Annotated in this window: 864 protein-coding genes, 1 tRNA gene, 1 other RNA gene, 15 pseudogenes, 5 riboswitches and 3 other annotated features (2 of these 889 only partly in view); of the genes and pseudogenes, 696 read left to right on the top strand and 185 right to left on the bottom strand. The window is 43.0% G+C overall.

Annotation, left to right across the window (positions count from 1 at the left end):
* From QWY16_RS14905 to galU (QWY16_RS14875), 7 genes are all read left to right on the top strand, one after another.
* Positions 1-1269: the 3' portion of an AMP-binding protein gene (locus QWY16_RS14905; RefSeq protein ID WP_300990013.1), read on the top strand. The gene continues 297 nt to the left of window position 1, outside the view; 1269 of the gene's 1566 nt are visible here — the last part of the coding sequence; its start codon lies beyond the left edge, outside the window; it ends in the stop codon at positions 1267-1269.
* 24 nt (positions 1270-1293) lie between these two features.
* Positions 1294-2088 (top strand): enoyl-CoA hydratase/isomerase family protein, encoded by a 795-nt coding sequence (locus QWY16_RS14900; protein WP_300990012.1) that lies wholly within the window; start codon positions 1294-1296, stop codon positions 2086-2088.
* Between the two features lie 40 nt (positions 2089-2128).
* Positions 2129-3190: a TRAP transporter substrate-binding protein DctP gene (gene dctP / locus QWY16_RS14895; protein ID WP_300990011.1), complete on the top strand. Its 1062-nt coding sequence runs from the start codon at positions 2129-2131 to the stop codon at positions 3188-3190.
* A gap of 25 nt (positions 3191-3215) precedes the next feature.
* Complete coding sequence (locus tag QWY16_RS14890) at positions 3216-3701, top strand: TRAP transporter small permease (protein WP_300990010.1); 486 nt, start codon at positions 3216-3218, stop codon at positions 3699-3701.
* Positions 3702-3715: 14 nt separating this feature from the next.
* The gene (locus QWY16_RS14885; protein WP_300990009.1) at positions 3716-5023 is read left to right on the top strand and encodes a TRAP transporter large permease; all 1308 of its coding nucleotides are present in this window, start codon (positions 3716-3718) and stop codon (positions 5021-5023) included.
* Between the two features lie 26 nt (positions 5024-5049).
* The gene (locus tag QWY16_RS14880; protein WP_300990008.1) at positions 5050-5724 is read left to right on the top strand and encodes a carboxymuconolactone decarboxylase family protein; all 675 of its coding nucleotides are present in this window, start codon (positions 5050-5052) and stop codon (positions 5722-5724) included.
* Positions 5725-6028: 304 nt separating this feature from the next.
* Positions 6029-6910, top strand: coding sequence for a UTP--glucose-1-phosphate uridylyltransferase GalU (gene galU / locus QWY16_RS14875; protein WP_300990007.1), 882 nt, complete (start codon positions 6029-6031; stop codon positions 6908-6910).
* A gap of 105 nt (positions 6911-7015) precedes the next feature.
* On the opposite strand, the gene QWY16_RS14870 is transcribed toward galU (QWY16_RS14875), so the two are convergent.
* On the bottom strand, positions 7016-8551 hold the full coding sequence (locus tag QWY16_RS14870) for a glucosyltransferase domain-containing protein (protein ID WP_300990006.1): 1536 nt from the start codon (positions 8549-8551) through the stop codon (positions 7016-7018).
* Between the two features lie 380 nt (positions 8552-8931).
* Here QWY16_RS14870 and QWY16_RS14865 point away from each other — a divergent pair, with 380 nt between their 5' ends.
* Positions 8932-9912, top strand: a complete 981-nt coding sequence (locus tag QWY16_RS14865) for a glycosyltransferase family 2 protein (RefSeq protein WP_300990005.1) — start codon at positions 8932-8934, stop codon at positions 9910-9912.
* Positions 9913-9992: 80 nt separating this feature from the next.
* Here QWY16_RS14865 and QWY16_RS14860 read toward each other — a convergent pair whose 3' ends face one another.
* On the bottom strand, positions 9993-10814 hold the full coding sequence (locus QWY16_RS14860; RefSeq protein WP_300990004.1) for a neutral zinc metallopeptidase: 822 nt from the start codon (positions 10812-10814) through the stop codon (positions 9993-9995).
* Positions 10815-11233: 419 nt separating this feature from the next.
* Here QWY16_RS14860 and QWY16_RS14855 point away from each other — a divergent pair, with 419 nt between their 5' ends.
* The 4 genes from QWY16_RS14855 (at position 11234) to QWY16_RS14840 (ending at position 15414) form a co-directional block, all read left to right on the top strand.
* On the top strand, positions 11234-11659 hold the full coding sequence (locus tag QWY16_RS14855) for an S-layer homology domain-containing protein (protein WP_300990002.1): 426 nt from the start codon (positions 11234-11236) through the stop codon (positions 11657-11659).
* Positions 11660-11820: 161 nt separating this feature from the next.
* Complete coding sequence (locus QWY16_RS14850) at positions 11821-12231, top strand: YbjN domain-containing protein (protein WP_300990001.1); 411 nt, start codon at positions 11821-11823, stop codon at positions 12229-12231.
* A gap of 166 nt (positions 12232-12397) precedes the next feature.
* On the top strand, positions 12398-14197 hold the full coding sequence (locus QWY16_RS14845) for a M3 family oligoendopeptidase (protein ID WP_300990000.1): 1800 nt from the start codon (positions 12398-12400) through the stop codon (positions 14195-14197).
* 431 nt (positions 14198-14628) lie between these two features.
* The gene (locus tag QWY16_RS14840) at positions 14629-15414 is read left to right on the top strand and encodes an ABC transporter ATP-binding protein (protein ID WP_300989999.1); all 786 of its coding nucleotides are present in this window, start codon (positions 14629-14631) and stop codon (positions 15412-15414) included.
* A gap of 58 nt (positions 15415-15472) precedes the next feature.
* On the opposite strand, the gene QWY16_RS14835 is transcribed toward QWY16_RS14840, so the two are convergent.
* The gene (locus QWY16_RS14835) at positions 15473-16531 is read right to left on the bottom strand and encodes a mechanosensitive ion channel family protein (RefSeq protein ID WP_300989998.1); all 1059 of its coding nucleotides are present in this window, start codon (positions 16529-16531) and stop codon (positions 15473-15475) included.
* 248 nt (positions 16532-16779) lie between these two features.
* Between QWY16_RS14835 and QWY16_RS14830 the strand changes: the two genes are divergently transcribed.
* Together QWY16_RS14830 and QWY16_RS14825 are read left to right on the top strand one after the other, a co-directional pair.
* Positions 16780-18231, top strand: a complete 1452-nt coding sequence (locus tag QWY16_RS14830) for an amidase family protein (RefSeq protein ID WP_300989997.1) — start codon at positions 16780-16782, stop codon at positions 18229-18231.
* Positions 18232-18569: 338 nt separating this feature from the next.
* Positions 18570-18992 (top strand): CBS domain-containing protein, encoded by a 423-nt coding sequence (locus QWY16_RS14825; RefSeq protein WP_300989996.1) that lies wholly within the window; start codon positions 18570-18572, stop codon positions 18990-18992.
* Between the two features lie 153 nt (positions 18993-19145).
* On the opposite strand, the gene QWY16_RS14820 is transcribed toward QWY16_RS14825, so the two are convergent.
* Positions 19146-19856 carry an NERD domain-containing protein gene (locus tag QWY16_RS14820; RefSeq protein WP_300993466.1) on the bottom strand — a complete coding sequence of 237 codons (711 nt, stop codon included), beginning with the start codon at positions 19854-19856 and terminating at the stop codon, positions 19146-19148.
* Between the two features lie 543 nt (positions 19857-20399).
* Between QWY16_RS14820 and QWY16_RS14815 the strand changes: the two genes are divergently transcribed.
* The 3 genes from QWY16_RS14815 to QWY16_RS14805 all read left to right on the top strand — a co-directional run bounded on the left by QWY16_RS14815 (position 20400) and on the right by QWY16_RS14805 (position 25496).
* Complete coding sequence (locus tag QWY16_RS14815; RefSeq protein ID WP_300989995.1) at positions 20400-21563, top strand: CapA family protein; 1164 nt, start codon at positions 20400-20402, stop codon at positions 21561-21563.
* 783 nt (positions 21564-22346) lie between these two features.
* Positions 22347-23636 carry a lipopolysaccharide biosynthesis protein gene (locus tag QWY16_RS14810; RefSeq protein WP_300989994.1) on the top strand — a complete coding sequence of 430 codons (1290 nt, stop codon included), beginning with the start codon at positions 22347-22349 and terminating at the stop codon, positions 23634-23636.
* A 33-nt stretch (positions 23637-23669) separates the two neighbouring features.
* A complete protein-coding gene (locus QWY16_RS14805) occupies positions 23670-25496 on the top strand; it encodes an asparagine synthase-related protein (protein WP_300989993.1) in 1827 nt (608 codons plus the stop codon).
* Between the two features lie 425 nt (positions 25497-25921).
* Here QWY16_RS14805 and QWY16_RS14800 read toward each other — a convergent pair whose 3' ends face one another.
* The gene (locus QWY16_RS14800) at positions 25922-26746 is read right to left on the bottom strand and encodes an aldo/keto reductase (RefSeq protein WP_300989992.1); all 825 of its coding nucleotides are present in this window, start codon (positions 26744-26746) and stop codon (positions 25922-25924) included.
* Positions 26747-27121: 375 nt separating this feature from the next.
* Here QWY16_RS14800 and QWY16_RS14795 point away from each other — a divergent pair, with 375 nt between their 5' ends.
* The 13 genes from QWY16_RS14795 (at position 27122) to QWY16_RS14735 (ending at position 42584) form a co-directional block, all read left to right on the top strand.
* Positions 27122-28441: a nucleotide sugar dehydrogenase gene (locus tag QWY16_RS14795; protein WP_300989991.1), complete on the top strand. Its 1320-nt coding sequence runs from the start codon at positions 27122-27124 to the stop codon at positions 28439-28441.
* 90 nt (positions 28442-28531) lie between these two features.
* Complete coding sequence (fcl, locus tag QWY16_RS14790; protein ID WP_300989990.1) at positions 28532-29497, top strand: GDP-L-fucose synthase; 966 nt, start codon at positions 28532-28534, stop codon at positions 29495-29497.
* Entirely contained in the window at positions 29494-30546 is a 1053-nt protein-coding gene (gene gmd / locus QWY16_RS14785; protein WP_300989989.1) for a GDP-mannose 4,6-dehydratase, read from the top strand. Before fcl ends, gmd begins: the two co-directional genes overlap by 4 nt.
* A gap of 15 nt (positions 30547-30561) precedes the next feature.
* Positions 30562-31752: a glycosyltransferase gene (locus QWY16_RS14780; protein ID WP_300989988.1), complete on the top strand. Its 1191-nt coding sequence runs from the start codon at positions 30562-30564 to the stop codon at positions 31750-31752.
* A 38-nt stretch (positions 31753-31790) separates the two neighbouring features.
* Positions 31791-32570, top strand: a complete 780-nt coding sequence (locus QWY16_RS14775; RefSeq protein ID WP_300989987.1) for a WecB/TagA/CpsF family glycosyltransferase — start codon at positions 31791-31793, stop codon at positions 32568-32570.
* 95 nt (positions 32571-32665) lie between these two features.
* The gene (locus tag QWY16_RS14770) at positions 32666-33955 is read left to right on the top strand and encodes an O-antigen ligase family protein (RefSeq protein ID WP_300989986.1); all 1290 of its coding nucleotides are present in this window, start codon (positions 32666-32668) and stop codon (positions 33953-33955) included.
* A gap of 206 nt (positions 33956-34161) precedes the next feature.
* Entirely contained in the window at positions 34162-35547 is a 1386-nt protein-coding gene (locus QWY16_RS14765; protein ID WP_300989985.1) for a sugar phosphate nucleotidyltransferase, read from the top strand.
* A 61-nt stretch (positions 35548-35608) separates the two neighbouring features.
* On the top strand, positions 35609-36562 hold the full coding sequence (manA, locus tag QWY16_RS14760) for a mannose-6-phosphate isomerase, class I (RefSeq protein WP_300989984.1): 954 nt from the start codon (positions 35609-35611) through the stop codon (positions 36560-36562).
* Positions 36563-36677: 115 nt separating this feature from the next.
* The gene (locus QWY16_RS14755) at positions 36678-37373 is read left to right on the top strand and encodes a sugar transferase (RefSeq protein WP_300989983.1); all 696 of its coding nucleotides are present in this window, start codon (positions 36678-36680) and stop codon (positions 37371-37373) included.
* A gap of 91 nt (positions 37374-37464) precedes the next feature.
* A complete protein-coding gene (locus QWY16_RS14750; protein WP_300989982.1) occupies positions 37465-38193 on the top strand; it encodes a YveK family protein in 729 nt (242 codons plus the stop codon).
* 5 nt (positions 38194-38198) lie between these two features.
* On the top strand, positions 38199-38900 hold the full coding sequence (locus tag QWY16_RS14745; protein ID WP_300989981.1) for a CpsD/CapB family tyrosine-protein kinase: 702 nt from the start codon (positions 38199-38201) through the stop codon (positions 38898-38900).
* Positions 38901-39453: 553 nt separating this feature from the next.
* Positions 39454-40656, top strand: a complete 1203-nt coding sequence (locus QWY16_RS14740; protein ID WP_300989980.1) for a MalY/PatB family protein — start codon at positions 39454-39456, stop codon at positions 40654-40656.
* A 194-nt stretch (positions 40657-40850) separates the two neighbouring features.
* Positions 40851-42584 (top strand): DNA/RNA non-specific endonuclease, encoded by a 1734-nt coding sequence (locus QWY16_RS14735; protein WP_300989979.1) that lies wholly within the window; start codon positions 40851-40853, stop codon positions 42582-42584.
* 487 nt (positions 42585-43071) lie between these two features.
* Here the strand turns inward: QWY16_RS14735 and QWY16_RS14730 are convergent, their stop codons facing one another.
* The gene (locus QWY16_RS14730) at positions 43072-44811 is read right to left on the bottom strand and encodes a choice-of-anchor I family protein (protein WP_300989978.1); all 1740 of its coding nucleotides are present in this window, start codon (positions 44809-44811) and stop codon (positions 43072-43074) included.
* Between the two features lie 159 nt (positions 44812-44970).
* Between QWY16_RS14730 and QWY16_RS14725 the strand changes: the two genes are divergently transcribed.
* Together QWY16_RS14725 and QWY16_RS14720 are read left to right on the top strand one after the other, a co-directional pair.
* The gene (locus tag QWY16_RS14725; RefSeq protein ID WP_300989977.1) at positions 44971-46491 is read left to right on the top strand and encodes a glycosyl hydrolase family 28-related protein; all 1521 of its coding nucleotides are present in this window, start codon (positions 44971-44973) and stop codon (positions 46489-46491) included.
* Positions 46492-46778: 287 nt separating this feature from the next.
* Positions 46779-47852 (top strand): D-alanyl-D-alanine carboxypeptidase family protein, encoded by a 1074-nt coding sequence (locus QWY16_RS14720; RefSeq protein WP_300989976.1) that lies wholly within the window; start codon positions 46779-46781, stop codon positions 47850-47852.
* 176 nt (positions 47853-48028) lie between these two features.
* Here QWY16_RS14720 and QWY16_RS14715 read toward each other — a convergent pair whose 3' ends face one another.
* Complete coding sequence (locus QWY16_RS14715; RefSeq protein WP_300989975.1) at positions 48029-49597, bottom strand: C40 family peptidase; 1569 nt, start codon at positions 49595-49597, stop codon at positions 48029-48031.
* 459 nt (positions 49598-50056) lie between these two features.
* On the opposite strand from QWY16_RS14715, the gene QWY16_RS14710 reads away from it, so the two are divergent.
* Together QWY16_RS14710 and QWY16_RS14705 are read left to right on the top strand one after the other, a co-directional pair.
* On the top strand, positions 50057-51118 hold the full coding sequence (locus QWY16_RS14710; RefSeq protein ID WP_300989974.1) for an S-layer homology domain-containing protein: 1062 nt from the start codon (positions 50057-50059) through the stop codon (positions 51116-51118).
* A gap of 170 nt (positions 51119-51288) precedes the next feature.
* A complete protein-coding gene (locus QWY16_RS14705) occupies positions 51289-51651 on the top strand; it encodes a hypothetical protein (protein ID WP_300989973.1) in 363 nt (120 codons plus the stop codon).
* Positions 51652-51766: 115 nt separating this feature from the next.
* Here the strand turns inward: QWY16_RS14705 and QWY16_RS14700 are convergent.
* A pseudogene (locus tag QWY16_RS14700) lies at positions 51767-52783 on the bottom strand (acyltransferase).
* A gap of 359 nt (positions 52784-53142) precedes the next feature.
* Between QWY16_RS14700 and QWY16_RS14695 the strand changes: the two are divergent.
* The 8 genes from QWY16_RS14695 to QWY16_RS14660 all read left to right on the top strand — a co-directional run bounded on the left by QWY16_RS14695 (position 53143) and on the right by QWY16_RS14660 (position 60911).
* The gene (locus QWY16_RS14695; protein WP_300989972.1) at positions 53143-54669 is read left to right on the top strand and encodes a glycosyl hydrolase family 28-related protein; all 1527 of its coding nucleotides are present in this window, start codon (positions 53143-53145) and stop codon (positions 54667-54669) included.
* A 146-nt stretch (positions 54670-54815) separates the two neighbouring features.
* Positions 54816-55106: a hypothetical protein gene (locus QWY16_RS14690; RefSeq protein WP_300989971.1), complete on the top strand. Its 291-nt coding sequence runs from the start codon at positions 54816-54818 to the stop codon at positions 55104-55106.
* A gap of 314 nt (positions 55107-55420) precedes the next feature.
* Positions 55421-56320 carry a UTP--glucose-1-phosphate uridylyltransferase GalU gene (galU, locus tag QWY16_RS14685; protein ID WP_300989970.1) on the top strand — a complete coding sequence of 300 codons (900 nt, stop codon included), beginning with the start codon at positions 55421-55423 and terminating at the stop codon, positions 56318-56320.
* A gap of 779 nt (positions 56321-57099) precedes the next feature.
* Positions 57100-57585, top strand: a complete 486-nt coding sequence (locus QWY16_RS14680; RefSeq protein WP_300989969.1) for a VanZ family protein — start codon at positions 57100-57102, stop codon at positions 57583-57585.
* A 163-nt stretch (positions 57586-57748) separates the two neighbouring features.
* Positions 57749-58693: an acetamidase/formamidase family protein gene (locus QWY16_RS14675; RefSeq protein WP_300989968.1), complete on the top strand. Its 945-nt coding sequence runs from the start codon at positions 57749-57751 to the stop codon at positions 58691-58693.
* Positions 58694-58767: 74 nt separating this feature from the next.
* The gene (locus QWY16_RS14670) at positions 58768-59199 is read left to right on the top strand and encodes a VanZ family protein (RefSeq protein WP_300989967.1); all 432 of its coding nucleotides are present in this window, start codon (positions 58768-58770) and stop codon (positions 59197-59199) included.
* Positions 59200-59347: 148 nt separating this feature from the next.
* Entirely contained in the window at positions 59348-59566 is a 219-nt protein-coding gene (locus tag QWY16_RS14665) for a hypothetical protein (RefSeq protein ID WP_300989966.1), read from the top strand.
* A 325-nt stretch (positions 59567-59891) separates the two neighbouring features.
* Positions 59892-60911 carry a peptidoglycan bridge formation glycyltransferase FemA/FemB family protein gene (locus QWY16_RS14660; protein WP_300989965.1) on the top strand — a complete coding sequence of 340 codons (1020 nt, stop codon included), beginning with the start codon at positions 59892-59894 and terminating at the stop codon, positions 60909-60911.
* Between the two features lie 79 nt (positions 60912-60990).
* Here QWY16_RS14660 and QWY16_RS14655 read toward each other — a convergent pair whose 3' ends face one another.
* Positions 60991-61989 (bottom strand): GNAT family N-acetyltransferase, encoded by a 999-nt coding sequence (locus QWY16_RS14655; protein ID WP_300989964.1) that lies wholly within the window; start codon positions 61987-61989, stop codon positions 60991-60993.
* Between the two features lie 396 nt (positions 61990-62385).
* Here QWY16_RS14655 and QWY16_RS14650 point away from each other — a divergent pair, with 396 nt between their 5' ends.
* Entirely contained in the window at positions 62386-62868 is a 483-nt protein-coding gene (locus QWY16_RS14650) for a hypothetical protein (protein ID WP_300989963.1), read from the top strand.
* A 345-nt stretch (positions 62869-63213) separates the two neighbouring features.
* Here QWY16_RS14650 and QWY16_RS14645 read toward each other — a convergent pair whose 3' ends face one another.
* Positions 63214-63624 carry a GlcG/HbpS family heme-binding protein gene (locus tag QWY16_RS14645; RefSeq protein ID WP_300989962.1) on the bottom strand — a complete coding sequence of 137 codons (411 nt, stop codon included), beginning with the start codon at positions 63622-63624 and terminating at the stop codon, positions 63214-63216.
* A 365-nt stretch (positions 63625-63989) separates the two neighbouring features.
* On the opposite strand from QWY16_RS14645, the gene QWY16_RS14640 reads away from it, so the two are divergent.
* From QWY16_RS14640 to QWY16_RS14585, 12 genes and pseudogenes are all read left to right on the top strand, one after another.
* The gene (locus QWY16_RS14640; RefSeq protein ID WP_300989961.1) at positions 63990-66602 is read left to right on the top strand and encodes a YfhO family protein; all 2613 of its coding nucleotides are present in this window, start codon (positions 63990-63992) and stop codon (positions 66600-66602) included.
* Between the two features lie 10 nt (positions 66603-66612).
* Positions 66613-67158, top strand: a complete 546-nt coding sequence (locus tag QWY16_RS14635; RefSeq protein ID WP_300993464.1) for a glycerol-3-phosphate responsive antiterminator — start codon at positions 66613-66615, stop codon at positions 67156-67158.
* Positions 67159-67355: 197 nt separating this feature from the next.
* A pseudogene (locus QWY16_RS14630) lies at positions 67356-67882 on the top strand (MIP/aquaporin family protein); the annotation flags it as partial.
* A 21-nt stretch (positions 67883-67903) separates the two neighbouring features.
* The gene (glpK, locus tag QWY16_RS14625; RefSeq protein ID WP_300989960.1) at positions 67904-69427 is read left to right on the top strand and encodes a glycerol kinase GlpK; all 1524 of its coding nucleotides are present in this window, start codon (positions 67904-67906) and stop codon (positions 69425-69427) included.
* A gap of 355 nt (positions 69428-69782) precedes the next feature.
* Positions 69783-69962: pseudogene (locus QWY16_RS14620) on the top strand (FAD-dependent oxidoreductase); the annotation flags it as partial.
* A 531-nt stretch (positions 69963-70493) separates the two neighbouring features.
* Positions 70494-71906: a trypsin-like peptidase domain-containing protein gene (locus tag QWY16_RS14615; RefSeq protein ID WP_300989958.1), complete on the top strand. Its 1413-nt coding sequence runs from the start codon at positions 70494-70496 to the stop codon at positions 71904-71906.
* Positions 71907-72302: 396 nt separating this feature from the next.
* Positions 72303-73310, top strand: a complete 1008-nt coding sequence (galE, locus tag QWY16_RS14610) for a UDP-glucose 4-epimerase GalE (protein WP_300989957.1) — start codon at positions 72303-72305, stop codon at positions 73308-73310.
* 44 nt (positions 73311-73354) lie between these two features.
* Entirely contained in the window at positions 73355-74146 is a 792-nt protein-coding gene (locus QWY16_RS14605) for an ABC transporter permease (protein ID WP_300989956.1), read from the top strand.
* Positions 74147-74172: 26 nt separating this feature from the next.
* Positions 74173-75804, top strand: a complete 1632-nt coding sequence (locus tag QWY16_RS14600; RefSeq protein WP_300989955.1) for an ABC transporter ATP-binding protein — start codon at positions 74173-74175, stop codon at positions 75802-75804.
* Positions 75805-75835: 31 nt separating this feature from the next.
* Complete coding sequence (locus QWY16_RS14595; RefSeq protein ID WP_300989954.1) at positions 75836-76999, top strand: glycosyltransferase; 1164 nt, start codon at positions 75836-75838, stop codon at positions 76997-76999.
* A 1-nt stretch (position 77000) separates the two neighbouring features.
* A complete protein-coding gene (locus QWY16_RS14590) occupies positions 77001-79673 on the top strand; it encodes a bifunctional glycosyltransferase/CDP-glycerol:glycerophosphate glycerophosphotransferase (protein ID WP_300989953.1) in 2673 nt (890 codons plus the stop codon).
* A gap of 53 nt (positions 79674-79726) precedes the next feature.
* On the top strand, positions 79727-81286 hold the full coding sequence (locus QWY16_RS14585) for a glycosyltransferase family 2 protein (RefSeq protein ID WP_300989952.1): 1560 nt from the start codon (positions 79727-79729) through the stop codon (positions 81284-81286).
* Between the two features lie 858 nt (positions 81287-82144).
* On the opposite strand, the gene QWY16_RS14580 is transcribed toward QWY16_RS14585, so the two are convergent.
* A complete protein-coding gene (locus tag QWY16_RS14580) occupies positions 82145-83215 on the bottom strand; it encodes a CDP-glycerol glycerophosphotransferase family protein (protein ID WP_300989951.1) in 1071 nt (356 codons plus the stop codon).
* A gap of 122 nt (positions 83216-83337) precedes the next feature.
* A complete protein-coding gene (gene tagD, locus QWY16_RS14575; RefSeq protein ID WP_300989950.1) occupies positions 83338-83730 on the bottom strand; it encodes a glycerol-3-phosphate cytidylyltransferase in 393 nt (130 codons plus the stop codon).
* A 463-nt stretch (positions 83731-84193) separates the two neighbouring features.
* On the opposite strand from tagD, the gene QWY16_RS14570 reads away from it, so the two are divergent.
* The 3 genes from QWY16_RS14570 to QWY16_RS14560 all read left to right on the top strand — a co-directional run bounded on the left by QWY16_RS14570 (position 84194) and on the right by QWY16_RS14560 (position 87861).
* Complete coding sequence (locus QWY16_RS14570; protein WP_300993462.1) at positions 84194-85315, top strand: CDP-glycerol glycerophosphotransferase family protein; 1122 nt, start codon at positions 84194-84196, stop codon at positions 85313-85315.
* A 226-nt stretch (positions 85316-85541) separates the two neighbouring features.
* Positions 85542-86618 carry a hypothetical protein gene (locus tag QWY16_RS14565; protein WP_300989949.1) on the top strand — a complete coding sequence of 359 codons (1077 nt, stop codon included), beginning with the start codon at positions 85542-85544 and terminating at the stop codon, positions 86616-86618.
* Between the two features lie 130 nt (positions 86619-86748).
* Positions 86749-87861: a threonine aldolase family protein gene (locus QWY16_RS14560; protein WP_300989948.1), complete on the top strand. Its 1113-nt coding sequence runs from the start codon at positions 86749-86751 to the stop codon at positions 87859-87861.
* Positions 87862-87916: 55 nt separating this feature from the next.
* Here the strand turns inward: QWY16_RS14560 and QWY16_RS14555 are convergent, their stop codons facing one another.
* The 6 genes from QWY16_RS14555 to QWY16_RS14530 form a co-directional block, all read right to left on the bottom strand.
* Complete coding sequence (locus tag QWY16_RS14555) at positions 87917-88327, bottom strand: GIY-YIG nuclease family protein (protein WP_300989947.1); 411 nt, start codon at positions 88325-88327, stop codon at positions 87917-87919.
* Between the two features lie 277 nt (positions 88328-88604).
* Positions 88605-89312 carry an MBL fold metallo-hydrolase gene (locus QWY16_RS14550; protein ID WP_300989946.1) on the bottom strand — a complete coding sequence of 236 codons (708 nt, stop codon included), beginning with the start codon at positions 89310-89312 and terminating at the stop codon, positions 88605-88607.
* Between the two features lie 247 nt (positions 89313-89559).
* Positions 89560-90255, bottom strand: a complete 696-nt coding sequence (locus QWY16_RS14545; protein ID WP_300989945.1) for a hypothetical protein — start codon at positions 90253-90255, stop codon at positions 89560-89562.
* A 543-nt stretch (positions 90256-90798) separates the two neighbouring features.
* Complete coding sequence (locus QWY16_RS14540) at positions 90799-91563, bottom strand: WecB/TagA/CpsF family glycosyltransferase (RefSeq protein ID WP_300989944.1); 765 nt, start codon at positions 91561-91563, stop codon at positions 90799-90801.
* Positions 91564-92222: 659 nt separating this feature from the next.
* Positions 92223-92885 (bottom strand): class D sortase, LPxTATN-specific, encoded by a 663-nt coding sequence (gene srtD, locus QWY16_RS14535; protein WP_300989943.1) that lies wholly within the window; start codon positions 92883-92885, stop codon positions 92223-92225.
* Between the two features lie 3 nt (positions 92886-92888).
* The gene (locus tag QWY16_RS14530; RefSeq protein ID WP_300989942.1) at positions 92889-94088 is read right to left on the bottom strand and encodes a processed acidic surface protein; all 1200 of its coding nucleotides are present in this window, start codon (positions 94086-94088) and stop codon (positions 92889-92891) included.
* Positions 94089-94715: 627 nt separating this feature from the next.
* On the opposite strand from QWY16_RS14530, the gene QWY16_RS14525 reads away from it, so the two are divergent.
* The 10 genes from QWY16_RS14525 (at position 94716) to QWY16_RS14480 (ending at position 106431) form a co-directional block, all read left to right on the top strand.
* The gene (locus QWY16_RS14525) at positions 94716-95723 is read left to right on the top strand and encodes a peptidoglycan bridge formation glycyltransferase FemA/FemB family protein (RefSeq protein ID WP_300989941.1); all 1008 of its coding nucleotides are present in this window, start codon (positions 94716-94718) and stop codon (positions 95721-95723) included.
* Between the two features lie 432 nt (positions 95724-96155).
* The gene (locus tag QWY16_RS14520; RefSeq protein WP_300989940.1) at positions 96156-97178 is read left to right on the top strand and encodes a lipid II:glycine glycyltransferase FemX; all 1023 of its coding nucleotides are present in this window, start codon (positions 96156-96158) and stop codon (positions 97176-97178) included.
* 356 nt (positions 97179-97534) lie between these two features.
* Positions 97535-99049: a murein biosynthesis integral membrane protein MurJ gene (murJ, locus tag QWY16_RS14515; RefSeq protein ID WP_300989939.1), complete on the top strand. Its 1515-nt coding sequence runs from the start codon at positions 97535-97537 to the stop codon at positions 99047-99049.
* A 51-nt stretch (positions 99050-99100) separates the two neighbouring features.
* Positions 99101-100381, top strand: a complete 1281-nt coding sequence (locus QWY16_RS14510; protein ID WP_300989938.1) for a hypothetical protein — start codon at positions 99101-99103, stop codon at positions 100379-100381.
* Positions 100378-101667 (top strand): nucleotide sugar dehydrogenase, encoded by a 1290-nt coding sequence (locus QWY16_RS14505; RefSeq protein WP_367281318.1) that lies wholly within the window; start codon positions 100378-100380, stop codon positions 101665-101667. Before QWY16_RS14510 ends, QWY16_RS14505 begins: the two co-directional genes overlap by 4 nt.
* Positions 101668-101679: 12 nt before the next feature.
* Positions 101680-102300 carry a sugar transferase gene (locus QWY16_RS14500; RefSeq protein ID WP_300989937.1) on the top strand — a complete coding sequence of 207 codons (621 nt, stop codon included), beginning with the start codon at positions 101680-101682 and terminating at the stop codon, positions 102298-102300.
* A 104-nt stretch (positions 102301-102404) separates the two neighbouring features.
* Positions 102405-103586: a glycosyltransferase family 4 protein gene (locus tag QWY16_RS14495; RefSeq protein WP_300989936.1), complete on the top strand. Its 1182-nt coding sequence runs from the start codon at positions 102405-102407 to the stop codon at positions 103584-103586.
* A gap of 30 nt (positions 103587-103616) precedes the next feature.
* Complete coding sequence (locus QWY16_RS14490; RefSeq protein ID WP_300989935.1) at positions 103617-104669, top strand: hypothetical protein; 1053 nt, start codon at positions 103617-103619, stop codon at positions 104667-104669.
* Between the two features lie 52 nt (positions 104670-104721).
* A complete protein-coding gene (locus tag QWY16_RS14485) occupies positions 104722-105900 on the top strand; it encodes a glycosyltransferase family 4 protein (protein ID WP_300989934.1) in 1179 nt (392 codons plus the stop codon).
* 264 nt (positions 105901-106164) lie between these two features.
* Positions 106165-106431, top strand: coding sequence for a YciI family protein (locus QWY16_RS14480; RefSeq protein ID WP_300989933.1), 267 nt, complete (start codon positions 106165-106167; stop codon positions 106429-106431).
* 128 nt (positions 106432-106559) lie between these two features.
* Here QWY16_RS14480 and QWY16_RS14475 read toward each other — a convergent pair whose 3' ends face one another.
* The gene (locus tag QWY16_RS14475) at positions 106560-106946 is read right to left on the bottom strand and encodes a DUF805 domain-containing protein (protein WP_300989932.1); all 387 of its coding nucleotides are present in this window, start codon (positions 106944-106946) and stop codon (positions 106560-106562) included.
* Between the two features lie 303 nt (positions 106947-107249).
* Between QWY16_RS14475 and QWY16_RS14470 the strand changes: the two genes are divergently transcribed.
* The 3 genes from QWY16_RS14470 (at position 107250) to QWY16_RS14460 (ending at position 110611) form a co-directional block, all read left to right on the top strand.
* On the top strand, positions 107250-107954 hold the full coding sequence (locus tag QWY16_RS14470; protein WP_300989931.1) for a DUF459 domain-containing protein: 705 nt from the start codon (positions 107250-107252) through the stop codon (positions 107952-107954).
* 189 nt (positions 107955-108143) lie between these two features.
* Positions 108144-109190 carry a HEAT repeat domain-containing protein gene (locus QWY16_RS14465; RefSeq protein WP_300989929.1) on the top strand — a complete coding sequence of 349 codons (1047 nt, stop codon included), beginning with the start codon at positions 108144-108146 and terminating at the stop codon, positions 109188-109190.
* Positions 109187-110611: a glycosyltransferase family 2 protein gene (locus tag QWY16_RS14460; RefSeq protein ID WP_300989928.1), complete on the top strand. Its 1425-nt coding sequence runs from the start codon at positions 109187-109189 to the stop codon at positions 110609-110611. The genes QWY16_RS14465 and QWY16_RS14460 overlap by 4 nt, the downstream gene beginning before the upstream one ends.
* 37 nt (positions 110612-110648) lie before the next feature.
* Here the strand turns inward: QWY16_RS14460 and QWY16_RS14455 are convergent, their stop codons facing one another.
* Positions 110649-113849, bottom strand: coding sequence for a hypothetical protein (locus QWY16_RS14455; protein ID WP_300989927.1), 3201 nt, complete (start codon positions 113847-113849; stop codon positions 110649-110651).
* A 226-nt stretch (positions 113850-114075) separates the two neighbouring features.
* Here QWY16_RS14455 and QWY16_RS14450 point away from each other — a divergent pair, with 226 nt between their 5' ends.
* On the top strand, positions 114076-114651 hold the full coding sequence (locus tag QWY16_RS14450; RefSeq protein WP_367281317.1) for an HD domain-containing protein: 576 nt from the start codon (positions 114076-114078) through the stop codon (positions 114649-114651).
* A gap of 33 nt (positions 114652-114684) precedes the next feature.
* Here the strand turns inward: QWY16_RS14450 and QWY16_RS14445 are convergent, their stop codons facing one another.
* Complete coding sequence (locus QWY16_RS14445; protein ID WP_300989926.1) at positions 114685-115716, bottom strand: LysM peptidoglycan-binding domain-containing protein; 1032 nt, start codon at positions 115714-115716, stop codon at positions 114685-114687.
* Positions 115717-115987: 271 nt separating this feature from the next.
* Here QWY16_RS14445 and QWY16_RS14440 point away from each other — a divergent pair, with 271 nt between their 5' ends.
* From QWY16_RS14440 to QWY16_RS14430, 3 genes are all read left to right on the top strand, one after another.
* Entirely contained in the window at positions 115988-117349 is a 1362-nt protein-coding gene (locus QWY16_RS14440) for an APC family permease (RefSeq protein WP_300989925.1), read from the top strand.
* A 100-nt stretch (positions 117350-117449) separates the two neighbouring features.
* Positions 117450-117923: an Lrp/AsnC family transcriptional regulator gene (locus tag QWY16_RS14435; protein WP_300989924.1), complete on the top strand. Its 474-nt coding sequence runs from the start codon at positions 117450-117452 to the stop codon at positions 117921-117923.
* Positions 117924-118030: 107 nt separating this feature from the next.
* Positions 118031-118909, top strand: a complete 879-nt coding sequence (locus tag QWY16_RS14430) for a DUF1028 domain-containing protein (protein ID WP_300989922.1) — start codon at positions 118031-118033, stop codon at positions 118907-118909.
* 188 nt (positions 118910-119097) lie between these two features.
* On the opposite strand, the gene QWY16_RS14425 is transcribed toward QWY16_RS14430, so the two are convergent.
* Both QWY16_RS14425 and QWY16_RS14420 read right to left on the bottom strand, forming a co-directional pair.
* On the bottom strand, positions 119098-122253 hold the full coding sequence (locus tag QWY16_RS14425) for an efflux RND transporter permease subunit (RefSeq protein ID WP_300989921.1): 3156 nt from the start codon (positions 122251-122253) through the stop codon (positions 119098-119100).
* Positions 122254-122266: 13 nt separating this feature from the next.
* On the bottom strand, positions 122267-123085 hold the full coding sequence (locus QWY16_RS14420; RefSeq protein ID WP_300989920.1) for a TetR/AcrR family transcriptional regulator: 819 nt from the start codon (positions 123083-123085) through the stop codon (positions 122267-122269).
* A 457-nt stretch (positions 123086-123542) separates the two neighbouring features.
* Between QWY16_RS14420 and QWY16_RS14415 the strand changes: the two genes are divergently transcribed.
* Positions 123543-124064, top strand: a complete 522-nt coding sequence (locus tag QWY16_RS14415) for a GyrI-like domain-containing protein (RefSeq protein WP_300989919.1) — start codon at positions 123543-123545, stop codon at positions 124062-124064.
* 89 nt (positions 124065-124153) lie between these two features.
* Here the strand turns inward: QWY16_RS14415 and QWY16_RS14410 are convergent, their stop codons facing one another.
* On the bottom strand, positions 124154-124624 hold the full coding sequence (locus tag QWY16_RS14410; protein WP_300989918.1) for a competence protein ComK: 471 nt from the start codon (positions 124622-124624) through the stop codon (positions 124154-124156).
* 239 nt (positions 124625-124863) lie between these two features.
* Between QWY16_RS14410 and QWY16_RS14405 the strand changes: the two genes are divergently transcribed.
* Complete coding sequence (locus tag QWY16_RS14405) at positions 124864-125349, top strand: sigma-70 family RNA polymerase sigma factor (RefSeq protein WP_300989917.1); 486 nt, start codon at positions 124864-124866, stop codon at positions 125347-125349.
* Positions 125350-125808: 459 nt separating this feature from the next.
* On the opposite strand, the gene uvsE is transcribed toward QWY16_RS14405, so the two are convergent.
* The gene (uvsE, locus tag QWY16_RS14400) at positions 125809-126681 is read right to left on the bottom strand and encodes a UV DNA damage repair endonuclease UvsE (RefSeq protein WP_300989916.1); all 873 of its coding nucleotides are present in this window, start codon (positions 126679-126681) and stop codon (positions 125809-125811) included.
* A 150-nt stretch (positions 126682-126831) separates the two neighbouring features.
* Here uvsE and QWY16_RS14395 point away from each other — a divergent pair, with 150 nt between their 5' ends.
* Complete coding sequence (locus tag QWY16_RS14395; protein WP_300989915.1) at positions 126832-127317, top strand: SRPBCC family protein; 486 nt, start codon at positions 126832-126834, stop codon at positions 127315-127317.
* Between the two features lie 57 nt (positions 127318-127374).
* Here the strand turns inward: QWY16_RS14395 and QWY16_RS14390 are convergent, their stop codons facing one another.
* Positions 127375-128133 (bottom strand): NRDE family protein, encoded by a 759-nt coding sequence (locus QWY16_RS14390; protein WP_300989914.1) that lies wholly within the window; start codon positions 128131-128133, stop codon positions 127375-127377.
* A 218-nt stretch (positions 128134-128351) separates the two neighbouring features.
* Here QWY16_RS14390 and QWY16_RS14385 point away from each other — a divergent pair, with 218 nt between their 5' ends.
* From QWY16_RS14385 to pdxA, 4 genes are all read left to right on the top strand, one after another.
* Positions 128352-130064, top strand: a complete 1713-nt coding sequence (locus QWY16_RS14385; RefSeq protein ID WP_300989913.1) for a sigma-54-dependent transcriptional regulator — start codon at positions 128352-128354, stop codon at positions 130062-130064.
* 171 nt (positions 130065-130235) lie between these two features.
* Entirely contained in the window at positions 130236-131243 is a 1008-nt protein-coding gene (locus QWY16_RS14380) for a 2-keto-3-deoxygluconate permease (protein WP_300989912.1), read from the top strand.
* On the top strand, positions 131243-132538 hold the full coding sequence (locus QWY16_RS14375; protein ID WP_300989911.1) for a four-carbon acid sugar kinase family protein: 1296 nt from the start codon (positions 131243-131245) through the stop codon (positions 132536-132538). Before QWY16_RS14380 ends, QWY16_RS14375 begins: the two co-directional genes overlap by 1 nt.
* On the top strand, positions 132525-133526 hold the full coding sequence (pdxA, locus tag QWY16_RS14370; protein ID WP_300989910.1) for a 4-hydroxythreonine-4-phosphate dehydrogenase PdxA: 1002 nt from the start codon (positions 132525-132527) through the stop codon (positions 133524-133526). The genes QWY16_RS14375 and pdxA overlap by 14 nt, the downstream gene beginning before the upstream one ends.
* A gap of 123 nt (positions 133527-133649) precedes the next feature.
* Here pdxA and QWY16_RS14365 read toward each other — a convergent pair whose 3' ends face one another.
* A complete protein-coding gene (locus QWY16_RS14365) occupies positions 133650-134576 on the bottom strand; it encodes an LCP family glycopolymer transferase (protein ID WP_300989909.1) in 927 nt (308 codons plus the stop codon).
* 329 nt (positions 134577-134905) lie between these two features.
* Between QWY16_RS14365 and QWY16_RS14360 the strand changes: the two genes are divergently transcribed.
* The 9 genes from QWY16_RS14360 to QWY16_RS14320 all read left to right on the top strand — a co-directional run bounded on the left by QWY16_RS14360 (position 134906) and on the right by QWY16_RS14320 (position 146919).
* Positions 134906-138208, top strand: coding sequence for an ATP-binding protein (locus QWY16_RS14360; protein ID WP_300989908.1), 3303 nt, complete (start codon positions 134906-134908; stop codon positions 138206-138208).
* An 18-nt stretch (positions 138209-138226) separates the two neighbouring features.
* The gene (locus QWY16_RS14355; RefSeq protein ID WP_300989907.1) at positions 138227-138922 is read left to right on the top strand and encodes a response regulator transcription factor; all 696 of its coding nucleotides are present in this window, start codon (positions 138227-138229) and stop codon (positions 138920-138922) included.
* A 164-nt stretch (positions 138923-139086) separates the two neighbouring features.
* On the top strand, positions 139087-139512 hold the full coding sequence (locus QWY16_RS14350; protein WP_300989906.1) for a DUF4870 domain-containing protein: 426 nt from the start codon (positions 139087-139089) through the stop codon (positions 139510-139512).
* Between the two features lie 38 nt (positions 139513-139550).
* On the top strand, positions 139551-140342 hold the full coding sequence (locus QWY16_RS14345) for a YveK family protein (protein ID WP_300989905.1): 792 nt from the start codon (positions 139551-139553) through the stop codon (positions 140340-140342).
* Positions 140284-140979 carry a CpsD/CapB family tyrosine-protein kinase gene (locus QWY16_RS14340; RefSeq protein ID WP_300989904.1) on the top strand — a complete coding sequence of 232 codons (696 nt, stop codon included), beginning with the start codon at positions 140284-140286 and terminating at the stop codon, positions 140977-140979. Before QWY16_RS14345 ends, QWY16_RS14340 begins: the two co-directional genes overlap by 59 nt.
* 38 nt (positions 140980-141017) lie before the next feature.
* Positions 141018-142871 carry a polysaccharide biosynthesis protein gene (locus QWY16_RS14335; RefSeq protein ID WP_300989903.1) on the top strand — a complete coding sequence of 618 codons (1854 nt, stop codon included), beginning with the start codon at positions 141018-141020 and terminating at the stop codon, positions 142869-142871.
* 59 nt (positions 142872-142930) lie between these two features.
* Positions 142931-144292, top strand: a complete 1362-nt coding sequence (locus tag QWY16_RS14330) for a phenylacetate--CoA ligase family protein (RefSeq protein WP_300989902.1) — start codon at positions 142931-142933, stop codon at positions 144290-144292.
* Between the two features lie 142 nt (positions 144293-144434).
* On the top strand, positions 144435-145640 hold the full coding sequence (locus QWY16_RS14325; protein ID WP_436837146.1) for a DegT/DnrJ/EryC1/StrS family aminotransferase: 1206 nt from the start codon (positions 144435-144437) through the stop codon (positions 145638-145640).
* 136 nt (positions 145641-145776) lie between these two features.
* Positions 145777-146919: a YeiH family protein gene (locus QWY16_RS14320; protein ID WP_300989901.1), complete on the top strand. Its 1143-nt coding sequence runs from the start codon at positions 145777-145779 to the stop codon at positions 146917-146919.
* Between the two features lie 601 nt (positions 146920-147520).
* Here QWY16_RS14320 and QWY16_RS14315 read toward each other — a convergent pair.
* On the bottom strand, positions 147521-147994 hold the full coding sequence (locus QWY16_RS14315) for a hypothetical protein (RefSeq protein ID WP_300989900.1): 474 nt from the start codon (positions 147992-147994) through the stop codon (positions 147521-147523).
* Positions 147995-148129: 135 nt separating this feature from the next.
* Between QWY16_RS14315 and QWY16_RS14310 the strand changes: the two genes are divergently transcribed.
* The 7 genes from QWY16_RS14310 to ystJ all read left to right on the top strand — a co-directional run bounded on the left by QWY16_RS14310 (position 148130) and on the right by ystJ (position 155982).
* A complete protein-coding gene (locus tag QWY16_RS14310; RefSeq protein WP_300989899.1) occupies positions 148130-148813 on the top strand; it encodes a hypothetical protein in 684 nt (227 codons plus the stop codon).
* A 121-nt stretch (positions 148814-148934) separates the two neighbouring features.
* On the top strand, positions 148935-149921 hold the full coding sequence (locus tag QWY16_RS14305; RefSeq protein ID WP_300989898.1) for a LacI family DNA-binding transcriptional regulator: 987 nt from the start codon (positions 148935-148937) through the stop codon (positions 149919-149921).
* A gap of 86 nt (positions 149922-150007) precedes the next feature.
* A complete protein-coding gene (gene hisD / locus QWY16_RS14300; protein WP_300989897.1) occupies positions 150008-151288 on the top strand; it encodes a histidinol dehydrogenase in 1281 nt (426 codons plus the stop codon).
* 116 nt (positions 151289-151404) lie between these two features.
* Positions 151405-152727: a GntP family permease gene (locus QWY16_RS14295; protein ID WP_300989896.1), complete on the top strand. Its 1323-nt coding sequence runs from the start codon at positions 151405-151407 to the stop codon at positions 152725-152727.
* A gap of 129 nt (positions 152728-152856) precedes the next feature.
* Positions 152857-153807: a 3-hydroxyacyl-CoA dehydrogenase family protein gene (locus QWY16_RS14290; protein WP_300989895.1), complete on the top strand. Its 951-nt coding sequence runs from the start codon at positions 152857-152859 to the stop codon at positions 153805-153807.
* Positions 153804-154568 (top strand): SDR family NAD(P)-dependent oxidoreductase, encoded by a 765-nt coding sequence (locus QWY16_RS14285; protein WP_300989894.1) that lies wholly within the window; start codon positions 153804-153806, stop codon positions 154566-154568. Before QWY16_RS14290 ends, QWY16_RS14285 begins: the two co-directional genes overlap by 4 nt.
* A 184-nt stretch (positions 154569-154752) precedes the next feature.
* Positions 154753-155982, top strand: a complete 1230-nt coding sequence (ystJ, locus tag QWY16_RS14280) for an NADP-dependent malic enzyme (protein WP_300989893.1) — start codon at positions 154753-154755, stop codon at positions 155980-155982.
* An 86-nt stretch (positions 155983-156068) separates the two neighbouring features.
* Here the strand turns inward: ystJ and metC are convergent, their stop codons facing one another.
* Together metC and QWY16_RS14270 are read right to left on the bottom strand one after the other, a co-directional pair.
* A complete protein-coding gene (gene metC, locus QWY16_RS14275; protein WP_300989892.1) occupies positions 156069-157244 on the bottom strand; it encodes a cystathionine beta-lyase in 1176 nt (391 codons plus the stop codon).
* On the bottom strand, positions 157241-158362 hold the full coding sequence (locus tag QWY16_RS14270) for a methionine biosynthesis PLP-dependent protein (protein WP_300989891.1): 1122 nt from the start codon (positions 158360-158362) through the stop codon (positions 157241-157243). Before QWY16_RS14270 ends, metC begins: the two co-directional genes overlap by 4 nt.
* Before the next feature lie 76 nt (positions 158363-158438).
* Positions 158439-158541, bottom strand: a riboswitch (SAM riboswitch).
* A gap of 191 nt (positions 158542-158732) precedes the next feature.
* Between QWY16_RS14270 and QWY16_RS14265 the strand changes: the two genes are divergently transcribed.
* From QWY16_RS14265 to QWY16_RS14245, 5 genes are all read left to right on the top strand, one after another.
* Complete coding sequence (locus QWY16_RS14265) at positions 158733-159038, top strand: antibiotic biosynthesis monooxygenase family protein (protein WP_300989890.1); 306 nt, start codon at positions 158733-158735, stop codon at positions 159036-159038.
* The gene (locus QWY16_RS14260; protein ID WP_300989889.1) at positions 159035-160060 is read left to right on the top strand and encodes a cobalamin B12-binding domain-containing protein; all 1026 of its coding nucleotides are present in this window, start codon (positions 159035-159037) and stop codon (positions 160058-160060) included. The genes QWY16_RS14265 and QWY16_RS14260 overlap by 4 nt, the downstream gene beginning before the upstream one ends.
* Complete coding sequence (locus QWY16_RS14255; protein ID WP_300989888.1) at positions 160038-160226, top strand: hypothetical protein; 189 nt, start codon at positions 160038-160040, stop codon at positions 160224-160226. Before QWY16_RS14260 ends, QWY16_RS14255 begins: the two co-directional genes overlap by 23 nt.
* Positions 160227-160271: 45 nt before the next feature.
* Positions 160272-160811: an STAS domain-containing protein gene (locus QWY16_RS14250; protein ID WP_300989887.1), complete on the top strand. Its 540-nt coding sequence runs from the start codon at positions 160272-160274 to the stop codon at positions 160809-160811.
* A 105-nt stretch (positions 160812-160916) separates the two neighbouring features.
* Complete coding sequence (locus tag QWY16_RS14245; RefSeq protein ID WP_300989886.1) at positions 160917-161924, top strand: LLM class flavin-dependent oxidoreductase; 1008 nt, start codon at positions 160917-160919, stop codon at positions 161922-161924.
* Positions 161925-162015: 91 nt separating this feature from the next.
* Here QWY16_RS14245 and QWY16_RS14240 read toward each other — a convergent pair whose 3' ends face one another.
* The 6 genes from QWY16_RS14240 to QWY16_RS14215 form a co-directional block, all read right to left on the bottom strand.
* Positions 162016-162189 carry a hypothetical protein gene (locus QWY16_RS14240; RefSeq protein ID WP_300989885.1) on the bottom strand — a complete coding sequence of 58 codons (174 nt, stop codon included), beginning with the start codon at positions 162187-162189 and terminating at the stop codon, positions 162016-162018.
* A gap of 166 nt (positions 162190-162355) precedes the next feature.
* Positions 162356-163243 (bottom strand): hypothetical protein, encoded by an 888-nt coding sequence (locus QWY16_RS14235; RefSeq protein ID WP_300989883.1) that lies wholly within the window; start codon positions 163241-163243, stop codon positions 162356-162358.
* A 199-nt stretch (positions 163244-163442) separates the two neighbouring features.
* The gene (locus tag QWY16_RS14230) at positions 163443-164165 is read right to left on the bottom strand and encodes an amino acid ABC transporter ATP-binding protein (RefSeq protein WP_300989882.1); all 723 of its coding nucleotides are present in this window, start codon (positions 164163-164165) and stop codon (positions 163443-163445) included.
* Positions 164158-164817, bottom strand: coding sequence for an amino acid ABC transporter permease (locus tag QWY16_RS14225; protein WP_300989881.1), 660 nt, complete (start codon positions 164815-164817; stop codon positions 164158-164160). Before QWY16_RS14225 ends, QWY16_RS14230 begins: the two co-directional genes overlap by 8 nt.
* Before the next feature lie 182 nt (positions 164818-164999).
* Positions 165000-165782 (bottom strand): ABC transporter substrate-binding protein, encoded by a 783-nt coding sequence (locus QWY16_RS14220; protein WP_300989880.1) that lies wholly within the window; start codon positions 165780-165782, stop codon positions 165000-165002.
* 529 nt (positions 165783-166311) lie between these two features.
* On the bottom strand, positions 166312-166971 hold the full coding sequence (locus tag QWY16_RS14215; RefSeq protein ID WP_300989879.1) for an HAD family hydrolase: 660 nt from the start codon (positions 166969-166971) through the stop codon (positions 166312-166314).
* 157 nt (positions 166972-167128) lie between these two features.
* Here QWY16_RS14215 and QWY16_RS14210 point away from each other — a divergent pair, with 157 nt between their 5' ends.
* Positions 167129-167419, top strand: coding sequence for a hypothetical protein (locus QWY16_RS14210; RefSeq protein WP_300989878.1), 291 nt, complete (start codon positions 167129-167131; stop codon positions 167417-167419).
* A gap of 59 nt (positions 167420-167478) precedes the next feature.
* Here the strand turns inward: QWY16_RS14210 and QWY16_RS14205 are convergent.
* The 6 genes and pseudogenes from QWY16_RS14205 to aceA all read right to left on the bottom strand — a co-directional run bounded on the left by QWY16_RS14205 (position 167479) and on the right by aceA (position 177479).
* Positions 167479-169539: pseudogene (locus tag QWY16_RS14205) on the bottom strand (thioredoxin domain-containing protein).
* A 73-nt stretch (positions 169540-169612) separates the two neighbouring features.
* On the bottom strand, positions 169613-171154 hold the full coding sequence (locus QWY16_RS14200; protein WP_300989877.1) for a recombinase family protein: 1542 nt from the start codon (positions 171152-171154) through the stop codon (positions 169613-169615).
* Between the two features lie 282 nt (positions 171155-171436).
* On the bottom strand, positions 171437-174124 hold the full coding sequence (locus tag QWY16_RS14195; RefSeq protein WP_300989876.1) for a phosphoenolpyruvate synthase: 2688 nt from the start codon (positions 174122-174124) through the stop codon (positions 171437-171439).
* 311 nt (positions 174125-174435) lie between these two features.
* Positions 174436-174564: a YhfH family protein gene (locus QWY16_RS14190; protein ID WP_300989875.1), complete on the bottom strand. Its 129-nt coding sequence runs from the start codon at positions 174562-174564 to the stop codon at positions 174436-174438.
* 19 nt (positions 174565-174583) lie between these two features.
* Positions 174584-176128: a malate synthase A gene (aceB, locus tag QWY16_RS14185; protein WP_436837193.1), complete on the bottom strand. Its 1545-nt coding sequence runs from the start codon at positions 176126-176128 to the stop codon at positions 174584-174586.
* Positions 176129-176189: 61 nt separating this feature from the next.
* The gene (gene aceA, locus QWY16_RS14180) at positions 176190-177479 is read right to left on the bottom strand and encodes an isocitrate lyase (RefSeq protein ID WP_300989873.1); all 1290 of its coding nucleotides are present in this window, start codon (positions 177477-177479) and stop codon (positions 176190-176192) included.
* 172 nt (positions 177480-177651) lie between these two features.
* On the opposite strand from aceA, the gene QWY16_RS14175 reads away from it, so the two are divergent.
* Positions 177652-178302 (top strand): LytTR family DNA-binding domain-containing protein, encoded by a 651-nt coding sequence (locus tag QWY16_RS14175; RefSeq protein ID WP_300989872.1) that lies wholly within the window; start codon positions 177652-177654, stop codon positions 178300-178302.
* Between the two features lie 78 nt (positions 178303-178380).
* Positions 178381-178875: a hypothetical protein gene (locus QWY16_RS14170; RefSeq protein WP_300989871.1), complete on the top strand. Its 495-nt coding sequence runs from the start codon at positions 178381-178383 to the stop codon at positions 178873-178875.
* 65 nt (positions 178876-178940) lie between these two features.
* Here the strand turns inward: QWY16_RS14170 and QWY16_RS14165 are convergent, their stop codons facing one another.
* Positions 178941-180305 carry an aspartate kinase gene (locus QWY16_RS14165; protein ID WP_300989870.1) on the bottom strand — a complete coding sequence of 455 codons (1365 nt, stop codon included), beginning with the start codon at positions 180303-180305 and terminating at the stop codon, positions 178941-178943.
* Positions 180306-180426: 121 nt separating this feature from the next.
* Here QWY16_RS14165 and QWY16_RS14160 point away from each other — a divergent pair, with 121 nt between their 5' ends.
* Genes QWY16_RS14160 through thrB form a run of 3 tightly spaced genes read left to right on the top strand, consistent with a single transcriptional unit; the run spans position 180427 to position 183679 of the window.
* The gene (locus QWY16_RS14160) at positions 180427-181719 is read left to right on the top strand and encodes a homoserine dehydrogenase (protein ID WP_300989869.1); all 1293 of its coding nucleotides are present in this window, start codon (positions 180427-180429) and stop codon (positions 181717-181719) included.
* The gene (gene thrC / locus QWY16_RS14155) at positions 181716-182777 is read left to right on the top strand and encodes a threonine synthase (RefSeq protein ID WP_300989868.1); all 1062 of its coding nucleotides are present in this window, start codon (positions 181716-181718) and stop codon (positions 182775-182777) included. The genes QWY16_RS14160 and thrC overlap by 4 nt, the downstream gene beginning before the upstream one ends.
* Positions 182774-183679, top strand: coding sequence for a homoserine kinase (thrB, locus tag QWY16_RS14150; protein WP_300989867.1), 906 nt, complete (start codon positions 182774-182776; stop codon positions 183677-183679). Before thrC ends, thrB begins: the two co-directional genes overlap by 4 nt.
* A gap of 100 nt (positions 183680-183779) precedes the next feature.
* Here the strand turns inward: thrB and QWY16_RS14145 are convergent, their stop codons facing one another.
* Positions 183780-185204 carry an NAD-dependent succinate-semialdehyde dehydrogenase gene (locus QWY16_RS14145; protein WP_300989866.1) on the bottom strand — a complete coding sequence of 475 codons (1425 nt, stop codon included), beginning with the start codon at positions 185202-185204 and terminating at the stop codon, positions 183780-183782.
* Positions 185205-185537: 333 nt separating this feature from the next.
* On the opposite strand from QWY16_RS14145, the gene QWY16_RS14140 reads away from it, so the two are divergent.
* The 11 genes from QWY16_RS14140 (at position 185538) to QWY16_RS14090 (ending at position 196563) form a co-directional block, all read left to right on the top strand.
* Positions 185538-186734, top strand: coding sequence for a hypothetical protein (locus QWY16_RS14140; protein ID WP_300989865.1), 1197 nt, complete (start codon positions 185538-185540; stop codon positions 186732-186734).
* 140 nt (positions 186735-186874) lie between these two features.
* Positions 186875-188050 (top strand): M20 metallopeptidase family protein, encoded by a 1176-nt coding sequence (locus tag QWY16_RS14135; RefSeq protein WP_300989864.1) that lies wholly within the window; start codon positions 186875-186877, stop codon positions 188048-188050.
* 20 nt (positions 188051-188070) lie between these two features.
* Positions 188071-189369, top strand: coding sequence for a M20 family metallo-hydrolase (locus tag QWY16_RS14130; RefSeq protein ID WP_300989863.1), 1299 nt, complete (start codon positions 188071-188073; stop codon positions 189367-189369).
* 131 nt (positions 189370-189500) lie between these two features.
* Complete coding sequence (locus tag QWY16_RS14125; protein WP_300989862.1) at positions 189501-189836, top strand: replication/maintenance protein RepL; 336 nt, start codon at positions 189501-189503, stop codon at positions 189834-189836.
* Positions 189837-190439: 603 nt separating this feature from the next.
* Complete coding sequence (locus QWY16_RS14120) at positions 190440-191111, top strand: YveK family protein (RefSeq protein WP_300989861.1); 672 nt, start codon at positions 190440-190442, stop codon at positions 191109-191111.
* 32 nt (positions 191112-191143) lie between these two features.
* Positions 191144-192154 carry a GNAT family N-acetyltransferase gene (locus tag QWY16_RS14115; RefSeq protein ID WP_300989860.1) on the top strand — a complete coding sequence of 337 codons (1011 nt, stop codon included), beginning with the start codon at positions 191144-191146 and terminating at the stop codon, positions 192152-192154.
* 56 nt (positions 192155-192210) lie between these two features.
* Positions 192211-192684, top strand: a complete 474-nt coding sequence (locus QWY16_RS14110) for a hypothetical protein (protein ID WP_300989859.1) — start codon at positions 192211-192213, stop codon at positions 192682-192684.
* Between the two features lie 32 nt (positions 192685-192716).
* Positions 192717-193037 (top strand): MGMT family protein, encoded by a 321-nt coding sequence (locus QWY16_RS14105; protein WP_300989858.1) that lies wholly within the window; start codon positions 192717-192719, stop codon positions 193035-193037.
* A 157-nt stretch (positions 193038-193194) separates the two neighbouring features.
* Positions 193195-193929, top strand: coding sequence for a gamma-glutamyl-gamma-aminobutyrate hydrolase family protein (locus QWY16_RS14100; RefSeq protein WP_300989857.1), 735 nt, complete (start codon positions 193195-193197; stop codon positions 193927-193929).
* A gap of 192 nt (positions 193930-194121) precedes the next feature.
* On the top strand, positions 194122-195177 hold the full coding sequence (gene cax / locus QWY16_RS14095) for a calcium/proton exchanger (RefSeq protein WP_436837145.1): 1056 nt from the start codon (positions 194122-194124) through the stop codon (positions 195175-195177).
* Between the two features lie 84 nt (positions 195178-195261).
* A complete protein-coding gene (locus tag QWY16_RS14090) occupies positions 195262-196563 on the top strand; it encodes a glucose-6-phosphate isomerase (RefSeq protein WP_300993454.1) in 1302 nt (433 codons plus the stop codon).
* A 45-nt stretch (positions 196564-196608) separates the two neighbouring features.
* Here QWY16_RS14090 and QWY16_RS14085 read toward each other — a convergent pair whose 3' ends face one another.
* A complete protein-coding gene (locus tag QWY16_RS14085; RefSeq protein WP_300989855.1) occupies positions 196609-196890 on the bottom strand; it encodes a hypothetical protein in 282 nt (93 codons plus the stop codon).
* Between the two features lie 12 nt (positions 196891-196902).
* Entirely contained in the window at positions 196903-198192 is a 1290-nt protein-coding gene (locus QWY16_RS14080) for a helix-turn-helix domain-containing protein (RefSeq protein WP_300989854.1), read from the bottom strand.
* A 444-nt stretch (positions 198193-198636) separates the two neighbouring features.
* On the opposite strand from QWY16_RS14080, the gene QWY16_RS14075 reads away from it, so the two are divergent.
* Together QWY16_RS14075 and QWY16_RS14070 are read left to right on the top strand one after the other, a co-directional pair.
* Positions 198637-199185, top strand: a complete 549-nt coding sequence (locus QWY16_RS14075; RefSeq protein ID WP_300989853.1) for a YflT domain-containing protein — start codon at positions 198637-198639, stop codon at positions 199183-199185.
* Between the two features lie 197 nt (positions 199186-199382).
* Positions 199383-200315, top strand: a complete 933-nt coding sequence (locus tag QWY16_RS14070) for a YflT domain-containing protein (protein WP_300989852.1) — start codon at positions 199383-199385, stop codon at positions 200313-200315.
* Between the two features lie 679 nt (positions 200316-200994).
* Here the strand turns inward: QWY16_RS14070 and brnQ are convergent.
* The 3 genes from brnQ to QWY16_RS14055 form a co-directional block, all read right to left on the bottom strand.
* Complete coding sequence (gene brnQ / locus QWY16_RS14065; RefSeq protein WP_300989851.1) at positions 200995-202314, bottom strand: branched-chain amino acid transport system II carrier protein; 1320 nt, start codon at positions 202312-202314, stop codon at positions 200995-200997.
* Between the two features lie 119 nt (positions 202315-202433).
* The gene (locus QWY16_RS14060) at positions 202434-202616 is read right to left on the bottom strand and encodes a CsbD family protein (RefSeq protein ID WP_300989850.1); all 183 of its coding nucleotides are present in this window, start codon (positions 202614-202616) and stop codon (positions 202434-202436) included.
* Between the two features lie 121 nt (positions 202617-202737).
* Positions 202738-203019 carry a hypothetical protein gene (locus tag QWY16_RS14055; protein WP_300989849.1) on the bottom strand — a complete coding sequence of 94 codons (282 nt, stop codon included), beginning with the start codon at positions 203017-203019 and terminating at the stop codon, positions 202738-202740.
* Positions 203020-203557: 538 nt separating this feature from the next.
* On the opposite strand from QWY16_RS14055, the gene QWY16_RS14050 reads away from it, so the two are divergent.
* Positions 203558-204634 (top strand): glycosyltransferase family 4 protein, encoded by a 1077-nt coding sequence (locus QWY16_RS14050; protein ID WP_300989848.1) that lies wholly within the window; start codon positions 203558-203560, stop codon positions 204632-204634.
* A 105-nt stretch (positions 204635-204739) separates the two neighbouring features.
* On the opposite strand, the gene QWY16_RS14045 is transcribed toward QWY16_RS14050, so the two are convergent.
* Together QWY16_RS14045 and QWY16_RS14040 are read right to left on the bottom strand one after the other, a co-directional pair.
* Complete coding sequence (locus tag QWY16_RS14045) at positions 204740-205777, bottom strand: LCP family protein (RefSeq protein WP_300989847.1); 1038 nt, start codon at positions 205775-205777, stop codon at positions 204740-204742.
* A gap of 157 nt (positions 205778-205934) precedes the next feature.
* Positions 205935-206573, bottom strand: a complete 639-nt coding sequence (locus tag QWY16_RS14040) for a YigZ family protein (protein WP_300989846.1) — start codon at positions 206571-206573, stop codon at positions 205935-205937.
* A gap of 159 nt (positions 206574-206732) precedes the next feature.
* On the opposite strand from QWY16_RS14040, the gene QWY16_RS14035 reads away from it, so the two are divergent.
* The 7 genes from QWY16_RS14035 to QWY16_RS14005 all read left to right on the top strand — a co-directional run bounded on the left by QWY16_RS14035 (position 206733) and on the right by QWY16_RS14005 (position 212670).
* Positions 206733-207875, top strand: a complete 1143-nt coding sequence (locus QWY16_RS14035; RefSeq protein WP_300989845.1) for a sensor histidine kinase — start codon at positions 206733-206735, stop codon at positions 207873-207875.
* A gap of 30 nt (positions 207876-207905) precedes the next feature.
* Entirely contained in the window at positions 207906-208580 is a 675-nt protein-coding gene (locus QWY16_RS14030; protein ID WP_300989844.1) for a response regulator, read from the top strand.
* 126 nt (positions 208581-208706) lie between these two features.
* Positions 208707-209267, top strand: coding sequence for a DUF4440 domain-containing protein (locus QWY16_RS14025; RefSeq protein ID WP_300989843.1), 561 nt, complete (start codon positions 208707-208709; stop codon positions 209265-209267).
* A 164-nt stretch (positions 209268-209431) separates the two neighbouring features.
* On the top strand, positions 209432-210268 hold the full coding sequence (locus QWY16_RS14020; protein ID WP_300989842.1) for a DegV family protein: 837 nt from the start codon (positions 209432-209434) through the stop codon (positions 210266-210268).
* A gap of 38 nt (positions 210269-210306) precedes the next feature.
* Entirely contained in the window at positions 210307-211635 is a 1329-nt protein-coding gene (locus QWY16_RS14015; RefSeq protein WP_300989841.1) for an ATP-dependent helicase ComFA, read from the top strand.
* Positions 211632-212291: a ComFC family protein gene (locus QWY16_RS14010; protein WP_300989840.1), complete on the top strand. Its 660-nt coding sequence runs from the start codon at positions 211632-211634 to the stop codon at positions 212289-212291. The genes QWY16_RS14015 and QWY16_RS14010 overlap by 4 nt, the downstream gene beginning before the upstream one ends.
* A 34-nt stretch (positions 212292-212325) precedes the next feature.
* Positions 212326-212670, top strand: a complete 345-nt coding sequence (locus QWY16_RS14005) for a PilZ domain-containing protein (protein ID WP_300989839.1) — start codon at positions 212326-212328, stop codon at positions 212668-212670.
* A gap of 102 nt (positions 212671-212772) precedes the next feature.
* Here the strand turns inward: QWY16_RS14005 and QWY16_RS14000 are convergent, their stop codons facing one another.
* Complete coding sequence (locus tag QWY16_RS14000) at positions 212773-213477, bottom strand: SDR family NAD(P)-dependent oxidoreductase (RefSeq protein WP_300989838.1); 705 nt, start codon at positions 213475-213477, stop codon at positions 212773-212775.
* A 127-nt stretch (positions 213478-213604) separates the two neighbouring features.
* Here QWY16_RS14000 and hpf point away from each other — a divergent pair, with 127 nt between their 5' ends.
* The 12 genes from hpf to QWY16_RS13940 all read left to right on the top strand — a co-directional run bounded on the left by hpf (position 213605) and on the right by QWY16_RS13940 (position 226384).
* Positions 213605-214186 carry a ribosome hibernation-promoting factor, HPF/YfiA family gene (gene hpf / locus QWY16_RS13995; RefSeq protein ID WP_300989837.1) on the top strand — a complete coding sequence of 194 codons (582 nt, stop codon included), beginning with the start codon at positions 213605-213607 and terminating at the stop codon, positions 214184-214186.
* A 316-nt stretch (positions 214187-214502) separates the two neighbouring features.
* Positions 214503-217025 carry a preprotein translocase subunit SecA gene (gene secA, locus QWY16_RS13990; protein ID WP_300989836.1) on the top strand — a complete coding sequence of 841 codons (2523 nt, stop codon included), beginning with the start codon at positions 214503-214505 and terminating at the stop codon, positions 217023-217025.
* Between the two features lie 88 nt (positions 217026-217113).
* Positions 217114-218215 (top strand): peptide chain release factor 2 gene (gene prfB, locus QWY16_RS13985; RefSeq protein ID WP_300993453.1). Its coding sequence is split into 2 segments (ribosomal slippage): positions 217114-217185 and positions 217187-218215, totalling 1101 coding nucleotides; the frame shifts between segments, so codons are not numbered across the junction.
* A gap of 230 nt (positions 218216-218445) precedes the next feature.
* Positions 218446-219276 carry a YitT family protein gene (locus QWY16_RS13980; protein ID WP_436837192.1) on the top strand — a complete coding sequence of 277 codons (831 nt, stop codon included), beginning with the start codon at positions 218446-218448 and terminating at the stop codon, positions 219274-219276.
* Between the two features lie 50 nt (positions 219277-219326).
* The gene (cccB, locus tag QWY16_RS13975; protein WP_300989834.1) at positions 219327-219671 is read left to right on the top strand and encodes a cytochrome c551; all 345 of its coding nucleotides are present in this window, start codon (positions 219327-219329) and stop codon (positions 219669-219671) included.
* A 265-nt stretch (positions 219672-219936) separates the two neighbouring features.
* On the top strand, positions 219937-220623 hold the full coding sequence (ftsE, locus tag QWY16_RS13970) for a cell division ATP-binding protein FtsE (RefSeq protein WP_300989833.1): 687 nt from the start codon (positions 219937-219939) through the stop codon (positions 220621-220623).
* A complete protein-coding gene (ftsX, locus tag QWY16_RS13965) occupies positions 220613-221497 on the top strand; it encodes a permease-like cell division protein FtsX (protein ID WP_300989832.1) in 885 nt (294 codons plus the stop codon). The genes ftsE and ftsX overlap by 11 nt, the downstream gene beginning before the upstream one ends.
* Before the next feature lie 72 nt (positions 221498-221569).
* A complete protein-coding gene (locus QWY16_RS13960) occupies positions 221570-222997 on the top strand; it encodes a murein hydrolase activator EnvC family protein (protein ID WP_436837191.1) in 1428 nt (475 codons plus the stop codon).
* Positions 222998-223173: 176 nt separating this feature from the next.
* Entirely contained in the window at positions 223174-223752 is a 579-nt protein-coding gene (locus QWY16_RS13955; RefSeq protein ID WP_300989830.1) for a peroxiredoxin family protein, read from the top strand.
* Positions 223753-223764: 12 nt separating this feature from the next.
* Complete coding sequence (locus QWY16_RS13950) at positions 223765-224871, top strand: trans-sulfuration enzyme family protein (protein WP_300989829.1); 1107 nt, start codon at positions 223765-223767, stop codon at positions 224869-224871.
* Positions 224872-225050: 179 nt separating this feature from the next.
* Positions 225051-226112, top strand: a complete 1062-nt coding sequence (locus tag QWY16_RS13945; RefSeq protein WP_300989828.1) for a PDZ domain-containing protein — start codon at positions 225051-225053, stop codon at positions 226110-226112.
* Positions 226113-226126: 14 nt separating this feature from the next.
* Positions 226127-226384 carry a CsbA family protein gene (locus QWY16_RS13940; RefSeq protein WP_300989827.1) on the top strand — a complete coding sequence of 86 codons (258 nt, stop codon included), beginning with the start codon at positions 226127-226129 and terminating at the stop codon, positions 226382-226384.
* 28 nt (positions 226385-226412) lie between these two features.
* Here the strand turns inward: QWY16_RS13940 and QWY16_RS13935 are convergent, their stop codons facing one another.
* Positions 226413-226721, bottom strand: a complete 309-nt coding sequence (locus QWY16_RS13935) for an AzlD domain-containing protein (RefSeq protein WP_300989825.1) — start codon at positions 226719-226721, stop codon at positions 226413-226415.
* Entirely contained in the window at positions 226721-227413 is a 693-nt protein-coding gene (locus tag QWY16_RS13930; protein ID WP_300989824.1) for an AzlC family ABC transporter permease, read from the bottom strand. The genes QWY16_RS13935 and QWY16_RS13930 overlap by 1 nt, the downstream gene beginning before the upstream one ends.
* A 468-nt stretch (positions 227414-227881) precedes the next feature.
* Between QWY16_RS13930 and QWY16_RS13925 the strand changes: the two genes are divergently transcribed.
* The 7 genes from QWY16_RS13925 to QWY16_RS13895 all read left to right on the top strand — a co-directional run bounded on the left by QWY16_RS13925 (position 227882) and on the right by QWY16_RS13895 (position 239993).
* A complete protein-coding gene (locus tag QWY16_RS13925; RefSeq protein WP_300989823.1) occupies positions 227882-228508 on the top strand; it encodes a TVP38/TMEM64 family protein in 627 nt (208 codons plus the stop codon).
* 80 nt (positions 228509-228588) lie between these two features.
* Complete coding sequence (gene addB, locus QWY16_RS13920; RefSeq protein ID WP_300989822.1) at positions 228589-232065, top strand: helicase-exonuclease AddAB subunit AddB; 3477 nt, start codon at positions 228589-228591, stop codon at positions 232063-232065.
* Complete coding sequence (addA, locus tag QWY16_RS13915; RefSeq protein ID WP_300989821.1) at positions 232043-235648, top strand: helicase-exonuclease AddAB subunit AddA; 3606 nt, start codon at positions 232043-232045, stop codon at positions 235646-235648. The genes addB and addA overlap by 23 nt, the downstream gene beginning before the upstream one ends.
* 10 nt (positions 235649-235658) lie before the next feature.
* A complete protein-coding gene (locus QWY16_RS13910; RefSeq protein ID WP_300989820.1) occupies positions 235659-236837 on the top strand; it encodes a DUF418 domain-containing protein in 1179 nt (392 codons plus the stop codon).
* A 43-nt stretch (positions 236838-236880) separates the two neighbouring features.
* The gene (locus QWY16_RS13905; RefSeq protein WP_300989819.1) at positions 236881-237780 is read left to right on the top strand and encodes a fumarylacetoacetate hydrolase family protein; all 900 of its coding nucleotides are present in this window, start codon (positions 236881-236883) and stop codon (positions 237778-237780) included.
* A 69-nt stretch (positions 237781-237849) separates the two neighbouring features.
* On the top strand, positions 237850-238221 hold the full coding sequence (locus tag QWY16_RS13900) for a YisL family protein (protein ID WP_300989818.1): 372 nt from the start codon (positions 237850-237852) through the stop codon (positions 238219-238221).
* Positions 238222-238541: 320 nt separating this feature from the next.
* A complete protein-coding gene (locus QWY16_RS13895) occupies positions 238542-239993 on the top strand; it encodes an alpha-amylase family glycosyl hydrolase (protein WP_300989817.1) in 1452 nt (483 codons plus the stop codon).
* Positions 239994-240073: 80 nt separating this feature from the next.
* Here the strand turns inward: QWY16_RS13895 and QWY16_RS13890 are convergent, their stop codons facing one another.
* Genes QWY16_RS13890 through QWY16_RS13880 form a run of 3 tightly spaced genes read right to left on the bottom strand, consistent with a single transcriptional unit; the run spans position 240074 to position 243097 of the window.
* The gene (locus QWY16_RS13890; RefSeq protein ID WP_436837144.1) at positions 240074-241408 is read right to left on the bottom strand and encodes a CoA-disulfide reductase; all 1335 of its coding nucleotides are present in this window, start codon (positions 241406-241408) and stop codon (positions 240074-240076) included.
* Between the two features lie 10 nt (positions 241409-241418).
* Entirely contained in the window at positions 241419-242273 is an 855-nt protein-coding gene (locus tag QWY16_RS13885) for a DegV family protein (protein WP_300989815.1), read from the bottom strand.
* Between the two features lie 14 nt (positions 242274-242287).
* Positions 242288-243097, bottom strand: coding sequence for a Cof-type HAD-IIB family hydrolase (locus QWY16_RS13880; protein WP_300989814.1), 810 nt, complete (start codon positions 243095-243097; stop codon positions 242288-242290).
* Positions 243098-243270: 173 nt separating this feature from the next.
* Here QWY16_RS13880 and QWY16_RS13875 point away from each other — a divergent pair, with 173 nt between their 5' ends.
* From QWY16_RS13875 to QWY16_RS13865, 3 genes are all read left to right on the top strand, one after another.
* Entirely contained in the window at positions 243271-244038 is a 768-nt protein-coding gene (locus QWY16_RS13875; RefSeq protein WP_300989813.1) for a prolyl oligopeptidase family serine peptidase, read from the top strand.
* A 66-nt stretch (positions 244039-244104) separates the two neighbouring features.
* Positions 244105-244413, top strand: coding sequence for a metal-sulfur cluster assembly factor (locus QWY16_RS13870; protein ID WP_146495978.1), 309 nt, complete (start codon positions 244105-244107; stop codon positions 244411-244413).
* A 127-nt stretch (positions 244414-244540) separates the two neighbouring features.
* Positions 244541-246676 carry an ATP-dependent Clp protease ATP-binding subunit gene (locus QWY16_RS13865; RefSeq protein WP_300989812.1) on the top strand — a complete coding sequence of 712 codons (2136 nt, stop codon included), beginning with the start codon at positions 244541-244543 and terminating at the stop codon, positions 246674-246676.
* 32 nt (positions 246677-246708) lie between these two features.
* On the opposite strand, the gene QWY16_RS13860 is transcribed toward QWY16_RS13865, so the two are convergent.
* Complete coding sequence (locus QWY16_RS13860; protein ID WP_300989811.1) at positions 246709-246894, bottom strand: YjzD family protein; 186 nt, start codon at positions 246892-246894, stop codon at positions 246709-246711.
* Between the two features lie 186 nt (positions 246895-247080).
* Here QWY16_RS13860 and QWY16_RS13855 point away from each other — a divergent pair, with 186 nt between their 5' ends.
* The 9 genes from QWY16_RS13855 to QWY16_RS13815 all read left to right on the top strand — a co-directional run bounded on the left by QWY16_RS13855 (position 247081) and on the right by QWY16_RS13815 (position 259229).
* Complete coding sequence (locus QWY16_RS13855; RefSeq protein ID WP_300989810.1) at positions 247081-248013, top strand: beta-ketoacyl-ACP synthase III; 933 nt, start codon at positions 247081-247083, stop codon at positions 248011-248013.
* Positions 248014-248040: 27 nt separating this feature from the next.
* Positions 248041-249282 carry a beta-ketoacyl-ACP synthase II gene (fabF, locus tag QWY16_RS13850; protein ID WP_300989809.1) on the top strand — a complete coding sequence of 414 codons (1242 nt, stop codon included), beginning with the start codon at positions 248041-248043 and terminating at the stop codon, positions 249280-249282.
* 245 nt (positions 249283-249527) lie between these two features.
* Entirely contained in the window at positions 249528-250574 is a 1047-nt protein-coding gene (locus tag QWY16_RS13845; protein ID WP_300989808.1) for an ABC transporter ATP-binding protein, read from the top strand.
* Positions 250571-251596 (top strand): ABC transporter ATP-binding protein, encoded by a 1026-nt coding sequence (locus QWY16_RS13840; RefSeq protein WP_300989807.1) that lies wholly within the window; start codon positions 250571-250573, stop codon positions 251594-251596. Before QWY16_RS13845 ends, QWY16_RS13840 begins: the two co-directional genes overlap by 4 nt.
* Before the next feature lie 11 nt (positions 251597-251607).
* Positions 251608-253338 carry an oligopeptide ABC transporter substrate-binding protein gene (gene opp4A / locus QWY16_RS13835; RefSeq protein WP_300989806.1) on the top strand — a complete coding sequence of 577 codons (1731 nt, stop codon included), beginning with the start codon at positions 251608-251610 and terminating at the stop codon, positions 253336-253338.
* Between the two features lie 154 nt (positions 253339-253492).
* Entirely contained in the window at positions 253493-254458 is a 966-nt protein-coding gene (opp4B, locus tag QWY16_RS13830) for an oligopeptide ABC transporter permease (protein ID WP_300989805.1), read from the top strand.
* Between the two features lie 12 nt (positions 254459-254470).
* On the top strand, positions 254471-255388 hold the full coding sequence (opp4C, locus tag QWY16_RS13825; protein ID WP_300989804.1) for an oligopeptide ABC transporter permease: 918 nt from the start codon (positions 254471-254473) through the stop codon (positions 255386-255388).
* A 216-nt stretch (positions 255389-255604) separates the two neighbouring features.
* On the top strand, positions 255605-257308 hold the full coding sequence (locus QWY16_RS13820) for a peptide ABC transporter substrate-binding protein (RefSeq protein WP_300993451.1): 1704 nt from the start codon (positions 255605-255607) through the stop codon (positions 257306-257308).
* A gap of 220 nt (positions 257309-257528) precedes the next feature.
* The gene (locus tag QWY16_RS13815) at positions 257529-259229 is read left to right on the top strand and encodes a peptide ABC transporter substrate-binding protein (RefSeq protein ID WP_300989803.1); all 1701 of its coding nucleotides are present in this window, start codon (positions 257529-257531) and stop codon (positions 259227-259229) included.
* A gap of 78 nt (positions 259230-259307) precedes the next feature.
* Here QWY16_RS13815 and trpS read toward each other — a convergent pair whose 3' ends face one another.
* Together trpS and QWY16_RS13805 are read right to left on the bottom strand one after the other, a co-directional pair.
* The gene (gene trpS, locus QWY16_RS13810) at positions 259308-260297 is read right to left on the bottom strand and encodes a tryptophan--tRNA ligase (protein WP_300989802.1); all 990 of its coding nucleotides are present in this window, start codon (positions 260295-260297) and stop codon (positions 259308-259310) included.
* 43 nt (positions 260298-260340) lie between these two features.
* Positions 260341-260555: a binding site (T-box leader), on the bottom strand.
* Positions 260556-260599: 44 nt separating this feature from the next.
* The gene (locus tag QWY16_RS13805; RefSeq protein WP_300989801.1) at positions 260600-260941 is read right to left on the bottom strand and encodes a DUF3899 domain-containing protein; all 342 of its coding nucleotides are present in this window, start codon (positions 260939-260941) and stop codon (positions 260600-260602) included.
* 239 nt (positions 260942-261180) lie between these two features.
* Between QWY16_RS13805 and QWY16_RS13800 the strand changes: the two genes are divergently transcribed.
* From QWY16_RS13800 to pepF, 10 genes are all read left to right on the top strand, one after another.
* Complete coding sequence (locus QWY16_RS13800) at positions 261181-262893, top strand: peptide ABC transporter substrate-binding protein (RefSeq protein WP_300989800.1); 1713 nt, start codon at positions 261181-261183, stop codon at positions 262891-262893.
* Between the two features lie 201 nt (positions 262894-263094).
* Positions 263095-264033, top strand: coding sequence for an oligopeptide ABC transporter permease (gene opp3b / locus QWY16_RS13795; protein ID WP_300989799.1), 939 nt, complete (start codon positions 263095-263097; stop codon positions 264031-264033).
* The gene (gene opp3C / locus QWY16_RS13790) at positions 264030-265049 is read left to right on the top strand and encodes an oligopeptide ABC transporter permease (RefSeq protein WP_300989798.1); all 1020 of its coding nucleotides are present in this window, start codon (positions 264030-264032) and stop codon (positions 265047-265049) included. Before opp3b ends, opp3C begins: the two co-directional genes overlap by 4 nt.
* A gap of 15 nt (positions 265050-265064) precedes the next feature.
* The gene (locus QWY16_RS13785) at positions 265065-266120 is read left to right on the top strand and encodes an ABC transporter ATP-binding protein (RefSeq protein WP_300989797.1); all 1056 of its coding nucleotides are present in this window, start codon (positions 265065-265067) and stop codon (positions 266118-266120) included.
* The gene (locus tag QWY16_RS13780) at positions 266120-267076 is read left to right on the top strand and encodes an ABC transporter ATP-binding protein (protein ID WP_300989796.1); all 957 of its coding nucleotides are present in this window, start codon (positions 266120-266122) and stop codon (positions 267074-267076) included. The genes QWY16_RS13785 and QWY16_RS13780 overlap by 1 nt, the downstream gene beginning before the upstream one ends.
* Before the next feature lie 99 nt (positions 267077-267175).
* Positions 267176-268390: a putative glycoside hydrolase gene (locus QWY16_RS13775; RefSeq protein WP_300989795.1), complete on the top strand. Its 1215-nt coding sequence runs from the start codon at positions 267176-267178 to the stop codon at positions 268388-268390.
* Positions 268391-268752: 362 nt separating this feature from the next.
* A complete protein-coding gene (spxA, locus tag QWY16_RS13770) occupies positions 268753-269148 on the top strand; it encodes a transcriptional regulator SpxA (RefSeq protein WP_175557103.1) in 396 nt (131 codons plus the stop codon).
* Positions 269149-269389: 241 nt separating this feature from the next.
* Positions 269390-270046: an adaptor protein MecA gene (gene mecA, locus QWY16_RS13765; protein ID WP_300989794.1), complete on the top strand. Its 657-nt coding sequence runs from the start codon at positions 269390-269392 to the stop codon at positions 270044-270046.
* Between the two features lie 55 nt (positions 270047-270101).
* On the top strand, positions 270102-271331 hold the full coding sequence (locus QWY16_RS13760) for a competence protein CoiA (RefSeq protein WP_300989793.1): 1230 nt from the start codon (positions 270102-270104) through the stop codon (positions 271329-271331).
* 60 nt (positions 271332-271391) lie between these two features.
* Positions 271392-273200: an oligoendopeptidase F gene (gene pepF, locus QWY16_RS13755; RefSeq protein WP_300989792.1), complete on the top strand. Its 1809-nt coding sequence runs from the start codon at positions 271392-271394 to the stop codon at positions 273198-273200.
* Between the two features lie 758 nt (positions 273201-273958).
* Here the strand turns inward: pepF and QWY16_RS13750 are convergent.
* Together QWY16_RS13750 and QWY16_RS13745 are read right to left on the bottom strand one after the other, a co-directional pair.
* Positions 273959-274357 (bottom strand): globin domain-containing protein, encoded by a 399-nt coding sequence (locus QWY16_RS13750; protein ID WP_300989791.1) that lies wholly within the window; start codon positions 274355-274357, stop codon positions 273959-273961.
* A 122-nt stretch (positions 274358-274479) separates the two neighbouring features.
* Positions 274480-275061 carry a CYTH domain-containing protein gene (locus QWY16_RS13745; RefSeq protein WP_300989790.1) on the bottom strand — a complete coding sequence of 194 codons (582 nt, stop codon included), beginning with the start codon at positions 275059-275061 and terminating at the stop codon, positions 274480-274482.
* 111 nt (positions 275062-275172) lie between these two features.
* Between QWY16_RS13745 and QWY16_RS13740 the strand changes: the two genes are divergently transcribed.
* Genes QWY16_RS13740 through QWY16_RS13725 form a run of 4 tightly spaced genes read left to right on the top strand, consistent with a single transcriptional unit; the run spans position 275173 to position 277957 of the window.
* A complete protein-coding gene (locus QWY16_RS13740) occupies positions 275173-275562 on the top strand; it encodes a UPF0738 family protein (RefSeq protein ID WP_300989789.1) in 390 nt (129 codons plus the stop codon).
* A gap of 21 nt (positions 275563-275583) precedes the next feature.
* Complete coding sequence (gene yjbM / locus QWY16_RS13735; protein WP_300989788.1) at positions 275584-276261, top strand: GTP diphosphokinase; 678 nt, start codon at positions 275584-275586, stop codon at positions 276259-276261.
* Positions 276258-277058, top strand: coding sequence for an NAD kinase (locus tag QWY16_RS13730; protein WP_300989787.1), 801 nt, complete (start codon positions 276258-276260; stop codon positions 277056-277058). The genes yjbM and QWY16_RS13730 overlap by 4 nt, the downstream gene beginning before the upstream one ends.
* Before the next feature lie 2 nt (positions 277059-277060).
* Positions 277061-277957, top strand: a complete 897-nt coding sequence (locus tag QWY16_RS13725; RefSeq protein ID WP_300989786.1) for an RluA family pseudouridine synthase — start codon at positions 277061-277063, stop codon at positions 277955-277957.
* Here QWY16_RS13725 and prpE read toward each other — a convergent pair.
* Positions 277942-278679, bottom strand: coding sequence for a bis(5'-nucleosyl)-tetraphosphatase PrpE (gene prpE / locus QWY16_RS13720; RefSeq protein ID WP_300989785.1), 738 nt, complete (start codon positions 278677-278679; stop codon positions 277942-277944). The genes QWY16_RS13725 and prpE overlap by 16 nt on opposite strands.
* A gap of 95 nt (positions 278680-278774) precedes the next feature.
* Here prpE and mgtE point away from each other — a divergent pair, with 95 nt between their 5' ends.
* Both mgtE and fabI read left to right on the top strand, forming a co-directional pair.
* A complete protein-coding gene (mgtE, locus tag QWY16_RS13715; RefSeq protein ID WP_300989784.1) occupies positions 278775-280145 on the top strand; it encodes a magnesium transporter in 1371 nt (456 codons plus the stop codon).
* An 81-nt stretch (positions 280146-280226) separates the two neighbouring features.
* On the top strand, positions 280227-280997 hold the full coding sequence (gene fabI, locus QWY16_RS13710) for an enoyl-ACP reductase FabI (RefSeq protein ID WP_300989783.1): 771 nt from the start codon (positions 280227-280229) through the stop codon (positions 280995-280997).
* 45 nt (positions 280998-281042) lie between these two features.
* On the opposite strand, the gene QWY16_RS13705 is transcribed toward fabI, so the two are convergent.
* The 3 genes from QWY16_RS13705 to QWY16_RS13695 form a co-directional block, all read right to left on the bottom strand.
* A complete protein-coding gene (locus QWY16_RS13705) occupies positions 281043-281474 on the bottom strand; it encodes a GNAT family N-acetyltransferase (RefSeq protein WP_300989782.1) in 432 nt (143 codons plus the stop codon).
* Positions 281475-281993 (bottom strand): YjcG family protein, encoded by a 519-nt coding sequence (locus QWY16_RS13700; protein ID WP_300989781.1) that lies wholly within the window; start codon positions 281991-281993, stop codon positions 281475-281477.
* A gap of 76 nt (positions 281994-282069) precedes the next feature.
* Positions 282070-282792, bottom strand: a complete 723-nt coding sequence (locus QWY16_RS13695; protein ID WP_300989780.1) for an alpha/beta hydrolase — start codon at positions 282790-282792, stop codon at positions 282070-282072.
* Positions 282793-282895: 103 nt separating this feature from the next.
* Between QWY16_RS13695 and QWY16_RS13690 the strand changes: the two genes are divergently transcribed.
* From QWY16_RS13690 to QWY16_RS13675, 4 genes are all read left to right on the top strand, one after another.
* On the top strand, positions 282896-283480 hold the full coding sequence (locus QWY16_RS13690) for a phosphatidylglycerophosphatase A family protein (RefSeq protein ID WP_300989779.1): 585 nt from the start codon (positions 282896-282898) through the stop codon (positions 283478-283480).
* A gap of 105 nt (positions 283481-283585) precedes the next feature.
* Positions 283586-284575 carry a TAXI family TRAP transporter solute-binding subunit gene (locus QWY16_RS13685; protein WP_300989778.1) on the top strand — a complete coding sequence of 330 codons (990 nt, stop codon included), beginning with the start codon at positions 283586-283588 and terminating at the stop codon, positions 284573-284575.
* A 76-nt stretch (positions 284576-284651) separates the two neighbouring features.
* Positions 284652-285176 (top strand): DUF1850 domain-containing protein, encoded by a 525-nt coding sequence (locus tag QWY16_RS13680; protein WP_300989777.1) that lies wholly within the window; start codon positions 284652-284654, stop codon positions 285174-285176.
* Positions 285166-287205 carry a TRAP transporter permease gene (locus QWY16_RS13675; protein WP_300989776.1) on the top strand — a complete coding sequence of 680 codons (2040 nt, stop codon included), beginning with the start codon at positions 285166-285168 and terminating at the stop codon, positions 287203-287205. The genes QWY16_RS13680 and QWY16_RS13675 overlap by 11 nt, the downstream gene beginning before the upstream one ends.
* Positions 287206-287339: 134 nt before the next feature.
* Here the strand turns inward: QWY16_RS13675 and QWY16_RS13670 are convergent.
* The 4 genes from QWY16_RS13670 to QWY16_RS13655 form a co-directional block, all read right to left on the bottom strand.
* Positions 287340-287412: transfer RNA gene (locus QWY16_RS13670), tRNA-Val, on the bottom strand.
* A 53-nt stretch (positions 287413-287465) separates the two neighbouring features.
* Positions 287466-287987 (bottom strand): 2'-5' RNA ligase family protein, encoded by a 522-nt coding sequence (locus tag QWY16_RS13665; protein ID WP_300989775.1) that lies wholly within the window; start codon positions 287985-287987, stop codon positions 287466-287468.
* Positions 287988-288002: 15 nt separating this feature from the next.
* On the bottom strand, positions 288003-288725 hold the full coding sequence (locus QWY16_RS13660) for a thermonuclease family protein (protein ID WP_300989774.1): 723 nt from the start codon (positions 288723-288725) through the stop codon (positions 288003-288005).
* A 230-nt stretch (positions 288726-288955) separates the two neighbouring features.
* The gene (locus tag QWY16_RS13655) at positions 288956-289102 is read right to left on the bottom strand and encodes a hypothetical protein (RefSeq protein ID WP_300993548.1); all 147 of its coding nucleotides are present in this window, start codon (positions 289100-289102) and stop codon (positions 288956-288958) included.
* Positions 289103-289219: 117 nt separating this feature from the next.
* On the opposite strand from QWY16_RS13655, the gene QWY16_RS13650 reads away from it, so the two are divergent.
* The 6 genes from QWY16_RS13650 (at position 289220) to QWY16_RS13625 (ending at position 295139) form a co-directional block, all read left to right on the top strand.
* Positions 289220-290146 (top strand): Gfo/Idh/MocA family protein, encoded by a 927-nt coding sequence (locus QWY16_RS13650; protein ID WP_300989773.1) that lies wholly within the window; start codon positions 289220-289222, stop codon positions 290144-290146.
* A 61-nt stretch (positions 290147-290207) separates the two neighbouring features.
* Entirely contained in the window at positions 290208-291596 is a 1389-nt protein-coding gene (locus QWY16_RS13645) for an aldehyde dehydrogenase (RefSeq protein WP_300989772.1), read from the top strand.
* Between the two features lie 61 nt (positions 291597-291657).
* On the top strand, positions 291658-292356 hold the full coding sequence (locus QWY16_RS13640; protein ID WP_300989771.1) for a response regulator transcription factor: 699 nt from the start codon (positions 291658-291660) through the stop codon (positions 292354-292356).
* Complete coding sequence (locus QWY16_RS13635) at positions 292340-293710, top strand: sensor histidine kinase (RefSeq protein ID WP_300989770.1); 1371 nt, start codon at positions 292340-292342, stop codon at positions 293708-293710. Before QWY16_RS13640 ends, QWY16_RS13635 begins: the two co-directional genes overlap by 17 nt.
* A complete protein-coding gene (locus tag QWY16_RS13630; protein ID WP_300989769.1) occupies positions 293707-294414 on the top strand; it encodes a PepSY domain-containing protein in 708 nt (235 codons plus the stop codon). The genes QWY16_RS13635 and QWY16_RS13630 overlap by 4 nt, the downstream gene beginning before the upstream one ends.
* Before the next feature lie 110 nt (positions 294415-294524).
* Positions 294525-295139 (top strand): PepSY domain-containing protein, encoded by a 615-nt coding sequence (locus QWY16_RS13625; RefSeq protein ID WP_300989768.1) that lies wholly within the window; start codon positions 294525-294527, stop codon positions 295137-295139.
* Between the two features lie 57 nt (positions 295140-295196).
* On the opposite strand, the gene QWY16_RS13620 is transcribed toward QWY16_RS13625, so the two are convergent.
* Entirely contained in the window at positions 295197-296768 is a 1572-nt protein-coding gene (locus QWY16_RS13620) for an ATP-binding protein (RefSeq protein ID WP_300989767.1), read from the bottom strand.
* Positions 296769-296870: 102 nt separating this feature from the next.
* Here QWY16_RS13620 and QWY16_RS13615 point away from each other — a divergent pair, with 102 nt between their 5' ends.
* The 10 genes from QWY16_RS13615 to QWY16_RS13570 all read left to right on the top strand — a co-directional run bounded on the left by QWY16_RS13615 (position 296871) and on the right by QWY16_RS13570 (position 311191).
* Positions 296871-297926 (top strand): M42 family metallopeptidase, encoded by a 1056-nt coding sequence (locus QWY16_RS13615; protein WP_300989766.1) that lies wholly within the window; start codon positions 296871-296873, stop codon positions 297924-297926.
* Between the two features lie 10 nt (positions 297927-297936).
* Complete coding sequence (locus QWY16_RS13610; protein WP_300989765.1) at positions 297937-299397, top strand: UDP-N-acetylmuramoyl-L-alanyl-D-glutamate--2,6-diaminopimelate ligase; 1461 nt, start codon at positions 297937-297939, stop codon at positions 299395-299397.
* A gap of 108 nt (positions 299398-299505) precedes the next feature.
* Complete coding sequence (locus QWY16_RS13605) at positions 299506-301074, top strand: peptide chain release factor 3 (protein ID WP_300989764.1); 1569 nt, start codon at positions 299506-299508, stop codon at positions 301072-301074.
* 178 nt (positions 301075-301252) lie between these two features.
* On the top strand, positions 301253-304324 hold the full coding sequence (locus QWY16_RS13600) for an efflux RND transporter permease subunit (protein WP_300989763.1): 3072 nt from the start codon (positions 301253-301255) through the stop codon (positions 304322-304324).
* A 182-nt stretch (positions 304325-304506) separates the two neighbouring features.
* Positions 304507-305586 carry an SDR family oxidoreductase gene (locus QWY16_RS13595; protein WP_300989762.1) on the top strand — a complete coding sequence of 360 codons (1080 nt, stop codon included), beginning with the start codon at positions 304507-304509 and terminating at the stop codon, positions 305584-305586.
* Positions 305587-305803: 217 nt separating this feature from the next.
* A complete protein-coding gene (locus tag QWY16_RS13590) occupies positions 305804-306580 on the top strand; it encodes a TerC family protein (protein WP_300989761.1) in 777 nt (258 codons plus the stop codon).
* Positions 306581-307193: 613 nt separating this feature from the next.
* Entirely contained in the window at positions 307194-307946 is a 753-nt protein-coding gene (gene sigI, locus QWY16_RS13585) for an RNA polymerase sigma-I factor (protein ID WP_300989760.1), read from the top strand.
* The gene (locus QWY16_RS13580; RefSeq protein WP_436837190.1) at positions 307946-309184 is read left to right on the top strand and encodes an anti-sigma-I factor RsgI family protein; all 1239 of its coding nucleotides are present in this window, start codon (positions 307946-307948) and stop codon (positions 309182-309184) included. Before sigI ends, QWY16_RS13580 begins: the two co-directional genes overlap by 1 nt.
* Before the next feature lie 121 nt (positions 309185-309305).
* Positions 309306-310655, top strand: coding sequence for a TrkH family potassium uptake protein (locus tag QWY16_RS13575; RefSeq protein ID WP_300989758.1), 1350 nt, complete (start codon positions 309306-309308; stop codon positions 310653-310655).
* A gap of 92 nt (positions 310656-310747) precedes the next feature.
* Complete coding sequence (locus QWY16_RS13570) at positions 310748-311191, top strand: MarR family winged helix-turn-helix transcriptional regulator (protein ID WP_300989757.1); 444 nt, start codon at positions 310748-310750, stop codon at positions 311189-311191.
* Positions 311192-311275: 84 nt separating this feature from the next.
* Here the strand turns inward: QWY16_RS13570 and QWY16_RS13565 are convergent, their stop codons facing one another.
* A complete protein-coding gene (locus QWY16_RS13565) occupies positions 311276-311887 on the bottom strand; it encodes a CPBP family intramembrane glutamic endopeptidase (protein ID WP_300989756.1) in 612 nt (203 codons plus the stop codon).
* Between the two features lie 213 nt (positions 311888-312100).
* Here QWY16_RS13565 and ykzS point away from each other — a divergent pair, with 213 nt between their 5' ends.
* Positions 312101-312289, top strand: coding sequence for a protein YkzS (ykzS, locus tag QWY16_RS13560; RefSeq protein WP_300989755.1), 189 nt, complete (start codon positions 312101-312103; stop codon positions 312287-312289).
* Positions 312290-312631: 342 nt separating this feature from the next.
* The gene (locus tag QWY16_RS13555; protein WP_300989754.1) at positions 312632-313489 is read left to right on the top strand and encodes an NAD(P)-dependent oxidoreductase; all 858 of its coding nucleotides are present in this window, start codon (positions 312632-312634) and stop codon (positions 313487-313489) included.
* Positions 313490-313527: 38 nt separating this feature from the next.
* On the opposite strand, the gene QWY16_RS13550 is transcribed toward QWY16_RS13555, so the two are convergent.
* Positions 313528-313989 (bottom strand): YkyB family protein, encoded by a 462-nt coding sequence (locus QWY16_RS13550; protein ID WP_300989753.1) that lies wholly within the window; start codon positions 313987-313989, stop codon positions 313528-313530.
* Between the two features lie 148 nt (positions 313990-314137).
* On the opposite strand from QWY16_RS13550, the gene fadH reads away from it, so the two are divergent.
* The 14 genes from fadH (at position 314138) to QWY16_RS13480 (ending at position 331763) form a co-directional block, all read left to right on the top strand.
* Positions 314138-314905 carry a 2,4-dienoyl-CoA reductase gene (gene fadH, locus QWY16_RS13545; protein WP_300989752.1) on the top strand — a complete coding sequence of 256 codons (768 nt, stop codon included), beginning with the start codon at positions 314138-314140 and terminating at the stop codon, positions 314903-314905.
* A gap of 101 nt (positions 314906-315006) precedes the next feature.
* Positions 315007-315450 (top strand): cyclic-di-AMP-binding protein CbpB, encoded by a 444-nt coding sequence (cbpB, locus tag QWY16_RS13540; protein ID WP_300989751.1) that lies wholly within the window; start codon positions 315007-315009, stop codon positions 315448-315450.
* Between the two features lie 299 nt (positions 315451-315749).
* Complete coding sequence (locus QWY16_RS13535; RefSeq protein WP_300993449.1) at positions 315750-317186, top strand: MDR family MFS transporter; 1437 nt, start codon at positions 315750-315752, stop codon at positions 317184-317186.
* On the top strand, positions 317179-318054 hold the full coding sequence (ccpC, locus tag QWY16_RS13530; protein WP_300989750.1) for a transcriptional regulator CcpC: 876 nt from the start codon (positions 317179-317181) through the stop codon (positions 318052-318054). Before QWY16_RS13535 ends, ccpC begins: the two co-directional genes overlap by 8 nt.
* Positions 318055-318120: 66 nt before the next feature.
* Positions 318121-318834 carry a 2,3,4,5-tetrahydropyridine-2,6-dicarboxylate N-acetyltransferase gene (gene dapD / locus QWY16_RS13525; protein ID WP_300989749.1) on the top strand — a complete coding sequence of 238 codons (714 nt, stop codon included), beginning with the start codon at positions 318121-318123 and terminating at the stop codon, positions 318832-318834.
* Between the two features lie 13 nt (positions 318835-318847).
* Complete coding sequence (locus QWY16_RS13520) at positions 318848-319963, top strand: N-acetyldiaminopimelate deacetylase (protein ID WP_300989748.1); 1116 nt, start codon at positions 318848-318850, stop codon at positions 319961-319963.
* A 104-nt stretch (positions 319964-320067) separates the two neighbouring features.
* Positions 320068-322425: a DUF8725 domain-containing protein gene (locus QWY16_RS13515; protein WP_300989747.1), complete on the top strand. Its 2358-nt coding sequence runs from the start codon at positions 320068-320070 to the stop codon at positions 322423-322425.
* Positions 322422-323357: an ABC transporter ATP-binding protein gene (locus QWY16_RS13510; RefSeq protein WP_300989746.1), complete on the top strand. Its 936-nt coding sequence runs from the start codon at positions 322422-322424 to the stop codon at positions 323355-323357. The genes QWY16_RS13515 and QWY16_RS13510 overlap by 4 nt, the downstream gene beginning before the upstream one ends.
* A complete protein-coding gene (locus QWY16_RS13505) occupies positions 323354-324196 on the top strand; it encodes an ABC transporter permease (protein ID WP_300989745.1) in 843 nt (280 codons plus the stop codon). Before QWY16_RS13510 ends, QWY16_RS13505 begins: the two co-directional genes overlap by 4 nt.
* A gap of 12 nt (positions 324197-324208) precedes the next feature.
* Positions 324209-325600, top strand: coding sequence for a DUF8809 domain-containing protein (locus tag QWY16_RS13500; protein ID WP_300989744.1), 1392 nt, complete (start codon positions 324209-324211; stop codon positions 325598-325600).
* A 14-nt stretch (positions 325601-325614) separates the two neighbouring features.
* Positions 325615-326607: an AAA family ATPase gene (locus QWY16_RS13495; protein WP_300989743.1), complete on the top strand. Its 993-nt coding sequence runs from the start codon at positions 325615-325617 to the stop codon at positions 326605-326607.
* Positions 326604-327464: a DUF58 domain-containing protein gene (locus QWY16_RS13490; protein WP_300989742.1), complete on the top strand. Its 861-nt coding sequence runs from the start codon at positions 326604-326606 to the stop codon at positions 327462-327464. Before QWY16_RS13495 ends, QWY16_RS13490 begins: the two co-directional genes overlap by 4 nt.
* Before the next feature lie 11 nt (positions 327465-327475).
* On the top strand, positions 327476-329209 hold the full coding sequence (locus QWY16_RS13485) for a vWA domain-containing protein (RefSeq protein WP_300989741.1): 1734 nt from the start codon (positions 327476-327478) through the stop codon (positions 329207-329209).
* On the top strand, positions 329190-331763 hold the full coding sequence (locus QWY16_RS13480) for a vWA domain-containing protein (protein ID WP_300989740.1): 2574 nt from the start codon (positions 329190-329192) through the stop codon (positions 331761-331763). Before QWY16_RS13485 ends, QWY16_RS13480 begins: the two co-directional genes overlap by 20 nt.
* 108 nt (positions 331764-331871) lie before the next feature.
* Here QWY16_RS13480 and QWY16_RS13475 read toward each other — a convergent pair whose 3' ends face one another.
* The 6 genes from QWY16_RS13475 to QWY16_RS13450 form a co-directional block, all read right to left on the bottom strand.
* Positions 331872-333062: an MFS transporter gene (locus QWY16_RS13475; RefSeq protein WP_300989739.1), complete on the bottom strand. Its 1191-nt coding sequence runs from the start codon at positions 333060-333062 to the stop codon at positions 331872-331874.
* Positions 333063-333172: 110 nt separating this feature from the next.
* Entirely contained in the window at positions 333173-334249 is a 1077-nt protein-coding gene (locus QWY16_RS13470; protein ID WP_300989738.1) for an ABC transporter substrate-binding protein, read from the bottom strand.
* 1 nt (position 334250) lies between these two features.
* Positions 334251-335048: an ABC transporter permease gene (locus QWY16_RS13465; RefSeq protein ID WP_300989737.1), complete on the bottom strand. Its 798-nt coding sequence runs from the start codon at positions 335046-335048 to the stop codon at positions 334251-334253.
* Positions 335032-335856 (bottom strand): ABC transporter permease, encoded by an 825-nt coding sequence (locus QWY16_RS13460; protein ID WP_300989736.1) that lies wholly within the window; start codon positions 335854-335856, stop codon positions 335032-335034. The genes QWY16_RS13465 and QWY16_RS13460 overlap by 17 nt, the downstream gene beginning before the upstream one ends.
* The gene (locus tag QWY16_RS13455) at positions 335846-336952 is read right to left on the bottom strand and encodes an ABC transporter ATP-binding protein (RefSeq protein ID WP_300989735.1); all 1107 of its coding nucleotides are present in this window, start codon (positions 336950-336952) and stop codon (positions 335846-335848) included. The genes QWY16_RS13460 and QWY16_RS13455 overlap by 11 nt, the downstream gene beginning before the upstream one ends.
* 13 nt (positions 336953-336965) lie before the next feature.
* Positions 336966-337508 (bottom strand): helix-turn-helix domain-containing protein, encoded by a 543-nt coding sequence (locus QWY16_RS13450; protein ID WP_300989734.1) that lies wholly within the window; start codon positions 337506-337508, stop codon positions 336966-336968.
* 282 nt (positions 337509-337790) lie between these two features.
* Between QWY16_RS13450 and QWY16_RS13445 the strand changes: the two genes are divergently transcribed.
* Both QWY16_RS13445 and QWY16_RS13440 read left to right on the top strand, forming a co-directional pair.
* A complete protein-coding gene (locus QWY16_RS13445; protein ID WP_300989733.1) occupies positions 337791-338087 on the top strand; it encodes a hypothetical protein in 297 nt (98 codons plus the stop codon).
* 79 nt (positions 338088-338166) lie between these two features.
* Positions 338167-338826, top strand: coding sequence for a potassium channel family protein (locus QWY16_RS13440; RefSeq protein ID WP_300989732.1), 660 nt, complete (start codon positions 338167-338169; stop codon positions 338824-338826).
* A gap of 194 nt (positions 338827-339020) precedes the next feature.
* Here the strand turns inward: QWY16_RS13440 and rnjA are convergent, their stop codons facing one another.
* Positions 339021-340688 carry a ribonuclease J1 gene (gene rnjA, locus QWY16_RS13435; RefSeq protein ID WP_300989731.1) on the bottom strand — a complete coding sequence of 556 codons (1668 nt, stop codon included), beginning with the start codon at positions 340686-340688 and terminating at the stop codon, positions 339021-339023.
* Positions 340689-340690: 2 nt separating this feature from the next.
* Entirely contained in the window at positions 340691-340903 is a 213-nt protein-coding gene (locus tag QWY16_RS13430; RefSeq protein ID WP_300989730.1) for a DNA-dependent RNA polymerase subunit epsilon, read from the bottom strand.
* 285 nt (positions 340904-341188) lie between these two features.
* Between QWY16_RS13430 and QWY16_RS13425 the strand changes: the two genes are divergently transcribed.
* Positions 341189-341959, top strand: a complete 771-nt coding sequence (locus QWY16_RS13425) for a Cof-type HAD-IIB family hydrolase (protein WP_300989729.1) — start codon at positions 341189-341191, stop codon at positions 341957-341959.
* A 15-nt stretch (positions 341960-341974) separates the two neighbouring features.
* On the opposite strand, the gene def (QWY16_RS13420) is transcribed toward QWY16_RS13425, so the two are convergent.
* Positions 341975-342541 carry a peptide deformylase gene (def, locus tag QWY16_RS13420; protein WP_300989728.1) on the bottom strand — a complete coding sequence of 189 codons (567 nt, stop codon included), beginning with the start codon at positions 342539-342541 and terminating at the stop codon, positions 341975-341977.
* Between the two features lie 142 nt (positions 342542-342683).
* On the opposite strand from def (QWY16_RS13420), the gene QWY16_RS13415 reads away from it, so the two are divergent.
* The 6 genes from QWY16_RS13415 (at position 342684) to QWY16_RS13390 (ending at position 349442) form a co-directional block, all read left to right on the top strand.
* Positions 342684-343328, top strand: coding sequence for a YkyA family protein (locus QWY16_RS13415; protein ID WP_300989727.1), 645 nt, complete (start codon positions 342684-342686; stop codon positions 343326-343328).
* A 252-nt stretch (positions 343329-343580) separates the two neighbouring features.
* Positions 343581-344693 carry a pyruvate dehydrogenase (acetyl-transferring) E1 component subunit alpha gene (gene pdhA / locus QWY16_RS13410; RefSeq protein WP_300989726.1) on the top strand — a complete coding sequence of 371 codons (1113 nt, stop codon included), beginning with the start codon at positions 343581-343583 and terminating at the stop codon, positions 344691-344693.
* A gap of 3 nt (positions 344694-344696) precedes the next feature.
* On the top strand, positions 344697-345674 hold the full coding sequence (locus tag QWY16_RS13405) for an alpha-ketoacid dehydrogenase subunit beta (protein ID WP_300989725.1): 978 nt from the start codon (positions 344697-344699) through the stop codon (positions 345672-345674).
* A 28-nt stretch (positions 345675-345702) separates the two neighbouring features.
* The gene (locus QWY16_RS13400; protein ID WP_300989724.1) at positions 345703-347070 is read left to right on the top strand and encodes a dihydrolipoamide acetyltransferase family protein; all 1368 of its coding nucleotides are present in this window, start codon (positions 345703-345705) and stop codon (positions 347068-347070) included.
* Between the two features lie 5 nt (positions 347071-347075).
* Complete coding sequence (gene lpdA / locus QWY16_RS13395) at positions 347076-348485, top strand: dihydrolipoyl dehydrogenase (protein ID WP_300989723.1); 1410 nt, start codon at positions 347076-347078, stop codon at positions 348483-348485.
* Positions 348486-348584: 99 nt separating this feature from the next.
* Positions 348585-349442, top strand: a complete 858-nt coding sequence (locus QWY16_RS13390; protein ID WP_300989722.1) for a polysaccharide deacetylase family protein — start codon at positions 348585-348587, stop codon at positions 349440-349442.
* A gap of 49 nt (positions 349443-349491) precedes the next feature.
* Here the strand turns inward: QWY16_RS13390 and QWY16_RS13385 are convergent, their stop codons facing one another.
* Positions 349492-350961, bottom strand: a complete 1470-nt coding sequence (locus QWY16_RS13385) for an aminotransferase class I/II-fold pyridoxal phosphate-dependent enzyme (RefSeq protein ID WP_300989721.1) — start codon at positions 350959-350961, stop codon at positions 349492-349494.
* 133 nt (positions 350962-351094) lie between these two features.
* Here QWY16_RS13385 and QWY16_RS13380 point away from each other — a divergent pair, with 133 nt between their 5' ends.
* Positions 351095-352060 (top strand): NAD(P)H-dependent flavin oxidoreductase, encoded by a 966-nt coding sequence (locus tag QWY16_RS13380; RefSeq protein ID WP_300989720.1) that lies wholly within the window; start codon positions 351095-351097, stop codon positions 352058-352060.
* Between the two features lie 15 nt (positions 352061-352075).
* A complete protein-coding gene (locus QWY16_RS13375; RefSeq protein ID WP_300989719.1) occupies positions 352076-352354 on the top strand; it encodes a UPF0223 family protein in 279 nt (92 codons plus the stop codon).
* 43 nt (positions 352355-352397) lie between these two features.
* On the opposite strand, the gene QWY16_RS13370 is transcribed toward QWY16_RS13375, so the two are convergent.
* A complete protein-coding gene (locus tag QWY16_RS13370) occupies positions 352398-353036 on the bottom strand; it encodes a YktB family protein (RefSeq protein WP_300989718.1) in 639 nt (212 codons plus the stop codon).
* A gap of 164 nt (positions 353037-353200) precedes the next feature.
* Here QWY16_RS13370 and QWY16_RS13365 point away from each other — a divergent pair, with 164 nt between their 5' ends.
* Positions 353201-353395, top strand: coding sequence for a YkzI domain-containing protein (locus QWY16_RS13365; protein ID WP_300989717.1), 195 nt, complete (start codon positions 353201-353203; stop codon positions 353393-353395).
* Positions 353396-353481: 86 nt separating this feature from the next.
* Positions 353482-354273 carry an inositol monophosphatase family protein gene (locus QWY16_RS13360; RefSeq protein ID WP_300989716.1) on the top strand — a complete coding sequence of 264 codons (792 nt, stop codon included), beginning with the start codon at positions 353482-353484 and terminating at the stop codon, positions 354271-354273.
* Positions 354274-354310: 37 nt separating this feature from the next.
* On the opposite strand, the gene QWY16_RS13355 is transcribed toward QWY16_RS13360, so the two are convergent.
* Positions 354311-354496 carry a YlaF family protein gene (locus tag QWY16_RS13355; RefSeq protein WP_300989715.1) on the bottom strand — a complete coding sequence of 62 codons (186 nt, stop codon included), beginning with the start codon at positions 354494-354496 and terminating at the stop codon, positions 354311-354313.
* A gap of 110 nt (positions 354497-354606) precedes the next feature.
* Here QWY16_RS13355 and typA point away from each other — a divergent pair, with 110 nt between their 5' ends.
* Together typA and QWY16_RS13345 are read left to right on the top strand one after the other, a co-directional pair.
* Complete coding sequence (gene typA / locus QWY16_RS13350) at positions 354607-356454, top strand: translational GTPase TypA (protein ID WP_300989714.1); 1848 nt, start codon at positions 354607-354609, stop codon at positions 356452-356454.
* A gap of 58 nt (positions 356455-356512) precedes the next feature.
* Positions 356513-356812, top strand: a complete 300-nt coding sequence (locus QWY16_RS13345) for a YlaH-like family protein (protein WP_300993447.1) — start codon at positions 356513-356515, stop codon at positions 356810-356812.
* On the opposite strand, the gene QWY16_RS13340 is transcribed toward QWY16_RS13345, so the two are convergent.
* From QWY16_RS13340 to QWY16_RS13330, 3 genes are read right to left on the bottom strand one after another with little or no spacing between them, the layout of a single operon-like run.
* Positions 356806-357255: a hypothetical protein gene (locus QWY16_RS13340; protein ID WP_300989713.1), complete on the bottom strand. Its 450-nt coding sequence runs from the start codon at positions 357253-357255 to the stop codon at positions 356806-356808. The genes QWY16_RS13345 and QWY16_RS13340 overlap by 7 nt on opposite strands.
* Positions 357255-357458 (bottom strand): YlaI family protein, encoded by a 204-nt coding sequence (locus QWY16_RS13335; RefSeq protein WP_300989712.1) that lies wholly within the window; start codon positions 357456-357458, stop codon positions 357255-357257. Before QWY16_RS13335 ends, QWY16_RS13340 begins: the two co-directional genes overlap by 1 nt.
* 12 nt (positions 357459-357470) lie before the next feature.
* Positions 357471-357977 carry a peptidyl-prolyl cis-trans isomerase gene (locus QWY16_RS13330; protein ID WP_300989711.1) on the bottom strand — a complete coding sequence of 169 codons (507 nt, stop codon included), beginning with the start codon at positions 357975-357977 and terminating at the stop codon, positions 357471-357473.
* A 290-nt stretch (positions 357978-358267) separates the two neighbouring features.
* Between QWY16_RS13330 and QWY16_RS13325 the strand changes: the two genes are divergently transcribed.
* From QWY16_RS13325 to pyc, 3 genes are all read left to right on the top strand, one after another.
* A complete protein-coding gene (locus QWY16_RS13325) occupies positions 358268-358549 on the top strand; it encodes an Fpa/YlaN family protein (protein WP_300989710.1) in 282 nt (93 codons plus the stop codon).
* A 62-nt stretch (positions 358550-358611) separates the two neighbouring features.
* On the top strand, positions 358612-359778 hold the full coding sequence (locus tag QWY16_RS13320) for an FtsW/RodA/SpoVE family cell cycle protein (protein ID WP_300989709.1): 1167 nt from the start codon (positions 358612-358614) through the stop codon (positions 359776-359778).
* 15 nt (positions 359779-359793) lie between these two features.
* Positions 359794-363234 carry a pyruvate carboxylase gene (pyc, locus tag QWY16_RS13315; RefSeq protein ID WP_300989708.1) on the top strand — a complete coding sequence of 1147 codons (3441 nt, stop codon included), beginning with the start codon at positions 359794-359796 and terminating at the stop codon, positions 363232-363234.
* Positions 363235-363270: 36 nt separating this feature from the next.
* On the opposite strand, the gene QWY16_RS13310 is transcribed toward pyc, so the two are convergent.
* Entirely contained in the window at positions 363271-364134 is an 864-nt protein-coding gene (locus QWY16_RS13310; protein WP_436837189.1) for a COX15/CtaA family protein, read from the bottom strand.
* 399 nt (positions 364135-364533) lie between these two features.
* Between QWY16_RS13310 and cyoE the strand changes: the two genes are divergently transcribed.
* The 7 genes from cyoE (at position 364534) to QWY16_RS13275 (ending at position 371183) form a co-directional block, all read left to right on the top strand.
* On the top strand, positions 364534-365451 hold the full coding sequence (cyoE, locus tag QWY16_RS13305; protein WP_300989706.1) for a heme o synthase: 918 nt from the start codon (positions 364534-364536) through the stop codon (positions 365449-365451).
* A 51-nt stretch (positions 365452-365502) separates the two neighbouring features.
* A complete protein-coding gene (gene coxB / locus QWY16_RS13300) occupies positions 365503-366600 on the top strand; it encodes a cytochrome c oxidase subunit II (protein WP_300989705.1) in 1098 nt (365 codons plus the stop codon).
* Between the two features lie 34 nt (positions 366601-366634).
* Complete coding sequence (ctaD, locus tag QWY16_RS13295; protein ID WP_300989704.1) at positions 366635-368521, top strand: cytochrome c oxidase subunit I; 1887 nt, start codon at positions 366635-366637, stop codon at positions 368519-368521.
* The gene (locus tag QWY16_RS13290) at positions 368508-369134 is read left to right on the top strand and encodes a cytochrome (ubi)quinol oxidase subunit III (protein WP_300989703.1); all 627 of its coding nucleotides are present in this window, start codon (positions 368508-368510) and stop codon (positions 369132-369134) included. Before ctaD ends, QWY16_RS13290 begins: the two co-directional genes overlap by 14 nt.
* A gap of 1 nt (position 369135) precedes the next feature.
* Positions 369136-369468 carry a cytochrome c oxidase subunit IVB gene (ctaF, locus tag QWY16_RS13285; RefSeq protein ID WP_300989702.1) on the top strand — a complete coding sequence of 111 codons (333 nt, stop codon included), beginning with the start codon at positions 369136-369138 and terminating at the stop codon, positions 369466-369468.
* 305 nt (positions 369469-369773) lie between these two features.
* Positions 369774-370697: a cytochrome c oxidase assembly factor CtaG gene (gene ctaG, locus QWY16_RS13280; protein WP_300989701.1), complete on the top strand. Its 924-nt coding sequence runs from the start codon at positions 369774-369776 to the stop codon at positions 370695-370697.
* Between the two features lie 24 nt (positions 370698-370721).
* The gene (locus QWY16_RS13275; RefSeq protein ID WP_300989700.1) at positions 370722-371183 is read left to right on the top strand and encodes a DUF420 domain-containing protein; all 462 of its coding nucleotides are present in this window, start codon (positions 370722-370724) and stop codon (positions 371181-371183) included.
* 926 nt (positions 371184-372109) lie between these two features.
* On the opposite strand, the gene QWY16_RS13270 is transcribed toward QWY16_RS13275, so the two are convergent.
* The gene (locus QWY16_RS13270; RefSeq protein ID WP_300989699.1) at positions 372110-372475 is read right to left on the bottom strand and encodes a YugN family protein; all 366 of its coding nucleotides are present in this window, start codon (positions 372473-372475) and stop codon (positions 372110-372112) included.
* 141 nt (positions 372476-372616) lie between these two features.
* Here QWY16_RS13270 and QWY16_RS13265 point away from each other — a divergent pair, with 141 nt between their 5' ends.
* Entirely contained in the window at positions 372617-373684 is a 1068-nt protein-coding gene (locus tag QWY16_RS13265; protein WP_300989698.1) for a CAP domain-containing protein, read from the top strand.
* A 4-nt stretch (positions 373685-373688) separates the two neighbouring features.
* On the opposite strand, the gene QWY16_RS13260 is transcribed toward QWY16_RS13265, so the two are convergent.
* Positions 373689-374174, bottom strand: a complete 486-nt coding sequence (locus tag QWY16_RS13260; protein ID WP_300989697.1) for a PaaI family thioesterase — start codon at positions 374172-374174, stop codon at positions 373689-373691.
* A gap of 74 nt (positions 374175-374248) precedes the next feature.
* Between QWY16_RS13260 and QWY16_RS13255 the strand changes: the two genes are divergently transcribed.
* On the top strand, positions 374249-374695 hold the full coding sequence (locus QWY16_RS13255) for a YlbF/YmcA family competence regulator (protein WP_300989696.1): 447 nt from the start codon (positions 374249-374251) through the stop codon (positions 374693-374695).
* A 186-nt stretch (positions 374696-374881) separates the two neighbouring features.
* Here the strand turns inward: QWY16_RS13255 and QWY16_RS13250 are convergent, their stop codons facing one another.
* Positions 374882-375799: a glycerophosphodiester phosphodiesterase family protein gene (locus tag QWY16_RS13250; protein WP_300989695.1), complete on the bottom strand. Its 918-nt coding sequence runs from the start codon at positions 375797-375799 to the stop codon at positions 374882-374884.
* Between the two features lie 251 nt (positions 375800-376050).
* Here QWY16_RS13250 and QWY16_RS13245 point away from each other — a divergent pair, with 251 nt between their 5' ends.
* Positions 376051-376323 (top strand): YlbG family protein, encoded by a 273-nt coding sequence (locus QWY16_RS13245; protein ID WP_300989694.1) that lies wholly within the window; start codon positions 376051-376053, stop codon positions 376321-376323.
* Here QWY16_RS13245 and QWY16_RS13240 read toward each other — a convergent pair whose 3' ends face one another.
* A complete protein-coding gene (locus QWY16_RS13240; RefSeq protein ID WP_300989693.1) occupies positions 376324-376704 on the bottom strand; it encodes a DUF7147 family protein in 381 nt (126 codons plus the stop codon).
* An 82-nt stretch (positions 376705-376786) separates the two neighbouring features.
* On the opposite strand from QWY16_RS13240, the gene rsmD reads away from it, so the two are divergent.
* From rsmD to QWY16_RS13225, 3 genes are read left to right on the top strand one after another with little or no spacing between them, the layout of a single operon-like run.
* Positions 376787-377362, top strand: coding sequence for a 16S rRNA (guanine(966)-N(2))-methyltransferase RsmD (gene rsmD, locus QWY16_RS13235; protein WP_300989692.1), 576 nt, complete (start codon positions 376787-376789; stop codon positions 377360-377362).
* Positions 377355-377834 carry a pantetheine-phosphate adenylyltransferase gene (coaD, locus tag QWY16_RS13230; protein ID WP_300989691.1) on the top strand — a complete coding sequence of 160 codons (480 nt, stop codon included), beginning with the start codon at positions 377355-377357 and terminating at the stop codon, positions 377832-377834. The genes rsmD and coaD overlap by 8 nt, the downstream gene beginning before the upstream one ends.
* Before the next feature lie 55 nt (positions 377835-377889).
* Positions 377890-378915: a SepM family pheromone-processing serine protease gene (locus tag QWY16_RS13225; RefSeq protein WP_300989690.1), complete on the top strand. Its 1026-nt coding sequence runs from the start codon at positions 377890-377892 to the stop codon at positions 378913-378915.
* On the opposite strand, the gene QWY16_RS13220 is transcribed toward QWY16_RS13225, so the two are convergent.
* Positions 378903-380102 carry a nucleotidyltransferase gene (locus QWY16_RS13220; protein WP_300989689.1) on the bottom strand — a complete coding sequence of 400 codons (1200 nt, stop codon included), beginning with the start codon at positions 380100-380102 and terminating at the stop codon, positions 378903-378905. The two genes, QWY16_RS13225 and QWY16_RS13220, sit on opposite strands and share 13 nt — an antisense overlap.
* 127 nt (positions 380103-380229) lie before the next feature.
* On the opposite strand from QWY16_RS13220, the gene QWY16_RS13215 reads away from it, so the two are divergent.
* From QWY16_RS13215 to QWY16_RS13005, 43 genes are all read left to right on the top strand, one after another.
* Positions 380230-380763, top strand: a complete 534-nt coding sequence (locus tag QWY16_RS13215; protein WP_300989688.1) for a YceD family protein — start codon at positions 380230-380232, stop codon at positions 380761-380763.
* A 24-nt stretch (positions 380764-380787) separates the two neighbouring features.
* Complete coding sequence (gene rpmF / locus QWY16_RS13210; RefSeq protein ID WP_300989687.1) at positions 380788-380964, top strand: 50S ribosomal protein L32; 177 nt, start codon at positions 380788-380790, stop codon at positions 380962-380964.
* A gap of 83 nt (positions 380965-381047) precedes the next feature.
* A complete protein-coding gene (locus tag QWY16_RS13205) occupies positions 381048-381800 on the top strand; it encodes an enoyl-CoA hydratase/isomerase family protein (protein ID WP_300989686.1) in 753 nt (250 codons plus the stop codon).
* Between the two features lie 119 nt (positions 381801-381919).
* Complete coding sequence (locus QWY16_RS13200) at positions 381920-383269, top strand: acetyl-CoA carboxylase biotin carboxylase subunit (RefSeq protein WP_300989685.1); 1350 nt, start codon at positions 381920-381922, stop codon at positions 383267-383269.
* A complete protein-coding gene (locus tag QWY16_RS13195; protein WP_300989684.1) occupies positions 383266-383481 on the top strand; it encodes an acyl-CoA carboxylase biotin carboxyl carrier protein subunit in 216 nt (71 codons plus the stop codon). The genes QWY16_RS13200 and QWY16_RS13195 overlap by 4 nt, the downstream gene beginning before the upstream one ends.
* Positions 383482-383511: 30 nt before the next feature.
* Positions 383512-385062, top strand: coding sequence for an acyl-CoA carboxylase subunit beta (locus tag QWY16_RS13190; protein ID WP_300989683.1), 1551 nt, complete (start codon positions 383512-383514; stop codon positions 385060-385062).
* An 81-nt stretch (positions 385063-385143) separates the two neighbouring features.
* A complete protein-coding gene (locus QWY16_RS13185) occupies positions 385144-386001 on the top strand; it encodes a ketopantoate reductase family protein (protein ID WP_300989682.1) in 858 nt (285 codons plus the stop codon).
* A gap of 3 nt (positions 386002-386004) precedes the next feature.
* A complete protein-coding gene (locus QWY16_RS13180) occupies positions 386005-386388 on the top strand; it encodes a DUF3397 domain-containing protein (protein WP_300989681.1) in 384 nt (127 codons plus the stop codon).
* A gap of 74 nt (positions 386389-386462) precedes the next feature.
* Positions 386463-388082 carry a bacillithiol biosynthesis cysteine-adding enzyme BshC gene (bshC, locus tag QWY16_RS13175; RefSeq protein WP_300989680.1) on the top strand — a complete coding sequence of 540 codons (1620 nt, stop codon included), beginning with the start codon at positions 386463-386465 and terminating at the stop codon, positions 388080-388082.
* A gap of 147 nt (positions 388083-388229) precedes the next feature.
* Positions 388230-388661: a division/cell wall cluster transcriptional repressor MraZ gene (gene mraZ / locus QWY16_RS13170; RefSeq protein WP_300989679.1), complete on the top strand. Its 432-nt coding sequence runs from the start codon at positions 388230-388232 to the stop codon at positions 388659-388661.
* A 21-nt stretch (positions 388662-388682) separates the two neighbouring features.
* A complete protein-coding gene (gene rsmH, locus QWY16_RS13165) occupies positions 388683-389621 on the top strand; it encodes a 16S rRNA (cytosine(1402)-N(4))-methyltransferase RsmH (RefSeq protein WP_300989678.1) in 939 nt (312 codons plus the stop codon).
* Between the two features lie 12 nt (positions 389622-389633).
* Positions 389634-389996: a cell division protein FtsL gene (gene ftsL / locus QWY16_RS13160; protein WP_300989677.1), complete on the top strand. Its 363-nt coding sequence runs from the start codon at positions 389634-389636 to the stop codon at positions 389994-389996.
* On the top strand, positions 389993-392329 hold the full coding sequence (locus QWY16_RS13155) for a penicillin-binding transpeptidase domain-containing protein (protein WP_300989676.1): 2337 nt from the start codon (positions 389993-389995) through the stop codon (positions 392327-392329). Before ftsL ends, QWY16_RS13155 begins: the two co-directional genes overlap by 4 nt.
* Before the next feature lie 24 nt (positions 392330-392353).
* Complete coding sequence (gene mraY, locus QWY16_RS13150; protein WP_300989675.1) at positions 392354-393322, top strand: phospho-N-acetylmuramoyl-pentapeptide-transferase; 969 nt, start codon at positions 392354-392356, stop codon at positions 393320-393322.
* Positions 393323-394687 (top strand): UDP-N-acetylmuramoyl-L-alanine--D-glutamate ligase, encoded by a 1365-nt coding sequence (gene murD / locus QWY16_RS13145; RefSeq protein WP_300989674.1) that lies wholly within the window; start codon positions 393323-393325, stop codon positions 394685-394687.
* 19 nt (positions 394688-394706) lie between these two features.
* Positions 394707-395501 (top strand): cell division protein FtsQ/DivIB, encoded by a 795-nt coding sequence (locus tag QWY16_RS13140; protein ID WP_300989673.1) that lies wholly within the window; start codon positions 394707-394709, stop codon positions 395499-395501.
* Positions 395470-396204, top strand: coding sequence for a DUF881 domain-containing protein (locus QWY16_RS13135; RefSeq protein ID WP_300989672.1), 735 nt, complete (start codon positions 395470-395472; stop codon positions 396202-396204). Before QWY16_RS13140 ends, QWY16_RS13135 begins: the two co-directional genes overlap by 32 nt.
* A 15-nt stretch (positions 396205-396219) precedes the next feature.
* The gene (locus QWY16_RS13130) at positions 396220-396936 is read left to right on the top strand and encodes a DUF881 domain-containing protein (protein ID WP_300989671.1); all 717 of its coding nucleotides are present in this window, start codon (positions 396220-396222) and stop codon (positions 396934-396936) included.
* A gap of 2 nt (positions 396937-396938) precedes the next feature.
* Positions 396939-397304, top strand: a complete 366-nt coding sequence (locus QWY16_RS13125; protein WP_300989670.1) for a small basic family protein — start codon at positions 396939-396941, stop codon at positions 397302-397304.
* A 101-nt stretch (positions 397305-397405) separates the two neighbouring features.
* Entirely contained in the window at positions 397406-398695 is a 1290-nt protein-coding gene (gene ftsA, locus QWY16_RS13120; RefSeq protein WP_300989669.1) for a cell division protein FtsA, read from the top strand.
* A gap of 56 nt (positions 398696-398751) precedes the next feature.
* Positions 398752-399930: a cell division protein FtsZ gene (gene ftsZ / locus QWY16_RS13115; RefSeq protein WP_300989668.1), complete on the top strand. Its 1179-nt coding sequence runs from the start codon at positions 398752-398754 to the stop codon at positions 399928-399930.
* A 300-nt stretch (positions 399931-400230) separates the two neighbouring features.
* Positions 400231-400899, top strand: a complete 669-nt coding sequence (locus tag QWY16_RS13110; protein ID WP_300989667.1) for a YggS family pyridoxal phosphate-dependent enzyme — start codon at positions 400231-400233, stop codon at positions 400897-400899.
* The gene (locus QWY16_RS13105) at positions 400899-401378 is read left to right on the top strand and encodes a cell division protein SepF (protein WP_300989666.1); all 480 of its coding nucleotides are present in this window, start codon (positions 400899-400901) and stop codon (positions 401376-401378) included. The genes QWY16_RS13110 and QWY16_RS13105 overlap by 1 nt, the downstream gene beginning before the upstream one ends.
* 20 nt (positions 401379-401398) lie before the next feature.
* Entirely contained in the window at positions 401399-401662 is a 264-nt protein-coding gene (locus QWY16_RS13100) for a YggT family protein (protein ID WP_300989665.1), read from the top strand.
* A 64-nt stretch (positions 401663-401726) separates the two neighbouring features.
* Positions 401727-402515 (top strand): YlmH family RNA-binding protein, encoded by a 789-nt coding sequence (locus QWY16_RS13095; RefSeq protein WP_300989664.1) that lies wholly within the window; start codon positions 401727-401729, stop codon positions 402513-402515.
* 92 nt (positions 402516-402607) lie between these two features.
* A complete protein-coding gene (locus QWY16_RS13090; protein ID WP_300989663.1) occupies positions 402608-403123 on the top strand; it encodes a DivIVA domain-containing protein in 516 nt (171 codons plus the stop codon).
* A 43-nt stretch (positions 403124-403166) separates the two neighbouring features.
* Positions 403167-403383: a binding site (T-box leader), on the top strand.
* Between the two features lie 43 nt (positions 403384-403426).
* A complete protein-coding gene (ileS, locus tag QWY16_RS13085) occupies positions 403427-406189 on the top strand; it encodes an isoleucine--tRNA ligase (protein WP_300989662.1) in 2763 nt (920 codons plus the stop codon).
* Positions 406190-406400: 211 nt separating this feature from the next.
* A complete protein-coding gene (gene lspA / locus QWY16_RS13080; protein ID WP_300989661.1) occupies positions 406401-406880 on the top strand; it encodes a signal peptidase II in 480 nt (159 codons plus the stop codon).
* 5 nt (positions 406881-406885) lie between these two features.
* Positions 406886-407797: an RluA family pseudouridine synthase gene (locus QWY16_RS13075; RefSeq protein ID WP_300993445.1), complete on the top strand. Its 912-nt coding sequence runs from the start codon at positions 406886-406888 to the stop codon at positions 407795-407797.
* A gap of 189 nt (positions 407798-407986) precedes the next feature.
* Complete coding sequence (gene pyrR / locus QWY16_RS13070) at positions 407987-408526, top strand: bifunctional pyr operon transcriptional regulator/uracil phosphoribosyltransferase PyrR (protein ID WP_300989660.1); 540 nt, start codon at positions 407987-407989, stop codon at positions 408524-408526.
* Positions 408527-408544: 18 nt separating this feature from the next.
* Positions 408545-409828, top strand: a complete 1284-nt coding sequence (locus QWY16_RS13065; RefSeq protein WP_300989659.1) for a solute carrier family 23 protein — start codon at positions 408545-408547, stop codon at positions 409826-409828.
* 253 nt (positions 409829-410081) lie between these two features.
* The gene (locus QWY16_RS13060; protein ID WP_300989658.1) at positions 410082-410951 is read left to right on the top strand and encodes an aspartate carbamoyltransferase catalytic subunit; all 870 of its coding nucleotides are present in this window, start codon (positions 410082-410084) and stop codon (positions 410949-410951) included.
* Positions 410952-410953: 2 nt separating this feature from the next.
* Positions 410954-412231: a dihydroorotase gene (gene pyrC, locus QWY16_RS13055; RefSeq protein WP_300989657.1), complete on the top strand. Its 1278-nt coding sequence runs from the start codon at positions 410954-410956 to the stop codon at positions 412229-412231.
* A complete protein-coding gene (locus tag QWY16_RS13050; protein ID WP_300993443.1) occupies positions 412228-413325 on the top strand; it encodes a carbamoyl phosphate synthase small subunit in 1098 nt (365 codons plus the stop codon). Before pyrC ends, QWY16_RS13050 begins: the two co-directional genes overlap by 4 nt.
* Complete coding sequence (gene carB, locus QWY16_RS13045; protein WP_300989656.1) at positions 413318-416506, top strand: carbamoyl-phosphate synthase large subunit; 3189 nt, start codon at positions 413318-413320, stop codon at positions 416504-416506. The genes QWY16_RS13050 and carB overlap by 8 nt, the downstream gene beginning before the upstream one ends.
* The gene (locus QWY16_RS13040; RefSeq protein WP_300989655.1) at positions 416503-417270 is read left to right on the top strand and encodes a dihydroorotate dehydrogenase electron transfer subunit; all 768 of its coding nucleotides are present in this window, start codon (positions 416503-416505) and stop codon (positions 417268-417270) included. The genes carB and QWY16_RS13040 overlap by 4 nt, the downstream gene beginning before the upstream one ends.
* Positions 417267-418181: a dihydroorotate dehydrogenase gene (locus QWY16_RS13035; protein WP_300989654.1), complete on the top strand. Its 915-nt coding sequence runs from the start codon at positions 417267-417269 to the stop codon at positions 418179-418181. Before QWY16_RS13040 ends, QWY16_RS13035 begins: the two co-directional genes overlap by 4 nt.
* Positions 418178-418867: an orotidine-5'-phosphate decarboxylase gene (gene pyrF, locus QWY16_RS13030; RefSeq protein WP_300989653.1), complete on the top strand. Its 690-nt coding sequence runs from the start codon at positions 418178-418180 to the stop codon at positions 418865-418867. The genes QWY16_RS13035 and pyrF overlap by 4 nt, the downstream gene beginning before the upstream one ends.
* Positions 418864-419493, top strand: a complete 630-nt coding sequence (pyrE, locus tag QWY16_RS13025; RefSeq protein ID WP_300989652.1) for an orotate phosphoribosyltransferase — start codon at positions 418864-418866, stop codon at positions 419491-419493. Before pyrF ends, pyrE begins: the two co-directional genes overlap by 4 nt.
* Positions 419494-419868: 375 nt before the next feature.
* Positions 419869-421215 carry a D-serine ammonia-lyase gene (gene dsdA, locus QWY16_RS13020; RefSeq protein ID WP_300989651.1) on the top strand — a complete coding sequence of 449 codons (1347 nt, stop codon included), beginning with the start codon at positions 419869-419871 and terminating at the stop codon, positions 421213-421215.
* A 251-nt stretch (positions 421216-421466) separates the two neighbouring features.
* The gene (locus tag QWY16_RS13015; RefSeq protein WP_300989650.1) at positions 421467-421871 is read left to right on the top strand and encodes a VOC family protein; all 405 of its coding nucleotides are present in this window, start codon (positions 421467-421469) and stop codon (positions 421869-421871) included.
* Positions 421872-422093: 222 nt separating this feature from the next.
* Positions 422094-422999: an ABC transporter ATP-binding protein gene (locus tag QWY16_RS13010; protein ID WP_300993441.1), complete on the top strand. Its 906-nt coding sequence runs from the start codon at positions 422094-422096 to the stop codon at positions 422997-422999.
* Complete coding sequence (locus QWY16_RS13005) at positions 422992-423948, top strand: ABC transporter permease (protein ID WP_300989649.1); 957 nt, start codon at positions 422992-422994, stop codon at positions 423946-423948. Before QWY16_RS13010 ends, QWY16_RS13005 begins: the two co-directional genes overlap by 8 nt.
* Before the next feature lie 79 nt (positions 423949-424027).
* Here the strand turns inward: QWY16_RS13005 and QWY16_RS13000 are convergent, their stop codons facing one another.
* The 3 genes from QWY16_RS13000 to QWY16_RS12990 form a co-directional block, all read right to left on the bottom strand.
* Complete coding sequence (locus QWY16_RS13000; RefSeq protein ID WP_300989648.1) at positions 424028-424705, bottom strand: amino acid ABC transporter permease; 678 nt, start codon at positions 424703-424705, stop codon at positions 424028-424030.
* 23 nt (positions 424706-424728) lie between these two features.
* Positions 424729-425580 (bottom strand): transporter substrate-binding domain-containing protein, encoded by an 852-nt coding sequence (locus QWY16_RS12995; protein WP_300989647.1) that lies wholly within the window; start codon positions 425578-425580, stop codon positions 424729-424731.
* 250 nt (positions 425581-425830) lie between these two features.
* Complete coding sequence (locus QWY16_RS12990; RefSeq protein WP_300989646.1) at positions 425831-427498, bottom strand: Rqc2 family fibronectin-binding protein; 1668 nt, start codon at positions 427496-427498, stop codon at positions 425831-425833.
* 121 nt (positions 427499-427619) lie between these two features.
* Between QWY16_RS12990 and QWY16_RS12985 the strand changes: the two genes are divergently transcribed.
* From QWY16_RS12985 to QWY16_RS12925, 13 genes are all read left to right on the top strand, one after another.
* A complete protein-coding gene (locus QWY16_RS12985) occupies positions 427620-427889 on the top strand; it encodes an extracellular matrix/biofilm biosynthesis regulator RemA family protein (protein ID WP_300989645.1) in 270 nt (89 codons plus the stop codon).
* Between the two features lies 1 nt (position 427890).
* Positions 427891-428511 carry a guanylate kinase gene (gmk, locus tag QWY16_RS12980; protein ID WP_300989644.1) on the top strand — a complete coding sequence of 207 codons (621 nt, stop codon included), beginning with the start codon at positions 427891-427893 and terminating at the stop codon, positions 428509-428511.
* The gene (rpoZ, locus tag QWY16_RS12975; protein ID WP_300989643.1) at positions 428511-428735 is read left to right on the top strand and encodes a DNA-directed RNA polymerase subunit omega; all 225 of its coding nucleotides are present in this window, start codon (positions 428511-428513) and stop codon (positions 428733-428735) included. The genes gmk and rpoZ overlap by 1 nt, the downstream gene beginning before the upstream one ends.
* A gap of 74 nt (positions 428736-428809) precedes the next feature.
* Positions 428810-430015 carry a bifunctional phosphopantothenoylcysteine decarboxylase/phosphopantothenate--cysteine ligase CoaBC gene (coaBC, locus tag QWY16_RS12970; RefSeq protein ID WP_300989642.1) on the top strand — a complete coding sequence of 402 codons (1206 nt, stop codon included), beginning with the start codon at positions 428810-428812 and terminating at the stop codon, positions 430013-430015.
* On the top strand, positions 430005-432401 hold the full coding sequence (priA, locus tag QWY16_RS12965; RefSeq protein WP_300989641.1) for a primosomal protein N': 2397 nt from the start codon (positions 430005-430007) through the stop codon (positions 432399-432401). Before coaBC ends, priA begins: the two co-directional genes overlap by 11 nt.
* A 19-nt stretch (positions 432402-432420) precedes the next feature.
* Entirely contained in the window at positions 432421-432936 is a 516-nt protein-coding gene (def, locus tag QWY16_RS12960; RefSeq protein ID WP_300989640.1) for a peptide deformylase, read from the top strand.
* Positions 432933-433865, top strand: coding sequence for a methionyl-tRNA formyltransferase (fmt, locus tag QWY16_RS12955; RefSeq protein ID WP_300989639.1), 933 nt, complete (start codon positions 432933-432935; stop codon positions 433863-433865). Before def (QWY16_RS12960) ends, fmt begins: the two co-directional genes overlap by 4 nt.
* Complete coding sequence (gene rsmB, locus QWY16_RS12950) at positions 433862-435205, top strand: 16S rRNA (cytosine(967)-C(5))-methyltransferase RsmB (RefSeq protein ID WP_300989638.1); 1344 nt, start codon at positions 433862-433864, stop codon at positions 435203-435205. The genes fmt and rsmB overlap by 4 nt, the downstream gene beginning before the upstream one ends.
* Before the next feature lie 40 nt (positions 435206-435245).
* Positions 435246-435995, top strand: a complete 750-nt coding sequence (locus QWY16_RS12945; protein ID WP_300989637.1) for a Stp1/IreP family PP2C-type Ser/Thr phosphatase — start codon at positions 435246-435248, stop codon at positions 435993-435995.
* Between the two features lie 2 nt (positions 435996-435997).
* Positions 435998-437974 carry a Stk1 family PASTA domain-containing Ser/Thr kinase gene (pknB, locus tag QWY16_RS12940; RefSeq protein WP_300989636.1) on the top strand — a complete coding sequence of 659 codons (1977 nt, stop codon included), beginning with the start codon at positions 435998-436000 and terminating at the stop codon, positions 437972-437974.
* A 75-nt stretch (positions 437975-438049) separates the two neighbouring features.
* A complete protein-coding gene (gene rsgA / locus QWY16_RS12935) occupies positions 438050-438946 on the top strand; it encodes a ribosome small subunit-dependent GTPase A (RefSeq protein ID WP_300989635.1) in 897 nt (298 codons plus the stop codon).
* Positions 438939-439604: a ribulose-phosphate 3-epimerase gene (rpe, locus tag QWY16_RS12930; RefSeq protein ID WP_300989634.1), complete on the top strand. Its 666-nt coding sequence runs from the start codon at positions 438939-438941 to the stop codon at positions 439602-439604. The genes rsgA and rpe overlap by 8 nt, the downstream gene beginning before the upstream one ends.
* The gene (locus QWY16_RS12925) at positions 439601-440242 is read left to right on the top strand and encodes a thiamine diphosphokinase (protein ID WP_300989633.1); all 642 of its coding nucleotides are present in this window, start codon (positions 439601-439603) and stop codon (positions 440240-440242) included. Before rpe ends, QWY16_RS12925 begins: the two co-directional genes overlap by 4 nt.
* Positions 440243-440634: 392 nt before the next feature.
* Here the strand turns inward: QWY16_RS12925 and rpmB are convergent, their stop codons facing one another.
* Positions 440635-440823, bottom strand: a complete 189-nt coding sequence (gene rpmB / locus QWY16_RS12920) for a 50S ribosomal protein L28 (protein WP_300989632.1) — start codon at positions 440821-440823, stop codon at positions 440635-440637.
* A 220-nt stretch (positions 440824-441043) separates the two neighbouring features.
* Between rpmB and QWY16_RS12915 the strand changes: the two genes are divergently transcribed.
* The 82 genes from QWY16_RS12915 to QWY16_RS12510 all read left to right on the top strand — a co-directional run bounded on the left by QWY16_RS12915 (position 441044) and on the right by QWY16_RS12510 (position 533922).
* On the top strand, positions 441044-441406 hold the full coding sequence (locus QWY16_RS12915; RefSeq protein WP_300989631.1) for an Asp23/Gls24 family envelope stress response protein: 363 nt from the start codon (positions 441044-441046) through the stop codon (positions 441404-441406).
* A gap of 18 nt (positions 441407-441424) precedes the next feature.
* Entirely contained in the window at positions 441425-443077 is a 1653-nt protein-coding gene (locus QWY16_RS12910; protein ID WP_300989630.1) for a DAK2 domain-containing protein, read from the top strand.
* A 157-nt stretch (positions 443078-443234) separates the two neighbouring features.
* Positions 443235-443897, top strand: a complete 663-nt coding sequence (sdaAB, locus tag QWY16_RS12905; protein WP_300989629.1) for an L-serine ammonia-lyase, iron-sulfur-dependent subunit beta — start codon at positions 443235-443237, stop codon at positions 443895-443897.
* A gap of 16 nt (positions 443898-443913) precedes the next feature.
* On the top strand, positions 443914-444813 hold the full coding sequence (gene sdaAA, locus QWY16_RS12900; RefSeq protein ID WP_300989628.1) for an L-serine ammonia-lyase, iron-sulfur-dependent, subunit alpha: 900 nt from the start codon (positions 443914-443916) through the stop codon (positions 444811-444813).
* Positions 444797-446845 (top strand): ATP-dependent DNA helicase RecG, encoded by a 2049-nt coding sequence (recG, locus tag QWY16_RS12895; RefSeq protein WP_436837143.1) that lies wholly within the window; start codon positions 444797-444799, stop codon positions 446843-446845. Before sdaAA ends, recG begins: the two co-directional genes overlap by 17 nt.
* An 89-nt stretch (positions 446846-446934) precedes the next feature.
* A complete protein-coding gene (gene fapR / locus QWY16_RS12890) occupies positions 446935-447519 on the top strand; it encodes a transcription factor FapR (RefSeq protein ID WP_300989627.1) in 585 nt (194 codons plus the stop codon).
* Complete coding sequence (plsX, locus tag QWY16_RS12885) at positions 447516-448511, top strand: phosphate acyltransferase PlsX (RefSeq protein ID WP_300989626.1); 996 nt, start codon at positions 447516-447518, stop codon at positions 448509-448511. The genes fapR and plsX overlap by 4 nt, the downstream gene beginning before the upstream one ends.
* A complete protein-coding gene (fabD, locus tag QWY16_RS12880) occupies positions 448504-449439 on the top strand; it encodes an ACP S-malonyltransferase (RefSeq protein WP_300989625.1) in 936 nt (311 codons plus the stop codon). The genes plsX and fabD overlap by 8 nt, the downstream gene beginning before the upstream one ends.
* Positions 449436-450182 carry a 3-oxoacyl-[acyl-carrier-protein] reductase gene (fabG, locus tag QWY16_RS12875; RefSeq protein WP_300989624.1) on the top strand — a complete coding sequence of 249 codons (747 nt, stop codon included), beginning with the start codon at positions 449436-449438 and terminating at the stop codon, positions 450180-450182. The genes fabD and fabG overlap by 4 nt, the downstream gene beginning before the upstream one ends.
* 40 nt (positions 450183-450222) lie before the next feature.
* Complete coding sequence (acpP, locus tag QWY16_RS12870; RefSeq protein ID WP_300989623.1) at positions 450223-450459, top strand: acyl carrier protein; 237 nt, start codon at positions 450223-450225, stop codon at positions 450457-450459.
* A 201-nt stretch (positions 450460-450660) separates the two neighbouring features.
* Positions 450661-451416: a ribonuclease III gene (gene rnc / locus QWY16_RS12865; RefSeq protein ID WP_300989622.1), complete on the top strand. Its 756-nt coding sequence runs from the start codon at positions 450661-450663 to the stop codon at positions 451414-451416.
* Between the two features lie 3 nt (positions 451417-451419).
* Positions 451420-454968 (top strand): chromosome segregation protein SMC, encoded by a 3549-nt coding sequence (gene smc, locus QWY16_RS12860; RefSeq protein ID WP_300989621.1) that lies wholly within the window; start codon positions 451420-451422, stop codon positions 454966-454968.
* Between the two features lie 15 nt (positions 454969-454983).
* Positions 454984-456000 (top strand): signal recognition particle-docking protein FtsY, encoded by a 1017-nt coding sequence (gene ftsY, locus QWY16_RS12855; protein ID WP_300989620.1) that lies wholly within the window; start codon positions 454984-454986, stop codon positions 455998-456000.
* 68 nt (positions 456001-456068) lie between these two features.
* Positions 456069-456392, top strand: a complete 324-nt coding sequence (locus tag QWY16_RS12850) for a putative DNA-binding protein (protein ID WP_300993437.1) — start codon at positions 456069-456071, stop codon at positions 456390-456392.
* A 12-nt stretch (positions 456393-456404) separates the two neighbouring features.
* The gene (ffh, locus tag QWY16_RS12845) at positions 456405-457760 is read left to right on the top strand and encodes a signal recognition particle protein (protein WP_300989619.1); all 1356 of its coding nucleotides are present in this window, start codon (positions 456405-456407) and stop codon (positions 457758-457760) included.
* A 270-nt stretch (positions 457761-458030) separates the two neighbouring features.
* Positions 458031-458303 carry a 30S ribosomal protein S16 gene (rpsP, locus tag QWY16_RS12840; protein ID WP_300989618.1) on the top strand — a complete coding sequence of 91 codons (273 nt, stop codon included), beginning with the start codon at positions 458031-458033 and terminating at the stop codon, positions 458301-458303.
* A 12-nt stretch (positions 458304-458315) separates the two neighbouring features.
* Complete coding sequence (locus QWY16_RS12835) at positions 458316-458549, top strand: KH domain-containing protein (protein WP_300989617.1); 234 nt, start codon at positions 458316-458318, stop codon at positions 458547-458549.
* A 426-nt stretch (positions 458550-458975) separates the two neighbouring features.
* Positions 458976-459494: a ribosome maturation factor RimM gene (rimM, locus tag QWY16_RS12830; RefSeq protein WP_300989616.1), complete on the top strand. Its 519-nt coding sequence runs from the start codon at positions 458976-458978 to the stop codon at positions 459492-459494.
* Positions 459491-460219 carry a tRNA (guanosine(37)-N1)-methyltransferase TrmD gene (gene trmD / locus QWY16_RS12825; RefSeq protein ID WP_300989615.1) on the top strand — a complete coding sequence of 243 codons (729 nt, stop codon included), beginning with the start codon at positions 459491-459493 and terminating at the stop codon, positions 460217-460219. Before rimM ends, trmD begins: the two co-directional genes overlap by 4 nt.
* Before the next feature lie 133 nt (positions 460220-460352).
* Positions 460353-460697: a 50S ribosomal protein L19 gene (rplS, locus tag QWY16_RS12820; RefSeq protein ID WP_300989614.1), complete on the top strand. Its 345-nt coding sequence runs from the start codon at positions 460353-460355 to the stop codon at positions 460695-460697.
* Positions 460698-461072: 375 nt separating this feature from the next.
* Positions 461073-461630, top strand: coding sequence for a signal peptidase I (lepB, locus tag QWY16_RS12815; protein WP_300989613.1), 558 nt, complete (start codon positions 461073-461075; stop codon positions 461628-461630).
* 11 nt (positions 461631-461641) lie between these two features.
* Positions 461642-462505: a ribosome biogenesis GTPase YlqF gene (gene ylqF / locus QWY16_RS12810; RefSeq protein WP_300989612.1), complete on the top strand. Its 864-nt coding sequence runs from the start codon at positions 461642-461644 to the stop codon at positions 462503-462505.
* Positions 462506-462583: 78 nt separating this feature from the next.
* Positions 462584-463360: a ribonuclease HII gene (rnhB, locus tag QWY16_RS12805; RefSeq protein WP_300989611.1), complete on the top strand. Its 777-nt coding sequence runs from the start codon at positions 462584-462586 to the stop codon at positions 463358-463360.
* Between the two features lie 136 nt (positions 463361-463496).
* The gene (gene sucC / locus QWY16_RS12800; protein ID WP_300989610.1) at positions 463497-464657 is read left to right on the top strand and encodes an ADP-forming succinate--CoA ligase subunit beta; all 1161 of its coding nucleotides are present in this window, start codon (positions 463497-463499) and stop codon (positions 464655-464657) included.
* An 18-nt stretch (positions 464658-464675) separates the two neighbouring features.
* Complete coding sequence (gene sucD / locus QWY16_RS12795) at positions 464676-465578, top strand: succinate--CoA ligase subunit alpha (protein WP_300989609.1); 903 nt, start codon at positions 464676-464678, stop codon at positions 465576-465578.
* A 79-nt stretch (positions 465579-465657) separates the two neighbouring features.
* Positions 465658-466551 carry a DNA-processing protein DprA gene (gene dprA, locus QWY16_RS12790; RefSeq protein WP_300989608.1) on the top strand — a complete coding sequence of 298 codons (894 nt, stop codon included), beginning with the start codon at positions 465658-465660 and terminating at the stop codon, positions 466549-466551.
* Positions 466552-466656: 105 nt separating this feature from the next.
* Positions 466657-468726 (top strand): type I DNA topoisomerase, encoded by a 2070-nt coding sequence (gene topA / locus QWY16_RS12785; RefSeq protein ID WP_300989607.1) that lies wholly within the window; start codon positions 466657-466659, stop codon positions 468724-468726.
* Between the two features lie 19 nt (positions 468727-468745).
* Positions 468746-470056, top strand: a complete 1311-nt coding sequence (gene trmFO, locus QWY16_RS12780; RefSeq protein ID WP_436837188.1) for an FADH(2)-oxidizing methylenetetrahydrofolate--tRNA-(uracil(54)-C(5))-methyltransferase TrmFO — start codon at positions 468746-468748, stop codon at positions 470054-470056.
* 70 nt (positions 470057-470126) lie between these two features.
* A complete protein-coding gene (gene xerC, locus QWY16_RS12775; RefSeq protein ID WP_300989605.1) occupies positions 470127-471020 on the top strand; it encodes a tyrosine recombinase XerC in 894 nt (297 codons plus the stop codon).
* Positions 471021-471035: 15 nt separating this feature from the next.
* The gene (gene hslV / locus QWY16_RS12770; RefSeq protein ID WP_300989604.1) at positions 471036-471584 is read left to right on the top strand and encodes an ATP-dependent protease subunit HslV; all 549 of its coding nucleotides are present in this window, start codon (positions 471036-471038) and stop codon (positions 471582-471584) included.
* Positions 471581-472978 carry an ATP-dependent protease ATPase subunit HslU gene (hslU, locus tag QWY16_RS12765; RefSeq protein WP_300989603.1) on the top strand — a complete coding sequence of 466 codons (1398 nt, stop codon included), beginning with the start codon at positions 471581-471583 and terminating at the stop codon, positions 472976-472978. Before hslV ends, hslU begins: the two co-directional genes overlap by 4 nt.
* A gap of 85 nt (positions 472979-473063) precedes the next feature.
* Complete coding sequence (gene codY, locus QWY16_RS12760) at positions 473064-473843, top strand: GTP-sensing pleiotropic transcriptional regulator CodY (RefSeq protein ID WP_300989602.1); 780 nt, start codon at positions 473064-473066, stop codon at positions 473841-473843.
* A 533-nt stretch (positions 473844-474376) separates the two neighbouring features.
* Positions 474377-475093 (top strand): 30S ribosomal protein S2, encoded by a 717-nt coding sequence (rpsB, locus tag QWY16_RS12755; protein WP_300989601.1) that lies wholly within the window; start codon positions 474377-474379, stop codon positions 475091-475093.
* Positions 475094-475180: 87 nt separating this feature from the next.
* Complete coding sequence (gene tsf, locus QWY16_RS12750) at positions 475181-476065, top strand: translation elongation factor Ts (RefSeq protein WP_300989600.1); 885 nt, start codon at positions 475181-475183, stop codon at positions 476063-476065.
* Between the two features lie 81 nt (positions 476066-476146).
* The gene (gene pyrH, locus QWY16_RS12745; protein WP_300989599.1) at positions 476147-476872 is read left to right on the top strand and encodes a UMP kinase; all 726 of its coding nucleotides are present in this window, start codon (positions 476147-476149) and stop codon (positions 476870-476872) included.
* Complete coding sequence (gene frr / locus QWY16_RS12740) at positions 476872-477429, top strand: ribosome recycling factor (RefSeq protein ID WP_300989598.1); 558 nt, start codon at positions 476872-476874, stop codon at positions 477427-477429. The genes pyrH and frr overlap by 1 nt, the downstream gene beginning before the upstream one ends.
* Positions 477430-477582: 153 nt before the next feature.
* Positions 477583-478374 (top strand): undecaprenyl pyrophosphate synthase, encoded by a 792-nt coding sequence (uppS, locus tag QWY16_RS12735; protein ID WP_436837142.1) that lies wholly within the window; start codon positions 477583-477585, stop codon positions 478372-478374.
* Positions 478371-479162 (top strand): phosphatidate cytidylyltransferase, encoded by a 792-nt coding sequence (locus tag QWY16_RS12730; protein WP_300989597.1) that lies wholly within the window; start codon positions 478371-478373, stop codon positions 479160-479162. The genes uppS and QWY16_RS12730 overlap by 4 nt, the downstream gene beginning before the upstream one ends.
* A gap of 16 nt (positions 479163-479178) precedes the next feature.
* Complete coding sequence (gene dxr, locus QWY16_RS12725) at positions 479179-480324, top strand: 1-deoxy-D-xylulose-5-phosphate reductoisomerase (protein WP_300989596.1); 1146 nt, start codon at positions 479179-479181, stop codon at positions 480322-480324.
* 42 nt (positions 480325-480366) lie between these two features.
* Positions 480367-481626, top strand: coding sequence for an RIP metalloprotease RseP (gene rseP, locus QWY16_RS12720; protein WP_300989595.1), 1260 nt, complete (start codon positions 480367-480369; stop codon positions 481624-481626).
* 385 nt (positions 481627-482011) lie between these two features.
* Positions 482012-483715, top strand: a complete 1704-nt coding sequence (locus QWY16_RS12715; RefSeq protein ID WP_300989594.1) for a proline--tRNA ligase — start codon at positions 482012-482014, stop codon at positions 483713-483715.
* Between the two features lie 88 nt (positions 483716-483803).
* Complete coding sequence (locus QWY16_RS12710; RefSeq protein WP_300989593.1) at positions 483804-488111, top strand: PolC-type DNA polymerase III; 4308 nt, start codon at positions 483804-483806, stop codon at positions 488109-488111.
* Between the two features lie 123 nt (positions 488112-488234).
* Positions 488235-488720 carry a ribosome maturation factor RimP gene (gene rimP / locus QWY16_RS12705; RefSeq protein WP_300989592.1) on the top strand — a complete coding sequence of 162 codons (486 nt, stop codon included), beginning with the start codon at positions 488235-488237 and terminating at the stop codon, positions 488718-488720.
* Positions 488721-488742: 22 nt separating this feature from the next.
* Complete coding sequence (gene nusA / locus QWY16_RS12700; RefSeq protein WP_300989591.1) at positions 488743-489870, top strand: transcription termination factor NusA; 1128 nt, start codon at positions 488743-488745, stop codon at positions 489868-489870.
* Between the two features lie 20 nt (positions 489871-489890).
* Positions 489891-490172 carry an RNase P modulator RnpM gene (gene rnpM, locus QWY16_RS12695; protein ID WP_300989590.1) on the top strand — a complete coding sequence of 94 codons (282 nt, stop codon included), beginning with the start codon at positions 489891-489893 and terminating at the stop codon, positions 490170-490172.
* Positions 490172-490507, top strand: coding sequence for a YlxQ family RNA-binding protein (locus QWY16_RS12690; RefSeq protein WP_300989589.1), 336 nt, complete (start codon positions 490172-490174; stop codon positions 490505-490507). The genes rnpM and QWY16_RS12690 overlap by 1 nt, the downstream gene beginning before the upstream one ends.
* 4 nt (positions 490508-490511) lie before the next feature.
* Positions 490512-492773: a translation initiation factor IF-2 gene (gene infB, locus QWY16_RS12685; RefSeq protein WP_300989588.1), complete on the top strand. Its 2262-nt coding sequence runs from the start codon at positions 490512-490514 to the stop codon at positions 492771-492773.
* On the top strand, positions 492770-493048 hold the full coding sequence (locus QWY16_RS12680) for a DUF503 domain-containing protein (protein WP_300989587.1): 279 nt from the start codon (positions 492770-492772) through the stop codon (positions 493046-493048). The genes infB and QWY16_RS12680 overlap by 4 nt, the downstream gene beginning before the upstream one ends.
* An 18-nt stretch (positions 493049-493066) precedes the next feature.
* Positions 493067-493420, top strand: coding sequence for a 30S ribosome-binding factor RbfA (gene rbfA / locus QWY16_RS12675; RefSeq protein WP_300989586.1), 354 nt, complete (start codon positions 493067-493069; stop codon positions 493418-493420).
* A gap of 263 nt (positions 493421-493683) precedes the next feature.
* Positions 493684-494607, top strand: coding sequence for a tRNA pseudouridine(55) synthase TruB (gene truB, locus QWY16_RS12670; protein ID WP_300993434.1), 924 nt, complete (start codon positions 493684-493686; stop codon positions 494605-494607).
* A gap of 1 nt (position 494608) precedes the next feature.
* A complete protein-coding gene (locus QWY16_RS12665; protein ID WP_300989585.1) occupies positions 494609-495559 on the top strand; it encodes a bifunctional riboflavin kinase/FAD synthetase in 951 nt (316 codons plus the stop codon).
* Between the two features lie 134 nt (positions 495560-495693).
* Positions 495694-495963: a 30S ribosomal protein S15 gene (rpsO, locus tag QWY16_RS12660; RefSeq protein WP_300989584.1), complete on the top strand. Its 270-nt coding sequence runs from the start codon at positions 495694-495696 to the stop codon at positions 495961-495963.
* A 294-nt stretch (positions 495964-496257) separates the two neighbouring features.
* Complete coding sequence (pnp, locus tag QWY16_RS12655) at positions 496258-498372, top strand: polyribonucleotide nucleotidyltransferase (RefSeq protein ID WP_300989583.1); 2115 nt, start codon at positions 496258-496260, stop codon at positions 498370-498372.
* Between the two features lie 110 nt (positions 498373-498482).
* Complete coding sequence (locus QWY16_RS12650; RefSeq protein ID WP_300989582.1) at positions 498483-499694, top strand: M16 family metallopeptidase; 1212 nt, start codon at positions 498483-498485, stop codon at positions 499692-499694.
* A gap of 256 nt (positions 499695-499950) precedes the next feature.
* Positions 499951-500961 (top strand): aspartate-semialdehyde dehydrogenase, encoded by a 1011-nt coding sequence (locus tag QWY16_RS12645; RefSeq protein ID WP_436837187.1) that lies wholly within the window; start codon positions 499951-499953, stop codon positions 500959-500961.
* Positions 500962-501098: 137 nt separating this feature from the next.
* A complete protein-coding gene (locus QWY16_RS12640) occupies positions 501099-502766 on the top strand; it encodes a ribonuclease J (RefSeq protein WP_300989580.1) in 1668 nt (555 codons plus the stop codon).
* Positions 502767-502847: 81 nt separating this feature from the next.
* Positions 502848-505154 carry an FtsK/SpoIIIE family DNA translocase gene (locus QWY16_RS12635; protein WP_300989579.1) on the top strand — a complete coding sequence of 769 codons (2307 nt, stop codon included), beginning with the start codon at positions 502848-502850 and terminating at the stop codon, positions 505152-505154.
* Positions 505155-505329: 175 nt separating this feature from the next.
* Positions 505330-506058, top strand: coding sequence for a GntR family transcriptional regulator (locus QWY16_RS12630; protein ID WP_300989578.1), 729 nt, complete (start codon positions 505330-505332; stop codon positions 506056-506058).
* 48 nt (positions 506059-506106) lie between these two features.
* Entirely contained in the window at positions 506107-507174 is a 1068-nt protein-coding gene (locus tag QWY16_RS12625; RefSeq protein ID WP_300989577.1) for a BMP family lipoprotein, read from the top strand.
* Positions 507175-507398: 224 nt separating this feature from the next.
* Entirely contained in the window at positions 507399-508961 is a 1563-nt protein-coding gene (locus QWY16_RS12620) for an ABC transporter ATP-binding protein (protein WP_300989576.1), read from the top strand.
* The gene (locus tag QWY16_RS12615; RefSeq protein WP_300989575.1) at positions 508951-509997 is read left to right on the top strand and encodes an ABC transporter permease; all 1047 of its coding nucleotides are present in this window, start codon (positions 508951-508953) and stop codon (positions 509995-509997) included. The genes QWY16_RS12620 and QWY16_RS12615 overlap by 11 nt, the downstream gene beginning before the upstream one ends.
* A gap of 1 nt (position 509998) precedes the next feature.
* Positions 509999-510958: an ABC transporter permease gene (locus tag QWY16_RS12610; RefSeq protein WP_300989574.1), complete on the top strand. Its 960-nt coding sequence runs from the start codon at positions 509999-510001 to the stop codon at positions 510956-510958.
* Positions 510959-511581: 623 nt separating this feature from the next.
* Positions 511582-512856, top strand: a complete 1275-nt coding sequence (yfmF, locus tag QWY16_RS12605) for an EF-P 5-aminopentanol modification-associated protein YfmF (RefSeq protein ID WP_300989573.1) — start codon at positions 511582-511584, stop codon at positions 512854-512856.
* Complete coding sequence (yfmH, locus tag QWY16_RS12600; RefSeq protein ID WP_300989572.1) at positions 512849-514150, top strand: EF-P 5-aminopentanol modification-associated protein YfmH; 1302 nt, start codon at positions 512849-512851, stop codon at positions 514148-514150. The genes yfmF and yfmH overlap by 8 nt, the downstream gene beginning before the upstream one ends.
* Positions 514147-514866: an elongation factor P 5-aminopentanone reductase gene (gene ymfI / locus QWY16_RS12595; protein WP_300989571.1), complete on the top strand. Its 720-nt coding sequence runs from the start codon at positions 514147-514149 to the stop codon at positions 514864-514866. Before yfmH ends, ymfI begins: the two co-directional genes overlap by 4 nt.
* A gap of 205 nt (positions 514867-515071) precedes the next feature.
* The gene (locus tag QWY16_RS12590) at positions 515072-515869 is read left to right on the top strand and encodes a DUF3388 domain-containing protein (protein ID WP_300989570.1); all 798 of its coding nucleotides are present in this window, start codon (positions 515072-515074) and stop codon (positions 515867-515869) included.
* A 17-nt stretch (positions 515870-515886) separates the two neighbouring features.
* A complete protein-coding gene (locus tag QWY16_RS12585; protein ID WP_300989569.1) occupies positions 515887-516777 on the top strand; it encodes a helix-turn-helix domain-containing protein in 891 nt (296 codons plus the stop codon).
* 48 nt (positions 516778-516825) lie between these two features.
* Entirely contained in the window at positions 516826-517404 is a 579-nt protein-coding gene (gene pgsA / locus QWY16_RS12580) for a CDP-diacylglycerol--glycerol-3-phosphate 3-phosphatidyltransferase (protein ID WP_300989568.1), read from the top strand.
* Between the two features lie 30 nt (positions 517405-517434).
* Complete coding sequence (locus QWY16_RS12575; protein WP_300989567.1) at positions 517435-518688, top strand: competence/damage-inducible protein A; 1254 nt, start codon at positions 517435-517437, stop codon at positions 518686-518688.
* A 174-nt stretch (positions 518689-518862) separates the two neighbouring features.
* Positions 518863-519918 (top strand): recombinase RecA, encoded by a 1056-nt coding sequence (gene recA / locus QWY16_RS12570; protein ID WP_300989566.1) that lies wholly within the window; start codon positions 518863-518865, stop codon positions 519916-519918.
* 283 nt (positions 519919-520201) lie between these two features.
* On the top strand, positions 520202-521761 hold the full coding sequence (gene rny, locus QWY16_RS12565) for a ribonuclease Y (RefSeq protein ID WP_300989565.1): 1560 nt from the start codon (positions 520202-520204) through the stop codon (positions 521759-521761).
* A 67-nt stretch (positions 521762-521828) separates the two neighbouring features.
* Positions 521829-522626 carry a TIGR00282 family metallophosphoesterase gene (locus QWY16_RS12560; protein WP_300989564.1) on the top strand — a complete coding sequence of 266 codons (798 nt, stop codon included), beginning with the start codon at positions 521829-521831 and terminating at the stop codon, positions 522624-522626.
* A gap of 104 nt (positions 522627-522730) precedes the next feature.
* Complete coding sequence (miaB, locus tag QWY16_RS12555; RefSeq protein ID WP_300989563.1) at positions 522731-524263, top strand: tRNA (N6-isopentenyl adenosine(37)-C2)-methylthiotransferase MiaB; 1533 nt, start codon at positions 522731-522733, stop codon at positions 524261-524263.
* 4 nt (positions 524264-524267) lie between these two features.
* Positions 524268-524696, top strand: a complete 429-nt coding sequence (locus tag QWY16_RS12550; protein WP_300989562.1) for a YlbF/YmcA family competence regulator — start codon at positions 524268-524270, stop codon at positions 524694-524696.
* 247 nt (positions 524697-524943) lie between these two features.
* Positions 524944-525165, top strand: coding sequence for a hypothetical protein (locus QWY16_RS12545; RefSeq protein WP_300989561.1), 222 nt, complete (start codon positions 524944-524946; stop codon positions 525163-525165).
* Between the two features lie 126 nt (positions 525166-525291).
* The gene (gene mutS, locus QWY16_RS12540; protein WP_300989560.1) at positions 525292-527817 is read left to right on the top strand and encodes a DNA mismatch repair protein MutS; all 2526 of its coding nucleotides are present in this window, start codon (positions 525292-525294) and stop codon (positions 527815-527817) included.
* A gap of 4 nt (positions 527818-527821) precedes the next feature.
* Positions 527822-529684 (top strand): DNA mismatch repair endonuclease MutL, encoded by a 1863-nt coding sequence (gene mutL, locus QWY16_RS12535; RefSeq protein WP_300989559.1) that lies wholly within the window; start codon positions 527822-527824, stop codon positions 529682-529684.
* Positions 529685-529750: 66 nt separating this feature from the next.
* Entirely contained in the window at positions 529751-531412 is a 1662-nt protein-coding gene (locus QWY16_RS12530; protein ID WP_300989558.1) for a glycerol-3-phosphate dehydrogenase/oxidase, read from the top strand.
* A 5-nt stretch (positions 531413-531417) separates the two neighbouring features.
* Positions 531418-532329 carry an alpha/beta hydrolase gene (locus QWY16_RS12525; protein WP_300993432.1) on the top strand — a complete coding sequence of 304 codons (912 nt, stop codon included), beginning with the start codon at positions 531418-531420 and terminating at the stop codon, positions 532327-532329.
* Complete coding sequence (miaA, locus tag QWY16_RS12520) at positions 532322-533263, top strand: tRNA (adenosine(37)-N6)-dimethylallyltransferase MiaA (RefSeq protein WP_300989557.1); 942 nt, start codon at positions 532322-532324, stop codon at positions 533261-533263. The genes QWY16_RS12525 and miaA overlap by 8 nt, the downstream gene beginning before the upstream one ends.
* A 25-nt stretch (positions 533264-533288) precedes the next feature.
* A complete protein-coding gene (gene hfq / locus QWY16_RS12515; protein WP_300981176.1) occupies positions 533289-533513 on the top strand; it encodes an RNA chaperone Hfq in 225 nt (74 codons plus the stop codon).
* A gap of 109 nt (positions 533514-533622) precedes the next feature.
* On the top strand, positions 533623-533922 hold the full coding sequence (locus QWY16_RS12510) for a rhodanese-like domain-containing protein (protein ID WP_300989556.1): 300 nt from the start codon (positions 533623-533625) through the stop codon (positions 533920-533922).
* Between the two features lie 45 nt (positions 533923-533967).
* On the opposite strand, the gene QWY16_RS12505 is transcribed toward QWY16_RS12510, so the two are convergent.
* Entirely contained in the window at positions 533968-534576 is a 609-nt protein-coding gene (locus tag QWY16_RS12505) for a trimeric intracellular cation channel family protein (RefSeq protein WP_300989555.1), read from the bottom strand.
* 110 nt (positions 534577-534686) lie between these two features.
* Here QWY16_RS12505 and QWY16_RS12500 point away from each other — a divergent pair, with 110 nt between their 5' ends.
* From QWY16_RS12500 to QWY16_RS12455, 10 genes are all read left to right on the top strand, one after another.
* Positions 534687-535919: a methionine gamma-lyase family protein gene (locus QWY16_RS12500; protein ID WP_300989554.1), complete on the top strand. Its 1233-nt coding sequence runs from the start codon at positions 534687-534689 to the stop codon at positions 535917-535919.
* 121 nt (positions 535920-536040) lie between these two features.
* Positions 536041-536424, top strand: coding sequence for a MerR family transcriptional regulator (locus QWY16_RS12495; RefSeq protein ID WP_300989553.1), 384 nt, complete (start codon positions 536041-536043; stop codon positions 536422-536424).
* 40 nt (positions 536425-536464) lie between these two features.
* Positions 536465-537799: a type I glutamate--ammonia ligase gene (gene glnA / locus QWY16_RS12490; RefSeq protein ID WP_300989552.1), complete on the top strand. Its 1335-nt coding sequence runs from the start codon at positions 536465-536467 to the stop codon at positions 537797-537799.
* A 479-nt stretch (positions 537800-538278) separates the two neighbouring features.
* Positions 538279-538644, top strand: a complete 366-nt coding sequence (locus QWY16_RS12485) for a YolD-like family protein (protein WP_300989551.1) — start codon at positions 538279-538281, stop codon at positions 538642-538644.
* Between the two features lie 145 nt (positions 538645-538789).
* The gene (locus tag QWY16_RS12480; RefSeq protein ID WP_300989550.1) at positions 538790-539236 is read left to right on the top strand and encodes a DUF6376 family protein; all 447 of its coding nucleotides are present in this window, start codon (positions 538790-538792) and stop codon (positions 539234-539236) included.
* Between the two features lie 167 nt (positions 539237-539403).
* Positions 539404-539628 carry a hypothetical protein gene (locus QWY16_RS12475; RefSeq protein WP_300989549.1) on the top strand — a complete coding sequence of 75 codons (225 nt, stop codon included), beginning with the start codon at positions 539404-539406 and terminating at the stop codon, positions 539626-539628.
* A gap of 169 nt (positions 539629-539797) precedes the next feature.
* Complete coding sequence (locus QWY16_RS12470; protein ID WP_300989548.1) at positions 539798-540001, top strand: hypothetical protein; 204 nt, start codon at positions 539798-539800, stop codon at positions 539999-540001.
* 135 nt (positions 540002-540136) lie between these two features.
* Positions 540137-540562, top strand: a complete 426-nt coding sequence (locus QWY16_RS12465) for a hypothetical protein (RefSeq protein ID WP_300989547.1) — start codon at positions 540137-540139, stop codon at positions 540560-540562.
* A gap of 47 nt (positions 540563-540609) precedes the next feature.
* On the top strand, positions 540610-540804 hold the full coding sequence (locus QWY16_RS12460; RefSeq protein WP_300989546.1) for a hypothetical protein: 195 nt from the start codon (positions 540610-540612) through the stop codon (positions 540802-540804).
* 81 nt (positions 540805-540885) lie between these two features.
* Positions 540886-541617, top strand: a complete 732-nt coding sequence (locus QWY16_RS12455; protein ID WP_300989545.1) for a class I SAM-dependent DNA methyltransferase — start codon at positions 540886-540888, stop codon at positions 541615-541617.
* Between the two features lie 60 nt (positions 541618-541677).
* Here QWY16_RS12455 and lexA read toward each other — a convergent pair whose 3' ends face one another.
* Positions 541678-542298: a transcriptional repressor LexA gene (gene lexA / locus QWY16_RS12450; protein WP_300989544.1), complete on the bottom strand. Its 621-nt coding sequence runs from the start codon at positions 542296-542298 to the stop codon at positions 541678-541680.
* Positions 542299-542464: 166 nt separating this feature from the next.
* Here lexA and yneA point away from each other — a divergent pair, with 166 nt between their 5' ends.
* The 7 genes from yneA (at position 542465) to QWY16_RS12415 (ending at position 547634) form a co-directional block, all read left to right on the top strand.
* On the top strand, positions 542465-542782 hold the full coding sequence (gene yneA / locus QWY16_RS12445; RefSeq protein WP_300989543.1) for a cell division suppressor protein YneA: 318 nt from the start codon (positions 542465-542467) through the stop codon (positions 542780-542782).
* Positions 542779-543432 (top strand): YneB family resolvase-like protein, encoded by a 654-nt coding sequence (locus QWY16_RS12440; protein WP_300989542.1) that lies wholly within the window; start codon positions 542779-542781, stop codon positions 543430-543432. The genes yneA and QWY16_RS12440 overlap by 4 nt, the downstream gene beginning before the upstream one ends.
* A gap of 57 nt (positions 543433-543489) precedes the next feature.
* Positions 543490-543723: a DUF896 domain-containing protein gene (locus QWY16_RS12435; protein ID WP_300989541.1), complete on the top strand. Its 234-nt coding sequence runs from the start codon at positions 543490-543492 to the stop codon at positions 543721-543723.
* 87 nt (positions 543724-543810) lie between these two features.
* Positions 543811-545814: a transketolase gene (gene tkt / locus QWY16_RS12430; protein WP_300989540.1), complete on the top strand. Its 2004-nt coding sequence runs from the start codon at positions 543811-543813 to the stop codon at positions 545812-545814.
* 132 nt (positions 545815-545946) lie between these two features.
* A complete protein-coding gene (locus tag QWY16_RS12425) occupies positions 545947-546180 on the top strand; it encodes a YneF family protein (protein ID WP_300989539.1) in 234 nt (77 codons plus the stop codon).
* A 600-nt stretch (positions 546181-546780) separates the two neighbouring features.
* Positions 546781-547203: a hypothetical protein gene (locus QWY16_RS12420; protein ID WP_300989538.1), complete on the top strand. Its 423-nt coding sequence runs from the start codon at positions 546781-546783 to the stop codon at positions 547201-547203.
* Between the two features lie 152 nt (positions 547204-547355).
* Positions 547356-547634 carry a hypothetical protein gene (locus tag QWY16_RS12415; protein ID WP_300989537.1) on the top strand — a complete coding sequence of 93 codons (279 nt, stop codon included), beginning with the start codon at positions 547356-547358 and terminating at the stop codon, positions 547632-547634.
* Between the two features lie 34 nt (positions 547635-547668).
* On the opposite strand, the gene QWY16_RS12410 is transcribed toward QWY16_RS12415, so the two are convergent.
* Positions 547669-548601, bottom strand: coding sequence for an alpha/beta hydrolase (locus QWY16_RS12410; protein WP_300989536.1), 933 nt, complete (start codon positions 548599-548601; stop codon positions 547669-547671).
* A gap of 15 nt (positions 548602-548616) precedes the next feature.
* Positions 548617-549516, bottom strand: a complete 900-nt coding sequence (locus tag QWY16_RS12405; protein ID WP_300989535.1) for a hydroxymethylglutaryl-CoA lyase — start codon at positions 549514-549516, stop codon at positions 548617-548619.
* Positions 549517-549593: 77 nt separating this feature from the next.
* Here QWY16_RS12405 and QWY16_RS12400 point away from each other — a divergent pair, with 77 nt between their 5' ends.
* Both QWY16_RS12400 and QWY16_RS12395 read left to right on the top strand, forming a co-directional pair.
* Positions 549594-550781 (top strand): acetyl-CoA C-acetyltransferase, encoded by a 1188-nt coding sequence (locus QWY16_RS12400; RefSeq protein ID WP_300993430.1) that lies wholly within the window; start codon positions 549594-549596, stop codon positions 550779-550781.
* 13 nt (positions 550782-550794) lie between these two features.
* On the top strand, positions 550795-551034 hold the full coding sequence (locus QWY16_RS12395) for a DUF3886 domain-containing protein (RefSeq protein WP_300989534.1): 240 nt from the start codon (positions 550795-550797) through the stop codon (positions 551032-551034).
* Positions 551035-551141: 107 nt separating this feature from the next.
* Here the strand turns inward: QWY16_RS12395 and QWY16_RS12390 are convergent, their stop codons facing one another.
* On the bottom strand, positions 551142-551759 hold the full coding sequence (locus tag QWY16_RS12390) for an NUDIX hydrolase (RefSeq protein WP_300989533.1): 618 nt from the start codon (positions 551757-551759) through the stop codon (positions 551142-551144).
* Positions 551756-552403, bottom strand: coding sequence for an HAD family hydrolase (locus QWY16_RS12385; RefSeq protein ID WP_300989532.1), 648 nt, complete (start codon positions 552401-552403; stop codon positions 551756-551758). Before QWY16_RS12385 ends, QWY16_RS12390 begins: the two co-directional genes overlap by 4 nt.
* A 109-nt stretch (positions 552404-552512) precedes the next feature.
* Positions 552513-552703: a binding site (T-box leader), on the top strand.
* 57 nt (positions 552704-552760) lie between these two features.
* Here QWY16_RS12385 and proS point away from each other — a divergent pair.
* The 17 genes from proS to QWY16_RS12300 all read left to right on the top strand — a co-directional run bounded on the left by proS (position 552761) and on the right by QWY16_RS12300 (position 568339).
* Entirely contained in the window at positions 552761-554191 is a 1431-nt protein-coding gene (gene proS / locus QWY16_RS12380; RefSeq protein ID WP_300989531.1) for a proline--tRNA ligase, read from the top strand.
* Between the two features lie 29 nt (positions 554192-554220).
* The gene (locus QWY16_RS12375) at positions 554221-555054 is read left to right on the top strand and encodes a DUF4037 domain-containing protein (RefSeq protein WP_300989530.1); all 834 of its coding nucleotides are present in this window, start codon (positions 554221-554223) and stop codon (positions 555052-555054) included.
* A 219-nt stretch (positions 555055-555273) separates the two neighbouring features.
* On the top strand, positions 555274-555777 hold the full coding sequence (locus QWY16_RS12370; RefSeq protein WP_300989529.1) for a glycine/sarcosine/betaine reductase selenoprotein B family protein: 504 nt from the start codon (positions 555274-555276) through the stop codon (positions 555775-555777).
* Between the two features lie 66 nt (positions 555778-555843).
* A complete protein-coding gene (locus QWY16_RS12365; protein WP_300989528.1) occupies positions 555844-556026 on the top strand; it encodes a hypothetical protein in 183 nt (60 codons plus the stop codon).
* A 165-nt stretch (positions 556027-556191) separates the two neighbouring features.
* On the top strand, positions 556192-556650 hold the full coding sequence (locus QWY16_RS12360) for a hypothetical protein (RefSeq protein WP_300989527.1): 459 nt from the start codon (positions 556192-556194) through the stop codon (positions 556648-556650).
* Between the two features lie 55 nt (positions 556651-556705).
* Entirely contained in the window at positions 556706-557704 is a 999-nt protein-coding gene (locus QWY16_RS12355) for a D-cysteine desulfhydrase family protein (RefSeq protein WP_300989526.1), read from the top strand.
* A gap of 402 nt (positions 557705-558106) precedes the next feature.
* Positions 558107-558493: a transcriptional regulator GutM gene (locus QWY16_RS12350; protein WP_300989525.1), complete on the top strand. Its 387-nt coding sequence runs from the start codon at positions 558107-558109 to the stop codon at positions 558491-558493.
* A 33-nt stretch (positions 558494-558526) separates the two neighbouring features.
* Positions 558527-559054, top strand: coding sequence for a PTS glucitol/sorbitol transporter subunit IIC (gene srlA, locus QWY16_RS12345; protein WP_300993428.1), 528 nt, complete (start codon positions 558527-558529; stop codon positions 559052-559054).
* Between the two features lie 39 nt (positions 559055-559093).
* Positions 559094-560146: a PTS glucitol/sorbitol transporter subunit IIB gene (gene srlE / locus QWY16_RS12340; RefSeq protein ID WP_300989524.1), complete on the top strand. Its 1053-nt coding sequence runs from the start codon at positions 559094-559096 to the stop codon at positions 560144-560146.
* 30 nt (positions 560147-560176) lie between these two features.
* Positions 560177-560542 carry a PTS glucitol/sorbitol transporter subunit IIA gene (locus QWY16_RS12335; RefSeq protein ID WP_300989523.1) on the top strand — a complete coding sequence of 122 codons (366 nt, stop codon included), beginning with the start codon at positions 560177-560179 and terminating at the stop codon, positions 560540-560542.
* 18 nt (positions 560543-560560) lie between these two features.
* The gene (locus tag QWY16_RS12330; RefSeq protein WP_300989522.1) at positions 560561-561886 is read left to right on the top strand and encodes an NAD(P)H-dependent oxidoreductase; all 1326 of its coding nucleotides are present in this window, start codon (positions 560561-560563) and stop codon (positions 561884-561886) included.
* 83 nt (positions 561887-561969) lie between these two features.
* Positions 561970-562314 carry a bh protein gene (locus tag QWY16_RS12325; protein WP_300989521.1) on the top strand — a complete coding sequence of 115 codons (345 nt, stop codon included), beginning with the start codon at positions 561970-561972 and terminating at the stop codon, positions 562312-562314.
* 144 nt (positions 562315-562458) lie between these two features.
* Positions 562459-563442 (top strand): thiamine pyrophosphate-dependent dehydrogenase E1 component subunit alpha, encoded by a 984-nt coding sequence (locus QWY16_RS12320; RefSeq protein WP_300989520.1) that lies wholly within the window; start codon positions 562459-562461, stop codon positions 563440-563442.
* 24 nt (positions 563443-563466) lie between these two features.
* Positions 563467-564450 (top strand): alpha-ketoacid dehydrogenase subunit beta, encoded by a 984-nt coding sequence (locus QWY16_RS12315; RefSeq protein WP_300989519.1) that lies wholly within the window; start codon positions 563467-563469, stop codon positions 564448-564450.
* 17 nt (positions 564451-564467) lie between these two features.
* A complete protein-coding gene (locus QWY16_RS12310; RefSeq protein WP_300989518.1) occupies positions 564468-565844 on the top strand; it encodes a dihydrolipoamide acetyltransferase family protein in 1377 nt (458 codons plus the stop codon).
* Between the two features lie 13 nt (positions 565845-565857).
* Entirely contained in the window at positions 565858-567240 is a 1383-nt protein-coding gene (gene lpdA, locus QWY16_RS12305; RefSeq protein ID WP_300989516.1) for a dihydrolipoyl dehydrogenase, read from the top strand.
* Between the two features lie 160 nt (positions 567241-567400).
* Positions 567401-568339, top strand: a complete 939-nt coding sequence (locus QWY16_RS12300) for a sugar-binding transcriptional regulator (protein ID WP_300989515.1) — start codon at positions 567401-567403, stop codon at positions 568337-568339.
* Between the two features lie 123 nt (positions 568340-568462).
* On the opposite strand, the gene QWY16_RS12295 is transcribed toward QWY16_RS12300, so the two are convergent.
* Entirely contained in the window at positions 568463-568783 is a 321-nt protein-coding gene (locus QWY16_RS12295) for a DUF3784 domain-containing protein (RefSeq protein ID WP_300989514.1), read from the bottom strand.
* Positions 568784-569006: 223 nt separating this feature from the next.
* Here QWY16_RS12295 and guaC point away from each other — a divergent pair, with 223 nt between their 5' ends.
* The gene (gene guaC / locus QWY16_RS12290; protein WP_300989513.1) at positions 569007-569990 is read left to right on the top strand and encodes a GMP reductase; all 984 of its coding nucleotides are present in this window, start codon (positions 569007-569009) and stop codon (positions 569988-569990) included.
* A gap of 74 nt (positions 569991-570064) precedes the next feature.
* On the opposite strand, the gene QWY16_RS12285 is transcribed toward guaC, so the two are convergent.
* Positions 570065-570547: a DUF6640 family protein gene (locus tag QWY16_RS12285; protein ID WP_300989512.1), complete on the bottom strand. Its 483-nt coding sequence runs from the start codon at positions 570545-570547 to the stop codon at positions 570065-570067.
* A 656-nt stretch (positions 570548-571203) separates the two neighbouring features.
* On the opposite strand from QWY16_RS12285, the gene trxB reads away from it, so the two are divergent.
* Complete coding sequence (trxB, locus tag QWY16_RS12280; RefSeq protein WP_300989511.1) at positions 571204-572154, top strand: thioredoxin-disulfide reductase; 951 nt, start codon at positions 571204-571206, stop codon at positions 572152-572154.
* Here trxB and QWY16_RS12275 read toward each other — a convergent pair.
* The gene (locus QWY16_RS12275; protein WP_300989510.1) at positions 572143-572691 is read right to left on the bottom strand and encodes a TVP38/TMEM64 family protein; all 549 of its coding nucleotides are present in this window, start codon (positions 572689-572691) and stop codon (positions 572143-572145) included. The two genes, trxB and QWY16_RS12275, sit on opposite strands and share 12 nt — an antisense overlap.
* A 748-nt stretch (positions 572692-573439) precedes the next feature.
* On the opposite strand from QWY16_RS12275, the gene QWY16_RS12270 reads away from it, so the two are divergent.
* Positions 573440-574033, top strand: a complete 594-nt coding sequence (locus QWY16_RS12270) for a class I SAM-dependent methyltransferase (RefSeq protein ID WP_300989509.1) — start codon at positions 573440-573442, stop codon at positions 574031-574033.
* A gap of 57 nt (positions 574034-574090) precedes the next feature.
* On the opposite strand, the gene QWY16_RS12265 is transcribed toward QWY16_RS12270, so the two are convergent.
* A complete protein-coding gene (locus tag QWY16_RS12265) occupies positions 574091-574993 on the bottom strand; it encodes an aldo/keto reductase (protein ID WP_300989508.1) in 903 nt (300 codons plus the stop codon).
* A gap of 80 nt (positions 574994-575073) precedes the next feature.
* Between QWY16_RS12265 and QWY16_RS12260 the strand changes: the two genes are divergently transcribed.
* From QWY16_RS12260 to QWY16_RS12230, 7 genes are all read left to right on the top strand, one after another.
* Positions 575074-575625 (top strand): NUDIX hydrolase, encoded by a 552-nt coding sequence (locus QWY16_RS12260; protein WP_300989507.1) that lies wholly within the window; start codon positions 575074-575076, stop codon positions 575623-575625.
* A gap of 103 nt (positions 575626-575728) precedes the next feature.
* Positions 575729-576190: a ferric iron uptake transcriptional regulator gene (gene fur, locus QWY16_RS12255; protein WP_300989506.1), complete on the top strand. Its 462-nt coding sequence runs from the start codon at positions 575729-575731 to the stop codon at positions 576188-576190.
* 75 nt (positions 576191-576265) lie between these two features.
* A complete protein-coding gene (gene xerD, locus QWY16_RS12250; RefSeq protein ID WP_300989505.1) occupies positions 576266-577168 on the top strand; it encodes a site-specific tyrosine recombinase XerD in 903 nt (300 codons plus the stop codon).
* Positions 577169-577241: 73 nt separating this feature from the next.
* A complete protein-coding gene (gene deoB / locus QWY16_RS12245; RefSeq protein WP_300989504.1) occupies positions 577242-578432 on the top strand; it encodes a phosphopentomutase in 1191 nt (396 codons plus the stop codon).
* 223 nt (positions 578433-578655) lie between these two features.
* Positions 578656-579960 (top strand): pyrimidine-nucleoside phosphorylase, encoded by a 1305-nt coding sequence (locus QWY16_RS12240; RefSeq protein ID WP_300989503.1) that lies wholly within the window; start codon positions 578656-578658, stop codon positions 579958-579960.
* 78 nt (positions 579961-580038) lie between these two features.
* Complete coding sequence (gene lysA, locus QWY16_RS12235) at positions 580039-581358, top strand: diaminopimelate decarboxylase (protein WP_300989502.1); 1320 nt, start codon at positions 580039-580041, stop codon at positions 581356-581358.
* A 182-nt stretch (positions 581359-581540) separates the two neighbouring features.
* The gene (locus QWY16_RS12230; protein WP_300989501.1) at positions 581541-581906 is read left to right on the top strand and encodes a GNAT family N-acetyltransferase; all 366 of its coding nucleotides are present in this window, start codon (positions 581541-581543) and stop codon (positions 581904-581906) included.
* A gap of 122 nt (positions 581907-582028) precedes the next feature.
* Here QWY16_RS12230 and QWY16_RS12225 read toward each other — a convergent pair whose 3' ends face one another.
* On the bottom strand, positions 582029-582535 hold the full coding sequence (locus tag QWY16_RS12225; RefSeq protein WP_300989500.1) for a DUF309 domain-containing protein: 507 nt from the start codon (positions 582533-582535) through the stop codon (positions 582029-582031).
* Positions 582536-582747: 212 nt separating this feature from the next.
* Between QWY16_RS12225 and QWY16_RS12220 the strand changes: the two genes are divergently transcribed.
* The 11 genes from QWY16_RS12220 to QWY16_RS12170 all read left to right on the top strand — a co-directional run bounded on the left by QWY16_RS12220 (position 582748) and on the right by QWY16_RS12170 (position 593824).
* The gene (locus QWY16_RS12220) at positions 582748-583521 is read left to right on the top strand and encodes a segregation/condensation protein A (protein WP_300989499.1); all 774 of its coding nucleotides are present in this window, start codon (positions 582748-582750) and stop codon (positions 583519-583521) included.
* The gene (gene scpB, locus QWY16_RS12215; protein ID WP_300989498.1) at positions 583499-584089 is read left to right on the top strand and encodes an SMC-Scp complex subunit ScpB; all 591 of its coding nucleotides are present in this window, start codon (positions 583499-583501) and stop codon (positions 584087-584089) included. The genes QWY16_RS12220 and scpB overlap by 23 nt, the downstream gene beginning before the upstream one ends.
* A 193-nt stretch (positions 584090-584282) precedes the next feature.
* Positions 584283-585014: a pseudouridine synthase gene (locus tag QWY16_RS12210; RefSeq protein ID WP_300989497.1), complete on the top strand. Its 732-nt coding sequence runs from the start codon at positions 584283-584285 to the stop codon at positions 585012-585014.
* A gap of 84 nt (positions 585015-585098) precedes the next feature.
* Positions 585099-585653 (top strand): thiol-disulfide oxidoreductase ResA, encoded by a 555-nt coding sequence (resA, locus tag QWY16_RS12205; RefSeq protein ID WP_436837186.1) that lies wholly within the window; start codon positions 585099-585101, stop codon positions 585651-585653.
* 14 nt (positions 585654-585667) lie between these two features.
* On the top strand, positions 585668-587320 hold the full coding sequence (locus QWY16_RS12200; protein ID WP_300989495.1) for a cytochrome c biogenesis ResB family protein: 1653 nt from the start codon (positions 585668-585670) through the stop codon (positions 587318-587320).
* Positions 587317-588501, top strand: a complete 1185-nt coding sequence (ccsB, locus tag QWY16_RS12195; protein WP_300989494.1) for a c-type cytochrome biogenesis protein CcsB — start codon at positions 587317-587319, stop codon at positions 588499-588501. The genes QWY16_RS12200 and ccsB overlap by 4 nt, the downstream gene beginning before the upstream one ends.
* Positions 588502-588618: 117 nt before the next feature.
* Entirely contained in the window at positions 588619-589335 is a 717-nt protein-coding gene (locus QWY16_RS12190) for a response regulator transcription factor (protein WP_300989493.1), read from the top strand.
* Positions 589328-591109 carry an ATP-binding protein gene (locus tag QWY16_RS12185; protein ID WP_300989492.1) on the top strand — a complete coding sequence of 594 codons (1782 nt, stop codon included), beginning with the start codon at positions 589328-589330 and terminating at the stop codon, positions 591107-591109. Before QWY16_RS12190 ends, QWY16_RS12185 begins: the two co-directional genes overlap by 8 nt.
* Before the next feature lie 45 nt (positions 591110-591154).
* Positions 591155-591688: an RNA polymerase sigma factor SigX gene (sigX, locus tag QWY16_RS12180; protein ID WP_300989491.1), complete on the top strand. Its 534-nt coding sequence runs from the start codon at positions 591155-591157 to the stop codon at positions 591686-591688.
* Positions 591678-592883: a hypothetical protein gene (locus tag QWY16_RS12175; RefSeq protein WP_300989490.1), complete on the top strand. Its 1206-nt coding sequence runs from the start codon at positions 591678-591680 to the stop codon at positions 592881-592883. The genes sigX and QWY16_RS12175 overlap by 11 nt, the downstream gene beginning before the upstream one ends.
* Before the next feature lie 82 nt (positions 592884-592965).
* Positions 592966-593101: riboswitch (FMN riboswitch) on the top strand.
* 144 nt (positions 593102-593245) lie between these two features.
* The gene (locus QWY16_RS12170; protein ID WP_300989489.1) at positions 593246-593824 is read left to right on the top strand and encodes an ECF transporter S component; all 579 of its coding nucleotides are present in this window, start codon (positions 593246-593248) and stop codon (positions 593822-593824) included.
* Between the two features lie 64 nt (positions 593825-593888).
* Here the strand turns inward: QWY16_RS12170 and QWY16_RS12165 are convergent, their stop codons facing one another.
* A complete protein-coding gene (locus QWY16_RS12165) occupies positions 593889-594140 on the bottom strand; it encodes a ferredoxin (protein WP_300989488.1) in 252 nt (83 codons plus the stop codon).
* Positions 594141-594247: 107 nt separating this feature from the next.
* Between QWY16_RS12165 and QWY16_RS12160 the strand changes: the two genes are divergently transcribed.
* The 36 genes from QWY16_RS12160 (at position 594248) to QWY16_RS11985 (ending at position 625454) form a co-directional block, all read left to right on the top strand.
* Entirely contained in the window at positions 594248-595273 is a 1026-nt protein-coding gene (locus QWY16_RS12160; RefSeq protein WP_300989487.1) for a YpbB family protein, read from the top strand.
* The gene (locus QWY16_RS12155; protein ID WP_300989486.1) at positions 595270-596697 is read left to right on the top strand and encodes a RecQ family ATP-dependent DNA helicase; all 1428 of its coding nucleotides are present in this window, start codon (positions 595270-595272) and stop codon (positions 596695-596697) included. The genes QWY16_RS12160 and QWY16_RS12155 overlap by 4 nt, the downstream gene beginning before the upstream one ends.
* 79 nt (positions 596698-596776) lie before the next feature.
* Positions 596777-597622, top strand: coding sequence for a LysM peptidoglycan-binding domain-containing protein (locus QWY16_RS12150; RefSeq protein WP_300989485.1), 846 nt, complete (start codon positions 596777-596779; stop codon positions 597620-597622).
* Positions 597623-597697: 75 nt separating this feature from the next.
* Positions 597698-598327 carry a CBS domain-containing protein gene (locus QWY16_RS12145; RefSeq protein WP_300989484.1) on the top strand — a complete coding sequence of 210 codons (630 nt, stop codon included), beginning with the start codon at positions 597698-597700 and terminating at the stop codon, positions 598325-598327.
* A 78-nt stretch (positions 598328-598405) separates the two neighbouring features.
* Positions 598406-599152, top strand: coding sequence for a metallophosphoesterase (locus QWY16_RS12140; protein WP_300989483.1), 747 nt, complete (start codon positions 598406-598408; stop codon positions 599150-599152).
* A gap of 199 nt (positions 599153-599351) precedes the next feature.
* A complete protein-coding gene (locus tag QWY16_RS12135) occupies positions 599352-600320 on the top strand; it encodes a YpdA family putative bacillithiol disulfide reductase (protein ID WP_300989482.1) in 969 nt (322 codons plus the stop codon).
* A 90-nt stretch (positions 600321-600410) separates the two neighbouring features.
* Positions 600411-601379, top strand: a complete 969-nt coding sequence (locus QWY16_RS12130) for an asparaginase (protein WP_300989481.1) — start codon at positions 600411-600413, stop codon at positions 601377-601379.
* A gap of 82 nt (positions 601380-601461) precedes the next feature.
* Entirely contained in the window at positions 601462-602142 is a 681-nt protein-coding gene (prsW, locus tag QWY16_RS12125; RefSeq protein WP_300989480.1) for a glutamic-type intramembrane protease PrsW, read from the top strand.
* A gap of 273 nt (positions 602143-602415) precedes the next feature.
* A complete protein-coding gene (gene cmk, locus QWY16_RS12120) occupies positions 602416-603090 on the top strand; it encodes a (d)CMP kinase (RefSeq protein ID WP_300989479.1) in 675 nt (224 codons plus the stop codon).
* Between the two features lies 1 nt (position 603091).
* Positions 603092-603682, top strand: a complete 591-nt coding sequence (locus QWY16_RS12115) for a lysophospholipid acyltransferase family protein (RefSeq protein WP_300989478.1) — start codon at positions 603092-603094, stop codon at positions 603680-603682.
* Between the two features lie 68 nt (positions 603683-603750).
* Positions 603751-604896, top strand: coding sequence for a 30S ribosomal protein S1 (gene rpsA / locus QWY16_RS12110; RefSeq protein WP_300989477.1), 1146 nt, complete (start codon positions 603751-603753; stop codon positions 604894-604896).
* Between the two features lie 22 nt (positions 604897-604918).
* Positions 604919-605953, top strand: coding sequence for a type 2 isopentenyl-diphosphate Delta-isomerase (gene fni / locus QWY16_RS12105; RefSeq protein ID WP_300989476.1), 1035 nt, complete (start codon positions 604919-604921; stop codon positions 605951-605953).
* 93 nt (positions 605954-606046) lie between these two features.
* On the top strand, positions 606047-607357 hold the full coding sequence (der, locus tag QWY16_RS12100; protein ID WP_300989475.1) for a ribosome biogenesis GTPase Der: 1311 nt from the start codon (positions 606047-606049) through the stop codon (positions 607355-607357).
* 21 nt (positions 607358-607378) lie between these two features.
* Complete coding sequence (locus QWY16_RS12095) at positions 607379-608398, top strand: NAD(P)H-dependent glycerol-3-phosphate dehydrogenase (RefSeq protein ID WP_300989474.1); 1020 nt, start codon at positions 607379-607381, stop codon at positions 608396-608398.
* Positions 608399-608485: 87 nt separating this feature from the next.
* Positions 608486-608689: a DUF2768 domain-containing protein gene (locus QWY16_RS12090; protein WP_300989473.1), complete on the top strand. Its 204-nt coding sequence runs from the start codon at positions 608486-608488 to the stop codon at positions 608687-608689.
* A 10-nt stretch (positions 608690-608699) separates the two neighbouring features.
* Positions 608700-609410: a YphF family lipoprotein gene (locus QWY16_RS12085; protein WP_300989472.1), complete on the top strand. Its 711-nt coding sequence runs from the start codon at positions 608700-608702 to the stop codon at positions 609408-609410.
* Positions 609411-609584: 174 nt separating this feature from the next.
* Positions 609585-609857: an HU family DNA-binding protein gene (locus QWY16_RS12080; RefSeq protein WP_036801889.1), complete on the top strand. Its 273-nt coding sequence runs from the start codon at positions 609585-609587 to the stop codon at positions 609855-609857.
* Positions 609858-610092: 235 nt separating this feature from the next.
* Positions 610093-610677 (top strand): GTP cyclohydrolase I FolE, encoded by a 585-nt coding sequence (gene folE, locus QWY16_RS12075; RefSeq protein ID WP_300989471.1) that lies wholly within the window; start codon positions 610093-610095, stop codon positions 610675-610677.
* Positions 610678-610705: 28 nt separating this feature from the next.
* Complete coding sequence (mtrB, locus tag QWY16_RS12070; RefSeq protein WP_300989470.1) at positions 610706-610927, top strand: trp RNA-binding attenuation protein MtrB; 222 nt, start codon at positions 610706-610708, stop codon at positions 610925-610927.
* A gap of 77 nt (positions 610928-611004) precedes the next feature.
* Positions 611005-611784: a heptaprenyl diphosphate synthase component 1 gene (locus QWY16_RS12065; RefSeq protein ID WP_300989469.1), complete on the top strand. Its 780-nt coding sequence runs from the start codon at positions 611005-611007 to the stop codon at positions 611782-611784.
* Positions 611785-611789: 5 nt separating this feature from the next.
* Positions 611790-612494, top strand: coding sequence for a demethylmenaquinone methyltransferase (locus tag QWY16_RS12060; RefSeq protein WP_300989468.1), 705 nt, complete (start codon positions 611790-611792; stop codon positions 612492-612494).
* A gap of 18 nt (positions 612495-612512) precedes the next feature.
* The gene (hepT, locus tag QWY16_RS12055) at positions 612513-613487 is read left to right on the top strand and encodes a heptaprenyl diphosphate synthase component II (RefSeq protein ID WP_300989467.1); all 975 of its coding nucleotides are present in this window, start codon (positions 612513-612515) and stop codon (positions 613485-613487) included.
* Positions 613488-613572: 85 nt separating this feature from the next.
* Positions 613573-614019 carry a nucleoside-diphosphate kinase gene (gene ndk / locus QWY16_RS12050; protein WP_300989466.1) on the top strand — a complete coding sequence of 149 codons (447 nt, stop codon included), beginning with the start codon at positions 613573-613575 and terminating at the stop codon, positions 614017-614019.
* A 480-nt stretch (positions 614020-614499) separates the two neighbouring features.
* Positions 614500-615672: a chorismate synthase gene (gene aroC, locus QWY16_RS12045; protein WP_300989465.1), complete on the top strand. Its 1173-nt coding sequence runs from the start codon at positions 614500-614502 to the stop codon at positions 615670-615672.
* A 2-nt stretch (positions 615673-615674) separates the two neighbouring features.
* Positions 615675-616751 (top strand): 3-dehydroquinate synthase, encoded by a 1077-nt coding sequence (gene aroB, locus QWY16_RS12040; protein ID WP_300989464.1) that lies wholly within the window; start codon positions 615675-615677, stop codon positions 616749-616751.
* Positions 616748-617131: a chorismate mutase gene (gene aroH, locus QWY16_RS12035; protein ID WP_300989463.1), complete on the top strand. Its 384-nt coding sequence runs from the start codon at positions 616748-616750 to the stop codon at positions 617129-617131. Before aroB ends, aroH begins: the two co-directional genes overlap by 4 nt.
* Entirely contained in the window at positions 617128-618216 is a 1089-nt protein-coding gene (locus QWY16_RS12030; protein ID WP_300989462.1) for a prephenate dehydrogenase, read from the top strand. The genes aroH and QWY16_RS12030 overlap by 4 nt, the downstream gene beginning before the upstream one ends.
* A gap of 15 nt (positions 618217-618231) precedes the next feature.
* Positions 618232-619518: a 3-phosphoshikimate 1-carboxyvinyltransferase gene (gene aroA, locus QWY16_RS12025; protein ID WP_300989461.1), complete on the top strand. Its 1287-nt coding sequence runs from the start codon at positions 618232-618234 to the stop codon at positions 619516-619518.
* 85 nt (positions 619519-619603) lie between these two features.
* Complete coding sequence (locus tag QWY16_RS12020) at positions 619604-620857, top strand: tetratricopeptide repeat protein (RefSeq protein WP_300993426.1); 1254 nt, start codon at positions 619604-619606, stop codon at positions 620855-620857.
* A gap of 14 nt (positions 620858-620871) precedes the next feature.
* Entirely contained in the window at positions 620872-621435 is a 564-nt protein-coding gene (locus tag QWY16_RS12015; protein WP_300989460.1) for a ReoY family proteolytic degradation factor, read from the top strand.
* Between the two features lie 5 nt (positions 621436-621440).
* Positions 621441-621893, top strand: coding sequence for a DUF2487 family protein (locus QWY16_RS12010; RefSeq protein WP_300989459.1), 453 nt, complete (start codon positions 621441-621443; stop codon positions 621891-621893).
* A gap of 141 nt (positions 621894-622034) precedes the next feature.
* Positions 622035-622538 (top strand): QcrA and Rieske domain-containing protein, encoded by a 504-nt coding sequence (locus QWY16_RS12005; protein ID WP_300989458.1) that lies wholly within the window; start codon positions 622035-622037, stop codon positions 622536-622538.
* Positions 622539-622559: 21 nt separating this feature from the next.
* The gene (gene qcrB / locus QWY16_RS12000) at positions 622560-623234 is read left to right on the top strand and encodes a menaquinol-cytochrome c reductase cytochrome b subunit (RefSeq protein ID WP_300989457.1); all 675 of its coding nucleotides are present in this window, start codon (positions 622560-622562) and stop codon (positions 623232-623234) included.
* Between the two features lie 38 nt (positions 623235-623272).
* Positions 623273-624058, top strand: a complete 786-nt coding sequence (locus tag QWY16_RS11995; RefSeq protein WP_300989456.1) for a menaquinol-cytochrome c reductase cytochrome b/c subunit — start codon at positions 623273-623275, stop codon at positions 624056-624058.
* A gap of 58 nt (positions 624059-624116) precedes the next feature.
* Entirely contained in the window at positions 624117-624728 is a 612-nt protein-coding gene (lhaT, locus tag QWY16_RS11990) for a lipoprotein heptaprenylglyceryl N-acetyltransferase LhaT (protein ID WP_300989455.1), read from the top strand.
* A 51-nt stretch (positions 624729-624779) separates the two neighbouring features.
* Positions 624780-625454: a zinc metallopeptidase gene (locus QWY16_RS11985; RefSeq protein WP_300989454.1), complete on the top strand. Its 675-nt coding sequence runs from the start codon at positions 624780-624782 to the stop codon at positions 625452-625454.
* Between the two features lie 44 nt (positions 625455-625498).
* Here QWY16_RS11985 and QWY16_RS11980 read toward each other — a convergent pair whose 3' ends face one another.
* Together QWY16_RS11980 and QWY16_RS11975 are read right to left on the bottom strand one after the other, a co-directional pair.
* Positions 625499-625735, bottom strand: a complete 237-nt coding sequence (locus tag QWY16_RS11980; protein ID WP_300989453.1) for a hypothetical protein — start codon at positions 625733-625735, stop codon at positions 625499-625501.
* 245 nt (positions 625736-625980) lie between these two features.
* Positions 625981-626847, bottom strand: coding sequence for a YitT family protein (locus QWY16_RS11975; RefSeq protein WP_300989452.1), 867 nt, complete (start codon positions 626845-626847; stop codon positions 625981-625983).
* Positions 626848-626955: 108 nt separating this feature from the next.
* Here QWY16_RS11975 and QWY16_RS11970 point away from each other — a divergent pair, with 108 nt between their 5' ends.
* The 16 genes from QWY16_RS11970 to QWY16_RS11895 all read left to right on the top strand — a co-directional run bounded on the left by QWY16_RS11970 (position 626956) and on the right by QWY16_RS11895 (position 641191).
* Complete coding sequence (locus QWY16_RS11970) at positions 626956-627294, top strand: nucleotide pyrophosphohydrolase (protein WP_300989451.1); 339 nt, start codon at positions 626956-626958, stop codon at positions 627292-627294.
* A complete protein-coding gene (gene dapB, locus QWY16_RS11965; RefSeq protein ID WP_300989450.1) occupies positions 627291-628091 on the top strand; it encodes a 4-hydroxy-tetrahydrodipicolinate reductase in 801 nt (266 codons plus the stop codon). The genes QWY16_RS11970 and dapB overlap by 4 nt, the downstream gene beginning before the upstream one ends.
* A gap of 14 nt (positions 628092-628105) precedes the next feature.
* A complete protein-coding gene (gene mgsA, locus QWY16_RS11960) occupies positions 628106-628510 on the top strand; it encodes a methylglyoxal synthase (protein ID WP_300989449.1) in 405 nt (134 codons plus the stop codon).
* A gap of 10 nt (positions 628511-628520) precedes the next feature.
* Positions 628521-629663: an N-acetyl-alpha-D-glucosaminyl L-malate synthase BshA gene (gene bshA, locus QWY16_RS11955; RefSeq protein WP_300993424.1), complete on the top strand. Its 1143-nt coding sequence runs from the start codon at positions 628521-628523 to the stop codon at positions 629661-629663.
* A complete protein-coding gene (locus tag QWY16_RS11950; protein ID WP_300989448.1) occupies positions 629660-630793 on the top strand; it encodes a CCA tRNA nucleotidyltransferase in 1134 nt (377 codons plus the stop codon). Before bshA ends, QWY16_RS11950 begins: the two co-directional genes overlap by 4 nt.
* Positions 630771-631754 carry a biotin--[acetyl-CoA-carboxylase] ligase gene (locus tag QWY16_RS11945; protein WP_300989447.1) on the top strand — a complete coding sequence of 328 codons (984 nt, stop codon included), beginning with the start codon at positions 630771-630773 and terminating at the stop codon, positions 631752-631754. The genes QWY16_RS11950 and QWY16_RS11945 overlap by 23 nt, the downstream gene beginning before the upstream one ends.
* Positions 631755-631981: 227 nt before the next feature.
* Complete coding sequence (gene panC, locus QWY16_RS11940; protein ID WP_300989446.1) at positions 631982-632818, top strand: pantoate--beta-alanine ligase; 837 nt, start codon at positions 631982-631984, stop codon at positions 632816-632818.
* Positions 632819-632821: 3 nt separating this feature from the next.
* The gene (gene panD / locus QWY16_RS11935) at positions 632822-633205 is read left to right on the top strand and encodes an aspartate 1-decarboxylase (protein WP_300989445.1); all 384 of its coding nucleotides are present in this window, start codon (positions 632822-632824) and stop codon (positions 633203-633205) included.
* A gap of 212 nt (positions 633206-633417) precedes the next feature.
* Positions 633418-636180: an ATP-dependent DNA helicase DinG gene (gene dinG, locus QWY16_RS11930; RefSeq protein ID WP_300989444.1), complete on the top strand. Its 2763-nt coding sequence runs from the start codon at positions 633418-633420 to the stop codon at positions 636178-636180.
* Positions 636181-636273: 93 nt separating this feature from the next.
* Positions 636274-636444, top strand: coding sequence for a YpmA family protein (locus QWY16_RS11925; RefSeq protein WP_300989443.1), 171 nt, complete (start codon positions 636274-636276; stop codon positions 636442-636444).
* 8 nt (positions 636445-636452) lie between these two features.
* Positions 636453-636929, top strand: coding sequence for a cell wall elongation regulator TseB-like domain-containing protein (locus QWY16_RS11920; protein WP_300989442.1), 477 nt, complete (start codon positions 636453-636455; stop codon positions 636927-636929).
* 13 nt (positions 636930-636942) lie between these two features.
* Positions 636943-638133 carry a pyridoxal phosphate-dependent aminotransferase gene (locus QWY16_RS11915; RefSeq protein WP_300989441.1) on the top strand — a complete coding sequence of 397 codons (1191 nt, stop codon included), beginning with the start codon at positions 636943-636945 and terminating at the stop codon, positions 638131-638133.
* A 26-nt stretch (positions 638134-638159) separates the two neighbouring features.
* Positions 638160-639455 (top strand): asparagine--tRNA ligase, encoded by a 1296-nt coding sequence (gene asnS, locus QWY16_RS11910; protein ID WP_300993422.1) that lies wholly within the window; start codon positions 638160-638162, stop codon positions 639453-639455.
* A 43-nt stretch (positions 639456-639498) separates the two neighbouring features.
* On the top strand, positions 639499-640200 hold the full coding sequence (locus QWY16_RS11905) for a DnaD domain-containing protein (RefSeq protein ID WP_300989440.1): 702 nt from the start codon (positions 639499-639501) through the stop codon (positions 640198-640200).
* A 12-nt stretch (positions 640201-640212) separates the two neighbouring features.
* Positions 640213-640893: an endonuclease III gene (nth, locus tag QWY16_RS11900; protein WP_300989439.1), complete on the top strand. Its 681-nt coding sequence runs from the start codon at positions 640213-640215 to the stop codon at positions 640891-640893.
* Positions 640868-641191, top strand: coding sequence for a YpoC family protein (locus QWY16_RS11895; protein ID WP_300989438.1), 324 nt, complete (start codon positions 640868-640870; stop codon positions 641189-641191). Before nth ends, QWY16_RS11895 begins: the two co-directional genes overlap by 26 nt.
* Before the next feature lie 326 nt (positions 641192-641517).
* Here the strand turns inward: QWY16_RS11895 and QWY16_RS11890 are convergent, their stop codons facing one another.
* Together QWY16_RS11890 and recU are read right to left on the bottom strand one after the other, a co-directional pair.
* Positions 641518-644322, bottom strand: coding sequence for a penicillin-binding protein 1A (locus QWY16_RS11890; RefSeq protein WP_300989437.1), 2805 nt, complete (start codon positions 644320-644322; stop codon positions 641518-641520).
* 33 nt (positions 644323-644355) lie between these two features.
* Positions 644356-644952 carry a Holliday junction resolvase RecU gene (recU, locus tag QWY16_RS11885; RefSeq protein WP_300989436.1) on the bottom strand — a complete coding sequence of 199 codons (597 nt, stop codon included), beginning with the start codon at positions 644950-644952 and terminating at the stop codon, positions 644356-644358.
* Between the two features lie 293 nt (positions 644953-645245).
* Between recU and QWY16_RS11880 the strand changes: the two genes are divergently transcribed.
* The 11 genes from QWY16_RS11880 (at position 645246) to QWY16_RS11830 (ending at position 661026) form a co-directional block, all read left to right on the top strand.
* Positions 645246-645611 (top strand): YppE family protein, encoded by a 366-nt coding sequence (locus tag QWY16_RS11880; protein WP_300989435.1) that lies wholly within the window; start codon positions 645246-645248, stop codon positions 645609-645611.
* On the top strand, positions 645608-647878 hold the full coding sequence (locus QWY16_RS11875; protein WP_300989434.1) for a DEAD/DEAH box helicase: 2271 nt from the start codon (positions 645608-645610) through the stop codon (positions 647876-647878). The genes QWY16_RS11880 and QWY16_RS11875 overlap by 4 nt, the downstream gene beginning before the upstream one ends.
* Before the next feature lie 7 nt (positions 647879-647885).
* Entirely contained in the window at positions 647886-649133 is a 1248-nt protein-coding gene (locus tag QWY16_RS11870; protein WP_300989433.1) for a ribonuclease H-like domain-containing protein, read from the top strand.
* 167 nt (positions 649134-649300) lie between these two features.
* Positions 649301-649594 (top strand): cell division regulator GpsB, encoded by a 294-nt coding sequence (gene gpsB / locus QWY16_RS11865; RefSeq protein ID WP_300989432.1) that lies wholly within the window; start codon positions 649301-649303, stop codon positions 649592-649594.
* 49 nt (positions 649595-649643) lie between these two features.
* Positions 649644-650025, top strand: an RNA gene (gene rnpB, locus QWY16_RS11860) — RNase P RNA component class B.
* Positions 650026-650706: 681 nt separating this feature from the next.
* Entirely contained in the window at positions 650707-651843 is a 1137-nt protein-coding gene (locus QWY16_RS11855; protein ID WP_300989431.1) for a THUMP domain-containing class I SAM-dependent RNA methyltransferase, read from the top strand.
* 50 nt (positions 651844-651893) lie between these two features.
* Positions 651894-653801 (top strand): ATP-dependent DNA helicase, encoded by a 1908-nt coding sequence (locus QWY16_RS11850; RefSeq protein ID WP_300989430.1) that lies wholly within the window; start codon positions 651894-651896, stop codon positions 653799-653801.
* Positions 653802-653856: 55 nt separating this feature from the next.
* Positions 653857-655359: a carboxypeptidase M32 gene (locus QWY16_RS11845; RefSeq protein WP_300989429.1), complete on the top strand. Its 1503-nt coding sequence runs from the start codon at positions 653857-653859 to the stop codon at positions 655357-655359.
* Between the two features lie 270 nt (positions 655360-655629).
* Positions 655630-656388 (top strand): SDR family NAD(P)-dependent oxidoreductase, encoded by a 759-nt coding sequence (locus QWY16_RS11840; protein ID WP_300989428.1) that lies wholly within the window; start codon positions 655630-655632, stop codon positions 656386-656388.
* Positions 656389-656508: 120 nt separating this feature from the next.
* Positions 656509-660090 (top strand): dynamin family protein, encoded by a 3582-nt coding sequence (locus QWY16_RS11835; RefSeq protein WP_300989427.1) that lies wholly within the window; start codon positions 656509-656511, stop codon positions 660088-660090.
* 3 nt (positions 660091-660093) lie between these two features.
* Positions 660094-661026, top strand: coding sequence for a sulfurtransferase (locus QWY16_RS11830; protein WP_300989426.1), 933 nt, complete (start codon positions 660094-660096; stop codon positions 661024-661026).
* Positions 661027-661086: 60 nt separating this feature from the next.
* Here the strand turns inward: QWY16_RS11830 and QWY16_RS11825 are convergent, their stop codons facing one another.
* Complete coding sequence (locus QWY16_RS11825; RefSeq protein WP_300989425.1) at positions 661087-662424, bottom strand: hemolysin family protein; 1338 nt, start codon at positions 662422-662424, stop codon at positions 661087-661089.
* Positions 662425-662605: 181 nt separating this feature from the next.
* Here QWY16_RS11825 and QWY16_RS11820 point away from each other — a divergent pair, with 181 nt between their 5' ends.
* Positions 662606-664174 (top strand): amidohydrolase, encoded by a 1569-nt coding sequence (locus QWY16_RS11820; RefSeq protein WP_300989424.1) that lies wholly within the window; start codon positions 662606-662608, stop codon positions 664172-664174.
* 63 nt (positions 664175-664237) lie between these two features.
* A complete protein-coding gene (locus QWY16_RS11815) occupies positions 664238-664447 on the top strand; it encodes a hypothetical protein (protein WP_300989423.1) in 210 nt (69 codons plus the stop codon).
* A 58-nt stretch (positions 664448-664505) separates the two neighbouring features.
* Here QWY16_RS11815 and QWY16_RS11810 read toward each other — a convergent pair whose 3' ends face one another.
* Positions 664506-665303: a TIGR00266 family protein gene (locus QWY16_RS11810; protein WP_300989422.1), complete on the bottom strand. Its 798-nt coding sequence runs from the start codon at positions 665301-665303 to the stop codon at positions 664506-664508.
* Between the two features lie 109 nt (positions 665304-665412).
* Between QWY16_RS11810 and QWY16_RS11805 the strand changes: the two genes are divergently transcribed.
* The 4 genes from QWY16_RS11805 to QWY16_RS11790 all read left to right on the top strand — a co-directional run bounded on the left by QWY16_RS11805 (position 665413) and on the right by QWY16_RS11790 (position 667544).
* A complete protein-coding gene (locus tag QWY16_RS11805) occupies positions 665413-666132 on the top strand; it encodes a nucleotidyltransferase domain-containing protein (protein ID WP_300989421.1) in 720 nt (239 codons plus the stop codon).
* On the top strand, positions 666132-666632 hold the full coding sequence (locus QWY16_RS11800; protein WP_436837185.1) for a cupin domain-containing protein: 501 nt from the start codon (positions 666132-666134) through the stop codon (positions 666630-666632). The genes QWY16_RS11805 and QWY16_RS11800 overlap by 1 nt, the downstream gene beginning before the upstream one ends.
* Positions 666633-666704: 72 nt before the next feature.
* A complete protein-coding gene (locus tag QWY16_RS11795) occupies positions 666705-666956 on the top strand; it encodes a hypothetical protein (RefSeq protein WP_300989419.1) in 252 nt (83 codons plus the stop codon).
* A 138-nt stretch (positions 666957-667094) separates the two neighbouring features.
* Complete coding sequence (locus tag QWY16_RS11790) at positions 667095-667544, top strand: hypothetical protein (RefSeq protein WP_300989418.1); 450 nt, start codon at positions 667095-667097, stop codon at positions 667542-667544.
* Between the two features lie 131 nt (positions 667545-667675).
* Here the strand turns inward: QWY16_RS11790 and QWY16_RS11785 are convergent, their stop codons facing one another.
* The gene (locus tag QWY16_RS11785; protein ID WP_300989417.1) at positions 667676-668320 is read right to left on the bottom strand and encodes an SDR family oxidoreductase; all 645 of its coding nucleotides are present in this window, start codon (positions 668318-668320) and stop codon (positions 667676-667678) included.
* A 186-nt stretch (positions 668321-668506) separates the two neighbouring features.
* Here QWY16_RS11785 and QWY16_RS11780 point away from each other — a divergent pair, with 186 nt between their 5' ends.
* From QWY16_RS11780 to QWY16_RS11770, 3 genes are read left to right on the top strand one after another with little or no spacing between them, the layout of a single operon-like run.
* A complete protein-coding gene (locus QWY16_RS11780; protein ID WP_300989416.1) occupies positions 668507-668713 on the top strand; it encodes a hypothetical protein in 207 nt (68 codons plus the stop codon).
* Positions 668714-668738: 25 nt separating this feature from the next.
* A complete protein-coding gene (locus QWY16_RS11775; protein ID WP_300989415.1) occupies positions 668739-669749 on the top strand; it encodes a S66 family peptidase in 1011 nt (336 codons plus the stop codon).
* A 16-nt stretch (positions 669750-669765) separates the two neighbouring features.
* A complete protein-coding gene (locus tag QWY16_RS11770; RefSeq protein WP_300989414.1) occupies positions 669766-670263 on the top strand; it encodes a GNAT family N-acetyltransferase in 498 nt (165 codons plus the stop codon).
* Positions 670264-670891: 628 nt separating this feature from the next.
* Here the strand turns inward: QWY16_RS11770 and QWY16_RS11765 are convergent.
* On the bottom strand, positions 670892-671905 hold the full coding sequence (locus tag QWY16_RS11765; protein ID WP_300989413.1) for a PQQ-dependent sugar dehydrogenase: 1014 nt from the start codon (positions 671903-671905) through the stop codon (positions 670892-670894).
* A 74-nt stretch (positions 671906-671979) separates the two neighbouring features.
* Between QWY16_RS11765 and QWY16_RS11760 the strand changes: the two genes are divergently transcribed.
* Positions 671980-672102 (top strand): hypothetical protein, encoded by a 123-nt coding sequence (locus tag QWY16_RS11760; RefSeq protein ID WP_300989412.1) that lies wholly within the window; start codon positions 671980-671982, stop codon positions 672100-672102.
* Between the two features lie 73 nt (positions 672103-672175).
* On the top strand, positions 672176-672691 hold the full coding sequence (locus QWY16_RS11755) for a YcxB family protein (protein WP_300989411.1): 516 nt from the start codon (positions 672176-672178) through the stop codon (positions 672689-672691).
* 97 nt (positions 672692-672788) lie between these two features.
* Here the strand turns inward: QWY16_RS11755 and QWY16_RS11750 are convergent, their stop codons facing one another.
* The 5 genes from QWY16_RS11750 to QWY16_RS11730 all read right to left on the bottom strand — a co-directional run bounded on the left by QWY16_RS11750 (position 672789) and on the right by QWY16_RS11730 (position 675501).
* On the bottom strand, positions 672789-673490 hold the full coding sequence (locus QWY16_RS11750; RefSeq protein WP_300989410.1) for an RsiV family protein: 702 nt from the start codon (positions 673488-673490) through the stop codon (positions 672789-672791).
* A gap of 240 nt (positions 673491-673730) precedes the next feature.
* Entirely contained in the window at positions 673731-674048 is a 318-nt protein-coding gene (locus tag QWY16_RS11745; protein ID WP_300989409.1) for a hypothetical protein, read from the bottom strand.
* Positions 674049-674066: 18 nt separating this feature from the next.
* Positions 674067-674276, bottom strand: coding sequence for a hypothetical protein (locus tag QWY16_RS11740; protein WP_300989408.1), 210 nt, complete (start codon positions 674274-674276; stop codon positions 674067-674069).
* Between the two features lie 143 nt (positions 674277-674419).
* Complete coding sequence (locus QWY16_RS11735) at positions 674420-674809, bottom strand: ribonuclease HI family protein (protein ID WP_300989407.1); 390 nt, start codon at positions 674807-674809, stop codon at positions 674420-674422.
* 8 nt (positions 674810-674817) lie between these two features.
* A complete protein-coding gene (locus QWY16_RS11730) occupies positions 674818-675501 on the bottom strand; it encodes a queuosine precursor transporter (protein ID WP_300989406.1) in 684 nt (227 codons plus the stop codon).
* A gap of 143 nt (positions 675502-675644) precedes the next feature.
* On the opposite strand from QWY16_RS11730, the gene QWY16_RS11725 reads away from it, so the two are divergent.
* Entirely contained in the window at positions 675645-675842 is a 198-nt protein-coding gene (locus tag QWY16_RS11725) for a zinc-finger domain-containing protein (RefSeq protein WP_300989405.1), read from the top strand.
* 472 nt (positions 675843-676314) lie between these two features.
* Here QWY16_RS11725 and QWY16_RS11720 read toward each other — a convergent pair whose 3' ends face one another.
* Positions 676315-676884: an N-acetyltransferase gene (locus QWY16_RS11720; RefSeq protein WP_300989404.1), complete on the bottom strand. Its 570-nt coding sequence runs from the start codon at positions 676882-676884 to the stop codon at positions 676315-676317.
* A gap of 141 nt (positions 676885-677025) precedes the next feature.
* On the opposite strand from QWY16_RS11720, the gene QWY16_RS11715 reads away from it, so the two are divergent.
* Positions 677026-678249, top strand: coding sequence for an ATP-grasp domain-containing protein (locus QWY16_RS11715; RefSeq protein ID WP_300989403.1), 1224 nt, complete (start codon positions 677026-677028; stop codon positions 678247-678249).
* A gap of 18 nt (positions 678250-678267) precedes the next feature.
* Complete coding sequence (locus QWY16_RS11710; RefSeq protein WP_300989402.1) at positions 678268-680229, top strand: hypothetical protein; 1962 nt, start codon at positions 678268-678270, stop codon at positions 680227-680229.
* Between the two features lie 78 nt (positions 680230-680307).
* On the opposite strand, the gene QWY16_RS11705 is transcribed toward QWY16_RS11710, so the two are convergent.
* Complete coding sequence (locus QWY16_RS11705) at positions 680308-680514, bottom strand: cold shock domain-containing protein (RefSeq protein WP_300989401.1); 207 nt, start codon at positions 680512-680514, stop codon at positions 680308-680310.
* Between the two features lie 166 nt (positions 680515-680680).
* On the opposite strand from QWY16_RS11705, the gene QWY16_RS11700 reads away from it, so the two are divergent.
* From QWY16_RS11700 to QWY16_RS11685, 4 genes are all read left to right on the top strand, one after another.
* Positions 680681-681313: an HD domain-containing protein gene (locus QWY16_RS11700; RefSeq protein WP_300989400.1), complete on the top strand. Its 633-nt coding sequence runs from the start codon at positions 680681-680683 to the stop codon at positions 681311-681313.
* Positions 681310-683193: an ABC-F family ATP-binding cassette domain-containing protein gene (locus tag QWY16_RS11695; RefSeq protein ID WP_300989399.1), complete on the top strand. Its 1884-nt coding sequence runs from the start codon at positions 681310-681312 to the stop codon at positions 683191-683193. The genes QWY16_RS11700 and QWY16_RS11695 overlap by 4 nt, the downstream gene beginning before the upstream one ends.
* Before the next feature lie 129 nt (positions 683194-683322).
* Positions 683323-684453 carry a conserved virulence factor C family protein gene (locus tag QWY16_RS11690; RefSeq protein WP_300989398.1) on the top strand — a complete coding sequence of 377 codons (1131 nt, stop codon included), beginning with the start codon at positions 683323-683325 and terminating at the stop codon, positions 684451-684453.
* 695 nt (positions 684454-685148) lie between these two features.
* The gene (locus QWY16_RS11685; RefSeq protein WP_300989397.1) at positions 685149-685472 is read left to right on the top strand and encodes a hypothetical protein; all 324 of its coding nucleotides are present in this window, start codon (positions 685149-685151) and stop codon (positions 685470-685472) included.
* Between the two features lie 60 nt (positions 685473-685532).
* Here the strand turns inward: QWY16_RS11685 and QWY16_RS11680 are convergent, their stop codons facing one another.
* Entirely contained in the window at positions 685533-685775 is a 243-nt protein-coding gene (locus QWY16_RS11680) for a hypothetical protein (protein ID WP_300989396.1), read from the bottom strand.
* Positions 685776-685973: 198 nt separating this feature from the next.
* Between QWY16_RS11680 and QWY16_RS11675 the strand changes: the two genes are divergently transcribed.
* Together QWY16_RS11675 and QWY16_RS11670 are read left to right on the top strand one after the other, a co-directional pair.
* On the top strand, positions 685974-686285 hold the full coding sequence (locus QWY16_RS11675) for a hypothetical protein (RefSeq protein ID WP_300989395.1): 312 nt from the start codon (positions 685974-685976) through the stop codon (positions 686283-686285).
* Between the two features lie 49 nt (positions 686286-686334).
* Positions 686335-686721, top strand: coding sequence for a VOC family protein (locus tag QWY16_RS11670; RefSeq protein WP_300989394.1), 387 nt, complete (start codon positions 686335-686337; stop codon positions 686719-686721).
* 87 nt (positions 686722-686808) lie between these two features.
* Here the strand turns inward: QWY16_RS11670 and QWY16_RS11665 are convergent, their stop codons facing one another.
* Positions 686809-687045 (bottom strand): hypothetical protein, encoded by a 237-nt coding sequence (locus QWY16_RS11665; protein ID WP_300989393.1) that lies wholly within the window; start codon positions 687043-687045, stop codon positions 686809-686811.
* Positions 687046-687420: 375 nt separating this feature from the next.
* On the opposite strand from QWY16_RS11665, the gene QWY16_RS11660 reads away from it, so the two are divergent.
* Positions 687421-687633 (top strand): hypothetical protein, encoded by a 213-nt coding sequence (locus QWY16_RS11660; protein WP_300989392.1) that lies wholly within the window; start codon positions 687421-687423, stop codon positions 687631-687633.
* Between the two features lie 269 nt (positions 687634-687902).
* Here the strand turns inward: QWY16_RS11660 and QWY16_RS11655 are convergent, their stop codons facing one another.
* Positions 687903-688130 (bottom strand): hypothetical protein, encoded by a 228-nt coding sequence (locus QWY16_RS11655; protein ID WP_300989391.1) that lies wholly within the window; start codon positions 688128-688130, stop codon positions 687903-687905.
* A 436-nt stretch (positions 688131-688566) separates the two neighbouring features.
* On the opposite strand from QWY16_RS11655, the gene QWY16_RS11650 reads away from it, so the two are divergent.
* The 5 genes from QWY16_RS11650 (at position 688567) to QWY16_RS11630 (ending at position 691539) form a co-directional block, all read left to right on the top strand.
* Positions 688567-688998: a RusA family crossover junction endodeoxyribonuclease gene (locus QWY16_RS11650; protein WP_300989390.1), complete on the top strand. Its 432-nt coding sequence runs from the start codon at positions 688567-688569 to the stop codon at positions 688996-688998.
* A 2-nt stretch (positions 688999-689000) separates the two neighbouring features.
* On the top strand, positions 689001-689363 hold the full coding sequence (locus tag QWY16_RS11645) for a hypothetical protein (RefSeq protein WP_300989389.1): 363 nt from the start codon (positions 689001-689003) through the stop codon (positions 689361-689363).
* A gap of 334 nt (positions 689364-689697) precedes the next feature.
* Positions 689698-690093 carry a hypothetical protein gene (locus tag QWY16_RS11640; protein ID WP_300989388.1) on the top strand — a complete coding sequence of 132 codons (396 nt, stop codon included), beginning with the start codon at positions 689698-689700 and terminating at the stop codon, positions 690091-690093.
* A gap of 570 nt (positions 690094-690663) precedes the next feature.
* Entirely contained in the window at positions 690664-691041 is a 378-nt protein-coding gene (locus QWY16_RS11635; RefSeq protein ID WP_300989387.1) for a hypothetical protein, read from the top strand.
* Between the two features lie 147 nt (positions 691042-691188).
* Positions 691189-691539: a hypothetical protein gene (locus QWY16_RS11630; protein ID WP_300989386.1), complete on the top strand. Its 351-nt coding sequence runs from the start codon at positions 691189-691191 to the stop codon at positions 691537-691539.
* 191 nt (positions 691540-691730) lie between these two features.
* On the opposite strand, the gene QWY16_RS11625 is transcribed toward QWY16_RS11630, so the two are convergent.
* Together QWY16_RS11625 and QWY16_RS11620 are read right to left on the bottom strand one after the other, a co-directional pair.
* Positions 691731-692321: a DUF4393 domain-containing protein gene (locus QWY16_RS11625; RefSeq protein WP_495885105.1), complete on the bottom strand. Its 591-nt coding sequence runs from the start codon at positions 692319-692321 to the stop codon at positions 691731-691733.
* A gap of 15 nt (positions 692322-692336) precedes the next feature.
* Entirely contained in the window at positions 692337-692522 is a 186-nt protein-coding gene (locus QWY16_RS11620; protein WP_300989384.1) for a hypothetical protein, read from the bottom strand.
* 276 nt (positions 692523-692798) lie between these two features.
* Between QWY16_RS11620 and QWY16_RS11615 the strand changes: the two genes are divergently transcribed.
* From QWY16_RS11615 to QWY16_RS11595, 5 genes are all read left to right on the top strand, one after another.
* A complete protein-coding gene (locus QWY16_RS11615) occupies positions 692799-693047 on the top strand; it encodes a hypothetical protein (RefSeq protein WP_300989383.1) in 249 nt (82 codons plus the stop codon).
* Between the two features lie 109 nt (positions 693048-693156).
* Entirely contained in the window at positions 693157-693906 is a 750-nt protein-coding gene (locus QWY16_RS11610; RefSeq protein WP_300989382.1) for a hypothetical protein, read from the top strand.
* 67 nt (positions 693907-693973) lie between these two features.
* Positions 693974-694402, top strand: coding sequence for a hypothetical protein (locus QWY16_RS11605; protein WP_300989381.1), 429 nt, complete (start codon positions 693974-693976; stop codon positions 694400-694402).
* A complete protein-coding gene (locus QWY16_RS11600; RefSeq protein ID WP_300989380.1) occupies positions 694368-694622 on the top strand; it encodes a hypothetical protein in 255 nt (84 codons plus the stop codon). The genes QWY16_RS11605 and QWY16_RS11600 overlap by 35 nt, the downstream gene beginning before the upstream one ends.
* Positions 694623-694723: 101 nt before the next feature.
* The gene (locus tag QWY16_RS11595) at positions 694724-695056 is read left to right on the top strand and encodes a hypothetical protein (RefSeq protein ID WP_300989379.1); all 333 of its coding nucleotides are present in this window, start codon (positions 694724-694726) and stop codon (positions 695054-695056) included.
* A gap of 53 nt (positions 695057-695109) precedes the next feature.
* On the opposite strand, the gene QWY16_RS11590 is transcribed toward QWY16_RS11595, so the two are convergent.
* Entirely contained in the window at positions 695110-695436 is a 327-nt protein-coding gene (locus QWY16_RS11590; protein WP_300989378.1) for a hypothetical protein, read from the bottom strand.
* Between the two features lie 326 nt (positions 695437-695762).
* On the opposite strand from QWY16_RS11590, the gene QWY16_RS11585 reads away from it, so the two are divergent.
* From QWY16_RS11585 to yoyC, 16 genes are all read left to right on the top strand, one after another.
* Positions 695763-696200 (top strand): BrxA/BrxB family bacilliredoxin, encoded by a 438-nt coding sequence (locus QWY16_RS11585; protein ID WP_300989377.1) that lies wholly within the window; start codon positions 695763-695765, stop codon positions 696198-696200.
* Positions 696197-696976 (top strand): class I SAM-dependent methyltransferase, encoded by a 780-nt coding sequence (locus tag QWY16_RS11580; RefSeq protein WP_300989376.1) that lies wholly within the window; start codon positions 696197-696199, stop codon positions 696974-696976. Before QWY16_RS11585 ends, QWY16_RS11580 begins: the two co-directional genes overlap by 4 nt.
* 343 nt (positions 696977-697319) lie before the next feature.
* Positions 697320-697916: a YpjP family protein gene (locus QWY16_RS11575; protein ID WP_300989375.1), complete on the top strand. Its 597-nt coding sequence runs from the start codon at positions 697320-697322 to the stop codon at positions 697914-697916.
* 170 nt (positions 697917-698086) lie between these two features.
* On the top strand, positions 698087-699031 hold the full coding sequence (locus tag QWY16_RS11570; RefSeq protein ID WP_300989374.1) for a thymidylate synthase: 945 nt from the start codon (positions 698087-698089) through the stop codon (positions 699029-699031).
* A 12-nt stretch (positions 699032-699043) separates the two neighbouring features.
* Positions 699044-699541, top strand: coding sequence for a dihydrofolate reductase (locus QWY16_RS11565; RefSeq protein ID WP_300989373.1), 498 nt, complete (start codon positions 699044-699046; stop codon positions 699539-699541).
* Positions 699534-700277, top strand: a complete 744-nt coding sequence (locus QWY16_RS11560) for a lysophospholipid acyltransferase family protein (protein WP_300989372.1) — start codon at positions 699534-699536, stop codon at positions 700275-700277. Before QWY16_RS11565 ends, QWY16_RS11560 begins: the two co-directional genes overlap by 8 nt.
* A 78-nt stretch (positions 700278-700355) precedes the next feature.
* Complete coding sequence (locus QWY16_RS11555; protein ID WP_300989371.1) at positions 700356-701195, top strand: DegV family protein; 840 nt, start codon at positions 700356-700358, stop codon at positions 701193-701195.
* A 77-nt stretch (positions 701196-701272) separates the two neighbouring features.
* Positions 701273-702070: a GDSL-type esterase/lipase family protein gene (locus tag QWY16_RS11550; RefSeq protein WP_300989370.1), complete on the top strand. Its 798-nt coding sequence runs from the start codon at positions 701273-701275 to the stop codon at positions 702068-702070.
* Between the two features lie 12 nt (positions 702071-702082).
* Positions 702083-702658: a YpmS family protein gene (locus tag QWY16_RS11545; protein WP_436837141.1), complete on the top strand. Its 576-nt coding sequence runs from the start codon at positions 702083-702085 to the stop codon at positions 702656-702658.
* Between the two features lie 15 nt (positions 702659-702673).
* Positions 702674-703204, top strand: a complete 531-nt coding sequence (msrA, locus tag QWY16_RS11540; RefSeq protein WP_300989368.1) for a peptide-methionine (S)-S-oxide reductase MsrA — start codon at positions 702674-702676, stop codon at positions 703202-703204.
* Positions 703201-703626, top strand: coding sequence for a peptide-methionine (R)-S-oxide reductase MsrB (msrB, locus tag QWY16_RS11535; RefSeq protein ID WP_300989367.1), 426 nt, complete (start codon positions 703201-703203; stop codon positions 703624-703626). The genes msrA (QWY16_RS11540) and msrB overlap by 4 nt, the downstream gene beginning before the upstream one ends.
* A gap of 88 nt (positions 703627-703714) precedes the next feature.
* Positions 703715-703930, top strand: coding sequence for a YozE family protein (locus tag QWY16_RS11530; protein ID WP_300989366.1), 216 nt, complete (start codon positions 703715-703717; stop codon positions 703928-703930).
* A 69-nt stretch (positions 703931-703999) separates the two neighbouring features.
* Positions 704000-704704 carry a purine-nucleoside phosphorylase gene (deoD, locus tag QWY16_RS11525; protein ID WP_300993421.1) on the top strand — a complete coding sequence of 235 codons (705 nt, stop codon included), beginning with the start codon at positions 704000-704002 and terminating at the stop codon, positions 704702-704704.
* A gap of 216 nt (positions 704705-704920) precedes the next feature.
* Positions 704921-706450: a lmo1851 family serine protease gene (locus QWY16_RS11520; protein WP_300989365.1), complete on the top strand. Its 1530-nt coding sequence runs from the start codon at positions 704921-704923 to the stop codon at positions 706448-706450.
* Positions 706451-706509: 59 nt separating this feature from the next.
* Entirely contained in the window at positions 706510-707391 is an 882-nt protein-coding gene (locus QWY16_RS11515; RefSeq protein WP_300989364.1) for a CobW family GTP-binding protein, read from the top strand.
* Entirely contained in the window at positions 707388-707627 is a 240-nt protein-coding gene (gene yoyC / locus QWY16_RS11510; RefSeq protein WP_300989363.1) for a protein YoyC, read from the top strand. The genes QWY16_RS11515 and yoyC overlap by 4 nt, the downstream gene beginning before the upstream one ends.
* A gap of 599 nt (positions 707628-708226) precedes the next feature.
* On the opposite strand, the gene QWY16_RS11505 is transcribed toward yoyC, so the two are convergent.
* Positions 708227-709576 (bottom strand): MATE family efflux transporter, encoded by a 1350-nt coding sequence (locus QWY16_RS11505; RefSeq protein ID WP_300989362.1) that lies wholly within the window; start codon positions 709574-709576, stop codon positions 708227-708229.
* 131 nt (positions 709577-709707) lie between these two features.
* On the opposite strand from QWY16_RS11505, the gene murG reads away from it, so the two are divergent.
* From murG to QWY16_RS11460, 9 genes are all read left to right on the top strand, one after another.
* A complete protein-coding gene (murG, locus tag QWY16_RS11500) occupies positions 709708-710790 on the top strand; it encodes an undecaprenyldiphospho-muramoylpentapeptide beta-N-acetylglucosaminyltransferase (RefSeq protein WP_300989361.1) in 1083 nt (360 codons plus the stop codon).
* Positions 710791-710815: 25 nt separating this feature from the next.
* Positions 710816-711772, top strand: a complete 957-nt coding sequence (dapF, locus tag QWY16_RS11495) for a diaminopimelate epimerase (protein WP_300989360.1) — start codon at positions 710816-710818, stop codon at positions 711770-711772.
* Between the two features lie 15 nt (positions 711773-711787).
* A complete protein-coding gene (locus QWY16_RS11490) occupies positions 711788-713440 on the top strand; it encodes a sensor domain-containing diguanylate cyclase (RefSeq protein ID WP_300989359.1) in 1653 nt (550 codons plus the stop codon).
* A 245-nt stretch (positions 713441-713685) separates the two neighbouring features.
* Positions 713686-716505: a 2-oxoglutarate dehydrogenase E1 component gene (locus QWY16_RS11485; RefSeq protein WP_300989358.1), complete on the top strand. Its 2820-nt coding sequence runs from the start codon at positions 713686-713688 to the stop codon at positions 716503-716505.
* A 95-nt stretch (positions 716506-716600) separates the two neighbouring features.
* Positions 716601-717875: a 2-oxoglutarate dehydrogenase complex dihydrolipoyllysine-residue succinyltransferase gene (odhB, locus tag QWY16_RS11480; RefSeq protein ID WP_300989357.1), complete on the top strand. Its 1275-nt coding sequence runs from the start codon at positions 716601-716603 to the stop codon at positions 717873-717875.
* A gap of 504 nt (positions 717876-718379) precedes the next feature.
* A complete protein-coding gene (locus QWY16_RS11475; protein ID WP_300989356.1) occupies positions 718380-718970 on the top strand; it encodes a DedA family protein in 591 nt (196 codons plus the stop codon).
* Positions 718971-719038: 68 nt separating this feature from the next.
* Positions 719039-719236: a DUF6501 family protein gene (locus QWY16_RS11470; protein ID WP_300989355.1), complete on the top strand. Its 198-nt coding sequence runs from the start codon at positions 719039-719041 to the stop codon at positions 719234-719236.
* A gap of 109 nt (positions 719237-719345) precedes the next feature.
* Complete coding sequence (locus QWY16_RS11465; protein ID WP_300989354.1) at positions 719346-720203, top strand: ATP-binding protein; 858 nt, start codon at positions 719346-719348, stop codon at positions 720201-720203.
* Between the two features lie 9 nt (positions 720204-720212).
* Positions 720213-722066, top strand: coding sequence for a vWA domain-containing protein (locus QWY16_RS11460; protein ID WP_300989353.1), 1854 nt, complete (start codon positions 720213-720215; stop codon positions 722064-722066).
* A gap of 441 nt (positions 722067-722507) precedes the next feature.
* Here QWY16_RS11460 and QWY16_RS11455 read toward each other — a convergent pair whose 3' ends face one another.
* Both QWY16_RS11455 and QWY16_RS11450 read right to left on the bottom strand, forming a co-directional pair.
* The gene (locus QWY16_RS11455; protein WP_300989352.1) at positions 722508-723683 is read right to left on the bottom strand and encodes a toxic anion resistance protein; all 1176 of its coding nucleotides are present in this window, start codon (positions 723681-723683) and stop codon (positions 722508-722510) included.
* Positions 723655-724353 (bottom strand): 5-bromo-4-chloroindolyl phosphate hydrolysis family protein, encoded by a 699-nt coding sequence (locus tag QWY16_RS11450; RefSeq protein WP_300989351.1) that lies wholly within the window; start codon positions 724351-724353, stop codon positions 723655-723657. The genes QWY16_RS11455 and QWY16_RS11450 overlap by 29 nt, the downstream gene beginning before the upstream one ends.
* Positions 724354-724561: 208 nt before the next feature.
* Between QWY16_RS11450 and QWY16_RS11445 the strand changes: the two genes are divergently transcribed.
* The 6 genes from QWY16_RS11445 to QWY16_RS11420 all read left to right on the top strand — a co-directional run bounded on the left by QWY16_RS11445 (position 724562) and on the right by QWY16_RS11420 (position 729995).
* Positions 724562-724858 (top strand): DUF1033 family protein, encoded by a 297-nt coding sequence (locus QWY16_RS11445; protein WP_300989350.1) that lies wholly within the window; start codon positions 724562-724564, stop codon positions 724856-724858.
* A gap of 184 nt (positions 724859-725042) precedes the next feature.
* Positions 725043-725243 (top strand): cold-shock protein, encoded by a 201-nt coding sequence (locus QWY16_RS11440; RefSeq protein ID WP_106531680.1) that lies wholly within the window; start codon positions 725043-725045, stop codon positions 725241-725243.
* A 275-nt stretch (positions 725244-725518) separates the two neighbouring features.
* Positions 725519-727180: a M4 family metallopeptidase gene (locus QWY16_RS11435; RefSeq protein ID WP_300989349.1), complete on the top strand. Its 1662-nt coding sequence runs from the start codon at positions 725519-725521 to the stop codon at positions 727178-727180.
* A gap of 238 nt (positions 727181-727418) precedes the next feature.
* Complete coding sequence (locus QWY16_RS11430; RefSeq protein ID WP_300989348.1) at positions 727419-729068, top strand: M4 family metallopeptidase; 1650 nt, start codon at positions 727419-727421, stop codon at positions 729066-729068.
* A 145-nt stretch (positions 729069-729213) separates the two neighbouring features.
* Complete coding sequence (locus QWY16_RS11425; protein WP_300989347.1) at positions 729214-729447, top strand: cold shock domain-containing protein; 234 nt, start codon at positions 729214-729216, stop codon at positions 729445-729447.
* 68 nt (positions 729448-729515) lie between these two features.
* A complete protein-coding gene (locus tag QWY16_RS11420) occupies positions 729516-729995 on the top strand; it encodes a YkvA family protein (RefSeq protein WP_300989346.1) in 480 nt (159 codons plus the stop codon).
* A gap of 95 nt (positions 729996-730090) precedes the next feature.
* On the opposite strand, the gene QWY16_RS11415 is transcribed toward QWY16_RS11420, so the two are convergent.
* On the bottom strand, positions 730091-731698 hold the full coding sequence (locus QWY16_RS11415) for an ABC-F family ATP-binding cassette domain-containing protein (RefSeq protein WP_300989345.1): 1608 nt from the start codon (positions 731696-731698) through the stop codon (positions 730091-730093).
* Between the two features lie 181 nt (positions 731699-731879).
* Positions 731880-732113 (bottom strand): protein YuzH, encoded by a 234-nt coding sequence (locus tag QWY16_RS11410; RefSeq protein ID WP_300989344.1) that lies wholly within the window; start codon positions 732111-732113, stop codon positions 731880-731882.
* A gap of 88 nt (positions 732114-732201) precedes the next feature.
* Between QWY16_RS11410 and QWY16_RS11405 the strand changes: the two genes are divergently transcribed.
* The 3 genes from QWY16_RS11405 to QWY16_RS11395 are packed head-to-tail and all read left to right on the top strand — an operon-like array spanning position 732202 to position 735067.
* A complete protein-coding gene (locus tag QWY16_RS11405) occupies positions 732202-733365 on the top strand; it encodes an MFS transporter (protein ID WP_300989343.1) in 1164 nt (387 codons plus the stop codon).
* A 10-nt stretch (positions 733366-733375) separates the two neighbouring features.
* Positions 733376-734329 (top strand): magnesium/cobalt transporter CorA, encoded by a 954-nt coding sequence (gene corA / locus QWY16_RS11400; RefSeq protein WP_300989342.1) that lies wholly within the window; start codon positions 733376-733378, stop codon positions 734327-734329.
* Between the two features lie 24 nt (positions 734330-734353).
* A complete protein-coding gene (locus QWY16_RS11395) occupies positions 734354-735067 on the top strand; it encodes a YjjG family noncanonical pyrimidine nucleotidase (protein WP_300989341.1) in 714 nt (237 codons plus the stop codon).
* Positions 735068-735179: 112 nt separating this feature from the next.
* Here the strand turns inward: QWY16_RS11395 and msrA (QWY16_RS11390) are convergent, their stop codons facing one another.
* On the bottom strand, positions 735180-735716 hold the full coding sequence (msrA, locus tag QWY16_RS11390) for a peptide-methionine (S)-S-oxide reductase MsrA (protein ID WP_300989340.1): 537 nt from the start codon (positions 735714-735716) through the stop codon (positions 735180-735182).
* A 149-nt stretch (positions 735717-735865) separates the two neighbouring features.
* Here msrA (QWY16_RS11390) and QWY16_RS11385 point away from each other — a divergent pair, with 149 nt between their 5' ends.
* The 4 genes from QWY16_RS11385 (at position 735866) to QWY16_RS11370 (ending at position 739445) form a co-directional block, all read left to right on the top strand.
* A complete protein-coding gene (locus tag QWY16_RS11385) occupies positions 735866-736810 on the top strand; it encodes an LCP family protein (RefSeq protein ID WP_300989339.1) in 945 nt (314 codons plus the stop codon).
* 59 nt (positions 736811-736869) lie between these two features.
* Positions 736870-738057, top strand: a complete 1188-nt coding sequence (locus QWY16_RS11380; RefSeq protein WP_300989338.1) for an AI-2E family transporter — start codon at positions 736870-736872, stop codon at positions 738055-738057.
* 62 nt (positions 738058-738119) lie between these two features.
* Complete coding sequence (locus tag QWY16_RS11375; protein ID WP_300989337.1) at positions 738120-738542, top strand: sporulation protein; 423 nt, start codon at positions 738120-738122, stop codon at positions 738540-738542.
* Positions 738543-738620: 78 nt separating this feature from the next.
* Positions 738621-739445: a GNAT family N-acetyltransferase gene (locus QWY16_RS11370; protein WP_300989336.1), complete on the top strand. Its 825-nt coding sequence runs from the start codon at positions 738621-738623 to the stop codon at positions 739443-739445.
* A 313-nt stretch (positions 739446-739758) separates the two neighbouring features.
* Here QWY16_RS11370 and QWY16_RS11365 read toward each other — a convergent pair whose 3' ends face one another.
* The 4 genes from QWY16_RS11365 to QWY16_RS11350 are packed head-to-tail and all read right to left on the bottom strand — an operon-like array spanning position 739759 to position 743097.
* A complete protein-coding gene (locus QWY16_RS11365) occupies positions 739759-740520 on the bottom strand; it encodes an energy-coupling factor transporter transmembrane component T family protein (protein WP_300989335.1) in 762 nt (253 codons plus the stop codon).
* Positions 740501-741937 carry an ABC transporter ATP-binding protein gene (locus QWY16_RS11360; RefSeq protein ID WP_300993419.1) on the bottom strand — a complete coding sequence of 479 codons (1437 nt, stop codon included), beginning with the start codon at positions 741935-741937 and terminating at the stop codon, positions 740501-740503. Before QWY16_RS11360 ends, QWY16_RS11365 begins: the two co-directional genes overlap by 20 nt.
* Positions 741924-742505 (bottom strand): ECF transporter S component, encoded by a 582-nt coding sequence (locus QWY16_RS11355; protein ID WP_300989334.1) that lies wholly within the window; start codon positions 742503-742505, stop codon positions 741924-741926. The genes QWY16_RS11360 and QWY16_RS11355 overlap by 14 nt, the downstream gene beginning before the upstream one ends.
* A complete protein-coding gene (locus QWY16_RS11350) occupies positions 742498-743097 on the bottom strand; it encodes a YkoF family thiamine/hydroxymethylpyrimidine-binding protein (protein WP_300989333.1) in 600 nt (199 codons plus the stop codon). Before QWY16_RS11350 ends, QWY16_RS11355 begins: the two co-directional genes overlap by 8 nt.
* Positions 743098-743193: 96 nt before the next feature.
* Positions 743194-743301, bottom strand: a riboswitch (TPP riboswitch).
* Between the two features lie 489 nt (positions 743302-743790).
* Here QWY16_RS11350 and QWY16_RS11345 point away from each other — a divergent pair.
* Positions 743791-745245 carry a glycoside hydrolase family 32 protein gene (locus QWY16_RS11345; RefSeq protein WP_300989332.1) on the top strand — a complete coding sequence of 485 codons (1455 nt, stop codon included), beginning with the start codon at positions 743791-743793 and terminating at the stop codon, positions 745243-745245.
* Between the two features lie 156 nt (positions 745246-745401).
* Positions 745402-746364: a PfkB family carbohydrate kinase gene (locus QWY16_RS11340; RefSeq protein ID WP_300989331.1), complete on the top strand. Its 963-nt coding sequence runs from the start codon at positions 745402-745404 to the stop codon at positions 746362-746364.
* A 193-nt stretch (positions 746365-746557) separates the two neighbouring features.
* Here QWY16_RS11340 and QWY16_RS11335 read toward each other — a convergent pair whose 3' ends face one another.
* On the bottom strand, positions 746558-747292 hold the full coding sequence (locus QWY16_RS11335) for a Bax inhibitor-1/YccA family protein (RefSeq protein WP_300989330.1): 735 nt from the start codon (positions 747290-747292) through the stop codon (positions 746558-746560).
* A gap of 679 nt (positions 747293-747971) precedes the next feature.
* On the opposite strand from QWY16_RS11335, the gene QWY16_RS11330 reads away from it, so the two are divergent.
* From QWY16_RS11330 to QWY16_RS11305, 7 genes and pseudogenes are all read left to right on the top strand, one after another.
* Positions 747972-748979: a tetratricopeptide repeat protein gene (locus QWY16_RS11330; RefSeq protein WP_300989329.1), complete on the top strand. Its 1008-nt coding sequence runs from the start codon at positions 747972-747974 to the stop codon at positions 748977-748979.
* A 102-nt stretch (positions 748980-749081) separates the two neighbouring features.
* A riboswitch (SAM riboswitch) is annotated at positions 749082-749190 on the top strand.
* A gap of 66 nt (positions 749191-749256) precedes the next feature.
* The gene (locus tag QWY16_RS11325; RefSeq protein WP_300989328.1) at positions 749257-750270 is read left to right on the top strand and encodes a methionine ABC transporter ATP-binding protein; all 1014 of its coding nucleotides are present in this window, start codon (positions 749257-749259) and stop codon (positions 750268-750270) included.
* Positions 750260-750931, top strand: coding sequence for a methionine ABC transporter permease (locus QWY16_RS11320; protein ID WP_300989327.1), 672 nt, complete (start codon positions 750260-750262; stop codon positions 750929-750931). The genes QWY16_RS11325 and QWY16_RS11320 overlap by 11 nt, the downstream gene beginning before the upstream one ends.
* 19 nt (positions 750932-750950) lie before the next feature.
* On the top strand, positions 750951-751769 hold the full coding sequence (locus tag QWY16_RS11315) for a MetQ/NlpA family ABC transporter substrate-binding protein (protein WP_300989326.1): 819 nt from the start codon (positions 750951-750953) through the stop codon (positions 751767-751769).
* A 15-nt stretch (positions 751770-751784) separates the two neighbouring features.
* Positions 751785-752882 (top strand): iron-containing alcohol dehydrogenase family protein, encoded by a 1098-nt coding sequence (locus QWY16_RS11310; RefSeq protein ID WP_300989325.1) that lies wholly within the window; start codon positions 751785-751787, stop codon positions 752880-752882.
* Positions 752883-753690: 808 nt separating this feature from the next.
* Positions 753691-753993 (top strand): annotated as a pseudogene (locus QWY16_RS19390) (DUF4181 domain-containing protein); the annotation flags it as partial.
* A 799-nt stretch (positions 753994-754792) separates the two neighbouring features.
* Entirely contained in the window at positions 754793-755032 is a 240-nt protein-coding gene (locus tag QWY16_RS11305) for a hypothetical protein (RefSeq protein ID WP_300989324.1), read from the top strand.
* Between the two features lie 448 nt (positions 755033-755480).
* Here the strand turns inward: QWY16_RS11305 and QWY16_RS11300 are convergent, their stop codons facing one another.
* The 4 genes from QWY16_RS11300 to QWY16_RS11285 all read right to left on the bottom strand — a co-directional run bounded on the left by QWY16_RS11300 (position 755481) and on the right by QWY16_RS11285 (position 759900).
* Positions 755481-756413 carry a GGDEF domain-containing protein gene (locus QWY16_RS11300; protein WP_300989323.1) on the bottom strand — a complete coding sequence of 311 codons (933 nt, stop codon included), beginning with the start codon at positions 756411-756413 and terminating at the stop codon, positions 755481-755483.
* Complete coding sequence (locus tag QWY16_RS11295) at positions 756406-757224, bottom strand: alpha/beta fold hydrolase (protein WP_300989322.1); 819 nt, start codon at positions 757222-757224, stop codon at positions 756406-756408. Before QWY16_RS11295 ends, QWY16_RS11300 begins: the two co-directional genes overlap by 8 nt.
* A gap of 131 nt (positions 757225-757355) precedes the next feature.
* Positions 757356-757808: a sensor domain-containing diguanylate cyclase gene (locus QWY16_RS11290; protein WP_300989321.1), complete on the bottom strand. Its 453-nt coding sequence runs from the start codon at positions 757806-757808 to the stop codon at positions 757356-757358.
* Between the two features lie 37 nt (positions 757809-757845).
* Positions 757846-759900: an EAL domain-containing protein gene (locus tag QWY16_RS11285; protein WP_300989320.1), complete on the bottom strand. Its 2055-nt coding sequence runs from the start codon at positions 759898-759900 to the stop codon at positions 757846-757848.
* A gap of 935 nt (positions 759901-760835) precedes the next feature.
* Between QWY16_RS11285 and QWY16_RS11280 the strand changes: the two genes are divergently transcribed.
* From QWY16_RS11280 to QWY16_RS11260, 5 genes are all read left to right on the top strand, one after another.
* The gene (locus QWY16_RS11280; protein WP_300989319.1) at positions 760836-762422 is read left to right on the top strand and encodes a sensor domain-containing diguanylate cyclase; all 1587 of its coding nucleotides are present in this window, start codon (positions 760836-760838) and stop codon (positions 762420-762422) included.
* A gap of 180 nt (positions 762423-762602) precedes the next feature.
* Positions 762603-763445, top strand: a complete 843-nt coding sequence (locus QWY16_RS11275) for a WxL protein peptidoglycan domain-containing protein (RefSeq protein WP_300989318.1) — start codon at positions 762603-762605, stop codon at positions 763443-763445.
* 973 nt (positions 763446-764418) lie between these two features.
* Positions 764419-766515, top strand: coding sequence for an EAL domain-containing protein (locus QWY16_RS11270; protein WP_300989317.1), 2097 nt, complete (start codon positions 764419-764421; stop codon positions 766513-766515).
* Positions 766516-766636: 121 nt separating this feature from the next.
* Positions 766637-768019 (top strand): diguanylate cyclase, encoded by a 1383-nt coding sequence (locus QWY16_RS11265; protein ID WP_300989316.1) that lies wholly within the window; start codon positions 766637-766639, stop codon positions 768017-768019.
* Between the two features lie 922 nt (positions 768020-768941).
* On the top strand, positions 768942-770450 hold the full coding sequence (locus QWY16_RS11260) for a DUF1846 domain-containing protein (RefSeq protein WP_300989315.1): 1509 nt from the start codon (positions 768942-768944) through the stop codon (positions 770448-770450).
* 374 nt (positions 770451-770824) lie between these two features.
* Here the strand turns inward: QWY16_RS11260 and QWY16_RS11255 are convergent.
* The 4 pseudogenes from QWY16_RS11255 to QWY16_RS11240 all read right to left on the bottom strand — a co-directional run bounded on the left by QWY16_RS11255 (position 770825) and on the right by QWY16_RS11240 (position 772715).
* Positions 770825-771435, bottom strand: a pseudogene (locus QWY16_RS11255) (FMN-binding negative transcriptional regulator).
* Between the two features lie 27 nt (positions 771436-771462).
* Positions 771463-771855, bottom strand: a pseudogene (locus QWY16_RS11250) (GNAT family N-acetyltransferase); the annotation flags it as partial.
* Positions 771840-772124 (bottom strand): annotated as a pseudogene (locus QWY16_RS11245) (ECF transporter S component); the annotation flags it as partial. The pseudogenes QWY16_RS11250 and QWY16_RS11245, both read right to left, overlap by 16 nt.
* 1 nt (position 772125) lies before the next feature.
* Positions 772126-772715, bottom strand: a pseudogene (locus tag QWY16_RS11240) (YkoF family thiamine/hydroxymethylpyrimidine-binding protein).
* Positions 772716-772806: 91 nt separating this feature from the next.
* Positions 772807-772912, bottom strand: a riboswitch (TPP riboswitch).
* Positions 772913-773401: 489 nt separating this feature from the next.
* Here QWY16_RS11240 and QWY16_RS11235 point away from each other — a divergent pair.
* Positions 773402-774688, top strand: coding sequence for an L-lactate MFS transporter (locus QWY16_RS11235; RefSeq protein WP_300989314.1), 1287 nt, complete (start codon positions 773402-773404; stop codon positions 774686-774688).
* An 83-nt stretch (positions 774689-774771) separates the two neighbouring features.
* On the opposite strand, the pseudogene QWY16_RS19385 reads toward QWY16_RS11235, so the two are convergent.
* Positions 774772-774933: pseudogene (locus QWY16_RS19385) on the bottom strand (IS3 family transposase); the annotation flags it as partial.
* Between the two features lie 12 nt (positions 774934-774945).
* Positions 774946-775242, bottom strand: a complete 297-nt coding sequence (locus QWY16_RS11230; protein ID WP_300989313.1) for a DDE-type integrase/transposase/recombinase — start codon at positions 775240-775242, stop codon at positions 774946-774948.
* A 298-nt stretch (positions 775243-775540) separates the two neighbouring features.
* On the opposite strand from QWY16_RS11230, the gene QWY16_RS11225 reads away from it, so the two are divergent.
* The 6 genes from QWY16_RS11225 to QWY16_RS11200 all read left to right on the top strand — a co-directional run bounded on the left by QWY16_RS11225 (position 775541) and on the right by QWY16_RS11200 (position 778181).
* Positions 775541-775741: a hypothetical protein gene (locus QWY16_RS11225; protein ID WP_300989312.1), complete on the top strand. Its 201-nt coding sequence runs from the start codon at positions 775541-775543 to the stop codon at positions 775739-775741.
* 18 nt (positions 775742-775759) lie between these two features.
* Positions 775760-776092 (top strand): hypothetical protein, encoded by a 333-nt coding sequence (locus tag QWY16_RS11220; RefSeq protein WP_300989311.1) that lies wholly within the window; start codon positions 775760-775762, stop codon positions 776090-776092.
* Positions 776093-776184: 92 nt separating this feature from the next.
* Positions 776185-776442 (top strand): DUF1871 family protein, encoded by a 258-nt coding sequence (locus tag QWY16_RS11215; protein ID WP_300989310.1) that lies wholly within the window; start codon positions 776185-776187, stop codon positions 776440-776442.
* Positions 776443-776542: 100 nt separating this feature from the next.
* Complete coding sequence (locus QWY16_RS11210; protein WP_300989309.1) at positions 776543-777007, top strand: hypothetical protein; 465 nt, start codon at positions 776543-776545, stop codon at positions 777005-777007.
* Between the two features lie 66 nt (positions 777008-777073).
* Positions 777074-777640, top strand: coding sequence for a hypothetical protein (locus QWY16_RS11205; protein WP_300989308.1), 567 nt, complete (start codon positions 777074-777076; stop codon positions 777638-777640).
* Between the two features lie 109 nt (positions 777641-777749).
* Positions 777750-778181: an SMI1/KNR4 family protein gene (locus tag QWY16_RS11200; RefSeq protein WP_300989307.1), complete on the top strand. Its 432-nt coding sequence runs from the start codon at positions 777750-777752 to the stop codon at positions 778179-778181.
* A gap of 99 nt (positions 778182-778280) precedes the next feature.
* Here the strand turns inward: QWY16_RS11200 and QWY16_RS11195 are convergent, their stop codons facing one another.
* A complete protein-coding gene (locus QWY16_RS11195) occupies positions 778281-778532 on the bottom strand; it encodes a hypothetical protein (protein ID WP_300989306.1) in 252 nt (83 codons plus the stop codon).
* 783 nt (positions 778533-779315) lie between these two features.
* On the opposite strand from QWY16_RS11195, the gene QWY16_RS11190 reads away from it, so the two are divergent.
* The 8 genes from QWY16_RS11190 (at position 779316) to QWY16_RS11155 (ending at position 785700) form a co-directional block, all read left to right on the top strand.
* Positions 779316-779567, top strand: a complete 252-nt coding sequence (locus QWY16_RS11190) for a hypothetical protein (protein ID WP_300989305.1) — start codon at positions 779316-779318, stop codon at positions 779565-779567.
* A gap of 414 nt (positions 779568-779981) precedes the next feature.
* Positions 779982-780677, top strand: coding sequence for a hypothetical protein (locus tag QWY16_RS11185; RefSeq protein ID WP_300989304.1), 696 nt, complete (start codon positions 779982-779984; stop codon positions 780675-780677).
* Positions 780678-780720: 43 nt separating this feature from the next.
* Entirely contained in the window at positions 780721-781206 is a 486-nt protein-coding gene (locus tag QWY16_RS11180) for a hypothetical protein (protein ID WP_300989303.1), read from the top strand.
* A 134-nt stretch (positions 781207-781340) separates the two neighbouring features.
* A complete protein-coding gene (locus tag QWY16_RS11175; protein WP_300989302.1) occupies positions 781341-781826 on the top strand; it encodes a GNAT family N-acetyltransferase in 486 nt (161 codons plus the stop codon).
* Positions 781827-782082: 256 nt separating this feature from the next.
* The gene (locus QWY16_RS11170; protein ID WP_300989301.1) at positions 782083-782388 is read left to right on the top strand and encodes a hypothetical protein; all 306 of its coding nucleotides are present in this window, start codon (positions 782083-782085) and stop codon (positions 782386-782388) included.
* A gap of 317 nt (positions 782389-782705) precedes the next feature.
* Entirely contained in the window at positions 782706-783074 is a 369-nt protein-coding gene (locus tag QWY16_RS11165) for a hypothetical protein (RefSeq protein ID WP_300989300.1), read from the top strand.
* A gap of 554 nt (positions 783075-783628) precedes the next feature.
* Positions 783629-784366, top strand: a complete 738-nt coding sequence (locus QWY16_RS11160; RefSeq protein WP_300989299.1) for a GntR family transcriptional regulator — start codon at positions 783629-783631, stop codon at positions 784364-784366.
* A 170-nt stretch (positions 784367-784536) separates the two neighbouring features.
* Positions 784537-785700, top strand: coding sequence for a mandelate racemase/muconate lactonizing enzyme family protein (locus tag QWY16_RS11155; protein WP_300989298.1), 1164 nt, complete (start codon positions 784537-784539; stop codon positions 785698-785700).
* A gap of 338 nt (positions 785701-786038) precedes the next feature.
* Here QWY16_RS11155 and QWY16_RS11150 read toward each other — a convergent pair whose 3' ends face one another.
* Positions 786039-786602, bottom strand: coding sequence for a cysteine hydrolase family protein (locus tag QWY16_RS11150; protein ID WP_300989297.1), 564 nt, complete (start codon positions 786600-786602; stop codon positions 786039-786041).
* A gap of 119 nt (positions 786603-786721) precedes the next feature.
* On the opposite strand from QWY16_RS11150, the gene QWY16_RS11145 reads away from it, so the two are divergent.
* Positions 786722-787165 carry an Lrp/AsnC family transcriptional regulator gene (locus QWY16_RS11145; protein ID WP_300989296.1) on the top strand — a complete coding sequence of 148 codons (444 nt, stop codon included), beginning with the start codon at positions 786722-786724 and terminating at the stop codon, positions 787163-787165.
* Positions 787166-787512: 347 nt separating this feature from the next.
* Here the strand turns inward: QWY16_RS11145 and QWY16_RS11140 are convergent, their stop codons facing one another.
* Complete coding sequence (locus QWY16_RS11140; protein ID WP_300989295.1) at positions 787513-787848, bottom strand: winged helix-turn-helix transcriptional regulator; 336 nt, start codon at positions 787846-787848, stop codon at positions 787513-787515.
* A 641-nt stretch (positions 787849-788489) separates the two neighbouring features.
* On the opposite strand from QWY16_RS11140, the gene QWY16_RS11135 reads away from it, so the two are divergent.
* The 6 genes and pseudogenes from QWY16_RS11135 to QWY16_RS11110 form a co-directional block, all read left to right on the top strand.
* Entirely contained in the window at positions 788490-789254 is a 765-nt protein-coding gene (locus QWY16_RS11135) for an MBL fold metallo-hydrolase (protein ID WP_300993415.1), read from the top strand.
* A 98-nt stretch (positions 789255-789352) separates the two neighbouring features.
* Complete coding sequence (locus QWY16_RS11130; RefSeq protein ID WP_300993412.1) at positions 789353-790351, top strand: LLM class flavin-dependent oxidoreductase; 999 nt, start codon at positions 789353-789355, stop codon at positions 790349-790351.
* 520 nt (positions 790352-790871) lie between these two features.
* Positions 790872-791945, top strand: coding sequence for an NAD(P)-dependent alcohol dehydrogenase (locus tag QWY16_RS11125; RefSeq protein ID WP_300989294.1), 1074 nt, complete (start codon positions 790872-790874; stop codon positions 791943-791945).
* A gap of 1245 nt (positions 791946-793190) precedes the next feature.
* Entirely contained in the window at positions 793191-795239 is a 2049-nt protein-coding gene (locus QWY16_RS11120; RefSeq protein ID WP_436837184.1) for a copper-translocating P-type ATPase, read from the top strand.
* A 247-nt stretch (positions 795240-795486) separates the two neighbouring features.
* Positions 795487-796044, top strand: coding sequence for a helix-turn-helix domain-containing protein (locus tag QWY16_RS11115; RefSeq protein ID WP_300989257.1), 558 nt, complete (start codon positions 795487-795489; stop codon positions 796042-796044).
* Positions 796005-796871: pseudogene (locus tag QWY16_RS11110) on the top strand (IS3 family transposase); the annotation flags it as partial. The gene QWY16_RS11115 and the pseudogene QWY16_RS11110, both read left to right, overlap by 40 nt.
* 108 nt (positions 796872-796979) lie before the next feature.
* Here QWY16_RS11110 and QWY16_RS11105 read toward each other — a convergent pair.
* Together QWY16_RS11105 and QWY16_RS11100 are read right to left on the bottom strand one after the other, a co-directional pair.
* Positions 796980-797378, bottom strand: a complete 399-nt coding sequence (locus QWY16_RS11105; protein WP_300989292.1) for a hypothetical protein — start codon at positions 797376-797378, stop codon at positions 796980-796982.
* 497 nt (positions 797379-797875) lie between these two features.
* Positions 797876-798055 (bottom strand): hypothetical protein, encoded by a 180-nt coding sequence (locus QWY16_RS11100; protein ID WP_300989291.1) that lies wholly within the window; start codon positions 798053-798055, stop codon positions 797876-797878.
* A gap of 94 nt (positions 798056-798149) precedes the next feature.
* On the opposite strand from QWY16_RS11100, the pseudogene QWY16_RS11095 reads away from it, so the two are divergent.
* Positions 798150-798296, top strand: a pseudogene (locus QWY16_RS11095) (winged helix-turn-helix domain-containing protein); the annotation flags it as partial.
* Between the two features lie 87 nt (positions 798297-798383).
* Here QWY16_RS11095 and QWY16_RS11090 read toward each other — a convergent pair.
* Complete coding sequence (locus QWY16_RS11090) at positions 798384-798716, bottom strand: four-helix bundle copper-binding protein (protein WP_300989290.1); 333 nt, start codon at positions 798714-798716, stop codon at positions 798384-798386.
* A gap of 207 nt (positions 798717-798923) precedes the next feature.
* Here QWY16_RS11090 and QWY16_RS11085 point away from each other — a divergent pair, with 207 nt between their 5' ends.
* Both QWY16_RS11085 and QWY16_RS11080 read left to right on the top strand, forming a co-directional pair.
* Positions 798924-799376, top strand: a complete 453-nt coding sequence (locus QWY16_RS11085; protein WP_300989289.1) for a VOC family protein — start codon at positions 798924-798926, stop codon at positions 799374-799376.
* Between the two features lie 343 nt (positions 799377-799719).
* Positions 799720-799965 carry a YbyB family protein gene (locus QWY16_RS11080; protein WP_300989288.1) on the top strand — a complete coding sequence of 82 codons (246 nt, stop codon included), beginning with the start codon at positions 799720-799722 and terminating at the stop codon, positions 799963-799965.
* Between the two features lie 261 nt (positions 799966-800226).
* Here the strand turns inward: QWY16_RS11080 and QWY16_RS11075 are convergent, their stop codons facing one another.
* Entirely contained in the window at positions 800227-801438 is a 1212-nt protein-coding gene (locus tag QWY16_RS11075; RefSeq protein WP_300989287.1) for an RtcB family protein, read from the bottom strand.
* 254 nt (positions 801439-801692) lie between these two features.
* Between QWY16_RS11075 and QWY16_RS11070 the strand changes: the two genes are divergently transcribed.
* Positions 801693-802235: a dihydrofolate reductase family protein gene (locus tag QWY16_RS11070; RefSeq protein ID WP_300989286.1), complete on the top strand. Its 543-nt coding sequence runs from the start codon at positions 801693-801695 to the stop codon at positions 802233-802235.
* Positions 802236-802841: 606 nt separating this feature from the next.
* On the opposite strand, the gene QWY16_RS11065 is transcribed toward QWY16_RS11070, so the two are convergent.
* A complete protein-coding gene (locus QWY16_RS11065; protein ID WP_300989285.1) occupies positions 802842-803687 on the bottom strand; it encodes an SDR family oxidoreductase in 846 nt (281 codons plus the stop codon).
* A 406-nt stretch (positions 803688-804093) separates the two neighbouring features.
* On the opposite strand from QWY16_RS11065, the gene QWY16_RS11060 reads away from it, so the two are divergent.
* Complete coding sequence (locus QWY16_RS11060) at positions 804094-805029, top strand: DMT family transporter (protein WP_300989284.1); 936 nt, start codon at positions 804094-804096, stop codon at positions 805027-805029.
* A gap of 271 nt (positions 805030-805300) precedes the next feature.
* Here the strand turns inward: QWY16_RS11060 and QWY16_RS11055 are convergent, their stop codons facing one another.
* Entirely contained in the window at positions 805301-805504 is a 204-nt protein-coding gene (locus QWY16_RS11055) for a hypothetical protein (protein WP_300989283.1), read from the bottom strand.
* Between the two features lie 380 nt (positions 805505-805884).
* Here QWY16_RS11055 and QWY16_RS11050 point away from each other — a divergent pair, with 380 nt between their 5' ends.
* A complete protein-coding gene (locus tag QWY16_RS11050; protein ID WP_300989282.1) occupies positions 805885-806082 on the top strand; it encodes a hypothetical protein in 198 nt (65 codons plus the stop codon).
* Positions 806083-806277: 195 nt separating this feature from the next.
* Here QWY16_RS11050 and QWY16_RS11045 read toward each other — a convergent pair.
* The 3 genes and pseudogenes from QWY16_RS11045 to QWY16_RS11035 all read right to left on the bottom strand — a co-directional run.
* A pseudogene (locus QWY16_RS11045) lies at positions 806278-806774 on the bottom strand (purine-nucleoside phosphorylase); the annotation flags it as partial.
* 761 nt (positions 806775-807535) lie between these two features.
* Positions 807536-807997, bottom strand: coding sequence for a universal stress protein (locus QWY16_RS11040; protein WP_300989281.1), 462 nt, complete (start codon positions 807995-807997; stop codon positions 807536-807538).
* Positions 807998-808354: 357 nt separating this feature from the next.
* Positions 808355-810181, bottom strand: a complete 1827-nt coding sequence (locus QWY16_RS11035) for an APC family permease (RefSeq protein WP_300989280.1) — start codon at positions 810179-810181, stop codon at positions 808355-808357.
* Between the two features lie 689 nt (positions 810182-810870).
* On the opposite strand from QWY16_RS11035, the gene QWY16_RS11030 reads away from it, so the two are divergent.
* Positions 810871-811878, top strand: a complete 1008-nt coding sequence (locus QWY16_RS11030; protein WP_300989279.1) for a GNAT family N-acetyltransferase — start codon at positions 810871-810873, stop codon at positions 811876-811878.
* A gap of 258 nt (positions 811879-812136) precedes the next feature.
* Here the strand turns inward: QWY16_RS11030 and QWY16_RS11025 are convergent, their stop codons facing one another.
* The 3 genes from QWY16_RS11025 to QWY16_RS11015 all read right to left on the bottom strand — a co-directional run bounded on the left by QWY16_RS11025 (position 812137) and on the right by QWY16_RS11015 (position 813480).
* Positions 812137-812622 carry a universal stress protein gene (locus QWY16_RS11025; RefSeq protein ID WP_300989278.1) on the bottom strand — a complete coding sequence of 162 codons (486 nt, stop codon included), beginning with the start codon at positions 812620-812622 and terminating at the stop codon, positions 812137-812139.
* Positions 812623-812882: 260 nt separating this feature from the next.
* Complete coding sequence (locus QWY16_RS11020; protein ID WP_300989277.1) at positions 812883-813116, bottom strand: hypothetical protein; 234 nt, start codon at positions 813114-813116, stop codon at positions 812883-812885.
* 121 nt (positions 813117-813237) lie between these two features.
* Positions 813238-813480 carry a hypothetical protein gene (locus QWY16_RS11015; protein WP_300989276.1) on the bottom strand — a complete coding sequence of 81 codons (243 nt, stop codon included), beginning with the start codon at positions 813478-813480 and terminating at the stop codon, positions 813238-813240.
* Between the two features lie 297 nt (positions 813481-813777).
* On the opposite strand from QWY16_RS11015, the gene QWY16_RS11010 reads away from it, so the two are divergent.
* From QWY16_RS11010 to QWY16_RS10975, 8 genes are all read left to right on the top strand, one after another.
* Positions 813778-814170: a YciI family protein gene (locus QWY16_RS11010; RefSeq protein ID WP_300989275.1), complete on the top strand. Its 393-nt coding sequence runs from the start codon at positions 813778-813780 to the stop codon at positions 814168-814170.
* A gap of 246 nt (positions 814171-814416) precedes the next feature.
* On the top strand, positions 814417-814581 hold the full coding sequence (locus QWY16_RS11005; RefSeq protein WP_300989274.1) for a hypothetical protein: 165 nt from the start codon (positions 814417-814419) through the stop codon (positions 814579-814581).
* 434 nt (positions 814582-815015) lie between these two features.
* Complete coding sequence (locus QWY16_RS11000; protein WP_300989273.1) at positions 815016-815564, top strand: RNA polymerase sigma factor SigX; 549 nt, start codon at positions 815016-815018, stop codon at positions 815562-815564.
* On the top strand, positions 815561-816694 hold the full coding sequence (locus tag QWY16_RS10995; protein WP_300989272.1) for an anti-sigma factor family protein: 1134 nt from the start codon (positions 815561-815563) through the stop codon (positions 816692-816694). Before QWY16_RS11000 ends, QWY16_RS10995 begins: the two co-directional genes overlap by 4 nt.
* A gap of 70 nt (positions 816695-816764) precedes the next feature.
* Positions 816765-817700, top strand: coding sequence for an ABC transporter ATP-binding protein (locus QWY16_RS10990; protein WP_300989271.1), 936 nt, complete (start codon positions 816765-816767; stop codon positions 817698-817700).
* A complete protein-coding gene (locus QWY16_RS10985; RefSeq protein WP_300989270.1) occupies positions 817684-818556 on the top strand; it encodes an ABC transporter permease subunit in 873 nt (290 codons plus the stop codon). Before QWY16_RS10990 ends, QWY16_RS10985 begins: the two co-directional genes overlap by 17 nt.
* A gap of 315 nt (positions 818557-818871) precedes the next feature.
* Positions 818872-819366 (top strand): DUF4871 domain-containing protein, encoded by a 495-nt coding sequence (locus tag QWY16_RS10980; protein WP_300989269.1) that lies wholly within the window; start codon positions 818872-818874, stop codon positions 819364-819366.
* A gap of 42 nt (positions 819367-819408) precedes the next feature.
* Positions 819409-819963 carry a putative glycolipid-binding domain-containing protein gene (locus QWY16_RS10975; RefSeq protein ID WP_300989268.1) on the top strand — a complete coding sequence of 185 codons (555 nt, stop codon included), beginning with the start codon at positions 819409-819411 and terminating at the stop codon, positions 819961-819963.
* A gap of 275 nt (positions 819964-820238) precedes the next feature.
* On the opposite strand, the gene QWY16_RS10970 is transcribed toward QWY16_RS10975, so the two are convergent.
* The gene (locus QWY16_RS10970; RefSeq protein WP_300989267.1) at positions 820239-820382 is read right to left on the bottom strand and encodes a hypothetical protein; all 144 of its coding nucleotides are present in this window, start codon (positions 820380-820382) and stop codon (positions 820239-820241) included.
* A 265-nt stretch (positions 820383-820647) separates the two neighbouring features.
* Here QWY16_RS10970 and QWY16_RS10965 point away from each other — a divergent pair, with 265 nt between their 5' ends.
* Both QWY16_RS10965 and QWY16_RS10960 read left to right on the top strand, forming a co-directional pair.
* Positions 820648-821139, top strand: a complete 492-nt coding sequence (locus QWY16_RS10965; RefSeq protein ID WP_367281343.1) for a DUF4306 domain-containing protein — start codon at positions 820648-820650, stop codon at positions 821137-821139.
* Between the two features lie 88 nt (positions 821140-821227).
* Positions 821228-821416: a hypothetical protein gene (locus QWY16_RS10960; protein WP_300989266.1), complete on the top strand. Its 189-nt coding sequence runs from the start codon at positions 821228-821230 to the stop codon at positions 821414-821416.
* Between the two features lie 143 nt (positions 821417-821559).
* Here QWY16_RS10960 and QWY16_RS10955 read toward each other — a convergent pair whose 3' ends face one another.
* Positions 821560-822765: an MFS transporter gene (locus QWY16_RS10955; protein WP_300989265.1), complete on the bottom strand. Its 1206-nt coding sequence runs from the start codon at positions 822763-822765 to the stop codon at positions 821560-821562.
* A gap of 175 nt (positions 822766-822940) precedes the next feature.
* Here QWY16_RS10955 and QWY16_RS10950 point away from each other — a divergent pair, with 175 nt between their 5' ends.
* Positions 822941-823129, top strand: a complete 189-nt coding sequence (locus QWY16_RS10950; RefSeq protein ID WP_300989264.1) for a hypothetical protein — start codon at positions 822941-822943, stop codon at positions 823127-823129.
* 147 nt (positions 823130-823276) lie between these two features.
* Entirely contained in the window at positions 823277-823867 is a 591-nt protein-coding gene (locus QWY16_RS10945) for an NAD(P)H-dependent oxidoreductase (protein ID WP_300989263.1), read from the top strand.
* A 283-nt stretch (positions 823868-824150) separates the two neighbouring features.
* On the opposite strand, the gene QWY16_RS10940 is transcribed toward QWY16_RS10945, so the two are convergent.
* Together QWY16_RS10940 and QWY16_RS10935 are read right to left on the bottom strand one after the other, a co-directional pair.
* Complete coding sequence (locus tag QWY16_RS10940) at positions 824151-824612, bottom strand: universal stress protein (protein ID WP_300989262.1); 462 nt, start codon at positions 824610-824612, stop codon at positions 824151-824153.
* A 342-nt stretch (positions 824613-824954) separates the two neighbouring features.
* On the bottom strand, positions 824955-825440 hold the full coding sequence (locus QWY16_RS10935; protein ID WP_300989261.1) for a DUF948 domain-containing protein: 486 nt from the start codon (positions 825438-825440) through the stop codon (positions 824955-824957).
* 151 nt (positions 825441-825591) lie between these two features.
* Here QWY16_RS10935 and QWY16_RS10930 point away from each other — a divergent pair, with 151 nt between their 5' ends.
* From QWY16_RS10930 to QWY16_RS10910, 5 genes are all read left to right on the top strand, one after another.
* Complete coding sequence (locus QWY16_RS10930; RefSeq protein ID WP_300993406.1) at positions 825592-826338, top strand: class I SAM-dependent methyltransferase; 747 nt, start codon at positions 825592-825594, stop codon at positions 826336-826338.
* 566 nt (positions 826339-826904) lie between these two features.
* The gene (locus QWY16_RS10925; RefSeq protein ID WP_300989260.1) at positions 826905-827462 is read left to right on the top strand and encodes a YdhK family protein; all 558 of its coding nucleotides are present in this window, start codon (positions 826905-826907) and stop codon (positions 827460-827462) included.
* A gap of 177 nt (positions 827463-827639) precedes the next feature.
* On the top strand, positions 827640-827927 hold the full coding sequence (locus QWY16_RS10920; RefSeq protein WP_300989259.1) for a metal-sensitive transcriptional regulator: 288 nt from the start codon (positions 827640-827642) through the stop codon (positions 827925-827927).
* A 71-nt stretch (positions 827928-827998) separates the two neighbouring features.
* Positions 827999-828202: a copper chaperone CopZ gene (gene copZ, locus QWY16_RS10915; RefSeq protein WP_436837139.1), complete on the top strand. Its 204-nt coding sequence runs from the start codon at positions 827999-828001 to the stop codon at positions 828200-828202.
* 73 nt (positions 828203-828275) lie between these two features.
* On the top strand, positions 828276-830693 hold the full coding sequence (locus tag QWY16_RS10910; RefSeq protein WP_300989258.1) for a heavy metal translocating P-type ATPase: 2418 nt from the start codon (positions 828276-828278) through the stop codon (positions 830691-830693).
* An 80-nt stretch (positions 830694-830773) separates the two neighbouring features.
* Here QWY16_RS10910 and QWY16_RS10905 read toward each other — a convergent pair.
* Both QWY16_RS10905 and QWY16_RS10900 read right to left on the bottom strand, forming a co-directional pair.
* Positions 830774-831640 (bottom strand): annotated as a pseudogene (locus QWY16_RS10905) (IS3 family transposase); the annotation flags it as partial.
* On the bottom strand, positions 831601-832158 hold the full coding sequence (locus QWY16_RS10900; RefSeq protein WP_300989257.1) for a helix-turn-helix domain-containing protein: 558 nt from the start codon (positions 832156-832158) through the stop codon (positions 831601-831603). The gene QWY16_RS10900 and the pseudogene QWY16_RS10905, both read right to left, overlap by 40 nt.
* Positions 832159-832446: 288 nt before the next feature.
* Here QWY16_RS10900 and QWY16_RS10895 point away from each other — a divergent pair, with 288 nt between their 5' ends.
* The 6 genes from QWY16_RS10895 to QWY16_RS10870 all read left to right on the top strand — a co-directional run bounded on the left by QWY16_RS10895 (position 832447) and on the right by QWY16_RS10870 (position 837513).
* Positions 832447-832953 carry a hypothetical protein gene (locus QWY16_RS10895; protein ID WP_300989256.1) on the top strand — a complete coding sequence of 169 codons (507 nt, stop codon included), beginning with the start codon at positions 832447-832449 and terminating at the stop codon, positions 832951-832953.
* Between the two features lie 122 nt (positions 832954-833075).
* Positions 833076-833765, top strand: coding sequence for a response regulator transcription factor (locus tag QWY16_RS10890; RefSeq protein ID WP_300989255.1), 690 nt, complete (start codon positions 833076-833078; stop codon positions 833763-833765).
* Positions 833762-835000 carry a sensor histidine kinase gene (locus tag QWY16_RS10885; protein ID WP_300989254.1) on the top strand — a complete coding sequence of 413 codons (1239 nt, stop codon included), beginning with the start codon at positions 833762-833764 and terminating at the stop codon, positions 834998-835000. The genes QWY16_RS10890 and QWY16_RS10885 overlap by 4 nt, the downstream gene beginning before the upstream one ends.
* Before the next feature lie 129 nt (positions 835001-835129).
* A complete protein-coding gene (locus tag QWY16_RS10880; RefSeq protein ID WP_300989253.1) occupies positions 835130-836146 on the top strand; it encodes an alpha/beta hydrolase fold domain-containing protein in 1017 nt (338 codons plus the stop codon).
* A gap of 295 nt (positions 836147-836441) precedes the next feature.
* Positions 836442-836915: a DinB family protein gene (locus tag QWY16_RS10875; protein WP_300989252.1), complete on the top strand. Its 474-nt coding sequence runs from the start codon at positions 836442-836444 to the stop codon at positions 836913-836915.
* Between the two features lie 163 nt (positions 836916-837078).
* Entirely contained in the window at positions 837079-837513 is a 435-nt protein-coding gene (locus tag QWY16_RS10870; RefSeq protein WP_300989251.1) for a VOC family protein, read from the top strand.
* A 247-nt stretch (positions 837514-837760) separates the two neighbouring features.
* Here QWY16_RS10870 and QWY16_RS10865 read toward each other — a convergent pair whose 3' ends face one another.
* The gene (locus QWY16_RS10865) at positions 837761-838462 is read right to left on the bottom strand and encodes a DNA alkylation repair protein (RefSeq protein WP_300989250.1); all 702 of its coding nucleotides are present in this window, start codon (positions 838460-838462) and stop codon (positions 837761-837763) included.
* Positions 838463-838810: 348 nt separating this feature from the next.
* A complete protein-coding gene (locus QWY16_RS10860; protein WP_300989249.1) occupies positions 838811-839293 on the bottom strand; it encodes a universal stress protein in 483 nt (160 codons plus the stop codon).
* A gap of 223 nt (positions 839294-839516) precedes the next feature.
* Between QWY16_RS10860 and QWY16_RS10855 the strand changes: the two genes are divergently transcribed.
* Entirely contained in the window at positions 839517-840074 is a 558-nt protein-coding gene (locus QWY16_RS10855) for a DNA-3-methyladenine glycosylase I (RefSeq protein ID WP_300993404.1), read from the top strand.
* 114 nt (positions 840075-840188) lie between these two features.
* Here QWY16_RS10855 and QWY16_RS10850 read toward each other — a convergent pair whose 3' ends face one another.
* The 4 genes from QWY16_RS10850 to QWY16_RS10835 form a co-directional block, all read right to left on the bottom strand.
* Positions 840189-840830, bottom strand: a complete 642-nt coding sequence (locus QWY16_RS10850) for an HD domain-containing protein (protein WP_300989248.1) — start codon at positions 840828-840830, stop codon at positions 840189-840191.
* A 234-nt stretch (positions 840831-841064) separates the two neighbouring features.
* Positions 841065-841694, bottom strand: a complete 630-nt coding sequence (locus QWY16_RS10845; protein WP_300989247.1) for an FMN-binding negative transcriptional regulator — start codon at positions 841692-841694, stop codon at positions 841065-841067.
* Positions 841695-841718: 24 nt separating this feature from the next.
* Entirely contained in the window at positions 841719-842237 is a 519-nt protein-coding gene (paiA, locus tag QWY16_RS10840) for a spermidine/spermine N(1)-acetyltransferase (protein ID WP_300989246.1), read from the bottom strand.
* A gap of 25 nt (positions 842238-842262) precedes the next feature.
* The gene (locus QWY16_RS10835) at positions 842263-842715 is read right to left on the bottom strand and encodes a MarR family winged helix-turn-helix transcriptional regulator (RefSeq protein ID WP_300989245.1); all 453 of its coding nucleotides are present in this window, start codon (positions 842713-842715) and stop codon (positions 842263-842265) included.
* A gap of 116 nt (positions 842716-842831) precedes the next feature.
* On the opposite strand from QWY16_RS10835, the gene QWY16_RS10830 reads away from it, so the two are divergent.
* The 5 genes from QWY16_RS10830 (at position 842832) to QWY16_RS10810 (ending at position 847299) form a co-directional block, all read left to right on the top strand.
* Positions 842832-843449, top strand: coding sequence for a YczE/YyaS/YitT family protein (locus QWY16_RS10830; protein WP_300989244.1), 618 nt, complete (start codon positions 842832-842834; stop codon positions 843447-843449).
* A gap of 189 nt (positions 843450-843638) precedes the next feature.
* A complete protein-coding gene (locus tag QWY16_RS10825; protein WP_300989243.1) occupies positions 843639-844607 on the top strand; it encodes an NAD(P)-dependent alcohol dehydrogenase in 969 nt (322 codons plus the stop codon).
* A gap of 809 nt (positions 844608-845416) precedes the next feature.
* A complete protein-coding gene (locus QWY16_RS10820) occupies positions 845417-845704 on the top strand; it encodes a DUF2798 domain-containing protein (protein WP_300989242.1) in 288 nt (95 codons plus the stop codon).
* Positions 845685-845861 carry a hypothetical protein gene (locus QWY16_RS10815; protein WP_300989241.1) on the top strand — a complete coding sequence of 59 codons (177 nt, stop codon included), beginning with the start codon at positions 845685-845687 and terminating at the stop codon, positions 845859-845861. Before QWY16_RS10820 ends, QWY16_RS10815 begins: the two co-directional genes overlap by 20 nt.
* Before the next feature lie 469 nt (positions 845862-846330).
* Positions 846331-847299 carry an SMP-30/gluconolactonase/LRE family protein gene (locus QWY16_RS10810; RefSeq protein ID WP_300989240.1) on the top strand — a complete coding sequence of 323 codons (969 nt, stop codon included), beginning with the start codon at positions 846331-846333 and terminating at the stop codon, positions 847297-847299.
* Positions 847300-847425: 126 nt separating this feature from the next.
* Here QWY16_RS10810 and QWY16_RS10805 read toward each other — a convergent pair whose 3' ends face one another.
* Positions 847426-848217 (bottom strand): DUF4240 domain-containing protein, encoded by a 792-nt coding sequence (locus tag QWY16_RS10805; RefSeq protein WP_300993403.1) that lies wholly within the window; start codon positions 848215-848217, stop codon positions 847426-847428.
* A gap of 270 nt (positions 848218-848487) precedes the next feature.
* Here QWY16_RS10805 and QWY16_RS10800 point away from each other — a divergent pair, with 270 nt between their 5' ends.
* The 4 genes from QWY16_RS10800 to QWY16_RS10785 all read left to right on the top strand — a co-directional run bounded on the left by QWY16_RS10800 (position 848488) and on the right by QWY16_RS10785 (position 852028).
* Complete coding sequence (locus tag QWY16_RS10800) at positions 848488-849153, top strand: GntR family transcriptional regulator (RefSeq protein ID WP_300989239.1); 666 nt, start codon at positions 848488-848490, stop codon at positions 849151-849153.
* Positions 849150-850175, top strand: coding sequence for a TRAP transporter substrate-binding protein (locus QWY16_RS10795; RefSeq protein ID WP_300989238.1), 1026 nt, complete (start codon positions 849150-849152; stop codon positions 850173-850175). The genes QWY16_RS10800 and QWY16_RS10795 overlap by 4 nt, the downstream gene beginning before the upstream one ends.
* 72 nt (positions 850176-850247) lie before the next feature.
* Positions 850248-850742 (top strand): TRAP transporter small permease, encoded by a 495-nt coding sequence (locus QWY16_RS10790; RefSeq protein ID WP_300989237.1) that lies wholly within the window; start codon positions 850248-850250, stop codon positions 850740-850742.
* Entirely contained in the window at positions 850739-852028 is a 1290-nt protein-coding gene (locus QWY16_RS10785) for a TRAP transporter large permease (protein ID WP_300989236.1), read from the top strand. Before QWY16_RS10790 ends, QWY16_RS10785 begins: the two co-directional genes overlap by 4 nt.
* A gap of 128 nt (positions 852029-852156) precedes the next feature.
* Here the strand turns inward: QWY16_RS10785 and QWY16_RS10780 are convergent, their stop codons facing one another.
* On the bottom strand, positions 852157-852942 hold the full coding sequence (locus QWY16_RS10780; RefSeq protein ID WP_300993401.1) for a putative hydro-lyase: 786 nt from the start codon (positions 852940-852942) through the stop codon (positions 852157-852159).
* Positions 852943-853341: 399 nt separating this feature from the next.
* On the opposite strand from QWY16_RS10780, the gene QWY16_RS10775 reads away from it, so the two are divergent.
* The 7 genes from QWY16_RS10775 (at position 853342) to QWY16_RS10745 (ending at position 860284) form a co-directional block, all read left to right on the top strand.
* Positions 853342-853995, top strand: a complete 654-nt coding sequence (locus tag QWY16_RS10775; RefSeq protein WP_300989235.1) for an ABC transporter permease — start codon at positions 853342-853344, stop codon at positions 853993-853995.
* An 18-nt stretch (positions 853996-854013) separates the two neighbouring features.
* Positions 854014-855006 (top strand): ABC transporter ATP-binding protein, encoded by a 993-nt coding sequence (locus tag QWY16_RS10770; protein ID WP_300989234.1) that lies wholly within the window; start codon positions 854014-854016, stop codon positions 855004-855006.
* A gap of 4 nt (positions 855007-855010) precedes the next feature.
* A complete protein-coding gene (locus QWY16_RS10765) occupies positions 855011-855742 on the top strand; it encodes an ABC transporter permease (RefSeq protein ID WP_300989233.1) in 732 nt (243 codons plus the stop codon).
* A gap of 32 nt (positions 855743-855774) precedes the next feature.
* The gene (locus QWY16_RS10760) at positions 855775-856683 is read left to right on the top strand and encodes an ABC transporter substrate-binding protein (protein WP_300989232.1); all 909 of its coding nucleotides are present in this window, start codon (positions 855775-855777) and stop codon (positions 856681-856683) included.
* An 875-nt stretch (positions 856684-857558) separates the two neighbouring features.
* Complete coding sequence (locus QWY16_RS10755) at positions 857559-858419, top strand: efflux RND transporter periplasmic adaptor subunit (RefSeq protein WP_300989231.1); 861 nt, start codon at positions 857559-857561, stop codon at positions 858417-858419.
* Between the two features lie 9 nt (positions 858420-858428).
* Complete coding sequence (locus QWY16_RS10750) at positions 858429-859118, top strand: ABC transporter ATP-binding protein (protein ID WP_300989230.1); 690 nt, start codon at positions 858429-858431, stop codon at positions 859116-859118.
* Positions 859112-860284 (top strand): ABC transporter permease, encoded by a 1173-nt coding sequence (locus QWY16_RS10745; protein ID WP_300989229.1) that lies wholly within the window; start codon positions 859112-859114, stop codon positions 860282-860284. Before QWY16_RS10750 ends, QWY16_RS10745 begins: the two co-directional genes overlap by 7 nt.
* Positions 860285-860338: 54 nt before the next feature.
* On the opposite strand, the gene QWY16_RS10740 is transcribed toward QWY16_RS10745, so the two are convergent.
* Entirely contained in the window at positions 860339-861112 is a 774-nt protein-coding gene (locus QWY16_RS10740) for a GntR family transcriptional regulator (RefSeq protein WP_300989228.1), read from the bottom strand.
* 549 nt (positions 861113-861661) lie between these two features.
* Positions 861662-862759, bottom strand: a complete 1098-nt coding sequence (locus QWY16_RS10735) for a tartrate dehydrogenase (protein WP_300989227.1) — start codon at positions 862757-862759, stop codon at positions 861662-861664.
* A 527-nt stretch (positions 862760-863286) separates the two neighbouring features.
* Between QWY16_RS10735 and QWY16_RS10730 the strand changes: the two genes are divergently transcribed.
* The 17 genes from QWY16_RS10730 to QWY16_RS10650 all read left to right on the top strand — a co-directional run bounded on the left by QWY16_RS10730 (position 863287) and on the right by QWY16_RS10650 (position 891153).
* A complete protein-coding gene (locus QWY16_RS10730) occupies positions 863287-864651 on the top strand; it encodes a citrate:proton symporter (RefSeq protein ID WP_300989226.1) in 1365 nt (454 codons plus the stop codon).
* A gap of 89 nt (positions 864652-864740) precedes the next feature.
* Complete coding sequence (locus QWY16_RS10725; RefSeq protein WP_300989225.1) at positions 864741-865895, top strand: glycerate kinase; 1155 nt, start codon at positions 864741-864743, stop codon at positions 865893-865895.
* A 398-nt stretch (positions 865896-866293) separates the two neighbouring features.
* Positions 866294-867712 (top strand): AAA domain-containing protein, encoded by a 1419-nt coding sequence (locus QWY16_RS10720; protein WP_300989224.1) that lies wholly within the window; start codon positions 866294-866296, stop codon positions 867710-867712.
* The gene (locus tag QWY16_RS10715; protein ID WP_300989223.1) at positions 867667-870543 is read left to right on the top strand and encodes a PDDEXK-like endonuclease domain-containing protein; all 2877 of its coding nucleotides are present in this window, start codon (positions 867667-867669) and stop codon (positions 870541-870543) included. Before QWY16_RS10720 ends, QWY16_RS10715 begins: the two co-directional genes overlap by 46 nt.
* 233 nt (positions 870544-870776) lie before the next feature.
* Positions 870777-872048, top strand: coding sequence for a competence protein CoiA family protein (locus QWY16_RS10710; RefSeq protein ID WP_300989222.1), 1272 nt, complete (start codon positions 870777-870779; stop codon positions 872046-872048).
* Positions 872049-872239: 191 nt separating this feature from the next.
* Positions 872240-872476 (top strand): TIGR04540 family protein, encoded by a 237-nt coding sequence (locus tag QWY16_RS10705; protein WP_300989221.1) that lies wholly within the window; start codon positions 872240-872242, stop codon positions 872474-872476.
* A 28-nt stretch (positions 872477-872504) separates the two neighbouring features.
* Complete coding sequence (locus QWY16_RS10700) at positions 872505-873101, top strand: DUF1819 family protein (protein ID WP_300989220.1); 597 nt, start codon at positions 872505-872507, stop codon at positions 873099-873101.
* A 10-nt stretch (positions 873102-873111) separates the two neighbouring features.
* Entirely contained in the window at positions 873112-873678 is a 567-nt protein-coding gene (locus QWY16_RS10695) for a DUF1788 domain-containing protein (protein WP_300989219.1), read from the top strand.
* A 21-nt stretch (positions 873679-873699) separates the two neighbouring features.
* Positions 873700-877224 (top strand): BREX system P-loop protein BrxC, encoded by a 3525-nt coding sequence (gene brxC, locus QWY16_RS10690; RefSeq protein WP_300989218.1) that lies wholly within the window; start codon positions 873700-873702, stop codon positions 877222-877224.
* A 15-nt stretch (positions 877225-877239) separates the two neighbouring features.
* Positions 877240-880770, top strand: coding sequence for a BREX-1 system adenine-specific DNA-methyltransferase PglX (gene pglX / locus QWY16_RS10685; protein WP_300989217.1), 3531 nt, complete (start codon positions 877240-877242; stop codon positions 880768-880770).
* 73 nt (positions 880771-880843) lie between these two features.
* The gene (gene pglZ / locus QWY16_RS10680; protein WP_300989216.1) at positions 880844-883402 is read left to right on the top strand and encodes a BREX-1 system phosphatase PglZ type A; all 2559 of its coding nucleotides are present in this window, start codon (positions 880844-880846) and stop codon (positions 883400-883402) included.
* Between the two features lie 16 nt (positions 883403-883418).
* Positions 883419-885476: a protease Lon-related BREX system protein BrxL gene (brxL, locus tag QWY16_RS10675; protein WP_300989215.1), complete on the top strand. Its 2058-nt coding sequence runs from the start codon at positions 883419-883421 to the stop codon at positions 885474-885476.
* A gap of 13 nt (positions 885477-885489) precedes the next feature.
* Positions 885490-886218 (top strand): hypothetical protein, encoded by a 729-nt coding sequence (locus tag QWY16_RS10670; protein ID WP_300989214.1) that lies wholly within the window; start codon positions 885490-885492, stop codon positions 886216-886218.
* A gap of 196 nt (positions 886219-886414) precedes the next feature.
* Positions 886415-887323: a restriction endonuclease gene (locus tag QWY16_RS10665; protein WP_300989213.1), complete on the top strand. Its 909-nt coding sequence runs from the start codon at positions 886415-886417 to the stop codon at positions 887321-887323.
* 295 nt (positions 887324-887618) lie between these two features.
* The gene (locus tag QWY16_RS10660) at positions 887619-888905 is read left to right on the top strand and encodes a PDDEXK-like family protein (RefSeq protein WP_300989212.1); all 1287 of its coding nucleotides are present in this window, start codon (positions 887619-887621) and stop codon (positions 888903-888905) included.
* An 887-nt stretch (positions 888906-889792) separates the two neighbouring features.
* Complete coding sequence (locus tag QWY16_RS10655) at positions 889793-890167, top strand: hypothetical protein (RefSeq protein WP_300989211.1); 375 nt, start codon at positions 889793-889795, stop codon at positions 890165-890167.
* Between the two features lie 17 nt (positions 890168-890184).
* A complete protein-coding gene (locus tag QWY16_RS10650; protein ID WP_300989210.1) occupies positions 890185-891153 on the top strand; it encodes an NAD(P)-dependent alcohol dehydrogenase in 969 nt (322 codons plus the stop codon).
* A 232-nt stretch (positions 891154-891385) separates the two neighbouring features.
* Here QWY16_RS10650 and QWY16_RS10645 read toward each other — a convergent pair whose 3' ends face one another.
* Entirely contained in the window at positions 891386-892111 is a 726-nt protein-coding gene (locus QWY16_RS10645; protein WP_300989209.1) for a GDSL-type esterase/lipase family protein, read from the bottom strand.
* Positions 892112-892328: 217 nt separating this feature from the next.
* On the opposite strand from QWY16_RS10645, the gene QWY16_RS10640 reads away from it, so the two are divergent.
* The 7 genes and pseudogenes from QWY16_RS10640 to QWY16_RS10610 all read left to right on the top strand — a co-directional run bounded on the left by QWY16_RS10640 (position 892329) and on the right by QWY16_RS10610 (position 901441).
* Complete coding sequence (locus QWY16_RS10640; RefSeq protein WP_300989208.1) at positions 892329-894041, top strand: M20/M25/M40 family metallo-hydrolase; 1713 nt, start codon at positions 892329-892331, stop codon at positions 894039-894041.
* A gap of 205 nt (positions 894042-894246) precedes the next feature.
* The gene (locus QWY16_RS10635; protein WP_300989207.1) at positions 894247-894471 is read left to right on the top strand and encodes a hexameric tyrosine-coordinated heme protein; all 225 of its coding nucleotides are present in this window, start codon (positions 894247-894249) and stop codon (positions 894469-894471) included.
* 270 nt (positions 894472-894741) lie between these two features.
* Positions 894742-894942, top strand: a pseudogene (locus tag QWY16_RS10630) (S8 family serine peptidase); the annotation flags it as partial.
* A 320-nt stretch (positions 894943-895262) separates the two neighbouring features.
* On the top strand, positions 895263-896396 hold the full coding sequence (ald, locus tag QWY16_RS10625) for an alanine dehydrogenase (protein ID WP_300989206.1): 1134 nt from the start codon (positions 895263-895265) through the stop codon (positions 896394-896396).
* A gap of 130 nt (positions 896397-896526) precedes the next feature.
* Positions 896527-897351: a pyruvate, water dikinase regulatory protein gene (locus QWY16_RS10620; protein WP_300989205.1), complete on the top strand. Its 825-nt coding sequence runs from the start codon at positions 896527-896529 to the stop codon at positions 897349-897351.
* Positions 897352-897437: 86 nt separating this feature from the next.
* Positions 897438-900104 carry a pyruvate, phosphate dikinase gene (ppdK, locus tag QWY16_RS10615; protein WP_300989204.1) on the top strand — a complete coding sequence of 889 codons (2667 nt, stop codon included), beginning with the start codon at positions 897438-897440 and terminating at the stop codon, positions 900102-900104.
* 299 nt (positions 900105-900403) lie between these two features.
* Entirely contained in the window at positions 900404-901441 is a 1038-nt protein-coding gene (locus QWY16_RS10610; protein ID WP_300989203.1) for a LacI family DNA-binding transcriptional regulator, read from the top strand.
* Between the two features lie 171 nt (positions 901442-901612).
* Here QWY16_RS10610 and QWY16_RS10605 read toward each other — a convergent pair whose 3' ends face one another.
* Entirely contained in the window at positions 901613-902947 is a 1335-nt protein-coding gene (locus tag QWY16_RS10605; RefSeq protein WP_300989202.1) for an MmgE/PrpD family protein, read from the bottom strand.
* A 301-nt stretch (positions 902948-903248) separates the two neighbouring features.
* Between QWY16_RS10605 and QWY16_RS10600 the strand changes: the two genes are divergently transcribed.
* From QWY16_RS10600 to QWY16_RS10515, 18 genes are all read left to right on the top strand, one after another.
* Positions 903249-903884 carry a GntR family transcriptional regulator gene (locus QWY16_RS10600; protein ID WP_300989201.1) on the top strand — a complete coding sequence of 212 codons (636 nt, stop codon included), beginning with the start codon at positions 903249-903251 and terminating at the stop codon, positions 903882-903884.
* Positions 903885-904271: 387 nt separating this feature from the next.
* Positions 904272-905129 (top strand): alpha/beta fold hydrolase, encoded by an 858-nt coding sequence (locus QWY16_RS10595; RefSeq protein WP_300989200.1) that lies wholly within the window; start codon positions 904272-904274, stop codon positions 905127-905129.
* 75 nt (positions 905130-905204) lie between these two features.
* Positions 905205-906389 carry an acyl-CoA dehydrogenase family protein gene (locus QWY16_RS10590; RefSeq protein ID WP_300993399.1) on the top strand — a complete coding sequence of 395 codons (1185 nt, stop codon included), beginning with the start codon at positions 905205-905207 and terminating at the stop codon, positions 906387-906389.
* Between the two features lie 65 nt (positions 906390-906454).
* On the top strand, positions 906455-907408 hold the full coding sequence (locus tag QWY16_RS10585) for a VOC family protein (protein WP_300989199.1): 954 nt from the start codon (positions 906455-906457) through the stop codon (positions 907406-907408).
* A gap of 32 nt (positions 907409-907440) precedes the next feature.
* Positions 907441-907917 (top strand): flavin reductase family protein, encoded by a 477-nt coding sequence (locus QWY16_RS10580; RefSeq protein WP_300989198.1) that lies wholly within the window; start codon positions 907441-907443, stop codon positions 907915-907917.
* Between the two features lie 14 nt (positions 907918-907931).
* Complete coding sequence (locus QWY16_RS10575) at positions 907932-908723, top strand: 2-keto-4-pentenoate hydratase (RefSeq protein WP_300989197.1); 792 nt, start codon at positions 907932-907934, stop codon at positions 908721-908723.
* Positions 908720-909598 (top strand): acetaldehyde dehydrogenase (acetylating), encoded by an 879-nt coding sequence (locus QWY16_RS10570; protein ID WP_300989196.1) that lies wholly within the window; start codon positions 908720-908722, stop codon positions 909596-909598. The genes QWY16_RS10575 and QWY16_RS10570 overlap by 4 nt, the downstream gene beginning before the upstream one ends.
* Before the next feature lie 12 nt (positions 909599-909610).
* Positions 909611-910624 carry a 4-hydroxy-2-oxovalerate aldolase gene (gene dmpG / locus QWY16_RS10565; protein ID WP_300989195.1) on the top strand — a complete coding sequence of 338 codons (1014 nt, stop codon included), beginning with the start codon at positions 909611-909613 and terminating at the stop codon, positions 910622-910624.
* Positions 910625-911497: 873 nt separating this feature from the next.
* Positions 911498-912451 (top strand): VOC family protein, encoded by a 954-nt coding sequence (locus QWY16_RS10560; RefSeq protein WP_300989194.1) that lies wholly within the window; start codon positions 911498-911500, stop codon positions 912449-912451.
* Positions 912452-912470: 19 nt separating this feature from the next.
* Positions 912471-913271 (top strand): FAD synthetase family protein, encoded by an 801-nt coding sequence (locus QWY16_RS10555; RefSeq protein WP_300989193.1) that lies wholly within the window; start codon positions 912471-912473, stop codon positions 913269-913271.
* Between the two features lie 17 nt (positions 913272-913288).
* Positions 913289-914185, top strand: coding sequence for an isocitrate lyase/PEP mutase family protein (locus QWY16_RS10550; protein WP_300989192.1), 897 nt, complete (start codon positions 913289-913291; stop codon positions 914183-914185).
* A complete protein-coding gene (locus tag QWY16_RS10545; protein ID WP_300989191.1) occupies positions 914182-915603 on the top strand; it encodes an FAD-binding protein in 1422 nt (473 codons plus the stop codon). Before QWY16_RS10550 ends, QWY16_RS10545 begins: the two co-directional genes overlap by 4 nt.
* Before the next feature lie 18 nt (positions 915604-915621).
* Entirely contained in the window at positions 915622-916356 is a 735-nt protein-coding gene (locus tag QWY16_RS10540; RefSeq protein WP_300989190.1) for an SDR family NAD(P)-dependent oxidoreductase, read from the top strand.
* Between the two features lie 21 nt (positions 916357-916377).
* Positions 916378-916827 (top strand): GlcG/HbpS family heme-binding protein, encoded by a 450-nt coding sequence (locus tag QWY16_RS10535; protein ID WP_300993396.1) that lies wholly within the window; start codon positions 916378-916380, stop codon positions 916825-916827.
* Between the two features lie 5 nt (positions 916828-916832).
* On the top strand, positions 916833-918212 hold the full coding sequence (locus QWY16_RS10530; protein WP_300989189.1) for an FAD-dependent oxidoreductase: 1380 nt from the start codon (positions 916833-916835) through the stop codon (positions 918210-918212).
* Between the two features lie 14 nt (positions 918213-918226).
* Positions 918227-919075, top strand: coding sequence for an aspartate/glutamate racemase family protein (locus QWY16_RS10525; protein ID WP_300989188.1), 849 nt, complete (start codon positions 918227-918229; stop codon positions 919073-919075).
* 196 nt (positions 919076-919271) lie between these two features.
* Positions 919272-921104 carry a V4R domain-containing protein gene (locus QWY16_RS10520; RefSeq protein WP_300989187.1) on the top strand — a complete coding sequence of 611 codons (1833 nt, stop codon included), beginning with the start codon at positions 919272-919274 and terminating at the stop codon, positions 921102-921104.
* Between the two features lie 819 nt (positions 921105-921923).
* Positions 921924-922746, top strand: the 5' portion of a protein-coding gene (locus QWY16_RS10515; protein ID WP_300989186.1) for an acyl-CoA dehydrogenase family protein. The gene runs 380 nt beyond the window's last position; the window shows 823 of its 1203 coding nt (coding positions 1-823); its start codon is at positions 921924-921926; the stop codon falls past the right edge of the window.

The raw sequence follows: 922746 nt of genomic DNA, 5'->3' as shown, positions 1-922746 counted from the left end.
AACGATGCCGAAGTAGAATTGCTGGTTGTGGACGAACGCTTTTTGCCAATGATCGAAAGGGTCAGAAACGGATTGCCAAAGCTGCATACGGTCGTCGTTGTTGGAACGGACAACATGGAGGAAAGAGAAGCAGTTTCTTGGGAAGTTTTTCAGGCAGCAGGGTCTGAAGAACCGATAACCGTTGCAGCGGCACCATCTGATTTTTCGTTCATTCTCTATACCGGCGGGACGACCGGTAAGCCGAAAGGTGTGGTCCATACATATGAAACTACCAGTTTGACGTTCATTTCGATCATTATCGAAGCCAATATCCAAAGCGATGAAAAAATTCTTGTGACCACGCCTTTGCCTCATGCCGCCGGTTTGTATTTGCTTTCCGGATTGATCAAAGGCGCGGAAATTTTTATCGAAGACAAATTCGACGTGGAAACGGTCATCCGGCATATTGAAGACAACCGCATCACTTATTTAAGCCTGGTGCCGACGATTCTGTACCGCATGCTCGATTATATAGAAGATAAGCAAGTGGACGTTTCGTCGATCCGCACGATTCAATACGGCACTGCACCGATTACTGCAGAGCGTTTGAAACAAGGCCTCGAAGTGTTTGGGCAAGTGTTCCTGCAGATTTACGGACTGACGGAAACGCAAAGTGCGGCGACCTGGCTGAAGAAAGAGTTTCATAGCGCTGAAGCGGATAACCGTCATTTATTGAAAAGCTGCGGACGGTCGACCATTTTCTCACAAGTCAAAGTGGTCGATGCAGCGGGACAGGAAGCTGCTCCAGGGACGGAAGGGGAAGTTGTGGTGAAGGCTTTCACCAATATGATTGGCTATCTGAATCAGCCGGAGAAGACTGCTGAAGCGTTGAAAGACGGCTGGCTCTATACCGGGGATATCGGGAAAATGGATGAACAAGGATTTCTGTATTTACTGGACAGAGCAAAAGACATGATCATCTCGGGCGGCATGAATGTCTACTGTTCTGAAGTAGAGAATGTCATCCAGGAGCATCCGGGTGTGGCACAGGCTGCTGTAATCGGTGTGCCGGATGCGGACTGGGGAGAAGCGGTAACCGCTTTTGTAACAGCAAAGAGCGGAACTTTGGAGGTTTCCGAAGTGATGGCGATCTGCAAAGCCAAGCTATCCAAATACAAATGCCCGAAAACGATTCACTTGGTTGATGCTTTGCCGCTGACGTCTTACGGGAAAATCGATAAGAAGAAACTGCGTGAACCTTATTGGGAACTGGCGGAACGGAATATTTAAGTGCGTAGGAAAGGAGCGGAGACTTTGAAGAATTATGAAACCTTGATCGTCGAAGACCGTGCACCGGTGCTTTTTGTCACGTTCAACCGGCCGGAAAAAGCGAATGCGATGAACAATCAAATGGATAAGGAATTGTCCGAATTGGTTTCAGCAGTGGGCTGTGACCAGAACTACCGCTTTATCGTTTTCACTGGAGCCGGAAAAGTTTTTTCAGCGGGTGCTGACATTAAAGAAGTGAAAAAGAATATTGAAGAAAACGCGGCTGATCCTTCCTGGATCCGAAAAGATCAAATCAACCGCCAGGAATTTTTGCGGAAATTTGATGCACTCGACCAGATTACGATTGCAGCCATTAACGGTCCGGCCTTTGGCGCAGGCATGGCGCTTGCGATGGCCTGCGATTTCCGGATCATGGCGGAAGGGGCGGCGCTGAGCTTGCCGGAAGTGGAACGCGGCATGTTCTTCTCTGGAGGCGGCACACCGCGCTTAGTCAATTTGGTAGGTGCAGCAAGAGCAAAGGAATTGATTATGCTAGGAGATGCCATTACAGCACAAGAAGCAAAAGATATCGGACTCGTAACGAAAGCTGTGCCTGCTGAAGAACTGTTTTCAGCAGTCGAAGAAATGCTGGTGAAACTGCAGAAAAAGCCGTTCGATCCGCTGCGCATCACCAAGAAGATCGTCAACGCCTCGGTTCCGAGATTCGAAAATCTATTGTATTACGAAGCGGAGCTGCAGGAAAATATGCTGCAGCACGGGGAAACACTGGAGCAGATCAATGACTTTGTCAGTCAGCCGACAAAAGCGGGCAGAAAGTGAAGGCAAGTCTTTGGAGATATGTATGAAAGAGGGGAATGGCATGAAGCTGGCTAAAGGAGCAAAAGTGGCTTTACTGTTAGGGATGGTGTTCGTGCTGTCAGCGTGCGGAGTCGGCCGGGCAGCTAACCACGACGGAGTGTACGAATTGAGTTTCAACATCCAGGTTCCGTCGACGCATAAATTCCATAAAGAAGTCGTGGAGCCGTGGGCAAAAGAAGTGGAAGAAAAGACTGACGGAAGAGTGAAGGTCAATATTTATAACAGCGGAGCCCTTGGAACTTTGAGTACGGCTTATGAAGATATTCAAGGCGCTGTTTACGATATCGGTTATGTCAGCCCAAGCCTTCATCCGGACACGGAATTGTTTCCATTATCGATCGGCGATTTGCCTTTCGGCTTATCGGCTCCTTCTGACAGCACAAAAGTGCTGACGCCATTCATCGAGACTTATATGGCGGATACGCTTGAAGATGTGGTGCCAATCGGTGTTTCCGCCACCGATTCTTATCAGCTGTACAGCAAAGAACCGGTTGAAACCGTAGAAGACGTCAAAAACCAGAAAATCATTGCTTCGGGTTATCAGCGGGTGGATTTGGTCGGATTATGGGACGCGGTGCCGGTCACTCTGGGCTTGGAAGAGATTTATACCTCGCTTGACCGCAATACCGTCAATCAGGCTACGTACACATCGATTGGTGCTGTAGGACTGAAATTGTTTGAAGTAGCGCCTTATATGACGAAAATCGATATGGGCAACACAGCACTTTTCTATTTGATGAATAAACGGACGTTTGAAGCGCTGCCTGCAGACATCCAGACACTTTTTGAAGAAGAGCTGGCGCCGTCCCTGGTCAAAATGAACAGCGACTTATACGGCGGTGCGTCGGCTGAAGCGATTAAAGTGTATGGCGACAGCGTAGCAGAAAAAGACGGCCGCGTCATCGAACCGGATGAAGAAGCGCTGGCCGAGTTCAAGAAACCGGCCAAAACCGTTTGGGAAGACTGGGTGGAAATGGCGAATGACAAAGGCTTTGACGGCAAAGAGATGATGGAGTTCTACAAAAAATCCTTGATGGAAGCGGGGCTCAGCCTGCCTTATTAACACTAAAGTGAAAGCGGGTGAAACGATGAAATATGTGGCACATCTTGTATCGTTCATAACCAATTTAGCAAAATGGATTTCATTTTCGACGTTAATCATTATGGTGCCACTGGTAACATATTTTTCCATTTCCCGCAGTCTTGGCTATCCGGTCGTCGGGGACATTGAAATCGTCCAGTTCAGTATGGTTATTCTGATTATGGGTTCTTTAGCATATACCGAAGCGACGGGCGCCCATATATCGATTAGCGTGCTTGCCGACCGCTTCCCGGCGAAAGTCCAATTGGCGCTGGATTTCATGGCTCAGTTTTTAACGATTCTATTTTGTTTTATCGTGTGCTGGGCATTTATCGTAAAAATCAATTTCGGGCAGACCTCTGATTTATTGAACCTGTCGTTTGTGCCTTTTAAAATTTTCCTGGTCATTTGTTTTATCGGCTGGGCTTTAGAGGCAATGGTGAAATTTATCCAGAATGTAGAAGATTATAAGACAGCTGTTAAAGGCAAGTAGAAAGGGGGAGGGCCATGTCGACAGAAGCGGTTGGTGTTTTAGTGGTTGCAGCTGTGTTTGTTTTAATGTTTTTGCGTGTTCCGATCGCCATCGCAATGGTCATTCCCGCAAGTTTGGCCATCATTTTCCTGAGAGGCTGGGATACGCTGGCATCGGTGATCCATAGTGTGGTATGGACCCAAAGCTATCATTATACCTTGAGCACGATTCCGTTATTTGTATTGATGGGGCAATTGCTGTTTGCTTCCGGGGTAACCGATGATTTGTTCAAGACATTCAAGAATTGGTTCGGGAACTTAAAAGGCGGATTGGGAATTGCGACCATTGGGGCTTCGGCCATGTTTGCGACAGCTTCCGGTTCCAGTGTAGCCACTACCGGAACGATGGGCGTCATTGCGACAAAAGAAATGCTGAAAGGCGGCTACAGCAAAAGCCTGACGGGCGGTTCGATTGTCGCAGGCGGGGCGCTTGGCATTCTGATCCCGCCGAGTACGACGTTCATCATTTACGGGATGCTGACTGAGCAGTCGGTCGGGAAACTGCTGACAGCCGGCATCATTCCGGGCATCATCTTGACATTATTTTTCATGCTGACCATTTATATTTGCATATTGATCAAGCCCACGATGGTAACAGCTGCAGCTCCGGAATACGTGAGCTGGAAAGAGCGTTTTACTTCCTTAAGCTCGAATATCTGGATTCTGCTTTTGTTCCTACTGGTGATGGGCGGTATTTATCTAGGGTTCTTCACCGCTACTGAATCAGCAGGCGTCGGCGCGTTCGGAGCCTTCCTGATCGGCTTGATCCGCCGCCGTTTGAACATGAAGAATTTTACGGAAGCCTTGCTCGGAACTTTAAAGACCACCGGATTTCTGTTCGCGATCATTCTCGGCGCTTTCATCCTGAATTATATCCTGGTGCTGACGCGGGTGCCGAATTTGCTGGCGGATTTCCTGCTGACAGCCGATTTGTCCGCGACGATGATTTTCGTGCTGATCATTTGCCTGTTTATCGTCCTTGGGGCCATTATGGATTCGCTGGCGATGATGGTGGTCACGATTCCGATATTAATGCCTATTCTGGAATTGCTGAATTTCGACTTGATCTGGTTCGGCGTCATGATTGTTTTGGTGGTGGAAATCGCTTTGATCTCACCGCCAATCGGGATGAACGTCTTTGTCTTAAAAGGGGTCACCGATGAACTGGAAATCACCGATATTTTCAAAGGCGCCACGATCTTTATCGTGCCGATCCTGGCAGTTGTGGTCCTGCTGTACATCTTCCCGGATATTGCCTTGTTCCTGCCGAATACGATGGACTAACCAAAAATAGAATGGAGTAGATAAAAATGACTATTAACACTACTGACAATAAAAGCTTGTACGAGAAAAAGAATTTTAGCCGCCTTCCTGAGTTCGGGAAACTGGCTCCGGAAGCCTTTAAAGCCTTTGTCCAATTTGATGTGGCTGCACTTCAGGAAAATGAATTGTCCGCTAAGCTGAAAGAATTGATCGCCGTGGCCGTAGCGCATGTAACGGGATGCCCGTACTGCATCGACTTGCATGTCAAAAATGCGAAAAAGCTCCATATGACAAAAGAAGAAATGGCTGAAACGATAATGGTGGCGACGGCTTTAAAAGCGGGATCTGCCATGGCACACGGCGTCAACGCGCTCAATGCCTATGATGAAAACCCGGATGAAGAACTGTACAAAGAAGTGTATTTCAGCCGCTTGGCAGAATTCTCGAAATTGAACGGCGAAGCGTTCAGCGCATTTGTCAATTTCGATACCTTGTCGCTGAAAGACGGCTTATTGTCAGCTAAAGAAAAAGAACTGATTGCTGTGGCGGTTGCCCATACAACCGGCTGCCCTTACTGCATTTCCCTTCATGTCAAAGCAGCGAAGAAAAAAGGCGCAACGAAAGAAGAAGTGGCAGAATCCATTTTTGTCGCGACAGCGCTAAAAGCCGGCTCGGCACTTGCGCATGGCGTTAATGCCTTGAATGCTTTTGATGAGGAATGATGGTGCTGCTATCTAGCAGTAAAACGTAATCCAACGAAATAATTTAAAAAAGCGGTCTTTCACAGAGTTAATGAGTTCTCTGGAAGGCCGCTTTTTGAGATTTGTTGCCTATTTTATGAAAAGAAGTAATTTGTTTTACTCCTCCCTTAAACTAAAAAGAAAATTTTAAAGTGTTACATTCATATGAAATATTGTTATAAAAAGTTATTTTAAGTTGTATCATGTTATAATTTTTACAGCATATGTAAAAAAATGAGCCGTAAAAAAAGATTAACTACAGACAGAAGGTTAGGAGATGCAGACTATGCTAGTGAAAAAAGCGATTATACCGGCTGCCGGACTTGGAACACGTTTCCTTCCGGCGACGAAGGCCATGCCGAAAGAAATGCTGCCGATTGTGGACAAGCCGACTATCCAATACATCATCGAAGAGGCGATCGCCTCGGGGATTGAAGATATCATCATCGTCACCGGTAAAGGCAAGCGTTCGATTGAGGATCATTTCGATCATGCTTTCGAGCTGGAAACTGCGCTGCGCGAAAAAGGGAAGCTCGATATGCTTGATTCGGTCCTCCAAACGTCCAAAGTTGAAATTCACTACATCCGTCAAAAGCAGCCGCTCGGACTGGGGCATGCCATCTGGTCGGCCCGCAAGTTCATTGGTAGTGAACCATTTGCGGTGCTGCTCGGCGACGACATCGTCGAGAACGACGAGCCATGCCTGGCGCAGCTGATGACCCAATATGAGCAGACCGGCCACAGCATCATCGGCGTTCAACAGGTTGAGCCGAAAGATACCCACCGCTACGGCATCATCGATCCAATTTCGGTGGACGGTAAGCTGATCACTGTGGACCACTTCGTGGAGAAGCCGGAATCCGGGGCTGCACCGTCCAATTACGCCATCATGGGCCGCTATATTTTGACGCCGGAGATCTTTGATTTCCTCGGCGAGCATCACTTCGGAGCAGGAGGGGAGATCCAATTGACCGATGCCATCCAGCAGCTGAATGAAGTGCAACCAGTCTATGCCTATGAGTTTGACGGCCGCCGTTTTGATGTGGGGGAGAAGTACGGTTTCATTGAAACAACGATAGAGTTCGCTTTAAAGCGACCGGAATTACGGGAACCGCTGCTAGAGCTATTTGAGAAGAAGCTTCAGGAGTCTTATTCGAGCAAAAAGTAAAACCTTGGTCTCTTATGATCAGTTCTCTTTCTGTAAGTGGAGAAAACAAAACAGCCCATTCAAAGTATATTACTTGAACTTGAATGGGCTGTTTTTCTTATTATACTATTCACCTAATTTAATAAGCACAGTATTGCCGACCACCTTAACGGAATTGGCAGCAGGCCAAACTTCCATCTCATCATATAAGTCGCTTTTGATCAATTTCTGTCTTTCTTCTTCTGAAATCATTTTGAGGGAGATGCCAAAATATTCTTTCAGCATGGCATTGTAATGGTAGGGTGCAACTAAAAATCTTGATCCAAGTGAACCTGTCATTTTAGGAATGTTTTCCGGGACTAGAGTGTCGCTAATGTTTGAGTCCAACGATATTCTCCCTAAAAAGGCGAATCTCGATTCTTGAGTAACTCCTTCAGTTGTTTCAATTCTGTCAAGTATCCGGTTTAATAAAGCATACGATCTTTCATACTTTAAATTTGCATTGAAATATGAAATATTGGCTATAACTGCGAAGTTGAATACGATGAGTAAAGTAAGCAAAACCGTGCTCCAGGAAAGAATGATAGAGCTTATATTTGGCTTCGAAAAATTGTCGTAGAAAACTACCGGAAGCAAGTAAAAGCTTAATAAGGAAAGGACCATCAGCATATGATAAATTACATTAGAAGAAACGAAGTACAAACAATAAGCTAGTAAAGGCAAACTTAAAAGCAGCAGAATGGCTGTCACAAGATTCGGTAAATGAGAATAAATTTTGTTTTGAAAGATAAACCAGAAGAAACCGATAATGATTAAGATGAAAACAAAAACATTAAGTACTTCAAATAAATTAAAAGGAACATCTGTTGCAAATCCGCGGAAAAAAAACTCATTAAAACTTTCACGGATTAAGGTGAAACGTTCTGATATTGTAGCTGAACTGCTTCCAATTTTGTTTAAGCCTTGATAATCAGAGATTTCCCCAGCAAAGAAATTAGTATACAATTTAAACGTGATTGCGTACAACGCCATCGCTATCGTTGTTAAAGCGAAAAAACGTCCCATATAAACGGTAAGCCTGTTAAAAGGAATTCTATGGCAAAGAATTTCACTGATTAAAAATATTGCAATTAAAGTTAAAAGTAGTGGAAGGTTGGCTTGATAAACTCCGACTCCCATATAAAAAAGCAAAGCTCCAGGAATAAAGCCATATTTATATTTTTTAGTGACTACTAAAGCAAGAGCTGTCAGCAAAAAACCAAACATATAACCATCAGCCGTAAACATATAAGAAAATGTCGATGAAATGGTCGGGAAAGTTACAAGCAACCCGGCGGTCAATACAATGGAAATCTTTTTCTTTAAGTTAAGAAATATAGTAAGAGCAACAGCAGTCAAAGCTAAATACAAGATTGAAAGAGATCCATTGATCCAGGGTAAATCAAAAAACGAACTAATGCCGCTGAATGGACTCAAAAAGAAGCGGCCTAATGAAAATTTCTCTTGAGTGGCATATCCATTAACCAATCCATCATGATTGGGTAAAGTGTTTGTAAATATGTACATATGAGTCAGGAAGCCAAAAATCAATGAGCTAATGAAAGCTACTTTCCACTGTGGTTTTATAGCATGCAGCCATTTGGCCATAAGTTGTTCTGGCATTATTTTCTCCTCTTCAAAATTATTTTAAATTATGGTAGACCTTGCTTAAAGCAAAATTAGAAACATGAGATTAACAATAGGTTAGTATAATAGTACATAATTACAGAAACGATGAAGATTCCCAACTTTTGAGTTGTTGTTCGCCGATCAGGATTCTCTGATTCATAAACTTAGATAAGTTTTTCAAAATGAAAACCTTTGACATCGCTCGAACATGATTAGAATCTCTTAGTCCTGGCAACAAGATTTTTTATAAACCTATGGAATTATATCATAACAAAGAATATTATGGAAGAATAATGACATAATATAACATAATAAAGAAAAAAAGTTAAAATTTGTGTTATAATGAGTATTAATGCTGCACATTTTGAAAGTAGGTGAAGAACATTAACAAACTGATTACCATTCTTATCCCCGCATACAATGAAGAAGAAGTGCTTCCTGCTCTTCTCAAACGCTTAAAAGATGTTACGGCAGAATTGCCTAAATATGATTTTGAATTTTTATTTGTTAATGACGGGAGTTCCGATCGAACACTCGAAATGCTGAAAGAATTATCCTTAGTATATGAAGAAATCTCTTACATAAATCTTTCGAGGAATTTTGGCAAGGAAGTCGCCATGTTGGCTGGATTTGACCATGTGAACGGAGATGCAATGATTGTCATCGATGCGGATTTGCAAGATCCTCCTGAACTTATTCCACAAATGATTTATTACTGGGAAAAAGGTTATGACGACGTTTTCGCCAAAAGAAATACAAGAGCGGGCGAGACATGGTTTAAGAAATGGTCTTCCAACTCTTATTATAAAATTCTAGAAAAGGTATCGAACATCCCTATTCAAAATAACACGGGTGATTTTCGGCTATTGGATCGGAAATGCATTGAAGCTTTAAAGCAAATGCGTGAATCCCAGCGCTATACTAAAGGAATGTTCAGTTGGATCGGTTTTAATAAAAAAGAACTTTTGTTTGACCGGGAACCGAGGGCAGCCGGTACGACGAAATGGAATTACTCGAAGCTTTTTAACTTAGCGGTAGAAGGGATTACATCCTCTTCAGTAGCTCCTTTGCGGATCTCTTCGTTTTTAGGAATCATCATTTCCGCTTGCGCACTGCTTTTCATGTTATTCATTTTTGTCCGGACCTTAGTATTCGGAAACCCTGTGCCAGGTTATCCTTCGTTGATGACGGTTATTCTGTTTTTAGGCGGAATCCAGCTAGTTTCCTTAGGCATCATTGGCGAATACTTGGGGAAAATTTTCAATGAGACTAAAGAGCGGCCGGTTTATTTGGTCAGTGAATATTATTCGCCGGTTGCATTAAGAAAAAATAAGCAGTATGAGAACGTCCATTAAGGGTAAAACAATAAAATCCACGTCATTGAACTTAAAGTTCAATGACGTGGATTTTTTGTCTGGCGGTGTGATTTCAAACCTTAATACGGATTAAATAAATAAGGATCACAGCTGCTGGCCGATCCATCATTATAACCAAGCATGAACGCTTCTGTTCGTTCCTGTGGCGTGCCGTGTGTCGGGTTCAGTACTGAAGGGTCCTGGCCAATGTCGGCTAACGTCCTCATAGCTTCCTCGATGTCCGCTGTTTCGAGGAGACCGCGATGGTAGACGGAGTTTGCCCAGACACCGGCCAAGCAATCCGCGTTCAGTTCAAGGCTTCTGGAAGTCGCTAAAGGCTCTTCATCTTCGTATATCGGCAGCCAGCCCAACTCTGTCTGCAAATTATGCGCATATTCATGGGCCACGATAAAGGCTACTGAAAAGTCGCCTGCACTGTAGTCGCTCGATGGATCGGAATTGGTTTTATATGTGCCTTCCCAGATTTGTCTGGCCATTTCCTGAGTGACGACAATTTGGTCATCAAATCCGCAATAGAAGGCTTGGGCAGGGTTTTCCAAGTCACCTTCAAAAGCGCAATTGGTATTCACCGGTTCCCCAGGAGCCGGGAACGAGTAATTGGCAAAAGGATCTGCATGGCCAGCGCCAATCATGATCGGTGACCAAAACGCATCCACATCATTCACCAAATAGACCAGGTAATCGTACATCGAATGGTCCGCAGGCAGGTCCGTTTGATAGTCGGGTGCAGGCATTACTCCCGGAGACAGGCTATACGGCTGTGAAGCGAAAGATAATTGAGTTGCTGAAACATGAATTACCGGATTTTGAAAATTCCCGAAGCCCGCCAATATAATTGTCAACAATGCAGCAACCAGCAGTTTTGAAGTTTTTTTCTTCATGGTCAGCATCTCCTGTCTATTGGAATGAAAAATCGAATATAGCTCGGGATTTGTTCAGCTCAGCAGGTAGCTGATATTAGTAATTTATAAAATGTACGTTTCTTTCAGTGGCAAGTTTTATTACAGTTTATTTCAAAAATTACTGTTATCAGAATATTCTAAAATATACTATGATTTTATCATATTTATGTTAAAATGATAGTAAGTTATTATAATTATTTTATGATGATACATAAGGATTATGTGGTTGGAACACTAGTAGGTGATTCAGGTTAGTAGATGTAATTTCAAAAAGGAGAATGCCTATGTTGAAAAGAACAACTGGTTTTTTCTTTTGTTGGGTTTAGAGCTGTCTGGGATTTTTGGGAGGCAAGCTATTACCGGCAGCGACTGTGCCGAAACTCAAGGAGTGGCTCATAATGGAGCAGCATCTAAGAAAGATCCTCGCCTTTCTCTTAATTCCATTGATTGTGATAAGTTGGCAACTAATGGCAACGGCAGAAGTAGCTGTTGAATCGCCAACTTCTTATGCGGTGACGCCAGATGATTCCCAGTTGGAAACGAATATTACACGGGCTGAAGCGTCTAAAATGTTCGCCATGGCATTAAAGTTGCCGATTCCGGCGACGGAAACCGTTTATAACGACGTCCGAGCAACCCATTGGGCGAAAGATTATATTGCAGCAGCCTCCAAAGCAGGATTATTCGATGGTTATCCGGATGGGACATTCAAACCTGAGGAAACTCTTACTCATGAAGAACTTGCGCAAATCCTGATTATGGCTTTAGAGCTGCAGAAAAATGAAGACAACCAATTCGCTGAAGTTACTGCTGTTAGGGAATAATTTTTAAGCTGTGGATAAGGCTACATTGATGCTATTCAATGAAACAACCGCTCTCAACGAAATCCTAGGATTTCGTTGAGAGCGGTTGCTGTTTTTCAGGCTATTCATTTATGATGGAATGGCTAAGTCGTATGGTTGATTTGTAGCAAGGAGGTACTGGCATGTCCAATGCAATGATTTTTCGAAACCATCTCAAAGAATCAGGAATTCAAGTGAAAGAGGAAACGGAAGAAACTGGAGAAGTCTTTTTTACGATTGTGGGTACTTTGGCAATTGGTTCTCCAGTCATATTCGAAGTGATGATCTTTGAGGACGAACACGTTATCGACATAAGAGCTATTGATTTCATTAACGTTTCGAGCCTTTTAAAAAGAGCAGGTCTTCATCAATTATTGAACAAGCTGAACATCTATTGCCGCTACGTTAAGTTGACAGAAAAAGAAGGCCGTGTCACGGCTGTTTATTCGCTGCCTTACAGTGAAAAAGAGATTGATCCGGGTGCGGTGTTGGAGATGATTTCGCTTATGAAGCAGACCATTGACGGGATTATCCCGGAATTTTATGAGTTGTAGCGGATTGAAAATTAACTTGTTGACTGAGAGTCCATAATAAATAAATCTTCATCTCTAAGGGCTGTAGCTCTAAGGGGTGAATTTTTTGTATGTTCATCAACTTGAATAGTAAGAATTTTTAAACTAAGATTGAATCAGCACCTATAAACAAAGGGGAGATTAATAAATGAAACAGTATGAGACAACATGGAACTTGGACTCAATTTTCAAAGGAGGCAGCACGTCTCAGGAATTGAAGATATACATAGCGAAATTCGAAGCCAATTTGAAGGAATTGGCCGAGCTGGTGGATAGTCTCAGCCCGCCAAGCGGATCGGAACAAACAGGAGAGCTGTCTTTGCTTCTTGAGCTATTGGACAGCACAACGAAACAACTGCGGGAAATCGGAGCTTTCACAAGTTGCCTGACTGCACAGGATATCAATGACCATGAAGCAAAAATACTTTCCGGAAAACGGAGTGAACTGGGGGCTGCTTTTGCTTCGGTATTGGCAAAGTTGGACCAGAAGTTTCTCCAAATAGAAGACGCAGTGTGGCAAGGTTTACTTGAACAGCCGAGTTTGGAACCAGTGACGTTTGCGCTGAATGAACGGCGAGTGCAAGCCAAGGAAAAGCTTCCGCTCGAGCAGGAAGTCCTGATCAATGATTTATCGGTCAACGGTTATGCGGCTTGGAATCAGCTGTACAACAGCCTTGTCGGGAAAATGAGCATCGAACATATGGAAAACGGCAAGATTAAAAAATTGTCGATGGGCCAGGCGGCGAACCGCATGAGCACACCCAACCGAGAAGCCCGCCAAGAAGTATTCGAAAAAATAAGCAGCGCCTGGCAGGAAGAAGCGGAGCTCTTCAGCGAAACTTTGAACAACTTGGCTGGATTCCGGCTGCAGACTTACAAGCACCGGAGATGGGACAATGTATTGAAAGAGCCGCTGGAACTGAACCGCATGAGCGAAAAAACCTTGAATGCCATGTGGGGAACAATCACCGAGCATAAAGCACCTTTTGTTTCTTATTTGCGGCGGAAAGCGCAGCTACTTGGCGTTGAAAAGCTGGAATGGCATGATTTGAATGCACCGCTGACCAAATCCATGCAAAAAGTCAGCTTTGATGAAGCTGCGGCTTTTATTCTGGAGCAGTTCGAGCGGTTCAGCCCCCAAATGGCCGAGTTTTCCAGAGGCGCATTTGAAAAACGCTGGATTGAAGCGGAAGACCGCCCAGGAAAGCGTCCCGGCGGATTTTGCACAAGTTTTCCAGACAGTGAACAGACCCGCATTTTTATGACGTTTTCCGGGTCCGCCACGAATATTTCGACGCTTGCTCATGAACTCGGGCATGCCTATCATCAGCATGTCATGAATGATACGGAAGCATTGAATCAGCGCTACGCCATGAACGTCGCCGAAACTGCTTCCACTTTCGCAGAAATGGTCGTGTCCGATGCTGCAGTGAAAAATGCTTCTTCTAATGAAGAAAAAATTGCGTTGCTGGAAGACAAGATCAAGAGAAGCATTGCGTTTTTCATGAATATCCATTCCCGTTTCCTGTTCGAAACGCGCTTTTATGAAGAACGGAAAAAAGGGGCAGTTTCGGTGGAACGCTTAAATCAACTTGCATTGGAGGCGCAGCAGGAAGCCTACGGTGGCGAACTTGCCAGCTATAATCCGACTTTCTGGGCTTCGACTTTGCATTTCCACATTACGGGCGTGCCGTTCTACAACTTCCCGTATACATTCGGCTATTTGTTCAGTCAAGGGATTTATGCCAAAGCGCTGGAAACTGAAGGCGGTTTCGAAGAATCCTATAATGCGCTGTTGAGGGATACCGGCCGCATGACAGTCGAACAGCTGGCACAAAAGCATTTGGGAGTTGATTTGGAACAGACTGGATTCTGGGAAGATGCGATTGCGGTTTGTGTGAAAGATGTGGAGGAGTTTTTGGAGTTGACGGAAGTGGTTGTCGGGTAAGAGGGATTTGCGTTGTTTTTGCTTGGCATGGTTTTATATCGGTGTTTGGTGAACGTCGATAGAAAGTTTGAAAACACCGATAGAAAGCTGAGAAACGTCGATAAGAATTGGAGAAACACCGATAAAAACCTAAAGAACAGCGATAGAACCTGTCCGAAACGTCGATAAAGGTTTTTTTGCTTAAGCAAAAAGCGCTCTGGTTTAAAGGGGCCTTCGCCCTGGCGGAGGGCTTTCCAATAGTATCTGTTGATCTCCATGGACTGCTTATTACAGAAACACCGATAGAAATCGGAGAAACGTCGATAGAAAACTTAGAAACACCGATAGGAAATCGAGAAACACCGATTGCAAACAAAAAAACGTCGATAAAAATTCAGGCTAATTGGTTTTGAAGAGACAAAAGTATTTTGGTTTAGGAAAGGGGCATAAGGATGAAGGTTCTGGAACTTGAAAACGTGACAAGAAGGCGAGAAGGGAAAACGGTGCTGAATAATGTCAACTGGCAAGTGGAACGCGGAGAGCACTGGGTACTTTACGGCTTGAACGGTGCCGGCAAGACTTCGCTGCTTGATATGATCAATGCTTACTTTTTTCCGACAACTGGCAAAGTGAGCGTCCTCGGCCTGGAGTTTGGGAAAACCTATCTTTCCGAGAAACTGCGCAAGCAGATCGGTTTTGTTTCTTCGTCGCTTCAGCAGAAAATAAGCCCATATGACAACGCCTATGAAGTGGTGCTGAGCGGAGCTTATGCTTCTATCGGATTATATGAAGAGACGACAGAAGAGATTGACCAAAAAGGAGTAGAAATCCTGAAGGAACTGGGCTGCCTTGACTATGCGAACCGGAGTTATGAAACCTTGTCACATGGTGAGCGGCAGCGGGTCTTGATTGGCCGTGCGCTGATGGGAGAGCCATCGCTTTTGGTGCTGGATGAACCGACGAATGGGCTGGATTTTATTGCCCGGGAAGAGCTGCTCGAGGCCATTGAACGGATCGCGCAAAAGCCGGATGCTCCGACCATCATTTATGTGACTCACCATATTGAGGAAATCCTGCCGGAATTCAATAAAACCTTGTTATTGAAAGACGGGGAAGTGTTTGCTTCCGGCAATACGGAAGAAATGATAACGAGCGAACAGCTTTCCGAGTTTTTCGAAATTCCGGTTGAAGTGAATTGGAATCAAGGCCGGCCACTGCTTTCGAAAGTGAAAATTTAAAAACGAGAACCCGGCTCTAGTCCGCTTTGTTTGATGGCGGTCTTGGCCGGGGTCTTTTTTATATTTCTTTCGTAACTGGATATTCAGCGAGCTTGATATCGTTTTTGATGAAAATATCAGCGATTGCGTGGCGGATGCGGCTTTCCAGCTGTTCTTTCATCTCGACATCAACGACACGGACTTCGACGACGAAGTCGAGCGAAGAGTCCCGAAAGTTGATAAAGCGGACGTCCGGCGGCTCATTGGGAATGCCAGGCACAAACTGCATCTCTGCTACTGCCGCTTCCAAGAGCAGGTGCTCGACTTTTTCAGTGTCATTGCCATAGGCCACGCTGACGACTACACGGGCAAAAAGCTTTGCGCTGGAACGGTTTTTGACGATCTGTTCGATAAAGTACTGATTGGGTACAATGAGCGTGCCGTTTTTTAAAGTTTCAATGACAGTGGAGCGGAGCGTGATTTTTGTAATCTGGCCGATATTCTTATCAATTTCCACCAGTTCGCCTACTTTCATCGGCCGTTCAAAAAGAATGATGATCCCTGAAACAAAGTTTGCGGCGATGTTCCGTATACCAAAACCGATCCCGATTCCAAGCACGCTGAAGATGACGCCGAGCGCTGACAGGTCGAGGCCGACTGTCGTAAACCCAAGAGCCAATGCAATGAACATGACAATGTAATAGAGGAGCCGGTTGATGGTATAGCCCGTGGTGGCATCTACATCAAATTGCACGTAGAAAAAAGGCATCACATACCGGTTCAATGCTCTTACCAGGCGGCCGGCAAAGCTGACAGCTATAGCGACGACCACTATTAGGAACACCGACACTTGTATGCCATCCGTTTCATAAAACGGATAAAATAGCCATTGTTCTTCTGAAAAATAAAACAGGAAAAAAAAGATTGCTCCGTAGATAGCGAGCCAGTTCAATAGATCTTCAACGAACGGAAATATCCGCTCTTTAAAGCGTTTGGATGTAAAAGACTTTTGCAGAAGGAACACCAGGAAGGTCCTTAAGGCGAAAATTAAGGAGAGGTAAATGAAAAACATAAGAAAATCTATCAAAGAAAGTGTCTTTAAAAACTCGATGCCATCGAATAATTGGGTATTGTCCATGTTGATTCCCCATTTCAATGAACGGTATTACTATAAATTTTCCCCTTGTAAAGCTTTTTAAAACAAAATGATAGGAAGAAACGTCTAAAATTTCTCCAGAAATATTAAAATATTTCTTCTGGTTAGAATTTTTGTTTTATTTTCGGAATTAATTAATATAATAGAAAAGAAGGCGGAAGCTGATTTCCTTTACTTAATAAACCGGAAAGTGCTGCAAAGATTTCTAAAGAGAACAGGGGCAAACGACCATGGAAAAAATAGCATTCGAAATAGAAGAAGCAACAATCAGCCAAATCCAGCAGGCTTTTGAAGAACAGCTGCTGACTTCAGTGGAGCTGGTCCAGGTTTATTTGGACAGAATCGAAAAGTACGACAAAAACGGACCGAAAATCAATTCAGTGCTGTCCATCAATCCTGACGCTTTGAAAATAGCAGCAGAGCTGGATAGCATGCGCGGCCAGGAAGGGCAAGGCCCGTTATATGGGATTCCGGTGCTGCTGAAAGACAATATTGATACGACAGACAACATGCCGACGACAGCAGGAGCGATTGCCCTCAAGGACAATTTCACGGTTGAAGACGCTTTTGTGGCTGCACAGCTGAGACAAGCGGGAGCAATTATCCTCGGCAAGGTCAATATGAGCGAATGGGCGTATTTCATGACGGAAAATGTGCCGAGCGGCTACAGCGGACTCGGCGGCCAAGTGCTCAACCCTTACGGAGTGGATGTGTTTGAAGCCGGAAGTGTCGGCGGTTCGAGTTCAGGAACCGGGGCGAGCATCGCGTCAAATTTTGCAGTTGTCGGCATCGGCACGGAAACTTCAGGTTCAATTTTAAGTCCAGCGAGCGCCAATTCAATTGTCGGCATCAAGCCGACAGTCGGGTTGGTCAGCCGCACAGGCATTATCCCGATTGCAGAAAGCCAGGATACAGCGGGACCAATGGCGCGTACAGTGGCGGATGCGGCCATTACACTGGGCATCTTGACAGGAGTCGACGAAAGGGACCCGGCGACTTTACGCAGTGTTGGCGTGGGCTTGCCGGATTATACGGCCCATCTGAAAAAGGATGGATTGCAAGGTGCAAGAATCGGTGTGGACATCAGCTTCCTGAATGACAAGGAGCCGGAAGAACGGGCCATCATGGAAGCTGCGATTGCAGATATGAAAGCGCAAGGAGCAATCGTTGAGAAAGTAACGATTCCTGTTCAGGAATTTCAATCGGGTGTGCTGTGGTATGAATTCAAACGGGGCATCAACGATTATTTGAGCAAAACCCCGGATGCGGTGCCGGTGAAGTCGCTTGCTGACGTCATCGAATTCAATAAACAAGAGTCTGCTGTCCGGATGAAATTCGGGCAGGTTGAACTGGAGAGGTCGCTGGCACTGAGCGAAGATCCGATTGATCCGACTTATTTGGAGCATCGTGCCACCGATCTTAGAACTTCTGCCGCTGAAGGCATTGATGTGGTGATGGTCGAGCATAACCTTGACGCTCTGCTGTTCCAGAACAACCGTGGAGCAGCTATGCCGGCAAAAGCCGGCTATCCGTCAATCACTGTGCCGGCTGGCTACACCAGTGAAGGGCTGCCGGTTGGCGTGACATTCAGCGGCCTTGCGTTCAGTGAACCGCGGCTGATTGAACTGGCCTACGCGTATGAGCAGGCGACCCAAAACCGCGTTGCTCCGAAGTTTGAATAAAGGATGTTGACTTACAGCCGTTCCCGCAAGAATCAATGGATTCCTGGAGCGGCTGTTTTTGTGCTAAAGCCAGTTAGTGCTCTAGTTTCATGACTAAGGAAGCAGTTTATTTAAAAAAGAAGCGGGAACTATATAGGTGAAAAAATCTGAGGAGGTGGCGGATGAAACAAACCAATAAAACCTTCGATTCAATAATCTGCATAAATAGGCTGTTAGTTGATTGGTTAAAAGCATTTTAAAAGTCAATTGGGTATGTAGAGGATGTTTGGGGGCATAAGAGCTGGACTTCATGAATTGGGCTAACGAAGAGTCAACAAAACTAATAGGAGGCATTTCTCATGAAAGTAACAGAAATTATGACAACAGATGTACAAACATGCACACTTGATACATCACTTCAGGAAATTGCGACTTGGATGCTGAATTTGGATGTCGGCTCCATTCCGATTGTGGACAACGGAAAATTAGCAGGGATTATCACCGACCGTGACATTGTCACCCGAGGCATCGCTGCCCAGTTTTCTTTGGATACACCCGTAAGACAAATTCTTTCTTCCGACTTGGTCACCGGAACGCCGGATATGGATTTGGAAGAAGCGGCTGATCTGATGGCTGAACATCAAATTCGACGTCTGCCAATTGTGGAAGGCGACAGACTGGTAGGGATTGTCTCCCTTGGCGATGTTGCAGTGAAAGATCCATCTGATATGCATGCCGGTTCAGCCATTGAAGATATTTCTAAACCAGCTGAGCCAAGCTAAGAAGTTTAGAAAATAAAATAATTGCATTTAAAAACCACGCTTGTTTTCCATTGGATAACAAGCGTGGTTTTCGTATGGACAATTTGATTGGAAATTAAATTGCTGTTTTTATTCAAAGAAGGAATGGATTTTAGCTGCTCCTTAAAAAATGTTTTATGCAGTAAACCGGCATTTTGGAAAAGACGAGCAGCCTTTGAATGGGCCATGTTTTCCGGTTCTTGTAACGAGTGGGTCACCGCAGTTGGGACAGATGTTTGCGGAGAGTTGGCCTTTTTTCTTTTGCTGCGTTTCTTTGATGGTCTGGACATGCTGCTTTTTCGCTTTCGGGTCTTTGATATTGGCGTTTTCAATGTGCGTAGCAAAAGCGGCGATCGCCTGTCTGGTGAGCAGAGATTCCTTATAGGATTGAATCGCACTTACGATGCCGGTTGTATGAAGGACATGTATGTGTGAAGACTGAATGTCCACTTTTTTTAACGTACTATTGCTTGAAAAGCTAATAATGGAAACCATCGGATGTTGATATCCCGGGAAATGCTGTTCAAGCATTTTGATATGGCCAAAATTTTGGCGGATGGGATTGTGGAACTGCTTTTTGGATTTATAGATGGTTTGGGTCCACTTAGCGCTTTTTTCGGAACCGAAAATCCAGCCTTGATAATTTTTCGTCTCAATGACAAAGATGCCATTCCGGCCAATAACGACATGATCGATTTGAGTGGTTTTGCTGCCATCACTTAACATGATATTGTGGAGGATTTTGTAATCTTCATTATCGAGTTTCCTCAAAGCGAAACGGACTCCAAGTTCTCCGAAAAAACCTTTTACAAGCGGTGATTTTAAGACAGCAGCTACTAGAATCATAAGAAATAAAAAGGAAAATGGCATAATTATATATAGGTAATTGTATTTAGGTACATTATCTCATTTAACGTTTTATATTGGAATAGTATTTTAATTTTTTTACATTAATTGAAGAAAAACAATTGTGTCAGGAAATTAGATGGCGATATTCATAAGAGAAATTTCTGCTGACGACGAGTTCAGGAAAATGAAAATTTCAGGCTAACTTTTTAATTTTTGCCATGGTAAGAAGCTTTGCAGGACCCTATGGCCGAAATTTTAAGCCATAAATGAATAATATACTCGGAAAATTATAATTGAATATTCAAAATTTTTAATAAGTAATAGTCTCTTTCTATTTTTATTGCTAAAATAGATTCAAAAGAAAGAGTTTAGCTCTTTCTTTTATTTTCATTATTCAGTACCAGAGATTTTGCAGAAGTTTGAAAAATGAACGAACCGATACTTAAATGAATATAGAAATTGCGAGGAATGGGAAGAAGGAAAGAAATACAATATTTAGTAATCGTATTTAAAGTCATTAAAAAAAAGGAGCATCCGAATATGGAAGAAGCAATAAAAATAGCGATTTTAGGAGATATTTGTCCAACAAAAGATTACCGAAAATTTTTTGATAGTCAAGATCCTGAACAGGTTCTTGGTGGAGCTGTGAACAGATTAAAAGAAGCTGACCTTACTATTGCTAATTTGGAAGCGCCAGCTACGGAAAGCAATGAACCAATAATGAAGACAGGACCGAATTTAAAGGCATTACCAAGAGATTTAGAAACACTTCAAAAAGGTGGGATAGATGTATTTTCCATGGCAAATAACCACATTCTCGATTATGGAACACAAGGGGTCATTGATACTCTGGAAACTTGTGAAAAGTTAGGAATTCGGACAGTTGGAAGTGGACGAGATTCGAAAGCCGCAAAAGAACCGCTTTTCATTCCAGTAAAAGATAAAATGATCGGAATCTTAAGTTTTGCAGAAGCTGAATTTAATCTGGCCACATCGAACCAAGCAGGAGCTAATCGTTTTGATTATTTTGATTCCATTAAAGATATAGATAGTGCCAAGAAAAACTGCGATTTTTTAATTGTCCTATACCACGGGGGAAGTGAGCATTACCCTTATCCATCACCACTATTGCAGAAGAAATGTAGGAATATGGCTGAATTTGGTGCAGATTTAGTAATATGTCAACATAGCCATTGTATTGGTACGTACGAAGAAGTAAATGGAAGTACAATACTTTACGGACAAGGGAATGCTGTCTTCGGTTGGGAGGACGGTGATCAACAATGGAATGAAGGATTACTGGTGGAAATCACAATTATTGGAGCAGTTAAGCCTCAAATAAGATTTATCTTATTGAATGCCAATGCAGATGGAGTAGGGCTGGCGAACGAAAACAAAGCTGGCGAGAGACTGAGGAGGATGAATGAAATGTCTAAGGCATTGCAGCATTCAGAACAGGTAAATGCATTGTGGGAAGATTTTTCCCACAGTCATGTCTCCTTATATTATTCCATGTTATTTGGAAAGGGCCGAATTTTTAATAAGATTAACCGGCTATTGAAAAATCGTTTAATTGATTTCCTATATTCTGATAGGGAACGCATGCTAGCCATGAATATGCTCCGTTGCGATGCACATAATGAAGTCATACAAACCATATTGAAACAAAACTTTAGAAAAAAACAGGACAATGTGGAGTTATAATACAGGCTTTTTTATTAAACCCAGATATTTCAATATAAAGGAAATTTTGACTTTTAGTTTTGTTCTCAGTTGTATTATTGAATAGAAATAGCGCTTTAAAGTAAAAAAAACTAAACTTTCAACTAAGTAATCATTTAACCCCTTTTGAAATTTGAGGATTTCACAAGGGGGGATTAATTTTTTAAATAGAAAAAAGGACGCCTGACGTTATGAAGAAATTAAAACCTTATTATTTCCTCTTTTTGGATCAAGATGAATAAAATTGTAATTTTGAGAAGTAACAAATAAATAGATCGGTATTCAAAAAGCAGATGTTATACCTTTTTATATAATCTATGGGAGGACTATAGTAAAATCTAAATCTTTTTATATTTTACTGATTATTTAGAAAATTTAAATATATTTCTTTTTAATAGAAAGATTTGATGATAGAATGATAGAAATAAAAAGGTACTTCGAATGTCATTTTATTATTTAATAATATATTTTGTTAGCGAAAAAGAAATTATTTTTATTTAAGGAGGAAATTGTAATTTTTGTAAAAACAAAGCTGTTTACATAATTGTCATAATTAGATATCAAAATCAATCGATTTTTCGGTTCTTTTTCTCCATCAGTCTTATAAGGAAAAAATATTGAAAGTAAAAGATATTTTTTAAAAAGCATTTGGCTATTTAGGGATATTAGATGAAATATATTTCCAGTTAATATTGCACTTATCAATTTCAAAAATAATAAAAAAGGACTCTCCCTCTGAAAAAGGAAGGCGGTATAAAACGTAAGATGAGAAGCCAAGTTGAAAAATTAACCAATAAGCCGTTTGTGCGCAATGTCATAGTTGTAGCAACAGGTACTGCCATGGCTCAAATTGTGTATATGGCCTTATCCCCTATTATTACAAGGTTGTACGGCCCTGAAGCCTACGGATTAATGGGGGCTTTCATGGCTATAGTGATTATTGTTGGACCTGTATCAGCATTGACTTATCCAATTGCCATTGTACTACCGAAGAAGGAAGAGGATACTCAAGGACTGATTCAGCTTTCTTTTTTGATTTCCATGTTCAGTGCAGGGTTTCTAAGCATTATGCTGTTATTGTTTTACAATCAGATTATCAACTTGTTCAATCTTGAAGACATCTCCCCATTTCTATTTCTTCTTCCGTTCGTTGCATTGTTTTCAGGAGTTTTGCAAATAGCAGAAAGCTGGCTAATCCGGACAAAACAATTTAAAGTGACTGCAAAAGTTGCAGTGCTACAAGCCTTGCTATTACAGGGAAGCATGGTTTTCATTGGAGTTTTTTATCCGAATGCTGCTGTACTTATTTTCTTATCGACATTTGGAATTGGTTTAAAGGCGGCAATGATGATTGCTCTTTCTAATAAAAGAGAGAATTTCGATTTCAAACTTAAAAAGAAAAGAATTGAATTAATTAAAAAGCTGGCATTTACACATAAAGATTTTCCGTTATACAGAGCACCAGAGGTTTTTATAGACGCCGTATCTCAAGGCTTGCCAATCATATTGCTAGCCAGTTTTTTTGGCCCTGCTTCGGCTGGTTTTTATTCAATTGGCTACACTGTACTATCGATTCCTTCGCAACTGATCGGCAAGTCTGTCGGAGATGTTTTTTATCCCAGAATATCCGAAGCAGCAAATAATGGAGAAAAGATGACGAATCTAATTAAGAAAGCGACTTATTATTTAGGTGTTGTCGGTATCCTGCCTTATATCATTGTAATTTTCTACGGGCCAGCACTCTTCCGTTTTGTTTTTGGTGATGAGTGGGGGATGGCTGGTGAATATGCAAGGTGGATTGCACTTTGGTCCTTTTTTAAATTTTTAAATAAAGCAAGTGTGACAGCCTTGCCAGCTTTATCTGCCCAAGCATTTCAATTATGCAGCACCATCGTTACGCTGGTGAGTCGAATTGCAGCATTGGTCATCGGGTTTTATGTATATAAGAGCGATTTGATTGCTATTGCCCTGTTTTCCATTACAGGTGCAATTCTAAATGTAGTGTTCATTGCAATTACTTTACATATTAGCAAAAAACACGATCAAAAGATTTAAAGCAACTACTTCTTAAGGGAAACGAGGGATAAAATGAGTGATTTTATTTATTCGAATCAAATGACGGAAGCGGGAGTTTTAAAAAAGGAAATCCATTTGATTTATCACGAGGACTTTCCAGAAGTCAAAGAATATCATGGAAATTGGGGATCCTTAGCGGTCAGCAGAAACTTATATAACGGATTTAACGAATATGAGGACTCTGATTATCTTTGTGTCGTAATCGGCGGTCCGGTTCTATATTTTCGAGATAATTTATTCTTGAACGAAGATCCCAGTACTGAAGGAACCAAAGCTATTTTTAATCGATGGAAAAAAGGGGAAATGTGTTGGGATGAAGATTTAAGCGGACCTTTTAATATACTGATCATTAATAAAAAGACTTCTGAGATTTTTTGCATTACAGATATAATGTCCTTCATACCTGTATTCGTTTATCAAAATACCAGTACACTAATGTTATCTACTCATTCTGATGCACTTGCGAGAGCTGCAAATCAACATTTAAACGTTGATGTGGTAGCTAAAGTTGATTTCATCCTATCGGGAGTTGTGACGTACCCTTACACAGTCTATCAACATTTGTTTCAAATCGCTCCAGCTTCCATACATTTCAAGAAACCTGCAACTACACTTTTGAAGTCAGAATCTTATTGGATTCCGGCGGAATGTTCAAATAAACTGTCAATCGATAAAGCAGCGGAAGATTTAAGAGAAGCGTTGGAAGTTTATGTCGCAAAAGTGACGAAAGGTATGCCTAATATTGCACAATTCATTAGTGGAGGGGAAGATTCTCGATTATTGTCTGGTCTTTTGCCAAATCAGAGCAAACGAGAAGCGTTCATCTATTTAAATTCTATGAACCGTGAAGGAATTAGAGCAAAAAAGACTGCAGACGCTTACGGAGTACAGTTCAATTTATTTACACGTGAAAAAACACATTACTTGGAGATTTTACCGGCAGCAGCAGATATGATTGGCGATGGAGCTGAATATATTCATGCTCATACATTAAAATTTTATAAGAAAAGCAATTTATTGAAGTTTCGGGCAGTATTTGGAGGCTTTTATTCCGATTCATTGTTAAAAGGAGATTGTATAGTAAAGCCGAAAGTGATTGGACGATTACCTTTCATGCCCCAAATGAAAAGGCGGAACCATTCGAGGGGAGATCAAATCATAAGTTCTGTCTTTTCAAAACAAATTCTACAAGAAGTTGCTAAGCGACGTACCGAACACTTAAATTTCGTACGCAGTTTTCGGGAAAAAACAGCCGAAGAATGGTTTGAACTCTGGCCGAGTTCGATGAATTACGCGATTCCTAATTTACATGTAAATCGTCGTCTTTTCAGAAGTTACGAACCTTTTATGGCTAACCATGTAGTGAAGATAAGCGCGATGGCATCCCAAAAGTGGATGCTTAATCGCCGGCTTTTTCATAAAACGGCAAAACCTTATTTTAAGAAAACAAAATGGCTATTTCATTCAGATGGACGATTGCCATATTTCCCGTGGTATATCAATAGTTTCATTCAATTTTGGGTGTGGGGATATCAACAGATTTCTACAAAGATTGGGCTAGTTAAAGAATACCAAGGGCCATGGGGTGAATGGGACTTGCTTTTTGAGAGCGAGGAAGTTAAAAAATATATTGAAAAATATAGCAATGGCAGCATCGTAATGGATGATGTATTCATTATGAAAGATTTAAATAAAGTTTTTAAAAGCAATGAACTTACGGTAACTCAAAAAATAAATTTGCTGCAAACTTTATATAGTAATCAGAAAATTTCGGAATTAGTTGAAGAAGACTTAGTAAAAGAAGATATGAAACTGACCTCTATTATGAGTCTGAAATAATAAAGTGTTTTAAACATTCTTCAATTGCCCTAGTAAATAAACCCCTCTACTGTTAATTATTAAACTTACAGTAGAGGGGCTATTTTTTATGGGAAAAATTAAGCGGAAGCAAACATAAACTGAGGCGGGATATAAGCGAAATTCAAATCCTTGATGTGAAGCTGCTTTCTCTTGCTACCGTAACTTTTGATGGGATTTTGAAGCGTGACATGATTTCCTCTAAATCCAGAGATACTTTGAATACTTGTTGCAAGAACCCGAAAGATATATCGGTTACTTAAGATGAAATACATCACTAAAGCAAATTAATAATAAGCGTGATGAAATACTGAGCTTATTTTTTTGGGTTGCTTAAATCTGATGTTCAACGTTCTTAAGTGTGTCAATCAGGCGGATGGTTCTATAACTTAAACAACGTAAAAATATTAACCCATATGCATTTCATTCGGATGGGAGCCTTTGCGGCGGTTTATATTCAGTCCATTGATTTGTTCAATTTCATCAACTGATAATTCGAAATCGAATACTTGAAAATTTTCTTTGATCCGGGATGGTGTTACAGATTTCGGAATGACAATGGTATTGTTTTGCAAGTGCCAGCGAAGGACCGCTTGTGCCGGTGATTTGCCATGAGCTTGTGCGATTTGCTGAATAGTTTTGTCCTGAAGCACTTCGCCACCTTGGTCTAGTGGGCTCCAAGCTTCAATAAAAATATCATGTTTCGCACAGAATTCCTTCAAGTCGTTTTGAGCCAAGTATGGATGGCATTCAATCTGATTTAAGACAGGCGTCACTTCACATTCTGCCAGTAGGCGCTTCAAATGCTCAACTTCAAAATTGCAAACACCAATCGCTTTAACACGTCCATCTTTATAAAGCTTTTCAAGGGCTTTATATGTATCGACATATTGATCGTAGTTTGGTGTCGGCCAATGAATCAGATAAAGATCGACAAAATCAAGGCCTAAACGCTCTAGGCTTTCTTCATAAGCGCGTAATGCGTTGTCATAGCCGTGATCGCTGTTCCAGACCTTCGTCGTGATGAAGAACTCTTCAGGTGAAATACCGGAATCTTTGATTGCTTTTCCGACACCCTTTTCATTCTTGTAAATCATTGCCGTGTCGATGGAACGGTAGCCTATTTCGATTGCTTTTGATACAGCTGTGGTTGCCTGATCGTCCGGCACTTGCCAAACTCCGAAGCCAAGTTGTGGCATTTTTAATCCATTGTTTAAAGTTGCAAATTTCAATTTGCATTTCCCCTTTTTAGTAAATTGAATTGAATTATTAAATACCCCTCAATCATAATTATTAACCTTCTTAAATTGACTCTCTTGCAAACCAAGAATTATATTGATGTGCCTTGAAGGAACGGATAAAAACTTTTAACTAGAAGCAGGTTTTATGATTTCCCCTTTTTTAAAAATACAGAAACTAAATGGAATTATAAATAAAACCAACTAATAGATAAAAGACATTACAAAATACTCATATAATATGAAATTGTATAAAAAAATCTGAATATTCAATAATAAGTATAGATATTTCGTCGTTTATGTTGTTAAATTAAAATAACGTGTTAATAACTTTTTTTGAATTTAATAACCGATGGGGGAGAAAAGGACATGAGTTTGATTTCAGATATCAAAAACCAGAAAGAGAAGATATCAATTATTGGGCTTGGATATGTAGGTTTGCCGCTGGCTGTGTCATTTTCTGAGCATGTGTCAGTAATTGGCTTTGACTTAGATAATGACAAAGTCGATATGTACAAGTCTGGCATCGATCCAACTAAAGAAGTCGGAAATGAAAAGATTAAACAGGCCCAGATTTTATTTACGGCTGATGAGAAGGACCTGCGCCAAGCGAAAATTCATATTGTTGCAGTGCCTACACCTATCAATAGTGATAAGAGTCCGAATCTTAAGCCTGTTGAAGAGGCGAGCAAAATAATTGGACGGAATTTAGTGAAAGGCTCAATTGTCGTGTATGAATCGACTGTCTATCCGGGAGTCACAGAGGATGTTTGTATACCGATATTGGAGCAGGAATCCGGTCTTGTGTCTAAAGTTGATTTCAAAGTGGGCTATTCACCTGAACGGATCAATCCGGGGGATCAAGTTAACAAACTGGAGAACATAGTAAAAATCGTCTCAGGAATCGATGATGAAAGTCTCGTGATGATTACAGAACTTTACGAGATAGTAGTGAAGGCAGGAATTCATCAGGCTTCCTCCATTAAGGTAGCTGAAGCGGCGAAAGTGGTAGAAAACAGCCAGCGTGATATCAACATTGCCTTTATGAATGAGCTTGCAATAGTTTTTGACAAGATGGACATTAAAACGTCCGAAGTCGTGGAAGCGATGAACACGAAATGGAACTCACTTGGATTTTATCCTGGGTTGGTTGGGGGCCATTGCATAGGAGTGGATCCATATTATTTCATCTATGAGGCTCAAAAACTGGGATACCATTCTCAGATTATCCTATCCGGCCGAAAAATTAATGACTCGATGGGCGCTTTTATCGGAGAAGCAATTATTAAGAAATTGATTCTTGCTAATAAACAAGTCAAACAGGCGAAAGTTGCTATATTGGGTGTTACGTTCAAAGAAAACTGCCCGGATATCCGGAACTCGAAGGTATTCGACATTGTTGAAAAACTTGAAGAGTACAAAATAAAGCCCTATTTGGTTGACCCGCAAGCGGATAAAATTCTGGCAAAAGAAGAATATAATATCGATTTGATTGACATCGAAGTGCTTGAGGAAGTCGACTGTATCGTCCTTGCTGTGGCACATGAAGAATTTAAAGAGATGGCTTCTGAAGATTACAATAAGTTGTTTGGACAGCATTGCGATGATGAAAAGGTGTTGATTGATGTGAAGAGTATATTGAATCAAACAGATGTAGAAAAGCATGGTATACATTACTGGTCACTTTAGAGAGATGTTAGCAGGAACAGGTGCAATCGATAATCTCAAACGATGGTAAAATGTTATTTCCTTTTTGGGATATGAAAGGGTGAAGATGATATGGAATTGGACTCGAAAATTTATATAGCAGGTCACAGGGGGCTTGTAGGTTCGGCGATCAAGCGGAAACTAGAAGAGAAAGGATACTGGAATCTGGTGTACAGAACAAGTCAAGAGCTTGATTTGACACGACGGGAAGAAGTAGATGAATTCTTTCAAAAAGAAAAGCCGGATTATGTTTTCCTGGCAGCTGCGCGGGTGGGAGGAATTATAGCCAATAATGAATTTCCGGCAGATTTTATTCGGGATAACTTGATGATACAGACGAATGTCATTGATGCATCACATCAATTTGGTGTAAAGAAGCTGCTTTTTCTTGGCAGCACATGTGTATATCCGAAGTATGCTCCACAGCCGATGAGAGAAGAGTCCCTTTTAACGGGATTACTTGAGCCAACCAATGAACCATATGCCATAGCTAAAATCGCTGGCATCAAAATGTGCGAAGCCTATAACAAACAATACGGTACCGATTTTATTTCGGTTATGCCTACTAATCTGTATGGTCCATATGATAATTACGACTTGCATAGTTCGCATGTCTTGCCGGCTTTGATAAGAAAATTCCACGAAGCAAAAGTAAAAGGAGATGAAGCTGTGGTGGTGTGGGGAACAGGGGAACCACGGCGTGAATTTCTGTATTCGGAAGATTTGGCGGATGCTCTGCTTTTTCTTATGAATAATTATAAAAGCAGTGAGCTTATTAATATCGGGACAGGGAAAGACATGCCGATAAGCATGTTGGCTGAGAAAGTGAAAGAAACTGTCGGCTATAATGGAAAGATTGTTTTCGACACCAAAAAGCCGGATGGCACACCGAGGAAGCTGGTCGATGTCTCCCGGCTGAGAAGCATGGGATGGAAGGCACCTACTTCCTTGTCAGAAGGGTTAGCTTTAGCATATAACTGGTTTTTAGAAAATGAAGCAGATGCTACATTAATGGCGAACAAGCGGAGGGGTATATGAAAAAAGCATTGATAACGGGAATAACAGGTCAAGATGGTTCTTTTTTAGCGGAGTTCCTACTGGAAAAGGATTACGAAGTACACGGCATTATTCGAAGAAGCTCTACATACAACCAAGAGAGGCTAGAAGAAGTAATTAGCAGGAAAAACTTTTATTTGCATTATGGGGATGTAACTGATACATCAAATATTATCCGCATAATCAACAGTCTGCAGCCGGATGAGATTTATAATTTGGCAGCTCAGTCACATGTTCAAGTTTCTTTTGAAATGCCAGAATACACACAGGAAGTTGATGCGGCAGGGACATTGAAAATTCTTGAAGCAGTACGGATGCTTGGATTGGCTCAGAAGACTCGAATTTATCAAGCCTCTACCTCGGAACTTTTTGGCAAGGTTCAGGAGATTCCACAAAAAGAAACAACTCCTTTTTATCCACGCTCACCATACGGTGTAGCAAAAATCTACGGATATTGGATAACAAAGAATTACAGGGAATCATATAATATGTTTGCGGTTAATGGCATACTTTTTAATCATGAATCAGAGCGGCGCGGAGAAACGTTTGTGACACGAAAAATCACTCTTGCGGCAGCAAGGATTTCACAAGGAAAACAGGAAAAGCTGAGTCTAGGGAACTTGGACGCCCGTCGCGATTGGGGGTATGCGAAAGATTATGTAGAATGCATGTGGCTTATTCTCCAGCATGATAAGCCTGAAGATTTTGTTATCGCTACGGGGGAGATGCATTCAGTACGTGAATTTGTGGAATTCGCATTTCGCCAAGCGGGCATTGAGTTGGAGTGGAAAGGGCATGGAGTGGAGGAGAAAGGATTAAACAAGAAAAATGGTGATGTAGTCGTTGAAGTCGATTCGAAGTTCTTTCGCCCAGCAGAAGTCGATCAGTTATTGGGGGATCCGACAAAGGCGAAGACTTTACTGGGATGGAACCCAACAAGAACTTCATTTCAAGAATTGGTGAGAATCATGGTAGAAGCAGATATGAAAAAAGTAGAGCAAGAAGGCACCGAGAGGAAAATGTTCGATTAATGAGGGGGGACTAAAATGACAGGGAAAATGGCGATTACACTGGTAGCAGTAGCATACAATCGTCCGGAATCTTTAAGCCGCTTACTGGCTTCTTTAAGTAGGGCCAGTTATTTGGATTACAGCGTGAGGCTTATTATCAGCATTGACCATGGGGGACCGGATAAAGTAAAAGAAATTGCTGATTCATTCGATTGGAAGTTCGGAGAAAAGAAGGTAATAATCCACGAGCAGAATCTGGGATTAAGAAAACATATCTTACAATGCGGTGATCTGACCGAACAATACGATAATATCATTGTTCTTGAAGATGATGTCTTTGTAGCAAAGAATTTTTATTTGTATGCATTGAGTGCACTGGAATTCTATAAGGACAATAAAAAGGTTTCGGGTATCTCACTTTACTCTCATAAATTCAATGAAACAGCGAAATTACCATTTTCACCGATTAAGGAAGAGCATGATGTCTTCTTTTTACAGATTGCGGCTTCGTCAGGTCAGCTCTGGACTGTAAGGCACTGGCTTGACTTCAGAGAGTGGTATGAAAAAGACACGAAAGACGATGGCTGGGATAAGGTGCCAGAAAACATTGCAGGCTGGCCAAAATCATCATGGAAAAAGTATTTCACTAAATATCTGATAGAGGAGAATAAGTTTTTTGTGTATCCGTATGATTCACTGACGACTAATTTTGGTGATATTGGCCAGCACTTTTGGAAGGCAAACTCATCTGCACAAGTGCCACTCGATCGTGTGAAAGATCATTATAAGTTTTGTGAAATAGAAGACACAATGGCGGTCTATGATGCATTTTGCGAGAATTACAATCTGAGTGCGCATTTCAGCAATTACCCGGACCGCTGTACGATTGATTTATATGGAACAAAGAAAAATCTAATGATAGACGGATTTTTGTTATCGGTGAACAATTATCCCTACAAAATTCTAAGGCAATACGGTATGGCGCTAAAGCCGATTGAGGAAAATGTCTACCATGATATTCCAGGGGATCAAATTTTCCTTTATGATACTTCACAGCCAGTCAAAAGTATGGGCAAGAGCAAGAGTTTCATCCACAGCCAATATGAATATTATTATCCAGGATTAGATATTCGAAAAGCGACGAAACTATTGTTTAATAGCTATACATTTTCAATTTTATATAAGTTTATCAGCACGAAGGCATTGAAATCATTGCAAGGCAAATAAGGGTAGATGCATTTACGGCAAGCAGGGGGGATAAGGAAATGGGAGAGAAAAAGTCAGGGTACGTGCTGGATGCTAAAATTTCGGCACGCACTTTTAATGAAACTTTAGCTCTTATCAGTCAATGGGGGCAATTGAAAGCGCAAAAGTATGTCTGTGTTTGTAATACGCATTCTTTAGTGACAGGGTATCATAATGCAGCATTTAAAACAGTATTGGCTCATTCGGACCTTTGTGTTCCGGATGGGATGCCTTTGGTTTTTGCATTGCGTAGACTGGGCTTCAGAAAGCAGGACCGGGTGGATGGCCCTAATTTGATGCTAGCACTATGCGATGAGGCAGCTAAGAAAGGATATCGCATTTTTCTCTTCGGCGGTACAGAAAAGAACTTGGCCAGGCTGGAAAAGAAACTGACAATGGACTTTCCTGGAATTCAGATTTCCGGCAGCCTGTCTCCTCCTTTTAGGGACTTAGCAGAGCAGGAAGAAGAAGAAATTAGACAGTATATTAATTCGAAAAAAGCAGATTTTGTGTTTGTCAGCCTTGGTTGCCCGAAACAGGAAACTTGGATGTATAGGAATAGGGAGTCAATTAATGGAGTAATGATCGGTGTAGGGGCAGCGTTCGATTTCATAGTAGGTGATATTAAGAGGCCACCACTCTTTTTTCAGAAAATCGGTTTAGAATGGCTTTTCAGGCTCATTGCGGAACCGAAGAGGCTATTCAAGCGCTATGCCTACAACAATCCTGCTTTTCTCATTGGATATATTAAAACTTTTAAAAAAGACAAGAGAAATACCTTTTTCACTGACTCTGCATGAGGTATTTTACTGGCAGTTTTGTGCTGGCTATAGTTGGTGCTACATATAGAAAGATATAAAGGAAATGATCCTTATATGAAAGGGGGTGAGCCAGTATGAGAAAGCTATCTTTTATAGAGGAGGATGGAATAAAAGGGATTCTGATACGGGTGCTCCTATTTTTAATTGTAACGAGAACAGTCATCGACTTATTAGGGGGCGCTTATGTAGAAGAAGGACCCGTCAATCCTGGGGGTATCAGTGGATTGCTTTTTGCTGGGGGTGCGGTTCTGCTGGTGCTTATCAGATTGATAGAAAAAGGAAAGGTGCATTATTTTGCTGCTTTCATCATTATTTTGCTTGTGGTATATGCAATAGCCTTGTCTACAAATGATGAATTCGGAGTCGCTTCTGTTGCGCGGTTTATCATTGGTTTTTCAGCTGCTTTCCTGTTGATCTATCCACAGAAAAACCGGGTCAATGTCAGTAGAATGATCAAACTTTACTTCATATTGCTGTTGATTCCAATTGGTATCGCATGGCTGCAATTTTTCAATCTCTACGAGTACAGCTATTTCGATTATGTAAATGGAGAAGAGTTCGGAAGACCATCTGGAGGGTATTTTCAGCCGAATTCATTAACACGGCTTTTGATTTTCGGTATTTTAATCATCTATATTCTGGATCAAGCTGAGCGAATGAACATCTTTTTAAAATACGGAATGATCACGTTATTCTTTTTGACAATTTTCATTAGCGGCCATCGAACTTCTTTATTGATTGCTTTGCTCATTGTTTTGCTGTTCGATGTGGCAAAAAAATTTAAACGGTTTATTATTTTCTTGCCGCTGACTGGAATATTGTGTATTGCAGCGTTAATGGCAATCATCAACTTTATGGGTGATAGGATCAGCGATTACTTAACCATTTATTCCAGTTACTTCAACTTATTTTCTGATGGCGAATTCAAGCTTCGGGGAAGAGAAGATATTTGGTCAAGCATTATTAATCAGATGGCTGCGGAGAACGGCTTTATGCAGTGGGTTTTTGGGAGAGGAGTACCATTTTTTGATGCCCATAATGATTTATTGCGCATCCTCATGGTTAATGGCATTTTAGGTGTCCTTGTATATGCTTTCTTCTTAGCATATATCTACCGGTTCTGTACTCGACGTGTCAATAGAATCGGAAAAAGTGCTGTAAGAGTGACTTTTCTCTATCTTTTCCTGTTTGGTCTAACCTTACAGCCAATGGAGTATTCGCATTTTATGCAGATGTTTTTCTTTTCGCTTTTCATTATTCTTCAATTGCATAGCAAAGATAAAGCAGAATTGTCTTTGAAGAAACCCGTTGAGCATGCAAAAAATTATGAGGATATTCACAAGGAAAGAGAAATGCTGTTTTGACGCTTGAGGAAGCATAATAGTGATAAATTCAATGCAAGATTCAAAGCAAAAAAATCTGAAATTTCAAATAAATTTAATAATTATATTGAATTTGTAGGTAAATAGAGGTAAAATTGGCAAAAAGAATAAGGAGAAAGAAAATTTGTAGTAAATATTAATTATAGTTTTAAAAGAATGAGGTAAAAGTTAGAAGGAGGGCTTGCGTAATGAAACTGGTATTGTTATCCGGGGGTTCTGGAAAGCGACTTTGGCCGCTTTCCAACGATGCGCGATCTAAGCAATTTCTAAAAGTGCTAAATGACTATGAAGGAAAAAAGGTTTCAATGGTCCAGCGGGTCTGGAAACAATTGGAGGAATCAGATCTAGCGGAAGAATCCATCATTGCAACAAGTTACTCTCAAGTCGATATGATTAAGATGCAATTAAATTCAGAAGTGCAAATTGTTACTGAACCTGAAAGAAGAGATACATTTCCGGCTATCGCCTTAGCAGCGGCTTATTTATATTCAGTGCAGAATTGTAGTTTAGATGAAGTCGTTGGAATTTTACCGGTGGATCCTTACGTAGAAAACCATTTTTTCAATCGAGTAAAAAATTTAGAAGATGCCCTAAGGGAGTCGAATGCAGATCTTGCATTGATCGGTGTAGCGCCGACTTATCCTTCCGCAAAGTATGGCTACATCATTCCACAGTCTGCTACAGGAACAAGTTCTCTTATTGTTGATTATTTCAAGGAAAAGCCGACGGAAGAACAGGCAGTAGAACTGATTAAGAAAAATGCACTCTGGAATTGTGGTGTTTTTGCTTTCAAATTAAGTTTTATGATTGAGGAGCTTAAAAAAAGAAATATGCCTATAGAGTATGACGAGCTGCTCAAAATTTATCATCTTTTGCCGAAAAAAAGCTTTGACTATGAAGTGGTGGAAAAAACATCCAGAATCGTTGCTATTCCCTACGATGGCTATTGGAAAGACCTTGGAACTTGGAATACGCTTACTGAAGAAATGGCTAGCACCATTACTGGAAAAGGCATTATTGGCAAGGGTGTGGAAAACTCCCATATCGTGAATGAGCTAAACATACCTATTACTTTGCTTGGTTTGGATGATGTGGTTGTTGCTGCAAGCCCTGATGGAATATTAGTTACGCATAAGGAATCCAGCACAAAAGTGAAAGAATATGTCGACCGTTTAGAGGGTCGCCCAATGTATGAAGAGCGGCAGTGGGGATGGTACCGGGTTCTTGAGTATACGAAATATCCGGAGGGGAACGAGGTACTTATCAAAAGGCTTGGTATCAATGCCGGCAAGAACTTAAGTTATCAGGTGCATTATAAACGCAGTGAAGTATGGACCATTGTAAAAGGAGAAGGAGTATTCGTCTTGGATGACCAATTGCGTCATGTAAGGACAGGAGAAGTACTCCATATACCACTGGGAGCGAAACACACATTGCGAGCGACGACAAATATGGAAATTATCGAAGTGCAATCTGGCAGCGAGTTAATCGAAGAAGATATCTTCCGTCGTTCCCACGAATGGAATGAAATTGAACAGATATGCAAAGTGAGACAGTTTAGTAATCAAGGTTAATTCTGTTTTCAGTTTTTCAACAGCCACTGGAATTCTTTTGCTGCGAAAGAGGAGGAAGCTCATGTATAAGGAGCCAATATTTTTGAAGCCTTTTTTCCAGGAACGAGTTTGGGGAGGCGATAAACTTAAGGAGTTGTTTCGTTATAACATACCGACCTCTTCTACCGGAGAAGCTTGGGTCATTTCTGGTCACGAAAATGGTCAATCCATTGTAATGAATGGGAGCCTAGAGGGAATGAACTTGGCTGATGTCTGGAAAGCATATCCATATTTATTCGGAAATGCAGATTCAAAAAAAGAATTTCCATTACTTATTAAGATTCTTGATGCTAATGACCGATTATCAGTTCAAGTGCATCCTGATGATGAGTACGCGAGCCAATTGAAGGGGGCGCCGACTGGAAAGTCGGAATGCTGGTACGTTCTCGAATGCGATGAAGGTGCTGAGGTGATTATTGGCCACAAAGCTCAATCTCGGAGCGAGTTTGAGGAATTGGTGAATAATCAGAAATGGATGGATTTATTCCATGTGATGAAAGTGAAAAAAGGTGACTTCATATACGTTCCAAGTGGAACACTTCATGCCATCGGGGAAGGGATTGTCATATTAGAGACTCAACAAAGTTCTGATATCACATTTCGTGTTTATGACTATGATCGCTGTGATGGTAAGGGGGGAAAGCGGGAGCTGCATCTTGAAGATGCATTCGCCGTCATAAACTGCCCGCATCAGGAGCTTGTCCGGGAAGCGATGAAAGTTCATTGGAGGGGAATGGTTTCGACTCGTTTAATTGAAGATAAAAACTTTGCCGTCTACCACTGGCAACTTAATGGAAGGATCAACACACCAATTGAAGTCGACTTTTTATTGGCTAGTGTAATTAATGGGGAAGGGAAAGTCGGAACTGAAGGGGCTCTCGTTAACATTCGAAAAGGGGATAATTTCATCTTACCAGCAACCGTAGTAAATTATTTTTTAGAAGGTGACTTAGAGATGATTGTTTCTCATATCTAAAATTAAGATTTCGTGCTTATAAAGGCTCTGCGAAATATGCAAGTGGATAATACTGAAATTGTGGAGGCAATAATCGGGAATTATGCTTTGAGTAAAGCTGAAGGAAGGGATATGTATGTCTATTTCCAATCTAGAGCAAGAAAGGGAAAACCTGATCAGCGAAATAAAAGAAGACAGGTTATATATTGTAGAAATAAAGGACACCCAATCATATTTGGCTACAAAACGGATAATCGATGTGATAGGTGCGAGTGCGGGATTAGTTATACTGTTTCCTCTATTCTTATTGGTTTTTATTCTAATAAAAATAGAAGATCCTCGTGACTCAGCTTTTTTTAGACAGAAACGTGTTGGGAAGAATGGAAAAGAATTTTTAATGTATAAATTTCGCTCTATGATTTGCAACGCTGAAGAAATGAAGAGTGAACTGCTGAAACGGAATGAAGCTACAGGGCCCGTTTTTAAAATTAGATTGGATCCAAGAGTAACAGTTATAGGTAAATTTATCCGAAAAACCAGCATTGATGAATTGCCTCAATTGTTTAATGTGCTTAAAGGAGAAATGAGTCTAGTTGGGCCCAGACCTCCTCTACCCGATGAAGTTGAGCAATATACCAGGTTTGAGAAACAGAGGCTCATTGTCATTCCAGGACTGACATGTTATTGGCAAGTCAATGGCCGAAGCAACATTCGCTTTGAGGAATGGGTTGAAATGGACTTAAAGTATATTAGTGAGCGAACCACATGGATTGACATTAAACTGATCTTTAAAACGTTTTTCGTTTTATTTGGATCTCGAGATGCTTACTGAAATGGAATAAATCCATAGTTGATTGTTATTGAGGATTCCACTAAAAATCTAGTTTCGAAGAATTTGCTACTACTAATAGGGGGAAAAGTAAATGGAAGAGAAAATCACTTTAGAGGATTTAGCGAAGATACTGAAAGAGAGGAGTATTTTGATTGTCTCCTTGACGGTTTTGGCTATCATTTTGGCGGCAATTCTATCCTATTATATCCTTACTCCTCAATACGAAACTTCTACACAGCTTCTAGTGAACCAAGAACAGACAGATGTTATCAGAATAGATAATCAAACGATTCAGACTGATCTGCAATTGATAAACACTTATAGCGTTATTATCAAAAGTCCTGCTATCCTTGGAAAAGTAATCGAGCAAAATGGATTGAATATGTCCGTAGACGAACTCAATGAGAAAATCATTGTCGAAAGCAGTGAAGAATCTCAGGTTTTTGAGATAAGGGTCAAGGATGAAAGTCTTGCGAAAGCAGTATTGATTGCCAATAGTACGGCGAAAGTCTTTCAAACAGAAATACAAGAACTAATGGAGATTAACAATGTTTCCATTTTAACGGCGGCAATCGCCAAACCTGGCCAAAAACCCATTCAGCCTACGCCTCTTTTAAACATGGCAATAGCAGGTGTTATAGGATTGATGCTTGGAGTGGGAATTGCTTTCTTACTCAACTATTTAGACAATACCCTTAAAAGCGAGCAGGATATTAAAGATTATCTTAATATCCCTGTTATCGGTACAATCTCCACAATAGTTGAAAAGGAAAAAAATCCATCAACAGTGCCCATAACTTTAAATCGAAGGGAGGCCTGACTATTATGGTGAAGACTAAAAATAAAAGGGTGCCTATGAAAAAGTTGATCACCTCTATTAATCCAAAATCACTTGTATCAGAACAGTATCGGACATTGCGGACTAATATCAACTTTTCCTCACCAGATCGAGACATCCGTTCAATCGTTGTAACCTCTGCTGCACATTCAGAAGGGAAATCTACAACAGCAGCCAATCTAGCCATCGTTTATGCACAGGAAGGAAAGAAAGTCCTGCTAATTGATGGAGATTTGCGGAAACCAACCATGCATTACATATTTTCAATAAAAAATACAGTTGGCTTATCGAGTGTTCTTGTGCGCCAAAATACGCTTGAAAATGTGATAAGCACAACTGAAATTGAAAACTTGGATTTAATTACATCAGGTCCACTACCTCCTAATCCTGTAGAATTACTAGGATCTAAATCGTTGGAAGCCTTACTGAAGAAGCTTGAAGAATCATATGATGTCCTGATTATTGATACGCCCCCTATTTTGGCAGTAGCTGATGGACAAGTTTTGGCGAATCGGTGTGAAGGGGCCATTCTAGTAATCAATTCCGGAGAAACGGTGAAGGAAGATGCGATAAAAGCAAAAGAATTAATTATGGCATCCAACAGTCGACTAATCGGAGCTGTACTTAATAATTTCAAACTTCCATCAACCAGTTATTACGGGAATTATTACGAAAGTGAGGAAAATTGATTCCAAGAAATCAATGGATGAAAGAGTATTTGCCAGGAGGCTGAGTGACAAAAAAGCGCGTGATCCAAGAATGCCTTTATTTCCTCTGACGTTTCGCTAGCTGATTGCAAAACTTAAACCTAACTTCCTGAACCAAACGCCCATTACTCCAGAGGAAAAGTCGGAAATTCTGTTGAAGAAAGTGTGGTGAAACGCTCTGTTCTCCAACAACTTCACAAAACCAATAACTTTGGTACTCACATTAGCTTTCACGCTTTTATCAAGTCACAGAAATACAAGGTTTTACGATTAAATTCAGAATTATTTATCCGCTCCAAGACTTAGGTCTTGAAGCGTTTTTGTGTTTTGCAGAGTTTTAGCAATAACCAAAAGAAAAGAGCAGCTTCGAAAACTAGTTTTTTCAGTTTGGTTATAAAGGTATCTGAGCATTCAGGTGGAATCATTTATAGTAGAAGTACCTGACCAGCTTGCTTAATGCATTGGAAAAAGGGTATAAAAAGACTGTATGCTTACATAAACAGAACTGATTAATCGTGAGAAAGGAAGTTGGAACATGAAATACAATTTCGATGAAATCATCAACCGCCGGGGAACTTATTCCTTGAAATGGGATGGAGCAGACCTGATAAAAGAATTTGGCTTGACGGAGCGCTATGATGAAGACACGATCCCGCTATTTACAGCCGATATGGATTTGCCTGTGCCGCAGCCATTAATCGATGCCTTACATAAAACCGTCGATCACCGGATTTTCGGCTATACGGTGTTCCCGGAAGAATATTACGAGGCCATCAGCACATGGTTCTTGAAGCGCCATGACTGGAAAGTCACAAAAGAGCAGATTGTCTTCAGCCCGGGAACGGTCCATGCACTGAATGTGGCGGTGAAGGCTTTCACAAAACCTGGTGACGGCATCATCATTCAGCGGCCCGTTTATCCGCCGTTTACTGGCGCGATTGAAGGCAATGAGCGAGTGGTGGTCAATAATGCGCTGGTTGCAGATGAAAACCAATATTACACCATCGATTTTGAGGATCTTGAAGAAAAAGCGAAAGATGAAAAGACGACAATGTTCATCTTATGCCATCCGCATAATCCGACCGGACGCGTTTTTACAAAAGAAGAATTGCGGAAAATGGCGGAAATCTGCCAGCGCCATAACGTCTTGATTGTAGCAGATGAAATTCATGGAGATTTGATCCGGAAAGATCAGGTCTTTATCCCAATGGCAAAAGCGGTGGGAAATACAGACAACCTCATTACATTGACTGCCATCAACAAAACATTTAACGTCGCCGGTCTGCATTGTACGAATGTCATTATTCAAAACGAAGACTTGCGTGCAACTTTCGCTACCGAAATGGGCATGCAGCTCCCTTCGCCTTTCACCGTTTCTGCATTGATCGCCGTTTACAATGAAGGCGAGGATTGGCTCGAGCAGCTGAAAGAATATATCGACGGTACGATGCTATATGTCAAAGAGTTCCTGGCAGAAAATATGCCGCAAGTGAAAGTCTACATTCCGGAAGGGACGTACATCTTATGGCTCGATTTCAGCGGCTACAACATCAATGCCGAAGAAATTCATGACCGCATTTACAATAAAGCTAATGTATTGCTTGAAGACGGCGGCATGTTCGGAGAGGAAGGGTTGCTGTATCAGCGCATCTGCCTTCCGTCGCCGCGGCCGGTGATTAAAGAAGCTTTGGAGCGGATTGCGAAAGAATTTGAAGATTTATCGGTTAAATCACAATAAAAAATCAAGAAGTCGCCACTCTCATTGTATTGCCGAGAGTGGCATTTTATTTTGCATCTTTAGTATCTAGGGATTTTTATTTACCTATGATAAACTTATTTTTAGGTAATAAATAGAATATTTCAACTTTTAAAGGCAAATTTAAACGACTATAGTGGATTGACTTGGTTTATTCAAAAGGAGCGGATGATAATATGCAGACAAGCAGAATGGCTCAGATTGAACAGCAAGCTTTAAAGCGGTACCTGGAATTTGATAAAGCGAAGAAAAACACGGAAGCAAATGGAGGTGCGGCCTCCCGGATGATGTCGCGCAGCAGTATCATCAATATACATGATAACTTGGCAATGGAACGGATCATCAACCATAGCGATTTGTTCCCGATTGCGCATTTGCAAGTTGGATTGAATGTCAGTAAAGCGGTTTGCCGCCTGTCAAGCCGGAACCGGAGCGGACAGATTGAAAGCTACGGCACAGGATTTCTTGTCGCGCCTTCACTCCTGCTGACGAATCATCATGTGCTGCATACATATGAAGCCGCCCAGTATGCTGTTGCGGAATTTAATTACGAAGACGATGTCAATTTTCTGCCGAAGGAAATCGTTTCGTTCCGGCTGGATCCGGACAAACTGTTCATCACGGATGAAGAACTCGATTTTACGTTAGTGGCAGTTCACGATATAGATGCAGAAGGTGTTAAGCTTTCCGATTTCGGCTATTTGCCGCTGCTTCCACAGCCGGGAAAAATTCTGGAAGGGGAATATGTCAGCATCATCCAGCATCCGAAAGGCGGACCGAAAGCAGTTACCATTCGGGAAAACGAAGTCAAGTTCATTTCTTCTGACTATGTGCATTATGTCAGTGACACGGAGCCGGGTTCATCCGGTTCGCCTGTTTTCAATGATCAGTGGGTAGTGGTCGCGCTTCACCATGCCGGCATCCCGCATCCTGAAGACGATTCAAAATGGATTGCCAACGAAGGCATACGCATCAGTTCCATTGTCCGGCATCTCACTCAGCATCAGGCAAGTGCAGTAGATGCAAACGGCCGTCAGCTATTGGACCAATTATTACTCGATCCGGGTGCCATTGCTGCGCCAATGGAAATAGGAGCTCTTGAAGCGCAGTGGTACAGCGGTGTTGCCGGTTATAATCCGGCGTTTTTGGGACAAGGTTTTGAAATCCCGCTGCCGATATTGAGTGATGAACACCAAAGTGATATTGCTGAAACGGCTGATGGCAAAAAGGTCCTTGATTATACGCATTTTTCCATCGTCATGAGCAAATCAAGAAAGCTTGCTTATTATAGTGCGGTGAATATTGACGGCAGCCAACTTGTTGAAGTAAAGAGGGAAAATGACAAATGGTATTTCGATCCCCGGATTCCAGAAGAATATCAGACTGGGCCGGAAGTCTATAAAAACAACGATATTGACCGAGGGCATTTGACAAGAAGGCAAGACCCGAATTGGGGCATCGACGCTGTACAGGCGAATGAACATACGTTCCACTTTACTAACTGTTCTCCGCAGCACAAAAACTTCAATCAGAAAATCTGGCTTAGCCTGGAAGATTACCTGCTTGAAAATGCAGGTGAGCACGGCTTGAAAGTGACGGTCTTTACCGGACCGGTATTTCGTGACAGCGATGTCGTGTACCGGGGCTGCCAAATTCCGGAGGAGTTCTGGAAAGTAGCGGTAATGAAGAAAGAAGACAATTCGTTGTCGGTCACCGCCTATTTACAGTCGCAGGAGAATTTAATCGGTGATCTGGAATTTGTTTATGGCGGGTTCCAGACGTATCAAGTGGCTGTTGCGGAAATAGAACAATTGACAGGCCTTGATTTCGGTGAGCTGCGGAATTACGATCCGCTTGCGGCAAGTACCGTGAGAATGGTAATTGCGAGCCGGGAAGATCTTCAGTTATGACCGGTATATAAAATTCGCCGGCCGGGGATTGCCCGTCGGCGTTTTTTGATAAAGGAATACAAAATGTTAGTGGATTTAGGAACGTCGATAGGAAGTTTGAAAACACCGATAGGGATTCGAAAAACGTCGATAGGAATCGGAGAAACACCGATAAGAATCTGGAAAACGTCGTTAGAAGATGTTCGAAACGGCAATAGAGGATTTGAGTCAGTTGCTTTTTGCCTCTGCAAAAAGCGCTTTGGGTCTTGGAAGCCCTTCGCCTTGGCGAAGGGCTTTTCCATTCGGTCTTTTGAACTTTAGTTTAGGAACCGCCTTTTGAAAGAACACGGATAGAAAGCTGAAAAACATCGATAGCAATCTTGGAAAAACTGATAGAAACCGAAAAAACGTCGTTAGAACTTGCGGAAAACATCGATAAAAGTATCCGCCAAGGTGAAATGTAAAAAATACCCCGCCTGCGGACTGGCCGCAAGCAGGGATATTTTATTTACTCAAAAGCCTTTCCTTTTGCTTTCGCATGTTCAGGCAGCTTGTCGCGTTTAGAAGCATCTCCCAAAGAATAGGCAGCTATCGTTCCGGAAACTTCATGCGCTGCAAGAAGCAGTTCCTGGCCGGTCGGACTTTCCGTTGCCGGGATGAACGTCAAGCCTTCCGGTGCCACATCGCCGTTTTCTGTTGTTACATCTCCGCCGTTAAATACGCGGCTTGAGAAATACGTGCTGAATTTTGGCTTCGTCGGCTTCGTTAAATCATAGACCATGATACCGCCTTGGCGCTCAAGCCCAATAAAGGCATAAGGAGTGCCGTCGACTTCGCCGGTTATGACGCTTTCAGGTTCAGGGCCTTTATCGTCGCTGCGGTTGTCCAATTTATCTTCGTCATTTGTGCTGTTGAAATAATCCGGATAAACTTTAGCAGTGATTTGTTCAAAGTCATCGCCGCTGTCATATGCGAGTTCCATCGACTCCGCATGCCAGACGGAGAACGAACGGCCGCCAAAACCATAGATCGCCTCGTACTTGCCTTGGTCATTTTTTGGCTGGGAAATCGAAGTCGTCAATCGGCCTAATTGATTTTCCTCGAACAAGCCGTTTCTCACAAGACGGTCGAGCTGGTTTTGGTTATAGCCTTTATACAAGTCGGCATTCAGCTGATAGTCTCCTGCCACATCAGCAACACGGGTTTCTTCAGAAAAACCTTTCCAGTCCTGGACATCGCCTTCGTTGGCAGAGAGGATATAAGTGTTTCCGCCGGATTCAAATGTTGTAATGCCGTCCGGCTGGAACATTGACAGCACCGGCCAGTTGCGGATATCAATGGCATCGTCTTTATTCGATGCATCAAGTTTATTGTTTTGGACGGAAAAATCTTTATGGCCGAGGCTCTGGACGGAAACAAATTCTTTCGTTTCAAGATCCAGCTTGGCAATGGCGTTGTTTTCCTGCAGCGCGACATAAGCGTATTTGCCGTCTTTGTCCACTGTAATGTACTCCGGTTCTAGATCTTCAGCATAGGTGCTTTCGGGATGCACTTTCCGGACGCCGTCTTCAATGATGTTCTCGGTAAACCGCGCTGTCGTTACATGTCTTTCATTAATATCTTCAATGGACGATGTAACATCAATGATGCTGACGGAACCTTCCGGATTGACGGTGTAATCATCGCTCGGCTCGCCTTCATTGGCAACCAGCAGTTGACTGCCATCCGGGGTAAACGCCAGCATATCCGGCAAAGCACCGACTCGGACGTTGCTGAGCGGCTCTCCGTCTATGGACATGAAAACAATGTGCCCGTCATCGGTTTTGTCGGCAGCTGGAACCGAAACGGCAATATAGTCGCCGCCAGGATGAATGGCGACGCTGGTCAGATCGGAAGCTTCAACGCCAAAGTCACTCAATGGCACCCGTTTCAATAAAGGAATATCGGCAGTTGAATCTTTTTTCAAGCCGGACAAATCGATGATATCGATTGCACGTTCAGCACCATTTACAGAAAAAGCACGGAAAGTCTTTGCGTCATATGCAACAATCTCCGTCCCACCTTCATCAATTTGGGCCCCGCTTGTGTAGCGGCCAAGCTTTTTTACTGTCAGGCCCGTATTGCCTTTTTTGTAATACTCCAGTCCTTTTGGTGTCTCGATGGCAGCAGTGGCGATTGGTGACTGGAATAATCCCAGCGACAATACGCCGACAGCCGCTGCAGGAATCAATTTTTTCATCGTTTTCATATGTATATCCTCCCATTCGTTTTCAGTTCTTCCTTAAGTGTAATTGCGCATTATGAAGAAAGGATTGCGAAAGTGTAAGAAGATTGTAAAAATTCCGCCTTGCAAGTCCTTTGAAAAATCTTTAATCTTATGTTTAATAAGTCTTAAGGAGTGGATCTCATGGCGTTCCGACCGAAACAAGGCAAGCTTTTTGCCAATCATAGTGGCAAAGCAGAAATACTCAATAACAGTGTGGAAAGTTCGCTTGATGGCACCTATAATGTCAAATCGTTTGGTGCCGAAGGGGACGGTATCTCAGATGATTGGCAGCCTCTCCAGGAAGCGATTGATTTTATTTACCAGCATCCTGGCGGCGGGGCGCTGTTTTTTCCGTCGGGCTTGTACCGGATCAGCCAGCCGATCGAAGTGCCGGAAGTGGATTCGGAAAATACGGTTTCCTTGATCGGCCATAGTCTCCAGTCGACGGTGATTGCGCCTTCAGCACCAATGGATTATCTGGTGCGGATGCGCGGAGGCGGCGGAGCCATTCAAGGCATCAAGTTCCGCGGAACCGATCCGATGAACGGTTACGCCCAGTATGCGAAAGTCTGCATGCTGGCGACAGATATCCGGGACAAGGCGTTTTCGAACGCAGCTTTTGTATGGGGAGCGGTCCACGGGCTTCAAATTACAGGAGATGGCAATAATAACTTGTGCGTATTCGACCGGCTGTGCGTCTTTTCACAGAATGGCACAGTTATCAAAGGGACGGATGGAAGCGGCAAAGCTGACAAAGTGAAGTTCCGCCATTTTAATCCCGAAGCGAACGACGTCCATGTTGGCGCATATTTGAAAATTGGCAGCGGAGAAGGTTCGGTCTATCATATTGATGCTGTGGCATCAGACAGCATTACCATATCTCCTGATTTGAAGTATCCGTTTGAGCCGGGCATGGAATACGCCATCCATATCGGCTGCGGGCTTCAGACCGACCGCGGCAGCGACAATAATGTCTACGGCATTTACGATTGCCATTTTGTCGGCAACGCCGGGGCTGGGCTCATGGTGCGCGGATTATACGGCCATCACATCCAAGGAGGCAATTTCGATTCAAACGGCATCGCTGGAATCCATATTGGCTCTGGCATGATCAATACGACGCCTGCTTATTCCAATACGATCAATCATGCTTATTTTGAGTCGAATGGCTATGCCAACGTCATTTTGGATTATCCGTCCGGCCTTACCATTACGGAACCGCTGCTCGCCGAACCGGTGGATGGGACAGCAGGGGATATCGCATCGATTACTTCTTTGCGGCGATATTATTTCGACTATGATACGACAAGCATCTCATATAATGGGCGGCAATATCAGTATGTGGCAGAAACGGACTGCCACGCGCCTTATTCAATGGATGGAATTTCTCAAGTGGCGGTTGACCGGCCAGCTGGCGCTAAGAGTCCGGCAATCATCGAGCTGCCGCCTGCACCGATGCATCAATTCGGAGAAAAGCTCGAGATATTTGTTGAAGACAGCGGCGGCCAGCCGGTGCATTTGGTGTGTGAACATGCCCGGGTCAACAAACAGCCCGGAAATCGGGGAGTATTGGTTCCGGCTGGAATCGGGTTTGTGATTACGGTGTATTATAATAGAAGAAATTCTTCGTGGATGGTGTCGCATACGATGCCTGTCAACTAGTTGGAAAAACACAAGATGCTTGATAGAGAAACAATCTGCTTTTCCCAATAAGGGAAGAAAAGCAGGTTGTTTTATTATTGAGATAGATAGATTGAAAAGAAAAATTTGCTGGGAAATGGTATTAAAAAACAGATAGCTTGTTTTTTACGTTTTTTATCAAGAAAAGAGGTAATATAGAAAGTATGTTTTATTAATAATTTATTGGCTTGAGTAAAAAGAAAACAAAATCCTTTGTATAGCAGCCCTTGGCAACAAGTTCCAGAGGATAGAAACGGAGTGATTCAGCAATGAAAAAACAAACTTGGTTGAGAACAGCCGGACTGGCCAGTGCAGCAGCGGCATTAACATTAGCAGTTGCGCCAATTGGAGAAGGGTTTCCTATGAATGGGATAACTCATGCGGAAGCAGCATCCCTTGCCTATCAAACAGCAGAAAACTTGAATCTGCGCACAGGTGCTTCAGCGGAACATGATGTGGTGACCATCATTCCAAAAGGCGAGCAGGTACAATTACTTTCTAAAAGCGGTTCTTGGTACGAAGTCCGGTATGGTACAGAAACAGGATTTGTAAATTCAGCATTTTTAAAAAAAGCTGAAGAACTTGAACCCGTTCTTAAGACGTATGCGGCACTAGAGAATTTGAATTTGCGTGAAGGCGCTCGAACGGAGTCCGGCATCATCACCGAAATTCCAAAAGGCGAAACAGTAACCTACCTATCAAAAACCGGAAAATGGTTTGAAGTTTCCTATGGCATACATACAGGTTATGTCAACGCTGATTTTCTTACAGATGACCCGGTAAAAGACATGGGAAATTATCCAGCTCCTTCAACGGACACGCCGGGAACTTATATCGACGGCATCCTAGTCATCAATAAAGAAAACGCTTTGCCGTCCGATTACAATCCGGGTGTTATTCCGGAAGCAGAGCAAGCCGTTGCTGACATGACAGCTAATGCGAAAAAGCAGGGGATAGAGATCCGGACAGTCAGTGCATTCCGATCGTTCTCTTACCAGGCCGGATTGTACGATAATTATGTAAATCAACACGGTTCTGCTAAAGCAGACACGATCAGCGCAAAAGCAGGGCATTCAGAACATCAGGCTGGACTGGCATTCGATTTTGGAGGCACGTCCAATACCGGATTAAACAAGTCGTTCGCTGATACGCAAGAAGGCCAGTGGCTGGCAGCCAATGCCCATAAATACGGTTTCATCCTGCGCTACCTGGAAGGCAAAGAACACATCACCGGCTACCAGTTCGAGCCATGGCATTTCCGTTATTTAGGGTCGGAACAGGCGGAGAAAGTGAAACACAGCGGCAAGACGCTGGAAGAGTATTTGAACATAACTGAGAAATAATGTAGAAGAAAAGCAAAAGCCGCATTCGAATACAGCACCCGTTTGGTTTATCCGATTCAAGTGGGCAAAATCAGTACTTGAAACCGCTTTATAGCAGTAGTAAAAAGTGAAAACCGGAACGATGCCTGAAAGCGGCTCGTTCCGGTTTTTGGTAAGATCTATTATAGTAAATTCTATTAAAAACGTTTGAAGCTATAGAATTTTGGACCCCAATAAACATCATTCAAGCTTTTGACTTCAGCTTTTGAGCCGCCGGAGTGCACGAATTGATTGTTTCCGATGTAAATGCCCACATGAGAAATTCCGGCACGGTAAGTGTTCGCAAAAAATACCAAGTCTCCAGGTTTTGGAGAACTAACCTTTGTCGTTTCTGCAAATTGCGTCAAAGTCGTACGGGAAACGGAAATGCCGTGTTGCTTGTAGACATATTGGATAAATCCGGAGCAGTCAAATCCAGCCGTGGTGGTTCCGCCAAAGCGGTAAGGAATCCCTTTAAGAGATAAGGCAGTGGAAATGATGGCCGAAGGAGAAACACTGAATGAAGCTTTGCTGACTGTAGCAGCTTTTGCTGCTGTTGTTTTCGTAAGCAATGCTCCGGAAATCCAGCCGGTTTTTCCGTTAGCTGTAGTTTTGAACCAAGTAAGGTTTCCGACTTTTTTAGAAGAAGTTGCTTTGACAATTGAACCCTTTTTGGCCGATGTCACGATTTTGTAGCCAGTGCCTGCGTTTGCCCGGACATTCGAGTTGTAGTTTACTTTATATGACCCTGAAACTGCAGTGACTTTAGATGAAGCTTTTACAGGAGCTTTAGCAGCGGCTGTTGTTTTCGTAAGCAGCGCTCCGGAAATCCAGCCGGTTTTGCCATTCGCCTTTATTTTAAACCAAGTGGTGCTGCCGACTTTCTTGGAAGAAGTCGCTTTGACTGTTGAACCTTTCTTAGCTGACGTTACAATCTTGTAGCCGGTGCCTGCATTTGCGCGGACGTTTGAATTATAATTTACTTTGTATGAACCTGAAACAGCGGTTGCTTTAGAGGAAGCTTTAACGGGCGCTTTCGACTTAACAGAAGCTTTAGCTGCAACAGTAGTTTTGGTCAGTAATGCTCCGGAAATCCAACCGATTTTTCCGTTAGCTGTTATTTTAAACCAAGTAGTGCTGCCAACTTTTTTCGAAGAAGTCGCTTTGACCGTGGAGCCTTTTTTAGCTAGCGTTACGACTTTATGGTTGGTTCCGGCGTTCGCCCGGACGTTTGAATTGTATTTTACTTTATACGCGCTGGATACGGAGGTGGCTGCTTTTGAAGCAGTAGAAGCTTTAGCAGTAGAAGTTTTTGGGGAAAGTAATGTGCTTAAGACCCAGCCGTGTTTACCGTTTACTTTTACTTTGTACCAAACCTGGCTGCCAACTTTTTTCTGATGAGTTGCAGTTGCAGAAGCTCCTTTTTTAGCGACAGTCAGGACTTTGCTTTTTGTTCCTGCATTTAATCGGAGATTGGTATTGTATTTAAACTTGTAAGATCCCGATTTAGCTGTTGCAGAACTTGAAGCAACTTGTTCTACTTCTGGTGAAGATTCACCTGAATCAATGGCGAAGTGGTTTTGAAACGGTGGTAAAGAATAGGCAGATTCATTAATCGAAGAATTTAATCCTTTAATGTTTAAAGTGTTTTCCGAATGGGTATTATTAGGTAAGCTAGATAATAATAAAGCACTAGCTGAAATTAAAGTTAACACTTTTTTTCTCATTATTATTCCCCTATCTCTGTATTAATTTCCAGTATTTAATAATTTTCTCTATCTCTTTGTCAACTATATGGAAGTTTTGCTAATATAACAATGTCATTCTCTTTGCAGTACTGTTACATTTATGTAACAGTTATGTTTTTGTGCCTAATTTCAAGCGTTATTTATTTTCACTTAAGTGTCTTTTGGTTTAATTTATTTTCTGCTTAATAGGTCTATTTGTTATCTGTTAAGTCTTTAGTCACTAACTATCTAAGCTAATAGTTTGAAAAATTGAATTTTTATAAATAAAAAAGCCATGCGTTTGCGTGGCTTTTTTTGTATTTATACACCAACTGAATAATATTTAAAGGAGATTCTTATTTATAAGAATTCTGAATAATGAAATATTTATATAGTTTTACTGGCATTTTTGAGGTAAACTATAACCAAGAAAGTTTTTAAAACTAAAGGGGTGACAACGTGAAAAAACTCATGACTCCTATTGCGATTGTCTTGGCTCTGTTCTTGTTAGTATCGTCTGTACAGGCTGCACCAGATCTGCCCAAAAACCACCGGTATTACGAAGAGATTCAATATTTAATGAAAAAAGGGGTTATAAACGAAGAAAGTGACGGTAAAGTTCGTCCGAACGCTGCGATAACAAGAGCTGAAGTAGCAGTAATGATTGGGCGCTTAAAAGGATTGGATGGAAAAAAGAGAGACACAAAGTTTAAAGACGTGAAGAAAAGCCATTATGCCAGTGGATATATAGCAGCAGTCGACAAAGCTGGTTATTTGAAAGGCTATAAAGATGGCACATACCGGCCAAATCAGACTATTAACAGGGGAGATGCCGCTCTTATAATTGCGCGCGTCTTCGACCTTGCATTCACTTTTAATAATGAGTTTAAAGATGTGCGATCAGATACGGCGTTGTCTGAGGCAATTGCGAAAGTGCTTGCAGCTAACATAACGATTGGTTATCCAGATAATACTTTCCGTCCTAAAGCAAAGGTGACCCGCGGGGAATTTGCTGCTTTCATCGCAAGGGGATTGGAACCGAAATTCAAAAATGATGCAGTGATCAAAAACTCTTACCAGAAAGATAAAACAAAGACTTACACCTACGCCCGTCCTGATGGCTCGACAGAAGTCCATCGCTTTGTCAATGTACCAAAGCGGGATGGATTGACCTTTGGTTTTATGTGGACAGTAAAAGTCGGCAATGACGTATACGAATATATGGAGTTTGAGAATTATAAACTGTTTGCTTTCGCTTATCCTTATTCGGAATATGATCAGGCGCTAGCCTATCCGGTTAAAGTCGGCCAGAAATTTAATACAGGCTTAGGCGATGAAACGCTCATCAACACCATTACCGGTGTAAACAAAACTGTCAAAACACGCTACAAAACATTTACCAACGCTACAGAAGTGACCACAAAGACTGGATTTAAGTACTATATGGCGCCAGGATTCGCGACCATAAAATCCATCGATGAAAGAGGGCGCGTTGTTTTTGAACTGACAAGTGTTAAATAAGAATTGAATAGGTACGAGCATCCATGCTCTGCAATGGATGCTTTTTTATCGTGTTTTTACAAAAATGGAAATGAAGAGCTCCCCTAATTGAGGTTTCTCATTGTTCCTTTGCAGGATTTCAAGATGCTCTGGCGAAAAAGTATCAAAAGCAATGGAAAGCGGGTGGCAGGATGGTTGGAAAACAAGATTTAATCTTGGTGCTGGAGGAATACGAAGATGCCTTCCGGATTCGGCTGCTTGATAAGAGAGGTTTTCTTTACAGTGAAAATCAGTTTAAAGGAATGCCAGCGGTCATGGAAGTCCGTGTGCTAGTCAGCACATTGACGCACATATTCGGCAACTTCAACCGGGTCACTTACAGCAGGAATTTTAACGTGGTATGGGACCATCCTGCGCGGCCGGACTCGTTCGGCAAATTTACGGCTGAGCTGTTCGCCACGCATAATAGAGACGGCTGGGAAGGCTTCAGTGCCTTTTTGGAGCGGCAGGAACAGGAGCGGCACAGAAATCCGACAAAGGATTTGCCTTTTTAAAGAGTTTATTCAAAACGAAGATGTATTTCGTTAACTTAAAAAAACTGCGTACTGTTTCTTATTAGGAAGCAGTACGCAGTCTTTTTTGTAATGGCGGTAAAATGTGATTTCAGTCTTATGGGACTAAGCTCTTTAACACAGGTACTTTCTTCATCGCTAGGACAATCAAAGCGCTTATTAAAACGGTAATAAATACTCGGTAAGGTATGGCAATGGCTGAATGAGTATCAAGCCATAATCCAGGGAAATAATCTGCAATAAATTTAAGCACCATCATATGCACTAGATAGATGCCGAAACTGGTTGTGTTTATGAAATGCGGTAATGAAGGAAGCTGCTTTGAATTTATATAATGGCTGTGCTTGAATAGCACGAACAACCCGATGCTTGCTAATACTACGTTTGGCGAATGGTAGCCATACCAAAAAGATTGGAAAGATCCATTCGCTTCGGCTGTTGAAATAAAAGTAAGGAAGAAAGTAAAAAGTAAACCGATAGCCAAACCGGCATATAAAAATCTGCGCAATACCAAAGGAAGTTCATAAGTGAATAAATAATAGCCTAATATATAATAGCCGACATAGTCAGTTACAAAAAACAGTTCCATATTAAACGTAATATCGACTAGATGCTCTAAAACACGTGATATAACGGATGCATAAAACCAAAGGACAAGAAAATAAGTTAAATCCTTTTGCGTAGCATTTTTCAGCATCAGTTTAATCAATGGGCTAACTAAAGTAAGTCCTAGAAGCATGTAGATAAACCAGAAATGGACGGAAATGCCGTTATTTAAAAACCTTTGAATAAATAGAATCGGATTAAGTTCTACCCGCCCCTGAATAAAATAGAAACCGAAATACAATATGCTTCAGCCGAGCAAAGGGATGAAAATTTTGCTGATCCGTTTTTTTAAGAAAGATTTGTAAGTATACTCACGCTTGTCGCTCAAAATTAAGGCTCCGCTAATCATGACAAATATGGGGACACACCATCTGGTAAAAGACTCAAAGAAATTGGCGGTTAACCAAGAAGATTTGCCGTCATAATAATTAGCCGTAATAAAAATTGCAGAAATATGTATAGTCACTACAGCAATAGTTGCTAAAACCCGCAACCAGTCAAAAAACAAAAAGCGTCTCAAAGCTTTTACCTACTCTCTATTCGTACTAAAAATTATAATTTTAAAAACAATACGAAACTCTGTAATTATTCTATAGTAATAAAAAGTTGTCAACTATTGCTTTTCATTTATGGATTGCTGCTTATCCAATATTAAATACTTAGAGAGGAAAATTTCATGCTTTTTCGAAGGGGATTGTGGAACTGTATGACAGCAGCTGCTTTGCTGTAAGAGGTCTTTTATTCATCACTAGAGAATAAAAGAAAGAGTAATATTTTAAAGTAGATTTAAAGCGCTTAACATTTATTTAACCTTTTATTGTTATCGTTAAGCAAGATGAATAGGTTTATGAAAGAGAGGGAACATAGATGGCATTTGGATTTATGAAAGAAAAACAGACTCTCGCAACAGCAAATAGATTGAAGAAAATGGCAGATGAAGTGACCTTCAGTGAACGACCCGACAAAACTTTCAACGTCAAAGCATTTGGAGCCAAAGGAGACGATGAAGCAGATGACTGGCGAGCACTCCAGCAGGCGATTGCCTTTGCTTATAATGCCAAAGGAGGGGGCACGCTATTTTTTCCGCCGGGCTTGTACCGCATCAGCAAACCGCTTGAAGTGCCGGTGATCAAAGAGGAAAAAGCGGTATCGTGGGTCGGCTACAGCGATAAGACGACGGTGATTGCACCTTCTGCTCCGATGGATTATCTGGTGCGGATGCGGGGCGGGGATGGGCATATAAAAGGATTGACGTTCAGAGGCACCGACCCTTTAAATGGGTCTGCCCAATATGCGAAAGTCTGCATGCTGGCGACCGGTATCCTCAATAAAACCTTTTCGAATGTTTCTTTTACGTGGGCGAAAGTCCATGGACTGCAGATTACAGAAGAAGGCAATAACAATCTCTGTGTCTTTGACCAGTCGTGTAAATTCGAACAAAATGGAACGGTGGTTACCGGAAGTGATGGCAGTGGTTCGGGAGATCGTGTGACTTTTTCAAAATTCGAACCGGAAGCAGGCAATGTCCATGTCGGCGCTTACCTGAAAATCGGCAGTGGCGAAGGTTCGGTTTATCATATCAATGCTGTCAGCGCGAAAGGGATAACGGTATCGCCAGCATTAAGGAGTCCACTCCGCTCAGGAACCGAGTACAAAATACATATCGGCTCGGGACTGCAAACAGACAGGGGCAGCGACAACAATGTATACGGCATCCACGATTGCCATTTTGTCGGCAACGCAGGGGCTGGGCTCGTTGTGCGTGGTCTTTATGGCCATAATGTGCAAGGCGGAAATTTTGATGCAAACGGAATCGCAGGTATCCATATTGGTTCGGGCATGATCAACACAACGCCGTCTTATTCGAATACAATCAACCATGCTTATTTTGAAGCGAACGGCTATGCCAATGTCATCCTCGATTATCCTTCGGGACTCAGCATTATCGAACCGCTGCTCGCTAAACCAGTTGACGGAACAGCAGGCGGGGTCGCTTCTATTGCCTCTTTGCGCGGCCAAGTATTCGATTATGAAACAACCAGCGTCCTTCATAACGGCCGGATGTATAATTTCGTCAATGAATCAACGCGAAACTTTGCATCGAATTCTTTGGAAACTTCAAAAATCACCATCAATCAGTCGGCCAGCCTGCTGGGGAACGCCGTTATCAATCTGCCTGAACCGCCAAAACACCACTTTAAAGAAGAACTGGAAATCTACGTCGAGAACAGCGGCGGACAACCGGTGCAGGTGCTTTGCGATTTTGCAAAAGTGAATAACAAAGCGGGAAGAGTCGGCGTACAGGCACCGGCAGGGATGGGGTATAAGATTACCGCGTATTATAGTAGAAGCCTGGATAGTTGGATGGTGTCTCATACGGTGCCGATGGTTTAGTAAATTGGCAGTTTTCTTCATAAGGAATTTAGAAGAGAAGATTATTAAATAGCGTCTTAAAATTTGTCTTAATAACTTAAAAATCTGCATGACTCTAATTAGAGGTCCAGTAAAGTATCATGTTATAATTAACATAGAAAGTGTGCATGATTTTCGGTAATGCATTTACAAATCTAAAAAATAATAAACTATATAACGAGGCGTTAAAAATGTGGGGATTAATTATAAGCGGCATTACATTCATTGTAGCTATGACTTTTTCTTTAGCTAAAGCTAGTTCGCGTAGAGAAGTTATTAGTATACAGCATAGAGAGGAAATACTGGCTAGGGGGAAGGAAAAGGAAGAAAATGGTCATAAAACCAGTGACGTTCAAAAATTTAACCAGACGAAAGTGATTTCTAACAAAAAAGACCTGCTATCTTCAAAAAAAAAATGAAGATAAAAGGTCTTTTTGTCTTTAATCAAGTGATCAATCAACTCAAAATGTATTTTTGTAATTTTTTAAATAATCAGTTACTTGTTATGGTCATTATGATAAAATGATTATATGCATAAAAAATTAGTATAAAAGTAATTATCTTATCATCAAAACAACTATTTAATTGAAAAGTCTACACATACTTTTTTACTAGCACTTATTATTTGAGTTAAGTGTGCATTGATTAATCCATGAAGGCTGCCTTTTATGAAAGCAATTTGGTTCCTGTAAAGTGAAAGTAATCCTGTAATAAAAACCAAGGAGGTCATTTGGTGAAGAAAAAAGTGACAAAAGCAATCATTCCTGCCGCTGGTTTAGGTACCCGGTTTCTTCCGGCGACAAAAGCGATGCCAAAAGAAATGCTTCCTATTTTAAATAAACCGACTATTCAATATATAGTAGAAGAGGCGGTTGAATCGGGAATAGAAGACATACTTATTGTAACTGGCAAAGGGAAAAGGGCGATTGAAGACCACTTTGATAATAATTTCGAACTGGAAGATAATTTGTTGAGAAAAGAAAAATACCATTTGCTTGAAGAAGTAAGGGCATCTTCGAAAGTGGAAATTCATTATATTCGCCAAAAAGAAGCGAAAGGTCTCGGACATGCTATATGGTGTGCGCGGAAGTTTATTGGCAATGAACCTTTTGCGGTATTGTTGGGAGATGATATCGTTCAAGCGGAAAAGCCATGCTTGAAGCAGCTTATTGAACAATATGATGAATCTCAAGCTTCAATCATCGGTGTCCAGCAAGTAGCTGAAGAAGACACGCAGCGTTATGGAATAATAGATCCCTATTCAAAAAAGGGAAGGAGCTATCAAGTTAAAAACTTTGTAGAAAAACCGAAGCAAGGAACGGCCCCTTCTACATTGGCGATTCTTGGACGCTATATTCTAACCCCAGAAATCTTTCCGTTTCTCGGCCAACATAATGTTGGAAAAGGTGGAGAAATTCAATTGACTGATGCCATTCAACAATTGAATGGTATCCAAGACGTTTTTGCCTATGAGTTTGAAGGCAAACGTTATGATGTGGGTGAAATGATTGGATTTATTCGCACAACAATGGAATTTGCATTAAATAATCAAGAATTTGGTCCAGAAGTTGAGGCCATGATGGCTGAACTTTTATTAGAAAAAAAGATTTTATCTCTAAATCTTGAAATTTAGAATAAAATATTGAATTACTATACATGGCATGGAGAGATAAATAAGAATGTAAGTAACTGAAAGCGAAATGTCCTTAGAATCATTTCTAAGGACATTTCGCTTTGTTACTGCAGAAGCAAGTAACAAAAGTACAGTGCAAGAATCATTCAGAATACTGCGGCGCTATTAAAAAGTTTTCCCATGAGTTAGCTTAATGCTATGAGATTTAAATGATGCTACAATATTAACGCTTGCAAAAAAAACAATAGGAGATTCACAGTCTAACAGTCGGTTCTATATAATGCATGAAGACTTATCAGGTAATCAGAAGCAGTTTAAATAAACAACCTGCTCATTAAAGCAGAACCATAAAAGTAACAATAGTGGTAAAGGGAGAGAATTTAAAGTACAAAGTTAATTATATAAATTGAACTAAAGAATTATCCTTTACTATACCGCTTCGACGGTTTTGGGTAAGGCAAAGACTTGTGCTCCTGAGCAAGCTCCTCTCATCGCTTCATCTTGCCCCTGAACCGCCGGCGCTGAATAAGCTTCTAAAAGAGAGAGGGTCATTCAGAGAACTTTTCGATGATTGCTTCCTTCGATATGCAGCCAACCAGCGTAGGTACTTGCGGCAAGCGGAGTTATTATGAATAGATTTCTATAGCGATTCCCAGCTGAAAAGAAAAATGCTATAATCGGTGCCAGGGAAAAACTTCAATCAGATTTAAATGATCAGTAAATTTCCCGCTTGGAAAAGCGGAACAAAACAACAACACAAAGAAAAGGAAATAGATGCCATGTCTTTACATAAAATGCTTTCATGGACTTTGGTGGCTCTTTGGATGGCCCTGATCTTCTCTTTGTCCCATCAGCCGGCTTCGCAGTCCAGTGAAATGAGTTCAGACATCACAGAGGCGATTTTGTCGGCAGTTGAAAAAGCGGTTCCGGATTTAGAGGGAAATATGGATTCGGCTGAACATATCGTCCGAAAAAATGCCCATTTCATCATTTATTTGATACTGGGTGCATTAACGGTGAATGCACTGAGAACAAGCGGGACTCGCCACAATCGACGAACAGTTTTTGCTATAGGAATATGTGTTCTATATGCCATGTCAGATGAATTTCATCAGCTCTATGTACCGGGGAGAAGCGGAGAATTGCGCGATGTATGGATCGATAGTTCGGGTGCAGCTGCCGGAGTTTTCCTGTATATGTTTGCTGAAAAAGCACTGAATCGAAACATAGAAAAAGCGTTTAAAGCAAAAGAAATAGAAAACTGAACTGAGCTTCTTCCATAAAGGAAGAAGCTTTTTCATTTGTGTAAAGTATTGTGTTCAGAAAAACATAGAAGAGAGGTCAAAAGTATTAAAGTGGCAGCGTATAGTATTAACCACCTTGCAATTATGATATTATTCAGATAATTAAAAAGGAGGAATCAAAGCAATGGCAAAAACTCATGAGTTTCCTGAAGACCGTGTGCATTTTACCTGGGCCAAAGACCCGGAGCCGGTGTTGACGATTCAAAGCGAAGATACGGTTCTGTTTAAAACACAGGAAGTGGCAGACAATCAATTCAACAAAAATTCTACTTCTGAAGATATTGCCGGCTTGGATTTGGGGCGGGTGTATCTGCTGGCCGGCCCTGTAGAAGTTGAAGGGGCGGAGCCGGGAGATGCACTGGAAGTGGAGATTGTCGATTCAAAGCCGGGAGGTTGGGGCTGGACTGCCATCCTTCCGGCGCTTGGGTTGTTGCCGGAGGATTTTCCCAATGCTTATTTAAAGACGTTTGATTTATCAAACGGGGAGTTTATTCATTTTAATGAGCGCATTAAAATCCCGATTACACCTTTTCTAGGGACAATGGGTGTCAGCCCCAAAGAAGCGCATGGCCAGGCTATCATGCCGCCGGGGATATTTGGCGGCAACCTTGACCCCCGCCAGCTAACTGTCAGCACAAAACTTTACTTGCCTGTGCAAGTGAGCGGTGCCTTGTTTAGCTGCGGTGATGCGCATGCAGCGCAAGGGGACGGCGAAGTATGTGTGTCAGCGTTTGAATGCCCTATGACGGCAACCTTGAAATTCAGGCTCATTAAAGGGAAAAGAATATCGGCTCCGCAATTTTTGACCAAAGGGGCATTGACACCGAAAGTGAATCATAAAGGATTTTACAAGACTACGGGGGTGGTGCCGGGTTTGATGAAATGCGCTCAAGATGCAGTTCGGGCAATGGTGAATCACTTGTCTGAGAGTTATGGAATGGAGGCGAAAGATGCGTATTTGCTTTCAAAACTTTGCGTCGACTTGAAAATTTCCGAAATTATAGATGCCGAACAATATGTAGTCAGCGCTGTATTGCCGCTTGCGGTATTTGATGAAGAGACTAAGTGAGAAGGATGGCAAGGGTTAATTTTGAGTAACCAGGGGTAATACTATTAAAGATGCAAAAGGAGGAAGGGCGGCTTTTGAATACCAGATTGGTGATTGTTTTGTTATGGGTATTGAGTATTGTCATCGCCACTTGTACCAGCGATGCAAGGGCTTTTCTGTTCGATCAGGAAGTGGATTTTCGTTTTGATTTGACGCCGAATTTTTCCGAGCTTCTCCGGCTGGATGATATCAGCTTTAGCGATAGTTTTTACCTGACTCAAAAAACTGGCCACTTTCTGTCTTTCGCTTTGTTGTATGTTCTTGTTTTGAACTGGTTGAAAAAAAGTGAGGTGGCTTTTGTTATAACCGCGGCATTCGCTGTTTTCACAGAAATTTTGCAGCTGTTTTTTGAAAGGGACGGCAGGTTTTTTGATATGGGTGTTGATTTATTAGGAATTCTCCTGGCATACAGTGTTCTGAAAATCATCGCCAATGTAGACAAGGCAGCGGCAAAAGATTCATATTAAATGATATTCCTGTAATAAAAGAATGAAGTGATTAATGTGAGGGAAAATGTCATTATTAGTTATTTTAAAATGGAAAGTGAAGTTTACCAAGCTTTGTCGGAGCTGAAGCAATCCAGTACGTTCTAATGAAGAATTTACGCTGTCTCAAGTGGCCGTCATAAAAAATCAAAATGCAAGAGATGGATTCGATACAGGCAAGCGGACGTATGACGCAGGCAAGGCACAAGAAGAATCGAGTCTTATTACAGCTATTTCTTTACGGATGAAAGACGAAGCTGTCGCAATCATCGCCATCGATATCCAAGAAGAAGTAGAGCATGCAGGTGAAGTGGAAAGCGATCTCCGAGAACGGGCAAAAAAGCTTTAAAAAGCGCTTTTCTTCCACAGACTGATAAATAAACTGCAGTAAAAATGTAAAAGATAGGACCATCTGCTTCAATGTAAAAATTGAAGCCGGTGGTTTTTCATATATAAGGCTATTGTAATAAATAACGGAATTTTAAATGTGGAAAATTACAAAAATTTAGAAAATATCTTATTGAAAGTCTGTAGAAATCGGTGTAAGGTAATAGGTATAACTGGGTGACTAATTTAAATACTAGAAATAATAAAAGAATCTGTAGTCCTAATGAGGTTAAAAACTGCTGAAACGGGCTGCATGATACCTATTGCAGGAATGAGGGGTCAGGTACATGGATATATTTTTCGAAGAGAATTACGGGAAACTATACGAGGAAATTGAGAATGGCAAATGCGAAGTTTACACTTTCAACCATCCGCTTGGCATTGTGAAGCATCTATTTATTAAACGGGAAGTTCCAATCCAAATTGGCAGCGAAACCTATTACGATATTGTCACCCCTTATGGCTACGGAGGACCTGTCATCATAGAAGGGGAAGACGCCAATAAGGCGGAGTTGGTCCAGGAATTCAAAAAAGCGTTCCAGCAATATTGTAGTGAGCAGAATATCATTTCTGAATTTGTCCGGTTCCATCCGGTTCTTAATAATGCCAAGGATTTCACTGATTGCTACGAGGTCACTTTCACACGCAAGACTGTTGGCACGAATCTGGGAGATCATGATGACCCGGTGCAAGCGGAGTTTTCAAAATCTACGCGAAAAAATATCCGCCATGCCATGCGTATTGGGGTAGATTACCGAATCACGGTGAATCCGGAAAATCTGGATTTATTTAAAGACATTTATCAAGATAACATGAAGCGAATCGGGGCAGATATGTATTATTACTTTGATGAATCGTATTTCGCCAAATGCCTTAAGTTTTTTGGAGAGAAAATAATACTGGTCGAAGCGCTTTATGAGGAAAAGGTAATCGGAGCGGAGTTGCATTTCTTCTATAATAATATTATACACACTCATTTATCGGGCACTTTAGCGGATTTCCATCATCTTTCTCCGGTATATGTCATGACGTACGGCATTGCCGTATGGGGTAAAGAAAATGGCGCTGAACTGATCCATGCAGGCGGCGGCACCACAAATAGCCCGGACGATACACTTTATTTGTTTAAGAAAAAGTTTGGCAAGAATACCGAATTTGATTTTTATGTCGGCCGCAAAGTGTGGAACGAATGCATCTACGACGAGTTATGTGCCGCTGCAAGAGTGGAAAAAGAAGTTGAATTCTTCCCGGCATACCGATCGAAGAAAGCAGAACAAGTCAGCGAAATTCAAAATGTTCAGGGATAGAAAAGAGCCATCCGCCATTCGAAGCGGATGGTTCTTTTAATGGACATATCTGTGAAATGCTTAACCGTTTCTAAAACCGTTATCCTCTGTACATCGGGAAATGGGAAGGATTTTCGATGCCTTCCCTACTGGCCTTAATATCAGACAGCATGCGGTAGGCTTCTGGGATCCTAATTTTTTTTCCAGTCAAGATATCCAGAGGTTCTGTTTTGGTAAATCCTCGTTTAAAACGGTAAAGGACATCTGTAGATGCCCCACCGAGATGCAACTCTTTCTTGCCATTCTCGACTCCCCAGCGGCAGCCTTCATGTAATATCAGACTGTTTCCCGCTAAGTGAAAGTATGCCGGGTCATTTGCAGACAAATGATAATGGAGATAATCTTTGTGATGAACAAATAATGCTGCAGAGATATTAATGCCTTCATGTTTGACGTATATAATGAACTGCTTTCCTTCCAAGAGATCAAAAGAGTTCCTTAGTAATTCTTCTGAGAATTGATAATACTCCGGTATATCATTTCTTTTTGCCATAATTTGATACAGGCGATGGAATTCATGAATGGTATTTCCTGTAAAATCATATTCGATTTCAACATTGTTTTTTAAAGCTCTCCGGACTTGCTGGCGGGTGGAGGATTTAAACTCATCCAAAAAATAATCGTTGACGGTCAAGTCGATATACATTGTTATCCCGCGGTTATCAATGCTGTAAATGTCTTTAAAATCCTCAATATTTTTCAGCCATGAATTAAAACGGATATACTCAGCTACAACATTATTCTGTTCACAATATGCTTGAAACTCCTGATCAAACAGTGCTGCAAGTTCCATTCTTTTTCCGGGCTGGCAATTGAGGATGATTGGACCGCTTTGTCCAAAAGGCGTAATGGCATCATAATAGATTGTTCCTCCAGCCTGAATGGGAATCGGCCTTAATACAAAAGAGTAAAAGATATGGCCGATATCATTTTTAACTTCAAAAACTGTACTTTCTCCTTGATCTTGGCTTTCATAAGCTCTGCCCCATTCCGGCATAAAAAAAACATCAGGCACCTCTACTTTAGACTTGACTGTCATGTGGTTTTCCTCCTTGTACCGATTCAATATTACTAGGTAAATTCTAGTGATGAATTGTTAAAAGTAAGTTAAAAAGGATGAGAGATAAAAAATTTGATAAATAGAGGTTTAATAAAAAAGAGTTCTCATTTTAATAGGAAGTTTAATCCTTATAAATAGATAAAATTAGGGATATAAATTTAAAAATTCAGATTATTGTATTGACTTGGCTTTTGATTACTGGTAAATTAGTATTAAATTCATTATTAAATGCAAATGATATTAACCCCATCCATCTCTATGTAGGTATTTAAGATTAATGGAAAAATGAAATTACAGGATTATTGCCATAAGGTTAATAATCGCTATTAATACTTACGTTAAATGGTTTGCCGAATCAATGAGGAGGTTGTCTATATGCAGAAGGCTGATATTAAAAAAGTATTAATTCTTGGGGGAAGCAATCAGATGGTGCAGATTGTAGAGACCGCAAAAAACATGGGGTTTTACACAATCGTGTCTGATCATGCGATAGGTGCTCCAGCCAAAAAATGCGCAGACAGTTCTCATGATATAAGCCCAGCAGATGTTTTAAGGTTAATGGAAATTGGTGAAGCCGAGAAATTGGATGGCATTATCGCTGTATTCGATGACGTAACTACCTGGAACGCCTTGGCGCTGTGCAAAAGATTGCGTGTTCCTTTCTATGCATCAAAAGAGCAGCTGGAAAGCTCTTCTACTATAGATAAATTTATGGATTACTGCAGAACTTTTAATATTTCAGTTATTGATGAAGCAACTCTTGCCGGAACAGTGGAAGAAATGAACGGAAAAGTATTGGAGTTTCCGGTTCTTCTCAATAGCTATACTGGAAAGCAAAGAGCCTATGCGACAATCTAAAAAGTGAATATAAGCTTTCATTCTCCTATTAAAGTAGAGAAAGCAAGAAAAATCCCCGATGAATTAAATTAATTCATCGGGGATTTTTTATATTGTCCTATTACTCAGCAAGGATATTGTCTCCGAAATATTTCTCGGAAATTTTAGCTAGAGTTCCATCGTTTAAATTTATCAGGATGCCGAACATCCGTCCAGCTTCAGATTGCCGCTTACTCCAATAAGCGGCTTGATGACAACAAAAGCCAACAGCCGCTCCCTGAATCCGTAGATTTTCAGGAGCGGCTGTTTTTTGTTTAATCTAAATCAATGAATTTGCAAAGGTCTTGCGTATACAGGAAAAAGCACTTAGAGGTTTTCGAAAGCCTTTACAGCTGCTTCCGCTACTTTCACATCATGTTCTACAGAGCTACCGCTTGCGCCTACAGCTCCAACTACTTTGCCGTCTTTCAGCAACGGAATGCCGCCGCCGAAAATAACGAGGCGTCCGCTATTGGTTGTGTTCAAGCCATAAAGTTCCGCTTTTGGAACTGTAGCTTCTTCCAGTTGGCTGGTCGACATTTTCAATGCGACAGAAGTCCAGGCTTTGTTTTGGGCGATGTCAATGCTGGCTAGCCAAGCATCATCCATACGGTGGACCGCGACCATGTTGCCGCCGTCATCCACTACAGAAATGACCATCGCTACTCCCAGGTTTGCCGCTTCTTGTTCAGCTGCCTCAATCAGTTTTTTCGCTGTTTCCAATGTTAGCTTTTCCATGTAAACCGCTCCTTTTGTCTTCATTATTTGTTTTACTCTTTCGAATTCCAAATAAAAAAGCCATCATAGCTATTGGATGACCCTATTCATTCTAACATACCTGATATAAAGAAATGGATGGATGGCTAGCATCAATAGATTTACCCCTATTAGGTTTCGGTTAAATTAATAAGGTTTTGATATTTCGCCGGCAGGGGATAGTAAAGATAACTATTGCCCGGATGATGTTCAAGGGAACAGAACCCACGTACCAGTGTTTGCTGACCTGATACGCGGGTTTTTGTATACCAATAATGAGTAGATGAAGATATCAGCTGTACAATTATCACAGTGTTACAGCCTTTCTCCCTGGAGTGGTGGTATTGATGACAAAGCAAAAAGGAACTCGTGTGAAAAACTGGCTTTCTATTCTTTTATTGCTGCTTGTTGCCGTGTCTTTTCATTGGCTGTTCTTGGTTGAAGATTATAATTTAGCCGTCAATCTGGATGCCATCAATCAGTTTGCTTTTTTTTATCCGCATCTGGTGGAGTCGTTTGCGGCCGGTAATTTTTTCTGGTCTTGGTCTTATGGACTCGGGGGCGATCTGCTCGGGGAGTTTGCTTATTATTACACGACGAGCCCATTGTTTTATCTAGTAGTGCTGGCGGAAAAGATTTTTGATTTTGAATGGAGCATTCTCGGAACAGTCGATTTTAAGATGTATTTGTCCGTCTTGAAGTCGTTTTTGGCGATGCTCGGAATGTATTTGCTCGTTCGATATGAGAAGTTCGAAATATGGAAAGCACTTGTTTCTGCATTGGTTTACGGCAGCTCGATTATTTTCTTTGCCCATGCCGCGTTGATCGATTATATGACCGAAGCCTTTCTCTATGTGCCGTTGACAATTTTCGGTTTATTGCATTATCACCGAACCGGCAAATCGCGATATTTTATACTCGGGATTTTCTTATCAGTCTTTAGTAATTTTTATCTCGGATTTATCAACAGCATATTTTACGGCGTTGCCGCGATTGTATTGACGCCGGTAAAGTCAAAGTCAATCGTCAAAACTTATGCACCGTTCCTTCTCCATTACGCCATCGGCTTAGGTCTGGCGTTTGTCGGCTTCTTGCCGGGCATCCTGTCTGTCTATTACTCCGACCGGTTGGCAATCAAACCGGAAATTCCGCTGTTTTTTGGTACGGATTGGTTTTTCAGCTTGCCGGAACAAGTCTGGGGGCATATGGGGGGATTGGGATTTCCTTTCCTTACGCTCATTGCCGTTCTAGTGATTTTTCTTCCGAAGGACACCCCGACAAAACGAAAATCCATTTTGGCATTATTGTTATTTGTTTTTTATTTCATTCCTTATATGTACAGTGTTTTTAATGGGTTTTCACATATCCAGTACCGCTGGTTCCACATCTTGAATTTTGCGGTGGCGTTCGCGCTGCCAAATTGGTTGACGGTAGCAATGAAAGCGAGAAAACGATTATTGTTTTTTGTTTTTATTGCTGCTGGCCTATTCGTTGGGGCACTTTACACAAAAGCAGAACGGACGGGAAACGTAGTCGATCTGTTCGACATCGCCGTGGCAGGATTCGGTATTCTGTCATTGATCTTGTTTTATCTGATGAGCCGCTGGAAAAGGAAATCTTGGCTTGCCGGCCTTATTGTTCTAGCTGTGGCAGGGAATGGCGTTGTCAATGTAATCGGCTACACAGACAAGGGAATCGTAAAAAGGTTTGGAGCAAGCAATTTAACCGATGAATATTTTAGCCAGCCTTCTCTGGATCACCCCGAAGAAAAGGAAATTTTCTCGAAGTTGGTTCCGGAGCAAGATGAATTTTACCGGACTTTTTATTTGAACGAGGATCGCTTGAATCATGCAATGCTCTACGGCTACTATGGAACGAATGCTTATAATAGCGTTTTGAAGAAAAACCTGCATACATTTGTGAAAAAAGATTATAATGTCAGGCAGTTCAATCCGCTAAGAAACGGTGTGGTGGTGTCAACATACTCACTTTTCGACGGGCGTTGGGCATTGGAAACAGGGCTCGGTCTGAAATACCAGATATTGCCGAAAGGGGCAAGGGCTCCATTCGGCTATGAAAAAATAGAAGAGACGGCAAACTACGATATTTACGAGAACCCCTCAGCTGTGGGATTGGATATGTGGTATACCGACACGATTTCTGAATCAGAATGGGCAAAGCTGAATGTGGCACAGCGTGATGCACTATTCTTAAATAACCTAGTCGTGCCGGATGAATATGCACAGGGGACCAATGATGGCTGGAAAGAACATTTGCCTGAAGAAATTGATGTGGATGCTGAAAAGTTCATCTATGAAAATGCTTCAATGGAAAATGGCGTATTAATTGTCAATCAAGGCGGAAAAGTTACTTTACCGATTGAGCAGCACAGGGAACCAGGAGAATATATGGTTTACTTCGACGCTATACCAGTAGAAGACCGGGCGATGACATTGAGCGTCAACGGCAAAGAAGTGCTGAAAAGAGAATTAAGCTATATTTACAGCTATCTCAACGAAGGCTATCTTTACCGGCTAGATGGAGGTACAAAGCAAATTGAGATCGTGCTGTCACCGGGAGAGTATGAATTGAGCGATGTGCTGGTGTACTGGAATTCCTATGAAGAATTCCGGGAGCAAGCCGAGCAGCGTGAAACTCACAGCTTGGGAAATCTGCATGTTGGCAGCAACCGGATTTCAGGGGAGATTTCCACCGGCCAGCAAGGAATTTTGTTTTTGTCAATTCCTTTCAGTGAGCAGTGGAAACTGGAAGTGAACGGAAAAGAAACGGAGCTTCTGGAAGTTCAAGGAGCTTTCAGCGGCGTCCCGCTGGAACCAGGCGATTACCAAATTAAATTGTCCTATATCACTCCAGGATTTTACTGGGGACTGCTCGTAACCGCTGTTTCAGCAATTGCCGCTTTACTGCTTTACCTTAATGGAAGAAGGAAAGTGGAATAACGTGCAAGTTATTTCCGATTTAAAAGGCGTTTTGCCGGTTTTATGGAATATGAAAGAATTTGAACGGCTGCTGAGCAGCGATCATGAATACATCATCTTTCTGAAAGTGCGTCTGTCGCAGCTGAAAGCTCCTGTGCAAGTAGCAAAAAAAGCGAAAAAGAAAGTTGTTCTGCATATCGATTTGATCCAAGGGTTGAAGACTGATGCCTTCGGTATTGAATACTTGGTGCGGGAAGTCAAATCCGATGGCATTGTGTCGACACGGAGCAATGTCATCGCACCGGCAAAGAAAAATAAACTGATGACCATCCAGCGTCTGTTTTTGCTGGACAGCCATACGCTTGAACATAATATTAAATTGATCAACCAAGTCGAACCGGATTATATTGAAATCCTGCCGGGAATCATTGCATCGGTCATTGAAGAAGTCCATGAACGGATCGGAATCCCGTTCATTGCAGGCGGGCTGATCCGGACTGAAAAAGATATTGAACTGGCCTACGAAGGTGGAGCGGTAGCCATTTCGACTTCGCAAGCAGAGCTATGGGAAAGTTAAAGAAAAGGAAAGCTGTTTGACAGCGCTTTTAAAAAGTAATTAACAAGTTATGAACTGTGTAGGAGAATTGGAGATCCACACTGAATTGAGTACTTCTGAACTGGAAGTGCGCTCGTTCAGCGTGGGTTTTTTGTGTTTTTCAAAAATCAGCTCTTGCACAATCAACTGAAGGGATGTATGAAATGACAGAATTTCTGGCAGAATTGATTAGTACCATAATCGGGGCTATCATTGTCTTTTTCAATTACTTGCCCCATTGGGAACGCAAAAAAGACTGGGTGGTAAAACTTAGCGTGTTCGCGACAAGTCCAGCAGTCCGCAAACCTTTCTCCAACCTGGTTTCTGAAATCATTGGAACAGCGGTGCTTGTCATGGGGCTTTTATTTATCGGAGCGAATGACTTCATGGAGGGCTTGAATCCACTCATCGTCGGTGCATAGATCGTCGCTATAGGGATGTCGCTTGGCGGAACGACGGGATATGCCATCAACCCGGCACGTGATTTGGGGCCAAGAATCGCTCATGCGTTATTGCCGATACCCGGCAAAGGCGGTTCGGCGGAATCGACGAAGCGGTTTTTTATAAAGCGATGTTCAGCGGCGCATACGGAGTGCCGTTCTGGGTATTAAGTTCGGCTCTTGCACTGGTGTTATGCGGAGCGTCAAGTGTAGAATTAAGAAAAGGCAGGAAAGCAGAAAAATTAGAAGAAAATACCGTATCGTAATCAGCAGAGGAGGAAAGCAGTATGAGCAAAGATTATATTTTATCCATTGATCAAGGGACGACAAGTTCGCGGGCGATGTTGTTTAACCACAAAGGGGAAGTGGTGGAAACCGCTCAGCAGGAGTTTGAGCAATTCTTTCCGAAACCGGGCTGGGTGGAACACGATGCCAATGAAATCTGGACATCGGTTCTCGCCTGCATTGCCGGTGTGTTAAGAAAAGCGGATATTGATCCCGACCAGATTGCAGGAATCGGCATCACCAATCAGCGGGAAACAACCGTTGTGTGGGATCGCAATACCGGCAAGCCGATTTACCGAGCGATAGTCTGGCAGTCCCGTCAAACAGACGGCATCTGCAAGGAATTGAAAGAACAAGGCCATAATGAGCTCTTCACGAAAAAAACAGGTCTGCTGATCGATGCTTACTTTTCTGGCACGAAAGTGAAATGGATCTTAGACAATGTCGAAGGTGCACGCGAAAAAGCGGATAACGGCGATTTGATGTTTGGCACGATCGATACTTGGCTGGTCTATAAATTGTCGGGCGGCCAAAAACACGTCACCGATTACAGCAACGCATCACGCACGTTAATGTACAATATTTACGACCTCGAGTGGGATGAGGAACTGTTGGAAATTCTGACAGTGCCGAAAAGCATGCTGCCGAAAGTACGGCAGTCTTCTGAAATCTATGCCCACACAATCAATTATCATTTTTTCGGACACGAAGTGCCCATTGCAGGAATTGCCGGAGACCAGCAGGCAGCTTTGTTCGGACAGGCTTGTTTTGAAAAAGGCATGGCAAAAAATACTTATGGCACCGGCTGCTTCATGCTGATGAACACCGGCGAACAAGGAGTGGTATCGGAGCACGGCTTATTGACAACGCTTGCTTGGGGAGTGGACGGCAAAGTGGAATATGCTATTGAAGGCAGCATTTTTGTCGCCGGATCCGCTATCCAGTGGCTTCGCGACGGTCTGCAAATCATCGAGCATGCTCCGGACAGCGAAGCATTGGCCGCTTCTGTCGAATCCACCGATGGGGTTTACATGGTGCCTGCGTTTGTCGGACTTGGAACGCCTTACTGGGATACCGATGCAAGAGGTGCAATTTTCGGCTTGACGCGCGGCACGACAAAAGCGCATCTGGTCCGGGCAACGCTTGAATCGCTCGCTTACCAGACAAAAGACGTCGTGGATGTCATGATTAAAGAAGCAGGCACTGAACTTAAAACCTTACGAGTTGACGGGGGAGCCGTCAGCAATGATTTGTTGATGCAGTTCCAAAGCGATATTCTGAATGTACAAGTGGAACGCCCGATGATCCAGGAAACAACAGCACTCGGTGCCGCATACTTGGCTGGGCTTGCAGTCGGTTTCTGGAAAGACAAAGAAGAGATTGCCCAGCAGTGGAAAATTGATAAAACATTTAACAGCACAATGCCTGCTGAAAAAAGTGAAGAGCTTTATGAAGGCTGGCACAATGCAGTAGCTGCCACAAGATCGTTCAAAAAAGTGGAACCGAAATCTAAAGTAAGTTCTTGATTAAAGATAGTTTTTTGAATTACAGAAGCATCTACGCTTTTCAAACTGTCTAGCTCCGGTGCCCAGCTCCTCGAGGTCGCTTCAGTCTGGCCAGCAATGGCAAAAAGCGCCATTCCCGGCCAGACTTCCAGCGCTTGTCGGGGCTACATGGGCACCTGCGCTTTTTAAATTAAAAGTTAATATACAGTCTAAGAACTCGAGAGACGAAGCCGATTTTGCAGAAGAAATTCTGCAGCTGCAGATTCGTCTCTTTTTATTGGAAATTAATGGATTTTGCATTGAGTACATCAAACCGAAAAGGAGCAAATCATCTATGAAATTTTCTAGTTTACAGCGTTCAGAAACGATTAACTAAATGAAGAACACACGTCTTGACCTTTTAGTAATCGGCGGCGGCATTACAGGAGCCGGCATCGCCTTAGATGCGTCGGCAAGAGGCATGCGGGCAGCTGTCATGGAAATGCAGAACTTCGCGGCAGGAACTAGCAGCCGTTCGATAAAACTGCTTCACAGCGGGCTTCGCTACCCGCCGAACAGGCGATTTGTTCTTCAACATCGACTGGGTTTATGCGAATAAAGACAGCGCTATCGCTTTTATGGCAAAAACTTTCGACTGGACAGAAAAACAGATTCAGTGTTACACAGAAGAATTGGATGTTTTATTATATGAAGCGACTCATCCTGTTGAAACCAGTGCCCAAACATATTAATGAAGCTTTCTGGCATAAAGGGTGACTGGATGGCGAAATGCTAAAAGAAAAGAGACTGCAGAGAACCAGAGCATTCACTGGTTTTCTGCAGTTTCTTCTATGATATATTATTTTATCCATTAATTAACTTTTTTAAGGTTAAATTTAATCTCTAACTTACTGTTCGAAAATAAAGCTAACGGATGAAATATGGTATACTAAATACAATATTTGGATGAAATAAATTCAAAAAATAGATTTATTACAAAATAAATGACTTTATTACAAACTGAAACTCTTGTTAGTTGTTTGGCGTCAATGGGTTATAATAAAAGCAATTAAAGCGGATATCTACTATTCGTTAGGAGGAATTTATCATGTTATGTAAGAATTGCGGACAAGAGAACGAATCGAATGCAAACTTCTGTAAATCTTGCGGGCATTCGTTAACGAATAAAAGAGGAAAAAAACAAAAAGGAAAAAATTGGATTTACACTTTGATTTTGCTATTTGGAATAGGCGGCGCAGGATTTGGCGTGTCGCAAATGATGGAGGAACCACCTCAGCAATCTGCCCCAACAGAAGATTTATCCGATGCAGAAAAACAGCCAGAGCCCAAAAAGCAGGAAGAGCCTAAAACAGAAGAAGCCGTAAAGGTAGAAGAACCGGCGAAACCGGAGGGTAATACTGAAGGAACTGTAACAAAAGTGGAAGATATCGTTCCACCTTCCGAACAGCCGGAAAAAGTGGAACCGAAAAAGAAAGATAAACCGGCAGTCATCAAAGAAACACAGCAGAAAGTCTATACTATTTTGACTGAAGGCGGGCAAGGATCCGGTTTTCTTTTCCATAATGCTGGAATGGTCGCGACTAACGCCCATGTAGTAGCAGGATACACTGATGTTGTGGTACGCAATATCAACGGACAGGATCAGCCAGGAACGGTAATCGGAATTTCTGATGAGTCTGATATCGCGTTGATTAAAGTCGAAGCGTTTGCTGGCATCGATCCTCTTGTAAGTGAAATGAACCCAACAGATGTTGGAACAGAAGTGATTGCACTGGGAAGCCCGTCCGGTTTTGAAAATACTGCTTCAATCGGTTATTTAACCGGCATTGACCGCGATTTTGAACAAGAATTTATTTATGAAGATATATATCAAATTGACGCGGCCATTGCACCAGGTTCAAGCGGCGGTCCGCTTGTTGATGCGGGCACAGGAAAAGTGATTGGCATCAACTCGTTGGTCATGGAAGAAGGCGATTCAATCGGCTTTTCAATTCCCATGTATTCGATGCACGGCATGCTGACAGAATGGGTCAATAATCCGATGTCTGCAGAAGAAGTCACTGCAAAGTTCCATGTCTATGACGATTTCACTGATTATGAAGATGAGAACTATGAATTCGATCCTGATTTGGAATTAAAGTTTGAGGAATCAAGCCTAAGCGAATTTGTCGGCGATTTCCGTTATTATTACGAAACGGCATTAGCAGAAGAAGACTTTTTCTATGTCCAGAATTTGCTGGTATATGAAAGTGAAATTTACAATGGCATTCTTGAATACATTAACGATATTACAGGAAAAGGAATGGAATTCAATTTCACTAAATTAGATATCACCGGCACCGAAATCTTTGAAGACCATGCACTTGTTCATACGGAAGAAGCGTTTGACTTTAAAAATGCGGCAGGCGAATGGTCAGTGGAAGAACGCAGTAAAACTTATACAATTGTGATGGACGAAAATGGATTCTATTATATTTCGGACATTGTCAACAATGAATAAGTTGGAGAATCTATATAAATTGAACTAAAGAATAGTCCTTTGCTATACCGCATCGGCCGCTTTGGGCAGAGCTTTCGCTGGAGAAGCTTTTTAGAAATGAGTGAAACATCTCTTTAATTGCTCATTTATATATGGAACCATGCATTTGAAAACTATTAATTCAATTTAAACATTCGAATAAAATAGCGAACCGCTCTGCAAAATCACTTGATTTGCAGAGCGGTTTTTTTGTATTGAAATATAAACATAAGCTTAATATCATGAATGTTAATAATTTAAATAGTGGAATGGCAATCTAGGTATGTCAAATAGGATATCTTATCGTATAATTGAGAAAGAAAATGGAATGTTATAAAAAATTTAAATTTTTTAAAAAACGGAAAATGAGGGATTCCTATGAAAATTCTTGTGACGGGCGGAGCTGGCTATATCGGAAGCCATGCTTCTGTAGAATTATTGGAAAATGGATATGAGATTGTGGTTCTAGATAATTTGTCAAACAGCCGAATCGAGTCAATTGAACGTGTTAAAGAACTGACTGGAAAAGATTTTTCCTTTTATGAAGCAGACCTGCTGGATGCAGGAGCAGTGGATGCAATTTTTGCCGACAATAAAATCGATGCTGTCATGCATTTTGCCGGCCTTAAAGCTGTTGGCGAATCTGTAGACATACCACTTGCCTACTATCATAATAATATTACTGGCACATTGATTTTGTGTGAAGTGATGAAAAAACATCAAGTCAAAAAATTTGTCTTCAGTTCATCAGCTACCGTCTATGGCAATCCGGAACGGGTGCCGATAGATGAGTCTTTTCCTTTATCTGTAACAAATCCATACGGCCGGACCAAATTGATAATCGAAGAAATTCTCCGCGATATATATAAATCCGATCCTTCATGGCGCATTGCGATTTTGCGTTATTTCAATCCCATCGGCGCACATGAAAGCGGCAGAATTGGTGAAAATCCTACAGGAATCCCGAATAATTTGATGCCTTATATCACGCAAGTTGCAGTAGGCAAGAGAGAACAGCTTCAAGTATTTGGAAATGATTATAATACACACGATGGAACAGGCGTCCGTGATTACATCCACGTAGTGGATTTAGTGAAAGGGCATATAAAAGCCCTGCAATACTTGGAAGCCAATGAAGGCATTGAAACCTTCAATCTGGGAACCGGCATGGGGTACAGTGTGCTGGATCTAGTCAATAGCTTCGGTGAAGCCACTTCAAGAACCGTTCCGTACCAGATTGTCGGCCGCCGTCCAGGTGATATCGGAACCTGTTATGCAAATCCGGAGAAAGCGAAAACACTGTTGGGGTGGCAAGCTGAAAAAGATTTAATAGAGATGTGCAAAGATTCATGGAACTGGCAATCGCAGAATCCAGATGGATTTTAATGGATTGCCGGCCATATTCTATCGTGTATTAAAGGAGAAAGCCTATGTTCGATATATACAAGGAAATGTGGAATCGGCGAAAAATGATCCATTCCCTTTCCTTACAGGAAATTAAACGAGAGTATGCGGGTACATTATTAGGCTTTGTCTGGGGACTTGTTAATCCGTTGATGCGCATCGCCGTCTTTTGGTTCGTTTTCAGCGTCGGGGCAAGAGCTGGCGGACCAGTAAACGGGGCACCTTATTTTGCCTGGCTTGCCATCGGAATGGTCGCCTGGTTTTTACTGAATGATGGATTCCGGCTGACACAGAAATCATTTCGCAGCAAAAGGTCAATCATCAAAAATACGCCTTTTCCGATTGCCATTTTGCCGGCTGTCCAAATCTTATATTCTTATTATATCCACTTGATTCTGCTAGCCGTGATTTTTATCGGAATGGCTCTGACATTGCAGACAGTGTCGATTTATAATTTGCAGCTGCTCTACTACGATTTTGCGGCGCTTATGCTTCTTTTAGGCATTGGCTCGGTGACTGCTCCATTGGTGGCTGTAAGCAAAGATTTCGGCCGCTTTTTGGACACGATTTTGGTATTCCTTTTCTGGATGACACCTATTTTCTGGTCTGCGGAAAATTTAGGAGTGCTGGAAAGAATCATTAAACTCAATCCATTCCATTATATTGTCCAAGGTTACCGTGATTCCTTTTTCTATGGCGTCGGTTTTTGGGACCAGCCGGTTTACACGCTGTATTTTTGGGTCTTGGTCCTGGCCTTCTTTTTATTAGGGAATTATCTTCATAAACGGATGAAACCTATATTCCTTGATACGTTATAACTTTCACTTGTGAAAGGCGGGTTGAAATGGACATAGCTGTAAGTGTCAAAAATTTAACGAAAAAATATAGTCTATATAAAGATCCATGGGGACCCATCAAGGAAGTGCTTACCCGGAAAAAGTTCCATAAGGATTTCTATGCGCTGCGTGATATATCACTGGATTTTCCTCGCGGAGAGTCTATTGGGATATTGGGGAAGAACGGCTCAGGTAAATCGACTTTGCTGAAAGTGATTGCCGGCATCACGGAACCGACGAGTGGAGCGGTGGATGTCCACGGTTCCATCGTTTTTCTGGATGTCAGCTCAGGCATCGATTCCGAGCTGAGCGGATACGATAATATCTTTATGAAAGGCACGTTGCTGGGCTATTCCAAAGAAGAAATGATGGCTAAAGTCGATGACATCATCGAGTTTTCAGAGCTTGGGGAATTTATCGGCCAGCCCGTAAAAAATTACTCGTCGGGGATGAAATCGAAGCTTGGCTTTGCGATATCTGTCAATGTCGATCCGGATATTCTCATTGTCGATGAAGCGCTGGCAGTCGGCGATTCGGTGTTCCGAAAGAAATGCATGGACAAAATGAATGAATTTAAAGAACAAGGAAAAACGATTATTTTTGTCAGCCATGACAATAATGCAGTAGAGTCGTTTTGTTCAAAAGCGGCATGGATCCATCAAGGGGAAATGATTACGTACGGGGACTCGAAATTTGTAGGGTCCTTATATGAAGACTTTATGAGCGGAAGAAAGCCGATTGAATCGGTCCTTGCTGAAATCGAGTACAAGCATTCAATTGAACAGGTTCTTTTCGGAACAACGGATGAAGGTTTTACTATCGAATTACAAGGCTATTTGCATGACCATAACCAGCAGGAAGTCTCTGAGCAATTCGACTTGGCGGTTCGAGACATCCGAACCGGCGAAACTGCTGTGAAATCACTTGTGAAAAATGAAAATGGGTTCTTTGTTGAGCTCAGTTCAAAAGAATTCCCAATGTTCTTCAAGCCAGGAAAATTCTCTTTTAATGCACGGTACCATGATGACAGTGGGGAACCGGTCGAGTTTTCATTATGGGCTGGCAAAGCAGAGATTCGTGAACGCACTGATGGAGAAATCAACCGTTTCCAATATAAATTTGATATACAGAAAAATGCCCTTGAATTGGCAATTGAAAACCGGGAGAAGCTTGAACAGCAAGTAAACAAAATCTGGTTTCATGACCAAACTGTCTATATCGAAGGCGTCGCTTTTGTCCGAGGGTACGAAACGAGAACTCAGGGTGCAGCCGATATGGTTTTTTATTTAACCAACCTGGAAACTTTTGAGCGTTTTGCTTTTCCGGCTGTCCTTAGTGAAACTGAAGAAATTACAGAAAATCCGGCATATAATCCTCAAGGAAAAGTATATAACTTCTCTCAATTCCATGTTGCCATTGATCTGGTACAGCTCGAAAAAGGCTCTTATGAAAGCCATTTGACTTATCGAATGAACGAAGAACCGGGCTATGAACTGGTCAATCTGGTGTGGGCTTCAAAACAGCCGGCATATCCTGCTGAACCCTATCTTATGGGGGGACAATCCATTGAAATTAAAACCGCAACAAAATATCTTCGCTTAGAGAAAAAGGACCGCCAATTACAAGAAGCTATTCAATAGAACCAACAATATGTTCTTAAGGAGTAAATTCATGGATAGTAAGAATATTGTTTTTCTAATAAATGAATACAATAACCATGGAGGCGCACAAAGGGTCGCCTCTATTTTAACTGAAGAATTTTTGGCGGATTCCCATAACGTGGCCATTTTAAGCATAAACGAGCAAAAGAATGTACCCAGTTATTTTTCAGAAGAAGTGCCGGTAAAAGTGCTGCATCCGGACGGATATCGAGCACCTCTTCCTATTGAACTATCTTCAAACTTGAAGGCTTTTAAACTGAGAAAAGTTCTGAAAGAATTAAAGCGCCGGTACCTCTTAAAGAAAAAAAGAGATGAGGTAATGCGCTTTTTCGAATCGTATGGAAGCGAAGAAGTATTTGTTGTAGTCATTCAAGTCTATGGAATGCAATGGATTCAACCTCTCCTCTATAAACGGAATGTGAAAATTATTGGCCAAAGCCATGAGAGTGTTGCGGCATCCAAAGGCTCACACCGGTATAAGAGAATATTGAGTCATTACCGCCAAGTGTCCAAGTTTTTATTGTTGACTGAGAAAGACGCGGACTACTTTCAAAAAATTGGCTTCACTAATACAGGCGTTATGTATAATCCCGCACCATTCCGCCAATTTAACGCTCCGGAAGTTTTATATAGCAACAAGAAAATCATCTCTTCAGGAAGGCTTATAGAAGATAAAGGCTTTGATGTTTTGATTGAAGCTTTTAGTGTTGCAGCCAAGGATATGCCAGGTTGGACTCTACATATCTACGGTGACGGACCGGAGGAAAAATCATTGAAAAGTTTGATCCGGATATTCGGCATGGAAGAACGCATTTTCCTTGAAGGGCAAACAGAGGATATTCAATCTGCATTGGCGGCTTCAAGTTTTTTTGTATTGACCTCAAAAGCGGAAGGCTTGCCGATGTCCTTGATCGAAGCTCAATCATGCGGATTGCCATGTATTTCTACTGACTGCGCACCGGGCATCCGTGAAATTGTAACTGAATACGAAGATGGATATATCACTCCTGTTGGAGATATTCCACTCCTCGCGCGCCAGATTAAGCGCCTTGCAAAAAGTCCTAAAATATTCTTGGAGTTTAGTGAAAATTCTTTTATGAACAGTTTGAAGTTCGAAAAAAAGCTTATAAAAAATCAGTGGTATAAGCTTTTTGAAGAATTGGGAGGTCAGTAAAGTGGTCAATATCCTGCAAAAAATCAAACAGCCAAAACTCTCAGTAGTTGTAATTGCCTTTAATAATGAATTGTATATAGAAGAAGCATTGGATTCTATAAATGAACAAACGTTTCAAGATTTTGAAGTCGTAGTAGTAAATGATTTCTCCACAGATCGAACAGGAGAATTGATTGACCGCTATATTGAAGACAAGCCAAAGTTTAGTGCTATCCATCTTGCCGAAAATAGTGGAGGATGCAGTACCCCACGCAATACGGGCATTGAAAACACAACAGGAGAATATGTGATGTTTTTAGACGGAGATGACTGGTACACGATTACGGCTTGTGAAAAGATGGTTGAAGCCATCGGTCGGACTAAGTCTGACTTTGTAGCAGGACAAGCTATCCGCACCAATAATTATGAAATTTGGTATTATAATCAAATTTATTCCAAAGAACGAATTAACATAAACATCCGGGAGTTCACGATGCTGTTATTCGACAGCATGTCAACCAATAAGATCTACAATCGAATTTTCTTAAAAAAGCACAATTTGCGATTTCCGGAAGGCATCCATTATGAAGATGTCCTTTTTACAGGCCAAGCTTACTTTTTAGCTGATTCGGTAAGCATTATCCCAGAGCCGATTTATTATTGGCGTGTTGTGGAGAATGCGGCTGTCAAATCAATTTCCAATCGCCGTTTTGAATTTGAGAACTTTGAAAACAGAATTATTTCCCACCGCTATTATGATAATTTCCTTAAAGAAATAGATGCTCAACAATACCAAGGTTTCAAGAATAATCGGTTTTTGCGACATGATTTAAAATTGTATACCAATGACTATTTGTTATTTGATGAAGATTACAAAGTTAGATTCCATCAGCTGATTTATGAATACTTGCACGAAGTTATGGATGAATATGCGTTTATCCGATTAAATGAACGGGATCGTATTCTATACTACTTACTGTATATTGGCGATAAAGAAGCATTTGATGATTATATTGCATATATCAACGAGTTGCCGACGAAAAACAACCGCATCTATAATAAAGGCAAATCATATTATTTTGCTGCTACCGTTCCAGGAAAAAATGATGAGAAATTCTTAGGAATCCAACGTCCGGAAATCCAATATGCGATATTTGATATACATCTGGACTATGAACAGTTTTCTTTTAACGCCGAAGTGGAAGTGAATTCAATTGATCCTTTGGAAATCAAAGAATATTGGATGTTGAGAAACAGACAGACGGGAGCTCTTCTTGCTTCAGAAAGATCGGCGAAAGGAATTGTACAGTTCAATGTAAGAGAAATGACGGCTGGAAATTATTATTTGTCGTTATATGTAAAACATAGAGGCAATCTCCATAAAGAACTTGTGAAGAATACCAGCGTGGCCGAATTGCCTAATATTGAAGTGAAAGATGACAATCTGGCAAAAGGCATTTTTATCAACCAGAAGAATTCTTTTTCTATTCGTGTATTGCCTGTTAAAACTTTGGATATGCTGAAATGGAAAGTATCCCAAAGCAAACTCATCCCGTCTAAAGAAAAATCAGAAAGAAAAAGGACTGTATACCAAAATCTAGTTAAAAAATTTATTCCCAAACTTCCTGTCCATTCTCAATGGGTGCTTTTTGAAAGCCATATGGGCAAGCAGTATAGCGATAGCCCAAAATACCTGTATGAGCACTTATTTAAAAGCGGCCGCAAGTACAAATATATCTGGTCTTTTCAAGATCCAGGCCAAGTAGAAGTGCCTGGACCAGCTATCAAAGTGAAGCGAAACAGTCTGAAGCATTTCTACTATTTAAACCGTGCGAAATACTGGGTGGATAATCAAGGAATTGCCCGGTTGGCAAATAAAAAAGAAAATCAGGTTTATATTCAGACATGGCATGGCACTCCTTTGAAAAAGATGGGATATGACCAGAAGAAAACTCCGAATAAAAATGAGTTGGCTGGTCTGAAGTTTCAAACAGAAGCTTGGGATTACTTGATTTCGCCGAATCGCTACACCAGTGAAATCTTGCGCAGAGGCTTCCGCTATGGCGGAGAAATCCTTGAAACCGGATACCCGAGAAATGATCTTTTAATCCATCAGCCTGAAACTGTCAAACAAAAAGTCCAACAACATTTTGGATTGTCCTCGGATCACAACGTGATTCTTTTTGCGCCCACCTTCCGAGACTGGGATTCGAATTCTTTTCAGCGGGTTCTCGATGATGTCCAAAAGATGAGCAGGGAAATTGAGGGAAACTCAATCATATTGCTGCGTCTGCATTATCTGCTGTCGGAGAAGATTTCTCAATTGGAACTTCCCGGGAATATCATCAATGCATCAAATTACCAGGATATCCAAGAACTCTATTTGCTGGCAGATTTATTGGTTACCGATTATTCGTCGGTCATGTTTGACTATGCTCTGCTGAAGCGCCCGATTATTTTATACTGCTACGACCTCGAAGAATATATTACACGTCGTGGAATGTATTTCGATTTCGCTGAATTGGCGCCAGGACCTGTGTGCCAGACGATTGAAGAAGTACTGCATTTTATAAATCATCAAAATGAACTGCATAGTTTTGATGCGGCTTTGGACAGGTTTGTTGCAGAGTTCGGAAGCATCGAAGATGGACAAGCTTCTGCAAAAGTGGTTGAGAAAGTATTCAATCGTAAATGACAAAAAGAGTTGCTTAAACGGCAGCTCTTTTTGTTTCTATCATGGATGGAGGAGTGAAGACTGTGCAGGGGCTTGTTTCAATTGTTATTCCTGTTTTTAATGCTGTTCCTTATCTTGAGGAATGCTTGGCTTCCGCGGCAGGGCAAACTTATCAACCTCTCGAAATCATCGTTATTAATGATGGTTCAACCGACAGCAGCGAAGAATTAATAAATAAATTCGCTTCTTCTGATAAGCGCTTTAAAACCTTTAACCAGAAAAACCAGGGGCTCGGTTATACACGCAACCGGGGAATCAGTTTAAGTGCGGGACAGTATATTTTCTTCTTGGATGCTGATGATGTCCTGCCTGAAAATTCCATTGCTCTGCTTGCCGCAACTATACGGAAAAACAATGCTGATTATTCTGTTGGAAAAGTACTGCGCTTTAATGAAAATCGCATGTATGTACCTATCCGCCACTTGGAGTTTGATTTGTATAGAAAGCCGGGACTGACTACACTTTTGAACAGTCCGGAACTGCTGCAGGATTCAATCGCCTGCAATAAATTATGGAGAACAGATTTTCTTAAGGGAAACAGTCTTTGCTTTAAAGAAGGCAAGTATTATGAGGATTTGGCTTTGACTATGAAAGCGGCTGTTTTAGCGGAGAAAATTGCAGTGATAGATGAAGTGGTGTATCACTGGCGTGTCCGGGACGCCGAAGACAAGCCTTCCATTACCCAGCAGCAGATGAAGCTCGAAAACACGCTGCACCGCCTCGAGGCGCTTGCTGAAAACCGCCAATGGCTAGTCAATCGTCATATTGACAAACGAATCATCGAAGAACACGACTTGAAAAGCTTGCTTGATGTTATGCGGCTGCATGCTGTTAAATTCGCTTTGATTGATCCCGCGGAAAAGGAGGAGTGGAAGCAGCAGACTTCTTCTTTTTTACGGGCCATTCCAACGGAAACTGCATTAAAATTGCCGGATAAAGAAAGGGCAATGTATGGCCTCTTGCTGGAAGGGAATACAGAAGACCTTTTTCTTTTTTCGCAAATGCTGATGGATACGGAAGAGCAACCGATTGTGACACAGGAACAAGACCGTTTTGTGTTAAAAGGCTTTCGACAGGATATTGAGGTAACTCCTTTTTTAAAGCCGGAGATGATTGTTGAGCATATAGAAAAAATGGAAGCTAAGTGGCGATTAGAAGGAAAGTTGAGAATTCCAAAAGCATCTTATCCAGTGAATGGAACATTCTACCTAATTGATAGGAAAAGTGGACAGGAAAAGATTTTAACACCTCTCCAGTTAACACAGGCAGAGACATCTTCTTGTTATCCATTCGAAGAGCAAGTTTTCACGGCAGTGATTGATTCCAAACAGTTTGAAAAAGAGCATCAAGAAGCTGCGTATGACTTCTATTACAAGCTAGGAGCATTTCCGAAATCGCCGCCGGCCAGAGTTCGGGCGCTTCCCAAGGCGTTTAAAACTGCAGAAGCATTTAAAAAAGGAAATTATACATTGTCCCTTTACCGAACTAATTACGGCAATCTGAGTATGCAGATCCATAAAAAACGTGTGAAAGATTATGTGAAAAAGGCTTTAGCGCCTTTATGGAAGAAATGAATAAGGCTGTCGAGAAACTCTCGATAGCCTTATCCATTTCGCTCCAGGGCGGACGCTTTTCGCGGGGGGCGGCCTGAGCCTCCTCGCTCGCTGGCGAAAACCGTGTGCTCCTGCATCGCTGCGCTAGCTTCGTCGCAAATGAACTGGGCAAACTGCTTTTGCCCCATTCATTCCCTGCGGGGTCTCAGGACTCGCCTCGCTTCGCTGCTCCCGCAGAAAAGGCATCAGCCGACCATAGTCGGGTGGTGCCTTTGCGACGAAGCGCCTGGCGCTGCAACGCACTTTCATGTTTCGAAGCTAGCGCAGCGATGCAGAAACAGGAGCACGTCTTTGCCCTTCGCCGCCTTCCGCTGCATTCAGCTCGCTTTTATCCCTTTTAGAGATGCTCTAAAAGAGTGATTGTTTTGGAAAGCTCTCTAATGTTTGTCCTGCTTTCCAGATATGGAGCCAAACAGCGGAGAAAACCGTACTGCTCCTGCGCAAGCTCGTCGCAAAGACGTAGCCTCGCAGGCGTCGGCTCATGTCTTGCCTGCGGGGCAGCGTAAGCGACGAGACAGCCGAGACCCTGCAACGCCCTTTCATGTTTCGAAGCTAGCGCAGCGATGCAACGCTTTTCCATGTCTCGAAGCTAGCGCAGCGATGCAGAGACAGAAACAGGAGTGTGAGCGACGAAGCGGCTTGGCGCTCGCCCGCGGCTGAAAACCTATGCTCCTGCAGCGCTGCGCGCTTCGTCGCAAAGACTTGGCCTCACAAACCTCGGCCAATGTCTTCGCAGCTGGTTGGCGGAATATCGGTTATAGGAGGACCTGACCACTAATGCAAATTTTAACTTTCTAAACTGCTGAAAAAACAATCCCTCTACCAGGGATTGTTTTTTTCTTTTGTCTCCAAGTCTTTTTCATCATAAATAGCCTGAACCAATTGGCGGGTAGATTGGCCGGTAGAGAAGGTGTTCCAATGATTGCTGAACCGGTCAATTTTGCCGTAATCGACTTCAGCATCTAAAATATGCTGAATAAGCTGTGCAGTCGTCTTCACGAGCGGACCCGGGAAATGTGAAATTTCTTCAGTCCACAATCCTTGAGTGTCGTTATAAGTTTCCGAATCGTATGTAAAGAAAATCATTTTTTTACGCAATAGGGAAAACTCGACCGGTATCGAGGAATAGTCTGTGATTAATATATCACTTGCTGTTAACAACTCATTAATATGCGGGTAATTGCTGACTGAAATGACTCTAGGATCTTCAGGCAGCTGAGAGCTTCCCTGCACAGATGGATGCAGCCGGATCAGCAGCACATAATCGTCTCCAAGTTTTTCAAGCATTTCCGCTATATTCAACTTTAATTCCATTTTGGAAAGTTCATCTTTACGGAAAGTAGGGGCGTATAATATTACTTTTTTGCCTTCAATGGCTGGGTATGTTCGTTCTACTTTTACCATGCCATTCGCTCTAGCGGCCGCATCAAAATAAAAGTCCGTTTGGGGAACCCCGGTATACAAAAAGTGGTTGGAGTCGAGATGAAATGATTCAGCAAAGATATGGGCCATCAGTCGGGAACCTACGGGAATGTAGTGGAACTGGTCGTAGACTTTTTGGAATCTGGATTGAGCACGTTTGTTTCTCATACTGGTTTCCGGATCGCACCAGCCAAATTTTTTGATGGCACCTGCAGCATGCCAAAGCTGTACGCATTTTACTTCTTTTCGAAAACGTATAACAGATAAGATTCCTAAATAATTATCAATGAAAACATATTTAGAAGTAGCCAAATGATAAGCGGAAAATAAGGTATGCAAAATATTAATTGTTTCGAAAGTATATATTTTTTTATTATTCGTGTTGATTTTTGTGAAATCTATTTTGCAGCGAGAATGATTGGCAAAGATGAGTTGATGAGTTTGAAACTGAGCCAGCTCCTTAGCCATGAAAAAAGCATTGTCTCCAAAAGAAGAAAGGAAGAGGGTTTTGTTTTTCAGTGGAAACCAGCTAAAAAAGGCAAAGAGAGCTTTAAACAAGAAAAGATAAAAAGAAATAATGCCTTCTTTCATCATTGCTTGTTATAAAGATCGGTTTTTATTTTTGTAGTAGAAACACCTTCAGTGCGCGGCAAGTAAATTACGTCGCAAAACTCACTTAAATCATCAAATTTCCCTTCCCAATCTGAACCCATAACGAAAACTTCCACATTATGTGTCTTAATGTCATCCACTTTCTGTCCCCATCTTTTTTCTGGAATTACCTCGTCGACGTATTTAATCGCTTCTAATATCAATTTCCTTTCTTCATATGAATGGTATGCGCCTTTTCCTTTAATCGCATTAAATTCATCAGTGGAGAGGCCGACAACTAAATAGTCCCCAAGCTCTTTTGCTTTTTTTAAAATATTTATATGCCCATGGTGAATTAAATCAAATGTCCCGTACGTAATTACTTTTTTCATCTACAACACTGCCTTTCTAATGTAAGGGTTTTATTTCCACTTGATTACATATTGCTGTACAAGTTATGTTATTCTGGGCATTATTTAAGAAGCTTTAATACTTCTGTTTTGTTTTAAATTGTTTAGAATATTTAGATTTTATAATAACACTGATTTAAACATAGCAGAAAAATCAGAAATGTTCCATAATGATTTATAAATCTATTTCATAATGTATAAAGAGAAATTCAATCAGTAGGGGATCATCATCTTCGCTGATTGTCAGTCAAACCAATCAGACTTTAACAATAGGTGGATTTTCTGCTTAAATCTGCGAGAATTTTATTGCCTATTTAGGCAAGATAGACAATGGAGGGAAGAGGCAATGAAACTTAAATTGATATTTAAACGTTTTTTAGAAAAGTTGAACTCTCTTAAGAAATCCAGAATTTTTCTCATTGCCTTTCGCTTATTATTCATCTTAATGGGCTTATTGCCTCGAAAAAGAAAACTGGTCATATTTGAAAGTTTCCATGCCAGGCAATACAGTGACAATCCTCGTGCCATTTATGAACATATGAAAGAGCATAATCCGGAATATCAGCTGCTGTGGAGTGTCGATCGGCGGGCCATGCAGCTATTCGACAAATTTCAAGTGCCTTATATCCGCCGATTTACTATTCGCTGGTTTTTAACTTTTCCTCGAGCGAAATATTGGGTTAATAATGTCCGGTTGCCAGGCTGGATGCCTAAGCCTTCTGGCACGGTATATGTTCAGACATGGCACGGGACGCCACTGAAAAAACTTGGAATTGATATTAAACAAGTACATATGCCTGGAACTAATACCGAGAATTATAAAAAAAACTTTGTCAGCGAGTCAGCAAAGTGGGATTACCTTGTGTCGCCCAATGCTTATTCAACCGAAATTTTCAAACGTGCTTTTGGTTATCGCGGCAAAGTTATTGAATCGGGTTATCCAAGAAATGATGCATTGGCTAATCCGTCGCCAGCCAGGATCAGTGCAATCAAACAGGAAATAGGCATTCCGGAAGATAAAAAAGTCATGATGTATGCACCAACTTGGCGTGATAATGAGTTTTTTGAAAAAGGAAAATACAAATTTGAATTCCAATTCGATTTAAAAAGCTGGAAAGAGAAGTATGGAGATGAATGGGTGCTATTGTCCCGGATGCATTATCTGGTGGCTGAACGTTTTGATTTTTTTGCTCATAAAGGGATTGTTTTCAATGTATCGGATTATCCGGATATTCGGGATTTATATTTGATTTCGGATTTGCTGGTTACGGATTATTCATCGGTTTTCTTTGACTATGCTATTTTAAATCGCCCAATTGTTTTCTTTATGTATGATTTGGAGGAATACCGCGATCAGCTTCGAGGCTTTTATTTTGATATTGAGACTGAAGCGCCCGGCCCTATTGTGCAAACTGAAGCTGAATTGTTTCGGGAAATCGACGGAATAATGGAGTCGCATACATCAAAAAATTCTAAAATTACAGCCTTTAAACAAAAGTTTTCTTCATTAGAAGACGGCCGTGCAGCAGAACGTGTGGTAAAAACATTTCTTAAGGTGAAAAAATAATTGATAAAAAAAGCCATCGAAAATCGCTGATTTTCGATGGCTTTTCATATGGTTGAATTTGTGCTGCATTTAGGCAATGAAGCGGAAGTTTTTAGCTAATTTGATTTCTTGTTATAGGAATTAGTTCTTTTTAACCCATATTTAACCTAGGTGAATTAGCATAAAATTAATGAAATAGAAAATAAAATAGAAACAATTAGGAATATGAGAAAGGGGAGATGGCGAATTGACTTTTTACTATATCGCGGCAAAAGGCATTTTGGCAGTTAAAACAAATATAAAAGATTTCAGATGGTCTTTTGGCTCTAATATGCCGGAAGGAACAATGAAGGAATATGAAGAATGTGCAGTGAAGATGCATATCGTGCTAGAGGATTTCAATGACGATGAACTGCTTGGAAATCTAGGCAGATACCATTTCTTCAACGGAGCTCCGGGAGAGGACAAGATTTACTATACGCGCAATCTTCCAATGAAGAAGAAACTGAGGCTAAAGGCAGAAAATTTATTGTCAGATGAACCTAAAATTACAGTAAACCGCAACTACTATAAGCTGGTGACACATAGAATCATGAACTTGCATTCCGTTCATTATATTGCCACCGATCTGGCGGCACTTCTATTGTTGAAAAAGGGCTATGCCTCTATTCATTGCTCGGCTTTTAAAGCAGAAGATGCAACGGTCGCTATTTTCGCCCCGCCGGATACAGGCAAAACTTTAAGTACTATGACGGCTTGCGGAGATTTTGGAGCAAGCTTCATCGCTGAAGATTTGGCTATAACGGATGGCAGAAATATCTTTTCCGTGCCTTGGACCAATTCGTTTGACCATTATGCGAAAAACAAGGAAGCGCAAAGTTCAAAATTCAGGAAGAAAGCAGCCAAAGTTTTCCCGCCTTTAAAGGTTCTTTCCGCTTCAGCTAAAGTTCCGGAACAGGAGAATGCTAAAGCTAAAGCGATTCTCGATGCAGAAATTGTAACTCATGTAGCTATACTTGAGAAAGGCAAAGATGAAGTGATTCCGCAATCTGAAAATACGGCTGTCAGCAAGCTGATGAATTTAAACAGATATGAATTCAACTTTTTACGGGCGCCTTTGCTGATTGCTTATGAGTTTTTCAATCCCGGCCTTATGATAGATGATGGAACGGTGAAAGAGAGAGAAATATTATCCTCTCTCGTTAGAAACAGCGAAAAAGTGTTTACACTGAAAAAAATAAACCCAACCCATTATGCTGAAACGCTGCTTTTTGAAATGAAGGAAGAACCGATGGAATCAAAGAAAATAGTATCGCTATTTTAAAAGACACGCTCCCTAAGCCTGTGAAAGCAGCTGGGAGTTTTTTGTTTGCATGAAAGGTTTTAATGAAGGAGAGAAGTGAAATAGTAAGGATTAATGGATCTGAATCTCGAAAATGGCGGGGGAGTATTAAATGAACGAGAAGAATCCTTTAAAAGAAACTTTTGAACAAACACAGTTTCAACTAGCAGGGCATGGAAAGCGAACAGTAAGTATATTAAAAGACGTAGTTGATCAAGTGGATGAAAACATTCAAAGTGACCATTACGGAGCAGGAAAGGTGATAGATGATTTTCAAGTGAAAATGGCTAAGTTTTTAGGCAAAGAAACGGCTGTCTTTTTTCCTAGTGGTACAATGGCACAGCAGATTGCATTGCGCATTTGGTGCGATGAAAAAAACTTGAAAAAAGTCGCTTACCATCCGTTGAGCCATCTGGAAATACACGAGGAAGATGGCTTAAAAGAATTGCATCATATCGAAACTGTGTTATTAGCTGATAAAAACAGGGTAATCGAATTCGAAGATGTCACAGGGATGAATGAGGAAGTTGCTTGCATTCTGCTGGAGTTGCCTCAACGGGAAATTGGCGGACAATTGCCAAGCTATGAGACTTTGGAACAGATTTCTGAATGGAGCCGAGATAAAGGAATCAAGCTTCACCTGGACGGAGCGAGACTGGTAGAAGTACTTCCTTATTATCAAAAGTCAGCCGCAGAAATCGCTTCACTTTTCGACAGTGTGTATATTTCGCTGTATAAAGGAATCGGGGCCATCGCTGGAGCGATATTGGCTGGAGACGAGAAATTCATCAAGCAGTCGAAGATATGGAAGCGCCGGCATGGCGGAGATTTAATTTCATTGTATCCATATATCCTGCCGGCTGACTATTATTTTGAAAAGCGTTCCGAGAAAATGGCACAGTATTTTGAAGAAGCCAGAGAAGTTGCCCAGTATTTCAATTCCTGTGAGGCTATTTCCACATTGCCGCTAAATCCAGTTTCTAATATGTTCCACGTCTATTTTAGCCAGCCGAAAGAACGCATCGCCACCTTGCTTGCAGAAGTCCACCAGGAATCGGGAGTAGGCTTCAGCTCTTACTTAACAGAAAAGACAGAAGAGAGCTGCTATTTTGAAGTAAGCCTAGGAGATTTATATGCAGACATACCTAAAGAAAAAATGGCGCAAGCTTTCCGGCTGCTGAATGAAAAATTAAGCCTTAAAAAAATATATGATAAAAACCGCTGATGAAATAAGTTTTCATCAGCGGTTTTAAGTTCCGTCACGGAGAAAGACTGCACCGTTAAACGATATGCCATTTCTTGTATGCGGGTTTCAAAGTATAAGCCAGCATATGCTCCACGATTTCTCTAGTTTCCGGCTGTTCAATTTCTACCCAGTGGATGGTAATAGCAGATGGGAGTTCTTGTCGCGGGGCTTCTTCGTGCATTGAAGGGCTGCAATTTTTAAGTTTAGCGAAATGGCGCCGGATACGATTGTAAATGGGGGCGCCTTTTCCGATATAAAGAATTCTTTCGTCAGAATCGCTGAAAATATAAATGCCTTTAGTTACACCCATATTCTTTTTAATTTTATTGAGTAATGGAGTGGTATCGGTATTGATGAGAAACGGAACATTTTCAATCGATTTCCATTTCTCTTTGTCAAACGCGTAATTTTCCTTTTTTAATAGATCTTGAATTTTTTCTCTCATTTATATTCCTCCTCACTTGATCCCGCTTTAACGCCCAGTACGGACCTGCTCCGCAGCTTCCTACTGGCCCTAAAAGTCCGATTGGTTCAACTAGCACTCAGCGGGTAGGGCTTCCGCTGAGTGAGTTTCACTTGATCCCGCTTTAACGGTCAGTATGGCTCCCGCTTTTCCGAGCGGAATCCACTGTCCGTAAAAGTTCGATTGGTTCAACTAACATTCAGTGGGATGAAGCTTTCTACTGAAGGAAGTTTCACTTTATCCCAAGTTTTTAAAACTTTTATTCCAGTGATTCTATACTTTCTTTAATGGCTTTTTGAAAAGCTTGATCTGGGTTTTTGATCATTTTGCCATGGCCGACAGCAAGCAGCCGAGGGTTTAAATCCCTTAGCTTTACAGCACTTTCATGAGCTATGCGTTTGTTCCAGGTGGCTAATGCCGGGAAAGGGAATAAGGGTTTTAGCGTTCCGCATACAGCTGCACCGCCTTTTGTATATAAAGCGTCTCCAGCAATCAAACTGCCATTGCGTACGTCGAGAAGTGAAATCGAGCCTGGAGTATGGCCGGGCGAAAAAATAACCTGCAGCGATCCGATTCGATCGCCTTCATGCAGCAAGATATCCGGTTGGGTTTTAATACTTTTTGGAACACTGCCTCTTATAGGTGTGTTCGGTTCTTCTGCCAAAAGCCGCTTATCTCCTGCTAGTAGCCTGGCATCCCTTGTGGAAATGCCGACTACCGCAGATGGGTAGGCTCGCTTGATAGCATCGAGTGCGCCTAAATGGTCATAATGGGCATGGGTCAGAAGAATATACTTAATCGGCTTTCTAAGATTCTTAGCGGTCCGAAGAATTTCTTTTGCACTGAATGGAAGTGCTGCATCAATAAGAATTAATCCGTTTTCTTCTTCAACAAAATAGCAATTTACAGGAAACGTCCGGGGCGTAAAAGATAATTGATAAACATTTTCTATGTTTGTAAGCCGCATAAATAACCATCTCCTTGAATACTCAAGTCTTTTAATCATTCTATCTAATATATTGCATTTTAGCGATACTTTCTTAAAAATTTGAAAAAATGAATTAATTGAAACCCCTTACAAAAAGAGGGAAGGGGTTTCAATGGAAAGAAGAGGTTCGAAAATAAACCGCCTTCGCAATATGAATAATCATTACGAGGCGGTTAATATAAGGAATTTAATGAATATAAATGTGATTGGCAAAGAACTCATCGGTCTATAATCCTGCAGTTTGTTTAAGGATGTCTTTGCGTAATTGAGCTTTTCTGCTTTCGTATTTCTTAGACAAAGTATCTGAAAGACTGGTAGGCAGATTTTTTGATTTAAGGTCTTGCTCCATAACGTCCATTACGGCATAGAAGATTTGGTCTGTACGTTTTTCCAGCTTGGAAGCAGCAGCGCTGTATTTATTATAAAAATAAGGATAGCTGATCTTTTGATCGTTGGCTTCCATTTCTAAATACTCGCTTTTTGCTAAGTCTATTAAGTTGTTAAGACTGTTATTTGCTTGACGTTCAATTTCCGCAATGGCGGGTTCATACTTTTTCTCGATATCCTTTACTGTGATACTTTCTTTTTGGGTTTTAGCAGCTGTATCTTCTTCAGTTCCGGTTTTCATGTTTTCGCTGATAACAGCGGCTACAGCCAAATCACTCGATTCGGAATAAGGCATGCCTTCTCTAAACTTTTCTGTTTTGACCGCTTCATCCCCTTCTTGTAAATGGCGCAGCAAATTCCCGTTTTTATCCAGGATAATCTTCGATCCATCTGCAAGTTCAATTACATATTCCTCTTTGGTGAGGGTATCCACTTCTGCATCCGCAACATTATAATCCTTAAAACCAAATAAATAGACAAGATATCCAGCACCACATATCAATAAGATACCTAACAGAAGCAAGAATTTTTTCATTTCACCATCCTCCTATGAGAAATATATAAATAGTCCAGAGTCCAAGGGCAAATTAACTTGAGATATTAGAATTGTTTGAATTTTAGCACAAATAGATATATTTATCAATGCGGAATATAGGAATAAAGAATCTGCTAAAAAACTGAAATAAGGAAAAGTTATCATCTCATTCAGCAAAAATAACAAAATAATAGTTAAAGTAGTTTGTGAATTTGAGAAGTTCTTTAATTTAGATTGAGTTTAAATACCTACTTAATATTCATCTGAAATATGCTGAAATTATGCATGAAACCTTTTGCAGGAGGATTCCTAAAAGACCTTCCATAATTTTATGTATAAAAACCAGTAGACCTTTAAAACTTTATAAGTCATTAGACTTACCATAGTTGAGTAAAAAGAAAGGGGAAAAAGAATAACGAGCACCTATCCTCTTTATCTTAAAAAATCCTTAATAATACAAATAACAAGGACATTTTTTCAGAAGAAGTTCTGTTAAATTTTGATATGAAAAGAAAAAAATTAAGTGTGAATGCAGATGAAATTTTAAAATATTTTTCTCTGCTTTGGTTTCTTATTTGAATTCAACCACTTTTGCTTGAATACTGTAACCATAAAAAAGGGGAGTTGAACCATTCTTTTTCCGCGTGTTGGCTGAGTCAGTAACCTGTATAACCACTCCAAGTTGTATTTAAGCCAAATTTGCGGAGCTCTTTTGACAGTGCCGGAGAGCACATCAAAGCTTCCGCCTACACCCATCAAGACAGAAGCCTCAAATAAGTACTTGTATTTGGCGGCCCCTTGTTCTTGTAAAGGCACACCAAGGCCAATAAACACAAAGTCAGGATTTGTATTAGCAATTTCTTCCGCGATATGATCACCGTAACCCGAATAACTGTACCGTATTCCAGCGATTTTAATGTTTAAGTAAAGTTCAATGGCATTCCTTGCTGCCAAATCAGCTATTTCTTTGCTTGCTCCAAAAAAATAAACGGATTTTTCTTTTGTGCTGGCATATTTAAGAAAGGTATGAAGCAGCTCGTAGCCAACTATTTTCTCTTCTAAAGGTTTTTTGAGAACCTTTGAAGCTAACATCATTCCGTACCCATCCAGAATAATAAAGTCAGCTTTTAAAAGAGATTCCCGATAAAGAGAAGATTTGCGGGAAGTCATTACAATTTCGGGGTTCGCCGTCACAATAAAACCACTTTTCCGAGGCTCCTTGACTTTTTTAAATACCTTTTCCAGTAAGGTCTCTCTGCTCAAATTATCAGTAAAAGTATCTGTAATCATTATTTGAGATCTTGCCATTCTACTTCACCTCCTATGCTTATTGAAATGTTGCTTGTACATATTATTTTATAAACTAAGACTGAATAATCTGGATTTTAAGTTTTATATAAAATTAGCATAATTGAAGCTGATAAGCAAAAAGTAATTGTTTTACAGTTTATTAATTTATGGAATAATTGAAAAAGAATCGGAAGGGGCTATATTGAGATTAGAATTCGGGTAACAAGGAGAGCAAAGGTATATGGAGGCGTTAAGAAAGACCTGGAAATTAAAAAGAATAACAAAAAGACTGTAAACAAACCGAGCTTTGTTTACAGTCTTTTAAAATTTTATGGAAAACGATTCTTTAAACTATTTTTCCAAGCGGAAGATCTACTGACCGTAAAAATCCGATTGGTTCAACTAACACTTAGCGGGAAAAGTTTTCGCTGAGTGAGTTTCACTTGATCCCGCTTCAACGCCCAGTACGGACCTGCTCCACAGCTTCCTACTGGCCCTAAAAGTTCGATTGGTTCAACTAACCTTCAGTGGGATAAAGCTTTCCACTGAAGGAAGTTTCACTTTATCCCGCTTTAACGCCCAGTACGGACCTGCTCCGCAGCTTCCTACTGGCCTTAAAAGTCCGATTGGTTCAACTAGCACCCAGCGGGTAAAGCTTCCGCTGAGTGAGTTTCACTTTATTCCCTAGCTATCAAATCTGCTATTAGAATATACCGATCCGGTGCGTAGCCGATAAAGTCAAAAGGATAGCAGGTGGAGACTGTTAAAGTGGCTTTTGGTTTAGGCACAATTACTGTGCGGTCGTCTTGATCAACAATGCGGACTTGTCTTACTTTATAAGTGAATTTGCCGGCGGAAGTTTGGACGACAAGCAAGTCACCTTTTCCAACTTCCCCGAGCTTCCGGAATACTGTATCACGGTGGCCGGATAATACGGAATTATCCGCTTCGCCAGGCAACACGCTATCCGCAAAATGCCCTACACCTTTTTCCAGTTCTTCTTCATCTGTGCCGTGAAATATCGGAAGTGTAGCATCGAGTTTCGGGATATACAAATCGCCAATATTTTCTCCTTTTGTAGGAGCTTCTGGATAAAGTACTTCAGGCAATTGAGCTTTTTCAGGAATTTCAACTTTTGCTGGAGCAGCTGCAGCGGACTCTGTTAAGTGGCTGTCGTTTCCAGCTTGACCGATTTTAAAAAGCAGATAGCCTTTTAAAAAAGAGGACGCATTTGTGCTGCTGAACCATACTCCAAAAACAATAAGGGCAACAGACAGGGAAAGAAGAACCAAACGTTTTATAGGTTTGGTTCTTCTTTTTTCACTTTTATCCCTTTTCATTTATTAAATTCCTTGCGCTTTAAAGCGGCGGAACAATACCACTCCAAGCAGAGCAAGTGTCAAGCCGGCAAAAGTATTTGCTGCATAATCGGACGCTGTGTCTGGAAGTCTGCCGCCCTGGATTGTTTGTTTCACTGGTACATTTACTGTCGCTGGCGTTTTAGAAGTTGGAGCGGCAGGAGCAACAGGAGCTAAAACAACAGTTTCCTCTGCTTCTTTGATATCTTTACCGGTCTCCTTGATGATTTCATCCCCAAACATTTCCGCAGTCAAAATAATGTCTGCTAGGAAAGTTCCTTGTGTATTGTAAATTTCAATCAAAAGGTTGTAGCCATTAAGTGTTTCAAGCGCCAATAAAGTGCTTAAATTGATTTCTTTTTTATCAGTGCCTTTTACAAGGAAATATTGATTGTTTAAATCAAATAGATCAAGCAAATCACTGAAGATGTCCATGATTTCTGCTATTTCCTCTGCAGATAGATCGTCGGCTGAATCAAATTCGCCAATCATCATCATGCGATCAGCAATTGCTGATGCTCTTTCTTGGAAAGCTGGAGTTTCAATAGGAAGAGTATTTAAATGAGTTTCCAATCTTTCTATTTCTTCACTTGTTAATCCAAGTTCATTGAATAATCCCTCAAGATCAAAGCCACTATTGAAAATGTAATTATCTACCGCTTCTTCTAAAGCTTCAATTGTCTCATAGTTTTCAATAGAGTCATCGTACTCATTTAAAAATTCTTCTAATTCTTCTTTAGATTCAAAGCCATAGACTTCGATAAACTGACGAAGCGATTCATCTGTTATTGGTGTTCCTTTTCCTTCATTCATATAGAAATCTACGTAATCAGCAAGATCTTCCGAGAATATAATATATTCCCCATCAAGAACATCTTGGTCTTTTTCAATATCTCCGTTAGTAATTAAAAGATCATTTAATTCGTCACGAGTTAGTTCATATTTAGTCAGAACCGGGAGAATGGCCTCTTCCGATAAAGGAGTTCCCAATTCATCAACTGTCCCGAATTCTTCTAATGAGTATTCCTTTTCATTCAGGTAGTCGATATAATCCTGTTTTTCCCATCCAATTTCTTTCAAAAATGCATCAAACTCTTTTGAGTCCGCTTCAATAGCGAATGCAGACCCAGGAAAAATTGCAAATATTAATGCTGCTGACAATGCCAATAATAATAACCGTTTCATTTTCTACCTCCCAGGTAAATATTGTAATATCTTGAATAGTATAACCGCTGAATAGGTTGTATGGAATAGGCATAAAATACTATAGAAAAGGATTTATTTTAAATAATTTAAAGCTATTTTTTAAAAGAGACATCGATTATTTTTGATTTTCTTCCTTAAAGAACAGAGCAACTTTATAAATTTATTATAAAAAGAAAATGAATTAGAGAATTGTTCCTTCATTTAGAAACTGAAAGATGTGGAAAAATATGCGTTCCAACCCTACTGCGGTCTGAAAAGGTCTCTACTTAATGTCTATATTCCTAAGCAGCTCGGCTAAATCAAAATATAATTTGGTAATCGAAATAATTATAATAGCGCTTTTGGCGCATAAGATATATAATACTTAATAAATCGAATTATTTGAAAAATTTTAAATTCGATACTTTTCCTGGCTGAGTTACTCAGATTCGCTGCTCAAAAGTGAATAAAATAGTGAAGCCAAATCGTTATTGCGTAGCAGAAAGGCAATATGGAATTTTTAAGGTCAAAGAATAAGAAGTTCTAATTCATGCATTAAAACAGCTCAGCGGGGTCAGTTATTAAATGGATTTTAAGATTATACGCTTATGGAAAAGGGGAAAGGCAATGAGAGACATCTACTTTGAAGAAAATTATGGCCGATTATACGAAGAAATTGAAAATGGAAAACACGAAGTTTTTGAATTCCGCCATTCTTTAGGTACAGTAAGACATTTGTTTATTAAACGCCCAATTCCTATGCTTCTGAATGGTGTCGCTTATTATGACATGGTAACTCCATATGGTTATGGTGGCCCACTCATCATTGAATGTATAGAAGGCAAGGAGAAAGAACTGGCGAAAGAATTTGGGATAGCTTTCCAACAATACTGTACTGACAATAAAGTAATAAGTGAATTTATCCGTTTTCATCCGGTAGAGGCAAATGCAGAAGCTTTTCGCGTGTGCTATGAAATTGTCCATATCCGAAATACTGTCGGTACCAATCTTGCTGCTTACGAAGATCCGTTTGAAAAAGAATTTTCTAAGTCGGCCCGAAAAAACGTCCGCCAAGCCCTAAAAGCCGGGGTTGAATACCGGGTGACAGCCAATCCTCCAAATGTAAAAGAATTTAAAGAAATTTATTATTCTACGATGAAACGCAATCAAGCTGATTCTTATTATTATTTTGACGATGCATATTTCGAGAAGCTGATTGAATTTTTCAAAGAACATATTCTATTGGTCGAAGTAATTTATGATAACCAGGTAATTGGAATGGGATTAAACTTTGTTTACGGAAAGCTGATCCATACGCATCTTTCAGGTACTTTGGAAAACTTCCATCGTTTGTCGCCGGCTTATATCCTTCAATACGCTTTGACTGTTTGGGGAAAAGAAAATGGCATTGACTTGATCCATGAAGGCGGCGGAAGAACGAATAGCCTAGAAGATACTTTGTATCTGTTCAAGAAACAATTCGGCAAAAACACCGATTTCAGGTTTCAAATCGGAAAAAAAATCTGGAACGAAAAGATTTATGAAGAATTATGCCATGAACTCGGCATTGATGTAAATGCAGAGTTTTTCCCAGCCTATCGAACAAAAGTTTTGAAAGAATATAACAAAGTCTGAGCGCAAGAAAAGCATGAATAAACCTAAAAGCTTCCTGGGAATCTAAAATGATTTCCAGGATTTTTATTTTGACATTTAAAATTCTCCTGCTTGTAGAGAAATGAAAAATCAATTGACTATAAAAGGTGGATAAGGCTGTAAAATAACGGCTGTATAGGGCGTTTAAAAACACATTATCCTTAGCCTGTGTTCTACTTGAGCAGTTGGAAAAGCTTTGAAGCCTGGGTTTATTATTATTAAGTAGTAAAAAAAGAGGTCTTTTTTAAATTTGTCATAGAACTTTTGATACTCTCAAGGTATAATAGGGATAATATTTTAGATAATTCAGATAGATTTACTGTATATACCAGTTTCAAAATTACATAAAAAGATATATGAATTTTTATTTTTTGAGATTAATTTTAAATATATATATGAAAAGAGGTAATAGTATTGGGAGATTTATATTTTGATGAAAATTATGGGCGTTTGTACGAGGAAATCGAAAATGGAAAATGTGAGGTATTTGAATTCCATCATTCACTTGGAACAATAAGGCATATGTTCATTAAGCGTGAAATCCCTTTGAAAATTCTGGGTAAAATATATTTCGATATTGTTACGCCATATGGCTATGGTGGGCCTTTAATCACTGAATGCGAACCCGGTAAGCAAGAAGAATTGACCGCTAAATTTATGGAAGCTTTTCAGGAATATTGCAAAGAAAACGATATTGTTAGCGAGTTTATACGCTTTCATCCTGTAATAGCGAATGCACATGATTTCAAAAACTGCTATGAAGTCTCGTATATTCGAAATACGGTTGGTACAAATTTGAAAGATTATGATGATCCTGTGCAAAAAGAGTTTTCGAAGTCTACCAGGAAAAATATAAGAAAAGCGCTGAATGATGGCGTAGAATTTAAGATCACCGTAAATCCGCCGGATCTCGGAGAATTTATCAATATTTACCATCATACGATGAAGCGTAATAAGGCGGATACTTACTATTATTTTGATGAAGATTATTTCAAGGAAATTTTAGGGTATTTCGGTAAAAATATTTTACTGGTTGAAACGGTCTATGAAGGACAAGTAATTGGAATGGGATTGAATTTTGTCTATGGCGAAACCATTCATACCCATTTGTCTGGCACATTGGAAGAATTTCATCGTTTATCACCTGCTTATATTTTGCAGTATGCTCTTGTTGAATGGGGGAAGGAAAATGGATTTAACTTAATCCATGACGGTGGAGGAAGAACGAATAGCTTAGATGATAAGTTATACGCCTTCAAAAAGCAATTCGGAAAAAATACAAACTTCAAATTTTATATCGGACAAAAGATTTGGAATGAACCTATTTACGATCAATTATGCCAGGCAGCAGGTGTTGAAAGAGAAACTGAATTCTTTCCTGCTTACCGGTCAGCCGTAAAGCGGGAATACAGTAATAATATAAAGCTGGAAATCTGAAGACCAAATGAAAAGAAGTGGACGATCCGCAAGCTGGCGGATTGTCCACTTCTTTTTTATGCTGATTATTTCAAAAATTGAAACAGTTTAACCTACTTTTAACCTAAGCGCTTTAGTATAAGTCTCAATAAACAGTTTAAACAGGGGGGAAGGCAAATATAACTCGACAACAAATAAGGCGTTATAGCTTCTTCTTTGAAGCACCAGGATGTAAACCGCAAACGGCATTTTCAACCGGATGAATATCAGATGACCGCTACACTTCCCAGGATTCTTGTGTTCCGAATAATGCTTTTTGCATGGCCAAGTGACTAGGAAAAATCTACAAGAATAAGCAAAAAATGAGGTAGAAGAACATGGAAAAGACCGTTATTGCCTTAATGACAGTAATTATCGTAACTAAAGTGCTGGGCTTCTCGAGAGACATCTCTCTTTCATATTTTTATGGCGCTGATGGTTTAACAGATGCTTATCTGGTATCTACAGATATTCCGACTGCGTTCTTTTCTTTTATAGGTATGGGAATTGTAGCCAGTTTCATTCCGATATTCACTAAAATTCAGGAAAAACAAGGAATTGCAGAAGCCAGAAAATTTACAGCAAACGTGATCAATATCGTTTTGCTGTTATCAACGGGCATTGTGGTGCTCATTCTGTTGTTTCCACAAGCCATCGTTAAAGTATTCGCTTCAGGATTTGAAGGCGAGACATTGAAAATCGCTATCGACTTTACTCGCATTGCTGCCTTGAGCATCTATTTCACCGCATTGATATATGTCTTTAACGGCTATTTGGAAGTCCATAAGAGTTTTTTGCCAACGGTTCTTGCCGGATTGCCATTAAACATAATGATGCTTTTTGTCATTTATTTAAGCTCTTTTACGAATATCTATGTATTGTCCATCGGAACTCTCGTTGCCGTAGTTGTGCAATTTTTGTTCCTGGTTCCGTGGATACGCAAAACAGGCTACCGGCACAGTTTCAAAGTAAATCCTAAAGAAAAAAATGTGAGGAAAATGATGTACATCGCCATACCTGTAATTATCGGGGTTTCTGCTGATCAGATTAATGTGCTGGTCGATCGCACATTAGCCTCGCAGATTGTAGAAGGCGGAATCTCTGCTTTAACTTATTCCCACCGCATCATATTCTTTATTCAAGCAATTTTTGTTACCGCTGTTGTGACCGTCATGTTTCCAAAAATTTCAAAGCTTGCTGTGAAGCAGAATATGGAGGAACTCAAAAATATCGTTGGGAAAATCATAACGACTGTAGCATTGATCGTCATTCCGGCAGCGGTCGGCATCATGATTTTTTCAACACAAATCACTGAATTGCTTTTTGGCAGGGGGGCTTTCGAAGCGAATGAGGTAATCCTTACTTCCGGAGTACTTTTCTTCTATGCCGTCGGGATGCTCGGCTTCGGGCTCCGAGAAGTTCTAGTAAAAGTCTTTTATTCACTGGAAGATTCCCGGACACCGATGATCAGTGCTTTTGGAGCCATGTTCTTGAATGTCATCTTATGCCTCATTCTTTCACGATTCATGGGAATTAATGGGCTGGCGCTTGCAACAAGCATTTCGACACTGGTTTTCACAGGCTTTTTATATATTTCCTTGGTACGAAAAGTCGGTTCGATGAATTCGTTAAAAATCGTTCAGGATCTGTTCAAAGCTGTGATGGCTTCAGCTGTAATGGGTTTCTCAGCCAAATACATTTACACGCTGCTTGATGAAGCAGGAATGGGAATTTTGGCTTTGGCTGGAGGGATTGGAGCAGGGATTGTTGTTTATGCCAGCATGCTTTGGGTTCTTCAATTAAGTGACATCGGCTATTACAAATCCAGAATAGTCGCATTGGCGAAGAGATAAAAATATTTCGCAATACAAGCTTTTATAGTTTTATAAGGGGGTGCTCCAACTATGCTCTTCATATTGGCTCTGTTTTTAATGGAAATTTTGGTTACGTATATGATTAAAGATTTTATTCCACTGGGTGATGCTTATGGCATGTTGATGCTGCTTGTCAGCATCGTGGCAATATCCTTGTATCTGTACCGGACGCTGGAAAGGGAATGGCTGGCAATTATTTTTATCGGATTTGTGGTCCGGGTATTCGTGCTTTTCATTGATTTGTATATTCCATCCATCACTATTTTCTCAAGTGGCACTGATACTGAATACTTTCACGAAGTTTCTCTCCTCATTGCCAATGGAATGTATCCGTTAGAAGACGGCGCCACGAATTATGTTCCTTTCCTTTCGGCGATTTACTATATGATTGGCGACCAGCGGCCTTTTGTGCAGTTTTTAAATGTAGCTTTTTGGGTTTTTTCTGCAATTTATTTATTGAAGGCCATGATTCATTTGAAAACCGATAAGAAATTGATGTTCATATCATTGCTTATTTTCTCGGCTATGCCGAACAGCATTTTTATGTCGAGTATTTTATTGCGTGAATCCCTCATCATCTTCTTGATCACCGTTTCCCTTTACTTTTTCGTCAGATGGTTTACGGACGGCGGGTTCTTCCACTTCTTGCTGGCAGTCGTACTGGCTTTGACGTCGATGCTTTTCCACTCAGGAATGATTGGATTTGTGGTTGCTTATGTGCTGGCGTTTCTGTTTCTCAGTACGAGAACGGCAAAAAAATCGGGCCAGACCATCCTGTATCTCCTATTCTTTGCCGCATTATTTGCCTTCATCTTCCTGAATGCCGAAATGTTCCTAGGGAAGTTCATTAGTCCTGAAGGGAAGGTTATCACCGAAGTGGAAATCGGGGGCGAAGGCGGATCGATGTATCTGGCAAACTTGAATGGCTTGACGGGCGTGGCTGCGATTCTGGTGGCACCAATTAAAATGTTTTACTTTATGTTTTCGCCGCTTCCATTGGATTGGCGCGGTTTGGGAGATATTGTGAGTTTCCTATTTGATTCTTCGATTTACTTGTTTTTGGTAGGAGCTACTGTTTTCGGGCTTTTGAAGAGTGACATGCCGATCAGAAATAAAGTCTTCATAGCGCTGTTTCTGGTTGTGACTGTATTCGTTTATTCCTATGGGACACAATCCGCGGGAACAGCCATGCGCCACCGCAATAAAATAATTCCGCTATTGCTGATTACATTCACGATGTCAAACACTAAGCAGCTCTTGACGTTAGCGAATATTCGTTGGAAGCAGAAAAAAGGAGAGAGGATAGCATGATGATCGACAAGTTGAAAATAGCGGTAGTTGGGCTTGGCTATGTCGGCTTGTCAATCGCTGCCACTTTCGCGAAAAAATACAATGTCATCGGTATTGATATTGACGATAAGCGTATAGAACAGCTTTTAACAGGCATCGATAATGCCAATGAAATAGAAGAATGGGAACTCAAGGACTTGAATATTGAGTTTACAACTGATGCAGCAAGAATCAATGAAGCGGGATTTATCATTGTTGCGGTGCCAACTCCAGTTGACAGCTTGAACCAGCCGGATCTTAAGGCTCTTTTGAGTGCAAGTGCAGCAGTAGGCAAGCATATGAAAAAAGGGGCTGTTGTCGTTTTTGAGTCGACAGTTTATCCCGGAGCTACAGAAGAGCAATGCATACCGGTACTTGAAAAAAATTCAGGACTAGAGGCAGGTAGCGAATTTTTTGTGGGCTATTCCCCTGAACGCGTCCAACCCAAAAACAAGAAACAGGCTTTTACAAAAACGAAGAAAGTTGTTTCCGGGCAAAATGAAGCAGTCCTGGATTTTGTAGCCTCCGTTTATGGCAGTGTAGTTGATGCCGGCGTCTTTAAAGCAAAATCAATACGGGTTGCAGAAGCGGCAAAAGTGATCGAAGACACGCAGCAGGACGTCAATATTGCCTTTATAAATGAAGTGGCACTTATTTTTAATCGCTTGGGCATCGATACCAACGATGTGCTGGAAACTGCAGGAACCAAAAAAAGTTTTCTGAAGTTTACTCCCGGACTTGTCAGTGGGCGCCGGGTAGGATTTGACTCGTATTATTTGACGCATAAAGCCCAAGAAGCGGGCTACCATCCTGAAATCATCTTAGCGGGCAGACGAGTCAACGACGGTATAAGCAGTTACATCGCCAGGACCGTTGTAAAAAAGCTGGTTAAAAACAACAGTGCAGTAAAAGGAATGCGAGTCACTGTATTAGGCATTACTTATAAAGAAGATATGAATGAGCTGAGAAATTCAAAAGTGCTCGATGTAATTGAAGAACTCCAGGAATACGGCATTGAAGTGCAAATTGCAGATATTTGCATTGATGCGGAGGAGATGGAGCGGCGCTACGGGCTTATCATCACTCCGGAATCGGAGCTGCTTCCAGCATCCGCGGTCATCCTCGCTGTCCCTCATAAATTGTATAAAGAGGCCGGATGGAAGTTGATTGAAAAGCTTCTCATCGATAAAAAAGGACTGGTCTTTGATATAAAGAGTACTTTGGATCCGAATGAAAAGCCGGAAAACATCGAGCTTTGGCGATTTTAAGGAGGAATAGAAATGGCAAATGAACAAACTGCTTTTGAGTTGAAGCAAGCCAAGTGGTCCCAATATCTAGCCCGCAGCAGTGCGTGGCTTTTCGCACTATTACTATTAATTATTTTGTCCCCGCTGTTTGTTGTAATCGGAATCCTGATCAAACTGGAATCAAAAGGGTCCATCTTTTTTACTCAAGTCCGCGGCGGTTTGCACGGCCAATACTTTACAATTTATAAGTTCCGGACGATGTATGATGAGCCCGAAAAACTGAGCCTGGACATTGATGTAGTGGAAAACGATCCAAGGATTACAAAAGTCGGATATATTCTGCGGACTACCAGTTTAGATGAATTGCCGCAATTGATCAATATTGTAAAAGGGGATATGGCTTTTGTCGGCCCGCGACCAACCATGCCTTCACAGACAGACAATTACAACGAATACCAGAAACAGCGGCTTTTTGTTAAGCCAGGCGTTACAGGACTGGCACAAATCAGCGGAAGAAATGCGCTCACTTGGGATGAAAAAATTGATCTGGATGTAGAATACATCAACCGAAAGAACATTCGATATGATCTGTACATCATTTTGCAAACATTCTTTAAAGTGATCAAATCCGAAGGCGTTTACAGCAATGAATAAATTGAAATCCATTCATACAGATGAATCAGCTGCTTAAACGTTCATTTTTCATACAAACTAAAACAACATATGGCGCTTGGCATTATCCAAAGGAGTGAAGTTGAATGGGAAGTAAAGTAATTCAAGCAGTGACAGTTTCAGAAAGCCTTTATTTCATGAAAGGGCAGCTGAAATATTTGGCTGCATGCGGCTATGACATAAAAGCAATGAGTTCAAACGGCAGCTATGTAGAAAAATTTGAAAAACAGGAAGAAACACAGGTGCTGCTGATTGAAATGGAACGGGAAATTTCCCTTTTAAAAGACTTTAAATCTTTGGTGAAGTGCATTCGGATCATCCGCAAGGAAAAGCCCGATATTGTCAATGCCAGTACACCTAAAGCAGGCCTGATTGTCACTCTTGCGGCTTATATTTGCCGAGTGCCAATTCGCATCTATACTCTTAGGGGACTTCGAATGGAGACCACTAGTGGGTTAAAAAGACAGATTTTGGTTGCTGCTGAAAAAGTAGCGGCGGGTGCTTCTACTCATTGTCTAGCGGTTTCAGACAGTTTAAAAAGCCGCATAGCTGAATTCGGCATTGCTCCAATCGAGAAAATTTCCGTATTGGGAAAAGGAAGCGGCGATGGTTTTAATATTGCAGAGTTCCAGAAAACAGCTGAAGTCGAAGAAACAATAAAGGCGAATAGGAAAGAATATGGACTTACTGAAGAGCATGTTGTATTAGGCTTTGTCGGCCGTATGACGAAAGACAAAGGCATTACAGAGCTGATCGATTCTTTCCTTGCGCTACATAAGACTCATCCGAATTTGAGGCTGCTGCTCATCGGGGATTACGAAATGGCTGATCCGGTAGAAGAAAGAATACAAAAGGAAATCAAGGAAAACCCGTACATTATCCATACCGGTTACCAAGGGAATCCAGTTCCGTTCTATCATATGATGGACGTATTTGTATTTTTAACAAAACGGGAAGGCTTCGGAAATGTGGCAATTGAAGCTGCTCTTTCAAAAGTGCCGGTTATTGCTGCAAACGTTACGGGAGCTAAAAATACCATTGTCGACGGTAAAACAGGCTTTCTGGCAGATCCTGAAAATCCCCTTGATATCCTGGAAAAACTTGAATTATTGATACTTGCGCCGGAAATACGCCGCCAAATGGGAGAGCAAGGATACAAATGGGCGGTTGAAAACTTCAGCAATCATGTGATGTGGAAAGAACTGGACCGTTATTATCAAACTTGCCTGGCTGACAGCCTGAAGCCTGCCGGACAGACCCATATTTAAAATAACAGATGGATAGAAGAGGGGGATTTTATGGATTACTACTATGTTGCTGCAAAAAATATTCTAGCGGTAAAAACGAATATTAAGGATTTTAAATGGTCTTTTGGCCATAATATGCCCGAAAGCACCCGCGAAGAATATGAACAGTGTGAAGTGAAAATCAATTTAGTCATGGAGGAGTTCAACGAAGATGATCAGTTGGAAACACTGGGGAAATATCATTACTTCAACGGCTCTCCAGGAGAAAATAAAATCTACTATACCCGCAATTTAGCGATGAAAGAAAAATTTCGGATCAAGGCAGAAAACCTATTGTCCGATGAACCAAAAATAACAGTGAACAAAAACTATTATAAATTTATCACACACCGAATCATGAACCTGCATTCGATTGGTTATATCTTGACTGACTTAGCCGGAGTTCTTTTATTGAAGAAAGGTTTTGCGCCAATCCATTGCTCTGCGTTTCAAAAAGAAGGTTCCACAGTTGCGGTTTTTGCCCCTCCAAGCACTGGAAAGACATTGAGCAGCATGATGGCCTGCATGGAACATGAAGCAAAATTCATTGCTGAAGATTTGGCCATTACGGACGGGGAAAAAATTTATTCGGTTCCCTGGACCAGCTCGTTCCGCTTTTATTCAAATGTGGAACAAAGTAAAGGCGCTAAATTAAAAAACAAAGCAACGAAAGTGTTTCCGCCTTTAGAATATGTTTCCTTCTCAAAAGCGACACCTATTACGCGTTATGTAGACAGTGATACGTTTCTGGATGCTGAAGTGGTGACTCATGTAGCGATATTGGAAAAAGGGGACAATGAGGTCACAATCCAGTCCGACCCAGAAGCCATCCGGAAGTTAGTTAATTTTAATCGAAATGCTTTTCACTATTTGAAATCTCCTTTGTTGACTGCTTATGAATTTTTTAATCCTGAACTTGATATTGAGGAATGTGCAACAAATGAAAAAGAAATTTTAAGCTCTCTCGTAAAAAACAGCCAGAAGGTTTTTTCCGTGAAAGATACCAATCCTACGCATTATGCTCAAATGCTGATAGACCAGATTACGCAAGAAACTTTGGTTTAAAAATGTGCATGTAGGCAGCGTTTGAAGAAAAGAGTGATAAGGGGGATTTAGCATGGCCATTAAAGTCATACACGCTGTTACCATTCCATTAAGTTTAAAGTTAATGAAAGGACAGTTAGCTTATCTGAAGAGAGAAGGTTATGAGGTACGGGCAATTTCTTCCGAAGGCGATTATATTCAGGTATTTGAAGAATATGAAGAAGCAAAAGTACTGACGGTGAATATGGAAAGAGAGATATCACTTATTCAAGATTTTAAGTCTTTGATGGCATGTATTCGGCTGTTCCGAAAAGAGCGGCCGGATATTGTCAATGCCGGAACACCGAAGGCGGGACTCATTGTAACACTGGCGGCATTCTTATGCGGAGTGCCCGTCAGGATTTATAATGTACTCGGTCTTAGATTGGAAACTACTGGCGGCTTGAAAAGAAAAATTCTGCATGCCGCTGAAAAGATTGCCGCTACTGCAGCAACAGATGTTCTGGCCGTATCTCCAAGTTTAAAAGAGCAGCTGATTAGCCTGGGGATTGCTCCGGAACACAAAATCCGTATTTTGGGACAAGGAAGTTATAACGGATTTGATCTAGAAAGTTTCAAAATGACTGCGTCGCTGAAGTCGGAAATTGAGCAGATACGCCAGACTACGGGGCTGTCTAGTCAACATACGGTGCTTGGGTATGTGGGAAGGTTGACCAAAGATAAGGGAATAGAGGAACTGGTTGAATCTTTTCTTTACTTGCATGAAACGAATCCGAATTTGCGATTGTTAGTTGTAGGGGATTTTGAAGAAGGAGATGCTGTCAGCAACGCTACAAAAACAGAAATAATGGAAAACCCTCATATTATATACAGGGGTTATCAGCATAACCCAATTCCATTTTATTTTTTAATGGATATATTTGTATTCTTAACTAAACGTGAAGGATTCGGAAATGTTTCTTTAGAAGCTTCTCTTGCAGGCGTTCCAGTTCTTGCAGCAGATGTGACAGGTGCAAGAGATACGGTGGTCCTAGGGGAAACAGGGTTGCTGGTTGATCCAGAAAATGTGAATAAGGTAATTACCCAATTAGATTACCTTATTGCGAATCCGGATCTTCGAAAACAGATGGGGGTACAAGGAAAAAAATGGGGAGAAGAAAACTTCAGCAATGAAACAATATGGCACGAGATGGATGATTTTTATCAAAAAACGTTAATCGAGCGAGCGGGTTTTATTGAAGAAACAAGTTGAACAGGCAAATAAGCACAGTGCTCAGCGTTAAATTGAAAAGCAGGATGGGGCTGTCCGATAAGTCTATTATTAGACTTATTGGACAGCCCCTTGCTTCTAATAAAGCGTAAGTTAATACTATTGCACCTGCATCGCTGCGCTAGCTTCGTCGCAATGGAGTAGTCCCAAATTACTTTTGGGACAACTCCTTTTCTATGATTTTAAGGCAAGATGAGTTATTATTGTGTCATTTGATTAACTAATAAAAAATAAGAGGTGCAGTTGATGGAGTATTATGCAGTGCTACTGCCTATGGCAAATCAGGAGAAAAGTGAAAGATTCAGGCCTCAGCATTTGTCTTTTTTGGAATCGATGCGCCAGGCTAAACATGTGAAGGCAAATGGCAAGTTTACAGATGGTTCAGGAGGACTCGTCATTTACCGTGCTGCTTCTTTTGAAGAATGTGAGTCTTTTGTTAAACAGGACCCGTACATACAAAACGGTGCACGGAATTACGAGATACATGAGTGGGATGCGGTTTGGGCTGAATAGGAAGTTTTACAGAAGTGACAGAGCGAGTTTATGCTATTGAGTATTCCCATCAAGTCAGAAATAGTTTTATGCAAATTTTTGATAAACAAAGCCGCTCTCCAGTTAAAAGGAGAGCGGCTTTGTTGTTTTTACTTCGCCATAGCGTAATCGGAATTCGATTCTTTCGGGCTTGGCCCATAGGCGTTGCTGCCTGGCTGGCTGTCCAGTAAGGAAAAAATAAATAATACAATCCATCCGATAATCGGAATCAAGGCAATCAAAATCCACCAGCCGCTTTTGCCGATATCGTGAAGCCGGCGGATCGTAACGGATAGACTAGGTATGATAATGAGAAGAGAAAATAGTCCGGAAAGAAGTCCCATACCTTCAGCTAGATTAAGCTCAGCAATTGCATCTACTATAGAGAGGACAATATTGAAAATTGCACTAAATAATACGAACATCCAATACTCTCTGCGTCTAGAACGACCTCTGAAGACAAATGCTTTTTTAAATACATTAATAAATTCATTCATAATTTTCACCTCACTTTAATGATTGGAACTCAACTGATTATAGCAACAGGAGTTTTATTTGACTAGATGATATTTACAAATATTTAACCATAAATGGTATTATTATACATATCATTAAGTTTAATTAACTGTATAGAATATTTGATAGTTGGTTTTAGTTTATCGCCTTACTCAACTAACGAGTTAAAATATTGCTTTTCATCTTTTCTTCTTAAAGTTTAAATCGTTCTGAGTTAGGCAATAATATTTACTATGGCTTTTAAGAAAATGAAGGCGTATTTTAGAAATAGGAAGTGACAAGGATTGAAAAAGGCAAAGGCGTTATTAATGGGATCACTGATTGTGAATCTATTGTTTATTGGAGCAGCCGGTTTTATTCTGTATAAACAGGGCGGAATTCCATTTATAAAAGAACAAATTGGAAATGCAGCTTCACCTCAGGAGTTCCCGGATTACTACCTCCAGAAAAAAGATATTTTCGAATCGCTGAATCCGCCTAAGCCCGACAAAGTGTTTGTAGGCGACAGCATCACGGATCACGGTGAATTTCAGGAGTATTATCCGGGTCAAGTAGTTTTAAATAGAGGGATTGCAGAAGATACATCTAAAGGGGTTTTAAACCGAATTGATGAAGCCGCGAAGCGGAATCCCAAAGAAGTTTATCTTATGATTGGCATCAATGATATCGCTGCAGGAGTAGAAGCTGATTCTTATCGCAGAAATATAGAGAAAATCATTCAGTCTTTTGATGAAAATTCTACAAAGGTCATTCTCCAATCGATTCTTCCAATCAATAACCAAGATTTCAATAATGAGATTTCAAATGAAAAAGTCCACCAGTTCAATAAAATACTTCAAGAAGTTGCTGAAGAAAATAGCTTAGATTTTGTAGATCTACATACGGCTTTTGAAGCGCCAGATGGCCAATTGAAGAAGGAAATCACGATTGATGGCATCCATCTTAAAGGTGAAGGTTATGATATATGGTTTGAGCAACTAAGCCAATAATAGACCGTAAAACACTTTCATATTGAAAGTGTTTTTTATTATTTTCAGCTTCTACTCTTTTCTTTTCAATTATAGTAAGATGAAGTTTATTATTGTTTTTTATTAACAATTTTTTCTTGTTAAAGTAAAATTCAAGTACATTTAAAAAAAGAGAGAGTAAAATGGCGCAGTAAAAAGGAGTTCATATAGATGGTTGATATTTTTTTATGGGTGATTGGAATACTCCTGGCATTTCAGTTTATCTTACTGGTGGGTTTAATAATATGGAAAACACGTACACTATCTGCTGACCAAAAGCTGCAATTGGAAGTGGAACGTTTGCTTCCTCAATATAGGAAAGTGATAAAAGGAACACTGACAGAACAGCCAGAGCTTCCAGCAGGTGTGCAATTTCAAGCTGCAGTTATTGAAAGAATTCTTGATATACTGATGTCTGAAGCTGAGCCGATAGATGAAAAGCTGAAGGTGGCAGAACTAGCAGAAGAAAATTTAAGCACTTATTATAAAAAGGTTTTAAAAAAAGGGAAATGGGCTGAGCGGATCAACGCTTTGTATTTTATAGAAGATTTCCGGATGTTTTCTCTTCGTGAAGGAGTAGAATTGCATTTCAAAGGCTTACGGAAACAAGACGAAGAATACCGTCAAAGCCTGCGTGCATCCGCCATTTTGCAAAATCCAATGGTGATCGATGTTTTAGTTGGCAATCGAATGTTGTCAGTGGCTTTTATTAAAGAGATTTTGTTTAGACTAGATGAAAACTTATTAACAGACTTATCACAGAGAATGGCTTTAAAAGACAATGCCTCAGAAAATCTGTTGTTTGCTTTCTTAACCATCAATGGCGAACAGAAAAACAAACTTTTCTTTCCGTTTGTTGAAAAAATGATGCTGGATGAAAGAAAAGAAGTACGCATCAAAGCGATGAAGAGCTTGTGCAATTACGAGAAACTGGAAGACCCATCAAAATTGTCGGCATTTTTTAAGTCGGAATTTTGGGAAGAACGGATGTATGCCGCAAAACTGACAGGTGCCTGCGGATTGAACGAATTCAAAGAATCTCTAATTGAGCTGTTTTCGGATCCGGTTTGGTGGGTCCGGTTTGCTGCGGCAGAAAACATTTACGGATTAGAAGATGGCACAGGATTGTTAAAGCACATTGGAGCAACAAGTGAAGATGCATATGCAAGGGATATTGCGAAGCATATGCTGACAAGAAAAGGCGGTGAAAGCCAATGAGCGGGTTATGGAGCACCATACTTGAAGCGGGTTCTTGGACCATCATCATCTATATGCTGTCTGCTAACTTAATTTATCTCGGGATGTTTTTGGTGGCCGGCCCGAAAATAAACCGGGAGAAGAAATTGAACCGTTTGGAACAAATCGAAGAAATGATGATTAACAAAGACACATACCCCGTTTCTGTACTGGTGCCGGCATATAATGAGGAAGCCGGTGTATCCAGCACTGTACAGTCCTTGTTGTCGTTGAATTATCCGCAATTTGAAGTAATCGTCGTTAATGATGGATCGACTGATTTAACAAGTGAGAAACTGATTGAACCGTTTCAGATGGCGCCGATTGAGCTTGCGACGCGCAGCTATTTTAAGACTGGCAAACTAAAAAAAGCCTATCAATCAAAGCTTTATCCTAATTTATTTTTAATTGAAAAAGAGAATGGCGGCAAGGCGGATGCTCTAAATGCAGGCATCAATTTTTCACATTATCCTTATTTCGCTGCAATTGACGGCGATTCTGTACTGGAAAAAGATGCTCTTTTGAAAACTGTGAAACCGATCATCGATTCTGGTGGAAAAGTCACAGCGACAGGAGGGACAGTCCGGATTGCCAATGGATGCAAAATTAATAATGGAGTTATAGAAAAGGTTCAGCTGCCGAAACGTTCGTTGGAAATTATGCAGATTATTGAGTATTTCCGTTCATTCTTAATCGGACGCCTCGGATTCAGCAGAGCTAATATCCTGTTGATCATATCTGGAGCTTTTGGGGTTTTTGAAAAAAGCCGTGTTATTAAAGTAGGAGGCTATAATCCCGATACAGTCGGTGAAGACATGGAATTGATTGTGCGCATTCATCGTTCGATAAAAGACGAGAAATCAGATCAGCGAATCGAGTACATTCAAGATCCCGTATGCTGGACTGAAGCACCTAGTACAATTGCGTCGCTTCGTACACAACGGATCCGCTGGCAGCGGGGTCTTGCAGAGACGATTTGGATCCATCGAAAAATGCTTTTCAATCCCAAATATAAAGGCATTGGAATGTTCTCCATGCCGTACTTTTTGTTCTTTGAATTATTAAGTGCTCTTTTCGAAGTGATGGGTTATGCAATTATCATCAGCGGTTTGCTGTTTTCAGTCGTGGATACCGAAATTATCGTTGTGATGCTTCTCGTCATGATCTTATATGGTTCGCTCTTATCTTCACTTGCTGTTTTGCTTGAAGAATGGACCTACCATAAATATCCGGAAAGAAAGAGTATTGTGGTTTTATTCATTTACGCTTTGACTGAAACTTTCTGGTACCGCATATTGATGAATTTCTGGCGTGTCCAGGGAATCATAGTTGCTATTACGAAGAAATCAGTATGGGGAGATATGGAAAGGCAAGGGGTCTTCTCGAAAGAAGAAGGCATATAAAAAAAAGAAAGTCCGCAATTGCGGACTTTCTTTTTTGTTATTCTATATTGCTGAACAAGTCCTGCAAGATGTAATAAGACTGTTTTAAACGTTCTTTAGACTTCGGCAATTCCCATTCTTCCCATGTGTAGCTGCCAGGCTGTCCTTCAGCAAAATAGTCAGTAATGGTGCCTTTCTTATCAGTCAAAGTGACAGCTGTATTAATGCCTTCTACGTTAATGGAAGCTTCTATGCCATCTTTCCGCATATCACCCATAAATTCCCGTTGGCTTGGGTCTTTGGCATTTAATAGCATCCATGGAATTCTGATTTCCAGAATTCCAGTTTCTTCCGAATAGTACCAGTCGTTCAAGGAATCATATTCTGCCGATTCCGGATCGGCAATGCCATACTTTAATATTCCAGTTTCATATGCAGAGAAAGGAAGGACTTCTCCTGTATCAGGACGGGTCACTTCTTTATTTAAAGCTAAACGAATTGGGTGGAATACCTTCGATAAGTCCTGCTTTGATTCAGGTATCATTTTAAGGCGTTCCGCATAATCGAAATAAAACGAGTCGTAGTTACCTGCCACTAAAAGCCGTGCAGAATCTTTACCGCTGATTTTCAAGTGGAAATCAGCATTGAACTTTTTGCTGGGTGCAGTTTCAACTGCAATGCCATTGTCTTCCCTTAGGTTGAAGTAAAGATTGAAATCTTGTTGGTCCCACCAATCTTTATCATTAAAATCGGCTTTGATGTAAAGATAGCGTTCGTCATGATCCATGGTGAACGAATTCAATGATTTTGTACCTTTTTCAAATATTTCCGTCCCGTCTTGCCAATCATCTTTGCCATCAACTTTTACTTTGTGCCGGTCAAAGCTGAGCAGACCAAATTGCTGTTCGTTGGTCTGGGCATTTGACCAAAACGGACGTCGGTCCGGATTGTCATAATCCATCGTATTCCATGTGCGCTTAAACCATTCATCTTGCCAAGTGAAGACTAAGCCTCCAAGCATTTCTTCGTTCAGGATATCTTCGTAAAGATGTTGGACGATTTCCCCTTGCTGTTGTTCAGAAATAAATCCTTGGTTCCAACCGAATGGGTTTTCGTGTGTTTTACCACGAGAAGCAGGGATGCCGAATTCCGCAATCAATATCGGCAATTCATGCGAATCGTTCAAATCCTTTAAATAACCGGCGTAGTTATTGCGTTCGCCTCTATGGTCGATAAATTCCGTATATTTTTTCTCGAGATTCAAGAAATCCGGATAATAGGGATATACATGATAAGACGCAAACATGCCCACTTCCTGAATGATGTCTTTCGATTTGATATGGTTTGGATCTACCGAAGCGATATCTTCCTTATCACTTGGTTCAGCAGGCTGATCCAAATTATCGGTAGTCACCCAGTTTGTAAAGCTTAAAGGACGCATGCTGTCGTAATTGCTCAATTCATATTCCGCAAGCGAGTCCAGCTGCATCGCGAGCCAATGTTCCATTGGATTGGCGTTTTTCGTGTAAATATGTTCGCCGTCATAATCGCCAAGGTCGGGATGAAGATGATTCATCTCATCAACCATGTCAGGGAACCATTCAATTCCAATGACCCAGCCAATAACATAAGGGGAGACATCTGCCTTATAGGTTCCGGCTGCATGGCCCGGCTTTTCTTTAACGGTTGCATTGCCATGTACGACATCAACAATTTTTTGGATTTCTGCTTGGAAATTTTTGGTGATATCTGCATCAAAAGCATCCAGTTTTTCAACGAGTGGTTCTTCATCCACCCAGACTCCATGGTACAAATACAGCGGCTCGTCAGCTGTTTCATTGTAACTTTTTAATGCTTCATAAAATGCCGGAGGATGAAGCGTATAAACCCGGATTGCATTGGCGTTCATTTCTCCAATTTGTTTGAACCAGCGGTCGTATTCTTCGCGGGTGATGGCGGCTTCTCCTGGAAAAGTACCAGGTTTTGCCATCCCGATATTAACGCCTTTAACCGTAAAAGGCTGCCATTTGCCGTCTTGATAAACTTCAAATGTTTGTCCGTTGATCCGGGAAGGATACTTGATGCCCTTGCTTTCCGCTTGCACAGCTGCAGCCGGTTCTATTGCTTTCCGGGATTCTTTCTGTTCTGTTTTTGCCAGGATGCTTTCCATCATCGGTGCATATGTTTTCCAGTAAAAAGCAGATTCTGACTCCATCGCTTTAAAGGACAAGAGCGACTGGATTTTAGCGAAACCGCTATACTGGTATAAATCCGGAATGTCGCCAATGTCGACAAAATCTCCTGCAAAGAAATAAATGTCTGCTTCATTTTTTTGCTGCTGCACAATTGCCGGGAATTGTGCAGGAATGCCATGTTCTTTCAAGATGGCAGAACCTTCATCCGTTAAGTCCCATTTATAGTCGGCCAGCACTGTTCCGTTGACTGCGGGTTCACTGATATCGAACCAGTATTGAAATGCAGGAGACTGATCCAAAGCGAACAGCTCTTTGCCTTGATCGTTGAACATGACTTGAATTCCTTCGGGACCAACGTCTCCTTGCTGTTCAGACAATACAACAATTTCTTCTTTTTTATCGTTGACCAGGACAAATCCTGGACCCTTATAGTTCCAGCTCTCTCCGGACTTTTTATAACGGGTGACAACCCATTTCGGCACTTCTTCTTCTGACGTGCTTAACTCACCAAAATACCGGCCGCTCCAGCCGGTCCAGTCGACGCCGAGAAAGTCAGTCATGTCCGACCGAACATCTTCTGTTGTAGGAGAGGCAAACGAATTGAACTCAACAATAAGGTCAGAGCCTCCTTGTGTGACTTGATCTTTGATCGTGTTCCATTCATCGATCTCTAATCCGCCATATAAAAGAGAAGGAGCATTTTCTTCTTGCGGCTCATTCCACGATAAATCTTCGTTATAAACGCCGTAAGTATCAGCCACATAAATCAAATCGGTTCCTGCCAATGAATCAGGCACTTCACGGATGTCATAGGTTTGTTTATTTTCATTTGGCACAAAACCGAAGTAATCGGAGTTATTTGTATATGTTGAGCCGTCAACTTTGACATAACGGTTGTGATTAAGCAGCCAGGTTAAGCCATGGTGCTCCCGATAATTTTCAGTTGGAACTGTTTTATCGATGATGGCGACTTGCAGCTGTTCTTTGCTTTGTATGCTCCAAATGATAAAAGGAAATGCCAGAACAATGATTAATGTAACGATTAAAAGGATAATTCTCCTCACGGATACGCCTCTTTTCTAATTAAATCTAAATGAAAACCTTGGAATATTATATCGTAAATTGACAAAGAATGGGTACAGAAATAGGTATTTTGTTTATTTAATATAGAAAAAATTTACTTTTAATAAGATGGCATTTAAATAAATTTTGTTATCCAAATCAAAAGTTGAATTTTGCGAAATGAAATCCGAAAATAGAGCCCATAGTATACTGAAAAGAGGAAGGTGAATGGCAATGGAAAATCTGATAGAAAAAGCGATTCAATTTGCAGCAGTCAAACACGCAGGCCAACTGCGCAAAGGAACGGATATTCCGTATATCAGCCATCCTTTCGCAGTGGGAATGATGCTCCAAAAAGCAGGAGAAAGTGATGAAGTGGTTGCTGCAGGAATATTGCACGATACTTTGGAAGATACAGCGACAACAGAAGAAGAAGTAAAAGTGGTGTTTGGCGAGATTGTGTTGGAACTCATTAAATCTGCATCAGAGCCTGATAAAACATTGCCGTGGGAAGACCGGAAACGCCATACGATTTCAAAGCTCGCCTCGCTTTCACGAAATGAACTGGCGATCATTACCGCCGACAAATTGCATAATTTAAGATCTATCCGTATGGACTTAGAAGATTTGGGAGAAGGCGTATGGGACCGTTTTAACCGGGGGAAACAGCAGCAAGCCTGGTATTACCTGGGAATTGCAGAAGCACTTGCAGAAGCACTTGCAGACAGGAGAACCGAGCTGCCGCTGCTTGAAGAACTTGAAAAAGAAATAAAACACGTATTTCCGGACAATCTAAAAAGCTGAGTGAAAGGATAGCCTTTCACTCAGCTTTTTGTATTATCTAGGGATAGTGAGAACTTGTCCGACCCGGATGACATACGGGCTAGGGATTTTATTGGCAGCGGCAATTTTAGCGACGGTCGTATTGTATTTTCTAGCAATGCTGTAAAGCGTGTCACCGGCTTTCACCGTATATTTAATCACTGCGGCAGGAGGAGGGGAGGCTTTTCCAGGAATCGTCAGCACTTGCCCGACCCGGATGATATACGGGCTAGGGATTTTATTGGCAGCGGCGATTGCAGCGACGGTCGTATTGTATTTTTTAGCGATGCTGTAAAGCGTATCCCCAGCTTTCACGGTGTATTTTGTTCCGCCAGCTGGCGGTGTAGAAGCAGGCAATTTGAGCAATTGGGAAACGGTCACAAAAGTATAGCCTTTGGCTTTCAATTTCGTAATCATTCCTTGAAGTGCACCAGGAGTTCCGGATGCGCCAGCTCCTGTATGCATTAAGACAATAGTTCCCGGCACGACGTTGTTTACCACTTTGTTCGTGATAGCAGTTGATGAAACGCCTTTCCAGTCCAATGTGTCAATATTCCACTGGATGGTATGCGTATAGCCGGCATTGCCGACGGCCGCTAGAACCTTAGCATTGCTTGCTCCAAATGGTGCACGGAATAAGGGCTTGGTCGATTTTCCGGTAATGCCTTTTATAGTGGCTTCCGTCTTATCGAGCTCCGCTTTCATCTGGGCAGCGGTAAGCTTAGTGAAATCTGGGTGCGAATAGGAATGGTTTGCGATTTGGTGGCCTTGTGCTGTGATGTTTTTAATCGGCTGAGGATGATTTTTTGCTCCGGAACCGGTCAGGAAGAAGGTAGCTTTAACTTTGTTGGTGGATAGGATTTGAAGGATTTTGTTAATATTCGTTCCATCGGATCCATCGTCAAACGTCAAAGCAATCACTTTGCTTGTTGTTGCACCTTTCGTGACATATTTGGAATTGGCTGCTTCAGTTTGCGGGGAAAAAGAAAACAATGAAAATAACACCAATAAAATGACGGCGGCGACTTTGAAAAACTTGCTTCCCACATAACTCACCCCTTTTTTCATAACCCTTAAAAGCTCAGGTATGTATAATACAGGCAAAAATGAGTAATGTGAACTATGTATGTGTTTTATATTTGAATAATCCGCGTTTTATCTGATTCGATTATATCACGACGAGTTCTGAATATATAGTTTTAATTGATCATAGTGACAATAAAATACTATGTAGTTTGGAAAATGATTTACAAAAAATCTGAAGAAGAGTAAGATTTCATTAAATTCCGAAAACTAATAGAAAAGGAGATGAATTTTGATGGCTGTCAATCAGAACCAGCCTAACAGCGAAACGGGCTATAAACAGGAACTGAAGCGGGCACTGACTTTTTGGGATCTAATGATTTACGGTCTTGTTTTCATGGTCCCCATTGCGCCTTTTGGCATTTACGGGATTATCGCTCAAGGTTCGAACGGCATGGTGGCTCTGGCATATCTGATCGGAATGGTTGCCATGATTTTTACAGCATTGAGTTACGCTACCATGTCAGCAGCTTTTCCAATCGCCGGATCGGTCTATTCCTATGCGCAGCGGGGCATCAATGATGCAGCAGGCTTCCTGGCAGGCTGGCTTATTCTACTCGATTATATTTTTGTTCCGGCTTTGTTGTATCTTGTCAGCGCGGCGGCACTCCATGATATTGTCCCGGAAATTCCGCTGCTGGTTTGGCTGGTCTTTTTTATCAGCATCAATACAGTGATCAACGTAATTGGAATTGAGTTCACCGCACGGGCAAATAAAATCATCATTGTGCTGGAATTGATTGTATTAGCCATTTTTGTAGCCGTCGGCGTATTTGCCATCGCCCAAGGAGTCAATGGAGCCGAATTTACGTTCAAACCGCTTTATGATGAAGACCAGTTTAGTTTAGGGCTTGTTATGGGTGCGGTATCAATCGCTGTTTTAAGTTTTTTGGGATTTGATGCAATTGCTACATTAGCGGAGGAATCAAAAGGAGGAAGAAAAGCGATCGGCAATGCCATTATCGTGTCCTTGCTGGTAGTTGGCGTGCTGTTCATTATCCAGACTTGGGTAGCTGCATTGATCTGGCCTGATTACACTACTTTTGAAAATGCCGACGTCGCTTTTTATCAGATAGCTGAAGTGGCAGGAGGACCTTGGCTGAAATGGCTGACCATCATTGCCACAGCGGTGGCTTGGGGAATTGCAGATGCCTTAGTCGCACAAGCTGCGATATCCCGGATTCTATATAGCATGGCACGCGATCGGAAACTGCCAAAAGTGCTTGCAAAAGTACATCCGAAATTCCAGACGCCTTATATCAGTACGATTATTGTGGCAATCATTTCATTGATAGTAACTGGATTTTTCGCAAATCGGATTGGTGAACTGGCATCGGTCATCAATTTTGGTGCGCTGACCGCTTTTCTCTTCTTGCATGTTTCTGTCATCGTTTATTTTATTGGCAAAAAGAAAAGCAAAAATTATTTTAAACATTTAATTTTGCCGCTCGTAGGATTTCTAATCATTGCGTATGTCTGGTGGAATTTGGACGCCTTATCGAAGCAGCTTGGATTTATCTGGCTGGCAATCGGCATTGTCTATTTGCTTTTCTTGAAATTGACAAAGCGGGATACGAAACTGAATTTGGGTGAGTGAGTACGGGAAAAATTTAGATAATAGCCCAGAAAAATCTGGGCTATTTCTTGTACAATAATTTTTTTGTAATTATAGAATCTGCATTGTGGGAGATGAGTGGATGGCAGGACATGTGGAAAGCATCGATGAATTGGATTTAAAAATCCTGTCGTTTCTTCAGGATGATGGACGGATGACATTTAAAGAAATTGCGGCACGGATTGGCGTTGCGGAAAGAACAATCCGGCTGCGTGTGTCAAGTCTGCGTGAAACCGGCGTACTGTCTATTGTCGGGTTGGTCAATCCGATGAAAGTCGGCTTGAATATTATAGCGGCAATCCATATTGCTGCTGAACGTGATCAATTGCAGCACTGTGCGAACGCGCTCATTGAAATGGACGAAGTAAGATATGTCTCGCTGATTACCGGTGAATACCATATTTTGTCAGAAGTCTGTGTGAGTTCCCATGAAGAGTTAAGCGAGTTTATCGCACAGAAACTGAACAAAGTCCCGGGAATCCTACGCACAAATATCATTGTGGAATTGAAGGTTTTGAAAAGTAAATTCAATTTTATGCGGGAACATAATGGATGAAGAACTGCCATTTAGTTTCTGCTGCTTGAGTCAATGTTGAGGTGTTTAATGTATTGACAGGCAGGGAAATGGCGTTTACATGAGCATTATATAAAGGGGGCAGTTGCATGACAAGGGGATTAGTCAGTAAAGAAAGTTTAGTTGCAACATTTTCGATCATCGGAGCAGATCCTGAAACCGGTGAAGTCGGGGTTGCTGTGCAGTCAAAATTTTTAGCCGTCGGCTCTATTGTACCTTGGGCAAAAGCGGATGTCGGGGCAGTAGCGACGCAATCATGGGCGAATACTTCGTATGGGCCTGAAGGACTGGCACTGCTTGAACAAGGGACGCCGCCAGAGGAAGTGATCGCGAAATTAGTGATGGATGATCCCGGAAAGGACTTGCGCCAAGTTGCCATCATCAATGCAAGTGGGGAAGCGAGCGCGTTTACAGGGAAAGAATGCTATGACTGGGCAGGCCATAAAGTCGGCAAGCATTATTCGGCGCAAGGCAATATTCTAGTCAGCGAAGAAACGGTCACTTCAATGAGCAAGACTTTCGAGAAGACAAAAGGCCCGCTGGCGGAACGTTTGCTTGCAGCATTAGCAGCGGCGCAGCAAGCAGGAGGTGACAGCCGCGGCAAGCAATCGGCAGCTATTTATGTTCTGCAAAAAGGGGCGGGCTACGGCGGCTATAATGATGTCAAAGTGGATCTCCGCGTGGATGACCATCCCGAACCGATTGAAGAACTGCAGCGATTGTATAAGTTGCATAAATTATATGGCATGCCTTCTGAGGAGTTTGTTGAAATTGAAGGCAGCGTTTTTGAAGAAATAAAAAGCCAGCTTATCAAATTGGGCTTGCTTGAACAAGGGGATCAGCGGGTATATGAAGGCGAAGTCCAGGAAGCGCTGAAGACATTTGCACTCCGCGAGAATTTTGATGACCGCTGGACGGAGGAAAGCAAGATTGACGAGAAGGTACTGGAGTTTTTGCGGAAGCAGTGAATTTATTGGAGCCCTCGGTGAAGAGATTCTTCATCGAGGGTCCTTTTTAGGTGAATGAATCGTATTTTCATGGTTGCTGGTCGTGTTTTCAATGTAACTGGCCGTATTTCTGCAACTACTGGTCGTATTCCGAAACCCCATACAAACAAAAAACCGCTCCAGCCGCAATGGCTGAAGCGGTTCTAACATTAATTCACTTGTTTCTTGCGGAATTTCGATACCACTTCATAAACGATTGGCACGATGACCAATGTCAATAACGTCGAACTCGTTAATCCGCCGATTACGGTGATGCCGAGGCCTTTTGAAATCAAGCCGCCGCCTTCTGCTCCGATTGCAAGCGGAATGAGTGCGCCGATTGTCGCAAGTGCCGTCATCAAGATCGGGCGGAGTCGGGTAGAACCTGCTTCAAGCAAGGCTTCCCGTGTGGTGAAACCTTCTTTTTCTTTATTGATAACGCGGTCCACCAAGACGATTGCATTGGTGACAACAATACCGATCAGCATCAAGACGCCGATCAAAGCGTTAACGCTTAAAGCTTCTCCTGAAATCCATAATGCCACCAATACGCCGATTACTGTGAACGGCAATGAGAACAGGATGGCAAATGGTGCCAATGCGCCGCCGAATGTGACCACCAATACGAAGTAGACGATGGCAATCGCTGCAAGCATCGCTAAACCGAGCTGGGTAAACGATTCGTTGATTTGTTCTGTAACGCCGCCATGGTCAATCGACACACCGCTCGGCAATTCCATTCCATTTACTTTTTCGTCCAGTTCTGCAGTAATGGCAGCTGCATCGTTGCCTAATACGTCAGCTGATAAAGAAGCGTACATCTGGCCGTCGCGCCGGCTGATGGTATCCGGAGATTTGCCTTCTTCAACTTCCATCACATCGCCGATGGCAACGGTTGTGCCGAGTGCAGTTGGGATCTGGACGTCCGTTACGTCTTTGATTCCAGCATAGTCTTCCCGCGGAACTTCCACATAGACATTAATATCTTTATTGTCATGCTTCACTGTAGTCAAAACAGGTGATTCGCCAGTACCTCTCAATGCCATGCCAATTTGTGCGGCCGTCAAGCCGGATTGCCCCAGGCTCTCCTGATCAGCGACCAAGGTGTATTGGTCATAAGCTTCTGTCAGGCTCGATTCGACTTTTTCCAAGCCTTTGTTTTCTTCCATCAGCGGCTGGATTTTATCGATAGCGGTTTGGATGTCTTCAATATTATCCCCATAAACGAACATTTCAATGCCGCTTGATCCGGTTGCAGAGAAGTCCATGCTTGCCCATTCACCGGTGCCGGTCTGGCTGTTCAATTCTTCAATAAGCTTTCCGCTTTCCTCACTGAAGTTTTCAAAGTCATTATCATATTCAATGAAGAACAGTGCAGAGTTGTTGCCGCCTCCGCCCATCGCAGCCATCGGGTTGCTGCCGCCAAGAGAATACTGATAAGTGGTTACGCCATCACGGGTGCTGATCATTTCTTCAGCGTCCAACGCGATTTGTTCCACATTTTCAAGTGTCTGTCCAGGTTCCGGGCTGTAGGTTGCCATGACCATCTTTTGTTCTTCTTCCGGCAAGAAGCTGACGCCAATGACCGGAATCAAGAATAAACTGGCAATCAGGACAACAGTAGCTCCTCCGAATGTAATAATTTTATGGTTTAATGTCCATTCCAGAATGCGGCGGTATCCACCAGCCAATTTCCCGGGACCGTGTGCTTTTTTCTTTGGTTTAATAGAATCCAAGTTTTGCAGCTGTTTGCCGTACATTGAATGGGCAAGCATCGGCACAATCGTAACCGCAACCAAGAGGGAAGCGGAAAGTGCGAATACTACTGCAAGAGCGAATGGCAGGAACAATTCACCGATTTGTCCATCGACTAATGCGAGCGGCAGGAATACCGCAATGGTAACAATAGTTGAGGAGAAAATCGGGATGAACATTTCCCTTGTTGCTTCGCGGATCAATTCTTTGCCGCGAAGTCGCTCGCCTGGCAGTGCCATGCGGCGATAAATATTTTCAATCACGACAATCGAATCATCGATGACTCGTCCAATGGCGACAGTCAAGGCACCGAGAGTCATGATATTCAACGTGATATCCATTTGGTTTAACAAGAAAATCGCCATCAATAGGGACAATGGGATAGAAATAATCGAAATGATTGTTGTTTTAAAGCTGCGCAAGAAAATCAAGATAATCACCACAGCGAATAAAATGCCGTAAAGCGCTTTGCTGAGCATTGTTTCAACCGATTGCTCAATTGGTTCTCCTTGGTCAAATGTCGTTGCAACAGTTAAGTCATACTCTTTCTCAAGATCAGAGGCAATGTCTTTTACTGCATTTACCACTTCCACCGTATTGGCATCAGGAGATTTAACGATTTGAATACCAATCGATTCCTCACCATTTGTCCGGGAAATCGATTCGGCTTCACTGACCACTTCAATATCAGCCAATTCACTGAGTGCAATGGTCGGTACTTCTGTAACAGCAGGAACTGTCGCGGCGGCTGCAGGATTCTGGGATGAATCCATGCCAGCAGAGCCGGGAGGCAGTTGTCCTGGAGCCATTCCACCAGCGGTTTGCTGCGGTACAGCGGGGATTTGCAATGCTTTCAGATCTTCCACCGTTGTCACATTGCCGTCGATCACAAGATTTTTCAACTCGCCATCAAAATTGGTCAATCCAAGGGGGAATGAAAGGTTGGAGCCTTGGATCAATTGCTGGATTGTTTCTTGTGTCATGCCGTATTGGGCCATTTTTTCTTCATTGAAGGTCATGGTCACTTTTTGGATGCGCTGACCGGAGATTTGTGCATCGGACAAACCTTCCACGCCTTCAAGTTCAGGCAGCACGGTATCTTCTACAGTAGCGGTCAGTTCTTCCAATGAATGTTTAGAATCGCTGATGCTGAGTGTCAGAATAGGAAATGCATCAAGGCTGACGCGTGACACTTCAGGTTCGTTGGCGCCTTCCGGCAATGAAATTTCAGAAAGTGCTGTTTCAACTTGGCGTGCTGCTTCATCCATGTCCGTTTCAAATGTATATTGGACTTGAATCGTTGCGGCGTTTGCCATAGAAGACGATGTCACCAGTTCAACACCGTTCATGTTCTGGATTCTTTGCTCCATCGGAATGGTCAATTCTTCAACGATTTCATCCGGAGCGGCTCCAGGATAAGTTGCCACTACCGTTAAAGCCGGCAATGTAATGCTTGGAATCGATTCTTGTTTCATCGTAAAGCCGGAATACAAACCTGCGGCGATTACCATGAAAGTTAGAATCCAAATAGCGAACTTATTGTTCAGGGAAAAATCAATGATTTTCTTCAATACCGGCACTCCTTTATAAAAACTTCTTTAGTTGAAAAAGTTCTTTTTCGATTTTTGGTTCTTGCGTTAAATACAGCCATAATGCTTCAATCAGGAAATCCTGGCGCTCTTTCTTTGCTGCTTCTTCTTTAAGAAGCTGAAGAGTAGAAAGAAGCTTTTCTTTATTCGGTGCTGACATTCTGATTTTTTCCTCGACTTTCAGAAAACTTTCTTCAAATGGGCTGAGCGGTGATGGAATGTCGGTTAAGACCGGTTCCATTTGGGAAAGTTGGCCGACAATGGCATCCAGACTTGAAACAATAAAACCGGCTAATTTTGCCGCATCTGCATTCCTGTTTAAAAAAATCAAGTTAATGAAGTATTCGCGTTTAATTCCTTCGAGTACGGTCACAAGGTCGTAAATGAACGGCTGAACTTTTTCGCCGTAGACTTCCAGCAGATTGTTTTTATGTACCGTAAGCTGAGAAATCCGCAATTCCTGAAACAGTTTCTCCAACTGTTCATTTTTATCCTTGGGAAAATCCTTGAATGCCATTAAAAAGAATTCTTTGTTGGTAACAGTCCGTTCAATTTCAAGTACCAGTTTTTTGGTGAAGATTTCTTTGCTGGTTGAGTCTTGGGAAAAATGAGGAGAGGCCAGGTCAGCATACAATTCCTCATGGTAGCGTATTAAGATGTCCATAAAAAGGTTTTCTTTGGAATCAAAATGCTTGTAGAATGCGCCTTTTGAAATTCCGGCTGCGTGGGCGATTTCCTGTACAGAAGTTTGATGAAAACCTTTTAATGAGAAAAAATGAACCGCCTTATTCATTAGTTCCTGCCGTTTGTCCAAAAAATCCCTCCTTGTAACTGGTAGGTCATCAAAAGTGACCGGCTGGTCATTAGTTAAAGGATATAGTTTAAAGCTGCCAGCTGTCAATTTATCCCTCACCATTTTCTATGTCAATATTGTGGCGGAGTTTATATAAGATGTGCTAAGGAACAATCCTTTACATACTGCTTCAGCCGCTTTGAGGAGGGCAAAGACTCAGTCTCACAGACCTTAGCCACCAAGCATGTGCTCCTGCGCATGCTCGTCGCAAAGCTATTGATCGAAATGATTCGGCCAAAAGCTTCGTAGTTGGTTTGCAGAATAGCTGCTGCTGTAAATTATTAGTTCAATTAATATAGTTGAATTTTTCTTGCAACAGCCATGTCAACTTGCCATATTGCCATGCAGGATTTTAACTGTTTTCATTGAATACATATGTTAGAAGAAGTTTTATCTGCAGCAGAAGGGAAGAGGTCAGATGACTTATAAATATATCAATGAACCTACGGTCGAATTACGCATGGAACAGCCCTATGTAGGGATTCCTATACAGGTAACTTTAAAAGAATGGGCTAAGACTACTGTGCTGCTTCCTGAAATTTATGACTGGCTGAACGCAAAAGGCATTGAACCTACTGGCGAACCGTTTTACCGTTATTGGTGCATCGGCAATGATGATACGGAATATAGTCTGGAAGTAGGGGTTCCAATTGAACGGATGGCAGCGGGGAACGATCGGGTGATTGCCAGTTTTATCCCGGGAGGTTCATATGCAACAGCGGTGCATCATGGGCATCCGGATCAGCTGGAGCATTCTCTGAAGGAATTGGAAGAGTGGACGGCAAAAGAAGAGCTGGAAATTGACAAACGGTGGGAAGAAGATGAAGTCTTTTGGAATGGCCGCTTCGAATTTTATTTGACGGATCCTGAATTGGAACCCGATTTATTCAAATGGAAAATTGAAATAGCATTTTTATTGCTGCGGGATGATGCCGCATAACAGGAAAGACACCTCTCTCTGAATTGGATGTTCGGGCCAATTCACAATGAGGTGCCTTTTTTGTTTTTATGGAATTCCAAATACAAAATTTATGTATTGTGTCTGTCTTGGATTTTCATATAATAATAAAGCATTTCATACATACGTGTCCGCTGCTTTTCCAGTGTATGGATGGACACATCCAATTCAACAGAAACATTATGCTGTTCGTAAATAATTCTGGTTTTGCCGGCAGCAAGCTTTTCAGTGCGGTAATCGTGATTGAATATCCAAATGCATTCCGGATGAGTTGGAGATTTTGTCGGAAATGCAGCAACGCCGTCATTGGATATAAGGATGGGTGTTTTCTTATGCTGCTTAAGATTGTACCGTGTCGCTTTGACTCGACCGTCATAGGTTGAGGCATAAAGCATGCAGGCCTGATCAAGTAATTGCAGGGCGGGGAGGCGCGAATAATACTCTCCATGCTTTGTTACCACTTTTGTCTTGCGCTCTGTTTCAAATGAAGAAATTAAAAATAATGCTGATCGATCTATGAAGTTCTCTTCGTATTTCCCCAACTACTTGCTCCCCTTTCAGTGTTCTAAAGAATCTTACCATTCACCTTGCACAGAATCAATACAGTGTTCAGAAAAAATTATGTATTTCGACTTTTTATTTATAACATACGTCATGTATCTATTCCTTTAAAGGGAATAAAGATAGATCTTATTGCTTATTTGTTGTTTTGTTTCTTTCGTGAACCTTTATTAAGCTGAGTGTACCCGGGAATAATAAGAACGTTCAGAAGGAAAGTCCATTGAAGAATTTTGAAGAAGCGATTGTCCAATATTCACCCATGATTTCTGCTATTATCCGTAAACTGCATATTTACCGTGATTATGAGACTTATAAGCAAGTTGGTAAAATAGCACTTTGGCAAGCATGTCTCCGGTTTGATGAAACAAAAGGGAATTTTACTCCGTTTGCCTATCGCAGTATTCACGGCGCAATGCTTGACGAGCTCAAAAAGGAAACACGCTTTGCCGATCGCTTTACTGTGGCAGAAAATGAACAGTTTGAATGGATCAGCGATGATCGTGTGACAGATGAATTGCCTGAATGGATCCAAACGGCTTTACTGGCGGAAGCAGAATATATTTTGCTTGAAGATTTATTCGTAAAAGGGAAAAGCTTAAGGGAATTAGCTTCTATTTCTGGAATTTCGCATGCAGGTATGAAAAAGAGGCGGGAAAGAGTGCTGAAAAAAGTGAAAGACCGCATAGCGCCGGATATTTTTGATTGAAAAGCATTGAAGAGAACAAAACGGCTGCTCAATGAGCAGCCATTTTTACAGCGTGTTGAGAAAGTTGAAATTTGTATTAGGTATGATCCCTTAACCGATATTCCGCCAACCAGCTGCGCTTGCCGCGGGCGAGCGCCAAGCCGCTTCGTCGCTCACGCTCCTGCAGGGTCTCGGCTGTCTCGCTATCCCGCAGGCGTCTCCGCTGGTTGGCTCCATATCTGGAGAACAGATACAAACATTAGAGAGCTTTCCGAATCAACTCCTTATTCCAGAGAAGCTCTAAAGGTGGCAAAAGGAAGCTGAATGCAGCGGAAGGCGGCGACTTCTGCGGGAATAGGGCGAGTCCTGAGACCCCGCAGGGAGCGGCAGCGAGCGAGGAGGCTCAGGCCGCTCCCCGCGAAAAGCGTCCGCCCTGGAGCGAAATGAGAAAAGGCTGCCGAGAAACTCTCGACAGCCGTTTTACTTATTTAATAATTGTTTTAAAAATGGAAGGACCGCTTGTTCTTTTAACTTTGCTTCGAACATAATGTCCGCATCCGTATCCCCTAACAATAGAAGCAATTCATTAAAGTCTGTCTCCGAGACTAAGTCGTGGTGGCGCAAATCGGTAAAACCTTCTTTGCCTGTACTTATATGGATTTTGGGTATACCGTAGCCTTCCCAAGTCGCCAGGATCTCGGCAAAATCAACCGGTGTTCCATCATTATTGCAATTATGATGATGGATATCGAAGCATACCGGAATGCCGCACATTTTGCTTACTTCCAGCACATCACGGATGGTGAAGGTTTTATCATCATTTTCAAGACGCAGCCGCCGTTTGATGCTTTCAGGCAACTTCAAATAGTTTTCAGCGAAACGGGCTTTAGCTGCAGCCTTATCGCCATAAGCTCCGCCTGTATGGACAATTAAATCGTTGCCGCCGAGCAATTGGATAAGCCGGTCATGATACTCCAAATCCTGAATCGATTTTTCCACCACTTCAGGTTTTGGGGAATTTAATACCGTGTATTGGCCAGGGTGCATGGAAACGCGCATTTGATGGGTCTGTACCAAATCCCGAATTTGTCCTGCGATAAACAAAAACTCAGGGTCTTCCCACCAGACCCAATCATTTATGGGATGGGTGGATAAAGGGATCAAATTGCTTGAAGCCCGGTAAAATAGAATATCATTCACTAGATTCCATTGAATGATTTCAAGTGTGGTCTGCATATTTTTTAATGTCAGCTCTTTTATTTTAGCTGTTCCCTCTGTTTCTGCAGTTGCCACCCGCAATGTTCTGAAGATGGTTTTTAATTCTGTGTTCATACATGCATAGCCTAATCTCATATAGTTCAACTCCTTATGAGCACTATACCCGATTTTAAAGTATGATATCGCTTGTTTTAAGATATCTGATAGATTGTCCGAAGTTCTAAGGGAAATGACAACGGGCGGTTCATGTATAATAAAGGAAAATCATTTAAAGGAGGAAATTCAATGAGAGCAGAAATTATTCAAAACGAGCAGGGCTATACCGCCACTTTCGAACGGCAATTACAGCAGGAATCCAATCAGGTTTGGGCAATGCTGACCGAAAACAGTAAATTGCAGCAGTGGTTCGCAGAGCTGACGATAGAGGATTTGCAAAAAGGGGGGAACATCACATTCGATATGGGTGACGGCACATTTGAAAATATGGCCATTCTTGATTACGAAGAAGGAAAGTCGATTGCCTTTGAATGGGCGGAAGACGAAGTTCATTTTGAAGTAACACCAGAAAATGGAGGCACAAAACTCGTGCTGGTGGAAACAATCAGTAAAATTACTCCACATACGGCAAGAGACCTTGCTGGATGGCATGTTTGCCTGGATGCAATCGTAGCTATTTTAAACAAAGAAGAAATTGCCCGCCAGGAAGAATGGAATAAGGAATATCCTGAATACCAGCGTCTATTGGAAAGCATGACTGGATCAATCGAATAAAAGAGAGAGCCGGCCGCATAAGCGGTTGGCTCTCTTGAATTTTAATATGATTAATAATCACTCCACATCAAATTCAAAGACATTCTGTTCTTTGAATAACCCTTTTTCATAAACCCTTTCCACAAATGTTACATGGTTATCATTATCAATCAAAACGACTGTTGCCGAACGCGTACCATACTCGGGTGTCTTGATGAACATGGAAGAAAGCATGCGTTCGAATTCAATTCCGATACCGGTTTCCGGCAAGGCAGAATCGTCTGCTTGCTCACTGTCGGCCAAGAAACTGAATAAATCATCTGCAGCAACTTCCTCATGTTCAGATAAATACCTCTCCAGATAATTCTTCCCTTTAATCACTTTCGGCCAAGGCGTATTGAGTAAATGATTGCTCAGCCCGTGGATTCCGGGCTCAATTTCTGTGATGCAATTTTCGATATTGTTATAGTAGTATAAGTGATCCGCATCACCGACAAGAATATTAAAGCCCGTGTAATTTTCAGGAATCAATGATTCCAAAAATAATTGCGGCTCCATGTCAGATGTTAAAAAGTCCCGGACAATCGCGCCGCGAGAGATTTTATTCGCTTCCGGCATGGAGGGGTCCCGGAAGTTGGTGAGAGCAGCAATCCGGCCGTTTTTGGCCACTCCAAGCCAAGTACCCATTTGCATTAAATCTCGGCCTGCCAATAAAGCAGGCGCGTCTTTCCAGAAATGGGCAGGTTCTGTTGGACGATTGTAAAATTCATCCCGGTTTGCTGCCAGAACCAATTTGTATTTTGGATGATCCTTGTATTGAAAGTTAACCAAACACATGAAAGCCACCCCTTTTTCATTTCATTATATAGAAGGTATGGAAGGGTTAACAGGGAGAGGACTTTTATATGGGGTGTACTCTGGAGGAAATTATGGGGAGGGAAATTAAGGGGATTTCAACTTCAGCTTTTATAAGAAAGCTTGAATTTATTATTGCCCAATAAATGAAGATTGCTATAATGACAAGTAATAGCGCTAAATGAGGGAGGACTGTCGTGATGAGAAAAATCAGCATTGGCTTTATATCGCCATATGATGCGATGGTTCCAATGATTGAAGAATTAAAGCAAGGCCAGACCGATTTGGAGATTTCTGCTGAAGTAGGAAATCTGGAAAAAGGAGTGTCCATCGCAAAAGAGATGGAAAAGCAGGGGACTGATATCATAATCAGTCGGGGTGGGACGGCTAAATTGATACGGGATGCTGTGTTGCTTCCGGTTATTGATGTCCATATGTCCGGTTATGATTTAATGCGCTCGATCATGCTGGCGAATGACCATTCCGAAGAAAAAAAAGCGCTGGTGGGCTTTTCCAATATAACAATAGGAGCGGCTTCGATTGTCAGCTTGCTGGAAATTGATATGGAAGTGGTAACCTTGACAGACGCTTCGGAAGTAGAGACGATCTTAACTCAGTTAAAAGAAGCTGGATATACACGAATTCTTGGTGATGTTGTGACTGTCAATGCAGCGGCACGGCACGGCTTGAACGGGCTGTTGATCCAATCGGGACGTGAGGCGATTTTACAATCGTTTGAAGAAGCGCGGCGGCTATTTAAAACCCTGAAAAAAAATCAGCAATTGCTGCGGGTTTTAGGACAGCTGGTTACTGAGCGAGAGCAGGACTTTATGATTGCTGCAGAAAGTGGCATTGTCTTATTCGAAAACTGGCTTTCTTTCGAACGTCTCCCGATAGCCAGTGAAGAGCTGGAATCACTGAAGAAGCAGGTGCTGGAAGAGGGTTCATCAGTATTAAGAGTTATAAACGATGCGGAATTTCCTTTTAGTGTTCAGGTAAATTCATGGCAAGACCGGAATGAACTCCTTTTTTCTTTCTTTTTCAAACGCATTTCTGCTTCAACTCTGGAACTATATGGAGGCAAAGCTGAAGAAATCAATCAGCTGCCTCAAATAGTAACGGAAAGTAAAGCCATGAAGAACATTAAACAATTGATAGAAGAACCCCTGCTAGCGGCAGAGCCTGTTATTTTGGTGGGGAAAGCAGGGACAGGCAAACAGACGATTGCCCGCTATATTCATGCCTACCATGAAAAAAAGGGATATTTCGTTTCTCTGTCAATTGAAGAGCTGAAAAAGTCATTCGGGGAATTGCATTCTTTAAATACCTCGACTTTATTTTTAATAGTGAATAAAGTTTCTGCTGCATTGAATGTCTATGAAATTAAAGAGCTGCTTACCATTATGGCTGCCCAAAAAGTACAAGTTATTTTATCAACTGAAGAAATGCCTTCGGAATTAGCCGAGGCACTGGAATTGCATGAAGCCATTAGAATTATTCTGCCGGATTTAAACGACAGGCAAGAAGATATTGAATTTCTGGTTCGTCAATTTTTAACTGAATTTCATCAATCGCTTGGCACGCAGCCGATCAAAGTGCGGGATGATGCAATGGAAGAGTTGAAACAAATCGAATGGAACGGCCACTTGAATGAACTGAAAGCATACATTAAAAAATTGGCTTTAGCTGAAAAAGATTATGTCATTGAGAAAAGCGCTTTGCAAAAAACACCAGTGACTTCTCACGTCCCTCGTAAAGAAAAAGGATTCATCATTAGCGAAAAAGATACTTTAAAAACAATCGAACGAAAAATCATTGAGCTAATTTTGCAAGAAGAAGGATACAACCAAACAAAAGCTGCAAAACGGCTAGGCATAAATCGGGCAACTCTATGGCGCAAACTCAAAAGCTGAGTTTGCGTTTTTTGTTGTTCTTATCGTTGCATTTTTAAACTATTTTTTATTTTAATGAAATTATCGGTTTAATAGTGTTGCTTTTTGATGCTGAAGTTTTTATAGTGTTAGTTGAAAGCGGTTTCTAATAAAAGATTATTCAAATAATAAATAAAGGAAAGAGGGAGAAAAATGAAAATTAAAAAAACACTGGAACGTATTCCAGGCGGTATGATGGTCGTCCCTTTGCTGTTGGCTGCAACAATCAATACCTTGGCACCGGATTTATTGAGAATTGGCGGTTTCACGGAAGCGCTTTTTGTCGATAGTGCAAATGCCCTTATCGCTTTGTTCCTTCTTTGTACTGGGGCGCAGATTAATGTTAAAATGTTTGGCGTCTCCTTGGCTAAAGGGGCGACGCTGTTAACAACGAAATGGGTAGTCGGTGCAGCAGTTGGGCTTATTGCATATATGTTTGCCGGTGATAATGGCTTATGGCTTGGAATTGCTCCTATAGCTGTAATTGCTGCAATGACAAACAGCAATGGCGGCCTTTACATGGCACTTGTAGGACAATACGGCGGAAAAGATGACCGCGCTGCTTATTCTTTGTTAGCATTAAACGATGGTCCATTCTTGACTATGGTCGCTTTGGTTATTTTCGGGACGATGGGATTTGTCGAAGGGCTATTTTCTCCGTTAACTTTTATAGCTGTCCTGTTGCCGATTATTATCGGAATGATACTTGGAAATCTGGATGAAGATATGCGTTCTTTCTTGGAACAAGGCAGCTCAATGCTGATTCCGTTCTTCGCTTTCGCCCTTGGAATGGGCATTGATTTCCAAGCGATTATCGAAGGTGGACTAGGTGGAATTGCTCTTGGTTTAATGACGGTGTTCATTACAGGTACTGCAGGATACATGATCTTTAAAGCATTAAAATGGAATCCGATTGTTGGAGCCGCAGAAGGTTCAACAGCCGGAAACGCAGTAGCAACTCCAGCGGCTATTGCTGCAGCGAACGCAAGTTTTGCATCGATGGTTGATATTGCAACAGTACAGGTAGCTGCATCTACCGTGACGACAGCAATTTTGCTGCCTCTGTATATTGCATTTTTAGTAAAACGATTAGAAAGAAAAGGATTTATGTTCGATAATGGGTCTTTGATTAGAAAAGAGGCTTTAAGGAGTGACGGATAATGACAGCTCAGCTTGGCATCATTGCAGATGATTTTACAGGAGCAAACGATAGTGGAGTAAGACTGGCGCAAAAAGGCTTAAAGTCGAAGGTTATACTCTCCGGTCCAGAAGAACAACATGACACCGATAACCAGGACATAGATGTGTGGATTGTCGATACGGATAGCCGTGCGATGGCTGAAGAAGATGCTTATCATGCAGTTTTTCATGAAGTAACACGATTAAAAAAACGGGGAGTAGAGTCATTCTACAAAAAGGTCGACTCTACTCTTCGAGGTTCAGTTGCGGCAGAATTGAAAGCGTTGCAGGATGCGGCGGCAATGGACGTTATATTTGTTGCACCGGCTTTTCCCGACATGGGAAGAACTGTGGAAGAAGGTGTTTTATATGTCAATGGGGCAGCTATTACAGAAACGGAATTTGCGCAGGATCCGAAAACTCCGGTGCTTCACAGCTATATACCGGATTTATTAGCTTCAGGCAATATTAAAACAGCAGTGCTGACACGTCGCATCCTGCATTCAGCTACCCCAGAAAAATGGGTGTTAGAACAAGTGCGATTTGGAGTTCGATGGATTGTATGTGATGCTGTAGAAGAAGAAGACTTTCGTTTATTGGCGCAACTCGAACCAAATCTAGACTTAAAAATCGGTTGGGCTGGTTCAGCGGGTTTGATCAATCATTTATATACAAAGCAGGCAAGAGGCAGTCAAAAAAAAACTTTGCCAAAACCGGTCGGTAAAGTATTGGTAGTTTCGGGGAGTTTGTCGGCAAAAACTCAGGAGCAGCTGAAAAGACTTGAGATTAGAAAAGCCACAAAAATGATTGAAATAGACCCATTGGAACTGTTGAAAGATCCGGTGCAAGCCGGCAAAAGAATTTCTGTTCTTGCGGAACCTGACAGCTGGGATAGTGCTGTTATATTCGTTGACGGGTCCAAAGAAAACCGGAATAAGGTCAGTGAATGGGCCACTGAATTTCACTGGACTGCCAATCAAACAGGCAAGGCCATATCTGAAGGGTTGGGACATCTGGTCCATGCCGCACTGGAAGTGGCAGATTTTGATGCTATTATCATGACCGGCGGAGACACGGCAAAAGACATTTGCAGTATCCTCGGCATCCTTGATATGGAGCTGCTTTTTGAAGTGGAAGCTGGTCTGCCGCTCGGTTTGATGAAATGGAACAATAAAGAATTAGTGGCTATTACAAAAGCTGGCGGATTCGGCATGGCCGATTCACTTGGCAATGCTGTGAATTATTTGAGAGGAGTGAAACTGCATGCAAGCAAGTAAACCGATTATCGGAATTACTATGGGAGACGCTGCTGGTGTTGGACCTGAAATTATTTTAAAAAGTTTTGAACACGATGTTGTCCATGATACAAGCCGTTCGTTCGTCATAGGCGACGCTTCAATTTTAGAACGTGCAAAGAAGTTTACAGGAAGCACAAAAACCATCAATCGCATCAGCCATGTTTCCGAAGCAAATTTTGAAAAAGAAGCAATTGATTGTCTGGATCTGAACTTGCTTTCGGATTCTTTGCCAATTGGACAAGTTTCACCCGAAGCGGGAGATGCAGCTTTTCAATACTTGGCAAAAGCGATTGACCTGGCAAATGCCAAAGAAATTGATGCGATATGTACTGCACCGTTAAACAAAGAGGCGCTTCAAAAAGGCGGCCATATGTACCCGGGGCACACCGAAATCTTAGCCGAGTTGACCGGTACTAAAGATTATTCGATGATGTTATCGGCTCCAAACTTAAAGGTTATTCATGTAACCACCCATGTTGGCATTATTGATGCTATTAACATGATTACACCTGAACGCGTATTCTATGTGATTCAGCTGGCGCATGATACCTTATTAAAAGCTGGAATTGAAGAACCCAAAATCGCAGTGTGCGGCATTAATCCGCACGCGGGCGAGAATGGATTATTTGGGTACGGTGAAGAAGAAGAAAAAGTAATTCCTGCTGTCGAGAAAGCAAAAGCAATGGGAATAAACGTTCAAGGACCGCTTCCTGCCGACACACTGTTTTTCCGTACTGTTCGTGGAGATTTTGACATCGTCGTTGCCATGTACCATGATCAGGGCCATGCACCTGTCAAAGTACTAGGGCTTGAAGCGGGAGTCAATATTACAGTCGGGTTGCCGATTATCCGGACAAGTGTCGACCATGGAACAGCATTTGATATTGCAGGAACAGGCATTGCTGATGAAAAAAGCTTAGTTGAAGCATTGCGCCAAGCTGTAGAGCTGGCTCCGAAAAATCAATGAATTAGAAAAAACCGTTTATGCGCAAATGCATAAACGGCTTTTTTGATTGCAAATTAAACGTAAAAGCTTTGTATGGAGATCTTACTGCCAAAGTTGTTTTCGAATAAATATATAAAGAGAAATTCACTTCAACTGCAAATGCTCTTTCAATTGATCTTTTACAGCAGCGAATTCATCTTCATCCATCATGTAATACCAAATGCCGCCAATTGTTTCGCCAGTCCCTTTTTCAAAAATGAGCTGCTCTACATTTTTCGAAGCTTCCCGGTAATTGCTCTGAATATCAATCATGGCATTAAATTCCATATTGGTTTTAACGTTTTTTCCTAAAGCATCAAAAATTTTAGGGTAATTGAACAGCGTAGTGGCGGAGACCGCTTCTGTCATTATGCTTTTGATTACTTGCTTTTGGCGGTCCTGGCGGCCAAAGTCGCCGTTGGGATCTTGATACCTCATGCGCACATAGTCTAATGCCTCATCACCAGACAAGGTGATGACTCCTTTTTCAAAGCCGTCAAAAGCAAAGGAATTATCAACTGTGATGCCGTCCAAAGCATCGATTATATCTTTAAAGCCGTCCATATTCAATTGGACGACATAATCAATCGGAATATCCAGTAAGTTCTCCGTGGTATCAAGCGACATTTCAATTCCTCCGAAAGCATAAGCGTGATTAATTTTATCCGACATATCAAGCCCTACGATTTCTGTATAGGTGTCTCGGGGAATACTGACCATTTTTGTAGATTGATCCGCTGGATTAATAGTCAAAACGATCATTGTATCGGAGCGTCCCCGGTCATCTTCTCTTTCATCGACTCCCAATAGCAGAACAGATATCGGATTTTTCTCTTCCAGCACTATTTTTTCCGCTCGTTTTGGTGATGCTTCTCTTTCAATGGGCTGGTGGATGTTATCCAATGTGCTTGAAGCTTTAGGGAAGAAGACAACTAGATAAATGACACCAAGCAAAATAAAAAATATGAGGGAGCGATTAACCCAGCGCTTCTTTTTTTTAGTTTTTCGGCTTTTGTTATTTGGTTTAAACATGCATTTCACCTCTTCTTGGGGCAACATTTGCCCTAAATATGAAATATGCGACCAATGAACGTATAAATTCCTTTTATATAGCTTAATCGCTTTGAATTAATAGGTCAATAGTTTTAATTGAATTTTCAGAAATAAATAAGTTTTATTTTTGTGTGATAAATGGTATGATTCTAGTAAATCAAACAACCTATTTTAAATCCATTAATTGTAATTATTCTTCCTTGATTTTTCTGAATAATCCGTTATCCAGAAAAATATTTATTGTAAACTTTTCCGGATGCATATTCTACCAGCAATAATTGAACTTCAAGAAAACAGAGGTGTTCTATATGTCTTCAACTTATCAAAATATATCTTTGGCGATTAAAGTATTGTTTATGTTTTGGATATTGCTAATGTTCATAGGAATTGATGAACAGCCGGACCGTCAAATCAAAAGTGAACAGACTATACAGCTTGACTCTGCCCAAAGACATCTGGAAATCGAAGATGAAGTATTTATTTTCGAGGATCAAGAAGGGGATTTGACAATTGAAGATGTTACACAGCCGCTGATAGAAATGCAATTTCTTCCAAACAACGATGGCATACCGAATGAAGGGTTTACCGATCATGTCTATTGGTTGAGATTTCAAATACAGAATCAGGAACCTGAAAAAAATTGGCTGCTTGAAATTGCAGCTCCTTCTTTAGATAGCGCTATTTTATATTCGCCGATTTCTGCAGGAGAATTTGAAGCAAAAGAGTTGGGAAGGACCAGTGATTCGGGCGATAGTAATTTTTATCACCGAAACTTGATTTACCAATTGGAAATGCCGGAGACGGCTGAGAAGACTTTTTATATGAGAGTAGAATCAGCTGGACCGCTGCAAATTCCGATCTCCATATGGGAAATGGGAGGTTTTGAAGAGAAGGGCCGAACGACTGCGGCTCTCATCGGAATTGTCAGCGGAATCATTTTTGTGTTATTGCTTTATCACTTGGTGCAATTTATAAAAGTGCGGCAATTGAGTTATTTATATTATGCCTTTCTTGCTTTTTCATTAATTTTTACATTTACTTCATTAGCAGGGCTGACATTGGCATTTATTTGGCCGGATGTGCTTTGGCTGGATGAACAGTTCTTATTATTATTTATAGGATTATCGAATATTTTCGCCATTCTTTTTGCGGAAAACTTTTTGGACATGCGGCGCCATCTTCCAAGAGCCGAGAAAATTTTTCAGTTTTTGATTGCCGTCAGTTTACTGGGGATAGGTATTTTGTTCTTTTCCAGCGAAACGGTGCGCTGGGTGCTTCCGGCTTTGCTGCTGGCTACAATCGCTTTTATATTCGTTCTGGCCATTATCTGTATGAACAAAGGAATATTGTATTCCCGTTATTTTGCAATAGCCCTGTTTTTGCTGGTGTTTGGAATAGGGGTATCGTTCTCAACGCTTGCCGGCCTGTTGCCTTTGACAGATCGGTCTCATCATGGCGGCTATCTGGCTGTATGTCTCGGGGTGTTTTTCATGGCACTGGCATTAACGGACAAGGCTGCTGTAAAGCGGCAGGAAAAATACAATCTTGAACGCAAAGCGATAGAACGGCAACGTTTGGCTATGGAGTCATTAAAACATGCCAATGAACGGAAAGATGAATTGCTGGCTATTACATCACATAGTTTAAGAACGCCTTTATATGGAATGATCGGAATAGCGGAATCTCTTCAGGAGATGTCTGCCGGAAGAGTTTCTCAAGCAATGTCCCATCAACTTGGCACTATCATATCGAGTGGGAAAAAATTGGCGCATATGATCAATGACATCCTGGATTTCTCGAAGCTGAAACAGAATGCCTTGGATATCCATGTAGAGCCAGTAAACTTATCCAATATAGTGGAAGCCGTAATAACGGTATGTGCGCCGTTAGTAAAAGATAAAGATGTGGCACTTTACCAGACCATCTCTGACAGCGTGCCTTTGGTTATTGCAGATTCAGACCGGGTCCAGCAGATATTGTTCAATTTGGTTGGCAATTCAATCAAGTACACTCAAACCGGCGAAATTGTGATTTCTGCACAAAAAGCTGGGAAGCAAGTTAAAATTTCAGTCAGGGATACAGGAAAAGGGATACAGCCAGACAAAATTCCATCATTATTCGAGCCTTACAGACAGGAAGATGAAGAATCTGGCACAGCAAGCGGAGTTGGAATTGGATTGAATATTTCAAAGCGGTTGATTGAACTGCAAGGAGGGTGGCTGGAGGTTGAATCGGAAGTAGGTGCCGGATCTACATTCAGTTTCACGCTTCCGATCTATATAAAAGAAGAATTGGAAGAAACCGAAGCTGACGAAGATATTGTCGTAGAAGAGTTATCTACCGAAGAACTGGCACATTCAATGGTGCAGCGCAGATTCGACAGGAAACAAATGAGAGTTCTGGTTGTTGACCATGAAGATATCAACCGGCAGATGGTAACTTATCAGCTTATGAGAGAAGGCTTCGAAGTAACAGGAGTTACAGAAGGGCAAGGTGCTTTGCAGCTGCTGGAAGAACAGCCTATCGATATGGTCATTTTGGAATGGGAATTGGCAGATATGACTGGCGATGAACTATGCCGCAACATTCGGAAGAAATTTACTTTGACTGAATTGCCGATATTGATGTTATCGAAAGAAGAAGGGCTTCAGCATAAAACAAATGCCTTTACCGCAGGAGCTAATGATTATTTAGTGAAACCATGCGATAAAGAAGAATTTTTAATGCGCGTAGAGACGCTCGCGAACTTAAGAAGCCTGACACAAGAAATCACTAATATTAATTACTTCCTGGAGCGCAATATTAAAGAACGAACCATGGCACTGGAAATCACCAACATGAATCTAGTGACAGTCAATGATGAAATTCAGGAAATCGAGAAATCACGGAATGAGATGCTTTCTACAATCTCGCATGAATTAGGTACTCCGATTACATTGATCCATAGTTATATCCAAGCGGTAAAAGAAAGTTTAATTGATGAAAAGAACCCCCGGTATTTGGATATGATCCATAATAAATTATTGCTGCTGGAGCGGTTAACGGAAGATCTGGTTGAGCTGTCGAAATACAAATCGGGCAATATGACTTTGAGGTTTGAGCAAGTAGAGCTGGGAAGCTGGCTGCAGCGCCTGATTATTGGAATGGAATCAGATGTTACCCAAAGCGGCCGCATTTTTGAACATCATAAAGGAAAACATGAGTCTTGGGAAGACAAAATGATATTGTCCATAGATGTTGACCGGATTGATCAAGTATTTTCGAATGTTTTATGGAATGCTGTCAAACATACATCTTCAATAGATGGCAAGATTACGGTTTCTGCCGAAGTTTATACCAATGATAAAGAAGATGCGGTACTTGACCTGGAAGAATTTGACGGAGAAGTGATTATTAAAGTATCCGATACAGGAAGCGGCATTGATAAAGATGTCTTGCCTCATATTTTTGACCGCTTTTTCAAAATGGATGAATCCACAAAACATAAAGGCAGTGGGTTGGGGCTTGCAATTGCAAAAGAAATTATTCTATCGCATAAAGGTGAAATTTGGGCAGAAAGTGAAGTAGGCAAAGGAAGTGTGTTCTATATCGCGCTGCCGCTGAATTTCTGATTATTTAGGAGGTATATTATGAGTGAAGCAACAGTGCTGGTCGTCGAAGACGAAGAAGGCATCCGTGAACTGATCCGATTGTTTCTGGTGAAAAAGGGCTACCGTGTCATTGATGCAGAAGATGGCTATGAAGCCATGGATATGCTGGCACGAGAAAATCCAGACCTCATTTTGCTGGATATTGAAATGCCGGGAATGAATGGGTTGGAAGTGTGCGAACAAATCCGCATGCAGACAAAACTGCCTATCCTTTTTGTCAGCTACCGAAAAGAATTATCTTATAAAATCCAAGGCCTTGAAGTCGGAGGAGATGATTACATCACCAAACCTTTTGACTTTAATGAACTGGAAGCGCGAATCAGAGCTATCCTAAGAAGAAATGGCTGGACGAACGGCGAAGATGATAAATTGTCAATTCTGCAATACAACAATATAAAGATTCATATTGACGCCCGGGAATTATATATCGACGATAAACCTGTACGCCTTTACCATAAAGAATTCCAGCTTCTTTTGCTGCTTGCCCAAAATCCAAACCGGGTATGGACCGCTGAGCAATTGTATGACCGGGTTTGGGGATATTATTCCGAAGGTGACATCCAGACAGTGAAAGTCCATATCAGTAATTTGCGAAGGAAAGTAGAGAGAGATCCTGCTAACCCTGTTCATATTAGAACAGTCAGAGGATTTGGTTATAAGTTTGCGACTGAATAATAATACCCATACAGAATCTCCGATATTTTTGTCCATAAGACAAAAGAATCGGAGATTATTTTTTTGTTTAAAAATTATTTGAATAATTAAAACTATTTAACTTCTTTTTAACCTAACCACTTTAGTATTAGGTCAAATGATTGAGAATAAAGGAGGAACAGAACATGGTTGAGAACAACTTTAAAATGTCCAATGAGCAGCAACTGGGAAATCTGGAAAAGCAAACAGTGTTCAAACGGCCTGCAGAAGTGGGCGTTGCAGGCTCGGATAATACTTCGATCGGGCTCACTGAAAATATTGCTGGTTCGCTTGCTTACTTATTCGGTTTTTTCTCTGGTTTCATTTTACTTTTAATCGAAAGAGAAAATCGATTTGTCCGATTCCATGCATTTCAATCGATTTATTTATCCATTGTGTTTTTCACCGTATTTACGGTACTGGGCATGCTTCCAATGATTGGCTGGCTGTCCGGGGTTATCTTATCGCCAATCGGTTTAGTGCTCTGGATCATTTTGATGTTAAACGCCTATAACGGCAAATATTCAAAAATTTTTTATATCGGCCAATTTGCTGAAAAGCAATTGCATTAAAAGCAGTTCAAAACCAATTAGAAATAGAGGTGTAAGGCATGGAAAGTACGTTCAATATCAAAGAATTTTTACAAGCTTTACGGAAGCGGCTTCCGCTGATCATCATTGTGACTTTATTGTTTGTCGCATTGAGCGGAATTGTCAGCTACACAATGATGAAGCCCATTTACGAGGCTTCTACACAAATTCTTGTTAACCAGCGAGTCACAAATCCGCTGCAAGCCAGTGAACAGCTAAATATTGATGCCAATCTTCAATTGGTTGAAACGTATAACATCATTATTAAAAGCCCGGCTATTTTAACGGAAGTGATTGAGGAGCTGGAATTGAAAGAATCAGTTTCAGATCTAAACGAAAACATTTCAGTTTCCAGCGCAGAGAATTCACAAATCCTTACTGTAGAAGTTGAAGACGTATCTATGGAAAGAGCCGTTCTGATCGCAAATACAACTGCCTCAGTATTTCAGGCGAAAATCAAAAGCTTGATGAACGTGGACAACGTCAATATTTTGGCGCCTGCTATTGTACCGGTTGATCCTGATCCAGTGAAGCCGGATCCGATGTTCAATATGGCAATCGGAGCAATTATCGGTTTCATGCTAGGCACGGGCCTTGCTATTTTGCTGGATCAAATGAACACAACAATCCGGAAAGAAGAAGATATTGAAGAAATTGTCGGCCTTCAAGTGCTGGGAATCGTCAGCACAGTGCCAGAAGTCAAGGAATTTAAAAGATCGGCAAATATTAATGATAAGAAGGAGTTGATAGCTGATGTGGACACAGAAAAAATCAAAGCGGTCAGCAACCCGAAAATTGGTGGGTCGTACTAAACCGCAATCACTCGTTACTGAACAATACCGGACCATCCGGACAAATATCAATTTTTCTTTGCCAAGCGATGACACGCAAACAATCCTGTTCACGTCTGCTTCGAAAGAAGAAGGGAAATCGACTACTTCCTGCAATATGGCCATTGTCTATGCAGAATCAGGCAAACGGGTGCTGCTAGTCGATGCTGATATGAGACGCCCGACTTTGCATCATTCTTTCCAGCTCAGCAATAAAATCGGCTTATCAAACCTGCTGCTGAAAAAAGGAAGATTACAGGACACCGTAAAAAGAAGCGGTGTAGTGGGGTTGGATCTCCTGTTATGCGGGCAGATTCCATCAAATCCGGCGGAATTGCTCAGTTCGCCTGCACTGGACACCTTATTGGAAGAAATGAAAGCGAGATACGACTTGATCATCATCGATTCTCCGCCTTTGCTGGCAGTGACGGATTCAAAAATCCTGGCGAATAAATGCGATGGAACTGTATTGGTAGTGAATACAGGAAAGACAGAAAAAGACAGCGTCAAAAAAGCCAGAGACGCACTTGTCACTTCAAAAGCTTTCATCCTGGGCGTTGTCATGAACAACTACCAGCTGACCAAAGATAATTACTATTACCATAATTACAGCAATTGAAAGCTGTTCAAAATGAAAGATGAGATGGGGTAATTCAATTGACGATAAAGAAAAGATTCATTTCATTATTCTTCATTGACTCACTGATCCTTCTCTCCTCCATTTATGCATGTTATTTGTTTCTGTATCCATATGCGAGCGTTCTGTCTAATGAAATGCTTTTTATCAGCACAGTAACGCTTTTCATCGCATATCATTCATTTGCCTGGCATTTCGGTTTATACCGTAAAGTGTGGTCTTATGCCTCTGTCGATGAGTTGAAATCGATTGTGACGGCGGTATCGTTGACCATATTTGTTGCAATGATCATGCAGTATGCGTATTCAAGTCAATTATATGTAAGAACATTGATGCTTTCATGGATGCTGCTGATTTTCTTCATTGGAACTTCCCGGATTTCCTTAAGGATTCTTCAGGAAGAAAAAATAAAGAAAAAAGCGATAATGACGAGCCGGACGATGGTAATTGGGGCTGGTCAGGCAGGAAGAATGATTGCGCGGCATATGAGGCAGAATCCGGAGTGGGGAAAAAACCCGGTAATTTTTGTAGACGATGACCGAACTCAATGGGGACTTGAAATTAATGGAATAGAAGTCGTGGGGGCTCTTAATAAAATTCCGGAATTCGTGGTTGATCATCGGATTGACCAGATTGTCATTGCGATTCCTTCGTTATCTAAGAAAGAGATGGCTGAACTGACTAAAAAATGCATCGATACAGGTGCTAAAACACAGACACTGCCACGCATAGAAGATTTAATGACCGGCAAAATCAAGGTCAGCGATATCCGGGATGTGAAAATTGAAGACTTGCTTGGACGTGAGGAAGTCAAATTGGACATGGCCGCTATTGAAGAGCAAGTGACAGGGAAAACGGTCATGGTTACTGGTGCCGGAGGTTCTATCGGTTCAGAAATATGCCGTCAGATTTGCAACTTCAATCCAGCTCGCATTCTTTTATTGGGCCATGGGGAAAATTCGATTTATACAATCGACATGGAACTCCGCCGCAAATTGCCTAAAACTATTGAAATCATTCCAATTATTGCGGATGTTCAAGACCGGGAACGGATTTTTCATGTCGTCAATAAATTCCGCCCAGATATGATTTACCATGCAGCTGCTCATAAACATGTGCCGCTCATGGAAGCAAACCCGCTGGAAGCTGTAAAAAACAATGTGTTCGGCACAAAAAATGTTGCGGAAGCTGCTGATAAGTATGGAGTTGGAAGCTTTGTAATGATTTCAACCGATAAGGCGGTCAATCCACCGAATATTATGGGTGCCACGAAGCGTTTTGCTGAAATGATTGTCCAGAACTTAGCAATTAACAGCAAAACCACTTTTTCAGCAGTCCGTTTCGGAAATGTGTTGGGTTCAAGAGGCAGTGTTGTACCGCTATTTAAAGAACAGATTGCCAAAGGCGGTCCTATTACAATAACCGATGCGGAAATGACACGTTATTTCATGACCATTCCAGAAGCTTCCCGACTCGTTATCCAAGCCGGACTTTTGGCTTCCGGAGGAGAAGTGTTTGTTCTGGACATGGGAGAACCGGTTAAAATTGTCGATTTGGCACGTAACTTGATCAAGCTATCAGGATACGAAGAAAACGAAATCAAAATACAGTTCACAGGCATGCGCCCTGGAGAAAAACTTTACGAAGAGCTGCTGGATGCCAGTGAAATTCAAGAAGAGAAAATCTTCCCGAAAATATACATTGGAAAATCCACTCCGATCAGCCAAGTTGAAATGCTTAAGATTATCAAACAATTGCCTGATATGGAGGCAGAAGAAACAAAGGCCGTCTTAATAAGGCTCGCCAACCGCAAACGCCAAGAGCCGGACTGGCAAGAAAACTGGAATGTTGAAGCGAAAGGTGAATTTGCTTGACGCTCAAGAACCGAACTAGCTGCATAATAACTTACTATCATTTAAAGGAGGAAGTGCGAATGCGTGATTTGACTATGAAAATATACGACAATTCGCCTATTTACTTCCAAAACCTTTTGACAAGCGTTGAAGGATATAGAAAAACAAAAAAGAGGTATGGAAATATCTATTTTAAGTATTTGAAAAAGCTCGGCCAGCGCGATTACTCAGATGAACAGTCGGAAAAAGAGCATCAGCAGTTGGAAATGCAGAAACTGCTCAAACATGCTTATGCAAATAGCCCTTTTTATCGGGATTATTACAAAGACATTGACATTGAATCAATTCAAAGCATAGAGGATCTTAAAAAACTGCCAATCCTGGAAAAAGAAACGATCCGCGACAATATCAAGTCCATGTATACCGTTCCTGAAAATTCAGCGCTAGTCAGCCAAACATTGGACTCCACTGGAATCCCTTTGAAATTTCTTCTGACAAAGGAAGATGTGCAAAAATATATGGCTTTCCTCGATTTTTTCAAGAAACAGCATGGAGTTGTTAATTTGGAAATGAAGCGCGCCACGTTCAGTGCGGAGCGCTTCATTCCAAAGAGACAGCAAAAAAAAGTTTTTTGGCGGGACAATTATTATATTAAACAGCGCTTGTATTCCACTTATTTCTGCAATGAACAAAATGTTAAAGCATTTGTGGAAAACCTGGATGATTATAAACCGGATTTTATAGACGGCGTACCATCCGCAATTTATGAAGTCGCCAAATACATCAACCGGAATAATATCATTTTGTCATTTAAGCCCATTGCTATTTTCTCTACTGTGGAGGCGCTTTCTTCAGCCTATCGAAAAGAAATCGAAGAGGCTTTTGATTGCCCGCTTCGCGTTCATTACGCTTCATTAGAAGGTGCACCTTTTATAACGGAGTGCGTAAAAGGAAACCTCCATTACAATCTGAGTTCAGGAGTAATTGAAACAACAGAGGATCAGGAAATGGTCGTCACCAGTTTTAATACTTATGGAACACCGCTGATCCGTTATAACATCGGCGAGCGGATTGAAATGTCCAAAGAAAAGCAGCGATGTGAATGCGGCAATTCCCATCCGATTCTTAAAGAGATAAAAGGGAAGAAAGAAGATTACCTTCAATCGAAGAGCAAAGGAAAATTTACTGCCTTATATATGTCGATGGCGAGCAGCAAGTTTTCCTCCAATATCCGAAAGATCCAGTTTATCCAAAATTCGCGGGATGTAATCGATGTAATGGTTGAAGCTGCAGAAAGCTATACGAATGCTGTGACGCTCAGCATTCATGAAGAAATGGAATATATTTTCGGGGAGGATATGAGATTCAATATCCGAATCGTTGAAGAAATTCCAGCACAGTCAAACACGAAGCATAAACTCGTCATCAATAATATCAATTAAAGAAAGACTGTCTTTTGATTAATCGTTGAAGGAGTGGAAGCAGGTCAATGGATTTTTTGCATAACAGTATTTTAAAGAGTACAAAAAAATTTCTCCCGGCTGCTTTTGATGGCATGCCAAAATATGATGAGGTGGTTAAACGATGAAGATTCTCCCTATAGATCATGGCAAGCAGACCAATATTTTTCTGCCTGCTGTCGAGAAGAAAGACAGAATCCTATTGTCAGCTCCTCATATGACTGGCAATGAAATGAACTATATCAGTGAAGCATTTGAAACCAATTGGATTGCTCCAATCGGACCGAACGTAGATAAATTTGAAGAAGAATTAGCTGCTTATGTGGGGACGGCTGGCGGAGCGGCATTAAGTTCCGGAACTGCTGCTATTCATTTGGCGCTCAGCCTGCTGGACGTGGGAAAAGATGACCGCGTATTTTGTTCGACATTAACTTTTGTAGCAAGTGCCAATCCTATCTTGTATGTCGGGGCTGAACCGGTTTTCATTGACTCGGAAGAAGAAACCTGGAATATGTCTCCAATCGCTTTGCGCAAAGCTTTTCAAGCAGCTGAGCAGGAAGGCCGCTTGCCGAAAGCGGTTATTGTCGTTAATATATACGGCCAAAGCGCGAAAATGGATGAACTGATGGCTATTTGCCAAGAATATGATGTGCCGATTATTGAAGATGCAGCCGAATCACTGGGATCCTTATACAAAGGCAAAAAAAGCGGTACAATCGGCAAATTCGGCATATTCTCTTTCAATGGCAATAAAATCATTACGGCATCCAGTGGAGGAATGCTTGTCTCTAATGATCAAAAATCATTGGAAAAAGCGCGGTTTTTGGGTTCCCAAGCAAAAGACCCGGCGCCTTTCTACAAACATCATGTTGTGGGTTATAATTACCGGATGAGCAATGTACTGGCTGGAATCGGAAGAGCGCAGTTGGAAGTTATTGATCAGCGCGTATGCACTCGACGGGAAATCTTTGAACGGTATGCTGAAGGGCTTAAAGATATACCGGCAATCAATTTCCAGCCCGAGCTTGAAGACACGTATTCGAATCGCTGGCTGAGTGTGATGATGCTTGATCCGGAACTGACTATTATTACCCCTGAGGTAATAAAGCAAGCATTAGAAGCTGAGAACATTGAATCCCGCAATGTATGGAATCCATTGCATCGGCAGGAATTATTCAAAGATGCACAGTTTTTTGCCCATGATGGGGAGGAAGCGGTCAGTGAAAAGATATTCCGGGAAGGATTATGTCTTCCGTCTGGATCGAATATGACAGAAGATCAGCAAAAGCGTGTCATTGAAGTAATAAAGGATTTGTTTATCCAACATTAAACTAAAGTGAAGGTCATTCTTTTATAGAATGGCCTTTTTGTTTTGCAATAGAATTTCAACTTTTCGCTTTATAAATGCTAAGATAAGGAAAGATATTTTAAGTGTACATAATACCTATCGAGTAAGGAGAAGGAAAATGGCAGACAATTTAAAACGAATTCCAGCCGTAACATATATTCCTGGATTGCTCATTTGTTTGGTGATAATGGCAGCGGGAATTTACGGTGCTGATTTAATCGGTTTTCTTTTGGAGGCAGCCGGCATTTTGCCTGAAGGAAGTGCCAGCCCGGTTTCAGGAATCTTTGTGGCAATTTTAATCGGGATAATTATACGGAACACGATTGGCCTGCCGGATGTTTTTTCAAAAGGAATAAGTTTTGCAATAAAATATGCACTGCGTGCCGGGATTATTTTACTGGGGCTGCGCTTGAGTTTAACGGAAGCGTTAAAACTTGGTGCTTGGGGTTTGCCGCTGATTGTAGCATGCATCTCAGTCGGGCTGTTTGTCACATTGTTTTTCACCCGCAAGATGAATCAGTCAAACCGGCTGGGAACTTTGATTGCGACGGGTACTGGTATTTGCGGTGTGACGGCTATCATGGCAACAGCTCCGGTTATTAAAGCGAAAGAAAATGAGATTTCATATGCAGTCGCAAATATAACGATTTTCGGTTTGCTGGGTATGCTGTTCTATCCGTATCTGGCACATGCATTTTTTCCGGAAGAGCCGATAAAAGCCGGCCTGTTTTTAGGAACCGCCATACATGATACGGCACAAGTAACGGGAGCTGCACTAATTTATGATCAAATGTACAACTCTGATACTGTAGTGGATGTTGCGACTATTACCAAATTGACCCGTAATTTGTTCATCATTGCAGTGATTCCTTTTGTATCTTATTTATTTTTTAGGAATGGCGACAAGAGCAGCCAAGAAACGAAATTGCCGAAATGGTATAAGCTGTTTCCGCTGTTCATTCTCGGGTTCTTATTTTTATCTTTGTTGCGTACGATTGGAGATGCTGCTGTTGCTTCAGATGGCCAGGCATTCGGCGTGTTCAGCGAAGAAGCTTGGGAAAATTTCTATGGCTTTTGGAGTTCATTCGGTTCCACCTATATGCTGGGATTGGCTATGGCAGGTGTCGGACTGGGGACCAATTTAAAGATTTTTAAGGGGCTTGGGATTAAACCATTTTATATCGGATTAATTGCAGCACTTTCCGTCGGCGGCGTCAGCCTGCTTTTGATTTCATTGTTTGGCGATTTAATTAAAGTATAAAAAAGACCTCTCACATTAGCGGGAGGTCTTTTTCAGGCTGTCGAGAAACTCGTATGTTCTTCTGTCATTTCGCTCCAGGCGGACGCTTTTCGCGGGCACGGCTTCAGCCTCTTCCTTCGCTGCGCTCAGTCCAGGGTCTTCAGCTCGCGTCGCTTCGCTGCTCCCGCAGAAAGCGAATTGTGCAAAAGAATTTTGCACGATTCGTTTGCGACGAAGCGCCTGGCGCTGCAGGAGCACAGTGTTTGCCCTCGCCGCCTTCCGCTGCATTCAGCTTCCGCTTATTACTTTTACTGTTCTTTGTAATCACGACATAAGTTCTCTGCTGTTGCTTCCGGCTCTCCAGATATGGAGCCAACCAGCGGAGAAAACCGTACTGTCTCTGCATCGCTTCGCTAGCTTCGAGACATGAAAGTGCGCTGCTCCTGCGCAAGCTCGTCGCAAAGCTATTGGCCGAAATGATTCGGCCTATAGCTTCGCAGCTGGTTGGCGGAATATCGGTTAAGGGATGATCACCAATACAAGTTTTATCTTTCTCAGCAAGCTGAAACCCCCTCCCGCATTAGCAGGAGGGAGGTATAACTTGCATGTTAAACCTATTTATTTACGGATTTACAGTTTCCAAAGGTTCGACAGTTTTAGAAAGCAATGTTCCCGATAAATCGGAAATAATGATGGTGGGCTGCTTCCCTTGGTAATAAGCCGAACGGATATAGACTTGCCTTACCATAGTATCCAGGAAAGGTGCTGCCATTAAATTATCAAGCGATTCCCCGTCATGGTTATTCAGTATAATGCTAATTTTTCCTGAACCCATTTTAACTTCGTCAATTTCCTGGACGCCATTAGCATCTTTAACTTGCAGTTGGGTTAAGTATAAATCGAAATCCTCCTTTGATAAGTAAAGAGTTTCCCATTCCTGGGCAGTTATTTCTTCGAATGGCTGATTCAGCAAATCTACATTCGAGCTTTTTTCTTCTGCTGCTTTTGAACTTGCCTCATCATCCCCATTGACATTTGAACACGCAGTTAACCAGAAACAACTGGCAACTCCTATTAACATGATTCTTCTTTTCATGATTTACCTCGCCTATTTTTTTAAACAATTAAAATAAATATTACCAATAAAATCCTGAAACTTCCATACTTTCTGTTTTTATTTTTGAAACGGCCAGCAATGAATTACGTCTAATTTAAAAAAGGAGAGATTTAAATGAAATGGATACGGCTAATAGGAATGTTCATATTTATATTTATGCTTACTTCCTGTGGTTCAGAACCAGTGATGCCGGAAATAGGAACTCCTGAGCCTGAAACAGACATACCGCAAGAAATGGATCAGACTGACGGTGAAGAGGCAGCTGCCGAGGAACCGGATGCCAATCAGACAGATCTCTATGCTTTTTTCATGGAAGACGGCACGGTGGCAAAGTTTAAAGGTGAAGGAAACGAATTTGCGGCCATCACGCTGCGGACCGAATATCTGGAAAATGATCACGTGGCCGTTTATGAAGATAACGGGGGAACAGTGACATTGCGGGTATACCGGCTCGAAGAAAATCGGATAGACTTGGTCAAAGAACAGTCCGAGTATTATGAGGATTATCAGCCGACTGCAGAAGAACTGCAGGCATTGGAACCGATGGCCTTGTTTCTGGAAACACCAATAGAAATAGGTGATCAAGTCAAAGGCATGACCGTCATTCAAACTGATGCGCAGGTAGAAACACCATACCGCACTTTTGACGAGGCGATTCTACTGGAAAATACCAGCGAAGAAGGTGCTTTGCTCCGGACCTATCTCGTTGAAGGATTTGGGGAAGTAAGACGGGAATTCCGGATGGGGGAAGGAGAAGAGGAATTTGTTGTAACTTCCAGCTTAGAGTCAATTGAATAACTCAATAAAACACCGGTATGCAACTCGCCGGTGTTTTATTGGTTGATTGATTTAATTTAATGCCAACAATACTTTAATGGTGTATTCTAGAGTTCGAGATTAGGGAAAAGGATTGAAGAAAATGAAACAGGCAATTACAGCAAAAGATGTAGCAAAATTAGCAGGAGTTTCACAGTCGTCGGTGTCAAGGGTGTTTTTTGACGGAGCGAAAGTATCGGAGAAGACTCGTGCTAAAATTTTGGCTGCAGCAGAACAACTCGAGTATCGTCCGAATGAATTTGCGCGCAGTTTAATTACCAATCGGACAAGGATTATCGGAATGGTGATGAAAGGGGTACAGAATCCTTTCTATCCCCAAGTGCTGAAACAATTTGCGACCGCATTCAAGGAAGAGGGTTACAGCATACTATACGTTCATACAAATAACGATGAAATTGAAGCAGAAGATGTAGAAACTTTACTGAATTATAACGTAGCGGGTGTCATAATTACGGATGCTGTGATGGCGTCCACAGTTGAAAAGCAATTTGAAGTGAATAAAATTCCTGTGGTATTTTTTAACCGAAAGTTGAATACGGATGAATTTTATTCGGTGTGCTGCAATAACGTGGATGCCGGCCGGAAAATTGCAGAGTTCTTGATCAATAAAGGTGCCACAGACATGGCTTATATAACTGGAGACGAGAAAACATCGACAAGCCGGGAGCGGCAAAGAGGATTTCAGGAAATTCTGGATCAGCGAAAAATTGCTTACCGCCAGTTTGCTTCTGATTACACGTATAACGGAGGCTATCAAACGGCGATGCAAATTATCGGGAAAGAAAGTCTTCCTGCTGCATTTTTTGTGGCAAATGATATTATGGCGCTTGGTGTATTGGATGCACTTAAAAACAGCGGCATCAAAATTCCGGAAGATACGAAAGTGATCGGTTTTGATAATATTGACATGGCCTCTTGGCCGGCGTATCAATTGACTACATGGGAGCAGCCCATTGAAAAAATGGTTGAGACAACTGTGGCGTATTTGCTGAACGAGATTGCTGAATATACCGGCTTGGCAGAAGTCGTAGAAGTGGATGGAAGCCTGATAGAAAGATTCACCACTTAATGAAGATTGACTTTTTGGATTATTTGCAATATTCTTTTTAGTAGCACCTTAATTTTTGCATACGTATTCAAAAAGGAGGAAATTTCATGGTAAAAGTATATAAAGCAGGTAAATCACAGGAAGAAGTAAGCGCCAATGATTCGAAAGTGTCTCAAATTGTAGCGGAAGCCTTAAAAGATATTGAAACAAGAGGGGACCAAGCCGTGCGGGAACTATCAGAGAAATTCGATAAATGGGCACCTGAGGCATTCCGTTTATCTGATGCACAGATTAATGAAATCGTTTCCAAAGTGCCGGATGAAGTGATCGAAGATATTAAATTTGCCCAGAAGAATATCCGGGCGTTTGCGGAAGCCCAGCTTGCTTCAATGAAGGATATAGAAGTGGAACATATTCCTGGCGTCATTCTTGGCCATAAAAATATTCCGGTTAACAGTGTCGGATGCTATATCCCGGGAGGAAGGTATCCAATGGTTGCTTCAGCGCATATGAGCGTTATGACTGCGAAAGTTGCTGGGGTAAAACGTGTAATCGCTTGCACACCGCCTATCAACGGAGAAATTCCAAACGCGACAATTGCTGCCATGTCTTTGGCTGGAGCGGATGAGATCTATCTTCTTGGCGGCATCCAGGCGATGGGGGCGATGGCGATCGGTACAGAATCAATCGAAGCGGTTGATATGATTGTTGGACCTGGGAACGCGTTTGTCGCTGAAGCGAAACGCCAGCTATACGGAAGAGTCGGCATCGACTTATTTGCTGGGCCGACTGAAACTTTAGTGGTGGCAGATCATACAGCAGATGCTGAAATGATTGCGACTGACCTTCTTGGACAAGGGGAGCATGGGCCGACATCACCTGGCGCATTGATCACAACTTCTGAGCAGCTGGCTGAAGAAACTGTTAAAGAAATTGAACGCCAGCTCCAAACCTTGTCGACGGCAGATGTAGCACGCGTATCATGGGAAGATTACGGCCAGATCCTGATTGTTGAATCGATTGAAGAAGCACGAATTGAAGCGGATCGCTTAGCGTTTGAGCACGTGGAAATCCTGACAGAAAACCCGGATTATTTCTTAGAAAATATGACAAACTACGGCTGCTTATTCCTGGGGCCTGAAACAAACGTTGCCTATGGCGATAAAGTAATCGGCACTAACCATACGTTGCCGACAAAAGGTGCAGCGCGCTACACTGGCGGTCTTTGGGTAGGCAAGTTCATTAAGACGGTTACGTATCAAAAAGTCACCACACCGGAAGCGAGTGTCTATATCGGCGAGTATGCAGCGCGCCTATGCCAATTGGAGAATTTTGTAGGGCACGCTGAGCAGGCACTTCTTCGTGTCAGACGCTACGGAAATAAATAATGGATAAATAAAGCTTGCGGGAGTTCAAACTCCCGCTGCTTATCTGTTTATCCAGAGAAACCTTGTATCTGTATATGCAACGCCTTACACAAACAAGGGATGATGGAGGAAAGTTCATGATAGGTATGATCGGCTTATTTGGCGGGTTGGCATTATTAATTTATTTGACCATGAGAGGCATGAACTTGCTGATTGCTGCACCAATTACTGCATTATTGGTTGCGATTTTTAATGGGTTACCGATTTTCCCGCAGTTGGCTGCTGAAGGAGCTGCCAACTTTTTGACCAATTACATGACCGGCTTTACCGGCTTTATCGCTTCCTGGTACTTGATGTTCCTGACAGGGGCGATTTTCGGAAAAGTAATGGAAGACAGTGGAGCGGCAGATAGTGTGTCCAAATGGATTGTCAGCAAAATCGGTATGAAACGGGCTGCTTTGGCGGTTGTAATTGCTTGTGCAGTTTTGACTTATGGCGGCGTCAGTTTGTTTGTTGTGGCATTCTCCGTATATCCAATGGCTCTCAGCTTATTTAAACAAGCAGATCTGCCCAGACGCTTTATCCCGGCTGCGCTTGCTTTTGGTTCGACTACGTTTACCATGACATCAGCAGGTTCACCGGAAATCCAGAACTGGATTCCGATTGAATTCCTGGGCACTACTCCTTATGCCGGTTGGGAAGTCAGTTTAATCGTTGCGGTCTTCATGATGGTCTTTGGTTATTGGTGGCTGAAGAAAATGATCAATAAAGCATTGTCTAAAGGGGAGCGGTTTGTTGCTAGAGCGTCAGATGCTCCTGGGGAAGAGCGCAAAGAATTGCCGAATCCTTTGCTGAGTATGCTCCCACTTTTGGTGGTTTTAATCATTTCATTCTTTTTCCATGATTCACTTGGCACATCAGCTTTGATCATTGCCTTGAGCGGCGGGATTTTAGCGACTTATATCATCAATAGAAAATACTTCCGAAATATTGGCCATGCATTTAGCGAAGGCGCATTGGGAGCGGTCATTGCCATTGCAAATACAGCCGCTGTCGTCGGGTTCGGCGGAGTCGTCAGAGCGACCCCTGCATTTGAAACGGCAGTCGGTGTCATGACAGGTATTCCGGGAAGCCCATTGATCGGCGGGGCATTGGCAGTCGCCATTATTGCCGGTCTAACTGGATCGTCTTCAGGGGGCCAGGCGATTGCCTTGCCGCTTCTTGCGCCGCATTACCTCGATATGGGCGTCAATGCCGAAGCCTTGCACCGTACGGTGTCCATTTCTTCCGGATCACTGGATTCATTGCCGCAGGGTGGATACGTTGTTACAACGATCCGGTCAATTGCTGGAGAAACGCATAAAGATGCTTACCCGGCATTTGGTGCATTGACTGTTGTAGTGCCATTTATCGGTGCAGCTTTAGCGGTCGTATTATTCTCGCTTGGCATCGGCATATAAGAAAACTTCAATCAGTAAGGGCATTCCTAGACGATTGTTAGTTGACCCAATGAAAATACCCAGCAAACTATTAGTTTCTCAGTTTGTTGGGTATAGTTCGTTATACATAATAAAAAAGAGGTGCAAACTATGGAAAAGATTTCGATTTTAGGTTGCGGTACAATGGGGCATTCCATTGTGCTATCGGCAGCTTGGGCAGGACAAATGGTAAAAGTATACGGCATCAATGACAAGGATCTTGAAAATGCACTGAAAGGGCTGCGCAATAAACTCAAAGTCATGTCAGAAAATGGTTTATTCGATAAAAAAGAAGCTGAAGAAATTAAAGGGCGCATTCAGTTTTCAACGTCGCTTGCGGAAGTAGTGGAAGGCGCTACATTCATCATTGAAGTAATTCCAGAAGTTCTGGAATTGAAGAAAGAGATGTATAAAAAACTTGAAGAGATGGTAAACGATGAAGTCATTATTGCCAGCAATACATCCGGCTTTAAGCCAAGCATGCTGGCTGAAGAGATGAAGCATCCGAACCGTTTTGTCGTGACTCATTTCTGGAATCCCGGTCATTTGATCCCTTTAGTGGAAGTGGTCAAAGGCGAACATACGGATGATGCAACAGTAGAGCGCGCCATGGATGTGCTCTTTGGCATGAATAAAAAACCGATTCTATTAAACAAGGAACTGCCCGGCTTTATCGGCAACCGTCTGCAGTATGCGCTGTTCCGGGAAGCACAGGACTTGTTAGATTCTGGGGTTGCCACAAAAGAAGATATCGATGCTGCAGTGACATACAGCATCGGCCGCCGGCTGCCGGTAACTGGACCGCTTATGACAGCGGACATGGGCGGACTGGATGTATTTTCTGCCATCTCGAATTATTTGTTCGAGGATCTCTCAAAAGCTCAGCGCTCTGGTGAAGTTCTGACAAAACTGGTGGAAGAAAAGAAATTTGGAGATAAAAATGGAGAAGGATTTTACAAATGGGATCCAGAGGTGTCAGAGAAAATAAATGCTGAAAGGGAACAGACACTTATTCACTTTCTGAAAAATGATATGAAAGCAATTAAGGAGAATGGCAAATGAGTGCATACTTTTCTGAACTGGAAAACAAGACAGTCATTGTTACAGGCAGCAGCAAAGGAATCGGCAAAGACATTGCCCTGACTTTTGCCAAACTGAATGCCAATGTGGTGATTTCAGGCCGTGACAAAACGGTGCTGCAGGAGGCGTTGAATGAATTACAGACATATAACAACCGCTGTATTGCAGTATCAGGAGATTTAAGTGACATTAAAGAAGTGAAATTCCTTATCGATACGGCAGCTGCACATTTTGGTACAGTTGATGTGCTCGTCAACAATGCAGGCGTCAATATTGCTAAGCCAGCAATGGAAGTGACTGAAGAAGATTGGGATACGGTTCTTGATTTGAATTTAAAGACCGCTTTTTTTGCCAGCCAGGCGGCTGCTAAATATATGCTGGCCCAAAACAGCGGCCGCATTATCAATATTGCTTCCCAAATGGCTTTTGTTGGATTCGTTAAGCGGGCTGCTTACTGCTCGAGCAAAGGCGGCTTGGTGCAGCTGACAAAAGCGCTGGCAGTGGAATGGGCAAAAAACGGCATACGTGTAAATGCTGTGGCACCGACATTCATTGAAACCGAATTTACTGCCAAAATGTTTGAAGACGAAGAATTCAAAAATGAAGTGCATAGCCGCATCCTTCTAGACGGCTTGTCTCAGCCAAGAGACATTTCAGGAGCGGTTCTTTACTTGGCTTCTGACTTAGCGAATTTTGTAACGGGTGAAACGATTAAAGTGGATGGCGGCTGGACAGCCATCTAGAAGATAGATTTTGAAGTGGGTTATACGGCCTGTAGTGATGAGGGAAGGAAGCGGCTTAGAAAGCGCTTCCTTTTTTCTTTGTCTCAGTCCAAAGGATGAAATGTTATGCCAATGGTTGAAAAAACCTTCCTTTTTTCTGAAAACTCTTTATAATGAACAATTATGAATAAAGGGAGATGAGGCAATGTCGAACCTAAAAAACGATTCTTTGCATTTGCACCGAAAACATCAAGGAAAGCTGGAAGTCCGATCAAAAGTGTCAGTGAAAAATGAACGGGATTTAAGCTTGGCCTATTCTCCCGGAGTGGCTGAACCATGCAAGGAAATTGCCCAAGACCGCAATAAAGTATATGACTATACGATGAAAGGCAACACTGTGGCAGTTGTCACTGATGGAACAGCTGTTCTTGGCCTTGGCAATATTGGCCCTGAAGCAGCATTGCCGGTAATGGAAGGAAAAGCTGTATTGTTCAAGGAATTTGCTGGAGTGGACGCTTTTCCGATTTGCTTGAATACTACCGATGCAGAAACAATCATACAAACCGTCAAATTGCTGGAACCCGGTTTTGGTGGCGTAAACTTGGAAGATATTTCCGCTCCGACATGTTTTATTGTCGAAGAGCGTTTAAAAGAAGAAATGGGCATTCCGGTGTTCCATGATGATCAGCACGGAACTGCGATTGTCACATTGGCTGGCTTGACCAACGCTTTAAAATTAGTCGGTAAAAATATTGCAGAGACTAAAATAGTGGTCAACGGAGCAGGAGCTGCCGGTATTGCGGTGGTTAAGCTATTGAGAAAATTCGGATGCAGCCAGTTGATTATGTGCGACACGAAAGGTGCAATTTTTAAAGGACGGACGTATGGCATGAATCCGTTCAAGGAAAAAGTCGCAGAAAACACAAATCCTGAACGTATTGAAGGCTTGCTGAGCGAAGTGATCAAAGGTGCAGATGTCTTTATCGGGGTTTCGGCAGAAGGTGCTCTTACACAGGACATGGTTCGCAGTATGGCTCAAGACTCTATCATTTTCGCAATGGCTAATCCAAACCCTGAAATTTTGCCGCATTTGGCGAAAGAAGCAGGCGCCCGTGTAGTTGGAACAGGCCGATCTGATTTCCCGAATCAGGTCAACAATGTGTTGGCATTCCCGGGGATTTTCAGAGGCGCATTGGACGTACAGGCACGTGAAATTAATGATGAGATGAAAGTTGCTGCTGTACATGCGATTGCTGGTTTGATTGAGGAAAAGGAAATCCATGATGATTACGTGATTCCGGCTCCATTCGATCTGCGGGTAGCCCCAGCAGTGGCGGAAGCTGTTGCAAAAGCTGCAGTGGAAACAGGTGTAGCAAAATACGCATCCGTGCAGGAAAACCAGTCAGTTGAAATTGCGGCCGGATCAGTCAGTTAATATATATATATATATATAGAAGAAAGCCGTTCAATCTAATCGATTGAACGGCTTTTTTAGATGAAAAAGAGGGGAGAAGTTGCTCTTTATCTTATAGACGATGTGATTCCTGCAGATTCCCGGACTTTCTGCAATGCTTGTTCCAAGTCTTCCAGTAAATCATCGGTATGTTCCAATCCGACTGACAGGCGCAATAATCCGTCTGTAATGCCCCGTTTATCACGTTCTTCTTTTGGCATAGAAGCATGGGACATCGTCGCAGGATACGATAAGATGGATTCGACGGCGCCTAAGCTGACAGCGAAGATGGGAATGCGCAAGCTCTCAACAAACGTCCGGGCCGCCGCTTTATCTGCCAAGCGGAGTGACAGGACCGCTCCTGCACCTGAAGCTTGCCGTTCATGAATCGGATATCCCGGATGGAAACGGAATCCGGGATAGTAGACTTCTTCAATTACAGGATGGCTGTGCAGATAGTCGGCGATGATACGGGCTGAAGCGGCTGACTGCTTGAGCCGGGCACCCAAAGTTTTAATGCCCTGGATTAAGTTATAGGAATCCTGAGCTCCCAAGACCGAACCGAAAGTGTTTTGAATAAACCCGAGCCGGTCTCCCAGTTCCGCATCTTTTGTAACGGCGAGCCCTGCAATAATATCGCTATGCCCGGACAAGAACTTCGTTGCACTATGTAAGACAAGGTCCGCTCCAAGGTCCAAGGGATTTTGATAAAGGGGCGTCATGAAAGTATTATCGACAAATGTCAGGCAATCGTTGGCTTTCGCCAGTTTTGCTGCAATTTCGATATCGGTGATGTTCATGACAGGATTAGACGGCGTCTCAAGGTAAATCACTTTTGTATTCGGCCGGATGGCTTCTGCCATTTCACTTAAATCGGTCATATTGACGAATGTATAATCGATATGGAATTTATTCAGCACTTCTGTAACAAAGCGGTAAGTACCGCCGTAAACGTCCTCAGAAATCAAAACATGATCGCCAGCAGAAAGCAGCATGAAAGCGGAAGAAATGGCAGCCATGCCGGAAGCGAACGCAAAACCGCGCGTGCCGTTTTCAAGTTTGGCAATGGTTTCTTCCAGCTTCAAGCGCGTGGGGTTTCCCGAACGGCTATAGTCGAAAGGGCCGAATTCATCAAAGCTCGGCTGGTGATAAGTTGAAGATATATAAACAGGGACGTTTACTGCTCCGGTTTGCCGGTCAACTCCGGTTGAATGGATAAATTGAGTTTCCAAATGATCGGTCATAGGCGAAGAGCCTCCTTTTCAAGTTTGGCGAAAGCCTGGGTTAAATCAGCAATTAAATCGTCAGCATCTTCAATGCCGACTGAAAAACGGAGCAGGCGATTACATATGCCGCGGTGCAGCCTTTCTTTTTCTGGAATAACTGCATGAGTCTGTGTGGCAGGATAAGTGATGAAACTTTCCACACCTCCGAGGCTTTCTGCAAAAGCAATCAGGCGGATGTTTGAGAGGAATGGAGAAACCCATTCTTCTTTTTGCAGCCGGAATGACAGCATGCCGCCTTTACCAGGATATAAAACTTGTGAAACGATGGGCTGCTCTTCTAAAAAAGCAGCAATCTTTTTAGCGTTATTTTCATGCTGCCTCATACGGAGAGGCAAAGTCTTCAATCCACGAATCAAAAGCCATGAATCGAACGGGGACAGCACGGCACCGGTGGCATTATGCAAAGCGGCTAATCGCTCACATAGGCTCTGGCCTTTTGCGGCAATCACTCCAGCTAGTACATCGTTATGGCCGCCGATGTACTTAGTAGCGCTATGGATGACAATATCCGCTCCTAATGCAAGCGGCTTCCGGAGATAAGGAGTTAGAAATGTATTATCGACAATAAGCAGCAGATTGTGCTTTTTTGCGAGTGCTGCATAAGCTTGGAGATCGATTTCCTGCATCAATGGATTGGTCGGAGTTTCGATAAACAACGCCCGTGTTTGAATGGTGATTTGCTGTTCAGTTGATTCAACATCTTTGAATTCTGCATAAGTCGCCTGGATATTGTAGACGTCAGCGAAATGGCCGAGCAGCCGATAAGTCCCGCCGTAAATGTCTTCCGGAACTAACAGCTCGTCACCTGGACGGAACAGCGACAAGACAAGTTGGATAGCCGCCATTCCGGAGCTACAGGCAAACCCTGCATCTCCTTCTTCAAGGTTCGCGATGCCTTCTTCCAAAATGCTGCGTGTTAAATTTTTTGTACGTGTATAGTCAAACCCTGTCGACTTGCCAAGTGCTTCGTGTCCATAGGCGGTTGATAAATAAATTGGTGGGCTGACTGCTCCCGTTTTAGCATCACATCGGTTTCCCGACTGCACCAATTGTGTCTCCAAGCTATGTTCGACCATGTTCATCATCCTTTCAATTAAAAAAAACAGGGGCTTTCTTCAAAAAGAAGAAAGCCCCTGTTCAGGTAACACAATCTTCTCATCTTTTAGGCAAATGCCTATTGGAATTAGCACCGTGGCCGTGAGGCTGGTTGCTGAGACATCACAGGGCCAAATCCCTCCGTCTCTCTTGATAAGAATTAAAATTATGAAGTTATGTATAATTGGATATTTCAAAGTTTAGAGTATTTTACAAAGAAGTGCAAGAGGGAATTGAAATATTCAAAATAAATCATCCTATCCGGCAGAGGACAACTATAGTGCATTTCTTTTAATTCGAAGACCGAAAGATTATAATAGACAGTATCAATTCAGTAAAAGGGGAATATGGATGTATATTGTGACGTCAACAGTTGAAGTGCCGGAAGAAAAAACAGAGGATCTCATTAAAATATATCAAAATCGTTCCCGGCGGGTGGACCTGGCTGAAGGCTTTCATCAGTTTCGGCTTATCCAGAACACTAAAAAGTTAAATGAATTGACGGTGCATTTGGAATGGCATTCAGAAGAAGCTTATTTGAAATGGGTCAGAAGCAATGAGTTCAAAGAAATCCATGAGCTTGAAAAATATTATCCGGACAAGGCGTTAGCTGGAATTGTGCCGAAAGTCCGGCAATACGAGGTCGTAGCGGAATGAACAAAGCTATTAAAGATCAAATCGCACTGGAAACAGCCACGAGCATTTATGAAGCGTATCCAAGCATTTGGGAACGGTTCGGTGAGCGGGGCTTCCAGCATACCGAGAAAGACAACCATCACCATTTGGATCATCTCGAAACAGCTTATGAACTGGAAGACAAACAAGTATTTTTAGATTACAGCCGCTGGCTGGAGACGGTATTGAACAGCCGCAATGTGGAAACAGCCCTCATCATTGATAATTTTGAACGGCTCATTAAGATCCTTCCAGGAAAAACGGAAAAGCTTGAAGAAAGCTTTATGCTGGATTGTCTTCAGCAAGCAAATGAATTACTTTCTAAACTGTGGCAAAAGGAGGTTGAGGAGATGATGCAGCCAACCCAACTAGCGGAATTGTTTCTGCAAGGGGAAGATATGGAAGCATTGCGCCAGATTCAATCTTTTCTTGAAAGCCATAGCCGAAAAGAATTGTTCGACCAATTACTGACGCCGGCGATGTATCATGTCGGCACGTTATGGGAAAACAATGAAATCACAGTTGCCGATGAACATCTGGCTACCGCAATCTGCGATTTCGTGGTATCTGCTGTAGAAAATAGAGAACTGGCAGAAAGAGGCGGGGAAAGAAAAGTCATGGTATTGGGGCCAGAAGGAGAAGACCATTATATCGGATTGAAAATGGTAGCCTCTCTGTTCCAGGAATATGGCTGGTCAGTCCAATATATGGGACCGAATCTGCCACTGCCGCATGCTTTGGAAGCAGCAGAAAAATGGAAACCTGACGTTATTGCTTTGTCGGCAGCGCTTGCTTACAGGTTGCCTTTATTGAAAACCTACGTAAATGAATTTTTGGCATTGGAGTTCCAGCCGGCTGTTCTGGTCGGCGGACGTGCAGTCAATATTTCAAATTCAAATTCTTTAAGAAATAGCGGGGCAATGGTGGTAAGAGACTTAAACCAATTGGAACTTTGGATCAAGACGGGAGAGAAGCCTGAAAATGACTATGAAATCTCAATTTAATGGACTGCCGCTCCCGGCATTTGAAGTGAACAATGAATTATTGGTAGTCGACTGTTCTATGGAGGCAGAAGAATTATTCGGAGAATGCCGTAAATTTACAGACATTGTTGATGCAGATAGTTTACAAAAAGCAAAAAAACTGCTGAGAATAGAATCTTCGCTGTAAAAATTTGAACTTAATCTCGTTTCAAAAAGAGGCGATTTGCTTTTAGTGGATGTTCATGCAAAACGCAATGATCCGACGCTTCTATCTCTTGTCATTGTGCTAAAAGATAGTCAGCTAGAGCACGTGGCCGGCCAACTGTCCAAGCTTCGGGAAAGACTTCGGGATACGGATTATGATCTTTTTCAAGAAAAAGAACGGACGCTGGAATTGCTTCAAAAAGTAAGGGGATTATCTGCGCCGTGCATCCAATTGGATAAGCAACGGCTGCTCATTCCCTTGTTCGGGGATTTGACCGAAGAACAAGTATTGGCATTTACGCCACGCTTGCTGGTGCGCATTTATGAAACCCAGGCTGACACTGTCATTTTTGATTTGACGGCAATGGGGAGGATTAACGATGACGGACTGCGCCATTTGGATTCCCTTCTTCAATCTTTCAGCTTGATGGGCACATCCAGCATCTTTACAGGAGTCAAACCGGAGCATGCAAAACGGCTGCATCGTATCAGGACAAAGCAGCCGATGTGTTTTGTCGCTTCACTTCAAGACGTACTGTCTTCCGATAAATGGCCTAGCAAGAGCTGACTCTTTTCTTGAGAGCCAGCTTTTTCTATGTCTCCTGCCATGAGCGGAAAAGATGTGTTTAATTGGCAATATCGATACAATATGAGAGACAAGGAGTGAAGAAGGATGCATATAAAGAAATTCAAAGATATACCTTTATCCGTTTTGGATTTAGCACCGATCAACGAAGGCAGCGACGCCTCCGAGTCGTTCCGCAACAGTGTCGAAATCGCACAGCATGCAGAGGAATGGGGATTTAACCGCTACTGGCTGGCAGAACACCATAATATGCCGGGCATCGGCAGTTCAGCAACTTCTGTGTTAATCGGCCATATTGCTGGAGCGACTAAAAAAATACGCGTCGGTTCAGGCGGTATCATGCTGCCAAACCATGCGCCGCTTGTGATTGCAGAACAGTTCGGTACCCTTGAGGCGATGTATCCGGATCGTATCGACTTAGGGCTTGGACGGGCACCGGGCAGTGATCAGGCTACTGCCTATGCCCTTCGCCGTACGCTGCAGAGCAGCGGCGATGATTTTCCGCAGCAAGTGGCAGAGCTGGAAAACTACTTTTCCGATAAACCGGTAGGGCGGGTCCGTTCATATCCGGGAACCGGGCTGCATGTACCCATCTGGCTTCTCGGATCAAGCGGCTTTAGTGCGCAGCTGGCGGCCATCAAAGGATTGCCGTTTTCATTTGCCAGCCATTTTGCCCCTGATTTCACGATTCAGGCGCTTCAATTATACCATCAGAATTTCAAGCCTTCGGCAGTATTGAAAGAGCCCTATGCCATGGTCGGCGTCAATGTTATCGCGGCGGATACACAAGAACGGGCAGAATGGTTGGCAACTTCCAGCCAACAGCAAATGTTCAATCTGATGAGAGGTATGCCTACTGCTTTCACGCCGCCAATCGACCATCTGGAGGAAGTGTGGACGGATCGGGAAATTGCTATCTTTAAAGAAAAAATGGCGACAGAGTCAATGATTGTCGGGACACCGGATGTCGTGCGGGAAAAACTTCAAAGCTTTGCCAATAAAACCCGTGCCAATGAAATCATCGTCAATTCACAGATATTCCATCAAAAAGACCGTCTGCGTTCTTATGAAATTGTTGCCGAGCTGATGGTATGAAAATTCATTCCCTTAAAGCCTTCATAGGCTTTGAGGGTTTTTTTACAAAAAAAATCCGCCTCCATTTTCAAGGAGGCGGGAATAGGGAAGCTTAATGAAGGTTTTGCGCTTTCTTTTCTTCACTTTTTATTTCTTCGACTGCATCATCTTCTTCCACAAATGAAAAATCAGGAGCTCCTTCACCAACCATGTTCAAAGATGCAAAATATTCTTCGTCAAACTGCCGGCGCTCCACTTCTTGCGGGTCCACACGTCTGCGGTCCATGCTGATTACCTCCTTAGTTTATGATGGGAATACAGGTGGAAAGAAGGATATATTTATATATCTTTATTATACAGACTATTCAGTTAAAGGTGAAGTGAATATACTCCTAGCCTAGAGAATCTTGAAGATAGGAAAACCCCGCTAAAATGGCTTTAGCGGGTTTTCTTTATTGCTCCTGGGCAGCTTTCGAATTCAATACCATTGATTCGAAAAATAAAGAAGGAGCTGTTTTGTTCCATTCAGCTGATACCGGATCTTTTGTTCGTTCTTCATCCCGGCTATAGGCCAGTTGAGTCCGGAGATCTTCTGTCTGTTCGACTTTAACCATGGGCCCTGCAGGAGTGAGCCAATTGAGCTGCTGGAGCCTGTTGTTCAAAGTAAAATCAATCCACTTGTCTTCCGTGGCTGCTGTTTCAAAAAATGGAGCTTCTGAAATCATAAACCAGGTCTCTGTCTGATAGTTTGGGGGGAGCCAAAAGTTCTTCCTTAAGGAACCTTCTTCCATCGTCAAGTCAGGAATTTCATGGCGCAATTCTTGAACTTCCGTTCCATTGCCAAGTGTTAATCCTCTGGAGACATATAAATTCCCTTGAAGTATTTCACCAGCAACCATTTTAATGGTGCCATAAGGATTCACCGTAGGGTCTATGCCATACACAGGATCTTCCTGATGATTCACAGGTTTCGGATTCCACGTTTTAACTTCAGCTTCTGAAAGGCCGTTCGTGTTCAGTGATACCGCGAATGGCATCCAACTTGTGTTGTCCAATTGCTCAAAAACGATTTTTACGCCATTATCAAGTGTTCTTTCAACAAGTGTGTATGTTCCAATCGGCAATCCCAATAAAGTCAGGTCATGAGAACGGATCACATCTTTGCCTTGTTCAGTTACCGAAGAATCAGACAAAGTGAAAAAAGTCGGTTTTTCTACCGTTAATGTGATGTCTCCTTGTGAATAAACTACCGTTTCGTTTTTCAAATACATCATGCCTGTAAATAAAACAAGCCCCATGAAAAACACTACGGTTACTAAAAGAATGATCTTTCTAAACAATTGTTCCACCTCGACTATTTCATAGTGCTTTGATTATATCACGCAGATATGGAAGAAAAGGAGGATATATATGAGCATCAAATGAACGATGAAGGGAGATTGCACGTAAACGTGTCTAAATCGCTCGAAAAAGCCGTTAGTTGATTGCAAAACAGAGCAAATCGCTGGCAAATAAAAAAAGCGCCTCCAGGGCGCTTTTTTATAAAACTTTTTCTAAAAAGTCTCTTGCACGTTCGGTTCGGGGACTGTTGAAAAATTCCACCGGCTGGCCTTCTTCCACCAGGACACCATGGTCAAGGAAAATCACACGGTCAGCTACTTCACGGGCAAAGCCCATTTCGTGGGTCACAACCGCCATGGTCATGCCGGATTTAGCCAAATCTTTCATAACATCGAGAACTTCTTTCACCATTTCCGGGTCCAAAGCGGAAGTCGGTTCGTCAAACAACATTAAATCCGGTTCCATCGCCAGGGCACGTGCAATGGCAACACGCTGTTTCTGGCCGCCGGACAAACTGCTCGGATAAGCTTTTTCTTTCTCTGACAAACCGACGCGTTTCAATAAAACACGCGCTTTTTCCTGAGCCACGTCTTTCTTTTCGCCTTTGACTTTCATTGGGGCATAAGTGAGGTTTTCAAGCACAGTCAAATGAGGAAACAAGTGAAAATGCTGGAATACCATGCCGATATGCTGGCGGATTTTTTGGACATCTTTTTTAGGTCCCGTTAAATCTTGTCCGCTGACAATAATGGTGCCTGAAGTTGGAATCTCAAGCATATTCAAGCAACGCAGAAATGTTGACTTGCCTGAACCTGAAGGCCCAATGATGGAAACCACTTCGCCTTTTTTAATCTCTGTCGTAATGTCTTTCAGTACTTCGTTATTGCCGAATTTTTTATACAAATGTTCCACTTTAATCACTTTGCTTCAGCCTCCGTTCAAACATTCTGCCGATGACCGTCAAGCCCATGACCAGGCACCAGTAAATCACTCCGACGAACAATAGCGGTTCAAAGTTGCGGAACAAATCGGAACCGACGACTTGCGCGCGGCGCATTAAATCAAGATAACCGATTGTCGAAACAATCGCAGATTCTTTCGTCAGCGTAATAAATTCATTCATCAAAGCAGGGAGAATGTTTTTCAGCGCCTGCGGCAGGATGATGTCTGTCATCATCGCCCGGTAAGGAACGCCAAGAGCTTGAGCAGCTTCCATCTGTCCTTTGTCAACGGCCTGGATTCCAGCCCGTATAATCTCCGAAATATAGGCAGAGGAGTTTAGGCCGAATGCCAGGATTGCCGAAAGAAAAGGCGAGATGTCATAGCCGGTCAGCTGCGGAATGGAATAATAAATGATCATCAATTGCAAAATCAGCGGAGTGCCACGGAATACCGAAGTATACGCATCGGCGAACCAGCGCAAGGCCCTGACTGAGCCAATTTTAAATAATGCCAGAATCGTTCCGAGAATAGATCCAAGGATGATGGCAAAAAATACAAATTTTAACGTGACCCATATACCTTCCAGCATGAATGGAATATAGGGAACAATCTGTGAAAAGTCCAAATTCATCGTTTACAACCCATTTCTATAAAAAAGATTTATGCCGCTAAGATTAATGTGGAAGAATAAATATTGAGTGGAGAACGAGGTCCCCACTCAATGAAGTTTTGCTTTGTTTTATATAGTTTAATGGACAGTGGATAAACTAGTGCTCAAGCGAGATGGTTCTTCCTTACTTGAGTATGGTTTTTTTATTCTTCTATTTTCCATTTCTTTTTCAATTCAGCGAGTTCGCCGCTTGCTTCCATTTCTTCAATGACAGTATTGACATCATCGACTAGCTCGCTGCCTTTCGGGAAGGCAACAGCCATTCCGGGCGAAGAAGTCGTCGGATCATCGAATGAGTCAAGGTCTTGTGCTTCGATATAGCCTTTTGCTACTTGTTTGTCCATGTAGGCAGCGTCGATGCGGTTAGACAGAATTTCCTGGATCAATGCGCCGGAGTCGTCTAACGCTTTTATTTCAAAGTTGATGTCTTCTTCTTTCACAATAGCATTCGCGCCTTCTTCTTGGATTGTTCCAAGTTGAACGCCGACTGTTTTGCCTTCCAAGTCTTCAAGTGACTTAAGCTCAGATCCTTTAGCAGTTAAAAACATTTCGCCAGAATGGTTGTATTCAGTAGAAAAATCGACGTTCTTTCTGCGCTCTTCTGTTGCAGACATTCCCGCGATGACCATATCAACACGGTCATTTTGCAAAGCTCCAATCAATCCATCAAATTTCATGTCGGTGATATTCAGTTCATAACCAAGCTCTTTCGCGATGTGGTTGGCCAGGTCAATGTCAAATCCCACGATTTCCCCTTCAGGATTCCGTGATTCAAATGGAGGGAATTCTGCAGAAGTTCCCATATCCAATACTTTTGCTTCTTCTGAGCCGCCTGAATTTCCGGATTCCGGTGATTCACTTCCACACGCGCTTAACAGCAAAGCCGCTGAAGCAAAAACTGCAAACATGGTCTGTTTCTTTATCATTTATAGTTCCCCCTAATATCTAATGGATAATTATTCAACTAAATGAATTTTAACAAATATAAAGTGCTTTTGAAAGGGTTTTTATTAATATTAATGAATAACCTTAAATTTTAATTTTTCTGTATATTATTATATGATAATTAAAGCTAAGAGTCACTAAAAAGTTTAAGGGTTTCGACAGAGCGGATAGGAGCATAGGTTTTTCACTGAAAAATAGCATTAAGAACAAAAAAATATGAAAATCCCATATAGTCTCAATGGAAGAAGCGGCTAATGTAAGCAATCAAGTGCTGTATAATGACATTGATATTACAAACATAAATAAACTGGGATTTTTTGGAAATACATGATTGTTTCTGCGTCATAGAAATTTCATGGGTTCCGCCAAGTTTAACTTGGATTTTTTGAATGCAGTAATGATTTATGGGAATTGATGTTGAAAACAAAAAAGCGAATCGCAGCTGCGATTCGCTTTTTATTAATTTCTTAGCACGGTACTCGTTGGAACTATATAACTGCCGGCGCTTCCCTAGATGATTTCCCAGTGCCGCTCTTCAGCAACTGCCCTTAAGCTTGGTTCCGGCTGTACAGCTACCGGATGTCCGACCAGTTCAAGAACAGGCAAGTCGGACAGGCTGTCTCCGTAAGCAAAGCTATTCGACCAGTCCACATCATGTCCAGACAAGGCTTCTTTAATTTTCTCCGTTTTGAGAGGGCCTTGGATGTGGGAAATCTTTGATTGGTGATCGAGAATATTATTGGCATACGGAATTTCAGTGCCAATGATGGCCTGAATCGGCAGTTTTTCTGTTACGGCATGAAGAAGAGGAGTGAACGCTCCTGAAACGAGCATGACATAGTCATCATCATGCACGTGCTGCTTCAAGCGCTCTACGACAGCCGGGTTAAAATCGCCATGCATTTTATCGGCAATTTCTCCGAAATAAGATTCCAGTTCCGGTTTTGTAAAACTTTCAAGCGCTGACAGGTAAGCTTGAACAGACTGTTCACGCATTTTTTTCACGGACACGAGCTTTAATTTTGAACCGATATAAGGAGGCATAATGGCCCGATAAAACTGGCGGTACCGTTTGCTGTGTACAGGGTGTTTTTTTAAATGGTCCATCATCAATTGAAAAGTTTCTTTCGAATATAAAGTTCCGTCAAAATCGAAAATGGCAACGCGCATTGGAATCACTCCGGTTATAGGATTTTCTGTTAGCTACATCATAACGGAAATGTTGGCCGTCTTCTACAGTTTTAAGTAGAAGGGAGGGGGACCTCAGGTTTATGCGGCTTCAGGAGCAGGGTATAGAAGAGGAAATGAGATACTGGGAGGTTTTTTGATGGCAGCACAGCGAATTATGGTCGGCTACGTTGAACTGACTGAAGAAGAGTCAGAAGAACTTTTTGAAGAAGTGAAAAAAGATAAAGAGGTGGAAAGCTACGACGCCCTTCAGGCTTTGATGGAAGACTTTGATTCACGGATTATTGAACCAGAGACAAAGCCGTTGAAAGAAATTTTAGACGAAGAAGCTCCGTCAGAAGAAGTGAATACGGGAACCCGCTATATAGAAATTTTCAATAAGCTGGAAGAAGACTCCAGTTACCGCATCAAATCTTCTAAACAAGATTAAAAATTCGACTGATAATGCAAAAGCCGGCTGTAATTTTTACAGCCGGCTTTTTTATGAGTTTATTGCAAACGGATTTGTGCATCTTCAATGTCGAATAGAGGCATTTTACACACAGAATTTTCGCAGATATAAATGGCAATCGGCTGCTCGTTATGGACTTTTCCTTCTGCCAGGGCTGACATTTCTGCATCCGCTACGAGCCACACATCAAATGGACGATAGGTGGTAAGGATAAATTCCATCATATTTTCTTTATCGGCTTCAGAAGCTCCGCTAATCACAATTTCTTTACCGCCAGCTCCAAAAGCCATGCGAACCATCAATAAACTGAGAACGGCTGTCGGATATTTGACAGCTTCATCGGCAAACGACGTCATTGCCCGCTCGGCTTTATCTAGCAATTGACTATCTGCGTCCAGTTTTGCCAAGCGCCATAATTGAAGAATGGCGACGCCGTTTCCGGAAGGCATGGCGCTGTCAAGAACGGATTTGTCCCGGACAATAAGAGTTTCCGTATCTTTGTCGGTGAAGAAGAATCCGTGATGCTCAGAATCCTCAAACCGGTGAAAGATTTCATTCGCCAATTCCCGTGATTTATTGAGATAAAGCGGTTTTCCAGTCGCCAGGAATAATTCGAGATGGCCTGACAGGAAGTGGGCGTAGTCATCCAGATAGCCTAGATGCCGCGCTTCGCCGTCGCGGAAGCGGGCGAACAGTCCCTCGTTTTTCCATAATTCCCGGTCTATAAAGGAAACGGCTTTTTCCGCCATTTCAATAAACCGCGGTTCTGAAAAAGCAGCGCCGGCTTTGGCAAGTGCTGCGATAGTCATTCCGTTCCAAGCGGTAAGAATTTTGTCATCCAGATGCGGATACAGCCTCTTTTCTCGTTCAGCAAGCAATTCACGCTGGCAGGATTCCATTTGATCCTCTAATTGTTCTCGGCTGTATCCGTATTTTTCCGCAATCGCGGTTTTATTCGTACCGATCAAGTTCGGGATATTGCGTCCTTCAAAATTTCCTTCAAGTGTAATGTTGTAAACATCCGAGTATATTTCAGCGCGGGCGGTCCCGAGGATTTCTGAAATTTCATCGGCCGTCCAAATATAGTACGTTCCTTCAGCCCCTTCTGAGTCTGCATCAATCGCTGAATAAAAACCGCCGTCTGGATGGGTCATTTCACGTTCAATAAATTCAATGGTATCGTAAATGATTTTCTTGAACCGGGGCTCCGGTTTGATAAGGTAAGCTTCGGTATACGCTGCTAAAAGCTGTGCCTGGTCATACAGCATTTTCTCGAAATGGGGGACAAGCCACTGCTGATCAGTCGAGTAACGGGCAAAGCCGGAGCCGAGATGGTCATATATTCCGCCGTCTGCAATGCCGTTCAAGGTTTTTTCCACCATGTCGTAGGCCGGCTGTTCACCTGTTGTGTGGAAATAACGCAATAGAAACAGCAATTGGCTTGGAGTCGGGAATTTAGGTGCTTTGCCAAAGCCTCCGAAAATCGGGTCAAACTCATTTCTAAGAATCGCATAGGCATGTTCAAAAACTGAATTCGGGATTTCTTCCTGAGATGAACCAGCGGCAGGCTGCAGCGCTTCCGTCAGTTTGCTTGAGATATCCTGAATCTTAGAAGGATTGTCCCGGTAAATTGCGTATAATTGCGGCAGCACAACCATCATGCCCGGCCGGCCGTACTTTCCTGTTTTCGGGAAATATGTGCCTGCGTAAAACGGCTTCTGCTCCGGAGTCAAAAAGACATTGAGCGGCCAGCCGCCTTCTCCGTTCAGCAACTGGCAAATGTTCATATAAATTGAATCGATGTCCGGCCGTTCTTCACGGTCCACTTTGATCGAGATGAAATGTTCGTTGAGAAGGGAGGCCACTTCTGGATCCTCAAACGATTCCCGTTCCATCACATGACACCAATGGCAAGTTGAAATTGTTACCCGCTAGGAATAGCCAATAGACAAGAAAACTGGCTTTCCTTCACGTTTTGCACGTTGGAACGCTTCGGGGGTCCATTCATACCAGTTAACGGGATTTCGAGCATGTTGCAATAGATAAGGTGATTTCGATTCGATTAACCAATTGAATTCTTTTGAATGTCGATCTTTCATCTCGAACACTTCCTTTCTATTTTGTTGCATATACTATAAACAAATTAAGAAGAAAAAGACAACTGTAGGCACTTTAAGAGAAATCTACTTTTATTGAGATATCTTTTTCAGTCTTAGTATAATAAATGCAATCGATTAATTCCTGAAGGAGTTTGTTTAGCGTTGGATTGAATGGATTGTTTACGTCAAAATTTAATACTACTTCGTGGACTAATTCTTTCTTGCGGTTAAAAGTTTGCTTGGGCAGCAGCATCAATTCGATTTTCAATGCTTGGACTTCACGGCAATTTTCATTTAACTTTTTCTTTTGAAATTCGATTCGATCTAACATTTCTTTTTGATCTATAAAACCGTCAACGAACAAACCTTTGATTCTAACCATGCTTTGTTTCAAACCTTCTATTTTTTCTTCAGTTGTTTCAATATTTATTTCTAATTTCCTTTGTGCAATTAAATCAGTGGCGTTATTTGTTTTCAACAGTTTCATCTGATACTCTTCAATCTGTTGCTGTAATGCTCGAAGAACGACTTCAGAATTACAACCTTTATTATGACATCTGTCGCCATATGGATCTGGATGCTGGCATTTTTTTATATATAAAGTTTTGCTTTCTTTCTTTACATGTTGTTTTTGTGTAAATTTCATGATTGAGTTGCATTGACCACAACGAATAATTCCTGACAGTGTATTAATTTCTGATTGCAATTTGAAAGGAATTTTTTGTCGTTCAGCCATTTTGATTTTCGCAAGTTTAAAAAGATTGAGTTCAACAATTGCAGGGTGGGCATTCTCAATTCGAATCCAATCTGCTTCCTTCATTCTTTTTAACGGCTTAGTATTCTTTCTTAAATGGCCACTGCCTTCACTTTTACCGAATACGATATTTCCAATATATGCTTCGTTCAATAATATGCGCCGAATTTGAATTTCTCGAAAGAATCCGCCCCGTTTACCTTTAAAACCTTGGCGATTTAATTCGAATGCTATTTCATACAATGGCAAATCTTTATTTACATAAAGGTCGAATATTTTTTGGACCAATTCTTTATATTTTTCATCAATGATTAATTTCTTTGTATTCTTATCATAATTAAAACCGATAGGGGGTGTCCCGTTAACCCAGAACCCAGAATGTGCAGAACGAATTTTACCGTCATGTAAACGCTTTTTTGTTTTCATATATTCATATTGATTTAGGATTGCCTTCATATCGGTATTGGCATCAATTTCTTTAGAAAAATCAATTATTTCTCCATAAGGAGTTAGAATGGGCGTTTTAGTTTTCATAAAAATTTCTTTTATTTCCTCATAAATTTCTGAATTGCCTCGAGTTATGCGGTCAAAATCGATTGCAATGACGGCATCGTAGATCCCCAGTTTTACCCTTTCTAAAAGTCTAATAAATTCAGGTCGAAATCGAATGGTCTCGGATGAGCCTATCTCTTGAAAAATGTCATATGAAAATCCAAGTAAATTCGCAAAATTAATCAATTGTATTCTATGCCTCTTCAGAACGTCATCAACCAGACTGGTATCATCTCCTCGAGATTTCCGTAGATATAATGCAACATATTTAATTTTAATTAAATTATTTCCCGACTCCTTAATTATCATATTCTTTTCCCTCCTTATTGTATTTATAATTACGTCTTTATGTACTATATACCCGAATGTTTGTTCGCGATGTTACTATGCAAAATTTTATTAGTCATCGAAATATGAAAACTCAAAATAAATTTTTCGATAATAATTTTCTAAGTTAATCTTCATACAACGAAAAGAGGATAACCATGATGGTGGTTATCCTCTTTATAATTTTATTCACCCATGCAGAATCACTCCACCTTGCACAAAGATTCTTAAGGTGCTGTTTGCAATAAATGCAAAACACATCGATTACGGGCTAACGGTTAATTTTTCTTTTCTGCTGAGTATTTGCACGTACCCATTCGTGCCATCCACTTTGATGACGTCGCCATCTTTTATCAGCTCCGTTGCCATATCCACTCCGACAACAGCCGGAATTCCATATTCACGGGCGACGACAGACCCGTGCGTCATCATGCCGCCCACTTCAGTCACGAGCCCAACCGCTGACGTGAACAAAGGGGTCCATCCAGGATCGGTATAAGGGGCAATCAGGATTTCCCCGGGATTCAGCTGCGCATCTTCTGCCCGCAGAACCACCCGTGCAACACCGGTTACTGAACCGGAAGAAACGGGCGTTCCAATGAGTGCATCTTTTGGCCCTTTTGCTGCGCGCGGCTTTCCTTCAATCATTTCCCCATCGCTTGTCATAACACGCGGAGTTTTTAATTTATGATTTAAGTCATGCTGTTTTTTACGCGATTCAATCACTTCCGGCAGATTCTTCGATGGCTGTCCCTCCAGCAATCCAATCAGTTCTTCCGATGAAAGGAAAAAAATATCTTGAGTCTGGAAAAGTCTGCCTTTATGGACCAGAAATTCTGCTTCTTCCAGAATAGCAAGTTTGTATAAATACATCAGCTTCACGAGTGCGAATTTATGGTGTTCCCGCATCCCCATCAAGTTTCGGTAAAGTTTAACCAGTTTGGCAACATAACGTTGGTCGATACCGCTAAACTGGCGAATGATTTCCTGGCCGGCTGCTTCTGCATCTTTTTTGCCTTGTTCGAATCTTTTGCGGTGCTCACCATATGCCATGGTCTGCAGGTTGCTGATGATTGAAGAGATGAGTTGTGCCGGATCTTCCTGCCATCGCGGTTTTGCCATGTCAATTTCCCCGATACAACGCGCGCCATACTTAATGAGAAAATGGTCCAGCTTCTGTTTGAACTCCATGCCGCCCGGGATATCGCCAAGGCTAGCGTAAAAACTTTCATGGTCCACAGTTTGCAAATAATGAATCAGTTCCGGTTTCTCTCGTGTGAAATCAGCAAGGTCGCCCAATTGCAGCCCCATTTCCGTTGTTACATTGCCGGGAAGGGATTTATACAGTTTGCCAAGCAGCAAAGCGCTTTGCTCTTTGCCAAGCCGTTGGTCCAGCTTTTTCTTAAGCGCTTCAGAAGCTAGCATGCCCGTAATGAAATAAGGGATAATTTTGGACAGCACTTGCGGAAACATATTGCCCATCCCTTGCTCAATCACGCGAATACGTTCAGGTCCTGTAACTTTTTGCAATTTCAACTCGGTTGCCTTGACGTATCTATTGATAAAATTGGTGGCTTTGCTGTTTGCTTTTGCAGGGTCTTTAAACCAATAATTGGCGGCTACTTTGAAAGCGACAGGAACGGCCATCGGGGCAATTCTCCGCAGTCTCAGCAAAACAGTTTTTTTAGGCACGTATACTCGCTGGAACTCCGAACGGCTGATCGCTTCTGAAAGAGCGGATGCTAGAAGCTCATCCATTCCGCTCATCAATTTCAGCAGCCGGTGCCGGACCGGAGGCAGTGTCAAGGCTCCGGTAAAGTCGGCAAACGCACGGCCGCCTGCTTCCCGCAACACACGGTTTTCAGGAGCGACTGTGTTTTTATTGATAAAATTGGTGACATTGCTCAAAAGGGAGAAGGACAACGGTTGCATGGGATCGGTCATCATTTGGATATAGCCAAAATTGATAAAGACATGAAACTGCTCATCGTTGACAAAAGGGAGGGGGTATAGGGAAGTGATAGGACGGCTCTGCAATATTTTGAATTCACCGCCCACGAGGCCCCATTCAATGTCTTGTTCAGAACCGTAATGATTTTCAATCTGTTGGCCGATTTCAGCCAATTGCAAAATTTTATGATTCGGCAGCGCCTGTATTTCCTGGAAAGCCGGAGAAAGAGCTTTTTTTATAGTTCCGCCTTTTGGGAGAGCATAAATAGCCAGTTCTTTTTTGGCGATTTGTTTATAAAAAATTTGGTTATGGCGGACTTGATACAAATCAGCCGAAACGAGGCCGGATACCAGCGCTTCACCTAAACCGAAGCTGGCATCGATTGAAATTGTGTGACGGTGACCGGTTATCGGATCAGCAGTAAACATGATTCCCGATACCTCGGGAAACACCATTTCCTGGACGACAACGGAAAGGTAAACGGAACGATGGCCAAACCCATTTTTTGCTCGGTAGGAAATGGCCCGGTCAGTAAAGAGAGAAGCCCAGCAATTTTGGACGGCCGAGAGAAGTGCTTCTGCCCCGATAACATTCAAAAAAGTATCCTGCTGCCCTGCGAAAGAAGCGTTCGGCAAGTCTTCCGCTGTGGCACTGGAGCGCACTGCATATGACTGCTTCTCCCCAGTGGATTTCCAAGCACTCAAAATTGCCCTTTTGATGTCTTCAGGCATCGGCAGGGATACTAGATGTTCTCTGATTTGGCTGGCTACAATGCGGATTTGATCAAATTCTTCCGGAGAAAGCTTGTCCAAAAAGGTGAACAGTTCTTCCATTTTTGTGCTGGATTGAATCAGTTTTCGGTAAGCGGAAGTTGTTACACAAAACCCTGTAGGGACAGGGAATCCTGCTCCTGCCAGTTCGCCCAGATTTGCGCCTTTTCCGCCCACAAGCGGCAAATGGTTCCGATTGATTTCAGTGAAATTCAATACGTACTTTTCCATTGTTCCACCTCCGGCATTGCTATATTGCCTTTATTATAGTCGTTGTCCGTCCGGGGTTAAAGGTATATTTGAAAAGAAGTAGAGGGGGTTAAATAAAAAGGATTTCCAGTTATTTGGATATACTGTCTGTTCACTGCAAATACTGTCCGCCCAGAGTTAAATACTATCCGTTTGCCTTGAAATACTATCCGTTTGCCTTGAAATACTATCCGTTCACAATAAAATACTGTCCAAACCAACTATCTCTGTCCAATTCTCCACAAAAAAGAGGCCAAGCAGCGTGGGTGCTTGGCCTCTTTCCAATAAAATCCTTATTCCTCTTTTTGTCCGATACAGCGTTCACATTCATAGATGATCGACTCGCGCTGCTCCTTGATTTCGCATCCGCATTCCCGGCATTCTTTCTTTGAACGTGCCTCAAAAGTTTTCGTCGTTTTCATCGTGATCTCCTCCAGTATTTTAGTTTAGTTTTTCATACCCAGGCAAGGTCAAAAATTCGGCAAAATCACTTTGCAACGTGAGGTCTGTAAACAACTCGCAGGCTTCCGCGTAACGTCCGGAAAGGTATACCGCATCTCCGGCAGATTCTTTGATCTTGCCGGCTTCTTCTTCCAGGATTTCATGGAACAGGGAAACAGTGATGTCACGCCCGTCTTCGAGCGTTCCTTTCGGATGGCGGATCCACTGCCAGACTTGTGAACGGGAGATTTCCGCTGTTGCCGCGTCTTCCATCAAGTTGTTGATTGGAGCGGCCCCGCTGCCGGACAGCCAGGAAGCGATGTACTGGATGCCGACGGAAACATTGGAGCGGAGCCCTTCTTCGGTGATGCTGCCGGTCGGCACTTCCACTAAATCTTTTGCCGTTACACTGACATCTTCGCGTTTTCGGTGAATCTGGTTCGGCGTGGGCATAAGCTCGTCAAATTGTTCCATCGCCACTGCCACCATACCGGGATGGGCTACCCAGGTGCCGTCGTGTCCGTCTGTCGCTTCCCGGCGTTTGTCTTCGGCTACTTTTCGGAATGCCGCAAGGTTTGCTTCGAGATTTCCTTTAATGGGAATCTGGGCCGCCATGCCGCCAAGAGCCGGTGCATTCCGCTTATGGCAGGTCTGGATGCACAATTGCGTATATGCCCGCATAAATGGGACAGTCATTGTCACCTGAGAGCGGTCAGGGAATAAGTATTCCGGCCGGTTGCGCATCCGTTTGATGACACTGAAGATATAATCCCAGCGACCGCAGTTCAGTCCAGCGGAATGATTGCGCAATTCATACAGTATTTCATCCATTTCAAATGCAGCGAGAATCGTCTCAATCAATACTGTAGCCCGGATGGTGCCTTGTGGGATTCCGAGCTCATTTTGGGCAAAAACGAAAACATCATTCCAGAGCCGGGCTTCCAAATGGCTTTCCATTTTCGGTAAATAGAAGTATGGACCTGTACCACGTCTGATCAATTCCTGTGCATTATGGAAAATATAAAGCCCGAAATCGACTAAGCTGCCAGAAGCAGGCTTGCCATCAATCTCGATATTTTTCTCCAACAAATGCCAGCCGCGGGGGCGGACCATCAGTACCGCCGTTTGTTCGTTCAAGATGTATTTCTTGCCAGTGCCGGGTGCTTCAAACGAAATCTCGCGCCTGACAGCATCGCGTAAATTTATCTGCCCGTCAATGACGTTGAACCAGCTGGGCGCTGTCGCGTCTTCCAAGTCCGCCATGAACATCTTTGCGCCGGAATTCAGTGCATTGATCAGCATTTTACGGTTGGTCGGCCCGGTGATTTCCACCCGCCGGTCTTGCATATCTTCCGGCAGGGGAGCAATCGTCCAGTCGCTTTCACGAATATGTTTAGTTTCCGGCAGGAAGTCCAAAGGCTTGCCGCCATCGATTTCCTGTTGGCGCACTTGGCGCTGTTCAAGCAAGGCAATCCGTTGCTTGTCAAAATTCACGTGCAGCTTTTCAATAAACGCCAGCGCTTCCGGCGTGAGAATGGATTCCATTTCGGGTGTTACTTTATTCTTAATCAAGACATTCGACTTTGTGATCAATCAAATCATCCTTTCATTTCACCGGTTGGAATTGAGCCGTTTCCGTGGAGCCTTTCATCGCAGTGGTTGAACTTGTACCGCCTGAGATGATTTGTGATACTTCGTCGAAGTAGCCGGTGCCGACTTCTCGCTGATGGCGCGTTGCTGTGTAGCCTTTCGACTCGCTTTCAAATTCAGCTTGCTGCAATTTTGAATATGCAGCCATGCCATTGTCTTTGTAATCGTGAGCCAGTTCAAACATGCTATGATTCAAAGCATGGAATCCAGCAAGCGTAACGAATTGGAATTTATACCCCATCTTACCAAGTTCAACTTGATATTTCGCAATGGTTTCCTCATCTAATTTTGCTTTCCAGTTGAAAGATGGAGAGCAGTTGTAAGCTAAAAGCTTGCCTGGAAACTTCTCGTGGATGGCATCTGCAAACTGTTTCGCTTCTTCCAAATTCGGATGGGACGTTTCACACCATACTAAATCAGCGTAAGGCGCATACGCCAATCCCCGGGCAATCGCTTGTTCAATGCCAGCGTTGGTGCGGTAGAATCCTTCAGGTGTCCGTTCGCCGGTGATGAAAGGATGGTCAACCGGGTCGATGTCGCTCGTGATTAAATCAGCTGCATCTGCATCAGTGCGGGCAATCAAGACAGTCGGCACGCCTAATACATCGGATGCCAGCCTCGCTGAGATTAAATTTCGGACCGCGTTCTGGGTCGGCTGCAATACTTTTCCGCCTAAATGGCCGCATTTTTTCTCGGAAGCCAATTGGTCTTCGAAGTGAACGCCGGCAGCACCAGCTTCAATCATCAATTTCATCAATTCAAAAACATTCAGCGGTCCACCGAATCCAGCTTCTGCATCAGCGACAATTGGTGCGAACCAGTCAAAGCCTTCATCGCCTTCCACATTGTCAATCTGGTCTGCACGCTGCAAGGCCTGATTAATCTTTTTCACGACATTCGGCACCGAGTCGACAGGATATAAGCTTTGATCCGGGTACATCTGTCCGGCAGAGTTGGCATCGGCTGCTACTTGCCAGCCGCTCAAGTAAATCGCTTCTAATCCTGCTTTTACTTGCTGGATTGCCTGGTTGCCAGTCAATGCGCCTAAGGCATTCACAAAATTCTTTTTATGGATGGAGCGGAATAGACGCTCAGCTCCTTTTTTCGCAAGCGTATATTCAATTTGGATAGAACCGCGAAGTTTGACTACATCCTCCGCTGAGTAAGGCCGGACAATTCCGTTCCAACGGCTATCTTCAGCCCAGCTCTTTTTCAATTGTTCGATTTGTAGTTGTTTGGTTACCATCTAATCCATCCTTTCAAATAAAAAATTTATAAACTGTGTTAATACAGTTTGTGTTGATGTATATTAATATATAACAGAATATTATGACTGTCCTGAAAGTTGGATGAAATCAGATATTCAGAGATGAAAGCAAGGATTGCGCGATGAATACAGTTGAAGGGAGAATCGGTGTATGGAGAAAAGTGTTTTAGAACAAGTGGGGTTCATTATGGGAGACTGGATTCCGAAAGAGGCGTCGATTGCAGTCGCAGTTGGAAGCAGCTATGTTTACTGCAAAGCGGGTGTACAGGATTCCTACGTCAAAGTGGGCGATGAAGTAGCAGAAGGCAGTGTGGCTGGCCGTACATATAAAGAAGAGAAGCGACTGGAAGTGCTGGTGGGAGACGAAGAATCTGGAATTGCATATTTTGGAGTGGGTTATCCGGTGCATATTTCCGGGCAAGCTGGAGTTTTAGTTGTTATTTTGCCGTCGGATTTCCTCCAGCGCCAAAAACAGCCGCTGAAGTTTTTAACTGGAAAGCTTGAAGATACGTGGCGGCCGGTGCCGGTCACCAATGTTTCCCATATCGAGAGCAGCCAAAAGAAAACTTGGTTTTATGCAGAAGAAGAAGCCTATTGTTCAATCCACACATTGAAATCCCTGAAAGACCAATTACCGGATACGTTTTTGCCCATCCATCGTTCTTATATCGTCAATATTCCTTTTATCCAGGAAATCTCCCGGGACTTTTCTTCAAATTTAGTTTTAACGTTAAAAGATGGGGCAGTCTTGCCGGTCAGCCAGAATTACACCGCTTTGGTCCGGGAGCGGCTCGGCTTTTAATGCGGGAAATTTATATAAAACGATTACTTTTCAGATGCACGGGTAAAGTTTACTATCTGAAAAAGGAGCTGATGGTTTATGGGGAACGAACAGTTTTATCATTTTGAAGACGACAAATCCATTCCGAATAATCCGAGATTGCCTTTGATCATTTATCCAGGGGCCTTTAAAGAAAATCCAGAAACAATCGAAGCGGCTTTCAACAAAAATGGCTGGACCAACAGCTGGGTTGACGGCATTTTTGAATACCACCATTACCATAGCAGTACCCATGAAGTACTGGGAGTGCGTTCAGGATCTGCAACGATTCAGTTCGGCGGGGACCAGGGACAGGCGCTGCAGGTTTCAGTTGGGGATGTGGCGGTTTTGCCAGCCGGAACTGGGCACAAACTGCTGGATAGCACAGATGATTTTCAGGTGGTCGGCGCATATCCCGGCGGCGCGGAACCCGACAAGAAATTAGGCAAGCCAGAGGAACGCCCGGAAGTGCTGGAAGCAATCTTGGATGCCCCATTGCCGGAGAAAGACCCGGTTTATGGCAACGATGGACCGCTGCTTACTAACTGGACTTGAAAATAAAAAAATCCCCTGGCCATCCGCTGGCCAGGGGATTTAATATTTAATAATATAAGGACATATTAGACAACCAAAGAAGGAACAAAGAATTCATTGTATAACTCCTTTAAAATTTTGGTTTCATCTTCTTTCAAGACCCCGAAGACGAGGCTGACTTCGGATGAACCCTGATTGATCATTTCAATATTGGCGCCGGTTCTGGCAATGGCATCAGTTGCACGTGCAGCCAGCCCAGTGGTATATTTCATCCCTTCGCCGACCAAAACGACCATCGAGAAGTTGCTGATGAAATGCACATCGTCTACGTGCAGCTCATTATTGACGCGTTCCACAATGCGGCTTTCTTTTTCAGGCGTTAACTGATGGCTGCGGATGATGACTGATAGATTATCAATGCCTGAAGGGATATGTTCATAGGAAATGTCTTCGTCTTCTAGAATCTGCAGCAGTTTGCGTCCGAAACCGATTTCCCGGTTCATCAAATATTTGCTGACATACAGTGTAGAGAATCCGCTGTCCGCCGAAATTCCGGTCACCGGAAGGCGTGAATAATCCCGTTCTGCTACAATCATCGTACCCGGAGATTGAGGATTATTCGTATTTCTGATGCAAACAGGAACAGATTCTTTGAACGCAGGCATTAAAGCTTCGTCATGCAGTACAGCAAAACCGGCATAAGAAAGTTCACGCATTTCACGGTAAGTCATTGTTTGGATTTCCACCGGGTTTTCCACAATTCTCGGATTGGCTGCAAACACGCAGTCAACGTCTGTAAAATTCTCATACAATTCCGCTTTCACGGCAGCCGCTAAAATAGAACCAGTAATATCGGATCCGCCGCGGTCGAAAGTCCGCAGCGTGCCATCGTGTGTATAACCAAAAAATCCTGGGAACACACTGATGAGTTGTTGATTGGCCAAAGTGGATAAATTATTGTATGATTCTGGCAACGCCTGAACGCGTTTTGGAAGTTCAGTGACGACCAGCCCTGCTTGTTTTGGATTGATATATTCTGCAGTCAATCCAATAGATGAAAAATAAGCTGCGATTAGTTTCGCGGAATTGTCTTCACCGCTGGCTTTTACTTGATCAAAGAATAAAGAAGGATCTTCTTTGCTGAATGCGAGCCTGTAAGAAAGATCGGCTGCAATGATGGAAACAATTTCACTGTCGAGCCCCAATTCTTCTGCAATCGACGCGTATCGGCCAACTACCTGGCTCAATGCTGAAGCAGTATTTTGTCCTGATAACGCAGTTGTTGCTAATTGGATAAGAAGATCCGTGACTTTTACATCGCCCTCGAAACGTTTGCCGGGGGCTGATACCACAATGATTTTCCGTGCGGAATCCGCTTTGACAATGTTCGCCACTTTCTGGATTTGTTCCGCGCTTGCTACAGATGTTCCGCCAAATTTACATACTTTCATCTTTATCAAGTCCAATCTTTAGAGAATTGAGGGTTGTTTTCCATTTAATATAATACTATAATGTCCTTATGGTAAAAACAACTGTATTTTTACAGTGTACACAGCGTAGGAGGAATCGTCAATGAAAAATGAAATTTCGATCGGATTATTAGGGCTTGGAACAGTGGGCACTGGGGTTGCAAAAATTTTGCAGCAGCATCAACAAGATTTGCATCATAAATTAGGCGTTCAAGTAACCATTAAAAAAGTATTGGTCAGGAACAATAACAAAGAACGTTTGTCAATTCTTGATCCAAGCGTTTTTACAACCGATATTGACGAAATATTGAATGATTCTTCCCTGGATATCATTGTGGAAGTAATGGGCGGAATGGACGGAGCGAAACGGGCGATTGAAGAAGCGTTAAAAGCCGGCAAGCAAGTTGTAACCGCCAATAAGGATGTCATGGCTGAACATGGCCATGATCTTTTGAAACTGGCAGATGCGCAGAAATGCGATTTGTTTTATGAAGCGAGTGTAGCTGGAGGCATTCCGATCATCCGCACTTTGGAGGATGGATTAGCATCAGACAGGATTTCAAGTTTGATGGGAATCGTCAACGGCACAACAAACTTCATCTTAACGAAAATGAAAAAAGAAAATATGAGTTATGAAACAGCTTTGGCAGAAGCGACAAGATTGGGATATGCAGAAGCAGATCCTTCAGCAGACGTGGATGGATTAGATGCAGCACGGAAAATGGTCATTTTATCATCATTGGCATTTTCGACAGAAGTCCATATTGAAGATGTGCTGGTCAGAGGAATGCGGGAAATACAAGAGGGCGACTTGGAAATGGCGAATGATTTCGGTTATACCATGAAGATGGTCGGTTCTTCTAAAAAAGACGAAGAAGGCATCGAAGTTGCGGTAGAACCTATTTTCCTGGCAAACTCACATCCGCTGGCTTCAGTCAATAATGAGTTTAACGCAGTATACATATATGGAGATGCAGTTGGAGAAACAATGCTGTATGGTCCAGGAGCCGGCTCATTGCCGACGGCTACTTCCGTTGTATCAGATATTATCGCTGCATGCCGGAACCTGTTGCTTGAAGTTAACGGCAAGCGAATTCACGCTGCCCAGCACGAACGAGTGATGAAACCGGAAAGCAGCCGCTATGCAAAGTATTTCCATCGCTTACTGGTAAAAGATGAAGTGGGAGTACTGTCGAAACTAACTGCTGTTTACAGCAAACACGGTGCCAGCCTTCAATCTGTCATGCAGCATCCTGCAGCAGAAGAAGGGCAGGCCGAACTTGTATTTTTGACACATCAGATTTCACGCCAGCAGCATCTGGATGTATTAAACGACTTAGCAGGAACGGCGAGCGTCATCAGCCATTACCGCATCGAAGGGGAGGAAACAGCATGAGATGGCCAGGATTGATCGAACAGTATAAGGAATGGTTGCCGGTAAGTGAAGCTACACCTGCATTAACGCTGCAGGAAGGAAACACACCGCTAGTCCATTTAGAGAAGTTATCAGAGCAATGGGGAATTGAACTTTATGCGAAATTGGAAGGGGCTAACCCGACCGGATCCTTCAAAGACCGCGGAATGGTCATGGCCGTTGCAAAAGCAAAAGAAGAAGGAAAGACTGTACTAGTCTGTGCTTCTACCGGCAATACGTCTGCATCTGCTGCCGCATACGGCGCAAGAGCGGGTATGCGTACAATCGTCGTCATTCCGGAAGGGCGCATCGCACTTGGGAAATTGGCACAAGCAAAAATGTATGGAGCAGAAATCCTTGAGATCAAAGGGAATTTTGATGAAGCACTCCGCATGGTACGGGAAGTGGGGCAGGAAGCAGGAATTGCACTTGTCAACTCAGTTAATCCGTATCGTTTGGAAGGGCAGAAAACAATTGCATTTGAAGTGATCGACCAGCTGGACCGTGTGCCGGATATCTTCGCGTTGCCGGTTGGCAATGCCGGGAATATTTCTGCGTCTTGGAAAGGTTTTAGTGAATATGCTGAAAAAACCGGAGCAAAACGTCCGGAACTTTTAGGTGTCCAGGCAGCTGGAGCAGCGCCAATCGTTAATAATGAGATTGTTGAAAACCCGGAAACGGTTGCAACAGCAATCCGGATTGGCAATCCAGCCAGCTGGAACTTAGCATTAAATGCATTAGATGAATCAAATGGAACAATCTTAGCAGCTACAGATGAAGAAATTCTGGAAGCCTATCAATTGCTGGCTTCAACTGAAGGAGTTTTCGCAGAACCGGCATCTTGCGCTTCAATCGCAGGCATCAAAAAACAAGTGGAAAGCGGCATGCTGAAGAAAGGATCGACTGTTGTAGCGGTATTGACCGGCAATGGGTTAAAAGATCCGGAAACCGCCATTTCAGTAAATGAGCATAAAGCACAATTAGTGCCAGCAGATATGGAGCAGTTCTGGGAGGATTTGAAGAAAGGAGTCAAGGCATGAAATGGAACGACTTTACGGTAACCGTGCCGGCTTCGACAGCTAACTTAGGCCCTGGATTTGATTCGATCGGACTTGCTCTGGATCTTCACCTATCCATTCATGTCTCTCCTGCAAATGAATGGTCGGTTCAATACAATAATGAAAGCTATCAGCATTTATCGCCTTCTTCAGATAATTTAATCGTTGTGGCGGCTCAGAAAGTTGCGGGTAAATATGGCCGGGATTTACCGCCTGCCAGACTCCAAGTGGAAACCGATATTCCGCTTAGCCGCGGTCTTGGCAGCAGTGCTTCCGCGATTGCAGGCGGCATTGAAATCGCGGATCGCCTTCTTGATTTGAATATGCCAATGAAAGAAAAAGTGGAAATCGGCACAGAGATGGAAGGGCATGCGGACAATATTTCTGCAGCACTTTTAGGCGGCTTGACGATATCTTATGCGGATGCCGAAGAGCTGTCAATTGTTCATGTTCCAGAGGTCGAAATCGGTGTCTTGATCCTAGTTCCCCCTACAGAATTTCTGACTTCAGAATCCAGAGGATTATTGCCGGAAGAACTACCGCATCCTGTCGCCGTCCGCAGCAGCATGGCTGCGAATGTACTAGCCGCAGCATTGGCAAAAGGGGATTGGGAAACAGCAGGGCGCATGATGGAGAAAGATGAATTTCATGAACCGTACCGAAAAAGCAGGTTCCCTGACTTTGATGCCATTCGGCTAGCTTGCCGGAAATCTGGTGCTTATGGTTCTGCCATCAGCGGAGCAGGTCCATCTTTATTTGTCGCAGCAGAAAAAGGCAAAGAACGAGACATCAGCCAAAAGCTGAAAAAGCTCTTTCCGCATTATGAATGCCTGATTACCAAACCGTCAAATGCGGGTATAAAATCAGTTGAAACAGTTTTATAACATATGAAAAACGGTCCGAAACACTCGGACCGTTTTTGTTTATTTATTTCGCTATAACAATCATTGAGAAGTTTTCATCATCCGCTGTTTGAAGACATCTTTATAATTTAATGGAAATATACTTCGTTTCCAGGAAAGCTTCCAATCCTTCTTGTCCACCTTCGCGTCCAATTCCACTTTCTTTCATGCCCCCAAAAGGCGCTTGTGCTGTGGAGGGAGCCCCGTCATTCCAACCCACAATGCCATATTCAAGGTTTTCAGAAATATAAGTTCCCCGTGATAAGCTATCTGTAAAGAAATAGGCCGCTAAGCCGAATCGAGTGTCATTCGCAAGGCGTACCGCTTCTTCATCAGTATCAAAAGCCATAATTGGAGCAACCGGACCGAATGTTTCTTCGTTCATGACGAGCATATCCGGAGTTGCGTTGATCAATACGGTCGGGTTATAGAAGTATGCTCCGTTTTCTGCTTTTCCGTCTCCCCCGACTAAAACTTTTGCGCCTTTTTCCACAGCATCTTGTACATGCCGAGCCGATTTTTCATAGCCGTCCTGGTCAACAAGAGGGCCAATTTGAACGCCTTCATCCATGCCGTTGCCGACTTTCAATTTAGCTGTTGCTTCTTGCAGGCGCTGTGAAAATTCTTCAACAATTGTCCGGTGGACATAAATTCGGTTGCCGCATACACAGGTTTGCCCCGCATTGCGGAACTTCGAAGCCATAACGCCTTCAATTGCCAAATCCATATTGGCGTCTTCACAGACAATAATTGGAGCATGGCCGCCAAGTTCAAGCGATAAATTCAACATAGAGTCAGCGCTTTGCTTCATCAATTCTTTGCCGATTTCAGTGGATCCGGTGAAAGTCAGTTTCCGGACTGCTGGGTGGCTGGTGAAGACACGTCCGATTTTGCTGGCGCTTCCGGTCACCAAATTAATAACCCCTTTTGGGAATCCGGCTTCTTCTGCCAGCTCATACATACGCACTGCGGTCAGTGGCGTCAATTTTGCCGGTTTCGCTACAAATGTACAGCCGGCTGCGAGAGCTGGAGCCATTTTTCTAGCCATCATAGCAGCTGGGAAATTCCATGGTGTGATGGAAACGACAACACCAACCGGCTGCTTTAATACTTGGATCCGTTTGCCTTCTTTTGTTGCGGGGATGAGCCGGCCATTTGAACGCTTTGCTTCTTCAGCGAACCAGGAAATAAAGGAAGCGGAGTATTCAATTTCTCCGATGGCTTCAGCTAACGGCTTGCCCATTTCTTTCGTCATGATTTCTGCCACTTCCAGTTTGTGCTCCAGTAAAAGATCATGCCATTTCATCAAGAGAGAGGCACGTTCATAGACGGTCGTTTTTGACCATGTACCAAAAGCCGCAGAAGCAGCATCAACTGCAGCCTTAGCTTCTGCTTCACCGCCGTTTGGTACTGTACCGAATTTCTCCCCAGTTGCCGGGTTCATTACGTCGATGACCCCATCACCCGCTGTTGTCCAGTCACCATTAATATAGTTTTTACCTTCCATTAAACATTTCCTCCTTTTATAGCTTATATTGTCCTATCCTATCCCGTTACCTCTAATATAGAAAACATAAACCTTTCTCGGTTCTCCTTTGAGAAAATTCAAATATAGCCACATTTTCAGTGAGTTCGCATTAGATAGATGAAGTCTTGAAAAAAGAATGGGACCTGCTGTCAAATTAATAGCCATAATACGATTGATTGTAATTTCTAAATTGTCGTTGAATTCTATTTATAATAGCTTAAATTTATGCTAACATTGCAGCAACACTTTATCAAAATGAAGAGAAAAGGCGGAATTAGTGCAGTCGACTGAAAGTAAAAGGAGGAAGTAGAAATGGCGCAAATGCTGGCATTGACGATTTTAGTTTTCATTTTATTTATTGGCGAAGTTGTATCAATTCGCACAAAAGCTTGGATTCCTTCTATTTTTATTAGTGGGGTATTATTCCTGCTCGGATATTGGACTTTTTTTCCGCCTGATATTGTAGCGCTTGCTGGTATTCCGCCAGCGGTAGTAACAATGCTCATTTTCCTGCTAATTACCAATATGGGGACGTTATTATCCCTGCAAGAACTGAAAGCTCAGTGGAAAACAATTTTAATCGCTTTAGCAGGAATTTTAGGGATTTGTGCTGCTCTTTTTAGTATCGGGATGCTGCTGTTTGATTTTCAAACAGTAATAGTAGCTATTCCACCATTAGTAGGTGGAGTTGTTTCCGCTTTAATCATGTCTGAAGGAGCACAAGCGGCCGGATTGCCGACTTTAGCGGTTTTTGCAATTGTTATTTACGTCATGCAAGGTTTCGCCGGCTATCCTTTAACTTCGATTATGCTAAAACGTGAAGGCAGATCTCTTTTGCAAAAATACAGAAACAACGAATTGACGGAAAGAGTATTGGTAACTGAACAAAAAGGAACACCAACCGAGGAAGTGAAAGAACCGAGAATGTTCGCAAACATGCCGGATAAATACAATACCGATTTTTTTAAATTCTTCCGGTTGGCATTAGTCGGCTATCTGGCATATCTTGTTTCCGATTTATCAGCGCCTTATGTCGAAATCAGCCCCTACGTCCTTTGCTTGTTCTTTGGAGTAGTTGCCCGAAGTATCGGTTTCTTAGAACGCCATCCGCTGCAAAAAGCAAACGGTTTTGGATTTGCTATAATGGGTCTATTGCTTTTCGTTTTCGATGGCTTGAAAAATGCCACGCCAAGCATGATGCTGGAAATTATTTATCCGCTTGTGGCTTGTATTGCTTTAGGGGTTGCAGGGATGTACATTTTTTCTTTTATTGTCGGCAAGTTATTGAAAGTCAGCAAAGAAATGGCGTTTGCTGTTTCACTCACTGCGCTATATGGTTTCCCAGCAGATTACATTATTACCGTTGAAGTGATCAATTCCTTAACAAAAGATGAAAAAGAACGGGATGTATTGACAAGCCACATGCTGCCGCCGATGCTGGTGGCGGGATTTATCACTGTAACAATTGTTTCAGTAATACTAGCAGGAATTTTCGTCGGATTTTTATAAAGTGAAACTTCCTCCAGTGGAGTGTTTATTCCACTGGAGGTTAGTTGAACCAATCGGACTTTTACGGACAGTGGCATCCGCTCGGAGAAGCGGAAGCCATACTGCCCGATAAAGTCGGATAAAACTGGAGGGTTAATAAGATGATTAATGAAGCCATCAAAAATGCCATACAAGAAAGTAACGAAGAAACAATTAGCATTCGCCGCAAATTGCATAGTGAACCGGAACTGTCCTGGGAAGAGTATAATACTTCTCAATATGTTTATGACTATTTGACAAGCCTTGGTATCGAATGCCGGAAAACAGAACCTACTGGCGTGATTGGCACGTTAAAGGGCGGCAAAGAAGGGAAAACTGTGGCCCTCCGTGCGGATATGGATGCTTTATCAGTAGAAGAACTGAATATCGATTTGCCTTATAAATCGGTTACAACCGGTAAAATGCATGCATGCGGACATGATGCCCATACTGCGATGCTGCTATCCGCCGCTAAAGCATTAGCTGGCATTAAAGACGAACTGCCGGGCTCGGTCCGTTTTATTTTCCAACCGGCAGAAGAAGTGGCCACAGGAGCTAAAGCAATGGTTGAGCAAGGAGCAGTGGAAGGTGTCGATGACGTATTCGGCATTCATATCTGGTCACAGATTCCTTCACATAGTGTAGCCTGCAATCCAGGCCCATCTTTTGCATCAGCTGATATCTTTAAAGTGCATTTCAAAGGCCGAGGCGGCCACGGCGCGATTCCGCAAGCTTGCATTGATGCAGCAATTATCGCTTCATCGTTTGTTATGAATGTTCAATCTGTGGTTTCACGGACCATTGATCCACAACAGCCGGCTGTTGTAACAGTTGGTAAAATGGTTGTGGGCACACGGTTTAATGTAATCGCTGAAAATGCTGAAATTGAAGGAACAGTCCGCTGTTTTGATGCTGAAACACGTGACCATATTGAAAAGCAACTGAAAATCTATGCGGAAAATACAGCGGCAATTTATGGCGGCACTGCGACTGTTGACTATTTTAGAGGCACGCAGGCAGTCATTAACGGACAAGAAAGTGCTGAACTGGTTCGGCAAGTAGCTGCAGCTGCGTTTGGGGAAGGGTCCGTTTATGATGAAAAGCCGACTATGGGCGGTGAAGATTTTTCCTTTTATTTGGATAAAGTTCCCGGAAGTTTTGCGTTAGTCGGCAGCGGAAACCCTGAAAAAGACACGCAATGGGCCCATCACCATGGGAAATTCAATATTGATGAAGAGGCTTTGGCAACCGGCGCGGAATTGTATGCACAGTATGCCTGGGCTTATTTAAATAAATAATATTGCTGGAGGAAAAAAGAATGACGATACACAATCCGCTATTGGAAGATTTACTGAAAGGTTTTGACACCAGCCTGTCTCATTCTGGCGTCAATGGGGAACGTATTGCCCGGCGACTTTATGAATTATCTCACATCGGCTTTACACAAGTTGGGGGAGTTAAACGCCCCGGATTTTCAATAGAAGAAAAATCAGCGAAAGCACTTGTAAAGAAGTGGATGTATGGTGCCGGGCTTGACGTGTCGGAGGATGGTGCAGGAAATGTCGTTGGGCGCCTGAAAGGAGCAAATCAGGATGCAAAAGTCATCGCTTCAGGTTCTCATGTGGACAGTGTCCCAAACGGGGGGAATTTTGATGGGCCTCTCGGAGTATTATCAGCATTAGAAGTAGTAGAGGCCTGGAAAGACAGCGGTTTTACTCCCAATAAACCATTTGAAGTAATTATCTTTACTGACGAGGAAGGATCGCGGTTTAATAGCGGCCTAAGCGGCAGCCGGGCGATGGTAGGGGAAATCAACGAAGAAGAGATCCAAAGGCTTCGTGATTTTAATGGTGCAGACTTGGAGCAGGTTTTGGAAGATTATGGAAGTTCGATACGGGATTTCAAAAATGCCAAACGCGATTTTAATGAGCTGGAGCTTTTTGTGGAAGTCCATATCGAGCAAGGAAAAAAACTGGAGCAAGAAAATCAGCCTGTGGGCATTGTCAGTGGAATTGCAGGATTAGCATGGCTGGAAATTGAGTTTTACGGCGAAGCAGGGCACGCAGGAAACACGCCGATGATTGGCCGAAAAGACCCACTTGTGGCAGCTGCAGAATTTATCCAAAGAGTTTCTGAATTCCCGCAGAAGGTAAGTGAAACGGGAGTAGCAACAGTCGGCAAAATGGCAGTAGCGCCGAATGGTGCCAATGTGATTCCAGAAAAAGTTTCTTTAAACGTGGATATCCGTGATATCCAAGAACAGACACGCGATCAATTGGTAAATCTGATTACAGAAGAAGCTAGAAACATAGCAGCGAAACGCGGAATTCAAGTAGAGATCAAACAAAGCACAAAAATCCAGCCGATTCCGATTGCAGAAAATCTGAAAGAAAAACTAGCTGAATCATTGAAAAAGTTTGGGATTAAGCCGACTTATATACCAAGCGGTGCTGGACATGATGCTATGGTGCTTGGAAAGCATATTCCAGTTGCCATGCTGTTTGTCCGAAGCAAGGAAGGGATCAGCCACAATCCAAAAGAATGGTCATCATTAAATGATTGTGTAGCAGGAATCCATGTATTAAAGGATTTTATTGAGAAAAAAATGATGGAGTAAGAAATCGGCCAGAAACCGTCCAGTAAAATGGACGGTTTTTATATTTACTTAAAATTAATAAAACTATTAGAATTTTAAGAAATAATTTACAATTAAATGAATAATTAATATAATTAAGGGTATATATGTAAATGAAGAATAAAAAAAGTAAAGATATGGGAGGCGATGATATGGTATCAATGAGAAACAACCTTTCTGAAACCCAGCCATTCACAGAACATAAGATATTGAAAAAGTGCCGGGAATGTTTCGTAAATGAAACAGATCGTATTGCAGAAACAGGAGAAAGGTTTATAAAATACTTTATGAAAAACTCTACTCCAGACGGTGTACTTTTTAAAACCATTAAAGAAATAACTATGGATATGAATATTCCGCATCAAACTTTATCAAAAGTATTAAAGACACTTGAGAGCAATCACATTATTTATAGACGAAATGGAATTATTGGATTATGGAAAGAATGAAAAAAGAATTACTTCATTTAGAAGCGATTTTTTAGGCTGTAGGCATCTTGCGAAGTTGAGGCTGTCTACAGTCTTTTAATGTTGCGAAAAAACTGAAAAACTAGTAGCGATGTACCGTACTAGCAAAACACAATCCAACTCAATAATTTCAATAGGGAATGACATCATCCAAAGCCAGTTAATGAAAGATTCCATCTGATTTGAGAAGCAGAAACCACACTTGAATTTACAATTTGCATATGTCTACAAGCAAGCATCACTTCATAAGAAGTGGTGCTTTTTTTGCATTTAGATAAAAGCAGAGCTTCTACTTTTCGGATAGCCGGCAACGAAACAGCAACTATAAACTATCTGCCATAATCTATGAAACATAAAAATCATATATTTTTTCGGTTAGGGTACATAGAACTATAATGAATTTTCTAATATATGTTAAAAAGATTCTAAGAGTCGAAATACTTAAAAATTCCAATTATTTTTTTGTTTTTTTCTTTAAAAGTGTAGATTGAACTAAAAAAGTATGATATAAATGAACTACAATTATCTGAATTTTAAGAAACTGATTAATCTCTAATTCTATTTGCTCAAAAGGAGGAATATTCTGTGGGCCAAAAAATCCTTATTTTAAATATTCTAAAAAATCTAAGGAAACAATTAAAAGTGATTCTCAGTATTACCTTTCTTTCAATTGGGGTTGTTTGGTTTTTACTGTATTTTGTTTTAGTGCCCGAATATAAAGCAACTAGCCAGATTCTAGTTGAGCAGGAAGAAAGTTCCGTGCCTTCGGCAGTAGCAGATTCACAGCTTGCTTCACAAGTTCCTGGGATAAATGAAACCTATAGCGCAACCATAAGGAGCCCGCAAGTTTTAGGAGAAGTCATTAAAGAATTGGGCTTAAAAGTCTCGGTTAAGCAATTACACGAAAGAATTATCGTTTCTGAAGCAGCTGATTCTCAAGTATTGAATATAACGGTTTCCAGTGCAGACAAAGAGTTGGCCATTCAAATCGCCAACTCAGTTGCTGTGAATTTTAAAAAGAAAATTCCTGAAATGATGCAAGTGGAGAAGGTTTCAGTTATTCCAATTACCAGCGACCAACTTCCAACTTCACCATTTGAAGAAAATATGGTGTTTAGCTTAGGGGTGGCAGGGGCTTTTGGTTTTATAATCGGAACTTTGGTGGCATTTATCCTGGAAATGCTAAATACCTTGTTTAAAACAGGAAGACAAGACAGCAAAACTACGGCAGCAAAACTGCAAACGGTATTTAAGTAATTTTTTAGCTGAAAAAAACAGGGGTGAAGAGTATGTATGAGGTTGTTGCCATACACGATCATATGCGCTGGCAAAAAATTCTCGACCTTTTCCAAGTAACGGATATATATTACACAAGCCAATATTTTTTAAGCGCAATGAAATTAGACCCCGGCGAGTCAATGATGTTTTATTATAACGATGAGGAAGGAGAAGTTGTTTATCCTTTCATCAAAAGAAGAATAGAAAATGATGCCCCGGGTTATTTTGACATTACGACTCCTTTTGGTTATGGTGGCCCATTATTAAAGACCAAGAATAATGCTTCCAAGCTGACTGCAAATTTCCTTCATGAATTCTCTGCGTTTTGTGAAAAAGAAAAAATTATCGCAGAGTTTATCCGATTTCATCCATTAAAGAACAATGCCCTTATCTTTGAAAAGCAATTAAAATTACTGCCAATGTATGAGACATTTGCCATTAAACTTGATCTGCAAGACCAGCAGCCAAAAGAGCAGGAAGATAAAAATGAACGAAGTAATGGTGAAAACGGCGTAGTTATTAAAAAACTGGGCACGGTTCGCCATATGTTCGAGTTTTTGGTTTTATATTATTCGACTGTACGGCGGCGAGAAGATGCAGATAGCTATTATTTTTTTACTAACGATTATTTTGAAACGCTTATCAGCTCGCTCGGCCCAAACCTTCATTTATTTGGAGCTTACTGTGAGAATAAGCTCGTATCGGCCTGTTATGTACTAACTATGGGAGATACTATTTATCACCATTTGGACGGCAGTCTGGAAGAAGCTGAAGACTCCAATGCAATGAAGGCCCTCTTATTGAAGATTGCGGAGTGGGGAAAAGAAAACAGTTTCACTTTTTTTCATCTCGGCAGTGATTTCAAAGGCGAAGGCAGAAATATCTCTGGCCTAAAAAAAGGAATAGCAAATCAAGAACCATCCACTTTCTATATTTGTGAAAAAGTTCATGACACCTCGATTTACAAGAAGTTAATTTCTATAGAAGAAATTGATGTCATAAAAAGATATCGAAACGTCTAACAATGATATTAATGCGGACTGCAAATCTATAAGCCAACTCAGGAAGGGGTTATCAAATGAGATATTTACAGTATAAAGGAGTCATTGAAAGAGAATATAAGAAGTCGTTGAAAAAGATTATGTTTGATCTTTGTGTCAATGAGGGCTTGACGGCGTCCCAAGGAGCCAAGAAGTTAGGGGTTGCTAAGGAGATTTTTGTCTACTGGCAGCACCATTACCGGTACGAAAGAAAACAATTATTATTTGATCAGATAGTAAATGAATTGGACAAGCTACAGGATGTATATGCCGAAGATGTAAAATCCATCGATCTAAGTAAACCTTTCTTGTATGAAAATGAAGAGTCTCTCCGTGGGCTGGAGGAATTGATCGGGCGCATGATTGATTATTATAAAACCGTTCATTACAATAGTAAGGGATTAGCGATAGAAACTGCTAAACTTCCTATGTATGAATTTAGCCGAAGAGTGGTTGATAGATACCGCAACGGAGTATTGCTGGAAGAAGCAAAGAAAACAGTAATAACTTAAAGTAAATATTTATCAGACAGGACGGAAATTTGATGCAGCCATTTACTGAGAAAGCTATTGAAACGATAAAGAAAATCCCTTTTGGGAAAGTGATGACTTATGGACAAATAGCTGCTCATGCTGGCAGTCCAAGAGGAGCAAGGCAAGTTGCCCGGTTGCTTCATAGTATGAGCAGTAAACATCAATTGCCATGGCATCGTGTAGTGAATGCACGAGGGCAAATCGCTATTCAAAATGAAGAGGCGCGCTTTGCTCAACAATCATTTCTTGAAAAAGAAGGAGTCGAGGTTGATCAACACGGGAAAATTAATTTTGAGCGTTTTCTATTCCGGCCAGACCAGCAGGACGATTAATGAAAATACATACTTCAAAATGAACTTTACATACAATGAATCCGTTTCCCCTACCTTCCGTTTTCAAAAAAACATACTTTAAAATCTGTTTATTTGCTTCCCATGACGGGTATACAATAAAAGTATGTTGTTTTAAATGAAGAGAGGAAAGTAATTTATGAAAAACAATGATAAACCAGTAATTGGTATTACAGCGCGAGTTGAAAAAGACCAAATGTATTCCCTTGATCCAGTTTATGGCCAAGCTATTCTACAGTCTGGCGGATTGCCGTTAATCGTTCCGATAGTAGATCAGGAAGATATTCCGGTATTATGTGAACGATTGGACGGTTTAATCGTCACAGGCGGGGGAGATATCAATCCGTTGCTTTACGGAGAAGAGCCGCATGTACGCTTAGGAGCGGTATATCCTGGCAGTGATGAATACGAGAAAGAATTGATCTTAAATTTCTTAAAGTTAGATAAGCCGTTTATCGGTATGTGCCGAGGGCTTCAAATGCTTAATATATCACTAGGCGGCACAAATTATCAGGATTTAGAAGCGCAGTATGAAGGCGATTTAAATCAGCATAAGCAGCTGGCAATGCGGACGCACCGAACGCATTCGGTTGAGCTTGAAGATGATAGTAAATTGCTTGGCATCATGGGCGAGAAAAAATTCAATGTGAATTCGTTTCATCATCAAGGAGTCAAAGATGTTTCGAGCCAGTTGAAAGTAGCAGCTAGAGCCGCGGATGGGCTTGTTGAGGCACTTGAAAGTGATTCTTATCAATTTGTGATGGGTATCCAATGGCATCCAGAAGAATTTGCGGTCCAAGGTGACGAAGCTTCCAAAAAACTATTTGACCGTTTTGTAAAAGAATGCACAAAAGATATGGGACAAAATCAATAATTATTATAATCATCTTTTTGAGGACTGCACCTCCAATGTTAGGCATTAGCCTGACGTTGGAGGTGTTTTTTGGTTTCTCTCTTTTTGAAAAAACGCGAAAGAAAAAATTGAATAGATAATTTGAAAAAGTAGAGGTTAAGGTTATCCCGAGGGAGGGTATTGATGCTTAAAAAGAATATGGGAGAGGGTTCTATGAATCGTATTTTTATTATAATGGCGCTTATTGGGGTGCCATTGACTGTCATTGGATCACTGATGCACTGGCCCAGTGTGGTGATGTTTATTATCTGTTCAATAAGTATAGTAGCCTTATCCAGTTTCATGGGGCGTGCGACGGAAAGTCTTGCGATTGTCAGTGGTCCACGAATAGGTGGACTCCTTAATGCAACTTTCGGAAATGCGGTAGAACTTATCATCTCTATTTTTGCATTGCAGGCAGGACTCATTGGAGTTGTTCTAGCTTCCTTGACAGGTTCTGTACTAGGAAATTTATTGCTAGTAGGCGGCCTTTCCTTTTTCCTTGGCGGCCTTAAATTTAAAAGGCAGAAATTCAGTGTTCATGATGCCTCCCATAATTCTGGTTTGTTAATTTTTGCCGTAGTCGTCGCTTTTGTAATTCCTGAAATTTTTGCTATGACGATGAATGATACGAAGACCATCCAATTGAGTGTGGGGATATCGATCATTTTAATACTGCTATATTTAGCCGGATTATTTTTTAAGCTGGTGACACATCGCGGCGTATATGCCCACGCGGATCCTGAAACTGAGTCTTCACATGAAGAGCCGGAATGGTCCAAAAGAAAAGCGCTTATTATTTTATTAGTTGCTACTTTGATTGTGGCTTATGTTTCCGAAAATTTAGTGCACACGTTTGAGGAAGTAGGAGAACAGTTTGGATGGTCAGAGTTGTTTATTGGAGTTATTATTGTAGCGATTGTAGGGAATGCAGCAGAGCATGCATCCGCTATAATTATGGCAATGAAAAACAAAATGGATATCGCAGTTGAAATCGCCATTGGCTCTACACTGCAAATTGCCATGTTTGTAGCACCAGTACTCGTATTGATTTCGCTCTTTATGCCGGTGCAGATGCCATTGGTTTTCACGATATCTGAACTTGTCGCAATGATTACTGCGGTATTTCTGGCAATCAATGTAATGAACGACGGAGAATCCAACTGGTTTGAAGGTTTAACGCTTCTTGCTGCTTATCTGATTATGGGCATTGGATTTTATTTACTGTGAAAAACGTAAGACTTTTGACATCTGCTTCATTGTATACATTGAATCATGGTAAACTGAATATATCAAAAAAAGGCGGTGGTTCTTATCGGAACAGTATCATTAAATGACAAATATTTAAATCAATTCATTGAAAAAGACGAAGTGATCGCAGTACAGGATTTTGTCAAAGCAGCTCACCGTAAAATCCACGAAAAATCAGGTGCCGGAGCTGAATATTTGGGCTGGCTGGATTGGGCCACTCAGTTGGATAAGGACGAAGTATCCCGTATTGAAGAAACGGCACAAAAACTTTGCAGAGAAGCAGAGGTGCTGATTGTCATCGGCATAGGCGGCTCCTATTTGGGTGCGAAGGCAGTGCAGGATCTGCTTTGTCCATCTTTTGGCTTAAATAAAATGGAAGTAATTTATGCTGGCCAAAATTTAAGCGGCCGTTATATGGAGGAACTTTTATCTTTTATCGAAGGAAAAGAAGTGGCGTTAAATGTAATTTCAAAATCCGGCACAACTACTGAGCCGGCTATAGCATTCCGTGTGCTGCGTGCTTGGATGTATGAGAAATACGGTGAACAAGCTGCAGAGCGTATTATTGTCACTACTGATAAAACCGAAGGTGCTCTTCGAAAAGCAGCAGATGCTACAGGTTATACCTCATTTGAAATCCCGCCAGATATCGGAGGGCGCTATTCGGTTCTGACTGCGGTCGGATTACTTCCTTTAGCGGTTGCTGGAGTAGACATTAGGGCCTTAGTAGACGGCGCAGCGCAAGCAGAAAAAGACTTGGCATCGGAAGATCTGTTTGAGAACGCTGCCTATCTTTATGCTGCCTACCGCCAAATCCTAAATGCCAGAGGTTATTCGATAGAAGTTCTTGCCAGTTTTGAACCAGCTATGTCAGGTATAAACGAATGGTGGAAGCAATTGTTCGGCGAAAGCGAAGGCAAGCAAGGCAAAGGCATTTTCCCTGCATCCGTTATTTATTCCACGGACCTGCATTCTTTAGGACAGTATCTGCAAAACGGCCGCCGTACCTTGTTCGAAACCATGATCAGTTTTAAGGAAGAGCAATATCAGAGCAGAATCCCATTTGATCAAGAGAATGGAGATGGCTTAAATTATTTGGCTGATAAAACACTGCATGAAGTCAATCAGCAAGCGATGAATGCAACAGCATTGGCGCATGTAGAAGGCGGCGTACCCGTTGTGACAATCGAAGTTGAACGAGTAGACGCCTTCCACACCGGTTATTTGATTTATTTCTTCTTGAAAGCATGTGCAATGAGTGCCTACTTGTCCGGCGTTAATCCATTTGACCAGCCGGGTGTCGAATTGTACAAGCAGAATATGTTTGAATTGCTTGGAAAGCCAGGATACGAGAAAAAGATTTAAACGAAAAAACCAGCGGCTCAAAAAGCCGCTGGTTTTTTCGTTGAATTAAGCTTTGAAATTTTCTTTAACTGACCAAGGCTCGGGAATGCGAGCCTGGACAGCGACTTCGTTCTTCACTGACCAAGGCTCCGGAATGCGAGCCTGAACAGCGACTTCGTTCTTCACTGACCAAGGCTCGGGAATGCGAGCTTGGACAGCGACTTCTGATTCAACCGACCAAGGCTCCGGTATACGTGGTTTGACTGCCGATTCATCCCCATTAGCCCCAATGGATAAACTCGTCAATGCAATAATAGCTGTAAACAAAATTCCAAAACTTCTTTTCATCAATTTCACTCCCTATCTTATAATTGTAGTTTTTTTGTATGCTTCCCTTGCTTTATTGAAATTAAAAGCAGACTTTTCATACTTCTTTAGTTTATAGTAAACATTACCCAAATGTCCGTAATAATATCCCATTTCAAAAAAATTGTTATCAATTTCCAGACATGGAATCAATCGTGTATTTACCATGCTTTCAAAATCGTCATACTCATCATTTAAAAAATGAGTTAAACAAATAAATTCGATATAAGCTTCTTTAAAGGCATGGTTCGTTGGCGAATCCATATTGAGTTTTTTTACTTCAATAAGTTTGACGCCTTTCACTTTCCACTTATTAGCTTCTTCCAAATTGCCAAGTTCGATATGGCATTTAATCAAGATGCAGTAACTTAGCAGCATATCAGCAATATATTCAGGAGGAATGAATTCTAAACAGTTTTCAATATGGATAAGCGACAATTCGTAATCCTGAAAAATAAAGTAGGAATAACCTAGGTTAAATTCTGTTGTAAATCTTAGTATATCAACATCCAGTTTGCTTCCGATTGCCAACGCATTTCGATGGTGTTCCATTGCTGTTTTGTAGTTGCCAAAACGTTGATGAGTGATAGCAATATTCAAATGGCATTCTACAATTCTTTTGGGGATAAACTCTTGTTGATAGATTTTTAAGGCTAACTCAGTATATTTATTAGCCATACTAATTTCCCAGCAGCGATTTGCTGTAATTCCAATTGAGTAATAGAGATCGGCTAAATCTGAACTGGCTATAGTCGTTGGAACTATCTTTTCAGCCATCAAATAAGTTTTCAGCGCTGATTCAGGATCATCTAAAAGATAATGGTAGTTGCCTGTATATTTATGGAACAAGTAAAACTGCTCCTGGTTCATAAATTCTTTAAACCGTTCCATTTCCTTTAGCTTTTCTTCTGCACTTTCCAAATCTCCAGTAATAATGAAATACCGGATTTGTTGGATATTATATTCCAATTCGATATCTTCATTGGCATGCAACAGGGGATGATCATGGATATCTGCATACTGCTCCATAATTTTTCCTTTATTCTGAGGATGAAGCAGAGAAGTTTTGAAGTTTTTGACCAGTACTTGGCCAATCGGGTTTTCTTTTGGAGCTAAAGAAATTTCCAGCTTCTTGCATAATGCTTCTAAATCAAGCAATGAGGGCTCTTTAAGGCCAGATTCAATTTTTTTCAGTTCTCTTGGAGAAAGAATCCCTGAAGCGGTTTCTTCTAAGCTGATTCTCTTTTTTAATCTATGATATTTGAGGCGTAAACCTGTGTTCATTGATTCTCTCCTTTCCATTTGAATGGGCAGAATATCGGTCATCCATGTAGGAGAGTTCTTTTCCAACTTCGTCGCGGCTTCTGAGAAATAGACAGTTGAAAGATTGTTAAGTACTATAATATCCGCCTCCACAACTATTAGTGTACAGCAATTCCATATATTACATCCATGATATCATCAATTTTCGAAATAAACTGCTTTTTTAAGACCTATTTTATTAATAAAAATAAAAGGTAAATAATACCTACAAAAGAAATTATTATAATGCACAAACGATTAGAAGAAGTATGCAAAGCTGCTTTTTCAAGAAAATCTGTATATTATCGTCCATTAATAAGCAAATGATTAAAACAGCGTGCAACCCATGGTACTTACAGTAAGTTTAAATCTTCTTCCTTCAAGGGTAAAGATACTAAAATACTTTATTCCGATGGAGGTTTTTGCATGGGTTCTGAAAAGCAAGTGCTGGCAGTTGTCTATTCAGAGAAAGATTTATTAAATAAAATCTATGATCTTAAACAGCAAGGACATGAAGAAAGCGAGATACATGTTATGGCGAAAGACATGGACCGATTCGATCGAGTAGAAAATCAGACAGCAGCAGAAATCGAAGGAGCCGGTTCTTTTAAAGATAAATTCAAAGGTATTTTCTCCCGCCAAGAAAACAATGGAGAAGGAATAAAATCATTGAACCTATCCGAATCCGAGACTGAACGTTATTCGGATGAACTTGAAAAAGGGGGAATCCTTCTATATGTCATGGGTGGGCGGAAAGGCATTGATGAAGTGATTGCTGAAAGCCATTTTCGTGACCGTGAAGGAAATCCGGTTGAGGCTTCCACTAATGAATATGTGAATTCGGTGGATAATACTTTTGATGATCCACAAGATCGTTTTGACCGAGGGGAATCATTTCAGCATGATCCATTATTGATGAAAGAAGAAAACCACATTTCTTTCACTACATTGCCTGAACATGAGAAGAAAAAATAAGATGCAGCAAAGAAGCCATACTTTAAAGCCTTATTAGAAACTGAGAAGAACAAATTATAGAAGAAGTACAAAAAAACCTCCGAATTATTCTGGAGGTTTTCTTTAGTAAAGGGGATGAATGAGAGGGCAGGGATGTTTTAGCTTTCTGGCCGTTAGGGTAGACATATATTAAAACCAGTTACAGGAGGCTGAAAAAGATGAAACCATTGAATCGAGAAATTGTGTTAGTATACAGCCAAGAAGAAATGCTAAGCAAAGTGGAAGAATTGAAGATGCGAGGTTATCAAGAAAATGATATACATGTACTTGTAGACGATGATTCAGTACTTGGAGCAGTCGATAATGACCGGAATATCCAAACTCATGAAACGGGTTCTATTGGCAGTAAGTTCAAATCATTTTTTACCGGTAAAGATACTGTGCGTGAAGAATTAAAGAAATTGGACCTTGAGCAAAGGGAAATAGATGATTATCAGGAGAACCTTGAAAACGGAGCGATCTTGCTTTATACCGAACAGTCGTCAAGAGAAGATGATAACTACTCATCGTTTGGAGATGATGCTCGGCCTATTGATAGCGATGAGGTAAAACGCAATACAGCCATGGCGCCTTTTGGACGTGATATAGAACGCGATGATTTAAGACATAATGATGCACCTATACGCGATAAAGATGTAAGTACCGATTTGGGTACTACGGGAATCCGATCGGATGAAATTTACACCACTGAAGTGCCAAGAGAAGAGCAATATGGACTTCCAAGTTATGGAGACAAAACCCAGGATTCCCGGCTGAAAGGCGATAGCATCCACCCGACAACTGGCAGTCAAACTGCCGATGAGAGTTTGCCGGAAGAAAAATTGATGGAACATGAACCAGGCCTCGGATCAGCTGCAGGAGGGGATATATTGAACACGGATGATGGAGTCCATCGCAGACAAGATGACCAGTCTCCAGGTGTAGACCCAAATCTGGGCCCGGCACCATTTGGCCGTGATTCCGAAGAAGAGCATTTATTGAATGACAGAAATGATGATTTTGAAAAGCCGCGCAGTCCGAGAGAAGGAAAAACGCTTCACGAAGAAGCCGATAAAAAACCTGGCACTCCACCAACACCTAAATTGTTTTAAACGAAAAACAGCCTTCACACGAAGGCTGTTTTTTCAGGCTGTCGAGAAACTCTTGGCAGTCTTTTCTCATTTCGCTCCAGGTGGGACGCTTTCCGCGGACATGGCTTCAGTCTCCTCGTCGCTTCGCTCCTGCGGGGCCTTCAGCTCATGTTATTTCCGCTGGAAGCGAACTGTGCAAAAGTATTTTTGCACGGTTCGTTTGCGACGAAGCTAGCGCAGCGATGCAGGAGCACCTCTTTGCCCTTCGCCCACCTTCCGCTGCATTCAGCTCTCTGTTGTCACTTGTAGAGACTCTCTAAAAGTGGGACGGTTTAAGAAATTCCTCTCTTGTTTATTCCTACTCTCCAGATATGGAGCCAACCAGCGGAGAAAACCGAACTGCTCCTGCGCAAGCTCGTCGCAAAGACTCGGCCTCGCAGGCGTCGGCCAATGTCTTGCCTGCGGGGCAGCGTAGCGACGAGACAGCCGAGACCCTGCAACGCCCTTTCATGTTTCGAAGCTAGCGCAGCGATGCAGAGACAGAAACAGGAGCGAAGCGACGAAGTGGCTTGGCGCTCGCCCGCGGCAAGCGGAGCTGGTTGGCGGAATATCGGTTAAGGGATGATACCTTATACAAATTTCAACTTTCTCAACAAGCTGGGAAAAAAAGCCTTCAAACGAAGGCTTTTTTTTCGTTGGATTATTGCCGCTTAAATCGCACAATCGCCATGCCCAGAAGGGTACCAACAATTGCTGGCACAAACCAGCCAATCCCTTGTTCAAATAATGGCAAGACACTGATAACCTTATCTACATTATTGAAAGATATGCCGGCTGAACGAAGGCCATCGAATATACTGATAATGCCGGTTAAAGTGAGGGCAATCACATAAACCAATGGCTTTCGGTCGAAAGAACGGTCAAAAAATGACAAGATAACAAGAACAATAGCAATTGGATAAATTGCCAATAACACAGGGAGGGACACTGCAATCAGCTGTGTTAATCCTATATTAGCGATTAAAGTACTGAATCCGGCATACGCCATAACATACGAGACATACGAAATTTTTGGATAGATCTTATGGGAAAACTGGGCAGTGGCTGCAACCAAACCGATGGAAGTCGATAAGCAAGCAAAGAGAATAGCAGCCGCTAAAATGACTCCTCCCATTTCGCCAAAAAGAACTCTGGACGCCAGAGCGATAATCGTCCCGCCGTTGTCCTGGAGGCCAATAGCAGACACACTGGTTACGCCAATGTAGCTTAGCGATAAGTAAACCAGGGCTAAGCCGGATGCTGCAATAATACCGGCAAAAGCAGTCGTCTTCAAAATACTTCTTTGGTCTGTTACGCCTTTTGCGCGGATCGATTCAATAATGACGATGCCGAAGACAAGGGCTGCGATAGCATCCATTGTTAAATATCCTTGCAAAAAACTGTTGAAAAAGGCATCAGTATTGTAATTGCCTACAGGCTCTTCTATTTCTCCCATAGGTGTAATAATGCTTTTTACGGCCAATAAACCGATTACCAAAATCAAGATAGGCGTTAAAATTTTTCCGATCCGGTCTACTAGCTTTGTCGGGTTTAATGAAAACAAAATGGTCACGATGAAGAAGATGATAGTGAAAGTGAGCAATGGCCAGAAAGAGGAACTCAAATTGCTCGGAAGAAAAGGCGCTACCCCAATTTCAAAAGAAACAGTTGCCGTGCGCGGGATTCCAAAAAAAGGGCCAATAGTCAAGTAAACAATAGAAGTGAAAATAATACCGAAAATCGGATTGACACGGCCGGCAATTGTTTGCAAATCACCTCCAGCTTTTGCTATTGCCAAAATACCAAGAAGAGGCAAACCGACCCCGGTCAATAGAAACCCAGTAATAGCAGGCACAATATTATTGCCGGCAAGTTGGCCGAGATAAGGAGGAAAGATAATATTTCCAGCTCCTAGGAACAAGGCGAATAACATAAGGCCGACCATAATTGATTCACTTAAAGTAAGTGTTCTTTTTTGCATAATAAACTCCTTTATAAAACAATTTGCATAAGTCTATATTATAACTGAACTGCAGAACTTTAAAAAACTTAAGTAAAAAAACAAAAAATCCGATCAAATTGACCGGATTTTGAATTCTGTTACTTATTGTCTTTTTTAAATTCGCCAACTTGATCCTGCAAATCGCCTTTGGCTTTATCAATTTTACCTTCAGCTTGTTTTTTATGGTCGCCTGTAGCATTTCCGACTTGGTCTTTCACTTCACCTTTGCCTTTATTTACTGCGCCTTTTAGTTTATCTGATAATCCTTCGCCATTGCTCATTGAAATTCCTCCTCTAAAATGTCTTATTCTATATATAACCGACAGAATAATAGTTAAACATTAAATATAGCGGCAGTAAAAAACTCCCGGCATGCGCGCAGGGAGTTTTGCGAATTAGCTGTCATATAAGTGCAGATAAGGTATACTTAGCGGCATCTTTTACACTGCCGCAAAAATCCTGTTCTGCTAAACGCCTTAAAGTAGTTAATGGAGTACGCGGATTTTCGGCTACTCCTTTTCGCACTTCAAAATGCTGATCCATGGATAAGTCGACAAGTAATCCTATACAAGTGATGGATTTAGCCAGTTCAGCACGCTGCAAATACTGCATTTTTAATACAGCAGCTTCGTCCCAAGGCGTCCACTCCGTCAAACTTGCATAAAACTCCAGATTGCCATTCATCTCATTTTGCACCCCTAATAAAATTTTTGTAAAATTCTAATTACACCGTCATTATAACATGAATTTAAATATATGCCAGAAATTTAACATGAACGCAAATATACAGGGTAATTCAAATTTTAGTATTAGCCGATATGTCATCTGAAAAACGCGGCATTTACTAAGACGTTATGATGAGGTGAGTGAATTTTATCACATTATTTATATAGAAGGAAAAGTACTAATCCGAAGCTATTTCGGTATTCACTCTTATTAAAAGAAACGGTCTTAGAGCTGCAAGTAAACGCGAGAATGAAATATCGGAATTTGTACATCAACACTTGCTTTAGCCGATTAAAATCTTAAAACATTAATTAGACAAACAAAGAACTTGAATTATTAAATACAAAACAAAGTTAATTGATCGGAACTTAATCTCTCAAAATTCGTCTAATGTTTTGAAGCAGAAAAAACATACAAAAATATGGATTTTTTAGTTAGACATGGTATAATGACAATTGGATATGTATGTTGATTAGAAGTTTTGAGGAGGAAAGACATGCTATACCTGACTTTGGTTTTGGCATTTATAGCTTCGATAGTATTGACTCCAATTGTAAAGCGATTAGCTTTCAAAATAGGAGCAGTTGACCGTCCCAATTATCGAAAAGTACATGCGAGAATAATGCCGCGTTTAGGCGGATTAGCTATATTTGGATCATTTGTAATCGGTTATTTTATTCTAAGACCTGAAGAATCGATTTCTAATGCTGTAGAACCCGCATTTATCCCTATTTCAACAGCTGTATTATTAGGGGCATTGATTATTACAGTTACAGGTGTTTTAGATGATATGTATGAAATATCAGCAAAAGCTAAATTGCTGGGCCAGTTGCTTGGAGCTGCCATTGTAGTGATCGGCGGAGGACTTGAAATTTCTTTCATCAACTTGCCATTTGGCGGCGAATTGGATTTCGGCTATTTTAGTATCCCTTTAACCATCATATGGATTATTGGTATTACAAATGCGATTAATTTGATTGATGGATTAGACGGTTTGGCAGCAGGTGTGTCAACCATTGCGTTAATTACATTATCAATTATGGCCTTTATTATGGGAGATCCTTTCGTTATGTCACTCGCAGCTATTTTAGCAGCAAGTTCAATTGGATTCTTATTTTATAATTTTCATCCAGCGAAAATTTTCATGGGTGATACAGGTGCATTATTTTTAGGATTCATGATTTCTGTTCTAGCATTGATGGGTTTCAAAAACATCACTGTTGTTGCATTGATCATTCCAATCATCATGTTGGGCGTTCCTATTTCGGATACTTTTTTTGCAATTGTACGCAGAGTACGTGAAAAGCAATCGATATCGGCAGCCGATAAATCCCACTTGCACCATTGCTTATTGAATATCGGGTTCTCGCATCGCCAAACAGTTCTCATCATTTATGGTATAGCTGCTTTATTCGGATTGGCAGCATTGTTGTTTTCTCAAGCGACATTATGGGGCGGAATTTTGCTGATCAGTGTAATGCTGATTGCAATTGAATTGTTTGTAGAAATTGTTGGTTTGGCCGGGAAAAACTACCGCCCATTAATCAATCTTGTGAAATTAATCGGAAAATAAAAGGATCGAACGAAAAGCATACCGCTTTTCGTTCGATCCTTTTTGTTCTATGGCTTGGTTAAGATTTGTCTCTAAGAAAGGTGAAAACCGCAGCTCGGCTGCGGTTTAAAAATCTTCTTCATTGGTTTCTTCAGTCAAGTCCGTATTACTGCTGTCCGAAAAAGTCGAAGAGTCTGGCTGGAATCCTAAATGACCCTTCAAGATATCCTGGACTTCTGACAATGATTCTTCATCCAGCTTCCAAAAATAAGTGCCAGTGGACATATCGTCATAGCCATCCAACATCAGTGTATCAATATTTGGCTTGCCACCTCTAGCGTATTCGAAAAACGACTGCATGTCTCTGAAGGTTAAGTCGGTTTTCATATTATCGCCGATCGCATCAATGACATTGCCATACTTGGTGAGGGAAGAAGCAGATAAGATTTTATCCATAATGCTTCCAATAATCATCTGCTGGCGCTTCCCGCGCTCAATATCATTGTCGTAATGGCGCGTTCTCGCCAGTGCAAGTGCCTGGCTTCCGTTCAAGGTTTGCAGACCAGCTTTTAACTCGATAGCATCTTTTTTGTCATTTTCATCTTGTTCTTTTAAGTCATATGGAACCGTTACTTCAATGCCTCCAAGGGCATCGACTACATCGATAAAAGCATCAAAATTCATACGGACATAATAATCGACAGGCACTTCCAATAGGTTTTCAACTGTATCAATTGTAGAACGAGGCCCTTCGTATCCGTATGCATGCGTAATCTTGTCTTCATATCCTACAGCAGGAATAAATGCATAAGTATCTCGGGGAATGCTTACTAATTTAATCGATTTATCAGCATTATTGAGTGTAGCCAGAACCAATGCATCAGATCTCGTGCTATTTTCGTTTTGGCTGCGCTTTTCACTATCATCTACTCCGATAAATAAAATCGAAACATTGTCATGTAAAGGCTCTACCTGTTCATCACGCAAGTCTGATCCGTCGCCAGCAGCTTCAAAAGATCTGTCTGCGGCATCTTCGGCTTTTTTTACTAAATAAATTCCGTAGGCGGACCCGCATAAAAGCAACGAAACAACTAAAGCGGCAGTAATTTTGATAGCAGTCCGTTTTTTGCTCGATTTCTTTTTTCGGTAATTTTTACGATTCATGGTTATAACTCCTCTGTAAAGGAATGGGCTAACCGACTATTCAATTCGATTGATCCAATCTTTCCGGTGTAATTTGACGTACTTTTGTAGGTCTTTGGTACATATTTTCTTTGATTCTCCCTATTATACAGTGAGATAGAAGAAACGTAAATGAAAATTATTCAGGCATTTGGAACTCCAAAAACTCCTTTTCCAGACAGCTGATCATTGCTTGCCCGTTCGTCATTTCGTTAATCCAGCCAGTAAAATCAAGCTCTTTTTCTACTGGTACATGGACTAGTATTTCGACGCCGTCAGTGTATCGGATTTCTTTCAGGGGATACGGGGATTGACGGATTTCGTTTTCCGCTTTCCCAAGCCAATTATAATCAATTGAAACTGCCATAAGGCTATGAAGTCTCCGTTCAACAATACCAGAAGCCGAAATTGCTGCAGTTGTCGCTTTTCCATATGCACGGATCAAGCCGCCGCCGCCAAGTTTGATGCCGCCAAAATAACGGGTGATTACCACTGCCGTATCTTTTAAGCCCTGCTTTTTCAGTACTTCCAAAATAGGGACTCCTGCAGTGCCGCTAGGTTCACCGTCATCATTGGCTTTTTGGATTGAATCATGTTCTCCTATTATATAAGCGGAACAATTGTGGTTGGCAGAACGGTGTTTTGCTTTAATGGATTCTATAAATTCGATAGCTTCTTGTTCTGATTCCGCTCTTTTAGCATAGCCAATAAATCGTGATTTTTGTATAATAATTTCACTTTCTGTTAACTTGCCAATAGTTTTGTAATTTTCTCGCATTTTAACTCCCCCTGGTGTAAAATATAATCAGATATTTTGTAATGTCTTTTTAATACGGATTTGCTTACAAAGTGGTATACTTGTGACAGCCGTCACAGGCATAAAGGTGCAAGGAAATTTTTTCTATATACAGTTAAGTATAGCTAAGGCGGTTTTAAAATGGCTAAAAAATTCGATTTGAAAGCGCTAGATTCCATTTTTAATGATGTGCTCGAAAAAATGGAAAGTTCCAAGCAGGATGTTTTCGTCATCAGTGAAAAAAGTCGCCAAAGTTATGAAAATATGAAAGATGAACTTGAAGATGTGCGAACGAATATATCCCGTGTGATCAAAGCTGGTGATTTGCTCGAAGAAAAAACCCGGGCAGCACGGCGGCGCCTCGCCGAAGTATCTCAATTTTTTAATTCATTTTCTGAAAGCGAAGTCCGGCAAGCGTATGAGCAAGCAAACGAACTGCAGGTCCAACTGTCAGTCAACCGTTCGGAAGAAAAGCAGTATCGCCAAAAGCGGGATAGGCTTCAACGCCGTCTGCAAACGCTGCTGCAGACGATTGAACGTGCTGAGGAACTGGTGAACCGGTTAAATGTCACCATCAATTACTTGGCTTCCGATCATGAGGAGCTCGGGGAAGCGATTGACAGCGTCAAGCTAAAGCAAGATTATAGCCTGCGCATTATTGAAGCGCAAGAAGAAGAGCGTAAAAGGCTGTCCCGTGAAATTCATGATGGACCTGCTCAAATGATGGCAAATGTCTTGCTGCGTTCAGATTTGATTGAGCGAACTTATCGGGAAAAAGGCCCTGAACCGGCTTTCAAGGAAATTTCCTCGTTAAAAGAGATGGTTAGGGATGCGCTTACTGAAGTCAGAAGAATTATTTATGATCTTCGGCCGATGGCTCTGGATGACTTGGGTTTAGTGCCTACTTTGAAAAAATATCTTGAAACGACTGAAGACTATAATAAAGGAACGAGACTCCATTTCCATACTAGTGGAAAAGAAGTCAGGCTTCCAGGCAATTACGAAACGGCCATCTTCAGATTAGTGCAAGAAGCCGTCTCCAATGCAATCCGCCACGGCAAAGCAACTGTAATTGATGTTAAAGTAGAATGGTTAAAAGACCACGTTACATTGGTAGTAAAAGACAATGGTTCTGGATTTGATCAAAGCATAGTAAAGAGCCAATCTTTTGGATTGATTGGCATGAAAGAACGAATTGATTTAATTGACGGTGATTTCTACATCAATTCTTCGTTAGGAAATGGAACCGTTTTGATGTTTCAAATCCCGTTGGAAACTGACTGATAAGATATGGTATTTGAGGAGGACAACATAATGACGAAAATTATTATTATTGACGATCACCAATTATTCCGCGAAGGTGTCAAACGGATTCTTGACTTTGAAGATTCGTTTGAAGTGGTCGCAGAAGGTGGAGACGGCACGGAAGTTGTCAAATTGTATGAAGAGCACAAACCCGATGTGGTATTGATGGATATCAATATGCCGCAGAAAAACGGGGTTGAAGCAACGGGGGAACTGATGGAGAAGTACCCGGATGCAAAAGTCATTATGCTGTCAATACACGATGACGAGTCATATGTAACGCATGCTTTGAAAACCGGGGCATTGGGTTATATGTTAAAAGAAATGGATGCTGAAGCCATTATTCAAGCGATTAAAGTTGTGGCTAAAGGTGGTTCTTATCTGCATCCTAAAGTGACACGCAATTTAGTGATGGAATTCCGCAGATTGAGTGAACGCGAAAATAAAGGCTCTTTCCATCAAACTGAAATTCGCCGACCTTATCATTTATTGACTAAGCGTGAAAGCGAAGTATTGCAATTGTTAACAGATGGCCAAAGCAACCGGGTAATCGGTGAAACTTTGTTCATTTCCGAAAAGACAGTCAAAAACCACGTCTCCAGCATTTTGCAAAAAATGCAGGTGAATGACCGGACACAGGCAGTAGTAACGGCAATAAAAAATGGCTGGGTTGAAGTCAGATAATAGAATAGCCGTTAAAATGGTTCGCAGCTTGCTGCGAACCATTTTTTTATGAAAAGAATTGGACACATATTCTTCATTGTATTTGATGTCTTGCTATGGCAAAATGAACCGCAGGAGGAATGCGCAATGAAAAAACTATTAGTAACAATAGGGCTATTGCTTACTCTTGCTGCATGTTCAGAAGCAGAAGATACAACTGTAAACCAGAACACAGCAAATGACGGCGATTTAACTAATGAAAATAATGCAGTCGACCATGGAATTGAAGATGAAAAGGTTGGCTTTACTTTGGATGAAGAAGGAAAAGTGATTGAAGCAGATGTGCCAAAGGAAGAAGCAGACGCAATTCTAGCCGCTTATCAGGAATATATTGAAGCTTTCAATGCTGAAGATCTCGAACGTTATATGAATGTGATTTCAGAAAACCCCGAAGGCTTCGACCGAGAAGAAGATAGTAAGGCTTTGACTAAAGCTTTTGATGCCTATGATACGACGTATGAAACCAGTGATGAAACCATCGTGAAATACGAAAAAGACAGAGCTGAAGTTTTTGCAAATAATAATGTTACGATGGCAGATCCAAAGACTAGCAAAAGCACGAAACAATCCGGCCGCCAAGTTGTCGTATTTAAAAAAGAACAAAACGAATGGCGCGTCAGCAGCCTTCATTTTATCGGCAATCAATAAAGCAAACTTCGCTTCAGTTCAATGTTCGTTTATCTCTGGCTGAACGAAAACTTGTTTTATCAGATGAACCAGACAAAAAACTTCCTGAAAATTTTTCAGGAAGTTTTTTTCTATGCCTTTTCGACGGTATTTTTTGGTAAACTGGCAAAGGAGGCTGATTAACAATGAAAACGGCAATAGTAACAGACAGTACTGCATACATTCCAAAAGAATTACGAGAAAAAGCGGATATTCATATGATTCCTCTCCAAGTAACTTTCAAGAACGAATCGTTTGCAGAAGAAGAAGATTTGCTCGTTGATGAATTTTATAAAAAAGCGAAGGAGGAGCTGCCAAAAACTTCACAGCCGCCTTTAGGAGAATTTGTAAGTTTGTATACAAAACTATCGAATGACCATAAGGAAATTGTTTCTATTCATTTATCAAGTGGCATCAGTGGAACTTTTGAAGGTTCAAGGCAAGCAAATGATTTGGTGGGCGAAGTGGCCGTTCATTCTTTTGATTCGGAGATTTCCTGCGCTATGCAAGGGTTCTACGCTTTAAAAGCTGCTGAAATGGCAAATACAGGAGCAGGCGCTGCTGAAATTATGAATGAACTTAACGACATGAAAAAAACAATGCGTGCTTATTTCATGGTCGAAGATTTGAAACATTTAAGCAGAGGCGGAAGACTTTCGAATGCGCAAGCGATTGTCGGCGGATTGCTTCAAATTAAACCGCTTTTGCATTTTGAAAATAAAGTAATTGTTCCTTTCGAAAAGATCCGAACTAGAAAGAAAGCGATGAATCGCATTGCCGACTTACTCAAACAAGATGCTGCTGCTGGCGAATCAATTCAGGCTGCCGTCATCCATGCGAATCGGCCAGAGGAAGCACAAAAATGGCTGGAAGAATTAAAGTCTTCATGCCCGGAAGTCGAATTTTCCATTTCATATTTTGGTCCGGTCATCGGAACACATTTAGGTGAAGGTTCAATGGGTCTTGGTTGGGCAAAGAAATAACAGCCCAGGCCTTTTGGATTTTCGGAAGGAGAATGCAAATGCCAGAGTTGGAGGAATTTTTAAATGGCCGGATATGGCTGAGAAATTTCACTCCGTTTTCAGAAGACCTTATAAATGAAGCGATTGCCAAAGGGTTTATAACAGTTACAAATGGAATTGCTGACGGACATATTTGCGCCCGTTGCCTTGAAAAATCCCCCCACAAAATCATTTCTTTCTACTGTTCAAATTGTGATGCCAATTGTTTATATTGCAGGCATTGCATCAAAATGGGAAGAGTCAGCTCATGTACAGAGCTCATCACATGGAAAACCACATCATCAATCCCTTCACAAAATCATTTATTTTCCTGGAATGGCACTCTTACGGCTTTGCAGCAGCGTGCTTCTGCTGAAGTTTCTTCCAGTCTTTCAAATGGAAAGTCCCATCTGGTATATGCCGTTTGCGGAGCTGGAAAAACAGAATTATTATTTACGCCAATTTTTGAAGCACTTCAAAAAGGCCAACGTGTTTGCATAGCCGCACCTCGAACAGATGTTGTACTTGAACTATCGCCGCGTATAAAAGCCACTTTTCCAAATACGATTGTTCACACTCTTTACGGCGGAGCTCCAATAGAAACAGGTTTTTCAAACATTGTCATTGCCACCACCCATCAGCTATACCGGTTTCAAGAAGCTTTTGATGTCATGATTGTCGATGAAGCAGATGCTTTTCCTTACTCCTACGATCCGGCACTTGAACGGGCAGTCATCAAAGCAAAAAAGAAAGAAGCTCCAATCGTGTATGTTTCAGCTACACCATCCGCCGCCTTATTGAAAAAAGTTGAGAACCGATCTGAAATTTTCAGACGTTTCCATGGCCATGCCTTGCCTGTGCCAGTTTTTGAACCGTTGTGGAATTATAAGAAAGTTTTATTCAAAAACAAAATACCTCCTAAATTAGCTAAATGGGTTCAAGATAAACTGAGCAAAAACGAACCTTTTTTATTGTTTTTGCCAACGATTGAGTTAATTGTCCACAGCATTAAACTATTCCAGGAATTAGATCCTCGCATTGAAGCGGTACATGCGCAAGATCCGGAACGAAAAGAGAAAGTATTGAAATTGCGCAACGGCGAAGTTAGGGGATTGCTGACTTCGACCATCCTAGAACGCGGAATCACAATCCCGAATGTCCAAGTGGCTGTAGTTGGTGCCGACGATCGGATCTTCGAGGCTTCTGCGTTAATTCAAATTGCAGGACGTGCTGGCAGGGCTGCTGCAAATCCTAAAGGAGATGTGGTTTTTTTCCATGACGGAATTGTAAGGGAAATGGACAGGGCGAGACAAAAAATCCTTTCTTACAATAGGAGGGGATTGCCATGAATTGTCTTATTTGTGATAGCGCCATACTTTATCGCCCTTCTTGGAGAAGTCTATTTTTAAATGACGCTGAAACAGTCGTTTGTGCAAGCTGCAAAAGGAAATTTGAGAGGATTGATGGTGCCGTATGCGGAAAATGCGGGTTGCCGGGAGAAGAGATGTGCGGGGATTGCAGGCATTGGGAAACAACAGAATTTGCCGGCTTGATCGAAAGTGGGAGCAGTTTATTCCAGTATAATGACGCCATGCAAGCTTTTTTGCATCAATACAAATTTTTGCAGGATGTTGCTTTGGCACATGTTTTCGGAGAAGATCTTAAAACGGCTTTTCGCAAATCAGAAAACGTTCTGGTTCCCATCCCGATGAATTCCAAGAAGTTAAAAGAACGGACATTTCCACAAGTCGACCGGTTATTGGATGCAGCGGGATTAACTTATAGCCATTTCCTCATTAAAAGCGAAGATGTCCAAGGAACGAAAACAAAAGCGGAACGGATGGCGGCGAAAAATCTTTTTGCATGGAATGGAGAAAAAGTTCCGAAAAAAATTGTATTAGTTGATGATTTATATACGACTGGCACTACCATGCGCCAAGCGGCAAAAGCAATGAAAGATGCTGGAACGGAAGAAATCCGTTTTTTGACACTTATTCGAGGATAAGCCATGCTTCCTCATAATGAACCGGAGGGATTAAATGTTTTATAACAGAACGGAAAGCTATCGTCATAGTTTTGGAAAACCGGCTGAAATTTTTATCGAAAAGGTGTATGGCAATAACATTCATTTCCCTTGTTGCGGTTTATTGCTGGACGTCTCGCCGCGGGGAGCAAGAATTTTTACGGAAAAAGATATCTTCGAGGAAGGTAGCTTATTTACAGGGGTTTTTAAGATAAACCATGAAAAAATAAAGGCACAAGCTAATATGGTTTGGAAGACTCCTATTACTGGCGGTTACCTGATCGGGGTGCAATGGACAAAAGACCAAATCAGAGAAATCCTGATAGCGGATGAACTTGAGTCTTGTATAGAAATCCGGTAAAAAGAAATTTGAGTCGAAACGTTTTAGCTATCCTTCATGCAAAAAATGTTGACAGTGCGAAATTCGATTTTCCTTAAGCCTGCCGGTAACGGCAGGCTTGTTTCAATGCTCGTAAATCATTTTGCGGGTCATGCCGCCATCGATTGTCAAGCATTCTCCGGTGATGAATGAATTTCTTGGGTCGCAAAGAAATAGGCAGGCACGGGCAATGTCGTCGGCTTTTCCAACGCGCTTACTCAGATGTTGGTGGTGATCAACTTCACGCAGCTCTTCAGAACCGGTATGAATCCATCCAGGAGCGATTGAATTGACCCGGATGTTTTTTTCACTCAAGGTGGCTGCGAGTGAGTGGGTCAATGCAAAAATTCCTCCTTTTGAAGCGGAGTAAGTTTCTGTATTAGGCTCTGACATGAAAGCGCGGGTTGAAGCCATATTAACGATAGAACGGATATCTTCGGTCATATAACGGGCAGCTTCCCGGCTGCAGATAAATACACTCTTTAAATTAGTGTCGAGAACCCGGTCCCAGTCACTTTCATCTATTTCCCAGATCGATTTAAACTCCGACAGGCCAGCATTGTTGATCAATGCGTGGATTGAACCGAAATCTTTATTGATATCAGAGAATACCTGGATGACTTCTTCGAAATTCCCAACATCACATCGCCGGTATTCCACTCCTTCAATCTCCACATCTTTGACATCCAATCCAATAACATGAGCCCCTTCAGCTTTGAAATGTTCGGCAATGCTGCGGCCAATGCCCTGTGCAGCTCCTGTAATAATAATTGTTTTGTTTGTAAGCATAAAATTCATCTCCTTGTCACTATATTTACCTACAATTCACGAACGTGAAACTTTTAGCGTTTTAAGAAGGAGAGTTAAGGGAAGATATAGAACTGTATAGATAGGTATAAAAGAAGGAGGAGTTAACATGTTACAATTCAATATTAAAGGGGATAACGTTGAAGTAACTCCCGCAATCCGAGAGTTCATCGAAAAGAAAGTAGACAAAATTGAACGCTACTTTCCTGAAGGCACTAACGCAACCGCAATGGTCAATTTAAAAGCGATTAACCACAGCCAAACTAAAGTGGAAGTAACAATTCCAATGAAAAATTTAGTATTGCGTGCCGAGGAACGGCATGATGAATTATATGCAGCCGTCGATTTGATCGTTGGCAAGCTGGAACGTCAAATCCGGAAATATAAAACGAAGATCAACCGCAAGTTCCGTGAACGTGACGGGATGGGAATGGCGTTTGCCATAGCAGAGCAAGAAACAAGACCAACATATGATTCAAATGCTGATTTGGATGAAGATGATGATGACATCAAAATTGTCCGAACAAAGCAATTTGACTTAAAACCAATGGACGAAGAAGAGGCCGTTTTGCAAATGAATATGCTTGGCCACAATTTCTTTGTCTTTACTGATGCAGAATCAAATGGAACAAATATTGTTTATAAACGCAAAGACGGCAGTTACGGATTGATTGAAACTAGCGTCGAATAATGAAAAAGCCTCTCTAAAAGAGAGGCTTTTCTTTTGCTTGAAAATAATACATAATCAGGAAAATGGGAATACCTGTCTGCTATGCTTTCAGAACAATCAAAATGAAGTGTATTTTAGAGGAAAACAAGCCTGGGTGATGTTTCTCTTTATTTGCACAGCGATACTAGCAATGTTAAAATAAGTAATGAGATTTTTTGCCATGGATTAAAGAGTACAAGGTCTCTAAGTTAAAAAGACCTAGAGCTAAAAACTAAAAGCAAAAGCGATCTGGAGACCTATATAGGTGAGCCGGACACTAAGCAGGGAGCGGTTATAAATGCTTGGAGTATTGAATAAGGTATTTGACCCGAATAAACGGGATTTAAAAAGATTGGAAAAGACAGCCGATGGAGTAGAAGCGCTGGCATCTGAGTATGCAGCTCTTTCAGATGATGCTTTAAAAGCTAAGACAGCTGTATTTATTGAGCGGTATGCGAAAGGCGAGTCTTTGGATAATTTATTGCCGGAAGCATTTGCCACTGTCCGTGAAGCATCCAAACGAGTTCTTGGGATGTTTCCTTTCCGAGTTCAAATTATGGGAGCAGCCGCTCTGCATGAAGGCAATATTGCGGAGATGAAAACCGGGGAAGGTAAAACTTTAACTTCCACTATGGCTGTTTATTTAAATGCCATTTCGAAAAAAGGCGTCCATGTTGTAACAGTCAATGAGTATTTGGCCAGCCGCGATGCGACAGAAATGGGCCAGCTATTTGAGTGGCTTGGTTTATCAGTCGGCTTAAACTTGAATAGTCTGACGAAAGAAGAAAAGCGCGAAGCTTATGCCTCAGATATCACTTACAGCACCAACAATGAGCTAGGATTCGATTACTTGCGTGATAACATGGTCCTTTACAAAGAAGATATGGTTCAACGGCCATTGAATTTTGCCGTTATCGATGAAGTCGACTCCATTTTAATCGACGAAGCCCGTACACCATTAATCATATCTGGCCAAGCGGCAAAAGCTGCTCAGCTATACGTTCAGGCAAATGCGTTTGCTCGCCTGTTGATGAAAGATAAGGATTATACTTATGATGAATCAACAAAAGGTGTGGTTTTGACTGAAGAAGGAATTGAAAAAGTTGAAAAAGCTTTTGGCATTGATAATTTATTTGATATAAAACATGTGCGCTTAAACCATGCTGTTAACCAATCACTTAAAGCCCATGTAACAATGCATAAAGACGTTGATTATGTGGTTCAAGAAGGTGAAGTAATAATTGTTGACCAATTCACTGGGCGTTTGATGAAAGGTCGCCGTTACTCAGATGGGCTTCATCAAGCTATTGAAGCAAAAGAAGGATTAGAAGTCCAAAACGAGTCAATGACAATGGCAACCATCACCTTCCAAAACTTCTTCCGTATGTACGAAAAGCTTTCCGGTATGACAGGGACAGCGAAAACAGAAGAAGAAGAATTCCGAAATATCTATAATATGAATGTAATTGCCATTCCGACAAACCAGCCAATTATCCGGGATGACCGTGTTGACTTGATTTACGCTTCAATTGCCGGAAAGTACAAAGCTGTTGCAGAAGATATTGCAGAACGCCACAAAAATGGCCAGCCCGTATTGGTTGGTACAGTTGCCATCGAAACTTCTGAAATCATTTCAGATTACTTGTCTAAAAAAGGAATCAAGCATTCGGTCCTGAATGCTAAAAACCATGCCCATGAAGCAGAAATTATTTTGAATGCCGGCCAAAAAGGATCGGTTACCATTGCAACCAACATGGCTGGCCGCGGTACAGATATTAAGCTTGGCGAAGGTGTTGTTGAAGCCGGCGGATTAGCGGTATTAGGGACAGAACGGCATGAATCACGCCGTATTGATAATCAGCTGCGCGGACGTTCAGGTCGCCAAGGGGATCCAGGTGTCACTCAATTCTATTTATCATTGGAAGATGAGCTGATGCGCCGTTTTGGTTCGGATTCCATGCGCGCAATGATGGGGAAACTCGGTATGGATGATTCACAGCCATTGCAGTCAAAAATGGTGAACCGTTCCGTTGAGTCTGCGCAAAAACGAGTAGAAGGCAACAACTTTGATGCCCGTAAACGTTTGCTGCAATATGATGATGTGCTGCGCCAGCAACGCGAGATTATTTACAAAGAACGTATGGAAGTTCTTGAAACTGACAATATGCGCCAATTAGTGGAAAACATGATCAATGGTTCAATCGAGCGTATGGTTCATTCTCATACGACTGGAGAAAAGCAGGAAGAATGGCATTTGAAATCATTAGTTGATGTCATTGGAGCTACTTTACTGCCTGAGAACATCATCAAACCGGAAGATTTGGAAAACAAAACACAAGAAGAGCTGATTGATTTCATTAAAGCGGCTGCTATTAATCATTATGATGAAAAAGAACAAGAAATGACGCCGGAGCGCATGCGTGAATTCGAAAAAGTTGTTCTTCTCCGTTCCATCGATACAAAATGGATTGATCATATTGATGCTATGGATCAACTTCGCCAAGGAGTTCACTTGCGGGCTTATGCTCAGAACGATCCACTTCGTGAATATCAGAATGAAGGCTTTGCTATGTTCGAAGACATGGTTCAAGCAATCGAAGATGACGTGACAAAGTATGCCATGAAAGCGGAAATCCGCAATAACCTGGAGCGTGAAGAAGTTGCGAAAGGCCAAGCGGTCAATCCAAAAGAAGATGGACCGGCTCCTAAAAAGAAAAAAGAGCCTGTCCGTAAAGAAATGACAGTTGGCCGCAATGATCCTTGTCCTTGCGGCAGCGGCAAGAAATTTAAAAACTGCCACGGCGTTACAGCGAAAGTTTGATGGCTGGCATGGAATTAACGAGATAAAGGTACGTAAATACCGAAGAGCATCTGCTCTTCGGTGTTATTTTGAGGAGGAACACGAAATGATGGATTTAGCAGATATCCGCAACGAGCTCGACAAATCAGCCAGTAAATTGGCGGACTTTAGGGGGTCTCTTTGACTTAGAAAACAAAGAGGCACGGATTCAAGAACTGGATGAGATGATGCTTGACCCGAACTTCTGGAATGATCAGGATTCAGCACAAGTTATTATATCCGAGTTGAATGGATTAAAAGAAATTGTCAATACGTATCACAGCTTTATAGATACACAGGAAAATCTGGAAATGACTTTAGAACTGCTGCGTGAAGAGAATGATGCAGAACTTCACGAAGAAATCAGCTCTGAAATGAAAACATTCATCTCGGATTTAAGCGATTATGAACTCACTATGCTATTAAGTGAACCATATGATAAAAACAATGCAATTCTTGAATTGCATCCGGGAGCTGGTGGAACCGAATCTCAAGACTGGTGTTCTATGCTGCTTCGCATGTACACACGCTGGGCTGAAAAGCGCGGTTTTAAAGTAGAAACGCTGGATTATCTGGCGGGAGATGAAGCCGGAGTTAAATCTGTAACGCTTGGCATCAAAGGTCATAATGCTTATGGATATTTAAAAGCGGAAAAAGGCGTTCATCGCTTAGTCCGCATTTCTCCGTTCGATTCTTCAGGTCGGCGCCATACTTCGTTTGTGTCATGTGAAGTAATGCCAGAATTTACCGGAGAAATTGAAATCGATATCCGCACAGAAGATTTGAAAATCGATACGTACCGTGCAAGCGGCGCCGGTGGCCAGCACATTAATACGACGGATTCAGCTGTCCGCATTACTCATATTCCAACGGGAGCTGTCGTGACTTGTCAGCAAGAGCGTTCTCAAATCAAAAACCGTGAAAAAGCGATGCAAATGCTTAAAGCGAAATTATATGCTTTGAAAATTGAGGAGCAGGAAGCTCAGCTTTTGGAAATTCGCGGCGAGCAAAAGGAAATCGGATGGGGAAGCCAAATCCGCTCTTATGTATTCCACCCTTATTCAATGGTAAAAGACCATCGCACCAACTACGAAACTGGAAATCTGCAAGCTGTAATGGATGGGGATCTTGATGGTTTCATCAATTCACTGCTGCGTTCAAAAATGCAGTAAAAGAAATTTCAGTGTATAAAGATTCTTTGTCTCCATTATAATGAATTGAAATAGAGCTGTGCTTTAAGTCATTCTTTGGCTTATGGCACAGCTTTTGCTTTATCCCGATGAAGTTCACAACTTTGCTTTGGTCTGCTATACTCTGACAAGATTCTAATGAACACTAAATGGAAAGAGGAAACGCCATCATGAACAAAACAAAACAGCGTAATCGCCGAGAGCCGCATCCAATGCTGACTTTATTTACTGATTATTTCAGTATCCTTATTGGTTCAGCAATCGTTGCAATATCATTTAACGTGTTTTTGTTGCCCAATGAAGTAGCTTCAGGGGGAGTCAGTGGAATAAGCACCATTTTAAAAGGGCTGTTTGATTGGACGCCGGCTTTTGTCCAATGGGCATTTAATATTCCGTTGTTTATAGCCGGTGTTATATTATTAGGGAAGAATTTCGGTATTAAAACGGCTGTCGGCACAATATTTTTGCCTCTCGTTGTATATTTGACAGCTTCCTGGGAACCATGGACGTTGAACCCGCTGCTCGGTGCGTTATTTGGCGGCATTTTGGTAGGCGCCGGTCTTGGGATTGTGTTTAGAGGGAAAGCTTCTACGGGCGGGACAGATTTGGCAGCTCAAATTATTACGAAATATACGGGGTTTACACTGGGCACAAGTGTAGCTTTAATAGATGGATTAATCGTATTGGCGGCTGCAATTGTTTTCGACATTGAAAAAGGCTTGTATGCTTTAGTAGGTCTGTATGTAACCACGAAAACCATCGATTTAGTACAGGTTGGATTTGGACGTTCAAAACTTGTGTATATCATCACGAACAAACAAGTGGAAATGCGTGATGCCATTTACGAAGAAATCGATCGGGGTGTAACAAAGCTGGCGGCGACGGGTGGCTATACGGAAACGGAAAAACCGATTATTATGGTTGTTGTGCATCAAACTGAATTTACCCGGTTGAAGCAATTAGTAAAAAGTGTCGACTCTTCTGCGTTTGTAATTGTCTCTGATGCAGCAGAAGTGCTAGGGGAAGGTTTTAAACGGTCCTAACTTTGGTATACTCTATTATGTATGAATAAATATTTGAGGAGGAACCATGCATGAAAAAGCAATTAATGGCTTTGCTGTTCGGTTCTGCTCTAGTCCTGGGAGCATGTGGAGGCGGCGGAGATGAAGCTGCGCCACCTGCTGATACACCTGACAGCGCGGGCACAGAAGAAACCTCGGTAGACCCTGAACAAGTGGTACAGCAAAACTGTATTTCCTGTCACGGTGAAAATCTGGAAGGTGCAGGTAATTTCCCTGCATTGAATAATGTAGGAGCTCGTTTATCAGAAGAAGAAATTCGCGGTGTCATAGAAAATGGCAAAGGCGCGATGCCAGCAGGCATTATCGAAGGTGAAGAAGCGGACGCAGTAGCAAAATGGTTATCAGAGAAAAAGTGAGCCGGCTAACTTAGCCGGTTTTTCTTATGCCCAGTTATTGATTAAAAACCACCTTTATATAGAAAAAAGTTCAAAATACCTAAACTGTTTTGAATTTTAGAAACTCAAAAACTTTATGCCTATATAATATTATATTTCAAAGTCTGATGTTAATTGATACATAACTGTAATAAAAATATAGGTTTAGGATGTTATAATGAGTCTGCCGGATTTTTTGAAGTAACAGTCAGCTTAGGGAAACTTAATTAATATAGGTGGTTATTAAATGATTCAAATGAAGAATGTCTACAAGAAATATCCGAATGGCATCGTTGCTCTCAATGGCTTGAACGTTGAAATAGAGCAAGGCGAATTTGTATATATAGTAGGTCCGAGTGGAGCAGGAAAGTCGACTTTTATCAAAATGATGTATCGGGAAGAACGCCCGTCTTCAGGACAGATGTTAGTGGATGGCATTGATATTGCTACATTAAAAAACAAAAAAGTGCCATTGCTTCGCCGTCAAATGGGCGTAGTATTTCAGGATTTCAAATTGTTACCGCGACTAAATGTCTATGAGAATGTTGCTTTTGCACTTGAAGTGATTGAAGAATCGCCAGCCAAGATCCGCGAACGTGTATTGAACGTGCTGGATATGGTGGGATTAAAACATAAAGCGAGAATGTTCCCGGATGAATTGTCTGGAGGGGAACAGCAGCGGATTTCCCTTGCCCGTTCAATCGTCAACAAACCGAAAGTGGTTATCGCCGATGAACCGACAGGAAACTTAGATCCCGAAACGTCTTGGGAGATTATGAATTTGCTTGAACAGATTAATGCAAGCGGAACGACAATTTTAATGGCCACACATAACCGTGAAATTGTAAATGCAATGAGACATCGGGTTATCGCCATCGAAGGCGGATTAATTGTACGTGATGTGGCCGGGGGTGATTACGGTTATGAAGGCTAGAACATTAGGACGCCATTTCCGTGAAAGTTTAAAAAGCCTCGGGCGTAACGGATGGATGACATTTGCATCTGTCAGTGCTGTTACAGTTACATTGCTCCTTGTAGGAGTATTTGTAATGATTATGATGAATCTGAATAAAGTTGCCGATGATTTGGAAAATGACGTTGAAATTAAGGTGTTTGTTTCTCTCGAAGCAGATGAAACAGGGACTAAACATATAGAGCAGATTCTTACTGATATGCCTGGAGTAGAGTCAGTTGACTATTCCACAAAAGAAGAAGAACTGACGGATTTGGTACTGGATTTTGGAGACGAATTAAGTTTGTTTGAACAAAGTAATCCATTGTTCAATGTTTTCTATGTAAAAGCGGCTGACCCGCAGCAAACTGAAAAAGTTGCTGCTGAAATTGCGAAAGTCGGAAATATCGAAGACGTGGAATATGGAGAAGGCAAAATCGAGAAACTTTTCGATTTCCTGAACACGGGACGAAATGTAGGATTGATTTTGATCCTGGCATTATTGTTCACAGCAATGTTCCTCATTTCAAATACAATCCGCATCACAATCGTTGCAAGACGGCGTGAAATTGAAATTATGAAATTAGTGGGCGCGACAAACTGGTTTGTCCGTATACCATTTATCTTAGAAGGCATGTGGCTTGGTTTACTGGGTTCCATTATTCCAATTGGATTAGTTGCCGCGTTATACTACAATGTCACTGAATTTGTTCAACCGAAGTTAAGCGGCGAACTGATGCAGATACTGAACTTCACTCCGCTCATTTACCAAGTGAGTGCTTTGATTCTAGTAATGGGTGTCTTTATCGGTGTTTGGGGAAGCTTTATGTCGATTCGTAAATTCTTGCGCGTCTAAAAATAGATAAACAATAGAGAGAAAGAATGAACGTAAATCCGAAAGGGGAACATGAATTTGAACTCGAAGCCAATGTCGAAGTGGATGTTGACTGGTTTATCTTCTGTATTAGCGTTGTCGGTCTTAGTGCCGACAGCTAATGCTGATAAACTAAGTGAACTGGAACAAAAGAAACAAGAAGCACAACAGCAACAAAGTGAATTGAATTCAGGAATTAGTGAAAAAACAAACGCAATTTCTGAAAACCAATCAACTTTAGAAAAGATTATGGCTCAAATCAATGAATTAGACGCGAAAATCAAAGAAACAGAAGCAAAAATTACTAGCGTTGAAGGCGAGATTGGGCAAACAAAAGCGGAAATTGAAGAACTACGGGCTTCAATTGCAGAATTAAAACGTAAAATTGATGAAAGAACGGCTTTGCTGCAAGAACGCGCACGCGCGATTCAATTGAGCGGCGGATCTGTAGATTACATAGATGTATTGCTTGGAGCTAATAGCTTTGTTGATTTCATCGACCGTTTTTCAGCAGTTAACACTTTGATCGATGCAGACCGCGAAATTATGCGCGAACAAGCAGAAGATAAAAAACTTCTTGCGGAGCAAAAAGCGCAAGTGGAAACAAAACTGGCTGAACAGGAAAAACGCCGTGCAGAACTAGAAGGACTAAAAGGATCTCTTGATGGCCAAAAAGCTGAACAAGCCGGTTTAGTGAAAAACCTTCAAGCAGAGCAAAAGCGTTTAGCGAGTGAAAAAGCGAATTTGGTTCAGCAGCGTGAAGAAGCAATTGACGTTACCGCTGAACTCGAGAAGCAAATCATGGATGAACAAGCGCGTCTTGCTGAATTGGCAAGAAAAGCGGAAGAAGAGCGCCAGCGCAAATTAGCGGCTGAAAGAGCAGCGCAAGCAAAAGCGGCAGCGGAAGCAGCAGCAGCCCAACAAGCAGCAGAAGAACGTGCCGCGGCTGAAGCTGCGGCAGCAGCAAAAGCGGAGGCACGTTCGAAGTCTGCGGACTCTTCATCCTCTAGAGCAGCAGCAGCACCAAAACCGGCTGCTGTTTATACTCCACCGGCAGTGAAGCAAGCTGTAAGCTCGAACTTTATCCGACCGGCATCTGGCCGTTATACGTCTAAATTTGGATGGCGCGATATCGGTGCCGGCCAGGAATTCCACCAAGGCGTAGACATCGCTAATGGAGTTGGGACAAATGTCGTAGCTGCAGCAAGCGGATATATCTCTTATGCTGGATCTATGGGCGGGTACGGGAATGTTGTTATCGTTACTCACTCAATCAATGGCCAGACGCATGCAACTGTTTATGCTCATTTAAGCTCTATTGGCGTGTCTGTCGGCCAATCGGTCTCTCAAGGGCAAAGCGTAGGGAAAATGGGGAATACAGGACGCTCATTCGGATCTCACCTGCATTTTGAAATTCATGTGGGTCCATGGAATGGTGCACGTACAAACGCAGTAAACCCTGCTAATTACATTGCTCTATAAAACGTTTTAGCCGGCATCGCTAGTGATGCCGGCTTTTTTTATTCACTGTGAGTCTGTGGGTGCGAAAACCTCTGAATATAAGAGCTTTCACATAAAAGCCATTTTTAACTGGAGTCTGCAGTGGAATAGTGGCTGCATTTTATCGTATGATGAAGTTTGAATGAGGTGAATGAGGGATGTCTAAAAAGCTGTTCGGCTTATTGTTGATTGCTGCGATGATTGGAATTGTAATAGCCGGCATTGTAAAAAATAATATTGAAAACACATCTGAATTTGATAATATTGCTTTAGGCAGTGATGTCGAATTTTTGGCTACTGATGAAGGCTTGGCTAAAGGCAAAGTGGCGCCTGATTTCGAACTTACCACATTAGATGGTGAAACCGTCAGCTTATCGGATTATCAAGGGAAAAAAGTGATCCTGAATTTTTGGGCGACCTGGTGTCCTCCGTGCCGGGCAGAAATGCCGCATATGCAAAAGTATTTCGAAGAACAGGCTAAGGAAGAAAACGTAGAAATCCTTGCAGTAAATTTGACTACCGAAGACCGGGGCATTGACAAAGTGAAAACATTTGTCCGTGAATACGACCTGACTTTTCCTATACCAATGGATTTAGAAGGCGAGATCGGTGCTTCTTACCAAGCTGTTACGATTCCTACCAGTTATATGATTGATACAAAGGGAAGAGTGCAAAACAAAATTGTGGGGCCGATGGATGAAACAATGATTGAGAAGATGATTTCAAATTTAGAGTGAGGAGCTGTAAAGATGGATATGATTGAAACAAAAGCTGTACATACTGCAGCATTAGAGGAACGTACGATTAAACCCAAAGTTATGCCGTTGTATCAGACGTCAGCTTTTTCTTTCTCTTCACTCGAAGAGCTGGAAGGTTATTATGAAGGAAATGGCACTTACCTTTATTCGCGCACTGCAAATCCCAATACGGATGCGCTTGGCCAAACTGTCGCTACTATGGAAGGTGCACCTCGGGGAGTGGCAGCTTCTTCCGGGATGGCGGCTATTCTGGCCGGCATTTTGTCCGTTGCCAAGGCAGGCGATCACGTGGTAGCGGCTCAAGATGTATACGGTGGAACATTCCATTTATTAAAAGATGAATTGGCCAGAATGGGTATACAAGTGCATTTTGCTGATTTCGCATATACCAGTGAAATTGAACAAATATTGATAGACTATCCGGAAGTTAAACTGATTTTCAGTGAGTCAATCACCAATCCTTTTTTGAGAGTAGAGGATATTAAAGTTCTCGTTCAGCTTAAAAAACACTATGGAGTTAAAGTTATGATTGATAATACGTTCGCCACTCCTTATACGATAAATCCGTATAATTCAGGGGCAGATTTAGTGGCTCATAGTGCGACGAAATATTTAGGCGGGCATAGTGATGTAACAGCCGGCGTCTTAGTAGGCGATGCAGTGCTGATCGCTGATGCTGAAGACCGCATTGTCAACTTGGGAATGAATTTGAGCCCTTTTGAAGCTTGGCTTACCTTGCGGGGAATTAAAACACTTGCAGTTCGGATGAAGGCGCAAACTGCAAATGCAAAAGCGATTGCGGCATTTTTAGAAGGGAAAGCACAAGTTTGGTATCCAGGAAAAGGCGCGATTGTAACGTTCGCTTTACCTGAAACAGCAGATGTTTCAAAATTCTTTTCATCATTGGGATGGATTAAAATTGTACCGACATTAGCGGGAGTTGAAACGACAGTTTCTTATCCTTACGGAACTTCCCACCGCGCATTATCAGATGAAGAAAAAGTGAAAATCGGCGTGACGAAACAAGTAATCCGTTTGTCTGCTGGCATAGAAGGAACAGAAGATATTTTGGCGCAGTTAAGCGCAGCCTTCAATTAACTAAAAAGAAGTGCAGAGTCTGCCATTTCTTTGGTACAATGATAAGAAACGTTAGTTGCCAGTGATAGGATGGTGTGAAAAAAGTGATGATGACCGCGTTACTAGATATAGGCAGATTTTTTATTAACCCGCTTTTATACATAGCACTGTTAGCCGCAGTTTTATTAGGGTATTTTCGGGTGAAACGCGAACGGAAAATGTTCCGTACGCGAATTGTGTGGGGCTGGACAGAATTTTCCGGTTTCCTGAAAGACGGATGGAAGTATGCTTTAATTTTTTCAGTGATTTTTGCCGGAGTCGGCTTAGTCATTCCTTTAGAATGGCTGGTTGCTTTGAGTATTGTCAGCATAATCATGGTGATTTCAGGATTTTATCAAGCAGGTTCGTTTATTTATCTAACGGCGGCTGCGGTGGCTCTCGGTTGGCTGTTTGATTTCAATGAATGGTCGGCCAACTTAGGGTTCATCAATTATGATGGCTATTATATTGCCTGGGAATGGTTGTTGCCGGTAGCACTTCTGGCAGGCGGGTTCGTAATTGCAGAAGGCCTGATGATCAGTAAAAATGGAGCTCCTTCAGCTTCACCAAGACTGCAGAAGTCACCAAGGGGACTAAAGGCCGCAGCCTACGATTCTAAGCGATTATGGCTTATTCCGGTTTTGCTTGCAGTGCCAGGTTCTCTTATCGAGGAAGTGGCACCTTATTGGCCGCAGATTCCAATTGGGCAAAGCTCTTTCTCATTTATACTATTTCCTTTTGTTTTTGGATTTCAAAACCGTGCACGAAAAACATTGCCGGTTTATCTGTATCCCGCAATCGGCAAAATGACATGGAAACTGGGTGTTGGAATAGCGGTTCTGGCATTAGCATCATTGCTATGGGAGCCATTGGCCATTATAGCCCTTATTTTAGGAGTTATAGGCCGGCTGGTCATTACCCTGTATTTTGAGATGAAAGAGCGGCAAGGAAACCATGCTGTAACACCACATTCTCAAGGATTGATGATTGTCGATGTACTGCCTGATTCGCCCGCGCATAAAATGGGCCTTTTACGCGGCGAAGTGATCCGCAAAGTGAATGGGTTGTCTGTTTCGAACGAAACGGAATTATATGAAGCGATTCAAGTAAATGCAGCGCATTGCCGGTTGGAAGTCCTCGATCACAGCCATGAAGTGAGACTTCGCCAGCATATAATTTTCCGGCATGATCATCACCGATTAGGATTGATTGTTGTCAACTGAGGAGTTTATCGCAAATGGAATCGATGTTCACGAAGTTTATATTGTCGCTGCTGCTGCCAGGATTATTTGTTGTCTTATTCACGAGAGTCACGTTTAATCATATCGTAGCGTTGATCTTAACGGTTGCATTGATTGCAGCGGCAGTTTATGCAGGATACACCAATACTTGGTTTTTATATGCCGTGAATGCCGCTTCTTTAACTTTAGGGTTTTGGTATGCTACCAACATGTATAACCGCTCGAAAAAAGCCGGAACTCATGAAGATGAGTGACGGCTTTTTCTATTTTATAGGATGTATATCACATGAAGATTAAGCTGTAAACTGCTAGAACAGCGATAGAACCCAGAACTACAACCATTACGTTTGCTCCCATGAACGCCAGACCAAAAGCTGCAGCAGCCCCTAACACGCCAAACCATATGTTTTCCTGAATGAAAAAGATAGCAGGGAAAATTAGCGCGCCGAGAACCGCATAAGGAATGTTTTTGAGAACATTTTGAACGGAAGCAGGAAGTTCCCGCCCTTCTAAAAATGTCAACGGAATAGCGCGTGGAATATAAGTGACTGCCGCCATTCCAAGAATCATCCACCAAAACCAAGTACCCATTATGCTTTCCTCGCTCTCGGAGAAATATATTCAATAAATATAGCGGAAACAAGTGTCGACACTAAGATTGCCCAGCCGGTTGACAGCCAGCCGGTAAAATAGAACAGCGAATTAATGATGCCGGCAATAGCTGCCAAGCTTACCACTTTCCTGTTGCCGCGCATGGATGGAACAAGCAAGCCGACAAACATGGCATACAAAGCGATTCCCATTGAGGCCTGGAGAAACTGAGGCAGGTTAGCACCGATCAGATGCCCAATCGCTGTAAATACTACCCAGCTGCCATATGAAATAATAATGACTCCTGCAGCAAAAGAAGTCTTGAGCCTGCCACCTGATTGTGTAGCCAACACTGAAAACGATTCATCCGTTATGCCAAAAGCGTAAAGGGCTTTTTTCCAAATGGCATCCGGCTGCATCTTTTCATTCAGCGCAGCCGTCATTAAGAAGTGGCGGATATTAACGACGAAGGTATTCACTACAATAACAACGGGGGAAACACCAGCAGCAATCAGCGACAAAGAGATGTATTGAGCAGCTCCTGCAAAAACGAAGACACTCATTGCCGTCGCTTCGATTAGTGAAAGGCCGGTAGTTTTGGCAAGCAGTCCGAATGTCAGAGCAATTGGAAAATAACCGATCGCTATACTGACTCCGGCTTTTAAACCTGCTGAAAACCCGTGTTCATCCATTTGACCCGCTCCTTATGTATAAGTATTACTCATTTTCCAAATGAGGAGAAAGAGTGTAAAGTAATTAATATAGCATATCAAATACCATTTGATTTTTGAAGGCTGTTTTATAAAGCCGTAACAGATTCTAATGTTCTTCATGAAAGTATAAAAGTGCAATAGATAATTTTCAGCTACGAATGTTTCGCAATGCTGCTTTGCTTGATGTGGGAGCGCCCATTCTGTGTGACGAAGTGTGCAGAAACAGTACGGTTTTCTCTGCTGTTTTAATCCATATCTAAGTGGTTAATAATCAAAGATGTATATAGATGATTATTTCCCTTATAGAAAGCTTATCCAGCGCCGGCGCGTCCAGGGGCTGGGCTCATCGGGAGTCCTGCCCAAAGCGGTCGAAGCGGCATATAAAGATAGTAATAATTAATAAAGAAACAATAATTTAAAATCTACGAAACTTAAAGGATGAAATGCATGTCAGATTTTTTCTCGATGGAAAATATAATTGAATTAACTCAATCTTATCGGGCATTTGGTCCCCTTATCGGTTTTTTGCTGCCATTTATAGAAGCGTTCATGCCATTTTTGCCTTTGTTCGTGTTCGTTTTTGCCAATGCAACAGCTTATGGCTTATGGATTGGCTTTCTTTTATCGTGGGGGGGAACAGTTCTAGGAGCTTATGCTGTTTTTCTAGTAGTACGGAAATATGGCCGTGCCCGTTTTATGAACTTCATGACGAAACACCAAAAGATTGAAAAGCTGATTCATTGGGTAGAACGCAATGGCTTTGGCCCGCTCTTTTTGCTGCTCTGTTTTCCTTTTACTCCATCGGCTCTCGTCAACGTGGTTGCGGGATTATCGAATATCAGCAGACATTATTATTTACTGACAGTGATGGCGGGCAAGTTCGTCATGGTCTTTATGATTTCTTTTGTCGGTTATGATATTAAAGCTTTGTTTACACAGCCTATCCGTACAGCTATTGTTGTTGTGGTCATAGTACTGCTCTACATAATAGGGAAGATTTTAGAAAAAAGGCTCAATAAGCGGGTAGAAGCAGACTTTCGCAGAGCCAGCGAAGAAGGCAAAAAAGAAATTTGATAAACTGCCTGTAAAGTGGCAACTATAGCTTAATTCTTATATAATAAGAACAAACGTTCTATTTGAGAGGGAGTGAAGTCGTGTCGTTGCGAATTGTATATGGACGAGCCGGATCAGGGAAAACCCGGTTTATCCAAGAAGAGATTGCAGAAGAGTTAAAACGCAGCAGAGTTGGAAATCCGATATTTTTGGTTGTACCGGACCAGATGTCGTTTTCAACAGAATATCGGCTTTCTTCTGCCTATGGCATGAGCGGGATGATCCGTGCTCAGGCAGCCACTTTTAAGAGGCTGGCGTGGCGTGTCCTGCAGGAAGTTGGCGGAATCAGCCGGAAAGAAGTAGACACTTTTGGGTATCGCATGCTGATCCGCAGTTTATTGGAAGAGCATAGAGAAGAATTTCAATTGTTTCGGAGAGCGGCCGGTAAAAGAGGGTTCACCGATCAGATTGAACAGCTAGTAAAAGAATTTGCCAGGTATTGTGTCGATTGCGGAGAATTGACAACAATCCGGGCCTCTTTGGCTTCTGCTGGAGCCCCGCGCACTTTATTGGATAAAGCGGCGGATCTGGAGCTCATCTTGATGGAACTTGAAAGCCGGCTTGGAAAAGTCTTTGTGGACTCTGAAGGCCATTTGGCTTTGCTGTCCGAAAAAATCAAGTTTTCAGAGACGATCAAGTCTGCAGATATTTACATTGACGGCTTTTTTACGTTTACTGCACGTGAATACGAAATCATCTTCGAGTTGATGAAGTATGCTAAAAACGTCACAATAGCCCTTCCTTTGGACAGTGGCACAGATGCGCATGATGAGCAGGCAATTTTCTATCAGACCGCAAATACAGCCCAGCGCTTAACAGAGCAGGCCAGAAAAGAAGGCGTCGAAGTCGACCTGCCGGTGCATATGGACATGCAGCAGCGTTTCAACAAGGCCGAACTCGCGCATCTTGAAGAACACTTTGATGATTATCCGTTGGCAACTTCAGTATCAAGCGGCGCCATCTCTTTAGTCGAAGCTTCCAACCGTAGAGCGGAAGTGCATGCGATGGCGCGGTCCATCCGGCAGCAGACACGTGAAGGCATGCGTTATAAAGATATTGCTATTTTATATCGACAGCCTGAAGTGTACGATGAACTCATCAATACAATCTTTCCGCAATACGATATTCCGTATTTCATCAGCCGCAAAAAATCGATGCTGCACCATCCGCTTATTGAATTCAGCCGGTCGGTGCTGGAAGCCGTATTGTCCAATTATTCCTATGAGCCGGTCTTCCGTGCTGTTAAAACAGATTTATTTTTCCCGGAAGGCAGTGTATCGAAATGGCGGGAACGCAGTGACCTTCTCGAAAATTTCATCATTGCCAATGGAATCTACGGCGAACGCTGGTTTGACGAAAAACGCTGGTTTTTTAAAAAATACCGGGGCTTGGAGTTCCATACTGGCATCCAGACGGATGAAGAATTGGCTGCACAGATGGAACTTCATGCTGTACGCGATTTGATCCGAGGACCGCTGTCAGAATTGAAGGACAAACTGGATAAGTGTTCAACGGGCAGAGAAATTGCGGAAACCCTTTATTTGTTCATTGAACAAATGAATGTCTACGGGAAACTGCAATCCTTAAAAGAGCGGGAAGAATCAGAGCATCGCTTGCTGGCTGCTACAGAGCATGAACAAGCTTGGAAACAGTGGATTGAAGTGCTGGACCAATTTGTGCTTATGTTCGGGGATAAGGAAGTGGAACTCAGCACGGCAGTTAAAATTTTAGATGAAGGGTTTGAAACATTGGAGTTTTCACGCATTCCGCCTTCTCTTGATCAAATAACCGTGTCTAAAATCGATTTAGCGCGGCTTATGGATATCAAGTCGGTATTTGTCATTGGAGTGAATGATGGCGTTCTGCCTAAGCGCGTGGAGCAGGAAGGGCTGCTGACCGATACGGAACGGGAATGGTTTGCAACGATTGGCATCGAACTGGCTCCGACTTCAAAAATGCGTCTGATGGATGAAACTTATACAGCGTACCGTACATTCACTGCATCCTCGGATTTTTTGACTGTTTCTTACCCGATTGCAGACGAAGAAGGAAAAGCGTTGATGCCGTCGTTATACATCCAGAAGATTAAAGATATGTTCAATCTGGAACTGACACCAGCAGTGATTGATCCTGAAGAATTGGAAAACGCTTCTCCGCTGCCTTATATATCACATCCTCGTGCCAGCCTGGCTTATTTAACGTCTCAGCTGCGTGCAGGAGAGCTTGCGCCGGAATGGCGGGCAGTACTGTCATATTATCGCGAAGATCCATTTTGGGCGTCTGTGGTCGAACGGATAGTCGAACCGATCAAACCGAATGTGGCCGATCAATTGCGTGAAGAGATTGCAGAGCCGCTATATGGTTTGCCGGTCTCTTCAAGTGTTTCCCGGGTAGAAACTTATTTCAGCTGTCCATTTGCGCAATATGTTTCTTATGGGCTGCGGCTTGAAGAAAGAGATCAATATAAATTGGCAGCTCCGGCAATGGGGGATTTGTTCCATGCAGCTATTAAATGGATTTCAGACGAAGTGAGCCGGCTCGGTGTTTCTTGGTCTTCTTTAAGCCAAAAGCAATGCCAGGAATTGGCTAAAGGCGCCATTGAACAGCTGTCGCCTTATTTTGTTAATCACATCCTCATCAGTTCACACCGCTACCGATATATCCAGCATAAATTGGAAGGCATCATTCGCCAAACCGCCTTTATGCTCAGCAGGCACGCCAAAGTGACCGGCTTTGCACCTGTGGCGTTGGATGTTGGATTTGGAGGAGCAGAAGCGATTCCGCCGCTTGATATTGCATTAAAGCGCGGACGCAAAATGAATGTGCGCGGGCGCATCGACCGAATCGATTCAACAGAAATCAACGGCAAGCCGTATATCCGGATTGTCGATTATAAGTCTTCAAAACAAGGCCTGGACCTCGGCGATGTCTATCATGGTCTGTCTTTGCAGACCTTCACCTATTTGGACGTTGCATTAACTCATTCGGAGCGTTGGCTCGGCACTCAGGCAGAACCGGCTGGCGTCCTGTATTTCCATATGCATAATCCTATGCTGAAGCTGTCCAAACTGATGACTGCGGACGAAATTGAAGAAGAAGTTGCTAAATCATTTAAAATGAACGGGTTGATTGTAGAAGACCCGGATGTGATTTATGCGATGGACAGTGAAATTGAAGGCTTTTCAAATGTAATTCCAGTCCGAATGAACAAAAAAGGCGAGATTTCTAAATCCCAGTCCAAAACGGTACAAAGAGAAGACATGGAAATGATTCGCCATTTTGTCCGCAATAAACACCAAAAAGCGGGCAATGGCATTTTAGATGGCGATACCCAAATCACTCCTTATAAAGTGAAAGAAGACACACCATGCCAATTCTGTTCTTACCGCTCCATCTGCCAATTCGATCCGTCAGATCCCGATCAAAGTTACCGCAAACTGCCGGATTTGAGCAGTGAAAAAGCAATAGAACTTATTCGAAAGGAGACTGCAAGCGATGATTCCGATAAAACCGACTGATGCTACTTGGACAGAGGAACAGTGGCAAGCTATTTGGGCTAAGGGCCAGGATATGCTTGTTTCCGCAGCCGCTGGATCAGGGAAGACAGCTGTATTGATCAACCGGATGATTGAAAAAGTGGTGGCTGAACAAGACCCGATATCAGTGGATGAGCTGCTTGTCGTCACTTTCACCAACGCTTCTGCGGCTGAAATGCGCTTGCGGATGTTAAATGCTTTAGAAAAAGCTGTAGCTGAAAATCCCGAATCCCAGCATTTGCGCAAGCAATTGCGGCTGATCAATAAAGCGCAGATTTCTACGCTGCATTCATTTTGCCTGCAAGTGGTTAAACAATATGCCTATTTACTGGAGATCGATCCGGGCTTCCGGATTGCCAATGAAACAGAGGCTGCTTTGCTGCGGGACGATGTACTTGAAGCCGTTTTGGAATCAGCATATGAAGGCGACAAAGCGGATGCTGTTTATCGGCTCGCTGACAGCTTTACGTCAGACCGAAACGACCAGGCCATGGAAGTGCTGTTGAATAAATTGTATGATTATTCGCGGGTTCACCCGGATCCTGCGGATTGGCTTGAACAAGTGCCAAACCTTTACGCAGTGCCAGAAGGAGCTTCGGTAGATGATTTGCCGTTTATAAGCGATTTGAAAATGACGATACGTCATGCTTTCGAAGAAGCCTTGCATCTGGCATCTGAAGGGAATGATTTGGCAAACCAGCCGGACGGCCCCTATTTGCTGAGTGAGACTTTCCAAATGGATATGGATTTGATCCGTACTGCGATTTACTCGTTAGAAGATTCATGGGACAGCCTGTATTCCTTTACGAAAAATTTCAGCTGGGCGAAAGCGGCCACGATTCGAAAAGATAGCTGCGATCCTCAGCTTGCTGAAGAAGCAAAAGCGAGACGCAGCGACGTTAAGAAAATCGTCAACAACGTCTTTGAAGCATACTTTACGCGCACGCCGAAACGCTTGCTTGATGAAATGCGTGAAATGGCTCCATTGATGAAAACATTGGTGGAATTGACGAAAGTCTTCGCCAATCAATACAAAGCGCTGAAAATTGAAAGAGCGATTGTCGATTTTTCGGATTTGGAGCATTATGCACTTCAGATTTTGAGCGAGGAAGGCCAGCCTTCAGCAATTGCAAAAGACTATCAGAACCAGTTTAAAGAAGTGCTGGTGGATGAATATCAAGACACCAATATGCTTCAGGAGACGATACTTTCATTAGTGAAATCTGGAGGGGAAAAAGACGGAAATTTATTTATGGTGGGCGATGTGAAACAATCGATTTACCGTTTCCGGCTTGCTGAACCGATGCTGTTTCTCGGCAAATATGGCCGGTTTACGAAAGACTCGCAAGAAACAGGACTGCGGATTGACTTGAATGCCAATTTCAGAAGCCGGAAAGAGATTTTGGATGGGACCAACTATATTTTTGCCCAGATCATGGGTGAGCGTGTTGGAGAAATCAACTACGATGAAGCAGCCGCTTTAAAAACAAAAGCGCCGTATCCTGAACAGGAAATCCCTATTGAACTGGCATTGATCCATGAGCCGGAAAATGAAGAAGAACCGGAAGAGGATTTGGCTAAATCCCAGTGGGAGGCCCGTTATATTGCTGAGAAAATCCGTGAATTGGTAGAAAAAGAGACACTTGTCTACGATCCATGGAAAAAAGAGCAGCGCAAATTGGAGTATAGCGACATTGTCGTATTGATGCGTTCAATGACTTGGTCGGGAGATTTTGTTGATGAGTTCAAGAAAGCGGGCATTCCATTGTATGCTGAATTGACAGGCGGTTATTTCGATGCCCTTGAAGTCATGATCATGCTAAATACCCTGCGTGTCATCGATAACCCCTATCAGGATATTCCGATAGTGTCTGTACTGCGGGCCCCATTTATCGGCCTTAAAGAAAATGAATTAGCTGAAATCCGTTTAGCAGCTCCGCAAGCCTCTTTTTATGAAGCGGTTAAAACCTTTATATTAGGGGGATCCGGCATCGATCCGGCAGCTGCAGAAAAACTGCGCCGTTTTATGCTGCATTTGGAGGACTGGCGCAATTTGGCTCGCCGCGGCTCGCTTGCCGACTTGATTTGGCAGGTTTATTTAGATACGAATTATTATGAAATGGCTGGAGCGATGTCGAACGGCAAGCAGCGTCAAGCAAACTTGCGTGCGCTGCATGACCGGGCATTGGAATATGAAAAAACATCGTTTCGCGGTTTGTTCCGATTCATCCGGTTTATCGACCGAATGCGGGACAGAGGAGATGATTTGGGTACTGCCAAATCACTGAGTGAAAAAGAGAATGTGGTTCGGCTAATGACAGTCCACAAGTCAAAAGGGCTCGAATTTCCAGTGGTCTTTTTTGCAGGAACCGGCCGATCATTCAATGAAATGGATTTTCATAAGCCGTATTTATTTGACCAGGTTTATGGATTGGCTGTAAAAGCGGTGAATCCTGACACGCGTTTGGAATATACGTCATTGCCATTTTTAGCGGTGAAAGAAATGAAACAGCTTCAAATGAAGGCAGAAGAAATGCGTGTATTGTATGTAGCGATGACGCGGGCAAAAGAACGCCTTTATCTGACAGCATCGGTGAAAGACATCGACCGAACGATCGAAAAATGGAAAGTGAACTCGCCGGCTGTTTTACTGCCGGATTATATCCGGTCGCGGGCAAAAGGCTACCTGGACTGGATCGGTCCAGCAATTTCGCGCCATCCGGATGCTGCAGAGATTCTACAAGGCAACAGCAGTTCTTTGCCGCACGATTCCAAATTTCTCATTCGCATTGTTGAATCCACTTCATTGCTGCCAGCTTCTATTGACGTCGATGAATTGCTCCGGCCGAATGAAGGAGCAGAAGACTTTACAGAAGAAGTAGCTAGCCGTTTTGATTTCCGATATCCTTTCCAGAATGCGGTTGATAAGAGATCGAAGCAATCGGTTTCTGAGATGAAACGTCTGCAGATGCTGCAGCGGCTCGATGAACCTGAATCGTTCATTCAGGCAAATGAGCCATTGCGGCGGACTTTGGTTCACCGGCCGGATTTCATGCAAGAGAAAAGCTTGTCGGCTGCTGATATCGGAACCGCTGTCCATGCCGTTATGCAACACATCCCATTAGACAGAAAATTGGCGGCTCCTGAAATCAAAGAATTTGTAGAAACGCTGGTAGGCATGGAAATCTTATCACCTGAAGAAGGCAAAGCGGTCAATATAACTGACATTGAGCTTTTTTATGGCAGTGATATAGCAGAGCGTTTGTTACATGCGAAAAACATCAAACGGGAAGTTCCTTTTACTTATGCGAAAGAAGATTTCGAAGGAGACCACCAAATCATCCAAGGGATTGTCGACTGCATTTTTGAGGAAGAAGATGGCTGGGTCCTGCTTGACTACAAAACGGATAAAATTGGCCAGATTCCGGATATTGGCCATGAAATGGCTGCTAGGTATGGCGTTCAATTAGCAGTTTATCAAGAAGCGGTGGAAGCTATCTTGCAAATTCCGATCAAAGAACGTCTTTTATACTTGTTTGCTGCAAAGCAGACAGTGAAAATTTAGGAGGATTTTTGTGAAATTACAACCCGTGGCTTTAAATGAACGTATAGAAGCAATTGATTTGATGAGAGGATTTTCGCTTTTGGGGATTCTGCTCATCAATATGCTGGCGTTCCATTCGCCGTTTTCATATATTGATCCTTATACTTGGTTTGACGGCCCGTTTGATACAGAAGTATTTGGATTTATCGATATCTTTATTCAAGGCAGCTTTTATCCGTTATTTTCTATGTTATTCGGGTATGGTTTAGCAATGCAGTACATGAAAGCCCAAGAAAGACAGCAGCCTTTCCTGCCCGTGGCAATAAAGCGTCTGCTGATTCTTCTCGGCTTCGGTATTCTCCATGCATTTCTAATTTGGTACGGTGATATCTTAATCACTTATGCCGTTACCGGATTTTTCCTGCTGGCATTGCTGCGTCTGAGTCCGGCATGGCTTCTGGCACTTGGAGCCGCTATCTATACCCTTCCGCATGCGTTCCTTTTAGGACTGATGTTTATTGCGGTTTCAATCGATCCAAACATCTACACAGGCATTCAAGAAGTGCAAAGTTCACTTGCTGCTTATCCGACTGGAACATTTGCTGATATATTCAGCCAGCGTTTTTCTGATTGGATGCATAGCAATAACCCAAGCGGTTATCTTTATCTGATAGTCACTATTTTGCCATTTCTGATGGTGGGCGCTGCGGCAGCGAAAGTCCGATTGATTGAACGCGCGGGCCTTTTCCACAAGAGTTGGATTAACGCTGCGGCCGGTTTACTTATTATCGGTTTATTATTAAAAGCGGCACCGCTTCTAATCGATAATAATTATGCCTTCAGATACATCCAGGATATTTTCGGAGGACCGCTTGTCGCCATGGGGTATGCTGCACTTATTGTGCTGATTGCAGATAGCCGCCGCATGCGGAAGGTTTTAAGTCCTGTTGCAAAAGTTGGCCGCATGTCGTTGACTACTTATCTTAGCCAATCCATTATTGCCACTTTTATCTTTTATTCGTATGGATTAGGATTGTATGGCCAAGTGGATGTTTTAACTGGAACATGGATTGCGCTGGGGATATTTGCTATACAGCTGATTTTTGCCGAGCTTTGGTTATCAAAATACGGACAAGGACCACTGGAATATTTATCAAGAAGAATGACTTACGGAAGAAATTTAGAAAAAAGCAACAATTCAAAACGCTGAATGTGTATAATAAATGGAATCAAAGAAAAGGAGTGTTTGACGAATGAAGCTGTTATCTTTTCGATTTGAAGGAGAAGAACGTTTTGGTCCAAAAGTAAAAAAAGAGGAAGCTGTATGGGATGTTTTAGCAATTCAGAAAGAACTTGAAGTATTGCCATCTTTCCCCGAACGGCTGATTGAAGGAGTACCACAGGGAATGGAATTTGTAGAACAGATTCGCAAGTTGACAGAAGTTGCGGCAAAATCCGAAAACCCTGAGCAATTCAAACACTCTTTTTCGGATATCGAATGGTTAGCACCTATATCAAGAACTCCAAAAAATATTATCTGCATCGGCAAAAATTATGCGGATCATATAAAAGAAATGGGATCAGAAGCGCCTGAAGATTTAGTTGTTTTTACAAAAACGCCGCAAACCATTGCAGCAGATGAACAAACTGTATCTGTCCACAGTGATGTGACGGATTCCTACGACTACGAAGGCGAATTGGCGGTAGTCATCAGCAAAAAAGGGAAGTCCATTCCCAAACAAATGGCATATGACTATGTTTTTGGCTATACGATTGCCAATGACTTAACTGCGCGTGATCTGCAAAGCAAGCATCAGCAATACTTTTTAGGCAAAAGCCTGGAAGGCTCTTGCCCAATGGGACCTTATCTTGTAACAAAAGATGAAATTCCTCAGGCACAGAATTTGTCGATTGTCACAAAAGTAAACGACGAAGTCCGCCAAAATGGCAACACGGGTGATATGATGCGCCGAGTGGATGATTTAATAGCGGAAGTCTCCAAATTCATTACACTTGAGCCAGGAGATGTAATTTTGACAGGCACTCCTGCTGGAGTCGGCAAAGGCTTTAATCCCCCGAAATTCTTAAAAGCAGGGGATACTGTAAAAGTTTCAATCGAGTCAATCGGCACTCTCGTCACACATTTGTCATAACGGCAAACATGTCTTTTAGCGTTCCAGTTGTGCTAAACTGGAAAAGACTAAATTAAATGAGGTGACGGTTTGGACTTTTTAACTAACTCTACACATTTACACATTGCCACTTGGGTCATCGCAATCGTGCTATTCTTAATAGCCGCTTTCATGAACCCTGCGAGCAAAGGCCGTAAAATTATGCACATGGTATCTCGCTTGTTCTATATTTTAATCTTGATCTCCGGATTGGCTTTGTTTATCGCGTATTCTTCATCAGATGCTATGATGTACGGCTTGAAGTTCCTTTTCGGCTTACTGACAATCGGTATGATGGAAATGGTGCTGGTCCGTTCGAAAAAACAGAAGCCTGTGACGATGTTCTGGGCGTTGTTTGCAGTATTCCTATTTATTACCATGTTCTTAGGTTTCTTATTGCCGATTGGATTAAATCTTTTTTAAAAAAACTGGCGCTCAGGCGCCTTTTTTTTATGCCTTTAAACGACTGGATTTTGATAAACCAGTAAAGCAGTAAATGCCATTTAATTGGTATGCACGCTCAGGCAATTTTTTACGAAGCAAATTGACTAGAGCAATAAAAACGAGGAGATATACAGAAAACGAACAAAAGAATTCACTATTCTGAGGAAATTCACAGATTAGACGAAAGTAGAGCCGGTTGCAGCAGTTTCGAGAATTATACATAGCAGTGATGAGGTGATTTTGTTAAAATTAACCGGGTGGAACGGAATAAATACGCCTCATTGAGGGAGGATTTTAGATTGAAAGCAAAATGGATATTAGGCTTTTTGGCAGGAATGCTGGCGTTAAGCCCGATTCAGCCGGCTGCAGCTGCAGAAGAGCAGGCGATTGAAGACGAGATTATATATGATGTTTTGGTAGACCGTTACTTTAATAAGCAAATTCAAAATGATTATGAAGTAGATGCATTAGATCCGGCGGTTTTTAACGGGGGAGACTTTGCAGGCATAGTCGATCAGCTGCTTCATGTAAAAGAAATGGGTTTTACCCTTTTGTCGATTGGACCGGTTTTTGCATCGGATACATATGATGGAAAACAAGTGCTGGATTATACTCAGCTTGAACGCCATTTTGGTACAGAAGAAGAACTGAAAAACCTGATTAAAGAAGTTCATGAACAGGATCTCAAAGTCATGGTTGATGTTCCGACTCAAAATGTTAGCAAAGATCATATTTGGGCAACTGAAAATCCGAAATGGTTCACTGGAAACGAAGACGGCACGCTGTCGTTGGATACCGCAAACCCAGAAGTTCAAGAAGCATTGATTTTAGCTTTAAGCGAATTTATCAACCAATATGATGTCGACGGCTTGCGTTTGCAAGATGCTGATCGGCTGGATAGCGGTTTTATAGAAGACTTTTCTAAAGCGATGAAAGATATTAGAGATATCTATTTAATAAATGATGTGGAAATGAAGCCGGCACCTGGACTGGATGCAGTTGTATTGCCTGGAGCGGAAGAAGTCCTTCGGAACTCTTATAAGCAGTTTGATCGGGATACTTCGAAAATGCCGGCTGTTTTGAAAGAAAGTGAAGGAAACTTGATTCGGATGGATTCGCTCCGCAGTTCACGTTTTATTGCTGATGTAGTGGAAGAAAGAGGTTTTCCACCGACCCGCATGCGTTTAATGTTAACGCAATTATTGACAATGCCGGGTATTCCGGTAATCCAATATGGCACGGAAACCGTCATGAACGGTGCAACTCTCCCTGAGTCTCATCAAATCCTGGATTTGGCTGTAGATGAAGAAATGATTGATCATATCACGAACTTGAATACACTCCGCAACTCTTCTCCAGCTTTGCGCAGCGGAGAAACTGAAGTGCTTATAGAGGAAGACGGCTGGATCGTTTATAAGCGTTTTAACGATAAAGAAACTTGGATTGTCGCTATAAACAACACCTCCTCTACAAAAAGCATCAATTTACCAGCTGATGTGATAGGCAGTGATAAAGAATTGCAGGGATTATTCGAAAGCGACCGGGTACGCCAGGAAGCAAATGGCGAATACCGGATTTCTATGGACCGGGAAATTGCTGAAACCTTCCATGTTACTGAAGAAACGGGCTTTAATAAAGCTTATATCGCAGCATTAGCCGTAGTGTATCTTGTCTTTATGGTATTCCTTTGGATTGTTTGGAGAAAAGGGAAACAGCGGAAAGCAGACGAAGCAGCTAAAAAGCTTAGATAAGACAAAAGGAAACCACTGCCTCAAAAGAGCAGTGGTTTCCTTTTTATTTAAATGGTAATTTGGAAATTCAATGATAGCAGTTATTTGCTGAATGCTTTGTAACCGGCCATATTGATCGGATCTTTTGGTGAAGAATAAGGTGGAGCATAGCTCAATTCCAAAGCTTGCAGATCATCAATCGTCAATCCTGCATAAATGGCCGTGACAAGGACATCAATCCTTTTATCGACGCCTTTTCCGCCGATGCACTGTGCACCTAGAATTTTTCGGCTGGCCGAATCATAATGGACTTTGAGCGTGATTTTAGCATGGTCCGGGTAATACCCGGCATTTGAATTGCCGCGATGTATGACGGTTTTATAGGAAATGCCTTTATTTTTGATTGTCCGTTCGTTTAAACCGGTCATCGCCACCGTCAGCGAAAATATTTTAACGACAGATGTTCCGAGCAAACCTTTTTTAGGAATGGCATTGCCTGTCAAGTATTGAGCGATCAGGAAGGCTTGCCTATGTGCTGGCCAAGCAAGAGGGATCCGTTTAGGATCACCGGTGACCATATCCGTATTCTCAGATGCATCCCCGAGAGCAAAAATGGAGGGGTCTATCGTCTGCATAAACTCATTTGTCATAATGCCTCCAGTTTCGCCAATAGGAAGCCCGGCTTTTTCAGCTAATTCGGTATTCGGTTTTATTCCGATGCTCATGATGATAAAATCAGCCTGCAAGCGCATGCCATTGGACAGTTCCACTGAAGCGGAATCGGCTTTTGTAATGACGGTCTCTTTAAATAACTGTACCTCATTAGCCTGCAGTTCAGCTTCTATCAATTGAGAAATATCGGAATCCAAAATCGACATGACCTGGCCGGATTTATGTACTAGCTGAACTTTGAGGCCTAAAGCCTTTAAATTTTCGGCCATTTCCAAGCCGATAAAACCGGCGCCTGAAATTACGCAACTGGCGGGATTGTTGGCGTCAATAAACTTGCTGATTTTTTGCATGTCGTCGTAACTCCGCAATACAAAGACCTTCGCAGAGTCCAGCCCCTCAATTTCAGGCACCATGGCAGAACCGCCTGGCGCCAGAATCAATGTATCATAGGATTCGGTGAATTGCTTGCCGGTATTCAAATCTTTAACAAGCAATTGTTTGTTATCACGTTGTATTTCCAGCACTTCATGTTTCAGGAAAACATTGATATTGCGTTCTTTTTTGAATTGCTGAGGATCTGTCATAAGCAGCGAAGAAGGATCTTCGATAACGTTTCCGATTGCATAAGGAGTGCCGCAGGCGGCATAGGACATCGTTGAATCACGGTCAAAGATCGTGATTTCAGCGTTTTTATCGTAGAACCGGATTTGGCCAGCAACCGTTGCGCCTCCTCCAACAGCTCCCACAATTACTATTTTGCTCAAAGAAATCACCTCACGCTTTTATTTGATCCAGAAAAAACACAGCCAAAGTTCCGGGTCCGGTGTGAGCGGCAATTACCGAACCAATCATATAGATCTCGACTTGTTTAGGGTGCAGATTTTCTTCAATTTCCTTTTTTAAGAGGTGTGCATATTCCAAATCATCTCCGTGGCTGATGGAAACTGTCTGTCCACTCCAATCGGTTCCCCGTTCGCGCATCAATTCAACCATGCGCTTGATTACTTTTTTACGCCCCCGTAATTTTTCAATGGGCACTAGTTTGCCTTCTTCCACATGAAGCAGCGGTTTGATATTCAGTAATCCACCGACAAAGGCACTTCCTTTGGAAATACGGCCTCCTTTTGCCATATAATCCAAATCTTCAACCGTAAAAAGGCTTTGCATGTGTTCAGCCATCAAGCGCGTCTTTTCAATTATTTCATTTAAGGGATGTCCGGCGGAACGAAGCCGAGCTGCTTCTTTTACAAGCATACCGTATCCGAGTGATGCGGCTTTCGAATCCAGAATGGTTAACTTCAAGTCAGGATATTCTTCCCGCACTTGATCTGCCACCATGACGGCGGTACTGTATGTACCCGATAATTCGGAAGAAAAAGAGATGTAATAGCCTTCCTCTCCGTCTTTTGCCAATTGCTCAAAAGCTTTGAGCACTTCCTCCGGGGAGACTTGAGATGTTTTTGGATGAGTACCCGAACGAATGGCATCGAACACTTTTTTCGAATCGATGCCACGGATATCATCATAATCTTTGTCTCCGATATGAACCCGGAGAGGGAATAAAACAAGGTTTTCATCCTCGAAAAATTGTTTCGGCAAATCAGATGCACTGTCGGCAAATAGTCTCATGTAAAGCCTCCTTTTTATTTTAGTTTTAAGCGGTCAATCAGCAGCTCAGCAATGCCATCTTCATTATTCGTCAGCGTGATTTCATTCGCAATATTTTTCAAGGAATCGATGGCATTTCCCATTGCCACTCCTGTTCCTGCAAATTCAATCATTTCCAGATCATTGTCTTCATCACCAAAAGCAATAATGTTTTCCCGGGAAATACCAAGGGATTTCGAAACACGATCAAGTCCGACCGCTTTGTTCATGCCGCTTTTAACAATTTCGATTACATGCCAAGGAGCACCCCATCTACGGTGATCGATAACTTCGGCATGTACCGAGTTCAAATGATCGTGAATCAGGCCGACTTTTTCATAAGGTGCATGAATCAGCATGGAAGTTGGATCCACTTTCAAGTAATTTCGCAAATCGCCAGTCGTAATAGCCGGATCTCCAAATTTGAAGATGTCCATTAATTTCTCATCATGGTGATGGACATATACATCGTCCAGCACTTCCGCAACAATATTGTGGAAATTGAAATCATGCATAGATTCCACCACTTCATGGACCACATCCAATGAAATCGGTGTGTGGTAAATGCCCCAATTATTATCTGTTGGATGATGGACGAATGCCCCGTTGAAATTGACGATAGGTGTAGTCAGTCCCAATTCTTTATAATAAGGTTCGCTTGAACGGTAAGGGCGGCCAGTAGCAATCATTACTTGATGCCCTGCCATCAGCGCTTTTCTTAAAGTTTGTTTTGTTTTTTCTGAAATGACTTTCTGATCGGTTAATAGCGTCCCATCTAGATCCAGGACAATTAAATGTTGTTTCATGATATTCCGTCTCCTTTCTCTCTCTAGCTATAGTGTAGCGATAATAGAAGTGTTTCGTCAAAAAACTTAACGAAATATTTCCAGGGCATTCATATAAAAAACAGTAAAGTTTCACATTGTTTGCCGACTTTCTTGAACATTGTTACGATATATATATAAAGGAAGTGAAGTAAATGATAGCAGAACGCGAAGTATGGAATGAAATCCCATTGCTCCATGTATATCCGGAGGGAAGAAAAGATGAAAGTCTGCCAACTGCAGTGTTTTTCCATGGACATATGAGTGCAAAAGAACATAATCTTCATTATGCCTATCAAATGGCCGAAAAAGGGATGCGTGTGCTTCTGCCTGACGCTCTCTTGCATGGCGAACGGGAAGAAGGACTTGATGAAGTCCAAATGAGTTTAAGATTTTGGGAAATTGTCTTGACTTCAATTGAAGAATTGGCATACATACACGAAAAGATTCACGAAAAGCAATTGGCGAAAGGTGAAATCGGTGTTGGCGGGACTTCAATGGGGGGAATCACGACACTTGGCGCTTTGACTGTTTATCCTTGGATTAAGGCGGCGGCGGTTATGATGGGAGCAGCGAATTATGTTCAGTTGGCAAAAGCCCAAATGGCTCAATTTGAATCAAAAGGATTTAAATTGCCAATTACGGATGAAGAGCGGAAACAGATGCTGTCCACGCTGGAGCAATTTGATGCAACGAAAAACAAAGGAATTCTCAACAAGCGCCCAATCTTCTTTTGGCATGGCGAACAAGATACGACAGTGCCATTCAGCCCGACATACAGTTTCTTTAAAGCGCTAAAAGAAGATTACGAAGAAGTGCCGGAGCATCTTCATTTTATGAACGAACGAGAGGCAGGGCACGCCGTAAGCCGGCCGGGAATGCTTGCGGCCACCGAATGGCTCGCTCGGCATATCGCACATTAAGCAGAGGAATTTCATTTCCGCTGAAAGTTTGTTAAGATGGAAAGAGCAGATAAGGGAGGGATTCTTATGGATCAAGATATGAGAGACAGTATTATGGGGGCTTTAGAGCAAGTTATTGACCCTGAATTAGGGGTTGATATTGTAAACTTGGGCCTTGTCTATGATGTTGATATGTCGGAAGAAGGCTTTACAGTTGTAACAATGACTTTAACTTCAATGGGATGCCCAATGGGACCTCAAATTGTGGATATGGTTAAACACGCTTTATACGAATTGCCGGAAGTAAGCGAAGTCGATGTGAAAATCGTTTGGCAGCCAGTATGGGGTAAAGACAAAATGTCCCGTTATGCGAAAATGGCACTCGGAGTACGCTAATGAATAAAACCCAAGGAATTAACAAATTCCTTGGGTTTTTTTTATTGCTTATTGTTTGCCATTTCGGACGGAATTTCATATAATTTAATTGGTCAATAAAGGTCAAACTCTTAAAGGAGTGAAAAAAATGGTTCAATTTGCAAATCAAGAACAAAAATCGCCATTAGAGCAATATGGCCGAAATATGGTGGAGCAAGCCAAGAGCGGAAAAATGGATCCTGTGATCGGCAGGGACCAGGAAATCCGTAATGTTATCCGTATTTTATCACGCAAAACAAAAAACAATCCGGTTTTAATCGGTGAACCTGGTGTCGGTAAAACAGCCATTGTAGAGGGGCTTGCACAGCGGATTGTCCGCAATGACGTGCCAGAAGGTTTGAAGAACCGGACCATTTACGAACTCGATATGAGTGCATTGATTGCGGGTGCCAAGTACCGGGGAGAATTTGAAGAGCGCTTAAAAAGCGTTTTAAAACAAGTTAAAGACAGTGAAGGACAAATTATTCTATTCATAGATGAAATTCATACAATCGTTGGTGCAGGAAGAACTGAAGGAGCCATGGATGCCGGCAATATGCTGAAACCGATGCTGGCACGAGGGGAACTATACTGTATTGGTGCAACTACACTGGATGAATATCGGATGAACATTGAAAAAGACCCGGCGCTTGAGCGCCGTTTCCAGCAGGTAATGGTCCGCGAACCTTCTGTTGAAGATACAGTTTCCATTTTGAGAGGATTAAAAGAGCGTTTTGAATTGCATCACGGAGTCCGCATCCATGACCGGGCTATTGTAGCGGCGGCGGCTATGTCGGACCGTTATATCACTGAACGCTTTTTGCCGGACAAAGCGATCGATTTGATCGACGAGGCATGTGCTATGATCCGGACGGAAATCGATTCAATGCCGCAGGAACTTGATGAAGTAACCCGGCGCTTGATGCAGTTGGAAATCGAAGAACAAGCGTTAATGAAAGAAAAAGACACCGCGAGCCAAACCCGGTTGGAGACGCTGCGCAAAGAAATTGCCGAGCTGAAAGAATCCTCTTCCGGCATGCAGCAGCAATGGAAAGCGGAAAAAGAATCGCTGAAAAAAATTCAGGAAAAACGAGAGAAATTGGATCTATATCGCAGACAGTTGGAAGATGCGGAAAACAAATACGATTTGAATGCCGCTGCAGTGCTGCGCCACGGCAAAATTCCGGAACTCGAAAAAGAACTTGCTGCTCTGGAAACAGAACTGAAAAAAGACGGGGCAGCACGGCTTTTGCGTGAAGAAGTGACAGACGACGAAATTGCCGGAATCGTTGCGAGATGGACAGGAATCCCAGTAACGAAACTGGTTGAAGGCGAGCGTGAGAAATTATTGCGGCTCGGTGACACATTAAGAGAACGCGTAATCGGCCAGGACCGGGCAGTTGAACTGGTGACAGAAGCCGTCTGGCGAGCCCGGGCAGGCATCAAAGATGAGCATAAGCCGATTGGCTCCTTTATCTTTCTGGGACCGACCGGGGTTGGTAAAACGGAACTGGCAAAATCACTGGCCGCTAATCTTTTTGATTCGGAAGACCATTTTATCCGCATTGATATGTCGGAGTATATGGAAAAGCATAGCGTTTCCCGCCTCGTCGGTGCACCTCCAGGCTATATTGGCTACGAAGAAGGCGGCCAGTTGACGGAAGCTGTCAGACGCAATCCTTATTCAGTTGTGCTGCTTGATGAAATTGAAAAAGCACATCCGGATGTCGCGAATATTCTGCTGCAGATCCTGGACGATGGACGAATCACAGACAGCCAAGGCCGGCTCGTGAATTTCTCCAATACCGTCGTCATCATGACTTCGAATATCGGTTCTGCTTATATTGGGGTTGAAAATACCGAACATGATATTGAGGACATTGTAATGGCGGAACTGCGCAAGCACTTTAAACCGGAATTGCTGAACCGGATTGATGACATCGTCATCTTCCATTCACTTAACAATAGCCATTTCTATGGAATTGCTAAGAAAATGCTCGCCGAACTGGCGAACCGTATGAAACAGCAGCAGCTTGTGCTGGAGGTGGATGATTCAGTCATCGACTACATTATTGCAGCGGGAACCGATCCGGTATTCGGCGCACGGCCATTAAAACGGTTTATCCAGCGTGAAATTGAAACAAAAATAGCACGTGAGTTGATTAAAGGTGATATCGCTCCAAATGCTGTTTTGCATTTAGCTATGGATGGTTCAAACTTGATCATAAATAAAAAAGAAGCGTAATCCGGATTTCGGATTACGCTTCTTTTTTATCATTAATGTTTTTCAGGTGTCGGTTCATCCGGAATAATCGATGAAATTACGAAAATCAGGATAGAAACTCCAATAGAAATATAAACGCCCATCATAAAGTCGAAAGGTACGTTTTGGACAGCACTTACAACATAGTTCAATAAAGAAATTAATAAAAATGACCATAAGAATGTTCCAATATATTGCATCAATTTCACCTCAACATAAGATATCTTCTTTTATCATATCATACCGCTTCCTGGACAGAAAGAAAGTTTGGCTTTTTTAAAAATAATTTGTCGGAAGTATGTCAGTGAGTTGAAAAAAATCTACAAAAGGCGTATTATTATTACCAGGTACTAATAATTGATGTTAATTGAAAAGAGGGACCAATAATGAATGCAGGAATTATCGGCATAGGCAGATGTCTGCCTGAAGATAAACTAACGAATTTCGATTTGGAAAAGCGCATGGATACTTCAAATGAATGGATTCGTACCATGACAGGAATCGAAGAGCGCCGGATTGCGAAAGACGATCAGGATACCTCTCATATGGCTCTGGCAGCAGCAAAAAAAGCCATTGAAGATGCTGCAATCGATCCGGCAGAGATTGGCATGATTTTGGTTGCAACCGTGACGCCGGATCAGCCTTTTCCTTCAATGGCCTGTACCATCCAGCAAGAGTTAGGGGCTGTAAATGCTGCAGCAATGGATCTGTCGGCTGCCTGTGCAGGCTTTATGTACGGACTCGTTACTGCAAAACAATTTATTGACTCTGATGTTTATAAATATATATTGGTTATCGGTGTAGAAAAATTATCGAAAATCACCAATTGGGAAGACCGCAATACCGCTGTGCTTTTCGGAGACGGGGCAGGAGCTGCTGTTCTTGGAAAAGTGTCGGAAGGACGTGGCATTCTTTCTTTTGAACTTGGAGCAGATGGCACTGGAGGAAAACATCTGTACCAGGATGAATACCTGGTGATGAATGGCCGCGAAGTGTTCAAATTTGCTGTCCGCCAAATGGGTGAATCAGCAGTCAATGTAATCGAAAAAGCTGGGCTTACCAAAGAAGATGTGGATTTCCTGATTCCGCACCAAGCGAATATCCGCATTATGGAAGCGTCCAGAACCCGTTTAGAGCTTCCAGTTGAAAAAATGTCGAAGACAATCCATAAATATGGCAACACATCTGCAGCCTCTATTCCAATTTCATTAGTGGAAGATGTCGAAGAAGGCAGAATCAAAGAGGATGATGTAATCGTGATGGTTGGCTTTGGCGGCGGATTGACTTGGGGCGCAGTGGCAATGAGATGGGGCAAATAACTGTTTATGCGAAAGGAAGAAGATAGAATGGCAAATCGTCGAGTAGTGATTACAGGAGTTGGGGCTGTAACCCCGTTAGGCAATAATATTGAAACTACATGGGAATCCTTAAAAGCCGGAAAATCCGGAGTAGGCCCATTAACAAGATTGGATGCCGATCAATATCCGGCAAAAGTAGCTGCAGAAGTTAAAGATTTTTCGATCGAAGATTATATAGAGAAAAAAGAAGCACGGAAAATGGACCGTTTTACACATTATGCTTTAGCTTCTTCAATTATGGCGATGAAAGATGCAGGATTGGAACTGGATGAAAAAACCGCTCTTCGAACTGGCGTTTGGATTGGATCAGGAATCGGCGGGATGGAAACAATTGAAAACCAGATGGATATTTTAAATAGCCGCGGAGTTCGCCGCATCAGCCCGTTTTTTGTTCCAATGATTATTCCGGATATGGCATCGGGTCAAGTATCAATTTATTTCGGAGCTAAGGCGATTAATTCTTGTTCCGTGACTGCCTGTGCATCTGGAACGAATTCAATCGGAGATGCCTTTAAAGTAATTCAGCGCGGAGATGCAGATGTAATGATTTCTGGTGGAGCGGAAGCGCCTATTACGCGATTATCAGTTGCTGGATTTACAGCAAATACGGCATTGACTACAAATGAAGACATTTCAACGGCGTCTCGTCCTTTTGACAAAAACCGCGATGGTTTTGTTATCGGAGAAGGAGCGGGCATTGTCATTCTAGAGGAATATGAACATGCTAAAGCTCGTGGCGCCAAGATCTACGCTGAACTGGTAGGTTACGGCTCGACAGGAGATGCACACCATATTACTGCTCCGGCTCCAGGCGGAGAAGGGGCAGCGCGTGCAATGGCCCAAGCGCTTGAAGACGGCGGAGTGGAAGCTACGGAGATTGGCTATATTAATGCCCACGGCACAAGTACGCCATATAATGATCTTTTTGAAACGATGGCTGTTAAAACCGTATTTGGAGAACATGCTTATAACTTAGGGATGAGCTCTACAAAGTCGATGACCGGGCATCTGCTTGGAGCTGCCGGCGGAGTGGAAGCCATTTTCACTGCTTTAGCTTTAAAAGAAGGCATTATGCCTCCAACGATCAACTATGAAACGCCGGACGAAGAATGCGATTTGGATTATGTCGCAAACGAAGCCCGTAAAGCTGACTTTACGTATGCGATGAGCAATTCACTTGGCTTTGGCGGACATAACGCTTCTTTAGTCTTTAAAAAAATAGAAGAATAATTCACAACGAATTTAGACCCCCAGAATAGTTTAATCTGGGGGTTTTTTTATTGGCCAAGAAAATCAATTTTAAAATACGAAGTCAGCTGGTCGTTTAGAAAAGTAAAACTATATAACTGCTATTTTTTGCGGGAAGCATTAATGATTACTAAAATTACAAAAAATCTATTGTATATGTAATGTTTTTGTAATAAACTTTAATTTAATATGAGTTATCAGAATAAAAAGAATTCAGAGGTGTCCATATGGTAATCCACCACTTGTCCAACAAGACAGAACCCCTTCTTCATGTAAAAAATCTTCATACTGGTTTCAAAATAGATGGAAAATTTTACAACGCAGTCGACGGGGTTTCGTTTGAAGTAAAAAGGAAAAGAATTGTGGGAGTTGTAGGCGAATCTGGTTGTGGGAAAAGCGTCATGTCGCTATCTATCATGCAATTGCTGCCACCAGGGGTTGGCGAAATCCGAGAAGGCCAAATTGTATTTGAAGGGGAGGACATTTCAAGATTTTCGGATAAAAAGATGAACAAGCTTCGTGGAAAAGACATTTCCATGATTTTTCAAGAGCCGATGACTTCTTTGAATCCGGTATTCACAATTGGCTACCAGATTGAAGAAGTGATATTGAACCATGAAAAGATTTCGAAAAAAGAAGCGCGCCTGCGGTCAATTTCACTATTGAGAAGCGTCGGCATCCCGCGGGCTGACAAAATCGTCAATGAATACCCTCACCAATTGTCGGGAGGAATGAGACAGCGGGTGATGATTGCCATTGCGATTGCCTGCCAGCCAAAATTGCTGATTGCGGATGAACCCACCACTGCACTGGATGTGACGGTGCAGGCACAAATTTTAGAATTGCTGAAAGGAATCCAGGAAACAAATGACATGTCCATCATTCTAATTACGCATGATCTGGGAGTAGTAGCAGAGATTTGTGATGAAGTCCTGGTTATGTACGCTGGGAAAATTGCAGAACGGGCAACAGTGGATGAGCTCTTTAACAACCCGAAACATCCATACACGCAATTATTAATGAAAGCAATTCCGAAAATGGATGAAGATGTGGAGAAGCTGGCAACAATAGAGGGGCTGGTTCCTTCTATTACAAATATGCCTCAAGTCGGCTGCAGGTTTTCGAACCGCTGCCCAAAAGCTATGCCGGAATGCATGACTGTAACTCCGCAGCTTAGGGAAGTTGTGCCGGGGCATGAAGCCGCTTGCCTTCTTTACAACGAAAGCTGGCCAGAAGAGCAAAAACCCAAAAAAGAAAGGGCTACAGTTTTATGACAACACGAGATTTTATACAAGAAAGAATTGATCGTCTGGAAAACCGCGAGGTCCTGTTGGAAATCCAGAACCTTAAAACCTATTATCCGGTGACTGGCGGCTTTTTTAAGCGAGTCATTGGCAATGTAAAAGCGGTCGATGATGTGTCTTTTACTATTCGAAAAGGGGAAACTTTTGGGCTTGTAGGGGAATCCGGCTGTGGAAAATCAACGACCGGCCGGACAATTTTGCGGCTTCTTAAGCCGACAGACGGCAAAATACTGTTTGAAGGAAAAGATATCACGAAAGTGACAGGGACCAAACTTCAAAAAGCACGCAGGAATTTTCAAATGGTTTTCCAAGATCCCTATGCTTCCCTGAACCCGATGCAAATGGTCGGGGATATAATTGCCGAGCCGATTCTCAATTACGAAAAACGCAATAAAAAAGAGCTGGAACAGGAGATTAAATCTTTATTGACCCGCGTTGGACTTCCAGAAGAAGCATATTACAAATATGCCCATGAATTTTCTGGCGGACAGCGTCAGCGTATCGGAATTGCCCGTGCTCTTGCGCTGAACCCTAAACTGATTGTGGCTGATGAGCCGGTTTCCGCATTGGACGTTTCAGTGCAGTCACAGGTATTGAATCTGCTGAAAGATCTGCAAAAGGAACTTGATTTAACTTATCTGTTTATCGCGCACGACCTTAGCGTGGTCAAGCATATGAGCGATCGAATCGGTGTGATGTATTTGGGCAATCTCGTTGAGCTTGCTTCAAATAGAGATTTGTACAGAGAACCGTTGCACCCGTACACGCAAGCTTTGATTTCCGCGATCCCGGAACCGAATACGGCGATCAAGAAAGAGCGGATTGTATTGCAAGGAGATGTACCGAGTCCGCAAAACCCGCCATCCGGATGCCCGTTCCATACGCGCTGTCCAATGGCAATGGATATCTGCTCGAAAGAAAAGCCACCATTAAAAGAAGTGCGCCCGGGACATCATGTTGCATGTGTTCTGTATGAAGCCGAAAAAATTTAGGGGGGAAAAAGATGAAAAACAACAAGCGGTTCTGGCTCATCGCAATGTTCTTAACATTAGCAGCATTTTTAGCGGCTTGCAGCGGAAGTGATGGAGATGCGTCAAAAGATGATTCATCAACAGACGACAGCAAGGATTCTGCGACAGCTGAAGGAGAGCCTCAAAAAGGCGGCACAATGGTCTATGGAATCGATGCCCCTCCTGAAGGGTTATTTAACTCAGCGTTTTATGGCATTGCTACAGATGCAGAAGTCATCGGTCTTTTTGATGAGGCACTGATTGACTACAATGAAAAACTTGAACCGCAACCCAACGTAGCTTCATGGACAACAGAAGACAATAAAGTGTTTAACTTCAAGTTTAAAGAAGGCGTGAAATGGCATAACGGCGAAGAACTGACAGTCAATGATTGGGTATTCGCTTTTGAAACAATCGCAAGTCCGGATTATGACGGCCCACGCTATTCAAACGTCCAGACAATTGAAGGAGCCGAAGCTTTCCGGAGCGGAAAAGCTGACACGATTTCCGGAGTTGAAGTTGTGAATGATCATGAGATCAACATCACTTTTGATGAAGCGCGCGTAAACAATTTGACAAACCTTTGGCCATACCCTCTTCCGGAATCGGTGCTTGGAGATGTCCCGGTTGCTGAAATGTCAGCATCTGAATGGGTGCGCACTACGCCAATTGGCATCGGGCCATTTAAAGTGGACAAAATCGTGCCAGGTGAATCTGTTGAATTATCCAGATTTGATGAATACTGGAATGGCGATGTGAACTTGGATAAAATCATTGTCCGTGTAATCGACAACTCTTCAGTAGTTGGCGCATTGCAAAACGGCGATGTGGATATGATTTCCCTTCAGCCGGTTTCCGGACCGGAAGTGGAGCCATTGGAAAACGTGGACATCATTACGTATCCCGGGCTTTCTTATTATTATGTAGGATTCAAACTTGGCAAATTTGATAACGCTAAACAGACAATCTCTGAAGAACTGCCGAAATACCAAAGCAAAGAACTTCGCCAAGCGATGATGTATGCCATCAACCGCCAGGAATGGGCTGACGCTTTCTTCTTCGGTTATGCGAAAGTTGTAAACAAGCCGGTTCCGACTTCACATTGGAATGCAGCTGATGACAGCGACTTGAACACATATGATTACGATCCGGAAAAAGCGAAAGAACTTCTTGATGCAGCTGGGTATGTAGACACCAATGGCGACGGTTTCCGTGAAGATCCGAACGGCGATGAATTCGTCGTGAAATTCTCTCATTATGCAACAGGAAACCCGACATTCGAGCCTCGTGCACAAGCAATCACTCAGTACTGGGAAGAAGTAGGCATTCAATCAGAACTGGAAATGGTAGAAGTCAATCTCTATTATGAAATGCTTGAAAAAGACGATCCATCAATGGAAACGTTCTTTGGCGGCTGGTCGACAGGGTCAGATCCAGATCCATCAGCTACTTGGAAAGCAGATCAATTGTGGAACTACACTCGCTACAATAACCCGGAAGCGGATAAATTGCTTGATGATGCTTTAAATATTGACATCGTTGGCACTGACCAACAGAAACGTGCTGATTTATATATTGAGTGGCAGAAAATAGTTAACGAAGAAGTTCCAATGCTCTATATTGCGGAACTTGAAGAAATTGTGGCTTTAAACAAGCGTGTAGGCGGAACGGAGTATGATGTATCCGGTTCAAACAGCCCTGCTAAATGGTTTGTAAAAAAATAAATATTCAACAAGACATTCAACGATGGGCAGAAAGAGGTCCATCGTTGAATGATTATATTGATGCTCTTATGCACGGTAAGGAATGCTTTAAGAAAAGCAGCTCTTACCGTGCCGGAGAGCACAGCCAAGATTAGTACTGACAAGGAGAGTATATATGCTGAAATATACAGTTAGAAGATTGCTTGGTATGATTCCGATGCTCATCCTTATATCCGTTGTAGTTTTTTCATTAGCAAAATTGATGCCAGGCGATTCGTTAAGCGGTGAAATCGATCCGCTCAATACAAATCCTCAGTACATTGCAGAAATGAGGGAAAAGTTGGGTTATAACGAACCGCTGCCGGTTCAGTATTTTAATTGGGTTACGGATTTTGTACAGGGGGACTTCGGCAAATCGACCCGTTTTAAAGTGCCGGTTGCAGACGTCATCAAGGAGAAGCTTCCAAATACCCTTTTCCTTGGCGTAACGTCGTTATTGATCACTTATATCCTAGCTTTCCTTATGGGAATGTATTCGGGACGCAAGCCCTATACGATTGGAGACAATGCGATAGCAGGGCTAAATTACGTGATGTTGGCAATCCCATCTTTCGTAGCAGCGGTTTTTGCTATTTACTTTTTTTCCTTCCATTTAAATTGGTTCCCGTTTGGAGGCTCGGTGGATATTCAAGTTGAAGAAGGCACACTTGAATACTGGATCAGCAGATTTCACCATGTCCTGCTTCCTGCTCTTGTGCTCGGAACGTTGAGCACGGCTTCCTATACACAATTTCTTCGGAATGATATTATCGAAAACTCACGGAAAGATTTTGTCCGCACTGCCCGCGCTAAAGGAACGCCGATGAAAAAGATTTACAATGTGCATATTTTGCGGAATTCCATTATTCCGCTAGTAACTTTTTTAGGCTTTGACTTTGCGGCTTTAATCGGTGGGGCTATCATTACAGAAACCATTTTCACTTATCCGGGGATTGGCCAATTATTCCTTAATTCAGTCACCACCCAAGACTATCCCACTTTAATGGCATTAACGATGCTGTTGTCGTTTTTAACATTAGCAGGAAATTTACTAGCAGACATATTATACGGCATCGTGGACCCACGAATCCGTTTGGATTGAGGAGGACCGATCATGGCGTCATCAACAACTATTGAACAGCAGAAGAAGCCAGAAAGAAGCTTATCTCCATGGCAAATAGCACGGAAAAAGTTTTTTCGAAATAAATTAGCGATGATTAGTGCGGGTTTTATTATTTTAGTGACCATCATGTCATTATTAGCACCATTATTAGCACCCTATCTTTCTTCAAACCCAGATATTTCAAGAGTAAATATTGGAGCTATGAACATTGAACCGAACGGTGAGCATCTGTTGGGAACAGACAAGAGCGGCAGAGACGTTCTGACCCGTTTGTTCTACGGGGGACGGGTGTCATTATTAGTCGGGTTCAGCGCAACCTTAATGGTTATTACATTGGGGACGCTTGTCGGATCCATAGCCGGCTTTTTTGGCGGAAAAGTGGACAGCATTTTAATGAGATTTACTGACTTTGTCTTGAATTTCCCATTCTTGGTTTTCGTTATTGTATTGAATACAGTTCTTCGAGGAATCGTAGATGGTTTATGGGTATTAATCATTGTCATCGGAGCCCTCAGTTGGGGTGGCGTTGCCAGATTGGTACGGAGTAAAGTACTGGCTGAAAAAGAAAACGAGTATATTTTAGCGGCGTTATCAATCGGCTGTTCACCTTGGAAAGTCATTGGCAAACACCTTCTGCCGAATGTCATGTCGACTATTATTGTTCAAGGAACATTGATTTTCGCCAGCATGATTGTGGTAGAATCTGCACTCAGTTATTTAGGTTTCGGGGTTCCGCAGACAACACCAAGCTGGGGCAATATGCTGTCTTCTGCCAATGAACCGGATGTTTTGCAAGGCAAGCCTTGGATATGGATGCCCCCGGCTTTGATCATTACATTGACCATTTTATCCATCAATTTTATCGGTGAAGGATTGAAAGATGCTTTAAATCCGAAGTCATTGCGTTAATAGAAAAGGCTGCAGATCATGCAGCCTTTTTTATTTGGTTACTGAATGACTATTGCTAATGAGTGATGAATTAAATTAAAGAGGTAAATAAAGAATTCGCATCGATAATTGACAAGAAAGATGAAAAAGTACTATTAATTTGTTTTATAAACACGTATAATTCTAAATATACATAATATTCTGATAATAAAAATAGGAGGTATTAAAGTGGGCAGCATGAAAAGATTCTGGCTAGCCGTTTTGCTTGTATTGACGGGAATTGTGCTGGGTTCTTGCAATGAAGAAGATGGAAGTGATTCAACAGTACCGGAAGGGAATACGGAGACAGAAGAAAGTGCTGAAGGGAATGCCGGGGAAATGGATGCTGAACAAGTATTGAATCTATCAGAAGGTGCCGAAATCCCGACAATGGATTCAGCACTTGCGGAAGATTCGGTAGCATTCACCATTTTAAATAATGTCAACGAAGGTTTGTACCGCTTGAACCAGGAAAACATGGCAGAACCGGCCATGGCTGAAGGGGAGCCGAAAATCAGCGATGATGGATTGACGTATACGTTCAAGTTGCGGAATGCCAATTGGTCGGACGGCACACCGGTGACTGCTCAGGATTTTGTTTATGCCTGGCAGCGTGCAGTCGATCCGGCAACTGGGTCGCCGTACGGCCCTTACATGATGGCGGGTACGATCAAAAATGCGGCAGCGATTGCTGAAGGCAAAATGAATAAGGCAGAGCTGGGCGTGGAAGCGGCGGACGACAAAACTTTAGTAGTGACATTGGAACGCCCGGTTCCCTATTTCCTGTCACTGATGTCGTTCGGTACTTTCCTGCCGCAGAAAGAAGCGTTCATCACTGAGAAAGGGGGCGCATACGCTTCGAACTCTGAAAACATACTATACAACGGACCATTCATGCTGACGAACTGGGACGGCACAGGCTTGACATGGACCATGGAAAAAAATCCGGAATACTGGGATGCCGAAACGGTTAAGCTCCAGACCATCAATGTGGACGTCATAAAAGAAACAAGTACAGGAGTCAATCTTTATACTTCCGGTCAATTAGACAGAGTTCCTCTTACTGGAGAATTTGCTATGCAGTACGCTGAAGATCCAGAAATAATAAAGGAATTAGCCCCCCATATTTTTTATTTTAAGTATAACCAGGAACGCAACGGAGAAAAAACTCCATTAGCAAATCTAAATATCCGTAAAGCGATTTCTATGGCTTTTAATAAACAGGATCTGGTAGATGTTGTAATGGCGAACGGCTCATTGCCAGCGAATTATCTGGTTCCAGCTGAATTCACATTTGATGAAAACAAGAAAGATTTCCGGGAAGTCAACGGAGAGATGAATGAGTTTAATATAGAAGAAGCGAAAGAACTATGGGCGACTGGTCTAGAGGAAGAAGGGATTTCTACAATTGCATTTGAGCTTCTCCTTGATGACGCTGACATTAGTAAAAATACAGGAGCTTATATAAAAGCGCAATTAGAAAAGAATCTTGAAGGAATTACAGTCAATGTAAGGTCGGTCCCATTTTCAGTTCGGTTGGAACTTGATGCTTCGCAAAGTTACGACCTGCAACTTTCAGGCTGGGGACCGGACTATCAGGACCCCATGACATTCATCGATTTATTCGTGACTGATTCAGATCAAAACAAAATGGCATATTCTAATCCGGAATTTGATGCTTTGGTGGAATCAGCAAAAAATGAACTTGCTCAAGACCCGGCAGCTCGTTGGGAGGCGATGGCGCAGGCAGAACGAATACTGATTGAAGAAGACGCGGCAATCGGACCAGTTTTCCAAGAAGGGATCATGTCTCTTCAAAAACCTTATGTAATCGATGTGGTCAGACACCCTTTTGGTGGAGACTTTGGTTTTAAATGGGCCTATATATCCGGAAAAGAATAACACTCCACTTAAGAAAAGGCTGCTTTAATTGCAGCCTTTTTTTTATATTTTAAGCGGGGTTTTGAAATTCTCTCGATTTGTACATACTAAATTAGTTAATTTTATAAATATTAAATATTTGTCGTTAACAATAATATTCATCAAATAAATGCTATACATTACGAAGAGAAGCTGTATAATTTAATAAATAGACTTTTCGGAAAATAAGGAGGAGAACTAAGTGAATCGCAAGAAGATGTACTGGTTACTCTGTATAGTTTTAGGATTTAGTTTCTTTTTGGCTGCCTGCAGTGGAAATAGCGATACCACTGCACCAGAAACTCCAGAAGGTGGAACAGAAGGAGGAGCAACAGGCGAATTGGATGCTGAACAAGTGCTTAATCTGATGGCTACCGCTGAAATTCCGACGATGGATTCGGCACTTGCGGAAGATTCGGTAGCGTTTAATATTTTAAACAATGTCAACGAAGGTTTGTACCGCTTGAACCAGGAAAATATTGCAGAACCGGCAATCGCAGAAGGGGAACCTAAAATTAGCGAAGACGGGCTGGTCTATACCTTCAAATTACGGGATGCTAATTGGTCGGACGGCACACCGGTGACTGCGCAGGACTTTGTTTTTGCCTGGCAGCGAGCTGTGGACCCGGCTACTGGATCTCCTTACGGCCCTTATATGATGGCAGGCATGATCAAAAATGCGGCAGCGATTGCTGAAGGACAGATGGATAAGGCAGAGCTTGGCGTGGAAGCGACGGACGACAAAACACTGGTGGTGACATTGGAACGCCCGGTTCCCTATTTTCTGTCACTGATGTCATTCGGTACCTTCCTGCCGCAGAAAGAAGCTTTCATTACTGAAAAAGGCGGCTCCTATGCCACTAATTCAGACAATATCCTATACAACGGACCATTCATGCTGACCAACTGGGACGGAACAGGCCTGACATGGTCCATGGAAAAAAATCCGGAATACTGGGATGCGGAAACCGTTAAGCTCCAAACAATTAACGTGGATGTGGTAAAAGATCCTGGCACGGGGCTCAACCTTTACAACTCGGGGGAAAAAGATCGAACAAGCTTATCTGGAGAATTTGCTATGCAGTATGCGGATGATCCAGAAGTGATCAGAGAATTAGATCCGAGCATCTTTTACATGAAGTTTAATCAGGAGCGCAATGGTCAGCCGACTGTTCTTGCAAATGAAAATATCCGGAGAGCAATTTCTATGGCTTTCAATAAACAGGATTTAGTAGATGTTGTACTGGCAAACGGTTCACTGCCTGCCAACTACCTAGTGCCGACTGAATTTACATTTGATGAAAACAAGAAAGATTTCAGGGAAGTAAATGGAGATATGAATGAATACAATGTAGAAGAAGCAAAAAAATTATGGGCCAAAGGGATGGAAGAAGAGGGATTGACAGAAGTTTCAATTGAATACATGGGAGATGATACAGAAACTGCCAAGAAAATGAATGAATATCTAAAAGCCCAACTGGAAGGAAATCTTGAAGGGTTAACTATTGAAATTAAAACAGTTCCATTTAATGTCCGGCTGGAACTGAATGAAGCACAGGATTACGAAATCCAAAATTCTGGCTGGGGACCAGATTATCAAGACCCGATGACATTTATCGATTTGTTCGTAAGCAGTTCTCCTCAGAATAAAATGGGCTACTCCAATCCGGAATTCGACGCTTTGGTGGAATCTGCCAAAGGTGAACTGGCCCAAGACATTCCGGCACGCTGGGATGCAATGGCACAAGCAGAGCGGATATTAATCGAGGAAGATGCCGCAATTGCGCCTATTTATCAGCGGGGTGCGATGGTGCTGCAAAAACCATATGTCAATGATATTGTAACGCATCCGTTCGGTGGGGATTATGGTTATAAATGGGCTTATATTTCTGGGAAGCAATGACAAAAAAAGTTTAGATAGCTTTTGAAAATTCATTCTAAAAACCAAAAAGAAAAGGCTACAATAACTGTAGCCTTTTCTTTATTTTCGCTTACGGCCTAAGCCCATCGCATTTTCCATTTTCTTCAACGTCTTATTCGCTAAATGATTAGCTTTTTCAGCGCCTTCATCCAAAATTCGGTCAAGTTCTTCTGAATTCAAAAGTTCCTGGTAACGTTCTTGAATGGGAGCAAGATGATCGGTTACTGCTTTTGCGACAGATGCTTTAAAGTCTCCATAGCCAGCCCCTTCATATTTAGAGACAAGGGACTCAATGCTTACATCGGAAAGAGCGGCTTCGATAGTCAACAAATTGGAAATACCGGGTTTGTTTATAGGATCAAATTTTACTATGCCTTCTGAATCCGTGACAGCACTTTTAATTTTCTTTTCGATGGTCTTTAAATCATCGAGCAACGTGACAATCGCTTTTTTATTGGTATCCGATTTGCTCATTTTTTTCGTCGGATCTTGAAGCGACATAATGCGGGCGCCATTTTTCGGAACACGGATTTCCGGAATCTTCAATACTTCATTAAAACGCTTATTGAAACGTTCCGCCAAATCACGCGTCAGTTCAATATGCTGCTTTTGGTCATCTCCAACGGGTACCACATCCGTTTGGTAAAGGAGAATGTCTGCAGCCATCAAAGGCGGATAAGTCAGAAGCCCGGATGAAACCGAAGTGCTTTTTGCAGACTTATCTTTGTACTGTGTCATGCGCTCGAGTTCACCGATAGTAGAAATGCATTGCAGCATCCAACCGGCTTGGGCATGTGCCGGAACTTCCGATTGTATGAAGAGAGTGACTTTCTCCGGATCAATGCCGACAGCAAGATATAAAGCTGCAAGAGCTTTAATGTTTTTTCTCAACTCCAGCCGGTCTTGCGGCATGGTGATGGCATGCTGGTCCACGATGCAAAAAATGCATTCAAATTCATCCTGCAGGTCCGTAAATTGCTTAAATGCGCCGATATAATTTCCTAAAGTAACGGTACCGGTAGGTTGTACACCAGAAAAGATTTTTTTCATCCAAATTCCTCCTCAATATAAAAAACACAGCACACATCCCTAAAAAAGGGACGAATGATGTGTTTTTCCGCGGTACCACCCTAGTTGCCGTCACCGGCCACTCTTCTTCATAACGTGAAGATCACGGAAACGGCTACTTTCAAGTTCACCGGTTCAGCTCAAAAGCCCATTCAATACTGCCCAACATCTGTTTTCACCAACCACAGACTCTCTATTATAGAAGGAACAGCATTTACTCTTCTTTTTCATCGCTCATTTTCTATTTGTTTATTATAATACAAAAAAGTTTTTATATGCAAGATTTATAGCTGGTAGATAAAAAGTGAAATTCCCATAGCCAGTAAAGTGACGCCGCCAATGATCAAGAGAGGAGTGCTAGATACAGCAAAAAGTTCAGAAGGCGCACGCATTTCGTCATCTTCTAAGGTAGATTTGCCCTTAAAGACTTTTCTCATGCTCATTGTAAATATATCAAATACTCCAGTCCGTATAACAAAAACCCATAAGCCGATAAAAAACAGAACTCCGCCATAGATAAAAGAATTGTTTATATAGGACAAAAGAGAGAAAGCTTCACTCCGCAATACCATCGTCAAAAAAATTAAAACTTGGATAATAATTATACCAAGAATAGTTATTTTCATTTTTGCACCTCTGTTCTTAGTTTATTGTAGAAGAAATAATAAAAAAAATCAAAATTAAAAATAAAAAAATTGTTAAAAAATCCTTATAAAACCAATATTCATGCTATTTTATGTAATATTAATGACATATCGTTGTTACAATGTTGTAACTAGTCAAAAAAAAGTGCTGTACAACTAAAAAAGATTATGTATAATTAACAGTGTACCAATTTTTCAGAAAATTTAAGGGGGTCACGTAAGTGAAAAACAGCAAGTTATTTTGGCTATTAGGCCTGGTTTTAGTTCTTAGTGCCTTCCTAGCGGCATGTGGCGGCGGGGGAGAAACTACAACTGAACCATCAGAAACAGACGGCAACACAGAAAAAACTGATGAAAAAGCATCAGGGGATTTAGATTCAGTACAAGAGTTGAATTTAATGGAAACCGCTGAAATTCCAACAATGGATTCAGCACTTGCTGAAGACGCGGTAGCTTTCAACATTATGAATAACGTAAACGAAGGTTTGTACCGCTTGAACCAAGAAAACATTGCAGAACCGGCTATGGCTGAAAGCGAACCTGAAATCAGCGAAGACGGATTAACTTACACTTTTAAATTGCGTGATGCTAACTGGTCAGATGGTACCCCAGTTACAGCCCAAGATTTCGTATTTTCTTGGCAGCGTGCTGTGGATCCAGCTACTGGATCACCTTACGGCCCTTACATGATGGCTGGCACAATCAAAAATGCTGCAGCTATTGCAGAAGGTAAAATGGACAAAGCTGAACTTGGTGTAGAAGCGAAGGATGAAAAAACTCTAGTGGTAACACTTGAGCGTCCGGTCCCTTACTTTATGTCATTAATGGCTTTTGGAACATTCCTTCCACAAAAAGAAGCTTTCGTCACTGAAAAAGGAAAAGCTTACGCTTCCAATTCTGACAACCTTCTTTACAACGGACCATTTGTATTGACTAACTGGGACGGCACAGGCCTGACATGGTCAATGGAAAAAAATCCAGAGTACTGGGATGCAGAGACAGTTAAACTTGATAAAGTTAACGTGGACGTAGTTAAAGAGGCAGGTACTGGGCTTAATCTTTATGATTCAGGCGAAAAAGACCGCGCTGGTCTTTCTGGTGAGTACGCTATGCAACATGCTGACAATCCAGAAGCTGTTAGAGAATTAGAGCCGACTGTATTCTACTTAAAATTCAACCAAGAACGCAATGGAGAAAAAACGCCATTAGCAAACGAAAATATCCGTAAAGCGATTTCTTTGGCTTACAACAAACAAGATTTAGTTGATGTAGTATTAGCTAACGGATCACTTCCAGCTGACTTCTTAGTACCAACTGAATTCAGTTTTGACGAAGAGAAAAAAGATTTCCGTGAAGTTAACGGAAAAATGAACGAGTTTAATGCGGAAGAAGCTAAAAAATACTGGGAAACTGGTTTGAAAGAGCTTGGCGTTACAGAAGTGACTCTTGAAATGCTTGGTGGAGATACTGAGCTTTCTAAGAAAATGGATGAGTACTTAAAATCTCAACTTGAAGGAAACCTTGAAGGGTTGACTATTGAACTTAAAGCAGTTCCATTTGCAGTCCGTCTAGAACTTGATGAAAAACAAGACTACGATATCCAAAACTCTGGCTGGGGCCCTGACTATCAAGATCCGATGACATTCCTCGACTTGTTCGTAACAGGATCTGCTCAGAACAAAATGAGTTATTCGAATCCTGAATTCGATAAATTGATTGAACAAGCTAAAGGCGAATTGGCTTTAGATCCTGCAGCACGTTGGGAAGCTATGGCTAAAGCAGAGAAAATCTTGATTGAAGAAGATGCTACTATTTCTGGTATCTTCCAACGCAGTGTAATGTCACTTCAAAAACCGTATGTTCACGACATTGTTGTTCACCCATTCGGTGGAGATTACAGTTACAAATGGGCTTACATTTCTGGCAAAGAATAATCTAATACACTGGCCACTGTGAAAAACAAATAGAAAGAGAGTATATCGCTGGTATTTGGACGATATACTCTCTTTTCTAATGAAGGGGAATTCACGGAAAATTGAACATTTTCTGCTAACTTTTGAAAAAAACAAGCCTTAAAATTTACAGTTGAAACAAGTCTTGTGTTATATAGAAGTATTCATTTTTGGAGGTGCAACATGGCACGATACATCGGCAAACGATTAATTTATATGGTAATCACCTTAGCTCTGATTGCTACTTTTACATTTTTCTTAATGAAAATATTACCGGGTTCCCCTATCGCTTCCGCAGATAAATTATCTCCAGAACAAAGGGCAGTGGTTGAAGAAGCTTACGGTTTGAATGATCCTCTTCCAATTCAGTACTTTAACTATATGTTCGGGCTAGTGCAAGGGGATTTAGGAATTTCGATTAACCAGTTTAAAGGTGCTCCAGTGACTGATTTAATACTCAGCCGAATGGGTCCTTCTGCACAAATCGGATTCCAAGGGATGCTGATTGGTACTGTTATTGGTATTCTGCTAGGAATGATAGCTGCTCTGCGTCAAAATACCTGGGTCGACTATAGCAGTACACTTGTAGCGATTATCGGGATATCCATTCCTTCATTTGTTTTTGCTTCCTTGCTTCAATATTGGTTTGGCTTAAAATTGGAATGGTTCCCGGTAGCACTATGGAAAGACGGATTTATGTCGAGCGTGCTGCCATCGATTGCCTTGGCAATGTTTCCTCTTGCAACAGCGGCACGTTTTATCCGGACAGAAATGATTGAAGTTCTAGGATCAGACTATATAACATTAGCGAAAGCCAAAGGGGCGAGCGGATCTGAGATAGCATTCAAACATGCTTTCCGAAATGCATTGATTCCTTTGATTACTGTACTAGGGCCAATGACAGTGGGGATTCTAACAGGTTCTCTTGTTGTTGAACAAATCTTTGCGATTCCAGGAATCGGAGAACAATTCGTTAAATCAATCATGGTGAACGATTTTGCTATTATCATGGGCACAACTATTTTCTTCTCTGTCTTCCTAATCGTCGTAATTTTGATTGTGGATATTCTATATGGCATTATAGACCCACGGATTCGTCTTTCAGGAGGTAAAAGTTCATGACACAAAACTTAGAAAAATTACCTAAAGGTTCATTCGAACGAATCACAGTGGATACAAAACAAGCTGAACGCATTTCAAAACCAAGCGTCAGTTTTTGGCAAGATGCCTGGTATAGATTACGCAAGAACAAAGGAGCGGTCTTCAGCTTAGTGCTGTTCATCTTAATCGTCATTATGTCATTTGTTGGGCCAGCAATTAGTCCTTATGAACCGAATGCACAAACTATCACCCATGCAAACTTGCCGCCAAAAATTCCGGTCATTGAAAATCTGGGGATTTTTGATGGGGTCGGGACTTTAGGCGGGAAGGAAGTTGACTTGTATGAGATGAAAAATGTTGAAGTCAACTATTGGTTCGGAACTGATGGACTAGGGCGTGACATGTTTTCTCGTCTATGGAAAGGAACTCAAGTTTCACTATTCATTGCGTTTGTAGCAGCAGCGATTGATATGCTAATCGGTGTAATTTACGGCGGAATTTCCGGTTATTTCGGCGGCCGCATAGATGACTTTATGCAGCGTATAGTAGAAATTTTGACAGGAATTCCAAACTTGGTTGTCGTAATTTTGTTTATCATGATTATGGACCCAGGGATTTTGGCCATCATCATTGCGTTAACGATAACCGGCTGGACAGGGATGTCACGTGTAGTCCGTGGCCAGGTCCTTAAATACAAAAACCAGGAGTTTGTATTGGCTTCAAGAACTCTTGGTGCCAGCGATTCCAGAATTATTTGGAAACACTTAATGCCAAACGTTCTGGGGATTATCATTATCAATACAATGTTTACGATTCCAACCGCTATTTTCTTTGAAGCGTTCTTAAGCTTTATCGGTTTAGGTCTCCAAGCACCAGATGCATCGCTTGGAACGTTGATCAACGATGGTTACAAACTGCTTCAATATCAGCCGCATATTTTGGCATTCCCGGCTATTTTATTAAGTTTAATCATGATTTGCTTTAACTTGATCGGTGATGGTCTTCGCGATGCGCTTGATCCTAAGATGAAAGATTAAGGAGGAAAGTCACAAATGGAAAAAATTCTACAAGTAAAAGACCTTGAGCTTTCCTTTAACACTTTTGGTGGGGAAGTTAAAGCTATCCGAGGCGTCAACTTTGATTTATATAAAGGGGAGACATTGGCGATTGTTGGTGAATCAGGTTCCGGGAAATCGGTTACCACCAAATCCATCATGCGTCTGCTGCCGGAAAACTCGGCTGAATTCAAAAATGGAGAAATTTTATTTGGCGGCCGTGATTTGACTAAGCTGTCGGACAAAGAAATGCAAAAGATTCGCGGAAAAGACATCTCAATGATTTTCCAAGATCCAATGACATCATTAAATCCAACTATGCCAATTGGCCGGCAAATTACAGAACCGATTTTAAAGCACCAAAAAATCAGTAAATCAGAAGCGAAAAAAGTAGCCATCGATTTATTGCGTTTAGTTGGTATGCCAAAACCTGAGCTTCGCATGAAACAATATCCGCACCAGTTTTCCGGCGGTCAGCGCCAACGGATTGTTATTGCCATCTCACTTGCTTGCAATCCTCAAATTTTGATTGCTGACGAGCCGACAACGGCACTTGACGTAACCATTCAGGCACAGATTTTGGAATTGATGAAAGATCTGCAAAAGAAAATTGATACATCCATTATCTTTATTACGCATGATCTTGGAGTTGTAGCGAACGTTGCAGACCGGGTAGCTGTTATGTACGGCGGCAAAATTGTAGAAATTGGAACTGTAGATGAAATTTTCTATAACCCTCAGCATCCTTATACATGGGGCTTGCTTAGTTCAATGCCTTCTCTGGATACATCGGATGCTAAATTATATGCAATACCAGGAACTCCGCCCGATTTAATAGCTCCTCCGAAAGGAGATGCTTTTGCATTGCGCAGTGAATATGCCCTGCAAATAGATATGGAGCAAAATCCGCCATTTTTTAAAGTGAGCGATACGCATTCTGCTGCGACTTGGCTGTTGCATCCGGATGCACCGCAAGTGGAACCGCCGCAAACAGTAATCGAGCGGATGAAGAAGTTCCCGGGCAGCAGATATTACGAAGGGGGAGCGGTATAATGGCAGAAAAGTTATTGGAAATCAAGAACTTAAAACAGCATTTTAATGTTGGCAAAGCGAATGAAGTGAAAGCCGTTGATGACATCAGTTTCGATATTTACAGAGGAGAGACGCTGGGCTTAGTTGGCGAATCGGGATGTGGAAAATCCACTACTGGCCGTTCAATTATCCGTTTGTATGATGCAACTTCAGGTGATGTTTTCTATGAAGGTGAAAACGTCCACGGCAAGAAATCGAAAAAAGACTTAAAAAAATTCAATCGCAAAATGCAAATGATTTTCCAAGATCCTTATGCTTCTTTGAATCCCCGGATGAAAGTGATGGATATTATTGCAGAAGGCATTGATATCCATGGTTTGGCAAAAAACGCAGCTGACCGCAAGAAAATGGTTTTCGATTTGCTTGAAACTGTAGGGCTGAATAAAGAGCATGCTAACCGTTACCCGCATGAATTTTCAGGCGGCCAGCGTCAGCGTCTTGGAATTGCCCGCGCATTGGCTGTTGATCCGGATTTCATCATTGCAGATGAACCAATTTCTGCGCTTGATGTTTCAATCCAGGCACAGGTAGTCAATTTATTGAAAGAATTGCAGGAAGAAAAAGGATTGACTTATTTGTTTATCGCGCACGATTTGTCCATGGTAAAATACATTTCTGACCGAATTGGCGTAATGTATTTCGGAAAGCTTGTGGAATTAGCGCCTGCAGAAGATCTTTATAACAATCCGATGCATCCATATACCCAGTCTTTATTGTCAGCCATTCCACTTCCAGATCCGAATTACGAACGCAATCGTATACGGAAGTCGTATGACCCAGCTATGCATAACTACACAGAAGGTGACGATGTGCAGATGAGAGAAATTACTCCAGGGCATTTCGTGCAATGTTCAGTTCGTGAGTTTGAAACATTAAAAGCTTCCATACCTGAAAAGCCTGCAGTATCAGTGAAATGAACATGAAAAAGCGATGCCTATCAGGCATCGCTTTTTTCTTTGAAATTTTGAGAAAAATGTTAAAATAAAGAAAGACGAGAAAAGGAGGTGTGTGGCTGAATGAAAATGAAACAATGGATGGCAATATGTGCTTTATTGCTAAGCACATTAGCAGCAACACCAGTTTTAGCTTCAAAAGACGAATCAAATGCACTAGATTTTGCTTCACGTACATACAATGCAATTGGCATCGATACGGAAATGCTTACATCGTCAAAACTCTTCGCTTTCGATTCAGGTCTGACATTTGAATATCCGGATGCAGTCAGAGGGATTTTTGTGACAGCGCATTCAGCAGGGGGTGACCGTTTTGAGAAATTGGTGAATATGGTTGATACAACTGATTTGAATGCTATGGTAATTGATATTAAGGAAGACTTCGGCTATTTGACTTATATGCCACAAGAAGGCACTCCTTTAGCCGCATTAGGGATAGGGCAGCCGTATATTAAAGATCCAAGGGCAGTGCTTGAAAGACTGGAAGAAAAACAAATATATCCAATAGCCCGAGTCGTTGTTTTTAAAGACTCTGTTCTAGCAAATAAACGGCCAGAGTTATCATTTGTAGATGGAGATCAAGTTTGGAAAAATGGCCGTGGCGAATCTTTCGTTAATCCTTTCTTAAAAGAAGTTTGGGACCATAATGTCCAAATTGCAATTGAAGCAGCCAAATTGGGATTTAAAGAAATTCAATTTGATTATGTACGGTTCCCTGAAGGATTTGAAAATAGGGCCGATACCCTGAAATACTCGATGGGCGAATATGCTGATTCCGACCTTGATCCAGTGCAAAGAAGAGTTGAAGCGGTGACAGACTTTGTAGCCTATGCGAGGGAGCAATTAAAGCCGTATGGAGTCCAAGTATCTGTTGATATTTTTGGGTATGCAGCAACATTGCCGGAAGCGCCCGGCATTGGGCAGAACTTCTCTAAAATTTCCGAAAATGTTGATGTAATTTCTTCAATGATTTATCCAAGTCATTGGACTTCTTATTTCGGCATAGCGAAACCTGACTTGGAACCTTATAAACTGGTAACAGAATACGCCAAAGTGGAAAATAATAAATTAGCGGAACTTAAAAGCCCGCCTGTTTCACGGCCTTGGCTGCAAGACTTTACAGCCTCTTACTTGGGAGCAGGGAACTATCAGAAGTATGGCAAAGATGAAGTTGAGGCACAGATTAAAGCTTTGAATGAAAATGGAATCGATGAATTCTTATTATGGAACGCCGGAAACACTTACTCACCTGGAGTAGACTACACACCTATAGAATAATGAAAAACCCCACTCTAAGGATTGGGGTTTTTCTGTAACTATTTCGGTTTTTAAACGTATTATATAATGTAAAGAAAAAAATGATTTTCAAAAAGAAATCGTAATTGAGAATAAAAAAGTTTGTGAAGAGGGTTTAAAAGTCTTGTATAAGGGTAAAAATAATTATACAAAAAAATAAAAGTGCTGTAGCATTTTATAGCTAAAATGTGACAATTATGAAGCTTTTATTATAAAATTCAACCGAATCTATATTCAACTGAAAGCAAATATTGTATAATGAATGTAAAGCTTCTACATTATAGTGATTCTAATTTGATAATTACTTGAAGTAACCCGAATCCGAAAGGAAGTGCTCTACTATGATGGTAACATTATTTACTTCTCCAAGCTGCACCTCTTGCCGCAAAGCAAAAGCATGGTTGGAAGAACATGAAATTCCATATACAGAACGCAATATTTTCTCTGAGCCTTTAACAATCAGTGAGATTAAAGAAATCTTGCGAATGACAGAAGACGGCACAGATGAAATTATCTCAACACGTTCGAAAATTTTCCAAAAATTAAATGTTGATGTAGAAAGTTTACCTCTACAGCGCCTATATGAATTAATTCAAGAATATCCTGGTTTGCTTCGCCGTCCGATTATTATGGATGAAAAACGTTTACAGGTCGGATATAATGAAGACGAAATTCGTCGCTTCCTTCCTCGCAAAGTTCGAGCATATCAGTTGCTTGAAGCACAGCGTATGGTGAACTAAAAAAGTTTTTAAGCTGTCCGGTCTTTATGACAATTCATAATGGATCTTGGGCAGCTTTTCTGTATTCTTAAATAGTTGCATAAATCAGTATAATGCACTAAACTCTAAGGTACTTGATGCTGATGCAGGCGTTAGGCATATACTTTCTCATCCATTGTGAAACAGGATATAATTAAGGCAGTACCACAGCACGGTATAGAAGGACGATCCTCTTAGTCCATTTCGAAAGGAGAGGTGTAAAATGGAGATAGAAAGAATCAATGATAACACAGTTAAATTTTACATTTCCTATCTTGATGTTGAAGAACGTGGCTTTAGCCGTGATGAAATTTGGTTTAACAGAGACAAAAGTGAAGAACTTTTTTGGGAAATGATGGATGAAGTTAACGAAGAAGCGGATTTTGTTATGGAAGGGCCGCTTTGGATCCAAGTCCAAGCAATGGATAAAGGACTCGAAGTGACAGTTACTCGTGCTCAACTTACAAAAGATGGGCAAAAAATTGATTTGCCTGATGATATAGAAGAACGCCGTAAAATGTTTGGCAGTGATGATTCAACTGCTACGGAGTTTGATGAATTTGAACCAATTTTCGATGAGCCGGATTTAAAGAAATTAGAGTATACTTTCGTTTTCTCGGAAGTTGATGAATTGCTTCCTATAGCACGCCGTTTGATGTATGTGCCTATTGAATCGGCGCTTTACCATTTCGAAAACAAATACTATCTATATGTTAGCTTTGATGAGATTTTACACTCGGAAAGCGATGTAAAAGACAATATCAGTATCTTTACAGAATACTTGCAGGTTTCACCAATTACGATTCATCGTCTGGAAGAGTACGGCAAGCAAATATTTAAAGAAGATGCATTATCAAATGTATTACATTATTTCGGTTAAGGCCTCCATGTCGGAGGTCTTTTTTGTATGATTTTTATTTGTTCCCCAATTTTTCATGTCTTGCAGTGATATTACAGATCAGTTATTCCCGCGGCTTCAACATTATTTCTGCAGTGTTTCTTATGGAGCTTTAAGTATTTTAAATATCTTATTGATTAAGCCGCAAATCTTTCCTACAATCAACAAAAGGAGAGTGAATGCTATATTAGTAGCCAAAGCATCGGATGGCCGTTTATTTTATTTGAATCCACTTATTAGCCGTCAAGAACTTCTTGTATTGAGAGGAAAAGAGCAATTTTTTTGTCCCAGTTGCAGTGAGCTATTGCTGCTGAAAGTCGGCAATATTAAAATCCCCCATTTTGCCCATCAATCCCTTTCTGAATGTTCTTCGTTCAGTGAACCCGAATCCCCCATGCATTTACACGGTAAATATATGCTCCATCAATTTTTCACTCAGAAAAATCACCATACGGAACTCGAAAAATATCTTCCTGAAATCAAACAGCGCGCTGATTTGCTGATAGATCATAACCTGGCAATTGAGTTTCAATGCAGCCCGATTCCGGTGCAGCAAATCGAGTTGCGGTCGGCAGGATATAAATCTTTGGGGATCATGCCTTTGTGGCTTTTCTCTGTAAAAAATCCGCTTCATGAAGGTATTCAAATAATCAAATTCAAGTCTTTTGAGCAAGCAATGCTTCAGCGGAATAAGAACAATCGATTTGTTATAGCATTTAATCCGGCAAACAATCGATTTTATTATTATTCCAGTTTGTTTTACAGCAGTGGAAACCGGTGGATTGCCAATGTGAAATCATTGCCGGCAGAAAAACAGACGTTTCCTTTTGCTATTGCGAAAAGATTAACCAAAGCAGAGTTTTTCAACATCTATTTATTGGCTTTTAAGGAGAAGCAGCGCTTTGTCCGTAATCAGCAATTTGCCAAAAATCGATTCCGAAATCCTTTCTGGCGTTTGTCTTATGAACTTCAACTGGACGCTAATGCTCTGCCTTTGACTTTAGGGATTCCTTTAATAGGAAATCATTTTATAGAAATGCCTGCTGTACTTTGGCAGATGGAAGCGTTACAGGCAGATGAAAAGGGTATAACAATGAAAGAGCTGCTCAATTCAAATCGAATAAAGATGTCAGATGAAGCAATATTTGAAGATGCACTGGAGTTACTCGAACAATATTTGAAGATTAATTCCTGCATGAAAAAACAAGAAGACAGTGAAGAGGTTCTTTTAGAGCTTTTGTATGATAACTATTGCAAAAGCGTATGAAAATTGAGAAAATAAAACGTAGTTCGACTCCCGAAAGAGTAGGGCAAAGGAGGAAATACAGTGGCAGATAAATTATTATTAAGAGAAGAAATTCCTGCAGAAATGACATGGAAACTGGAAGAAATATTTGCGTCTAATGAAGTTTGGGAGCAGGAGTTTACAAAAGTAACAGAGTTGGCGGAGAAAGCCGGTTCTTATCAAGGCAAACTTCAAGAAAGTGCAGATGCGCTTTACGAGGTGCTGGTTTATAAAGATGAATTATTGCAGCGACTGCAGAAACTATATACGTATTCACACATGCGCTATGACCAAGACACCACTAACTCTACTTATCAGGCAATGGATAGCCGGATGAAGTCGCTATATGCGAAAGTGTCGACGGGCTTGTCTTTTCTAACACCTGAAATTCTCAGTTTGGAAGAACCTATGCTTAATAGCTATATCGAAGAGCATGAAGGATTGCAGCTTTATAAGCATGCATTGGAAGAACTGAATAGCGTTCGCCCGCACGTTCTGCCAGCAGAACAGGAAGCATTGCTAGCGCAGTTGTCTGAAGTTGTCAGTTCTTCTTCTGATACGTTCGGTATGCTGAATAACGCCGATTTGGAGTTTCCGGAAATCAAAAACGAAGACGGCGAAATGGTTCAGATTACGCACGGCAACTACAGCCGTTTTCTTGAAAGCACAGACCGCCGTGTAAGGGAAGATGCATTCAAAGGAGTATATGCTACTTATGGGAAGTTCCGCAATACGTTTGCTTCAACTTTATCCGGAAACATAAAACGCGATAACGTCAATGCCCGAATCCGAAAATACGAATCGGCACGGCAGGCAGCCTTGTCGGATGATCATATTCCGGAAAGTGTTTACGACAACTTAGTGGAAACAGTAAACAATAACCTTCACTTGCTTCACCGCTATGCTGCACTCCGCAAAGAAGTGCTCGGACTGGACCAAGTCCATATGTGGGATATGTACACACCGCTGGTAAAGGAAGTGAAGATGGAAATCCCTTATGAAAAAGCGACAGAAACGATGCTCTCCGGCCTCGGAGCTTTAGGAGAGGAATATGTAGGGATTGTTGAACAAGGCATCACCAATCGTTGGGTGGATGTCAAAGAGAACAAAGGCAAGCGCAGTGGAGCCTACTCATCCGGAGCATATGGTACAAATCCATATATTCTAATGAATTGGCAGGATAACGTTGACAATTTATTTACATTGGCGCATGAGTTTGGTCATAGTGTCCACAGTTATTACACTCGATCTTCTCAACCTTATGTTTACGGGGATTATTCAATTTTTGTGGCTGAAGTGGCGTCGACGACAAATGAAGCATTGCTGAATGAATATATGGTGAAAACGACAAAAGACGACCAGGAACGCATTTACTTATTGAACCATTGGTTGGACGGTTTCCGGGGAACAGTTTTCCGCCAGACGATGTTTGCTGAGTTCGAACATTTGATCCATCAGATGGATCAAAATGGAGAAGCGCTGACTGCGGATCGCTTAACCGAAGTGTATTATGAATTGAATAAAAAGTATTTCGGGGAAGAGGTAGCTGTAGATGAAGAAATTGGAATGGAATGGGCTCGGATTCCACACTTCTACTATAATTATTATGTGTTTCAATATGCAACGGGCTTAAGTGCTGCAACTGCTTTAAGCAAAGGGATTTTAGAAGAAGGGCAGCCTGCTGTTGACCGTTACATCAATGAATTCCTGAAAGCGGGAAGCTCTGATTATCCAATTGAAGTGCTTAAAAAAGCAGGCGTGGATATGACTTCTCCCGAACCTGTAGCAGAAGCATGCAAAGTATTTGAAGAGAAACTAAATGAACTGGAAACATTGCTTTTGAAGAAATAAACTATAAATAAGAAGCTGCTATGCAATATGGCAGCTTCTTATTTATTTTATTAATATAGTAAATAAAGGGGGCTGGATTTAGTCGCTATGCTAATGTGACAAATTTGTGAAACTCTTTGTGAATTATTGCATTAACTATTATTTCGTGATAAAGTTAGGTTGTGAAATAAATCACATACAAACATACACCCCTTTGTTTGAGCGTGAACATTTCTCCCATCCCCTTTGTGTAATATGGAAAGGCGCCTTCCGGACGTGGAAGGCGCCTTTCGCTGTTTATAAAGAAAAGCGGAAGCGCCTGTTCAGCTCCGACGGGCGTAAGACGATTTGGCGAAGCGGCGTTTTTTCAGCCGCACAGCCGAAGTGGCTTACGACCCAAGGAGTTAGGCGCTGCAGCTAGACAAGGAAAGCGCAGTAAATTTATAATTATATAAAAATAGCCTTTCGCGTTAGCGAAAGGCTATTTTAACGTCCATAAAGTTTGATCAGGCAAATTGATGCGTTCCAGTTTTTGCTGAAGCACTTGCTTTTTCAATTCACGCTCGGCTGTTTGGTCAGAAATATTATATATAGAGGCAATTTCTCTGGTTGCCAGAGTAGAATATTTTAAGAATAATTCATTCAATGATGGGGGCGATTGGCGATTTAACCGCTCTTCTCCCAGCATTCTGGATTTAAAGGGTCAAAAAAAACATACAGTTCCATTGGCTTCAGTGTTTTTTCATGCATTTCTGTCTCTTGAGCCAAGTCCAGATTGTTCATTCTAACTCCTCCTCGCTATCTTGCTCATTTACCATATGATGAGCCGTCAAAACAAGCCGTTGGAAAAAGACTTCTCGGAATTTCCCTTCCAATCCAACCTCATCCATTGCTTCACTCATGCACTCCAGCCAAGCTTGTGCACGATCAGGAGTTATTGGAAAAGGATGATGCCGTGCTCTAAGCCGTGGATGTCCATGTTCTTCAGAATATATATTAGGTCCACCTAAATATTGAGTCATAAATTGTTTTTGCTTTCTAGCGGTTTCAGTAAGGTCCTCAGGGAATATAGGCTGCAGCTTTGGATGCTTGGCCACTCGTGCGTAAAATGCATCGATTAACTGTGACAAGCGTTCCGCACCAATTTCTTCGTACGGAATTATTGGTTTTCCAGTCATTATTGTGTCTCCTTTGCTATAGCTGTAAATTCATTTTAACAACGGAGCAAGAATTTCTCAAACAAATCGACTGAATGGCATGGTAAAGAAGGAAATTACATCTAAAGAAGTTACATTATTCATTAGATTCCAGATTTAGCCGCTTTCATAAATCGGGCAATTTTTTTATCCGCCGGACGGACCGGAATTTTCTGAAGCTGCAAGAACTCTAAAAATTGCTGTTGACCTAGTTTAGCATCTTGCACTTCAAATTCCACTTCATAGTCTGCGGTATTCTGATATTCTGAGTGATCAAGAACCAACAAGCCGTCTTTATAGCCGAGCTCAATCCTGTGAGTCATTAATTTACCGATCATTATTAACTGAGACGGCTCTACTTGCAATTTCTGAAGAGCGGCATATACTTCAGCAGCTTCGAATGATTGGCCACTTATTATAGCTTCAGCTTGCAATGCGTTTAACGGATCGGTAATTTCGAAATTCCCTTCAGGAGCCGGAATTTTTAATGTGCATTCAAAACTTTCCAGCTTTTTTCGTATGCGAAGAGCGGATTTAGCTTCTTTCAGTTTGAAATCCGCTGTATCAAAATAGTAGTTTTCCTGGGTTTTTACATCGTCCGCTGCTAAATGGAAATGCGTAAGAAGCCGTTTATACTCTTCTCGGGTCAGCATGTTTTTAAATTCAATTTCAAGTTCTTTTGTCATGAAAACACCTCTCTATTATTTTTATTATCGGATAATCTGCAGCAAACTGCAACGAATGGCAGAGCTGTGTTAAAATATGGCTATATAACAGGCAGAAGGGAAGTACTTTTATTGCGTAAATTAGTTGAAGTTAAAGAAGGATTGATTACAGAAAAGCATGTTCAATTCAAAATTGAGGCCATTGAGCCGTTTGAAGCGGTGGAAGCCGCTGGGAAAATGATCACGGACAGTGATGAATGTGCTTTTATCTATTTAGTGGATACTGGAACTGAATATATTTATGTTCATTTTAAAGAACATACTTGGGCAAGTTTAGCGAATGCCTTGCAAAGAACTGATGTTCCATTGCTCCAATGGGGAGAACAAATTATGCCGCTGGATGCCTTTCACGAGGAATTGTGGATGCTGATAGAGAATATAGAAGGTAACGATAACTACGGATCAGAGTTCCGCATGGCGGTAGAAGAAGCTTTTCATGAGGCACTTGCTTCACGAGCGTAAGAGAAGTAAGGGGGACACGATATGGGTCAATGGGATCGCTTTCTAGCGCCTTATAAGCAAGCAGTAGATGAACTAAAAATTAAATTTAAAGGAATGCGTCAGCAGTTTGAAACAGATAATTCGAATTCTCCGATTGAGTTTGTGACGGGAAGAGTGAAACCTTTAGCAAGCATCTATGATAAAACACTTGAAAAAGGAATTCCGTTCGAGCCATCAGATGAACTTGCCCATCAGCTCCAGGATATTGCAGGTCTTCGTATGATGTGCCAATTTGTTGGAGACATTGAAACCGTTGTAGCGCTGCTCCGGCAGCGCAATGATTTGCGGATTGTCGAAGAGAAAGATTATATTTCCCATGAAAAGCAAAGCGGTTACCGATCATACCATGTAATCGTCGAATATCCAGTGCAAACGATCAAAGGCGAAAAGCTGATACTGGCAGAAATTCAAATCCGCACCTTGGCCATGAACTTCTGGGCATCAATTGAACATTCACTTAACTATAAATATAAAGGGGTTTTCCCGGCAGAAATAAAAAAGCGGCTTCAACGGGCCGCGGAGGCTGCTTTTCAACTTGATGAGGAAATGTCGCAAATAAGGGATGAAATTCAAGAAGCTCAAGCTTACTTCAGTGAATTTAAAGAGTCGCCAAGTACGCATTTTCCAAATGAACGAGAAGGGGGCACAACGCCGCGATGAAATTTTTTATACAATCCAGAAGTGATGAACTTTCAAATGAATTAATGGGTACCGCGCGTGATTATTTGCAGGATTTCGGCCTGGAATGGGACGAGGAATCACCCGATGTCGTATTGTCCATTGGTGGAGATGGCACTTTTCTTCACGCCTTCCATAAATATCGAGACCAGTTGTCATCCGTTGCTTTTGTAGGGATCCATACTGGCCACCTCGGATTTTATGCAGATTGGAAACCGATTGAAATTGAAAAGCTGGTACTTTCCATTGCGAAAAAAGAATACGAGGTAATTGAATATCCTTTACTGGAGACAAGCATACATTACCGGCATAAAGAAGTTCCTGCAGTTTATTTGGCATTGAATGAGTCAACGGTTAAATCGCCTGATGTCACACTTGTCATGGATGTCTTTTTAAACGAAAGCCTTTTCGAAACTTTTAGAGGAGATGGTTTGTGCATGTCCACGCCATCGGGCAGCACTGCGTACAATAAAGCGCTGGGCGGAGCGATTATCCATCCGTCTTTGCAAGCTATGCAACTGACAGAGATGGCTTCCATCAATAACCGGGTTTTCCGGACTGTCGGTTCACCACTTGTCCTGCCATCACATCACCGGTGTGCTCTTCGTCCAGTGAAAGCCGTAGACTTTATGGTCACTGTCGATCACTTGCAGCTGCTCCACAAAGATGTAAAATCGATTGAGTATAGAGTGGCAAAAGAAAAAGTCCGTTTTGCCCGGTTCCGGAACCATCCTTTTTGGAAAAGGGTCCATGATTCATTCATCGATAGTGAGGTTTAAATGTGAAACAATTCAAGCCATTTCAGTTAACGTATAGCGCAAAAGAACCGGGTGTTTTACGGGAAGCTTTGAGCGGTTGGGGGATTTCTAAAAGAACCTTGGCCTCTGTCAAATACAGCGGCGGCCAAATTTTAGTAAATGGCAATGAAGTAACGGTCCGGCATGTCTTGAAAAAAGATGATGCTGTGACCGTTATTTTTCCGAATGAAGAATTGGGGGAAGGGCTTATTGCGGAGACTGGTCCTCTGAATATTGTCTATGAAGATCAAGCATTGCTGATTGTAGATAAACCTCCGCTTCAAAACACGATTCCTTCGCGTGAACACCCCAGCGGAAGCCTTGCCAATATTGTAGCGATGCACTTTAAGGAAAATGAAATCCCTGCGACACTTCATATTGCGACTCGTCTTGACCGAGATACTTCGGGACTTGTCTGCATAGCAAAAAACCGCCATATTCACCATATGCTTTCTATGCAGCAACAAGGAAAGACAATGGTACGGCGGTACGATGCATTAGTGCACGGCAAGTTTGCGGAAAAGAAATTTAAAATCACCGAGCCGATTGGCCGGAAAGACAGCAGCATCATTGAAAGAGAAGTGCGCGAAGATGGTCAATTTGCAGAAACAGAAGTTGAAGTCCTGCAGGAATTTGACACGTTTTCCTATGTTCAGCTTCAGCTGAATACAGGAAGAACCCATCAAATCCGGGTCCATCTTTCCCATATCGGCCATCCACTCCTGGGCGACGATTTGTATGGAGGGAAAAGGGACGATATTCCGCGCCAGGCTTTGCACTGCAAATCACTGGAACTGATTCATCCTGTATCAGGAGACGAGCTGTCTTTCACTTCGCCATTAAACAAAGACATGGATGAAATGATTCATGTGAAGCGGTGAAAACGGTCGGGCTGGTAAGGCTGATGGGAAGCGACCGATACAAGCTCCTTTTCCGGAAAGCGGAATGCTGTAAGTGCTCCTCCGAATACACAGCCTGTGTCAATATTGGCAGTTTGATTGATTAAATAGGGCTGTTCAGTAGGTGTATGCCCATAAACAATCCACTTGGAGCCATTATAGGATTTGGCCCAATTCTTTCTAATTGGCCGCCCGTCAACATCGAACCTTCCTGTGATATCGCCATATAAAACGAAAACGGCAATATTTCTGCTTAGCGGCTTGCCAATCATTTCGGCTTTGATTCCCGCATGGGCAACTATCAATTCTTTTCCTAGTTCTTGGTATATAGGAAGTTTCTCGTAAAAGCGGCGATAACGGGATCTGAATTCCTGCTGCTCTTTTTTAGGAAGGGTTCTCCATTCAGCGAGTGTCGTTTCCAGGCCGTTATTTACTTGCACATTATTGCCTTTAAAATAGCGATAAAGTTTGTTGCAATGGTTTCCAGGGGAATAGAAGAGAATGCCCCGGTCCTGCATTTTAAATAATAACTGCAGCACTTCAAGTGATTTGGGGCCGCGGTCCATGGCGTCGCCAACAAAAACAAGTTGGCGCCCTCCGGGATGTATGTAGACTTCTTGCTCTTTTTTATAACCGAGTTTAGCAAGCAGTTCAAGCAACTCATCAAAACAGCCATGAATATCGCCAATGATGTCATATTTCACAAAAATCACCTCTTAAATCTTGATTATCTCTATACATAGTGTAACGTATAGATTGGAATTACAAGACCTTAAAAGTTCGAAAGGAGGGAGTTTACATGATGGAAGAAAAAGTGGTGCTCGACCAAGAATTGAACGAGGAGTTATTGCTCGAATTGTTGGAACGTGGAGACGTAGAAAGTTTCCGGGAAGAATTTCTTGCACAACATCCATATGACCAAGCGACATTTTTTGCGAAAGCTGAGCATGAAATCCGCCAGCAACTGTATCAGTATCTCTCTCCTAAAGAAATGGCTAATACTTTTGAAGCCATTGAATTGGATGACGATGAATACGAGGATTTATTCAGAGAAATGAATGTCCATTACGCATCTGATCTGCTTTCTGCTATGTATACAGATGATGCTGTAGACATTCTCAATAAATTGAATAAAGAGCAGGTTGCTACTTATTTAACAATCATGGACAAAGATTCTGCACGGCAAATCAAGGATTTGCTGCATTATGAAGAATATACAGCTGGCTCTATCATGACCACGGAGTTCGTATCCATTCCTGAAAACTCCACTGTCCGTTCGGCGATGAATATTCTTCGGAATGCAGCACACAATGCAGAGACTATATATTATGTTTTTGTAGTCGATGAAGATAAACGGCTTTCAGGAATTGTGACTTTACGTGATTTGATTATTTCAGATGAAGATATATTGATTAAATCGATTATGAATGAGCGTGTAGTCAGTGTATCAGTAGGGGAAGATCAGGAAGAAGTGGCACGGATAATCAAGGACTACGACTTTCTGGCAATGCCGGTTGTAGATTTTCAGAATCATTTGCTTGGTATTATTACAGTTGATGACATTATTGATGTTTTGGATGAAGAAGCATCGGATGACTACTCAAAATTGGCCGCTGTATCGGATATGGATACGTTTGACAAGGGACCGCTTACGGCTGCAAAAAAGCGGCTGCCATGGCTGATTTTACTGACATTTTTAGGTATGTTGACCGCAAACTTGATGGGGATGTTTGAAGCGACTCTTGACCAGGTTGCGCTATTAGCCGTGTTTATCCCTTTAATCGCCGGAATGGCTGGAAACAGCGGCACTCAAGCGCTCGCTGTTGCAGTCCGGGGAATTGCCACTGGCGATATCGAAGAAGAAAGCAAAATGAAATTGTTGTTCAGAGAAGCTGGCACCGGATTGATAACGGGAGTAGTGTGCGGCATTGTGGTCGTTGGGCTGGTTTATTTTTGGAAAGGAGAGCTGCTGATTGGCCTGCTCGTAGGCACAGCGGTGATGGGATCTATCTTTGTCGCCACTTTGGCAGGCTCGTTTATTCCTCTGCTGATCCATCATTTGAATATTGACCCTGCAGTAGCTTCCGGCCCTTTTATCACTACATTGAATGACATTATTTCAATCCTCATTTATCTGGGGCTTGCAACAACTTTTTTAGGCAGCCTTTAAGAAAAGTGCGAATTGCACTTTTCTTTTTTATGGAGTATTATTAGTACCAGGTAATAATAATAGGTATAGGAGGAATTTTGAATGTCAATAGCTTTAGCAGGAAAAACTTACGTCATCATGGGCGTAGCTAATAAGCGCAGTATTGCTTGGGGAATTGCACAATCACTGGATCAATCCGGTGCACGCTTGATTTTTACATATGCTGGCGAACGTTTTGAAAAGCCGGTACGCGATTTGGTGGCTACATTGGACGGCAACCACGAATTGATTTTGCCTTGTGATGTAACAAGCGATGAAAGCGTAGAAAACTGCTTCGCGTCCATCAAAGAGGAAGTAGGCACTATCCATGGCCTTGCTCATTGCATCGCTTTTGCAAAGACAGAAGAACTGGCAGGAAACTTCTATGATACATCACGCGACGGCTTCTTACTGGCGCAAAATATCAGCTCGTATTCATTGACAGTCATAGCAAAATACGCCAAGCCTCTAATGACAGAAGGAGGAAGCATTGTCGCATTGACGTATATCGGCGGCGAGCGTGTAATGCCTAACTATAATGTCATGGGAGTGGCTAAAGCTTCACTTGAAATGTCGGTGCGCTATTTAGCGGCTGACCTCGGTAAACACGGAATCCGTGTAAATGCGATTTCCTCTGGGCCAATCCGTACATTATCAGCAAAAGGCATCAGCGGTTTCAACACGATTCTTCATGAAATTGAAGAAAAAGCACCGCTTCGCCGCAATACTACGCCAGAAGAAGTAGGCGATACGGCTGCATTCTTGTTTAGCGATATGTCCCGTGGAATCACAGGAGAAACGATTCACGTAGATAGCGGTTATCATATTCTTTAATACTAATGCCATAAAAAAAGCAGGACTCTTTGTGAGTCCTGCTTTTTATATGATCTTTTTTTCCATTGCTCGATGAGGTACATCTGCATCGAGGAATTCTGGAGAATTAACGGAGTAATCGAGTTTTTCATAGAAAGGAACAGCATAGGATTGGGCATTTAATTTCAACGTAAATAATCCGGCTTTTTGTGCATATTGCTCCATTTCGTGCATCATTAATAAACCGACATGTTGTCCGCGGTATTCTGGAAGAACACAGACGCGTTCAATTTTGCCTATACCCATTTCGAGTTCTCGAATACGAGCGGCAGCAATGGGCTGCTCAAGTTCATAGGCGACAAAATGGACGGCTGAATCGTCGAATTCATCTAGTTCAATGTGTAACGGAATTCCCTGTTCTTCGACAAAAACTTTTCTTCGTACATTAAATGCTTGCTCTTTTTCAATAGGTGTTTCTGCAATTTTTACTTTAATCACTTACTGGTCATCTCCTGGTAATCGGAAAGTATCGTAAACGGTCCATGAACCATCTTCTAATTGATAAAGCAAATGAATCCGGTCAATTGTTTCTTCATGGTTGATCCCGACCATTTTCAATTGCCCAAAAATATCTGCGTGTTCTGAGTCTGACATTTTTTGTGCAATCGTTACATGCGGCACATATGAATATTTCGGTTGGTTGCCATAGAAATCCTTATGCAAGTCTTCATGAAGAGACAAGATTTCAGGATTTGGCTCGATTTTGAAATAAAGCGTATTCGTTAAAGGTGAGAAAGTGCTGACGCGTGTTGCGTGAAGCTGAAACGGTTTATGGCGTTTCACAATTTCAGCCAAATTTTTTACCATGTCTTTGATCTGGGTTTCCTCAACTTCAAACGCATCTTTCAGCGTCATATGCGGTGTAATCAATTCGTAATGAGGATCATAACGTTTGCGGTATGAGTTTGCAACGTCCTGAAGTTTTTTAGATGGGAATGCAACAACACCGAATTTCATAAAAAGCCCTCCTAGTCTATAGTAAATACTTCAATATTTATTATACCAAAAAAACATGAAAGCCGTGAATTGAGAATTATAAACCGAAATTCTGCAGCAAGGCTCTTTTTAAATCAGGTTGCCAATGCTTCCATGTATGGTCTCCTTCAAATTCTTCGTAAAAGATGGAAAACCCTTTATTTTTCAGTAAATTGTTTAATTTCCGATTAGGTTCCAGAAAATCAGCCGTTTCTCCAGACATTAATTTTACAGCCGTTTCTCCTTTTCCAATTACGTGGTAAACAGTAAAAGCATTTGCTGGATTAAAGGCCTCCACAGTTTCCATCAATTCATCGCTCACTTTCGGTGACTGTAAAATCACACGGCCAAATATATTTGGATATTTCAAAGCGGCGCTGAGTGATACAGTTGCGGCCAATGAGTCTCCGATCAATGCACGCCCCATTCCCACTTGGTAAGTCGGGTAGTTTTCATCTAAATAAGGCACGAGTTCGTGTGCTAGAAAGCGTAAGTATGCGCCATGTTTTTCACCGGCAGGTTCATACTTGCTGCTGCGGTCTTTTACACTCTTATAAGGAACGCCGACAAAAATGATGTTTTCGATTTCATTGTTATCCAATAGCTCATCCGCAATACGCGGGGCACGGCCTAACTGGAAATAATCCTTGCCGTCAGAGGCAATAATCAAAGTATATTTGTATAATGGTGAAAAATTAGCAGGAAGATAAATTAGAAGCTGCATGTCTTCCTGAAGTTCTTTGCTATAAATGGATAAATCCTGTACTGTTCCTCTATTCATTGATAGACCTCCTAGTGCTTTCTGTACGAAAATTGTAACATATTCACTGGTAGAGGTATAATGGGCAGGAAAGTTAAAGATATTATGGAAGGGGATATGACCTATGGATGGAGGAAAATTCCGGATACATTCGGAAGAAATAACAAAAGCGACTCTTGATGCTCTGGAGCGCAGGGGTGTAAGAAGCGAAGAAATCGCAAAAATTGTATTGGAAATGCAATTGCCTTATAACGAAGGCTTAACAATCGACCATTGCATCGAATCGGTGGAAAGTGTTCTCAGGAAACGCGAAATGCAGCATGCATTGCTAGTAGGAATTGAATTGGATGAACTTGCAGAACAAGGGAAATTATCACGCCCGCTTCAGCAGATTGTCGGTTCGGATGAAGGGTTGTTTGGAGTCGATGAAATGATCGGACTAGGCGCTGTTTTGACATACGGCAGTATTGCAGTCACTACTTTTGGGCATTTAGATAAAAACAAAGTGGGGATTATCCGGAAACTGGATACGAAAATAGGCGGGCATGTCCATACTTTCCTTGATGACCTAGTGGCGAGTGTAGCGGCTTGTGCATCTGCGCGCATAGCTCACCGCACCAGAGATTTAGAGGAAAAAGGAATGACATTTGAAGATGTGGCGCCAGAAGATACAGCACCGGAAAAACACGTAGAAGGCGCTGAAAAGTAAAAGAGTAAATTCTCCTTATAATTTTTGGAAAATTCAGATGGTAAACAAGTCTAAAGACATGTTATGATGAATTTGAAATATTCTAAAAAAGGGGGAATTCATTTTATGACAAACAAAAAATTCGGATTGTTCGCTGCAATGGCATTGGCAGGATCGGTTTTTTTGGCAGGATGCGGAGGAGAAACGGCAACTGACAGCGGGGAAGGGGGAGAAGGCGGCGGTTCGGCCAATCCTGAATTTCTTAGCATATTAACCGGCGGAACGACTGGAACTTATTATCCTTTAGGTGGGGCGATGGCAACAATCATTGAAAATGAAACGGGAATTGATACGACTGCCGAGTCTTCACAGGCTTCTGCTGCCAATATGACTGCACTTGCTGATGGCGGCGCCCAGATTGCATTTGTCCAAACCGATACGGCCTATTATGCAGCGGAAGGAACAAATATGTTTGAAGGTGAAGTAATCGATACGGTATCTGCAATTGGCGCTCTTTATCCCGAAACGGTTCAATTGGTGACAACTGCCAATGCCGGTATTGCTTCCTTCGAAGATTTGAAAGGAAAAAAAGTTTCGGTCGGGGCACCAGGGTCCGGGACATATATCAATGCAGAGCAGCTGCTTGAGATCCACGGCATGACGATGGAAGATGTCGAAGCACAAAACCTGGATTTTGCTGAATCCCAGGAAAGTTTGCAAGCCGGACAAATCGATGCTGCCTTCATCACCGCAGGAACCCCTACAGGAGCAGTTGAAAGCTTAAGTGCAACTGCTGATGTTGATATCGTGCCTGTCACGGAAGAAAAAGCGAAAGAACTGATTGAAAAATATCCTTACTATACCAACGATACAATCAAGTCCGGGACTTACGGGTTAACAGAAGATGTACCGACGGTTTCTGTACTGGCTATGCTAGTCGTTCAAGACGAAATTTCTGAAGATCTTGTTTACGATATTACAAAAGCGATCTATGAAAACACCGATCAAATCCAGCACGCTAAAGCCGACTTCATCAAAGCGGAAACTGCATTGGATGGCATTGGAATAGATGTACACCCAGGAGCACAAAAATATTTCGACGAAGTAAACAAATAGCATACTTAGAAATCGCAGACGATAAAGCGCAAGCTTTATCGTCGTTATTTATTTACGCAATGGAGGAGCATGTGGAATGCAAGCGAAGCCGATGCAGCCCTTTCTTATCTCATTATTAGTCCTTATTCTATTGATTTCAGCTGCGGCACTGGTTCCCATTAAGCGAAGCTATGTTTTTATTGATAATCGCACCGAACAAATAGCTTTACAACTTCCTGTAGAAGATCCTTTATTCCAAATAAAGTATATCCATTCCATCCATTTATCTGAAGTGCTGGAGAGTTATAAAGTGCTTAAAGATGACAGGCTGCAAATGACTGGCATGGAATATGAAGATTTCAATATCGGCATGCCTTCGAATGCAGGAGATGGAGAGACGTTTGGCGAAAAAGACGGGAAATATTTCATTACCGGCATGAAGAGGGAATTGCCGAATTTCAGGATTTTCATAGGCGACATCGATGCAGGGTTATCTTTTATAAGCAATGGCTATGAATACGATTTAAAAAAGACGCTGGTACGCGGGCAATCTTATACCTTTCAAGTTCAGCGCCTATCCCTTATCCAACAATTAAGAGGAGTGAACATCGATGAGCAATAAATTGCCGCCAGAAGAAAAAGAAAAAGAAAAACTGAAGTTGCCTCCGGAAGAGGAGACTTATATTTCCGAGGAAAAACAAAAAGAGATTTTGCAAAAGTACGATCCTGAATCGAATACCCGCGATTTGATGGGCATTGCAAAACATATTGTCTTCTATGGCTTGCTGGCCTTTTCACTTTTTCAATTGTATACCGCAATCAATGGCCAGTTTACCGCTTATTTGCAGCGATCGATTCACTTAGGATTTGCCTTGTCTTTGATTTTTCTTTTATTCCCTGCTGTTAAGCGCAAAAGCGATCAACGCAAAGTGCCATTCTATGATTATATTTTATCCTTGTTGTCAATCTTGGTAGGGGCTTACTGGCCAATCATGTATGATGACTTAGTGTTCCGGATTGGGCGTGTAACGGAAATGGATCTGTTTGTCGGAATACTTGCCATCCTTTTGACTCTTGAGGCCACACGGCGGGCTGTCGGGTTGCCGATCACAATTATTTCTTCAATTTTTTTATCCTATACCTTTTTTGGCCCTTATTTCCCCGGTTTTTTAAGGCACCGGGGACAGGATTTGGAATCCGTCATCCAGTTGATGTTCTATACTACTGACGGGATTTTAGGGACGCCTTTAGCTGTTTCAGCAACGTTTATTTTTGTTTATCTATTATTTGGCGCTTTTTTAGTGAAGACGGGAGTCGGGGAATACTTTAATGATCTGTCCGTATCGCTTGCCGGCCATTTAATAGGGGGACCAGCGAAAGTAGCCATTTTCTCCAGTGCTCTGCAAGGAACCATTTCCGGAAGCTCGGTTGCCAATGTGGTGACATCAGGGGCCTATACAATTCCGATGATGAAAAAGCTTGGGTATAATAAAGAGTTTGCAGGTGCAGTGGAAGCCACATCATCTACTGGCGGCCAGATTATGCCGCCGATTATGGGAGCAGCCGCTTTCTTGATGGTGGAGTTTATCGGAGGCATCAGCTATTGGGATATTGCCAAGGCTGCCGCTATTCCTGCGATATTGTATTTTGCCGGTGTTTGGATCATGACACATTTTGAAGCAAAGCGGGTAGGTTTGCGCGGATTAACAAAAGAAGAATTGCCTGACCGGAAAGAAGTGTTGAAAAAAATCCACTTGCTGATTCCAATTGTGGTCATCATCGTCTTTTTAATGGTCGGAGTTCCAACGATGCATGCTGCTTTATACGGCATTCTCTCTACCATTTTAGTCAGTGCCATCAATAAAGAAACGCGGTTAAGTTTTAAGGATATGATCGATGCTTTAGTGGATGGTGCACGGACCGCCTTAGCAGTAGGAGCTGCTACCGCTGCAGCGGGTATTATTGTAGGGGTGGTTGTAAAAACCGGATTAGGGCTAAGTTTGGCAAATGGACTGATTTCAGCATCGGGAGGCAGTATTTTACTGACATTGTTCTTCACCATGCTGGCTGCACTTGTTTTAGGTATGGGTTCGCCGACAACGGCAAACTATGTCATCACTTCCACAATTGCGGCTCCGGCCATCATAACCTTATTAATGCTCGATGAACCGGCTGGGGCAGCTGTCCCAATGGTTGTTGCCATATCTGCTCATTTGTTCGTGTTCTATTTTGGGATTATCGCCGATATTACGCCTCCGGTTGCCCTTGCTGCTTTTGCAGCTTCTGGAATTTCAGGAGGGGAACCAATTCGTACAGGAGTAATTGCCGCTAAATTAGCAGCCGCAGCGTTTATCATTCCATATATGTTTGTCCTGTCTCCATCGCTGTTGATGATTGATACCACTTGGCTCGAATTGACTTGGGTGGTTAGTACAGCTTTTGCCGGAATGATAGCAGTAGGGGCGGGACTGATTGGATATTGGTACCGAAAACTCAATTGGATTGAACGAATAATGGCTCTGGTTACCGGATTAGCATTGATTTATCCGGAAGGGCTGTATTCTTATGTAGGGGCGGTAGTGTTTATTATCTTGTTTGTCATCCAATGGATGTCCCGTGAAAAGAAAGTTTCACGGACTTCAGCAGCATAACCGAAAAAGCCCCTTGAGAAGCAACGTGCTCCTCAAGGGGGTTATAAATAAAAATAAAAAAGCCGCTGCCCGAAGGCAACGGCTTTTTCTTAGCAAACTTTGTTCCTAAAGCTTGCTGTGGGTTTGGCACCCAATGATTCCTACTGGGCTCGAACCAGCGACCTCTACCCTGTCAAGGTAGCGCTCTCCCAGCTGAGCTAAGGAATCTCAATTTCCAGGACAAATATAATTATAACGTGCCCTAGTGAAAAGTCAATAGCCTATTTGGAAAGAAAAATACTCCATTCCGTTTGTGCTTTTCCGTGGACCAGTGACCAGCATTCGATAGCGGCTGCTTTGCCTTCAAATGGCTCAAATTCCATTGAAAGACGTGCAAACATCGGACCCCAAAATGGAGGGGCAATATTGTTGATGATTGTGGAATGAGGCACCCAGTGTTCAGGCATGTAATAATTCTTTTGCCCAGTGAATTCACGCGTTGAAAGATTTAATGCTTCATGCAGTTGTGCTAATGGTTTTGTATAAATGGTTGAAGCGTAAAAACATCCTTGCTGCTTGAAAAATCCGAGAGATGCAAATGATAAAGAAAACTGCTTTGTTTGTCCAGCCCATTGTTCGACGGCTTTTTTCAAGTCAATTGGATTGGTCTGGTTGAATGTTTGGAGCGTAATATGCGGCGGCAAAGCAGCTTCCTGCTTTAAGCTTGCGCTTTGTGCCTGCTGCTGCAGCTGCTCCAGGATATTGGATGCATGATAATCGAGCCGTAGAACGATGACTTGCATAAAAAACCTCCTCAATTAACTTCCTGTGCTTCTGAATCCTGCATCCCGCGCTTCTTGTTCTGTGCAAAACCATTCCTCAGGGTTGGTTTGTTCATATGAACCTTCATCAGGCATATGATAGATTTTATCCCCGTGGCGGTTAATATTTCCTTTGATCCGGCATTTGCTGTCATTAGAATTTTGGGGGCTATGCCCGCTTACATTGCCGTATGCATCTGCATCGAAGCCGCGTTCCGTCGAATAATCCTCAAATTCCCAAATACCGATGCCAGCTTCTTGGGCGATTTGTTCCGCTTCCTCAAATTCCTCAACATAACGCGTATTTGGCGGATAAACGTAAGCAACACGGGCAAACCCTGCTTCAAGCATCTGCTCCTGCACACTTTCTCCATCTACATAGATATAGGCCAGCATCCGTCCATAGTCATCAAAACGGCCGCCTACATCGAATTCAATAGACACATCACCCGATTCGATGAGCCTTTTATTTTCGGCGGTGGCTTCGCTGCCAAGCGGCTGTTTTCCGAGACGTGGATGGTTTGTTTCCGGTGTATCGATCAGCAGATAGCGAACCGTTTCTTCTTTTCCTTCATACATGATTTTGATGGTATCACCGTCAATAACGGAGGTGACTTCCACGTCAATGCGATCCGTAGTTCCAGTTGTGTCGGTGGAATCCTGCAACCCACATCCAGTAAGCAATAATAATGCTGTTAATAAGCCTATAAATCTATTCATATTGATCCCTGCTTCCATTTTTTCATTATATTTACTTGATGTACAGCTTGCAACTAAAACTGTTGCCGTATCTGCCGGAACCGATGCCGTACCTTTTTTATTCAGCGCTATTTTATAGAGAGGAAATGTACAAAAGAATCTGGACATGACAAAACGCCTTCTCAATGAATCATTGAACAAGGCGTTTTTTATGTACTGCAGCGACTGTATTCAGCTAGTGAACGTTTCAATTAAGCGTGTGACTCCATATCAATTTGAGCTTCATTAAAATAAAGAAATGATTCCTGTTCCATATCGTCCAATTTATCTTTGTTTAATCCTACTTCCAGTTCACCTGAAAAAATTGGTTCCCACCAGTTTACTTGTTTGCCCATCATACATTCCTCCTGAAAATCATATTATTATTGTTTGACTATTCTATACCCCTAAAGGTTACACTAATAAACAGAGAGAAATAAAATAAGCCTTTAGGCCTTGCGGAAAAGAGGGATAAAATGATTTCAATCGGCATTATTGGAGCTGGCATTGTAGGGGAACGCATCATTAAGGAAATGCAGCAAGACGGCAAAATAGACATCAAAGGCGTTTATGATGTGCAGCAGGAACGTCTTCAATATCTGAATAAAACATATGGGGTCCCGATCGCGGATTCGTTTGAATCGATCCTCCATTCTAATATTGATTGGCTGTATATCGGCACACCTCCCGCATTACATTCGGAAATAGCCAAACGAGCTGCAGGTGCTGGAATACATGTGTTAAGCGAAAAACCTTTGGCACACAATTTGGCAGACGGGGAAGAAATGGTAGCAGCTGTTGAAAAAAGCCGTATCCGGACTGCTATGCATTTTCCTTTAATGTATTCTCCGGCTGTCCATGACATGGTCAAGCGGATCCGCACCGGCAATATCGGTAAAATAACGCGAATTGAACTGCAGACTTTTTTCCCGGACTGGCCGCGGGCTTGGCAGCAAAATCCATGGATTGCTTCAAGAAGCCAAGGCGGCTTTGTTCGTGAAGTATTTCCTCATTATCTGCAGCTGTTGAACCGTGTATTCGGGGAATTGAAGATTGCATCGCATCAAATCAGTTATCCGGAACAAGAGGATAAATGCGAAACTGGCATCATAGCCCATGGATTGACTGCCGGCAATATTCCATTTTTAATTACCGGGCTCAGTGGGATCGGCCAAAAAGAACTGTTGCAATTTAAGGTTTACGGTGAAGAAGGCGTGTTGACGCTTGAGAATTGGTCGAATCTTTATGAAGAGCGAAAATACGAAGAGCGGAAACAAATCACGGATTTTGTGGAAGTGCCGACTTTATTTGATGCCATGCGTACCCAGTCGACTTTCCTAGTCACTTTTGAAGAAGGTTTGGTCGCGCAGCGGTATATTGATCATTTACTTCAGAAAAATTGATTGCCAGAACTGATAGCGGGTAAAGTACTAAAATGAACGCATTAACAAGGAGGCTCAAATAATGGAAGTTACGTCCGCAAGCGTCGAAACGCTTATTGAACAACAGCATGACTTTTTTTATACCGGTGCCACAAAAAGTGCCAGTTTCCGCAAAGCACAGCTCCAACGCTTAAAACAAGCCATTGTGGAATATGAGAAAGAAATTACGCAAGCATTGAAGAAGGATTTGGGAAAAAGCGAATTTGAGGCATATACCACAGAAATAGGATTCGTTCTCGACAGCATCGGTTTTATGACAAAGCAACTGGATGAATGGATGGAGCCTGTACAAGTGAAGACACCATTGCATTTTCAGCCTGCAAAAAGTTTTGTGCTGCGGGAACCTTATGGCTCTGTATTGATCATCGGGCCGTTCAATTATCCTTTCCAATTGATAATGGAACCGTTGATCGGTGCCATAATTGGCGGCAACTGCGCTGTAGTTAAACCGTCGGAGACCACCCCGAATGTCACACGGGTGATTCGACAGCTAATTGAAAAAACGTTTCCATCCTATTATATACAAGTGGTGGAAGGGGAACGGGAAGAAGTGACTGCGCTTATCCATGCTCCATTTGATTATATTTTCTTTACCGGCAGCGTTAATGTTGGAAAAGTCATCATGAAGGCCGCTTCTGAGCGCCTGACTCCGATTACGTTGGAGCTGGGAGGGAAAAGCCCGGCAATCGTCGACCAAACCGCCAATCTGGACCTGGCGGCAAAACGTATTGCATGGGGAAAATTGATGAATACAGGACAAACTTGTGTCGCTCCGGATTATGTATGTGTGCGTGAGTCCGTGAAAGAGGAGTTTATGAAAAAACTGGTCAAAGCTATCCGAAGCTTTTATGGAAAAAATGCACAAGAAAGCCCGGATTACGGCCGTATCGTTTCACCGCAGCATTTTGACCGGTTGGCGTCAATTATTGAAAAAGAATCCGCCCATATCGTAACAGGCGGGAAGATGGACCGGAATGAGCGCTATATTGAACCGGTAGTCCTTGAGAATATCCAATGGAATAGCCCTTCCATGGAAGAAGAAATATTTGGCCCAATTCTTCCGGTTATTACATATACTGACCTTCCGGCATTATTGCGCCATATCCGAAAAATGCCAAAGCCATTGTCGGCGTATATGTTCTCGGAAAATGAACGCGCCATCAACTTTTTCCTGGAAGAACTGCCGTTCGGCGGAGGTTGCATCAATGACACGGTATCCCATGTTGGCAGCCCCTATCTTCCGTTTGGCGGTATTGGAACTTCCGGCATCAATTCTTATCATGGAAAAGCAAGTTTCGAAACATTTACACATGCCAAATCGATATTGAAAAAATCCACTAAGCTGTCGACTAATCTGCTATTCCCTCCATATGGAAAGAGGGTCCGGTTAGTCAGAACGGTATTAAAATAAGCGGCCTGCGGGTCGCTTTTTTCTTTAGGTTTGCTAGAATAATCAGTAAGAGGTGAAGGAAATGGCAGAACGCATTCTGATAGTAGAAGATGAAAAGAATATTGCGCGTGTATTGGAACTTGAACTTACATATGAAGGGTATAAAACAGGAGTTGCCCATACCGGATCGGAAGGCCTTATTCAATTTCGGGAAAATGACTGGGATTTGATTTTGCTGGATTTAATGCTCCCGGAAATCCACGGATTGGACGTATTGAAGCGCATTCGTTCTTCGGATTCCACCGTTCCGGTCATTTTACTGACAGCCAAAAATGATGTCAAAGATAAAGTGGCCGGTCTTGATTTAGGGGCCAATGACTATGTAACAAAACCATTTGAAATCGAAGAGCTGCTGGCTCGCATCCGCGCGTGCCTGCGATTGTCTGCCGGAAACGGCCATTCAGAAGTGCGCCGCTTTGAAGATTTAGAGCTGAATGAAACGACACGGGAAGTTTCCAGAAACGGAAGAGCCATTGAGCTCACGCCGCGCGAGTTTGATTTGCTGCTGTATTTAATGCAGCATCCACACCAAGTGCTTAGCCGTGAGCAAGTGCTGAATGCCGTATGGGGCTATGATTATTACGGAGATACGAATGTCATTGATGTGTATATCCGTTATTTGCGCAAAAAAGTGGATGCGGGGGAATCTTCCACTTATATCCAAACCGTTCGAGGCGTGGGCTATGTCTTGAAGGAGCATATTAATGAAACTGAAAAATAAAATCCATATTTGGACGACGCTGCTGATGCTGGTCATTCTACTGGTGCTTATGACAGTGATTTATTTTTCATTCAGCCGATTGACGTATTCATCGGAAGTCACCCAGTTGCGTACCGAAGCCAGTGTCGTCGTGACAAAGTTAAATGAAACTTCGACAGAAGATCCCCGGACCGTACTGCGAGGCTATGTTCCAGTTAATGGTTCAATCCAAGTTAATCGAAATGGAAATGAATTAATCCCGACAATCCAAGATCCTTCAGTGCAGACGGAACTACCCGCAGATTTGCCGGAAGCTTCAGGCACCATACAAGTAGAAGATGAGCTTTTCGTGTATGTGACAACTCCTGTTATTTGGACAGATGGAGAAGTGGCAAATTTGACGATAGCCCAGTCGATGCGGGAAGTAACGGGCAATCTTCAGACTTTACGTCTTGTTCTTATCACGGTGACGGTGCTTGCCATGATTCCGGTCGTGATTTCGAGCATCGTTCTTGGCAGGATCATTACGAAGCCAATCACTGATTTGACCAATACGATGACACGCATTCAGCGCAACGGCAAATTCGAGAAATTGCAGACTGCTGGAGAAACAAATGATGAAATCGGCCAAATGGGTCAGACATTCAACGAAATGATGGCTCTTCTAGAAGAAAACTACACAAAGCAGGAAGAATTTGTATCGAACGCCTCCCATGAATTGAAGACGCCTTTGACGGTGATTGGCAGCTACGCCAAATTGCTGCAGCGGCAAGGGATGCGCGATGAAAAAATTGCCGGCGAAGGGCTTACCGCAATCCGGAACGAAACGGACCGTATGAAAGCTTTAATCGAGCAATTATTGCATATTGCGCGGCAAAGTGAGTCGCAGCTTGAATATTCGAAAGTAAATATTGTGGAAGTGCTTGAGCAAACAACTGCGGCTCTGACGACTTCATATAACCGGGAGTTTTTATTGCAAACAAGCGAACCGGATCTATTTGTAACGACGGACCTTGCGAAGCTCAAGCAGCTGTTATACATTCTGCTTGACAATGCACGTAAATACAGCAGCGATCGGATTGAAGTGGTGGCTAAAAATGAAGGGCGCACCCTTATTCAAATCCGGGACTACGGCATCGGAATCCCGAAAGAATCACTGCCATTCATCTTTGAGCGCTTCTACCGGGTGGATAAGGCACGAAGCCGCGAAACTGGGGGATCGGGCCTTGGGTTATCGCTCGCCAGGCAATTGGCGGATTCGCTGGGCATCGAATTGGAAATTGAAAGCATTGAGCAGATGGGGACAACTGTTTCAATTATTTTCTCATCGGATTTTAATGTTGGCGCGGTACAATCGAGCCAGGAGGGATTATGATGAGAAAATGGATGCTTATGGCAGCAGGAACCATCTTGCTTGGCGTTATTGTCATCGCCTATCTCTTGAACCCGTTCATCGGTACTGAAAGCATCAGTGCTGCTGAAGCAGAGCAATCGGTACTGGAAATGTATGGGGGAGAGGCAGTCGGGACATCTGAATCCGAAGACAGTTTTGCAGTGGACTTTGATAAGGCAGATGGTCTTTATACCGCAATCGTCAACAAAGAGACAGGCCAAGTCGAGTCGATGAAACTCGTTGAGAAAAAGGAACAGCCAGTTGAACTGACAAAAGAACAGGCAGCAGCGGCTGCGTTAAAAGAAGTTGATGGGACCTTGGAAAAAGTCACTTACTCAAAAGATAAGCGTGAATATGAAGTGAAAATAAAAGATGGTGAAAATATAGCAACAGTGTTCGTAGCTTCCAAGACAGGCGAAGTCCGAAAAATTACAACAAACTCGGCTATTGAAGCGGACAACAAACCTGTTCCAGAACCTGAACCGAACCCAGTGATTTCAAAAGATGAAGCAATTGCTATTGCGAAACAGACGCTTGACGGGGAAGTGCAGGAAGTCGAATTTGTGCAAACCGAAGATGGCGGCTATTATTTAGTGGAAATTGAAAACGAAGAAACAGAACAGGAAGTAACTGTCCAAATCCATGCAATCCGCGGTGAAACCTTGACCGTGGAGTGGGATGATTAAACCATTAGAATTCTTAATGAATTTCTCATCAAATTCTCATAAACCCCTCATCGTCTTCTCAGAAGCGGGGGCTATAGTAAAGATATAACAAATGAGGAGGAGAAATTAACATGAAAAAATTCGTTTACATCCCAGTAATTGCAGGAGCATTAACATTCGGAGGTATTGTACTAGCCAATACAGATTCAAATCCAGCTGGAAACGCAGAAACCAATTCAAACAATTCCAATGTCCAAAATAGCAACCAGCAAGCAAGTCAGCAAGCGCCAAAGCTGACATTCGAAGAGGCATCTGCCAAAGCGTTGGAAATAGCTAATGGTACTATCACGGATATTGAATTGGAGAGAGAAGGCAGCAGATCGGTTTATGAAGTGGATGTTGCACATGAAGGCTTTGAATACGATTTGAAATTTGATGCCGACACTGGTGAAATACTGGAACAAAAACGTGAAAGAGAAGACAACGATGATAATGATTCAGATGATATCGTTTCAACTGAAGGTTTGATCAGTTCTGAAGAAGCGACAGCGGCAGCTCTTGCTGTTGCCAACGGAACAGTTAAAGACATGGAATTGGACAACGATGATGGTGTAGTCCAATACGAATTCGAGATTGAAAATGGATCAACTGAACATGAAGTGACAGTCAATGCCAAAGACGGTTCAATCATCAAACAGGAAACCGATGACGACAATGACGACGATGATAATAACGATGATGATTAAGCTGAAAAGCGTTGAAGCAAAATGAAAGCATAAAAAAGGAGCCTTTAGGCTCCTTTTTTATGCTTTCGGTAGCAGTACAGTGGCAGTTGTCCCTATACCTTCTTCACTTTCGATTTCAAGGCTTCCGCCAAGTTCCCGGATTATTTTCTGTGAAATAATTAAACCCAAGCCGGTACCTTCAGATTTAGTCGTGTAAAAAGGCTCGAAAATTTTCAACAGAACTTCACGGGAGATGCCGCTTCCGTTATCCCTCAACCGCAGAGAAACAAAGCCATCATCAAAGTTTTCTACTGAAATAGTGATTTGGCCATGTTGGCCAATCGCTTCAACTGAATTTTTTAAAAGATTAATAAGGACTTGCTTAAGGCGATGATCTTCCCCGAGAATAAAAAAGTCGTCTTTTTGCCAATGGTTAGTCAGGAGAATCCCATGCGAATTCAATTGTGGACCGAATAAAACGATAATATCATCCATGGTTTGGCGCAAGCTGATTTTTTTAGGCGCTGAGGCCTGGGGTTTAGCCAAAACCAGAAATTCACCGATGATGAGATTGATGCGCTCTAACTCAGAATGGATCAATTTTGTGTAATCTTTATATGGATAGCTGGGATCTTCCTGCATCATCTGTACGAATCCGGAAATAACAGTCATTGGATTACGGATCTCATGTGCCACGCCTGCGGCAATTTCGCCGGCTAACTTCAATTTTTCCGCTTGGACAATCAACTTCTCTGCTTCTTTTTGGTAAGAGATGTCCCGGGAAATGACCGATGTGGCTACAACGTTTCCAAATTCATCAGTGATGGGCGATAAAGTGATTTGTGCATGGAAGAGGCTTCCATCTTTTTTGATATCCACTGTTTCGAGCAAGGAAAAACTTTCACCTTGTTGGACTTGGAAGGTACGCATATTAGCTTCCTCAATCCTTTCAGGCGGTACAAGATCAAGGCTTTGACCAATGCATTCTTCCGATGTCCAGCCGTATAATTCTTCAAAAGCCGGATTAATAGCGATAATTTTATTATTTGAATCAAACACTGCAATTGCGTCTTTAGCCGTTTCAAAAAACAGCTGAAGATAGCCGTCTTTCGAAATCAAGGCTTTTTCCATCGACTCGTTTTTTTGTTCCAGCTGGGACCAGATACGGCTGAAATAGATGGAATGGAGGATAGTCAAGATAAGAACAACCATGATAAAAACAAATAACGATAAATGAATGTAGGAAAGTGAAGCTCTTGCGCTTAATTCGTCAAATACCAAAGCCAGCAAAAGTGTTTCGACAGCAGTTAAGACACCGAGGAAGATGATCGGCAATGTATCGTAATATAAAGCGGAAGCGATAATAGGGATAACAAAATAAATCACCGTAATGGCTGAAAATGATTCAAAATTTAAAATGAATACATAGAAGTTCATGAGAAGAAGAACGAGTATTTGAATGATGCGTTCATTGATTTTTTTATATTGTAAAATCAGCAGAATGATATAAGAGATTATTCCGAATATAGGAGAATAAAGGGCTGTATGAAAATTCACTGCTGCCGGGAGCAGCGAATGCAAGATACTGGCACTGCCGAATATATGAATAAAGAGTTTGTTTCTTCTTTGATTGTTCGTAGAACGATCCATGATTCACCTCAATCTAGGGGTCTAATTACAATATTACTATATAATGCCCTGTCAGAACATGCTTCATTTTGTTATGATTATTAAATCAGGGAGGCGGTATATATGTCATTTGAATGGAATAAACAAGAAGCACTCGGACTATTAAAAGAACTGGTGGATATTCCCAGTCCATCAGGCTACACAATGGAAGTCATGAACTCCATCAAAATACACTTAGAAAAATGGAATGTTGGCTACACTACAACTAAAAAAGGCGCCGTAATAGCGACCATTCAAGGAAAAAACCAAAACCAGCACAAGTTATTAACGGCTCATGTAGATACTCTCGGAGCAATGGTCAAAGAAATCAAACCAAGTGGCCGCTTGAAATTATCTCTTGTAGGCGGCTTTAAATTCAACGCAATTGAAGGCGAGAACTGCCTGATACATAAAAGGGATGGAACAACGATAACGGGCACAATTTTAATGCACCAGACAGCTGTCCATGTTTATAAAGATGCGGGAACAGCTGACCGGGACGAAAATAATATGGAAGTCCGTCTGGATGAAAAAGCATTTTCCAGTGAGGAAGTCCGTGCGCTCGAAGTAGAAGTAGGGGATTTCGTATCATTCGATCCACGCTTTGCTGCAACGGAGTCAGGGTTTGTCAAATCACGTCACCTTGATGATAAAGCCAGTACGGCATTATTGCTGCAATTGGTAAAAAAATTGAATGTGTCAAACAAAGAGTTGCCGCATACCACACATTTTTACATATCTAATAATGAAGAAATCGGTTATGGAGGCAATTCCAATATTCCACCGCAAACTGCGGAATACATAGCCGTTGATATGGGAGCAATCGGAGATGGCCAGGCTTCGGATGAATATACCGTATCTATCTGTGCAAAAGATTCAAGTGGCCCATATCATTACGGCTTAACGCGCCATTTGATAGATTTAGCAAAAAAGAATAATATTGAGTATAAGGTGGATATTTATCCATATTATAGTTCAGATGCTTCTGCAGCAGTCGGAGCAGGGCTCGACGTCAAACACGCTTTGTTCGGTCCGGGGATTGAAGCTTCTCATTCCTATGAACGCACCCATATCGATTCACTGAAAGCCGCGGCAGCATTGCTTGAAGCATATGTATTGTCACCGCTAGTTACAGAGTAGGAGGATTTTCATGAACACACAACAATTAATCGAAAATGTTCCTTTTAATAGATTAATCGGCACTTTGCCCGAAACCATTGAACACATCACAATGGATTCACGTGAAGTCAGAAAAGGATCTTTATTTATTTGCATCAAAGGATATACGGTGGATGGCCACGATTTTGCGGCGCAAGCTGCCGTACAAGGAGCTGTACTGATCGTTTCAGAACAGCCGCTGGAAATTGGAAATACCGCAATCCTCGTGGTAGAAGATACTGACCGCGTACTTGGATTGCTTGCTGCGAAATTCTATGGCTACCCGTCAAAGGATTTGCAAATGATTGGCGTGACAGGCACGAATGGAAAAACAAGCGTGTCTGGAATGCTGCACTCAATGTTAATGGAGCTTGGCAAATCGTCGGCTCTTACCGGAACCATCGGTTTTAACTTGAACGGTGAGTTGCATCAATCCTCCAATACGACGAGCGATGCACTGACTACACAAAGAATGATTGCACAAGCTAAAGAAACCGGATGCTCACATATGACCATGGAAGTGTCTTCTCATGGATTGATTTTAGGCCGTTTGGCTGGAGTGGAATTTAATACGGCCATCTTTACCAATTTAACGCATGACCATTTGGATTTCCATGGCACAATGGAAGAGTACGGACACGCCAAAGGCTTGTTGTTTTCGCAGCTTGGACAAAATTTGCAAGAGAAAAAGCAAGCTGTTTTAAACGCAGACGATCCCTGGTCAAAGCAGTATGCCGATATGACGCCGCATCCTGTGTATACGTACGGAATTAAAGAAGATGCCCAGTTCAAAGCTGCAGGCATACACATGGATAACCACGGAACAACATTCACATTGAATTGTCCAGAGGGTGAGTTTGCCGTGTCGATGAAACTGCTGGGCCATTTCAATGTATCAAACGCATTAGCAGCGATTACTGCATTATATGCAGAAGGTTTTCCTCTTGAGGAGGTGCTTGCTGCATTGTCAAGAATTGCGCCGGTTGAAGGGCGGATGCAAAAAGTTGAATTGGATGCTCCCATTTCTATTTTCATTGACTATGCCCATACCCCTGATGCCATTGAAAAAGCCATCGACGCGGTTGCTGATTTTAAAACAAACCGCATCATTTTCCTAGTGGGCACAGGCGGCAACCGGGATAAAACGAAACGTCCGATCATGGCTGAAAAAGCGTCGGTTGCCGATTATGTGGTTTTGACAACAGATGACCCGCGCTACGAGGAATATGACAGTATTTTGAATGACCTGCAGACCGGTATGGCCCATGACAATTTCGCTTGTATTGGCGACCGCGGGGAAGCAGTTAAACATGCAGTTGCTCAAGCAGAACCAGGAGATATCATCATTTTGGCGGGAAAAGGCCATGAAGATTACCAAATCATCGGTTCCACCAAGTATCCGCATAGCGACAAAGAAATCGCGATTAAAGAAACATTGAAAAAATTCTGTTGAAAAGAAGCCCTATCCGGCTTCTTTTTTTGAGGAGAGCGTTTAAATTCCTTGTCTTTTTCAGCTCCCTTCTCTAATATAAACAGAGTAGAATTAAAGGAGAGTATAAGAATGTCAACCCAATTAAAAAATGAAATTCAAAATAGAAGAACCTTTGCGATCATTTCCCACCCGGATGCTGGGAAAACGACACTGACAGAAAAATTACTGTTATTTGGAGGCGCGATTCGCGACGCTGGAACAGTAAAAGGCAAGAAAAGCGGGAAGTTTGCAACTTCCGACTGGATGGAAATCGAAAAGCAAAGAGGGATTTCTGTTACTTCCTCTGTCATGCAATTCGATTACGACGGACATCGGGTCAATATTCTGGACACACCCGGACACCAAGATTTCAGTGAAGACACTTACCGCACGTTAATGGCAGTGGACAGCGCTGTTATGATCATCGATGTGGCTAAAGGGATTGAGGCCCAGACAGTCAAACTGTTTAAAGTCTGTAAAATGCGCGGCATTCCAATTTTCACCTTCATTAACAAAATGGACCGGCAAGGAAAAGAGCCGCTTGAATTAATGGAAGAATTAGAAGAAGTTCTCGGCATCCAGTCCTACGCCATGAACTGGCCAATTGGAATGGGAAAAGAATTCTTAGGGATTTATGACCGTTTCAATAAGCGGGTTGAGCCTTTCCGTACAGGGAGCAGACAATTCCTCGAATTGGATGAAGACGGCCAACTGGCTGAAGAACACGAGATGATGAAAACATCTTATTATACGCAGGCTATGGAAGATATCGAATTGTTAAATGAAGCAGGCAATGATTTCTCAATTGAGCAAGTGAGAAAAGGAGAGCTTACTCCTGTATTTTTCGGCAGTGCGCTTGCAAACTTCGGTGTTGAAACTTTCCTGGAAACGTATTTGCAGTTTGCTCCACCGCCGCAATCACGCGAGACTCAGGAAAAAGAAGAAATTGATCCGGTCGACATGCCATTTTCAGGGTTTATCTTCAAAATCCAGGCCAATATGAATCCGGCTCATCGCGACCGCATTGCGTTTGTCCGAATTGTCTCAGGTAAATTTGAACGCGGCATGAATGTGACGCTGGCTCGAACAGGCAAGTCTATTAAATTGAGCCAAACCACTCAATTTTTAGCGGATGACCGGGAAACCGTCAGTGAGGCTGTGGCGGGTGATATCATCGGCCTTCACGATGTTGGAAATTATCAAATCGGAGACACGATTACAAGTGGAAGTAAATTCCACTTCGAAGATCTTCCACAGTTTACACCAGAGCTATTCGTTAAAGTGACAGCCAAAAACGTTATGAAGCAAAAGCATTTTCATAAAGGAATCCTTCAGCTTGTGCAGGAAGGTGCCATACAGTATTACAAGACACTTCATCTGGAAGAAGTCATTTTGGGTGCTGTCGGACAACTTCAGTTCGAAGTCTTCGAACATCGGATGAAAAACGAATATAATGTCGACGTCCGTATGGAACCGATAGGCTCCAAGATTGCCCGCTGGATTGAAAACGAAGAAAAGGTCAAAGAATCTATGTCAAGCGGCCGTTCAATGCTAGTTAAAGACCGCTATGATAACTACGTCTTCTTATTTGAAAATGAATTTGCGACCCGCTGGTTCCAGGACAAAAATCCTGAAATTAATTTATATAGTCTATTATAAAAGGGCCTGCTTATGCAGGTTCTTTTTTTAGACAAAATAAATTTAATATTTAGTAAATAATGCGACTAAAGTTTGCGGTTCCCCTTAATATTTTTTATGATAAAAAGACGAAGTAAAGTGCAACTTCAATCACCGGAATTTACTTTAGGCAGAGGGATAAAGAGAGGGTAGGAAACAGATGAAATTAAGCGATTTTTCGATAAAGAGGCCAGTTTTTACTATTGTTATCATGTTTTTAATCATAATTCTTGGAGTAGTGTCTTTTTTTAAAATCCCTATTACCCTTATACCAGAAATAAATCCGCCAATCGGCGTAGTAGTAACCAGTTACCCGGGGGCCAGCCCGACTGAAGTAAGCGAAAAAGTGACAAGGCCTCTCGAAGCAAGTTTGTCTACATTGCCTGGACTTGATTCTCTTCAGTCCTCATCTGAAGAAGGCTCGAATTTTATCTTGCTTGAATTTGACTGGTCAACAAATATAGATGATGTCCAAACGGATATCATGCAGCGGATTGATCAGACCATCCTTCCGGATGATTCGAACCAACCACAATTTTTTAAGTTTGATCCTTCACAATTTCCGGTTATTCAACTAGCGGTTAGAGCTACTGAATCAGGGGAAGATGTCCGAGTGTTGGCGGAAGAGTTGGAAACAGAGCTGCTTCAAACAGAAGGAGTGGCAAGTGTTAATATTTCAGGTTCTTTGGTTGAAGAAATACAAATAGCATTGAATCAGAAAGAACTTGAAAAAAGAGGGTTACAGCAATCGGATATTGTTCAATCCATCCAGGCGAATAATATCTCTATGCCTGGGGAGCCGATCGATACAGAAAATGGCCGCCATTTAACCACTCGCGTAGTCAGTACATTAACCAGTGCAGACGAAATCCGTAATCTGGTCATAACTGTGAATCCGCTGAATGGAGAAAATGTGACAATCGGTGATGTAGCGGATGTGGCAGTCGGCGAACAAGAGACAAATAGCGAGACAAGAGCCAATGAAGAGCCAGCGGTTTTGCTGTCCGCTTTGCAGGAGTCGAAAGCGAATACTGCCGACGTATCGGAAGCTTTTAAAGCTAAACTGGATGAATTACTGGCGGAAGAGCGTTTCAAAGGTGTGGAAGCGGATGTGTTATTTGACCAAGGTGATTATGTCCGCTTAGCCGTAGGCAATATTGGACAAACCCTCCTGTTTGGTGGATTATTTGCCATGGCCGTGTTATTTTTCTTTCTGCGAGGCATAAAAAGCCCAATTATTATTGGTATTGCGATTCCTTATTCGGTTATCGTAACTTTTGTTTTAATGTACTTTGCTGATTTCGCCTTAAATATTATGACTTTGGGTGCGTTGGCATTAGGGATCGGAATGCTGGTAGATAACTCCATTGTCGTAATTGAAAATATTGAGCGCCATTTGGGGATGGGGAAAACTCCGCGCATGGCAGCATCAGAAGGTACAAAAGAAGTGGCAGCTGCCATCACTTCTTCCACATTGACGACTGTGGCAGTATTTGTTCCTGTGGTATTCATTACAGGGCTGATTGGGCAGATTTTCTTCGAATTTGCCGTCACCATTTCTTTCAGCTTATTTGCCAGTCTTGCTGTCGCCTTGACCGTAGTGCCAATGCTTGCTTCAAGAATGCTGAAAAAACCGAGTGGTGACAATAAAACAGAGGCAAGGCGGTCGAAAAGACTCGAAAAATTCCAGCGTTCTGTTGCCTGGGCACTGGCTCATCGATTGATTCTATTAACTACCGCCTTCGTTTTCTTTATTGTAGGGATATTTGGTGTTTATCAGGTTGGAACAGAATTCCTTCCGGCTACAGATGAAGGCTTTGTGACTGTTTCCGTCGGTTTGGATTACGGCTCATCATTAGCAGCTACGGATGAAGTAGTGAATATGATAGAAGAAGAACTGAAAAAAGAAGAAGACGTAGAAGTTTTCGTCAGTTTAGTTGGAAGCACGCAGCAAGGCCAGGCGCAAGGCACAACTGAAACCAATACCGCAGAATTATATGTAAAATTAGTTCCACTGGATGAGCGCGAACGCTCGGTTTTTGAATTTGTGGATCAGGTTCAGCCGCGGGTACTTGAGACAATAGGCGACCGGGCAGAAGTCAATTTCAATTTGCAGACTGCTGCCGGTTCTTCTCCGAATACTTTAAGTTTTACTGTGACGGATACAGATAAAGAAAGGCTTGACGATACAGTTACAGATATCAATGCGGCACTTCTAGACCTTCCGGAAGTAACGGAGTTAACAAATGATCGGGATGAAACAATTGAAGAGATTCAAATGCAAATCAATAAACAGGCTGCAACAGAATTTGGATTTGCACCTGCTCAAATTGCCCAGACGGTAAATAATTTGACCCGTGGTGTTTTTGCTACTCAAGTTATTACTGAAAACGATAAAGTGCTAAGTGTTTTTGTAAAACTGGGTGAACAGTTCAGAGACAGCGAAGAGAAACTTGAAGCTTTAAAATTAAGGACTCCGGCTGGACAGTTCGTGAATCTGGAAGAACTTGCGGATATAGAAGTTTCAGAAGGCCCTGTGGACATTAAACGAGTTGATCAAGCAGACAGTGTTGCTTTCACCTTGCAGCACAAATCGGATGTAACGCTTGGGGACATGTCCGACGAGGTAGATAAAGTACTTGAAGAACTGAATTTAGATAAAGATACGCAAATAACTTTCGGCGGCGACCGGGAATTATTCGATAATGCCATTGATGATATGCTTTTGGCAGTTGCATTAGCGGTGGTTCTAGTTTATATCGTTATGGCGGCGCAATTTGAATCATTCAAGTATCCATTTGTCATCATGTTTACAGTGCCGTTAATGGTTATTGGGGTATCAATCGCATTATTCTTCACCCAAACCCCCATCAGCATTACGGCAGTTATCGGGATATTGGTGCTTGTCGGAATTGTGGTCAATAACGGAATTGTCCTTGTCGATTACATCAACCAGCGGAAAGCGGCAGGCATGGGTTCTTATGAAGCAATCATCACATCTGTCCGTGACCGGGTCCGTCCGATTCTCATGACTGCTTTGACGACGATACTTGGTTTAATCCCGTTAGCATTGGGGCTCGGGGAAGGAACTGAAATCAATCAGCCAATGGGGATTGTCGTTATTGGAGGCATGATCAGTTCTACTTTCTTATCGCTGTATATTGTGCCCATTGTTTATAGTTTGTTTGATCGTGAAACAAGAAATATGAATAGAAAGAAAACTAGTGCTTAAACTTTTTTCCGCTTTCAAAACCGGCGCAAATTGTTAAAATCCCACTGATCGAGTGTTTTTTTACTTTGCACTTTCATGCTTCTCTTAACGGGGCAATGGAAGTGCATTTTTTATTGAAAATGCAATATTCAAAAGATAGAAGTTGGAATATTATGTATAATGGAAGAAAAGGGGTGGATGTCATGAAAGAAATCGTTTTTACCGGTTTTCCTGGATTTATAGCGAGCCAGCTTATCCGCAAGTCTGTTGGAGAAAATGTCAGCGTGTCGGCCATTGTCCTTCCAGCCGAACGGAAAAAAGCTGAGCAGCAAGCAGCACTTATTCAGCAGGAAACAGGCTGCCAACCGATACATATTATTGAAGGTGATATTACAAAGCAGGATTTAGCTTTAAATCGGCAAGCGAGGGCATATTTAAAATCTAAAAAAGTGGTTTTTTGGCATTTGGCTGCTATTTATGATTTGGCAGTTCCCCGTGAACTCGCTTGGAAAGTTAATGTGGAGGGCACTTTAAACGTAAATGACTTTATACGCACTTTGCCGAATGTTGAACGCTATATGTATTTTAGTACCGCCTATGTTGCAGGAGCAAGAGAAGGCATGCTTTATGAAAATGAATTAATTCGCCCCGAAAAATTCAAGAATTTTTACGAAGAAACAAAATTCGAAGCCGAACTGCTTGTCGAAGAATTAAAAAAAGAAGTTCCATTGACGATTATCCGTCCAGGAATTGTGAGAGGCCATTCAGTGACTGGAGAAACAGTGAAGTTTGATGGTCCGTACTTTTTTCTGAATTTAATCGATCGGGCCAGCCGGCTTCCTTTTGTTCCTTATGTAGGACGGTCTAGAGCTTTTATCAATGTTGTGCCCATTGACTATATCATCGATGCATCCATTTATTTGAGTTCTTTGCCACAGGCAGAAGGGGAAACTGCCCATTTGACCGATCCAAATCCTCACCCAGTTGAAGAAGTATATCGCAGAATGGTTTTTGAAATGACTGGAAAAATGCCGAAAGCCCGATTGCCTTATAAATTGGCGAAACTGTCTTTGGCAGTTTCGCCTGTACGTAAAATATTAGGCGTGGAAGTGGAAACGCTCGATTATTTAACATGGAATGCTTCATTTGATGCAAGCAAAGCACAGCGGCTGTTAAGAGGGAGTGGCATTCAGTGCGCGGACTTTTTAGCGACAATGCCTTCGATGGTTGAGTTCTATCAACTTCATAAAGAAGACAAGAAATACCATATTGCCATACGCTAATCTTTTACATGCTAAAAAATTATGGTATAATAATTTTACAACTTCATACACTTTGACTTTCAGTCAGAGGGGAGTAGCTATGGGGAAACCTATTTCATAATCGTCAATACATGGTTAGTAACCATCGGTTATGATAGTGAATTTATTTGCTTAGCGAGACCTTTGCCTTTTTTTAGGCAAGGGTCTTTTTTGCTGGCAAAATATAGGAGGAGAAAGAATGGAAGCAATATTATTAGAGTATGCCTGGGTCTTGCTTGTACTGGTAGGACTTGAAGGACTATTGGCTGCGGATAACGCAGTTGTTATGGCCGTTATGGTCAAACATTTACCGAAAGATCAGCAGAAAAAAGCTCTATTTTATGGCTTAGTCGGTGCCTTTGTATTCCGTTTTGCAGCGTTATTCATGATTACTCTACTTGTTGATATATGGCAGATTCAAGCGCTGGGAGCAGCTTATTTATTGTTCATCGCGATTAAAAACATTTATGATCAGCGAAAAGGCGAAAGCGATCATGCCATTGATATTGAAAAAGCGCCTAAACAAGGTTCTAGTTTCTGGATGACGGTATTAAAAGTTGAATTAGCGGATATTGCCTTTGCAATTGACTCTATGCTTGCTGCCGTAGCGCTTGCTGTAACATTGCCGCATTTGGACATGTTCGGCGTAAGCGAAATTGGCGGAATCAACGCTGGACAATTCGTTGTGATGTTAGCAGGTGGTCTGATCGGAGTTATCATTATGCGATTTGCTGCCCATAAATTTGTTCAAGTCCTTGAGAAGTACCCTCAATTGGAAACTGCCGCATTTGTTATTGTCGGATGGGTAGGGGTTAAATTGCTCGTTATGACTTTGTCACACGAGAATCTCGGAATTTTGCCGCATGATTTCCCTCACTCAACGCCTTGGACAATCGTGTTCTGGACAGTATTGATCGGAATTGTCGTTGTTGGCGTCCTGACTGGAATCAAAAAGAACAAAGAAGAAAACGCGTAATACAAAAAGCCTCCTTAGGGAGGCTTTTTGTATGAGCTTGTAGAGGAAGTTAAAGTTTCTATTAGTGATTCTTCCTTAACCGATATTCCGCCAACCAGCTGCGAAGACATTGGCCGAGGTTTGTGAGGCCGTGTCTTTGCGACGAAGCGCGCAGCGCTGCAGGAGCATATGTTTTAGCCGCGGGCGAGCGCCAAGCCGCTTCGTCGCTTACGCTCCTGTCTCTGTCTCTGCATCGCTGCGCTGCCCCGCAGGCAAGACATTAGCCGAAGCCTGTGAGGCTAAGTCTTTGCGACGAAGCAGCGAAGCGATGCAGGAGCAGTACGATTTTCTCCGCTGGTTGGCTCCATATCTGGAGAGCAGGAACAGAGAATAGAGAGCTTTCTCAAACAATCACCGGTTTTAGAGAATCAGAAAAGGCTATCGAGAGTTTCTCGACAGCCTGACAAAAAGCCTCCCTAAGGAGGCTTTTTTTATGGAAAGAAATAAATAGGCTACCGACATAAAGTAATTCAAGCTGTCGAATAATTAAAAAGTACCACTTAAATGCCCTTTTCTTTTACAAATTCTGCCGTTACAATCAAAAGTGGTGTCAGAAAGAAAAGAGGTGAACAGCATGCTGATAGCTGCATTAACAGGTTTATTTGGACGAAGTGAAAAAGCAACAGCAGAAGAATTAGCTTTGCTTGCGCAAAAGGGAAATGATGAAGCGTTGACTAATTTACTCTCTGCTTATACCCCTTTTATGAAAAAAACGGCAGCGCAAGTATGCAAGCGGTTCATCGATGATCATGATGACGAATACAGCATTGCCCTTTCCGCTTTTCATGAAGCAATAGAAGGATTTGAATTAGGAAAAAACGCTTCGTTCTTAACATTTGCCCATATGGTAATAAGAAGAAGAATGATTGATTTTATCCGGAAAGAAAACCGGCGTTCTGAATTTAGCTCCAATTTTACAATTTCAGCTAGTAGCGAAGAAGAAACGCTTAAATGGATTGAAGATTCCGCTGCCCTTAATCGTTTTAGTTTAGAGCAGCAAAGCCAAATCAGGCGTGAAGAGATAGCTCAGTACGAAGTGATGCTTTCAGAATTTAATTTAAGTTATCAGATATTGGTTAAAGTCTCGCCGTCACATGAAGATGCCCGCAAGTCTGCTGTACAAATTGCCCAGCTTGTGGCCGAGACAGAAGAATATATGGAATACTTGCGAAGTAAGAAAAAGTTGCCAATCAAAGAAATTGAAAAAATGGTCCGGGTTTCAAGAAAAACGATTGAACGAAACCGGAAATACATAATCGCTATCATTCTTTTGCTCAACAGCGACTTGCATTACTTAAAAGACTATTTGAAGGAGCGGTTACTTTGATGATTATGCAAAAAGGGATATGCGTGGAATCTAAAGGAAACCGCTCTATTTATATGGTGAAGAACGGACAGTTTATCATGGGCAATCCGGTTGGCCCTGCCGCAAGGATAGGGGAAGAGGTGCATTTTTACCCGCAACCCAAGAAAATGAAGGTGCATTGGAAGCCGATATGGGTGCCAATTATAGCTGCAGTTGCTGTCCTGTTCTTATTTTTATCGGTGCTTCTTCCCGCTGAAGAAGCTTTTGCTTATATCCAAGTTGAAGTTAATCCAGCAATGGAAATTGGAGTGGATGAAGATTTTGATGTAATTTCACTCCGCAGTTTAAATGCCGATGGATCAGATTTGATCGATCAACTCGGGGAGTGGAAAAATCATTCATTGGCTGAAATTTTAGTCCGGGTTATTTCCATGTCATTAAATGATGCGACCGAAGAAGTGACGATTACAACTGTTGATGGCAGTAAAGGTGAAAATCCGGAATTGCCTGTTGAAAAGATTGTCATGGCGGCGACCAGCAACTTATTGGAAGATAATGTTGAAGTCCATTTAAAAAAAGCGACTCGCAGTCAATGGCGGCAATCGGTTAAAGAAAGCGTACCAGTTGGCCAGAAAATCAAAAAATTTATACCTGTACATGTTAAAGAACAACAAGTGCCAGCAGAAAAACCAAAAGCCAACAATGAAGAAAACTCCACTGTTAAACCTGAGAGCAAAATACCCGCTGGACAAGAAAAAAAAGAAACGAAACTAGACAGCACACCCAAGAATGAAAGTGCACCTAACGAAAAAGTAAAAGAAACATCGCCAAAACCTCAAAAGAAAAAAACAATATCAGGACAACAAAAGAACTTGAAGCTTTCTGAACAAGAAAAGAAAATGACTCCTGGTCCCCCAAAAAGTGACAATATACTCGGCCAACAAAAGAAAGAAAAGACTCCGGGGCAGGAAAAGAAAAAAATACCAAAAACGAAAGAGAAGAAAGAAACAATTTCTCCAGAGAAAAGCGAGAAAAAAACGGTGCCAAAGCAAGAGAAGGAAAACAAACCCCAACAAGAGCAAAAGAATCGAAGTGCGCAAGACAAGAAAGCACCCGGACAAATGAAAAAAGAAAAAGCACCGAAGGCAGAAAAGGAAAAAAGCGAGAAATTTAAAAAAGAGGATAAAAAAGACGATTTCCCTTCAAAAGAGAAAAAAGCTTCTTCACAATCGAAAACTGGAAAAGAGGAAAAAGAGTAGAAAAGTTCATTCTGCTCTTTTTTGTTGTAAATAAGTAGAGGAGAGTGTTTTTGCCTCTTTCTTTTTTATCTTTCTTTTCATAGAATAAGGAGAGAATAAAAGGCAGAAAGGAATTAACCTCATGAACAGTTCATTTCAAAAAATCCGGAATCTTACACCTGCCCAAGCAATCGTTTCGTATTATTTCGTAGCGATTGCTTTTTCCTTTTTGCTGCTTCGCTTACCGGGGGTGCATCGGCCTGGAGTGGAAATGTCAAGAATCGACAGCTTATTTACTGCGGTAAGTGCTGTAAGTGTGACTGGCTTGACCGTTGTCAATATTGCAGAAACGTATTCTGTTTTCGGCATAATCATGATCATGTTTATCTTGCAGCTCGGTGGAATTGGAATCATGTCGCTAGGCACTTTTTTCTGGTTGCTAGTCGGTAAGCGCATTGGTTTACGGGAACGGCAATTAATCATGGTCGACCACAATCAGTTTAATATGTCGGGAGTTGTTAAACTGATTCGTGAAATCATAAAAATCCTGTTGATGATTGAACTAGTGGGAGCTATTATTTTCACTTTATACTTCACCCAATATTTCGATACTTTTACTGAGGCTTTATTACAAGGGATTTTCGCTTCGGTCAGTGCAACCACAAACGGAGGATTTGATATTACAGGAGAATCTTTAACACCTTTTTTCAATGATTATTTTGTGCAAATCATTAATATGATCCTGATCATTTTAGGCGCCATCGGTTTTCCGGTTTTAATAGAAGTGAAAGAATTCCTGTCGAATAGAAATAAAAACTTCCGATTTTCTTTGTTCACTAAAATTACAACTTCGACCTTCGGAATTTTATTGGTGGTGGGAACCCTTGTTTTACTGGCCTTTGAATCGCTGAATGCGTTCAAAGGCTATAATTGGCACGAGACATTATTTGCTGCAATGTTCCATTCCGTATCCTCCCGTTCCGGAGGGCTTACGACAATGGATATTACAGAGTTCAGTGAAGCAACCAATATTTTTATGAGTGCACTGATGTTTATCGGGGCTTCTCCAAGTTCAGTTGGAGGAGGGATCCGGACAACTACTTTTGCCATCGCGGTGCTTTTTTTGATCAATTTTGCAAGAGGAAAGAACAGTATTCAGATATTCAAACGGGAAATTGAGCTGATCGATGTGTTTAGGTCATATGCGGTCATCATTTTGGCTTGCTTCATGGTACTTGTCACCACTATGGCTTTGATTATCTCAGAACCACATGCCTCTGCTGTAGAAATCATTTTCGAAATCACATCAGCGTTTGGAACGTGTGGGATGTCCCTCGGGATAACTGACGACTTATCCAGTTTTGGAAAGGTAGTTATTATGGCGTTGATGTTTATCGGAAGGGTTGGACTCATTTCCTTCCTGTTTACGATTGGTGGGAAAACCGATCCGACCAAATTCCATTATCCGAAAGAACGAGTTATAATTGGGTAATCATGGAATAATAGCTTAATAACCGTGCTTTTTTCCTACAAAACGACTATAATTATTATAAGAGATTTTTAAATTGGAAATGAGTGGATCTTATGAACGAAGATGTAAAGCAGTCTTTAAAACTATTCATTGTTTTATCGCGGGCACATAAAGCCATAACAGAACAGACTAATCAGTTTTTTCAAGCACATGGAGTCAATCCTACCGAATTTGCTGTTTTGGAATTGCTGTATCATAAAGGAAAGCAGCCTTTGCAAAAAATAGGCGGGAAGATTTTGCTGGCAAGCGGCTCCATTACTTACGTAATTGATAAATTGGAAAAGCGCGGATATATTACTCGAGTCAATTGCCCAACCGATCGCCGCGTTACGTACGCCGAAATTTCGGAAGAAGGAAAGGCATTCATGAGCGAAATTTTTCCGGAACATGAAAAAAACCTGCATGAGTTAACAACGGCCTTATCGAGCGAAGAAAAAGACGAAGCAATTGAGTTGATGAAAAAACTGGGTTTATCGATTAAAGACTTATCCTATTAAGCTATGAAAAAAGCCATCCGGCGGGATGGCTTTTTTCGATTTCTTATTATTGCGCTTTAATTTGTGGATTTGACATAGCAATTTTCAAGACAGCGGCATAACTAAAAAAAGCAGTACGAGCATAACCAAATGGGCAATAATCAACAATGGCATACTTTTTTTCCACTCATATAAAGAACCTAAAATTAACCCCGTGACAATACCGGCCAGCATCCCTGGCACAAACCCTCCAAAGCCAAGCGCCAGCCCGAATAATAACGATGAAATCAAGACTGAATAAGACATTGGGAAATACTGTTTCAATTTCTGTTGGACGAATCCTCTCCAGAAAATTTCTTCTCCAGGCACGATAACGAACATAAGAAGCAGGAAATGCCAAATTGATGCAGGTGCAAATGTTGATAAAAAGGAAGAAGTGGAAGCTTCAAAATTAAACGGAAGCAACTTGAAAAATTGAAAACCGCCTGCGATAATCGCATAAATGAGTGTTCCATAACCAAGCCCGTAAATCAATGATTTCCATGTCACCATTTCATCGAAGATTTTTATTGACATGATGGCAAACGACATCAGCACCAGTATCGCAAATGTGTACATATACCAAAAAATAGCGGTGTCTTGAAAGGCTAAACTATATAGAGCAAATGCTATAGGAATTAGCAGTATCAGTTGATGTTTTTTGTAAAGATTTAACATAGGTAATCCTCCTAAATAATAAAAGCCGATCTTCAATGGAACCAGAACGGCGGGGCAAAGATGTCCAACTTCTTTCGATGTTGTATACTATTAATTATCGGCTGAAAAAGAGCGTGGCAAAAAAATCCAGTACAGCTTAGGTAATCAGCTTGTGTACCTCATATATTATAACAGAAGCGGCAAAGTGAAAAGAAGGATAAAGGAGAATATTGTATGGCAAACTATGATGAATTACTCGAACAATTAAAGCAGGGAGAAATTTCTTCCTTACAGATTGAGAAAGAAGATTTTTTGGAATTCCGCGAGATCCTACTTAAGCGAGAGGATTTTAAGCATTTCCGGGGAGCAGCTTTTCACCACGGCCTTACAATTTATACATATACTGAAGAGCCATCCAAATAAGCAAAGATGAACCAGTAACTGAAGCAAGCCTTTTTCATCTGGCAGAAAAAATAAACGGAAAATATTTTAAAGATTATGTTTAACCCCCTGAAAAGAAGGGCATAATATATTTGAACACAGCAACATTCTCATTTCCCCCTTTTGTGGTCGGTCCGAATAGCGGATCGGCTTCTTTTTTTTGTCTTTTACCTTCTTTTTCCCTGAACGTTGAAAATGGAGTTACAGCATTTGAAGTAGTAGAAAGGCTATAAAAATTTCCAATAAATGAAGATTTTCTAAATTTCAGTGAATTAACAGAAAAATTTTGCTAAACTGAAGACAGAGAAAAAGGAGTGATTACATATGAAACTAGGATTTATAGGCACAGGAGTCATGGGCAATAGTTTGGTGAAACATTTGCTGAAAGCGGGGCATGAAGTAACCATATATACACGTACAGCTAAAAAAGCTGAAAATCTGGTAGCTGCAGGCGCGAAGTTAGTGGAATCCCCCAAACAAGTTGCTGAAGTAGCAGAAACGCTTTTTACGATGGTCGGCTATCCGTCAGATGTAGAAGAAATATATTTTGGAGAGCAAGGGATATTGAAACATGCTCAACAAAACACAGTGTTGATCGATTTAACAACTTCCCAACCAAATCTCGCTAAACGCATTTTTGAAGAAGCAAAGCAAAAAGGCATAAAAGCTTTGGATGCCCCTGTATCCGGCGGAGATCTCGGTGCGCAAAAAGGTACGTTGTCAATTATGGTGGGAGGAGACGAAGAAGCATTCCAGGAAGTTTTGCCGCTCCTCGAATTGATGGGAGAAAATATTGTTTATCAAGGGACAGCCGGTTCGGGCCAGCATACCAAGATGTGCAACCAAATCAATATTGCCTCTAATATGATTGGGGTCTGTGAATCACTCGTGTATGCAAAAAAAGCAGGCCTCGATCCGGAACAAGTACTAAAATCCATCTCATCCGGCGCCGCAGGTTCTTGGTCATTATCCAATCTTGCACCACGTATGATTGCAGAAGATTTTGCGCCGGGCTTTTACATCAAGCATTTTATAAAAGATATGAAAATTGCGGCAGAAGAAGCAGAACTGATGGGATTGGATTTGCCAGGATTGCGTTTATCGCTCAGAATGTACGAAAAACTGGCAGATGAGGGGTATAGCGAAAACGGCACCCAGGCATTGATCAAGCATTTTGAATGAGAAAAACCGGAGGCCTGTAAAGGTCCCCGGTTACTAACTCAATCAAAATATGATTTTTTAGGTGAGTAAAAACGATCTACTTGACGCGGCTTATAGGACTTTTCAAAAGGAGAAGCAGCTGTTTCTTTTTTTTGAGGCTGGAGTCCGGTAAATTCGCTTAAAATTTCTTTTGCCATTTTTAGATTCATTCTGCTTGGCGGATTGCGGTAGGTTTCATCTAACTGGCCTAAATGCTCAAGCTGTTCAAAGTCTTCTTTTTTCGGCAACATGTGAAAATAATAACTTTCGCATTTTACGAGGACTGAAGATTGTTGTTGGCTTTTCTGGGGGTTTTTACTGAAGTGAAGGCCGATTTTTTGAGCACGGTTTTGTGTGATCATCAATAAAAGGGCTTCTTTTTTCAACGCATATAAATATTGGTTGTCAGGAGCAGTTTTCGCATGTCTATTGACTGTGAAAATAGCTTGGGCAATATCCGTGTCATTTTTTTTACTTGGCATGGACTCATTCCTTTCTATAGCAGATTTTTATGGACAATACCTATTAATCATATCAAAAAATATCTTCAGTGTATACTGAAGGGGTTGGGCTTTAACAGATTTTTAATGATAGAGGATGGGGGAATATTTTTTGAAAGGGGAATTGGATATGTTAAAAGATAAGACAATTATTGTTACTGGAGGCTCCAGCGGGATGGGGCTTCACATGGCTGAGAAATTTGCTTCTGAAGGAGCTAATGTGGTCATCACGGGCCGGGATATGGAAAAGCTGAATGCAGCGGTTCTTACAATTGCAGCACAGCATGGTTCGGTGGAAATTTTCCAGATGGATGTCCGGGAACCGGAACACGCAAAAGCTATGGTGAAATTTGCGCATGACAAATTTGGGCGAATCGATGGACTTGTCAATAATGCAGCTGGCAATTTTATCGTTCATGCAGAAAAATTATCGCCGAATGGCTGGAGATCTGTTATTGATATCGTATTGAATGGCACTTTTTTCTGTTCGCATGCTGTAGGCAATTACTGGATTGAGCATAACATCAAAGGCAGCATCATCAACATGCTTGCGACGTATGCCTGGAATGCTGGAGCAGGAGTGGCACACTCGGCAGCTGCAAAAGCAGGCGTCATGTCTTTAACTCGGACGTTAGCGGTAGAATGGGGCACTCAATACGGCATACGGGTAAATGGAATTGCACCAGGACCTATTGAGCGGACTGGCGGGGCAGAAAAATTATGGGAATCTGAAAAAGCGGCGAAACGGACGCTTGAATCGATTCCGCTTGGCCGTTTAGGAAAACCGGAAGAAGTGGCTGAACTGGCAGCATTTATGATGTCAGATAAAGCGTCTTATATGAATGGTGAAATTGTGACTCTCGATGGCGGGCAGTGGTTAAATAAATTTCCATTTTGAGGAGATTTGGAAATACAATTAAATAGTTTCGTTAAACGGGTTATGTTATGATGTAACCGAAGACAGGATGACTCGTTTATGATGCAAAAGGAGTAGAGTATATGATTTCATTACCCAGCCGAGATTTTCTCGATACCCCCATTGAAGAGTATATTATTTCATCTGAAAAAGTAGCACATGTCCAAGTGAACAACAGTGCTGAACATGCACTTCTCGTATTAACAAAGACAGGTTATGCTGCAATTCCCGTTTTGGATTCAAAATACCATTTTTGCGGCCTGATTAATGCTCAGCGGATCACGGATGCCATTCTTGGGTTAGAGCACATTGAATATGAACGCTTGCCGGAAATACGTGTAGAAGATATCATGCAGACAGATTTTCCGTTGATCCATATTTCGGAACGGTTTCAAAGAGCCCTGGATTTATTAATTGATCAGAATTTCTTATGTGTCATTGATGACGAAGGAATGTTCATGGGTATACTTACTCGACGCGTCATACTTAAACAATTAAAAAAACAAATTTACCAGTTAAAAAAATGATGCATCAATAAAACTCATTCAGCGCAGGCACAGACAGAGGCGAGGCGGAGTTATGAGACGAGTGTTCTTCTCGGCTTACTGCGGAAGTCCTGCCCAAAGCGTCTGAAGCGGAGTGTAAAAAAATTCATTAATTGTCCGTCTTATATTATTTCAAGCAGTTGATGTCTTTTTCATTATTCATTAAGAATGGATACAATTTAAACATAAAAAAAGGTCTCATTGCGAGGCCTTTTTTCTGTCAATCGAAAGCAGGTGGGGAATTGAAAAAAACAAACAGGCCTTTCGTGCTGGCCTCAGTCATGCTAGCCATGTTCATCGGTGCCGTGGAAGCGACGATCGTTTCAACAGCTATGCCAAGCATTTCGGCGGACCTCGGAGGGTTTTCGAAATACAGCTGGGTATTTTCCGCTTACCTGTTGATGAGTACGGTCACGGTGCTGTTATACGGAAAGCTGTCGGATATTTTTGGCCGCAAACCCATTTTTGCATTCGGTATTATTTTATTCTTAATAGGATCTTTATTATGCGGGTTAGCCGGCTCTATGGAACAGCTGATTTTCTACCGTTTTATCCAGGGCATCGGGGCAGGGGCAGTTATGCCGATTGCCACCACGATTGTAGGAGATATCTATACGGCTGAAGAGCGTGGGAAAATACAAGGTTATTTGTCCAGTGTTTGGGGAATCTCTGCTGTAACCGGTCCGGCAATCGGCGGAGTTTTGGTTGCCACAATCGGCTGGGAATATGTTTTTTGGGTGAATATCCCTCTGGGCATCCTGGCACTTGCAGGCGTTTTGATTTTTCTGGTTGAGCCAAAGAAAAAAGCAAAACCATCGATCGATTATATGGGAGCTTTTTTGCTGACGGTGTCTCTTACAAGCTTCCTGTACTGGCTGGTGGAGGGCGGAGTCGGTTTTGCCTGGAACTCACTGCCTTCTTATACGCTGTCACTGGGTGCCGTGGCTGTTTTTGCCGTTTTTGTTCTTGTTGAAAGAAAAGCGGAAGATCCAATGATGCCTTTTGACATTTGGAAAAACAAATCCATCTTATATGCGAATCTGGTTTCTTTATTCACCGGGATGATTTTAATCTCTGTCTCGAGCTATTTGCCGACTTATGTGACAGGTGTTATGGAACAGCCGGCGACGATAGCCGGTTTCACATTGACGGCGATGTCGATCGGCTGGCCAATTGCCGCCTTTTTCTCAGGCCAGCTGCTGATCAAAATCGGTTATTTCAAAACTTCACTTGCAGGAGGGATTTTCCTGGTGATCGGCTCGGTGCTGTTTGTGCTGATGCGGCCTGAATTTGGCCCGATGTGGGCGGCGATGTCCAGTTTCATGATTGGAGTCGGCATGGGCCTAACTTCCACAGCTTTTATTGTTTCCATCCAAGCTGCGGTTTCCTATGAACAGCGCGGTACGGCGACGGCCTCCAATATGTTTATGCGCAATCTTGGCAGTACAATCGGAGTGGCATTGCTCGGCAGCCTGTTGAATTCTACATTGCTGAATTATTTTCAAGACAACGAGCAGGATTATACCTTGAATTCGGTCAATGGGATGCTGACTAAAGACAGCCGGGAAGCGCTCCCTGTCGAAGTGCTCCATTTTTTGCAGGAAGGCCTTTCACAAGCGCTGCAAAATGTATACGGATTAACTGCTGTCTTTGCTTTGATCAGTTTTGTTCTAATTTTCGGCTTGCCAAGAAAAAAGGGGTTGAGTGACCGTGGCTAATGAAGAATTGATCATCAAAGTGCTGGCAGAAGAAGGAAATATGCGAAAAGCTGCCGAACGCCTTTTCTTATCGCAACCGGCATTGTCCCAGCGTCTGCAATCAATTGAAAAAGAATGGGGGCAGCAATTATTCATCCGTTCCCAAAAAGGGCTGACTCCCACGCCAGCGGGTGAATTAGTCATCGACTATTGCAAAGAAACGATTCAGCGGAAAGAAGACGTTTTTGAAGTGCTGCATACATTGACGTCAAAAGTCCATGGTACGCTGAAAATTGCCTGTGCAACAATTATTGGCCAAAACTGGCTTCCGAAAGTGCTGAAAGATTTTGTTACGCTTTATCCTGAAGCGAAAATCCATTTGATTACAGGGTGGAGTTCGGAAATTGCCCGGGCATTGTATGAAGGAGAAGCCCATATCGGGATTGTCAGAGGACATACCGACTGGAAAGGGCCAAAGATGCATTTGTTCCGGGACACCTTATATTTGGTGGACAAGGAAATCCAATCATTGGATCAGGTGGAAAAGACGGAACGCCCATTTATCCAATTTAAAAGTGATTCCAATTATTACGAAGAAATTCAGCAATGGTGGCAGCGCCATTTTCCCTCAAACCCGAAACGGCAGATTACTGTAGATCAAATTGAGACCTGTAAGCAAATGGCCATCAACGGCATCGGCTACGCCATTTTGCCGTCAATTACATTAACCGGAATTGAAAACATCCACAAGATGCCGCTCACAAACAGTGCGGAGGAACTGGAGTTAACACGGGATACATGGCTAATCGGCTACGAATCTTCGTTTCAATTGCGTCAAGTAGAGGCTTTTGTCGATATTGTCAAAAAACATGCCGCTTTATTAAGCTAAAGTGCTGAATTTTTATACTATATCCGCTATAATTACAGCATAACTTATAGAAAGAGGTTTTTAATAATGAAGCAGATGGATGCAAATGAAATTATCTCGTACATACAAAATGCAACAAAGTCGACGCCGGTAAAAGTTTATGTAAAAGGCCAAGACGTCGCTTCACTGGATTTCGGCAAAGGTTCGAAAGTATTTGGCGAAGGAAATAATGCAACTGTATTCGGCGAATGGGCTGAAGTACAAAAAGCTTTGGAAGCGAACGCATCTGTAATTGAAGATTCAGTGGTGGAGAACGACCGCAGAAATTCAGCAATTCCGCTATTGGATATGAAAAATATCAATAGCCGGATCGAACCTGGCGCTTTTATCCGTGAAAACGTAGAAATCGGCAATAATTGTGTCATCATGATGGGAGCTGTCATTAATATCGGCGCTGTTATCGGAGACGGTACAATGATCGATATGGGCGTTGTTATGGGAGGCCGGGCAACTGTCGGAAAGAACTGCCATATCGGTGCAGGAGCCGTACTTGCTGGCGTAATCGAGCCTGCATCTGCTACGCCGGTTATTATTGAAGACGATGTTATGATCGGCGCTAATGCGGTTGTACTGGAAGGCGTTCGGGTAGGAAGAGGCGCTGTTGTTGCAGCAGGTGCAATCGTGATCGAAGATGTTCCTGAAAACTCAGTAGTGGGCGGAACTCCTGCGCGCGTCTTGAAATTAATGGATGAAAAAACACGGGCGAAAACAGAAATCAAACAAGAACTTCGCCAGCTGTAAGCGGGTTTTGGCGATGGATTTACTAAAAATCAGAAGAGACTTGCATGAGATTCCAGAAATCGGTTTTCAGGAATGGAAGACGCAAACTTATTTGAAAGCCCACATTGATACGCTTTCTCAGGACCGCTTGGAAGTCGTTGAATGGAAAACAGGGCTCGCTGTAAAGGTTCGGGGTACAGCGTCAACTAAAACAATCGGTTGGCGCACGGATATTGACGGATTGCCGATCACAGAAGAAACAGGCTTGCCGTTCCAGTCGGCTCATCCAGGGTATATGCACGCCTGCGGGCACGACGTCCATATGACGATCGCACTCGGCTTATTGAACCGGTTGATAGAAGAACCTATTGCCGATGATGCAGTGATTTTGTTCCAGCCGGCTGAAGAAGGTCCTGGTGGAGCACTGCCATTTCGGGAATGGCTGAAAAACGACCAACCGGCATTTTTGCCGGATCAGATTTATGCGCTGCATATTGCACCGGAGCATCCGGTAGGAACAGTTGCCACGAAACCGGGTTTGCTGTTTGCGAATACTTCTGAACTGTATATCGACTTGCATGGCAAAGGCGGACATGCCGCTTTTCCTCATTTAACAGAAGATATGGCAGTAGCGGCCGCCTCTCTATTGATGCAGCTGCAGACCATTGTCAGCCGCAATGTCAACCCGATGGATTCTGCCGTCTTGACTGTCGGTAAACTGAGCGCTGGAACGGTCCAGAATATCATTGCGGAACATGCGCGCCTTGAAGGCACCATCCGTACTTTGAATCTTGAATCGATGCTTCGAGTAAAAAAACGCATTGAAGCGATTTGCCGTGCGGTTGAAGAAGGCTATAATTGCCGGGTGTCAATTGATTACGGCTCCAGTTATTTAGAAGTCAACAATGACGAAGAGCTGGCAGAAGCATTTCTGCGGTTCGCTGATGAGTATGCTGGAGTTCATGCCGTCCGGAGCGAAGCTGCAATGACAGGAGAAGACTTCGGTTATTTTACCGAAGAACTGCCTGGCGTGATGTTTTGGGCCGGCGTCGATTCTCCGTTCGGTTTGCACCATTCCAAATTGAATCCCGATGAGGCGATTCTTGAAATCATGCCGGAATTTATACATGATTTTTTCCGTACACGATAAAGAGCAGACAGCCCCGGGCTGGCTGCTCTTTTTTTTGTATGCGGAAGGAACTATTTTATCCGTGCAACGTACTACTTAATAGAGACAAGAATAGGGGGTTTGTAATGTTTAAACGATTGATGTCACTCAGCATATTCGCTTGTGTCCTTTTTTTATTTTTTCTTCCGCTGACATCGCTGGCAGCACCCGAAATGACCATTAAAGCAGATGCGGGGCTGCAAAACAAAGTGAAATACGATAAGGGATTGCCTGTTCAATTCACCTTAAGCAACGGCGGTTCCGATTTTTCCGGTGACCTAGTCTTGAGTTACAGCGAAACCTATAGTCTTGGCGCCGGCTTATCGGTCCCGGTCGAGTTAGCCGCAGGCGAAACAAAGACCATCCAAGTCGCAGTGCCGGGTTTGTCCGATATGATGTCAATGGGTGGACCTTCTATACAAACTATCTTTTTATATGAAGGAGGATGGGAAGATGGCAAATCGATTAACTTTAAAGGCTCTAAAACCTTAAGTCCCGGATTCTTTTCACCTTCTTCATTGTTCATCGCTACATTGACTAATAACTCAGACCGGCTTTTGCAATTGGATCAAATATCTCCGGCGGGCAGTGAGTCGACCCAAATTTTCCACTTGAACCAAATGAACCAATTTTCATTGCCGACAGAAGCGCTGGCGTGGGAGACGGTCGATTATTTGCTGGTGGATGAATTTTCTTATGGTGATTTGCCGGAAGCGGTGCAGCAAGCTGTATTGCAATGGATACAGCAGGGCGGCCATGTTGTAGTAGGGTCTACAGAAAATATTTCTGCCGCTATGGGAAATCTCAGTGAGTTTTTGCCATTGGAACTTGGGGCTCCAAGCGAAGCGATGATACCATCTTTAGAAACGCCGGTCCCTGTCTTTGAAGCTACCTTAAAAGAGGGGGCAGTCCCGCTCATTGAACAGAAAGGGGAAGTTCTGGCTGCCAGCATGCAAGTAGGTTCCGGAACCATCACCCAAACAAGTTTCTCATTAGGAGATGAACCGGTCACTTCCCAGAAAGCTTATGTAGATCTTGCCTCCCGCTTTTTTCCACCTGTCTCTGGACCTAATATGATGAATCAAGGTGAATCGATTAAGGAAATGATGACGTATGAAGTGGGTCAGGTAAACGAGCTATTTGAAAGTTTTGCTGTTTCTAAAACCCTGATTATGGGAATCGTGCTGATTTATATTATTCTAATCATTCCTGTCCTTTACATGATCCTGAAAAAGAAGGATAAGCGTGAGTACGCTTGGATTATTATTCCGGCTGCTGCTTTAGTTACTTCAATCGGCTTGTTCGCGATCGGCGCCAAAGACCGCATAGCAAATCCGCAAATCCAGCAAACCGGTTTTTTCGAGGTAGATCAAGATGGCGGTTTGAATGGCTATTATATGAATACTCTATTATCAAACCGGGGAGGAGATTATCGCTTCGCTGCTCCTTCAAGCACGACCATGACCTATTTGCTGGACACTCAATTCAGTGAAAATCCGCTTCAGCAATCGGCAATTTTAGAACAGCAGGCAACCGGAAGCAATTTGACGATGCGGGATATGCGCTATTGGTCTGTCGGATCTGTTCTGGGGGAATCGTATATCGAAAACACCGGGAACTTTGCGGTTGATTTGGCAGTCGAAGACCAAACCATTTCGGGAACCATCCAAAATAATTTCCCGTTTGCAATCGAAGATGTTTCAATTTGGACCGGTACCCGGTTAATGGCAATGGGTGATTTAAGTCCCGGTGAGCAACTGGAGGTCAATCAGCCTGTACAATCGGATATCTTGCCAGCAGCTTCGCCAATTGGATCGACTTATGCTTATCAGCCAATCGCGAATAAAGAAGAATTAAAAAAGGCGAGAAAACAAACTATTTTGTCGATGTCGTATAATCAATTGGAAAGCAACGAAAGTTCTCCTTATGTGATTGCGTATACGAACAATGCGATTGTTCCTATTACTTTGGAAAAACAGCGGGCTTCCGTTTCCGCTGTTCATTTGATCGCCCAGCCATTCAAGCCGGACATGAACTTAAAAGGGGAAATCAGTTTAAACGCGGATACATTCAGTCTAGAAGTCAATGGAGTAAATGGCTCTTCTTATTTTGAGAATGTTCCTCCGGATCCTTATCTATATTATATGGACAATGGCAAATATGAAGTGGCTTACCGGATAACGGATGCAGTGGATCTGAAAAAGACCACGTGGAAAGAATTGATGGTCACTGCCGCTAAACAAAATATTGGATTATCCATCTACAATATGAAAACGGGAAAAACTGAAGAAATCACCAATAACCAGCAAGCCATCACAGAAGCAGTCAGCGACTACATCTCTCCGGAAGGTCATATCAAATTTGTAGTGGAAACTAGTTCCGCAAACAGCCAGCCCGAAGTGACCTTGCCAAAAATCAAGCTGAAAGGTGTGGTGGCTCCATGATTGAAACCATCGGATTAACAAAAAAATACGGCTCTTTTTATGCCTTGCAGGATTTGAACCTGACAGTGGAAGATGGCACTGTGTTCGGTTTTGTAGGGGCCAATGGTGCCGGTAAATCAACCACGTTTTCAATTTTGGCGACGCTGCTGCAGCCGACCGCAGGAGATGCATTTATCAACGGCTTAAGCATCATCAAGAATGCCCATGAAGTAAGAAAACAAATTGGCTATATGCCTGATTTTTTTGGTGTTTACGACCAGTTAAAAGCAAATGAATATTTGGATTTTTACGGCGCCAGCTATGGATTGAAACCGAAAGAGCGGGAACAGCTCATTCCACAATTACTGGAGCTTGTCAATCTTAGCCAGAAACGCTATGAATACGTAGATTTGCTGTCACGAGGCATGAAACAGCGGTTGTGCCTTGCCAGGGCATTGATCCATGACCCGAAAGTGCTAATACTGGATGAACCGGCTTCAGGGCTGGATCCACGAGCTCGAGTAGAGATGCGGGAGATTTTGAAAGAACTGAAATCGATGGGCAAAACCATTCTCATATCCTCTCATATCTTGCCGGAGCTCGCAGAAATGTGTGACAGCATTGGCGTGATTGATGCGGGCAAACTGATTGCCCAAGGTTCGGTCAGTGAAATCCAAGCTAAGCTGCAAAGCGAAAAAGTGCTGCGCATTAAAGTGGCTGGAGAAACAGCACCAATTGCAAAGTTTTTCGAGAACGATCCGTTCGTTTCTCAGATTGCTGAAAAGCCGGAAAAAAATCTGGTTGAATTTTTATATCGGGGCAGCGAAGAAGACCAGATGATTTTATTGCATAAAGCCATCATGCAGCAACTGCCGATTTTATCATTTGCAGAAGAAGAAACTGATTTGGAAGATGTCTTTATGGCGATTACGAAAGGAGCCGAAACGCCATGAAAACACTCTTAGCCAACCCGGTATTGATCAAGGAAATCAAATTGCGGTTCCGCAATCTGAAAAGTTTTACCGGCATCTTGTTTTACTTGGTCGCCATGAGCGTTTTTGTTTTCGGCTTTATCTTTTTAACAACGACGTTGACAGGCAGCGGATTTTTCCGCCCGGATGAAAGTTTTATGCTATTCACTATGATGACCTATATACAGCTGGGGCTAATTTTGTTTATCACGCCTGGGCTGACCGCTGGTGCAATCAGCACGGAACGGGAAAAGCAGACTTTGAACATTTTGCTGACGACGGCTCAGACTTCTTTTCAAATTATCTTAGGGAAAATGTCATCGTCGATCGCTTTCTTGCTGTTGATGATCGTCTCTGGACTGCCCATCTATAGTCTGGTATTTCTGTATGGAGGCGTTTCGCCAAGCCAGCTTGCCGTCATCTTTCTATTCTACTTTTTAACTTTATTTACAATTGGCAGCATTGGAATCATGTATTCCACTTTGCTCTGGAAAACCATTGTTTCGATGATCGCGACTTACGGCACCATGCTATTCTTGACTGCAGCAACCGGCTTTTTTATGGTTATTTCCATGCAAATTTCTCAATTTGGCAGCACGGTGCCTACTTTTTCACCGTTTACTTATTTTTGGGCGAGCATTAATCCGGCAGTTGTGCTGTTCACTTTGCTGCAGCCGGCATATGCAACGGAACTCCAAAGTATGACCGCCATACAGTTGCCGTTATGGGTTGGGTATATTGTGTTTTACTCCCTGTTTACAGCACTTGCCCTGTTTTTGGCAGTAAAACGTTTACGCGTCAATATGAATAAATACAAATAAGGAGGAATCTTTATGGACAACCGCGACATTGCGATTTACGTAAAAAAAGCGGGCAGGCGCCTGAAAAGGGTGCATATAAGCCAGTCGCTTCAACGAGCAGTCTTTATCGGGTTGACTGCTGCTGTACTGCTTCTTGTTCTGTCACGGTTGTTCGTGCTTCCTTATTATGAATTTTATGCATATGCAGCCGGCGCACTGACGCTGATTGCTTGGCTGGCATTATCCCTGCGGGACATGCCCAATCAGCATCAGGCAGTTGAAGAGCTCGACCGTTACACGCCTCATAATCAGCTGCTGACGGTCTGGCAAACTCAAGAAAACAATCATCTGACTGATGCCTTAACAAATAAAACCGTGGAAATAATTCCCTCAAGTTATCATTTGTTTAAAAAAGAACCCCGTAAATGGTTTATTAGAAAATGGCTAGTGGGTTCAATAATAAGTGCTGCACTGTTGAGCTTATTAGTGCTGTTTCCCAGCACTTCGCAACAGCAGGCGAAAGAAATTGAAAAGGAAATGGAATTGATTGAAGAGATAAAAAAAGAAGTAGCGGAAATTGAGAAAAAAGCAGAAACGGATCTGCTGAAAAAAGAAATGCAGGAGCTGCAGCAAAAGATTGAAGAAAGTGAAACTGCAGAAGACGCGCTAAAAGAAGTGGTGAAAAAGCAAAAAGAGCTGAATCTGCAAGAGCAGCAGCTGGCTGAAGAAGGCACTGAAAAAGCGAAGGAGGAAAGTGAAGATCGAGGGAAAGCGGCCGATCAATTAGCTGAACAGGCAGGGGAGACTCAGACTGCTTTGAGCAATATGGGCAAACCGGTGAATTTTCCGCTTCAGCAAACAATAGCGAATAATCAGGCGAAAAATGCTGGAGAAAGCTCTGGAACTCAAGCAGGACAAGGAAACGGAACCACGTCGTCTTCTGGCCAAACTGGCAATGGAGAAGGAACTAGCCAAGGCGGAGGCGAAGGAGAGAGCCAAGGACAAGGCGAAGGACAAGGACAGGGCCAAGACGAAGGACAAGGACAAGGACAGGGACAAGGACAGGGACATGGGCAAGGACAGGGACAAGGACAGGGACATGGGCAAGGGCAAGGACAAGGACAAGGACAAGGACAAGGACAAGGGGCAGGAACCGGACAAGGCAATCGTGAATTGCTTACTGTTCCGTCCCGAATCGGGGGCACAGGAGAAACTGAAATAGATAATGGAGAGCTTGGGGAAGGGGAAGCCCGGGAAGAACAAGAGGCTGTAGTGCCAGCAGAGCGTGGGACTGTCCGTCCTTATTCGGATGTTGTTGGCCAATATTCGGATTCTTATTTTTCCAGCGCAGATAAGCTGGGATTGCCGCCGGATTTGCAGAAAGTGGTCGAGCAATACTTTTCTTCAATCGAGTCAGAACAATAGAAAGCGGGGATTACATGACATTTAGACCGGAACAATTTACTGAGATGAGCGGCCGTTTGCGAGAAGTACGGGAAGAAATCGGGCATTTTATTGTGGGGCAGGAAGAAGCGATTGAATTTTCTCTTTATTCCGTTTTGGCAGATGGGCACGCATTGCTGGAAGGTTTGCCGGGGCTCGGGAAAACAATGCTGATTCGCACGATTTCAGATGTGCTGGACTTGTCTTTCTCCAGAATCCAGTTTACACCCGATTTAATGCCAACTGATATTACCGGCACCAGTCTCATTGAACGGGATGCAGAAGGCAGGCAGCAATTCACGTTCAGGGAAGGGCCGATTTTTCATCAGATGGTATTGGCAGATGAAATAAACCGGGCGACGCCCAAAACTCAAAGTGCCTTGCTAGAAGCGATGGGAGAAAAGACGGTAACAATTTTAGGGGATACCAAAACGATGGCCAGGCCGTTTTTTGTGCTGGCCACGCAAAACCCAATTGAAATGGAAGGCACGTATCCATTGCCGGAAGCTCAAATGGACCGTTTTCTCTGCAAAATCCTCGTATCGTATCCAAACCGTGCAGAACTTGCTGAAATCAGCAGAAGAACGACGGGTTCAGAAATCATTGTGTTGGAAAAGAAGATGGAGACGGCTGCATTAATCGAAGCCCAGCAACTGGTGAAAGCGGTTTTGATAGCTGAAGATATTTTAATGGTCGCTGTGGATATCATTCAAAACACCCACCCGGCGCAATCCGAATTTGAACCGATTCGGCAATTTGTTCAATACGGCAGCGGGCCACGCGGTCTGCAAAGCTTAATTCGCCTGGCTAAAGCCCGGGCTTTGACGGAAGGCAGATACCATGTATCCATCGGGGATTTGAAACATGTAGCAAAACCGGTCTTGCGCCATCGGCTTTTACTGAATTATGAAGGAGAGGCTAACGGGGCAAGCACGGATGATTTAATTGATCTCGTAGTCAGCGGTGCCGGAAGAGGCGTTTTAAAATGACGTCATTGCAATTGCCGGCAGACTGGATCACTCGAATTGGACGTTTTTCCATTGCGACAAAATCTAAAATAAGAGGACATCACAAAGGTTCTCATCGTTCTGTGCGGTTCGGCTCTTCATTGGATTTTTCCGACTTTCGGGAATATCATCCCGGAGATGATGTCCGGCATGTTGATTGGAATGTCTATGCCCGGACAGAGCGCGTCTATATCAAGCGTTATTTGGATGAACAGGAAATGCGTGTCCACCTGTTGATTGACAGCTCAAAATCAATGGCCTCCAAATGGCTATTTGCCAAGCAGCTGGCTTTTACATTGGGGCTTATGGTGCTGAGCCATGATGACCGATTGACCGTTTCAGCAGGACAAGCGGCTATTGCTCCTTTTCGGAGAAAAGGGAAATCAGCAAGGAAACTGTATGAACATTTCATCTCAAGTTTACCGATGCCTGAAAAATTTTCATTCGCTAGAGACGCCAGTTTTTATGCAGCTAAAGATTCAACGGTGTTGTTTGTGGTTTCAGATGGCTTGGAGCCTCTGGAAGAATGGCAAACGTTTTTCCGCCAAGTCCCCAGATTTTCACACGACATCCGCTTTTTGCATTTGACGACTGAAGAAGAAAGAGCTCCCTATTTTTCGGGCGATCTACGGCTCATTGATGACGAAAACGGCGAAAACGTCAATGTTACGATGACCCAGCAAGCTATACAGACTTATCGCCAAAAAAGGGAACTGCATACGGAAGGCTTAAAAGCGTTATGTGCAAAGCATGGAGTACAGTATTTGGAGATTCGGATTGAAGATGGCATCCAGCACGTCTTGTTTCAGCAACTGGCTCGAAAAAATTGGATTGAATGAGGTGAAGCGGCATGGGAATTACAAACTGGGGTTGGATTTGGACGATCATTATGCCGCTTGCAGTCATTCTGTATTATTTTTTCCGAAAAAAATACAAAGACCGGCCGGTTTCCTCCACTTTGTTCTGGCAGGAAACGATGAAGGAAATACAGGCTTCCCCTTATTTGAAAAAACTTCAGCATCATCTGCTTTTTTATCTCCAGTTAGCCGCCCTGCTGCTATGTGTTTTCGGCTTGCTGCAGCCTTATATAAATTCGGATACATTAAAAGGCAATGAATTTATATTCGTTGTCGATACCTCTGCGACAATGCTGGCCGGCAGTCCAAGCAACTTTGATAAACAAAAAGAAAAAATGCTGGAACTGCTGGAACAGACCGGAGGCAAGCCGGTTACGATTGTTCTTACTGGCCAAAGTCCGGAAGTAATCGCCAGAGACCAGCGGAATATGGAAACGCTGGAACAAGCGATAGAGCAATTAAAAGTGATATATGAGAACGCGCATATGGAGCAAACTTTGCTGTTTGCAGAAACGCTTGTCGATAACGAATCAACCGTAATCCATGTCTTTACCGATGCACTTGACCGGAAAGTCCTGGCGAACAAAACGGATCTTGCTTATGAAGTCCATGGCATGGAAGGGCAATTGCGCAATGTTTCTATTCGGCAATTCGGCTTAACTCAAACTGAAGAAGGCATGAAGGCCATCGTGCAAGTGATCAATGAGAGCGAAGACAGCCTTACAGGCGCCATCCGCTTATCAACTGGAGAATTTGCAAAAGAAGCTGCCATCGAATTAAAAGGGAAAGAAGAAATTTTAGTGCCTTTTGAAGAACTGCCGGAAGAAAAGCTTTGGACAGCCACATTGGATATCAACGATGAGTATTCGGCAGATAATGAAATGACAACTTTTGTCCAACAGCCAATCAATACGGTCTTTATTGATTCCAGCCTTCATGAATTAGTAGCGAGCGGCTTTCGTTCACTGGATCTAAAAGTGACTTCGGTTGCTTCAAACCAACTGGACCAGCGAAAAGGAGCACCGATTGTCACTAATCAGACAGCATTGGCAAACGAAGGTGCTCCCATTCTGCTGATTGGAAGAAACGATGCAGCTGCTGTTGAAGTGGCAGGACAAATTGAAACGGCCGATCATCCCTTGTTCACGTATGCCCCGTTGGATGGCGTCTATGTTTCCCATCTTTATCCAGGATTCGATTCATTTGAAACGATTGCATCCATTGACGGAAAGCCTTTCATCCAATTGTCTTCAGAAGGAGATATTGTAATACTCGCGGATATTCAGTCGACCGACTGGCCGCTGAGCCCTTCATTTCCGTTGTTTTTATGGAGTGCCGCCAATGAACTGGCCGGAAGCGAAAGTTTTCTGGGCTTTTTCCAGCCGAATGAACACCGCTCTGTGACACTGGCTTCAAGTTCTGGCGAATGGGAGATTTTTAAAGACGGTGAGTATATGCATTCCTATCTTGAAGGACAAGGGCCTTTTGCGGCACCGGCAGAACCGGGAGTTTATGACGTCAAAGGAGACAGCCAGAACTTAAAGATGATTGTTCAGCTAAGCAATGAAGAAAAAGCAATTGCGGCAGGGGCGGATTATCAGATCGGGCAAGCTGTCAGTAAAGAAGAAACAGTCCGTTTTTCCATAATGCCGCCAATTTTGATTTTTATACTGATTTTGCTTCTGGTGGAATGGGAGGTGTACCGACGTGGAATTGCGCTTAGATAATCCCCTTTGGCTGTGGCTGCTGATTCCCGCTATTGCCTATTTTGCCATAATCGGCTATCGGAATTATAAAAAATATTCGGATCAGTATCGCATCGTATACGTTCTCCGCATTATGGCTGTGCTGCTCGTAATCTTTGCGCTCGCGGCACCAGGAATTTACCGTCCAGCGGCACAGGAACAAATCATTTTCTTGGTGGACCGGTCGGCTTCGATGGAAGGAACACAGGCTGGCATAGCTGCAGCGATTGATTCGGCGATGGCAGGCAAAAAGGATTCGCAAAGTGTCGGAGTTTACACGTTTGCGGAGGATTTTCAAACACTGTTGCCTGTTTCTAAAGAATTGCGGCCATTGCCGAAAGATCAGACGCAAAACGAAAACCGCCATACGAATATTGCGCGTGCTCTCGAGCTTGCCGCTAACAGTGGCGATACGGGTATCGCCACTCGTTTAATCGTCTTGACTGATGGCAATGAAACCCAGGATTCGGCACTTGAAAGCCTAAACCGCCTTGAAGGGGACCGTATACAAATCGATGTAATGCCAATTGAGCAAGAAGCCCGAAACGATGCAGGAATACTGAGTTTCAAAACTCCGGCAAATGCTTTTTTAGGGGAATCACAAGTGTTTTCTGTACAAATTGAAGCTGATAAAGAAGCGGAGGGGCAATTGGTTTTCTCCAAAAATGATAAAGAAATGGACCGTCAGGACATTGCGCTGGTTGAAGGCGAAAACTTATTTTCATATGCATATCCGGCCAAAGAGGAAGGGCTGGCAAAGTATGAAGCCAGGCTGGAACTGGAGAACGATGCATTCCTGGAAAACAATGCTTTAATCAGCATGACAGAAGTCGAAGGAAGCCCGGAATTGCTGGTTGTCAATGGCAGCGAAGAAAGTCCGATTCCAGAATTGCTGGATACAGAGAACATACGGGTGACCAATATAGCAGCCAATAACTTGCCGGCTAATTTATCGTCTATCCTGCAATACGACGCCGTCATTTTTGATAACGTATCCGGCACTACAGTGGGGGGCCAGCAAATGGCAGTTATTGAACAAGCCGTCCAGAAATTTGGAATGGGCTTCATGATGGTGGGAGGCGATCAGAGTTTTGGGCTCGGCGGTTATTTCAAGTCGCCAATCGAGCGGATTTTGCCAGTAGAAATGGAAGTCAAAGGCAAACATGAACTGCCTTCCCTGGGGTTAGTGATTGTAATGGACCGTTCAGGAAGCATGGCCGGCACAAAAATGGAGCTGGCGAAAGAAGCGGCAGCCCGCTCAGTGGAATTATTGCGGGAAGATGATACAGTAGGCGTCATTGCCTTCGATGATCAGCCTTGGCAAATTGTCCCGACCGAAAAACTGAAGAATCCAAAGGATGCGGCCGATAAAATCCTTTCTGTTACACCCGGCGGCGGAACAGAAATTTACCGCTCTCTGGAAGAAGCTTATAGCCAATTAGAAGATCTGAAGCTGCAGCGCAAGCATATTATTCTATTGACAGACGGCCAGTCCTCTACTCAGAACGATTATGACAGCTTGATAGAAAACGGCAAAGAGAATAATGTGACATTATCAACAGTTTCCATTGGCGCTGATGCCGATAAAAACTTACTGGAATCGCTGGCAACAACAGGCAATGGCCGCTATTACGATGTCACGGACGCTACAACTATTCCTGCAATCTTGTCGAGGGAAACAATTATGATGTCGCGGACCTATATCGTTGATGAACCTTTCCGTCCTATCGTCTATGACAGCAACTGGAATAATTTGTTTAATGCGGGCATTCCAAAAATGAATGCCTATATCGCCACCACTTCTAAAAGCACAGCTTCGGTAGCACTTGAAAGCGAAGAAGAAGATCCGGTGCTGGCCACTTGGAACTATGGGCTCGGGAAAACGATTGCTTATACATCGGGCAGCGGGGCTTGGAGCGGAGATTTCCAGTCCTGGAATAACTGGCCGGCTTTTTGGAACCGGGCCGTTTCCGAATTGCTGCCATCCTTTGCTGAGATTCCATTTTCTGTGACCGCTCAGCAGCAAGGCGTCTATTCCATTGAAGACCCTTCCCAAAGTTCGGCTATCATCGATGTCACAGTGGTAGATGAAGAAGGCAATGAAATTCCGATTAAAACAGAGCCTGTTGCTCCGGGAAAAGTGGAAGTTACAATGGATGCCGATCCGGGCTTGGTGTTTTTCAGCATTTCAAATGAAAACGGCGCGTCTTATAAAACCGGCCTGACAGTGCCGTACGGCGATGAATTCAAAATCCTTCCTCCTAATATGCCGATGCTGACAACTCTTGCTGAGCGAAGCGGTGGCCAGGTTTTAGAATCATTGGACACGGCAATGCGAGATGTTCCATATGAGAGTGGCGCACAAAAGCCAATTCAGCAATTATTGCTGTTTCTAGCCATGCTGCTTTTTTTCACAGATATCACCATCCGCCGCTTTGGTTTAAGAATTCCAGCAAGAAAACATAAGAATGAAGATGAATCTGCCGATGCGCATCAAACAATCGGCCAATTAATAAAAGCGAAAAAGAGAAACTAATCTCTTTTTCGCTTTTATTTTTTATCCAGACTCCAGCGCCTCGCCCATAATGGCAAAGACCTCCATTACAGACGGGGCTTCCTTACAGAGGCGCATGCGCTTTTCTTATTAGCTTCTGCTGGCGGCCAATAATTGCTGTTTTCTCATAGACCAAGTATTGGCGATAAAGAAACAGGTGATTAAAATAGCGGTTCCGAAAATATAAGGGAAGCTCATGTCAATGTCAAAAAGGATTCCAGCTAAAGCAGGCCCTATCATATTGCCTAAGCTCATATAAGCGTTATTCATGCCAGCTGCATACCCTTGGTCTTTGCCCGCAAGTTTTGAAATCAAGGTGTTGATAGCAGGCCGCAGCAGGGAAGCAGCAGTGAAGAATACCGTTGCCACCAGCAAGATCGTCCAGAATGTGCTGACGAATAATATACCGATCATGGCCCCCGCTGAAACCAGCAGATTGACCAAAATTACTTTCATCTCGCCAAAGCGTTTAAACAGCCGGTTGATGACGAAAGTTTGGGCAATTACTCCGACAAAACCGCCTATCGTTATCAATACCGAAATTTCTTTAGGGGTAAACTGAAATTTCTTGTCCACATATAAAGCGATGGTGGACTGGAAATTGGCCAGGCCAAAAGCAAAAATCAGCATGACAAGCAGCATGACGAAATAAGGAGTATAGACTGACCGTTTCATCTGCTCCAACAGATTTTCGTTTTTAACAGGAATGGCAGGGACGGTCGGTGCTACATTCGGCAAAGCGATAAGCGAAATGGCAGCGGCTAAGAGCGCGACAGTAGTCGCGACATAGAAAGGGAATTGCAGGCTGACTTCCGCTAAAAATCCGCCGAATCCCGGACCTACCATAAAGCCAAGCGACATGGAAGCGCCAAGCAAGCCCATTCCTTTGCCGCGTTCTTCGAATGTCGTGATATCTGCCACGAATGCCATCATCGGAGGAATTAAAAATGCTGCGCCAAGGCCGCTGAAGAACCGGGCGAGATACAAAATCCAGAGATGGGAAGCTAATCCGAATACTAATTGTGACAGCCCAAAAATGATCAGGCCGAAAATGATGAGTTTTTTTCGGCCGTACTTATCTGACAATTGGCCGGAAAGCGGTGAAAAGAGGAATTGGGCAAGAGCAAAGGTTGCAACCAAAGTGCCGAGCGCTTGCCCTGCGACGCCGAAAGTATCCAAGTACTCTGGCATAATAGGAATAATTAGACCGATTCCGCTCATGGCAATAAACATATTGAACATCAATACATATAAGGCGAATTTATGTGACTTTGCGGCCATAGATTGTCCTTCTTTCGTTAATATTTCGTGTGTCTAAAAGTTTATCATAAAGAATATGAAATACAATACCCGTTGAGCAAAGAAAAAAACAGGCAGTACAAGTCTGCCTGTTAATTTTCCATATCCATTTTAAATTCTAAGAAAAGCTCGTTGTAGATGCCCAGCATTTCAAGTCCAAGGTTTTCGTAAACTTCCAGCCGTTCACGCAACTCTTCAGGAGGATAAAAGCGTTCATCTCCGGTAACTTCCGGATCCATCAGTTCAACAGCAGCCTGGTTGGGAGTGGAATAGCCGACATACTCGGTATTTTGTGCTGCGGTCTCTGCATCCAGCATGAAGTTGATGAAGGCATGCGCACCGTCAATATTACTTGAAGTTTTGGGGATGACCATATTGTCGAACCAAAGATTGGAGCCTTCTTCAGGAACAGAAAAATCGATGTTTTCGTTGACGAACATCATATCGGCGGCTTGGCCAGACCAAGTCAAAGCTACGGCCGCTTCTTCCCGCCGCATCATTTCAACGATTTCATCGCCGATGACTGCTTTGATATTTGGTCCAAGCGTCTTCAGCTTATCGGTAGCTTCCCGAAGTTCTGCAACATCACGCGAATTCAGCGAGTAACCTAAGCTGTTCAACCCCATGCCAATTACTTCCCGGGCGCCGTCCACTATAATGACTTCCTGCTTGAGGCTGGGATCCCATAAATCGTCCCAGCTTTCAAAAGTCTGCCCTTCCAAAAGCGTGGGATTGAAGGCAATGCCGACGGTTCCCCAGAAATACGGAATCGAAAATTCATTGCCAGGGTCAAAAGGCAAGTCCAGAAAGTAAGGATCGATGTTTTTCAAGTTCGGGATTTTTTCGTGGTCGATCGGAATTAATAAATCATTTTCTTTCATTTTTTCAATGGCATATTCGGAAGGGATAGCGACATCATAGGATGTGCCTCCTTGTTCGATTTTCGTCATCATCGCTTCGTTTGAATCGAAGGTTTCGTATACGACATTGATATTGGTTTCTTTTTCAAACTGTTCAAGCAGTTCCGGGTCGATATATTCGCCCCAGTTATAGACGGTTATCGAACCGCCGCTGCTTGTTGCCGAGCTTTTTTCGAGAGATGAGACGCCGTAAAACAACAGAGCGCAAACAACAAGAATTGCTACGCTTACTTGAACGATGCTCTTCATATTACTGCCCTCCTGTTCCGATGGTACGTGCCCGTTGATTAAAGAAGTAATAACCGACAACAAGCCCGAGCGTCACGATAAAGATCAAGGCGGACAACGCATTGATGGTAAGAGTGATTCCGGCACGTGCCATGGAATATATTTCTACGGATAGTGTAGAGAAACCGTTGCCTGTAACAAAAAATGTTACGGCAAAATCGTCAAGCGAGTAGGTGAGAGCCAGAAAAAATCCGGCGAAAATTCCGGGCTTGATATAAGGGATAATGACACGGGTTAAAATATCCCGTTTTGAAGCTCCAAGATCCGCCGCCGCATCAATCAGCGAAAAACTCATTTCCTGCAGCTTAGGCAGCACCATGATCACGACAATCGGAATACTGAAAGCGATATGGGAAATCAGCACAGAAGCAAAGCCGAGTTTAACGCCAACCATTGTGAAAAGGATCAAAAATGAGGCTCCGATAATAACATCCGGGCTGACAATCAGTATGTTGTTAAGCGATAAGACCGCATTCCGCATCTTCCGGTTCCGTAAAAAAACAATGCCGATCGCTCCCAGCACGCCGATTGCCGTCGAGATCAACGATGACAGCAAAGCCACAATGATGGTATTCAGCAAAATGATGATCAAGCGGGTGTCATTGAATACAGCAGCATAATGTTCCCATGTAAAGCCCTCAAAACTCGACATCGTACCGCCGCTATTGAATGAATAAAAAATCAGATAAAAGATGGGGGCATACAGGACAAAGAAGACAAAGGCCAAATAAACCCGAGCCGGCTTACTTAATTTTCCCATTTGCAGCACCTCCTTTGTCTTTCTGGCCTGTCGCCATCATAATGATGAACATGAATAAGATTAAGAACACCGCAATGGTGGACCCCATGCCCCAGTTCTGTGTAACGAGAAATTGCTGTTCAATCGCCGTTCCGAGCGTAATCACTTTGTTGCCGGCAATTAAACGGGTGATGACAAACAACGACAATGCAGGGATAAAGACAGCTTGAATCCCCGATTTTACGCCATTGATCGCTAAAGGGAAAATAACCTTTCTGAATGTCATCCAGGAAGATGCTCCCAGATCACGTGATGCATCAATCAAAGCTGGATTCAATCGATCCAGCGAGTTGAATATCGGTAGAATCATAAAAGGAATAAAGATATAAACCGACACAAAAATAAAACTGAAATCTGTGAACAAAATCTGCTGTTTTCCGATTCCAAGAGCGCTCATTAATTTATTGGCCGGTCCATTTAATCCGAAAATGCCGATAAAGGCATAGGTTTTCAAAAGTAAATTGATCCAGGAAGGGATAATAATGAGCAAAAGCCACAATTGCTTGTGCTTCGTTTTGGTCAGCCAATAAGCCGTTGGATAAGCGATTAATATGGAAAATAATGTGATAAGGAAAGCGTACCAGAATGAACTTAACGTCAGCTCCAAATAAACCGATGAAAAAAAGTTTTGGTAATTGCCGAGCGTGAATTTGCCTTCCAGATCAAAAAAAGAATAATAGCCAATAAGGACAATAGGTGCAATGACAAAAAAAGCAATCCAAAGATAATAAGGAATCATGTAGAAAGGACGAGCTGCATTACTTTTCATAAACATTTTCTCCATACGCTTCAAGGCGCGCATCAAATGCATCTTCTGTTTCATTTAAGCGCATAACATGAATGGCTTCCGGATCAAAATCTAACCCGATGCGTGAGCCGACCTCAGCTTTCTTAGTCGAATGCACCAGCCATTCGTTGCCGGCTTCGTCGAGCGTGGAAATTTCAAAATGGACGCCTCTGAACAATTGAGTATCAACCGTAACGGCCATTTTACCCTGTTCAACCGGAGTGATCTCCAAGTCTTCCGGACGGATCACGATTTCTACATTTTCGTTCGGATTTAAGCCAGCGTCTACGCAGTCAAATTCCTTGTTGGCGAAACGGACCCGGTAGTCAGCCACCATTTCTCCTGGGACAATATTCGATTCACCAATAAAATCAGCGACGAAACGGTTGATCGGCTCATCGTATATGTCCATGGGCGTTCCGCTTTGCTGGATTTCTCCAGCATTCATGACGAAAATTTCATCGGACATAGCAAGTGCCTCTTCCTGGTCGTGTGTAACAAAGACAAACGTTTTGCCGAGCCGCTGCTGCAATTCCCGCAGCTCATATTGCATCTCTGTCCGCAATTTCAAGTCAAGCGCAGAAAGCGGCTCGTCAAGCAGGATTACTTCTGGATCATTGACTATCGCACGGGCAATGGCTACACGCTGGCGCTGGCCGCCGGACATTTCTTGGATTTCCCTCTTTTCATAGCCTTTTAAGTTGACGAACTCCAGTGCTTCTTTAACACGCCGGTCGATTTCCGCTTTTTTTAATTTTTTGATCCGCAATCCAAACGCTATATTCTCATAGACGTTTAAATGGGGGAATAAAGCGTAATCCTGGAAAACGGTGTTTACTTGGCGCTCATTTGCGGGCAAGTGGTTGACTTTTTTTCCTTCGATATAAATATCACCTGAAGTAGGCGTGATAAAACCGGCAATCAATCGTAAAATAGTTGTTTTTCCGCATCCTGAAGGGCCAAGCAGCGTATAAAATTTTCCTCTTTCCAGTTCAAAGCTGATATTGCTGAGCACGCTGCCGGCTCCTTCATATTGTTGAGTCACGTTATCAAAGCGGATGATCGGTGTGTGTGACATATGATACCTCCTGTTATAAATAAGATTGTGTCGTAACGATAATCATTTCAGATGTTCCTGAATAGGCGTTGATCAATTGGTGATGATCAGAGGCTTCATAATAAATTGAATCGCCGGCTTTCGCTATATGCTCTTGGCTGCCTAACACTAAACGCACTTTTCCTTCCAAAACATAAATGAATGTTTCGGCAAGAGACGGTTCGAATTGTTTAAATTGGCCCTTTTCGGCTAATGTTAAGTAAACGGGTTCCATTTCTTTTTTATTTGAAGTCGTGATCAGCCAATCAATTTCATATCCAAGACTTTCATCCGTATGGATGATGTGTTCATCTGGCATAAAAACCACTTTTTTATCTTCATCAGAGTCATCAAAAAACTCTTTCGGTGAAGTGCCCAACACTTCCAACAAGGAGAACAGTGTCTCGATAGAAGGAGAGTTTAAATCTCTCTCTAGCTGAGAGATAAATCCTTTGCTGAGATCGGTTCGTTCTCCCAGTTCTTCCTGGGTTAAACCGTTTTTTAAACGCAGCCGCTTTATCTTGGTCCCAATCTGCATAAGATTGCACTCCAATTCATTTAGTATTAGTAAACAACAAGAAATAAAAGTTTAGTTAAAATATATATTTTGTTTACTATCAACGTCTTTTATTATACAAAATGTCTGCTATTATTCAAGTTATAAAAGAAAATGAAAATATAAAAACAAATCTATTGCTTTTTACTAGGAGTATTTACTATTATAAAGAAATGGTAAAAAAGCTTTAATGAGTGGAATAATATTTCAGTTCAATATATATAATGATTTAATAGCCCGACCAATCTTCTGGGAGTGATAAAAGTGAACGGCAAAATGAATTTTTTCTTAGATCCTAAAAACCGGGTAATTCAAAGACCCTCAATCATGAATTATAAACAAGAACAGCAAGGCCTATATTTAGTGGCGAACAAAAAGTTCATCAATTGGATGGATGTGCATACGTATTGCCATAAATGCTTATCTGCCTTAACGTTTGATGATGAATTTGACGCTAGCTACTGCTCTGATTGCAACGAATGGCGTGAAGAAAAATGCAGCGACGACAGCTGTGAATATTGTGAAAAACGGCCAAAAAGACCACTAGACCCCCGCAGATGAGCGGGGGTTTTTTATGGAGATTATATTGTGGCGGGTAGTATGATAAACTGATGCCAATTAAAGAATTTGGGGGATGGATATGAAAAAGGAATTTGTAGTCATCGGCCTCGGGCGTTTCGGAGGCAGTATCGTACGCGAACTGATCGAACAGGACGCCGATGTCATGGCAATTGATAATGATACGGAACGTGTAGATGAATACGCTTCTATTGCCACACAGGCCATTGTGGCTGATACAACAGATGAAGCGGTTTTGAAATCACTCGGCATCCGAAATTTCGAACATGTCATTGTGGCTATCGGTGAAAATATCCAGGCAAGCATTTTGACAACATTGATGCTGAAGGAAATCGGTGTGAAAAAAATCACTGTAAAGGCTCAAAATGATTACCATGCCAAAGTGCTGAACAAAATTGGTGCAGACCAAGTGGTCCATCCGGAACGCGATATGGGAATCCGGATTGCCCATAATATGCTGTCAAACAATGTTCTCGATTATTTAGAGCTATCAGACCAGCATTCCATCGCAGAAATACAAGCAAATGATAAATTGGCAGGGCGGACGCTGATCGGTTTAGACATCCGTGCAAAATACGGGATAAATATTGTCGCCATCAAAAGAGATGGTGAGATTTTGGTGTCGCCGCAGGCAGATATGGAAATCGAATTAAAGGACGTTTTGATTATTATCGGTTCCGATGCAGATATTAATCGTTTTGAGAAGAAAGTGCTTAATTAAAGTGTCTCTGAAATTTGAAAAGCCCCGCCGTAGCCAGCAGCAGCTGACTAGGGCGGGGCTTTTTTGCAGGGATACGGAAAAGAGCTAGAAGATTTTACTTAAGTTCTTTAGAGTAGCAAAATTTATAGGAATCAAAAGGGAAATTCCAGTATTTCGGAACTTCCCTTTTTCAATCCATAAGGATCTGTATTTTATTAGACTTCCATGATGATTGGCAGAATCATTGGACGGCGTTTAGTTTTTTCATACAAATACGGTCCAAGGACATCAGAAATATCGCCTTTCAGCTCGGCCCATTCCGTGTTTTTGCCATGGATTTTTTTGTTCAGGTGACGGTTCAGCATTTGCTGAGCTTCATAAATCATCGTGCCGGATTCACGCATATAAACAAAACCGCGTGAAATGATATCAGGACCCGACACCATCTTATTTTTTTCCATATTGACACTGACCACAACAATCACTAATCCTTCTTCAGAAAGGACGCGGCGGTCGCGAAGTACAATATTGCCGATGTCTCCGATTCCGCTTCCATCGATGTAAACATCGCCGGAAGGTATGCGGCCGGCAACTGCAGCTTCATCCTGGCTTAAAGCCAACACATCGCCATTTTCCATGATGAACGTATTTTCTTCAGGAACATCACAGTCCACTGCTAATTGAGCATGCATTTTCTGCATCCGGTATTCACCGTGGATCGGCATAAAGAATTTCGGTTTGATCAAACGAAGCATCAATTTGTTCTCAGGCTGTGAGCCATGACCGGAAGTATGGACATTATTTAAAGAGCCGTGAATAACGTCTGCACCTGCACGGAAAAGCAAATTGATGGTACGGTTAACGCTGCTCGTATTGCCCGGAATCGGGGAAGAAGAGAAGACGACCGTATCGTTTGGCTGAATCTGGATCTGGCGGTGGGTACCGTTTGCAATCCGTGAGAGCGCAGCCATCGGTTCACCTTGTGAACCAGTGCAAAGAATCAGCACTTCGTTTGCCGGAAGGCGATTCAAAGTCTGAGTATCAACAAAAGCGTCTTCCGGTGCATTGATGTATCCAAGTTCACGGCCGATAGTCATGGCATTATCCATGCTGCGTCCGAAAACGGCAATTTTACGGCCTTGGGCAACAGCTTCGTCTGTGACTTGTTGTAATCGGTAAATATTGGAAGCGAAAGTGGCGAAAATCAAGCGGCCATCCACTTTTCTCATAATATCTTTGATGGATTCGCCAACTTTGCGCTCTGACATGGTGAAGTTCGGTACTTCAGCATTCGTGCTGTCCGACAATAAACATAAAACGCCTTCACTGCCGATTTGCGCCATTTTCAAGAGGTTAGCTGGTTCGCCTACCGGAGTGAAATCGAATTTGAAATCTCCGGTATGCACGATATTTCCGGGAGGAGTTTTGACAACCACACCGAAAGCGTCGGGAATACTATGGGTAGTACGGAAAAAGCTGACCGAAGTTTTACGGAATTTGATGATATCTTCTTCTTCGATTTCAATCATCTTTGTTTGGCGAAGCAAACCATGCTCCTCCAATTTTTTACGCAGCAAGCCTAATGCAAGTTTGCCTCCGTAAACGGGAATATTGATTTTTTTCAAAAGGTAAGGAATCCCGCCAATATGGTCTTCATGGCCGTGAGTGATAAATAGGCCTTTAATTTTATCCATATTTTTTACTAGGTAAGTATAATCCGGAATTACGTAATCGATCCCGAGCAGATCGTCTTCCGGAAATTTAATGCCGGCATCAATCAGGATAATTTCATCCTGAAATTGGACGCCATACGTGTTTTTGCCGATTTCCCCTAGTCCGCCAAGGGCGAAGACGGCAGTTTGGTCATTCTTTACAAACTTCATAGTTAGTCCAAACTCTCAACTTCGAAATTTTCGCTGTCTTGTTCATAAGCAAGGTGGCTTCCTTCAAGCAGCTGAATAAATTCGATATTGTAATTGCGGTCTTTAAGATGGAATCTGACTTCTCGCTCGGATGATGCTTCAACATAGAGGCTCTGTGTATTTTCGCGAACTGGTACCTCTGCACGGTTTTCTTGGTATAATACTTTAAAAATCATTATTTGCTCTCCTTTTGCACGTTCAATTAAATTCACTTTCTTTATATTATCATGACATTGTTTTAAAATAAAGAATAGCCCTCCTATTTATTAAGAAGGGCTAAACCAAATTATGCAATTTTCTTTTTGTTCATAATGCCGTTTAGCTGTCTGAGAAGATTTCTTCGCATACGTTTCAGTTTCAGCATGGCTATCTCACTCCTTAAGTGCATTATACTGTATTTTCTGATAAATGTAAAGGAATAGGCCATTTGCGGCAAAAAATTATAGATAGGAGAATGATGTATGGGTAAATTATTGTTGCTTGATATTGATGGTACATTGATGAATTCAAAAAAGGAAATACCGGCAAGTGCTAAAGAGGCGTTGATTCAAGCGCGGGCAAATGGGCATGAATTAGCGATTGCCACTGGCAGAGGGCCGTTCATGATAAAAAGAGTCTTGAAAGAGCTGAATATTGATACATTTATCACGTTCAATGGCCAGTATGTCGTGCATAAAGGTGATTTAATACATAAAGAAGCATTAAACACTGATACGCTTTCTGACATTGTCGAATATGCCGAACAAAGAGATCATCCGATTGTATTTTTGACGGATGAGCGAATGGTTTCTACCATTGATTATCATCCGGACATCGATGAAGGCATTAAGAGCTTGAAGTTTCCGCATCCGGCGATGATTGAGGATTTTCATCTAACTCATGAGGTTTACCAAGCGCTATTATTTTGTGAAGAAGAGGAACAAAAACAATATCATGAGACGTTTAAAAATATGCAATTCGTCCGTTGGCATCGGGTATCGTGCGATATTATACCGGAAGGCGGCAGCAAGGCGAGCGGCATTAAACATTTGATCAAGGCGACAGGCCATGCCATAGAAGACACCATCGCATTTGGAGATGGGCTCAACGATTTGGAGATGATGGATATTGCCGGTATCAGCGTATCAATGGGCAATGGCCATGAACGCACAAAAGAATTAGCGACACACGTAACGGACCATGTTGACGAAGACGGGCTGGCAAAAGCCTTCAGCCATCTGGGATTGATATAAAAAAGAGACTCGGGATTATTCTCCCGAGTCTCTTTCTATTGGTATGGCATTTTCAATTTCGGCAAATGGATTTTGCGGATTGATGTGGTCAAAGAACATAATGCCGTTCAAGTGGTCCAGCTCATGCTGAAACGCGATGGCTGGCAGACCTTTCAAACGCATTTTGTATTCTTTGCCTTCAATGTCGAAAGCTTTGATTGTGACACGTGCATAGCGGGGAACGTATCCCGGAATGGCACGGTCGACAGACAGGCAGCCTTCGCCAGCAGCCAAATAAGCCCGTTCAACTGAATGGCTGACGATTTTAGGATTGATGGCGATCAAACTCAGGTTTTCACCAGAGCTTTCATCGAAATGCAAGGCGAAAATCCGCTTCGGCGCATTTACTTGAGGAGCGGCAATTCCTACACCTGGACGAAGATCGTACTTTTTAATCATTTCTTCATTTTGGCTATTTATCACATACTCTAAAAGGTCTTCGGCCAGCTTGCGGTCTTCTTCTGAAAGTGGGAACGCCACTTCTTCAGAACGCATTCTAAGCGTCGGATGGCCTTCGCGTATAATGTCTTTCATCAATATCAAGAGTATTCATCCTTTCATTAAACCCACTGTATGTAAGTATAACGCAATAGAGGCAATCTCGAAAAGAAAAAACCCATTAAAGCCAGTTGTGTTTTTTAAAATCACCGATTATAGTTGATTTAAGTCTTAAGGAGGGTTTTGTGTGAAGAAATCAGTATTAGCCGCCGTTTTTTCGAGTGTATTAATCTTGAGTGCTTGTTCAGGGCCAACAGCAAGTGAGCAACTCGACACTGTACTGAAAGATACGTTTGATGCAGAAAAAACGTATAGAGAAACACAAGGGGATATGGAAGAGCTGGAGAAAAACGAACAGCAATTATTCGAATCCACTATGGCTTTGACCCAAGAACAGCAAGACAAAGTAAAAAATCAAGTGGAAGAAGCACGGGCTTCTGCAGATGAAAGACTGGATCTGCTCGAAATTGAAAAAGAATCGATGAACGAGGCCCAGGAAAACTTCAAGAAACTTGATGCTGTTATTGAAGAAGCCGATAACACACAAATCAAAGAGGACTTGGGTTCATTAAAAACAACAATGACAGAACGATATAATGCCCATGACGAGTTCGCCGCAGCCTATGAAACGTTGTACAACCTCCAACAAGAACTTTACACAATGCTCTTGGATGAAAATGCCCAACTTCCTGAACTTCAAGAAAAAGCCATGGAAGTCAACGAGCAAAATACAGCTGTCCAGGAAACTGTTGCAGTTTTTAACGACAAAACCGAGCAGTTCAACGAGTTGAAAAACGGGATTATAGAAAAACTGGAAAAAGAAGAGCAATAAGCGGTCCAAGCGGCCGCTTTTTTCTGTGCTATAAAAGAATAGATAAAAAGGTGCTGTTTTATAATACAGATGGTAAAAAATCACTGATACAGATTTATTATTTCTGAATGCTTGAATTTTAAAATAGCTTGATAATTATAGGTTCTCTATGATTGACCGAGCAATTCAAGTGACGTATACTTAGGAAGAATGTGCAATTGTATTACTAATTGAATATGATAATTTTAATACAGATAAAGGAGAGTTGCTTTTATGGCTGCGAAAAAATCACAGCAGTTCGATCCAGTGGAAACGCTTAACGCAATCGAAGAGAAGTTTGAAATGGTTCAAGTTTTAAATGAAGAAGGCGTCATTGTCAATGAAGAGGCAGACCCGAAACTATCAGATGAGGAACTTCAGGAATTAATGAGCCGCATGGTTTATACACGCATCCTTGATCAGCGTTCTATTTCATTGAACCGCCAAGGCCGTTTAGGATTTTATGCACCTACAGCAGGGCAGGAAGCATCACAGCTTGCTTCACATTTCGCTCTTGAAAAAGACGATTTCATCTTGCCGGGATACCGTGATGTCCCTCAATTAATCTGGCATGGCTGGCCGCTTCATCAGGCATTCTTGTTCTCTCGTGGACATTTCATGGGGAACCAAATGCCAGAAGGCCTTAATATTTTACCGCCGCAAATTATTATCGGTGCTCAATATATCCAGGCAGCCGGAGTAGCATTAGGCATGCAAAAACGCAAAAAGCAATCTGTAGCGATTACTTATACAGGTGATGGCGGTTCTTCACAAGGAGATTTCTATGAAGGAATCAACTTTGCTGGAGCGTTCCGTGCACCGGCTATCTTCATCGTTCAGAATAACCAATATGCAATCTCGACACCGCGGGAATTGCAGACTTCTGCTAAAACAATCGCTCAAAAAGCTGTAGCTGCCGGAATTCCAGGAGTATTTGTGGATGGCATGGATCCGTTGGCTGTTTATGCAGTGACACGTGATGCTCGCGAACGGGCCGTTAGAGGCGAAGGTCCGACATTGATCGAAACACTTTGCTACCGTTATGGTCCACATACAATGGCAGGAGATGACCCGACACGCTACCGTACATCAGACATCGACAGCGAATGGGAAAAGAAAGATCCATTAGTCCGTTTCCGCAAATACTTGGAAGCAAAAGGCTTATGGAATGAAGAAAAAGAAAACGAAGTAATCGAAAAAGCAAAAGAAGAAATCAAAGCGGCGATTAAAAAAGCTGACAGCGCGCCAAAACAAACAGTTACCAACTTACTTGAAATCATGTATGAAGATGTACCATTTAACGTGCAAGAACAGCTAGAAATCTACAAAGCGAAGGAGTCGAAGTAAGCGATGGCACAAATGACTATGGTTCAAGCAATTACGGACGCTCTCAGATTGGAATTGCAAAACGATGAGAACGTTCTGATTTTCGGAGAAGACGTCGGGAATAACGGCGGAGTTTTCCGTGCAACAGAAGGTTTGCAAAAAGAATTCGGTGAAGACCGCGTATTTGATACACCACTTGCAGAATCCGGAATTGGCGGTTTGGCAATCGGTTTAGCATTGCAAGGTTTCCGTCCGGTTCCTGAAATCCAGTTTTTCGGTTTCGTTTATGAAGTCATGGATTCAATCAGCGGCCAGTTGGCGCGCATGCGTTTCCGCAGCGGTGGCAGCTTGAACGCACCGGTTACAATCCGTTCTCCATTCGGCGGCGGTGTTCATACACCGGAAATGCACGCTGACTCGTTGGAATTGCTGATGACTTCACAGCCAGGTTTGAAAGTGGTTGTGCCGTCAACTCCTTACGACGCAAAAGGATTATTGATTTCTTCAATCCGCGACAACGATCCGGTTATTTTCCTTGAGCATTTGAAACTTTACCGATCTGGCCGCCAGGAAGTTCCAGAAGAATCATACACAATTCCATTAGGAAAAGCGGATGTAAAACGTGAAGGGAAAGATATTTCCATCATCGCTTACGGCGCAATGGTACAGGAAAGTTTGAAAGCTGCTGAAGAACTTGAAAAAGAGGGCTATTCTGCAGAAGTGATCGACCTTCGCACAATTCAGCCACTGGATATTGAAACACTTGTGGCATCGGTTGAAAAAACAGGCCGTGCAATGGTCGTCCAAGAAGCGCAAAAGCAAGCAGGTATTGCGGCTAACGTAGTAGCTGAAATTATGGACCGTGCTATTTTAAGCTTGGAAGCACCGATGCTTCGGGTAACTGCACCGGATTCTATTTTCCCATTCTCGCAGGCGGAGCAAGTTTGGCTTCCGAACTCGAAGGATATAGTAGAAACAGCGAAAAAAGTTCTTACGTTCTAAAAGTTGCGTAAAAGGAAGGGTGAAATTAATGGCTTTTGAATTTCGTTTACCGGATATCGGAGAAGGTATCCATGAAGGTGAAATCGTAAAATGGTTCGTCAAAGTTGGAGATAGAATCGAAGAGGATGATATCCTTTTTGAAGTGCAAAACGATAAAGCAGTCGTTGAAATGCCATCACCAGTTACTGGGAAGATCCAAGAAATCCTAGTAGAAGAAGGAACAGTAGCAGTAGTTGGAGATGTGCTGGTGCGCATTGAAAGTGATGATGCAGCTGACAACGAAGGTGGAAGTTCTGAACAAGCAGCTCCTGAAGAAAAACAGGAAACTGAAGAGCAAGTGCAAGCAGGAACTGCTGAATCTGCTCAAAACGTAGAAAAAGAACCTGTAAAAGCTGAACAGCCGGAAGGGTCTACTGGAGCGGGAGCACAACCTCAAACAGCTTCGGCTGATTCGAATGCACGTGTTATCGCAATGCCGTCTGTCCGTAAATTCGCACGCGATAAAGATGTCGACATCACACAAGTTTCTGGTTCCGGCAATAACGGCCGCATTCTAAAAGAAGATGTAGAGTCATTCTTGAGCGGTGGACAGCAAACTGCTGAGGCACCTGCTGCGGAAGAAACTGCACAAGCAGCTCCACAAAAAGATGCAAAAGAAGCGGCGCCTAAAGCGGCTCCGGTACCAGAAGGCGACTTCCCGGAAACACGCGAGAAAATGTCCGGCATGCGCAGAGCAATTGCAAAAGCGATGGTTCATTCGAAACAAACTGCTCCACACGTAACGTTGATGGACGAAGTGGATGTTACGGAACTTGTCGCTCACCGCAAAAAATTCAAAGACATTGCAGCGGAAAAAGAAATCAAACTAACTTATTTACCGTATGTCGTCAAAGCTCTAGTGAGCACTTTGCGCGAATTCCCGGCGTTAAATACATCGTTTGATGATGAAACAAGCGAAGTGATCCAGAAACATTATTACAATATCGGAATTGCTGCAGATACAGAGAAAGGTCTTCTTGTGCCTGTCATTAAGAATGCTGACCGTAAGTCTGTCTTTGCCATTTCGGATGAAATCAATAAACTGGCTACTAAAGCCCGTGACGGAAAATTGAGTCCTGCTGAAATGAAAGGCGCTTCTTGTTCAATCACAAATATCGGGTCTGCAGGCGGACAATGGTTCACTCCGGTCATCAACCATCCGGAAGTTGCAATCCTTGGAATTGGCCGCATCGCTGAAAAACCGGTAATTAAAAATGGTGAAATTGTTGCAGCACCTGTGTTAGCATTATCTTTGAGCTTCGATCACAGAATGATTGACGGAGCAACAGCACAGCATGCGTTAAATCACATTAAGCGTTTATTAAGTCAACCTGAATTACTATTAATGGAGGCGTAAAACTTATGGTAGTAGGAGATTTTCCAATCGAAACAGACACGCTCGTCATCGGTTCAGGCCCTGGCGGATATGTAGCAGCTATCCGTGCAGCTCAAACTGGACAAAAAGTAACAATCGTTGAGAAAGAATACATCGGAGGCGTTTGCCTGAATGTTGGATGTATCCCTTCAAAAGCCTTGATCTCTGTAGGGCACCGTTTTGAAGAAGCGCAGCACTCGGATGCTATGGGAGTTGTTGCTAAAGAAGTTTCCCTTAACTTTGAAAAAGCGCAGGAATTCAAAAACGGCGTTGTGAACAAATTGACTGGCGGTGTCGAATCATTGCTTAAAGGCAATAAAGTGGAAATCGTCCGCGGTGAAGCTTATTTTGTCGATGATACTTCGATCCGTGTGATCAATGAAAACTCAGCGCAAACATACAAATTCAAAAACGCTATCATTGCTACAGGTTCTCGTCCTGTGGAAATTCCGACATTTAAATTTACAAAACGTGTGATCAACTCAACTGGAGCGTTAAACCTTCAGGAAGTACCTGGGAAATTAGTCGTTATTGGCGGCGGATACATCGGTACTGAGCTTGGAACTGCGTATGCAAACATGGGGTCATCTGTAACAATCCTTGAAGGCGCACCTGATATCCTTGCAGGATTTGAAAAACAAATGACCGCTATCGTTAAAAAAGGCTTGAAGAAAAAAGGCGTTGAAGTGATTACAAAAGCATCTGCTAAAGGTGTGGAAGAATCAGAAACTGGCGTTACAGTAACTTATGAAGCAGGCGGCGAAGAAAAAACGGTCGAAGCGGATTATGTGCTTGTAACAGTTGGACGCCGTCCGAATACAGATGAAATGGGTCTTGAAGAACTAGGCCTTAAAATGTCTGAACGCGGTTTAATCGAGGTTGACAAGCAATGCCGCACTAGCATTCCAAACATTTATGCAATTGGCGACGTTGTAGCAGGGCTTCAATTGGCTCACAAAGCATCGTACGAAGGCAAAATTGCTGCTGAAGCAATTGCCGGTGAAAAATCTGTCGTGGACTACTTGGCAATTCCAGCTGTCTGCTTTACAGATCCTGAACTTGCAAGCGTCGGTTTAACTGAAGAGCAAGCAAAAAATGAAGGATTTGAATTTACAGCAGCCAAATTCCCATTTGGCGCAAACGGCCGTGCATTGTCACTAAATGCACCTGATGGTTTCGTGAAGCTCGTTTCACGCAAATCAGACGGTTTGCTTCTTGGCGCTCACATTGTGGGTGCAGGGGCATCTGATATGATCGCTGAGCTTGGTCTTGCAATTGAAGCAGGAATGACTGTGGAAGATATCGCAATGACAATCCATGCTCACCCGACTTTGTCTGAGGTTTCAATGGAAGCTGCTGAAGTAGCTCTTGGAACACCTATCCACATCATTAAATAATTTTAAAGGAGCCCGCATCTTTGATGCGGGCTCCTTTTTTCTTTTAACCAATTATGGTAAAATATGTTTGGTAAAGAAAGGGCGGCAGGTGATAATGGCATGATACATACAAAATGGTTTGTATTGGCAGCAGGACTCGCGTTGTTGACAGCTTGCAGTGAAGAAAAAACGAATACTGGCAATAACGGTCAAGCTGCAGAAACCGAAGAATCGGCTGCAGCAGCGCCTGACAAAGCAGAAGAAGAAAAGAAAATCGAAGTCGAGCAGGCGGAAGACACCGTTGAAAAACCGGAAAAAGAACCCGTAGAGCTGGCAGCTGAGCCGCAATACCGGCTCAATCCACAAACTTGGAGCTTGGAACCAATTGGGGAAGCGCCTGCTGAAGCGGTGTTGATTACCATTGATGATGCACCGGATGATCACTCGGTCGAAATGGCTTCTGTATTAAAAGACAGAAATGTTCCAGCCATTTTCTTTGTTAATGGCCATTTCCTTGATACGGATGAAGAAAAAGCGAATTTGAAAAAAATTCATGAGATGGGTTTTGCTATTGGCAATCACACTTCTACCCATGCGAATTTAAAAACCATTGGAGAAGAGGAGCAGCGTGAAGAAATTTTATCGCTGAGCGAAACCGTTGAACAGATCATCGGCGAAAAACCGAAGTTTTTTAGAGCGCCTAATGGTTCCAATACTGATTTCAGCAAGGAGCTGACGGCTCAAGAAGGCATGCTGTTAATGAACTGGTCATATGGCTATGACTGGGAAACGCAATACATGAACCCTGCTGCATTGGCCGATATTATGGTCAATACGGAATTCTTGAGAAATGGCTCAAATCTGCTGATGCATGACCGCAAATGGACAGCAGAAGCGCTGCCGAAAATTATTGAAGGCTTGCAGGCAAAAGGCTACTCATTTATTGACCCCGAAGAAATTGAAAACGTAAAAGAATAAATAAACGGCCAGAAAAGCAAATTACATTGCTTTCTGGCCGTTTATTCGTTTAACGTATTGCCTGCTGTTCTTTAATGACACGAAGCTTTTTCAATGTATCGTCTTCCGGACCCTGGACTGGAAGACCAGCTTTGACGTTCATATCAATATAAGCGATGTTTTCCTGCGTAATGATTTCGCCAGGGATGAAAATCGGAATGCCAGGCGGATAAACCATGATAAATTCAGCTGAAATGCGGCCAACTGCATCTTCGATTGAAATCACTTCGGTTGTTGCGTAAAAAGCATCTCTCGGCGTCATAGCAAGGCGCGGGATATCCGGCAAGAGGACGACAGGCTCGATCACTGCTGCATCGCTTTCGAAGGCTTTGCTCATCCGCTGAAGCGCATTGATCAGGAGATTGAGCTCTTTTCGTGTATCGCCGATTGTTACCAAACAAAGAATATTATATAAATCAGACAGCTCGATTTCGATATTGGCGTTTTCTCTTAGCCACTCTTCTGCCTGATGCCCTGTAATGCCTAAATTTTTGACACTGATCAGGAGCTTTGTCGGATCCATGTCATAAGTTGCTGATGTATTCAATATCTCTTTGCCAACACAATACAAATGCGGAATTTTATTGATCCGTTTGCGTGCGTCTTGTGATAGCCGGATGGCCTGGTCAATCAAATCGAAACCGTGGATGGCCAGCTGCCTGCGCGCGGTATCGAGCGACGCAAGTATTGGGTAGGAAGTTGAAGTGGTTGTCAGCATGGAAAGCGTCGACTGAACGCGTTTTGCCGATACCAGTCCTTCACGAACGTTTAACACAGAGCTCTGCGTCATAGAGCCGCCCAATTTATGGACGGAAGTTGCAGCCATATCAGCTCCTGCAGCCATAGCCGATACAGGCAATGATTTATGGAAATGAATATGTACACCATGTGCTTCGTCTACTAATACCGGAATATTGCGGCCATGGGCAATATCGACAATTCGTTTTAAATCAGCTGCTACACCAAAGTAAGTCGGATTGATGACAAGTACAGCTTTGGCATCGGGGTATTCAACCAGTGCTTTTTCTACAGCTTCTGCGGAAATGCCATGGGAAATGCCCAGTTCCTTGTCAACTTCCGGATGGATGAAGATAGGGATGGCACCGGCAAATACGATAGCTGACATAATGGATTTATGGACATTTCGCGGAACAAGAATTTTGTCATTAGGACCGACGACACTTAAAATCATGGTCATAATAGCGCCGCTTGTCCCTTGAACAGAGAAAAATGTATGATCCGCGCCAAAAGCTTGCGCTGCCAGATCCTGTGCGTGTTTAATGGCACCTTTTGGCGAATGGAGATCGTCCAAAGGAGCAATATTGATTAAGTCGATCGATAATATATTATCGCCAACAAATTCCCGGAAAGCAGGATCTACGCCTTGCCCTTTTTTATGTCCAGGAATGTGGAACTGAATTGGGTGCCGGTTACGGTGCTTTAGGAGCGCATCGAATAACGGGGTTTCTAATTGAGACAATGGTAACCCACCTCACTTTATAAAATGAAAACAAAATGAATTATAGCATGTTGAACAAAGCTATACTATAAAAATAAAAGGATTTTGGCATGTTCCATCGAATAGAGGAAATAAAGGGGAGGGAATCATACACATGAATTTTACTACAAGAATAACTGAATTATTAGGGACACGCCTGCCAATCGTGCAGGGCGGTTTGGCATATCTGGCATATGCAGAGCTTGCGGCAGCTGTTTCCAATGCAGGGGGGCTGGGTCAAATTACGGCGATGAGCTTGTCGTCTCCAGAGTTGCTTAGAGAAGAAATACGTAAAGTACGGAAATTGACAGATCAGCCTTTTGGCGTCAATTTCGCAATCGGCGAACATGGCCGGCCGTTCTCGCACATGCTTGAAGTAGCTATTCAAGAAAATGTTCCCGTAGTATCCATGACCGGAGGAAATCCGACGCCGATTTTCGATCAATTAAAAGGAACGCCCATCAAAAAACTGGTGCTCGTTGCGGCCAGACGGCAAGCCCAAAAAGCGGAAGAGCTGGGTGCGGATGCAGTGATGGTAGTCGGCCACGAAGGCGGCGGGCATTTGGGGAGAGATGATATTGGCACGATGGTGCTGATTCCCCAAGTGGTTGATGCTGTTTCCATTCCGGTCATCGCTTCAGGGGGCATCGGGGATGGAAGAGGATGGATGGCAGCGCATGCTCTGGGAGCAGAAGGCATTGAAATGGGCACCCGCTTTATTGCGACCAAAGAATGCGTCCATGCTTCAGAGGAATATAAAAAAGCTTTGGTTGACAGCAATGAAAGCGATACGGTTATAATTAAGAAAAGCATCGGCGCTCCGGCCCGTACCCTCAAAAATAGCTGGACCAATAAAATCCTGGAAATTGAAGCGATTACCCCGAGCTATGAAGCATTGCGTGACTACGTCAGCGGTACCGCGAACAAAAGATATATTTATGACGGGAATTTAACCGAAGGATTTGGATGGGCGGGGCAGGTGACAGGCTTGATCAAAGATGTGCCAACTGTTCAGGAGCTGATGGACCGGATGGTCAAGGAAGCGGTCGAAATCCGGACAAGATGGGCAATTACACCATGAAAGTAGGGATGAATAATGGATTATTCTTATCCGTTTTCAATCGACTGGACAACAGACGAAATAATTGATGTAGTGACATTTTTTGAAGGAATTGAATTGGCGTATGAGAAAGGCATCAGACGGGAAGACATGATGTTCCGATATCGCCGCTTTAAAGAAATCGTGCCATCTATTGCTGAAGAAAAAACGTATTTCCGGGAATTTGAAGAAGAAAGCGGCTATGCAAGTTTTCCGGTGATCAAAGAAATGAAAGTTAGAAACGATAATGATTTAATTAGCGTTCAAAAGAAATAAAAACAGTTTCACTTCAAATTTCAACATCTAAAAATGCCACAGCTTATCGCTGTGGCATTTTTTCTTTCTGTAAGAGCGTTTTATAAATCGGCAAGAGAGCCGCGAATGTTTCTTCTGCAAATTCTTTGAAATCATCTTCACTAAGATTGACTGCCCGTTCTTTTGGAAGGTGCCGCCCAATGACCAATTCGCCTTTTTTAACATCGCGCAGGCGTATCATCAGTTTGTTCAACTCATCGCCTGACATTTCTTCGAGTGGTGTCGCTTCCGGTTTCATGTGGTCGCCGGACACCATGAAATCGGCAGGCAATGCAGCAAGGGCATCTTCATCTAATAAGTTTTGGGCCATGGCGCTTTTTCCTGGAGCTTCGTAGATTACCGCTAAAATGATAAAAACATGACTGTTCCACAATCCGATTTGAAAATGGGGAACTGCTTTATAGCCTCTTTTATATGGAGCAAAAGCAACCCAGCTGTCATTTGGGGGATTTACTGTGCGCCGCATATGTTTGGCGACGTGAGGGAAAAATTCATCTCCAGTCACTGCAGAGAAAAATGAAGAATAGAATTTGCCCAGTTCCTCAAATTTTGGACGGACGCGTTCCGTCAGCAATTCCATGCGCTCTTTCAGCCCTGGAGTATCAAATACTTCAAAATCTTGTTCGGTCCAAAAAGATGTCAATTTAATTTCCTCCTTAATCTATTTCACAGGTTTCATTTTAGCGAAGTTTGGGAAGAAAGAATATAAATAAGTTTTTTCTAATCGCCATTGGGTATTGATTTTTATAGCAATTATATTTATAATTATCTGAATTATCGAAATGCGGAGAGGAAGGGGTGCTTATTATGAAACAGATGATTCAAATCATTCGCAAAGCAGAGATAGAGAAAGAATATATCAATGTATTGAAACTTGAACTGGACTATGAACTTGCTTCTTTGTTTGATGCCATGCAGCAAAAAGATGGCCGTGAAGCGGATAAAAGCAAAAAACGGCTTCATGAAATATATGTAGAACTGGAGGCACTTCATGCGCTCTGACAAAACTATCACATAGAGGCACCTACTGGGATAAGACAGTAGGGGCCTTTTTCGTTATAATGGATAGAAACAAGGAGGCGGAAAACATGGAGCTGCATGCAATGGACCGGTACATAAAGTCATTGATCAAAGAAGCAGGGCACAAAATCCGGAATTCTTTTATCAGCGATATTACAATTGAGACAAAATCCGATGCAAATGATTTAGTTACAAATATTGACAAAGAAATTGAACAATTTTTCATTGAACGGATAAGACGGGATTATCCTGGCCACCGCATTTTCGGCGAGGAAGGCTTTGGAGATGCAATCGATGATTTGTCAGGTGTTATTTGGATGCTTGATCCGATTGACGGCACGATGAATTTCGTTCATCAAAAACGAAACTTTGCGATTTCCCTTGGAGTTTATGAAGATGGAAAAGGGAAGCTTGGATACATATATGATGTCGTAAATGATGATTTATACCATGCGGTCGAAGGCGGAGGGGCATATTATAATGATGAAAAGCTGAAATCACTGGCTGCAACTTCAATTGAGGAATCAATCGTCGCAATCAATGCTTCTTGGCTGGCACCAAATAAATATATCGACCATGAAGCGGCAATCGGTTTAGTACGGGCTGTCCGTGGAACACGTTCATATGGTTCTGCAGCACTTGAGCTGGCATTTTTAGCGAGCGGGCGCATAGATGCATACGTATCGATGAGGCTTTCTCCTTGGGATATTGCCGGAGGCGCTGTCATAGCAGGCGAAGTGGGTGCGGTAACAACGACTTTTACAGGAGAACCAGCAAACTTGCTTAAACAAGATACTTTTATCGCGGCTAATCCTTCGATACACAATCGTATGCTATCTGACTATATTCGGTTAAAATAAAAGAGGATGCGACACGTCGCATCCTCTTTATCCATAATTAAAGTAAACCGGCTTCCCGCATTTCTTTTTTCTTTTTAAAGCCCATTCCCATGATCAGGCAAAGAAGCAAAATGGCGAGAAGAATGCCTGGGATACTGCGCAAGCCAACTGCGATTCCAATGCCAGCCATTGATAAAAGTGCCGCCAGTGAATAAAATACGAAAATCCATTTTATGTTTTTCAAAATTTTTTCCTCCTGCACTGTTTGCTTGAAATAAAGTCTTAGGGTTTTCTCCCCATATGTGCTATACTAACACAGTTATGGACATGAAAAAAGAATATTGGAGTGAAAGTATGACTAACTTACGAAACGATTTAAGAAACATTGCGATTATTGCCCACGTTGACCATGGTAAAACAACCTTAGTGGATCAGCTTCTTCAGCAATCCGGAACTTTCCGTTCAAACGAGCACGTTGATGAACGTGCAATGGACTCTGGTGATATCGAAAGAGAACGCGGAATTACAATTCTTGCTAAAAACACTGCGATTCAATATAAAGACGCTAAAATCAACATTTTGGATACTCCTGGACACGCCGATTTTGGTGGAGAAGTTGAACGTATCATGAAAATGGTAGATGGTGTTTTGCTTGTAGTAGATGCTTACGAAGGCTGTATGCCACAAACGCGTTTTGTATTGAAAAAAGCATTGGAACAAAACTTGAAACCAATCGTTGTTGTAAACAAAATTGACCGCGATTTCGCTCGTCCGGAAGAAGTGGTTGACGAAGTCATCGAATTGTTCATTGAACTGGAAGCAAATGACGATCAACTTGAATTCCCAGTTATTTTCGCATCAGGCATGAACGGTACTGCGAGTCTTTCATCTGATCCTGCAGATCAAGAAGAAAACATGCAGGTTGTTTATGATGCAATCTTGGAACACGTACCAGCACCAATCGATAACAGAGATGAGCCACTTCAATTCCAGGTAGCGCTTCTTGACTACAGCGACTATGTAGGTCGTATCGGGATTGGCCGGGTATTCCGCGGCACAATCGAAGTTGGACAATCTGTTGCGTTAATGAAGCTTGAAGGTTCCGTTAAAAACTTCCGCGTGACAAAGATCCATGGTTTCATGGGGCTTAAACGCGTAGAAATCGAAAAAGCTGAAGCTGGCGATTTGATTGCCATCTCTGGTATGGAAGACATCAACGTTGGGGAGACGGTTTGTCCGGCTGACCATCAAGAAGCATTGCCGGTTCTTCGCATTGACGAACCGACATTGCAAATGACTTTCTTAGTAAACAATAGCCCGTTTGCCGGCAAAGAAGGCAAATGGATCACTTCCAGAAAAATTCAGGAACGTTTGGATGCACAATTGCAGACGGACGTATCCCTGCGTGTAGAAAACACGGATTCACCGGATGCGTGGGTTGTTTCCGGACGCGGAGAATTGCATTTGTCGATCTTGATCGAGAACATGCGCCGTGAAGGATTCGAACTTCAAGTATCCAAACCTGAAGTTATCGTCCGTATGGTTGACGGCGTTCGCTGCGAACCGGTTGAACGCGTGCAAGTTGATGTTCCTGAAGAATATACAGGCTCAATCATCGAATCTTTAGGTGAACGCAAAGGCGAAATGCTGGATATGGTCAACAACGGAAGCGGGCAAGTCCGCCTCGTGTTTAACGTACCGGCTCGTGGCTTGATTGGTTACACCACTGAATTCTTGACACAAACCCGTGGTTACGGAATTATCAACCACACATTTGACAGCTACCAGCCAGTAGCTTCAGGTCGCGTAGGCGGACGCCGTCAAGGTGTATTGGTTTCCATGGAGCGCGGAAAAGTTTCAACTTACGGCCTAATGGGCATCGAAGACCGCGGAACTGCTTTTGTTGAAGTAGGCGCTGAAATCTACGAAGGCATGATTGTTGGCGAGCATAACCGCGACAGCGATTTGACTGTAAACATCGTAAAAATCAAAGCTGCAACAAACATCCGTTCAGCAAACAAAGACCAAACGACGACAATGAAAAAAGCCCGTTTAATGAGTCTTGAAGAAGCGCTTGAATACTTGAACGACGATGAGTATTGCGAAATTACTCCGCAGACCATCCGTTTGCGCAAGAAAATTCTTGATAAAAACGAACGCGAACGCATGGCTAAGAAAAAGAAAGTTGCAATTGAAGAATAATCAATTTAGGAAGGGTGTATAATCTGTGGGCGACGAACAAGCTTTTGTCTATGACAGTATGTATCCCGTAGCTCGAGTCTTATATGAAAATCTGCCGAACTATACAATAGCGGGATACGCGCTCTTTGCCGTCATCTTCCTATTATCGGCATTTGTCTATAAATTGGGTTTTGCAAAAAAACTATCATTTGGAAAAAATGCGGTTATCGGATTATTCCTTCTTGCCGGTGGCCTGGGGCTAACATTTTTAGCTTTCTTCCTGCCGGTGGTAGAAGGTTTGGTTATTGCCGCACTTATCCTGATACTGTATAAAATCCGCTTATGGCGCGAAAAACGCGAAAACGCTGCATCTCATTGAGATGCAGCGTTTTTTCGTTCAAATGTTTTATATAGAATCGGCAATGCTAAGGCATAAGTTAAATGCGCAAACATCCAATAAATGATAGCGCCGGCATCGGTTACTGCAGGCACGTCTTCACGCACTGCAAGCGCAGCTAGCGGAAAATAAAGCAGGAAAAACGGTATGCACATAGCGAGGCTGAACAAAACCAGCTGGCCAAATGTATAGGCTCTCCGTTTAGCAAGATAGACATAAACAATGCTGATCAGCAGAGATATAGCCAGGTGAAATGCGAATTCAACGGGCTCTGACCAGTCGACTTTGCCAATCAAGGGAAGAAAATCTACATTCAGTAAAAGGGTATACACTTGTTCACCTGTAACCGACTGAATCCATTTCAGTAAAATTCCCAAAAGCAATCCGCTCCAAAAACCGATCCATATGCCTTTTAGCAGCTTCATCAGAAGTCGTCCTCAATTCTGCGGGAGCTTCTATAAAAACGGAAAGACCCAGTTGCGAGCCTTTCTTTCGTACGTTCCGTAATTCGATCGTGGCAAGCTTTGCACAGATGGGTATGAATCGGCCGGTTCCGCAATCTTTTTGCTTCGAGTGTATCGTCAACCAGTTCTTCGATGGTGTCGCAGATAACACATTGTACGCGCATAGCTGTTCACTCCTATTCGACTCGGATGGCAAAAACATCAGTAATTGGATTTTCCTGATTAGATCCATCATTATGTAAAATATGGACTGGACCGTTTTCTTTTAGCGGTTTTCCTTTTTCACTGAATTTAAAAATCAGTTCTTTTGCTTCGTTAATTGGAAACGCGAATTCACCGTGAGCAGTTTCAAATATGACTGTCGCCGCATCTTCATCGGGTTCTGCATTTTTAAGGAAAGGTGCAAATAGGATTCCGAAAGTACCGGTAATCATTTCATTTTTTTCTTTCCGATTGTACCTTTTTTCTGTTTTTAGAGTTTGGGGAACGGTGGCGCCTTCCATGATTTCCCGTGACCAATGTTCACCCATGCCGCGTTTATATTCTTCTGTTTCGTCAACGACTATACGGTCTTCCGAAAAGTAAGTATCTAAATCTATTCTGCGGTCATCAAAAATCCAAACAGTTGGATCTAAAACAATTTTAAATTTTACTTTGCCTTTAAATGGTACAATAAATTCCATTACAAACCCTCCATCAAATAATCGATCTTCTTTCAGTATACCTTTTTCAAGCAAATTGCTAAAGGGATTAATTCTAGCCTGTGTAGAGCTTGCATTTTTATCTCATTGAAGATACACTTTAAACAGGCTAATAGAGGTAAGAGAAACTTCAATCAGTGGGGTTTTTCATCCCTGCTGATTGTGAGTTGATCTAAATCGGACTTTTACGGTCAGTAGATTTCCCGCTTGAACAAGTGGAAATCTTACTGGCCGTCGAAGCGGGATAAAAATCAATAAATGGGGGAGTCCTCATGGAACATACAGAAGAACAAACTTACCAAGTGAAAGCTTTGGAACTCCTCAAAGCAGATGCAGAAAAAATTGAGCAATTGATCAAAGTCCAAATGGACAATTTGACTTTGCCTTCTTGCCCTTTATATGAAGAAGTGCTCGATACACAAATGTTCGGGCTTTCACGTGAAATCGATTTTGCTGTAAAGCTTGGGTTAATCGAACGTGAAACTGGAAAAAATTTAATGGATACGCTGGAAAAGAAACTTTCTATTTTACATGAAGCGTATACAAATAAATGACTAAAAACTCAAACGATCTTTGTTTGAGTTTTTTTACTAATCTACTAAGTCGAGGTATAAAAATGAAACAGTACATTAAAAGATACGTTAAGCACTTTGATTATCCCTTATTTTTTGTTTATATCGCTTTAGCAGTGTTCGGCTTGGTTATGATTTACAGTGCGAGCATGGCTTGGTCAGTAAATTACTACGACGATGAACCTGACCGTTTTTACATACAGCAATTGATCAATTTATCTTTGGCATTTCCAGCGTTTGCAATTGCAGCTGTTTTCCCTTACAAACATTTCGGCAAGAAATGGATGATGATGACCGTGCTGGCTGTTGTCTTTTTGGGTCTGCTGCTAGTCCACCTGATTGGATACGAAGCAGGTGGTGCCAGAAGCTGGATTGATATTGGCTTTGTCAATATACAGCCATCAGAAGTCGCTAAAGTTGGAATTATATTCTATTTAGCCGGTGTCTTCTCCAATAAATATAAAAAAGGCAATATCAATAAATTAAATGAATCCATTGCGCCGCCTGTTATTATCCTGACTTTAGTTCTGCTTTCCGTATTCTTCGAACCGGATTTAGGGTCGATGATGATTATTGGCGCTGTTGGCTTGTCAGTCATGGCGGCAAGCGGCATCAGCTTTAAGTTTTTCGCCAAGATGGCCGGCTGGGTCATAGCCGCTTGTGCTGTTTTTATAGTTCCGATCATGCTTTTTGCATCGGATATGATTTTTACCGAAAAGCGCCTAGGGCGTCTGGATGCCTTTTTTAACCCTTTTTCGGATGAACTGGGATTCGGGCTGCAAATTGTCAATGGCTACCTTGCAATCGGCTCCGGTGGCCTCAGCGGGTTAGGTCTTGGGCAATCGATTCAAAAACTGGGTTATCTTCCAGAACCGCACACAGATTTCATCATGTCTGTTATAGCGGAAGAACTGGGTGTATTGGGCGTGCTCTTTGTTCTTGGAGGGTTAGCTTTCATCGTATTGCGTGGTCTTTCGATTGCGATGACTACAAAAGATCCTCTAGCCCGTATGCTTGCTACAGGTGTTTCAAGCATGATCGGGATACAATCTTTCGTGAATTTAGGGGGACTGAGTGGAATTATTCCGCTAACAGGAGTTACATTGCCATTTATAAGCTATGGCGGAACGTCAGTAATTTTGTTATCGTTAGCTATGGGAGTATTGATGAATGTTTCCATGTTCCACAAATTCGAAAAATCTAAAAAGTAAAGGGTGTGCTGCGGTGTGAAAACGATTAGCAAAATTTTAGTGGCAAACCGCGGAGAAATCGCAATTCGGGTTTTCCGCGCTTGTACAGAACTGAAAATTCCGACGGTTGCAATTTATTCACAGGAAGACAGTGGTTCCTATCACCGCTATAAAGCGGATGAATCTTATCTGGTCGGCAAAGGCAAAAAGCCGATTGATGCGTATTTGGACATTGAAGACATCATACGCATTGCAAAAGATTCTGGGGTAGACGCCATTCATCCAGGTTACGGTTTTTTATCTGAAAACGTCCATTTCGCCCGTCGCTGCGAAGAAGAAGGGATTATCTTTATCGGACCCACTTCCCAGCATCTAGACATGTTCGGCGATAAAGTGAAAGCGCGGGATCAAGCCATCGCTGCTAATATCCCGGTCATTCCAGGAACTGACGGACCTGTTGAATCATTGCAGGAAGTTGAAGAATTCAGCAAAACAGCTGGTTTCCCGTTAATGATCAAAGCATCACTTGGCGGAGGCGGGCGCGGAATGCGCATTGTCAGAACAGAAGAAGAACTGGCATCTGCATATGAACGCGCAAAATCCGAAGCAAAAGCCGCTTTTGGATCAGACGAAATGTATGTTGAAAAATTTGTGGACAAACCAAAACATATTGAAGTGCAAATCCTTGGAGATTTGGAAGGAAATGTTATTCACCTTTATGAGCGGGATTGTTCGATACAGCGGCGGCACCAGAAAGTAGTGGAAATTGCGCCATCGAATTCAATCAGCAATGAACTGAGAAATCAGATTTGTGATGCGGCAGTTAAACTTATGAAAAATATAAATTACATAAATGCCGGTACTGTAGAATTCTTAGTCGCAAATAATGAGTTTTATTTTATTGAAGTCAACCCTCGGATCCAAGTTGAACATACGATCACTGAGATGGTAACAGGCATCGATATTGTCCATGCCCAAATTAAAATTGCCCAAGGACACGCTGTACATAGCGAAGAAATCGGGATTCCAGCACAAGAGGACATTCCGTTAAACGGCTTTGCCATCCAGTCACGGGTTACAACAGAAGATCCGTTAAACGATTTCATGCCAGACACAGGAAAACTTATGGTTTACCGGTCTGGAGGCGGTTTCGGAGTGCGCTTGGATGCCGGCAATGGTTTCCAGGGAGCAGTTATAACACCTTTTTATGACTCGCTTTTAGTAAAAGTTTCAACATGGGGCAATACGTTTAAAGAAGCTGCTGCAAAAATGGACCGGAATCTTCAAGAATTCCGGATTCGCGGGATCAAAACGAATATTCCATTTTTAGAGAATGTTGTCCGCCATAAAAACTTCATCAATGGCGAATTCGATACGAGCTTCATCGATTCGACACCTGAATTGTTCATTTTCCCAGTACGCAAAGACCGAGGTACAAAATTATTAACGTATATCGGAAATATAACGGTCAACGGATTCCCGGGAATTGAAAAGAAAAAGAAACCGATCCATGCAGCGCCGAGAATACCGAAAGTGGATTTGACGGCTCCAGCACCAAGCGGGACGAAACAAATTTTGGATCAGCACGGCCCAGAAGGTCTGGCTAAATGGATCCATGACCAAAAAGAAGTATTGTTGACTGATACTACTCTTCGCGATGCCCATCAGTCTTTATTGGCAACACGCGTTCGTTCACATGATATGTTCGCCATTGCAAATGAGACTGCCCGTCTTCAGCCGGATTTGTTCTCTATGGAAATGTGGGGCGGCGCAACTTTCGACGTATCCTACCGTTTCTTAAAAGAAGATCCTTGGCAGCGGTTAATCAAGCTTCGTGAACAAGTTCCAAATGTTTTGTTCCAGATGCTTTTCCGCGGCGCTAATGCTGTCGGCTATAAGAATTACCCGGACAATGTCATCCGTGAATTTGTCCGTAAATCAGCGGACGCTGGAATTGATGTATTCCGGATTTTCGACAGTTTAAACTGGATCAAAGGCATGGAAGTGGCAATAGATGAAGTCCGCCAGAGCGGAAAAGTGGCAGAGGCCGCTATTTGTTATACGGGGGATATTTTAGATCCGAGCCGGGATAAATACACGGTTAATTACTATAAGCAAATGGCAAAAGAATTAGAGGCTTCAGGAGCCCATATTCTAGCGATTAAAGACATGGCCGGATTATTGAAGCCCGAAGCTGCATACCGGTTAGTTTCAGAGTTAAAAGATACAGTATCACTTCCTATTCACCTTCATACCCATGATACGAGCGGCAATGGCATTTACTTGTATGCTAAGGCCATTGAGGCAGGCGTAGACATCGTGGACACAGCTATTGGGACGATGGCGGGATTAACTTCTCAGCCGAGTGCTAACTCCCTGTATTACGCAATGAAAGGCAGCAACCGGGAAGTTAGAACGGATATCGAGTCTATTGAAAAATTGTCTCACTATTGGGAAGATGTCCGCAAATACTACAGCGATTTCGAAAGTGGCATGAACAGTCCGCATTCCGAAATTTATGTCCATGAGATGCCGGGTGGCCAGTACAGCAACTTGCAGCAGCAAGCAAAAGCAGTGGGCTTAGGCTTGCGCTGGGAAGAAGTGAAAAATATGTACTCCCGAGTCAACTTATTGTTTGGAGACGTCGTGAAAGTAACGCCTTCATCCAAAGTTGTAGGAGACATGGCTTTGTTCATGGTGCAAAATGATTTGGACGAGCAAACCGTCATTACGCGTGGGCAAACTATTGACTTCCCAGAATCAGTGATCGAATTCTTTGAAGGATATATTGGACAACCACACGGCGGATTCCCTGAAGAACTTCAAAAAGTAGTGTTAAAAGGACGCAAAGCAATTACTGTTCGACCTGGTGAACTGTTAGAACCAGCCGACTTTGATGAAATCAAGAGAACTTTGTTTGAGAAATTGGAACGCCCAGTAACAAGCCAGGAAATTTTAGCATATGCGCTTTATCCAAAAGTATTTGAAGAGTACTCCGCTACCAATCAGCAGTTCGGCAATGTATCAGTTCTAGATACTTTGACATTCCTATATGGAATGAGGCTCGGTGAAGAAATAGAAGTGGAAATAGAAAAAGGAAAAACGCTGATGATTAAAATGGTGTCGATCGGAGAGCCTCAGAAGGATGGCCATCGAACAATTTACTTTGAGCTGAATGGCCAGCCGCGTGAAGTGAATATCCAGGACATGACCGTTGAAGCGGATGCTTTGGCAAGACCGAAAGCAGATTTGAAAAACGAATCGCATATTGCTGCAACTATGCCGGGAACTGTGCTGAAAGTAGTAGCCGAAGTGGGTGCTAAAGTACAGCGCGGAGAACATTTATTAGTTACAGAAGCGATGAAAATGGAAACGACAGTGCAAGCGCCGTTTAATGGCATCGTCAAAGAAATACATGTAGGTGCCAATGAAGGAATATCCACTGGAGACCTCTTGATAGAAATGGAAAGAATATAAAAAAACAGCCGGCGCATTATGCGCCGGCTGTTTTTTCTATTTATTGCTGAACCTGCTGCGTGATACGAGCAAGATCATGTAACACAGTAATCCGAATAACAGAGAAATAAGCAGAGAATGAAGAAGTGCGACAGCTAAATTCAATTTAGTCAAGACCACCAGCATCCCGGTTGTAGCCTGGAGCAGTACGATGATAAAGGCAATAATCCAACCCCAATAAATGACGCGCTGTTCTTTATAATTTTTGAAAGCGTGCCACGCAATGTAAGCAAGCCAGATAACAATCAGTCCGGCAGCTGCACGGTGTCCCATTTGAACCCATTCATACATATTATTCGGGAGAGCGAATTGGTCATTCCGGCACAGCGGCCAATCTGAACAGATTAAGCTGGACTCCGTGTGGCGCACCAATGCTCCAGTATAAACCACGATATAGGAATATAAAGTTACCCCAATAGTATGCACTTTTAATTTTTTGCCGATTACGAGTCGGTCAGCGTCAAATTTCCGGTCTACCTCAAAAACAAGCAGAGTCAATAATAATACTGATGCAAAAGAAATGAGGGAAATTCCGAAGTGAAGCGCAAGTATAAAGTCACCTTGTCCCCATAACACTTGGGCAGCACCGATCAATGCTTGAAGAATTAAAAAAAAGACCGCCATGAAAGCTAAAAATTTAGTCTCACGGATATGGCCATATTTTATCCAAGCCCATACAGCTAAAATTACGATTAAAATGCCGACCGATCCTGTTACAAGCCGATGTGAGAATTCAATAAGGACTTCAGCAGTGATATCATCAGGAATCAATTCACCATTGCAGCTTGGCCACGATCGGCCGCAGCCCATACCGCTGTCTGTTTTGGTGACAAGAGCGCCGCCAAGCAAAATTAAAAGCATTCCGACGGTTGCTGCTACTGCAAACCATTTTATATATTTACTTTGATGCAAGAATGTCACCCACTTTTTCTAGTTGAAACTTTCTTAAACGTCCGTTGCCTGCATACTCGATAATATCGAAAGTCACAACAAAACACAACGGAAAATGAGGAATAGCGGAAACTTTCAAGATTTAGACATAATCCCATGAGCTTCACAAACTGTTCAAAAACAAATTTTTTTCTATCTTAAAATAACGAGCCTACTCATGTATGATTGAAAGAGCATATATCTGAGACAAATTACATGAAAATCAGCGCTTTTATCGGGAAATTTCAGTTTGAAGTAGAAAAAAGGCTGGAATTTAGATATAGTAATGGTTAGCGGAATATGCTTACAACTTTGAAAGGAGGGGGTTATATGTCAAACAGCCGGTCTTTGTCTGCGGAAACGCATGAAACTGCGGAAACGGCCACATTCCTGCAAGACTTTCTCGCGTTGATTAAAATCGGGATTGTGAATTCTAATTTAATAACCGTGTTTACAGGATTGTGGTTAGCATTCCAGTTTTCCGACAGGCATTTCCTGCAGGAATTGGACATCCTCGTCTATACGTTGGTCGGTTCTGCATTTATCATAGCTGGTTCAGCTGCGATGAATAACTACATAGACACAGATATCGATCCATTGATGGCAAGTAAGAGGGCGCGTCCAACTGTAACAGGAAGATTTAAACCGTCTGCTGTCTTAGCACTCGCTTTGACTTTCATGGTTATAGGCGAAATATTATTGTTCTCTGCATCTGTTTCTGCTGGCGTTTTAGGAATCGCGGGAATCTTGGCTTATGTAGTCCTCTATTCCATGTGGTCCAAGAGAAGACACGTCAGCAATACAATAGTAGGGAGCATATCGGGAGCAATCCCGCCGCTAATCGGTTGGGCAGCGGTTGAGCCTGCGCTTGGCTTAGGTGCATGGGCATTGTTCTTGATTATGTTTATTTGGCAGCCGCCACATTTTTATGCACTGGCTATGAAGCGCACTGAAGAATATCGTGCAGCTGGCATTCCAATGCTTCCAGTGGTAAAAGGCTTCCACCGCACAAAGAAATCTATGCTTGCATGGATTTTGCTGCTGTTCCCTCTGCCATTCCTGTTAATGGATCTCGGAATAAGCTTCATCATCTTGGCTACATTGCTCAATATCGGCTGGCTAGTACTTGCCATTCGTGGGTTTAATGTAAAAGATGATTTGAAATGGGCAAAGACAATGTTCATCTACTCACTGAATTATATGACCATCTTATTTGTGTCGATGATTATTTTCGCCGTCTTTGTCTAGTTTCCAACATTGCAGAAAAATTTTAAAAATGAGAGCGGGGTATGAAAAGCTATGATTAAAGGGCTCAAAAAATGGCGCCTTTTCGCGTTGATGACTGCACTGGTCGTCTTTCTTGCAGGGTGTGGTAGAGCAGAAATCTCTACATTAATACCAGCCGGTAAAGTAGCTCAAGATCAATTCAATCTATTGATTTTGTCTACCATAGTAATGGCTTTTGTCATTATTGTTGTAACAATTATTTTCATTTTGGCAATTGTCAAATTCAGACGTTCTAAACTGGGAGACGATCTTATCCCGGAGCAAGTTGAAGGAAGCGCAAAACTTGAATTTTTATGGACTTCTATTCCAATCGTTTTGCTTTTGATTCTTGCTGTCCCAACAGTGTATTCCACATTCGATTTAGCGGATGTTTCTTCAATGGACGTTCAAGCTGAAGAAGGCGATGGCATGACCAACTTGACGGTCAATGTAACAGCTAAATTGTACTGGTGGGAATTCGAGTATCCGGAGCAAGGAATTGTTACTGCTCAGGAATTAGTCGTTCCTACAAATGAAAGAGTTTACTTTAACTTGATTGCAGCGGATGTAAAACACTCTTTCTGGATTCCATCCATCGGCGGTAAATTGGATGCAAACCCTGAAAACGTGAATACATTCTACTTGGAATTTGACCAAGAGTCTGCTGAACTTGAAGATGGTGTCTTTTACGGTAAGTGTGCGGAGCTTTGCGGTCCTTCCCACGCGTTGATGGACTTCAAAGTCAAGTCATTGGAACGTGCAGATTTTGATGCATGGGTAGCGGCTATGCAAGAAGAAGCAACTCCTGCTGAAGGTGCACTTGCACAAGAAGGAGAACAGCTTTTCGGAGCTGATGGCGCTGGCTGTATCGCTTGCCACGCAGTTTCAGGTTCAGGGGCAGGCGGCGTTATGCAAGGACCGAACGTAGCAACTTTCGGAGACCGCAACCGTGTAGCTGGTTTCATGGAACATAACGAAGAAAATCTTAAAAAATGGATTGCAGATCCACAACAATACAAACCGGGCAACTTAATGCCTGATCCAGAGGCTTTGAACGACGGAAAACCATTTACAGAGCAAGAGCTTGATGCACTTGCAGCTTACTTAATGTCTTTATCCGTTGAAGAGTAAAAGAATCGGAGCTTAAAAAAGGGAGGTTTATACTGTGAGTTCTATTGCTCAGAAAAGGGGCTTAGGTGCTGCCATTTGGGACTACTTGACAACTGTAGACCATAAAAAAATCGCACATCTTTATCTCGCTTCAGGAGGATTATTCTTCCTGATCGGTGGTATAGAAGCGTTGTTGATCCGGATCCAGTTGATGAAAGCCGGAAATGATTTCCTCAGTGCTGGAACATATAACGAAGTATTGACGATGCACGGGACCACGATGATTTTCTTGGCAGCGATGCCGATTTTGCTTGCGTTCATGAATGCGGTAATGCCTTTACAGATTGGCGCACGTGACGTAGCATTTCCGTTCTTGAATTCACTTGGATTCTGGTTATTCTTCTTTGGTGGAATCTTCCTGAATCTTTCGTGGTTCATGGGCGGTGCACCAGATGCCGGGTGGACGAACTATGCGTCGCTCGCGCTCGCATCGGAAGGCCATGGTATTGACTTTTATGCACTGGGGTTAACAGTTTCCGGTTTCGGTACGTTGATCTCAGGTATTAACTTCTTGGTTACTATCATCAATATGAGAGCTCCGGGCATGACTTATATGAGAATGCCGTTGTTCACTTGGACAACTTTTGTAGCTTCAGCTTTAATTTTATTGGCGTTCCCTCCATTGACAGTAGGTCTTTTCTTTATGGTATTTGACCGCATGTTCGGGGCTAACTTCTTTAATGTAGCTTTAGGAGGAAATACAATCATCTGGGAACATTTGTTCTGGATTTTTGGACACCCTGAAGTTTACATTCTGATTTTACCGGCTTTCGGTATTTTCTCAGAAATCTTTGCGATTTTCTCACGCAAGCGCTTGTTCGGTTACACGGCACTAGTGTTTGCGACAATCCTGATTGGTTTCTATGGTTTCATGGTTTGGGCTCACCATATGTTTACAGTTGGGTTAGGACCTACAGCTAACGCAGTTTTCGCCTTAGCGACTATGATCATCGCAGTACCAACAGGAGTCAAAATCTTCAACTGGCTATTAACCATTTGGGGAGGAAGCATCACTTTCACTACACCAATGCTATATGCGATCGGATTTATTCCATCATTCGTAGCGGGTGGTGTAACAGGAATCATGCAGGCAATTGCTCCTTTGGATTATCAGCTACACGATTCATACTTTATCGTTGCGCATTTCCACTACGTTATCGTAGGTGGGGTAGTACTTGCGATTTTCGCAGCTACGCACCTTTGGTGGCCAAAAATGTTCGGTACAATGCTTAGCGAAAAATTAGGTAAATGGACATTCTGGTTATTCTTTATCGGGTTCCATTTAACATTCTTTATCCAGCATTTCTTAGGTTTAATGGGTATGCCTCGCCGCGTATTCACGTTTGGGTCTGATCAGGGCTGGGACTTGTTCAACGCAATCAGTTCTGTAGGTGCTCTGTTCATGGCTGTCGGTGTTATTATACTTCTGGTCAACGTTGTAATCACTAGTGTTAAAAACGAACGTGTCGGCAATGACCCATGGGAAGATGGCCGTACGCTTGAGTGGGCGCTTCCATCACCACCGCCATTCTATAACTTTGCACAAACTCCTTTAGTGCGTGGACTTGATACGTACTGGATCGAGAAAATGGAAGGCAACAAAGAAGGCATGCTCTACGCTGAACCTTTAGAAGAAATTCACATGCCGAACGGTTCCATTATTCCTATAGTTATATCACTTGGTATGTTCATCGCTTCATTTGGTGCACTATATCACCTTGATGGCGATAAAGCCTGGGCTCTTCCAGTGCTCATCTTAGGATTAGTGATCACTTTCGGTTCTATGTTGCTTCGTTCATTGAAAGATGATCTTGGATTCCATATCTCTAAAGAAGAATTGATCAAAGATGTTAAAGGGGGTAGCACAGATGGATCTAAATAAGAAATATACCCCGCAAACGTGGCCTGATCATCCTGAAACAGCTACAATGGAAGGTAAGAATAAGTTCGTCGGCTTCTGGCTTTTGCTTGCGGCTGAAACTGTAACATTTGCTTCATTATTCGCTACTTATTTGGCACTGAAAGACAAAGGGCCAAGCGGCATGGATATGACAGCTTCTCAACTATTCGAACTTCCACTAGTATTTGCAATGACGATGATACTTTTAACGTCTTCTTTGACAAGTGTTTATGCAATGTACCACATGAAAAACCATAATTTTAAAGCAATGCAAGCATGGCTCATGGTAACGGTTTTACTGGGGGCAACATTCCTTGGCTTAGAGATTTATGAGTTTAACCATTATGTACATTTAGGCTTCGGCTATACGCATAGTGCTTTCAGTTCTGCATTCTATACATTAGTCGGAACTCACGGAGCCCACGTTTTATTCGGGCTATCTTGGTTCATTGCTTTGATGATCCGCAACTCAAAACGTGGATTAAACACATACAATGCACCTAAGTTCTACCTTGCTGCATTATACTGGCATTTTATCGACGTAGTATGGGTATTCATCTTTACTGTCGTCTATTTGATGGGAGTGATCGGTTAATATGGCACACGATACGCATACACATGTTAGATCCCGGGCAGAATACGAATTCGTACGGCGCCAACGAGCTAAAGAGATGCGCAATCATCTGACGTCTTTTGCAATCATGATCTTCTTGACATTGATTTCATTTACGGCAGTAGCAGCTGATTTTTCGCCTTACTTAATCACGCCAATCATTCTGTTATTGGCAGCTGTTCAAGTAGTGCTTCAGCTTTATCACTTTATGCATATGAACAATAAAGGCCACGGCATGGTCGCGTTCTTCATGTTCAGCGGAATGTTTGTAGCTTTCATCACGATTCTTGCATTAGTGACAATCGTTTGGTGGTAATAAAATGAAAACCCCGTTTGCCTTATGGCAAGCGGGGTTTTTGCATCTAATAGGAAATGGCAGCCTTATAAATGAATGGATGGCCCTTGTTTCTCTTCTTGTTCAATTTTACCGCTAGTACCTTCACGACTGTTTCGGACTTGCTAGAGGCGGAAAAGAATGCTAATTTAATAAAGTTCAAATAGTTGTTGGACAGAACAAGACGCGATAGGCGTTTCTTTCTTCAATTGTCATAGTTCGTTCATTGATATACCAACGGAGGCGCTATATAATGGGGGTACTTAAGAAAAAGGAGGTATGCTGGCATGCCGATCAGTATATTCGGGTTTCAAGCATTATGGAGTCCGGTTTACTTAGGAGTTCTCGTATTAATTACGGTCTTATATTTTTTAGTAACGGTAAAATGGAGACACCAATTTAAAAATAGCGAGCCTCTAAAAACGAAGGAAGCTATGCTGTTTGTTTCAGGAATAGCATTATTGTATGTGATAAAAGGTTCGCCGACAGATTTACTTGGACATATTATCTTTACTATGCATATGATCCAGATGGCGTTTTTGCTGCTGCTTGTGCCTCCATTGATTATTATGGGCATCCCAACTTGGTTATGGAGAAAATTCATTGACCTACCGGTTATTAAACCTTTATTTATGTTCTTTACAAAGCCAATGCTGGCTTTGATTTTGTTCGGAATGGTATTTTCGTTTTACCATATCCCGATGGTTTTTGATTTTGTAAAATCAAGTTCATTGCTTCATGCTGCAATCAATATTGTACTGTTTGTTTCAGCGCTGTGCTATTGGTGGCCGGTCGTTAATAATTTGGAAGGCGCGCATAAATTCCATGGCTTGAAGAAAATCGGTTATTTGTTTGCGCTGAGCGTTTTAATGACTCCCGCTTGTGCATTGATCATTTTCAGCAGCACTCCTTTTTACGCCACTTATTCAGACGGAGAAGCGTGGTTGCAGGCTATGGCTTTATGTGTTCCGATGGGCACCCTTTCCCAGCTCAATTTATCGGGACCAGAATTATTTACGACCATGTCCACTGTTGAAGACCAGCGGACTGGCGGGATTGCCATGAAAGTACTGCAAGAGCTGGTTTTCTCTGCATTCCTTTGGATGGTTTTCTATGAATGGCTAAAAAATGAAAATGACAATGCTGATGAAATTACAGCGAAAACTCTGCAAGATAGAAAAAATATGGCTTTTCACAGACATAATGCTTAACGAAGTTAAAGGAGATCCTATTAAATGAATTTGCCCCTATTACCGACAATCAGTACATTTTTTATCGTATTAAGTGCAGTGCTTGTGGCGATTGGCTGGAATTTGATCCGCCGCCGCAATATTGAAGCACATAAAAAAGTTATGCTGGGAGCAGGCGCTGCTGCCTTAACATTCTTTATCATATATATGTCCCGCACCATATTTGTTGGTAATACCGCTTTCGGTGGGCCTGATGAATACAAATTGATTTACACTATTTTCCTGATTTTTCATATATGCCTGGCTACTACAGGTGGAGTTATGGGCTTAATCACGATTTGGCTTGGCCTGAAGAACCGTTTAGAGAAACACAGAAAGTTTGGGCCAGTCACTAGTGTGATTTGGTTTTTCACAGCGATTACAGGAGTTATAGTCTACCTTTTGCTTTATGTTATTTATGATGGCGGACACACTACGTCTGTCTTTAAAGCAATACTTGGAGGATAAAAAAAGAACCTTTTCAGGTTCTTTTTTTTTTCAACTTGTTGAGAAAGTTGAAATTCGTTTTAGTTTTTATCACCTAACCGATATTCCGCCAACCAGCTGCGAAGACATTGGCCGAGGATTGTGAGGCCAAGTCTTTGCGACGAAGCGCGCAGCGCTGCAGGAGCATATGTTTTAAAGCCGCGGGCGAGCGCCAAGCCGCTTCGTCGCTTACGCTCCTGTCTCTGCATCGCTGCGCTAGCTTCGAAACATGAAAGGGCGTTGCAGGGTCTCGGCTGTCTCGTCGCTGCGCTGCCCCGCAGGCAAGACATTAGCCGAAGCCTGCGAGGCTAAGTCTTTGCGACGAAGCGTGTAACGCTGCAGGAGCAGTACGGTTTTCTCCGCCGGTTGGCTCCATATCTGGAGAGCAGGAAACAATAAAAGAAAGCTTACTCAAACAGTGACACTTTTAGAGAGTCTCTAAAGGTGACAAAAGAGAGCTGAATGCAGCGGAAGGTGGGCGAAGGGCAAACATGTGCTCCTGCATCGCTGCGCTAGCTTCGTCGCAAACGAACCATGCAAAAGTGCTTTTGCACGCTTCGCTTCCTGCGGAAATAACATGAGCTGAAGGCCCCACAGGAGCGAAGCGACGAGGAGACTGAAGCCATGTCCGCGGAAAGCGTCCCACCTGGAGCGAAATGAAAAAGGCAGCCGAGAGTTTCTGGACAGCCTGTAAAAAAAGAACCTTTTCAAGTTCTTTTTTTATTTTTCTTAAATTCTACAATCGCCAAGAGAGGGCAATGCTAACCTGATGTCAAAGCAAGGGAATCTCGCTTATGAGCAGCATTAATGTTAAGTGAGTAACAAAACCTCACACTATTAAATTAACAGGGAAAGAGCATTCATTGAGCAAATAAAAAAACCGCAGTTCAATTTGAACTGCGGTTTTTTTATGCTTTGATTTCAAAAGCGGCGATTTCTGTTTTGATGGCTTTTAATACTTCCGCGCATGATTTAACTAAATGCTCCGGGAAATGCTCATCTTCTCCATATTCTACACCATGTGGATAATAATGTTTGCCTACTACAGGCTTCATCAATTTGACCACTGCATCGCCGGCGTCAATGTCGCCTGCTACTGCAAAACCAAATACCCGCAAGTAGTAAGTGCCTTCGCGAACAATGAATTTGCGGTCGTATGTAACACGCTCATAATCCCATTGGCCTTCTTTAGTTAAGCCATGACGGCTCATAATGTCATCAAGTAAAGTAAAGTCTACCCGAATGTTCTCTAGTCCTGTATTTTCAAAATACATAGGATCTCCTCCTCGATATCAAACTGACTAAATGCTTCTTTAATAATAGATGAAAAAACGAGTTGTTGCAATGGCTAGATTGTGTCAGAATACAGACGGCTGTTATAATTGTTTAAATACGACTTTAAAGGAGCTGTTCGATTGAAAGACCTATTGCGGATAATGATTTTTCTATCGATTATTCTAATCGTATTTTTCTATTTTGATTCTTCCATCGAAGAAAATGAAATATTGGAAGCGCCGCAGACCCAGGATCCTCTTCCTGCACAAGACTTAGTGGAAAATCCGCTTGATGTAGAAAGGCCTGTAGAAGGGCTCTCAACTTATATCGGAAATCCGGCTGAAGATTGGCTGCTAGATTACGGTGAACCTTCCCGCATTGAACCTTCTGCTTTTGGCTATGAATGGTGGGTCTATGATGCTTCTTATTCCAATTATATATTGGCAGGGGTTAAAGATGGTAATATTGTCCAGGTTTATACAGCAGGAACCGCAACCAATGCTGCCCCTTATAAAATTGGGCAGACTTTGGATGATTTATACCGCTTCACGATTATCGAAAATGAGATAACGGTAAAATATGGAACCAGCATTTATATTTTCAGCCTTAGTGCAGATGATGTGAATAAACGGCTGCTAATCAGCTTTGATGGAGTTTATGCTCAACTATATATAGATGAGGAAGACCGGAAACTAGAAGCGGTTCGCTTTATGGATGCAGAAACACTAATCAGGCATCAGCCGTATGATATGATGTTTTCTGGCGATTTATTGCCGGTGATCACTCCTTCGTCGAGTCTGCAGCAGTCTATCGATGAAGCGAATGCTAAACAGATTATTGACCTTACCAATGTTTACCGGCTGCACCATCAGAAAAACCCGCTGTCTGTCAATCCGTCAGTCAGCATGTTGGCTAAAGAGCATAGCCGAAATACAGCCAAGAAAAATTTTTCTGCTGAAGGAGAAATTGAACTTAAGAGTTTGGATGAACGCTTGACCGCTGCAAATATTGTATTTGAAGAGGCGGCAGAGAATACGGCGACTCAGTATTCTGATGCTGCTGAAGCTGTTCATGGATGGATCAACTCGTCGAGCCATCGGGAAACTTTATTGTCCAGCCGCTTTGATCAAATAGGGGTAGGGGTGTACGGCAAATACTACACTCAAAATTTTTTGAGGCAAGAATCGTCAAATAGTGAACAGCAATAAGGATTCAGCGCTTTTTCGGAACGATGAAAAAAGAGCCGGTTGCTGTTGCTATATGCTTGCCATCCTGTTGGAATATATTTCCTTCCACTACCATCGTATGGCTGCCTTGTCTAATTAACTTGGCATCTGCTTGTATGATTTCTTCCACAGAGACTGAAAGGTAGTGGATCGTTATATTGGTAGTGACTGCGGAATATCCATCCGGGCATTTACTGTTTGCTAATGTACCCATAGCTGTGTCCAGCAATACGGCTAAAATGCCTCCGTGAGGGATGTCGATATTGTTGTGGATAAAAGGAGTATTCGGTATACTGACAACACTGGAATTCTCATCTGTCTCCCGTTTCATGTTCAAGCTTGCGCTCAAGTAAGTATTGAACTCTCCGTGTTGTTTTTTTTCAAAGTTTTCAAGGAAATCTCCTAATATTTTCAAATCTTCTAAAGAGCTATTATCGACAATGCGCTGAAATTGCTTAGATAGATTTTTCATTAAACCATTCCTTTCAATATGTATGAAACTGGGAGTATTTCTGCTATGATAAAACCGTAGAGGAGGAATACAATATGTTTATGACCTATGAATGGGTTCAAATCACAGACTCTGCAGAAGAGTTAAGCGAAATGATTTTACAATCAGAGCAGGTTGAGCAATACGAAAAAGCTTATCATGCTGTTTATAATGATAAAAATCTTGCCGAAGAAATTTATGCCTTCACAAGATTGAAAGAACAATACGAGGAAGTTCAAAGGTTTGGCAAATACCATCCCGAATACAGCCGGGTGATGAAACAGATCCGCGTGGATAAACGGCGTCTGGATCTGAATGAACAAATAGCGTCGTTGCGGCTGGCTGAAAACGAACTTCAGGATTTAATGGACCAAGTCAGTTTCATCATCGGAAGATCGGTGTCTGAAGCAGTTAAAATACCTTCAAGCAATCCTTTCTTTTCTTCAGACTCTTCTTGCGGCGGAAGCTGCGGAACAGGCGGCGGTTGCTCCTGCTCAGCTTGATAAGAAAAGCGGAAATGGCCGCTTAGATTCGACAGGCATAAGACAGACTGGCGAAGTGGCATTTTGTGCCACACAGCCGGTATGGCTTATGACCCGAGAATCTGGCCATTGCAGCTGGACAAGAAATGCGGAACCGCCTAAATAAACTCTATGAAAAAATGTGCAACGATGTCGTTGCACATTTTTTTATTGCTTTTGGTTTTCCAATTCACTGATGACTGAAATCGCAATATCCGGGCGATCAGTGACAATACCTTGTGCCCCTGCTTCGATCAAGGCATTCATTTCTTCTGCAGTATCGATCGTCCAATAATGGACAGGAATGTTCAGATTTGATAAGAATGCCATAAATCGCGGCGAATCAAGTCTGAACATTGATGAACGGACTGGGATTTGAAAAACATCCGCACGCGGATTATACAAATGGCCAAATTGGCTGTTATAAGCGGTATACGCTTTTTTTACTTCATTTTGGCCTGCTCCGATCGCTACTCGGTTTTGGGCATATAGATTGAAACGGTCGATTTGTTCATCAAAAAAACTGGTGACAACCACTCTGTCGTGAACTCCAAGCGAATCAATCAATCGCCACAACTTGGAAGGAACCAGGCTGCCTTCGTAAGTTTCAGGAGAGTCTTTCATGTCAATATTGATATACATCTCTGGAAACGCTTCGAGCAATTCACGAAGCAACACGATTTTTTCGCCTTTGCCCCGGTAAGAATGTTTGCCCGATAGATCGAGAAAATGATAGCCTAAATCGAATTCCTGCAAGTCATTAAGCGTCATTTCTGCTACACGACCGGCTCCATCTGTTGTCCGGTCAAGGTATTCGTCGTGAAAAACGAGGATTTCTTCGTCTTTTGTTAAACGGATATCTATTTCAAATCCATGGACTCCAAGTTCCGCGGATTTAGAAAATGCAGCCATCGTATTCTCAGGAGCAATGGCGGCGCCGCCACGGTGAGCAAGGACAATAGGGTGGCCGTAGCCCAAAACTTCTTTCCCCGGTCTTATTTGAGGATTTACCAGCGCTTTAGAGCCAGCCCAAGCAGCTGCGCCCACCGCGACCGCAGCGAGTCCGATTTTCGTCTTTTTTCCCATATGAATGGTTAACCCCCTCAAAAATAAAGCTAAAGTTATTATAGCGAATTCCAATATTTATTGTTAGTTTTATCCTGTTTAACCGGGAGGAGATCTCTTCAAACCTGGAAGCCGGCCGTTCGGGAAAAACGCAGCGATGCTGCACAGATAAAAAGCCGAATCATACAGCTTCGGCCCAAAGTTTCGTTCTCTCTGGTTGCGGCTTTTTTCTTTCCTATGGTATTCTAGAAATTAAGAAAAGAGGGATAGTTATGCGTGATCGCCAGGGCCTCATTGTTTATGTGCATCATTTAAAACAAGCCAAATCACTAAGAAAATACGGGCATGTTCATTTTATTTCACGTAGACTGAAATATGTCGTTCTTTATATGGATCAGGAAGTTATTGAAAGCACAAAAACCAAATTATCAAAACTGCCGTACGTCAAACAAATTCTCGAGTCACAGCGGCCGTTTTTGAAAACCGAGTACGAAAATGCAAAGCCGGATAAGGCGAAGGAATATGATTATAAAATTGGTTTATAATTACTGCATAGGCGGAATATAATGATTTAATCTTAGAATCGCTATCAGATGGCTAAAGTAGAATTTCTTCTCGGCATAGGCTGAAGAATGTTTTACATCCATTTTAATGGGTTGATGGCCAAGCTGTTTAACGGTTTCTTCAAATAAACCGAGCCTTTTAGAGTTTTCCGGTATTCCTTCCCGGCATATGTAAATTGGCATGAAGCCGCCTTCTTCGGCTGGTTCGAATGCCGCTGCAACAGATAGCACCGGCTGGCCTCCTTTGGTTAAGGAAACAAATATAAAGCCATGCTTGAAACGGTTTGAATTTGTGGTGATCAGTTCACGGAGCTCATATAGGTCTCCGTATCCTTCTCCTAATTCGATAAATCGCTGAATCATAGGGTCACGTCCTTTCCAATTAATATTTTACCATTATGCAGGTTTAATTCATAAGAAATTTTAGCAAATAAGAGGCGATAGAATGCGTGTTGTAGCAGGAACAGTAAAAGGCCTTCCGCTCAAAGCGGTGCCAGGCACTTCAACAAGGCCGACGACTGACAAAGTCAAGGAATCCATTTTTAATATGATTGGCCCGTTTTTTGATGGAGGCACTGCCTTGGATTTATTCGCTGGGAGCGGAGGAATGGGCATTGAAGCTTTGAGCAGAGGCATTGATAAAGTGATTTTCACAGATAAAGACCGCAAAGCGATTGAAACGATCCGGGCGAACCTGGAAAAAACAAGGCTGACAGATCAAGCGGAAGTATATAAAATTGATGCTGAACGGGCACTTAAGGCGATTAAAAAAAACAATCTGCAAGCACGCTTGATGTTTTTGGATCCGCCTTATCATATGGAAAAAGCATATGAGCTGATGGATAAAGCAGCAGAACTTGGAATCATGACGGAGGATTCCATCGTAGTATGTGAACACGCCAAAGAAGTAGAACTCGGCGACCGCACAGTTTTTTTTGAACGATTTAAAAAAGAACTATATGGTGCCACCGTCATTTCAATTTATCGATTTCAAGGGGAAGAGGGAGAAGAATTTGAGTAAGATTGCAGTAGTGCCAGGAAGTTTTGACCCTATTACACTGGGGCATCTTGATATAATTAAAAGAGCTTCAACCATTTTTGATGAAGTTAAAGTAGTGGTTATGAACAATTCGTCAAAAAAGCCGCTTTTTAATGTGGAAGAACGCCATGAATTGATTTCCAAAGTTACCGATTCAATACCCAATGTAAAAGTGGATTCTTTTTCTGGCCTGCTTATTGATTATGCGAGTGAAGTGAAAGCGAATGCCATCATTCGAGGGCTTCGGGCAGTTTCAGATTTTGAATATGAAATGCAGATCACTTCAATGAATAGATTTTTGAACGAAAATATCGAAACTTTGTTCATGATCTCAAATAACCAATATTCATTTTTAAGTTCAAGCATCGTAAAAGAAGTTGCGAAATACGGTGGGAATATCAGTGAATTAGTGCCAAGTGCAGTGGAAGAGGCATTAAAGCAGAAATTCAAATAAGTCACGTTTAGCGTGGCTTTTTGTTATTGGCTGCCAATTCGGAAAGGAGCAGCAAATGAAAAACAATAAGCTGATTGTGCTGGTAATAGTTGCCGCATTAGCTGTTTTTTTATCGACTTACCAAATGAACTTATATATTACCCGGCCGGGCGGAGCCTATGAGCTAAGCCCGTTAGTGAATGTGGATGGCGGAGATGACGATGATCAAGGAAGTTTGAGTTTGATGACGGTCTCTATGCTGAATGCTACGCCGACTTTATATCTTTTCGCGCAATTCCAGGACGGTTATAAGATATTAAAACCGGAAGAAGTGCGCAGTCCGCACGAAAGTGACGAAGAGTATAATGTTCGGCAACTAAAACTGATGTCTGATTCTCAAGTGAATGCATTGCAAGTCGCTTTTGAAGAAGCCGAACTGCCTTATGAAATTGATAATAAGGGTGTTTTTGTTATGAACGTGCTTCCTGGTGGAGCTGCAGATGAAATTTTAGCTCCCGGAGATCAAGTGCTGTCGATTGACGGCAACAATTTTGAAACTCAAAAAGAGTTTGTGGATTATATATCCAGCAAAAATGATGGAGATAAAGTGGAATTGGCTTTTGAACGGGAACAGCGAAAAATTACTGAAACCATTGCATTAGCACCGCTGCCGACTGATCCGGAACGGATCGGACTAGGAATCACTTTTGTGGAAAACAAAGAAATAAAGACGACTCCCGATGTGAAAATCGATTCAGAAAACATTGGAGGACCTTCGGCGGGATTAATGTTTACGCTTGAAATTTTAAATCAATTGCTTGAGGAAGATATTACAAAAGGCTATAACATTGCAGGAACTGGAACCATGGCAGGCACGGGTGAAGTGGGAAGAATTGGCGGCATTGACCAAAAAGTGATCGCTGCCGACAATGAAAAGATTGATATTTTCTTCGCTCCAGCCGATGAAACAGAAGGAGCTTCAGCATCCAATTATGATGTAGCCAAAGAAACGGCGGAAAATATCGGAACTGATATGGAAATCGTTCCGGTTAAGACCATCGACGACGCTATTGACTATTTGGAAGAGCTTCAGCCGAAATAAAGCGGTGGCGAAGTGAATTCTTTCTTCAAATCTTTAGCTCCTATTCCAAGCAGATACATGGAACTGGCATGAATATCGAGTTTTCCCATCGGGTCCGTTAAATTAGCGGCGCGGCTGATGAGGGGAAGCCCGATATTCTTTTTTTGCTGATTTAAATAACGCTTGCCTTTTTCAGACATTCCCAGTAAACGCAGATAAGAAGGGGTTTGGAAAGACCGGAGCTGGTCCCATGTAAAGCCGGTATAAATATGCGTCAGCATGCGCTGGATACGCGTCCGGGTAAAGCGTTTCGATTTGACGCGGCCGATAAACCCTTCAAATTCATGCTCTTTTGCAGCTGCCTCGAATATTAAGTTTTCAATGCCTTCGGTCACCTCGGAAAAACGCTTTAATTGAGCTGGGCGCTCTTTTAAGATGCTATAGCGCAGCATAGGATAGAATTGCTCCCAACTGCCGAATGCATGATATTGCCGGTTGAATTCCTGCAGGCTGAGGAGAGAAGGCACAGGCATGTAATTCGCTATTTCTTTCATGGAACCTTCTTCGAAAAAGGCTTGCCGTATGCCTGTAGCACTGGCAATGGTCAATCCTTTATCAATCGGATCATGGTAATTGGCGGCAATGCGCTGAATCGTATGCGGACTCATAGGAGAACCCATTTTTTTTGCTTCATCTATGTAATGATAGCCCAGAATATTATTGGGCTGTGTCAAGTCGGCGTATCCGTCGCTATTCCCGGTTAAGGCATTATAAGCTCTATTCATAGCTTTGGGATAGCTGATGCCGGTTTGGACGGCTTCATGGATCTTTTGCTCATACTGCTCCCGCTGTCCATTCAAGAGCTCGTACGTTCGAAGAAAAGGATGGATAGCGCCTTCTTCACTGCCGAAGCAAAAAGATTCACAGCCTATGGCAGAGAGCAGAGCAATAGCGCCTTTTGCGAAATCCGATGCTTGGGCAGTAGCGTAAACATAGGGAAGTTCAATGACAATATCAATGCCGTTCAATAACGCCATTTCCGTCCGGGTCCATTTGTCGGCAAACGCAGGTTCTCCGCGTTGAAGAAATTGGCCGCTCATAACAGCGATGATCACATCAGCGCCTGTTTCAATTTTGGATTGCCGGGCATGGTAGAGATGGCCGTTATGGAAAGGATTGTACTCAACCACGATGCCTGTAGCTTTCATTTCTATCCCTCCTTTGGTAAACTTTAATAACAGTATACCGATGTCGGGATTGTCCTGACAAGATTTTATCTTGACATCCATTTCTGTGCATTATATAATCAACTTTGTTGTCTTAGAGGTGATACTTATGAAAATGGCGATTCAACAGCTTCAAAAGCATCGCAAAGACGGAATGCCAATTGACGAAATCGTCCATTTGGATGCAGTGAAAAAACGCAATAGTGATATTCGTGAAATTTCACCTGTACACGTCACAGGACACTGCACGATTGGTTCACAACAAATTACGTGCCAGCTTCATCTCAAAGGGATGCTAACGCTACCTTGTGCACGAACTTGGGAAGACGTTGAATTTCCTATTGACATCAAATCGGTTGAAATTTTCTCATGGTCTGAAAAAGACCGGGATACAAAAGACGATAATGTTCACATGGTGGCCACTGAAACAATTGATCTTCAGCCGGTACTGGAAGAACTGATTCTGTTGGAAGTACCGATTCAAGTGTTCAAGGAGGACTCTGAAGAAACCGTTATAACTGGCGGCAACGACTGGTCCTATTCAACTGATGAGCAAGTGGAAGCCGAGAAAGAAGACGCACAACCAAAACCGGATCCAAGACTTGCTGATTTAGCCAAGTATTTTGATCAGTCAGATGAATAGAATCATTGTAAGGAGGTGTCACCGATGGCTGTACCAGCTAGAAGAACGTCCAAAACCGTTAAAAGAAAACGCCGTACACATTTCAAATTGTCATTGCCGGGCATGGTAACTTGCCCAAGCTGTGGCGAATCGAAATTGGCTCACCACGTCTGCAAAGCATGTGGATCATACAAAGGGAAAGAAGTAGTAGCAAGCAAATAAAACAGTATTTGCTGCTAAAAGGCTATTGAGAGGCCATGGCTCTCGATAGCCTTTTTCTCTATCCAAAAATAAGGAGTGGTAAGATGTCGTATAAAATTGAAATGAAAGATCAGATCATGACTTTTACGATAGATCGGCCAGAAATCCGAAATGCCATTAATGATGAAGTCATGGTGGGACTTGAAGAGCTAATAAAGAAAGTACATAATTCGAATCCGCGTGTTGTGATTATTACCGCAACCGGAAGCCGAGCTTTTTGTTCAGGAGGCGACTTATCGGTTTTTCATGAACTGAAAACAGAAGAACAGGCTTATCCGATGTTGAAACGGATGAGCGAAGTGCTTTATTCCATTAAAACTTTGCCTGTGCCGGTAGTTGCGCTGGTAAATGGGGCGGCAGTCGGCGGAGGCTGTGAAATCGCTACAGCATGCGATTACAGGCTGGTATGGGAGCACGCGAAATGCGGGTTTATCCAAGGGACACTTGCGATGACAAGCGGCTGGGGTGGAGCCACGTATTTATTTGAAACTTTGCAGCATGACCGTGCGCTGAAAATGTTGAGCGATGCTAATGCCCTTTCAGCAGAACAGCTGTTTGAAATGGGCTGGGCGACAAAAGTGGTCAAAGATCAGGCAGACATCGACGAATTTTTCCAAACGATGAAAAAAATCCGGCCGGAAGTGCACCGTGCATATAAAGAAGTCGCCATCAGAAAATGGCGATTGAACGGCCTCAAAGACCGTGTAGAAGCAGAAGTGCGGCGTTGCGCCGAGCTTTGGGCCAAAGATGCACATCATGAAGCCGTCAATGATTTTTTAACAAAACCTAAAAAGTAAGACTTCCGGATTGCGGAAGTCTTTTTTCAATTTATAAAAAATTTTCACCAATAGTTGAAATCGCTTACAAAAGTCGTATATGCTAGAGAAGGGAGAAAAACACAGGGGGTATTTCTTATATGAATAAAATCCTGATTGCGAACCGAGGCGAAATTGCACGGAGGATTATCCGCACATGCAATCGGCTTGGCATCGAAACGGTTGCCATCCACTCTGAGGCTGATGGGGATCTGCCTTATGTCAGTGAAGCAACCGAAGCTGTCTTAATCGGACCAAATCCGGTCGTACAATCGTATTTGCAAGTAGACAAGATTATTGAAGCGGCAAAAGCGCATGGAGCAGAGGCCATCCATCCAGGATATGGACTGCTGTCCGAAAATGCTGAGTTTGCCCGGAAAGTGAAAAGAGCAGGATTGATCTTTATTGGCCCATCCGCTGATATCATGGAAAAAATGGGCGATAAAATCGAATCCCGCCGGACGATGATTCAAGCTGGCGTCCCGGTAGTGCCCGGAACAGAACAAGGGGCAGCATCTCTTGAAGCAGCCTTAGCAGAAGCGGAAGCGATTGGTTATCCAGTTATGCTGAAAGCCAGTGCTGGAGGCGGAGGCATCGGAATGGTGCGCTGTGATGATGAGCAAGCGCTCAGTCAGCAATTTGCTTCTGTAAAAAATCGGGCCAAAGCCTATTTCGGTGATGATGTCGTTTTTTTGGAAAAGTTTGTACCAAACGCCCGGCATATCGAAGTCCAGATATTTGGGGATCAACATGGCAATATCGTTCATTTGTTTGAGCGGAATTGTTCCGTCCAGCGGAGAAACCAAAAAGTCATTGAAGAATCGCCATCACCTCATTTGCCGCAGGAAGCACGTGTCCGGTTGTGTGAAGCGGCTCTTAAGGCAGGCCAGGCAGTCGGCTATACAAATGCTGGAACGGTTGAGTTTATCGTTGATGAAAATAATGACTTTTACTTTTTAGAGATGAATACCCGGCTCCAAGTGGAACATCCAGTCACAGAACAAGTAACTGGTTTTGACTTGGTCGAATGGCAGATAAACGTTGCCAAAGGGGAAAAGCTGCCCCCGCAGGACAGCATCCAGTCTACCGGGCATGCAATCGAATACCGGATATATGCCGAAGATCCAAAAACCTTCTTTCCTTCGCCTGGAACGCTTCAGGCAATTGAATGGGGAGAAGGCGCCCGGATTGAATCAGGTTATGAACAAGGCAACAGCATCACTCCTTTTTACGACCCGATGATTTCAAAAGTGATTATTACGGGCAGTGACCGGGCAGAAGCTCTTCGGAAATCACAGAATTTTTTCAATCATGCTACAATAGTGGGAGTAAAAACCAATATTTCATTATTTAAAGAGTTTATTGAATCCCAGGAATTTGCAAGCGGGGAATACGCAACATCTGTATTGCCGACATGGCTCGAAAAGACAAAGGAGGAACAAGGATTATGAAAGAATTGAAAGCATCGATGGCAGGAACGGTATTGAATGTTTTGGTTGCAGAAGGTGAAGCGGTAAGTGCAGGGCAAGCAGTTGTCACAATCGAATCGATGAAAATGGAAATTCCGATTGAAGCCGAAATCAGCGGTACTGTGGAGAAAATTCATGTAGAAGTCGGCGGATTTGTCAACGAAGAAGAAACATTGATTACACTTGGTGAATAAGAAAGTTTTTATGCAAAGGGGACAGCGAAAATGACAAAAACGAGTGAAACGACCGGCTATAACGAACGCTTGGAACAAAAACTCGCGACGATTTTTGCGGGAGGGCATCCCAAATATCACGAGAAGATGAAGGAAAACAATAAATTATTCGTCCGTGACCGCTTGAAGCTCTTGTTCGACGATGAGCATTATGCGGAAGATGGGCGCTTTGCCAATGTCGAAGCTGGCGATTTGCCGGCTGACGGCGTTGTCACAGCGATCGGTAAAGTGAATGGCCAAACGGTTTGCGTAATGGCCAATGACTCCACCGTCAAAGCGGGATCTTGGGGTTCGCGCACGGTTGAGAAAATTATTCGGATACAGGAAACGGCTGAGAAAATGCAAGTGCCGATGCTGTATTTGGTGGACTCGGCGGGGGCTAGAATTACGGACCAGCTTGACATGTTTCCAAACCGTAGGGGTGCGGGGCGGATTTTCCACAATCAAGTAAGAATGTCCGGCATGGTGCCGCAAATTTGTTTATTGTTCGGCCCATCTGCAGCGGGAGGCGCCTACATACCGGCATTTTGCGACATAGTCATCATGGTTGACGGCAATGCGTCAATGTACCTTGGATCGCCGCGCATGGCCGAAAAAGTCATAGGTGAAAAAGTGACGCTTGAAGAAATGGGCGGTGCACGCATGCATTGTACGGTCAGCGGCGTCGGCGACGTTCTTGTTTTCAGTGAAGAAGAAGCCATTTCTGAAGCCCGCCGCTATTTGGCCAATTTTCCGGCAAACTTTGCTTTGAAACCGGAGAAAATTGAAGCGAAAGCAGCAAAAGCTGGACGGACTTTAGAAGCGATTATTCCTGAGAACCAGAACGCGCCATTTGATATGTATGAGTTGATTGATCAATTGGTGGACGAAGGCAGCTTTTTTGACATCAAAAAGCTGTTTGCTGGAGAATTGATCACTGGAATTGCGCGCATCGATGGTCAAGTAGTAGGGATTTTAGCTAACCAGCCAAAAGTGAAAGGCGGCGTGCTGTTTGGTGATTCTGCCGATAAAGGCGCCAAATTCATCAATCTTTGCGACGCTTTCTCTATTCCGTTACTGTTCCTTGCGGATGTTCCGGGCTTTATGATCGGAACGAAAGTGGAACGTGCCGGCATCATCCGGCACGGCGCAAAGTTTATCGCTGCGATGAGTTCGGCCACTGTGCCTAAAATATCGGTCATAGTCCGTAAAGCATACGGTGCCGGCCTCTATGCAATGGCTGGCCCTGCTTTCGAGCCGGATGTCTGCATCGCCCTTCCTACAGCGCAAATTGCTGTAATGGGTCCTGAAGCGGCAGTCAATGCAGTATATTCGAATAAAATCGAAGCCATTGAAGATCCTAAAGAACGGTTGAAGTATGTGCAGGAAAAACATCAGGAATACAAAGAAGAAATTGACATCTACAAATTGGCCTCTGAGCTGATCATCGATGAAATTGTAGCACCGCATCAATTGCGGGGAGTGGTATCGCAGCGCCTGGCATTTTATGAAACTAAAGATTTGCCGATGCCATATCGAAAACATGCGGTTTATCCTGTATAATCATACTAAGTATGGAAGTCTGCCTTTATAAGGCAGGCTTCTTTTTTTAGAAAAATATTGTATTGATTAAGGAGGATTGCCATGAAATTTGTCATAGTGGGAGCAGGAGCTGTCGGAATGCTGCTTGCTTGCCTGCTTGAAGAAGCTGGGGCACAAGTGCAATTATTGACGCGCCGCAGTGAACAAGCAAAAAAAATCAATGAAAATGGAATCATCAAAGAACAAAGAAATCATCATGTCAAGGCATTTACGGATTGGAGTCATATCGATCCGGAAGCCTATCTTTTGCTGGCTGTGAAATATGATGCATTGGAACAAATTTTGCCTTATTTAAAAGAGTACGGCCGTGAAAATCCACTGGTGTTTTTGCAGAATGGCATGTTGCACCTTCAGTTTATCAAAGAAATGCCTCAGCAAAATATTGCAGCAGGCAGTGTAGAACATGGGGCTCTTAAGATTAGCGACAATGAAATAAAGCATACTGGAAATGGCATGATTAAATTGGCGCTTTTAAAAGGCGATAAACAAAAGTTTTTGCCGCTGCTTCAACTGAACAGAGCCAATATTGAGTGGCGTGAAAATGCCGATCAGCTGTTGTTCCGGAAAGTTCTGCTAAATGGCATCATTAATCCATTGACAGCATTAATGGCGATAAAGAACGGCGAACTTTTGACGAACCCTTATGCCTACGAACTGATGAAAGATGTTTATACGGAGTTATACCGGGCATTCCCGGAAATTGAAACATTGCTGCCTTTTGAAGAAGTAACTGCTCTTTGCGCTGTCACTGCACAAAATTCATCTTCCATGCTGATGGATAAAATGGCGGGCCGCCAGATGGAGCTCGATACGATTTTACTTTATCTACTGAAACGTTCATCAACTGAACTTCCTTTGCTCAAAGCTTTTTATCATTTATTAAAATCCACTGAGGTTTGACCGATGGACATCATATATTTTATCGGAGCCGTTGTTATTTTTGTCCCGTTCATATTGTTTGTGTTGGCTGTATTGCTTACGAGAAAAAAGCTGGGCTTAAGATCTATTGGGCTGGCCGCTGACTTAACGACGTTTCTGCTGTTTATTTCCGTACCGCTAGCAGTTTCTGTGATATGGCAAATCGATCTCGCATTTATTATTTATATAGTGGCCATTTTAATCGCAATTTCTGTTTTAACCATCGAATGGAAAAAATCAAAGGAGATTGAGATTGGCAAGTTTTTCCGCAAGACATGGCGAATTTATTTTTTAGTTTTAAGCTTTACCTACGTTCTCCTTTGGATTGCCGGCGCAGCAATTACAATCAGCCGATTTTTTGGATTGTAGGCGTATTTTTTTCCAACTGCGTTTGCGTTTGATATAGTAGAACTGAATGTAAAGGGAAAAGGGGACAATTTTTCATGAGGTTAGAGGAACAATATATAGCACCGGCTAGCAAACTAATGGATGATTACATAAACGGAAAGTCGAAAATACTGCAGTATTTTTCATATGAACCAAGCGCTGAAGAGTTCAGCAAGCGTTTTGAAGCTATCCAGCAGCATAAAGTTGACCGTGCCGGATTAGGGGGCATTCTGCGGGAATACATGGAGCCGAATGGCATCTCTGAAAAAGCGGAAAGCCATTTGAGCGACTTTGAGAACGGCGCGCCGGTCGTCGTGACAGGCCAGCAGGCAGGGCTTTTGACGGGACCGCTTTACACGGTGCATAAGGCGATTTCAGTAATTGTGCTGGCAAAACAGGCCACGGAACAACTAAAAACAAAAGTTGTTCCCGTCTTCTGGATTGCTGGTGAAGACCACGATTTGGCGGAAATCAGCCATCTGTATAGAGAAGTAAACGGCAGGTTGGATAAATTGAACTTCCCGCATGCCGAATATGGGAAAAACTCAGCTTCGTCTGCAAAACTCAATAAGGTAAAAGTGCATTCCTACTTGGAAGAATATTTCAGAAGCTTGCCTGAAACGGAACATTCAAAAGCACTTCATCAATTGGTGTTTTCGCTCCTGGAACAGGCAGAGTCGTTTACGGAATTCTTTTCAGCTTTGCTCAATTATTTTTTCAAAGAAGAAGGACTCCTTTATGTTGATGCAGCAAATCCGGCGCTTCGGAAATATGAATCTCCTTATTTTGTGCAAATGATTGAAAACTCGGAAGAAATTGCGGAAGCTGTTTTGGCATCTGAACAAAGTTTAGTGGAAGACGGTTATTCCGCGGTGATAGAAGCGGAATCTCAAGCTGCAAATTTGTTCATTACGGTGAACAGTGAACGGATCTTGCTTCAGCGTGATGGCCAAAATTTCATAGGCAATGAAGGAGCTGTATCGTTTACTGTTGAAGAATTGCTTGAAATCGCTAAAAGTTCTCCGGAACGCCTTAGCAATAATGTGGTTACCCGCCCTTTGATGCAAGAAATGGTTTTCCCGGTTTTAGCATTTGTCGGAGGGCCGGGCGAAATTGCTTATTGGGCTGCCCTTAAAGGGGCATTTAAAGTAATGGGGTTGGAGCTTCCCATCGTCATGCCGCGTCTGGGGATGACTTTGATCAACCGGCAAGTCCAAACCCTTCTGGAAAAATACAAGCTGACGTTTTCAGAAGTTTTCACTGAACTGAAAGTGGCAGAACTGCGCAATACTTTAATGGAATCGATTCGGGAAAAAGAAGCTGAAAGCTTAGTAGAAGAAGTGCAGCGTCAACTGGAAACCCAGTACGAAGAAATAAAAGAGAGTTTTGCCGCCATCAGTGGGGGGCTAGTGCCCCTTGTAGAGAAAAATCTTCAATTTCATTTAAAACAGCTTCAATTTTTAAAGCATAAAATGGAAGATGAAGTCGTTTTGCAAAACAGTACACAATTTAATCATTATGGATTGATCGAGATGGAATTGCGTCCGGATGCAAATTTCCAGGAACGCGTTTTTAGCCCCTTTCCTTACATGAATGCATACGGCTTAGATCTTGTTCGTGACATGATGAAACTGGATTTTAAATATGACAAAAACCATAAAATAATCTACCTGTAACAGTAAAAAGTCTGCCTTGGCAGACTTTTTTTGTCTCAAGAAGTGTATATGAGATTAAATTCTGTAACATACATGAAATATTTCAAAAACAAGTGGTGAGAAGTGGGGGATTGTGGTACATTAAAGACATTAAGTGGGGTGACAGGTATGTTCATGGGAGAATATCAACATAGTGTTGATGCAAAGGGACGTTTAATCGTACCTGCAAAGTTTCGCGAACAACTTGGCGAAAATTTTGTTATTACCCGTGGCCTGGATCAATGCTTATTTGGTTACACAATGGATGAGTGGCAAAAGATTGAAGAAAAGCTGAAAGAGCTGCCAGTCACTAAAAAAGACGCACGTGCATTTACACGGTTCTTTTTTTCAGGTGCCTCTGAAGTGGAACTTGATAAACAAGGACGCGTCAATATTCCAGCAACATTATTATCTTATGCGAAACTCGAAAAAGAATGCGTAATCCTCGGTGTGTCTAATCGATTTGAAATCTGGTCGAAAGAAGCATGGGAAGAATATTTCACCGCATCTGAAGATTCATTTAATGATATTGCAGAGAATTTAGCAGACTTTGATTTTTAAAAACTGAATGGGGGGAATGGATTGTTCAACCACACCACGGTTTTACTGCGGGAGACTGTCGATGGACTGAACATTCGTCCTGACGGCATCTATGTGGATTGCACGCTCGGCGGAGCAGGGCATAGCGAATATCTGGTGCAGCAGTTATCAGATGATGGCCATCTATATTGCTTCGACCAAGATGCAACAGCAATTGCACATGCGCAAGTAAAACTGCAAGATTACTTACACAGAATCACTTTTATTCACGCAAATTTCAAGTTCATAAAAGAAGAGTTGGAAATGTACGGAATTGAAAAAGTAGACGGCATTCTCTATGACCTCGGAGTTTCTTCTCCTCAACTTGACACACCTGAAAGAGGATTCAGCTACCACAATGATGCTCCATTAGACATGCGAATGGATCAATCAGCTGAGTTGAGTGCTTATCATGTTGTGAACGAGTGGCCATTTGAAGAGCTGGTCCGTATTTTCTACAGGTATGGAGAAGAGAAATTCTCCAAGCAAATCGCCCGGAAAATTGAAGCAGCAAGAGAAATGGCGCCGATTGAAACTACTGGCCAGTTAGTAGACCTCATTAAAGACGGCATTCCGGCTTTTGCAAGACGGAAAGGCGGCCATCCGGCAAAACGTATTTTTCAAGCGATCCGGATTGCAGTCAACGACGAACTTGGTGCAGCGGAAACCTCATTGCAGCATGCGCTTGACTTGCTTGCTGTCGGCGGAAGAGTCAGTGTCATCACTTTCCATTCGCTGGAAGACCGGTTATGCAAAACGATTTTCAAAGAATCGTCTTCGATGCCGGAACTGCCTCCAAACCTGCCGGTGATCCCAGCAGGCATGGAACCGAAATTTAAACTTATAACCAGAAAACCTATTCTCCCTTCTGATGAAGAACTGGAACAAAACAATCGATCACGGTCAGCGAAATTGCGGATTGTAGAAAAAATTAGAGAGTAAGGGCGTGTTCAAATGGCGTTACATGTGAGAAAGGAAGCATACATACAACAGCCGGCCGTTCCTCAAAATCCGGACCGGCAACCGGTAAAAAGAAAAAAACTTATTACAAAAGGTGAGAAAGTCCTTTACTTGTCTTTCTTGACGGCATTTGTCCTGTGTGCACTATTAGTGCTTCAAAACCAGTCAGTGATTCAGGCATCTACACAAGAAATTCAAAAAATTGAACATTCAATCGATGAAAAAATGAAACAAAATACAGATTTGTCTGTACAGGTAAAAGAACTGTCTTCATATGAGCGCATTTGGGCAAAAGCGAAAGAAAAAGGCCTAAAATTAGATGAGCAAAATGTAAAGGTGGTAGTGCCAGGACAATGAAAAAAAAGTTTCGATTTCAATGGGGAGCCTTTCTGCTGTTTTTAGTTTTCGCAGGGCTCTTTTTCATTTTAACGGTCAGAATTGTCACTATTCAGGCAACTGGAACTGTTGAAGGACAAGAACTAGCAGCTAAAGCCGCGGCAAAATACCAACAAGAACAAGTACTTACAGCTGAGCGCGGGAAAATCCTGGATCGCAATGGAGATGTAATTGCGGAAGATACACTGACGTATAAGGTGGTTGCCGTTCTGGATGAATCCGCTACTCAGCATGCCAGCAGTCCACGACATGTGACAAATGTGGAAAAAACCGCAGAAGCACTTGCTCAGCATATAAAAATGCCGGAAGAAAAAATCTTGGACATTTTAAAGCAAGGTGTTGAGAAAGACCGGTATCAAGTTGAATTTGGAGCAGCAGGCCGGGAAATCAGCCATACCCAAATGCTGGAAATGAAAGAAGATGAAATTCCAGGGATTATTTTTGTTAAAGATCTAAAGCGCTTATATCCAAATGGTATCTTTGCGTCCCATTTAGTCGGCTTTGCAATGAAAGAAGAAACAGACGACGGGCAAATGGTGACAAAAGGGAGAATGGGACTTGAATCGATTCATGATAAAGCGTTAACTGGAAAGAATGGCAAAATGGAGTTTTCTACAGATAAATGGGGGTTCTTGCTTCCAAATAGCGAGTCTGCAGTAACCCCGGCAGTTGATGGCTCGAATGTTCAACTGACACTGGATAGAACACTTCAAAACTTCCTGGAAGATGCAATGACTAAGGTACAGGATGAATATGAACCGGCCCGGATGATTGCTGTCATTGCAGATCCGGATACTGGTGAAATTCTTGCCATGTCACAGCGTCCGACATTTAATCCGAACACACGTGAGGGCCTTTCGGATAATTGGCTCAATGAAAGTATAGAATTGACGATTGAACCTGGATCGCCAATGAAGATGTTTACGCTTGCTTCTGCGATTGAAGAAGGCAAATGGGACCCGGATGCTTATTATAATTCCGGGAAGTATACATTGCTGGACACCACAATCGGTGACTATAACAGCGGCAGAGGCTGGGGAAGTATTACGTTTCTGGAAGGCTTCCAGCGTTCTTCCAATGTTTCCATGGCGTATTTGTTAGAACGGGTGGGGCCTGAAACATTTATGACCTATATCGATGCCTTCGGTTTTGGCAAAAAAACGGGTATTGATTTGCCGAATGAGGCTTCCGGTAAAATCCTGAATGAGTATCCGATCAATAGGTTAACGACTTCTTACGGCCAAGGCTCAACAGTGACACCGATCCAGATGATCCAAGCTGCATCAGCGATTGCCAATGAAGGCGTCATGATGAAGCCTTATGTGATTGACCAGATTAAGAATCCTGACAGCGGGAAAGTTTCTGTGAAAAGCAAGCCGGAAGAAGCTGGCCAGCCTATATCTGCTGAAACGGCAAAAGAAGTCCGGAAAATCCTTGCATCTACAGTTACATCGGAAGTCGGCTCTGGCCGTCCGTTTGCTTTACAGGATTATACAGTTGCCGGTAAAACAGGGACTGCCCAAGTGCCAGGAAAAGATGGACGTTATATCAATCAAGGGAAAAATGGTTATTTGTATTCTTTCCTTGGAATGGCACCAGCCGAAGATCCGGAATTGCTTGTTTATATCGGTGTTCAGCAGCCTCAATTGCCTGCAGGTGAATACGGCTCTGCACCTGTAGCCAAAATCTTCACTTCAGTGATGGAAAACGGATTAAAGCATATGAATATCAAACCGAAAAACTCGAAATCTGCCAAGACCATTACTTTGGAAGACTATGCAGGCAAATCATCTGCTAACACTACAAAGGAATTGACAAAAAAAGGCTTGAAAGTGGCCGTTACTGGTGGTGCTTCAGAAGTGAAGGGCCAATTCCCGGAAGCTGGACAGACAATAGTCGAGGGCGGAACTGTTATTCTAAAAACAGAAGGACCAACAATTTTACCTGATTTTACTGGTTGGTCGAAGCGTGATTTATTGGCTTATCAATCACTAAGCGGTTTGTCACTGGAACTTGCCGGCCAAGGGTACGCGGTAAGCCAAAGCTTATCGAAAGGCTCTAAAGTCACTCAAAGCGATCCAGTTGTCATTCAGCTTCAGACACCTGAAGATTTTTCGAAAGTACAGATGACGGATGGTCCCGAAGGAATTCCACCAGAAGATCAAGTTATATCGGAAGAAGAAGCAGCGGCTGATCCTGGCATTGAAGAAACCATTGAGGAAGAAAACAATGCTGGCGAATCCGTCGAAGAAGAACTAGTTGAAGAAACACCTGAAGAAGAAATAGCTGAATAATTTTTTGCTTAAAGGAGCTCTATAATGGACGTAAATTTGTTGCTAGGTTTTGGAATCGCTTTTTTATTGACAGTAGTACTCATGCCGATTTTTATTCCTTTGTTGAGAAGGATGAAATTTGGACAGAGTATCCGTGAAGAAGGACCCGAATCCCATATGAAAAAAACGGGAACTCCCACTATGGGTGGCCTCGTCTACTTAATCGCTATAATCGCAACTGTTTTACTGGTTGCGTTGTTTACGGAAGGGATAACAGCGGAAATCATGATTCTTTTGCTGGTCCTTTTCGGATTTGGTTTAATCGGCTTTTTGGATGATTTTATCAAAGTGGTATTAAAGCGGAATTTAGGCTTAACATCACTTCAGAAACTAATTGCTCAAATCGTCATTGCCGTCATTTCATTCTTATTGCTGAATAGCATTGAATTTGATACGGCTGTCGCAATTCCATTCACAACTTTTTCAATTGAATTGTCTATTGTTTATGTATTATTTTTAATTTTTTGGCTTGTTGGATTTTCCAACGCTGTTAATTTAACGGATGGCCTTGATGGATTGGTCGCTGGAACAGCATCTATCGCTTTTGCTGCATTTGGTGTTTTGGCTATCAACCAAGAGGAGACCGGAATCGCCTTATTTACCTTTTCAGTAGCTGGTGCCTTGATCGGCTTCCTGGTATTCAATAAATACCCGGCGAAAGTATTCATGGGCGATACAGGATCTTTAGCACTTGGCGGGGCATTGGCCATGGTTTCAATTCTATTGAAACAAGAATTGCTGCTTCTTTTGATCGGACTGGTTTTTGTTATAGAAACCTTATCTGTAATATTACAAGTCGGCAGCTTCAAATTAAGAAAGAAACGAATTTTCAAGATGAGCCCAATTCATCATCATTTCGAATTGAGCGGATGGTCAGAATGGAAAGTCGTCACTGTTTTCTGGACAGTAGGGCTTATCGCTGCAGCTATCGCTGTTGCTTTGGAGGTAATGTAAATGAATCAAGTACAACAACTTCATCATAAAAAAGTACTGGTGCTCGGACTCGCTAAAAGCGGATTCACAGCTGCCCGCATACTCAATCAATTAGGGGCTTTCGTGACTGTCAACGACTCAAAACCTTTTGCGGAAAATCCGGAAGCACAAGAACTGCTAAATGCGGGTGTTACCGTAATTTGCGGAAGACACCCAGAAGACCTGCTTGATGAAGGTTTTGAGTTAGTGGTGAAAAATCCTGGAATTCCCTATACTAATATTATTATTCAATCAGCTATAGAAAAAGGCATTCCAATTTGGACGGAAATTGAGCTTGCTTATTTAATCAGTGAAGCTCCTTTTATCGGAATTACCGGATCAAATGGCAAAACCACAACAACGACTTTGTTGTTCCATATGCTGAACCAAGATAAGAAAAAACCATTAATAGCAGGGAATATCGGAACTGTGGCAGCGGGGGTAGCAGAAAAAGCGACGCCGGAAAATGTCATCGTCACGGAATTATCTTCTTTCCAATTAAAAGGAACAGAAACGTTCCGTCCGCAAATCGCGATTATTACTAACCTTTATGAAGCGCATCTTGACTATCATGGCTCGATCGAAGACTACAGAGCCTCAAAAATGAAAATAGCTCAAAATCAGACAAAAGACGATTACTTTATCTATAATGCAGATCAACCGCTTCTCGCTGCATTTGCTGCCAAATGCCAGGCTCAGTTAATCCCTTTTACTTTGAAAGGCAGAACAGAGGAAAGCATTAGTGCTGACGGTGAATTTGTCTATTGGCAAGGAGAAAAACTGATTGAACGGTCGAAAATCATGCTTGGCGGCCAGCACAATCTTGAAAATATTCTAGCGGCAACTGCAGCTGCCTTGCTGTGGGGCGGAACAAAGGAAACTATTATCCGGGTTCTTACGTCCTTCACAGGAGTTAAGCACCGTTCCCAGTTTATTGTTTCCTGGAAAGGCCGAAAGTTTTATAACGATTCAAAAGCAACCAACGCTTTGGCCACGAAAAGTGCGCTTGAAGCGTTTCCTGGACAAATTGTCCTTCTTGCCGGCGGCTTAGAGCGCAACCATTCTTTAGAAGAACTGCGTCCTTATATGAATCGAGTCAAAGTACTTATCACGTTTGGCGAAACAGCAGACAGATTTGCTGATTTTGCAGAGAACTGCGGTGTCTCCACTATTGCAAAAGCAGGGGACATGCAAGATGCAGTTGAAAAAGCAGTAGGGCATTCTGAAAGTGGAGACACGATTCTTTTGTCTCCTGCCTGCGCAAGCTGGGATCAATACGATAGTTTTGAAATTCGCGGAGATGCATTTATCAATGCAGTTCAACGGGTAACGGAAGCAAACGAATAAAGGGGAAGGAGCAGCAAGTATGGACAAAGTGATTGATATTGAAGAACGTATCCCGACGCTTCGTGAGCGGCGGAAAAAAAGAACCAATCGCAAGTTCGTGGCGTTGCTGTTCATTTTTCTTGTTCTACTGGGGGTTCTCCTTTACAGCCAGACAAAGTACAGCAAAATCCAGGATATCCACGTTACAGGAGCTGAGCTGTACAACGAAGAAGAATACCAACGGCTAAGCGAATTGACGATTGGTGATTCTATGTGGTCATTTAGCGAAAAAGAAATCGAAAAGAACCTGAATGAACTGGAATGGGTTGAAAAATCTTCAGTTAACAAGAAATGGCTGACTGGAGTTGAAATCGAAATCCAGGAATTTGAAGGCATTGGTTATCTTGATAAAGGCAATAGCTACCAAATGGTTTTATCAAACGGATTTCCTTTAGAAAAGCCGGTCGAGGCAGTAAGCGGTCCCATCTTCTCTAATTTTGACGACGATAAAAATCGGACAGAACTGGTGTCCCAGCTTACCGAAGTCAAGCCGGTGGTGTATAACTTGATATCTCAAATTATTTTGAAGCCGAGCGAAGAACGGACTGCATTTGTTACACTGTATATGAATGACGGGAACGAAGTAAGAGGTCTTTTAAGCTCGTTAGCTGAAAAGCTGAATTATTATCCATCAGTCGTAGCACAATTAGAAGATGGGCAAAAGGGTGTTATTGACATGGAGGTCGGAATTTTCTTCCGTTCGTACGATGATGTTTATGGTCCTCGGAAGGAAGGTGCTGAAAATGAAAAACCGGCAGAACCCGAACAGGATTAACAGGGCAAGCATCAGCAAATCAATTGTTTTTTCTTTGGTCTTTCTTGTATTAGGCTTTATCCTGGCTTATTCCTACAGCCTTTCACAAGCTGAGCAGGCTGCTGAAGAATTTACCGGAGGCGCTTTTTTCGAGGAAGAGGAACGGTTCCGGGGAGAGCTAATTGAGCAGCAGGAGCGCAACAAATCATTGCGCGAGGAATTGCAAGAAAAACAAATAACTATCCAGGAATATGAGAAATCATTTTCAAACAGTGAAAACCGTTTCACTGATTATGCGGAAGAAGCTGACGCGCTGCGACGATATACTGGGATATTGCCAGTTGAAGGAAGCGGATTGAAAGTCACGCTCCAAGACGGGGAATACGATGCGAATTCAGTCAATCCGAATGATTATATCGTGCACGAAAGCCATGTGTTTCAAGTAATCAATGAATTATACATATCTGGTGCTCAGGCAATTTCAATCAATGGACAGCGGATACATGGAAATTCGTATATTGTATGTACGGGTCCTGTTATCACAGTTGACGGCGTCCAATACCCTGCCCCATTTACTATTGAAGCTATCGGAAAACCTGAAGTACTGGAATCGTCAATAAAACTTTCAGGTGGAGTAATGGATCAGCTGGTTAACGACAACGTTATCGTCACACTAGACGCTGGGCAAAAAATTTCAATGCCCGCTTTGCTGTCAGAATCCTAAATGAGGGGGAGCTGGATGAAAAAGAAAATCTCTTCCCGGTTTTCAATCATATTATTCGTCATCGGATTGATGGCGGCAATTCAATATAACACGATCAACGAACCGGATTCCCGTGATACACGAGATGTATGGCAAATTAGGCAAGAGCTTGCACAGGAAAAGCGGCTTCATTCTGAATTGCTGTCAGAAATCGGGACAGTCGATGAAACTTTAACAAAATACGAAGATGCATCTACTGAAAGTCCGGAGCAAGCGTTAAAAGAAACGGTCGAAGATTTGCAGAGATTGGCTGGTCTGACAGAAATTACTGGCCCGGGTATAGAAGTATCCATTGAACCTTCTCCAGAAGCAGTCGCTTTAGGGTTGAATATCGAAGACATTGCACCCGATCTGCTGATCCGCCTTGTCAATGAAATTAATCGCCATAATGGGCTATACGTTTCGATTGACGGCAACCGGATTATAAATACGACTGCAATCCGAGATATTAATGGAGCGACCACCGTTAACACTGTCCCTATCCAAACCCCGCCGTTCAATATTAAAATTGTGTCAAAATCGAAAGAAGACACAGAAAAGCTGTATAATCATTTAATGTCATCCCGTATTCTAGATGATTTTTATATCGATAATTTATCAGTCATTGTTTCTGAGCCGGTAGATGCATTGACAGTAGAAGCATATGAAAAAGAAATTGAATATCATTATTTAGAGGAAGCGGAGGGTGAATAGCGATGTGGTTATCAATATTGGGTTTAATACTTGGAATTTCACTTGGCCTTTTGACTGACATCCAGATTCCACCTGAATACGCGAACTATTTATCAATCGCTGTACTCGCTTCCCTGGATACATTATTCGGAGGAATCCGTGCCCATCTGCAGCAAGTTTACGATGATAAAGTTTTTGTGTCCGGCTTTTTCTTTAATATCGTTCTTGCAGCTGGCCTTGCTTTTATAGGAGTGCATTTGGGAGTCGATTTATACTTGGCAGCTATTTTTGCGTTCGGCGTCCGTTTGTTCCAAAATATCGCTGTTATCCGCCGGATCATCTTAACAAAATGGTCTGAAAAAAAAGAACTGCAGGAGTCTCATGGATAAGTTAAAGGAAAATTTTCAAAGTTACCCCGTTTTACTTAGACAAGGTGTACAATTTACAATAGAATATAAGTAACAGCAGTTTAATAAGGAGGTGCCACGAATTGAGTCAATCAGAATTATATGTAAGCCTAGATATCGGTTCGTCATCCGTTAAAGTTTTAATCGGAGAAATGGCCAACAAGTCGTTGCATGTCATCGGCGTAGGAAACGTAAAATCCAATGGAATTAAAAAAGGTGCGATTGTTGATATAGATGCTACAGTTCAATCCATAAAAAAAGCGGTTGATCAAGCAGAACGCATGATTGGCAAATCGATACATGAAGTGGTTTTGGGAATTCCAGCAAACAAAGCTTCGCTACACCCAGTTAAAGGTGTTGTGGCGGTAAACAGTGAGAACAGAGAAATTACAGATGATGATTTGGATCGTGTATTGGAAGCAGCCCAAGTTATTTCAATCCCACCTGAACGGGAACTGGTTAATATCATCCCGGAACAGTATATTGTAGATCACTTGGACGAAATCAAAGATCCGCGAGGTATGATTGGGATTCGGCTTGAGATGGATGGTACAATGGTAACAACATCTAAAACTATTTTGCATAATGTATTAAGATGTGTGGAACGCGCAGGCCTTCAGATCAGGGATATTTATGTACAACCGTTAGTTGCAGGATATGTAGCTTTGACGGAAGATGAGAAAAACCATGGTACAGCTTGTATTGATATCGGTGGAGGCTCTACGTCAATAGCTATTTTCCAAAATGGCCATCTGACTGCTTCTTCAGTTATTCCTGTAGGAGGAGACCATGTTACAAAAGATTTATCGATTGTCTTGAAAACACCAACAGAACAAGCCGAAAAAATCAAACTTGAATATGGGCATGCCTTTTACGACGATGCATCTGAAGATGAATTGTTCGAAGTGCCAGTTATCGGATCGGATACAAAAGAGCAATACAGTCAAAAATACATATCTGAAATAATCGGGGTTCGCCTGGAAGAACTTTTCGAATTGATTTTAGATGAGCTTTACCGGCTTGGAGTCCAAGACCTTCCAGGAGGAATCGTCTTAACTGGCGGTATGGCTAAGCTGGAAGGATTGCCAGAGCTAGCCCGGCATATCCTTCAAACACGTGTCCGCTTGTTTGTGCCGGAATATATCGGCGTGCGTGAGCCTCAATATACAACTGCTGTAGGCCTTATCCAATATGCTTACATGGAAGATATGTTCTATGGCAATGTAGGAAGTGGAGCTGCTTTATCCGAATCAGTTAAAATTGAGCAAGAACAGCAGCAGCAACCGCAGCCTAAAAAGCAGAGACAACCGAAGCAAAATGGCGAAGGCGTCGTCACAAAAGCCAAAAAAATGTTCGATAGATTCTTTGAATAAAATCAACGTTGCATTATGCTTACTATAAAAGCTGAGCAATTTTAGGAGGAAAAAGAATGTTGGAATTTGACACAACAGTTGATGCACTAGCAGTTATTAAAGTGATCGGTGTTGGCGGCGGAGGAAACAACGCGGTAAACCGTATGATCGAACACGGTGTCCAAGGCGTGGAATTCATTGCTGTAAATACAGATGCACAAGCATTAAACCTTTCACTAGCTGAAGTTAGACTTCAAATCGGCGGTAAACTGACTCGCGGACTTGGAGCAGGCGCTAATCCAGAAGTCGGCAAAAAAGCCGCTGAAGAAAGTAAAGAGCAGATTGAAGAAGCTCTTCGCGGAGCAGATATGGTATTTGTTACTGCAGGAATGGGCGGGGGAACCGGTACAGGTGCTGCACCTGTCATCGCTGGAATCGCAAAAGAACTTGGCGCTTTGACTGTAGGGGTAGTTACTCGCCCATTCACGTTTGAAGGCCGCAAACGCGCTACCCAAGCAATCAGCGGAATTAGCACGATGAAAGAATCGGTTGATACGCTAATCGTTATTCCAAACGATCGTTTGCTTGAAATCGTTGACAAGAGCACTCCGATGCTTGAAGCATTCCGTGAAGCGGATAATGTTCTTCGCCAAGGGGTTCAAGGGATTTCAGATTTGATCGCCGTACCGGGTCTTATCAACCTTGACTTTGCCGATGTTAAAACAATTATGTCCAATAAAGGATCAGCTTTGATGGGCATCGGTGTCTCTTCAGGTGAAAACCGTGCTTCAGAAGCTGCAAAAAAAGCTGTATCAAGCCCATTGCTTGAAGTTTCCGTTGACGGAGCAAAAGGCGTCTTGATGAACATAACAGGCGGGTCTAATCTTAGCCTTTATGAAGTTCAAGAAGCTGCTGATATTGTAGCATCTGCTTCAGACGAAGATGTGAATATGATCTTTGGATCTGTCATCAACGACAACTTAAAAGATGAAATTGTGGTAACGGTTATCGCTACAGGCTTTAATGAAGAATTGCTGCAGCCGAGAACGCCAAGAGGATCAGGATTAAACTCAAGCCGAGTGCAGTCCATCCAACAGCAAACTCCACCGCCTTCGCTTCGTGAAGCACGCCGCGAAGAACAGCGCCGTGAAGAGCCGACATACCCTGCTTACCAGCAAGAGCCTGTGCGCCAGGAAAAACAGGACGATGCATTAGATATCCCTACGTTCTTGCGCAATAGACAAAAAAGAAGATAATAGAACAGCTGCCTGTGGGCAGCTGTTTTTTTGTGACTATTTTTATTATGGGGTTTATGGCAAAGAGCTGTCGTTGAAAAAGAGTTCAATCAAATTATTCACGTTCTCTCTCCGGTCTTCAAAATTAACACGATGCAATCGTAAAAGCATGTACACAAATGCCTCTTTCACAACTATGATTAAGAAAAACTATTCGGATTTCCTAACATGGCTTTGAGAATAGGGCATAATTGATAAAAAATCTGTTACTTGGTACAATAAGTTGAACATCTATAGAAAAGATAGAAAAGTTGTGAATCCATGAAAGCCATTAAACCAGTGTATGAAGAAATCAAAACTCAATTAAATAATATCCAGCCGGATATTCAGGTCATTGCAGTCACTAAACAGGTGGGCATTGAGCGCACGGAAGAAGCGATTGCAGCAGGAATTCGCCATATTGGCGAAAATCGTCCGGAAGGGTTGTTGAAAAAACGGCAGGCGATTAAAGCAGATGTGAACTGGCATTACATCGGCAACTTACAGACAAGAAAAGTCAAAGAGGTCATTGACCAAATTGATTATCTGCATTCTTTAGACCGAATGAGTTTGGCGAAAGAAATTCAAAAACGCGCTGCTCATCCGGTGAAATGTTTTGTGCAAGTAAATGTTTCTAAAGAAGAGTCTAAAAGTGGTTTGTTTGCTGAAGAAACCTTGGATTTTGTAAAATCACTGAAAGCCTTCGATAAAATCCAAGTAATCGGATTAATGACGATGGCGCCAAACACGACAGACGAGACTGAGATCCGCGAAGTATTCAAAGGATTAAAAGCGCTGCAACTTGAAATTGCTGCTGAAGGATTGAGCCATGCCCCTTGCACTGAATGTTCAATGGGAATGTCGAATGATTATGAAATTGCAGCGCAAGAAGGAGCAACTTTTGTGCGTATTGGAACTGCATTAGTTGGGTCAGAAAGTGAGGCAAAGTGATGAGCATTAAAAACAAATTTAAAAACTTTTTTTACTTGGAAGAGTTCGAAGAAGAAGAGCCGCCGGCAGAACAGCCGAAGCAACAAGCAGCTTCACGCTATGAAAAACCTGCAACAGTTCAAACAGAAATTCGCAAACAATCAAATGAACGGAGACAAAAAACAGTGGAAACAAGTGCACCTAATTTGATCAGCCTGCAAAGTGCAGTCAAATCTTCAAAAATGATTTTAGCTGAACCGAGAGTTTATGCAGAAGCTCAAGATATTGCTGAGAATTTAAAAAATAAACGTGCCGTTGTCGTTAATTTGCAGCGGATTGAAAAAGACCAAGGCTTGCGGATCATTGATTTTCTAAGTGGCACCGTGTATGCACTTGGAGGGGATATTCAGCGCATCGGAACGGATATTTTTCTTTGCGTGCCGGATACGGTTGAAGTAGACGGAGCAATATCTGATTATTATTATGACGATGAACAATAAAAGAGGTGGATGAACAACCAATGATAGCTCTATTGAATTTAATCTTAATGGCTATAAATATATACTCATTTATTTTGATTGCCAGCATCTTAATGAGCTGGCTGCCAAATGCGAAAGAATCAAGTATTGGCCAAATGCTTTCCCGCATTACAGATCCGTACCTTGATATTTTCCGGAGGTTTATTCCTCCGCTTGGCATGATCGACTTTTCTCCGATCGTCGCAATTTTCGCTTTGAATCTTGCAAGCCGAGGCATAGTTGTTCTGTTTTCTTATTTCGTCTAATAACCTCACGATAAGTGAGGTTTTTTGCTTGAAGCCCATTTAATTTCGTAAAGGAGCCATTCCCATGGATTCATTATTTCAGCATTTCAGAAAAGACGAGCAGCCGTTCATTGAACAAGTCGCTGGCTGGATGATTGATGTAGAAGACCGCTATACGCCTAAGCTGACTGATTTTCTTGATCCTCGCCAGCGGTTTATCGTAACTTCTGTCATCGGAGGTTCAAATGACATCCAGATGGCCGCGTCGGGATTATTTAAAGACGCCGAAAGACAGCGTGTGTTGTTGTATCCATCTTATTATGAAGTGCAAAAAGAGGATTTTCAGATCACGGTTTTTGAATTGAATTACCCGACCAAATTTGTTACTCTCCAGCATCCGGATATATTAGGCTCCATGATGTCGATTGGCCTGGATCGCAGCAAGTATGGTGACATCCGAATCAAGGGCCAGCAGATTCAGATTGCCGTTGCTGATGAAGTCAGCGCATACTTGCAGGCGAACTTTACAACGGCTGCAAAAGTGAAAGTGCATTTAGAAGAGGTAAGTTCTGACAGCGATTTTATAAATGTGACAGAAGAATGGACGGAAGAAAGCCATACAGTCAGCTCTCTGCGCCTCGATACGGTCATTAGTTCAGTCTATAATATTTCCCGCCAAAAAGCGGCTGCTTTAATCTCTGGAGGCAAAGTAAAAGTGAATTGGACCGTCCAGGAACAGCCAGCATTTGAATTGAATGAATCGGATATGATATCATCTCGTGGGTATGGACGTGTGAAAATGGTGGAAATCGAAGGCCGTACCAAGAAGGATAAAATCCGTCTGCTGATTGGCCGATTAGAGAATAACAAATAAGCAGTTTGAAAAAATGCGAAATATTACTGATATTTACTGCTACGGACTGTATAATGTAAAGAAACGAAGATAATTAAGGAGAGGTGCCCTAAATGCCATTATCCCCGCTGGATATACATAATAAAGAGTTTAGCAGAGGATTTAGAGGATATCAGGAAGACGAAGTAAACGAATTCCTGGACCAAATCATCAAAGACTACGAATTATTATTAAGAGAAAAGAAAGAATTAGAGGATCGTTTGGTACAGACAGACGAACGTGTCGGCCATTTTACAACGATCGAATCCACTCTTCAAAAATCAATTGTTGTTGCACAGGAAGCTGCTGAAGAAGTTCGCCGGAACTCACAGAAAGAAGCGAAACTTATTATTCGTGAAGCTGAAAAGAATGCTGATCGCATTGTCAATGAATCATTGACGAAAGCCCGCCGCATTGCGATGGAAATCGATGAGTTGAAGAAGCAGTCAAAAGTGTTCCGCAGCCGTTTCAGAATGCTTGTTGAAGCACAATTGGACTTGATTGACACAGATGATTGGGAAACATTGATGGAGTATGATATCGATACGACCAATCTGGATAAACTGGAAGAAAAGAAAGAAGTTTACTGAGCTTGACGCAAGAACTTCTAACTTCTATAATTACGTCATATATTAAAAAGCGTTGACGGAGACAGTACTCTTTATAATTCGATAAAGCGAGTCAGGGACAGTGCGAGCCTGATGAAGAATGTTTTGAGGAAAATCACTCTTGAGCAGAATTGGTGAACCGATTGAGTATCCAATTCCGTTTCCACCACGTTACGGTGTTCGAGTGGCAGCAATAAGCTGCAACAAGGGTGGTACCGCGAGTTTAGCTTCTCGTCCCTTTCCAGGGATGGGAGGCTTTTTATTATGTCTACAGGAGGAATTACAATGGAATATAAAGATACATTATTGATGCCGAAAACAGATTTTCCGATGCGCGGCAACTTGCCGAACCGGGAACCGGAAATGCAGAAAAAATGGGAAGAAATGAACATTTACCAAAAGTCGCTGGAGCGCACGAAAGGCCGTCCTTTCTTCATTCTTCATGATGGACCTCCATATGCCAACGGCGACCTTCATATGGGACATGCCCTAAACAAAGTATTAAAAGATATGATCGTCCGTTCACGTTCGATGATGGGATTCCATGCACCATACGTGCCAGGCTGGGATACACATGGATTGCCGATTGAACAGGCTTTGACCAATAAAGGGGTTAACCGCAAAGAAATGTCTCTTGCGGAATTCCGTAAACTCTGCGAAGAATATGCTTACGAGCAAATCGATAACCAGCGTGAGCAATTCAAGCGGATCGGCGTCCGTGGCGATTGGGAAAATCCTTATGTGACCTTGAAACCTTCTTATGAGGCCCGCCAAATTGAAGTATTCGGCAAAATGGCAAACAAAGGCTATATCTATAAAGGGTTAAAACCGGTTTACTGGTCTCCGTCGAGTGAATCTTCACTGGCAGAAGCGGAAATCGAGTATCAGGATAAAAAATCACCTTCTATCTATGTATCATTCAAGGTAATTGATGGAAAGGGCGTCTTGGCAGAAGGTACGAAAGTTCTAATCTGGACAACGACTCCTTGGACAATCCCGGCAAACCTTGGAATCACGGCACACGCTGATTTCAACTATGTTGAGGTTTCTGTAAATGGATCATTGTACATGGTTGCACAAGATTTATTAGAAGTAGTGGCGAAAGAAATTGAGTGGACGGATTATGAAGTTGTCCGAGAGTTTAAAGGGGCACAGTTAGAGCATATCCTGACACAACACCCGCTTTATGACCGCACTTCTTTGATGATGCTCGGTGAACACGTTACGACCGATTCCGGTACTGGATTTGTCCATACAGCTCCAGGACACGGGGAAGATGACTTTTTGGTCGGCAAGAAATACGGTTTAGACGTTCTTTGCCCTGTTGACGAAAAAGGCATAATGACAGCAGAAGCTCCAGGATTCGAAGGCCAGTTCTATGACAAGGCCAATAAATCCATCACTGAAGCGTTGGATGAAGCGGGAGCTCTTGAGCATCTAGAATTTATCACGCACTCGTATCCACATGACTGGCGGACGAAAAAGCCGGTTATCTACCGCGCGACTGCCCAGTGGTTCGTGTCTATCGAGGCGTTCCGGGATCAAATCTTAAAAGCGATTAACGAAACAACTTTTACACCGGCATGGGGCGAGACGCGCCTATTCAATATGCTGCGTGACCGCGGTGACTGGAATATCTCGCGCCAGCGTGTATGGGGAGTGCCGATTCCGGTATTCTATGCGGAAAACGGTGATCCAATCATCACAAAAGAAACTATCTCTCATATCGCTGATTTATTCCGCGAAAACGGATCCAATATCTGGTTTGAACGTCCGGCAGCAGAATTATTGCCGCCGGGATTCACGCATCCAAGCAGCCCGAATGGGATTTTCATCAAAGAAACGGACATCATGGACGTATGGTTCGACTCGGGTTCTTCACACCAAGGTGTGCTTGAAGAGCGGGAAGATCTTCAATATCCGGCAGACTTGTACTTGGAAGGCTCTGACCAATACCGCGGATGGTTCAACTCATCATTGACAACTAGTGTTGCGATCAATGGCATCGCTCCATACAAAGGAGTGTTAAGCCACGGTTTCACGCTTGACGGAAATGGCCGCAAAATGAGTAAATCTTTAGGGAATGTTATTGTTCCTGCTAAAGTAATGAATCAGATGGGTGCAGATATTCTTCGCCTTTGGGTAGCTTCTGTTGATTACACGGCTGATGTGCGTGTATCTGATGATAACTTCAAGCAAGTTTCTGAAGTTTACCGCAAAATCCGCAATACACTGAAATTCCTTCACGGCAACTTGGCGGATTTCAACGAAAAAGAAAACCGAGTGGCATTTGAAGATATGCGTGAGATGGACCAGTACATGGTCATGAAACTGCAAAAAATGATTGAAACGGCTCGCAAAGGTTATGAGACGTATGATTTCTCATCAATCTACCATGCATTAAATGGTTATTGCGCAAACGATTTAAGTTCATTCTATTTGGATGTCGCAAAAGACGTCGTTTATATCGAAGCTGCTGATCATCCGCATCGCCGAGCTATGCAGACCGTTATGTTCGATTCGTTGATGGCCATCTTGAAATTAGCTACGCCAATCATTCCGCATACAACTGATGAAATGTGGGGCTATTTAGGATTCGTGGAAGAAGAAAGCGTTCAGCTGACTGATTTCCCGGAAAGTGAAATGAACCCGGCATTTGCAGATCTTGAAGTGAAATGGGCAAACTTTATGGATGTCCGCGACGATGTGCTAAAAGCGCTAGAAGAAGCCCGTGCTGCGAAAACTATCGGGAAATCACTCGAAGCGAAAGTGACCGTTTATGGCGCAGAAGAAGTAAACAGCTTACTTTCATCTGTGGACGAAAACGTTGCTCAATTGTTCATCGTGTCTCAATACGAGTTTGGCGGAACGATTGACCAAGCACCAGAACATGCTTTGAAATTGAACAAAGTTGCAGTGGTTGTTGAGAAAGCCGCAGGCGAAAAATGCGAACGCTGCTGGACAATCTCTGAAGAAATCGGCAAAAACGAATCACATCCGGCATTATGCCCGCGTTGTGCAAGCGTCGTCGAAAAACAATACGCATAATATGAATACTGGAAAGCTGCCGGGAGAAACCCTGGCAGCTTTTTTGTTTGTTTAGTTGTGACAGTTTGCTGTTTAGTGGGTAGTTGCTTTCGGAATATTGGCAAGTGGAGACAAGAAACTTAACTTATCAAATGTGACATTTCAGGCAGTTTCCTTTTTTAAGTCGGTATGTGGTAAAATAAACTGACTGATGAATTGACGGGGGAAACACATGTTTATTATTTATTATGGGATTGCACTGCTGATTGTTGTACTGGATCAGTGGACCAAATGGCTGGTAGTAAAAAATATGGAACTGGGTGAACGGATCTCTGTCATGGACCCGTATCTTGGATGGCTTTCGCATCGGAACCGCGGAGCGGCCTGGGGGATGCTGGAAGGGCAGATGTGGCTGTTCGCTATTATCACAGTGGCTGTAGTAGCCGGGATTCTTTGGTATTTTCATAAGCACGCAACCGGAAAACCTTTATTTCAATTAAGTTTGATGGTGCTGCTCGGCGGAGCAATCGGAAACTTTATCGACCGCATGCTGCGCGGTGAAGTCGTAGACTTTGTGGATGTGCTGATTCCTGTCATCAATTACGATTTCCCGATTTTCAACGTGGCGGATGCTGCATTGACAGCGGGTGTTGTGCTGATGATCATATTTATCATCATTGATGAAAAACAAGAAAAGAAAAAGGTGTCTTAATGGAAATTGAAGATTTGACAATAGAAATAACAGAAGAAATGGCTGGCGAACGGATTGACAAAGCCGTATCGTCAATCGACGAAGACTGGTCCCGCTCACAAATCGCCAACTGGGTAAAAGACGGCGCTGTAAAAGTGAACGGCGTAACAGTTAAACCGAATTACAAAGTACGTATGGATGACATCATTATCGTCTCTCCGCCATTACTGGAAGAGCTGGATGTGATTCCAGAAGATTTAAATTTGGAAATCGTCTACGAAGATGCGGATGTTCTGGTCGTGAATAAGCCTAGAGGAATGGTGGTTCACCCGGCTCCGGGACATGCAGGAGGCACTCTTGTAAATGGACTTATGTTCCATTGCACGGATTTATCAGGCATTAACGGCGTTGCGCGTCCTGGGATCGTCCACCGTATTGACAAAGATACATCAGGCTTATTGATGGTTGCCAAAAATGATATGGCCCATACTTCTTTAGTCGATCAGTTAGTGAAAAAGACAGTTACCAGAAAATACATGGCCCTTGTCCATGGCCATATTCCGCATGATAAAGGGACAATTGATGCGCCGATAGGCCGGGATGTGAAAGACCGCCAGAAGATGGCAGTCATTGATAAAGGCAAACATGCTATTACGCATTTTCGTGTACTGGAGCGTTTCGGCAATTACACATTGGTTGAGTGCCGTTTGGAGACAGGCCGCACCCATCAGATCCGTGTTCATATGAAATATATCGGTTTCCCATTAGTTGGAGACCCGAAGTATGGACCGAAAAAAACGATGGATATTGGCGGGCAAGCGCTGCATGCTGAAGTCATTGGCTTTAATCATCCGCGAACTGGTGAATATCTTGAATTTTCCGCTGAAGCGCCAGAGGAATTCTCTGAGCTTTTGGAATCTCTTCGAGAGAAAGATTGACAAAGCAATAGCTTGTTCTTTATACTTAAAAAAACAAATCGAATAAGCAACACCTTTAAAAACGGTCCAGAGAGGCCGAGAAGGTATTTACGCTGGCTGGGAGACTGTCTCCCACGCTGAATTTTTCTGCGCATCTAACCTCTTGCCTCTCCGGCAAGAGGTTTTTTATTTGGAAAAGGAGTGGAGTCCATGGCAGAAAAAGCGGATATTTTGGATGAAAAAGCGATTGCAAGAGCCATCACCCGAATCGCCCATGAAATCATTGAACGCAATAAAGGAATCGACGATTGCATTTTGGTCGGCATTAAAACAAGAGGAGCATTCATTGCAAAGCGACTCGCTGAAAAGATAGAGCAAATTGAAGGCAAGCCGATTTTAACCGGTGAGCTGGACATTACACTTTACCGGGATGATTTGAGTCTCAAGAACAAGAATCAGGAGCCACTGGTCCAGCAAGTGGATATCTCGCATAATATTTCAAACAAAAAAGTGGTGTTGGTGGATGATGTCCTGTATACAGGTAGAACGGTCAGAGCTGCCATGGACGCTGTCATGGATCTTGGCCGCCCGGCACAGATCCAGTTGGCTGTCTTGATTGACCGGGGCCACCGGGAATTGCCGATACGGGCGGATTTTGTCGGTAAGAACATCCCGACATCAAGCAACGAACGCATCGTCGTTCAAATGGAAGAAAGTGACGGCAGCGATCGTGTAGCGATACACGAATAGAAATGGAGAGATATGACCGTGAATGAAGCAGTACTCGATGTACAAGATCAACCGAAAACGGTCCAATGGATTTCATTGAGCCTACAGCATATGTTCGCCATGTTCGGTGCGACGATTCTCGTTCCAAAATTGGTCGGCTTGAGCCCGGCGATTGCGCTTTTGACAAGCGGCATCGCAACTATCATTTTTATCCTTATCACTCAGTTCAAAGTGCCGGCTTATCTCGGTTCATCGTTTGCGTTTATTGTGCCAATCACCATTGCAACTGAAACCGGCGGCATCGGTTCAGCGATGATCGGAGCGATGTTTGTGTCGCTCGTCTATGCCATCGTCGCATTGATCATCTGGAAGACCGGCTACCGGTGGCTGATGGAACTGCTCCCGCCGATTGTAGTGGGGCCGGTCATTATCGTCATCGGACTGGCATTGTCTGGAACAGCGGTTGATATGGCGATGAACATAACGGTAGACGGTGTGAGCCAATATAGCATGAAACATTTCTCTGCAGCACTTGTGACATTAATAACTGCCATCATCTGTAATATCTACTTTAAGAATATCATCAGCTTGATGCCAATCCTGATCGGCATCATTGCAGGGTATCTGTACTCGGCAGCCATCGGAATTATCGATTATGCACCGATTGATCAAGCGAACTGGTTCCAAGTGCCGGACTTTCTGATTCCGGGAATCGACTACAGCTTTACCGTAACGCCGACGCTGCTGTTCGTCATGGTGCCGATTGCAATCGTAACCATTTCCGAACACATCGGACACCAGCTGGTACTTGGGAAAATAGTTGAACGGAACTACATAAAAGATCCCGGTCTTCACCGCTCGATTCTTGGAGACGGCCTGGGCACATTGGTTTCATCTTTTGTCGGAGGGCCACCGAAGACAACTTACGGCGAAAACATCGGAGTTCTTGCCATCACGCGCGTATTCAGCATCTATGTCATCATCGGAGCCGCTGTGTTTGCCATCTTGTTCTCGTTTTTCGGAAAACTGATGGCAGTCATCGAGACCATTCCAACAGCGGTTTTAGGCGGCATCTCCATCCTGCTGTTCGGTATTATCGCATCATCCGGCCTGCGCATGCTGGTAGACAACCGCATCAATTTTGGAGACAAACGGAACCTGGTCATTTCTTCGGTTATCTTGGTTATCGGGATCGGCGGAGCGAAAATTCAGTTCAGCGAGTCGTTCTCAATCGAAGGAATGGCGTTGGCAGCCATCGTAGGCGTTTTACTGAATCTGATCTTGCCAGGACGCAATAAAGACGAAATTGATCACGGAACTTAATAATCACCTTTTAATGAATGTCCAGAGAGGCATGGAAAGGGTCGAAGCAAGGGCGAATTATGCCTTTATTTCCTCACACCTTCCTGCCTTCAGGAAGGTGTTTTTTTATCCGGTTTCAACGGTCAGTAAGACTCCCGCTTTTTGAAGTAGGAAATCAACTGACCATAAAAACCCGATTGGTTCAACTAATATTCAGTGGATGAAGAAAACCCCCACTGAGTAAAATTTCTCTTTATGAAAGGAAGGGATCCACTTGCCAAACGTACTGACAATGAACAACTTGAAAAATTCAACCATCATGAAATTGCTGAAACGGGCAGGAGAATTCGAGCGCGGCGAGCAACATCCAATGACAGGCACTATCGTCAACTTGTTCTATGAACCAAGCACACGGACGAAAATGAGTTTTGAAATGGCGGAACATAAAATGGGGCTGACGGTGCTGCCCTTCGAAACTGCATTTTCAAGTGTCCAAAAAGGAGAGACTTTGTATGACACTGTCAAAACTTTTGAATCGATTGGCGTGAACGGAATCGTTATCCGACACGAAGAAGAAGCTTATTATGAAGAACTTAAAGGCTGCAATGTCGCCATCATTAACGGAGGCGATGGTTCGGGGCAGCATCCGACACAGTCATTGCTGGACTTGTACACCATCCACCAGGAGTTCGGCCGGTTTGAAGGAATCCATGTAACGATTGTTGGAGACATCGCCCATAGCCGGGTGGCAAAATCAAATGCTGCGGCACTTGAACAGCTCGGTGCCAAAGTTTCGTTCGTCTGTCCGAAAGAATGGAGCGGCAACTACAAAACGTCGCAAAACCTGGATGACTTTCTCGCTGATACAGATGTGGTCATGATGCTGCGCGTCCAGCACGAACGCCATGCGGTATCCGCCTTGTTCTCAAAAGAAAACTATCACGCACAATATGGCCTGACCGTTGAGCGTGAACGGAAAATGAAAGACTCGGCGATCATTATGCACCCCGCTCCAATCAATAGAGGAGTTGAAATCGCGGATTGCCTAGTAGAATGCGAACGTTCGCGGATATTCAAACAAATGGCAAACGGAGTTTTTGTCCGGATGGCTGTACTGGAATATGCATTAAAAGGGAGAGAATGAGAATGGAATTGTTGATTAAAAACGTGAAGATGCTGGAAAACGGAGAACTGACAGAGACGGATGTGCGAGTTGCACAAGGGAAGGTTAAGGAAATTGGAGCTAATTTGAATCCTAATGGAGAAAATGAAATAGACGGCAAAGGCCGGATGATCGCACCAGGATTTGTAGATGTTCATGTGCATTTGCGTGAACCAGGCGGCGAGCAAAAAGAAACAATCGAAAGCGGGACAAAATCTGCAGCCAAAGGCGGCTATACGACAATCTGTGCGATGCCGAATACACGTCCAGTGCCGGATACGAAAGAAAATCTGCAGCATGTCAACGATTTGATTGAGAAAAATGCGCTTATCCGAGTTTTGCCGTATGCTTCCATCACCATCCGGGAAGCCGGAAAAGAACGCACGAACTTGCAGGAACTTAAAGAAAACGGCGCTTTCGCTTTCACGGATGACGGAGTCGGCATACAGCAAGCGGGAATGATGTACGAAACGATGCTGGACGCTGCAAAGATCGATATGCCGGTTGTGGCACATTGTGAAGACAATAGCCTGATATATGACGGCGTCATGCATGAAGGCAGACGAAGCAGCGAACTTGGGCTTAATGGAATTCCATCGATTGCTGAATCGGTTCATATTGCTCGGGACATTCTGCTGGCGGAAGCAGCAGGTGCACATTATCACGTATGCCACGTTTCTACGAAAGAATCAGTCCGTGTCATCCGCGATGCAAAACGTGCAGGCATCCACGTAACGGCAGAAGTGACGCCGCACCATTTACTGCTGTCGGAAGACGATATTCCGGGAGATGACGCCAACTGGAAAATGAACCCGCCGCTTCGTGCCAAAGAAGATTTAGAAGCGCTGCACGAAGGCTTGCTGGACGGCACACTGGACTTTATTGCGACAGACCATGCACCGCACACATTGCAAGAAAAATCGAACGGCATGCAAAAAGCGCCTTTTGGCATCGTCGGATTTGAAACGGCGTTTCCGCTGCTGTATACAAAGTTCGTCGAAACCGGCAAATGGACGCTGCAGCAATTGATTGACTGGCTGACCATTAAACCAAGCGAAACATTCGGACTGCCTTATGGAACAATGGAAGTTGGCACAACAGCTGATTTAGTGCTGCTGGATTTGGAAAAAGAACAGCCAATCCAAATCAATGAATTTTTAACCAAAGGCAGAAATACTCCATTCGGCGGCTGGAGTTGCATCGGATGGCCGGCAATGACAATTTACGGTGGACAAATCGTATGGCAGGAGGAGACAAAATAATGAAACGGTATTTAATTCTAGAAGACGGAACGGTATTTGAAGGTACGGCATTCGGCAGCGACACTGCATCAGTGGGCGAAGTGGTGTTCAACACGAGCATGACAGGGTATCAGGAAATTTTATCGGATCCATCTTACTGCGGACAGATTGTCACCATGACGTACCCATTGATTGGCAATTACGGCATTAACAGCGATGATTTTGAATCCATCCAGCCTGCTGTAAAAGGCATGGTGGTCCGTGAAGTTGCCGAATATCCATCCAATTTCCGCTGCAACTCAACACTTGATGATTTATTCCGCATAAAAAATATTCCGGGAATTGCTGAAATAGATACCCGCAAATTGACGCGGCTGATTCGTTCCAAAGGCTCAATCAAAGGGGTTTTGACAGCTGCAGGCGAAGAAGTGAACGTCGATGAAGTGGTGGCAAAACTTAAGGGAACGGAAATGCCGAATAATCAAGTGGAGCAGGTTTCAACAGCACGCCCTTATCCAAGCCCTGGCCGCGGCAAACGGGTGGTTCTGATTGACTACGGCATGAAGCACGGCATCTTGCGTGAATTGAATAATCGGGATTGCGACGTGATCGTTGTCCCTTATAACACAACTTCTCAAGAAATTTTGGCTTGGGGGCCGGACGGTGTCATGTTGTCAAATGGTCCTGGAGATCCGAAAGACGTAGAACAATGTGTCGAGGTGGTTCGGGAACTACTCGGCCAAGTGCCGATTTTCGGAATTTGTCTGGGCCACCAGCTGTTTGCCCGTGCCTGTGGAGCCGAAACCTTCAAACTGAAATTCGGACATCGCGGCGGCAATCATCCGGTAAAAGATTTGGCGACAGGAAGAGTGGAAATCACTTCACAAAACCATGGCTATGCAGTGGATGAAGATACTTTGCAGGGCACGCGCCTGAAAGTAACGCATAGAGCGATCAACGACGGCACCAATGAAGGGCTCGCCCACTTGGATTACCCCGCGTTTACCGTGCAATATCATCCGGAATCATCACCTGGACCGGAAGATTCAAACTATCTGTTCGACCGTTTTATCGACATTATGAGCGCAACTCGAAAGGAGCAGCAATATGCCTAAAAGACAAGATATTCAAAGTATACTCGTAATCGGATCAGGTCCGATCGTTATTGGACAAGCTGCAGAATTTGACTATGCCGGAACACAAGCCTGCTTGGCATTAAAAGAAGAAGGCTACCGCGTCATTCTGATCAACTCCAACCCGGCAACAATCATGACCGATACAGAAATTGCAGATAAAGTGTATATCGAACCGATTACACTCGATTTTGTCAGCCGCATCCTTCGAAAAGAGCGTCCAGATGCTTTACTTCCGACACTTGGTGGGCAAACAGGGCTTAATATGGCCATAGAATTGGATGAGTCCGGAATTTTGGACGAACTGGGCATTGAAATTTTAGGCACGAAACTGGAAGCCATCCATAAAGCAGAAGACCGTGATTTGTTCAGGACATTGATGAACGAACTTGGAGAACCGGTTCCGGACTCAGATATCATCCATAACCTGGACGAAGCGAAAACTTTTGTCGAACGCGTGGGATTCCCAGTCATCGTCCGTCCAGCGTTCACTTTAGGCGGCACTGGAGGCGGGATTTGCCACACGCCAGAAGAACTGCGGGAAATCGTCACAAGCGGTTTGAAATACAGCCCCGTAACACAATGCCTGCTCGAAAAATCAATAGCCGGCCTTAAGGAAATTGAATATGAAGTCATGCGGGACGCCAATGATACGGCGATTGTAGTCTGCAATATGGAGAACGTCGATCCGGTCGGCATCCATACTGGCGACTCGATTGTTGTTGCACCAAGCCAAACGCTGTCCGACAGGGAATACCAGATGCTGCGCAATGTATCATTGAAAATCATCCGGGCTTTGAAAATCGAAGGCGGCTGCAACGTCCAGCTTGCACTAGATCCAGACAGCTTTAATTACTACATCATCGAAGTAAATCCGCGTGTCAGCCGTTCATCGGCACTGGCATCAAAAGCGACAGGCTATCCGATTGCCAAACTGGCTGCAAAAATTGCTGTTGGATTGACGCTGGATGAAATGATGAACCCGGTAACCGGACGCACTTACGCTTCGTTCGAACCGGCACTGGATTATGTAGTTGCGAAGATTCCGCGCTGGCCGTTCGATAAGTTCGAATCGGCAAAACGCAACTTGGGCACGCAAATGAAAGCGACAGGTGAAGTCATGGCGATGGGCCGTTCATTTGAAGAGGCGATTTTGAAAGCAGTACGGTCTCTTGAAACAGGCCAGTTCCATCTTGACTTGAAAAATGCTGATGCCATGAGTGATGAGTGGATCCAAAAACGCATTTGCCGTGCGGGCGATGAGCGCTTGTTCTTTATCGGGGAAGCACTCCGCCGCGGTGTGACAATTGAAACCATCCATGAGTGGAGCCAGATTGACCTGTTCTTCCTGAAGAAATTCCACAATATCGTCCAATACGAAAATGTCTTGAGCGACAATAGTTTTGATTATGCAACAGCGAAAAAAGCGAAACGCATGGGCTTTGCGGATAAAACCATCGCGAAATTATGGAATGTATCGGAGCAGGAAGTCTATAACTGGCGCAAAGAGCAGAAGCTGATGCCGGTCTATAAAATGGTCGACACGTGTGCAGCGGAATTCGAGTCGGAAACACCGTATTTCTACGGCACGTATGAAGATGAAAATGAATCAATTCGCACGGATAAAGAAAGCATCATCGTTCTTGGTTCTGGCCCGATCCGGATCGGCCAAGGCGTCGAGTTTGACTATGCAACTGTGCATTCCGTATGGGCCATCAAAGAAGCGGGATACGAAGCAATCATCATTAACAACAATCCAGAAACCGTATCGACAGACTTCTCAATTTCAGACAAATTGTATTTTGAGCCTTTAACCGTAGAAGACGTCATGCACATCGTTGAAATAGAACAGCCGAAAGGGGTAGTGGTTCAGTTTGGCGGACAGACAGCCATCAACTTGGCTGACAAGCTTGAACAAAATGGCGTGAAAATCCTTGGTACTTCTCTTGAAGACCTGGACCGCGCAGAAAACCGCAATAAATTCGAAGCGGCCTTGCATGAAATCGGCATTCCGCAGCCGCTTGGCAAAACAGCAGTGTCAGCAGAAGAAGCGGCTGTCATCGCCAATGACATCGGCTATCCGGTACTCGTTCGCCCTTCGTACGTTTTGGGTGGCCGCGCGATGGAAATCGTCTATAACGAAACGGACCTGCGCCATTATATGGAGCATGCCGTTGAAGCGAGCCCGGAACATCCGGTTCTTGTTGATAGATATTTGACAGGAATCGAAATCGAAGTTGATGCCATTTCAGACGGAGAGAATGTTTTAATTCCGGGGATCATGGAACATATCGAACGAGCAGGAGTCCATTCCGGAGATTCAATTGCGGTCTACCCGACGCAAAACATTTCACAGGATTTGCTCGATACATTAGTTGATTATACGACTCGCCTGGCAAAAGGCTTGAACATTGTCGGTTTGCTGAATATCCAGTACGTCATCTCGAAAGGTGAAGTGTTCGTAATCGAAGTGAATCCACGCTCGAGCCGGACAGTGCCGTTCATGAGCAAAATTACGGCGATTCCAATGGCCAATATCGCGATGAAAGCGATTCTTGGACAAAGCATCATCACTCAAGGCTTCACGCCAGGACTTGCACCGCTTTCAAAAGGCGTTTACGTAAAAGTGCCGGTATTTTCTTTCGCTAAACTGCGCCGCGTAGACATTACACTCGGACCTGAGATGAAATCGACAGGCGAAGTCATGGGGAAAGATTCAACGCTCGAAAAAGCTTTATACAAAGGACTTGTCGCAGCAGGCATGGAAGTTAAAGATCATGGGTCTGTATTGATGACGATTTCGGATAAAGATAAAGAAGAAGCAGTAGGCCTGGCAAAACGCTTTACAGCCATCGGCTACCAGATTATGGCTACCGAAGGAACTGCAAAATCATTGGAAGAAGCTGGCGTACGCGTTACGACAATCGGCAAAATTGGTTCAGAAGGAAAGACGCTGATTGATATGATCCAGAATGGCCATGCACAGCTGGTCATCAATACATTGACCAGAGGCAAACAGCCGGAACGGGACGGTTTCCGCATCCGCCGCGAATCTGTGGAAAATGGAGTCCCTTGCTTAACGTCACTCGACACAGCAGAAGCGATGCTGCGCGTCATCGAATCGATGACATTTTCAGCAGAAGAAATGGGAGCTGGCTTATGATTAAACAAGAACGCATGGTTGTTGCTAATCAGCAGGAAATTGCCCACCATATTTTCGAATTGACTGTGAAAGGCGAATTGACCGGGGAAATGAAAGCTCCGGGTCAATTTGTCCATGTGCGAGTAGCGGAAAGCTTTGAACCGCTGCTGCGCCGCCCAATTTCGGTAGCTTCCATTGATTATGCGAACTCTCAATTCACCATGATTTACCGGGCTGAAGGAAGAGGAACGACATTATTGTCCGAGAAAAGAATCGGCGACACAGTGGATATCCTTGGGCCACTTGGAAACGGTTTTCCGGTTGAGCAAGCTAAACAAAAAGCCTATTTGATCGGCGGAGGCATCGGAGTGCCGCCTCTTTATGAATTAGCGAAAGAACTGAATGAAAAAGGCATCGAAACCGTTCATATACTCGGTTTTGAAAGCAAACAAGCTGTCTTCTACGAAGACAAATTTAAGGCGCTGGGGGACACGCATATTGCGACAGTTGACGGGTCCCACGGCACGCAAGGGTTTGTGACTCATATTTTAAACGAACTGCCGAAGGACTTTGACACGTATTACAGCTGCGGACCTACTCCGATGCTTGAAGCCGTCCAATGGGCTTACCCGGAGAAGCAAGGTTTTCTGTCTTACGAACAGCGGATGGGCTGCGGTATCGGCGCATGTTTCGCCTGCGTCTGCCGAACGACAAAAAGTGAAATGGATTACATCAAAGTATGTTCTGATGGACCGGTATTTCCAGCGGGGGTAGTGATTGCATGACAAATTTAACAGTAAAACTTCCAGGGCTTGATTTAAAAAATCCAATTATGCCGGCATCCGGCTGTTTCGGTTTCGGCAAGGAATATGCACAGCTTTATGATTTATCGCAGCTCGGTGCCATCATGATTAAAGCGACAACGGTCGAAACGCGCCTCGGCAATCCGACGCCGCGTGTAGCTGAAACGGCATCAGGCATGCTGAATGCTATCGGGCTTCAGAATCCCGGCCTTGAAAAAGTGCTGGGTGAGGAACTGACGCGGCTCGAGCAATATGAGGTGCCGATCATCGCGAATGTAGCAGGAACCACGACAGAAGATTATGTGGAAGTGGCGAAAGCGATTTCCCAGTCACCGAACGTCCATGCACTTGAAATCAATATTTCATGCCCGAATGTCAAACAAGGCGGCATTACGTTCGGAACCGATCCAAATATCGCCAGAGAATTGACGCGCGCAGTAAAAGACGTTTCATCTGTTCCGGTTTACATCAAATTATCCCCGAACGTCACAGATATCGTATCAATCGCCAAAGCGGTTGAAGAAGGAGGGGCAGATGGCATCACGATGATCAATACGCTGCTTGGCATGCGCCTGGATGCGAAAACTGGGCGTCCGGTCATTGCCAATATCACCGGAGGATTGTCCGGCCCTGCAGTAAAACCGGTTGCACTTCGCATGGTTTATGAAGTTCGGAAGCAAACAGATTTGCCGATTATCGGAATGGGCGGGATTGCAGATATCGAAGACGTCATTGACTTTTTATCCGCCGGCGCCAATGCCGTAGCAGTAGGGACGGCTAACTTTGTCAATCCGTTCGTGTGCCCGGAAATCATCAGTCAATTACCGGAGAAATTGCATGACCTCGGTTATGAATCCGTTGAAGAACTAGTCGGAAGGAGCCACCGTCTGTGAACAAACCCATTATTGCCCTAGACTTTTCATCAAAACAACAAGTAGAGGAATTTTTGTCCAAGTTCGATGAACCGCTTTTTGTCAAAGTCGGCATGGAACTTTTCTATCAAGAAGGACCGGAACTGGTGCGCAGCATCAAAGCGATGGGCCATCAGATTTTTCTGGATTTGAAACTGCATGATATCCCGAACACTGTGGAAGCAGCGATGCGCGGGTTAGCGAAACTGGGCGTAGACTTAACCAATGTCCATGCAGCAGGCGGCTTTGAAATGATGGAGGCAGCGAAACGAGGATTGAAAGGTTCTGATACAAAACTGATTGCGGTGACTCAGTTGACTTCCACCGACGAATCGCAGATGCACGAAAACCAATTAATTTACGTTAGCCTCGAAGAATCGGTGCTGCATTATGCCAAACTGGCAAAATGGGCTGGCCTGGATGGAGTGGTGTGCTCAGTTCTGGAAGCAAGCAGCATCTCCGAGGTATGCGGGCAGGAATTTTTGAAAGTCACTCCGGGCATCCGTTTGGCAAACGCTGCAGCGGACGACCAAAAACGGGTAGCGACTCCGGGGAAAGCCCGCGAGCAAGGCTCTACACATATCGTGGTCGGTCGGGCAATCACTAAATCGGAAAATCCAGCAGCAAGTTATCACCAAATTAAAAACGAATGGAGCGGCCAAGTATGAAACAACATATCGCGAGGCAATTATTGTATATCGGAGCGGTTGAGCTGCGTCCCCAAGATCCATTCACATGGGCATCCGGCATCAAATCACCAATCTATTGCGACAACCGGCTGACGATGTCTTATCCGGCTGTACGAAAAGAAATTGCCAAAGGTTTAGCGGGCCTGATCAATGAATTTTACGCTGACTGTGAAGTGGTCGCCGGTACAGCAACGGCGGGGATTCCCCACGCGGCATGGGTCAGTGATTTATTGGACTTGCCGATGGTTTATGTCCGTTCGAAAGCGAAAGAACATGGCCAAGGCAATATGGTCGAAGGCAAAGTGGAAGCTGGAAAAAAAGTGGTCGTTGTGGAAGATTTGATTTCTAAAGGCGGTTCAGTCTTGCAGGCAGCAGAAGGATTGAAAGCGGCTGGCTTCGACGTGCTTGGCATCGTGGCGATATTTACATACGATTTACCGCAGTCAATCGAAGCGATTACTGGCGCCGGATTTACGTTCCATACCTTGACGAATTTCCCGGCTCTTGTTGAAGAAGCAATGGAAATGAACGCCATTTCAGAAGAGGATATGCCAATGCTTGCCGATTGGCATGAAAGTTTGAAAGCAGGAACGTTGGGAAGCTGACCTTGGGGTCGGCTTTTTTATTGTTGGACAGTATTTGGTTGATTGCGGACAGTATTAAGGCTTTAGCGGACAGTATTCATAGCACAGCGGACAGTATTTGCACCGAACCGGACAGTAAGTGAAAAATTGTAAAATATATCTCTACCTGCTGCACTAAATGTCATAGCGGCCTTGCCAGCAATTGGACTTAATGGGAGAGGTCTTGGTTTTCAAAATCATCTGTTCAACTTAGTTCAGCAGAAGAAGGTGGTTTCTGCCATTGCAGGAAGATTACTAATTGCTGAAACTAAAATAATCACGCAAATCAACAAAAAAAAACTGAGTTTCGTGTATGATAGAAGCAAAGAGCATCTTTAGATAGAAAGGATGAAATGCATGCAAGTTAATCAACAGCAAATCAACAATTGGAAACAGCAATATCCTTTATTGGAGGACGTACTTTCTTTAAGGCCGGTATTCTGGCAGAATCCGAAACAAACCTCTATGGATAACGTTCCGCCAATGGCAGTTTCCTTAGAGGATATGGAACAAGCGGAATTATTATGGCAGCGTTTCGCTCCCTTTTTGGCTAAAGAATTCGAAGATGCGGAACCTTCGGATGGCATCATCGAGTCACCGCTTAGAGAAATTACAGAAATGAAAAAAGCGCTGAATGCACATTACCATACGAATATACAAGGAAACTTATACTTGAAATGCGACAACGAATTGCCGATAGCGGGATCAATTAAAGCTCGCGGTGGCGTGTATGAAGTACTGTATTTGGCAGAACAACTGGCAATAAAAGCAGGATTGATTTCAAAAGAGGAAAATTATGAAATGTTTTCCAAACCGGCTTTTAGGCAGTTTTTCAGCAATTATTCGATTGGCGTTGGATCTACTGGAAACTTGGGACTCAGCATCGGCATCATAGGTGCGAGGCTTGGTTTTCAGACCTCCGTATATATGTCATCGGATGCCAAGCAGTGGAAAAAAGACTTGCTTCGCCAAAAAGGTGCCATTGTTTATGAATGTGAAGGGGATTTCAGCAAAGCGATAACGCTTGGCAGGGAACGGACGCAAGCGGATCCAAATGCTTACTTTGTAGACGATGAAAAGTCGAAACAACTATTTCTTGGTTATAGCGTCGCAGCTTTCCGTTTGAAACAGCAGCTTGAAGAAAAACAAGTTGCAGTTGATGCGGATCATCCTTTATTTGTCTATTTGCCATGCGGCGTCGGTGGTGCTCCTGGCGGCATCACATTTGGATTGAAACAAGTTTTCGGTGATGCTGTGCATTGCTTTTTTGTGGAACCGACGCATTCGCCGGCGGTATTGATCGGATTGCTGACAGGCGAAAAAGAGAAAGTCAGCGTTCAGGATTTTGGCATCGATAACCGGACGGAAGCAGATGGATTGGCAGTAGGCCGGCCTTCTAGTTTTGCCTCTTCTATCAGCGAAAAGCTGGTGAGCGGGGTTTACACTTTGGAAGACGGTGAATTGTTTAAATTGCTCGTAATGCTATCGGACAGTGAAGGCATCTCCGTTGAGCCTTCTGCGACTGCCGGCTTAAAAGGCCCAGGAGAAGTGCTGGGAAGTGATTATATAGCAAACCATGGCTTAAATGAAGAGATGATCACCCATATTGTCTGGGCGACAGGCGGGAACTTGGTCCCTCGGGAAGACATGGAACGTTTTTATGCAAAGGGAATGGAAATTTTGAATGATCAATTGAAATATTAAACTACCTCCTCTTTTAAATTTTTAAAAGGCAAGTATTTCTGAGATTGCCTTGCAAACAGTAGTTATTCAGCAGACAAGTGTCGTTGGAAAATTGAAGACTCTACTCAACAGATGCATTTTCTATTGGAACCCAATATCTGCTTTTTTAAGAACAGCCGTAAATGGCTGTTCTTTTCAATTTTTAAAGGACTTATAAAAACTTATATCGAATAAGAAAGATAACAAATTTCGGAAGAAAGGAGGAGAAACAAATGGCAGTGAAAGCTAAAGAAATCTATGTGAATTTGCCAGTGAAGGACCTGCAAAAATCGAAAGACTTTTTCAGCAGCCTGGGGTTTGAATTTAATGAGGAAATGACCAATGAGCAAGGCGCCTGTATGATGGTTGGAGAAAACATTTACGTTATGCTGTTAACAGAGGCATTTTTTAAGACATTCACGAAAAAAGAGTTAGCAGATGCAACCCGCAACACGGAAGTCATTACAGCGATTTCAGCGGATAGCCGGGAAGAAGTGGATGAAATGGTCAATAAGGCGCTTGCCGCAGGCGGTACAGCTTCTAATGACCGAATGGACGATGAGTATATGTACGGCTGGAGTTTTCAGGATGTGGATGGGCATCTTTGGGAAGTCATTTATATGCCACAACAAAGTTAAGGGCAAGAGTCAAAAGCTGCTATATCCAAGCAGCTTTTGACTTTTTTTGCGGAGAAAACACGGAACGCCGGCTTATATTTCCTACTCATTTGTTTTTCTTTTTTGATAACAGGATAAAAATGTAAAAATAATTCCCGAATTTGGAAACTTAAATAGTTTTGCTTCGTATAATCCTATAGACAGGTAAAATATGGAGGTGTTTTTTTGGTAAAGTCAGCAGCTATGCAATTGATTGATTTAAAGAAAACCATCGGAAACAAATCAATTATCAAAGGATTAAGCTTCGATATAAAGGCTGGAGAAGTATTTGGATTCTTAGGGCCGAACGGCGCCGGTAAAACGACGACAATCCGCATGATGGTAGGACTGATGAATATTACAGAAGGGGATGTAATAATCCAAGGAAAAAGCATTAAAAATGATTATAAAGGAGCCATCCGGCATGTCGGAGCAATTGTGGAAAATCCGGAAATGTATCCCTTTATGAGCGGCATGAAAAATTTACAGCATTTTGCCCGTATGATGGAAGGAATTACCCCTGAACGGATCCAAGAAGTGGTGTCATTGGTAGGTCTGGATAAAGCCATCCATGAAAAAGCGGGACGCTATTCTCTTGGAATGCGCCAGCGCCTTGGCATTGCACAGGCATTGCTGCATAGGCCTTCAATTTTGATACTTGATGAACCGACGAACGGACTTGATCCTTCAGGCATCCGTGAAATCCGGAAATACATACGCAATTTGGCAGAACAGGAAAATGTGGCGGTCATTGTTTCCAGCCATCTATTGTCTGAAATCGAATTGATGTGCGACCGGATTGGCATCATTAAAAATGGTGAATTGATTGCCATAGAATCCATTAAAAGCATCGAAGTCCAAAACGATGTAAAAGATGTGCATATTGAAGTCCATCCGCTTGAATCAGCAAAGGATTTCCTGGAAGCACATACAGCGCATAAAGTGACGGTACATAAAAAAGAGCTGGTCTTATCCCTGACAAAAGAACAAATCCCTAAAGTTTTGAAAGAATTGATTCATAAAGGAATGGATGTTTACGGAGTGCGGGTGCTCCAATCTACATTGGAAGACAAATTCTTTGATCTGATAGGGGAGAATACAATTGAATAATTTTCTGAAGTTGGTTTGGAATGAACAAATCAAACTGTATTCAAAAAAATCGGCTTGGATCATGATTGCATTTATAGCGATGGCCGCTTTGGTCGGCGGATTGGTGAATACGTTTATGGATACGGATATATTGAAAACTGAATACGGGGAAAACTGGAAAGAAGAACTGCAAACAGAAAATGTGAAGCTTACAGCTGAAATGGAGCAGGATGAATTTGCCTCGTTCAGCAATCCGATGATCATTGAAAAAAACAATTATCATCTTGAAAATAATATAAAACCTAAACCTTACGACGCCTGGGAATATGTGCTGGAAAATGCCATGATCTCTTCGCTTCTCAGTTTGTTTACCATTATCGTGGCTGCCGGTATTATCGCCAATGAGTTCCAGTGGGGAACCATCAAGCTTCTGCTGATCCGGCCGATTTCGCGGACAAAGATTTTACTTGCGAAATATGTATCCGTGCTGGTTTTTGCAGCGACATTATTAGTATCGCTGCTTATATTTTCATGGGTTATCGGTGCGCTATTCTTCGGAGTCAACGGTTTGTCGCCAAACATCGTCATATCGACAGCTGATGGATTCGCGGAAAGTAATGTTATTAAGGAGATTTTGGTGTCTTACGGATTTAAAATGGTGACGCTTGTGATGATGGCAACATTTGCATTTATGATCTCGACTATCTTCAGAAGCAGCAGCATGGCAATCGGGCTGGCAATTTTTCTGATGATGGCTGGAAGTACAATGATGTCATTCGTGTCCCGATACGAATGGTCGAAATATATCCTGTTTGCGAATACGAACTTAATGCAATACTTTAATGGAGCACAGCCCCTGGTGGAAGGAATGACACTGACATTCTCTATTATTGTACTGGGTGTCTATTTTGTAGTGTTCCATGCAGCCGCTTGGATCGCTTTTACAAAACGGGACGTGGCGGGGCATTAACGGACCAGAAAAAATCATATGTAACAAACGCAAAAGGCTTCCATAAAAGGAAGCCTTTTTTGTGTTGATGATTTCTTCTTCACAAAAAATCTGCAAAGCGTTTTTCTAAATAATTTTGCAGAATGGTCATGACAGAACAAATTGCCCAATAAATGAGCGCCACTAGAATCAATAATGTCAGCAAATCGTATTCACGTGCCCCGACGATTCGGGCTTTTTGAAAAATTTCCGGAACCGTGATCATCGCTGCTAAAGAAGAGGCTTTGATCAAGTCCAGAAAAACATTTGAAAGCGGGGGCACGGCAATCCGGACAGACTGCGGCAGTATAATCCGCTGCATCGTTTGCCAGTAGGACAGGCCGAGTGCAGTTGATGACTCCCATTGCCCTTTGTCAACTGAAGCTAATGAGGACCGGAATACTTCAGCGATATAGGCAGCGGAGTTGATGGTGAAGCCAATTAAAGCAGCCTGCAATGCGGTGAACTCGATGCCGATTACCGGCAAGGCAAAATACAGCAAAAACAAAATGACCAAAATCGGGACGCCTCGCATAAAGGAGATATAGAGGCGTGCCGGCCATTGAAGCAAGATGAGTTTGGAAGTGCGGGCAAGCGCCAGGAAAAAACCGATAATCAGTCCCAATCCCATGCTCACTATCGAAATCAGCAAGGTGTACCAGATGCCTTCCAATACATAAGGAAGGGATTCAATCGCCAATGCCGGATCAAAGAGCAGCCCCCATTCAATATCACTCATGACAAACCCTCCATTTTAATGACTTACTCAATATCCGGTTTTACCGATACATCTGCACCATCGAAAAACTCAGCGGAAATCTTAGAAATCGTTCCGTCCGCCAGCATTTCTTCTAATACTTTATTAACGTTTTCAGCAAGTTCCGTGTTGTCTTTATTCATTACAAGGCCAACTTCTGATGGGCTGTACTTGATGTCAGGATGAATTGTAATGTTCAGCTCAGGAAAAGCAGCTACTCCAAACTTCGACAAATAATAGTCATTCAAAATGACATCGGTTCGGCCGATTGATACATCGCGCAAATACACTTCGTTTGTCGCATTATCATAAGTCACTTCTTCAGCTCCATAGTCCCGGGCAAGTTCCATATAAATGGATGTAGAAGCGCCAGCAGCTTTTTTGCCTTTCAAGTCTTCCAGCGTTTTGATGCCGGATAAATCATCTTTTCGAACAACTGCTGTGCCATAAGAATATTTGATAGGCGTAGAGAAGGTGAATTTATCCAAACGGTCTTCCGAAATTTCGATGTCGTTTGCTGCGATATCGATTTGGCCAGTGTTGACGCTTGTCAGCATCTCGTCAAACCCGAGCTCTTTGAATTCAATATCCAAATCCAGGCGAGTGCCCAGCTCACGGACGACTTCCACTTCAAAACCGGTCAGTTTATCAGATTCTGCATCCCGGAACGAAGTGGCAAGAAGTGTTCCGGAAGTCGCAACGGTCATGGAGCCTTGTTCCTGAATTTCGTCCCATGCTGTTTTGGTTTCAGCGGATTCTGCTGTATCGCTGCTATTATTGCCGCAGCCTGCTAATAAAACCATTGATGCGACGCCAGTCGCCACCAGCCAATTTGGCTTGTTGAAAAAAGTAATCATATGTATAAGCCTCCCAAAATTTATGTTCTTTAAAAAGATAGCATTTACTTTGAATTCAAGCAATGCAATCAATTCATTTAATAATAATTTTGTTATGTAAACTAACACACGTGCAGAAGCATATTTAACGATTAACCGAGCTTATTTTAACTGTTACTGTGCGTATTTCTTTGTTTATAGGGCGCATGTTTATTTTTACCGAGCATATTTCATATAAAAAACGGAAAAGCGCAAAGCTTTCCCGTCAATATCACTTATTTTTTAATTTAATGATCAAATCTTCATCGGGTGTGACAAAAACGGTTTTTTGTTCAAAATAGATGACAAAACCGGGTTTTGAACCATTTGGTTTTTTCACTTGGCGAACTTCTGTGTAATCGACCGGAACTGAACTCGACTCTCGAGCTTTACTGAAGTATGCAGCAATCGTGGCTGCTTCCGTAATCGTTGTTTCATCAGGCTCATGTGAATGAATGATGACATGCGATCCAGGAATATCCTTGGTATGAAGCCACGTATCGGACTTAGCGGCGACTTTGAATGTGACATAATCGTTTTGTTTGTTGTTTTTGCCGACCGAAATGGGGACGCCGGTGCTGGATACATATGATTCAACGGAAGGTTTCGTCGGTTTTTTCTTCTTCTTCGATTTCTGTGCTTTCATGAAACCCTGTTCTGCCAGTTCCTCCCGGATTTCTTCGATATCGGAAATCCCCGCTTGCTGGACCTGCTGCATAAGGGTTTCAAAATAGTAGATGTCTTCAATAGTCTTTTCAATTTGTTCTTGGGTTTTAATCAACGCGGTTTTCGCTTTTTGGTAGCGCGAATAATATTTCTGCGAGTTCTCGATCGGCGTTTTCCTAGGATCAAGTGTGATGGTGACTTTTTCATCGTTGTAATAATTGTCGACTTCAATCTCTTTCGTGCCTTTTGTAATGCGATGGAGATTGGCCATGATCAATTCACCGTTTAACTGCAGCTGATCACGTTTTTCCGCCTGGTCTTGTTCTTTTTTCAATTTTTTAAGTTTTAATTTCAGTTTGGCGATTTCGTTTTGAAGCCAGCGTTCCAAGTCGCCTGCTTGCTGTTTAACGCGATCACGTTCCGCTTTGGCGTAATACATGCGGTCAAGAAGCTCCCCAAGCGTTGGGAATACCATTTCAGTGCCATTGATATGCGTCAGTTGAGTGGCGGAGAAAAAGCTTTTTCCTTCAAGTTCTATGTAGTAGCCGGTTGGCTGTTCTTTTAGAAAGTCCTGTAGAAAATGGTCAGCGATTTCTTTTTTATTGTCAGCCTGTTCCATCCGGAAATAAAGTTCGCGCGCATTTAATGGAGAGAATCCGGCAAAAGTGCTGACGATTTCCTTCTCTTCGAATTCTGCCAAGCCATTAGAAGCTTCAAAAGGATTTTGCTTTTCTTGGGAAGGCGGGAATACATAGGGCTGGCCCGGCAAAATCGTACGGAAGGAGTTGACACTCGGCGGCAAATGCTTCAAGCTGTCGAGAATCATCATACGCTCTGAATCAACCAGGATGATGTTTGAATGGCGGCCCATAATTTCTATATGGAGCTCTCTTTCAATGTCATCGCCGATTTCGTTTTTGCTTTTGATTTTCAAAATGACCAAACGGTCCATTTCATGCTGGATGACTTCCGTTATCACACCGCCCTCGATATGTTTGCGGAGAAGCATACAAAACATCGGAGGTTCGGATGGGTTGATGTTCGCCGCCGCTGTCAAGTGGATGCGCGAATACGAAGGATGAATTGAAATCAGTAATTTATGGTTTTTTCCTTGTGCGCGGATATGCAATAACAGTTCAAGCTGGTTAGGCTGATGAACTTTTGAAATTCTGCCTGACACAAGTTGTTGAAGCTCACGTGTCATTGCTTTTGTGAATAATCCATCAAATGCCATTAAAAATCCCTCTTTCAAATCGTTTTGTTCCATCTTATCATTTTCACGGTATAATATGATATAATAAGACAGTTAGAAAGAAAACGAACAACGAAGATCAGTTGCGATGGCGGTGATAAGGATGAAGAAATCGGTGAAATTTATTTCTCTTGGCGGCGGCAACGCCGTTTCAGTAAGCCGGATTGTTTCAATTATAACGCCGGATTCCGCGCCGTCTAAGCGGCTGATCCAAGAAGCACGGAGCAAAGGTTTGCTGATCGATGCGACCGGAGGGAAAAAGACCAAGTCCATCTTTATCATGGACAGTGACCATGTGGTAATTTCCTCTGTATCGGCTGAAACTGCGATTGCGCGTGCGGAAGAAAATGATGATGAGACGAATGAGGGATAAAATGAGAAAGCAACGCGGACTGCTGATTGTATTATCAGGGCCATCGGGTGTCGGAAAAGGCACTGTAAGAAAAGCGCTGTTCTCGCAGCCAAATACCAATTATGAATATTCCATTTCGATGACGACCAGAGCCCCGCGCGAAGGCGAAGTGGATGAAGTGGATTATTTCTTTAAGACGCGAAGCGAATTCGAGGAATTGATCGAACAGGATCAATTGCTGGAATGGGCTGAATTTGTCGGAAATTATTATGGCACGCCACTTGAGTATGTCAACAAAATGCGTGATGCCGGACGGGATGTATTCCTGGAGATTGAAGTCCAAGGAGCTGCACAAGTACGTGCGAAAGTTCCTGATGGCTTGTTTATTTTCCTGGCTCCTCCAAGTTTATCAGAATTGGAAGAACGGCTCGTTGGACGAGGCACGGAAACGGATGACGTCATTGCGTCCCGGCTTTTTGCTGCACGCCAGGAGCTTGAAATGATGAATTTATACGATTATGTGGTTGAGAATGATTTGGTTGAAAACGCATGTGATCGCATAAATGCCATTATTATGGCTGAGCATTGCAAACGTGAACGTGTAGAAAAAAGATATTTTGATATGCTAAAGGAGAATGCCTAATGTTATACCCATCCGTTGATAAGTTAAAAAACGAGATTGATTCGAAGTACTCACTGGTTGCCCTTGCGTCAAAGCGCGCCCGTCAATTGCACGAGCACGGCGATGAAAAATTAGACAGCTATGTTTCAGCTAAGTCGGTCGGCAAAGCGCTTGAAGAAGTAGCAGCCGGCGTATTAAGACTAGAACATCAAGATGAATATGCAATTTATGAGGATGAAATTTAACCATTAATCGCAGCAAACGACTCCCAGAGCAAACTTGTTCTTTGGGAGTTTGTTGTTTAGAAAGGGTGTTTATATTGTTGGCAAATCGTAAAATTTTATTGTGTGTAAGCGGGGGAATCGCCGTTTATAAAGCGGTTGCGCTTGTCAGCAAATTGTCTCAGGCAGGAGCTTCCGTCAAAGTGATCATGACTGGGTCTGCACGCCAATTTGTCCAGCCGCTGTCTTTCCAGGTGTTGTCCAGAAACGATGTCTATTATGATACGTTCGATGAAAAAGATTCATCCGTCATCGCTCATATCGACCTTGCCGACTGGGCAGATTTAATCATCGTAGCGCCTGCTACTGCAAATGTTATCGGAAAACTGGCAAACGGCATCGGTGATGACATGCTGACGACAACGCTGCTTGCAGCGACCGCTCCCATTTGGGTAGCTCCGGCGATGAATGTGCATATGTATGACCATGCGGCAGTCAAACGCAATATCCAGCGTCTGCATGATGATGGCGTTCAGTTTATCGAGCCGTCTGAAGGTTTTCTGGCTTGTGGTTATGTCGGAAAAGGACGGTTGGAAGAACCGGAAAAAATCACGGAACTGGTAGCCGACTTTTTTGCCCGCCCGAAACTGCTGGCTGGAAAAAAAGTAGTGGTAACTGCAGGGCCAACGCGTGAACGCATTGACCCCGTTCGTTTCCTTACCAACTTCTCCAGCGGTAAAATGGGCTATGCGATGGCAGAAGCCGCAGCTGAAATGGGTGCTGAAACGATTCTGATCAGCGGCCCCGTTTCTTTGCCAGTACCGAAAGGCGTCCAGCGGATATTTGTGGAAAGTGCGGAAGACATGCTAAATGCAGTAGAATCGGAATACCTGACGGCTGATGTGGTCATCAAGACGGCAGCGGTGGCTGATTACCGGCCTATTGATGTGCATAACCAGAAAATGAAAAAACAGGAAGGCGGTTCAATCCTTGAGTTGGAGCGTACCGTTGATATCCTGCAGCATCTCGGAAAAACCAAGACCAATCAATTGCTGATCGGCTTTGCAGCTGAAACGAACAATGTCGGACAATACGCAAAAGATAAATTGGAACGGAAAAATGCGGATTACATTATCGCTAATGATGTCAGCGAGGCGGAAGCTGGATTTGAATCGGATACGAACCGCGTGACAGTCTACGGCAAAGACGGCTTTGAACAGTCCTTCGGCATGATGCCGAAACTGGAACTTGCACGCCATGTGCTTCAATTAATACTGGAAAAGGAAGATTTACATGATCGCTGAAGTCATCGTCGACGTTGCAGCGCACCCTATTGACCGCCCTTTTGACTACGCCATTCCGGCTCATCTTCAAGTGCTCATTGAGCCTGGCATGCGTGTGAAAGTTCCGTTTGGCAACCGCAAAGTGCTTGGCTTTATAACAGCGATTAAAGAAACGACAGAATTTGATCCGGCACGGCTGAAACCGATTCATGAATTGATGGATGTTGTACCGGTCTTGAATAAAGAACTTTTGGAAATGGCCAGATGGATGAAAGAAAAAACCGTCTGCTTTGAGATAGATGCACTGCAGGTCATGATTCCTTCAGCGCTCCGAGCGAAATACGAAAAACGTTTTGTACTGAATGCTCCGTTGGAAGAAATCGCAGAACCGCTTCGTATTTATTTTGAAAAACGGCCATTTGTGCGTTCACAGGATGCTGTCGAAGTTTATGGCTTACTGAAGAAGGAATTGAACAGGGGCACGATTGTTGCCGATACAGACATTTCGCAGCAGACTGCCGTCAAAAAAGTCCGTATGATCCATATCGCGGATTCCCTTGAAAAATTGGATTCCATCGAAATCCGTGCCAATGCCAAGCAGCAAGTAAAGCTGATGGAATACATGAAAAACCGTGTGGGCCAAGCGATTGAATCTTCCCATATGCAAAAAGAAGCCGGTGTCTCGCTGCCGACGATATATGGTCTGGTGGAAAAAGGAGCCGCTTTCATCAAAAATGAAGAATCTTACCGGGATCCGCAATTGCTTACGGAAATAGAGAAAACACATTCACTGCTGTTAACAGAAGCCCAGCAGGTGGCTTTTGATGCCGTTGAACGATCGCTGAATACACCGAAAACGTTCCTGCTCCACGGCATTACCGGAAGCGGAAAAACCGAAATATACCTTCAGACAATAGACCAGGTACTTAAAGAAGGAAAAGAGGCCATCATGCTCGTTCCGGAAATTTCGTTGACACCGCAAATGACGATTCGCTTTAAAGAACGATTCGGGGATCTTGTGGCGGTGCTGCATAGCGGCTTGTCAGCAGGTGAGAAGTATGATGAATGGCGAAAAATTCAGCGTGCTGAAGTGAAAGTCGTGGTCGGAGCCCGATCGGCTATTTTTGCGCCATTTGAGAACCTTGGGTTGATTATTTTGGATGAAGAACATGAATCCAGTTATAAACAGGACGATTCGCCGCGCTACCATGCCCGAGATGTCGCTATTTGGCGCAGTGAACAGCATAATTGCCCGGTCATATTGGGAAGTGCGACGCCATCGCTCGAATCATATGCACGGGCACAAAAAGGCGTTTATGAGCTATTGGTGCTGGAAAAACGGGCGAAAAACCAGCCACTGCCGGATGTGCAGATTGTTGACATGCGGGAAGAACTGCGCAATGGAAACCGATCAATGTTTTCTGTGCCGCTTGCTGAAGCGATACGTGACCGCTTAGAGAAAAAAGAACAAGTGGTGCTGTTCCTCAACAAACGGGGATATTCCTCATTTGTATTGTGCAGAGACTGCGGCACGGTCATGCAATGCCCGAACTGCGACATTTCCTTGACCTATCACCGGTCAAGTGAACTGATGAAATGCCATTATTGCGGCTACGATGAACCGGTGCCGCACATCTGTCCGGAATGTGAAAGTGAACACATCCGCTTTTTTGGGACCGGTACTCAAAAAGTAGAAGAAGAACTGGCTAAATTGGTTCCTGAAGCCCGCGTACTGCGTATGGATGTTGATAGTACCCGAAACAAAGGAGCCCATGAAAAAATTCTGTCGGCATTTGGCCAAGGCAAAGCGGATATCCTGCTTGGCACTCAAATGATTGCAAAAGGACTGGATTTCCCGAATATCACACTGGTCGGCGTCCTGTCGGCAGATACCACGCTGCATTTGCCGGATTTCCGGGCGGCGGAAAAAACCTACCAATTGCTGACTCAAGTGAGCGGACGGGCAGGGCGCGATATATTGCCGGGCGAAGTATATGTCCAGTCCTATACGCCGGAGCATTATGCGATTACTCTTGCAAAAGACCAATTATATGAACCGTTTTACGAACAGGAAATGGCGATGCGCAGAGCCAGCGGCTACCCGCCTTATTATTATGTGGTAAATATTCAATTTACCCATGAAGATTTGATGACAGCTTCGGGATACGCGGATCAGACCGTCCGATATTTGCAATCCCAGCTATCCCAAAGCACAATCATCATCGGCCCATCCGCATCGCTGATTGCCCGGGTGAACAATAGATATCGCTACCAATGTTTGATAAAATACAAAAAAGAACCGAAATTGTCTGATGTCCTGCAGCAGCTTATTAAAATCTACCGCTCTGAGTGGTTGAAAAAAGGCGCTACATTATCGATTGATATGAATCCGACATCAGTCATGTAAAAGAAAAGAGGAATTTGAAATGACAATCCGGAATATTGTGAAACACCCGAGTGACATTTTAGAAAAGAAATGTTTGCCGGTTACCACTTTCGATAAAAACCTGGCTACTTTATTAGATGATATGCATGAAACAATGATTGCTAATGACGGTGTTGGAATTGCTGCACCTCAAGTAGGAGTAGCGGTGCGCGTGGCAATTGTTGACTTCGGCGAAGGGCAAGACCCAATTGAGATGGTAAATCCGGAATTGGCACTTTTTGAAGGCACGGATACCGACATTGAGGGCTGCTTGAGTTTCCCGGGAATCTACGGAGAAGTAGAACGCCCGGATCACGTCAAAATCAAAGCTCAAGAACGGGACGGTTCCTGGTATGAACTAGAAGCTGAAGGTTATGAAGCGCGTGCGATTCTGCATGAAATGGACCATTTGGATGGCGTGCTGTTCACCAGCAAAATTTCGAAATACGTTACCCAGGAAGAATTGGATGCCATGATCGCTGAAGCGGCTGCAGCTGAAGAGGAGGAACAGGTGTGACCAAAATCGTTTTTATGGGAACGCCAGCTTTTTCGGCACCCATCCTACGCATGCTGGTTGAAGAAGGCTACGACATCATTTCAGTCGTTACACAGCCGGACCGGCCTGTAGGGCGCAAAAAAGTGATGACGCCGACACCGGTGAAAGAAGAGGCACTGCGCCTTAATCTTCCCGTTTACCAGCCTGAAAAACTGAAAAATCCGGAAGAATTGCAGCATGTCCTTGATCTAGCTCCAGATTTGATCATCACGGCTGCATTTGGACAGATTCTTCCAAGTGAAGTGCTCCAGGCACCGACACTGGGTGCGATCAACGTTCATGCTTCTTTGCTTCCCGCATATCGCGGAGGAGCTCCGATTCATCAAGCGATCATTGACGGCCAAGCGGAGACTGGCGTCACCATCATGTATATGGTTGACCGGCTCGATGCAGGGGACATCATTTCACAAGTCACTGTGCCAATCGGCAAAACTGACCATACCGGCATCATGTTTGATAAGTTGAGCATGGCCGGCATGGAATTATTGAAAGAAACCTTGCCTTCGATCATCGATGGAACTAATGACCGGATTCCACAAGATGAAGAAAAAGTGACATTTGCCCGCAATATCTCGCGTGAACAGGAACGCATTGACTGGGCTAAATCTGCGGAAGCGATTTACAACCAGGTACGCGGACTGCATCCGTGGCCCGTGGCGTTTACTACACACAATGAACAGAATATGAAAATCTGGTGGGCGGAAGTCCGTGATTCAGCGAAAAGCGGCCAACCCGGCGAAGTGGTGGAACTGGCCAGTGATGCCCTTCTTGTCCAAACCGGTAATGGCGTTTTGGCCATTACGGAATTGCAGCCGGCTGGCAAAAAGCGGATGTCTGCCACAGATTATTTAAAAGGACCTAAAATCCAGGCAGGAGATACATTCGAATGAAAAATAAAAAACTGCAAGGCAATGTACGGGACGCCGCATTTTCGATTCTTTGGGCTGTTGAAAACAAACAAGCTTACAGCAACCTGCTGTTGCATCAGACAATTCAAAGCTATGGAATTGCTGATAAAAACAAAGGCCTGCTGACTGAAATCACCTACGGCACATTGCAGCACCAAATGACGCTCGACTATTATTTGGAACCGTACCTTAAAGGGAAAATCGAGCCCTGGGTAAAAATATTGCTGCGTATGTCGTTATACCAAATCGTCTATTTAGACCGTATTCCGGCTCATGCAGCCGTCCATGAAGCGGTGGAAATCGCCAAGCGGCGCGGTCATGGCGGAGTGGCATCTGTAGTCAACGGAGTCCTTCGCTCGATTCAGCGAAGCGGTGTCCGCTCATTTAATACGATCAGTGACCCGTATGAAAAGGTGGCAATTGAGACAAGCCATCCTGTTTGGATGATCAAGCGCTGGGCTGAGCAGTTCGGCTTGGAGAAAACACGGGAAATGGCTTTGGAAAACAATAAAACCCCGTCTCAGACTGTCCGCGTCAATACAGTGCAGACAACACCTGAAGAAGTGATTGACATGTTGGAATCTGAAGGGCTGGACGCAGTCCAAAGCAAATTGGTCCCGGAATGCCTGATTGTCACGAATGGCCAACCGGCTAAAACGACAACGTTTGAAAAAGGCTTTATCACCATTCAAGATGAAAGTTCCATGCTGCCGGCATACGCTTTGCAAGTTGGACCGAATATGGAAGTCCTGGATATGTGTGCAGCTCCAGGAGGCAAAACCACTCATATTGCCGAGAAAATGGAGAACAAAGGGAATTTATTCGCGATGGACCTCCATAAGCATAAAATCAAGCTGATTGAAGAAAATGCGGCACGCCTTGGCCATACGGTCATTGAAACTGAAGTCGGCGACGGCAAAAAAAGCGTTGAACGATTCGGGACCGGAAAATTCGACCGCATATTAGTGGATGCTCCGTGCAGCGGACTTGGCGTCATCAAGCGCAAGCCCGACATTAAATACACAAAAAAAGAAGAGGATTTCGCACGCCTTCAGGAAATTCAGTTGGAGTTATTGAATCAGGCTGCTCAATTATTAAAGCCGGACGGCATCATGGTATACAGCACATGCACAGTCGACTCGATCGAAAACCGGGGGACAGCCGAGCAGTTCTTGAAAGACCATCCGGAAATGGAGAAAATCCAAGTATCCTTGCCTGAAACGCTTGGCTTGAAAAATACTGGGTTTGTCCAAGTGTTCCCACAAGATTTTGGCAGCGACGGTTTTTTTATCGCAGCTTTTCGTAAAAAAGCGACAGCTTAAAAATAATAGCAATTACAGACAAGAAACGGGGTGGCGGGATTTGTTTCAATACGTCATGGAAAGTGATACAGGAAGAAAACGCAAAATAAATGAAGATCGTGTCGCTGTCCTCAGGCGCCCGGAAGGATTGCTGTTGGCACTCGTTGCCGATGGCATGGGTGGACATAATGCGGGGGATGTAGCGAGCGAACTGACGGTGTCGACGCTGGGCAGACTTTTTATTGAGGAAGCAGCAGATACGTTTTTAACTGTGGACAAACGAAAAACATGGCTCTCAGTCAACGTTCAACATGTCAATCGGCTCGTTTATGAATATGCCTTGAACCATCCGGATTGCAAAGGAATGGGAACAACATTGATTGCGGCGTTGATCGACAAACAGGATTGCGTCATGTGCCATATTGGCGACAGCCGGGCATATGTGATAAACGGAGCAGTAGAACAATTGACGCGTGATCATTCATACGTCAATGTACTGGTTGACAGCGGAGAAATAAGCGAAGAAGAAGCTGAGGCCCATCCTAAGAAAAATTGGATTGTGAAAGCACTTGGGACTGATCCGGAAATTGACGGAGAGATTCTCCATTTTTCTTTGGAATCGTCTTCTTACTTGCTTATCTGTTCGGATGGTTTGAGCAATAAAGTTTCGAAAAGTGATATCGCATCAATTGTTCTATCTCCGGTTCCGCTTTCACAAAAAGGTGAAGAAATGGTGAAACTCGCCAATGAACTGGGAGGAGAAGATAATATTTCATTTGTTCTTCTTTCCTCTAAGGCTGAGGAGGTGTAGCCATGTTGATCGGCAGAAGTATTAATGGCCGCTATAAGATATTGGAATTGATCGGCGGAGGCGGTATGTCAAACGTCTATCTGGCCCATGACATGATTTTGGACCGGGATATCGCTATAAAAATCTTAAGATACGATTTTTCTAATGAAGAAGAACTGCGGCGGCGATTCCAGCGGGAAGCTTTATCGACCACCAGCCTCGCTCATCCAAATATCGTGAACATTTTTGATGTAGGCGAAGAAGAATCCATTCATTATCTTGTAATGGAATATGTTCCAGGCAAAACTTTAAAAGAATACATAATCGAACATTCACCAGTGGCCCCTGAAGAAGCGGTCAAGATTATGACGCAGTTAACATCAGCTCTCGCCCATGCTCACCAAAACCAGATTGTCCATCGCGATATTAAGCCACAAAATATCTTGATGGATGCAGAAGGAAATGTGAAAATCACCGATTTTGGAATTGCGATGGCATTGAGTGCCACTTCCTATACACAAACGAACTCGGTACTCGGGACCGTGCATTACCTGTCTCCAGAACAAGCGCGCGGCGGCACGGCCAACAAAAAATCAGACATTTATTCTCTTGGAATTGTGATGTTTGAACTTTTGACTGGAAGATTGCCATTCTCCGGTGAATCTGCAGTATCGATTGCCTTAAAGCATTTGCAGACAGAAACGCCTTCTTTGCGTCAGCTTGTTCCAACAATGCCGCAAAGCCTGGAAAACGTCGTGCTCAAAGCCACTGCTAAAAATCCGCAGCACCGTTATCAATCAGCAAATGAAATGGAAGAGGATTTAGCTACGGTTTTACTGCCGGAACGCTTGAATGAACCTAAATTTACGGTTCCGGTTGACCAGGATGAAACAAGAGCTATGCCCATCATTAAAGACCGGGTTGTTTACGAGAGCATGGAAAAAACAAAAGAACTGGCTCCAGCCGGCTCAATCGAAAAAAAAGACAAGCCTTCCGAGCCAGTTAAGAAAAAAAGGAAAAAAGGACCTTTAGTTGCCATGTTTATTGGATTATTGGTTCTGGTTGGGCTGATCATTGCATTGGCATTTCCTGAAATGTTCGGGCCGAGGCAAGTAGTTGTACCGGACGTTTCCGGAATGGAGCGAGACGAAGCAATAGAAGAATTAGAGGCAGTAGGATTTGTCATCGGGGAAGAACAGCAGCAGTCTTCCGAGGAAATCGAAGAAGGACAAATAATCAGAACAATTCCCGAGGCTAATAAAATGCGAGACCGCGAGTCGGAAATTCAGTTGTTTATCAGCACCGGCAAAGAATCAAAAGAATTTGAGGATTATGTTGGCCGTGATATTGAACAAACATTGGAATCGCTCGAAGAGGAAAATTATAAATCGATTGAGCAAACGCCGGAATTTTCAGATGAACCTGTCGGGACGATTCTTGAACAGGACCCGAGAGCCGGCGAGGAAATCATCATTTCAGAAACAGATGTTGAATTCACGGTCAGCAAAGGGAAAGATATACGGACCGTCGAAAATATTACGGGATATACCGAAGAAGATTTGAATGAATATGCTCGTTCTTCGGGCTTTAATATCCGGATTATTGGAGAAGAGCCTTCTGAAAATGCACCGGAAGGAACCGTTTTGTCTCAAAGCCCGGCTGCAGAAGAACAGTTGGAAGCAGGCAGTACAATAGAAGTCGTTATGTCTTCAGGCAAAGCGCCGCTTCCGCTGAAAACTTATATTCATACGGTCGAGATTCCATATGAGCCGGCCGAACCGGCTGCAGAAGGAGAAGAGCCAGTCGAACAGACGGTGCAGATTTATATCCAGGACCAAAATAATACAATGGTGGAACCGGTAGAAGAATTCACCATCACTGAAAACGAAACGCGTAAACTGGAATTGCAGATAGCAGAAGGCGAGAGTGCCACTTACCGAATTGTCCGTGACTCGACTATTATTCTGGAAGAAACCATAGACTATGACAGTGTGGAATAAGGAAAAACTTCACTGAGCAGGGGGCTATTGCCCCTTAAAGTGGGATAAACATAATAAAAAGGAGTGAAAGCAAGCATGCCGAAAGGTCAAATTAGAAAAGCGCTAAGCGGTTTTTATTACGTTCTGGACGACAATGGACAACGATATATCCAGTGTAGAGGCCGAGGCGTTTTTAGAAATCGGCAAATTTCGCCGTTAGTTGGAGATTTTGTGGATTATGAAGCCGATCATGATTTAGAAGGCACAATTACTCATGTCCATGAGCGGAAAAACGAATTAGTGCGTCCGCCAATTTCGAACATCGACCAGGCAATCCTTGTTTTTTCTGCAAAACAGCCTGATTTTCATCCGCTCCTTCTGGACCGGTTCCTGACAGCAATTGAACAGCACAATATACAACCTGTTATTTGCCTGACTAAAATGGACCTTTTAAAAGACAGCGAAAAAGAAAAACTGGAAGGCTTCATAGCCGATTACGAAAAGATCGGCTATGAAGTAATTCCAACTTATAAAGGGGATCCCACTTTGCAAGAGCGGTTAATGCCTGTGCTGGAAGGAAAAATCAGTGTATTGGCTGGCCAGTCGGGCGTTGGAAAATCAACGATGCTCAATACAATTTTACCGGCGTTAAAGCTGAAAACAGATGATATTTCCAAAGCGCTGAACCGAGGCAAACATACCACGCGCCATGTCGAACTGATTGAAGTGAACAATGGATTACTGGCGGATACACCTGGATTCAGTTCTTTTGATTTTGACACAATTGAAAAAGAAGAATTGTCCGGTTATTTTCCGGAAATGGCAGAGCGATCAAACGGCTGTAAATTTCGGGAGTGCCTTCATTTGAATGAACCCAAATGTGCCATCAAGGCAGCCGTGGAATCTAAAGAGATTCCAGAATATCGTTATAAGCATTATTTGAAATTTTTGGAAGAAATTATGAGTCGAAAGCCGAGGTATACTAATGATTAAAATTGCACCTTCTATACTAGCAGCAGATTTTTCGAAATTAGGAGAAGAAGTCCGGGAAGTTGAACTGGCAGGAGCAGATTGGATTCATATCGATGTTATGGATGGCCATTTTGTTCCGAATATTACAATGGGAGCGATTGTTGTTGACGCATTGCGCCCTTTGACCAACCTTCCGTTAGACGTTCACTTGATGATTGCAAATCCAGATCAGTACATTGAAGATTTTGCAAATGCAGGAGCGGATTATATAACGGTGCATGTAGAAGCGGCTCCGCATCTGCACAGAACCATTCAATTGATACGTTCATTCGGCGTTAAGCCGGGAGTGGTATTAAACCCGCATACACCGGTTGAATCGATCCAGCATATACTTGAAGATATCGATTTAGTGCTATTCATGACTGTCAATCCGGGATTCGGCGGGCAAAAATTCATCCACTCGGTTGTTCCGAAAATTGAGCAGTTGTCCCGAATCATTGATGAAAAAGGCTTGGATATCGAAATCCAAGTCGATGGCGGCATCAACGAAGAAACGATCGTTCCTTGCGCAAAAGCAGGAGCTAATGTTTTTGTTGCTGGATCTGCCATCTATAGCCAAAAAGACCGTGCAGCAGCCTTGCAGGGCATTAAACAGGTAGGAGAAGAGGCGATTCTGTGATTGTCGTTGTGGCAGCAGGGGGACCGGTTGCGGAAATGCCTGATTTCTCTCTATGGCCATCTGCCTTGTTTATCGGAGTGGACGCCGGTACAGTAGTTTTGCTGGACCGGGGTATCCAGCCGGTGGCAGCTGTAGGTGATTTTGATTCTGTCTCCACTGAAGAGATGGAGAAAATCGGAGAATTGTTTCCAGAGTTAAACCGGGCGGCAGCTGAAAAAGATGAAACGGATACTGAGTTGGCGTTGGAAAAAGCGATGGGGTTTTCTCCGGAGCGAATCATTATCACAGGAGTGACGGGCGGCAGGCTAGATCATTATATGAGTGCCCTTCATGCCATCTATAACTACCAGCGAAAGTTTCCAGCAATTGAATTCGTATTAGTCAACCGCCAGAATCGCATCCGTTTTTTAAGTCCAGGAATACATCGTGTAAAGCCGGATGAAAAATACCATTATATATCGTTTTACCCATTTGCAGAAGAAGTTCATGGATTTACCTTGAAGGATTTTAAATACGAAGTAAGCAGCGAAACAATCCCGTTTGGCTCCACCCGCTTTATCAGCAACGAGCTTAAGACGGAAGGAACAGTGTCGCTTACAAAAGGCAGCTGCATCATGATCGAAAGCTCGGATAACTAAGAAAAGCGGAAGCGGCCGTTTAGCTCCGAAAAACGCTGGAGGGCTGGCGGTTAATGGCGCTTTCTGCCATTTGCCGCAAGACCGAAGCGACTCGAGGAGCTGGACACTAAGAAAAGCGGAAGCGCCTGTTCAGTCCCGACAGGCTTAAGGCAGAACACCGAAACGGCGTGTCTTTGCCGTACGGGTGGGCTGTCTTAAGACCCCGAGGGACTAGGCGCTGCAGCTGGACTAAGAAAAGCGAAAAGAGCCGCTTAGCTCCGCTTGCTCAACAAAAAAGAGATTCCGGAATAGTTTTATTCCGGAATCTCTTTTTGAAGTTAAGTACAATACATTAAAAATAATGAAAAAATGCCAGGCCGACGAATGTCAGGCCTGGCATTATTCATGAGCAGTTATACGCGCTCAACTTTTCCTGATTTCATTGCTCTTGCAGAAACCCATACACGTTTCGGTTTACCGTCTACAAGGATACGAACTTTTTGAAGGTTTGCTCCCCATGTACGTTTTGTCGAGTTTAACGCGTGTGAACGGGCGTTTCCAGAACGAGCTTTGCGTCCACTAATTGCACATACTTTAGGCATGTAAGTCCCTCCTCACAAGTGAAGCTGAAAATTATGATAGAATTTCAGTTCGTTTTTCGTTTCACATACTTTAATAATTTACCACACACAAATGCTGTTTGCAACTAATTTTAGCATGCTTTCAAGAAAAAAGCCTTTACACCCAAAACACCTGCTTTTCTTGTATAATAGTTTCATGTAGAATGAAAAGAGTGAAATAGGACTCAAGGAGGAATTCTCAATGTCGATTGAAATTAAAAACGAATATGGCCAAATCGATATTTCCAATGATGTGATCGCGCAAATCGCAGGCGGAGCCGCCATTGAATGTTATGGAATTGTAGGAATGGCAACTAAACATCAAATAAGAGATGGCTTAACAGACATTTTGCGCAAAGAGAATTTCGCGAAAGGTGTTATTGTTCGCCAAGAAGATAAAGACTTGATTATTGATATGTACGTTATTATAAGTTATGGTACAAAAATCTCGGAAGTTGCTTATCAAGTCCAATCAAAAGTTAAGTATACGATTACAAAAACGCTGGGCATGCCTGTCAAAGCGGTCAATATTTACGTTCAGGGAGTTCGTGTGACGAACCCGTAAGAGGAGGAAGAAGCGGCTATGAAGTCATTAAATGGAAATCAGTTCGCGGAAATGGTAACAATGGGAGCGCACCATCTGTACCAGAATGCGGATTATGTAGATGCATTAAATGTGTTTCCGGTGCCAGATGGCGATACTGGAACAAATATGAATTTATCAATGACATCAGGTGCGAAAGAAACAGAAGCAAACGCACAAGAACATATCGGCAAGACTGCTAATGCCCTGTCAAAAGGATTGCTAATGGGCGCACGCGGCAACTCTGGAGTTATTTTGTCTCAATTGTTCCGGGGATTCAGCAAGTATATTGCGAACGAATCCGAATTATCCGCAGCAAAATTCGCGGAAGCGCTTCAGCATGGAGTTGAAACAGCGTATAAAGCCGTGATGAAGCCGGTAGAAGGAACCATATTGACAGTAGCAAAAGATGCGGCGGCAAAAGGTATGGAGTTAGCTAAAACAGAAGAAGATATCATTGTATTGTTCGAAGCTATTGTGGAAGAAGCAAAAGCCGCGTTGGAACGCACTCCCGATTTGCTGCCGGTATTGAAGGAAGTTGGAGTAGTCGACAGCGGCGGCCAAGGCCTTGTTTATGTCTATGAAGGTTTTTTAGCGTCCCTGAAAGGGGAAGCACTGCCAGAAAAGCATGCCCATAATACCATGGATGACCTGGTAAGTGCGGAACATCACAAGAATATCGCCGGCTTTATGGATACAGCAGACATTGAATTCGGCTATTGCACAGAGTTCATGGTCAAATTTGAAGAAGGCAAAAAAGAATTCATTGAAGCTGAATTCCGTACGGACCTAAGCGCTTACGGAGATTCCTTGCTCGTCATTTCGGATGATGAAATTGCAAAAATCCATATTCATTCTGAAGAACCGGGCAAAGTGCTTACCTATGGCCAGAATTATGGCAGCTTAATATCGATGAAAATTGAAAATATGCGCCAGCAGCACATTGATATTGTGGGAGAAGACTTCCATAAAGATGCCCCAAAAACAACCGCTAAGCATCCATATGCTGTGGTCACAGTAGCGATGGGAGAAGGCATAGCTGAACTTCTTCGAAGCATCGGAGCTTCATATGTGATTGAAGGCGGCCAAACAATGAATCCTTCTACAGAAGACATTGTTAACGCGATTAAATCGATCGAAGCCGAACGGGTCTTAATCTTGCCGAACAATAAAAACATTATCATGGCAGCCGAACAAGCTGCTGAACTGCTTGAAATCGAAGCTGCAGTTGTTCCGACAAAAGATGTGCCGCAAGGAATGGCTGCACTGTTGGCCTATAATCCAAACGCTTCTGTTGAAGATAACCAAAAGATCATGACAAAAGCATCTAAACAAGTGAAATCCGGTTCTGTTACGTTTGCAGTGCGAGATACTTCGATCGATGGCATTACAATCAAAAAAGATGATTTCATGGGAATTTCCGGAGGCAGGATAGTTATTTCCGATAACAGCCTGGAACGGGTGACAGAAGAATTAGTCAAAAAGCTGATTGATGAAGATGCGGAAATCGTCACAATACTTTACGGCGAAGATGTTACAGCTGAAGACGCTGAAAAGCTTGCCGGCTTTATCGAAGAGTTAAATGAAGAAGTTGAAGTGGAAATCCACAATGGCAAACAGCCGCTATATCCGTATATTTTATCAGTTGAATAAAAGAAAAAGCGCGTACAAAAGTATGCGCTTTTCACTGTATAAATATTCGGAACATTCCGGATTTTTACTTAAGAAGGAATGAAAGCGGTTCAATTTTGTTAAATGTGGCAATTTCATGTAAAATGAACTTATATAATGAAAGAAAGGGGTTTGAGCAATGAAGTTCAAATCTGTTTTTGATATAATCGGACCGGTTATGATTGGTCCATCTTCCTCTCATACTGCGGGAGCAGCACGTATTGGAAGAGTAGCGAGAGATTTATTCGGGCGCCAGCCAAAATGGGCGAAAATCCATTTGTATGGCTCATTTGCCGAAACATATAAAGGCCACAGCACGGACGTTGCGATTGTCGGTGGGCTGCTGGACTATGACACATTCGATGAACGCATAAAAACATCTTTTGAAGAAGCACGGAAACTGGGACTGGAATTTGAATTTATTCCGGAAACCGGCCACGTGGAACATCCGAACACCGTTAAAATCGTCATTGGTGATGAGCGTGCTGAAATGTCGATGATGGGCATTTCGATTGGCGGAGGCAAGATTGAAATTACAGAATTGAACGGATTTCCGCTGCGTCTTTCAGGGGAACATCCAGCCATTTTAGTGGTTCACGAAGACCGCTCCGGATGTATCGCTAACGTAGCAAACTGTTTATATAAATACGATATCAATATCGGCCATATGGAAGTTTCCCGGAAAGAAAAAGGGCGCATGGCGCTTATGGTGATTGAAGTGGATCAAAATGTCGATAAAGAAGTGTTGGACGAGCTTGTTGAGCTTCCAAACATTACTCAAGTGACAAGAATCGCCGATTAAGAAGGGGGTATAAACATTGGAAGCATTATTTCACAATGTAAAAGAATTAGTTAAACGCGCGGAAGATGAAGGCAAGCTTATTTCTGAGATTATGATTGAGCAGGAAATGCTGCTGATGGACCGTTCGCGGGAAGATATCATGAAACAAATGGACCGCAATTTAACAGTTATGGAAGAAGCAGTTGAGAAAGGTCTGAAAGGTGTGCATTCCGTTTCCGGTTTAACGGGAGGAGATGCCGTCCTTCTTCAAAAGTACAGAGAGACGGGAAAGTCTCTATCAGGAGATTTGCTTCTTGATGCCGTCAGTAAAGCTGTCGCGACGAATGAAGTAAACGCGGCTATGGGAACAATTTGCGCTACACCGACTGCAGGGTCAGCGGGAGTGGTCCCTGGAACTTTGTTTGCAGTCAAGAATAAATTGAACCCCACGCGTGAACAAATGATCCGATATTTGTTTACATCAGGAGCATTTGGATTTGTAGTAGCCAATAACGCTTCCATTTCTGGAGCCGCCGGAGGATGCCAGGCGGAAGTTGGGTCAGCGGCAGCAATGGCTGCGGCAGCAATCGTCGAAATGGCGGGCGGAACACCTCAGCAAAGTTCTGAAGCCTTTGCCATTACCATGAAAAACATGCTGGGACTGGTATGCGATCCTGTTGCAGGGTTGGTAGAAGTGCCTTGCGTGAAACGAAATGCCATGGGAGCAGCCAATTCAGTGGTTGCGGCAGATATGGCGCTGGCTGGCGTAACAAGCCGTATCCCTTGTGATGAAGTAATCAGTGCCATGTTTGAAATCGGCCAATCTATGCCGAGCGCATTAAGAGAAACGGCAAAAGGCGGACTTGCCGCTACTCCAACAGGTAAATGGCTGGAATCGAAAATCTTTGGCGGAGCCGTGGTTGGCAGTGGCAAGTAAAGATTCTGTCGCCTCTTTAAAAGGGGTAGGCAAACAGGCAGCTGAAACTTTACAGGAAATGAAAATCGAGACTATTCATGACTTGATCATGACTTTTCCGTACCGCCACGAAGATTTTCAGCTAAAGGATTTGGCAGATACACCGCATAATGAAAGAGTCACTGTGGAGGGAAGGGTCGAAAGCGAACCTTCCGTCCTTTTTTTAGGGAAAAATAAATCACGGACCCAAGTCCAGGTGATGGTAGGACGGCATCTGGTTAAAGCTATTTTCTTTAATCAGCCATATGTTAAAGCCAAATTAAGAATTGGTGAAGTCGTCACTTTGTCCGGGAAATGGGACCGTGGCCGACAAGTGATCACCGTGACAAACCATTCCATCGGCCCTCGGACCGGCGGAGTGGATTTTGAGCCGGTTTACAGTTTAAAAGGAAGCATCTTTCAAAAAACGTTTCGTAAATTGATGCGGCAAGCACTGGATTTAGCGAAAGACGACCTAGAAGATTGTTTGCCTGAAAGGTTCCGGACCGCTTATCATTTGGTGCCTGTTCAAGATGCGCTTGAATGGATTCATTTTCCGACTGACGGAGAAGCTTTGAAACAAGCCCGTAGACGGTTTGTCTATGAAGAATTATTGATATTCCAGCTAAAAATGCAAGCATTGCGCAAAAAGAACCGAGAAGAAGAAGGCGGTTCATTTGTCGATTACGATTTGAACCGGCTGAAACACTTTATCGATACTCTTCCTTTTGATTTGACCGATGCCCAAAAGCGCGTTGTCAATGAAATCTGCCGGGATTTAAAAGAGCCTTTCCGCATGAACCGGCTTTTGCAAGGAGATGTAGGCTCAGGGAAAACGGTGGTAGCCGCAATTGCTCTATACGCTGTTGTAACTGCTGGGATGCAAGGAGCTTTAATGGCGCCAACTGAAATTCTGGCAGAGCAGCATGCCAATACACTGGCTCAATGGTTCGAGCCGTTTGAAGTGAACATTGCCTTGCTGACAGGTTCAGTGAAAGGGAAAAAACGCCAGTTCATTATTGATCAGCTTGCAGATGGCAAAATCGATATTCTGATCGGTACCCATGCTTTGATTCAGCCGAATGTCCAATTCAAGAAACTTGGCCTAGTCATTACGGACGAACAGCATCGCTTTGGTGTAGACCAGCGCCGTGTGTTAAAAGATAAAGGCTATAATCCGGATGTGCTGTTCATGACCGCTACTCCGATTCCGCGTACTTTGGCAATTTCCGCTTTTGGTGAAATGGATGTTTCAGTGATTGATGAAATGCCGGTAGGCCGAAAAGAAATACAAACATACTGGATGAAAAAAGAGATGTTCGGGAAGATAGTCGGCCGTATGGAAAAAGAGCTTGCTGAAGGCAGGCAAGCCTATGTGATATGCCCATTGATCGAAGAATCCGATAAGCTGGATTATCAGAATGCGGTGGATTTATTCCAGCAGCTTTCAAGTTATTTCCATGAAAAACACACGGTTGGCTTGATGCACGGGCGGCTGTCTGGTGATGAGAAAGAGCAAACGATGCGTGCTTTTACCGAAGGCAGTATTGAGGTCCTGGTGTCAACGACGGTTGTCGAAGTCGGTGTGAACGTACCTAACGCTACTTTTATGCTGATATACGACGCTGAACGTTTTGGCTTATCTCAGCTCCATCAATTACGCGGACGGGTCGGACGGGGCAGCGATCAATCGTATTGTGTATTGCTGGCTGATCCGAAAACAGAAGTCGGGAAAGAACGGATGACATCTATGACCGAAACGAACGATGGATTTGTACTCGCGGAAAAAGATTTGCAGCTCCGTGGACCGGGAGATTTTTTCGGCCGCAAGCAAAGTGGAGTGCCAGAGTTCAAAATGGCGGATTTAGTTCACGACTACCGGGCATTGGAAACGGCAAGACGAGATGCGGAAGCGCTTGTCAATAGCCAGGAATTCTGGACCAGTGAAGAAACGAGATGCTTGCGTGAGCAACTTGAAGATTCAGGCGCGCTGGCGACGGGCCGATTAGATTGAGAATGCAGGATTCAGATAATCCTTGCATTCTTTTTTTGTTATTTATATACTCATATTAGTACCAAGTGCTAATAGCGGGCGGTGACAACGTGAGAAAACCAAAAAAAGAGCGGCAGCAAGAGCTGACAGAGTCTATCAAGGACAATCCATTTGTCACTGATGAAGAGCTGTCGATAAAGTTTGATGTCAGTGTCCAGACAATCCGTCTCGACCGGATGGAACTCGGTATTCCGGAGCTGCGTGAGCGCATCAAACATGTGGCCGTGAAAACATTTGAAGATGAAGTGAAATCTTTGCCAATCGATGAAGTTATTGGTGAAATTATAGATATTGAACTGGACGAACGGGCAATATCAATATTTGATGTAAAACCTGAGCATGTTTTTCAGCGCAATCAAATTGCCAGAGGACATCATTTGTTTGCACAGGCCAATTCCCTCGCAGTAGCGGTCATGAATGATGAACTGGCACTGACAGTAAAGTCGGAACTGCAATTCCTGCGCCCGGTGACAGCCGGACAGCGAGTTGTAGCGAAAGCCCATGTCGTAGACCGCAATCCGGGGAAAAACCGGGCATATGTAAAAGTCGTGTCTTCGGTGGATTTAGCGACTGTATTTATCGGTACGTTTGAGATGTACCGAATGACGGAACAAAGTGAAGGTGACGAAAAATGATTATAGCAGTTGATGGAATGGGCGGAGACCATGCGCCAAAAGAAATAATTGAAGGCGTCTATAAAGCACTGGGGGAATTCGGAGATTTGTCGATCCAGCTTTATGGACACCAGGATAAAATGCAGCCTTATTTAAAAGACCATGAACGGCTGACAGTCATCCATTGTGAAGAAATTATTGAAGCGACAGACGATCCGGTTCGGGCAGTACGCCGAAAAAAAGGTGCTTCTATGGTGCAGATGGCGCAAGCGGTAAAAGATGGGCGGGCGGATGCATGTGTATCTGCAGGCAATACAGGAGCACTTATGGCGGCGGGATTATTTGTAGTCGGCCGTATTGATGGAGTCGACCGACCTGCTTTAGCACCGACATTGCCAACGATAGACGGCAAAGGATTCGTTATGCTCGATATGGGAGCAAATGCTGAAGCAAGACCCGAACACCTTGTTCAATATGCAGTGATGGGCAGCATTTATGCTGAAAAAGTCCGCGGCATTCAAAATCCCACAGTTGGATTATTGAATATTGGAACGGAAGAGAAAAAAGGCAATGATTTGACGAAAGCGGCATATCCGCTCCTGAAAGAAGCGCCGGTAAACTTTATCGGCAATGTGGAATCGCGCGATCTGTTGAACGGGGCGGCGGATGTGGTCGTTACAGACGGATTTACAGGAAATATGGTCTTAAAAACGATTGAAGGAACGGCAATGAATGTCTTTTCTATGATCAAAGATGTTTTCATGTCTTCAGCGAAGACAAAAATCGCAGCTCTCTTAGTAAAAAATGATTTGAACGGCTTAAAAGGCATGCTCGATTACAGCGAATACGGTGGAGCCGGATTGTTCGGCTTGAAAGCACCGGTCATAAAAGCCCATGGCTCTTCCAATGCAAATGCCTTATTCAATGCGATTCGCCAAACGCGGACGATGGTTGAATATGATGTGACAGGCACAATATACAGTACATTGAAAAAGGAGAACCGAGATGACTAAAATTGCATTTATCTATCCAGGACAAGGCTCCCAAACAATCGGCATGGGCGAAAGCTTTCTTACTGATGACAAAAGCCGCCAATTTTTCACAGATGCAGACGAAGCGCTTGGCGTAAAATTAGCAGAACTGATGCTTGAAGGACCTCAAGAAAACTTAACACTTACATACCATGCACAACCGGCATTATTAACGGTCAGCGCAATGATTACTGAAAGGCTGAACCGTGCAGGAATTGTGCCGGACTTTACGGCTGGCCACAGTTTAGGCGAATATAGCGCACTTGTTGCTTCAAGTGTTTTGCCTTTCGAAAAAGCGGTCGATATTGTCCATAAACGCGGGTTATTTATGAATGATGCTGTTCCAGCTGGAGAAGGCGCTATGGCGGCGATACTTGGTATGGACAGCGAAGAACTAAAAAAAGTGACCAATGAAGTAACTGATTCAACGGGTGTAGTCCAGCTTGCAAACTTGAATTGCCCAGGACAGATCGTTATTTCTGGAACTAAGGCTGGTGTAGAGCATGCATGCATCATTGCTAAAGAGCGTGGCGCTAAACGGGCTATTCCTCTTGATGTCAGCGGGCCTTTCCATTCGGAATTGATGCGTCCGGCATCTCAAGCTTTATCAAAGGTTTTAAGCGATGCTTTTTTGAGAGATGCGGCCATTCCGGTTATCACGAACGTCACGGCGAAAAGTGAAACGCATGCTTCACAGTTCCAGGAATTATTGGTGCGCCAATTGTATTCACCAGTGCTATGGGAGCAATCGGTCCGCGAAATGATTGACCTTGGCGTTACGGTATTCGTAGAAGTCGGACCTGGCAAAGTGCTGAGCGGACTTGTGAAAAAAATCGATCGCTCAGTCCAGACACTGCCGGTTTACGATATGGAATCATTTGAAAAAGCGGTAGAGGAGCTGTCTAAATGACCAATTTAACAGGGAAAACAGCAATCGTAACAGGAGCTTCACGCGGCATAGGAGCGGAAATTGCCCGCAAACTGGCAAAGGCAGGAGCTAAAATTGTCGTTAATTACAGTGGGAGCCAGGAAAAAGCGGAAGCAGTGGCAGCTGAAATCCAGGCAAATGGCGGAGAAGCTATTGCAGTAAAAGCTAATGTCTCTGATTCGGAAGCAGTAAAAGCAATGATCGATGAAACAATGAGCCAATTTGGTTCAATTGATATATTGATTAATAATGCCGGCATTACACGGGATAATTTAATGATGCGCATGAAAGACGATGAGTGGGATGATGTCATTAACACCAATCTAAAAGGTGTCTTTATCTGTACCAAAGCGGTAACCCGCCAAATGATGAAGCAGCGCTCGGGCCGCATCGTTAATATTTCTTCGATCGTAGGCGTTATGGGCAATGCGGGGCAGGCAAACTATGTAGCTGCAAAAGCAGGCGTCATCGGATTAACAAAAACCACTGCACGTGAGCTCGCAAGCCGGGGAATTACAGCGAATGCTGTCGCTCCGGGCTTCATTACTACAGACATGACAGATAAGTTGAATGAAGATATCCAAAAAACAATGCTCTCCCAAATCCCTCTAGGACGTTTCGGGGAAGCCGAAGAAGTTGCGAAAGCAGTCCTGTTTTTGGCTTCGGACGAATCTTCTTATATGACCGGCCAAACGCTTCATCTTGATGGTGGAATGGTCATGTAAGCAAAAATTTTGTATACTGATTTGAGGGGAGGTGACGACATTGGCAACAGTATTAGAGCGAGTAACAAAAGTAATCGTAGATCGTCTAGGTGTAGAAGAGAACGAAGTGAAGCTTGAAGCTTCATTCACAGGCGACCTAGGTGCGGATTCATTAGACGTAGTTGAATTGGTTATGGAACTTGAAGACGAATTCGATATGGAAATTTCCGACGAAGACGCTGAAGGCATGGCTACAGTAGGCGACGCGGTAACGTATATTGAAAAGAAACAAGCTTAATTGAAAAGCAGAAACGGCCGTTCCCTTTCGACAGGTTTATGACCCGAGAATCTGGCCGTTTCCGTTCAAAATGAACCTTTAACATTAGAAATTGGCGTGCAACTGCTTATCCAAAGCGGCTGTGCGCCAATTCTCTTTTTGCACTATCATGCGAAAAAAGGTAAAATCAAAGGAAGAACGTCAAAGGAAGGCAGATTACAAATGGCAATGAAAAAGAAACTAAACCAGCAAAAGCCTGGTTCAATCAAAGAAAGTACCAAACTGGCTTTTGAACAATTGCAAAAAGAGCTCCAGATCGAATTCAAACAACCTGCTTTGCTTTATCAAGCATTCACCCATTCATCTTATGTGAATGAGCATCGAAGAAGACAATATTTGGACAACGAACGCCTTGAATTTTTAGGGGATGCTGTTTTGGAATTGTCGGTCTCCCACTTTTTATATACAGAGTATCCTGAAATAAGCGAAGGGGAACTAACAAAATTGCGTGCAGCGATTGTCTGTGAACCATCTCTGGTTCTTTTCGCCAATGAGTTGAATTTTGGCAAGTATATCCTGCTTGGCAAAGGAGAAGAACTGACTGGCGGACGGACGCGGCCAGCACTTTTGGCAGACGTCTTTGAATCGTTTGTTGGAGCTTTGTTTTTAGATCAAGGCTTAGAACCTGTCGTAGCATTTTTGGAAGTTGTATTATTTCCAAAAGTGGGAACCGGTGCTTTTTCGCATGTGATGGATTATAAAAGCCAATTGCAGGAATTGGTGCAGCAAAAAAATAATGGTGCGTTGACTTATGAAATTATCGATGAAAAAGGACCAGCGCACAGCCGGGTTTTTGTCACACGGGTATCGCTGGCTGAACAAGAACTGGGCGTTGGAAATGGCCGGTCTAAAAAAGAAGCTGAACAACAAGCCGCTCAGCTGGCCATCCGTAAATTGCAAGAAGCAATGGAGGATTAGAAAATGTTTTTGAAAAGATTAGAAGTCATGGGATTTAAGTCATTTGCTGATCGCATCGGCATTGACTTTGTGCCGGGGGTAACAGCTGTAGTCGGACCAAACGGAAGCGGCAAAAGCAACATCACGGATGCCATCCGCTGGGTACTCGGGGAGCAGTCAGCGAAATCACTGCGTGGAGCAAAAATGGAAGATGTCATTTTTTCCGGCAGCGATTCCAGAAAACCGCTGAATTTTGCGGAAGTAACTTTAATTTTAGACAATACAGATGGACGGGTCCCTCTCGATTACAGCGAAATCAGCGTAACGAGGAGGGTTTTTCGAAGTGGTGAAAGTGCTTATTTATTAAATAAGCAAAATTGCCGCTTAAAAGACATCACCGACCTGTTCATGGATTCGGGTCTTGGAAAAGAAGCATTTTCCATTATTTCGCAAGGCCGTGTAGATGAAATATTAAACAGCAAAGCAGACGAGCGGCGTTCGATTTTTGAAGAAGCTGCTGGTGTATTGAAATACAAACAGCGCAAGAAAAAAGCTGAAGTGAAATTGAATGAAACAGATGAAAACTTAAACCGGGTGCTGGATATTCTGCATGAACTGGATGGCCGTATGGAACCGCTTCAAATCCAGGCGTCTGCAGCCCGCGATTATATAGATATGAATGAACAGCTAAAGGATGCCGACATCGCATTATTAGCATTTGACCTTACACAATTGGAGCAAGAACTTGCTGGATTGTCTTCAGAAACACGGGCGCACGGAGAAAAGGAAAGCCAGCTTGCAGCTGAAATTGAAAACAAAGAAAAGGCGGTAAGTGCCATCCGTTCCGCGCTCTCTAAACTGGACAGCCAAATCGAGAAATCCCAAAACAATTTAGTAGAAGCCAGCAGTGAAAGCGAAAAATGGGAAGGCCGCAAATTATTAATGTCGGAGAAAAAGAATAACGCCACCCGGCAGGCGCAGCAGCTGCAGGAAGCACTGAAAGCTGAAAAAGCGGAAAATGATGATCTTCAAAAAAAGCATACCGAACAACTGGCATTGCTGGAAGAGCAAAAAGCCGAACAACTATCCATCCGCCAAACCATCAAACTTCTTGAAGAACAGTTAAACCGGACTCCAGCAGATATCGACAACGATATAGAATCCCATAAATCGACTTATATTGATTTGATGAATGAACAGGCTACAGTCAAAAATGAGTTGAAAAATATCGACTTGCAAGAACAGCAATTATCCGAATCCACAAGCCGGATTGCAGTCCAGCAAGCAGATTTTACGTCTGAGATTACTAAACTGGAACAGGAAAAAGCAGCAGCCGAGAAGAAAATGGTGGAAATAAAAAAACTGCTTGAAGATAAGCGCACACAATATAAAGAAACAGAAACGGATTTCCGTGACAGGAAAGAGGCATTTGAGAAAAAACAATCGATGCTTTTCCAAGCCTACCAATCGCAGAAACAATTAAGCTCCCGCATTGAAACCTTGCAGGAATTGGAAGCTGATTTTTCGGGATTTTTCCAAGGGGTGCGTGAAGTCCTGGTAGCGCGTCAAAAAGGTCAGCTCGATGGAATTGTCGGTGCAGTGGCTGAAATTGTCCAAGTAGACCAGGATTATGCAAAAGCCATTGAAACGGCCTTGGGCGCTTCCAGCCAGCATATTGTTACGGAGACAGAACAGCATGCGCGCGAAGCGATTGAATTTTTACGTAAAAAACGCGCGGGGCGTTCGACATTTTTGCCAATGACTGTGATGAAGTCAAGAAAGATTCCGGCACAAACCATCGCCTCTATCGAAAACCATCCATCTTTTGTAAAAATGGCTTTTGAGCTAGTTGGCTATGATGCTGAATATGGAATGATCATTGAAAATCTGTTGGGCAATGTCATCGTAGCTTCTGACTTAAAAGGTGCATCTGCTTTATCCAAAATGACAATGAACCGGTACCGGGTTGTTACTTTAGAAGGGGATGTAGTCAATGCTGGCGGCTCGATGACAGGAGGAGCGAGTAAATCCCAAGCTTCTTTCTTCACACGGAAAGCCGAACTGGAACAGCTGATTGTACAATCAAGAGAACTTGCTGAAACGATTGTGCATGCTGAAAAAACGGTGAGAAAAGAGCAAGCCGAAGTGCATGCCACTGAACAGCGAGTGAACAATCTGCGTTCAGAAGGTGAGAAATACCGTGATTTGGAATCAGAACGTGCCATGACTTTGAGAGAAATAGAAGCGGTATTGAAAACGACCAAAGATCGGTTCCAGCTTTTCCAAGCCGAACGAAAAAATAGGGACTTTGATTTGTCTTCTGTCGTCTTGAGAAAAGAATCGGCGGCAACAAGGCTAGAAGAGATTGGCGGAGAACTTACCGCCATTTCCAGACAAATCGATGATTTGACTCAATTTAAACAACAAAACGAGTCTGCCCGTGATTTGGTTCTTGCCAAGCTGGCCGACCACAAATCCCAAATGGCCGTAATGAAAGAAAGAGTGGCGCAATTGATCCGCAGCGAATCGGAGCTTCTCGAACGGAAGCTGAAAAGTGACCGGAAATTAGAAGAGAATCAAAAAGAGCTTGAATGGATTCAGTCAGAAGAAGCCACAAAAGTTTACTCTGATGACGAAATTCTTCAAGAAATTTTCACATGGACTGAGAAAAAACAGACAGCGCAACAAAACATCCAGAAACTGAGAGAAGAGCGTAGCAGCAAACAAGATGAAATGAACGCATTAGAAGAACAACTGAAGGAAATGCAGCGTATTTATAAAGGTTACGTAGAGGCAATCCGCATTTGTGAAGTGAAATCTACACGAATTGAAGTGCAGATTCAAAGCTTCCTTGTCCAGCTCGAAAGCAACTACCATATGACATTGGAAAAAGCAAAAGAGTATGAATTGGCTGAGGAAGAAATTGCAGTACGCAAAAAAGTGAAACTGCTGAAACAGTCGATTGAAGAATTAGGGCCTGTAAACATAGGGGCGATCGAAGAATTTGAACATGTTTCGGAACGCCACAGCTTCTTGGCAGAACAGCGCAATGACTTGAACGAAGCGAAAGAAACATTGCGGACCGTCATCCGGGAAATGGATGAAGAAATGACGAGCCGCTTTGATGACACGTTCCATGCCATTCGCATCCAATTTCAACGGGCTTTCAAGGAGTTGTTCGGGGGCGGGGCAGCCGATCTTGTGTTGACAACCCCTGAAGATTTATTGCTGACAGGCATTGAAATCATCGCCCAGCCGCCCGGCAAGAAATTGCAAAATCTAAGTTTGCTGTCTGGCGGAGAACGCGCTCTTACAGCGATTGCTTTATTATTTGCGATTTTGAAGGTCCGTCCGGTGCCGTTCTGTGTGCTCGATGAAGTAGAAGCTGCACTCGATGAGTCGAATGTTGTTCGTTACAGCCAGTACTTGAAAAGATTCAGTGAGGATACACAATTCATCGTCATAACGCATCGCAAAGGCACAATGGAAGGCGCCGATGTACTGTATGGAATCACGATGCAGGAATCCGGGATTTCAAAACTCGTTTCTGTTAAACTGCAGGAAGAAATATAAAAAAGGAGTGGTCACGTGAGTTTCTTTAAAAAGTTGAAAGATAAATTTGCAGGAAACGCGGAGGCTGAAGAGTCAACCGAGAAATATAAAGAAGGTTTAACCAAAACGCGTACCGGCTTTACTTCAAAAATTAATGATTTAGTAGCAAAATACCGGAAAGTAGATGAAGATTTCTTTGAAGAACTGGAAGAAATCCTGCTTCAAGCGGATGTTGGTTTTGAAACGGTTATGGAATTGATGGATCAGCTGCGTTACGAGGTCCAGCGGCAAAATGTCAAAGATACTTCTTCTGTCCAATCTGTTATATCTGAAAAACTGGTAGAGATTTATCAAGCCGGTGAAGAAGAAATCAATGAATTGAAATTTTCGGATGAGTTGACTGTTATTTTGTTTGTCGGCGTAAACGGTGTGGGTAAAACAACGACTATCGCTAAATTGGCGCACCGGTTGAAAAACGAAGGAAAGTCAGTTTTATTGGCTGCCGGAGATACTTTCCGTGCAGGAGCCATCGAACAATTGGATATTTGGGGCCAGCGTGTCGGCGTGGATGTCATCAAGCAAAGCGAAGGATCCGACCCAGCAGCGGTCATGTATGATGCAGTGCGTGCAGCGAAGTCACGTGGAGTAGATGTGCTGATTTGTGATACAGCTGGCAGGCTGCAAAACAAAGTCAATCTGATGAACGAACTGGAGAAAGTATATCGTGTCATTTCTCGGGAAATTCCTGGAGCGCCGCATGAAGTGCTGCTGGCTCTTGATGCGACCACAGGTCAGAATGCTTTGGTACAAGCACAGATGTTTAAAGAAGCGACAGATGTGACGGGAATTGTATTAACCAAATTGGACGGCACCGCAAAAGGCGGAATCGTTTTGGCGATCCGAAGCAAATTGAATATTCCGGTGAAGTTTGTCGGGCTTGGTGAGCAAATGGACGATTTGCAGCCGTTTGATCCTCAGAAATATGTCTATGGATTATTTGCAGAAGGACTGGATATGGAAGAAGAAATGGAAAACGCAGAAGCAGACAAGTAAAATTACTTGACGCTTCCATGCGTTTTCAGTATCCTAATCAGGAGAGTCAGTGGGGGTGAACAGCGATGATGGGGTTAGAAAAAACAACACGCATGAACTATTTGTTTGATTTCTATCAGGAATTGCTGACGCCTAAACAGCGCAGTTACATGATGCTGTATTATTTAGATGATCATTCCTTAGGTGAAATTGCTGAAGAATATAATATTACACGCCAAGCGGTCTATGATAATATCCGCCGCACGGAAGCTATGCTCGAAGAATACGAAGCAAAACTGCAGCTTTTTGAGAAATTTCAAAAACGGCAGCAATTGGTTTCATCGTTTGAAAAACAGCCTTTCACAGAAGAGCGGGTACGAGAATTGATCAAACAGCTGAAAGAATGGGATTAGGAGGCGGAAACTATGGCATTTGAAGGATTATCCGAACGCCTGCAAGGGACCATCCAAAAGATTAAAGGCAAAGGTAAAGTGTCCGAAGCAGACGTCAAAGAGATGATGCGTGAAGTCCGCTTTGCTTTAATCGAAGCGGATGTCAATTTAAAAGTAGTAAAAGAATTTGTTAAAAAAGTAAGTGAGCGCGCAATCGGCCAAGATGTTATGCAAAGCTTGACGCCAGGCCAGCAAGTCGTGAAAATTGTTAAAGATGAACTGACGTCATTAATGGGCGGCGAACAAAGCAAAATAGAATTTTCTACAAAACAGCCGACCGTCATTATGATGGTCGGCTTACAGGGTGCAGGTAAAACGACCACTACCGGGAAACTGGCAAGCTTGCTGCGCAAAAAACACAACCGCAAGCCGCTAATGGTAGCAGCGGACGTTTACCGTCCGGCCGCCATTCAGCAGCTTGAAACAATCGGCAAGCAATTGTCCCTTCCGGTATTTTCGAAAGGAACAGATATTTCCCCTGTGGAAATAGCGCGCCAGGCAATTGAATATGCAAGGCAGGAACATATGGATACGGTTCTGATTGATACGGCCGGGCGTCTGCACGTCGATGAAAATCTCATGCAGGAACTGAAAGACATTCGCGCATTAAAAGAACCGGATGAAATTTTCCTGGTAGTTGATGCGATGACAGGGCAGGATGCAGTCAACGTGGCTCAAAGCTTCAATGAAGCGCTGGGCATCACAGGCGTCGTTTTAACGAAGCTTGATGGAGACACACGAGGCGGTGCTGCACTTTCAATCCGTTCAGTGACTGACAAGCCGATTAAATTTGTCGGGATGGGCGAAAAAATGGATGCGCTGGAAGCTTTCTACCCAGAACGCATGGCTTCCCGAATTCTCGGCATGGGCGATATGCTGTCATTGATTGAAAAGGCGCAGTCGAATGTCGATGAAGAAAAAGCAAAAGAACTGGAAGAGAAGTTCAGAACTTCTTCTTTCACGTTTGACGATTTCCTGGATCAACTGACTCAAGTGAAACAGATGGGACCGCTCGATGAAATTTTAAAAATGCTCCCAGGAGCGAATAAAATCAAAGGTCTTGAAAATGCGAAAGTCGATGAAAGCCAGATGGGCCGAGTAGAAGCGATTATTCGTTCAATGACAAAACAAGAGAAAATCACTCCTGAAATCATTAACGCAAATCGCCGCAAACGCATTGCTAAAGGATCTGGCACAACGATCCAAGACGTCAACCGTCTCTTGAAGCAATTCGAAGACATGAAGAAAATGATGAAACAAATGTCCGGCATGAACCAAAAAGGAAAAAAGAAAATGTCGATGCCAGGACTGGACTCACTTTTTAAATAAGCTTTATGAGGGACAATATCAATTGTTCGTTAATTAAAGATACAAAGTAGAACAGGGGAGACGAATAATGCTTATGCATGTCTTCTTTTCAAAGATACAGGGACAGGCACACAATGTCCCTTACCTTTGTAGCTGTTTTACAAAGTAAAAATCATACTTTTAGTACAGTTTTCAATAAAATTTAAGGTGTTAAGAAAAAATACTTTACAAACTATTTAAAGCTTGCTAATATAATATCTTGTGTGAAACTATTCGGAGGTGCTTTAAGAAATGGCAGTAAAAATTCGTTTGAAACGTATGGGAGCAAAAAAATCTCCTTTTTACCGTATCGTAGTAGCTGACTCACGTGCTCCACGTGACGGCCGTCAAATCCAAACAGTAGGTACTTACAACCCGCTAACAGTTCCAGCTGAAGTTAAAATCGACGAAGAATTAGCGTTGAAATGGCTTCATGATGGTGCAAAACCATCTGACACTGTTCGCAACTTGTTTTCTAAAAATGGCATTATGGAGAAATTCCATAACGAAAAATCAAGCAAGTAAGGGAGTTTTCTTATGAAGCAGCTGATTGAAACCATTGTGAAACCGCTGGTTGATCATCCGGATGATGTTAAAGTCGAAATCGACGAAAATGCAAGCCGTATTGTCTACAAGCTTTCCGTGCATTCAGAAGATACAGGGAAAGTGATCGGGAAACAAGGGCGCGTGGCGAAAGCCATCCGTTCCATCGTGTATTCAGCAGCAAGCAATTATCATAAGAAAAAGACTTACGTAGATATTGTGGATTAACAAAAAGGAAGGAGCCCAGGTTCCTTCCTTTTTTGTCAGATTAAATGGAAATGCAAATGAAATCTATATAAGACGAATCAAAAAATGATTCTTTACCATGCCGCTTCGGTCGCTTTGGGCAGGGCTTCCGCCATGAGCCGAGAAAAACACTCGTCTCATAGCTCCGTCTAGCCCGTGGACGCGCCTACGCTGGATAAGTTTTCTATAAAAGTGATGATCATTGAGATGGTTTTTGATGGTTGCTCACTTAGATATGGAGCCAAACAGCTGAGAAAACCGTACTGACTCTGTTTCTGCATCTCTGTGCGCTTCGTCGCAAAGACTTAGTCTCGTAGGCCTCAGCCAATGTCTTGGCTGCGGAATATCCACAGATGAAGATTATTTCAATTTATTTAGTTTAAACAGAAAGTGGAAGGGTGTTTTTGAGTGGAATGGTTTAATGTTGGAAAAATCGTTAATACTCACGGAATCCGAGGAGAGGTCCGGGTTTTATCGCGTACTGATTTTCCTGAAGAACGGTTTGCGGTCGGCATGAAACTCGGCCTTTTTAAACCCGATGCGAAAAAGCCGATCATGGTGAAAATCGCCAGCCATCGCCAGCATAAAAATTTTGAATTGCTGACGTTTGAAGGCTATCCAAATATCAATGATGTAGTGGAATTCAAAGATTCTTATTTGCGCATTGCGGAGCATGATTTAACGGAATTGGAAGACCATGCCTATTATCATCATGAAATTTTGGGCTGTACTGTTTTCTCGACGGAAGGTCAGGAAATTGGCATCGTTACTGAAATTTTAGAAACTGGTGCTAATGATGTCTGGGAAGTCACTCCGAAATCGGGGAAAAAGCATTACATTCCTTATATTGAAGATGTGGTTAAAGAAATTGATGTAGATGAGAAGAAAGTCGTCATTGATGTACTGGAAGGTTTGTTGAACGAATGAATATAAATGTCTTGTCTTTATTTCCGACGATGTTCGAGGGAATCTTCAATCAATCCATTATGAAAAAGGCACAAGAAAAAAATGCGGTCACCCTGGGTGTTACGGATATCCGGCAGTTTGCCGATAACAAACGCCAAGTGGATGATTATCCATTTGGCGGAGGAGCCGGCATGGTGCTGAAACCGGAACCGATTTTCAATGCTGTAGAATCGCTTTCTCAGAGCAAGAAATCCCGGATTATCCTGATGTGTCCGCAAGGCGAACGCTTTACCCAGAAAAAAGCGGAAGAGCTTGCTCAGGAAGAGGAATTGATTTTCATTTGCGGCCATTACGAAGGGTATGATGAACGGATCCGGGAGCATTTGGTGACAGACGAAATTTCAATCGGAGATTTTGTGTTGACTGGCGGTGAACTGGCGGCGATGACGGTTATCGATAGTGTCGTCAGGCTGCTTCCAGGCGTACTAGGCAATGCCGACTCCCCGGTCCAAGACTCTTTCTCGACCGGCTTGTTAGAACACCCTCACTACACCCGTCCCGCGGATTTCAGAGGCTGGACAGTTCCGGCCGTCCTGACTTCCGGGAATCATGCCAAAGTCGATCAATGGCGGGAAGAGCAAGCGTTGAAACGCACATTGGACCGCAGACCGGATTTGCTTGAAGAGCTTCAGTTGACTGCAGAGCAGCAGAAGATTTTGAATGGATTGAAAAAACAAAAACGATAATCAGAATGACTCTTGCGAAACGGATTGTTTAGTGGTACTATGGAGTCTGTACTTTTATGTGAAGTACAGGATCACGGTGTTCCGCTGCAACAGCCTTTGTGTGCAAGAGCATCTGTAGAAGGAGAGAAAAAACATGCAAAACATTATTGCAGACATTACTAAAGAACAACTACGTTCAGATCACCCAGATTTCCGTCCGGGAGACACTGTTCGTGTACACGTGAAAGTTGTCGAGGGAACTCGCGAACGTATTCAGGTATACGAAGGAGTAGTAATTGGTCGCCGTGGAGGCGGAATCAGTGAATCATTCACTGTCCGTAAAATCTCTTATGGTGTTGGTGTTGAGCGTACATTCCCTGTACACACACCAAAAATTGCACAACTTGATGTTGTCCGTCGCGGTAAAGTACGTCGTGCGAAATTGTACTACTTGCGCAACCTACGCGGTAAAGCAGCACGCATCAAAGAAATTCGATAAGATTGCACTGATGAAAGAGGGCGGAATCCGCCCTCTTTCTTTTTGCTTTGCCTTCGATAAATTTAATGGGTTGTAATCCCATCAAGTTTTGAAAAAATTTCATGTTAAGAGGATTATCCAGATCAGAGGAGACTGGGCATTTTTGTTACGTTGGTATGTTAGGAAAGGGTATTGGCTGCCTTACTGACAAGTTTGGATCTGTTCAATTGTTTCAGTGACTTAAAAAGAGGGAAAAGAGCTGCTGATGTAATAGAATCCGGGAAATATTTATGCCCGTTAGCGCTTGTCACAACTAGCTTAGGCACTTTCGCTTTTCTTTGCTAAAAGTGGACAATCCTTGTACAATTAAACCAGAAAGTTTAGGGAGGAACACGCATGGAACCTGAAGTGAAGAAAAAAAATGAAGTATGGGAATGGTCTAAAGCTTTATTAATTGCGTTTGGGCTTGCTGCAATAATACGATTTTTCTTTTTCACACCGATTGTTGTAGACGGAGAATCCATGATGCCGACTTTAGAGCACGGAGACCGGATGATCGTCAACAAAATTGGCTATACTGTCGGAGATCCTGAGCGATTTGATATTATCGTTTTTCATGCTCCTGAAGAAAAGGATTATATTAAGCGAGTAATAGGGCTGCCTGGCGATCACGTCGCCTATGAAGATGATCAGCTTTATATAAACGGTGAAGCGGTAGAAGAGCCTTATTTGGATTCTTATAAAGAAGGAATTACCGGTACATTAACTGAAGATTTTACATTAGAGGATATCACCAATAAAAGCACGATTCCGGAAGGGTATGTTTTTGTAATGGGTGATAACCGGAGAGCAAGCAAAGACAGCCGCCATATTGGCATCGTGCCAATGGAAGAAGTCATCGGCAGCACAAATTTTGTGTTCTGGCCGATGGCTGAAGCGGGAGTCGTTAACTAAGGAGTGTTTTTATGACGATACAATGGTTTCCAGGGCATATGGCAAAAGCAAGAAGAGAAGTTACGGAAAAACTGAAATTGGTGGATATCATCTTCGAACTTGTAGATGCCCGGTTACCTTTATCTTCACGAAATCCTATGATTGATCAAGTGATTCAGCAAAAACCACGTTTGATTATTTTAAACAAAATGGATATGGCAGATGAAGTTGAAACCAAAAAGTGGATTCGTTATTTTGAGGATCAAGGAACCCGCGCAGTTGCAATCAATTCCCTTGAAGGTAGAGGGCTGCAATTAGTGACCAAAACATCAAAAGAAATTTTAGCTGAAAAATGGGACCGGATGATTTCCAAAGGAATCAAGCCCCGAGCGATGCGTGCCATGATTGTTGGCATACCGAATGTCGGGAAATCTACGCTGATCAATCGGCTGTCCAAGAAAAGTCTGGCAAAAACTGGCAATATGCCCGGTGTAACAAAAGCCCAGCAGTGGATCAAAGTCGGCAAAGAAATTGAATTGTTGGATACGCCAGGTATTCTTTGGCCGAAATTTGAAGATCCTGAAACCGGTTTAAAGCTGGCCGTAACAGGAGCGATAAAAGATTCGGTCATCCAGATGGAGGAACTGGCAATTTATGCACTGAAATTTCTTGAAGAGCGGTATCCGGAACGCTTGAAAGAGCGCTATGGCATCGATGGCGTAGATGAAGAAATTGTCCATACGTTTGACCACATTGCAAAAAAGCGGAGTTTCATTTCACCAGGTGGAGAAGTGGATTATGAAATGACTGCTGAAGCCATCGTCCGTGATATCCGCAATCAATATCTTGGCCGTATTACGTTCGACTACCGCGATGAAATGATTGTTGAGGAATAATGTGCGATCAAAAGGGCTGGCTCAAGCAATTGAGTCCGGCTCTTTTTTTACATACAAAAAACAGAAAGAGCTGATGGCATGAAAACAATTGGAGAAGTGAAAGAAAGATTGGCAGAGGCTGTCGAATGGGAGCCTTGGATGGATGAACTCCAACAAGATTCAAGAAAAAATGTACAGGCTGCGCTCTCGGGCTGGCAGCGAAAAAAAAGCCGGCGCGAAAAACTGGTTTTAGCGCACAGCCAAAAAATAGATTTTGATGAAACCTTTAAAAAGAATAAAGGCGATTTGGTCTGTGGAATCGATGAAGCAGGCAGGGGTCCACTTGCCGGTCCGGTAGTCACTGCAGCTGTCATCCTGCCTGAAGACTGTTCAGCCCTCCTTGGCTTGGACGATTCGAAAAAACTGCCAAAAGCGAAACGTGAATATTTTGCCTTACTGATTAAAGATATGGCTGTCAGCTATGCCGTGCATATTCAGCCCCCTGAAGAAATTGATGCACTGAATATTTATCAAGCGACTAAAATGTCAATGACAAAAGCGGCATTGCAATTAAATCCGAAACCCGATATTGTTCTGGCAGATGCGATGAAACTGGACGTTGGAAGACAAAGCGAATCGATCATTAAAGGGGATGCCAAAAGCTTGAGCATTGCCGCAGCTTCTATTCTGGCAAAGACAAGCCGTGATGCAATCATGGAAGCTTATGCAGCAGAGTATCCGGTTTACGGTTTCGATAGACATGCTGGATACGGCACAAAAGAGCATGTAGCCGCTTTGCAGAAATTCGGCCCCTGCCCCATCCACCGGAAAACGTTTGAACCCGTAAAGTCATTGCTGCAAGAGAAATTATTTTAAAAATGTCCGGCCCGAGACGATTGAAAACTCGGATTTTTTTGCAGTACAGCCAACAACTGTGGACTTTTGAAGGCATCTTTAATACAATGATAAAGGCACTACATAAAGATACAGATGTTTGATTGGAGGATGACAGATGAATATCCATGAATATCAGGGGAAACAAATCCTTAAACAATATGGAGTAGCAGTTCCTGAAGGCCATGTAGCTTTTTCTCCGGAAGAAGCAGTGAAAGCGGCTAAAGAACTAGGTACTGATGTTGTTGTGGTAAAAGCCCAAATCCACGCAGGTGGCCGCGGGAAAGCAGGCGGAGTCAAGCTTGCTAAAAACTTGGACGAAGTGCGCACAATTGCCAAAGAATTACTTGGTAAAGTACTTGTGACACATCAGACAGGTCCTGAAGGAAAAGAAGTTAAACGCTTGTATATTGAAGCGGGAAGCGACATCCAGAAGGAATATTACTTAGGATTGGTGCTTGACCGCGAAACTTCTCGTGTAACTCTTATGGGTTCAGAAGAAGGCGGAATGGACATCGAGGAAGTAGCAGCAAACAATCCGGAGCGTCTTTTCTATGAAGAAATCGACCCGGTTGTCGGATTGACTGGCTTCCAGGCACGTCGTATGGCATATAACATGAACATCCCGACTAAACTTGTCAACAAAGCAGCGAAATTGATGCTGGGCCTTTATCAGGCTTATGTTGATACGGATGCAGCTATCGTCGAAATCAACCCGCTAGTAGTGACTGGAGACGGCCAAGTAGTAGCATTGGATGCGAAATTCAACTTCGATGCAAACGCTCTTTACCGCCATCAGAACATCATGGAAATGCGCGATTATGATGAAGAAGATCCTAAAGAAATCGAAGCTTCAAAATATGACTTGAGCTATATTTCCCTAGACGGAAATATCGGCTGTATGGTTAACGGTGCCGGCCTAGCTATGGCAACAATGGATACGATCAACTATTACGGCGGAACACCCGCTAACTTCCTTGACGTTGGGGGCGGTGCCACTGCTGAGAAAGTAACGGAAGCTTTCAAAATCATTCTTTCTGACAAGAATGTAAAAGGAATATTCGTTAACATTTTCGGCGGTATCATGAAGTGTGACATCATCGCGGAAGGCGTTATCCAAGCAGCGAAAGAAGTAAGCTTGAATGTGCCTTTAGTCGTCCGTCTTGAAGGAACAAACGTTGAATTAGGCAAAAAATTGCTGAACGAATCAGGTCTTGATATCAACTCTGCTGACACAATGGCAGAAGGCGCTCAAAAGATCGTAGAACTTGTAGGCTAAAGAAGGGCAGGGACAAAGATGAGTGTATTCATTAACAAAGACACAAAAGTTATTGTACAGGGAATTACAGGGTCAACTGCCCTTTTCCATACAAAACAGATGCTTGAATATGGAACAAAAATCGTTGCTGGGGTAACACCGGGCAAGGGTGGCACTGAAGTTGAAGGCGTACCGGTTTTCAACACAGTGGAAGATGCTGTCAAAGCTACCGGCGCTAATGTTTCAGTAATTTATGTACCAGCTCCTTTTGCGGCTGATGCAATTCTTGAAGCGGTTGATGCTGAACTTGATATGACGATCTGCATCACTGAACACATTCCTGTATTGGATATGGTTAAAGTGAAGCGTTATATGGAAGGCAAAAAAACGCGTTTGGTCGGACCAAACTGTCCGGGTGTCATCACTCCTGACGAATGTAAAATCGGAATCATGCCTGGCTATATCCATAAAAAAGGTCATGTCGGCGTTATTTCCCGTTCTGGGACGTTGACATACGAAGCGACTCTTCAACTTTCAGTTGCAGGAATCGGCCAATCGACAACTGTTGGAATCGGCGGAGATCCTGTGAACGGAACAAACTTCATCGATGCTCTTGAAGCATTCAACGAAGACGAAGATACGTATGCGGTTATTATGATCGGTGAAATCGGCGGAACAGCAGAAGAAGAAGCTGCTGCGTGGGTCAAAGCGAACATGACAAAACCGGTTGTCGGCTTTATCGGCGGCCAAACTGCTCCAGAAGGAAAACGTATGGGCCATGCCGGTGCGATCATTTCTGGCGGTAAAGGAACAGCTGCAGACAAGATTAAAGCGATGAACGAAGCTGGAATCGAAGTTGCAGAAACTCCTTCAGTAATCGGCGAGACTTTAATCCGAGTAATCAGAGAAAAAGGCTTGTACGACCAGTGTAAAACACATTAATATGAGAGTAAGGCGCATCTTGCTGGTGCGTCTTATTTTTATTTGATTGAAGGAGGAATTTGATTGAAGGAGGAATTTGATGACAGAAGATTTTTGGCAGCGGCTGTTAGCTTTGCATTATGTCTACCCAAAACCGTTGAACCGGTTAAATCGGTTAATGATCGATGATCCGGAGCTGGAGAAGCTCTACAGAAGAAAGCCGTTTGAAATAGCTGCTCTAATGGAAATTTCACTCGCGCAGGCAAATCAATTGAAAACTGCATACGCAGAAGCTTTAACCATTCCTTTTAAAGATTTATACGAGAAACACAAGATAACCCCCATATCTTTTCACCATCCCAATTACCCCGTAAGTTTGCTGGATTTGATTGATCCACCGGCGATACTTTATGCAAAAGGCAGGATTGAACTGCTGCTATCCCCCGAAAAAATAGCAGTCATCGGCTCTCGGAACGCCTCCCATTATTCCCAAAAAGCCATCAATGCCATACTGCCGCCTTTAGTTGAACAACAATGTCTTATCGTCAGCGGCCTTGCTAAAGGTGCAGATGCCATGGCGCATGCCACAGCAATTGAACTCGGTGGCCAAACGATTGCAGTGACAGGAAGCGGCTTTTTGCACCCATACCCAAAAGAGAATGCGGGGCTGCATAGTATAATAGAAGAAAAATATTTATCGATCACCGAATATCCGCCATATATGCAGCCGAAACGATGGAATTTCCCTATGAGAAATCGGATTATCAGTGGTTTGTCGCAAGGGATCCTGGTTACAGAAGCTAAAGCGAAAAGCGGAACGTTAAGCACTGTGGAACATGCTTTGGACCACGGAAAAGATATTTTCGCTGTTCCTGGAGATATTTTTTCAGCCTTGTCTGAAGGGCCGCACAAATTAATTTTGGAAGGGGCTAAGCCGGTATGGAAAGGCAGTCAAATCCTTGAAGAATATCGGCTTTTAAGGGCTGAAAAATAATGGCTATAAATGAAAAGCCTTGCATTCCTTCAAAAACTGTTATACATTTTGCAACAGGTAATTCTTTTATATAATTTTAAGAAACCTCTATGAGGAGGAATATTCATGTCGGATTATTTGGTTATTGTTGAATCGCCTGCAAAAGCGAAAACAATTGAACGGTATTTAGGGAAAAAGTATAAAGTCCGCGCATCTCTCGGGCATTTACGCGATCTGCCCCGCAGCACAATGGGAGTAGACGTTGAAAATAATTACGAACCCCGCTATATTACGATCAGAGGCAAAGGCCCAATATTACAAGATCTTAAAAAAGAAGCGAAAAAAGCGAAAAAAGTCTTTCTCGCAGCTGACCCGGATCGAGAAGGAGAAGCCATTGCCTGGCATTTAGCCAATGCTCTAGGTGTTGACCAAAGCACGGAATGCAGAGTCGTCTTCAACGAGATTACAAAAGACGCCATCAAAGAATCATTTAAACATCCTCGGAAAATTGACATGGATTTAGTGGATGCGCAGCAAGCGCGGCGAATACTCGACCGCCTTGTCGGTTATAGCATCAGCCCTTTGCTTTGGAAAAAAGTGAAAAAAGGGTTATCAGCAGGACGGGTTCAATCTGTTGCCCTTCGTTTGATCATTGACCGTGAAAATGAAATCAAAAATTTCGAACCGGAAGAATACTGGTCCATCACAGGCGAGTTTGAAAAAGCAAAAAAGAAATTTGAAGCTCAATTTTATGGAAGCACCAAAGAAAAGATGAAATTGCAAAACGAAGACGATGTTAAAGCTGTGATGGCATCGATGAAAGGCAAAGACTTTTCAGTTAATCGCGTTGTGAAAAAAGAAAGAAAGAGAAATCCTTCCCCTTCTTTTACAACTTCATCCCTCCAGCAGGAAGCTGCCCGCAAATTAAATTTCCGAGCGAAAAAGACAATGATGCTTGCCCAACAATTATATGAAGGTATACAAGTTGGAAAAGAAGGCATAACAGGATTGATTACGTATATGCGTACGGATTCAACCCGTATTTCAGAAACTGCCAAAAAAGATGCACTCGATTTTATTGTCGAGCAGTACGGTGAGGAATATGTAACGAAGTCAGCGGCTGCCAAACAATCAGCCAAATCGCAGGATGCTCACGAAGCGGTACGTCCTACCAGCGTTTTGCGGACGCCAGAATCAATGAAAAGCATCTTATCGCGTGACTTGTACCGGCTGTATAAATTGATTTGGGATCGTTTCGTAGCGAGCCAAATGTCTCCTGCAGTTTTGGATACAGTAATGGCGGAGTTGCAGAACGGGGATGCAGTATTCCGTGCAAACGGTTCTCAAGTAAAGTTCCCTGGTTTCATGAAGCTTTATATTGAAGGAACAGATGACCAGACAGAAGACAAAGATAATATTTTGCCTGAAATGGCGGAAGGTGATACGGTTAAAGCTGTTGCGATTGAACCAAAACAGCATTTCACACAGCCTCCTCCGCGCTTTACAGAGGCCCGTTTAGTCCGAGCACTGGAAGAATTGGGAATCGGCCGTCCGTCTACTTATGCACCGACTTTGGACACCATCCAAAAGCGTGGTTATGTGTCATTGGATGCCAAGCGTTTTATACCGACAGAGCTGGGAGAAATTGTCCATCAGCTGGTCCTTGAATTTTTCCCGGATATCATAAACATTGAATTCACGGCGAAAATGGAAAATGACTTGGACAGTGTTGAAGAAGGCGAAATAGAATGGAGAGCCATTATACACACTTTCTTCAAAGATTTTGAAAAACACGTTGAAGTAGCAGAAAACGAAATGGAAAAAGTGCAGATCAAAGATGAGCCTGCCGGAGAAGATTGTGAATTATGCGGTTCTGCGATGGTATTTAAATTAGGCCGATACGGCAAATTCATGGCATGCAGCAATTTTCCGGATTGCCGAAACACTAAAGCTATCGTGAAACATATCGGCGTAACTTGCCCAACTTGCAAGGAAGGCGAAATTGTTGAGCGAAAAAGCAAAAAGCGCCGCATTTTTTACGGCTGTGAACGCTACCCGGAATGTGATTTTGTATCGTGGGACAAACCGATTGAACGTCCATGTCCAAAATGCAGCCAGTTGCTTGTAGAAAAGAAAGTAAAAAAAGGTGTGCAAATCAATTGCACAAGCTGTGATTACAAAGAAGAAGTTCAATAATTAATAGAGGTGTTTTATGATGACGAAATATGTGAATATAATTGGAGCTGGCTTGGCAGGAAGTGAAGCGGCTTGGCAAGTAGCGAAGCGCGGAATCAATGTACGGTTATATGAAATGCGGCCTGTTAAACAAACTCCGGCTCACCATACCGACAAATTCGCTGAACTGGTCTGCAGCAATTCACTGCGTGCCAATTCCTTAACCAATGCGGTTGGGGTTATAAAAGAAGAGATGCGGCAATTGGAGTCGGTGATTATCGACTCTGCCGACCGTTCATCTGTTCCGGCAGGAGGCGCGCTCGCGGTAGACCGCCACGAATTTGCAGGACTGGTAACAGAGAAAGTGCGGAACCATCCGCTTGTTGAAGTCATCAACGAAGAAGTAACAGAAATCCCGGAAGGCATCACGATCATCGCCACCGGCCCTTTGACTTCACCGGCGCTAGCTGAAAAAATCCGCCAAATGACTGGTGAAGAGTATCTATACTTTTATGATGCGGCTGCGCCGATTGTGGAAAAAGACAGCATTGACATGGAAAAAGTTTATCTGAAATCCCGTTACGATAAAGGCGAAGCGGCTTACTTGAACTGTCCGATGACAGAAGAAGAATTTAACCGTTTCCGTACCGCTCTTGTCGAAGCGGAAGTAGTGCCATTAAAAGAATTCGAAAAAGAAATTTACTTTGAAGGCTGTATGCCAATCGAAGTCATGGCGGCAAGAGGCGAAAAAACTTTGACATTCGGACCGATGAAACCGGTAGGGCTTGAAGATCCGAAAACAGGCAAACGGCCATATGCAGTTGTCCAGCTGCGCCAAGACGATGCAGCTGGAACACTTTATAATATTGTCGGCTTCCAGACACATTTAAAATGGGGTCCTCAAAAAGAAGTGCTGAAACTGATTCCAGGACTTGAGAACGTGGAAATTGTCCGCTATGGTGTAATGCATCGCAATACATTCATAAACTCACCGCGTGTTTTGAAACCGACATACCAGCTGAAAGCGAATCCGAATATCTTCTTTGCCGGACAAATGACTGGTGTTGAAGGTTACGTAGAGTCTGCCGGAAGCGGCCTTCTGGCAGGCATTAACGCAGCGAAACTGGCATTAGGCGAAGCACAGATTGTCCTGCCGGCTGAAACAGCACTTGGCAGCATGGCACGCTACATTACAGAAGCAGACAGCAAGAACTTCCAGCCGATGAATGTCAATTTTGGTTTGTTCCCTGATTTAGGTGAGCGTATCAAATCAAAACAGGAACGGGCTGAAAGACATGCGGAACGAGCTCTCGAGGCAATTCGAAATTATATGAATACAGCGACGGTTTAATTGATAAAAGCCTCTAAATGTTGTTATAATTTAGAGGCTTTTGTATTTGTAAAAAAAGGTGGGTGCATGGATGAAGAAAGAAGAAATGCTCAAATCTTTTATGACTTACATTCAACTCGAAAAGAATTACTCTGAACACACCGTCCACCATTACGAAAAAGATTTGGAGGATTTTTTTCTGTTTTTGGAAAAAGAGAAGGTGCCGGAGATACAGGATGTAGAATATTTGCATGCGAGAAATTATGTGACGGAATTATATGATGCTCAATTGTCGCGCACAACCATATCCAGAAAAATTTCAGCGATTCGCTCTTTTTTTAAATACGGCAACCGGGAATACGGGTTGAGTGAAGCGGCTTTCCGTTCGCTTTACCATCCCAAAAAAGAAGAACGGCTTCCGCAATTTTTTTACGAAGAAGAAATGGAAGTGTTATTTGCCTCAGTGAAAGGTGAAGATAATTTATCGATCCGAAATACTGCTCTGCTAGAGTTGCTATATGCTACAGGAATGCGGGTCAGCGAATGTGTATCAATACGGATGCAGGATTTGGACCGGCAAATTCAAATTGTGAAAGTCATGGGAAAGGGACGGAAAGAACGGTATATTCCATATGGCCAGTTTGCACATGATGCTTTGGAACATTATATCGATGAAGTTCGTCCAAGGTTAATGAAGAAGCAAGAACATATGGGATTGTTCGTCAATAGCCGCGGAGAGCCGCTGACTGATAGAGGCATTCGGCATATATTGAGCGAATGTATGAAAAAAGCATCTGTTAATTCGTCAATTTATCCCCATATGATCCGTCATACGTTTGCAACCCATTTATTGAACAATGGAGCTGATATGCGGACTGTGCAAGAGCTGCTGGGGCATTCGCACTTGAGGTCTACGCAAGTGTATACGCATGTAACAAAAGAGCATTTGAAAAAAACTTATTTGAATTCACATCCACGAGCTTAGAGAGGAGACATCTACATGCAGCAATTTCATGCAACAACGATATTCGCAGTTCAGCATAACGGTGAATGCGCAATGGCTGGCGATGGCCAAGTCACATTCGGCAATGCAGTAGTGATGAAACACACGGCGAGAAAAGTGCGGAAGTTATACAATGGCCAGGTTCTGACGGGCTTTGCAGGTTCTGTTGCAGATGCTTTCACTTTATTTGAAATGTTTGAAGGCAAGCTCACCGAATACAACGGCAACTTGCAGCGTGCCGCTGTCGAACTGGCTAAACAGTGGCGGGGAGATAAAATGCTCCGCCAATTAGAAGCAATGCTGATCATCATGAACAAAGACGAGTTATTGCTCGTTTCAGGAACCGGCGAAGTGATTGAACCTGACGATGGGATTTTGGCTATCGGATCAGGAGGCAATTATGCGCTTGCTGCAGGAAGAGCTTTGAAGAAGTTTGCAGGGGACCAGATGACAGCGGCTGAAATAGCGAAGTCCGCTTTAGAAACTGCAGCAGACATTTGTGTCTATACAAACCATCAAATCGTAGTAGAGGAGTTGTCAAAATGAAAAAACAGCAAGATTTGACTCCTAGACAAATTACAGATCACCTTGACCGTTTTATCGTTGGCCAAAAAGACGCCAAACGATCGATTGCGATTGCTTTGCGCAACCGATACCGCCGCAGCCGGCTGGACGAGGAACTTCGCGATGAAGTGATCCCGAAAAATATCCTGATGATCGGTCCTACGGGCGTTGGGAAAACGGAAATTGCCAGACGCATTGCCAAATTGACCGGTGCGCCATTTGTAAAAGTGGAAGCCACTAAGTTTACAGAAGTGGGCTATGTTGGCCGCGATGTTGAATCAATGGTGCGGGATTTGGTGGAAGCAGCGGTGCGGATCGTCAAAGAAGAAAAGTTTGAAGCGGTTAAGTTTCAGGCTGAATCTGCGGCTAATGAACGAATCGTCAAGCTTCTTGCGCCATCACGCAAGAAAAAGCAAAACAGCCAAAACCCACTTGAAATGCTTTTCGGGCAAAAGATGGAGTCGGAAGAAGAAGACCCGACAGCAGAAGTGGAAGTGCGCGTGAAGAGAAGAGAAATTGCTGCAGATTTAAAAGCTGGCAAATTGGAAGATGAGTGGGTCGTTGTCGAAGTGGAAGAAAATATTCCATCTATGTTTGACTCCTTGCAGGGTTCGGGAATGGAACAAATGGGCGCAAATATGCAAGACGCTTTATCTTCGTTAATGCCAAAGAAAAAGAAGAAGCGTCGTTTGCAGGTAAAAGAAGCACGCCGGATTTTGGTGGCTGAAGAAGCGGCTAAACTGGTGGATAACGAGGAAGTCGCTATGGAAGCAATTCAGCGTTCCGAACAGCAGGGCATCATATTCATTGATGAAATGGATAAGATTGCCAGTAAAAACAGTACTTCGTCAGCGGATGTGTCAAGGGAAGGAGTGCAGCGTGATATTTTGCCGATTGTCGAAGGATCAACGGTATCTACAAAATACGGTGCAGTCAAAACTGATTACATGTTGTTTGTAGCTGCCGGTGCTTTCCATATGTCTAAACCTTCAGATCTTATTCCGGAATTGCAGGGACGTTTCCCGATTCGTGTTGAATTGCAGAAGCTAGAAGTGAATGATTTTGTCAAAATTTTAACGGAACCAAAACATTCTTTGATAAATCAGTACAAAGCCCTTCTCGAAACAGAGGGAGTTATGGTACACTTCAATGATGCGTCAATAGTCAGACTTGCGGAAATTGCTTATGAAGTAAATCAGGAAACCGATAATATAGGGGCTCGCCGTCTCCATACGATTTTGGAACGCTTGTTGGAAGACTTATCATTTGAGGCAGCAGAAATATCGCCGGCACAAATTGACATTACTCCTCAATATGTGAACGAAAAACTAGAAAATGTGGCGAAAAATAAAGATTTGTCACAATTTATCTTGTAATTCAAGGCAAAAAAGTTTCAAAAAAGAGTAAAAACCTTTAGAATATTTAATAAATAGTGTTTGAAACTGTAGGAGGTTCATTAGAATGAATTTATTGGAAAAAACAAGACGTATTAACTCGATGCTGCAAGCAGCGGCAGGAAAGCCTGTAAACTTTAAAGATATGGCTGAAACTTTAAGCGAAGTAATTGAATGCAACGCTTTCGTAGTAAGCCGTAAAGGTAAGGTGCTAGGTTTCGCAGTTAACCGCCAAATCGAAAACGAGCGTATGAAAGGGATGCTGGAAGAGCGTCAATTCCCGCTTGAATACACTCAAAACTTATCTACCATCACAGAAACGTCTGCTAACTTGGACGTAAACAGCGAGCACACGATCTTCCCGGTTGAAGAACGTGAATTGTTCAAAGGCGGTTTGACAACAATCGTTCCGATTATTGGTGGAGGAGAGCGTTTAGGGACCCTTCTTCTTGGCCGCGTTGATCAGCCGTTCGGAGATGATGATTTGATTTTGGGTGAATACGGTGCAACAGTAGTAGGGATGGAAATCCTTCGTGAAAAAGGCGACCGCATCGAAGAGGAAGCACGCAGCAAAGCAGTTGTTCAAATGGCGATTTCTTCACTTTCATACAGTGAACTTGAAGCGATTGAACACATTTTTGAAGAGCTTGACGGCAACGAAGGTTTGCTTGTCGCTTCAAAAATTGCTGACCGTGTAGGAATCACTCGCTCGGTTATCGTTAACGCACTTCGCAAACTTGAAAGTGCCGGCGTTATCGAATCTCGTTCTCTAGGAATGAAAGGGACATACATTAAAGTATTGAACACAAAATTCCTAGCTGAATTAGAACAATTGAAAATGAATTAATTAAACCAGTAAGGTGCCGGATTTGATCCGGCACCTTTTTTGTTTTTCTTTTTTTCCGCAACGCTGGATGGTCCCAATGAAATCCCGCAAATCAGCCGCACAAAAACATTTGCTCTTGTACCGGTCTGTATTTCATTTGCTGTTTTTGTTTCTGCATTGCACCTGTCTCTGCATCGCTGCGCTGGCTTCGGTGCATGAAACACCGCCGCTGCGCCAGCTTTGCCAGAAATGATTTGAGCAAATTTTTTTCGCGGTTCTCTTCTGACAGAGAACCACTGCCCGAAGCGATTTCATTAAACCTTCTTCAAAATGTCAGTATTTTTAACTTCGAATCAAAAGCAGGATAAGAAGTGGAAATAAAGAAGCCGAATCTTATAAGAGAAACTTCTTGCGGTCCTATCAAAGACCATGGTATAATTTCAAATGGTGTTAAATACACACGCATTTCGATTTGAGTCGCAGGTGCTTGGAACAAGTAACGGTTCAGAGAAGAAGAGTGCGGAGGAAAAATAACCTATCAGGAGGAAACACACATGTCAGTAATTTCTATGAAACAATTGCTTGAAGCTGGTGTACACTTTGGCCACCAGACTCGCCGTTGGAACCCGAAAATGAAAAAATATATTTTCGTTGAGCGTAACGGTATCTACATTATCGATCTTCAAAAAACAGTCCGCAAATTGGAGGAAGCTTACAGCTTCATGAAACAAGTGGGCGAAGAAGGCGGTAAAGTATTATTCGTCGGAACGAAAAAACAAGCTCAAGATGCTATCAAAGAAGAAGCAGAGCGCTCTGGTAACTACTACATCAACCAACGCTGGTTGGGTGGAACGCTTACTAACTTCGGTACAATCCAAAAACGTGTTAGCCGTTTGAAACAAATCGAGCGCATGGAAGAGGATGGAACTTTTGATGTTCTACCGAAAAAAGAAGTAGTTCAATTGAAAAAAGAACACGAACGCCTTGTTAAATTCCTTGGCGGTATCCGTGATATGAGTTCACTGCCGGACGTAATGTTCGTAGTTGACCCACGCAAAGAACGCATTGCAGTAGCAGAAGCTATTAAATTGAACATTCCTATCGTTGGTATCGTTGATACTAACTGTGATCCGGATGAAATCGATTATGTAATTCCTGCAAACGACGATGCAATTCGCGCTGTTAAGCTATTGACTGGTAAAATGGCAGACGCTTTGCTTGAGTCTAAACCGGAAGAAGACGAAGAAGCTCCAGCTGTTGCTGCTGAGTAATTCACAAGTAGTACAGGTGATAAGCGGCCAACCCCACTTATCACCTTTTTTTGAGAAAACGTATATATCCTAAGGAGGAATTTAATCATGGCAGTTACAGCTCAAATGGTAAAAGAATTGCGTGAAAAAACAGGCGCGGGTATGATGGATTGCAAAAAAGCACTAGTTCAGACAGACGGCGATATTGACGCAGCAATCGACTTCTTGCGTGAAAAAGGCCTTTCAAGCGCTTCTAAGAAAGCTGACCGCATTGCAGCTGAAGGGATTACTTCAATCCTTGTAAAAGACAATGACGCAGTTATCTACGAAGTAAACGCTGAAACAGATTTCGTAGCGAAAAACGAAGGCTTCCAGACGTTAGTAAAAGAATTGGGCGAGCACTTGATCGAAACTAAACCGGCCACTATTGAAGAAGCTACTGCTTCGACAATGTCTAACGGTGTTACAGTTGCAGACCATATTTCAAACGCTATCGCTAAAATTGGTGAGAAAATCACTTTGCGCCGCTTTGAAGTCCGCACTAAAACTGACGCTGACGCTTTTGGTCCTTACCTTCACATGGGTGGACGCATCTCCGTGCTAGTTGTTCTTGAAAACTCTACAGACGCCAGCGCTGCACGCGATATCGCAATGCACATTGCAGCCTTGAACCCGAAATACGTTTCACGCGACGAAGTTTCTGCTGAGGAAGTAGAACATGAACGCAAAGTATTGACTGAACAAGCTCTTAACGAAGGCAAACCGGAAAACATTGTTGCTAAAATGGTTGAAGGCCGCCTTGGCAAGTACTTCGAAGACGTTTGCTTGCTTGACCAAGCATTTGTTAAGAATTCTGACCAAAAAGTTCGTGATTTCGCAGCTTCAACTGGTGGAACTGTAAAAGAATTCATCCGTTATGAAGTTGGAGAAGGTATTGAAAAACGCGAAGATAACTTTGCTGATGAAGTAATGAGCCAAGTAAACAAAAAATAAGGTTTATTCTTATAAGATTCAACCCGGGGAACACTGAAAGGTGTTCCCTATTTTTCAATAAAAGTGTAACGGAGGGTACCGATGAGTGTTCAACAATATAAACGCATTGTACTAAAACTAAGTGGAGAAGCGATGGCAGGCGGACAAGGTTTCGGTTTGTCTCCTGAAATCATCAAAACAGTAGCTAGCCAAGTAAAAGAAGTTGTGGAACTGGGTGTAGAAGTTGCTGTAGTTGTAGGCGGCGGAAATATCTGGCGGGGCAAGGTCGGCTCGGAAATGGGTATGGACCGCGCGACAGCGGATTACATGGGAATGCTGGCAACGGTCATGAATTCGTTGGCATTGCAAGATTCTTTGGAGAAACAAGGGGTAGAAACACGTGTCCTTTCTTCTATTGAAATGCGCCAAGTGGCTGAACCTTATATCCGAAGAAGAGCCATTCGCCATTTAGAGAAAAAACGGGTTGTTATTTTTGCTGCAGGCACAGGCAATCCTTATTTCTCTACAGATACGACAGCTGCACTTCGCGCTGCTGAAATTGAAGCCGATGTTATTTTAATGGCTAAAAACAACGTAGACGGTGTTTACTCAGCAGATCCTAGAACTGATGATACAGCTGTTAAATACGATGAGCTATCTTATTTTGATGTGATTCAGCAAGGCTTGCAAGTAATGGATTCAACAGCTTCCACACTTTGTATGGACAATGACATTCCACTCGTAGTATTCTCAATTATGGAAAATGGAAATATAAAACGGGCTGTACTCGGTGAAAAAATCGGGACAGTAGTGAGGAGAACTTTATAATGCCGAAAAATGTGATGAACGATACGAAAACAAAAATGGAAAATGCAATCCAAGCTTTTTCACGTGAACTTTCTTCGATTCGAGCAGGGCGTGCAAATCCTTCAATTTTAAACAAATTGACTGTTGAATATTACGGAGCTCCTACACCGATCAACCAAGTGGCGGGTATATCTGTTCCGGAAGCACGCTTAATCGTTATTCAACCTTATGACAAGACCATAATGGGTGACATCGAAAAAGCGATTCTTAAATCAGACTTAGGCTTAAGCCCTACTAATGACGGTACGGTAATTCGTTTGGCAATACCAGCTCTTACTGAAGAACGCCGGAAAGACCTTGTCAAACAAGTGAAAAAAGAAGCGGAAGAAGCGAAAATCGGTATCCGTAACATTCGCCGGGACGCCAATGACGAATACAAAAAACTTGAGAAAAAGAGCGAGATAACGGAAGATGATTTGCGCAGCTATTCAGATGAAGTGCAAAAATTGACGGATTCATACATTGCAAAAATCGATGAAGTGGCAAAAGACAAAGAAAAAGAAATTATGGAAGTTTAATTCGAACTTTCATGATTGCCGGGCGTCCTGTTTAGCAGGACGCTTTTTCATGCCAAAATATGCATTGCTGCATCAAAGAAAGCGCACAATGCCAATTTTTTTGATATGATAAGCAATAGACATGCCGATTTGCAATAGGTGGAGGATTAAACTATGTTCAATAAATTATTAAAACGAATGGCAGAACCGGTTCCGGAATATGAAGAGCGTTCATATGCTGTTGCCAGAGCAGGGGTCCCGTCACATATTGCCATCATTATGGATGGCAATGGGCGCTGGGCTAAAAAACGTTCACTGCCGAGAGTGGCAGGCCATCATGAAGGAATGAAGACAGTCCGCAAAGTTACGAAGCTGGCGAGTCATTTAGGGGTCAACGTCTTGACTCTTTATGCTTTTTCCACCGAAAATTGGAAACGCCCGAAAATGGAAGTGGATTTTCTGATGCGTCTTCCTGAAGAGTTTTTATCTACTTTTCTGCCGGAGTTAATCGAAGAGAATGTGCGTGTAGAAATGATGGGTTATCATCAGAATTTGCCTTCGCATACCATTGAAGCCATTAGAAAAGCGAAAGAAGCAACCAAGAACAATACCGGCCTTGTGCTGAACTTCGCTTTGAATTACGGAAGCCGTGCGGAAATCGTGGATGCGGTTAAAGATATTGCTGCACAAGTGGCAGCTGGAACTCTGAATATAGCAGATATTACTGAAGAGCATATCACTGAAGGGCTAATGACCCGCAGGTTGCCAGAGCCGGATTTATTGATCCGGACAAGCGGGGAAGTGCGGCTGAGCAACTTCATGCTTTGGCAGCTGGCTTATACAGAATTTTGGTTCACGGAGACTTTGTGGCCTGATTTCGGAGAAGAAGCTTTGTTGGATGCGATTGAGAATTACCAAAAACGAAATCGCCGTTTTGGAGGATTGAAAGGAGAAGAAGCAAATTGAAACAGCGCATTATAACTGGAATCATTGCTGCGGCTCTTTTCATTCCTTTTGTTTATGTTGGGGGAACGCCTTTTACACTTCTGATGTATGCATTAGGAACTGTGGGATTGCAAGAGTTGCTTAACATGAAAGGCCGCAATTTATGGAGTATTCCCGGGCTTATCGCTCTTTTTGCATTATACGCCCTTATGCTGCCCGATAAATGGGCGCTTCAAATTTTTGAATGGACCGGTTATATAAAAGTGGAGTTTGCATTTTTAGCAGTTATTTTACTTCTTATACATACTGTAGTGGTCAAAAATAGTTTTACTTTTGACGATGCCGCTTTTGCCGTCCTTGGAACTTTATACTTAGGAATGGGCTTTTACTACACAATTGAAACACGCGAAGCTGGGCTGGCATTTATCATCTATGCACTGCTTATTGTGTGGTTCACAGATTCAGGAGCTTATTTTACGGGCCGGAAAATCGGCAAACACAAGCTATGGCCAGAAATATCGCCTAATAAAACGGTGGAGGGCTTTGTCGGAGGCATCGTTTGGGCGATTGGCATCGGATTGATTCTGAACTATTTCATCGATTTGGAAAAGCCGGTTCTGCTTCTTATTGGTGTGACAATCATTGCATCAGTATTTGGTCAAATGGGCGATCTAGTCGAATCGGCATTAAAAAGGCATTTTAACGTTAAAGATTCAGGCAACATCTTGCCTGGACACGGAGGCATCCTTGACCGGTTTGACAGCATCCTATTCGTAATGCCGCTACTTCACTTTTTACATTTCATCTAAGAAAGGGAGCGTCTGAATGAGCAAGAGCATAATTTTGCTGGGGGCCACCGGATCCATAGGTGTGCAGACGGCTGATATAATACGGGAGCATGAAAATGACTTTTCATTAAAGGGTTTTTCTGCTGGAAAAAACATGGAGGTTACCCGTAAATTCATCCGTGAATTCCATCCTGAAATCGTTTGTGTGCAAAGTGAACAAGATGCCATTGAAATCGGCAAAGAATTCCCTGAAGTTTCTGTCGTGCACGGCGATCAAGGATTGATTGAAACGGCTACATATGACGCAGATATCCTGGTCAATGCCGTAATCGGAAGCGTCGGTCTAAAGCCGACTTTGGAAGCAATCAAATTAGGCAGGACCGTAGCAATCGCCAATAAGGAAACACTCGTTACAGCAGGGCACCTCGTCATGCAAAGTGCCAAGGAATATGGAGCCGCTATCCTTCCAGTTGACAGTGAGCATTCAGCATTGTTCCAAGCACTGAACGGTGAGAAAAGAGAACAGGCAAGCCGTCTGATTTTAACAGCATCAGGAGGCAGCTTCCGCGATTCTGCACGTGCTGACTTGAAAGACGTTACGGTAAAAGAAGCTTTAAACCACCCGAATTGGTCAATGGGCGCAAAAATTACAATCGATTCTGCGACCATGGTCAATAAAGGCTTGGAAGTGATTGAAGCTCACGTTTTATTTGATTTTGACTATAAAGACATCGAAGTGCTGCTGCACCGGGAAAGCATCATTCATTCAATGGTGGAATTCCATGATACCAGCGTAATGGCGCAGCTTGGCACACCTGATATGCGGGTTCCTATCCAGTATGCACTGACTTATCCAGACCGGCTTCCGCGTCCTGAAGCGAAGCGGCTGAATCTTGCGGAAATCGGTAAATTGCATTTTCAGGAGATGGATTACGAACGGTTCCATGCACTGAAAATGGCTTTTGAGGCTGGAAAAACAGGCGGCACGATGACAACGGTTTTAAATGCAGCAAATGAACAAGCCGTTGCGATGTTCTTGAATGAAGAAATTAAATTTTTACAGATTGAAGAGCTCATTGAACGTGCGATGCATAATCATAAAGTGGTTTCGAAGCCGGATTTAGAAACGATTTTACACGTAGATGCTGAAACAAGAAAAACCGTTAAAAACATGCTAAAATAACTAAAGATTAAAACCGAAAACGGTTTATAAGGATGGGTTCAAATGGAAACAGTTCTAGCGTTTATAATTATTTTCGGTGCTTTAGTATTTTTTCATGAATTTGGCCACTTTCTGTTTGCGAAACGTGCTGGCATCTTAGTTCGTGAGTTTGCAATTGGAATGGGACCGAAGATTTTAGGTCTTACAAAAGGTGAGACAGTCTACACGCTCCGTTTATTGCCAATTGGCGGTTATGTCCGTATGGCCGGGGAAGACATGGATACCATCCACCTTCAAGCAGGGCATCGGATCGGTGTTTTATTGGACAAGGATGGCCTAGCTAAAAAAATTATCATGAATCAGAAGACAATGTATCCGGATATTCTGTTTATGGAAGTTGAAGAAGCGGATTTAGAGAAAGAACTTTATATTAAAGGTTATGACGAGGATGATCAATTTGTCCGTATTGGAGTAGCGCGTGATGCTGTCGTTGAAGAAAACGGCAAAGAAACGATACTTGCTCCTTATGACCGGCAATTCGACTCGAAAAGCCTTGGCCATCGTTTTATGACAATTCTGGCGGGGCCGCTGTTTAACTTTATTTTGGCTTTCTTTATCTTTACAGCAATCGGTTTGATGCAGGGCATTCCAACAAATGAACCTGTGATAACGGAAGTAACAGAAGACAGCCCGGCTGCAGAAGCCGGAATGCAAAATGGAGACTTGGTCACAGAAATCGACGGCAAAGCAATTGGCTCTTGGAACGAGTTAGTAGAAGCGGTCCAAGATAACGCCGGAAATCCGTTGCCATTCAAAGTCGAACGGGACGGACAGCCTTTGGATTTCACTATTACACCTGAAGTGTCGGAGCAATCTCCAGAAAAAGTAGGGGTTATTGGGGTTCTATACCGAAGCCCTCTTGAAAAAGATGTTTTAGGTTCGTTTGCATACGGTGCCGAACAAACAGTCTTTTGGTTCAAGGAAATTTTCCGCTTGCTTGGCATGCTGGTGACTGGCCAATTTACGATTGATGCTTTGTCAGGACCGGTCGGAATTTACAAAACCACTGAAGAAGTCGCGAAATACGGCATCTTCACTTTGATGAGCTGGGCGGGTATGTTGAGCATCAACTTAGGGATTATGAATTTACTGCCGCTTCCGGCACTTGACGGTGGCCGGCTGATGTTCTTTATCCTTGAAGGAATCCGCGGCAAACCAGTCGATCGGCAAAAAGAAGGAATGGTCCATTTTGTCGGCATCATGCTGCTCATGCTGTTAATGATTGTCGTCACATGGAACGATATACAGAAATTCTTCTTTTAATTAAACTTAGTTAATAAGCTTGATTTTCGTTATAGGCGGACGCTTTCCGCGGGCATGGCTTCAGTCTCCTCGTCGCTATGCTCCTGCGGGGCCTTCAGCTCATGTCGCTTCGCTGCTCCCGCTGGAGTCGCCGCCTTTCACTACAATCCATCAATCTATTACAGAGTATGCAAATAAATTACACTTTTATATTGTTTTAATTAATTAAAAGATATGGAGCAAAACAGCGGAGACGCCTGCGGGAAAGCGAGACAGCCGAGACCCCGCAAGGAGCGAAGCGACTGAGGAGGCTTGGCGCTCGCCCGCGGCAAGCGTAGCTGTTTTGCGGAATATCAAAAAAAGTTTAAAAGAAAAAATTAAATAGTCAGTTGAGGTGCATTTTGGAATGAGACAATCAGCAACTTTTATCCCTACATTAAGAGAAACACCGGCTGATGCGGATGTTAAGTCGCATCAGCTTTTGCTGCGGGCTGGATTTATCCGCCAAAACACAAGCGGCATTTATTCATTTTTGCCACTCGGAAAACGGGTTCTGCAAAAAGTGGAAACGGTTATCCGCGAGGAAATGGAAGCGGCGAACAGCGTTGAAGTTTTCCTTCCGGCATTGCAGCAAGCGGAATTGTGGCAGGAAACGGGCCGGTGGTATTCATACGGCGACGAATTGATGAGACTGACAGACCGCAATGACCGTGAATTCGCTCTTGGTGCAACGCACGAAGAAGTCATTACAAGCTTGCTTCGCGATGAAATCAAATCATATAAAAAGTTGCCGTTGAATTTGTTCCAGATCCAATCAAAGTTCCGGGATGAGAAGCGTCCGCGTTTCGGTTTGCTCCGCGGCCGAGAATTTTTGATGAAAGATGCCTATTCATTCCATGCAACAAAAGAAAGTTTGGATGACACATATAATGAGATGATGCAGGCCTATACAAATATCTTCACGCGCCTTGGCTTAAATTTCCGCGCAGTTATTGCGGATTCAGGAGCAATTGGCGGAAAAGATAACCATGAATTCATGGTGCTGTCTGAGATCGGGGAAGACACCATTGCCTATTCAGATACGTCTTCCTATGCTGCCAATATTGAAATGGCTGCAGTGAAGGCAGAATATCCGAAGTCTGATGAAGCATTGAAAGATATGGAGAAAGTATCAACTCCGGACCAGAAGACCATTGCGGAAGTAGCAGCATTCCTTGATACTACTCCGGAACAATGCATTAAGACATTGGTGTTTAAAGCAGATGACGATTTAGTGATTGTCTTATCACGCGGAGACCATGAAATTAATGATGTCAAAGTGAAGCATGCAACTGGTGCCACCATTGTCGACCTTGCAGAGCCTGGAGAAGTCCAGGAATTATTGGGCTGTGAAATCGGCTCTTTAGGACCAGTGAATCTGCCTTCATCAATTAAAGTATATGCAGACAACGCGGTAAAATCGATTGTCAATGGAGTGACAGGCGCGAACGAAGATGGATACCACTTCATCAATGTCAACCCTGAAAAAGATTTTTCAGTCGAAGCATATGCGGATTTGCGCTTTGTCCAAGAAGGCGACCCATCACCCGATGGCGAAGGCATTATCCAATTTGCTAAAGGAATCGAAGTTGGCCATATCTTCAAACTTGGCACAACTTACAGCGAACCGATGAAAGCGACGTTCCTGAACGACCAGGGCAGAGCGATGCCTTATATCATGGGCTGCTACGGCATCGGAGTTTCGCGCGTCATGGCTGCTGTTGCTGAACAGTTCCAAGATGACAACGGCTTTACTTGGCCGGATATCATTGCCCCTTACGATGTACACATTTTGCCTGTCAACATGAAGGACGAAACACAACGTGAATTGGGTGAGGATTTGTATGAATTATTGAAATCGTACCGATATGAAGTTCTTTTGGATAATCGCATTGAACGGGCAGGAGTAAAATTTGCAGATGCTGATTTGATTGGCATACCTGTTCGCATTACGGTTGGTAAAAAAGCTTCTGAAGGAATTTTGGAAGTGAAATATCGCCGCACAGGAGAAACTTTTGAGTGGAAACGAGAAGAATTACTGGACCGATTACAGCAATTCTTTAATAAATAATCGACAAATCTGATATGATGAAAGGAAAGTACAACTGTACTTTCCTTTCTTTATTCTTATCAATAAATCTGTTACGAAGGGGATAGTTATGACAAACCAGCAGGATTCAAAGATGCGATTCAAGCTTCTTCTTCAGCATCTGGACTTAACGGACGATGTGCATATGCCTTTTTTTGAAGAGGCGGAACTGACACGGATGACAGTCCATAAAAAAGAGCGGACTTGGCGTTTTCTGATCAAAGTAAAACAAATTCTGCCTCTGCAACTATATCTTCAATTAAAAGAACGTCTAAATATAACCTTCTCATCTATCGCCTCGGTGCAAATTGCTATAGAAAGCGAGTCTTCAAAAGCTGAAGGACAGTTAGTCATGGACTACTGGCGTTATGTAGTGGAAGAATTCTCGGATATGGCTCCGCCTTTGCGTCAGCAATTGCAATCGCAAGTGCCGGATTGGAATGGCCAAAAATTAATGCTGTGCTGCAGCCATGAACATGAAATGATGGCATTAAAGTCGAAGTACAGCGATAAGATTGCAGAAGTCTACCAGCAGTTTGGATTTCCGCGCATCGCCATCGATTTCCAATTGACTGAAGGGGACCAAGAAGCGGCCCACCAAGAATTTTTGGAACAGCGTCAGATCGAAGAAGAGGAAATGGCGAAAAAAGCATTAGCGGATATGAAGAAAAGAGAAACAGACCGCAAAGAAAATGGCGTGCCGTCCGGTCCTTTCCAAATGGGGATTGCAATTAAACCGGATGAAAAAATTTCGGAAATCAAATCGATTGTCGATGAAGAGCGCAGGGTGACGATCGAAGGATTCGTATTTGATGTGGAAGTTCGTGAATTGCGCAGCGGACGTTCATTGTTGACCGTTAAAATGACCGATTACACGGATTCGATACTAGTGAAGATGTTCTCACGAGACAAAGAAGATGCGGAACATATGGGCAATGTCAAAAAAGGGATGTGGCTAAAAGCCCGCGGTTCCATTCAGACAGATACCTTTGTCCGTGATTTAGTGATGATGGCCCAGGATATGGTAGAAATCAATCCGCAGCTTCGGCAAGATACTGCCGATCAAAAAAGGTCAGAACTCCATTTGCACACACCGATGAGTGCGATGGACGCAGTCTCTTCGGTCGATTCACTGGTCGCTCAAGCAGCAAAATGGGGTCATCCTGCAATTGCTATTACGGACCATGCCGGTGTGCAATCTTTTCCGGATGCCTATGCTGCCAGTAAAAAATATGGCATTAAAGCGATATTCGGCTTAGAAGCGAATTTAGTGGACGATGGAGTGCCGATTGCTTATGAAGAGCGGCATGCCTTATTGGAAGAAGAGACATTTGTGGTATTCGACTTGGAGACGACTGGTCTCTCTGCTGTCTACGATACCATCATCGAACTTGCCGCTGTGAAAATTAAAGGCGGCCAGATCATTGATAAGTTTGAGAGTTTTGCTAATCCCCATCATGCGCTGTCGGCAACGACGATTGACTTGACTGGGATTACGGACGACATGGTAAAAAATGCGCCTGAAGTGGAAGAGGTCATCCGCAACTACCATGAATGGGCCGGCGACCATATTATGGTTGCCCATAATGCATCATTTGATATGGGCTTTTTATATGTGGCATATAAAAAATTCGGCATTGAAAAGAAACACGCGACCATCGATACGCTCGAACTTGCCCGGATGCTTCATCCGGAATTGAAAAACCACCGGTTGAATACATTGGCGAAAAAATTCGGCATTGAATTGACCCAGCATCACCGGGCCATCTATGACACGGAAGCAACTTCATATTTAATGACACATTTATTAAAAGAAGCTCATCAAAAAGGAATTTTGTATCATGACCAGTTGAATGACTATGTCGGTGCAGGTGACGCGTATAAACGCTCGCGTCCGACCCATTGCACGCTGCTGGCTCAAAACGATGAAGGCTTGAAAAACCTGTTCAAGCTTGTGTCTGCCTCACATATTGATTATTTCTACCGTGTCCCGCGAATTCCGCGTTCTTTGTTACAGCGTCACCGGAAAGGCTTGCTGGTCGGTTCCGGATGCGATAAAGGTGAAGTATTTGAAGCGGTGATGCAAAAATCAATGGAGGAAGTCGAACAGACAGCGAGATTTTATGATTATCTGGAAGTCCATCCAAAAGAAGTTTATTCTCATTTGATTGAACGGGAACTGATTCGCGATGAGTGGAACTTGGAAGATGTGATCCGCAAACTGGTGAAAGTCAGCCGGAAGCTTGAAATTCCATTGGTAGCGACAGGGAATGTCCATTATTTGGACGAAAATGATGCGATTTTCCGCCAGGTTCTCATTGGCTCTCAAGGCGGCGCTAACCCATTGAATCGCCACAAACTGCCTAAAGTGCATTTTAGAACGACCAATGAAATGCTCAATGCCTTTGAATTTTTAGGAGAAGATACTGCCCGTGAAATAGTGGTTGAAAACTCCAATAAAATCGCCGATATGATTGAAACGGTAAAACCGATCAAAGACGATCTCTATACACCGAAAATTGAAGGTGCGGATGAAGAAGTACGGGAGCTCAGCTATAATATGGCCCACGAAATCTATGGGTCTCCGCTGCCTGAAATTGTGGAGGCGCGCATTGAAAAAGAACTGAAATCGATTATTGGACACGGCTTCGCAGTTATTTATTTGATATCGCATAAGCTGGTTAAAAAATCGTTGGATGACGGTTATCTGGTAGGCTCCCGAGGTTCTGTCGGTTCTTCATTGGTTGCGACATTGACGGAGATTACAGAAGTCAATCCGCTGCCGCCGCATTATATTTGTTCGAAATGCAAAAAATCCGAGTTTTTTGATGACGGGTCTGTCGGTTCAGGATTTGACTTGCCGGATAAAAATTGCCCGGATTGCGATATCCCTTTCCAAAAAGAAGGCCAAGATATTCCCTTTGAGACATTCCTTGGATTTAAAGGAGATAAAGTTCCCGATATCGACTTGAACTTCAGTGGGGATTACCAGGCAAGAGCCCACAACTATACAAAAGAATTATTCGGGGAAGACAATGTCTTCCGTGCTGGGACGATCGGAACGGTAGCGGAAAAAACGGCCTATGGCTACGTCCGCGGCTATGCCAATGACAGAGACATGACGCTCCGCGGTGCTGAAATAGACCGCTTGGTGCAAGGCTGTTCCGGAGTTAAACGGAGCACCGGCCAGCACCCGGGCGGAATTATCGTTGTGCCGGATTATATGGACATTTATGATTTCTCACCTATCCAATTCCCAGCAGATGCCCAGGATTCCGAATGGAAAACGACTCATTTCGATTTCCATTCGATTCATGATAACCTCTTGAAACTGGATATTCTTGGACATGATGATCCAACCGTTATCCGGATGCTGCAGGATTTATCAGGCATCGATCCAAAAACGATTCCGACAGACGACCCTGAAGTGATGAAGATTTTCTCAGGGGTGGAATCTTTGGGTGTTACCGAGAAGCAAATCGGTTGTAAAACCGGAACATACGGCATCCCGGAATTCGGAACGCGCTTTGTCCGCCAGATGCTTGAAGAAACAAAACCGACAACATTTTCCGAGCTTGTCCAGATTTCAGGACTTTCCCATGGGACAGACGTATGGCTCAGCAATGCCCAGGAACTGATTCAAAATGGCACATGCCAGCTGTCAGACGTAATCGGCTGTCGGGATGATATCATGGTTTATTTGATTTATCAGGGATTGGAGTCTTCACTGGCATTTAAAATTATGGAGTCGGTACGGAAAGGTAAAGGGCTGACGCCGGAAATGGAAGAAGCGATGAAAAAAGAAGGCGTGCCGAATTGGTATATCGAATCATGTAAAAAGATCAAGTACATGTTCCCGAAAGCCCACGCTGCCGCTTATGTATTAATGGCAGTACGCATTGCTTATTTCAAAGTGCATTTCCCGATTCTTTATTACGCAGCGTACTTTACCGTCCGTGCAGAAGATTTCGATGTCAACGCAATGGCCAAAGGATCTCATTCGATCCGTGCCAAAATCGATGAAATCAACGCAAAAGGGCTTGAAGCATCAACCAAGGAAAAGAACTTATTGACAGTCATGGAATTGGCGCTTGAAATGGTTGAACGAGGCTATTCGTTCCAGAAAGTCGACTTGTACAAATCGTCCGCTGACCAATTTATCATTGAAGGCAAGACGTTGATTCCTCCATTTAATGCAATTCCGGGATTGGGCACAAACGCAGCGAAATCAATCGTTGCAGCCCGTGAGCATGGAACATTCTTATCGAAAGAAGACTTGCAGCAGCGCGGACGTGTTTCCAAGACCATTATTGAATACATGGATGACCACGGATGCTTAGAGGGCATGCCGGATGCCAATCAACTGTCGTTGTTCTAGTAAGTTGCACAGCAATAGGAAATATGGTATTATTGTAATAACATTTACTGATAGCTCTGTCGCAGAAGAGTGGGTTCTCCCGCTCTTTTCTGTTGTTATGGAATAAATCGGCGGGAGGCATATATGAGCAAAATTACAGAACAGATTGAACAAATCGCATTGCCCATCACAGAAGAACTGCATTTGGAACTTGTGGATGTAGAATTTTTAAAAGAAGGACGCAGCTGGTTTTTACGTGTTTATGTAGATAATCCGACAGCGCCGATAGACATTGATCAATGTGCGCTTGTCAGTGAAAAGTTAAGCGAAATCCTGGATAAACTTGATCCGATTGAGCAGAACTATTTCCTTGAAGTTTCTTCACCTGGTGCAGAACGCCCATTGAAAAAAGAAAAAGATTTCGAAAATGCGCGCGGAAAGTACATCTATATTAAGACTTATGAACCTGTTGAAAATGCAAAAGAATTCGAAGGTTATTTGATGTCTTACAATGATGAAGAAGTAGAAATTGAAGTTAAAATCAAAACACGCAGAAAAACAATCGTTATTGCCCGGGACAAAATTGCAGTTATCCGGCTCGCCATTGATTTTTCTGTAAAACCTGATTGAAGAACATGGGAGTGAATAAATAATGGGCAATGAGTTTTTGGATGCATTAGATGCTTTAGAAAAGCAAAAAGGAATTTCGAGAGATGTACTGATAGAAGCCATTGAAGCTGCGCTGGTTACAGCCTATAAGCGCAATTTCAACCAAGCGCAGAATGTTCGGGTGGATTTAAACTTGAACACGGGAACAATGCTTGTGTATTCCCGTAAAGACGTTGTGGAAGAAGTGGAAGATGACCGCCTGCATATTTCATTGGAAGATGCAAAAGTGATCAATCCCGCTTATGAACTTGGCGATATCGTTGAAGAAGAAGTGACTCCACGGAATTTCGGGCGTATTGCTGCTCAGACAGCTAAACAAGTGGTAACTCAGCGTGTACGCGAAGCTGAACGCGGATTGATCTTTGAGGAATTCGTGGACCGTGCTGACGATATTGTCAATGGCATTGTTGAACGCATGGATGCCCGCAATCTATACGTCGGCCTTGGAAAAGTGGAAGCGGTTCTTCCACAGACCGAACAAATGCCAAATGAATCTTACCAGCCGCACGACCGCATCAAGGTATACATCACTAAAGTAGAACGCACGACTCGCGGGCCGCAGGTTTTTGTATCGCGTACCCACCCAGGGTTGCTGCGTCGTCTGTTTGAAAACGAAGTTCCGGAAATTTATGAAGGAATCGTCGAAATCAAGTCGATTGCACGTGAAGCGGGAGACCGCTCTAAAATCTCTGTAGTCGCTCATCGTGATGATATTGATCCAGTTGGATCATGTGTAGGCGCGAAAGGTGCCCGTGTCCAAACAATTGTAAATGAATTGAGCGGAGAAAAAATCGATATTGTTGAATGGTCAGAAGAACCAGTGGTGTTTGTCGCAAACGCACTTTCCCCATCTAAAGTTCTGGATGTTCAAGTAAATGAAGCAGACAAATCAACAACTGTCGTTGTTCCGGATTATCAATTGTCACTTGCGATTGGGAAACGCGGACAGAATGCACGTCTGGCTGCTAAATTAACCGGCTGGAAAATCGATATCAAGAGTGAGACCGATGCCCGGGAACTTGGCATTTATCCGAATGAAAATGCATCAATTGAACTGGTTGAATCCGGTGAAGAACTTGACGATTTTGATTTTTATGAGGAAAAAGAATAACGTAGAAAAGGTGATGTCGGTTGGCTCTGCAAAAGAAAATCCCATTGCGGAAGTGTGTAGCTACAGGCGAGATGCATCCTAAAAAAGAAATGATCCGAGTGGTCCGGACAAAAGAAGGCGAAGTATTTGTCGACTTGACGGGCAAAAAATCAGGACGCGGTGCATATGTCTCTAAATCGGAAGATGCGATAGCATTAGCGCGCAAAAAGAAAGTTTTGGACAATCAGCTGGAAGTTAAAGTTCCAGATGAAATTTACAGCGAATTAATTCGCGTAGTCCTAAGAGAGCAGTTGAAGAAATAATGGACACTGAGCAATTACAGACCAAAGAGAAATTCCTGCAAATTTTAGGATTGGCTACCCGAGCCCGGATGACGACCTCCGGAGAAGGAATGGCAGTGGCAGAAGTGCGCAATGGCAATGCAAAATTGGTCATATTGTCAGAAGACGCATCAGCAAACACTAGCAAGAAAGTGCATGACAAATGCAATTCGTATAATGTTGATCTCCAAGTATTCGGAACGCGTTTTGAACTTGGACATGCAATAGGCAAAGCAGAGCGTGTAGTAGTAGCAATCACCGATCAGGGGTTTGCAAAAAAACTAGCGAGTTTGCTTGAAGAAATTAACCGGGGGTGAGCAGATGACCAAAATTCGAGTACATGAATACGCTAAAAAAGTAGACAAGCCAAGTAAAGAGATTATTGACCAGTTATCAAAGCTGAATATTGAAGTGGCTAACCATATGGCAACTTTGGAGGACAATGCTGTTTCAAAATTGGATGGCATTTATAAGAAATCTGCATCAGGTCAGCGTGTGCAAACACAAGCGCGCCAACAGCATCAAGCACAGAACCGTCCTTCTGGACAAGGGCAGTCCCGCCCGCAAAGCAGCGGACAGGGGCAAGCTCGTCCACAAAGCAGCCAAGGGCAATCCCGTCCACAAAGCAGTGGCCAAGGGCAGAACCGTCCAGCAGCAGCTAAAGGATCGAACTTCACACCGAAAGCTGCAAAACCGACTGCAGGTCCAGGACAGCGCAACAACCGTCCAGGCGGCGCTGGAGGCCGCGGAGGCCAAAACCGCAACCGCAAAGGCAGACAGCAGCAACCGGTAAATCCATTGCCGCCAATGCCTAGAAAAGAAAAAGAGCTGCCGGCTAAAATCACGTTCACTGAGTCGTTGACGGTAGCGGAATTAGCAAAAAAATTAGGCCGCGAGCCATCTGAAATCATCAAAAAATTATTCATGCTTGGGGTAATGGCTACCATTAACCAAGAATTGGATAAAGACGCTATTGAATTGATTTGTGCTGAATACGAGGTAGAAGTAGAAGAAGAAGTTCTGGTTGATAAATCGGATCTTGAAGTTTACTTCGAACCGGAAGATGAAGCTCTTCTAGAAGAACGTCCACCGGTTGTTACAATCATGGGACACGTTGACCATGGTAAAACAACATTGCTGGATTCTATCCGAAACACAAAAGTGACTGCAGGCGAAGCTGGCGGTATCACTCAGCATATCGGCGCTTATCAAGTTGATGAGGGCGGCAAAAAAATTACGTTCCTTGATACTCCAGGACACGCCGCATTTACAACAATGCGTGCACGAGGAGCGAAAGTAACAGATTTGGCCATTATTGTTGTAGCAGCTGATGACGGCGTTATGCCTCAGACTGTGGAAGCGATCAATCATGCAAAAGCTGCTGAAGTGCCAATCATTATTGCAGTCAATAAAATGGATAAGCCAAGTGCTAATCCTGACCGGGTGATGCAAGAACTGACAGAACATGGACTTGTACCGGAAGCATGGGGCGGCGAAACTATTTTTGTTCCAATCTCAGCTTTAAAAGGAGAAGGCATCGATTCGTTGTTAGAAATGATCTTGCTTGTATCTGAAGTTGGAGAATTGAAAGCAAATCCAGCACGCCGTGCAATCGGAACTGTTATCGAAGCTGAGCTTGATAAAGGCCGCGGTTCGGTAGCCACTCTATTAGTGCAAGATGGCACTTTGAATGTCGGTGATCCAATTGTTGTCGGTAATACATTCGGCCGAGTCCGGGCAATGGTTAACGACCTTGGACGACGGGTGAAAGATGCAGGCCCATCTACTCCAGTGGAAATCACAGGGTTAAATGATGTGCCGCAAGCCGGGGACCGTTTTGTAGTATTTGAAGACGAGAAAACAGCCCGTCAAGTCGGTGAAACTCGGGCAACATCTGCACTTCAAGTACAGCGCTCTGAAAAAACACGTGTCACTCTTGATAACTTGTTTGACCAGTTGAAACAAGGGGAAATGAAAGAACTAAACCTGATTGTTAAAGCTGACGTTCAAGGTGCAGTTGAAGCAATGGCTGCCTCATTGATGAAAATCGATGTTGAAGGTGTGAATGTGAAAATCATTCATACGGGTGCTGGCGCTATTACAGAATCAGATATTTCACTTGCTGCTGCATCTAATGCGATTGTCATCGGATTCAACGTGCGTCCGGATGTTAATGCGAAACGTGCTGCTGAAGCAGAAGGTGTTGATATCCGTTTGCACCGCATCATTTACAAAGTAATTGAAGAAATTGAATTCGCAATGAAAGGATTACTGGATCCTGAATTCGAAGAAAAAATTATTGGACAAGCTGAAGTCCGCAGTACGTTTAAAGTATCTAAAGTTGGAACAATTGCGGGAAGCTATGTAATCGACGGTAAAATTACCCGAGATAGCGGTGTCCGAGTAATTCGTGAAGGCATAGTTGTTTTCGAAGGCGAAATTGATACGCTGAAACGTTTTAAAGACGATGCAAAAGAAGTAGCAAAAGGATACGAATGCGGAATCACCATCAAAAACTTCAACGATGTTAAAGAAATGGACATCATTGAAGCATTCGTAATGGAAGAAATCGAACGCAAATGATTTTGTACATGGAATGTGAATTCTTCATACCAGTTTCGCATTCATTAAAAGAAAAGCGGGCAGTATTAAAAAGCATGCTGACCCGCACAAAACAGAAGTTCAACGTTTCAGCCGCGGAAATTGATCACCAAAATGTATGGCAACGCACCCGCATCGCCTTTGTTACTGTTTCTTCCTCAAAAGAGATGGTGGATAAAGAAATGGCGCAAGTATTGCAGTATTTGGAAAGCAACCCCGCCTGGGAATGCCTTGAAGTTCAGCAAGAATATTTGTAAGAACGAGGTGAATAAACAATGACGATGCGCTCAAATCGTGTAGGCGAGCAGATGAAAAAAGAACTTAGCGAAATTATCAGCCGCAAGCTGAAAGATCCTAGAATCGGATTCGTGACAGTGACGGATGTAGAGGTAACTGGAGATCTTCAACAGGCAACTGTTTATATTAGCGTGCTGGGTGATGATAAAGCGAAGGAACAAACTTTGCTCGGCTTATCGAAGTCAAAAGGATTTATCCGTTCTGAAATCGGACAGCGGATCCGCTTGCGTAAAACGCCGGAGTTGTCATTTGAATTTGATTCATCCATAGCATATGGAAATCGAATTGATTCATTGCTCCGTGACATAAAAGAACCGAAAGAAGACCAGTAAGGAAAACTTCGCCCCGCATCTTTTTTGGGAGGCAAAAGTGGACCAATCAGCGTTTAAAGTATGATAAAACTGGAGCCTGCTAATTATTAGCAGGCTATTTTTTTCATACTTTAACGGTCGTTAAGGTTTCCGTTTCTTTAAGAGGCGGCCTTATATGGCTGTAAAATCTTGATAAGACCAACTTACAAACAGCGAGGGAAGAACTCTGTCGGTTGGAGTTTTTCTTTACATACATAATAAGCAAGGAGCTGAACCAAGTGGCAATGAATGGCGTTCTGCCTTTATGGAAAGAGAGAGGCATGACTTCTCATGATTGTGTGTTTAAATTGAGGAAAATCCTGAAAACCAAAAAAGTTGGACACACGGGCACCTTAGATCCGGATGTTGATGGTGTACTGCCGATTTGCATCGGGACAGCGACAAAAGTGGCTGAATATATTACAGATCAAGGGAAAACCTACGAGGCTGAAGTAACGCTCGGTTATTCAACGGAAACAGAAGATGCCAGCGGCGCAACTGTCGATGTGGATGACACGGAAAAATACTTGGGAAGAAGTGACTTATTAAAAGCGCTTGAAGATTTAACGGGTGAAATTATGCAGACTCCACCGATGTATTCAGCTGTAAAAGTTAATGGCAAGAAGCTGTACGAATATGCTCGACAAGGCATCCAAGTGGAACGCCCGCAACGAGTCGTCCGGATTGACTCCATAGAATTGCTTGACGGCCAATCGGAATGGATCGGAAAAGAATTGAAATTCTCTATCCGCATTAAATGTGGAAAAGGCACATATATCCGGACTTTAGCCGTTCAAATTGGAGAAGCTCTTGGATACCCTGCCCATATGTCCAAATTGACGCGCACCGAATCCGGAAAATTTGCAACAAAAGACTGCGTAACACTTGCTGAAGTGGCGGAACTTGCTCAAAATGAAGATATCGGCTCTATTTTAAAACCGCTAAGCTACGGATTGAGCAATTTCCCATTTGTCGAGGTTGATAAAAAAGATATTTTTGCCATCAAAAACGGCCAGGTCCTAGACCGGCACCCTCTGATGGAAACACAGGAATTCCTAGTATTTGCTGTAAACGGGCAGCCGTTGGCATTATATAAAAGACATCCGGAGCGTGTGGATAAAATGAAGCCTGAAAAAATGTTCGGAATTCCGAGCATCAACGAGGTGTGACATGAAAATTATTCATTTAAGTTATCCAAACAATATTAAACCTGAAGAAAAGCTTGGCCCTATTTCGCTGGCGCTCGGTTTTTTCGACGGTGTACATAAAGGGCACCAGCAGGTTATTGGAGAAGCGATCAGCCATGCGAAAAAACATAGTATCCAATCGGCGGTCATGACGTTTGATCCTCATCCTTCTGTAGTTTTAGGGGGAAGAAAAGAAGAAGTATTTTACATTACGCCCATGCAAAAGAAATTAGAGATTTTGAATAGCATGGGCGTTGATATTTGTTTTGTCGTACGATTTACTTCCGACTTTGCGAAGTTGACCCCTGAACAATTCATCCATATTTTTATTAAAGAATTGAATGTAGTGCATGTCACAGCAGGATTCGATTTTTCGTTCGGCTGTAAAGGTGAAGGGAATATGAAAACAATGGAAGAGGCTGGGAAAGAATTTTTCTCTGTTTCAACTATTCAAAAACAAGTCGACGGCGAAGAGAAAATTAGTTCAACGCGAATCCGGAATCTGCTGAAGAGCGGTGAAGTCGATGAAGTTTGCCGTTTATTAGGGCGGCCATACAGAATTTCAGGCACCGTGGTAAATGGCGATAAGAGGGGCAGGACAATAGGTTTCCCGACTGCCAATGTCGAGCCGGAAATTGGCACGTTTGTTCCTGGCCGGGGAGTTTATGCTGTAAGTATTTGGGTTCAGGAGCGGAAATACAATGGCGTCTGCAATGTTGGATTTAAACCGACTTTCAACAATCCCGACGTGAAGAAGCAGACGGTTGAAGTCTATATTTTAGAATTTGATAAAACGATCTACGGAGAAATGGTGGATGTAGATTGGTACTTGAGAATTCGGGATGAAAAGAAATTTTCAGGAATAGATGAACTGAAGGTTCAGATTCAAAAGGATAAGGAAACGGCAATTGATTTTTTCAAAAGTCTAACATAAGGTGACCGGTTGATTTTGAAAAGCGCTTATGCTATGATTTATAAGTACTAAAAGTACAAACCATTGCTTGGCAAATCGATTCACCAACGGTTGCTCGGTAATTGGGGATATCAGAAATTAGGAGGTGGAACAGTATGGCAATCACTCAAGAACGTAAAAATGAATTGATCAATGAATTCAAAGTGCACGACACAGATACTGGGTCTGCAGATATTCAAATCGCCATTCTTACAGAAGACATCAACAACTTGAACGAGCACTTGCGTACTCACAAGAAAGATCATCACTCACGTCGTGGTCTATTCAAAATGGTTGGACGCCGTCGTAACTTGTTGAAATACTTGCGCGAGAACGATGTAGCACGCTACCGCGAGTTAATCTCAAAATTAGGCTTACGCCGATAATAGCAATTAGCAAAAGCGGGATTCGTCCCGCTTTTTCTTTATGGATAAAAATTTAAACATTCAATCGCACAGTGAATACTTTTTTGATACACTACTAGTGGATACATAAAGAGAAACTTCAATCAGTGGGGAGTTTCTTCATCCCCGCTGATTGATAGTTGATCCAATCGGACTTTTACGGACAGTGGACCTCCCAGCGAAAGCGGAAGTCCTACTGACCGGTAGTTGATTTTACTGACCGTTAAAGCGGGGTAAAGAGAATGATGAAACAGTGTAAGAGAGAGGAGCTCGATTATGGAGCAAACGAAAAAAGTTTATACATTAGATTGGGCAGGCCGCGAGTTACAGGTTGAAGTTGGCCAATTAGCAAAACAAGCTAACGGAGCTGCGTTGATTCGTTACGGCGATACAGCAGTATTGTCAACGGCAACAGCATCTAAAACTCCAAAGAATACGGATTTCTTCCCCCTCACAGTAAATTATGAAGAGCGTTTATATGCAGTCGGCAAAATCCCAGGTGGATTTATCAAACGTGAAGGCCGTCCGTCTGAAAAAGCGACGCTTACGAGCCGTTTGATTGACCGTCCTATCCGCCCGTTATTCCCGGATGGTTTCCGCAATGAAGTACAGGTTATTTCTATGGTAATGTCTGTAGATCAGGACTGCCCGTCAGAAATGGCGGCAATGTTCGGTTCATCTCTATCATTGATGATTTCAGATATTCCATTCGGCGGTCCTATCGCCGGCGTTATCGTTGGAAGAATTAATGGAGAATATATCATTAATCCGACGAATGACCAACTGGAGCAGAGTTCTATGAACTTGACAGTTGCTGGAACTAAAGATGCTATTAATATGGTAGAAGCAGGAGCAAAGGAAGTTTCGGAGCAAGAGATTCTGGAAGCTATTATGTTTGGCCATGAAGAAATCAAGCGATTAATCGCTTTCCAAGAACAGATTGCCGCAGAAGTGGGCAAAGAAAAAACAGACATTCAGCTTTATGAGCTGGATGCCACTCTTACAGAAGCCATCAAGGCGCTTGCAGAAGATGAGTTGAATGCAGCTGTGCAAACAGCTGAAAAGCAGGCTCGCAACGAAGCGATTGATGCTGTTAAAGACCGTGTCATGCAGTCCTATGAAGAAGCCGATGAAGATGTGAAAAAACAGGTTAGCCAGATTCTGGACAAAATGGTAAAAGATGAAGTGCGCCGCTTAATTACAGACGAAAAGATCCGTCCAGATGGCCGTACGCCATCTGAAATCCGTCCATTATCTTCTGAAGTCGGCATTTTGAACCGCACACACGGTTCAGGTTTGTTTACTCGTGGCCAGACTCAGGCAATGAGCATCTGTACCTTAGGTGCGCTTGGCGATGTTCAAATCATCGACGGCTTGGGCATTGAAGATACGAAACGCTTTATGCACCATTACAATTTCCCGTTATTCTCAGTAGGGGAAACTGGATTCCTTCGTGGTCCTGGACGTCGGGAAATTGGGCACGGTGCACTCGGAGAACGTGCGCTTGAAGCCGTTATTCCGTCTGAAAAAGACTTCCCGTATACAATCCGCTTAGTAGCAGAAGTATTGGAATCGAATGGCTCGACTTCACAGGCAAGTATTTGTGCATCAACGCTTGCGATGATGGATGCCGGAGTGCCAATCAAAGCGCCGGTTGCAGGAATTGCAATGGGATTAGTTAAAAAAGGCGAAAACTATACTGTGCTGTCGGATATTCAAGGCATGGAAGACCATCTTGGCGATATGGACTTTAAAGTAGCGGGTACTGCTAAAGGCATTACAGCTCTTCAAATGGACATTAAAATTGATGGCCTGTCGCGTGAAATTTTGGATGAGGCATTAACACAAGCTCAAATCGGAAGAATCCATATTTTGGAATCGATGCTTGCAACGATTTCAGAGCCTAAAGAACAGTTATCACAATTTGCTCCTAAGATTATCATGGTAAAGATCAACCCAGATAAGATCCGTGATGTAATTGGGCCTGGCGGTAAAGTGATCAATAAAATCATTGATGAAACTGGTGTTAAAATTGATACTGAACAAGACGGCACAATCTTCATTTCTTCCGTTGACCAGGAAATGAACGCAAAAGCGAAAGCGATGATAGAAAATATCGTCCGCGAAGCGAAAGTCGGCGAGTACTACGAAGGCAAAGTGAAACGCATCGAGAAATTTGGTGCTTTTGTTGAACTATTCCCTGGAAAAGATGGTCTTCTTCATATTTCTGAAATTCAGGAAGAACGGACGAAAGAAGTGGAAGATGTCTTAAAACTTGACGATGTCGTTAAAGTTAAGGTGATTGAAATCGATCGCCAAGGCCGTGTTAACCTTTCACGTAAAATCGTTTTGAAAGAAGAAAAAGAAACTGCTGAAAAAGCCAATCAATAACAGATACTTTGATCAGTAAAAGTTTTGCTGTCGATAGAAGCAAAATAATTTAAAGCAAACGAAATTGCCAGCTTATGTTGGCAATTTTTTCGTATTAGGAGGAATGAATATTGGTTACTACACATATTTGCGGAAATGGGCTCCGGATTGTTTCTGAATCCATTCCCCATTTCCGGTCTGTAGCCGTTGGTGTTTTCGTAAAAGCCGGATCTCGCGATGAACTGCCGGATGAAAACGGCATGACGCATTTTATCGAGCATATGCTGTTTAAAGGAACAGAAAATAGAAGCGCTAAACAGATTGCTCGGGAATTCGATCGTATTGGCGGAGATATGAATGCTTATACTTCCAAAGAATATACGTGTTATTACGCTAAAGTGCTGGACCATCATGCTGAACATGCGGTGACAGTGCTAGCCGATATGTTTTTCAATTCAAAGATGGAAGCGTCAGAAATTGAAAAAGAACGCCAAGTGGTAATTGAGGAAATCAGCATGACCGAAGATATGCCGGATGACGATGTCCATGAGCAGCTGTGGAAAGTGATGTACCCGCATCATTCCATGGGTGCTCCGATTCTCGGCACTGTAAATACTTTGCAGGGATTCACAAAAGACAAGATTGAACACTTCATGGATCGGCATTATACGCCAAATAATACGGTGATTTCAGTGGCAGGCAATATCACACCGCAGCTTATCGCATTGATTGAACAACTTTTCGGTTCATTTCAGCGGAAAAACCAGGATAAGCATTATCTATTTCCAGGATTTAGTTCCGGCTATTCATTAAAGCATAAAGAGACGGAACAAGGCCATTTATGTCTAGGATATCCCGGACTGTCGGTGAAAGATGAAGACATCTATAACTTCATCGTCTTGAATAATATCGTGGGCGGTTCCATGTCATCACGCCTGTTCCAGGAAGTTCGGGAAGAACGGGGGTTGGCGTATTCAATTTATTCTTATCATTCGGCATACTCCGACCATGGCGCTTTAGCCATATACGGCGGAACTTCGAATGAGCAAATGCCTGAATTGCAGGAAGTCATCCTTTCTGAACTGCAGAAAGTCCGGCAAAATGGCGCAACGCTTGAAGAAGTGGCTGATTCAAAAGAGCAACTTAAAGGCAATATCATGCTAGGGCTTGAAAGCACGAGTGCCCGGATGAACCGCAACGGAAAAAATGAATTGCTGCTGGAAAAACATCAGCCATACGACGAAGTCATCCATTTGGTTGACCAAGTTTCACTCGAAAAAGTAAATTCATTGATGGATTTGTTTGCAGGAGAACCCGCTATTTCGATCATTCGCTCAAAGTAAGCTCCCTTAAAAATGAGGGGGCTTTTTTTATGGGCGGAAATTTGAAAGCCAATCGCACTCAAAAGCCATTTTCGCCTTGAAGGGAAAATAAATTAAATGAAGTTCGAGAATTGACAATTAGTTGAATTTTATATAAAAATCTAAAATAACTTACTATTTAAACACAAGTCATTCCTCTAGTGCAGTAAATTATGGTACAATAACGCCAATCATTACTGAAGGAGAGAGTCATTTGAAAACATTTAATGTAGCAATTATGGGAGCAACAGGAGCAGTTGGACAACAAATGATAGAACAGCTGGAAAAAAGAAACTTTCCTATTAAAGAGATTGTTTTCTTGGCATCGAGCCGTTCAGCTGGACAGGAAATTGAATTTAAAGGAAAAACATATACAGTACAAGAAGCGGTTCCCGAATCTTTTGAAGGCATTGATATAGCCTTATTCAGTGCTGGAGGAAGTATTTCGGAAAAATTCGCTCCGGAAGCAGTTAAGCGCGGAGCTGTAGTCATCGACAATACGAGCGCTTTCCGCATGGATAAAGAAGTGCCGCTCGTCGTGCCGGAAGTCAATAAAACCGATATCGCTGAGCATAAAGGAATCATTGCCAACCCTAACTGCTCCACGATTCAAATGGTTTGTGCCTTGCAGCCGTTGAAAGAACAATTCGGTTTAAATAAGATTGTGGTTTCAACGTACCAGGCTGTTTCAGGTGCTGGGATTAACGCCATCAATGAATTGAAGAACCAGGCGGCGGATTTTGACAATGCCCCGAATGCAGAAGCGAAAGTGCTGCCAGTGAAATCAGCAGAGCGCCACTACCCAATCGCATTCAATGCTATTCCGCAAATTGATCAGTTTACTGACAATGGCTATACGTATGAAGAAATGAAGATGATAAATGAAACAAAGAAGATTATGCATGATGATACCTTATCGGTTGCCGCTACATGCGTCCGGCTGCCTGTAGTGACTGGGCATTCGGAATCGGTGTATGTTGAGCTAGAAGCTGCGCCAACAGTGGAAGAAGTGAAACAGGCAATCGCTGCAGCACCAGGAGTGGAATTAATGGACGATCCGGCCAATCAGGTATATCCGATGCCGTTGATGGCTACTGGCCTTGATGAAGTCTTTGTTGGACGAATCCGCCAAGATCTGGATAATCCAAAAGGATTCCACTTATGGGTAGTAGCCGATAATTTGGTGAAAGGCGCAGCACTGAACTCCGTTCAAATCGCTGAGTCAATGATTGAACAAGGAATTGTTTAAAATAGATTTGAATATGAAAAGACGCCTAAAATAAACCGGACGCCGCTCCGGTTTATTTTTTTCTTTGGACTGTTTACAAAGATTCCCGTATAATAAAGTCTATGGATGTGTACGGGTAAATTATAGGAGGAAATAAATTGAGTAAAATAAAAAATGAATTAATTAGAGTGATTCCGCTTGGCGGAGTTGGAGAAATCGGTAAAGCGATGTATGTCGTCGAAATCGATGAAGATTTATTTGTCGTCGACAGCGGCTTGATGTTCCCGGAAAATGAAATGCTTGGCATCGATATTGTTATCCCAGACATATCATTTCTAGAGGAAAACAAAGACCGTGTGAAAGGGATTTTCCTGACTCATGGCCATGAAGATGCAATTGGATCAATTGCATATTTGCTGAAAAAAATCCAGGCGCCAGTTTATGGATCTAAATTGACCATAGCTTTAGCGAAAGAGCATATTAAAGAACAAGGTTCACTGAAGCATGTGAAATTTTTCGAAGTGACGAACAAAAGCCGCATGAATTTTGATAAAACTCATGTGACGTTTTTCCACACAACACATAGTATTCCGGATGCGCTTGGAATTGTCTTCCACACATCGGAAGGCGCTATTGTCCATACGGGAGAATTCAAGTTCGACCAATCTGCAAAAGGAAGCTATAAGCCCGATATTGCTAAAATGGCAAAATTGGGAGAAGACGGCGTCTTGATTTTGCTGTCAGACTCTACAGAAGCGGAACGCCCAGGGCATACAACTCCTGAAACAGTTGTGGCAGACCATTTATTGTCTGCATTCCTGGCAGCTGAAGGCCGTATTTTAGTATCGCTGTATTCATCCAACTTCATCCGGATCCAGCAAGTATTCGATATTGCCAAAGCTACAGGGAAAAAAGTGGCAGTGGTTGGGAAAAGCCTTGAAAGCAGCTATGAAGTCGGATTGCGGCTCGGCTATTTGGAAGTCGATGAAGAGACTGTCATTTCGGTAAAAGAGCTTGAGCAGTACCGAGATGAAGAAGTCGTGATTATCGTAACAGGCAACCAAGGTGAACCGCTTGAAGCTTTGGACAAAATGGTGCGTAAACAGCATAAAGATGTAAAAATCAAAGACACCGACACAGTGATGATCACCTTTACACCGTCTCCAGGCATGGAAGTCCAGATGTTCCAGACAATGAACAAATTGGCGAAAGCCGGAGCGAATGTACTGACATCGAGCAAGAAAGTTCACGTATCCGGACACGGAAGCCAGGAAGACCTGAAGATGATGCTGAACATGATGAAGCCGAAATACTTCATCCCAATCCAAGGGGAATACAAAATGCTGATTGCCCATTCGAAATTGGCACAGCAAATCGGTATGCATAAGTCGGATATCTTTATTGCAGATAAAGGGGATATCGTCGAATACAAAGGCGGAAAAGTTCGTATGAGCGGCCGTGTTACTGCCGGCAATGTGCTGATTGACGGAATCGGAATCGGAGATGTTGGCAACATTGTTCTTCGGGACCGCAAACTTCTTTCGCAAGACGGCATCTTTATTGTAGTGGTAACATTAAACCGCAAAGAAAAGAAAATTGCATCCGGACCTGAAATGATTTCCCGCGGCTTTGTTTATGTCCGCGAATCAGAGCAGCTTATGGAAGAATCCACTCAATTGGTCCGTAAAATTGTCGAGAAATATGTGGTGAAAGACGCTTTTGAATGGAATAACATCAAACAGGAAATTCGTGACACACTGAATTCTTATTTATTCCAACAAACAAAACGCCGTCCGATGATCATTCCGATTATTATGGAATATTAAGAAAGAAAAAAGTGAAAGGATTTCCATACCGAACTACTCGGTGGAAATCCTTTTTCAATTTTTAGGAAACGAGGGATCAATATGCCACGGGCACAGGCAAGAAAAAAGGCACCAGTTAAGAAAAAGCCGGCAGCCAAAAAAAAGAAGCAGCCGATGTCCATGATTGGATATGAAGTCATCGGGCTGCTGATGATCGGCGTTGCGGTCTTGATGGCTTTTCAGTTAGGAATCATAGGAAAAACATTATTAAATATAACCGAATTATTGACAGGATATTTGGCGATTTTTGTCCCAATCCTGTTATTGCTGTTAGCAGCACATATAATGGTTAAACGGCGTTGGCCAAAACCCCGCCTGAAAATCGCTGCAAGTTCATTGTTTTTAATAACAGGAACTCTGTTAATTTGCCACTTGATTTGGGCATCGGGTTCTATTTTACCTATTACATCCGGCAATGTGATAGCAGAGACCATCCGGTCAACTAAAGTCACCGGGTCAGTTTGGGAGACTTATACAGCTAGCGGCGGCGGTATGATGGGGGCAGTGTTATATGCCATGTTCCATTTATTGTTCGATACGGCCGGGACATGGATTATTGCTTTGATTCTACTGTCAATCGGAGCGATTATTCTTACAGGAAAAACGGCCGCTCCTTATTTGGCAGAGAAAGTGCCTAGTTTGCGTCCGGTCTTGAAATCGACATTAACTCGTTTGAAGCAAAGCAAGCCGAAACCGAATAGGTTGTCGGCGCCGCGCAAAAAAGTGCAGCCCGAACAAGTGATTGAAGTGGATGAAGCCCTCGACCCTGAAGAAGAAGAAACGGTCGATGTGATGCAGCATGAAGAACCAATCATATCGGCGTTTACTGAAAATGTCCGTCCTAAAAAAGCGGAAGTGCCGGCTGAAGATATCAAAGCGGACGAAGCTGGAGCAGTTACTTTGTCTGCAGGAGAAGAAATGGAAAACGAGGAATATCAATTGCCGCCGCTTGATTTGCTGACATTGCCTCCACACAGTGACCAAAGCGGAGAATACGCTGGCATTCAGAAAAACGCTAAAAAGCTGGAAAAAACATTCCAAAGTTTCGGCGTGCGGGCAAAAGTCACTCAAGTGCATATGGGTCCAGCAGTTACGAAATATGAAGTGCTGCCGGATACAGGAGTGAAAGTCAGTAAAATTGTTGCGCTTCACGATGATCTGGCGTTGGCTCTTGCGGCTCGTGACATCCGGATTGAAGCACCGATTCCTGGCAAGTCGGCGATCGGCATTGAAGTGCCGAACTCTGAAGTGGCCATCGTTTCGCTGCGTGAAGTATTGGAATCCGAAGAGAACAATAAACCTGAATCGAAGCTGCTGTTCGGCCTTGGGCGGGATGTTACCGGACAAGCCGTCATGACGGAACTCAACAAAATGCCTCACCTGCTGGTTGCCGGTTCGACAGGAAGCGGGAAGTCGGTATGCATCAACGGTATTATTACGAGCATCATCATGCGGGCGAAACCGCATGAAGTGAAAATGATGATGATCGATCCGAAGATGGTTGAACTGAATGTCTATAACGGCATTCCGCATTTATTGGCGCCGGTCGTGACAGATCCTAGAAAAGCGGCCCAGGCATTGAAGAAAATTGTTTCGGAAATGGAACGGAGATATGAATTGTTCTCCCATACTGGAACCCGCAATATCGAAGGCTATAACGATTACGTACGGATATTCAATGAAGAAAACGAAGAAAAGCATCCAAAACTGCCATTTATCGTTGTCATCGTCGATGAATTGGCGGACTTGATGATGGTTGCTTCAAACGATGTGGAAGATGCCATCACACGCTTGGCGCAAATGGCACGGGCCGCTGGAATCCATTTGATCATCGCTACACAGCGCCCGAGTGTAAATGTCATTACAGGGGTCATCAAAGCGAATATTCCTTCGCGGATCGCGTTTGCTGTTTCATCTGCCATCGACTCACGCACCATCCTGGATATGGGTGGAGCGGAAAAATTGCTGGGCCGTGGAGACATGCTGTTCCTAGGGGCAGGAAAATCGAAACCGGTCCGGGTCCAAGGCGCGTTCCTATCGGATTCCGAAGTGGAAAAAATCGTCGACTTTGCTATTGAACAGCAAAAAGCGCAATACCAGGAAGACATGATTCCTTCGGAAATTGAAGAAACCGCTATAGAAGACGAGACAGATGAAATATATGACGAAGCGGTCCAACTGGTTTCTGAAATGCAGACGGCATCGGTATCGATGCTGCAAAGACGCTTCCGGGTTGGCTATTCGCGGGCAGCCCGCATTATAGACCAAATGGAACAGCGAGGTGTTGTAGGTCCTTATGAAGGAAGCAAACCACGCACAGTATTAGTTCCAAAGCAGGAGGATTATTAAAAAACTTCGCATTTTTTGTGACGTATTGATTACATCAATTACTTTTTTTGAAAATAAAATTCGCGAAATTCGACAAAAGACTATTTATTTCATCTTGAATAAGTGTTATAGTAATTCTGATTAGTAGGAATGTTTTACATCAGATGTCTGATCTCTGTCATTGGTGGTGAATCGTATGACAATAAAATCGGATCATCGTGCTTTGTATCTCCAAGTGATTGATCGAATGAAGCAGGATATTGCTGCCGGTTTGTACAAAGAGAAAGAGAAGTTGCCATCCGAATTCGAACTAGCTAAAACACTGGGAGTCAGCCGCGCTACTTTAAGAGAGGCGCTGCGGCTGTTGGAAGAAGATAATATTATCGTCAGACGGCATGGAGTCGGCACTTTTGTCAATGCGAAACCGGTGTTTACATCGGGCATTGAACAATTGACAAGTGTCTCGGATATGATCCGCCAAGCAGGAATGGAGCCAGGTGCTATTTACTTAAGTACTTCCGAGGCTCCATCTTCTGAAGATGATATAAAACGCTTTCATTGCGAAAACGATGAGACTGTCATAACTATTGAACGCGTCCGGACGGCAAATGGAGAACCTGTCGTTTATTGCATTGACAAAGTTCCTTCCGCATATTTGCCAGTCGATTTTCTCGGACGCAAAGAAAGTTCCATCTTCTCTGCATTAGAGGAGTCTGGGAATATACACATTTCCTATGCGGTCACATATATTGATCCAATTGGCTATCATGAACAAGCTTCGCCGATTTTGGAATGTGATCCCGAAACAGCATTACTCGAATTAAAGCAGCTCCATTACGATGAGGACGATCGAGTGGTGCTTTACTCAAAGAACTACTTCAGGGCTGATAAATTCAGTTTCCATGTAGTTCGAAAACGTGTGTAAAACGGCAAATTCCTGCTAATATGATAAAATTTCTTGGGGGTTATTACATTGATTAAACGTAAATTTGGTCTTGGTCTATCTGTAATGCTTGCTGCAGGCACTATGCTTGCTGCATGTGGCAGCGAAGAAGGCGCTTCTACTGGTGATACTGGAAGCGGCGGAGAAGCGAGCGATTTCTCAGTAGCAATGGTAACAGACGTCGGTGGCGTGGATGACAAATCATTCAACCAATCAGCTTGGGAAGGACTACAAGCTTTTGGTGAAGAAAACGGCCTTAAAAAAGGGGACGGCGGAATTGATTATCTGCAATCAGCTTCTGATGCTGATTACAACACGAACCTCAACAACTTGATCCGCCGTGATTTTGACGTGGTCTTCGGCATCGGGTTCTTGATGGAAGGCGCTGTAAAAGAAATTGCTGAGCAACAGCCAGATGCACAACTTGCAATCATTGATGCAGTTGTAGATGCACCGAACGTTGCGAGCGTATTGTTCAAAGAGCAAGAAGGAGCATACCTTGCAGGAGTAGCTGCAGCTTTGATGACTGAAACAAAAAAAATCGGCTTTGTAGGCGGTATGGAAATTCCAGTTATCGAACGCTTTGAAGCAGGGTTCAAAGAAGGCGTTAAAGCAGTAGACCCGGCAGTTGAAGTCGATGTTCAATATACAGGAGCTTTTGATAAAGCGGAATTGGGTAAAACAACAGCTAACCGCATGTACTCTGCAGGAGCGGATATTGTATTCCACGCTGCTGGCGGTACTGGCAACGGTGTATTCACCGAAGCAAAAGAACGCAAAGAAGCTGATCCGAATGCAAATATCTGGGTTATCGGTGTTGATGCTGACCAATACGACGAAGGCCAAGTTGGCGATGCAAATGTAACTTTGACTTCAGTTCTTAAAGGCGTTGACCAGGCAGTAATCGATATTTCAAACAAAGCCAAAGATGGCAAATTCCCTGGCGGCGAAACTGTAACTTACGGTTTAGCTGAAGACGGTGTAGGCCTTGCTGATTCACGTGGCGCAATCCCTGAAGACGTGATGGCTAAAATCGAAGAATACAAAGAGAAAATTGCCAGCGGCGAAATCAAAGTGCCAGAAACTTTGTCTGAATAAGAAAAACTTGATCAGTGGGGCATTCTCGTTGATTGTCAGTTGAATCAATCGTGATAAAACATATGTTGATACGGTCATCATAAAGACCGGGCTATCCGGTCTTTATGATTTTTTTTACGTCTATTTTTAGAAAATTAGTAATAGATGAAAGGTTTTTAGTAATAAAAACCTTTCCTGTATTACTTAAAAAAAAGAAGTCAGCAGTTTTCGAAGGAGTGAAAACAGTGGAATATGTAATCGAAATGCTCAATATCCGTAAAGTATTCGGGAATTTTGTCGCCAATGACAATATCACTCTGCAGTTGAAAAAGGGTGAAATTCACGCATTGCTTGGGGAAAACGGAGCAGGCAAGTCAACATTGATGAACGTTCTTTTCGGTTTGTACCAGCCGGATGGCGGGGAAATTCGTGTGCGCGGAAAAAAAGTCGATATCACAGATCCTAACGTCGCCAATGACTTGGGAATCGGAATGGTGCACCAGCACTTTATGCTTGTCGAGAATTTCTCGGTAACCGAAAACATTATTCTGGGAAGTGAGCCTACAAAATTCGGCATCACAAATAAAAAAGATGCGGCCAGACGGGTTCAGGAAGTATCGGAACAGTATGGATTAAACGTTGATCCACATGCCATTATTGAAGATATTTCAGTTGGGATGCAGCAGCGCGTGGAAATCCTGAAAACATTGTACAGAGGCGCTGAAATCCTGATTTTCGACGAACCGACAGCTTCATTGACGCCGCAGGAAATCGTCGAGTTGATCCAGATCATGAAACGCTTGATTGCAGAAGGCAAATCGATTATTTTAATCACCCATAAATTAAAAGAAATCATGGATGTTTCTGACCGGGTAACGGTTATCCGTAAAGGGAAGGGTGTCGGAACGGTCATTACTTCTGAAACGAATCCAGCTGAGCTGGCTTCACTGATGGTTGGCCGCCAAGTAGAATTTAAAACTGTGAAAAAAGCGGCAACTCCAAAAGATGTGATTTTGGATATTAAAGATTTGGTGGTAGAAGATTACCGCGGAGTAGATAAAGTGAAAAACTTGAGTTTATCCGTCCGCCAAGGTGAAATTGTCGGAATTGCAGGAATCGATGGAAATGGCCAAACAGAACTAATTGAAGCAATTACGGGACTTCGCAAAGTCAAAAATGGAATCATCTCAATACACGGGAAAAATATTACAAATTTAAAACCCCGAAAAGTTACCGAAGCGGGAGTTGGGCATATACCGCAAGACCGCCATAAACATGGCTTGGTGCTGGATTTCCCAATTGGCCATAATATCTCGTTGCAGACTTATTACGGATCTCCAATTTCGAAATCCGGAATCATTGATTACGACAAAATTGATCAAAAAGCGAAGGATATTATCGAGGCTTATGACGTCCGCACACAAGGGCCGCATGAACCGGCACGCGCTTTATCTGGAGGAAATCAGCAAAAAGCCATAATCGGTCGTGAAGTGGACCGTAATCCAGAGTTATTGATTGCCGCCTTGCCTACACGCGGCTTGGACGTTGGAGCCATTGAATTTATCCATAGCCGTTTGATTGAGCAGCGGGATAACGGAAAAGCGGTTCTGTTGATTTCATTTGAATTGGATGAAGTCATGAATGTGTCAGACCGAATTGCTGTTATTCATGACGGCGAAATAGTCGATATCGTCACTCCGGAAGAAACAACAGAACAAGAACTTGGCTTATTGATGGCCGGCCATCATGTTCGTTCAAAGGATAATCTAAAAGAAAATAGCGTAAAGGAGGATCAGCATGTCGATTAGAGCAACAAATATTCTGGTCCCCGTCATTTCAGTAATTCTCGGATTGCTTGTTGGGGCAATTATCATGCTCATTAGTGGATACAATCCGGTAATTGGTTATGCAGCCCTTTGGAATGGGATTTTTGGTGACATGTATACAATTGGGGAAACCTTGCGTCAAATTACGCCTTACCTATTAGCCGGTTTAGCAGTGGCATTTGCTTTTCGTTCCGGATTGTTCAATATCGGTGTAGAAGGGCAATTGATTGTAGGCTGGTTTGCAGCTGCCTATGTTGGAGTAGCTGTTGAATTGCCAAAAATCATTCATTTGCCTTTGGCAATTTTAGCTGCAGCTGCAGCTGGTGCGTTGTGGGGATTCGTACCTGGTTTATTGAAAGCGAAATTTCATGTGCACGAAGTTATCGTCACCATCATGATGAACTATATCGCCCTTCACGTGACAAATGCGCTGATTAAAACTGTTTCTGGCGGTGGAGACCGTACAGAATCGATCTTTGCCAGTGCATCGTTGCGCTCTGAATTTTTTCAGAACTTGACTGAATTTTCCCGCCTTCATTACGGTATCATTATTGCTTTATTAATGGTGGGAGTCATGTGGTTTATATTAGAGAAAACAACATTGGGCTTTGAATTGAAAGCGGTAGGATTTAACCAAAACGCTTCAAAGTATGCCGGCATGAATGTGAATAAAAACATCATTTTGGCTATGGTTATTTCGGGCGCTTTTGCCGGTCTTGGCGGAGCGATGGAAGCTCTTGGAACGTTTGAGTATGTGTCATCAAAAGCCGGGTTTACGGGAATCGGATTTGATGGTATTGCGGTTGCCTTGCTTGGGATGAATACGCCGCTTGGTGTTATTTTCGGTGCAACGCTATTTGGTTCTTTAAAATACGGTGCTTTGAATATGCCGAATGCTGCGGGCATCCCGCTTGAAATCGTTGAAATCGTTATTGCCGTTATTATTTTCTTTGTAGCATCAGGTTATGTAATCCGCTTATTCCTGCTGCGCGCAGCTAAGAAGAAGGAGGCGAAGTAATATGAGTTTCTTGGAAGTTTTGTATTTCATCGTTCCTTCAGCGATATTTTATGCAGCCCCGCTTATCCTAACAGCAATCGGTGGCGTGTTTTCCGAAAGATCGGGTGTAATCAATATCGGCCTCGAAGGGTTGATGGTTATCGGTGCATTTGTGGGGATTTTGTTTAACTTGTTTTATGCAGATACGTTCGGCAATGCGACTCCGTGGCTTGCATTGGTAGCAGCTATGATTGCTGCATTATTGTTGTCGCTGGTCCATGCGGTCGCTTCTATTTCTTTCCGTGCGGATCAAACTGTCTCTGGGGTAGCCATAAACTTATTGGCGATTGCTTTAGCTATATACTTGGTTAAAAAAATATTTGGCAAAGGCCAGACCGATTTTATTACAGAACGTTTTGGGCGCTATGATATTCCGGTATTGTCGGATATTCCGGTCATCGGGCCAATGTTCTTCAGTTCGGTTTACAATACGTCCATCCTGGCAATTGCCATAGCAATTCTTGCTTGGTTTGTCATTTATAAGACGCCATTCGGCTTACGTTTGCGTTCTGTTGGAGAACACCCGATGGCTGCAGACACAATGGGCATCAATGTTGCGAGAATGCGTTATGTCGCAGTTATGATATCCGGTGCTTTAGCCGGTATTGGCGGAGCCATTTATGCACAGACGATTTCTGGAGACTTTGGACATGCGACGATCAATGGACAAGGATTTATGGCTCTTGCAGCCATGATCTTTGGGAAATGGCATCCGCTGGGCGCCATGGGGGCAGCTTTGTTCTTCGGCTTCGCCCAATCATTGAGTATTGTTGGACCATCCATCCCTTATATCCAAGACATTCCGAATGTTTTCCTGCTGATTCTTCCATACGTACTGACAATCCTGGCTTTAGCAGGCTTCATTGGCCGTGCCAATGCGCCTAAAGCGAACGGAATTCCGTACATCAAAGGACAGCGATAAGAAAACAAAAAAGAGCCGTTTCGACGGCTCTTTTTTGTTTTGCCTGGAAAGCTGAACGGCCGTTTCCGCTTTTCGTGTCTAGCTCCGGCGGCCAGCCCCTCGAGGTCGCTTCGGTCTTGTCCTGAATGGCCAAGTACGCCATTCATGCCAAACCCTCCAGCGCTTGTCGGGGCTAGATGGCCACCTGCGCTTTTCGTGTCTAGCTCCGGCGGCCAGCCCCTCGAGGTCGCTTCGGTCTTGTCCTGAATGGCCAAGTACGCCATTCCTGCCAAACCCTCCAGCGCTTGTCGGGCTAGATGGCCACCTGCGCTTTTCGTGTCTAGCTACAGTGCCCAGTTCCTCGAGTCGCTTCAGCCTCGCCAGCAATGGCAAAAGACGCCATTACCGACGAGGCCTCCAGCGCTTGTCGGAACTAGACGGGCACTTCCGCTTTTCTTATTGTCCAGCTGCACCGGCCAACTCCTCGGGTCATAAGCCGTCTTGGCTGTGCGGCAAAAATCGCCGCTTCGCCAATCCGTCTTATGCCTTTCGGAGCTGAACGGCCGTTTCCGCTTTTCATTATTTGCATTTAGCCGAAAAGGTTCGGTATAGTTAGACTATGAACGAAGAGAGGGGATTTCCATATGTTTCAAACAACTAGTATTGCAAAAGGCGTCAATGTGCATGTTAACGAAACGACGCAATTCAAAACGATAAATTTTTCGTTGAAATTTAAAGATAAATTAACAAAAGAAAAGGCGTCTGCCCGGTCGATTCTGGCGAATGTCCTGCAGCACAGCAATGAAGTGTACCCTTCTCATACTGCGCTTCGCATGGTGCTTGATGATTTATACGGCACGTCTCTGTACATAGATTCTTCTAAACGGGGCAATGAGCATATTGTGACATTGAATGTGGAAACGGTGAACGACCAGTATTTGTCTGAAGAAGGTGTACTCGAAAAAGTTCTGAACTTAATGTACATCGTATTGTTTAAACCGAATTTTGAAAATGGGCTGTTTAAAGAAACCATTTTTAACCGTGAAAAAGAAGCGGTCAAACAGCGCATCGAATCCATTTTTGATGAGAAGACGCGTTATGCCCAGCAGCGGATGATGGAACTGACGCTTCCTGAACATCCGGCTTCCATTCAAGCGAATGGAACTCTTGAAGAAGTAGAGCGGGTGACAAACGAAAAGCTGCTCGAGGAATATCAAGCAATGATCGATGACAACGAAATTGAGATTTATGCAGTTGGAGATATTCAGTCGGAGACGATTGCAGCGTATATAAAAGAATTTTTCCATTTCAAAGACCGGGAAAAGTCCATTGATGCACCATCAGTAGAGTTGGTGCAGCCGGCTCAATCACGGGTTGTTGAATATGAAGATATGAAACAAGGAAAGCTTCATATGGCTTTCTTTACCCCGATTACATTCTATGATGAGAAGTTTCCAGTTATGCAGTTGATGAACGGGATTCTCGGCGGTTATGCGCATTCCAAACTGTTCGTCAATATACGCGAAAAAGAGAGCATGGCTTATTATGTATCCAGCTCGTACGCTTCCCAGTTTGGCTTGATGTTCGTACTTGCAGGCATTGATTCCAAATTGGAAGAAAAGGCAGTTAAACTTGTTCTTGAGCAATTGGAAGAAGTGAAAAAAGGCAATATTTCCGATACGGAACTGGAACAGACAAAAGCATTGCTGATCAATCAATTGAGAGAAGCACTGGATTCAGCAAGGGGCCAGATTGATATCTATGACCAGTACATGGAATTGACGGATTCATTTGAACCGGATTATTTAATCAGCAAATGGAAGAGCATCACCAAAGAGGATATTGCACAGGCTGCACAGCAATTATCATTGGAAATGACTTACTTCCTATCAGGCAAGGAGGATGATTCAGTTGAATAAAGTACATTTTGATCAATTGGATGAAACACTTTATCAGGAGCAATTGCCTAACGGGCTGGAAGTTTATATCTTACCGAAAAAAGGATTCTCGAAAACTTTTGCGACATTCACCACTAAATACGGTTCAATCGACAATCATTTTGTTCCATTTGGCGGGCAGGAACCAGTCAAAGTACCGGATGGCATTGCTCATTTCCTTGAGCATAAAATGTTTGAAAAAGAAGACGGCGATGTATTCCAGCAGTTTAGCAAACAAGGCGCTTCTGCGAATGCGTTCACTTCTTTTACACGGACGGCTTATTTATTCTCGGCAACCGATCAAATTACTGAAAATGTCGGAACTTTGTTGGATTTCGTTCAAAGTCCATATTTTACTGAAAAGACAGTCGAAAAAGAAAAAGGGATCATCGCACAGGAAATTACGATGTACGACGATCAGCCGGACTGGCGCCTGTACTTTGGCATGATCGAGAACCTGTATAAAAACCATCCGGTGAAAATCGATATTGCCGGAACAGTCGATTCAATCCAGGAAATCACGGCAGAGCATTTATATACTTGCTATAACACGTTCTATCATCCTTCGAATATGGTCTTGTTCGTCGTTGGAGCGGTTGAGCCGGAAAGCATGATGGATTTTATCAGAACAAACCAAAGCCAAAAAACGTTTGAAGAGCCGAAAGAAATCAAACGGATTTATCCGGAAGAGCCAATTGAAGCGGCAATCAAAGAACGGACATTGGAAATGAGTGTTCAAAAACCGAAAGTATTTGTAGGCATCAAACCCGAGGTTTTGAATTTATCCGGCACTCCGATGCTCAAACATGAATTGGCATCACAATTGGCTTTCGAATTATTATTCGGGCGTACTTCCGATTTTTATCACCGTGCTTATGAAAATGGCTGGATTGATGAATCGTATTCGTTTGATTACTCGCTGGAAAATGGCTTTGGTTATGCATTGATTGGATCCGATACGTCTGAACCTGAAGTTCTGGCCAAAGAAATCCAGCATACATTGGATGCAGCGATAGAAAAATGGCCATTTGGCCAGGCAGACCTGGACCGCGTGCGCCGGAAAAAGATCGGCTTTTTCTTAAGAGCCTTGAATTCGCCTGAGTATATTGCCAATCAGTTTACACGCTACACGTTCAACCAAATGAATCTTTTCGATGTGGTGCCTTTCCTTGAAGCTTTAGAAGTTCCTGATTTGCAAGCCGCTTTTGCTACGGCCAGTCTGGACAGCCAGCGTTCTGTCTTTACCATCGTGCCTCCTAAGAAGGAAACTGTGTGAAACGATTTGCAGTAATTTTGGGCGCTTCAGGAGAAATCGGAGAAGCGATAGCCCAGCAGCTGGCCGAAACCGGCTGGTCGCTTTATCTTCACTGGAATACCAATCCGGTTGCGGAGCTTACTGGAAAATTAGAAGCAAAATATCCATACCAGGAATTCATTGGCATCCAGGCTGATTTTAGCCAGCCGGACGGAGCCCGAAAAGTCGCCGAAAATGTCTATGATGCCTCCTGCATCGTAGTAGCAAGCGGCCATGCACTTTTGAAAATGCTGATAGATACATCTGAAGAGGAGATGGATGCGTTATGGCGTGTCCATGTCCGAAATCCTGTCGCCGCTATCAAATTGATTTCTCCATACTTCCACCGCCACCAGAAGACGTATGTTGTCTTTATCACATCAATCTGGGGGCAAACCGGAGCGGCGCTTGAGACGATGTATTCGTCAGTCAAAGGGGCACAAACAGCATTTGTGAAAGCTTATGCCAAGGAAATGGCGGCGTCAGGAACACGTGTTAATGCAATTGCTCCAGGCTTTATCCAAACGAAAATGAATAACGCTTTTGACAATGAAGAGCTTTTGGCTATTGCAGAAGAAATACCGCTGGGGCTGGGCACTTGCCAAGACATAGCAAATGCAGTCGAATTTCTGGTAGGCGGCAAAGCGGATTATATGACAGGTCAAACTCTTCATATCAATGGAGGATGGCATATGTAGGGAAGCTATCAAAAATTAATGAAAAAAGGTCTATTGTCTAAGTTGGCTGGTTTTTAATGTGAACAAATAGTACTAAAGGAGTTGGCCAGCTTAAGTTTTCAAGCCAACTCCTTTTTATTGCCCCTTTTCTTGTAGTTGTAAATCAGCTATCATAAGAGGTAGGGACTTCGAACGCCATATACTGATATGAAAGGTCGGATGATGAATGATCGAATGGTATTTTGAATACGAAATTCAAGTGAATCGTCCGGGTTTATTAGGGGATATAGCTTCACTTCTTGGGATGTTGCGAGTTAATATTGTGACGATTAATGGGGTTGACCAAGGCAGGCGAGGAATGCTCTTACGTGCTGAACATTATGTTCAGCTGGAACGTTTTGAACAAATCGTTTCAACTATTGAAACGATTGCAGTGAAGAAGTTCCGCGAACCCAAATTGCGTGATATTTTAGCTGTCCGGCACGGACGGTATATCCAGCGCGATGCAGATGACCGCAAGACATTTCGTTTCGTCCGCGATGAACTTGGCTTGCTGGTTGATTTCATGGCTGAAATTTTCAAGCAAGAAGGCCATAAATTGGTGGGAATCCGGGGGATGCCAAGGGTTGGCAAGACAGAATCGGTTGTCGCTGCCAGTGTTAGCGCCAATAGAAAGTGGATTTTCCTTTCTTCCACGATGATCAAACAAACAGTGCGGAACAGTCTGATGGGCGATGAGCACAATTCCAATAATATTTTTATATTGGATGGCATTGTAACACGCCGTTCCGCAGATGAGCGCCATCAGCAACTGGTACGGGAAATGATGCGCATGCCTACTATTAAAGTGGTGGAACATCCCGATTTGTTTGTCCAGCAGTCTGAGTACAACATCGAAGATTTCGATTATATTATCGAATTGCGCCATCATCCAGACGAGAAGATTACATATGAAGTTTTAGAGAAAAACAACTTCATGGACGACCGGAACCAAGCGGATATGTTCGGCGGTTTTAACTTTTAAGCAGGCAGGTGATCGTATTGAGTGAATTAGGTACTCGTTTGAAAGAAGCGAGAATCGCAAAAGGTTATAGTATAGAGGATTTACAAGAGGTAACAAAAATTCAAAAACGGTACTTAGCCGGTATTGAAGAAGGCAATTACAGTATGATGCCAGGGCCGTTTTACGCGCGTGCTTTTATCAAGCAATACGCGGAAGCAGTAGGACTCCAGTCGGATGAATTGTTTGAACAATATAAATCAGAATTGCCGGTGCCAGCCAGAGACGAGTCGGGAGCATTGATTGCGCCGCCAACACCGTCACGCCGGGAAACTTTCGCTAAACATTCCTCTAATCGGACAGGTGAAATAATGCCGAAAGTGATTGTGGCTTTGTTTATCGTAGTCATTTTGGCTGTAGTGGTCTTCTTTTATTCAAACCTTGATACCAATGATCCGATTGAAGAAGGAACAGAAAATGAAGGCGGAGTACAGTATGAAGAAGCTGCTGAGGAACAAACTCCAGCTGAGCCGGCCAAAGAGCCCGCCAAAGAGCCCGCTAAAGAAGAACCAGCCAAAGAGCCTGTAGAAAAAGAGCCGGCAAAACCTAAGGCAAGCTTAGATGTTAAAGGAAGCAAAGGCGAAACAACAACCTATGCATGGACAGGTCCGGCTAAAAGAGAGCTTGTCATCAAAGCGAGCGGGGGACCGTCATGGGTTCAGGCAATGGGGCCCAACCAAAAAGATTTAATACCCGCACGCACAATGGCTAAAAATGATGCCGAAAACATCGATGTAACTGGCCTTTCAAAAATTTCTATACGGCTTGGGGCGACCCCGAATGTGGTATTGACACTTAACGGCGAACCGGTTAAATATACGCAAGATCTTCTTACTCAAAATATTGTTATTCAATTTAAAGACGTGGAATAGCCATCTTTTGATGGCTATTTTTCTTGATAGGACGAAAGGAGAAACACTATGAACATTCCAAACCGCATCACCATTTCCAGAATTTTATTGATTCCAATTTTTATGGTGATCATGCTAGTCGATTTTGGATGGGGAGACATGACGCTTTTCGGAGCGGAAATGCCGGTTAGACACTTTGTCGGAGGACTGATTTTTATTATTGCCTCACTGACAGACTGGGTCGACGGTTACTATGCCCGTAAATATAATCTAGTTACTACTTTTGGGAAATTTTTAGATCCACTTGCTGATAAATTGCTTGTTTCAGCAGCCTTGATTATTTTAGTGGAGCTTGAATTTGCCGCTTCATGGATTGTTATTATCATTATCAGCCGGGAATTCGCGGTTACAGGACTTCGTCTGGTATTGGCAGGAGAAGGGGAAGTGGTGGCAGCCGGTAATTTAGGCAAGATTAAAACAACTGCGCAGATTCTGGCCATTGCCGCGCTATTGCTCCATAATACGATTTTTGCTTTAGTTAATATTCCATTCGGGGAAATTATGCTTTATATAGCGCTTATTTTCACGGTTTGGTCTGGATGGGATTATTTCTATGCCAACCGCCGGGGATTACTCGCATCTAAATAATGATTGCAGTTTGAGAAGGGGTGGAGTCAGATGAATGCGGAAATTATTGCAGTGGGATCGGAACTTTTGCTTGGTCAAATCACAAACACGAATGCGCGTTTTTTATCCAGCCATTTGGCGGAACTTGGCATTAATGTGTACTACCACACTGTTGTCGGCGACAATGCCGGCCGCTTGGAGGATGTCATTAAAATTGCTGAAGAGCGCGCTGATTTAATCATCTTTACCGGTGGCCTTGGCCCGACAAAAGATGATTTGACAAAAGAAACCATAGCCCGCCATTTAGGGACAACACTTGAAATGGATGCATATGCCCTGGAATCCATTGAGGCATTTTTTGAGCGGGCTAGACGGGTAATGACGGAAAACAATAAGAAACAGGCGCTTGTTTTAAAAGACAGTGAAGTGCTGGTCAATAACCATGGGATGGCTCCGGGAATGCTGTATAAAAATGATGGCCGGGTGTATATTTTGCTGCCGGGACCGCCAAAAGAAATGGAACCGATGTTCCAGTTTGAAGGTAAACCGAAATTGGCTCGTTTATTGAATCAAGCGGATGTCATTTTATCTCATGTCTTGCGTTTTTACGGCATTGGGGAAGCGGAACTGGAAGACCGCCTGCAGGATTTGCTGGACCGGCAAACCAATCCGACTATTGCCCCGCTAGCATCTGACGGAGAAGTGACGCTTCGCATTACCGCGAAAACGGCCACAGAAGAGCAGGCTTGGGAATTGATCAACAAAGCGAAAAAAGAGATTTTAGATGATGTAGGGGAATATCTCTATGGTTATGATGACGATTCACTTGCTTCCAAAACGATTGAATTATTGAATGAGCAATCGAAAACAATTTCAGCTGCTGAAAGTTTAACAGCTGGACTTTTCCAATCAGAGCTGGCAGCAGTAGCTGGAGCGAGTGCGGTTCTTTCAGGCGGAGTGATTGCCTATAACGAAGAAATGAAAATTACTCAGCTTGGGTTGTCTCCTGAGCTGCTTAAAGAATACGGCGTAGTCAGTGAAGAAACTGCCATTGCGATGGCTGAAGCAGTCCGTGAGAAGTTCAGCACGGATATCAGTGTCGGCTTGACAGGGGCTGCAGGGCCGGATGCTCATGGCAATCAGCCGGCTGGAACCGTCTGGATCGGCATCGCGACAGCCGAGGAAACCAAAGCTTACCGGCTTCAATTATCGGGAATGCGCAATACGAACCGTCTGAGAGCGGTAAAATTGGCGCTTTCTTATATCATACGAACACTGACAGAAGGAAATGCACGCAAAATTTAATTTTGCGTGTTTTTTTGTTCTCAAAAAGGGAATTTGCTATTTATAGGGTGAACAAATCACAAATTTAAAAATACGAACACGAATAAACGTTCGCTTTTTTGTTGTGTATTTCTCAATAACCTAGTATAATAGAGACAGGTAGAAAAAATGGTTTTAATTAGAGGAGGATTTCTTTTGAGCGATCGTAAAGCGGCATTAGACATGGCGTTAAAGAGTATAGAAAAGCAATTCGGTAAAGGTTCGGTCATGAAATTAGGAGAAAAAAGCGACCGGAATGTATCATCAGTTTCCAGCGGTTCATTGGCGCTAGATACTGCTCTAGGAATAGGCGGATACCCGCGCGGACGGGTTATTGAAATATATGGACCTGAAAGTTCGGGTAAAACGACTGTTTCGCTTCACGCCATTGCGGAAGTGCAGGCTATAGGCGGAACAGCAGCATTTATCGATGCTGAGCACGCATTAGATCCGATGTACGCTAAAGCACTAGGTGTTAATATTGATGAGTTGCTCCTGTCTCAGCCGGATACAGGCGAGCAGGCACTTGAAATTACAGAAGCTTTAGTTCGAAGCGGCGCTGTTGATATTGTTGTAGTTGACTCAGTAGCAGCATTAGTGCCAAAAGCGGAAATTGAAGGCGAAATGGGCGACTCGCATATGGGTCTGCAAGCACGCTTAATGTCTCAGGCGCTTCGTAAACTATCAGGCGTCATCAATAAATCGAACACAATTGTGATTTTTATTAACCAAATCCGTGAAAAAATCGGCGTTATGTTCGGTAACCCGGAAACGACTCCAGGCGGCCGTGCATTGAAATTCTATTCGTCTGTCCGTTTGGAAGTAAGACGCGCTGAAGCATTGAAATCCGGCACGGATATCATCGGGAACAGAACGAAGATCAAAGTCGTCAAAAACAAAGTGGCTCCGCCGTTCCGTACAGCTGAAGTGGATATTATGTACGGAAAAGGGATTTCCCGTGAAGGTGAAATCGTTGATATCGGTTCAGAGATGGAGATTATCCAGAAAAGCGGTTCTTGGTATTCGTATAATGAGGAACGTATTGGACAAGGCCGTGAAAACGCCAAACAATTCCTGATTAGCAATCCAGAAATACGCCATGAAATTTCAAACAAAATCCGGGAATCATTTGGCATGGAAGCAGCAAACTATACGATTGCTGCACGTGAAGAAGAACCGGAAGAGTTTAATTTACTGATTGATGAGGAATAATATGCTTCGTATGAAAAACCGCCCAGCTTTTGCTGAGCGGTTTTTTCTTATAGCTCTATTTTTTCAAAATACTGGAAAATAAAGGGTGGATAGAAGCCGTAAATCTATCGCCAATGCTTGATTGTACAGGTTTTCCCGCTTGTCAATGGGTTGACACGACATAAGTCCATCTATACAATTAAAATTGTATAATTTACTATTTTTACAACGATTGATGTAGAACAATGGTTTTATTATTTCGTTCTTGAAAAATGTTAAAAGAATAGCAAGAGGAGGTGTCCGAATGTATATTAACGAGATCATCTTCGCTTTGCTTGGTATCATCGTCGGTGTAGTTGTTGGGTATTATGCGTTAAAAAAAGCTAACGATTCCAATATAGCAGGCGCTAAAAATTCTGCGGAGCAAATAGTTGAAGATGCGAAAAGAGAAGCTGAAGCCCTGAAAAAAGAAGCATTATTGGAAGCGAAAGACGAAAATCATAAATTGCGTACTGAAACAGAATCTGAAATTCGGGAACGCCGATTAGAACTTCAAAGACAAGAAAATCGGTTGTTGCAGAGAGAAGAAAATTTGGATCGCAAGGATGATGCATTAAACAAAAGAGAAGCTGGTCTAGAACGCAAAGACGAAGCGCTCGCAGAAAAACAACAGCATATTGTACAGATGGAGAGCAAAGCTGAGGAATTAGTCCGGCAGCAACAATCCGAAATGGAACGCATTTCATCTTTGACACGCGAAGAAGCAAGATCGATTATTTTGCAGCAAGTTGAAAATGAACTTTCTACAGATATTGCTGCAATGATCAAAGAAACTGAAGCGCGTGCGAAAGAAGAATCAGACAAAAAAGCGAAAAACATTTTATCATTGGCTATGCAGCGTTTTGCAGCAGACCACGTGGCAGAAACGACTGTTTCCGTAGTCAACTTGCCGAATGATGAGATGAAAGGCCGCATTATTGGCCGCGAAGGACGCAACATCCGTACGTTGGAAACCTTGACCGGAATCGATTTAATCATTGATGATACACCGGAAGCGGTTATTTTATCCGGATTCGATCCGATCAGACGTGAAACAGCCAGATTAGCTCTTGAGAAATTGGTGTCTGATGGGCGTATCCATCCAGCACGCATTGAAGAAATGGTTGAGAAGTCAAGACGGGAAGTGGATGAACAAATTCGTGAGATTGGTGAGCAAACCACATTTGACGTTGGCGTCCATAACCTGCATCCAGACTTGATCAAGATTCTAGGCCGCCTTCGTTACCGTACAAGCTATGGGCAAAATGTCTTAAAACATTCCGTGGAAGTTGCATTCCTTTCGGGCTTAATGGCTGCGGAACTGGGCGAAGACGTAACCTTGGCAAGACGTGCCGGTCTACTGCATGATATCGGGAAAGCCATTGACCATGAAGTTGAAGGCAGCCATGTTGAAATCGGCGTAGAACTTGGCATGAAATATAAAGAACATCCTGTTGTTATCAACAGTATTGCTTCCCACCACGGGGATACAGAAGCGACATCGATCATTTCAGTGATTGTCGCAGCAGCAGATGCTTTGTCTGCAGCACGTCCTGGCGCAAGAAGCGAGACTCTCGAAAATTATATTCGCAGACTCGAAAAACTCGAAGAAATTTCCGAATCGTATGAAGGTGTTGAGAAATCATTCGCCATTCAAGCAGGCCGTGAAATTCGGATTATGGTCCGGCCGGAACAAATTGATGATATGACAGCGCATCGTCTGGCACGCGATATCCGGAAACGGATTGAAGAAGAGCTTGATTATCCTGGCCATATCAAAGTGACGGTTATTAGAGAAACACGAGCAGTTGAATATGCAAAATAATAAGAGTAAGGCTTCGATGAATGTCTATTCAAAGAAGCCTTTTTCTTATGGGAAAAGGTGAACAAAATTGAAAATTTTATTTATTGGAGATATTGTCGGTTCTATCGGCAGGGAAGCGTTAGAGTCATATTTGCCAAGGCTGAAGCGGAAGTATGCCCCCGATGTTGTCATCGCTAACGGCGAAAACGCAGCGGCAGGGCGCGGCATCACCCAATCAATTTATCAGGATCTGTTATTCATGGGTGTCGACGTCATTACGATGGGCAACCATACCTGGGACCAAAAAGAGATTTTCGACTTTATCGATGATGTCGATTACTTGATCCGTCCCGCTAACTTTTCTCCGGAAGCTCCTGGACGCGGAATGGCTACAATCACGAAAAATGGCAAGACCTTATCCGTAATCAACTTGCATGGCCGGGTCTTTTTGCCGCCGCATGACGATCCTTTCCAAAAAGCGGATGAGCTTTTAGCAGAAGCGAAAGCCATTTCCCCGCTGGTCTTTGTCGATTTCCATGCTGAAGCGACAAGCGAAAAAATTGCAATGGGCTGGCATTTGGATGGCCGGGCTTCCGTCGTCGTAGGGACCCATACCCATGTCCAAACCGCCGATGCGCGCATCTTGCCGAATGGCACCGCTTATATATCGGATGTCGGGATGACCGGCCCTTACGATGAAATATTGGGCATGACGAAAGAATCGGTGCTTTACCGGTTCAAAACAAATATGCCGACTCGTTTTGAAGTGCCGAAACGCGGGCGTTCTGTCGTAAGCGGCTTTTTCACGGAAGTCGATGATGAAACCGGAAAAGCTGTTTCATTCGAACGAGTCTACATTAATGACGATTACCCGTTCCAGAACTGATTTTACTTCCCGTTCTTGTCGATTCTCCGACAATTGATACACCTGCCTTGTAGTAAGGCTGCTGTATTCAGTATAATAAAGTGATGATTGAAAGGGGTTTTTTCATGAATGAGGAACAGCGAATGCAAACAACTCAAGTAACGGCTGCGCCATCAGAAAAGGACTATAGCCAATACTTTCAGAGTGTTTATACACCGCCTTCATTGAAGGAAGCAAAAAAGCGAGGGAAAGAACAAGTCTCCTATTTCGATAATTTCAAAATTGATCCCCGTTTTGAAAAGATGGGAGAAGGCCGCAAGTTCTATATCCGCACTTATGGATGTCAGATGAACGAACATGACACCGAAGTGATGGCCGGCATATTTATGCAATTGGGCTATGATATTACTGAATCGGTCAACGATGCAGATGTTATCCTGTTAAATACCTGTGCCATTCGTGAAAATGCTGAAAACAAAGTGTTCGGGGAACTGGGACATTTGAAGCCTTTGAAATTGGAAAAACCGGATTTGCTGATTGGGGTTTGCGGCTGTATGTCGCAAGAAGAATCCGTGGTCAATAAAATCCTGAAAACCTACGATCAAGTAGATATGATTTTTGGCACGCATAATATCCACCGGCTGCCTGAAATTTTGAATGAAGCGTACTTATCGAAAGAAATGGTCATCGACGTCTGGTCAAAAGAAGGCGATGTCATTGAAAACTTGCCAAAAGTCCGCAAAGGCAAAATCAAGGCTTGGGTGAATATCATGTATGGCTGCGATAAATTCTGTACGTATTGCATTGTTCCGTATACACGCGGTAAAGAGCGTTCCCGCCGTCCCGAAGACATTATCCAGGAAGTGCGCCACTTGGCAGCACAAGGGTATAAGGAAGTCACGCTGCTGGGCCAGAATGTCAACGCCTACGGCAAAGACTTTGCCGATTTAAAATATGGGCTTGGTGACTTGATGGATGAGCTGCGCGCGATCGATTTGCCGCGCATCCGTTTTACGACCAGCCATCCGCGCGATTTCGATGATTATTTGATCCAAGTACTCGCAAAAGGCGGAAATCTTGTCGACCATATCCATTTACCTGTACAATCAGGTTCGACAAGCATGTTAAAAATCATGGCCCGCAAATATTCACGAGAACATTATTTGGAACTGGTCCGGAAAATCCGGGAAGCCATTCCCACTGTATCGCTGACAACGGACATCATCGTCGGATTCCCGAACGAAACAGATGAGCAGTTTGAAGAAACCTTGTCTTTATTCAAAGAAGTCGGTTTTGAAATGGCGTTTACGTATATCTATTCTCCACGCGAAGGCACGCCAGCAGCGAAGATGATAGACAATGTCCCGATGGAAGTGAAAAAAGAGCGGCTTCAGCGTCTAAATGCAGTTGTGAACGAATACGCTTTAAATGCAATGACTGCATATAAAGGGCAGATTGTCGAAGTGCTTGTTGAAGGTGAAAGCAAGAAAAACCCCGATGTATTATCGGGATATACAGCGAAAAACAAACTCGTCAATTTTGTCGGCTCCAAGTCGATTATCGGCCAATTGGTAAAAGTAAAGATTACAACAACAAAAACATGGTCTTTGAACGGTGAGCTAGTAGAAACCGGAGCAGGCCAAGAAATGGGTGTCTAATTACATGACGTATTCAAAAGAAGAAATTATTGCAAAAGCACGCGAAGTGGCGGACATGATCGCCGAAACAGAAGAAGTGGAATTCTTCAAACGTGCGGAAGCTCAAATAAATGAAAACCAAAAAATCCGTGAGAAAATTGCCAGCATGAAGAGCCTTCAAAAACAAGCGGTCAACTTCCAGGCATACGGAAAAGAGCGCGCTTTAGGATTGATCGAAGGAAAAATCCGAAAAATCGAAGAAGAAATCGACGCTGTGCCGATTGTCCAGGAATTCAAACAATCACAAAGCGATGTCAATGCACTTTTGCAAATGGTTTCAACAGCTATCGCGAACCAAGTGACAAACAACATCATCACTTCAACTGGCGGAGACCTGCTTCGCGGTGAAACCGGCTCAAAAGTGGAAGCCAGCAAACCGACTAAACTATCTTAAGAAAAGCGGAAGCGCCTGATTAGTCCCGACAGGCAAGTTATGGACCAAAGGAAATTTGGGACATGACTTTGCGACGAAGCACGAAGTGCTGCAGGAGCATATGTTTTAAGGCAGAACACCGAAACGGCGATTTTTGCCGTACAGGTGGGCTGTCTTAAGACCCCGAGGGACTAGGCGCTGCAGCTAGACAATAAGAAAAGCGCAGGTGGCCATCTAGCCCCGACAAGCGCTGGAGGGTTTGGCATGAATGGCGTACTTGGCCATTCGGGACAAGACCGAAGCGACCTCGAGGGGCTGGCCACCGGAGCTAGCCAATAAGAAAAGCGGAAGCGGCCGCTCAGCTCCGAAAGGCATAAGACGGATTGGCGAAGCGGCGATTTTTGCCGCACAGCCAAGACGGCTTATGACCCGAGGAGTTGGCCGTTGCAGCTGGACAATAAGAAAAGCGGAAGCGGCCGTTCAGCTTTGACCGCTAAGAAATTAAGAAATAATGAAATTAAACTGAAAGGGCTCCGGCTCTTTCAGTTTTTTCTTTTCTCCCTTTGTTTTTGTTATAATGGAATGACAACGAAAAGTTTGTGAAAGAGGTAAAAAAATGGCACCTACACCAATGATGCAACAATATATGCAAGTAAAATCCGATTACCAGGACGCCTTCTTATTTTTCCGTCTGGGCGATTTTTATGAAATGTTTTATGACGATGCGTTACAAGCATCCCAAATCCTTGAAATTACATTAACAAGCCGAGGAGGCACCGGTGATGACCGCATTCCAATGTGTGGGGTCCCTCATCATGCGGCGCAGAACTATATCGATCAGTTGATCTCCAAAGGCCATAAAGTGGCGCTTTGCGAGCAAGTGGAAGATCCTAAAACCACAAAAGGGATGGTCAAACGCGAAGTGGTTCGGCTGATCACTCCAGGCACCCATACCGAAGGCAAAAGCATCGATTCTAAATCGAATATGTTTTTGGCAGCCGCTGAACAGCTTGCGGATGGCTTTGCTTTGTCATACGTCGACATCAGCACAGGGGAAGCTAGCGCCATGTACATAGCAGGAACAGAAAAAGCGCTGCTTCAGGAACTGCAGTCATTAAATATCAAAGAGCTGGTGGTTTCCGAGCAATTATTTTTATTGCTGAACGAAGATTCCCAGGACTTGGTACTGTCAATTGAACCGATGGACTTCATATACAATGCAGATGAGCGGCTGTTGTCCACTTGTCCGGAAGATTTGAAGCTAAGCATTCAGCGACTGTTAACTTATATTTCACGGACTCAAAAGCAATCACTCGAACATATACAGCCGTTCGTTTTTAATGAAAATGGTCAATTGCTGTCGATTGATTTCCATTCAAAGCGCAATTTGGAATTGCTGCAGTCGATTCGAGGAGGCGAAACCAAAGGCACGCTTCTTTGGCTGCTCGATGAAACGGTGACCGCAATGGGCAGCCGCAAACTGAAGCAGTGGCTGCATCAGCCGCTGGCGAATCGCCATCTGATTGAAAAGCGGCAGCAACTGGTTGAAGTGCTGATCGAGCAGTATTTTGTCCGGGTAGAGTTGCAGGAATTATTAAAAGAAGTTTATGATTTGGAACGCTTGAGCGGCCGCATCGCTTTTGGCAGCGCCAGTGGACGTGATTTAGCACAGCTCAGAAGTTCACTTGAAAAAGTGCCGACCATCATTGCGGAGCTGGCAAATTCCGGACACGGAACCCTCGCTAATTTCAGCGATAAGCTCGACCGCTGCGGGGAAGTATGCGAGCTTCTGGAAGCAATCAGTGAAAATCCGCCGCTGTCTTCGAAAGAAGGCGGAGTCATCCGTGATGGCTTCCACGAAAAGTTGGATGAATACCGTTATGCTTCCCGCAACGGCAAAGACTGGATTGCTCAGCTGGAACAGGAAGAACGTGTGAAGACTGGCATTAAGTCATTGAAAATCGGCTATAACCGCATTTTCGGCTACTTCATTGAAATATCCAAAGCCAACATGCACTTGGCCGATCTTGACCGCTATGAGCGAAAACAGACGCTTGCCAATGCTGAACGCTACATTACACCGGAACTGAAAGAAAAAGAAACACTGATTTTGACTGCGGAAGAAGAAAGCCTGCATCTGGAATATGAATTATTCGTTAAGATCCGTGAAGAAGTGAAACAGTATATCGGCCGAATCCAACAGCTTGCGTCCACACTCAGTGAACTGGATGTATTTATGAGTTTTGCCAATGTCGCCGAGAAATACCGTTTTGTTAAGCCGGCATTCAACGATTCCCGTGAAATATCAATTATCGAAGGCCGCCATCCGGTAGTTGAAAAAATGCTCAATAAGCAGCTCTACGTACCGAATGATTGTGTGTTAACGAACAGCCAAAATATGCTGTTGATCACCGGGCCCAATATGTCTGGTAAAAGTACATATATGAGGCAAGTCGCTTTGACAATCGTGCTGGCGCAAATCGGGAGCTATGTACCGGCAGAATCGGCAAACTTGCCTATAGTTGACCAGATATTCACGCGCATTGGCGCCGCTGATGATCTTGTGTCGGGCCAGAGTACATTTATGGTGGAAATGCTTGAGTCGCAGTACGCCATCACGCATGCGACTGAGCGCAGTCTGCTGCTATTCGATGAAATCGGGAGAGGCACATCAACTTACGACGGTATGGCACTCGCTCAGTCGATGATTGAGTACATTCATGAACATATCGGCGCCAATACCTTGTTTTCCACGCATTACCATGAATTGACGGCACTCGACCAATCATTGGATAAATTGAGCAACGTCCATGTTGCGGCAATGGAGCAATCCGGAAAAGTGGTATTTTTGCATAAAGTGAAGAAAGGGCCGGCTGATAAAAGCTATGGCATTCATGTCGCTGAACTTGCGGAGCTGCCGCAGCCGATTTTAGAACGGGCGCGTGAATTGCTTGCCAGTTTTGAAGCTGAAAATAAAAAACACGTCAGCCAAGTGGAACAACTGTCATTTTTTGATGAGCGGGACACTGAAGGCGAAGAAGTATTGCAAGCAATCGCGGATATTAATATTGCAGCGATGACGCCGCTGCAATCACTGCAATTATTGAACGACCTGCAAGTCAAGTTAAGCAAAAAGGAGTGAAGTTATGGGAGTCATTCGATTGATGGATGAACCGTTATCCAATAAAATAGCTGCGGGTGAAGTGGTCGAACGTCCCACTTCCGTCGTCAAAGAATTAGTGGAAAACGCCATTGATGCGGGAAGCACTGCCATTGAAGTTTTGCTGATTGAAGCTGGTCTTACCTCTATCCAAATTGTCGATAATGGAGCCGGCATGGATACGGAGGATGCGTTATTGTCATTTTCGCGCCATGCGACAAGCAAGATTTCCAACGAGCACGATTTGTTCCGGATCCGGACACTCGGTTTCCGCGGAGAAGCCCTTGCCAGTATCGCTTCGGTTTCCAAAGTAACGCTCCACACCTCAAACGGGGAAAGCGGCACTTTTGTCCAACTGGAAGGGGGGCGCTTGATTGAGCACCGGGCGGGTTCGCTGCGAAAAGGCACTGATATCAAAATCGATCAATTGTTCTTCAATACCCCGGCACGGCTGAAGTATTTGAAAACATTGCAGACTGAGCTCGGCCATTCGATAGATTTAATGAACCGGCTTGCGCTGAGTTATCCGTCCATATCTTTCAAACTGGTCCATGACGGCAAAACGATTTTGCAGACATCCGGCAGCGGAGAAATCAAGCGTGTCATTTCGGACATCTACGGTGTCTCCATTGCCAAGAAAATGATTCCTTTTGAAGCGGAGTCGCATGACTATAAAGTATCGGGTTTCACTTCTCTTCCTGAAGTGACCCGTGCCAATAAAAACTATATATCATTATTTGTCAATGGGCGCTGGGTAAAGCATTATGCCATAGCTAACACCGTGCATAGGGCCTACCACACATTCCTGCCTCTTGAGCGGCAACCCATTACGATTCTGAATATTGAAGGCGATCCTTATTTAACGGATGTAAACGTCCATCCGGCCAAGCAGCAAATCCGGTTGAGCAAAGAAAAAGAATTGATGGAATTGATTCATGATACGATCCGACAGACCATCAGCTCAGCTGTGCGGGCGCCGATTATTGAAAAATCGAAAGCCCCAAAACAAGTGCCAAGCAGGCAGCTCGATATATGGAAAACTTCCTATACCGTGAAAGAACCTGTGGAACAGCAAACCGCTGGTTCTTTTGCGGAATCTTTACATGCACTTGAAAATCATCCAAGTATAGCCGGTGGCAATATTCATCCGGTTTTAAAAGAAGAACCGCAGTCCGTCGGCCAGTTCGAGGAGACAATAAAAGAAGAAATAATGCAAGAAACCGTGAATTTTTCAATTAATGAACCGCTGGAAGATGATAGTCCGCAATTTCCGGAGCTGGAAGTAGTAGGCCAGATTCACGGCACTTATATCGTGGCACAAAGCACCGACGGTTTTTATTTGATTGATCAGCATGCGGCACAGGAACGTATCAAATACGAATTCTTCCGGGAGAAAGTTGGGGAAATCGATGTCAGCGAACGTCAGGCGCTCTTATTGCCTCTGACTTTCCATTACAGCCGTGACGAAGCCATGCGCTTAAAAGACGCTCTCGGTGTATTGGCGGAAAGCGGTGTTTTCTTGGAAGAGTTTGGAGACACGTCGTTCATCGTACGTGAGCACCCCACTTGGTTCCCGGCAGGATTTGAACAGGAAATAGTCGAAGACTTGATTGAACAAGTGCTGAACGATCGCAAGATAGATGTGAAAAAGCTGCGAGAAGACGCAGCAATCATGATGAGTTGCAAACGTTCCATTAAGGCAAACCATTATTTGCAGAAACATGAAATGGAACGTTTATTGGCAGATTTAAAACAAGCGGAACAGCCGTTTACCTGTCCTCATGGACGCCCGGTCATCATTCATTTTAAAACTTATGATGTAGAGAAAATGTTTAAGCGCGTGATGTAACAAGGGAAAAAGATAAGCGTGAGGGAGCAAAAGTGGATTTTTTATCTGCAAAAAGGGGGAAGCGCAATGTTTTCAGCAAAACAGCGGGCGATGCAAACGAGCTTATTATCAGCCTGGAGTTTCGATTTGGTTGTGATAGGAGGCGGCATTACGGGAGCAGGGATCGCACTTGATGCGGTTTCACGCGGCATGTCTGTGGCATTGATCGAAATGCAGGATTTCGCTGCTGGCACTTCGAGCCGATCGACGAAACTCGTCCACGGCGGTTTACGTTATTTGAAGCAGTTTGAAGTGAAAATGGTTGCCGAAGTTGGCAAGGAACGCGAAATCGTTTATGAAAATGCTGTACATGTAACTGAACCTCAGCACATGTTGCTGCCGTTTCATAAAGGAGGCACGTTCGGTCCGTTGACGACTTCCCTCGGACTGCGGTTTTACGATTTTTTGGCAGGCGTTAAAAAAAACGAACGCCGCGTCATGCTTTCAGCAGCAGAAGTTCTCCAAAGAGAGCCTTTGGTTAAAAAGGAAGGCTTAAGAGGAGGCGGCTCTTATGTTGAGTACCGCACCGATGATGCGCGGCTGACGCTTGAGGTGTTGAAAAAAGCGGCGGAGCTGGGAGCAGTGTGCATCAACTACGTCCAGGCTTCAGGCTTTCTTTATCACGAAGGAAAAGTTTCAGGCGTTCAGGCCGTCGATATGGTGTCAGGCAAAACAATCCGGATCCAAGGAAAAAAAGTGGTCAATGCCACGGGCCCTTGGGTAGATGAAGTAAGAAGCTTCGATTCTGACGACAAGGAAAAGCAGCTGCGCTTGACCAAAGGCGTTCACATTGTGGTGGATCAAAGCAAATTCCCTCTTCGTCAAGCTGTTTATTTTGATGCGCGGGATCAGCGGATGATATTTGCGATTCCTCGGGATACCAAAACCTATATCGGCACAACCGATACCTTTTATGAAGAAGATCCAAGTGAGCCTTCAGCGACAAAAGAAGATGTAAATTATTTGATTCATGCAGTGGAATCGATGTTTCCAAGTGTTAACTTGTCTCCCGAAGATATTGAGTCGACATGGGCAGGGCTTCGGCCTCTTATTTTGGAAGAAGGAAAAGACCCTTCAGAAATATCGCGCAAAGATGAAATTTGGGAATCGGAAAATGGTTTGGTGTCGATTGCGGGAGGCAAACTTACCGGCTACCGGATCATGGCTGAGACGATTGTCGACCTAGTAGCGAAGCGCTTGAAAAAAGAAACAGGCAAGAAATATGGCAAAAGCGTTACGAAAAGTCTGCCTTTGTCTGGCGGTGATTTCGGAGGCTCCGAAAATTTCGCGAAATTTGTTCAGCAAGCGGCGAAGGCGTCTGAGCAATACGGCTTGACGCTCGAGCAAGGAAGAATGTTCGCCCAGTTTTTTGGCACCAACGCTTACCGGGTATTTAGCCATTTTCAGAAGCTTCCGGATGAGATCCAGGAAGGCATCCCTAAAACATTGGCTGCCGTGATTGACTATGCGGTTGAAGAAGAGATGGCTTTGACGCCGGCCGATTTCTTTATCAGAAGAACCGGGGATTTGTATTTCCATATCGATGACGTAGTGCGGTACCAGGAAGCGGTGCTTCACTATATGAGCCGCATATTGGTTTATAGCGAATCACAGCAAAATGAGTATCGCAGCGAGTTGCTGAAGGAATTAGATAAAGCTTCTAGATTCGGAAAGAGGGTGCTCTATTGAACAGAGTGAAGGATTTCATCCGGGCTTCGGACGGACATGAAGTATATTGCGAACTCTATGAACCGAAAGCGCCAATTGCCCATGTGCATATCATCCATGGCATGGCGGAGCATATTGCCCGGTACGAAGAATTTTCACGCTTTTTGGCTTCTAACGGTTTTGCGGTATCCGGGCATGACCAGCGAGGCCATGGCAAAACAGCGGAGCGCAATGGCACGCAAGGTTTTTTTGGAGAAGATAAGGGCTTTGATCGGGTAGTTGATGATGTTCATGAAGTTATTGGAGTGGTACAAAGTAAGATCGGCAAATTGCCGTTGATTTTATTCGGCCATAGCATGGGATCATTTGTTGCGAGGCGCTATATGCAATTATACGGTGACAGCATCAGCCGCGTCGTATTGTCCGGAAGCGGCGGCAACCCAGGGGCTGCCGGCAAGGCGGGTCTTGTGATGGCGTTGATGGCTTCAAAGAAAAAAGGCAAAAGCGAGCCAAGTGCGTTGCTGGGTAAATTGACATTCGGCAGTTTTATGAAACAGTTTAAAGGTGAGAAATCTGCCTTTGCCTGGCTAAGCCGGGATGTTTCTGAAGTGGCGAAGTATGAAGCGGATCCCATGTGCGGCTTTCCGACCACTAACCAGTTTTACGTAGACTTGTTCACCGGACTGGACTTGATCCATAAAAAAGGGGAAGTGGCAAAAATTCGCAAGGATTTGCCTGTGCTATTGATCAGCGGTTCAAATGATCCGGTAGGAGGCAATGGCCAAGGGATTTTTAAAGCTGCCAAGCAGTATGAAGATGCGGGAATGACTGATATAAAAGTCTATCTGGCAGAAGGTGCACGCCACGAGCTGCTCCATGAAATTGATAAGGATCAGCATTTTGAAACAATTTTAGAATGGATGTTAGCATATGATTGACGTATTAGCCATCGTTGGCCCGACTGCTTCAGGAAAAACGGCTTTAAGCCTGGAGCTCGCTTCGCGGTTGGACGGTGAAATCATCAACGGGGATTCGATGCAGGTTTACAAGGAAATGTCGATTGGTACGGCAAAAATCGAGCCGGCGGAAATGCGGGGTATTCCTCATCATCTTTTAGATATTAAAGAACCGGAAGAGCCGTTCTCGGTTGCGGAGTACCAGACACTGGTGCGGGAAAAAATCGCAGAAATCAGCTCCCGCGGCAAATTGCCGATCATTGTAGGAGGTTCCGGATTGTATGTGCAGGCTGTTTTATTCGACTACCGCTTTACAGAAGAGCAAGTAGATGAACAGTTGCGTGCGGAGTTGCATGCAGAACTGGAAGAATGCGGTCCGCTCCATATGCATGAAAAGCTGATGGCACTCGATCCGGAAGCGGATATTCATCCGAACAATACGCGCCGGGTCATCCGGGCGATTGAAATCATCAAAAGCGGCCATGAAAAAACCGACCGGAAGTTAGCGCTGTCGCCAATGTACAATGAAGTGATCATCGGACTTGATATGCAGCGGGAAATCCTTTATGACCGCATCAACCGGCGTGTCGACGATATGGTGGCACGGGGCTTGCTGGACGAAGTCCAACAGCTTCGGAAGCGGGGAATCCGGGATGTACAGTCGATTCAGGCGATCGGCTATAGAGAAATTTACGCTTATCTGGACGGGGAATTGGAATGGGCAGAAGCAATCAGTCTGCTCAAGCAAAATTCCCGGAAGTATGCCAAACGCCAATTTACTTATTTCAGAAATAAGCTGCCAATTTTCTGGATTGATGCATTAGCTGATCTGGAAAAAAACATTCAGAAAATAGAAGCGTTTATGCAGGAAAAAAACCGGCAGCGTCGAATTGGGATTATAGAAGAACAAATTTAGACTAGAGGTAATGAGGGGGATATTCATGAAGCCAGTAAATATTCAAGACGTTTATTTGAATCAGCTGCGTAAAAATAATATTTTTGTTACGGTCTTTTTACTGAATGGTTTCCAATTGAAAGGGACCATTAAATCTTATGATAACTTTACGGTGCTGGTTGAAACAGACGGCAAACAGCAATTGATCTACAAGCATGCAATCTCCACTTTCTCGCCTGCCAAGTCGGTACCAATTGAACACCAGGAATAATTGCATTGCCAGCAGGAGCTTGCTCCTGTTGGTTTTTTTATTTGACATCACGTCTTTTGCCGTATAATATTTTCAATTGAAAGCCATTTAAAGCAGGAGGCAATTAACCATGAAGTCCATTACAACCGACGATTTGCTTGAAATAGTAGAAACCGGACAAGAGATTCAGTTGATCGATGTCCGTGAATATGAAGAAGTGGCATATGGCATGGTGCCAGGCGCCAAACATATTCCGCTTGGCCAATTGCCGGAGCGCATCGCGGAATTGGAAAGCGCAGAACCCGTCCATGTGATTTGCAAAGCAGGAGGGCGCAGTGCGATGGCTTGCGACTTTTTGGAAGCGAACGGCATGGCAACAGTCAATGTCGAAGGCGGAATGATGAATTGGAACGGCGAAACCATCGCCTAATTGAAAAGGCTGGTCAACTTTCAAAGTTGACCGGCCTTTTTTAAGTTATGAAGCTGAATGAATATGGCGTGTCGGCAATTTCCATTTATATAGATAGGAGAGAATGCGCAATACGGTAATGCAAACGAAGAGTATATACAAGAGGAGATCTGAGCGAACCAGATCGAAACTGATAAGAATGCCGGCAATCGCTGCCCAAATCGCATATATTTCGGACCGTAAGACGAGCGGTTTCCGGCCGGCAAGCAAGTCACGGATTATGCCGCCACCGGAACCGGTCAATACGGCTGCCACAACTACTGCGTAAACCGGCAAGGCAAGATCCACGGCGTAAAGCGCACCTTGAATAGCAAAGGCAGACAAGCCGACCGCATCGAAAAAGTGGCCCCAACGGTTCCAAGGGCCTAACAGCTTATTGGGAAATAAAAATGCTAGTGTGATTGAAGCAAGTGCTAATTGAAAAAACAATTCCTGTTCCCACAGAGCCGATACGGGCACCCCGATTAATATATTACGGACAGCTCCTCCCCCGAAAGCTGTCACGATTCCGAGCAAATAAACTCCGAAAATATCATATTCTTCTTCCATTGCTATAATTGCGCCAGATACCGCAAAAGCGATGGTTCCGATAGAACTTAAAACCTCCCACGCCATTTTTCAGCACTCTCCTAATTTCTTCAACTGTATGAATTTTAGCAGAATTTGACGCAATTTCAAGTTTAATTGCATAATAAGTAAGTGAGTAAATTAGAATGGAGAATACCATGCAAACTATGATTAGACAAATTGAAGACATTATACAAAACGAATTGCGGAATGCCGATGACATCGCATTTTTCAACCAGCAGAAAGTGCTGAACGCCTTTCATAGCCAAAAAGTCAGTGACCACCATTTCAATCCGTCGACGGGCTATGGCTATGACGATGAAGGGCGAGATACACTGGAGCGGGTTTATGCAGAAGTTTTTAAAGCGGAAGCGGCTCTTGTACGGCCGCAGATCATTTCCGGAACACATGCCATCACGATTTCCTTATTTGGTGTTTTGCGGCCGGGGGATGAATTATTATATATTACCGGAAAGCCATATGACACTTTGGAATCCATTGTATCCGGTGGAGAAAAAGATACCGGTTCACTGAAAGACTTCGGCATCAGCTACCAGCATGTGCCTTTAACAGCGGCTCATCAAATCGATTGGCAGGCTATTGAGGAAACGGTTCATGCAAAAACGAAAGTCATTGCAATCCAGCGGTCCCGCGGGTACGATACACGGCCATCATTCACCGTAGATGAAATTGAAGAAATGGTTAGACGGATTCGTACGTTAAAGCCCGATGCCGTTATTTTTGTTGATAATTGCTACGGGGAATTTGTGGAAGAACGTGAACCGATTGAAGCTGGAGCCGATTTGATTGCCGGCTCGCTGATTAAAAATCCTGGCGGCGGCATGGCGAAAATCGGCGGGTATATCGCGGGGAAAAAAGATTTAGTGGAAAAATGCGGTTACCGCATGACTTCTCCGGGTATAGGAGGTGAGGCGGGGGCATCGTTGAACGCACTGCCGGATATGTACCAAGGATTTTTTATGGCTCCCCATATTGTATCTCAAGCATTGAAAGGAGCGATTTTCACTTCGGCCTTGCTTGAATCGGCCGGAATGGAAACGACGCCTCATTATGCAGATAAGCGGACCGATTTAATCCAGTCTGTGTCCTTTAAAACCGCTGAACAAATGATTGCGTTCTGTCAGACCATTCAAGCGAGCTCTCCAGTCAATGCGCAATTCAAACCGGAACCTGCTTATATGCCAGGATATGAAGATGATGTCATTATGGCTGCTGGAACATTTGTCCAAGGATCAAGTATTGAATTGACAGCGGATGGCCCGATCCGTCCACCCTATACGGCTTTTGTCCAAGGCGGATTAACCTATGAACATGTGAAAATCGCGGTCTTGAACTCAGTTGAAGCTTTAAAAAAAATGAATTTACTTTAAATCGATTCTCGCATCTTGAGATGCGGGGATTTTCTGTGTCAGGAAACCTAACGTGTTGTTGACAAATAAACTGACATGAGTTAAACTGAAAGAGTAGTAATAAGTGAAAAGGGTGAAAAAAATGACGAATCGGGTTCGCCGGACGATGCCGCTGCTTCCAATCAGCATTGTTATGCAGCTGACGGAACTAACAGCGCGCCAAATCCGTTACTATGAAGAGCATGAGTTAATCAGCCCTGCCCGTACAGAAGGCAACAAGCGGATGTTCTCATTGAATGACGTGGAGACCTTACTGGAGATCAAAGAATATTTAGACCAAGGACTCAATATGGCAGGCATCAAGAAAATCTTCGCGATGAAAGTGCAGCCTCAAACTGAGCAGGTCAAACCGCAAACCATCAGTGACGCTGAATTGCGTCGGATCATGCGGGAAGAATTCATGAGCCTAAAAGCGTATGACAGAGGCGGACATCGCCAAGCGGATTTATCCCGTTTCTTTCATTGAAACGGGTTACATAAACAATTCATAGGAGAGTGAAGAGAACATGGGGAAAATTACTAAAGAAGACATTAAACGATTAGTGAAAGAAGAAGAAGTAAACTTTATCCGTCTGCAATTCACCGATATCCTGGGAATCATTAAAAACGTTGAAATTCCAACATCTCAATTGGACAAAGCACTTGACAATAAAATGATGTTTGACGGTTCTTCCATAGATGGCTTTGTGCGCATCGAAGAATCGGATATGTACTTATTCCCGGATTTGGATACTTGGGTCGTATTCCCTTGGATCACCGGGAAAGGAAAAGTCGCCCGCTTGATCTGCGACATTTACCGTGCGGATGGCACTCCGTTTGAAGGAGACCCACGCAATAACTTAAAACGTGTCCTTAAAGAAATGGAAGAGTTAGGATTCACGCATTTCAACCTTGGGCCAGAACCGGAATTCTTCTTGTTCAAATTGGATGAGCGCGGTGAACCATCGCTTGAACTAAACGACAACGGCGGATATTTTGACTTGGCTCCAATGGACCTTGGGGAAAACTGCCGCCGCGACATCGTATTGGAATTGGAAGAAATGGGCTTTGAAATCGAAGCTTCCCACCACGAAGTGGCTCCAGGGCAGCATGAAATAGACTTTAAATATGCAGATGCGATCAAAGCTTGCGATGATATCCAAACATTCAAATTGGTCGTTAAGACCATTGCACGCAAACATGGACTTCATGCGACATTCATGCCGAAACCGTTATTCGGTGTCAGTGGTTCAGGTATGCACATGAACGTGTCCCTTTTCAAAGGCAATGAAAATGCATTCCTTGATGAAGACGGCGACATGAAATTGAGCGAAACGGCTTATCAATTCATGGCTGGAATTCTTGAACATGCAAAAGGTTTCACTGCTGTCACTAATCCGACAGTAAACTCATACAAACGATTGGTGCCTGGTTACGAAGCACCTTGCTACATCGCTTGGTCAGGCCAAAACCGCAGTCCTTTAGTGCGTATTCCGGCTTCGCGTGGATTGTCTACTCGCGTTGAAGTGCGTTCAGTCGATCCTTCGGCGAACCCTTACTTGGCAATGGCAGTATTGCTTGGTGCAGGCCTTGACGGCATCAAGAAAAAAATGACGCCGCCAAAAGCGGTAGACCGCAATATTTACGCAATGAACAGAAAAGAACGCGAAGCGGTGGGCATCGAGGATCTTCCGCCAACATTATATGCTGCACTTCAAGAACTTGAAAAAGACGAAGTCATGACCAAAGCACTTGGGGAACACATCCTTAACAACTTTGTAGAAGCGAAAGAAATTGAATGGGATATGTTCCGCATTGCTGTACACCCATGGGAACGCGAACAGTATCTGAAGATGTATTAATAAAAGGCAAAACCGCTGGAACCTTAGGGCTCCAGCGGTTTTTGTGTTGTGTTGAAAGAGGGCAATTGGTCAAGTTCAGAGATACGATCAATTATTGAACAAGGAAATTTAAAAACGCTCCATGTATTCATCCGCTTTTTCCATGGATTGTTCTTTCGTTTACTTAAAAAAGGGATAATAAATGTCAACGGTGATCTGGTAATGTGCATGACTCAAACGTTCACTGACATACTTCTTGTCGGTATGGAAATAATGAGTCGAATAGGAACCCGAATAGCTCTTTCAAACAAATTCCGGCATTACCGAAAAAAACCAGAGACCATCAAAAGAATGAAAGTGGTTTGATCAACAAACTGAAAATATGGAATCGAAAGCCCTCATCTTGGAAATAGGCCGAAGATTTATATTTTTCTTGTAATAAGAACTAATGTTCTGTATAATGTTATTCAACAAAGAGATATGACAGGAGGGCGAAGGTTATGGTACTACTAAATAGAGAGCTGAAGCAAGCAGGCAATCCAATAGGCAAAAGAAATATCAAATGGCAGGGATTAAAGATGTCCGAACATATGAAATTCTTAAGCGAATGGTATGCAGAAGATAAACAGGAAAAGAGACCGGAATTAGATAATGAGGCAAAACATTTAATCCAGGAGGAATTGACGAGTGCGCTAATACGCAAATGCCAAGTTCGGATGCAATTATGGAAAAACCATGACCTACATTACCATGTCGGGAGAATAGTGGAAATGGATCCCGAGACGAGAACAATCGTCTTCGACGAGCCTTTTGGAATGAAACGGTTGCCAATTGATGAAATTGTCAAGATCATGCCAGTTGACTAAATGATAAATCCCGCTGGAACCTTTAGGCTTCGGCGGTTTTTTAATTGCCTTGAAGAGCACAAAGCAAGGGGACCGATTTTTAGGAAGTTGTTTTCGTCCGTGCTATACTGATACCATCAATAAAGCATTACATGGAGGACAATCGATGAAGAAAACATATATGGTATTACTGATGATAAGCGGTATGTTGCTTAGCGGCTGTTCTGCTCTTGAAGGCGTCAGCAATACATTGAATTACGCAACTGAAGCATCGGAATATGCCAATGAGGCGAGTGCTTTTGCGAAAGAAGTGCCTGATTTGGCAAAACAGGCAGTCAACGACGAACAGGCGGCCCAAGAACTCGAAACACGGCTGGAAGAAATGAAAGCGACAATTGAGGAGTTCAATAAACTCGAGGCTCCTGAAATTGGTGCGGATCTCCATCAGCAAGTGGTCAATCAGAACAATCGGGCGATTGAAGGGATCGATTTATACTTAGAGAATATTGAAAATGGAAAACTGGATTCAGAGGTGCTGAAGAATACGGAAGCATTTAAATCTCTTCAGGAAATCACCAGCATTGTGGAGCAAATCAAACAGCTGGGGAACTAACGAAGAATTCCGGTCAAAGGCCGCCCGCATTCACCTGCTGGCGGTCTTTTCATAGGAAAAAGAAAGCAGTGGCTTTTTAACTGAATTCCTGTAAATGCTGTCTTTACATAAAATTTTAAAGGATTATGCATAGTTGCTGAAGAAATTTTAAAGGAGGAGGTGAGAGTGTGAAGAAATTCGTCATCCAGTACTTTTTGGAAAAAGGCCTTACTGTAGAAAGAACGGTAGAAGCAGAGTCGAGAGAAGATGTGGCCACTATGGCTCTTTCTGAAAGCATCGTCCAGTATGAAGACGTTTTTGGAGAACTGAATATTTTTAATAAAGCAGACGTTAAATTGGTGAAAGTTAAAGATTATACAGAACCGGTCACCACTTCTAGAAGAGGCGGTTAAGAAATATGCCAAAGAATTTTATGTTATTTGGGAAAGCTCTTGAATGGGAAAAGATTATTTTCCTGAAATAAGGGTATATATAAAATAGATAGCCTTTACCTCTATTTAATAATCCGTACTGAATTTTCTATGGCAATCGCTGCCAAGAGGATTTTGTGGGGGTGATTAAATGAAAAAGGTCCAAGGAGTAAAAAGTTTACTGAGGTACCTCGAAGCAGCGGATTATCCGATGACTGAAGAGCGGGTGCAAGAATACATGGCCCAACGGAAGATTCCGCATAACCAGTCTTATGGCGATACGATTTTTTTTGATTTAAGCCATATTGATTGGTGGATAGCAGAACAGCGGAAACTGGAGAACAAAAATAATTAAGTTTTAACAACACCCTGAAGCCGGGTCCTTTTCAAGAAAAGAATTCGGGTTCGGGGTATTGTCTTGCCTAAAAAATGTAACTTTTTTGAATAGCGGACGTCTTAATGACGAGGAAGAAAATTGGAGGAGCCCTGGATGAAGATACTTAAGGTTTTAATTGTACTGCTTATCGTATTATTCCTTGGAGCGATTGGTGTGTATTATTTCGGCACTAATATGGCTTCAGAAAAAATTGTAGACGAAGCAACTGAAAAACTGGACACTAGCGGGCAAATGGAAAATATACAGTCGCGTGTGGAAGATGATCCTGAATTGTCAGGTTATATCGAAGAAGCAAAGGCGGCTGACGAAAGTTCCCTGCCATTCAATTCAACCGGACAAGCAACACGGGTATTGATCCAAAAAGTCGGGCTGACGGAATTGAACAATATTAAAAGCGGTGTCGAAAACGGAACAATGTCTCATCAGGAAGCCATTCAAAAACTGGAACAGGACTTGACGGAAGAAGAGATGCTGGCATTGAAAGTCATCGCCTATAAAGAGATCTACGGAAAACAATAAACGCTATCTATGGTAAACTGAAGAAAGTATACAGAGGAGGTCAGTGAATGAAAACATTTCAAGTAGAATTCTATTTTGACCAAGGGAATACAATTGTCCTATCTGTACAGGCAACAGATAAAGAAGCTGCTTTAGGTAAAATTCCTTCAAACGGAACTTACGATGTAATAGATGAAGCAAGCGGAAAAATTTATCGTATCACCATTAATCTTGTCAAATATATCGTAGTCAACGCATCTTGATAAAACAAGCATCGCTCTCGCAGCGAATGCTTTTTTTATACCTGAAAATAAGGGATCTTTAAGACAAGGGGATGAAGAAAAGTGGAATTCAAAGGCGCTAGTGCGTATGATCAGAAAGATTTTCTAAATCAGTATCTACAAAGGAGAAGCCGGGAAGAAAGCCCGAATAATGCGATTGAAAAACCGGTGATCATGGAACTGCTGGGAGAGGTAGAAGGGAAAAGCATACTGGATCTGGGATGCGGAGACGGCAGCTTTGGGAAAGAGCTGCATACGGCTGGAGCAAAGAGTTATATGGGTGTAGAAGGTTCTGCGCAGATGGCAACAATGGCGAAAAATAACCTGAAAGGCACCAATAGCAGCATTCTCCAGGAAACGATGGAAACGTATGCGTTTTCTCCGAATGAATTTGATTTTGTGACTTCCCGCTTTGCCATTCATTATGTTGCCGATATAAAAGAGCTGTTTATAAAAGTGCATCAATCCTTGAAAGAAGATGGCAAGTTTGTCTTTAGCGTGCAGCACCCACTGACAACTTCTTCTTTTGTCAGCAAAAAAGAAGGCGAACGAAAAGGGAATTGGATTGTGGATGATTATTTTAACGCAGGCGAACGAAAAGAGCCGTGGATTGATAAAATCGTCGTAAAGCATCACCGGACCACTGAGCAATATTTTAGCTCTCTCATCGAGGCGGGCTTTAATGTGGTATCGCTGCGTGAAGGCGAACCGAAACGGGAAAATTTCAGGAATGAGGAAGAGTATCAGAGGCGCAAAAGAATTCCTATTATGCTTGCGTTTTCCTGTGAAAAATAAAAGTGGAAAGAGAGGTTCATTCATAGAAAAAACGCTGAGAAAAAATTCTCAGCGTTTTAATTAGAGGATTTGGCGGTAAACGCCAACCACTTTGCCTAAAATAGAGACTTGATCGACGATAATCGGATTCATCGAGGAATTCTCAGGCTGCAAGCGGAAATAATTATCTTCTTTGAAAAAACGTTTCACTGTTGCTTCGTCATCAGCGGTCATGGCAACCACAATATCTCCATTGTTAGCTGTCTGCTGCTGTCTGACTACCACGTAATCCCCGTTCAAAATACCGGCTTCAATCATACTTTCACCCATAATTTCAAGCATGAAAATATGGTCATCTTCGGTACCGTAGGATTGAGGAAGCGGAAAGTATTCTTCTACATTTTCAATGGCGGTAATCGGCAACCCTGCAGTAACTTTACCGATCAACGGAACATGCAACACCGGGTTTCTTTCAATTAACGCATCTTCGGTGCTTATAATTTCAATTGCTCTTGGTTTAGTTGGGTCACGGCGGATCAATCCTTTGCTTTCCAAACGGGCCAGATGGCCGTGGACAGTCGAACTGGAGGCCAGGCCAACTGCTTCTCCGATTTCACGAACAGAAGGCGGATAACCTTTAGCACGAACTTCATCTTTTATGAATGTCAAAATATCTTCTTGGCGTTTCGATACCTTTTTCAACAGTTTCACCTCTTTTTAGTTATTCAGTATGTTTTTCTACCCATAGTATACCAACTTGGGATATGAAATGCAAACATAGGTTCGAATTTCTTTGTTGACAAAAACACCTGTTCGCATTAATATAAGAACATATATTCCGAACACACATTCTTAGGAGGCGGTTCATATGACAATCATTCAAAAAAACTCTTATTTTACAGCATTATTTACCCTTATACTTGTATTTTCAATTTTTTCGGTAATCACCCATAACAATGAAAAAACACAAATGAGCCATGTCCAAATTGAAAAAGGCGATACTTTATGGACTTTAGCGGAAGCATTCAGTGGAGACACCCCTCATCAGCAATGGATCGATGAAATTATGAAGGAAAACGGATTAACCACTGCTAAAATCGTTGCAGGCCAATCACTTAAGATTCCCAGCGACCAACTCAAATACACCCCTGATGAAACCATCAAGCTGGCAGGTGACGCAGAATGAAAAAAACTGCGTTAATTTATTGCCGGGTCAGCACCACGAAAGATACACAGGAAACTTCGCTCGAAAGACAAGAAGAAGAGCTGCTGAAATTTGCATTTGAACAAGGATATATCGTCGATCAAATATTTTCCGATCAGCATAGCGGCTATGAAATGGACCGTGAAGGCTTACTGGAAATGCTGAACTGCATAAAGACCGAAAAAATAGCTGCTGTTTTTATCCAGGACGAAACCCGTCTTGGACGAGGGCATGCCCGCATCGCCCTTTTGCATGTCATGAAAAAATACGGCGTTGAAGTCTACACTTTATCTGACCAAGGACCGATTGCCTTGAATGATATGGATGATATGGTGCTGGAAATTTTAGCGATCGTCGAAGAATACCAGCGGAAAATACATAACGCCAAAATTAAACGAGGCATGAAACGTGCAGTTGAAAACGGCTATAAACCCGAAAAGAATTTGAAAGGGAAAGGCAATCCGGAAGGACGGGAGCGCCTTGATTTGCCAATCGACCAAATCGTCAGCCTGAAAGAAAACGGACTGACATTCCATGAGATTGCAGTTACATTGCAGGGATTCGGCTACCAGGCGAGCAAAGCGACTGTCCATCGCCGCTATAAAGAATTTGAACAGATGAAACAGGGCTAATATATTGCAGAAACCCATCTTCTTTTGTACGATATGTAAGTAGAAAGGTGGGATTTGATGTTATCACCCGATAAATTAAATCGAATTAATGAATTATCGCGTAAATCCAAAAGAGCAGGACTGTCGATAGAAGAAGCGAAAGAACAATCTTTATTGCGTCAAGAATACTTGCAGACATTCCGGAAAACGATGCGCGGAACCATTGAAAACGTAAAAGTGATCGATCCGAATGGCGACGATGTAACGCCAGAAAAAATTAAGAATATCCGGGAGAACAAGTATTTAAATTAATACTTGTTCTCTTTTTCGTTGTATTCTTTTCTATTGTTGACTACACTAGAAAGGGATGAAATTTTGTTCTAGAGAGGATGTTTTTTTATGTCAAACCATGCAGATCAACTTGCAGTGACTACGATTCGCACACTTTCCATTGATGCTATCGAGAAAGCTAATTCCGGGCATCCTGGATTGCCAATGGGAGCAGCTCCTATGGCTTACACATTATGGACGAAACATATGCACCATAACCCTAAAAATCCTAAATGGTTCAACCGTGACCGTTTCGTATTATCAGCTGGACACGGTTCAATGCTTTTATACAGCTTGCTTCATTTGAGCGGATATGGACTTACATTGGATGAAATCAAAAACTTCCGCCAATGGGATTCGAAAACTCCCGGACACCCTGAATACGGCCATACAGAAGGCGTTGAAGCGACTACAGGACCACTCGGCCAAGGAATTGGGATGGCAGTAGGAATGGCTATGGCAGAACGCCATTTAGCGGCTACATACAATAAAGAAAACTTGAATATTGTTGATCATCATACATTCGCTTTATGCGGAGACGGTGACTTGATGGAAGGCGTTGCCGGCGAAGCGATTTCACTGGCTGGCCATTTGAAATTAAATAAATTGGTCGTCCTTTATGACAGCAATGACATCTCATTAGATGGCGATCTTCACATGAGCTTCTCCGAAGACATTAAGAAACGCTTTGAGTCTTATGGCTGGAACTATCTGCGTGTTGAAGACGGTAACGAAATGGACGATTTGTCTGAGAAAATCGCGCAAGCGAAACAGTCATCTGACAAACCGACAATCATCGAAGTGAAAACCGTCATCGGATACGGAGCTCCAAACAAATCCGGTAAAGCGGATGCGCACGGTGCACCACTTGGCGAAGCCGAAATGAAACTGGTAAAAGAATACTACGAGTGGACCTTCGACCAGGATTTCCACGTGCCGGAAGAAGTATACGAAACGTTCAAACAAGCAACTGAAGAACTGGGCGGCAACGCTGAAGCGGCATGGAACGAGTTGTATGCTGAGTACGAAGCGCAGCATCCTGAACTGGCTGCACAGCTTCAAAAAGCAATCAAAGGAGAACTTCCAGAGAACTTCGATGCTGATTTCCCGACTTATGAAGTTGGCAAAAAGCAAGCTACCCGCGCTTCTTCAGGCGATATGGTCAATGCTATCGCGAAAGCTGTTCCTTCATTCTTTGGAGGCAGTGCGGACCTTGCCGGATCAAACAAAACAAACATCAAAGGCGGAGGCGACTTTGACGCTGAAAATCCAACCGGGCGCAATATCTGGTTTGGGGTACGCGAATTCGCAATGGGAACTGCCTTAAACGGTATGGCGCTTCACGGCGGCCTGCATGTGTTCGGCGGCACATTCTTCGTATTCAGTGACTATGTACGCCCGGCAATCCGTTTGGCAGCATTGATGGGCCTTCCTGTAACTTTTGTATTCACTCATGACAGTGTAGCGGTAGGAGAAGATGGACCAACTCACGAACCAGTTGAGCATTTGGCTTCGCTGCGCGCTATGCCGAATTTGAGCGTTGTCCGCCCTGCGGATGCAAATGAAACAAAAGCGGCTTGGAGATTGGCTTTGACTGCGAAAACGGCTCCAACTTTATTGGTTCTTTCGCGCCAAGACCTGCCTGTACTAGAGCACACGAATGACTTGGCAGCAAGCGGAGTTGAAAAAGGTGCTTATGTGGTTTCGCCTGCCGAAAACCCGCAAGCTTTGCTATTGGCAACCGGTTCTGAAGTGAGCCTTGCAGTAGCAGCTCAAAAACAATTGGCTGACGAAGGAATTTCCGTTTCTGTTGTATCGATGCCGTCTTGGGATCGTTTCGAAAAACAAGACAAAGAATACAAACAGTCGGTTATTCCGAAAACAGTCAAAAAACGGTTGGCAATTGAAATGGGCACTTCATTTGGCTGGGAACGCTACACAGGCGATGAAGGCGATATCCTTTCTATTGACCGCTTTGGCGCCAGTGCACCAGGCGAGCGCATCATGAAAGAATTCGGCTTCACACCGGAAAATGTTGTGGCTAAAGTCAAGAATTTAATTAACGAACAATAAAATGACATAAAAGCGGAAGCTGTAAGATGCTTCCGCTTTTATTATTTTGATCTTATGGTCATGTGCACGATTTTATAGTATAATCCATTGTGGTGCACTACTTATTTATGCAACACGAAGGAGGTAACATGAATGGCTACTTGGATCTGGATCGTAATCGTTATCGTGGCGTTGATCGCAGGTGTTGCGCTTGGCTTTTTCATCGCTCGTCAATATATGATGAAGTATTTGAAAGACAATCCACCGATTAATGAAGAAATGCTGCGCATTATGATGATGCAAATGGGACAAAAACCGTCTCAGAAAAAAATCAACCAAATGATGGCTCAAATGAATAAAGCTTCTAATAAACCGGCTAAAAAATAATTTATTAAACTAAGTAGTATCAAGGGTGACAGTTTAATTTTTGATTAATGTTAAAGTGAAGGAAGCTTTATTTATGGGAATATCTCTATTCAGAGCGTCTAGGGTGAATTTTCGTAAGTTTTTCATTCATCATTGGTTTATCCTTCATTTTGCCACTACAAGACCACTTTCTCTGTTGAAACTAAAGCAGAGAGGTGGTTTTTTCTATGGAATTAGAAGATGTATTGAAGTAATATATGTGTCACTGTGAATCAAAGAACTTTACTCATAGACTATGATTAACAAGTGACAGGAAATGAAGCAGTTAAATATATTTTAATTTGTATATTTAGATACATTTAGAATAAATACATTCATAAATAACCGAAGGCTCTTCAAAAGCAACTAGCTTACAATAAAATTATAGTGTTTTATTACCCACAATTTTTTTTATTAATTCAGTAATAAAACACTTTTAAGTGGCTTAGCTGTTGGTTCAAAGTAAAGCTAGTCTCATTTAATTCTATCACAAAAAATCTCTTCCTTTAGGTCCTGTTAATTTTCTGACTTTTCAATTAAAATGGTATTTAATACAGTAAAAAATTGCAAGGAGGAGAGTACATGACTAATTCTATTGAAAAAAATTTTGAATTGGCTGGTTTGTATGAATATATCCGAAGTCGATTGTCTGCTGTCGGTTTGTGGATTCATAATGAAAATGCCAAAGAAACGCTTCAATTTTTCAAAAACGAAAAATCTTTCTTGTTGAGAGAACGTTATCTTGGTGCCATTCAGTATGAAGGAAGTGCTGATTTTTCAAAAAAAGAGCCTCACACTGTTAGTTTTCGGTTTAAAAGAAGCAATCTAACAGACGCTTTAAAAAATGATTTAGAAAAAATCATAACATTTCGGTGTGATAAAAACAAAGGACCATCTATTAATCCTTTATCGGAATCTATTGCTTTTAAATTTAAGCAACTGGGAGAAAATGAGAAATCAACCATAGATGAAATTATTCGTACATTAAAAGAACATTTGAGATAACTTGAAAAGTGTTGTCTTATATCTAGATAGCGGTTTTCAAGTATGGCGCATTATAAAGTATTCAATAGAGATGCGCTTTTTCTCCCTGCGTTTCAAATAGCAGCAAAACAGGGATATGAAAAGAAAACAACTAAAAACGGGAGGGGAATAGTATGCCTGAACAAGAAGAGTTCGTTTTCTACATGCCAGTGATTGAAAAAGAAGAAACGAAGGAAAAAGAAAGTTTCACTACGCAAATGGAAGGCGTCGGCAAAGTTTTGCCCGTGTCGATGGAGCAGATCAATGAAATGGTGAAAGGGTTGTCGGACTATACTTTGGATACAATAGAGTTGCATGTTAGAGGTGTAGCGAGAACAGGCCCGATGGTTGAGTTTTTCATCGGAGCAGAAGGAGAAGCAGGGCTAAAGCTGGTTTTAAAAAAAAAGAAATAAGTCGAAGCAAAAAAGCACTCTCATGGAGTGCTTTTTACATTTCTGAAGTCATCAAGCCGTTTGCGTCTAAAAATTCTGCAACGGTTTTTTCGTATTCTTCCGGGTATTTATTATAAGACTGGGCATGCGCTCCTTCAGCAAAAAAATTGATCGCTTTTGGGTCGGGCTTTATATCAAACATTTCCTGTGACATTTCCGGCAGGACGAATTCATCCTCCAAACTGTGGATGAAAAGGACCGGGTTTTTGATGTGAGCCACCGCTTCTATCGGCGAAACAGTTGAAATGGAATAGCCATCGCGCAATTTCATAAAGACAGCTGCAAGCTTTAATGCCAGTGATGAACGAATTGGCTGGGTGGTCTTCATGACATGCAGGATTTGTTTGGAGATATCGGAATAAGCACAGTCAATGACGTAAAATGCTGCCGTGTCTTCCATGCCTGCGTATAAAAGCGTAGTAGCCCCGCCCATCGACTCGCCGTGGATGCCGAAAAATAAATCAGGTCCCACGTGCAGTCTTAATGCTTCTACTACAGCTTTTAAATCGAGTTTTTCGTAATGGCCGAAACTGGTGGTTTTCCCGCCGCTCTCTCCGTGCCTGCGATGATCGTAGACGACCGAATTAAATCCAAGCCGTTCGAACATGCGGGCGTATTTAAATGAGTTTACTTTGGTTTCTGTGACGCCATGGCAAATGACAACGTATCGTTTCGTGTCATGCGGTTCCAGGAAAATGGCTTTGATGGGATAACCGTTTTCAGACTGGATCCATCTTTCGCTTTTTTTCACTTGGGCGTACCACACTTCATCATAGCGCTTGGCAGAAGTTTCACGCTCTAAAATGAGATTTTCGTCTTTTTTCTTCATATACATCAAGCGATTGCTAATGACAAAGCCAATGACAGCGGCTGTTAAGGTTAAACCAGTTGAAACAATGGCCGAAACCTGCAGCAGTCGTTTCTTCATGGCAGACTACCTTTCCTATGCCTGGTTTTGATAAAGCCGGTACATCCCGGTTTGAACCGGATTTGTCACATGCGGTTCAATTGACTGGACAGCCTCGCATAATAAATCCAGATTGATGCCTGTCTCAATGCCCATGCGGTTCAGCATATTGACCACATCTTCTGTGGCTACGTTTCCTGTAGCACCGGGAGCAAACGGGCAGCCTCCAAGTCCGCCGGCAGATGAATCAAAGCGGTCGACACCGGCCTGCAAAGCAGCAAAAATATTCGCCAGCGCCATTTTTCGTGTATCGTGGAAATGGGCAGTCAGCAGCACATCCGGAAATGCTTCTTTTAATTGCTGGAACAATTCGTAGCTTTCAGCTGGCGTTGCCATGCCTATGGTATCGGCAACACTTAATTCATCCACGCCCCAGTCAACAAATTGATGGCATAAAGCCAATGTATCTTCCGGTTTAATGGCACCTTCGAATGGGCAATAGAAGGCTGTTGAAATGCAGGCACGGACAAAAACGCCATCCTGCTTTAATTTTAAAATAAGCGGTTTTAATGCTTCCATGCTTTCATCCGTCGTTTTATTGATATTTTTCTTGTTGAACGTATTCGACACCCCGACGAATACCGCGACAGCTTGAGCTCCGGATTCCAGTGCGGCATTGATGCCTTTTTCGTTCGGCGTCAAGACGAACTGCCGGCCGATTTTTTCTACATTGGCCATAATGTCTTTGGCATCAGCCATTTGGGGAACCCATTTCGGTGATACGAATGATGTCAATTCCATTTCCTGAATGCCTGCTTTTTGCAATCTCTCGATAAATTGCAGCTTATGCTCAGTTGAAACAACTTTTCCTTCATTTTGAAGTCCGTCCCGTGGCCCTACCTCGATAATCGTTGCATTATTTGGTAAAATGAACATAGTATCCCTCCTGATTCCATTTTAGCCAGTGCAGGGAGAAAAGAGCAAACGGTAAACAACCAAATAAGGGGGAAATCATTGTGTCACAAGAAGTCGTTATTGTCAGTGCAGTTCGTACAGCAATCGGTTCGTTTCAAGGTGCGTTAAAAGACGTGCCGGCTACCAAATTAGGGGCAATCGTTATCAAAGAAGCGGTTGAAAAAGCCGGAATCACACCTGACCAAGTATCAGAAGTGATCATGGGCAATGTTCTTCAGGCAGGGCTCGGCCAAAACCCGGCACGCCAAGCGTCAATGCAGGCTGGGCTTCCGGAAACCGTTCCAGCGATGTCGATCAATAAAGTCTGCGGTTCGGGATTAAAAGCCGTGCATTTGGCGTATCAGGCGATTTATGCCGGAGATGCAGAAATCGTGGTTGCCGGCGGTATGGAAAATATGAGCCAGGCTCCGTATTTGATGCAAAATGCACGCAGCGGATTCCGCATGGGCGACCAAAAAGTGGTCGACAGCATGCTGGTTGACGGTTTAATGTGTGCATTCAATGATTATCACATGGGCATTACTGCTGAAAATCTATGTGACCGCTACGAAATTACACGGGAAGAACAAGATGAATTTTCAGCCCGTTCACAAGCGCGTGCAGCAGCGGCAATTGATGGCGGGAAATTTGAAGATGAAATCGTGCCAGTGGAAATTCCACAGCGTAAAGGCGAGCCGGTTATTTTCAAGACAGATGAATACGTGAAACGCGATTCCACTGCTGAAAAGTTAAGCAAATTACGCCCAGCATTCAAAAAAGACGGCAGCGTAACAGCTGGCAATGCATCGGGCATCAATGACGGAGCAGCAGCAGTTGTGGTCATGTCAAAAGCGAAAGCGGATGAACTGGGGCTTACGCCGCTTGCGACAATCGCGGCGAACGGCAGCGCTGCAGTTGATCCGGCAGTGATGGGAATCGGTCCTGTCCAAGCGGTAAAAAATGCCTTGAAAAAGGCAGATTTATCTCTTGAAGATATTGAATTGATTGAAGCAAACGAAGCATTTGCTGCCCAATCTATTGCAGTCGACAAAGAACTCCATTTCAACCATGATATTTTGAATGTTAACGGCGGAGCAATTGCCCTCGGCCATCCGATTGGTGCCAGCGGTGCGCGCGTATTCGTTTCCCTTCTTCATGAAATGCAGAAACGTGACGCGAAGACAGGACTTGCCACATTGTGCATCGGCGGAGGCCAAGGTGTAGCGACAATTGTAAAACGCCCATAAGGAGAGACACGGTATGGCTAAGAAAAATACTTCAAAGAAAAACTCACCAAAGAAAAAAGAAGAAACAGCCAGCATATTGCCTGAAGATATTCTGGCAAAACTGCAGGCCACGAAAAAAGAGCTGCTGAAAGAAGAACAGCAGCGCGAAGAAGAAAAAGAAGCACAAAAAGTGTTTGAACGACAACAGAAGGAAAAGAACTTGTCGTTTGCGGAACTGCTGGAGCGGCACGGCGATAAAGGGAATAAGTTTTAAAAAGAAGCAATGTTACAAAATGATTTTATGAGTTTCAATAACCCTCTTCATCAAACCTGAAAAGGAAAGATGAAGAGGGTTATTTGTAGCTTATCAAGAATTTATTTCTAATCAAAGACGGTCTCTTTATTTGGATCGTTAAGGAACTCAAACAGCATTTCGATTTGGGACTTGGTATTTCTGCTTTCTGAAAGCTTGGGCAGATTAGTTTCTTTATAAAAATCCACGCCTTTCGTTTCCACCCCATTCTCAGCATTTCCGCCGATAATGTCACATTGTATAAAAATCTTATAATAATGATAAGGCTGAGGCGAGTGCGGATGCTTGTTCATGTCAAGCACCGCCAGAAGCTTAACCGGTACCGCATCAAATCCGGATTCCTCTTTGATTTCCTTGACAATGTTTTCGGCAGGGGAAAGGCCGATATCACAGAATCCGCCAGGCAAAGACCAGCGGTTGTCGATGTTTTCATGCACCATCAGAATTTTTCCGTCTTTGAATACGGCTCCGCGAATATCCAGTTTAGGGGTTTGGTAGCCGGCATCATTTGCAAACAAGTCCTTGATTTTCTGCATTTCCAAGTTGGTGTGCTCGTTGATAATTTCCACACTGATTTCCCGAAGTTCTTCAAAACGCTCCAAATCATAGACGTTTTTTGAAAATGCCAATCCTGCTTGGGACAGTGATTGGATTCTTTGTGCCCAATGGAGCCATTTCGTGCTCATTTAAATCCCCCTTCCATCGCTTCTCTAAAATCATGGACTGTCTTAAAAAGAAACGAAGGAGCCGCGGCGAATTCCAAGGTTTGATAGTCTGGGAGCCACTGGACACCTATCGTTACGACATTTGCTGCAGTTCCGGCTAATATATCCGCATCACTGTCCCCGATAAAGATGGCTTCATCAGCTCTGGCGCCTAATAATGGCAGAATTTTTAGCACCCCTTCCGGATCCGGCTTAGGGTTCACCACGTCATCTCCGGTGATCATGGCATCAAAAAGATGTTCCCATCCAAGGGCTTTCAACGAAATATCGAGACTTCTTTTTGCTTTTCCGGTGACAATCCCCAATTTCAGCCCTTTTTCTTTTAAATGCATCAACAAACTATGGATATCCCTATTCTGTTCAATCATGTCAGCATGATGTTCCAAGTATTGGTCATAATATTGTTCAATCGCTTCTTCTTTGTTGCGGTGCTTCAGGTTTTGGTAGATGATCCCGGTTTCTGAAGGACCGAACATCGCCCGGACTTCAGCCGAAGAAAGTTCCCGCTGGTCATACTTCCGGAAAACGTGCTGAAAAGCCATATCGCAAACCGGCAGTGTATTGGCTAATGTGCCATCAAAATCAAAAAGTATCGCTTTCATCATTTTCACCTCTCATTTCTCGGTTCAACCCGTTACTTAATACTATACTAATTCTTATTGACTAAATATTCTATTTCAATTAATCTGATTAAAATATAAAATAGCAGAATCAGAAATTTTAAGGACCAGTAGATAGAAGTTTCTTTTTCAGAGAAGGTGCCGATGGCTGAGAGGGACCCAAAGAAAATTATCGAACCTGCCTTTCATATCTGTATTGAAAAATGCAGCGGTGCACACCGTTATCATGTTCGAGAGTAAAGCTTTGCTTTAAATTAGGGTGGTACCGCCTTCTGGGTCCCTTATTTTTAGCGGGGCTTTTTTGTTTTATTTTCAATAAATCATTTGAAAAGGGGAATGGATATGGCGAAAAATAGGGTAGAGCAGATTACGAATATGGATGTGGATTTTGCACAATGGTATACGGATGTGGTATTAAAAGCGGAACTGGTCGATTATTCGAGTGTGCGGGGATCGATGATTATCCGTCCATATGGCTACGCAATTTGGGAGAACATCAAAAATGCGTTGGATGCGGAGATTAAAGAGACCGGGCACGATAATGTCTATATGCCATTATTGATTCCGGAAAGCCTGCTGCAAAAAGAAAAAGATCATATCGAAGGTTTTGCCCCGGAAGTGGCCTGGGTGACACACGGCGGCAATGAAGAACTGGCGGAACGATTATGTATCCGGCCGACTTCTGAAGTGCTGTTTGCCGAGCATTATAAGAACATCATCCATTCCTACCGGGACTTGCCAAAGCTTTACAACCAGTGGGCAAATGTCGTGCGCTGGGAAAAAACCACCCGGCCGTTTTTGCGGACTCTTGAGTTTTTATGGCAGGAAGGCCACACATGCCATGAAACGGAACAGGATGCCCATGAAGAAACAGTGAAAATGCTGGATGTCTATGCAGACATTTGTGAGCGAGTGCTGGCAATTCCAGTGATAAAAGGCCAGAAAACAGAAAAAGAAAAATTCGCCGGTGCAGAATATACCTATACGATTGAAAGTTTAATGCATGACGGCAAAGCGCTGCAGTCCGGGACTTCACATAATTTGGGCACGGGCTTCGCGAAAGCATTCGGCATTGAATTTTTGGACCGGGAAGGCAAACTTCAGACAGTCCACCAGACGTCCTGGGGCTTCACTACGCGCATCATTGGCGCGATGATCATGGTGCATGGCGATGACAAAGGGCTGGTCCTGCCGCCTGAAGTGGCGCCGACACAAGTGCTCATCGTGCCAATCGCCCAGCACAAAGAAGGTGTGCTCGATGCGGCATATGCCCTGCAGCATGCCTTGAAATCCAAAATGCGGGTCGGGATCGACGCCAGTGATAAAAAGCCGGGCTGGAAGTTCAACGAATCTGAAATGAAAGGCATCCCGATCCGCCTGGAAATCGGACCCAAAGATATCGAAGAAAACAAAGTGGTCCTTGTCAGAAGAGACACAGGAGAGAAGATAGCGGTTGAACAACAGAACCTAGAAACCGAAATCCCGCGTCTTCTTCAGGAGATACAAAAGAATTTATATGATAAAGCGCTGCAGCACCGTTTAACCAAAACCAATACAGCTGCAACTATGGAAGAGTTTAAAGATACGCTGTTAGCAGAAGGTGGCTTTGTCAAAGCGATGTGGTGCGGAAAAGAGTCCTGCGAAGACCAAATAAAAGAAGAAACCCAAGCGACATCACGCTGCATTCCATTCGACCAGGAACTCATAACAGATACCTGTGTTTGCTGCGGCGAAAAAGCAGAACAGCTGGTCATTTGGGCAAAGGCTTATTAAATGGCCGTCCACTCAAAGGAGAAAATCAAATGGAATTGAAAGAACTGGCAAAAGAAATAGCAGACGTATACATGCACAATCCTAAAATCGAGTCCGTCATGCTGGGGGGATCTGTCGCGCGAAATTTATCTGATGAATTTTCGGATATTGAATTGTTTATTTTTTGGAGGGAAAGCCCAACTGATGAAGACAGAAAAGAACCGATTGAAAAGCTAGGCGGCAACATACTTGATTTTCATCCTTTTGAAGACGAAGAATGGTCGGAAACTTATACGGTCCAGAACGTTAAACTGGAAATCAGCAATTTCCTGGTGAGTACTGCCTTTCAGTATGTTGAAAGCATAACTTTAAAATATGATACAGATCTTGAGAAACAAGTCTTACTAGCATCCATCGATGATGGCATTCCGCTTGGAGGCGAGAAGGCGCTATTCGAGCTGAAGGGAAAAATAAAGTTGTATCCTGTAAAGCTTGGCGAGGCGATGGTCAAAGAGAATAGAGAGCTCGGGACGCGCTGGCAGAACCGTGAAGCGCTCCTTGCCCGGGAAGACTGGCTGATGCTCTACCAAATTATCGTGGCCGTTGAAGTTAAACTGATGGGCATTCTATTTGCGCTCAATCAGCGATATGTTCATCACCCGGCATTTAAATGGCAGAAAGCTTCGCTGGACAACATGGAGATAAAGCCGGAAAACAGTTCGGAACGCTTTGCTTCAGTCTTGCTTGGAGAACCGAAGGAAAGCGTCAAAGAGTTGGAGCGGCTGATTATAGAAGTTTTTCAATTGGCACAAACTCTTTATCCTGAGCTAGATATGTCCGGTGCTATGGAAAAAGCCGGCTGGGCAAGACCTAAAAATAGTTGAACAACATTAATTTCAGAACAAAAATCAAATCCTTTCTTTAAAATTAAAATCTGAAATTTTCGTTAACAAACTATATCCTGGCCGGTAAATAAAAGGGTTATTTACTAAACAGTCGAATACACTAAACAACTAAAAGAATCAGTCACTCAAAGCTTTGGAGATTAAACAAAGGGATGTAGGCAATGCCAAAGAAATTAACGAATGGAGGAGCTATGGAAAATGAAAAGCCGTACAAAAATCAAATCAAAAGTGGCTGTGGCATTTTTGGAAAACTTCCCGAAAGCTTATAACAATTACACATTAAAGCATGTCAGTAAACAGCCAGGTGTTCCAGAAGCGAACTTGACTAAACCGCTGGCTGAATGCAAAGTCGCTTTGTTATCGACTGCCGGTGTCCATTTGAAAACAGACATTCCGTTTGATCTTGATATTCAAGATCACACCATCCGGATCGTCCCTGGAAAGGCCCAGGAAGAAGAGCTGACGGTAACCCATATGTATTACGATACGAAATTCGCTAAAAAAGATACAACGATCGTTTTTCCGATCCAACAGCTGAAAGAGCTGGAACAGTCCGGAGTTATCGGTTCTGTATCAGACATCCATATCGGATTGTATGGCGGCATCATGGAGACCGAGCAGGTCGAAAAGGAATCGATTCCGAAAGTAGTGGAGCTGTTCAAAAACAAAGACATTGATGTGGCTTTGCTGGTGCCTGGCTGAGGCACTTGCCATAATGTACTCGGGCTGTATGCCCGGGCTTTAGAAGCGTCAGGAGTGGCAACTGCAATGATTACGTTATTGCCTGAGGTCACTGAAAAAGTTGGAGTCCCGCGGACATTGCATGTTCCGTTCAAACTGGGCCGTCCATGCGGGGAACCGTTTGATTTCGAGACACGGAAAAAAGTGATCAATCAATTGCTGGAGCTTGCTGCGAAGCCGGCTGGAACGCGCATGGAATATATTGAGTAAAGTAAACCAAACTGATGAATACCAACTGCAGCAATAAGTAAGAAATAAGGCTGGATTAAGGAAGGATGCAGTTATCTAAATGAAATGCTCCTTTCTTTTTTACTTTGGACCCGAAAACACATGATTAAACTTCCAAATTATTTATAAAGAGAGGAAGAAGGGGATGTGCGTGAGAAAATTAGAAGATGGCTTTATGACATCGAAAAATTCATTGATCTACAGAAGTACATCTCTATTGATGCTGAGGGAATAGACGAAGAATTAAAAAACAGAATTGTCGAGATGGAAAACTTGGCAGAAAATTTGGCTAAGAAGATGCAACTTCAATATGCGGCTCAATTTGAAGAGCAGAAAAAGCGCAACTTTTCCGTCTGGCTTTCAAGGGATCTTAATGGAGACGTATTAGAAAGCCTGTCTGCAGACTGCTGCCTGGACAAAGAATATCGTTCTCGGATTGCGATAGACTATAATGACCCGGGCTATGATAACGATGCTTACGCAGCGGCCATTACAATTTGGCATCATCACGGAACTTTCTTTAAAAGGTTTGGGACTTTATTTGATGCGGCTAAAAATGATTTGGAAAAAGAAATCGAAGAAATGTTGAAGAACTTGCTTGATTAACTAAACTTTCCGATTTTCATAATTTGTTTAATACTATAAGAAGAGGTGGCATTCGTTGCATAACATACCAAAACGCTTGAATTTGGCAAATCTTCCTACTAAAATTGAAAAACTTCATCGGCTGTCTGAAAAGTTGGGAGGACCAAATATATATGTGAAACGCGATGACCAAACCGGTACTGAAGTGGCTGGCAATAAAATTAGGAAACTGGAATACACCCTCCACGAAGCAATCAGCCAAGGAGCGGATACGCTGATCACTTGCGGAGGCATCCAGTCAAACCATTGCCGGACGACGGCCGCGGCAGCAGCTAAACTGGGATTGAAAACAAAACTGGTGCTCAGAGGACAACAGCCTGCTGCTCCGAATGGCAATTTATTGCTTGATGTGCTTTTTGGAGCGGATATCCACTGGGTTACGCCGGAGGAATATAGAAATCGCCGGAATGATATTATGACGGGATTGAAAGAAGAACTGGCTCAGCAAGGGAGTCATGCTTACATTATTCCGGAAGGCGCCTCTAACGGGATCGGAGCGTTCGGATATTATTCTGCAATGGAAGAAATCATCCAGCAGGAAAAAGAAATGGGCGTCCAGTTTGATGCAGTAGTTATGGCAGTCGGTTCCGGGGGGACATATGCCGGTTTGCTTCTCGCCCAAAAAATTTTTAAGACTTCACATGAGATTATTGGTTTTAATGTCAGCAACGATGCCGAATATTTTCACCGAGCAATAATGAAGGTATTGGAAGACGCAGAAAAACACCTGGAAAGTTCTGTTGAAATCTGTTCTAAGGATATTCGCATTATCGATGGTTATGTAGGGCTGGGATACGCCATCGGACGGCCGGAAGAAAGAGCATTCATAAAAGAACTTGCGATGCTGGAAGGCCTTGTCTTGGATCCTGTTTATACCGGCAAAGGATTTTATGGACTTATTGAAGAAATAAAGAAAGGTCGTCTGGAACATTTGAATAATATTCTCTTTATCCATACGGGAGGCCTATACGGCATATTTCCTCAAGGAAAAGAATTCGCAAATCTACTTCAATAATTCTTTGAAAGGGGCTGTCCAATAAGTCTGTTATTAGACTTATTGGACAGCCCCTTGCTTCTAATAAAGCGGAGGTTAATACTATTGCTCCTGCATCGCTGCGCTAGCTTCGGTGCAGAAAAAACCGCCGCTACGTTAGCTTCGTCGCAAAGGAGTTGTCCCAAAAGTAATTTGGGACAACTCCTTTTTTATGGTTATTTTCAGAAATTCCTTATACAAGGCCGGAAGCGGACTTCGCAATAAAAGTTACAAAACCTATCTCTATACTGAGAAATCATTATATTGTAAATAATTTTAATATTCTCTTAATACCTATTGATTTATGGTGAAAGCGCTTTTATAATGTAGCTAATAACATGTGTTACAGCATGGAACATATGTAAACGGAACGGAGGGGTTCATTTGTGGGGGTGGTTTATAGTCGTGTTTGCTGGAGTTTGGCTGCTTCAAATAATGCTGACGAAAATCCAGTTGAAAAATTATCAAACGACTATTAAGAAAATGAGCAACAGGCCTTCTGGCTATTTGGGGGTCGGGGTCCAAAAGCAAAAAATGGGGATTGGCGTCATTGCTATTTTGGTTACGGATGATGCAGGCACAGTAGTAGAAAGCCAATTGATGAAAGGAGTGACAGTATTCAGCCGGTTTGAGGATTTCAGTAAATACAACGGCCTGACAATAGAGAAGCTGAAAAAAAGCCTGGATCACGAACCTGTTGACTTAGCTTTTAAAATGGCAATCGAAAAAATCGAAACGCAAATGGAAAAGAAGATAAATCCAGCAGTATAAGGAGGATGAAAGATGAATTTTTTAGATGCAATCATGAACTTTTTAGTTAGGCTCGCTGAAGGCTTTATTGGAATGTTCCAGGCAGGTGCCGATACGTTTACCGGACTGGTCACAGGAATAATTCCGTTGCTGGTTGTGTTAATCACCGCCATCAATGCGCTGATCCGGTTGATTGGTGAAGAACGCATAAATCGGCTAGCACGGAAAAGCACCAAAAATATGATTTTGCGCTATACGCTGTTTCCAGTACTGGCTGTTTTCTTTTTAACCAATCCGATGGCCTATACTTTTGGAAAGTTTCTTCCGGAAAAACAAAAACCGGCTTTTTACGATTCAGCGGTTTCTTTCGTTCACCCGATTACGGGATTGTTCCCGCATGCGAACCCTGCTGAATTATTCGTGTATCTCGGGATTTCCGCAGGGATTACAACATTAGGACTGTCGCTCGGGCCATTGGCGATCCGTTACTTTTTGGTAGGTGTGATTGTCATTTTGATCCGCGGTATTGTAACGGAACTCATTACAGTCCGCATGATGAAGGCAAAAGGAATGGAAGTTTAAATCTTAGAGTTGCGCTCAGTTGAAAAGGAGGCAAGCAAAATGACAGGTACTCAAACACCATTGAATTTTAAGGCAGTTTCCGTCACAAAAGGCCGCGGAGGCTGGGGCGGTCCGCTGACGATTCGGCCAAACGAAGAACAGCGGTATATCGTCTCAGTTACAGGCGGCGGAATTCATCCGATAGCAGAAGAAATTGCACGTCTGACAGGCGCCGAAGCTGTTGATGGCTTTAAAGGATCTTATGCAAAAGAAACGATGGCCTGTGTCATTATCGACTGCGGTGGCACAGCGCGGTGCGGTGTTTATCCAAAAATGAATATTTTGACGATCAACGTCAATGCGACATCACCATCCGGCCCATTAATGAAATTTATCAACGAAGAAAATTTTGTGTCAGGTGTGACCCTTTCAGACATCCGTGCAGTAGCTGCTCCTTATGAGGATCAGGACGAAGTGAAAAATGCGGTCGATGAAGTGGAAGCACCAGCGGTCCGAAAGACGCCGCAGGAAATAAAAGAAGAAGCAAGGCTGAAAGCGGCTGGAAATTACCAGCAGCCAAAGAAAATGAATCTTATTGAACGGGTGGGCCGCGGTGCCGGTAAAGTAGTGGGGGTCCTCTACCAAGCAGGACGTGAAACAATCGATCAAGTCCTAAAAAACATCCTGCCGTTCATGGCGTTTGTCAGTATGCTGATCGGGATTATCACTTATACAGGGATTGGTGATCTCATTGCGAATTTCGTGACACCGCTTGCCGGCAATATTTTCGGATTGCTGATTCTTTCGGTTATCTGTGCTTTGCCGATTTTATCGCCGCTGCTCGGGCCGGGTGCAGTTATTGCTCAAGTCGTCGGAGTGCTGGTCGGTGTGGAAATCGGGCGAGGCAATATTCCGCCGGCACTGGCATTACCAGCATTGTTTGCCATCAATCCTCAAGTAGGGGCTGATTTTGTGCCAGTCGGTTTGACGCTCGGGGAAGCGGATCCGGAAACGATTGAAGTCGGAGTCCCGGCTGTCTTGATTTCCCGGATGATTACAGGTCCGTTGGCAGTTGTAATCGCATACTTATTCAGCTTTGGCTTATACAGTTAATCAAAAGGGGGCAGTTAGGTGGAAGACGTTATGATAAAAAAATATGAAGCTAAAATAACAGAAATCGGTGAAGAAGTTGAAATCTTTGCAGAAGAGAATATGATGGTCATATTTAATAATACTGTACCTGAAGAACTCCGTTCCTTCGCAGTAATCCATGAAAAAGCGGATCTTCTTGGTAAAGTTGAAACTGGAGACATCCTGGAAATCAACGGCGAGCGTTACAGAATTTTGTTCGTCGGCAATAAAGTGAATGACACTTTACAAGACCTCGGCCACTGCACCATCTCGTTTACAGGTGATATTTCGGCCGATCTTCCGGGAACTATGTGCGTAGAAAGCAAGCCTTTGCCTGAATTGGCATTGGGTGCTGATATCCGGATTTTTAAAGCCTAACAAAGAGGAGACTGGATAATGCTTGGTATAAATAGAAAACTAGAAGAACTTGAAAAAAGCGGAACAATTATCAAGGTTGGCCTAGTCGGTGCAGGACAAATGGGAAGAGGCATGGTTTCCCAGATTGAAAATATGGCCGGTATGCGGGTTGTCGTAACGGCTGATATACAAATTGATAATGTAAAAAATGCCTATTCAAAATCCGGGGTGGCAAGTTCGGACATTGTTGAGACGAATAATGAAGAAGAGGCAGAAGAGGCTGTGAAGGCAGGGAAAGTTGTAGCGACTACTGACGCCCAGCTGGTCACTTCGCTTCCAGAAGTGGATGTTGTGGTTGATGCGACTGGCGTGCCGGATATTGGAGCGAAAATCGCTTGGGATGCCATCTTAAATAAGAAACACATAGTCATGCTCAATGTTGAAGCGGACGTAACGATCGGGCCGCTGCTGAAGAAAATGGCGGATGCCAGCGGTGTCGTATATACCGGGACAGCTGGAGACGAGCCGGGTGCAATCATGGAATTATATGATTTTGCAGATGCCCTTGGATTCGAAGTGGTAGCTGTTGGCAAAGGAAAAAACAATCCGCTGAATTTAGCGGCGAATCCGGACACTGCAGCAGAAGAAGCAGCAAGGAAAGGCGCCAGCCCGAAAATGCTTGCTTCGTTTCAGGATGGAACAAAGACAATGGTAGAAATGACTGCCGTAGCCAATGCCACAGGATTCCTGCCAGACAAACCGGGCATGAATGGATTTGTCAGCGATGTGAAAGGGCTTCCGGAAATTTTTAAACTGAAAGAAGATGGCGGCCAAGTCAGCAATAAGAAGATAGTAGAATATATCAACGGCATTGCACCAGGCGTTTTTGTAATAGTGGCTTCAGAAAAAGATGAAGTCAATCATGAAATGCAGTATTTGAGCATGGGGGAAGGACCTAACTACGTGCTTTACCGTCCATATCATCTAACAAGTCTGGAAACGCCGATTTCAATTGCCAGAGCCTATTTTTACAATGAAGCCACAATCGCCCCTTGGAAGGGCCTCCAGGCGGAAACAGTGACTGTAGCTAAAACCGATCTTGAAGAAGGGCAGTTCCTTGACAGCATCGGCGGTTTTACAGTTTACGGCAGTATCCTGTCTGCAGTTGAAGCGAAAGAAAAGAACGCTTTGCCAATGGGTCTGGTTGACCGGAATGTCCAATTGAAACGCTCCATTAAAAAAGGCGAAATTATCACATATGACGATGTCGTCCAAACGAAAGAATCCACAATTTGGCGATTGCGCCGCATGCAAGATGATACATTTGCAGCGAAAACAGAAAAAGTAGAACCGGTAAAAGCATGACTTTCACCAATTGCTTCGGTGATTGAAGGAACATTTTAATATCGGTTAGAACGTAAATTAACTAAACGAGAAGGTGTTCTATAATGAAAGTAAAGAAAATGGAAGCAGGATTGTACTGTGTTCACTGCAAAGAAGAAGTAAATCATGAAATAACCTATATCAACAGCGACATCAAAAGCATCCGGTGCCTGCAATGCAACCGGACGAAGGAATTGAAAGTGGATCTCAAAAAAGAGTTCTACAAAGAAATCTATGAACGCATTGCAACTAAGCCTACCCGGATGACTAAAGAGTACCGCGATGATTTGAGCCATTTGTTATTTTCTCTTCCTGTACGTGCCATGAAAAAGCCATACCGGATTTTAAAAGATGTGAATACGTCCAGAAAAGTGATCAAAACCTATAAAACTAAAAAAAGTATAAAATGATATTTTCCTGTACAAGGGCCAGTCTTCTCCACTTAGTAGAGGAGCCTGTCCCTTTTAATTTCTTGACGAATTGACAGAAAAGTCTTATGATATTTACATATGTTACGTATGTGAACAAATGTAAAATACAGAGGAGGATTTTCAATGACTCAAACACTTAATTTACCGCCGCATGTCCAAGAAACAGATTTGGCAGGCTTGTTGAAGCAAATGTGGCAAATCCGGTATTTTGAAGAGAAAGTTGATGAGTTTTTTGCTAAAGGGATGATTCATGGAACCACTCACTTAGCGGTTGGCCAGGAAGCCTCAGCAGTAGGATCGATTGCAGTATTGGAAGACCGGGACAAAATCACAAGCACTCACCGTGGCCATGGACACTGTATCGCTAAAGGAGCAGAAGTGAACCGGATGATGGCAGAATTGTTCGGCCGCACAACCGGCTATTGCAAAGGCAAAGGCGGTTCGATGCATATTGCCGATGTTGAACAAGGAAACCTTGGGGCCAACGGAATTGTTGGAGGCGGCTTTTCGATTGCTGCGGGTGCAGCTTTAACTTCCCAGATGAGAAAAGAAGGATATGTTGTACTGTGCTTTTTCGGGGACGGTGCTTCAAATGAAGGCAGTTTCCATGAAGCAGTCAACTTAGCGTCTATTTGGAAACTGCCAGTTGTCTTTATTTGTGAAAACAATCAGTACGGCATGTCTGGTCCTGCTAAAGAAATGATGAATGTTGAAGACGTGGCGCAGCGGGCTGAAGCCTACGGCATCCCAGGAAAAGTAGTGGATGGCAATGATGTTTTTGATGTGATGAATGGAGTAGGGCAAGCGGTTGAGCGGGCGCGAAATGGAGAAGGCCCTTCAATTGTGGAAGCGAAAACATATCGCTGGAAAGGCCATTCCAAGAGTGATGCGAAAAAATACCGGACACGCGAAGAAGAACAGGAATGGCGCGCGAAAGATCCGATTGCACGCTTGCGCGATGTGCTGATCCAAGAAGGATTGCTGACAGAAGAGGAAGCGGACCAGATCAAAGCCGATGCGAAAAAGGAAATTGAAGAATCTGTTGAATTTGCAAAAGATAGTCCAATGCCAACACTCGATGATTTAATGGAAGACATTTACGCTTAAGACGGAGCAAAGGGGAGTAAAGCAATGAGAGAGCTAACTTATCTAGAAGCGGTCAGAGAAGCATTGAGCCAGGAAATGCGCCAAAACGATGATGTTTTCATTTTGGGAGAAGATATCGGGGTTTATGGAGGAGCTTTTGGTGTGACGCGCGGCATGATCGAAGAATTCGGTCCGGAACGGATTCGCAACACGCCCATTTCAGAAGCGGCCATTTCCGGCACGGCAGTCGGTGCAGCTTTAACTGGCATGCGGCCGATACTGGAGCTGCAATTTTCGGATTTCATCACCATTGCGATGGATAATATGGTCAACCAGGCAGCGAAAATCCGTTATATGTACGGAGGAAAAGGGAAAGTGCCGATGGTGCTGCGCACTCCGGCCGGTTCTGGAACAGGAGCAGCGGCCCAGCATTCCCAAAGCCTGGAAGCCTGGATGGCACATGTCCCGGGTTTAAAAGTAGTCCAGCCTTCGACAGCGTATGATGCAAAAGGGCTGTTAAAAGCGGCAATCGATGATGATAATCCTGTCATTTTTTACGAACACAAATTGTGCTATAAAACGAAATCGGAAGTTCCTGAAGAACAATATTCCATTCCATTAGGCAAAGCGGACATTAAACGTGAAGGGACGGATGTGACGATTGTTGCCACTGCCATCATGGTGCATAAAGCGCTGGAAGCAGCTGCGGAGCTTGAAAAAGAAGGCATCAGCGTGGAAATAATTGATCCTCGGACTCTCGTTCCTTTGGATACTGAAACGATTATCCAGTCGGTTAAGAAAACAAGCCGTCTGATTGTTGTCCATGAAGCGGTTAAGCGTGGAGGCTTTGGCGGAGAAATTGCCAGCACAATTGCAGAAAGTGAAGCATTTGACTATTTGGATGCGCCGATAAAACGGCTGGGCGGCAAAGCTGTTCCGATTCCTTATAACCCAGAGCTCGAAAAAGCGGCAGTTCCGCAAGTCGGCGATATTGTCTCAGCAGCAAAAGAAATCTTAAACCGCCAGTAGGGAGGAGGAATAGACCGATGGCTAAAGAAATATTCATGCCGAAATTGAGCAGCACGATGGAAGTCGGGACAATGATTCAATGGTTTAAAAACGAAGGCGATTCCGTTGAAGTGGGAGACCCACTTTTTGAAATCATGACAGACAAAATCAACATTGAAGTAGAATCCTACGAAGAAGGCATTCTGTTAAAAAAGTATTTCGAAGAAGACGATGAAGTCCCAATCAATCACGTAGTCGGCTATATCGGGGAAGCGGGGGAAAGAGTTCCAGACGATCCTCCGGGTGAATCCGGTGCTGCGGCAGAGGAAGAAGACTTAAGCGATTCCCGCCAGCCGGAAGTCAGCGATTTAAAAGAACAAGGCATCAGTGAAACCAGTGTCCCTAATGAAACAAGCGGGGCAGGGGAGAACTCTCCGCTTGAAGAAAAGCCGCGGGCCACTCCTGCTGCACGACGAGTGGCAAGAGAAGAAAACATTGTGCTTGCAGAAGTTCCAGGGTCCGGACCAAACGGGCGAATCCAGCAAGGAGATGTGATGGCTTTTGCTTCATCCCATACGGCACCAAAAGCAACGCCGCTCGCTAAAAAAGTGGCAGAAGCGGAAGGCGTAGAGTTGCAGGGAATAAAAGGCACCGGTTCGCAAGGGAAAATATACCGCTCAGACGTTGAAGGGGCAAAACAGCCGGCACCGATTTTAGCTTCAGCCGGCGGCAAACGCGTGAAAATGGAAGGCATCCGAAAAGTTGTGGCTCAGCGCATGCATCAAAGCAAAACAACGGCACCTCACGTCACGTTGACTACGGAAGTTGACATGACGGAAGCAATCGGCATGCGCAAGCAATTGCTCGGATCGATTGAACAACAGACCGGATTCCGGCTGTCCTATACCGAAATCATTTTAAAAGCTTCAGCTTCAGCGCTGAAGCTGCACCCTAATATAAATGTTTCCTTAGAAGGCAATGAAATCGTCTTTCACGAAGAAATTAACCTTGGCTTAGCGGTAGCCGTCGACAACGGCCTAATGGTGCCGGTGGTTAAAAACGTGGATCAAAAAGGCCTTTCCGAATTGACTGCAGAATGCAAGCGCCTTGGTAAAGCGGCGCGCGACAGCAAACTGAAGCCGGACGAAATGTCGGGTGGCACGTTCACCATCAGCAATCTGGGCATGTATGCCATTGATGCTTTTACACCGGTCATCAATCAGCCGGAATCAGCCATTCTGGGAGTAGGGCGAATCAACGAAAAGCCGGTCGGTGTAAACGGCGCCATTGAGCTTCGGCCGATGATGGTCCTCAGCTTGTCATTTGATCACCGGGTTATTGACGGTGCTCCTGCGGCGGCCTTTTTGACCGAATTAAAAGAAGTGCTTGAACATCCTTATAAATTACTGGTTTAAGGAGTAGATTTCATTGAAGAATTATGAAGTTGTGGTACTTGGAGGCGGTCCGGGTGGCTATGTAGCAGCCATCTGGGCAGCCAAGCTCGGAAAAAAGGTGGCGCTGATTGAAGCCCGTGAACTGGGAGGCACTTGTTTGAACCGCGGATGCATCCCGTCAAAGACTTTGCTCCGGCATGCCGAAGTGATTGAAAACATTGAAAAAGCCAAAAGCTGGGGGATTGAAACAGGTCCCATAACTTTTTCCCTTTCTAAAATGCTCGCCCGAAAAGACGCTGTGATCCAGCAACTCAGAAACGGAATTTCGTACTTGCTCAAACAAGGGAATATTGAGGTTTTCAATGGTTTAGGTGAAGTGAGGGCAGACCAGTCAATTTCCATTCAGCTTGCTGATAAAGAAGAAATCATCCAGGGAAAAAACATTATTTTGGCAACAGGTTCACGGCCAATCGTTCCGCCGGTTGCCGGCATTGAAGACGCATCCTATTTCACAAGCGATACGATTTTTGATATCGAGAAGATACCGGATTCTATGGTCATCGTGGGTGGTGGCATCATTGGTGTAGAACTTGCCTGCATCTTCGCCAGTTTGAATGTGCCTGTCAGCATTGTGGAAATGAGCGGCAGAATCGTTCCGAGTGAAGAGCCGGAAGCCTCCAAAGCTCTTGCGAAAGCTTTAAAAAAGAAAGGGATTTCCGTTCTGACCAGCACAAAAGTGGCGAGCATTGAGCAGCAGGAAAACCGGCAGCTCGTGCATGTGGAAACTGACAACGGCAAAAAAGAAGTGCTGAAGACAGAAGCTATCTTAATGGCTGTCGGCAGAGCGCCGAATACTTCTGCGTTTGTTGATTTGAACCTGAAAATGAACGGCCGTTTTGTCATAGTGGATGACCGGATGGTGACAAGCAATCCAGCAATTTACGCAATCGGGGATGTAATCGGCGGTTGGCAGCTTGCCCATGCGGCGAGCGCAGAAGGATTGATTGCCGCTTCAAACGCTGCAGGCGAAAAGCAAACAATCAATTATGCGGTCGTTCCTCGCTGTGTCTACACCAGCCCGGAGATTGCCAGTGTCGGCATGACGGAAGAAGAAGCGAAGCAGCAAGGAATTGATTATAAAGTGGTGAGGGTGGACCATGCAGGCAATGGCAAAGCATTGGCGCAGGACGAAAAAGAAGGGTTTACTAAATTGATTGCCGGCACCAAATATGGAGAAATTCTCGGGGTTTTGATGGTCGGTCCGCATGTGACGGAAATGATTGCAGAGCCATCCGCTTTTATTCACCTGGAAGGAACCGTGGATGAACTGGCTTCCATGATTCATGCCCACCCGACTGTGTCCGAAAGCTTATACGAAGCGGCGGCTTCCTGGCTTGGCCAAGGTGTTCACCATTAATTGCCAGAAGTGGCCTTTGCGTCCTATAATAGAAATATGCGATAGGCGATAAAGGCCTCAATTGGCGGCCGCCTCAAATTGAATCTGCTGAAAAATGAAAGCGGTTCACTGGGGAAATCCATTCGCTTTTCAATTTTGATGAAAATGAGAAGGTGCAGTGATGATGAATTGGGAAGAGCGCAGGCAAATCGTAAAAGTATCGAGGCTGTATTATTTTGAAGGGCAGACACAGGCGGAAATCGCGAAGAAAATTGGCGTATCCCGGCCTGTGATTTCCAAACTATTAAACAAAGCCCGGGAAAATGGCATAGTTGAGATCTACATTAAAGATGAAAATGCGCATACAGTCGAATTGGAACATCGGCTTGAAAAAAAATATCAACTGAAAGAAGCAATTGTCGTACCAGCGATGGGCAGAGATTCAGAAATGGTCAAGCACTCCTTGGGGAAAGCGGCCTCTTTCTACATATCCAAAAACATCAACGGGAAAAAGTCATTGGGGATATCCTGGGGCAGCACGCTGGCAAAATTCGTTCAGGAATATCCTTATGAACAGCATCAAAATCTGAAAGTTATTCCGTTGGTCGGTGGAATGGGCAGAAAGCTGGTGGAAATCCATTCTAATTTGCTCGCTTATCAGCTGGCACAGAAGATGAACTCAAATTGTTCCTATTTATATGCTCCTGCGATGGTCGAGTCTGCTGAATTGAAAAAGCGTCTCGTCCAGTCTGAAGATATTGCGATGGTGCTTGAAGAAGGACGTAATGTTGATATGGCAGTCGTCGGAATCGGCAACCCTTTCAAAGGATCGACAATGACCACCATGGAATATTTGAAAGAAGATGATCTCGTTTCCTTAAAACAAGCAGGGGCTGTTGGGGATATCGGTTCACGCTTTTACGACCAAGCTGGCAACGAGATTAAGCATCCGTTGAATGATCTGGTCATCGGACTCGATATCAACGAGTATAAACAGATTCCGGAAGTGATTGGCATTGTGGAAGGCACTCACAAAGTCGAAAGCATCAAAGCGGCATTAAGAGGCGGTTATTTTGATGTTTTGGTGATTGACGATGTGACTGCTGATTTGATTACGTAATCGATTGAGTTTGATAAAAGCTATCCAAGCAGATGATGAATAATCCTGCTCGATAGCTTTTTGTTATTTTCAGGCTTATTATATGGTTGGAGTGAAGTTTATTTCTGTTTTATAAAGGTTCTCTTATTCTTTTTTAAATCTATTACCTGTGTTCACATAAACTAATGAGAAAATAATCAATGATATAAATAACAGCATACCAATCGCAAACAAATGCGGAATTTCCAGCAAATCGCTTAGAAACCACAAGAATATGCTAAAACAAATTCCATACATAATTTTTCCCATGAATTTACATACGGCCGTTTCATCGTATTGAGCTTTTTCACTGTCGGGCAGTGTATTATAGCCAGCAATGAGAAATGCCCCTTTGCCTTTCGATAATGCAATTGCAAAAGTCAAGAAAGGGATTAAAACAATTAAATTTATGAAAGCGCTTGCCATTTATGATTCATCCTCCTAACTAAATTTCCAAGAATCTTCTATTCTGGATACGTTTCGATAGTGATTTCGGTTTCATAAATGGCATAATTAAATCAGTATTGTCCATTTAGCGATTGAAGAGAAATGAGCCTTTGACATCCAGTTTAAAATAAAGTACATTATCATATGGGCGAACAATGTAAGAAGAAACAATGTAAAATATTCGTATTTAGGAGTGTTTTAAATGGATAATGTGTTTGATTACGAAGATATTCAATTAGTTCCTGCAAAAGCAGTGGTTAACAGCCGTTCAGAATGTGATACTTCTGTGCAGTTTGGCGGACGAACATTTAAATTGCCGGTAGTGCCTGCTAATATGCAGACAATTGTCGATGAAAAAATTGCGCTATTCCTAGCAGAAAATAATTACTTCTATATTATGCACCGGTTCGAACCGGAAAAACGCTTGGCTTTTGCAAAAGATATGCAGAGCCGTGGACTGTATGCTTCGATCAGCGTGGGAGTTAAAGAAGAAGAGTATACTTTTGTCCAGCAATTGGTGGACGAAGGAGTTACGCCGGAATACATCACAATCGATGTAGCACATGGCCATTCAAATGGCGTTATCAATATGATTCAGTTTATCAAAAAACACTTGCCGGAAAGCTTTGTCATTGCGGGCAACGTCGGCACGCCGGAAGCGGTAAGAGAATTGGAACATGCTGGTGCGGATGCGACAAAAGTGGGCATCGGACCTGGGAAAGTCTGCATCACGAAAATCAAAACCGGATTTGGGACAGGCGGCTGGCAATTAGCGGCACTTCGCTGGTGTGCAAAAGCGGCAAGCAAGCCGATTATTGCAGACGGTGGAATCCGCACTCATGGAGATATCGCGAAATCTGTGCGTTTTGGCGCTTCTATGGTCATGATCGGTTCTCTTTTCGCCGGACATGAGGAATCACCGGGACAAACAGTGGAACAAGACGGCAAGCTTTTTAAAGAATATTTTGGTTCTGCATCCGAGTTCCAAAAAGGTGAAAAGAAAAACGTTGAAGGCAAGAAAATGTACGTTGAATACAGAGGATCGTTGAAAGACACATTAATTGAAATGGAACAAGATCTTCAATCTTCGATTTCATACGCTGGAGGAGACAAACTGTCAGCAATCCGCAATGTGGATTATGTTATCGTGAAAAACTCGATTTTCAATGGCGACAAAGTTTATTGATTGTAATAAATGTTTCTTTTTAAATACAACAAAAAAACAGGAAAAGGCGCAAGTTGCTGCTTTTTCCTGTTTTTTTAATGTGTTTTAGAAAGCCTGCTGCGTTCGAGTGCATAGCCCGTACCAGTTATAGCCAATATGCCTGCAGATGCAAACATTTCATTGATCCATACGCCTTTCACACGAGGAACGAGATCCGGAAACTCTGATTCAAGTCCTTTTGCTCCTGGAAAAGTGAAACTGATTCCTTGTGTAATCCAGAATATAGCCGGCAGCATCGTGCCAATATGAAGATCTTCCTGGGGACGGCTGCTATTTCTCAATAAATAATAAAGGCCAGAGCAACCAAGAAGAGAACCGACTGATATTGTCCAGGCATCATGAAATTTGGCATGGGGCGGCCAGTTTGGATTGAACAGATGCGTTCTATTCCAATCGGCTAAAAACCCTCCGATTGCTGTTAGCCCAGCAACTGTGCTGAGCAAAACTTTTCCTATTGAAATTGATCGTTTCTGGTCGACATTGCTGGGAGTGAAATTTTGAACAGAATTTTGGATCATATAATACCTCCTGTTTTGAGTAATCTTTTTCCTGTTTCATACCCAATTAAAAAAAATCTAGGCATCTATATTTTTTAGGAGCATCAAAAAGGAGAAAAGAAAATATAAAAAGACCATTTTTCATGGCCTTTTCGTTTAATGGCGAATAATTCATTCTTCATGTTGTAAATAGTAACCCTCATACATCTTTCTCGTTTTCTCCCTGAACTCTTCCATGTGCACAAATCGGGCATCCCTCTGCATTTCCTTTCCATCTGCAAAAAGGATTAAAACCGGCGCAGTGAAAATAGATAAAAAACCGGCAAGTTCCGGTATCTGTGCTGCATCCGCCTCTTTCGCCCGAATCAGCGGAAAATCTTCTAAAACTTCCTCAACCTGAGGAAGCAAGGCGTGGCAGACACTTCATGAAGGCGTTAAGATGTAGAGGAAATTCAAGCCGGGTTGTGTGATAAATTTTTCAGTTTCTTGTAAAGAAGCCAGTTCTTCCAACTTCTGCACCTCCGTAAACGTAATATAATCTATTTTACCCTCTTGAGCTCGAACTAAGCCTGTCCTGTTTATCAGGTAAAGGAACGGGAATTTAGAAAGCAATAAGCTAAAAGCATGGCAGCAAAAGTTGTATTCAAAACAGATTTTCGAAAATTGGAGGTGCAGGAATGGAAAGAGTCGTCATTTTAGGTACGGGGCCAGCAGGTTTGACAGCAGCGATTTATTTGGCAAGAGCCAGTATGAAGCCACTGGTAATCGAAGGAGCTGAACCGGGCGGGCAATTGATTCTGACCACAGAAGTGGAAAATTATCCAGGATATTCTGATGGGATTTTAGGGCCGGAACTGATGGATAATATGCGGAAACAAGCGGAACGATTTGGCGCACGATTCAAAAGGGGATGGGTCACAGAGGTTAACTTAAAGAAGAAGCCATTCAAAATAACTTTGCAAAAAGGAGAGGAAATTACGGCAGAATCACTCATCATTTCTACAGGGGCAGCTGCAAAAATGCTGGATATTCCTGGAGAAACCGAAAACCTTGGAAAAGGTGTCAGTACTTGTGCTACATGCGACGGCTTTTTCTTCCGCGATAAGAAAATCATTGTCGTTGGCGGAGGTGATTCGGCAATGGAAGAAGCCAGCTTTCTAACCAGATTTGCATCAGAAGTTGTGATTGTCCATCGGCGGAACGAATTGAGGGCTTCTAAAATTATGCAGGACCGGGCGCGGCAAAACCCGAAAGTTTCCTGGGCTCTGGATCGTGTTCCACTTCGGATTGTAACTAAAGGCGATAAAGTGGGGGGCTTAAAGGTAAGAAATAACGAAACCGGCAATGAAGAGTTTATTGAGGCGGATGGAATATTTGTGGCGATCGGCCATTTGCCGAATTCCGCGTTCTTAAAAGGCCAGATTGAAACGGATCCGCTGGGCTATATTCAAGTTAGTCCAGGAACAACGGAAACCAGTATTCCAGGAGTGATGGCGTGCGGGGATGTCCAGGACAGCAAATACCGGCAAGCGGTAACCGCTGCCGGAACCGGCTGCATGGCCGCACTGGATGTTGAGCGTTTTCTTGAAGGGCAGGAAATTGTTGATTGGAGCCAGTCATTGCCTTGAACCAGCTGCATCTTTTTTCCGTTTCCTCATCCAAATGAGCCCTGCTGCGGCTAAGACAAATAACGCAGCAGCGTATTGATAGCCGCTAGGAACTATTTGTGTGAAGCCATAAACTGCAGCCACTTCAACTAAAACAGCGGGAATTTTCCCGAGGCTGCTCGCGATAAAAAACATGGAGCCCCTGATTGGGGTTAAAGATGCGCCGGCGGTTATCAGTCCAGAAGGGATAAATGGGACTAGGCGAAACAGCAATATACCAAAGAAAACGGTTCCCACAGACCGGCTGTGCATGAAGTGCCAAAACCGGGATTTTTTCCAAGAAGGCTGAACTTTTGAAAATCCATAGCGGTATAAATAAAAACCGAGAATCGCTCCGAATATTTCGCCTAAGAGTGAGATGGCTATGCCGCCAGTTAATCCAAGCAGATTGATGTTTAATCCGGTTACTAAAAAACTCGGAATAAAGCCGATAACGCCAATTGCCAAATTTAAAGCAAGCAATGCCAAAACTTCCAAAACACTGGACAGCATGTCCATAACTTTATTCCTCCCAGTATAGCATCTAAGACAATCGGAAAATGCCTTTAACTTTATAAGTTAAATTAATGAAATCATCACGGCGATGCATGTGCTTGACGGCTTTTTGCGGAAACAGAAATAACCTGTACAATTAATTATAAAATACAATCCGCCATAACAGAAGAAAAGCCTACTGATTTATCAGCAGACTTGAGCTTTTAGACAAAAGAATATGTGAGAATAACTATCAAAAACAAGGTTCTCTCCTCGGTTCCTGCGCTTCAACCGGACGCTTTCCGCGGGCTCGCGCCGAACTAACTCGGGACTGGCGCCCGAGTGGATTTCGGCACTTCGCTATTCCGCAGGAGACGCCGGTTTTCGCTACGGAACCTGGCGTGAAGTGAAAACCGGCATCCTGGATGGAAGGGAGTCCTTGAAGTAAAGCGACACCCCCAACCAATCCGGCCACGAGACTCCTGTGGGACCAGCACGAGCCGAAGACCCTGGACTGAGCGAAGCGAAGGAAGCGGCTGAGGCCGTGCCCACGGAAAGCGAAGTGGCCGGACCGGTTGGGGTTTATACATTCTTATTCATTTCAAGCACACTTTGTCTACAGTATGAAGCCTACTGATTTATCAGCAGGCTTTTTCAACTTAAACAGAAATCTGGCACTTCCGTATTAATCGAGAAGCTATTAAAAGGCAGAAACAACGGGTATAAAAAGAGAAAGTGAAGTAGGTGGAATTTGAAAAAAGGAGGCAATAAAGTGGAAAATTGGTTTCCGAAAGTTTACAACAGCGCAATGAAACCGCTGGAAAAAATCCGTGTCAGCCAGTTAAGGGAAGCAATTATTGGAAAGGCGCACGGCCGTGTGCTGGAAATTGGTTCAGGTACTGGAGCCAACTTTCCTTTTTACAGGAATGTAATGCGAGTGGATGCCATTGAACCGAATCCGCAGATGAGCAGGCAGTCAACTCCACAAATTTCAAAATCACATGTTCCGATTGAAATTCACACAGCAAAAGCTGAAGACTTGCCGTTTAAAGACAATTTTTTTGATTCCGTTGTGGCCACCCTCGTGTTCTGCACCATTCCGGATCCGGAAAAAGCGCTTCAGGAAATCCGGAGAGTCAGTAAACCAGGTGCAGTTGTCCTTTTTCTGGAACATGTCAGAATGCCTCAATCAACTTTAGGGAAAGCACAGGACATCATAACGCCGCTTTGGAGAAAAGCATTTGACGGCTGCCATTTAAACCGCGATACGCTCGGTTTGATCAGTCAATCCCCTTTGTCAATCACTAAAGTGGATTCTTATTATAAAGGGTTTTTGCTGTCCATTGAATGCGTAAATGACAAATAAGTGAATCGATCAGACGAAAACAGGCCGGCAAATTTTTAAATTGCCGGCCTGTTTTTATTATTCCCGATGCTCTTTGTACTGGTCCAATTTTGCCAGCTGTCTGGCCTGTTTGATTTGTTCAGGCGAAACAGCCGTTTCATACGCTGTCAGGGTGTCTTTGATTTGAGAAGCAGAACTCGCTCCGGCGACAACGGAAGCAACTGCCGGATTTTGCAGCACGCTGTGCAGAGATAAGGCATGGAGGTTTGGATGAACTTTTTGTAATTGCTGCAAAGTAGTTGTCAGTTCTTCTTCATCGTAGGTTAAGTAGCCTCCTGAATTGTAGGCACGCTTTGAGCCTTCGTTTGTGAGCAGTCCTTTAGCCAGGCTGCCGCGTGTCACGACAGAACGGCCAGCAGTACCGATTTCCTCCAAATACTCTTCTGGCCGTCGGTCAAGCAGGCTGTATTGCATCATGATAGATGCAATATCGCTGTTTTTCAAGAAACGGCGAATGACGTTCGGCCGGATCGATGAAATGCCGTAAGCTCGGATAAGCCCTTCTTTTTTCAGCGATTCGAATGCCTCGATGGTTTCTTCCGTATTGTCGGTAACCATGCCTCCGTGCAATTGATACAAATCGATGTAATCCGTCTGAAGGCGCTTTAAGCTATTGTGGACTTGTTCAGTGATATACGATTTTGTTGCATTCCACTTTACTTCATCGGAGTCTGCGCTCCACTGGTTGCCGACTTTAGTGGCGATGATGACGTCTTGTCGATGCTTCTTGAGAAGCACACCGATCAGCTCTTCGTTTTCGCCTTTATTGTAGAAATCCGCAGTGTCAAAATAATTGATGCCGTTTGCCACTGCTTCATCTATGATTGCGGCTGCAAGCTGTGTGTCCAGTGGCAAGGACATACAGCCTAAACCGATTTCGCTTACTTTCAGTTCGCTTTGCCCTAGAGTGTTTTTCTTCATCTTTCCACCTCATTTTAGAATGTCGTTTCTCTTATGGTATACTTTGCGGTAGGGAAATCACAAACGAAAAGAGGATTCCAATGAAAAAGTTTGAAGAAAAGACAATCAGTTCCAACCGGATTTACGAAGGCAAAATCATTAATTTGAAAGTTGACGAAGTAAGCCTTCCGAATGGCCATACGTCAAAACGCGAACTTGTGGAACATCCTGGAGCTGTCGCTTTAGTGGCAATTACAGAAGACAATAAAATCATTATGGTGGAACAATACAGAAAAGCACTGGAACGCACCATTATTGAAATACCAGCAGGCAAAATTGAAAAAGGTGAAGCCCCTGAATATACCGCTATGCGGGAGCTGGAAGAAGAAACCGGCTATACGGCTGATAAATTGGTATTGATCCAGTCGTTTTCCACTTCGCCTGGATTTGCGGATGAAGTGATCCATTTATATGCAGCAGAAGGATTGAAGAAATCTACATCCGGAGCGGTTCTGGATGAAGATGAATTTGTAGAGCTGATGGAAGTGACTGTAGAAGAAGCGGAACAATTGATGAAAGAGAACCGTATTTATGACGCAAAAACTGCATTTGCCGTATTATGGGCAAAGCAGCGTTTATCAATTGAGAATTGAGCGCCTTCTAGTTTATAATTATTCTAAATAAAGACTAGTTATATTCCTTGTAAATGAGAACAGTCTTTTGCTATAATAAAGGCAGTTTGGGGGAGGGCGTCGCATGGAAACCAGGATTGACCGTATAAAAAAGCAATTGCATGCTGCCAGTTATAAATTGACGCCACAGCGTGAAGCGACTGTCCGAATCTTGTTAGACCACGAAGAAGACCATTTAAGTGCTGAAGATGTTTACCTGTTGGTGAAAGACATTGCACCGGAAATCGGACTGGCCACAGTGTATCGGACATTAGAGCTATTAACTGAATTGAAAATTGTCGATAAAATTAATTTTGGTGATGGAGTATCACGCTATGATCTGCGCCAGGAAGGCGCGGCTCATTTCCATCATCACTTAGTATGCATAGAGTGCGGAGCAGTAGACGAAATACAGGAAGATTTGCTTGAAGATGTGGAATCGGTCGTTGAAAAACGATGGAATTTCCAAATAAAAGACCACCGTCTTACTTTTCATGGCATTTGCTGGCGTTGCCAGGACCGCAACTCACAAGATCCAACGGAATGATTGGTGAGAAAAGGAAGGATGGCCAACTTGAGGTCGCCCTTCCTTTTCTAATTCTCGAAAATTGGAGGTCAAACAATGAAATATGCAAAAGATGCTTTAGATGACTATTTACATTTTCTGCGGGTAGAGCGGCAGCTAGCTTCCAATACATTGGTATCATACGAACGCGATTTAAAAAGCTATTTGCAGTATTTAAAAGAAGTTGAGCAATTGGATTCTTTGAGAAAAGTAGAACGGGTACATATTTTAAATCATTTGCGCCATTTGAAAGAAACAACAAAGACGTCGCGGACTGTAGCACGTCATATCTCTTCAATCCGGTCGTTTCATCAATTCCTAATTCGGGAACGGGTAGTAGACAATGATCCGACAGTCCACTTGGAGATGCCGCAAATGGAGAAAAAGCTGCCGAATGTCCTTTCGATCGAGGAAGTGGATGCCTTAATGCAAGCCCCAGCGGCGAACAAAGCAAACGGGCTGCGCGACCGCGCTATGCTGGAACTGTTATATGCGAGCGGCATGCGAGTAAGTGAATGCATCAATTTGGATATCGAAGACGTCAATCTTACAATGGGCTTTGTCAGATGCTACGGCAAAGGCGGCAAAGAACGGATTATTCCACTTGGAAAATCGGCATTGTCCGCCTGCAAGGTTTACTTGGAAAACGCCAGAAACGAATTGGTGAAACCTGAATCGAAAACCGATTCCTTGTTCATCAATCAGCGCGGGAAGCGCTTGACCCGGCAAGGCTTTTGGAAACTCTTGAAGCAGCATGCCCAGAAAGCAGGCATCCAAAAAGAATTGACGCCGCATACCTTGCGCCATTCTTTTGCCACCCATTTGATTGAAAACGGGGCTGATCTCCGTGCGGTACAAGAAATGCTTGGACATGCCGATATTTCCACTACTCAAATCTATACGCATGTCAGCAAAACCCGCTTAAAAGACGTCTATTCTCAATTCCATCCGCGTGCATAAAAAAATATAGGTCAGACTTCTGACATTGAGGGATTTTATGTTAATATAGGAGGGTAAATAAGGAGGAAATCAAATGACCAATAAACCGTTTAACCGCGTTCATTTAATAGTATTAGATTCAGTCGGCATCGGAGAAGCACCGGATGCACAGGCTTTTGGAGATGTAGGGTCCGATACGCTCGGACATATTGCTGAAGCAGTCGGCGGACTCCATATGCCGAATATGGCAAAACTCGGACTTGCCAATATCGTTTCGGTGAAAGGGCTTACGCCTTCAGACAAGCCAGCAGCATATTTCGGCAAATTGCAAGAAGCTTCAGTCGGAAAAGATACCATGACGGGGCACTGGGAAATCATGGGCTTGAACATCGACACGCCCTTCAAAGTTTATCCGGAAGGATTCCCGGAAAAACTGATCCAGCAGCTTGAAGAAAAAACAGGCCGCAAAGTGATCGGCAACAAACCGGCAAGCGGCACCGAAATTTTAGATGAGCTTGGCGAAGAACACATGGAGACTGGCGCTATTATTGTCTATACATCTGCAGACCCTGTACTTCAAATTGCCGCTCATGAAGAAGTTATTCCATTGGAAGAACTGTATCAAATCTGCGAAATCGCCCGTGAACTTACGCTTGAGCCTGAGTTTCTTGTTGGCCGAATCATTGCGCGCCCTTTCCTTGGCGAAAAAGGTGCTTTCAAACGCACATCAAACCGCCACGATTATGCATTGAAACCGTTCGAACGGACAGTCATGAACGAATTGAAAGATATCGGCAAAGATGTAATTGCAATCGGCAAAATCAATGATATCTATAACGGCGAAGGGGTTACGAAAGCGGTTCGCACAAAAGACAATATGGACGGCATGGACAAATTGGTTCAAGTGGCAGGAGAAGAGTTTAACGGAATGAGTTTCCTGAACTTGGTCGATTTTGATGCATTATACGGCCATAGAAGAGATCCAAAAGGATATGCAGAAGCCTTGGAAGCTTTTGACCGCCGTTTGCCGGAAGTTCTTGATAAGCTGTCTGAAGATGATTTGCTGATTATTACAGCCGACCATGGCAACGATCCGACATTCCCGGGAACCGACCACACTCGTGAATTTGTGCCGCTTCTTGCCTTTTCTCCACGGTTCAGCGGAGGCGAGGAATTAGAACTCGGTAAAACATTCGCAGACATCGGTGCTACGATTGCAGATAACTTCTCTGCTCCGTTGCCGAAATACGGAAAGAGTTTCTTATCCCGCTTTAGCGGCCAGTAAGGACACCGTTTTGTAAAACGGAAGTCAACTATAGAAGTTGAAATAAAGAATCATCCTTTCATATTCCGCTCCGGCCGCTTTGGGCAGGGCTCCCGGATCCGCCGGCGCTAGAGAAGCTTTCTATAAAAATCCTGTTTAAGCTCTTAACTTTGAGTGGATTAAGAATTCCTCTGAACAAAGTTTTTTATGATCAAAATTTAACTGAAAAAGGCGGTAAGCATTCATGAGAATGGTCGACTTGATTGAAAAGAAAAGAGATGGCTTTGAGCTTTCTACAGAAGAAATTCAGTTTATTGTTACAGGTTACACAAAAGGTGACATTGCGGATTATCAAATGAGCGCTTTTTTGATGGCAATCTACTTTAAGAATATGACTGAACGAGAACGCGCTGATTTAACGATCGCGATGGCGAATTCCGGAGACCAAATCGACTTGTCTGCAATTGAAGGCATCAAAGTTGATAAGCATTCGACTGGCGGAGTGGGCGACACGACTACATTGGTGCTGGGACCATTAGTTGCAGCTTGCGGCGTTCCTGTAGCAAAAATGAGTGGACGTGGACTTGGCCATACAGGTGGAACAATTGATAAACTGGAAGCAATCGAAGGCTTCCATGTTGAAATTTCTTCGGAAGATTTTATTAAGCAAGTAAATGACATTAAATTGGCCGTTGTTGGCCAAAGCGGCAACTTGACTCCAGCCGACAAGAAATTATATGCACTTCGTGATGTAACAGCGACAGTAAACAGCATTCCGCTGATTGCGAGTTCAATTATGAGTAAAAAAATCGCAGCTGGAGCAGATGCCATCGTATTAGATGTGAAAATAGGCGAAGGTGCATTTATGAAGACAGAAGAAGATGCCAGAGAATTAGCCCATGCGATGGTGGGGATCGGCAACGCTACAGGACGCAAAACGATGGCCATCATATCAGATATGAGCCAACCACTCGGTTTTGCTATCGGCAACGCGCTGGAAGTGAAAGAAGCCATTGAAACGCTGCAAGGCAAAGGACCGGAAGACTTGACTGAGCTTTGCCTTGTTCTCGGAAGCCAGATGGTTGTAGTCGGCGGCAAAGCAGAAACTTTGGAAGAAGCACGTGCGATGCTTGAAGAAGTGATCGCTAACGGCAAGGCTCTTGAAGTGATGAAAGAGTTTATTGCTGCTCAAGGCGGCAATCCTGCAGTAGTGGATGATGTGAATTTATTGCCTCAGGCTAAGTTTGTCACAGAAGTCCCTTCTGAGCAGGAAGGTTACATTTCGTTCATGGAAGCGGATGAAATTGGGACGGCTGCGATGGTGCTTGGAGCGGGCAGAGCGACAAAAGAATCGGAAATTGATTTGGCTGTCGGCATCGTATTGCATAAGAAAGTCGGCGACCGCGTCCAAAAAGGCGAAGCGATTGCGACAATTTATTCCAATACGGAAGAACTCGCAGAATGCATGAAGATGATATATAATAGTATAGAATATTCAAGCGAACCGGTTGATAAAGTACAGCTGATTTCTGCGCTGATTACCGATTAAAAAGTCTTGCTGAGTTTATTCTCAGCAAGTTTTTTCATATCTACCGATTTTTCCATTCGCATATATAGGAGGGACAACATGCATTTATACGGGACACAAGCAATTAATGAACAGGGGCATTTGACAATCGGCGGAACGGATTCGGTAGAACTTGCCAAAGAATATGGGACTCCGCTATACGTATACGATATTCAGTTATTCCGTGATCGTGCAAAGGCGTTCCAAAAAACTTTTGAAGATGAAGGCATTGGTTATCAGGTGGCATATGCTAGCAAAGCTTTTTCAAGCATTGCCATCTATCAGGTTGCGGCAGAAGAAAACTTATCGCTCGATGTCGTTTCAGCCGGTGAATTATACACGGCGATCAAATCGGGTTTTCCAAAAGAAAAAATCCATTTCCATGGCAATAACAAAAGCAAAGCAGAACTCCGAATGGCATTCGAGGAAGAAATCGGCTGCATCGTAGTTGATAATTTTTATGAAATTGAATTGTTAAAAGACCTTTCGGAACAATTGAAAAAACCGATGAATATTTTGCTTCGTGTTACTCCAGGAATCGAAGCGCATACCCATGATTACATTACTACAGGCCAAGAAGACTCGAAATTTGGTTTTGACTTGAATAATGGGCAAACAGATCGGGCATTCGAGGAAACTTACCAGTATGAATTTTTGAATGTTCTGGGACTGCATTGCCACATTGGTTCACAAATTTTTGATACGGCAGCTTTCCGTTTGGCTGCGGAAAAATTGGTGGGCAAAATGGCCGAATGGAAAAAGGAATACGGCTACGAATGCTCTGTGCTGAATCTGGGTGGAGGTTTCGGCATCCGCTATACGGCAGAAGACGAACCGCTTGAACCGTCAGTCTACGTTAAAGAAATGATCCAAGTGGTCAAACAGATTTCTGCTGCAGCTGATTTTGCGATTCCGGAAATTTGGATTGAACCGGGCCGCTCGCTTGTCGGCGAGGCAGGCACTACTTTATACACCATCGGCTCGATGAAAGAAGTTCCAGGAATCCGTAAGTATGCCGCAGTAGATGGCGGGATGTCGGACAACATTCGTCCTGCGCTTTATGGGGCAAAATACAGCTCAATGATTGCCAATAAAGCCCATGAAACTGCTACTGAGCAATACACGATTGCTGGAAAATGCTGTGAGTCAGGGGACAAGCTGATTGAACAGGCAGAACTGCCAGTCGCGGAACCAGGCGATATCCTGAGCATTTTCTGCACAGGTGCTTACGGCTACTCAATGGCGAGCAATTATAACCGTATTGCACGCCCAGCTGTTATTTTTGCAGAGAATGGAGACCATCAACTTGTCGTAAAACGTGAAACAAATGACGATTTGATCATGAATGATATGTCATACAAAAAACAGGTGAAAAGCTAATGAGAAAGACCAATATTTTACTATTGATCATCCTATTGGTTATGTCTATTGGATGGGGAATCGTATATTGGTTCTTTTTGGCCGACAACGTCATAGGCGGATGAATCTGACCGAACTTGAGTTATGTTTAAGTTTATAGTAGGATGAATAAAGCCGTTTAAGACGAAAATGAGGGATCGAATATGTTATTTAGATATAAGAAATCATTTGAGAAAATTGCTATGGGACTCTTATCGTTCATGCCAAAAGAGCGAGAGTTAAAAAAATTGCAGCAAACGATGCACATCTATGAAGAAAATCCTGACTGGCAGCTTTACCTTTGGAAAAAGGGAGAAGACTTTGTCGGATTACTGGGAGTAGAAGTCAGTGAAGACCATTTCATCATCCATCATATTTCAGTGAACCCATCACATCGCGGCGAAGGCATCGGCCACGCCATGATTAACAAGATTCGCCAGATTATGCAAGGGAAAGAAATGCATCCGTCTGCAGAAACAGAAGCATTCCTTTTGAAATGCCCGGAACTGGAAGAAAAAGCTGGATTTTAAAAGCCATAAAAATGAGAATGAAAAAAGGAAGTGCTTTTAAATTAGCACTTCCTTTTTTCATTCTCAAATTAAAGTTGATTCAATTGGACAAGCTGAGTCTTTTCTTTTAGTACCAATGCCAATTAAAGCTCGAGATTTCTTCTTTTTCGCTGCTCACGCAGATTGATGATTGAAGATCGGTCCCGGAGACGGTGTTTATGCATAATATAATAAGGGTCTTGCTGGGCTATGGGGTTGGCTGCCTGATAACTTTGCACCGTTTTTATCAAGTCAACGGAAGTAACAGGCAATTGGAAGGGACTGAAAGGTTTACGGTCTGTCACGTCTTCAATCGCGCCGGAAACTAGCGCAATCAGTTTTTCTTGGTCAAAGCCCTCGACCCATAAACCACCATCTGCAAGTTTAACTTTTGAACGGATAAATGACCGCAGCGCACCAGGATAATTGCTTCTTCTCCAGTGGTACATTCCCACAGCTAACTGAATCCATCCGGTCAACGGATGCAATTTGTCTTTCGGCGCAATCGACTTCCAATACTCTTCTCCTACTTCATGACACTCGAAATAATCTTTTTCTTCGTTGAAATGTATAATAAATTGGATAAAAAGCGGGTGATGGAGTGGGTGCATTTTAATCCCCTTTCTACTATAATAAAGTGAAACTGCATTCCGCGGACGTCCTTTCCGCGGAATGCTAGTTGAACCAATCGGACTTTTAGGGCCAGTAGGATTCTGCGGAGCAGATCCGTACTGGGCACAGACAAGGACAAATACGGGCAAAACAAACCCAATTCCTTGTTCAATAAAAACAATAAGTAAAATTTAAAGTCAGGTGGAGAATCATGTCTTATGAAGTGAAAGTAGAGGCTTTTGAAGGTCCTCTTGATTTATTATTGCATTTAATACATCGTTTGGAAATTGATATTTACGATATTCCAGTTTCACAGATCACTACTCAGTATATGGAACACATCCGGGCTCTGCAAGTGCTGGAGCTGAATGAAGCAAGCGAATACTTGGTCATGGCTGCGACACTGCTAGCCATTAAGAGCAAAATGCTGCTTCCGGTGCATGAAGGCGATATCGATGATATTGAATATGAATACGAAGAGCAGGATCCGCGTGAAGAACTTGTTTCCCGTTTGGTTGAATACAGGAGATACAAAGAAGCTTCTATCAAGTTAAAAGATCTTGAATCCAATCGCTCAGCGATTTATACCAAAGCACCGATGGATTTGTCAGCGCTGCAGAATTCTGCAGCAGTTGAAAACATCGACTTGGAAGTAAATGCATACGATATGCTCGGAGCGTTCCAAAAGATGCTGCGGCGCAAACAGTTGAAGGCCCCTTTATCTGCAAGAATCGCACGCCAGGAAGTATCTATTAAAGATCAAATGACGTCGATTGTCAATCGTTTAAAAATTGCAAAAGGCCGGACAACTTTCACAGACTTATTTCCTTCAAATGATAAGACTGTATTGGTCGTGTCGTTTCTGTCTGTGCTCGAGTTGATGAAACGGCAAGTGGTCCAAGTAGAACAAGAAAAGAATTTTACCGATTTAATGGTAGAGCTGAAAAAGGAGACGTGGGAATATGAAGACGACTCTTTCGAGTAAAATTGAAGCTTTGTTATTTGTTGCCGGTGATGATGGATTAACAATGAAGCAATTGCAATTTTTAACGGAAGCGGAAGAACAGGATATCCGGACAAGTGTCGAAGATTTGACACAAAGGTACAAAGAACCGGCAAGCGGAATCATGTTGAAGGAATTGGCGGGAGTTTATCAGTTGGTAACTAAAGCCCAAGTTGCAGAAACAATCCAGAAATTAGTTGAGAATCCAACTGCTCAAGCTTTGTCCCAAGCATCTTTGGAAGTGCTGGCTATAGTTGCCTATAAACAGCCATTGACCCGGCTGGAAGTGGAGGATTTGCGCGGCGTCAAAAGCGAAAAGCCGTTGCATACCCTCGCCGCGAAAGGATTGATACAGGAAATGGGCCGTGCGGAAGGTACCGGCCGTGCAATTTTATATGGCACAACAACAGAGTTCCTGAATTATTTCGGACTGAAGGATTTGAGTGAATTGCCGCCCTTGCCAGAAGAAAATGCATCGCATGAAGAAGAAGAAACTGATTTGTTTATGACAAATTTTCAACAAGCCTTTAAAGCGGAAACCGAAGCTTAACCAAAAACTTGAAGAGACTGGGATTACGTCCCAGTCTCTTTTTGCTATTTAAATGGCTTTGGAATGAGCTATGTACTTTCTCTTTTCGACGAAATGTGACATAATTCCGAGTGAGACGAACGGAAGAAAGTATGTATTACAGGTAATCCTGCTTGTGCTTTTGTATGTCTGAAAAAATCAATGAGGTGAACTTATGGAGAGATTACAAAAAATGCTTGCTCATGCAGGTGTCGCTTCTAGACGGAAGTCGGAGCAGTTAATATTGGATGGAAAAGTACGGGTGAACGGCAAAGTTGTAAAAGAATTGGGCACGAAGGTTTCACAGAACGATACGATTGAAGTCGAAGGTGTGCAACTTGAAAAAGAACAGAAAGTTTATTATTTACTGTACAAACCGCGTGGCGTGATTTCGGCAGTAAGTGACGACAAGAACCGTAAAGTGGTTACGGATTTCTTTGATGACATAGATAAGCGCATTTATCCGGTTGGCCGTTTGGATTATGATACATCAGGTTTGCTGATCATGACAAATGACGGCGAATTCGCCAATTCATTGACTCATCCGAAATTTGAAATTGATAAAACTTATGTAGCCCGCTTAAAAGGAATTCCTTCAAGAGAAGACCTGCAAAAACTTGAGCGCGGCATTAAATTAGAAGATGGCATGACGGCGCCTGCAAAGGTTAAGCTGCTTTCTGCAGACAAGAAAACCGGCAAGGCGATTGTCCAGATCACGATACACGAAGGCCGAAATCGCCAAGTGCGCAGAATGTTCGACGCAATCGGTTTCCCTGTCCAAAAATTGAGCCGGGAACAGTTTGCTTTCCTGACGTTAAAAGGATTGAATGCGGGAGAATCGAGAGAATTAACCTCTCATGAAGTGAAATTATTACGCGTCATGGCGGAAACCGGAAAACGCCATTAACGTTCACAAACCCTTCAAAACTCCGTACTGTAGGCCATAGAAACTTTGTTATAATTGGATTTGCATTCGAACCTCGGAGGAGGAATAAAGTTGAACGAAAAGAAAAACAAAAAAAAGCAGAACAGGCTGTTTATGCGTTCAGCTATTTTGCTGGTATTGATCGCTGCTATTGGTTATACACTTTATAATAATGCCACTGCAGAAGATGTTACCGTACTGGAAGTCGGGGACAAAGCTCCTGATTTTTCCTTGGTGGACCTTGAAGGAAATGCCCATAAATTGTCTGATTACAAAGGACAAGGCGTATTTTTGAATTTCTGGGGAACTTGGTGCAAACCATGTGCGAAAGAAATGCCGGCCATGGATCGCCAGTATGAGCAATTTAAAGACCAAGGCGTACAAGTGTTGGCCGTTAATATTGCCCAGTCTGAATTTGAAGTGCAAAACTTCGCTGACCAATACAAATTGTCTTTCCCGGTTGTCATCGACAAAACGAAAAGTGTCATGACTGCTTATAATATCATTCCGTTGCCGACAACGGTTTTGATAAACCCTGAAGGGGAAATTGAGCGGGTTGTTACCGGTGAAATGACGGAGCAAGACATTAAAGGGTTTATGGAAGAAATCAAACCTGAATAAGGAGTTTTTTTCGGATGGAGAAAATGCAATGCAAATGCGGCCATATTAATCCGCCCGGAACAATATTGTGTGAATCCTGCGGGCGGTCCTTGACCGAAAAAGAGAGAAACAACAAGTTAGTTGATATGCGCTATGAAGGAACCGCGAGAAGATCACAGACGTATAACAAGTCGATTGTAGACAAAATATGGAATTTCTTCTCCAGCGTAAAAGTCGGTGTCGGCCTTATCGTCATTATATTAGTCGCTGCTGCAATCGGTACAATATTGCCGCAAGAACAATATGTATCCGTGCCTGTCAGAACTGCTGAAACAATCAAGGCCTATTATTCAGAAGTTTATGGCAGCATCGGCCGTGTGTATCATTTCTTAGGATTCCACGACTTATACAGTTCGTTCTGGTTTATCATCTTAGTTGGCATGCTGGCTATTTCGCTGATTATTGCGAGCCTGGACCGTTTTGTTCCATTGTACCGCTCATTGAAAAACCAGCGGGTATTGCGCCATGCAAGCTTTATGGACAAGCAGCGCATTTACGGCGAAGGGCAAGGCGCTGAAGATACATTGGATAAAGCTGAAACTAAATTGAAGCAGCTAAAATACAATGTAAGACGCGACAAAAACGGTTTATTAGCTGAAAAAGGCCGTTTTTCAAGATGGGGCCCTTATGTCAACCATATCGGGCTGATTATATTCCTATTTGGCGTAATGCTTCGCATGATGCCTGGATTTTATGTCGATGAGACCTTGTGGATCCGTGAAGGCGAAACTCGGGCGATTCCAGAAGCTCCCGGATATACACTTGAAAGCAAGAACTTTGAACTGGAGACCTACAATACTGAAGAAGATGCTGTCTTTAAAGAAGCTATTGACCGGGTCGGAACAGTCGCTAAAAACTATCAGACCGATGTGGTGCTGTATAAGAAACCGGAAGACAGCCTTCCGGGAGTAAATGATCTGGAAGAAGTCGGAGAATACCCAATCCGGGTCAACCAGCCGCTGAAATTCGATGGCTATGCGGTTTACCAAATGGACTTCAAATTAAATGAATTGAAATCAATGACTTTCGCTTTATCGAATATAGAAACCGAAGAAACTTTTGGTGAATTGAAGATTGATTTAATTAATCCGGAAGACATTTATGAACTTGAAAACGGATCGACTGTGAAGCTGCTTGGTTATTACCCCGATTTTTCCGGCTTTGAAAACGGCGAGCCTCAAACTGCGACGCCGCTGCCGAACAATCCCGGATTTTTAGTGGAAATGAAAACTCCTGAAACACCACAAGGGGAAACAAGCTTTATCACCATTCAAAACACCGTTGAGCCTTTTGGTGAAAACCAATACAAACTGGCCTTCCAAAGTGCAGAGACACGTGATGTTTCCGGTTTAACCGTTCGTAAAGACCGAACATTGCCGATTTTAGGCTTAGGCGGACTTATCTTCATGATTGGTGTGGCGCAAGGAATGTACTTTAACCACCGCCGTTTCTGGATTCAGCAAAAAGCGGATGGCGAGATTCTTTTGGCAGGCCATACCAACAAAAACTGGTTTGGTTTGAAGAAAGATCTTGATCAAGTTACAGAATATGCGTCGCTTCCTGCTTATCGTGACCAGCAGGAGGAAATCGAGAAACAGCAGAAAAAGGAAGGTGAGGAATTGTCATGAACTTAGCCGACATTAGCTCCAATTTATTGTATGTTGCATTCATCGCTTATTTGATTGCTTCATTCGTATTCGGAGGAGCTGTAAAAGGAAATAAAAAAGGATCGTTCGCATCTGAAAAACGTTGGGGGAAAGTAGCGTTCGGCATTACAATCCTCGGTTTTCTTGCCCAATTAGGATATTTCTTCACAAGATGGGGTGCAACCGGACATCCCCCAATCAGTAATATGTTTGAATTTACAACAGCGTTCGGCATGACACTGGTCGGCGGATTTATCGTCATCTATGCAATTTATAAAACACCGGTCATTGGTATGATCGTATTGCCGGTTGCGTTACTGATCATTGCATTTGCCAGCATGTTCCCAAGTGAAGTCAGTCCGTTGATTCCGGCACTTCAAACAAACTGGTTGGCTATCCACGTCATTACGGTTGTAATTGCTGAAGGTGTTCTGGCCATCAGCGCTGCAGCAGGATTGGTTTATCTTTTAAAAGTAGTCGATACGAAGAAAAACACAAAGCAGCGTTTCTTCCTGGAAGCAATTATGTATTCACTTGTCATTGTTCTAGGTTTCGTTGTCGTCAGTACATTTTTCTCAGTAACAGGTTATGAATCGGCCTTTACTTTTGTTGATGAAAAAGGTGTAGAGTCTGAAATTACGTATAATATGCCTGCCATCATCGGTATGAATGAGTATGTTCAATTGACAGAAGGAACCTTGACTCCATTAGTCGAAACGCCGGCAGTGGTAAATGCCAGCAAACTGACGACAGTTGTCTGGTCCCTAATAGTCGGAACAGTGCTGTACTGGGTTATCCGGCTGATTGCCAGAAAAAGAATCTCAGCAATCTTCAAACCATTTGTTAAAAATGTCAATTTGCAATTGATGGATGAAATCGGCTATCGTGCTGTCATCATCGGGTTCCCACTGTTTTCTTTAGGAGCATTGGTGTTTGCCATGATTTGGGCGCAAATCGCCTGGTCCCGTTTCTGGGGCTGGGACCCGAAAGAAGTGTGGGCATTGATCACTTGGCTGTTCTATGCCGCGTACCTTCACTTGCGTCTTGGTAAAGGCTGGCACGGGGAAAAATCTGCATGGCTCGGAGTCGTAGGCTTCGCTATCATCATGTTCAACCTTGTAGCAGTCAATTTAATCATCGCTGGATTGCATTCTTACGCATAAGTTCGGAATGTGGACAAACAAAATGAGCCTTTTCCCTAGTGGAAAAGGCTTTTTATTTATTTTTACAAATGTTGGCGGTACAATGAAAGATAAGAGACAAAAGTTGGAGGGGTTACTATGTCGGAAGAAATTACCGTATTGGTTGTTGATGATGAAGAAAGAATTCGCCGCTTATTGAAAATGTATCTGGAGCGGGAAGGATATATCGTAGAAGAAGCGGAAAATGGTGCCCAAGCCTTGGAAATGGCAATGGAAAAAGACTATCACTGCATCTTGTTGGATTTAATGATGCCGGAAAAAGACGGCATTGAAGTCAGCACGGAACTGCGCGAAAAGAAAATGACTCCGATTATCATGCTGACGGCTAAAGGAGAAGAAGCCAACCGAGTCCAGGGATTTGAATCTGGTGCGGACGATTATATCGTCAAGCCGTTCAGTCCCCGGGAAGTCGTGCTGCGCGTAAAAGCGATTCTGCGCCGTTCTTCAGCGTACTCGCCTGCCGCCAATTCATCTGTATCGAAAGATTTGGTTGTTTTTCCGCATTTGACGATTGATCATGATGCTCACCGCGTAACGGCGGATAATGTAGAAGTGAATTTAACTCCAAAAGAATATGAATTGCTTTACTTCCTGGCTAAATCACCGGATAAAGTGTTTGACCGGGAACATTTACTGAAAGAAGTTTGGCATTACGATTTCTTTGGCGATTTACGGACAGTGGATACCCATGTGAAACGATTGAGAGAGAAATTGAATCGTGTGTCGGAATCCGCTGCAAAAATGATCGTCACCGTTTGGGGCGTTGGTTATAAATTCGAGGTAGGAAATGAATAGAATATGGAATAGTGTAGTCGGGAAGCTGTGGATCACAATACTGCTTCTCGTTTCCTTTGTCCTTTTTATTGTGACGGTTTTGCTGCTGGAGTTTCTCGGCAACTATCACAGTGAAGCGGTAGAGGAGACCCTGACAAAAGAAGCGGCCACGATTGCGCGGATTTTCAATGATCATGCAGAAGTCAATATTTCCTTGAATGTTATTGATGATATCCTTGGGCCGGAAACGAACGCTGTCATTGCAGAAGCGCCCCATGAAAGCACTTATTACATCCATAACGGCATTAATGGGGAACAGCTGCGGGAAGCTATTTTAAATGAGCCTGATTTTCAAAAAGTTTTTGAGACGGACGAGACCGTCATGAAAGAAATGCTGCTTCCTTCTTTGACTCAGGAAGATCGGATGGAGTCATATATTGTACTCGCGAGCCCGCTCCAGACAGTCGAACAAGAACACGGCACCGTGTTTATCTACCAATCGCTTGAAGTCATGGACCGTACAGCTGAGCGAACCACGAATATTGTCTTCTTATCGGCATTTATCGCATTTTTACTGACGACATTTTTTGCTTTCTTCCTTTCTACCCGCATCACTTCTCCGCTCCGCAAAATGCGTGAAGGGGCGTTTGAGCTGGCAAAAGGGAATTTCGATACGAAAGTGCGAGCGGCTTCCAGTGATGAAATTGGCCAGCTGGCAACAGCTTTTAATCAGATGGGCCGACAGCTGAAACACCATGTGGAAGTGATCAACCAAGAAAAAGAGCAGCTCTCGAGCATCTTGACGTCGATGGCTGATGCGGTTATTACGTTTAACCGGGATGGCACCATTCTCTTAAGCAATCCGCCAGCCGAAAAACTTTTACAGCAATGGCTGATGAAAAGAGGCGTGGAAAAAGGGGAACCGCTGCCTTCTGAAATGATCCACATGCTCGAACATGTGCTGGATTATGAAGAAGAAATCGAAGAAGAATTGGAAATGGAAGGCGCATACTATGCCATCTCTTTCAGCCCGCTCTACAGCGGGGATTCAATCCGCGGAGCAGTAGCAGTCCTTCACAATATGACGGAGCAGCATCGCCTTGAAAAACTGCGGGAAGACTTCATCGCAAATGTTTCCCATGAGCTGCGTACGCCGATTGCCATGCTCCAAGGCTATAGTGAAGCGCTTCTTGATGACGTAGGTGCGACAGAAGAGGAACGGCGCGAGATGACCAAAATCATTTACGAGGAATCCCAGCGGATGGGCCGCCTCGTCACAGATCTCCTGAATCTTGCCCGCATGGAATCAGGCTATATGCGGCTTTACAAAGAACTGGTACAATTCAATGAAGTAATTGAACGAATGACGGTAAAATTTTCCCAGGCAGCCAAAGAAACAGGCATTCAGCTTTCATTTACGACCGAGTTGGATGATTGGGCAGCTGCTGAAATTGATGAAGACCGCATCGAGCAAGTGATGACCAATTTAATCGATAATGCACTGCGGCATACGCCGGCAGGAGGACAAGTGGTCGTCAAGGTCGAACAAGAACAGGGATATGCCAAGGTATCCATCAATGACACAGGAGTCGGAATACCGGAAGAAGACTTGCAATATGTGTTTGAACGCTTTTATAAAGCCGATAAAGCCAGAACATTAGGCAAAGGCGGAACAGGTTTAGGGCTTGCGATAGCCAGCAATATCATCAATGGACACGACGGTAAAATTTATGCCGAGAGCAAGGTCGGGGAAGGCACTTCTTTCATCTTCTTGCTGCCTCTGAAGAAGATGTAACTTTTTGCGATTAGAGACGACTAATTCAAAGAATGGAGGGAGTGTATGGACGACTCCGTTTTCCATCGCTTGTACGATGAATATCATCAAGATGTGTTTCAATTCCTCATTTATCTGGTGAAAAACCGGCATTTGTCTGAAGACTTAATGCACGAAGTTTATATCCGTGTCTTTAAAGCTTATGATCGGTTTGAAGGAAAAAGTTCAGAAAAAACCTGGCTTTTTTCCATCGCCAAAAATGTAGCGATTGACCACTTCCGTAAAACGGCGGTTCGAAAAAAGCATTCAGCAGACCATTTCGATTGGGAAACGCAGCAGCTAATCTCTTCTGAGCGTATTCCGGAAGAAGTAGCTTCGCTGAATGAAGATAAAATATTGCTTTATAAAACGCTGGATTTATGCACAGGCGATCAGAAGATGGTGATTATCATGCGCTATTTCCAGGACTTATCCATAGCTGAAACCGCGGAAGTTTTAGGGTGGACAGAAGGAAAAGTGAAAACCACCCAGCATCGCGCAATAAAATCATTGCGTGAAAAATTATCTTCTAAGGAAGGGGGAGAAGCGAATGCTGAATAACAACTGGGATGATGAGCGCATCGAAAGTTTGTTACGGGATTTCCCCACAATCCAGGATGAACGGCCAAAAGAAGAAGTCTATAACCGTTTGGCCCTAAAAACTCCTGCACGCAAAAAGAACAAGCAATGGCTGCCTTTGCTGGTAGCGGTCCTTGCTTTTATCACGATAGGCATTCTCGTTGCCTCCATACTAAGCCAAAGCGGCATAAACACTGCACAAAATGAAATGAGTACAGAAAGCGGTGCTGAACAATCTGCCGAGTCGTCCGCAGAACTGGCGGAGGATAAGAGCATTCAAGAAGAAGCAGCAACAGGAAACGCGGATTCAGCCGATACCAACACTTTTGCGGTTGAAGAAGGCGTTGAAGCAACCCGCACTTCCGTTTATGAGGAAGACTTAGCCGGCCATACCCTATTCACCATCGGCTTTACTGAAAATGCTTACGTCATTCCACTTTCTTTTTTAATACCCAATGAACAAATTGCTGAAGATTTGGGAATGGAAAATCCCAATACCGTTGAACTTTATAATTACTACGCCAGCCATCTAGACGAAAAAGCTCTAGGGTTCGATGAATACCATCCTTATTTAGGGACCATCACGATGGAGGCTGAAGGAGCACAGCATGTCCTGCCGAATGATCATCAATACGACCTCGCTTCTGCCAGTATCGGGGTCTATATCGCCTCACTGCAGGAAACTTTCAGAGATGCAGGCCAAGTCGCAGTTTTAAATGAAGACGGAAGCCCGGCTGAGTTCAATCAAATCGGCCCAATGGAGCCGGTCATAACTGATGTGAAAAATGTCGCTTTTTATGCTTATACAACAGCAGCAGGAAATACGTATCTCGTTCCTGGATACGGCATGCCGTTGGAAACGGCCACTGAAGCATTCGAATCAATGACAGCTTCACCGAATGATTTTCAAAAAAGCACCTTGCCGGAAGGTTTGGATTTTACGGTATCTGAAATGGATGATGTAGTCCAGATTGAATTTGAGGAGCCGTTTGATTTAGAAGCGATGGAAGATGTGGATGCCAAAAGAATGATTGAAAGTCTGTCTTTAACTGCTAAAGCATATGGGAAAAGAGTGCAATTGGTTAACGTGAAACAATCAGAATGGCTGGGTTTTGATCTTACCCAACCTCTGGATACTCCGGTATCAGCCAACAAAACCCCTTGGACAATAAAATAATTGCTAAAAAAGACACTTTACAAAACAATTATGTTTACAAGGTGTCTTTTTTATACTAATATTAGGCTATAACAAAATATCGATTCATCTTCGGGGCAGGGTGAGAGTCCCTACCGGCGGTAAGTGAATGTAATTATTCATAAGCCCGCGAGCCGTAAAAAGCAGGATTTGGTGAGATTCCAAAGCCGACAGTATAGTCTGGATGGGAGAAGGTGAAGGTGCGGACGTGTGTCGCCGTTTATTCGGTGCAACGCTTATTAAGTGTGCCTTTTCTCCCTTAAGTGATTTCGCTTAAGGGTTTTATTATGGGGCCGCATTGTCCAAGCCTTTCTTCTGGTGAATCACTACAAGGAGAGAGGAATATGAAGAATAAGAAGTTACAATCCATGATTGTAATTGGAATGTTGAGCAGTATTTCATTTATTTTAATGCTTTTCAACTTCCCGTTACCGGCGTTACCTGCATTCTTGAAAGTTGATTTTAGTGATGTGCCGGCTTTGATTGCCGCCATTACAATGGGTCCTGTTGCAGGGATCTTAGTTGCGTTTTTCAAAAACGCTTTGGATTGGCTTTTTGCTGGAAGCCCAACTGGAGTTCCAGTCGGCCATATGGCGAATTTTGTGACGAGTCTCTTGTTTATCTTGCCGGTCTACGTCATCTACCATAAAATGGCGACTAAAAAAGGCATGATCTTCGGCTTGGCTGCAGGAACATTGTCAATGGCAATCGGCATGAGCCTGCTGAACTATTTAGTGTTTTTGCCAATGTACTCGTACTTCCTGAACATGCCTGCAGAAACCGGCAGTGTTCTTTTCGGCACAATTGTTCTCGGGATCTTACCTTTCAACCTGATTAAAGGCCTGATTCTCACAGCTGTCGTGCTGCTGATGTTCAGCAGTATGCATTCATGGATCGAGAAGCAGCGGCTTTATTACCGATAAATGAAAAAACAGGCGTTCACGAAAGCACCTTTGCTTTCGTGAACGCCTGTTTTAATATCCGGACTTAATCTTCATATTTAAGAGGATCTCCGTCAAAAGGAGCATCTGCCACTTTGATAGAATCGGTCGGGCATCCTTCGAATGCGTCTTCCATGTCTTCTTCCAGTTCATCTGGAACTTGCTCAGTGCCCATGTTATTATCTAAAATAACAAAAGCAATTCCTTCGTCGTCATAATCATAAATATCGGGTGCTGCAGCACCGCAAGCCCCGCAAGCGATACAAGTATCCTTATCGACAATGGTATACTTAGCCATAATAATTTTCCTCTCCTTTATCTCCGAACAAGTTCAGTTATACTACCGTATTCATTCTAAAGGTGTTTGCCTTGTTTTTCAACCAAAAAACGCTAGGGGGTCCACTCTTGTTATTTGAAGAGCTTGTAATTACCATTATGAAGGCTGTGAATCTGGAGCGGACAATCTCTTCTCCATTTCACTTGATCAAAGGGAAAAAATCCGGTCAGACCATTCAGGACATTGGTTATTATGGCCTTTATCCGTATTTTGCAGTAATGCCGAAACTGGAAAAACAATTGTACGATGAAGTGATCCAGCGCCTTTTCCGCCAGCAATTATTGAAAGCGAACGACGAAGTCATCGATTTGACCGAAAAAGCACTTGCTATGGATATTCCGGCATCCCGTTTTAATGGGTGGAAATACCGGGGCAATGAAGCGGTTTTCTTAAACCGTCTGTCTTTGGTGGTGCAAACCTTATCCTATACAAGCCAGCAGATCAACCGGTTTGATCCTGTACATAATGCAGAAGACCTTCAATCGTGGGTCAAAAGATATTTGAAGAAAATCAATTTTCGGGAGCTTTCAGCAGTCCGGGCTTTTAAAACAGAGATGGTCAATAGCCTGCAAATAGCCAGTATTAGCGAACAGCAAAAAATGATTGTTATGCAGCGTTTAACCGGTCTTGGATGGAGTGGGCTGACATGGGAGCAGATCGCTTCCGCGCACGGTCTGCATATTCTGGATGCCCAATTAGCGGCAGTTGAAGCGCTGCATGCCTGGATCGATGTGATTGAAATGGAAAACTTCCCTTTGCTTAGCGGATTAACTGAGAACATTGTACAAAGGTCAGTCTTGACAGAATCCACGCAAAGAACTTTAAAATTGTTTGAAAAAGGCCTCTCGCTCGAAGAGATTGCCGCAGTTCGCCAATTGAAGACAAGCACCATTGAAGACCATTTTGTGGAACTTGCCATGAATGATCCATTTTTCAATTACACGGCTTTTTTATCAAAAAGCCTTTATGAAAAGATAGTCGCAGTGAGCAAAAACAGGAAAACAAAACGTTTGAGGGACATTAAAGAAGAATTGCCGGATGCCAGTTATTTTCAAATTCGCCTGGCATTAGCTTTAAAGGAGGAACAGCCGTGAATCTGGAGGAATTGCTTTTTAAGACTTATGGCTTTGCATCGTTTCGCCCTGGCCAAAAAGAAGTCATCGAACAAATCGTAAAAGGCGAAGATGTCATCGCTTTGTTGCCAACGGGAATGGGGAAGTCGATGTGTTACCAGTTGCCTGCCCATCTCTTGCCAGGAAGTGTGCTGATCGTCTCGCCGCTATTGTCGTTAATGCAAGATCAAGTTTCCCAGTTGAAAAAAATGGGCGAAAAATCCGTTGTGGCAATCAATTCATTTCTGAAACCGCAGGAAAGGGAAAAAATCTGGAATACACTTGGCAGCTATCGGTTTATTTTCATTTCCCCGGAAATGCTGGTTCAGCCTTTTGTCAAAAAGCAATTGAAAAAAATCCATGTTTCGCTGCTGGTAGCCGATGAAGCACATTGTATTTCGCAATGGGGCTTTGATTTCCGCCCGGATTATTTGCGGATCGCGGAAATTTTGCCGGACTTGGGACATCCGCAAATTCTGGCGCTGACTGCCACTGCAACAGAAAAAGTGACCAATGAAATCAAGACATATTTGGAAATCAGCCATCCATATATATACACGCATCCGATGGATCGCAAAAATATAGTTTATGATATTAAAAAATTTGAAAAGTCGCAGGAGAAACTGGAATGGCTGACTTCTTTTGTCCAGCAATGCGAAGGGCCGGGGATTATTTATGCGGGAACACGCAAAAAATCACAGGAACTGGCAGCAATTTTAATGGAGATGGGATTGCAGGCTTCCTATTATCACGGTGGCATGGAGCATCAGGATCGGGTATTTGTCCAGCAGCAATTCCAGAATGGAGAATTGGATTGGGTCTGCTCAACTAATGCGTTCGGCATGGGCGTTCATATACCGAATATCCGCCATGTTATCCATTTTCAACTGCCCACTTCTGTAGAAGGCTATGTGCAGGAAGTGGGAAGAGCCGGGCGTGACGGACGGGCCGCACTGGCAACGCTGCTTTACGCAGAAGGAGACGAGGGGTTAATGTTAAGCCTCGTAATGGATGAATTGCCATCCAGGCATGAAATTCAGGAAGTGGCAGCAAATATTTCTACCGCAGAGCAGCTGGTTGCGGCAGGCACAGTCAGAGAAACTGCGTTGCGGGTCATCGAATATTGGCTTAGTCAACTGACGGTCGCTGAGACATTGCTTCAAATGGAAACTCTTCAGCAGGAAAAAATAAAGCAAGTGGATAAAATGAGGAGATTGGTCAACTTATCTGGATGCATCAGACAGTATATTATTGAATGTTTTGACCAGCAGTTAGCACAAAAACCTGAAAACTGCTGCGTTAATGATGGCATCGACTACACGGTATTTGACAAGCGGACTCCTAAGCCCAAAAAAGTTGTGCTGCAGCATTGGGAAAATCGGCTGAATGCACTATTGCCTTTATGACAATTTTCGGAAATCTCATTTACAAAATGGGAAATTTTCGGCATAATAGAGTTATTAGAGAAGATAGGGGTAGTCGATTATGGGTAAACAAAATTATCGTAAAGCCATTGAAAAAGGCCGACAGGAAATTCCAGTTCAAAGCATTGCCGCTCCTTCAAGAAGGGCACAGCGTAAAGCGGTCAATAAGAAACCGAAAAAAACCAAAAACATGCTGCTGCCTACATTGTTTTTCATTTTCATGTTAATCCCCGTGACACTTCTTATATACGTATATTTTCTGCATGAGCCGAACGACACATTAATTACCAGCACAGTAAATGATCAAGTCAGCCTGGAAACAACACCGCCGGCATCTGAAACTCCTCTTGTTCCCGTTGAAGGAGAAGAAAAAGAGGAAGAGCCGAAAGCTTTAGCGGAAAAAGAAGCTAAAGAAGCAAAAGCTCAAAAAGCGGCTGCCGAGAAAGAACAAGCCAAAAAAGAAGCTGCTGTTAAAGAAAAAGAACAGGCGGAGGCAGAAGCAAAGGCTAAGGCTGAAGCCCAAGCCAAAGCAGAAGCAGAAGCAGAGGCCAAAGCTCAGACAGAGGCAAAAGCCAAAGCAGAAGCAGAGGCCAAAGCTCAAGCAGAGGCAAAAGCCAAAGCAGAAGCAGAGGCAAAAGCTCAAGCAGAGGTAAAAGCCAAAGCAGAAGCAGAAGCAGAAGCAAAAAGACAGCAAGAACAACAAGCAGCCCAAAAAGAGAAAGAAGCCAAAGAGAAAGCAAAATTATCACAAAAGACACATGTGGTCCAATCAGGCGAAACCCTATACCGGATTGCCGTTAATGCCTACGGAGCAGCAGGAGCAAATGCAGGAGTTGAAAAGATCAAACAAGCAAACGGTTTAACTTCAAACGAAATAAGTGTTGGTAGTACGTTAATTTTGCCTTAAAGAGGGAATAATAAACGTATTGCTGCAACAAAACAACAAAGCCAACAAAGCTGAGGAAAAGTAGAGGTGAACTGGATGTTTGTGAAAAGCGTAATGGTAAAAAGAGAAAAATGCATTATAGTTAAAATGGATGATTCAATCCAGACGGGCCTTGACTTGCTGAAACGCCATTCAATAGATGCTTTGCCTGTTATAGAAGGCACGCAATATAAAGGGATATTCACTTGGTTTCACGCTTGCCGGGCATTTTTCTATTCAGGCAAGACCAAGGATGAATTCATCAGCACGGCCAAAGTCAGCGACGTTGTTGTGAATCAGGATGTTTTCCTGAAAATTGAGGATGTCTTTGAAAAAGCAATTGTTGAGCTGAATGATTTCCCCATTATTGCAGTTGTGCACGATAACGAATTTCTCGGGATAGTGACACGTTTTGATGTGATGAATCAATTGCAGAGCGCTTTTGGCATGCAGCAAGAAGGAGTGCGCATCACCTTTACTTCGGTTGAGTCAGAGGGGCGCATTGGACGGCTTGGTGATATAATAGAGAAATATAAAGAATCTGTGGTCTCGCTTGTGACGTTTGATGAAACGGATAAAGTGGTACGGCGCATCGTTTTAAAAATCAAGAAAAAAGACAATATCGACCGCTTTTTGAAAGAGTTGGATAAATCGGGATTCCGGGTTTTGGATATCTCAGAAGACTGAAAGTGAAATTACTTTTAAAGAGACACAAGCAGCTCTTTGCTTTTGTCTCTTTATTTTGATTGAGAGGAATTATTTAATATGAAGTGGATTTATAAAGGCAGTCTGGCAATTCTGGCGCTGCTTCTTTTTATGTTGCGCAACGCTTTTCAGCAAAACTTGAAGAGCCAACGCATTCAATTGCATGCCGCACATCGGTTTGAACCATTTAAGTTAATGTTTATTTCAGATATTCACAGAAGAAAGTTAAATTCAAGTTTGTTGGAAGATCCTGCAGATGTTGTCATCATAGGAGGCGATTTAACGGAAAAAGGTGTGCCATTAAGCCGTGTTGAAGAAAATCTGAAAATGCTCAGCAAACTCGGCCCGCTTTACTTTGTTTGGGGAAATCACGATCGAAGCGCTGGCGAGGCGGCATTGCGCAAGCTGTTTGAGGAGTATAATGTCGAAATTTTAGAAAACGAAGGAGTCAATCTTCTAGGGCAGCCGCACTTGAAATTGGTTGGCATTGATTATTTCAGCTATGGAAAAAATTCAATCATTACTGCTTTTTCTGATATAGCAGCAGACGACACTGTTATTTTTGTGTCTCATACGCCTGCCGTATTTAAGTATGTGAGAGAAAAATATCCTGCCGATTTCCTGCTTGCCGGCCATACGCATGGCGGTCAGATACGTTTGGGTAAATTCGGGATTGCGGAAAAAGGAAGATTAACTGAGAACAGTGGGAAAATGGAGTTGGTCAGCAACGGATACGGCACCACCAAATTGCCGCTTCGTTTAGGCGCGGAAGCGGAATATCATGTTTTTGACATACATCCAAAATAAAAAACGTCGGTTAAGGCCTTTGTCTGCTGACTGGCAGTCCAACAAATTATTTTTGTGGCCAATGAAATTCTAAATGGAAAAACAGGTATTTCACGTCTCTTTAAAGTGCAGGAAGCAGCTAAGTGCTTTTAGTTGCCAACGGTGAAAGAAGTCTTCTATTCTTAAGGGATAGATACTAATTGTGGGAGAGGTTTCAAGTATGGAAAATATAGATGCTCTGATTATCGGGGGAGGCCCTTGCGGTTTGGCAGCAGCCATCGCCATCAAGCAAATAGGCCTTCAGCCGGTAGTCATTGAAAAAGGAAACATCGTCAATGCCATTTATAACTATCCGACCCATCAGACTTTTTTCAGTTCCAGTGAAAAATTGTCGATTGGGGATATTCCTTTTATAACAGAAGACCGGAAAGCTAAGCGCAACCAGGCGCTGGTCTATTACCGGGAAGTAGTGAAAAGAAGCGGAATCGAAGTGCGTTCTTTTGAGACCGTTTTAGCTGTTGAAAAAGAAGAGAAGTTTATTGTCCGGACATCCAAAAATACATATCATGCGAAATATGTTATTGCGGCAACCGGCTATTACGACAATCCGAATAAATTGGAAGTAGAAGGCGCTGATTTGCCAAAAGTCATGCATTATTTCAAGGAAGGGCATCCTTATTTTGACCAAGATGTCCTGGTTATCGGCGGCAAGAACTCAGCAGTAGATGCAGCGCTTGAATTGCATAAAGCCGGAAGCCGTGTAACAGTTTCGTATCACGGCACAAGCTATTCGAAAAGCATCAAGCCTTGGATCTTGCCGGAGTTTGACAGCTTGGTGAAAAAAGGTGAAATTACGATGCTGTTCGACTCTATTGTCGATAAAATTACGGAGCGGGAAGTAGAACTGACTGTCAATGATACAAAAGAAACGATTCCAAATGATTTTGTATTTGCGATGATCGGCTATCATCCTGACCACAACTTTTTGAAAAAGATTGGTATTGCGATAGACGAATTGACAGGCTGCCCTATATTTAACGAAGTGACGATGGAAACCGATACAGAGGATATGTATGTTGCCGGAGTGATTGCTGCGGGAAATAATGCCAACTCCATCTTTATTGAAAACGGCCGTTTTCATGGACAACAAATTGCTGCCGCCATTGCGGAAAAGAAAAGCGTACGCTAAGTGCGCTTTTTTGTTTTTCTTGCCCGTAAAAAGATATTTGCAGCACGGTACAATGGTGTAAAATAGGTTGGAGAAAGGGTGTTGTATTGCATGAATAAAAAAGTTTCTTTGATTACCACCGGCGGAACCATAGCGAGCAAGGAAGTTTCGAAAGGACTGCTGAAATCAGGCGCCATTTCAGGAAGAGACCTGGCGGCGCTCTGCCAATTGCCTGAAGAAATAGAAGTAAAAGTCATCGATATTTTTCAGTTGCCAAGCATGCATATCGGCTTCGACAAGATGCTGAAGCTGCGGGAAGCCATCAAAGCGGAAATGGAAGATGAAACAGTGGATGGGATTGTAGTAACACATGGGACGGATACATTGGAAGAAACCGCTTATTTTTTAGATTTAACAATCGATGACCACCGCACAATTGTCGTTACGGGCTCACAGCGTTCACCTGATGATGTAGGAACAGATGTTTATTCAAATTTGCGGAACTCCATTTATGTGTCGGTTGATAATGATTTGAGAGGCGTCGGCACAGTAGTGGTATTCAATGAACGGATTTATACAGCGAAATATGTGAAGAAAGTGCATAGCAGCAATCTGCAAGGGTTTGACTCTTTTGGCCACGGTTATTTAGGGATCATTGATAATGATGTGGTGAGCATTTACCAAAAACCGATATTCCATGAAGTTCACGAAGTGAAAGGCAATTTGCCGAGAGTGGAAATTATCAAATGTTATTCCGGACAAGATGGCCATATGATTGATTTGCTGGCGCACACTGACGTAGCAGGAATCGTTCTGGAAGCTGCGGGCAGAGGACAAGTGTCGCCTCATATGGTCGAAGCGATTGAGCGGGCCATTCAAAAAGGCATCACGATCGTCTTGACGACCAGTGCAGAAGAAGGCAAAGCATATCCAAGCTACAGTTATCCCGGCAGTGCCCATGATCTGATGTTGAAAGGCGTTTTGCTGGGCAGCGATTACGACAGTAAAAAAGCGCGGATCAAGCTGGCAATCATATTAGCTGCTGCCAAAAAAGTGGACATTAACACTTTCAATAAATAAGCATTTATGAAATTGAAAAATTGATAATATTTACCATTATGCCATGTTATAATTAAGGGACTTTAAGCAAAGGAGCAGGCATATGATAATTTTACTGACAGTTGCGATTGCTCCAAGTCTGGCGTTGTTCAGTTACTTTTATTTGCGTGACCAATTTGCTAACGAACCTTCAAAACTTTTGTTTCAATGTTTCGTTTACGGGGCAGTGCTGACTTTCCCGATTTTGTTTATTCAGTATGTTTTTGAATTTGAAGGAGTCTTTAACCATGCTTTCAGCCAGAATGTGCTGTTTCCGAGTATAGTTGAAGAATTTTTCAAATGGCTTGTTTTAATTATTGCCGTATACCGGCATATTGATTTTGAAGATCCATATGATGGCATTCTTTACGGAGCAAGTGTGTCATTAGGGTTTGCGACAGTAGAAAATATCTTATATCTGCTTGAGTTCGGTTTGGAGACTGCATTTATCAGAGCTTTTCTGCCAGTCTCGAGCCACGCGTTATTTGGAGTGGTTATGGGATATTATTTAGGCAAAGCGAAGTTCACCAAAGGTCCGCATGGTCCTAAACTCTTGGCGATGGCCTTGATCAGCTCTTTGGTTCTCCACCTGGCCTATAATTCGATTTTATACACAAATACGAAATGGTCCTACAGTGTGATTCCCTTTATGCTGTTTCTATGGTGGTTTAGTTTAAGGAAGGTAAAGCAAGCGCACCAATTGTCTTTGACGCATTATCATGACAATACTTCCTTACATCCATAACACAGCATTCTCTCTTGAATGTAAAAAGTCTTGTAGCCCAAGGCTTTTTTTGGTGGCCAAATTTCAAAGGAATCTTGATGGATCTGAACGGCTATTGCCGCATTTCTTGTGTTGTCCAGCTCTGCCGCCTAGTCCATCGGGTCGTAAGCCGCTTCGGCTATGCGGCTGAAAACCTGCCGCTCCGCCAAATCGTCTTACGCCTGTCGGAGCTACATAGGCGCTTCCGCTTTTCTATGTTAAAATATGTTGAATACATATGATGAGGTGACTTTTTTGACGAAATCAATACAGATTGCTCTTGATGGCCCTGCAGCTGCCGGGAAAAGCACAATAGCAAAAATTGTTGCAGAACAATTAGGATATATTTATATCGACACGGGTGCCATGTACCGTGCCATCACTCTTAAAGCATTAAACGAAGGCATTGATCTGTCCAGCAATGAAGAGGCAGGAAAACTGCTGGCCGATACAGAAATAGATTTGCAGCCTTCCGAAAACGGACAGCTTGTTTTTCTTGATAATAAAGATGTGACGGAAGATATCCGCTCGCAGCATGTGACAAAAGCGGTTTCTGAAATGGCGGCTCATGAATCCGTGCGCACACAGATGGTTAAACTGCAGCAGCAGCTTGCTGAAGAACGGGGTGTGGTCATGGATGGCCGTGACATCGGAACCGATGTCCTGCCGGCTGCGAAATTGAAAGTGTTTATGTCTGCGACTGTCGAAGAACGGGCACGCCGCCGGTTTGAAGAAAATAAAAAGCGCAGTATCCATACGCCAATTGATGAATTGCAGGCGGAAATTGCGAAGCGGGATAAAATGGACAGTGAGCGGGAAGTCTCTCCGCTCCGACAAGCGGAAGATGCGATTTTTCTCGATACGACTTTTTTAACGATTCGAGAAGCTGCAGCAGAAATATTGCGACTGGCAGAAGAAAGGTTGAGTTAAGGTGAATTTGTATGCAATTGGAAAATCCCTTGTAAAAACGACATTAACGCCTCTTTACCGTTTCGAAGTGATCGGCATTGAGAATTTCCCGAAAGAAGGAGGCGTCCTGCTCTGCTCAAACCATATTCATGCGCTTGATCCCCCTGTTGTAGGAATGACTGCTCCAAGGACGGTGCATTTTATGGCAAAGGAAGAACTGTTCAAGCTGCCGATTCTAGGACCGATTTTGCCAAAAGTTAACGCATTTCCTGTAAAACGGGGAATGAGCGACCGGGAAGCGCTTAGAACAGCATTAAAAGTGCTGAAAAGCGGAGAAGTCGTCGGCTTGTTCCCTGAAGGGACAAGATCAACGGACGGCGTTTTAAAAAAAGGATTGAGCGGAGCCGGATTTTTCGCCCTTCGCGGCAATGCCGATGTAGTTCCTTGTGCCATTATTGGACCTTATAAAACATTCCGTAAAGTTAAAGTGGTATACGGTGAGCCCATACGAATGGCGCCTTTCCGGGAAAGAAAAGCATCTGCTGAAGAAGTGACCGAAATGATCATGAGCCGCATTCAAGATATTCTGGATGAATATAGCAAAAATAAGTGATAATTTTTGTTTTTATTAGAGAATTCGAATAAAATAGAAAGTGGATAGTTTGTGAAGGAGGGCTACTTATGTCTGAGGAAATGAACATGATGGAAAACCGTGACTTCCAAACAGGAGATCGCGTAAAAGGTATTGTTACTAATATAGAAGAAAAAGCAGTAACCGTAACGATTGAAGGGGCACCTTTTGATGGGGTTATTCCAATCAGTGAGCTGTCAAGCCTTCATATCGAGAAAGCATCAGATTCAGTTCAGGTCGGTGATGAGCTAGATTTAATCATAACTAAAGTAGAAGACGAAAACTTTGTATTATCCAAAAGGAAAGTTGATGCCGAACAGGCATGGGACGAGTTGGAGAAAAAGTTTGAGTCGGGCGAGATTATCGAATCTGAAGTGAAAGATGTCGTGAAAGGCGGACTTGTGGTCGATCTTGGAGTTCGCGGGTTCGTACCGGCTTCATTAGTAGAAGATTATTTCGTTGAATCCTTCGAAGACTACAAAGGAAAAGTCATGACTTTTAAAATTGTCGAGATGGAAAAAGAAAACAATCGGTTAATTCTTTCGCATCGGGCAGTTGTAGAAATGGAAAAGGAATCGCAAAAAGTAGAAGTGATGGAACATATTCACCAAGGGGATGTGCTTAAAGGGAAAGTGCAGCGCATTGCTTCTTTTGGTGCTTTTGTGGATATCGGCGGAGTGGATGGACTTGTTCACATTTCCCAATTATCACATGAGCATGTAGAGAAAGTATCCGATGTCGTAACCGAAGGACAGGAAGTAACGGTAAAAGTTCTTTCAGTAGACCGGGATTCCGAACGGATTTCCTTGTCGATCAAGGACACACTTCCTGGACCTTGGGATGCCATTGAAGAAAAAGCGCCAAAAGGTTCTGTCCACACTGGAAAAGTTAAACGGATCGTAAGCTACGGTGCATTTGTAGAAGTATTGCCTGGAGTTGAAGGCCTTGTTCATATTTCACAAATCGCCCACAAGCATATCGCGACCCCGAATGAAGTTCTATCTGAAGGCCAGGAAGTCCAAGTAAAAGTACTGGAAGTAAATAAAGCTGATAAACGCCTGTCACTCAGCATTAAAGAACTTCAGGAAAAAGAGAAAGAACATGATTATTCCAATTATGAAATGCCGGAAGAATCCAGTGGTTTTTCAATCAGTGATGTGATTGGCGATAAATTAAAAGGATTTAAATCCGAATAAGATGTCAAGAGCTGATCGGAAGATGGACCATATTCAATTTGCCTTATCAACAGGCCAAAGCGCCGGCACGTTTTTTGACGATATTCGTTTCGTCCATCAAGCATTGCCGAACCTTGGTGTAGAAGATATTCGCATTCATACCGAGACAGGTGATTTGAAATTGAAATCACCTGTTTTTATTAATGCCATGACAGGCGGAGGCGGCAGGCAGACTGAAAAGCTGAATGCGCTCCTGGCATATGCAGCAAAAGAGACCGGAATTGCGATGGCAGTCGGTTCTCAGATGGCAGCGTTAAGAGACCCTGAAGAAAGGGCATCTTATCAAATCGTCCGCAAAGTGAATCCGGAAGGTTTCATTATCGGCAATCTAGGCAGTGAAGCAAGTTTAAAACAAGCTGAAGAAGCGATCGAAATGATCGAAGCCAATGCTCTTCAAATACATTTGAATGTCATTCAGGAACTGACGATGCCTGAAGGTGACCGCGATTTCAAAGGCGCTTTGGAACGGATTGAAGAAATAGCGGAAAAGGTGAAGGTTCCTGTGATCGTTAAGGAAACGGGCTTCGGAATTTCCCGTGAAGCAGCGGAGAAACTGGCTTCAACTAAAATCGCTGCCATCGATGTCAGCGGTTATGGCGGCACGAACTTTGCAGCCATTGAAAATGAGCGGCGGGCGCGCAAGCTGTCTTATTTTCAAGAATGGGGAGTTCCAACAGCAGCAGCGATAATCGAAGTGAAAAAAGCCTTTCCTCAAACCGTGCTGGCGTCAGGCGGCATTCAAAATGCCTTGGACATGATAAAGGCTTTCGCGCTTGGAGCAAATGCGGCGGGGTTGGCTGGCTCCTTTTTAAAAACCGCAATCGAGCACGGTGAAAAGCAGTTGATAACAGATATTGAAACTCTGAAAGAGGATTTAGGGATGATGATGACGGCGTTGGGCGCCAAAGATATCGCCGATCTAGAAGATTGTCCGCTCATTATTTCAGGAGAGCTTTATCATTATCTATTGCTTAGGGGTTATGACCCGGCGGCTTTTGCCAATCGAAAGAAAAACTGAATATTACACCTTTTAAGGTGATGGACATTTACAAGATGCCATCACCTTTTTCGTGTATAATAAGTATATTAGAAGTGGAAGGATGAAGTAATTATGTCAAAACCGGTAGTAGCAATTGTTGGCCGGCCGAATGTTGGGAAGTCCACGATTTTTAATCGCGTGGTCGGAGAGCGTGTATCCATCGTGGAAGATATTCCAGGAGTTACACGTGACCGCATCTATAGTTCGGCAGATTGGCTGACGCATGAATTCAATATCATCGATACAGGCGGCATCGATTTAAGAGACGAGCCGTTTCTAGAACAAATCCGCCAGCAAGCGGAAATCGCAATGGACGAAGCGGATGTCATTATCTTTCTCGTTAACGGGCGTGACGGAGTCACAGCTCAAGACGAACAAGTAGCTAAAATTTTATACCGGACTAAAAAGCCGGTCATTTTAGCAGTCAATAAAATCGATAATCCTGATATGCGCCATATGATTTATGATTTTTACACATTAGGAATGGGAGAGCCTTTCCCGATTTCTGGTTCCCACGGACTGGGTTTAGGAGATCTTCTTGATGAAGTTGCAAAGAATTTCCCGCAAGAAGATGGGGAAGAATATCCAGATGACGTCATTAAATTCTCATTGATTGGCCGCCCGAATGTCGGTAAATCATCTCTTGTCAATTCGTTTTTAGGGGAAGAACGCGTAATCGTCAGCGATCTTGCTGGAACAACCCGAGACGCAATCGATACGGAGTATGAGTACGACGGACAGCCTTATGTCATTATCGATACAGCAGGAATGCGCAAAAAAGGGAAAGTCTATGAGACCACTGAAAAATACAGCGTGCTTCGTGCACTTCGGGCAATTGAACGCTCAGACGTTGTTTTGGTTGTTTTGAATGCTGAAGAAGGCATTCAAGAACAAGACAAGAAAATCGCTGGATATGCACATGAAGCAGGAAAAGGTGTCATCATTGTTGTGAATAAATGGGATGCAGTTGAAAAAGACGAAAAAACCATGAACGTCATGACGAGAAAAATCCGTGAGCATTTCTTATTCTTGGACTATGCACCAATCATGTTTGTGTCGGCAATAAGCGGAAAACGCGTCCATAATATTCTGGAAATCGTCAACCGGGTAAATGACAACCATTCGAGACGGATCCAATCGAGTATTTTGAACGAGGTTATTGAAGATGCAGTGGCGATGAATCCTGCTCCAACGGATAAAGGCCGCAGACTGCGTGTTTACTACGCAACGCAAGTGGCTATACAGCCCCCAACTTTTGTGGTGTTTGTCAATGAACCTGAGCTTATGCACTTTAGTTATGAACGATTTTTACAAAATCGGATCCGTGAAAGCTTTGACTTTGAAGGAACACCGCTCCGGCTGATTACTCGCGCCCGGACATAATTGGAAAAGGTGGGATTGAATATGGAAAAAGTATCTGTTTTTGGGGCTGGGAGCTGGGGGACTGCTTTGAGTTATGTTTTGACTCAAAATGGCCATGACCTTTTGCTTTGGACCCATCGTTTAGAACAGGCTGAGGAAATCAATGGCCATACGAACAATCGGTACTTAAAAGGCATCCAATTGCCGGAAAACCTGAAAGCTACAAACGACTTGCAGCAAACCGTCAATCATTCAGAAATATTTGTGTTAGCAGTTCCCACAAAAGCAATAAGGGAAGTCTGTGCACAAATTAAAGGGAATTTGACGAAAAAAGCATTGTTCATCCATGTCTCCAAAGGCATTGAGCCGGATTCGCTGAAACGGATCAGTGAAATGATCCGCGAAGAAATTCCAGAGCAATGGATAGAAGATGTAGTGGTGTTATCGGGGCCAAGCCATGCAGAAGAAGTGGTAATTGAACATCCGACTACTGTGACCGCAGCCTGTGAAAATACGGCTTCTGCTGAGCGGGTCCAGGATCTGTTCATGAATCATTATTTCCGCGTCTACACGAATACAGATGTAATCGGGGTAGAAATCGGCGGAGCTTTGAAAAACATTATTGCGTTAGCTGTTGGCATAACTGACGGCCTTGGCTATGGAGATAATGCCAAAGCTGCTCTGATGACCCGTGGGCTTGCTGAAATCGCGCGGCTGGGTGTCAAGATGGGGGCCACGCCTTTGACGTTCTCCGGCCTCTCAGGCGTTGGAGATTTGATTGTCACATGCACCAGTGTCCATTCGCGAAACTGGCGTGCCGGCAATATGCTAGGAAAAGGCAAGACCATTGATGAAGTGCTTGAAGAAATGGGGATGGTTGTCGAAGGCATCCGTACCACAAAAGCCGCTTATCAATTGTCAAAAAAATACGATGTCCCTATGCCGATCACGTCAGCTTTGTATGCCGTTTTATTTGAAGGTGTATCAACTACGGAAGCGGTTGACATCCTAATGGGGCGTATGAAGAAAAACGAAATGGAAGACCTTATCAACTTACTTTAATTGTCACAAAAGAAGAGGTTCAGCTCCGCGGCCTCTTCTTTCTTTATGTTATAATACGGGGTGAAATAGAACGAAAGGCGGTCAGTTATGAGTTCTTTAGATAAGATGTGGGTCTCCTTTGCGGGTATAGCTTTTTTAATCATTTCAATGGGAATGATTTATTTAAGCAGATACAAATTAAAAAACGGCATCTTGAAATTCCTTTTTGCTTTAGTGGCTTATATTCTGTTGATACTCGGATTCTTTATCATGGTATTCATAGTACTTAGCGGCCCAACCGGCGGCGCTTGAGGTGATGAAAATGAAAAAAGGATTATTAGCAATCACTATGATGCTCAGTATGATGCTTTTGGCGGGATGTATGTATCCGGAAAGTGAACGGGCAGAAAACCAGATTCCTTATGAAGATCAACTAATTTCTGTTCAGAACGCAGTTAACCAGTACCGTGGAGCAAGCGGCGGGTTATTGCCGATCAAAACCAGAGATATGGACGTAGATCAATACATTAAATATCCAATCGATTTTTCAAAAATCGCCCCAACTTATCTTGCGGAAATACCTCCTAATGCCTATGAATCTGGTGGAGTTTATCAATATGTCCTGATGGATGTTGAGGAAAACCCAACAGTGAAATTGGTGGATCTGCGCCTTACAGAAGCGATCCGCACGATTAACGTACGGAAAAGTGCGAATGGCGGACAAGCTCCGATTTCTGAAATCATTGCAGATAATGTTTATAAACTGAATTATGAAGCGATGGGATTCAGCGAAGAACAAACAGCGGTCAGTCCATATAGCGGCAGAAATCTTCCGCTTGTGGTGAATGGCAAAGGCGAAGTGTTTGTAGATTATTCAATGGATTTGTATACCGTTCTCCAGGAATATGAGGGGACATTGGAACCCGGCCAAGACATCAGGTTTTTATTGTATGAAAACAGCCCGGTCGTTCCGGCTTATTCACTTCCTTACACTGTGAATGAAAAAAATGAACCTGTCTTTAAAGTTGATTAAAATCGCAGTATTAGAGCGGTTTTCGCATTAAATGTAAATATTTAGGAAGAATACTCCATTATTTGCTTTTTTTATTGCAAAACCGCTCTATTACCTGTTGCTATGCGATTTTCGATATGATACTCTTTTTACAGGATTGAAGGTTTGCATCCCCTTTGAGAGGAGGTGAATAGCATGAACAAGACAGAATTAGTGAACTCTGTTGCTGAAGCAGCTGAACTTTCTCGTAAAGACGCTGCAAAAGCAGTTGACGCTGCATTTGAGGCGATTCAAAACGCTCTAACTCAAGGTGACAAAGTACAATTAATCGGATTTGGTAACTTTGAAGTACGCGAACGCGCAGCACGCAAAGGTCGTAACCCGCAGACTGGTGCTGAAATCGAGATCGCTGCAAGCAAAGTTCCTGCATTTAAGCCAGGTAAAGCGCTTAAAGACGCAGTGAAATAATTTTCAGTGCAGTACATAGAATGGCTTTTTCGTGACTTGTTCACGTAAAAGCCATTCTTTTTTTGAGCTAACAGTTTTGCGTATAACGTGGCTATATGCTACGATTCATGTGAGAAAAAACAAGAAAAACCTAAACGGTTGCTGCATTCGCATAAAGAATAACTTCTCTTAGCAGGGAATCTTACGGGCCGTTAAACGGAGGGAATCCGATTTGTCTTTTACAGGAGGAAACAACGTGATAGATATAGATTCGAAAAAAGTAGATTTAGATAAAATAGAAAAAGCGGTTACCATGATTCTTGAAGCTGTAGGAGAAAACCCGAACAGAGAAGGATTGCTGGATACACCGAAACGTGTGGCCAAAATGTATGCAGAAATATTTTCGGGATTAAAAGAAGATCCAAAAGAATATTTCAGTACGGTTTTTCACGAAGGACATGAGGAACTGGTTCTTGTAAAAGATATACCTTTTTACTCGACTTGTGAGCATCACCTTGTTCCATTTTTTGGCAAAGCCCATATTGCCTACATCCCTCGAGATGGAGTCGTGACCGGATTAAGCAAGCTGGCGCGAGCAGTAGAAACAGTGGCGAAGCGCCCTCAACTGCAGGAACGGATCACTTCCACCATTGCAGATTCACTGATGGAAACTTTAAACCCGCACGGCGTATACGTAATGGTTGAAGCGGAACATATGTGCATGACAATGAGAGGCATCAAAAAGCCTGGCGCTAAAACAGTGACTGCAGTGTCAAGAGGCATACTTGAAAAAGATGATATCAAACGATCGGAAATCATCACTTATATAAATATGAATTAATTGAACTTTTAAAGAAGCGGGTGGAAAAATGGCTCAACCAGAATACATTGTGATTCGTGCATTAGAAGACGGCGTAAACGTCATCGGTTTAACTCGTGGCAATGACACAAAATTTCACCATACCGAAAAGTTGGATACCGGTGAAGTAATGATTGCCCAATTCACAGAACACACGTCAGCGATGAAAATTCGCGGCAAAGCGGAAATTCAAACAGCCCATGGCCTGGTAGAAAGCGAAGCGAAAAAATAGGCGTTATTGGATGAAGGCAAGCCTTTGCTTATGATATACTAGGGTAATATGGCTAAATCATGAATGGAGCAAGCAGTATGAATGAACAACTAATACATTCAAAAATCACTTCTATGGAACTCGATGTCTTAAAAGCTGTAAAACAGCGGACACTGGAGAATTTCACGGAAGGTCCATCAGTTGAACGGGCACGTTTGTTTTTTTTGTTGTTGCCTTTTTTTGACGAAAATCATTGGTCAGGCGAAATAGAGGCTTCAGCAAAAACAGTTTCAATCGTTTATGCTGCTCTGCATGCCCATGATCAAGTGAAGGAAAATGCACTAGTGATAACAAAAAAACAGCAGTTAACTGTCCTGGCTGGTGATTTTTACAGCGGCATCTATTATCAGATGCTGGCCAATTCGAACAATATAACGATGATTCAGCGTTTGGCAACCTCAATCATAAAGGTGAGCGAAAACAAAGCTTCTTTTTACGATGGGCTAGTCCGTTCAGTTGAAGAAATCGATGATTTAGTCCATGTAATTGAAACGGAATTATTAACGACATTTTATAAATTTTATGGATTTGAGAAATATGCATCGCTGGCTACTTTGATGCTTCGCTATATCCGATATGTGGAAGAGCTTGAATTCCTGCAAAACAACAGCCAGACTCGAATTCTGCGTTTGTTGAACCAGACTCTTCAGCACCCGTTGCAGACAGAGCGCTGGCTGCTGGAGAAGCTGGATTTATTGCATGAAGATATTTCGCTGACCATCAATTCCTATAATTTCAACTATGAACTCAAGAGCTTTATGCTCCATCAAATAACCCCGCACCAGCATAGAGCTGAGCAGCTAACCCGAGAAGGATGACTGAGATGCAAAAAACGAAAGAACAGCGCGTACATGAAGTTTTTGAAAAAATATCGGACAATTACGATCAAATGAATTCTGTCATCAGTTTTCAGCAGCATAGTAAATGGCGCAAAGACACTATGGACAAAATGCAGGTGCCTAAAGGGGCAGCTGCAATTGATGTATGCTGCGGTACGGCAGATTGGACGATCGCTTTAGCCGAAGCGACAGGTGAGACAGGCAAAGTGGTCGGATTGGATTTCAGCCAGAACATGTTGAATGTCGGAATCGAGAAAACCAAACATATGCCTCAGGTAAAACTGGTTCAGGGAAATGCGATGGCATTGCCGTTTCCGGACAATTCATTTGATTTTGCGACAATTGGATTTGGTCTTCGCAATGTACCGGATTACCAGCAGGTGCTTTCAGAAATGCACCGGGTTCTTAAGCCCGGCGGGATGATTGCGTGCCTTGAAACATCACAGCCGAATAATTTGCTATTCAAGCCGTTTTTCCGGTTCTATTTCCGTTTCATCATGCCGGTATTCGGCAAGTTGTTTGCGAAAAGCTATAAGGAATATTCATGGCTGCAAGAATCGGCTAAAGGCTTTCCCGGTATGAAACAGCTGGCCAAACTTTTTGTTCAAGTCGGATTTGAAAAAGTGAAATACAAACCTTACACTGGCGGTGCGGCTGCACTGCATTTAGGCATTAAAAAAGTAAAATAGCGGGAGAAGGTTTTTTAAGTGGAAAAGGTGAAGTTGAAATTGCTCTATTCCGATCTTAAACCGGAATTAGATATGATTGAAAAAGAATTAGAACAGGCAGTGGATTCCAAATCTCACCTATTAAACGATGCTTCTCTTCACTTATTGCAGGCCGGAGGGAAACGAATCCGACCTGTTTTTGTTTTGCTTGCGGGCAAATTCGGAAATTACAATATCGATGTGATGAAACAAGTTGCCGTCCCATTAGAGCTGATTCACATGGCGTCCCTTGTGCATGACGATGTCATAGACGACTCGGATATCCGAAGAGGCAAACCGACGGTCAAGGCGGAATGGAATAATAGTGTTGCCATGTATACGGGTGATTTTATATTAGCCCGGGCATTGGAGTATATCACCGACATCGATTCTCCAAAACTTCACCATATCTTATCCAAGACGATGATTGAAGTATGCCGCGGCGAAATCATTCAAATAGAAGATAAATATAAACTGGATCAAAATCTGCGGGATTACTTGCGGCGCATTAAACGCAAAACAGCTTTGCTTATTTCGTCGAGTTGTGAATTAGGGGCATTAGTATCAGGGACAGATGAAAAAACGGCCGCTCATTTGCGCAGGTTCGGTTACTTTATCGGCATGTCTTTCCAGATCATTGATGATATTTTGGACTTTACTTCAACAGACGAAGAGCTTGGAAAACCGGCAGGGAGCGATTTTATTCAAGGCAATATCACGTTGCCAGTGTTATGTGCACGCCGCGATCCGGAAGTATACAGTTTATTGAAAAACAGCCTTCAAAAAGAGTTGACGGACAAGGAACGGCTATTAGTTGTCAAAACCATCCGCAACAGTCCGGGAATCAGTGAAGCGAAAGCCGTCAGTGAACGGTATTTGAAAAAGGCGCTGCAGGAACTGGATTATTTGCCTAAAAGCCCTGCCAATAAAACAATGCGAAAAATCGCCTTTTTTATTGGAAAGAGAAAGTTTTAGCCAGATAGTTGACAAATAGCACCAAACTGATAGTATTTTTTAAGGTGGGCAAAAAGCCCGAGCTTTAAATAGAGGAGTGTTCATAATGGAAAAAACTTTCTTGATGGTTAAGCCGGATGGCGTACAACGCAATGTAATCGGTGAAATCGTAGCACGTTTTGAGAAAAAAGGTTATCACTTGGTTGGAGCTAAATTGATGCAGATTCCAGCTGAATTGGCTGAGCAGCATTACGGCGAACATAAAGAACGTCCTTTCTTCGGTGAATTGGTTGAATTCATCACTTCAGGTCCTGTATTTGCAATGGTTTGGGAAGGCGAAAACGTTATTTTGACTGCACGTCAAATGATGGGCGCTACTAACCCTAAAGATGCAGCTCCAGGAACAATCCGCGGCGACTTCGCAGTTACTGTCGGCAAAAACATGATCCACGGTTCGGATTCAGCTGAAAGCGCTGAACGCGAAATCGGCTTGTTCTTCAAAGAAGAAGAATTGGTATCATACGAAAAAACAATGAACAACTGGGTAAACTAATCCAGGTAAAAAAGCAGCTTAGCTGCTTTTTTATTTTGTCTAAAATCCATAATAAAAAAGTTGTGGATAGGTGATAGATAAAATGAAATATGAATTCTGTTCAACAGGAAAGCCAGTGGTGAGGCAAGGAAAAGTTCCGAAAGAATCAGCTTGAACAATGTCTCTATCCTCTCGCGGAAAGCATTTGGCTGTTTCTCTTTCACTGAACTAACTTCACGTACTGAAAAAGAGTTGGGGCGATTTCTTCAGCGCCTAATAATCACTTTTATAACTTCAGCAAACTGTCCATTTCATTTGGACAGTTTTTTTATTTCACAATAATAGTTTTTAAATAGTTCAAGGTTCCTTACAAGAATAGTCAAGGTTAAATTTCCCAATAGATTGAAGTTTCACTTTATCTGAATTTAAGATAGAATTGATGAAATACTATATGTTATAGTGATACATAAATACTTTAGTGCGTTGAAGGGAGAAAGTGTCATGCGTTATTTAACAGCAGGAGAATCACACGGTCCACAGTTGACCGCTATCATCGAGGGGTTGCCGGCACAAATGCCGCTGACTGCAGAAATGATCAATAAGGAATTGAAAAGACGGCAAGGCGGACATGGACGCGGCCGGAGAATGCAGATTGAGAAAGATACAGTTGAAATAGTATCAGGCGTACGCCACGGAAAAACACTTGGCTCGCCGATAGCTCTAGTAGTCAAAAATGATGATTGGAAACATTGGACGAATATTATGGGCATTGAGCCGATTGAAGATACGGATGAAGTGAAACGCCAGATTACACGTCCTCGTCCAGGACATGCCGATTTGAATGGCGGCATGAAGTATGGGCACCGTGACCTTCGCAATGTGCTAGAGCGCTCTTCTGCGCGAGAAACGACTGTGCGTGTCGCTGTCGGGGCAGTTGCTAAACAATTGCTGTCTCAGATGGGTGTGGAAATTGTAGCCCATGTAACGGAAATTGGCGGCATTAAAGTGAATCCGGAAAGCTACCAAGGAAAAACGGCAGCTGAAATCCGGGAGATTGTCGAAAACGATGCCGTATACTGTGCAGATCCTTCAGTAACCCAACAAATGACTGACTTAATCGATGAAACAAAGAAAAATGGCGATTCGATCGGCGGGACGGTTGAAGTAATAGTAGAAGGCATGCCAGCAGGAATTGGCAGCTATGTCCATTATGACCGCAAACTGGATTCGAAAATCGCTGCTGCAATGATGAGCATCAATGCGTTTAAAGGCGTGGAGTTCGGAATTGGCTTTGAAATGGCCAGAAAACCAGGCAGCGAAGTGCATGATGAAATCCAATGGACGGAAGGCTTAGGCTATACCCGCAAAACAAATAACCTGGGTGGATTTGAAGGCGGAATGACAACGGGCATGCCGATTGTCGTACGAGGAGTCATGAAACCGATTCCGACGCTTTACAAGCCGCTTCAGAGTGTCGATATTGATTCGAAAGAACCTTTCCAAGCGAGCATCGAGCGTTCGGACAGCTGTGCGGTTCCGGCGGCTTCCATCGTTGCAGAACATGTAATAGCTTGGGAAGTAGCCAATGCATTGATTGAACAATTTGATGCGGATCAAATGCCTCGCTTGAAAGAAAATTTACAGAATTACTTAAATTATACGAAGGAGTACTAGACATGAAGTCACTTCGAGTCGAAGCCGATCAACCATACAATGTCCACATCGGGATTGATGTATTTGAATTGTTCTCGAGCCAATACCGCGAGCTGCTAAGTTCAGCCGACCGGATCGTGGTCATAGCTGATAAGAAAGTCGCTTCGCTTCACCTTGATTCACTTTTGCAGTTTTTGCAGCCATATGAAGTGAGTGTATTTACTGCACCTTCTGGCGAACATGCGAAATCCATTGAAACCTTTATGGACTGCCATAGCTTCTTATTGAAAGAAGGCTGTTCCAGAAAGTCGCTTCTTTTGGCATTCGGCGGAGGTGCCACAGGAGACGTTGCGGGATTTGTTGCTTCGACATTTATGAGAGGTATTCCGTATATCCAGATTCCGACCACTATTCTTGCACATGATAGCGCAGTTGGCGGCAAAACAGCCATCAACCATGCACTTGGAAAAAATATGATCGGGACGTTTTACCAGCCTGCAGCAGTACTTTACAATATCCAGTTTCTGAAAACATTGCCCCAGCAGGAAGTGCGGTCCGGCATGGCGGAAGTGATCAAACATGCTTTTATTTCCAATGAAGAATGGCTGTCTGAGTTGCTGCGGATCCATTCGTTCAATGAGTTGGCTGATGACGACTGGATGCTTCATCTGGAACGGGGGATTGCGGTAAAAGCGGCAATCGTAGAAGAAGATGAATTTGAAGGCGGCGTCAGAAAGTATTTGAATTTTGGCCATACTTTAGCACACGCGATAGAAGCTTATCTCGGATATGGCAAAATCACTCATGGCGAAGCAGTTGCTCTTGGAATGGCTTATGCCTTGCTATTATCCGGTCATCCGCGCTTGGAAGAGTTTCTGGCATGGTGCCAAGCGAATGGCTATCCATTGGAGAAAATCCAGGAGATTTCCTTTAATGATGTCATTGATTATATGAAAAAAGATAAAAAATCTTCTAAAGGATCGCTGAATTTTGTGCTGCTTCAAAAAACAGGTCAGCCGTATGTCGAAGCGATTGACGAAGAACAGGCACAAGCCGCTTATGAACAATTGCAATTAAAAATAAGAGGGGTGTTATTATGATCCGAGGAGTTAGAGGAGCCATTACTGTGGCAGCCGATCAGCCGGAAGATGTTTTGCGTGAAACGGGCCGTCTTGTTTTAGAAATGGCAAAAGAAAACCGGATTAAACCGGATGATGTGGCTTCCGTCATCATTTCAACGACCACCGATATCGCATCGGCGTTTCCGGCAAAAGCGGTGCGGACACTTGAAAACTGGACTTATGTTCCTGTCATGTGCACGCATGAAATGGATGTTCCAGGCAGTTTGCCGCTATGCATCCGCGTCATGATGCATGTAAATACAACATTGGCTCAAAAGGAAATCCAGCATGTTTATTTGAATGATGCTGTGAAATTGCGTCCTGATCTGGTCAAAAACAATGAGGCGAAAATGCTATGAACCCACAAGTGCTGATCATCGGGCTTGGCTTGATCGGCGGGTCATTGGCAAAAGCGCTGCAGCGGCATGCCGGCGTACAAGTTGCCGGATATGATGCAGACCCGCATACAGCCAGAAAAGCTTTTAAAATGGGTATTATACATAGCTCACCTCCGTCTCTAGAAAGAGCAGCCGCAGAAGCGGATGTCATCGTTTTTGCGACACCAGTAGGCACTACAATCAAGTTGATGGAACAAAGCCAGTATTGGAATTTGAAAGAAGATGTCATTTTGACCGATACCGGCAGCACTAAAAACCATATCATGGAAGCTGCGAAAAAATTGAACCATACGTTCATTGGCGGCCATCCGATGGTAGGTTCCCACAAAAGTGGTGTAGAGGCTGCAAAAGAGGTTTTGTTTGAGAACGCCTTTTATATTTTGACGCCATCGGAAGGCACCAGTGAAGAAAGCATCTCTTTTCTAAAAGAACTTTTGTCGGTGACGAAAGCGAAAGTCAAAGTGCTGAAAGCTGATGAACATGATTATATGACAGCAATCGTCAGCCATTTTCCGCATCTGATAGCAGCTTCATTGGTGCACCAATTGGCTAAAGAGGAAGAATATCCGTTTGCCAAGCAGCTCGCAGCAGGAGGTTTTCGGGATATTACCCGAATCGCGTCGTCGAACCCGGAAATGTGGCGGGACATAACTACACAAAACAATGATATGATTGTCCAGCAATTGACTAATTGGATGGAGGAAATGGAGCAACTGCGGGACTTATTGGTCCGAAATGAACCAGAACCAATCCAGCAGTATTTCCAACGTGCCAAATCGGTGCGGGACGAACTTCCGATTGCTGGCCACGGAGCAATGTATAGTGTGTATGACTTGTATATCGATATTCCGGATGTTCCAGGAAGCATTTCCGAAATAGCTGGTTATCTGGCGGAAGAACAAATCAGCATCGTCAATTTGCGGATTCTGGAGACCCGCGAGGACGTCTTCGGGATTTTAGTCATCAGTTTCCAAACTCCTGAAGACCGTGAACGGGCAAAAGAATGCATTAGTAAAAGAACAGCATACGATACGTATATTTCCTGAAAGGATGGCAGTTTAATGACTTTGACTTTATCTTATTCAAATCCTTCATTGAAAGGGACCATACAAGTGCCGGGAGATAAATCCATTTCCCATCGGGCGATCATGTTCGGATCAATGGCCGCTGGAACTACGACAGTTGAAGGTTTTTTGCTGGGCGATGACTGTTTGAGCACCATTAGCTGTTTCCGGAAGTTGGGTGTAGACATCGAATTGACCGGGAAGTCCGTTACCATTAAAAGTGCTGGTGAAGAATCTTGGCAAGAACCTTCTGAAGTGCTGGATACCGGAAACTCGGGCACCACAACCCGGCTCATGCTTGGGCTGCTTGCAGGGACTTCTTTCCATTCTGTCATGGCAGGTGATGAGTCCATTGCAAAGCGTCCGATGAAACGGATCATTAATCCGCTGCGCGAAATGGGTGCGGATATCCGCGGACGCCAGGATGGCCAATATACGCCATTGGCAATCCAAGGAACTAAGTTACAGGCGATCAATTACACGTTGCCGGTCGCCAGTGCACAAGTGAAATCGGCAATTTTGCTCGCCGCTTTAAAGGCAGAAGGCAAAACAGTTATCACTGAACCTGTGCCGACACGCGACCATACGGAAATCATGCTGGAACATTTCGGTGCAACGTTAACAAAAAGGAACGATGGCGCCATTGAACTGGAAGGCGGCCAAAAACTGAAGGCTGCCCATGTCCAGGTGCCGGGAGATATTTCTTCTGCCGCCTTCATGATTGGGGCTGCTTTGATAACAGAACAAAGTGAAGTACTGCTCACGAATGTCGGAAGCAATCCGACGCGGACCGGAATTCTTGATGTTATCAAACAAATGGGGGCAGATGTCGACTGGACCGAGAGAGCAGTTGAAGGCGAGCCTTCAGCAGATTTGACAATACGTTCCTCGAAGCTTAAAGGCATTGAAATCGGAGGAGAACTGATTCCGAGATTGATTGATGAAATTCCGCTTATTGCCCTCATTGCCACTCAGGCTCATGGGACAACAATCATCAAAGACGCGGAAGAACTCCGTGTGAAAGAAACAGACAGAATCGCTGCAGTGGTTGCGGAACTGTCTAAAATGGGTGCCGATATCACAGCCACTGATGATGGCATGGTCATTAATGGACCGACTGCTTTAAACGGCGCTGACATGAAAACATATGGGGACCATCGTCTAGGCATGATGGCCGCAGTTGCTGCTTTGGCAGCAGAAGGAGAAGTCCATATCGACGACCCTGACTGCATTGCTGTATCGTTTCCAAATTTTGTCGAACAGATGAATTCTTTGATCAATTAACTCTCCATTTGGGGGGTTTTTTGTTATGATTCGAACACACTTTCGTGTAGGATGGAAGTATGAAACTGAAAGAATAGGTGATAGTATGGCAAGCATTGAAGATATTCAAAAAGCAGTTGAGCTGGGGGATCCTGATTCCGTAAACGCTTTACTGGAACCATTTTTGCTAAACGGGGATCCGGAGGAGCAATACGATTTATCCGAGTGGTTAGCTGAAATTGGCTATGTTGAAGAAGCGATTAAAGTCCTGGAACATCTCCAATACGTTTTCCCGGAAGAATCCCAATTGAAAGTTGACCGGGCAAACCTGCTGATTGAAGTGGACCGTGAAGACGAAGCGCTCAACACTTTAATGGAAATTTCGAAAGACGATGAATTATACCCACAGGTGCTCGTTACGCTGGCAGATCTGTTTCAGCTGCAAGGACTTCTGGAAGCTGCCGAAAGCCGCTTGAACGAAGCGATAGAGCTGCTTCCGGACGAACCGTTGCTGCTTCAGGCAAAAGCGGAGCTGCTGCTGGATTCGGGGCGCTACTTGGAATCCGCTAAAATCTACCAGGATTTAAAAGCGCAGGAAGTTGCAATAGAAGGAGTCAACCTTTCCGAGAGGCTGGCGGAAGTTTATAGTGCAGGCGCCGCTTATGAAGAAGCCTTGCCTTATTACGAAGAAGTTTTGAAAGACCAAATTCAGCCGGATGTCTTATATGGCGCAGCTTTTGCCGCATTCCAGACGCGGCAGTACGAATTGGCCGGGCGCCGGCTGGGCGAGCTGATTGAAATTGACCCCGATTATTTCTCTGCGTATTTACTTCGTGCACAGAGCTTCAATATGGCAGAAGACTATGAGGCCGCCTATACGGCAATTCTCGAAGGGATTGCAAGAGACGAATTCAGCAAAGAGCTCTATTTGTTTGCTGGAAAATTGGCATTGAAACTTGGCAAAGCTGAAGAAGGAGTCAATTATTTAAGGCAAGCGATTGCATTGGATCCAGAGTATATGGAAGCGATCTATACTCTCGTTTCTTATTTCCATGCTGAAGAAATGGATGAAGATGTACTGGAGTTGGCTGAAAGCGTTGTGGCCAATGAAGATGATTGGGCAGGCCTTTACCCGATGATTGCCGAATCTTACGAGCGGACTGAACAATTCGATAAGGCAGCTGCCTATTTCGGAAAAGCCTATCCCGCATTTCATGATGACTCGAATTTCTTGGAGAAGTATGCACGTTTTCTGATTGAGGAAGGGAAAAGAGAGAAAGCCCTCGAAATCATTAAAGAACTTCAGGCGCTGGAACCGGAAAACCCTGAATGGTTTGATTGGCAACAGTCGTTTGATTGAAAGGAGGAGTTTTCATGACCGCTTATATTTCGGTAGGAGAAAAAAAGCAGTTTGTCCGCTGGTTTTTGCAGACCCACAAAATGAAAAGACGGGAATGCATCTGGATTCTCAACTACATGTTAAGCAATGAAGACCTGCTCGAAAAAACTCACTTTGTTGAAGAGGCACATTATTGCCCACGCGCAATGGTCATGTCCTCCACTGAATCGAAGGAAATTCCTTTCCGCTTTTATAAAGGAAATCTGATGACGGCGGATGCGGAAAAGTCTTTCCATGACTTGCGGCTTAATCCCGATGAAGATTTGTTCGTCCAGTTGAATTTCCCGAACCAACCGCCTTCAGCGCTGTATATGTCAGTGCTTGAAGAAAATCCGTACATGCCAAAGCATGCAACCATCACTGATGAAGACCGGCTGCTTGCCGAAAAAGTGCTGGAAGAAAGTATGGCTGCTTTTCAAGAAGATACAATTTTAAGACAAATAGATGAAGCCCTCGATGCGAATGACCGCCAGAAATTCTTCGAGCTTTCCGCGTTGCTTCAATCTATCAAGGCTTTAAAGAAAATGGAGAGTGAATAGGCGATATGCATTTTTCAGGGAAAGAAATAGATCAATACTTGCAACAAAAAGAATATGTCGATTCAGCGGTTGTCCCTTTGGTTCAGTTGGATTTAAATTCGTCCGGATTGAAAACAAGTGCAAGTGCTTCCGATTATCTTCAATCGCTGGCCAATTTATTGGAAAAGCAATTTAAAGGACGCATTTTATTGTTTCCGCCCGTATCATATGCCAAAGGGGCAGATCGTTCTAGATTGGCTGACGAATTGACTAAAGAAATAGGAAATACAGAGTTTAAACATATCTTTTATATAACAACTGATGCTGAATGGCGGTCCTTGGAAGAATTTAAAAATGTAATTTGGCTGCCTGCAATTCCGACCGAAAGCATGGACCAATCCTTCAAGCAATCGGTTATGGAAGACCAGCTGCGCCAAGTGTTGCCGCTTTTTATCAATGAATGGACACAGCATTCATGAAATGTTCACAATCTGTCACAATCGCTTCAATGCGATATTGACCTTAACATTTGATTGATATATCATTAGGTTGTCCTAGTAATTATATTTGAATTGAGTATGTCCATTGGACTGACCTTGAATGTTAGAGGGGGGAAAAGGATGAGTAATAATCGTGTATCACGACGTCAATTTTTAGGTTACACTTTAACAGGTGTCGGCGGATTTATGGCAGCGGGAATGTTAATGCCAATGGTTCGTTTTGCGGTTGACCCGGTTCTTCAGCAGAAAGATGCTGGAGATTACATTTTAACCGACCAAGCAGTAGCTGATTTAACTGAAGAACCTGTACGCGTCGACTTCGCCTACGAGCAGGTGGATGCTTGGTATACATCTGAAGTAACAAGTTCAGCTTGGGTTTACAAAGAAGGGGATAAAATTGTTGCCCTTTCACCAGTCTGCAAACACTTAGGATGCACAGTGAACTGGGCGGGGGATCCGGAACACCCGAGCCAATTCTTCTGTCCATGCCACGCCGGACGTTACGAAAAGAACGGCCAAAACGTTGCAGGAACACCGCCGCTAGGGCCACTCGATGAATACGAAGTGGAAGAAAGAGATGGCTTTTTGGCAATCGGAGCAATACAAGCGAACACAATAGTTTAATAGTTAGGGGGTACGACACCAGTGCTAAACAAGTTATATGATTGGGTTGATGAGCGTTTAGATATTACGCCGATCTGGCGCGATATTGCTGACCATGAAGTACCGGAACACGTAAACCCCGCACACCATTTTTCAGCATTCGTTTATTGTTTTGGAGGATTGACTTTCTTCATCACGGTAATCCAGATTCTATCCGGTATGTTTTTGACAATGTATTATGTGCCAGATATTGAAAATGCATGGGAATCGGTTTATTATCTTCAAAACGAAGTCGCTTTTGGAGAAATAGTGCGTGGGATGCACCACTGGGGAGCTTCTCTTGTAGTTGTTATGATTTTCCTTCATACATTGCGAGTATTCTTTACAGGTTCTTATAAAAAACCTCGTGAATTAAACTGGATCGTCGGAGTTATGCTATTCGGTGTTATCCTCGGTTTAAGTTTCACAGGTTATTTGCTTCCATGGGATATGAAAGCGTTATTTGCAACAAAAGTTGGTATTGAAATCGCCGCTTCTGTACCGGTTATCGGTGAATCAATCAAGATTCTTCTTGCTGGGGACTCAACTATCCTCGGTGCACAGACTCTGACACGATTCTTTGCAATTCACGTATTCTTCTTACCAGCTGCTTTGCTTGGGTTGCTTGCAGCGCATTTTATCATGATCAGAAAACAAGGTATTTCCGGCCCGCTATAAGACTAGCGGCCACAAGGATTTTTTAAGGAGGGGACACTATGCATCGCGGAAAAGGGATGAAATTCGTTGGGGATTCTCGTATTCCAGGTTTGCAGCATCGTAAACCGAATATCCCTAAAGATTACTCCGAATATCCTGGCAAGACAGAAGCTTTCTGGCCAAACTTCCTTTTGAAAGAATGGATGATTGGTGCAGTCTTCTTGATCGGTTTCTTGCTATTGACTGTCGCCCATCCTTCACCACTAGAAGGTAAGGCAGATCCGACAGATACAGGCTATATTCCACTGCCAGACTGGTATTTCTTATTCTTATATCAATTGCTTAAATATCAATTTGCATCTGGACCATTTAACATCATAGGTGCAATTATCATGCCAGGACTTGCTTTTGGTGCATTGGCACTAGCTCCGTTCCTGGATCCAGGTCCGGAACGCCGCCCATCAAAACGTCCGCTTCCTACGGGCTTCATGCTGCTAGCAGTTGCGGCAATCATCTTCCTTACATGGGAATCCGTAGCGAACCATGACTGGGAAGCTGCTGAAGCGCAAGGACAAATCGTTGAAGAAGTGGCAATCGATACAGCTGCCCCGGGGTATGAAATTTACTCAGGTTCCGCTTGTATTAGCTGCCATGGCGACAATTTAGAAGGTGCCGTAGGTCCAGCTCTTACTAACACAGGGCTTACTGCTGAAGAAATTGCAGAAATCGCTGTAAATGGTATTGAAGAAGATGGACAACAAAAAATGCCGCCATCATGGGAAGGTTCAGAAGAAGATCTTAAGATCATGACTGAATTTATCGCTGGTCTAGGCGGAGAAGAATAATAGTTAAAAAAAGAGCCGGGAAACCGGCTCTTTTTTGCTATCTGAAGGGAAGAATTTGATGATTTCTTTTGCGCAGAAGATTTCCGCCTGGCTGATGTTTCGGCCGTTCCTGTGGCTGGTTTTTCTCCTGAACTTAGGCGGAACGATTTATGGATACATATGGTATGGATGGCAGTTGAAAATAACCGAACCGAAATTTTTAATATTTGTACCGGATAGTCCGACAGCCAGCCTTTTCTTCACCATTGTTTTGGGCTTATGGCTAATAGGAAAGAGAAGTCCGATATTTGAAGCTTTAGCATTTGTCACTTTGATCAAATATGGGCTTTGGGCCGTGGTTATGAATTTACTGACTTTGGTCGAAACCGGGTCAATCGGCTTGCTCGGCTGGATGCTCGTGGGGTCTCATTTTGCGATGGCGCTGCAAGCTGTCCTCTATATCGATCATTACCGCTTCGGCTGGCTGGCTGCTGCTGTTACAGCGGTCTGGACCCTGCACAATGACGTCATCGATTATGTCTTTGGGCAAATGCCGATTTATGGCAGCTTGGATGCCTACACTGCACAGATCGGGTATTTCACTTTTTGGCTGTCAATCGCGTGCATCGCATTGTCATATTTAGTCGTATATTTAAACAAGCCGCATAGCGTATCAGTTGACCATAGCTGACCAATCCTAGTAAAATGGAGGTAGAAGCAGAAAGAGAGGTGTATTAACCAGATGAGTTTTATTGTCTATTTCATCCTTTTGCTGATCATTCCTATGTGGGCTCAATTTAAGTTAAAGAGAACATATGGCAAATACTCAAAAGTCCGCTCAACATCAGGCATTACTGGAGCGCAAGTAGCGCGTACCATTCTTGATAACAACGGATTGTCTGATATAAAAGTAGTGGAAAGCCGTGGTATGCTAAGCGACCATTACAACCCGTTGACAAAAACAGTGGCTTTAAGCAGCCATAACTATCATGAAGCATCTGTTGCCGGCACAGCGGTGGCGGCACACGAAGTGGGGCATGCGATTCAGGATGCCGAAGATTATTCGTTCCTCCGTTTACGCCATCGATTAGTGCCCGTTGTTAATATCTCTTCGAACATGTCTTGGGTATTTATCATGATCGGTATATTTTCCGCTTGGAGTGGGGCTTTATTGATCGGTATTATTTTGTTGGCTGCAGGGGTAATTTTCCAGCTTATCACATTGCCGGTGGAGTTTAACGCATCCAGCCGGGCTATGGATCAATTGCTTGCGAACAATATCATCCGCAATGAAGAAGAGCGCGATGCGAAAAAAGTATTGAGCGCCGCAGCCATGACATACGTTGCAGCAACGGCTGTAGCAGTTATGGAATTGGCCCGTTTGCTGTTGATTTATACGAACATGAACAGATCTTAAGAAGCAAAAAAACCGTTCCGGATTTCTGGAACGGTTTTTTCTTGTTACACAGCTTCTTGTCTCGAGGCCACTTCGGTCTTACTGCAAATGGCAAAGAGCGCCATTCGCTGTAAGCCCTCCAGCGCTTGTCGGGGCTGAATGGTCGCCATCGCTTTTCTTGTTGTCCAGCTGCAGCGGCCAGGTTCTCGGGACATAAGCCAATCCGACTGTGCGGCAAAGAGCGCCGCTTCGCCGGCTCGTCTTATGCCGGTCGAACCTAAACGGCCGCTTCCGCTTTTCATGTCTAGCTGCAGCGCCTAGTCCCTCGGGGTCTTAAGTCAACCCACCTGTACGGCAAAAACACGCCGTCTCGGTGTTCTGCCTCAAGCCTGTCGGGACTGGACAGGCGCTTCCGCTTTTCTTGTTGTCCAGCTCCGGCGACCAGCCCCTCGAGTCGCTTCGGTCTTACTGCAAATGGCAAAGAGCGCCATTCGCTGTAAGCCCTCCAGCGCTTGTCGGGGCTAGATGGTCGCCTTCGCTTTTCGCATTACCCAATCGGTTGTTTTTGATCGTCTAGTGTAAACCCTTCGCCCATTACATCATGGACTTCCATTAAGGATACGAACGCGTGGGGGTCTACGCTATTGATGATGTTCTTCAGTCTGACGATTTCGTTTTTGGCTACTACACAGTAGAGAACTTCCCGTTCTTCTTTGGTGAAATGGCCGTATCCTCGGAGAATGGTGATGCCCCGGTCCATTTCCTTCGCAATCCGGCTTGCAATTTCTTCCTGCGAATTCGAGATGATCATTGCTCCCCGTCCTGAGTAAGCACCTTCTTGGACAAAGTCGATGACTCTGGCTCCGACGAATACCGCAACAAGTGTATACATCATTGTGCGGTTATCCAGGAAAGTTAAGCGGGACAGCGCAATTACACAAGCATCAAATAAGAACATCGTTTTTCCCATGCTCCAGCCGCTGTATTTCTGAACCAGGCGAGCAATGATATCGACGCCTCCAGTAGTTCCCCCGTAGCGGAAAATAATACCCAGACCGACGCCGACAAACACCCCGGCGAAAAGTGTGGCTAAGAAGAGGTCTTCATGCAAATTGATTTGAATTTCATAAACTAAAAATATTTTTAGAAAGAAAGAAACTGCGACTGTTCCGATGATGGTATAAAGAAAGACCTTTTTGCCGAGCAGCTTCCAGCCAATAAAAAATAGCGGGATATTTAATAATAAGTTCATTAAAGCGGGATCCCATTCAAATAGGAAGAATAAAATTAAGGTAATGCCTGCAAATCCGCCTTCGCCCAGCTCATTCTGAATATTGAAATGGACAAAACCAAAACTGTAAATGGCCGATCCCAACAATATGAATAAGATGTTTTTCACTTGTAATTCTTTCATGGGGCATTCATCTCCTATCCGTAAAGTCAACTTCTGTATTATCAGCTAAAATATTGATTTTGACAACATCCTCAGTTTTCTTTACGATGAAATGAGGAGTGTGATGAAATGAGCGGAGATAAAACAATGAAACAGCTTCAAAAAGATGTTGACGAGTATATCGGACAGTTTGAAGAAGGCTATTTCAGCCCGATGGAATTGATGGCACGGCTGACAGAAGAATTAGGTGAATTGTCGCGTGAAGTGATGCATGAATACGGGCCAAAGAAAAAGAAGTCTACAGAAGAGGATAATACAATAGAAGCAGAAATGGGCGATTTGCTGTTTGTTTTAATTTGCATGGCCAATTCAATGGATATCGATTTAGCGCATGCCCATGACCGCATTATGGAGAAATTCAATACGAGAGACAAAAACCGTTGGACACGAAAGGAAGAGGGAAAATGACAATTCGAGTGGCGATTGCCGGAGCAAGAGGAAAAATGGGCCAGGAAGCCGTACATACTGTTATGAAGAACCCGGAAATGGAATTGGTATCCGTACTGGATTACAAAGATATTGGAGAAACTTTAGCTGATACGGGTCTATTTCCTGAAAATTACACGGTTCCAGTATTCACGGATTTAGAGAAATTACATGCGGCGACACGTCCGGATGTTTTAGTGGATTTAACATCGCCTGAATCGGTTTATCAGCACACAAAAGGTGCATTAGATTTAAAAATCCGCCCGGTCGTTGGCACTACGGGATTTTCGGACGAAGAGCTAAAAGAACTTACGCAGTTATCGAAAGACATAAAAGTTGGCTGCATTATCGCACCGAACTTTGCAGTCGGCGCTGTTTTGATGATGAAATTTGCAGAACAAGCTGCCAAATATTTGCCGGATGTTGAAATCATCGAAATGCACCATGATCAAAAGTTGGACGCTCCGTCCGGTACCGCGATGAAAACAGCACATTTGATTTCCGAGCATCGGCCTGTCCATGAGCAAGGGCATGTCCGTGAAAAAGAGACTTTGCCGGGAGCAAGAGGAGCCAATTACGATGGAATGCGCATCCACAGTGTCCGGCTGCCGGGCCTTGTCGCCCATCAGCAGGTATTGCTTGGAGGAGAAGGTCAATTGCTGACACTTCGCCATGACTCCTTTAACCGCGGTTCATTCATGTCAGGGGTAGTGCTGTCGATTAAAACCGTGATGGAAACCGAAGAATTGATTTATGGGCTTGAACATATTATTGGATAAAGGAGAATGTTTGAATGAAGATTGCATTAATTGCACATGACCGTAAAAAAGATGATTTAATACAATTTGTTATAGCGTACCAGCCGATTTTATCCGAACACTCTCTGTATGCCACGGGTACGACTGGACAGCGCATTATTGATGGCACGGGGCTTGATGTTATCCGTTTCCGTTCGGGGCCGCTTGGCGGCGATCAGCAGATTGGGGCTATGATTGCCCAAAATGAGATGGATATGGTTATATTCTTCCGGGATCCTTTAACGGCACAACCGCATGAACCGGATGTATCGGCTTTAATTCGACTATGTGATGTATATGGTGTGCCGCTGGCTACCAATATGGGCACCGCTGAAGTGCTCTTGCAAGGGCTTAAAGAAGGTTTTATTGATTGGCGTCTAATCAGCAAAGAGAGAGAGTAAGGTGACAGTTTTGCGAAAAATGAAGATTGGCATCACCTGTTATCCAACAGTGGGAGGCTCAGGTGTCATTGCGACGGAATTGGGGAAAATGCTGGCTGAAAAAGGCCATGAAGTCCATTTCATCACATCCAGCACGCCTTTTCGCTTGAACCGCCTGTACCCGAATATTTTCAGCCATCAAGTGGATGTCAACAGTTATTCGGTATTTCAATATGCCCCTTATGATATTGCATTGGCTACAAAAATAGCGGAAGTCATCAAAAACGAACAATTGGATCTGATGCATGTGCATTATGCCATTCCGCATGCGGTCTGTGCCATTTTAGGACGGGCTATGGCAGGATCCAATATCGGCATTGTGACCACTTTGCACGGAACCGATATCACAGTGCTCGGATCGGATTCTTCATTGAAAGAAGCGATTAAATACGGGATTGAAAAATCCGATGTGGTGACGGCTGTGTCGAATTCGCTGAGGGACCAGACCTATGATTTGATCAAGCCCGATAAGAGAATAGAAACCATTTATAATTTTGTTGATGAACGAGAATATAAGGTTACAAATACCGGCAGCTTGAAACAGGATCTCGGCATAGGTGAAGAGGAAAAAGTGCTGATTCATGTATCGAATTTCCGGAATGTAAAACGGGTACCCGATATCATCGATACGTTCAGTCGTGTGCAAAAGCAAGTGGCGTCCAAATTGCTGCTTGTCGGAGATGGGCCGGAGATGGGGCGGACCGTTCAGCAAGTCAAAGATTTAGGACTTGATAAACATGTTTTGTTCCTCGGAAAACGTGATAATTTATCCGAACTTTACAATATCAGCGACATTAAGCTGCTCATGTCTGAAAAAGAAGCTTTCGGCTTGGTTTTATTGGAAGCGATGGCTTGCGGGGTTCCATGCATTGGCACGAATATCGGAGGAATCCCTGAAATTATTGAACCGGGACAGAACGGATATTTAGTTGAATTGGGAGATGTAGAAAAAGCAGCAGCCTATAGCATTAGGATGTTGACAGACGAAAAGGAACGGGAAATGCTGAAAAACGGTTCGTTGGAAACGGTGAAACAGCGCTTCAATTCAACGACAATCCTGGAGCAGTACGAAGCGGTTTATGAACGTCTGTTAGATAGGGGTGCAAGCGAATGAAGACTGCTTTAAAAGTGGTTCAAACTCTTGAAAAAGGCGGTTTTGAAGCTTATATAGTAGGCGGGGCGGTACGGGATCTGCTGCTCGGCAAAATACCACAGGACATTGATGTCGCAACGAATGCTGCTCCGCAAGAGGTGAAAACCCTCTTTTCCCGGACCATTGATACGGGAATTGATCATGGCACGGTGCTTGTGCTATTGGACGGAGTAGGGATAGAAGTGACGACATACCGGACAGAAGGCATGTATTCCGACAGCCGCAGGCCTGATTCAGTGGAATTTGTACAATCGCTGGAAGAAGATTTAAAAAGGCGCGATTTCACCATCAATGCGATGGCGCTTGATAAAGAACGCCACATCATCGATCCGTTTGAAGGGAAAAAGGATATCGAGAAACGCCTGATCCGTGCGGTCGGAAATCCGGATGAGCGTTTTCAGGAAGATGCCTTGCGAATGCTCCGGGCAGTCCGCTTTTCAGGACAGCTTGATTTTAAGATTGATTCCATCACATTGGCATCGATCCGCAAGCAAGCGCAAGGAATCCAAAGCGTTGCAGTCGAGCGCTTGAAAAATGAACTCGATAAAATCATGGTTCAAGGGCATACCGCCCGCAGCATGAGTTATTTGAAGGAATCCGGTTTGACGAAATATTTGCCGGCCGGGGAATATTTTGAAACGGATTGGTCATCTTATGAGCCGGTCGATATCGCTGCAAGCGGCTGGGCCTATATGCTGTACCGGCAGAACCGGGAATTTAAAGACATTCGTGTTTACAAATTCTCGAATGAAGAGCGAAAACTCATTGAACAATCGCTGAAAGCTGCACGCCTAGAGCAATGGGACATCTGGACTTACTATCACTTTAGCGGGCAGCAGCTGGCAATTGCTGCAGCACTTACAGGCGTGGAAGCCGACATTGCCGCTGGAAAAGCGGCCCTGCCGATTCAGTCGAAATCGGAAATTGCTGCCAATGGGATTGATTTGATGGAGTGGAGCGGCAAGAAACAAGGCCCTTGGATACGGCAATGGATTGAACAAATGGAGCGCAGCATCGTTTCCGGCAAGCTGAAAAATGACAAAGAAATCATAAAGGATTGGTTTACGAATGAATATCACGGTAACGCGTAAATTGGCGCAGCGGCTTATCGAAGCGCAGGGCGTTGCGCTTTCTGGCCAGCAGCTGGCGGATGACTTTGGCATATCGCGGACCGCTGTCTGGAAACATATAAAAGAGCTTGAGGAACAGGGATACCAAATCATTTCTGTGAAAAAGAAAGGTTATATCCTGGCAGGCCTTCCCGATACATTGGAGCCTACTGCTATTCAAGCCATCTTGAAAACAAAACGCCTGGGCCGCAACATCCATTACATTGAATCATGTCCTTCCACTCAAATCATAGCGCATCAGTTGGCTCAGGAAAATACGCCGGACGGCACTGTAGTCATGACTGAGGAACAAACTGCCGGACGCGGAAGGATGGCTCGCAGGTGGCATTCTGCGGCGAATAAAGGCATTTGGATGAGTGTCATCCTCCGCCCGGATGTAGTTCCTCAAAAAGCGCCGCAATTCACGCTGGTGGCTGCAGTTGCAATAGTTCGGGCAATTGAACAAGTGACTGGTTTAAAGCCTGAAATCAAATGGCCGAATGATATCTTATTGAATGGAAAAAAATGCACGGGGATCTTAACTGAACTTCAGTCGGATGCTGACGGGATTCAAGCATTGATTATCGGAATCGGTTTGAATGTCAATCAAGTGGCGGATGATTTTGACCCGGAAGTGCAGAACATAGCAACTTCGCTGAAAATGGAAAGCGGCAAAGAGATAGACCGTAAAGAACTGGTTTCTTCAACGCTTCAATTTCTTGAACAATATACGGATTTATATGTGGAAGAGGGCTTTGGTATTTTGAAGCTGCTATGGGAAAGCTATTCGTCGACAATCGGACATCCGGTGCGGGCGCGTATGGCGAAAGAAACGCTTGAAGGTATTGCAGAAAGCATTACGGATGAGGGTGTGCTGCAGCTCCGCACAGCGGATGGCAAGCTTCACGGCATTTATTCTGCGGATATAGAAATGACAAGTTAAAGTATTTTGTTTTTTTTAGAGTTCTGCTATAGTATTTTAAAGGGCAGTATCACTTGTGAACTGCACCGGATCATCTTTATTCATCTGATAACTTTATAATTTAAATGTCTGCCTTGATCTACTATATGACAGGGACGGAGGAAACCGAATTCAAATTTTCTGTCCTTCTGTCTTTTTTGACGGAAGGCTTTTTATATGGTTTTCTTCCTGAGAGGAGAGAAAGAGTTTTGCAAACGATTGAAACGATCCAAGAATTGAAAAACTGGGTCAAAAAAACCAAAGAGTCTGGAGAAACGATCGGACTTGTGCCGACGATGGGCTTTCTGCACGATGGCCATATTTCACTTGTCAATAAAGCAAAAGCGGAAAATGACCGTGTTGTTATGAGCATTTTTGTCAATCCGGCACAGTTCGGCCCCAATGAGGATTTTGACCGCTATCCAAGAGATTGGGATCGCGACCGGCAATTGGCAGAAGAAGCGGGCACCGATGTCATTTTTGCACCTTCGGTTGAAGAGATGTATCCGCGTAAATCACAGATCAGCATTTCAGCTGGTGCACTTGCTGATGTGTTATGCGGAGCGAAGCGGCCGGGCCATTTTGATGGTGTGCTGAAAGTGGTCGCAAAATTATTCCATTTGACGCAAGCGGACCGGGCCTATTTTGGCCAGAAAGATGCTCAGCAGCTGGCGATTATTGAATCGCTTGTGGAAGATTATAATTTTCCGCTCGCTATCCGCCGCGGCGAAACTGTCCGGGAAGCGGACGGGCTTGCGAAAAGTTCAAGGAATGTCTATTTAAGCGAAGCAGAACGCCAAGAAGCACCGCATCTTCAACAAGCGCTGCAACTGGGAAGACAGGCGGCGATCGAAGGCAGAGACCCGGTAGCAGTAGTCCGGAATTATCTCGACGGCCGCATTTCCGGAACCATTGACTATATCGAACTGCTCGCTTATCCGGCATTGACTAACGATATCAAAGACGAAGCAATCCTGGCGCTTGCTGTGCAGTTTGAAAAAGCACGTTTGATTGATAACCTAATCTTTAACATAAAGGGGAACTAAGACATGTTACGAATGATGCTCAATTCTAAAATACACCGTGCCACAGTGACGCAGGCAGACTTGAATTATGTCGGCAGCATTACAATTGACCAGAATTTACTGGATCAAGTCGGTATGCTGCCGAACGAGAAAGTCCATGTGGTCAATAATAACAACGGCGCTCGTTTTGAAACGTATATCATTGCAGGGGAGCGCGGCAGCGGCGTGATTTGTGTTAACGGAGCAGCAGCTCGCCTTGTGCAAAAAGGAGACATTGTCATTATTTTGACTTATGGCTATGTGATGGATGAAAATGCCCGCGGCCACAAACCGACTGTTGCCATTATGGATGAAAACAACAAAGTCCGGGAAATTATCCATTATGAACCCGAAGCGACAATTATGTGAAACAGGAGGCCTCCGAAATCGGAGGCTTTTTTACATGGGCACATTACTGAATGCTGGAATGCCACATGGGATGCATACTGAAGGGTCTTTGTATCTTTTTTATGGCAATCACCCGTACAATGAAAGAGATTTGTGTTGCGGCTGACAGACGGAAAGAGCCAGGATATGTTACAATTTTTTATGAAAGAACCACCTGAGAAAGAGGGCTTGTGATGAACACCCAAAAATATGTCGTTGTCGATATTGAAACTACAGGCCATTCCCCTGCTAAAGGTGACCGGATTATTCAAATAGCGATGGTAACGATTGAAAATAATAAAATTACCGATACATACACAGAGTTTATCAATCCTGGGCGGAAAATACCGGCCTTTATCCAAGATTTGACGAATATTAACGAACAGGATGTAGCGGATGCGCTGCCGTTTGAGGCGCACGCTGCATTGATTTTTGAAAAGTTGCAGAATGCCATATTCGTGGCACATAACACCAATTTTGATCTGCCGTTTTTACAGGCTGAGCTAAGCGGCAGCGGATTGCCGAAATGGTATGGTTTGACGATGGACACGGTGGAGATGTCCCGTTTGATGTATCCGACTGCATACAGTTATAAATTGCAGGATATTGCTGCGGAACTGGGAATTCCGCTTAAAAGTGCCCACCGTGCAGACGACGACGCATTAGCGACGGCGCATTTGTTTTTAAAGGCGATAGAAGACTTGGGGAAATTGCCTTATGATACACTAGCTCAATTGCATAAACGCTCTTTTCAGCTGAAGTCCGATTTATCCCGTCTCTTTTTTGAATTGACACAGCAAAAAAGGAACGCCCAAATGGATGATTTTGCCCGTTTCAACGGCTTGCCGCTAAAACGGCGGAAACTGGAAAGTAACGATACATCCAATAGCCATGCGGCTGCGATTGATTGGGAACAGCGCCTTGAAGCGGTATTTCCTCAATTTGAACGGCGGCAAAGTCAGTTTGACATGATGGCTTCGATTCAAAAAGCGCTGAAACACGGAGAAGAACGGGTGATTGAGGCTTCCACTGGAATGGGGAAGACAATCGCTTATTTATTGCCTGCGGTCAATCATGCCATTGAAACAGGCAAGCAGGTGCTGATTAGCACGTATACCACTCATTTGCAGGATCAGCTGGTTCTAAAAGAAGGGAAAATTGTCGAACAGATTGTCGGTGCCCCGGTACGGCTCGTCTTAGTCAAAGGATTGAGCCATTATATTGATTTGTCGAGGTTTAATGAGCTATTGCAAGGCGAAGATGAGTCGTATGATGAAACTTTCACCATCATGCAAGTGCTGATCTGGCTGACGTCAACTGAAACCGGCGATTTAAACGAGTTAAATGCTTCAAGCGGCGGCCAGTTTGTGCTGGATAAAATCCGGCGTTCGCATCTCAGAAGATTGACGCGGGATGAAAAAGCATACGATTTTTACGAGTTTGCCTTGGAGCGTTCGAAGCATGCCCATGTAATCGTCACCAACCATTCATTCTTATTAAATCAGCGGTTGAGCAGTTCGAATATATTAGCGAACACGGATGCTTTTATCTGGGATGAAGCCCATCAAGTTGTACAGGCAGCTGTTTCGCAGCATGAAAAAACATTTGTTTATACGCAATGGAAATATATTTTTGGGCAACTTGGCACGTATGACGATCAGCAGTTATTTGCTAAATTATATAAAACTGCAGAAAAAACCGGTTTTTCATCGATTCCGGAAATGCTTCAACTTGAATCGTTGTTCATCAAATTCGTCTCGTTATTTGATGAAATATCCGCAATGCTGACAGCTGAATTTTTGGCGAAGTTCAGAGGCAGCCGCCATAAGAAATGCGCTTCGTTATTAAGCGAAATGCCCTATGATAAAGCACGTTTTATGGACTTGCTGCGCTATTTGAACGAGTGGATTGACATGTCCCAGCTTATTTTGCAAAAAGCAGAACGGTTGACGGAAACGTCGATCCAGGACAAATTGGTCATTACAGATTGGCGGTATTGGACGGAAGAGTTAATGGTCAAAGCAGTGGAATTCAGTGAAATCTTCGTGTTCCCGCTCGAGGATGAAGTCAGTTGGATAGAAGGCGATTTAAGAAGCCTGCCGACGAGTTTGTCACTTTACAAGCAGCCTTTTGAAGTGACTTCCATTGTTCAAAAAGTCATTGGGCCTGTACGGGGAGAAAAAGCGATTATCTGGCTGTCGGGTACGATGAGTGTCCCATCCAATGAACGTTTTATCGTTAATCAGCTGGGCATACCACAGGATGTACCCATTACGAAGTTTGAGCCGCCGAAAGAATTTTACCAAGGAGCACGCGTTTTCATCGTCGAAGATATGCCGGATATCCAGCAAGTTTCCCAAAGCGATTATATTGAGTCGGTAGCAGATGCGGTCATCCAGACTGTACTTGTTACGGAAGGGCGCTGTTTTGTGCTTTTTACATCGCAGGACATGCTGAGAAAAACAGTGGACTTGATCCAGGATACCGGTTTATTGGACGACTATATGCTGTTTGCGCAAGGAATTTCATCTGGCAGCAGGATGAGGCTGTTAAAATCATTTCAGCGTTTTCAGAAGTCGGTCCTGTTTGGGACAAACAGTTTCTGGGAAGGAGTCGACGTGCCTGGTGATGCGCTGCGGGCCGTTGTAGTCGTGCGCTTGCCGTTTACATCACCGGATGAGCCGATTTTCAAAGCCAGATCTGAAGTCATTTCAAAAGAAGGCATCAATCCGTTTCTGCATTACGCCTTGCCGGAAGCAGTACTGCGTTTGCGTCAAGGTTTCGGCAGGCTGATCCGTTCCAAAAATGACCAAGGCATGTTCATCGTTCTGGATAGAAGGATTGAAACGAAATCATATGGTATTGAATTTTTGAATGCTTTGCCAAAAGTGAAAGTATCAAAAGTGTCTTTAGAAAAGATGGTAACGGATATTGAAGATTGGTATAATAAGCAATGATAATGAGGCAGGCATCCGGCAAGAATATTTTTTCTGGCGGATGCATTACTGTAACCGTAAAAATGGCAAGCAAATGAAAGGAAGGTCGCTGGCATGGAATCAAAAATTGAAGTGTTATCCACTGTTAATGTGAAATATAATGCGGATTTATACAAAGTGGTAGACGCCTTGAACCGTACTTTAAAGCATAATAATTTGATGTTCGGCTTAGCACTTGATAAAGAAGATCCGGAAAAAGCGGTCTTTACAATTTATAAGACTTAGGTGATTAAATGAAGCAATGGATTACATTCATTCTGGGCTTTCTTTCTTTTCTGGCTGTGGCATTGATGATCGCCGTTATTGTTGCAGGCAATAAGCCATATTCAGAAGTGGAAAAACAAGCAATAGAGCGAGTGGAAAATGACTTTCTGCTGGAGGATATTCAGCAGGCATACGTTTATTCCAATAAGCAAACTTCTGTAACGGTCATTGGAACAGATTCAAAAGGTGCATTAAAAGCAGTATTTGTACCGGCCGGAAAAGGAGAGCTGAAGACTGTGCCGCTTGAAGGAGCGGTGACTCCCCAACAAGCTCGTGAAATAGCGCTTGCTGATAAAGACATCAAAGAAATCCTCCATACAAAACTTGGCATGGAAAGCAAAGGTCCCGTATGGGAAATTGCCTACGTCAATAAACAAGATCAGCTAAACTACATCTATATCTTGGCTAATGACGGCACTACATGGAAACAAATACTTAATTTGTGAAAGGGTGGAACCATTGATCAACTTAGCGGATCGCGTACAAACTTTAACACCATCAACAACTCTGGCCATTACAGCCAAAGCAAATGAGTTAAAAGCGCAAGGTGTCGATATTATCGGTCTTGGAGCCGGTGAACCGGATTACAATACACCAGAAAACATTTTACAAGCGGCTTACCAGTCGATGAAAGAAGGAAAAACAAAATACACTCCTGCAGGCGGTCTTCCAGCATTAAAAGAAGCCGTGATCAATAAATTGCAGCGCGACCAAAATCTGTCCTACGAGCCAAAAGAAATTATGGTCGGCATTGGTGCGAAACATGTGCTGTACACCTTATTCCAAGTTTTGCTGAATGAAGGCGACGAAGTCATCATTCCGATTCCTTATTGGGTCAGCTATCCGGAACAAGTCAAACTGGCGCAAGGCGTTCCGGTATACATAGAGGCAACAGCCAGCCAAGCATATAAAATTTCAGCGCAGCAGCTGAGAGAAGCTATTACGGACCGGACAAAAGCAGTGATCATCAATTCACCAAGCAACCCGACTGGCATGATCTATACAAAAGAAGAACTGGTGGAGCTGGCAGAAGTATGCCGCGAATCCGATATTTTAATCATTTCAGATGAAATATATGAAAAATTAATCTACGGGGATACGGTGCATACGTCCATAGCAACCTTGTCGGAAGATGCGAAAAACCGCACGATTGTCATTAATGGCGTATCAAAATCTCATTCAATGACAGGATGGCGCATTGGCTATGCGGCTGGTGATTCCTCGCTTATCAAAGCAATGACGGACCTTGCAAGCCATTCGACATCTAATCCGACTACTACATCCCAATATGCTGCAATTGAAGCATATAATGGCCCACAGGATACAGTAGAGGAAATGCGCCAGGCATTTGAAAGCCGTTTGGAAGCGATTTTCCCTAAACTTGAGGCCATTCCTGGATTTAAAGTGATCCGTCCACAAGGCGCATTTTACTTGTTGCCGGATGTTTCCGAGGCAGCACATAAAACCGGTTATGCTTCAGTTGATGATTTCGTAACAGGTTTGTTGACGGAAGCGAATGTGGCAGTGATTCCGGGCTCCGGTTTTGGCGCACATGATACCATCCGCCTATCGTACGCGACTTCTCTTGAATCGCTGACGGAAGCGGTTGAACGGATCCATCAATTTGTATCTTCAAAATGGAAAGACTGATTGAATAATAATTTCTGGAGGCTATGATGAAAAAGATAACAATTGCTGAGATGGCAAAATACAACGGACAAACAGTTAAATTAGGCGCTTGGGTATCAAACAAGCGTTCAAGCGGGAAAATTGCTTTTCTGCAATTGCGGGACGGCTCTGGATTTGTACAAGCTGTTGTAGTTAAAGCGGAAGTGGGCGATGAGTTGTTCGCCACTGCCAAATCGTTGACACAGGAAACTTCATTATATGTAACAGGAGAAGTGAAAGAAGACGAGCGTTCTTCTTTCGGCTATGAACTTGCCGTAACTGGCATCGAAGTCATCCATGAAGCGAAAGATTTTCCGATTACGCCGAAAGAACACGGCACGGAATTTTTGATGGACAACCGCCATTTATGGCTGCGTTCACGCAAGCAGCATGCTATTATGAAAATCCGCAACGAAATCATCCGTGCAACTTACGAATTTTTCAATGACAATGGCTTTGTGAAAGTCGACCCGCCTATTTTGACAGGATCAGCACCAGAAGGAACTTCTGAGCTGTTCGCTACAAAATACTTTGATGAAGATGCTTATTTGTCCCAATCAGGCCAACTGTACATGGAAGCGGCAGCAATGGCACTGGGCAAAGTGTTTTCCTTCGGCCCGACATTCCGTGCGGAAAAATCGAAGACGCGCCGCCACTTGATTGAATTCTGGATGATCGAACCGGAAATGGCGTTCATGGAACATGCGGAAAGCCTGGAAGTGCAAGAACAATATGTGGCACATTTAGTGCAATCGGTATTGAAAAATTGCCAATTGGAACTGGAAAGACTAGAACGAGATACTACGAAACTTGAAAAAATCAAAGCACCATTCCCGCGCATTACATATGATGATGCCATCAAATGGTTGAATGACAACGGTTTTGACGATATTAAATGGGGCGAAGACTTCGGAGCGCCGCATGAAACAGCGATTGCCGAGAGCTACGAAATGCCGGTATTCATCATCAACTATCCAATAGGCATCAAACCGTTCTACATGCAGCCGCATCCAGACCGTGATGACGTCGTTTTATGTGCAGATATGATCGCACCTGAAGGATACGGGGAAATCATCGGTGGGTCAGAGCGCATCTACGATTACGACTTGATGAAACAGCGCATCCAGGAGCATAACTTGGATGAAAGTGCATATGCCTGGTATTTGGAACTGAGCAAATACGGAGCTGTGCCGCATTCAGGCTTCGGACTTGGGCTAGAGCGTACGGTTGCTTGGATCAGCGGAGCAGAACATGTCAGAGAATCAATTCCGTTCCCGCGCCTATTGAACCGTTTATACCCATAAGAATAAGGATTTTGAGAATTAACAATAGAAAGGTGGTTGGGATATGAAACAACCGAATCGATTGCACACTTGGATCGAGCAGGGAAATGTTAGCATTTCCCAGCTCTTTTTTCGCTTTTATAAAGAGTTGAAGATAACTGATGAAGAAGCTATGCTCATTATGCATGTTCATGCATTCCAACAAGCAGGGAATCCCTTTCCGACACCGGATGAAATCGGGGCCCGCATGATGACGACGCAAAAAAGCGTGACTACGATGCTGCAGAAATTGATGCAGCAAGGCTATTTAGCGATAGAGCAAGAAAAAGAAAAAGATATTTTAACAGAACGAATTTCTTTTCAGCCGCTATGGGACAGATTATTGGATTGTGTCTATAAAGAACAGCATGCAGAAAAAGAAAACTCCCAAAAAGCATTGGAAGGAGAAATCTTTCAATTATTCGAGCAAGAGTTTGGACGCTTTTTATCTCCAATGGAAATTGAAACCATTTCAATGTGGATGGATCAAGACGGACATACACCGGCCATTATCCGGATGGCATTGAAAGAAGCCGTGATTTCCCAAAAAATCAGTCTGCGCTACGTAGACCGGATTTTGTTTGAATGGAAAAAGAAAAACATTACAACTTCGAACGAAGTTACACGGCATGCAACTTCGTTCAGAGAAAAAAATATCCAGCTTCAGCCTGCAGCAAATAATGCGAAAAAAGTGCAATTCTACAATTGGCTGGAGGACCGGAATTAGAAGGTGACCCAAATGATGTCAAAAAAAGAATGGCAGCGATGCTTGGAAGAAATGGATCATATGTTTCCAGATGCCCATTGCGAACTGATACACCGTAATCCGTTTGATTTGCTGATCGCCACATTACTGTCGGCGCAATGCACCGATAAGCTGGTTAATAAGGTTACAGCTGATCTTTTTCAAAAGTATCACACACCGGAAGATTATGTTTCTGTGCCGCTGGAAGAATTGCAGCTGGATATCCGTTCGATCGGACTGTTCCGAAACAAAGCGAAGAACATTCAAGCACTCAGCAGAATCTTGATCGATGAATACAATAGCACTGTACCGGCAGACCGGGATTTGCTGATGACATTTCCGGGAGTAGGGCGCAAAACAGCAAACGTTGTAGTGTCAGTGGCATTCGGGATTCCTGCTCTTGCAGTGGATACTCATGTAGAACGGGTAGCCAAAAGGCTCGGCTTGAACCGCTGGAAAGACAACCCGCTGCAAGTGGAAGAAACCATCATGAAAAAAACGCCGGCAGAAGACTGGTCGAAAACCCATCATCAAATCATATTTTTCGGCCGTTACCACTGCAAAGCCCAAAATCCTGGCTGCCACATTTGCCCTTTGTTCGATCGTTGCAGAGAAGGTCAAAAACGGGATAAAAAAGGGCTGGTCAAGCATGAAATTGTCACAGAGGTTAATTAAAGAAAAGACAGATCCATTTTTCAACCAGTGGACTATATTGAAAGAAGTTATTGAAAATAGCCATCGGCTGCGGGACAGTAAAGGCCAACATGCGATGGCAGATGGAATCATATTATATAAAAATTTATTACAGCAATGTGATAATCAGATTACTCCTCTTAACGGCCAGGAACGGCTCATGTTTATTGAACAGCGGCCATCTAATTATGCAGCGTTTCGCCAATTGGATGAGTTGTTTGCCGAAATGAAAAAATTGATCGCTTCTAAGCGTGTTCAGTTAAAAAGGTTAGAAGAGTAAAGCTGAAATTCAAATCAAGCTGCCGAAAAATTTTCGGCAGCTTTTTTCGTTCAGATTCATTTATATAGGATGAATTAGTATATTGTTCTTTAATACACCGCTTCGACCGCTTTGGGCATAGCTTCCGCTGCAGCCGAGAAGATCGCTCGTCTCATCACTAAGAACCTCCTGCACCTGCATCGCTCCGCTAGCTTCGTTTCATTGCCTAGCCCGTGGACGCGCCTTCGCTGGAGAAGCTTTCTAGAATAGAAATCATCAATATAGCTTTCATAATAAACAAAAAACCCGCCTCTGCTTTAAAGCAGAAGCGGGTTTCTAATATTCTATTACGGCTGGTTATTTCCTTCAGCAGCTGGAGTCTCTGCAGGAGGAGTCCCTGCAGGTGGAGTTTTAGCAGGAGGAGTTTCAGTTGGGACTGAAGCTGGATTTGCTCCACCTTCATTATTACCTTCGCCTCCATTGCCTCCATTGCTATTATTATTACCATTACCATTACTATTGCCGCTGTTGCCATTGCCTTCATCTTCAGCTGGCTGTTCCGGTTCAACCGGTTCTTCAGCCGGTTCTTCTGGTTCAACCGGTTCTTCGGCAGGTTCTTCCGGTTCAACCGGTTCTTCTTCCGGCTGTTCCGGTTCAACTGGTTCAGTTGGCTCTTCAGTCGGTTCTTCAGCTGGTTCTTCAGCTGGTTCTTCGGCCGGTTCTTCTTCCGGCTCTTCAGCCGGCTCTTCAGGTTCCTCGGCCGGTTCTTCTTCCGGCTCTTCAGGAGCTGCAGCTACCGATACTCTAACGGAAGCCGGGTCGCTCGCATCGTTATTGCTGACTGCAGTTACTCGGAACGTATAGGTTTTTCCTTCTTCAAGGCCATTAAATGAGTAACTCATATTGCTTGTCGTGTCCAGAGTAGTATTATTGCCATCTACTTCGACAGTGACTTTAAAAGCGACGCCATCAGTGTCATCATAATTCCACGATAGGTTGGCTGTATTGCCATCAACGCTTGCACGCAAGCCAGATGGAGTATCTAGGTCTTCCTTAACATATCTTTGTGATACTTGATTTGGTTCCGTGCCGCGCACGAACAATTCTGTGCTTCTCAAACTGTATGGAGTATAAGCGCTTGCCAGTTTAAGAGGGGAGCTTCCTTCTTCAACTTCAAGTTCTACAACAGAATCCGGTTTTTCAAATTCGCCCGATTCCGACGATGAAATGTCAGACATGACTGTACTGAAAATACGTTGAGAAATCAACCGTTCATCCGAAGCAGTATCGATGCCGATTTTTCTTGTCGGATAGCCGCTCCAGACGGAAATCGAGTATTCAGGGGTATAGCCTGCAAACCAAATGTCCGGTGCTGAAGAGGAATCCAGACCATATTCATCCAATTTTTCAGCTGAATAATTGGATGTACCTGTTTTACCAGCAAGATCCAAACCTCGGATAGCCGCTTCTTTTCCTGTTGACCCGCGAAGGTCCGTATCGACTACATCTCTCAGCATATCGGTGACCATGTACGCCGTGCTGTCTTTCATAGCAGGTACAGATTCCGGTTTGACGACTTGTTCGGTTGTACCATCACGGAAAACTATTTTTGTGATAGTATGCGGTTCTGTGAAAACTCCGCCATTGCCGAATGCGGCAAATGCGCCGGCCATTTCGACGGTTGATATTTTATCAGCACTCAATGCAGTGGATTCGTAAATATTTTCAAGTTCCAGACCTAGATTTTCAGTGAATTCCGCCGCATTTTCGGTTCCGACTTCTTTTAGCGTTTTCACGGCCGGGATGTTCCGCGAGCGGTACAGGGCTTCCCGAATCGTCATCGAGCCAAGGAAATCTCCATCAACGTTGCGGATTTTTTTGCCATCCTCATAGGAGTAGGGCTCATCGACAGTCGTTTCGCCTGTCGACCAATCCAAATATTCGATGGCAGGCCCGTAAGCCACCAAAGGTTTGATGGTGGAACCAACTTGACGGTCTTTTGACGTGGCGTAATTGATCCGGTGATCGCCGCTGTAATCGCGGGCAGCGCCGATTGCGCGGATGCCGCCGGTTTTTGTATCAACCACTGTCAAAGCCGATTCCACTTTGTCATCAAAGAAAAAATCCGAAGCCATCGTTTCATTGACTGTTTTTTGGACGGCAGGGTCCAGCGTCGTGTAAATGGTTAACCCATCGTCCAAAGAATAATCGCCTTCGAGCGATTCCAGTTCATTTTCGACCATTTCCATAAAAGCCGTATACTCGCCGTTGACTTCAGCAGTAACGCGTTCGCTTTCAGGCACGAGTGAATCGGTTACTGATACCGCTTGGGCTTCCTCTTTTTCGGCTGTCGTAATTTTGCCGTGCTGTTCCATGAGGCTCAAGACGACATTACGTCTTTTTTCCGCGCGTTCCGGGTTTTTGAACGGATTATAGCCGTTCGGGCTTTGCGGCATGCCTGCAAGCAGCGCAGCCTGATGCAATTCAAGTTCATCGAGCGGTTTTCCGTAGAAGTACTCAGAAGCTGTTCCGAACCCGTAAATATTGCCTGACATGAGAATTTTATTGAAATACATTTCGAAGATTTCTTCTTTTGAATAAGCTTTTTCAAGCTTGAAAGCGAGATAAGCTTCTTGAGCTTTCCGTTTCAGGGTTTTGTCGTTTGACAAGAAAGAGTTTTTAATCACTTGCTGGGTGATTGTACTTGCACCCTGAGATCCGAAGCCTCCGGTAATGTTGGCAATAACGGCACCGCCAAGGCGGATGACGTCAATGCCAGAGTGGTCATAAAACCGGTTATCTTCCGTAGCAAGAATGGCATCTTCCATCATTTTCGGAATATCTTTATATTCCACATAAGTCCGGTTTTCGGACGTTATATAGGGAATTTCGGTTTCTCCATCTGCTGCGATGAAAGTAGGGCTTATTGGGTCACGCAATAATTCTTCATCGAGTTCAGGTGCACTGCTTGCGTAAAATGCAAACAAGCCAATGCCGCAAAGCAAACCGAATACTCCTACTAATAAAAGTGTCAAAAAGATGCGCTTGATCCAGCCGCCGCCTGATGGTTTTTTGTTTTGCTTTTTACCTGTTTTCTTCTGCTGTTCGATTGCTTTTCTGCGCTGTTCGCGCGAAAGGGGTTTTTCACTCACAAACTGTTCCTCACTTTCGTAAATACTTTCTTTTTAAAGCTTTTGCAGGGCGGGCAAATAATCAATGCGCGGAAAAGCTCCTGGCATTATTTCAACTGCTGTTCCCTCGATTTCCTCTAACGCTATCGATTTCCGGCCCCCGGTGAGCATCCGATTCCAAAACACTTCGAGTGCTTCAAAACGCATGATAAAATACCGCTGAAGGGAAGAAAAACGGATGATCAGAAACGCCAATCCTCGATGCTTGACCACTTGGGACATGTGATGAATTTGGTGGTCATGTATGTTTTTCAATGGAAAAGATGTTTTGTTCTCCGTTTCTTTAGCTTCAAAATCGACATATCTTCCATTCCATACTCCGTTATAGTCAGTGGTCGACGGAGTTCTGAAATAAGCTTCGCGAATAACGGCGGCGCTTCTTGAAGGATATTCAACTTTAACGACTTGGACAGGGACCGGTTTTTTGTGGATAACTGCAAGACCTAATTGCAGGTAATAATCATTGGTTTCGTTCAGTTCATCCTCCAGTGTTTTACCCCGATTACTAAAAGAAAAATCTTTTTTCTTCTTTTTCACGGTTTTTTCTTTTGGAGGAACGAACTTTTTGCCATTTGGATAATTAATTGCCATCTGTGATACACCTCGCTTACCTTATCATATCACATAGCATTTAGACGATGAATAAGTCTAAAGGTTTCAAATTTGCTAGTCTTATAATATCGGATTCGAAGGTTAATTCCAAATGAAAAGAATGTTTGTTCGACAAGAAAGACCTTTAGGCAGAAATGGGAAAGCTTCTTTCTATTTCATTAATAGCTCAAAGAGGGCTTTATTAGCCAGCTGGTCACCGCTATCTGCCAGCGGATTAATATTCGTACCGTTTTCGCTTCTATGATAAACTAATGGCAATGGAGGGACGCAATATGACAGTTAGAGAACTCTCTTCCGTATTATATGACGAATGCGGAAAATGCCTGGACCGTTTTTACGATATGCGTGAGCGGGATGCGGTTTCGGACTTTTATGAAGAAGTAAAACCATACGCAGATTATTGGCACGAAAAGATAAATGAATGGCAACGGGAATCCCTGTTGTACATTCAGCAAGAACGCCCTAAATATGTACACAAACCACAGATCGATAATGCCGCTGAAGGGATGGCGCAGTTTTTTGTGCAAAGTTTCTATAAAGAGACCAGCAAGAAGCGCTTTATCCAGACCATTCAAGCTGCACAGTATACGCTGCAAACCTTTATGCTGGCAATCGACGAAAAGAGCGAAGAAACATGATCAGAAGAAAAAAATTGCCTGAACTATTGAAAGAGTGGAAAACCGAACCGGATATGATGGAACGGATTGAGCATTGGCATACAGTCAAAGAAAAGCCGGCTGCATATGCAGATTTTCCAGCCGACATGCACGAAAGCCTGAAAGCGGCACTCCGCAAAAAAGGCATCGGCCAATTGTATACGCATCAGCGCCAGGCTTTCGATTTGGCAGTGAGCGGAAAATCATTTACTGCAGTTACTCCGACAGCGTCCGGAAAATCTTATTGCTACCATTTGCCGGTGCTTCATAAAATCCTCAACGACCCCGGAGCCCGGGCTTTATATTTATTTCCGACAAAAGCATTGGCGCAGGATCAGAAAAGCGATCTGCATGATTTGATTGAAAAAACTGAGCAGGATATTTTATCGTACACTTACGATGGCGATACTTCTCCAGCCATCCGGACGAAAGTGAGAAAAGCGGGACAGATCGTCATGACCAATCCCGATATGCTGCACTCAGCGATTTTGCCCCATCATACAAAATGGGTATCACTTTTTGAAAACCTTCATTATATAGTGATAGACGAGCTCCATACTTATAAAGGTGTTTTTGGTACACATGTTGCCCACGTAATCCGCCGCTTAAAGCGGATTTGTGAATTTTATGGCAGCAATCCGGTATTCATCTGTACATCAGCGACGATTGCCAATCCAAAAGAGCTTGCCGAGAACCTGACAAACACAGAGCATATTTTGATTGACCAAAACGGGGCGCCTTCCGGCAAAAAGCATATTATCTTCTACAATCCGCCGATTATCCATCCGACATTCGGCGTAAGGAGAAGTGCGATTTTGGAAGTCCGCGATTTGGCTACCCATCTGGTGAAACAAGGGATACAAACGATTGTTTTTGCCAAAAGCCGGGTACGGGTTGAAATGCTGGTCACTTATCTGCAAGCCATAACAAAAACCAAGCTGCAGGATGAATCGATCAAAGGCTACCGGGGAGGCTATTTGCCAACCGAACGGCGTGCTATTGAAAAAGGGCTGCGGGATGGGACGATCAAATGCGTGGTTTCGACCAATGCGCTCGAACTTGGCGTTGATATCGGCCAACTGCAGGCATGCATCATGACGGGTTATCCCGGCAATATTGCGAGCGCTTGGCAGCAGGCGGGAAGAGCGGGAAGAAGACAGGATGAATCACTTGTCGTTTATGTAGCGCAATCTACAGCGCTGGACCAGTATATTATCAATCATCCGGAATACTTGCTTGACCAGTCACCGGAAGAAGCGCGGATCCATCCGGAAAATATTATCATCCTGATGGATCATTTAAAATGCGCCTCGTTTGAATTGCCGTTCAGAACGGATGACCAATACGGTGAATTTGAAGTGCAGGAGTTGCTTGAGTATTTGCAGGAACAAGGCGTCCTGGTCCAAACTTCTGACCGCTGGCACTGGATGAGCGACCGTTTCCCGGCTCATGATATATCGCTGCGGTCAGCATCGCAGGAAAACGTCGTTATCATCGACCAGTCTGTTCCTGCCGATACGAGAGTCATCGGAGAAATGGACCGCTTCAGCGCCTTGACTTTATTGCATGAAGAAGCGATTTACCTGCATCAAGGCACTCAGTTCCAAGTCGAAATTTTGGACTGGGAAGAGAAAAAAGCCTATGTCCGCGAAGTGGACGTTGATTATTTTACCGATGCCAATCTGGCAATTGAGTTGAAAGTGATGAGTGAAGACAAAACCAAAAAATTGCATGATGCGGATGTTCAATACGGAGATATTGCTGTACTCGCCATGCCGACGATATTTAAGAAAATCCGTTTTGATACCCATGATAATATCGGCTCTGGACCGATTTCATTGCCCGCTGAGGAATTGCATACTTCTTCGACATGGCTGAGCTTTGCCAAACCCGACGGCTTTAGCGATTCGGAATTATCGGATACCATGACCGGTGCAGCTTATGCCATTGAATCGTTCATCCCGATTTTTGTGCAATGCGACCGCCGCGATGTGCATGTCGTGCCGCAAGTTAAATCGACTCATAACGACATGCCGTCATTTTTCATCCATGATTCTTATCCAGGCGGCATTGGCATCAGTGAACGGATATATGATTTATGGCAGCCGCTGTTGGATAAAGCGCAAGAGCACGTATCAGAATGTCCATGCCTGGACGGCTGTCCGTCATGCATCGGAGCCCAGGACGCGGCCATCAGCATGAAAAGCCATGTCATCAAGTTATTGAACGAGCTTCGCAAAGAGAGGTGAGCGGTCCATGTCTTTTGAAAATAAGCTTCTCCAGATGAAAGGCATGCTGAAAAAGCAGCCGGCTAAGAAACAGCCAGCGAGAGCGGTCGAACGCCCGCTTTACGAAAAGGAATGGCGTAAGATCGGACTAGAGCTGAAAGAAAATAAATTCGGTTTTGTCTATGAGAAAAAAATACATTACCCTCTTCATCAAATACATGGCAAAGTGCAATTAGATGAATTGAACCGGGTTTTGGCCGCGTGGGAACAGACGCCGTTTGAACATCCGTTCAAGCTGAAGCAAGGAGACCCGATTGTCTTTTTTGACACGGAAACGACCGGGCTCAGCGGAACTGGAGCCTATATTTTTCTGATTGGCTTGCTGGTCCAAAAAGAGGATCATTTTGAAATGACACAGTATATTATGCCGGACCCTTCGCACGAAGCGGCGTTTTTGTATGAGACCGGCTTATGGCGCGATGAGGAACCGATTATTTTTTCCTATAACGGCAAAAGCTTTGACTGGCCGCAATTGACGTCCAGATGGACGATGCACCGCCAAGTATTGCCGAAGCTGCCGACTCCGCAGCAAATAGATTTGTTCCATGGCACAAAACGGATTTGGAAAAACGAATTGGCACGCATGAAACTAAGCACGATTGAAGAAGAAAAACTTGGTTTTATCCGTGAAGGAGACGTGCCAGGCTATTTGATTCCGCCGATTTATCTGGATGCGGTGAAAAGCGGTTTTCCAGATGGCTTGGCAAAAGTCCTGTACCATAATGAACTCGATATATTATCGCTCGTGTCATTATACGTATTGTCTTCAGATTTGCTGATGCAGGATTTGCTTTCTGAGACAAGTGGCGCTTATACAAATATTGGGAAATGGTACGCGGATTTAAAGCAATTCGACCAAAGTGCCGCGTATCTGGAACATGTCACCCAACAACGCGGAAGTTCTGCGGCGTTTGCCAGGTTCTTGCTGGCTATCCAGAAAAAGCGAAACGGCCAGCACGAGGAAGCGGTGCAGCTGTTCAAAGAAGCGGCTCCTCATTTACGCGGAGCAGTTGAAGTGGAGGCATGGATTCACGCAGCTAAATTATATGAACACCAGCTCGGCAATCTGGATCAGGCGATTATCATGGCAGGTTTTGCGAAAGAAGCGATCCAGCATACAAAAGTACGGAATTCGCTTATCCAGGATATCGACAAAAGGTTATTGCGTTTGGAAGGAAAAAAGCGAAAAAAACGGCCTGAAGTTGCCCAGAACTAAACACGGAAAACTTGCCTTATGCTATACTTAGCGTAAGGCAGTTTTTTAAAATCCCATATTAAAGGGCAGTAAGAACTGCCCGAACAAGTTCGAATGGTTCAGCGAGCAATGAACAGGGTAGGAATTCTTCACTAATTGCAGTTTCACCTTATGGAAGGACGATAAAAATGGACAATAAATTCACAGCAAAAGACATTTTAGAAAAAGATTTTAAAACTGGGATGCGCGGCTATAATCAAGACGAAGTAGACCATTTTTTAGATGAAATTATTCAAGACTACGAGATTTTTTCGAAAAAAATCGAACAGCTTCAAAACGAGAACAAACGCTTGCGTGCAGAACTGGAAGAAGCGCCGAGAAGACAGGCCGCTCCGGCTCCGGGTACAACAAATTTTGATATTTTGCGCCGATTGTCTCATCTTGAAAACCACGTATTCGGCAATAAATTGAACAACAAGTAAATTCCATTGAATTATTCAACGAAATAACGTATACTTGTTAAGCCATTGGAAATTCTGGCAATCGCTCCGGTATTTTACCGGAGAGGAAAGTCCATGCTCACACGGACCTGCGATGGCCGTAGTGATCGCGCTTAGCGAAACAATAAGCTAAGGCAGCTGCTTTTGCAGTTGACGGCGGGTAGAACGCCTAAGTCTTCGGATATGGCCGAAATACCCTGAAGGTGCCACAGTGACGGAGCTGTATAAGAAATTATGCAGGTGGAACGAGGTAAACCCCGCGAGTGAGAAACCCAAATTATGGTAGGGGCACTTTTCTGAAGGAAATGAACCGATGAAGAGGCAAGCTTTAGGCATGCAGATAGATGGTTGCCGTCCACTAGTACGAGGTGCAAGCCGTTTGAGTACGTGGAAACAAAACATGGCTTATAGAATTTCTTTTGGCTTTAAATTGTCATCAAAGGCTCTCCTTTAGGGGGGCTTTTCTACTTATTACAGAAAATATACTTAACTTTCCTAAAAAGGATAAATAATATATATGGCATTATTCGTCTATATATGCCGAGATTCCGCAGCGATGCAAGAGCGCATGTTTTCTGGCCGAGATTTGTAAGGCCAAGTCTTTTCGACAAAGCTAGCGCAGAGGCAGTACAGTGTTTATAGCTGTATTGTTTCATACCTATTTAGGTTGAACTAATTATTTTAGCTGTAGATATTCCGCAAAACAGCTGCGAAGCTATTGGCCGAATCATTTCGGCCGATAGCTTTGCGACGAGCTTGCGCAGGAGCATATGTTTTAGAGCTGCGGGCGAGCGCCAAGCCTCCTCAGTCGCTTCGCGCCTTGCGGGGTCTCGCTATCCCGCAGGCGTCTCCGCTGTTTGGCTCCATATCTAAGTAAGCAATCATTAGAAAGCAATCTAAGTGATGATCTCTTTTCTAGAAAACCTCTCTAGCGTAGGCGCGTCCAAGGGCGAAGCGATGAGATGAGTGTTCTTCTCGGCTCATGGCGGGAGTCCTACCCAAAGCGGCCGAAGCGGTATAATAAAGATAAATTCTTAAATGATAATTATATATACAAAAATTAGAAATAACCTGCAACAGGAAAGGAAGTAGTTATGAGTAAGTTTAAACTGTTAGCAACTGCTGCAATGGGTCTTGAATCGATTGTAGCGGACGAAGTAAAAGAATTGGGATACCAGACACAAACAGAGAACGGCAAGGTCTTTTTTGAAGGAGACGAACGGGATATCGCAAAAGCGAATCTATGGCTGCGCACTGCAGACCGCGTAAAAATCATTGCCGGTGAATTTAATGCTTATTCGTTTGATGAATTATTCGAACGCACAAAAGAAATTGAGTGGGAAAAATTCCTTCCGGTCGATGCGAATTTTCCGGTCCAAGGAAAATCGGTTAAATCGAAGCTTTACAGCGTGCCGGATTGCCAGTCGATTGTGAAAAAAGCGATTGTGGAACGATTGAAAAAAGCTTATAAACGAAACTCGTTCTTAGATGAATCTGGAGCCCGTTTTAAAATTGAAGTCTCCATTTTAAAAGATAAAGTCCAATTGTCGATCGACACAAGCGGAGCCGGCCTGCATAAGCGCGGATACCGCTTAGACCAAGGGGAAGCGCCATTGAAAGAAACGTTGGCGGCAGCTTTAGTGAAGCTTTCAAGATGGACACCGGACCGGCCGTTTGTAGATCCTTTCTGTGGATCCGGGACGATAGTCATTGAAGCAGCGATGATCGGCCAAAATATTGCACCAGGCTATAACCGCGATTTTGACAGTGAAGAATGGCCATGGATGAAACAGCAAATCTGGGATGATGTCCGTGCAGAAGCGGAGGAATTGGCGAATTACGACCAACCGCTGAATATCCTCGGCACCGATATCGATCATCGCATGATCAAAGTAGCGGAGGAAAATGCCCGGGAAGCCGGATTCGCCGATATCATTCAATTCCAGCAGCGCCAAGTGAAAGACTTTGTGACGCATGAAGAAAATGGCGTTGTTGTCGGGAACCCGCCGTACGGAGAGCGGATTGGTGAAGTAGAAGTGATTGAACAGATGATCAGTGATATGGGCCAGATCTTTTCCAAACACCCGACTTGGTCGATTTACATCTTGTCATCGATGGAAAAATTCGAGACGCATTACGGTCAGCCAGCAACTAAAAAACGAAAATTATTCAATGGTTTTATTCGCACAGATTTGTTCCAATTCTGGGGAGAACGGCCAAAAAATAAATGACTCGAGAACGGAAGGGCCGGAGCTCTTCCGTTTCTCTGTGAGGAGAACTTATGAGACAGCCTATACCATTTCCATTAAGTAAAGATAAAACATTTTTTGAATCGCTCAACGATTGGATCGGTGACGTGTTTTACGACGAATTGCCGGAAAAAGGCTTTGATTTGCGTGATGAACAAATCTTTATGGCATTCCAGATTGAACAGGCGTTAAAAGAAAAATCGGTGCTTTTCGCTGAAGCTGGAGTCGGCACTGGGAAAACCTTGGCTTATTTGCTGCCTGCGATTGCTTACGCCCGCTATACCGGCAAACCGGCATTGATTTCCTGTGCGGATGAAACGCTGATTGAACAGCTTGTGAAAAAAGGCGGGGATATCGACCGGTTGAACGATTTGTTCGATTTAAAACTGGATGTCCGCCTGGCAAAATCACGCGATCAATATTTATGTCTGCAGCGCTTTGAAGGTGCACAAAAACGCAGCGACGCTGATTTTTTGTACGATATTGAAGACAGCCTTCCTGAATTCGTCAACAAAACTTTTTCGATGCAGAATACCTATCCTTACGGGGAACGCTCGAGTTATCCCGATGTGACGGATGAAGAATGGCAGCAAGTCAATTACCATCCTATCCAAAATTGCCAGGCTTGCGAACTCCGCAATAAATGCGGCCAGACCATCCACCGCAACCATTACCGCCAAGCGACCGACCTGGTTATCTGCTCGCACGATTTCCTGATGGAGCATATCTGGACAAAAGAAACACGCACGCGTGAAGGACAGACGCCGCTATTGCCGGATTATTCTCTGGTGGTTCTTGATGAAGGGCATTTGCTGGAATTCGCCGCTCAACGGGCGTTGACTTACGAAGTGCAGGAAATGACGCTTTTAAATGTCACTGAACGCGTCATGGTTGATGGAGTAAGAGAAAAAACCTTGAGATTGATTGAACAAACGATTGATTTGCACAATGACTTTTTCCGCGAACTGCGCAAAAATACCATCGCAAGCCATGAAGACCGCAAAGGAATACGAAAGACCGCCGAATTATTGGGGCTAGGCCGTGAGCTGGTCGACACAATCAACGAGCTGCTGGAGGAATTTGTGTTCGAAGGAGAACTTTATACCATTCCGGAATACGATTTAAAGCTGGCGGAAGAATATTTCGAACTTTATACGTTTTCGATGAAATTGTTTATTGAAGAAGGCGATGCCATCAACTGGCTTGAAGTGAAAGATGAAATCGAGACATTGGTCATTATGCCGCGTCTCGTCACGGATATCCTGGATGAAAAATTCTTTGATGGCAAAGTGCCGATCATTTTTTCTTCCGCAACATTGTCCATTCAAAAAGATTTTACGTATATTGCGGACAGCTTAGGAATAGACGATTTCCAATCATTTTCAGTGCCGTCTCCATTTGATTATGAAGACGTCATGAAAGTATTCAAACATCCTTTGAAGCAGACCGATAAGTTCGGCCGTGTCTATGATTTATTTTCAACAGGGGACCAGACGCTTGTCTTGTTCAAATCAAAAATGGACATGGACAATTTTAAGCGTTCATTGCCGCTTGACCATCAATACCGCATTGAATTCGAAGGGGATCGGGAACTATCGACAGTTGTGAAAGAATTCCAGGAAGGCAAATTCCAAGTGCTGTGTTCGTATCACCTGTGGGAAGGCCTTGATTTACCTGGTGAAGCGTTGACAAAAGTCATCATTGTCGATTTGCCATTTCCGCCGCAGGATCCTGTTTTCGAAGCGAAACGCAAATTCAGCACTAATCCGCTTGAGGAAATTGATTTGCCGTTTATGCAGCTGCGCATTCAGCAAGGCATCGGCCGATTGATCCGCACTTCGAACGATTATGGAGAAATCCATTTATTGTTGAATGAGGAAGAATTGGTTGTCGAGCATTTGTGGAATCAGATTTTGCCGGTTCCTGCAGAAAATTTTTAATCCTTCTAAAGTCTTGTGTTACAATGGGCTTAAAGTCTGTTTTGGAGGGATTTAGATGACGCTCGAACAACAATTTGTGGAACATGCGGGAAAAATGCGTGCTTATCAGGAAGCCCTTGCGTTATTGTATTGGGATCTTCGTACTGGCGCACCGAAAAAAGGCGTCGATCTGCGTTCAGAGACAATCGGAACTTTATCGTCTGAATTATTTGCGCTGTCGACTTCAGACGCTTTCGGCGAACTGCTTTCTGCATTGGAAGCGGAAAAAGATGGGTTAGTTCCCGTGATGCGCCGTTCCGTGGAAGAATCACGAAAAGAGTATGACTTAAGCAAAAAGATTCCGCCTGAAGAGTACAGGGAATTTGTTGTTTTGCAGTCCAAAGCGGAATCTGTATGGGAAGATGCAAAAGCTGCCGGAGATTTTTCCATGTTTGAGCCTTACTTGGAGAAGTTGGTTGCGACCACGAAAAAAATGATCGGTTATTGGGGCGAGAAAAACGGCAGCGCTTATAACACATTGCTTGATCAATACGAACCAGGCATGACGACGGAAATCCTGGACAAAGTTTTTGGTGAACTGCGTGAACGCATTATTGCGCTTGTCCAAAAAATTGCCGATTCCGAACACAAGCCCCAAACCGGTTTTCTTTTCGGCCATTTTCCGAAAGAAGCACAGCGGGATTTCAGCTATGAAATCCTTGGCCAATTAGGCTATGATTTCGAAGCCGGCCGACTTGATGAAACGGTTCATCCGTTCATGACCAATATCAACCGGAAAGATATCCGGGTGACGACGAAATACGATGAAAAAGATTTCCGCACCGCCGTATTTGGTACGATCCATGAATGCGGGCATGCTTTATACGAACAGAACCTCGGTGAAGAATTGTCTGGGCTGCCGGTGGAAACCGGTGCTTCAATGGGCATTCATGAATCCCAATCGCTGTTTTTCGAGAACTTTGTCGGACGCAACGATAAGTTCTGGAACAAAAATTTTGAGCTTTTAAAACAATACGCACCGGAGCAGTTCAAGGGCATTGAAGTTGCCGATTACTGGCGCGCCATTAATGAATCGAAGCCATCGCTGATTCGCATCGAAGCGGATGAACTGACGTATGCACTTCATATTATGATCCGCTATGAGCTGGAAAAAGGGCTGTTTAATGGAGACTTGGAAGTTAAAGATCTGCCGCGGCTGTGGAACGATAAATACGAAGAGTATTTGGGGATCCGCCCGTCGAATGATGCGGAAGGCGTTTTGCAGGACGTTCACTGGGCAGGCGCAAGTTTCGGTTATTTCCCTTCGTATGCACTCGGCTATATTTATGCGGCGCAATTCAAAAACGCCATGCTAAAGGATTTACCGGATTATGATGAGTTGCTGGAGCAAGGCGATGTTACACCGATCCGTGAATGGCTGACTGAAAATATCCACAAGCACGGAGCTGTTAAGAAACCGCTCGAAATTTTGCAGGATGCAACCGGAGAAGGCTTGAATGCGGAGCATCTGGCCAGCTACCTGGAGCAGAAGTATACGAAAATTTATCAGCTGAATTAAACACCGAACGGCTTTAAAAGCGGCATGCTTTTAAAGCCGTTTTTTTATTGTCTATTTATAAGAAATTGGATGCGTGGCAAGGTTATGCCAAATTTCAATAGTGTTATGCCCAAGTGTGATTGCTTTATGCCCAACTTCACTCAATATATGCCCAACTCAGCATCGTTTATGTCCAACCGGCTCAAAGCGAGGCAAATGGATAACCATTATTCAATTTCACGCCAATTTATTAACAATTTTGATTATAATAAAGAGAGGAGGGGATTTTCCATGTTGAAGTCATTTAGTTTAGAAGGCAAAACGGCTATCGTGACCGGTGCTGGTAAAGGGATCGGCAAGGCGATTGCATTAGCGGTGGCGGAAGCGGGAGCAAATTTGATGCTGGTCGCACGCACAGAATCGGATCTCGTGGCGGTGCAAAAAGAAATCGGCAACGGCCGGACGGCTTATATCGTTGCAGATATAACAGTACGGGAACAAATTCAAAACGCCGTGGAAAAGACAATTGAACAATTCGGCGCCATTGATGTCCTCGTCAATAATGCAGGCATGAACATCCGCTCATCCTTGGCAGATGCAAGCGACGATGAATGGCATAAGATCATGGATACCAATGCCCATAGCGTTTTTATGTTCTCGCAGGAAGCCGTTAAGAAAATGAAAGGGGGCGGTTCCATCATCAACATCAGTTCTGTAGGCGGGGAGCGTGCGCTGAAAACGGGCGTTGTTTATGCAGCTTCAAAAGCGGCCATCATTCAAATGACCAAAGTGATGGCTATGGAATGGGGGCCTCAAAATATCCGGGTCAATGCGATTGGGCCTTGGTATTTTAAAACGCCGTTAACGGAGAAGTTATTAAGCGATCAGGATTATTTGGATTCGATTCTTGCAGTGACGCCGATGAAACGGGTTGGGGAATTGCCTGAAGTAGCAACTCCTGTGGTATTCCTGGCTTCAGAGGCAGCGAGCTACATAACCGGCCAAACCTTGTTTGTGGACGGTGGCATGACCATTCACGGTTTTTCATAAGGTCCGGACATCAATCTCATGATTGTGATTAAATCCTTTTCTTAAACGAAAAGGATTTTTTTCGTTCACGTGCAAAAAATGATATGATAGTAGCAGTATTTGATGAAGGAGTTTTGCAACATGACAGTGCTAGAGCATAAAGAAGGTTTAATTGAGACGGCAAGACTATATCATATATTCGAGGAAAATGAAGACACAGAGCGCGCGGCAAAAGCCGAATTATTTGCCAAAAAGATCTTGAAAAATAATTTCATCATCGGATTCGCCGGTCATTTCTCATCGGGGAAATCATCGATGATCAATGCGCTGACCGGAGAGACGCTGTTGCCGTCTAGCCCGATTCCAACCAGTGCCAATATCGTCAATGTGCACAAAGCCGACGCCGATTTCGCCATCGTCAATCTGAAAAACGAAAAACCGGTATACTTTCCTGAGAACTATGATTTTGAAGCAGTGAAAGCCTTCTGCAAAAGCGGGGAAGTCACTCAGATTGACATCGGACATGAAGATTCCGTCTTGCCTGAAGGCATTACCGTAATGGATACACCAGGTGTCGATTCCACCGATGATGCCCACCGGATGTCAACCGAATCGGCGCTTCATGTCGCAGACATGGTGTTTTATGTCATGGACTACAACCATGTGCAGTCCGAGTTGAACTTCAATTTCACGAAAGAACTGCAGAAATATACGGATTTATACTTGATTGTCAATCAAATCGACAAACACCAAAGCAGTGAACTGACTTTTACAGAATTCACCCAATCGGTTCATGACTCATTTGCAGCATGGGGCGTTGTGCCGAAAGGAATCTTTTTCACTTCCTTAAAGGACTTTGCCTATCCTGGAAATGATTTTGAACAAGTAAAAGCTCTGGTATCGTCTGTTATGGAAGGCTGGCAAGGCCATGTTGGAATTGCTGCTGAATCTGCTTTGCAGCAATTAAAAGATGAGCATGTTCAGTTTTTAGAAGATGAAAAAAATGAACGGCTCCAGGCTTTTTCCTCGGTCCTTACAGAAGAAGAATGGCAGATGCGGGAAGACTTGAAAAAGGAAAGCGATTCGGTTTCCCGCCGGTTATCCGTCATGGATTATGAAGACTGGAAATTGAATTTCGAGAAAAGCCGCAAACAGCTTTTGGAAAACTCGAACATCATGCCGTATGAATTGCGTAATGCCTTGACCAATTATTTGGAATCGGTGCAGCCGAACTTCAAAGTCGGGCTGCTGTTCAGCGCCAAGAAAACACAAGAAGAACGTGAATTGCGGAAATTGGAAGTCCAAGACAGATTGTCATCAGTAGTGGCATCACAAATCACTTCTCACCTCAAGAAATTGATGAAAACCTCATTAAAAGATGCAGGGCATTTAACAGATTCAGAATCGCTTGCGATTGATGACTTGGTCTTTGACGTGCCGTTTTCATTGGTCGAAGAGCAGGTTCCGCGAGGTGCTTCCATCACAGGTGACGCTGTGCTGAACTTTGCGAACAGCATTTCAACTGCGGTGCAGAGATGGTTTGTCCGGGAAACAGAAGCCTGGAAAAATGCGCAAGAAGAACAATTCAACGGGCTATCAGATGATTTGAGCACGGAAATCGATATGAAAGCCGAACAATTAAACCAAAAAGTGCTGGCCATCAAAACTTTAGAAGAAATGGACGAACGCATCGATAAAGTGAAAAGGGCATTTTCAGCCATGCTTCCTAAACAAAAACAGGCAGCAGAAGAAAAAGTCCAGCAATGGCAAGAAAGCTTCCAAGTGAAAATCGAGGAAATGGTTAAATTTGACCCTTCCATGCTGGAAACAGAAACTATACTGCCAAACGAAGAAGCAGCTCAGCCTGAAAGCCATTCTCTTTCAGTGTTGGATGAAGGGGCAGTCGTTGAACGGGCAAGCCGGACTGCCGAAACCATCGGCTCGATCAAAGGATTTGCAGAAACGGCGGAGTACTTGAAACGGAAAGCAGGAAGACTCCAAAATCAGGAATTTACCATTGCGTTATTCGGAGCTTTCAGCGCTGGCAAATCGTCTTTCTCAAATGCTTTAATGGGAGAAACGGTGCTTCCGGTATCGCCGAATCCGACGACGGCAACCATCAACCGCATCCGCCCGATTTCAAAAGACCATCCTCATGAAACAGCGGATGTCCGGCTGAAAACAGTGTCGCAAATGACGGAAGATGTGCAGAATTCTTTCCAGGCTCTCGGCATTGCAGTCAGTTCCTTGGAAGAGGCGTTCGATAAATCAGCTAACTTGCCGGTAAATGAAGCGACGGAGCAGCAAGTCCATAAATCCTTTATCACAGCATTCCGCAAAGGCTATCCTAACTTTAAAGGAGAACTTGGCAAAACCATTCGAACAGACCGGGAAGAGTTCGGGTTGTACGTAGCCAAAGAAGAGCGAAGCTGTTTTGTCGATGAAATCGATTTTTATTATGACTGTGATTTGACGCGCAGCGGCGTGACGCTTGTCGATACTCCGGGAGCAGATTCCATCAACGCGCGCCATACGAATGTCGCTTTTGAATACATCCGAAATGCCGATGCCATTCTATTTATCACTTATTATAACCATGCGTTTGCCCGTGCAGACCGTGAATTCCTGATTCAACTGGGGCGGGTTAAAGATGCGTTTGAAATGGACAAAATGTTCTTTATCGTCAACGCGATAGACTTAGCGAATAATGAACAGGAAAAAAATGAAGTCATTCAATACGTCCAGGATGAATTGCTTCGTTTTGGCATTCGTTTTCCGCGGCTTTACGGGGTTTCAAGTTTAATGGCTTTGCGTGACCGTGAAGTGTCGGGCATGCCGGAATTCGAAACGGCGTTCCAGCATTTTCTGAAAGACGAGTTAAAAGGAATGGCTGTCCAGTCATTGGCAGAAGAAGAGCAAAAAGCAATTGACCGGTTCCAAGGGTTGATTGCCCAAACCGAAAAAAACCTTTTGCGCAAAGATGAGCGGCTTGAAGAGCTGAAACGGCTCGAACAGCAACTGCGCATCTTGTTCAGTGCTTCACCGGCACGCATTTTATCGCAAGAAGCGCTGCAGGAATTGAACGAACTTTTGTATTACGTGAATCAGCGGGTTTTCTACCGTTTCAATGATTTTTTCAAAGAAGCGTTCAACCCTTCCGTGTTCTCAGGCAAATCAGCTCAGCAAGCTTTGGATACGGCATTGCAGGAAATGACGGAAATGACCGCATTTGATTTCCAGCAAGAGCTGCGTGTCACCAATTTCCGGTTGGCCCAGTTAATCGAAAAGAAAATTGCAGCCCGCTTCAAAGATGACACGGCCAAGTTAAAAGACATGAACCCGGATTTTTCATTTACGCCATACGAAGTGGAAGAAGCAGCGGCTGTCGAAGTGGACCGGCCATTTGCCCATAAAGATTATTCATCTGTAAAAACGTATTATAAAAACAATCGAAGCTTTTTCGAGAAAAATGAAAAAGAAAAACTGCGTGACGCTTTGCAGGCTTTAATGGAGCCTGATGCGGTAAAATATTTAGAGAGAGAAAAAGTGAAGCTCGGGGAATGGGCAGACGCTTGGATCGACCAGGAAGCGGAAGGCTTGCGCCAGCATACTTTAAGGCAGGCGATCAATCAAATTGAGTCAGAGCGTACACTGCTGCAGCAGCAAGAAATACTGGATAAGTGGAAAGAGTTGTTTTCTAATTTGTTAGCGGAAAGGGTGTAAGCAATGACAGTTTTCATTAAAACGACGGACACCGGGAATTACAGATGGATTGACGCGAGATTTGAGCTCCACAATCCGGAAAGTGGACGGCAATTATATGCCGAAGAACATGTAAAAGGCGCGGTTTTTTGGGATTTGAATGACGACCTGTCGGATATGGCTTCTAACGCCGGCCGCCATCCCATGCCTTCCAAAGAACAGTTGGCCGAATTGATCCGCACTAGCGGTTTGACCCATGAAGATACAATTGTCATTTATGACCAAGGCGGCACAGCTTATGCTGCCCGCGCCTGGTGGCTGCTGAAGTACGCGGGATTTGAAGAGGTCTACATCAGCAAAATTGGATTTGAAGCATTGAAAAAACAAGGCATTGAAGTTTCAACTGAACCGACAAGCTATGCTCCAAGCAAGATTGATTTGACCTTCAACGATGCAATCTATGCCGATCAAGAGTATGTGAAAAAGGTCATCAACGGAGAAGAACTTGGGGTATTAGTAGATGCCCGCTCTGCAAAACGCTATGCGGGAATTGAAGAGCCTATTGATCCGGTGGCGGGAAGAATTCCAGGTGCCCGGAATTTTGATTTGGAGCAGCTGGTCAAAAATAAGCAATTTATCGATGATGCTGATTTTTCATCGGTGTTGCAAAACAATGAGCCTGCTGTTATTTATTGCGGCAGCGGTGTTTCAGCCGCCGGCCTTTATGCTGCGCTCGCAAAAAAGGGACATGAGTCGCTTCGCTTGTACACCGGCAGTTTTTCCGATTGGATCCGCAATGAAGACAATGTCGTCGAGATTGACCGGGACGATCAGCCTGACCCGTCAGATGACGATTCCAAAGACATCTTGGCGCGCTTGATCGAAGAAGGTTTTTCAGGGGAAATGCTGATGAAGAAATTCGAATATGAGAAATCCTTGATCGGTAAAAAACAATGACAGACAGCAAAACACCACCTGCTCGGATGATGAGCAGGCGGTGTTTTTTTGTAGGTAAACTTATTCGGTTATTTCGACAGGTTCTTTGTCAGACTCGATCGTTTCTTTGCGGCTCAACAAGACCGTTATGATCTGGTGGTTTTCCATTTCTTTTACGGTGATCGTGTGATTCGGCAATTCAACTTTTTCGCCTTCATGGATATCAATATTTTTCAGCTGTACCCAGCCGCCGATTGTATCAATGTCTTCACTGTCTTCAAAAGTAATGCCAAAACGTTCTTCAAGGTCAGACAATAAGACTCGTCCGTTTACTAGGTAATTATTTATATCTACAGCTTTGATCTCATCGGGTTCGTCTTCATCAAATTCATCACGGATTTCCCCAACAATTTCTTCCAGAATGTCTTCCATTGTAATAACGCCAGAAGTTCCGCCGTATTCATCAATGACAATTGCCATATGGACACGCTCTTTTTGCATCGTTCTTAAAACGTCTTGAATTGGAGCAGCTTCCATGACGAAAGGTATATCATGGACAACAACGCTTTCTTTCATGTCTTCGGTAATTGTATAGTTTGTCAGCATTTCTTTTACATTGACAAAGCCCAAAATATTGTCTTTATCCCCATTTTCTGTAACGGGATAACGGGTATATTCATGTTCGCGCACAATTTCCATCAAATCATCGTGGGTCATTTCAAGTGAAATGGATTCCATCTGCGTTCGGGGAATCATGATATCTTTTGCACAGCGTTCATCGAATGAAAAGATGTTCTGCATATACGCTAGTTCGGTTTGATTGATTTCACCGCTTTGATAACTTTGAGTCATAATGATTTTCAGTTCTTCCTCTGAATGGGCCTGTTCATGGTCTGCCGGTTCAATGCCGAAGGCACGCAACAGCAGGCGGGCAGAACCGTTCATCAACCAGATAAACGGATTCATGATTTTGCCGAAAAGAATCAGTGGGCCTGAAAAGAACAAAGCCATTTTTTCGGCATACTGAATGGCAAGCGTTTTTGGTGCCAATTCACCCAGTACAACATGGAAATAAGTGACGGCTACAAAAGCGATGGTAAACGAAAGGATGGAGGCAGTTGGATCTCCAATTCCAAAATTCTCGAAAACCGGATGCAACAGGCGCTCTACAGTTGGTTCACCGAGCCACCCCAGTCCTAGAGCTGTTACGGTGATGCCAAGCTGGCATGCCGATAAATAGTAATCGAGATGATCTGCAATCTTTTTCGTCTTCATCGCGCTTTTACTGCCTTCTGAAATCAACTGATCGATGCGGGATGTCCGCACACGGATAATGGAAAATTCAGATCCGACAAACAAAGCGGTTAAAGCAATTAACAAAACTACCAAAAACAAATTCAATATGAGTATACTGTCCAATTGGTCCCCCCGGTTTGGAGGGTTCACCTCTGCTTTCAAAAAATGTATCTTAATTATATCATAAATTCCCATTATTCCGCGTCAGAAAGTTTCGGCATGAAATTTAATGGCTTGGAAATGGTTAGTAGTTGTATAAGCCGGAACTTGGATTTATCATTATATTTAGAAAAGGAGTGACAGCATGAAGACGTTATGGCATGGAGGAGTAATTTACACGATGGCTGTGGAAGGCGAAACGGCGGAAGCAGTTTTGGTATCCAGCGGAAAAATAGAAAAAATAGGTACATACGAAGAACTAAAAGGCTCAGCAGACCAAGAAATAAATCTGGAAGGAAAAGTAATTTATCCTGGATTTGTCGATAGCCATATGCACATGATTGGGCATGGCGAAAAACTGCTGCGGGTAGACTTGTCCAAAATCGATTCTTCAGAAGAAATGAAAAATCAATTGATCCGTTCAACTGCCAATCTCGCAGAAGGTGATTGGTTTATCGGAGAAGGCTGGAACGAAAACAATTTTCCGGACCGCAAAATCTTCCACCGGACGGAACTGGATGAAATAAGCCGCTCGCCGATGATGCTGAAACGCGTCTGCCGCCATGCTGTATTGGCCAATTCAAGAGCTTTGGACCTTGCTGGCATTACGAAAGACACGCCGGATCCGGAAGGCGGTGTCATTGTCCGCGATAATGACGGCGAACCGACTGGGTATTTATTGGATGCTGCGCAGGATTTGGTGTCCGGCCAAATTCCGGAAGTCAGCATCAATTATTTAACGAATGCACTGAAAACTTCAGTTGAAGATTTATTGTCGCTCGGCCTGACGGGTGCTCATACGGAAGATATGGGTTATTACGGCGATTATTCAAGGCCCTTGCAGGCTTTCAAGAACGTCATTGGTGGAGACATCAAATTCCGCGCCCATTTGCTGCGTGCCCATAGTGTCTTTGAAAAAATGATTGAAAGTGCTGAATACGATGAACCGTTTATCGACCCAGGCGCCATTAAGATTTTTGCTGATGGCTCCATCGGCGGAAAAACGGCATTGCTCAGCAAACCTTATAACGACGACCCGTCAACAAGCGGTGTCGCTATCCATTCCGATGAGGAATTAAAGCAGCTGGTTGCAATGGCACGCCGGCACGGTGAAGCCGTTGCTATCCATGTCATCGGCGATTTGGGGATGGAAAAGGCGCTGGATGCCATCGAAGCGCATCCTGTGCCAAAAGGCAAACGTGACCGGCTGATCCACGCCATGGTCGTTCGTGAAGACCTTGTTGAACGGATGCAAAAAATAGACGTGGCTTTGGATGTGCAGCCGAGTTTTACCACTTCCGATTTCCCTTGGGTCATTGAACGGCTCGGTGAAGAACGGATCAAGTGGGCTTACGCATGGAAGAGCTTGCTCGCTAAAGGGCTGATTTGTGCCGGTGGATCAGATGCGCCGATTGAGGAAGTAAATCCGCTTTTGGGCATTTATGCGGCCGTGACCCGGAGAAAGCCATATGAAACGCATGAAGGCTATATGCCGCAGGAAAAATTGAGCCGTTTTGAAGCGATCCAACTTTATACGAGTGGAAGCGCTGCGGCCATTTGCAAAGAGCATGAGCGAGGCCGGATTGTTGAAGGCTTTGATGCCGACTTTTCAATTTATGACCGCGATTTATTCGAAGGGCTGCCGGAGCAGGTTTTAGAAGCTCAAGTAGAAATGACGGTAGTTGCCGGGGAAGTCATGTATCAGAGAAATTGAAGTTGAATAAAGCAGATGGCAGACATAATTGCTGCAGTCTCGATTGAAAAGGGGGTTGCCGGAATGCCGGTTATACCAAATGACATTTTAGACAAACTTGCAGATGCCGACCAGGCAGGCATTAATATGAAAAGCCCGAAAGCAGTAGTGAATCATCTGCTCGCTCAAGGCGAAAAAGAATCGATCCTATTTTTCTATAAACGGAACAGCCTGGAATTTGATTTTGATAAATTCAATGGGGCGGTTGAAGAAATGCAGAAACGCAAAAAGTGAAATTTCAAAAGACCCGGAGCCTGACAATGGCTTCGGGTCTTTGTTTGCATAGTTAAGCTTATTTGCCGCCAAGCAAATCGAATAATCCGCCTGCAACACTGCCTTCGCCTTGGGACCGTCCGGCAGGGTTTTGAGGAGCTGCAGCAAAGACGCGGCTTGCGAGCCGGCTGAAAGGCAATGATTGAATCCACACGCTGCCAGGGCCGCGAAGTGTCGCGAAGAACAGGCCTTCGCCGCCGAACAAAGCGGTTTTAACGCCGGAGACCATTTCGATATTATAATCAACGTCTGCAGTCATCGCAACGAGACAGCCGGTATCGACGCGCAATACTTCACCTTTTTGCAGGTTTTTGCGGTAAAGTGTTCCACCGGCATGGATGAACGCCAAACCGTCGCCTTCCAGCTTTTGCATGATGAATCCTTCGCCTCCAAAAAAGCCGGTGCCAAGTTTACGCTGGAATTCAATGCCAATGGATACGCCTTTAGCGGCTGCCAAGAAAGCGTCTTTTTGGCAAATGACTTTTCCGCCGAGCGTGCTCAAGTCCATCGGAATGATTTTGCCGGGGTACGGCGATGCGAAAGATACATGGCGCTTGCCTGTTCCTTGGTTGGTAAACGTCGTCATAAACAAACTTTCCCCCGTAATAACCCGTTTACCGGCTCCAATCAATTTGCCCATGATGCCGGACCCGCCTCCTTTGGAGCCGTCTCCAAAAATGGTTTCCATCACAATGCCGTCTTCCATCATCATCAAAGCACCAGCTTCAGCAATGACCGTTTCGTTCGGATCCAGTTCCACTTCAACAAACTGCATGTCATCCCCGTGTAATTTAAAATCAATTTCGTGGTTATTCATTTTGCTCCTCCTTGGCGTTTTAAATTTGCTATATAATGAATACGAGATGAGTATTGAGAAAGTTTCAACAATAAGCAGAAAAACATAATTAGGCAAAGGAGTTGAAGCAATGGATAAGAATGCGTTGGCAACAGCGAAGCAGCTGGTTGCCCAGTTATTTCCGGATTGTGAAGCTGCATTATTGGCAGGCAGTATCGTAAGGGGAGAAGCGACCGAGACGTCCGATTTAGATTTAGTGGTATTTTATAATAATATTATGTCGTCTTATAGAAAGTCGGTAATGGAAAATGGCTGGCCTGTTGAAATTTTTGTTCATAGTTTAACTTCTTATCAGGCATATTTTGATAGCGACTGTCAAAGGGGACGCCCTTCTTTGCCGAATATGGTGGCAGAAGGAATCGTTTTAAAAGATAATAGGATGATAGAGTCTATAAAACACGAAGCCCGGTTGCTGCTGCAAAAAGGTCCGGCGGAATGGAGTGCAAAAGAAGCGGAGCAAAAACGTTATTTTCTAACAGATGTGCTGGAAGACTTCTTAGGCTGCAGCAATCGTGCAGAAGAACTGTTTATTGCCAATGCTTTAGCGGAACAGCTGAGTGAGTTTGTGCTGAGAATCAATCGGCAGTGGACCGGAACGTCAAAATGGCTGGTGCGGGCCTTGAAAAGATACGACGCTGAATTCGCTGGCCGTTTTATTGAAGCCTTTGACAGCTATTACCGGACCGCTGAAAAAGAAGAGGTCATCCAATTGACAGACGCTGTTCTGAATAAGCATGGCGGCAGGGTGTTTGATGGATTTGCAATTGGAAAAGAAAGCAGGGATCAATGATGGAAGCAGAATATATGATCAAACATTTAGGGATGGAGCCGCATCCGGAAGGCGGCTTCTACAAAAGGGCTTTTGAGTCGGAGCAACTAATTTCTCCAGAGACGCATCCGGCTGAAAGGCTGCTTTATACAAGCATTTATTTTCTGCTGCGCTCGCATGACGTTTCCCATCTGCATCGCTTGAAGTCTGACGAGCTCTGGTATTTCCATGCCGGCAGTGCGCTGTCAGTCCATATCCTTGATAAGGACGGCGGATACCGTGTGGAAAAGCTGGGATTGGATATCAAAAATGGTGAAAAACCGCAGGTACTGGTGCCAAGCGGCAGCATATTTGGCTCTTCAGTAGAAAAAGAAGAGGCTTTTTCTTTGGTCGGCTGCATGGTGGCACCGGGCTTTGATTTTGCTGATTTTGAACTGTTCACTCAAAATGAGCTGCTCGCTCAATATCCCCAGCATGAACAAATCATTAAAAAAATGGCGTATGACAAACTTCCCGAATGATTAAGTCGGTATCGGATCGTCAGCAAGAATGCTAAACTAGAAAAAATGCACAAAAAAGGATGAGGGAATTTTATGGGGACTATTTTATCTTTGCTGATTGTGGCCGCTGCTGTATTTGCGGCGTATTCTTTAAAGAAGTTTTACGACAAGCCGTATGTCGTTAACTTTTCGTTGGCGGCTATGCTGCTGCTGATTGTAGTGCGGACGTTTTTGCTCCAGCCAATCAACACTCTTGGCTATGTGGCTATCGTATTGTGTGCAATCGCGTTTGTTTTCCAGGCAGTGCTGGGGGTCAAGAACTTAAATGCACAACAGCAGGCGTGAAGTGGAATAAATGCTTTTGTATAGAGACTTTGCATCATTTATATTTTCATCTTATAAAAAAGACGGCACCGCTTCAGGTTTGGCGGCGTCTTTTTTGCCTCTATAAAATTTAAACTCCTTAGGAATGGAGGAAACAGGATGAAACTTCCAAATGGGGTAACTGGATTCTATAATTCTGAAGCCGACAAACCTCCTCAAACAGACGGGAAACAGTTTAAGCAATTGTGTTTCAGCGTAGCAACTAATAATGCCGGTAGAATATTGGAATTCAACTCGCCCCGATATCCGGCAAATTTTTATTCTGCACATGTGGAGATGCGTGGCAATCAGTTTTATGTTTTATTGAATGAACATTATCCTTTTATTGCCTTTGCTTCAATTGTTGATGATGGGAACCTTGAATTCAAAGATGAACCTGTGCTTTCCCAAGAATTTAAACCCTTCTATGATGTATTAACTGTCAATGAATTAAATGAACTTATAAAACACAAACCACAAAAAAATGAATTAAATCCTGCTGAATGGGAACAAATCTTTTATTGGAAACCGGAGACTGTAGGACAGATCCTCTTTAATTATTGGGATTAACCAAAAAAGGAACCCGCTAAGAACCGTGTTCCTTTTTACATTTAATAATCAATATTCAAATGCCGCATTGCTTTTTAGCCCATCATAAAAATTATTCTGCTGGCCAGATCAAAGGTGGAAAGCATTGCCTCCTATAAACGATCAAGTGCTTCTTCAATTTCATCATCACCGGAAATGACTTCAAAAGTTTTATTGTAGACATGCTCATTGTCCAAGCAATGCAACAGAACCTTGGCGACGTCTTCTCTTGGAATTGGACCAGAGTCCAGGTTTTCCGTTGCCCATATCCGGCCAGTCCCGGGATCGTTCGTCAGCCGGCCCGGCCGGACAATCGTATAAATGAGACCGCTTGCCCGCAGGATATTATCGGCATGGTGCTTTGCCACATAATACGGTGCGATATCTTTGCCCCACATTTCACGGCGGTCGGCATGGATGGCGCTCACCATGAGGAATCGTTCGGTGCCGGTTTGTTCTGCCGCTTTGATGGTTTTGGCTGCACCGTCCAAGTCGACCAGCAAAGTTTTATCAGCTCCGGTTGCGCCTCCGCTGCCTGCTGTGAAGACGACGGCATCGCAGCCTTCCATAGCAGCAGCAATTTCTTCAACACTGCCTTCAAGGCTCGTTAGAACTGTTTCCACTCCAAGACTGTTGAAATAGCTGATTTGTTCTTCATGGCGGATCATTGCTTTTGGGGTATGTTCTTTCGAATCGGCTAGCAGCTGGACAAAATGGCGGCCGACTTGTCCATTGGCACCCACCACTAAAACTTTCATATGCACATCTCCTTCACATTTTGATCCTACAGATAAATACCCTGACAGCGCCACTTTAAGCGGCAGACGAAATGAAAAATAAATCGAATTTTAATTTTCAGAAGTTTTTTCTTTATATATAAAAGCACTCTAGTATAATGTAACTAATCTTTAATTTTATTTTATACATATGTAAGGAGGATTTAAATGCATTCCCGAAATCAAAAAAAGATGGCTGAATACCCTGGACAAGCTGATTCTTCAGGACTTTCCCTTGGAGTAGGTCACTTAGACCACATGAAATCAGACCGTAAACCAAATGCGCTTTGGGACTTTATAACTCAAACGTTTTTGTTTTTGCTGGGTGGAGTTATTCTTTGCGGAATAATTCTGGCACTCGTATCATTTACATAACGCCAAATATTAAAGGAGAATGACGATGATCAGATATCCAGACCGCAAGAATGAAACGATTGGAGTAACCGCACCTTCTTCCGGGGTTGCACCAGATATGCATGAGGTACTGAAAAAATCAATTGAGCGCTTAGAAGAGCGAGGCTTTAAACTGCAGGTAGGGGACACGCCGTGGACGCAGCAGGAAGCTAAATCCGCGCCGGCGGAAGTCCGTGCAGAAGAATTGATGAAAATGCTTAGCGACCCATCGGTTGATTTGGTCATGCCTCCTTGGGGCGGGGAATTGCTCGTGGAAGTTCTGGAATTCCTCGATTTCTCAAAAATTGAATTGAAATGGATTTTAGGTTACTCGGATATCAGCATGCTATTGCTTGCTGTTACGTTGAACACAGGATATGCGACAGCACACGGCGTTAATTTTGTTGATCTTCGCGGCCCTGAATCAGATGATACGACAGCCAAATGGCTCGATGTTCTTCAAACAAAACAAGGCGAATCCATCGCACAAGTATCATCCGAAAAGTATCAAAAAGAATGGGATCATGATCATCCGACTCCAGTCATTTTTAATTTGACAGAAGACACGGAATGGAAGACCGTTTCAGGGGAAGCGGAACAATTCAAAGGGCGTCTTCTAGGCGGCTGCATCGATGTGATCCGCCATTTAATCGGAACACCTTATGGAGATGTAGACGGTTTCCGTGAACGCCATATTCCAGGAGAACCGGTTTTATGGTATTTAGAAAACTGTGAAATGAACGTAGCAGATTTAAAACGGTCATTGACTCAAATGAAATATGCGGGATGGTTTAACCATATTTCCGGCATTGTTTTTGGCAGAAGTCCGGCGAACCAGGAAATCAGCGGATATACAGTAGAGAAAATGTACGAGGATTTGTCAGATGAACTAGGTGTTCCTATTGCCTACGACATTGACCTCGGCCATATTCCGCCTCAAATCACTTTTGTAAACGGAGCCTATGCAACGATTGATGTTGAAAACGGCAAAGGGAAAGTCGAAATGGAATTCAAGTAAAGAGGAAGATGCGCCAATGGATATTCGTGAACTAAATCCGAAAGATGCTGCCATATACAGGGAACTTCGTATTGAAGCTTTAAGACAATCCCCGGATGCCTTCAGCTCAACTCTTGAAGATGCCTTGCTAAAACCGCTCCAGGCAACAGCAGACAATTTGGCAGCTGAATCGGCTGTGACGTTTGGAGCGTTTTTAAACGGGCAACTGGTTGGCAATGTGACGCTTTTGAGGGAGACTGGAAAAAAGCTGAAACACCGGGCTAATGTACTGGCTGTCTATGTGACCCCGAAAGCAAGAGGGAAAGGCATTGCCAGCCAGCTGATGGATGAGCTGGTCGAATATGCAAAAGAATGCGGTGGCATTGAGCAATTGTATCTAACGGTCGTCAGCAGCAATCATAGCGCGATTCAATTATATGAACGATATGGCTTTGAAAAATACGGGACTGAATACCGTTCGATGAAAACGGATAATGGCTATGTCGACGAAGATTTGATGGTTAAATTTCTTTAGAAAAAGACGCCGATTTCAGCGTCTGAGCTTGTAGACAAAAATATATTTATCACGCTAACGGAATAAACATCCCTCTTTTATTGGCGCGATGCCGGATCCTGCGCGCCAGTCGGACGCTTTCCGCGGGCTTGCGCCGAACTAACTCGGCCTGACGTCCGAGCGGATTTCGGCACTTCGCTGTCCCGCAGGAAGCGAATTGTGCAAAAGTAATTTTGCACAATTCGTTTGCGACGAAGCTAGCGCAGCGATGCAGGAGCACAGTGTTTGCCCTCGCCGCCTTGCGCTCCGGATCCTGGAACAGGCTGGAATCCCAAGCATCCTCCAGGAGCAATTGCTGGCGTGTTGACATTGTTGCCTTGATTCCAAAGTGAAGCCCAACCGGACCGGCCACGAAGACTCCTGTGGGACCAGCTCGAGCTGAAGACCCCGCAGGAAGCGAATTGTGCTTGCACGATTCGTTTGCGACGAAGCTAGCGCAGCGATGCAGGAGCACCGGGTTTTCTAAGTGACGAGGAGGCTGAAGCCGTGCCCACGGAAAGCGAAGTGGCCGGACCGGTTGGTTTTATACAACCATAGTCATCAACCTTTGACTTTGTTTACAGTCTGAGACGCCGATTTCGGCGTCTTTCTATTCCTTGCTCAAACGATACAATTGATCGTCGTTTTCGTTAGGGGTCCCGCGGCCGTCGGTGTTGTTAGTGACGAAGTAAAGATCTTCACCGTCTGAGAAAACATCGCGGACACGGCCAAATCCTTCATAAGAATCGGCTACGTCGCCTGTCTCTAAATCGATCACTTTCACGGCAGTGCCGCGGAGTGCTGCTACATAAAGCATTCCATCATGTATGGCGATGCCGCTTGGTGCCCAGGTTTCGTCCGAGCCCGTTGTATAATACGGAGATTCCATGCCTTCTTTTGAGGCGTTGCCTTCAATTGTCGGCCAACCATAATTATTGCCTTCTTCAATAATATTTATTTCATCATTCGCAGACTGGCCGTGCTCGGACGCGTACATCGTATCTTCCGCCCAGGCGATTCCTTGCGGGTTGCGATGGCCATGAGAGTAGATTTCAAATTCATCAAATTCATTCAACCGAAGAATTTTCCCGTTTACTGAAGCCAGATCCTGTGCCAATTCAGGCTCGGATGCATCTCCGACAGTCGCGAACAAGACACCGTCTTTATCCAGTTCGAGCCGTCCGCCGTGATGGACGTTGCCTGTAGGAATGCCTTCCAATAAGACGTCCGTTTCCTGCCAGGCGCCGCCATCCTGCTGGAACCGGGCGATTTTATTAAAAGAACGGCCATTGCGTTCGTAGACATAATAGCCATAAGCTTGTTTGGATTCCTCAAAATCATGCGCCAGTACAAATCCAAGAAATCCTGCTTCAGCTGCTGAAGATAAAGGATCTGAAAACTCCACCTGCTGGTGCGTCACTTTCCCGTCGGCGGCAACATGGGCGACTGTTCCGGGACGTTCTGAGATATAAAATTCATCATTGATTTTATTGATGGACCAGGGAATATCAAGGCCGCTGGCTATCGCTTCAGTCGCGACTGTCGCTTCTTTGGGATTAGCGGGTGCATCGTTACAGCCTGCAAGCACAACGAGGGATAGTAAAGGAAATAAAAACTTCTTCACGAATAAAACCTCCTTTTTTTCATCATAATAGAATTTGCCAGTAAAAGGTATCAAAACAGCAGGGAGTGAAAAATATGTCATTAATGAAGGACGTAAAAGAAGAGGCAGAGATCCGCAAAAAGCGAAATAGAATCCGGATTGCTACTTGGATCATCGTCGCCATTGTTCTGGTCTTGGTTTGGTATTTTACGAAATGAAGCTAGCAGCCATATTACAGAGATAGAGCTTGCCAGTCAGCAGCGTTCATTTTTGAAGCGAAAGGAGCCCCATATGCAAATAGAATTCAACTTAACAGAAGAAGATTATCTAAGCTTCAACCTTCAACATGTAAAGCATTCCAAAACGGCAACTCGTTCGCTTCGATTGCAGCAAATCCTGGTTCCGGTAATTTATATTTTCCTGGCGTATATTTTTTCGGTGATCGTCAATACGCCTTTTTTGTTTTTCCTAATTCCTTTTTTACTTATTAGTATGGTGTGGATCATCTTTTATCCGAAATTCTTTTACAGCAGCGTCATGCGGAACGTTAAAAAAATGCTGAGAGAAGGAAAAGCGGGAGGCATTATTGGGAAGTACACAATGACTTTATCAGACGAAGGAATAATCCAGACCTCCTCCACGGAAGAAAAGAAAGCATCCTGGCCAGCCATTCTAAGTTTGCAAGAAGATGAAGAGCGTTTCTACTTGTATAATAGCGCGATGAGCGCTTATATCATACCGAAAAGAGCTTTGAAAAACAGCAATGAAACACGGGAGTGGATTCAGGGAAGATTGAACAATCGCTAAAGAATTGGCAATTTAGCAATGGAGTTTAGTCCAATACAGCTGCAAATAAAAAAGCCGTCATGCCGACGGCTTTTAGTTTCTATTTTATTTTCGATTTTCAATTATACAAGTCTTTCAAGTTCTTCAAATCGCTCTTTGCAATAAGTATCTTTTGTGGACCTGCAACTCCTGCCGTGATTTCGTATTGGTCGAACACCAATACCAAGTTATTCGGAATCAAGTAGAACTTTTGATTTTCTTTAATTTCCGTAAACGGTTTGGTCAGCTGATCTTTCACTTCGCTGGTCTCTATTTCCACTTTCGCCAATTCACTGAGGTCAGCTACGTAGTTGTCCCCTTCGAACAAGTCGGCTAATTCAATAGCCGCGCCTGTCCGCAAATCGTAATTTAAAGGTTCCAAATAAGTTATGCCATGCGCCATGCCTGCTTCGTACAAATAAGCTTCAATCAATACGCTGGCCGTTTGTTCATCCAAAAATTTAACTGCAAAATCCATATGGCCGTCAGCATGCAAAGTACCATCTGCACTTTCCTCCAGGTAGGCTGTTTCGGAGTTCCTGACTGCCGCTTCCAGCTCTTTCCCGAGCTCTACCGCATGTTGGTTGAACTCATCCAGTCCATCAGCTTCTGGAATCGTAATGTCCAATGTGAGACCTGCATCTTCTTTTGTGAGACCTGCATCTTCTTTTGCCAATTCAATTTCATCAATTTCCACCGGTTTCGTTTCCGCTTTTTCCTCCGTACATCCTGCCAAAACCAATGCAGCTAAGACACCAATTCCGACAAAACACCTTTTCATGCCGCTCTCTCCTTTTTTTACCAATCATACAATATTTTTGTTTGGAAAGGGAGATTCTTTTAGGCTCTCAGTACGCTGTTGGAATGACAGTCATTCCCTAATTCTCTGCCGCCGTTTTAATAATAGCCAGTTCAATGATGCACGGCGGAATGACAATAAAAAAAGACTGTGAATTCAGCAACGAATCCATAGCCTTTTACTATACTTTTTAAATATTTGTAGTCGATGCGGAAACGGTTATCAAGCTGATGGTTTTCTTCTATATTGCATAATTTCAACTATGGCGATGACAAGCGTAATGCCAAGTAAAACATTGATCATCAGCGGATTTAAGTATTGATCCCGGAAAATGAACGCGACCGTCAGTATGTAAAAGATGCCTTGTGTAATTTTCGCAATTGGCGGAACGGCATCTTTGGGATAACGCAAACGCGCCAGCTGAAAGCCCAGGAATGCCAAAAGCAATGCTACATAATATGGCCAATACAAGCGTTCAACCAGATTGTTGATCATTGCATAAACAATCAGCGGAACAAAGTAAAACAAAACCGATTTCAAAAAGAATCACCTTTTCAACTATTTTTTCGTATTGCCTTGCTGTTTTGCTGATATTGCCAAATACAGGTTATAAACCGAGAATAAGACAGCCAGCGTAATGATGATGATTGAAATGACCGGATAAATTGAAGCACCGTTTTCCATGATTTCGAGCACCCGCGTATAGATAATCCAAGGCCCAACCAACAGAATGAAAATATCGAGCACTGTTCCAAGTTTTGATTTCATGATTTACCTCCAAGATTCAACTGTCTCTAGTTTACCAGACTTTTAAAGCGCAGTCTGCAGCGACTTTGAAATACAGAAGAGAGGCGAGCAGATAAAAAAACTGCAGGCGCTTGTAGTTGAACAAGCAAGTCTGCAGTCTGGATTTATTTATGGGCACGCAGTTTGGTGCGGGCAAGATCGTCCGCTGCCCGGTTCTGGGAATCCGGAATCCATTTGATGAAACAGTAATCGAATTCAGCAGACAGGCGGAGAGCTTCTTCCAGCAGCGGTTTGAACTTTGGGTTTTTGATGAATCCTCTGTCAAAAGCTTCAACCGCCACTTGGGAATCTGATTTGATGGAGACCATTTGGGTAGACAAATCCCGCGCCAGCTCCAGTCCTTTGACCAGTGCCGTAAACTCTGCGGTATGGTTATCCATTTCCCCGACATATTCGCTCCATTTGATGGAGTGGCCTTCGCCTCTGATAAATACGCCGACAGCGCTGACTTTCGGTGATCCAGCAGTCGCAGCGTCTACAAAAACTTCAAGCATATCCCCACCTACTTTTCGTCAATTGGTTTTAAAGCTTTGGCGATATAGCCAAACGGTGTATCAAGGACTGAAACAATGAATTTCAGCACATAAGTCGAGATGAATATCTGCCACCAAATATCAAACGGATAAACACCGTAAAAAGCGATACTGGTAAAGATAAAGGTATCAAGCAGCTGGCTGATCAATGTCGAGCCATTGTTGCGGATCCAGAACTGGCTATCTTTTGGAAAGACTTTGCGAATGGCGGCGAATATATATACGGCCAAATGCTGGCTGGTGAGATAAGCCAGCATACTGGCGACTGCGAGTTGCGGAATCAATCCGAAAATCGTATGCAGCGAATCATTGGCAAAGTCGCTTTCAGCCGGAACGAACTTCATGCCGAATTGCATCACTACAATCATGATCAAAAGAGATGAGAATCCGAGCCAAACCGCTTTTTTCGCCTCTTTTTGACCGTATTTCTCATTTAAAATATCAGTAGCGAGAAAAGTCGAAGCATATAAACTATTTCCAAGCGTAGCCGTCAATCCGATAATTTCAATGGTCTTCGTGACTTGGATATTCGCTAAAATTGTAGAAAGGGCTACCCATGCAAACAATCCGGCTTTCCCGAAAAATTTGTACATGATGAGCAGCAATATAAAATTGACCAAGGCAAAGCCAAGGCCCAAATACTCGTTAAACAAGTAGTTTCCTCCTTAGTTTTGATAAAGCGGGAGTTTACGAACCGCTGATCAGATGAAATTGTCCTTTGATAGTATAACTAGTGTTGGATTAAAAGACAAATAAGTAGTAAAATAAGCGAATGGCAATTTAAAGGGGTGACAGTTTGAACAAACTTTCAATTATCAATGAAATTGATGAAATGATGGAAACATATTGTGAAGGATGTTTTGTTAGGAAACAAATTCGCAAAGAGCAGGGGAAAACGGCTGCTCATCGTTTTTGCATTAGCAATTGCTCAATTGGGTCGCAGCTTCAATTCCTTGGAAACGAGTTAAACAAAGTAGGAACCAATCATAAATGAAACGCATAGAAAAGCCTGCATCGAGTATTTTCGATGCAGGCTTGAGTTTGTAGACAAAAAAACATGTGAATAAATATAAAAAAACAAGGTTCTCTCTTCGGTTCCTGCGCTTCAACCGGACGCTTTCCGCGGGCTCGCGCCGAAGCTAGCGCAGCGATGCAGGTGCAATGCAGGAGCACAGTGTTTGCCCTCGCCGGTTTCCGCTGCGGAACCTGGCGTGAAGTGAAAAGCGGCATCCTGGCTGGAAGGGATTCCTTGAAGTCACGCGACACCCCCAACCGGTCCGGCCACGAGACTCCTGTGGGACCAGCTCGAGCTGAAGACCCCACAGGAACGCCAGTGACGAGGAGGCTGAAGCCGAGCCCACGGAAAGCGAAGTGGCCGGACCGGTTGGGATTTATACCGTCTTATTCATTTCAAGCACACTTTGTCTACAGTCTGAAGCCTGCATCGAGTAACGATGCAGGCTTTTCTATTTCGCTTGCTGTTGGCGCCGGGCTTCTGCCAGCTGCAAAACCTGCGCGGCCGGCTGCGGTTCGATTCCGTAAAATGCTTCGTTATCAAAAGCGTGGACTTCCTCGTAGGCTTCCATCATCTTTTCCAAAACCCACTCTTCGGATGTATCTGCAGGTGTCCAATAAAAAATATCCATGACGCTTTTTTCACCGGTGACCGGATGCTTCCGTACATACTCGATTGATGGAGCTTTTCTGAAATTCTGCTTTTGGTAAAAACGTACCCGTTTGGCGGATTCGGGATCTTCAGGCGTAATCGGATCAACTTCCAGGACGATGGGCTTGTTTTTATTTTTCACTTTTTCGATTATTTTGCTGCCCAGCCCGCTTCCTCGTGAAGTACTGTTAACCAGTATATAATCAATAAATAAAAAATCCGGTTTTTCAAAATAAACCAGCGTGTGGTTTTGGCTTTCATCCAATTTATAGGCGTCCGATTTTTTCTCGAATAATGTTTTCATATGTTGTTCCGATTTCATCTCTTTGGCAGGGAAATATTCTCTCAATCTCAGAAACCATGGCTCCACGGCATTCTTCTCCTTTCTTTTATACTAAAATTCCCAAAGTAAAGGGAATTAAACCAATATTTTTTCAGGTTTGAATATTCTTTCATTAGGTAATATAGTAGAATAGCTAAGGCAAGTGCAAAAGGGAAAGGGAGAGATTCAATGTCTGCGACGAATAATGATGGGAAACTAACAGCAATTTTAGGATGGAGCCTGCCGGCGATTGAAGCGATTGACAAGCTTGACCGGCCATATGTAGTAGTAGGTCCACCTGATTTTGAAGGATTTGCAAAAGAAAACGACATCAATTTTGTGGGCTGGGATTTTGACCGCCTCAATGAAGGGTCAGAAGAGCTTTACCAGATCTTGGATGACATGGATACCAAACTGGCAGTACCAATTTATGAAGAAACTGTAGAATGGGCAGGAGCACTGAATGCCCGTTTTTTTGATGACCCCCGAGTTTTCAACCGCTCGCTTTTGCTCCGGGACAAAGGTTTGATGAAACGGAAAGCCCAAATGTCGGGCATCAAAGTAGGGGTATTTGAAGAAGCTTATTCCAAAGATGACATCCATCGCTTTTTAAAGCGCGTGAATGATGCGCTGATCAAAATTGAAGGCGATTTAAACGATCCGATCCATATTAAGCCGCTCAATAAAGCTGGAACCGTTGGCCATATGGTCATCCGCGATGCGGCAGATATTGAAAAAATAGAAGAAGAATTTCCTTATTTAATGGAAAGCCATTTGGACGGGCAGGAATTTTCATGCGAAGCTTTTATTCACGATGGGCAAGTAAAGTTCCTCAATATTACAGAGTATGTTAAGCTGGGCCATTCCAATTTCGTACCAGCTTCCCCGGCACTGGAAGCTTATCGTCCACAAATTTTGAATGAAATCCAAAAACTGGTAGATTCATTTGAAATCAGTTACGGTGTAATTCATCCGGAATATTTCATTTCACATGATGGCACATTGAACTTCGGGGAAGTGGCAGCCCGGGTACCGGGAGGGCATATTTTCGACTTGATCGAAAGAGCATATGGCTTTAACGCTTTCCAGGCTCAAATACTGTGCAGCGATCCAGATACTACCGCTGAAGAACTGGAAGCGTTTTTCCCTGAAGAAGTCACTTCCGCTAAAGGCTATGCAGGAAGTTTGATGGTCTATCCGCGTGTCCGGCTGATTGAAAAACTTAATGTTCCGGATAATTTGAAGGCCGATTCTTATTTTGAAAAACACGATTTATTTATTCCTGTGACCTCTAAAGTAGCGGAACGCGTCGGCTTTGGGAACCATTACGGTACCTTATTCTTCTTTGGGGAAGACAGTGACCGGATGAAAGAGCTATTGAAGAATTACGAGAAATTCGATTTTTATCTTTAATTATTTGGGGGAATCATAATGGCAACAGAATTGACGTCTGTAAAAGATAAATTTGAACAGGCTCTTCGCTCATTGGAAGAAGCCAAGCCGTTTGCAAAAAGCATGTATCAGACAGAAGTTTTTCAATTAGCAACAGAATTGGCGGCAACAGACGAAGGTTTGGAAATGCTGTATGACTATGCTGCTGATTTTGATAAGTCCGGTGTGTTCCACGGAGGGCCTTGGACAGAAGCGGAAAATTTGGAACCTCCTTTTGTCGGCGGCTCGCTGAAAATCCGAGGCATCAATTCTGTTGTGGAAATGCTGAGCGAACTGCGCATGCTGGCCATTTCTGAAGGGAAATACCAGCACACGGAAGTATCGGCAGAAGAAGCAGCCACGTTCCTGAACGAAGTGCTTGCTTTAAACCTTGATTTGCTTTTCCCGGCAGAAACGGAAGCAGCACGAGTGGAAGCCGGGGAACACACGGAACGTGCAGAACGCTTATTCCGCTTTCTGGGCGGGCGTTTATCGTATAAAGCAGTAGCCAACAAGCTGGTTGAAGAAATCGGCCGGCTGACTGTCCAGCGTCCGATCATGGTGGACCGCATCATTCACATGATTGAAACAGCAACTCAAATGATCGATGAGAATATCGAAGAAAGCACGAAAGAAAACTTAATGGCGTTTAAAAAAGCCATTACTACGCCAACGCCATTAACCGAGAAATTTCCGAACTTGCGGGAATACCGCAAGCATCTGATGGAAGTGGACGAAGAAACATTGCGCTCAGAAAGCCGCGCTTTCGCAGAATCGATGAATACGACCGGCCTTGTGGCTCCGGCGAATGCCATTTTTATCCGCTACTTGAACCGCAAGTATTCAGATTTGATTCCGGAAGCCCTAAGTCTATCTGAAATAGGCACCGCCAGCTTCAACGCCAATGCCGAGCTGATTCGGGACATGATCCAAATTGCTGTCCATCCGGAAACCAGCAAAGTGATCTACGGTTTGTCGAGAATGCTGGACCGTGGAGTACTGACTCAGGATCCGTTGCTGCCGGCTCTGCGCAGGCTGTTCGAAATCGATGTCCATCCGGACGTTAAAAAAGTTCTTTTGCGAAGAGAGCATCGCAAAGGCGGCATCACCGCCAATGGTGTTTTGGTTGGAGGCGTAATCAGCGTTTTAGGCCAGCCGCTTGGCATCGGCCAAGGGCTGAACCCGACTTGTCAATCCGCGCGGGCCATCAGCCTCTGGGCTCAGCATGGCATTGGCCAATTGCTCGAGTACATCGCCCGGGCAGTCCGGGAAAATGATATTGATATTACGTTTGAAGGGGAAGTTATTCACTCTAATACGATTGAAGGCGGAGTGGCGGCGGAAATTCATCAAGAGCTGGATCCTGTTTCCGTCGTACTAGTGCCGCATCTCGATAAAATCTACAATGAAATGATGAAGAAGACGTTATTGCGCGGTGAAGACGGCCATAAATGGGTCAATCCAGAGTTCTACGGCGAATGGATCCCGAGAGGCTTTATCAATATTATCGACCCGCTGACAGGCTATGTAACGGATTATCAGGCGTTTGTCCGCCTGTTCTATGCCACACATCATCCAGAGTATAACGAAGGCTATGAATTGATCTACCCGAACCCTGTGGGGATTTACATCACCAATGTCCATGGCCGGCTACTTGGGCTGCATGCTGTATCAATTCAGCGGATTGACCAGGATGAGCAAGGCGAAGTCCGTGTTTATTTCTACAATCCCAACAACGACAGCGGCCAGAACTGGGGGCAAGGCATTGAAACCAGTGTCCAGGGCCACGGAGAGCTTGAAGGCGAATCATCGCTGCCGTTCCATCAATTCACTGCCCGTATGTATGCGTTCCATTACAACCCTTATGAACAAGGTGATACTTATATGGTCGAGGATGCAGATGTGGAAGAAATCGAGCGTTTGTCACGTGAAAGCTGGGGCAAAACTTACACATGGATTTGATTGAATGAGCTGAAACAAAAAAGGAGACCCGGAGATGATTTTCTCCGGGTCTCTTTATATTATCTGGAAAATAGGTTGTTAACTTTCGATTTCAATTACATTTGCAGCTTGCGGTCCACGATTTCCATCAATAATTTCGAAAGAGACGGTTTTTCCTTCTTGCAAGGTCCTGAACCCGTCACCTTGGATTCCTGTAAAGTGGACGAAAACTTCATCACCATCGTTATACTCAATAAACCCATAGCCTTTTTCCGTGTTAAACCATTTTACCTTACCTTGGTGCATGCACGTTCCCCCTATATATTGAGTATTGTCGTGGAACCATTAAAAAGCCTTTTAATGGTTGGCTTATACTATACCCGAAGGACATCAAATCGTCAATATCACAGGACAAATCGGACATTCAGACAAGGTTACAGGTTATAATAGAGCAAAAGGAGCCGAAAATCTTATGCATGAAACCATACAGCAATGCGAAACAGCAGTAAAAAAGATTTATGAAACATTTGATGCAAGCCATGACTGGCAGCATATCGAACGGGTACGGCAAAATGCCAAAGCTATTTTAAAGAAAGAAAAAGCGGACGCGTCGATTGTCGAACTGGCAGTGTTGCTGCATGATGTGTCTGATCCCAAATACAAAAAAGCGGATGAAGATTTAGAAACGGATATTCTGGAAAGCTTGAAGTTAAGTAAAGAGCAGAACAGCCAGATCAAAGAAATCATCCAGTCCGTATCCTTCAAAGGAGGCCATGGTGCTGTGCCCGCTACCATCGAAGCCCGCATTGTACAAGATGCGGACAGGCTCGATGCGATCGGCGCCATCGGCATCGCGCGCACGTTTGCATACGGCGGCGCTAAAGGCCGGAAGTTGTATAACTGGGAAGAAGAGCCGCGAAGCGAGATGACTGAAGACGAGTACCGTTCAAAACCGACAAGCAGCGCAACTCATTTTTACGAGAAATTATTGCTGTTGAAAGACCAGATGAATACCGAGACAGGGAAGCAAATTGCTGAAGAACGCCACCAATTTATGCTATCCTTTTTAAAGCAACTTATAAAAGAAACGGATGGGAATAAATGAGCCACTTAAACGTAACAAACTTAACAAAAACTGTAGGAGCTAAAACCCTTTTTAAAGACGTGGAATTTTCTTTGTATCCAGGTGAACGTGCAGGGTTGATCGGCGTAAATGGCACAGGGAAATCTACATTGATGTCAATTTTAGCTGAAGAAATAGAAGCGGATTCGGTCAATATGGATCATCCGAAAAAATATGCCATCACTTATTTGAAACAAGAGCCGGAGTTTGATGAGTCACTGACAGTGCTGGAAACGGTGTTTTCCGGCGACTCGCCGATTCTGGCATTAAACCGTTCCTATGAAAGAGCATTGAAAAATATGATGGTCGATTCCAGCTCTACGGAACTTCAGGATGAATTGATGAAAATCCAAGAAGGCATGGAACAGGAAAACGCTTGGGATATCAATGCGCTTGCAAAAACAGCTTTAACAAAGCTGGGCATAGACATGTTTGATCAATTGATCAGTGAGCTTTCAGGAGGCCAGCGGAAACGGGTAGCGTTGGCGAAAGCATTGATCGAGCCTGCTGATTTGATATTGCTTGATGAGCCGACCAACCATTTAGACGCGGCTTCAACCGAATGGCTACAGGAAACTCTGCTCCGCATGAACAGTGCCATGCTTTTCGTGACGCATGACCGGTATTTCCTGGACGCGGTTTCCACTCATATTTTCGAGCTGGCAGACCAGACGATGTATACGCATAAAGGAAATTACGGGGATTATTTGGAAAACAAAGCCATCCGTGACGAAATGGCAGCTTCATCCCAGCAAAAACTGGAAAACCGTTTCCGGTCAGAATTGAAATGGATTCGCCGCGGTGCGAAAGCCCGCTCGACGAAACAGAAAGCCCGCATCCAGCGCTTTGAAGAAATCAAAGAAAATGTACAGACTGAAAATGACAATACTTCATTGGAATTGTCCATGCAAAGCCAGCGCCTCGGCAAAAAAATCATTGAAGGCGAGAACTTGGGAATGGCGTTTGGCGACAACGTTATTTTCCGCAACTTCAATTTCCTGCTGCAAGGCGGTGACCGCATCGGAATTGTCGGGCCGAATGGCGCAGGAAAATCGACGCTGATGAAATTGATCGCCGGTGACTATGAGCCGACTGAAGGCAAATTGGATTACGGCAGCACCGTTAAAATCGCTCATTTCACGCAGCATTTGCCTGAAATGAATGAATCTCAGCGGATGATCGAATACATCCAGGAAATTTCAAGCGATTATGAAGCGGCAAAAGGAGTTCGATTGTCCGCTACGCAAATGCTGGAACGGTTCTTGTTCCCATCGAACGGCCATGGCACTCAAATCGGCAAATTGTCCGGCGGGGAGCGGAAGCGCCTGTACTTGCTGAAATTATTGATGGAACAGCCAAATATCTTATTATTGGATGAGCCGACGAACGATTTGGATATCCAGACCCTGTCCGTATTAGAGGATTTTTTGGAAAACTTCCCGGGCGTAGTCATCACGATTTCCCACGACCGTTTTTTCCTGGACCGGATTGCCCGCAAGCTATGGACGACCGGCACTGGAGAGATTTTAGAATACCAGGGCCTGTATACCGATTTCATCAAAGAAAAACCAGTTGCTGCTGAAGAGCCGAAAGCTGCCCCAGTGCAGGAAGCTCCGACACCCGCAAAAGTGGAAAAACCAAAAAAGAAAATGACCTTTAAAGAACAGCAGGAATACAAAACGATTCTTGATGATATCTCAGAAGTCGAATCCCAAATCGAAGAACGTGAAGCTGAAATGGCCAAAGCGGGTTCGGATTTTGAAATATTAAATAAGCTGACAGCAGACATAGATGCTTTAACTGCGCGATACGATGCGTTGATCGAGCGATGGACGCATCTTCAGGAAATGGCGGAATCATAAATAGAAAGACTTTAACAATGAAGTTTTTTTCTGCCACGGCACGTTAAGTCATTATATTGGCCTGTAACAGCTAGTCAGTATACGCCGCCAAAGAGAGGCAGCGTATACTAACCTCAGGAGGGATTACGCGTGAAAATTGTAACGATTGAACCAACACCAAGCCCGAATACGATGAAAGTCATTATTGACCAGGAATTGCCGTTCGGCAAAAGCCATAATTACCATAAAGACAATCTGGAAGGCGCCCCAAAAGAAATCCAAGCGATTCTTTCGATTGCCGGAGTCAAGGGCGTGTATCATGTAGCCGATTTTTTAGCAGTTGAAAGACTGGCCAAATTCGACTGGGAAACGATTTTGGCGGAAGTGCGCCGGGTTTTCGGCGACGACAGCGGCCATTCCAATGAAGAAATCGAAATAGATGAACATTTTGGGGAAATCTATGTACATGTTCAACAATTTAAAGGCATTCCTTTGCAAGTGAAAGTTTTTGACAGCCATTCTGAAAAACGCTTTGCGATGCCGGAAAACTTTGTTGCAGCGATGCAGGCAGTGCTGGACCCGACAGAAGAAAACTACTTGCTGCAACGAAAATGGGCGGATTACGGCGTCCGCTACGGCGAAAAAGAAGAAATCGGCCTAGGCATGGTAGAAGAGCTTGCAGCTGCCTACCCTCAAGAACGTTTGGATGCAATGGTCGAACAAAACCATTCCGAAGAGGCGGAGCCGATAGAACGGGGCCGGAAAGTGACATTGGAAGAATTCGATGTGCCGGATTGGGAAACCCGTTTCCAATTGCTCGAACAGATGAATGAAGGGGAACTCAGCGATTTGGCGCTCTTGGCAAAAGCTTTGGACGATGAAAAAATGTCCATCCGTAGGCAGGCAGCTATTTATCTAGGCGATATCCGTGATAAAGCGGTTGTCCCGCTACTGGAAAAAGCGATGAGAGATAAAAGCTGGGCTGTCCGTAGAACTGCTGGAGATACAATCAGCGATCTCGGCTTTGAAGAGTTCGAGCCAATCATGATGGAAACCTTAAAAGATAAAAATAAACTGGTCCGTTGGCGTGCGGCGATGTTCTTATACGAAACAGGAACAGAAGCATCATTGCCAGCATTGAAAGAAGCGGAAAACGATCCGGAGTTTGAAGTGAAACTCCAGATTAAAATGGCAATTGCCCGCATCGAACAAGGGGAAGACGCAAAAGGTTCGGTGTGGAAGCAAATGACCGAAGCACGACAAGCTATGAAAGAAGAATAGAGCGGAAGCCGGTACATTTCGATGTGCCGGCTTTTTTCATTTCGCTCCAGGGCGGACGCTTTTCGCGGGAGGCGGCCAAAGCCTCCTCGCTCGCTGGCGAAGACCGTGTGCTCCTGCATCGCTGCGCTAGCTTCGTCGCAAATGAACGGGGCAAACTGCTTTTGCCCCATTCATTCCCTGCGGGGTCTCAGGACTCGCCCTATTCCCGCAGAAGTCGCCGCCTTCCGCTGCATTCTGCTCTTTTTTGTCACCTTTTGTCACCTTTTGTGATTCTCTAAAAACGGTGATTGTTTGAGAAACTCTTCTCTTATTTGTTCCCGCTCTCCAGATATGAAGCCAACCAGCGGAGGAAACCGTACTGCTCCTGCAGCGCTGCGCGCTTCGTCGCAAAGACTTGGCCTCGCAGGCGTCGGCCAATGTCTTGCCTGCGGGAAAGCGAGACAGCCGAGACCCTGCAGGAGCGCAGCGACGAAGCGGCTTGGCGCTCGCCCGCGGCAAGCGCAGCTGGTTAGCGGAATATCGGTTAAAGGATGATACCTAATACAAATCTCAACTTTCTCAACAAGTTGGAAAAGCCGGCACATTTTGATGTGTCGGCTTTTTGTTTTGCCTAAAAGGTTTTCCGAAGCCCCGAAAGAGGTAAACTGCATGAAACTATATTTATTCAACAGTTAATTGCGAATAGGGGTGTATTTATGGGCAAAGATCTTGAAATGGAAAATGAAATTTATTCAATTGAATTGCTGTGCCAAGGCAAGTATGAATCCTGGGATTTTGAAAGTGAGACCAAGCGGAACTGGTTTTTCGAAAAAGTGAAAAAAGAGTTTGCAGGACATGAAATCCATGAAAAGGAAGAAGATGTCGACGACTCAAAAATTGCACAGCTATCTGCAACCAATTTGCAGATAAAAAGTGATGGCGTTTCACAAGTAGTTCCTTACGTTTGGTATGAGGCCAATCTTTTTGAGGAAATGCTGGAATTTATTAACCGGAAGTATGAACAGAAACATTCGCATTAATGAAGTTCTTCAGGGAAGAATGCAAAAGGTGATTTGAGGCAAAAAAAACCTCCTGAAGGTTCAGGAGGTTTGGGTTTGTGTGTTTGGGTTGATGGCTTGATGGATGGCAGCAGCTGCCGCTTCAAAACAGTCGAAATACTCGACCTTCGCTGTGTCAATAAAAGTCACTTCCAGAGTGCGCGTGTTTTTTACGCATTTTACGGTGAGACAAGCTTTCTCTCCTCTGTGAAACGACTGAACAATATTGACAGTGTGGTAAAAACGCATAGTTTTTAAAAGCTCTTTAATGCTCTCAAATGACATTTGCATTCTCCTTTCCGTAAATGGAAAGCGACTAAGAAAAGTCAAAAAGAATCCATGTAATTCATTAACTCCACTATAACACCATTTCTTATGCATTTGTGGATTTTACAGGAAAGAAATGTAAATGAAATATATGAAAACTGACAGTTGTTAACATTAATGATTTGGAAGACACATCAGAAAGGTGTGAGTTGAGTTATGGAAATTGCAGTGCATATTGTACCTCCAGGTGGCGGGGAAATGCAATTCACCATTCCCATATCGGAGGAATCATTTTATCGTCCTATCCCTGGGGACTACTTGAACTTCCGGGAAGACGACGGCTTAAGTGCATTTTATGTGCTTGAAATCCATCATTTTTATGAAAAATTAGATGCCAGATATATGGCGGAAAATATTGTAATTGAAGCGGAGCCGGTAATTTTGCCGGAAGGCATTGGTTCAGAAGCTCACAAAAATCTATGCGAATCGATGAATGTATCCAGGAGATATCCGGACAATAGAAGTTGAATGGCTTTAGAACAGATGATTAATTTCTGTAGAAGGCGAGGGGGCCGAAATGGAGAGGCAGCAAAACGATCCAATCCCAGGAACCATCATTTCCGCTGATTTAACGGTAAAAACAACAGATCAAGTACGTGATTTTTACAAACAAGTTATAGGTTGGGAACATAGCGGTTTGAGCATGGGGAGTTATGAAGACTATGTCATGACCGCAGATGACGGAACTCCTGTTGCCGGCATTTGCCATCCTGAAAGCCAAAATGCAGGGCTTCCGGCTGTCTGGCTGGTTTATTTTGGCGTTAAAGATTTAAAAACAAGCATCGAAGCGTGCAGAACAATGGGAGGCAAAATCCATTTTGAATCGAAAGAACTTGGCCGGGCTGGAAGCTATGCGGTAATTGAATATCCTGAAGGAGCTTATTGCGCTATTACTCAAATATGAATAAACAGAAGAGAATAGCCTTTGGATGCATCAAAGGCCGGCAAGCAAAGTGAAGAAACTCAAAAAGCAAAAAAAATAGCCATAGGCTTAAATCCCAGGCTTGAATTGATCATCGATTAAGGATGGATGTTCCAAGTAATAATCAATATTGGTATTCAATGGCAGCAGCATATCAATGCGGTTAATCTTTAGATGATCTCCGTTCCACATCAAGTGTTTTTCCAAAATCCGCTGTTTGATGCGCTTATTTTTTGCCCAACGCCGTGCAGTTAAATTGTATTTTTTGCTTAAAAGATAGATCTCTACATCTTGAACTGAATCCATCGTTCACAGCTCCTTTTTTCTATAGTCAATGGTTCACAAATTACGTTTTCCTGTAGAAATGAAACATAGCGCCGGCCATTATTTTGTCTATAATAATATGATAATTGGCGAAAAACAACCATGAACGGTATAGGCAGAACAGACTGTCATAAAAAGGACAAACACCTGTTCAAGAATTGGTCAAATATGAAAGTTCAGCCAGGTCTGGAGCTGTTTACGCATAAGAGTGAATGACACTATTTGAATGGGCTAAATAACTTGTTCATTTGAGAAAAGAAGGAAATTTTATTTTGAACAACATCTTTCGAAACCAATAATTTTCAGGAGGATACCATTATTAAATGTCGAATAATTCTGACATAGGAAGGAGGAAAAATGGTGACTAAGCATTATCCCAGCAAACGACTCGTAGTCAGAAACGATCAAGGGCTTTTTGCTGCAGAATTTTGGCATGAAAGAGATACAGGGTATGTAGTTGTTGCAGAATTGATTAGTGGAGAAAACCATAAAGGTTTTTATACATTCGATGAAATTAATGAAGAAATTATTGATGAAGCAGTGAACCAGTTCATCAAAGAATTTAAATGAGATAGAAGGACGTCCAAACGGGCGTTCTTTTTTTACGTAAATTCAGAGGGAGAACTTTTTCGGAAGCCATCAATGATTCGCTTCTGCAGGCGGCGATAATGCATATGTGAATTAAGAAAATGCAAGAGGGTAAATTATCTGCGACAAGACCAAGTTTCTCTTTGTTGAGGCAGTTAAGATAGAGTTTTATATACAGCCAATTAATACTCTGCATCGTTGAACCCCGCCTCCTTCTTTTTCTATGTATGTCATAATGCTTTTGGCTTTAATCAATATAATTGTACGTTGATAAAGGAAGGGTTCAATAGATAATCATCGATGCTTTCTTCCAAAGATTGAACGAGATCTGGCCGGTTAATTGTAAGATGATAATCGTTAACGGAAGTATGGAGGTCTAATATTCGCTGTTTTATACCGGCTTCTTTAATCCAGCGCCTGGCAGTTACATTATCTTTTTTGGTTAGAAGAATTCTTTCTACATCAAAAACTGTGTCCATTTCTATTTCTCCTTAAGTAACTGTAGTCAGGCAGTAAGTCCTGATACTATTATACTGATAATGAAAAAACGTTTACAATAAGACATACCCCTTAACATTTGTTCAATTTGTGAACGGTCGTTCAATTTTTTTTAATTGAAGAAAAATTTTCGAACTTAATTTGAACCAAGTTATAACAATGATTTAAACAAAAAAATGTTAGCAGAAGTGGAGAATTCCCCTTCTGCTACTTTTTTTTGTTCTCATATTCTTTAATTAGATATTAGGTTCACTAGCTAGCCGGGAACCGGCCCGCTTTGGCTTTTCCTTGGCGTGTGGATGCATAACTGTTTTGTGCTCTTGCATTTTAGTAGTGAACTACATGTGAAAACATAAAGAAACGAAATTTCTCTAAATCCAAATCATAAGAGATGAAGAAATCGCTTATCAGGAAAAGATGAAAAAGATATTATTTGAAATCCTGGGCGATCCAGTCGCTCAGGGGAGACCAAGAGCCGGTAAGACATTTACCGGCAAAACGGTTCTTTATGACCCAGCTAAGTCCAGAAACTTTAAAGAGTATGTCCGGATGGTGGCAGCACAACATGCGCCGAAAAAGCTTATAGAAGGGCCGATTCACTTGAATATGGACTTCTATCGTTCGCCTCCGAAGAAATACCAGACCAAACCGAAAATGGCTCTTATCGAAAGCGGCCAGCTCCTTCCTACGAGCAAGCCTGATCTCGACAACCTGGCAAAGGGCGTCAAAGATGGTCTTTCCAAAATTATCTGGCAGGACGATAGCCAAGTGGTCAGCATGAATGTTCGAAAGTTCTATAGCATGACGCCGAAAGTGGTTGTGCATATTTCGTATTTCGAGGAGGGGTGATTTTGATAGATATTCTCGAAAACAAGAACCGTGAACAAGCCGCCGCGGCATTAAAGGAGTTATACGAGCAGGGCTATAGATATGTGACGAGGGAGGAAGATTCAGAATTTCTTGTGTGTTTTACTTTAAAACCGAAAAAATACCGTGAAATTGGCTGGGGATATGCAGATCCTGAAGACCCAAGAGTGAAAATGGCTTATCCGTTTAAAAATATGGATATAACCGAGATTAATTGGAGCGACAGGTCAGCGACATGGATTTCAGATTTTCTTGAAAAGGAGGAAGGAAATGATCTTAGCATTCAAGATTATCTTGTTAATTATTATGATCATCAGTTTCATGGGAACAATTGCAGACTCGGATGAAAAACTGAGAAATTCCATGACGGCCATCTGTATTGCATCGATTTTAGCAGCGACTATATCATTTATCGGAATGTAGAACGAAACTGATAAGGAGGAATATAAATGGCTATAACCTTGAAAGATTTTCAAGAAATGCAAGTCGACCGCATTTATCGAATTAACAATCTTTATTTATTGTTCGACGGGAACAAGCTTATATCAAAATAACCACAAGAAATGTTTTGGCATCCCTTCAATGAACTTGACGACTTTTTTATCAAAATCAGAGATAAAGAGCTTGTGAAGACAGACAAGATTATGTCTTAGTACGAACGTTAGGCGAAGGAGGATCGCCATGAATTACTACCTGTTTGAAGCAAAGGATTTCGAATTGAACCTGGTGTTTGTGGAAGAGGAATTGCAAACATTCCAGGAGCTTTGGGAAGACAACGTCAGTTTAAAGCATATTGCGAAACAGATGCGGCGTCATCCGTCAGAGATTGCACTGCTAGTATTTGATCATGCAGAGCGAGGATTAATCAAGAAACGCAACGAGGACTATTCGGGCTTTGAGGGAGGCAGAATAATGGCACAAGAAGAAACTAATTTGCGATTACAGGATGTAAAAATTTCGGAGACAGGAATTTTAAAATTGGATATAATGGAATTACCTAAAAGATGCGTTCTGGTTATTTCAGAAGGCAAGGTGAAAATAGCGGCTTTACATCCACATGCTGAAATTCCCTTGTAGCAACGGCATGTCCCCACTGATTAATTACTTCAGACAGTTTGACATGGGTTATCTCAATTCTATTTGGAACAGCTCCAGTGCGGCTTAAGCATTCATTGGTCTCATTGTTACGACCTGTTAAGTTATGTCGGTTTGTTACCAAATACGGAGTATTTGAAGGGCTTTCCATTAGAAAACCTGTTCCGGAAGAAATTTTTTGGTCATTATAGAACATTTCGATATATAGAGAAAACAAACTTGGCGTAGATATCAAAATACATTCTCCTCTCATTTAGAAAAATCATACAATTCGGAGGCGATAGTTTGCAAGGGAAAACCGATGAACTACTGGATTGTTTAAGAGAAGCATTTGAAAAGGAACTAATAAAAATTGAAATTCAAGAACGCTTTCACCATGACATTTCCAACAAGAAATTAATTATTACTATCGAAAGTAAAGTAGTTTATGATTCGTGTATATAAATGGTGAAATGAAACTAAGGTGTTTACAGTGAAGTAAGAGTAATGAAAAAAATTAAAAGGAATTCTCCCTCTTTTGTAGAATATTGGTAAAGGGGGAGAGGTGATTAAATGAATGAAAAAAGCTTGAAAGGCTTCTTTGTAAGTTTTATTGTTTTATTTATAATTGACAACTTAATCTTGCGGAATCTAAGTTCGGTTCATTGGAGTATAGGGTTAGTTTTTTTAATTTTGTTCTGCTTATTAGGCGGTTACGTTTTTTACGTTACATCTAAGCAAGTAAATCCTATAATGGGCGGAGCTTCAACTTTATTATATTTAATTCTAGTTGATATGGTTTTTGGAAAAGAATATAGGGGTAACTTTGTGGATGATTACGGATACTATATCGTCGGTTTCTTCTTAGGGATCGTCGGTTTATTTTTAGCCACAAAAGTACATTTTGCTAACAACCCTGAAGAAGAAATTAATGGAAGTGCTAGCCAGTAGGAACAAAAAGTGCGATACCACATATAAGATGGAAAAGGATTGTAGAAGAAATGGAAAAACGCAACCTGGCACACTTGATAACTAACCCGTGGTTTACCCAAAAGGGATATCCCTTACTAACAATCGACAACAAAGGAGACACATCGCATGAATATTATCGAATGGATCGTGGATTTTTTCGAATTCTTTAAAATTCCCATCGGGTTGCTAATACTAATCCTGTTAGGATATAGAGAATTAAAAAAAGACCCCAACAAATACGCAAACAACAGCACCCTTAAAGAATTTATGGACGATTACTCAAACGACTCCGGCTATTCCAGCAATAACCATCACCATCAGCGCAATAACGAACCGGATTTTAGCTACATGAGCCACGATGAACCAGAAGAACCGGAACGCGATCTCCTGCGAGACGGCTGGAACGGCGAAGAACTTGACCCAACAAATCCCGACCACTACGCCGTATACGACATGTACGACGACCGCAACAACTGACCCATCACATTCCAATCAACGAAAGGAGATTTTCACATGACTGAGAATCAAAACAACAACGCAATCATCAACCCGCTCGTCAAATTGTTTGACACCTTTAACGTAAAATCCGACGCACTTGTCACGCAATAGGAACAAACTACAGATTAAAATAAAAAACAACTACCCTAATCTGGTAGTTGTTTTTTATTTCACGAAGTTGTACAAGCAGAAACGAATTTTTGTCCAAATTCAGTTCTACTAGAGACATACTTTGAATATTCAACTTTTCTTTCACTCAAATCGATACCAGACACAACTTGCTGGATAGTAGGAGAATAAATTAAATTTTCATATCTGTAGTCGTCTACCACTTCAGTTTGATTGTTAATTTCGATAAGCCCTAATCTAGAAAGATTTTCAATGTAAGATGATGACATTTCAGGATGTTTACAACCTAATAAGTAAGGTATGTTTGAAAAGTTTCTTTTAAGTTCTATGAAACTCTCTCCCTTTTCCAAATCAACCGATTTAACACTAAGTAATGCGTGATAACCACTAGTTCGCATAGCAGACATAATAATTGCCTCATCTGGTGAAAGTTGTTTAATAATCTCTACGAAAGATGGGTGTGCTTTTTCAGCTTCTTCACTATTCATTGCGGTAGCCAGTAACGAAGAAAACATTTCTCTGATCTCCTCATGATGAGCAGAAAATCTTAAAGCTTCAATGGCTGGACCGGCTACTGAAGCATCTGGAGTAATAATATTTTCTTCTGGCACACTTTTTAATTTTTTTGCTATGCTAGAATCAAGATATTAAGAAATTCTTTCGTAACCCCAAACAAGACCTGACAATGGTGCTAATGCCATGTTTACTGTTTTAGCTAGGACCACAAATCCTTTACTCAGTTCTTGTGCAGCTGGTTGTAACGCATCTTCATAAACCGGTACTGCTTCAACAATACCTTTTATAGCATCTGCTGTATCTTTAATATTACTCATTTTTTCACCTCTCCTTAAAGGAGTTTACTAGAATTTCCAATAAAAAACGATAGCAAATATTTAGGAGGAAATAAATTGAAACTCTTAAAACAACTATGGCGCTATGTTATGGTGAGTTTTTATATTAGGAGAGCTGAAAAATTCAATGGTCAATCAATTGTCAGCAGTTTCTACTATGGCAAAGCCAAGTCTTATGGAAATAAAAATTAGTTTTGAAAATTAAAGGAATTCTTTTCCTTTTGTCGAATACTGGTTAATGAAAGGTAGGGGAGTAATATGGCGCATGAAAAATATATTGTTCAAGTATTAAAAACGATAGATGAAGGCAAGGTTCCTTCTAAAGAAAATTACGATTTGACTCAAGAACAATGGGGAGAGGTAGCGGAGACTATTATAGAAACCAATTTAGCTGAAGGGGTTTCAGTTTCCCGTGGCGGACAGGGCAATAGAGTTCATATAGTATGGTATGAAAATGCCACACTTACAAACACTGGTCGAGTATTTTTAGAACAATATAATAAATAAAAAGAGTGTCCCACAAGGGCGCTCTTTTTATTTAATAAACTCTATTCTATTATTTAACATTTTGTTACTATAAAAAGGTAATAAAATATGTAGAATCTGGAGAGTGTCCATGGCGATTGAAAATATTAGTATTACCGCAGCTGTACCGGTTATAATTATTTTTCTTAAATTGGTTCTAGATACAGTTGGTATGTTTACAGTAGAAAAAATATTAATGACAAATTTCAAAAGAATTACTATCTATTCAGCACAAATTCTTGTTTTAAGTATCCTTTCCCAAATAATATTAATTCCTTTCCAAAGCAAGATTGAAGTTAATGAGTCTGTAGCCCAACCGTTAATTATTAGTTTGATAGCTATGGCCATAACAATAACGATAGCTTTTTTAAGTGTCTGGGCACTGGGAAAACTCTTTGGTATAAAAATAGGCTTCTATATTGAAAATAAAGAAGCCAATGAGAAGTGGATTATTAAAAGAATGGTAGCGAACAATAAGTTATTAGTTTCCAAGGACATAAATAGCTTTAAATTTATTGATTTAGATTCTATGAATGATAGAGAGATTCATAGGTTTTATGAAAAAAAGAAGGTAATTTGGGGGCAAAACTTCTTATCTCATAATGCTAAAGCTTTCCAATTTTTATTAGCAGTTGTGTTGCTAGTTACTTCACTTGCCGCCTTATTCATCGTGGAACCTGGTGGACTCACTGAAACTGTTGTAATGATAGGATTGCTAATCGAGTATCTTAGTATGATGTATATTTTTTCTGCTATTAATAATGCAAAAATAATGAAGGAAGTAGATGGCGAAAACCCATTAACTAGTAATGTAAATCAAATTGCTAGTTATGATGTTTAATAGTCTAAATTAGAAGGACGCCTATAAAGGCGCTCTTTTTCATTTGCCAAAAAGAGAGAAAAGGGAGATGGGGATGCCAGGTAAAGGGGATGAGCTAGGCATGTTTAAAACGGTGGAGCAACACGATCTTTTAATTAAAGGGGACATCTTGCCTCGTTTAGAAAAAGTCGAACTGATTCAGTCTGAAACCAAAAGCGAGATCCAGGATGTAAAGTCTGAGGTTCTGGGAGTTGAAACTGAAGTGACGACAATTCGAAGCGCAATGTCTGGCATAGAGTTGACCGTGTTAAAGGACGGCGCACAAACAAGGGCTTTGTTACACCGGTTCGTTGATCACTACTTTGATTCCGACGGTAAAGCTTTTGTCAGTCGGGAAACGGCGACGAAAATAAAGTTCGGTACGAAAGAAAAAGTATGGCTTGCCGTCATCGCTGTATTTGCCAGTGGAGGCGTGACGATAATTGGCAATGTGGTTGTGGCTTATATTAATCGATAAAATGAGAAAAGATGGATTTGAATTGATTACTCAAAAAATTATTCTTTGTCCTAACAATCATAAAAACTTATCTTTCTCATTAGATGCTCCTATCGAAGAATATTTTGAATGCTTTTGTGGAGAAGAAGGGTTTGAACCAGACAATTTTTTATTAACCTTTAAGTTTACAGATAATTTTAGAAACGAAATACTAAAAAAAAAACATCTGATATTGGCATAGCTAAACAAAAAATACCAACAAGTATGGCAAGTCAAAGAACTATGAATGATTTGCTAGCTAAGGGGTTATTTCAAGACATTGGAAAAGGAGTTTTTGTTTACGTGGATAATCGACAAGATATTAAAGATAGTTTTAATAATTCAACATATGGAAACTTGAATGTAAAGGGCGACAATGTTAAACAACAAAACATTAACATTAGAAACAAAGATCAAGAAAAAGCATTTTTAGAACTATTTGATTACATTAATTCTTTAGAGGACGAATCAAAGAAAGTACAAGCCCATTATAATGCAGAAGAATTAAAACTAGCGATAGAAGAAGGAAATGATACTAAAGCTAAAAAGTTATTTGGTTTTCTCCAAAGTTCTTTAGGGAATATTTCTGCCCTAATTACTATAGGTCAATTTGCTGGACTTCCACCTTTAATATGAAAAAAACAAGAATATAAAAGTAGCCCTTTACCTTTTTAGGTAGAGGGCTACTTTTATTGAACAAAATTGCTATTTATATCGTTCGTTAGGCTTCCATTCATCAGCAGCATCAAATCAATCGCCGACATAGTTGGCGCATCTTCCGCAAATTTCTTTGCGCTATTGAAGTTCGGAAAAGCGAATGCTTGCAGCTCATCATCGATGTAGCATTCATCTTCTTTTATCGTGATCAAGTAAAACCGGACTATCGATTGTTTGGCCCCTTCGAAATAATCTTCACCAACAATCATTACGCCCATATCCATATTCACGGGGCTGATCAAGGTCTCCAATATTTCCATTCCTTTTAGTTCCTCAGGTAAATCCCACTTAGCTTTCATCAACTTCTCCCTCTTTTTTGTGTAACTGTTTTTTCTATCGTAACGAATTGCTAGAAAGACCACAATGAGCCGTTTTTGATTTTTTAACGGGAATAATTCACGTTTATAGGTATCAAACGTGATGTTTAGATAGGTGAAATGAAAATATAATATATAGAAGGAAGTTTAAAAAAGAAGAAAGTGATATCGAAAAAATAACGAAAACAAACATAAAAGTAACATAAAATACGAAAAACTATGAAAGTACGGGGTGTGTGGGTTAGAATAAAAAGGAGAAAACGCTATATACCAAGCGGAAAAGAGATTATACGAAAGTAGGGGAAACAATGAACGCATATGATGAATACATGAAAGGCATCGTTGTACCGATGCGCCAGGAATTGACTGCCAATGGATTTAAAGAGCTTTTGACTGCTGAAGAAGTCAACGAGCATATGGCAGAAGCTAAAGGAACGAGTTTAGTGGTCATCAACTCTGTCTGTGGCTGTGCGGCCGGTTTGGCTCGTCCTGCAGTAATTGAAGCAATCCAGGCTACTGATGCGAAGCCGGATCATCTGGTGACGGTTTTTGCCGGGCAGGATAAAGAAGCAACTGCTCAAATGCGCAATTATTTTGATGAGATTCCACCTTCTTCACCGTCGATTGCGGTGCTGAAAGACGGGGAACTGGCATACTTTATTCCACGTGAACAAATTGAAGACCACGATGTAGACCATATCCGTGACCATTTGACGCAAGTGCTGGAACAGGTAAAAGCTCAGTGAAGACAATCGTCACAACAGCATACCGGCCGAATGAACGGACGGACCGGCTGGCAGTGAAAACGGCAAAAGACCTTTCCATACCGTTTGTGCTGCGGAAAAAGCGTTCGATTGAAAAAATCCATGCGGAAGAATGCGTGGATGTGCTGGTTGCGGCAAAAGAACGTCTCGAGTTTTACCCATTGGGTAAAACCGAGCCGTTCTTTTTTCATCCGAATTCATCGGCTTTCCGGACCAAGCGGCCTATCGAAGAGGACCCGCTTATCGATGTATCTGGCCTTGAAGAAGGAGACGTTTTTCTCGACTGTACGCTCGGTATGGCGTCAGATGCGATTGTGGCATCATACCGAGTAGGCAGCCGGGGGAGAGTCATCGGCTGTGAAAGCCATCCGGCTATGGCATATGTGATCAAGCAAGGATTGCAAAGCTATGAGGCAATGCCGCATTTAACGGATGCTATGAAGCAAATCGAAGTCATGTCCAATAACGCCGTCGATTTTCTGAAGACTTTGGAGGATAATTCGATTGACGTGGTTTATATGGATCCGATGTTCACAGAAGAAATTTCAGAAGCCTCCAATTTCAAATCGATCCGGGCATCAGCTGACAACGGGCAGCTGACCGCTGAATGGGTAGCTGAAGCGGTCCGGGCGGCGCGCAAGAGCGTTGTGCTGAAAGCCCACTTCCGGTCTAGCGATTTTGAAACGTTCGGTTTTAACAGAAGAGTGCGGCCCAATACTAAATTCCATTACGGTGCCATTGACTGCCGAATAAAATAGACCAAGAAAGGGTGCGGAATAATCAATTCCGCACCCTTTTTTATTCAATATTTTAGCATAATAAAAAACTGCAGCAATGAGCCGCAGTTTTTCATTTCCTGTATATAGGATGTTTGAATTTAGTCTGTGAAGTTCAATGAAGTCAAATATCCTAGCAAAAATAATAGTCCAATACCGATTAGCAATGATGCATCCATGAATAAATCCTCCTTTTTCGAAAAAACAGAGCTATATGATTAATATTATTGTACAATGAATTTCAAGAAGATGAAACCTTTACAGGCGAAATTCGTATAATTTAGAAAGCGCGTTACTAAATTGTTCAAAATTGAAGGTGATATGGATGAAGAAGTGGTGGCAAAAGTCACTGATGATTGCAGTTGCTGTTTTGACTTTGGGAGTAATATCCCCCAACCATCTGATTTGGGAAACTTTATTAGATGAAAAATCACATAACGACTCGCAGGCATCAACTGGCAATGACAAACAATATAGCTATGACTGGATTGACCCGAGCGAACTGTATTACAGCGCCCAACCGTCAATATTGGAGACTGTACATCAATCTGCTGAAGAACAGGCTTATCTGAAATTCGGTTCTAAAATCGGTCCGGTGATCAGCGATGAGTTCAAGACGGCCATTTTGCCGAATATCCAGCAGGCGATTGATATGCATTTAGCAGGATTGGATGGCGAAAAATTACGCAAACTGGCGATTTCAGAAAAACCATCCGGCGACCATGCAGAAAAGATTTTCCATATTTATGATACGGAAACTTTAAAAGATGCAATCCGTTTCCATGTCCGAACCGAGAAAAAACCGCTCGAAGGCTATTTCTTCAATTTCCATTACCATGTAGCGGACGATAATTTTCAGCAGCATATAGCACTCGGAGACATCTATTGGTCCAAGAACACGCCGCCGAAATGGTTATCTTAAAACGATTGTTATTGAAATAGGAGATTTTAAATTGAATAAGCGATTTTAAAGGCCTTCCACATTTATTGAAATGTTGGAAGGCCTTTTCACTTCAATAGGAGCACAGAATTTAAAATTTTAACTAACTGTGTGTTTTTGTTATGATAAACATAATAATGGAGGCGAATAAAATGAAACAATATTTGGATTTATGCCAGCATATTTTACATAATGGCGCGAAAAAGGAAGACCGGACAGGAACTGGCACATTAAGTGTGTTCGGCCATCAAATGCGCTTCGACTTAAACGAAGGCTTTCCATTGATGACAACTAAAAAAACGGCGTTCCGCCTGATTGTATCGGAATTGCTTTGGTTCATCAAAGGCGATACGAATGTCAAAACTTTACTCGCTGAAAATAATCATATTTGGGATGAATGGGCATTTGCCCAATGGGTGGAAAGCAGCGATTATACTGGCCCGGACATGACCGATTTCGGCAGACGTTCACAGAAAGATGCGGCTTTCGCGGAACTTTACAACGAACAGATGGCGATTTTTCAGGAAAAGATTTTGAACGAAGAAGGTTTCGCAGAAAAATACGGCGACCTGGGTCCGGTTTACGGCAAACAATGGCGTTCGTGGGCAAAAACGGACGGCGGAACAATCGACCAATTGAAAAATGTGATTGAATCGATTAAAAAGAACCCGGATTCAAGGCGCCATCTGGTAACGGCTTGGAACCCGGAGTTTATCGACGACATGGCGCTTCCGCCTTGCCACATCATGTTCCAGTTTTACGTAGCTGACGGAAAATTATCGTGTCAACTGTACCAGCGGAGTGCCGATGTCTTTTTAGGCGTGCCGTTCAATATTGCATCTTACGCTTTGCTGACGCATTTAATCGCGCGGGAATGCGGTTTGGGTGTGGGCGATTTTGTCCATACTACGGGAGATACCCATTTGTATTCGAATCATTTAGAACAAGTGAATGAACAATTAACGCGGGAACCGAAAAAATTGCCGACATTGAAGATCAATGAGGAAGTAACATCCATTTTCGATCTGGAATTGTCGGATATTACAATTGAAGGTTATGATCCGCATCCGCGCATTAAAGCGCCTGTTGCAGTTTAAGGGGGAATAGAGATGATTTCATTGATGGTAGCACACGATCCAAACCGGGTTATAGGAAAAGACAACCAATTGCCATGGCATATTCCTGAGGACTTGGCTTATTTTAAAAAACACACAGTTGGAAAAGGCATTGTTATGGGCCGCAACACATTTGAATCGATTGGCCGGCCGTTGCCCAAACGCCGCAATATTGTGGTAACCCGCAATTCGGACTATCAAGCTGAAGGAGTCGATGTCGTTCATACCCTGGAGGATGCGGTTCGTCTTGCTGAAGAAATGCACGAAGAAGTGATGGTGATCGGCGGGGAACAGATTTTCCGTTCCATTTTGCCGGTTGCTGACCGCTTGTACATCACATTGATCAAACAGGATTTTGATGGAGATACATTTTTCCCGGAATACGGACCAGAATGGACAATTGTAACGGAATCGGAAGAACAGCTTTCCGGTGAAACGCCATTTGTTTACCAGGTTCTTGAACGGCATAATTCGGCAGGCGGCCATGTATAATTCGGTCCGGACTTTTTCATTCTTATTCGGTTATTTGCCGATGGCAGCTGTGAATCTTAAAAAATTCCAGGCCCAAAAAGAAATCTTGAGCAAGCAGGAGTACGATGCTTTGATCCACACCGAACCGCAAAAATGGGCAAAAGGCATCCTAAAGCGGACGAAAAGCCGAATTGAAACAAGCGGTTTGGAGAATTTGCCGGAAGGGCCGGCACTGCTGGTGGCAAACCATGAAGGCAATTTTGATATTCCGGTCCTGCTGTCGGAAATCCCCAAACCATTTGGGTTTATTTCAAAAAAAGAAGTGAAGAAATTTCCGGTGATTCCGGTTTATATGGAAGATATGAATTGCGTATTTCTGGACCGGACTGACCGTCGAAGTGCCTATAAATCGATAACCGATACGGCCCAAAAGCTGAAAGATGGCCATTCCATTCTGATATTTCCGGAAGGCACCCGCAGCAAAGGCGAAGGCATAAGCGATTTTAAGACTGGATTTGTCCGGATCGCTAAAGACGCTGGTGTGCCGATCGTTCCGATTGCGATACATGGAACGTCCGATATCATGGAGAAAAACAACAACAAAATCCGGCCGGGACATGTCACCATCCGGGTGCTTGAACCGGTTTTGGCTGAGACCGTTGAAAAAACAGAAGCCAAGCAACTGATTGAACTGGTCAGAAAAACGGTGGAAACGGAAGTCCAGTCGATGGCGCAAGAAAAAGCAGATCTCAAGTAGGTCTGTTTTTTTACCAACATGGGACAACGTTTCAGGCGGTTCAATAATAGGAATATAAGGAAGAAGGAGAGTGATTTCATGTCGAAAATTCACATCGTAACCGACTCGACGGCAGACTTGAAACCGGAAGTCATCGAGAAATATAATCTTCATGTGGTTCCGTTAAGCATCCAAATCGGCGGACAAACTTATCTGGACCGTGTCGATCTGGAGCCAAAAGCTTTTCTGGATTTGATGAAAAACACACCTGAGCTGCCGAAAAGTTCACAGCCGGCTCCCGGTGTATTCAAAGAATTATACGACCGTTTAGGGCAGAATGGCGATCAGGTGCTGTCCATTCATATGACTGGCGGCATGAGCGGCACCGTTGAATCGGCCCGGACAGCTGCGGAATTGACGGATACGGATGTAACCGTCATCGATTCCCGCTATATATCGCATGCGCTGGCTTTTCAAGTGTTTGAAGCCGCTGATATGGCGAAGCAAGGGAAACCGATGGAAGAAATCGTGGCAAGGGTCCATCAAATCCGCGAAAACAGCAAACTTTATGTAGTGGTAGATACATTGGATAATCTGGTAAAAGGCGGCCGCATCGGCAAAGGGCGGGCTATGCTCGGCTCATTTTTGAAGATCAAGCCGATCGCTTCGCTGGATGGCGGCGAATATACGCCCGTAGCAAAAGTCCGAAGCTATAAACAAGTGGTCCAGTATTTGATGGACGATTTCAAAGAACGGACCGCTGGAAAGCTGGTAAAAGGCATTGGCATCGCCCATGCAGATGGATTGAGCATCGCAGATCCATTGAAAAAGCAGCTTCAAGAAGCCGGCTATACCGATATCCGAATGGACTTCACAACGCCGGTCATTTCCACCCATACGGGAATTGGCGCCATCGGCTTTATGTTCTATACGGATTAAACGAAACGGCTAACCAGATAAAGCTGGACTGCAGAAATTAGCTATCTCAATTTCAAGAATAAAAAGGGGAGATAAATATGAAACGCATCCTGTACATTTTGGTGTTGGCAATATTGTTTTTAGCGGGATGCGGTTCATCATTCATCTTTGGCAATGAAGAAGCGGAACCCCGTGTGCCGGTTGCGTTTACTGATTATCGCGTGCCTCCTAACTTTGTGCCTCAAGCCCTCATTATTACAGCGCTTGGGGATTCCTTATCGCAAGGTTTGGGCGATACCGAAAACAAAGGCGGCTATGTCGGCAGGCTGGCCAGTGAAATCAGTGATTGGCCCGGAGTAAGGGGGGCCATTGTGGAAAATACAGCAAAAGCTGGCCGCAGAAGTGATCAACTGCTTGCTATGTTCCAAAAAGGACAATTGACTGGACCATTGTCAGAAGCGGACTATGTCATCATGACTATCGGCGGCAATGATATCATGCGGATTGTGAAGCGGGATTTGTTTTCGTTGAATATAGAAGCTTTCGCTGATGAACTCGTATTTTATGAAAACCGCTATGAAACTATTTTTGCTTCCATCAGGTCAATTAACCCGACCGTTCCCATCATTACGATTGGGATCTATAACCCATTTTCACTGATTACGGATGAAGTTGAAGAATTCGATGAAATTGTCATGGAATACAACAAATCAATGAGGGGAATTACAGAAGCAGACCCGCTGTCTTGTTATGTGCCGGTGAGTGATTTGTTTATCGGCAATGACAATCTGGTTTATCATACCGATTTTTTTCATCCAAACAGCAAAGGGTATGACTTAATGACAGAACGGATTCTTGAGCGCATGGAAGAATGCGGTTTGAGTTTTCAGGAATAGGAAGTGATTGTTTTGAAAATATGGCGCTTGGCATTTTTTGTGCTGCTGGGACTAAACCTTGTCGCCGTTTTGGCATTTTTCATCTTTATTACCACTCCAGCGAAAGGCCATTCCTTGGCAAGTGCAAACACGGTACAAGAATTGGACGGCAATTCAGTTGTACTGAATGTAACTAAATCGGATTTTGAAGGCATAGCGAACACCTATATCCAGCAAGCGATGGCCGACTCGCCGATTCCATTGACTTTGGCGGTAAATGGCGATGTCAGCTTGTCCACAGAGTTTGAGGTGTTTTCAGTCGCTTTGCCAATCCTGCTGAGGTTTGATCCATTTGTCCAGGAAGACGGCAATTTATTGCTGATCCAAAAATCAGTGGAAGTTGGTATGCTGGATATTCCACCTGAATCTGCGTTAAAATTGTTAGAGGATTCGGTAGATCTTCCTAAATTTATGGAAGTTAATCCAACAGAAGAACAAGTATTGTTAAAACTGACTGATATTCCGTTGGACGATGGCATATCGGTTCAGGCGACTTCATTTAATTTAAAAGAAGATGATATTCGGTTGCGCGTTACCATTCAGCAATAAGAACGGAGTGATGGAATGAAGACAGAAAAAGCGACATTTGCGGGCGGCTGTTTTTGGTGTATGATCAAACCGTTCGATTCCAATGATGGAATTGAATCGGTAGTCAGCGGCTATACTGGCGGACACGTGCCAAATCCGACTTATGAACAAGTATGTTCTGAAACGACTGGCCATTACGAAGCGGTTCAGATCACGTTTCAGCCCGATGTTTTTCCATATGAAAAATTGCTGGAGGTTTTTTGGACACAAATCGATCCAACCGATGCAGGCGGCCAGTTTTTCGACCGCGGGCAGTCCTATCAGACCGCTATTTTCTATCATTCGGAAGAGCAGCGGTTAGCAGCTGAAAAATCAAAGCAGGAACTGGAGAGCTCAGGCAAGTTTTCAAAACCGGTTGCAACGAAAATAATTGAAGCCAAGCCATTTTATTTGGCAGAAGATTACCATCAGGACTATTATAAGAAAAACCCGGCTCACTACAACCGTTATTCAATCGGTTCTGGCAGAGCAGGATTTATCGAAAGAAATTGGGGTGGACAATCATGAAGGAAGAGTTAAAAGCGAAATTGACACCGATGCAATATCACGTTACACAGGAAAACGGCACAGAACCGCCGTTTCAAGGAGAATATGACCAGTTCTTTGAAGAAGGCATTTACGTAGACATTGTGTCCGGAAAACCATTATTCAGTTCAAAAGATAAATACGATGCACATTGCGGCTGGCCGGCTTTTGCCAAGCCGTTGGAAGGCAGCGAGATTAAAGAGAATTTTGACACGAGCCATGGCATGAGAAGAACAGAAGTGCGCAGCGCGACTGCGGATTCCCATTTAGGGCATCTGTTCCCGGATGGTCCGTCTTCTCTTGGCGGCATGCGTTATTGCATCAACTCCGCGGCGCTGCGTTTTGTTCCTAAAGACCAGCTGGATGCGGAAGGTTACTCCGAATACAAGCAGTTGTTTGAATAACTGAAGACCCGGACAGCTGTCCGGGTTTTTTATGTCCGGACTGCAGCAACTGCGTTTTTCTTATGGCACAACAGAGGGGAGGAAGAAAATGAGACGATCATTTTATCAATTTGCGTTAAAATATCGCGGGAAGCTTCATGCGGATGATTTCTCGCGTTTTGCCGACGCTATGTTTTTGGATCACAGCTTCCCGAAAAACTCGGAAGATTTCGAAAAACTGTCCAGATACATTGAAGAAAAAGCCCATCCCATCATGAAAGCTTCAACTTTTGATGCGATGTGGGAGGAATATACAAAGCTTTAAGGCAATGCGTTGCACTCCTTAAGAAAAAACAGTATGATAAGTACGACTAAATTAAAGTGAGGTTTTATGATGAGCGTTCATATTAATGCAAAAAAAGGCGATATCGCCGATACGATTTTACTTCCTGGAGATCCGCTCCGTGCGAAATACATTGCGGAAAACTTCCTAGAGGATGCTGTACTTTATAACGAAGTCCGCAACATGTTCGGCTATACAGGTACATACAAAGGGAAACGGATTTCTGTTCAAGGGACAGGAATGGGAGCACCTTCGATTTCTATCTATGTTACTGAATTAATGAATGAGTACGATGTACAAAAATTGATCCGCGTCGGTACTTGCGGTTCTATTCACAAAGATGTCAAAGTTCGTGACGTTATCATTGCACAAAGTGCTTCATCAGATTCGAAAATGAATGAACTTATTTTCGGCGGCATTGATTATGCACCAACGGCCAATTTTGATTTGTTGTTGAAAGCTTATAATGCAGGTTTGGAAAAAGGCTTGAAACTGCGCGTGGGCAATGTCTTTACAGAAGATGTTTTCTATAATGACTATGCAGAGCACGAAAAATGGGCTCAGTACGGAATTCTTGGGCTTGAAATGGAATCAGCAGCACTTTATACATTGGCTGCCAAATATGGCCGCCAGGCATTGTCTATCCTGACAGTGAGCGACCACTTGCTGACTGGAGAAGTGACAACTTCTGAAGAACGCCAGACAACGTTTAACGATATGATTGTTGTAGCATTAGAAGCAGCTATCCAAGAGTAAAAGTAAACTCAGCCAAGCGTTTCTAATGCTCTTGGCTGCCAGTTGAACCTATGGTTTTTAACGGACAGCTGATTTCTGTTTATCAGCAGAGCTTTTGGTTCCGTTAATGCTTGGTAAAACGAAAAGACTGTCTTGACAGTCTTTTTCTTTTAATTTTTTCTAAAGCCTGATAAAATCGATACAGCTTTAAGCTCGACTATGAAAGTGGTGAAAGAAATGGATGAAAAGCGTCCAGGCGAAAATCACGAACAAATTCCGCCTGTTGAAGAAGCGCCTGCCCATTTTATCCGGATGAAAACATTCTATTTTATCATGCTTGTCTTCACCTTGATATTATGTACAGCAGGATTGACTATATTTGCTTTAACTTTCGGAGATGAAAAGGCTGTGGAAGTTAATTCCCCGGAACGCCGTGAATTCGAAAAGTTATATGCAGCCTACGATCAAGTACAGCAGGAATATTACGAAGAAGTAGACACCAATGTGCTGATCAACGGTGCCATCAACGGTATGGTTGAATCTTTGGGAGATCCATATTCTGATTATATGAATGAAGAAGAAGCAGCCCAGTTTACGCAAGGCATTTCATCCAGTTTCCAAGGAATCGGTGCAGAAATACAAGAGCGTAACGGCTTTATCAATATTGTGTCTCCGATAAAAAACTCTCCGGCTGAAAAAGCAGGATTAAAACCAGGCGACAAAATTCTCAAAGTCGATGGAGAAAGCATTCAAGGATTCAGTGCTACTGAAGCCGTTATGCTGATCCGCGGCGAAAAAGGAACCGAAGTGACGTTGACGATTCAGCGCGGCGAAATGGCTGAACCGCTGGAAGTCAAAATTACGCGCGATGAAATTCCGATTGAAACGGTGTATGCCGAAATGATTGGCGACGGAGTGGCGCATATCCAAATAACCAGCTTTTCTGAAAACACTTCAGATGAATTGCTGAAAGCGATCAGCGATATGGAAGCAAAAGGCATGAAAGCAATGGTGATGGATGTCCGTCAAAACCCGGGCGGCTTGCTGACAACGGCATTGGATATTTCCAACTTGTTCATTGAGGAAGGAAAAGAAATGTTCGAAGTCCAAGCCAAAGGTGAAGAACCGGAAATCTACATGTCTTCTCCGAGCACAAAAGTGAAAGTGCCTGTGACGTTATTGATTGATGGCGGCAGTGCTTCTGCATCCGAGATTTTAGCGGGAGCAATGAGTGAATCAGCCGATATCAAACTGGTTGGCGAAAAAACTTTTGGAAAAGGCACAGTACAGACAGCGAATGATCTGGCTGACGGTTCCAATTTAAAATTCACTACTGCTAAATGGCTGACGCCTGATGGCAATTGGATTCATGAAAAAGGAATTGTACCGGATGTTGAAGTGGCGTACCCGGAATACGCTTCATTGCCAGTATTGGATTCCTCACTTGAATTGAAAGACGGCACGATTTCTGAGCAAGTCAAAGTTGCAGAACAAATGCTGGTGGCGCTTGGCTATAAAGTAGGCAAAGTGGACGGCGTTTATGAAGAGGATATGACCGAAGCGGTTGAACAATTCCAGGAAGAACAGGAACTTGAAGCAACCGGCATCGTGACTGGAGATACGACATTCGCTATTATGAAAGCTTTGAGCGAAAAAATCGACAAAGAAGATCCTCAGCTTTTGGCAGCGAAAAAACTTGTAATGGAAGAAGCTGGAATCAAAGCTGAAACTTCTGAAGAATCATCTGAAGAAGAACCGAAAGAATAACAAAAATGGCCCGCAATTTGCGGGCCTTTTCTTACGGCATATAAATGGAGGGATATTTGATGATTGACGTTTATTTATTTAGCGGGTTTTTAGGGAGCGGAAAAACCACATTATTAAAGCATGTGATTCAGCAAGCAAAAGATGCGGGACTCAAACCGGCAGTATTTATGAACGAACTGGGTGAAATGAATTTCGATTCGGATGCAGTAGAAGACGGTGTGCCGCTGAAAGAGCTTTTGGATGGCTGCATCTGCTGCACCGGGTCTGAAAAATCAGAAGCGCAATTGCAAACATTAATGGCAGAAGAAGACTTTGATGTGCTGTTGATTGAAACAACGGGTGCTGCCCATCCTGTCGAAGCATTAGACGCTATCTTTTCTCCGCTTTTTGCCGAGCGTTTAACGTTTAAGGGAATTATTACGGTCGCTGATAGCAAGCGCTGGCTCGACCGCGATAAACTGTCTCCTCAAATCCGCTCGTTGTATCTGGAGCAAATCCGGCATGCCGACTTGATATTAGCCAATAAAATGGATTTATTGACCGAAGCGGAACAGGCGAAAGTGACATTTGAAGTGCAGGGATTAAATCCGGCTGCGCAAATCATTCAAACGGTGCAGTCAAAAGTTCCTTTTTCGGCGCTGCAGAAAATTTCCGCCGCTCAAACAGGAGCCGTAGAAAAAGCGCCTGTATCAAAATTAAATCTGAATACAAAAGTTTTCGATTTTCAACAACCGGTAAAACGTGAAGTTTTCGAGGAGTGGCTGCGTTCACTGCCGGATTCAGTTTTCCGGATTAAAGGCTATGTGCCGCTTGAAGGAGACAAATACCCGCATGCCTTTCAATATGCATACGGCATGGCGCAATGGCTGCCGGAATACTTGAAGATGCGGACACAGATTGTCGTCATCGGAGAGAACCTCGAAGGAATTGAGCTGCCATGATTGAAGCTTACCAAAAATTATGGCCAAACCGGACTGATGTGGGTACAATCAGCAGTCTGGAACAGCTGGAGCAGAAAATCCTGATTGAACTCAACGATGAACTGACGCACCCGAGAGTCCGGAAAACAAAGCAGGAAAAATTGGACATCGCTTTAACGCGCATCGAACAATCCCTTTTGACGGAAGAAGAAAAAACAGCTTTATCGATGTTATATAAAAAGATTGCGGCTCCGTGAGCCGCAATCTTTTTATTTGTTGAGAAAGTTAAAATTTGTATTAGTAGTCATGCCTTAACCGATATTCTGCCAACCAGCTGTGAGGCCAATGTCTTTGCGACGAAGTGTGTAACGCTGCAACGCCCATTCATGTCTCGAAGCTAGTGCAGCGATGCAGAGACAGGAGCGGTGCGGTTTTCTCTCGCTGTTTGCCCCCCTATCTAGTGAGCAAAACAAAGAATAGAAGGCTTTCTCAAACATTCATTGTTTTAGAGAACAATCTAAGATAATTAAAGAAAGCTGAATGCAGCGAAAGGCGGCGAAGGGCAAAGATGTGCTCCTGCAGCGCCAGGCGCTTCGTCGCAAAGGCACCACCCAACTATGGTTGGCTGATGCCTTTCCTGCGGGAATAGTGTGAGTCCTGAGACCCCGCAGGGAATGAATGGGGCAAAAGCAGTTTGCCCCATTCATTTGCGACGAAGCTAGCGCAGCGATGCAGGAGCACACGGTCTTCGCCAGCGAGCGAGGAGGCTTAGGGCCACACCCCACGGAAAGCGTCCGCCCTGGAGCGAAATGAAAAAAGAACATACGAGTTTCTCAACAATCTAAAAGATTGCAGCTCAATGAGCTGCAATCTTTTTTTGTATAACATTAAGCCGGAACGATAACGTAATGGCTCCAGCTGTCAATCCGGCGATTAAGCCGATCCAATAACCGAATGCTTCGAAGCCAGTAAAAGTTGAAAGAAGGTAGCCGACCGGCAAACCGATCACCCAATACGAAATCAGCGCCATGACAAAAGTGATGTTGACATCCTTGTAGCCGCGCAGTGCTCCTTGCACTGGAGCTTGTACGGCATCTGATAATTGGAACAGTGCGGCGAAAATCAGGAATTGTACAGCTAACTGGATAACTGCAGGGTCTGATGTATACAACCCCGCAATTTGATGGCGCATTGAAAACAGGATAAATGCAGAAACAAAGCTGAATCCGACAGCGGCTGCAACGCTGATCCAACTGTATTGCCTGGCATCATTGAATCGTTTTGCCCCGACTTCAAAACCGACCAGGATTGTCGCTCCCATAGATATGCTGAGCGGCAGCATATACAGCAGTGAAGTGAAATTGATGGCAATTTGGTGCGCAGCAATCGTAATTGTGCCATACGTGCTCATCATCAGCGTGACAGCTGAAAAAATACTGGTTTCTGCAAAGATGGCAATGCCGATCGGGACGCCAATCAGGCTGATTTCGCTGAGCCGGATAAACGACAGCTTAGCCCATCCCCGGAAAATATTGAATGACTTAAACGGTTTTCGCGTATGGATGATCCAGACGGCGATCAACATCACGAGCCAATAGGTAATGGCAGAGCCATAACCGGCACCGACGCCTCCGAGTTCCGGAAAACCGAAGTTGCCATAGATCAGCAGGTAATTGAAGAATACATTGATTGGAGCAGACAGCAATGAGATGAACATGGAAATGCGCGTCGAGCCGAGCGCGTCAATATAGCAGCGCAGCGCATTATAAACAAATAAAGGGACGAGCCCGAAACTCATGGCGAAAATATAATTTTTCGCTACTGACGCAACAGCCGGCTCTAAATTAATCAGGCTGAGAAGAGGCTCAATACTAAAAAAGAAAAAGATGAAAACGATTAATGCTAAAATGACCGCCAGATAAATTCCCTGCTGGACCGCATCTTTTACCTCTTCTTTTTTCTTGGCGCCCATTAATTGTGCTACAATTGGAGTGATGGACATGAGGATTCCTGCTAGTCCGATATAAACTGGCACCCAAAAAGAGGAACCGATCGAAACGCCCGCCAGATCTTCAGTGCTGTACCGGGCAGTCATATAAATATCAAAAAATGTGACTAAGTACATCGCCACTTGCGTAACCAGGATTGGAAAAACAATTTTAATCAGCATCCGAAATTTTTCCGCTTTTGTCTTCGTTTCAAACATGTTCCGTCCTCCAATAATCCATTAGCAATTTAAACAAATAAAAATAAGTATAGCATAGAAGACGCGGGGCGGCAGAACGCTTCCGAAAAGATGAATGTGCAATTTTAAGACAATAGAGAGTAGGCCAAGAAATGAATAAAAGAACGATCTTATTAACCGGAGGAGGGACAGCGGGCCACGTATCGCTGAACCAGGCTTTGATTCCGGAATTGTTGAAAATGAATTTTAATGTAGAATACATCGGCTCAAAAGACGGCATTGAAAGTGAATTAATCAAAGATGGACATCCGGAAGTTGCATACCATCCAATAGCAAGCGGGAAATTGCGCCGTTATTTTTCAATGAAAAATTTCACGGATCCGTTCCGTGTCGGAACAGGCTTTTTCCAAGCGCTTAACGTCATCCGAAAAACCAAACCGGCGGCCATTTTTTCAAAAGGCGGTTTTGTTTCGGTGCCGGTCGCGATGGCAGGAAGAGCCATGTCAGTCCCTGTCATCATTCATGAATCAGATGTCACGCCTGGCTTGGCAAACAAAATCGCTATGCCGTTCGCCGATCATATCTTTACGGTATTCACAGAAACCTTAAAGCATTTGCCGAAAGAAAAATCGACGTGCACCGGCTCGGTAATCCGCAGCGAATTAATGGAAGGCTCTGCAGAAATTGGGAAAGAGCTTTGCAAATTTGACAATGACTTTCCGGTTTTATTGGTCATGGGCGGCAGCCAAGGCTCTGCAGTGATCAACGAAGCGATCCGCACAAATTTAACGGCGCTTCTGGTGGAATACAATGTCATCCATTTATGCGGAAAAGGCAATGTGGACGACAGCCTGAAAAACGTTCCGAATTATTGCCAATTTGAATACGTAACCAGCGAATTGCCGCATCTGCTGCATATGACGGACTTTGTGGTTTCACGTGCCGGTTCGAATTCGATTTTCGAATTTTTAGCACTTAAAAAACCGATGCTGCTGATTCCTTTATCCAAACAGCAAAGCCGCGGCGATCAGATTTTGAATGCCCAATTATTCAAGCAGCAAGGGTTTGCCCATGTGGTGGAAGAAGAAGATCTTAGCCCAGAACGCTTTTTTGAAGAAATGAAAAAGCTGCATCTGCATGAAGAGCTGCTTGTTGAAAACATGACGCTGGCAGAACCGCCGAAAACGGCTTATGAAATGGCTAAGTTGGTTACATCTTATACAAAGAAAAAATAAACTTCATACGCAAGAGGTGGGCACAATGGAATTTTCACTTTATAAAGTTCATGGTTCGATGAATACTTTTTATATGCTTGATGGTGCTGAACGCAATGATTACGAAGAACTGACGCTTAAGCTGGCATCACTCGACCCCCAAACAGACGGCTTGCTGGTTGTTCTGCCATCCGAAACGGCTAATGCCAAAATGCGGGTCATCAACCGCGATGGCTCTGAAGCTTCCATGTGCGGCAACGGGCTGCGCTGTGTCGCCCGCTATGTTTGCGAGCGGGATGGTTTGGAAGAAGGGGTAATTGAAACGATGAAAGCCTCACTCCATGTAAAAAAAGAACAGACTGAGCAGGACGGGATTGCGATGTACGCGGTTGAAATTTCGCCGGTTTCATTCCAGCTGGCAGATCTGCCAATGGCATATAACGGAGAATCTGAATGGCTGTTGAAGCCGCTGCCTTTTGTTTCCGAAGAGATTTCATATACAGCAGTGGCAGTGCCGAATCCTCATTTAATCGGCATTGTGCCGGCTGAATACCAGACCGATCCGGCGCATCAGCAAAAATGGGCGGAATATTTCAATGGGCCAAATGAGTATTTCTCAGACGGCGTCAATGTCAGCTATGTCACAAAAGTGGAAGACGGCATTTTTGTTAAAACTTTTGAACGCGGTGTCGGCTTCACGAATGCATGCGGCACGGCGATGACGGCTTCTGCTCTTGTCAGCTGCCTCGCGGGCCTTGCTCCATACGGGGACGTGAATGTCTATAATCCGGGCGGAATGGTCAAATGTTCCGTCGCAAAAGAAGGGGACAGTTTCAGCTTGCGATTGACCGGCAATGCGACGTATTTGTCGACTCACCGTTTTGAATGGCAGGAAGACGATGCGAAAAGCGGGTTCTTGTCGTCTGAACCCTTGCAGGAGCAGGCGCTTTACGAGAAATTCATAGAACGAACTTCATCGGTAACAGAACAATTTGTGAAATAGAAAAGAGAGATGTGCATGGTGGCCCCTTTTACAGTAGAGCAATTAAACCTGTTATATGGACATTCAGAGGATCTTGTCTTTTTTCTAAGGAAAACAGGTGATACTTTTATCTATGAATATATCAACGACAGGTGCGAAAAAAATTTCCGGAGAAATCTGGTCGGCCTGACGATAGATGAAATTTTACCGCCAGACCTTGCGGCGGAAATCAAAAAGCAGTACGAAACAGCCATAACCAAGAAAACAAGCCACACTTACCGCGACTATAATTTATTCAGTTTAGAAAAAACAGCCATTGAAAATCACTTGACTCCGATTTATGCGAATGGAGAAATCTATGTATTGACGGTTTCCAAAAACGTGTCGCGCCAGAAAAAAGCAGAAGAAGATTATCTGTTCTATCAATCACTGATTCAAAATACGATTGACCCTATGCTGATGATTACGTCGGATTACACGATTCTTGATATAAATCCTGCTTATGAAACGGCATTTGGATTCAGCAAGGAAGACTGGATGGGCAAATCATTTGATGATTTGCCCATTGCCATCAAGAAAATGTTTAAAGAAATGAAACAGCGTCTCGATGCGTATGAAATTGGCCAGCCTATCCACTCAGCTGTTTTCACTTACCAAAAAAGCGATGGAACAAATCATGAGTTTTCCGGCATCTATACTCCAATTATAGAAAATGGCAAGATCCGGGCATTTCAAATTGTTATGAGGGAATTGACCAAAGTAGCGAAGCTGAAAGAAGAATTGGAAAAAACCGTAAATATTCTGGAAAGCTATAAAGTCGCGTTAAATTATGCAGCATCCGTTGCGATTTGGGAGCCAGATGGAATTATTCAATTTGCCAATGAGAATTTCAAGCAAATTACCGGTTATGAAATTCACGAGTTGATCGGGATGGATATCAATGAGATCGGCACATCAGTTTCATCGGTAGAGCAATATGAAAAAATACAGCAGAAAATCTTGAGCGGTTCAATCTGGCGCGGTGAATTGAAAAGCCTGAAAAAGACAAGGGAAGGTTTTTGGGTAGATGCCACTCTAATACCGTTGATTGATGTTGACGGCCAAATTTTCCAGGTTCTCGGCATATTGTTTGATATTACGGACCGGAAAGAACTTGAAGAGCAGCTCCGTTTTATGGCTTATCATGACAGCTTAACCAAATTGCCGAATAGAATTTCGATAGTACAAGAATTTGCCCGTATGAAAAAGAACGTTGACGCTGCTGAAGAATGGATAGCGGTGCTATTTATCGACGGCGATGATTTCAAGTTGATCAATGACCAGTATGGCCACGATACAGGCGATGAATTTCTTTATCAGTTTGGCCAAGCCATTCAGAAAAGTATCCGTAAAAAAGATAGGGTGGCACGAATAGGCGGCGATGAATTTTTGATTGCTTTAACCGGAATAGATCCGGAACAGGCAGAATTTCAAATCTGCCAAATTGTCGAACGCATAAAAAATAATTTGCAAAAGGGATGGGAAATACAAGATTGCCATTTCGCCCCGACTGCTTCGATGGGGATTGCGCTTTATCCAAGACAAGCGACGGATTTCGACCAGCTGGTCATTTATGCTGATAATGCTTTGTACGAGGCAAAAAGAAATGGCAAAAACCAGGTGATGTTTTATACGGAAAACCCGCTTTAGGACTGGAATTCCGACTAATTGACATATGAAATCATCGTGAAAGCGCTTCAAATTTTAATATGTGAATATTTTCACGGAAAATCATTGTTTTTTTTTCTGGAAGTAGTAAGATTGAAATGGAAATTCGTTCTCCGCCTTGCTGGAAGCGCATTCTCCTTTATGTATAAGGGGATGCATGCTAAGATAAGGGAGATACACATATAACAAAAGTGACTGCCATAAGGCAAATATCTGGAGGTTTTTTAATGTCTAGCAAATATTCAGATGCAAAATCCCCATGGAATTCCATCACCGGTCCAAACCTTGGATATATTATGGAAATGTATGACCTTTATCAAGAATCTCCGGAACTGCTTGATCCGGAATTCGCGGACCTTTTCAGACAATACGGTCCACCAATCGACGTGACTCCACGTGCTGCAGCTCCTGCTGAAACGGCCGCTGCAGGCATTGAGACGAACAAATTCGGAAAAGTATTGGCTGCAATTCAGCTGGCAGAAGCCATTCGTTCCCATGGCCATTTGGCTTCAGATATCTATCCGCTGAACGATCAGCCAAAAGACACGACACGTTTAGAGCCTTCGACTTACGGTTTGAATGAACAGGATTTGAAAGAAGTTCCTGTTTCGCTCTTGCTTAATGATGCACCACAAGGCATTACGAACGGTTTAGAAGCGATTTCTTATTTGAAATCCCTGTATACCGATAAAGTTGCTTTTGAATTTTCTCATATTGTACAGCCTCAGGAACGCAGCTGGATTCAATCTAAAATTGAAGCCGGAGAGTTTAAACCCTCACTTGATGCGGATAAGAAAAAAGAGATCTTAAATCTTTTGACTCATGTTGAAGGATTCGAGAAATTCCTGCATCGCACTTTTGTTGGCCAAAAACGGTTTTCCATCGAGGGTGTCGATACATTAGTTGTTCTGATCGATGAACTGGTGCGCTTGTCAGAAGCGAAAGGCACTGAAAAGATTATGATCGGGATGGCTCATCGCGGTCGTTTAAATGTGCTTACACATATTTTAAATAAACCCTATGAAATGATGTTTGCCGGTTTTGCGCATGTTCCGGATGAGCCTTTCCTGCCGGAAGACAATTCTCTGCAAATTACTAAAGGCTGGTTCGGCGATGTAAAATACCATATGGGTGCTGCTTACACTTCACCTAATGGGACAAACATCAAGCTGGCTTACAACCCATCGCATCTTGAAATCGTCAGCCCTGTAGTTGCTGGGCAGACCCGTGCGGCACAAGAAGAAACCAGCAGCACAGGGATTGCACCAATTGATTCGAAAAAAGCATATGCCATTCTCATTCACGGTGATGCGGCTTTCCCAGGGCAAGGCGTCGTTACTGAAACTTTGAACTACAGCCGCATTAAAGGTTTCCAGACAGGCGGATCGATTCATATCATCGCCAACAACCTGATCGGTTTTACAACGGAACAATACGATTCCAGATCGACTCATTATTCTTCTGATCCGGCCAAAGGATTTGAAGTTCCGGTTGTCCATGTCAATGGAGACGATCCGGAAGCGGTAGTCGCAGTTGCGCGTTTCGCTTTCGAATACCGCGAAAAATTTGGCAAAGACATCTTGATCGACTTGATCGGCTACCGCCGCTATGGCCATAATGAAATGGATGAACCACTGGTTACGAATCCGTTGATGTACCACGGCATTCACCAGCATCCGACAGTGCGTGAACTTTACGGGCAGCAGCTTTCTTCTGAGCAAGTCCTTTCCGCAGAAGAAGTCAAAGCGCTGGATGCAGATACGCAAAAAGAAATGCAGGCTGCTTATGATAAAGTGAAAGAAAACAAATCAGATGATTCTCAAGGGAGCATTATTCCAGAAGCGGTATCAAACGGTTATCCGGAAGTGCCGACTGGTGTCGACAAAGATGCTTTAGCAAAAATGAACGAAGAATTGCTGACATGGCCGAGTGATTTCTCTGCGTTCAGCAAATTGGCGAGAATCCTGAAACGCCGTGAAGATCCGTTCAACGGCAAAGGGAAAATCGACTGGGCGCATGCAGAAACCCTTGCATTCGGTGCGATTTTACAGGATGGCAACCCGATCCGTTTAACTGGGCAAGATGCTCAGCGCGGAACGTTTGCACATCGCCACCTGGTGTTGCACGATGATAAAACAGGGCAAGAATTGGTTCCGTTGCATCATATCTCAGGAGCTAAAGCTTCGTTTGTGGTTTATAACAGCCCACTTACGGAATCAGCAGTTCTTGGATTTGAATATGGTTACAACGTTGAAAACAACAAAGCGCTCGTTATCTGGGAAGCTCAATACGGCGACTTCGCCAATATGGCTCAAATGATGTTTGACCAATTTATATCAGCTGGCCGTTCAAAATGGGGCCAAAAATCCGGATTGGTCATGCTCTTGCCTCATGGTTTTGAAGGGCAGGGTCCTGAACATTCCAGCGCCCGCTTAGAAAGACATTTGCAGATGGCTGCTGAAAATAACTGGACTGTTGCAAACCTTTCAAGTGCGGCAAACTATTTCCATATTCTTCGCCGACAAGCGAAAATGCTGGAAGAAGAGTCAATCCGCCCACTGATTATCGTGACGCCGAAATCGTTGCTGCGCCATCCATTGGTCGGCGCAGAGGTTGAAGACTTGACAGAAGGCCATTTCCAAACTGTTTTGGAACAGCCGGGTCTGGGTACGAAAGCGAAAAAAGTGGAGCGCATTTTATTCGCAAGCGGCAAAATGGCCATCGACTTGGCAGAGCGGGTGAAAGACGGCAAAAACTTTGACGGAATTCATATCGTCCGAGTAGAGCAATTGTATCCTTTCCCATCTGAAAAAATTCAGGCGATTGTGGAACGCTATCCGAATGCCAAAGAACTTGCATGGGTTCAAGAAGAGCCGAAAAATATGGGTTCTTGGACATTTGCAGAGCCTTACTTACGGGATATCGCAAATGGCAAAGATGTCGCTTATTATGGACGCATCAAACGGTCAAGCCCAGCAGAAGGCGACGGAGAGTCGCATAAAGTTGAACAAGCACGCATTTTAGACGAAGCATTAGCACAAGCTTAAGGATCAATTAAACTGATGCCCAAGAGACAGTTTTAAGTCTCTGGGGCAGAAGTTCCCGGTCCATAAAAGCGAGATAATCTAAGGAGGAATTTTTTGTGGCAGAAATCAAAGTACCAGAATTAGCAGAATCGATTACAGAAGGAACGATCGCACAATGGCTGAAACAGCCAGGCGAGACAGTTGAAAAAGGGGAATTCATCGTTGAACTGGAAACTGACAAAGTAAACGTTGAAGTTATTTCTGAAGAAGCGGGCGTTGTTCAAGAGCATTTGGCTCAAGAAGGCGACACTGTGGAAGTTGGGCAAGTGATTGCAATCGTAGGCGCTGCTTCAGGCGGAAGCGCTGCACCGGCACCGGAAGCATCTGCACCAGCACCTAAAGCAGAAGAACCGGCAGCAGCTGGAGCTGGCACAACAATGGAAGCGGTGGAAAAAGCACCGGCTGTTGAAGAACAGTCTTCAACCGACCGTACAATCGCAAGCCCGGCAGCCCGTAAACTGGCTCGTGAAAAAGGCATCGACCTTGCTGCAATTTCTCCGGTTGACCCGATGGGCCGCGTACGTGTACAAGACGTAGAAGCTCATGGCACACAACCGGCTGCTGCTAGTGCGCCTGCTCAGAAAGCAGAAGCTCCAAAAGCTGCTGCACCTTCTTCAGACGAAGAATCTGGCCGCGTGATCCGTGAGAAAATGTCACGCCGCCGCCAGACAATTGCGAAGCGTTTATTGGAAGTGCGCCAGTCTACAGCAATGTTAACTACTTTCAACGAAATCGATATGACAAATGTTATGGCATTAAGAAGCCGCAAAAAAGACAAGTTCCAACAGGATCATGATGGAACACGCTTAGGCTTCATGTCATTCTTCACGAAAGCAGTCACAGCTGCACTTAAAAAATATCCATATGTGAACGCTGAACTTGACGGCACAGATGTTTTATTAAAGCAGTTCTTTGATGTGGGCATCGCTGTTTCAACTGAAGAAGGCCTTGTGGTGCCGATCGTACGCGATACAGATAAGAAAAACTTCGCTGAAATCGAAGCAAGCATCGCTGATCTTGCTAAGAAAGCACGCGACAAAAAACTTTCGATCGCTGACATGACTGGTGGTTCATTTACCATCACTAACGGAGGTGTATTCGGTTCATTGATGTCTACTCCAATCTTGAACGGTACACAAGTAGGGATTCTTGGAATGCACACAATCCAAAAACGCCCTGTCGCAATCGGCGATTCAATCGAAATCCGTCCAATGATGTACGTGGCTCTTTCTTATGACCACCGCGTAATTGATGGAAGCGATTCTGTAGGTTTCTTGAAAATGATCAAAGACTTGATTGAAAATCCAGAAGACCTATTGCTAGAATCTTAAGTAGAAAAGCGCAGGCGGCCAAGTAAGCCTCGACAAGCGCTGGAGGACTTGAGGTTTAAGGCGTCTCTTTGCCTTAAACAGCAAGACCGAAGCGACCTCGAGAGGCTGGCCGCCGGAGCTGGACAATGAAAAGCGGAAAGAGCCGTTCAGCTTCGACAGGCAAGAGATGAACCAAAAGCAGTTTGGGACATCTCTTTGCGACGAAGCACGAAGTGCTGCAACGCACTTTCATGTCTCGAAGCTAGCGCAGCGATGCAGAGACAGGAGCAATATGGGTTCTAGACAGACCGGAGAAGCGGCGCTCTTTGCCGCACAGCTGGGTTGGCATATGACCCGAGAAGCTGGCTCTTGAAGCTGGACAAGCTAACACTCAAAAACAGAGGCGGCTTACACAGCTTAGCCATAATTTTACACTTTTATATTTCACTACGGATGGTCCTGCGTTGCAGGGCCATCTTTTTTTTGTCATGATAGAAGTAGTAGAAATAAAGGCAGGCGGAATCGATGGACTTAACATTCTTAATGGAATTGGTGCAAAAATATGGTTATGTCAGCATGTTCATTTTCAATTGGCTACTGCTGTTTGGCATGCCGCTGCCTAACGAAGTGGCGGCTTCTTTTTCCGGCGTCCTAACAGAAATCAGTTATTTCAATCCGATTTATGCATTTATCTCTGCTTATTTGGGGTTAATCACCAGCAACACATTTGCGTATTTCCTCGGTCGTGTTCTGGGAAAACGTCTGCTTGATCGGCTAAATCGTACCCGTATAAAAGGCACAATCGACAGATTTACGCAATTCATGGACAAGCACGGGAAAATGGCGATTTCCTTCAGCTTTTTCTTGCCAGGCGTCCGTTGGGCGATGCCGTATGTCGTAGGAGCTAATCGCTATCCCTTCATGCAGTATATGCTATACGCCTACACTGCCGGTTTTGTCTGGATGTTCATTTACTTTAACCTTGGCCGGACATTCCCATATGCCTACGAATCCATCCTGCAAAACCTCCAAATCTTTCTGATTGCTCTGACCGTGCTGATTGTCGGCGGTATTGTGCTGCGGTACTATTTTCTATCAAAAGCCTCCAAAAAATAAGGAAAATTGAAATCTCCGCGATTTTTCCTTATACTAAATGAATAGACATATAGAAAAGGGTGAGGACTGTGATTCACAACGAATGGCTCGAAAAAGAAACAATCCGGACAGCAACATGCAAACACACAAATGCGGAAAAGTTCCTTGTATCGAATGTGCTGACTGAAGGAAAGACATACGAAGTGAAAAATGAAACAGAAGAATTCATTTTCGTCATAGACAACACAGGCAAAGTCGGAGGGTTCTATAAAACCTATTTTGAATAAGAAAAGCGGAAATGCGTTTCACTTAACGAAAGAGCAACTTTATATTTTAAAATAACAAAACAGGCCGATGACCGTTCATCGGCTTTTTATTTGGAAAGAGGGAAGTAGAATGGCAATGATCGAACAAGATATCCGAAACAGAAAAACACGCAAACACGATGATTATGAAAAATTGATCGGCAAAGGCGGCTATATCGCACCCGATGAAAACTTATGGCAAGATATTCTTTTTGCAGTCGTGCTGCGAAAGCCCGTATTGCTGAAAGGTCCGACTGGAGCAGGGAAAACCAAGCTGGCTGAAAGCATTTCGTCGACCTTTTCCCAGCCGATGCAAAGCATCAACTGCTCGGTGGACTTGGATGCTGAAGCATTGCTTGGCTTTAAGACACTGGTCCAGCGCGGTGGCGAGAGCCGCATTGAATTTGTGGAAGGGCCGGTCGTAACCGCTATGAAGCAAGGGCATTTCCTGTATATCGATGAAATCAATATGGCAAAACCTGAAACTTTGCCGATTTTGCATAGTGCGCTGGACCACCGGCGGATGATGACTAACCCGTTTACGGGGGAAGTCATTGAAGCGCATCCGGACTTCGGCGTCATTGCCGCAATCAATGAAGGCTATATCGGTACAGCTCCGATGAACGAAGCATTGAAAAACCGTTTTATCGCCTATCCTATCCCGTACTTAACAGGAGAACAGCTTCAAGAGTTATGGAACCGGGAATTCCCGGATGCTGATGCTGGCTTAAAATCCTTTATGCTGGACCTTGCAGCGGACTTGATGAAACAAGTGGAAAATGGCTTGTTGTCTGAAGAAGCGGCGTCTATCCGAAGTTTGCTTGATGCTACCGCATTAGCACAGCATATGGATCCATTGCGTGCGGTGAAATACGCCATTGCTGAAAAACTGGAAGACGAAAGTGAACGGGATTTATTCATGGACTTGGCCAATACTTGGAAGAAGTAGGTGAAGGAAATGGCTTCAGTGAATCGTTTTATTCAATTTAATAATGAAACCATCAATACGAAAATGCTGCATCAAATGGAAATGCTGGCCGGAGCTTTGGCAGATGCGCCTTATTTGAAAGTGACGACCAGGCAATTAATTGAATTTCGCCCATCGGAATCGTCTGTTTCAGTCAGCGTTTTTTGGCGGCATCGACCAAAGCAGATTGAACGGAACGGATATCTGTCGGACATTTATCTCCTTGGAGCAGGATACTGGCGGTATTTCAGTATACGGGCGTGGGCCAAGTTCAAAAAGGCATCAACTGAACTGCCGAATTTAAAAGAGCAGCTGTTGCTATGCGCTGAAGAATTTAGGCTGATTGAAAAAATCAGCAAAGAGCGTCCGGGAACGGCAGAGGCATTTGCTGTCCGTGAAAGCATTTACCGCGATTACCACAGAGACCGCTATAAACAGAACAAGCAAAAAGGTTTTTTGGCGGATGCGTTCCTCAATGCAGCTTATCTGCAATTGAGAGGCGAAGAAGTTCCAGGCAGCGATGGATTGAGACCGTTGTTCTTTCTATGGTCAGGAATCTTTGATGCAAAGTCCACTCGCGACTGCGCCATAGTTGTAGAAAACATGCTTCCACGCTTGGAGTATATGCTCGAAGAAGACATGGTCCATAGTTATTACACTTTCGGTGAAGCGGTCGAAAGTATACCGCCTTTCCGCTACCATGAAGGCATAGAATCCGAGCAGCGCGACCAGGAAGAAGAAATTGAAACGATTGAAGAATGGTTTCAGTCGTGGCACCGGGAAACAGAAATATCCGAAGCACCGGCGATGGAGTTTGAACTGGAGCGCGGCGACTCCAGTTATGCAGAAGGCGGAAGAGAAGAGGAAGGCACTGGAGAAATTCAGCAGACTGCAAAAGGCGATTCGCGTGGAGACCATCAGGAAGACAACGATGCTGCAGACCGCCAAACGGAAAAAGCTGCAAAACAAGCCAGCGGCAAATTCGGTTCAGCCAATGATCAAGTCGTCTATACCGAAAAAAGAATTCAAGTGCAGCAGGACCAGCGGGACAACATTGAAGACTGGCGCCGTAAACAAGCCCCGTATGTACGGGCATTGCTTCGTGAGCTGAAAAAGCGCATGACCCAGCGCCGCCAGGATGTCCGCCATAACCTCAATGCCGGGCGTTTGTCTCGGAACCTTTTGCCGTTAGTGATTGAAGAACGGCCGAAACCGTTTTACCGCAGAACCGCACCTTCCAAAGAACTGGATGCGGTCTTCTGCCTGTTGATTGACGGCTCTGCTTCCATGATTGATAAACTCGATGAGACCAAGCAAGCGGTGCTGCTTTTCCATGACGTGCTGCGCGGGTTGAATGTGCCACACGATATCGTAATGTTCTATGAGGATGCTTATGAAGCGAGTGACGCGGCACAGCCGAATTATTTCGAATGGATGCACAAGCTTGAAGACGGCAACCGGGACCATGCACAGGAAATTGTATCGATGGAAGCCCATGAAGACAACCGGGACGGATTTGCGATTCGTTGGATGACCGACCGGGTCAACAAAAGAACGGAAAAACACCGCTTTATGCTGGTGTTTTCCGATGGAGAGCCTTCTGCCTATAACTACGCAGAGAACGGCGTCATTGATACCGCAAACGCGGTTTCCGAGGCGAAAAAGCAAGGCATCGAAGTGCTGCACTTGTTTTTGAGCAGCGAACCCACAACAGAAGAACAAGCCGCCTTTTACCGCATGATGTATGGCAATAAATCCGTCAGTGCCGATTCACTGGAACATTTTGTTGAGCAGACGCTGCGGCTCTTGAAGCGGACATTGCATTTAGTGATCCAGTCCGGCTAAGACAGGATTGTTTTCGAAATACGACGAGTAGCTAGAAAAATATGACCAGCAACTGCTGAAATACGTTCGGTTACGAAGAAAATACGGCCAATAACCGAAAAAAACACGATTTTGAAACAGCAACAGTCCATTTCATGGACTGTTGCTGCCCAACCGGCTGGCTTTCGCAGCGCGAAAACCAGCCAAGGAGCCCTCCGCGCATGCGCGGAGGGCTTTTCCAATCAAGCTTTTGGCTAGAAGGGAAGCTGGATGTTCCCGGAAAACGAATTTACTGGCCTGCTTTGCCACAATACTGTCCGGTCAAACAGAAATACTGTCCGGGAGCGGCGAAATACTGTCCGCCCCGACAAAAATACTGTCCAAACACCCAAACGCCTCCAATTCCAGCAAAATAACCATAAAAACCCCCGGGAGCTCGAAAGCTTCCGGGGGTTAAATAAATTATGCGCGGCCTTCACGGTCGTCTTGGATCGATAGCAAGCGCTGTTTCAAATCTTCTTCCATGCGGCCGATTTCAAGTTCAGCGGCTTTGCGGTTTTTGCGTCCTTCTGCTTGAATTTGCAGAGTTTCTTCAATCGTGCTCAATAAGTTTTCCTGAGTTTGTTTCAGCGTCTCGATTTCCACGATGCCGCGTTCATTTTCTTTAGCGGTTTCAATGGAATTCACTTTCAGCATCTCAGAGTTCTTGAGCAATAGTTCGTTTGTTGTAGCGGTTACTTGTTTCTGAGCTTCAACCGCCTTCATCTGGCGGTTTAACGTCAAAGCAATCGCGATCTGGTTTTTCCATAAAGGAATCGAAGTCATGATCGACGATTGGATTTTTTCGGCCAGCGTCTGGTTGGTCTGCTGGATCATCCGAATTTGCGGTGCGCTTTGAATGGTGATTTGGCGCGATAACTGCAAATCGTATAAGCGTTTTTCGAGACGGTCCAAAAACTGCGCCATATCATTGACTTCCTGATAGGCCATTTGGTCGTTCGATTGTTCAGCCCGGCGGCGAAGCGCTGGAATGGTGTCATTTAAAATTTCGTCCCGTTTCAGCTCAGCTGCGGCAATATAGACATTCAGTGCCTGAAAATAGGTTTTGTTCTGGTCGTATAATTGTTCAAGCATCTGGACGTCTTCTAAAAGGCCGCGTTTTGAATGGTCCAGCTGAATGCTGATGCGGTCCACTTGCGTGCTCAGCTTTTGATATTTCGTCATCATTTCCTGAACGGAATATTTCGCTTTTGCGAATAATTTGCGCAGTCCGGAGCGTTTGCTTTGCGACAATTCTTCCGGATTAAGCTCCTGCAATTTTTTCATCAGATCATTTAAGACATCCCCGACCGGGCCGATATCCTTGGATTGTACATGGTCCAGCATTTTATGCGAAAACTGGCTCAGCTGGTTTTGCGCGTTCGCTCCATATGTTAAAATAGCTTCATAATTACCTGCTGGAATCTGTTTAGCGAGTTCCCGCGCTTTTTCCTGTTCATCTTTCGTAAGCCGTTCCATTAAAGCTACCGGCTGTCCGTCGGATTTGGCGAGATTAACTTCCTGCTTTACCGGCTCCATGCCAAAAGGATTGCCGAGCAGATCGTCAAGTTCACTTTGATTCGATCGATTTTCTGTCATGTTCCACGTCTCCTTCGTTATCAATTGGGGGCTGTTCCAGCAATTTTTGGTTATTATGCTGATCAACAGTCAAGCGGGCATAATCGAGTTCCATCCGCAGCTGTTCCACATCGGTTGACAGTACTTTTTTCAAATCGCGTTCCATCACATCATTCATCAAATGAAGTGTTTCGCGCGTGTCTTGAAGGGCAACTTTCAATTCGCGGTCTTTTACCGGTTGTCCAACAAGCAAAGCGTATTTCTGGGTCAATTCCACTGCGGATTCAAGATGCGAATAAAAGAAAGGTTCCGCCAAATAAAACTTTCGAGGATTTTGCTGAACATGGCCAACAATTTTATTGGCGACTTTCGCCATATTCATTAATTGTTTGAAAGCGGCAATCGATCGAACTTGATATGAGTTCTTTTGCAATTGCTTTATCTTAAATTTGGCTTCTTTAACTTGGTTCCGTACATTTCTGTATTCACTCCGAGTCATGCCAAGTTTTTTAGAGTCTGATGAATGCTGTACACGTTTGATGGTCGCATTACTGGCGATATAAGTTCCGGCGGCCACTGCTCCTGAAGCAATCAGCCCGATTTCGGCGCCCATATACAGTACAGGAAACATGACTGTCATAAGAGGCAGGCTGACGGTCTGCCGTTGGATGAATTTTTCAAAAGGCTTCATGAAACTGTCCTCCTTCACTGATGCTCTTTACATATATACGATGCAAGATGCAAAAAGTTTCAGTTGATTCCTTGTCTCCTTCCTATTTTACAGGGAATAAGGGGTCAATACAAACATTGGAACTGTCAGAAAAAAGGCAGCCATTTTGCTAGACATATTTACAAAGGTTTGGGAAAATGCATAGTAGGAAGAAATGGAGCTGGCCAGCATGCATGAAATTTTTTATTTAAGAGGCTTTGAAGAACCGTGGTGGCAATTCGATGGCTGGGAAAAAGACATTGTGTCGTGCAAAGAGTTTGATAACTACGAGGACGCTACTACTTATTTCAATCAAATGAAACAAACTTTGGCACAGGATTTTTCCTTCCAAAAATCGAAAGGAGAAGCAGCAATCGCTTTCTGGAATAGAGAAGAATGGGCATTTTGTGAAGACTGTGAAGAAGATATGCAAATTTATCATGGACTGTTGTGGATTTATAACAAAAAGCCTATAAAAAGTTTTTAGATTTATTTGACTTATCAGTAATAATTGCTATAATAGACTTATAGAACTAAAGATTACACCAGAAACAGCTATTCACCTATTCAAAAAAGTGATCAGCAAGTGATGGTACTTTTTTGAATATGTGAATTTTTTTATGGAAAAATTCCATATTGAAAATTTTTTTAATCCCAGGAGGTTTTTACACATGCAACAAGGTACAGTAAAATGGTTTAACTCAGAAAAAGGTTTTGGATTTATTGAAGTAGAAGGCGGAGATGACGTATTCGTTCACTTCTCAGCGATTCAAGGCGATGGCTTTAAAACGCTTGACGAAGGACAAAAAGTAGAGTTTGAAGTAGAGGAAGGCAACCGCGGACCTCAAGCTACAAATGTAACTAAAATTTAATCTCCAGACCCGCTCACCAGTGAGCGGGTCTTTTTTTGTGCCGCGACAACAAAATTTGCAACGATGACAAAAAACACCGCAAAAAAGTATCGTTGAGCAGTCTAAATGATAGAAGTCGCCTTTGAATTTGCTGAAAATTCTTTTATTAGAATGTAAATTAACATATTTTAAGGAAAATAAAAACAGATAAAGTAGCCTGTATCTTCAGAATAATGGAACAGTTATCCTTTAATAAACCGTCTGACAGAGACGGCACATTAAAGGAGTGAAAACTATTGAAATCAAAGAAATTACTGACTTTAAGCTTGGCCGCTGCATTGGCCTTATCCGCTGCTTCCGCTTCTGTTTATGCTGCACCAAATAATGCCGTTTCAGAAAAAGTGCACGTAAATCAGCAAAGCAAATCAACCGATTTTATTGTAGGGAAACTGACAATGCCTTCGAAAAACTCTGCCGAGGAAATTGTCTATAATTACTTGTCCGAGAAAGAAGAACTTTATAAAATCGGCAAAGATGTAAAAGCGAATTTTAAAGTCGTCAGTGAAAAGAAAGACGATCTGGGCTTTAACAACCTGAAGCTCCAGCAAATGTACAAAGGTGTACCGGTATTCGGTTCAGTTATTACAACGCATGTTGATGAAAATGGAGTACTGGTATCCGTCTCTGGGCAATTGGCTCCGGAATTATCCAAACAAGTGAAATTGAATAAAGGAGCTCAGCTTAAAAAAACGGAAGCAGCAGCTATCGCCCTTGCCGATTTAAAAACAAACTTGGGACAAGCACCGGAAATAGATCATCAGGAATCTCCAGAACTGGTTGTTTATCTGGACAAAGGAACGGCGAAATACGTTTATAGCATTCAACTTGAATTTTTAGCGCCTTCACCCGGCAATTACCAGTATTTGATCGATGCACAAAGTGGAGAAGTGCTGGAAGCTTATAACCAGATCCATGAAGCGAAACCATCGGCCGGTGTAACCGCTCCTTCCGGAACCAATTCCATTGCAACTGGCAAAGGGGTGCTGGGAGATGCCAAAACCTTAAACACATTAGTTAACAGCAATGGCTCTTATTTGGTTGACCGGACACGCGGCAACGGAATTTTCACTTATGATGCCGCAAACCGCACGAGAACACCCGGCACCCTGTGGCTGGATGCAGACAATGCTTACAATGCAGCTTATGACGGCGCTGCAGTAGACGCCCATGTCTATGCTGGACAGACATTCGACTATTATAAGAACACCCATAACCGCAACAGCTATGACGGCAACGGGGCGCAATTAATTTCCACGGTCCATTATGGCCGCAGCTATAACAATGCATTCTGGAACGGTTCGCAAATGGTCTATGGCGACGGGGACGGCTCGACATTTATCCCGCTTTCCGGAGGGCTTGACGTGATCGCCCATGAATTGACGCATGCGGTGACGGATACGACAGCTGACCTCATCTATCAAAACGAATCCGGTGCAATCAATGAATCGATTTCGGATATTTTCGGAACCTTGGTCGAATATCATTTCAATAATAATCCAGACTGGCTGATTGGCGAAGACATCTATACGCCGGCTGTTAAAGGAGATGCTCTGCGGTCGATGGCAGATCCGACGTTGAATGGCGATCCGGACCATTATTCCAAACGCTACGTTGGAACGAGTGACAACGGCGGTGTCCACATCAATTCCGGCATCAGCAATAAAGCCGCGTTCTTGCTAGCGAATGGCGGCACCCATTACGGCGTGCAAGTAACAGGCATCGGCAATGCCAAAACAGAAAAAATCTTCTATCGCACCTTGACTCAATATTTGACGCCGAGTTCCAATTACAGCCATTACCGCGTCTCCACCATTCAAGCAGCAACGGATTTATATGGAGCCAGCAGCGCTGAAGTAGCAAGCGTTAAAGCGGCATTCAATGCTGTGGGTGTTAACTGAATACCATTAAGTAAGAGAACCGCTTCTTGTAAGCGGTTCTTTTTATGGTGGAGAAGTTAGATTTCTCTTTTCGTTCTGAGCTAAAAGACCGCTTCTTTTACACATCCTTCAAAACAGGTATAAACACCTGTACCAAGACCAATAAAACACATACTGAAACCTATTTATTCTGAATATTCAGGTGGTTAAGATGGACATATGAACCAATCTCTGGCAGTCCTAAAAGGAGCGGATGAAAATGAGGAAAAGGAATATATGCAGCATTGGATTATCTGCCGCTTTGCTCTTTGCAGCTTCAAGTTCTGTTTATGCAGCGCCGGATAATGCCACAAATGAACAAGTTTATGTGAACCCTGAAAGCGATGCGCCAAACTTCATTGCCGGCAGTCTGACCCCTTCTTCGCAAAAAGAAGCAGTGGAAATTGTTTATTCTTATTTGGAAGTAAAAGAAAACCTATATGGCCTTGCAGAAAATGAGTCTCAACAATTCAAAAAAATCAGCGAGTTGAAAGACGAACTTGGCATGACGAATGTAAAGCTTCAGCAAATGTTCAATGGCATCCCTGTTTATGGATCGGTGCTTTCCGCACATGTCAATGCAAGCGGGGTGCTGACATCGGTGTCTGGTGAAGTGGTGCCTGACTTAACGGAAGCAGATGCGCTTAAAGGCGGTGCGGTTCTGACGGCTGCCAAAGCTTCGGCAATTGCGCTCGGCAGCCTGGAGAAACTGCTTGCCGAGCCTCCCCAAATCCTTGGAGAGAAAAAACCGGAACTTGTGATTTTTATGGACGGCAAAGCAGCAAAACTTGCTTACCATTTGCAGTTTGAGTTTTTGTCGCCGGAACCCGGTAATTACCATTATTTTATTGATGCACAAACAGGCCAAGTGATTGAATATTACAATCAACTGCACAAAGCGGTTGCGCTAAGCATTCCGGAAGGCACCGATTCAGTGTCAGGCGGGACTGGAGTGCTCGGTGATAAAAAGAAAGTGAATACCGTGCTGAATTCAACAGGTTCCTATTTGGTCGACCGCACGCGCGGAAAGGGAATTTTCACTTATAACGCTGCCAATTTGACAGAAGTTCCTGGCACGTTGTGGCTGGATCGGGATGATGACTATCATGCAGCATTTGACGGTGCGGCAGTAGATGCCCATGTTTATGCCGGCATGACTTTTGATTATTTCAAGAAGGCGCATAAGCGCAATAGTTTTGATGGCAAAGGAGCGGCGCTCGTTTCAACTGTCCATTATGGCAAGAATTACAACAATGCCTTTTGGAGCGGCACTCAGATGGTTTATGGAGACGGAGATGGCAAAAAATTCATTTCTTTATCCGGGTCGCTCGATGTCATTGCCCATGAACTGACGCATGCAGTTTCCCAGTCGACAGCGGGCTTGATTTACTGGAATGATTCGGGTGCCATTAACGAATCGATGTCCGATATTTTCGGAGTGCTGGTCGAGGATGAATACCAAAAAAATCCGGATTGGCAAATAGGAGAAGACATCGTTACGCCAGACATCGCTGGAGATGCGCTTCGGTCATTGGCAGATCCGACAGCCAATGGATTGCCTGATCATTATACGAAGCGTTATTTGGGTACAGAAGATTTCGGGGGAGTCCACATCAATTCTTCCATCACCAATAAAGCGGCGTATTTATTGGCAAATGGCGGGACGCATTACAATATCAAAGTTCAAGGAATCGGCAATGATAAAACCGGTAAAATCTTTTACCGCACATTGACCCAATATTTGACGCCAACCACCAAATTCAGACAGCTGCAGGCTTCTGCTGTCCAAGCAGCAACTGATCTATACGGGGCAGACAGCAAAGAAGTGAAAAGCGTCAAAGATGCATTTGCAGCAGTGGGGTTGAAATAAGGCACTCTATTACAATAGAAGGAATTGGCTGAACCGTTCTTTAAAGGGCGGTTCTTTTATTGAATAAAGGAGGAATTGTTTAGACACTGCCTATAAGAGGGTATAATTCACCATCTGGGAAAAGAATTATACAGGAGGTTTTTAGATGAGCAATTTCGGCGGAGAAGGAGATTTGACAGGCATTGTGGTTTCGTTCGATAAAGAAAAAGGGTTCGGCTATATCCGAGGGGATAACGGTGAAATGTTCTATACCCATACAGAACATTCCAATATCGACGAATTCCCTATGCTCAACGAAGGCCAGCAAGTGAAATTCATACCGGTACAAGGAACTCCGGAAAAAGAACGGATTGCCACAAATGTGACTTTGATTTTTTAAAAGAAGCAAGGGTTTCATGAACAAGCCGTGAAGGTATAGAGTAAGTAAAATGAACTGGGGGAATTGCTATGACCAATGAATATTTGAAAAAACCACTTCCAAGTATAGAAGAACAACAGGATTTCTATAAGAAATTGCGCAGCAAAATACAAAAATGGCTTGATAATAAACCGGGCGCCGTCGGCAAAGTCGGACAATACGTATTGTTCGCTCCTGACTTGTTCCATTTACTGGCGAAACTTATGCTCGACAGCCGTATTGACGCCAAAAGCAAAGGTGCGGTAGGGGCTGGTATTCTCTACTTTATCGCACCGATGGATTTCCTTCCGGAGATTTTGATCGGGCCGGGTGGATTCCTGGATGACGTTGTTGTAGCGGTATTTGTCATCAATACGTTATTGAATAAATTTCCGATTGAAGTCATCGAAGAGCATTGGGCGGGAGACGTCGAACTATTATCTGTCGTCCGTGGAATTTCAAATTCCGGGAATAAATTCGTTTCCAAATTGCCAGCAGGCCGTTTAGTGAAACGTTTCATGAAAGTTTAATCAAAACGTAAAAAAGCCGGGCGATTGTGCCCGTTTTTTTTGGCAATAAAAAATCCCGCAAGCCGGAAACGGCTTGCGGGATTTTTCAGTATGGATCAGTTTGTGATTCCTTGTGCTTCTTTCCATTCGAGGAACTCATCGTAAGTCAATTGCTTATCAAGAATTGTTCCATCATCCAGGATTTCAATGACGCGATTGGCAACCGTTTGGATAAACTGATGGTCATGTGAAGTGAAGACCATGGCGCCTTTGAACGCGATCATGCCGTTGTTCAACGCTTGGATGGATTCCAAGTCCAAGTGGTTGGTCGGTTCATCTAACAGCAAGACGTTGGCGTGGGACAGCATCATTTTCGACAGCATGCAGCGCACTTTTTCGCCACCGGAAAGAACAGAAGGTTTCTTTTTCACTTCTTCACCGGAGAACAGCATTCTGCCGAGGAAGCCGCGAAGGAAAGTTTCACTTTCGTCTTCCGGAGAATATTGGCGAAGCCAATCTACTAGGGATTGTTCGCTGCCTTCGAAGTAAGCCGAGTTGTCGATCGGCAAGTAAGCACGTGAAGTTGTGACACCCCAGCGGATCATCCCTTCAGCAGGCTCGTCTTCTTCAGCCAAAATGCGGAGAAGCGCCGATTTAGCAAGCGGATCGCCGATCAAGACGATTTTGTCGTCTTTGTTCATATTGAAGCTGATGTTGTTCAATAATTGATTGCCATCAACAGTTTGGCTAAGGTCTCTTACTGTCAGCACATCATTGCCGATTTCACGGCCGATGGTAAAGTTGACGAATGGATATTTGCGGGATGAAGGACGGATATCGTCCAATTCGATTTTATCGAGCATTTTCTTCCGTGAAGTGGCTTGCTTCGATTTGGAAGCATTGGCAGAGAAACGCGCGATAAACGCTTGAAGCTCTTTGATCTTTTCTTCTTTTTTCGCGTTTTGGTCACCGGCCAAACGAGTCGCTAACTGGCTTGATTCGTACCAGAAGTCGTAGTTGCCGACATATAGCTGGATTTTTCCGAAATCAAGGTCGGCAATATGCGTACATACTTTATTTAAAAAGTGGCGGTCATGCGATACGACGATGACGGTGTTGTCAAAGTTGATCAAAAATTCTTCCAGCCACTGGATCGCTTTCAAGTCCAAGTGGTTAGTCGGCTCATCCAGAAGAAGAACATCCGGTTTGCCAAATAGGGCTTGTGCCAGCAATACCTTCACTTTGTCTGAACCGGATAATTCAGCCATTTTTTTATCGAGCTGGTCTTCGGAAATGCCAAGGCCTTGAAGTAAGATTGCAGCTTCAGATTCGGCTTCCCATCCGTTGAGTTCAGCGAATTCGCCTTCCAGTTCAGCGGCGCGCATGCCGTCTTCATCAGAAAAGTCTTCCTTCATATAGATGGCATTTTTCTCTGCCATGATTTCGTACAGCTTTTTATGGCCCATGATCACTGTTTCAAGAACAGGGAATTCTTCGTATTCGAAGTGATCCTGTTTCAGGACGGCCAAACGTTCGCCGGATCCCATTGATACGTTGCCGCTTTGTGCTTCCAAGTCACCAGACAAAATTTTAATGAACGTTGATTTTCCTGCACCATTGGCACCAATCAATCCGTAGCAATTCCCCGGGTTAAACTGGATATTCACATCTTCAAAAAGTTTGCGGTCGCCAAAGCGAAGGCTTACATCATTTACTGCTATCATTTATACGTACCTCCCAAATTTCACAATAAGAATAGTATACCACGAAAGCCGCTAAAATCGATAGCATTCAGCAACAGACTGGGATAAACTTATAAAGGGGAAACTTCATTCGGGCTTTTGCGGCCAGTAGATTTCCCGCATGCAAAAGCCGAGCTTTGCTCGTTAAAGCGAAACCATGGGCTTATTTATATTTTCTTTCTTTATAGGCTTCTAATAGGCCAAGGTCTTTATTGAGCAAATATTCCATGCGCACATAATCTCTGCGTGTCGGGATATGTTCTTTTGTTAAGCCTTTCATCGAAAAGATGAAATAATAGCCGCCGATTTGGCGGAACAATACGACGACATGAGGAAAGTCATCAAAAATGGCTTTGATATTATATCGTTTTGCATAGCTCCAGTTTACGAGTTTCATACTTGTGCCCGCCTTTCACATCCATTTTAATAGCTCAAGCCAGGGAACACAAGTTTGTCTGCATCAATTGTACAGGAGGAATAACACAGTGACTGCCCATTCAAAAAAAACGACTCTCGGACTGATGGTCCTGGCCATCTTTTTCGTTTCATTAAATTTGCGGCCCGCCATATCTTCAATCGGTCCATTGCTTGAAACCATCCGCACCGACTTGTCTTTATCCAATAGCCAAATCAGCCTGCTGACTTCCGTTCCAGTTTTTTGCATGGGGCTGTTCGCGCCGTTTGCCGTCAGCTTCAACAAAAAATTCGGCATGAAGCGCTCGATTTCAATTTTACTCGTTGTCATCGGCACATTGACATTGGTGCGCGGCATTGTGCCGTCTTATCCGGTGCTGCTCGCAAGCGCATTTTTCATTGGCCTGGCCATCGCCATCATCAGCCCGTTATTGTCTGCGATGATCAAACGCAATTTTCCAACCCGGACCGCTTCATTAATCGGCGTCTACTCATTTGGCATGGGGCTTGGCGCCACCTTGGCAAGCGGCCTGACCGGTGTGTTTTATACCATTTTAAACTGGCCTCTGGCTCTGGCAAGCTGGGGCTTGCTGGCTATCGTGGCCCTGGTTCTCTGGCAGCGCATTGAAGAGCCGGCAGATGAAGCGGTTGATGTTGGAGGGGCGCCTTCCGTCTCGCCGTGGAAGAACAAGCGCGCTTGGTATATGCTGCTGTTTTTCGCTTTCCAGTCGGCGCTGTTTTTCTCGCTCATCACTTGGTTTGCACCGATTGCCAGCGATAAAGGCATGACCGTGTTGACAGCCGGTGCTGCCTTGACGGTAATGTCTTTGGTGCAGCTGATCAGCAATTTATCCATTCCGATGCTGTTGCAGAAATTCCCGAGCCGCCTGTTTTGGACCATGGTGTTATTGCTTTCCGGTGCTGTGGGCATCGTTATGCTGATGGCAGGAGGGACAGCGTTCGTCTGGCCGGCCGCAGTTTTCCTCGGCATTACGCTTGGCGGATTGTTTCCGATAGCGTTATTGATGCCGCTCGATGAAAATACCCGGGCTGATGACGTCAACAGCTGGACTGCGATGATCCAGTCAGGCGGCTATATCATTTCAAGCGCCATGCCGTTTGCCATTGGCATCCTTTATGACCGCTACGGAACACATGACATTACATTAATCCTGTTTTTGGTGTATCTGGCCATACTCGCAGTATTTACTTTACTGTTGAATAAAAAAAGCTAAGGGGAACAAAATGATACGAATACAAGCAATCAACCAACAAGATAAGATGATAATCAATCCGCCGCTAGAGGCGCTGAAAGACATGAAATGGTATTGGGTGGATTTTATTGATCCGACGGATGAAGAAATCGGCCTGTTAAGCAGCCATTTCCATTTCCACCCGCTGGCGATTGAAGACTGCATCCACTCGCTGCAGCGGCCCAAACTGGAGTACTACGAAGACGTGAATTTCCTGGTATTCCATTCTCTTAACCAGGAGACGCTGGAAGCGGAAGAAATTGACGTTTTTATTGCCGATAATTTCATCGTTTCTTTTCATTTCGAGGATTTGAAAGAAGTCAATATCACTTGGGATTTTTTCAGCCATCCGAGCAAGCACCACCAATTCAAACCGGTGGAAGTGACGTATAAATTGATGGATAAAGTGGTGGATTCCTTTTTCCCACTTGTTGAAGACCTGGAAGACCAGCTCGCTGCTATTGAAGACACTGACCGCGTGAAAAAAGCCGATAAAAACGTGATGGAAAAGACATTCCTGGTGCGCCGGGATTTATTCAAATTGCGCCAGATCGTCATTCCCACAAGAGATTTGGTATACCGCATCCTGGAGTCGAAACGCTTTATCCTGCAGGAACATAAACGGGCTTATTTCCAGGATATCCATGACCACTTGATCAAACTGAGCCATATGATCGACTCGAACCGAGAACTGACATCCGATATCCGCGATAATTATATTTCACTGAACTCTTACCGCATGAACAATATCATGAAGACGCTCACGGTAATCACGACCATTTTCATGCCGCTGACGTTCATCGCCGGCATTTACGGCATGAATTTCAACTATATGCCGGAACTGCAATGGCAAGGGGGATATTATGCTATCCTGACCGTCATGCTGCTGCTTGGAGGAGGTATGTTTGCCTGGTTCTATTCGAAAGGCTGGTTCGACAGTGAATGATTTTCAGGAAAGGCTTGGGGAATAATGAAAAAATACACAATAATTTTATTTGATATTGATGATACATTGCTGGATTTTAAGAAAGCGGAGCATTCGGCTTTACATAATACTTTTATGGAACACGATATGCCGACAGGGTTTGCCGATACTCATGCCAGCTACCGGAAAATAAGCGAAGTGCTTTGGCATGAATTGGAACAAGGGAGAATGGCCATTCGGGAACTTGGCATTGAGCGCTTCAAGCGCTTATTTCTCGAGCATGAACTGGACATCAGCGCTGATACGTTCTCAAAGCTCTATTTGGAAAATTTGGGGAAGGAAACACATATCATGCCGGGAGCGGAGGAATTATTGGAGAGCCTCGATGACTGTCGTTTGGCGATTATCACAAACGGCTTTGGAGAAGTCCAGAAATCGCGCATTCAAAATTCACCTTTCAATGGCCGTTTCGAGCACTTGATCATCTCTGAAGAAACCGGCTTCCAAAAACCGCATAAAGGAATCTTCGATTATGCATTCGAGAAACTCGGCCTCAGCAGCAAAGAAGGCGTACTGATAGTCGGTGACTCGCTGACATCGGATATTCAAGGCGGTGCGGATTATGGCATCGATACGTGCTGGTACAACCCGTTCGGCAAGAAAAACACAACCGGCATCCGGCCTACTTATGAAATACGGGAATTGCTGGAACTCGGGGAGATCATTAATGGCAATAAAACCGAAAAAAATAGTAAATGATGTGATCAAAGGACGGCCGCGAAAGCGGGCTGTCCTTTTTCAGTTTATGCCTAAGCTATAAAAAACGACGTGAAATCCTATAGAGGTTTCACGCCATTCTGTAGATGCTTTTTCAGTTCGTAACTTCACTTTTTTCCCAAACTGCTTCAAGGAATTCGTCGCGGCCAGAAATGGCACGGTCTTTTTTATAATGCTCCGCATTTTTCTTATAGAAGTCCTGATGGTAATCTTCCGCTGCATAAAAAGGGGCAGCATCTAAGATTTCGGTGATTACCGGCTTTTGGAAGCGGCCGCTCGCGTCGAGTTGACGTTTTGACTTCTCGGCTAGTTCCCGCTGTTTTTCGTTATGTACGAAAATGGCCGGACGGTACTGGGTGCCGCGGTCCTGGAACTGGCCATCATTGTCCGTCGGGTCGATTTGCTGCCAGAAGATGTCGAGCAGCTGATCATAGGTGAAAATATCCGGGTGGAACGTGATTTGCACCACTTCCAAATGGCCGGTGGTGCCGGTTTTAACTTGTTCATATGTGGGATTTTCAATATGGCCTCCGCTATAGCCCGAAACTACGCTTTCAATGCCGTCAAACTGATCAAATGGTTTTACCATGCACCAGAAGCAGCCGCCTGCAAATGTCGCTTTTTCTGTCATAAGTGGTGACTCCTCTCGCTTGTATTAAAAAAATCTTACCATTCCCACTGTTTTACGACAATGAAAATGATTATAATGATTGAGCAGAAACTTCTTCATGCCAACCGACGTCTCATATAAGGCACCAACTAGAAAGGAACGTGTAAATTATGGAAGAAGAATTACAGCCCACCAGAAAACGGCGCAAAAAGAAACGCTTACGTTTTCGAGGCGTTTTGCTCCTGTTGTTCATCGCAGTGGCGGCAGCAGGAATTTATGCTTTTTTGCAATTTCAAAGCGGATATAAGATAGCTGAAAATACAGAACAACAACCAGTGGAATTCAACGGCGACCCAGAGAATGGGGAATTCCAGAATATTTTGATTGTCGGAGTCGATTCACGGGGAGAAGAAAAATCCCGGTCGGATACGATGATGCTGTTATCACACGATAAAAAAACGAATGAAGTAAAATTGACTTCATTCATGCGTGACATTTACGCCGATATACCAGGCTATCAATCGTATAAATTGAACACCGCTTATTATTTGGGCGGTGCGGATCTCCTGGCAGATACGCTGCGTGGCATGTTCGGGGTGGAAATCCATCATTTCGCCCAAATCGATTTCTCGAATTTCGAACAATTGGTTGATATCGCGGCGCCAAACGGTGTGGAAGTGGATGTCGAAAAAGACATGTCTAAAAATATCGGCGTTACTTTAGAGCAAGGCGTCCAGCATTTAAATGGCAAGGAACTTCTTGGGTACGCACGTTTCCGTGCTGACGAAGAAGGCGATTTCGGCCGGGTCCGCCGCCAGCAGCAAGCTCTTGCGGCATTGAAAGATGAACTGATCAGCGTTTCGGCGATTCCGAAATATCCGAAACTTGCTGGAGCGGTCCAAGGCTATATCCAGACCGACGTTTCCACTTCTGACCAAGTAAAGCTGGCTGCCCAGTTGGCGATGAGCGGCGGCGGTGAATTGGAACGCCTGACAATTCCCGTGAAAAACAGTTATAGCTTCCAAAGCTACTCTCACGCAGGCTCGGTCATCGAAATGGATTTGGAACAAAACAAACAAGCCCTTTCCGAATTTTTATCACAACCACTCAATTAAAATATCAGATAATATGCTAAAATTAATGCATACCGATATTAATAGAAAGTAGGAGTGGCATGGAGACGGAAAAACAATCTTTCTTCTCAACAAATTTTATCCGTTTTCTCGGAGGAACCAACTTATTATTCACTTTGATCGCGCTGGTGCTGATCGGCTTGGTTATTTTCATATTCCGGGAAGTGTCGTTCATATTCGAACCGCTGCTCGTGTTCTTGAAAACCATTTTACTGCCGGTTATTTTGGCACTTGTGCTGTATTATTTGCTGCGCCCGGTCCTTCGGATGCTGGAAGGCTTCCGGATACCGAGAATTTGGGGAATTGTCATCATCTTTGTGGCGTTAACCGGGTTGCTTACTTTGCTCATCGTGCTGGTGCTGCCATTTTTGCGGGAGCAGACGCAAACGCTGATTCTGGAGTTTCCGGATTACTTTATGCAGCTGCTGACAGATGTCGATGCATTTTTAAGAACATCGTATATCGGCGAATACTATATTAATTCGAGTTTGAATATTGAAGAGCTGCTTACTACGCTGCCTAGTACATTCAACGAAACTTTCCAGGCAACTGCCACGAGCATGCTGTCTCGGCTGACGGAATTCATCAGCACGGTTACAGGCGTTGTTTTATCCATTATCATCGTGCCTTTCATCTTGTTTTATTTGTTGAAAGACGGTGAAAAATTTCCTGCCTTTATCCTGAAACTTTTGCCGCCACGGTTCCGTGAAGACACAAAATCTGTGTTCCATGAAGCGGACCGCCAAATCGGTGCCTATATCCAAGGAAAGATCATCGTCGGGATTTTTATCGGTGTGATGGTGTATATCGGGTTCTTAATCATCAAACTTGATTATGCATTGCTGTTCGGCTTCCTGGCTGGAGTTACCAGCATCGTGCCTTATATTGGACCGGCAATCGCTTTTGCACCGGCAGCCATTGTCGGGATTGTGATTTCGCCATTTATGCTGTTGAAGGTCGGTATTGTCTGGACGATCGTACAGATCTTTGAAAGCAACTTGATTTCGCCGCAAGTTATGGGGAAAACGATGATTATTCATCCAATCACGATTATTTTCGTGTTGCTTACAGCAGGATCTCTGTTCGGCATTGCGGGCGTCATTCTTGGCATTCCAGCCTACGCCATCATTAAAGTACTAGTTGCTCATTTTTACAAATTATTCAAGCGCCGCTATAATAAACATGAAGTCAATCTGGAAAATCAATACGATTACACCGAATTGCTGTAACCGTTTAAAGCAGTTTTTCTTGTGGTAAAGAAGGATTAGCAAATACTGGAGGGTGCCGTTTTATGAATTTCAAACAATTCCTTAGTTCAATTGGTATTGGTTCTTTAAAAATCAATACAGTCGTTGAGAGGCCGCATTTAGAAGAAGGTGAAACCTTGAACGGGACGGTTTACTTTACTGGCGGAAACAGCGACCAAGAGATAGAATACATTGAGCTGAACGTCGTAAAGCAAATTGAAAATTATCGTGAAGACAGCGATTTTGATGTGATTGAAAACATCGTCGCTAAACAGTCGTTGGAATTTATCGGTTCTGTCAAGTCAAAGGACGCTGCCATGCACCAATTTGATATTGTGCCGGATGAACGCTGGCTTCTGCAGAATTCAAAAGGAAAACTGATCCTTCGGACGATTGTCCATATTGTGAATGGTGTAGATGTCCAAGATGAAGATGAAATTTCCTATGGACAAGAAGAAAACTTCTAGCATGAGATAAAAAAACAAAAGGCATTCAAATTGAAAACCAATTTGAATGCCTTTTAAGCTTTTAGGAGCGTGATTGATATGACTTTAGTGAACAATAAAAGTCTGGCCAGAAAAATAGAAGCCATCAAAAGCCGCGGAACAAAGGAGTACATAATAAAACATAAAGAAATGAATCCAGCTGCTAATATGGATTACTTGACCTTGCAAGGAAAAGGAGAGGTTTTCTGCACCGGCAATGTCTGTTTCGGCATCGGCTTCGGCCTAAACGGAGTACTTGTGGAAAATGATTTGAATGTTATTGAAGACTTTATCCGGAAGAGAAAAGAAGTGGCGCATGCCGAGTTTGAACTCACGCCTTTTTGTGATCCGCTGTTATTGGCTCAGCTCCAGGAACGGAACTATACATTCGATCATTTTTTGGCCGTCTGGGTAGTGGAACTGGAAAATTGGCAGCCTAAAGAAAACCGTTTGAAAGATGAAGCAGTTACGGTTGCAGAAGTGTCAGGGGAAGAAACTTATGAGTGGGCTTGGACAGTGGCTTTAGGCATTTCAAGAGACAATACCGTGACGGAAGAAATGATGGAGTCGACACGCACCTTCTTGGAAGTCTCCAATACAGCTGGATTCTTGTTAAAAGCAAATGGAGAAAGCATAGCAGGAGCAACGATTGCAATAGACGGAAAGCTTGGAGAGCTGTTTTTAACGAGCACCGTCAAGGCTTTTAGGGGAAGGGGCTTTCAGAACCTGCTGATTGAAGAACGGCTGCGCTATGCCAAAGAAAAAGGCTGCAGCCATGTCACGGTCACCACTCAGCCAGATACCGTGTCCGCCCGGAATATGGAACGGAATGGTTTTAAACTCATGTACAATAAAGCGGTCGTCAAAAGCCCGCGCATCCATTAAACCGGCATCCGCTAACAAAGCGGATGCTTTTTCTTTTGGTTTTCAAAAATGAATCGGTATTGTGGATTTGCATAATACATGTAAAAAACTACATAAGGTAAATTTATAAAAATTCAAAACAAGCAACCAAGAAAAAAGAGCGAATCAGCAAAAAAGAAAAAGAAAATAGAGTAAAGCTTTGCTAAAATAAATTTATTTAAGGGATGTTTAAGGATAAAGAAACCAGCCATTGATGCCAAATTCCAATAAAAAAAGGAGAGCTGTCAACGAGCGAGCTCTCCAGTCTTAGCAGTTTGCTTTAATCAAGCCGTTGTTATTTTCCGTGCAATAGGACGCCGCCCGTGCAGCTGCCAATAAGCAAAAGCAAAAACAGACAGCTCATCCATGCATCAAGCCGGCTCAGCTTCACCGGCTTATAATATGCCGTCCGTGATTCTCCAGTGAACCCGCGGGCCTCCATGGCGAACGCCGACCGTTCCGCTTTCCTTACGGCGCCGGCAAGCATTGGTATGAGAAGCCGGCGCATGCCGAACACCCGCTGCACTAAACGTTTTTCCATATCCAAACCACGAAGCCGGTGTGCTTGCTGGATTTGCGTGAATTCGTCTTTCATCACCGGTAAAAACTGATAGCCGACCATGATGCCGTAAGCCAGTTTCGGCGAAAGCTTCAGCTGTTGCATCAAGCTCATGATAAATTTTACCGGATCGGTGGTGAAGGCAAACATCAGCGATAAAGTGGAAAACGCTAAAACCCGAAATGCCAGTGATAAAGCGGTGTCCAGTTGTTCAGCTGTCACATCAAAGCTTGCAACCGACCAAATCACTTCGCCGCTGGTATCAGCACCGAACACAATCGTCGTCCAAAGATATCCGAATGCTCCAAGCAAAAACGGCAGCATGAACAGCGCCCAAATTTTCCAATTGATGCGGCTCAACAAAACTTGCAAAACCAATACAGCCAGCCAGAATAAAAAAGGGGTCCAGGGATCGAAGAAAAACGCAATCGTCAGCATCGAGACAGCCACAATCAAGAATTTCACGGAAGGATTCATGTCATGCAAAAGATTCCGCATAGCGCTGGACTCCTTTCGGCGGCAAAAGATGATGTTCAGCCAGCAATGTTTCGTCGTTCCAAACGGCTGCTGCTTTAAACTTGCCTGTTAAATGTCCGTCCTTTATCAGTAGCACCGAATCGGCAACGCTTGCGGCAAACTCCATATCATGCGTAATGATGAAGATGGTCACCCCTTCGCGGGCCCGTTCAGTGATCAGCTCGAATAATTCCAATAATGCTGCCGTGTCCTGACCTGAAGTCGGTTCATCCATCAACAGGACTGGCCGCTTGTCAGCAAGCATGGCGCCAATTGCGATGCGCCTTTTTTGCCCGTGGCTCACCGAGAAAGGGTGTGCGTCTCTTATTTCCTTTAAGCGCAAACGCTCCATCAATTCTTCCAACTCGTTTGCTGAAGAAACACCGGAAAACGCCAGTTCCGCTGCCACGGTTTTCTCGAGAAACAGGTATTCCGGTGACTGCGGCACATAGCCGGCGCCGTCAGACTTCACCGTTCCGCCAGATAAAGCGTAAATTCCGCATAAAGCTTTCATCAATGTCGATTTTCCGCTGCCATTCGGACCGGCGATGACGACGACTTCGCCGCGTTTTGCAATAAATGACATCGGCAATAACAGTTCTTCATCTTTCATCCTCACTGAAATTTCATTTGCGGTTAAAGCCGTTTCCGGGCCGGCTGCTGAAATCCATTCGGGAAACAAAACCGGCTGCTGTATAGCAAATGCGCTATCGGCAACCATATTCCCTTCAGAATCCATAACAAGTTCCCGATTGAAAAACGATCTCCATAAATCCAGACGGTGTTCCACGGCTACAATTGTCACATTGAAGCTTTTCTGGAGCTCATCCAGCCATTCGATAAACTGTTCCGCCGTATAGGGATCGAGATGGGAAATCGGCTCATCGAGCAGCAGCACTTCCGGTTCCATAATCAATGCACAAGCGGTCGCAACGCGCTGTTTCATGCCGCCAGACAGCGACTGGATCACCGACTGGCGCAAATGGGAAAGGCCGGTCAATTGCAGCACTTCCGCAATGCGCGGATCCATCTCCGCAAAAGGGACATGCAGATTCTCCAGCGTAAACGCCAATTCTTCTTCGACCGTCGGCATGCAGAACTGCGAATCCGGATCCTGGAAAACGGTGGCTACCCGGTGGTTGATTTCACCGGGAGCATAGTGTTCGGCATTTTTGCCGAATAAGTGGATGGCACTGCTGGTGATGCCGTCGCAATTGAGTGGGTATAACCGGTTCAGCAAATACAAGAGCGTGCTTTTCCCGCAGCCGCTCGGACCGGAAATCACGACGCGTTCACCGCGGCTAATGCTAAAGGAAATATCATTTAAGGTATTGCTTGCATCATCCGGAAAACGAAAACTCACATCTTGTAAGGAAAATACGCGGTCATACACCTGCATCACCTTTATCCGCACGGGCAATGGCGTAGCCGCGCAGTGAACCGGTCGCAAGGAGGCCATCCGTTAAATACTTGCCTCCGATGCCTGCAATAATCATGCCGCTCAACACGCGAAGCGTGAACATCAATGCCACAAAAGACGGATCGAGCGCTGCGTAGCCCGAGATGAAATAGCCGTAAACAAAACTGAATATGGCAGAACCGGCGCCGGCAAGCATCAATACAGCTAAGTTGAAATGTTTGTAGCCGGTCACCGCAAAAGCTGCTTCTGCGCCTAATCCCTGGATAATGCCGGATAACAGAAGGCGAGGGCCGACTGCATTGCCGAGCAGCACTTCAATCGCCGCAGCCATCGATTCCGACAGCACTGCCGCACCGGGTTTGCGGATGATATACATGCAAATGATCGAGACGATAAACCAGATGCCGAACATCCACTCATAGGCCAGCGGGCCGATGACGCCGGCCCAAATATTGGAGATATGGACAAACAGCAAATAAACGATGCCAAAAACAATGGCAAACAGCGACATCAGCACAACTTCTTTCAGCTTCCACGATTTAAGCATTGGAAGCACCTCTATGGGAAGGGCTATTGATGCTCATCGATACAGTCATCACCAAGTGGCGGTGCTCGTCCGAGCGGGCATTTGTAAAGGCTTCATCGTAAAAAGCGAAAACCTCATGGATATCACCATGGATGCCGCTCGCGTAATGCATGGATTCGTTAAAGACGCCTTGCTCTTTCGCACGGTCCACTTCCCGGTAAATGACAGCCATATAATCGGGGTTGTTCATCGGGTAAAGGGCAAACTGAGAAGAGACATATTGCTTGGTGTCATCTGTATTGAGCAGGACATCGTCTTTGTCCAAGTAGACGTCGCCAGCAGAATCGCCCGGGCAGCCGATGGAGAACGTGCCGGACAACGCGACATGTTCTCCGGTTTTCGCGGCATGCAGCGTGAGCGCTTTCGCCACATTGAAGACATGGTTTTGTTTGCCGCGGATTACGGTCGAAACATCATCGGTGTGCATCCAGACGTTCGACGTATCTGTGCCGTTCAAAGCCCCTTTAATCACCTGGATAAAATCCCCTGTCATCGGATGCAAAGAAAAGCGAAATCCGACAATCGGGCTCGTGCCGCATTGCAATGGTTCCATATTAAAATCTCCTCCTAAAAATTTGCACAAAAAAAGGCTGCACCCGTGAAGATGCAGCCACTATTCCATGCAAATAAATTCAGAAAGATCTAATTGCGGATAGTCACCGCACTTCCTCACGCCAGTATTATCTGGATCGAGTCATAAGGGATCGAAGCTTACGCTTGCATCTCAGCCGAAAATCGGGCACCCCCAGTGCAGAAAACGGTATGCAGTTTGTTGTGCTCGGGATTTGTCCCGATGGGCCTAGTGTAGCGGAAGGGGTGGGGAATGTAAAGGGGATTCAGGTTTTGGTTTTTCAGAAAGACATTTTTTGAGTTATACTGAAAATTTAGAAACCCTAAAATATTGTAACTATATAGTCACAAAGCTAAAGAAAATGTAATATTTTTTTAATATTCATGAAACTTTTACATCATTTTGCCGTATTATTAGTAAAGATAAATAATAAATTTTAAGGGGGAATTAGTATGCAGGAAGAAGCTTATGAAAAAAGAAATTTAACTGATTTAACCCTATGGACGAGGAAGAAAAGATAAAAAATTTCAAAAGCTGAAGAGGTGGCATTTACTTGTCCATATTGCTATGGGGGATTTCAAAGATAGAGGCTGGGAATGTAAACTCCGTGGAAACCAACGCTTAATGGCTTAGGGGAAAGCTAGTTGAAAAACACTAAAAAAATGGGAGTTTGTCATGAATACAATAGACTGGTTTGAAAAATTGACTCATACATTAGAGACTTATCAACAAAACAACAACATTGATCCGCACCGGCTGCAATTTCACTTAATGCCTGCGGTCGGTTTGTTAAACGACCCAAATGGACTCATCCGGTATAAAGGCGCTTATCATGTGTTCTTTCAATGGCATCCGTTCGGGACGGTACATGGACCTAAATGTTGGGGCCATTGTACATCCCAAGATCTCGTCTATTGGCAAGAACACCTGCCATCCCTCGTTCCGAGTGAATGGTATGAAAGAGACGGCTGTTTTTCTGGAAGTGCTGTTGAAGTGGATGGAAATATGGTGTTATTTTACAGTGGAAATGTTGAACACGAAAACGGCATGCTTGAAACGTATCAATGTATGGCTGTTTCACATAACGGTTTTGATTTCGAGAAAAAGGGTCCTGTTATTCTACTGCCAGAAGGATACACGTCTCATTTCAGAGACCCGAAAGTATGGAAACGAGATGGTGTATGGTACATGGTTGTAGGTGCACAAACATTTTATCAAGAAGGTGCCGTTGTGCTGTTTGCTTCATCAGATTTGAAGGAATGGGAGCTCAAAGGAATATTAGCCGGGAATCGGCTTAATGGATTAATGAATTTCGGTTATATGTGGGAGTGTCCGGATTTCTTTGAACTTGATGGAAAAGATATCTTGATCGTTTCGCCTCAAGGGCTGGAAGCAAAAGAAACCTTTTACCACAATGAGTTTCAGTCAGGATATTTTGTCGGGAAATGGAAAGTCGGAACAACTGAGTTTCCACATAGTGAATTTATTGAACTTGATCGGGGGTTTGATTTCTATGCCCCACAAACATTTCAAGATAATCATGGAAGAAGAATCATGCTTGGCTGGATGGGAATAACAGATGAACAGGAACCCCATCAACCAACAATTGAAAAAGGTTGGGTGCATGCATTGACGATTCCTCGGGAAATAGAGCTGAGAAACAACCGGATTATTCAAAAGCCGGTGCAAGAACTCCAAAAGTTGCGAGAAGCTAAAGGATTCCATTGCCAAACAAGCATCGAAAATGAAACAAAAACCTTGCCAGAACTGGCGGGGATTGTAAGTGAGATCAATATTCATTTTCACCAAAATCTTGCCGACACCGTAAAGATCGAGATCCGTAAAAACCTGTCAATCATCTATGTGCAGCATATGAAGCGCTTGACGTTAGAGAGAAAGCGGTTCATAGATGGCAAAGTTGAAAGCCGGAGCTGCTTCTTGGACAAACTTGAGGACCTTCATTTCTTCCTGGACACAAGCTCTATAGAACTATTTGTCAATGGAGGAGAGGAAGTGTTTACGGCCCGATTCTTTGCCGAAGCAGAGGATGTAGATGTTTTCTTTACAACAGATGGGCATGTGGATGTAACTCTTGAAAAGTGGAATTTGCGAAATCCGAAAGAGCTATAAATCATTCCATGACAAGGCGCAAAGATTAAGGCTGTTGCATTATCGATATTCTTCAAGACAGGTGCGAAGCTATTGGCCAAAGTTACATCGGCCGATGGCTTTGCTCCATATCTTTATTAACCGTTTAGGCAAATTACACAAAAGGGGGAATTTCATATGTTTGACGTTGTCGCACTTGGGGAACTCTTGATAGATTTTACACCAGCCGGAAAATCTGCAAATGGAAATACTTTGTTTGAAACGAACCCTGGTGGAGCTCCTGCTAATGTTCTTGCGACGCTAGCCAAATTCAATGCAAGGACCGCCTTTATAGGGAAGGTGGGGACTGACCAATTCGGCTCTTTTTTAGGGGATACACTACAAAAAGGAAAAATCGATACGCAAGGCTTAGTTTATTCAAAAGATGTAAATACAACATTGGCGTTTGTTCATTTGAAGGAAAACGGGGATCGCTCTTTCCAATTTTACCGTTCGCCTGGAGCAGACATCATGCTGGATGAACAAGAAGTCGATATTGCATTGGTTCAAAATGCGAAGGTCTTTCATTTTGGTTCTCTTTCGATGACACATGAACCGGCAAAAACGGCAACATTAAAAGCAGTAAAAGCGGCACAAGAAAAAGATGTTTTAATTTCTTATGATCCTAATCTGCGCCAGGCGCTTTGGGGAAGTTTAAGCCATGCAAAAGAAACGATCATTGAAGGCCTGCAGTATGCGGATATTTTAAAAATATCTGAAGAAGAATTGGAATTTATTACGGACATTCGTAATCTTGAAGAAGGGTCACAATTTTTGTTTGAGAAATTCGGTCTGAAAGTTGTCTTAATCACTTTAGGTTCGAAAGGCTGTTTTTATCGATTTGGCAAAGATACAGGGCATATAAATGGATTCCAAGTAAATGCTATTGACACCACGGGAGCAGGAGACCTGTTTTTGGGAGCTTTTTTGTATCAATTTATCAAGAAAGAGGTCTCTTGGGATTTAGTCCAAGCACATGACGTTGAAAAAATGATTTTATTTGCTAACGCAACTGCGGCTTTGGGAACCACTAAAAAAGGTGCGATTCCTGCAATTCCTCACCTAAACGATGTGAATGAATTGATTGATGGAAGAACATGAACATCCGAAAATAGCCGCTATGCGAGCTGGAATTTAATATCGCCTTGAAAAACCGCAATGTTCCAGATTGCGGTTTTTGTATTTTATCTGGAAAGTAAGCAGACTACGGAAACAGTCACTGATATGATAAAACCGGTTTTCTGCAGTGTAAGTTCAAGGCAACAAAAAAACGCCCCGAAAGACGTTTTCCTGATCAGCGATTGCGCAGCTTAGACAATAACCGAAGAATTTCAAGATACAGCCAAACCAATGTCACCAGCAAACCGAAAGCGCCGTACCATTCAAAATATTTTGGGACACGTCTTTCGGATGCATTTTCAATAAAGTCAAAATCCAGCACCAGATTGAGAGCGGCGATAATTACAATGACAACAGAAATTGCAATGCCTATAGGCGATGATTCATGCAGGTAAGGAATTTGAAACCCGAAAAAACTGCCGATAAACGAAATCAGGTAAACGATGAAGATAGCGCCGGTAGCTGCGACGACACCCATCCTGAAATTCTGCGTGACTTTGATAAAGCCCGACTTATAAGCAAGCAGCAAACTCAGCAGCACACCAATCGTCAGAAGTACTGCCTGGAAAACGATGCCTCCGTATTGGACTTCGTACTGCGCAGATACCGCACCAAGAAACAACCCTTCCAACAACGCATAGAGCGGCGCTGTGAAAGGCGACACTTTCGGTACAAAAATCGTGATTAAAGCTACAATCAGTCCGCCGATGGCTCCCACCAGGATTAACGGCATTGCGCTGTTTGGATTGCTGAGGAACTGATTCCAGGAATAGACGGACGTAGCCAGCAATAAAAGCATTAGAATTAATGTCTTATTCACAGTGCCTTGGATGGTCATTTGCTTGCCTGCTACAGCCCCATCGAATTTTTTGAACGACTCATCATTTAAACTCGGGTTTCCACTTCTCAATTGTCTCACCTCTTTTAATAGTTGAAGCAGCTCCAATTATCTCCCTACATTCCAAATGGACGAAATCAGTTAAATATAAGTTCAATTCTTTGAAAATGCTTCAACTTGTACTACGTTTCGGGCGAGCGGAAAGTTTCAATGAAATGGGATGAAGCGCATATTTTTTTGCTTATGCGGCGAAACGGAAATGGTTTGAAGAAAAAGAAGGGGAACAGAAAGTATTCCAGCAGGGAAAGATAGTAAACGAGATCGAAAGGAAAGTATTTTCGCCCGAAAGGAAAGTAAATCCGTTTACTGGAACTAACTTTCTCTCCAGAGCCTAATAAATTACATTAAAAAAGGCTTTTCAGCAGAAATAATGTCGGCACGTCTGGGCAGTGGACAGCGGACTGGAAAAACTGCTGTGATTAAAGAGCGGAGGGTATAAGGCTTTAAAACGATATGCTTTTTATAGGTTCATATACCTCTATAAATGATCATCTTAATAATTCTTTTACAATAAAATTATCTTTTGCCCTATTGTGTATCTTTTCAAGCATTGGTATCATGAAAAACGATGCAAGTTTAATATAAATGTAAAATATATCTTATTTTATTTTTCGTCAAAACAAATATATATCAAAAATAAATGAAATACATCAAATTTTAAGTTGTTCAGTATTTATTCGGGAGGAACACCATGCGCTTTCAGGGAAACAGTTTAGAAGAACTAGAAGAATTAGAGCAAGAACTGCTGGGCCTTGGCGAAACCAAGCTCGGCGGTTTAAGTTATTCCAAGATAGAAGTGTACGATGCCATGCACAGTCAATTAGAAGAACTGGTGCAAGACGATGAAGATTATCGCGCTTATTATAGCTACATCAAGAAAAAGTTAGTATCCTACTTATTGCGCTATGGCATGCACACGTACACGGATCATCTAACCATCTATGAGGATACGGAAAAGGTTCTGAAAAAAGTTCTTTCTTACGATTCCCAAAATCCGATTGCGGCTTACCGCCTCGGCTTTTTGGCTTACCGTTCAGGTATCCATAGCGAAGCGGTGATGTACTTCCAGCAGGCATTGAACAGCCAGACTTTTTATACCGACGAGCACTTTTTGCTGAACGCTGAACAAATCAGCCGCGCCGTCCTGTATTTGACGAACAGTGCTCTGCATACCGCTATCCAAGGTGAAGTGCCTTCATGCGACATAATTTCCACCGGCTATACATCGTTGCCAACGCAGCTTTGCTACAACGACGGCATGCTGAAGTGCCACGCTTACCGGATTGTGACGCCTTTCGGTGCTGTGCTTTGCTCGGAAGAAGAAAGCGGCGAGCAGCAGATGAAAGATGTCATTTCCCTGAAATTCAATAAATTTGGCGCTCTCTTGACCTACAATGGCATTTCGGAACAGCTGTCACCTGTCCAAGCCAATGTACTGCGCTATCTATTGGTGAAAACCCGCCGCGGTGAAGCGGCAACTCCGTGGTCGCTGAAAGACTACTTCCTGTTTACGCATGTCATCACAGGCGTTCCGGAAAAAACATTTTCATCAGTGGTTGCAGAAGTGAAGCGAATCATGGCTGAAATGGAAATTCCAGCGTCGATAAAAGTGGCGGAAGATGAAAAATCCGGGTATTATTTTGACGGTTCGTCGCCATTCGTGGTTATCGACCGAGTGGATGAGGAACTGTCCCTCTAGCAGCCAGATTGAAGCCGATAGTTGATTTTTACTAAAAAAGGTTTGACAGTAGTCACAATCTTTAATACTATTAGAAACATGTTAAACACAATTGCATATGGAACATTATCAAGAGAGACCGAGGGACAGGCCCTATGACGTCCAGCAACCTACAGAGCGATCTGAGAAGGTGCTAATTCCTGCAGAATGATTTCATTCTGAGAGATAAGCCTAATCCATTCGGTGCCTCTTTCTTTATGAAAGAGGCATTTTTTATTGGCAAAAAAGGAGGGACACCATGATCAGCATCACGAATCTTTCAAAAGGCTATCAAACGAAAAAAGGGACGGTTACTGGAGTCGATAACGTCACGCTGACAATCAACGAAGGCGAGGTGTTTGGGATTGTCGGCTACTCAGGGGCTGGGAAAAGCTCCTTGCTTCGCTGCATGAACTTGCTGGAGCGCCCGACAAGCGGCGAAATTAAAGTGGATGGCTTGGATTTGGCCAAACTGAAAGGTGAAAAGCTGCGGCAAGCCAGGCTAAAAATCGGTATGATCTTTCAGCATTTCTACTTGATCAGCCAAAAGACCGTGGCTGAAAATATCGCTTTTGCATTGAAAGCGGCCAATTTGCCAAAAGGCCAAATAGCGAAACGCGTCGACGAACTGCTCAACATGGTCGGCTTGACCGATAAGAAAGACGTCTATCCGGCACAGCTGAGCGGCGGCCAAAAGCAGCGTGTCGGCATTGCCCGGGCATTAGCAAATAACCCGTCCGTTCTGTTATGCGATGAAGCCACATCCGCCCTCGACCCAAATACAACCTTATCGATTTTGCGGCTGCTGAAAAAAATCAACCGGGAGCTGAACATCACCATCGTGTTAATCACCCATGAAATGAATGTCGTGAAAGAAATCTGCGACCGCATGGCAGTGATGCAAGACGGCCGTGTCATCGAAGAAGGAGAAGTCTACGATTTGTTCTCAGCTCCGAAAGCGGAACTGACCAAGGAATTTATCTCATCGGTCGTATCGTTCGATGTGCCACAGCCAATCCTTGCAGCTTGTACAGGACGTGTCATCAAAGTGCAGTTCAAGGGAGCGGTCGCCGGAGAAGGCGTCATCACCGATACGGTTCAGAACTTTGACGTCAAAGGGAATTTCCTCCATGGCTCAATCGAATATATACAGGAAAAGCCTCTTGGCTTGTTCCTGATGGAAATACAGGGCAGGCCCGATAATATTCACCGGGCCATCACTTATATGGAAGGCCGGGGAGCAAATGTGGAGGTGATTGCAAATGGGATTTGATTTTCAGCATATGATGGAATTATGGCCGGACATCTCAAAAGCGTTCGGCGAAACTTTATATATGATCGGCGTGTCTCTCGCTATTGCGATCGTCATCGGCTTGCCGCTCGGCATCGTATTGTTTGTCACTGATAAAGGCTTGTTTTTGCAAAACCGTTTCATCAAGTCCGTGTTAGGCTTTGCCGTCAATATGATCCGGTCGATTCCGTTCATCATCTTGCTTGTCGCTTTGATTCCACTTACAAAATTGTTGGTCGATTCCACAATCGGCCCAGCAGCAGCGAGCGTATCGCTGTCGGTTGCCGCGATTCCGTTTTTCGCCCGCATCGTCGAGACGTCACTGCGTGAAATCGATAAAGGCGTCATCGAAGCAGCGGTTGCTGTCGGCGCCACGCCGTGGATGATTATTAAAGATGTGCTGCTGCCGGAAGCAAAAGCCGGCATCATCCAAGGGATTACCATCACCATCATCTCACTCGTCGCTTACTCTGCGATGGCAGGAGTGGTCGGAGGCGGCGGCATCGGCGACTTGGCGATCCGCTTCGGCTATTACCGCTACGACAACACCATCATGATCGTCACCGTCGTCATCTTGATTGTTCTTGTCCAAATCCTTCAGCAACTGGGAGACTGGACTTCTAAAGCAGTAGACAAACGATAAATAAGGGAGAGAACCTCACATGAAAAAATTCTTATTGCCAGCTATCCTGCTCGTACTACTGACATTGCTCGCTGCTTGCGGCGGCGAAGAATCCAGCGCCGACAGCAAGTCCATCAAACTTGGCGGCACAGCCGGCCCATACAGCGATATGCTAACCCAAGCATTCAAACCGGCTCTTGAAGAAAAAGGCTATACAGTAGAAATCGTTGAGTTCAGCGATTACATCCAGCCGAATAACGCTTTGGACAACGGTGATCTGGACGCTAACTTATTCCAGCATTCGGTTTACCTGGAAAACTTCTCGAAAGAAAACGGCATGGATTTGACCGGATTGATTACAGTGCCGACTGCTCCGATGGGTATTTATTCCAATAAATATGATTCGATCGAAGAAATTAAAGATGGTTCAACCATCGCCATTCCGAACGATCCGGTCAATGCAGCTCGGACATTCTTAGTGCTGCAGGACCACGGCTTGATCACATTGAACCCCGATGGAGAAGAATTGACAGTTTCAGAAAAAGACCTCGAAACAAATACGAAAAATCTGGTGTTCCAGCCGATCGAAGCCGGTGGATTGCCGCGTGCAGTTGAAAGCTCAGACTTGGCAGCTGTTCCAGGGAACTTCGCCTTAGCGGCTGATATGGACTTGCTAGAGGCATTGGTTCTTGAAAACATGCCGGACCAATACCGCAACTTGGTAGCAGTTAAAACCGAAAACAAAGACAAACAGCTTTCAAAAGATCTGGTGGAAATTGTAGAATCACCGGAATTTGAAGCATTGATCGATTCTGATTTTGAAGGATTCGGCAAGCCGGAATGGATGGCAAACCGCTAAGAAAGGGAGATTATTGTGGAAGATATCGTTGTAAAAGGAGCTCCGGCTGAATATGTCTGTAATGTCGGAGTGCTAAATGGCCTTGAAGATAAACTGCTTGACAGAAATATCAGAAAAGTGCTGATTTTGACTGGCACCAAATCCTGGAAAGCGCTGAAACCTTATTTTCCAGAACTCGAAAAAGTTGAAGTGGCTTTTGAAATCTACCAGGGAGAATGCTCTCTCCCGGAAATCGCCCGTGTTGCCGAGATTGCAAAATCTCTGGGAGCCGATGCCATTATCGGAGCCGGCGGCGGCAAAGTGCTTGATATTGCAAAAGCTGTTGCCAATGACAACGGCATTAAGTCGGTGCTGATTCCAACATTGGCATCAAACTGTGCGCCGTGGACACCGCTTAGTGTCATTTATACGGATGAAGGGACGATGACCCATTACACCATTTTTCAGGGAAGCGTCGATTTGCTATTGGTCGAACCAAGAGTGCTGATCGCCGCGCCGGTTCCGATGCTGATCGCCGGAATTGGTGACACCGTTGCCAAATGGTACGAAGCAGACGTCCAGATCAGCCGTTTTGAGGACCCGCCGATTGCCTTGAAAATCGCCCACTACACCGCCAGATTATGTGCCGACGAAATGTTCGAGAATGCGGAAGCGGCCATTGCTGACGCCAAACAAGGCGAATTATCGGACGCCTTCATTAAAGTGGCCGAAACCATCATCATGCTTGGGGGCATGGTCGGCGGTTTCGGTGAGAAATACGGCCGCGTCGCAGGTGCCCATGCGATCCACAACGCGATGACCATCGCGCCAGAATCCCATCAGGCGCTGCACGGCGACAAAGTGGCTTACGGAGTATTGGTGCAGCTGCTGCTCGAAAGGAAAGTAGAAGAAGCGGAGCGCTTGAAAGTGTTCTATAAAAAAGTTGGCCTGCCTGCTTCACTGAAAGAAGTTGGGATTCAGGGCCGATGGATTGAAGAAATCGCGGTACAGTCCACGCGAGAAAGTGAAACGATTCATGTGCTTAGGGAAGATCCGATTCGTGCAGATGAAGTTGCTGCAGTAATGACGAGAATCGAAGAAACCGTTAATGCACAAAGCAAGAATGAGGGTTAAACATAAAGTCTAGCTTAGAGAGTTTAACTTGTTGAAAACATAAACCGTACAACTCAAAAATCATTGTTAATACCGTTCGTAAATGTCAATGAAAATTAGTAAACGTTCGTAAAGTGTTTTGGCACTTTTACGAACGTTTTTTTGTTGTTTTTCAGCCTTTTTTAAAGCGTACGGAAACCTGTACTTTTACGAACGCTTTTTTATTACAAGTTATTGCAAAGGCATCTATTATTAGAAATCTGGAATGGTAAAATAAGTATATGAACTAGCGAAGAAAAAGGAAGTAGACGAAAATAGGACTGAATTTGAGAAGCATAGACCTTGGAGAGGAGGAGTGAGTATGGAGAATAAAAAGACTGGTAGTTCTTACATCTACATGATAATTGCTTCCATCGGCATGCTCCTACTGGCATTTGGACTTATAGAATATATATCGCGCGTCGGAAGTACGAGTACGCCCAATTTCTTATTAACTTTTGCTGGATTTATGATACTAGTCCATTACATTTATCATTTAGAAAAAAAGATTGGTATTAGCAATAAAATAATTTGGATCAAATCGGGTCTGCTTGCCCTATCGTTTCTTATTTTCACATACGCCTTTTACTAGTAACGGAATGTAATTTATGGGCAGTTAAGTTCCATTCAGATTGGATGAAAAGTATGCAAGGAATTTTTGATGAACTACTGGAGGGGGCCGTGAGATGGTTTGGGTCAAATTTGCGGGATTTATTTTAGTTGGAACTCTTATAGTTTCACTCGTTAATGCCGTGTTAAGAAAAATATTTAAGATCGAGAAAGAAAAGGCCTCTTCCCATTCAATTATACAAATAAATTGCACCGAAAAATTGATATAGCTATCAACGCAATCGCTGCTGTTGTATACATCATCAGCTTTTACCTGATCGTTTCCAAAGGATCCTCGGTAAACATTTTTTTAGTTTCGGTGATTTTGTTTACGTTAATGGACCACTTGGTACAGGCCATTTTCGAATGGAGATACTCACAAAAACCAAAACAAGCCCTCTTAACCATCAGTGAAATGTCTTTAATAGTAATAGCCTTGATTATAATAATTCAATTTGATTTATTTAGCCTCCTGATATCTTAAAAAGCAAATAGTTACCGGTAGTTAAATAAGCACAAAAATTATTAGACTACCGGTAGTCTTTTTATCGAATTAGAAATTTAAACTAAGAAGGTGTTCCAGCGATGTTGTCATTCGGAAAAATAAGTAATTTCATTTTCTTCTTAGGGCTTATAGTTTGCTGTATTGGTTTAGTGTATGTATTAGGATACTCGAATCATAATAGCTTTCGATATTCAGCATCTTTAGGGTTTTTAGTGCTGGGCCTAGGCATTTTATCTGGGATATTTTCTAAATCAAAGAGATGACCTTAGTTGAAAGTGCAGTTATCAGAAAACGAATGTAACTTAATGATAGTTAAGTTACATTCGTCTGTATCGCCTTAAAAATTTTTCCGACAAGACATACGAAGTCCTTGGAGGGGAATTTGGAACAAATAAAAGTCCTGCATCTTGTAGAAATTTAGAAAGGAAGTTTGAAGGTGAAGATTTTTTCTTACACGACCATTAGATTCAGTATTTGGTCCCTCATTATCTTGTATTTACACGTAACTAATTCATTTACAGTTATTTCTTTCTTTGTTGCTTCATTTTCCTTAATGTTAGCAAATTCTTTTTTTGAAAAAACGGGGAAAGAAAGACATTTTGAAAATAAAATATTGGAGTGGATGTGGCTGCCAATCGCTGCTGGAAGTATCATTTTTGTCCTTTACTATTATATGTTCTAAGAACCCTGATTTTCGAAGAAATGAATGTAGCTTAATAGCAATTGAGTTACATTAAGAACCAACAAGAAAGAAGACAAATACTGCCAGGTGGGTGCCATGTTAAAACTATTGATTTTTCCAATTTCATTAGCCATTTTATTCTTTTCAAATGCTTTAACTGCTTCCAATTTGGTATTACTCATAGCAGGATGTTTAATTTTCTTCTACGCGACTGAATTTTTATTAAAAGATCATCGCGATGTTTTCAAAGTTAAAAACAAAGGATTCGCTTTGGTTATTTTCATAACATTCATTGGTTCAATCTTATTTGCTGCTTACTATGTCAGCTTTAGATAAAGATTTTGAATGTAACTTATTACTAAGTATATTACATCCATTTCTTTGTTCTCCCTGTATTTCTAGAAAAAGAAATCTTTTAATTTTCTTGAAAAAATAAGTTGCATTCAAAGTACTGATGCTACAGAATTCGAAAGAGAAACTCTGGCATGAATTCGGTTTACATATCAAACATTATCAGAAGCTGTTCAAAAAGAGAAGGTAAAAAAGAGGTCGATTAAAGCTTATTTCCTCTCTTTTTGTGTGTACAATTATACTTTCATGAGCTCTTTAATAGTAGTGAAATTTATTCTGTTCTAAAATTGTCTACGTCAAATAGAAAAGTAGATTTACAGTAGAATGATGGAATACACCTATCGCGTGTACTAATTAGATTACTTTTTTCCCAACCTATAGAGCATGTTCATGCAGGGGACACAAAAAAACTTTCTGTCCGTTAAACAGAAAGTTAGGGTATAGCTATAGTTATTCGATTACGACCCTCGGTTTTCGAATTGTATAGAGCGCCATCTGCCATTTTCAATAAGCTTGAAAGTGTCATGCCTGGTGTACTTTCAGCCACTCCGATACTGACTGTAATCTGACCGTATGACCAATCGGTAACCTCGACAGCTCTGCGGATTTTCTCAGCAATCACTTCAACTACATACTGACCAATTCCAGGCAACACCACTACAAATTCCTCGCCGCCAATGCGAATCGCAAATCCGGGATCGTCAATTAAACTTTCAAGCACATGAGCCAGCTCTTGTAGAATGACATCGCCTGCATAATGGCCGAAGGTATCATTGATTTTTTTAAAAAAGTCTATGTCAATCAACATGATTGACAGTGTTCCATTTTTCATCAGCGGTGGAAGAAACTCTTCAAGATAACGGCGGTTTTTCAGGTTAGTGAGAACATCGGTGACCGCCAACTTCTTCAGACGGCTGTTTAACACACTTAATTCAGCTTGTTTGGACTCCACTTCATTGAGCAATAGTATAAGCTTTTGGTTCGCTTCTTCTGTCGCTTGGCTGATCCTTTCCGCATCTCTTTTGGCATTCAATAATTCATTTTCGTATTCACTGCGGATCGGCATCTGCATAAATGCACATTCGAAAAAACCTTTGCTTTTTTTGGCGTTCATCAACACTGGAACAGACCCCGAAGGATTCTTTAACTTTAATACCATTTCACTGACGGCTCCATGAGTGATAATCGTCGGAATGAAATATGTCTGAAAATAAATTCGGGAAGAAACGGTCAATAACTCATGTATATGGAGGGGGACATTTTCAATCCCCACTAGGTTCATCATCATCTTATTGATTTCCGTAATGCTCAAATATTGGTCCATTACCAAATATCCGACCGGTGCCAAATCCAGTTGTCTATCCATTTTTACCATCCCCCGACGGGCTTAAATACTCTTTTATGAAAGCGACGGTTTCTTCAGCATCACTTATATGAGGGTTATGTCCCGTAGCCTTCATCACAACAAACCGGCTTTTTGGGATTTGTGCATGAATATAATGGCCGATTTCACTCGGAACAATGGCATCATATCGAGTTTGCATGATCAAGGTCGGCACCAACAGCTTCTTGAGTTCTGCCCGTACATCCGATCTAAAAGTCACTTCCGCAAATTCTCGTGCGATTTTTGGATCATTCGAACAAAGCAGCTCTTCAAAGCTATCTACCAGTTCGGGCTGATCTTCGTTTAACATGATTAGTGGAGCCAAATATTTTGCCCATTGTTTATAATTCACTCCCATTAACTCAAGTAATTCATCAATGTCCGTTTTATCTAAACCACCTTGATAACCAGGCTCGTTCATGTAATAGGGTGACGGCGCGACCATAACAAGGTTGCTGAATAATTCCGGGCGTTCAATCGCTGCAAGCATCCCGATCATACTACTGACTGAATGTCCGACAAAGAAAAAAGGGCCCTCGCCGATTGAATCGCATACATCGAGAAGATCCTGCTTATACCCGTGGAGCGTACTATACCGCTCTTGTGAGTATGCTCCCTTATCGCTTCGGCCAGAACCCACATAATCGAATGTGATTACCCGGTACTCCTGTTTAAGCTCTTTTATTACCTCTTTCCATACCGTTTGGTCACAACCGAATCCATGGCCAAAAATGATTTGTTTTTCTCCGTTCCCTGTCATTAGGACATTGTTTCTTTTTATTATATCAACCATTCATTTCACCCCATATTTCTTTCCCTTTTCATTAGATCGATCATTTTACATGGATTCTTAATGTCTTATTTATACTTTTATTACCATATGCTTATCTTGCCACATTTCAGGAAGTAAATTTTATCCGATTGTTATATTTTAAGTTCATGATTCTTTGTGCCGTGTTGAACGGCGCGACTCACTTCTTTTGTTAGTTGCGCTTCAAAATAGCGTCGATTAAACAGCGAAGTCAAGGGATCCTTTTCTGCAAATTCTTTTAGCTGGAGTTCCAGGAGCTTTTGTTTAGTAATATCCACGTGGCGAATGACCACTCCTGCAATGCCCTCCTCATTTGTTTGAAGAGGGGTAGCTTGCATCAAAAACCATCTTCTGACCGAAGGGGAGTGGCAAGGATATTCAAAGTTGAAACAGTCGGCGTCTCCGGCTAGGATAGTCTGCAGCCCTTGAAATACCGCCGGTTCTTTTTCGCACTGTTGAAGGTAATTGGCGCCGATGCCGCAGCTGGATAACGTTCCGCCATTGTTTAGTGCAAACCGATTCCATTCTTTATTGGCAAAACAGATCATTCCATTTTCATCGATCAAACAGATTTGATCTCTTAATCAATAATTTTGATTGCTTTCATCTTGAAGAGGGATTTTCGACAGTTTGCAGGGCAGTAAAGTCAGAACGAGTCGGCAAGTACTTCGCTTCAAAGTCTTTGACGGTTAAAGGCTTGTCATACAGGTAACCTTGAAAGATACTGCAGTCATTTGCTTGAAGAAATTCCGCTTCCTCGATCCGTTCCACCCCTTCAGCCACTAAATCGCATTCGATGCTTTTGGCCAAGTGAATCAGCGATTTCAGGACCGCTTCCGATTTCCGATCCTGCCCAATTTTTTCAACGAAAGACTTGTCGATTTTAATTTTATTAATGGGAAAGTGAGTCAAGTAGGAAATCATGGAAAATCCTGTACCGAAATCGTCGATGGCGATGGAAATGCCTTTGGATTTGCAGAGAAGCAAATTTTTGAGTGTTTGGGGTGAATAGGTCAGTTCGGCCTGTTCGGTAATTTCAATTTCCATAAGCTTCGGATGGATTTCATGTTGTTCCATCAATTTAAAAAAGTCATCGAAAAATACGGGATTGCCGAGCAGGGAAGGCGTCATATTGATGGCGGTGCGCAGGTTCCAGCCAAATTTTACTTCCCATTCCTTAATTTGCGTAAACACTTCAGCAAGCAGATGAGAAGTCAGCGGAACGATGTGGCTTGACTCCTCAGCTGCTTGAATAAATTCCAGCGGTGAAATTTCGCCGAATTCCGGATGGGCCCAACGGGAAAGGACTTCCGCGCCAATGAGTTCACCCGAATTCCCATCAATTTGCGGCTGCAAAGTGTAATAAAAGCCATTTGCCTTTAAATCCCCGGTCAACCCTTCTTCAATAGCTAATTTCCGATTATAGGAAGCCCTCATCATGGGATGGAAAAAAGAGTGAAAAGAGCCGGGAACATGTTTAGCTTCATACATCGCAATTTCGGCACAAGAAAACAATTCATCCAATGTTTGGGCATCAAAGGGAAAGCAGGCAATTCCAATACTCACACTGACATGGATTTTTTGTGAATTTTCCAAGACAACAGGCTGTTGGAAAATTGCTTCCATCTGTTTAGCGACATCCACTACATCTTCTTTTTGGCTGACTTCCCGTAAAACAATAAACTCATTGCCGTCCAGCCGGCCCACCTGACACGTTTCGCTTGAAAACCTTTTGAGTTCTTCCGCGAATTTCTTCATGATGGTATCGCCCGCCTTGTAGTGATGAACAGCGTTAACAAAATATAAATTATCGATGTTCAAATGAAAGACAAAAAACTGTTTCTGCTGTTCAATCAGCGAACGGGCTGTTTGAAAAAGCAACCGGCGGTTGGGCAATCCGGTCAAATAATCATAGTAAGCAGATTCCGCCAATTTTCCTTCTATTTTCTTCCGTTCACTGACATCCTGTAAATAAATGGCCAAACCGCCCTTCTTCAACGGATATATTTTAATTTGAAGCCAGGTATCAAGCGGTTGGTAGTAGTCGATAAATTCCAGCACATCCTGCTCTCTCAAAGCTCGCTCATACTGGTAACGGAATGACGATTCGAGTGCTTCCGGAAATAGTTCCAGCACTCCACGGCCAACCACCTTTTCCCGTTCGCACTGAAGCAGCTTCTCTGCCATCTCATTAAGAAATGTGAACTTCCGCTGTTCGTTCAACAACACAAATCCTTCAGACATGCTTTCCAAAACAATTTCAGCAGTGATCAGCTGATCGGAGTGGAGGCCGATGGGTTTATGGTATAAAAGGGCTCCGCGTTTATGGCCAGGGGCTAATGCAACGGCGCGCACCTTCACTTCCAGCCATTGAACGACATTATCTTTCAATAGAAAAGGATACATCTCGGTATACTCGCCTATCTCCTGCGATATTACTTGTTTGATGGCTTGAAGTTCACTTTCTTTTCCACAAGTTATCAGCTGTTCAAAATAATTAGCCCCTGTTTTCCAGAGGGATTCTTCTATCTCATTAGCCATACAAAAATCAATCCACACCTGATTTACACTCAGAATCGTTCCGTTTTCATCAATGGCAACCAAGAATTCGTCCATCGTATTCATCTTAGCTTGAATTTGGCCCTTCTCTTCTTTCACTGTTTTCCACTCCTGACTTCATTTTTGCAAATTTAACCGGTCATTGAGAAGTCCAGTGAAATTTTTCCGAGGCACCCATCGTTTCTGCTTTTGTCAATGGTATAACTTCAATAGTTTTTCCAATGAATTTTTTTATTCTTTTATATTAGAATCGGATAGCGAAGGTTCCCATAAAATATGACCATGGATTGATTTCCTTGCCGAAACTAACATATCTTTTTTATTCCAGTCATAATAAAAAACCTATACTTTATAATTAATTGATATCACATTAACGAGTATCATATGGCTATAGTGTAGAACATAAAATAGGTCTAAATAACCAAATATAAAATGTTGTAATTTATAGATTTCTTTATTTTTTCGGATTTAAGAGTTAATATGCAAAGGAAGAGAAGATGCTAACCATGAGCATTTTCTCTTCCTTTTTCATTTTATTCATGTACTTTCTGTAAAGATTAGTGCTAAACCTGCCCTAGCAAATGTTTCTTCACGGCATAAAATTTGAACTAGTGGAATATTGATTTTTCCAATTTATAAGGGGTTCTACAACTAGCTTTGTCTTTAACTTTCGTCGGTATATCCAACGAAAGTAATTTACTCAAATACAAGTACACGTTCATTCAACTATCTATTAATAAACTGGGGCATAAAAAACAACTTAGTTTATTTTTAAGTAATTTACCAATTAAATATTTATCGAAATTGACTAAATTTCTGATTTTTTTACGCCATTTCATCTAATTTTTAAATTTGAACAATCCAAATATTTCCTTGCACATTGTTTTCTACCTATATAATTTAAATTGTGAAATCTATATACTGAAGATATTATAATCGAAAACAAGTACATTGAACTATAGATTTCTATATATTCATATTTCAAAAGTTACAATTATATGCAATATTTTTGAATGAATAAAGGAGATATTTAAATGAAGAAATTAATCAATACCCGCAAAATGAACTTGGCGACCTTGCTGACTGTACTTGTAGCTGCTTCTGTCATTCTCACTTTGCTCATCCTTACCGTCTCGTTTCATCAGTCCAATAAGGAATCGTTGATGGCCACTTATTTATCCCTCAATTACTCCAAAGCGGATAAGATGAGCCATTCCGTTGAATCATTATTCGGTTCGATGAGAACCAATTTGGAATCCACGGTCGAATTCCTTGAAACTCACGAGGACATGACGGATCAGGAAATCCACGAGCAATTAGAACTTCTGCGAACAAGCAGCGGGTATTTCAACTCTCTGTCATGGGTGGATGAAACCGGACTTGTTCGAACAATCAGTCCTGTGAGCGTCGGATTGGAAGGGACAAAAATAACGTCTGGAGTAACAAAAGATGTGCTGGACTCGAAAAAGCCAGGAGTGACAACGCCGTATTTTGGGCCGACTAGACGCTTGCTCATCTTGATGAACCAACCTTTTTACTCAAAAGATGGAACTTATCGAGGGATGATTGGCGGAACGATTTATCTTCAAGAGGAAAACGTCTTGAATCACATCCTTGGAAATGATGCGGTTGAAAAATATGGCTCCTACTATTTTGTTGTTGGTCCGAAAGGGACCCTCTTGTTCCATCCGGAACGTAAATTGATCGGAGAAAGCGTCTATCAGAATCCGATCGTTCAAAAATTAACCCATGGAAAAAGCGGAATGGAATTGGTTACCAATACGAAAGGGATTCCGATGCTGGCCGCTTACAGTTATGTACCGGGAGCAGGATGGGGGATTGTGCAGCAAACCCCTTATTCGTCTGTGCACGATTTGTTGATGGATCAGCTTCAACAATTGCTGCTGAATGGGTTGTTGCCATTTCTGCTGCTGCTTCTTTTGTCGATCTTTATCGCTCGCAAGTTGGCAGCTCCCTTTATCCGGTTGGCTGACCTGGTCAACCGATTGGCTGAGGGAAAGGAGGTTTCTCAGCCCCTCCGGGATAAGCTAATGGAGCCGCATTGGAACCGGGAAGCCGACCTCCTGACAAAAAGTGTAGCCATCGCCCTTGACCTACTGGAAAAAAACAACCAGGAGCTTACTCAGTCCGCGCTCACTGATTCATTGACCGGGTTGCCGAACCGACGGAAATTGGACGAAGTGTTAAACCGCTGGGCAAGCGAAAGGCAGCTTTTTTCGCTGCTGGTGTTGGATATCGATCACTTTAAATCCATTAATGACACATATGGACATCAAATGGGTGACGAAGCCTTAAAAACGATGGCAGCGATGATTCAAACCATCATCCGGAAACAAGACTACTGTTTTCGCTATGGAGGAGAAGAATTTGTCCTTCTTCTGTCGGATACCGATGCTTTAGGAGCTTCTCACTTAGCGGAAAAGATCCGCGAAAGAATAGAAGGTATTCAGATTATTCCAGGAAAAACGGTCACCGTGTCACTCGGACTTTCAGAATTTCCGACTCATGCCAGTTCGGGGGACGAACTTTTTCGATTAGCGGATCAAGCATTATACGAATCAAAGTCAGGAGGAAGAAACCGGATTACAATTTCCTCTTAATCAAAAGCAGGAGAAGCTTGCTTGTGAATGAAAGGTTATATAAAAAATTTTATGCTTTTATTAAGGTCTTGTTCCGTATTCTGTGCGACCTACGCAGATTCGGGCAAGGTTTTTTTATTATGGCTGCCATGCCCGTATTTCAATCGTGTATGTCACTGCAGGCGAGTACTGAATTCCCAGTTGAAGCTCCAAAATAACGAAGACACGCCGATTACGGTCCGGGTGGAAAAAGCCAATGCCTATACGAATCCGGCCGGCGGCATCTTTTACGATGAAAGTGTCGATTCGGAAGATACGATACTGCTGGAGGATGCCATTCTGCTAGCAGATGCTATGAAAACAGAAGAAACGGTGACCATCCCGGCAAACGACTCGATGGATTTGCCGATCCAAGTGACGGTGCCGGAAACCGATGCCCAAACGATCCTTGGCGGCATCCAAGTGACACAAGTGGAAGAAGCCGTTGAAGAGGAAGGCAAAGAACTTGGGAAAGACGAAGCGAACTTTGTGATGAAAATAGAGACCACTTATGCCCTCGCCATCCAATTGAACCTGCCGACCAACGCGGAACCGGATTTTTCAACAGGAAAAGCCGGATTTACTGCGCCTACTGCGCAAGTGTATTTGGAAACGATCAACGATGCGCATTTGATCCAAGGTGATGTCGAGTGGACCTATTCGGTTTTGGACAATACCGGAGCTGAGCTTTTCGGCGGTACTGTCACGACGTTCAATATGGCTCCGAAATCGAAGATCCGTTTTCCGTTTGCCTGGAACCATGAAGAACTTAAAGACGGCAATTACACTTTAGTGGCAAACGGCCATGCCGGAGACCAGGTGATTGAAGTGGAAGAACCTTTTGAGATTTCTAGCGAGGAAGTTGCGGAATATGCCGAAGTCGTTAATCCAACAGCCGTTGTAGAAGAAGATGCCGGAATCCCAATGTGGATCTGGATTAGCATCGCAGTCGCCTTTGGGATGATCATGTTCTTGCTGGGAAATAGAAGAAAGAAGAAAAATTGAACTAATTGAAGCTAGGGGGGAATAATCGGGGAAGAAAAATGACTTAATTTTTTTCAGATGCTTCACAAGGAAATAATGAACTACTCAATTATAATAGCGGCAGTTATGAGTTAACATATACGGGGTTATCAGAAGTAGCAGGAATTTAAATAGCAAAATACAAAGGGGAAGGGCGATGCCGATTTAGCATTGCTCTTCCTCTTCTGTCTGTATAAGTGTACTTTTACGAACAGTTTATACTTAAGGATTTGAGCCGAAAAAACATTAACACAGAAAAAACCCCAATAATAGGACAGCTAAATAGTCCCTATTATTGGGGTTTTTGTTTGCTCAAGTTAGTACATCACTTCTAGGAAAAGAGATTGGAAAAACTCCCCTCAAAGTAGTCACACTTTTGGAGTGTGAGTATCTGTCTGAGACCGTCAATATTTATGTGTAATAGATAAATTCTATTCTTGCGCTTGTAACACTTTTTTTCGATCTTGTTGGAGAACTCAAGTAAATTAATGGAATAGATGCTTACCGAATAAACTTTGGAATGTTATAGAAGATGGTAATACGGTGATTTGATCTCGATGAGTCCGTTACTTTCAGATAACGCTTTTCCTTATGTGATGTCACTTAGATAAATAGAAAACTGGGGCTTTTAAAAACATTTTTTCAATATATAACTTATTAGGACTTTATTAGTGGTATTGTTAATTCTGCATTCTATTTTATTTATAAAATTGTTAAATAGTGTTAATTTTATAAAAAGTTTACTGTGTAAATAACTTTACTAAAGGAGTTAAATAAATACGATGGAACACATATTAGTTATACATTGGCAGGTTTTACTTGTTTTATTCTCACTCATCATTCTCTTACTTACTTCATTTACGGCGTTTAACATTGATGCAAAATTATTTCTTACAAATAAGTTAAAAAAAGTATCGGCACTTACTCTTGGAGAATTACTAATGGATGAAAAAAATTGAAACCCATACAACCTTTGAATTATACAGACTACTTAACTGGATTACCGAATAGCAATTTTCTAAATAAACGTTTAAAAGAATTGGTACATGACAAAAATGAAACTGCTATTTTATTGTTAGAATTAGAACGAATGAACAATATCAGAGACTCGATGGGACAAGAATCGAGCAATTCAATTATTCTTCTTGCTAGCGAACGAATAAAGATGGTTTTAGGTGCAGATAGTATTTTAACACGATGGCAAGAAGATAAATTCGTTATTCTCTTAACAAATACAAATGTTAAACGAGCCGCAAAAATCGCAAAAATAATTTTAGAAGTCATAGCTCAACCTTTAAAAAATATTCACCATGACATGTATGTCAATCCGAGTATAGGCATAAGCATGTATTCTAAAACCAGTAATACTACTGAAATATTATTGGAAATGGCTAATTCTGCTCTACATTATGCAAAAAAGCATGGAAATAACAGTTATCACTTTTATACTTCTGACTTGGATGAGAAAACGCGAGAAGGTTTAGAGCTTGAAATGGAACTCTACAGAGCAATTGAACTTGACCAACTGACGCTTCATTACCAACCCCAACTTCATTTAAGTACAGGAGAATATATTGGAAATGAAGCACTGATTCGATGGAATCATCCAAAAAGAGGAATGGTTTCCCCTATGCAATTCATTCCAATTGCTGAAGAAACGGGGCTCATTATTCCGATTGGGGAATGGGTATTGAAAACGGCGTGTGCACAAAATAAAAAGTGGCAGTTAGCTGGATTTCCTCCAATGGTTATCTCAGTCAATCTTTCCTCACGGCAATTTTCACAAACAAATATCGTTGAAGTTGTGGAGAGGATACTATCTGAAACAAACTTAGAGGCCAAATATCTTGACCTCGAAATTACAGAGAGTATGACAATGGACGTCGAAAGTTCCATTAAAAAATTACATGCATTAAAGAAAATAGGGATAAAAATTAGCATCGATGATTTTGGCACAGGTTACAGTTCCCTTTATTATTTGAAAGAATTTCCCATAGACCGCCTGAAAATAGATCAGTCCTTCATTCGTGACTGCCACCTTGATCCGAGCAATGCGACCATTGTGAAAACAATTATTTCAATGGCCAATCACTTGAGCATTCAAGTGATTGCAGAAGGTGTCGAGACGAAAGAGCATCTAGACTTCCTTCAAGAGAACTTGTGTGATGAAGTTCAAGGTTATTTGTTAAGTAAACCTTTGCCGGCGAAAAGTTTAGAACTGAAATTTCCTGATTTACACAAGAGCATTAGAAGTCATGGACTTACAAGTGAGATAAGTCAACGGTTATGGTTAGAAAGAGAACTAATATTGACTAAGCAAGAATTGCAAGAAACCTTTCGACAACAGGACGGCCTAATATTTAAATTTAAATACAAAGATGGGAATTTCATTCATACCCTATGCGATGGAGAACTACTGTATCGATTAGGATTAACTCCAGAACTGGTGATAGGCAAAGAACTTGCGCAGATTTTCCCTTATGAAAAAGCAATCGATATAGAGCGGAACTATAGACTGGCATGGAAAGGAGAGCAAAATATTTCTTACGAAGGTGAGGAAAATGGAATTCACTACCTTGTAATTTTACGCTCGATAATTAGAAAGGGGAAGGTTGTGGAGGTCATTGCATCCTGCATCGACATAACACAACGGAAGCATGCAGAGATAGCCCTGCGGCATAGTGAAAACAATTACAGGTTAATAGCTGAAAATATTAGCGATGTCATTAATGTGGTAGATAAAAATGGTGTATTTCTTTATGCATCTCCGTCTAGTAAAACTTTAAAGGGAAATCTATCAGAACAATTAATTGGTTCTTCACTATTTTCATTCATATACCCGGATGATTTACGGTTGGTCAAAAGCGCTTTTTACGACATCATAGGGACTAAAAAATCGGATTTTGTTCAGTATCGTTACATTCACAAAAATAAAGCATTGATTTACTTAGAGGCAAAAGTTATTCCCGTCATCGGAGAAAATGGTGAAGTTGAACATTTAATCATTGTTGCAAGCGATATAACTAAACAAAAAAAGATGAAGATCCTCTGAGAAAAAGAGATAAGTGATCTGTGGATGGTTAAGAACATCACTATATTGAGTGAATTATTCCACTAATGCATTTAAAAAGAAGAAAAGTTTGACTACTGTAAAAAATGGAGTGGAATACTAGATGGGAAATGATTTTTACTTTCAAAAAAAAGAAAAAGCTGACCGCATAGCAGAATTAACTACTGCAACAAAAGAGCTTGCCTTTCAAACCGAAGAAAAAGCAGAACTTGCAGCAGAGTTAATCATCGCGAATAAAGAGCTTATCTTTCAAAATGAAGAAAAAGACAAACGCGCAGCAGAGTTAGTTATCGCAAACAAGGAGCTTGTTTTTCAAAATGAAGAGAAAGATAAGCGCGCAGCAGAATTGGTCATTGCGAACAAAGAACTTGCCTATCAAACCAAAGAAAAAGCTGAGCGCGCAGCAGAGTTAGTTATCGCAAACAAGGAGCTTGTTTTTCAAAATGAAGAAAAAGATAAGCGCGCAGCAGAATTAGACATTGCGAACAAAGAACTTGCCTATCAAACCAAAGAAAAAGCTGACCGTGCAGCAGAGTTAGTTATCGCAAACAAGGAGCTTGTTTTTCAAAATGAAGAGAAAGATAAGCGCGCAGCAGAATTAGTTATCGCAAACAAAGAGCTTGTTTTTCAAAATGAAGAAAAAGATAAGCGTGCAGCAGAATTGGTCATTGCAAATAAAGAACTCGTCTTTCAAACTAGAGAAAAAGTAAGTCGTGCAGCAGAGTTAATCATTGCAAATAAAGAGCTTATCTTTCAAACGGAAGAAAAAGCTGACCGTGCAGCGGAATTAATCATTGCAAATAAAGAGCTTGCCTACCAAACGGAAGAAAAAGCTGACCGTGCAGCAGAATTAATCATTGCGAATAAAAAACTTATCTTTCAAAGTGAAGAAAAAGCTGATCGTGCAGCAGAATTAATTATAGCGAATAAAGAGCTTGTCTTTCAGAATGAAGAGAAGGACAAGCGTGCGATAGAGTTAACTATTGCAAATAAAGAACTTGTCTTTCAAAACGAAGAGATCCTATATCTTAGCTACCATGACCAATTAACAGGTTTATATAATAGAAGATTTTATGAAGAAGAGTTAATAAGACTTGATACAATCAATAATTTGCCTCTGACTATACTAATTGGAGATGTAAATGGCTTAAAGCTGATCAATGATTCTTTTGGACATTCCATGGGTGATGTGTTACTGAAAAAATCGGCAGAAGTAATTAAAAGAGGCTGCCGCATCGATGATATTATCTGCAGAATCGGGGGGGATGAGTTTGTTATTTTATTACCTAAAACAGATTCTTCTGAAGCAAAAAATATCACCAAACGTATCAATGAAATTTCATTACTAGAAAAAGTCGGCTCAATTAGTATTTCTGTTTCTTTTGGTTATGAAACTAAGTACGATGTGGGATTGGAAATTGAAGAAGTTTTCAAAACAGCAGATAAAAACATGTATAACAATAAGCTTTTAAGAGTCGGAAAGTAAAGAACAACAATGATTATTTGAATGGTAGGGACGATTAATTTATGGCCAGTAAGAGCTTTGAATTTCATAGTAATATGCAAATAAATGTTAGAGAAAACATCCTAATATCGAGTAATTAGAGGAATGGTTAGTTAACATATGAAGGATTATCAGAAGTAGCAGTAATTCTAATAGCAAAATACAAAAGGGGAAGAGCAGTGCTGTCGGCACTGCTTTTTCTTATTGTCTATATAGGTGTGCTTTTAAGAACGTATTCTTATAATAGAATTAGATTTCATGAAGTCTCCTAATTATCTATGATACAATCAAAAAATGATGTAAGTCTGAATACTTGAATTTTATAAATTCTATTAGGAAGTGAAAAATGAGTGGAATAGAAGTGCTTTTCATTTTCAAGAATGAGCTTAGCAAATACTCTCCGGAACAGTTGCGGCACAACTCTCGAGAAGATGTGTGGTCCATTGGGCAGATGTATAACCATATTATATTATTTTAGTAGCGCAAGAGTAGCTCGGTAGTGTGGAAATTTGTGCTGTATCAACTAAAGGGTAGTCTTTAGGTAAAACTCCAGCTGGTGAGCAGTTATTCAAAGACGGTGGATTCCCGCCAATTAAAATTAGGCTTCCAGATGAAATGGATGCTCCTCCTAACAATTTGGATAGTAAAGAAGATTTGAAGGCAAGAATGGAAGAATTGATTGATAGGTTGAAGCATTGAGAATTGAAATTATCTTCAATGAATCCGGATTATAAAGTTAAACAGGGCGGATTCGGATGAATGAAACGATTGGACCGAGTTTCCTTTTTTTTTCAAAGCTTTATAATGATAAAAGATACATTTTAGTTGGTAGTTTCTCTTAAAGCGTTTTTATCTATCGGTTTAAGAGAAAGCTTAAAGTTATAGAAGGCGGGACGGAAAATAAATGAAAAAAATTGGATTTGATTCGGAGAAATATTTGCAAGAACAATCTGCCTACATCTTAGAACGGGTGCAGCAGTATGATAAACTTTACTTGGAATTTGGTGGAAAATTAATAGGCGACAAACACGCCAAGCGTGTATTGCCTGGATTTGATGAAGATGCCAAAATCAAACTATTGCATACGCTGAAAGAAAATGCGGAAATCATCATTTGTGTGTATGCTGGAGACATCGAACGAAACAAAGTCCGTGAAGATTACGGCATCACTTATGATCAAGATGTTTTGCGCTTAATCGATGAATATCGGGCATATGGCATTTCTGTCAACAGTGTCTTGATCACTCGTTATCAGGGACAACCAACAGTCAAAGTATTTATGACAAAGCTTGAGAGAAGTGGAATTAGCGTCTGTATTCACCGCGAAATCGAAGGTTATCCGACAAACGTGGACGCGGTCCTTGGGGAAGAGGGATTTGCGACGAATCCCTATATCAAAACGACAAAGCCAATCGTGGTAGTTACGGCACCTGGCCCGGCCAGCGGAAAGCTTGCCACCTGCCTTAACCAAATGTACCATGAGAATAAACTGGGGAATAAAGTCGGCTATGCCAAGTTTGAGACTTTTCCGGTTTGGAACTTGCCGTTAAAGCACCCGGTAAACATCGCTTATGAAGCGGCTACCGTTGATTTGAAAGATGTAAATATGATTGACAATTATCACTATGAAGCATACGGGAAAGTAGCGATCAATTACAATCGTGATATTGAGACGTTTCCTGTCATCAAACGGATTATTGAACGGATTACCGGCAAAGAGTCTGTTTACAGCTCACCGACTGATATGGGTGTTAATCGTCTGAAATCGGGCATCACCGACGATATGGTCGTGCAGGAAGCTGCCAAACAGGAAATCATTCGGCGCAGTTTCGTCGTAGAGAACGACTATAAAAAAGGGCTTGCTGATGAAGATAGTATACGCCACATGCAAGTGATTCTGGAAGAGACTGACTTAAAGAAAGAGGATCGGCCACCTGTATTGCCAGCCCGTAATTATGCGAAAGCGATCCAAGAGCAAATTGGCAGCACGAATTTACAAGCCGTAATTGCGATAGAACTGCCAAATGGTGAGATGATTACCGGTCGAACGACAACTTTGATGGATGCTTCGGCAGCAGCGATTCTGAATGGGTTGAAGAAATTGACCAATATTGCCGATGAAATTAATTTGTTGTCACCGATGATTCTGCAGACGATTCAACGGTTGAAAACCGATGATTTGAACAGCCGAGTTCCGACATTAAGCGCCAATGAAGTGCTGATTGCACTGGCAATCAGTGCGGTCACCAACCCTACTTCTGAGCTGGCTTATAAGCAACTTCCAAATTTAAGAGATACACAAGCGCATTCCACGGTTATATTGAATAGGGAAAACGAACAGACTTTTAAGAAGCTTGGAATCGACATTACCAATGATCCGGTATATCCAACTGAGAACCTGTATTACAATTAGGTTTTGGAAAACGCCTGCTTTTTTCTTCTTACATAGAAGCCTAAGGCAGATGTTTTTTCGTTTATAGAGTTTGCTAAAAAGGTGTAGTCTTCTTCTAATGAGAAGACTACACCTTTTTAGATTAATGGATTAACTGCCGGAATGTCTGTTGGAATCTATCAAGGACAAGTTTTAGCATGCTGGTGGTTAAGCACGGGAATGGCTTCCAACCGTGACACAGCAAGCTGTGAGTCCTCTCTCGGTCCGGACCAGCATCAAAGCTGCGGAACCCTAGAGGACATTTACGATATGTACTTAACCCGAATTATACGATATATTGTTGAATACTTCAAAGATAACAGGTAATCAGCAATCAGCAATCAGCTGGTGGTGTCTTACCGCCTGTTCTTCATCACTTGCGCCAATTGCTGTGCGGTCGGATCGTTTTCTTCGCCAAGTTTTTCGATGATATTCCGGTACTCTTCATCAGTGCGGTTTTGGCTTAATTTGTTGGCGGCTTGAACTTCCTGCACCTTGATTTTAAATCCAACAATGCCTTTTAGTTCTTTGTACAGCAAAGCGGGGAGAGCGTGTCCCACAAAACCGGCTGGTCGCGGTGGTGCTCGTATTTTTCCAATAATTTGGCCAGGTCCTGTTTCAATTCATCCTCTTCTAAAATACGGGCGGGCCCATATAGATGGACAGCTTGGTAGTTCCATGTCGGGACATTTTCCTTTTCATACCAGGAAGAGAAGATGTAAGCATGCGGCCCCTGGAACATGACCAGCACATCTTCCGACTCCGCGAACGTTCGCCACTGCGGATTGCCGTATGCCATATGACCGGTAATATAAAAATCCTCGTCTTCTCTTGTGAATTGCAAGGGCAAGTAGCTCGCTAAAGGTCTTCCTTTTTTTGTCGTGACAAGCGTTGCGAACGAATTCTTTTGAACAAATTCCCTTATTTCATCAAAATCACTGACTTTATAAAATTTCGGAATATACATGCTGATCCTCCTATCGGTTGGTATTTGAAGTGGTTTGACCATGATCAAATCGACTTGTTCATCTTCGCCCATAAAAAAAGAGTGGGAGCCCGTCTGGACAAATCCTTTTTTCTGATAAAATGCGATGGCATTTTCATTGGCTTCCCAGACGCCGAGCCAAATATTCTTTTTCTCTAGTGCGTCAGCAATTTTAAAGGCTTCATTTAACAAAAGTTTACCCAGACCATGTTTTTGGAATCTCTGTTTGAGATAAATCCGTTCGACTTCAAGAGAATCGCTGTCCATTGTTTCAGTCTGGGCATCATCGGTGTTGAGCTTTAAGTAGCCAGCCACTTCTTCATTGAAATAAATAAAAAAGAACAGGGAAGAAGGGTTGGTTATTTCCTTTTGCAATTGTTCTAAGTTATAGGCCCTTTCCAAATGAGCCGCGGTCCGCCGGCATGGCCGAGCATGACTTCAATGGCCGGCGCCATCGTTTCCGGGAAAAGGGCTGCTCCCGGTTTGCGGATGATGTACATGGAAATGATCGAGACGATAAACCAAATGCCGAACATCCACTCATAGGCGATCGGCCCGATCAAGCCGGCCCACATATTGCCGAGGTGAATAAACAACAAGTAGACGATGCCAAACACGACGGCAAACAAACTCATTAACACAATTTCTTTCAGTTTCCATGACTTCAGCAACTTATTCGCCTCCGTGGGAAGGACTGTTGATGCTCATCGACGCCGTCATCACCAGATGGCGGTGCTGTTCGGAGCGGGCATTTGTGAACGCTTCGTCGTAAAAAGCAAATACATCGTGGATATCGCCGTGGATGCCGCTCGCGTATGCATGGAATCATTAAAGACGCCTTCCTGTTTGGCGCGGTCGACTTCGCGGTAAATGACCGCCATGTAATCCGGGTTGTTCATCGGATACAGCGCAAACTGCGAAGAGACGTATTGCTTCGTCTTATCCGTGTTCAGCAGCTCATCGTCCCTTTCCAAAAAGACGTCGCCTGACGAATCTCCGGAGCAGCCGATGGGAAATGTGCCGTTCAACGCGACATGTTCGCCGGTTTTGGCGGCATGCAGCGTCATCGCTTTGGCCACATTGAAAACGTGGATTTGCTTGCCGCGGATGACCGTCGACACGTCATCGGTGTGCATCCAGACATTCGATGTATCCGTGTCGTTCAACGCCCCTTTAATTACTTGAATAAATTCTCCGGTCATCGGGTGCAGCGAAAAGCGTAATCCGACAATCGGGCTGATACCGCATTGCAATGGTTCCATATTCCAATTCCTCCTCGAAAATTTGCACAAAAAAAGCCGCATCCGCGAAGATGCAGCCAGTTCTATAAATAAATTCAGGATAGAATCATTTCAGAAATGCGCCGCACTTCCTCACGCTAGTATTATCTGGATCGAGTTATAAGGGATCGAAGCTTGCGCTTGCATCTCAGCTATAATGGGCACCCCTAGTGCAGAAAACGGTATGCGGTTTTTGTGTTCGGGTTGTCCCGATGAGTTCAGTGTAAAAGAAGCCAAGAGGGCAGTAAAGGAAAGATTCGAAATTTAAATAACGGCCTCATAACGCCATGCAACCATAAAAAAAGATTTTTTGACACCAGGAGTCAACTGTATAAATTACTCAGACAAATCTTTAAGGTCTTATTTCAAAATAATAATTACAGTCAACAATCAATTAAATGACTGAGTCCGTATTTTCGGCATGCGAAGCAGAATATAAGAGGATGAAAGAGAAAATAACTGTTTCGGACACTAAATAAAATAAAATTATAAAATTTTGTTTGTTGACTTACTAGCCTTAGGGCGGCAAGGGATTGAGAAGTTAAAATTATTGTGTAATACTATTGATTCGGAATAATAGATTGTATTTTCTCTAAATTATGTGTATTATCTTAGAATCGCTTCAAATTTAGCGAGGCAGATTCACTATATAAGAAGGAGGTCTATATATGAAAGGTTCGAAAAACAGGTGGCTGATCGCGCTGGCAGCCATTGCCATTCAATTATCAATCGGAGCTGCTTATGCTTATAGCGTTTATACAACGCCAATCAGCGAAGAAATGGGCTGGTCTCCAAAAGAAATTACATATGCATTTACTATCATGATGGCGCTTGGCGGTCTGTCAGCTGCATTTTTTGGTGGATTTGTCGAAAAGAAAGGCCCAAGAAAATCCGCGATTCTGGCGGCGCTTCTGTTTGGCTTTGGACAGGCGGGAGCCGGATTCGCAGTTCAAATCGACTCGCTTGTCCTTTTTCTTCTAACATATGGTTTGTTGAGCGGCATGGGTCTGGGTGTCGGTTACATTGCACCCATTTCTACGCTAATCAAGTGGTTCCCTGACCGCCGAGGAATGGCAACAGGCATGGCCGTCATGGGCTTTGGCGCAGGCGCATTAATTACTGCACCTGTGGCAGCCAGCTTGATGAATTCAGTCGGCGTCAGCAACACGTTCTATATTTTAGGAGTCAGTTACTTTATCCTGATTATTCTCGGCGCCGCCTATATTGCACCGCCGCCTGAAGGCTGGATGCCAAAAGGGATGCAGCAAGCTATCGATTCCGGCAAAAAAGTCATGAAAAAAGATTTGGCGCAATTGACGGCAAAAGAAGCCGTTAAGACACGCCGTTTCTGGATGGTTTGGTCGATGATGCTGATCAATGTCAGTGCCGGCATCATGATCATTTCAGTCGCTTCTCCAATGTCCCAAGAACTGGCCGGCTTAACAGCGGCAGGTGCTGCAACTTTAGTGGGCATCATGGGGATTTTCAATGGCGGAGGCCGCCTCGGTTGGGCAGCTATTTCCGATTACATCGGCCGTCCTGCTGTATTCACGACGTTTTTCGTCCTGCAACTGATCGCGTTCATCTTGCTGCCGAATATCACCAACATCTTGGTGTTTCAGGCCTTTATTTTAATCATTGTCAGCTGTTACGGCGGCGGATTTTCGAATTTGCCGGCTTTTGTCGGAGACTTATTCGGCACGAAACAGCTCGGTGCCATCCATGGCCTGCTATTGACAACATGGTCAATGGGGGGCATTATCGGACCTGCCATTGTGTCCCAAATTCGCGAACGGACCGACAGCTACATTCCGGTTTTCTATGTGTTCACCGTGTTAATCTCCATCGCTTTCGTGATTTCCTTATTGATCCGCAAGGATATTAAGCGGGTGGAAGGCAACTATGAAGAATCACGACAAGCGACAGGGCTAGACCTTCAAAGTGAAAACCAGTAAGGTGTTTAAAGTTAAAGTTTTAAAAAAAGAAAGCTTGGCATATAGACTGACATAGCGATTTGAGACACATATAAAACACCTCTTTAGGCTGCTTGCGCCCCAAATTCTTGGGGCGTCAGGTAGCCTAATTTTTCTAGGATCCGGTCTTCGTTGTAGTAACGTATGTATACATTCACTTTCTCCACGACTTGGATATTGTGCATCGAATTGAATTTGACGTACTGGAATTCCTCCGATTTGATATTGGAATGGAACGATTAGATGACCGCATTGTCCCAGCAGTTGTCGCGCCGCGACATGCTGCTGACCAAGTGGCTCTTCTTGACCAATTCCTGGTACGCGGTATACACACCCCCTTGGTCAGAATGGACGATGACCCCTTCAGGGTTCTCCCGCAACGCCAGCGCTTCTTTCAACGTATCGGTGACCAGCGGCGTCTGCTGGTGATTGTACATCTTGTACGCGACAATTTCGTTGTTGAACAAGTCCATGATCGTCGACAGGTACATCGACGAGCTCCCGTATTGGATATAGGTGAGATATCCGTCACCCATTTCTGGTTCGGCGCATAATCGGTGAAATTGCGCGCTCAAAGATTCAGTGTGATAAAACGCCCGACTTTATACGGATAGCGAATACATAGCGATTAAAGGCATCATAGCCGCAGTACATAGTGGTAAAAAATCGCTTGAAGAGGCTGTTGTAGAGGCATCTGTGGCTTTGAAAAAGAATGTCTCTGTAGCGCCACGCAAGCGCGGTAGCGACGACATAGCAGTTGCTACGCTAGAAGAAGTCAAACAGCTGAGAATTCAGCTACAGTAACAAGAAGAGCGTCAAAAAGAACGGGATATCATGTTTGTGGAAGTTTTGGAGGAAATGCAGCAGAAAATCGATCGGATGGAAGCGCAACAGAAGCAATTACTTGCACCAGTACCGAACGAACCCGAGTTAGAGGCGCCAGAATCGCCCTCACAGCCGGAAGAAAGCGAACCTAAAACGGTAACGCCTAAAAAAGATACACGAAACCTATGGGTCAGGACCTGGAACAAATAAATGGCAGGGGTGTTCAGTATGGAATGGAATTGGAATAAGACCAGCATTAATCTTCCCTATTCCTATGAAAATCTTAAGACTCTTTTAAATGCAGTTTGCAAGAGAGAAAATTTATTTCCTCAAGTTGATTTTTGCATGTGGTGCGATAATTTAACGCTGGCTTGGGAAGATGAAGATTTAGATGAGCAAGACGAATTAGCTTTTGTTATTGCAAGAGATATTGAGTGTCAATGGGAATTGCATTGGTATGAGTTTTATTCTCATGAAAAGCTAATGAAGATGGACCTCTCCAAGTTAGAATTACCTCCCGATTGGTTTAAAGGATGGGTAGCTGAGTTAGACGGAAAATAACCAACAAAGACTAGGTTTTGAATGTAACTTATGTGCAGTTAAGTTACATTCGGACGACATTGTAAATACTCAAATATAAAGGAGGGATAGGTGTGGACGAGTATCATTTAATTAAAAGAGTAATTAACGAATGGGATCCTATGGGTTTACTGGATATGGGAGAGCCACATGATGCATATTCCCTTGAAATAAAAGAAGTTTTAAAAACTTTAAATTATATGCAATCTACCGAAGAACTTACATTGGGAATCCGACAAATATTTATATACTTTTTTGGTCAGGAATTCGAAGAATATTTTGCAGTTGAGAAATGCTACCCATTTGCTTTAGAAATATGGGGAAATCGTTAAAAATTTATGTTCTGCTTTTTTACCTTAATATGAATGTAACTTATTGTGAATTAAGTTACATTCAAAAACCGAGAAACTGAAAGCTTAGAAGGGACGAAAGATGAGCCTAGAACATGAATTTTTCTTAGTGCCCAATACAGTGGCTTATTCAGAGTTGATGAAGCGCAATGAACAAAATATAGACATTATTGACTCTATAGATATACCAGACGATTTGATTCAATACATAGCCGATTCTTTGAACTGGATTCCGTGTAAAAATCCAGCGATATCGATGACGAAAGAAGGCATAGGAATAAATTATTATGGGGTGACCCTTTTTGATCAAACGTCAGCAGCAACTATGAAAAACATCATTAAGGCATGGCACTCTTTATTTACGAATTCCCCTGAAAAGCTGGAACTGACTGGGGAATTCGTGCATTCTTCCAACAAAAAAATGTTAGGCGGACGTGAACGTCTAGTATTTTCTAGAAATGATGTGCTCGAATTATTGAAAAGGCTGCTGTCTATGATTGAGAGATTGGAAGAAGAGAACCTCTATCTTTACCATTTGGGAATATGAAAAACGAATGTAACTTATTACTAATTAAGTTACATTCACTTATAAGTCTAAGTAGGAGGTAAGGAATTGAAAAAACAATATTTTGTCCAACATCCCGACCCTAGTATATTAAATGATTTTTCCCTTCCAAAAGATATATTTCAATCAGTTGAAGTAGGAATTAGGGACATGGAACCTGATTTCCTTTTTACGTTGGCCCAGAATATGTTCGCCTTTCCTGTTTTTTTTGCGTTGGACTTTGTGATGCTTGAGCACGTAGAAAAGATTATTATGGAAAGGAATATGCCTTTCTATAGATTTGATTCTGATGGTTTTATTGTCAAAATTGATTCAGTTGACATCTTAGCAGTAATTTGCGAAAGCACGGTTGAATTGGCTTCAAATGGAATGAGAATCTTTATTTTCTTTGGGGAAGGCCTTTCTGAAGCGGATTTAGTTCCAACCAAGAAATGGGGGGGACCTACGGAATTTAGAAACCTCGATTTTGGAAAGGTCGAAACATTTATTGATGTACAGGAGGTCGGTCTTACTGTATTCACGAAGAATGAAAAATACAATACACCTCGAAAAGTCACGCACTGCATATCGGAAGATTATGCGCTTGATCTAATGAGTAGTGACCTTGAATCCTGAAAATATTTACGGTATTAGCAGCACTTGGTTTTATTCCAGTTTGAATGTAACTTATTAGCAAGTAAGTTACATTCAGATTGGCAGCTAGATTAAAAACGGGGGTTAAATTATGCAAGAGATTATCAAGCTGTTGGAGACAAATAAAAAGGGTGTAGAGGAGGCAGCAATAAGAGAAACGGAACAAAAGTTAAACGTATGTTTCCCGGATCAGTATGTTCAATTGTTTAAATTGGCTAACGGTCCCGAGGTAGGGGAATGGAGTTTATTCCCCATCAAAGATTCTAAGAATCTAAAAAAGACATGGGACGATGTAGTCAGACAAAACAAGGAAGTTTTAACTGATGTAATTTCTGAAGATCTTATTGCGATCGCTGGGAATGGGACTGGCGATTACTTGTGCCTGAAAGTAGAAGGTGGAAAAGCAGATGATCCAATTTTTTTATGGCTTCATGAAACAGATGAAACGGAACAGCTAGCTCCTACTTTAAAAGATTTTATTATCATCGCTCAGGAAGAACTAGAAGATTTTGACGAAGATTGACTGTAACTTATTGCTAACTATGTTACGTTCAATAGCTTTGTTTTAAAGACTTTGAACAGGAACTAGAGAAAGTAAACTATCAAAGGAAGTTCAGCGCTATCATTCTCTAATAATATATACATCCCATCCATTTTCCTGAATCTCTTCTTTTGAAGGATTCACTACCAAATGCTCTTCACTGACCTCTTTAGTCTTTATATTAGATTGAGCATGCAGCGGATGGTCCCACTCGTTTTCGCACTCTGCACACATTACAGTAAATTGATTTGTAACTTTATCTTTTACGATGGTTACCCAACCTTGACCACAAATCTTGCACCAATCAACTTTAAAATCATATGTTTCATTCAATTTGACTATCCCTCCAAAAACATTCTAATTGGGGTTTTATTTTTAACTAATTATACTTTAAGAGTGTAGTCAATATGCTAGTCTATAATTTTAAACTAGTTTACATATTACGATTTACCAGAAGGGAAGAAGCCAGATGAGCTTTTCTCTTCTTTTGGATTGGATAAGTGTACTTTTACGAACGCTTCATTAGTAGACTAAGCTTATTCATACAAAATGAAATCTCACAATAACCAGAAGCCACCAGTTCAAGAACCCGTTAACTAATCCAGTTAGGAAGGATATTCCAGTGCTTCTATCGAATCTACTTCTAAACTTCCTTTAGAAAAGATCCTTAAGTTAAGTTATGGACATCCGCAATGAAATTATCTTCACGGTTAGACCCTTGCAACTATTTATATAACTTTTATAAGACAACCTAGTTTTCGAGGAGGGGGACGATGAAAAAAAAGGCTTTGGAAAAAAACGACCAAGGACTGGGACTGGTATGCCGTCAAGACCTTGTATGAATGCCTCATTTCAGAAGAGCCAGATCCAGAAATGAGGAATGAAAATTCCACCGATGACCATAAAATGTTTGAGGAAAGCATCCTTCTCATTAAGGCCCCTTCTATATGATCTGGCTAATGCCTTTGGTGAACAGGAAGCCAGAAAGCAGCATGACTACTTGAATCCCTACCGAAGGTGGAATGGAAATGATGTATAAAGTTATTAAAGCTCAGATTAGCTCAGATTAAGACTGCATTGTGAGACTAACTATAGGTAATAGAAAGGAGAAAAAATATGGCAGGAGAAATAATTGGCTTTATCGCTGTTATACTTATGTGCTTTTCTTGTGCTTTATTCGCAATCTTTGTCTTGAAAAAGAAAGAGTTCGTAGAAACGGAGAAGTACAGGGTTTTTAAAAATACCTTATTCCTCCCTCCACTTGTGAATTATTGGATAATTAAACTTTTTTTGCTTCTTGGAGGAATTTTTTTAGGAGGCTATTTAACTTACGTACTTTTTTATCAAATTTCAGAAGGCATAATCTAAATATATAGTTTAAGACAGTAAAAGGTGCAGATTTAACCTGCTCCTTTTATTCTTTTTTTAATTATGTCATATATCGGTTCTTTTTAGTTGATCACTAAGTTTACATATCCCGACTTATCAGAAGCCCCACCATTTGGACATGGGGTGAAGTCGAAAAAGGAAGAGCTGTGCAGTACGATCAGCGCAGCTCTTCCTTTTCTCTGGTCTCTGCTGGTTGCGGAAAGTTCATTAGTCGAATGTTCTGGTTCTTGAGTTTGTTCCCTGGTATATTTAGGAAAAGAAGGCGAATGGCCTTTTCATGCAATAATAAAACCTGGACGCCCCGGACTTCCACCCACTTACCGGTTTCGAAGAACCGTGAGGATGGAGCGACCTGGTCCTAAGCAATGGAACCGATTGGAAAGGAGGAAGGATATGAAGCATGTATCGGGCGGCTATTACATCATTGACCCCTGCCCACGGCCTGAAGGTATGGATGAGACCCTCGTCCCGCCAATTATCCTGTCGTTAAGTGAGTACTTCTGCAAGTTCCATCCGGATACGGTGTTTGTGACCTATAATGTTTCCGTTGCCGGAAAACGAAGGTATGCGCGGCAATTGGGATTGCCGGAAACGGACTATGCGGCGATCGAAAAATGGGTCGAGGATAGGTTTGCCGAAGGGCTGTTCACCTATTCCCAAGTGTTTATGACGCTGGCCACCGCCCGGGATTTCTGCGCACGATTTCTCACGCATGTGCCGGAGCCTCTGCTGGTCGGCATCGGGTTGCCGGAAGAGCTGGTCCAATACTTTCTCACCTATGAAGGGACGCTGGTGAAGCCGGACAAAGAGCGGTACGGCTTCGAGAAGCTGCTGCTCAACGGCATCGAAGTGGAAAAAACAGGTGCCACATTGCTGGGGTATGAACTATTAGCGTTCGAGTATGGCGCATTTATTACCTATCTGTTTAATGGACAGGAAAGGGAGTATGACGAGCACTTTGATTTCAAGCTGAATGAGCATGGGCTCATCCCTTCGTTGGAAGAAGCGATGCGCTACGCAAAATACAGCAACGACGAATCGGAGGAATACTTTTGGCTGCCTTGGGCGATATTCAGCTATTCCAGGTAAAGGCTGCGGCTGCACTTAACAAGAATGGGAGGGAAGATTGAGGATGAACTCTGTGCGTGTCACCAAGTACAATCCGCAAAAACGGGATGCGAATGGCCACTACACCTTAGTGGAGGAATGGATTGGCATGTCCGATGTCGGAAAGTTGTACCAAGGCCAGATTTTCACGATGGAGCAATACCTGGTGACCGAAGAAAAATACATCCAAGCTGTGGAAGTGCTCATAAAAAAAACTGGGGTCAATCATCTGAAGCTGGTGGACCTGGAAAACTATTCACATGAAACCGCATTAAACTTGTCCGAAGGCAAGACCATTCCCATCAGTTTGGTTAGGGAGTTAATTAAGATGATTCTCAGAGGAGTGGTCTGGGGGAGACTGGTTGCCAAAAATCAGTTTGAGGTCCATTTTGGCTACGATTACTATATGTATTTTGTGGGAGAAAGCCTGACAGATGAGATTATAGAAGAACTAAAAAGAATCGAAGGTTTGTATGTGGAAAGTTTTCAATCTCCTTATCTCGATCAATGAAGTAGAAGTATCAATGCAAAGACAGCCGATGCTTTGAAGGATCGAATGTAACAAAAGTGCAGTTAAGTTACATTCAGAAATATGGACATAAAGAACATAGGATTCACAAAAAGGAATTGAAAAGAGGGATATTTGTGGAATTTTTAGTTCGAAGAATGCAAGAAGGAGATATTAAACAAGTACAAGATATTGCAAAAAAAACTTGGAATTCTACTTACGAAGGGATAATTCCTTTAGATGTTCAAGAGAACTTTTTAAGTTCTGCATACAATGACAATAGAATGCAGCAACGTATGGAGAAATCGATTGTTCTTGTAGCCAATATTTCTGAAAAAGTTGTTGGTTTCGCTAATTTTTCTCGAGTAAATGACGATGGAATAGTCGGGTTAGCTGCTATCTATATTTATCCTGAATATCAAGGGCTAGGAATAGGTTCAGCATTGTTAGAGCAAGGCATCAAAGAATTAGATGGAGTGAAAGAAATTTTTGTGGAGGTTGAAAAGGAAAATCTGTCAGGGGTAAAATTTTACGAAGCAAAAGCATTTGAAGCTGTTAGAGAGTTTGATGATAATTTCGATGGACACATACTGAAAACAATAGAAATGGTTTTAAAAATATAAAAGATTAACCTTAAAGATTAAAAGGTTTTTTAAGAACAGAGATTTTTAAGGCTCTATTAATGGATTTGAATGTAACATAATGTGAATTAAGTTACATTCAAAACTGCCAGTAAAGTAGAATCATTTTATTAATCAATTCTCTTTGAATGGAAACTTTTGTAAGCCCCAGTCGTTGTTATTAATATCAATGGCAGGGGTTTTTGTGGCTGCTAGAAACCACTGAGAAACCTAGTTTGCTGGAAAGGAGGAAAAGAAAATGGATGTCTTTGAACCGTTATATATTTTCGGATTTTTGCTTATATTAGGGCTAATCTATATACCTGTTTTGCTTTATACGCTCTTCAAATTCAAATTAAATATAATTGGACTTATTTTCATTATTTTATCAATCGGCAGTTATTTTTTACTTGGAACTTATATGGTTGGCGCTGGTTATTATTCGGATGAAGAATCGACAGCGATGTTATTTGGGTATGGATTTCTCGAATTGACGCTTCTGACCTACCCTTATATCTTTGTAGTATTAGCTGTTTTACTCGGAAAAAAAGGGGAACGTTTCTAAGGTTGCCAGCTGGCTTCCAAGAAATTTTCTACTTCAACGAATGTAACTTATTAGCAAGTAAGTTACATTCAAGAGCCCGGCACCATTGACTTCTATCAAAAATTAAAAGAAATGAATTTATTAGAAAAAATGATGCATTCAAAAGGTTGATTTTACTGGGCTCGATTTTTCTTGTCGATGACTTTTTCTTTTTATTGCATTCCTTTTGATAATTTCTTACACAAGGAATATAAATTTATAAAGACAAATCACCTCAAAAAAATGTATGCTCAAGAAAAATACTTGTCGCCATTTAAGGTCAAAAAGGGAGCATGACGATGAAAAAGAAGCTTTTGATCGGATTATTAATTGTCAGTTTAGCCATTAATTTATTTCTGTTGGGGGATTGGCTGTTATTTCAACCTACAGAGGAAGAAGAAATCGCATTAAGCGAAATGGTGCAAAAAACAGTGGGAAGTGCCGATTACCAAGGGATTGCAGCTCGGGAAACTGTTATTGCGATCGACCCATGGATAGAGAAATCAAAAGGAGGCGCGTTCCCCTACTACTTCGGCGTAAATGTTTATACGGATAAACAAACCCATATTTTCGCTTGTACAGATACGGCATGTTCGGCCATGGAAAGCGCTGGAACCATGTATTCCATTTACCAAGACGAAGACCCACGCCTGCCCTTTGATCAATAAGAAGTCTTGAAAGAGGTGCAAACCATGCGAAATAAGCAGGATGAAATCAAAGACGTGCAACCGATCCAGTCCTTGGGAAAAATTAAGGACATGAAATGGAGTTTGAAGCGTAATAAGAGAAAGTAAGTTTGCTAGAAAAAATAGTACATTCAAGAAGCTGTTCCGTAAAATTAAAAAATCGGTATTTCAAGCGGAGACAAGTTTACATATAAGGATTTATCAGAAGCTGCACAAATAGAAGGGAGGGAAGAGGCTGATCAAAGCTTATCTTCTCTCTTTTTGTGTGCAATAGCGTATGTTACGAATGGTTTTGCAGTTCTAGAAGTCTGTAACGTTCAATCCAACGAAGAAATGCCGTCGGAGAACTTGCAGAAATAGTTGCAGTGGAAGTTCACTCTTTGATGCTAGAGAAGATTTCACCTCCAAAATTTTTTTTAATAAAGCGTTATATTACAGTATAGGAGTTACATGTAAAACCGCGCTCATTTAGGTTGAAATCTGATATAATTCATTTAATATCGGCGACTTTAATAAATTGAAATTTGGTGAATCCCATGAAAGAAAAAGATAAACGAAGCAGCGATAACACTGTTTTAAAGAAAACCTTATTGCGATATAAAGAAGAAGCAAATGAGGATCGTTTGCCGCAACAGGCTTATATAATTATTCAAAAAGCGATCCTGAATCTACAGCTTCAACCTAATGAGTCTTTTTTAGAACGTGAAATTATCGAAATGTTGGAAATGAGCCGTACCCCTGTTCGCGAAGCCTTAATTCGATTGGAGATGGATCGCTGGATTAGGTTAATTCCTCGAAAAGGGTTTAGTGTTGAACCCATCATAAAAGAAAATATTGAGCAAATTTGTCAAATTGCTGAAGCGCTTGATGGAGTCGCAGCTGAGTTAGCCACATTAAATATTGACGAAGAGCATCTCGAAATTCTGGATGCCCTTATTGCGAGTCAAGAAAATCATCTGAATGAAAATAATTTAAAGGCTTATTTGGATGTCGATAATCAATTTCATAATTTAATCGTTGAGTACTCCCAGAATGAACGGCTGAAAAATATAATGGATAGTCATTCTGATCAATTGTATCGGGCTAGGTTGTTTACCATTAATGAGCGAAAGCTTCCTGTTCGGTCCATTAAGGAACATCGGGCAATAGTAGCTGCCATGCGAGCCCAAGATAGCAAAGCAGCCCAACTCCTGATGCATTCCCACAGGCATCGAGGAGGACAAGAAATCTTAGGGATTATCGAAAGCAAGCCAACGAATAAGATGAAAAAATAGTGTAAGACGTTTCTTAACAAGAAGCGTCTTTTTTATATGCAGAGAAATTTAAAAAATTTATTATTGAGCTATTTATGTTATTTTAATTAATTAAAAGCTTTATATTGACATTAATAAATTTATTAATTATGCTGTAGACAAATGAAATATACGAAATGGGAGGTTTTAAGATGAAAATAATTGATATCAAAGAAAAAGCAGTACCTATTAAATCGAGTATCAGCAATGCTTATATTGATTTCTCAAAAATGAATGTTTCTGTCGTAGCAATCGTCACGGATGTGTTTAAAAACGGCAAACGGGTGGTAGGATATGGGTTCAATTCAAATGGGCGGTATGCTCCAAGTGGGCTGCTTCACGAACGATTTATCCCTCGTTTATTAGAAGCGGAAACAAATGATATTCTAAATGATGAGGGATCAAATTTTGATCCGCATAAGATTTGGGATATTTTAATGACGGGTGAAAAACCAGGCGGCCACGGGGAAAGGTCGGTTGCGGTAGGAACTCTTGATATGGCCGTTTGGGATGCTGTTGCAAAAATAGAAGAGAAGCCTCTTTATCAACTGCTGGCCGAACGCTACGGGGATGGAAAGCCGGACGATAAAGTATTTGTATACGCGGCAGGCGGCTATTATCAGCCAGGAAAAGACGATAAAATGCTTCAAGAAGAAATGAGAGGCTATCTGAACCTAGGGTATTCAGTTGTGAAAATGAAAATCGGGAACGGTTTAGAAGAAGATCTTCGAAGAATCGAAGCCGTTCTGGAAGTAGTGCCATCTGGCCAATCTCTGGCGGTGGACGTAAACGGCCGATTTGATTTGGAGACAGCGATTAGATATGCAGAAAAGCTGGAGCCCTATAATTTGTTTTGGTATGAGGAAGTAGGAGATCCGTTGGATTATGAGCTTCAAGCGGAGCTTTCCAAGCATTATAAAAACCCGATGGCAACTGGGGAAAATTTGTTTTCCATGCAGGATGCTCGCAATCTCATTCGCTATGGAGGAATGAGGCCGGATCGGGATTATCTGCAATTTGACTGTGCATTGAGTTATGGACTTGTGGAGTATATGAGAATATTGGACATGTTAAAGGAACATGGGTGGTCTTCACGCCGCTGCATTCCGCATGGCGGGCATCAATTGTCGCTGAATATTGCAGCGGGATTGGGTTTAGGAGGGAATGAATCTTATCCCGGAATTTTTGAACCATTCGGTGGATTTGCCGATGATATTCCGGTTGAAAATGGGTATGTTGGTTTGCCTGACGTTCCAGGAATCGGTTTTGAAACAAAAGCACCGTTAATTAAATTGCTTCGTTCGGTGGCTGAATAATACATTAAAAAACAATGGTTTTTAAAATGAGCCCTAATTTTCGGGCAATTTTAAGAAAAAAGGACACTGAAGCTTTTGTTCCAATACGATGGCATCGACACGGTGATTTTATCACTGTGCCAGTGTCATCGTTTTTTAGTTTCACAGCTTTCGTGTTATAAAGGATCTGTAATCATCTAATTCATACCGGACAATTCTCTTTTTGTCTTTAAACGTTTATTTTACGGACTCTTATTAATTTTTTATTGCGCCCTCTCTTTGATTAGAATAGAAAAGGGAAAAAGAAAAATGGAAACTTGTAGAAAAACAAGTTTCCATTTATATTGAAATCAGCGTGTTTATAGGACGGCGGTTTTCTGTTGCAAGAAATCCTCGGTCGATGTTACTTCAGCATACATACCTTGAAGTGCGCCGACAAACGCATAATGAACCTGTTCTGCTGGAACGACTTTATCTTGATAAGCCAATTCTCTAGTCGCACAAGCATCTTCGATCAATGTCGTTTCGTATCCCAGATCAACAGCCGCTCGCACAGTGGCATCAATGCACATATGTGTCATCATACCTACCACTACTAACTTGGTTATTCCTTTTTCTTTTAATTGGCTTTCTAATTCCGTTTGTAAAAAGCTGTTCGCGAAATGTTTAATGATGAGGCTTTCGTTTTCTAATGGCAGAACCGCTTCATGTATTTCAGCACCTTCCGTGTTTGGAAGAAAGAATCCCATTGCGGGGTTGCTTGCAATATGCTGTACATGAAAAATATTTTCTTTGTGATTTTGTCTGAACCATTCAAGAACTTTAGCTGCATTGGCAGATGCGCTTTCAGGATTGCTTAACTCCATCTTTCCGTTTGGAAAATAGTCTTTTTGAATATCGACAATGATCAAAGCTGTGCTCATTTTTCCACCTCATTCATAAATTTTTCGTACAAAGTAATGATATACAAGTTCCCGGTTTTTATCGATAGGCTGATGAAGCATTTTTGCGTTAAATCATTTCACCATGAAAGGAATGCATTATGGAACTTAACAATATTGATTTTCAAATCCTTCACTTGCTGTCGGAAAACTCGCGTATTCAATGGAAAGACTTGGGGGAACAAATCCATATGACTGGACAGGCCGTTGGCAATCGCATCAAAAAACTGGAGGACAGCGGCGTCATCAAAGCTTATTCCTTGATTGTGGACGACATGAAGTTGGGGCTTTCTTATACCGCATTTGTCATTATATACATGAAAACTGCCAATCACGAGCAGTTCATCGATTTCCTTAATGGACGACAAGAAGTGATTGAAGCGCATCGGGTGTCGGGAGAAGGCTGTTACCATTTGAAGATCAAGGTGGCTTCCCAAGAACAATTAAATCTTTTTTTGAATGCCATTCTTGATTACGGGAATTATGCCTTGTACCTCTCCATAAAAGAAATCAAACAACGCAGCTCATTGATTGACAGCATTTAACTCCATGTGTTTTATTCAGAGGATTGGGCTTGGAAACCCTCACTTCGATTTCTTCTTTACACGATTTTCTTATAGGGGCATTTTTTAGTAAATACAAATTCCAAATTGAGCATTTTTTGCATAACCTTGCGATGTGCACCAAGGCAGCTGAACAAACCTGTTCGGCTGTCTTTTTAAAGTTAGCCATTTCCGAATAAAAATTACTGACTGGCACTATCAAAAAAGGCTGAGATTCTTGATCACACAAGAATTTCAGCCTTTTCTATTTTCAGTAGCTCCCCAAAATTCATGCAGTTTCAATGCTTGCAGATGTTGTTCGAACGCTTAGTGAGTCAATATTAATTTTTTTATTTCTCTTTATTGAACTCTCCCCATCGGCACATCTCTTGAATGATCGGCCAGAGCGTTTTCCCTTTCTCCGTAAGGCTGTATTCAACCTTTGGAGGAATTTGCGGATATTCCTCTCGATGTACTAAACCATCACTTTCCATTTCCTTCAATGTCGAACTAAGCGTCCTGTAAGTGATCTTGCCGATCATACGCTGCAGTTCGTTATAACGCACTGCATTGTTTTGCGACAAGTAATAAATAACCAGCAGTTTCCATTTTCCATTGATGATGGAAAGTGTATAGCCAAAGAAGGTTTCCTGGTTATCAGCCACATTGATTTTGGATGTTTTCATGTTTACACTATCCTTTCTGATAGTATATGCGAAAAAAGTGCATACTTGTTTATAGATTTGTACTCACTATATAATACATTTAACTTCGAGTAAAGCGTTGCAGCATTTTTAGACATGAAATTTCAGGCAGTCTGCATCTTGCGATTTCTTTTTAACATTCAACGGCGTCGAAAAAGGGATTAAATCGAAGTTCTATGGAGATTGAGGAGCCAGACAAGGAGGATAGGAAAAATGAGTTGATGCAACACTGCAAAGCTTTTATGGACATATTACTGGGAAATTGAAAAAGCTAATGCTGCTCCAGCTGACTGGCTTTAAATTATGACTGCTTCTTCAATAGCTGAAGAACAGTTGGCATACGTTCACAAATATTCGCCGTATACAAGGTTAGACCGCTAAAGAAACTGGAAAAGTGGTGCCATGACAACAGAAGAGTCAACTCGTATCATTCTGTTGTCAATCTTAATGAAAAAAGGCTATTAAATTTTAGAAAAGAGGATTTATCAATTATGAAGAAATTCAAAAAAACATCTATGCTGACAATGACAATGCTTTTGGCGAGTAGCATATTAGCTGCTTGTGGCAGCCCTCAGAATACTGAGCCAGTAGATAAGAAAAAAAACGTTTCTCAACAACAAGATATGACGATCCAGCAAATACGAAATGCTACAGTAACGGTAGAATATGGTGGTCAAAAGTTCTTGATCGATCCTATGTTTTCCAAAAAGGGTGCGTTTGAATCTTTCGGTCCTGCCGAGCGTGATGACCGGAATCCAATAGTTGAATTGCCGATGGCGGTTGAAGAAATTCTTGAAGGTGTAGACGCTGTTATTGTAACTCATACACACGAGGATCATTTTGATGACGCAGCAAAAGAACAGCTGCCTAAAGACATGAAGCTGTTTATGCAGGATGAAGCGGATGCTGAGATGGCCAAGGAATCAGGGTTCACGAATGTCGAAGTCATGGAAGAAGGAGTGGGCATAGGCTTTAACGATATTGAACTGACTGAAGTGGATGGCCGTCATGGATATGGAGAAATGGCAAAGGCCATGGGAAATGTGATGGGGCTTGTCTTCCAACATCCGGAAGAAAAAACTTTGTATCTAGCTGGTGATACTGTCTGGTATGAAGAAGTGCAAGAGAACATCGATGTCTATAAACCGGAAGTTATTATTCTAAACGGTGGCCAAAACCAATTTCTTGAAGGGGGCCCTCTGATTATGGGCAAAGAAGACATATACGAAGTATTTAAGGCTGCACCGGAAGCTGACATCGTTGTGAGCCATATGGAAGCAGTGAACCATTGGGGATTGTCCAGAGAAGAATTGAAGAACTTTATCAACGAAAAAGAAATGGAGTCTAATGTAGTGGTGCCGGATGACGGAGAAGCTTACTCCTATTAAGGGGAAGAGTGAAGGGGTGGAACCTTTTCGGCTGTAAGGAGAAGGCATTCGATCGGCATAGCACCGAAGCGAACAAAAATAATTTTAGAGGTGAAATGATGAAAAAATTTGATGTATCTGTTTTATCTGTTGCTCCATTAAGGCAAGGTGAAACCATGAAACAAGGGATTGATTCTGCGGTATCGTTAGCGAAAGCAGTCGATAAGATGGGCTATAAACGAATTTGGTTTGCGGAACACCATAACCACGATGCATATGCAAGTGCTGCTACCGTATCAATCATACAACATATATTGGCAAATACAGAAAACATCCGGGTAGGTTCCGGCGGGATTATGCTGCCGAACCATTCTCCGTTAGTCGTTGCAGAGCAATTCGGAACGCTTGAAACCTTGTACCCAAACCGTGTGGATTTAGCCATGGGCCGGGCACCGGGAACGGATCAAAAAACGGCCGATGTGATCCGCCGTTCCAATCATAATGGTGTGTTTTTCTTTGAACGGGAAGTCCGGGATATTTTGCGTTATTTAGGGGAAGAAGAAGCGCAAGGAGAGGTGCGAGCCTATCCAGGGATCGGGACGAATGTACCTGTTTTTGTGTTAGGTTCTTCAACGGGCTCAGCTAAAATCGCTGCAAATCTGGGTCTGCCTTATGCATTTGGCGCTCAATTTTCACCTGAGGCAATGGAGGAAGCGCTCGCGATTTACCGGGAAAACTTCCAGCCGTCTGCTTATTTACAAGAACCCTATGTGATCGCTGCCATTAATGTGATTGCAGCCGATTCCATGGAAGAGGCAGCTTTTATTTCCTCCAGCCATTTGCAAGTGTACATCGATATCTACACAAATAATTTAAGCCAATTGATCCCGCCGACCCAGGACTTTCTTGAATCGTTATCACAAGGTGAATTGGAAATTCTTCATCATCGATTGGGGTATACCATCATGGGAGATGCCGAAACGATTCGCCGTGAAGTGGTTAACTTCCAACAGGTCTATCAAGTGGATGAAATCATTGCTTTGTCCAATATCTATGACCCCAAAAAGGAAATTCGTTCCTATGAAATTTTCAAACAGGTGAGCGATGCCTTATTTTAATAAGGAGGAAGTAAAGTCCGGCTTGCTTGCCGATGATAAAACCTGTGAACCGAAATGGAGTTGTAACTGGCTTAGTAATTAATAAATAAAATCAACGTTATCTCATTAACAAAAAGTATAATCCATAAATAAGAAATGCACTCAGTCAGTAAGTAAAAGAAGATAAATTAGACGCTATAACTACTGTGAAGTTAATAATCCTTGGACTATTTTAAGGATAAACCGACGCGGCATCTACTTTATAAAAGTTTGAATATCGTGGTTTACGGGAAGAGAAGAAGCTGAAGCTGCTTCTTTTCTTTTTTTACTTGATTCTCGTGTTTCTGTGAATACTGTAAATAAAACAGAAATTCCGCTTTGTACCCAAACCACCTTTTGGTCAGAGAACAGGTAAGCGTAAATCAAAAGAACTGTATATCAGCAAGCTTCAGGCTTATGTAAGAACTAAGCATCAATCCATTTTTTTAAGAATTATTATAAGAAAACAGATACAAAATTTTTCAAAGGAGAGAATATACTTATGAAAATTAAAGCTGCAGTCACACCCGAAACGGGACAAGCTTTTGAAATCAAGGACGTTGAATTACCTGAACTTGGTTCGAAAGATGTTTTAATAAAAGTAACAGCATCCGGGATTTGCCATACGGATGTTTCAGGGAGAGACACAGGCATGGTTAATCCACCCGCAGTTCTTGGCCATGAAGGCGCTGGAATTGTTGAAGAAATCGGGTCTGAAGTTACGGAGCTTCAAAAAGGAGACCATGTGGTTGTGTCATTTGCCAGTTGCGGAGAATGCGATAATTGTTTAGCCAATCACCCTGCACATTGCCGATATTATGGCGACCTTAATTTAAATAGCCATATCGATCAAGATACCAATCAATTGGTTGCCAGATTCTTTGGGCAATCTTCATTTGCGACCTACTCACTCGTTAACCAACGAAATGTCGTCAAAATTGATAAGGACATGGACTTGGCTTTAGCGGCTCCGCTAGGTTGCGGCTTGCAAACAGGAGCCAGCTCTGTGTTAAATGTGCTGAAGCCTGAAGCCGGCAGTTCGATTGCGGTATTTGGCGTCGGAGCGGTTGGATTAAGTGGGATTATGGCTGCTAAAATTGCAGGCTGCAAACATATTATTGCAATTGATCTCCATGAGAACCGCTTGGAACTGGCTGAAGAGCTGGGTGCCACAGCTACGATAAAAAGTGGCAAAGGGGTAGATGTTGCCGAAAAGATAAAAGAAATCACTGGGACAGGCGTGCAGAGTGTACTTGATACGACTGGCGTAGATGTGGTAATCGAACAAGCCATCCTATCATTAGATACTTTTGGGAAAATAGTTACGGTCGTTACTGATTTTAATCTTTCTATCCCGTTGGAAGCTTTAGCCTTAAAAGGCGGCAGTATTACAGGAACCAGTCAAGGCGATGCAACTCCACAAAAATTCATTCCAGAAATGATTTCTTACTATAAGAATGGGCAATTTCCATATGACCGGATGGTAAAATTCTTTGAGTTTGATGAAATCAATAAGGCATTTGAAGAATCAGAGAACGGGTCCGTTATTAAACCGGTTCTAAAAATGAATCACTAAATTCCAAATGTACGAAATTGAAAAGTACCTTTTCGAGCAGTTTCAAGCTGTTCGAAAGGTGCTTTTTTAGTTATCTGATTGTAACCTTGACTTGAAATCAGAAAGGATTTGAAATATCTCAGAAATTTATAGAAATCACTAGCTGCGAAAATAAAGTATTTGATCTAGCAGGAAATGAAAGAAAAGACAGGGTGCCCAGCAATTTGACATTGCCTTTCTTTTTTTATTCCATTCTCCAGGGAAGAGATCGAACTAATCTAAATCTAGATTAGTTGTATGGCCTGTAACAACATTGCCGTATCCATTTCCCGACGGAACAAAGAGAAAGTGGGATTCAGACCTTGGAACATGAGTTTCAGTTAGGGCTGAACTGAAAGAACGAAGTGATTGAGAATGTCCAGGAGGACTTTGTTAAGGAATTGGGAAAGCTATTTCCTACGAGACACGGAGAAAGAGATTTCAGCAAATTGTCGTGTTTGCAGAAGATTTTTCTTTTTGTTAGAAAAGGTAAACATATCTCTTTACATACCTATGGGGGGTATTGTATATTGGGCTTGTGAAGTTGGTAAAGAAATGAAATCAAGATTGTCTTTTCCTCAACAAACCTTCCAGGTCATTAGTAGAAAAACGTTCTGAAGAAGAGCTTGCTGCCTGTGGTTCGGCTTTTGAACCATCATTATTTATAGAGAGAACCATCTTAAGGAGCACGGACTAAGAGAATAAAAACTTGTGATTCTGTCGGTACGCTTTGTGGATATTTTGCAATAAAAGCTGCGGAAATCCAGGAGAATCTGTTGAATAATCGAACAGGGGTATGGTTCGGTAAGTTTTTTTAACGCTTCATACCCCCTATATGTATATAAATAACCATTAATGGAGGCATCGGATTCGGAGCTAACTCATTGCCAGACAACTAATGCCCATTTCAAAATACATGAATGAAGTTGAGGGACTGGAATTGACCACTTTTCAACGGCTCTGCATTAAAATGCCCGTTGATAAACAAGAAGAGAATTTCGTTGATTTTATGCTTATTGTAATCGGAGTCTCCGTTGGACGCGAGGAGGTTCAAACATAAGATTGGCAGAACGGCGACAGGTCAATGAACCTATTGGTTATTGTCGTCGTTAAGAGGGCACGAAAGTAGGATATAAATGGCATAAGGAAGTAACTATATTGAAGGAGGCGGACTTTATGGCAAAGAATCAGAAAGATTATAATCATGAACAGGCAGATCACAGCAAGATGGATCATTCCAGACATATTGGGCATGGCTATCATGAAGCCCAAGTAAAAGAGGGCATTCATGACAACAGCAGTCCTTCCCAGAACCATCATCACCAAAATCATACGGAACATGACCACCATCAGCATCATGGGAACTTCAAAGAAATTTTTCTGAAGTCCCTGCCGCTGGGAATCATCATTTTGTTATTGTCCCCAATGATGGGCGTTAACCTTCCGTTTCAATTTACTTTTCTATACTCGGACATTGTAGTCGCTATATTGGCAACCATATTATTGGTTTATGGGGGGAAACCCTTCTATCAAGGTGCCATAGCCGAATTCAAGCAAAAAGCTCCGGGCATGATGGCCCTTATTTCTTTAGGGATATCCGTTTCATATTTGTATAGTATTTACGCAGTGTTGGCCCGCTATGCGACCGGCGAACACATCATGGATTTCTTCTTTGAATTCGCTTCCTTGCTCTTGATCATGCTCCTTGGCCACTGGATTGAAATGAAAGCGGTCGGAGAAGCAGGAGACGCGCAAAAATCACTCGCTGAATTAATGCCGAAAGATGCACATGTGGTATTGGGAGACGATTCGATTGAGACGCGTCCAGTAACCGAGTTGAAAGTCGGGGATATTGTGCGTGTTCAGGCCGGCGAAAATGTTCCTGCTGATGGCATCATCAAGCGAGGAGTTTCCCGGATCAATGAAGCCTTGCTGACAGGAGAATCGAAACCCGTTGAAAAAGGAATTGGAGACAAAGTAATCGGCGGTTCCACGAACGGTGAAGGCATCTTGTATCTTGAAGTGCAGGAAACGGGCGACCAATCGTTTCTTTCTCAAGTTCAAACCTTGATTGCCCAAGCTCAAAATCAGCCTTCGAGAGCTGAAAATTTAGCCCAAAAAGTAGCGGGCTGGCTATTTTATATCGCCATTGCGGCAGCCATTATCGCGTTTGGCGTTTGGCTGTATCTCGCGGATATCCAAACCGCGATTCTCTTTACGGTCACGACGCTGGTGATCGCATGTCCGCACGCTCTCGGCCTTGCTATTCCTTTAGTGATTGCACGGAGCACCAGTTTGGGTGCAAGTCGCGGGCTGTTGGTGAAAGACCGGGAAGCATTGGAACTGGCAAATAAGGCCAATGTGATGATCCTGGATAAAACAGGCACATTGACTACTGGGGAATTTAAAGTATTGAACATGGAAACACGGGATGACCAACATACCGAAGCTGAAATTGCGGCCCTTATGGCAGGGATTGAAGGCGGATCGAGCCACCCGATCGCCCAATCGATTATTCATTATGCGGAGAAACAGGGGATTCAGCCTGCCCGCTTTGATTCGATTGATGTCGTGCCGGGAGCCGGCGTGGAAGGAAACGCCAATGGCCGCAAATACGAATTGATCAGTCAAAAGGCATTTGGAAAAGATGTGGCGGTGGATGTTCCGAAAGGGGCCACATTAAGTATACTGGTTGAAGACGGGAAACCGATCGGTACGGTCGCATTAGGCGATGAATTAAAAGAAACGAGTAAAACTTTGATACAAGCATTGAAACAAAGCGATATACAACCGATTATGGCTACGGGTGACAATGAAACGGCCGCCCAAGGAGTGGCTGAGGAACTGGGCATTGAATACAGAGCCAATCAATCCCCGCAAGATAAATACGATTTGGTCGAATCACTGAAAAATAAAGGGCAAACCGTTATCATGGTCGGCGATGGCGTAAACGATGCACCGTCCCTTGCGATAGCAGACGTTGGTGTCGCAGTCGGAGCCGGAACTCAAGTCGCTATCGATTCTGCTGATGTGATTTTGACTCAATCGGATCCAGGCGATATAAAATCCTTTATCGAATTGGCAAGCAAAACAACTAGTAAAATGAAACAAAACCTCGTTTGGGGAGCGGGTTATAACTTTATTGCCATTCCCATAGCTGCGGGTGTTTTAGCTTCCATTGGGATTACGTTAGCTCCTGCAGCAGGAGCGGTCCTGATGTCCGTGTCCACTGTTATCGTGGCTATCAATGCTATGGCATTAAAACTAAACAATTAAATCTGTTTAATAGTCGTATATGAGAAGCGGGTCTTCCAGAAGTTGAACTTTCTTTAACCGTGGGGGCACGGTCTTGTAAGAGGCTAAAGTCAAACAGAGGTTTGAAGACTTTGTATAAAAATATAGTTTATTTCGCCGGATTATTGGAAGCAATAACATAACTTAAAGTATGCAACAGTTAAAAGAGAAGAAGGGTACTGCACCCCAAAAGTTAGAGTTAAAAATCTAACTTTTGGGGTGTTTTTCTATGATGAAATATAGCGAAGAATTTAAACTGAAGCTGGTCAACGAGTATTTGGCTGGCCCGTTGGGTTATCCACGCTTAGCCCGAAAATACGGGATATCCAGCCACGGGCAAATAGCACGCTGGGTGCGGGCTTTCCAGGCATTCGGAAAAGAAGGATTGCGGAACAGGCAAAAAAACAAGGTGTATTCTGTTCAATTCAAATTGGATGTATTACACTTTATGAAACAAACAGGCGCTTCCTACCAGGACGCAGCGATTGAATTCAAGATGCACAACCCGACGCTTATTGTGAAATGGAAACAGACATTTTTGGCGGAAGGGGCAGGAGGCCTGAGAAAGAAAGGACGGCCACCCATGGCGAAAAATTCGAAAAAGAAACCGGCAAAACCGGCTGGGACGATGTCCCGTGAAGAACAACTTGAACGCGAGAATGAGCTTCTCCGTTTGGAAGTCGCTTATTTAAAAAAGTTGAACGCTTTCCAGGAGAATCCGGATGCCTACCTCGAAAAGCACAAGCAGCGCTGGCATTCGAACTCCAAAAAGAAGGATTCCGATTAACGGATGTGCTGGAGATCGTCGATCTGCCAGAAGCGACGTATCATTACCACCGCCAGCGATTTGGGTTGGAAGATCCGGATCTGGAATGGAAAACGTTGATTCTGGCGCTCTTCGAAAAACACGACGGCCGTTACGGGTATCGCAGGATCTCTCTGGAATTAAAGGCGCAAGGGTACGTCATCAACCACAAGAAAGTCCAGCGCATCATGGGCGAATTGAACCTCACTTGCGTAAAGTTCATTCGGAAATCGCGCTATCGTTCCTATAAGGGGCAAGTAGGCACCATCGCCAAAAACCGGTTGAACCGCCGGTTCCACACCACGCATGCCTTGCAAAAAATCGTGACGGACGTGACGGAATTCAAATGTGCAGGAGAAGAAAAGCTGTATTTGAGTCCGCTGATGGATCTCTACAACGGGGAAATCATTGGCGTGAGTATGGCGAAACGCCCAACCCTCGACTTCGTCATGGAATCGTTACGGAATGCCCTGCCAGTCATCGGAGAACAAGCCAGGTATCGGACCACCATCCATTCCGATCAAGGTTGGCATTACCAGCACCGATACTGGGCGAAGACATTGAAAGAGAACCGGATTTTCCAAAGCATGTCCCGAAAGGCGACGTGTGCCGACAACGCGGCCATGGAGAACTTCTTCGGCCTGCTTAAACAAGAGATGTATTACGGAGAAGAATTGGTCCCCTTCGAAGAACTGAAACTGAAAATTGAACGGTACGTCCATTACTACAACCATGAACGCATCAAGCAAAAATTGGCCGGCATGAGCCCGGTGAACTACCGAATTCATGCCAGCCAATTAGCTGCATAACTGAAACTCTAACTTTAAGGGGTCACTACCAAGCTTATCGGAAGCATCTTCTCTTCTTTTTTGTTTGTTACATTTATTCGACTATTGTCTTCCGTTCGTTTGATTCGTTTATTTACTCACTAACTCCTCGATATAATCGTAATCAATTAAGTGATCTTCTGACCTATAGAAAAACCCTTTATATTTTATCGTATCCCTTGAATTGATTGTTAGGTCTTTAATTTCTTTTCCTTCATCATCAAAAAAGACCGTTCTATAACTAAATTTGATATATCCGATTGAGGGTGTCCCTTTTTGAAGAGTGACCTTGTTCAAATTATCGACCAGATGATTGATGTCCTTTTTTTTGGTTATCTCCATTAATTTCATAGAGTTTTCATCAAAAACAGCTATTTTGGAAACATTTGCTGGTTCTATGCTTACAACTTTTTGGGGGATATACGTCCATGCAAAAGCCAAAAGCAATAAGAATGGAACTGCTATGACAAGCCATTTTCTTGTGTTCATAATAAAAACCTTCCTTCTCGCTTTATATATCAACGCCTTTTTTCGATTTCTAAAAAGTATCTATTAAAATCTTCTCCCCGTTCGTTCTTAACACTCTTGCGTCACCGTACAAGTCGTAATGTTATATAGTTTTAGGTTCGTTTCCGTTTATATTTTTCTTTTCACCATCGGGTAAGTAATCTTGCCGTTCTTGTTTTCAAAGAAAAACAGAATCGCTTCTCCTTTATCCACTAACAGGAAACTCATAAAATATATGTCTTTTTCTAGTATGTGCACTCTCTTTACTTCATTTAGAAAAGGATGTTCAGGCCAGTCGGGTCCGAAGAAGTGCCTAGGCTTTAACGTAACCTAACTATAAAGGTGAAAAATGAAATCTAGATGAAAGAAAGAAGAAAGGGAGAGGAAATGCTGAAAAAAGCATTTCCTCTCCCTTGTTATTCACGAGTAGACTGTTATAACACGATTTCAAACGAAAATGCCTGGAAAAATCGAGCAGTTCAGAGCTTGAAAGCTTTATCTGCCTGCAATGTCCCGACACCCGTCGAAAATCGAGCTGTTTCTTCGATTCCCATAAACCCGATTTCCTTTAACCGTTCTGGAATGATGCCTTCCATATGAGGCAAAGTGGTTTCAAAGCCGTCCAGAATCTGGACAAGGAGAAAGGCAGCACGCATCATCCATTTTGCATTTTTTCAAAATCTAGCACATAAAACTGCATTTTCTTTTTTTTCATATGCCCGATTCGATTAGCAGATTGATATAATTGGGTAATTCGATCCCGAGACGGAAGGGCGGAACATCGATTCGCATGTGCGAAATATCCGCGAAAAGATCCGGCAAGCTGGGTTCCCCATCGACGACCATTTCATCACCGTCTGGGGCATCGGCTACAAATGGATCAATGAACCGGAATGTTGATTAAAAAGAAAAAGGCCCGAAGGAATAATCATTCCTTCGGGCCTTTTCGGCTGCTTACGCAATGCTTACGCAATGCTTACGCAATGCTTACGCAATGCTTCGGCAGGCTTCCGCGCATCTGCGGCAAGCTTCCGCACAGCGTCTGCAATGGTCGTGGTGATCGGCGTGCTTTTCGCATTCGTCGCCGCAGGCATCACAGATTTTCGCGCAAACTGCCGCCAATTCCGAAACAAACGGTGAATTGCGGGAGATGGCCTGTTCTAAAAGCGCGCAGATATCCGCACATTCCCGGTCCAATCGGATGCACTGAGCCATCATCTTCACGTCTTCTTCCTGCAGGCAAGCGTCAAAACAGTGGTTGCACTCCGCTACGCAGTCATGCAAAATCTGAATAAGTTCCTGATGTTGTTCATGAGCCATGTTTAAAACCTCCACTTTGTATTTATTGTCTCATTTCTACTTCTTCCCTTTGCCTTCACCGTTAAACAGGAATTCCGAAACTCCATATTTTCTTTGTATTTCTGAACTGCGACAAGGTGTATTTTGTTAGAAAGGAATTTGTAACTTTTTAATTGAATACTTATGAAGGTGGTAAGACAAAAAAATTTCATATAAGGAGATGAAACTATGGAGAAAAACAAATTACTAAGAATGGATAATGTCGGCATCGTTGTAGAATCCCTTGATGGCGCCATTTCCTTTTTCGAGGAGATTGGCTTGAACTTCGAAGGGCGAGCTACTGTCGAAGGTGAATGGGCAGGCCGTGTAACCGGACTGGGTTCTCAGCGTGTAGAAATTGCTATGATGGTTACCCCAGACGGCCACAGCCGACTTGAACTTTCACGATTTCTCACCCCGCCTGTTATATCCGATCACCGGATGGCGCCTGTAAATGCTCTCGGTTATCTACGCGTCATGTTCACCGTTAAAGACATTGATGAAATGGTATCCAGACTTACTAAGCATGGTGCTCAGCTCGTTGGCGAAGTGGTCCAGTATGAGGACTCGTATCGGCTCTGCTACATTCGTGGACCCGAAGAACTTCTAATCGGTTTGGCGGAACAACTCGGTAACAATTAAGTAAGTGACGCTTTATAAAAGTCTCTATTGAAATATACTTACTGAAGTAAAAATTTGAGACAGAAAAGCAGTGAGGGAGCATCTCGAAGAAGTCGGATGTGTCGTTAAATACAGTCAGAAGATATGTGGATAAGTTTGATAGAGCTGATTTATGGATAAACTATAATAATACGGACGGCTGTAGTCTGCGAAGTGAATTGACGCATGAAGCAAGATTCATTTTAAATATCCTACCTTAATAGATTGTACACGAAGAGCAAAAAAGCGTAGACAAAGGCATGAGCGGACAAGAAGAAGGAACAGCAATAATGCCACTTCATTTAATGAAGGGAGGAAGATAGCAGTGGGTAAAATCACAAAGTTTGTTGGAGTAGCGGGAGCCGTTGCAGGTACGGCATATCTTTCAAAAAGCGAGAACCGGAAAAAAGTAAAAGGACAGCTGAACAAGGCCGTGGAAAAATTAAACACAAAATACGTGCGGAATTTAGGCAAACCTTCGGATATCCCTGATGCCGAAATGGTAGATGAAGGCGCCATGACAAGTGTCCAGTATTATAATAGACTGCAGCAAAAATCCATAGACTCTTAACTGTTTACAAATAATATGCCGCAAAATAACGCCCTTTCCCTCTAGTTGGAGAAAGGGTATTTTTATATCCATTTGAAAGTATGCAGAAAGGCTTTTGTTTTTGATTAACAGTATTTGCAAAGTTATGCTCAATTTTATTCAATCATTTTCAAAAGTAAGAAGAGTGTAAGTATATTCTTTTGCCTCGTTCTTATTATCGCTGTTTCTTCTTCCAAATTTTAAGAGTAATAAAAAGAGCAGCTCTTAAGCTGCTCTCATCCTTCATTTTCGTCTCCAGCCCTGGAATTCAGCTGCCTTAAAATTATAGACAGGTTTCAGGACGGATTGGATTTCAATGGTCTCTATTGTATTGTTGATGATTTCTTCCATCGTCTTATAGGCAAATGGCGACTCGTCGATGGTGTCCTGATTCACACTCGTCGTATAGACATTCTTCATCGTGTCTGTGAAATCATCCAGCTGAAGAAGTTCTTTGGCTTTCGTTCTGGAAAGGATGCGTCCAGCGCCATGTGGTCCGGATTGGTTCCAGTCGTCATTGCCTTTTCCTTTTGCGAGAAGCGAGCCGTCCCGCATATTGATCGGAATCAAGACCAGTTCATCTTTTCTTGCTGAGATGGCGCCTTTTCGCAAAATCATATGCTCGAAATCAATGTAGTTATGGACAGTATCGATTCGCCCGGCTTCTTCAAAGTTCATCGCTTCCATTAAAACCTGCATCATCGCTGCGCGGTTCCATTTGGCATAATCTTGGGCGATTTTCAAATCATTAAAATAATCTTCCATGAGAGATCCCTGCAGATAAGCGAGATCATTCGGAATTACAGGCTTTGCAGATTTAAAGGACTTCATGGCTGCATAGATTTCCTGATGCCTGCCTTCAGTTTTCAGCTGGGCAATCAGCTCATTCAATCCTTCTTTATCGCTTGCCAAACTTTCAATGGCTTTCTTTTGGTGGAAGTTTGCGACTTTTACGCCGAGATGGCGGCTCCCGCTATGGATGACCAAGAACAGGCGGCCATCTTCTGTTTCATTCATTTCGATAAAATGATTGCCGCCGCCAAGGGTGCCAAGTGAAAGTGCGGCGGCGTCTTCTGAAAAATTCGCCAGTACCTTGTCCAGTTGAACATTGCCAATATAATCATGCGCAGTTGTACGAATCGACTGGCCGGAAGGGACTAAAGCCCGGACCGCCGCATCCAGTTCGGCAAAATCAATATCTTTCTTTTTGATTTCCACACACAGCATTCCGCAGCCGATATCCACTCCGACCAAATTCGGAACCACGCGATCCGTCACTTTCATCGTTGTCCCGATGACCGCACCTTTTCCAGCGTGGCAGTCCGGCATGATCCGTACATTTGCTTCCTTCGTCAGTTCTTCATTCAAAAACCCTTCTATTTGAGATACGGTCACGTCATCGATATTATTCGTAAAGACTTTTGCGTCGCTGTATTTGCCTTTAATGATTTTCATTTCATTCATCCCCTTACATCTCATTTCCAAATCTATCTGTTATTTCCTTTTGAACGTCTTTAAACCTTCTATTGTAACGGAATAAATAAAAAAAGAAAGAAAATTTGTACAAATTTTATTGGAAGAAATGAGTGGGAAGGAGAAAACAGCTGCAAGAAGGAATCTACTAGCAAGAACTGAAATCCTGTTCGTGTACAGAAAAAGAATTATGAAAAAGCATCCAATAAATAACTGGAAGAAAAGGAGTGGGCAATGTGGCAAAAGTTTGTTTTGGAATGATCATGTCGCTCGATGGGTTTGTCAACGACCGGGACGGGGAGATGGGCAAGCTCTATGCCAGTTTTGAGCCGAACAAAGAAATCAATGCCGTCATGGCAAGGACCGGAGCGGTCATATTGGGACGCCGTACTTTTGATTTGGCGGAAGCGGATTCCTATGCGGTGGACTATGAGTTTCAAGTGCCAATCTTTGTTATGACCCACCATCCGCCGGCTAAGCATCCGAAGGAAAATGAACAGTTGACGTTCACCTTTGTCACCGACGGCGTTGAAAGTGCAATCCGGCAGGCCAGAGATGCAGCGGTGGAAAAGGATGTCCTGATTCTCGGAGTAGATGTTTTCCGGCAAGCGCTCAAAGTAGGCATGGTGGAAGAACTGCAGATCGCGATTGCCCCGATTCTTCTCGGAAAAGGGCTTCGGCTGTTTGAGCAGTTGGATGATTTCGAAATCAGTTTGGAGAAACTCCAGGTTATTGAAACCAGCCAGCAAGTGGAAATTTGGTATAAGGTGCTGCGCTGATGTTGAAAGAGAAGAAGCTGTTAGGCCTCGGGTTCTTCTTTATATATTATGCTCTTTTATGCCATTTACTTTCTCCACCTAAATCTCATAAGACTGAGGAACTCGAAGGACGATTATAAGCCGTATTTTCCATAGATTCGTCTGTTCTGGAGTGGCATCCGATAAATTCCTAAAATGATAATATAAGGCTCTAATCAGAAACTGCTTGAATACAAAAGGAGAGGAGATTTGCTTTAATCGGCGGCTGCTCTCCCTTTTGTCTGTAAAAGTATACTTTTCCAAGACAAAAAACCCCTTGAAGAGACTTCATATGCAAAAAATAGGAAAGCAAATCTTCTTTCGTTTATGAAGTAAAGTCTGAAAATCTTTATACTGCATGCCTAAATGTACTTGTTGAACAGCTTTTATTTGGAGATTTGCATTTCATCCCTTACCAAAGTGACTAAACTAAAAAGAATACATTTAAAAAAGTAAGAGGCCTAATCATTAGCCTCTTACTTCTTCTTTAGGTACATATAATTTCACAAAAGTTATACTTCGTTCTATAGACTTTCTGGTGCTACTCAATTTGCTGTGTCTGAGCACTTTAATAATAGTAGTCTCTTTTTAGATCCAAGCATTTTGATAATCTTTAATGTACGTCTCTATTTTAGTTGGTTTCATGCCAGTCAATTTTTCATAATCAGCGCTTATGCCTTTAGCGAGTCCTAATTTTGTAGGAAAGTGGATGCCGATGACCACGTTGATAAATGCTTTATCTAATCCACAGCTGAGCATATGCTCTTTGAATTCCTTTGTGGACGGGTTTGTGTAAGAGATGGGTTTACCCAATATTTTGGTCATCTTGGTTGCCACTTCAAAGAAATCCAATGCTTCGCTGCCAGTTACGGTATAAGCTTTGTTGCGGTGCTGCTGGGAATCTTGAAGGGACAAAGAAGTTATTTCCGCCAAATCACGCACATCGACGAAACTGGTTTTTCCTTTGCCGGCAGGAACAAAAATACGCTGCCGCTCTTTTAGTTCCATACATAAAAAATCGTTCAGGTTTTGCATGAAATAGCCCGCCCGAATAAAAGTGTAAGGGATGCCTTGCTTTTTAATCAACGTTTCGTTTTTAAAATGGTGGATAAACGGCAAGAACTGGACGTCCTTTACAGAAAGGTAAGTAATATGCTGAATTTCTCTGTTTTTCGCTTCCTCCAGAAACTTTTCGAAACGAAGGTTTCCGCCGGGAGGATACATGAGAAAGATCTGATCGATTCCTTGCAGCGCAGGAGCAAAAGTCGCTGTATCCGCAAAGTCTAACTGAACAAAGTTGTAAGCATCACCGTAGCGATTACTGGCTTTTGTTACGTTCCGTGCAGCGCATTTAATGTGAATCCCTTTTCTCTTCAAATTCTTCGCGACTTCATGGCCGACCTTTCCCGTAAAACCGGTCACCAAAACAGTCATGAAATTCACCGCTTTCTATCTAATTTTTGTTGGCTTTATGAAAGAATAATTTTCTAAAGCAAAAATTTTTTAGAAGACAGGTCAGCCAAATACTATTTTCTTTAGTATATCACGGGGAATGGGCACGATAGCTTGACCGTTAGCGTCATTAGGCACTTTAAGATTGGTTCTATTCAGTGTGAGATAGATATGAAAAGCAGCCGTGCAGGTAATGAATCTGCACGGCTGCTATAAATTTACAGTGAATTAAATTATAGATTTGCTGCACAATGAATTCCTTAATCTGCATCTTCACAGCTCAATATCCATATACTTTTAATCTTTCTTTAGTATTATTAATTTCATTTATCGCTTATTATAGGATTTATTCTAATAAAATTGCCAGATTGGTGAAAGGCGGGAAAAGATGAAGAGATCAAAGGGAATATTCCTTGTCATGACAGGTGCCTTGTTTTGGGGGATCGGAGGGACCGTCTCGAAAAAATTGTTTCAGGATTTCACTATTGACGTCGATTGGCTGGTTACGACCCGTCTGCTGATTGCTGGCTTATTGCTTTTGTCCATTCAGTTCCTTCGAAAAGGTCCCGCTCAGATCCTCGATGTCTGGAAGTCGAAGCAGGCAGCGATGCGTTTAATTATTTTCGGGCTGCTCGGCATGCTGGCGGTTCAATACACTTATATGGCCTCGATTGAGCAAGGCAATGCGGCAGTTGCCACTTTGCTGCAGTATTTGGCGCCTGTGATGATTATCTTCTACTTAGTGATACGAAAACAGAATCGATTGACACGCAAAGATCTCGTGACGGTCTCCCTTTCCTTAATCGGCTGCTTTTTCTTATTGACCAATAAGTCGGTCGCCCGATTGTCTGTACCGGCACCGGCGATTGTCTGGGGCATCTTATCGGGTGCCGCGTTAGCTTTTTATACCTTATATGCCATTCCGCTGCTGAAAACATATGATGCACTGGTCATCGTGGGATGGGCGATGATCATCGGGGGTGTTGCCTTGAGCTTTGTCCACCCTCCTTGGCAAATGGATTTCAAGAGCTTGCCGCTCGAAGCATACGGGTATTTGATTTTCGTCATTGTTTTCGGGACGATGATCGCGTTTTGGTTCTACATTGAAAGCCTGCAAGCCCTGCCGCCTCAGGAATCCAGTCTGCTTGGGAGCATCGAGCCGCTTGCTGCCGTTTTGACTACGGTCTTCTGGCTGAACGATTCTTTTGGGAATTTCCAATGGATCGGGACTGCCTGCATCATGGGAATGATCATCTTCCTGGCTTTAAGTAAAGAATCCTCCAGCCATTCGACTAAACAAGAAGTACCGCTCCGCGTCAGCTAGTGTTGCAGCTGGAAGGGCATCTACATATGTTTTTTTTGAAGGCTTTAAAAAGAAATTTTAACAGGTGATAAGTTTACCAATCATCATTTGATCGGTAGATGCATAAGCGGAGTATATAATTGAAGAACCATCGTTCATCCGGCGCTAACCACCATTTAAAACTAAAGATAGATGGGCGACGACGACTCAGTATGCAGTAAGTTTTATATGGAAGCTTTAGATGCCATTTTGCTATATACACTACTTCGTTTCCACTTACTGTAACCATGTATTAACGGGTCAAGAGTTGAAAGGTCTGGCAAGAGTTACAAACTTTATACCCTTTTTCCGTTTTGAGCAGTTCAATATAGGCTCCATCTCCAATAAATTCTCGTTTATCTATTGGTGTATTCAAAAAACCGTAACGGTCTCCTGCATAGTCTCGCTGGTGGATGGTTTTTGTTACATGATCAATCAAATATTTCAAATTCTTCATCTCCTCCTTGCAAGAAAGAGTATTTTTTTCCTATTAATCTTAATAGAATATTCATAAAGAAGAAAGAGGTTTGAAAAATAGAAGAGATCAACAAATACCGCTGCCGCTTGAAGGAGGCGGTCTATACGCTGTTCGCTACCGAATTCACAGCTTTTTGGATTACATGATACACAGCCGTAACCCATGAGCTCTATACAGAATACAAGTATTCAAATCAAGCCGACAAAAGGTATCATTATATATAATTAGGTGCGAAGCTAACTGCATATGCATTGAACAAAGACAGTAAATAAAGTGTATTTACAGAATAAGGTTATATTTATTTGAAAAGGGTAAACATAAAGAATGATCAACGTTAACTAATGAATGGAGGAACTTCTATGACGCACCAACTGACCTTTTATGAAGTTCTTAAAATCAATGAATTGCTTGCCTTTCAAACAACTTCTCTTATAAAAAGCAAATTGTTTCTTGAAACGGTAAAAGGCAAAACTAATACGTGCCTTTTAGAAAGGGATATTGACTTATCAACCCAGGAAATTAAAAATCTACGGAGTTTATTATGTCCTGCTTTTTAATTCAGTGAAAAATATAAATTTCTACAACATTGCAGGTATTTGTTCAAAGTTAAGATGATCAAGTGCCATATGACCGCTTATCAGAAGCCAGTTCTGCTGGTAATGTATTTATAAGAAAAGAATCTATTAAGGTTTTTACACAAAAATAAAGTAGGTGGCTTTTTCAGCCACCTGCTTTATTTTTGTGATGAAGATTTATTTTGTTACCGTTTCTAGCGTGACCTCAATGATATCGTTAAAAGTAGTTTGTTCACCCGTGAGTATATGGTCACTAACGGTCAACGAGGAAAGTCCCATTACTCCGTATTTAGCAGTAAGGTAATTAAGTGCAGCAGTTTCCATTTCAACAACCCATATGCCATGTTGTCCAAGTTTGATGGTCATATCTGGATTATCTGAGTAGAAAAAGTCAGAAGAAAGCACATTTCCTACATGAAGATTAAGGCCTTTATCTGTCCCAATGTCATAAGCCGTCTTGATTGAATCAAATTGCCAATCTGCGGAAAATATATGACAGGAAAATTGTTGCGTATTATTGCTGAATCGGTTGCCGCTGTTTGCGCAATGATCACATCACGAATTTTCACTCGATGCTGAATGGCACCACAGGTTCCGACCCTAACAAGATTCTTTACTTTATAATCGTTAAGTAATTCATAAATATAAATTGATGCCGAGGGCATACCCAAACCTGTGCCGTGAACGGATACTTGACTGCCTTTATACGTACCTGTTAACCTAACATGCTCCGCACGGTGTTGTGGTAGACAGCATTATCTAGAAAGTTTTCTGCAATATACTTTGCACGCAATAGTACACAGACGTTATCTGGATCATCCGCCATGATGGATCTCTTAAAAATTTTAATGTTTTATGACAAACCAATTGTTAGAATATCTCGAAACTAAGGCATTTCTTGAATGGGTATTGCACTAGGAGATAGAAAAAAACATTTCTTTATTCAGAAGCTAAGGCAATTGACAATATGGAAGCAGGGGCCACATTTTACCACTTGGTTGAAGTAGAAAATGTTACACCACGCTAGATGAATAAGTGGCTAAAATTGCTGCTTTTAGAGCTTTGAACGATGAGTTGCACAGCTGAATAGTTTATGTATCCCCACTTATCAGAAGCTGCTTAAATATGAAGGGAGAGAAGAGGCTGATCAAAGCACCTCTTCTCTCCCTTATGTTTGTGAAAGTATAATTTTACGAAAAGTTTTACACTCTGAAATAATGTAGAACCTTTGTTTTCCAAGTCAAGATCCTTAAGAAGTAATTCAAATACAGCAGTAGAGTTTTCAGTTATGGAAGTGCAAGTAAATATTTTCAACATACAAATACAATAAAACAATCCCGGCCGATATAGTAAACATTTTCTATGAATGAGCTGTGAATTTTGGATTGTCGATCTCTTATCCATCACCTTTTCATTATTTAAGATCCATTCTTTTTTATTCTCTTGCTTTCAGAGGTTCGTCCCTTCGGACGACCAAAACATCACAAGGACTGCTGCCTACAATATGCTCAGACACACTTCCCATTATAAAATGCTCAAAGGCATTCAAGCCTTGGGCTCCGCAGACAATAAGGTCGGCCTTTACCCGTTTAGCATAATCACGTGTAATGACTGTGTTAGGAGAACCGGGTGCAACAAACACATTTACCACAGGGATGCCAGCTCCTAGAGCTTCCTCCTTATAACGATCGAGAAGCTTTCTTCCATGCTCAAACGCCCGATCATCAATATTCGGTACATTTCTTGTTATAGCTGTGTAGGAACGGAGATCCACCACATGAATAAGATTAAGTTCGGCATGATTTCGTTTGGCTATTTCAATAGATTTTTTAAATGCCCATTCAGCTTCATTTGATCCATCGACTGCTACAAGGATATGGTTATACACGAATGTCATCAGTACCTCCTCCTATCATAAGAATATGTTCTTCATTTTAAGATTAAAATCCTGCTAATTAAAAGAATGAGTTTTTTCTTCTAACTTTTAAAGGTGAATAAGCTTATAAGCAGCCAAAATCAAAAAAATTGAACCATTCTATTTAAAAAGTGATTAAGATTCAATTTATCAATCTCTTTTTTTACAACTTGTTTAACCTTCTAATACTGATGGTCGCTGTGGCAAAACATTCGGCAGCCTACAGGAATATAGGTCTGAAAATATTCAAGATTAGCCAAATCAGATTCCATTTTTCGCAAGCTTGGCACATTCGGTTGGAAAACGGTCAGCCATATATTTTTTCATTGGAAAGCCTCTTCATTTTTTCAAGTGATAAGGAACTGTAGTGACAATCACATCTTTCCGGAAAAGCAAAGTGGTGCGGATTAGCAAACCGGATTGGTTGTGCAGAAAGTTATGCCACCCTTTCTTCGGGATAAATTGCGGAATGATGACCGTCACCTGGTAATTTTCTTCTTTGGCTTTGCGTTCCACCGAATCCACAAACCGGTTTAAGGGTTGTGTGATGCTTCGGTAGGGTGAGAAGAGCGTGACCAATCGGATATCCGGATGCCATTGCCGCCATTTTTCTTCTAATTTCCGTTCGTCCTCCCGTTCAAAAGGGATATAGACGGCGATGATCTGATCGGCTGAAAGGGAACGGGCATAGTTGATCGATTGTTCGACGACCTGGGTGATGCTGGCCACCGGGATGATGAAGACATGGCCTTTGATGGGGATCGCAGCCGCTTTGTCGCGAACCCGTAATTGGTCCGCAACGGCCTCGTAATGCTTCTTGATCCGGTAGAACAGGAAAATGATGGCTGGCAGGAAAACCAGAACGGGCCAGACCTGCGTGAATTTCGTCAAAAAGAACACCAAGGTCACCGTCAAGCTGATCAAGGCTCCCATCGCGTTGATGAACAGCTTCGTTTGCCAGCCTTTCGGCTTTTCACGGAGCCATTTTACGATCATGCCGCTCTGTGACAAGGTAAAGGGAATGAAAACGCCCACTGCGTATAACGGAATCAGTTGTTCGGTATGCCCATTGAATGCCACAATCAATAAAATGGAAGCCACTCCCAAAATAACGATGCCGTTCGAATAGCCCAACCGATCTCCCCGAACTGTGAACATGCGCGGAATGAATTTATCCCGGGCCAAATTCACGGCAAGCAATGGGAAAGCGGAATATCCCGTATTCGCTGCTAGTATTAAGATCAAAGCAGTGGTGCCTTGCACAAAGTAGTACAAAAAATTTCGGCCAAACGTTTCTTCTGCAATCAATGAAACCACCGTCGCTTCTGCCTGGGGCACAATGCCGTAATAATAGGCCAGAAAGACGATGCCCGAAAACAGTAACCCTAATAGAATCCCCATGGCGGTCAGTGTTTTCGCCGCATTGGAAGGGGCCGGATCCTTGAAGTTCGGAATGGCATTGGAAATCGCTTCGATGCCGGTAAGAGCCGAACTCCCGGACGCAAAGGCCCGCAACAGCAGAAACAAACTGATGCCGGCAACCGGTATGCCGACCGGCGTGTGCAGATCAGTAGGAGCCGCGCCTGTCAGGATGTTGAAAATTCCGACGCCAATCAAGAGAAACAAAGCGAAAACGAACAAATAAACGGGATAGGCCAAAACAGAAGCAGACTCGGTTACTCCCCGCAGATTCAGTATCGTTAGAAATATAATGAATGTCACCGCAATGGACACATTATGGTCATGCAAGGCGGGAAAAGCGGAAGTGATGGCATCGGTGCCGGCAGAAACGCTGACGGCAACCGTCAAAATGTAATCCACCAATAACGATCCCCCGGCCAGCAATCCGGGATTGATGCCGAGATTTTCCTTGGACACAATGTAAGCGCCTCCACCGTGTGGATAGGCGAAAATGATTTGGCGGTAGGAGAGGATAAGGGCCGTTAAGAGAAACAATACAGCACAAGCAATCGGAATCGAATACCAAAACGCAGCGGCACTGACGGTAATCAACACAATGAGCATCTGTTCCGGTCCATAGGCAACGGAAGAGAGGGCATCGGATGAAAGAATCGCCAATGCCTTCTTTTTGTTGAGCTTTTGCTCTCCCAACATATCTGATTTTAGTGGCTTGCCAATTAAAAGCTGTTTTATTAAAGAAAACATAAATTTCACCGCCTTTAATATACTGCTTTAGTTAAATCTAGCATAGCCAAATTACCTTAAAATACAAGTTTAAGTTAATCGGGAAAAAGAAGGAAATCTTGAATTAAGTATAAAAGTCATTAGGTTAGAACAAACCTCACATAATAGTTTTTCTAGATTCACTGTGTGAGTGACTTGAGTTAGTAAGTAAAGTTTATAGAACAAATATAATTTATTTTAAAGACATAAAAATTTCATTCAATTTTCACTATACTTTTGTAATATGGAAATACATACAAATAGCGCAATCAGGGGATGCCATCAGCGATTCGTGGCAGATGCTGGAGTGATTTCAAAAGACGGAATCGGCACGATTGCTGCTGACGATGCTCCTTTCCCTGTTGCTTAAGGGGTCAGTGCCACATGGCGAATTCTTCAAGTATGATCTTTCAGATTCATTGACGCTGTATGTGGCAGTAAAAAAGCAGCTGGAAGTCCCGGCCTTTACCAATACTGAAATCAGCCTTTCAATCTTTTAATGGAAACGTATCAAACGAACACGATGAAAAATTGGATGAATATAAATAGGCAAAGAAGAAATGGATTGAGCTTTGTTCGATTCATCCTTCTAAACAATGCTGACACAGCAAAAAGGTCGAGGTTACAAAACGCACGAGCCGTTCATTTGCAGAGAAAAGGGGTGTAATGAGATGAAAGATATCTATTTTGAGGAAAATTATGGCCGTTTGTTTGAAGAAATCGAAAATGGGATTTTTCAGGTTTTCAATTTCCAGCATAAATTTGGAACAGTGAAGCATTCGTTCATTAAACGGGAGATTCCTGTGCGGATAGAAAGGAAAGTATATTACGATCTCGTAACGCCTTATGGCTATGGGGGGCCACAAATTCTGAAATGCGAAAAGGGGCGCATTTCTGACTTAATTAATGCGTTTGAGGCCGCTTTCCAGCAGTATTGCACTGAACAGCGGATCGTCAGTGAATTTATCCGTTTCCATCCTGTACTCAATAACGCGGAGGATTTTCATACGTGTTACGATGTCACTCAACTGCGCTGCACGGTCGGGACCAATTTGAAGGATTACGAACAGCCGGTTGAGATGGAGTTTTCAAAGTCAGCCCGCAAAAACATCCGGCAGGCTTTAAAAGCAGGCGTGGAATACCGGGTGACAATGAACCCAAAAGATTTGACCGAATTCAAGAAAATCTATTATGCAACGATGGAGCGCAATCATGCCGATATGTATTATTTCTTCGGAGATGAGTATTTTAAAAACTTGATCTTGCTTTTAGGGAAGAATGTACTGCTCGTTGAAGTGCTGTATGAAGGGCGGGTAATCGGTGCTGGATTGAACTTTGTCTATGAAAATTTTGTACACACCCATTTGTCGGGGACCTTATCGGAATTCCATTGTTTTTCGCCCGCTTCGATTCTTAATTATGCCTTGGCGCTTTGGGGGAAACAGCATGGAATAGATTTGATACACGGCGGCGGGGGAAGGACAAATAGTCCGGAAGATAATCTTTATATTTTTAAAAAGCAATTTGGCAGACAGACCGCTTTCAAATTTTATACCGGGCGAAAAATCTGGGATGAAAAAATTTATCAAGAATTGTGCGCTTGCCTCGATGTAAAAGAGGAAACGGAATTCTTCCCGGCCTATCGGTCAAAATCAATTGCCCTATCCAAATCGTTGTGAATAAAAATGGATATGCGGAAAAGGGGAACAAATCCCTTATCATAAATCGGATGAAATTCGGATTGTGGAAATTGAAAATCATCAGATCCAGCTTTATCGGTTAACGCGCTTACAAATAAAAAGAATGAAGCTGACGGTGCATTTATCCGCCTGCTTCATTCTTTTTATATCACTGCATAATCCGATAAACCCAATAAGTTAGAATTCAAGTTCACTGGGCTCCTTTGGAATTCAGGAACAATGGTCGAATCCGCTACGTTATTTTTTAAGATCAGCTCTCTGTTGATCTTCTGCCTTCTCGGATTCACTTCTGCGGACAACTAAAACATCACAGGGACTGGAACGTACAATATGCTCAGAGACGCTTCCCATCAAAAAATGCTCAACCGCATTCATGCCTTGGGCTCCGCATACAATCAGATCGGCGTTTACCCGTTTTGCATACTCACGCGAAATGACCTTATGCGGGGAACCAGGAGCGACAATTATATTTACCTCAGGAAGGCCAGCTGCTTGGGCTTCTTTTTTGTAATTATCGAGAAGTTCTCTTCCATGCGCAAAGACCCGGTCATCAATACTTGGCACCCGCTTTGTCATGGCCGTGTAGGAACGGGTATCAACTACATAAATCAGATTAAGAATGGCATTGTTTCGCTTGGCGATTCCAACTGATGTCTCAAACGCACGTTTAGCTTCATTTGATCCGTCAACAGCTGCAAGAATGTTCTTATATTCAAATGTCATCAGTACCTCCTCCTGTCATAATTAATGTTAGTATGTATTATTTCTCTAAATCAAAATGATATCCTGCAAGTAAACAGAATAATTTGTCTGTTTTCAGGGTTTAAAAATGCTCAAGACTTCAAAATTTGCGAGTTCAGCAAAGTTTTATCCAGACTTATTGCGGAGTTGGTTATGGGAACGGCGTGAACTTGTAGGAGGAACCCTCATGGGTCTTGTTCAATTGCAGTGAACAAACAAAAACTTCCTTTTTTCCAAGGAAGTCAGTTTGTTTTATTGGCATGGATTTTTTCATAGAGAGCTTCGGCTGCTTGGTCAATCGACGTATAATATTCAACTTGCGGATTCTCACTTGATGTTACTTCAAGTATGAATGTGTCTTTTAAACACTTCACTATGAGCGTGTCATTCACGCCAATCGAGAAGGAATGGCTGATGGAAGAAGTATTAAAAGTGCACGAAATCTGCAAGAGATTCTTAATGTGTTCCAGCTTCATAAATATCGCGCTCTTTCTTTCTGTGACTTAGTTGATACATGTTTATAAGAATTCCAGAGTTCAGCTATATAGATTTTACCCTATTTTCCAGTTTTTAATCGAAAAAAAAACCCCTTAAACATCAGGAGTTAATGCTCAAATCATAAGAAGCTAAAAACGCAACGATGTACTCAGCTGTTTTTTCAAGTGTATCGCTTTGAATAACCACCTGCGTCTGTGCATTGGAAATTTCAAAAGTAGTGGTGCCTGGCAGACAACGAACGGATAAGCTTTGGCCGTCTTCCGTAGTGAATACCTGATTGATGTTAACGGTATTGTATTCACTCATTGTCTCAAGAAAAACCTTGATGCTGTTATATTTCATACGAGGAATCTCCTTTCCAACCATGGAAAACGACTAAGAAAAGTCTGAAAGAATCCATATATTTCAGATATTAAGCGTAACATGAAAGAATGCCAATCCCTAATAATAAGGCTTTTTGTTGTTAACAAGCGAAAGGAATAAGGTGAAAAACTAAAGAAATAGGTTATTTAAAAACGCTCTTCAAATTTGAAGAATAAAGGAAATTGAGCTGCTGCATGATGAGTTTTTTATTATTCAGCAAAAAGTGGTTAGTTGAATAAACAAAAGGGAATTTGCTTCTAAAAAGGAGGAATTATTATGCAGTTTATGCTGATTGTCAAAGCCTCGACTAATACGGAAGTCGGAAACTCCCAAAGCCCTGAGCTTATTGAAGCCATGTCAAAGTACAATGAGGAATTATTGAAGGCAGGAGTACGGGTCATGGCGAAGGGGCTTCATCCAAGTTCAAATGGGATGCGCATTTCATACTCGAAGCCAGGAGAAAAGCCTGTGGTTACAAATGGTCCTTTTTCGGAAACGAAAGAATTAATAGCCGGGTTCATTCTGATTGATGTGAAGTCAAGGGAAGAAGCCGTTGAATGGGCCATGCGGATGCCCGATCCAATGGGCAATGGGGAAGGCCAGATTGAATTGCGCCAACTGCATGAGGAGCCAGGAGAGACTGAGAACTCAGAAACATTTTCTATTTAAACAGAATGACGTGAAAAAATTCAAACTTCTTAAAAAGCACTTTCATACGGTAGACAAAGGCAAAGATGGATGAATAGGGGGGACTAGAACCAGCCGGGCCGGCCACTTGGCTTTCCGCAAGATCGGCTTCAGCAGGTGAAGAATGGGTGCTTCAAAATATCAAACCGAAAGATTGGAAACGTCAAGATCTTTTCATATAAGCGGATTATGTTACCTGCCGGATTATTATTCCTTTCGAACGCGGAGATGCAGTCCCCCTATTTAAATGATTCCGCCGCCATACTCGAAACGGAACATGAAGAAGACGGCACTTTGATGAAAGTGGAACTGGGCCGCGTGGAGTCGGGAGATAATAAAGAGAGCTTGTCAGGCCGTTCGAGCGGCCAGACAAGCTTTCTTTATTTCTTTTAGGAGCAACTTAGTAGTGTTTACGAGCAACTAGCCTTTTTGCCCGAAGAAAGTATAAAACTTCGCTGCTTTTATTCGTTATGCCCAAGTTCAAAAGGGTTGTGCCCAACTTTCAATCATTTATGCCCAAGTCTCTGATGGTTATGCCCAACTTCAGGCCATATATGCCCAACTCGCCAAAACAATGGGTGCCTATTTAATTGTTGCTTTTACTTCAGTAATTTTTTGCATATTCTTTAAAAGAAAGTTATAAATGAATAAATATTTATTGTTATTCGATAAATAATGTGTTAAATTCATAATGAAAATAATTACATAAAAAGCTGCCACAGTTAGTCCTCATTTCTAATCCTATTGAAAAAAAAAGTCTCTTAAAATGTCATAAAATTATGAATTCCGGTGTCTTTAGTATAAGGGCTTTTTGAAGGGAGGAAATAATGATGGAGGTGAAGGCGAATTTGTCCAATGACAAAAACAATTCGTCAAAAGAAGATATATTTCAGAATTTATTCAAACAACATTACTCTCTTGTCGTCCGGAAAGCTCTCGTTATTGTTAAAGAACAAGCCATTGCAGAAGATATCGCCCAAGAAGTATTTGTTAAGTTGTATAATGCCGATCGAAAAACAATTGAAAATATACATGGCTGGCTGACAAAAGTTACTGTAAATACAGCCTATAATCATATTCGAACTGAAAAACGCCATCATGCCCGTAACGACAAACAAAAAATCTATGAAAACAGTGCATCTGGCTCTGTTGAAGAGCGGTATATGGAACTTGAAGACATCAATGAAGTTCAAAAAATATTAATGAAATTATCTGAGCGGGACCGCGATATCTTGATTATGAAATTTTCAGGATACAGTTACGAGGAAATTGCAAAAGATAAAGGCGTAGAAAAAATATCCATTGGCACTTTGTTGGCTCGCGCTAAAAAACGGTTTAAAGATTCTTATATGGAAGAAAGGGGAGAAGATAAATGACGTGTCATGATTTAGGCGTGCTGCAGGCTTATTTAGATGGAGAAGTTAGCCGCGAGCAGAAAAAACAAATTATGAAGCATTTAGAGAGCTGCCATACTTGCCGTGAAAAAATCGATGAATTACAGAAACTGCAGTCATTTTGTGAGAAAGCTTTAGAGGCACAAGATATTCATATCGATATAACTCAAGCCTGGGCAAAGTTCGAGGAAAATCTGCAATTCGCCGGAAATCAAAACCCGGAACAAGAGAAAGTTATGAAAAAAAGAAAGGGATGGAGTACATTGAAGACAAAAACGAAACGTTTACTCGTATCAGGAGTCGTTGCAGCAGCATTATTCAGTTCATTTGCCCACCCTCAAGTCCGGGTAGAAGCCAATCAATTTCTATCCTTATTCCGTGTGAATCAGTTTGAGGTGGTGACATTGACACAGAATGATATAAGTGAAATCGAGAACTGGGTCAGTGAGAATAAGGAAGGATCTCTCGACTTGAAAGGCATCGGGCAGTTGGAAATGTCAGAGGCTGCTGGAGAGACAACTTATTTTGAAACCCAACAAGCAGCTGAAGCAGCCGGCCATTCAGTACCTGCGTTACGGGAAGTTGAAGTCGAGGGCGTGAGTGTGATGCCGGCATCCACGATCACATTTACTTTGGATGTAGAAAAAGCGAATCAGTTATTGGCTCAGTTAGGTTCAGACCAGCAGTTTGAAGCCCAATTAGATGGAAAGCCTTTTTCCGTATCAACATATGAAGCTGTTCACGCAGATTACGTGATGGATGGCCAATACATCTCTTATATGCGCACGAAATCTCCGGAAATCGATGTTCCTGAAGGCGTGTCGATTGAGCAGTTGAGAGCTACGCTGCTTTCTCTCCCGTTCTTGCCTGAAAATGTGAAGACGCAGCTGGCCGGTATTGACAATATTGAAACGACATTGCCGATTCCTTATGCTGCAACAGAAGGATCCAGCATGACTGAAGTCCGTGTAGGCGATGCTCAAGGTTTTGCCGTTGAAAGTGAAGAGCATTCCTATATTGTTTGGCAGGCCAACGGTGATATTCATACAATTTTTGCTGAAGGCAAATTGGGTACAGATGAATTGGTTGGTTTAAGCGAACAAGTAAATTAATGTGACATTAAAAGTTCAGAGTGGCCACGTTCCGCTCTGAACTTTTTTCTGAACATGAGGGAGGAAGAGGATGAATGTAATTCAGACGAATTCGTTAACGAAAACATACGATGGAAAAGGTGGCATATCAGATGTGACCTTGTCCATAGGAGAGGGAATTGTCTATGGTTTCTTAGGTCCGAATGGCTCTGGAAAAAGCACTTTTGTCCGGACGCTTCTTGGCTTGCTGCAGCCGACAAGCGGAGAAGGGTTTATTCTCGGAGAACCGATTGGAACGACAAAATCACGGGAACAGGTGGGCTACCTGCCTGAGTTGTTCCGCTATCCTGACTGGCTGACTGGAAAGCAGCTGCTGGACAGCCATGCGGAATTGTGTAAAATACCCGTCCGGCAGCGAAACAAACGGATTGAAGAAGTTATCGAGTTAGTTGGAATGACCGGAAAAGAAAGGGGCCGGATCAGCGGATTTTCAAAAGGAATGAGTCAACGGATTGGACTGGCATGTGCCATATTAAATGATCCAAAGGTGATCTTTTTGGATGAGCCCACTTCTGCACTCGATCCGATCGGGCGCAAAGATGTCCGGAATCTCATGGGCTATTTGCGAGATCAAGGAAAGACGGTTTTCTTAAATAGCCATTTGCTGCATGAAGTTGAGTCCTTATGTGATCAAGTGTCAATTATCCACGAAGGAGAAATGATTGTTCAAGGACCGTGGCGAGAATTGATGATGACGGAAGCACAAGTAGAAGTCGTCACAGCAGGGTCTATCGGAGCGCCTTTTCCTTCCTTTGTGACAAGTTATCATACAGTCAAAGCAGAAGAAGGGCGTATGCGTTGGCTGATTCAGCTTGAAAGTGAAAGGGATATACCCAAAATTCTTCATTACTTATCTTCCCAAAAAATTGATGTGTTTGAAGTAAAGCCGATCATCCCGCATTTAGAAGATGTTTTCATGCATTGGGTGAACCAGAAAAAGGAGAGCGCTTATGTGGACAATCGGTAAATTAACTATTAAAGAAATGGTTTCGAAACGGATTTTTTTGATTACCATCATAATGACGCTCATTTTTCTGGCGCTTTATGGAACAGCCATTTATTTTGCCGGAAAAGAAGGAGCAGAAGAAGTCGGGAATGCTGGCCAAGGAACCGAAGTGGTGTTAATGCAGCAGTTCATCGCTTCGCAGCTTTTAGGAGTCGGCCTTTATTTTTCGTCTTTTATTACAGCGTTGCTGGCAATCATGGCCAGTGTCAGTTCAATTTCAGGAGAAGTGGCAAGCCATCAAATTGATACGTGGCTGATGCGGCCGATTTCCCGGTCCCAATTTGTGTTGGGGAAGTTTATCGGATTAGCTCTTCTGATGATTGCTTATGCGGTCTCCTTATTTTTCAGTATCATCTTGCTGCATCAAGGGATTGGAGCAGACTGGATGGCGTTGGACATCAGCCTGGCCCAGATGATCAAAGCCGTAAGTGTGTTTGCGATTCAGCCGTTTGTTTTAATCGCGTTTGGGTTATTGTTGAGCACACGCATGACGACCTTAAATGCAGGTATTGTTGCCATTATCTTGTACGGAGCAGCCTTTATCGGAGGCTTTATCGAACAATTTGGAGCAGTAATTGAGAAAGCGAGCCTCGTAAACATCGGGATTATCATGAGCCTTGTTTTTCCGATAGATTCCATGTATCGCAAAATGACCATTTTGTTGTTTGATACAACGGATAACCCATTATCAATGGCTCAAGGCGGGATGTTCACCAGTATCTCGGTCCCAGGCAATGTGATGATTTGGTATGCGCTGTTGTACGGAGTAGTGGCAGTTCTTTTTTCGATTTACAGTTTTAATAAACGAGATGTCTGAAACAACTGATATTCAAGCTATTAGCTTAAAAAGTTTATGGAAGTTGGCGTTTTATTCGTCCGTAAAGGGAGGCTCTCTCTTTTACGGACTTTCTTTATTTTGATGCATTAAAACTAAAGAATCCTGTCTAATAAATCTCCCACTTTTTCCTCCTTTTTCATTGACCATATTCACTTTTTACCTCGCAAATGTAAATGAAAAATGTACGATTTCCATTAAAAGAATATTCGAACTCCTGTTTTCGCAACTGTATATATCTGGTATATTTGAAGTGAAAGAGCGCTCCAAAAAGTATGGTTACAGGAGGGATTTAAAGTGAAACGGTATCTAGTACTCTTCTTTTCAATAATAGGTCTTATCGTTCTGACAGGCTGTGCCGGTTCCTCTGATAAAAACAGCGAAATTGAGGCAGAAGAAATGATTAAGGTTGAAAACTGGAAGGAAAGCCCTCTTTTTGAATCAAACAATTTCTCTATGATTGGTGAAGAAGGACGGGCAGGGTTTATCTACGAAAACAAGGAGGTGGACCGCTTTTATACAGATCGCATAAATAAGTATATGTGGCATTTCTGGGGAAGTGAAGAAGAACTTTCCGGTGCCTTTCAAGTGATCGGGACCCATGAAAAAAGCAAAGAGCCAATCGTTGTGGTGCCGGAAAGGGAAGGACAATCATCCCTTAGCCCGAATAACGGAGCCGATCATCATATCCCATCCAATATGGCATTGCCTAAAAAAGGATTATGGAAGTTGGACGCGGTCATTGATAATAAAATAATTGGCACCGTTTTTGTAGAGGTGCATGAGAAATAGCATTGAAATATATGAATAAAGAAGTCTTAAAGAGGTGTGATTATGTTTTCAAAAGAGATGGTCTGGGAGAATAAAGAAACGTTTGGCTGTGAGTATTTAAAGCTTTTTACTAAAGAAAATGCCATTCTTGCAGAAAGTACAGTAATTTATTTGGATAGAAATTCTCCTATGCAAATCGATTATCATATGGAATTCGACGATTTATGGAGAACGAAAAGCGTGAACATCACAGATAGAACAGGGAAGGCCTTACAGATCACTTCTTCTGGAAAAGGGGAGTGGTTCGACCGGCATGGAAATGGATTAGATGAATTAACAGGAGCGATTGATGTGGATCTATCAGCCACACCTTTTACTAACTCTCTGCCCATTAACCGGTTAGACTGGAAGCCAAATCAAAAAAGAGAATTTGAGATGGTTTATGTCTCTGTTCCGGCATTGGACGTACAGAAAACGAATCAAAGCTATACATTTATTAAAAGCATAGGGAAGAACAGGGTCTTTAATTTTCAAAGCCAGGATTTTGAATCATTCATCACATTTGATGAGAAGGGTTTTGTAGTGGATTATCCCCAGTTGTTTATCAGAAGGCTTTAATGTTCATTCTGATGAAGATCAGCGGTAATAATTCATTGATCTATGATTACAAAGAGAGAGGCTATCTGTTATAGCCTCTCTTATGTAGGAGAACGTACATCCATCAGCAGGGAGTTATAAGAATTTCATGTGACGCAATATATCTCACATAGGCTTTGAATCATCTAATTCTGTTCATCTGCAGATGTCCGGGCAAGCCATTTTTATCTTCAGCTTATGGATGGTTATAAAAGAAGTTGAACGATTTCTTGGGCTTCGCTATTTGCTCAAGAATCCTATGGTTGTTCAATATTGGTTTCGATATAAGGCACTTCAATAATTTCTTGTTCCACTTTTGGAGTTCTTTGATAAGCGTCATAAGCACGCATCAAAATCAGTGTGAACAAGAGTATACATAAAATAAGCGGCATTCTTTTCATCTGATTCCTCCAATACCCTTTAGAAGATTTGTTTCGTTTTCTTTTAATACATGTTTACGTAAGTTATTTTATAAAATTTTCCATTATATCCATTTTATAATTATTTGAAGACTTTCACAATATCAGAATTCGTATTTGATTTCTTTTAATGGCGAATTACCTTTCCTTTTCAGTAAAAAAATGTAAGACTGAACGAAGGCCCAATTGTTTCAACAAATTATACTTTTAACAGGCCGGTTTGAAATCTGACAGACCTGCAGGAAAGGTGATTCTATTGAATTTCAAGAGTGTAGTGCTTTTAATCGTTGCGTCACTGGTATTCGTTTTCGCCACTTTGGTAAGTTGGTACGAAGGAGGACAGTTGCGTGATATTTCATGGGAATGGGAACACACCGCTGTTTTTTCTAACTGGTTCAATGGTGAAGTAGACAGAGGAAGCGATATTATCGTCATGGATCATTTTGTATACGCAGCAAAATTCGAACCGTTCTTTCCGCTTTTAATGGCCGTTTCACTGCTTTTTATTGTTTTCCGACTGGCACTTTGGTTAACAAATGACCGTACACTGGTTAGGAATATCTTTTTCTTGTTCATGGCTGCCGCATCTTTTTCCATAAGTGGCATCTTTCTAGATTCTCCTGCCACTGGCTTAAAGCTATTTTCCGTTTTCTTTGGAATAATCGGTATGCTCTCGCTCTTTGGTATTTTTCTGTTTCAAGAAAAGAAGAGCAAACCTGGAGCGATAACTAAAGAGTGAAAATTACTTGGAATAGATGAGCAATTGAATGGAACAAATGTGCAGTTAAGTTAAATCTGTAAAATATCTCTTTTGAAGGAGGAATTTCGTGAAAAATCGATATTGGTTTATAAGCTTCGGATTATTGATGATGCTTATCTTTGGAGGGAATTTCCTGATCCGTTTTATACGTGATGAAGATTTTTATATCGCTGAATTTACTGGAAGTATGCTGGGTGTAGTGATTTTGCTTACAGGAATTTTCTCGAAAAAGGAAAATTCAACGATAAAAGTGTGAAAAGAGGATTGAATATACTTGCTGAAAATGTGAGCTAAGAGAGCGGAAAGCGTTTTTCAGAAGCAATTCCATGAAATTCTGCAAAACAGGAAAAAAGAAAGGGCAGCCGGATTACTTCCGGCTGCCCTTTCTATTATAGAAGTTTATTCTTGCACCGTTCGCCATAAAAGTATTCTTCCTTTATAAGCGATTAAGCTAACTACAGCCAACAAGATTCCTGACAAGATAAAGACACTGCGAATGCCAAATGCATCTGCCAGAACCCCCATAAAAAGGGAAGCTACCCCGAAGGTTCCGGTGCCGATTGCTCCGAGTGTCGTAAATACCGTCGGCAATTGGGCTTTTGAAATGCTCGTCTGGACCACGGTTTGCTGTGGAATATTCTTGATTTGACTGGAAACACCTACCAGAAAGGAAAAAAGTAATGCCAGCGCCGGAAGGCTGTTTAACCCAAAGGCAATGGTAATCACGCTGCTGGAAACAGCGCCCAGAAAAATAAACTGGCTAAGTTTCTGTTCAATCCAGTTTGAAAACCGCAGACAGAACAGACTGCCCGCAATTAAGCCCAGGAAGAAGGAGCCGTTGATGAATCCCCACCATTTTTCATCCGCCAACAACGCATCGCTGACAAATACATAGAGGATGGCCGCAATCCACACCGTACCGGCAATGGTCTCCAGGACATCCATCCAGGCAATGCGTTTCAGCACAGGTGAAGTGGAAACGGTCTGCCAGCCTTGGCTGAGCTGCTGCCACTTTCCATGCTCCTTCGAAGGCGTAAAGTCGACTCTTTCCAAACTGCTTAACAATAGACTGGAGATTAAAAATAAGCCAGCTGTCAACCACACTATTTCAATGGCAGAAAGCCAAATCAACAGCGAACTGCCGATAAACCACATGGCAGTCTGGATCAGCTGAGTTATGGTTTCGGTCATCCCATTTGCTTTTAGCAGCTGTTCACTTTTTACATAATTCGGAATGAGCGATCGGGTCACGGGATTGGCGCAGCCGTCCAGTAACGCGACCAGGCTGATGACCAAAAACAGACCGTAAAAATTGGCTAAAGACAGTTGTGGCAGAAAAAATGCCAGCGCCATCAGCAGAGCCGTTTTTCCCATCTGTGAACCAGCCAGCAGCCATTTCAAGTTGAAACACTGCATCAGTAAAGGCGTCAAGGTATTCGAGATGAACATTGAGCTGGTAATGGTAAACGGCACAAATGCAGCCGCCGCGGCAGAGCCGGTCAATTCAAAAATGACGTAGATGATGCTGACAATGTACAAAACGTCGCCAATGTTGGCAAGCGACTGCCCGGTCAGCAGCAAGTTGAAATTTCGATTCGGTTTCATCAATAAGTTCCCCCAAGAGTCTATTTCTTAAATGATTTCTATAAAAGGGAGAATGATCAGATTGGACAATTTATCATGTCGAATGTTCCTTTCCGGTTGCGATAAATCTCGGGGGAACTTAGACTTATCTAGAAGTTTGATAATTCTCATTATACGCCAAAAGCTTAAAAAATAAATGAAGTTAATAGAAGAATTTGGATATAGGAAAAGAAATCTTGAACAGATTGTAGTGGAAAAGGATAGCGGAGAAGATGAAGGAAGACAAGAAGGGGATATTTTCAAAGTGTCGATCGATAATATAGGACGATATGAAGTTGGGAATTTAGAACATATGAAGTTTGAAATAGAGAAAAAAGGAAATTAAGACCTTAAAGAGGATTTTATAATAAGCTCTGACTGTCTTTGTTGTAAGTAATTTTTATGGAAATTAAGTTATTTTCAGTTATTCTAAAGCTGGCAATAAAGATTAAGAAATGCTCATATACAGAAAAATAGAAAGGAGCGTGCAGAGATGACAAAAAAGATTTTATGCATTATTGCCAATCCGGATACCAGAGCCGATTCTCTTAGTTCATCGATATCGAGAGCTTTTTTGGATGAGTTGCGTGCCAGCCAGAGAGAAAGTGAAATCAATGAGATGAATTTATACGAAATTGATATGCCTGCATTGAATTTTAACACAATAAAAACATTAGAGCCCATGCAGGTAGAAGAAGAGGACTTCAATCGATTGCTTGAACAACTAACTGATTCAGATGCGTTTGTTTTCATTTCCCAAACCATTGCATTCGGCCTTCCAGCGCGGTTAAAATCCTTTATCGAAATACTGCTGGCGACCAAACACATTGAAAAATTAGGTAATAAAAAAGCATTCCATCTGCAAATTGAAGATGATACACTGGGGCCAATCTATCAAACGAACGAACATGAAGATTTCAGAAATTTTTTAAAGGAAAAGTCAGTCAATATGATTGAGCCACTTAATTTGCCGCATCATCACTTGGAAGCAGGAGAACATGAAAATGTTCTGCTTGAAATCATTGAAGATACCAGATTAGCTGCTCGTGAATTTGCACAATTTATTAATCAGGAATCTTCATAATTCCTGCATCAGTTTAGACAGCCGAGGGATTTGAGGAATACGGCAGACACATATTTCATGAAGAATACTTAACGCAGAAGAAGAGCTTCGGTTATAAAGCAAACTGCGGCTCATCTTTTTTTTGCCAAGAGAGTCTATTTTACATATCACCAAAATTCAAAAAGAAGGGCAAGGGATTTAAAATTCCCTGGCCCTTCTTTTTGATGACTTGATTTTTGTTGAGAATGAACTATTGTTTAAGTGGGCTTTGACATTCTGGTTCAAGTTAAAAATAAAAGTTATATTAGGCGTTCGCTTCTGCATGTTCTTCTGTGCGCACGACAAGGACATCACAGGGGCTATGGCGGACAATGTGCTGAGACACACTCCCCAGTACAAATCGTTCAATTGGATTTAGGCCACTGGCTCCGCATATGATAAGATCCGCTTTCACTTTTCTTGCAACTTCCCGAGAGATTAAATTTTTAGGGGATCCAGCCATAATGATGTTATTTACATTCTGAATGCCTGCTTTTTCCGCTTCCTGCTTGTATTTTTCAAGAAGATCTTTTCCCACTTTGAATGTATGTTCTTCAATAGATGGATTATATACTTCTGAACTAGTGATGGTCCGGCTATCAACTATATATACAAGATTCAATGTAGCATTGTTTCGTTGTGCAATTCCGATAGACTTTTTAAATGCCCATTCTGCTTCATGTGAACCGTCAACAGCGACTAAAAGTTGATTGTATTCCAATGTCATTTTGATTCCTCCTTCAATTTTTGTATATTCTTATTGTTTAATTCTTCAATGTGAATCAGAATCCTTCATTACAGTATTGAATATCCATAATTCCACTAAAGAAAAAAGTTCATTAAACGGATTGGAAAGCAATAAAAACGGCGTGTTTCCATAACGTAAAACCACATAAATCAAGATAACTAAACTGCATTCGAAAGCTGCAGAAAGTATGGCTGTCTCTTTATATGGTTTAATGCAAGTCTTTAATAACTGTCCGTTTTATAGACTTACAGAGAAAGCATCTCCTTATTTTGGGTCGTTATTCGAAAAAGGCAGCCAATGCGGCTGCCTTTTTAGTTCTTTTTATTGTATTCTTAGCTGTTCATTATCTGCCGCAGCTTCTGGATAATAAGTGTCGGTTCTTTTTTTGGCATTCTTCCGGTGTTCCCACAGACCAACAAGGCCGACCACTGTGTTGCTCCATTGATCAACTTGTACAGCATTTTCCTTGCTCTGATCCACTCTCGTTGTTACATCAACTGTAATTGCCCGGACTGACGAATTTAAGTCGACAACTGAATTCTTTGTTCCTTTTGCTGCATCGATAAAAAGGCTGACTTTTTCAGACTTAACTTGCATATCTTCTTTCAGTTCATTTGTAGTATGCTGCAGGCTCGTCGTTTCCAGTTTGAGCTTATCTACCCGCTCTTTTAAATTGTTTACTGACCCTTTTATCTCTTTCAACGGTTCCTTCATTCCTTTTAGGAATAAGCCAACTCCAATTCCCGCTACGATTAGCCCCACTATTAAGATGGCGAGTGCTATGTACAGCCACATTGTCGAGTCCATGTTATTTCCTCCTCTTTTATTGATGTCTAGGATTGCTATACCCGTTATGGAGTACTAATTAACCTACTGGATGTTGTCTTACTTTTGGTGCACACTTAGAAGAAGGCTATGAATAAAATCCAATCAAAATTTTAAGGAGAGTGTCTAATTGATGGAAAAATATTTTTTTGAAGCTTTTGATGGATTGGAGCGTTTATCACCTGGAAGCGCACAATCAACAAAAAAAGCAATTTCTCTAGTAAATATAGCTACAGAAAAAGAGCTGAATATTTTAGATTTAGGCTGTGGAAATGGAATTCATACACTGACTTTGGCGGAAAGCTTTCCGAACGTCCATATAACGGCTGTTGATACCAATCAGCAGTATTTGAATGGGCTGAAAAATCAACTCCGCAAAAAAGAATTAGCAGACAGAGTAACTGTCTTGAATGCTTCCATGCTGGAACTGAATTTTCCTCCAGAAACCTTCGACTTGATTTGGGCAGAAGGTTCCATTTATATTGCCGGATTCCAAAAAGGGCTCAAAGAGTGGAAAACCTTTTTAAAGCAAGGCGGCTTTCTTGTATGCAGCGAAATTTCCTGGCTGCATGCAAACCCTTCTAAAGAAAGCAAAGATTTTTGGCAGCAAGGATATCCAGAAATCGATACCATTTCTAATAAAGTGAATCAAATTGTTGAGTCGGAATATGCTTACCTCTTTTCATTTGTATTGCCAAAGGAAGATTGGACTGACGATTATTACCTTCCACTTGAGCGAAATCTTAAGAAGATGGAAGACAAATACCAAGACACGCCCGAAGCTTTGGCAGTAGTGAACACACTAAAACAAGAAATAGCTCTTTATCATGGAAATTCACGTGATTACAGTTATGTATTTTATGGGATGAAAAAAATTTAATACAAGCCAAAAAGGAATTGATTGCAAAATCAATTCCTTTTTAACGTTTTAACGAGCTGGGCAAAGTTTGTTTTCTCTTTAGCCACACGGGGAAAGCAGGGGTTTTTTTAAGTTGGAATTTATAGGATGCTATGTTCTTGAAAAGAAACAATGTTTATTCAAATGTTCGATAATAATAACTTTACATACGATAGGGGGGTATTGTATAGTAGGGATGTAAAGTTAATAAAGTAAAAGAATGCAAGATCAGCACGTTGAAATTACAGTTTCATATGCAGAAGATTGTACTGCCGAAGGGATAAAAAGCATTTCTCATTCAAACCACGTTACAATGCTTAACATTGAGAAGGAGGAGGTGTAAAGAAAAGGAATAGAGTTGATTCTGATTGGCTATATGAATATTCTGGATAACTATTGCGTGGTTTGTAGAAGAACTTAATACAATGCAATGGTCGTTAAATTTTTTTAGGCATTCCCATACCCCGTACAGGTAAAATAAGCAAGTGAAATTCACGCTGCTACCGTCTATTAAAGATAGTAGAACTGAAATAAAGGAGCGCATCAAAATGAAATTTAAACAAAAAATATTTCACTCTTTAACTCTGACGCTTGTTTTTCTTTTAGCAGCTTGTTCCACTGGTGCTCAGGAAGAACAGCATACTGGGATGAACCATGAAGAGAATGGACACATGGATCATTCAAGTTCAGGTGAAGTGCCAAAAGGCTTGAAAGAAGCAGAAAGTCCGGCATTTGAAGTGGGCAGCAAGGCCATAATAAATACAGATCATATGGAGGGCATGAACGGCGCTGAAGCAACAATTGTCGGCGCGTTTGATACGACGGTCTATGCGATTTCATATACACCGACTACTGGCGGAGAACAAGTGGAAAACCATAAATGGATTGTTCATGAAGAAATTAAGGGAGCAAAAGAAGAGCCGTATGAGCCAGGCGATAAAGTAGCAGTAGAAGCCGATCATATGGAAGGCATGGAAGGGGCAGAGGCAACCATTGATTCTGCTGAACAGACGACAGTTTACATGGTTGACTACTCGGCATCAACGGACGGAGAACTGGTAAAAAATCATAAATGGGTAACAGAAAGTGAATTGTCAGCGAGGTAGCCTGCATTTTCCAAGATTTTAAAATGACACAAAAACTTCCTAGCACGGGAAGCTTTCTACTTGCATGCTCAGAGAAATTCCTGAAACCAATCAACTATCAAATCACATGCTTTGACATTCCATAAGTTTACTTGTATAATACGGGTATAGGGTATATTGAATTGGGAGGTTCAGTTCATGGAAAAAACATTAAAGACCACAGTACAACCCAATAAACAGCAGCTTTTGAACCGGCTGAAACGGATTGAAGGACAGGTTCGCGGAGTTCACCAAATGGTAGAAAACGACCGTTACTGTGTGGACATACTGCATCAAGTCAGCGCCATTCAGTCTGCGATGAATAAAGTGTCGCTGGCCTTACTGGAAGACCACACCCATCATTGTGTTTCAAAAGCCATCAAGGAAAACAAAGGCGAAGAAGCGATCAATGAATTGATGGATGTAATGAAAACCATGACAAAGTAAACATGGAAGCAGAATCTTAATCATCATTATTGATAACATATTAACAATCATTATTTTAGGAGGAAAAAATCATGAATGAAACATTAAAAGTACAAGGCATGTCTTGCGCGCATTGTGTGAACGCAGTGGAATCAAGTGTCGGTGAACTCCAAGGGGTATCCGCTGTAAAAGTGGATCTTGGCAAAGGTGAAGTTACAGTGGCTTATGACAACAGCAAATCATCTTTGAATGAAATCAAAGAAGTAATCGAAGACCAAGGATATGAAGTAGTATAAGAGTGCTTTCACAGCACTCTTTACTTTTAAAAGATGTATACCCCCATATAGTATAGAGGAGGAGGGGAACTTAATGGCTACGGAAACAAAAGAAGCAAATTTCCAGATCACGGGCATGACCTGTGCAGCGTGTGCGACCCGGATTGAAAAAGGGATAAGTAAAATGGAAGGCGTCGAACAAGCCAACGTCAACTTGGCACTTGAAAAGTCATCCATTCACTACGACCCGGCAAAATTGAGCGAAGCAGATTTTGAGAAGAAAATCGAAGCGCTGGGTTATGGCGTCGTGAAACAGAAAGCTGAATTTGATATAACCGGCATGACCTGTGCCGCTTGTGCAACGCGCATTGAAAAAGGAATCAATAAATTAGGAGGAGTTGCTTCTGCGAACGTCAATTTGGCGCTGGAGAAAGCGACGATTGAATTCAATCCTTCGGAAGTAAGCATTGGCGACATCATTACGAAAGTGGAGAAATTGGGCTACGGCGCACATCAACAGCAAGAAGATGTGGAACGGGTGGATTACCGGGAAAAAGCAATCCAGGACCAAAAACGGAAATTCATCATTTCAGCCATTTTGTCGCTGCCGTTGTTGTGGACGATGGTCGGGCATTTTTCCTTCACCTCATTTCTTTATGTGCCGGAAATTCTGATGAACCCGTGGTTCCAGATGCTTCTGGCAACACCGGTTCAATTTTATATAGGGAAACAATTTTACGTGGGCGCCTATAAAGCGCTTCGAAATGGCAGCGCCAATATGGACGTGCTGGTGGTCCTGGGAACATCGGCAGCCTACTTCTACAGTGTCTATCAGGCAATTGTCACAGCCGGCACGCATCACGGGGCAGAACTGTATTTTGAAACCAGTGCGGTGCTGATCACTTTGATCATTCTTGGGAAATTGTTTGAAGCGAAAGCAAAAGGCCGTTCATCTGAAGCCATCAAGAAATTGATGGGCCTTCAGGCGAAAACGGCAGCCGTTCTTCGTAACGGAGTAGAAAAAGAAGTGCCGTTGGAAGAAGTGATGATCGGTGACACTATTTTCGTGCGACCGGGAGAAAAAATTCCGGTTGACGGCGAAGTGCTGGAAGGCAGCACAGCGGTTGATGAATCGATGCTGACGGGAGAAAGTCTGCCGGTGGACAAAGCAGCAGGCGATGCCCTTTATGGATCAACGATCAATAGCAATGGATTCATCCAAATGAAAGCCACGAAAGTCGGACGCGACACCGCGCTGGCACAAATCATTAAAGTGGTGGAAGACGCACAAGGCACGAAAGCGCCGATTCAGCGGTTGGCCGACAAAATTTCAGGCATCTTCGTGCCGATTGTCGTCGGGATTGCTTTCCTCACATTCTTGGTATGGTTTATCTGGGTGCAACCGGGCGACTTTACCCCGGCCCTGGAAGTCTTAATCGCGGTGCTGGTCATTGCTTGTCCGTGTGCACTGGGCCTCGCAACACCGACGTCCATCATGGCAGGTTCTGGCCGTTCAGCGGAAATGGGCATTCTGTTCAAAGGCGGCGAGCATTTGGAACAGACCCAAAGCATTGACACCGTAGTCGTTGATAAAACGGGTACGGTTACGCATGGGAAACCGGAATTGACGGATGTTGTAATTGCCGAAGGACAGGACGAAGAGAAGTTCTTATCGCTCATCGGCGCAGCAGAGAAACAATCAGAACATCCATTGGCCCAAGCCATTGTCCACGGAATCCAGGAAAAAGGCATCGAGCTTGGCAAAGTGCAATATTTTGAAGCAGTCCCGGGGTACGGAGTGCAAGCAACAGTATCGGGCCAAGCGGTTGTCATTGGCACACGCAAATTGATGGAGCAATATGGCATTGATATTGTCTCAGTTTTGCCTGAGATGGAAAAACTCGAGAGCAAGGGAAAAACAGCGATGTTAGCGGGAATTAATGGGCAATACGCCGGGATGGTAGCTGTGGCGGATACCATCAAAGACACTTCCCGCGAAGCCATCCGCCGCCTTAAGGAAATGGGCATTCAAGTCATCATGATGACGGGGGACAACGAGCGGACCGCGCAAGCCATCGGCAAAGAAGTGGGCGTTGATGCGGTGATTGCGGAAGTGCTTCCGGAAGGCAAAGCGGATGAAGTGAAAAAATTGCAGCTGCAAGGCAAGAAAGTGGCGATGGTCGGCGACGGCATCAATGACGCACCCGCACTGGCTACAGCGGATATCGGCATGGCCATCGGTACAGGGACCGATGTGGCGATGGAAGCTGCGGACATCACATTGATTCGAGGCGACTTGAACAGCATCGCCGAAGCGATCATTATGAGCCGCAAAACGATGCGCAATATCAAGCAAAACTTATTTTGGGCATTTGCTTATAATACCCTGGGAATTCCAATTGCCGCAGTTGGCTTGTTGGCGCCTTGGCTTGCAGGAGCGGCGATGGCATTCAGTTCGGTATCCGTCGTATTGAATGCGCTGCGCCTCCAGCGTGTGAAATTGGAAAAGTAAAATCAGTTTTATAGGTTGTCATCAAGAGAGAAGGAACTTCATTTGAAGTTGGTAGTGACCCCTTAAAGTTAGAGTTTCAGTTATGCAGCTAATTGGCTGGCATGAATTCGGTAGTTCACCGGGCTCATGCCGGCCAATTTTTGCTTGATGCGTTCATGGTTGTAGTAATGGACGTACCGTTCAATTTTCAGTTTCAGTTCTTCGAAGGGGACCAATTCTTCTCCGTAATACATCTCTTGTTTAAGCAGGCCGAAGAAGTTCTCCATGGCCGCGTTGTCGGCACACGTCGCCTTTCGGGACATGCTTTGGAAAATCCGGTTCTCTTTCAATGTCTTCGCCCAGTATCGGTGCTGGTAATGCCAACCTTGATCGGAATGGATGGTGGTCCGATACCTGGCTTGTTCTCCGATGACTGGCAGGGCATTCCGTAACGATTCCATGACGAAGTCGAGGGTTGGGCGTTTCGCCATACTCACGCCAATGATTTCCCCGTTGTAGAGATCCATCAGCGGACTCAAATACAGCTTTTCTTCTCCTGCACATTTGAATTCCGTCACGTCCGTCACGATTTTTTGCAAGGCATGCGTGGTGTGGAACCGGCGGTTCAACCGGTTTTTGGCGATGGTGCCTACTTGCCCCTTATAGGAACGATAGCGCGATTTCCGAATGAACTTTACGCAAGTGAGGTTCAATTCGCCCATGATGCGCTGGACTTTCTTGTGGTTGATGACGTACCCTTGCGCCTTTAATTCCAGAGAGATCCTGCGATACCCGTAACGGCCGTCGTGTTTTTCGAAGAGCGCCAGAATCAACGTTTTCCATTCCAGATCCGGATCTTCCAACCCAAATCGCTGGCGGTGGTAATGATACGTCGCTTCTGGCAGATCGACGATCTCCAGCACATCCGTTAATCGGAATCCTTCTTTTTGGAGTTCGAATGCCAGCGCTGCTTGTGCTTTTCGAGGTAGGCATCCGGATTCTCCTGGAAAGCGTTCAACTTTTTTAAATAAGCGACTTCCAAACGGAGAAGCTCATTCTCGCGTTCAAGTTGTTCTTCACGGGACATCGTCCCAGCCGGTTTTGCCGGTTTCTTTTTCGAATTTTTCGCCATGGGTGGCCGTCCTTTCTTTCTCAGGCCTCCTGCCCCTTCCGCCAAAAATGTCTGTTTCCATTTCACAATAAGCGTCGGGTTGTGCATCTTGAATTCAATCGCTGCGTCCTGGTAGGAAGCGCCTGTTTGTTTCATAAAGTGTAATACATCCAATTTGAATTGAACAGAATACACCTTGTTTTTTTGCCTGTTCCGCAATCCTTCTTTTCCGAATGCCTGGAAAGCCCGCACCCAGCGTGCTATTTGCCCGTGGCTGGATATCCCGTATTTTCGGGCTAAGCGTGGATAACCCAACGGGCCAGCCAAATACTCGTTGACCAGCTTCAGTTTAAATTCTTCGCTATATTTCATCATAGAAAAACACCCCAAAAGTTAGATTTTTAACTCTAACTTTTGGGGTGCAGTACCGTTTTTTCTCTCTTTTTTGTTATGGATGTCTTGCTTTTATCTATTTACTGACATTAAAGTTAAGAGCATCCAATAAGCAACCCACAGAAAAACAGGTATGAAAATGTAAGTGGTTTTCAAACATTTGCTTCAAAATGAAAAGAGGAGATTGTCCAAGCTAGCGAGAATGAGTGAAGAAAGTAATGAGAAATTGCAGAAAAAGAATATATTAATAGAAAGGCAACAGGTGGTTTGATGAGGAAATTGATTGTAGCGGTTCCTTTGCTCACTTTAGTTTGTTTAATTACATTAGTGATTTCAGTAAATATAAGAGATTCCGAATCTCCCAAAATTCAAGAGGAAGTAGTGCAAGCCACTGAGTCTGAGAAATTAGAAATGTCTAAGCACAATCCAGCGAATCCAAAAGGCTATGGACAGCAAATTGAAAGCAGCTCGTTTGGTGAACCTAAAGATTTGGTACTGTCCATTCATGGGAAATGGAACAGTTTAAGTGTTGAAGAACAATACTCCATATCTCCTGATTCAGAAAGTTATCGTCTTATTTCTTCTGTCGTTTCAGAAATTAACTTCGCCAGAAGCAATATGGATAGTGAGATGATTCCAAAATTTGATTCATTGCAGGAAACAGCCCATAAATTGACAAGCCCTGTTATAGAGCTGCCAGAAGAGGAACGGAGATCGTTGATTCCGAGGTTTGAGAGTCAATTGGATGAGCTTTATGCCATAATGATGAATCGGTGAAAAAATAAGAAGAGAACAGTCAACTTTTCACACTATCGCTTACACGAAGAGGAAAACTTGTTTTTAAGTTTTTCTCTTCTTTAGAGTGGGTGTACCACAATAAAGTGAAACAGGTTCAAAAGTTGTGGATATTGCTTTATTTTTCAATATGTGATGATAATGTCGCTGTCCACGAGAGCATCAATGCGTATCTGCAAGCCGAGGGGATGAAGAGTGTATCGGCTTATGACGGAAAATTAGCACTGGAGCTGCTGGAGGAAAAACATTTTGATTTAGTGGTGCTTGATATTATGATGCCTGGCCTCTTTGGAACGGAAGTATGCAAGGAGATACGCAAAACCAGTGATATTCCAATTTTAATGCTCAGCGCCAGAAGTGAAGAAGTGGACCGGATTGTTGGCCTCGAGATCGGCGCAGACGACTATATCACCAAGCCTTTTTCACCTCGGGAAGTAGTAGTCCGGATCAAAACGATTCTGAAACGGGTGCAGCCAAAAAAAGAAAGTCCTCACTTCTTAAAAGCAGGCAACTTATCGATAGACATTACTGGATATGAAGTCCATGTCAATCAACAGGTGATTGAGCTGACGGCAAAAGAGGTGGAGCTATTGGCATTTCTAGTCAACCATACTGGGAAAGTCGTGAGCCGGGAAGAATTGCTGTACAAAGTTTGGGGATATGATTACACGGGAGACACCCGGACAGTCGATACGATGATCAAACGGATCCGCCAAAAAATTGCAAAAGCTTCCCCCGATTTTTCCATAAAGTCTGTTTACAGCGTCGGCTATAAATTTGAGGTAAATGTATGAAGCAGCTCTTTTCAAGCAAGTTGTGGATTGCATTTGTCATCTTAGCCATTTTTATATCCGGTCAGCTACTCGGGGCTTTTGCGATTAAGCATTACTTTATCCAATCCAAAATTGAAGAACTTCAGCCGCCTCTCACGCTGATTGGTGAAGAAGTGGCGGATGGAGACAAAATAACCAGAACCGATGATTTTTTAGTGAAAGCATTTGATGTCCATGGAAAAGAAATCGATGTTTACAACGATGAAACTATTCCGCAATCTTCTGCTGATGCTGAGGTAAACAAGAAACTGGCCGCTTATTTGCCGAAAATCAACAGCGGAAAAATGGCTATTGAAATCCAGCCCGTGCCGGGGTATTCTGCACGTGCTATTATCATCGGTCAGCCACTCGTTCAAGATAACAAAGTGACCGGCGGCATTTATTTATTAAAAGAGGCATGCGCTTACCAAGCTGCTCTTAATGGCTTTTACCTAGTCTTCTTTGTAACTTTGGCAATCGGGACGATCATTGTCCTCGCTTTTCTTACCGTCTTTGTTAAAGAGAAAAATCAGCTTGAGCAAATGCGCAAAGACTATGTCGCGAATATCAGCCACGAACTGAAAACGCCGCTTGCTTCGATCAAAGCGTTGACAGAGACATGGTCAGATCATGTGGTGACCGATCCTGAGAAAATCGACCAATACTACAGCATCATTTTGAGGGAAAGTGCGAGGCTGGAAGAACTCATTGCCGATTTGCTGGAATTGTCGAGGCTGCAGCATAAAAAAATGGCTTTTGATAAGCCAGTGGTTGATACAAAAGAAGTGATTGAACAAGTGGCCGAGCCTTTCGCTATTTTGGCAGATGACATGGAGCTCGAGTTTCATATTACAGAACGGGCTAAAAATCTCCCCGAGACCTATTCGAATAAAGACCGGATCGTTCAAGTCCTGACGATTCTGTTGGATAATGCATTTAAATTTACGCCGGTTCAAGGCAATGTAACGATTGATGCGAAAACGACAGGGAGAAAAGCAGAGATAATCGTGTCGGATAATGGACCGGGAATATCTAAAGAACTTTTGCCGCACATATTCGGGCGTTTTACCAAAGAGGACCTGTCGCATACCAGTACGGGCAGCGGCCTTGGGCTTTCCATTGCATTCGAAATCATGGAACAGCTTGGAGAGAAAATCAGTGTTGAAAGCAAGGGCGATTCAGGAACCACTTTTACGATTACTCTTAAAAGAGCGTAGAAAGAAACATATAAAAGTTTTTGGCAGAAAACGTGCGTTTTGCATCGTTTTTCTGCCATTTTTGTGTCACATTGTTTTGTTATGCTCGGTTTATAGAAGAACAAACAAAACACTTAGGAGTGATCTACAGTGAAGAAAACAGTCTTACCTATTTTATCCATGTCCCTTGCAGCTGCACTATTGGCAGGATGTTCAACAAATGCCACTGAAGAAGCAGTACAAGAGCTTAGTGAAGCAGCGGAAACGACAGAAACAGTCGAAGCGGCAGAAACTAAGCAGCCTTCTGCTGAAACAGTTGATACCTCATTTATTGAGAATAAATATTTAGATCTCGATTACGGCAGCAATTCAGAAGCGCAGAAGCTCGATATATACCTGCCGAATGAAGGAGAAGGACCGTTCCCGGTTATTGTCGCAATTCACGGCGGCGGGTTCAGGGAAGGGGATAAAACGGGTGCCGATCTCACTGCCATGATAGAAGGCCTCAACCGCGGGTATGCGGTCGTAGCAGTCAATTACCGGCTGTCGCGTGAAGCGTTTTTCCCAGCTGCCATCAGCGATGTCAAAGCGGCTATCCGTTATGTGAAGGCAAATGCGGAAGAATACAATGTAAATCCTGAGAAAGTAGCGGCATGGGGAGGCAGCGCTGGCGGCCATTTAGCCGCATTGGTTGGGACCAGTGGAAATGATGGTTCACTGAATGGTAAAAATACCGAAAACATCAACTTTTCCTCTGAAGTCCAAGCGGTTGTTGACTGGTACGGCCAAACTGACTTTCTGAAAATAGATGAGCAGTTTGCCGAATCGGAAATCACACCGAAATTAGGCAGCCGAAGCACCGCCGATTCACCGGAAAGCAAGTATATGGGCCGCAATATCCTAGAGAAAACGGAAGAAGTGAAAAAAGCGAATCCGGAGTCTTACATTACTGAAAACGATCCGGCCTTTTTAATCCAGCACGGAACGGCTGATCCGAACGTACCTGTCCAGCAATCTAGTGATTTTGCTGGAAAGCTGGCTGATGTTTTAGGGGAAGATAAAGTGGAGCTGACACTTTTGGAAGGGGTTGTCCATGGAGGAGAACCATTTGAATCAAAGGAAAACCTTGAAGAAGTCTTCGGCTTTCTTGACAGTGTATTAAAATAACTACAAGCGGGTGGCAACTTTGCCATCCGTTTTTATCTGTATTACTAGTTATTGGTGTTTTTATGAGATTATAAGAAATACCTGGTTAACGGTATAGACGGGATTTTTATCTTCTTTTAATTAGTGAGAAGCAATTATAGTAAAGAGTTTTAATAGGAGTGGCTATAGAATTTATCAAATAATTTATGCTTTGGTTGTGCTAAAGTAAGGTTAAGATTTTTGAAAGTTAACGCTTAAATCAACACAGTTTTTTGAATCATTTAGGAAAAAGAAAAAAAGTGAAAGGGGATATCGGATGAACGTATATTGTAAAGGGATTATTTTTCAGATGGACTTGGCGGTGGATTCTGTAGTCAAGTTGATGGATACGTTGAGTGATGAAGATTTGAATATTAAACCAACTGCAGAGAAATGGTCGATCGGTGAACTGCTCGCCCATATGTCAGTTATATCCAAAGCTGACTTCCTAATTGGCTTGGGGGCTTCGGAGGAGGAGTTGGACCACTATTACGAAGTTACAAAGCCAGAATCGAATCTTAATTCCATAGCGGCCACTTTAATCGATAATTACTCGTTTCTAAGAAACAGCATTTCTGAACTACAGGAAGAGGAGTTGTTAAGGGAGACCACATCCTTCTTTGGCGCTGTACATTCCCGTTATGAGTGGCTTTTGGACACACAGTCTCATTTCTTTCATCATCGGGGGCAGTTGCACGCCATGCTTGTCCACGTTTTAAAGCGAAATCCAGACGTCAAACTGTTCGAATAAAATGATGCATGGTTGATAGAACTTATCGAACTAACATTCCAGGCTAATTTGATATTCACTCCAATTTTTATATGATTAAATTTGAAGTAGGGACACTTAAATTGAAGACTGGGAAATGATGAGATAAAGAATATTTTTCAACTTCTAAAAGGAGAGTGTATATATGATTGGTGTAGAATTTAATATGGTAGTTACAGACAGCTTAAAAGCATTGGAATTATATAAAGAAATATTTGAAGTTGAACGGATTGAAGTTTCCGATTTTCCTAGAGGGGAAAACGAAGCCGTTTTCACTTTATACGGTGTTCAATTTCACTTGCTAGATGAAAATCCGCCATTTTATTTAATCGCACCTAAATCTGACGATCCTAAAACCAGTTGGACAAACCTTACTATCCCTACCATTAAGGAGACCTACAGAAAAGCGATAAATTTGGGATGTACAGAAATACAAGCAGTTACTGAAATGGCTGATCACGGAGTATCAAATGCTATTTTTATGGGCTCTTTTGGTTATATTTGGATGCTGCATCAAATACATAAAGAAGTTAGCCATGAAGAACGGTTGCAGTTTTGGGAAGGAAAAAGAGAGAAGTAATGATGAATGCATGATACATACAACATTAGTATTCAAAAATGGATCCTTAAATGAGTAAGTATTTTACTGAAATAAGATAATCAAAAAGTCGAATCCCTTGCACCAGGGATTCGACTTTTTACTTGAAATTTACGCAGCAGGCAGATTGCTAATGCTGCCATAACGAACATTATAACTGTTCAAATAGATGCAACTGATCAATTCTATCCGATTAGCTTCTGATGAGATTAAAAATGATAATGCTCCATTAACACCTTACATATTTCCGTTTAAAACCGAGTCTTCCTCGATCCAATTCTTTTTGGATCGTTTCGGAAGCAAGCAAAGTGCTGCTGTTTTTCTGGTCTTTGCGGATTTCGACAGGTCCTACTGTTTTTGCGGTCTCAATCGCCTTTTCATGGAGCGGCACATATGAAATCGCCGCTGTATAAATGAAATTATTCATGGAAATCTTCGTTCGGTCAGGGGAATCTTGAATGGTTCTTTCCACTTGGTCCAGCATATCGGAAAGTTTGTTTGGAATAAACTCACGGTCGGGACGATTGCCCAACAGCCAGCAATAACAGCTCCAGCCTGCTGACATTTTGAGCTCTTCGCCGCTGACAATCCATTTATCGGCAAGTGTTTGCGCAAAATCGGCTTCTGCCAACGAAACCGCAACCACGTAATCGGACAGCATGTAAAAATACGCTCCATCCATCCAACGTTCAAATTCTTCTTCTGTCGTCATGTCGGAAATAATGCCAGCGAAATACATGGCATCGTAATTGCCGGTAGCGTATAGTTGATCTGCCAAAGGCTGGTTTTTCTTGATTTTTTTTGCGAGCGGCTTCATGGCGCCAGTAGCAACGCCGAACAGCGGTTCACGGGCACCGTTTCTAATATAAGTCTTCTTGGTTCGTTCCTTGCCGAGCGCTTCAAGTTCTTGCATGACCAGCTCAAAATCCATCCATTTTCACTTCCTTTCTTTATAACGGCTTCGGCCGATTTGGACATGGCTCACACCAATGGCCGAGCCCTGGGCACGCCTTCGCTGGAATGCGAAGCTGTATTGCGGAATATCTGCAGCTAAAATTGCTAGTTTCACCAATCTATGTATAGCTAAGAACGTATATTCGTAACTTTAACATATATTTCATAAGTTTGAAATGAACCAACAAATTCTCCCTACGCAGAACAAAGAGCTCCTTGTATTTTCGCAATATCTAAACTTGAAAACGGAAGAGTATTTAATCAGTGAGAAAATAATTGAAAAAACCACTTTCCAAAGGAAAATGGTTTGGGTTGTACCACTTCATTACTCAAAATCGGATTTTTTCTGTTCCTCTGCTTGATCTGATTCATCCATACGGACTACCAAAACATCACAGGAACTATTGCGGACAATATGCTGGGAAACACTTCCCATCAAATAACGCTCAAATGCATTCATCCCAGTTGCTCCGCATACAATCAGGTCTGCCTCAACTTGTTTGGCGAAATCACGGCTGATGACTTTTTTTGGAGAGCCTGGCCTAACAATAGCATTTACCTGCTCTACACCAGCTGCTTCGGCCTCTTTTTTATATTTATCGAGAAGATCTCGTGCAAACTCATATGCTTGTTCTTCAATATCCAGTTCATTAAATTTGACCGCAGTGAATGAACGGGTGTCAATTACAAAAATCAGATTCAGTATGGCATTGTTTCGTTGTGCTATTCCAACCGACTTTCTGAATGCCCATTCTGCTACATCTGATCCATCAACCGCCACCAAAATTCGTTTATAAGCTAAAGTCATTATTATATCCCCCTGTTGTCAAAGTTACTATGAGGTATTTTCTCTAATGATGAAGCAAAATCCTGCAGGAAATAAAAATGGGTTTATTTATTTATGGTGGATAAGACTTTTCAAACTTATCTTTGCGAATAAGCGGATTCTGCAAAAAAAGGTGCAGTGGCTTGAATGCCTTATCGATAGTGATACAGTAGACAGTAACTAGAGGAAAGAGGTGAAGCAACCGATGGCGCAATGTCTATGGCCGCAAAGCAGTGAAATGATGCAAGCTTATCATGATGAAGAATGGTGCCGGCCTAATCAGGACGATCGATATATTTTCGAAATGTTATCGTTAGAGGGAGCCCAAGCAGGATTATCCTGGAGTATTGTTTTATCAAAACGCAAAGGCTATCAAGAAGCCTTTCGTAATTTTGATATTGATTATTGCTCTAAGCTGACCGACCCCGATTTAGAATTAATAAAAGGGAATTATAATGTGATCAAACATCTTTCGAAGCTCCAGTCCGTCCGAACCAATGCAGAAGCCATACTGAAAATCCAAAAGGAGTTTAATAGTTTTTCCGATTTTTTATGGAGCTTTGTGGATTTTAAACCGATTATCAATCATTGGGAAACCGAACAACAAGTTCCTGCCCAAACCCCTTTATCTGTCCAGCTCAGCAAAGAGTTAAAAAAGCGGGGATTCAAATTTGTGGGACCTGTTACCACATACTCGTTCATGCAAGCCGTCGGAATGGTGGACGATCATATCATCACTTGTACTTTCCATACTTCAAATTGAATGGAGACGAATTAAAGAGCATGAAAAAAGCGCACAGACTGTTTGGTCTGGCGCTTTTTCTATGTCAATGACATTTGGAAATCAAGAGAAATCCCACATTATAAACTATTGGCCTTATTCGTTCCAAGGTGAATGAAGGATGCATTGACAGAAGTTTTTATTTTTATATTCCGGCTGGAAATATTGGATAACATCTTCTTTCATATTGCCGAAAGTCGTTTCAGGCTTATGCTTAAATCCTTCATAAAAAGCTGGTATGATTTCTTTTTTGAAATTATTGCGCGGATAAGCTTTGACAATTTCTTCACGCAAGTCGCTAGGGAATTGCTCAAAACCGTCTCCCATTACATCTAAACCGACGCCAGAGAAAAGCAGTGCCACTTCAGATTCTTTATGTTCTGCTATGCCAGGAGTCGTATGTAATGCAATAGCATCCCATACAAGGCGAACCGATTCATCTGGAATTTGATAATGCTGTAAAAAGCTTCTTGCTGCGTTTGCACCGTCTACTTCAAACCGCAGATCCGCGCTGCTGAACTTTTTGGTCAATCCGAAATCATGGAATAATGCACTGACATAAAGCAATTCTAAATCATAATTCTGTTTCGCTTGTTGTCCATTGACTGCACCAAATAAAAACACGCGATTCGAATGGTTCCACAACAAGTCGTTTCCATGCTCACGCAATAAATCTGCTGCATCTTTTGCCAATTGGGAATCTGGAATCTTAATGCCTGCTATTTCTTGATTCGTCATGTTAAAACCCCTTTACGATTTAGTAGTTCTCATATCCATGAGACTGCCTACAGTATAACTGGAAATTCGTAATGGTTCTATCCGATTAAATCTATGATAATGATAGATAAAAACTATAGTATAGACCGTTGTATAGAAACAATCGTTTCTTTCGCTGTGTGAAAGCGAAGCTTTTCGGTTTCCTGCAGCAATAATTCGATTGTATTGCGTACGGCAAAATTGAAAAACAGTTGATTATTGCTTTATGTCTTTTTTGATTTTATTCTCCATGACTTTCGCCACTTGATGTGAGTTCACATCATTTTCTTCATAAAGCTTAGTAACGATGTTTTGATAATCCCCTTCATTGCGGTTCTGGCTCAGTTTATTCGCAGCCTGGATTTCCTTCACTTGAATCTTGAATCCGACGATCCCTTTCAATTCCTTTTCCAATAGAGAAGGGGAGAGCTTTTCCCATAAAACGGGATTCTCACGATGGCTCTCGTATTTCTGCATTAGGCTTGTCAGATCTTGTTTCAATTCCTCTTCGTTTAAAATGCGGGCCGATCCATAGAGATGGACAGACTGGTAATTCCATGTTGGGACATTTTCATGTTCATACCAGGAAGAAGAGATGTAGGCGTGCGGTCCCTGGAACATAACCAGGACCTCTTCTGAAGCTTCAAATGTCCGCCACTGCGGATTCCCATAAGCCATATGCCCGGTTATGTAGTAATCTTCTTCTTCTTTCACCAACTGCAAAGGCAAATGCGTCGCAATGGGGCGCCCTTTTCGGGTCGTGACAAGCGTGCCGAACGAATTGTGTTGTACAAATTCCCGGATTTCCTCAAAATCGCTTACTTTAAAATGCTTTGGAATAAACATAGTAATCCACCTTTCCCATAAAGTTTATTGGAGTGTTTTGGTCATGATCAAGTCTGTTTGTTCATCTTCGCCCATAAAGAAAGAGTGAGCGCCTGTTTGCACGAACCCTTTTTTCTGATAAAACGCAATGGCATTTTCGTTATCTTCCCAGACGCCCAGCCAAATTTTCTTTTTCTTCTGCTCCAGCGCCAGTTCGAACGCCTTGTTCAGCAGAAGCTTTCCAAGTCCATGTTTCTGAAACTTTCTCTTAACGTAAATCCGCTCGACTTCAAATGAGTCATCATCCATCGCTTCCGTCTGCGCTTCATCAGTGTTGACCTTTAAATATCCAGCAATATCTTCATTGAAATAAACTAAAAAGAACTGTGAAGACGGATTGGCTATTTCTTGTTGCAGCTGCTTCAAGTTATAGGCCTTTTCCAAATAGGCATTTAAATGTTCAGGAAGATTATGTTCTTTAAAAGTTTCGGTAAATGTCTCCACACTGATTGTTTGAAGATCGTGGACATCTGTAAGCGTGCATTTTTTTATCGTCGCCATCATTTGGATAAGTCGCTCCTTTGTATCGTTAATAGTCTCGCTTATTGCCTTTTTTGACAAATTCCCAGTCTTTTTCAACATTTTTTCTGATGCGCTGCAGCAGTTCAAAAGCAGTTTCTGCTTCCTTTTTGGAAAAGCCTTCTAACGCCACCTGATCGGAATGTTCATTTTCTCTCTTGATAAAAGGATATACCGATTTCCCTTTTTCGGTAGGAAATAGCTTTTTCGTTTTTTTATTGTGTGGATCTTCTTTCTTCTCAATAAAGCCGTTAGTTTCTAGTTTTTGGATAGCGCGTGTTGCGGTGGAGCGGTCTACTTTAATCAGGTCCACCAGCTGTTCCTGAATGATTCCAGGGTTCTCGCATATTCGCACCAAGTATAAATACTGCCCTTTGGTAAGGTCAAATTCTTTGAATTCGATGTTGCTGATCGAATCCAAAGCTCTCGCGATCATGCCAATTTCGCGCAGAATTTCTTTCATAAAAAAGCTCCCTTGTAAATATTTTTGTTGCATTTGCAATAAAGAAAGGACTATATTGAATTTACTCCATAATTGTTGCATTTGCAATAATAATTTAAAGAAAGAAGGTGTGCAAAGTGAAATATATTTTTTTCGTTTTAGGAATTCTTCTTTTGACTTTAGGAATAGCTTTTACCATACAATCAAATCTCGGAACTTCTCCATTTGATGCCGTTTTGGTAGGACTTTCTGAAACAGTGGGGTTGACAGTAGGAAGCTGGGAAGTCGTGCTGGCTATCCTGATCATCGGATGCAATTCACTATTAATAAGACAGCGGCCTGAAGTTGTTGGGCTGGCGACAGCTGTTATAACGGGAATCGGCATAGATTTTTGGCTATTCTTTTTGAGCGATGTGGTCACGCCTGAACTATGGCACAGCCAAGCGGCTTGCTTTGCCATCGGTCTTCTTGCTATGGGAGCAGGGACGGCTACTTATCTGCATACGAATTTCGCTCCGATTCCTGTGGACCGGCTGACATTGATTTTAAAGGACCTGACTGGAACGAATATATTTATGTCAAGAACATTCATTTATCTCGTATTTTTGATTATGGCTTTTATGCTGAAAGGTCCGATTGGCATCGGCACTCTATTGACCGTCTGCTTGGGCGGGCTGATTCTTAATTTCTTCATGCAGCCTGTTGGGCAGCTGTTAGACCGTATATTAACGACTTCATACTCCTCACTGGATTAATCCATATAAGTGGAATTTTAGATTGCTAATAAAAATATATAAGATACACTTAAAATAAAAAGTCTGAAAATTAAATCTTTTTATTGATTTTAAATTTTATTGTTGAAGACAGGCACGTTGAGCTTAATCGGCAAATTAGTAAAAGGTCTCCATTCACACCATCCAAATAATATGAAGGGAGTTTTTATTATGAAAGCAAGTGTCCATAAAAAATACGGGCCGCCGGAAGTGTTGAAGCTAACAGAAGTGGAAAAACCTATTCCTAAAGATGATGAAGTACTGGTGAAAGTGTATGCAACAACAGCGAGCACGGGTGACTGCAGAGTGCGAAGGGCGGATCCATTTGCTGTCCGGTTTTTTTATGGCTTGAAAAAACCGAAAGTCGGGATATTGGGAACGGAGCTGTCTGGAGAAGTAGAAGCTGTGGGAAAAGACGTTAAAACATTTAAAAAAGGGGATTTGGTGTTTTGCGGCACCGGAGTCAAGCTTGGCGCAAACGCAGAATATGTATGCGTGAATGAAGAAGGAGCTATCGCCATCAAACCGGCCAATATGACATTCGAAGAAGCTGCTTCCGTTCCATTTGGAGCGACAACTTCTCTATTTTTCCTAAGAGATAAAGGGCATATACGGGAAGGGCAAAAAGTGCTCATCTACGGTGCTTCCGGCGCATTAGGCACCTATGCAGTACAGCTGGCCAAACATTTCGGCACACAGGTTACAGCGGTCTGCAGTGGCCGGAATGTAGCGCTTGTGAAATCATTGGGTGCTGATCATGTCATCGATTATACCCAAGAAGATTTCACTAAATCAGGTATGACGTTTGATCTTATTTTTGACACGGTCGGCAAAACTTCGTTTTCGAAATGCAAAAAATCCTTGAGAAAAAACGGTGTTTATCTGGCAGCAGTAGCAGGAATTCCACAATATGTGCAAATGATTGCTACTTCGATTAGAGGCAATAAGAAAATGAAAGGCGGAGTAGCGAAGATGCGCAAAGAGGATATGCTTTTCCTCAAAGAATTGATTGAATCAGGAAAGATCAAGTCTGTCATAGATAAGCGTTATTCTTTGGATCAAGTTGCTGCGGCTCACAGTTATGTTGAAACCGGGCATAAACGCGGCAGCGTTGTCATTAACTTGATTCCGTCTAATTAATTTTTATTTCGGTGATAATGATAGACAAGCAATCATTAATGCATCAATTGAAAGAAAAAGAGAAGCTTCATGTGAAGTTTCTCCTCTTTTAAGGCTATCGGGAAACTCTCGATAGCCTTTTCACATTTCGCTCCAGGTGGGACGCTTTCCGCGGACATGGCTTCAGTCTCCTCGTCGCTTCGCTCCTGCGGGGCCTTCAGCTCATGTTATTTCCGCAGGAAGCGAAGCGTGCAAAAGCACTTTTGCATGGTTCGTTTGCGACGAAGCTAGCGCAGCGATGCAGGAGCACATGTTTGCCCTTCGCCCACCTTCCGCTGCATTCTGCTCTCTTTTATCACTTTTAGAGCGTCTTTAAAAGTGGTGAAAGCGAGTTAAATGCAGCGGAAGGCGGCGACTCCAGCGGGACAGCGCGAGCTGAAGACCCTGGACTGAGCAAAGCGAAGGAAGCGACTGAAGCCGTGCCCGCGGAAAGCGTCCGCCCTGGAGCGGAATGAAAAAAGAGAATAAGAGTTTCTCTCTTTTAATGGTGAACATGTGATTTTTGTTTAGCATCGATATCAGAAATGCGATTTTTTCAATTGATTTATTGTGATGAGCTTGAAGGCAATAACACTGTACGCATTAAAATTTCAGGAAATTGAAGTTTCGCAGCAACAGCTGATCAGTGATAGAGGGTTAACTTGCTAAAGTAAGTATTGCAACAATTTAAATTCTCCTTATGATAATCTTAATGCTGGTGCTAAAATAAGAGTGAAAATTAGTGTAGGGTAGCAGTGCAGCAGCCATGCTTTTATTAAGGACATAGGGAGGTGCCTATAATAAACATCAACATCAAATACCGGAATATTATTTTTGCGTTTTTCATGGCATTGTCCATGTCTGTTTTCATCACTTTTGTATTAGTCTCCTTGAGTACAGGCTATACTGAGGAATTTTTATCCGAATGGTTCAAAACCTGGTCGCAGGCGTTCTTTTGTGCTTTTTTTGGAGCTTACTTTTTTCCGATTGTCATTAAGCAAGTGATGAAAAAGATTAATTTTGTAGAAAATCCATTAGTCATTGAAGATGATTATGTCAATGAGAGAACAAAGCGCTAGAGCAGCTGCTAACTCGCATATAGGAGATGCCAATACGGGCGAAGTGGATGAATTGGCGCAAATTGAACTTCTTGCCGATACAACGCTTGTGTTGTTTTTGGTGGGTCTAGAAGCCCCGATGACATTTGCCGGGAACTTCAGCGGCATTAAACGGTAATGCAAGAAAGAAGGATAGAGTCGTTTACAGGAATATTGTATTATTCCAACGATATGGATTTCATTTTCGTTGTAAGGTGTAAAACTAAGCTGCCTTTAGTTGGGCAGCTTTTTTTATTGCTTGTAAACGCAGCAATCGTTGCCTGTTTTTAAACCATTAAGCAACGAACTTTTCGAATTAGCAGCAACTTATAAGTTTATGGGAAAAAACCAATAAGTTTAACAAAGTTAATCCTATTAATAAAGAGAAATAATTACTGAATAATTAAAAAACTCAAATGCCATTGCTTGTGGTTTCAGTTTTGTATTAAGGTTATATTTTGTGCTAGCAGTTATTTATTTTGGTGAGGAGTTTCCACTTAGAACGTGAACCACGTTTTATCCGGAACTCTTTTCATTAAAATTGAAATTCAGAATTGCTGCAGAAATAAAAAACGAATGAATTCATTCGAAAAGGAGGAGTCATGTAAATGAAAAAAAGAGGGTTTACAGTAGCCATATTGCTTGTTTTCTTGCTTGTAGCGGCAGGCTTTGTCGGCGCCAAATCATTGTATGAGACAAAACCGGTGCCAAAAGGAGAAAGGCATAACATCTCAGAAATCATTCCTGCTAAAGCCAAATGGGAAAAAGTTGTAAAAGGCGATGGCGGCTTTATGGAAGGCATTAACTTCGACCGTAAAGGCAACATTTGGATGGTTAGCCCGATGTCAGGAGAACTTCTTAAAGTAAAAGGAAATAAAGTTGAACAGGTTAGAAAATATCCGGGCCCTGTAGGAGCGAAATTCCACAAAGATGGCCGTCTTTTCATCACGGACATCACGGGAGTCATCCATGCATATAATCCGAAAACAGGGAAAAGCGAAACTGTCGTAAGCACTTATAAAGGCAAGCCGTTAAACGGGTTGAACGACTTAGTTTTTGATAAAGACGGCGGCTTGTATTTCACGGAGCCAATGGGATCCAGTGCAACCAACCCGGTCGGACGCGTCTTCTACTTGCCGGCAAACAGCAAAGAGCCAGTTTTGTTTGCAGATAAAATTGCATATCCGAACGGAGTCGCTATTTCCGCTGATGGCAGCCGTGTTTATATTTCCGAGTTTGGCAAAAACAGAGTTCTAGCTGCTCCGGCAAAAAATGCACCACCGTCACCTGAAACGCCATTTGTCTTCGGGCAATATGAAGGCGGAATCGGACCGGATGGATTGGCTGTCGACAAAGCAGGAAATCTATACGTTGCCCATTTCCAGGCCGGGGAAGTCGTTGTCCAGGACAAAGATGGGTTCAAATACGGAACGATCCGTCTTCCTAAAGGCACGGGAACATTTACAACCAATCTGGCATTCCACGAAGGCTATCTGTATGTCACCGAGTCTTCCAAAAATGAGGTTTGGCGCATTAAAGTGAATAAAGAAGGTTTAGTGCCGTACGGATTGCAATAATATAGTTTTGAAAGTAACAGAAAACGAAAGGGAAGAAAAATTGCGGAGTAACTGCAATTTTTCTTCCCTTTTTTCTATTTGATAGTTTTTGAAACGAGACAGATGCTTATTTTGTGCTCTTCAACTTTATAAAGGGTTTTCGTGAAAGGCTTCCCAAAAATTGGGCAATATTTTGCGCAAAGCTTCTTGATCGTCTTCATCCCAATCTAAATCAATTTCCGGTTCGCTGTCATCTTGTTCCGTCAATTGGCCATACAGGTTCAAATATTCTTCGAATTCTTGGCCGGTTTTCTCTTCGTATGCGCTGCTTGCGACGAATAGGAACTCTTCCAATTGGGGAATTTCTTCTTGTTCTTTCAGCAGCAGTAAATAGGGAAGAAGCGACTCCGGATCTTCAATCGCCTCGTAATAAACTTCTTTCCCCAGGTACAGGATCCATGCCCGGAAATAATCGAAGCTATCGTCAGAACAGCCGCCCATAGCAATATAGGCAGCGGCCCATAACTCGGAAGTATAGGACTTGGTGTAATGCTCCTTCAGGATGGACTCAAATACCAGGATATCCAGTACCGGTTTTTTAGCTAAATGAGAAACCAGCCACTCCATCTGTTCAAGGGAATCTTCACCATGATCACCGCATTCATCTATCAAATGCCAGAAGTGCGATTCTGTCATCGTACTTTCTTTTACAACTTGTTCAGCCCTTTCTGCCGGCAGATAGCCTTTTTTGAGTTTTGATTGAATGAGCCGATGGGCTTCTTTTTCACAGGCTTCTATTGAAGGGAAATCTTTCACTCTGACTGTTCCGGCAGTGCCGATTCTTCCGTAAGTGACCGCAAACGAACTTTCTGCCACAGATATTTTCCAAAACTTATTTGAATATGAACTTTTAAATACTAGCAGGGTTTCCAATGACACGTCTCCTTGAACCATCTTATTTCGGTTCCTAACTCTTTTTCATTCATTTCTTATTATTGTACATAAAAGCAGTTGTTTTTACAGCGATGAAAATTTAAAAGCAGTCATTTGAAAGTTGTAATTAGTCAAGGAAATCTATTACTTTTATCCTTTTTATTCACATAAATATCAGTCAATTCCGAAAATTTCATTTACAATTCAAAAATCTTCCCCTATACTTTTCTGTATACAGTATACACTGTGAAGATTAATTATGAGAAAGGAGGATTCATGGAAAAATTAATAAAAAAAACCACTTTGGCGGAGCAGGCATATGAGTATATCAAGAAATTGATTATCACCGGAGAGTTGAAACCCGGCGAAGAACTGCCGGAAGAAAGGCTGGCTGTAGAACTGGGAATCAGCAGAACGCCTTTAAGAGAAGCGTTAAAAAGACTGGCTGTTGATGCGCTTATCGAATTGAGGAAAACAAGGCCCGCTATTGTCGCCAAATTTACTCGCCAAGATGTCGTAGAAATTATGGAACTTCGGAAATTGTTGGAAATTCAAGGACTTGAAAAATTGTCGAAAGCAGATCAAAAGCGTTTCGTAGATGAGTTGAAGGAAAATGCAGTACAGCAATGGAAGATGATTCAGAAAAAAGACTTTGTCATTTTTATGGATTTAGATCAGGAATTTCATTCCTTGTTGTGTCGGAGCCATAAAAACAGGCGGTTGAAAGAAATCATAAAAGGAATCAACACCGGCGGAAGTAGAGCGTTTATGCTGTTATCCGATGCAATTGCTGACAGTGCGGAAAAAGCATACGCCGAACACCAGGCGATTATTGATGCGATTGAAAAAGGAAATATCGACGAAGCCAAACAGCAATTGGCGATTCATCTCGACAATATTGAAAACCGATTGCTGAAATACATTTTACAGGAGGAATTATGAAGAAATTACTCGGATTATTACTTATCGGATTATTTATTTTATCAGCATGTGGGCGCCCGGATAGCGGCGGTACAACTTCAGAAAACGGGGAAACGAGCGGAGAGACTTTTACAATCAGGATTGCACATCTAGTGCCGGAAGAGCAATCGTCTCATATTGCGGCTGAAGCATTTAAAAAGAAATTGGAAGCCGAGTCGGATGGCCGCTTAAAGGTAGAGCTTTATCCGAACGGCCAGCTTTACGGCTCGGACCGGGAAGCGATTGAAGCTGTGCAGCTTGGGAATGTTGAAATGACGATCCCAGCCGTTGCTGCGATGGCATCATTCAATGATAAATTCCAGGTATTTGATCTGCCATTCTTATTCAATAACAACGAAGCCGCTTATAAAGCACTTGACGGTGAATTAGGACAAGAGTTAATGGCGGATTTGGAAAATAACGGCATAAAGGGACTGGTATTCGGCGAAAATGGCTTCCGTCATGTATCGAACAACGAAGGGCCGATTGAAGTACCCGAAGACATGGATGGGTTAAAAATGCGGACATTGGAAAGCCCACTGCACACGGATACATTCAATGCGTTTGGGGCAAATGCATCACCATTTGCTTTTGGCGAACTTTACACGGCACTTCAACAAGGCACTTACGATGCGATGGATTGCCCAATTTCCTTGTATTACACAAACAAATTCTATGAAGTTCAGGATTACCTGACATTGACAGGGCATGTTTACGCAGCGACTGCGCTTTTGGTGAACGATGATTTCTATAACAGCCTGCCTGAAGATTTGCAAAGTCTGGTGATGGAAGCGTCTGAAGAGTTCCGTTCAGAACAGCGTGAACTGGCACAGCAGCAAGATGCTGAATTCCTTGAAAAATTAAAAGCGGAAGGCATGCAAGTCCATGAATTGGCGGATGAGCAGCGCAACGCATTCCGTGAAGCGGCAGAGCCGGTTTACACAAAATATGAAGAGCAAATCGGCAAGGATCTGATTGACCAGGCACTTGCGGCGAATGAATAAAGAAGATGCTAAACAAATGAAGAGTCAAGGAAGTAATTCCTTGATTTTTCATTTTTGAAAGGAAGTGTGGAAATGATTAAGAGGTTTGAGAAAGCGGAAGAAGCGTTTCTTGTGTTAACGCTTGTGGTGATGGTAGCCTTGATTTTCGGACAAGTTGTCGGGCGTTATGTGTTTTCCGATGCACCGAGCTGGACGGAAGAAATGGCCCGTTATATACATATTTTCCAAGTATGGATCGGTGCGAGTTATGCGGTCAAATTGCGTGAACATATTCGTGTGGAGGCCTTTGTCACTCGTTTCCAAGGTCTGACAAGAAAAATATTGGAGAGTATCAGTGTAGTCATTTGGTTTGGGATGGCTTTATTTTTGGCCTATTTCGGAACCGACCTCGTACTTGCGAGTTTCACCAATGGCCAAGTTACACCAGCCATGCAATTGCCGATGTGGATGCCATTTTTGGCGATACCACTGGGTGGAATCGGCATGTGTATCCGGTTGATCCAGCAATTGATCCAAATCTGGAAAGGCGATTATGAAATGCATAAGGGAGGGGACATTCCAGCATGACGATAGCCCTTTTATTTGGCACTTTATTTGTCTGTTTATTTATCGGCGTGCCGATTGCATTCGCCTTAGGCGTTTCAGCGTTGACTGCGATTTATTTCGGAACCAACCTGCCTCTTAGCATCATCACTCAAAAAGCATTTACATCACTCGATTCGTTTCCATTGCTGGCGATTCCATTCTTCATGCTAGCTGGTATTTTAATGGGGAAAGGCGGGGTTTCACGGCGGCTGCTCGCGTTAGCTTCTGCACTGGTCGGTTGGATGACTGGCGGACTCAGCATGGTGACGATTGTTGCCTGTATGTTTTTTGCAGCCATTTCGGGTTCTGGCCCTGCGACTGTCGCCGCAATAGGCAGCTTTATGATTCCGGCAATGATTGCGCGTAAATACGATGGAGGCTTCGCTTCGGCGGTGGCGGCTTCGGCCGGTTCGATCGGTGTTATCATTCCGCCGAGTATTCCTTTCGTGTTATATGGCGTCATTGGTGGGGTTTCGGTCGGAAGCATGTTCTTGGCCGGTATTCTCCCAGGGATATTGATTGGCGTGGGGTTATTAATCACTGCTTATTTGATTTCAAGAAAACGCGGTTATAAGCCAGAGCCTGGAGAAGCATCCACTTTTGAATTTAAAGATGTCGTAAAAACCTTCTGGGAAGCGAAATGGGCTTTACTGATTCCCGTCATCATTCTTGGAGGCATCTACGGCGGTATTTTCTCTCCTACAGAAGCAGCCGTAGTCGCTGTTGTATATGCCATCATTATCGGTAAATTCGTCTACAAGGAATTGTCGTGGGAAGGCTTGTATGAGAGTTTCCGCCAGGCGATTGTCATCAATGCCACGACGATGATCATCATTGGACTTTCGGTATCGTTTGCCTATTTCATGACCATCGAACAGATTCCGGGAGAAATTTCTGATTACCTGACCCAGTTATCAACGAATCCGCTTGTCATTTTAATGGCCATCAACTTGTTGTTGCTAGTAGTTGGAATGTTTATCGATACCATTTCGGCATTGGTTGTTTTGACGCCGATTCTCTTGCCAATTGTGGTGGCAGTAGGAGTTGACCCGATCCATTTCGGTGTCATCTTGGTTGCCAACTTGGCCATCGGCTTTATCACGCCTCCACTCGGCGTCAATTTGTTTGTGGCATCCAGTGTCGGCGGTATCCGTTTCGAACGGATAGCTGTCTCCGTTTTACCGTTTTTGTTTACGATGATCATTTGCTTGCTGGTCATCACCTTTCTACCTTCGCTGTCCATGTGGCTGCCGAATCTATATGAATAACTGATATCATTTTCCGCAGCAGGAAACCGTCGGGGTTTCCTGCTACGGTTTTTGTATGGAGACAAAAGAAGCCTGTACAGCGAAAAACAGCTGTACAGGCTTCTAACTGGCTTCAACTAATCATTTCATCAAATGACGCTGATTTCTGCTGATTTTAAATCGGTGATGAACATATGCCCGGGTGCATGAGTAATCATGATCTCAGGTTTTACGTGCATCGCGATGGCTTGCGGGGTCACTCCACATGCCCAAAAGACAGGTATTTCCCCTTCTTTGATGGTGACGCGGTCTCCAAAGTCAGGGGCGTTTATATCGTTAATGCCAAGGCTCGCCGGATTGCCGATATGGACGGGAGCACCATGGGCACTCGGAAACCGGCTGGTAACTTGAACGGCGCGAACAACGTCTTTTTCTGCTACCGGCCGCATGCTGACCACTGTAGGGCCTTCAAACCGTCCAGCTTTCACTGCAGGGATGGCAGTTCTGAACATCGGCACATTGCAGTTTTCTTCGTTATGCCGCATGGGAATGCCATTGCTGATTAATGCTTCTTCAAAAGTGAAACTGCAGCCGATTAAAAATCCGACCATATCTTCATTCCAGAGATCCAGGATATTGTCCTTTTCTTCGGTCAGTACACCATTACGGTAAACGCGGTATTTTGGTAGATCGGTCCGCAGATCGGCCGACGGCGCAGATAAGGCCGGCACAAACGAGCCCGATTCAGTAACATCGATCAGCGGGCAGAATTTCGGGTTGCGCTGGCAAAACAGCAGGAAGTCAAAAGCCATTTCCTTTGGCAAAATTGCCAAATTGGCTTGCAGATAACCATTTGCTAAGCCGGAAGTCGGCTGCTGCCATCTGCCTTCTCTGATCAACTGGCGTATCTCGGCAGGAGATTGTAATTCTGTCATATTCATTAAGATCCACTCCCTTATTGGGGTACTATTTCACAATGTTCCGGAAGATAAAGAAGAGCTTAGCAATAGCAGAGGAGCCAAACTGACCATGGTTCTTTTACCATCGAGTATACCTTTAAGGCAGTTTATTGTAAAATCAAATAATTCAGTCATTTTTCTTATAAATACTATTTTTATATAACATGTTTACCTATACACTAAGTGGGGAATTATTATATGGTTGTCATTCTTCTGCTTCTTAAGGAAATATTTAGCATATGGTATAATTGAAGCGGTAAAAAATAGAACATTCAATAAAATAAAGAGCTGAGCAGCTCTTATTTTATTGAGTGCTCAAAAACGAAGTAGAAGGTGAATTTGCTATTCTACCTATGACATGAAAGGGGAGATAAAGTGGAAAAATGGTTGAAATTTCTAGAGGTGAATGCACCAAGAATTTTGGAATTGACCGTAGACCATGCTGTTTTAGTCACGTTAGCAATTGCGGTGGCCTTAGCTATCGGCGTGCCGCTTGGCATTTACTTAACAACGAATGAATACCTTGCAGGAATAGTCCTTCAAGCTGCTTCAATCACCTTAACGATTCCAAGTATTGCATTGTTTGGCGTCATGATTCCCGTTTTTTCTCTTATCGGCCAGGGAATCGGTTTTCTTCCGGCTTTTGTTGCGCTCGTACTGTATTCACAGCTTCCGATTATCCGAAATACATATACAGCTATAAAAAATGTTGATCCGGACATGCGGGATGCGGCAATCGGCATGGGGATGAAAACTCATCAGCGCATCTGGCGGGTCGAAATTCCAAACGCGTTGCCGATCATCATGGCAGGCATCCGGACAGCGGTGGTCTTGAATATTGGGATTGCTGTCATTGCAGCCTATATCGGCGCCGGTGGACTAGGCGTTCTGATTACTCAAGGAATCAGCCGGGGCGACAATTATTTAATCATCAGCGGTTCCATTGCCGTAGCAATTCTGGCAATTATTGCGGATGCCATTTTGCTATTGATTCAAAAACGTTTTACAAACAAAGCTTTAGTCGAATAATTGCATAGAGGTGAAGGAATGATAGCGTTTAATCATGTAACAAAATCATACAATGATGAAAAAATAGCGGTCAACGATGTTGACTTTACCGTAGAACAAGGTGAAATCGTGGTCCTTTTAGGACCGTCCGGCTGCGGAAAAACCACGTTATTGAGAATGGTGAACCGTTTGGAATCCATTTCAGCAGGCACGATCCGTATTAATGGCCAGGATTCCATGGATTTGGATGCCATTGAACTAAGACGCAATATTGGATACGTAATACAAAGCAACGGACTTTTCCCTAATATGACGATAGAAGAAAACGTCATGCTGGTTCCGGACCTTCTCGGCTGGAGCAAGAAAGACAAACGCGAACGCTTTGCTTATTTGATGAAGCTAATCGGCTTAGATGCGGAAGAATATCGGAAACGCTTTCCTTATGAATTGTCAGGAGGCCAGCAGCAGCGCATCGGTGTAGTCCGGGCTTTGGCAGCTGATCCTCCTGTCATGCTAATGGATGAGCCATTCGGAGCGCTTGATCCGATTATCCGGGAAAAAATTCAAGATGAATTTTTGCAGATTCAGCGGGAAGTCAAAAAAACGATTCTTTTTGTCAGCCATGATATTGATGAAGCCATTAAAATGGCTGATAAAATTGTCCTTTTGCGCAACGGGGAAATTATGCAATATGCTACCCCTTCAGAAATGCTGACACATCCGAAAAATGAATTTGTTTCTCAATTTTTTGGGCAAGACCGGGCCATTAAAAGTTTAAGTCTGCATACCGTAAAAGATTTGCAGGAAAAAATTGGACTTGGGCAAGTGGATGCTTCTATTCAAGACACCAAAACGATCCATGTCCAGCAGGATTTGCGGAATACCTTATCCATGCTGATGAATCAGGAAGCCGACCAAGTGATAGTTGTCGACGACCATGGCGAGAAAATCGGCTCCGTTACCATTGATCTTGTCCAGAAATACTTGCATTTTGAAATTAAAGAGAAGATGTCCATTTCTCAGGAAGGGTGAGCCGGTGAATAAACAAAAGTTAATAGGGAATATTGTAAAGGTTTCACTTTATGCACTGGTCGCCGCATTCTTCATTTGGGCGATCTCCAATCATTATTTCGATTATATATTCAGTGAAAAAGAAACATTTTTAAACCTCTTAAAACAGCATATCCAATTAGTACTCGTTTCTTCATTGCTTGCCATTTTGATTGCGGTGCCGGCAGGGATTTTGATTACGCGTCCTAAATTCCGAAAAGCGGAATGGCTTGTTTCCAATTTTGCTAACTTAGGGCAGACCATTCCGAGTCTTGCAGTGCTTGCTCTTATGATCAGCATTTTAGGCATCGGTTTTCAAACCGCTGTTTTTGCCTTGTTCATCTATTCAATCCTGCCTATTTTTAGAAATACCGTGGCAGGCATTGACTCTATCGATAAAAACATGATTGATGCTGCAAAAGGGATGGGCATGAAGCCGCTTCAAATCTTATTTCGCATTGAACTTCCAAATGCCGCATACTCGATCCTTGCAGGTATCCGGACAGCTGTCGTCTTGAATATCGGCACAGCGGCTCTGGCATATGTGATCGGAGCAGGTGGCCTTGGCGTATGGATTTTCACTGGAATCAGCTTATTTGACAATGGCTTTTTGATTTCCGGTGCCATTCCGGTGACGTTATTGGCCATCCTGGCTGATTACCTATTGCGGAAACTGGAATATGTGATTGTTCCAAAAGGAGCAAGACGCCTTGAGTAAAAAGGTATTAGAAGACAGGAGGCAAAAGTGTTGTGCATAAATTATTCAAACTTGTCCCTCTGATTATCAGTGCAGTTCTCCTTTCCGCTTGTTCCGGTTTTGGATTTGGAGGAAAAGAAGTTACTGTCGGAGGAAAAGACTTTACCGAGCAATACTTATTGTCTGAAATGACAGGGTTTTTATTGCAGGAAGAAGGCTTTAAAGTCAATCAGATGAACAATTTGGGAAGCAGTGTTGTCCGTTCGGCATTGGAAAACGGACAAGTCGATATGATGTGGGAATATACCGGAACTGCGCTCATGACTTATATGGGACAAGAACCAATCCCGGACCCGCAACAAGCATTCCAAAAAGTCAAAGACCTGGACAGCGAGAACGGCATTCACTGGATGAATATGTCACCAGTCAACAATACTTTTGTATTAGTGATGCAAAGTGAACAAGCCGAAGAGCTTGGGATCAAAACCCTCAGCGATCTTGCTGCCTATGTCAATGAACATCCTGGCGAGTTAACGATGGCGGCGGGTGTCGAGTTCGCAAACCGTGCGGACGCTTTGCCAGGTGTAGAAAAAACGTATGGATTTGAATTTGGTACGGAGCAGATCAAACAAATGGATTTGGGCTTGACCCAGCGCTCGTTGAACGATGGACTTGTGGACGTAACCGGGGCATCTGCAACTGATGCTTCCATTAAAAGATATAATTTTACTGTGTTAGAAGATGATAAACAATTCTTCCCGCCTTATTATGCGGCTGTATCGATCAATCAGGAAGTGCATGAGGAATATCCGGAAATTGAAGAAATCACAGCCCGCTTAGCTGAAAAACTGAACGATGATATTATGAGAGAACTGAATTATCAAGTGGATGTGGAAGGGCAAAGTGTTTCAGTTGTTGCGCATGACTGGCTCGTTGAAAATGGTTTGCTGGCAGACAAGTAAAATTCTTTCCGCTTTAAAAAATTAATATTCATGATGTCTATAGCATAGTATTTAGTTTGATCAAAGCCTTTTCCATTTTTTATGGGAAAGGCTTTTAAACTGTCGAGAAACTGGTATGTTCTTCTTTCATTTCGCTCTAGGGCGGACGCTTTCCGCGGGGGGCGGCCTAAGCCTCCTCGCTCGCTAGCGCTCCCTTCGCGGTCTCAGGACTCGCCCTATTCCCGCAGGAAAGGCATCAACCAACCGTAGTTGGGTGGTGCCTTTGCGACGAAGCGCCTGGCGCTGCAGGAGCACATCTTTGCCCTTCGCCGCCTTCCGCTACATTCAGCTCTCTTTTGTCACGTTTAGAGATTCTCTAGAATAGAGAGTTGATTCGGAAAGCTCTCTAATGTTTGTACCTACTTCCTCGATTTGGAGCCAAGCAGCGGAGACGCCCTTGGCAAGCGTAACTGTTTGGCGGAATATCGGTTAAAGAATAGAAGCTAATACAAGTTAAACTTTCTCAACAAGCTGAAAGCCTTTCCCATTTTAATTGGGAAAGGCTTTTGTCATTCCGTGTTTTGTTCAGTGAAGTATACAAAGCAGGTTAGTGGCCTGCCTGGTAAAGGTAATATATATGATTTCAAAAAAAACGGCTAACCGGTGGAGAGATAAAATTCATTAAGTAACGCAGAAAACATTCAAAAAATACTGAATAAATAATTAATTCGTGATACTATAAAAGGGTTAAAAATATTAAAAATATCAATTAATTTATATAAAAATATTGTGACAGATACAGAAGCGGTACAGGGAAGTTTACGGGATGAAGAAATAGGCCGAATTTAAAATCTTCATGATGTGCCGGAGCTTATGCCGAGAACGGAGGCGGAAATATGAATGCCAAGTCGAAGCGGAAAAAGAGGAAGTGGCTGCTTTGGAGCATAATTGGCATTTTAGTTATAGCAATGCCAGCAACAGCTATTTTTATGCCGAAAGGAACTGGAGCTTTTCAGGAAGAGGTCGCGGAAACAGGAGATATCAGGACATTTTATAATTTCCCTGGCACAGTTGACGCTAAAAATAGGGAATCTGTCATTAGCGAAAAACCGATGCAAGTCTGCGACATTAAGGTGCAGCAAGGCGATCAAGTGAAATCCGGGGATGTGTTAATGGTAACAATAACAGGAGAAGAAATAAAGGCTCCGATAGAAGGCGAAGTTTCACAAATCCTGATTAAGAAAAACATGCAGGTGCCGGCCGGTATTGAAATGATGAAAATAGTGGATTATGTTAATTTTGAAACAAATGTGAAAGTCGATGAATACAGCTTTAAATTCCTGGAAGCCGATCAGAAAGTAAATGTTACCATCAATGCACTCGGCAAAGAACTGACAGGGACCATTTCCGATATTTCCAAAGAAGCGATTAGTGAAAACGGCGTTTCTTATTTTATTGTGGCGATTGATCTTTCTAATGATGAAGGATTGCGGATCGGTATGAGCACAGAAGCAAAAATCGTCAAGGAAGAAGCGATTGCTGTAACTACGCTGCCGATGGAAGTGATTCTTTTTGATAATGACAACGAGCCATATGTGCTGCTGCCTGCAGAAGAAGGTGAGCCAGTAAAACAAGCCATCACGACCGGCATCAATGACGGCATGATTGTGGAAGTGACAAGCGGCGTTTCAGCCGGAGACAGCGTCATGCACTCGACTGGCGAGGAAGGGCTGCTGGAACAGCTTTTCTGGAGGTGATGAGGAGTCATGGCTGAGCAAATATTAAAAATGACAAATATCAGCAAATCCTATTTCTTGGGTGGAGAAGAGCAAGCGATTCTCAGCCATATCGATTTGTCTGTAAATAAAGGGGACTTTGTGGCGATTCTTGGACCATCGGGTTCCGGAAAGTCCACATTGATGAACTTGATCGGCTGCCTGGACATTCCGACCGGCGGCGAGTACAGCTTGTCGCAGCAAAACGTGCAGGAACTGGATGAAAAAGAACTGGCCGCTATCCGCAACCAGGAAATCGGTTTTGTTTTTCAGCAATTTCATTTGCTGCCCCGCTTAAGTGCCAGGCATAATGTGGAATTGCCGCTGGTTTATGCAGGAGTTTCTGAAAAAGAGCGGCAAAAGCGGGCAGCGGAAATGCTGGCCAGAGTTGGGCTTGAAGGAAAAATGGAACACCGGCCCAACCAGCTTTCCGGGGGACAGCAGCAGCGGGTGGCCATTGCCAGAGCGATGGTGACTGAACCGACGATTCTGCTGGCCGATGAACCGACGGGTGCACTCGACCAAAAGACAGGCCAGCAAATCATGGAACTCTTCCATCAAATTAATAAGGAAGGAAAATCGATTATCATGATTACACATGATGCCGAAATCGCGAAAAACGCAGGCAGGATTTTTCGCATCCTGGATGGCCAGCTGCGCGAGGAGGGAGCCGGATGCTAAAAGAAAATCTGAAAATGAGTTGGATGAATGTCCTTCATAACAAAATGCGTTCGGCGTTAACCACCCTTGGCATTATTATTGGAGTGGCCTCCATCATTACGCTGATCACCATTGTCAAAGGCGTCACGAGTGACATGACCAGTGATTTTGCCACATTCAAAGCGGATAGAATCATTGTTACGACTTTAGGGACTCCATTAAAAATGGGGCTGCTGCATAACGATATTGAGCGTCTTGCTGGAATCGACAATGTCTCCGGTGTGTCCCCGACTGTCACAGGATTCACTTCAATTGCAGCGGATGGCACCATTAAAGAAGAAGTAAGCATCATTGGGAGGAACGATGTCTATTTTTCAAAAAATGTGGATGTGATCAAAACAGGAAGAGGGATTAATCCATTAGACATCCAAAGTGAAAACAAAGTAAGCTTGATCGGGTCTTCGATTGCCAAAGAAATGTTCTATGGCGAAGATCCCATCGGGAAAAGCGTGTTGATCGGCGGCATGAACTTCACTATCATTGGCACGCTACAGCAATCGCATGCATTTTCGTCAAGTTCGATTAATGAGACGGTCATCATTCCTTACACCACTTCGATGCAATTGCTTGGAACCAGTTATATCATGGCGGCCGATGTCTATATGGAAGACTCCAAAGAAGCTAAAAAAACGACTCTCGCTATTGAAGCTGAACTGAATGAAGCGTTTAAAGATCAAGGGGAAGGGTTTTCGGTTAGGAATACGCAAGATATGCTGGCCACCATCAACCAGATGATTACGACAATGTCTTGGCTGCTGGTGGGCATTTCCTCCATTTCCCTGATCGTGGGTGGAATCGGCATTATGAATATGATGCTCGTTTCGGTAACGGAAAGAACGGCAGAAATTGGGCTGCGAAAAGCACTCGGAGCAGAACCGAAACGGATCCAGCAGCAATTCTTGCTGGAAGCGGTCTTTTTATCGCTGATCGGCGGAGTCATCGGCGTTGTAACGGGCATTCTGACGGCATATGTTATTTGCTCTTTAATGGACACCAGCTTTTTGCTGTCTCCTTTAACCGTTTTTTTGGCTCTCGGCTTCTCAATGACGATTGGCCTCGTTTCCGGAATGGCTCCTGCCAGAAAAGCGTCGAAATTGAATCCGATTGATGCTTTGAGGAGTGTATAATCATGTCCATCAAAGAAATATAGAAGGCTGCCGAGAGTTTCTCGGCAGCCTGAATTATTTTTCCGTATTCAAAACGAGCAAATCTTTTTGGGCAATCTTTTCTACAGCAGCTAAAATTTCTATACGTGCGCGGTTTCGATGTGACTGCATCAAGACATCAGCAGCATGGCTGTCTTTTGCCTTCATACATGCCACAATCGCTTTATGTTCCACTATGGAATGAAAAGGGAAGGGGCGGTGATTAATAGTGAATAAACGCGCTCGGTATAATTGATCCGAATGGCTGTCTATTACCGTTCGAAGGCGTTTATTTTTTGCATAGTCAATGATCAAATCATGAAACCTGAAGTCCAGGATCGCCCATTCTTTTAATTTTTTTTGTTCCAGTGCTTCTTCTTGCTGTTCGATCAACAATTCCAGTTGAGCGACTTCTTCCATGCCCACCCTCATAGTAGCGAGACTTACCGCAAGACCATCCAGTCTTTCTACTATTTCATAGATTTGTTTAAGGTCCTCTTTTTCGATCGGCTCCACAATGAATCCCCGTCTCGGAATAATGCGGACCATGCCTTCCGTTTCCAGACGGACGAGAGCCTCCCGAACCGGAGTACGGCTCATTTGTAAGGCTTCAGCCATCTCCCGCTCTAAGATCGTCTGGCCAGGAAGAAGGATTAAATCACGTATAGCGAGCCGAATGATATGATAAGCGCGCTGAGGCAGACGGTATTCATCAAAACCCTTAAGGTTTTCGATAAAAGATAAAACATCCTTTCCCATACTTGTTTCGTTTAAAGATAGATTATTTTCGTGTTCATTTGGTTTTTTCATCAACATCACCTTATCCATTCTTGATTTATCAAGGCATTTCTTATGTAATAAATTTACTAGCTATATAAGTTGAGCTAATAGTTGTTAGCTGTTGATACTCCGCAAAACAGCTCCGCTTGCCGCGGGCGGGCGCCAAGCCTCCTCAGTCGCTTCGCTCCTTGCGGGGTCTCGGCTGTCTCGCTACTCCGCTGTTTTGCTCCATATCTAGGTAAGCACAATCATCAATGAGCTATTTAAACAATGTTCTTTAGTTTTAGAAAGCTTCTCCAGCGAAGGCGCGTCCACGGGCGAGACGGAGCTCTGAGACGAGTGGCCTTCTCGGCTCAGGGTGGGAGTCCTGCCCAAAGCGTCCGAAGCGATATATAAAAAGATATTCATTTAAAGTAAATAACTATTACTTTCAGTTTGCTAATTAAACCAAGCAATGTCAAATAACAATGAATTGAGCAAACCGAAAGCATTGATTTATTGCTGAAATCATTATGAGATGCCATTAAACTGCATATAAAAAGAAGGCTGGGGATTTTAATAAAAACCCCAGCCTTCTTTTTATATGCCTGCTTTAACTTTAGATAGATTTTCTATGATCGCGTCTGTGATTTCATTTGTGTTATACGTTCCTCCAAGGTCGCGGGTCAGGATGCCTTGGCGGGTTGTTTCAGCAATCGCTTTGTTGATGAGTTTAGCTTCTTCATTTAACCCGAGGTGGTCCAGCATCATTGCGGCACTTCCGATTGCGCCAATTGGATTGGAGATGCCTTGGCCTGCAATATCAGGTGCCGATCCATGAACCGATTCGAACATGCTTGGTGTACGTCTTTCAGGATTGATATTTGCGCTGGCAGCTAATCCCAAGCTTCCAGCAAGAGCACTGCCTAAATCTGAAAGAATGTCAGCGAAAAGATTCGAAGCAACGACCACTTCCAATTCCTCCGGCTTCAACACAAAATGAGCTGCGGCTGCATCAACAAGCCATTGGTCCGTCTCAACATCCGGGTAATCTTTGCTTACCCGGGCAAACACTTCATCCCACAGCACCATTCCGTACTGCTGCGCATTGCTTTTCGTGATGCTTGTCACTTTCTTGCGGTCGCGTGTCCGTGCCAAGTCAAATGCATAACGGATAATGCGTTCGCAGCCATGATCCGTGAATAACGCGGATTGTACAGCTACTTCTTTTCCGGGTCCGCGTCCAGAGAAATTACGGCCGCCGATGCCTGAATATTCACCTTCTGAGTTTTCGCGGATCAATACCCAATTTAGCGAATCCACATCGGGGTGATTAAGGCGTCTTGGAACGCCGGGAAGAAATTCAATCGGGCGGATATTGGCCCATTGATCAAATCCTTGGCAAATCGCTAAACGCAGTCCCCATAAGCTGACGTGGTCTGGAACTCCTGGAAATCCTACAGCGCCAAAGTAAATTGCATCATAATCCCGTAGTTTTTCCACTCCGTCTTCATCCATCATTTTCCCGTTCTCTAAATAATATTCACAGCCCCAAGGAAAGAAATCGCTTTCAAATTCAAATTTGCCATTAGACTCTTTCGCTAATTCATTGATCACGCGAAGACCCGCTTCAACCACTTCCGTGCCAATGCCATCCCCTGGAATAACTGCCAAACGAAATTTTTTAGTTTCACTCATTAATATTTCCTCCTCCGCTAACCCGCTTCTTGAAGCAGCTTAGTTTAATATGAAGCTTATAGTCCTCATATTAATCAACGTATACGTTAATGTCAACAATTAATTAGACTATTTTGAATAAATTATAGTTTCTTCTATAAGAGCAAAAGACTAAAGGGGTTATTAAGCTTTGATAATACTGTAATTAATAATGTCCAAGCTTTTCTAACCCCATCTTTCTCTTTGTATTAAATAAATATTCAGAAAAACCATTGACACTAACGTATACGTTATTATACAATTCGAGAAGATTAACTGTCTCATATCATTTCATGGCCACATTGAAAGAAGGAGGAGATAAAACAACTAAAATATGAATAAGTCTGAGTTTTATTTAAGTTTTACTTTTTGAAACTAATAATGTATGCGTTTTCAAATTCGCTTTCTTAAAAAGAATTTCATCAACTCAGCTCGGGTTTTTAATGAAACCAGCAATCAACTTTATAAAGGGGCATGTAAAACAAAGGATTATAAGGGGGATGGTTTGTATGTTGACAATATTAGCCTTATTAATGATCATAGTATTCATCGTACTGTTATCCAAAAACAAATTAACCGTATTCGGGGCGCTGACTATTGTACCGTTTGTTTTTGGCGCAATCGCCACATTTGTTACCGGGGCTTCTATATTTGATCTTTTCGAATGGATCAAAGAAGGGATTCTATTTAAGGTAGACGAAGAAACAGGGGAAGTATCTATGGGGGTTATTTCTCCTGCTATTGTCATCTTGTTTGCGGTACTCTACTTCGGGGTTATGCTGAATGTCGGTTTGTTTGACCCTCTCTGCAAATTCTTTATCCGAAAAGCAAAAGGGGATCCGTTGAAAGTGACCATTGCTACAGTCTTGACGGCAACCGTGGTCACGATGAACGGAGATACGACGACAACCATTATTATTTGTGTCGCCGCGTTCCTTCAGCTTTATAAGCAAATGAATATTAAGCTGATGTATCTAGCTGTCATTATTGTTACGCCGATTGGAATTTTTAATCAGCTGCCATGGGGCGGCCCGACAATTGCGGCTGCAACAGCTATGAATGTCAATATTAGCGAGTTGTTTGCAAAATTATTGCCAGGGATGCTGCTTGCTGAAGTATTTGCTATATTGATGGCCTATTATATCGGGAAAAAAGAAAGAAAACGTTTGAACTTTGATCCGAAGACTGCTAAAGAGATTTCGCCAGAGCAAATGGAAATCATGCTGGATGCTATCCGCCTGAAAGATCCGGAACTGAAAAGGCCGAAGCTGTATGCGTTCAACCTGCTTTTAACACTCGTTATTCTCGCTCTGCTATTGATGGATCTTGCACACGGCGGGGTATTATTCGGGATAGGAGCAGCGATTGCCCTTACGGTAAATTATAAATCGGCCAATCTGATCAATGCACGGCTTGATGCCTTGGCAGCCGATTCTTTGGCGCCAGCTTTGGCCACATTAGCTGCCGGGGTCTTTTCCGGCGTATTGACTGGCAGCGGGATGTCAGCTGCTTTAGCAACATCGATTACGGGTATTATTCCAGAAGCGCTTGGTTCCAATATGGCACCAATTTACGCATTAATGGCAGCGCCAGCCATTACATTTCTGCCGCAAGATGCCTTTTACTTCGGGATTGCAGGAGTTATGGCAGACGTCATGGGGCAATACGGAATTACTTCCAGCGAAGCGGCTGTAGCTTCTATGGTAGGACAGGCTTTCCGGTTGATTTCACCCGTCATACCCGCTCTTTATATGTTAGTCGCTTCCACCGAAGTGAATTTCATCGACTTTCAAAAAACCTATATCTTCTATGCTTGGCCCATTATCTTCATCTACCTGGGCGTCTATATATTAACCGGATCATTGCCGCTGTAGAATAAAAATTTTGCTTCATATAGAAGCAAAGGGATATAATCAATCGCATAAGGAACTGTCATTCTATGGAAGTGAAGGAGGCGATAAAGTTGAAAGTTTTGATAGCAATCGATTCGTTTAAAGGCAGCATCTCTTCTATAGAAGGAAGTGAAGCGATTTCAGCAGGCATCAAGGAAGTTTATCCAGAAGCGCAGATTGTGATACTTCCTTTAGCGGATGGCGGGGAAGGTACAGTTGAGGCCTTGATACGAGCGACGGATGGGAACTTGGTTGAAAAAGAAGTAATGGGACCTTTAAAAGAAAAAGTAACAGCAGTCTACGGTATTTTAGGCGACGGAAAAACGGCTGTTATTGAAACAGCTGCCGCCTGCGGGTTGCCGCTTGTCCCAAGTAATCAACGGAATCCCTTGCTAACGACCACATACGGCGTCGGAGAACTCATTGCAGATGCCATTGATAAAGGCTGCCGGGAGTTTGTCATTGGCCTTGGCGGCAGCGCTACAAACGATGCAGGGATTGGCATGCTGCAAGCATTGGGCTTCCGCTTTTACAACGAGCACAACAAAGAAGTGGGAATAGACGGACAAGCGCTCGCGGATATCTGTAGGTTGGATCTAGAGCATGTGAACGATAAGTTGAAAGAATGCACATTCAGAATCGCTTGTGATGTTAAAAATCCTCTTTACGGGCCGATGGGCGCAGCGTACATTTTCGGACCGCAAAAAGGGGCGACACCAGAAATGGTGAAGCAGCTGGATGAGGGGCTTAAACACTTTGCGGATCTCGTTCAGGATGAACTTGGGGTAGATATCAACCAGATTGAAGGAGCAGGAGCTGCTGGTGGATTAGGCGCGGCTTTCTCCGGTTTCATAAATGGCCAACTGCAATCGGGAATCGATCTAGTGTTGGAGATTATCGACATGGAAAAAAGCATGGAAGGCGCGGATTTTGTCATTACAGGCGAAGGAAAGCTGGACGGCCAGACTTCCATGGGCAAAGCACCTCTCGGAGTAGCCCAGCTTGCCCAAAAGCAAGGGATTCCTGTCATAGCCCTTGCAGGCGGCATCACGGAAGAAACAGCGGCATTAAACGAACTTGGCATCACTTCCTATTTTTCCATTATGAATGCGCCCATGTCGCTGGAAGAAGCAATGGATTCAAACGTTGCCTATAGTAATCTGCGCACTACGGCAACTCAATTATTTCGGTTGATCCAAGCCGTTCAAATGGTTGTGAAAATTTAATAGCAACGAATATAAAAACAAGAATCAGAAATCCGCAGCCGTTATGACTGCGGATTTTTTTATGCACATTTTCTACGAAAGACCGCGTGCAGGAGATGAGAAAGATTCCAGATCCGGTTTTTGTTTGATTATCAGTCGCCAGTATACAAATAGACATGAATTAAATAGATAATCTATAGAAGTGAGCTGGAAGTAAAGGCCTAGAAAGCTAGCTTATTGCAAAGTTCATGTAATTATAGAAGAAACTTTTTACGACCCTAACCGTCGTCTTGTCTAAACGTCCAATCGTTGGTAGTATTAGGAATAAAAGAAGAAAAATCATACTAAGATTGTCAATTGATTGATACTTAAATATATGTCATTTGCATTAGTAAGAAAAGATAAGAGAGGTGTATTCGATGGAACCAATTACAGCAAATGAGAAAGCCAAAAACTTTTTTGAATACATGCTGGCATTAAATAATCTAGTCGGAAAAGTTATACGGAACTACTCGGACTTCGAGAAGAATTGGCAGCTCGAAGACTTGGATAAATTGGATGGCTGTTTTACTTTCGGGAATTGCCACAATAGTGAAAATCTCGTGGAAATACATAGACCTGCTATCACGAAAGCGGATGAAACGCCGCCCGCTCCCAAACCGGTTTTCAAAGACTGGCTCAATTTTGAGCCGAAGAAAGAAACAGCAATCCCTTCCTATATAACGATGAAAACAACAGAGCTAGCAGTTGGCGAGCAGCGAAAGGAATTTTTCATTGATGACGATAACCGCCTGGCCGCCTACGAGCAATGGGTGCCGGAGTGGAAAGAGTGGTCCGTTAAACTAAAAAACAAAAAACGTGCGCTGGAGAAATACGAGGAATTTTTTGAGCTCTTTTCGCGTTTTGAAAAAGAAGGAGAAACGCTGGAATTTGTCTACGGGACCGGTCTTTTCGTTTGGCAGCATCCGGATCCGAAAATCGGAACCATTCGTTCACCGCTTTTGACAAGTAAAGCGGAACTTGAATTGGACGCTTTTAAAGGCATCATTTCCGTAAAATTGGTCGACCAGGAAACAGCAGTTGAGCGTGAAATCTTCTCGGGGATTTCCATTCCGAATATCAATCCGATCAATCAATTATGGAAAGAAGTCCAAACGAGGGAAATTACAGAAGACTTTACCGACTTCTTTACACAATTTATCCAAACATTTGACGCGAACGGAAAATTCATTTCGGATGCAGCTTCAAAAGTTCCAGACAAAGATCCGGTGATCTACAGCCATCACATGCTTTCTTTGCGTATCAAAAATGCGCGTGTCTTAAGAGATGATCTGGCTCAAATTATTGACGGCATTTCCACAGGCGAACTGGAATTATCCGATACAGTCGCTGCAATAATCGGTGAACCGATTAAAGACAATCCAGCTGAAGGAAATGAAACTTCAGATAACGCCGGAGCGTTTGACGACAATAATTTGTATTTCCCGCTCGAATCAAACGAACAGCAAAAAGCGATTATTCAGCGGGTATCCCGCCATCAAGGCGTTACGGTGCAAGGGCCGCCTGGTACAGGGAAAACGCATACGATTGCCAATCTGGTTTCCCACTTCTTATCGGAAGGGAAAAAGATCCTCATCACCAGCCAAAAAGAAAGCCCGTTAAAAGTCTTGAAAAACAAGATTCCCCAGGAAATCCGTGATTTATGTGTGCCGGTTCTTGGAGGCGGTCGTGAATCGCTGCAGGAAATCGAGCAGTCGATCCGCGTCATCGGGGAAAACTGGGCGAACTGGATGTGCCAAGGCTGGAACGAGAAATCGGACGCGACAAAGAAGCGCTGAACCGCAGCAAGCGCGAAGAAGCCCGCTTGAAAAACCTGCTTAAGGGATATGCCGAAAAAGAAGGGACGGTCCTTCAATACAAAGGAGAAAAACTTTTCAAGTACGACGTCGCCAAACGCCTATCAGAATCGGATAGCCATTACAACTGGATTCAAGACAATGTTGCAATTGACGCAGCATTTCCGTTGAACTCCGTAGATTTCAAGGAATTATGGCAGCTGAAAAACGATACAACAAAAGAGCAGCTTCTCTTGCGGCACCAACAGCTTCCTTTGGCTGAAACCGAACTTAAAAACGCTTCATCTTTTGCCGCGTTCATGGAAATCGAAAACAACTTGAAAACATCAAATGAAGAAGGCAAAGCCGTCTTGCAGAAATACGGGCTGCCGATGGACAAAAAAGAAATCAAAGCGCTGCAAAAAGATCTAAATGAACTTCTCGGCATGTCGGCAGTATTGGAGAACCCAGTTTACCAATCCATGATGGATGATTGCAGAGCAGGCGGCCACCGCGAAGAACGCTGGCGTACATTGGCCGATAAATTAACTGGAGCCGTTGATCGTTTATTTGCTTCCTATCATATCTTGGTCACCCACACGATCAACTTGCCGGAAAAGAGCAATGAAGCTTTAACAAACGATTTAACTGTCGCTAAAGAGCCTCTTCAAAATGGCAAGAAACCCAACTTTTTGTTCTTTATGATAAAAGGAAAACAAGCGAAATACCTTTTCGAAGATTCCGTGCTGAATGGCAATATGGAAGACATCGGCCATACCGTGATAGATGAAAAAGAAAAGCGGTTCCCGCATCTATTGGAAGACCGGTTGAAAGAATTGCAATTGGTCATCAAAACCGTTGATACAGCCCAATCCATAAAAGAAAAGATTACTCCTTACGGCATGACTGGTATCAATCTTTATTCCGTTGCAGAAATTAAACAATTGATCTTAGACCTTGAATTGGTGCTGAAGCGAATGGAATATTTAAGATGGGAAGCCCAATACAATGAAGAACTGGCTGGATTAATGGTTTTAAGCGCAAAAGACCATATGCATCCGGTTAGCCGAGATTTTGCCGTAGCATATCAAGATAAAGACCTTTCAAAATGGGTCCATCTTTTGAGCAGACTTGAAGAATTGCAGCGGACCAAAGCGAGAGTAATGCGGTTTTATATGTTACTTGAGCAGTTCAATCAGACATTGCCTCTGACTGGAAAGCTGCTTGAAATGTCAGCGGGAGAAGTTAGTGAGTTTCCCGAAGACCATGCAGAAGCATTTGAACTGAAAAAATTGCAGTCCTGGCTTGATGAGACGAAAGATACGAACACGACGCTTTTGAAAAAACAGCTGGAGGAAGAGCATATCGAACAAAAGCGCTTGATCCGTGCAATTGTCAGTGCTTCCACTTGGAAAAGCCAAGTAAACCGCATAACCGATGAAGAAAAACGGGCATTGTCTGCCTGGAAAACCTATATCAAACGTTTCGGTAAAGGCAGCGGGAAATCGGCGCAGCGCAATCTGCAAGGTGCCCGGGAAGAAATGAAAACCGCGCAAAGTGCCATTCCGGTATGGATCATGCCGATCAGCCAAGTGCTTGAGAACTTCCCGGTGACCAACGAAAAATTCGATGTCATCATCTTTGACGAAAGCAGCCAATGCGATCTGTTCGCCATCAATGTGCTCCTGCGAGGCAAGAAAATCGTGGTCGTCGGTGACGATGAACAAATCAGTCCGCAATCGATCGGCACCAAGCAAGATGATGTAATGGAATTGGTGCGCCGCCACTTAAAAGGCATTCCGAATGCGGATCTGTTCGATGGCAACTTGTCGTTATATGAAATCGCGGAACAGACCTTCCCGAAAGAAGGGAAACTGATGCTGCGGGAACATTTCCGCTGCGTGCCGGAAATCATCCAGTTCTCGAATGACATGAGCTACGGCGGCGAAATGATTCCGCTTCGTTTGCCGCTCGAAGAAGATAAAATCGATCCGCCGGTATTGGCGATTAAAGTCAAAGACGGCTATATCGAGGACCGCAAAGACGTCAATGAAGGCGAAATCGATGCGATTGTTGCCGATATGGCAGAAATGGTCCTCGACCCAAAACTAAAAGGCCAGACATTTGGCGTTATTACGCTTCTTGGCCAAGACCAGCATAAATTATTGGAATCCCGGATCCGCCAGGAAATTGGTGACCGTGAATTTGTGGAGCGGAAAATCATTTGCGGGAATCCGTATACATTGCAAGGAGATGAGCGAGACATCATTTTCTTGTCGATGGTTTCTGCACCGAACCGCAATTTTAGGGCCTTAACAGGAAACGCAGACAAGCAGCGGTTCAACGTCGCAGCTAGCCGCGCGAAAAATCAAATGAGGCTATACCATTCAGTGGATCTAGAAGAGTTGAGTTCTCAGGATTTGCGCTATCGCTTGTTGAGCTATTGCCAAAACCCGACTCGCTTGAATATGGAAGTCCAAAACCTCGAAGAACTCTGCGATTCGCCATTTGAAGTCGATGTACTCCGGATGATTTTAGCTAAAGGCTATAAAGTGACGCCGCAAGTCAAAGTCGGCCAATACCGGATCGATATGGTTGTTGAAGGCATTCGTGACCGCTTAGCCGTTGAATGCGACGGTGAAAGATGGCACGGTCCTGAGAAGTTCGAAGAAGATATGAAGCGCCAGGAATCTTTGGAACGTTCAGGCTGGAAATTCTGGAGGGTGCGGGGCAGAGAGTTTTACTTTGATAAGGTGAAAGCTTTGGAGAGCCTTTGGGGGCAGTTGGACGCGCTTGGGATTGAGCCGGTGAAGGAACAACAGTTAATTAAATAATGATTTAGAGTTTGAAAAGAAGCCTTTCAGCTAAATGAGAGGCTTCTTTTTCATTTTAGAAGGAAACTTTAATTCTTGAACGCAATACTGTTTGAACTACATTGATAAAACTCTACTTTGAGTTCGGTTTATAGTTATAAAGAATAATTTAATTGAAAATTATGGAACTTAAATGGTACTATTAATTTATAATAAATAAATCAAATAATTGAAATATAAAGGGGGAAATTTAAATGTTAGAAGCGATTTATGAAGGGGAAAGATTTAATCTTCACAGTCATTTAAGTATGCAGGAATCGATAAAGGCAGAAGTAAATAGGTTAAAGAAGGCAGCAGATAAAGGAGCTTTCACTTGTCCATATTGCAACGGAATCTTGAAACTAAAAGCAGGAGATATATACGAAAAGCATTTCTTTCATCCAAGTAATTCTTGTTCTATTTCAGAGGCTAGCGAAACATATCAAAAACAAATAAAAAGAGAGTCAAAGAAACATTCAGTAATGAAGGAAATCATTTACGATGAATTGAAGACCCAAGAAAAAATTAATGACAACTTACGCGTAGAGTATGGCTACATTGAAAAAGCAGATGAAAAATGGAAATACTATCCAGACATTATAATTGAAAATAGTAAAACGGAACTTGCAATTACTATTTTGACTGACGTAACCGAAACGAAGGATTCCAGACTTGTACAACAAATAAAAAAGAGAAATAAATATTTTAAAACTAAGAATCTAAAACCGATATGGTTTGTAGAAGAAACTGAGCAATCTGTTGATATGGACCGTCGCGTTATTCATCTATGGGAAGCAGAATTAGACATCGCTGTTAAAATGAAAGAAGACCTGAAATGGGAAGATACTTTAAATCATCTAAAAACGGAAAATAATTTATTTGATCTTTTCAATTACCATCACCAAAATGCTCCAAGGAAATATGAAGTGTTTAGTCTTTATTATGTGAAATCTACAGAAACAAACATCACTTTTACTATACAACGTTTTTTGAAAGATCAAATAAGCCATCCTTACCGGGCGTTTGCATTAAATGAGGCTTATGAAATAAAAATGGCTACTGCTTTGTTGACAGAAGACACTATGCAATTAAGTGATCCGCTTATAGAAGCTCAACAAAGAGAGAGCTTTTTGCAAGAAGCATTAAAAAGGGACAAAGAAAATGTAGCAGCATCTATACAGGAGTCTGTTAATTTCAATGATTCCCTAGTTAGTCAGCCTCTTAGTATTGCGAAAAGATATGATGAAGTGGGAATGCAAGCGATTTTAGATGATTATATAAAAGAAGTAAAAGTGATTTCTGCAAGTGAATTAAGCAAGTATTTGGTTAAAGAATGTGGTGCTCCATCCCAAACTTACTTAACCGGCAAATATCAAATCTATACAAAGGTTTGTATCGCTTTAAATGGTATAGAGACTTCTGGGAAGATTAAGCTGATAAGAAAAGACTTTGTGGATGATCGAATATACGAGGTCATTGAAAATTAAGAATCTATTTAATTTTTGATTCTGCTGGAAAGTATCAATCTTTATTTAGCATATTTGATAATTCTTAACCTGTGTAGTACCTCTTTAGAGGAATGCACAGGTATTTTACTGTAAAAAAGAACTGTTATTGCAATAACTTTAAACTAAAGTAAAATAAGAATAGAGTAAGACTTAAATGTGAGGGGAAGCACATGGAAATTAAAATGTTTTACCGTACACAAAGAGATGTGGCTGCAGCAGTAAATCAGTTAGTGGATGCTTATTGGGATGAGAAAATTATTGAACAAAAACTTATAGATAGCATAAAAGATATACATAAGAACAATCAGGAGAAGTTAATGAAGAATAACGACTTTACTAAAGTAGTCCAGCAGCAATGTGGAAAAAGAAGATTAGTTATTGTTGAGAGAATATTGGAAATGAACTAGGAAACCTTATTTTGAGAGGTTGATTAAAATGACAACAGAATTAGATTATTCTTCTGTATTAACGGGCGCTGCTTTCATGTTTTATGAGTTTAAGCAAGTGGCCACGTTAAAAGATCAAGGTTTATCAGATGAAGAAATTCGCAAAAAAGTTGTTGAAGAGAATTTGTTTCAACACGCAAAGATATCGAGTCTTCAAAGAGGGCTTCCTTCAATATTAAGAAGGGTTAATGTATTGGATGATGTTTTACGTAAAATGGTTATTGAAGAATCCGTCGAAGTTGGTAAAGCTATCAATTTATACGCAATTATGAAAACTGACCGCTTGTTCTTCGAGTTTATAAAAGAAGTTATTCAAGAAAAGTTTCAGACAAATAATTATAGTTTTGAAAAGAAGGATCTAAATATGTACTTTACGGTGAAAGCAGAGGAAAGCAAAAATATTGCTGAATGGACAGAAGCGACTGTTCAGAAATTGAAGCAAGTCTACATTAAAATTTTGCTAGATACAGGAATGCTTAAGGATAAAAAATCTGACGAATTAAATCGCTTAATCATCGACGAACAAATCAAAGAACATCTCAGACAAATTGGCGACGCCAAGTATGTCCAAGCGATGGGTGAATAGAGGTGAGAGAATGGCAAATTTAAATGCAAGGCTCGACCGGATTATTCCAAAAATCAAAGAAGACAAATTCATCGATGGCCGAGGGCTTGGAAATGAAATAAGTTTTTATGTTTTTGATTATAAACCCGAGGATGAACTGGTTGTCCGAGATTATATTAAGCACATAAAAAAAGAATTCAACTACGATGGTTCAAATAGAAGAATCATTGAATTTGATCTTTACAAGATGCTCTTGGAAATTACGAAAGATAAAAGGATTTTTGATCGGATTTTTGAAATGGAAAAAAGACAAGGGAAAGACGCTTTGTTTAAAGCCCTTACAACATTCGCAAATCCGCAAATATTTTTGCAAAAGATTAAAGAGCAAATGAATGAGCATGATGTGGTTATTCTAACTGGAGTAGGAAAAGTTTTTCCTTTTGTGAGATCGCATACGATCTTAAATAATCTGCAAGAAGTCATCGATAAGACGCCTATTATCATGTTTTATCCAGGAGAATACAGCGAGCAAGACTTGCACTTGTTCGGCAAGTTCAAGGACGATAACTATTACCGGGCATTCCGCTTAGTAGACTAATCATATAGAGGGGGTATATTAATGTTATTGAAAGAAATGTTTCAAAAAGATATAGAACGTGATATCCGTGGCGTAATTAAAGTCGCGCAAACCGATGATGAAAGTATTTATCAGGAATTGGATGAGTATGTAGTCACGCGCGAGTTGCAGAAGCATTTATCGAAGTTTTACGAGAACTATCAAAAAGGCGTAAATGGCTCGACCGATAAAATGGGCGTTTGGATCTCAGGGTTCTTTGGCTCAGGTAAATCGCACTTCCTCAAAATACTCGCTTATTTATTAGAAAACAAGCAAGTTCATGATAAAAGCGCGATAGATTTCTTTGATAATAAGATCCAAGATCCGTTGGTATTGGCCAATATGCAGCGGACTGCAGACATCGAAACAGAGACCATCCTATTTAATATTGATGCAAAAGCGCAACTGGACAATAAATCGAAAGAAGATGCGATTTTACGCGTCTTTATGAAAGTCTTTTACGAGCATAGAGGCTATTACGGCGACATCTCCGGTGTGGCTGAGATGGAAAAGTACTTGGACAAACAAGGAACCTACCAAATTTTCAAAGATGAGTTTGAAAATCTTGCAGGTGAACCATGGGAAGACCGCCGGAACAGTTTTTACTTTGATAGAGATTACATCGTCAGTGCACTTTCAAAAGCTACCGACATGACAGAAGAGTCAGCTGGGAACTGGTTCGACAACGGCGTCAACAATTACGAAATTAGCATTGAGAAATTTGCAAAAGATGTAAAAGAGTATATCGATGAAAAAGGCAAAAACTTTCACCTCATTTTCTTAGTGGATGAAATTGGGCAATACATAGGGGACAGCAGAAGCTTGATGCTAAACCTCCAAACGCTAACTGAAGAACTTGGAACGCATGCAAAAGGAAAAGCCTGGGTCATGGTGACTTCACAAGAAAGCATTGATAGCATCGTTAAAGTTAAAGGCGATGATTTCTCACGGATTCAAGGCCGTTTTGATACAAGACTTTCACTGTCTTCAATTTCTGTAGATGAAGTGCTTAAAAAAAGGATTCTTCTCAAAAAAGATTACGTGAATGACAAATTGAAATTGCTTTATCCTGAGAAAAGCGCCATCCTTAAAAACTTAATCAGTTTCCGTGAAAGCACGGCGGACTTGCGCGGTTATGAAAATGAACAGGAATTTGCAGAGGTATATCCATTTATTCCATATCAATTTAAATTGCTTCAGAACGTTTTTGAACAAATAAGAAAGCACGGTTCTTCAGGTAAGAGTTTATCTGAAGGTGAGCGTTCTATGTTGTCCGCTTACAAAGAAACGGCTTTAAGATACAAGGCAGAAGAAGAAGGTTTCTTGATCCCGTTCCCTGCTTTTTATGAAACGATTAGAGAGTTTTTGAATCCGTCAGTATCACGAGTGATTGATGGAGCATATGAAAACCCGGCGCTAAAAGATGACCCATTTAATATGGAAGTATTAAAAGTCTTATTCATGGTTAAGTACATTAAAGAACTTCCGGCTAATATCGATAATATCGCGACTTTAATGATTACAAACATTGACGAAGACAAATTGGAGTTAAAAGAAAAAATTAAAGCTTCATTGAGAAAGCTCATCTCACAGACTTTAATCCAAAAAAATGGTGACTACTACCTTTTCTTAACGGACGATGAACAAGACATTAACCGTGAAATTAAAACCTTGAACATTGATGAGGAAATCGTCAAACGCGAGTTAGCCACTTACATCTTCCAAGACCTCTACGATGAAAAGCGGTTCCGTTATTCTTCGGAGTATCTTTTCTCATACAATCAAAAGATGGATGAGAAAAATTACGGCAATCAATCGTCGAGCATCGGTGTCCAAATCATTTCCCCGCTCTCTGACCATTATCAAAAGTCCGAGCAAGAACTGATGATGATGACGAGCGGCAGCGGAGAAATGATTGTAAAACTGGGCGGCAGTGAATTGTATGTGGAAGAAATTGAGGAAGCCTTGCGCATTGAGGAATATCGCAAGAAAAAGAACATTACGCAACTTCCGGAAAATATCCAGAACATCTTAAACAACAAACAAGCAGAAGTGCGGGAACGCAAACGCCGGGGCCGTGAGTTGCTGGAAGATGCCATAAAGAGTGGGTCTTTCTTTATCAATGGTGAAAAAGTCGATATAAAAGGTTCATCCGTAAAAGAAAAATTTAATGCAGCATTCAAAATTTTAGTCGATAATATTTACACAAAGCTTGGGTATGTAAAAGAGCATTTGGAAAATGAAAGAGGGTTAATCCATATCTTGGCTTCGGATAACCAACAGATTTCATTTGATAATTCTTTGGATACCTATCCGAATGAATTGGCAAAGAAAGAAGCATTTGATTTTATTTCCTTACAAGACGATATTCAAAAACAAACTCGTGTCAAAGTTTTATATGACCGGTTTATGGACAAACCATATGGCTGGAAGCAATTAGACATAGCGGCTTTGATTGCGAAGCTATTGAAAGAACAGCTTATTCGCATTCGATATAATGCTGAATACTTAGAGCCTGAGCAGAATACGAATCTATTAATTTCAATCTTCACTAAGATGGCTGATTCGGACAAAGCGATAATTGTAAAAAGAGGAAAAGTAGATGAAAAGTTAATCCGTGCTGCCAAGCGAGTTGCGAAAGAAGTTTTCAATAAAACAGATTTAGCTGATGATGAAGATGGACTAGTGAAAGATCTCCGACTTTTAATAGAAATGCAAATTGCCGAGATTAATGAATTAAAAGCTCAATATGAAGGTCAGAAATATCCAGGAAAGAGTCTTCTAAATAAAGGCCTTGAATACTTCAATCAATTTCATAATGGTTTGGATAATGCAGCGTTCTTCACAAAATTAAAGGAATTAGAAGATGACTTGGCTTATTGGGAAGAAGATATTATGTATGTGAAAGATTTCTTTCATAGTAATCAAAAAAACATTTTTAACCAAGGATTGTATCAGTATGCTAAATACGAAGAAAACAAGACGTATATGGGCGGAGAAGATTTAAAAGCAGCAGCGAGAGAATTAACCCTGATTTTAGAAGATCCGGTTCCATATAAAAAAATTAAAGAGATTCCTGAATTGGCTCATAAAATAGAAGAACAAGTTAAATCTATTCTTATTGAGAAAAAAAACCATGCTAAAGATAAGGTGAAGATAGATTATGAATTCCTTTCATCAATGGCCAAACAAGAGGGCGTCACAGAAAATACTAAGCAGCAAATAGAAAATTATTATATGCATTTGAATGAGAGTTTAGAAGAATTTACAGATATCTTCAAAGTTGATGCGACAATTACACAAAGTACTTTCTTTAAAGAGAAAATAGAAAAACAGATTAAACGCGAAATAACTGTTGTCAAACCACCAGTAGGTCCACCTTCTGAAGGGATAAAAGTTAGCCTTAGAAGTTTGGTAAATACATCTTCATTATCTTCAGAAGAAGATGTGAATCAATACATCAATACCTTGTCAGAAAAATTAATGAATATGATAAAAACCAACAACAAAATAGAATTTATAGACTGAGCAGGTGAAGAAGTTTTGAATAAGTCAGCATTAAAGAAATTTGCTACAGAAGCAAGAAGAGAATTATTAGAAAGAGTGGAACTTCAAGCTAGAAAAGTCGGAATTACAGCTGAAGGAATCCAAAAAGCTACTATTGAAAGCTCTGATGCCATCTTTATAGATGGCAAGCAACTTTCTGAAAAAGAAAGGGTACAACGAAATAAGTTGATTGCTCGAATTCGTGATATCGGCTTCAATCGTGTAATGGAAGAAACGGCCTATACATGGTTTAACCGATTTACAGCTCTTCGTTTCATGGAAGTAAATGATTATCTCCCAACTAGAGTGCGTGTATTGTCTTCACTAAATGTAGAAAATACAGAGCCGGATATGATGAAAGAGGCTCTATCACTGGAATTAGATTTGAATAAAGAGTATATATATGATTTGAAATTGAATAATAAAAACGAAGAATTGTTCAAGTACCTTATTATCAAACATTGCAATGATTTAAATCACTATATGCCGTTTATGTTTGAAACAATAGATGATTATACAGAGATATTATTTCCAGAAGGATTATTAGCTACAGATTCGTTCATTCGAAAAATGACGAATGTTGAAGTTATACCTGAAAGTAATTGGGAAAAGATTGAAGTAATCGGTTGGCTTTATCAATATTATATTGCTGAAGAAAAAGACCGTGTATTTAAAGCGAAGAAGAAATATAAAGCGGAAGAGATTCCTTTTGCGACTCAATTATTTACACCTGATTGGATAGTCCGTTACATGGTGCAAAACTCATTGGGGCGTTATTGGGTTGAAGCTCATCCGGAACATCAAGATTTAATCAGTGATTGGGAGTTTTACTTACAAAACACTGAAGAAGATCTTGAAGAAAAAATTGAACCATATATAAATAAAGAATTGAAAGTGGAAGACATTAAATGTTTCGATCCTGCTATGGGGAGTGGACATATCCTAGTGTATATGTTTGATGTACTTTTCGAAATATATAGCAAGAGCGGTTATATGGAGAGAGAAATTCCTCGTCTTATTATTGAAAATAACTTATACGGTTTGGATATAGATGATAGGGCCTACCAGCTCGCTAGTTTTTCAGTAGTCATGAAAGCTATGGAATATAATAAGCGTTTCTTAAGAAGTATTGAAAGAGAAGGCTTAACCCTCAATTTAGCTTCCATACAAGAAACAAATAGCCTGACGAATGAAGATATTGAGTTTCTTGCAAATGACAAAGAAAAGTATGAGGAAACTCAGACTTTCATAAAGCAGTTTCAAAATGCAAAAGCTATAGGTTCTCTCTTAAAACTTAAAAATGATGACTACACATATTTACAGAATAGATTAAAATTTATGCATTCAAACCCTGTTACAGAAATTTTCGAAGTTGAGAAACAAGAGAAGTTTTTATATCTATTACCAAAGTTAATTAAGCAAACGAACTTAATGTCTTTAGAATATGATATTTTAATAACAAACCCTCCATACATGAGTGCAGGAAGCATGAATAAAGAACTCTCTGATTATATGAAGAAAAATTATCCCGATTCTAAAGCTGATCTATTTGGTGCTTTCATGGAATTAAATGATTATTTAAAGAAAAATGCAATGTATGCTGCTATAAATCAACAATCATGGATGTTTATTAGCAGATTTAAAAATCTTCGTAAAAAAATGTTAGAAACTCAAACTTTTGAAAATGTTTTGCATTTAGGATCAAATGCTTTTGATGATATAAACGGACAAGTAGTTCAAACAGTATCATTTATAATGAGGAACTATAAAGTAGATAAAGAGACAATATTTATAAGAACCACTGATCAAAAAAAATCAATAGATAAAATGCAAGAATTTAAAAGGTTAAAGGCAAGCAGAAAATATAGTCTCCTTTCTTCTGATTTATTTCGATTAATACCTGATTCCCCATTGTCATATTGGCTTGATGTCAGATGGATAGAAATTTTTGATAACGCAAACAAGCTGGAAGAATTCGGTAAGCCGCGAATAGGTTTAGCAACAGGTGAAAATGAAAAGTTTGTAAGAATGTGGCATGAGGTTGATATTAATAAGTTTATTAAAGATGCAAGAAACGCAGAAGAATTATCTCTTCGTTCAGGAAAATGGGTTCCTTATAACAAAGGGGGAACATATAGAAAATGGTATGGAAATCTAGAATATATTGTAGACTGGGAAGATAATGGATTTAATATTAAACAAAATAAATTAGATAGATTAAAAGAAGGTTTAATAGAAAAGAAAAATAGTGAGTGTTGGAATCAGGAATACTATTTTAAACAGGGCATTACTTGGTCGAAAATAACTGCAGGAGATTTTTCTGTAAGAATTCAAGAAAATGGAACTATTTTTGATGTGGCAGGATGTACTATTTTTGAACTTAATGATAATACTTTATATATACTTGGATTATTGAATTCTTCTATCATAACTGAATTATTAAAAGCCCTTAGCCCAACATTAAATTATGAAGTAGGAACTATAAAATCTTTACCTGTAATAATACCAAATGATAATGCTTTAATAGACATTATAAAAACTGAAGTTGAAGAATGTATAAAGTTATCTAAAATAGAATGGGATTATAAGGAAACGTCTTGGGATTTTTCTTCTAATGTTTTGTTGAAAACAAAAAAAAGTTCCCTTCATGAAGCAATAGAAGCTTTTAAGGAAAACCGAAAAGAATTAATTGAAAATTTACATGAAGTTGAAATGAGTATTAGTAATAAATTCAATCAAATATACGGTTTTCCATTAAATGAAACTAGTGAAAAAATAAAAAATAAAAAAAATGTTACTGAAGATATAAAAGAGACTGATTTGATTAAGGAGTTCATATCTTACGCTGTAGGTTGTGCTGTAGGAAGATATTCGATAGATGAAGAAAAGTTAATTTATGCAGGTGGAAAGTTTGATTCATTACTCCATAAAACTTTTTTGCCAGACAAAGATAATATTATCCCAGTACTAACAGGTTCATATTTTGAAGATGATATTGTTAATAAGATAATTTCGTTTGTTCAAGTGACATTTGGAATGAAAAATTTGGAAGCAAATTTAGAATATATTGCTAATATAATTGGCAGTAAAAATAATGAAACAGCGAGAGAAACTTTACGTCGTTATTTCTTAAATGATTTCTATAAAGATCATATACAAGTATATAAAAAGCGACCGATTTACTGGTTGTTCACATCTGGTAAAGAGAAAGCATTCAATTGTCTAATCTATTTGCACCGCTACGATAAGACAACACTCTCACGCATTCGTACTGACTATTTACACGAAGTCCAGATTCGTATGGATGCCGAAAAAAGAGACTTGCTTAACATCATTAATGGTAATTCGACGATAAAAGAAATTACTGACGCTAAGAAAGAATTGAAGTCCCTTGATAAGAAAATCGATGAATTGAAAGCATATGATGAAAAGTTACACCACATGGCCGATATGCAGATTGAAATTGATTTGGATGATGGTGTAGCAGTGAACTATGCGAAGTTTGAAGGGCTAGTTGCCAAAATATAAAACAAACAGAGATACATCGGAGATTTCTGATGTATCTTTGTTTTATAATGGATAGAGAAAGCAGGTGACTGTCATGAACATGGTACAAATCGCGTCTGCGCTATCAGACATTTTTAAAGAGCCCTTAAAAGAAGAAGAACAGCGAAAGCTTGTTTTTTGGGTTGATAAAGATCAAGAGTTTACAGAAGAAATTGATGAACTGGTAATAGATGGAGTAAAGGTCCATTCGCTGACTGATAAAAATCAGTTTTATACGAAACATTTACTGGAGGAAGAAGATTCAGCGTCCTCTTATTTGATTTATACAAATTTAGATTTAAGTGTAGAAGATAATTGGTTGGCGGATACTGTTTTGTATTCAAAAACTTTTTATGCAGATCGGATATCGCTAATTTTAAGTGACTTACATATAGATCCATCGCTGCGCATGACAGTAAAAAAATACGAGCGTTTCTTTAAAAATAAAGACCGCTTTAGAAAGTTTGCTGCGTTTGGTATTGGGACGTTTACCGAAGAGATGATTGAGCTTTCGATTATGAGTGTTTTGTGTAATTTAAAGACACCGAATTTTGAAGACGTCTTAAAAACCATTTTGATGGATACATTAGATGATGCTGAAAATAAATATCTTTCTTTGATAGAGCGGTTCTTTGACCTAGATGTTTTCTGGTCATACGTAGCGAACTATTGCGGATATGAACGTGAAGTTAAAACGCTCAAGACTTTATTTATTCATTTGTCGGTAACGGCATTCAGCCATTCGGTAGATGAAAAGTATTTAACTGGGCTAAATGATTTTATTGCAAAGCGCAGCAAAACCAATGCGTTGGTGTTTATCGACCACTGGATGCATCACAAAAGCGATTATTCTAGATTCAATGACTATATTGAAATAGTCGAGCAAGAAATCACTATTTCTCAAATGATAAATGCCAGCCCTTTAGAAGAATTTAAGCAATCGGATATCTTTCCATATATTGACCGGGCCATCATTATCCATATTGCCAATAGCCTTATTGAAAAGCTTGAAGATTACGAGGAGTATAAAAAGCTAATTAAACTTAGACGTGTGAAACATTATTATGAGAAGTATGCGGCAGTCTATGAAGCGCTATTTTATACGGTGAAAATGCACGAGTTTTACAATGAACATCGCCAAGGCATTACCGGGATTCAAGCAATAGATGTTTATGAAGCTTATATCAACAATTACTATAAGATGGATTCGTATTACCGCAAGTTTTATGTAGCTTATGACGAAGATACAAATCATGAGTTATTGAAAAAGTTGAAAGAAATGGTCGAGAATTTGTATTCAAAATGGTTTATGGGTGAGTTAAGCTCCCATTGGTCACTAACAGTGCGTTCAGAAATGACAGCTCAATGGACATTGCCGGGGATTCAACGCCAACAGAATTTCTATTCTTCGGTCATAGCACCGCATATGCAAAACAATGAACGAGTGTTTGTCATTGTTTCTGACGCGATGCGATACGAAGTGGGAATGGAATTGGCAGAACGTTTGAATTCGGAAACGACAGGCATTTCTGAGATGCAAAACATGCTCGGGGTTGTCCCTTCGGTAACGAAACTTGGAATGGCGGCTCTGCTGCCGCATCGGACTTTGGATTTTGATAAAGACGGTAAAGTGCTGGTTGATGGAAAAGACTCATCAGGACTTGAAAACCGCAAAAAAATCATTGAATCGAAAATTGTAGATAGTATTGCATTTAATTTCCGCAGTGTTTTTTCTATGAACAAAGCTGCCCGCCGAGAGACATTCAAAGGGAAGAAATTGATCTACCTCTACCATGATACGATTGATGCTGTGGGAGACAATGCTTCTACTGAAACGTCAACGTTTAATGCGGTGGAGACAGCGTTGAATGAACTTTCTGATTTAGTGAAAATTATTAGAGACGATTTAAGTGGTACAAATATTTATATCACTGCTGACCATGGGTTCTTATATCAGCGGGATGCGTTAGAGGAAAGCGATAAAATAGAAAAAGAAGCGATTGAAGCGATTGAAATAAAGCGCCGTTATATTCTTTCGAAAGAAAAACGGGAAGTGTCAGGCCAGTTAGCCATCGACTTAACATCAGTAGTAGAAAATGAAGAGCAATTGACTGCTTATGTGCCGAATGCAACAATCCGCTATAAAATCCAAGGGTCTGGTGTCAATTTTGTCCACGGAGGAGCAAGTTTACAAGAAGTTGTCATACCGCTTGTATCGTTCAAGAACAAGCGATCTGGCCAACGAGGTTCACAAGCGATTCGAAAAGTGGATATCAAATTGACCACTACTACAAGAAAAATAACAAACAGCATTTTTAATTTGGAGTTCTTCCAAACTGAAAAAGTAGAAGACAAAATGGTGCCACGCACTGTATTAATTTATATGGCCGACCAAGATGGCGAGATTCTATCAAATGAAGAAACGATTATCGGCGACCGTCCTTTCGATAACCCGGCCGATCGGACGTTTAAATTGCGATTTGTATTGAAGAGTATCACTTATGACCGCAGCAAAACCTATTATTTAATGATCAAAGATACAGAAACCGGGATGGTTACTGACAAAATTCCGTATTCGATTAACCTAGGTATCGTCAGTGACTTTGACTTTTAATGGAGGAGGTGTGTGAATGGAAGGGAAAACGGAAGTATCCTTAACAGTTGATCTTGATAAAAAGTTGAACAGTGCATTTGCGGGCCGTGTAGTCCGAAAAGACTTGACCAAGCTGATTAAAGAAGGGGCAAACGTTCCAGTCTATGTGCTGGAATATTTGCTTGGCATGTACGCAGCAACCGATGATGAAGACAGCATTAGCGAAGGCGTGGAACGCGTCAAGAAAATCCTTTCCGATAATTTTGTGCGGCCTGACGAAGCAGAGAAAATCAAATCGCGTATCCGAGAATTAGGTCAATACTCGATCATCGATAAAGTGTCAGTAGTTTTAAATCCAAAGTTGGATATTTACGAAGCAGAATTCTCGAACTTAGGGTTAAAAGGCGTTCCAGTAGGATCCAACTTTGTTAAAGAATACGATAAGCTGTTGGTCGGTGGAATATGGTGCATGGTAAAACTCGATTATTATTACGACGAAGAAGCCCGAAACAATAATCCGTTCAGCGTGAGCAGCCTGCAGCCTATCCAAATGCCGAATATGGATATTCAAGAAATTTTTGAAGGAAGAAAAGAGTTTACCAAAGACGAATGGATTGATGTCTTGATCCGTTCGACTGGTATGGAGCCAACCCACTTAGAAGATCGTGTGAAATGGCATCTTTTATTGCGTCTCGTGCCTCTTGTTGAAAACAATTATAATATGTGCGAACTTGGTCCACGCGGGACTGGGAAATCGCATGTATATAAAGAGATTTCACCGAATTCGATATTGGTTTCAGGCGGCCAATCTACCGTCGCCAACCTTTTCTATAACATGACTTCACGTAAAATCGGACTTGTCGGCATGTGGGATTGCGTCACGTTTGATGAAGTGGCAGGAATCCGTTTCAAAGACAAAGACGGCATCCAAATCATGAAAGATTATATGGCATCCGGCTCGTTTGCACGAGGGAAAGAAGAGAAGAACGCTTCGGCTTCAATGGTCTTTGTCGGTAACATCAATCAAAGTGTCGATGTCTTATTGAAGACTTCCCATCTATTTGCACCATTCCCTGAAGAAATGGCAAATGATACGGCGTTTTTTGATCGCATGCATTACTATTTACCAGGCTGGGAAATCCCAAAAATGCGCCCGGAATTCTTTACGGATAACTATGGCTTTATTGTCGATTATATCGCAGAATTTTTCAGAGAAATGCGCAAGCGTTCATTTGCCGATTCGGTTGACCGCTATTTCAAGTTAGGCAATAACTTGAACCAGCGGGATACAATTGCGGTCCGGAAAACGGTATCTGGAATGGTGAAGCTCATTTATCCGAACGGCATCTATACAAAAGAAGACATTGAAGAAATTTTGCATTATGCATTAGAAGGCCGTCGCCGGGTAAAAGAGCAGCTCAAAAAAATCGGCGGCATGGAATTTTACGATGTCATGTTCTCTTATATCGATAAAGAAACATTAGAGGAAGAATATACTTCCGTGCCAGAACAAGGTGGCGGAAAACTGATTCCGGAAGGTATGGGAAAACCCGGCCATGTTTATGTAGCGGGTCATGGTAATTCAGGGATGATTGGTATATATAAACTTGAAAATCAAGTTGTGAGTGGCACTGGCAAGTTCGACAAGTCTGGAGTGAGTTCTTCACGTGAAGCTCGTGAAAGCCTGGACACCGCATTCCGCTTCTTTACGGCTAACAGCAAAAGCATCAGCAATGCTATCGCTATTAAAACGAAAGATTATCTGATGCATATTAGTGACTTGCAGGGGATTGGGTTAACAGATGAGTTGGCTATTGCTGAATTGATTGGTCTTTGCTCGGGTGCATTAGATAAGCCAGTTCAAGAGAGTACTATTGTTATCGGCAATATGACAGTAGGTGGGACGATAGCTAAGGTGGAAGAATTTGCGAATGTGTTGCAGGTTTGTGTAGATGCAGGAGCGAAGAAAGTGTTGATTCCAGCTGCTTCTGTCATGGATTTGCAGACAGTGCCGCCTGATTTGTTAGTGAAAGTGCAGCCGGTGTTTTATTCGGATCCGGTTGATGCGGTTTATAAAGCGCTAGGGGTTAGCTGAAGGTGGATAAAATATGAGTGGTAAAATAGATGAAAGAGAACAAGAAGACGGAATGTCATTTACCTTCAGGAATTTTGTAATTGCAGTTCTTTTACTCATTATTTTTTCTCTAGTTTCTTTTATTGTAAGTAGCGGTTTATCATTAAATAATCTAACTATAGATGGTAATTTATTTGGGTTGAGTGATAGTTTTTGGGGTTCTTTATCTGGAGCTCTTATTGCCGGACTAATTGCTATCTGGATTAGTCAAAGAGAGCATAATAGAATTTCTAGAGAAAAGAAGGAAGAAGCTCAGAAAATATTACTAAATTTAAAAGAGAACGCTGAAGAACTATTTAACGAAATTAATAAAGCTCAGAAAATAAATAATGAATTATATTCTATACCAAACCCTTATGAAAATGTAATTACACATGTTGATGAGAAAGGATATGAACATTATGAGAATCTCCCGCCAGAATACTTGGAAGAAGAATATCATAATGTAACATCAAAGTTAAAGAAAACTAATATTAAATCCTACAATTACATTTTAGATTTACTTGAAGAAGTCAAAATGATTGAGTTAAAAGAATTGGAAATAGATTCCTATAAACAAGTGCTGACTTTTAAACAAAAAAGTAGAAAAGTATTAGAGCCAGCCCTTAATTTCTATATTAATGGTAAAAGAATAGCCATAGATAAAAATGAAATGAATGAAATTTATAAAATTATTTTCAATTTTTATCAAGTAGTTTCATGAAAGTTTTTAAGAATTTCTGCCATATTAAAAGTTGTTGGTTTTGAAAATGGTTTTCCTTGTGTTGAGCACAATTCATGATATGCATTTTCATGATAATTGGCAAGTTGTCATAATCGTGCTGTTCACTGGAACCATTTGAATGATGTTATATCCACAATCTTATAGTTTATTAGCAAATATGAATTGAGGTGTAGTAATGACAATACCAGGCTATCAAGAATTCATGTACCCGTTTTTAAAAATGCTTGAAGATGGACAAGAGCATTCATTACGCGAATCATATAACCGTCTAGCTGATGAGTTTAATCTCACTGAGCAGGAACGAGAAGAATTACTGCCAAGCGGCAAGCAGCGCATTTTACATAATCGTGTAGGATGGACAAGAACGTATTTAAAGAAAGCAGGTCTCTTAAATACCATTCGTCCCGGAATCTTCGTAATAACGGAACGAGGAAGAAAAGTGCTTGCAGATCCTAATGTCACATCAATAGATAATGCATTTCTTATGCAATTTCAGGAGTTCCGTCTTTTCAAAAATAAGGGAGAGGATGAATCGAACCTAGTTGTCTCTCCTGTGAAAAATGAAAGCACCCCTTTAGAAGAAATTGAACGCAACTATAAGGTTTTGAAAGAAGAAGCAAAAGAAGACTTATTGGATAAAGTTATGAATGGCACACCTTTATTCTTCGAAAAACTTGTTGTGGACTTGCTTGTAGCAATGGGATACGGTGGCACGATGAAAGACGCTGGCCAAGCAATTGGACGATCTGGTGATGAGGGAATCGATGGAATAATCAAAGAAGATATTCTTGGCCTTGATATGATATATCTTCAAGCTAAGCGTTGGGAGAATACGGTTACCCGCCCAGAGCTTCAAAAATTCTCTGGTAGCCTTGATGGTAAACGTGCTAGAAAAGGAGTGTTCATAACGACTTCTACTTTTTCAGATGGAGCGAAGGAATACGTGCAAATGATTGATAAGAAAATCATATTAATTGATGGTGATGCACTTACGGAATTTATGTTTACTTACAATATTGGTGTTAGTCATGAAGAGACTTTTGTGATTAAAAAAGTGGATGAGGATTATTTTGGAGAAGACTGACTGCACTAATTAATATAAAAAATTTTTTACCTAGATAATTATATAAAAGACCATAACTGAATTAAAGAACTACTAATTCTTAAAAAGAATTAGTAGTTCTTCTAGTTTACATATTATTTTTATTTATAAATTAGACGGTATAGATGAAATTCACTTTGCACAAAACTATTAAGGTATTTTAGAAGTAAAATTTTAGAATCTTAACTTATGGAAAGTGGGTTATTATGAGATGACTATCGAAGTAAAAAACATCGCAAACCTGATACATAGTAGAGAATTCGAAGAGCTGAACCGGATGTTTAAAAAGTTTAATCCACTAAAGGTGCTGCGAATGGACAGTCATGAAATCAGACATTCCAATATTTTGGCCTGGTTACTGGACCACGAAGAAAACCACGGACTAAATTCCGTCTTTGTTGAAAAAATAATCAGCAAAATGCTGATGAAGCCTCAGAACAATTCATTGATCACTGATTCAGAGTTTTTTCTGCAAATCCTTGGTTTGAAATTTGCAGATTGGAAAGTTGAACGGGAAAAGCAGACAAGCAAAAAAAGATATATCGATTTATTACTGAGTTCAGAAGATAACAAAACTGTCATCATTATTGAAAACAAATTCTATTCTTCTCAGTCCGCCAATCAGTTGAATGATTACTTGAATTATGTGGAAACTGAATATCCTGGATATACCATCATCCCTGTATTTCTTACATTGCTGGATGAAGAACCGGCAAACGAACTTTATTGGACTCTAAATTACGCGGACGTAGCTAACGTTCTTGAGTTTATTCTCCAGTTTTATAAGGAATCCATCAGTGAAGAAGTATTTGTGTTCCTGAAAAATTATTTGGCGGTTTTGCATGAACGTTTTGCTCCTGACCCGGAGCGGTTGCTTCTTGCTGAAGAGATTTTTGAATCTTATGGAGAAGCAATCACATATCTCTATTTGTTGAATAACCCGGGCATAAAATTCTTAAATCATCACCAGCCTTACAAACTTCAGCTTAAGAATATAAGTGGTGCTGAAGAAGAATGGATGAGAAAAGCTTACCAAGCTTCAAAAGAAGCAATTGATTTTATTTATACAGAAGGCTCTTTAACTCTTAAGAAAGCTTTTGAGAGATTTATAGTAGAAGATAATCAAAAAAAGGTGCTTCGGTTTGATGCTTCAAAATCTAGTCCGAGCTTTACCCATCCTGAGTGGGAATATCATTCTGAAATATTAGAACGGTTAACTGATAAAGCTCCTTATTGGTTGAAGTTGGGGTTAATCATATTTTTGAAACGTGCAGCGAATAACAGGTTAAATATCATCATCGAAGTTGGAAACTTAGAATATGATATCCGACTCAAGTTGCTACATTATCTAGAACAAAATGGCTATTCTATTAAACCATCTTCAAAATCTTCGAATTCGATGTATACCCGTATTTTCTCTGATCAAGTTGAAGTGAAAGACTGGACCAGTGTTGATCAAGTACATACAGCCATTGAGCAATTAACGAACAGTGATCAATTTGAAAGTAATATTAAAAGAATAAATAACAGTGTTAAAATGCTGGCAAAAGAGCTTAGTGAATAAATTCTTACAGTTTTGCTTGTGTCAGAACTGTCAGATATAAAGTCCAATAGAAATTAAGTTAAAAAGATAAGAAAATGGAGAAGTTCACCCTTAGGGACGAACTTCTTCATTCGTTTTATAAGCAGGACTACATGATATCTACATCATTCACTTAATGAGTTAATTGAAATCTACTCACTGATTAATTTACTCCCTATGTTGGACACAATTCAAGATATGCAATAATACTGCAAGAGGAATCCAACGAAGCAAATAATAGAGCGATTTCCTCATGCAATTTTAAGGTGAATGGAAAGTTTTCATAATTGAGGTGGTCACAGGGAACATTTGTGTACCTCTGGTATAATGTGAAAACAGTAAAAATGTGTGTGATATTTTACCACAGACATTCCTCTACCTAAACCTAAATCTCTTCCTGGCTTTGCTCCTACGTATACTAACTGCATATTTCCACCAGAGTTTTTTTCGATTTTTCATAAACCACAATGAATACTAGACCAGCCATACAGCCCTTTAGCAATTTCTGCATCGACAAAATGTTTTCATTGGAGTCGACGAGGCCGTTCTCTAAAAGAATGGCTTTTTCCGTGCGGTCTTTTGACCTGATCGTGTCTCCGATATTGACAAGAGCCTTTCAGCATGGCATCAATTTTAGGCAGCACCCGCTTGGTCAATCCTTTTTTATTTTTGGGGCTGTATTTTTGCCCAAGAAATTTCCATAGTAATCGGTGTATTCGTTTAAAGGAAAAACCTTAATGGGACGAAAAATGATTTCATGGTAATATATAATTATGAATATTCAGATTTTATATACCGAACTTTATATTCCTCAGCCATGGCTAAATAGTCTCTAGCGTCCAGGCCTGTTTGAACTGCTTAATGCTGGAGTGAATCGTAAGCTGACGCATATCGCCGTCTTCGCTGGATTTGGCAAGAAGGCGTTGATTAGCAAATGGGCAGCCGGTTGCTGCCAAAAGGTCGCATGGCTGTCGTTGGACAAAAGGGATAGTGATCCTATACGCTTCTTGGATTATTTTATTGCGGCATTGCAGACGATTAAGGAAGACGTTGGAACCGGCGTAGTGGATCTGTTTAAATCTCAACAGCCACCGCCAATCGAACCGATTCTAACGGTTCTGATCAATGACATCTCGGCCATTCCATCCAAATTCATCCTTGTTTTTGACGATTTCCATGTGATTGATTCCAAAGAAATATCTGAAGTTGTTCTCGTGAACGCAGAAACTGAAGCGCCTGCCTAAAAAAGGAGAGTTGCAAAATGAAAGCACTTGTAGCAACGAAATATGGGTTGCCTGAAGTTCTTCGATTCAAAGAGGTCGAAAAACCTTTGCCTAAGGACAATGAAGTTCTGATAAAAGTCTGCGCGGCATCCGTGAACTCATGGGACTGGGATCTTTTAAGAGGGAAACCTTTAGTGAACCGGATAGGAGGGCTTTTTACACCGAAATACCAAATACTTGGTGCTGATATTGCAGGACAGGTCGCAGCGGCGGGCAGAAATGTAAAGCAATTTTCGCCGGGTGATGAGGTATTTGGCGATATCTCAGGAGCCGGATGGGGCGGTTTTGCCGAGTATGTATGTGTCCGAGAAGATGTCTTAGCGATGAAGTCAGCACACATGACAAACGAACAGGCAGCTGCTATTCCCCAAGCAGCAGTCCTCGCTTTGCAAGGGCTCCGCTATAAAGGAAGGATAAGCAAAGGCCAAAAAGTTTTGTTAAATGGCGCTGGCGGGGGAGTCGGTACGTTTGCGCTGCAAATCGCAAAATTGTTTGGTGCGGAAGTGACCGCTGTGGACAATTCAGGGAAATTGGATATGCTGCGTTCGATTGGTGCAGACCATGTCATTGATTATACAAAAGAAAACTTCACTGAAAATGGAGAGCAGTATGACTTGATCTTGGACGTTGTCGCGAATCGCTCGATTTTCGACTGTAAACGCTCTTTAAAACCGAAAGGCCGCTATGTAGTAATTGGAGGCACAACGGCCCGAATTATTCAGTTTGCATCTTTGGGTCCATTGGTTTCACGAATGACTAAAAAGAAGATGGGAATCCTCATCCATCTTCCAAACCAACAGGATTTAAACGTGATAAAAGAGCTTTTCGAAAGGGGCAAAATCGTGCCTGTTATCGATAAAAGCTATCCATTGTTCAAGGCTGCCGATGCTCTCCAGTATTTTGGAGAAGGGCAAGCTAAAGGAAAAGTGGTCATCACGATGGATTGACAAGTTTTTATCTTCTATTGACCTGTTTATTTAGAAACCGACTTTCTTTGATGAACACAATCCAAGCTATACGATAGTAATACGGGAGAGATTCAACGCAGTCAGTGATAGACTTTACAAGTGAAATAAAATTCATGTTTAAATAAATTGACTTAGCCAAAAGGTTTTTTATGAAAATGACAAAATAAAACCCAGAAAGGTAAAAAAGCATTGCCGATTGCGCAATGCTTTTTTACTCGGTTTCTATAACCTCCAGCCCAATTTCAGCAAGTACAGCCTGTCCTTCTTCTGTTGGGTGAATATCGCCGGCAATAATATAGTCTTCCTGTTTGTCGCGGAAAGCTGAATAGGCATCAGCCAGATAGACGTTCTCATAGCTTTCAGCAACTTCCTGGAAAGCGGTGTTCACATCGGGCAGAAGGGCCTCGCCGATTTGGTGCATGTTGCTGTGAGGCGGAAAAGGGTTGTAAATATTATAAAGAAGGATTTGAGCGTCTGTCAGTGACTGGATTTCTTCAATAAGTTTACCGATTTCACTGAAAACAATGCCGTTGCTGAGCTCTTGGCGCATGATTTCTTCCATCCGTTCCGGGTCACCGGCACTTGCAGATTCTGCAAGACGGAGAATTTCCAGTAAATCGTTTGCGCCGATTGTCATGGCGATCACATCCGCGTCTTTGACCTTTTGCCGATATTCTTCGTCTTCGCGAAGGGCTTCCTTGACCTGTGCGGTTTGCCAGCCTGATACAGCCAGGTTATGCACTTCGAATCCGGCATCATTCCCGATTAAATACGGATAAGCCGACCGGCCGCTGTCTTCAAGGTTGGCGCCGTAAGTAATGGAATCACCTAAAGCCACAAGTGTCGCTTGATTGGCGCCTTCCTGTGCACAGGCGCTCAGAAAGACGGCTGATAAGGCAATCAATGCATTCCTGATGGCCCACTTCATTTTTATCATGGCGCATCTCCTTTTTTATTTTTTTCCAATATAACATGAACGTCAGCCAGAGGCGCTGTGTTCTTTGAGTATGCAGCAGATCATGAACGCGCCTGGAAAGCACAGTGATCGTTTTTTGCTGAATAATGATAGAAAAGCTTGGCAGAGGAAATGGCCGTTTATGTTATTCTTTTGTTAACGGGCAATTTTGAATACCTAACTGAAGGAGTCGTCATCAATGAAACCATGTCGCGATGAAGTGTTGGCTATTACGAAACAATTGGTTGAAATAGAAAGCATCGTGAACACTGAGGGGGAAAAGGAACTTGCAAAATCAATGCATGCCTTGATTTCATCTTTTCCTTACTTTAAAACGAATCCGGACCATGTGCAGTTATCTCAAACGCATGGAGATGAGCGGGAGAGATACAATGTACTGGCTTTCGTGAAAGGGACAAAAGGTGAGAGCCGCCGAACAGTCATATTGATGGGCCACCTCGATACAGTCGGAGTAGAGGATTTTAATCAGTTGAAAGAGGATGCCTTTGATTCCGTAAAGTTGAAGAAGAGCCTTAAAGACGAGCAGCTTCCCACTTTCGCAAAAGAACATTTAGAGTCGGAGAACTGGCTTTTTGGGCGGGGTGTCCTTGATATGAAGAGCGGTGTTGCCAGCAATTTATATCTTCTGAAGTATTATTCTGAGCATACCGATGAATTGGAAGGCAATATTGTGTTTCTGGCCGAATGCGATGAGGAAGACGGTTCACATGGGATCCTTTCCGCATTGCCCGCTTTCAGGCAATGGAAAAAGGAATATGGATTTGACTATATTGCAGCGATTAATGCGGACTTTGTTTCACCCCGGCATGAAAATGATCCAAATCGCTATATCTACCGGGGAACGGTAGGGAAATTACTTCCTTCCTTCTTTATCACAGGAGCGGAAACGCATGTGGGCTCTTGTTTTGAAGGGCTGGATCCCAACTTTATCGCTGCTGAATTAACCAGGCAGATCAATTATAATCCGGAGCTTTGCGATGAAGCTTTTGGAGAAATCACTGTGCCACCGGTTACATTGAAGCAGACCGATATGAAACCAAGCTATACCGTCCAGACTGCTTTATCCGCCTATGTATACTTTAACTTCTTTGTTCATTCTTGGACTCCAAAGGATGTATTGGACAAATTAAAAGAACAGGCTCTGATAGCTTTTGAAAATGCACTGGCTTCTTATGAAAAAAGATACAAGCAATTTTGTGAAATGAGCGGGGATCCGTATCCAGGTATCCCGTGGAAACCGAAAGTAATGAGCTATGAAGAAATGGAAAAAGGGTTGATCCGGGAAAACGGATCAAGTTTTATTTCCCATATGACCGAATTCAAAGAGACTCTTCTAGAAAACAATGAATTGGACACCAGAATGTTTTCCGTTAAAGTGGTGGAAGAAGCATGGAAATGGATGAAAGATAAATCTCCTGCCATCATTTTATTTTATTCTTCTCTGTACTCGCCAAGAATTGAAATAACCGGAAAAACACCGCAAGAAGAGGCGTTAATCAACGCTTTAAATCAAGCTGTTGAAGAAATTCAACCATTTTACGCCCAACCGATTGTCATCAGAAACTTCTTTCCCCACATTTCCGATATGAGTTTTGTAGCAGTCAGTGATGATGAAGAAGGAATCCATGCATTGTCCAATAACAATCCCGCATGGGGAACAAAGCATTATGTGAATTATGAAGACATCAGGGAATTGAATATACCTGTCATCAATATTGGCCCGTATGGCGTAGATGCCCATAAAAAACTGGAAAGAGCTGAAATCACTTATTCACATGAAATCGTTCCTAACTTAACTGGCAGAGTGATTGAGTTGCTATTCGACAGGGATGAAACAGAGAAAGCTGAAAAATCCGTCGTTGTTGAGTTAGGGGAACCGGAATATTTATGAGGATGATTCCTTTTTAATGTGGCCAGTAAATTCAGGCAATAGAAGAAATTCTGGATAATAAACTGATCTGAAGGATTTTTTAGCCTTTCCAGGAATCTGTTTTTCATGCAGTTAATCTGCAATACAACATCTACTTTGAGTATTAATTTGAATATTTTGAAATTTAAAGGTATATTGGCATTACCCTATCAAAGGAGATGAGTATATGCCAGATTGGCTCACTAGCTTACAGACGGATACTCCGCAAAAAGGTTTTGAACTTGCTCTTACATTAGCAAGGAAAGGCGTTGCTTACACTCAAACTTCAGCAGAAGTCCGCGAAAAATTACGGCCTGAGTACGCAGAAAATGCCGATAGTCTCACAATGGCTTCCCATGTCGTTGCCACGCATTTCCAAACTGTAGCAGCGGCAAATAATTATTGGAAATAAGGGAGTGTACTGCTGTCCTATATGCTTCAACTTCGTTGTGCATTCGTAAAGTGTTGGCTTTCGCTATGACCGAATCCCAATGTGCAACGCAATTTCCTTCATTTGATAAAACCCTATACTGAAAAAGCCATCTTCATGGAATCGATCGATTCCATGAAGATGGCTTTTCGGCGTTTGCTTGCGCTGCTAATAAAAGAAATGCTTTGGAAAGCTATTTTCGCATGTGCCATCAAGCACTTCGTCGTTTAACTTTTTAGCAGGCCAAATTACGGCTATAAAGCCGGGACATCGATGGCTGCTCTAAAAGTGGCGGGCCTTGCTGGTGTCATCATTGCGCAGCATGGCAAAGACAAATTGAAACCAGCCCAAGTCAAACACATTATCCAGTCTTCATCAGAAGATGTGTTCAAGACTGGCTATGATAAATACTCCGGATTCGGATTGATTGACGCGGTGGACGCATTGGATTGATAGAAAAACAGAAACACTTCCACGGAGTAAAAATTCCGAGGAGGTGTTTTTCACTACAGGAAAATACGAATACTTCTCCGAAAGTTTAAGAAACTAAAACATGATGTACCAAAGTCTCAACACTCTCAAAAGAATAAACTTTCAAACAAATTACCATTTTGTCTTGTGGAGAGGGGTATGCACTTAACATTATGTCTAATGAAGTACGAGGTTTTACTTCGTATACTTAGACTAGAATCTTAGCAGTCATTCTTAAATGACCTAAACAAGCAACAAATTGTATACTGCTGAGAATACATAATTTGAGGAGGAAGATTTAAATGATTATTGGAGTGCCGAAGGAAATTAAAAACAACGAGAACCGTGTAGCGCTTACACCAAGTGGAGTGGTTTCATTCCTGAAATCTGGCCATCAAGTTTTAATCGAAAAAGATGCTGGAATTGGAAGCGGATTCACGGATGAAGATTATTCGGCTGCAGGTGCACAAATCATTGAACTCGCGAAAGATGTATGGGCTCAGTCCAATATGATCATGAAAGTAAAGGAACCGCTTCCACAGGAGTACCCATATTTCCATGAAGGCTTGATTTTATTTACATATCTTCACCTTGCTGCAGAACCGGAATTGGCAAAAGCCTTAATAGATAAAGGCGTGATTGCCCTTGCTTATGAAACAGTTACAGTTAACCGTACACTTCCACTTTTGACTCCAATGAGTGAAGTAGCGGGACGCATGGCTTCACAAATCGGTGCTCAGTTCTTGCAGAAGACAAATGGCGGCGAAGGCATTCTTTTAGGCGGGGTTCCTGGAGTGGAACGCGGAAAAGTGACAATCATTGGCGGCGGAATTGTTGGGATGAATGCGGCTAAAATCGCAGTTGGCCTTGGAGCAAAAGTGACAATCATGGATTTAAGCGCTGATCGCTTGCGCCAGCTGGAAGACATTTTCGGCAATGACATCCAAACTTTGATGTCCAATCCGTTGAATATTGCTAAAGCCGTGGCAGAAGCTGACCTATTAATCGGAGCAGTTCTTATTCCGGGTGCCAAAGCGCCGAAGCTTGTAACAGAAGAAATGGTCAAAGCGATGAAACCGGGATCTGTCATTGTCGATGTGGCTGTTGACCAAGGCGGAATCGTAGAAACTGTCGACCACATTACAACGCATGACGCTCCGACATATGTCAAGCACGGCGTCGTTCATTACGCAGTAGCGAACATGCCTGGTGCTGTACCAAGAACGTCTACTATCGCTTTGACAAATGTTACGGTTCCTTACGCGCTGCAAATCGCAAACAAAGGCTTATACAAAGCAATGCTTGAAAATGATGCGTTGAAACAGGGCTTGAACGTGGCTAACAAGGAAATCACTTATGAAGCAGTAGCAAAAGATCTTGGGTATGAATATGTTTCAGCGGAAAAAGTTTTTGAGAAAGAGTTCTCTTTAGTTTAATATCTATCAGCAGAAATGCATTGAATACAAATGAATGATTGTTGAATTTTATTTCTAAAAAAATAAAATGCTCTTCTTTTTAGCGGAGCATTTTTTTTATTCCATTAAATGAACTGGAGGAGCATGCAGAATGAGCCAGAAAGAAATTGTTTATCTCTTATCTGATTCAATTGGCGAAACAGCTGAATTTGTAGTCAAAGCAGTAGCCGCGCAATTCATTGAAAAAGATTTTGAAATCCGCCAAACTTCGCATGTCAGTTCAGAAGCAGATATTGAACAAATCATTTTAAAAGCAAAAAAAGACGATTCGATTGTTGTTTATACCTTTGTGATTGATGCACTGAAGGACTATCTGAATAAACGGGCACACGAGGAAAACATTGAAGCTGTTGATTTACTGTCTCCTCTTATGAACGTCTTCATCAAAAAATATAAGCGGGAACCGGCACATAAACCGGGGCTTACGCGGAAACTGGATGAGAAGTATTTCCAAAAAGTCGAAGCGATTGAATTCGCCGTAAAATACGATGATGCCCGGGATACTGAAGGGATCGCCAAAGCGGATATTGTGCTGATCGGCGTGTCCCGGACATCGAAAACGCCTTTATCGATGTATTTGGCTTATAAAGGCTATAAAGTAGCCAATATCCCTTTAGTTCCGGAAGTGCCTGCCCCTGCTGAGCTTTTTGAACTTCCAAAAGGCAAATGCATCGGCTTAATCATCAAGCCAGATAGTTTAAATGCCATCCGCAAGGAAAGGCTGAAAAAGCTGGGGCTGCAGCCGCACGCTGCCTATGCCAAATTAGACCGCATTTTAGAAGAATTGGATTACGCAGAGAAAATTATGAAACGGGTCGGCTGTCCGATCATTAATGTATCGAATAAAGCCATTGAAGAAACAGCCAATGACGTAATGGATATTCTTAATATGCAAAAAAACGTTTATTCATTATAAAACATGTTTTTTTAATAAATAAGAAAATATGAAACCGTAAAATTCATCAATCTATTAGCGTAATCAATTTATAGGAGGCAGTGAGAATGGATAAAAAAGTGTATATGTTTGACGAAGGAAATAGCGGCATGAAGGAAATTCTGGGAGGAAAAGGGGCTAACTTAGCGGAAATGACAAATATCGGCTTGCCGGTTCCTTATGGCTTCACGATTTCCTCCAAAGCCTGCAACGATTATTACGATTCGGGAAAGCGCATCCAAGAAGAAGTGAAAGCGGAAATTCTGGCATCGCTGGCTCGTTTGGAAGCGCAGACCGGCAAGAAATTGGGCAGCACCGTCAACCCGTTGCTTGTGTCGGTCCGTTCCGGATCTGTATTTTCAATGCCGGGCATGATGGACACCGTCTTGAATCTCGGAATGAATGATCAAACCGTAGAAGCGGTAGCCCGCTTAACCAGCAATCCGCGTTTTGCTTATGATTCCTACCGCCGGTTCATTCAAATGTTCTCGAACGTGGTACTGGAAATTGATGTCTTTTACTTTGAACAGCAGCTGGAAAAAATTAGGGAAGCAAAAGGGTACCACAGCGATCCCGAACTATCTGCTGAAGATTGGAAAGAAGTCATTTCCACCTATAAACAGATCGTAAAAAAACATACGAAAGAAGATTTTCCGCAAGATCCGATGCAGCAGCTGTTCCTATCGATCAACGCTGTATTTGATTCCTGGAATAACCAGCGGGCGATTGTATACCGCCAGTTGAATAAGATTCCGAGCCATTACGGGACGGCTGTCAATATCCAGAGCATGGTGTTTGGCAATATGGGAGAAGACTCCGGGACAGGAGTGGCATTTACGCGAAATCCATCAACAGGCGAATCGTTGCTGTACGGGGAGTACCTAATCAATGCACAAGGCGAGGACGTGGTGGCGGGCATTCGCACGCCGAATCCAATCCAGACGCTGCAGCAGGATATGCCACAAGTATTCGAACAGTTCATCGAAGTGTGCCGCCGCCTAGAAGAGCATTACCAGGATATGCAGGATATTGAATTTACAGTGGAGCATGGAGAACTGTTTATCCTTCAAACCCGGAATGGCAAACGGACCGCCCAGGCAGCACTTCGAATTGCAGTCGAAATGGTGGAAGAAGGCGTGATTTCCAAAAAAGAAGCGATCCTTCGCGTAGAACCGGAACAGCTGAACCAGCTGCTTCACCGCCGCATTGACGATAAATTTGAGAAAATCATCTTGGCAAAAGGCTTGCCGGCATCTCCGGGAGCAGCGACAGGACGCGTCGTTTTTGACCCGGATGAAGCCGAACAATTGAACAATGAAGGCGAAAAAGTGATTTTAGTCCGCACCGAAACCACACCTGATGACATCCATGGCATTCATGCGGCACAAGGCGTCGTCACCAGCCGGGGCGGCATGACAAGCCATGCCGCGGTTGTCGCGAGAGGCATGGGGAAATCCTGCATTTGCGGCTGTGAAGCGCTGAAAATCGATATGCAGCTGCAGCAGTTCCAAGTGGGGGAAACCGTCGTAAAACGATTGGATACGATTACAATTGACGGCGGAACAGGAGAAATTATCATAGGGGAAATCCCGATGATCGACCCTGAACTTTCAAAAGAATTTGAGCTGTTGCTGTCATGGGCAGACGAAGAACGGACACTGGATGTGCGGGCTAATGCAGACAATCCGAAAGATGCAAAAAAAGCATTGGAATTTGGAGCAGAAGGCATCGGTTTATGCCGGACTGAACATATGTTCATGGAAGCTGACCGAGTTCCCATTGTTCAGCAAATGATTTTAGCGGAAACGGAAGAGCAGCGAAAACTGGCTTTAGCTAAATTATTGCCGATGCAGGAAAGCGATTATGAAGGGATTTTTGAAGCGATGCAAGGACTTCCGGTAACGATTCGCCTTCTGGACCCTCCGCTTCATGAATTCTTGCCGGACAAAGAACATTTGGCTGTGGAAGTGGCCAAATTGCAAATAACCAAACCGGGTTCCAAAGAACTCGCTGAAAAAGAAAAACTGCTAAAACGCGTCCGCCAATTGGATGAATCCAATCCGATGCTCGGCCACCGGGGAGTCCGCTTGGGCATTAGTTTCCCTGAGATTTATCAGATGCAGGCAGAAGCCATCTTCAATACTGCCGCATTATTGGAAAGCAAAGGCATCACCGTCATACCGGAAATCATGATTCCGCTGGTGGGCCATGTGAACGAATTGAAAATTATGCGCCAGCTGGTCATTGACACGGCAGCTGCCGTCCAAGCGAAGACAGGCGTACAAATCGATTATACCGTCGGGACCATGATCGAAGTGCCGCGTGCGGCGCTTACCGCGGATGAAATCGCGACGGAAGCCGACTTTTTCTCTTTCGGCACCAACGATTTAACGCAAACCACATTCGGTTACAGCCGGGATGATGCAGAAGGCAAGTTTTTGAAAGATTACGTGGAAAACAAGATTTTGACGGACAATCCATTTGCCGTACTCGACCAAGCCGGTGTGGGAGAACTGATCAAAACCGGCATTAAACTTGGCAAACAAACCAAGCCGGCCTTGAAAACAGGGATTTGCGGAGAACATGGCGGAGAAACGAGTTCAATTGAGTTTTGCTGCCTGCAAGGGCTGGACTATGTCAGCTGCTCACCATACCGCGTTCCGTTGGCGCGCCTGGCAGCCGCTCAAGCCGCGATAAAAAATAATCTGAAAAAAGAAGAATTTATTATTATCTAGAAAATAGTGAGAGTCCGATGCTAGGCAGTTTGCCTAGCATCGGACTCTTTTTATTAGGCCCTTTAAAAAGATTGAAGGAAAAATGGACAAAGCGTCTAATTCAAGTGCTAACGGCAAAGACCTCGTGGAATTCTGCACTCGTAAAAAAATGCTGGCAACGGAGTTTGTCAGAGTATAAATGCATGTGATTCTTGTTATTCAATATTCATTGGATAATAATTCATGTAAAAATTTAATAAATGGTTAATTATTCATTAATTCGTGTTATGGTTAAAGAGATACGTAAATCAAAAGAGGGAATGTTATTCAGAAAGGAAGAGCTAATGGTATCGACTATAGCAATCGCAAAATACGCAGGGGTTTCTCAAACCACGGTTTCAAGAGTATTGAATAAACCTAATCAAGTCAAAAAGGAAACATACAATAAAGTAATGGCAGCCATTGATGAATATGGTTATTCAGCAGAAGCGAAAGAAAAAATGAATAAGCCAAAAGCAGTTAACACGATTAGAGTTTTAGCAGCTGCAAATGATTCAGTCCTATTCAACGGAGCAATGCTCTCGATAGTGGATGGCGCTGCAAAACAAGGACTATTCGTGAATATTCATTTGGATGCACCAGTCAGTAAGGAAGCTTTATTTGATGAATTGGTTTCTGAAGGAACAGCAGGTGTAATCATTTCAGCTCTGGTGGTCGAGGACCGGCTTGTTGAAAAAATGAATCAATCATCCATTCCTTTTGTACTGTTGAATGCTGACCACCCGAACAGCAGTTATTCGGTATGCATGAATAATGCGGAAGCGGCTTATTCAGCTGTTAGTCATTTAATCGAAACAGGTCATCAGGAAATCGCTTGGATTGGAGGGACGCTCACTAGCCAAACGAACAAAGACGGCCTGCTTGGAGCCATCCATGCTTTGCAAGCGAATAAGCACAAAATCCGGAAAAAGCGCTTGGTGATTACAGATACTGACAAAGCATCATTATATGAAGCTTTTGAAAAGCTGCAAAATCTTAAGAAAAAACCGACCGCAATTGTAGCGTCAACAGATAAAATTGCCATCCAGTTGATGGAGTTCTATCAGACTGCCGGTCGGAAAGTCCCGGAAGATATCAGCATCATCGGACTTGGCAATTCTGAATTTGGCGTCCATCCGGCTATTGGGCTGACTTCGGTTGGAGTTACTGACACGAATGAAGAACTTGGCCAAGAAGCCGTCTCCATATTGCTCAATGCCATCAACAGGAAAAAATCAGAGTCTCAGCATGTAAAGAAAGAAGTATCGTTATTTGAACGCAATACAACACTTCCTCTATTTGTTGAACAGCAATTTTAAGTTAGAAAATTAGTAAAGGGGCTGTCCAATAAAGCGTAGGTTAATACTATTGCTCCTGCATCGCTGCGCTAGCTTCGTCGCAAAGGAGTTGTCCCAAATTACTTTTGGGACAACTCCTTTTTTATGTCCCTAAATTTATTAGCTGATGAAATTCCCTCTATTCAACCATACTTATATAATACAAGCATTTACTAACCCATAATCCATCTGGCGGGAAAGTTTCTCCCATAAAATATCCGGTGCTGCGATACCAGCATACTTGCAGCATTGAATGAATTTATCCTTCACTTCATCGACAACAGTTTCAGGGCCAAGGATATGCGTGTATTGATGCTCTTGTGCTTCTGAAAACACGCGGATATCGCCTGGCGGCAAACCCGGGGCATCGTGTTGTGTCGGTTCCACTTCGATTAAAGCCGCCAGCTGCAAAACTTCCGGATCGTCCAGGGCTTTTTCAGTCAGGTTGTTTAAATCCACCCGGCCATGGACAAAAGTGAAAGCCACCATGAACGGAATGCTGAACTTGGCGTCCTGCAATGTCCGTGGGCGGCAGCGATCGGCTAAAGGGCGGCAAAGCATAGCGGCAGTTTCATTGACGCCGATGACAATCTTTTTAATTTCACTCAAGTCCATTTTGTCCCGGAGAATCAAAGCGGATTTGATAAAGGGATGGGAATAGCGGCAGCTGGGGAAAAGCTTGATGGACGTGTCGGAAAAAGTCCAGCTGTCCGTATCGAGCAAAATTTCCCGCTGATGGACGTCCAGATTCTGGCCGAAATAAATTGGGAAAAATCCTGTCGGCCCGTCCAAACTGCTTGCTGGAGCCGTCACTCCTTGGCTGGCCAATAAGGCGGCTTGAACGCCTCCCATCGAAGCAAAGGCCGGATAAATCGACCTGGCCTGGGAACCAGTACCGACGCCGGCTTCTTTTCCTCCTGCTGCCTGCATATAAGCAAGTCCGATAGCGTGTACAAGCTCCTCATCGCTCAATCCGAGAACGAGTCCAGCGGTGATGGCTGCACCAAAATATCCAAAAAGCTGGCTCAAGAACCAGTTTGCATCGGCACCGATGCCTTTCGGTTCAACCGCGCGGCCCATTCGGCACAAGATTTCATTTCCAAGGGCCACAGCTGTCACCAGATCGACGGCTGGCGATTTTCCAATATCAGCCGCTGCTATTGCCGCAGCCAACGTCACGGGAGTCGGATGGATTCTGGACAAATCGTTGATGTCATCAAAATCCAGCGCATGGGCCAAAGCGGTATTGGAAAAAGCCGCGTGGCCAGGCGGAAGGCGGAGAGAGCTGCCAATCACTTTGGCGGAGCCTGATGTGCCTATGGATAAAGCGGCAATCGCTTGCCTGGCGATGGGCGCTCTTTTATAGGCGGCAAGTGAAATCGCGACAGTATCTTTAATATGCAACCTTGCTTTCTCCAGGATTTCTTCAGGCAACCCGTTGTTTTGGCGAACGCGGATCGCTTGGACCAATTCCATGCTTAGTGGCAAATCCATCACTTCCTTTTCCAAATAGTAGTTCCATACTAACCTTAAGGAAACTTCTGGACAATGGTTTTATTGAAAGAATCATCTAACGGATAATTTAAACTCAATGAAATTAAAGAACGGCCACGTAGAGGAACCGTTCTTCATTTTGCAATTTTTTGATGAAGCCGCAAGAGTCCGGATACATGAGATATTGACAAAAGAAACAGCTCTCCATTATAGTTCGAATACGATGTCTGAAAATTATGTTTTTAAGGAATTCAGCCAGACTAAAATTTTAGCTTGGAAAAGCGGAGGGGTTTTTATGAAAGAAGAACAAGCTTATAAGAACATCAAGAATATGATTGTCCAAGGAAGATTCACCATGCAGGAATCGATCAGCATTAATGAACTGGCAGCGCAGATGAACATGAGCCGGACTCCGGTCCACAAAGCGTTGGCACAATTGGAACGGGAAGGGTATATCACGATTACACCGCAAGTGGGTGTGTTTGTCCGGCGGCCTGATCAAAAGGAAATCTTTGACCGGCTGCAATTATGTTTGGCCATTGATGTGTTTCTTGCCGAGCAGGCAGCTCGTTCAGTTAGTGAATTTCAGCTGGAAGAGCTGAAAGAAGTGCTTGAAAGAATGGAAAATCCCAGCTTGGCAGCCGATAAATATGAAGCCTTGAATGTGCAATTCCACACTGTCATCTGCAAAGCGGCAAACAACGATTTTGCTTTTCGGTCGAATAAAATCAATTGGGATTATTTGAACTACGTCAATATCTCGGAAGAATTGTTCCAAGGCGGCAACCGTGAACAATCCCAAGCAGAACACCGGATGATTTACTACGCATTGAAAGACCGGGATACAAAGCTGACGGAACTTTTAGTGAGAAAGCATTTGATGCGAGTTGCGCAATTTATTACCGAAAAATACAAGCAAGTGAATGTCTAAAAGCCGAAAACGGGTCAGTTTTCAGTAAGTTTTATACAGAAAACGAAAAAGAATTAAGCAACTATTTATTGAGTTTTCAAAATTGATTGAAAGTTTATGATATTCAGCATAGAATCAGAAACAAGAACCACAGAAAGCCGAAAGAGAAAACCAGGAAGGAGGACCAGAACAATTAGCAGGTCATCTTCACTTGAAATGTAAGCGTTTTATTTCTCGGAAGTTCAAAATGGTTTGGCAGCAGATAACAATAAATTTGCGACGAAATTTAGCTATACTAAAATATTAGAATTTCAGTTAACGCGTTTTAATTTAAAAACAGCTGATTTAGTGATTAATCCAGGATAAATTCTTAAAACTAAAATTTTAGTGAAAAAGGAGCAGATATAAATGCCGATTACGACACGCAAAGTGAAAACAGGAACATACGAAACATTGATCCATGAAGGTGGAGTGGGCAACAGCGAAACGATCCTCTTCCTTCACGGCAGCGGCCCGGGTGCAAGTGCCAGCTCGAACTGGCAGGATGTGCTGGCGCATTATGCCAACGACTATCATGTAGTGGCACCGGATCTTGTTGGGTTTGGCGAGACGGATCATCCGATAGAATATCCGTCGAATGGTGTTCAATGGATGAACTTGCGAATCGAACAAGTGTTGAACTTGATGGACAGCTTAAATGTCGGAACAGCGCATTTGGTCGGAAACTCACTTGGCGGCGTCATTTCCTTATTCCTTGCGATGGATACGCCAGCCCGCTTTGACCGCATCGTATTGATGGGAGCAGGCGGCGGATTGACTGAACCGACTCCGGAACTCAGCAAACTGGCGAATTTCCATAAAGACCCGACAGCGAAATCGCTGCGCAACTTGTTGAGCTGGTTCCTTTATGACACGACCGGCATGGAAGATAAATTAGATGCCATTGTGGAACAGCGCATGGAAATGTTTAACCGTCCGGAAGTTCTTAGATCTTATGAAGCAAACTTCAAGAACACGCAATTATCAGATATGCTCGTCCCGCCATCTGCCTTGAAACGCATGAAGCATGAATTCCTTTTGATCCACGGCCACCAGGACCGTTTTGTTCCATTAGCGAGCAGCCTGTATGTGATGGATTATCTGGAAAACGCCGAACTGCATGTTTTCAAACGCTGCGGGCACTGGGCACAAATCGAGCAGAAAGAGCAATTTGTTAAATTGACTCATGACTTCTTTGACCGCAATAAAGTACTGAACAAGATTTAATCAATATTATCGAACAGCCAGTCAAATGACAGAAATAGATAAAAAATGATAAGGGGTGTGGCTATATTGACTCAAATGGCGACAGATATTAAAAAGCAACTGGTTGAAAACGGCACAGCGTTGATTCCGAAATTGAGAGACTTGAGTTTTGACATTGACCGCAACAGTGCAATACCGGATGAATTGGTACATGATCTTCAAAAAAATGGCTTATTAAAAGTACTTCGTCCGGAAATCTTCGGAGGGCATCAGACGAATATGCGGACATTCACCGAAGTGGTAACTGAAATTTCACGGGGCAACGGTTCGGCCGGCTGGTTTGTGTCATTGAGCAATATCCGCGATTACATGATCTCTTATGCATTCGGGCAGCAGGCGCTGGATGAAATCTTCGGGCCTGGAGAAGATGTCATTTTGGCGGGGAACTTTAAACCCATTAAATGTGAAATTGAAAAAGCGGATGGCGGCTACTTCATTAAAGAAGCGCAGTGGCCATTCGTATCAGGAAGCCCGCATGCAGACTGGTTTTACTTTGGATTCCCGGTAGCTGATGAAAACGGCGGAATGGAAATGGCGATCATGGTGCTTCCAAGACATGAAGTGACGGTTCTCAATGACTGGAACGTAATGGGATTAAAAGGATCAGGCAGCAATAGTGTTCGAGTGGAAAATGTCTTCCTACCGGAACACCGCGTATCGCTAGACCGTTTGGCGAGACAAGGCGAATACATGATCGAACCGTTAAAAGATATCCCGCTTTACCAAACACCTTTCGTTCCATCATTGACCTTGTCAATCGTCGCACCGGCTTTAGGCTTGGCGCAGGCGGCGCTGGACCTTCACATGGAACGCGTCGGAAAAGCGGGAATCGGCAATACCTTCTATAACAAAATGAGCGAAGCGCCGATCACCCACCTGCAAGTGGCGCAAGCACAGTTGAAAATCGACTCTGCTGAACTTCACTTATACCGGGCAGTCGATATGCTCGATGATTACTCAGTGAGAGGGCTGGAGCTGACGATGGAAGAAGGCATTCGCATGAAAGCGGATTTCGGCTACGTTAATCAGCTCTGCAAAGAAGCGGTCGACATACTGACAGAAGCCGCTGGATCAGTGTTCTCTTACAATAACAACTTGTTCCAGCTGGTCTACCGCGATTTCCTGTCGATGCACCTGCACGGTTTCATCACACCATCCAGCTTGATCGAAACTTACGGACGAGTGATGTGCGGACAAGAGCCTAATACTTATTTCGTTTAATGAAACAGAATCGGAATTAAATTTATCTACTATAATTATTAACCAATCATAAGGGGGAAATTCAAATGGCAATTCCAGAAATCGCGAAATTAGGGCATTTTGGTTTAGTATCTACAGATCTTGAAAAATCACTGTGGTTCTTTAAAGAAGTTTTAGGACTTGAAGAAACAGAAGAAAAAGACGGAGTGCATTACCTCCGGGCATGGGGCGATTTTGAGCATCATACCTTGACCATTCGTCAAGGCGACGAAGCAAAGCTGGACCATATTGCATGGCGTACGAAAAAACCGGAAGACGTAGAAGGTTTTGCGAAAATTCTGGAAGAGTCGGGCACACCAATCACGTGGAACGAAGAAGGTATAGAAGCTGGACAAGGCAAAGCGTTCCGTTTCAAAATGCCAAGCGGACATACATTGGAAATCTATTATGAAATGGAAAAGACATTGGCGGATCCGAAGAGCCGTTCGGTGCTGAAAAATCAGACACATAAATCATGGGCACGCGGTGTTTCCCCGCGCCGGATCGATCACGTCAACTTGTTGTCATCCTTGCCGGCAAACGAACTGGCGGATTTCCTGATGGACAAATTAGGATTCCAGATGCGCGAATGCGTAGAAGCACCGGACGGAAGTTTGGTTGCAGCCTGGTTGAGTGTTACGGCATTGGTGCATGATGTGGCAGTCAGCCATGATCCAAATGCTGCTTCCACAAATGAAGTTCACCACATTTCCTATTGGCTGGACAATGCACAGGACCTGCTGCGGGCAGCGGATATTTTGAAAGAGAACGGCATCTTTTTCGTCGGACCAGGAAAGCATGGAATTTCGCAAGCAATGTATATTTATGCCATTGACCCGGGCAGCGGTGTCCGAGTTGAAATCTTCACGAACGGTTACTTAATTTTTGAACCGGACTGGGAACCGATCGTCTGGACATTGGATGAAATGGACATCGGCTTTACTTACTGGGGCGACCAGACGGATACTAAAACAGAAAATAATCCAACCATCAAAGCATAAAATATAAAACCGAAAATAGAGGAGGAAATTTTATGGATGATCGTTTATTTAGAGACGCAATGGGAAAATTCACAACAGGAGTCACGGTACTGACAACGGAATTTGAAAACGAGCCAGCAGGAATGACTGCCAATGCATTTATGTCGGTTTCATTAACACCGAAATTGGTAGTTGTCTCAATTGGACACAAAGCGCGCTTTTTGGAAAAAGTAAAAGTATCGCAAAAGTTCGCAGTAAATATACTGGCAGCAGATCAGGAAAATTATTCAAGAATGTTTGCCGGTCAAATGAAAGACGACAGTAAAATCGAGTTTGCTGAACTTGCCGGACTTCCGGTCGTTCCTAAAGCTTTAGCACAAGTCAGCTGCAAAGTGGTCGCTGAACATATCGAAGGAGACCATACATTATTGATTGGTGAAGTGCTGGATATCCGGTTGGAAGAAGGCAATCCGTTGATTTTCTTCAGCGGCCAATACCATGCTTTAGCAGAGAAAACACCCGTTTTGTAAAAAGGAGGAAAAGGATGGATATTCAAAAAGCAGCAAATCGTTTGGCGCAAGCTGAAAAAGATAAAACACCGATTCCTCCTTTTACATCCTCAGCAGAAGAAATTTCCGTTGAGGATGCTTACCAGATCCAGTTGCTGCAGATCCAGGAAAAGCTGCAGCAAGGAGCTGAAATCAAAGGGTTGAAAATCGGCTTGACGAGCAAAGTGATGCAGGACATGTTCAATGTCAGAACACCTGATTATGGCCATGTTCTTGATTCGATGGTTTACGGTGAAGAAAAAGCCGTCAATATGGATCAATTTATCCAGCCGAAAGTGGAATTCGAAATCGCTTTTATTCTCAAAGAAGATCTTGAAGGTCCTGGCGTAACAGTAGAAGATGTTTTGGCGGCCACCGATTACGTCGTGCCGGCAATTGAAATCATCGACAGCCGCATTGAAAACTGGCAGTTCAAATTTGAAGACACCGTAGCAGATAATGGATCATCAGCGGGTGCGATTCTCGGAAGCAAGAGAACTTCTCCAACAGCTGTGGATTTGGCTACAGTTGAAATGACGGTTTACCGCAACGGGGAAGTATTTGATTCCGCTAAAGGTGAAGCGGTCATGGGCCATCCGGCAAAAGCGGTGGCTTGGCTTGCCAATGCTGTAGCGGAATACGGCATTACGCTGCGCGCTGGCTATTTCATCTTAGCCGGTGCATTATCCAAAGCTGTGCCGTTTGAAGCGGATGATGTGTTTAAAGCCGATTTCAGTGAACTGGGTGAAGTCGCCATTTCGTTTGTAAGGGAAGGTGAAAAAGTGTGAGAAAATTAAAGGTGGGCATCATCGGTTCCGGTAATATCGGCACTGATTTAATGTACAAAATCGAACGCAGCGATGCGCTTGAAATGAGTGTTATGGTCGGCATCGACCCTGAATCGGAAGGACTGAAACGCGCAGCAGACCGTGGATATACAGTCGTTGCAGACGGCATTGACGGTTTGATGAAACGCCTGGATTTGGTTGATATCGTCTTTGACGCCACTTCCGCTAAAGCACATAAGCACCATAGCGAGCTATTGGTGGCGGCAGGCAAAAAAGTCATCGACTTGACACCGGCTGCAATCGGGCCGTTTACCGTTCCGACGGTGAATTTAAATGAGCATTTTTCTGAGCCCAATTTGAATATGGTGACTTGCGGCGGCCAGGCGACGATTCCAATCGTCAACGCCATCAACCGCGTAGTGGATGTGGAATATGCTGAAATTGTGGCGACCGTTTCAAGCAAAAGTGCTGGACCGGGCACCCGCGCCAATATTGACGAGTTCACGCGCACCACTTCTAAAGCAATTGAACAAGTGGGCGGCGCCAAAAAAGGCAAAGCGATCATCATTTTGAATCCAGCTGAACCGCCGATTATTATGCGGGATACAGTTCACGCCTTAATTGCTGAAGATGGAAAAGAAGAAGACATTATCGCTTCGATTCATGACATGGTGAAAGACGTGCAAAGCTACGTGCCGGGCTACCGCTTGCGCGGAACTCCGCAATTCGATGGCCGGAAAGTATCGGTCTTTTTAGAAGTGGAAGGGGCAGGCGATTTCTTCCCGCCTTACTCAGGAAATCTGGATATTATGACAGCAGCCGCGGCCAAAGTAGCAAACGAATTTGCGAAACAGCTTGCAGCCGCTGAAGTGTAGGAGGGAAATCGGATGTCACAGCGCTCATTTGAAATATTGGATGTCACTTTGCGCGACGGAAGCCATGCAATGAGGCATGCTTTTACGGAACAGCAAGTGATTGATACAGCAAAAGGCCTTGATCAGGCTGGCGTGAATTATTTTGAAGTGTCGCACGGAGATGGTCTGGGTGGTTCTTCGCTGCAATACGGCTTATCGAAAGTGGATGAACTGAAATTGATCGAAGCGGCAGCAAGTGTCTGCAAGACGTCAAAAGTTTCGGTGCTGCTTATTCCTGGCATCGGCATCAAAGAAGATTTGCAGGATGCGGTAAAAGCCGGAGCCGAAATGGTGCGTGTCGCGACGCATGTCACAGAAGCGGACGTCGCAGCGCAGCACATTGCGCTCGGGCGCGAACTGGGCTTGAAGACGGTCGGGTTTCTGATGATGGCGCATATGGCCTCGGTGGAGAAAATCGTCGAACAAGCCAAGCTTTTTGAAAGCTACGGCGCGGAAGTTATTTATGTCACGGATTCAGCGGGTTATATGCTGCCGCATGAAGTGACAGAGCGCATCAGTGCTTTGAAACAATCTGTCGGCTGTGAAATCGGCTTCCATGGCCATAATAATCTATCGATGGCAATGGCGAATACCGTAGCAGCAGTCCAAGCAGGTGCTACATATATCGACGGCAGCCTGCGCGCATTAGGTGCAGGCAGCGGCAATACACAGACGGAAGTGATGGTCGCGGTGCTTGAGCGCCTCGGCTATCAGACGGGCATTGATCTGTATTCGATCATGGATGTAGCAAATGATGTAGTGGCCCCTTTCATGCAGCGTCCGCAGGAAATCACCGGATCCAGTTTGATCATGGGCTATTCAGGCGTCTATTCCAGTTTCTTATTGCATACGCAAACAGCTGCCAAGAAATTCGGCGTCGATGAACGCGATATCCTCGTGGAACTCGGCCGCATGAAAGCGGTTGGCGGCCAGGAAGATTTGATTTACGATGTGGCTCAAAGTTTTGCTGTAAAGCAAGCACTTTAAGCAGCATTCGTGAATAATGGAATTCTATAGGTAAGCAAAACGCTGGGAAGAGAAATCTTTCCAGCGTTTTTTTAGGTTAAGAATAAAGCTTTTTGTTCTTCTTACATTTCGCTCTAGGCGGACGCTTTTCGCGGGGGGCGGCCTAAGCCTCCTCGCTCGCTGGCGCTCCCTCCGGGGTCTCAGGACTCGCCCTATTCCCGCAGGAAGCGAATCATGCAAAAGTAGTTTTGCATGATTCGTTTGCGACGAAGCTAGCGCAGCGATGCAGGAGCACAATGTTTGCCCTCGCCGCCTTCCGCTGCATTCAGCTCTCTTTTGTCACTTTCAGAGACTCTCTAAAAGTGTGACGGTTTCGGAAAGCTCTCAAATGTTTGTGCGTGCTCTTTAGATATGGAGCCAAACAGACTGCTCCTGCGCAAGCTCTTCGCAAAGACTCAGTCTCGCAGGCTTCAGCTAATGTCTTGCCTGCGGGGGCAGCGCAGCGACGAGACAGCCGAGACCCTGTAACGCTCTTTCATGTCTCGAAGCTAGCGCAGCGATGCAGAGACAGAGACAGGAGCAAAGCGGCGAAGCTGCTTGGCGCTCGCCCGCGGCAAGCGGAGTTGATTGGCGGAATATCGATTAAGAAAGTTCACACTAAAACAGATTCTAAACTTACTCAATATACTTAAGACGCTAGGAAGGAAAAAATATTCGCTATTTTTTAGATCGTAACAAGTTCGAAAATCAAAAACCAACAAAAACCAACGGAAAAATTCTTCGGAATCGAATAATTTCTACTCTAGTATGTAGTTTTTTATTTGTGTAATATTTCAGTATATTCTACAAATTCTTTAAAAGTAATTGTAAACGCATACAAAAGGCGGGGATAAAATGGGCAATCCGGAAATTGCGAAATTAGGCTATGTGGCATTGGTTACTCCAGATTTAGAAAAATCTTTGCATTTCTTTAAAGAAGTGATCGGGCTCGAAGAAACAACGGTCATCGATGGCGTCCATTATTTGCGGGCATGGGGTGATTTTCAGCACCATACTTTATCTATTGAAAAAGGCGACAGCGGCCATGTGAAATATATCGGCTGGCGTACGAAAAATCGGGAAGACGTGGAAGGGTTTAGAGAATTACTGGATCAAGACGGGATACCGGTGGACTACCTGGCTGCTGGAACGACTCCAGGCATTGGCGAAGCCATTCGTTTTAAATTGCCGAGCGGCCACACTTTTGAATTATATTACGATGTTGAACGCCCGGCAGTCGAAGAAAGCCGGAAGTCGATTTTGAAAAACCAGACTTACAAATCGTGGGCTAAAGGTGTGTCACCAAGAAGACTTGACCATGTCAATATCCACACTTCCACAGATGCAGGCATCACCTATGACTTCCTAAAACAATTGGGCTTTAATATGCGGGAGTATTTGCGGGATGACAATGGCGACGTTATCGCCGGCTGGATGAGTGTTACCCAGCTGGTGCATGATATTGCAGTCGCACAAAAACCATCTTTGCCGACGCCGGCGCGCATCCACCACATATCGTATTGGTCGGATGATTCCCAGGATATCTTGAGGGCAGCCGATATTCTCCGCGAACATAATATCGATTTTATCGGGCCAGGCAAGCATGGTATTTCGCAGGCGCTTTACTTATATGTCATGGATCCCGGCAGCGGCTTCCGAGTCGAATTATTCACGGGCGGCTATTTGATTTTTGAACCTGATTGGGAACCGGTGGAATGGACAATGAAAGATCGGGCATTCGGCAATACGTATTGGGGCGATACTGTCCAGGACAAGGAATTGAACAATATCACAATCGAAGCAAAATAAGGAAGAGAGGCGAAACGCTATGAAAACAATCGAGATCAATCACGCCAATTTGCAGCACTGTCAGCAAACGCTTCCGCCGCATGTAATCGCTTTGGGATTTTTTGACGGACTTCATAAAGGACATCGGAAAGTGATTGAAACAGCCCGAAGAAAAGCGGATGAACTGGGCTTGCCTTTATCGGTCATGAGTTTTTTCCCGCATCCGAAGAGCGTGTTGTCAAAAGGGCAAAAAAGAGTCGAGTATCTTATGCCATTGGAAAAAAAGCAGCAGAGGCTAAAAGAGCTGGGCGTCGATTATTTCTTGATTGTTGAATTCAGTTTGGATTTCGCTTCTCTTTCTCCTCAATTATTCGCTGAACAGTATTTGGCAGGGCTTGGAGCAAAGCATGTGGTTTGCGGCTATGACTACACTTATGGTTTCAAAGGAGCCGGCAATGTCAACACGCTTTATGCACATGGCAATGGCAATTATGGCGTTACCGAAGTTGCAAAAGTCGATCTTTGCGGCGACAAAATCAGTTCAACCCGAATCCGTGAAAGCCTGGCAGTAGGGGATATCGAATTTATCCAGAACCTGCTTGGCGAACCTTACACGGTGGAATGGTGTCCGGAGAATGGATTATTGCCGCAATATACTTTGCCGGCTCGCGGCGAATATGTCGCCACGGTGAAATGCCATGACCGGGAAATCGTAGGCATTCTGCAAGTGACAGCTGACCAGCAAATCAATTTCAACCGAGTTGGTTTTATCTCCGATCGGATGATGACAATCAAATGGCATAAAGAAGTGGAAGAAACTGCTTTCAGTTTAATGACTTAATGACAAAGGATGGTTGGATGTCAAAGAACAAACAATTCAAAGCGCTGCTTCAGCAGCCAAATGCATTTATTTTGCCAGGAGCATATGACGGCATGACGGCGCGTTTAATAGAAGAATCAGGATTTCCCGCCATTTATGCGACAGGAGCTGGAATCTCGAATGCTCAGCTTGGCTGGGCGGATGTAGGGTTAACGGCTGTCACAGAAATTGCGGACGTGGTCAGCCGGATGTCGGACGTCACGAATGTGCCGATTGTCGTTGATGGCGATACCGGATTCGGTAATGCCATCAATTTAATGCGCACCGTGAAACAGCTCGAACGGGCGGGCGCTTCCGCTATCCAGTTTGAAGATCAAGTGGCGCCGAAGAAATGCGGCCATTTTGGCGGGAAGCAAGTCATTTCAAAAGAAGAGATGATCTACAAAATTAAGGCGGCAGTGGATACACGGAAAGACGATAATCTCTCCATCATTGCACGGACGGACGCTTTGGCTGTGTACGGTATGGGCGAAGCGCTGGATCGGGCAAATGCTTATAAAGAAGCTGGCGCTGATGTGATTTTTGTGGAAGCGCCGACAACCATCGCGCAATTGATGGAAATTACCGCAAACGTACCCGATATTCCGCATATCATCAATATGGTAGAAGGTGGCAGTACGCCGCTTGTATCGCTGGAGGAAGCGGAGGAAATGGGCTTCCAAATCATGCTTTGCGCCAATACGGTGCTGCGCTCCGCCATTAAAGGGATACAGGAAAGCTTGCGTGTCTTAAAGCAGGAGCGATCGCAGCAAAATATCCACGATTTGATCTGTACATGGGAAGAAAGGCAAGAACTGTTTAAGCTTAAGCAAATCAAGCAATGGGAAAAAGAGTACCTTGAATTTGATAGAGCAGAGGAGGCGCCGAAACGATGACAAGAGAAGTGGATTATGATATCGCCATTATTGGCTGTGGAGCTGCAGGTACAGCAGCGGCTTTGTCAGCGGCGGAAAAAGCGAAAGAACAAAACAAGAATATCAGAATCGCCATTATTGAACGGGCCGATTTTGACAACCGCGGCGGCAATTCGCGTTGGACAGCCGCTTATATGCGAATGGAAAACATCGATCAACCAGCAGCAAACTTCAAAGAAGATATGCTCGCTTTTTCGGATAATTTTTCTGACCGTGCGTACATTGAGACTTTATATGATGAAGCTGGGCCTACATTGCGCTGGGTTGAATCGAAAGGCGTCGAATTCGGTTATTTGCCGACAATGTTCTTAACTGCTTCAAAACCTCGGCTATTGCCGGTTGGCGGCGGACGCGCTTTAATCGATACGCTGTCGCTGCGCGCACGGGCGCTGAATGTTGAAATTATTTATGAAGCGACAGCCTGGGACTTGAAACTCGATGAAGAAGGTGCTGTTGAAAGCCTGAAAATCCGAGTCAAAGGCGGAGAAAGTCTGGCACTAAAAGTGAATTCCGTTATTTTGGCAGCTGGCGGCTTCCAAGGCAGCCAGGAAATGATGGCCCAGTATATCGGCCGGGATGCCCATAAGATTCCGCCGGTTGCGGAAGGTGGCTATTACAATAAAGGCGAAGGGATCCGTATGGCGCAGCAATTAGGAGCTAAAGGAACCGGCCAGTGGGATTCGTTCCACGCCGAACCGGTCGACCCACGCAGTAAACGCGAAGAAGCAGGCGTCATGACTTACCCATACGCCATTCTGGTGAACCAGCGCGGAGAACGCTTCACCGATGAAGGGGAAGCGACAATCGACGAGCAGTACGAAGCCGTGGCGCGAAAAATCTTCTATGATCAGCCTGGCCATATCGCCTATATGATTACGGATCAGAAAATGTATGATATCCCGAATTACGAGGAAGCGCTGCAAACCGAACAGCCGCCGATTGTTTCTGATACGATCGAGGGCTTGGCAGAGCAGTTGAACATCAAACCGGAAAACTTGAAAAAAACGGTCGAAGAATTTAACCAAGCTGTGCAGCCTGGACAATTCTTATGGAATGTAAAAGACGGCAAGCAGGCAGTCGGCATTGAACCGCCAAAATCCAACTGGGCGATTCCGATTGATCAAGGTCCTTTTATCGCTTATCCAATCGTCTGCTGCAATGTTTTCACCAATGGCGGAATCGCTACGGATATCCATGGCCGCGTCGTTTCCAATGACAACGAACCGATTCCGGGATTATACGCAGCTGGAGAAATGACCGGTCTGTATTACGGCAAATATCCAGGCGGCACATCTGTGCTGCGCAGCCTCGTGTTCGGAAAACGTGCAGGAGAGCATGCGGTTCAGTATATCGCTTCAACGGTGAAAACTTATTCGTAACATAAGGAGGTGAAGCATATGTTAACAGGAAAAGTGGCATTCGTTACAGGCGGCGGCCGGGGAATCGGCCGTGAAACAAGCCTGCTGCTGGCTTCTTACGGAGCCAATGTGGCAGTTTGTGCCAGAAGCGAAGAAGAATGCAAGGAAGTCGTCCAGGCAATCGAAGAGCAATACGGCTTAGAAGCCATTGCAGTCACTTGCGATGTCGGAGATGAACAAGCAGTAGACCGGGCAATTGAACAAGTGAAACAGCGCTTCGGGAAAATTGACATTTTGATCAACAATGCCGGAGTTATGAGCATGAAGCCGATCACGGAACTGTCCGTCGAAGAATGGAAATGGGTCCATGACATCAATGTCCATGCACCGTTTTATTTAAGCAAAGCGGTCGTTCCGGAAATGATCGAAAGAAGAGAAGGCGTCATCATTAATATTTCTTCTATTTGGGGCACAAAAGGCGGACCGAACCGCAGCGCCTATATTTCATCCAAACATGCCATTATCGGATTTTCAAAAGCATTAGGCGAAGAGTTGAAGCCTTATGGGGTCCGGGTAAACGCCGTTTGTCCTGGTCCGGTCGATACGCAAATGATGGCGGTGCTTGGCGCCGGAGTAAACAAATCCAGCTGGCTGCAGCCGATTGATATCGCGCACGTCATCGTTGATCTTTGTTTACCGAAAATGAAAGCCGTCACTGCTTCTTCGATTGAAGCGTTCGGATACGGCCAGCCGGTCGCAGTTTCACAACAATAAAACTAAAAGGGGTAGATTAAAATTAGCGAATTCATCACAGCAATCGAGTCGAAAAACATTAGCCTGGCATTAGCCACAAAATTACTGGAAGCAGCAGCAGAAAAAGGCAAGGAAATGGGCATACCGTTCAGCATCGCCATCGTGGACCGTGTCGGTAACTTGAAAGCTTTTTCGGCAATGGACAATGCACCTGTATTGAGCCTGGATATTGCACAGAACAAAGCGTTCTCTGCAGCAACGTATAACCGTGCCACTCATGAATGGTACGACCGTTTGAAAGACGATCCACCCCTTTTGCATGGCTTGGTCCATACAGAGCGTCTAGTGATTTTCGGTGGCGGTTATCCAATCAAAATCAACGATGAATTGATTGGCGGCATCGGTGTCAGCGGCGGCCATTACTCTCATGATATGCAAGTATGCGAAGCGGCTTTAGAAGTGTTAAGCGAATTGACTTCAAAGGTAGTGTAAAGCCTATGCAAGATACTTATAACTTGATCATTGTCGGTGCCGGTATGGCTGGCTTATGTGCAGCGGCGGAAGCAGCTGCACAAGGAGCTTCTGTTTTGGTGCTTGAGAAAGAGAAAGATTTTGGGGGGAGTTCATTGCTCAGTGGACGCTATATGGCGTTCGCCGGAACCGATCTCCAGAAACAAGAAGGCATCGACGATAAATCAGAATTTCTGGTTGAAGATATGCTCGCTGTCGGCGAAGGAAAGAACGAAATTGAATTGGTGGAAGCCTATGGCGAACACCAATTTGAAACTTATGAATGGCTCGTTTCCACTGGGGTCCAGTTCCATAAAGTCCAGGCAGTAAGCGGCCACAGTGTTCCGCGGGGCCACACCATTACGCCGCAGCAGGCTATTACCGCTTTGTATGAGGCGGCAGCAGCATCCGGAACTGTGGAATTTAGAACAGGAGCGGTCGTCAAGCGTCTGCGTAAAGATGAAAATGAGCGTGTTTCACAAGTGGTTTTTGAACATGCCGGCAAGACAAAAACAGCATCAGCTGAGAACGCTGTATTGCTCACTTCAGGCGGCTTTTCGAAAAGCGAGGAATTGCTTGAGAATTTTGCGCCACAATTAACCGGTGCCATTCGCATCGGCGGCAAAGGGAATGTCGGAGACGGCATCAAACTGGCCAGCGAACAAGGTGCATGGCTGCGTGATTTCCCTTATTTAAAAGGGACATATGGCTTTCATCCAACCGCAGACGGTCCCAGAAAATCGCAGGCATTGGCGTTTTATAAAGGCGCCATCATCATCAATAAATTTGCAGAGCGTTTCGTTAATGAATCGATTTCTTATAAGCTGATTGGTACGGAGGCTTTGCTGCAGCCGGAACGAATCACTTATCAGATTTGGGATCAGCCTATTATGGACCAAGGCGTTCCAGGTGATGCTCTTTACGATTTCGAAAAGCTATTGGCTCTCGGATTAATTGAAAAAGCGGAAACGCTGGAGGAGCTTGCAGAAATCATTCAAGTTCCTGCTGAAAAGCTGAAAACCACTGTTAAGGAATATAATAGAGATATCCAAAACGGCGGAGACCAGAAATACGGCCGCACTACCTTAACGCATCATTTCGGAACACCAACACCGATCCACAACGCACCGTTTTACGCAATGCGGACAACAGTGGCGATGCTTGCGACGTATGCGGGCGTCAGTGTCGACAAATCCGCCCGCGTCTTGAATGCGTTCAATGAACCGATTGAAGGCTTATACGCTGCCGGCGAAATTGCGGGCGGATTTCACGGTGCGGGTTATATGACAGGAAGTTCACTCGGCAAAGCCGCTATTTTTGGCAGGATAGCCGTTCAAGCCGCATTAAAAAAACAGGCTGTTCTTTAGGGGGACTGAGGGTTTTGAAAATTTGGCATCAGAGTTTGACGTCTATTGAACAAGTGCCGGCTTATCGGGATGCGGTCATCAGCCACATCCAGAAAGTGGCACGGCCGGATGTGGAAGTTGTGCTTCACGGCATGGCAAGTGAAACGTATCCGAGCGATTATCCAGGCCATTTTATCACTTATGCTTATTTGCAGAACTTGCATAAAGAGCAATTTATCCGCAATGCGTTAATTGCGGAAAGCGCCGGCTACGATTGTATGTTTATCGGCACTATTCCGGATGTCGGTTTGCTTGAGGCACGGACATTGGTTGATATTCCGGTGATTGGATATGGGCAGGCTTCTTTCCATATTGCCTCCATGCTCGGGGACCGCATCGGCATCGTTAATTTCCTGGAGCCGCTGGCGGATCAATTGCGCAGCAATGCGGAACGCTACGGCCTTGGCAATAAATTAGGGCCGATCGTCCAGACTTCCATCGGTTTCTACGATGTACTGGCAGGCTTTGAAAATCCCCAGCCGGTCATCGACAGCTTTATCGCAAGTGCGGAGAAAGCAATCGCTCTTGGCGCTGATGTGATCGTACCTGGCGAAGGGCCATTGAATGTCTTTTTAGCTGCACATGGGATTTCCCGGATCGGCGATGTGCCGGTTGTGGATTCTTTTGCAGCGGGAATCAAGATGTGTGAAAGCTTAACAGACCTTAAAGTGAATTCAGGCGTAACGCTTACCCGCAAAGGGTATTTCAATGCAAAGCCGCCAGAAGACGCAGTGAAAAAACTGCGTGCGTTCTACAACCAGGAAAGCGATATTCATGCCGGCCTGGATTACGGCCTATCTGTTAAAGCGGGCGTCAATATCTGACTTTGCAGAAATGCCTCCGGCTCCTGGCCGGAGGTTTTTTTGTTATGTGCCTCTGTCAAAAAAATAAATGAGAATTATATCTAAATATTTCGTATAATTCGTATAAGCATTTATTTATTATGCTTTGCGAAAAGGGATGGGAAAAAGTTCTGGAGTTTTGTTCTTAGAGACCACTATGGCTACAAGGGGGATTTTCATGAGAAAACTGGAAACATTTGATCAAAGTGAAGATAAAAAAATCTCGACGACTTCTGCCACTTTCGGGTTATTAAGAAAAGAGTTGATTGAAAACCTGGGAGTTCAGCGCGCAAAATCATTTTTGCTTCGATATGGTTGGAATCTGGGGAAAGCCCATGCAATAGATGTGCTGAAAGTCGGCGGCACGACCGAAGAAATGCTGGAAAAAGCCGGAGCACTGCATTATGAAACCGGCCAGATATCCGAGCTGATATCCAAGCGGGAAGTGATTGTGGATGAACACGGGGAAGTGGAAAGAATTTCGGCAAAAGGGGAATGGGTGGATTCCTTCGAAGTGGCTGAACATGTTAAAAACCACGGGATATCAGATTGCCCAGTCTGCCATACGCTGACAGGTTTTGGGAGCGGTTTCACTTCAACGATTACTGGCCGCCGCGTCTTTCTCCGGGAAATAGAATGCCGAGGCAAAGGGGATGCCACGTGCACGTTTGAAATGAAGCTGGAAGAGGATTGGGACAATGAGGATATGAAAGAAGAAATCCAGTTGTACCAGGAAAGCCGGTTTATCGATGAACTCAATTATACGTATGAACAATTGCTCGACCGTAAAAATTTCATCGAAAAAGCATCTGCCTTCCATGAAACGCTGACGACAAGATTATCCGATGGCGACTCAATTGAAGAGATGATCAGCACCATTTATGAAGCTTTGAATATTCCGGTCTCGATTGAAGATTTGAATTTCCATCCGAGAGTGTACCGGGGAATCGATGAGATCCAGTATAAGGTTTTCAGTGAAGATTTCTTGAACTCCATCAATAAAACTAAAAGCGGTAAAATCCTTTATTCATCATATGATAAGACCTTTGTGATCCGGGGGAAGGTCCATAAGCGGCTTGTGTCGCCGATTATCGTCCAGAAAAAGCCGATCGGCTATATCACTTTTTTCTATTTGGACAAAGATGCCGAAGCGGAAAATGAAACGATGTTTATCCAGCGCGCAGCAACTTCAGCAGCTCTTTACTTTTTGAATGAAAAAACCAGCTTGGAAGCGGTGGAAAACATCAAAGCCTACTTCTTTGAGCAATTACTACAAAAGCAGTATTCCTCAGTTCCAAGCATTGTCTACCGAGGATACTATATGGGCATCGATTTGAAAGAGCCGTTTTTCATTGCCAGTTTAAAATGCATATCTGAACATCTGGACGTCACAAAAGTAGAGCTCCTCGACCAAATCATCCAGTCGATCACGCGGTATTTGGAAATGCAAAGTTATAAGATTCTGATTACCGAATACGAAGGTTCGATTGTCATGCTGCTGCCGAAAGTGGACCGGCTCAACTATATGCTGGAAAATATCCTTAAGCATTTAAGCCATGAACACCGCCATATTGCTTTTCAAGTTGGCATGAGCAGCCAGCATGAAACCATCGAGACGATCGATGAAGGGCTTGAAGAATCAAGAGTTGCGCTGCGCTTGAATACAGCCGATAAAATCGCGTCTTTTGAAGAAGTCAGCATCATCGGTTCGTTGATCAATTCAAAAAACATGCTGACCATCCGGCGCATCGCCAAAAAAGAATTAAATCCAATTTTCGAACTGAAAGACCATAAGCGAGACGAATTGTTAAAGACGCTGTATGTGTTCTTGCTGAATGGCGGAAACCTTCAACAATCGATCAGCGATTTATCTCTGTCGATGAGCGGGCTGATGTACCGCATCACGCGCATTGAAAAATTGCTGGACAAAGATTTGCGCAACCCAGCTGTGGCCTATGAGCTTCTGCTGATGCTGGACGCATTGAAAATTCTCGGCGATATTGATGTATAGAACTTCCCAACTGCCAACTGTATGCAAGAGGCCATCCAGAAAAGTCTTTTCACTGACTTTTTTGGATGGTTTCTTTTTATATTCTGTATTTAAAAAGACAGTATTATTAAGGTCGTTCGGTCGCTTGGTGAGCAGCTTTTATGGCAGTAATAAACGGTAAAATCACTTCTTATAGAAGAAATTGATAATACATAGTCCCACGGCGTGCCGCCGTTTTGTATTTTTACATCAAGTGTTTAAGTTGAACGAACAATTCACGCTTGCTGCTGGTGCATGATTTAGCTAGAAATCGATAGGTTGGAGTTTGTAAGTACCATTCACTCCAATAAAGATTATCCCTGCTATAGAGCACATTTTATTTCTGTGGGTTTGTTCCGTTATGCCAAATCTTTTATAGAACAATAGAGCAATTTCAGGTTTCATTTTTTAAAGAGCTTCTCCAGCGCCGGCGCGTCCAAGGGCGAGACGGAGCTATGAGACGTGTGTTCTTCTCGGCTCATGGCGGGAGTCAATGAGGTGCCCAACAGTTTGGGTACCTCATTTGCGACGAGCTTGCGCAGGAGCACCAATCTTTGCCTTACCCTAAGCGGCCGAAGCGGTGCACACAATGACTCCAATTAAATTCAATTTCCTACTGCTCATACGCATTTATTAAAAAGAATTAACGGAAAAATGATAGAAAAGAAGATTCTTAAGAAAAAAACTAATAGTTTTTATTGGAAAAAGTACGGAAATCGAATGGTTTTTCATCTTTAATTAATTCTGAAATTTCTTTAAATTGAGTATAGAAAGAAAATGATGCAGAGGAGTGGAACGAATATGAATCCTGTAATCCAACATGAAAGCAAAGTCGACGTGGTAGCAGCGGCAAAATCGCTGATTCCGTCTTTGAGAGAACGCGCAAAAGAAACGGATGAAATCGGCCGTATTCCTGAAGCGACGATGAATGAATTGAAAGCATTGGGATTGTTTAAAATGCTTCGCCCTAAACGCTATGGCGGGCAGGAACAGAATATGCGTACTTACAGTGAAGCAATTGTTGAGATTTCAAAAGGCTGTGGGTCTACTGGCTGGATCGTGGCACTGTGTGCCATACGTGAATTGATGGTGGCCGAGTCATTCAGTGAGAAAACGCATAAAGAAATATTCGGGCAAGATGAAGACGATGTGCTTTTTGCAGGAGTTTACGAACCGCGCAAATGCATCGCCAAAAAAGTGGACGGCGGCTATTTGATAGAAGAAGGGTTCTGGATGTTCTGCTCAGGATCTCAACACGCCACATGGGGATATTTCGGCATGCCAATCCTAAATGACGAAGGCAAGATGGTTGACCAGGTGTTGATGACGCTTCCATTCAGCGAAATGGAAATCATGGATGACTGGAATGTAATGGGCTTGAAAGGAACAGGCAGCAATAGTGTGAAAATGCATAATGTCTTTGTTCCAGATCACCGCTGTACATCGTTCGTCAAAGCGCTTGACGGGAATTTTGAATCTGCCCATTTGCGTGATATTCCGCTTTATCATACAGCGCTTTTCCCGGCATTGATTTTGTCGCTTGGTTTGCCAGGAGTGGGAATGCTGCGTTCAGCAATGGAATTTTTCAAACAAGGTTTGCCGAATCGACGAGCAGCACATATGG

Origin of the sequence: Planococcus shenhongbingii, from assembly GCF_030413635.1 — a bacterium.
Lineage (GTDB): Bacteria > Bacillota > Bacilli > Bacillales_A > Planococcaceae > Planococcus > Planococcus shenhongbingii.
The sequence above is the reverse complement of the archived record's forward strand: the minus strand, read 5'-3'. Positions and strand labels throughout refer to the sequence as shown.

Bases quoted from the DNA above. Each gene is read 5' to 3' on its own strand.
- srlA (WP_300993428.1), top strand. From the start codon at position 558,527: ATGAACTTTTTAGTTAGGCTCGCTGAAGGCTTTATTGGAATGTTCCAG.
- QWY16_RS13190 (WP_300989683.1), top strand. From the start codon at position 383,512: ATGACAAAAACGAGTGAAACGACCGGCTATAACGAACGCTTGGAACAA.
- QWY16_RS13380 (WP_300989720.1), top strand. From the start codon at position 351,095: ATGAATTTTACTACAAGAATAACTGAATTATTAGGGACACGCCTGCCA.
- QWY16_RS12425 (WP_300989539.1), top strand. From the start codon at position 545,947: ATGGCTACTTGGATCTGGATCGTAATCGTTATCGTGGCGTTGATCGCA.
- QWY16_RS11170 (WP_300989301.1), top strand. From the start codon at position 782,083: ATGGATGTCTTTGAACCGTTATATATTTTCGGATTTTTGCTTATATTA.
- QWY16_RS10550 (WP_300989192.1), top strand. From the start codon at position 913,289: ATGTCAAAGAACAAACAATTCAAAGCGCTGCTTCAGCAGCCAAATGCA.
- QWY16_RS10595 (WP_300989200.1), top strand. From the start codon at position 904,272: ATGCCGATTACGACACGCAAAGTGAAAACAGGAACATACGAAACATTG.
- QWY16_RS14145 (WP_300989866.1), bottom strand. From the start codon at position 185,204: ATGGAAGGTAAAAACTATATTAATGGTGACTGGACAACAGCGGGTGAT.
- QWY16_RS10670 (WP_300989214.1), top strand. From the start codon at position 885,490: ATGAGTGGTAAAATAGATGAAAGAGAACAAGAAGACGGAATGTCATTT.
- nth (WP_300989439.1), top strand. From the start codon at position 640,213: ATGATGTCAAAAAAAGAATGGCAGCGATGCTTGGAAGAAATGGATCAT.
- QWY16_RS11980 (WP_300989453.1), bottom strand. From the start codon at position 625,735: ATGAAAAGCGGAAGCGGCCGTTTAGGTTCGACCGGCATAAGACGAGCC.
- QWY16_RS11050 (WP_300989282.1), top strand. From the start codon at position 805,885: ATGACGCACCAACTGACCTTTTATGAAGTTCTTAAAATCAATGAATTG.
- aceB (WP_436837193.1), bottom strand. From the start codon at position 176,128: ATGGAATCCATTCTCACGCCGGAAGCGCTGGCGTTTATTGAAAAGCTG.
- QWY16_RS14070 (WP_300989852.1), top strand. From the start codon at position 199,383: ATGAAACCATTGAATCGAGAAATTGTGTTAGTATACAGCCAAGAAGAA.
- cccB (WP_300989834.1), top strand. From the start codon at position 219,327: ATGAAAAAGCAATTAATGGCTTTGCTGTTCGGTTCTGCTCTAGTCCTG.
- QWY16_RS11020 (WP_300989277.1), bottom strand. From the start codon at position 813,116: ATGAAGCTGGAACACATTAAGAATCTCTTGCAGATTTCGTGCACTTTT.
- rnc (WP_300989622.1), top strand. From the start codon at position 450,661: ATGGCAATGAAAAAGAAACTAAACCAGCAAAAGCCTGGTTCAATCAAA.
- QWY16_RS13195 (WP_300989684.1), top strand. From the start codon at position 383,266: ATGAAAGAATTGAAAGCATCGATGGCAGGAACGGTATTGAATGTTTTG.
- gmd (WP_300989989.1), top strand. From the start codon at position 29,494: ATGAAAAAAGCATTGATAACGGGAATAACAGGTCAAGATGGTTCTTTT.
- opp4A (WP_300989806.1), top strand. From the start codon at position 251,608: ATGAAAAACAACAAGCGGTTCTGGCTCATCGCAATGTTCTTAACATTA.
- uvsE (WP_300989916.1), bottom strand. From the start codon at position 126,681: ATGAGATTAGGCTATGCATGTATGAACACAGAATTAAAAACCATCTTC.
- QWY16_RS11125 (WP_300989294.1), top strand. From the start codon at position 790,872: ATGAAAATTAAAGCTGCAGTCACACCCGAAACGGGACAAGCTTTTGAA.
- QWY16_RS12200 (WP_300989495.1), top strand. From the start codon at position 585,668: ATGGAGAAAATGCAATGCAAATGCGGCCATATTAATCCGCCCGGAACA.
- QWY16_RS10780 (WP_300993401.1), bottom strand. From the start codon at position 852,942: ATGACAGAATTACAATCTCCTGCCGAGATACGCCAGTTGATCAGAGAA.
- QWY16_RS14810 (WP_300989994.1), top strand. From the start codon at position 22,347: ATGAGAAGCCAAGTTGAAAAATTAACCAATAAGCCGTTTGTGCGCAAT.
- QWY16_RS10875 (WP_300989252.1), top strand. From the start codon at position 836,442: ATGAACGTATATTGTAAAGGGATTATTTTTCAGATGGACTTGGCGGTG.
- QWY16_RS14795 (WP_300989991.1), top strand. From the start codon at position 27,122: ATGAGTTTGATTTCAGATATCAAAAACCAGAAAGAGAAGATATCAATT.
- QWY16_RS11660 (WP_300989392.1), top strand. From the start codon at position 687,421: ATGGTGACTAAGCATTATCCCAGCAAACGACTCGTAGTCAGAAACGAT.
- QWY16_RS10700 (WP_300989220.1), top strand. From the start codon at position 872,505: ATGACAACAGAATTAGATTATTCTTCTGTATTAACGGGCGCTGCTTTC.
- carB (WP_300989656.1), top strand. From the start codon at position 413,318: ATGCCTAAAAGACAAGATATTCAAAGTATACTCGTAATCGGATCAGGT.
- QWY16_RS14475 (WP_300989932.1), bottom strand. From the start codon at position 106,946: ATGAATGAATTTATTAATGTATTTAAAAAAGCATTTGTCTTCAGAGGT.
- QWY16_RS12165 (WP_300989488.1), bottom strand. From the start codon at position 594,140: ATGGCTAAGTATACCATTGTCGATAAGGATACTTGTATCGCTTGCGGG.
- QWY16_RS12410 (WP_300989536.1), bottom strand. From the start codon at position 548,601: ATGAAGAAACGACTGCTGCAGGTTTCGGCCATTGTTTCAACTGGTTTA.
- QWY16_RS14495 (WP_300989936.1), top strand. From the start codon at position 102,405: ATGGGAAGTAAAGTAATTCAAGCAGTGACAGTTTCAGAAAGCCTTTAT.
- murD (WP_300989674.1), top strand. From the start codon at position 393,323: ATGAATCAAGTACAACAACTTCATCATAAAAAAGTACTGGTGCTCGGA.
- QWY16_RS14310 (WP_300989899.1), top strand. From the start codon at position 148,130: ATGAAATGGATACGGCTAATAGGAATGTTCATATTTATATTTATGCTT.
- smc (WP_300989621.1), top strand. From the start codon at position 451,420: ATGTTTTTGAAAAGATTAGAAGTCATGGGATTTAAGTCATTTGCTGAT.
- QWY16_RS13200 (WP_300989685.1), top strand. From the start codon at position 381,920: ATGAATAAAATCCTGATTGCGAACCGAGGCGAAATTGCACGGAGGATT.
- QWY16_RS14615 (WP_300989958.1), top strand. From the start codon at position 70,494: ATGTTATGTAAGAATTGCGGACAAGAGAACGAATCGAATGCAAACTTC.
- QWY16_RS12010 (WP_300989459.1), top strand. From the start codon at position 621,441: ATGCATTTTTCAGGGAAAGAAATAGATCAATACTTGCAACAAAAAGAA.
- QWY16_RS12645 (WP_436837187.1), top strand. From the start codon at position 499,951: ATGGGAGCAACAGGAGCAGTTGGACAACAAATGATAGAACAGCTGGAA.
- QWY16_RS10640 (WP_300989208.1), top strand. From the start codon at position 892,329: ATGAAACCATGTCGCGATGAAGTGTTGGCTATTACGAAACAATTGGTT.
- QWY16_RS11380 (WP_300989338.1), top strand. From the start codon at position 736,870: ATGGAGACGGAAAAACAATCTTTCTTCTCAACAAATTTTATCCGTTTT.
- QWY16_RS13345 (WP_300993447.1), top strand. From the start codon at position 356,513: ATGTATCCCGTAGCTCGAGTCTTATATGAAAATCTGCCGAACTATACA.
- QWY16_RS12295 (WP_300989514.1), bottom strand. From the start codon at position 568,783: ATGGCAAGCGCTTTCATAAATTTAATTGTTTTAATCCCTTTCTTGACT.
- QWY16_RS13885 (WP_300989815.1), bottom strand. From the start codon at position 242,273: ATGAGACTATTTGCCGACAGTGCATCTGATTTGCCGAAACAATTTTTC.
- QWY16_RS13185 (WP_300989682.1), top strand. From the start codon at position 385,144: ATGAAATTTGTCATAGTGGGAGCAGGAGCTGTCGGAATGCTGCTTGCT.
- QWY16_RS13475 (WP_300989739.1), bottom strand. From the start codon at position 333,062: ATGGCCGCAAAGTCACATAAATTCGCCTTATATGTATTGATGTTCAAT.
- QWY16_RS13110 (WP_300989667.1), top strand. From the start codon at position 400,231: ATGAAAGCCATTAAACCAGTGTATGAAGAAATCAAAACTCAATTAAAT.
- QWY16_RS14465 (WP_300989929.1), top strand. From the start codon at position 108,144: ATGGTTGATATTTTTTTATGGGTGATTGGAATACTCCTGGCATTTCAG.
- QWY16_RS13135 (WP_300989672.1), top strand. From the start codon at position 395,470: ATGAAAAACCGGCAGAACCCGAACAGGATTAACAGGGCAAGCATCAGC.
- QWY16_RS11305 (WP_300989324.1), top strand. From the start codon at position 754,793: ATGTTAAAACTATTGATTTTTCCAATTTCATTAGCCATTTTATTCTTT.
- QWY16_RS13775 (WP_300989795.1), top strand. From the start codon at position 267,176: ATGAAAATGAAACAATGGATGGCAATATGTGCTTTATTGCTAAGCACA.
- QWY16_RS13240 (WP_300989693.1), bottom strand. From the start codon at position 376,704: ATGATTCAGCGATTTATCGAATTAGGAGAAGGATACGGAGACCTATAT.
- QWY16_RS10815 (WP_300989241.1), top strand. From the start codon at position 845,685: ATGAGAGAACAAAGCGCTAGAGCAGCTGCTAACTCGCATATAGGAGAT.
- QWY16_RS14225 (WP_300989881.1), bottom strand. From the start codon at position 164,817: ATGAATTTGGACTTTTCACAGATTGTTCCCTATATTCCATTCATGCTG.
- QWY16_RS13155 (WP_300989676.1), top strand. From the start codon at position 389,993: ATGAAAAAAAAGTTTCGATTTCAATGGGGAGCCTTTCTGCTGTTTTTA.
- QWY16_RS13035 (WP_300989654.1), top strand. From the start codon at position 417,267: ATGACAAATTTAACAGTAAAACTTCCAGGGCTTGATTTAAAAAATCCA.
- recU (WP_300989436.1), bottom strand. From the start codon at position 644,952: ATGGCAATTAATTATCCAAATGGCAAAAAGTTCGTTCCTCCAAAAGAA.
- der (WP_300989475.1), top strand. From the start codon at position 606,047: ATGTCAAAACCGGTAGTAGCAATTGTTGGCCGGCCGAATGTTGGGAAG.
- QWY16_RS11360 (WP_300993419.1), bottom strand. From the start codon at position 741,937: ATGCAGGTGTATGACCGCGTATTTTCCTTACAAGATGTGAGTTTTCGT.
- QWY16_RS12130 (WP_300989481.1), top strand. From the start codon at position 600,411: ATGAATAAAAAAGTTTCTTTGATTACCACCGGCGGAACCATAGCGAGC.
- QWY16_RS13610 (WP_300989765.1), top strand. From the start codon at position 297,937: ATGAACACACAACAATTAATCGAAAATGTTCCTTTTAATAGATTAATC.
- QWY16_RS11325 (WP_300989328.1), top strand. From the start codon at position 749,257: ATGATCAGCATCACGAATCTTTCAAAAGGCTATCAAACGAAAAAAGGG.
- QWY16_RS10885 (WP_300989254.1), top strand. From the start codon at position 833,762: ATGAAGCAGCTCTTTTCAAGCAAGTTGTGGATTGCATTTGTCATCTTA.
- yneA (WP_300989543.1), top strand. From the start codon at position 542,465: ATGACAATCATTCAAAAAAACTCTTATTTTACAGCATTATTTACCCTT.
- QWY16_RS14430 (WP_300989922.1), top strand. From the start codon at position 118,031: ATGACAAGGGGATTAGTCAGTAAAGAAAGTTTAGTTGCAACATTTTCG.
- QWY16_RS10755 (WP_300989231.1), top strand. From the start codon at position 857,559: ATGAATGCCAAGTCGAAGCGGAAAAAGAGGAAGTGGCTGCTTTGGAGC.
- QWY16_RS14005 (WP_300989839.1), top strand. From the start codon at position 212,326: ATGTTTTATAACAGAACGGAAAGCTATCGTCATAGTTTTGGAAAACCG.
- QWY16_RS11950 (WP_300989448.1), top strand. From the start codon at position 629,660: ATGAAGACTGCTTTAAAAGTGGTTCAAACTCTTGAAAAAGGCGGTTTT.
- QWY16_RS14540 (WP_300989944.1), bottom strand. From the start codon at position 91,563: ATGGCAAGATCTCAAATAATGATTACAGATACTTTTACTGATAATTTG.
- QWY16_RS13820 (WP_300993451.1), top strand. From the start codon at position 255,605: ATGAAAAGATTCTGGCTAGCCGTTTTGCTTGTATTGACGGGAATTGTG.
- QWY16_RS10850 (WP_300989248.1), bottom strand. From the start codon at position 840,830: ATGACGAATCAAGAAATAGCAGGCATTAAGATTCCAGATTCCCAATTG.
- copZ (WP_436837139.1), top strand. From the start codon at position 827,999: ATGAATGAAACATTAAAAGTACAAGGCATGTCTTGCGCGCATTGTGTG.
- QWY16_RS11490 (WP_300989359.1), top strand. From the start codon at position 711,788: ATGGTGGCCCCTTTTACAGTAGAGCAATTAAACCTGTTATATGGACAT.
- opp3C (WP_300989798.1), top strand. From the start codon at position 264,030: ATGACACAAAACTTAGAAAAATTACCTAAAGGTTCATTCGAACGAATC.
- QWY16_RS11180 (WP_300989303.1), top strand. From the start codon at position 780,721: ATGAACTCTGTGCGTGTCACCAAGTACAATCCGCAAAAACGGGATGCG.
- hisD (WP_300989897.1), top strand. From the start codon at position 150,008: ATGGTAAAAGTATATAAAGCAGGTAAATCACAGGAAGAAGTAAGCGCC.
- QWY16_RS12530 (WP_300989558.1), top strand. From the start codon at position 529,751: ATGTTTTCAGCAAAACAGCGGGCGATGCAAACGAGCTTATTATCAGCC.
- QWY16_RS13270 (WP_300989699.1), bottom strand. From the start codon at position 372,475: ATGTATTTTGAAAATACAGGACTAGAGAACATTCGGGTAGACTTTACT.
- QWY16_RS12005 (WP_300989458.1), top strand. From the start codon at position 622,035: ATGAGTAATAATCGTGTATCACGACGTCAATTTTTAGGTTACACTTTA.
- QWY16_RS11700 (WP_300989400.1), top strand. From the start codon at position 680,681: ATGCATGAAACCATACAGCAATGCGAAACAGCAGTAAAAAAGATTTAT.
- QWY16_RS11425 (WP_300989347.1), top strand. From the start codon at position 729,214: ATGAGCAATTTCGGCGGAGAAGGAGATTTGACAGGCATTGTGGTTTCG.
- ylqF (WP_300989612.1), top strand. From the start codon at position 461,642: ATGACGATACAATGGTTTCCAGGGCATATGGCAAAAGCAAGAAGAGAA.
- QWY16_RS10810 (WP_300989240.1), top strand. From the start codon at position 846,331: ATGAAAAAAAGAGGGTTTACAGTAGCCATATTGCTTGTTTTCTTGCTT.
- trpS (WP_300989802.1), bottom strand. From the start codon at position 260,297: ATGAAAAAAATCTTTTCTGGTGTACAACCTACCGGTACCGTTACTTTA.
- QWY16_RS11785 (WP_300989417.1), bottom strand. From the start codon at position 668,320: ATGAAAGTTTTAGTGGTGGGTGCCAATGGACAAGTCGGCCGCCATTTT.
- QWY16_RS11465 (WP_300989354.1), top strand. From the start codon at position 719,346: ATGGCAATGATCGAACAAGATATCCGAAACAGAAAAACACGCAAACAC.
- QWY16_RS12850 (WP_300993437.1), top strand. From the start codon at position 456,069: ATGGGGTTAGAAAAAACAACACGCATGAACTATTTGTTTGATTTCTAT.
- QWY16_RS11815 (WP_300989423.1), top strand. From the start codon at position 664,238: ATGCCGGTTATACCAAATGACATTTTAGACAAACTTGCAGATGCCGAC.
- QWY16_RS11790 (WP_300989418.1), top strand. From the start codon at position 667,095: ATGAAACTTCCAAATGGGGTAACTGGATTCTATAATTCTGAAGCCGAC.
- corA (WP_300989342.1), top strand. From the start codon at position 733,376: ATGATACGAATACAAGCAATCAACCAACAAGATAAGATGATAATCAAT.
- QWY16_RS11030 (WP_300989279.1), top strand. From the start codon at position 810,871: ATGAAAGATATCTATTTTGAGGAAAATTATGGCCGTTTGTTTGAAGAA.
- QWY16_RS10770 (WP_300989234.1), top strand. From the start codon at position 854,014: ATGATAGCGTTTAATCATGTAACAAAATCATACAATGATGAAAAAATA.
- QWY16_RS10950 (WP_300989264.1), top strand. From the start codon at position 822,941: ATGAAGTTAATAGAAGAATTTGGATATAGGAAAAGAAATCTTGAACAG.
- QWY16_RS13330 (WP_300989711.1), bottom strand. From the start codon at position 357,977: ATGGAATTTATTGTACCATTTAAAGGCAAAGTAAAATTTAAAATTGTT.
- QWY16_RS13875 (WP_300989813.1), top strand. From the start codon at position 243,271: ATGATAGCAGAACGCGAAGTATGGAATGAAATCCCATTGCTCCATGTA.
- QWY16_RS11165 (WP_300989300.1), top strand. From the start codon at position 782,706: ATGAAAAAGAAGCTTTTGATCGGATTATTAATTGTCAGTTTAGCCATT.
- fcl (WP_300989990.1), top strand. From the start codon at position 28,532: ATGGAATTGGACTCGAAAATTTATATAGCAGGTCACAGGGGGCTTGTA.
- mraY (WP_300989675.1), top strand. From the start codon at position 392,354: ATGGACGTAAATTTGTTGCTAGGTTTTGGAATCGCTTTTTTATTGACA.
- QWY16_RS14170 (WP_300989871.1), top strand. From the start codon at position 178,381: ATGGGGAACGAACAGTTTTATCATTTTGAAGACGACAAATCCATTCCG.
- QWY16_RS14355 (WP_300989907.1), top strand. From the start codon at position 138,227: ATGAGTGAAGCAACAGTGCTGGTCGTCGAAGACGAAGAAGGCATCCGT.
- QWY16_RS11985 (WP_300989454.1), top strand. From the start codon at position 624,780: ATGAGTTTTATTGTCTATTTCATCCTTTTGCTGATCATTCCTATGTGG.
- QWY16_RS11655 (WP_300989391.1), bottom strand. From the start codon at position 688,130: ATGGACACAGTTTTTGATGTAGAAAGAATTCTTCTAACCAAAAAAGAT.
- pknB (WP_300989636.1), top strand. From the start codon at position 435,998: ATGTTGATCGGCAGAAGTATTAATGGCCGCTATAAGATATTGGAATTG.
- QWY16_RS12910 (WP_300989630.1), top strand. From the start codon at position 441,425: ATGAAGTCATTAAATGGAAATCAGTTCGCGGAAATGGTAACAATGGGA.
- QWY16_RS12150 (WP_300989485.1), top strand. From the start codon at position 596,777: ATGGGTAAACAAAATTATCGTAAAGCCATTGAAAAAGGCCGACAGGAA.
- QWY16_RS13760 (WP_300989793.1), top strand. From the start codon at position 270,102: ATGTCTTGCAGTGATATTACAGATCAGTTATTCCCGCGGCTTCAACAT.
- QWY16_RS11575 (WP_300989375.1), top strand. From the start codon at position 697,320: ATGAAGAAGTGGTGGCAAAAGTCACTGATGATTGCAGTTGCTGTTTTG.
- QWY16_RS14690 (WP_300989971.1), top strand. From the start codon at position 54,816: ATGATTTTCGGTAATGCATTTACAAATCTAAAAAATAATAAACTATAT.
- QWY16_RS13655 (WP_300993548.1), bottom strand. From the start codon at position 289,102: ATGATGGGCAAACAAGTAAACTGGTGGGAACCAATTTTTTCAGGTGAA.
- rseP (WP_300989595.1), top strand. From the start codon at position 480,367: ATGGAAACAGTTCTAGCGTTTATAATTATTTTCGGTGCTTTAGTATTT.
- QWY16_RS11705 (WP_300989401.1), bottom strand. From the start codon at position 680,514: ATGCACCAAGGTAAGGTAAAATGGTTTAACACGGAAAAAGGCTATGGG.
- QWY16_RS10735 (WP_300989227.1), bottom strand. From the start codon at position 862,759: ATGAGTGAAACTAAAAAATTTCGTTTGGCAGTTATTCCAGGGGATGGC.
- QWY16_RS14195 (WP_300989876.1), bottom strand. From the start codon at position 174,124: ATGGAAAAGTACGTATTGAATTTCACTGAAATCAATCGGAACCATTTG.
- QWY16_RS11295 (WP_300989322.1), bottom strand. From the start codon at position 757,224: ATGGTTGATATAATAAAAAGAAACAATGTCCTAATGACAGGGAACGGA.
- rpe (WP_300989634.1), top strand. From the start codon at position 438,939: ATGATTAAAATTGCACCTTCTATACTAGCAGCAGATTTTTCGAAATTA.
- QWY16_RS10635 (WP_300989207.1), top strand. From the start codon at position 894,247: ATGCCAGATTGGCTCACTAGCTTACAGACGGATACTCCGCAAAAAGGT.
- pyrH (WP_300989599.1), top strand. From the start codon at position 476,147: ATGAGTGTTCAACAATATAAACGCATTGTACTAAAACTAAGTGGAGAA.
- ctaG (WP_300989701.1), top strand. From the start codon at position 369,774: ATGCCGATCAGTATATTCGGGTTTCAAGCATTATGGAGTCCGGTTTAC.
- QWY16_RS14820 (WP_300993466.1), bottom strand. From the start codon at position 19,856: ATGATTCTAGTAGCTGCTGTCTTAAAATCACCGCTTGTAAAAGGTTTT.
- dapF (WP_300989360.1), top strand. From the start codon at position 710,816: ATGGAATTTTCACTTTATAAAGTTCATGGTTCGATGAATACTTTTTAT.
- QWY16_RS14695 (WP_300989972.1), top strand. From the start codon at position 53,143: ATGGCATTTGGATTTATGAAAGAAAAACAGACTCTCGCAACAGCAAAT.
- QWY16_RS10920 (WP_300989259.1), top strand. From the start codon at position 827,640: ATGGAAAAAACATTAAAGACCACAGTACAACCCAATAAACAGCAGCTT.
- QWY16_RS14555 (WP_300989947.1), bottom strand. From the start codon at position 88,327: ATGAGAGAAAAAATTCAAGATCTATTAAAAAAGGAAAATTACGCGTTT.
- QWY16_RS14675 (WP_300989968.1), top strand. From the start codon at position 57,749: ATGGCAAAAACTCATGAGTTTCCTGAAGACCGTGTGCATTTTACCTGG.
- aceA (WP_300989873.1), bottom strand. From the start codon at position 177,479: ATGGTAACCAAACAACTACAAATCGAACAATTGAAAAAGAGCTGGGCT.
- QWY16_RS11530 (WP_300989366.1), top strand. From the start codon at position 703,715: ATGAGACGATCATTTTATCAATTTGCGTTAAAATATCGCGGGAAGCTT.
- QWY16_RS12460 (WP_300989546.1), top strand. From the start codon at position 540,610: ATGAAAACATTTCAAGTAGAATTCTATTTTGACCAAGGGAATACAATT.
- hslU (WP_300989603.1), top strand. From the start codon at position 471,581: ATGAAAAAACAGCAAGATTTGACTCCTAGACAAATTACAGATCACCTT.
- QWY16_RS10910 (WP_300989258.1), top strand. From the start codon at position 828,276: ATGGCTACGGAAACAAAAGAAGCAAATTTCCAGATCACGGGCATGACC.
- QWY16_RS13575 (WP_300989758.1), top strand. From the start codon at position 309,306: ATGAACAGTTCATTTCAAAAAATCCGGAATCTTACACCTGCCCAAGCA.
- QWY16_RS14715 (WP_300989975.1), bottom strand. From the start codon at position 49,597: ATGAGAAAAAAAGTGTTAACTTTAATTTCAGCTAGTGCTTTATTATTA.
- QWY16_RS14290 (WP_300989895.1), top strand. From the start codon at position 152,857: ATGGAAAAGATTTCGATTTTAGGTTGCGGTACAATGGGGCATTCCATT.
- QWY16_RS10600 (WP_300989201.1), top strand. From the start codon at position 903,249: ATGAAAGAAGAACAAGCTTATAAGAACATCAAGAATATGATTGTCCAA.
- QWY16_RS12435 (WP_300989541.1), top strand. From the start codon at position 543,490: ATGTTATCACCCGATAAATTAAATCGAATTAATGAATTATCGCGTAAA.
- QWY16_RS13685 (WP_300989778.1), top strand. From the start codon at position 283,586: ATGACAAACAAAAAATTCGGATTGTTCGCTGCAATGGCATTGGCAGGA.
- QWY16_RS11780 (WP_300989416.1), top strand. From the start codon at position 668,507: ATGCATTCCCGAAATCAAAAAAAGATGGCTGAATACCCTGGACAAGCT.
- mgsA (WP_300989449.1), top strand. From the start codon at position 628,106: ATGAAGATTGCATTAATTGCACATGACCGTAAAAAAGATGATTTAATA.
- QWY16_RS12080 (WP_036801889.1), top strand. From the start codon at position 609,585: ATGAACAAGACAGAATTAGTGAACTCTGTTGCTGAAGCAGCTGAACTT.
- QWY16_RS14600 (WP_300989955.1), top strand. From the start codon at position 74,173: ATGGACATAGCTGTAAGTGTCAAAAATTTAACGAAAAAATATAGTCTA.
- QWY16_RS11755 (WP_300989411.1), top strand. From the start codon at position 672,176: ATGCAAATAGAATTCAACTTAACAGAAGAAGATTATCTAAGCTTCAAC.
- dmpG (WP_300989195.1), top strand. From the start codon at position 909,611: ATGTCACAGCGCTCATTTGAAATATTGGATGTCACTTTGCGCGACGGA.
- QWY16_RS14870 (WP_300990006.1), bottom strand. From the start codon at position 8,551: ATGCCAGAACAACTTATGGCCAAATGGCTGCATGCTATAAAACCACAG.
- QWY16_RS13130 (WP_300989671.1), top strand. From the start codon at position 396,220: ATGAAAAAGAAAATCTCTTCCCGGTTTTCAATCATATTATTCGTCATC.
- paiA (WP_300989246.1), bottom strand. From the start codon at position 842,237: ATGATGGCGACGATAAAAAAATGCACGCTTACAGATGTCCACGATCTT.
- asnS (WP_300993422.1), top strand. From the start codon at position 638,160: ATGAAAAAGATAACAATTGCTGAGATGGCAAAATACAACGGACAAACA.
- QWY16_RS14650 (WP_300989963.1), top strand. From the start codon at position 62,386: ATGCAGAAGGCTGATATTAAAAAAGTATTAATTCTTGGGGGAAGCAAT.
- QWY16_RS14825 (WP_300989996.1), top strand. From the start codon at position 18,570: ATGAAAGTAACAGAAATTATGACAACAGATGTACAAACATGCACACTT.
- QWY16_RS13430 (WP_300989730.1), bottom strand. From the start codon at position 340,903: ATGATTTTTAAAGTATTATACCAAGAAAACCGTGCAGAGGTACCAGTT.
- QWY16_RS13180 (WP_300989681.1), top strand. From the start codon at position 386,005: ATGGACATCATATATTTTATCGGAGCCGTTGTTATTTTTGTCCCGTTC.
- QWY16_RS11620 (WP_300989384.1), bottom strand. From the start codon at position 692,522: ATGAGTAATATTAAAGATACAGCAGATGCTATAAAAGGTATTGTTGAA.
- QWY16_RS14245 (WP_300989886.1), top strand. From the start codon at position 160,917: ATGCATATAAAGAAATTCAAAGATATACCTTTATCCGTTTTGGATTTA.
- QWY16_RS14030 (WP_300989844.1), top strand. From the start codon at position 207,906: ATGACGAAAATTATTATTATTGACGATCACCAATTATTCCGCGAAGGT.
- QWY16_RS13365 (WP_300989717.1), top strand. From the start codon at position 353,201: ATGAAACAGATGATTCAAATCATTCGCAAAGCAGAGATAGAGAAAGAA.
- QWY16_RS12090 (WP_300989473.1), top strand. From the start codon at position 608,486: ATGAGTTCTTTAGATAAGATGTGGGTCTCCTTTGCGGGTATAGCTTTT.
- QWY16_RS14330 (WP_300989902.1), top strand. From the start codon at position 142,931: ATGCGTGATTTGACTATGAAAATATACGACAATTCGCCTATTTACTTC.
- QWY16_RS11060 (WP_300989284.1), top strand. From the start codon at position 804,094: ATGAAGAGATCAAAGGGAATATTCCTTGTCATGACAGGTGCCTTGTTT.
- QWY16_RS12225 (WP_300989500.1), bottom strand. From the start codon at position 582,535: ATGCACCCACTCCATCACCCGCTTTTTATCCAATTTATTATACATTTC.
- QWY16_RS13225 (WP_300989690.1), top strand. From the start codon at position 377,890: ATGAAAAACAATAAGCTGATTGTGCTGGTAATAGTTGCCGCATTAGCT.
- QWY16_RS14025 (WP_300989843.1), top strand. From the start codon at position 208,707: ATGAAAAAACTATTAGTAACAATAGGGCTATTGCTTACTCTTGCTGCA.
- QWY16_RS13485 (WP_300989741.1), top strand. From the start codon at position 327,476: ATGGGAATTACAAACTGGGGTTGGATTTGGACGATCATTATGCCGCTT.
- ftsX (WP_300989832.1), top strand. From the start codon at position 220,613: ATGAAGGCTAGAACATTAGGACGCCATTTCCGTGAAAGTTTAAAAAGC.
- QWY16_RS10825 (WP_300989243.1), top strand. From the start codon at position 843,639: ATGAAAGCAAGTGTCCATAAAAAATACGGGCCGCCGGAAGTGTTGAAG.
- QWY16_RS12985 (WP_300989645.1), top strand. From the start codon at position 427,620: ATGAAGAAATCGGTGAAATTTATTTCTCTTGGCGGCGGCAACGCCGTT.
- guaC (WP_300989513.1), top strand. From the start codon at position 569,007: ATGGATAATGTGTTTGATTACGAAGATATTCAATTAGTTCCTGCAAAA.
- miaA (WP_300989557.1), top strand. From the start codon at position 532,322: ATGATTGACGTATTAGCCATCGTTGGCCCGACTGCTTCAGGAAAAACG.
- QWY16_RS11995 (WP_300989456.1), top strand. From the start codon at position 623,273: ATGCATCGCGGAAAAGGGATGAAATTCGTTGGGGATTCTCGTATTCCA.
- QWY16_RS10845 (WP_300989247.1), bottom strand. From the start codon at position 841,694: ATGTTTATTCCAAAGCATTTTAAAGTAAGCGATTTTGAGGAAATCCGG.
- QWY16_RS14775 (WP_300989987.1), top strand. From the start codon at position 31,791: ATGGGAGAGAAAAAGTCAGGGTACGTGCTGGATGCTAAAATTTCGGCA.
- QWY16_RS10750 (WP_300989230.1), top strand. From the start codon at position 858,429: ATGGCTGAGCAAATATTAAAAATGACAAATATCAGCAAATCCTATTTC.
- QWY16_RS14720 (WP_300989976.1), top strand. From the start codon at position 46,779: ATGAAAAAACAAACTTGGTTGAGAACAGCCGGACTGGCCAGTGCAGCA.
- QWY16_RS10900 (WP_300989257.1), bottom strand. From the start codon at position 832,158: ATGATGAAATATAGCGAAGAATTTAAACTGAAGCTGGTCAACGAGTAT.
- rimP (WP_300989592.1), top strand. From the start codon at position 488,235: ATGAGCAAAATTACAGAACAGATTGAACAAATCGCATTGCCCATCACA.
- QWY16_RS11340 (WP_300989331.1), top strand. From the start codon at position 745,402: ATGTTTGACGTTGTCGCACTTGGGGAACTCTTGATAGATTTTACACCA.
- srtD (WP_300989943.1), bottom strand. From the start codon at position 92,885: ATGAAAAGGGATAAAAGTGAAAAAAGAAGAACCAAACCTATAAAACGT.
- aroH (WP_300989463.1), top strand. From the start codon at position 616,748: ATGATCCGAGGAGTTAGAGGAGCCATTACTGTGGCAGCCGATCAGCCG.
- QWY16_RS14270 (WP_300989891.1), bottom strand. From the start codon at position 158,362: ATGGTCGAACATAGCTTGGAGACACAATTGGTGCAGTCGGGAAACCGA.
- QWY16_RS12470 (WP_300989548.1), top strand. From the start codon at position 539,798: ATGAAAAAGGTCCAAGGAGTAAAAAGTTTACTGAGGTACCTCGAAGCA.
- QWY16_RS14345 (WP_300989905.1), top strand. From the start codon at position 139,551: ATGGAAAGTACGTTCAATATCAAAGAATTTTTACAAGCTTTACGGAAG.
- hslV (WP_300989604.1), top strand. From the start codon at position 471,036: ATGCAGCAATTTCATGCAACAACGATATTCGCAGTTCAGCATAACGGT.
- plsX (WP_300989626.1), top strand. From the start codon at position 447,516: ATGATTATAGCAGTTGATGGAATGGGCGGAGACCATGCGCCAAAAGAA.
- trmD (WP_300989615.1), top strand. From the start codon at position 459,491: ATGAATATAAATGTCTTGTCTTTATTTCCGACGATGTTCGAGGGAATC.
- QWY16_RS11135 (WP_300993415.1), top strand. From the start codon at position 788,490: ATGACGATCCAGCAAATACGAAATGCTACAGTAACGGTAGAATATGGT.
- QWY16_RS14260 (WP_300989889.1), top strand. From the start codon at position 159,035: ATGAACAAAGCTATTAAAGATCAAATCGCACTGGAAACAGCCACGAGC.
- ftsL (WP_300989677.1), top strand. From the start codon at position 389,634: ATGGCGTTACATGTGAGAAAGGAAGCATACATACAACAGCCGGCCGTT.
- QWY16_RS11835 (WP_300989427.1), top strand. From the start codon at position 656,509: ATGACAGTGCTAGAGCATAAAGAAGGTTTAATTGAGACGGCAAGACTA.
- QWY16_RS14000 (WP_300989838.1), bottom strand. From the start codon at position 213,477: ATGCTTACAAACAAAACAATTATTATTACAGGAGCTGCACAGGGCATT.
- spxA (WP_175557103.1), top strand. From the start codon at position 268,753: ATGGTAACATTATTTACTTCTCCAAGCTGCACCTCTTGCCGCAAAGCA.
- brxL (WP_300989215.1), top strand. From the start codon at position 883,419: ATGGAAGGGAAAACGGAAGTATCCTTAACAGTTGATCTTGATAAAAAG.
- QWY16_RS14040 (WP_300989846.1), bottom strand. From the start codon at position 206,573: ATGCGAGAAAATTACAAAACTATTGGCAAGTTAACAGAAAGTGAAATT.
- QWY16_RS12330 (WP_300989522.1), top strand. From the start codon at position 560,561: ATGCTTGGTATAAATAGAAAACTAGAAGAACTTGAAAAAAGCGGAACA.
- QWY16_RS13320 (WP_300989709.1), top strand. From the start codon at position 358,612: ATGAAACAGTACATTAAAAGATACGTTAAGCACTTTGATTATCCCTTA.
- QWY16_RS11945 (WP_300989447.1), top strand. From the start codon at position 630,771: ATGAATATCACGGTAACGCGTAAATTGGCGCAGCGGCTTATCGAAGCG.
- QWY16_RS14010 (WP_300989840.1), top strand. From the start codon at position 211,632: ATGAATTGTCTTATTTGTGATAGCGCCATACTTTATCGCCCTTCTTGG.
- QWY16_RS12185 (WP_300989492.1), top strand. From the start codon at position 589,328: ATGAATAGAATATGGAATAGTGTAGTCGGGAAGCTGTGGATCACAATA.
- QWY16_RS14350 (WP_300989906.1), top strand. From the start codon at position 139,087: ATGGTTGAGAACAACTTTAAAATGTCCAATGAGCAGCAACTGGGAAAT.
- secA (WP_300989836.1), top strand. From the start codon at position 214,503: ATGCTTGGAGTATTGAATAAGGTATTTGACCCGAATAAACGGGATTTA.
- QWY16_RS14815 (WP_300989995.1), top strand. From the start codon at position 20,400: ATGGAAGAAGCAATAAAAATAGCGATTTTAGGAGATATTTGTCCAACA.
- glpK (WP_300989960.1), top strand. From the start codon at position 67,904: ATGAGCAAAGATTATATTTTATCCATTGATCAAGGGACGACAAGTTCG.
- mgtE (WP_300989784.1), top strand. From the start codon at position 278,775: ATGATGGAAGAAAAAGTGGTGCTCGACCAAGAATTGAACGAGGAGTTA.
- QWY16_RS10645 (WP_300989209.1), bottom strand. From the start codon at position 892,111: ATGATAAAAATGAAGTGGGCCATCAGGAATGCATTGATTGCCTTATCA.
- QWY16_RS11415 (WP_300989345.1), bottom strand. From the start codon at position 731,698: ATGATAGCAGTAAATGATGTAAGCCTTCGCTTTGGCGACCGCAAACTT.
- QWY16_RS12510 (WP_300989556.1), top strand. From the start codon at position 533,623: ATGAAGTCCATTACAACCGACGATTTGCTTGAAATAGTAGAAACCGGA.
- QWY16_RS13455 (WP_300989735.1), bottom strand. From the start codon at position 336,952: ATGTCACACACACCGATCATCCGCTTTGATAACGTGACTCAACAATAT.
- QWY16_RS11145 (WP_300989296.1), top strand. From the start codon at position 786,722: ATGGAACTTAACAATATTGATTTTCAAATCCTTCACTTGCTGTCGGAA.
- QWY16_RS11850 (WP_300989430.1), top strand. From the start codon at position 651,894: ATGAGACAGCCTATACCATTTCCATTAAGTAAAGATAAAACATTTTTT.
- QWY16_RS13615 (WP_300989766.1), top strand. From the start codon at position 296,871: ATGTCATTTGAATGGAATAAACAAGAAGCACTCGGACTATTAAAAGAA.
- QWY16_RS13535 (WP_300993449.1), top strand. From the start codon at position 315,750: ATGCTAGCCATGTTCATCGGTGCCGTGGAAGCGACGATCGTTTCAACA.
- dapB (WP_300989450.1), top strand. From the start codon at position 627,291: ATGACAATTCGAGTGGCGATTGCCGGAGCAAGAGGAAAAATGGGCCAG.
- QWY16_RS14885 (WP_300990009.1), top strand. From the start codon at position 3,716: ATGTCGACAGAAGCGGTTGGTGTTTTAGTGGTTGCAGCTGTGTTTGTT.
- QWY16_RS11605 (WP_300989381.1), top strand. From the start codon at position 693,974: ATGGGGATGCCAGGTAAAGGGGATGAGCTAGGCATGTTTAAAACGGTG.
- QWY16_RS13255 (WP_300989696.1), top strand. From the start codon at position 374,249: ATGTTTATGACCTATGAATGGGTTCAAATCACAGACTCTGCAGAAGAG.
- QWY16_RS12145 (WP_300989484.1), top strand. From the start codon at position 597,698: ATGTTTGTGAAAAGCGTAATGGTAAAAAGAGAAAAATGCATTATAGTT.
- QWY16_RS13955 (WP_300989830.1), top strand. From the start codon at position 223,174: ATGTCTAAAAAGCTGTTCGGCTTATTGTTGATTGCTGCGATGATTGGA.
- QWY16_RS11190 (WP_300989305.1), top strand. From the start codon at position 779,316: ATGGCAGGAGAAATAATTGGCTTTATCGCTGTTATACTTATGTGCTTT.
- QWY16_RS13000 (WP_300989648.1), bottom strand. From the start codon at position 424,705: ATGAGTGATATTGAATGGGGGCTGCTCTTTGATCCGGCATTGGCGATT.
- QWY16_RS11280 (WP_300989319.1), top strand. From the start codon at position 760,836: ATGAAGAAATTAATCAATACCCGCAAAATGAACTTGGCGACCTTGCTG.
- ctaF (WP_300989702.1), top strand. From the start codon at position 369,136: ATGGCACACGATACGCATACACATGTTAGATCCCGGGCAGAATACGAA.
- QWY16_RS12390 (WP_300989533.1), bottom strand. From the start codon at position 551,759: ATGAGCACGAAATGGCTCCATTGGGCACAAAGAATCCAATCACTGTCC.
- cbpB (WP_300989751.1), top strand. From the start codon at position 315,007: ATGATTTCATTACCCAGCCGAGATTTTCTCGATACCCCCATTGAAGAG.
- gmk (WP_300989644.1), top strand. From the start codon at position 427,891: ATGAGAAAGCAACGCGGACTGCTGATTGTATTATCAGGGCCATCGGGT.
- QWY16_RS13565 (WP_300989756.1), bottom strand. From the start codon at position 311,887: ATGTTAAATCTTTACAAAAAACATCAACTGATACTGCTAATTCCTATA.
- QWY16_RS14020 (WP_300989842.1), top strand. From the start codon at position 209,432: ATGAAAACGGCAATAGTAACAGACAGTACTGCATACATTCCAAAAGAA.
- QWY16_RS12300 (WP_300989515.1), top strand. From the start codon at position 567,401: ATGATGAATTGGGAAGAGCGCAGGCAAATCGTAAAAGTATCGAGGCTG.
- QWY16_RS11695 (WP_300989399.1), top strand. From the start codon at position 681,310: ATGAGCCACTTAAACGTAACAAACTTAACAAAAACTGTAGGAGCTAAA.
- proS (WP_300989531.1), top strand. From the start codon at position 552,761: ATGGCGAAAAATAGGGTAGAGCAGATTACGAATATGGATGTGGATTTT.
- yoyC (WP_300989363.1), top strand. From the start codon at position 707,388: ATGATTGAAGCTTACCAAAAATTATGGCCAAACCGGACTGATGTGGGT.
- QWY16_RS11375 (WP_300989337.1), top strand. From the start codon at position 738,120: ATGAATTTCAAACAATTCCTTAGTTCAATTGGTATTGGTTCTTTAAAA.
- rpsB (WP_300989601.1), top strand. From the start codon at position 474,377: ATGTCAGTAATTTCTATGAAACAATTGCTTGAAGCTGGTGTACACTTT.
- QWY16_RS14050 (WP_300989848.1), top strand. From the start codon at position 203,558: ATGCTATACCTGACTTTGGTTTTGGCATTTATAGCTTCGATAGTATTG.
- QWY16_RS11140 (WP_300989295.1), bottom strand. From the start codon at position 787,848: ATGAAAACATCCAAAATCAATGTGGCTGATAACCAGGAAACCTTCTTT.
- QWY16_RS14135 (WP_300989864.1), top strand. From the start codon at position 186,875: ATGATTAATGAAGCCATCAAAAATGCCATACAAGAAAGTAACGAAGAA.
- QWY16_RS14415 (WP_300989919.1), top strand. From the start codon at position 123,543: ATGACTTATAAATATATCAATGAACCTACGGTCGAATTACGCATGGAA.
- QWY16_RS12370 (WP_300989529.1), top strand. From the start codon at position 555,274: ATGAAAAGCCGTACAAAAATCAAATCAAAAGTGGCTGTGGCATTTTTG.
- QWY16_RS11640 (WP_300989388.1), top strand. From the start codon at position 689,698: ATGAATTACTACCTGTTTGAAGCAAAGGATTTCGAATTGAACCTGGTG.
- QWY16_RS13595 (WP_300989762.1), top strand. From the start codon at position 304,507: ATGAAAGAAATCGTTTTTACCGGTTTTCCTGGATTTATAGCGAGCCAG.
- QWY16_RS11460 (WP_300989353.1), top strand. From the start codon at position 720,213: ATGGCTTCAGTGAATCGTTTTATTCAATTTAATAATGAAACCATCAAT.
- mraZ (WP_300989679.1), top strand. From the start codon at position 388,230: ATGTTCATGGGAGAATATCAACATAGTGTTGATGCAAAGGGACGTTTA.
- QWY16_RS12995 (WP_300989647.1), bottom strand. From the start codon at position 425,580: ATGATTACTTTTTTCAACAAGCCAAATTGGCTGGTGGCGACTGGCGTC.
- QWY16_RS13040 (WP_300989655.1), top strand. From the start codon at position 416,503: ATGATTAAACAAGAACGCATGGTTGTTGCTAATCAGCAGGAAATTGCC.
- QWY16_RS11420 (WP_300989346.1), top strand. From the start codon at position 729,516: ATGACCAATGAATATTTGAAAAAACCACTTCCAAGTATAGAAGAACAA.
- manA (WP_300989984.1), top strand. From the start codon at position 35,609: ATGTATAAGGAGCCAATATTTTTGAAGCCTTTTTTCCAGGAACGAGTT.
- QWY16_RS11550 (WP_300989370.1), top strand. From the start codon at position 701,273: ATGAAACGCATCCTGTACATTTTGGTGTTGGCAATATTGTTTTTAGCG.
- QWY16_RS12375 (WP_300989530.1), top strand. From the start codon at position 554,221: ATGGAATTGAAAGAACTGGCAAAAGAAATAGCAGACGTATACATGCAC.
- frr (WP_300989598.1), top strand. From the start codon at position 476,872: ATGCCGAAAAATGTGATGAACGATACGAAAACAAAAATGGAAAATGCA.
- QWY16_RS13245 (WP_300989694.1), top strand. From the start codon at position 376,051: ATGCGTGATCGCCAGGGCCTCATTGTTTATGTGCATCATTTAAAACAA.
- ftsZ (WP_300989668.1), top strand. From the start codon at position 398,752: ATGTTGGAATTTGACACAACAGTTGATGCACTAGCAGTTATTAAAGTG.
- QWY16_RS10695 (WP_300989219.1), top strand. From the start codon at position 873,112: ATGGCAAATTTAAATGCAAGGCTCGACCGGATTATTCCAAAAATCAAA.
- gpsB (WP_300989432.1), top strand. From the start codon at position 649,301: ATGGACAATAAATTCACAGCAAAAGACATTTTAGAAAAAGATTTTAAA.
- QWY16_RS14750 (WP_300989982.1), top strand. From the start codon at position 37,465: ATGGAAGAGAAAATCACTTTAGAGGATTTAGCGAAGATACTGAAAGAG.
- cax (WP_436837145.1), top strand. From the start codon at position 194,122: ATGAATCGTATTTTTATTATAATGGCGCTTATTGGGGTGCCATTGACT.
- QWY16_RS10895 (WP_300989256.1), top strand. From the start codon at position 832,447: ATGAGGAAATTGATTGTAGCGGTTCCTTTGCTCACTTTAGTTTGTTTA.
- QWY16_RS12135 (WP_300989482.1), top strand. From the start codon at position 599,352: ATGGAAAATATAGATGCTCTGATTATCGGGGGAGGCCCTTGCGGTTTG.
- mtrB (WP_300989470.1), top strand. From the start codon at position 610,706: ATGGCTCAACCAGAATACATTGTGATTCGTGCATTAGAAGACGGCGTA.
- QWY16_RS14115 (WP_300989860.1), top strand. From the start codon at position 191,144: ATGTATGAGGTTGTTGCCATACACGATCATATGCGCTGGCAAAAAATT.
- QWY16_RS13690 (WP_300989779.1), top strand. From the start codon at position 282,896: ATGGATGGAGGAAAATTCCGGATACATTCGGAAGAAATAACAAAAGCG.
- QWY16_RS13360 (WP_300989716.1), top strand. From the start codon at position 353,482: ATGGAGCTGCATGCAATGGACCGGTACATAAAGTCATTGATCAAAGAA.
- QWY16_RS11805 (WP_300989421.1), top strand. From the start codon at position 665,413: ATGGATAAGAATGCGTTGGCAACAGCGAAGCAGCTGGTTGCCCAGTTA.
- msrA (WP_300989340.1), bottom strand. From the start codon at position 735,716: ATGACAGAAAAAGCGACATTTGCAGGCGGCTGCTTCTGGTGCATGGTA.
- QWY16_RS10860 (WP_300989249.1), bottom strand. From the start codon at position 839,293: ATGACTTTAGCTTATAAACGAATTTTGGTGGCGGTTGATGGATCAGAT.
- brxC (WP_300989218.1), top strand. From the start codon at position 873,700: ATGTTATTGAAAGAAATGTTTCAAAAAGATATAGAACGTGATATCCGT.
- QWY16_RS11320 (WP_300989327.1), top strand. From the start codon at position 750,260: ATGGGATTTGATTTTCAGCATATGATGGAATTATGGCCGGACATCTCA.
- QWY16_RS14440 (WP_300989925.1), top strand. From the start codon at position 115,988: ATGGCTGTCAATCAGAACCAGCCTAACAGCGAAACGGGCTATAAACAG.
- QWY16_RS14385 (WP_300989913.1), top strand. From the start codon at position 128,352: ATGAGAAAAATCAGCATTGGCTTTATATCGCCATATGATGCGATGGTT.
- QWY16_RS12505 (WP_300989555.1), bottom strand. From the start codon at position 534,576: ATGGCGTGGGAGGTTTTAAGTTCTATCGGAACCATCGCTTTTGCGGTA.
- QWY16_RS11430 (WP_300989348.1), top strand. From the start codon at position 727,419: ATGAGGAAAAGGAATATATGCAGCATTGGATTATCTGCCGCTTTGCTC.
- QWY16_RS14855 (WP_300990002.1), top strand. From the start codon at position 11,234: ATGGAGCAGCATCTAAGAAAGATCCTCGCCTTTCTCTTAATTCCATTG.
- QWY16_RS12315 (WP_300989519.1), top strand. From the start codon at position 563,467: ATGAGAGAGCTAACTTATCTAGAAGCGGTCAGAGAAGCATTGAGCCAG.
- QWY16_RS11845 (WP_300989429.1), top strand. From the start codon at position 653,857: ATGACGCTCGAACAACAATTTGTGGAACATGCGGGAAAAATGCGTGCT.
- QWY16_RS12335 (WP_300989523.1), top strand. From the start codon at position 560,177: ATGATAAAAAAATATGAAGCTAAAATAACAGAAATCGGTGAAGAAGTT.
- pgsA (WP_300989568.1), top strand. From the start codon at position 516,826: ATGAACATTCCAAACCGCATCACCATTTCCAGAATTTTATTGATTCCA.
- QWY16_RS12240 (WP_300989503.1), top strand. From the start codon at position 578,656: ATGAGAATGGTCGACTTGATTGAAAAGAAAAGAGATGGCTTTGAGCTT.
- QWY16_RS14490 (WP_300989935.1), top strand. From the start codon at position 103,617: ATGGATTACTACTATGTTGCTGCAAAAAATATTCTAGCGGTAAAAACG.
- QWY16_RS13555 (WP_300989754.1), top strand. From the start codon at position 312,632: ATGAAACTAGGATTTATAGGCACAGGAGTCATGGGCAATAGTTTGGTG.
- QWY16_RS11100 (WP_300989291.1), bottom strand. From the start codon at position 798,055: ATGATGCGTGCTGCCTTTCTCCTTGTCCAGATTCTGGACGGCTTTGAA.
- QWY16_RS13140 (WP_300989673.1), top strand. From the start codon at position 394,707: ATGGACAAAGTGATTGATATTGAAGAACGTATCCCGACGCTTCGTGAG.
- QWY16_RS10930 (WP_300993406.1), top strand. From the start codon at position 825,592: ATGGAAAAATATTTTTTTGAAGCTTTTGATGGATTGGAGCGTTTATCA.
- QWY16_RS13680 (WP_300989777.1), top strand. From the start codon at position 284,652: ATGCAAGCGAAGCCGATGCAGCCCTTTCTTATCTCATTATTAGTCCTT.
- QWY16_RS11685 (WP_300989397.1), top strand. From the start codon at position 685,149: ATGGGCAAAGATCTTGAAATGGAAAATGAAATTTATTCAATTGAATTG.
- opp4C (WP_300989804.1), top strand. From the start codon at position 254,471: ATGGCGTCATCAACAACTATTGAACAGCAGAAGAAGCCAGAAAGAAGC.
- QWY16_RS13620 (WP_300989767.1), bottom strand. From the start codon at position 296,768: ATGGATCGTTCTACGAACAATCAAAGAAGAAACAAACTCTTTATTCAT.
- QWY16_RS13520 (WP_300989748.1), top strand. From the start codon at position 318,848: ATGGATTTACTAAAAATCAGAAGAGACTTGCATGAGATTCCAGAAATC.
- QWY16_RS11155 (WP_300989298.1), top strand. From the start codon at position 784,537: ATGAAAATAATTGATATCAAAGAAAAAGCAGTACCTATTAAATCGAGT.
- QWY16_RS14085 (WP_300989855.1), bottom strand. From the start codon at position 196,890: ATGAAAAGAAGTTTTGGAATTTTGTTTACAGCTATTATTGCATTGACG.
- QWY16_RS14105 (WP_300989858.1), top strand. From the start codon at position 192,717: ATGCAGCCATTTACTGAGAAAGCTATTGAAACGATAAAGAAAATCCCT.
- QWY16_RS11225 (WP_300989312.1), top strand. From the start codon at position 775,541: ATGTTTGTGGAAGTTTTGGAGGAAATGCAGCAGAAAATCGATCGGATG.
- QWY16_RS11210 (WP_300989309.1), top strand. From the start codon at position 776,543: ATGAGCCTAGAACATGAATTTTTCTTAGTGCCCAATACAGTGGCTTAT.
- QWY16_RS13605 (WP_300989764.1), top strand. From the start codon at position 299,506: ATGTCAACCCAATTAAAAAATGAAATTCAAAATAGAAGAACCTTTGCG.
- QWY16_RS10720 (WP_300989224.1), top strand. From the start codon at position 866,294: ATGGAACCAATTACAGCAAATGAGAAAGCCAAAAACTTTTTTGAATAC.
- QWY16_RS13440 (WP_300989732.1), top strand. From the start codon at position 338,167: ATGAAAAAGGAATTTGTAGTCATCGGCCTCGGGCGTTTCGGAGGCAGT.
- QWY16_RS11185 (WP_300989304.1), top strand. From the start codon at position 779,982: ATGAAGCATGTATCGGGCGGCTATTACATCATTGACCCCTGCCCACGG.
- dprA (WP_300989608.1), top strand. From the start codon at position 465,658: ATGACAGAAGATTTTTGGCAGCGGCTGTTAGCTTTGCATTATGTCTAC.
- QWY16_RS13390 (WP_300989722.1), top strand. From the start codon at position 348,585: ATGATACATACAAAATGGTTTGTATTGGCAGCAGGACTCGCGTTGTTG.
- QWY16_RS14305 (WP_300989898.1), top strand. From the start codon at position 148,935: ATGAAACAGGCAATTACAGCAAAAGATGTAGCAAAATTAGCAGGAGTT.
- QWY16_RS13930 (WP_300989824.1), bottom strand. From the start codon at position 227,413: ATGGATGAACACGGGTTTTCAGCAGGTTTAAAAGCCGGAGTCAGTATA.
- QWY16_RS11455 (WP_300989352.1), bottom strand. From the start codon at position 723,683: ATGACAGAAAATCGATCGAATCAAAGTGAACTTGACGATCTGCTCGGC.
- QWY16_RS11330 (WP_300989329.1), top strand. From the start codon at position 747,972: ATGCGCTTTCAGGGAAACAGTTTAGAAGAACTAGAAGAATTAGAGCAA.
- ileS (WP_300989662.1), top strand. From the start codon at position 403,427: ATGGAATATAAAGATACATTATTGATGCCGAAAACAGATTTTCCGATG.
- QWY16_RS11870 (WP_300989433.1), top strand. From the start codon at position 647,886: ATGTCTTTTGAAAATAAGCTTCTCCAGATGAAAGGCATGCTGAAAAAG.
- QWY16_RS12480 (WP_300989550.1), top strand. From the start codon at position 538,790: ATGAAGAAAACATATATGGTATTACTGATGATAAGCGGTATGTTGCTT.
- QWY16_RS13375 (WP_300989719.1), top strand. From the start codon at position 352,076: ATGGATTATTCTTATCCGTTTTCAATCGACTGGACAACAGACGAAATA.
- QWY16_RS14325 (WP_436837146.1), top strand. From the start codon at position 144,435: ATGAAGATTCTCCCTATAGATCATGGCAAGCAGACCAATATTTTTCTG.
- QWY16_RS14255 (WP_300989888.1), top strand. From the start codon at position 160,038: ATGACTATGAAATCTCAATTTAATGGACTGCCGCTCCCGGCATTTGAA.
- QWY16_RS12320 (WP_300989520.1), top strand. From the start codon at position 562,459: ATGACTCAAACACTTAATTTACCGCCGCATGTCCAAGAAACAGATTTG.
- QWY16_RS11710 (WP_300989402.1), top strand. From the start codon at position 678,268: ATGGCAACAGAATTGACGTCTGTAAAAGATAAATTTGAACAGGCTCTT.
- QWY16_RS11315 (WP_300989326.1), top strand. From the start codon at position 750,951: ATGAAAAAATTCTTATTGCCAGCTATCCTGCTCGTACTACTGACATTG.
- QWY16_RS11475 (WP_300989356.1), top strand. From the start codon at position 718,380: ATGGACTTAACATTCTTAATGGAATTGGTGCAAAAATATGGTTATGTC.
- QWY16_RS13470 (WP_300989738.1), bottom strand. From the start codon at position 334,249: ATGAAGAGCATCGTTCAAGTAAGCGTAGCAATTCTTGTTGTTTGCGCT.
- QWY16_RS12020 (WP_300993426.1), top strand. From the start codon at position 619,604: ATGGCAAGCATTGAAGATATTCAAAAAGCAGTTGAGCTGGGGGATCCT.
- hpf (WP_300989837.1), top strand. From the start codon at position 213,605: ATGTTACAATTCAATATTAAAGGGGATAACGTTGAAGTAACTCCCGCA.
- fabD (WP_300989625.1), top strand. From the start codon at position 448,504: ATGACTAAAATTGCATTTATCTATCCAGGACAAGGCTCCCAAACAATC.
- QWY16_RS13780 (WP_300989796.1), top strand. From the start codon at position 266,120: ATGGCAGAAAAGTTATTGGAAATCAAGAACTTAAAACAGCATTTTAAT.
- QWY16_RS12835 (WP_300989617.1), top strand. From the start codon at position 458,316: ATGAAGCAGCTGATTGAAACCATTGTGAAACCGCTGGTTGATCATCCG.
- QWY16_RS11760 (WP_300989412.1), top strand. From the start codon at position 671,980: ATGTCATTAATGAAGGACGTAAAAGAAGAGGCAGAGATCCGCAAAAAG.
- QWY16_RS13745 (WP_300989790.1), bottom strand. From the start codon at position 275,061: ATGACAAAAGAACTTGAAATTGAATTTAAAAACATGCTGACCCGAGAA.
- QWY16_RS10650 (WP_300989210.1), top strand. From the start codon at position 890,185: ATGAAAGCACTTGTAGCAACGAAATATGGGTTGCCTGAAGTTCTTCGA.
- QWY16_RS11570 (WP_300989374.1), top strand. From the start codon at position 698,087: ATGAAACAATATTTGGATTTATGCCAGCATATTTTACATAATGGCGCG.
- ystJ (WP_300989893.1), top strand. From the start codon at position 154,753: ATGTCGAACCTAAAAAACGATTCTTTGCATTTGCACCGAAAACATCAA.
- aroB (WP_300989464.1), top strand. From the start codon at position 615,675: ATGAAGTCACTTCGAGTCGAAGCCGATCAACCATACAATGTCCACATC.
- QWY16_RS10745 (WP_300989229.1), top strand. From the start codon at position 859,112: ATGCTAAAAGAAAATCTGAAAATGAGTTGGATGAATGTCCTTCATAAC.
- QWY16_RS11675 (WP_300989395.1), top strand. From the start codon at position 685,974: ATGGAAATTGCAGTGCATATTGTACCTCCAGGTGGCGGGGAAATGCAA.
- def (WP_300989640.1), top strand. From the start codon at position 432,421: ATGACAATCCGGAATATTGTGAAACACCCGAGTGACATTTTAGAAAAG.
- QWY16_RS14200 (WP_300989877.1), bottom strand. From the start codon at position 171,154: ATGATAATTAAGGAGTCGGGAAATAATTTAATTAAAATTAAATATGTT.
- QWY16_RS13635 (WP_300989770.1), top strand. From the start codon at position 292,340: ATGAAACTGAAAAATAAAATCCATATTTGGACGACGCTGCTGATGCTG.
- QWY16_RS10560 (WP_300989194.1), top strand. From the start codon at position 911,498: ATGGGCAATCCGGAAATTGCGAAATTAGGCTATGTGGCATTGGTTACT.
- QWY16_RS13660 (WP_300989774.1), bottom strand. From the start codon at position 288,725: ATGAATAGATTTATAGGCTTATTAACAGCATTATTATTGCTTACTGGA.
- priA (WP_300989641.1), top strand. From the start codon at position 430,005: ATGATCGCTGAAGTCATCGTCGACGTTGCAGCGCACCCTATTGACCGC.
- QWY16_RS14015 (WP_300989841.1), top strand. From the start codon at position 210,307: ATGCCAGAGTTGGAGGAATTTTTAAATGGCCGGATATGGCTGAGAAAT.
- QWY16_RS11260 (WP_300989315.1), top strand. From the start codon at position 768,942: ATGAAAAAAATTGGATTTGATTCGGAGAAATATTTGCAAGAACAATCT.
- QWY16_RS14075 (WP_300989853.1), top strand. From the start codon at position 198,637: ATGGGTTCTGAAAAGCAAGTGCTGGCAGTTGTCTATTCAGAGAAAGAT.
- QWY16_RS11365 (WP_300989335.1), bottom strand. From the start codon at position 740,520: ATGCGGAATCTTTTGCATGACATGAATCCTTCCGTGAAATTCTTGATT.
- QWY16_RS14285 (WP_300989894.1), top strand. From the start codon at position 153,804: ATGAGTGCATACTTTTCTGAACTGGAAAACAAGACAGTCATTGTTACA.
- QWY16_RS13865 (WP_300989812.1), top strand. From the start codon at position 244,541: ATGGTTCAATTTGCAAATCAAGAACAAAAATCGCCATTAGAGCAATAT.
- QWY16_RS11590 (WP_300989378.1), bottom strand. From the start codon at position 695,436: ATGAAAGCTAAGTGGGATTTACCTGAGGAACTAAAAGGAATGGAAATA.
- rplS (WP_300989614.1), top strand. From the start codon at position 460,353: ATGCAAAACATTATTGCAGACATTACTAAAGAACAACTACGTTCAGAT.
- opp4B (WP_300989805.1), top strand. From the start codon at position 253,493: ATGCTGAAATATACAGTTAGAAGATTGCTTGGTATGATTCCGATGCTC.
- QWY16_RS12265 (WP_300989508.1), bottom strand. From the start codon at position 574,993: ATGAAGAAAAACACTCTAGGGCAAAGCGAACTGAAAGTAAGCGAAATC.
- QWY16_RS14315 (WP_300989900.1), bottom strand. From the start codon at position 147,994: ATGAAAAGAAGAATCATGTTAATAGGAGTTGCCAGTTGTTTCTGGTTA.
- QWY16_RS14680 (WP_300989969.1), top strand. From the start codon at position 57,100: ATGTCTTTACATAAAATGCTTTCATGGACTTTGGTGGCTCTTTGGATG.
- QWY16_RS12690 (WP_300989589.1), top strand. From the start codon at position 490,172: ATGGACACTGAGCAATTACAGACCAAAGAGAAATTCCTGCAAATTTTA.
- QWY16_RS10990 (WP_300989271.1), top strand. From the start codon at position 816,765: ATGAATGTAATTCAGACGAATTCGTTAACGAAAACATACGATGGAAAA.
- QWY16_RS12710 (WP_300989593.1), top strand. From the start codon at position 483,804: ATGACAAACCAGCAGGATTCAAAGATGCGATTCAAGCTTCTTCTTCAG.
- QWY16_RS11410 (WP_300989344.1), bottom strand. From the start codon at position 732,113: ATGAAACTCGTAAACTGGAGCTATGCAAAACGATATAATATCAAAGCC.
- rpsA (WP_300989477.1), top strand. From the start codon at position 603,751: ATGTCTGAGGAAATGAACATGATGGAAAACCGTGACTTCCAAACAGGA.
- QWY16_RS14450 (WP_367281317.1), top strand. From the start codon at position 114,076: ATGGCAATGGAAAATCTGATAGAAAAAGCGATTCAATTTGCAGCAGTC.
- dinG (WP_300989444.1), top strand. From the start codon at position 633,418: ATGAACACCCAAAAATATGTCGTTGTCGATATTGAAACTACAGGCCAT.
- QWY16_RS14505 (WP_367281318.1), top strand. From the start codon at position 100,378: ATGATGATCGACAAGTTGAAAATAGCGGTAGTTGGGCTTGGCTATGTC.
- QWY16_RS11775 (WP_300989415.1), top strand. From the start codon at position 668,739: ATGATCAGATATCCAGACCGCAAGAATGAAACGATTGGAGTAACCGCA.
- QWY16_RS14860 (WP_300990004.1), bottom strand. From the start codon at position 10,814: ATGAAGAAAAAAACTTCAAAACTGCTGGTTGCTGCATTGTTGACAATT.
- rnhB (WP_300989611.1), top strand. From the start codon at position 462,584: ATGAAAACAATTGGAGAAGTGAAAGAAAGATTGGCAGAGGCTGTCGAA.
- QWY16_RS14660 (WP_300989965.1), top strand. From the start codon at position 59,892: ATGGATATATTTTTCGAAGAGAATTACGGGAAACTATACGAGGAAATT.
- sdaAB (WP_300989629.1), top strand. From the start codon at position 443,235: ATGAAGTTCAAATCTGTTTTTGATATAATCGGACCGGTTATGATTGGT.
- QWY16_RS13090 (WP_300989663.1), top strand. From the start codon at position 402,608: ATGCCATTATCCCCGCTGGATATACATAATAAAGAGTTTAGCAGAGGA.
- QWY16_RS10870 (WP_300989251.1), top strand. From the start codon at position 837,079: ATGATTGGTGTAGAATTTAATATGGTAGTTACAGACAGCTTAAAAGCA.
- QWY16_RS14605 (WP_300989956.1), top strand. From the start codon at position 73,355: ATGTTCGATATATACAAGGAAATGTGGAATCGGCGAAAAATGATCCAT.
- QWY16_RS13600 (WP_300989763.1), top strand. From the start codon at position 301,253: ATGAAATTAAGCGATTTTTCGATAAAGAGGCCAGTTTTTACTATTGTT.
- QWY16_RS11450 (WP_300989351.1), bottom strand. From the start codon at position 724,353: ATGAAGCCTTTTGAAAAATTCATCCAACGGCAGACCGTCAGCCTGCCT.
- QWY16_RS10945 (WP_300989263.1), top strand. From the start codon at position 823,277: ATGACAAAAAAGATTTTATGCATTATTGCCAATCCGGATACCAGAGCC.
- QWY16_RS13325 (WP_300989710.1), top strand. From the start codon at position 358,268: ATGGAACATACAGAAGAACAAACTTACCAAGTGAAAGCTTTGGAACTC.
- QWY16_RS11075 (WP_300989287.1), bottom strand. From the start codon at position 801,438: ATGAAAATCATTAAAGGCAAATACAGCGACGCAAAAGTCTTTACGAAT.
- QWY16_RS12210 (WP_300989497.1), top strand. From the start codon at position 584,283: ATGGAGAGATTACAAAAAATGCTTGCTCATGCAGGTGTCGCTTCTAGA.
- QWY16_RS11105 (WP_300989292.1), bottom strand. From the start codon at position 797,378: ATGAACACAAGAAAATGGCTTGTCATAGCAGTTCCATTCTTATTGCTT.
- QWY16_RS13495 (WP_300989743.1), top strand. From the start codon at position 325,615: ATGACATTTAGACCGGAACAATTTACTGAGATGAGCGGCCGTTTGCGA.
- QWY16_RS10985 (WP_300989270.1), top strand. From the start codon at position 817,684: ATGTGGACAATCGGTAAATTAACTATTAAAGAAATGGTTTCGAAACGG.
- QWY16_RS11855 (WP_300989431.1), top strand. From the start codon at position 650,707: ATGAGTAAGTTTAAACTGTTAGCAACTGCTGCAATGGGTCTTGAATCG.
- thrB (WP_300989867.1), top strand. From the start codon at position 182,774: ATGAAATGGAACGACTTTACGGTAACCGTGCCGGCTTCGACAGCTAAC.
- QWY16_RS14530 (WP_300989942.1), bottom strand. From the start codon at position 94,088: ATGAAACGGTTATTATTATTGGCATTGTCAGCAGCATTAATATTTGCA.
- QWY16_RS13935 (WP_300989825.1), bottom strand. From the start codon at position 226,721: ATGGGTACTTGGTTTTGGTGGATGATTCTTGGAATGGCGGCAGTCACT.
- QWY16_RS13490 (WP_300989742.1), top strand. From the start codon at position 326,604: ATGACGTCATTGCAATTGCCGGCAGACTGGATCACTCGAATTGGACGT.
- QWY16_RS13590 (WP_300989761.1), top strand. From the start codon at position 305,804: ATGGAAGCAATATTATTAGAGTATGCCTGGGTCTTGCTTGTACTGGTA.
- QWY16_RS14580 (WP_300989951.1), bottom strand. From the start codon at position 83,215: ATGGCTAAGGAGCTGGCTCAGTTTCAAACTCATCAACTCATCTTTGCC.
- QWY16_RS10580 (WP_300989198.1), top strand. From the start codon at position 907,441: ATGGATGATCGTTTATTTAGAGACGCAATGGGAAAATTCACAACAGGA.
- glnA (WP_300989552.1), top strand. From the start codon at position 536,465: ATGGGGAAAATTACTAAAGAAGACATTAAACGATTAGTGAAAGAAGAA.
- QWY16_RS12405 (WP_300989535.1), bottom strand. From the start codon at position 549,516: ATGTTCATTTTACCAAATAATGCAACGATTATCGAGGTAGGGCCACGG.
- QWY16_RS11665 (WP_300989393.1), bottom strand. From the start codon at position 687,045: ATGGATTCAGTTCAAGATGTAGAGATCTATCTTTTAAGCAAAAAATAC.
- QWY16_RS12260 (WP_300989507.1), top strand. From the start codon at position 575,074: ATGAAAAAGTTTGAAGAAAAGACAATCAGTTCCAACCGGATTTACGAA.
- QWY16_RS10955 (WP_300989265.1), bottom strand. From the start codon at position 822,765: ATGAAACCGAATCGAAATTTCAACTTGCTGCTGACCGGGCAGTCGCTT.
- QWY16_RS12485 (WP_300989551.1), top strand. From the start codon at position 538,279: ATGGTACTACTAAATAGAGAGCTGAAGCAAGCAGGCAATCCAATAGGC.
- QWY16_RS12395 (WP_300989534.1), top strand. From the start codon at position 550,795: ATGGCTAAGAAAAATACTTCAAAGAAAAACTCACCAAAGAAAAAAGAA.
- QWY16_RS11740 (WP_300989408.1), bottom strand. From the start codon at position 674,276: ATGAAATCAAAACTTGGAACAGTGCTCGATATTTTCATTCTGTTGGTT.
- pdhA (WP_300989726.1), top strand. From the start codon at position 343,581: ATGGCTGCGAAAAAATCACAGCAGTTCGATCCAGTGGAAACGCTTAAC.
- QWY16_RS13425 (WP_300989729.1), top strand. From the start codon at position 341,189: ATGGGTAAATTATTGTTGCTTGATATTGATGGTACATTGATGAATTCA.
- metC (WP_300989892.1), bottom strand. From the start codon at position 157,244: ATGACCGATCATTTGGAAACTCAATTTATCCATTCAACCGGAGTTGAC.
- QWY16_RS13675 (WP_300989776.1), top strand. From the start codon at position 285,166: ATGAGCAATAAATTGCCGCCAGAAGAAAAAGAAAAAGAAAAACTGAAG.
- lpdA (WP_300989723.1), top strand. From the start codon at position 347,076: ATGGTAGTAGGAGATTTTCCAATCGAAACAGACACGCTCGTCATCGGT.
- QWY16_RS13950 (WP_300989829.1), top strand. From the start codon at position 223,765: ATGGATATGATTGAAACAAAAGCTGTACATACTGCAGCATTAGAGGAA.
- QWY16_RS14240 (WP_300989885.1), bottom strand. From the start codon at position 162,189: ATGGACCGCAGACGTGTGGACCCGCAAGAAGTGGAGCGCCGGCAGTTT.
- QWY16_RS14890 (WP_300990010.1), top strand. From the start codon at position 3,216: ATGAAATATGTGGCACATCTTGTATCGTTCATAACCAATTTAGCAAAA.
- QWY16_RS11635 (WP_300989387.1), top strand. From the start codon at position 690,664: ATGAATGAAAAAAGCTTGAAAGGCTTCTTTGTAAGTTTTATTGTTTTA.
- QWY16_RS12665 (WP_300989585.1), top strand. From the start codon at position 494,609: ATGAAAATTATTCATTTAAGTTATCCAAACAATATTAAACCTGAAGAA.
- QWY16_RS12095 (WP_300989474.1), top strand. From the start codon at position 607,379: ATGGAAAAAGTATCTGTTTTTGGGGCTGGGAGCTGGGGGACTGCTTTG.
- pyrC (WP_300989657.1), top strand. From the start codon at position 410,954: ATGGAATTGTTGATTAAAAACGTGAAGATGCTGGAAAACGGAGAACTG.
- QWY16_RS11345 (WP_300989332.1), top strand. From the start codon at position 743,791: ATGAATACAATAGACTGGTTTGAAAAATTGACTCATACATTAGAGACT.
- QWY16_RS13750 (WP_300989791.1), bottom strand. From the start codon at position 274,357: ATGACTGGAAAACCAATAATTCCGTACGAAGAAATTGGTGCGGAACGC.
- QWY16_RS10975 (WP_300989268.1), top strand. From the start codon at position 819,409: ATGTTTTCAAAAGAGATGGTCTGGGAGAATAAAGAAACGTTTGGCTGT.
- QWY16_RS13460 (WP_300989736.1), bottom strand. From the start codon at position 335,856: ATGAAAAGTAATGCAGCTCGTCCTTTCTACATGATTCCTTATTATCTT.
- QWY16_RS12170 (WP_300989489.1), top strand. From the start codon at position 593,246: ATGAAGAATAAGAAGTTACAATCCATGATTGTAATTGGAATGTTGAGC.
- pglZ (WP_300989216.1), top strand. From the start codon at position 880,844: ATGAACATGGTACAAATCGCGTCTGCGCTATCAGACATTTTTAAAGAG.
- dapD (WP_300989749.1), top strand. From the start codon at position 318,121: ATGAAGCAGATGGATGCAAATGAAATTATCTCGTACATACAAAATGCA.
- QWY16_RS14320 (WP_300989901.1), top strand. From the start codon at position 145,777: ATGGCAGACAATTTAAAACGAATTCCAGCCGTAACATATATTCCTGGA.
- QWY16_RS14100 (WP_300989857.1), top strand. From the start codon at position 193,195: ATGAAAAACAATGATAAACCAGTAATTGGTATTACAGCGCGAGTTGAA.
- QWY16_RS13905 (WP_300989819.1), top strand. From the start codon at position 236,881: ATGAAGCTGTTATCTTTTCGATTTGAAGGAGAAGAACGTTTTGGTCCA.
- QWY16_RS12550 (WP_300989562.1), top strand. From the start codon at position 524,268: ATGACGTATTCAAAAGAAGAAATTATTGCAAAAGCACGCGAAGTGGCG.
- rbfA (WP_300989586.1), top strand. From the start codon at position 493,067: ATGACGATGCGCTCAAATCGTGTAGGCGAGCAGATGAAAAAAGAACTT.
- QWY16_RS13505 (WP_300989745.1), top strand. From the start codon at position 323,354: ATGAAAACACTCTTAGCCAACCCGGTATTGATCAAGGAAATCAAATTG.
- sucD (WP_300989609.1), top strand. From the start codon at position 464,676: ATGAGTGTATTCATTAACAAAGACACAAAAGTTATTGTACAGGGAATT.
- QWY16_RS14210 (WP_300989878.1), top strand. From the start codon at position 167,129: ATGGCAGCACAGCGAATTATGGTCGGCTACGTTGAACTGACTGAAGAA.
- QWY16_RS10620 (WP_300989205.1), top strand. From the start codon at position 896,527: ATGAGCCAGAAAGAAATTGTTTATCTCTTATCTGATTCAATTGGCGAA.
- dsdA (WP_300989651.1), top strand. From the start codon at position 419,869: ATGCAAGTTAATCAACAGCAAATCAACAATTGGAAACAGCAATATCCT.
- sigX (WP_300989491.1), top strand. From the start codon at position 591,155: ATGGACGACTCCGTTTTCCATCGCTTGTACGATGAATATCATCAAGAT.
- QWY16_RS10555 (WP_300989193.1), top strand. From the start codon at position 912,471: ATGAAAACAATCGAGATCAATCACGCCAATTTGCAGCACTGTCAGCAA.
- QWY16_RS11220 (WP_300989311.1), top strand. From the start codon at position 775,760: ATGGAATGGAATTGGAATAAGACCAGCATTAATCTTCCCTATTCCTAT.
- QWY16_RS11565 (WP_300989373.1), top strand. From the start codon at position 699,044: ATGATTTCATTGATGGTAGCACACGATCCAAACCGGGTTATAGGAAAA.
- QWY16_RS10585 (WP_300989199.1), top strand. From the start codon at position 906,455: ATGGCAATTCCAGAAATCGCGAAATTAGGGCATTTTGGTTTAGTATCT.
- galE (WP_300989957.1), top strand. From the start codon at position 72,303: ATGAAAATTCTTGTGACGGGCGGAGCTGGCTATATCGGAAGCCATGCT.
- QWY16_RS14725 (WP_300989977.1), top strand. From the start codon at position 44,971: ATGGCGTTCCGACCGAAACAAGGCAAGCTTTTTGCCAATCATAGTGGC.
- QWY16_RS13260 (WP_300989697.1), bottom strand. From the start codon at position 374,174: ATGAAAAATCTATCTAAGCAATTTCAGCGCATTGTCGATAATAGCTCT.
- QWY16_RS13010 (WP_300993441.1), top strand. From the start codon at position 422,094: ATGCAATTGATTGATTTAAAGAAAACCATCGGAAACAAATCAATTATC.
- QWY16_RS12635 (WP_300989579.1), top strand. From the start codon at position 502,848: ATGCCACGGGCACAGGCAAGAAAAAAGGCACCAGTTAAGAAAAAGCCG.
- panD (WP_300989445.1), top strand. From the start codon at position 632,822: ATGTTACGAATGATGCTCAATTCTAAAATACACCGTGCCACAGTGACG.
- QWY16_RS13940 (WP_300989827.1), top strand. From the start codon at position 226,127: ATGGAATCGATGTTCACGAAGTTTATATTGTCGCTGCTGCTGCCAGGA.
- QWY16_RS13630 (WP_300989769.1), top strand. From the start codon at position 293,707: ATGATGAGAAAATGGATGCTTATGGCAGCAGGAACCATCTTGCTTGGC.
- xerD (WP_300989505.1), top strand. From the start codon at position 576,266: ATGAAATATGCAAAAGATGCTTTAGATGACTATTTACATTTTCTGCGG.
- topA (WP_300989607.1), top strand. From the start codon at position 466,657: ATGTCGGATTATTTGGTTATTGTTGAATCGCCTGCAAAAGCGAAAACA.
- QWY16_RS14745 (WP_300989981.1), top strand. From the start codon at position 38,199: ATGGTGAAGACTAAAAATAAAAGGGTGCCTATGAAAAAGTTGATCACC.
- aroA (WP_300989461.1), top strand. From the start codon at position 618,232: ATGACTTTGACTTTATCTTATTCAAATCCTTCATTGAAAGGGACCATA.
- QWY16_RS14550 (WP_300989946.1), bottom strand. From the start codon at position 89,312: ATGCGGCTTACAAACATAGAAAATGTTTATCAATTATCTTTTACGCCC.
- QWY16_RS12230 (WP_300989501.1), top strand. From the start codon at position 581,541: ATGTTATTTAGATATAAGAAATCATTTGAGAAAATTGCTATGGGACTC.
- QWY16_RS11035 (WP_300989280.1), bottom strand. From the start codon at position 810,181: ATGTTTTCTTTAATAAAACAGCTTTTAATTGGCAAGCCACTAAAATCA.
- QWY16_RS12545 (WP_300989561.1), top strand. From the start codon at position 524,944: ATGGCGTACTTGGCCATTCGGGACAAGACCGAAGCGACCTCGAGGGGC.
- pyrR (WP_300989660.1), top strand. From the start codon at position 407,987: ATGGCAGAAAAAGCGGATATTTTGGATGAAAAAGCGATTGCAAGAGCC.
- QWY16_RS14110 (WP_300989859.1), top strand. From the start codon at position 192,211: ATGAGATATTTACAGTATAAAGGAGTCATTGAAAGAGAATATAAGAAG.
- bshC (WP_300989680.1), top strand. From the start codon at position 386,463: ATGAGGTTAGAGGAACAATATATAGCACCGGCTAGCAAACTAATGGAT.
- QWY16_RS11515 (WP_300989364.1), top strand. From the start codon at position 706,510: ATGATTGACGTTTATTTATTTAGCGGGTTTTTAGGGAGCGGAAAAACC.
- QWY16_RS14365 (WP_300989909.1), bottom strand. From the start codon at position 134,576: ATGTTTAAACCAAATAACAAAAGCCGAAAAACTAAAAAAAAGAAGCGC.
- rnjA (WP_300989731.1), bottom strand. From the start codon at position 340,688: ATGAAGTTTGTAAAGAATGACCAAACTGCCGTCTTCGCCCTTGGCGGA.
- QWY16_RS11040 (WP_300989281.1), bottom strand. From the start codon at position 807,997: ATGACATTCGTGTATAACCATATCCTTGTAGCAGTCGATGGATCAAAT.
- QWY16_RS12365 (WP_300989528.1), top strand. From the start codon at position 555,844: ATGATTACGTTATTGCCTGAGGTCACTGAAAAAGTTGGAGTCCCGCGG.
- coxB (WP_300989705.1), top strand. From the start codon at position 365,503: ATGATTAAAGGGCTCAAAAAATGGCGCCTTTTCGCGTTGATGACTGCA.
- QWY16_RS13465 (WP_300989737.1), bottom strand. From the start codon at position 335,048: ATGGGAAAATTAAGTAAGCCGGCTCGGGTTTATTTGGCCTTTGTCTTC.
- QWY16_RS14395 (WP_300989915.1), top strand. From the start codon at position 126,832: ATGAGAGCAGAAATTATTCAAAACGAGCAGGGCTATACCGCCACTTTC.
- QWY16_RS14765 (WP_300989985.1), top strand. From the start codon at position 34,162: ATGAAACTGGTATTGTTATCCGGGGGTTCTGGAAAGCGACTTTGGCCG.
- QWY16_RS11000 (WP_300989273.1), top strand. From the start codon at position 815,016: ATGATGGAGGTGAAGGCGAATTTGTCCAATGACAAAAACAATTCGTCA.
- QWY16_RS11670 (WP_300989394.1), top strand. From the start codon at position 686,335: ATGGAGAGGCAGCAAAACGATCCAATCCCAGGAACCATCATTTCCGCT.
- QWY16_RS12575 (WP_300989567.1), top strand. From the start codon at position 517,435: ATGAATGCGGAAATTATTGCAGTGGGATCGGAACTTTTGCTTGGTCAA.
- trmFO (WP_436837188.1), top strand. From the start codon at position 468,746: ATGACGAAATATGTGAATATAATTGGAGCTGGCTTGGCAGGAAGTGAA.
- murG (WP_300989361.1), top strand. From the start codon at position 709,708: ATGAATAAAAGAACGATCTTATTAACCGGAGGAGGGACAGCGGGCCAC.
- QWY16_RS14125 (WP_300989862.1), top strand. From the start codon at position 189,501: ATGAAGAATAAAAAAAGTAAAGATATGGGAGGCGATGATATGGTATCA.
- QWY16_RS12615 (WP_300989575.1), top strand. From the start codon at position 508,951: ATGTCGATTAGAGCAACAAATATTCTGGTCCCCGTCATTTCAGTAATT.
- xerC (WP_300989605.1), top strand. From the start codon at position 470,127: ATGAAGAAAGAAGAAATGCTCAAATCTTTTATGACTTACATTCAACTC.
- rpsO (WP_300989584.1), top strand. From the start codon at position 495,694: ATGGCAATCACTCAAGAACGTAAAAATGAATTGATCAATGAATTCAAA.
- infB (WP_300989588.1), top strand. From the start codon at position 490,512: ATGACCAAAATTCGAGTACATGAATACGCTAAAAAAGTAGACAAGCCA.
- QWY16_RS13665 (WP_300989775.1), bottom strand. From the start codon at position 287,987: ATGCAAGTCATCGTTCTACGGCTCGATTATCATGCATCCAATATCCTG.
- QWY16_RS13220 (WP_300989689.1), bottom strand. From the start codon at position 380,102: ATGAAAGCTACAGGCATCGTGGTTGAGTACAATCCTTTCCATAACGGC.
- QWY16_RS14570 (WP_300993462.1), top strand. From the start codon at position 84,194: ATGGGCTTATTGCCTCGAAAAAGAAAACTGGTCATATTTGAAAGTTTC.
- lhaT (WP_300989455.1), top strand. From the start codon at position 624,117: ATGATTTCTTTTGCGCAGAAGATTTCCGCCTGGCTGATGTTTCGGCCG.
- QWY16_RS11840 (WP_300989428.1), top strand. From the start codon at position 655,630: ATGTTGAAGTCATTTAGTTTAGAAGGCAAAACGGCTATCGTGACCGGT.
- QWY16_RS14640 (WP_300989961.1), top strand. From the start codon at position 63,990: ATGACAAAGCAAAAAGGAACTCGTGTGAAAAACTGGCTTTCTATTCTT.
- QWY16_RS11085 (WP_300989289.1), top strand. From the start codon at position 798,924: ATGGAGAAAAACAAATTACTAAGAATGGATAATGTCGGCATCGTTGTA.
- QWY16_RS14295 (WP_300989896.1), top strand. From the start codon at position 151,405: ATGATAGGTATGATCGGCTTATTTGGCGGGTTGGCATTATTAATTTAT.
- QWY16_RS11610 (WP_300989382.1), top strand. From the start codon at position 693,157: ATGGCGATTGAAAATATTAGTATTACCGCAGCTGTACCGGTTATAATT.
- rpoZ (WP_300989643.1), top strand. From the start codon at position 428,511: ATGTTATACCCATCCGTTGATAAGTTAAAAAACGAGATTGATTCGAAG.
- hfq (WP_300981176.1), top strand. From the start codon at position 533,289: ATGAAGCCAGTAAATATTCAAGACGTTTATTTGAATCAGCTGCGTAAA.
- murJ (WP_300989939.1), top strand. From the start codon at position 97,535: ATGGAAAAGACCGTTATTGCCTTAATGACAGTAATTATCGTAACTAAA.
- QWY16_RS13805 (WP_300989801.1), bottom strand. From the start codon at position 260,941: ATGAAAATAACTATTCTTGGTATAATTATTATCCAAGTTTTAATTTTT.
- QWY16_RS13870 (WP_146495978.1), top strand. From the start codon at position 244,105: ATGGATCAAGATATGAGAGACAGTATTATGGGGGCTTTAGAGCAAGTT.
- QWY16_RS13700 (WP_300989781.1), bottom strand. From the start codon at position 281,993: ATGAAATTCGGTGTTGTTGCATTCCCATCTAAAAAACTTCAGGACGTT.
- lepB (WP_300989613.1), top strand. From the start codon at position 461,073: ATGGAACCTGAAGTGAAGAAAAAAAATGAAGTATGGGAATGGTCTAAA.
- QWY16_RS11150 (WP_300989297.1), bottom strand. From the start codon at position 786,602: ATGAGCACAGCTTTGATCATTGTCGATATTCAAAAAGACTATTTTCCA.
- QWY16_RS10575 (WP_300989197.1), top strand. From the start codon at position 907,932: ATGGATATTCAAAAAGCAGCAAATCGTTTGGCGCAAGCTGAAAAAGAT.
- QWY16_RS14045 (WP_300989847.1), bottom strand. From the start codon at position 205,777: ATGAATCGTAAAAATTACCGAAAAAAGAAATCGAGCAAAAAACGGACT.
- QWY16_RS14035 (WP_300989845.1), top strand. From the start codon at position 206,733: ATGGCTAAAAAATTCGATTTGAAAGCGCTAGATTCCATTTTTAATGAT.
- uppS (WP_436837142.1), top strand. From the start codon at position 477,583: ATGTTCAATAAATTATTAAAACGAATGGCAGAACCGGTTCCGGAATAT.
- QWY16_RS10800 (WP_300989239.1), top strand. From the start codon at position 848,488: ATGGAAAAATTAATAAAAAAAACCACTTTGGCGGAGCAGGCATATGAG.
- QWY16_RS12630 (WP_300989578.1), top strand. From the start codon at position 505,330: ATGACAATAAAATCGGATCATCGTGCTTTGTATCTCCAAGTGATTGAT.
- QWY16_RS14460 (WP_300989928.1), top strand. From the start codon at position 109,187: ATGAGCGGGTTATGGAGCACCATACTTGAAGCGGGTTCTTGGACCATC.
- rpmF (WP_300989687.1), top strand. From the start codon at position 380,788: ATGGCTGTACCAGCTAGAAGAACGTCCAAAACCGTTAAAAGAAAACGC.
- QWY16_RS14220 (WP_300989880.1), bottom strand. From the start codon at position 165,782: ATGATAAAGAAACAGACCATGTTTGCAGTTTTTGCTTCAGCGGCTTTG.
- QWY16_RS14140 (WP_300989865.1), top strand. From the start codon at position 185,538: ATGGCGCAAATGCTGGCATTGACGATTTTAGTTTTCATTTTATTTATT.
- QWY16_RS12085 (WP_300989472.1), top strand. From the start codon at position 608,700: ATGAAAAAAGGATTATTAGCAATCACTATGATGCTCAGTATGATGCTT.
- QWY16_RS10785 (WP_300989236.1), top strand. From the start codon at position 850,739: ATGACGATAGCCCTTTTATTTGGCACTTTATTTGTCTGTTTATTTATC.
- QWY16_RS11520 (WP_300989365.1), top strand. From the start codon at position 704,921: ATGGATGAAAAGCGTCCAGGCGAAAATCACGAACAAATTCCGCCTGTT.
- deoB (WP_300989504.1), top strand. From the start codon at position 577,242: ATGACCAATAAACCGTTTAACCGCGTTCATTTAATAGTATTAGATTCA.
- QWY16_RS11445 (WP_300989350.1), top strand. From the start codon at position 724,562: ATGCATGAAATTTTTTATTTAAGAGGCTTTGAAGAACCGTGGTGGCAA.
- srlE (WP_300989524.1), top strand. From the start codon at position 559,094: ATGACAGGTACTCAAACACCATTGAATTTTAAGGCAGTTTCCGTCACA.
- QWY16_RS14055 (WP_300989849.1), bottom strand. From the start codon at position 203,019: ATGAATGGCAATCTGGAGTTTTATGCAAGTTTGACGGAGTGGACGCCT.
- QWY16_RS11120 (WP_436837184.1), top strand. From the start codon at position 793,191: ATGGATCATTCCAGACATATTGGGCATGGCTATCATGAAGCCCAAGTA.
- QWY16_RS11895 (WP_300989438.1), top strand. From the start codon at position 640,868: ATGAAATTGTCACAGAGGTTAATTAAAGAAAAGACAGATCCATTTTTC.
- QWY16_RS11735 (WP_300989407.1), bottom strand. From the start codon at position 674,809: ATGCTTGAAGTTTTTGTAGACGCTGCGACTGCTGGATCACCGAAAGTC.
- QWY16_RS11235 (WP_300989314.1), top strand. From the start codon at position 773,402: ATGAAAGGTTCGAAAAACAGGTGGCTGATCGCGCTGGCAGCCATTGCC.
- lspA (WP_300989661.1), top strand. From the start codon at position 406,401: ATGTTTATTATTTATTATGGGATTGCACTGCTGATTGTTGTACTGGAT.
- QWY16_RS14805 (WP_300989993.1), top strand. From the start codon at position 23,670: ATGAGTGATTTTATTTATTCGAATCAAATGACGGAAGCGGGAGTTTTA.
- QWY16_RS13845 (WP_300989808.1), top strand. From the start codon at position 249,528: ATGGTAATCCACCACTTGTCCAACAAGACAGAACCCCTTCTTCATGTA.
- QWY16_RS11055 (WP_300989283.1), bottom strand. From the start codon at position 805,504: ATGAAGAATTTGAAATATTTGATTGATCATGTAACAAAAACCATCCAC.
- QWY16_RS14525 (WP_300989941.1), top strand. From the start codon at position 94,716: ATGAGAGACATCTACTTTGAAGAAAATTATGGCCGATTATACGAAGAA.
- QWY16_RS14840 (WP_300989999.1), top strand. From the start codon at position 14,629: ATGAAGGTTCTGGAACTTGAAAACGTGACAAGAAGGCGAGAAGGGAAA.
- mutS (WP_300989560.1), top strand. From the start codon at position 525,292: ATGGCACCTACACCAATGATGCAACAATATATGCAAGTAAAATCCGAT.
- QWY16_RS13105 (WP_300989666.1), top strand. From the start codon at position 400,899: ATGAGCATTAAAAACAAATTTAAAAACTTTTTTTACTTGGAAGAGTTC.
- QWY16_RS13015 (WP_300989650.1), top strand. From the start codon at position 421,467: ATGGCAGTGAAAGCTAAAGAAATCTATGTGAATTTGCCAGTGAAGGAC.
- scpB (WP_300989498.1), top strand. From the start codon at position 583,499: ATGAAGACGACTCTTTCGAGTAAAATTGAAGCTTTGTTATTTGTTGCC.
- QWY16_RS10855 (WP_300993404.1), top strand. From the start codon at position 839,517: ATGGCGCAATGTCTATGGCCGCAAAGCAGTGAAATGATGCAAGCTTAT.
- prsW (WP_300989480.1), top strand. From the start codon at position 601,462: ATGATAATTTTACTGACAGTTGCGATTGCTCCAAGTCTGGCGTTGTTC.
- QWY16_RS10795 (WP_300989238.1), top strand. From the start codon at position 849,150: ATGAAGAAATTACTCGGATTATTACTTATCGGATTATTTATTTTATCA.
- QWY16_RS12990 (WP_300989646.1), bottom strand. From the start codon at position 427,498: ATGGCATTTGATGGATTATTCACAAAAGCAATGACACGTGAGCTTCAA.
- QWY16_RS11630 (WP_300989386.1), top strand. From the start codon at position 691,189: ATGAATATTATCGAATGGATCGTGGATTTTTTCGAATTCTTTAAAATT.
- QWY16_RS12420 (WP_300989538.1), top strand. From the start codon at position 546,781: ATGACTAATTCTATTGAAAAAAATTTTGAATTGGCTGGTTTGTATGAA.
- typA (WP_300989714.1), top strand. From the start codon at position 354,607: ATGACTAACTTACGAAACGATTTAAGAAACATTGCGATTATTGCCCAC.
- msrA (WP_300989368.1), top strand. From the start codon at position 702,674: ATGAAGACAGAAAAAGCGACATTTGCGGGCGGCTGTTTTTGGTGTATG.
- pnp (WP_300989583.1), top strand. From the start codon at position 496,258: ATGGAGCAAACGAAAAAAGTTTATACATTAGATTGGGCAGGCCGCGAG.
- QWY16_RS14165 (WP_300989870.1), bottom strand. From the start codon at position 180,305: ATGAAAGTATGTAAATTTGGCGGAACATCTGTAGCAAGCGCGGAACAA.
- ftsE (WP_300989833.1), top strand. From the start codon at position 219,937: ATGATTCAAATGAAGAATGTCTACAAGAAATATCCGAATGGCATCGTT.
- aroC (WP_300989465.1), top strand. From the start codon at position 614,500: ATGCGTTATTTAACAGCAGGAGAATCACACGGTCCACAGTTGACCGCT.
- rpmB (WP_300989632.1), bottom strand. From the start codon at position 440,823: ATGCCTAAAGTATGTGCAATTAGTGGACGCAAAGCTCGTTCTGGAAAC.
- QWY16_RS12060 (WP_300989468.1), top strand. From the start codon at position 611,790: ATGCAAAAAACGAAAGAACAGCGCGTACATGAAGTTTTTGAAAAAATA.
- QWY16_RS13205 (WP_300989686.1), top strand. From the start codon at position 381,048: ATGTCGTATAAAATTGAAATGAAAGATCAGATCATGACTTTTACGATA.
- QWY16_RS14735 (WP_300989979.1), top strand. From the start codon at position 40,851: ATGCAGACAAGCAGAATGGCTCAGATTGAACAGCAAGCTTTAAAGCGG.
- QWY16_RS12440 (WP_300989542.1), top strand. From the start codon at position 542,779: ATGAAAAAAACTGCGTTAATTTATTGCCGGGTCAGCACCACGAAAGAT.
- QWY16_RS13335 (WP_300989712.1), bottom strand. From the start codon at position 357,458: ATGCGCGTACAATGTGTTATCTGCGACACCATCGAAGAACTGGTTGAC.
- QWY16_RS14480 (WP_300989933.1), top strand. From the start codon at position 106,165: ATGGAGTATTATGCAGTGCTACTGCCTATGGCAAATCAGGAGAAAAGT.
- QWY16_RS14340 (WP_300989904.1), top strand. From the start codon at position 140,284: ATGTGGACACAGAAAAAATCAAAGCGGTCAGCAACCCGAAAATTGGTG.
- QWY16_RS14500 (WP_300989937.1), top strand. From the start codon at position 101,680: ATGGCAAATGAACAAACTGCTTTTGAGTTGAAGCAAGCCAAGTGGTCC.
- QWY16_RS14755 (WP_300989983.1), top strand. From the start codon at position 36,678: ATGTCTATTTCCAATCTAGAGCAAGAAAGGGAAAACCTGATCAGCGAA.
- QWY16_RS14160 (WP_300989869.1), top strand. From the start codon at position 180,427: ATGAAAAATGAAATTTCGATCGGATTATTAGGGCTTGGAACAGTGGGC.
- QWY16_RS11810 (WP_300989422.1), bottom strand. From the start codon at position 665,303: ATGAATAACCACGAAATTGATTTTAAATTACACGGGGATGACATGCAG.
- nusA (WP_300989591.1), top strand. From the start codon at position 488,743: ATGGGCAATGAGTTTTTGGATGCATTAGATGCTTTAGAAAAGCAAAAA.
- QWY16_RS11830 (WP_300989426.1), top strand. From the start codon at position 660,094: ATGACAGTTTTCATTAAAACGACGGACACCGGGAATTACAGATGGATT.
- addA (WP_300989821.1), top strand. From the start codon at position 232,043: ATGATTCCGATAAAACCGACTGATGCTACTTGGACAGAGGAACAGTGG.
- QWY16_RS11015 (WP_300989276.1), bottom strand. From the start codon at position 813,480: ATGAAATATAACAGCATCAAGGTTTTTCTTGAGACAATGAGTGAATAC.
- QWY16_RS11005 (WP_300989274.1), top strand. From the start codon at position 814,417: ATGCAGTCCCCCTATTTAAATGATTCCGCCGCCATACTCGAAACGGAA.
- fni (WP_300989476.1), top strand. From the start codon at position 604,919: ATGGACCATATTCAATTTGCCTTATCAACAGGCCAAAGCGCCGGCACG.
- rny (WP_300989565.1), top strand. From the start codon at position 520,202: ATGTATATTAACGAGATCATCTTCGCTTTGCTTGGTATCATCGTCGGT.
- QWY16_RS10730 (WP_300989226.1), top strand. From the start codon at position 863,287: ATGTTGACAATATTAGCCTTATTAATGATCATAGTATTCATCGTACTG.
- ykzS (WP_300989755.1), top strand. From the start codon at position 312,101: ATGGCAAACTATGATGAATTACTCGAACAATTAAAGCAGGGAGAAATT.
- QWY16_RS12190 (WP_300989493.1), top strand. From the start codon at position 588,619: ATGTCGGAAGAAATTACCGTATTGGTTGTTGATGATGAAGAAAGAATT.
- QWY16_RS14655 (WP_300989964.1), bottom strand. From the start codon at position 61,989: ATGACAGTCAAGTCTAAAGTAGAGGTGCCTGATGTTTTTTTTATGCCG.
- QWY16_RS13860 (WP_300989811.1), bottom strand. From the start codon at position 246,894: ATGCAATATATTGGAACATTCTTATGGTCATTTTTATTAATTTCTTTA.
- QWY16_RS10740 (WP_300989228.1), bottom strand. From the start codon at position 861,112: ATGAAAAAACCAAATGAACACGAAAATAATCTATCTTTAAACGAAACA.
- QWY16_RS10545 (WP_300989191.1), top strand. From the start codon at position 914,182: ATGACAAGAGAAGTGGATTATGATATCGCCATTATTGGCTGTGGAGCT.
- sigI (WP_300989760.1), top strand. From the start codon at position 307,194: ATGCTGATAGCTGCATTAACAGGTTTATTTGGACGAAGTGAAAAAGCA.
- QWY16_RS10590 (WP_300993399.1), top strand. From the start codon at position 905,205: ATGGCGACAGATATTAAAAAGCAACTGGTTGAAAACGGCACAGCGTTG.
- ald (WP_300989206.1), top strand. From the start codon at position 895,263: ATGATTATTGGAGTGCCGAAGGAAATTAAAAACAACGAGAACCGTGTA.
- QWY16_RS11265 (WP_300989316.1), top strand. From the start codon at position 766,637: ATGGGAAATGATTTTTACTTTCAAAAAAAAGAAAAAGCTGACCGCATA.
- QWY16_RS13500 (WP_300989744.1), top strand. From the start codon at position 324,209: ATGGACAACCGCGACATTGCGATTTACGTAAAAAAAGCGGGCAGGCGC.
- fabI (WP_300989783.1), top strand. From the start codon at position 280,227: ATGTCAATAGCTTTAGCAGGAAAAACTTACGTCATCATGGGCGTAGCT.
- QWY16_RS13840 (WP_300989807.1), top strand. From the start codon at position 250,571: ATGACAACACGAGATTTTATACAAGAAAGAATTGATCGTCTGGAAAAC.
- QWY16_RS12385 (WP_300989532.1), bottom strand. From the start codon at position 552,403: ATGATGAAAGCGATACTTTTTGATTTTGATGGCACATTAGCCAATACA.
- mecA (WP_300989794.1), top strand. From the start codon at position 269,390: ATGGAGATAGAAAGAATCAATGATAACACAGTTAAATTTTACATTTCC.
- QWY16_RS13625 (WP_300989768.1), top strand. From the start codon at position 294,525: ATGAAAAAATTCGTTTACATCCCAGTAATTGCAGGAGCATTAACATTC.
- QWY16_RS10935 (WP_300989261.1), bottom strand. From the start codon at position 825,440: ATGGACTCGACAATGTGGCTGTACATAGCACTCGCCATCTTAATAGTG.
- QWY16_RS11440 (WP_106531680.1), top strand. From the start codon at position 725,043: ATGCAACAAGGTACAGTAAAATGGTTTAACTCAGAAAAAGGTTTTGGA.
- QWY16_RS11230 (WP_300989313.1), bottom strand. From the start codon at position 775,242: ATGGGTGACGGATATCTCACCTATATCCAATACGGGAGCTCGTCGATG.
- galU (WP_300990007.1), top strand. From the start codon at position 6,029: ATGCTAGTGAAAAAAGCGATTATACCGGCTGCCGGACTTGGAACACGT.
- QWY16_RS12275 (WP_300989510.1), bottom strand. From the start codon at position 572,691: ATGGACATGCTGTCCAGTGTTTTGGAAGTTTTGGCATTGCTTGCTTTA.
- QWY16_RS14435 (WP_300989924.1), top strand. From the start codon at position 117,450: ATGGCAGGACATGTGGAAAGCATCGATGAATTGGATTTAAAAATCCTG.
- QWY16_RS13730 (WP_300989787.1), top strand. From the start codon at position 276,258: ATGAAATTTTTTATACAATCCAGAAGTGATGAACTTTCAAATGAATTA.
- QWY16_RS10710 (WP_300989222.1), top strand. From the start codon at position 870,777: ATGTTAGAAGCGATTTATGAAGGGGAAAGATTTAATCTTCACAGTCAT.
- QWY16_RS10835 (WP_300989245.1), bottom strand. From the start codon at position 842,715: ATGAAAGAAATTCTGCGCGAAATTGGCATGATCGCGAGAGCTTTGGAT.
- fabF (WP_300989809.1), top strand. From the start codon at position 248,041: ATGGCAAATCGTCGAGTAGTGATTACAGGAGTTGGGGCTGTAACCCCG.
- QWY16_RS13640 (WP_300989771.1), top strand. From the start codon at position 291,658: ATGGCAGAACGCATTCTGATAGTAGAAGATGAAAAGAATATTGCGCGT.
- QWY16_RS13960 (WP_436837191.1), top strand. From the start codon at position 221,570: ATGTCGAAGTGGATGTTGACTGGTTTATCTTCTGTATTAGCGTTGTCG.
- QWY16_RS12175 (WP_300989490.1), top strand. From the start codon at position 591,678: ATGCTGAATAACAACTGGGATGATGAGCGCATCGAAAGTTTGTTACGG.
- QWY16_RS12325 (WP_300989521.1), top strand. From the start codon at position 561,970: ATGAAAGTAAAGAAAATGGAAGCAGGATTGTACTGTGTTCACTGCAAA.
- QWY16_RS11920 (WP_300989442.1), top strand. From the start codon at position 636,453: ATGAAGCAATGGATTACATTCATTCTGGGCTTTCTTTCTTTTCTGGCT.
- QWY16_RS13515 (WP_300989747.1), top strand. From the start codon at position 320,068: ATGTTTAAACGATTGATGTCACTCAGCATATTCGCTTGTGTCCTTTTT.
- QWY16_RS14175 (WP_300989872.1), top strand. From the start codon at position 177,652: ATGGAGAAAAGTGTTTTAGAACAAGTGGGGTTCATTATGGGAGACTGG.
- QWY16_RS12065 (WP_300989469.1), top strand. From the start codon at position 611,005: ATGAATGAACAACTAATACATTCAAAAATCACTTCTATGGAACTCGAT.
- QWY16_RS14380 (WP_300989912.1), top strand. From the start codon at position 130,236: ATGAAAATTAAAAAAACACTGGAACGTATTCCAGGCGGTATGATGGTC.
- QWY16_RS11585 (WP_300989377.1), top strand. From the start codon at position 695,763: ATGAACGCATATGATGAATACATGAAAGGCATCGTTGTACCGATGCGC.
- QWY16_RS12285 (WP_300989512.1), bottom strand. From the start codon at position 570,547: ATGATCCAAAATTCTGTTCAAAATTTCACTCCCAGCAATGTCGACCAG.
- QWY16_RS14850 (WP_300990001.1), top strand. From the start codon at position 11,821: ATGTCCAATGCAATGATTTTTCGAAACCATCTCAAAGAATCAGGAATT.
- rsgA (WP_300989635.1), top strand. From the start codon at position 438,050: ATGCCGAAAGGTCAAATTAGAAAAGCGCTAAGCGGTTTTTATTACGTT.
- QWY16_RS14560 (WP_300989948.1), top strand. From the start codon at position 86,749: ATGAACGAGAAGAATCCTTTAAAAGAAACTTTTGAACAAACACAGTTT.
- dxr (WP_300989596.1), top strand. From the start codon at position 479,179: ATGAGCAAGAGCATAATTTTGCTGGGGGCCACCGGATCCATAGGTGTG.
- mutL (WP_300989559.1), top strand. From the start codon at position 527,822: ATGGGAGTCATTCGATTGATGGATGAACCGTTATCCAATAAAATAGCT.
- QWY16_RS14880 (WP_300990008.1), top strand. From the start codon at position 5,050: ATGACTATTAACACTACTGACAATAAAAGCTTGTACGAGAAAAAGAAT.
- QWY16_RS14770 (WP_300989986.1), top strand. From the start codon at position 32,666: ATGAGAAAGCTATCTTTTATAGAGGAGGATGGAATAAAAGGGATTCTG.
- tsf (WP_300989600.1), top strand. From the start codon at position 475,181: ATGGCAGTTACAGCTCAAATGGTAAAAGAATTGCGTGAAAAAACAGGC.
- QWY16_RS11970 (WP_300989451.1), top strand. From the start codon at position 626,956: ATGAGCGGAGATAAAACAATGAAACAGCTTCAAAAAGATGTTGACGAG.
- QWY16_RS11905 (WP_300989440.1), top strand. From the start codon at position 639,499: ATGAAACAACCGAATCGATTGCACACTTGGATCGAGCAGGGAAATGTT.
- QWY16_RS13450 (WP_300989734.1), bottom strand. From the start codon at position 337,508: ATGCAGATTGGGACCAAGATAAAGCGGCTGCGTTTAAAAAACGGTTTA.
- QWY16_RS12915 (WP_300989631.1), top strand. From the start codon at position 441,044: ATGTCGATTGAAATTAAAAACGAATATGGCCAAATCGATATTTCCAAT.
- QWY16_RS11820 (WP_300989424.1), top strand. From the start codon at position 662,606: ATGAAGACGTTATGGCATGGAGGAGTAATTTACACGATGGCTGTGGAA.
- QWY16_RS10530 (WP_300989189.1), top strand. From the start codon at position 916,833: ATGCAAGATACTTATAACTTGATCATTGTCGGTGCCGGTATGGCTGGC.
- QWY16_RS11485 (WP_300989358.1), top strand. From the start codon at position 713,686: ATGTCTAGCAAATATTCAGATGCAAAATCCCCATGGAATTCCATCACC.
- QWY16_RS14375 (WP_300989911.1), top strand. From the start codon at position 131,243: ATGACAGCTCAGCTTGGCATCATTGCAGATGATTTTACAGGAGCAAAC.
- QWY16_RS11975 (WP_300989452.1), bottom strand. From the start codon at position 626,847: ATGAAAGAATTACAAGTGAAAAACATCTTATTCATATTGTTGGGATCG.
- QWY16_RS13785 (WP_300989797.1), top strand. From the start codon at position 265,065: ATGGAAAAAATTCTACAAGTAAAAGACCTTGAGCTTTCCTTTAACACT.
- QWY16_RS11555 (WP_300989371.1), top strand. From the start codon at position 700,356: ATGTCGAAAATTCACATCGTAACCGACTCGACGGCAGACTTGAAACCG.
- QWY16_RS11090 (WP_300989290.1), bottom strand. From the start codon at position 798,716: ATGGCTCATGAACAACATCAGGAACTTATTCAGATTTTGCATGACTGC.
- QWY16_RS11025 (WP_300989278.1), bottom strand. From the start codon at position 812,622: ATGACATTTGAATATAAGAACATTCTTGCAGCTGTTGACGGATCAAAT.
- QWY16_RS10540 (WP_300989190.1), top strand. From the start codon at position 915,622: ATGTTAACAGGAAAAGTGGCATTCGTTACAGGCGGCGGCCGGGGAATC.
- ffh (WP_300989619.1), top strand. From the start codon at position 456,405: ATGGCATTTGAAGGATTATCCGAACGCCTGCAAGGGACCATCCAAAAG.
- QWY16_RS13250 (WP_300989695.1), bottom strand. From the start codon at position 375,799: ATGGGAAAAAAGACGAAAATCGGACTCGCTGCGGTCGCGGTGGGCGCA.
- QWY16_RS13340 (WP_300989713.1), bottom strand. From the start codon at position 357,255: ATGAAGCTGCTAAAAGGCATATGGATCGGTTTTTGGAGCGGATTGCTT.
- QWY16_RS11130 (WP_300993412.1), top strand. From the start codon at position 789,353: ATGAAAAAATTTGATGTATCTGTTTTATCTGTTGCTCCATTAAGGCAA.
- miaB (WP_300989563.1), top strand. From the start codon at position 522,731: ATGAATGAGGAACAGCGAATGCAAACAACTCAAGTAACGGCTGCGCCA.
- QWY16_RS10970 (WP_300989267.1), bottom strand. From the start codon at position 820,382: ATGAAAAGAATGCCGCTTATTTTATGTATACTCTTGTTCACACTGATT.
- QWY16_RS14190 (WP_300989875.1), bottom strand. From the start codon at position 174,564: ATGAAAACGACGAAAACTTTTGAGGCACGTTCAAAGAAAGAATGCCGG.
- msrB (WP_300989367.1), top strand. From the start codon at position 703,201: ATGAAGGAAGAGTTAAAAGCGAAATTGACACCGATGCAATATCACGTT.
- cyoE (WP_300989706.1), top strand. From the start codon at position 364,534: ATGTCAAACAGCCGGTCTTTGTCTGCGGAAACGCATGAAACTGCGGAA.
- QWY16_RS11800 (WP_436837185.1), top strand. From the start codon at position 666,132: ATGGAAGCAGAATATATGATCAAACATTTAGGGATGGAGCCGCATCCG.
- QWY16_RS11010 (WP_300989275.1), top strand. From the start codon at position 813,778: ATGCAGTTTATGCTGATTGTCAAAGCCTCGACTAATACGGAAGTCGGA.
- fur (WP_300989506.1), top strand. From the start codon at position 575,729: ATGGAAACCAGGATTGACCGTATAAAAAAGCAATTGCATGCTGCCAGT.
- ppdK (WP_300989204.1), top strand. From the start codon at position 897,438: ATGGATAAAAAAGTGTATATGTTTGACGAAGGAAATAGCGGCATGAAG.
- QWY16_RS12680 (WP_300989587.1), top strand. From the start codon at position 492,770: ATGATTTTGTACATGGAATGTGAATTCTTCATACCAGTTTCGCATTCA.
- rpsP (WP_300989618.1), top strand. From the start codon at position 458,031: ATGGCAGTAAAAATTCGTTTGAAACGTATGGGAGCAAAAAAATCTCCT.
- QWY16_RS10610 (WP_300989203.1), top strand. From the start codon at position 900,404: ATGTTATTCAGAAAGGAAGAGCTAATGGTATCGACTATAGCAATCGCA.
- QWY16_RS10665 (WP_300989213.1), top strand. From the start codon at position 886,415: ATGACAATACCAGGCTATCAAGAATTCATGTACCCGTTTTTAAAAATG.
- lysA (WP_300989502.1), top strand. From the start codon at position 580,039: ATGCATTTATACGGGACACAAGCAATTAATGAACAGGGGCATTTGACA.
- rsmB (WP_300989638.1), top strand. From the start codon at position 433,862: ATGAAAAATAAAAAACTGCAAGGCAATGTACGGGACGCCGCATTTTCG.
- rsmD (WP_300989692.1), top strand. From the start codon at position 376,787: ATGCGTGTTGTAGCAGGAACAGTAAAAGGCCTTCCGCTCAAAGCGGTG.
- QWY16_RS11750 (WP_300989410.1), bottom strand. From the start codon at position 673,490: ATGAAAAGGTGTTTTGTCGGAATTGGTGTCTTAGCTGCATTGGTTTTG.
- QWY16_RS13695 (WP_300989780.1), bottom strand. From the start codon at position 282,792: ATGAATAGAGGAACAGTACAGGATTTATCCATTTATAGCAAAGAACTT.
- QWY16_RS14835 (WP_300989998.1), bottom strand. From the start codon at position 16,531: ATGGACAATACCCAATTATTCGATGGCATCGAGTTTTTAAAGACACTT.
- deoD (WP_300993421.1), top strand. From the start codon at position 704,000: ATGAGCGTTCATATTAATGCAAAAAAAGGCGATATCGCCGATACGATT.
- QWY16_RS14730 (WP_300989978.1), bottom strand. From the start codon at position 44,811: ATGAAAACGATGAAAAAATTGATTCCTGCAGCGGCTGTCGGCGTATTG.
- QWY16_RS11300 (WP_300989323.1), bottom strand. From the start codon at position 756,413: ATGGATAGACAACTGGATTTGGCACCGGTCGGATATTTGGTAATGGAC.
- QWY16_RS11385 (WP_300989339.1), top strand. From the start codon at position 735,866: ATGGAAGAAGAATTACAGCCCACCAGAAAACGGCGCAAAAAGAAACGC.
- QWY16_RS13580 (WP_436837190.1), top strand. From the start codon at position 307,946: ATGATTATGCAAAAAGGGATATGCGTGGAATCTAAAGGAAACCGCTCT.
- pdxA (WP_300989910.1), top strand. From the start codon at position 132,525: ATGCAAGCAAGTAAACCGATTATCGGAATTACTATGGGAGACGCTGCT.
- QWY16_RS11065 (WP_300989285.1), bottom strand. From the start codon at position 803,687: ATGACTGTTTTGGTGACCGGTTTTACGGGAAAGGTCGGCCATGAAGTC.
- QWY16_RS13980 (WP_436837192.1), top strand. From the start codon at position 218,446: ATGCTGACTTTATTTACTGATTATTTCAGTATCCTTATTGGTTCAGCA.
- codY (WP_300989602.1), top strand. From the start codon at position 473,064: ATGAATTTATTGGAAAAAACAAGACGTATTAACTCGATGCTGCAAGCA.
- QWY16_RS11770 (WP_300989414.1), top strand. From the start codon at position 669,766: ATGGATATTCGTGAACTAAATCCGAAAGATGCTGCCATATACAGGGAA.
- QWY16_RS14595 (WP_300989954.1), top strand. From the start codon at position 75,836: ATGGATAGTAAGAATATTGTTTTTCTAATAAATGAATACAATAACCAT.
- QWY16_RS11200 (WP_300989307.1), top strand. From the start codon at position 777,750: ATGCAAGAGATTATCAAGCTGTTGGAGACAAATAAAAAGGGTGTAGAG.
- QWY16_RS10705 (WP_300989221.1), top strand. From the start codon at position 872,240: ATGGAAATTAAAATGTTTTACCGTACACAAAGAGATGTGGCTGCAGCA.
- opp3b (WP_300989799.1), top strand. From the start codon at position 263,095: ATGGCACGATACATCGGCAAACGATTAATTTATATGGTAATCACCTTA.
- QWY16_RS13095 (WP_300989664.1), top strand. From the start codon at position 401,727: ATGGATTCATTATTTCAGCATTTCAGAAAAGACGAGCAGCCGTTCATT.
- yfmF (WP_300989573.1), top strand. From the start codon at position 511,582: ATGTTTCAAACAACTAGTATTGCAAAAGGCGTCAATGTGCATGTTAAC.
- QWY16_RS10865 (WP_300989250.1), bottom strand. From the start codon at position 838,462: ATGGATTTTGAGCTGGTCATGCAAGAACTTGAAGCGCTCGGCAAGGAA.
- QWY16_RS10660 (WP_300989212.1), top strand. From the start codon at position 887,619: ATGTTTAAAAAGTTTAATCCACTAAAGGTGCTGCGAATGGACAGTCAT.
- QWY16_RS14080 (WP_300989854.1), bottom strand. From the start codon at position 198,192: ATGAACACAGGTTTACGCCTCAAATATCATAGATTAAAAAAGAGAATC.
- QWY16_RS12140 (WP_300989483.1), top strand. From the start codon at position 598,406: ATGAAGTGGATTTATAAAGGCAGTCTGGCAATTCTGGCGCTGCTTCTT.
- QWY16_RS12500 (WP_300989554.1), top strand. From the start codon at position 534,687: ATGCAAACTATGATTAGACAAATTGAAGACATTATACAAAACGAATTG.
- fabG (WP_300989624.1), top strand. From the start codon at position 449,436: ATGACCAATTTAACAGGGAAAACAGCAATCGTAACAGGAGCTTCACGC.
- truB (WP_300993434.1), top strand. From the start codon at position 493,684: ATGAATGGCGTTCTGCCTTTATGGAAAGAGAGAGGCATGACTTCTCAT.
- QWY16_RS13570 (WP_300989757.1), top strand. From the start codon at position 310,748: ATGAACGAAGATGTAAAGCAGTCTTTAAAACTATTCATTGTTTTATCG.
- QWY16_RS13880 (WP_300989814.1), bottom strand. From the start codon at position 243,097: ATGAAACAACATTTAATTGTCCTGGATCTAGATGGGACGCTATTAACC.
- QWY16_RS14060 (WP_300989850.1), bottom strand. From the start codon at position 202,616: ATGAGCAATGGCGAAGGATTATCAGATAAACTAAAAGGCGCAGTAAAT.
- QWY16_RS11875 (WP_300989434.1), top strand. From the start codon at position 645,608: ATGATCAGAAGAAAAAAATTGCCTGAACTATTGAAAGAGTGGAAAACC.
- trxB (WP_300989511.1), top strand. From the start codon at position 571,204: ATGGAAAGAGTCGTCATTTTAGGTACGGGGCCAGCAGGTTTGACAGCA.
- QWY16_RS14485 (WP_300989934.1), top strand. From the start codon at position 104,722: ATGGCCATTAAAGTCATACACGCTGTTACCATTCCATTAAGTTTAAAG.
- QWY16_RS13275 (WP_300989700.1), top strand. From the start codon at position 370,722: ATGAATTTGCCCCTATTACCGACAATCAGTACATTTTTTATCGTATTA.
- QWY16_RS11560 (WP_300989372.1), top strand. From the start codon at position 699,534: ATGTATAATTCGGTCCGGACTTTTTCATTCTTATTCGGTTATTTGCCG.
- QWY16_RS12220 (WP_300989499.1), top strand. From the start codon at position 582,748: ATGTCTTATGAAGTGAAAGTAGAGGCTTTTGAAGGTCCTCTTGATTTA.
- QWY16_RS12590 (WP_300989570.1), top strand. From the start codon at position 515,072: ATGATCGAATGGTATTTTGAATACGAAATTCAAGTGAATCGTCCGGGT.
- QWY16_RS11160 (WP_300989299.1), top strand. From the start codon at position 783,629: ATGAAAGAAAAAGATAAACGAAGCAGCGATAACACTGTTTTAAAGAAA.
- ccsB (WP_300989494.1), top strand. From the start codon at position 587,317: ATGAACTTAGCCGACATTAGCTCCAATTTATTGTATGTTGCATTCATC.
- QWY16_RS11355 (WP_300989334.1), bottom strand. From the start codon at position 742,505: ATGCTTAAATCGTGGAAGCTGAAAGAAGTTGTGCTGATGTCGCTGTTT.
- QWY16_RS14780 (WP_300989988.1), top strand. From the start codon at position 30,562: ATGACAGGGAAAATGGCGATTACACTGGTAGCAGTAGCATACAATCGT.
- fadH (WP_300989752.1), top strand. From the start codon at position 314,138: ATGTTAAAAGATAAGACAATTATTGTTACTGGAGGCTCCAGCGGGATG.
- sucC (WP_300989610.1), top strand. From the start codon at position 463,497: ATGAATATCCATGAATATCAGGGGAAACAAATCCTTAAACAATATGGA.
- QWY16_RS10520 (WP_300989187.1), top strand. From the start codon at position 919,272: ATGAGAAAACTGGAAACATTTGATCAAAGTGAAGATAAAAAAATCTCG.
- QWY16_RS13510 (WP_300989746.1), top strand. From the start codon at position 322,422: ATGATTGAAACCATCGGATTAACAAAAAAATACGGCTCTTTTTATGCC.
- QWY16_RS11925 (WP_300989443.1), top strand. From the start codon at position 636,274: ATGGAATCAAAAATTGAAGTGTTATCCACTGTTAATGTGAAATATAAT.
- QWY16_RS13290 (WP_300989703.1), top strand. From the start codon at position 368,508: ATGGATCTAAATAAGAAATATACCCCGCAAACGTGGCCTGATCATCCT.
- tagD (WP_300989950.1), bottom strand. From the start codon at position 83,730: ATGAAAAAAGTAATTACGTACGGGACATTTGATTTAATTCACCATGGG.
- QWY16_RS14545 (WP_300989945.1), bottom strand. From the start codon at position 90,255: ATGAAAAAATTCTTGCTTCTGTTAGGTATCTTATTGATATGTGGTGCT.
- QWY16_RS11715 (WP_300989403.1), top strand. From the start codon at position 677,026: ATGTCTGCGACGAATAATGATGGGAAACTAACAGCAATTTTAGGATGG.
- QWY16_RS13400 (WP_300989724.1), top strand. From the start codon at position 345,703: ATGGCTTTTGAATTTCGTTTACCGGATATCGGAGAAGGTATCCATGAA.
- QWY16_RS12015 (WP_300989460.1), top strand. From the start codon at position 620,872: ATGACCGCTTATATTTCGGTAGGAGAAAAAAAGCAGTTTGTCCGCTGG.
- yjbM (WP_300989788.1), top strand. From the start codon at position 275,584: ATGGGTCAATGGGATCGCTTTCTAGCGCCTTATAAGCAAGCAGTAGAT.
- QWY16_RS10995 (WP_300989272.1), top strand. From the start codon at position 815,561: ATGACGTGTCATGATTTAGGCGTGCTGCAGGCTTATTTAGATGGAGAA.
- QWY16_RS10925 (WP_300989260.1), top strand. From the start codon at position 826,905: ATGAAATTTAAACAAAAAATATTTCACTCTTTAACTCTGACGCTTGTT.
- QWY16_RS10940 (WP_300989262.1), bottom strand. From the start codon at position 824,612: ATGACATTGGAATACAATCAACTTTTAGTCGCTGTTGACGGTTCACAT.
- thrC (WP_300989868.1), top strand. From the start codon at position 181,716: ATGAGATGGCCAGGATTGATCGAACAGTATAAGGAATGGTTGCCGGTA.
- QWY16_RS13100 (WP_300989665.1), top strand. From the start codon at position 401,399: ATGATAGCTCTATTGAATTTAATCTTAATGGCTATAAATATATACTCA.
- QWY16_RS13215 (WP_300989688.1), top strand. From the start codon at position 380,230: ATGAAAATGGCGATTCAACAGCTTCAAAAGCATCGCAAAGACGGAATG.
- QWY16_RS11370 (WP_300989336.1), top strand. From the start codon at position 738,621: ATGACTTTAGTGAACAATAAAAGTCTGGCCAGAAAAATAGAAGCCATC.
- ndk (WP_300989466.1), top strand. From the start codon at position 613,573: ATGGAAAAAACTTTCTTGATGGTTAAGCCGGATGGCGTACAACGCAAT.
- QWY16_RS14510 (WP_300989938.1), top strand. From the start codon at position 99,101: ATGCTCTTCATATTGGCTCTGTTTTTAATGGAAATTTTGGTTACGTAT.
- QWY16_RS12310 (WP_300989518.1), top strand. From the start codon at position 564,468: ATGGCTAAAGAAATATTCATGCCGAAATTGAGCAGCACGATGGAAGTC.
- QWY16_RS14645 (WP_300989962.1), bottom strand. From the start codon at position 63,624: ATGGAAAAGCTAACATTGGAAACAGCGAAAAAACTGATTGAGGCAGCT.
- QWY16_RS11395 (WP_300989341.1), top strand. From the start codon at position 734,354: ATGAAAAAATACACAATAATTTTATTTGATATTGATGATACATTGCTG.
- QWY16_RS12415 (WP_300989537.1), top strand. From the start codon at position 547,356: ATGCCTGAACAAGAAGAGTTCGTTTTCTACATGCCAGTGATTGAAAAA.
- QWY16_RS11680 (WP_300989396.1), bottom strand. From the start codon at position 685,775: ATGTCATTTGAGAGCATTAAAGAGCTTTTAAAAACTATGCGTTTTTAC.
- QWY16_RS13645 (WP_300989772.1), top strand. From the start codon at position 290,208: ATGGAAGTTACGTCCGCAAGCGTCGAAACGCTTATTGAACAACAGCAT.
- QWY16_RS14215 (WP_300989879.1), bottom strand. From the start codon at position 166,971: ATGCGCGTTGCCATTTTCGATTTTGACGGAACTTTATATTCGAAAGAA.
- QWY16_RS14845 (WP_300990000.1), top strand. From the start codon at position 12,398: ATGAAACAGTATGAGACAACATGGAACTTGGACTCAATTTTCAAAGGA.
- QWY16_RS13125 (WP_300989670.1), top strand. From the start codon at position 396,939: ATGTGGTTATCAATATTGGGTTTAATACTTGGAATTTCACTTGGCCTT.
- QWY16_RS13925 (WP_300989823.1), top strand. From the start codon at position 227,882: ATGTCAGATTTTTTCTCGATGGAAAATATAATTGAATTAACTCAATCT.
- QWY16_RS13550 (WP_300989753.1), bottom strand. From the start codon at position 313,989: ATGCCAAGTAAAAAAAATGACACGGATATTGCCCAAGCTATTTTCACA.
- QWY16_RS12465 (WP_300989547.1), top strand. From the start codon at position 540,137: ATGAAGATACTTAAGGTTTTAATTGTACTGCTTATCGTATTATTCCTT.
- QWY16_RS11615 (WP_300989383.1), top strand. From the start codon at position 692,799: ATGGCGCATGAAAAATATATTGTTCAAGTATTAAAAACGATAGATGAA.
- QWY16_RS14360 (WP_300989908.1), top strand. From the start codon at position 134,906: ATGTCTTCAACTTATCAAAATATATCTTTGGCGATTAAAGTATTGTTT.
- QWY16_RS13855 (WP_300989810.1), top strand. From the start codon at position 247,081: ATGAATGCAGGAATTATCGGCATAGGCAGATGTCTGCCTGAAGATAAA.
- QWY16_RS13650 (WP_300989773.1), top strand. From the start codon at position 289,220: ATGATTTCAATCGGCATTATTGGAGCTGGCATTGTAGGGGAACGCATC.
- QWY16_RS12495 (WP_300989553.1), top strand. From the start codon at position 536,041: ATGACGAATCGGGTTCGCCGGACGATGCCGCTGCTTCCAATCAGCATT.
- QWY16_RS14830 (WP_300989997.1), top strand. From the start codon at position 16,780: ATGGAAAAAATAGCATTCGAAATAGAAGAAGCAACAATCAGCCAAATC.
- QWY16_RS11350 (WP_300989333.1), bottom strand. From the start codon at position 743,097: ATGGAACCATTGCAATGCGGCACGAGCCCGATTGTCGGATTTCGCTTT.
- QWY16_RS11505 (WP_300989362.1), bottom strand. From the start codon at position 709,576: ATGTTTGAAACGAAGACAAAAGCGGAAAAATTTCGGATGCTGATTAAA.
- QWY16_RS12610 (WP_300989574.1), top strand. From the start codon at position 509,999: ATGAGTTTCTTGGAAGTTTTGTATTTCATCGTTCCTTCAGCGATATTT.
- QWY16_RS11115 (WP_300989257.1), top strand. From the start codon at position 795,487: ATGATGAAATATAGCGAAGAATTTAAACTGAAGCTGGTCAACGAGTAT.
- QWY16_RS11650 (WP_300989390.1), top strand. From the start codon at position 688,567: ATGAAAAAGATATTATTTGAAATCCTGGGCGATCCAGTCGCTCAGGGG.
- QWY16_RS14130 (WP_300989863.1), top strand. From the start codon at position 188,071: ATGACGATACACAATCCGCTATTGGAAGATTTACTGAAAGGTTTTGAC.
- QWY16_RS12030 (WP_300989462.1), top strand. From the start codon at position 617,128: ATGAACCCACAAGTGCTGATCATCGGGCTTGGCTTGATCGGCGGGTCA.
- QWY16_RS14740 (WP_300989980.1), top strand. From the start codon at position 39,454: ATGAAATACAATTTCGATGAAATCATCAACCGCCGGGGAACTTATTCC.
- brnQ (WP_300989851.1), bottom strand. From the start codon at position 202,314: ATGCAAAAAAGAACACTTACTTTAAGTGAATCAATTATGGTCGGCCTT.
- QWY16_RS14265 (WP_300989890.1), top strand. From the start codon at position 158,733: ATGTATATTGTGACGTCAACAGTTGAAGTGCCGGAAGAAAAAACAGAG.
- tkt (WP_300989540.1), top strand. From the start codon at position 543,811: ATGTCAAACCATGCAGATCAACTTGCAGTGACTACGATTCGCACACTT.
- dctP (WP_300990011.1), top strand. From the start codon at position 2,129: ATGAAGCTGGCTAAAGGAGCAAAAGTGGCTTTACTGTTAGGGATGGTG.
- QWY16_RS14705 (WP_300989973.1), top strand. From the start codon at position 51,289: ATGGTTGGAAAACAAGATTTAATCTTGGTGCTGGAGGAATACGAAGAT.
- QWY16_RS11880 (WP_300989435.1), top strand. From the start codon at position 645,246: ATGACAGTTAGAGAACTCTCTTCCGTATTATATGACGAATGCGGAAAA.
- pyrE (WP_300989652.1), top strand. From the start codon at position 418,864: ATGAAACAACATATCGCGAGGCAATTATTGTATATCGGAGCGGTTGAG.
- QWY16_RS13405 (WP_300989725.1), top strand. From the start codon at position 344,697: ATGGCACAAATGACTATGGTTCAAGCAATTACGGACGCTCTCAGATTG.
- QWY16_RS13310 (WP_436837189.1), bottom strand. From the start codon at position 364,134: ATGCTTTTAATTTTGCTTGGCGGCGCTCTTGTCACCAAAACAGACAGC.
- QWY16_RS10790 (WP_300989237.1), top strand. From the start codon at position 850,248: ATGATTAAGAGGTTTGAGAAAGCGGAAGAAGCGTTTCTTGTGTTAACG.
- QWY16_RS14390 (WP_300989914.1), bottom strand. From the start codon at position 128,133: ATGTGTTTGGTTAACTTTCAATACAAGGATCATCCAAAATACAAATTG.
- QWY16_RS11795 (WP_300989419.1), top strand. From the start codon at position 666,705: ATGGGGACTATTTTATCTTTGCTGATTGTGGCCGCTGCTGTATTTGCG.
- QWY16_RS12715 (WP_300989594.1), top strand. From the start codon at position 482,012: ATGAGACAATCAGCAACTTTTATCCCTACATTAAGAGAAACACCGGCT.